The sequence below is a fragment of the Actinacidiphila glaucinigra genome, assembly GCF_035918135.1.
Lineage (GTDB): Bacteria > Actinomycetota > Actinomycetes > Streptomycetales > Streptomycetaceae > Actinacidiphila > Actinacidiphila glaucinigra.
In genome coordinates this window covers 4,367,501-5,273,539 of record NZ_CP109144.1, presented here as the reverse complement: position 1 = coordinate 5,273,539, position 906,039 = coordinate 4,367,501, and the positions used below count along the sequence as shown (strand labels likewise).

Here is a 906,039-nt window from a genome sequence, read left to right as displayed (position 1 = left end):
GGACCACCTCCCCCGGCATGGCCGAACCGCCCGCCAGGGGCGACGACGCCTGGTACCGCAGGCCCGCGCTGCTCGGCTGGGGAGCCGTCCTCCTGGCCGTGCTGTGCTACATCCCCTTCTCCCTGTGAGGTGACGTCGTGAGCGAGTACGGCAACGAGCCGGATTTCCAGCACCGCATCGAGGATCTGGAGCACGAGTCGGCCTCGGCGGCACGCCTCTTCGACGTGCGCCGCGTCATCGGCGGCCTCTTCGTGGTCTACGGGGTGATCGTGACCATCGCCGGGATCACCGCCTCCGACGCGGACATCGCCAAGGCCCAGGGCATCAACATCAACCTCTGGACGGGGATCGGCATGCTGGTGCTGGGACTGCTCTTCCTCCTGTGGATGAAGCTCAGTCCCCCTCCTCCCCCGCCCGCCCCGCAGGAGACGCCTGAGCAGGGATCGTCGCACCACCCGGAAGATGGTGACTGACCCGGTCCAGCAGACCCGTGCGGGCCGCCAGGGCGGCGGCCTCCAGCCGGGAGCCCACCCCCAGCTTCATCAGCACCCGCTGCACATGCGTACGGGCGGTACTCGGCGCGATCCGCATGCCGGCAGCGATCAGCCGGGTGTCCTCGCCCTCCGCGACCCGCAGCAGCACCTCGACCTCGCGCGGGGTGAGCATCTGCAGCAGCCTGGTGCCCTCGTCGTCCGGCTCCGCCACCGGGTTGAGCAACTCGGCGAACGCGCCCTGCAGCAGTGCGGGCGCCACCGCCACCTCGCCGGCGCGCGCCTTGGCCATCGCCCGCTCGACGCCCTCGATCCGCTCGTCGTGCCGTACGTATCCGGAGGCGCCGGCGGCGAACGCGGCGGCTATCCCCCGCGGGTTGGGCACCGGCCCGAGGACCAGCACCGCCACCCCGGGCCGCTCCCGCTTGATGCGGACGACCGCGTCGAAGGCGCCCGGCTCGGCCGGTGCCGCCGTGCCGATCAGGCACACCTCGGGCGACCGGCTCAGTACGAGATCCGCCGCGCCCGAAGCGGGCGCGGCCGCCGCGAGCACCCGGTGCCCGCGCAGCTTCAGCGCCGAGGCGAGCGCCTCGGCCAGCAGACGATGGTCGTCGACGACGACGAGCCGTACGCCCATGGGCGTCCCCCTCATCCCCCCATGGACCGGTGCGGACCTGCCCACCGAGTCCAAGCCGGTCCCCTTTCACATGCCGTGGCGAAGCCCGTCCGGCATACCGCCTGTGCCCCCGCGGCGGGCCCGGGCCATGCCCGGGAAGGTACACGCTTGTTCGACGCTTTGCGCCCCCTACTCGGCAGGAGCCTCCCTAAATCCGCATTATCTCCAAACATGGCCGACTTTGGACCGGGTGTGCTTTTTTGCGCGGCCCGCGCACCGCCTCCCGCCGGCACGGTCAGCCGAAGGCGGCGATGGAGCGGTCCGTCAGGTTGGCCGAGGCGGAGATGTGGTCGGAGGTCAGGAAGAAATGGTCCTTGTACAGCCACCAGCCCGAGTCGCTGTCGAGGAAGTCGTTCTCCAGGTCCTTGCCGCTCTCCGGCAGTTCCATGAACGGCGTGAACCTGTGGGTCGCGGGGTCGAGCCGCAGCAGGCGGCCCGGCTTGTCGTAGGTGTTCTTCTGGTAGGCCACGACCTTGCCGCCGCTGATCCCGACGACCTTGACCTCGCGGTCCTGGTCGGGCTTGGCGAGCCACTTCGGCTTGCCGGTGGCGAGGTCGAGCGCGGCGATCTCGTTGGTCTGCGAGTAGGAGGTGCCGCTGCCCGAATGGGTCTTGGTGGGCAGGTAGATGGTCGTGCCGTCGACGGCGACGTTGGTGCACCGGTTGTCCTCGCAGTGGATCCGGTACGTGGCGTCGGCCCCGCCCGCGCCCAGCGAGATGCGGCTCCTCATCCTGCCGCCGTCCAGGTACACGATGTCGGTCATCGACAGGCTGCCCGCCGACAGCCCCACGACCACCGGGTCCGTGGAGATGACGCTGTACACCTCACTGCCGTTCGGCACCTGCCAGGACCACTTCTTGGCGCCGCCCTCGCCCAGGCCCTGCACGTACTCGTCACCGCCGAAGCCGCCGCACTCGACGACCGCGACGAGCACGGCGCCGCCGTGGTAGCCCTTGTCGGTGCACTCCGAACCGGCCTTGGGCGTCCACAGCACCGCACCGGTGCTGATCCTGTACGCGACCGAACCGCCGATCCAGGAGACGGCCGCCGTGTCGCCCGTGAGCGCGATCTGCGAGTAGCTGTGCGAGGTCCGGCCGTTCGGGCTGGGCAGCTTCTTCGCCCACAGCTTCCTGCCCTGGGCGATGTCGACGGCGATCACGCTGTCGCAGTCCGTCCCGTACTGCAGCACCAGGCGGTCGTTCACCGCCGACTCCGGCCCCGGGCAGGAGTCGCCGGACAGGGGGATCGACCAGTTCTCCTTGCCGCTGTCGATGTCGAAGGAACGCAGCGCGTCCGGCATCGTCTTGACGACCGCGTCTCCGGTGAACCAGGCCTCCGCCACCGGGGCGGTGATCTCGGCCTTGGACGGACGCACCGCCCTCTTGTCCCACAGCGCGCGGGCCTTGAGCGGGCCGTCGCCGGCCGGCCGGGTGCTGCCGCCCTTCGACGGGGTGTCCGAGGGCTCGTCGTCGCCACCGTTCGCGACCAGGAAGACCCCCGCGCCGACCACCAGGACCGCCGCGATCGCCGCCGCCACGATCCCGGCCACCTTGCCGTTGCCGCGCTTCGGCGGCTGCGGGTACTGCGGGTACGGCTGGTAGCCGTACCCGGGAAGGGGCTGGGTCGGCGCCTGGGCGTACGGGTTGGGGCCGTACGGGCCCGGCGGCGGGGGCGGCGGCTGCCGGCCCTGCGGCTGCGTCGGCGGCTGGGCATAGGGGTTCGGCTGCTGGTGCGGCTGACCGTACTGGGGCGGCTGCGGCCCGAATCCGGGCTGGTCGCCGGGGGGAGGCGGCGGCTGCGACATCAGCGGGCACCTTTCGGGCACAAGTGTGCGGGGCGGACGGTGACACTCTTTGTATCACCGGTGACGCACCGTTCCGCCCCCGCGCCGAAGGACCGTTACGGCACTGCTACACCTCGTCCGCCAGCTCCAGCCAGCGCATCTCCAGTTCCTCGCGCTCGGCGGCCAGCGACCGCAGCTCCAGGTCGAGTTCGGCCACCTTCTCGAAGTCGGTGGCGTTGTCGGCGATGGCGGTGTGCAGCTTCGACTCCCTCTCACCGATCTTGTCCAGCTGCCGTTCGATGCGCTGCAGTTCCTTCTTGGCCGCGCGGCTGTCGCCGCCGCCCTTGGGCTTGGCCGGGGCGGGCGCGGGGGTGGCGGCCTCGACGGCCGCGCGGCGCCGCTCCAGGTACTCGTCGATGCCGCGAGGCAGCATGCGCAGCGTCGCGTCGCCGAGCAGGGCGAAGGTGCGGTCGGTGGTGCGCTCCAGGAAGTAGCGGTCGTGGGAGATGACCACCATCGAGCCCGGCCAGCCGTCGAGCAGGTCCTCCAGCTGGGTCAGGGTCTCGATGTCGAGGTCGTTGGTGGGCTCGTCGAGGAAGAGCACGTTGGGCTCGTCCATCAGCAGCCGCAGCAACTGCAGCCGGCGCCGCTCGCCACCGGACAGGTCGCCGACCGGGGTCCACTGCTTCTCCTTGGTGAACCCGAACTTCTCGCAGAGCTGACCCGCAGTCATCTCCCGGCCCTTGCCGAGGTCGACCCGGCCGCGCACCGACTCCACCGCCTGCAGCACCCGCAGCGCCGGGTCGAGTTCGGCGACCTCCTGCGACAGGTAGGCCAGCCGCACGGTCTTGCCGACCGCCACCTTGCCCGCCGCGGGCTGCTTCTCGCCCTCGCTGACGGCGGCGTCCGCGAGCGCCCGCAGCAGGGACGTCTTGCCCGCGCCGTTGACGCCGACCAGACCGACCCGGTCGCCGGGGCCCAGCTGCCAGGTCAGGTGCTTCAGGAGCACCTTGGGCCCGGCCTGGACGGTCACGTTCTCCAGGTCGAAGACGGTCCTGCCCAGCCGGGTCGTGGCGAACTTCATCAGCTCGGCGTTGTCGCGCGGCGGCGGCACGTCGGCGATCAGCTCGTTGGCCGCCTCGATGCGGAAGCGCGGCTTGCTGGTGCGGGCGGGGGCGCCGCGGCGCAGCCAGGCCAGCTCCTTGCGCATCAGGTTCTGCCGCTTGACCTCCTCGGTCGCGGCGATCCGCTCGCGCTCGGCGCGGGCGAAGACGTAGTCGCTGTAGCCGCCCTCGTACTCGTGGACGTCACCGCGCTGCACGTCCCACATGCGGGTGCAGACCTGGTCCAGGAACCAGCGGTCGTGGGTCACGCACACCAGGGCCGAGCGGCGCGTCTGCAGGTGGCGCGCCAGCCAGGCGATGCCCTCGACGTCCAGGTGGTTGGTGGGCTCGTCGAGCACGAGCAGCTCCTGCTCGGCGATGAGCAGCTTCGCCAGCGCGATCCGCCGGCGCTCGCCTCCGGACAGCGGTCCGATCACCGTGTCCAGCCCCTGCGGGAAGCCGGGCAGGTCCAGCCCGCCGAAGAGCCCGGTGAGCACGTCCCGGATCCTGGCGTCGCCGGCCCACTCGTGGTCCGGGCGGTCGCCGACCACCTCGTGCCGGACGGTGGCCTGCGGGTCCAGGCTGTCGTACTGCGTCAGCACGCCCAGCCGCAGGTCCGAGGTGTGCGTCACCCGCCCGGTGTCCGGCCCCTCCTGCTTCGCCAGCATGCGGATCAGGGTCGTCTTCCCGTCGCCGTTGCGGCCGACGACACCGATGCGGTCGCCCTCCGATACGCCGAGCGAGATCCCGTCCAGCAGGGTGCGCGTTCCGTACACCTTGCTGACGGACTCGACGTTGACCAGGTTGACGGCCATGGGACTCCTGTCGCTACGAAAGAACGACCTCCCAGGGTAGTGCGGCGCCCGCACGCCCCGAGCCCGGCCGCCCCCCGCGGGCACCCGTGCGGGTGGGCTCGCCCACCACAGGTGAATCGCCAACCGTACACAGCCGCAGGTCTGTACGGTTTTCCCATGGACATGTATCCGCTCGTGGAAGCGCGCAACCAGCTCGGGCAGCTCGTCGGCCGAGTCCGGCACGGGCATGAACACATCCTGATCAGCGAGTACGGCAAACCCGCCGCCGCGCTCATCCCGATAGGCGAACTCGAGGAACTGCAGCGTCTGCGCGATGCGGCGGACGCGGCCGAGGCGGCGGCCCGCGCATCGGCTCCCACCGGTCCTGCGATGACGCACGACGCGTTCATGGCCCGGTTGGAGGACGAAGATCGTCAGGCCGATGCCTCGTGACCCACACCGTCGTCCGGCAGCACCAGGCCATGGCCGAGTTCCGCCGCCTGCGCCTCCTCGATCCGGTGGGTGCGAAGGCGTGCGCGGCTGCCGTCCGGGACCTGGCCCGGGGACCGCGTACTTCGACGGCGCGCGCCCCGGGAGGTTCCGGGTACCGGCCCGACGCCGAGACCGTCACCGTGCTCGTCCTCAAGGTCGGCCGGGTGGGCTGACGGCCGGTGTCACGGCCTGACGCGGCCCGCCCTTTCGACCAGGGCCCAGCCGGCGGCGGCCATGAGGACGGCGGCCGGGGCCGTGACGCGGAAGGCGATCAGGGTGGCCGAGTGGCCGTCGAGGAGGCCGCCGAAGCCGACGGCGGACAGGCCGAGGACGCCCAGCAGCGCGAGGGCGACGCCGAACGCGGCACCGGGGCCGGAGAGCGGGCACGGCGCCTGGGAGGGGCGCGGGGCCGGGGGGCGTTCGGCGCGGCGGAAGACGGCGACCAGGGCGGCGGTGAGGATGGTCGCGGCCGCCACGCGCAGCGGCACCTGCGCCCACCAGGCGGCGCCGGCCGGGGCGGGCAGCGGGCCGCCCAGCGAGATCAGCGCGCCGTACACGGCGAGCATGGCCGTGAGGTGCCAGAGGAAGGCCGTCATCGCGATGCCGTTCGCGGCGACCACGCCGCGCCACACGCGCGGGCGCTCCAGCAGGCGCGCGGCGGGGCGCCGCAGCAGTTCGACCGCGCCGACCAGCCACACACCGTGGCAGAGCAGGGCGAGCGTGGGCGGCGCCATGTTCGAGATCCGCTCGCCGGGCATGCCCACCATGGACAGCGGGTACGGCCCGAGCGCCACCAGCGCGACCGCCCCGGCCAGCCCGCAGGCGGCCAGGGCCGCGGGGAGCCGGAGCCGGCCGTCGGCGCGCAGGAAGCCCAGCTGGTGCACCGCGAGCCAGACGAAGGCGAAGTTCAGGAACGGCACGTAGGGCACGCCGAGGGCGAAGCGCAGTACGTCCACCGCGACCGCGCCGGCCGACAGCGCGGCGAAGGCGCCCCAGCCGTACCGCTCGTGCAGCCGCAGCAGCGGCGGGGTGAAGGCCACCATGCCGAGGTAGATCCCGATGAACCACAGCGGCTGCGCCACCAGCCGCGCCGCCACGTCCGGCACCGGCAGCAGCAGCGCTCCCGCGCCCCACACCGCGACGAACAGCATCGTCGGCCGCAGCAGCCGGCGCAGCCGGGCCCGCAGGAAGTCCGCGTACCCGCCGCCGGAGCGCGCCACCGAGCGGTACGAGAGCGCGTGCGAGAAGCCGCCGACGAAGAAGAACACCGGCATGACCTGCAGCACCCAGGTCAGCGGTTGCAGCGCCGGGCGCACCGCCAGCAGGTTGCCGACCTCGACGCCCCCGCCGGGCCCGGTGGTCACCGCCGCCATCAGCCAGTGCCCCAGCACGACCGTGGCCAGCGACGCCACCCGCAGGAAGTCCACGTAACGGTCCCGGCCCGCGGGTGTGGCCGCGGCCGCCTCTCCGGCTGTCATCCCCATGGCGGCACGATCCCGCGCCGGGGCGCCGCTCCGTCAGGCCCGCCCTACTCAACTCGCCCCGGAATCGGGTGAGTACGGCTACTCAGACCAGTGTCGCGCCCTGCGCGGGGCCGGTGGTGACGCGGACCGTGCGGCAGGTGCCGGAGGCGGCGAGGGCGACGGCGACGGCGTGCGCGGACTCGGCGTCCTTGGCGAGGAAGGCGGTGGTGGGCCCGGAGCCGGAGACCAGGGCGGCCAGGGCGCCGGCCTCGGCGCCCGCGGCGAGGGTCGCGGCCAGCGAGGGCCGCAGGGACAGCGCGGCGGGCTGCAGGTCGTTCGCCAGGGAGGCGGCGAGGGCGACGGCGTCACCGGTGCGCAGCGCCTCGAGCAGGGCCGGGGACGCCTCCGGCTCCGGCACCGCCGCGTCGCCGCGCAGCCGGTCGCACTCGCGGTAGACCTCGGGGGTGGACAGGCCGCCGTCGGCGACGGCGAAGACCCAGTGGAAGGTGCCGCCGGTCTCCAGCGGCTCCAGCAGCTCGCCGCGGCCCCGGCCGAGGGCGGCGCCGCCCACCAGGCTGAAGGGGACGTCGCTGCCGAGCTCGGCGCAGATCGCGAGCAGTTCCTCGCGGCTCGCGCCGGTGCCCCACAGCGCGTCGCAGGCGACGAGGGCGCCCGCCGCGTCGGCGCTGCCGCCGGCCATGCCGCCCGCGACGGGGATGTCCTTGACGATGTGGATGTGGACGCGCGGCTCCAGGCCGTGCCGCGCGGCGAGCGCGACGGCGGCGCGGGCGGCGAGGTTGCTCGCGTCCGCCGGGACCTGGCCGGCGTCCGGTCCGGCGACCGTGATCCGCAGCTCCTCGGCAGGGGTGACGGTGACCTCGTCGTACAGGCCGACGGCGAGGAAGACGTTCGCCAGGTCGTGGAAGCCGTCGGTGCGGGGCCCGCCCACCGCGAGCTGGACGTTGACCTTGGCGGGGACCCGGACGGTCACGGACGCGGGGCGGCGGGTCACTGGCGCGGTTCTCCTCGGTGCGGGGGTCGTGCGGCGCGCGACACGTCCGGGGACGGGCGCGCCGGGCACGGCGGCGCCCCCATTGTGCCCTCTGCTACCGCAGGGAGGTGCCGCCCCCGCCGTGCTCGGCGATCGCCGCGAACTCCTCCACGGTCAGCGCCTCACCGCGCGCCTGCGGCGAGACGCCGGCGGCCACCAGCGCCTCCTCGGCCGCGGCGGCCGAGCCCGCCCAGCCGGCCAGCGCGGCCCGCAGCGTCTTGCGGCGCTGCGCGAAGGCGGCGTCCACGACCGCGAAGACCTGCTCGCGGGACGCGGTGGTGCGCAGCGGCTCCTTGCGGCGGACCAGCGAGACCAGCCCGGAGTCCACGTTCGGGGCGGGCCAGAAGACGTTGCGGCCGATGGCACCGGCCCGCTTCACCTCCGCGTACCAGGCGGCCTTCACCGAGGGCACCCCGTACACCTTGGAGCCGGGGCCGGCGGCCAGCCGGTCGGCGACCTCGGACTGCACCATGACCAGGGTGCGCTCGATGCTCGGGAAGGTCGCGAGCATGTGCAGCAGCACCGGGACGGCCACGTTGTACGGCAGGTTGGCCACCAGGGCCGTGGGCGGCGGGCCGGGCAGCTCCTCGACGCGCAGGGCGTCGCTGTGCACGAGCGCGAAGCCGCCGGCCCGGCCCGGCAGGCGGGCGGCGACGGTCGAGGGGAGGGCCGCGGCCAGCACGTCGTCGATCTCCACGGCGGTGACGCGCTCCGCCACCTCCAGCAGCGCCAGCGTGAGCGAGCCGAGCCCCGGGCCGACCTCGACGACCACGTCGTCCGGCCGGACGTCCGCGGTGCGCACGATGCGGCGCACCGTGTTCGCGTCGATGACGAAGTTCTGGCCGCGCTGCTTGGTGGGGCGGACGCCCAGCGCGGCGGCCAGCTCACGGATGTCGGCGGGGCCGAGCAGGGCGTCGTCGGCGGGACCGGAGTGGTCGGTGGTGCTCACCGCTCAAGGGTATCCGGGCCCGGCGGGGCCTCCGCCGGACGGACTACGAGTGGAGCTTGCGGCCGCACACCGGCCAGGGGCCGGCACCGCGCTGGATGTACAGGCGCTTGGCGCGGTAGGTCTGCTCCTTGGCCGAGGCGTCCTGGGGACGGCCGCGGCCGCCCAGGTTGCGCCAGGTGCGCTGGTCGAACTGGTAGAGGCCGCCGTAGGTGCCGGAGGCGTCGACCGCGTTGGGCCGGCCGCCCGCCTCGCACTGGCCGAGCGCCTTCCAGTTGAGGTGGTCGGCGCCCTCGACGCTGCGGGGGAGCGGTTTGGTGCCGACGCGCACGACCTGCCGCACGGGCTTGCGCAGCACCTCCTCGGCGATGCGGCGCGGCTTCTGCCGGACCCCGTCGACCGTGCGGTACGCGTACGTGACGCGGCGCAGCCCGTTCCTGCCCCGGCGGTCGACGGCGGTGGTGCCCTCGAACAGCGAGGGGTCCTTTGTCCGCTCGACGCGGAAGGGCACCGGCTCCTCGTGGACCTCGTCGTGACGGCGGATGCGCTTGACGGAGATCGTCTGGCCCTCGCGGGGGAAGCTGTCGGGGTCGACGGAGGTGGCGTCGAGGCCGCGCATCGCGATGCCGGCGTCGCGCAGCGCCTCTCCGACGGTTGCGGCATTGGTGCGGACCGGCCGTTCGCGGCCGTCGACGAGGAAGGTCACCTGCCGTTCGGTGCGGACGTCCAGCTCCAGCCCGTGCCGCCCGATGGCCTCGCCGCGGGAGGCGGACAGATATGCGCCGTCCGCGCGCACGCCCAGCTGGCGCAGGGCGCCGTCGACGGTGCCGGCCGTGGTCCAGATCCGCCGTGGCCTGCCGTCGAGGGTGAGCGCGACCGGGCGGCCGAAGCGGACGGCGACGGTGTCGCCGTCCTGCAGCGCCGCGCCGGGGTCGGGGGCGACGATGTCGTGGTCGCCGACCTCGACGCCCTGGCGCTGCAGCAGTTCCTCGACGCTCCCGGCGAAGGTGTGCAGAGCGCGCGGCCGGCCGTCCACGCTGAGCTGTACGGCCTTGCCGCCGGCCAGGTAGGCCGTGCTGCCGCCCGCCAGGAAGGCGACGACCAGGGCTTGGGGCAGCAGCCTGCTCAGCGCGGCGGGGCGCCGAGCGGCGCGCCTGCGCCGGGCGGCCGCGCGCCCCGGACGAGGCTCGGCGTCCTCGGCGGCGGGGGCGGTGCCCGGTGACCCGCGGTGGGGGCCGTCCGCGTGGGACCGCGTTCCGGCCCGCGTCGTGCCCGCGTTGCTGAACTTGCTCACGGCGTACCTCCGGCCCGGTCCGATTCAGACCGAACCGGGACCATAGCGGAGGATTCACCACTCTCCCAAGCCGTCCGGTCACGCCGTGTCGCCGAACGAGGACCCCGCGCCGCACCCCGCGCCGGGCCTCGCGCCCGTGGTCAGCGCACCCCGCCCCGCCCCCGGCGGCCGCCGCCGCGCCCCACCGGGGGTCCGGAATCGGACACCCGGCGTTACGCCGACCGCGCGACGCGCACGGTGCGCCCGCGACGCGTCGTCAGTAGCCGAAGGCGCGGGCGGTGTTGGCCCCGACGGCCGCGGCCAGCTCGTCCTCCGCGGCTCCCCGGACGGCGGCCATGGCCCGCACGGTGACCGGGATCAGGTACGGCGCGTTGGGGCGGCCGCGGTGCGGGACGGGGGTGAGGAAGGGCGCGTCCGTCTCGACCAGGAGCAGCTCGGCGGGGGCGACGGCGACCGCGTCGCGCAGGTCCTGCGCGGACTTGTAGGTGACGTTGCCGGCGAAGGACATGTAGTAGCCCTTGTCGGCGCAGAGCTTGGCCATCTCCGCGTCGCCGGAGTAGCAGTGGAAGACGACGGTGCCGGGCGCGCCCTCCTCGTCGAGGATGCGCAGCACGTCGGCGTGGGCCTCGCGGTCGTGGATGACCAGGGCCTTGCCGTGCCGTTTGGCGATGTCGATGTGGCGGCGGAAGGAGTACTGCTGGGCCTCGACGCCCTCGGGCCCGGTGCGGAAGTAGTCGAGTCCTGTCTCGCCCACGCCGCGCACCTGGGGCAGCGCGGCGAGGGCGTCGATCTCCGCGAGGGCGGCGTCCAGCGCGGGCAGGCCGCCCGCCTCCCGGACCCCCTGCCGGGACCAATTGTCCGGGTCGCCGTGGACGATCCTGGGGGCCTCGTTGGGGTGCAGGGCGACCGCCGCCCAGACCGCGTCGTACGCCCCGGCGGTGCGCGCCGCCCAGTGGGAGCCGTCGACGTCGCAGCCGACCTGGACCACGGTCGTCACGCCGACGGACGCCGCCTTCGCCAGCGCCTCCTCGACGCTGCCCTCCTGCATGTCGAGGTGGGTGTGCGAGTCCGCCACCGGGACCGCGAGCGGTTCGGGGAGGGGAGGGGCGGCGGACGCGTCCTTCTTCGGGCGCCGGCTCTGGCTCTGGTTCTGCTCGGGCATGCCCCAGATCCTAGGCGGGGGGCCGCGGCGGCTACCGGGCGTCCCTCCTGCGGTGCAGCAGGTTGCGGGGCGACCAGTGCCGTGCGCGGCGCTCGGCTCCCTCAACGGCGGGCGAGGCGGGCACCCGGCGCATGTCGGAGGCCGCGGGCAGGGGGCCGGCGGCCGCGGTGGCCGACCAGGACCCGGCGACATCGGAGACCTGTCCGGCCCGCATGATGCGGACCTTGTGGCTCTCGCACTCCACGCACGTCGGCCGGGTCAGCGGGGACGGGACACGCTTGCCGTCCGCCATGTACCAGACGGTCTCGTGGCCCTGTGCGTCGACGTGGTGCTCGATCTCGTACGCCTGCTCCCATCCGCGCCCGCAGCTGATGCAGACGAAGGCGTACGCCTCACGAACCGTGCCATCGGTTCCGATGGTCTCGCTCATGGCAGCTCCTGATGCCCTCCGGACGAGCGTCCGGAGCGGGACTTCCCTGTATCAGCGAACGCCCGGGCGGGCGCCGGCGATAGCGGGGGTGCCCTTTCTTGGGCCAGTTTTGGGCTGTGTGTGACACGGGGCCCGACAAGCGGTCCAGGTTTTTCCCTCTCCCACGATAGGACTTTGCAACCTGCCGCGTTTAGCCGGTTGTGGACCGGTTCGCGGCGTGCTTCGCGGACACCACGGCGTCGAAGACCTCCCGCTTGGGCAGCCCCGCCTCCGCCGCCACGGCCGCGATCGCCTCCTTGCGGGGCTCGCCCGCCTCCTCGCGGACCCGGACCCGGCGCACCAGTTCGGTGGCGTCCAGCTCCTCCGGCCCGGTCTCCGGGGCGCCCTCCACGACGACCGTGATCTCCCCGCGCACCCCCTCGGCGGCCCAGGCCGCCAGCTCCTGAAGGGTGCCGCGCCTGACCTCCTCGTAGGTCTTGGTCAGCTCGCGGCAGACGGCGGCCCGGCGCCCGGCGCCGAAGGCCTCGGCCATCGCCGCGAGGGTCTCGGCGAGGCGGTGCGGGGCCTCGAAGTAGACCAGGGTGCGACGCTCACCAGCGGCCTCGCCGAGCCGGGCCCGCCGCTCACCGGCCTTGCGGGGCGGGAAGCCCTCGAAGCAGAAGCGGTCCACGGGCAGACCGCTGAGGGCGAGCGCGGTGAGCACGGCGGACGGCCCGGGGACGGCCGTCACCCGGATGTCGCGCTCGACGGCCGCCGCGACCAGCCGGTAGCCGGGGTCGGAGACCGAGGGCATCCCGGCGTCGGTGACGAGCAGCACCCGGGCGCCCTCCTCCAGCGCCGTGACCAGCTCCGGGGTGCGGGCCGACTCGTTGCCCTCGAAGTACGACACGACCCGGGCGGTGGTGGTCACGCCCAGGGACTGGGTGAGCCGGCGCAGCCGCCGGGTGTCCTCGGCGGCGATCACGTCGGCGCCGGCCAGCTCCGCGGAGAGCCGGGGCGGGGCGTCGGCGACGTCGCCGATGGGGGTCCCTGCGAGTACGAGTACGCCTGCGGCCGGTCCTGCGGAGCTAGTCACCGCCCCAGTCTCCCACCCGCCGCACGCCCGGCCGGGCCTGCCGCGGCACGGCGGCGTACCCCCGGTTGGCCCGGTCCTCAGCACATACACATGCGGCTTCCCTACGATGGCCCGGTGACGAGTGACACCGCGACGCATGCGCACCGGGTCGAGGACGCACCCAAGGCCGCGGAGGAGCAGAGCCCCTGGCAGCAGCAGCTGCGCCGCTTCGGCTACGCGGACCGCCCGCGCCCCGATGTGCGCGAGCGCCTGGTCCAGCCGTTCCCCGAGCCGGGGACACGGGCGTGGGCCGCGCTCGGCGTGGGCCCGGCGGCGGCCTCCCGGCTGGCCCGCTGGACGGGATGGGGCGGCCCGCTGCTGGTGGCGCTCTTCGCGGGCCTGCTGCGGTTCTGGAACCTGGGCAGCCCGCACGCGGTGATATTCGACGAGACGTACTACGCGAAGGACGCCTGGTCGCTCCTGCGGTACGGCTACGAGGGCAGCTGGCCGGACAAGGCCAACGACCTGATCCTCGCCACCCCGCCCTCGGTCCCGCTCTCCGAGGCCCCCTCGTACGTGGTGCACCCGCCGGTCGGCAAGTGGGTGATCGCCTCCGGTGAGTGGATCTTCGGGCTGAACCCCTTCGGCTGGCGCTTCGCGATGGCGGTGCTCGGCACCCTGTCGGTGCTGATGCTCTGCCGGATCGGCCGCCGGCTGTTCCGCTCCACCGCGCTGGGCTGCCTCGCGGGCGGCCTGATGGCGGTCGACGGCCTGCACTTCGTGATGAGCCGCGTCGCCCTGCTGGACCTGGTCGCCATGTTCTTCGTGCTGGCCGCCTTCGGCTGCCTGCTGATCGACCGCGACCGCGCGCGGGCCCGGCTCGCCGCCGCGCTGCCCGAGGGCCGCCCGGACGACCACGTCGCCTCGTTCACCTGGCTGGGCCTGCGCCCGTGGCGGATCGCGGCCGGGATCTGCCTGGGTCTGGCCATCGGCACCAAGTGGAACGGCCTGTACGTGCTGGCGTTCTTCGGCGTCCTCGCCGTGCTGTGGGACGCCGGTGCCCGCCGGGTGGCGGGCGCCCGCCACCCCCGGCTCACGGCGTTCTGGCTGGACGGGCTGTGGGCGTCGATCTGCATGGTCGGCGTGGCCGTCGTGACGTACCTGCTGTCCTGGCTGGGCTGGTTCACCACCGACAAGGGCTACGACCGCGACTGGGCCAAGGGGGACGGCGGCTTCCTGTCCGACTCCTGGGCGGCGCTGCGCAGTCTGTGGCACTACGAGTCGCAGGTGTACGACTTCCACGTCACCCTTCACTCCCCGCACACCTACCAGTCCAACCCGTGGAGCTGGCTGGTCCTGGGCCGCCCGGTGTCGTACTTCTACGAGTCCCCCAAGCTCGGCGAGGACGGCTGCACCGCGGCCGGCGGCTGCGCCCGCGAGGTGCTCGCCATCGGCACCCCGGTGCTGTGGTGGGCCGGCTGCTTCGCCCTGCTGTACGTCCTGTACCGCTGGATCTTCCGCCGCGACTGGCGCGCCGGCGCGATCGCCTGCGGCATCGCGGCCGGGTACCTGCCGTGGTTCGCGTACCAGGAGCGGACGATCTTCCTCTTCTACGCGGTCGTCTTCGTGCCGTTCCTGTGCCTCGCGGTCGCGATGATGCTCGGCGCGATCCTGGGGCCGCCCGGGGCGAGTGAACGCCGCCGCATGTGGGGCGCGGTCGGCGCGGGCACGCTGGTGCTGCTGATCATCTGGAACTTCATCTACTTCTTCCCGCTCTACACCGGGCAGACGATCCCCATGGACGCCTGGCGCGCCCGCATGTGGCTCGACACCTGGATCTGACCCACACCGGTCGCGCGACGGGGCCGCACCGCGGGCGGCCCCGGCCGCGCACCCGCGGGAGGCCCCCACTAGGCTCCCCGGCCATGCCAGAGCTGCCGGTTCACCACCACGCGACCATCGACGCGATCGTCACCCACACCGGTCGCGCGACCCTGCCCTTCCAGCGGGCGCAGCGCGCGGAGCACCACGCGACGGCCTTCTGGTTCAACGAACTCCTGGAGACCACGGACGAGGGCGAGGTCGTCCGGCAGTTCCTGGTGACGGCCGACGATCCGGCGCGGCGGAGCGACATCGCCGAGCTGACCCTGCGGACGGACCTCGGCACGCCGGCACCGACCGCCGACAAGCTGCTCATGACCGGCTTCGCCGAGGGCTGGAGCACGCTCGACGGCCTGGGCGTCGCGGTGATGCCCACCGGCGGGCTGCACGCCTACACGGAGCGCAAGGGCTGGAGCTGGACCGTCGACGAGATCACCGACGGCATCGCGGCCCGCGCGGAGGACGTGGCCGCTCTCGGCGAGGAGCCGGTTCCCGCGTATCTGCTGGGCCACGACGTCGGGGCGCGGGGCGAACGGGAGCAGGCCGTGGTGGTGGGCGCGGTCGCCCGCGCGGAAGACGGCGTCCGGTGGACCGGGCAGCTGCCCGCGGGATGCGTCGGCGCCCCGGTGTTCACGGCTGTTCCCGTGGAGGGCGACAGCTTCAGGCTGGTCTGCGTGGGCCTGGCCCTGCCCGGCGCCCGCGGGCGGCATCCGGTCGCCACCTTCGACCGCATTCGCGCCGCCCTGCGGACCTGGGCCCCGGACGGCGACGCCCCGTTGCCGGAGCAGGGGAAGCGCCGCTGGTGGTCGCGGGGCCGCCGACCTGGTCGGTGACCGTTTGCAGGGGGCCGACCACGGACCTAGCGTGAACCCCGAGGGAATGTCACGTATGTCCGCCCCCGATCACACCGTGCCCGGTAAGGCGTCGGCGCTCGACAGCGCCGGCGCGGCTCTGGCGGTGGTCGACGCGGACGGGGTGCTCGTCCGCTGGACGGAGGTCGCCCGCAGGCTGCTGGGGTACGCGGCGGCGGACGTCCTGGGCAGGCCCTCCTCGATGCTGCTGGACGGGCCGGGGGGCGGGCCGGAGGGGTTCACCCGGGAGTGGGCCGGGCCGGTCGCGCTGCGGCACCGGAACGGCGGGCGGCTGGACGTGGACCTGCGGGTGACCGGGCTGCCGGGGGCGGCGGGCACGATGGACTGGCTGGTCTCGACGGCCGGGGTACCTCCGTCCGTACTGGAGTCGGCCGCGGAGCTGAGCCCCTTCCCGATGGCGATCTGGGACAGCGACCTGCGCACCGCCTGGCTGAACGACGCCCTCGCCGACCGCTTCGGCCTCTCCCGGGAGGAGCGCCTGGGCCGGCACCTGGACGAGTCGCCGCTCTACGCGAACACCGAGCAGGTCGAGTCCCTGCTGCGCGAGGTCCTGGCGAGCGGCGTCCCGGTGATCGACCGGGAGCTGGGCCAGCTGGACCACCTGCGGAACCGGGCCTACGCGCTCTCCGTCTTCCGGATCGAGGACGTCCGCCACGGCCTGCCCGGCGTCTGCTCGGTGAACGTGGACGTCACCGAGAGCCGGCGGGCCAGGGACCGCATGACCGTCCTGGGCCGCGCGGCGACCAGCATCGGGACCAACCTGGACGTGCTGCAGACCGCGCAGGACCTCGCCGACCTGCTGGTGCCGCTGCTCGCCGACTACGCGACGATCGACCTCGCGGAGTCGGTCCGGCTCGGCAACGCCCCGCTCACCCGGCTCGGGCCGATGGAGGGCGGCAACGTCCCCGTCTTCCACCGGGCGGGGATCGCCTCGGTCCACGACGACTTCCGGGAGTCGCTGTACGCGCGCGGCAGCCCCGTCTTCGTCCCCCCGCACTCGCCGTTCGTCGAGGTGCTGTCCTCCGGCCGGACGTACATGGAGGCGGAGCTGGACACCGAGCCCGGCACGTGGCTGGAGGAGGACCCACAGCGGCTGCAGCGGGTCCTCGAACTCGGAATGCACAGCCTGTTGATCCTGCCGGTCCACGCGCGGGACGAGATCCTCGGTGTCGCCGTGCTCGTCCGCAGCGAGAACCCCACCCCCTTCGACGAGAACGACCGGACGCTCGCGGAGGAACTGGTCAGCCGGGCCGCGCTCAGCCTGGACAACGCCCGCCGCTACACGCGCGAGCACACCATGGCGCTGACGCTGCAGCGCAGCCTGCTGCCCCGCAACCCGAGCGCCGGGTTCTCCCTGGAGACGATCTGGCGCTACCTCCCGGCGGACACGCAGGACGGCGTGGGCGGCGACTGGTTCGACGTGATCCGGCTGTCCGGCGCCCGGGTGGCCCTGGTCGTCGGGGACGTCGTGGGGCACGGCCTCAACGCCGCCGCGGCCATGGGACGGATCCGCACGGCGGTGAGCACCCTCGCCGGGCTGGACCTGCCCCCGGACCGGCTGCTGTCCGCGCTGGACGACCTCGTCGTCCGGCAGGGCTTCGAGGACTCCGACGACACCTCGCCCACCACCGGCATCCTCGGCGCCACCTGCGTGTACGCGGTCTACGACCCCATCGACGAGCGCCTGACCATCGCCAGGGCGGGGCATCCCCCACCGGCGATCATCACCCCGGACGGCACGGCCGTCTTCCCGGAGATCCCCTCCGGGGCGCCCCTCGGCGTGGGCCTGCGGTCCTTCCCCTCGGTCGAACTGGAGCTGTCCGCGGGAAGCGTGATCGCCATGTACACCGACGGGCTCGTCGAGACCCGGGACGGCGACATCGACGAGGGGCTGGAGCGTCTGCGGACCGCGCTCACCCGGCCGCCGGGCACGTCGCTGGAGGACCTGTGCAACGCGGTGGTCGACCTGCTGCCCACGCGCGGGCAGGACGACGACGTCGCGCTGCTGCTCGCCAGGACCTGCCGGCTCAGCGCCGACCGCGTGTTCAGCATGGAGGTGCCGGCCGAGGCGGCCGCGGTCGGACGCGCGCGGGCCGAGGCGGTCCGGCAGCTGTCCGCGTGGGGTCTGGACCGGGTGCGGGCGGGCGCCGAGCAGGTCGTCGGGGAATTGCTGGCCAACGCCGTCCGGCACGGGGCGGGACCGGTGCGGTTGCGGCTGGTCCGGCACATGAAGCTGGCCTGCGAGGTCTTCGACGCCGGTCCCGGCCCGCCGCTGCCGCGCTGTCCCGACGCCACCGACGAGGGCGGGCGGGGCCTGGTGATCGTCGCGGAGCTGTGCACACGGTGGGGTGTCCGCAGGACCGGAAAGGGCAAGATCGTCTGGGCGGAGCTGGCCCTCACGGACGAGGAGCGGCTCCCGCCCGGGCCGGAATGGTGACCCGCCCCAGGACGCTCCCGACCGGCGGACTTTCCCGGGCCATGGGAAGCGCGTGCTGAAGCTGTGACCCGGTGGACCGCCCCAGGTTCCCCTCCTTCCCGTAGAGTGCGCTTGCATCGCCTGTTTTTTGAACACGTTCAGGGGGACCACGGGGAGGGTCGGTGCCATGCGCCGAGGTGTGAAGCTGGGGATCGTCGCCACGCTGACAGCGGGACTGGTGGGGACCGCGGGGTACGGGGCGTACAACATCTACGACAGCCTGTCCGGCGGTGGCGGATTCTCCGCGGCGGCCGCCCCGGCCGAGACGGGGCCGCCGACCGCGGCGGAGGTGAAGAAGACGGCCGCGGACTTCCTGGCCGCCTGGGCCAAGGGGGACACCACCGCCGCGGGCGCGCTCACCAACGACGCGTCGACGGCCTCCGCGGACCTGACGGCATACCGGCGGCAGGCACACGTCGCCCGCGTACGGCTGACGCCGGGCCCGGCCGAGGGGGACGTGGTGCCGTTCAAGGTCGTGGCCTCGCTCTCCTACCAGGGCAAGTCCTCCACGTGGACGTACTCCTCGTCCCTGACCGTCTTCCGCGGCGAGACCACCCACCGCCCCCTGGTCGACTGGGAACCGGCGGTGCTGCACCCCAAACTGACGGAAGGCGAGTCGCTGGAGACCGGTGAGGCCACCTCGCCGCCGGTGGTCGTCGTCGACCGCAACGGCAAGGTCCTCGACGCCGGCGACTACCCCTCCCTGGCCTCGGTGCTGCCCCAGCTCCGCGAGCGCTACGGCGCCGAACTCTCCGGCGGCAAGCCGGGCATCGAGACCTGGGTGAACGCCGCCGACGGCCCCGGGCAGACGCTGCACGTGATCTCCAAGGGCACGGCCGCGAAGCTGCCCACCACGTTGGACGCGCGCGTCCAGAAGGCCGCCGAACAGGCCGTCAGGCGCAGCAGCCAGTCGTCGGTCGCGGCGGTCAAGGCGAGCACCGGCGAGATCCTCGCCTTCGCCAACAACCCGTCGAGCGACAACAACAACGCCTTCAACGCGCAGGTCGCCCCCGGTTCCACCTTCAAGGTCGTCACCGCCACCGCCCTGCTGGAGAAGGGCGTGACCCCGGGCACCCCGGCGCCGTGCCCGGCGACCGCGAACCACGACAACGGCAAGATGTTCCACAACGTGGAGAGTTCCTCCGACCCGTCGGCCACCTTCCAGCGGGACTTCGCGATCTCCTGCAACACCGGCTTCATCAAGCTCGCCGGCCGGCTCGACGAGTCCTCGGTCCCCTCGGTCGCCCAGCGCTACTACGGCTTCGGCCAGACCTGGAACGTCGGCGTCCCCGCCTGGGACGGCCGCGTCCCCGGCGGCCCGGGCGACGAGATGACGGAGGAGATGATCGGCCAGGGCCAGATACAGATGAGCCCGCTCAACATGGCCTCCATCGCCGCCACCGTGCAGAACGGCGTGTTCCGCCAGCCCCGGCTGGTGACCGCCGGAATGATCGAGGGGCCGCTCGCGAAGGCGCAGAGCGGCCTGCCGTCCGGCGTCCGGGGCAACCTCAAGTCGATGATGCGGCTGACCGCGTCGAGCGGCACCGCCGCCGGCGCGATGCGCGGCGTCTACGGCGACGTCGGCGCCAAGACCGGCTCCGCGGAGGTCGGCGGCCAGGAGCAGCCCAACGGGTGGTTCGTCGCCTACCGCGGTGACGTCGCGGCCGGCGGGATGGTCCTGGAGGGCGGGCACGGCGGCGACTCCGCCGGGCCGATCGTGGCCTCGGTGCTGAAGGCCTCCTCGTGACCCTCGTCCTGACCCTCTTCGTGACCCGCCCGCAAATGGCTTGGCACCCCGCCCCCGCCGGGGACTAGCGTGCGGCCATGACGACTTCAGCCGCAGCTCATCCCCGGTTCGCGGAGGCGCTCACCGCGCTGGGCCTCCAGGTGCCCGTGCGCGCCTTCCCCGACGCGACCCGTACCGCGGCGCAGGCCGCCACGGCGGTCGGCTGCGAGCTCGGTCAGATCGTCAAGTCCCTGATCTTCACGGCGGACGGGGTCCCGGTGCTGGTGCTGATGGACGGCGCGTCCCGGGTCGACGTGGAGCGGGTCCGCGCGCACCTCGGCGCCACGGAGGTACGGCGGGCCGACGCGGACCTGGTGCGCGAGACCACGGGGTACGCCATCGGCGGCGTACCCCCCTTCGGGCACCGGACGCGGACCACCGTCCTCGCCGACCGGGGGCTGCTGGCCCACACCACCGTGTGGGCGGCCGCCGGCACCCCGCACACCGTCTTCCCCATGGCGCCCACCGAACTGGTCGAGCACGCCGGGGCGACCCTGGCCGACGTCCGCGAAAGCACCGCGTGACACCCCTGATAGCGGCGGCCGTCCTCCTCGCGGCGGTCACCCACGCGGCGTGGAACGCCATCGCCCACGGCATCAAGGACCAGCTCGTCGCGTTCACCCTCGTCGGGGGCGGCGGAGCGATCTGCGGCGCGGCGATCGCCGGGTTCGCGCCGCTCCCCGCGGCGGACGCCTGGCCCTACCTGATCGCCTCGGTGGGGGTCCACATGGCCTACATGTACCTGCTGATGAAGTCCTTCACGCTGGGGGACTTCGGGCAGGTCTACCCCATCGCGCGCGGTGTCGCCCCGATGGTCGTCACGCTGCTCGCGGCGGTCTTCGTGGGCGAGGTGCCGGACGCCCTGCAGACCGCGGGCGTCCTCGTCGCCTCCGCGGGCCTCGGCGGGGCCGCCCTGTGGGGCATGCGCGGCCGCCGCAGGGACTGGCCGGCGGTCGGCGCGGCCGTGGGCACCGGGCTGACCATCGCGGTCTACACCGTGATCGACGGCGTCGGCGTCCGCGCGTCCGGCACCGCCCTGGGGTACGTCGCATGGCTCCTGCTCATCCAGGGCGTCCTGCTCGTGAGCTGCGCCCTCGCGGCGCGCCGCGCGGCGCTCCTCGGGCAACTGCGCCCGGTCGCCGGCCGCGGGCTCCTCGGCGGGGCACTGTCCGTGTCCGCGTACGGCCTCGTCCTGTGGGCCCAGACGCGGGGCGACCTCGCGCCGATCGCGGCGCTCCGCGAGACCTCCATCATCGCGGGGGCGGTCATCGGGGCGGTCTTCTTCAAGGAGCGGCTGGGGCGGGCACGGGTCGTCGCGGCGCTGGTGGTGGTGGCGGGGATCGGGCTCATGCTGCACGCGTAGCGGTGCGGCGGGGTTGTGGTTGCGGCCGGTTGTCGTGTGCGGGTCGTCTGCGCCGGGCGGCTGCGTCGGGCTGCCCGGTTGTTGTGTGCGGGTTGGTTGCGCCTGCGGCGGGCATCCCCCGCCCTCCCTCCCGATTGCCCCGGATGGTTGGTGCGGGCCTGCGCGCGTGCGTGGTGGGCCGGGGGCGGGGCCTCCGGGGCTGCACGTCCTGGACTGGGTTATTTACGTGCATGGCGGGCGGTCCACGTTGTGCCGTCTGTGCCGCACACAAATATCCCGCAGCGTCCAGAACATCCACCCCTACGACCCCGCCCCCTCCGTTTCGGAAGGCGACCAACGGCCGGTGGGGGGTGATGGGGGGGGCGCCCCTACCCGCACGGTTGGGAGCTGCCCTCAGCAGGGGTCCTCTGGCCGCAGGCCGAGCAGGGGTGCACGCACCCGTGGTCGGGGGCGGCACCTCCCACGGGACGGCTGACGCACCTCACCCGCCGGTGCTCGCAGGGCTTTGCCGATGTCACGGCGACGCCGAAGGCCGCCAGGCGGCAGATCACGACGATTGCCGATGTGGGGACGACCCCTGACCTCCGGCGGGCGGCCGACTCGCAACCAGGTTCAGCGTTGGAACCACACCGACCGCACCGCATCAGGCCGCCCCTGGCCGAAGCCTGAGGGAGGGCGGGAACGCGCACACGACAACAGGCCTTTCACCTCAGCGCCCGCGCGCCCTACCGCCGGCATCGGCCCGAGCGTGCCGGAGCCGGCGCGGGCCTCAGCCACCACCCCCATGGCCGTGGGCGTTCGGTAAGACGCGTGCGGCAACCCCGGACCGCGCTCTACCCCCCTCCGGCCGTCAGTCGCCCCACGATTCGGAGGGGGCGGGGTCGTAGGGGTGGATGTTCTGGACGCTGCGGGATATTTGTGTGCGGCATCCGGGGCACAACAAGTACCGCCCGCCATGCACGTAAATAACCCAGTCCAGGACGTGCAGCCCCGGAGGCCCCGCCCCCGGCCCACCACGCACCCTGCAAGGCGTTCACTGACCGCGCCGGATGGGGGTCCCCCCGGCCGAAGGCTGGGGGAGGGAGGGCGGGCGGGAGAACCGCCCGCCGCAGGCGCAAACAACCCGCACACAACAACCGGGCAGCAACCACAACCCCGGGCGTCAATCAAGCGCCGCTCGAAACGCCGACCCGTTGACGAGAATGCCTCCGTCGACGGGAAGCGTCAGGCCCGTGATCCAGGACGCGTCCCGGGACGCGAGGAACGCGACGGCCGCCGCGATGTCGTCGGGCTCGCCGACCCGCCCGAGGGGGTACGCCTCGGCGAGGCGGTCGAGCGCGCCTTGGCGGCGCTGTAGGCGTGGTTGCCGAAGTTCATGTGGCCGTTGACGGAGCCGATGCTGACGATCGCCCCGCGCCCGCCCGCCTCCGCGAGCAGCGGAAGCGCCGCGCGGGCGCAGCGCATGGCTCCGGTGAGGGTGACCTCCAGGTCCTCGTACCACTCCGCGTCGGGGATGTCCTCGAACCGCGGGGGGTCCGCATGGCAGGCGTAGGCGTTGTTGACGAGCACGTCGAGCCGCCCGAAGCGCTCGGCGGCGTACGCCATCGCGGCGTCCACCGCGGCCTGGTCGACGACGTCGCACCCCACCGCCGCGGCCCGGCCGCCGGTCTCCTCGGCGAGGGCCTGCGCGGTCGCGGCGGCGCGCTCCCCGTCCAGGTCGGCCAGCAGGACGTCCGCGCCCTCGGACATCAGGCGCCGGGCGGTCGCCGCGCCGATGCCCTGGGCGCCTCCGGTGACGACGGCGGCATGTCCCTCGAACCTGCGCATGGCGTCATCCCCCGCCGGCGAGTGATTTACGAGGCGCTGACCTCTCGCCTCCTTACTCGCGCGTAGCGTAACGTGCCTGCACACCAAAGGGGAGCGGAAAGGCACACCATGGCGCTGGACGCGGACGTCATCGTCGTCGGAGCTGGACTGGCCGGTCTGGTCGCGACAGCCGAGCTGGCCGACGCGGGCCGCAAGGTCCTCCTCCTCGACCAGGAGCCGGAGAGCAACCTCGGCGGCCAGGCGTTCTGGTCCTTCGGCGGGCTGTTCCTCGTCGACTCCCCGGAGCAGCGCCGGATGCGCATCAAGGACAGCCGCGAACTCGCCCTGCAGGACTGGACGGGCACCGCCGGCTTCGACCGCGCCGAGGACCGCTGGCCGCGCAAGTGGGCCGAGGCGTACGTGGACTTCGCGGGGGGCGAGAAGCGGTCCTGGCTGCACGCGCAGGGGATACGGTTCTTCCCGGTGGTCGGCTGGGCGGAGCGCGGCGGCTACCTCGCCACGGGGCACGGCAATTCGGTGCCCCGCTTCCACATCACGTGGGGCACGGGCCCGGGCGTGGTGGCGCCTTTCGAGCGCCGGGTGCGGGAGGCGGTCGCCAAGGGCCTGGTGGAGCTGCGCTTCCGGCACCGTGTGACGGCGCTGACGACGACGGGCGACGCGGTGGACGGCGTGGCGGGCGAGGTCCTGGTGGACAGCGACGCCGAGCGCGGCCAGGCGAGTTCGCGGGAGATCCGCGGGGAGTTCCAGCTCAAGGCGCAGGCGGTGATCGTCACTTCGGGCGGCATCGGCGGCAACCACGACCTGGTGCGCAAGGCCTGGCCGGAGCGGCTGGGCACGCCGCCGCGCAAGCTGCTGTCGGGCGTCCCGGCGCACGTGGACGGCCTGATGCTGGGGATCGCCGAGGCCGCCGGGGCGCATCTCATCAACGGCGACCGGATGTGGCACTACACCGAGGGCATCGAGAACTGGAACCCGATCTGGGCCAGGCACGGCATCCGTATCCTGCCGGGCCCGTCCTCGCTGTGGCTGGACGCGACCGGCAGGCGCCTGCCGGTGCCGCTCTTCCCGGGCTTCGACACGCTGGGGACGCTGGAGCACATCATGCGCACCGGGCACGAGCACACGTGGTTCGTCCTCACCCAGAAGATCATCGAGAAGGAGTTCGCGCTGTCGGGCTCCGAGCAGAACCCGGACCTGACCGGCAAGAGCGTGCGCGATGTGCTCAAGCGCGCGCTGCCGGGGGCGCCCGGCCCGGTCGAGGCCTTCAAGCGGCACGGCGTGGACTTCGTCGTGGAGGACGACCTCGCCGCGCTGGTGCGCGGCATGAACGCGATCACCAAGGACGACCTGATCGACGAGGCCGCGCTGCGCCGCGAGGTCGAGGCCCGGGACCGCGAGATCACCAACACCTTCACCAAGGATCTGCAGGTCACCGCGATCCGCGGGGCCCGCAACTACGTCGGCGACAAGTTGATCCGTACCGCCGCCCCGCACCGGCTGCTGGACCCGAAGGCGGGCCCGCTGATCGCCGTGCGGCTGAACATCCTGACCCGCAAGTCGCTCGGCGGGATGGAGACCGACCTGGACGCGCGGGTGCTGCGCGCCGACGGCGAGCCGCTGCCGGGGCTGTACTCGGCGGGCGAGGCGGCCGGCTTCGGCGGCGGCGGGATGCACGGCTACCGCTCGCTGGAGGGGACGTTCCTCGGCGGCTGCATCTTCTCCGGCCGTACGGCGGGCCGCGCGGCGGCGAAGGCGACCGCCTGACCTTCTGCCGCCCTGCGCCGCCGCCCCGTTCCGTCCCGACCCCGGTCCCGGCCGGTCCCGGGAGGGAGGCACCATGGGGGGAGCAACAACGGCGGCGCATGGTGGGAGTACGGGCTGTGGTGGACGTCCACGGGGCGGTGGCGGAAGGCTTCGAGCCGGTCCGAGAGGCCTTCGTCCGGAACTTCGAGGAGCGGGGCGAACGCGGCGCGGCCGTGGCCCTGTACCGGGACGGCCGCAAGGTCGTGGACCTGTGGGCGGGCGCCGCCGACGGGGACGAGGACGGTGGCGGCGGCGCGCCCTGGGCGCGGGACACCGCGCAGGTGGTGCGCTCGGCGACGAAGGGCGTGGCGGCGGCGTGCCTGCTCCTGCTGCACCAGCGGGGCCAGCTCGACCTCGACGCGCCCGTCGGCACGTACTGGCCCGAGTTCAAGACCGCCGGCAAGGAGCGCGTCACGTTCCGGGACGCCCTGGCGCACCGGGCCGGTGTGCCGGCGCTGGACACCCCGCTCACCCCCGCGGAGGCGCAGGACGGCATCAGCGGTCCGCGGGCGCTCGCGGCGCAGGCCCCATTCTGGGCGCCGGGGACGGACCACGGCTACCACGCGCAGACGTACAGCTGGCTGATCGGCGAGCTGGTGCAGCGCGCGAGCGGCGGCCGGCCCATCGGCCGCTACGTGGCGGAGGAGATCGCCCGCCCGCTCGGCCTCGACCTGTGGATCGGGCTGCCGACGGGCGAGGAGCGCCGCGTCGGGCGGATCGCCGCCGTGCGGACCCCGCCGCCGCCGGCCGCGGCCGGGCTGCGGGCGCGGCCCAAGCGGAACGTGACCGAGGCGTACGACGACCCGTCGTCGCTGACCCGGCGCGCCTTCGGCGCGATCGACCCGCTGCCCGACGAGAACGACCCCGGGTACCACGCGGCGCAGCTGGCGGCCTCCGGCGGCATCGCCACCGCCCGCTCGCTGGCCCGCTTCTACGCCGCGTTGATCGGGGAGGTCGAGGGCCCCGGCGCCCGGCTCTTCGCCCCGGCGACGCTCACCTCGGCGCGCACCCCGGAGTCGGAGGGCCCGGACCGCGTGCTGGTGGTGAACACCCGCTTCGGCCTGGGCTTCATGCTGCACGGCCCGGCCGCCCCGCTGCTGTCCCCCGGCTCCTTCGGGCACCCCGGCCGCGGCGGGTCGCTGGGATTCGCGGACCCCGGCGAGGGCGTGGCCTTCGGCTATGTCACCAACGGCATGCAGAAGAACGTCACCGCGGATCCGCGCGCGCAGGCGCTGGTCCGCGCGGTGCGGGAGTGCCTGCGCTGACGCGGGCCGGAAAAGTTGCCCGGGCTCCGGGAGCCGCGAACGATGGATGAGTGAGCGACGCCGCATATCTCCGGTTTCCGCATGTTCACGGCGAGCGGCTCTGTTTCGTCGCCGAGGACGACATCTGGGTCGCGCCCCTGGACGAGGGGCGCGCGTGGCGGGTGACGGCCGACCGGACCCGGGTCGGGCATCCGCGGTTCTCCCTCGACGGCTCGGTGATCGCCTTCAACAGCTGGCGCTCCCTCGACCCCGAGGTGTACGTCGCGCCGGTCGAGGGCGGCCCGGCCCGCCGGCTGACCTACTGGGGCAGCACCGACACGCGTGTGCGCGCCTGGACGCCGGACGGCCGGATCCTGGCGGTCTCCTCCCACGGCGAACCGTTCTCGCACTACACCTGGGCCTACGGCGTCCCGTCCGAGGGCGGTCCCGGCAGCCGGCTGCCCTGGGGCCCGGTGTCGGACATCGCCGTGGACGACAGCGAGGAGGGCGAGCACCGGACGCTGCTGCTGACGGCGACCGCGCCGCACGAGCCGGCCTCGTGGAAGCGGTACCGGGGCGGCGCGACCGGGCGGCTGTGGCTGCAGTGCCGGCGGCTGGTGCCGGAGATCGACGGCCACCTGGAGTCGCCGATGTTCGTCGGGGGGCGCATCGCCTTCCTCTCCGACCACGAGGGCATCGGCAACCTGTACTCCTGCCTGCCGGACGGCACGGATCTGCGGCGGCACACCGACCACGCCGACTTCTACGCCCGCAGCGCCGCCACCGACGGCACGCGCGTGGTCTACCAGTGCGCGGGCGAGGTGTGGCTGGTCGACGACCTCGGCCCGGATGCGGTGCCGCGTCGCGTCGCCGTCGACCTCGGCGGCCCGCGCGCGGGCCGGCGCCCGTACCAGGTCCCGGCCTCGGCGTACCTGGACGGGCTGGCCGTGGACCGCACCGGCCGCGCCAGCGCGGTGTGCGTGCGCGGCAGCCTGTACTGGCTGACCCACCGCGACGGGCCCGCGCGCACCATCTCCGACGTGCCCGGGTCGCGGGTCCGGCTGCCGGTCATGCTGGGCGACACCGGGCGGATCGCCTTCGTCACCGACGCCGAGGGCGAGGACGCCATCGAGATCGCCGCGCTGCCGGGGCGCCCCGCGGCACTGGCCGCCGCCGAGATCGCCGACGCCGACGACGCCGTCGCGCAGGCGCTGCGGGCCTCGGAGACGGGGGCGGAGGCCGGGGAAGAGGACGCGGACGGGGCAGCGCAGGACATCGCGGCCGCCGAGGGGCAGACCGTGCCGCGGCCCCCGTGCCGCAGCGGCGGCACGCGGCTGGCGTGCGGGCTGCTCGGCCGCGTCCACGAACTGGTGCCCTCCCCCGACGGCCAGATCCTCGCCGTCGCCTCCCACGACGGGCGGCTGCTGATGGTCGACGCGGAATCGGGCGTGGTGGCCGAGCTCGTCCGTTCCTCCAACGGTCCGGTCCGTGACCTGTCCTTCTCCCCGGACTCCGACTGGATCGCCTGGTCCCACCCGGTCATCGGCCGTTCCCTGCGCAAGATCCGGATCGCCCGGCTGAGCCCGGACCCGGAGACCGGCAAGCACACCCTCATCGACGTCACCAACGGCCGTTTCGAGGACGAGCAGCCGGTCTTCACCCGCGACGGCCGCTACCTGGCCTTCCTGTCCTGGCGCGGCTTCGACCCGGTGTACGACGTGCACACCGGCGACCTGTCCTTCCCGCTGGGCTGCCGCCCGCACCTCGTACCGCTGCACTCGGCGACGCCCTCGCCCTTCGCCCTGCCCGTGGAGGGCCGGCCGCCGGGGGGCGGGCTGGACCCGACCGGCTTCACCGAGGGGCCGCTCGCGGTGGAGGCGGCCGGTCTGCCGATGCGGGTGACGCCCTTCCCGGTGCCCGCCTCCAAGTACAGCTCGCTGGAGGCGGTACGGGGCGGGCTGACCTGGCTGCGCTGGCCGATCTCCGGCGCGCTCGGCGAGACCTTCGTCAATCCGACCGATCCCTCCGCCCGGCCCACGCTGGAGTACTTCGGCCTGGCCAAGTCCAAGCGGGTCGAGCTGGTACGGCACATGGACTGGTACCGGATCAGCGGCGACGGCACGCAGCTGGTGGTCTTCGACGAGGGCGACCTGACGGTGGTCCCGGCGTACGAGCCTGGCGACCTGGACTCCACCGTCTACATCGACATGCGCCGGATCCTGCACGAGGCGAACCCGCCCACCGAGTGGCGTCAGGCGTTCGAGGAGGCCGGGCGGATCATCCGCGACTACTTCTGGGCGCCGGACATGTGCGGCATCGACTGGCCGGCGATCCTCGACCAGTACCGTCCGCTGGTCGAACGGGTCGCCACCCCGGACGAGTTCGCCGACCTGCAGCGCGAGGTCCTCGGCGAACTGGGCACCTCGCACGCGTACGTGGCACCGGCCCGCCGCAGCGAGGGGCCGCCGCACTACCAGCGGCCGATCGGCCTGCTCGGCGTCAACTTCGTGCACACCAAGGACGGCCGGTGGGTGGTCACGCGCATCCTGCCCGGCGAGTCCTCGGACTCCAAGGCCCGTTCGCCGCTGGCCGGCACCGGCGTCCTGGAGGGCGCCGCGCTGACCCACGTCGACGGCCGTGCCGTCGATCCGGACGCCGGACCCGGCCCGCTGCTGTCGGCCGCCGGCGGGACCACGGTGGAGCTGACCTTCGTCCCGCCCGACGGCGGGCATCCGCGCCGGGTCGCGGTGGTGCCGCTGGTGGACGAGCGGCCGCTGCGCTACCAGGACTGGGTGGCCAAACGGCGCGCGGTCGTACGGGCGTTGAGCGAGGGCAGGTGCGGTTATCTGCACATCCCCGACCTGGGCGGTTCGGGCTGGGCGCAGTTCAACCGCGACCTGCGCATCGAGATCGTCCACCCGGCGCTCATCGTCGACGTGCGCGGCAACGCGGGCGGCAACATCAGCGACCTGGTGGTGGAGAGCCTGACCCGCAAGATCCTCGGCTGGGACCACACCCGCCACGCGCAGCCGGTGAGTTACGCCGGCAACGCCCCGCGGGGCCCGATCGTGGCGCTGGCGGACGAGGCGACGGCCTCCGACGGAGACATGATCACCGCCACGTTCCGGCTGCTGGGCATCGGCCCGGTGGTGGGCCACCGCACCTGGGGCGGCGTGGTCGGCATGACCGGCCGGCACCGGCTGGGCGACGGCACGGTGATCACGGTGCCGATGAACGCCGCCTGGTTCGAGGCCTACGGGTGGGCGGTGGAGAACTACGGCGTGGAGCCGGACATCCCGGTCATCCGCACCCCGCTGGACTGGGCGGAGGGCCGGCGCACCGACCTGGAGATCGCCGTGCAGACGGCACTGGACCTGCTGGAGAAGCACCCGGCCTCCACACCGCCCGATCTGTCCGACCGCCCGGACCGGCGGCGGCCTCCGCTCCCCCCGCGTCCCTGAGCCTCCCCGCCGGGGACGGCGGTGGGCCGGGCCGAGGACGGCGGAAGGGGCGCGCCCTGTACGGACGCGCCCCTCCTCGTTCACTCCTGGACCACGCGGGTCAGGACCGTTCCCGCCGCTCGTCGATCTCCTCCGGCGAACGCCGGCGTTCGCGGTCGCCCTTGGGCATCGACTCGGGCTTGGACGGCTGGCCGTGGCCGGGCTCGCGGTGCTGCGGCTTGCCCTGCTGGCGCATCGGGTCGTCGGCCATGCCCTGAGCGCGCTCACGGGTCTGGCCGATACGCTCCTGCCCCTGGGGCTGAGCCTGCGGGCGGTGCTGCTGCTGCCCGGCCTTGTTTCGCGTGGGGTCGTTCTTGCCCATGATCACTCCTTCGTGATGTGCGGATGGGCCTCGACCAGGCTGACACGGCCGGACACGGTACGCATTTCGGACGAATGCGTACCGTGAACGGCGCTGGTCAGACGGGTCTTTCCGAACGGGCACGCTCGTCGGCGGCCCCTCCGCGGCCGACGAGTCCCTGCCGGATGCCGCCCGCGGCGGTGATCCTCGGCTCCAGGCGGCGCATCTCGCGCCGTCCCAGAGCGCCGCCGATCAGGCCGGGCAAGTACCCGCGCACGGACTGCGTTCCGCGCAGCCACCACTGGGCGTAGACATGCGGCGAGCGGCGCGCGATCCCGTCCGCGATGCGCTCGACCGCGGGCTCCAGCGGGTAGGTGCGATTGGCCGGCCAGGGCAGCCGGGAGCGGGCCTCGCGCATCACGTCGTCCTCGTCGGCGCCACGCACCATGTCGGTGTCGGTCCAGCTCAGATACCCCACACCGACCTTGACGCCCTTGAAGCCGACCTCGGCGCGCAGGCAGTGCGCGAAGGCCTCCACCCCCGCCTTGCTGGCGCAGTACGCGGTCATCAGCGGGGCCGGGGTGATCGCGGCGAGCGAGGCGATCTGCAGCAGGTAGCCGCGCGAGGCGACGAGCGCCGGCAGGAACGCGCGGGCGGTCACCACGCTGCCCAGCAGGTTGACCTGGACGACCCGTTCGAAGTCGGCGGGGTCCACGTCCAGGAACGGACCGCCCGTCGCCACACCGGCGTTGGCGACGACGACGTCGACGCGGCCGTAGCGCTCCACGATCTCCGCGGCCACCCGGGCCATCGCCTCCCGGTCGGTGACGTCGGCCGTCCAGCACCCGGTGTCGGGGCCGATCTCCTCGGCGACGCGCTTCAGTTCGTCCGGCTCCAGCCCCACCAGCGCCAACCGGGCGCCTCGCGCGGCGAGTCTGCGGGCGAGCAGCGACCCCACCCCGCGGGCGGCGCCGGTCACCACCGCGACCTGCCCGTTCAGCGACCTGCTCATGCCGTCTCCTCCCTGACCTGGGCCCCGGGGCGCAGATGGTCCTCGACGAGGGTGCGTACGACGCCCGCGACCGCGGCCGGCGCCTCCAGCGGGGTCATGTGGCCGAGGCCCGGCAGCTCGGTGAGCCCGGCGCACCGGGAGAGCCGGGCGGCCATGCCGTGGGCGTGCACCGGAGGGGTGAGCTTGTCGTCGCCGCCCACCAGCACGGCGGTGGGCGCGCGCAGCGCGGAGACGCCCGCGTCGAGGTTGAGCCCGGCCAGCACCCGGCCCCACCCGGCTCGCTGCCGGCGCCCGCAGGCGTGCACGATGCGGGCGGTGGCGGCCACCAGCTCCCTGCTCGACGCCGCGCCCAGGATCCCGTACTTGAGCGCGGCCCGGGTCACCGCGGACTGCGGGCCCAGCGGCGCCGAACTGACCAGCAGGAAGCGGTGGAAGGCGTCGCGCAGCCGCTTGCTGCGCACCCGCGGCGGCAGAACCGCCGCCTCGGCGAGCAGCCGTCCGCTGCCGGTGCTGGCCAGCAGAACCGCGGCCGTGCGGGACTGCACGGCGGCACGGTCGCCCGCCGCCATCGCGGTCATCCCGCCCATGGAGTGGCCGACCAGCACCACCTTCTCGTCGCCCTCGACGGCGGACTCCAGGACCGCGGTGAGGTCGTCGGCGAGCGCGCCGGTGCCGTAGCCGCCGCGACGCGGGGTCCCGCTGCCGCCGTGGCCGCGCTGGTCGTAGGCCACGACCCGGTACTCCCCGGCGAGTTCGTGGATCAGCGGGGCCCAGAACAGGGTGCTGCAGGTCCAGCCGTGGATCAGCACCACGGTGGGCGCGGTGCCGGCCTCGGGGCCGTACTCCTCCACGTGGATGCGGGTGCCGTCCGCGGACCGCACGGAGTGCGTGCGCCGGGTGGCCGGCAGGTCGAAGACGGACGCGGTCACGAGGCCACCTCCACGCGCTCCGGGCGCTCCTCGGTGGCACCGGCGGGCACGATCTCGTACTCCTGGAGGTCCAGCCGCCGTGTGGCGCGCCGGAACTCGGCGGTCGTCCCGGGCCAGACCGTGGTGTTGCGGCCCTGCTCGTCCAGGTACCAGCTGACGCAGCCCCCGGTGTTCCACACCGTGCGGGCCATGCGGCGCTGCACTTCGTCGTTCCAGGACCGCACGGCCTCCGGTCGGGCGTCGAGCGCCGCGGCCCCGGTGGTGTCCAGGGCGCGCAGGTACGCCGCGACGTAGTTCAGTGAGGACTCGATCATCAGGATCATCGAGCTGTTCCCGAGGCCGGTGTTGGGCCCGATGACGAACAGCAGGTTGGGGAAGCCGTCGACGGCGCAGCCGCGCAGCGCGGCCATGCCGCCCTTCCAGTGCTCGGCCAGCGAGCGGCCGTCGGCGCCGAACACCCGCTCCCCGACGGGCATGTCGGTGACGTGGAAGCCGGTGCCGAACACGATCGCGTCGGCCTCGCGCTCGGTGCCGTCGGCCATGACCAGGGTCGAGCCGCGCACCTCCTTCAGCGCGGAGGCGACGACCTCGGTGTTGGGCCGGGCGAGCGCCGGGTAGTAGTCGTTGGACAGCAGGATGCGCTTGCAGCCGATCCGGTAGTCGGGGGTCAGCTTGGCGCGCAGCGCCGGGTCCTTGACGGTCTTGCGCATGTGCGAGGCGGCGACGGCCTGCGCGCCGCGCATCATCGCCGGGCGCTTGGTGAACGCGCCGACCTGGAACTCGCGGATCAGCCAGAGCAGTCCGCGCCGCGCCCTGGCGGTGGCCGGCACCTTGCCGTGCAGCCACTGCTCGGCACGGCTGATCCCGCGGTCCATGCGCGGCATCACCCACGGGGGCGTCCGCTGCACCACCGTCAGGCTCTCCACCTCGGGCTGGATCGCGGGCACGATCTGGATCGCGGAGGCCCCGGTGCCGACCATGGCGACCCTCTTGCCCTTGAGGTCGAAGTCGTGGTCCCACTTCGAGGAGTGGAAGACCCGCCCGGGGAAGGCGTCCAGGCCCGGGACGTCCGGCAGCTTGGGGTCGGACAGCGGTCCGGTGGCCGAGACCAGGACGTCTGCGGTGAGTTCGCCGCGCGAGGTGGTGATGCGCCAGTGCCGGGCGCCGGCGTCCCAGCGGGCCTCGGTCACCTCCGTGCCGAGGCGCAGGTGCGGGCGGAGGCCGAAGGTGTCCGCGACCCGTTCCAGGTAGGCCCGGATGTGCGGCTGGCCGGAGAAGGTGCGCGGCCACTCCGGGTTGGGCGCGAAGGAGAACGAGTACAGGTGCGAGGGCACGTCGCAGGCGCACCCCGGGTAGCTGTTGTCGCGCCATGTCCCGCCGACGGAGTCCCGGCGCTCCAGGACGACGAAGTCGGTGATCCCCTCGCGTCGCAGCCGCACGGCGGCGCCGAGTCCGCCGAACCCCGATCCGATCACCGCAACCCGCACGTGTTCGCCGTGTCCGGCCATACCGCCGCCTCTCGGTGTCGCCCCTGTACCGAATCGCGCCAGCGTTCACTGGCACGGTTCGGAGCGTAGACCAGAAGGCGTTACCAGCGGTAGAGGCCGGGCCACGCGATGTGCCGCGCCCACCGCATAGGCTGACCGGCGTGGCGACGCACGAGCGCGAGTACCGGATGGACGAGCTGGCGGAGGCGGCCGGTGTCCCGGTCCGTACCGTCCGCTTCTACCGGGAGCGCAAGCTGCTCCCCGCGCCACGCCGCGAGGGCCGGATCGCCTGGTACAACGACCACCACCTGGCCCGGCTGCGGACCATCACGGCGCTGCTGGAGCGCGGCCACACCCTCGGCGGCATCGCCGAGCTGATGGACGCCTGGGAGAGCGGCCGCCACGACGTCGGCGAACTCCTCGGCCTGGACCCGGCACTGCCCACCCGCTGGTCGGAGGAGGAGCCGCTGCGGCTTACCCCCGAGGGCCTCGCCGACCACTACGGCGACCAGGCCACCGCCGAGAACCTGGCCACCGCCCTGGACATCGGCTACATCGCCGTCGACGGCGACGACGTGGTGCACGTCAGCCGCCGGCTGCTGGAGGCCTCGGCCGCGCTGGTCCGGGAGGGCGTCCCGCTCGCCGAGGTGCTCGCCACGGGCCGCGACATGCGGGACCGCATGGACCCGCTCGCCGAGCGGTTCGTCGAACTGGCCCGCACCTACGTCCTGCCGGACGCGGAGGCCGACCTGCAGTCCGGCGACACCACCCGGCTCACCGAGGCCATCGCCCGGCTGCGCCCCCTGGTGCAGGCCGTCGTCGAGGCGGAACTCGCCCTGGCGGTCGACCGCAGGCTGCGCGAGGAACTGGGGCGGTGACCTCGCGCGCCGCCCGCGGACACCCCGTACACGCGGCCGGGCATCCGTACTGTGGTCCCATGACTCTCGATCTCGATGCCTATCTCGCCCGCATCGGCTGGACCGGGGAGCGCCGTCCCACGGCGGAGGTGCTGCGGTCCGTGCACCGCGCCCACCTGCTGGGCATCCCCTTCGAGAACCTCGACCCGGTCCTGGGCCGGGCGCCCTCGCTCGCGTTGCCCGACCTGGAGGCCAAGCTCGTCCGCGGCACACGCGGCGGCTACTGCTACGAGCACAACACCCTGTTCGCCGCGGCGCTCACCGCCCTCGGGTTCCGGGTCACGCTGCTCACCGCGCGCGTCCTGGTGGGGGCCGAGCCGGGGGACGTCCGCCCCCGTACGCACATGCTCATGCTCACCGAGGTGCCCGGCGAACAGGTGCCGTGGGTGACCGACGTCGGCTTCGGCAGCATCGGCTCGCTGCTGGAGCCGCTGCCGCTGCTCGCGGACGAGGAGCTGCACGACGCCCCGCGCCGCCACCGGCTCGTCCACGCGCCGCACGACGGCCCGCTGGAACTGTGGAAGCTCCAGGCGAACCTGCCCGGCGCCGCGGACGGCGGATGGGAGGACCAGTACGCCTTCACCGTCGAGCCCTTCCAGGCCCCGGACTACGAGGTCATCAACTGGCACGTCGCGACCAATCCGCGCTCCCCCTTCTCCCGCGACCTCTACGTCCAGCGCACCACCGGCGGCGCCCACCTCTCCCTCACCGGACGCCGCCTGACGGAGACGGCCGCCGACGGCACCCGCAAGGAGCGCGAACTGGCCGACGAGGACGAGGTGCTGCGGGTCCTGGCGGACGACTTCGGCGTAAGACTCCCCGAGGGGACGCGACTGCCGGGGTGACCCGGCGCTACGACGCGGCCGTCCCCTCGGCGAGGGTGTGCGCCACCAGCGCGTTGGCGTGGCCGTGCCCGAGGCCGTGCTCGGTCTTCAGCCAGCCGACGAGCTCCATGTGCCGGGTCAGCGGGGAGGAGCGGATGAGCTCCTTCCACTCCCCGACCGGCCGGCCGTACTTCTTCTCGATCGACGGGAAGTAACTCGCGGGGCCCTTCACGTTCTGCGTCATGCCTGGTGGACCGGCCGGGCGCCGCGAACCCATCGGCGCCCCGCTGTGACCTGCGCCACACCGGGAGGCCGTTCCCCGGGTCAGGTGAATTCCGCCGGTTCCCGGTGTGCCGCCGGGAAGCGTCTGCCTAGCGTGGCGCCCGGGACGACACCAGGAGAGCCGGACGGGGGTGGCCGCATGACGGTCGAGGACAAGCGCTCGGTGAGCATGAGGATCTTCGGGGACCTGCTCAAGACACTGCGCGAGGGCCGGGGAATCACCCTGGACGCGGTGGCGGCGCACACGGGCTACTCGAAGTCGCAGACCGTCAAGATCGAGTGCGGGGAGCGCATCGCCAGCACGGCGTTCATCGACCGGGCGGAGCAACTGCTCGGCTCACCCGGGGTGCTGAAGGCGGTGGCCCCCCATCTGTCGCGGGAGAAGCTGCCCGTGGGGTACGGGGAGTACGCGGACGAGGAGGCCCGGGCGCTGAGCCTGGGCGCCTACGACTCGCACGTCGTCAACGGCCTGCTGCAGACCGAGGCCTACATGCGTGCCGTGTTCGGCGCCCGCTGTCCGGCGCTGGAGGAGGACGAGGTCGAGCGCTGGACCGAGGACCGGCTGGCCCGCCAGGCACTGATCGTCCGCAGGCCCGTGTGCATGCTCTCCTTCGTCCTGGAGGAGTGGGTGCTGCGCCGCCCCACGGGCGGACGGTCCGTGATGAGCGCCCAGTTGTCGCACCTCGCCGAGGTGGGCCGGCGGCGCAACGTCCAGATCCAGGTGATGCCGGCCCGCTACGAGGCGCACGCCGGCCTCGACGGCCCCTTCACCCTGCTGGAGAACCCCGACCGCCAGTTGCTCGCCTACGCGGAGGGTCAGGCCGGGGGCCTGCTCACCGATGACCGGAAAAGGGTCAGTCTGCTCCACCAGCGCTATGGAATGATCCGGGCGCAGGCCCTCACGCCGGAGGACTCGGCGAAGGTGATCGAGCAGATTGCGAGTGAACTGTGAGCGCTCTCGTGTGGTTCACGTCCCGTCACAGCGGCAGCGACGGCGGTCAGTGCGTCGAGGTGGCGGTCGGCCCGGCCGCCGTCCACGTGCGGGACTCCAAGGACAGGTCCGGCCCCGCTCTGGCCTTCGAGCCGGACGCGTGGACCGCGTTCGTGGCCTTTGCCGGCCAATTGCGCGAACCCCAAGGATAGTTACCAACCAGTAATCCGTACGCCGGTTTCCGCTCACCCGCACCAGCGAACGTACGGTGCATGACAACCCTCAAAACCCTCACGTGGAGACGCGGCGCCGTCGTCGCGGCGATCATCGCCGCCGGGGTGTCCGGCCTCGCGCTCCCCGCCGACGCGCACGCCGCCGGGCGCACCGGCGGCACGGTGGCGGCGGCCACCACGGCCTCAGCCACCGCCTCCACCGCCGCCTCGGTCGACCACGAGACCTGGCTGCGGGACGTACGCCCCGTGATCGACCAGGCGCGCGCCTACGTCCAGGACCGCACGTCCGCCGCGCGCCCCGGCGAGAAGCTCGCGATCGTGCTGGACATCGACAACACCTCGCTGGAGACGTACTTCGACTGGTGGTTCCCGCCCGCTGTGGCGCCCACCCGCGACCTCGCCCGGTACGCGGACTCCCGCGGCGTGGACGTCTTCTTCGTCACCGCCCGGCCGGACTTCATCCACCCGGCCACGCTCTACAACCTCGACCGCGCGGGCTACCCGGTCGCCGGACTCTACGGCCGCTCGATCCCGGACCTCTTCGACGAGGTCAGCGCGTACAAGACGGCGCAGCGCGCCGCCATCGAGAAGCGCGGCTACGCGATCGTCGCGAACATCGGCAACAACACCACCGACCTGGTGGGCGGCCACGCCGAGCGCACCTTCAAGCTCCCGGACTACGACGGCCTGCTCGACTGACCCCGCCCGAGACCGCCCGGCGCCCGGGGAGCGATCGTTTCCCGGGCGTTCACCATGCCCTCATGCGCGGGCTTCGTACGGGCTCGACCTGCGGCTTAGCGTCACGAGGTCCCGTTCGCCCGATATAGACGAGGTGTAAATGTCCCTCCGGCACGCAATCGCAGCCCTGGCCGTCGTGCCCGCGCTCGTGGTCCCCACCGCCGCCCAGGCGGCCACCGCCCACCACGACCACGGCCACGGTCACTCCCACAAGGCCTCCTTCGACCTGCAGGCCCACCGCGGTGGCATCGGCATGACCACGGAGGAGTCCCTGGAGGGCTTCGGCAAGGCCCTGCGCCTCGGGGTGAGCACCCTGGAGCTGGACACCCACGTCACCAAGGACCAGAAGGTCGTCGTCAACCACGACCGCCAGATCAGCGCCCAGAAGTGCAAGGACACCGGTCCCGTCACGCCGGGCGACCCGATGTACCCCTACGTCGGCAAGTACATCAAGGACCTGACGCTGGCGCAGATCAAGACGATGGACTGCGGCTACCAGCAGCTGCCCGGCTTCCCCGAGCAGGAGCAGGTCAAGGGCCACCGCATGGTGGAGCTCAAGGACGTCCTCGGCCTGGTCAAGAGCTACAAGGCCAAGAAGGTCAAGCTCAACATCGAGACCAAGGTGGAGGCCGGCGCCCCCGAGCAGACCGCGCCGCGCGAGCTGTTCGTGCGCCGCGTCTTCGAGGAGATCCACCGCTCGGGCATCGAGAAGCAGGTCACCATCCAGTCCTTCGACTGGGGCGCCCTGAACGAGATGCACAAGCTCGCGCCGAAGTACCCGCTGGTGGCGCTCACCAACTACGACTTCCTCCAGGTCGGCAAGCCCGGCGCCTCCCCGTGGCTCGGCGGCATCGACGCCGACGACTACGACGGCGACTTCGTCAAGGCCGCCGCCGCCATACCGGGCGTCAAGGCGCTCTCCCCGGTCTACGGCATGCCGCAGAACGGCACCATCGCCGACCCGAGCTTCAAGTTCTACGTCACCGAGAAGATGGTGGACGACGCCCACGAGCGCGGCCTGAAGGTCATCCCGTGGACCTGTGACGACAACCCGACCATCGAGGCCCTGATGGACATGGGCATCGACGGCATCATCACCGACTACCCCAACCACGTCCGGCAGATCATGGCCGACCGCGGCATGCGCCTGCCCAAGGCGTACCCCGCCCCGCGCCACTGACGAGCGGCGCCCCGCACGCGCGGACGCCCCCGGGACCGGCTGCCGGTTCCGGGGGCGTCCGCGCGTGCGGTTCACATGGTCGAGGCGGCGGGTTCCCCGGCCGGGCTCGCCAGGTGCTCCTCGGGGTGGACGCACTTGTACAGGCACTGGGTGCGGGACATCGCGAAGACGCCGTAGCTGAGCACCGCGAAGCCCACCAGCGCGGGCAGCAGCCAGAAGCCGGTGCGCGGCTGCTCGCCGTAGAGCGTGACCCCGAGGCAGAAGCCGACGACGGCGTCGCCGAGCGTCAGGGCGGGCTGGGAGGCGATCAGCGGTCCCCCCTGCATGGCGGTCCCCAGCAGGAACAGCGAGAACCCGCCGGCCGCGGCGAACGCGTAGGTCTGCCAGGACAGCAGCCAGGCCGCGACGCCCTGGTGCTCCAGGATGTCCATGGACGACTTGATCAGCGCGGCCGTGAGGGCGTTGCCCACCGCGGCCGCCCCGCCCAGGCAGGCGGCGCGCATCAGGCCGTTGGGCCGCCGCAGCCCGGCGAGCACCAGCACCGCGCCGAGCCCGCCGACGATCAGCAGGGTCGGCACCCACCAGATGCCCGGAACCTGCTCGCGCCCCCCGCTGGGCGCCATCGAGAAGAGGAACAGCGCCAGGCCGCCGGCGATGCACGCCACACAGGCCCACGCCTTGTGGGACAGCTCGACGTGGAAGACCATGCCGCCGATCACCAGGGCCAGCGGCAGTTCCAGGATGAACACCGGCTGGACCGCCGCGAGCGACCCCGTGCCCAGCGCCAGCGCCTGGAAGATCGCGGCCAGGATGACGCCGAGTATTCCGGCGAGCCACACAGGCGTGCGCAGCAGGTCCTTCATCAGACCCAGGCGCAGGGACTTCGAGGCGGGGACGGTGAGCACCGCGCGCCGCTGCAGGACCGTACCGAAGGCGTTGCTGCAGGCCGCGAGGACGGCGAAGAGGATGGAGATCATGAGGACGGCACCACTCCCCACGTACTCGGCCGCGGTCGTCCTCGTCCGGCTCGGCGCCGGACGACGCTCGACCGTTCAAAGGTATTCGTCCGGTTTTCCACGTGAATGGAAAGTCTAACGTCGAACGTATGCGGAGGCCCGCCGCGGTCCCGCAGTCACCGTGCGGCCGTCACAGCGCGGCGCGGTCGCCGGTGTCCACCGGCTGCGTGGCGGTTGCCCCGCGCAGGGCGTCGGAGCGCACCTCGTCGGCGGTCAGCACGTAGCCCGTGGTGGAGTCGGCGGTGGAGCGGGCGAAGACCACCCCGTAGACGCGTCCGGAGGTGTCCAGCAGCGGGCCGCCGGAGTTGCCGGGGCGCACCACGGACCGGACCTGGTAGATGTCGCGGGTGACGGCGCCCTCGCCGTAGATGTCCTGTCCGGTGGCGCGGATGCGCCCGGCCACCGTCGCGGCGCGCAGGTCGAGGCCGCCGTCCTGCGGGTAGCCCGCCACGACCGCGCCGTCGCCGCGCACGGCGTCGTCGGTGAAGCTCAGTGCGGGCGCCTTCAGCCCCGGGACGTCCAGGACGGCGATGTCCTTGCCGGGGTCGAAGAGCACGACGGTGGCCCGGTAGGCCCGCCCGACGCCGCCGACCTGCACGGCGGGGTCGTCCACCCCGGCCACCACATGGGCGTTGGTCATGACGTGTTCGTCGGCGTAGACGAAGCCGGTGCCCTCCTGGCCCTGGCGGCGGCCGTCCACGAAGGCGACGCCCTCGATCTTGACGGTGCTGCGGGCGGCGGCGCCGGCCGTGGCCGCGGTGACGTTGTCCCCGGAGGGCGCGGGCACCCCGTTGACGGGCTCGGACTCGAAGGGGTTGAACACCTGCGGGAACCCGGCCTCGGCCAGTGCGCTGGTCGCCCTGCTGAACCAGGTCGGCGCCTGCCGGGGCATCGTGTCCTGGACCGCGCCGAGCACCTCGGACCCGCGGATCGACTGGGCCAGCACGCTGGAGGAGGAGCTCACCAGCACGCTTGCGGCCACCCAGGAGACCAGCAGCACGGCCACCGCGTTCGCCACCGCGCCGCCCGCCCCGTCGAGCCAGCGCAGCGGGCCCCAGTCCAGTCCGGTCCGCGCCTTCCAGGCGACCCCGGAGGCGAGGGCGTGCCCACCGGCCGCGGGCACCAGGACGGTGAGCAGCGCGACCAGCGTCGCCCGCGGTGTGCCCGGCTCGACGTACTGCAGCACGTACGGCAGCAGCCACACACCGACCACCGCACCGCCGAGGAAGCCCGCGAGCGAGATGCAGCCCGCGACGAGCCCGCGCCGGAAACCGGCGACGGCGTAGGCGACGGTCAGCACCAGGAGCAGGAGGTCGAGCAGGTTCAACCGAGGGGCCTTTCGACGAAACCCTGTGGACCAGTGAAAACGCACATTAACTGACCATAGGTTCCCTTTTGCGGCACACCGCACGCAGATTCCGTCACATCCGCCCCGGACGCCCCGGATCGCCGTGGAATCACATGGGAAAGGCCCGGCGCGGCTTCCGTGTGCATCACACGGACTCCGGCACCGGGCCCTCCGTCGCACCGCACCCCGTCCCCACGGGTCGGCGCGTGCGGGACCCTCCCACCGCTCAGGGGCGGCCCCGCAGCTCAGTCCCCCTGTATGACGACGACCGGGGCGCCGCCGGCATTCCCGTCCCGGGCGGTAATTCCGCTCCGGTACACCTGGACGTCACTTACCGGCGCGCCACCATGCGTCGCGCAACCCCCGGCCCCCGACCCCCGGCGCGACACGAAACCGTTTCGTACGCGTCGACACTAGAGGCAGCCCTATCGAAACGCAAGTGTTTCGATCGCCTGGGCGCAACGGGCTGCCTAGAGTGGGTGCCGACGACCGAGGAGGTGCGGGCCGTGACCGAGCAGCAGTCGGGAGATCGCCCCGAGAAGGCGATCCTGGAACGGATCAGCGCGATGGTCTCCGACGAGAGGACCCTGCGCGAGCTCCTCAGCGAGGGACGGATGGACGGCGAGACCGAGCGGGCGCGGCTCGACGCGCTGGAGCGCGAGCTCGACCAGTGCTGGGACCTCCTCCGCCAGCGCCGCGCCAAGACCGAGGCGGGCGGCGACCCGGGCGAGGCGCGGGTGCGCTCCACGGGCACGGTGGAGGGCTACCAGTCGTGAAGAGCGACGCGAAGGTGACGGACGCCACCGGGGCGCGGCGCTACGAGGCGCACGTCGAGGGCAGGCTGGCGGGCTTCGCCACGTACATCCGCACCCCGGAGATGGTCGCCTTCCTGCACACCGAGGTGGACCCGGAGTTCGAGGGCCGGGGCGTGGGCTCCTCGCTCGCCCGCCACGCGCTGGACGAGGCGCGGGAGCGCGGCCAGAGCGTGCTGGCGGCCTGCCCGTTCATCGCGGGCTGGATCGCGCACCACCCCGAGTACGAGGACCTGGAGTACCGGCCGCGCAGCGCGGTCAGCGACTAGCCCCGGCGACCGGCGCCGGGCGGCCGGGCGTGAGCCACCGGGCGGCCGGCGTCAGCGGGCCTGCCCGATGCCGAGCGCCGGCAGCACCACCGCGTCGATGTAGCGGTGCATGAAGGCCGCGTCGACCTCCACGTCCTCCAGCAGGCGGCGGGTGATCACGGCGCCGAGCATCATGTGCGGCATGAACTCGGCCGCGGGGACGGCGGCGTCGATCTCACCGCGGTCGGCCGCCCGCCCCAGCAGCTGCCGCACCCCGGAGAGCTCGGGCTCGATCAGGTGCTGGCGCATCGCCTCGGCGAGGTCGGGGCTGGTGGCGGAGGCGTGGGCCAGGCCACGGATCAGCGGGGTGTCCACGTCCGAGCCGTCGCCGATGCGGTCGGCGAGCTCGTGCAGGTCGCCGGGGAGCGAGCCGGTGTCGACGTTCTCCACGTGCACCGGCTTGGTGCACTTGAGCGCGGTCACGACCAGCTCGGGCTTGCTCTTCCACTGCCGGTACAGGGTGGCCTTGCTGGACCGGGTACGGGTGGCGACCGCGTCCATCGTCAGCGCGTCGTACCCGACCTCGCGCAGCAGATCGATCACCGCGCCGTACAGCTCCTGCTCCCGCTCGGGCGTCAGCCGGGTGCGGCGCGCCGGTGCGCTCGCGTCGGTCGTCATGTTCCGTGCTCCGTCTCTCGTCCCCTGCGAAACGGTTTCGTATCCCAACGACAATATGGCACCGCCCACCGAAACCGAAACGTTTCGATGGGCGGGGCACATGCTCCGGCTCCTGGCCGGTGCCGTGCGGCTCCGGTCCGGTGCCGTTCGGCGTCAGGCCAGCGAGGCCGTCAGCGTGATCTCCGTACCGGCCAGCGCCTTGCTCACCGGGCAGTTCGCCTTGGCGTCCTCGGCCGCCTTGACGAACTCCGCCTCGTCCATCCCCGGCACCTCGCCCTCGACGGTCAGGTGGATGCCGGTGATGCCGGTGCCCGGCTTGAAGGTGACGTCGGCCTGGGTGCGCAGCCGGGTCGGCGGGGTGCCCGCCTTGCCCAGGCCGGCCGACAGGGCCATCGAGAAGCAGCTGGAGTGGGCGGCGGCGATGAGCTCCTCGGGGCTGGTCTTCCCGCCCGGCTCCTGCGAGCGGGCGACCCAGGTCACCGGGTACTCCCCGATGCCGGAGGAGTCGAGGGTCACGACCCCGCTGCCCTCCGTCAGACTGCCGTCCCAGACGGTGTGCGCGACCCGCGTGGTGGAGTGCGGCGTGGTGGACATGGTGGATCCTCCCGAGTGCGGAGTGAGTACGGCTGCGGCGGGTCCAAGTCTTCACCACGGCGCACCGCTTCGCGAAGCGATCTCCCGCGCCGTGACGGTCGTGTTGCCCCCTGTCAAACGGGCCGTCACCCACAAGAGTGGCTGTACGCAGGGATTTCACCGACCCGCCCCCCGCCGCCGTGCCGCCGCCCTACGTTCGGGACCTGGGACGCGGACGTCAAGGAGTGAGCCTGGTGGTCGAATCCGTGCGGGTACCGATCCTCGCTTCGTGGGAGCGCTGTCAGACCGCCGGCCTCGACCCCGAGCGGTTCGAGGTCCCGTACACCGACGACCTCGACCCCACCGGGGCCCTGGTCCGGGCCGCGGGGCCCGTCCTCGACCGGCTCGCCGGCACGCTCTCCGGCACCCGTACCGCCGTCCTGCTCACCGACGACCGGGGGCTGGTGATCGACCGCCGGGCCGCCGAGCCCCCGTTGCTGCCGGCCCTGGACCGGGTCCGGCTCGCCCCCGGGTTCAGCTACCACGAACTCGACGCCGGGACCAACGGCATCGGCACCGCCCTGGCCGCCCGGCAGCCCGTCCGCGTCTCCGGCGAGGAACACTTCTCCGCCGCCCTGCGCGGCTTCACCTGCTTCGGCGTACCCGTCCGCCATCCCGTCAGCGGACGGGTGGAGGGCGTCCTCGACCTCACCAGCCTGTACGGCGACGCGCACCCCCTCATGGCCGAACTCGCCCGCGGCTGCGCCCTCGCCATCGAGCAGCGGCTCCTCGAGGAGTGCGGCGAACGCGAACGCGCCCTGCTGCACAGCTACCTGACCGCCGAGCACCGCGCCACCACGGCCGCCCCCCTGCGGCTGGACGACGCCGGGCGCTTCCATGGCGTCGGGCCCCCGGCAGGTCTCACCGACGGGGACGAGTCGGCGCTCACCGAGACCGCGGCCGGGCTGATCGCCGCCGGACGGCGGGAGGCGCTCCAACTCCCCCTCTCCCGCGGCCGCACGGCCCACCTGCTGTGCCGGCCCGTCGCGGGCGGCGCCGTCGTGGAGGTCAGCGTGCCCGGGGACGGCGGGTCGCCCGGCGGCGGCACCGGCGGGGCCGCGCGCCGCCCGTTGCTGGTCGGCGAAGCGGGGGTGGGCCGCCTCGCCGTCGCCGCGCGCCGCCGCCTGGAACTGCTGAGCGACGCCGCCCTGCGGATCGGCACCACGCTCGACGTCTCCCGTACCGCCCGCGAGATCGTCGAGGCCGCGGTGCCCCGCTTCGCCGACCACGCGACCGTCGACCTGTTCTGCCCCGTCCTGCACGGCACGGCCCCCGTCGGCCCCGGGGCGGAGCTGCGCCGGGTGGCGGCGAGCGGCGCGGCCCCCGGTGCCGCGTACGGGCCCCACGCCAGGGGTGAACCGATTCGCCTCGTCCCCGGCAGCCCCCAGGCCAGAGCCCTGTGCGGCGGCTCCGCGGTCCGCGACACCTCCCCGGGCCCGGACGGCGAACCGCGCGCCGTCATCGCCGTCCCCCTGCGCGCCCGGGACACCCTGCTGGGCGTCGCCACCTTCCAACGCGCCGCGCGGACCGAACCGTTCGCCGACGACGACCTCACCCTCGCCCGCGACCTCGCCGCCCGCGCCGCCGTCTGCATCGACAACGCGCGGCTCTTCACCCGCGAGCACCACCTCGCCCTGGAACTCCAGCGCAGCCTGCTGCCGCGCGGCGTACCGGAGCAGCACGCCGTGGACGTCGCGCACCGCTACCTCCCGGCGGCCCGCGGCCGGGTCGGCGGCGACTGGTTCGACGTGATCCCGCTCTCCGGGGCGCGCGTGGCGCTGGTCGTCGGCGACGTCGTCGGCCACGGCATCCACGCCGCCGCCGCCATGGGAAGGCTGCGCACGGCCGTGCACAACTTCTCCGCCCTCGACCTGCCCCCGGACGAGCTGCTGGGCCGCCTGGACGACCTCGTCGTCCGCCTCGACGACGAGAGCGGCACCGGTCCCGGCCTCGCGGGCGCTACCTGCCTCTACGCGGTCTACGACCCGGTCACCCGGCGCTGCCAGCTGGCCCGCGCCGGGCATCCGCCGCCGGCGCTGCTCGCCCCCGGCGGCGAGGTGAGCTTCCCCGACCTGCCCGCCGGGCCGCCCCTGGGCCTGGGCGGACTCCCCTTCGAGACCGCCGAGTTCGCGGTCCCGGAGGGCAGCGGCATCGTCCTCTACACCGACGGCCTCATCGAGGGCCGCCACCTCGACCCGGACACCGGGATGCGCCGCCTCGGCCGCGCCCTCACCGCCGTGCCGCGCGGCTGCCCGCCGGAGGAGGTCTGCGCGGCGCTCGAGGCCGCGCTGCGCCCCGCCCCCTCGGCCGACGACGTCGTCCTGCTCGTCGCCCGCACCCGGACCCTGGACGAGCGCCAGGTCGCCGGCTGGGACGTGCCCGACGACCCGGCGGCCGTCTCCGCCCTCCGCTCCGCGATCACCCGCCGTCTGCGGGCCTGGGGCCTCGACGAGCTGGCCTTCACCACGGAGCTGATCGCCAGCGAGCTGATCACCAACGCCATCCGCCACGGCGCCGGCCCCGTGCGGGCCACGCTGCTGCGCGACCGCGCCCTGGTCTTCGAGGTCGCCGACGCCAGCGGCACCTCCCCCCGCCTGCGCCGCGCCGCCACCACCGACGAGGGCGGCCGCGGCATCTTCCTCGTCGCCCAGCTCTGCCGCCGCTGGGGCACCCGCTACACCGACCGCGGCAAGGTCATCTGGACGGAGCAGCAACTCCCCGCGTGACGCGCCCACGACCGGTGGCCGCGGGCACCGGCGCGCTTCGGCGCCGCCTCCGGCCTCGCCCTGATGGCCTACCAGTCGCACGAGGTCCCGTCCCCGAAGCGCCACGTCCGCAGGCACGGCCGCGGGCGGGTGAAGCGGCGGGACACGGTGGTTCCGGCTGTGCGCGGACGCGGTGTTGCCTACGGTGGAACCATGACCACGGCGGCAGACAGCAGTACGAACGCGAGCACGGACACCTACGACGTCATCGTCATCGGCGCGGGCCCCACCGGGGAGAACCTCGCCGACCGCACCAGGCAGGCCGGACTGACCACGGTGGTGGTCGAGGCGGAGCTGGTCGGCGGCGAGTGCTCGTACTGGGCGTGCATCCCCAGCAAGGCGCTGCTGCGCCCGCAGGCGGCCCTGGACGCCGCGCGGGCGGTCGCGGGGGCACGGGAGGCGGCCGGCGGGCGGCTGGACGCCGCCGCGGTGCTGGCCCGGCGCGACTGGTGGACCGGCAACTGGAAGGACGACGGGGCGGTGACCTGGCTGGACTCGGCCGGCATCGATCTCGTCCGGGGACGCGGACGGCTCGACGGGCCGCGCCGCGTCGTCGTGGAGACCCCCGACGGCGGCGAACGCGTCCTGACCGCCCGGCACGCCGTGGCGGTGTGCACCGGCACCCGCGCGCAGCTGCCCGACCTGCCCGGCATCGCCGACGACCACGTGTGGACCAGCCGCGACGCCACCAGCTCCCCCGAGGTGCCGGGACGGCTCGTGGTGGTCGGCGGAGGTGTGGTGTGCGTGGAGATGGCGACCGCCTGGCGGTCGCTCGGCTCCGAGGTGACCGTGCTGGTCCGCGGCTCCGGGCTGCTGCCGCGCTGGGAGCCGTTCGTGGGCGAGCTCGTCGCGGACGGCATGCGCGCCGCCGGGATGGACATCCGCACGGGCGTGTCGGTCACGCAGCTGCGGCGCGCGTCGGAGTCCGGGCCGATCACCCTGGTGCTCTCCGACGGTTCGGAACTCGTCACCGACGAGGTCCTGTTCGCCACCGGCCGCGTCCCGCACACCGACGACCTGGGCCTGGAGACGGTCGGCCTGACCCCCGGCTCCTGGCTGAACGTCGACGACACCTGCCTGGTCAAGGACGTCGAGGGCGGCTGGCTGTACTGCGCGGGCGACACCAACCACCGCGCCCTCCTCACCCACCAGGGCAAGTACCAGGGCCGTATCGCCGGCGCCGCCATCGCCGCCCGCGCCAAGGGGGAGCCCCTGGACACCGCCCCCTGGGGCCGGCACGCGGCCACCGCCGACAACGTCGCCGTCCCCCAGGTCGTCTTCACCGAGCCCGAGGCCGCCGCCGTCGGCATCACCGCCGAGCAGGCCGCGCGGGAGGGCCGCCGCGTCAGGATCGTGGACTACGAGATCGGCAACGTCTCCGGCGCCGGGCTGTACGCCGACGACTACAAGGGCAAGGCCCGCGCCGTCGTCGACCTGGACCGGGGTCACCTCGTCGGCGTCACCTTCGTCGGCCCGTCGGTCGGCGAGATGCTGCACTCCGCCACCATCGCCGTCGCCGGTGAAGTGCCTCTGGAACGGCTGTGGCACGCCGTGCCGGCCTTCCCCACGATGAGCGAGGTGTGGCTGCGGCTGCTGGAGACCTACCGGGACGCGCCGGACGGCGAAGGCTGACGGAGACGGCGGCCCCGGGCGCCTGCCGATAGGATCGCGCCCTGCTCGTCGAGTCCAGGTCGAGGGGACAGCTGAGGTGGGGATTTTCCGGCGCGGGCCGAAGCGTGACCAGCGGGACACACCCCGCGACCCCGAGTACGCCTTCTTCTCGGTGGACGAGGGGGCGCGCTTCCGTGCGATCGTGCGCGAGTCGTTCGCCGAACTCGGGCTGGAGGTCACGGTCTTCGCCGACATGGTGACCGACGACTCCGGCCGTCGCTTCGGGCTCGGCAACCTCGCCGCGCTGTGCCACAACGACCGCCGCGGCCCGCGCGTGTGGCCGCAGCTGGCGCGGGAGCACATCGGGGCGGTGCTGCGCACCCTCGACGGGCCGTCGCCGCTGGAGACCATGCCCGCCGAGGAGATCCGCGAGCGGCTCTACCCGCGCCTGGTCACCCCCGACGCGGTCGACCCGGACACCTTCCGCTACGCCCGGATCGCCGCGCCCGGGTTGCTGGAGGTGCTCGCCCTGGACCTCCCGGAGAGCGTGATGACGCTCGCCGACCAGGCCCTGGTCCCGCTCGGCGACACCCGCGAGCTGCGCGGCCGCGCCCTGCTCAACCTGCGCGACCTGCCGGTGGAACGGCACGAGGTGGTCCGGCACGCCGACGTGCGCTTCGACGTCCTCGTCGGCGACTCCTTCTTCACCGCGGCCCGGGTGCTGGTCCTGGACGAACTCGTGGAACGGGTCACCGGGAAGCCCCTGACCGCCGACGGCGCGCTGGTCGCCATGCCGTTCCGGCACCAGCTGGCCTTCCACGCCATCCGTGACAGCGCCGTCATCCCGGCGCTCAACGGCATGGCGGGCTTCGCCGCGGCGGGCCACGAGGACGCGGTGGGCCCCATCAGCCCGTACGTCTACTGGTGGCGGGACGGCGTGCTGACCCAGCTCAGCCGGAAGGACGGCGACGGGCTGCTGATCACCGTCGGCGAGGAGTTCCAGGACGTCCTCGAACGCCTCGTGCCCGACCAGGCGGGCGAGGAGAGATGAGCGGCGGCGATCCGGGTGGCACGACCGTCAGACCGCTGATCGGCGTGGGCCCCGAGGGGCCGGCGCCCGACTACGCCGAACTGTTCCCCGAGGACCCGCCCGGCCCGGGCGCCCGCCCCGGCGGAACGCCGCAGCCACAGCCGCAGCCGCAGCCGGCGGACGCGCCTCGCGGGGCGCGCCGGGCGGCGGCCCGCTCCCGCCGGCGCCTGCGGACCGTCGTCACGGTGGCCGCGGCGGTGACCGGCGTCGGCGTACTGGCCCTGCTCGGGCACCTCGTCACCGGTCCGGGCGAGGCCGACCGCGCGCGGCCCGCCCCGAGCGCCTCGCAGCCGCGGCTGGCGCTGCCGAGCCTTCTCGACTCCGACGGCACGGCGGAGCCCTCGCGCAGCGCCGGGGCCCCGTCGGCCAGGTCGGGCGCGGGCGGCTCCTCCCCGTCCGCCTCCGGTTCCGCCTCCGGCGCAGGGGCACAGACCTCCGCCACCGGCTCCGCGAGCGCCGGCGCCCCGGGCGGGAACGCCGCGACCGCGACGGCCGGTTCCGGCGCGGTGCTCAAGCCCGGCTCGCGCGGCCCCGAGGTCGTGGCGCTGCAGCAGCGGCTCGCCCAGGTGCGGCTCTACGACGGCCCCGCCGACGGCAAGTACGACGGCGGGGTCAAGGACGCCGTCCAGCGCTACCAGCAGAGCCACGGCGTCACGGGCGACACCTCCGGGTTCTACGGCCCCGGCACGCGCCGTTCGCTGGAGTCGGTCACCGCCGCGCCCTGAGGCCGCAGCGGGTTCGGCAGCGGCAGGTATCGGGCGGCGGCGCCGTCCGCACCGGTCCAGCGCAGCAGCAGATTGGTCTTCCCCGGGATGTGCGCGGCGGCGAGCAGCTCCCGCAGCGGCGCCGGATCGCCGTTCCCGGCCGACCACTCCGCGAGGAACGCCCGGGCCCGCGCCCACAGCACCGGGGTGAGTTCCGGGTGGCGTTCGGCGACCGCGCCCGCGATCTCCAGCAGGTTGTTGGTGACCAGGCAGTAGACCAGGCGTTCCCAGCCGTGGGCGGCGTCCACACCCGGCCCGGGGGCGTCCGGCCGTGCGTGGCGGCGCAGCAGTTCGCGGTGCCGCTCCTCGACCAGCTTGACGCCCTCGTGGTCGCGGAAGAGCGCCTGGCCCGGCAGCCCGTCGGCGTCCACGGCGACGAGCACGTTCTGCAGGTGGCACTCCAGGACGGCCCCGTGCCGCAGGTACGCGTGCAGCACCGGCGGCACGACCTGCCGCAGATACGCCTCCCACCAGGCCAGCGCGCCGTCCGCGCTCAGGCCGGGCGCGGCGAGCGGACTGCCCTCGTACCCCTCGGCGACGGCTGCCGCCAGCAACGGGGTCAGCCCGGGCCGCAGGTGCGTGCCGAAGCCGTCGCGGACGAGCACGGCCAGTGCCTCGTACGCGTCCCGGCCGCCGAGGTCGGCGGTCCGGTGACCGCGGTCGGACAGCACGTCCGCCTCCGGCACGGCGCGCAGCACCTCGTCGACGGGCCCCAGCCAGCGCAGGTCGTGCCGCCACAGCCGGCGGATGTCGTTGGTGATCCGCACGTCGAGACTGAACTTCAGGAAGAGGTCGGCCTCCGGCAGGTACACCGTCCGCAGGGACGCCGTCGGCACGGCAGGTTCCGCGGTGTGCCCCAGGCGCAGCAGCCGCCCGTCGTGGAAGGCGGGGAGGTCGCCCAGCAGGGCCAGCTGCCAGGGGTGCGCGGGCAGGACCCGGTAGCCCTCGGGGACGTCCGGGTACAGCCGGTCGAGCACCGCGGTGTCGCCCTCCCCGGCCAGCAGGTCCGCCCGGACCGCGAGCAGCGTGAGCGGGAAGCGCGTGTGCGCCTCCGGTGCGTAGGGCAGCCAGCTCTCCGGCGGGCCGCCGCCGCGGGCCTTGGGCGCGGGATGGTGACGATGCCCGGCCACCAGGGCCTGCTCGGAGCGCAGATACGGATCGGCGGGCGGCGGCGCCTGCTCGCGGGCGTCCAGCAGGGCGGCGAGCACGTCGCGGCTGTCGCCGATCTCGGCGGGCAGCTCGGTGCCGGCGACGCCCGTGCGGGCGGTGAGCTCCGCGGCGACCACGTCGACCAGCGCCTCCAGCGGGAGCGGCCGCCAGCCGTCCGCGGTGCGCAGCTCGGGGCCGGCGGGATACCGTCCGGCCCGCACCCGCAGCAGCCGGCCGGTCGCGGGCAGCCGGTGGACGGGACGGCCCCCGTCCTCGCCCGCGGCCTCGGCGACCTCGCGCAGCAGGCAGTTCAGCAGGGCCGTGGCGGAGAGTGCCTCGGCACGGTCCCAGGCTTCACCCACGACGGCACGTTCCCGCTGGTCGCTGCGCTGGTCGATGCACGGTCGGCCGCCTCCTGCGTAGGGTAGGGACCCATCATGTACCCGCACTCGGCGGCTGCGACGCGGCGCCCCCTGGAGACGGCGTTCGCCACCGAGCTGGCGACGCTTCGTCCTGATCTGCACGACGCGTACACCGCCGCGCTTCCCGGTGCCCGCGCCGCCGTCCTCGGCCGCCTGTGGCGGGCCCTGCTCCTGGAACCCCTGCCGGGCATCGCCTCGCGCGGCCCTGACCGTGTGGTCTTCCGCGACGGCCGGGTGCTCGTCGGGCAGCGCCGGCTGCCGCACGATCTGGGGTCGCCGAAGGACGAACCCGCCCTGCTGCTGGACGGCAGGCCCCACGACCACCCGGCCGCCCTGGTGGAGGCACTCGGGCTGCCCGGGTCGGGCCTGCTGCGCGACGAACTCGACCACAGCGCGGCCTCCTTGGCCCTGTCCCGGGCGGGCGCCGCGGGGGCGGAGGGCCACGGCGGCCGGCCGCCGACGCTCGCCTCCTTCGAGCAGGGCGTCGTCGACGGCCACCCGTACCACCCGTGCTGCCGCAGCCGTCCCGGTTTCTCCGTGGCCGAGCAACTGGCCTACGGGCCCGAGCACCGGCCCGTCGTCGCCCTCGACCTCGTCGCCGTCCCCGCCGCCGACTGCCTGGTCGCGGGCGCCTGGCCGGACCGGTTCCGGGACGGCGACCGGTTGCTGCTGCCCGTCCACCCCTGGCAGACCCGGCACATCCTGCCCGCCCTGGGGCTGCGCCCGTACGCCGAGGCCGCGGTCCCCACCCGGCCGCTGATGGCGGTGCGCACCCTCGCCCCGCTCGACGGCGGGCCGCATCTGAAGACGGCGCTGAGCATGCGGATGACCTCGTCCGTCCGCGACATCTCGGCCCGTTCGGTGACGGACAGCGCCGCGCTGTCCGCGCTGCTGGACGAGCTGACCCGGCGGCTCGGCGGCGGCACGCTGCGCGTCACCCGCAACCTCGGGGCGGCCGCCGCCGTCGTCGGCGGTGAGCCCAGCCCCGACCTCGCGGCGCTGCTGCGGGAGTCCCCGTCCGGCTTCGCCGACCCGGCGGCCGGGGAGACCCTGCTGCCCGTCGCCGCCCTCACCGGCCGCCCCGCCGACGGCGGGCCGCCGCTGCTGCACTCCCTGCTCGCGGCCGCGGGCCCGGGCGCGCCTCAGGACGGCGCCGCCTGGTTCACCGCCTTCGCCCGGCTCGCGCTCCCGGCGATGCTGCGGCTGCTGTCCTGGGGAGTCGCCCTGGAGGCGCACGGGCAGAACCTCCTGGTCGTCCTTGACCGGTACGCCCGGCCGCGGCGGCTGGTCTACCGCGACCTCGCCGACGTCCGGATCAGCCCGGCCCGCCTCGCCCGGTACGGCGTCGCCGTGCCCCCGCTCGGCCGCGGCCTCAGCGACGACCCCGCGGTCCTGCACGCCAAGCTCTACGGCTCCCTGGTCGCCACCACGTTCGGCAGCCTCGTCTCCGCCCTCGGGGAGGCCCACCGCCCCACCGAGGCACGGCTGTGGGCCGCGGTGCGCACGGAGACCGAGCGCGTCTTCGACGCCCTCCCCGCGACGGCGGACACCCGCACCGACCGCGCGGCCCTGCTCTCCGCCGCCGAGCTCCCCGTCAAGGCCCTGACCCTGATGCGCCTGGAGACCTCCACGACCGGCGACCGGTGGACGGGCCTGCCCAACCCCCTTCTCTGACCGCCGGGTCGGGGAGCGGCGGCCCCCTCCGCGATCGGCGACCGGTGGACGGGCCTGCCCGGGTCGTGTCCGCCCGCGGTCGCTGTCGGTGCCTCCCCCTACGGTGGCGGGCATGTCCGAACCGGCCGACGCCCCGCAGTCCTTCACGACGTTGTGGACCAACGACCTGTGCCGCCACCTGGCGCGCAGCGGCTACCCCGGGCGCCGGCTGCGCGTCCTGTTCGGCGGCCCGCACCAGTCGCTGCCCGGCTTCCGGCTCGCGGGGGTCAAGCCCGGCGACCGCGTCTTCCCGGTCCGCGTCCACCGCACCCGGCTCCATGTGCTGGGCCGCCTGGAGGTCGCGCGGATCATCCCGTACGAGGGGGCCGCGGACGAGCTGGCGAAGCTGCCCGACTGGTCCCCGCTGGAGGGCGGTTGCGTGTCCGAGGTGCTGGTGGGTCCGCCCGGCACCCCGCTCGACTTCGGCACCACCGTCCCCGGCGAGCTGCTGGAACGGCTCACCTACCGCTCGCGCCGCGCCGAACGCCGGCTGCGGTTCGTCGAGGACGGCCGGCTGACGCGATCGGTCGGCCTCCAGGGCGTCTACCGGCTCGCGCCCGCATCGGCCGCCGAACTCGACCGGCTCGTCGACGCGGCAGCCGCGGCCGTGGCACCCGCCGCGCCGCCCGTCAGTCCCGGATGACGCCCGCCGCCCGCGCCGCCGACAGCCACTGCGGGAACTCCTCCATCAGCGCCGCGTACAGCTCGGCGTCCGGGGCCGCCGAGGGCTCCTCCCCGGCGGCGTGGAAGCCGGCGTTGTCCACCAGCCGCTTGGCGGGCACAGGGAGTTCGTCGAGCTTGCGCAGGAAGTCGAAGTCCTTGCCCTCCGGGTCCCCGAAGCCGACGAACTGCCAGAAGATCGGCAGCCCGGCGGCGGAGCAGAGCAGCCGCTCGGCGGCCGTGCGCGAGGAGGGGCCGCCGTCCGTCTGGAAGACGACGAACGCGGGCTGCGTCGCCCCGGAGGCCCGGTAGTGGTCGATCACCGCCTGCATCGCCAGGTGGTAGTTGGTGCGGCCCATGTGGCCGCAGCCCTCGTGGAGCGCGTTGATCCGCCCCTCGTAGCCGTCGAGGCCGATCTCGGCGACGCCGTCCACCTCGGTGGAGAAGAAGACCACCGGCACGACGCCGTCGTCGTCGAGGTTCGCCGCGAGCCCGAGGACCTGCTCGGCCAGGCGCTGCACGGTGCCGTCCCGGTAATACCGCCGCATGCTGCCGGACCGGTCCAGCACCAGGTACACCGCGGCCCGTTCCCCCGCGACCCCGGCCTTCTCCAGCGACACCCGGGCGCCCTTGTACAGGCTCACCAGCCCGGGCGCCGCCGCCCGCACCTTCTCCAGACCGATGGCCATTGCGCCCCGCCTCCTCGCGCTCACAGCTTCCGCCCCGATCGTGCCACCTCCACCCGCCCGGGGTCACCCGTCAGGTGACGCTCCACAGGCGCCGGTAGAAGGCGGTCCGCTCCGGATCCGGGGCGATGCCGTACGCGTCCAGGAGCGCGTCCTCCCAGCCGGGGCCGTAGTTCCACTCGGTGCTCCAGGTGGCGACGGCCAGATCGGCCCAGCGGTCGGCGACGCCGAGGGCGCCCATGTCGACGTGGCCCGACCATGTGCCGTCCTCGCCCAGCAGCGTGTTGGGCGCGCAGGGGTCTCCGTGGCACACCACGAGCCGTTCGACGGGCGGCGCCGGCGGCAGGTCCTCGGGCACCCGCCTGCCCGCCCGCCGGGCGCGTTCCAGGCGGGCGCCGACGGACCAGTCGTACGGGCAGCCGTCCACGGGCAGCCGTTCGTGGAGCGCGCGCAGCCCTGCGCCCAGCGCACGTACCGCCGTGCCGGGATCCGCCGTCCAGCGCGGGCTGACGGCGCTCTCCCCGGGCAGTCCGCGGGTCAGCAGCCAGGCTCCGTCGCCGTCCGACCCGTGCTCCAGGACCGGCGGCACGGGTGTGAAGCGGCCCGCCCACTCCAGGCGCTCGGCCTCGGCCCCCAGGTCCAGCCCCGAACCCGCCGGCGCCCACTTGGCGAACAGCCGGTCCTCCCCCGCCCCGAGCCGGAACGTCAACCCGCCCGCCTCGTTCCGCCACACGGGCAGCGGCGTCCGCTCCCCCGCCAGCGCCCCGATCCGCGCGGGCACCTCCACCTCGCCGTCCGGCGGCCCCGAGATCTCCACCACCGCATGCTCTCCCCGAACCCGCCTGGAGGCCAGCCCATTTCACCCGACGGGACACCTCGCCCGCGCGGCCCGGAAATGGCACGCTGGCGGCGGGCGGGCGTCTTGGGGAGGGGCGGTCATGCGACGGGGGACAACGGGCTTACTGGGCGCGCTGGTGGGGCTCGGGCTGCTGTGCGGCTGCAGCCCGGCGCGGTTGCCGCTCGTGGCGGTCTGGACGAGCCCGGACGGCACTGCGGTGGCGAGGGTGCAGCCGTGCCCCGGCGACCACGCCGCGCGGATGGACCTGCTCAGTTGGGACGAGCGGGAGTCCGATGACGCGTCGGCCGACGGCCCGTCGGGCGGAGCGGCCGACAGCGGCTGGAACATGTGGTCGCCGGCACGCATCGGCCGCACGACCTTCCCCCTCTTCGAACCGCCGGACTCCTGGCAGGTGGAGACCGCGGGCACGCAGGCACTGCTGCCGGGCCGCACGTACTCGCTGTCGTTCTTCGGCCCTCGCGGCAGCGACACCTACGACGGCCAGGTCCACTTCACCGCCGCCGACCTCGCCTCCCTGCGCCCCGGCCAGGTGTGGGCCGACGACCGCGCCATGAACCGGGCCGCCTTCGCCGAGCTGGTCGCCGACACGTGCTGATCCGCGCGAGGCGCACGACGAAGCCCCTGCCGGATCTCTCCGACAGGGGCTTCGTGCTGTTGTGTGGACCTGAGGGGATTCGAACCCCTGACCCCCTCGATGCGAACGAGGTGCGCTACCGGACTGCGCCACAGGCCCTTGCAACGAGGAAAACTCTAGCATCCCGGCGGGGGTGCTCCGCGCCCCGGCGCCGGGTGGTCACTCGTTGGCGGCGCGGGGGCGGTCGCGGTCGGCGTGCTGGTCGAACAGGGGGGTGCGGGAGCGGTCTCGGGAGCGGCGCGGGGTGACCGGGGCGGTGGAGAACGTGGGGCGCGGCGCCGGCACCTCCCACGTGTCCTCGACGGGGACGCGCTGCTGGTCGACCCACTCGGCGTGGTCGGTCTGCTCGACGAGGGCGCGCCGGTCGGCCGTCGCGGGCTCCTCGGCGGGCGGTGTGGGTTCGGCCACATCCGCGACGTCGGGGACGGGCTCGCGGGTCGTGCGGGCCTCGCGCAGGCGCTTGGCGGCGTCCGCGGCGCGGCGCTGGTCGAGCTTGACCTCGAAGCGACGGCGTTCCTGTGCGCGCAGATAGGCGATGTAGAACGTGAGGAGCATGGCGGGCGCGGCCGGGGCCCAGAGGAAGGCGACACCGCCGACGGCGGCGACGATCATGCCCGCGGTGAAGCCCAGGAAGAGCATCGTGATGGTGCGGCGGCGGGCCACGAGCACCTTGGCCCGCGGATTGGGCTTCTTCGCCTTCCCGGCGTTCGCCCGACCGCCCTGCTTCGCCGGCTTCCCCGCCTTCCCGTTCTGCCGGGCCTTCGGCTTCACCTCCGTCGCGGGCACGGCAAGGGCCCGGACGTCGACCGCGGGCTCCGCCTCGGCCTCCGATTCCGGGTCCGGGTCCGCCGTCGCGGCGTACCTGCGCTCCAGGGCCGCGCGTCCGGACAACAGCCGGATGGCGGTGCTGAAGCGTTCCGTCGGGCGCGCTTCGTTGAGCTCGTCCTGCCTACGGAGCCACATCGGCACCAAGTAGGCAGCCCAGGCCCCGACGATGACTGCGTAGATGAGGCCGCTGCTGCTCACGCATCACACGGTAGGGGGGTTCACGACAGGGGATACGCAATTTGGCGCGGTGTGTCGCACGATCTGGCTGATACTCCGAAATTTTTTTCTGATTGCGTTCAAGTCGGAGTCGGTTCGGCGGCCTTTTTCGAACAGATATTTTATTTGTGAGCCGTACCAGGTCGGGCCTGGTGCCAGCGGTGGAGCATTCCCTCCGGCACCTCCTCCGCCGTCAACGCGAAGACAAGGTGGTCACGCCAGGCTCCGTCGATATGCAGATAGCGGGGGCGCAGTCCTTCCTCGCGGAAGCCGAGTTTCTCCACCACCCGCCGGCTCGGCATGTTCTCCGGCCGGATGCAGACCTCGATGCGGTGCAGTCCCACCGCGCGGAAGCAGTGGTCGACGGCGAGCGCGACCGCGGTGGGCATGACCCCGCGGCCGGCGACGGCCTCGTCGACCCAGTAGCCGACGTGGGCGCTGCACATGGAGCCCCAGGTGACCCCGGCGACGGTGAGCTGCCCGGCGAGCCGCCCCCGGTACTCGATGACGAACGGCATCATGCGGCCCGCGGCGGCCTCGTGGCGCAGATGGCGGACCATCTGCCGGTAGGTGGGCCGCTGGGTGAGATGACCGGGCGGGGCCGGCGGCACGGTGGCCTCCCACGGCCGCAGCCATTCACGGTTGCGCCGGTTCACCTCACGCCAGGCCCGCTGGTCGCGCATCCTTATCGGGCGGAGGAGGACGTCCCCGTCCGCCAGCTCGGCCGGCCAGGACCCGTTCAGCTCGGTCTCCCGGACGTGGGGTGGTCGCCGCCGTGGATCTGCTCGACGGCGTGGACGAGGATCGGGGCCAGAACGGCCAGGCCGTCCTTGACCCCGCCGGTCGAACCGGGGAGGTTCACCACCAGGGTGCGCCCGGCGACACCGCAGACGCCACGGGACAGCGCGGCCGTCGGCACCTTCTCGCGGCCCGCGGCGCGCACCGCCTCGGCGACACCGGGGACCTCGTAGTCGAGGACGGCGCGGGTGACCTCCGGGGTGCGGTCGGTGGGCGAGATGCCGGTGCCACCCGTGGTGACCACGACGTCGTACCCCTCGGCCACGGCCTCCCGCAGCGCGCTGCCGACGGGCTCGCCGTCCGGGACGACGCGCGGGCCGTCGACGGTGAAGCCCATCTCCCGCAGCCCGGCGACGACCAGCGGGCCGCCCCGGTCCTCGTAGACCCCGGCGGCCGCGCGGTTGGACGCGGTGATCGCGAGTGCCCTCATCGGGTGCGGCTCCAGTCGCCGGACTTGCCGCCGGACTTCTCCTCGACCCGTACGTCCGTGATGACCGCGGCCTTGTCGACGGCCTTGACCATGTCGACGACCGTCAGCGCGGCGACGCTCACCGCCGTGAGGGCCTCCATCTCGACGCCCGTGCGGTCGGTGGTCTTCACGGTGGCGGTGATGTCCACGGAGGACTCGCCCACGGCGAGGTCGACCTTGACCCCGGAGACCGCCAGCGGGTGGCAGAGCGGGATGAGGTCGGGGGTGCGCTTGGCGCCCATGATCCCGGCGATGCGCGCGGTGGCGAGGGCGTCGCCCTTGGGCACGCCCTCGCCCCGCAGCAGCTCGATGACGCGCGGCGACACCAGGACCCGGCCGGTGGCACGGGCGGTGCGGGCGGTGACGTCCTTCTCCGAGACGTCGACCATACGGGCCGCCCCCGCGTCGTCGATGTGCGTCAGATGCTGCTGTTCTGTCATCGGTACGGCACTCCCACTGCTCGCCGCGTGCTCGCGTGGGCAGTAACGGTACCCGCTCAGTCGAGCAGCACGACGTCGACCTCCGAGCCCGCCGCGACCTCCGTCGTGTCCTCCGGCACCACGATCAGCGCGTTCGCGTGGGCGAGCGCCTTGACCAGGTGCGATCCGGCACCGCCCACAGGGGTGACCCGGCCGGAGGAGGGGTCGTGGCGGCCGCGCAGGAACTGCCGCCGGCCCTTGGGCGAAGAGGTCAGCTCGCCCTCGCACACGGCCCGCACGGTCGTCCGGAACACCGGCTCCACACCCATCAGGGTGCGGATCGCGGGCCGGACGAACACCTCGAACGAGACGTAGGCGCTGACCGGGTTGCCGGGCAGGGCGATCAGCGGGGTGCGCTCGGGCTCCGGCGGAGCGGCCCCCGCGTCCTCGCCGTCGCCCTCCGCCTCGGCGCGGGCACCGACGTCGATGAAGCCGAAGCCCTGCGGCTTGCCGGGCTGCATCGCCAGCTTGCGGAAGTCGATCTCCTCGCCGAGGGCCTCCTTCACCACGTCGTACGCGCCGACGCTGACACCGCCGCTGGTGACCACGAGGTCCGCCCGGATCAGCTGGTCCTCGACGGTGGCCCGGAAGGTCTCGGCGTCGTCCGCGACAGCGCCCACCCGGTAGGACTGGGCGCCCGCCTCGCGGGCGGCGGCGGTGAGCATGTAGCTGTTGGAGTCGTGGATACGGCCCGGGCCCAGCTCCTCGCCGGGCGGGACCAGCTCGCTGCCGGTGGAGACCACGACCACCCGCGGCCGGGGCCGCACCCGTACCGTGGCCCGGCCGACGGCCGCGAGCAGGGCGATCTGCGGCGGGCCCAGCACCGTGCCGGCGCTCAGCGCCAGCTCGCCCGCGGCGACGTCGCTGCCGCGGGCGCGGACGTGGTCGCCCCGCCCCACGGGCCGGTAGACCCGGACCTCGCCGCCCACGGCGTCGGGGCTCCGGCTCGCGGCCGGCATGCCCACCACCGGAGCGCCGCCGGTGCCGCCGTCGGTCCACTCGACGGGGACGACGGCCTCGGCGCCGGGCGGCAGCGGGGCGCCGGTCATGATCCGGGCGGTCTGCCCGGGTCCCACGGTGGGCAGTTCGCCACTGCCGGCCGCCACGTCACCGATGACGGTGAGCACGGCCGGATGGGATGCGTCGGCGCCCTGGGTGTCGGTGGTGCGGACCGCGTAGCCGTCCATCGAGCTGTTCTCGAAGGGCGGCAGCGCGACCGGCACCATGACGTCCTCGACAAGGACACACCCCTGGGCGTCGAGGAGTTGCAGCTCGATGGGTTCCAGCGGCTTCAGTTGCCGCAGGATGTTGTCGAGGTGCTCCGAGACGGACCAGACGCGGTCGGCCGTGCCGCTGCTCAATCTTGCATCTCCTCGCTGACATACGTGCGCAGCCAGGACCGGAAGTCCGGTCCCAGGTCATCACGTTCGCATGCCAGTCGGACAATCGCACGCAGGTAGTCGCCACGGTCTCCGGTGTCGTAGCGCCGGCCGGTGAAGATGACGCCGTGCACGGGCCCGTCCGGGCCGTCCTCCTGCGCCAGTTCGCGCAGCGCGTCGGTCAGCTGGATCTCGCCGCCGCGGCCGGGCTGGGTCTTGCTGAGCACCCCGAAGACCGAGGGGTCCAGCACATAGCGCCCGATGACCGCGAACGCGGAGGGGGCCTCGCCCGGCGCGGGCTTCTCGACGAGGTCCGTCACACGGACCACGTCGTCGTCAACGGTGGGGACTATGGCGGCGCAGCCGTACAGGTGGATCTGACTCGGGTCCACCTCCATCAGCGCGACGACGCTGCCGCCGTGCCGCTCCTGCACCTCGATCATGCGGCCGAGCAGCGGGTCCCGGGGGTCGATCAGGTCGTCGCCGAGCAGCACCGCGAAGGGCTGGTCGCCGACGTGCGGCTCGGCGCAGAGCACGGCGTGGCCGAGGCCGCGCGGGTCGCCCTGGCGGACGTAGTGCATGGTGGCGAGGTCGCTGGACTCCTGGACCCGTGCCAGGCGTGCCTCGTCGCCCTTGGCGGTGAGCGCCGACTCGAGCTCGTAGTTGCGGTCGAAGTGGTCCTCGAGCGGCCGCTTGTTCCGGCCTGTGATCATGAGGACATCGGAGAGGTTCGCGGCGACGGCCTCCTCGACGACGTACTGGATGGCGGGCTTGTCGACCACCGGCAGCATTTCCTTCGGAGTCGCCTTCGTGGCGGGCAGGAAACGGGTGCCAAGCCCGGCGGCAGGGATGACAGCCTTGCTGATCCGGGTACGCGCGTGAGTCATGGGGCAACGATAACCGCTGTATATGAGGTGAAGATGAAGTTCCGGTTGCTTGATGACGATAGGCGGCGGTTGCACGTCAAATGAGGGACGACAACGCTAGCAAGAGGGAGTTGCGGGAACACCTCCTCCAGGTGAGGCGCGGGTTGACGCCCGGTGACCGCGCGGAGGCCGAACGGGTGATCGCGCAACACGCCCTGGACCTGACCGAATTGTCGCAGGCCCGGACGGTGGCGGCCTACGTGTCGGTGGGCGGCGAGCCCGGCACCCGCGCGCTGCTCGACCTGCTGCGCGAACGCGGGGAGCGGGTGCTGCTGCCTGTCCTGCTCCCCGACAACGACCTGGACTGGGCCCCCTACGAGGGCCCCGGCGGTCTGGTGCGGGCCGCCCGCGGCCTGTACGAGCCGACCGGTCCCCGCCTCGGCCCGGACGCGGTCACCCGGGCGGACGCGGTCCTGCTCCCCGGGCTGGCCGTCGACGGCCGGGGTCTGCGGCTGGGCCGCGGCGGGGGCTCGTACGACCGGGTCCTGGCCCGGCTGGACGCGGCGGGGGCGACGCCGGCGCTGGTGGTGCTGCTGTACGCGCACGAGGTGCTGGACCGGGTGCCCGACGAGCCGCACGACCGGCCGGTCGACGCGGTGGTCACCCCGGAGGGCGTGCGGCGCTTCGAGAAGGGCTGAGGACGGCCGAGGGGCGGGCCCGAAGGCCCGCCCCTGTCGTCGCGCGCCGCCCGCGCGGGCTACGGCGTCAGCGCGAGGGTGTCCTCCGTGGCCCCGTCGACCGGCTGCTTGGTGAAGACCCACGGCAGCAGTTCGCCCTTGGCCCACTTGGTGGTCTGGTCGGTGTAGTGGGAGCTGTAGGCATGGCCGGAGGCTCCCGTCAGATTGATCCACCGGGACTTGTCGAAGTCGTCCAGCGAGACCACCATCCGCATCGACGGCACCCAGACCACCTCGTAGCCGCCGGCCGCGTTCCAGCCGGTCGCGTTGACCGCCGCCTCGCCGCCGCCGAGCTGCCACGGACCGCGGTTGAGCAGCCAGCGGACGACGGCCGGGCCACCGGTGCCCAGGGTCTGGTTGCGCAGCTCCAGCGTGTGGAGACGGCCCCAGCTCCAGGTGTCGATGTTCTTGCCGAGCTTCGCGGTCAGCTCGTAGCGGGCGTCCTTCATGGCCCGGGCCAGCAGCTCGTCGCGGGTGGTGCGGGTCCGGTCGCTGTCCTTGTCGTAGAAGGCCGAGGGGGAGTCCGTCCACCACTGGCTGTCCTGCTCGTCCAGGATGTTGCGCACGACCTCGAACCAGCGGTCGCCGCCGTCCGGCTGCGCCTCGTCGGCGGCGCGCCGGCCGCACTCGCGCACCAGCTGGGACTTGCCGTCGAGGTCGTCGACCGGGCCGGACCGGTCGGCGGCCGGGACGGTCAGGCACTGGCCCTCGGGGCGCAGCTCCTTGGGCAGCTTGTTGCCGAAGGCCAGCTTGAGGACGTTGCGCCAGACGGCGTTGAAGTAGGCCGCGGGCGCCGAGTCGGAGTCCTGGTTGTAGTCCCAGCCCTCCAGCAGCTTCTGGGCGTTGCGGACGTAGTCGTCCTTGTCGTCCTTTATGTCGACCTTCAGCAGGTACGGCACCAGGAGTTTGGCGATCTCGCTGCTGTTGTCGCCCTGCATCTTCTGCATGTCGTCCATGGAGATCAGGCCGCTGTCCTTGATCTTGGACTGGATCAGGTCGTTGATCCGCTGGCTGCGGGTGCCGTAGCCCCAGTCCTGGGTGAGCAGGTAGGGGTACTTGGCCTGGTCGACCACGGCCTGGTTGGCGGTGACGATGTAGCCGCGCTTCGGGTCGCGCTCGTACGGCATCGCGGAGAAGGGGATCCACTTCTTCCACTGGTACCGCGGGTCCCAGCCGGGGGCCGGGTAGGTGCCGTCGTAACCCGCGGCACGGACCGGGATCCGGCCGGGGGCCTGGTAGCCGATGTGCCCCTTGTCGCCCTTGTTGTCGGCGTAGATCAGGTTCTGGGACGGGACGGCGAAGTCGCGGGCGGCGGCCCGGAACTGCTCCCAGCCGGTCGCCGCGTCGAGCTCGAAGACCGCGTCCATGGTGTTGGACGGGTACAGCGCGGTCCAGCGCAGGGAGACCGCGTAGCCCTCGCCGCGGTCGGGCGCGGAGTTCGGGACCGGGGCGCGGTTGCCGACGGTGCGCAGCTCGGCGCTGCGGTCGGAGATCACCGGTCCGTTGCCGGTACTGCGCACCGTGATCGTGCGGTCGTCACCGCCGGCGACCTTGATGGTCTCCTTGCGGGTCTCGAAGGCCCGCTGCTTGCCGTCGTAGAGGTACGAGTCGGCGGTGACCTTCTCCAGGTAGAGGTCGGTCACGTCGGCACCGAGGTTGGTCATGCCCCAGGCGATCGACTGGTTGTGTCCGATGATCACACCCGGCATGCCGGAGAAGGTGTAGCCGGCCACGTCGAAGGGGCAGGCCTCGCCGACGCTGTTGCAGTGCAGGCCCATCTGGTACCAGAGCGAGGGCATCTGCGGGGCCAGGTGCGGGTCGTTCGCCAGCAGCGGCTTGCCGGTGGTGGTGTGCTTGCCGTCGACCACCCAGGAGTTGGATCCGATGCCGTTGCCGTTGGGGCCGAGCAGCGCGGGGATCTGGTCGAGGGTGTCGGAGAGCGAGGCGAGCTGGGACTGGACGTTCTGGGTCGCGTCGGAGGTCGAGGCGGCGTCGGTGCCTGTACCGGTGCCGGTACCTGTACCCGTGCCCGTACCGGTTCCGGTTTCCGTGCCGGTGCCCGTGCCGTCGCCGGTTTCCGTGCCCGCTTCCGTGGTCGTTCCGGCCGGTTCGTACTCGCCGGTGAGCTCGTTGACGTTTCCGCCCTCGACGATCGGCTTGTTCCGGTCGTACGGGTAGGCGGGGTAGAGCTGCTTGATCTGCGCGGGGGTCAGCCGGCTCGACAGCAGCGAGCGGTCGATCTCGTCCTGCATGTTGCCGCGCAGGTCCCAGGCCATCGCCTTGAGCCAGGCGACCGAGTCGACCGGGGTCCACTTCTCCGGCACGTAGTCGTTGCTGAACTTCAGCGCCGCGTACTCGACGGACAGGTCGGCGCCGGAGTGGCCGTCCAAGTAGGCGTTGACTCCGTCGGAGTAGGCCTGAAGGTACTTCTTCGTGGCGGCCGACAGCTTGGTGTCGTACTCCTGCTGCGCGACCCGGCGCCAGCCGAGGGTGCGCAGGAAGGCGTCGGTCTCGACCTGGCCGCTGCCGAACATCTCCGACAGCCGGCCGGCGGTCAGGTGCCGGCGCACGTCCATCTCGTAGAAACGGTCCTGCGCCTGGACGTAGCCCTGGGCGCGGAACAGGTCCTCGGCGGTGTCGGCGTAGATCTGCGGGATCCCGTTGCCGTCGCGCTTCACTTGGACGGCGCCGGTCAGGCCCTTGAGCTGCAGGGTTCCGGTGGTCTGCGGGAGGGAGGCGCGGACGGTGGCGACACTCCAGTACGACCCGTAGACGATGCCCGCCACGAGCACGAGCACGACCCCGATCACAATGAGGCGCGTGCGGCGGGACTTCTTCTTGGCGGGCATCGATGTCCTTCGAAAGGCAGGGTGGACCGATTGCTAGGGGCCACCTTAGGCGTACCGACCCGTAGCTCCCCACGCGGTGTCCTGACCTGTGGACGGAGATCGCCACAACCCCAAGCACAGGTAAAATGTTAGGTAAGGCAATGAACTTCGTTGAAAGGACCGGCTCCTGACTGTCGACCGCCTCAATGAACTCCTGCTGGTGTGCGCCCTCGTGCTGCTCATAGCGGTGGTCGCCGTGCGCCTCTCCTCGCGCAGCGGCCTCCCCAGCCTGCTCCTCTACCTGGGCATTGGGGTCGCGATAGGACAGGACGGGCTGGGAGTCGCCTTCGACAATGCCGAATTGACCCAGGTGTTGGGATATGCCGCACTTGTGGTGATTCTGGCCGAGGGTGGTCTCGGCACCCAGTGGCGGGAGATCAAACCGGCGGTCCCGGCGGCGGCGGTCCTCGCGACGCTCGGCATCGCGGTCAGCGTCGGCATCACGGCCTCGGCGGGGCACTACCTCGTCGGGTTGGACTGGCGGCAGGCGCTCCTGATCGGCGCGGTCGTCTCGTCCACCGACGCGGCGGCCGTCTTCTCGGTGCTGCGCAGGGTGCCGCTGCCGAGCCGGGTGACCGGTGTGCTCGAAGCGGAGTCCGGGTTCAACGACGCCCCGGTGGTCATCCTGGTCGTCGCCTTCTCCGAGCACTGGCCGGTGCACAACTGGGGCCTGCTGCTGGGCGAGATCGCCCTGGAGCTGACCATCGGCGCCGCGGTCGGCCTGGCCGTCGGCATGCTCGGCGCGTTCGCGATGCGCCATGTCGCACTGCCCGCCTCGGGCCTCTACCCGATCGCGGTCCTGGCGATCGCCGTCCTCGCCTACGCGGGCGGGGCGCTCGCGCACGGTTCGGGCTTCCTCGCCGTGTACGTCGCCTCCGTCGTGCTGGGCAACGCCAAGCTCCCGCACCGCCCGGCCACCCGGGGCTTCGCGGAAGGGCTGGCCTGGCTGGCGCAGATCGGCCTGTTCGTACTGCTGGGCCTGCTGGTGACCCCGCACGAACTCGGCGACGACATCGTGCCGGCGCTCGTGGTCGGCCTGGTCCTGACGGTGGTGGCGCGGCCCCTGTCGGTGACGGCGAGCCTGCTGCCGTTCCGGACGCCGTTCCGCGACCAGGTGCTGCTGTCCTGGGCCGGGCTGCGCGGGGCGGTGCCCATCGTCCTCGCCACGATCCCGATGGTGGCGGGCGTCCGGCAGAGCGAGCGCATCTTCAACATCGTCTTCGTCCTGGTGATCGTGTACACCCTCGTGCAGGGCCCGACGCTGCCCTGGGTCGCCCGCAGACTCCGCCTCGGCGACCCGGGGGCCGCGGAGGACCTGGGGATCGAGTCGGCGCCCCTGGAGCGGCTGCGGGGGCACCTGCTGTCGATGCGGATCCCGCCGCACTCGCGCATGCACGGCGTGGAGGTCGGCGAACTGCGGCTGCCACCGGGTGCGGCCGTCACCCTGGTCGTCCGCGAGGGCAAGAGCTTCGTCCCGCTGCCGACGACGGTGCTGCGGCACGGTGACGAACTTCTCGTCGTCGCCACCGACCCGGTGCGGGACAAGGCGGAGGCCCGCCTGCGGGCGGTGGGACGCGGCGGCAAGCTGGCCGGATGGCTGGAATCGGACGGTGGGGCCGGCCGTTAACATGGCTGTCGACAGTCACCACCAACTCTGTCTGATGCAGAGCTGGCGCGACCGCCCGGCGGCCGGACAGATCCGGTATCTACCTCGGTCATGCGCGAGAGGACAGCTCTCGGCGCACAGGAACGCGACCAGGCGTCCAGGGTGCGCTACCAGGCGGCGGAAAGGCCCGGCCGTGGGATCCACGGTCACTCGTACGTCCCGCTCGTCCCGAGCATCCCGCTCGTCCCGCCCTTCGGGCTCCTCCCGCCGTTCCCGCGGCGCGGGGCGCCCGGGATACGGGCACCTGCTGCGCACGCCCGGTGCGTGGGCCTTCCTGCTGCCCGGGTTCGCCGCGCGCCAGCCCTTCGCGATGCTGACCATCGGCATCGTGCTGCTGGTGCAGCACACCACCGGCTCCTACGGCACCGCCGGTGCCGTCTCGGCCGTCACCGGCGTCTCCATGGCGCTGTTCGCCCCGCAGAGCGGCAAGCTCTCCGACCGCTTCGGGCAGGGCGCCGTACTGCTGCCCGGGGTGATCGTCCACTCGGCGTCCGGGACGCTGCTCGCCGTACTCGCACTCGCGCACGCGCCCCTGTGGGCGCTGCTGGCGGTGGCGGTGCCCACCGGCGCCTCGGTCCCGCAGGTCGGGCCCATGGTGCGGGCGCGCTGGGCGGCCACGCTGCCGGCCGGGTCACCGCTGCTGCAGACGGCGGCGGCGTTCGAGTCGGTCACCGACGAGTTCACCTTCGTCATCGGGCCGGTGCTGGCCACGGCGCTGGCCACCGGGGTGCACCCGGCGGCCGGGCTGCTGTCCGAGGCCGTGCTGACGCTGGCCGGCGGCCTGCTCTTCGCCGCCCAGCGGCGGACCGCCCCCGTCCCGGCCCGGGCCGTCCCGGGAGGCCGGGAGCGCCGGGCCTCGGCGCTGACCGTGCCGGGCGTACGGGTGCTGGCCGTGGCCTTCCTCGGCATCGGCGCCGTCTTCGGCGGCATGCAGGTCTCCATGACGGCCTTCACGGAGGAGATCGGGCGGCCCGGCATCAACGGCCTGCTCTACGGGACCTTCGCTGCCGGCAACATGCTCGCGGGGCTCGCGTGCGGCGCCGTCGCCTGGAAGTCCGGGCCCAAGCGGCGCATGCTCGTCGGCTACACGGCGCTGACCCTGGCCACCTCGATGCTGTGGGCGGCGCACGCCGTGCCCCTGCTGTGCGGGCTCGGGCTGCTGGTCGGGCTCACCATCGCCCCGGCCCTGATCACCGGCTACACCCTGGTCGAGTCGCTGGTGCCCGCGGCGGTCCGCACGGAGGCGTTCACCTGGCTGACCGGCGCGGTGGCGCTGGGCCAGGCCGCGGCCGCCACCGCCGCCGGACGGCTGGCCGACGGGATCGGGGCGAGCGCCGGGTTCACCGTGCCGCTGGTGGGCACCGGGCTGGCCCTCGTCACGCTGGCGGCACTGCGCGAACGGCTCGCGCCGAGGCCGTCCGAAGTGGTCGCGGCACGCGGTGACGGAACCGGCCGCGGCAGTGGCATCGGTCACCGAGAGCCGGTCGCGGTGGACTGACGACGCGGAATACTGCACTATTGACCGTCGTTAGCACTCACTGAGTCAGAGTGCCAGGAGGAGCAAGTGCCGACGTACCAGTACCAGTGCACCGCCTGCGGCGAGGGCCTCGAGGCGGTGCAGAAGTTCACCGACGACCCGCTGACCGAGTGCCCGGCGTGCAACGGCCGGCTCCGCAAGGTCTTCTCCGCGGTCGGCGTCGTCTTCAAGGGATCCGGCTTCTACCGGACGGACAGCCGCGGCTCGTCGTCCAGCAGCACCCCGGCCGCCAAGAGCGGCAGCTCGGAGTCGAAGTCCTCTTCGGACTCCAAGAGCAGCAGCTCGGCCGGCTCCTCCAGCGGTTCCACCGGCAGTAGCGGCAGCGGCAGCGCGGCGAGCACCTCGGCCGCCTGAGCGGAGCCCACGGCACCATCGCCTGGTGAAGGCCCCCGTCGCGGGCGACGGGGGCCTTCGGCGTGCCCGCAGGACCGGTTTCGTGCTGCAGCGCCGAGGCCTCCGGTCGCAGACTGGAGACATGCTGAGTGGTTGGGTCGTCGACCGACCCGGGCCCATGATCACGGAGCCACTGGTACGGGTCGGGCGCCCCAAGCCGGTGCCCGGACCGCGTGAACTGCTGCTGTGCGTGGAGGCGTGCGGCGTCTGCCGTACCGACCTGCACCTGGCGGAGGGGGACTTGCCGCCGCACCGCCGCGAGACCGTCCCCGGGCACGAGGTGGTCGGACGGGTCATCGGCACCGGCGAGCTCGTCAGCCGCTTCGCCGAGGGCGACCGGGTGGGCGTCGCCTGGCTCCGCGGCACCTGCGGGAGCTGCGCCTACTGCCTGACCGGCCGCGAGAACCTGTGCCCGTACTCGCTCTACACCGGCTGGGACGCCGACGGCGGCTTCGCCGACTTCACCTCCGTGCCCGAGGACTACGCCTACGCCCTGCCCGAGGACACCGACGGCCGCGACGCCGTGCACCTGGCGCCCCTGCTGTGCGCGGGCATCATCGGCTACCGCGCGCTGCGCCGCAGCGACCTGCCGGCGGGCGGCCGGCTGGGCATCTACGGCTTCGGCGCCTCCGCGCACATCGCCGCCCAGGTAGCGCTGGCCGAGGGCGCCACCGTGCATGTGCTGACCCGGTCGGAGCGGGCGCGGGAACTCGCGCTGGAGCTCGGTGCCGCCTCCGCGGGGGCGGCGGCGGAGCGGCCACCGGAGCCGCTGGACGCGGCCATCCTCTTCGCGCCGGTCGGCGACCTGGTGCCGCCGGCACTGGAGGCCCTGGACCGGGGCGGGACGCTGGCGGTCGCGGGCATCCACCTGACCGACATCCCGGCACTGAACTACCAGCGTCATCTGTTCCAGGAGCGCAATCTGCGCAGCGTCACCTCCAACACACGACAGGACGGACAGGAGTTCCTGGCCCTGGCCGCCAGGATCGGGATCCGGGTGACCGCCACCCCCTATCCCTTGGACCACGCGGACCGGGCGCTGTCCGACCTGGCCGCCGACCGCGTCAACGGTGCGGCGGTGCTGGTGCCGGACTGAGTGCGGGACTGAGTGGTGGACGGGGGGGCGGGACCGGGTGGGGGTGTGACCGGGTGGGGGACGGAGTGGACGGAGCGACAGCGACAAGGAGGCACCGCCATGGACACCAGCCACGGACCGGTCGTGGTCGGCACGGACGGCTCGCCCCGCGCCACCGCCGCGGTGATGTGGGCCGCCGGCGAGGCCGTGCTGCGTGATCGCCCGCTGCACATCCTGCACGCGACCGGCCTCGAGACCCGTTCCGGCAGGAACCTGTCCCCCGAGACCGCACAGCTGGTCCTCGACAGCGCCCGCACGCTGCTGGACGAAGCGGCGGCATCGGCCACCGCCCGCTACCCGGACCTTGCGGTCACCACCTCACTCGGCAAAGGCAAACCCGCCGACACCCTGCTGGAACAGTCCGGCTCCGAGGGCCTGACCGTCGTCGGCTGCCGTGGACGCGGTGGCTTCCACGCGCTGCTACTGGGCTCGGTCGGGCTGCGGGTGGCGACCCATGCGCACGGGCCCGTGGTCGTCGTGCGGGGCAGCGAGCAGCCGTCCACCGGTGTCGTCCTGGTCGGGATCCGGGACGAGACCGATCTGGCCACCGTGCGCTTCGCCGCCGACGAGGCCCGGCTGCGGAAGGCCACCCTGCGCCTCCTCACCGCGTGGAGCCTGCTCGGGGCGGTGGGCGAGATGGTGCCCGGGCTGGACGACGCCACGTCGGTCGGCGACCGGGAGGCGGCGACGGAGCAGAACGTCGCCGACACGATCCGCGAGGAGTACCCGGACCTCACCGTGACCGTGGACCTGGTCAAGGCCTCCTCCGCGGGCGGTGCCCTGGTGGATGCCTCGGCCCATGCCGATCTGCTCGTCGCGGGTGCTTTCCGGCACCAGCACGGCGGCGTCCGGCTGGCCCATGTGACCCATGCCGTGCTCCACCACGCCCACTGCCCCGTGGCGGTCTTCCACCACGCCTGACCGGCCGCGCCCGACCGGCCCCTCGACGGGCCTCGGCGGCTTCGGCGGCTTCGGCGGCTTCGGCGGCTTCGGCGGCTTCGGCGGCTTCGGCGGCTTCGGCGGCTTCGGCGGCTTCGGCGGCTACACGATGCGTATGAGACTGCCGGTGACATGGGTGGGGACGATGCGTATCCACAGATCGTCCTCACCCCCGGACCACGGGCCAGGGTGGGTCTCCAGCGCGCAAGCGTCCTCGGGATCGACGACGTGTTCGACAACCCCGAGGACGAGCACACTCCATCCCGCGCTGAGACAGGCGTCGAGCTGGTCGACCTCGAAGGCGATCTCGCTGCCCTTGGCGAGGGACGGGGGCGCGTCCGGGGCCGTGCGGTAAACGATGGCCCCGTCGACGACCGCGTAGTTCACCGGGACGACCGCGGGGTGTCCGCCGCCGGTGGTGAGCGCGATCCTGCCGACGTCATGGCCGGAAAGCCTGGTCCAGCACTCCTGCGACGGCATCTCCTCCATCACCGGCGGACCGACGGTCTCCGTCTCCCCGGGCAGGTGCTCGGCGTCACCTCCCAGCAGATGGCTCGCGGTGGTCCGCAACGCACCCGCGAGCCGGAGCAGGGCGTTGGTCCCGATGGTGTGGTGACACTGTTCCTCCACGTACCGCACATAGCTCGGCGTCATGCCGGCCTTGGCGGCCACCTCCTCGCGGCTGAGCCCCAGTTGTTCCCGCCGCTGTGCGACGCGACGGCTGACGTCCCCCGGATGGGCTCGCGACCTTTCGGACGGGCCGTCGCGCAATGACTGCCTGGGCACGTCGACCACCTCCCGCTCTCGGGCTCGGACGCTTCGGTTCGTTACCAGCTAGCACACCACCGCGAGCGCCGAGCCGCCAGACCCGTCCGACTCATCCCCTCGAACGAGTGACCGAGTTATCCACAACCGGTCAGTACTCCACAGGGCGCCGAGGGGCCGCGACGCGATGCGTCATGGTGGTCCCGCCAGGCCGGATGCGCCGGTGGGCGAAGGCCCGATGACGGGGGTGGTCGAGATGGTGGACAGCGGTGGAGCCACGCTGTGGACGGACGGTGGCGGCGCTCCGGTCCCACCGGCGGGCGCGGGGACGGGAGCGCCCGCCCCGTGCGCGGTTCCGGTGTTCGCGCCGATCAGGGCGGGCGGCGGGCGGCACCGGTTGCGCCGGGCGCTGCGCCGGCGGCGGCGGATGATGGCCGCGGGCCTGGCGATGACGGCGGCCGCGCTGGCCGCCGCGGCCCCGCGGACGGATCCGCACTCCGGACGGTCGGGGCGGGAAGGCACCGCTCCCGCCGCCACTGTCGGCCGGGACATGGTGCGGGCGCCGGTGCGCATCGCGGACGCGGCGGCGGCCGGGCTGGTGCGGCCGGGCGACCGGGTGGACATCCTCGCCTCGGCGCGCGTGGTGGCCCGCGGGGCGCCCGTGGTGGCGGTGCCCTCCCCCGCCTCCGGGGGTCAGGGCGTCGCGCCGGCCGGCGTGGACGGGGGCGGGGTCGGAGACGGCGCGCTGATCGTGCTGTCGGTCCCGCCCGGGACGGCGGCCGCGCTGTCCGGCGCCGCGGCGTCCTCGCCCCTGGCGGTGACGCTGCGCTAGCCGTACGCCGTGAGAAAGGCAACCGGCGGGAGGGCCGCGGCGCGCACCCCTTACTCTCGGAGGCCGAACCGCTCAACCACCTCCGTCACCGCCGGCTTTCACGCCGGCAGCGCCCGGCGGACACCACCGGCCCCACGGGTCCCCCGGGCCGAACTGCACGGTCGTTCTTCGAAAGGAAATCGTCCCTTGAAGGGCTTCAAAGCCTTCCTACTGCGTGGCAACGTCGTCGAGCTCGCTGTGGCGGTCGTCGTCGGCGCCGCGTTCAGCAAGATCGTCGACGCGTTCGTGAAGGGCCTCATCAATCCGGTGATCGGTGCCATCGGCACCAAGAACCTCGACGGTTACATCCTCTGCATCGAGCCGCCCTGCTCCGTCGTCAACGGCGAGCTCAAGCAGGGTGTGGGCCTCCTGTGGGGCGCGGTCGCCGGCGCGGCGCTGACGTTCCTCATCACGGCCGCGGTCGTGTACTTCCTGCTGATCCTGCCGATGAACAAGCTCAACGACCGGCGCAAGGCGGGCAAGGAGGACGCGGTGGCCGGCCCGACGGAGCTGGAGCTGCTGACCGAGATACGCGACCTGCTCGCCCGCCAGCAGCAGGGCTACGGCGGCGCACCCGGCGTCCCCTCCCCCTCCCCCTATGGCCACGGCGGGACCAACCGGACACATCAATAGCGTCCGTCCGCCTCAGATGTGGTGCGGGGGCTTCTCGTCGAGGAAGCGCGCGAGATCTCCCGCACCGCCCTGGCCGGGACGCTCGCCCCACCCGGTGTCGGTGTCGTCGGACGACTGCCGGTCCAGCGGGTCGTCGAAGACCAGAGCCGCCGGATCGCGCGGCGCTCGTGGGGAGGAGGCCGCTGCGGGCCCGGTGGCGGGGTCGGGGGCCGGTTCGGGGGTGCTGCTCATGCCGTCCAGGGTACGGGGCGGTCCACCGCGCCCGGCCACGACGAGGGCCCGGCCGCACGCACGCGGGCGACGCACGACCGGGCCGGCCCGGGAAAGGGGTCGAGCCCCGGCACAGGGGGGTGGCACCGGGGCTCGAGTCTGTGGGGTGGTGGCGCGGGCGCCGGCAGCGGCGCCCGCTCGGGGTCAGGCGGCCTCGATGGACAGCCCGGTAGCGCGCGCCATGCGCTTGAGGTCCGCAAGCGCGTGCTTCTCGATCTGCCGGATCCGCTCACGCGTCAGCCCGTGCTGCTTGCCGACCTCGGTCAGCGTGCGCTCGCGGCCGTCCACGATCCCGTACCGCGCCCGGATGATGGACGCCGTCCGGTCGTCGAGCCGGTCGATCAGATCCTCCAGTTCCTCACGCCGCAGCATGACGAGTACGGAGTCCTCCGGCGAGGCCGCCGAGGTGTCCTCGACGAGATCGCCGAACTGGGTCTCGCCCTCGTCGTCCACCGACATGTTCAGGCTCACGGGGTCGCGTGCCCAGTCGAGCACGTCGGCGACCCGTTCCGGGGTGGAGTCGAGCTCGGCGGCGATCTCCGCGGGCTCCGGGTCGCGCCCGTGCTCGCGGTTGAACTCGCGCTGCACCCTGCGCACCCGCCCCAGCTCCTCCACCAGGTGGACGGGAAGCCGGATGGTGCGCGACTGGTCCGCGATGGACCGGGTGATCGCCTGACGGATCCACCACGTCGCGTACGTGGAGAACTTGAAGCCCTTGCTGTAGTCGAACTTCTCGACGGCGCGTACCAGGCCTGCGTTGCCCTCCTGGATCAGGTCGAGCAGCGGCAGGCCGCTGCGCGGATAGCGTCGCGCGACGGCGACGACCAGGCGCAGGTTGGAACGGATGAAGACGTCCTTGGCCCGCGCACCCGCGGCGGCGATCGCTTCCAGTTCCTCTCGGCCGGCGTCCGCTCCCTGACCCAGCTCCTCACCCGCGAGGAGCTGCTCGGCGTAGACGCCGGCCTCGATCGCCCTGGAAAGCTCGACTTCCTGCGCGGCGTCCAGCAGCGGCGTACGCGCGATCTCGTCGAGGTACATGCCGACCAGGTCGCGGTCGGCCATCTCGCCGTGGCCTGCGCGAGCGCTGCTCTTCCCGCCTGCGGTGCTGCGGGCGACGGCACGGGTTGCCATGCGTGCTCCCTTGCGAAGGTTCGGTCGGGTGTCGGATCGAATGAGCTGCCCTCCAGCAGCTTCACGCGTGCCTTTCGGCTGCCCACTCGAAAAGAGATAACGACTGGAATCCGGACACAATTCCCAAGCACAGCCCCGTTTTTTACGATCTTGCAGTACCCTGTCCGGCCACAGCCGGAGGTGGATCATTGTCCGAGTCCGTCGAAGTGCAGGTCAGACCGGGTGGGGAGGAGGACCTGAAGGCCCTCACCGACCTGTACAACCACTACGTCCGTGAGACGCCGGTCACGTTCGACCTGGAGCCGTTGTCACTGGAACAGCGCCGCCCTTGGCTGCTCTCCCACCCGGAAGACGGACCGCACCGCCTTTTGGTTGCCCACGGGACGAAACCCGACGGCACGCCGGGCCTGCTCGGATACGCCACGAGCAGCCCGTTCCGCCCGAAGGCCGCGTACTCCACCTCTGTGGAGACCTCCGTGTACTGCGCCCCGGAGGCCGGCGGCCGCGGCGTCGGCACCGCGCTCTACGCCGCGCTCTTCGAGGCCCTGCGGGGCGAGGACGTGCACCGCGCCTACGCCGGCATCGCGCAGCCCAACGAGGCGTCCGTCCGGCTGCACGCCCGCTTCGGCTTCCGCCCGCTGGGCGTCTACCGCGAGGTCGGCCGGAAGTTCGGCCGCTACTGGGACGTCGCCTGGTACGAGAAGGACCTGGCCTGACCCGGCACAGTCAGCGCAGCCAGGGAAGGTCCCCCACCACGCCGTTCTCCGGCTGGAGCCCCCCGGCGATGACCCGGCAGATCTCGCCGAGCTGGCGCACCTGCTCCTCCGACAGCCGGTCGAAGATCGCCCCGCGCACCGCCTCCACATGGCCGGGAGCGGCCTCGGCGAGCGCCGCGAAACCCTCGTCGGTGAGGACCGCGAGCTGCCCGCGCCGGTCGGAGGGGCAGTTCTCGCGGCGGACCCACCCGTTCTCCTCCAGGCGGGAGATGGCGTGGGAGAGCCTGCTGCGCGTAATCTTCGAGCGTTCCGCCAGCTCCGTCATGCGCATCCGGCGGTCGGGGGTCTCCGAGAGCCACACCAGCAGCGAGTAGTACGCGTGGGGCATTCGCGCGTCGCGCTGGAGCTGCCGGTCGAGTGCGTCCGAGACCAACTGGGTGGACGCCATGTAAGCGCGCCAGGCGCGCTGCTCGTCCTCGCTCAGCCAGCGGGGCTCGGGAGCTCTCGTGGTCATGGTTCCACCCTACGGATTCGACCTTGAACTTTCAAGCAATTGTCGGTATCTTCCCCCCTGCTAGCTTGAAACTTCAATAAACTCAGGCGAGGGATCCGTATGACGACCGCCCAGACCGCCCCGGACGCAGCCCCCTCCCCGCCGCGCGCGGCCATCCGCACCCGGGTACGGATCCCGCTGCGCTTCCCCGACGGCTGGGCCACCCCGGCCGACGTCTTCACCTTCACGGACCTCGCCGACGGCAAGGAGCACATCGCGCTCGGCCTCGGCGCACACAAGGGCGTGGCGTCGCCGCTGGTCCGCCCGCACTCCGAGTGCCTTACGGGCGACGTCTTCGGCTCCGCGCGCTGCGACTGCGGCCCCCAACTGCGCGAAGCCGTGCAACGCATCGCCGAGACCGGCGGCTATCTGCTCTACCTGCGCCAGGAGGGCCGGGGCATCGGCCTGTACGCCAAGCTCGACGCGTACGCCCTCCAGGACGAGGGCCTGGACACCTACGCCGCCAACCGCGCCCTCGGCCGCCTCGACGACGAACGCGACTACACCGCCGCCGCCCAGATGCTCGGCGCCCTCGGCGTCGACGCGATCCGCCTGCTCAGCAACAACCCCGACAAGGCGGAACAGCTGACCGCGCTCGGCGTCACGGTCGACGAGCGGGTGCCGACCGGGGTCCACCTGTCCGAGGACAACGTGCGCTACCTGCGCGCCAAGGCCGAGCACACCCACCACACCCTCGACCTCCCGGCCTGAGGAGGCCTCCATGCGCATGCCCGCCCTCTACCTCTCGCACGGCGCCCCGCCGCTCGCCGACGACCCGGTGTGGCCGGGCGAACTGGCCGCCTGGTCCGCCGGTCTCCCGCGCCCCACGGCGATCCTCATGATCTCCGCGCACTGGGAGGAGGCACCGCTCGCGCTCGGCGCCACCACCACGGTCCCGCTCGTGTACGACTTCTGGGGCTTCCCCCGCCACTACTACGAGGTGCAGTACGCGGCCCCGGGCGCGCCCGCCCTGGCCGACTCCGTTCGCAAGCTGGTGCGCGCCGCGGGAACCCCCGTCCAGGACATCCCGGAGCGGGGCCTGGACCACGGGGCGTACGTCCCACTCGTGGAGATGTACCCGGACGCCGACATCCCCGTACTGCAGGTCTCGATGCCCACGCTCGACCCGCAGAAGCTCATGGACGTCGGGCGCAGGCTCGCCCCGCTGCGCGACGAGGGCGTGCTGATCGTCGGCAGCGGCTTCTTCACGCACAACCTCGCCGCGCTGCGCCACGCCGGCGGGGTGCCGGGCTGGTCGGCGGAGTTCGACGACTGGGGGCACCGCGCGCTCGAGGCGCACGACGTGGACGCCCTGCTGGACTTCGAGCACAAGTCCCCCGCCGGGCGGCTCGCCCACCCGCGGACCGAGCACTTCGCCCCGCTCTTCGTCACCATGGGCGCGGCAGAGGACGACCTCGGCGACCAGCGCAGCGCCATCGACGGCTTCTGGATGGGCCTGGCCAAGCGGTCCGTGCAGTTCGGCCGGTAGTCTCCGCAACGCAACGGGAAGGGCCCCGCTTCCTCCCATGAAGCGGGGCCCTTCGCCGTGCTCGCCGTCCGGCGTGCCGTCGTCGTCGACGCGTCCGTCAGTGGGCGATCACCGGGACGGCGACGTCCTCCGCGCCCTCGGCGTCCTTGTTGCCGGACGCCGCGACCACGCCGCCGCCACCACCGGTGTTGACGAAGGTGAAGGCGATGATCGCGGAGAGGGCGAGGATGCCGACCGCCCACCAGATCGCGGCGGAGTAGCCGTGCACGGCAGCGGCGTTGACGAAGCCCTGCTTGCCGAGCGTGCGGGCCTCGGCGGCGTGCGCGGCGACCCACGTGGTGGTCGCGCTGGCCGCGATCGTGTTCAGCAGCGCCGTGCCGATGGCACCGCCGACCTGCTGCGAGGTGTTGACCATGGCGGAGGCGACACCCGCGTCACGCGGCTCGACACCGTGCGTGGCCAGGCTCATGGCCGGCATGAAGGCCGTACCCATGCCGAGGCCGAGCAGGATCTCCGCCGGCAGGATCAGGCCCGCGTACGAGCTGTCGACCGACAGCTGGGTCAGCAGCAGCATGCCCAGGCCCGCCACCAGGAAGCCCGGGGCCATCAGCAGGCGCGGACGGACGCGGGTCATCAGGCGCGCGCCGATCTGCGTCGAGCCGGTGATCATGCCCGCGATCATCGGGAGGAAGGCGAAGCCGGTCTTCAGCGCGGAGTAGCCCTGGACGACCTGCAGGTAGTAGGTGAGGAAGAGGAACAGGCCGAACATCGCGATGATGGCCAGACCCAGCGAGAGGTAGACGCCACCGCGGTTGCGGTCGGTCACCACGCGCAGCGGCAGCAGCGGGGCCTTCACGCGGGCCTCGACGACCACGAACGCGACGAGCAGCACGACCGAGGCCACGAACAGGCCGATCGTCATGTTCTCGCTCCAGCCGTGGGTCTCGGCGCGGGTGAAGCCGTAGACCAGGGAGACCAGACCCGCGGTGGCGAGCACGACACCGGGGATGTCCAGACCGCTGCTGTTGCGGCTGCCGGCGGGCTCGTGGACGAAGCGCAGGGCACCGAACACGGCGACGGCGGCGAAGGGGATGTTGACGAAGAACGTCCAGCGCCAGTCCAGGTACTCGGTGAGCACACCGCCGAGGATCAGGCCGACGGCACCGCCACCACCGGCGATGGCGCCGTAGATGCCGAACGCCTTGGCGCGCTCCTTGGCCTCGGTGAACATCACCGCGAGGAGCGACAGCGCGGCCGGCGCGAGCAGCGCACCGAAGGCACCCTGCAGCGCGCGGGCGCCGAAGAGCACCGCCTCGTTGGCCGCGGCGCCGCCGATCGCGGAGGCGGCGGCGAATCCGATCAGGCCGGTGACGAAGGTACGGCGGCGGCCCCACAGGTCGGCGATGCGTCCGCCGAAGAGCAGCAGGCCACCGAAGACGAGCGCGTAGGCCGTGATGACCCACTGCTTGTTGGCGTCCGAGATGCCCAGGTCGGTCTGAGCGGAGGGCAGGGCGATGTTCACGATGGTGCCGTCGAGGACGACCATCAGCTGGGCTATCGCGATGAAGGCCAGCGCCTTCCAGCGCTGGGCGTGTGCCAGATCAGGCATGGGTGGACTCACTAACGGTACGAAGAGATGACGACATTGAAGACGAAGAGGACTTACGGTACGTAAAGGAAATGTTGTGGGCGAGTGAATTACGCGGGGGCGCCCGTTCGGCAGGCGGAGCTCAACGACATTGCCGCAGGTCCTCGAAAGTGGCCGAGTCACCCGGGAGTTCGGAGCGCGCCGGCGCCTCCAGGCCGTCCACGAACAACTGGAGATGACGGCGGATGAAGCGCTCCATGCTGCCGCAGTGCTTGCCGGGCAGCGGCCGCGTCAGCTGACTGACGGCCACCATCACGTCGCCGACGTCGATGTCGGTACGGAGCCGTCCGGACCGCCTCCCGGCGGCCATCAGCTCCTCGATCGCGTGCTCCAAGCGTATGCGGCCCTCCTCGAGCCGCGGATCCCCCTTGCCGAATCCGGTGGAGAGCATCGGACACAGCGCGCCCACACGCTCGTCGGCCGCCTCGTGCACGAAGCGGCGCAGCGCGTCGAAGGCGTCCGGCTCCTGCGCCAGCGCTTCCTCGGCTCGCTGGGTGATCCGGTCCATCACCGACAGGGCCACCTGGAGCGAGAGCTCCTGGCGGTCGGCGAAGTGCCGGTAGACAGTGGCGTTGCCCACGCCGGCCCGTTTGGCGATCTCGTCGAGCGGGGCGTCGGTCCCGTGCTCCAGGAGTGCCTCGCGGGCGGCGACGATGATCCGCTCGCGGTTGCGCGTGGCGTCCGCGCGGAGCTTCACTGCGGCGGCTACTGCCATGGCGGGCACTCCTCTCTGTCCCTCGGTGGCGCTCGGTTCCGGGGAGCGAGTCCCCGTTTGTGCGACGTAGGTGTAAACGGGGAGCCGTTCCCCGGATATTTCGGCGCCGCTTGTGAGCTGAGTCACAAGCAACGGGGGTGGATACGGCCGCGCTTGGGAGCACCCGTCCCACCGGCCCCCACGCACGGGAAGGGCCCCGGACGCTGTCGCGCGCCCGGGGCCCTTCCGCACTTTCCGATACCTGCTCCGCTTACTCCACGACGAGCTCGACCGGGATGTTGCCCCGGGTCGCCTTGGAGTAGGGGCAGACCTGGTGGGCCTGCTCGATCAGGGCGCGGCCGGCCTCGTTCTCCAGCTCCGACGGCAGCTCGGCGCGGAGCACGACCGCCAGGCCGAAGCTCGTGTCGTCCTTGCCGATGGTCACCTCAGCGGTCACGGAGATCTCGCTGGTGTCCACCTTCGCCTGCCGCCCGACCAGGGCGAGGGCGCTGGCGAAGCACGCGGCATAGCCGGCCGCGAAGAGCTGCTCGGGGTTGGTGCCCTGACCGTTGCCGCCGAGCGCCGGCGGCATGGCGAGCGCCAGGTCGAGCTGTCCGTCGGAGCTGACGGCACGCCCGTCACGGCCGTTGGCGGTGGCGACGGCGGTGTACAGCGGGTCCATGAGACATCCTCTTTCGATCGGTTGCGATCCCGTTGACGACAAGTAGAGCACACAACCGAGTTGCACACAACTAAAACGTGGACGGCCGAGCTACCCTGTACCCATGACCGCCACCGCGCCCGCCCGTGCCGGGGACCACCTCCGGCTCGAGAACCAGATCTGCTTCTCCCTGCACGCCGCATCGCGCGCCTTCGGCGGCGTCTACCGCGTCGTGCTCAAGGACCTCGGCCTCACCTACCCCCAGTACCTGGTGATGCTCGTGCTCTGGGAGCACGGCGCCCTGCCGGTCAAGAAGATCGGCGAGCACCTGCGCCTCGACTCCGGCACCCTCTCCCCGCTCCTCAAGCGCCTCGAGGCCACCGGTCTCGTCCGCCGCGAGCGCTCCGCCGACGACGAGCGCTCCGTCACGGTCCACCTCACCGACGCCGCCACGGCGCTCCACGAGAAGGCCCTCCAGATCCCTCGCCGCATCTCCGCGGCCACTGGCCTCGGCCTGGACGAGATCAACGACCTGCGCACCCGCGTCGACCGCCTCACCGCCGCCCTCACCGCGGCCGACCTCGACGACGGCCCGCCCTGCGGCTGACGCCCCTCGCGCGGCGCCACACCCCCGCGGCCCGGAGCGATCGCCGGCACACCCCTGACCCTCATCCGCTAGGCTGTCCCACGCTTCCGCCTCAGTAGCTCAGGGGATAGAGCACCGCTCTCCTAAAGCGGGTGTCGCAGGTTCGAATCCTGCCTGGGGCACAAGGGAAAAGACCCCGGACCGATCAAGGTCCGGGGCCTTTGACATCCACTTTCGACATCAACGGCAGCGGTCGACGGCAGCTATCACGCTGGTCTTCCGCCTCTGGATGTGGTCTTTCCGCCTGCCGTGTCGTGCCCCAAAACCGCTTGCGACCGAGCTCTACCGACGTGACACGATGCCGGTCCGGCATGGTCGACAAGGGGGTGCGGACGTGACCAAGGACGAGGCCGTCAGGCAGCTGAAGATGCTCGCGCGGTCGCGTGCGTTCGGACGGCCCGTGGGCTCTGATCGGCTCATCGCAGCGGCTCTCGACGCCCTCCTGGCCGACGTGGACACGCCGTCCCTGCCACTCCTTGCCGGCCTCGGGCGGCGCGAGGAACCCGAAGCGCCCGAGCTGTTCGATCAGGTGATGGACGAGCTCGGCTTCGTCTTCGAACCACCGGCGGATCCGACTGCCGCTCGTTGGGAACTGGCCTACTGGCTTGCCGAGCAGATCGCCGATGGGTCGCTCGACCCCGCAACCGGCGCGGACATGATCTGGACCGAAGCAGCCAGTGAACTCCGGTATCCGCCTGAGTTGGAGCCCATCGTCTCGTGCGCCATCGCGCTCGACGACTGGAACGAGAACTGGTCAACCCCGTGGGAAGAGATCACCAGCGATGTCGTCCTCGCTGTTCACGAACTGCTGCGGAACCGAGCGTCGTCAGCCCCGAGGCACTGAGCCCGCGTCACAGGGTTGATCGCCTAGGTGGGCCCAGGTCAGCGGGCTCCCGCATCACTTCCAGAAGAACTGGCCGTTGCCGGGCGGAGATGAACGACCATGCGTGACGTGACACTGGCCGGAAGGCGCTTTGTGGTAACTCGATTCACCAACATCATCGATGACTGCTGGACCATGGAATATGCGGAGCTGGGTGGCGATCTGGAGATTGCTGTGTCGCGCTCATTCGAAGCACCTGATGACCAACTAGAGGTCTGGGCATCCGCAGAACTGTCCCCCGCCCTCACAGCAGCTGCACTTGAGGACGCACGATCCTGGCTCTCTGATACCGACTGACGGCCGCCAGATCTCGCGGGAAGCTCCGCGCGTAGCTCTCGCAGCACAGTTTCAGGTTGCACACGGCTCCCCGCAAACGGGTGGTGTACAGCAGCGAAGTACAGCAACCTCCGCGCCCACGGCCAACCATCACCAGCCCCAGGCGACTGGCCCGGCGTGCCGGGCAGACCTCAGCGACCGTCGTGCCCATAGTTCGCGTCGAGGGGATCGGCGTGCCACAGCCGTGCCAGGTTAGGCGGTGTCGAATGGGGACCCACCGGGAACAGCGTGACGGGGTCGCTTTGCCGCAGGTCAGCGTCCGCCCAGGTGAGGCGCGGTCCGCAGCCTCAGTCTTCCAAACTGGGTGTGCACCGCTACGAAGTCAGATGGATGAGGCAGACGACCCTGTTCGCACCCCGGGTCCCGTCCTTTACCGTGCGGGCGGCCTCACCTCGCGACAGCCTACGCGGGTACGTGGACTCCATCCCGAGCCGCCCCAGCACTAGCCCTCAACGCCCAGCTTCGTAAAATGCGAGGCACGATGATTCTCAACGTAACTTGCGGCGATCGCCAGTGGTTCGCTGAAACAGGCGACGAAATCTCCTCGGTGGTTGCAGAGGCTATGGGTTCCCTACAGGGCTGGAACCAGCAAGGCGAACATTGGTTCCCGGGCACCACCGCTTGGTTTGCGTGGTCGGACCGCCGGCACATGGATAGAGCGGATATGCCGAACAACTTCCTTGTGGTCTCCATTAATAAAGAGACCGGCTACGGTGGTCTGATTTGGTTCGTGAATGCGGGGTACCCTGGCCCAGAGACGGACGAGGTCCTGGACAACATCTGGGTCTCCGATAACCCCAATCCTCCCGATTTTGATCCGGGAGTAGTATCGAATCCAGACGAACCCTACTGGTTCGATCTGCGCAGCACGCTGCCAGCCGAACAAATCGAAGCTGCTGTCGAGGAGTTCTGCCGTGTACGCACAGGCATTCGTCCCGAGTGCGTACAATGGACGCTAGGTGAGGTAAGTGGGAGGCGTGCAGTCCGCGATTTATAGCCCCACGACGAACTCGTCCCTTTGAGGCCACGGCATGCGCCTGTCCTCGGCTGGCTGCATCTGCGGTGCTGGTCCCCTGGGGTAGGCACGGCGCGCCCGCCCGGATGCCTGTTGTACAGCAGCGAAGTACAGCAACTCCGGGGACCCCCCAGCGGTCGACACCGGTCTCGAGGGACCTCCCGGTGACCTCTATGGCCCCTGCTGACCGGTCTGGCTATAGCTACGGATCAAAAGTCTGACATCCACGGCTGACATCAACGGCGCCGGACGGGGGCGTACACCAGCGACCCTGTCTGATTGCGGAACCTGTTGACTGCACCGGCCGGAGCGGGTGTGGGTCGAACTCCTAAAGCGGGTGTCGCAGGTTCGAATCCTGCCTGGGGCACATGGCGAAGGGCCAGTTCAGGGGCTTGATGCCCTCGAACTGGCCCTTTCTCGTGACCACCGCTGTGCCACTTCCGTGCCACAAAGCCGACTACGAGTCGCCGTCACCCCGCGCCTTGCGGATCATCGACCCGAGCCGATCGGCGATCTCCCGATCACGACCGTTGACCATGTGCTGATAGATCAGCGCGGCACGCGGAGTGCTGTGGCCCATCCTGGTCATCAGCTCCCGCAGGCTCGCGCCGGAGGCGGCGAGGGTGTTCCCGGTGTGCCGAAGATCGTGGAAATGCACGTCTGCCGTGATGCCCGCCTTGGACCGCGCGCGGATCCAGTCGTCCCGGAAGTTGCTCCGCCGCAGTTGCCCACCCCGAGGGCCGAGGAAGACGTGACCGTCCCGGCCGGGCCCGGCGTAGCTGTCGAGGTGCCGTTGAACGTCCGGCAGCAGTTCGCTCGGGAAGGCCACCGGCCGGATACCGGCGTCGGATTTCGGCGCCTTGTCGAAGAGGGCTCCGGTCTGCATCTCTGCCTGCGAACGCCGGACCATGAGGACGGCGTTGGCCGTGTCCACGTCCCGCCGGCGGAGCGACGCCAGCTCCCCGAAGCGCAGCCCGGTGTAGGCAGCCAGGAGGACGAGCAGTCGGTAGCGCGAGCCCATCGCGTCAGCCACGGCGTACACCTCCGCCACGGTGAGGACCGGCCGCTCAGGCACGTCGTATCGGTCAGCGCCCTTGACCCGGCACGGGTTGCGCCGGATCACCTCGTCGTCCACGGCCGTGTTCAGGATCGCCCGCAAGACCTGGTAGGCCTTGACCACGGTCGGCTCACCAGTACGTGTCAGGCACGCCGTTCGCCAGGCCCGCACCTGAGCTGTCGTGATCGAGGCCAACGGCCGGTCGCCGAAGGTGGGGATCAGGTGCAACCGGACCACCGATTCGTGGCGCTCACGCGTACGGGCAGCCATCTTCGGTCGTTCAGCCACGCGACGGCGTAGTCACCGAAGCTGACCTTGCCCGCGTCCGGATCGGACCACTGGCCGCGGGTGATGTCCGCCTCGATGTGGGTCAGCGCGACTTCCGCATCCGTCTTGGTCGCGTACGTCTCCTCGGCACTGCGCAGCTGCGCCGTCTCTGGGTCGCGGTACCTCACCTGCCACCGAACCGACTTGAGCTGCCGAACCGAGCCGAAGCGGCGACGCCTGCCCTACAGAGACCCGACAGCGCGGCTGTGACTCACAAGGGCAGGTCCCCCGCGAGCGCGCGGTACAGCACCAGTGAGATACCGCAAACTCAAAATGATCAATGAACGACAGCGGACCCCCGTCGCGTTCTAACGTCGTTGACCGATCCGGCTAGGCCCTTGGCTAGACGTTGCCAGCACTCTGGAGGCCAACGCGTGACTCGCTCTACCGCTGCTGTCAAGCGGGCGACCTTCGTTGCGATACTCGTGTCCGAATTTCTGAACCTGTTGGGTGCAGGAATGGCGTCGATCGCCGTCACACTCACCGTCACGACGAGGACCGCCGAGGCCTCCACGCTCGCGGTCCTTCTGGCAGTACGCACGTTCACGAGCATCTTCTTCGCCCCGTTCGCGGGCGTCATTGTCGACCGTATCCATCAACGGCACGTTCTGCTCGGCGCCAACGGAGTGCTGACCCTAACGGTTACCGCACTGTTCTTCATCGTGCGCGCCAACCACGTCAACTTCGTCCTGATCGGCGTCGTTTTCGTCGTGCAGGCTCTCGCCGACAGCGTGGCCCAGTCACTCATCGTCAGTGTGGTGAGGCACCTGGCGAACGATGTCGACCTGGTCCGCTCCAACTCGCTCGTCTACCTGGTGCAAAGCGTGCCGCAGATCCTGGCACCGGCGATCGGCGCGTGGACCTACGCGGTCTCCGGGCCCGACATCGTGCTGGGAACCAGTCTTACCGGGCTGCTCCTGTCCTTCTCCCTCATGGTGGTCCTGGCCCGGGGGCTGCCTGTGGTCGAACGGGGGCCGTGGCAGTCTCCGTTCGCGCATGTCGCGGCCGGTTTCCGGTTCATCTGGTCGCATCGCGGCCTGCGCCGACTGCAGCTGTCCTACAGTGCCCTGAACTTTTTCAACGGCCTCTCGGCAGCCGGGCTGGTCGCCTACGTGACCCGACACGCCGGCAGTGTCGGCTGGGGGTCATACTCCGCGTTCGGCGGAGTGGGGCTCGTCTCCGGCGCCCTGTACATGACGCTGCGCAAGCGGCCACATCGCGCCGACGTCATCCTCCCCGTCGCACAGGCCACCGCCGCCGTCGCCGGCCGCATCCTGCTAGCCGTACCGGGTGCTCACTGGCTCTGGTACCTGGGGAGTTTCGGCCGCAACGCGGGGCTCCAGCTCACCGGTGGCCCGATGACCGCAATCTGGCAGCGGCAGTCACCCGGCGACGCGCTCGGCGTCGTCAGCGGCTGCCGTCGCCTGATATCCCAGGGTGCCTATCCGGTCGCAGTGATTATCGGTGGTGTTTCCTACGACTGGTGGACGACAGCGGTGAGTTCCGACGGCATGTTCTTCACAGTCCTGGGGGTCGCGGAACTCGCGGCGATCTCGCTCTGGCTATTCGGCCCCGTACGAGCGGTGTTCGTCGCAGGGGACACGCCCGTCGGCGAGCAGCGGACGGGTAAGACCGACGCCAAGGCCGCCTAGGGCGAGGTGTTCAGATGCAGCATCCCAAGGCGACTGCCTGTCCAAGGCGCACCACTCTCTGTCGCTCCATAGTTCGCCATCGAGAGGTCACCAGCGTGGACCGTGCCACTCTCGTGCCAGAACAGGCGGGGAGTCAGGGGAAATCACGGCACGCAAAGGGAAGCGCCGCCGACTCCATCCAAGGTGGGGAACCTACTGACGTTTTCTCAGCGAAATGATCTTCACGAAGCCGCGTGAACCACGCTGATCGTAAGCAGGTAGGACGAACTCGCCCCGGAGTCGGGCAGACGTGAAGCCCCTGGTAGGACGGTTCTCACCACAAGATCGTCCGCGTAACCAGAGGCCTCACGTTGATCACCTATGTTGCCATGCTCGATGTCCCGCGCCATGTCGTGGACCAGTTGTCCCGGCTGCTGGCCGCGCACCGGCGCCGGATCGGCACGCCGAGGGGCTCGCGGGCACTGGGGCCGTTCCGTCAGGCGGTGTTGGTGCTGCGCTGGTTCCGCGAGCGCGGCTGCGTGCACTGCCTGGCCCGGGACGCCGGCGTCTCCCAGGCCACCGGCTACCGCTACCTCCACGAAGGCATCGACGTCCTCGCCGGCCAGGCCCCCGACCTGCACGAGGTCCTGGACCGCTGCCGGCGCGAGGGCATGACCCACGTGGTCCTGGACGGCACCCTGATCAAGTCCGACCGTGTCGCCGGGGTCCGCGAGAACGGCAACGACCTGTGGTTCAGCCAGAAACACAAGGCGTTCGGCGGGAACGTGCAGTTCCTATCCGCCCCGGACGGCACCCCGCTGTGGGTCTCCGACGTCGAGCCCGGCTCCACTCCCGACATCACCGCCGCACGCATCCACGCACTTCCCGCGCTCTACAAGGCCGCGGCCGACGGCCTGCCCACCCTGGCCGACAAGGGCTACATCGGCGCCGGCATCGGCATCCACGTCCCCGTCCGACGCCCCAAGGGCCGCTCCGAACGGGCGCTGCACGCGGACACGCAAACCACGAATGCCCTGATCAGAGGCATTCGTGCGCTCGGCGAACGCGCCGCCGCCGAACTCAAGCAGCGCTGGCGGACCCTGCAGCACGTCACCCTCAGCCCCAGGAGGATCGGCGACATCGCCCGCGCCGCCCTCGTCCTCAACGAAAATTGGAAATGATCACCGTTGAGAAAACGTCACTGATCAGGCCGTGATCGCCCCACCTCGCTCCTGAAGCGGGTGTCGCAGGTTCGAATCGTGCCTGGGGCACAAGGGAAAAGGCCCCGGACCGATCAAGGTCCGGGGCCTTTGACATCCACTTTCGATATCAACTGCAGCGGTCGACGGCAGCTATCGCTCTGGTCTTCCGCCTCTGCCTGAGATCTTTCCGCATGCCGTGTCGCGCCCCATAACCGCTTGCGGCCGAGCGCTACTGACGTGACACGATGCCAGTCCGGCGTGGTCGGCAAGGGGGTACGGACGTGACCAAGGACGAGGCCGTCAAGCAGCTGAAGATGCTCGCGCGGTCGCGTGCGTTCGGACACCACGTGGGCTCCGATCGGCTCATTGCAGCGGCTCTCGACGCCCTCCTGGCCGACGTGGATACGCCGTCGCTGCCACTGCTGGCCGGCCTCGGGCGGCGTGAGGAACCCGAAGCGCCCGGGCTGTTCGATCAGGTGATGGAAGAGCTCGGCTTCGTCTTCGAACCACCGGCGGATCCGACTGAGACCAAGCGGGCCGTGGCCTATTGGCTGGCCGAGCAAATCGCCGATGGTTCGCTCGACCCCGCGACAGGCGCTGTCATGATCTGGACCGAGTCAGCCATGGAACTCGGCTATCCGGCCGAGCTGCGCCCCATCGTCACGTGCGCCATCCAGCTCGACGACTGGAATGAGGACTGGACGATCTCACAGGAGGAGATCACCAGCGATGTCGTCCGGGCTGTTCACGAACTGCTGCGAAACCGATCGTCGTCAGCCTCGAGACGCTGAGCCGGCGTTCAACGATGAGATCCCGAGCTGCCATAGCCGGTCTTTGTCGCATTCACGGCCTTGGGTGGCCGATCACCGGTCGCCGCGATCAGTTCTACAAGGAGGTTCCGCGCGTGGTGCCAAGCGGAGACGGACTGTGGAACGAGGTTCTCCACTGGTCGCGATGGTCGCCGCAGATACCGTCACGCGTACTCGGTTCCCGCCTCAGCGCTCGCGAGGCCGCTGCGTTGATGGCCGCGAGCGTTCCCGCGGGCAGCGGCCCGGCGATCGAGGGAGGCTGGCCGCACCCCGCTCCGGGTGGCCGGTGACGTCGACGGCTCTGTCCACGCTCCCTGCGCATCGGCCGACGGCACCACCGGACCGACGATCCGAAGTGAACGCTCAACGAACCCAGCTCTCACAACCGAGCAGGCGGGACTCCCCTCTCAAGACGTCGAGCGCCGCCCGGAGCCCGTCGGCGGCCGCCTGGAATGCCCGCGTCGTCTCCGGCCCCCGCGTCGAAGGGGGCACGGTGTCCGCACCGTCCGGATAGTGGTCGCCGACCATCGCGACGAACCGCGTCCAGGCGCTTGTGTAGAGACCCATGCACCGCGCCAACTCGTGGCCGCAGTCCGCCCACACCGTCGTTGCCAGCGTTCCCTTGGTGCGCGCCAGGAGGTGGTTCAGTTCCGCATAGGCGGCGATCAGCTCTCCGGTCAGAGACCGCCGATGGGCACCCGCGTGGCGGTGGGCCAGGACATCGATGAACACCTGATAGGGACTCGTGTACTCGCCCACGGCGCTTGGCCCTCCGTCGTCCGTGGCTCGGCCGGGCCGGCCTGTGCGGTGCGACCGTAACACTGTCAAAGGCCGCTTCACGGCGCGGGCGGGCCTGGCGGCACCGGGCACGACTAAGGCGCTGCGGCGCCGCTGTTGGCCAGGGCCGCTTGGACGATGCGGACGGCCTCGGGGGTGTCGATGCCCACGCTGGCGATGACCGCGGCGTACTCGGCGGCGGCGCGGCGTGCCCGTTCGCGCCCCTGTTCACCGGCCGCGGACACGAACGAGCCCGCCCGTCCGCGGGTCTCGATCAGTCCCGCCTCCTCCAGCGCCCGGTAGGCGCGGCCGACGGTGTTGACGGCCAGGCCGAGGTCCGCGGCCAGGCGGCGGATGGTCGGCAGCTGGGTGCCCACTGCCAGTGTGCGGTCCTGGATCTGGCGGGCGAGCTGGGCGCGGAGCTGCTCGAACGGCGGGACGGGCGAGGCGGAGTCGATGACGATCATCGGCTCACCGGGCGCCCGTGGCGTGCCGGGCCACCGTGCCGCTCCGCGGGGTCCGCGCGGTGATCAGTGCGAACGTGATGACGCTCAGGACGATGAAGACGAGCCAGGCGGCGTTCCACCAGCCGAGGGCGGTTTCGAAGACCGACACGACCGGCAGCGACCACACCACGGTCGGCGTGGCGACCTCTCGGGCGTCCTCGACCCGCATGATCACGTCGGCGGTCAGCGAGACCTCGTCATCGGCCACGGCCGGGTACGTCAGGACATGGCGCAGCTGGACGACCATGCCGACCGCGACCCCGCACAACCCGATGAGCAGGAGGAGGGCCGCGTAGCGCGCGGTGGAGTCCTGCGCGGTCAGGGCGCCGATCGCCATCAGCATCGCGCCCGCGAACGTGGCAGCGGCGTAGGCGGCACGCGGTCGGCCGAGCACGGTGCGCCAGCCGAGCCGCACCGGGTGGGCCGCCCGCCGGGGCAACGTCGCGCCGGCCCGTCGGTCGGCCTGCCGGACCCGCCGGTCCAGCAGCGACTGGGCCAGTACCAACGCCACCACGACCGCCGTCAGGGCCAACAGCGACCAGGGCCGGTACGACCCCGCCCCGCCGTCCCCCGCGTCGGCGGTGCGGGCGCCGGTGTAGACGAGGGCGACCGCGATGATGAACGCGGCCAGCAGGATTTGACCGGCCAGGCGGGTACGTCGCCGGACCGCCAGACGCGTGGCCAGCAACGGTGTCGGCCGGACGTCGGCCAGGCCGTGCCCGGCCAGCCACACGCCGGCCTGCTCGATGTCCACCGGACGCACCGACTGCTCAGGCATCCGGCAACCTTCCTTTCGGCATGCCGCCCCCCTATGCCTCAAGGCTTGTCGCAACATGATGCGACAAGCCTTGAGACAAGTCAACGGAACGCAAGCCGGCGGCCCTGCCGCCGTCACCCGGTCACAACTCGGCGTCCGCCGGCCGGCGCCGTGGCCGGCTGTGGACAGGATTCTGCGTTGCGGCGCCCCGGACCCCGACCTTCGACTACCCGACCAGCGTTCGCGCTCGCCCAGCCACGCGGTGGGCCGGCCGAAGGCGGGACTCGACGCAGTGCCGTTTCCCGGTAGCGCACGAGGACGCTTCGGCCGGTGCGTCCGGGTCCAGGTGGGCCACGGCAGCCTCCGGGTCGCCGGCACCGGAGAGCAGTTCCGCGAGGTGTCGCGCCGTGTACCGGCTGCCGCCGTCGGGGCGGGTCCCGTACGGCATGAGCGCCTCCAGGGCCTCGGCCCGCCGGCCCTGATCCGCGAGGAGCCGCGCCCATGCCCGGGCACTTATCCAGTCGCCGCCCCGGGCCTGGAGTTTCGCCTCGTCCTGGTGGCCGTGCCGGAGGAGCCAGTCGACCGGATCGGGAGGAACCCAGCCGTCGAAGGTACGGGCCCGGATGTCGAGTTCGTCGGCGTCCATCAGGGCGCACCCTGAGCCGCGGGTGTGACAACCCGGCGGGCCCGCCCTCGGTGCCGGCGGGATGCGCGCTGCGGCTACGCTCCCGGCATGACCAGCGAGAACGCGGCCGGCGCGATGCGGCGCCGGCCGTGGGACGTGGCCGCACAGACGGCTCAGGATATGGCCCTCTGCCTCCTTGGCATGGGCCTTCTGGCGTTGATCGCCTGGCCTCTCGGCTGGTTGCCGGACGGGTTCGGTCCGTTGTCCGTCGCCGCTGTCGCGGCGGGAGGCCGGCCTCTCGGCGACCTGTACCGGACCAGGCCTCCGGGCCGGCGCTCTGCCGTTGCCGCGGCCCTCCTCATCATGCCGGCGTCGGCGGTGGCAGGCAGTGCGGCGACGTCGTGGATCTCGCCCAGCGCCGAAGATCTCGGGTTCACCCTGGGTGCGCTGGTGGGTCTGCCCCTCGGCGCGGCAGCGTTCGTGGGGCGGATCAACCGCCGCGGCCGGGCGGTGAGCGGGCCGTCGGATCGAGGTGCGGCACCGCAAGCCGGGCAATCGCCGTGCCGTTGAGCCTGCCGGAGTCGGCGACGGCCCCTGGATCGGGCCGGCGCACCGCGCCGGATGCGACCCGTCGGGGGCGCACATACGCTGTGAGTGGACGCTCCTCTCTTTGTCGAGGTGAGAGATCGTGCCGCTCTACATCACGCTGCTGAGCTGGACCGACCAGGGGATCCGCGCGTACGCCGACACGGCCGGGCGGGCCGACGCGTTCGGTGCCGCGCTGCGGGACGTCGGGGGGAGGCTGGTCGACATCTACTGGACCGTCGGGCCCTACGACCTCGTCGCGGTCGTCGAGGCGCCGGACGACGAGACCGCCGCCGCGGCGCTGCTGCGGCTGGGCGCGGTCGGCAACATCCGCAGCACGACCATGCGGGCGTTCGGGCGGGACGAGGTCGAGGGGATCATCGCCAAGGCCTCCGCCTGAGGGGCCCGGTGGCACTTGCCCTCGGGGAACCGCCCGGCGGTCCCGATGCGTTCAGCTGCCTTCCGCGGCCCGGTCGAAGAAGGAGCCGCGCCTCAGCCGCTCGTACGACGGCTCGGCCCGTGCCATCCAGGCGTCCACGTCGGCGGCCATGGACGGGAACCGCTCCTTGAGGGGTGCGGCCAGTGCGGCGATCTCCTCCCAGGAGTCGGCCAGACAGGTCTCGTTCTCCAGGCCGATCGCCACGGCCGCGCGGAACGCGTCGTCGGACCGCAGCCACCGCTTCGCCACGTGGACGATGCGGGCCACGTCCTCGGCGTCGATGATCCACGACATGGACAGGAGTTGCTCGGAGACGTAGCCGGGCACGACGTTGGGGGCCCGGTGCTCGACGAGGAAGTCCATGACGAGCTCGACGTCCATGGCACCCCTCTCACCACCGGTTCCCGTGATCGGCGCGGCCACATGCTAGACGGGTGGGCGGGGCCGGAGGGGGAACTTTTCCGCGGGATCCCGAGTCCGTATCCCCGGGAGGGTGGCACGTGAACGGTGGGAATGCGCGGGGGCTGCGGCTCGGGGTGTCCCTGGGCGGCGTCGGACTCGCGGCGGTGGCGGCAAGCGTCCTGTACTGGCAGGCCGTTCCGGCGGCGCCGGAGGTCGATCCCGGGCTGGAGCGGGCGGTGCTGCCCGTGGTGGACCGGTATCTGACGACCGACCCGGCGGGCCCGCTCGGCGACACCGAACTGCGCGGGGAGGACGGGGCGGTGCCGCGGGGCTTCTGCACCGAGCGGGTGATCGAGATCCGCCGTGTCGACGGCGGCCTGCGCGTGGGTCTGGCGGCCTGGTGCGGGCACTACGTGCGGGAGGGCGACGGCGTGACCGCGCTGGACGGGGTCGCCACCCTGGGCGTGGTGACGGTGTCGCCGGCCTCGGCGCCCGCACGGGTGGGCGACACCGCGTGGGAGCCGGACGGGGATGCCACCGAATGGACCCGGGCGAACTTCTCCACCGGGGGTGCCGCCGAGGCCCAACGCCTCATGTCCGGCGACGGGTCGCAGTTGTCCGACCCCGAGGCCGAGGCTCGGGCGGCGTTCGGGCTGCCGGGCTGATCGGGCCGGTTGTCAGTGGCGTCTGCTCCACTGGTCCTGGTGGCGCAAGGACACGGCTGACACCAGGGGGGTGCGCAATGGGCGTGCGGTACGACTACTTCCACACCACCGACCCCGACACGGCGACGGGCCGGGCGGTCGGGCCGGACCGGCGCGGGCATCCCTGGTCGAGACTGGACGAGGCCGGGGACGACGGGCCGGAGGTGGTCCGGCCCGACGCGGCGCAGTGGCCCACGGAGCCGGGGCTGCCGCTCGATGAGATACCGCTGTTCTGGCGCGACCCGCTCGCGGCCGTCGGCGACGAGGCGCTGCCGAATCTCGCCGCGCGGGTGTTCGTCGACACGGCCCGGCGGGCATCGGGAGTCGGCTGCCTCTGAGGGGCCCGAAGGGACAGCGGAACCGGGGCAATTCGGCACGTAGCCATCCGCCGTGCGACCCGGTGGCCTCCTCGCGGGCTCCGGGTGTTGACCTGCGTTGCGGATCATCACAAGATGACCGCGTACGGCACTCTGCCGAGACCACCGGCGGGCCGTCCACGACCGCCTCGCCCGCCGGCACGGGCAGGCTGGTGTGCGGTCCGGCGCGTCCGGAATCCTGGAAGGTCACGCGTTCATGCAGAGCTACGCCTCGGCGCAATTGGCATCACCCGGCACCTACTTCCAGACGGCCGCGTTCTGCTGCCTGGTGGCGGTCGTGCTCATACGGGCGGGCCGCGTGTGGCGCCGCACGGCCCGGGGCCTGCTCGCCCCCGACGAGCCGGTGCGGGTGGAATCCGCGCCGGTGCCCGGTCCCCCGGCCTCGCGCGCGCAGGGCAACCGGACCGTGGGGCGGGTCTACCTGTGCTTCGGCTGGTTCCTCGTGCTGGGGACGGTCGTCAACCTGGTCAACGGCGTCCGCTCGGTCTGGGGCTGAGGGGACGTCGGGCCCGGGGCGTCAGCGGTTGCGGCCGCCCTCCGGGGTCTCCGGGCGAACCGGCGGCGCCGTGACCTCGGGGGCGCCGATGAGCCGGGCGCAGTAGGCGGGTACGGCGGCGGCACCGCCGGCGGCGCGTTCCAGGCGGGCCAGGGTCGCGGCGTTGACGCCCTTGTGGTGCTCGGCGGCCTTGACATACGTCTGGCACAGTCCCTTCGACCCGGCGTCCGTGGGCGCGGCGAGCGGGGGCACCGGGGCGTGCGGGCCGCCTGACGTGACGGGTGGGGCCGTGGGCGCGGCAGAGGTGCCCTGCGGGCCGCGCGGGGACGCGGTGCGCGTGCTGCCGCCCGGGTTCGCGGGGGCGGAGGACGGGGAGGGCGACACCGGCCGGGGACCGGCCGTGCCCGAGTGGAAGGGGCCGGGGAGCGAGCCGGACTGCGCCGCCACGGCCACGCCGCCGAGGGCGAAGACCGCGACGAGCCCGCCGACGGCCGCCCTGGTGCGCCGGGCGGACCGGACACCGCGGACCCGCCTCCGGCCGCGGCCCCCGCTCGTGGCGGCCCGGGCCTCCCGGAAGGCCGCCAGCGCGGCGCGCTCGCGTTCCGGGTCGCCCGGCAGAGGTGCCGCGGCGACCGCGAGAAGGCGTGCGAGGGCGTCCGCCCGGCCGACGCCGGCCGCGGAGGGGTACGCGTCGAGGAGACGCTCGGCCAGGGCCGCGTCCATCCGTTCGTCGTGTGCTCGGCTGTCCTTCATCCGTCAGTCCGTCACTTCTCCATGGCGCCGTCGAGGCGCTCCGCGAGGCGTTTCAGGCCCCGGTGGGCGGCTGTCCGCACCGCGCCCGGGCGCTTGCCGAGGACCTTGGCCGCGGCGGGGGCGTTGAGCCCGACCACGACCCGCAGCAGCACTGCCTCGGCCTGGTCCTGCGGCAGGGCCGCGATCAGGTCGAGCGCGCGCCGCGTGGACAGGTTCTCCAGGGCGGTGCCCCCGGCGTCCTCGAGCGTCATGGGCTCGGCGGTGCGCTCCTCCAGGGGCCCGGTGCGCGGCCGGGCCTTGATGCGGCGCAGGTGGTCAAGGGCGCGGTGCCGGGCGATGGTGGCGGCCCAGCCCCGGAAGGCCTGGCCGCCGCCGCGGAATCCGCGCAGGTCCCGTACGACGTCGTGCCAGGTCTCGGAGGCCACGTCCTCGGCGTCGTCGCCGACCAGACCGTGCAGGTAGCCCAGAAGCATCGGATGGACCTCCCGGTAGAGGACGCCGAACGCGGTCTCGTCGCCGGCGCGGGCCCGCTGGACCGCGTCGCCCAGTTGCTCCTCGCCCATCCGGTCGCGCCGGCGGACCTCCGCCTTGCCCACTGCGTCCTCTTCGTGCTCGTCGGCCCCGTGCCGCCGGTCGCCGCGCCGCGGCGCGGCGGGCGTCACACCTCGGCCCGGCCCACCACCGAGAGGCAGAAGAGGCGCAGGCTGTCCGCCGGCCCGTTCTCGTAGCGCTTGACCGCCTTGCCCAGCGGGTTCCACACCCTTCCGTCGGGCGTCCGGATACCGAACGGCTGGCCGAATGTATCGCGCTGCTCCTCGTCGAAGTCCAGCCAGGCCGCCCCGGCGGTGCGGACCAGCACCTCGCCCGCGTAGGCGCCGAAGCCCCGGAGCGTGGGGGTGACGGCCTCGATGGGCGGCTGCTCGCCGCGGATCGCCTCGATGACGCGGTCGACGAGGCCGAGGCTGGCCGGGGAGTAGTCGAGCCTGACGCGGGAACCCTCCCTGGCCATGGCCACGACATCCGCGGCGAGACGAGGACCCAGAACCGCCGCCGGTGGACTGCTAACGCCCTGCTTCATCGTGCCCCTTCGCTCGTCGTCCCCGTCCGCGTGTGACGCGTGTGGCTACTGAGTGGGGCGCAGCGCGCCGAGAAAGCGTTACACCGGGCGGCGCAGGCGGCGGAGCCGCACGCCGCGCACGCGCTTAGGCTGCGGGCATGGCTCATGCGACCGTACGCGAGTGGTACGAGGAAGAGGGCTGGGGCGTGCTGGACTGCCCGGAGACGCCCGGGGGGTGCTTCGCCCACTACAGCGACATCGAGATGAACGGCTTCCGCACGCTGTCCGCCGGCCAGCCGGTGGCACTGGAGTGGGAGGCGCCGGGCTTCGCGCAGGACGGGTACGAGTACCGCGCCCTGCGCGTCGTGCCGAAGGGCTGACCGGGCCCGCCGCTCAGCCCACGTCCCACAGGAAGCGGTGGGTGTGGATGCCGAAGTACGGGAAGGTGTCCACGCCCGCGACGCCCTCCGCGGTCCTGACGACGTCGTTGACGAAGTCCAGCAGGTCGGACGGGCCCGGGCAGACGACCTCGGCGAAGAGGGCGTAGGGCCCGGCGGTGAGCACCGCGTAGACCACCTCGTCGCGGGCGGCGAGCGCGTCCGCGACCGCGCGCGGGTCGCCGTCCACGCGGACTCCGAGCAGCGCCATCGCCTGACCGCCCATGGCCATCGGGTCGGTGACGCCCACCACCTGCACGACCTTGCCGTCGATCAGCCGCTGCAGGCGCTGGCGGGCGGCGGACGGGGAGAGCCCGACCTTGGGGCCGAGGTCCGCGTACGGGATGCGGCCGTCGGTCTGGAGCTCGCGGAGGATGGCGCGGTCGATGTCGTCCACGGGGCTCAGCCTGCCAGTTCGGCGAGGGCCGCGGCGAAGAGGGCGGTGTGGGTCTCGACGTCGGCCTCGGTGGTGGCCGGGCACATCAGGGCCATGTTGTGGAACGGCGTCATGAGGATGCCGCGGTTGGCCAGCCACAGGTGCAGGAAGTCCTCCAGCTCGGGGTCGGAGACGGCCGCCGACTCGGTGCCGTTGCGCGGCGCGGGCGCGGCGAAGCGGTACTCGGTGCGGGCGCCGAGGCGGCTGACGGACCAGGGCAGGCCGTGGGCGGCGACGGCGTCGGCGACGCCCCGCTCGAAGCGGGCGGCGAGGGCTGACATGGCGGTGAACGCGTCGTCGGTGAGGACGTGTTCGAGGGTGGCGCGCATGGCGGCGACGGACAGGGCGTTGCCCGCCAGGGTGCCGCCGACGCCGCCCATGTCGACCAGGTCCAGGTCGCCGCGGGACAGGAGGCGGTCGGCGAGGTCGGCGGAGAGGCCGTAGGCGCCGGCCGGCACACCGCCGGCGATGGCCTTGCCGATGGTGAGGACGTCGGGCTCCAGGGACCACGCGGCGGTGGCGCCGCCGGGCCCGGCGGAGAAGGTGTGGGTCTCGTCGTTGATCAGCAGCACGCCGTGCCGGCGGGTGATCTCGCGGACGCCCTCCAGGTAGCCGGGCTCGGGCAGCACGATCCCGATGTTGGTGAGGGCGGGTTCCATCAGCACGGCGGCCACATCCCCGTGGGCGAGCTCCCGCTCCAGGCCCTCCAGGTCGTTGAACTCCGCGACGCGGCTGGTCAGCGTGACGTCGCAGGGTGCGCCTACGTTGCCGGGGCGGCTCGCCCCGCCGCGGCCGCCGGGGCCGGTGACGATCAGGGACTCGTCGACACTGCCGTGGTAGCAGTAGCTGTGGAAGAGGATCTTCTGCCGTCCGGTGACGGCGCGGGCCAGGCGGATGGCCCACCGGTTGGCGTCGGTCGCGGTCAGCGCGTACGACCAGCGGGGCAGCCCGAAGCGGCGGGCCAGTTCGGCGCCGACCCACTCGGCGTCCTCGGTCGGGAGCATCGCGGTGGCGCCGCCCTGCTCGCGGTAGCGCCGCTCGATCGCCTCGGCGACGGGTTCCGGGGAGTGGCCGGCCATGGCGCCGGTGTCGCCGAGGCAGAAGTCCACGTACGTGTGGCCGTCGATGTCGGTCACACGGGCGCCGCGGGCACCGGCGAGATAGCGGGGGAAGGCGCCGGCGTTCTTGTTCATCCAGGTCATCGGCACCCGGCCGAAGAGGTGGTCGGCGGCCTCGTACGCGGCGCGTGACTTCGGGTTGCGGGCGGCGGCCTCGGCGGTCTCCCGCGCGAGCAGTTCCTTCAGACGGGTGCGGTCGACGGACATGGGGCCTCCTCGGCTACGGGCGGCTCCGACCATACGCGTGATTCCATTGCGCAGTCACCCTCTTACGCGCGATTCGATCGCGCGGGCGATCGAATCCTTATCCGATGGGCGGCCGGGAACCACCGGACCCACTGCGCTCCAGGGCGCCCGAGGACGTGTCGGGCACGCCGCGGCCGCAGCAGGTGCGCCCGCCGGGGACCGGTGCCAGGGTGGCATGTGTCGGGCCGGTGGACGGACGGCGGGGAAAGGCGGCGATGGCCATGGCGGCACACCCGCACGCCATGCTGGTCGAGAAGGCGTACGCGGCGTTCACCCGGGGCGACATGGACGCCCTCGCCGGCCTGCTGTCCGGGGACGCGGCCCACCACTCGCCCGGCGACCATCCGCTCGCCGGGCACTACAAGGGCCGGGACGAGATCATCGGCTACTACCGCAGGCTCACCGAGGAGACCGACGGCAGCATGCGGGTCCAGTTGCGGCAGGTGCTCGTCGACGGCCGCGGCCACGCGATGTCCCTCCACCACCTCACGGCCGAGCGTGGGGGCGAGTACCTCGACCAGCCGGGCGGCATCGTGTTCCGGATCGTCGGCGACCGGATCACGGACATCGACGAGTGCGTCTGCGACCTCGAGGCCACCAACCGGTTCTGGTCCTGAGCGGGGCGCCCGTACGGCGTTGACGACCGGGTCGACGGGTGGCGGCGCGCCCTGCCGCACCCTGCGGGCGGGTGGCGCTGCCCACCGGTGAGAGGGAGGGCCTGGGCACCGGCCGTACGCGGCACCGTCGCCACTCCCCGCGCTTCCCGCAGCGGGTCGCGACGCGCGACCGCCCGGACGGAAGGACACGACGCGCACGACCGTTCCGGAATCACGCGGGGCCGCGCCCTCCCCCGGCCGGACGCGACCCAGGGGCCAAGGCGGGGTGGGGCGGGCCGAGTTGTCATGGCCGGCATCCCGGCGCGCACCCGCGGGCGCGCGGACCCCCGCGCCACACCGCCCCCCGCTCTCCCACCCTCCCCTTCCACGATACCCCTAGGGGGTATAGTTTGGTGGTGGGTGGACGGCACGGAGCCTGACGCCGTACACCGGAACACGCACAGAACGCACGAGGAGAACCCATGTCTGTCAGCTACAGCGTCTCCGGGATGAGCTGCGGTCACTGCGAGTCCGCGGTCAGCAAGGAGGTCGCGGCCCTCCCCGGTGTGACCGGTATCACGGTGGACGCCAAGACCGGCCTGCTCACCATCGACTCCGACGCGCCCCTTGAGGAGGAGGCCGTCCGGGCGGCCGTCGACGAGGCGGGCTACGAACTGGTCGGCCCGGCATGACCCTCCCGGATCAGCAGCAGGTCACCCCGCGGATCGCAGCGCAGGCCGCCCCTGCGGGCGTCACCGAGCTCGAACTCGCGATCGGCGGGATGACCTGCGCCTCGTGCGCGGCCCGGATCGAGAAGAAGCTCAACCGGATGGACGGCGTCACGGCCACCGTCAACTACGCCACCGAGAAGGCCAAGGTGGCGTTCGGCGGCGGGATCGGCGTCGGCGACCTGATCGCCACCGTCGAGGCGACCGGTTACACCGCCGCGCTCCCCGCCCCGCCGGTCACCGACGTGCCCCAGGAGCAGCCGGAGTCCGAGCCGGGCGAGCTCACGGCGCTGCGGCAGCGGCTGCTGACCGCGGTCGTGCTCGCCGTGCCCGTCATCGCGATGGCGATGGTCCCGGCCCTGCAGTTCCGCAACTGGCAGTGGCTGTCGCTGACCCTGGCCGCGCCGGTCGTGGCGTACGCGGCGTGGCCCTTCCACCGCGCGGCGTGGACCAACCTGCGGCACGGCGCCACCACCATGGACACGCTGATCTCCATGGGCACGCTGGCCGCCTTCGGCTGGTCCGTGTGGGCGCTCTTCCTCGGCGACGCGGGCGTGCCCGGCCTGCGGCACCCCTTCGAGCTGACCGTCGCCCCCGGCCACGGCTCCGCCAACCTGTACCTGGAGGTCGCCTCCGGCGTGACCGCCTTCATCCTGGCCGGGCGCTGGTTCGAGGCCCGTTCCAAGCGCCGGGCGGGCGCCGCGCTGCGGGCCCTGATGGAGCTGGGCGCCAGGGACGTCGGCGTGCTGCGCGGCGCGCGCGAGGTGCGCGTCCCCACGTCCGAACTGACCGTCGGCGACCTGTTCGTGGTGCGGCCGGGCGAGAAGGTGGCCACCGACGGCGTCGTGCGGGAGGGCACCTCGGCGGTCGACGCCTCGATGCTCACCGGCGAGTCCGTACCCGTCGAGGTGGGGCCGGGCGAGGCCGTCACCGGAGCCACGGTGAACGCCGGCGGCCGGCTGGTCGTGGAGGCCACCCGGGTCGGCGCCGACACCCAGCTGGCCCGTATGGCCCGCCTGGTGGAGGACGCCCAGAACGGCAAGGCGGCGGCGCAGCGCCTCGCCGACCGGATCTCCGCGGTGTTCGTCCCCGTCGTGATCGGGCTCGCCCTGGCGACCCTCGGCTTCTGGCTCGGCAACGACTCGGGCCCGGCCGCCGCCTTCACGGCGGCCGTCGCCGTGCTGATCATCGCCTGCCCGTGCGCGCTCGGCCTGGCCACGCCCACGGCGCTGATGGTCGGCACCGGACGGGGCGCGCAACTGGGCATCCTCATCAAGGGGCCCGAGGTCCTGGAGACCACCCGGCGGATCGACACCATCGTGCTGGACAAGACCGGGACGGTCACCACCGGCGCCATGACGCTGACCGCCGTCCACCTGGCCGAGGGCGAGCGGGAGGACGAGGTGCTGCGCCTGGCCGGCGCCTTGGAGCACGCCTCCGAGCACCCCATCGCCCGCGCGATCGCCCGGACGGCGGAGGAACGCACCGGCGCCCTGCCCGCCGTCACGGGTTTCCGCGCGCTGCCCGGACTCGGCGTCCGGGGCACCGTCGACGGCCACGAGGTCGCCGTCGGGCGCCAGGAGCCGCCCGAGCCGCTGCCGGCGGGACTGACCCGCGCCAAGGCGGAGGCCGAGGCCCGGGGCAGCACGGTGGTCACGGCCGCCTGGGACGGCCGGGCCCGGGCCGTGCTCGTCGTCGCCGACGCCGTGAAGCCGACCAGCGCCGACGCCGTCCGCCTGCTGCGCGGGCTGGGCCTCACCCCGGTGCTGCTCACCGGGGACAACGAGGCGGTGGCCCGGGCCGTCGCCGCCGAGGTCGGCATCGACCCCGCCGATGTGATCGCGGACGTGATGCCGGAGGACAAGGTCGCCGTCGTGGCCCGGCTCCAGCGGGAGGGCAGGTCCGTCGCCATGGTGGGCGACGGGATCAACGACGCCGCCGCGCTGGCCCGCGCCGACCTCGGGATCGCCGTGGGCACGGGCACGGACGCCGCCATCGAGGCGAGCGACCTGACGCTGGTCCGGGGGGACCTGCGGGTCGCCGCCGACGCCATCCGGCTCTCCCGGCGCACCCTCGGCACGATCAAGGGCAACCTCTTCTGGGCCTTCGGCTACAACGTGGCGGCCCTGCCGCTCGCCGCGGCCGGGCTGCTCAACCCGATGATCGCGGGCGCCGCGATGGCCTTCTCCTCGGTCTTCGTGGTCGGCAACTCCCTCCGGCTGCGGGGTTTCCGTCCGCTCGCACGCTGACCCGACGGCCGCCCCCGGGCCGTGGGGGCGGTCACTCCTCGTCCAGGAGTGCGGCGACGACGGCGTCCATGTCCAGGTGGCGCAGTTCCTGCCCGGGCGGCACGGCTTCGTACACCCGGGCCAGGAAGCCCCGCAGACCGGAGGTGCGCACCTCGACGAGGGCGGTGCCCTCGTCGGTGCGGAACTCGATGGCGGTGTGCTCCGGCCCGCTCGGCCGGATGTGCACGTCGCCTTCCCCGGCGGGCTCGTACAGGCCGGTGGTGAGCAGCCCGCGGGCGAACACCCAGGTCACCTCGGCGCCGTCGAGGGAGACCTCCGCGGGGAAGGTGATCCGGGCGGCGAGCGGGTCGTCACGGCGGTAGCGCAGGGTCGCGGTGATCTCCCGGCCCCCGGGCCCCGAGCGCGGGCTGCGCAGACGAGCCCTGACGATGTGGTCGATGTCGGTCAGCATGGCCTTCCTCGGCAGGCGGGCGGTGCGCTCCGGATGCGTTCCGGTGTCCTGGGAGAGCGCGGACGGCCGCTGTCCTTACGCGACTTGCGGCTCCGATTGTGTGATGTACGTCACAGCGATTCCGAGGCGTTGTCGGTGGGGCGTGCCACGATGAGCCATGGACGCGCGACGAACGGTGGGGGCCGAGGAACGGCGCCGACGCATGGCGGTGCGGCACCGGCTCACGGCACAGCGGCGGGCGGCGGCCCCCGATGAGGTCGCCGAGTCGCTGGTGGCGCTGCACGGCACGGACCCGGCGACGGTCTACCTGTCGGCCGCGGCCAGGATGCGCGCGCCGGGCGCCGCGGCCCTGGACCGGGCGCTGTACGAGGAGGGCAGCCTGACGCGGCTGCTCGCGATGCGCCGGACGATGTTCGTGGTCGCCACCGCCTCGGCGCCGGTGGTGCTCTCCGCCGCGGCCCGGGCGATCGCCGCGCAGGAGCGGCGGAAACTGCTCGGGTACCTGGCCGACGGCGGCGGCTGGGACGAGGGATGGCTGGCGGAGTTGGAGGAGTCGGTGCTCGCCGCGCTGGCCGGTCGCGGCGAGGCGACGGCCGCCCAGCTCGCCTCCGACGTGCCCCGGCTGCGCGAGCGGGTGGTGGTGGCGCGCGGCAAGCCGTACGAGGCGACCCAGGCGGTGTCGACGCGCGTCCTGCGGGTGCTGGCGGCGGAGGGCCGCATCGTCCGCAGGCGGCCGCTGGGCGGCTGGACGAGCAGTCAGTACCACTGGGCCCCGGGCACGGTGACCCAGGCGCCCCCCGCCCCGGAGGCGCGCGTCGAGCTGGTGCGCCGATGGCTGGCCGCGTACGGGCCGGGCACGGAGGCCGACCTGAAGTGGTGGACGGGCTGGACGCTGACCGAGGTCCGCAGGGCCCTCGCGGCGATCGGCACCGAACAGGTGCTGCTCGACGGGGAGACCGGCCATGTGCTGCCGGACGACGGCGGGCCGGCCCCCGAGACACCGCCGTGGGCGGCGCTGCTGCCCGCGCTGGACCCGACGCCGATGGGCTGGCAGCGGCGCGACTGGTACCTGCCGCCGGACGGGCGGGAGCGGGCGGCGCTCTTCGACCGGTCGGGCAACATCGGCCCCACCGTGTGGTGGAACGGGCGGGTGGTCGGCGGCTGGGCGCAGCGCGCCGACGGCGAGGTCGTCCACCGCCTCTTCGCCGACCCCGGCCGCGAGGCCGTCGCCGCGATCGGGGCCGAGGCCGCCCGGCTGCGGGGGTGGCTGGACGGCGTCCGCGTCACGCCCCGCTTCCGGACGCCGCTGGAGCGGGAGCTGTCCCCGTCGCCGGCCCCGTCGGCCTGAAACGCCGTCACCACGGGTGTGCCGCCCCTGACGCCCGGTGACCGGCCGGGCGCGGACCGGGCGGAGGTGGACCGATGGAACGGGTGGCGGTGTCCTGCGGCAACTGCGACTGCGGCTGTCCCACGCTGTACGTGGACGAGGCCGCGCCGGCCGACCAGCGGGTCGTGCTGACCGACGACTTCGGGCAGCGGGTGCGGATGAGCGCCGAGCAGTTCCGCTCGCTGGTCGAGGAGGCGAAGGCGGGCCGGCTGGACCACGTGTAGCGGTCCGGCCGGCCCGTTCTCCAGGTCGCCCGCGCGCCGCGGGCGGGGCCGACCCGGGTCAGGCGACCCGGGTCAGCTTCGAGCCGAAGGAGGGTGCGACGAGGGCCGACTCCAGCAGGACCGGGACCCGGACCATGCTGTCGCCCTTGCCGACGACCAGTTCACCGACCTGGTCACCGGCGTTCGCCGTGTGCGGGAGGCCCGCCTTTCCGGCCTCCACCGAGATGTCGACCTTGAGGCCCGCCCAGCCGATCGCGGTGACGTCCTTCCCGGCCACCACCGGGGTGCGGCCGCCGAGGCCGTCGTCGACGTAGCCGACGACGTCGCCCTTCTTGATGATCGAGGCCGAGGTGAGCGCGTCCCGCGTGCCGTCGATCAGGGTGTGGCTGCGGCTGAGGACCGTGTCGATGATCGGCGCCTTCTGCTGGTCGAGCATCGCGCCGACGATCAGCTGCCTGGTGCCGCCGATCGTGCGGTAGGCGGCGAAGAGCAGGTTGCCGCCGGCCTTGGTGCTGGTGCCGGTCTTGATGCCGACGATGCCGTTGTAGCCGGACAGCCGGTTGTAGTTCTTCTGGATGTTGCCGTTGATGTCCGTGTACTCGATCTTGCCGGCGATCTCGGCGAAGACCGGGTCCTTCATCGCCGCGTGGCCCAGTTTGACCTGGTCGCTCGCGGTGCTGACGGTGGTCGCCTCCAGGCCGCTCGGGTCGGTGTACGTCGTGTCGTCCATCCCGAGTTCCCTGGCGGCGGCGTTCATCTTCTTCACGAACGCCGCCTCCGATCCCGCGTCCCAACGGGCCAGCAGGCGGGCGATGTTGTTGGCCGAGGGCAGCATGACGGCCTCCAGCGCCTCGTACTCGCTGAGCTTCTGCCCGGCGGTGACGGGGACGACGGACTCCGACTCCTGCATGCCGCTGTGGTACTGGTCCTCGGCCTTCTGGTCGACCTCGACGGTCTTGCCCTTGCCGCCCTTCTTGATCGGGTGGTCGCGCAGGATGACGTAGGTCGTCATCACCTTGGCGACGCTCGCGATCGGCGTCGGCTCCTGCTCGCCGAACTCGCCCATGCGGCCGAGGCCCTCGGCCTCGACGACGGCCTGGCCCTCGCTGGGCCACGGGAGCGCGAGCTCGTCGCCCTTGAAGGTGTACGAGGTCTCGGCGGTCGACTCCAGCTCCGGCTCGGGCAGCGGACGCAGTGCCTGCGCCACGCAGAAGGCCACGATCAGCAGCAGGACCAGCGGGGTCCAGATCTTGACCCGCCGCACGGTGGTCCGCAGCGGCGTCTGCGGCGGAGGCGGGGTGTTGGTCAGCTCCGCCAGCAGCCGCAGCGGCTCGTCGGGGTCGGGCGGCAGCGGCATCTGCTTCGTCCGCGAACCGACGCCGGGATCCGTGGTCTGCGGGGTCCGCGTGCTCTCCGCGGGCGCGGGTGCGGGCAGCGGGGCTCGCGGGGCCGCGGTCGGCCGGTCGTCGGTCCGCAGCGGGACAAACGTTCCGCCCGGCCGGGGAGGCGTCGCGACGGGCGCGGAGGCGGAGGGCGCGCGCAGGGTCAGGGTGCGGTCCCGGACCGGCGTGCCGGCGCCCTCCGTACGGGGCGCGCGCAGCGTGAGCGTGCCCTCCCCGACCCTGGGGCCGTCCTGTCCGCCCCCGGACGCCCCGCGCGCCCCGGGTCCGTCCTTGACGCCTCCGGGGCCCTTTGAGGGGCCTTCAGCGCCGCCGTCGCCGGGAGCGTCCGACGGGGCGTCGTCCCGGGACTCCTCGGGGGTGTCCTCCTGGGCGTCCTCCTGGGCGTCCTCCGGCGCCTGATCGACCGTGTCGGCGGCGGGGGCGCCGCCGGGCTCCGCTTCGGTGTCCGCCCCGGCGGACGGCTCCTCGCCGCGGTCGGCCTCCCCGGTGGCGGAACGCTCCTGCGGCTCGCCGGACTCCTCGGCTTCCGCCGCGTCCTGAGGCTCCGCCGCGTCCTCGGGCTCGGGCTCGGCCTCCACCGCCCCCTCGGGCTCGGGCTCCTCCGCCCGCGTCCCGTCGGCGGCCGGCTCGTCACCCGCGTCCTCGGCAGTGCCGGCTTCGGCCCCGTCCCGCTTCCCGCTCCCGTCCCCATCGCCGTCCGCGGCGGATTCCTCCGCGCCGGCCTCCTCGGCGACTGCGTCGCCGGTACGGGATTCCGCGCCGTCCCCCGCGTCGTCCGCCGGAGGGGCGTCCTCAGCGTCCGGCGTAGCGTCCTGCGCCCCGCCGTCCACGTCCGCTCCGTCGTCCGGCGTACCCGGAGCACTCGCGTCCGGCTCCGGTGCGCCCTCCGCTTCGGGCGGCCCCGGCGCGAACTCCGGTTCACCGGTGGCCGGTTCCGATGCGCCCCGGGGCGCTCCCACGACCCCGCGGAAGACCGTCAGCCGCGGATCCACCGCCCCGCCTCCGGTCCCCTCCCCCGACAACTCCTGCTGCTCCGCCCTGCCGGGGGACTCGCCCGCCACCGGACCTCCTCCACATCGCGCGATGCGCCGCCGCGGCGCCCCGCTCACCCTTACACCAGTTTCCAGGCCTCTGCCGTGAAGCCGCCGAGAGACCCGCCGTGGGACGCCCCGGCCCCCCGCGAGCCACCGCCGCCCTCGGTGCTAGACGAGAACGACATATGAGTCGGTTCCCGCACGAACGGGCAAGGCGCTCTCGACAGGCCGGTGTGAGAGGCGTCACCCTGTCATTCATCCACGCGGGGAGGCATGGATGGGCAGGAGCCGCAGAACACTTCCGGAGGAGCTACTGCTTCTCGCCCTGGACCCGGCCACGGGTACCACGGCGCAGCCGCAGTCGCTCGACCTTGGTCTTGCCGGGGCACAGCTAGTGGAGCTGGCCCTCGCAGGACGAATAGCCCCTGACGGGGATCGTATCGCCGTGGTGCACCCACGGCCGACAGGAGATCCGACCCTGGACTCCGCGCTCGAACTGCTGCGCCGTCGCGGCAGCCCCGTGCGCGCCGTCCACTGGATCGGCGGGCCCCGCCTGGGGCTGCGCCAGACGTATCTCACGCATCTGGAACGGTGCGGCATGGTGCACGCCGTGCCGGGGCAGATGTGCGGGGTGCTGCCGACCACGCGCTATCAGGCGACCGACAGCGAGGTCAGCCGGGAGATCAGGGCCCGGCTGGACAGCGCGATCCGCACCGGGGTGCCACCGGACCCGCGGACCGCCGCGCTCGCCGCGATCGCCCATGCCGTGGGGCTCGGCAAGCACCTGTACCCGGGCAACGAGGGCCGGTCGTCCCGATCGCGGCTCCGTGACCTGATCAGGTACGACCCCATGGGCGGCCTCGTCGCGCACGCCGTGATGGACGTGCAGAACGGTGCCGCCGCGCAGCCGAAACGCGCCCCCGCCCAGGGGCGTCCGGCGGCGGCCAGGGTGACGGGCCACGGCATGGTCCGCGCCGGCGTCCGCTGACCCGGGGTGTCCGGCGGCAGGGCCGGGACACCGTGACGACCGCGATCCCACCGCAACCGCAGCGCGCGGGGCGGCGACCGGCAACCGCCGGCCGCCGCCCCGCGCGCTTCCGTTTGTCCGCTCTTTTGAAGAGCGCAGCATATGACCAATTCCCAGCGGCGGGATGACCGATAGTGGCACTCTGCTGACCAGCAGTACATATCTGCAGAGAACACGGACCAGTCCGGAAACCGGAGGTGCACATCCCGTGGCCGCCAACGTCAATCCCACCGTCAGGCGACGCCGACTCGGCTCGGAACTGCGCAAGCTGCGCGAGCAGAAGGGAATGACCGCGGAGGAGGTCGCCGCCCGGCTGCTGGTCTCCCAGTCGAAGATCAGCAGGCTGGAGAACGGGCGCCGCAGCATCAGCCAGCGCGACGTGCGCGACCTGTGCAGCGTGTACGGGGTCGAGGACAGCCGCCTCGTCGACTCCCTGATGAACATGGCGCGCGAGTCCCGGCAGCAGGGCTGGTGGCACGCCTTCGGCGACGTCCCCTACAGCGTCTACATCGGTCTGGAGACCGAGGCCGAGTCCCTGCGCGTCTACGACTCCCTGGTGGTGCCGGGCCTGCTGCAGACCCGCAACTACGCCTCGGCCGTCATCGAGGGGACGCTCCCCGAGGCCACGCCCGAGCAGATCGAGAAGCGGATCGAGATCCGGCTGCGCCGCCAGGAGCGCGTCACCGACCCGGACTCGCCGCTGCGCTTCTGGGTGGTGATGGACGAGTCCGCGCTGCGCCGCGTCGTCGGCAGCAGGGACGTGATGCGCGAACAGCTGGAGTACCTGGCCCAGATGGGCACCCAGGCGCACGTCACGGTCCAGGTCCTGCCGTACGACGCAGGGGCGCACCCGGGCATGTCCGGCAACTTCGCGATCCTGGAGTTCGCCGACGCGACCGACTCCAGCGTCGTGTACATCGAGGGCGTCACGAGCGACCTGTACCTGGAGAAGCCGACGGACGTGCACGGCTACAGCGTCATGTACGAGCACCTGCGGGCACAGGCGCTCAGCGCTGAGCAGAGCCGGCAGTTCATCGCGGACGCCGCGAAAGAGTACGCACGCTGACTCTGCGGCAGGGAATGCCGCAGAGTACACCTGCGCCCCATGAGGCGGAAGACCTCCTGGAATATGCCACCCGTTGGGGGTAATAGCCGCTGTGGGCAGTGATGTTGGCGAGTAGCTTCGATCACGTCAGAGCTCTACGAAAGAGAAAGCTCGGAGCGATCATGGCTATTCAGCTCGGAAACACCAAGGCGTGGACCAAGTCCACTCGTTCCCAGGGAAATGGCGCCTGCGTCGAGGTGGCCTCCCGCACGACGTCGGCCGTCGACGTCCGCGACTCCAAGGACCCCTACGGCCCGGCGCTCGCCTTCCCCCCCGAGGCGTGGTCGGCGTTCGTCGCGGACGTGAGCCACGGTACGTACGACCTCGACTGAGCACCGTCGCAGTACCCGTACGGGCCCTCTCGACCGGCACGCCGTCCTGGCCGAGGGGGCTCACTGCCACCCTGACGCCCTATCCCCGCAGTTCGTCGACGTAGGTGTCGGTCCCCGGCACCGTGGGGACGAAGGGCGCGACGAGTTCGACCCGGCCGAGCCCCGTGCCGGCCACCTCGGTGTCCAGCCCCGTGAAGTGCTCCTCCCACACCTCGCGCGGGTCCCGCTGCAGGAACCACAGCAGCGTGAGCCGGGTGCCGACGCCCTCGACCTGCTTCACATAGGACATCCGCTCCAGCGGAAGCGGTGTGGGACGGAAGACGGTCACCATCGCCGAGGGCGAACCGGCCAGCCGCCGCGGCAGGTGGCGGTCGCGCAGCAGGTCGAGCAGCGCGTCGCACCGCTGCGGGGTGTCGGTGTCGATCACCTCGACGACCAGCCCCGTGTAGGGGTGGTCGAGCGCGTGGAAGTCCCGGGGGCCGTCCGGGCCGTCGCGGTAGACGGTGACGGCGTGGTCCTGGAAGGCGGTGAAGACGTGGGTGCGGTCGTGGTGGACGCGGGCGTCCCGGTTGAGGCGCCGGTTGATGGCGACGGTCCACTTCATGTGGTCCGCGTAGCGCCCGGCCGTGATCCAGTACACGGTGATGTAGCAGCCGTCGGTGACCGGCTGGGCGACCGCGGACTTCTCCGGGTAGCGCAGTGACTGCAGGTCGCGGGTGGCCACCCAGCGGCGTCCGGCGTACATCCAGGGCATGGCCATGGCGCCGGCGATGAAGTGGTCGTCCTCGTACCAGCGGTTGTAGGCGTACTCGTGGCCGGGGTGCGGCTCGACCATGGTGATCAGGGCGTGGCCGAGGCCCGGGCCGTAGGGGCCGACGGAGGCCAGTTCGGCGTAGAGCTCGCTGCGGGTGTCTTCTTCGGTCATGCCTCCGGTTTAGCTGACGGGGTGTCAGATAAGGAAGCCCGTGGCGGCACCCGACATATCTGGGTACGGTCCGCGAAATCGCCCGCGACCGTGAAGGAGCCCGCCATGCGCGCCGCCGTCCCCGGCCTCGCCACCCGTGCCACCACCGTCGGCGGCTCACCGGTACGGGAGATCCTCGCGCTGACCGCCCGTCCGGAGGTGATCTCCTTCGCCGGCGGACTGCCCGCCCCCGAACTCTTCGACGCAGCGGCGATACGCGCGGCGTACGACCGCGTGCTCGCCGAGGCGCCCGAGCGGGTGCTGCAGTACTCCACCACCGAGGGGGACCCCGCGCTGCGCGGGGCGGTCGCCGGCCGGCTCACCCGGGCCGGACTGCCCACCGGCCCGGACGACCTGGTCGTCACGGGCGGCTCCCAGCAGGCTCTCACCCTGATCTCCACCGCCCTGCTGGAGCCCGGGGACGTCGTCCTCGTGGAGGACCCGGGCTACCTGGCGGCGCTGCAGTGCTTCGCCTTCGCGGGCGCGCGCGTGGTGCCCGTCCCCTCCGACGCGGACGGCATCGACCCGATGTCGCTGGAGTCGGCCGTCGTCCGCGAGCAGGCCAAGCTGCTCTATCTTGGGCCGACCTTCCAGAACCCCACGGGCCGCACGACCACCGCCGAGCGCCGGCAGGCGATCGCCCGGGTCGCCGAGCGGCTCGGGCTGTGGATCGCGGAGGACGACCCGTACGGGGAACTGCGCTACGACGGCGAGGCGCAGCCGTGGATCGCCTCGCACGAGGCCGCCGCCGACCGGACGGTCCTGCTCGGCAGCCTGTCCAAGATCATGGCGCCCGGGATGCGGCTCGGCTGGCTGCGCGCCCCGGCCGCGCTGCGCCGCGCGTGCGTGGTCGCCAAGCAGTCCGCCGACCTGCACACCTCGACCGTGGACCAGGCCGCCGCCGCCCGCTACCTCGCCGATTCCGACCTCGACGCCCACCTGGACCGGGTCCGCACCGCCTACCGTGAGCGGCGGGACGCCCTGCTGGCCGGACTGCCCGGCGCGCTGCCCGAGGGCAGTTCGTGGCACCGGCCCGAGGGCGGCATGTTCGTCTGGGCCCAGTTGCCCGCCGGGTACGACGCGACGGAGCTTCTGCCCCGGGTGGTGGCGCATGACGTGGCCTATGTGCCGGGGGCGCCCTTCTACGCCGGCGAGCCCGACCGCGCCGCGCTGCGGCTGTCGTTCGTGACGCACACCCCGGACGAGATCGGGGAGGGGCTGCGCAGGCTCGCCAAGGCCCTGGCCATCGCGGGCGGCTGAGCCTATTCTGACGGTCCGTCAGTTCATCCGTACGGGTGGGGGTGGTGGGTCGTGCTGCTGCGCGACAAGACCGTCGTGGTGTCCGGGGTCGGGGCCGGTCTCGGACAGCGCGTCGCCCAGGCCGTCGTCCGCGACGGCGGGAACGCGGTGCTCGGGGCCCGCACCGAGGCACACCTCGCCAAGGCGGCCGCCGAGATCGACCCCGCGGGCACCCGTGTCGCCTGGCGCGCCACCGACATCAAGGACGCCGCACAGTGCGAGGCACTGGCCGCCCTCGCCGAGGAGCGTTTCGGCGCGATCGACGCGGTCGTCCACGTGGCCGCCATGGACGGCTACTTCGGCGGTCTGGCGGACGCCGACTTCGAGACCTGGAAGACCGTGCTGGACGTCAACCTGCTCGGCACGCTGCGGATGACCCGGGCCTGCCTGCCCGGCCTGCGCGGGCGCGGCGGCGGCTCGGTGGTCTTCATCGGCACCCAGTCCGCGGTGGCCGCGCCCTCCCAGGTGCGCCAGGCGGCGTACGCGTCCTCCAAGGGCGCGCTGACCTCGGCGATGTACTCGCTCGCCCGCGAGCTGGGCCCGGACCGGATCCGGGTCAACACGGTGCTCCCGGGCTGGATGTGGGGCCCGCCGGTCCAGGCCTTCGTCGGCTTCACCGCGCACACCGAGGGCGTGCCCGAGGACGAGGTGCTGCACCGGCTCGCCGACCGGATGGCGCTGCCCGAACTGGCCACGGACGGCGACGTGGCGGAGGCCGCGGTCTTCCTGGCCTCCGACCGGGCGCGCGCGATCACCGGGCAGTCGCTGCTGGTGAACGCGGGCGAACTGATGCGCTGACAGGGGGCGGACGGAGCCCGGACGGGCTCCGTCCGGCGTGCGGTCGTTCCGGCGAAGTACCCGCTCATCGTGGGGCGCCAGGCAGGTTCACAACAACGCGAAGTAAGGTCAAGAACAAGTAAAATCGTTCTACTCGCTGATCGGTGTTCATGTCCTTGAATGCCGATGGTCTTGACCAGCCCCCTTCCAGGCGGTTCAATCTGGGGCGCCGCCCCGCGACGGACGTACCGGCGAAGTGCGCTCCCGTTCACAAGGCGGACCCCTGGAAGGGGCAACAACGCATGAATGGTCTCGACTGGGCCGTACTCATCGGCTACTTCGGCGTGATGGTCGCCATCGGCCTGTGGTCCCACAAACGGGTCGACGACGTCAGCGACTTCTTCACCGCGGGCGGCCGCATGCCCTGGTGGCTGTCCGGCATCTCGCACCATATGTCCGGCTACAGCGCGGTGATGTTCACCGGTTACGCCGGCATCGCCTACACCTACGGCGTCACCTCGTACGTCACCTGGTCCTTCCCCATCGCCATCGGCATCGCCATCGGCGCCAACCTCTTCGCGCCCCGGCTCAACCGCCTGCGCTCCCGGCTGCACGTGGCCTCGCCGCTGGAGTACCTGAAGAACCGCTACAACGTCCCGACCCAGCAGGCCCTCGCCGTCTCCGGCGTGCTGCTCAAGATCGTGGACGTGGGCGCCAAGTGGGCGGCGATCGCCACCCTCCTGTCGGTCTTCACCGGGGTCTCCCTCAACCAGGGCATCCTCATCACCGGCGCCGTCACCGCCGTCTACTGCACGGTCGGCGGACTGTGGGCGGACGCCCTCACCGAGCTGGGCCAGTTCGTCATCCAGCTGCTGGCCGGCCTCGCCATGCTGGTCGCCGTGCTGGGCGAGATCGGCGGGGTCAGCGGGCTGTGGACGGTCTGGGACAAGCTGCCCGACAACCACACCGCGCCGACCGCCGGCCCGTACACCCTGACCTTCCTGCTGGCGTACCTGTTCATCAAGACGTTCGAGTACAACGGCGGCATGTGGAACCAGGCCCAGCGCTACATGGCCACGAGCAACGCCCGGGAGGCCACCCGCTCCGCCCGGCTGTCGGCCCTGCTGTGGTTCGTCTGGCCGCTGGTCCTCTTCTTCCCGATGTGGGTCGCCCCGCTGCTGGTGAAGGCGCAGAAGCCGGACGCCTCCGACTCGTACGCCCTGCTGACCGAGCAGCTGCTGCCGCACGGCCTGCTGGGCCTGGTGGTCGTCGGCTTCTTCTCGCACACCATGGCGATGTGCTCCTCCGACGCCAACGCCATCGCGGCCGTCTTCACCCGGGACATCGCGCCGGTGCTGTCCAAGGCGGCGCGCGGCTGGGACTCACGGGCCGGGCTGATCGCCGCCCGGATCACCACCGTGGCCTTCCTCGCCCTGTCGATGGCGGTCGCCACCCAGGTCAACTCGCCGGCCTTCAAGGACATCATCACGGTCGTCATCAAGTGGGTGGCCGGTCTGATGGGCCCGATCGCGATCCCGTTCATGCTCGGGCTGCTGCGTACGTTCCGGAAGTCCGGCCCGACGGCGGCGCTGGTCTCCTGGGCGGCGGGCCTGTTCGCCTTCTGGCTCACCAACTACGGTCTGGACGGGGTCCAGCTGCAGATCCAGATCGTGACGCCGCTCGCGGTCAGCCTCGTGCTGTACGTGCTCATCGGCTTCGTCAAGCCCGAGGACACCCCGGAGCGCGACGCGGTCCTGGCGCAGATCAACTCCGACGGGGACGGGGGCGACGCGGCCGCCGCCGCGACACTGCCCGAGGAGCCCGCGAAGGCCTGACGGCCGGGTCCCGGGGCGGTCCTTCACCCGCCCCGGGACCCGCGTGATGCCTGCGCGTCGGCGGCTCGGGCGGGGTCGCAGCGGCGCCCGCCCCCTCACAGGACGTCGGCGAGCTCCTGCAGCAGCCGCCGCTTCGGCCGCGCCCCCACCAGGGACTTCACCGGCTCGCCCGACCGGAAGACCATCAGCGTCGGCATCGACAGGACGCCGTAGGCCGACTGGGTCTGCGGGTTGCGGTCCACGTCGATCAGGACGACCTTCAGCCGGCTCTCCTCCTCGCGGGCGACCTCCGCCAGGACCGGGGCGATCTGGCGGCAGGGCCCGCACCAGTCGGCGGTGAACTCCACCAGGACCGGCCCCTCGGCCCGCAGCACCTCCTCGGCGAACGTCGCGTCGGTCACCTCGGTCAGGCCTGCGGTGTGCGTCGTCATCGCGTACTCCCCTCGCTTGCCTCGCAACTGAACTCACAGCGCGGTTCGGACGCGTCCCCGGCCGAGGCCAGCTCCGCATGGGCGAGCTGCGAGCCGAGCCGCTCGCGGACCTCCGTCAGGCGGGCGATGCACTCGTCGAGCTCGGCCAGCTTGCGCCGGTAGACCTCGATCGAGGCGTCGCACGAGTCCCCCTCCGGGTGGCCGGCCCGCAGGCAGTCCACGAACGGGCGGGTGTCCTCCAGTTCGAAGCCGAAGGCGCGCAGCGCCTGGATCTGCCGGAGCATCCGCAGGTCCTGCTCGTCGTAGGCCCGGTAGCCGTTGCCCGCACGCCGGGCACGCAGCAGGCCGAGCGCTTCGTAGTGGCGCAGGGCGCGGGTGGTGGTCCCGGCCCGTTCGGCGAGTTCTCCGATCCGCATGCCCCGACGGTAGACCTTGACGCGGACGTCAAGGCCAGCCCGGATATTCCCCGTCGGGGCCCCGCGGCCCGGTGATCCTCCCGACACAGCCGACTGACGTATGCCGCACCTATCCTCGGAGGATGACCCAGACTCCTCCCACCGCCAACAGCATGCGCCGTGCCCTGAGGCGTGCCCGTGACGGCGTCGCGCTCGACACCGCGGAAGCCGCGGTGCTGCTCCAGGCGCGGGGGGAGGACCTCGCCGCCCTGACGCAGAGCGCGGCCCGGGTGCGGGACGCCGGTCTGGAGGCGGCGGGACGGCCGGGGATCATCACCTACTCCAAGAGCGTCTTCATCCCGCTCACCCGTCTGTGCCGGGACAAGTGCCACTACTGCACCTTCGTGACCGTCCCCGGCAAGCTGCGGCGGGCCGGGCACGGGATGTTCATGTCCCCGGACGAGGTGCTGGAGATCGCCCGGCGCGGTGCCGAACTCGGCTGCAAGGAAGCCCTGATCACGCTCGGGGACAAGCCGGAGGAGCGCTGGCCGGAGGCCCGCGAGTGGCTGGACGCCCACGGCTACGACGACACCATCGCCTACGTCCGGGCGATGTCCGTCCGGATCCTGGAGGAGACGGGGCTGCTGCCGCACCTCAACCCCGGGGTGATGAGCTGGACGGACTTCCAGCGGCTGAAGCCGGTCGCGCCCTCGATGGGCATGATGCTGGAGACGACCGCGACCCGGCTGTGGAGCGAGCCCGGCGGTCCCCACTACGGCTCCCCCGACAAGGAACCGGCCGTACGGCTGCGGGTGCTGGAGGACGCCGGGCGCAGCTCCGTGCCGTTCACCAGCGGGCTGCTCATCGGCATCGGGGAGACGTACGAGGAGCGCGCCGAGTCGCTGTTCGCCCTGCGGAAGGTCGCCCGGTCGTACCACGGCATCCAGGAGCTGATCATCCAGAACTTCCGCGCCAAGCCGGACACCGCGATGCGCGGCATGCCGGACGCGGAACTGGACGACCTGGTGGCCACGGTGGCCGTCGCCCGGCACATCATGGGCCCGTCGGCCTGTCTGCAGGCGCCGCCGAACCTGGTGGACGCGGAGTACGCCAGGCTGATCGGGGCCGGCATCGACGACTGGGGCGGTGTGTCCCCGCTGACCCCGGACCACGTCAACCCCGAGCGCCCCTGGCCGCAGATCGAGGAGCTGGCGGAGCGCTCGGCGGAGGCGGGCTTCGCGCTGCGCGAGCGGCTCTGCGTCTACCCGGAGTTCGTCCGGCGCGGCGAGCCGTGGCTGGACCCGCGGCTGCTGCCGCACGTGACCGCGCTGGCCGACCCCGCCACCGGCCTGGCGCGCGAGGACGCCGAGGTCACCGGCCGTCCGTGGCAGGAGCCCGAGGAGGTCTTCACCGCCGCGGGCCGCACCGACCTGCACCGCACCATCGACACCGAGGGCCGCACCGGCGACCGCCGCCAGGACTTCGACGAGGTGTACGGGGACTGGGAGGCGCTGCGCGAACAGGCCGCGCCCGGTCTGGTCCCGGACCGCATCGAGGCGGACGTGCGCACGGCGCTGTCCGTGGCGGCCGACGACCCCACGAAGCTGACCGACGCCGAGGCGCTCGCCCTCCTGCACGCCGACGGTGCGGCGCTGGACGCGTTGTGCCGGATCGCCGACGACGTCCGGCGCGACGCGGTCGGCGACGAGGTCACCTACGTCGTCACCCGCAACATCAACTTCACCAACGTCTGCTACACCGGCTGCCGTTTCTGCGCCTTCGCCCAACGGCGCACCGACGCCGACGCCTACACCCTGTCCCTGTCCCAGGTCGCCGACCGCGCCGAACAGGCCTGGCAGGTCGGCGCCACCGAAGTCTGCATGCAAGGCGGCATCCACCCGGACCTGCCCGGCACCGCCTACTTCGACATCGCCCGCGCCGTCAGGGAACGCGTCCCCGGCATGCACGTGCACGCCTTCTCCCCCATGGAGGTCGTCAACGGCGCCACCCGCACCGGCCTGTCCATCCGCGAATGGCTCACCGCCGCCAAGGAAGCCGGGCTCGACTCCGTCCCCGGCACCGCCGCCGAAATCCTCGACGACGAAGTCCGCTGGATCCTCACCAAGGGCAAACTCCCCGCCGCCACCTGGGTCGAGGTCATCACCACCGCCCACGAACTGGGCCTGCCCTCCTCCTCCACCATGATGTACGGCCACGTCGACCAGCCCCACCACTGGCTCGCCCACCTGCGCCTGCTCGCCGAGATCCAGCAGCGGACCGGCGGCTTCACCGAATTCGTCACCCTCCCCTTCATCCACACCAACGCACCCGTCTACCTGGCCGGCATCGCCCGCCCCGGCCCCACCCTGCGCGACAACCGCGCCGTCACCGCCATGGCCCGCCTGCTGCTCCACCCCCACATCCGCAACATCCAGACCAGCTGGGTCAAGCTCGGCACCGACGGCGCGGCCGAAATGCTCCGCTCCGGCGCCAACGACCTCGGCGGCACCCTGATGGAGGAGACCATCTCCCGCATGGCCGGCTCCAGCTACGGTTCCCACCGCTCCATCCGCGACCTCGTCGCCATCGCCGACGCCGCCGGCCGACCCGCCCGCCAGCGCACCACCACCTACGGCGAGGTACCCGCCGAGCGCATCGCCGCAGGTCTGGCCTCCGACGGCCACCTCCCGGAGCTCCTGCCGGTGCTGGAGGACTGAGCCGGGGCGCGGCCCCCGGCCGCGCCCCTCGGCAACCTGTGCAAAAGAGTCCGAGCAACTCTCCAAAAGCGTCACACAGGCTGCGCAGCTCCTTCGGGAGGTGTCGTTAGCGTTGCTGGCCGTCCGCCCTGCACGGAGAACGTGCGCGCGGACCTGCCGCCGATGTCCCCCGGCGCCGCTGTCAGCACAGAAAGACTCGGAGATGGACTACTGCTCCTCCTGCCGTCGGCATCTCAACGGGGCTCTCGTGTGTCCGGGGTGCGGCGCCTACGCACCCGACATCGCCCCACCGATGTGGCAGGGCCCGGACTCGGCCGCCGAACGGGAGAGGCTCCGCGACGGGGACGACCCCGATGATCCCGACGGCAGCGAACAGGGCGACGCCGACCCTTCCCTGCAGGGCCGCGCGGCGCGGCGACGGCAGCTCGAACGCTGGAAGAAGAACCGGCGGCGCGCCGCGGCCGCCACGGCCGTGGCACTCGTCGGCGGCGGCCTCACCGTCGCGGCGCTGCCGCACGGCGGCTCGAGGGGTCAGGCCGACACGGCCGCGGCCGCCGAGCCACTGACGCCGGCCACCACTCGTACCCTGCCGCTCTCCTCGATCCCCGCACAGCCCGGTGACGCCACGCACCGCCCCGGTCAGCGCACGCACCCCACCACCGCGGCGCCCCGCGGTGACGCAACCCGCGCCGCACCGTCCGCCGCGAGCACCACCGCGCCGGCCCGCACCGCCCCGCAGGGCGACACCGGTTCCCGGGTACGCGCGGTCACGACCGCCCCCACTCCCGCGGACACCGCTCCGCACACCACCGCGCCCTCGTCCGCCCCCCAACCTCCCGCGGACGTCCCGGCCACTCCCCCCACGACGACGGCGACCCCCACGCCGTCGGCAACGAAGTCACCGATGCAGTTGTGCCTCCTGGTGCTCTGCGTCGGCTGACCGAAAGGAACGACACGTGTCAAGCAGCTACGCCGATCACGACCGCCGCCGCGTCAACGCCTGGCGGTTGTGGGGCGTCGGAGCCGTGGCCGCGGTGCTCGCCGGCCTGCTGGCCAAGTCCGGCATCCTGGTCGCGCAGAGATTCCTGCTGCTGCCGCTCTTCGCCCCCCAGGGCTACGGGGTGTGGCGGGACGCCGCCGCCACCGCCTACGTCCTCGGGGCGGGGCTCATCGCGCTCGCCGCGACGCTGCTGCTGCGCGTCCTGCTCGCCACGACGCCGCGCGCCATGCTGTTCTTCGGCTGGATCATGACCGCGCTGACCTTCTTCGCCGTGGTGGTCCCGCTGACCCTGCACCGCTCCAACGAGATGCTGGCCGCCTGCGTGGTCAACCTGTTCATCGGGCTGATCGTCACCTCCCTGCTCGCGGGTGCGGCCCGCTGGGCACTGACCCGCGGCGGCCGGGCTCCCCGGCCCGCCTGGCGGTGACGCGTCTGGCAGACGCCTGAGCCCCGAACCCCGAAGGCCTCCGCTGCCCCGGCAGCGGAGGCCTTGCCTTGCTCCGTGCGTGACCGGCCACATTCCGTTCGCGACCGGAAGCCGACCGATCTGGGTCGATTACAGTGCTTGGTCGGGTCGAGCAGAGAGGCGTTGGTCATGAGCGGGGCCGTATGGGGGCGTGCCGAGCAGCAGGACTTCCGCAGCCGGGTGCGCGGTTGTCTGCTCGGCGGCGCGATCGGCGACGCCCTCGGCGCCGGCGTCGAGTCCGACTCGCTGGCCGCCATACGGCAGGCGCACGGCGAGGACGGGGTCACCGACTACGTGCCGGCGTACGGGCGGCGGGGTGCCGTCACCGACGACACCCAGATGACGCTGTTCACCGCCGAGGGCCTGATACGCGCCCAGGTGCGCCGCGACGCCGGGGCCTGGCACCCGCCCACCGATGTGCACCGCTCCCACCTGCGCTGGGCGGCCACCCAGAACACCTGGGGGCCCGACGAACGCCGCAAGGACACCGGCTGGCTGGCCCGCGAGGAGTGGCTGTACGCGCGCCGCAACCCCGGCAGGGCCTGCCTGACCGGGCTCGGCGACGAGCACATGGGCACCCTCGGCAGCCCCAAGAACCCGCAGTCCAAGGACTGCGGCACGGTCATGCGGTCCGCGCCGTTCGGGCTGCTGGTCGGCTGGGAGCCGCACCTGGTGTTCCAGCTCGCCGCCGAGTGCGCCGCGCAGACGCACGGTCACCCCACCGGTGTCCTGGCCGCCGGGGCGTTCGCCGTCATCGTCCACGGGCTGGCCCGGGGCGAGGCGCTGGACGGCGCCGTGCAGCACGCGCTGGCCCTGATCGCGGCGCGCCCCGGGCACGAGGAGACCTCCGCGGCCCTGCAGGCCGCGCTCGGCGCCGTACGCCAGGGACTGCCCGGCGCGGAGCGGGTGGAATCCCTGGGCGCGGGCCGGACGGCGGAGGAGGCGCTCGCCGTCGGCGTCTACTGCGCCCTGGTCGCCGAGGACGTGCGGCACGGGCTGCTGCTCGCGGTCAACCACTCCGGGGACAGCGACTCCACCGGCTCGATCTGCGGCAACCTGCTCGGCGTGCAGCACGGCGAGACCGCCCTGCCCCCGGCGTGGGTCGCGGAGCTGGAGGGCCGGGGCACCATCCTCGAACTCGCCGACGACTTCGCCATGGAGACGACGCAGGGACCCGCGCTGCACGGGCCCGGCGGCGCCTCCGCGGCATGGCTGGAGCGCTACCCCGTCGACTGACCCGCCCGGCCGGCGGGTCAGAGGTACCGCGCGTAGTCGTCGAGGGTGCGCAGCACGTCCGCCGTTCCCGCGGACGGCAGTTGCAGCACGACCTCCTCCATGCCCTGGTCCCGGTAGTACGCCAGCTTGCCCGCATTGGGCCGCACCGCGTACGGCACGACCCGGAGCGACTCCGGGTCCCGGCCGGCGTCCTCCCACACACGGCGCAGACGCGGCACGCTCTCCGCCAGTCCGCCGCCGCCGATCGGCATCCAGCCGTCGGCGTACTCGGCGATGTGCGCGAACAGCACGGGCCCCCCGGCCCCGCCGCACAGGATCCGGGGCCGCCCGCCCGAAACGGGCTTGGGCCAGGCGTGGCTGGCCTCGACCCGGCAGGAAGCGCCCTTGTACGCGGTCGGTTCCGGCGCCCACAGGGCACGCATGAGGGCCATCCGCTCCCGCACCAGTTCCCGGCGGCGCGGCCAGTCGATCCCGTGGTCGGCGGCCTCCTCCACGTTCCAGCCGAAGCCGACGCCGAGGGTGAACCGTCCGCCGGACAGGAAGTCCAGGCTCGCGACCTGCTTGGCCAGCACGATCGGATCGTGCTGCGCGACCAGCGCGACACCGGTCCCGAGCCGCAGTCGGTGGGTGACGGCCGCGGCCGCGGACAGGCCCACGAAGGGGTCGAGCGTACGGCCGTACTCGGATGGCAGCGGGCCGCCCATGGGCGCGGGGGTGCTGCGGCTGACCGGGATGTGCGTGTGCTCCGGGAGGTAGAGGCCGTCGAAGCCGCGCTCCTCCAGTTCCCGGGCGAGCCGGACGGCGGGTACGGAACGGTCGGTCAGGAAGATCGTGGTGGCGATCCGCATGGTGTCGTCGCACCTCCCGTGATGTGGGCCAACCGTACGCCCGTGCCGCGGGGCGCGGACGCCCCCGGCACGGTGTCCCGCGGCGGGGGGCGGCCCGGGGTCAAAGACCCGTGGGAACCGTGCGGGTGTCCCGCCCGGAACGCAGGACCCGGCCGGGGACGGCCCCGGTGATCCCGTCGTCGCGGATCGTCTCCACGCCGTTGACCCGCACGCTGACCACGCCCTGGGCCCTGGAGTCCAGGCGCGGGCTGTCGCCCGGGAGGTCGTGCACGAGGGTGGCGGTGCCCGCGTCGATCCGCTCGGGGTCGAGGAGCACCAGGTCGGCCTGGTACCCCTCGGCGATCCGGCCGCGCCCGCGGAGCCCGAACAGCCGCGCCGGGTCGTCGGTGAGCATCCGCACCGCCTTCTCCAGCGGGAGCAGCCGGCGGCCGCGCAGGCAGTCGCCGAGGAACCGGGTGGTGTACGGCGCCCCGCACATGCGGTCCAGGTGCGCGCCTGCGTCCGAGCCGCCGAGCAGCACGTCCTCGTGCTCCCAGGTGGTGCGCCGCAGCTCCCAGCTGTCCGGGTCGTTGTCGGTGGGCATGGGCCACAGCACCGTCCGCAACTCGTCGGCCGCGCAGATCTCGACGAGGGTGCGGAAGGGGTCCTGCCCCCGTTCCGCGGCGATGTCCCGCACCACCCGGCCGCTGACCCCGGCGCGGCGGTTCTCCTCGGAGTACGTGTCCCCGATGACGTACCGCCCGAAGTCGGCCAGCCTGCGGAAGACGCCCGCCTCGGGGCTGACGGCGCGGCGGAGCATCCCGGCGCGGACCTCCGGGTCGCGCAGCCGGGCGATGCGCTCGGGGACGGGCAGGGAGAGGATCTCGCCCCAGCCGGGGATGAGGTTGAGGGCGCAGAAGGTGCCGAGCGACATGTTCATGGGGGTCAGGATCGGCATCGTCAGCGCGACGACGCGGCCCCCGGCCTTGCGGGCCCGCTCGGAGGCCTGCAACTGGCGGGGCACCCGCTCCGGGACGGCGGAGTCGACGGTGAGCACGTTCCAGTTGAGCGGGCGGCCCGCGGCGACGCTCATGTCGACGAAGAGGTCGATCTCGTCGTCGGAGAAGGTGTCCAGGCACCCGGCGACGATCGCCTCGATCTGCGTCCCCTCGTGCTCCCCGACGGCCCGGGAGAGCGCGAGCAGTTCCGCGGGCCGGGCGTGCCGCGAGGCCACCGGGCGGCCGTCGCCGTCGGAGTGGGTGGAGGACTGGGTCGTCGACAGGCCCCAGCCGCCGGCCTCCATGGACTCGTGGAAGAGCCGCAGCATGCGGTCGAGCTGCTCCGGTGAGGGCTGTCCGCCGACGGCGTCGGGCCCCATCACATGGCGGCGCAGCGCGCAGTGGCCCACCATGAAGCCGGCGTTGACGGCGATCCGGCCCTCCAGGGCGTCCAGGTACTCCCCGAATCCCCGCCAGCTCCAGTCGACGCCGGACTCCAGGGCCTTGAGCGACATGCCCTCGACCTTGGACATCATCCGGCGTGTGTAGTCGGCGTCCTCGGGCCTCAGCGGCGCCAGGGTGAAGCCGCAGTTGCCGCCGGCGACGGTGGTGACCCCGTGGTTCATGGAGGGGGTCGCGAACGGGTCCCAGAACAGCTGGGCGTCGTAGTGGGTGTGCGGGTCGACGAAGCCGGGGGTGAGGACCAGCCCGGTCGCGTCCTCGGTGGTCCGTGCGGGCTCCTCGGTCCGGCCGGGCGGCGTGACCGTGGCGACCCGTCCGTCCCGCAGGCCGACGTCGGCCGTGCGGGCCGCCGCACCGGTGCCGTCGACGAGCGACGCGCCGCGGATCAGGTGGTCGAGCATGCGTGGTCCCTCCTCCTGCTGGGGCCGCGGGCGGGTACCCCGCCGCGCGGTGTGGCCCCCGGCCGGCCGCGGGCGCGGCGGGCCGCCGCCGCGGTACCGGACCGGTCCGGGGGCCGGGCGGCGGTCCGGGACGGCGCCGCCCTGTCGGTGGCCCGCGGCGTCACGCCGCCCGGCGGAAGCGGGTGGTCCGGTGCACCGGGTCCGTGTCGATCTTGGGGATGACGTGCTCCCCCACCAGCTTGATCGTGCGCATCGTGTCCTCGAAGGGGACGCCCACCGGCAGCCCGAACGACAGCTGGTCGGCCCCCGCGGACTCCCAGCGCCTGCACTGCTTGAGCGCGTCGTCGGGATCGCCGCAGATCATCAGTTCCTCGTCGAGGAGCATCTCGACGAGCTCCTCGGTGTACGTCGGCAGCAGCTCGGGCCACTGCGGGATGTACTCCGGGCGCGGGAAGGTGTCGTGGTAGCGGAAGACCAGCGACTGCAGGTAGTTGAGGTTGCTGCTCGCGGCGACGCGGATGGCTTCCTTGCGGGTCTCGGCCACGATCGCGGTGGTCGTCACCATGACGTTGTCGTTGACGAAGTCGCCGATGGGCTCGGCGTCGCGCACCGCGGTCTTGTACTTCTCCAGCACCCACTCCATGTCGGAGACCTTCTGGACGCTGAAGCCCAGCACGCCGAGTCCCTTGCGGGCGGCCATGGCGTAGGAGGGCGGCGACCCGGCGGCGTACCACATCGCGGGGTGCGACTTCCCGTACGGCTTGGGGAACACCTTGCGGGGCGGCAGGGACCAGTGCTTGCCCTGGAAGCCCGGGTACTCCTCGTTGAGCCACATCTTCGGGAACTCGCCGACGGTCTCCTCCCAGATCTCCTTGGTGGCGTTCATGTCCGTGACGCCGGGGAGGAAGCCGAGGATCTCGTGGCTGCCGGCGCCGCGCCCGGTGCCGAACTCGAAGCGTCCGTCGGAGAGGTGGTCGAGCATGGCGACCTTCTCGGCGACCTTGACGGGGTGGTTCACCTGCGGGAGGGGGTTGAAGATGCCCGACCCGAGGTGGATCCGCTCGGTGGCGTGGGTGAGGTAGCCGATGTAGACGTCGTTGGCGGACAGGTGCGAGTACTCCTCGAGGAAGTGGTGCTCGCTGAACCACGCGTACTTGAAGCCCGACCGGTCCGCCTGGACGACGTACTCGGTCTCCTCCATCAGCGCGTGGTGCTCGGCCTGCGGGTCGACCTCCGAGCGGAACTTGGGCACATATCCCTGTACGAAGATCCCGAATTCCAAGGGGTTCACCGTCCCTAGCTTTTCTGACGGATCGTCAGATTCCCGCTCCGACTCTTCCACCGGCGACGGGGGAGGTCAATACCTGATCGCGCGTCAGAAGACCTGGACCCCGGCCAGCCAGCCGCCGTCGACGACGAACGGCTGCCCAGTGACGTACGAGGAGTCGTCACTGGTCAGGAAGAGCGCGAGCCGCGCGACCTCCTCCGGGCGCCCGATCCGGGCGAGCGGCACGAGCTTGCCGTACAGCCGGTCCAGGGCCTCCGCGGGGACGGACTCCCCGGGGTTGGACATGGGGGTGTCGATCGCGCCCGGGCACATCGCGTTGACCCGTATGCCCTTGGGCGCCAGCTCCATGGCGGCCACCCGCGTCATGCCGACGACGGCCGCCTTGGTCGCGGCGTACGAGATCACTCCGGCCATACCGGTCAGCGCCACATAGGAGGCGGTGTTCACGATCGTGCCGCCGCCGGCCGCCGCGAGCAGCGGGGCCGCGGTGCGCATCCCCAGGAAGGCGCCGACCTGGTTGACCTGGACGACCTCCTGGAACTCCGTGAGCGGGGTGTCGACCAGCGCGTTGAAGCGCAGGATGCCGGCGTTGTTGACCAGCCCGTCCAGCCGGCCGAAGGCGTCCGTGGCGGCGTCCAGGGCCGCGGCCCAGTCCGCCTCGCTCGTCACGTCCAGGTGGACGTAGCGCGCCCGGTCGGCGCCGATCCCCTCCGCCACGGCCGCGCCCCGCTCGTCCAGCACGTCCCCGAGGACGACCCGCGCCCCCTCCGCCGCGAAGAGCAGCGCCTCCTGCTCACCCTGTCCGCGCGCCGCGCCGCTGATCAGTACGACCCGGCCGTCCAGCTTGCCCATGTCCGTCACTCCCTACGCGTCGAGGTGCGGCGCCACGCCGTCGGCGAACGCCTCCATCTGGTCGAGCAGTTCCGCCGCCCCGCGACTGCGGAACCTCACCTGGATCTGGTCCACCCCCATCGCGCCGTACTCCCGCAGCGACTCGGCCAGCGCCTCCGGCTTCCCGGTCAGGGTGCGCCGCCCCACCGGCCACTCCGGCTCGCCGACGTACAGGGGCTCCGCGATCACCCCGATGGTGATCGGCACCCCGCCGCGCAGCCTGCGCAGCCGGGCGATCTGCCCGGGCATGGCCTCCCGGGAGTCCCCCTGCGGCAGCCAGCCGTCGCCCTTGAGCGCCGCGCGCCGCACCGCCGCGGGCGACGAGCCGCCCACCCACACCGGGACCGGCCGCTGCACCGGCTCCGGCTTCTGCTCCCCCGCCGCGAAGTGCGCCCGCACCGCGTCGATCGCCTGGTCCAGCAGCGCGCCGCGCCGCTCGAAGTCCACCCCGAGCGCCTCGAACTCCTCCCGCACGTGCCCGGCTCCGACCCCGAGGACGAGCCGGCCCCCGGAGAGGTGGTCCAGGGTCGCGTACTGCTTGGCGGTGAGCTGCGGGTGCCGCAGCCCGATCACCGCCACATGGCTCAGCAGCCGTACCCGCGTCGTCACGGCGGCCAGGAAGGCGAGCGTGGCGACGGGGTCGTACCAGGTGGCGCTCATCGCGGGGGCCAGCCGGGGCGGGATGGCCACGTGGTCGCAGCACCCGATGTAGGCGAAGCCGAGCCGGTCCGCCGCCCGTGCGACGTCCACCAGGTCGCCCGGCGGCGCCGCGGCCTCCCACGGCTCCGCGTAGAGGGTGCTCAGGGATTGCACCGGCAACTGCATGCCGTACGCGGTCTTGGTCATGCCGCCATGGTCGGACCTGACGGACCGTCAGACAAGGGTCGGCGCACCCCGAACTCCGGGGCGGCCAGGTCGACGGTGAAGGTGGCGTACCGCCCGTCGACCTCGGCCGGCACGAGGCTCGTCGATGCCGAACCCCGGCAACCGGGGCCCGTCGATGCGCACGCCGAACGCCGCGTCGTCCACCCGGTACAGGCCGTCCCGGGCCGGGACCCGGCCCGTCAGCCACAACTCGGCGATCATGGGGGAAACACATCAGGCGGCCGCGCACGGTACGCGACGCGGCCGCCGACGGCGGGCGAACCCTGTCAGCCCGCGCCCCCGCCCGGCCCGGGCCACAGACCCTCCGGGGTCAGCTCCAGCAGTTCGATCGCGTTGCCCCGCACGATCCGCTCGACGACGTCCGGGGCGAGGTGGCCCATCTGGGCCTCGCCGACCTCGCGGGACTTGGGCCAGGTCGAGTCGGAGTGCGGGTAGTCGGTCTCGTACAGGACGTTGCCGACGCCGATCGCGTCGATGTTGCGCAGGCCCACCGCGTCGTCGAAGAAGCACCCGTACACGTGCTCCCGGAACAGCTCCGAGGGCGGCCGCAGCACCTTGTCGGCCACTCCGCCCCAGCCGCGGTTCTCCTCCCAGACGACGTCGGCGCGCTCCAGGATGTACGGGATCCAGCCGATCTGGCCCTCCGCGTACATGATTCGCAAGGAGGGGAAGCGGTCGAAGATCCCGGACATCAGCCAGTCGACCATGGAGAAGCAGCAGTTGGCGAAGGTGATCGTGGAGCCGACCGCGGGCGGCGCGTCGGCCGAGGTGGACGGCATGCGCGAGGACGAGCCGATGTGCATCGCGATGACCGTGCCGGTCTCGTCGCAGGCGCGCAGGAAGGGGTCCCACGCCTCGGTGTGGACGGACGGCAGTCCCAGGTGCGGCGGGATCTCGGAGAAGCAGACGGCCCGCACCCCGCGCGCGGCGTTGCGCCGCACCTCCGCGGCGGCCAGCTCCGCGTCCCACAACGGGATGAGGGTGAGCGGGATCAGCCGGCCGCCGGCCTGCGGTCCGCACCACTCCTCGACCATCCAGTCGTTGTAGGCGCGCACGCACAGCAGCCCCAGCTCCCGATCCTCGGCCTCGGTGAAGGTCTGGCCGCAGAAGCGCGGGAAGGTGGGGAAGCAGAGGGCGGACTGCACATGGTTGACGTCCATGTCCGCCAGCCGCTCGGGGACGCTGTAGGAGCCGGGACGCATCTGCTCATAGGTGATCGCCTCCAGCCGCACCTCGTCCCTGCTGTAGCCGACGGCGGTGTCCAGGCGGGTCAGCGGGCGCCGCAGGTCCTCGTAGACCCACCAGTCGGCGACGGGCCCCTCGCCGCCGGGCTCGCCCATGCGCGGGGTGAACCTGCCGCCGACGAAGGTCATCGACTCCAGGGGCGCGCGCACGATGCGCGGTGCGCGGTCCCGGTACGCCGACGGGAGCCGGTCCCGCCAGACGTTGGGGGGCTCGACCGTGTGGTCGTCCACCGAAATGATCCTCGGGAAGGTCTCCATGGGGCCACGGTAGCGCGAATCTGACGGACCGTCAGTAGGGCTGTGGGCGGCCGGCTGCCGCGTGCGGGCGGCTGCGCCGGGCTGCCCGGTTGTCGTGTGCGGGTTGTTTGCGCCTGCGGGCGGGTGCCCCGGGCTGCCTAGTTGTCGTGTGCGGGTTGTTTGCGCCTGCGGGCGGGTGCCCCGGGCTGCCTAGTTGTCGTGTGCGGGTTGTTTGCGCCTGCGGGCGGGTGCCCCGGGCTGCCCGGTTGTCGTGTGCGGGTTGTCTGCGCCTGCGGGCCGGGTGCCCCGGGCTGCCCGGTTGTCGTGTGCGGGTTGTCTGCGCCTGCGGCGTGCTGTCCCCCGCCCTCCCTCCCGATTGCCCGGCGCGGTTGGTGCGGGCCTCGCGCGGTTCGTGGTGGGCCGGGTGCGGGGCCTCCGGGGCTGCACGTCCTGGACTGGGTTATTTACGTGCATGGCGGGCGGTCCAAGTAGGAACCCCGGATGCCGCACACAAATATCCCGCAGCGTCCAGAACATCCACCCCTACGACCCCGCCCCCTCCCTGTGACGGGGCGACTGACGGCCGGAGGGTGGTCAGAGAGCGGTCCGGGGTTGCCGCACACGTCCCACCGAACGCCCACAACCACAACCGTCAGGCGCTCCATGGAAACCCCCAGCTGATCACGGAGCGGATCGGACCGGCGGGGCTACCGGCGCGCGCGGGCGTTGGTCGCCCTGCTGAGCGGCCCGTCGCCGTGTGCGCGTTCCCGCTCTCCCTCAGCCTTCGGCCAGGGGCAGCCTCATCCGGCGCGGTCGGTGTGGTCCCAAGACTGAACCCGGTTGCGGTCGGCCACTCACCGCAGGGCAGAGTGCGCCCCCACCCCCACGCTCTGCCGTGCCGCGGGCCAGCGATGCGCGCACCCTTGAGCGGCCTGCGGCCAGAGGACCCCCTACTGGGGCCAGTTCCCAGCGGTGTGGGGAGGGGCGCCCCCCATCACCCCCCACCGGCCGTTGGTCGCCTTCCGAAACGGAGGGGGCGGGGTCGTAGGGGTGGATGTTCTGGACGCTGCGGGATATTTGTGTGCGGCACAGACGGCACCAATTGGACCGCCCGCCATGCACGTAAATAACCCAGTCCAGGACGTGCAGCCCCGGAGGCCCCGACCCCGGCCCACCCACGCACGCGCGCAGGCCCGCACCAACCGCGCCGGGCAATCGGGAGGGAGGGCGGGGGAGAAACTGCAACCGCAACCACAACGCACCCGCACACACCCACCGGCCGCAAGGAAACCGCGGCTCACGGCGCAAGCAAAAGCATGCGCCACACCGCGTCCTCCAGACCGTGCACGGAGGCGATCCACCCCAGGCTGTCCTCCGTGGTGCCCCGGCCCGCCGCGACCGCCAGCTCACCCACCGCGTCCGCGAGGTCCCCGTGCCGCAGCGCGGGCTCCATGCGGCCCCCGCCGAGCCCGTCGGCGACGTAGCGCTCGTATCCGGGCGCCGTACGCAGGACGCCGACCGGACGCCACTCCTGCGCCAGCCGGTCCACCGGGTCGCCGCCCACGCGGGATCCGTCGGCCTCGACGACCTGGGTGCGCGAGCGGTCCACCGCGAGCGCGGTCCACGCGTCGGCGCCCGTGAGCACCGCCGCGGGACGGCAGCGCTCGACGGCCTCCGCGACCGTCCCCGCGCCGTCCGGGCCGCCGCCGACCAGCGGCACCGCCGCCATACCGGCGTAGAGGCAGCCGTAGAACGCCCCGGCGAGGTCCGCGCCCGGCTGATAGGCGAGCAGCACCCGGCTGCCCGGCGGCAGCAGCCGCCCCAGCCGCGCCGCGACCGCGCGGGCGCGGCGGTCCAGCCCGGCGAAGTCGCAGTCGTACGGCTCGTACGGGCGCCCCTCGGGATGCCGAACGGCCCGGCGGCGCAACGCGGGACCGGGCAGCCGGTACACCGACGGCGCCGGCCCGCCACCGCTCCGGCTCGGTCCGCTCACGGCCTGCGGCACACAACGCGCACACATGGGCGGCCCTCCACCTCCTCCGGCGGAACACCCGTCAGACCGACGGCATATGACCGCACTTCACATGAAACTTGCCCGAACATTCCCCGCTGCTTCCTGGTACGCCCCTCCCGAAAGCCACCCATAGGTGACCGCGTACAGGTTGAGGCGGCAAACTGGCACAGGCAGCGGAACCGATCGGGTCGGTCCCGCCGTCCGTGAAAACTGTTCCGGCTCGTGATGAACGATCGATATACGCGCTCGTCGCGCAGGTTCGGCGGCACCAGGGGGCAGGCATGGCAAGCGGTAAGGACCAGGGCGGCGCGCTGCGCTTCGCGGTCCTCGGCCCGGTGCGGGCCTGGCGCGGCACGGAGCCGATCTCCGCGGGGTCGCCACAGCAGAAGGCGCTGCTGGGCGCCCTGCTGCTGCGCGGCGGCCGCACGGCCACCGCGCAGGAACTGCTGGACGCGGTCTGGGGCGAGGACCCGCCGCCCACCGCGCTCGCGGCGCTGCGCAGTTACGCCTTCCGCCTCCGCAAGGCCCTCGGCGCCGAAGCCCTGGCCACCGTCGACGGCGGCTACGTACTGCACGCCGGCGACGGCTTCGACCTCTTCCTCGCCGAACGGCACCAGGCCGCGGCCGAGAAGGCCCGCGCCGCGGGCGACCTGGCCGCGGCCCGCGAGGAGCTGCGCGGCGCCCTCGCCCTCTTCGACGGCGAGCCGCTGGCGGGGCTCCCCGGCCCGTACGCGGAGACCCAGCGCATCCGCCTGCTGGAATGGCGGCTGCAGCTCACCGAGACCTGCCTCGACCTGGACCTGCAGGCCGGCTGCCACGCCGAGGTGGTCTCCGAGCTCACCGTCCTGTCCGCGGAGCACCCGCTGCGCGAACGCCCACGCGCCCTGCTGATGCTCGCCCTGTACCGCAGCGGGCGGCAGGCCGAGGCGCTGGGCGTCTACGCCGACACCCGCCGTCTCCTCGACGACGAGCTGGGCGTCGACCCGGGCGCGGAGCTCGCCGAGCTGCACCAGCGCGTGCTGGAGGCCGACCCTTCGCTGCTGCCGCCGCCCGTCCCGCAGGCGGAGGCCGTTGCCGAGCCGGTGCGTCCGGCCCAGCTGCCCGCCACCGTCGCCGACTTCACCGGCCGCGCCGCCTTCGTCCGAGAGCTCGGCGAGCGCCTGGCGGGGGCCTCCGCGGAGGGCGGCGTCATGTCGGTCTCCGCGGTCGCCGGCATCGGCGGCGTCGGCAAGACGACGCTCGCCGTCCATGTCGCCCACGCCGTCGCGGGCACCTTCCCCGACGGCCAGCTCTACGTCGACCTCCAGGGCACCGCCGCCCGGCCCGCCGAACCCGAGACGGTGCTCGCCTCCTTCCTGCGCTCCCTCGGTGTCACCGACTCCGCGATACCCGAGTCCCTCGCCGACCGCGCCGCGCTCTACCGCTCCACCCTCGCGGGCCGCCGGATCCTGGCCCTGCTGGACAACGCCCACGACGCCGCCCAGGTCCGCCCCCTCCTGCCGGGCACTCCCGGCTGCGCCGCGCTGATCACCAGCCGGGCCCGCATGGTCGACCTGGCCGGTGCGCACCTGGTCGATCTCGACGTCATGAGCCCGGAAGAGGCCCTGCTGCTCTTCACCCGCATCGTCGGGGAGGAGCGCGTCGCCGCCGAACGCCAGGCCGCCCTCGACGTCGTCGCCGCCTGCGGGTTCCTGCCGCTCGCCATCCGCATCGCCGCCTCCCGCCTGGCCACCCGCCGCACCTGGACGGTCTCCTTCCTCGCCCGCAAACTCAGCGACGAACGCCGCCGCCTGGACGAGCTCAAGGCCGGCGACCTCGCCGTCAAGGCCACCTTCGAACTCGGCTACGGCCAGCTCACCGCGCAGCAGGCACGCGCCTTCCGCCTGCTGGCGCTCGCCGACGGCCCGGACATCTCCCTGGAGGCGGCCGCGGCCGTCCTCGAGCTGGACGTCTACGACGCCGAGGAACTGCTGGAGACGCTGGTCGACATCAGCCTCATCGAGTCCGCCGCACCCGCCCGCTACCGCTACCACGACCTGGTCCGCCTGTACGCCCGCGACTGCGCCGAGCGCCACGAGGGGGAAGACGCCCGCTGCGCCGCCGTGTCCCGGCTGCTGGACTTCTACCTCGCGTCGGCGATGTGCGCCTACGAGCTGGAGAACCCCGGCGACCGCCTGCTCGCGCACCTCGCCCCCGTGGGCCGCGCCGGAATGCCCTTCGGCTCCCGCGAGGAGGGCCTGGACTGGCTGTTCACCGAGGCGCCCAGTCTCCTGGCCGCCGTCCGGCAGGCCGCGGGCGGCGGTTGCGAGGGCCCGATGCGGCGGGCCGTCGACCTGCTCTTCACCACACAGGACCTGATGGAGTCCGGCATCTACGCGCGCCAGTACGAGCAGGCCACACGCGCCATCGTCGCCACCGCCGGCGCCTGCGGCGAGCCGCTCGTGGAGGGCCGGGCCCGCGTACTGCTGGGCCAGCTGAACAGCCTGGCCGGCCGGCTGGAGGAAGCGGACCGGGAGGCCGAACGCAGCCTCGTGCTCGGGCGTGCCGTCCGCGATCCCCTGACCAGTAGCTACGCCCCCAATCTGCGCGGCATGGTGGCCCTCGCCAGGCGCCTCTTCCAGGACTGCGCGGACCACCAGTCCCAGGCGCTGGAGGCCTTCGTGGCCGACGGCAACCGGCACGGCGGCGCCGCCGCGCTGAGCAACCTGTCCCGTGCCCAGATCGAGCTCGGGGACGTCTCCGCCGCCGTGGCCTCGGCGGAGCGTGCCCTGTCGATCTACCGTGAGCTGCGGGCCGGATTCCGCCTCGGCAACGGCTTGTACGCCCTCGCCATCGCGCTGACGGCGGCGGGTCGCCGCGAGGAGGCCCTGGCGTCGCTCTCCGAGGCGCTCCCCGTCTTCAGAGCGGCGCGGCAGCAGTTCTGGGAGGCCATGTGCCTCTTCCGCATGGCGGAGGTGCACCTGTCCTCCGGCGCCCACCGTCAATCGGCCTCGCTGGCCGAACAGTCGCTGAACGCGCTGCGCGATCTGGGGGGCGAGCTCTACCGCGCGAAGGTGCTCACGGTCCTCGGTCGCGCCCTCGCCGAGGTGGGCCAGGTGGACCGTGCCCGCGCCTGCTGGCGGGACGCCCTGGCGTCCTTCGTCGCGCTGGGTTCCCCCGACGCCGACGAGGTGCGGCGCCTGCTCCACGGTCCGGCCGCCCCGGCGATCGCCGTGTAGCGGTTCCGCACCACGCAACACCGCTGATACAGGACATCAACAGTTCCGTTTATCGGTTGATTATCGAGGCCTGCCACGATTCCATCACTGCAAGAGCTGCCCGCCTGGTAGCGCACGGGGGTCGTTACCAGGCGGGCTTCGTATCGGCCCAGTCACACCCACCAGGGGAGGCACCATGAGCGAGACGGCACCCGAGTCCGGCTCCACCGTCGAGGAAGAGCCGGAAGTCGTCACCACCGAGGAGACCGAGGAGCCCAAGGTCAAGGGCGACGACACCACGGTCAAGCCCGACAACTGGCACGCACCCTGACCGGCGCCTGACACGGGGGACGGCCGGCCCGAGGGGGGCACGGGGGGACAGCACGACGGGGGACAGCACCACCACGGGGGAAGCATCACGGGGGAGCGCGACCTGGGGGCGCGCCAAGGGGGGAGCGCCTCCAGGAGCGGGGGGACGGCACGAAGGATCCAGGGACCGACTGCGGCGCGGAGGGGGCGCCGCAGTCGGTCTTTGTCATGACCTGATCGCCTTCAGCGGCGCACGACCCTTGCGGCCCTTCGGGCACAACACAGTAGGTTCACAGCCGGAGTCGGCCACCCGCATCCCAGGCGGCCGACGCCGCCTCACCGGCACCACCTGTACGCATGCTGCCGCCGGGTGCCCGCACCCGGCCTCGACTCCGGAGGCGTCATGAAGTTCGTACGCAAGGCCGCCGTCGTCCTCGCCGCCGTGGCGGCCGGACTCCTGTCCGCCGCGCTCCCGGCCGCCGCCGCGGACAGCCCGGACGCCTGGCACCAGACGATCGTCTCGCCCGACAACTGGCACACCCCCTGACACCCCGGCGCGCAGGTCCGACTGGTCCCTCCCGCGCCCCGCGGGAGGGACCTGTCCCTCACCGCGCCCGCAGCGCCGTCTTGAGCACCTTCCCGCTCGCGTTGCGCGGCAGCTCCGCCAGGAACTCGACCTCGCGCGGCACCTTGTAGTTGGCCATCTCCCGCCGCGACCAGGCGATCAGGTCGTCCGCGGTGACCACGGCCCCGTCCCGGCGCACGACGTACGCCCGGCCGACCTCGCCGAGCCGCGGGTCGGGGACGCCCACCACCGCCGCCTCCACCACGTCCGGGTGGCGGGCGAGCGCCTGCTCGATCTCCGCCGGGTACGCGTTGAACCCGCCGACGATGAACATGTCCTTGATGCGGTCGGTGATGCGCAGGTTGCCGTCGGCGTCCATCACGCCCACGTCCCCCGTGTGCAGCCAGCCGTCCGCGTCGACGGCCTCGGCCGTGGCCGCGGGGTCCTCCCAGTAGCCGGACATGACGTGGTAGCCGCGCACCAGGACCTCGCCGGGACGCCCCGGGCCCTCCGAGAGCACCCGTACCTCCGTGTCGGGGATGGCCCGCCCGGCGGTCGCGGCCACCACCTCCGCGGGGTCGCCGCGCCGACACATCGTCACGGTGCCGCTCGCCTCCGTCAGCCCGTACGCGGTCAGCACCGTGGCGATCTTCAGTTCGCTGCGCAGCCGTTCCACCAGTTGCAGCGGGATCACGGACGCGCCCGTCACGACCAGCCGCAGTGAACTCAGGTCGTGCTGGGCGCGTTCGGGGTGGTCGAGGACCGACTGGTGGAGGGTGGGCGGTCCGGGTAGCACGGTGACGCGTTCGGCGGCGATGTTGGCCAGGACGGTGCCCACGTCGAACACCGGCTGCGGAATCATCGTCGCACCGCGCATCAGGCAGGCGATGATCCCGGCCTTGTAGCCGAAGGTGTGGAAGAACGGATTGACGATCAGGTAGCGGTCGCCCTCCTCCAGGCCCGCCAGGTCCGCCCACACGTCGTAGACGCGCAGCGTCTGGGCGTGCGTCACCACCGCGCCCTTGGGGTGGCCGGTCGTCCCGGAGGTGAAGGTGATGTCGGAGGGCGCGGAGCCGTCGATGGCGTCGGAACGGGCCCGTACCGCCGCGCCGGTGACGGGGTCGCCGGCGGCCAGGAAGTCCTTCCAGCGCCGGTAGCCGTGGCCCTCCGGCGCGGCGTCGGACAGGACGACAACCTGTTCCAGGTCCGGCAGCGGGTGCTCCCGCGTCGCGCGCCGCAGGGAGGCGACGTAGGAGGTGCCGAGGAAGGTGCCCGTGACGAAGAGCAGCCGGGCACGGGTGCGGCGCAGCACGTAGGCCGCCTCCGCGCCCTTGAAGCGGGTGTTGAGCGGGACGAGCACCCCGCCCGCGGTGACCGAGCCCAGGGCGGCGGTGATCCAGTCGAGCGTGTTGGGCGCCCAGACCGCCACCCGGTCCCCCGGGGCGATCCCGGACGCGATGGCCGCCGCGGCGGCGCGCTCGACGCGGGCGCCGAGTTCGGCGTACGTGACACGGGTGCGGCCGTCCACGACCGCCTCGCGCTCGCCCCAGCGCCGCGCCGCCTCCCGCACGAGCCGGGGGACGCTGCCCCACTCCAGGTCACCGCGCATGCGCCCAGCACCTCCCGATGAGCTGACTATCCGTCAGATTAGCGATAACCTGACGGGATGTCAGCATTGAAGGACGCCACCGCGATCGCCGGCATAGGCGCGACCCCCTTCGCCAAGCACCTCCCCGAGTCCGAGAGGGCACTCGCCTGCCGCGCCATCCTGGCGGCACTCGACGACGCCGGGATCGAGCCGCACGAGGTGGACGGCCTCGCGTCGTACACGATGGAGGAGACCGACGAGGTCGAACTGGCCAAGACCGCCGGTCTCGGCGACCTCACCTTCTTCTCCAAGGCGGGCTTCGGCGGCGGCGGTTCCTGCGCCACCGTCGCGCACCTCGCCGCCGCCGTCGCCACCGGGCAGGCCACCGTCGGCGTCGCCTGGCGGTCCCGCAAGCGCGGCAGCGGCCCGCGCCCCTGGACGAACACCACCCTCCAACTGCCCACCCCCGCCCAGTGGACCCGGCCCTTCGGCCTGCTGCGGCCCGCCGACGAGATCGCCATGCTGGCCCGCCGCTACATGCACGAGTACGGCGCCACCCGCGACCACCTCTTCAACGTCGCCCTGGCCTGCCGCAACCGTGCCAACCAGAACCCGGCCGCGATCATGTACGACCGCCCGCTGACCCGCGAGATGTACATGACCTCGCGCTGGATCAGCGAGCCGCTCTGCCTCTACGACAACTGCCTGGAGACCGACGGCGCCCTGGCCTGCGTCGTGGTCTCCGCCGACCGCGCCCGCGACTGCCGCCGGCGCCCCGTCTACGTCCACTCCGCGGCCCAGGGCCTGCCCGCCCAGCACCACGGCATGGTCAACTACTGGACCGACGACCCCCTGACGGGCCCCGCCTGGACCGCCGCGCGCCATCTGTGGAAGCACGCCGACCTCACCCCCGAGGACATCGACGTCGCCCAGATCTACGACGCCTTCACCGTCCTCGTCCCGCTCTCCCTGGAGGGCTACGGCTTCTGCGCCCGCGGCGAGGGCGGCGCCTTCACCGAGGGCGGCGCCCTGGAGACCGGCGGCCGGCTGCCGCTGAACACCTCCGGGGGCGGGCTCAGCGAGGCGTACGTCCACGGCTTCAACCTCATCACCGAGGGCGTGCGGCAACTGCGCGGCACCTCCACCGCCCAGGTGCCCGGCGCGCGGACCTGCCTGGTCACGGCCGGCGAGGGCGTCCCGACCTCCGCCCTGATCCTGAGGAGCTGACATGCTGAGCCCCGTCACCGACGACGACGGCGCCCCCTTCTGGGAGTACGCCCGCGCCCGCGAACTGCGCGTCCAGACCTGCGCCGACTGCGGACGGCTGCGCTTCCCGCCCCGCCCCTGCTGCCCGCACTGCCACTCCTTCGCCGCCGAGTGGCGGCCGGTGAGCGGCCGGGGCCGTGTCTGGTCGTACGTCGTCCCCCATCCCCCGCTGCTGCCCGGCTACGCCGAGCAGGCCCCCTACAACGTCGTCCTCGTCGAGCTCGCCGAGGACCCCCGGATCCGGCTGGTGGGCAACCTGGTCACGGCACCGGACGCCCGGCTGGACTCCTTCGACCCCGCCCGCATCCGCATCGGCGCCCCCGTGAAGGCGGTCTTCCATGACGGCATCCCCCGCTGGCTTGCGCTGTGAGACCAAGGACGGCGTCGCCGTCGTCACCCTCGACCGGCCCGGGCGGCACAACGCGATCGACCTCGCCACCGCCGCGGGACTGAGCGCGCTCTGGCGGGAGTTCCGCGCCGGCGACGAGGTCCGCGCCGTCGTCCTCACCGGAGCCGGCGACCGTGCCTTCTGCACCGGCCTGGACCGCGCGGCCGAGGTGCCGCAGCCTCCCTCCCCCTACGCCGTCGACGACCCGCTGCTGACCGTCGGGCCCAAGGCCAACGACCTGTGGAAGCCGGTCATCGCGGCCGTCAACGGCATGGCCTGCGGCGGGGCCTTCTACCTGCTCGGCGAGTGCGAGTTCGTGATCGCCGCCGAGCACGCCACCTTCTTCGACCCGCACACCAGTTACGGCATGGTCAGCGCGTACGAGGCCATCGCCATGGCGCAGCGCATGCCGTACGGCGAGGTGATGCGCATGGCCCTGATGGGCACCGCGGAGCGGATCGGCGCCCGGCGCGCCCACCAGACCGGGCTGGTCTCGGAGGTCGTGCCCGGACCCCTGCTGCTCGACGCGGCCCTGCGCGCGGCGGCGGTCCTCGCCGCCCACCCCACCGAGGCCGTGCAGGGCACCATCCGCGCCGTCTGGTCGGCCCACGAGGCGGCGCGGGCCCAGGCCTTCGCCCACGCACCGCACCTCATCGCCCTCGGCAACCTCCCGCCGCAGCGCCAGGCCCGGCTGTTCGCGGACCGCACCCGGGAGCACCGCGTGCGCTGAGGGGCGTTCCCCCGCGGGTGTCGCGGGGTCGTACGCGAACGGGGAAGTGCCGCCGCGGCGACCGGTGGTGACACCCTCGCCCCGCGGGCGACGGCCTCACGACGGCCGGCGCGGGGTCGCCCTGACGGCCCCTCGCGTGGCGCCCCGGCCGCCCACCGCATAAGTTGGCCGGCGGCGGCCGTCGTCTGCCCCTTCCGTGTGCGGCACGACGGCCGTCAGCCTTCGCCCCTCAGGTGCGCCGGGTGGCCGCCTCGGTGCCCTTCACCGCGTTGAGGGCGTATACGCAGCGGTCCTTGCTGCTCGCGTAGACCACACCGTCCGAGACCACCGGGGAACCGGTGATCTCCCCACCGGTCTCCAGCTTCCACCGCAACTGGCCGCCGCTGGCGTCGACCGTGTAGAGGCAGTGGTCCTTCGAGCCGAAGTGCACCCGCCCGTCGGCCACCACCGGGGAGCCGACGATCTCGCCCTGGGCGGCGAAGCGCCACTTCGGGGTGCCGGTGACCGCGTCGAGCGTGTACAGCGCGCCGCCCGCGCCCAGCATCACCGAACCGCCCGCGACGAGCACGGGCTCCACGCTCTGCCGCTGCTCCGTCGCGACCCGCCAGCGGTCGCGCCCGTCCGCCGGGTCCAGGGCGTACACGGTGCCCAGGTAGTCCGCGACGTAGACCCCGCCGCCGGTGACACCCGGTCCGGGCACGTAGGCGGGCGGCGCGAACATCACCGCGGGGGCGTCGAAGCGCCACCGCTCCGTGCCGCTGCGGGCGTCCAGGGCGAGCACGCGGTTCCCCACGGTCACGTACACCGCGCCGTCGGCGACGACCGGACGGGTCGGCATGGCGCCGCCCTCCCCGGTCGGGTACGACCAGTGCTCCGTGCCGCTCGTCGCGTCCAGGGCGTGCAGCCGGCCGCCGCCGTGGAAATACACGACGCCGTCCACCACGCTCGGGCCCGACTCGGGCGTCTCGAACTCCGTCTGCGCCCCGCCGCGTTCCCAGCGCAGCCGTCCGGCCGCGGCGTCCCAGACCTGCACGCCGCCGCCGCGGGTACCGGTGACCACGGTCCCGGCGTCCGCGCGGAGCGAGTAGATCCAGCCGTCCACACCGGTGCGCCAGTGCTCGGAGCCGTCCGCGGCGTCCAGCGCGTACAGGCTCGGCCCGTCGGAGCCGTGGATCCGGCCGCCCGAGACCGCCATCGTCCACGCCACGTCGCGGGTCTTGAACTGCCGCCGCCCGGTGGCCACGTCCAGCGCGTGCACCTCGAAGGAGGTCACGTAGAGCCGGCCCGAGGACACGACCGGGGTGCCCCACACGTCGTTCGACATGCGGAACCGCCACGGCCGCCACTCGCCCGGCGGGACCGCGGGCGCCTGCGGAGCGCCCTGGGGGGTGCCCTGGCCGGGTACCGCCGCCGGCGGACCCCCGGCCGCGCCACCGCGGCCCGCCCAGCCGAGGCCGCCCCCGGCAGCGGTGGCCGCGGCCTGGTTCTTGCGCTCGGCGAGCCGCATCCCGGGCCCTATCGGTGCCGAACCGGCGAGCTGCACCGGTCCGCCCGGGCCCTCGGCGGCGACCGGAGAGGGCCCGGCGGGCGCCACGGGAGGCGCCACGGGACGCGCGGGCGGCTGCGCCGGCATCGGGGGCACCGCGGCACCCGCGCCACCGGGCGCTCCGGCGCCCGCGCCACCGCCGGGGGCGCCCGGCCCCGCGCCGGGGCGACCGCCACTGCGCCGCTCCTCTATCAGGCCCACCGCCGCGGGCGGCAGCCACGCGGAGGCCGTACCGGTGTCGTCGCCCGCGGACGAGAACAGATGCGGCGCCAGCTGCGCCTGCAGGTCCGCCGGACTCGGCCGGCGGTCCGCCTCCATCCGCATGCACGCGTCGATGAGCGGGCGCAGCTCGTCGGGCAGACCCGACAGGTCCGGGCCCTCCCGGAGCAGCATGAAGACCGTCTCCACGGGGTTCGCCCCGTGGAAGGGCGCGTGCCCGGTCGCGGCGAAGACCAGCGTCGAGCCCAGCGAGAAGACGTCGCTGGAGCCCGTGACGCTGCGCGAGTCCTTGGCCTGCTCGGGCGACATGTACGCCGGCGTGCCGACGGCGACGTTCGTCATCGTCAGCCGCGTGTTGGACACCCCGCTCGCGATGCCGAAGTCGATCACCCGCGGGCCGTCCTCCACAACGAGCACGTTGGAGGGCTTCATGTCCCGGTGGACGAGCCCCGCCCCGTGGATCGACTGCAGCGCCTCCGCGACGCCGGCCGCCAGCCACCGCACGGCCTGCACCGGCAGCGGGCCGGACTCGTTGACGATCTCCTCCAGCGAGGGCGCCGGCACGAAGGCCGTCGCCAGCCAGGGCACGGCGGCCCTGGGATCGGCGTCGACGACCGCCGCCGTGTAGAAGCCACTGACCGCGCGGGCCGCCTCCACCTCACGGGCGAAGCGCACACGGAACAGCTGGTCCTCGGCGAGCTCCGCCCGTACGGTCTTGATCGCCACGCGCCGGCCGGACGCCGAGCGCGCGAGATAGACCAGGCCCATACCGCCGGCACCCAGCCTGCCCAGCACCTCGAAAGGGCCGATCCGTCTCGGATCGTGCTGCGTCAGCTGCTGCACCACTGCCCTGCCACCTCCCCGTGGGTTCCCCCCATCCCGGGGTACGCCCCTGATTCTTCCTGGGATGAGTATCAGTTGCGAACCCGGGGCGGTGTCGACACGCGATTACCTTTGATTCGGTTGCGGATCCGCCTGCGTTCAGGACGGCTTCTCACCCACCGCGGTTCCGGGGTCGATCAGGGCGAAATGGGCACCCTGGTCGTCGCTCGCCAGGAGAAAACGGCCGAAAGGCGAATCCATCGGACCCATGGTGACCCGGCCCCCGAGCCGCGCGACGGTCTCCGCGGCGCGGTCGGCGTCGGAGACGGCGAAGTAGACGATGAAGTGCGCGGGCAGCTCCTCGGGGAATCCCTCCCCCATCCGGAAGCGGCCGAGCACCGCGTTGTCGGGCGTGACCTCCTCCCCCTCGGGGACGAAGACGCGGAAGTCGATGGCCTCGTCCTCGATCCGCTTGCTGCCGAAGCCGAAGACCTCCTCGTAGAAGGGATCGGTCCGCTCGGTCTCGCGGGTGTAGATCTCGGTCCAGATGTAGGAGCCCGGGACACCGGTCGCCTCGAAGCCGCCGTGCGTGCCGGGCTGCCACACCCCGAACACCGCGCCGCCCGGGTCGGCCGCCATGAGCATCGTGCCGAAGGCGCCAACGGCCATGGGCTGCATGATGAGTTGACCGCCGGAGTCCCGGATCCTGTCCGCGGTGGCCCGAATGTCGGAGGAGGCGAGGTAGAGGTTCCAGACCGTCGGCATCCGGCCGTCCGGCTTGGGGGAGAGTGCCGCGACGTTCTTCCCGTCCGGGCCGTACGCCTGGGTGTACTGGCCGTACTGCTCCTCCCCCGCCCCGAAGGTCCAGCCGAGCAGTCCGCCGTAGAAGCGCTTCCCGGCCTCCAGGTCGTTGAGCATGGCGTCGGCCCAGCAGGGAGTGCCGTCGGGATATGCGGCCATCTCGTCCTCGATTCGTCCGATGATGCGACCGGCGATCCCGATTCACGTGGGGATTCGCATGGATCGACGGAGTGTCTGGCTTGACACGTTATCGGCGGATCCCCCGCTGCGCCCGAGGAGAAATCGAACACATGGCCTTCCCCATTTGCAGGCATCGAATCGCGCGCTGATCACCAGCCCGTAAACTGACGGCATGACAGGACAAGTTCGCACCGTCGACGGCCGTGTGGCAGGCCGCCGGGGACAGGCGACGCGGCAGAAGCTGCTCGACTGCCTCGGCGAAATGCTCAGCACGTCGCCGTACCGGGACGTCAAGGTGATCGACGTCGCCCGGATGGCGGGTACCTCCCCCGCAACGTTCTATCAGTACTTCCCCGACGTCGAGGGCGCCGTCCTCGAGCTCGCCGAGGAGATGGCCAAGGAGGGGGCCGCGCTGACGGACCTCGCCGCCGGCCGCTCCTGGGCCGGCAAGTCCGGCGCCACGGCGGCGGAGGAACTGGTCGAGGGCTTCCTCTCCTTCTGGCGCAAGCACGACGCCATCCTGCGCGTCGTCGACTTGGGCGCCGCCGAAGGGGACAAGCGGTTCTACAAGATCCGTATGAAGATCCTCAACCCCCTCACCAACTCCCTTTCCGACTCGATCAAGGAACTCCAGGGCAAGGGCCGGGTCGACAAGGATGTCAGCCCGGCAGCCGTGGCCGGCTCCCTCGTGGCCATGCTCGCCGCGGTCGCCGCGCACCAGAAGGGCTTCCAGAGCTGGGGCGTGAAGCAGGCCGAGCTGAAGCCGAACCTCTCGCTGCTGGTGCACCTCGGCGTGACGGGCAAGAAGCCGACGCGCTGACGCCCGCCTCCGGCGGCATTGTTGACCTACGTTCACGTCAAGTCCTGCCTGCAACGACGCGGGCGCCCACCGGTCCTCGGGGGAGGTTGCCGGCCCAGGCGCCCGCGTTGTCCTTTCCGGGAGCGTCGCGCTACGGCCCCGCGGGCGCATCGCCGCCCGTCTCCCTGGGGACGAGCCGGAAAAGCCGGATCCGCCGCTCCACGCGCCGCGCGTAGGTCGCGTACGGCGGCCAGAACTCCAGCAGCGCCGCCCACACCGCCTCGCGCTCCTCGCCCGTCAGCAACTCCGCGCGTACGGGCACGTCCCGGCCGCGCCAGCTGACCTCCGCGTCGGGGTGCTTCAGCAGGTTCCCCGTCCACGCCGGATGGTCCGTGCGGCCGAAGTTGCTGCCGACCAGCACGAACGTCCCGCCTTCCTCCGGCATGCAGGCCAGCGGGGTGCGCCGGGGCAGGCCGCTGCGGGCGCCGGTGGCGGTGAGCACCAGCCCGGGCAGCATCCGGGCGCTGAGCAGCACTCTGCCGCGGGTCGCCCGGTGCACGAACCGGTCCACCGCCGGGACGACATGCGGTCCGACCCTGGCGAACGCCCGGGTCGACGACACCTTCTGCACGACGGTCCGCAACGGGTTCATGCCGCCGTCCTTCCGCGGGTCATGGTCGTGGTCGTGGTCGTGGTCGTGGTGGTGGTCATGGTGGTGGCAGCGGCGGTGAAGAGGCCCGCGCGCTCGGCCGCGTGGGCCCGCAGCGCGTGCACGGGGCCGAAGAGCAGCTCGTCGGAGGCGGCCCGCTTCACGTACAGGTGCGCGTGGTGCTCCCATGTGAAGCCGATGCCGCCGTGCAACTGGACGGCCTGCCCCGACGCGGCGCGCAGCGCCTCGAGGCCCTGGGCGAGGGCGAGCGGTGCCGCGACCGCGGCCTCCGGCGCCTGCTCCGGGAGGCTCCCGACGGTCCAGGCGGCGTAGTAGGCGGCCGAGCGGGCGGCCTGGACCTGGACGTACAGGTCGGCGAGACGGTGCTTGACGGCCTGGAAGGACCCCACGGGCCGCCCGAACTGCTCCCTGACCCCGACGTACTCCAGGGTGCCCGCGAGCGCCCTGGAGGCCGCTCCGACGGCCTCCGCGGCCAGTGCGGCGGCGGCCAGGACACCCGTCCGGGCGAGCGCGGTGCGCGGATCGCCGGCCTCCTCCCCGCCCAGGGGCTCGGCGGGGACGTCGCGCAGTTCGACGCGGGCCTGCGGGCGGGTCTCGTCCAGGGCGGTCAGCCGCCTGCGGACCAGGCCCTTCGCGTCGCCGGGGACCAGGAAGAGCCGGATGCCGCTGCGGGCGTAGCCACCCGTGTGGGCGGCCACCAGCAGCAGCCCGGCGCCGGGGCCGCCGAGCACCTGGTCGGCCTGCCCGTACAACCGCCAGACGCCGTCCGTCCGGCGGGCCTGCACGCCGCCGGCGCGACCGCCGCCCGCCCAGTCGCCGGTGTTGGGGCCGGTGAGTCCGAGGGCCACCGGGGGTGCGGCAAGGGCGGCGGGCTCACCGGCGGCGAGGCGCGGCAGCAGGGTGCGGCGCTGGGCGTCGGTGCCCAGCGCCTCGACCAGAGGGGCGGTGAGCACGGCCGTGCCCAGCAGCGGCGAGGGCAGCAGCGCCTGCCCGGTCTCCTCGCAGGCCAGCACCAGTTCCGTCGGGCCGCAGCCGGCGCCCCCGTACGCGGTGGGAAGGGCAAGGCCGGGCAGGCCGAGCGACTGCGCCAGCAGCCGCCACAGGGCGGCGTCGTGGCCCTCGGGGGTGCGGGCGGCGGACTTCACCTCGTCCGGTCCGCAGCGTTTGCGGAGCAGCTCCCGCAGGGCGCGGCGGATCTCTTCCTGCTCCTCGGTGAAGGCGGCGTCCACGGCGGGCTCTCCTCCCACTTCGGGGTGTCCGGCATCCGTCGGTGACCGTCGGCGTCGGGCGTCCGGCATCCGTCGGCGCCCGGAAACCCCATATCTGATGTACCGTCAGATTTATGGCTCAGGGTCAGAGTACTCGCGCCGGCCGTGAAGTCGCCGTCCTCGGCATCGCGTTGTCCGACTGCGGCAGGATCGACGACGCCACCCCCTACGCGCTCCACGCCCAGGCGGCACGCCGCGCGCTCGACGACAGCGGGCTGCCCCGGTCGGCCGTCGACGGCTTCGCCTCGGCCGGGCTCGGCACGCTCGCGCCGGTCGAGGTCGCCGAGTACCTCGGACTGCGGCCGCGCTGGGTCGACTCGACCTCCGTCGGCGGGGCGACCTGGGAGGTCATGGCGGCGCACGCCGCCGACGCCATCGCCGCCGGGCACGCCGACGTCGTGCTCCTGGTCTACGGCTCCACCGCCCGCGCCGACCTCAAGGCGGGGCGGCGCACCGCCAATCTGTCCTTCGGGGCGCGCGGGCCGCTGCAGTTCGAGGCCCCGTACGGGCACACGCTGATCGCCAAGTACGCGATGGCCGCGCGCCGTCACATGCACCAGTACGGCACCACCGCCGAGCAACTGGCCACCGTCGCCGTCCGGGCCCGGGCGAACGCGGCCCGCAACCCCGACGCGATGTACCGCACGCCGATCACCGTCGACGACGTCCTGTCCGGGCCGATGATCGCCGACCCGTTCACCAGACTGCACTGCTGCATCCGCTCCGACGGCGGCTGCGCGGTGCTCCTGGCAGCCTCGGAGTACGTGCGGGACGCGGCGCGGCCCCCGGTGTGGGTGCTCGGCTCCGGCACCGCCGTCTCGCACGCCACGATGTCGGAGTGGGACGACTTCACGGTCTCCCCCGCCGCGGTCTCGGGGCGGCTGGCCTTCTCCCGCGCGGGCGTCACCCCGGACGAGATGGACCTCGCCGAGATCTACGACGCCTTCACCTACATGACCCTGGTGACGCTGGAGGACCTCGGCTTCTGCGCCAAGGGCGAGGGCGGACCCTTCGTCGCCGCCTCGCCGCTGCCGGTCAACACCGACGGCGGTGGGCTGTCGGCCTGCCATCCCGGCATGCGAGGGCTGTTCCTGCTCGTCGAGGCGGTGCGGCAACTGCGGGGGGAGGCGGGCGAGCGGCAGGTGCGCAAGGCCGGCGGGGCGCTGCCTGCGCTGGCCGTGGCCTCGGGAACGGGCGGCTGGTTCTGCTCCTCGGGGACGGTGGTGCTGGGGCGGGACTGACGGTTCGGGTCGCCTTGTCCCGCCCCTGCCCGCTCTCTCCGTCCCGCCCCCGCGCCCGCCCGCCCTCGGGCGTCAGCCGGTGACGGCGACCGGGGCGTCCCAGGCGCTGCGGTCCACGGTGATGCTGTAACCGCCGCGCGACTCCTTGCTGTTGACGATGTACTGGTGGCCGCGGCGGTGCCCGGTCCACAGCGACGTGGAGAAGGGCCAGTCCGTGGTCGTGGTCTTGTGCTCGTCCCACAGCGCGTACCAGAGGATGTCCGGCAGGTCGGTGCGGTTCGTCGCCGTGGCGACGGCCTTCGCGCTGGAGCTGCGGAAGCCGTAGAAGCCGGCCCAGTAGCCCTTGGCGTGCACGGCCTTGTCCCAGGCGCGGACGTAGGTGAGCACCGCGTTGTTGCACGAGGTGTTGGCGACGTCGTACGACTCCATGTCCAGGTAGACCGGGCTGCCCGCCTTCATCCCCAGTGCCGACGCCTTGGCCACGGCGTCCGCGCCGTCCGTCGCGCCGAGGGAGGCGGCCGTGGAGGCGGTCAGCTTCTCCGGGTTGTGACTGGTCTGGCACGGCGGCTGCGCGCCCACGTACAGCGGGATCAGCTTCCAGCCAGTGGCGCTGACCGACTTGACCCAGGACGCGGTCAGGTTCGGCTGCGCGCACCCGCGGTTCCTGCCGCCGACGTACACCGCCGCCGCGCCGTAGAACCCGGTGTGCCACGCCTTCATCGCCGACACGGACGGCGCCGCGCACGTGTCGAACGCCCGCCCCGTGTAGACCTTGGGCGCCGGGCGCGACACGGTGGTCGCGATCGAGGCCTCCGCGGCGACGCCACCGCCCACGAGCACCGCGGCCGCCGCCACCGCCCACGCGATGTAACGACGCTTCTTCGACATCCGGTGACCGGACATCCCCACCCCATTCACGACACGTGGCGCACCGCTGCAGGTGCGCCTTTCAGGACTGCTGAGGCCCCCGGCAGGCGCGCGCGTCCGGTACTTCGTGCGGCACGCGTGCGGCCGCTGTGCGGCGCGCGGACGCACCGGAGTACGGGTCCGCGGCGCGCGAGGGGCGGATCGCACCCTAGCCAACCCGCCCACCGCGATCGGGAAAGCATATGTCCCGATCGGCACAAGATTCCCCCAAGGCACGGCAAATCTCCGCGCCGAGCGGCTGCCGGGGGTGGGTCAGGGACGCGGGTCGGTCGCGAGACGGCTGTGCAGATGGACGTCCCGCAGGACGCCGGACAGGTCGACCACCGCCTCGCGCAGTACGCCTTCGAGGACGTAACCGCAGCGCCGCGCGACACCGCAGGAGGGCTCGTTGCCGACGGCGTGGCCCAGTTCCAGCCGGTGCAGCCCCAGATCGCGGAAGGCCCACCGGGTCACCGTCTCCAGCGCGCGGGTGGCGACGCCGCGTCCACGGGCCTCGGGGAGCATCCAGTAGCTGACGCGTGCGCCGCGCATGGCGTGGTCGATCATCCCTATCCCGGTCTGGCCGAGCACGACACCGGCCTCGGTGACGGCGAACGACGCGAGGTCGCCGACCGCCCAGCCGTCCCGCCTGCGGCGCAGGAAGCCGCGCGCCCCGTCCTCGTCGGGTTCGGGGGCGTGCGCGGTGTTCCAGCGGCGGAAGTCCGGGTCGCCGAGGCCGCGCAGTGCCGCGTCCAGGTCGCCGGGCGTCTCCTCCCACGGTCTGAGCAGCAGTCCGTACGCTTCCAACTCCACCGGCCTCAGCACCACCTCATTCAAGCAAAGGGGGCCGTCGGGGCCGGGCGGAAGACGGGGATCGCGATCTCGGCGCCCTCGGCCGCGGGACGGAAGCAGACGCGCAGGTCCATGCCGACGCGCAGCGCGTCGTGGGCGCAGCCGACGACCTCCGTCATCATGCGCGGCCCCTCGGAGAGGTCGACGACGGCGGCGACGTAGGGGACCCGTCCGGCGAAGGGCCGGAGGTCGTTGGCGTGCACCACGGACCAGGTGTAGAGGGCGGCGCGGCCGGCGGCCTGCTCCCAGACGACCTCCTCGCCCCAGCAGCGGGGGCAGAACTCCCGGGGGTAGTGGTGGGCGGCACCGCAGCCCGCGGCGAGACAGCGGCGGATCAGCAGCCGGCCCTCGGCGGCGGCCCGCCAGTAGGTGCGTGTGAAGGCGTCGGGCTCGGGCAGGCCGGTCACAGGAAGAGCCCCCAGAGGCTGTCCAGGGACCAGGTCTGCCAGCCCATGGCGAAGAGGAGGACGACGGACGCGAGGATCATCATCGCGTTCTGCCCCTGCTCGGCCCAGTCGTGGATCATGAGGACGAGGTAGAGCAGATTGAGGACGATGCCTCCGGCCAGGGCTATCGGGGTCAGCAGGCCTGCGACGAGACCGAGGCCGACGGCGAGTTCGGCGCAGACGACGACGTAGGCCATCACCTTGGGACGGGGCGCCACGACCGCGGAGAAGCCGCCCTGGACGAAGTTCCAGCGGTGCTTGGCGGCGACGGCGGCGGCCCAGGCGATGCCCGTACCCCGCTCGAACCAGCCCTTCTTGTCCTTGTGCCGCCAGCTCTCCAGCCACCACAGCCCGAGGCCGATGCGCAGCACGGCGAGCCATTCGGCGCCGGTCAGCCAGATCGTCTGCATCGCGTGCCTCCTGTGGGCAAAATATGTGACGGTACGTCAGTTGACCGGATGCGGTCGCACCTTCGCAAGGTGCCGGGGCGAAAGCGCGCTACCTTCCGGTAGTGACCCTCACCCCGCAGGCACGGGAGCAGCCATGACCGACACCTCGGCATCCGCCGGTACCTCCGCATCCGCCGCCACCCCCATACCGAGCACGGCCGCGCCGGACGCCATCGTCGTCGGTGCCGGCCCCGGCGGACTCGCCGTCGCGGCGTCGCTGCGGCACCGGGGTGTACGCACCCTGGTCGTCGAACGGTCGGACGCGGTGGGCGCCTCCTGGCGCGGCCACTACGACAGGCTGCGGCTGCACACGACCAGACGCCTGTCCGCGCTCCCGGGCCTCGGGATCCCCCGGGCGTACGGCCGCTGGGTGGGCCGCGACGACGTCGTGCGCTACCTGGAGCAGTACGCCGAGTTCCACGAGCTGGACGTCGCCACCGGCATAGAGGTGGGGCGGATCGAGCCCGCCGAGGACCCGGCCGCGGGGTGGGTGCTGCCGGCCACCGGCGGCCGCCGGCTGACCGCGCGGAGCGTCGTCGTCGCCACCGGCTACAACCACTCGCCGCACCTGCCGGACTGGCCCGGGCGCGACACCTTCGACGGCGAGCTGCTGCATGCCTCGCGCTACCGCAACGGCCGGCCCTATGAGGGCCGGGACGTCCTGGTCGTCGGCGTGGGCAACACCGGTGCCGAGATCGCCGTCGACCTCGCCGAGTCCGGCGCGGCCCGCGTCCGGCTGGCGGTGCGGACACCCCCGCACATCATGCGCCGCTCCACCGCCGGGTGGCCCGCACAGCGCACCGGGATCATGGTCCGCCGCCTCCCGACGAAGCTGGTCGACGGGATCGCCCCGTACGTGGAGCGCATCTCCGTGCCGGACCTGTCCGCGCACGGACTGCCCCGCCCGGCCAACGGGCTCTACTCGCGGGTGCGGGAGGGGTCCATCCCCGTCCAGGACGTCGGCATCATCGACGCCGTCCGGTCGGGGAAGGTCGAGCCCGTGGCCGCCGTCGAGGGCTTCGACGGGGCCGAGGTGCTGCTGGCCGACGGCACGCGGATCACCCCGGACGCGGTGGTCGCGGCCACCGGCTACCAGCGCGGCCTGGAACCGCTCGTAGGTCATCTCGGCGTCCTGGACGAGCGGGGACGGCCCGTGACGCACGGCCGCCGCAGCCCCAAGAACGCTCCGGGTCTCTACTTCACCGGCTTCACCAATCCGATCAGCGGCATGATCCGTGAAATGGCCATCGACGCGCGCCGGATCGCCAAAGCGGTGGCGCGGCGGTAGCCGACGCGGCGCGGTGGGTACCGAGGTGGTGCCGACGAGCGCCCGCGGCACCCCGCACAACGCCTCCGCACCACCTCCGCGCACCCCCGCAAGGCTCCCGCACCACCCCGCTCCGGCGGACCGGCCGGCCCTCCCCCCCTCAGCCGGCCGGGCCGCCTTCTCGCGGGGCGCACAGGTTTCTCGCATCCTCCCCGTTCCTGACGGATCGTCAGTTAAGTAATCTGACATTGCGTCAGCTCTCTGGTCCTTCGAGCAGGACGGGCGAGACACATGCTTGGTTCGACCTTCAGCACGCGCGGCACCGATCCCGCGGCGGACGCCGGCGGCCAGGGCCGCCGCACGGACGACGTGGACGTCAGCGGGCGTCCGCTGCACCCCTGCGTGCCCGACCTCGACCGCTTCTTCCGGCCCGACTCCCTGGCGGTCGTCGGCGCCTCCGACGCCGAGGGCCGCCCCAACACCGGCATCACCCGGCAACTGGTCACCTGGGCCGAGCGGGTCGGCGCCCGGCTCCACCCGGTCAATCCCGGCCGCGCGAGCGTGTTCGGCCTGCCCTGTCACGCCTCCGTCGCGGATCTCCCCGAGCCGGTGGACCTCGCCGTCCTGCTCGTCGCCGACCCCCTCCCCGTCCTCGAACAGCTCGGGGCCAAGGCGCGGTTCGCGGTCGTCTTCGCCTCCGGTTTCGCCGAGACAGGGGAGGCGGGCGCCGCCGCCCAGGAACGGCTCGGCCGCGCCGTCGCGGGCAGCGGGCTGCGACTGCTGGGGCCGAACACCAACCTGAACGCCTTCCAGGCGTTCCGCGAGGACCTGCCCGGACCGGCGATCGCCCTGATCACCCAGTCCGGCCACCAGGGCCGCCCGGTCTACGCCCTGCAGGAGCTCGGCATCCGGCTCAGCCACTGGGCGCCGACGGGCAACGAGGCCGATCTGGAGACCGCCGACTTCCTCTCCTACTTCGCCGGGCGAACCGAGGTGGGAGCCATCGCGATCTACGCCGAAGGCCTCAAGGACGGCCGCTCGTTCACCCTCGCCGCCGACCGCGCGGCCCGCAACAAGGTGCCGGTGGTCATGGTCAAGGTGGGCCGCACCGAAACCGGCACCCGCGCGGCCGCCACCCACACCGGCAAGCTCACCGGCTCCGACACGGTCGCCGACGCGGCCTTCCGCCAGTTCGGCGTGATCCGCGTCGACGGCCTGGACGAACTCCAGGACACCGCAGCCCTGCTGGCTCGTGCCCGGCCACCGCTCGCCGAGGGCGTGGCCGTCTACTCGATCTCCGGCGGCACCGGAGCGCACTTCGCCGATCTGGCCACCGCCGCCGGGCTGCCGCTGCCCACCCTCCCGGAGGCGAAGCAGGCCGAACTCCACCAGTGGATACCGGAGTACCTGAACGTCTCCAACCCCGTGGACAGCGGGGGCCATCCCGTCGGCGACTGGCGCGGCAGGAAGATCATCGACGCGATCCTCGCCGATCCCGCCGTCGGCGTCCTCGTGTGCCCGATCACCGGCCCCTTCCCGCCCATGAGCGACCGGCTCGCCCGGGACCTCGCCGAGGCCGCCGAGGCCACCGACAAGCTGGTGTGCGTGATCTGGGGCTCCCCCGTGGGCACCGAGGAGGCCTACCGGATCACCCTGCTGGGCTCCTCCCGGGTCGCCACCTTCCGTACCTTCGGCAACTGCGTGTCCGCCGTGCGGGCCTGGCTGGACCACCACCGCTTCACCGCCGGCTACCGCTCCCCCTTCGACGACGCGCCACGCACGCCCTCCTCCTCCGCCCGCAAGGCGCGCGCACTGCTGCACCCCGGCCGCCGGCTGAGCGAGCACGCCGCGAAGCAGCTGCTGCGGGCGTACGGCATCCGCGTCCCGCGCGAGCAACTGGTCACCAGCGCGGCGGGCGCCGTCCGGGCGGCCGCGCAGGTCGGCTACCCCGTGGTGATGAAGGCGTCCGCCGACCGGCTCGCGCACAAGACCGAACTCGGTCTGGTGAGGATCGGCCTCACCTCCGCCAGCCAGGTGCGCGACGCCTACCGCGAACTGGCCGACATCGCCCGCTACGAGAGCCTGGAGCTCGACGGCGTCCTCGTCTGCCAGATGGTGGAGCGCGGTGTGGAGATGGTCGTCGGCATCAGCCAGGACCCGCTCTTCGGGCCCACCGTCACCGCCGGCCTCGGCGGGGTCCTCGTGGAGGTCCTGCGGGACACGGCCGTCCGCGTACCGCCCTTCGACGCCGGGACCGCGCGGGACATGCTGCGGGAACTGCGCGGCTCCCGGCTGCTCGACGGGGTCCGCGGAGCGCCCCCCGCGGACACGGACGCGCTCGTCGACGTCATCCTGCGCGTGCAGCGCATGGCGCTGGAACTCGGCGACGGCCTCTCCGAACTCGACATCAATCCGCTGATGGTGCTGCCGCGCGGGCAGGGCGCCTGCGCCCTCGACGCACTCGCCGTCTGCCGTCAGGAGAACACGCATGACTGACTCCCCCCGTGGAGTGGTTACGGAGCGTGACGGCTCCGTGGAATCCGTTGTACTCCACGTCACCGACAACGGGGTCTCCCGGCTCACCCTCAACCGCCCTCACGCGATGAACGCCATCACCCCTGACCTGCGAGAACGCCTCATCGAGAAATTTCTGGAGGCTTCCGCGGACCCGGCCGTCCGGGCCGTCGTCCTGACCGGCTCCGGCCGCCGGGCCTTCTGCGCGGGGGCGGACCTGCGCGGCGGTCCGGCCGGTGCGGACCGGGTCGCGGGCGACGTCGCGCGGATGATCCGGTCCGGGGCCCAACGCCTCGTCTCCGCCGTCCTCGACTGCGAGAAGCCCGTGATCGCTGCCGTGAACGGCACCGCCGCCGGTCTCGGCGCCCATCTCGCCCTCGCCTGCGACCTCGTGCTGGCCGCCGACACGGCGAAGTTCATCGAGGTCTTCGTCCGCCGCGGCCTCGTCCCCGACGGCGCAGGCGCATATCTGCTGCCCCGCCTGGTCGGCCCGCACCGCGCGAAGGAACTCCTGCTGCTCGGCGACGACCTGCCCGCCGCCTCCGCCGAACGCCTCGGGCTGGTCAACCGCGTCGTCCCCGCCGACGACCTCGACACGGCGGCCCGCGCCCTCGCCGAACGCCTGGCCGCCGGCCCCACCCGCGCCCTGGCCCTGACCAAGCAACTCGTCAACGCGTCCCTGGACTCCGACCGCGCGACGGCCTTCGCCGCCGAGGCGGCCGCGCAGGAGCAGAACATGACCACCGCCGACGCCCAGGAGGGACTGCGCGCCTTCCTCGAACGCCGCCCGCCGGAGTTCCGCGGGCGGTGACGCCCCGGAGGCTCACTCCACGGACGCCCCGGGCGGCGGCCGGTACTCCTCCGGCAGGCCGGTGCCGTACGCCAGCAGGCCGCCCGCGAAGACGACTCCGATCAACGCGACCGCCACGACGGAGATCTGGAACGCGACCTGCCGCTGACGCGCTCACCCGGTCCTGCCCTCCGGGTCCCGGCGCCCCGCGTAGAACGAGGTCACCGGCACCGGCGCCGCGCCGGCACCCGCGACGCAGAGCCACACGGGCAGTCACGGGCCGCCGAGCCACACCACCGGCACCGCGAGAACGGCGGCCGTCGCGGCCTCCGCCGCCAGCAGGCAGAGCCGGCGGGGGCGCCCGCTACGCGCCGCGAGCCTCAGCCCGAGGACCGTCGCCGGCAGGGCGTGGAGAAGGGAGGCGGCAGGCCCAGAGGGGGATCAGACCGGCGGCAGCAGACAGAGGGCGAACGGCTCGTCGAACGCGCGGTCCGCCTTCAGGGACGGAATGACGACCATGTGGACCGTTGCCGCGACCACCGCCACCGCGCAGTACGTCGACGCCGCCGCCGCACGTCCGGCATCGCCCCACGGGTCGACCACGGGCCGCACCGGGGACCCCCACCCTGCACCCCGTCCCATGACCGCCACGGTACGCCCGGCACCCGTCCGTCCTCCGCACGACCCTTCACTTCTGACGGCCCGTCAGTTTCAATGAGAGGCGTGATGGGACAAGCAGGCATGGCGGTCGCCGTCGTCCGCTACCTCCGGTCCGTCGGGTCGGTGACGACGGCAGGGCGGGTGGACCCGCTGCCACGGCCGGAACTGCGGGCCGTGCGGCCGGACGAGCGCGCCCCGGTGGACCCGGCGGAGTTCCGCAAAGTGCTGGGGAACTTCGCGAGCGGCGTGACGGTGATCTCGGCGCCCGGGGACGACGCGGAGGGCGGGCCCGCCGGGTTCGCCTGCCAGTCGTTCGCGTCGCTGTCGCTCGATCCGCCGCTGGTCGTGTTCATGGTGGCCCGTACGTCCACCAGCTGGCCGCGCATCGCGCGGGCCGGGGTGTTCTGCGTGAACGTCCTCGGCGCGGGGCAGCAGGGGCTGTGCCGCTCCTTCGCCGTCAGCGGCGGGGACAAGTTCGCGGGCGTGGAGTGGGATCCGGCACCGGCGACGGGCTCGCCCCGGCTGCGCGGCGTGCCCGCCTGGATCGACTGCGTGATCCACGCCGTGCACACCGGCGGCGACCACCTCGTCGTCATCGGCCGGGTCCGCGAGCTCGGTTGCGCCGCGGAAGGCAGTGAGCCCCTGCTCTTCCACCGCGGCGGTTTCGGCCGGCTCACGCCCTGACCGCGGCCCCCGTACGCGCCTCAGCCCGCGAACCCCGGCGCCTGGTGCGGCGCCCACCAACTGGTCAGCGCCCAGATCCCGAGGGCGGCCACGGCCACCGCCACCAGGGCCGCGAGCCCGGGGCGGCGCGACCCGCGCAGCGTGAGCAGCCAGAAGGCGAGCGGCACCAAGGCGCCGCCCGCGGCCACGAGCGGAAGGTCGACGTAAAGGACGCTCAAGTCCCGGCGCTGTCCCTCGAAGCCGCCCTCGACGTTGACCCTGGCGAGCGGTGCCCAGGCCAGCAGCGCGGACGCGGCGCCCAGGCCCGCCACAAAGAGGCCGGTAAGGCCTTTGGTCGCTTCCCTCACACCCGGGACGGACGCCCCGCCGCCCCACCGCGGTTCCCGCGCCGCCGCCAGTGCGGGCGCGGGGCCCGGCGGCGCCGGGGCCGGCCGGCTATGCCGCGAGCGGGAGCGCCCCGGAGCCCGGGGTCGCCCGCCGCCGGATCGCCAGCGACATGAGCGCGGCCAGCGCGCACAGGGCCCCGGAGGAGTACCAGACCACGTTGTAGGAGCCGAAGGTGTCGCGCGCCACGCCGCCGAGGAACGCCACCAGGGCGGCGCCCACCTGGTGGGAGGCGAGCACCCAGCCGAAGACGATGGCGCTGTCGGCGCCGTAGTACTCGCGGCACAGGGCGATGGTGGGCGGCACGGTGGCGACCCAGTCCAGGCCGTAGAAGACGATGAACAGCACCATGGGCGGGTGGACGGAGTCGCCCAGGAGCACCGGCAGGAACATCAGCGACAGCCCGCGCAGCCCGTAGTAGGTGGCCAGCAGCCGCCGCGGGCTGAAGCGGTCGGTGAACCAGCCCGAGGCGACGGTGCCCGCGATGTCGAAGACGCCGATCACGGCGAGCAGCGAGGCGGCGGCCGTCACCGGCATCCCGTGGTCGTGTGCCGCGGGCACGAAGTGCGTCTTGACCAGGCCGTTCGTCGAGGCACCGCAGATCGCGAAGGTTCCCGCCAGGAGCCAGAACGGGCCGCCGCGGGCCGCGTTGGCCAACGCCTTGACAGCGCGCGTCGCCGCTCCCGTCACCGGCGGCGGCTTCGGCACGAACTCCTTGGCGCCGTACGGGGCCACGCCCACGTCGGCCGGGTGGTCCCGCAGCAGCAGGTAGACCAGGGGTGCGACGACGACCGCCGCGCCCGTGACGGTGAGCGTCGCGGCGCGCCAGCCCGCGTGCTCGATGATGACGGAGAGCAGGGGGAGGAAGATCAGCTGTCCCGCCGCTCCGGCCGCGGTCAGGATGCCCGTGACCAGGCCGCGCCGGTCCTCGAACCAGCGGTTGGTGACGGTGGTCGCGAAGGCCAGGGCCATGGAGCCGCTGCCCAGTCCGACGAGCACACCCCACAGGACCACGAGCTGCCAGCTCGCGGTCATGAAGACGGTCAGGCCGGCGCCGGTCGCGATGGTGAGGAGCGCGGCGGCCACGACCCGGCGGATGCCGAAGCGGTCCATCAGCGCGGCGGCGAACGGCGCCGTCACACCGTAGAGCGCGAGGTTGACCGAGACCGCCAGGCCGATCATGCCCCGCGACCAGCCGAACTCGCCGTTCAGCGGTTCGATGAGCAGTCCGGGCAGGGAGGCGAAGCCTGCGGCGCCGATGAGCGTGACGAAGGCGGCGGCCGCCACCGACCACGCGCGGTGGACACGGGTCGTGCGGAGCGGCCGGGAATCGTCGGGGACCCCGTCGGGCAGGGTCTGCGCGGGAAGCTCGGGAGTCTGCGTCACCAGATCAGCATCCGGCATCGTTTTTCACGGAACGAGTGGCCGGATGGCCAGGTTGTGCAAGGATCGGGCCATGCCCGCATCCATGGAGACGCCTTCGCGGAACGCCGATCCCGGCACACGGGTGCGCCACCGGGTCGCCGTCCTGGTGCAGCACGGGGTGATCCCTTTCGAAGTCGGCATCCCGCACCGCATCTTCGGCGGCGCGAGGGACTCCGACGGGGCCGATCTGTACGAGGTGGTGACGTGCTCCCCCCACGGTCCCGGGCCGGTGCGCGCCGAGGCCGACTTCCAGATCCACGTCGTGCACGGCCCCGAGGTGCTGGAGACCGCCGACACCGTCATCGTCCCGGCCGCCCACGAGCGTTCCGTCGCACACACGGAGGGCCGCCTGCCCGAGGAGATGGCGGCCGCCTTCGCCCGCATCCGCCCGGGGGCCCGGATCGTCTCCATCTGCACCGGCTCGTACTTCCTCGCCGCGGCCGGCTACCTGGACGGCCTGCGTGCCACCACGCACTGGTCGAGCACGGACCACTTCCAGAGGCTCTTCCCGCAGGTGCGGGTCGAGCCGGACGTCCTGTACATCGACAACGGCGCCATCCTCACCTCCGCGGGCGTCGGCTCGGGCGTCGACCTGTGCCTGCACCTCGTACGCCGTGACCACGGCATCGCCGTGGCCAACGCCAGCGCACGCCGTACGGTCGTACCGCCGCACCGAGAGGGCGGTCAGGCCCAGTACATCCAGCGGCCCGTCCCCCAGCCCCAGCAGGCCGCCACGGCCGCGGCGCGCTCCTGGGCGCTGGACCGGCTCGACCAGCCGCTGACACTGCGCGAGCTTGCCGAGTGCGAGGCGATGAGCGTGCGCACCTTCACCCGCCGTTTCCGGGAGGAAGTGGGCACCAGTCCCGGGCAGTGGCTGACGCAGCAGCGCGTCGAGCGTGCCCGGCACCTGCTGGAGTCCAGCGACCTGTCGGTCGACCAGGTCGCCCGGCAGGCCGGGTTCGGCACGGCGGCCTCCATGCGGCAGCACCTGCAGGCCGTCATCGGCGTCTCGCCCAGCGCCTACCGGCGCACCTTCCGGGCGACGGCGGTGTTCTGAGGCGCCTCAGAAGGTCAGCACACCCCTCGCCACACGGCCGCCCCGGGCGTCCTCCACCGCCTTGGCGAAGTCCTCCACCGGGTAGGTGCGGGTGACGAGTTCGTCCAGCAGGAGCCGTCCCTGCCGGTACAGGTCTGCGTAGAGCGCGATGTCGCGCTGCGGCCGTGACGAGCCGTAGCGGCAGCCCAGGATGGACTTGTCGAGGTACATGGAGGACACCAGGAAGGACGCCTCGGCATCGGCCGGCGGCACACCCAGCAGGACGGCCTGGCCATGGCGGTCCAGGAGGTCCACGGCCTGGCGGATGAGCCCGACGTGGCCGACGCATTCGAAGACGTGGTCGGCGCCGGCGGGCAGGAGCGCGCGCACCGCCTCCGCCGTGTCCACGAACTCGGTGGCGCCGAACAGCCGGGCGGGTTCCTCCTTCGCCGGGTTGGTGTCGACCGCGACGATCCGGGAGGCACCCGCGATGCGCGCGCCCTGCAACACGTTCAGGCCGATGCCCCCGGTGCCGATGACCACGACCGTGTCGCCGCGGTCGACGCGGGCACGGTTGAGGGCGGCGCCGACCCCGGTCAGCACGCCGCAGCCGATGAGCGCGGCGGAGGTGAGGGGAATGCCCTCCGGGAGAGGGACGGCCTGGACGGCCTTGACGACGGTCCGTTCGGCGAAGGCCGAGTTGGAGGCGAAGTTGAACAGCGGCTCGCCCTCGCGGCTGAAGGGCCGGCCGGGACGGCCGATCGCCTTGCGGCACATCGTCGGGCGGCCCCGGTCGCAGTCCGGGCAGGTGCCGCAGTTGGCGAGGGTGGACAGGGCCACGTGGTCGCCGGGCGCGACGTGCGAGACGCCCGCGCCGGTCGCCTCGACGACGCCCGCCCCCTCGTGACCGAGCACGACCGGGACGGGGAAGGGAATGACGCCGTCGATGACGGACAGGTCGCTGTGGCACAGCCCCGCCGCGTGGATGCGGACCAGCACCTCGCCGGGGCCCGGGTCACGGACCTCCAGGTCGTCCACGACCGAGGGCTGCTTCCCGTCGAAGATCACACCTCTCATCACCACACCACCGCCTGGAGTTCGCTGTAGGCGTGCAGTCCGAAGGAGCCGCCGTCGCGGCCGATCCCGCTGTGCTTGAACCCTCCGAAGGGCGTCTCGGGATGACGCTGCACGGTGTTGATGCCGACGTTGCCGCTGCGCAGCCGGGCGGCCAGGGCCCACGCACGCGCGGTGTCGCTGCCGAAGACGTAGTCGTACAGGCCGTACGGGGTGCCGTTGGCGATCTCGACGGCCTCGTCCTCGCTGTCGTACGGGAGAGCGGCCACGACCGGGCCGAAGATCTCCTCCTGGGCGACCGCCATGCCGGGAGTGACGTCCGCGAGGAGTGTGGGGGCCACGTAGTAGCCGGGCTTGAGGTCGGGGCGCGCACCGCCGGTGACGACGCGGGCGCCCTGCTCCCGGGCGCCCGCGACGTACGCCTCGACGCGGTCGCGCTGGGCGGCGGTGATCAGCGGGCCGACGACGGTGGAGTTATCCACAGGGTCCCCGACGGTCAGCGAACGGGCGTACTGTTCAAGGGCGGTGATCACCTGCTCGTACCGCCCGCGGGGGATGAGCACACGGGTCGGCGCCGTACAGATCTGACCTGAATGGAATGCCCATGTCGAACCGACAGCAGATATCGCCGATCTGAGGACGCCCGGGGCGGCGTCCTCCAGGATGATCGCCGCACCCTTGCCGCCCAGTTCCATCAGGGTCCGCTTCATCGACGCGCCCGCGGCGCGGGCGATCGCCTGCCCGACCGCCGTCGAGCCGGTGAAGCTGATCATGTCGACGCCGGGGTGCGCGACCAGTGCCTCGCCGGCCGCGGCGCCCGAGCCGGTGATGACGTTGAACACCCCGTCGGGCAGGCCCGCCTCCCGCATGATCCCGCCCAGCAGCAGGCAGGTCAGCGGGTCCTGGGGCGCGGGCTTGGCCACGACGGTGTTGCCCACGGCCAGGGCGGGTGCGACCTTGCCGGCCAGATTGACCAGGGGGAAGTTGTAGGAGGTGATACAGGCGACGACGCCCACCGGACGCCGTGCCGCCGCCGCGTTGACCAGCCCGCCCGGGGCGAGCGGCGAGGCCTTCACGGGCTGCGGTGCGAAGGGGATCGTGTCCGGTTCCAGCGCGCCCCGCGCATAGCGCCGGAAGCGGTCCACCGCCGTGGGAATCTGCATGCTCGACGCGACACGGATCGTCGCTCCCGTCTCCTGCTGGAGCAGCGGTACGAGATCCGCCGACCGCGAGGCGAGGACGTCCGCGATCCGCTCCAGGATCGCGGCGCGCTCCGCCGGGCTCGTACGGGACCAGCCCTCGTACGCCTCCCGGGCGGCGCGCACCGCGGCGTCCACGTCCGCCGGGCCCGCTTCGGGGGCGTGCCCGACGGTCTCCTCCGTGGCCGGATTGACAACTGGATAGTGGGCTCCGGCCGGTTGGTGCCACCGGCCGGCGATCCAATGGCCGTACGTCCCGTCGCTGTTCATCCGCGAGGCTCCTTCGGGAGGCCGAGCACCCGCTCGGCGATGATCGTGCGCTGGATCTCGTCCGAGCCGCCGTAGAGGGTGTCGGCACGGCTGAACAGGAACATGCGCTGGGCCTGGTCGAGTTCGTAGGGCCGCTCCGGCTCCCACGGTGTGGGGCCGGTGGCGGCGGGGGCGCCGCGGACGGCGACGGCCAGTTCGCCGAGCCGCTGGTGCCAGCCGCCCCACAGCAGCTTGGCGACACTCGGGGCGGCCGGGTCGGCGGTGCCCAGCGTGCGCAGGGCGTTCCAGCGCATGGTGCGCAACTCGGCCCACTGGCGCACCAGCCGGTCCCGCAGCACGGGGTCTGCCGCCGCCCCGGTGGTGACGGCGTGGTCGACGACCTGGCGCAGTTCGCGTTCGAAGCCGATCTGCTGGACGAGGGTGGAGACCCCGCGCTCGAAGCCCAGGAGGGACATGGCGACCTGCCAGCCGTCGCCCTCCCCGCCGACGACGTGAGCGGCGTCGGCGCGGGCCCCGTCGAAGAAGACCTCGTTGAACTCGGCCGTCCCGGTCAGCTGGCGGATGGGGCGCACCTCGACCCTGCCGGGCTGGTCCATGGAGACGAGCAGGAAGCTCAGTCCGTGGTGGCGGCGCGAGTCGGGGTCGGTACGGGCCAGGACGAAGCACCAGTCTGCGGTCCGCGCCAGGGAGGTCCAGATCTTCTGGCCCGTCACGCGGTAGCAGGGGCCCTCGGCGTCGTGGTCCCGGGCGGCCGCGGTGCGGACACCGGCGAGGTCGGAGCCCGCTCCGGGCTCGCTGTACCCCTGGCACCACAGCTCCTCACCGCGGGCGACCGGCGGCAGGAAGCGGTCGCGCTGGACGGGGGTGCCGTGCGCCTCCAGGGTGGGGGCCAGCAGGTTCTCGCCGATGTGCCCGGACCGGGCGGGTGCCTCGGCGCGGGCGTACTCCTCGCCCCAGGCGACCTGCTGGGCAAGGGTGGCACGCCGGTTGCCGTACTCTCCGCGCCAGCCGAGCCCGATCCATCCGGCGGCTCCGAGTTCCCGCTCCCACTCCCGGCCGGGTGTGCGGCCCGGGTGCGCGCTCAGCCACGCCCGCGCCTCCGCGCGGAAGGCCTCCGTCTCCGGGCCGAAGGTGAAGTCCATGGTCCGCCCTCTCCTCGGTGCGGGGCCGTCACTGCCCTCGGGAGGCGGCCGCGGCGGCGCGCATGGCCTCGAGCTGGGCGAGCATCGGCATCGGGTCGGTGCCGACCGAGCCGGGCAGCGCGGCGGCGATGCGCTGCGGTGTCCAGCCCCCGCCGTCCGCGAAGGCGGCGCGCAGTTCGCGGGGCTGGGCCCAGACCGCGATCTTGGGCCCGGCGACGGTGTAGACCTGCCCCGTGATGTCGCGGGCGTGGTCGCTGAGCAGGAAGACGACCATGGCGGCGACGTCCTCGGGTTCGCCGATCTCGGCGAGCTCCATGGGCACGTTGGCGGACATGCGGGTGCGCGCCACGGGGGCGACGCAGTTGGCGGTCACGCCGTAGCGGTGCAGTCCGAGCGCGGCGCTGCGCACCAGCGAGATGATCCCGCCCTTGGCCGCGGAGTAGTTGGCCTGGGAGACGCTGCCCTGGTGGTTGCCGCTGGTGAAACCGACGAGGGTGCCCGAGCCCTGCCGGCGCATCACGGCGGAGGCGGCGCGGAAGACGGTGAAGGTGCCCTTCAGGTGGGTGGCGAGGACCGGGTCCCACTCGTCCTCGCTCATGTTGAAGAGCATGCGTTCGCGCAGGATCCCGGCGACGCAGACGACTCCGTCGACGCGGCCGTAGGTCTCCACCGCGGTGGAGACGATCCGTTCGCCGCCCGCCATGGCGGAGACGTCGTCGGTCACCGCGGTGGCCTCGCCGCCGGCCGCCTCGATCTCCTTCACGACGGCGGCCGCCACCTCGCCGGTCGGCGCACGGCCGTCGACCGCGACGCCGTAGTCGTTGACGACGACCTTGGCGCCCTCGGCCGCGCACGCGAGCGCGACGGCCCGCCCGATGCCGCGCCCGGCCCCGGTGACCGCGACGACCTTTCCGCTCAGGAAGTTGCCCACGTCCGGTCCCGCCCCTTCTCAGAGTTTCTGACGGACCGTTAGATTTTAGGAGCACGGGCACACCCCAGCACAAGCCCTGAGACCGGGAGGCAGCGATGGCGTTCCCCGCCGAGTTCCACGACATCGCCAAGCGCGTCAACAACTGGGGCCGCTGGGGGGAGGCCGACGAGACCGGCACCCTCAACCTGATCACCGACGAGGTCGTCCGCGCGGCGGCCCGCACCGTGCACAGCGGACGCCGCGTGCCGCTCGCGCTACCCCTCCAGCAGGACGGGGTCCAGACGGGCATGATCCCGGGCCGGGTCAACCCGCTGCGCACCATGGTGATGCTCAACCACGAGATGTTCGGCCCCGGCACGGTCGCCACCAGCGACGACATCGTCACCATGGGGCTGCAGGCGGCGACCCACTGGGACGCCCTGACCCACGTCTCGCACTCGGGACGGATCTACAACGGCCGCCCGGCCGGCACCGTCACCGCCCATGGCGGCGCCGCCTTCAGCGGCATCGAGAAGATCGCGACACTGCTCTCCCGCGGCGTCCTGCTCGACGTGGCCCGCGCCCGCGGCACCGACCGGCTTCCCGGCGACCACGCCGTCACCCCCGACGACCTCGACGCGGCCGAGGAACTGGCCCGCACCACCGTCCGCGCCGGGGACATCGTGCTGGTCCGCACCGGCCAGATGCGGGTGTGCCTGGCGGGCGACAAGCACGCCTACGCCTTCCCGTCGCCGGGACTGTCGGTGCGCACCCCCGAGTGGTTCCACGCCCGCGACGTCGCGGCGGTCGCCAACGACACGCTGACCTTCGAGATCTTCCCGCCGGAGATCGAGGACCTGTGGCTGGCCGTGCACGCCCTGGACCTGGTGGAGATGGGCATGCCCCAGGGCCAGAACTGGAACCTCGAGGCGCTGTCGGAGGCCTGCGCCGAGGAGGGGCGGTACGAGTTCCTGCTGGACGCCACCCCGCAGCCCTTCGTGGGCGGGGTCGGCAGCCCGGTCGCGCCGGTGGCGGTGCTCTGAGGACGGCCCCCGCGGTCTGTACGGTCAGAAGGCGGGACGGCGGATCAGCCCGCCCACGGACTGCGCGGGGACGATCGCCGGGCGCTCACAGCGGTCGATCTCGCACCAGATCTGCTTGCCCGCACCCTCGCGCTGCCAGCCCCAGCGGTCCGCGAGGCCGTCCACGAGTTCCAGTCCCCGGCCGCCGGTCTCGTCGCTGTCCGCGTGGCGCGGACGCGGCGGGGCGTCACTGGTGTCGGCCACCTCGACGCGCACGGTCTCCTGCTCGCCGCTCTGCGCGGCTCCGGAGGAACGGAAGAGCATCCGCAGCACGGCGGGGCAGCCGGTGTGCACGACGGCGTTCGTGACCAGTTCGGAGATGAGCAGGATCAGCGTCTCGGCGACCGGCTCGTCGGCCCCTATCCCGGACCCCGCCAGACGCGAGCGGGCCCACCTGCGGGCCCGGCCCACTTCCGCGGGGTCGGGACCGACCTCAAGCTGAACCTGGAGCACCTGCACCGCTCACACCATCCGAACCGGCGGACACATCGCCTCGCGCCTCGGCAGGGTCACCGTACGTGACCTCTTCGCGACCCAGCATGATTGACCCACAGTCACCGCAACAAGCGCTTCGGGCATATTCCAGCGCAAGGGGGGACGAGTACTGCATACTGTGCGGGGCTCATTACGGGGCGAATTCGAACAGCCCGGCACAGGCAGCCCACCGGGCACCGAGGCCCCGCCACTGCCACATCCGTCGCGTTTCGCCACCACACGCACCCGATGGAGCGTACCCGAGCGGGGCTCCGACTCCACGGCGTGACGAGTCACACCTCGGACACAACCCGATATCGACACTCGGGGTCCCCTTATCCGTGACGAAGAAGTCATAACTCACCAAATGCCGCAAAGAGTCTCATCGATAAGGCTCTCCGCGAGCCTCTCCTCACACTCCGCCACGGAACGGCCCCGGCTCCGCAGGATCCACGACCGCTTGATGTGGAGATGCACCTCCGCCTCCCAGGTGAAACCCATCCCGCCGAACACCTGCAGGCAGTCACGGGCGTTGCGGACGGCCGCCTCGTCCGCCAGCAGCCGCGCGGCCGCCGTCTCGCCCGCGTCGCCGGAGACCGCCGCCGCGCGCACCGCCGTACGCGCCATCTCCGCACGGACCAGCATGTCCGCACACAGGTGCTTGACCGCCTGGAAGGAGCCGATGGGCCGGCCGAACTGCTCCCGGGTCGTGGCGTGGCGGACGGCGAGTTCCAGCGTGCGCGCCGCGCTGCCGGTCTGCTGGGCGCAGGTCAGCAGTTCGCCGGCCGTGACCCCGCCCGCCGTGACCCCGCCCGCCGTGAGCCCGTCGGCCGGTTCGCCGCCCACGACGCGGTGCAGCGGGGTGAGCGGGTCCACAGAGCGCACCGGCTCGGCCTTGTCGTAGGAGCCCAGCACACGGTCGGAGGCCTCCAGCCACTCGGTCAGCTCGCCGTCGACCGCGGTGACCACCGTGCTGCCCTCGGCCGCCCCCGGCACCCGCCCGGCCGCCAGGTGCGTCGTCACCAGCGGCCCCGGCAGCAGCGCCCGCCCCGCCTCCTCGAAGACCAGCACGGCCTCCGGGAGCCCGAGTCCGAGCCCGCCCCGCTCCTCGGGCAGCCGCAGCGCGAAGAACCCCGCCTCCCCCAGCGCCCGCCACATCGCGCGGTCGAGGGTCACCGGGGTCCCGGCGGCCGCCCCGGCCGCGTCCTCCCGCAGGCGCTCCGCCGGGTAGAGCCGCGCCATGAGCCCACGGGTCCCGTCGGCGAGCGCCCGCTGGTCCTCGGTGAGGCGGAAGTCCACGGCCCCTCACGCCCCCTTCGGCAGGCCGAGGATCCGCTCGGCGACGATGTTCCGCTGGATCTGCGACGTGCCCGCCGCGATGGTGTACGAGAGCGATGAGAGCCGGTCCGCCGTCCACGGGCGGTCGGCGTCCAGCGCCCCGGAGGGGCCGAGGACCTCGGCGGCGGTGTCGTAGAGCTCCTGGCGCGCGTGCGAGTAGCGCAGTTTGAGGACCGAACCCCCGACGCCCGGGGCGCCGGCGCCGACGTTCCACTGGACCAGCCGCCACAGCACGCCGAACTCCGCCGCCAGGCGGCCCATCCTCCGCCGCAGCACGGGGTCGTCCCAGGCCCCCGTCCCCCGGGCCGTCCGGGCCAGTTCGCGCAGCGTCCGCCGGCAGGCGACGACCTCCCCGGCGAAGGCGGTGCCGCGCTCGAAGGAGAGCGTCACCATCGTGACCCGCCAGCCGTCGTTCTCCGCGCCGACCCGGTTGGCGACCGGCACGCGCACCTCGTCCAGGAACACCTCGGCGAACTCCGTCGTCCCGGCGAGGGTCCGCAGCGGCCGCACCGTCACGCCGGGCAGGTCCATCGGCATCGCGAGCCAGCTGATCCCGCGGTGCCGCGGCGCGCCGGGGTCGGTGCGCACGAGCAGCTCGCACCAGTCGGCGACCTCGGCGTGCGAGGTCCAGATCTTCGACCCGGTGACCACATAGGAGTCGCCGTCGCGCACCGCCCGCGTCCGCAGGGACGCCAGGTCCGAACCCGCTCCCGGCTCGCTGAACCCCTGGCACCAGACCTCGTCACCGCGCAGCACCGGGGGAAGCCAGCGTTCACGCTGGCCGGCCGTCCCCTCGGCGGCGATGGTGGGACCGGCGTGGAGCAGGCCGACGAAGTTCGCGCCGACGTAGGGCGCCCCGGCCAGCTCGGTCTCCTCCAGGAAGATCAGCCGCCGGGTCGGGTCGGCGTTCCAGTGCACGTCGGCGTAGCCCGCCTCGTGCAGGCACCGCTGCCAGCCGGTGTCGTACGCTCGCCGGGCGGGCCAGTCGGCGGGGTCCGGCGCGGGCGGCAGCGCGGGCAGCGTCCGGGCGAGCCAGGCCCGCAGTTCCTCCCGGTACGCCAGTTCCGCCTCGGTGTACGTCAGGTCCACCGGTCCGGCTCCAGCCCCAGCATGCGGATGGCGTTGCCGCGCATGAGCTTGTACACGGTCTCGTCGTCGAGGCCCTTCACATGGTCGAGGGCGACCTCCTTGGTGTGCGGGAAGGTCGAGTCGACGTGCGGGTAGTCGGTCTCGAAGGTCGCGTTGTCGCGGCCGACGACGTCGATCGAGGCGACGCCGTGCTTGTCGCGGAAGAAGCAGCAGAAGATCTGCCGGTAGTAGTAGGTGGACGGCGGCTCGGGGACCACGTCGCGCACGCCGCCCCACGCCCGGTGCTCCTCCCAGACGTCGTCGGCCCGCTCCAGGGCGTAGGGGATCCAGCCCATCTGCCCTTCGCTGTAGGCGAGCTTGAGCCGGGGGTGGCGCACCAGCACCCCGCTGAAGAGGAAGTCCATCATCGAGGCCATCGCGTTGTTGAAGGAGAGCGAGGCCTGGACGGCGGGCGGCGCGTCCGGGGATGCGGCCGGCATCTGCGAGGACGAGCCGATGTGCATGTTGACCACCGTCCCGGTCTCCTCGCAGACGGCGAAGAAGGGGTCCCAGTACCCGGAGTGGATGCTGGGCAGTCCCAGGTGGGTCGGGATCTCGCTGAAGGTGACGGCGCGCACCCCGCGGTCCGCGTTGCGGTGGATCTCGGCGACGGCCAGGCCGACGTCCCACAGCGGGATCAGGCACAGCGGGATCAGCCGGCCGCCGCTGTCCCCGCACCACTCCTCGACCATCCAGTCGTTGTAGGCGCGGACGCAGGCGAGGGCGACCTCCTTGTCCTTGGCCTCGGCGAAGGTCTGCCCGCAGAAGCGCGGGAAGGTGGGGAAGCAGAGGGAGCCCTCGACGTGGTTGAGGTCCATGTCGGCGAGCCGGGCCTTGGGGTCCCAGCAGCCGCGCCGCATCTCCTCGCGGGTGATGCCCTCCAGGGTCATCTCGTCCCGGTCGAAGCCGACGGCGGCGATGTTCCGCTTGTACGGGAACTTCAGGTCCTCGTAGATCCACCAGTCGGTCGGCGGCCCGTCCGGGTCCATCGTGATCTGGTACTTGCCGCCGACGTAGGCGAGCTCCCCGATCCCGGCGGTCAGCGGCTGGGGACCGCGGTCCCGGTACTTCGCCGGCAGCCAGGTCTCGAAGAGATGTGCGGGTTCGATCACGTGGTCGTCGACGCTGATGATCCGGGGCAGTTCCATCGCTCTCCGCCCTTCCTTGAATCTGATGGGCCGTCAGATTTACAGTACGCCCGCCACCCCGGACCGTCCATCGAAGACGCGCGCACCCTGGACCGCGCCCGGCCGGGCGCCTACGCTCCGGGCGGGCGATCTGATGCTGCGTCAGTTCGTCGACCGGGAGGAGAAGAGATGCGAAGCCTGGGCGACTCGCCGACCCTCTGGGCACTCGTCGCGGGGCGGGCCGCCCTGACCCCCGACGCCCCGGCGCTGCTCGACACCGACGACCGCCGGCTGACCTTCGGGCAACTGCGCGACCGCGCCGAACGGGTCGCCGCCGGGCTGCACGCCCGCGGCGTCCGGCCCGGCACCGCGGTGGCCTGGCAGCTGCCGACCCGGATCGAGACGGTGGTCCTGTCGGCGGCCCTCGCCCGGCTGGGCGCCGTGCAGACCCCGATCATGCCCTTCTACCGCGACCACGAGGTCGGCCACATCCTGCGCCAGACCAGCCCCGCCCTCTTCGCCGTCCCCGGCACATGGCGCGGCTTCGACCACACCGCGATGGCACGCCGCCTCGGCGCCCCGGACGTCCTGGAGGCCTACGACTCCCTCCCGGAGGGCGAGCCGGACACCCTCCCCGCCCCGCCGTCCGACGGTACTCGGGTCCGCTGGATCTACTGGACCTCGGGCACCACCTCCGAGCCCAAGGGCGTGCTGCACAGCGACCGCAGTCTCATCGCCGGCGGATCCTGCCTCGCCCTCGCCCTGGAGCTGGGCCCGGACGACGTCGGCTCCGTCGCCTTCCCGTACGCGCACATCGGGGGCCCCGACTACCTGGTCATGCTGCTCCTGTGCGGATTCCCGGCCCTGCTCCTGGAGCACTTCTCACTCCCGGATTCCCTGGCGGCCTACCGCAGGCACGGGGTCACCATGGCGGGTGGCAGCACCGCCTTCTACTCCCTCTTCCTCACCGAGCAGCGCAAGCAGCCCACGGGCGGCAGGATCATCCCCACCCTGCGGCTGCTGTCCGGCGGCGGCGCCCCCAAGCCGCCCGAGCTCTACCACGAGGTGGTCCGCGACCTCGGCTGCGCCCTCGCGCACGGCTACGGCATGACCGAGGCCCCCATGATCACCATGGGCTCGCCGCGCGACCCCGTCGACCGGCTCGCCACCACCGAGGGCCGGCCGCCCGCCTCCATGGAGATACGCATCGCCGAGGACGGCGAGGTGCTGCTGCGCGGCGAGGCCGTGTGCCAGGGCTACACCGACCCGGAACTGACCGAGCGGGCCTTCGACGCGGAGGGCTTCCTGCGCACCGGGGACGTCGGCAGGCTGACCACGGACGGCTACCTGGTCCTCACCGGGCGCCTCAAGGACATCATCATCCGTAAGGGTGAGAACGTCTCGGCCAAGGAGATCGAGGAACTCCTCTACGCCCATCCCGGCATAGCCGACGCCGCCGTGATCGGCCTGCCCGACCCCGAACGCGGCGAACGCGTCTGCGCCGTCGTCGAGCAGCCGCAGGGCGCGGGGCCGCTCACCCTCGCCGAGGTCACGACCTTCCTCCGCGAGGCGGGCCTGGCCGTCCACAAACTGCCCGAACAGCTCGAGGTGGTGGACGCGCTCCCCCGGAACGAGACCCTGCGCAAGGTCCTCAAGTACCAGCTCAGGGAGCGCTTTACGAAAGCGTGAGGCACGTCCGGCGCAAAGCCGCGTAACCTCCTCCGCAAGAGTTCCAGAGGGGAAGGGTCACGGTGGGCACACAGGACGGCCAGGACCGGGCGCGGGACGGCCTGGAGGATGGTCCCGGCACAGGTCCGGAAAGCGGCCCGCAGGACGGCCCGCAGGATCCTCTCGATCTGCTCCGGCTGGGCGACGCGGCGCTGGACGCGGGCGAACTCAACCAGGCGCGCGTCCACTTCGAGACCGCCGAGCGGCTGCTGGCCGCCGACCCCTCGGCCCCCGACGCCCGGCGCGCCGCGGCGCTGCGCGGCCGGGCCGTATCCCACCTGCTGGCGGGCGAGGTGCGCTACGCCTCCCACCTGCTGGAGGAGGGCATCACCCGGCTCGAACGGCGGACCACGCCGGACGGCGCACCGCCCGACCCCGACGCCCTGCTGATGCTCTACATCGCCTCCATCGGGCCGTACACCGACCTGGGCGCCTACGCCCGGGCCGCGCACGCCGCGGAGCAGGCGCTCAACCTCGCACCCGGGGCGGGTGATCCGGCCCTCGTGGCCCAGATGCACCGCAGCATCGCCCGCACCCTGATCGTCGCGGGACGCACCGGAGAGGCCGAGGCCTCGCTGGCGAAGGCGCAGGAGCTCTTCCAGCGGCTGGAGTTGCACACGGACCTGGCCCACTGCCACTGGATGCGCGGCTACGTGCACTCCCAGGACGGCGACCTGGAGCAGGCCGAGCGCGAGCTGCGCACCGCCCGCGACATGCTGTCCGCCGGCCGGTCCGTGCTGTTCACGGTGCAGGTCGAGGTGGAACTGGCGGACGTGCTGCGGCGACGCGGCAAGCCCGCCGAGGCCGAGGAGCTGCTGACCCGGCTGCTGGACGAGCTGGGCCCGTGGCGCGGCGCCGTCCACGCCGGCGGCGCGCACCGGCTGCTCGGGCTGCTGGCGGAGGAGCGCGGCGACCCGGAGGCCGCGGAGGAGCACTACGTCTCCGCCCTGGCGCTGCTGGAACGCGCGGGAGCCGCCGGGGACCTGGCCGACATCTGCCGGCTGCTGGGCGACCTGCTGCGCCGTTCCGGCCGGGTGGAGGCCGCGCTGGACGCCTACCGGACCGGCCTGGGCCACCGTGCGGCGATCGGCACCACCACGCTGGGCCCGGCCCCGGCCGACTCCTGACGCGGGCCGGCCTCGCCGCCGTTCCGGCTCAGGGCTCGCGAACCGTGTTCACGTAGCCCGTGCCGTCCGCGGCGAGGCCGTCGACCGCCTTCTCCACCTCCGTCAGGGACTGGGCCTTCCTGGCGTTGTGGTAGAACCAGTCGACCTTCATGTCCCAGGTGCGCTTCCCCGCGAACGGCAGGTCCACGAACCACGCGTTGAAGTTCACGGACATGTTCTGGGTCGGGTAGTACTTGCCCCCGGTCCGGAACAGCTCGTGCCCGTCGAGGCTGTAGGTCACCACGCCGTGCGCAGCGGTGGTGACGAGTGTGTGCCACCCCTTGAGGCTGGACGTCGTGGCCCGGGTCACCCGGTCCCCCTCCCTGGCGCTGCGCCAGGTCGTCGTGTCGAGCCTCGGGCCGGGGGCACCCCAGCCCCCGTTCGGCTGGTACTCGTTGTCGAGTTCGCTGTACTCGGCGTGGTGGTGCGGCGAGATCATGTAGAAGGTCTCGTTGACGTGGTCGCCGTTGCGGCCGCTCGCCGGTTCGTCCGTGAAGTGGATCCGGGCGGCGAAGGTCCCGGTCAGGAACTTCGCGCCGGTGGTGTGCACCTCGGCCTGGGTGGTGCCGCGCCGCGTCCCGTCGGTGGCGGCGCGCAGCCGCAGGACCTGGCCGCCCAGGGCGTCCTCCTCCGCCGGGAAATCCACGCCTCCCGCCGACCAGGTGTCGTGGATACCGGGGCCGCCCGCGCTGGTGCGGACCAGCCAGCCGTGGGCCCGCAGCGCCGGGTCCCGGGGTCCGCTGTACCGGAAGTCGTCGAAGACGATCCCGGGGGGCGCGGCGGGCCGTGCCGCCCCAGCGGCGGAACCAGGAGGCGATGTGCCGGCGTCACCGCCGGGCTCCTCGCCCCAGACGTGCCTGCCGTCCAGATAGCCGGTCACCATCTTCGCCGCCCGGAAGGTGTCGTGGGCGGCGCTGAACGACCGGTCGTCGCGTTGGTCCACCTTCCCGCCGGGGCGGTACAGCTGGCCCCCGATGGCCCCGCTCTTCGCGCCGGGCGCCAGGGTGCCCGCGGCCCTGGTGAAGGTGACCTCGAGGTAGTGGTCGGCGGTCGGCGTCGGCCGGTCCATGGCGACGGTCCGCCCGTCCACGTCCGAGCAGCCGATCGAGGCCTGTACGCAGTTGAACGCGTACGGGGAGCCGCCGTCCTGCGTGAAGTAGTACCGGACCGCCACGTCGGCCAGGCGCACCCGGTGGTCGGAGGTGTTGACGACCTCCAGCCACGGCCGGGCCGTGGCGGCGGACGCCGGCGTGCCCGCCTTGTAGCGGACGGTGAGCTCCGGGGGCGGCCGGTGCGCCTCGCGCCACTCGGGGTACAGCGCCGTGGCGCCCGCGCCGACGGCGGCCGCCAGCAGCAGGTACCCGGCCGCCCTCCGGACGGGACGGCGCCGTGTGCCGCGCCCGGAGGGGACGGGGCGGCCGGGCCGGGCGGAAGGACGGACGGAGGGGCGGGCAGAACCCACGAAAGCTCCTAGCACGATGGAGGGGCGATGCCGAGGGCATGCGATGCGGTCTCCGGAACGCGGTCGGACCGCAGCGGAACGGTCGCGCCGCCTACGGGGCGGTGTCGGGCACGGGGCCGACGGCGCCGAGGGCCGGTGGGGTGGTTCCGGCGTGCGCGGACGCGTCCCACGGGTTCCACTGGTCCCGCTGCTCCCGCTGCTCCCGCTGCTCCCGCGGTTCCCCAGCCGTGGTCTCCCGGCGCTGGCGCGGGAGGTGGGGCTGCTGCGCGGGCTGGAAGGCGATGTCGTCGTGGGCGCCGCCGACCTCGATCCGGGCGCGGGTACCCCAGTTGGTGCGCCGCAGCGTCGCCAGGGACCACAGCCGCAGCGGCAGCAGCAGGCCGATGTTGAGCAGGGCGTACAGCGGGGCGGCGAGGAAGGTCAGCACCCGGTCGGCGATCCTCACCTGTGCGGCGCCGCGCAGGTAGTGGACGGAGCGCACCCAGGCCATGACGCACATGTAGGCGAGGTAGCCGGCCAGCAGCGTCCAGCCCCGCGGGTGCATCAGGACCGCGACGAGCGCCGCGAGCAGCCCCGCGGTGAAGGCGACCCAGGTGACCAGTTCGACGAGGTTCAGCCACCAGTACATGCGGTGCAGCCGGAACTTGGCGAGCAGCAGGAAGCCCTCGCGGATGAACGACTTGCCCCAGCGGACCTGCTGGCGCACGTAGTGGCCGAGGCGCTCGGGGACGTCGGTGTAGCCGACGGCAGACGGCTGGATCAGGGAGAGCCCCTCGGTGAGGCAGTAGTACGTCAGGCGCCGGTCGTCCCCGAAGGTCGCGGGACGGCCGAGGAACCGCTGGTCGAGGAAGTCGTCGAGGTGCTTGCGGACGACCCAGCCGCGGTACATGGCCAGCGACCCGCAGGCGCAGAGCACCGAGCCGAGGCGGGAGTAGGCGACCCGCTCGCCGAGGAAGGCGTTGACGTAGCGCATGTCGATCAGGCGCGTCAGGAGGTTGGTGCCGCGGTTGTGGGCGAGCACCAGCCCGGTGACGCACTGGACCCGGCGTTTGGCGAAGGGCCGGGCGAGCTCCGCGACGGCGTGCCGGTCGAGCAGCGTGTCGGAGTCGATGCACAGGTAGACGTCCGCGAGCGGCTCCTGCCCGAAGCCCGCGGCGAGGCCGTGGCGCTTGCCGCGGTTGTCGGGGAACCGGACGAAGTCGAGGCGGACCCCGGCCCGCCGGAACCGCGGGCGCATCTCCTCGACCAGGGCACGCGCCGAGTGGTCCTCGGAGCAGTCGTCGACCACGGTCAGGGAATGCGGCGGCAGGGTCTGCGCGAGGACCGACTCCAGGCAGCCGCGCAGCATCGCCGGGGCCTCGTTGTAGACCGTGATCACGCCGTGGATGCGGAGCCGGGTCACGGGCTTGTCGAACGCGAGCTCCGGACGGCGGCGCCGGCGGATGGAGAGCAGCAGCTTGACGGCGAGGAGGGAACCGACGGCCACTCCGTACCAGTGCACATGGCGAAGGGACCACGAGAAGTGGTCCCACGCACCCGCGAGATCGAGCATGGGCAGTGGAGACCTCCGAACGAACGCCCCCACCCGCCGGACAGAACCTTGAACACATGTTCTGCGCACGAAGGTAACCCGGGCAGAGGGACGGCGAAAGGTGCGCCATCCGAAGATTTCGCCGGGAAACCCGCAATCCGGCCTCCAGGGGCGCCTCCTGGGCGAAGCGGACACCGGATGTGAGAGTGCTCACACGCGGTCCCGCGGGCCCGCTCGCCCCGAGCGGCGCGGGAGGAACCGCTAGGCCGACATCGGCCGGGCCGCGTCGTCGGTGGCGGCCTCCAGATCGGGGAAGACCTCGAAGAGCCGGCGTACGCCGAGCGCGGCCAGCACCCGGTTGACGTGTGCGACACCGTCGGAGGGACTGTTCCGCGGGAGGATCAGCCGCAGTTGCCCGGCACAGGACCGCATCAGCCGCCGGGCGGCGATCAGCACGCCCACACCGCTGGAGTCGCAGAAGTGGACCCCGGCCAGGTCCAGCACCACGCTGTGCCGCCCGTCGGCCACCGCGTCGTGTACGTGCTGGCGCACCACCGGCGCGGTCACGAGATCCATTTCTCCCGAAACGGTCAGGACCACCCAACCGTCCCGCTCGTCCTGCACCACCTGCAATGCCACTGTCTGGCCCTTCTCCCGGCAGCGGTCGTACAGACCCTATGCCCCGCTCGGGCCGCTTCCCCGCAATCTTCCGGTCACACCCGGGTAACGCATTACCAGAATCGATCAGTTATGGCAGAAGCTTGCCTCAAGGCGCCGTACGTGGCAGCAATCGGCGGATACATTCGATCCGAGGCAGTGCGACCGTAGTAGGGCGACGGCGACAAAGGGGGAGACGCGATGGCGGCATCCGCACCACCCCGCTGGGACCGCAAGATGCAGCAGCGGCTCGCGCGCGGCGAGGAGGCCGCGCTCGGAGAGCTGTACGACCGCTACGCCTCCCTCGTGCACAGCCTCGCCCACCGCGTCATGGACGACGAGGAGGCCGCCGCCCAGATCACCCGTGAGGTCTTCGGCTACATCTGGGAGAACCCGGACGCCTACGACCCCAAGCAGGGTTCACTGCGCTCCTGGATCGCCGGCCTCACCCAGCGCCAGTCCGTCCACCGGCTGCGCCAGTCGGAGACCCGCGGCGCCGGCAGCCCCGAGCAGGTCGAGGCCCGGGTCCGCGAGGCCTCGACGGCCGCCCGCGCCGACTACATCGTGACCTCCATGCCCGAACCCCTGCGCCAGGCCCTCGACCTCGCCTACCGCCGCCGCATGGACTACCGCGAGGCCGCCGCCGACCTCGGGGTCACCGAGGACGAGGCGCGCCGCCGCCTCCGGCTCGGGCTCCAACTGCTGTCCACCGCCGTGCAGGACTCCTCGCCCCAGGGAAGGTCCCTGTGAACGGACCGGCCGAGAACGGCGAGACTCCCCCGCCCGGGACCAACCTGCCCCGGGTGCCGATGCCCCGCGGCGCCGCCGAGGACCGCCCGCTGCCGGAGGTCGGGCCCGTGTCCCCGTCCTCGCCGGACGCGCCCGCGCACGGCGCGGCGCGGGCGGCGGAGGCGGCGCGCGAGCCGGAGCGCGAACCCGCGAAGGAACCCGTGCAGCCCGAACCCCCGCGGTACGACCACCGCGTGCTGCGCTCGCTGCTGGGCGCGTGGGCGCTGTCGGCCTGCTCCCGTGACGAGGCCGGCGCCGTCGAGGTCCACCTCACCGACTGCGCGCCGTGCGCCGAGGAGGCGGTGCGGCTGCGCCGCGCGGTGGGCCTGCTGCACCAGGACGAGTCCCTCGACCTCGACCCGCTGCTGCGCGCCCGTGTCCTGGAGGGATGTCTGGGGCGCCGCCCGGCGCGCATCCCCGTCCCCGAGTGGGCCGCTCCGTACGACGCCGAGACCGCGCGCCTCGACGCGCTCCTCGCCGACCTCGGCGAGCCCGAGTGGGACATGCCCGTCAAGCTCGTCTGGGCCGGCGGGACGCGCGAGCTGACGCTCTGCGGCGTGCTCGCCCATCTCGGCTCGGTGGACGGAGTCGTGGCCACCGCCCTCGGCCTGGACGACCCGCTCGGCCCGGGCGCGCCCCGTACCCGCCTGGAGCGCACCGAACTCGCCGGGGAGCGCTGCCGCCGCCACACGCACGCCTTCGTCCGCAACAAGTGGCGCACCCAGAGCCGGGACATCGTGCGGACGCTGTCCTTCGCCGGATCCGCGACCGGCGGGCTGCCGGTGGACTTCGCCGACGCCGTCGTGCCGATGCGCGACGCCCTGATCGACCGCGCCTTCGAGTGCTGGATCCACGCCGAGGACATCGCACAGGCTCTGGACTACCCCGAGTACGGGCCGCCGGCGGCGCCGCACCTCAACCGCATGATCGACCTCGCCGCCCGGATGCTGCCCACCGCCCTGGCCGCGCTCCGCCGGGCGGGGCTGGCCGAGTCCACCGCGAAACTCGTACGGGCCGGGGCCCCCGGCCGCACCCTCGACCTCCACGTCGAGGGTTCGGGCGGCGGCCACTGGTACATCTCCCTGGACTCGCCCGGCGCGATCGGCACCCCCGAGGCGGTGGTCGCCGAGATCGCCGTCGACCGGCTCGACTTCTGCCAGCTGGCCGCGGGCCACATCTCCCCCGGCCGCATCGCCGCCGGGCGCGACGGGGACAGCGCGGCGATCCGGGACGTCCTGCACGCCACGGCATCGTTGTCACGCCTCTAGGCCGCCCCGAGCCGCGCGGAACGGGCGGCCTACCCCTTGCTCACCGCCGTCAGCACCTCCGGCAGACGGCCCAGCAGGCGGGGCGCCGCCGTGCGGACCCCCAGCACCGCGAACGCGGCCCCGTAGAGGCAGCCGAGCGGCAGGAGGAGCCACAGCGCGCCGTGCCGTCCCGAGACATGGAGCCAGATCAGCAGGCCGAGCACGGGAAGCGTGATCACCGCGCCCGTCAGCGCGCCCCCGACGAGACTGAGCCAGGCCAGGCTCGTCTGGCCCGGCGCGGCCGCGCTCCCGAAGCGGTTCTCCTGCGGCATGGAGTAGGGGAAGCGCACGCTCGCCCAGGCGCCGGTGGCGACCAGCGCCCCCAGCAGCGCGAAGGAGAGCCCGAGCGTCTCGGCCACCGCGTCCGCCCGCCCCAGCAGAAGGGCCGCGCCGATCGTGACGACGGCCACGTACGGGACGCCCACCACCGCGATCGCCAGGGCCCGCCCGCGCAGTTCCGCGTACGCGTCCGTGCGGGAGGAGATCGTGGCGGCGACCGTCCAGAAGGCGGAGCCGTCCATGCCGAACTGGTTGTACATCTGCAGCCCGAGCAGTCCCGCCGCCCAGCAGGCGGTGTAGACGCTGCCGTCCTGGACCGCCGAGACGAGCGGCAGCAGCAGCCCCACTGCCAGGGCGGTGGCCCAGGCGGCCTTGGTCCGCGGGTCCCGCCAGGCGTAGCGGAACTGGCGCTCCATGACGGTGCCGGTGCGCCCCTCGGGGAACAGCCGGAACCGGGTCTCCCGGACGCTCGACGGGCCCGCCTGCAGCGTGGAGGCGTCCGGGCGGGTCATGAGCCGGTCCAGACTGGTGTGCCACCACACGAGCACCAGTGCCAGCACGGCCCCGGTCCAGACGAGTTCGGCGACCGCGAGCCCGTACGAGCCCTCCCCCGCCGACCGCACCGCGTCCAGCGCCGAGGCCGGCGGCACCCAGCGCAGCGCGGTGGTGAAGGCGCTGATCCGCTCCAGACCGTGCCCGGAGGTGAGCGCGTTGGCGGCAAGACTGACCAACTGGGCGCCCACCGCGATCAGTACGCCGCTGAGGACCGCCAGGTCGCGCCCCTTGCGGCTGGTCAGCAGCCGGGTGTTGGCCGCGGCGACGGCCCGCGACAGGGCCACGCACAGCACCACGGCGAGCGGCACCGCGAGCACCGCGGCCACCGCCGACGCGGCGTCCGCCGCGACGGACACCGCCGCGCCGGCCACCACCAGGAACGTCAGCAGCGGCCCGACGCCGACCAGCGATGACACCAGGAGCGCCCGGACCAGCGGCCACGGCCGCAGCGGCAGCATGGCCAGCCGGGTCGGGTCGAGGGTGTCGTCGCCGCCGAAGACGAACAGCGGCATGACGGCCCAGCCGACCCCGAGCACCACACCGACGCCGACGGCCGCCGAGGGCGCGTACTCGTTCCCCCGCAGGACGACGAGCCCCACGCACATGCCCAGCGCGTACAGCAGGGACACCAGGGTGCCGACGATCCAGCCGACCCGGCGGCCGGTCGACTGGCGCAGCCCGTTGCGGAGGACCGACAGCTTGAGCCGTACGAAGGTCCCCGTCACGACCGGCTCGCCCCGGCCGGCCCGTCCCCGCCGTCCGCACCGTCCGTACCGCCCGCTCCGGCCGTGCCGGTACCGGCGCCCCGCGCCGCCGGCGCGTTCGCCCCGCCGAGCCAGTCCAGGTCCTGCCCCGGCCCGCGGTCGCGGGCGCCCACCAGGGTCAGGAAGGCGTCCTGCAGCGTCGGCGCCTGCCCGCGCACCTCGGCGAGCGGACCCTGGGCCACGATCGTGCCGGTGGCCATCACCGCCACCCAGTCGCACAGGCTCTCCACGAGCTCCATGACGTGCGAGGAGAAGACGACGGTCGCCCCGGACCCGGTGTAGCGCTCCAGCACCCCGCGGATCACCTGGGCGGAGACGGGGTCGACCCCCTCGAAGGGCTCGTCCAGGAAGAGCACTTCGGGATTGTGCAGCAGCGCCGCGGCGAGGCCGATCTTCTTGCGCATGCCCGTCGAGTAGTCCACGACGAGCTTGTTGGCGGCGCCGGCGAGGTCGAGGACGTCGAGCAACTGGGCGGCGCGGCGGTCGGTCTCCGCGCCCGGGATGCCGCGCAGCCGGCCGGTGTACGCCAGCAGCTCGCGGCCGGTGAGCCGTTCGAAGAGCCGCAGCCCCTCCGGCAGGACACCGATGCGGGACTTCACGGCGACCGGGTCGCGCCAGACGTCCGTGCCGCCGACCTCGATGAGGCCGTGGTCGGGCCGCAGCAGCCCGGTCACCATCGACAGCGTGGTGGTCTTGCCCGCCCCGTTGGGCCCCACGAGTCCCACGAAGTGTCCGGCGGGCAGCGTCAGATCGATCCCGGCGACGGCGACCTGCTGCCCGAAGCGTTTCCACAGCCCATGGACGCGCACGGCGGGCGCGACGGATGCGTTCGGCATCCGCCCAGCCTATGCCGAGGGGGGTGTGGCCCGGCTAGCGTCCGCAGGCATACGCGAGGGGGGAGATCAGCTCCTCGGTGTCCGGCAGCCACCGGTTGAGGGCGGTGGGCTTGCGCACCCACTGCACGACACCGCTCGTGCCGAGCCTGGTGGGCGGAGCCGGGACCCAGTCGCCGTCGCCGCGCACCACCAGGTCGAGCGAGGAGGGCGCCCAGCCGAGCCGGCGCAGCAGGTCCGGCACCTTGACGGCGGCCCCGGGCAGCACGAGGAAGATCATCCGGCGGGACGGGGTCCCGAGCACCGGGCCGAGCGGCAGTTCCATGCGCTCCATACGGGCCAGCGCGAGGCAGCCGGCGTCCTCCGGGACGTCGATCGCGTCGAAGGTGCGTCCGGTGGGGAGGAGGACCGACGCATGGGGCTGCCGCTGCCACATCCTGCGCACCGCGGGACCGCTCCCGCTGGCCTCGCCGACCCAGCCCGGTCCGGACGGGTGCGCCCCGGGAGCCGGGCAGGCGGTGTCACCGCAGGAACAGCGCGGACCACCGCGGCCGGAGATGCCGGAAGTCCCGAAGGGGGAGGCGTCCTCGACGAGCCAGGCACCGGGCAGCACGTCCCAGTGCCGCTCCTCCGCGTACCCGACGGCGGCGTCGAGGAGTTGGCCGGCGTTCCGCCGCGGGGCTGCGATGGTGTGTTCCACGGTGTCTTCCACGACCTTCACAACTGCACTGCCCTGCGCGGGTTACGGGCTGTGACGTCCCGGCCTCGCGGCTCATGCCGGGCGCACGGGAGCACAGGCGGGGGCGCGCGGTGGGGGAGGTCCGGCATCCGGGTAGTCACCCTTGGGTGTGTAAGCATGCATCCCTCCGTAAATTATGTCGTTTGCGGGGCATTTGAGTGGCGCGTACCGGGAAGGGATCTTCGGGAAGGGATCTTGAGGTCCCGAAAGCGGCAGCTGTGAGGGGGAGCCCATGGCCGCACGACCGCTCGTCGCCCGCCAGCCGAACGAACGGCTGCAGGCACTGATCCAGGAGGCAGGCTGCTCCAACGCCGGATTGGCCCGCCGGGTCAACATGTGCGGCGCGGAGCACGGCCTCGACCTGCGTTACGACAAGACCTCCGTGGCCCGCTGGCTACGCGGCCAGCAACCGAGGGGCCGGGCCCCGGCGATCATCGCCGAGGCCATCGGCCGCAAGCTCGGCCGCACGGTCACCATCGACGAGATCGGCATGGCCAACGGCAAGAACCTGGCCACCGGCGTCGGCCTGCACTTCTCGCCCACCGTGCTCGGCGCGATCGAGCAGGTCTGCGAGTTGTGGCGGAGCGACGTCGGCCGCCGGGACTTCCTCACCGGCTCCAGCGTGGCGGCCTCGGCCCTGGTCGAGCCCAGCCGGGACTGGCTGATCACCCGGGCCGACACGCAGGTCGCGCGCGCCGGCGGGCAGCGCGTCGGCATGTCCGACGTCGAGGCGGTACGGGCCACGACCCGGGCGCTGAACGAACTCGACCACCGCTTCGGCAGCGGTCATGTGCGCCCGGTGGTGGTGCACTACCTCAACAGCGTGGTCTCCGGGCTGCTCGCCGGCTCCTACCGGGAGGCGACGGGGCGTCAGCTCTTCTCCGCCGTCGCCCGGCTGACCGAACTCGCCGGCTACATGGCCGTCGACACCGGCCAGCCCGGCCTGGCGCAGCGCTACTACATCCAGGCGCTGCGGCTGGCCCAGGCGGCGGGCGACCGCGCCTACGGGGGCTACGTCCTGGCCGCGGGGATGAGCCACCTCGCCGCGCAGCTCGGCACCCCGCGCGAGATCGCCCAACTCGCCCGCGCCGCACAGGAGGGCGCCCGCGGACAGGTCACCGCCACCGCGCAGGCCATGTTCCACGCGGCGGAGGCCCGCGGCCACGCGCTGATGGGAGACGCGCGGGCCTGCGGCGCCGCCGCGGGACAGGCCGTGGAGGCGCTGGAGCGTTCCGAACCGGGCGACGACCCCGACTGGATCCGGCACTTCGGCCCGGCCTACCTCGCCGACGAGCTCGCCCACTGCCACCGCGACCTCAACCAGGCGCCGCAGGCGGTCCGCCGCGCCGAGGAGGCACTGGCCGGGCACGCCCCGGACAAGGCCCGCCGCCGCGCCATCGGCCTGCTGCTGCTCGCCCAGGCCCAGGTCCAGCAGCGGGAGGTCGAGCAGGCCTGCCACACCGGCGCCCAGGCCGTCGAACTGCTCGCCACGCTCCGCACGACCCGCGGCGCGGAGTACCTCGACGACCTCCGCCTGCGTCTGCAGCCGTACGCGGCGGAGAGCGCCGTCCGGGAGTTCGACGCCCGGCTGGAGGAGGAGGAACTGGCGGCGTGACGGCACGGGGGGACGGGGGCGTCGCGCGCCCCCGTCCGCCGAATCGTTATGGGAACGACATCAACCCAGCACCAGGGGCACCCTGTTCCGCGGCAGGGGGCGCCCCGGACCCCGCGGGACCGACCGCGGCGTGGTGACGTCCCGAGCAGACCCGGTAGCGTGAGCCGACGATTCCGTAGCGACGGAGAAGGCAGAGGTACCGGTGATGCACGGCGGACGCGGTGACGAGGCGTATCCGGAGGTGCACGAGGGCGTGGTGCTGCCCGCGGACGGGGGCATACCCGGCCCGGGAGCGACCGCGGCGTGGGGTACGGGCCCCGCGGCCGGGCAGCCGTGGGGCGAGCAGCCCCAGGCGTACAACCCCCCGCAGCAGTCCCTCCCGGACACCGACGCGACACAGCTGTTCCCGCCGTATCCGCAGGCCCGGCCGCCCATGCCGGCCCACGAGCCGCAGCAGCCCCCGGCGCCCCAGTTCCAGCCCGGCTCCGTGGCGGACGCCACACAGGTCTTTCCGCCGTACCCGACGCCCGAGGCCGCGTACGGCATGCACCCGGGCGCCGCGGACGCCACTCAGCACCTGCCGCGCTTCGAGGACGCGCAGGCCCCGCAGCAGGCCCCCGGCTACGGCTACCCGCACGAGCCGCAGGGCCACCAGGGCCACCAGGGCCACCAGGGCCACGACGGGATGCCCCCGGCGCAACAGCCCCACGACGACTTCGGGCACCTGTACCGCCAGGACGGCCCGCCCCCTCTGCAGCAGCCCGGCTACGCCGCTGCCCCGGACTACGCACAGCCCGCTTACGGGCAGCAGGGCCACGCGCCGCAGCCGTCCTACGGCTACGACGAGCCCGCACCGACCCGCCGCAAGCTCACCCCTGCCGCGCTGATCGGCATCGTCGTCGGCGGCTGCGCCGTCGCGGGCCTCCTGGCGGGTGCCCTGATGAGCGGCGGGGACGACGACCCGGCCGCGGCCCAGTCCCCGGCGCCCTCGTCGAGCGCCTCCGCTCCGGCCTCCTCCGGTGGAGGCGGCCAGGAAGCGGCGGAGAAGCAGGCCAAGGGACTGGAGGCGCTGCTCAAGACGAGCGGCAGCAACCGCACCTCGGTGATCAACGCGGTCGAGAGCATCAAGGGCTGCCGCAACCTGGACGGGGCGGCCGCCGACCTGCGGGCCGCCGCTCAGCAGCGCAACGACCTGATGACGCAGCTGAAGTCGCTGCCGGTGGACAAGCTCTCCGACCACCAGGCCCTCACCGACGCCCTCAACAAGGCGTGGACGGCCTCCGCGGCCGCCGACAACCACTACGCGGCCTGGGCCGACCAGCTCAAGGGCAGCAGGAAGCTCTGCCGTCACGGCCAGGCGCGCCACACCGACCAGTACGCGGCGGGCAACACCCAGAGCGGCACCGCCTCGCAGGCCAAGACGAGCGCGGCCGCGCTGTGGAACCCCATAGCCAAGAAGTACGGGCTGACGCAGCACCAGGGCGGTCAGCTCTGAGGCGAACTCCCCCGGAGGCACCGGAGCACCCCACGGCCGCGGCCGTCGGTGCCTCCGCCCGCCCGGCGGACTCCCGACGCCCGTGAAGGCCCGGGCGCCCGTCAGCCCGGGGCGTCCTCCAGGGTCTCCCTCACGTCCACGAAGCCCTTGTGCGCGGCGACGAGTCGGCCCTTCTCCACCCTCTGGAAGGTGACCCAGCCGTTGACCAGGCGCGGCTGTTCGATGACGGCGGCGGCGTCCTGCTCCCGCCAGCCGAGCGCGGGCGTGAGGCCGTCGGTGGAGACGTCGTGCGCCGCGTCCAGCGCCTGCCTCAGCGTCGGGGCCGTGATCGCCTGGTCCTTGCCCATCTTCTCGATGACCGCGGTGAGGGCGGTGTAGGCGATCCACGTGGTCTGCACGCCCGGGTCGTTCGGGTCGATGTCGTTGTCGCCGAAGGCGTACCTCTTGATGGTGTTCCGCATCAGCGCCCAGCGGGAGTCGGAGGCCGGCGGGTACCAGCCGGTGATGTAGGCGCCCTCCAGCGGGCTGTTGCCGCCGCCGGTGCTGTCGAGGGTGGACTGCTGGACGCTGCCGAGGACGGAGGCGATCTGCGCCTTGGGACCCTCCTCGACGCCGGTGACCGGATCGGTGGTGGTCGTGCGGCGGAAGGCGTCGAAGAAGGTGGCGGTCTTGTCGCCGAGCGCGGCGCTCACGCAGTCGCCGGGCTTGTTGGCGCCGATCGCCTGCCGGGAGACCATGTTGTAGTCGGTGGCGTCCTCGGCGGCGCGCAGGTCGGTGGCACTGGTGCGGCCCGCGTCGCGCAGGCCGGCGTCGAGGAAGCGCGCGAAGATGTCGCCCGCGGCGGTGTCGGGGCGTATGAGGCTCACCTTGTCGCACTTGCCGGCCAGTTGACGGCCGGCACCGGCCATCAGCGCGGGCAGCCCGCCGTTGACGGGGTAGGAGAGCGGGCTCTCGAACTCGTCCTGGGTGATGCCGTAGCCGCCGAGGTACGGGATGCCCTCGGCCTCCAGCGTGGAGGTGAAGGCGGCGCCGTACTGGCTGTAGGAGCCGACGACGGCGACCGCGCCCTCGTCGGCGGCCCGCTCGGCGCAGTCGCCGGCGCCGAGCGAGTTGTTGTGGTCGTTGCAGGTGATGACCTTGAGCTCCCGGCCGCCGATGCCGCCGCGGGCGTTGACGTACTTGGCGTAGGTCTTGGCCATGGCCGGCATGCCCGGCATGTTGGTCGCGTCGGTGTTCTGCGGCGCCCACGTCATGACCACGATCGGGCCCGAGGTGCCGTCGGTCCCCCCGGGGAGCGTGCCGCACCCTGCCAGCAGTGCGACTCCGGCCATCGCGGACACAAAGGGAACAGCTCTGCGTGTACGGCAATCACTCATGGAATGGGAAGATTCCGCGCTTCCCGTAACGCAGGGGTGAACACGGAGGAACGGAGGGTCACCATCGGGTGAACAGAATGTGTGGAGTCGGGAGCACGTACGATCGTGCACTGTGCAGAGTACGGAGAAGTCTTCCCGCCGCGGCACCCGCTCCTCCACGATGGGGGGCATGCCGCTCAACGACATGCCCTGGTGGCGCTGGCGCGCGAACGTGCGCTCCGCGCTGCACATGATCAGCGACCCGGTGTTCCAGCGTGAGGTCTGGCTCGCGGGGCAGCCGGGCTACGGCGACGTGACCGACGCCGTCTACCGCCTGGTGGAGGACACCTGGCTGGACAACTGGTCGGCGGAGAAGTACGTCGGCACCGTCTTCCGGGACTCCCAGGAGGCCGCCCTGGTCGACGTGGCCGTGCTGCGGGTGCTGAAGATACTGCACCAGGTGGGTGCGGACGCCCCCGTCTCGGGGTACCTGGAGCACCACGCGTGGCCCGAGGCCGTGCGGGCCGCCCGCGAGGCGCACGTGCGGTTGGCGTCCGGGGACGGCGAGGACCCGGACACGCCGCCGCGCTCACTGGAAATCCTCAAGATCTACACACGCACGGCCTGAGTCGTCCGCGCCGCCGTCCGCGCCGCCGCCCGCGCCGCGGCGCGGGCGGGGGTGCCACCCGCGACGACATCCGGGGCGCCCGGCTGGCGGACGGCTTGGAACGGCACGGCGACTTTGTGCGACGCTAGCCCCGTGAACGCCGCCGAGGAGTCGCAGCCGCAGCAGTACATCCTCACCCTGTCGTGCCCCGACAAGGCGGGCATCGTGCACGCCGTGTCGAGCTACCTCTTCATGACCGGGTGCAACATCGAGGACAGCCAGCAGTTCGGCGACCACGACACGGGGCTGTTCTTCATGCGGGTGCACTTCTCCGCGGGCCACCCGGTCACCGCCGACAAGCTGCGGGCCAGTTTCGCGGCCGTCGCCGACGCCTACCGCATGGACTGGCAGATCACGCCCTCCGCCGAGCGGATGCGCATCATCCTCATGGTCAGCAAGTTCGGGCACTGCCTGAACGACCTGCTCTTCCGCACCAGTATCGGCGCGCTGCCGGTGGAGATCGCCGCCGTGGTCTCCAACCACACCGACTTCGCGGAGCTGACGGGCTCCTACGACGTTCCCTTCCACCACATCCCGGTGACGAAGGAGAACAAGGCCGAGGCCGAGGCGGAACTGCTCTCCCTGGTGGAGAAGGAGAACGTCCAACTGGTCGTCCTCGCCCGCTACATGCAGGTCCTGTCGGACCACCTCTGCAAGGAGCTGGCCGGCCGGATCATCAACATCCACCACTCCTTCCTGCCCAGCTTCAAGGGCGCCCGGCCCTACCACCAGGCCCACGCCCGCGGGGTGAAGCTGATCGGCGCGACGGCGCACTACGTCACCGCCGACCTCGACGAGGGCCCGATCATCGAGCAGGAGGTCGAGCGGGTGGGCCACGAGGTCAACCCGGAGCAACTGGTCGCCATCGGCCGCGACGTGGAGTGCCAGGCCCTGGCGCGCGCCGTGAAGTGGCACAGCGAGCACCGCGTCCTGCTCAACGGCCGCCGCACGGTCGTCTTCGCCTGACGCCCCGCGGACGGGCCGACGCGGCGGGGTTCAGGCCTGGCACACCGGCAGACCGGCGACGTCCGCCAGGAAGGTCTCGACCGCCGCGTACCAGGCCTCGGGCTGGTCCCAGGGGACGAGGTGGCCGGCGTCGGGGATCTCCGCGTACGAGCCCCGGGGCAGCACCCGCACCATCTCCTGGGCCTCGGCGCGGCCCAGCTCCCCGTCCCAGCCGCGCACGACGAGCGCGGGGCAGGACACCTGGGCCAGCTCGTCCCAGTGGGCGTCGTGGATCCAGGACTCCCGGGAGCGCAGCATGTGCCGCCGCTGGAACACCGGGCGCCAGCCGTCGGCGTGCTCCTCCATCACCTCGGCGAAGAACTCCCCGCGGGCCGGACGGGAGCCCTCCAGCCACGGATCCTCCTCGCCGAACCACCGGCGCACCGCGTCGGGGCCGGAGAACGGCAGCGGCCAGGCCCCGAACCACTCCTCCCAGTGGCGCTGGCTCGCCTCCCCGAGGGCCACCGCCCGCATGTCGCACAGGACCACGCCGCGCACCAGCGACGGTCGGCGCGCGGCGAGCTGCCAGGCCGTGAGGGCGCCCATGGAGTGCCCCACGACGGTGACCGGGGCGAGCCCCAGCTGTTCGACGACGGCGGCGGCGTCGGCCACATAGGCGTCCCGCGTGTAGGGCCCCTCGGGCTTGGCGCTGCGTCCGTGGCCGCGCTGGTCCAGGGCCACCACACGGTGGCGGGCCGCGAGCCTGCGGGCGGTGCCGGCCCACTGGGAGGCCCGTCCCATCAGGCCGTGCAGCAGCAGGACGGCGGGCCGCGGCGCCTCCTCGGGCGCCGCCCCGGACCCGTCGGCGTACTCCCACGCCGTGAGCGGGAGGCCGCCCGCTCCGGTGACTTCGACGCGCCTGGCCATGTGCCGCACCCCCTGGTACGTGACGTTCAGACCCCCACGCTATCGAAATCCTGTTCGATTCGCGTCTTCACGCGCGCAACACCGCTCTTTCGAGTGACAACGCTCAAGGATTGCCGGAGCGCGCCGAGGGGAGGACTTCAGCGGGGCGCGGTCCGGCGGGGAAGACGGGCAGCGGGGAGCCACCCGGACAGCTCGGGGATCCGGGTGGGCTCCACGGGGACCCAGGGGAGGGGACGGGGGAATCGGGGGAGGAAGGGACTCCGGCGCAAGGGGAGGCGCCGGGGTCCCTCGGACAACGAGACCGGCACCGGCACCGCCCGCGAACACGCCGGAACCCGGCCGCGGCCCGGCCGACCCGCGACGCGACACAGCGCGACGCAACGCAACCAACGCCACGCAACCAACACCACGGGACGCGACGCCGCGAAGATCCTTGAGAGCGGCCGACCGGCCCTACCGCTTGGCGACGAACACGTGCGACGCCGTCTCCGTGCTCAGCTCCGCCGCCTCGCCGCCGCTGCCGACCAGCACACCGCCCGCCGACGGGGTCACCGACACCACCGCGCCCGGCTGCACACCGGCCCGCCGCAGCGTGTACATCAGCTGGGCGTCCGTCTGGATCGGCTCGCCGATACGCCGCACGACCACGCTCGCACCCGCCTGGCCCGTCTCCAGGTCGGTCAGGCTGACCATGCCCTCGTCCAGGAACGGGTCCGCGCCGTCCTTCTCGCCCAGCTCCTCCAGGCCCGGGATCGGGTTGCCGTACGGGGACTCCGTGGGGTGCCGCAGCAGTTCGAGGACGCGGCGCTCGACCGCCTCGCTCATCACGTGCTCCCACCGGCACGCCTCGGCGTGCACGTGCTCCCACTCCAGCCCGATGACGTCGACCAGGAGGCACTCGGCCAGCCGGTGCTTGCGCATCACGCGCGTCGCGATCCGCCGGCCCTCGGCGGTCAGCTCCAGATGCCGGTCGCCCGCGACGTGCACCAGCCCGTCCCGCTCCATGCGCGCGACGGTCTGACTGACCGTCGGTCCGCTTTGGTCGAGCCGTTCGGCGATTCGGGCGCGCATGGGGACCACACCCTCCTCCTCCAGCTCAAGGATGGTGCGGAGATACATCTCCGTCGTGTCGATCAGTCCGGACATGCGTGCCCCTCGGTGGCTCGTACGTGGCCCTGGACTCAATTCTGACGCATGCGACCGACAACCGGGGCCCTGTGGTTGACAGGCGGACGCCGCGGCAGCACGGTTCTCGGCATGACCGATCTGGCCGCCACATATTTCGATGCCGCCATCGCACTGCTCAGGCGCGTGAGGGACGAGGAGTCCGCGGGGATCGAGGCGGCCGCGGCCGCGCTCGCGGACACCGTGGCGGCCGGGGGTCGGGTGTTCGCCTACGGCGCCGGGCACTCCTCGCTCCCCGCCCAGGACGTCGTCTACCGCGCGGGCGGCCTCGCCCTGGTGAACCTGCTGGCCGTGCCCGGCGCGGTCGGCGTGGACGTCGTCCCCGCCACGCTCGGCAGCGCGCTCGAACAGGTCGGCGGCCTGGCCCGGGTCGTACTGCGCAGCTCCCCCGCGCGGGCGGGCGACCTCCTGGTGATCATCTCCCTCTCCGGCCGCAACCCCCTCCCCGTGGAAATGGCGCAGGAGGCCAAGGCACTCGGGATGACGGTGATCGGCGTCACATCTGTGGCGTACGCCAAGGAGACGCACTCCCGGCACGCGAGCGGCACCTTCCTGAAGGACCACTGCGACGTCGTCGTCGACAGCAAGATCGCGCCGGGCGACGCGGAGCTGTCCGTACCGGGTGTCCCGGCGCCGTTCGGCCCGGCCTCCACCGTGGTGACGAGCGCGCTGATGCAGGCCGTCGTGGCAACGGCCGCGGCGGACCTGGCGGAGCGCGGCGTCACGCCGCCCATGCTCCGCTCGGGCAACGTCGACGGCGGCCACGAGTGGAACGCGAAGGTCTTCGAGGAGTACGCGGACCGGATCTTCTACCGCCGCTGAGCCCGCGGTCAGGCCCGCGGCGCCAGGTCGAGGCAGGCCGCCACCCGCAGCGCGACGTCCTCGGCGAAAGCGGCGTCCGCCCGGTCGAAGGGACGGCGGCCCGTGCCGCGCAGGAAGGTGAGCACGCCGAGCGTGCGGCCGCGGCTGCGGAGCACGGCGCACAGTCCGTGGACGGTGCCGTCGGGCCAGCGCCGGGCGGCGGCCCAGCTGTCGACCTGGGCCCGTGAGGCGGGCTCGGCGGCCGCCGCCCCGAAACCGGCCCGGACGGAGCCGGTGCGGGCGACCGCCTGCAGGGCCGGATGCCCCTCCCCGTACCGCACCGGGATGCCGCCCGACACCGGCAGGCAGGGTCCCGCGCCGCCGGAGGGCGTGGCGGCGGCCCTGACGAGGCGCGCCCCGTCGGGCGCCAGCACGTCGAGCAGCGCGTGCTCGGCGAACCCGGCGAGCGAGAAGTCCACGTAGCAGGTGGCCGCCTCCAGGGGCTCCTCGCACTCGGCGACGGCCAGCGCGGCGCGGTGCAGCTGGTTGCTGCGGAAGCGCAGCCGGGCCGCCTCCTGCTCGGCGACCTTGGTGTCGGTGACGTCATGGAAGAGCCACCCGACACCGAGCGGCACCGGCTCCTCCCCCAGCGGCGAGCCGAGCCGCACGAAACCGCTGCGCCAGCAGCAGCGCGTGCCCTCGTCCGCCCGCAGGCCCACCCACAGCTCGCTGGGCGCGGGGGGCGCGCCCTCGGCGAGCACGTGCTGCAGGGCGCTCTCCAGCTCCTCGACGCCCTGGTCGAGGAAGTCGCCCAGCGGCCGCCCGAGCGGCGCGTCCCGGCTGGTGCGCAGCGCGCGGGCGGCGTACGCGTTGACGACGACGGGACGCAGGTCGGCGTCGACGAGGACGACCCCGCACGGCGCGTCGTCGAAGAGCGCCTCGCTGAGGGCTATCGAGCGCTCCAGGTCGATCTGGGCGTGCACCTCGGAGAACGCGCAGTAGACCCCCGCGGGGCGCCCGTCGGAGCCGTGCACGGCGGCGGCCTGGGTCCGCACCAGCACCCGGCGGCCGTCCTTGGTCAGCAGCGCGAACTCGTGGACCTGGCGGCCGTCCGCGGCCATGGCGCCCAGCAGCCGCTCGCGCACCTCCTCGGCGTCGGCGGTGCGCGCGGCCCAGCCGGCGAAACCGCGCCGGCCGACGGCCTCCTCGGCCGTCCAGCCCAGGATGCGGGCGGCCTCGGAGTTCCAGTGCGTGATCACTCCGTCGCGGTCCAGGGCACAGAGTCCGGCCTCCATGCCGTCGAGGAGCGCGGCGAGCAGCTGCGGCGTCGCATCAAATGACTGCACGTCTGGACATTCAACCCCTGTGTGACCGGCGCCACAGGAACTTCACGAAATTGGGTGGCCGCGGTGCCGTGGTCCACGGGGCGGGAAAAAAACCACTTGTCGTCCCGCGGACCGTTTCCTAGGGTTGCGAGCACACACGAAGGGAGGTGGTCCGGAGAATGAGTTCCCATCGGACGCGTGAGGTGACTGCGGGCTGACGCCTGCGCTCCTCGCCTGCGCGCGATGTGCGTAGCGGGCCAATTCCATCGCAGTCACCCGACCCGCGGGCTCGTCGGATTCGTCCGGCCGATGCCCGGACGGTTCTCCGTCCGGGGAGCAGCCCGCGGGTCGCCTGCGTTCTCACCCGCAGACGCCCCCACCCGCCTCACCCGCCCTCGCCGGCCGGCACCCGGCCCAGAACCCGGCCCGGCCCGCGCTCAGGGCGACAGGCGCCGCACCGTCCAGCCGCCCTCCGCGGCCGTGTACACCAGCCGGTCGTGCAGGCGGTTCTCCCGCCCCTGCCAGAACTCCACGCTGCGCGCGACCACCCGGAAGCCTCCCCAGTGGGGCGGCACGGGCACGTCCGTGCCCTCGGGGTAGCGGGCCGCCAGCTCCTCGTAGCGGTGCTCCAGCTCCTCGCGCGCACCCACCACCGAGGACTGCTCACTCGCCCAGGCGCCGATCCGCGAGCCGTGCGGCCGGGTGCGGAAGTACGCCTCGGTCTCCTCGCGGGAGACGCGCTCGGCGGCGCCCGCCACGATCACCTGCCGCGCGATCGGGTGCCAGGGGAAGAGCAGCGAGGCATGGGGCCGCTCGGTGAGCTCGCGGCCCTTCCTGGAGCCGTAGTTGGTGAAGAAGACGAAGCCGCGGTGGTCGTAGCTCTTCAGCAGGACCGTCCGCGAGCTCGGCAGCCCGTCGGCCCCCGCGGTGGAGACCACCATGGCGTTGGGCTCGTCGACGCGGGCGTTGACGGCATCGGCGAACCAGTGCGCGAACTGCGTGTACGGGTCGCCGGCCAGCTCGGCCTCGGTCAGTCCGTGGGCGCGGTACTGCTTGCGCATGGCGGCGGGGTCGTGGTGGCTGTGCTGCACCCGCACATCTTGCAGCACGGCGGCGGCACCGTGTGCCGAACGGTGCGCCGGACGCCGCACGGGAGGTCCGCCGCAACATGTGCCGGACCTCACGCTTCACGTCACCTGCGGGAGGGGACAGACTTACAGGCCGGGTATCTGTGCCCTCTCGACATCGGGGGATATCGTGCGGGGCACCCAGTGCCGACCCCATGCCCCACCCCGTGTGCCACAAGCACCGATCGATCGTCGACCGCATCAAGAGGAGCCGCCTGATGTCCGACTTCGTACCCGGACTCGAGGGAGTCGTCGCCTTCGAGACGGAGATCGCCGAACCCGACAAGGAAGGCGGCGCCCTGCGCTACCGCGGGGTGGACATCGAGGACCTGGTGGGCCACGTGTCCTTCGGGAACGTGTGGGGCCTGCTGGTCGACGGTGCCTTCAACCCCGGCCTCCCGCCCGCCGAGCCCTTCCCGATCCCCGTGCACTCCGGCGACATCCGCGTCGACGTCCAGTCGGCGCTGGCGATGCTCGCGCCGGTGTGGGGTCTGCAGCCGCTGCTGGACATCGACGCCGAGCAGGCCCGCGAGGACCTGGCGCGCGCGGCCGTGATGGCGCTGTCGTACGTGGCGCAGTCGGCGCGCGGCCAGGGGCTGCCGATGGTGCCGCAGCGGGAGATCGACAAGGCGCAGTCGGTCGTCGAGCGCTTCATGATCCGCTGGCGCGGCGAGCCCGACCCGAAGCACGTCGCGGCCGTCGACGCCTACTGGACCTCCGCCGCCGAGCACGGCATGAACGCGTCCACCTTCACCGCCCGGGTGATCGCCTCCACCGGTGCCGACGTGGCCGCCGCGCTGTCCGGCGCGGTCGGCGCCATGTCCGGCCCGCTGCACGGCGGCGCGCCCTCGCGCGTGCTGGGGATGATCGAGGAGATCGAGCGCACCGGCGACGCCGAGGCGTACGTGAAGCAGGCCCTGGACAAGGGCGAGCGCCTGATGGGCTTCGGCCACCGCGTCTACCGTGCCGAGGACCCGCGGGCGCGGGTGCTGCGCCGTACGGCCAGGGAGCTGGGCGCCCCCCGCTACGAGATCGCGGAGGCGCTGGAGAAGGCCGCCCTGGAGGAGCTGCACTCCCGCCGCCCGGACCGCGTCCTGGCGACCAACGTGGAGTTCTGGGCCGCGATCATCCTGGACTTCGCCGAGGTCCCGGCCCACATGTTCACCTCGATGTTCAGCTGCGCCCGCACCGCGGGCTGGTCGGCGCACATCCTGGAGCAGAAGCGCACCGGCCGCCTGGTGCGCCCCTCGGCCCGCTACGTCGGCCCGGGCTCCCGCGACCCGCGCGAGGTCGAGGGCTACGCGGACATCGCACGCTAGTCCGGTGCGGTGCACCCTGGGGGCATGAGGCTGTTCGTGGCCGTCATGCCCCCCAGGTCCGCCCTCGCCGAACTGGGGGGCGCCGTGGACGCGCTCCGCGACCTGCCGGGCGCGGACGGGCTGCGGTGGACGGAGCGTGCCGGGTGGCACGTGACGCTGGCGTTCCTGGGCGAGGTGGACGAGGGCGTGCTGCCCGCCCTGGCCGAACGACTGGAGCGGGCGGCGCGACGCCACCCGCCCTGCCGGATCTCGCTGACCGGCGGGGGCCGCTTCGGGGACCGCACCCTGTGGGCCGGTCTGGACGGCGACGACCTGGGCCGCGCGGCCGCGGCCGCGGAGGCCGCCGCCCGGCGGGCGGGCGTCCACCACGAGGACGGGCACGGCCGCTTCCACGCCCACCTCACGCTCGCCCGGCAGCGCGCCGGGCGCACCAGGGTGGGCCTGCGGCCCTTCACGGAAGCCCTCACGCGGTTCGCGGGGACACCGTGGACGGCGGCGGCGATCTCCCTGGTGCGGAGCCATCCGCCCGCACCCGGGGTGCCGGGGGCCCAGCCGCGCTACGAGACGGTGCGGACCTGCCCGCTGGGGCACTGAGGCCGCCCCGTTAACCTCGATGCGTGGACCCGAAGACCCGTACCCGAGTAATGACCGCCGCCCTCGCCCTGCTGGTGGTCGTGGTGATCGTCGGCACGTTCGTGCGCGGCTAGCGGGCCGGGCGACCGGACGGCCGGAGGGGGCCGGGCGCCTCAGGCGCCGGCGTACACCCTCTCGACGAACTCCGCGACCTGTTCGTCGGTGAGGTGGCGGGCCAGGTCGGCCTCGGTGATGATGCCGATCAGCTTCTTGTCCTCGACGACCGGGAGCCGCTTGATGCGGTGCGACTCCATCTCGGTCAGGACGTCGGAGACGTCGGCGTCGGCGTCGATCCAGCGGGGGGTCCCCTCGCACAGGTCGCCGCAGGTCACCTTGGAGGGGTCGCGTCCGGCGGCGATGCACTTGGTGACGATGTCCCGGTCGGTGATGATGCCGCACATCCGGTCGTTCACGTCGTGGACCGGCAGCGCGCCGACGTTGAGCTCGCGCATCAGCTGCGCGGCCCGGTCGAGAGTCTCGGTCGCCGGTATCGCACGGGCGCCGGGATGCATGATCTCTTTGGCTGTGGTCATACCCTCATCGTGCGCCCGACCGGGTGAATCTGCGACCGGGCGCACGACGGGGCGGGGACCGCGGACGCCTACCAGGCGAAGGCCTCCGGGGACGGGCCCGGACCGGGGAAGATCTCGTCCAGCTCGGCGAGCAGCTCCGCGGGCAGTTCCAGTTCCACCGCGCGCAGCGCGGAGTCCAGCTGCTCGCGGGTGCGCGGGCCGACGATCGGGCCGGTGATGCCGGGACGGCCCAGCAGCCAGGCCAGGGCGACGTCACCGGGCTGCAGGCCGGCCTTGTCGACCGCGTCCTCGTACCGCTGCACCTGCTCGCGCAGGGCGCTGTCCTTCAGCGAGTCGGCGCTGCGGCCGGAGGTGGAACGGGAGCCGCCGCCCTCGCGCTCCTTGCGCAGCGCGCCGCCCAGCAGGCCGCCGTGGAGCGGCGACCAGGGGATGACGCCGAGGCCGTACTCCTGCGCGGCCGGGATGACCTCCATCTCGGCGCGGCGCTCGACCAGGTTGTACAGGCACTGCTCGCTGACCAGACCCAGCGAGTGGCGCCTTGCGGCGGCCTCGTTGGCCTTGGCGATGCCCCAGCCGGAGAAGTTGGACGACCCGGCGTAGAGCACCTTGCCCTGCTGCACCAGGACGTCGATCGCCTGCCAGATCTCCTCCCACGGCGTCGCGCGGTCGATGTGGTGGAACTGGTAGACGTCGATGTGGTCGGTGCCCAGGCGCTTCAGGCTCGCCTCGGCGGCACGTCGGATGTTGAGCGCGGAGAGCTTGTCGTCGTTCGGCCAGGGGGTGCCGTCGGCGCCCATGTTGCCGTAGACCTTGGTCGCCAGGACGGTCTTGTCACGGCGGCCGCCGCCCTTGGCGAACCAGCTGCCGATGATCTCCTCGGTGCGGCCCTTGTTCTCGCCCCAGCCGTAGACGTTGGCCGTGTCGAAGAAGTTGACGCCCGCGTCGAGCGCGGCGTCCATGATGGCGTGGCTGTCGGCCTCGTCCGTCTGCGGGCCGAAGTTCATCGTTCCCAGTACGAGCCGGCTGACCTTGAGTCCGGTGCGTCCGAGCTGTGTGTACTCCATGGGACACAAGCCAAGCCGTTGGAGTGCGCTCGAATCAAGCGGAGTTGAGGGGGTGTCGGTAGGGCGCCCCCAGGCCCCACGCCTGGTGCGCGGCGTCGGCGAACGCGGCGGCCAGCCGGTGCTCCCCGGAGGCGTTGGGGTGGGTGCCGTCGTAGGTGTCCCGGGCGATGTCGTACCCGGCCGGGCGGGAGGCCAGCAGCAGCGGCGAGGCCGGGGTGCCCAGGTCCGCGACCGCCTTGGCCAGGCGGGTGTTGAACTCCTCGCACTGCGAACCGAATCCGGGGTCCTGGTCGCAGCGCGAGTTGGGTATGACGGGCAGCAGCACCGCGGCGACCCGGGGGTTGGCGGCCCGCGCCCGCGCGACGAACAGCCGCACGTTGGCCTCGGTCTGCCCGGGGTTGGTGTAGAAGCCGAGGTCGATCAGGCCGAGCGACACCAGCAGCACGTCGGGACGGTGCTCCCGCACGGCGCCCTCGATCAGCGGTGCCATGTGCAGCCATCCCTCGCCCCAGCCCGCGAGGTGGCGGCGCGCGGAGACGGGGAAGTCGGGGTCGGCGTAGTGCTGGGAGACGGCCGCGTCGGCCGCGGGGTCGTACAGCGCGGTCCGCGGGCCGACGATCGCGAAGTCCTCGCCCTCCGTGCCCAGCGACCGCAGGTGCCGCCACATGCGGTAGCGCCAGGTGTGCTCCCCCGCGCTGCCGATGGTCATCGAGTCGCCGACGAACATCCACGCCGTGCGGCGTCCGGGCGTGCGGCGGGGCCCGTCACCGGGGCCGTGGGGAGCACTGGACATGGAGGGGATCTTAGGGCCCGGGGGCCCGTCGGCAGGGCCCTGACCTCGGGACCGACGGTGTTAGGACCGTCACTGCCGAGGGGCCGGCGCGCACGGCCCGCCCGGGGGATTGGCCCAGTGCCGTCACTCTCGAATGGCCCTGCTGAGCGGGCCGTTCCGTTCCTAGGGTGACGGGCATGACGCACTCGGTGGACTTCTACTTCGACCCCATCTGCCCCTTCGCCTGGATCACCTCCCGCTGGATCCTGGAGGTCGAGCGGGAACGCGAACTGCGCCTGCGCTTCCGGGTGATGAGCCTGTCCGTGCTCAACGAGGGCCGCGAGGGCCTGCCCGAGCGCTACGAGCGGCTGCTGAGCACCGGCTGGGGCCCGGTGCGGGTCTGCGTCGCCGCCTCCCGGCATCACGGGGAGCATGTGCTGCGCGAGCTGTACACGGCGCTCGGCACCCGGCTGCATGTGCAGGACCGTCCGGCCACGGACGAGGTGCTGCGCGAGGCGCTGGCGGAGGCGGGCCTGCCGCCGGAGCTGGCGGAGGCCGCGGGCGGCACCGCCTACGACGAGGAGCTGCGCCGGAGCCACCACGAGGGCATGGACCCGGTCGGGGAGGAGGTCGGCACGCCCACCCTGCACATCGACGGGGCGGCCTTCTTCGGCCCCGTCCTCACCTCGATCCCGCGCGGCGAGGAGGCGGCGCGGCTCTTCGACGGGGTGCGGGCGCTGGCCGGCCACGCCGCCTTCTTCGAGCTGAAGCGCAGCCGCACCGGCGGCCTCGACTTCGCCTGAGCCGCCGACCTGGCAGGCTTGGCGCATGCGCCCACTGTTCGCCGCGGCCGCGGCCTCCGTCCTCGTCATGGGTCCCCTGGTCGGCACCGCGGCCGCCGACGACGGGGAGTCAGTGGCCTTCACGATGTCGGACCCGCGGATCACCGAGTCGAGCGGCCTGGTCGCCAGCCGTCTCCACAAGGGCGTCTACTGGACGCACAACGACAGCGACGACGGCCCGTACGTCTACGCCGTCGACTCCGCGACGGGAAAGACGGTCGCCACCGTCACCCTGCGCGGCGTGGGCAGCCCGCGCGACGTCGAGGCGATCTCGATGGGCCCGGACGGCGCCCTCTACGTCGGCGACATCGGCGACAACCTCGACGGCTCCTGGCCGCACGTGTGGATCTACCGCTTCCCGGAACCGAAGCGGCTGGCGGACCGGACGGTGACCGCGACGCAGTTCACCGTCACGTACGACAAGGGCCCGCGCAACGCCGAGGCGATGATGGTCGACCCGAAGTCCGGGCGGGTGTACATCGCGAGCAAGAACGAGGACGGCGGCAGCCTCTACGAGGGCCCGGCGAAGCTCTCCGCGAGCGGCACCAACGTCTTCCGGCGGATCGCGGACATCCCGTTGTGGATCACCGACGGCGCCTTCTCCCCGGACGGCAGCCGGCTGGTGCTGCGCGGCTACTTCGGCGCCCTGATGTACCGCTGGTCCGACGGCACGGCGCGCCGGATCGACCAGATGCACGTGCCGCTGCAGCGGCAGGGCGAGTCCGTCGCCTTCACCCCGGACGGCCGGACCCTGATGTACGGCAGCGAGGGCACGGACAGCGAGGTCTGGCGCTCGCCGCTGAGTGGGGAGGACCTGCCGGAAGCCGCCCGCCGTGAGGCCCCCTCCTCGCCCGGATCCTCGGGAAGCTCCTCGGCGGACGCCGCGGGTTCCGGCGCGGACGAGCCCGGTTCGACCCGGCAGTTCACGCTGGGCGCCGTCACCCTGGCCGCGATCGCCGCGCTGCTGATCGGGGTGCGCCGGCTGCTGCGCCGGGAGCGCTGAGGCGCCGCGGGAACGCCGACGGGCGGGGCGGGCGCCCCGCCCGTCGGCGGTGGTGTCCCGTGGGGCCGGGGGTCAGAGCCGCTCGATGACGAAGTCGACGCAGGCGGTCAGGGCCTCGACGTCCGCCGGCTCCACGGCCGGGAACATCGCGACGCGCAGCTGGTTGCGGCCCAGCTTGCGGTACGGCTCGGTGTCGACGACGCCGTTGGCGCGCAGCACCTTGGCGATGGCGGCGGCGTCGACGTCGTCGTTGAAGTCGATCGTGCCGACGACCTGCGAGCGCTTGGCCGGGTCGGTGACGAACGGGGTGGCGTGCTTGGAGTCCTCGGCCCAGCCGTACAGGTTGCGGGAGGAGGAGGCGGTGCGGCCCACCGCCCAGTCGAGGCCGCCCTGGCCGTTGATCCACTCCAGCTGGTCGTTCAGCAGGAACAGGGTGGCGAGCGCGGGGGTGTTGTACGTCTGGTTCTTCTTCGAGTTGTCGATCGCGGTCGGCAGGTCGAAGAAGGCCGGGATGTGCCGGCCAGTGGCGGCGATCCGCTCGGCGCGCTCCAGCGCGGCCGGGGAGAACGCGGCGATCCACAGCCCGCCGTCGGCGGCGAAGGACTTCTGCGGGGCGAAGTAGTAGACGTCGGTCTCGGCGATGTCGACCGGCAGGCCGCCCGCGCCGGACGTGGCGTCGACCAGGACGAGGGCGCCCTCGTCGGCGCCGGCGACGCGCCGCAGCGGCATCGCGACACCGGTGGAGGTCTCGTTGTGGGTGAAGGCGTAGACGTCCACGCCCGCCTCGGCGACGGCCTCGGGGTGCGATCCCGGGTCGGCGGAGATCACGGTCGGCTCGTCCAGCCACGGCGCCAGCTTGGCCGCCTTGGCGAACTTGGAGGAGAACTCGCCGAAGCTGAGGTGCTGCGACTTGCGCTCGATCAGTCCGTGGGTGGCGATGTCCCAGAAGGCGGTGGAGCCGCCGTTGCCGAGCACCACCTCGTAGCCCTCGGGGAGCGCGAACAGCTCGCGGATGCCGTCCCGGACCCGGCCGACCAGGTCCTTCACCGGCGCCTGCCGGTGAGAGGTGCCCATCAGCGAGGTGCCGGTCGCGGCCAGCGCGCTGAGCGCCTCGGGCCGCACCTTGGAGGGGCCCGAACCGAATCGTCCGTCGGCGGGCTTGATGTCAGCGGGAATCTGGATCTCGGCCACGTTCGCAGCGTAGTGCGTGACGACCCCGTCACGGGGCTCCGTTCCATCCGGTGAGACATGCGCCGCGGTGGGGCAGGCTGAGGGGCATGGCGGACGATCTGCGGCACGCACTGCGCCGCGACCTGGAGCGGGCCGTACGGGGCGAGGTCTCCTTCGACCCGCAGAGCAGGGCGCTGACCACGATGGACGCGTCCAACTACCGGCGCGTCCCGGTGGCCGTGGTCGCGCCGTACGACGCCGACGACGTGGCCGCGACGCTCGCCGTGTGCCGGTCGCACGGGGTGCCGGTGGTGCCGCGCGGCGGGGGGACGTCGATCGCCGGGCAGGCCACGGGCACCGGCGTCGTGCTCGACTTCACCCGCCACATGCACCGGATCGTGTCACTCAGCCCCGAGGCGTTGACGGCCCGTGTGCAGCCGGGGGTCGTCCTGGACGATCTGCGGCGCGCCGCCGCCGCGCACGGGCTGACCTTCGGCCCCGATCCGTCCACCCACAGCCGCTGCACCCTCGGCGGCATGATCGGCAACAACGCGTGCGGCGCGCACTCCGTCGCCTGGGGCACCACCGCCGACAACGTCCGGGCCCTGGAGTGCCTCACCTACGGCGGCGAGCCGCTGCGCACCGCCGAACCGCTCCGCGCCGACCTGCGGGAACTGGTGGACGGCCATCTCGCCCTGCTGCGCACCGGCTACCCGCAGCAGCTCCCCCGGCGCATCTCCGGCTACGCCCTGGACGCCCTGCTCCCCGAGCGCGGCCGGGACCTGGCCCGCGCCCTGACCGGCAGCGAGGGCACGCTCGCCGTGATCACGGAGGCCGAGGTCCGGCTGGTGCCCGCGCCCCCGGTGCGTGTGCTGGTCGTCCTCGGCTACCCGGACGAGGGCGCCGCCGCCGACGCCGCGAACGGCCTGCTGCCGTACGGCCCGCTGACGGTGGAGGGCATGGCCGCCGACCTGGTGGGCGGGGAGGCCGCCGACCTGCTGCCCCGGGGCGGCGCGTGGCTCTTCGTCGAGATGCCCGGCACCGGCGAGGCGGAGGCGCTGCGGCGGCTCGCGGACGCGGGCGACTCGGTCGTCGTGACCGACCCCGTCGCGCAGCGCGCGCTGTGGCGGATCCGCGAGGAGGCCGCCGGGACCGCCACCCGGACGCCCGGGGGCGCGGAGGCCTGGCCGGGCTGGGAGGACTGCGCGGTGCCCCCGGCGCGGCTCGGCGCCTACCTGCGCGACTTCCGTTCGCTGCTGCGCGAGCACGGCCTGCACGGCACCCCGTACGGGCACTTCGGCGACGGCTGCATCCACGTGCGCATCGACTTCGACCTGCTCGGCGCGGCCGGTGTGGCCCGCTTCCGGCGCTTCTCCGAGGACGTCGCGGACCTGGTCGTCGCCCACGGCGGCTCGCTGTCCGGGGAGCACGGCGACGGGCAGGCCCGCGCGGAGCTGCTGCCCCGGATGTACGGGGAGGAACTCGTCGCCCTCTTCGGCCGGTTCAAGGACGCGCTGGACCCGGCGGGCGGCCTCAACCCCGGCATGCTCGTACGGCCCGCCCCCCTCGACGGCAACCTGCGCTTCGCGGTCCTGCCGCGCCGGCCGGTCGACGTCGCCTTCGGCTACCCCCAGGACGGCGGCGACTTCTCGGCGGCGGTGCGCCGCTGCGTCGGCGTCGCCAAGTGCCGTGACACGGGCGGGGGTCCGGGGGAGGGCGTCATGTGCCCCTCGTACCGGGCGACGCGCGAGGAGCGGCACTCGACCCGCGGCCGGGCCCGGCTGCTGCACGAGATGCTCGCCGGCGAGGTCGTCACCGGCGGCTGGCGCTCGCCGGAGGTCGCGGACGCCCTCGACCTGTGCCTGTCCTGCAAGGGCTGCCGCACGGACTGCCCGGTCGGCGTCGACATGGCCACCTACAAGGCGGAGTTCCTGCACCACCACTACCGGCGGCGGCTGCGGCCCGCCTCCCACTACCTGATGGGCGGGCTGCCGACCTGGCTGCGCGCGGCGGCCCCGGTCGCCGGGACCGTGAACGCCCTCGCCCGGGTACGGCCCTTGGCGGCCCTGGCCAGGCGGGCCGCGGGGGTCGCACCCGAGCGGGAGCTGCCGCTGCTGGCCGAGGAGTCCTTCGTACGCTGGTGGCGGCGGCAGGAGGAGCCGCCCGCACCGGGGGCGGGGGCGACCGTGGTGCTGTGGCCGGACACCTTCACCGACCGCTTCTCCCCCGAGGTGGGCCGCGCCGCCGTGCGTGTCCTCCAGGCGGCCGGGTTGCGGGTCGTGCTGCCGCCGGGGCGTGTGTGCTGCGGCCTGACCTGGGTCTCGACCGGCCGACTCGACCGGGCCCGCCGGGTGATGCGCCGCACGGTACGGCGGATGGCGCCGGTGGTGGCCGCTGGGCATCCCGTCCTCGTCCTGGAACCGAGCTGCGCGGCGGCGCTCCGCACCGATCTGCCCGAACTCCTGGGCACCGGAGAGGCGGCGGCCCTGGCGGGCTCGGTGCGCACCTTCGCGCAGGTGCTGGAGGAGGCGGCGCCCGGCTGGACGCCGCCGCGCCTCGACCGGGCCGTCACCGGCCAGACCCACTGCCATCAGCACGCCGTCCTCGGTGACGCCGCCGAGCGCCGACTGCGCGCCCGCGCCGGGCTCAACGGCTCCCTGGCCTCGGGTTGCTGCGGTCTGGCCGGCAACTTCGGCTTCGAACGCGGCCACTACGAGGTCTCCGTCGCCTGCGCCGAGGACCGTCTCCTCCCCGCCGTCCGCACCGCCCGCCCCGGCGCGGCCGTCCTGGCGGACGGCTTCTCCTGCCGCACCCAGCTCGCCCAGCTCGCCGGGGTGCGGGCCCGGCACCTCGCGGAGCTGCTGGCGGACGGGCTGTGAGCGGCGGGCAGTGCAAGGGGCGGGACCTCAGAACTCCGCGGTGTCCAGCTCCAGTCCGAACGGCTCGGGCAGCCGCAGCGGAGTGCCGAAGGGGTGCGGGCCGTCCACCGACCGGTAGCCGAGCTCCCCCGGCTCCGCGTACAGGGTGCAGCTGCGTTCCTGCCGGTCGACGAGGAGGTACAGCGGGGCGCCGTACTCGGCGTAGCGGCGGCGTTTGACGATCCGGTCGGTGTCGCCGTTGGACTCGGAGGTCACCTCCACCACCAGCAGGGTCTGATGGGGGACGAGAGCGTCGGCATCCGCCAGGCCTTCCGGTACGACGGCCAGGTCCGGCACGTACCAGTTGCCACTGCCGGGGAGGTCCAGATTTCCCGAGCCTGAGAGGCAGCCCATCTTCTGCACAACGGGGTCGATCTGCCGACGGATCATGGCCGCGGCCTTCTCATGCCCCCACGTAGGCGGCACCACTTGCTGGATGACCCCCTCGACGATCTGCACCCGGTCCCCCCCGTGGTGCCGGATCGCGTACTTGAGCGCGGTTTCCGGGTCGTCCGGCGCGTACGAGCCCGCGGCCGCCCGAGGCGCCCAGCGGGGCTGTGAGCTCATCGGTCCTCCAGGGGCTCCGCGCATCCGACTGACGACACCTCCGATTCTCACGCAGCCGCCGCCCGCCCGGGTCACCCCGATCGCACATTCACTCGAAACGATGAAGCGCCTCCGGTCGCCGGCATCGGGGTCACGGCACCAGCACGAGCCTCCCGCGCAGTCCGCCCTCCGCGAGGCGGGCATGGGCCTTGGCGGCCTCCGCCAGGGGGTACGTGTCGGCCACGCGCGTGGTGAGCACGCCCCGGTCCAGGAGCGCCACGAGCTCCGCGAGGCGCTCCCCGTCCGGCTGGACCTGGACACCGGCGACGCGGACGCCGCGCTCGGCGGCGGGCACCGCGTCGGGCCGGGCGGTGACGTAGGCGCCGCCGTCCCGTACCGCGGCCAGTGCGGGGGCGCCGAGCGCCGCCGCGTCGAGGGCGGCGTCGGCCCGGACGCCGTCCAGCGAGGACACGGCCTCCCCGGCGCCCAGTTCCCGCAGCAGCGCCGCGTCGGCGGGGCGGGCCAGGGCCACGACGTGCAGCCCCGCGTGGCGGGCCAGCTGGACGGCGTAGCCCCCGACCGCGCCCGCCGCGCCGGTGACCAGCAGACGGTCGCCGGGCCGGGCGGCGAGCAGGCCGAGCGCCTGGTCGGCGGTGAGGGCGTTGGTGGGGAGGGTGGCGGCGTGGACCAGGTCGACGGACGAGGGAGCCGCGGCGACGGCGTCCGCCTCCAGCACGACGTGGTCGGCGTGCGCCTTGGTCCGCGGGCCGAGCCCGCCCACCATGCCCACGACGGCCGTGCCCGGCTCGGGGCGGGAGACCCCGGCGCCGACCGCGTCCACGGTGCCCGCGACGTCCCAGCCGAGCCCGAGGAACCCGCCGGCCCCGAGGGCCTCGGATCCGAGCAGGCCGGCCCGTACGGCGAGGTCGGCGGGGTTGACCCCGGCCGCGGCGACCCGCACCCGCACCTGGCCGGGCCCCGGCTCGGGCAGCGGCACCTCGGCGACCTCCAGCACCTCGGGCCCGCCGAATTCCCTGATCACGACAGCGCGCATGGCAATGACTCCCTGTTCCTGAGGACTGCGGCGGTTCGGTCCCGCCACACGCCAACCTAGAGAGAGCTACTCTCTTCCAGTAAGTACGTACCTGGAAGTGCGTACCGAACCCAGGAGTCCGGAGGGGAGTCCCCATGGCGACGACCACCGCGTCCGAGCGGCGCGAGGAGGCCCGCGCGGCCTACAACGCGTTCATGAAGGGCTGCCCGACGAACCAGTTGCTGATCCGGATCAGCGACAAGTGGGCCGGCCTGCTCATGGCCGCGCTCACGGACGGCCCGCAGCGCTACAGCGACCTGGGCCGCCGCATCGCGGGCGTCAGTCAGAAGATGCTCACGCAGACCCTGCGCACCCTGGAGCGGGACGGCCTGGTGACGCGGACCGTCACGCCGTCCGTCCCCGTGCGGGTGGACTACGCGCTGACGCCGCTGGGCGCGAGTCTGGCCGTGCTGTTCTCGGCCGTGAAGGAGTGGGCGGAGGAGCACATCGAGGAGGTCGTCGAGGCCCGCGAGCGCTACGACGCCGAAGCGGGCACGGCTTGAGGCGGCCCGGGGCCGCCCCGGTTTCGCCGATCCCCTGTGCCGTTCATCCGGTTTCCGGCATTCTGTAGAGCCATAATCGGCCATTTCGGCCGAGTTACGGCAATGGGGGGAACATCATGCCCGGTGGAGAGCGGGGCACGCTCGGTCGGCTCGTGAGAGCTCTCAGCCTGGTGACGCTGGTGACCGTCTATGTCTCCAGCCTGCTGATCACCTACCGCCAGCTGCACGCCAAACCCGTGCTGCAGGAGGTCATCGGGGCACCGGACTGGACCCGCGCGGTGCTGCTCATGGGCCTGGTCATCGGCGGCGGGCTGGGCACGGCCGCTGCGATCGTCGACGACCGCCGCGAGCTGCCCTCCTGGTTCCTGACCGCCGTGGGCGTGGCGGGCGCGCTGGCCTGGAGCCTGTGGGCCTCGTCGAGCCTGGGCGAGGACTACGTCCACATGCTCTTCGCGGCCACCGCCCCGGTCACCGGCATGCTGGTGTGGGCCGAGCTGATGCGGCAGTTCCGCAACCAGCGCCGCCTCGCCGTCGCCTGACCGCCCGGGCGGGCGCCCGGGCCGGGGCCGGGGCCGCGCTCAGGCGGCCACCGACTCCGACTCCCGCGGGACGAACTCGATCAGCTTGTGGTCCTTGCCGCGGTGCAGGTCGATCTTGAGCCGCAGCCCGCCCAGCCGCGCCAGGACGAGTCCGACGCAGGCCGCCGCCGCGGCGGCGACCAGGCCGCCGGCCAGGAAGCCGGTCCTGGCGCCGAAGACGTCGGTGATCCAGCCGACGAGCGGTCCGCCCAGCGGCGTGCCGCCCACGAAGACCATCATGAACAGGCTCATGACGCGGCCCCGCATGGCGGGGTCGGTGGCCAGCTGCACGCTGGCGTTGGCGGTGGTGTTGAAGGTCAGCCCGAAGATGCCGATCGGCAGCATGAGCACCAGGAAGATCCAGTACGTCGGCGCCAGCGCCGCCACGACCTCCAGCAGGCCGAACCCCAGCGCCGCGCCGACCAGCAGCCGCAGCCGGCTGCTTCCGCGCCGCGCGGCCAGCAGCGCGCCGACCACGGAGCCGACCGCGAGGAGCGAGTTGAACAGGCCGTACATGCCGGCGTCGCCGTGGAAGACGTCGTCGGCGAAGGCGGTGAGCCAGATCGGGAAGTTGTACGCGAAAGTCCCGATGAAGCCGACCAGGACGATGGGCCAGATCAGCTCGGGCCGCCCGGCGACGTAGCGCAGCCCCTCGCGCAGCTGGCCCTTGCCGCGTGGCGCGGTGGGCACCTCGTACAGCTGCGAACTTCGCATGAGCAGCAGCCCGGCGAGCGGCGCCAGGAAGGACAGGCCGTTGAAGAGGAACGCCCAGCCGCTGCCGACCGCGGTGATCAGGGCGCCCGCGACGGCGGGGCCGACGAGGCGGGCGCTCTGGAAGTTGGCGGAGTTCAGCGAGACCGCGTTGCGGACGTCGGCCGGGCCGACCATCTCGACGACGAAGGCCTGGCGGGCGGGGTTGTCCACGACGGTGACCATGCCGACGGCGAAGGCCATGGCGTACACGTGCCAGACCTGCACGGCGCCGCTGAGGGTCAGCGCGGCGAGGCCGAGGCCCAGCAGGCCCATGAGGGCCTGGGTGGCGACCAGGATGCGGCGCTTGGGGTAGCGGTCGGCGATGACGCCGCCGTAGAGCCCGAAGAGGAGCATGGGGAGGAACTGCAGCGCGGTCGTGATGCCGACGGCGAAGGAGGACCCGGTGAGGCTCAGCACCAGCCAGTCCTGCGCGATGCGGGACATCCAGGTGCCGGTGTTGGAGACGATCGCACCGCCGGCGAAGAGCCGGTAGTTGCGGTTGCGGAGCGAGCTGAACATGCCGCCGGGCGCTGCCGGCGCGGCGGGACGTCCGGCACCGGGTGCCCCGGGCGTTCCCGGGGCTCCGGCGGCCCCCGCGGCGGCGTCGGCGCCCGCCGCGGTGGGCAGGTCGGCCGGGTCGGCGGTGTCGGCCGGTCCGGTCCGCTCAGGGGTGTTCGGTTCGGGTGCGGCTTCTGATGCGGCTGCCGAACTCAATCCGGTCTCGCCTCCTCGTCATCGGTTCCTTGCGTCGGCGTGAGCGAGCTTGTCCAGGACGGGCGCCGCCTCCCTGAGCACGGCGCGTTCCTCTTCCGAGAGGGTGGCCATGAGTTCGGCCAGGAACGCGTTGCGGCGCGCCCGGCTCTCCTCGAGCATCGTCTCCGCCTGCTCGGTCTGCCGGACGACGACCTGGCGCCGGTCGTCCGGGTGCGGGTCCCGGTGCACCAGGCCCTTGGACTCGAGCATGGCGACGATCCGCGTCATGGACGGCGGCTGGACGTGCTCCTTGCGGGCCAGCTCCCCGGGGGTGGCGGACCCGCAGCGCGCGAGAGTGCCCAGCACGGACATCTCGGTCGGGCTCAGCGACTCGTCGACCCGCTGGTGGCGCAGTCTGCGGGAGAGCCGCATCACGGCACCGCGCAGCGTGTTCACCGCTGTGCGGTCGTCCTCGGACAGTTCGGTCACGTTCATTAGCCTAGCTCATTACTTACGCTAAATAAAAATTGCCGGAGCGATGCCGCGTCCAAACACATTCGTCAAGGAAGTCACCCATCCGGGTGAGTTCCGCCCCGAAAACGACGCATGCTCCGAGGGGCCCGCCGGACCCTTGGGCCATGGCTTCGAGAGTGCTCAGCATGCGCATAGACGGGGACCTGCTGGACCGTCTCCAGGCTCACGCCGCGAAACGCGGGATGAGCGTCCAGGACTACATCGTCCGGACGCTCATCCGCGATGACTTCGACGAGCGGCTCAAGGCCTCCGTCGACGAGACCGAGCAGTTCTACACGGCCGGTTACGTCAGCCCCAGCGCCGGCATCAGGTAGTAGAAGGCGAAGACCGCCGACACCGCGTAGAGCGCGGGCGGCACCTCACGGCCGCGCCCCGCCACCAGCCGCAGCACGCAGAAGGTGATGAACCCGATGCCGATGCCATTGGTGATCGAGTAGGTGAACGGCATGAGCAGCATCGTCAGGAACGCCGGGACGGCGATCGTCTGGTCGGTCCAGTCGATCTCCCGGACGCTGCCCGCCATGATCAGGAAGCCCACCGCGACCAGCGCGGGAGTGGCCGCCTGCGCCGGGACCATCGTGGCCAGCGGCGCGAAGAACAGGGCGACGACGAAGAGCAGCCCGGTGGCGATCGAGGCGAGGCCGGTGCGCGCCCCCTCGCCGGCGCCGGCGGTGGACTCCGCGTAGCAGGTGTTGGCCGAACAGGAGGCGAAACCGCCCGCCGCGGTCGCGACGCCGTCGACCATCAGGACCCGGCTCATCCCGGGCAGGTCGCCCTTGGAGTCCAGCAGGTGCGCCTCGTCACTGACGCCGAGGATGGTGCCCATCGCGTCGAAGAAGCAGCTCAGCAGCACCGTGAAGACGAAGAGGACGCCGGTGAGCACACCGACCTCCTGGAAGCCGCCGAACAGGCTCACCTTGCCGATCAGCGCGAAGTCGGGACTCGCTACCGGGTTGCCGGGCCACTGCGGGACGGTGAGGCCCCACGCGGCGCCCTTGACGTCCGCCACCGCGTCCACGACGAGCGCGAGGAGCGTCATCGCGACGATGCTGATCAGGATGGCGCCGGGCACCTTGCGGATCATCAGTCCGAGGGTCAGCAGCACACCGAGGATGAAGATCAGCACCGGCCAGCCGGTCAGATGGCCGCCCGCGCCGAGCTGCAGCGGGACGGTGGTGTGCGCGGCGTCCGGGATACGGGTCACGAAGCCGGAGTCGACCAGGCCGATCAGCACGATGAACAGGCCGATGCCGATGGCGATCGCCTTGCGCAGGCCGAGCGGCACCGCGCTCATCACCCGCTCCCGCAGGCCCGTGGCGACCAGCACCATGATCGCGAGACCGGCGAGGACGACCATGCCCATCGCGTCCGGCCAGCTCATCTTGGGCGCGAGCTGGAGCGCGACGATGCTGTTCACGCCGAGGCCCGCGGCGAGCGCGATCGGCACGTTGCCGATGACGCCCATGAGCAGGGTGGTGAAGGCGGCGGTCACGACGGTCGCGGTGACCAGCTGGCCGCCGTCGAGGTGGTGGCCGTACTTGTCCACGCCCGAGCTGAGGATGATCGGGTTCAGGACGATGATGTAGGCCATCGCGAAGAAGGTGGCCAGACCACCGCGGATCTCCCGCGGGATCGAGGACCCCCGCTCGGTGATCCGGAAGAACCGGTCGAGCGCGCCGTGGGCGGCCGCCGGGGGCGGGGTCGGGGAGCTGGGCACGACCTTGGCGGTGGTCGACGGGGACATGCGGGTCCTTGCGTGGGGGAGCTTTTGGAGGTTCCTACGACTGAAACCGGCCAATCTTGGACTGTTTCAGTATGAACATATGAGCGCCTCGAACGCTATCTCCGCGCGTAGACCCCTCTGGGGCACTGAGTACGCTGTGCGGTATGAGCAGCAACAGCCCCGACAAGGGGACGGCCGGGTTGCGTGAGGCACCGGCGCCACTGGAGGCGAACGACGTCGCGACCGTCACCGTCGGGACGGTCGTCTGGTTCGCGCTCTTCCTCGTCCAGCTCCCCTTCTACGGCTGGTACTCCGACCACGGCCACACCTGGTGGATCTGGACCTGCCTGGCCGGCGGCGGCCTCGGGCTCGTCGGCCTCTGGTACGTGCGCGCCCGCCGGGACGCCATAGCGCGGGCCCGCGCCGCGGAGGACGCCGGACAGGACTGAGCCGGAGCCCGCGCGTCCGGACTCCACGCCCGGGCCCGCGCGTACGGGCCCTTCCCCGGCGGCTACGCCCCCGGTCGTACGGCGCCCCGGAGATGTCCCCGAGAGCGGCCGCTCGCCGTGCCGTGGGCGCCGCCCCCCACGTACCGTCGAACCCATGACGGAACGCACGCAGCGGGAGGCGGCCGGGACACGGCCGGCGACGCCCGGCGGGCTGACCGCTGCCGAGGTGGCGGAGCGGGTCGCGCGGGGCGAGATCAACGACGTCCCGGTGCGCTCCTCCCGCTCGCTGGCCGAGATCGTGCGCTCGAACGTCTTCACCCGCTTCAACGCGATCATCGGGGTGCTCTTCCTGATCATCCTGGTGGTCGGCCCGATCCAGGACGGCCTGTTCGGCTTCGTCATCATCGCCAACACCGGCATCGGCATCTTCCAGGAGTGGCGCGCCAAGAAGACCCTGGACGGACTCGCCGTGATCGGGGAGGCGAAACCCACCGTCCGCCGGGACGGGGTCGCCACCCGGGTCTCCACCTCCGCGATCGTCCTCGGCGACCTCATCGAACTCGGGCCGGGCGACAAGGTGGTGGTCGACGGCGAGGTGACCGAGGCCGACAGCCTGGAGGTCGACGAGTCACTGCTCACCGGCGAGGCCGACCCGGTCGTCAAGCGCCCCGGCGACCCCGTGATGTCCGGCAGCTTCGTCGTCGCGGGCGGCGGGGCCTTCACCGCGACCAAGGTCGGGCGGGAGGCCTACGCCGCGCAACTCGCCGAGGAGGCGAGCCGCTTCACCCTCGTCCACTCGGAACTGCGCAGCGGTATCAGCCAGATCCTCAAGTACGTGACGTGGATGATGGTCCCCACCGCGATCGGGCTGATCGTCAGCCAGCTCGTCCTGGAGGACAACGACTGGCGCGAGGCGGTCCGCCGCATGGTCGGCGGGATCGTGCCGATGGTGCCCGAGGGACTGGTCCTGCTCACCTCGGTGGCCTTCGCGATCGGTGTGGTCCGGCTGGGCCGCAAGCAGTGCCTGGTCCAGGAACTGCCCGCGATCGAGGGGCTGGCCCGGGTGGACGTGGTGTGCCTGGACAAGACCGGCACCCTCACCGAGGGCGGGATGGACGTCGCCGAGCTGCGGATGCTGGACGGCGTCGCGGAGCCCTACGTACGGCAGGTGCTCGGCGCGGTCGGCTCCGCCGACCCTCGCCCGAACCCCACGCTGGCCGCCGTGGCCGCCGCCTTCCCCTCCCCGGACGACGGCTGGCACGTCACGGACGCGCTGCCCTTCTCCTCCGCCCGCAAGTACAGCGGCGCCGCCTTCACCGAACCGGGCGGGGAGCGCAGCACCTGGCTGCTCGGCGCCCCCGACGTACTCCTCCCCTCCGGCGACCGGGCGCTCGGCGAGGTCGACGGCCTCAACGCCCGGGGGCTGCGGGTGCTGCTGCTCGCCCGGGCGGGGAAGGACCTGGGCGACCCGGCGGTGGGCGCCTCGGCCGCCCCGGCCGCGCTGGTCGTCCTGGAGCAGCGGCTGCGCCCGGACGCCGCCGACACCCTGCGCTACTTCGCCGAGCAGGACGTGCACGCCAAGGTCATCTCCGGCGACAACGCGGTCTCCGTCGGCGCCGTCGCCGGCAAACTGGGGCTGCCGGGCGCCGAGCGGACGGTCGACGCCCGCAGGCTGCCGGCCGAGCGCGCGCAGATGGCGGCCGAACTCGACCGGGGCACGGTGTTCGGGCGGGTCACCCCGCAGCAGAAGCGGGAGATGGTGGGCGCGCTCCAGTCCGGCGGTCACAACGTGGCGATGACCGGGGACGGCGTCAACGACGTACTCGCCCTCAAGGACGCCGACATCGGCGTCGCCATGGGCTCCGGCTCCGAGGCGACCCGGGCGGTCGCGCAGATCGTGCTGCTCGACAACAGCTTCTCGGCGCTCCCGTCGGTCGTGGCCGAGGGCCGCCGCGTCATCGGCAACATCACGCGCGTCGCGACGCTCTTCCTCACCAAGACCGTCTACTCGGTGCTGCTCGCCCTGCTGGTGATCATCTGGCACGCGCCGTACCCATTCCTCCCCCGGCACCTGACGCTGCTGTCCACGCTGACCATCGGCGTCCCCGCCTTCTTCCTCGCCCTCGCCCCCAACAAGGAGCGCGCCCAGCCGCACTTCGTGCGCCGGGTCATGCGCTACTCCCTGCCCGCCGGGGTGATCGCGGGCGTCGCCACCTTCGTGACGTACATCCTCGCCCGCCACCACTACCGCGGCGCCGGCGCGCTGGAGGCGGAGACCAGCGCCGCGACGCTGACCCTCTTCCTCGTCGCGATGTGGGTGCTGGCGCTCGTCGCGCGCCCCTACACCTGGTGGCGGATCGGCCTGGTCCTCGCCATGGGCGCGGGCTTCCTGGTCGTCCTGGTCACCCCGTGGCTGCAGGAGTTCTTCGCCCTCCGTCTGGTCGGCACCCGGGGCCCCTGGACGGCCGTCGCCGTGGCGGCGGCCGCCTCGGTCCTGCTGGAGCTGGTCTGGCGCCGGGTCCGCCGCACGGACGACGGCACCACCGGGCCGGACAAGCACGAGGCGCCGGGCCCCCGCTGAGGGGACCCGGCGCCCGGTGGGTACCGCTGTGCGGGTTACTTCACGTCGACGAAGTCGGCCGTGCTGACGGCCTTGCCGGTCGTCGAGGTGCCGACGAAGTTGTAGCGCCAGTAACCGTCGGTGGACGCCTTGACGGTCGTCTTCAGGGCACCGGTGCTGCTGGACTTGACGGTCTTGACCGTCTTGTAGGTGCCGGTGCCCTTCTTGCGGAACTGCAACTGCACCGACTGGCTCGTGTAGCCGGCGTACTTGGAGGTCGCCCAGTTGGCCCGCGTGAGCTTGCCCGTGACGGTGATGGTCTTGCCCTTCTTCACCGGCTCCGGCGAGGCGTTGACCGTGACCCTGGCGTTGCGCTTGACCTTCGTGGTGGTGATGGCCTCCTCGACGACCCCGTATTCGTCCTTGGCCATGGCGCCGACGGCCACCTTCCAGGTGCCGGCCAGCTCGTTCTTCCAGAGGTCGACCACCGGGTCGAACGTGAAGGTCAGCTTGCAGGTCGAGACCGCGGGGGAAGCGGAGGAGGCGGTGCACTTGGCCCTGTCCTCGTTCTGCGCCACCCCGCCGTCCACACTCCCGGGGGTCTCCAGGTCGGTGCCGTGCCAGAGGACGGCGAACACGTCGTCGATGCCGGACGGGTCGGTGGCGGTCACCGCGACGGTGACGGTCTTCGTGGCGGTCGTCCCGAGGACGATCTCCTTGCCTCCGTTGACGACGACCTTGGTGATCCTGGTATCACCCTCGGCCTCGTCCGCCGCCGCCTTGGCGGCGGCGAAGGTCCGCAGGTCGGAGCCGCCCGGCTTGCCGGAGGCCTGCGCGGCCGGGACGGCCGTCGAGGCGAGGGCCAGGGCGCCGGAAACGGCCGCCACAGTGGCGCGAATACGCATGCGTGAGAACCCCCAGAAGAAGCGACGCCCGTCGTACTCCCCCCTGACGCGGCGTCTCAAATGGTGAGAGAGAACATACGCGCGAACCTCTGTTCCATGGACACCTTTTCTCCACACGTCCCGGTGTGACGACGGACACTCCGGTCCCCGCAGGCTCAGTCGAACCAGCGGTCGCGGGCCAGCTCCTCCGTGCGGGTCGGGTCCTCCAGGAGCGCGGCCACCTCGAAGCGGCGCTGCCAGGCGCCGGCCGCCCACGCCAGGCCGGCGGCGACGCCCTCCAGCGTGGCGGCGTGCAGGGTGCCGTCGGTCCACCGCCAGTCGAGCTCGACGGTGCTGCCGTCGGGCGCCCTGACCAGCAGTTCCTCGTGCTCGACATACGACACGGGGACGCCCGGCAGCAGCTCGCGGACCGCCTCCGCGACGTCGTGCGGCTCCCCCTCCGAGACGACCGGGGCGTCGAAGGCCTCGCTGAGCCGGCGCACCTGGAACAGCTCCGCCAGCGCCGCGGCGCGGACCGGCGGCACCGGGAGCAGCGGCAGGCCCGCGGTGAGCGGGAGCAGGTCGGGCGCGTCCGCGACGAAAGCGTCCCCGGCGTCGACCACGCGCGGCTCGCCTCCGTCGACGACGGCCCGCAGCTCCTCGGGGAGGGTGACCTGCTCGGGCTCGAGGGTGGCCAGCTCGGAGTAGAGCCGGTGCAGCTGGGCCGGGGTGACGGCGGAGTCCGGGTCGGCGAGGCGGGCGAGCAGTTCTGCGCCACCGCCCGGCTCGTCCAGCAGGGCCGCGGCGGACGTGCGCACGCCCAGGGCGCGCAGCACCTGGTCGTCCACGGCCCCGGCCTCGGCGTCCTCGTACAGCCCGGCGAGCAGCGGGTCGCCGCCGGCGGCGCGCAGGCCGACCGGGCGGCGGCCGTCGAGGACCGGGTGGTCGCGCAGCCACCATGCGGTGTAGGGCCGCACGGACTCCGTGCGGCCGTCCGGCAGCAGGACCCGCACCGGCTGGGTGACCGCGTCGCGCAGCGGCGGCACGGAGAGCATGGCCAGCGCCTGGGGCCACGCGTCGTCGTCGACGAGGTCGAGGTCGCGCACCGCGACGATCTCGGTGGCGACCGGCGGCACGTCGGTGTCCGGCAGCTGGTCGAGGACGTCCTCGCACCAGACGTCGACCGCGTCGAGCAGCCCGGCGTCGTCCGGCTCGGCCCAGTCGCCCTCGCGGGGCTCCAGCTCGTCCGGGTCGAGCACCACGTCAGTGGCCCTGACCAGGGCGAAGGTGGCGAGGACGCCCACCGCGGTCAGCGGCTGCTCGCCCCAGCGGGCGGCCAGGTCCTCGTCGACGGAGCCGAGTTCCCCCTCCCGGATGACCTGTTCGAAGGCGCTGCCCGGCAGTACCAGTTCACCGGCCGGGGCGAGCTCGCCCTCGTCGTCGGTGAGGGCCAGCGCGGCCAGCCACGGCTCGTCGCCGGGGGCGAGGTTCGCGGCGCGGACCAGGCCCAGGACGACCTCGGCCAGCTCCTCCGCGTCCAGCGCGGGCGCGTCCTCGTCCCAGGCCTCGTCGGCGTCCAGGGACGCGGCCACCGCCGCGCGCACCTGCGGGGTGGTGAGGACGGCGCGCGGGGTCGCCGGGGTGGCGCCGAGCTTCTCCAGCAGCGGGTGCGCGGCCTCCGGGTCGGCCACCTTCAGGCCCAGCCGGGCCAGCTCCGAGGCGGCGGGCAGCCCGGTGCTGACCGGGGCGGCACCCTCGGCGTAGACGCTGTCCATCTCGGGCAGCGGCAGCAGCACCTGGCGCGGTCCCACGACCGTGCGACGGTCGGCCAGCGGCACGGGGAGCCCGCTCAGCCGGTCCGGGTCGGTGCCGGCCAGCGAGTCGTACAGGCGGTGCCACCAGGCCGCGGGCCGCTCCACCCCGGCGAGCCGGTCGATCGCGTCGCCCAGCGGCAGCCGGGCCACCCCGAGGACCCGCAGCTCGGGGCGGCGTTCCAGCCCGGGGGGCAGCAGCGTCGGGAAGACCTCCGCCAGCACGCCGACGGTCTCCGCGCCGGTGCCCTCGACGACCTCGGCCTCCACCGGGCGCAGCGCGGGCGGGAGTTCGTCCTCCTCGCCGGTGCCCGTGAGGTCGGCGGCGCGCGGCAGGAAGGCGGTGCGCGGCAGCCGCTCCAGCACGTGGCGGCGCAGTTCCGCGTCCAGCTCGCCCTTGCCGAGCGGTCCGGGCACCAGGTCCACGATGCCCGCGGTGACCGGCCGCCAGTCCGCCAGCAGCCGCACGTACAGCTCGGCCGCCCGCGCGACCAGGAAGCCGGTGAGAGCGCCGGGCGCGGCGTGGCGCCGGCTCGGGTCCAGCGGCAGCGAGGCGATGAGCAGCGCGGGCAGCCCCAGCGGCTCGTCCGTCGGCGTCGGGGCGTGCACGAAGGGCGCCGTCCGCGGCCGCTCGGGCGCGCCGTCCTGGCCCACCGGGACGGCCCAGGTCACCGACCACACCGGACGCAGCCGCTCCTCGACCGGGCGGTCGGCCAGCAGCGCCGCCTCCAGGGGACCCGCCTCGCTCACGGTGCGCCAGCGGGTGGTGCCGTTGACGCTGTCCACGACGACGGCCAGCCCGTCCTCCTGACGGCGGGTCATCGTCCGGACGCCCTCCGGCGTCTCCACGACCACCTCGGCCAGGCCGGGCAGGGACAGCAGCAGCGCGTCGTCGATCGCGGCGAGCAGATGCGCCGCGAGGTCCGCGGCGGCGCCGTCGCGCAGCGGCAGCACGACGCACGTGTCGTAGCCGTCCGGGGCGGTGCCCTCCGCGGGCAGCGGCAGCCGCAGCAGCGGTACGTGGCCGTCCCGGCGGCGCAGTTCGTCGGTGAGCCCGGAGGAGCGCCCCCCGGTCTCCCGCGCGAGGTCGCGGGCCTCGGCCAGCGACCAGCGGACGCCGCCGCTGCGGCTGAGGATCGCGGGCTCGTCGCTGACCGCGAGCACGGCGGAGAAGCCGACGCCGAAGCGGCCGACGGCCAGGTCGCCGTCCTCGCGCTTGGCGCTGGCACGCAGCGTCGACAGGGACTCCACGCCCACGGCGTCCAGGTGCGCCCCGGTGTTCGCGGCCGCGAGCACCCCCTCGCGCAGGGTCAGCCGCAGCCGGCCGGTCACCCCCGCGCGGGTCGCCGCGTCGGCGGCGTTCTGGGCCAGTTCGACGACGAGGCGGTCGCGGTAGCCGCCGAGCGCGAGGTCCTCCTCCGCGTTGGCGTCCTCCCGGAACCGGGCGGGCGACGCGGCCCACGCATCCAGCACGGCCCGCCGCAGCCGTGCGGTCCCGAACGGATCTGCGCCCCGGTCCATCGCGGTCCCGCTCACGTCGTCTTCTCCCTCACGCGCTGTCGCATGCCCTGTGCGAGTGACGCTACCGCGTGCGCCCCCGGCCGGTCGTCCCGCGCAGGCGGCACCCGCGGCACGCACCCGGGGGGACAACGGGAACACCGGCCCCGAACCGGCGCCCAGCCCCCGGCCCGCACGGCAGCCGTCAGCAGCGGCCAAGTCCCCCGCCGGCCGATGGCCTCGACGGCGCCCAGCGGTCCCAACGCCTCCCGGCCCGGCCCCGGGCAGCGGTCCGGGCAGCCGTCAGCCGTCAGCCGCGGCCGAGCCCCGGCCACCTGATGTCCTCTGCGGAGCGGAAGGCGGTCCCAACGCCTCCCGGCCCGGGCATGGGCGCCGCCCGTAAGGGCCACGAGGCCCCCGGTCCGCGGGCTGCCAGGCACCAACCGACGCCCCAGGCCGCGGGCCGACCGCCACCGCAGGCGTCGGCCCGCACGGCAGCCGTCAGCAGCGGCCGTCAGCAGCGGCCCAGGCCTCGGCCGACTGACCCTCAGCGCAGCCTCAGCGGTCCGTACGAAGCGGTTAGGCGGCCCGACGGCGCCACGGGCCCGGGGCCGCGTACGGGCGCACGAGGCGCCCGGTCCGCGGGCTGTCAGGCACCAACCGACGCCCCAGGCCGACGGCCGCAGCCCGGACACACACGCCGACCGCCACCGCGGACCGAGCGCACGGCAGCCGTCAGCAGCGGCCAGGTGCCCCGCCGGCCGATGGCCGACGGCGCCACGGCGGTCCGGACGGAGCAGTAAGGCGGCCCGACCGCGCCCCCGGCCCGGGCATGGGCGCAGCCCGCACCGCGGCCGTCAGCCTCGGCCGAGCCCCGCGCAAATGCCACCCAGCCCACAGGCCGGAGCATGGGCCGGCAAGCCCCGCAGGAACCCGCGCGGCAGCCCGGCAACCGGAGAACCGGAGAACGCGGGCGCATCCGCGCGGCAACCGTCACCCACGGCCGGCTGATGCCCTCAGCGAAGCCTCAGCGGTCCTCGCGGAGCGTAAAGCGCCCCGACCGCGCCCCCGGCCGGGCCCGGGCGCAGCCCGCACGGCAGCCGAGCCGCCGGCCGGCTGATGCCCTCAGCCGAGGGGGGCGCCCCGACGCCGCACGGCAACCGGCACGGCGGGCGCAGCCCGCACGGCGGGCGTCAGCTGTGGCCGAGTTCCTCGGCCGGCGTGGTGTCCTCGACGGAGCCGTGGCGGTCGGGGTGGAGGGGGAGCGGCTCGACCGCGGTCTCGTCGAGGACGGGCGGGGCCGGGCGGGGGGTCTTCGGCATGACCGCGGCCTCGGAGTGCGCACCGCACCCGTAGGCGAGCGAGACGACGCGTCCGTCGGCCGGGGAGAACTCGTTCGCGCAGACGCCGAAGGCCTGCCGCAGGGAGCCCGCGATGGGGACGAGGAAGCCGCAGGAGACGCACTGGGCGGGGGCGGCCTGGGCCATGGGGGCCTTGGGGCCGTACTCGTCCTCCCAGCGGTCCGCGGCGACGTGCAGCCCGTAGCGGGACAGCACGCGCGGCCGGGCCATGCCGATCTCCTCCGCGACGGCGGCGATCGTGCCGACCGCGGGCGCCATCGGCAGGGTCGCCGGGGGGCCGCCGGAGACGTCGGCGTCCTCGGCCTCGACGAGCTCGGCCATCTCCTCGGAGACCGGCGAGTTCGGCGGCGGCACGTCCTCCCCGGAGAAGCCGGTCTCCAGGCGCAGGTCCTCCGCCTCGGTGGGCAGCAGGTCGCCGGGGCCGAGGTCGCCGGGGCGCAGGCGCTCGCTCCACGGCACCCATTCGGGCGCGAGGACGGCCTCGGGCCCGGGCACCAGGACCGTCTCGTCCAAGGTGATCGCCTTGGCGCGGGAGGCGCGCGTCAGCGTGACCGCCCAGCGCCAGCCCCGGTAGCCCGCCTCGCGGCAGTCGAACAGGTGCGTCACGACACGGTCGGCCTCGGCGACCGCGCCGAGGTGCTCGCCGACCGCTTTCTCGCCGAAGGCCTCGACGGCGGCTTCAAGGGCGAGGTCGACCGCCTCGGCGCACAGGCGGTCAGGGGTACGGCTTCGCATCGCAGCACTCACAAGAATCGATTCTCTCCTACGCCGTCTTACGCGTGCGCCGCCGAGGGTCGGGCGGGGCGGTGGCGGAGCGGACCGGAGGACCGCTTCAAACGCTGCCTGCCCGTACGTCCACGGGCGCACCTGATGACTCCATTCTGCGCGATCGCACGCTATCGGTGCGCGCCCCGTTCGGAAAGCCGCCCGGTAGGGCAGACTGGCGAGCGTGGCACGCACAGTGACGTCCGGCCCGGGACCGGTTCGCAGGGCGGGGAACGCCGTCGCGCGTGCCACGCAGCGTACGTCGTCCGCCGTGGTGCGCCGCGTCCGGCGTCACACGCATTCGGGCGGGGCGGGCGAGTCGGGCCTGGCGAAGCTGATCGAGCTGCACGCGGTGAACTCGGCGGGCGACATGCTGATCACCGTCGCGCTCGCCAGCACGATCTTCTTCTCCGTGCCGACCGGCGAGGCGCGCGGCCGGGTGGCGCTCTACCTGCTCGTCACGATGGCGCCGTTCGCGCTGCTGGCCCCGGTGGTCGGACCGCTGCTGGACCGCATCCCGCACGGGCGGCGCGCCGCGATGGCGATGTCGATGCTGGCCAGGGCGATCCTGGCCTGGACGATGGCCGGGGTGGTGTCGACCGCCGGACTGGAGCTGTATCCGGCCGCCTTGGGCGTGCTCGTGGCGTCGAAGGCGTACGGCGTGGTGCGCAGCGCGGTGGTGCCACGGCTGCTGCCGGCGCGTACGACGCTGGTGAAGGCGAACTCCCGGGTGAGCCTGACCGGTCTGCTGGCCACGGCCGTGGCGGCGCCGATCGGCGGGCTGCTCCATCTGATCGGGCCGGGCGTGCCGCTGTACGGGGCGTTCGTCGTCTTCGTCTGCGGGACGCTGCTCTCCTTCTCCCTCCCGCACAAGGTGGACTCCGCCAAGGGCGAGGCACGCGCCGAGCTGAGCGCGGGCGAGGACGTCGAGCCCCACCGCCTGGGCCGGCAGTGGCGGGAGAAGCGGCCGGGGCTGCGGAGCGTCGGCGGTCCGGTGCTGCACGCCCTGCAGGCCAACGCGTCGCTGCGGGCCCTGTCCGGGTTCCTGACGCTCTTCCTCGCGTTCCTGCTGCGCGAGCATCCGCTGGGCGGCCTGTCAGGGCCCGTGTCACTGGGCCTGGTCGCCGTCGCGGCGGGCACCGGCAACGCCTTCGGCACCGCGCTGGGCTCCTGGCTGCGCGACCGCGGGCCCGAGCGGATCATCATCAGCGCGCTGGCCGCCGCCCTGGCGGCGACGTGCCTGGCCGCGGCCTGGTACGGGGTGCTGACCATCGCCGTCGTCGCGGCCGCGGCGGGCATCGCGCAGGCGCTGGGCAAGCTCTCGCTGGACGCCCTGATCCAGCGCGACGTGCCGGAGGAGGTGCGCACCTCGGCGTTCGCCCGCTCGGAGACCGCCCTCCAGATGGCCTGGGTGATCGGCGGCGCCATCGGCATCGTCCTGCCGCTCAACGGCACGCTGGGGATGGCGGTGGCGGCGGTGCTGGTGGCGCTCGGCGTCGCCTTCTCGGTCCGCGGCCTGATGACGGGCGCCCGGGGACGGGCGGCACGTCCGCGCACGGTGTGAGCGGGGTGGGCCGGGGGACACGAGCGGGCCCCCCGCGTAGCGGGAGCGCGACCGCCCGGTAGCCTCACCTTCATGAGCAATCGCCGCCGTGCCGCCGCCCTCGGTGCCGTGTCCCTCGGGCTGATCGCCCTCTCCGCCTGCGAGAAGCCGACCCCCCTGGCGACCGTCACCGTCGGCGACAGGACCGTGACCACCGAGGCCACCAGCAAGTGCTACCTCGACGGGAAGAAGCTGACGGAGCAGGCCTTCCTGGCCTGCCTGCAGGGCAAGCCCGAGAAGACCATCACGGTCCGGCCCGGTGACAAGGTGCGGATCGGCGTCGACCCCGCGATCGCCGAGAAGGGCTGGGTCGTGGCTGCCGGCACCGCCGGCAAGTCGGGCCTGCTGAAGGACACCACCTACCGCTCCTTCGACGCCGAGACCCTGCTCGCCGACGCGCAGTCCGGTGCCGCGGCCAGCGAGGTCACCCTCAACATCATCGAGACCGGCAAGGCCCAGGACTACCTCGGCGTCTGGCAGTTCAAGTTGAAGACGGCGGACTGAACCGCCCGCTGACGACAGACATGACGCCCCGCCTGCTCGTCGTCACCGCCGTCCCGGCCGAGCGCGACGCGGTCGTCCGCGGCCTCGGCGGCACGGCCGCCGAGACACCCGTACCCGGTGGCCGCGTCCTGCTGCGCACCGCGCTCGCGGACGTGCTGGCCGCGGGGGTCGGACCGGCGGCGGCCGCGGCCGGCACGGCGGCCGCGCTCACCGCGGCCGAGTACCGGCTGGTCGTCTCGGCCGGGATCGCCGGCGGCTTCCAGCCCGGCGCGCCGGTCGGTTCGGCGGTCGTCGCCGACGCGGTCGTCGCGGCCGACCTGGGCGCGGAGGGCCCGGAGGGCTTCCTCCCGATCGCCGAGCTGGGCTTCGGCACCTCCGAGCACCGTCCGCCCGGACCTCTGTCCCGCCGTGTCGCCGACGCGCTCGGCGCGGCGTACGGGCCGGTCCTGACGGTGTCGACGGTGACCGGGACGGCGGCACGCGCCGCCGAGCTGACACGACGTCATCCAGGTGCGCTGGCCGAGGCCATGGAGGGCTTCGGCGTCGCGGAGGCGGCCGCGGCGCACGGGCTGCCCGTCCTGGAGGTCCGTACGGTGTCCAATCCCGTGGGCCCGCGTGACCGCGCGGCCTGGCGGATCGGGGAGGCGCTCGACGCGCTCGCCGACGCGTTCGCCCGGCTCGGGAAGCAACCCGCCGTACTCGACGTTGGAGATCGGACATGAGCCAAGAGCGCGCACTGCGGATCGCCTACTCCCCGTGCCCCAATGACACCTTCGTCTTCCACGCCTGGGCGCACGGCCTGGTCCCGGGCGCGCCGCCGATCGACGTGACGTTCGCGGACATCGACATCACCAACGGCATGGCCGAGCGCGGCGAGTTCGACGTGCTGAAGGTCTCGTACGCGGTGCTGCCCTACGTGCTCGACGAGTACGCGCTGCTGCCCGCCGGCGGCGCGCTGGGCCGCGGCTGCGGCCCGCTCGTGCTGACCAGGGACGAGGGCACGGGCAAGGGCGCCGACCTGAGCGGGCGCACGGTGGCGGTGCCGAGCGAGCGCTCGACGGCGTACCTGCTGTTCCGGCTGTGGGCGGCCGCCGAAGTGCCGGGCGGCGTCGGGGAGATCGTCGTCCTGCCGTTCCACGAGATCATGCCCGCGGTGCGGGACGGCCGGGTCGACGCGGGCCTGGTGATCCACGAGGCGCGCTTCACCTACCAGGACTACGGGCTGCACAAGCTCGCGGACATGGGCGAGCACTGGGAGCAGACGACCACCCTGCCCATCCCGCTCGGCGCGATCATCGCCAAGCGCTCGCTGGGCGAGGAGCGGCTGCGCACGCTGGCGGCGGCGGCCCGCACCTCCGTCCACATGGCCTGGGACGAGCCCGAGGTCTCACGCGGCTACGTCATGGAGCACGCACAGGAGATGGACCCGAAGGTGGCGGACCAGCACATCGGGCTGTACGTCAACGAGTTCACCTCGGCGCTCGGCGAGGAGGGCTACGCGGCGGTCCGCGGGCTGCTCACCCGGGCCGCGGCCGAGGGGCTGGTACCGCCCCTCGGACCGCACGCGCTCGAGTTGTGAGCGTGTGCCCGGGCGGAGGTCAGACGTCCAGCTGGTCGGCGACGACGCGCAGCACGGAGGCGATCTTGTGGCCGTGGGCCTTGTCCGGGTAACGGCCGCGCTGCAGCGAGCGGGCGACGTCCTCCAGCAGCGTGGTGAGGTCCTGCACGATGGGCAGCAGTTCGTCGGGCTTGCGCCGCTGCGCGGCCGCCACGGACGGCGCCGGGTCCAGCAGGGTCACCGACAGCGCCTGGTCACCGCGTTGCCCGGCGACCACCCCGAACTCGACTCGCTGCCCCGGCTTCAGCGTGGCCACGCCGTCCGGCAGGACGGAGGAGTGGACGAAGACGTCGCCGCCGTCGTCGCGGGAGAGGAAGCCGAAGCCCTTCTCGCTGTTGAACCACTTGACCTTGCCGGTAGGCACGTCCGACCTCGTCCTCGCTGTAGACAGAAAAAGCACTTGGATAGCAAGACAGCGGGTCCCTTGGCAGACCCGCCGCCCATAAGGCTAATGGCCCAGGGGCGTGTGACAAGACTTCGTGGTCCTACTGCTCCGGCCGGCATCCGGCCGGTGCGCAGCGACTTCCCCCGGCGATCTACCCTGGTCCGGTGACCAACGAAACCCGGAAACCCGGCGATCTCCTCGTGCGCGCCGGCGCCGCCGTCTTCGTCCTCGGCGCGCTCGGCACTCTGGCCACCGTGGCCCCGCTCTTCCTGGGATCCGACCCGCTGCCGACCGCCGCCTACCTGGTGTCGATGCTCATGGGCGTCGGCTTCGCGCTGGCCCTGGCCGGGCTGCTGCGCTCCGCGCGGGCGCAGAGCCGTCAGGCGACGGCGTCGGGGTCCGGGGCGTAGGAGGCGAACCAGGCGGGGAACTCCGTCAGATCGGCGAGCACGACGTCCGCACCGGCGGCGCGCAGTTCGTCCGCGGCGACCGGGCCCGTGGCCACCGCCACGGACAGCGCGCCGGCCGTACGGGCCCCGACGACGTCCCCCACGTGGTCCCCGACGTAGACCGCCGCCCCGTACTCGATCAGGGCCTCCGCCTTCGCCTCGGCCCACAGCCAGCCGCGCACCTCGTCGACCTCGATGCCCAGGTGCGTGAGGTGCAGCTTGGCGTTCGGCTCGTGCTTCGCGGTGACCACGACGGCCCGGCCGCCCGCGGCGTGCACGGCGGCGACGGCCTCGTGCGCGCCGGGCATGGCCGGGGTCGGGGCGACGGCGTACTCGGGGTACAGCGCCCGGTAGCGGTCGGCGACCGCGGGAACGTCCTCCGCGGGGAACCAGTGCGCCAGCTCCCAGTCGAGCGGCGGCCCGAGGCGGGTGACCGCGAGCGCGGCGTCGATGAAGACGCCGGTCTCCTCGGTGAGGCGCTCGTACGTGGCCCGGATGCCGGGTCGTGAGTCGATCAGGGTCATGTCGAGGTCGAAACCGACCGTTATCGGGGACGTCGGCAGGGAAGCGGGCATGGCAGCCACTCTAACGAGGCGGCCGGCCGGCCCGGCTCCCCCTCCAGAGCAGGAAGGCGGCGGAGGCGACCGCCGCGATCCGCACGACCGTGGGCAGCACGCCGGCTATCGCGGAGTCCAGGCCCCCTTCGGGGATCGGCTCGCCCCACCGGCCGGCGAAGCGGCCCCAGATCCAGACCAGCGCGGCCCCGGCGATCAGCCCCGGCAGACCGAGCGCCGCGAACCGGGACGCGCGGCGGGACAGGCGGCGTGAACCGTACGCCACGGCCCAGCCCGCGAGGAGGGCGATCCAGGAGCCGAGGACGGCGCCGGCGAGCAGCAGGAGCGCGGCGGCGGTCTCCAGGAGTCCGGCCCGCCACCGCCTGCGGCGCTTGACCGGAGCCGGGGCGGCTTCCGGCCGGGCCTCGGGCTCGGGCTCGGGTTTCTCCGGACCACCGTCCGGGGCGGCTTCCGGGTCCTCCTCGGGGGTGAGGGGGATGAGCAGGCCGCCGGTCATGCCGGGCAGCCCGTCCACTTCGTCCCCGGGCCGGGGCTTCCGCGACGGCGACGGGGACTGCGTGCGCTGCTCGGGCAGCCGCCACCACTCCGGCTCCGCCGGTGCGGGCGCCTCCGGGGCGCGGGGCGCGGGCACCGCGGCGGCCTCCTGCACCACCGCGTCGGGCGCGCCCAGCCGGCCCAGGATCCGCCGCACCGCGGCGGGGCTGTCGCTGCCGTGCCGCTGCCGGTCGATGTCCTGGCGCAGGCGCGCCACGAGGTCCCGCCGGCGGTCCGCCGGCAGGGCGGTCTGTGCCAGGTCCCCCACCTTGCTGAGGTAGTCCAGAACCAACCGGTCGCTCTCCTCCGCACCCATACGCCGACGCTACCGCCCTCCGGGCGTTCCCCGGTGCGGGGTTGCGGACAGCGGCCCCTCCCCGGGCGCACACACCCACACGTCAGCCGTCGGCACGGGGGCACGCCCCTCCCCCACGGGGGCACCGCCGAAATGCGCGGGGCTCCCATCGAGCCGGCAAGGATCCTTCCCGCGAACATCGATCGATTCCCACGGACCGGCTCACGCCACATGATCCGCGGCGGCCCACCCGCGTAAGCGCCCCCGGAGTCCGGGCGGCTGAGCGACCGGGCGGCGCACCGTGAGCAACGTCGCAGAGCGCCGCCGGGCCGAGATCGCCCGCACCGTCGAGCGATACCCGCGAGACGGAGCCGCCGGTCGCCGAGCGGGGCGCACGTCACGTCGGCTCGTGAGCCAGCGCCCGGCGGCTCGCGGCGGGCAGGGCGAGGACACGCGAAGTGGGCGGGCAGGGGAGCTCCGGTTAATCCCCTCCTCAACTGTCACAGCGATGAAATACGCTGCGCATGCAGCCGCGCCCTTAGCGTCGTCCGCACATGGACGACGTTCGGGTGTCGCGCGGCCCGACTCATCACCCGGTCCGTCCACCGGGCTTCTTCGTGGGGGTAGGAATCAACGTGCGCATGCGCACCGTGTCGACCGTGCTCGCGGTCGTCTTCAGCTCCACGGCCATAGCCGCCGGCACCATGGGTCCCGCCGCGGCGGACTCCAGCAGGGCCCTGTCGATCTCCTCGTACGGCGACATCGCCGTGGACGGGGTCCACCAGCGGGTCTACATCAGCGATCCGAACGGCAACAAGGTCGTCGTCACCGACTACGCGGGCAAGCTCGTGGCGACCGTTCCGAACCTTCCGGGAGTGCGGGACCTGGCGATCACGCCCGACTCCGGCACCGTCTACGCGGCCGTCCCGGGTGACGACACCGTCGTGGCCATCGAGACGTCCACCGCGACCGCGGCCGCGCACTACCCGATCGGCGAGAACACCGACCCGCAGACCCTGGCGGTCGCGGGCGGCCGGGTCTGGTTCATGTACGGACAGGAGACCGCGCACCACCTGGGCTCCTTCGACCCCTCGCTGGGCACCCCCGAGATCGCTCTCGACCAGCTCCCGGGCCTGTACTTCCGCGACGCCGCCGAACTGGAGGCGGCCGGGGACACCCTCGTGCTCGGCGTCCACGGCACGTGGTCGGGCCTCGCCGTGTACGACGTGTCCTCCGGAGCCCCCGTGCTGCGCGAGGAGGGCATGCCGCCCGAGGCCGCGAACTACATGGAGGACTTCGCGCTCAGCGCCGACGCCGACGCCGAGAAGATCGTCGCCGCCTCCGGCGAATCGCCCTACGCGGCGACCGCGATCAACACCGCGGACCTCACCCGCACCGGCGCTTACCCGGTCGTGGCGAACAACCCCAACGGTGCCGCGATCGCACCGGACGGCACGGTCGCCGTGTCCACGTACAGCCCTTACGACACGGACATCTCCGTCTTCAAGCCCGGCAAGACGACGCCCTACCGGACCTACACCTACGACCAGTACACCTCGGGCGGCGACACCATCGTCAGCCAGGGACTCGCCTGGGCCCCCGACGGCAGCAGGCTGTTCGCCATCGCGTCCGGCAACAGCGGCATCCACCTTCGCGTCCTCAACGACGCCGCCCGCTACCCGGTCAAGGTGAGCGTCTCGGCGCCGGCCAAGGCGACCCGCGCCAAGAAGCTCAGCGTCACCGGCAAGCTGACCTCCGGCGCGTCCTTCCCGTCCGGCTCCAAGGTCACCGTCACCCGCACCGACATCGACTCGCCCAAGGGCAAGTCGCTCGGCACGAAGGCGGTCGGCTCCTCCGGCGCGTTCTCCTTCACCGACACGCCGCCGGCCGGCGGCAACGTCACCTACACCGCGCAGTACGCCGGTGACGCCACGCACGCCCCCGCGTCGGGCAAGGACACCGTCGCCGTGGCGCGCAACGCCACCACTCTGACGCTCAACCACAACAAGAGCGTGTACAACTACGGCACCGACGTGTCCTTCACCGCGCACCTCGGTTCCACGTACAAGAACCGCACGGTCGAGATCTGGGCCGACCCCTACGGCTCGGACAAGCCGAAGAAGCTCCTCAAGACCGGCAAGGTCAATTCCAAGGGCAACCTGTCCGCCACGGTCGACATGACCCGCGACACCACCGTCACCGCGGTCTTCAACGGCGACGCCCGCTCGGCCGGCAAGACGGTGAAGGTCACCGCCTACGCCAGGGTCAAGGTCTCCACGACGGTCTCCAAGCAGTACAAGACGGCGAAGATCGGCTCCACCTCGTACGCGTACTTCCACAAGAAGACGGACCCGGTCTTCACCACGACCATGACGTACTACAAGAACCGCTCGCAGCGGCTGAACCTGGAGGTCTACTTCCAGGGCAAGTGGCTCGACGCGGGATCGCAGTACTTCGCGCTCGGCACCAACGGCAAGTCCACGGTGACCCTGCTCGGCCCGCACGAGACCGGCTACCGGATGCGGATGCGCGCCTCGTACGTCAACGGCTCCTCCGGCGACAGCGTCAACTCCACCACGTACGGGGCCTGGAAGTACTTCTACTTCACCAAGTAGCACGACCCGGCGGACACGGAAGGGGCCCGCGCCGCGGGGCCCTTCCCCTTTTCCGGCCCGGCCGGACCGGGCGTCCCGGGAAACCGCTCCGGGGAGACAACGGCGTCGGTCTTGCCGTCGTTGGCCAGATCACCGGTGAGGGGGAGCCGGTGTGGATCTGCCGGCCCGTGCCGACCTTGACCCGGGTTGCGTACGGGGCGGTGGCGGTGCCGGTGCCCTTGCACAGCCAGAGCACGCCGGAGACGTCGCGGGCGACCGGGTCGGGTCTGCGGCGCAGCCGGACACTCCGCCGGTCGCGCCCCTCGCCCGACCACCCGGGGTGCCACCGGCCTGGGGACCCGGCCGACACCCCCACCGTCCGCGGCGTACCATCCGCTGCCCGGCCGCGGCTTGGGGAAAAGCAGAACCACGCCCACGGTGGGTTGGGGGCGGGCAGGGCTAATGTGGGGGAGATGAGCACTGACGGCCCTGCGGCGGCGCCGCGCACGCTCGCGGAGGATCTGCGCGCCCGCGGCGACGACGCGCTGTCCGCACTGCTCCGGGCGCGCCCGGACCTGCTGAACCCGGTCCCGAACGACCTCTCGCAGCTCGCGACCCGCGCCGGCACCCGTGCCTCCGTCGTTCGCGCCCTGGAACGCCTGGACCGGTTCACGCTGCAGGCCGCCGAGGCCCTGGCCGTCGCCGCGGACGGCGCCCCGTACGACGCGCTCGCCGCGCTGATGGGCCCGGAGGCCGCAGAAGCGCTGCCCGGGGCCGTGGCGGTGCTGCGGGCGCAGGCACTGCTGTGGGGCGGGGACGACCGGCTGCGCCTGGTGCGCACGGCGCGCGACATCCTGGCCCCCGCCGCGGGGAGCCCGTCGCCGACCGGGCTCGGGCCGACCGTGGCGGAGGCGACGTCCGGCATGTCGCCGACGCGGTTGCAGCAGATCCTCGCCGTGCTCGGGCTGCCGCCGACGCACGACCCGGTGAGCGCGGTGGGCTCGGTGACGGCGCTGTTCGCCGACCGGCCGCGGATGGCGGCGCTGCTCGACGGGGCGCCCCCGGAGGCCGGGGCGGTCCTGCGCAGGCTGACGTGGGGCCCGCCGTACGGGGAGGTGGCGGACGTGTCGGTGCCGCCTCCCCCGGTGGCCTGGCTGCTGGAGCGGGGGCTGCTGCTGCCGGCCGGGGCGCGCAACGTCGTGCTCCCCCGCGAGGTGGCCCTGCATCTGCGCGACGGCCGCGCGCACCGGGCTCCCGAGCCGGTCGCGCCGGACGTGGCGCCGAAGGAACACGATCCACAGGTTGTGGACAGGACGGCCGCGGGTCAGGCCTTCACGGCGGTGCGCACGGTCGAGGAGCTGCTGAAGCAGTGGGAGACCGGCGGCCCCACGGTGCTGCGCGCGGGCGGGCTGAGCGTGCGGGACCTGAAGCGGGTGGCCACGGCGCTGGACGTGCCGGAGCCGCTGGCCGCGTTCTGGCTCGAGGTGGCGTACGCCGCGGGCCTGGTCGCCGCGGACGGGGAGGTGGACGAGGCCTACGCGCCGACTCCCGCGGCCGACGGGTGGCTGTCGCTGCCCGCCGAGGAGCGGTGGGCGGCCCTGGTCACTGCGTGGCTGGCCGCCACCCGTGTGCCGGGTGTCGTCGGCACGCGGGACGTGAAGGGCCGCGCGCTGGCCGCGCTCGGCCCCGACCTGGACCGTTCGCTCGCCCCCGAGGTGCGCCGGCGGACGCTGGAGCTGCTGGCCGCGCTCCCCGAGGGTGCCTCGGCGGACCGGGACGCGCTGCTGGCCCGGCTGCGCTGGGAGCGCCCGCTGCGGGGCGGCGCCGCGATGGACCCGCTCCGCGCCGACCTGGTGCGCTGGACGGTCACGGAGGCGGAGCTGCTGGGGATCACCGGCCGCGGCGCGCTGTCGGCGCACGGCCGCGCGCTGCTGCGGCGCTCCGGGGACGCGGCGGCCGTGCTGCTCGGGCCGCTGCTGCCGGAGCCGCTGGACCATGTGCTGCTCCAGGCCGACCTGACGGCGGTCGCGCCGGGCCCGCTGCAGCCGCACCTCGCCGAGACGCTGCACGTGCTGGCGGACGTGGAGTCCAAGGGCGGCGCGACCGTGTTCCGCTTCACCCCGGGGTCGGTGCGCCGGGCGCTGGACGCCGGGCGGACCGCCGCCGACCTGCACGCCTTCCTCGCGGCGCATTCCCGCACCCCTGTGCCGCAGCCGCTGAGCTACCTCGTGGACGACGTCGCCCGCCGGCACGGCCGGCTGCGCGTGGGCGCGGCCTCGGCGTACGTGCGCTGCGACGACGACGCGCTGCTGACCGAGATCCTGGCCGACCGCCGGGCGGCCGGCCTCGGGCTGCGCCGCCTCGCGCCGACGGTGCTGGCGGCGCAGAGCGACCCGGCGACGCTGCTGGAGCGGCTGCGCGCGCTGGGCCACGCGCCGGCGGCCGAGTCCGCCGAGGGCGACGTGCTGATCACCCGCGCGGACGCCCGGCGGACCCCGCCGCGCAGCGCGCCGGTGCCCGTGGTGGACGGGCCGCCGACCCCGGACGGGACCCTGCTCGGGGCGGCGGTGAAGGCGATCCGGGCCGGTGACCGGGCCTCGACCGCGGTCCGCCGGGAGCCCGCGGACCGCCCCGGCGGCAACGGCGACGGCCGGCTGCCGCGCACGGCGGCGGCCGAGACCCTGGCGACGATGCAGGCGGCGGTGCTGACCGGCGAGTCCGTGTGGATCGGCTACGTCAACGCGGAGGGCGCGGCGAGCCAGCGTGTGATCGGCCCGATGCGGGTGGAGGGCGGCTTCGTCACGGCGTACGACCACACCGCCGACGAGGTCCGCACCTTCGCGCTGCACCGGATAACCGGTGTCGCCGAGCTCGCCGACGACCTGGCCTGACCCGCCCGCGGGGCGGTCGCGGGGCGGTCCCCGGTATCGATCCCGGGGAGCGGGGCGTTTCCCTTCGGGGATGGGGGACCATGGATAGTTCAGCCCGGCCCCCTTCCCGGTCCCGGCCCGCCCATTCGCGGAGGTTTGTGTGTCCTGCCTGATCGTCCAGAGCGACAAGACCCTGCTCCTGGAGGTCGACCACGAGCTCGCCGACGAGTGCCGGCGGGCCATCGCCCCCTTCGCGGAACTGGAGCGGGCGCCCGAGCACATCCACACCTACCGGATCACCCCGCTGGGGCTGTGGAACGCCCGCGCCGCCGGGCACGACGCGGAGCAGGTCGTGGACTCGCTCGTGCAGTACTCCCGCTACCCGGTGCCGCACGCGCTGCTGGTGGACGTCGCCGAGACGATGGCCCGCTACGGCCGGCTGACGCTGAGCAAGCACCCGGCGCACGGCCTGGTGCTGACCACCACGGACCGTCCGGTGCTGGAGGAGATCCTCCGCTCGAAGAAGGTCGCGCCGCTGGTGGGGGCCCGGCTCGACCCCGACACGGTGGTCGTCCACCCCTCCGAGCGCGGCCAGATCAAGCAGGTACTGCTGAAGCTGGGCTGGCCGGCGGAGGACCTGGCCGGTTACGTGGACGGCGAGGCGCACCCGATCGAGCTGGCCCAGAACGGCTGGAAGCTCCGCCCCTACCAGGAGCAGGCGGTGGAGGGCTTCTGGCACGGCGGCTCGGGCGTGGTCGTGCTGCCCTGCGGCGCCGGCAAGACGCTGGTGGGCGCGGGCGCGATGGCGCAGGCGAAGGCGACGACGCTGATCCTGGTGACGAACACGGTCTCCGCCCGGCAGTGGAAGCACGAGCTGGTCAAGCGGACCTCGCTGACCGAGGACGAGATCGGCGAGTACAGCGGCACCCGCAAGGAGATCCGCCCGGTCACCATCGCCACGTACCAGGTGCTGACGACCAAGCGGAAGGGCGTCTACTCGCACCTGGAGCTCTTCGACTCCCGCGACTGGGGCCTGATCGTCTACGACGAGGTCCACCTGCTGCCGGCGCCGGTCTTCAAGTTCACCGCGGACCTGCAGGCCCGTCGCCGGCTCGGGCTGACGGCGACGCTGGTGCGCGAGGACGGCCGCGAGTCGGACGTCTTCTCGCTGATCGGGCCCAAGCGCTTCGACGCGCCGTGGAAGGAGATCGAGGCGCAGGGGTACATCGCGCCCGCCGACTGCGTGGAGGTGCGGGTCAACCTGACCGACTCCGAGCGGCTGGCGTACGCGACCGCCGAGCCGGAGGAGAAGTACCGGTACTGCGCCACGACCGCGACCAAGCGCAAGGTCACCGAGGCGCTGGTGGCCAAGCACAAGGGGCAGCAGACGCTGGTGATCGGCCAGTACATCGACCAGCTCGACGAGCTGGGCGAGCACCTCCGGGCGCCGGTGATCAAGGGCGAGACGACGAACGCGCAGCGCGAGAAGCTCTTCGAGGCCTTCCGGCAGGGCGAGATCTCGGTGCTCGTGGTCTCCAAGGTGGCCAACTTCTCGATCGACCTGCCCGAGGCGACGGTCGCCATCCAGGTCTCGGGCACCTTCGGTTCCCGTCAGGAGGAGGCGCAGCGCCTCGGCCGGGTGCTGCGGCCGAAGGCGGACGGCCACGAGGCCCGCTTCTACTCCGTGGTCGCCCGCGACACCATCGACCAGGACTTCGCCGCGCACCGGCAGCGCTTCCTGGCCGAGCAGGGCTACGCGTACCGCATCGTCGACGCGGACGAGTTCCTGTAACGGCCGCATCCGGGGGCCCGCCGCGTCAGTCGCGCGCGGCGGCGCCGTCCTGGCCCATCACCACGACGCGGAAGGTCGTGGCGACGAAGACCCGGACCGCGCGCAGGGCGTCCCCGACGGGGTGGACCGGATGCCGGTGCCCGGTGTCCTCGGCGATGGCGGTACTGCCGCGGACGCGGGAGTCCACTGGTCGTGCCATGACCCCAATGTACGCATGTGTGACGCTTTGGGCAGAGGTCGGGGCCTCGGGCGGGTGGAGAAGCGGTTAGCGCCGCCCGTCGCCGAGGCGTAGGATCCCTCGTCTTGCCGCCCGCCCCCCGAGGGGGCGGCGCCACCGACCGGACGGAAACCGGTCGGCCCGAGTCGTGATCCGTATCAGGACAGCGCCCCGACCCGCGCCGCCGTGCGCGCCGGTCCGGGGCCGGCTGAGCCATGCCCTACGTGCCGCCGGAGGCAACCCGTGCCAGGGGAACAGTCCCTCACCGCCGACAACCCGCTCGACCGCGAACGCTCCCACCTCGCCGCGTCCCGTTCCGCCCTGCGCGCGATGCGCGCCGACGTCGAGGCCCTCGACATCCGGGACGTGACCGCCAACTGGGTGAACGCCGAAGTGCTGCAGTCCGAGATCGACGCCCGCATCAAGGCGCTCGCCGATCTGGTGCACACCCCGCTCTTCTTCGGCCGCCTCGACTACGAGGAGGGGGAGGCCTTCGGCGGCGAGGACGTGGGCCACCGCTTCTACATCGGCCGCCGCCACGTCCACGACGCGGACGGCGACCCCATGGTCATCGACTGGCGCGCGCCGGTCTCCCAGCCCTTCTACCGGGCCTCCCGCACCGACCCGCAGGACGTCGCGCTGCGCCGCCGCTTCGGCTACACGGGCGGTGAGCTGACCGCGTACGAGGACGAGCACCTCACCGACCCGGCCGAGGCGCAGACCTCCAGCAAGCTGCTCCAGCAGGAGATCGAGCGCCCGCGCGTCGGCCCGATGCGGGACATCGTCGCCACCATCCAGCCCGAGCAGGACGAGATCGTCCGCGCGGGGGTCGGCGGCACCGTGTGCGTGCAGGGGGCCCCCGGCACCGGGAAGACCGCCGTCGGCCTGCACCGGGTGGCGTACCTGCTCTACGCGCACCGCGAGCGGCTGGCCCGCGCGGGCACCCTCGTCATCGGCCCCAACGCGTCCTTCCTGCACTACATCGAGCAGGTGCTGCCCGCCCTGGGCGAGCTGAGCGTCAAGCAGGCCACGGTCGACGACCTGGTCGCCCATGTCCCGGTCAAGGGCACCGACCCGGCGACCGCCGCGGGCGTCAAGGGCGACGCGCGCATGGCCGAGGTGCTGCGGCGCGCGGTCCGCTCCGGCATCCGGATGCCCACCGAACCGGTGGTCGTGGTGCGCGGCTCGCGCCGCTGGCGCATCCCGGCGTACGAACTGGAGGAGCTGGTCCGCGAGCTGATGGAGCGTGACATCCGCTACGGCGCCGCCCGCGAGGCGCTGCCGCAGCGGATCGCGCACGCCGTGCTGGTCCGGATGGAGGCGGCCGGGGAGGCCCCCGACGACCGGGTGCAGGACGCGGTCGCGCGCAACGCGGCGGTCAAGGCGGCCGTGAAGGAGCTGTGGCCGCCGGTGGACCCGGCGAAGACGGTGCTGCGGCTGCTGTCCGACGCGGAGTTCCTGGCCACCTGCGCGGAGGGCGTGCTGACCGAGGAGGAGCAGAAGGAGATCCTCTGGGAGAAGCCGGCCCGCTCGGTCGCCTCCGCGAAGTGGTCGGCCGCCGACGCCGTGCTGGTCGACGAGGCCAACGACCTGGTGCACCGCACGGCCTCGCTCGGCCACGTCGTGCTGGACGAGGCACAGGACCTCTCCCCCATGCAGTACCGGGCGGTGGGGCGCCGCTGCTCCACCGGCTCCGCGACGGTGCTGGGCGACCTCGCCCAGGGCACCACCCCGTGGGCGACCGGGACCTGGGAGGAGGCGCTCACGCACCTCGGCAAGCCGGGTTCGCGGATCGAGGAGCTGACCCAGGGCTTCCGCGTCCCACTGGAGGTCATCGCCTACGCCTCCCGGCTGCTGCCGGAGATCGCGCCCGGGCTGAAGGAGGCGACCTCCGTCCGGGAGAACCCGGGTGCCTTCTCCGTGACCGAGGTCCCGGTGGACGGGCTGACCCCGGCGGTGCTCGCCGCCTGCCGGCAGGCGCTGGACCGCGAGGGGTCGATCGGCCTGATCGCGGCCGACGCGCGCCTGCCCGCACTGACCGAGGCGCTGGCGGCGGCCGGGCTGCCGTACCTGTCCCCCGGCGAGGAGACCACCTCCGAGGTCCGCCTCACGCTGGTACCGGCCTCCCTGGCCAAGGGCCTGGAGTACGACTACGTCGTCCTGGACGAGCCCGCCGCGGTCGTCGACGGCGAGCCCGACGAGCGCACCGGCCTGCGCCGCCTGTACGTCTCGCTGACCCGCGCGGTCTCGGGCCTGGCCGTCCTCCATGCGGCGCCCCTGCCGGAGGCCCTTCGGCTACCCTGATATATGAATGCGGCCATACTTGATACATGGAGGTGGCGAACATGCGCACAGTGATCGACGTGGATGACGCACTGCTCCAAGAGGCCGCGGACATACTGGGCACCACGACGAAACGGGCGACGGTCAACGGAGCGCTGGCGGAATTCGTGGCCGCCGCCAAACGGCGGCGGTTCATCGAGATGCTCGACGAGGGTGCCTTCGACGACCTCACGGACGCCGAAGTGACGGCGGACGCGTGGCGGTGACCCGGTATCTGGTCGACAAGAGCGCCTGGGCGCGCGCGAAGCAGCCGGTGGTGAGAACGGCTCTGCTGCCCCTGCTCGAGCGCGGCCTGATCACCACGTGCGCCGTCGTCGACCTGGAGATCCTCTACAGCACGCGCAACGCGACCGATCACGCCCGCGCCCGTTCCGCCCGCAGCGGTTTCGAATGGCTGCCGCTCACCGACGAGATCGGCGCCCGCGCCATCGAGGTACAGGCGCTGCTCGCCGAGAAAGGGCATCACCGCGCCGCTTCGATCGCGGATCTGCTGATCGCCGCCACCGCCGAGCGGCACCGGGTCACCGTCCTGCACTACGACGCGGATTTCGACACCATCGCGGCCGTGACGAACCAGGCGGTCCAATGGGTCGTGCCGCCCGGCTCGGCCGACTGACCGACGGAGCGGGAGATCACGTGGGGCACCCGGGCACCCGGACAGCCCCCGCCCTCACCCGCGGCCGCCGGCGACGGCCGCGAGCAGCGCCGCGCGCAGATGGCCGTCCGCCTCCGCCAGGAGCCGGGCGGCCGCCGGGGCGTCCACGCCGCCCAGGATGACGAGGACGGCGTTCTTGACCTCGCCGCCGGCGGCGGTGAGCGCGGCCTCGATCTCGTCCTCGGGCGCTCCGGTGGCCAGGGCCACGATCCGCCGGGACCGGGCGCGCAGCTTGTCGTTGGAGGCGCGGACGTCGACCATCAGGTTCCCGTAGGTCTTGCCCAGCCTGACCATCGTGATCGTCGACAGCATGTTGAGGACGAGTTTCTGGGCCGTGCCCGCCTTCAGCCGGGTGGAGCCCGTCAGGAACTCCGGGCCGGTGACGACCTCGATGCCGTGGTCGGCCGCGGCGGCCAGCGCGGAGCCCGCGTTGCAGGACAGCCCGACGGTCAGCGCGCCCAGGGCGCGGGCGTGCTCCACGGCGCCGACGGCGTACGGGGTGCGGCCGGAGGCGGAGACCCCGACCACGGTGTCGTCCGGGCCGATCCCGAGGGCGTCGAGGTCGGCGGCGGCCAGTTCCCGGCTGTCCTCGGCGCCCTCGACGGCGTCCACGATCGCGGTGGGCCCGCCCGCGATGAGCCCGCTGACCTGGCCCGGCGCGGTGTTGAAGGTCGGCGGGCACTCGCTTGCGTCGAGCACGCCGAGCCGTCCGGCGGTGCCCGCGCCCGCGTAGACCAGGCGGCCGCCGCGGGCCATGCGCGCGGCGATGCCGTCGACGGCGGCGGCGACGGCGGGCAGTTGCTCCGCGACGGCGGCCGGGACGGTGGTGTCCTCCGCGTTCATCAGCCGGGCGATGTCGAGCGTCGGGAGCAGGTCGACCTCGGCGAGCTCGGCACGGAAGGCCTCGGTGGCGAGGTGGTCCAGCTCGCGGCGGAGCTCGGTGTGCGTCATTGCGGGTGGTTCCTTCGCGGGCTGTGGCGGTGGGCGAGGGCTTCGTACGAGGCGGACAGGGCCGGGGCGGCGGTGTCGTAGGTGCGCTGGGCGACCCCGACGAACAGGCAGTCCACCACCAGCAGCTGGCTGGTGCGGCTGGCCATGGCGGCCGGGCGCAGTTCGCTCTCCCGGCCGCTGGAGGTGAGCAGCACGTGGTCGGCGTAGTGGGTGACGGTGCCGTCCGCCCGGCCGGTCACGGCGATCGTGGTGGCGCCCCGGTCGAAGGCGGCGCGCAGCGGTTCGACCACGTCGTGGGTGTGGCCGGAGTGCGTGATCGCCACGGCGACGTCGCCCTGCCGCAGCTGGACCGCGTTGGTGAGGGTGAGGTGCGGGTCGCCCAGGGCGTGCGCGACCAGGCCGATCCGCAGCAGTTTCTGCACCAGGTCCTGGGCGACCAGGCTGGACGCCCCTATCCCGTAGACGTCGATGCGGCGGGCGGCGGCCAGCGCGCCCACGGCCGCCTCCAGCTGGGCCACGTCCAGCTGGGCGGCGGTGTCGGCCAGGCACCGCTGCTCGTCCAGCGCGAGCTTGGTGACCACGTCGGCCAGCGGGTCGTCCACCGCGATGTCCGGGGTGACGGCGGGCGGGGCCCCCGCCTCCTCGCGGGCGGCCAGCGCGGCCAGCGCGAGCCGCAGGTCCCGGTAGCCGGGGTAGCCCAGCACCCGCGCGGTGCGCACCACGGTGGCCTCGCTCGTCCCCGTACGGGCCGCGAGCGCCGTCACGGTCAGCCGGGAGCAGCCCGCCGGGTCCGCGGCCACGGCCTCCGCGACGCGCTGCATCGACCGGGTCATGGACGGGGCCATGGTCCTGACCTTGGCGGCCAGACCCCCGGCATTGAAGGTTTCCTTCATCTTCTCGGCCACGGACGAAAGCTATTTTCAGCTCCGGACGGCGTCAAGAACGCCTGCGGCGGCGGTTGGTCCACAATGGGGGCCATGGATCCTGACGCACCCGGCTCCTCCGCCGGCCTGGAGGCGGCCCTGCACGGTGCCCGCGCGCTCGTCCTCGCCGACCTGACCGCGACCGGCGTCGCCGACGCGGAGGTCGTCTCGCTCGTCGAGGAGGCCGTCTCCCAGCGCCGTTGGTGGGTGGAGCAGTGGCCCGACGGCGCCGCGTTCGTCGCGGGGCTGGTCGCCCAGGACGTCAAGGACGCACTGCTGGAACGGATGGGCCGCTGGCCGCTCTGCCCGCGCTGCACGGACCCCCACGCCCTCGACGTGGAACCCGAACTCGGCCCCGATCCACACTGGGTGTGCGAGTCGCTCGGCGAGGCCGTGGCCCCCGTCGGCGGCCTGTCCACCGCTCTCGGCGGGCCGCGCTGACGTGACCGTCTACATCGACCCGCCGACCTGGCCGGGCCACGGCCGCATGTGGTCGCACATGGTGAGCGACATCTCGTACGAGGAGCTCCACACCTTCGCCGACGCCATCGGCGCACCCCGCCGCGCCTTCGACGGCGACCACTACGACGTCCCCAGCGAGCGCTACGCCTCCGCCGTCGCCGCGGGCGCCGTCGAGGTCGGCAGCAAGGAACTGCTGCACCATCTCACCGAGGCGGGCCTGCGCCGCCCCAAGCGCAGGCCCCCGCAGGCCTAGTAGCGTGTCGTTGCTTAATCCTGGGTTATTTGGTTGGGATGGTGGTGTCCGGCAGATGTTCCTTCCCTTCTGCCGAGCGGGAGTTGGTGTGATGGGTTCGCAGAAGAAGAGGCCGGTGGTGCTGACCGCGGGCGATCGTGATGAGTTGGTTCGGGTGACCACGACGGGGGTCCATCCGGCCTCGGTGATCAGGCGGGCGCGGGTGCTGCTCGCGCTGGACACCTCTGCTGGTGAGATCGACTCCCAGGATGCGATCGCTGCCCGGGTCGGGGTCTCGGGCGAGACGCTGCGGCTGGTGGCCAAGCGGTTCGCCGAGAGCGGTGGTGACGTCGAGGCGACGATCCAGCGGAAACCGCGGGATCTCCCGCCGGTGCCCTCGCCGGTGACTGGTGAAGTCGAGGCCCGGCTGATCGCCCTGGCGTGCTCCCAGCCTCCTGCAGGCCGTGCCCGGTGGTCGCTGCGGCTGCTGGAGAAGCACGTCGCCCTGGTCGAGGGCATCCCCGATCTGGACCACTCAACCATCGGGCGGATCTTAAAAAACGAGGCTGCGTCCTCATCTGAGGAAGTGCTGGACCATCCCACCACGAGCAAACCCGCAGTTCGCGGCCCGGATGGAAGACGTGCTGGCCGTCTATGCCCGACCTTATGACTCGGCCCGCCCAGTGGTGTGCATGGACGAGAAGCCCTACCAACTCCTCGCCCATGCCCGCGACCCGCTCCCGGCCCGCCCCGGCCGCGACGCCCGCCAGGACAGCGAGTACATCCGCTGCGGCACGTGCTCGATCTTTGTGTGGGTTGAACCCCTGCGCGGGTGGCGCCGAGTAGACGCCCAGCCTCGTCGCACCCGGATCGACTGGGCCGGCCAGGTCAAGCGATTACTGACCGAGGACTACCCCGACGCCGAGACCGTGGTCCTGGTCATGGACAACCTCAACACCCACGGCATCGCCTCACTGTACGAAGCATTCGAACCAGCCGAGGCCTTCGCCCTGGCCCAGCGCCTCGAGATCCACCACACCCCCAAACACGGGTCATGGCTCAACATCGCAGAGATCGAACTCTCCGCACTGACCCGGCAATGCCTCGACCACCGCATCGCGGACCTCGACACCCTCAACACCGAACTCTCAGCCTGGCAGAACACCACCAACACCGACCAACGTCAGGTGAACTGGCAGTTCACCACCCACGACGCACGCACCAAACTCCGCCACCTATACCCCACACATTAGCTGCGACAGTCTACTAGGCCGCGCTCAGAGCGGCTCGCCCTCCAGCCGCCCGGCGGGGAGCCGGCGACCGCACATCGCCAGGGCCAGATCCTCACCGGTGCCCCGAAGTTCGGGGCCGGAACCGTACGACCAGTCCAGGTCGGTGGCCCGCAGCAGCCGGCCCTCGACGGCGACGCCGAAGCGCGCGTGCCCGCCGCCCGCGGTGAGGTCGTCGAGGAGGACGCCGAGGGTCTCCCCCGGGACGCGGCGCTCCGTGCCGAGCGGCACGGTGACGTCCAGCCCGTGGATCACCACGTGGTTGAGCGCGCCGTGGGCGCCGCCGCCCGGGGGCTGCCACCGCCCCATCACCTCGGAGCGCAGACAGCCGAGCAGTTCCCCGGTGGGCAGTGCGCCGTCCCGCTCGGCGACCGCGTCGGACAGGCGGGTGAAGTCGAAGCCGTGCTCGGCGAGGAGCGCCGTGAAGGCCTCCTGCGAATAGCGCGCCGCCATCGTCATGTGCGCCACGACCTCGCGCACCCGCCAGCCCTCGCAGAGCGAGGGGGTGTCCCACCACGCGGCGGGGGCCCCGTCGAGCAGGTCGGCCAGGGCCCGGAACTCGGCCGCGACGGCCGCCTGCACCTGCGTGTCGTCGGTCATCGCTGCCGTACCCCTTCGTCCGGTGCCGCGGGCGGCCGCCCGCACGGACAAGGACCGCCCGCGCGCGCCGGAGTCATCGGTCGGCGCCGTCCGCAGTCCCGTCCACGTCGCCGGGGGCGAGCAGTTCCAGCTCGGTGGTGAGGTTGCGGCGGGCGGTGGCCTCCCAGCGGTCGTACCCCTGCGGGGTGCGGAACAGCCGGGGCAGCCGCAGGAGCCGGCGCAGAACGTCGGCGCGGCCGGCGCGGAAGGCGTCGTCGGGGACGAAGCCGTACTCCTCGCGGACGGCGGCCGCGTACTCGGCGTATCCGGTGGGGTCGCCGGCGAGGACGGCCAGGTCGGCGTCGCAGAGGACCTCGCCGTCGCGGTCGCCGTCGGCGGGGTGGTGGGTGACGGTGAGCCGGACCAGGCGGGCGACCTCGGAGGTGATCGTGTCGGGAACCCCGGCCTCGGGCAGCGCGCGCTCGGCGAGCCGGGCGCTGCGCTCCTCGTTCTCCGAGCGGTCGGGCCGGTAGACGGCGTCGTGGAACCAGGCGGCGAGCAGCACGGCGTCCGGGTCCTCGGCATGCCCGGCGAGGACCTCGACCTGGTCGAGGACGGCGGTCAGGTGGGTGGTGGTGTGGTAGCGGCGGTGCGGTTCGGCCCAGCGGGCGATCAGGTCCTTGCCGTACGGCACCGGGTCGACGGACTCCGTCTGGCAGCGGCGCAGCAGGTCGCACCAGCGGGCGAGGAGGGCGGAGCCGGATTCGAGTGCGGTGTCAGCCATGAAGGTCATTGTGGGGTACGGGGGGTCGCGGGTACGCGTGCGCATGTGACACCCTGGAGATATGTCTAGACCAATTTTCGAAGTGATCGCGCTCGACGCCCACGACGCCCTCGCGGCCCGCAAGGGCGGCGCGGACCGCCTCGAACTGGTCACCGACATGGCGGCGGACGGCCTGACGCCGTCCCGGGAGACCTTCGCCGCCGTCCGGGCCGCGGTGGACATCCCGGTCCGGGTGATGCTGCGGGCCCGCGCCGACTTCGCCGTGGGCGGCGCCCGTGAGGCGGACGCGCTCTGCGCGGCCGTGGCGGCGCTGCGCGGCGAGGGCGCCGACGAGTTCGTGCTGGGTTTCCTCGACGGCTCGGGCGCGCCGGACCTGGCGGCCGTACGCCGGCTCGTCGACGCGATCGGCTCCGGTGCCCGCTGGACCTTCCACCGCGCCATCGACCACTCCGCCGACCGGGAGGCCGTGCGCTCGGCGGTGCGCGGGCTGCCCGGACTGGACACCTTCCTCACCGCGGGCTCCGCACGCGGTGTGGACGACGGCCTCGGCCGGCTGCTGGCGGAGGCGGGGCGTCCCGGCGAGCCGCAGCTCATGGTGGGCGGCGGGCTCCGCGCGGAGCACCTGCCGCGGCTCCTCGCCGCCGGCATCGACGCCTTCCACGTCGGGGGCGCGGTCCGCCCCGGCGGCTGGGCCGGGGCGGTCGACGCTCAGGCGGTGCGCACCTGGCGCGAACTGCTGGACGCGCCGGTCGCCGTCTCCTGACCGGGCGGCGCCGGGAAACGCCCGAGGGCGGTACCCCCTGCGGGGTACCGCCCTCGGTCTTCTGCCGTGGTGCGGAGTCCTGGTCCCGGAGGATCAGAAGTCCATGTCACCGCCGGGCATGCCGCCGCCGGCCGGGGCAGCGGCCTTCTCCGGCTTGTCGGCGATGACGGCCTCGGTGGTGAGGAAGAGCGCGGCGATGGAGGCCGCGTTCTGCAGCGCGGAGCGCGTCACCTTGGCCGGGTCGATGATGCCCTCACCGATCAGGTCGACGTACTCGCCCGTGGCGGCGTTGAGGCCGTGGCCCGGGGTCAGGTTGCGCACCTTCTCCACCACGACACCGCCCTCGAGGCCGGCGTTGACGGCGATCTGCTTCAGCGGGGCCTCGAGGGCCAGCTTCACGATCGACGCGCCGGTGGCCTCGTCGCCGTCGAGCTCGAGCTTCTCGAACACGTTGGACGCCTGGAGCAGGGCCACGCCACCACCGGCGACGATGCCCTCCTCGACGGCGGCCTTGGCGTTGCGCACCGCGTCCTCGATGCGGTGCTTGCGCTCCTTGAGCTCGACCTCGGTGGCGGCACCGGCCTTGATGACGGCCACGCCGCCGGCCAGCTTCGCCAGACGCTCCTGGAGCTTCTCGCGGTCGTAGTCCGAGTCGCTGTTCTCGATCTCGGCACGGATCTGGTTGACGCGGCCCTGGATCTGGTCCTGGTCGCCGGCGCCGTCCACGATCGTGGTCTCGTCCTTGGTGACGACGACCTTGCGGGCGTGGCCGAGCAGGTCCACGCCGGCGTTCTCCAGCTTGAGGCCGACCTCCTCGGAGATGACGGTGCCACCGGTGAGGATGGCGATGTCACCGAGCATGGCCTTGCGGCGGTCGCCGAAGCCCGGGGCCTTGACCGCGACGGACTTGAAGGTGCCGCGGATCTTGTTGACGACCAGGGTCGACAGGGCCTCCCCGTCGACGTCCTCGGCGATGATCAGCAGCGGCTTGCCGGACTGCATGACCTTCTCCAGCAGCGGGAGCAGGTCCTTGACCGCGGAGATCTTGGAGTTGACGATCAGGATGTACGGGTCGTCGAACGACGTCTCCATACGCTCCAGGTCGGTGGCGAAGTACGCCGAGATGTAGCCCTTGTCGAAGCGCATACCCTCGGTGAGCTCCAGCTCCAGACCGAAGGTCTGGGACTCCTCGACGGTGATGACGCCTTCCTTGCCGACCTTGTCCATCGCCTCGGCGATGAGCTCGCCGATCTGCGGGTCGGCGGCGGAGATGGAGGCGGTGGAGGCGATCTGCTCCTTGGTCTCCACGTCCTTCGCCTGCTCGAGCAGGGCGGCGGAGACGGCCTCGACGGCCTTCTCGATGCCACGCTTCAGCGCCATCGGGTTGGCACCGGCGGCGACGTTGCGCAGGCCCTCGCGGACCAGCGCCTGGGCGAGGACGGTCGCGGTCGTCGTGCCGTCACCGGCGACGTCGTCCGTCTTCTTCGCGACCTCCTTGACCAGCTCCGCGCCGATCTTCTCGTACGGGTCCTCGAGCTCGATCTCCTTGGCGATGGACACACCATCGTTGGTGATCGTGGGGGCGCCCCACTTCTTCTCGAGGACGACGTTGCGGCCCTTGGGGCCGAGGGTGACCTTGACGGCGTCGGCGAGCTGGTTCATCCCGCGCTCGAGACCGCGCCGTGCCTCCTCGTCGAACGCGATGATCTTGGCCATGTGAAGTGGTCCTCCCGGACTTGGGGTCCCCCCGCGGCACACGGCTGCGGGGAAGGATTACTCCAGGACCGTGCCGGCGCCCGCGACGGACGGCCTGCCCTTCCACCGGTTCCTTTCCGGCGGTCGAGCGGGCCTCACCCACTCGGTCCTTTGTCACTCTCAACGTCAGAGTGCTAACGCCAATGATTAGCACTCGCCCTAGGAGAGTGCAAGCCGCTTGGCCGGTGCCGTGGACAACCCGCAGGTCCCGGTCGGCGGGCCGCCGGACAGCACGAAGGCCCGCCCCTGTGCGGGGCGGGCCTCGACGCGTACGTTTGAGCGGCCGTACGCGAAAGTGCTCCGTGGCCGATGCGCGGCGCGTCAGCCGGCTGCGAGACGGACCATGTCCGCCTGCGGCCCCTTCTGGCCCTGCGAGATCTCGAACTCGACCCGCTGACCTTCCTCGAGGGTGCGGTAGCCGTCCATCTGGATCGCGCTGTAGTGCACGAAGACGTCCGCACCACCGTCGACCGCGATGAAGCCGTAGCCCTTCTCCGCGTTGAACCACTTGACGGTGCCCTGAGCCATTCCTAACTCCCCTATTGCTGGCCCTTCGCAGACCCGCACCTCGCGGACCCGGGTCAGACCTCACCCCCTACAGCCAAGGGGGCGTGCGCCGGAACGCGTCGACCGCGGCTGAATGTATCTGCCCGGACGCTGTCTGCAACAGGTCAATCGGACGAGAATTCCGGGCACGAAGAATCGGAAGAAGAGCCTGATCGGCGAATAATCCGGGGCAACTCGGACCGGACATAAGCGGCCAACACGACAATCGCTGCGTGAATTTGGCGATAAATCGCCGACAAGGCCGCCCCGGAGAAGGGGGTTGCGCAGAGCGTTGCAGGGAGTTGCGAGCCGCTCAGGGCAACTGTACAGGCCTTCAACTACCCCTCGAACACACAGGGGTGCCGGGAAGTCCCCGGCACCCCTGTCGCCTCCGCGGTCCGTGCGGCTCAGCAGCCGCCGGCCACCGCCGGGATGATCGAGACGGACGCGCCCTCGCCCACCGTGGTCTGCAGGCCCTCGGAGAAGCGGACGTCGTCGTCGTTCACGTAGACGTTCACGAAGCGGCGCAGCTTGCCCGTGTCGTCCAGGACCCGCGCGGAGATGCCCGGGTGGTTCTGCTCCAGCGAGTCGATGACGTCGGCCAGGGTGCCGCCCTCGGCCGGGACCTCGGCCCGGCCGCCGGTGTAGGTGCGGAGGATGGTCGGGATGCGGACGGTAGCGCTCATGATGCGGGGTTCACCTTCAGTCTGGGTCAGCCGGTGCGATGGGTCAGCCGGCCAGGCCGGCGGCGCGGAACGCGTCGAGGCTCGGGCGGATGGTGGCCGTGGGGCGTGAGGTCGGGGCGACGGCGTCCAGCGTCTTGAGCCCGTCGCCGGTGTTGAGCACGACGGTCTCGCCGGCCGGGTCGAGCTGCCCGGACTCGATGAGCTTGCGCAGCACGCCGACCGTCACACCGCCGGCCGTCTCGGCGAAGATGCCCTCGGTCCGGGCGAGCAGCTTGATCGCGTCCACCACCTGCTCGTCGGTGACGTCCTCTACGGCGCCGCCCGTGCGCCGGGCGATGTCCAGCACGTACGGGCCGTCGGCCGGGTTGCCGATGGCGAGCGACTTGGCGATCGTGTTCGGCTTCTGCGGGCGCACCACGTCGTGGCCGGCCTTGAAGGCGGTGGAGACCGGGGAGCAGCCCTCGGCCTGGGCGCCGTAGATCCGGTAGGGCTTCTCCTCCACCAGGCCGAGCTCGATCAGCTCCCGCAGACCCTTGTCGATCTTCGTCAGCTGCGAGCCCGAGGCGATCGGGATGACGATGTTGTCCGGCAGGCGCCAGCCCAGCTGCTCGCAGATCTCGTACGCGAGCGTCTTGGAGCCCTCGCCGTAGTAGGGGCGCAGGTTGACGTTGACGAAGCCCCAGCCCTCGCCGATCGGGTCGCCGATCAGCTCGCTGCAGAAGCGGTTGACGTCGTCGTAGGTGCCCTCGATGCCGACCAGCTCGCCGCCGTAGACCGCGGCCATGACGACCTTGCCCTCCTCCAGGTCGTGCGGGATGAACACGCAGGAGCGGAAGCCGGCCCGGGCGGCCGCGGCGCCCACGGCGCCGGCCAGGTTGCCGGTGGAGGAGCAGGACAGCGTGGTGAGGCCGAAGGTGCGGGCGGCCTCCAGGGCGATGGCGACGACCCGGTCCTTGAAGGAGTGGGTCGGGTTGCCGGAGTCGTCCTTGATGTGCAGGCCGCCGGTGACGCCCAGTTCGCGGGCGAGGTTGTCGGCCTTGACCAGCTTGGTGAAGCCCGGGTTGAGGTTGGGCTTGGAGGCCACGTCCGCGGGGACGGGCAGCAGCGGCGCGTAGCGCCAGATGTTGTTCGGCCCGGACTCGATCCGCTTGCGGAGGGTCTCGGGGTCGCCGCTCGGAAGGTCGTACGCCACTTCGAGCGGCCCGAAACAGGCCTCGCAGGCGAAAAGGGGCTCCAGCGGGAAGCGCTCGCCGCACTCGCGGCAGGAGAGCGCGGACGCGGGGCCGAAGGCGGAATCGGTGGACGCGGATGCAACGGTCTGCGCAGCCATGTCAGGCGAGGCCCTTTCTCCTCATCTTCCTCACGGCGCATCTCGCCGTGAGACGGAATTGGCACCTTCCCCACCTGGACCTCGCGGTCGGCGGGAGGGTTGCCGGGGCTTCAACGGGCCGTTCCCTCTGCCCCTCTGGATGAGCGGTATGGCGCCGGGCGTACTGCCCGGGCATTTGTCGGACGGGGCGCGATCACCGTGGACATACGATGGTCGTGCCTCGTGTTCAAGACTGTAACCGACGACCTCGAACCTGGTCATGGGCCGTCCGTCCTGCGAGACGGGCAGAAACGGAGCAACCCGGTGCTCGACGAGGTGGCCGGCTGGCTGCAACGGCGGTCCTGGACCGCCGACCGCAGGCCGCTGCCGCAACTGCTCGCCGCCAAGCGCGCCGCGGGCGCGCGCGGCACGGTCAGCGTCGTGCTGCCCGCCCTCGACGAGGAGGCCACGGTCGGGGAGATCGTCGGGACGATCCGCCGCGAGCTGATGAGCGAGGCGGTGCCGCTGGTCGACGAACTCGTCGTGCTGGACTCCGGGTCGACCGACCGGACCGCCGAGGTCGCGGCGGCCGCGGGCGCGGTCGTCGTCCACCGGGACGAGGTGCTCCCGCGGCTGCCCGCGCTGCCCGGCAAGGGCGAGGTGCTGTGGCGCTCGCTGCTCGTGACCCGCGGGGAGATCGTCTGCTTCGTCGACTCCGACCTGCGGGAGTTCGACGCGCGGTTCGTGTCGGGGATCGTCGGGCCGCTGCTCACGGACCCGGACCTGCGGCTGGTCAAGGCGATGTACGACCGGCCGCTGGAGACCGGCGGCACGGTCGTCCCGGCCGGCGGCGGCCGGGTGACGGAGCTGGTCGCGCGGCCGCTGCTCAACCTGCACTGGCCGCAGCTGGCGGGGTTCGTCCAGCCTCTCGGCGGGGAGTACGCGGCGCGGCGCTCGCTGCTGGAGCGGCTGCCGTTCCCCGTGGGGTACGGGGTGGAGCTCGGGCTGCTGGTGGACGCGCTCAACACGGTCGGGCTCGACGCCCTGGCCCAGGTCGACGTCGGCGTCCGGCACCACCGGCACCAGGACGGCCAGGCCCTGGGCCGCATGGCGGCGGCGATCTACCGGACGGCGCAGATCCGCCTGGCGCGGGGCCATCTCGTGCGGCCCTTCCTCACGCAGTTCGACCGCGCCCCGGGCGGCGGTTTCGAGCCGCACGTCCACGAGGTCGCGACGGAGGAGCGCCCCCCGATGCGCACGATCCCCGAGTACGCACGCCGCCGCGCGGTGGCGTGACCCCGGGGCGGTATCTGCGCCGGACCGCGACGGGGCGCGGCCGGAAACCCCCGGCTGGGCTAGCTCGTACGTTTGCGATCAGGGATGCGTGGCTAGGCTGGCCGCATGGTCGCATCGCATGCCGCGCGCGTTCTGGTCGCGTCCAACCGCGGCCCCGTGTCGTACAGCCTCCGCGAGGACGGCACGCTCGCCCCCCGCCGCGGCGGGGGCGGACTCGTGTCGGGCCTGAGCGCCATCGGGCCGGACGCGGACGCCGTCTGGGTCTGCGCGGCCCTGGGCGACGGGGACCGGGCCGCCGTACTGCGCGGTGCCGGGGGCGCGGGCCGGCTGCCCACCGCCGACACCGGCGGCCAGCACGTACGGATGCTGGACATCCCGGCGGACACCTTCGCGTCGGCCTACAACGGCATCGCCAACTCGGTCCTGTGGTTCGTCCACCACATGCTGTTCCAGACCCCGCTGGAGCCCGTCTTCGACGAGGACTTCCGCGAGCAGTGGGCGGCGTACGTGGCGTACAACGCCGCCTTCGCCGACGCGCTCGCCGACGAGGCGGCCCAGGGCGCGGCCGTGCTGGTGCAGGACTACCACCTGGTGCTGGTGCCGCAACTGCTCCGCTCGCGCCGCCCCGACCTGCGCATCGGCCACTTCTCGCACACCCCGTGGGCCCCGCCGGACTACTTCCGCCTGCTGCCGGACGACGTCGCCGCGGAGGTGCTGAGCGGCATCCTCGGCGCCGACCGGGCCTGTTTCCTGACCCGCCGCTGGGCGGACGCCTTCGCCGCGTGCTGCGCGGACGTGCTGGGCGCCTCCGTCATCCGCGACGCGGGCAGCCTGACGGTCACCCACCGGGGCCGCACCACGCGGATCGGGGTGCACGGCCTCGGCGCGGACGCCGACTTCCTGCGGGAGCGGGCGCACCGGCCGGACGTGGACGAGCGCCTGGCGGCGCTGCAGGAGGCCGTGGGCGGCCCGGACCGCAAGGTCATCGTGCGCGTGGACCGCACCGAGCTGTCGAAGAACATCGTGCGCGGCCTGCTCGCGTACGCGCAGCTGCTGCGCGACCACCCCGAATGGCAGGGGCGCGTGGTGCACATCGCCTTCGCCTACCCCTCCCGGCACGACCTGGCCGTCTACCGGGAGTACACGGACGAGGTCTCCGACCTCGCCGAGGAAATCAACGAGGAGTTCGCGACGCCTGGCTGGCAGCCGGTGGTCCTGCACGTCAAGGACGACTTCGCGCGCTCCCTGGCCGCCTACCGCCTGGCGGACGTCGCGCTGGTCAACCCGATCCGCGACGGCATGAACCTGGTGGCCAAGGAGATCCCGGTCGTCTCGGACGACGGCGTGGCGCTGGTGCTCTCCCGCGAGGCGGGGGCGTACGAGGAGCTGGGCGACGACGCGTTCGTGGTCAACCCGTACGACATCCGGGCCACGGCCAACGCCCTCCACCAGGCACTGTCCGTGTCGCACGGCGAGCGGGCCGAGGCCACCAAGCGACTCGTGGCGGCCTCGACGGCGCTCCCCCCGCAGCAGTGGTTCCTGGACCAGCTGCGGGCACTGGGCTAGACCCGGGCCGGCGCTACGCCCCGACCGGTGTCCTGTCCGGCGCGGGGCGGCCCTCGCGCAGGCCCAGCCGTTCGCTCGGCACCTTGTGGGTCTCACGGGCGGTGAGCGCGGCGAGCACCGGGGGCACGCAGAGGGCGGCGGTGAACAGGGCGACCGCGCCCCAGTCGTCGCCGTCGGGGCCGGCGATCTGCGCGGCGAAGGTGACCGCGAACCCGGCGATGGCGAAGCCGATCTGGGTGCCGAGCGCCATGCCCGAGAGGCGGACGCGGGTGGAGAACATCTCGCCGTAGAAGGACGGCCACACACCGTTGGCGGCGCTGTAGACGACACCGAAGGCGAGCACGCCGAAGAGCAGGACCAGCGGGTACGAGCCGGTGGAGATGGCCCACAGGTAGGCGGCCATCATCACGGCGCTGCCGGCCGCGCCCGCGAGGTAGACGGGGCGCCGGCCGACGCGGTCGGAGAGGTGGGCCCACAGCGGGATGGCGACGAGGGCGGCGAGGTTGGCCAGGGCGCCGACCCACAGCATGTCGGAGCGGTCCAGGCCCACCGCGTCACTGGTCGCGTAGGCCAGCGCCCAGACGGTGAAGATGGTGCTCACGGACGCGACGAGGGCACCGGCGATCACCCGCAGGACGTCCGCCCAGTGGTCGCGGAGCAGGACGAGCAGCGGCATCCTGGCGACGCCCTCGGCCGCGGCGGCCTGCTGCACGAAGGCCGGGGTCTCCTCGACGTTGCGGCGGATGAACCAGCCGACGACGGCGACCGCGACGCTCAGCCAGAACGGTATCCGCCAGCCCCAGGTGAGGAGTCGGTCCTCGGGGAGGGACGCGACGGGGATGAAGACGAGGGTGGCCAGCAGCTGCCCGGCCTGGGTGCCGTTGAGGGTGAAGCTGGTGAAGTAGCCGCGGCGGTGCGGCGGTGCGTGCTCCAGGGTCATCGAGTTGGCGCTGGCCTGCTCCCCGGCGGCGGAGATCCCCTGCAGGACGCGGAGCAGGACGAGGAGTACCGGGGCCGCGCCGCCGATCTGCGCGCGGGTGGGCAGGCAGCCGATGAGGAACGTCGACACGCCCATCAGCAGCAGCGTGAAGAGCATGATCCGCTTGCGTCCGAGGCGGTCCCCGAAGTGACCGAGGAAGAGCGCGCCGAAGGGGCGGGCGGCGTAGGCGACTCCGAAGGTGGCGAGCGACAGCAAGGTCGCCGTGGCCGGGTCCGACTCGTCGAAGAAGACCTTCGGGAAGATCAGCGCGGCGGCGCTGCCGTAGATGAAGAAGTCGTAGTACTCCAGCGCGCTGCCGATCCAGGCCGCGAGTGCGGCCTTGCGCGGCTGGCCCTGCTGGGCTGCGGGGACGGTCACGGCGGTGCTCCTTCGGGAGGGACCGGCCGGGGCGCGGACGGGGACCCCGGCTAATTAACCCACTGGATAGTTAATAGCGGGTGGCTACGGATGGTGGGGCAGCCTCTCCCGGGTGTCAAGGGGTCGCGTCGGAGGATCAGCGGACGACCTGCGGACGGGCGGCGGACGGGCGCGGGCGATCGGCCGCCGGGCCGTCAGCCGGCGGTGCGCTCCGCCGTCAGATAGGCGATCACCATGTCGCCGAGCATCGCCCGGTAGTGCTCGCGACGGTCCGCGGCGACCAGGTCGCGGCCGAACAGGGCGCCGAAGGTGTGCCGGTTGGCGACCCGGAAGAAGCAGAAGGAGCTGATCATCGCGTGCAGGTCGACGGCGTCGACGTCGGCCGTGAACAGACCCGACCTGCGGCCGGCCGCCAGGATGCGGCGCAGCACGTCGATGGCGGGCGAACTGAGCGCGCTGAGCTGCTCCGAGGCGGCCATGTGCTCGGCCTCGTGGATGTTCTCGATGCTCACCAGCCGGATGAAGTCCGGGTGGGCCTCGTGGTGGTCGAAGGTCAGCTCGGCGAGCCTGCGGATGGCGGCCACCGGGTCCAGGTGGTCCACGTCGAGGTCCTGCTCGGCCTGCCGGATCACGGAGTAGGCGCGCTCCAGCACGGCCGTGAACAGCTGTTCCTTGCCGCCGAAGTAGTAGTAGATCATCCGCTTGGTGGTGCGGGTGCGGGCGGCGATCTCGTCGACCCGGGCCCCGGCGTAGCCGGCGCGGGCGAACTCCTCCGTGGCCACGTCCAGGATCTCGTTGCGGGTGCGGGCCGCGTCGCGCGTCCGCCCGCCCGTCCGCGCCGGCTGTTCCGCAGTGGCCATCCGCTTCCTTCGCTCGGTCCCGTGCTCGCGATTGTAGGGGGGCCGCCTGACGGCCGGTCTTCCCACCGCCGCCCCGCCCTGGTATTACTAACGGACCAGTTCGTACATTAATCGAGGATCGAGGAGCCACGGTGCCCCAGGACTCGTATCTCGTCGGCCTGATCGGCTCCGGCATCGGACCCTCGCTCAGCCCCGCGCTCCACGAGCGCGAGGCGGCCCGCCAGGGCCTGCGCCTGGTCTACCGGCTGCTCGACCTCGACGTGCTCGGCGTCCCGCCCTCCGCGGTCGGCCGCCTCGTACGGGCCGCGCGGGACACCGGCTACGACGGGCTGAACATCACCCATCCCTGCAAGCAACTGGTGATCGAGCACCTCGACGCGCTCTCCCCGCAGGCCGAGGCGCTCGGTGCCGTGAACACCGTGGTCTTCCGGGACGGCCGTGCCACCGGCCACAACACCGATGTGACCGGCTTCGCGGCCTCCTTCGCCCGCGGCCTGCCCGACGTTCCCATGGAGAGCGTCGTACAGCTCGGCGCGGGCGGCGCGGGGACCGCCGTCGCCCACGCGCTGCTCACCCTCGGCACCGGGCGGCTCACCGTCGTGGACGCCCTCGCGGACCGCGCGGCGGACCTCGCGGCCGCCCTGGAGCGGCACTTCGGCCCCGGCCGGGCGGTCGCCGGCGCACCCGCCGGGCTGTCCGCGCTCCTGCCCGCCGCCGACGGCCTGGTGCACGCCACCCCCACCGGCATGGCCGCCCACCCCGGACTGCCGCTCCCGGCACGGCTGCTGCGTCCGCGGCTGTGGGTCGCGGAGGTGGTCTACCGGCCGCTGGAGACCGAACTGCTGCGCACCGCCCGCGCGTCGGGCTGCGCCACGCTCGACGGCGGCGGCATGGCCGCCTTCCAGGCCGCGGACGCCTTCCGGCTCTTCACCGGCCGTGAACCCGGCAGCGCCCGGATGCTCGCCGACATCGCGGAACTCGCCGCGGGCGCCCCCGGTGCCGCCGGCGCCTGGAACTGAGGCGTCCGAGACCCACCGCAGCAAGGAGGAACCCCCGTGCGCACGTCCATCGCCACCGTCTCGCTCAGCGGCCCCCTCACCGAGAAGCTCGGCGCGGCCGCCCGCGCCGGGTTCGACGGCGTGGAGGTCTTCGAGAACGACCTGCTGGCCGCGCCGATCGCCCCGGAGGAGATCCGGGCGCGTGCCGCCGACTTCGGGCTGGCCATCGACCTCTACCAGCCCCTGCGCGACGTCGAGGCCGTGCCCGAGGACGTCTTCGCCCGCAACCTGCGCCGGGCGGAGCACAAGTTCCGGCTGACGCGGCGGCTCGGCGCGGACACCGTGCTGGTCTGCTCCAGCGTCTCGCCGCTCGCCCCGGACGACGACGCGCTCGCCGCCGACCAGTTGCGCAGGCTGGCGGAGCTGGCCGCGGAGCACGGGGTCAAGGTCGCCTACGAGGCCCTGGCATGGGGCCGTCGGGTGAACACCTACGACCACGCCTGGCGCATCGTCGAGGCCGCGGACCACCCGGCGCTCGGGGTGTGCCTGGACAGCTTCCACATCCTCGCCAAAGGCTCCGACCCCAAGGGCATCGAGGACATCCCCGGCGGGAAGATCTTCTTCCTGCAGCTGGCCGACGCCCCGCCGATGGCGATGGATGTGCTCCAGTGGAGCCGCCACTACCGGTGCTTCCCCGGACAGGGCGGCCTCGACGTCGCCGGGCTGGTCGGGCACGTCCTGCGCGCCGGGTACGAGGGGCCGCTCTCGCTGGAGGTCTTCAACGACGTCTTCCGCCAGGCCGACGCGGGCCGCACCGCCGTGGACGCCCAGCGTTCGCTGCGGCTGCTGCAGGAGGCCGTCGGCACCGACGCGCCGCCCCCGCCCGTGGTGCCCGGCGGGATCGCCTTCGCCGAACTCGCGACGCCCGACACCGAGCCGCTCACCACGCTGCTGGGGGCGCTCGGCTTCACCCGCACCGCCCGGCACCGCGGCAAGCCGGTCGAGCTGTGGCAGCAGGGCGAGGCCCGCGTCCTGCTCAACACCGCACCCGCCGAGGGGCGGGAGGGCCGGGGACCGGAGCTCGCCGCGGTCGGCCTGGAGTCCCCCGACCCGGCCGGCGCCGCCCGGCGGGCGGAGGCGATGCTGGCGCCGGTCCTGCCCCGCCGCCGCGCCCCCGGGGACGCGCCGCTCGACGCGGTGGCCGCGCCCGACGGCACCGAGCTGTTCTTCGTGGCCACCGACACCACGGGCACCGAGGGCTGGCTCGCCGACTTCGCGCCGCTCGGCGCCCATACCGACACCGGCCCCGGCTCCGACACCGGCGGGATCGCGGACGGGGGCACCGGCATCCGGCGCGTCGACCATCTGGCGCTCACCCAGCCGTGGCACCGCTTCGACGAGGCCGCGCTCTTCCACCGCGGCGTCCTCGGGCTCCGCCCGCAGGAGAGCGTCGACGTCGCCGACCCCTACGGGCTGCTGCGCAGCCGTGCCGTCACGAGCCCCGACGGCGGCGTCCGCATCGTGCTGAGCGTCGGCCCCGCGCCCGCCGACGACCGGACGGCCCACGCCCAGCACATCGCCCTGGCCACGGACGACCTCGTCGCCACCGCGCGCCGCGTCCGGGCCGCGGGCGGCCGCCTGCTCGCCGTTCCGGCGAACTACCACGACGACCTCGCGGCGCGGTTCGACCTCACCCCCGACGAACTGGAGACCTACCGCGAACTGGGCATCCTCTACGACCGCGACGCCCACGGCGCCTTCCTGCACTGCTACACCGAGACGGTGGGCCGCGTCTTCTTCGAGGTCGTCCAGCGTGCCGCCTACCGCGGCTACGGGGCCTCCAACGCCCCCGTCCGCCTCGCCGCGCAGCACGCGGGCCGGCTGATCGGCTGAGCCGGGCCGGCGTCGCCGACGGCCCCGGTCAGCGGGAGCGTGAGGGCGCCCGCCGGCTGATCCCCAGCCGGATGCGCCCGCCGGTCGTGCCCAGGGCCAGGTACAACTCCACCTCCGGCAGCGGTGCGCGGCGGGCGAGCGGGTCGAGCCCCACGACCAGCGCGACCGGTCCGCCGCTCGCGACGAAGGCGGACCACCGCTCACCGGCCGCGACCTCCAGTAGCGCCCCGCCGTCCGCGCCGCGCACCACCGCCCGCCCGGCACTGCGGACGGCGATCCGCTCGCCGAGCTCCGGCAGCCGCCGCCCGGGCTCGGCGAGCCCGAGGAGGGCGGCGAGTTCCGCCGTGCCGCGCCCCTGCGGGTGGGCCAGCAGCAGGAACGCCACCGGGCCGAACGCCGTGTCGTCCAGCCAGGTCCACGAGGCGGGCCTCACCGCAGCACCACCCAGACCTGCTTGCCGTCGGGCGTCGGCCGCACGCCCCACCGGTGGGCCGCCGCCGCGATCAGGTGCAGGCCGCGCCCGCGTTCGGCCGCCCAGTCCGGCGGCCCGGGGGCCGGGACCGGCAGGACGGGCGAACGGTCGCTGACCGCGGCCCGCACCCCCTCCGCGGCCAGGTCGACCAGGGTCAGCTCGCACTCCGGGGAGCCCGCGTGCCGGTGCACGTTGGCGAGTATCTCCGTGACGCACAGCGCGGCGGCGGCCGCCAGGTCCTCGCGCCCCCAGGCGCGGAGCTGTTCGCGTACGGCCCGGCGGACCTCGGCGATACGGGCGGGCTCGGCGACGACGCGCATCGCCGCCGCGGGTGGAGATTCCTGCGTCATGGGTCCAACGGTTCCCTGCCGTGGCTAGCCTGACCAGGGCGGATCTGACCCCTGGTCAGTTGTGTCGGGGCCGGTCCGCGGCTGTGTACGGCGTGTGTACCGGGAGGTGGTGCCGTGTCCGCGAAGGGCGAGGGCTCGGCCAGCATGCGGATGTTCGGCTCCGTGGCGCGGTCCCTGCGGGAGGCCCGCGGGGTCTCGACCGACGAACTGGCCGCGCACGTGGGCTACTCGAAGTCGCTGGTCGTCAAGATCGAGCGCGGCGAGCGGATGCCGCCGCCGGCGTTCGTGGAGAAGGCGGGAATCCTGCTGGGCGACGGCGGCGGGGTGCTGCGGTCCGCGGCGTGCCATCTGGAACGCGCCGAGTTCCCCTCCTGGTTCGAGGAGTACGCGGAGCTGGAGCGCGTGGCGGTGAGCCTCTACAAGTACGACACGCACGTCATCAACGGCCTGCTGCAGACCGAGGACTACGCCCGCGTGGTGCTCGGCGCCTACTGCCCGACGCTGGAGACGGAGGAGGTCGAGCGCCGCGTACGCGCCCGGCTGGCCCGGCAGTCGCTCCTGACCCGCGCTCCCGCCCCGCAGCTCGCCTTCGTCATCGAGGAGTGGGTGCTGCGCCGCCCGGTCGGCGGACGGGCCGTCCACCGGAGCCAGTTGGAGCGGCTGCTGGAGGCCGCCGCGCTGCGCCATGTCACGGTCCAGGTCATGCCGCTCTCCCACGCGGCGCACGCCGGTTTCGACGGCCCCATGACCCTGCTGGAGACGCCGGATCTGCGGCTGCTCGCCTATCTCGAAGTCCAGGGCCGCAGCGTGCTGGCGGACGGCCGGAACGAGGTCAGCAAACTCCACCAGCGCTATGCGATGATCCGCTCACAGGCCCTCAGCGTGGGGGACTCCGCCAGTGTGATCGAGCAGATTGCGGGGGAGCTATGACATCCCGACTCGCCTGGTACAAGAGCAGTTTCAGCGGCAGCGAGGGCGGCGACTGCGTCGAGGTCGCCCGTGCCCCCGGCGCCGTGCACGTGCGGGACTCCAAGGACCCCGCCGGGCCCGCGCTGGCCTTCACCGGCGAGGCGTGGACGGCGTTCGTCGCCTTCGCCGCCGACAACACCGGGACACCGGTAGAGTAATCGGCCGATCACCCTTCGTGCCCAGCGCATGAAGCGGCCCCCAGTGGTGCGCCAACACCGGCCGGGGGCCTACACCTACGAGGCTTACACAGGAGCCCGCGGATGATTCGTCATGCTATCCCGCCGTCCCGTTTCTTCTCCCAGACGCCGAACGACCTCATCCGCCATCCGCGCCTGAACGGCACCGCCGTACGGCTGCTGCAATGGGCGCTCTCCCTGCCGGAGGGGTCCCGGGAGACCCTGCAGTCCATCGGCGAGAAGATGCCCGAAGGGCGCATCGCCCTGCGCCGGGCCCGGCAGCAGCTGGAGGCGGAGGGCTATGTGCACACCCGCCGCACCCAGAGCCCCGAGACCGGCCGCTGGACGACCCGGGTACTCGTCTCCAACGTGCCGTTGCGCGACCCCGCGGAGATCGAGGCGGCCTTCGCGGCTCCGGGTGGCAGCGTCCTGACCGCCGGTGCGCCGTCCGTACGGGCCGTCGGCGCATCCCCCAAGGGGGAGAACAAGGAGGAGAACACCTCCCACCCCGAGCCCCCCGCCGACGAGCCGCTGGTCGCCCGCGCGGCGGCCGCGCTGCAGCGCCTGGGACGGCGGGAGGCCAGGCTCGCCCTCGGCGTGGCCGAGGCCGTGCGGCTGGCCCCGCTCGCCGCCCGCTGGTTGGCCCACGGCGTAAGCGAGCTGGAACTGCGCACCGCCCTGTCCTCCGGGCTGCCGCACACCGTCCACTCACCCGCAGGCTTCGTCGCCCGGCGCCTGCGCGACAAGCTCCCCGCACCGCGCCCCGCCCGCGACCCCGCCGCCCCGGCGACCCCGCTCCCCGAGTGCCCCGGCTGCGGCGACCCGCTGCCGCCCGGCCGGACCGGCCCCTGTCCGCCCTGCTCCACCGCCGCCCCCGCACCCGACGCCGCGTCGGACACTCCGCGCGGCGCCGCACTGGTCCGCGCGGGCATCACGCGACAGCGGCCCCGTGTGAAGCCGTCAACGGTCGCCGATATCATCTACGGCTCATTTTGATATCGCTGAGCCGGACACCCGTGCCGGAGGAGGCTCGCATGACCCGCACCGTCATAGACGTCGACGACCAGATGCTGGCGGAGGCGGCTGAGATCTTCGGGACCACGACCAAGGTCGCCACGGTGAACGCCGCCCTGGAAGACGCGATCAAGCGCCGCAAGCGCGCCTCGTTCCTCAACTGGCTTGAGGATGGCGGCCTTCCGGACCTCACCGGCGAGGGCGCGTCGGCGGACGACCCGAACCGGGCCGCATGAGGGACCGCTTCCTCATCGACGAGTCCGCCCTTGCGCGCTACCCGAAGCCTTCGGTGAAGGCCGTGATCAAGCCCCTCCACAACGCGGGGCTGCTCGCCGTCTGCGGCGCCGTCGAACTGGAGGTACTGCACAGCGCGCGGTCCGAGACCGACGCGGACCGCATCCGCGACGGGATGCGGGGATTCGACCGGCTGCCGACGCCGGACGAGGCCTGGGACCGCGCACCGGACGTGCAGACGCGCCTCATCACCACAGGCAACTGGAAGGCCCTGTCGCTTGCGGACCTGATCATCGGGGCGACCGCGGAGCGGCACGGCGTGACCGTCCTGCACTACGACGGCGACTTCGACCTGATCGCCGGCGTCACCGGCCAACCCGTGCGATGGGTGGTCCCGCCCGGGACGGCCGACTGACGGACACCCTCCCCGTCCCAAGCGACGGGGATTCCCGGCCCACGTGGGCTGGGGACCGGCGGTCGGCCGGCGCTTGCACGATCGGCACCGGCCGGGTCGAGACCAGCCCGGACCGGCATCACGCGGGCGGAGTTCCCGCCCCTGCGGGACACGGCTTCGCACGCGGTGCGTTCCGCCGCTCCGTCAGATCTCGGCCCGGACACCGTTCATCCTCTTTGGTCACTCAAAGTGCGGAACGCCTCGCACAAGGTGACGATGAGCGCAATCGCTTCGACCCGGAGCGAGCTCCTTCCGTCATCTTCGAAGGCAGAGAGATGAACATACGAGCGAAGAAGACCCTGCCCGGTCGACCCCGTCGTAATGTGCTTTGGGGTGTCGCCGGAACCATGACGGTCGCTGCCGCGGTCGTCACGACCACCGCATTCGTCGCCCCCCTGAACGCCACCGCCGCCGCGCGCACCGCCGCGGTCGCCGAAGACGCCGCCGGAAACCCCGTCCAGGGCAATGGCAACCGTGACAACTTCGGGCGGCTGAGGACCGCCGAGTTCCTGGGTGTCTCCGCCGTCGTGCCCTCGGGCGCGACGCAGACCGTCTCGGCGCGCTGCCCCTCGCGCACCGAGGTCACCGGCGGCGGTTTCGTCCTCAGCGACCCCGTCCTGGTCGTGCTGACGAGCCAGCGGTCCGGCAACGGATGGACGGTCACGGTCCGGAACACCGACGGCGTGATGATCAGGCCCACCGCCCGCGCCGTCGTGGAGTGCGCCGCGATCGTCCGCGACAACAACAACAACTGGTGACCCCACCCCTTCCACGTGCCACCGCCCCGGCCCCCCGTCACACAGGAACGGGGGACCGGGGCGGGCCGTGCCCGGCCGGGCGTCAGGCGCGCTTGCCCGCCGACTCCGCCGCGAAGCAGACCGCGACGCCCAGCACGACCAGGAGGACGCACACGTAGATCTCGTAGCCGTCCAGGAAGCCGATCCGGTGCGTCAGCGCCCACAGCCGGAACCAGCCGCCGGTGAGCTGGTAGGCGATGCCGCCGATGCCCTGGGAGAGCAGTACGAAGCCGAGGAAGCCGAGGAATCCCTTCATGCCACGAGGCTAGGGAGCGGGCGCCCGCGTCGGCTGTCGGCGAAAGTCGCCGATCGCGCGGGGGCTGTCGTCCGAAAGTCTCGACTTGGGGCGCGGGGGTGGTGCCGGCGCCCCGGGACCGTACATTCGGAGGAATGCGACGCGTACGGAAGGGCCTCGTCGCCGACATCGCGGTCTTCCTCGGTGCGGCGGCCTTCTCCGTGCTGTCCGTGGACGGGGTGGGCGCCTCGATCGGCCCCGTCGAGCAGGCCGTCAGCGCGGCCGCGTGCGCGGCCCTGTTCCTGCGGCGGCGGTGGCCGGTGCAGTTGGCGGTGGTGCTGCTGGTGGCCGGGTGGTTCGCGCACCTGGTCGGCGGCCCGACCGCGGTGGCGGTCTTCACCGTGGCGGCGTACCGGCCGCTGCGCACGACGGCCTGGGTGGCGGCCCTGGCGTTCGCGCCGCTGCCGCTGTTCGTGGCGCGGGGCCCCGACCCGGACCTGCCGGAGACGGGCTCGGCGATGACCTTCTTCGTGATCATGGCGGGTTCGATCGGCTGGGGGCTCTACGTGCGCTCCCGGCGCCAGCTGCTGGCCTCGTACGCCGAACGCGGTCGGCGGCAGGCCCGCGAGGAGATCGCGCGGGAGATGCACGACGTGCTGGCGCACCGGCTGTCGCTGCTGAGCGTCCACGCGGGAGCGCTGGAGTTCCACCCGGGGGCGTCCCCCGCGGAGATCGAGCGGGCCGCCGGGGTGATCCGGGAGAGCGCGCACCAGGCGCTGGACGACCTGCGCGGCATCATCGGCGTCCTGCGCGAGCCGGCCGGGCCCGCCACGGCGGACGGCGCGGGCGGTCGGCCGCAGCCCACGCTGGCGGACGTGCCGCGGCTGGTGGAGGAGTCGCGGGACGCCGGGATGCGGATCGTGCTGGAGGCGGACGACGACGCCGTGTCGTCGGCGGCCCCCGCCGCCTCGGGGCGCACGGCCTACCGCATCGTGCAGGAGGGGCTGACCAACGCCCGCAAGCACGCCCCCGGCACGGAGGTGACCGTGCGTCTCGCCGGCGGTCCCGCGCGGGGTCTGACGGTCGAGGTCAGCAACCCGGTGCCGGCCGCGGCGGCCGTGGTGCCCGCCATCCCCGGCGCCGGGCAGGGGCTGATCGGGCTGACGGAGCGGGCCTCGCTCGCCGGGGGCGACCTGGAGCACGGCCGCTCCGGCGGTGACTTCCGGGTGCGCGCCTGGCTACCGTGGGCGGCGTGAGGATGGTGCGGCTGCTGCTGGTGGACGACGACCCGCTGGTGCGGGCAGGGCTGCGGATGATGCTCGGCGGGGCACCGGACGTCGAGGTCGTCGCCGAGGCGGCCGACGGCGGCGAGGTCGCGGCGCTGGTCCGGGAGCACTCCCCCGACGTGGTGCTGATGGACATCCGCATGCCCGTCGTGGACGGGCTCACGGCGACCGAGGCGCTGCGGGCGCGGCCCGGCGCGCCGGAGGTGATCGTGCTCACCACCTTCAACACCGACGAGCACGTGCTGCGGGCGCTGCGCGCCGGCGCCGCGGGGTTCGTCCTGAAGGACACCGCGCCCCGCGAGATCGTGGAGGCGGTACGGAAGGTGGCGGCCGGCGAACCGGTGCTGTCCCCCGCGGTGACACGGCAGTTGATCGCCCAGGTCGCCGGCTCCGACGCCGAGGGCGGACGCGGCGCGCGGTCCACCGCCCGGCGCAGGCTCGCCTCGCTGGGCGAGCGGGAGCACGAGGTCGCCCTCGCCATCGGGGAGGGCCGGTCCAACGCGGAGATCGCGGCCGGCCTCCACATGAGCGTGCCGACGGTGAAGACCCACGTCTCCCGCATCCTCGGCAAGCTCGGCCTGAACAACCGGGTCCAGATCGCCGTCCTCGTCCACGACGCGGGCTCCCCGGGCCGCGGCTGACGGGGTGGGGTGACGGGGCGGGGCCGTCGGCCTGCCATGGGTGCGGAGCCGGGCTGCTTAGGGTGCGGTCATCAGCACCCGCAGAGAGCGAGAGACCCCATGACCACCGGCACCCGCAGGACCGTCCTGATCACCGGCACCTCCTCCGGCATCGGCCTGGCCGCCGCCGTCGCCGCCGCCCGCGCCGGCTGGGACGTCGTCGCGACCATGCGCGACCCCGGGAAGGCGGACGCCCTCGGCAAGGCCGCGGCCGGGGCGGGGGTCGCCGACCACGTCCACGTCAGGCGGCTGGACGTGACCGACGCCCGGCTCGTCGCAGCCGTCGTGGAGGACGCCGTCGTGGAGTTCGGCCGCCTGGACGCGGTGGTCAACAACGCCGGCGCCGGGCACGTCGGCACGATCGAGCTGGAGACGGTCGCGGACGTCCGCGCCACGATGGAGGTCAACTTCTTCGGCGTCGTCGAGGTCACCAAGGCCGCGATGCCGCACCTGCGCGCCTCGGGCGGACGGCTGGTCACCGTCACGAGCGTGGGCGGCGTCGTCGGTCAGCCCTTCAACGAGGCGTACTGCGCCGCGAAGTTCGCGGTCGAGGGCTACATGGAGTCGCTCGCGCCCGTGGCGGCCGCGGTCGGGGTCACCGTGAGCGTCGTCGAACCGGGCGCGGTCGGCAGCGAGTTCGTCGCCAACCTCGGCATCGACATCCCCGCGTACGCGGCGGCCGCGGGGCCCTACCGGCCCGCGTTCACCCACTACCTCGACCGCACCACTCAGGCGTTCGCGGCCGCCCAGACCATCGACGAGGCCGCGGCGCCCATCGTCGCGGTCCTGGCCGCCGAGCGGCCGCCCTTCCGCGTCCAGACCTCGCCGCGGGCCAAGGAGTTCACGGGCGTGAAGCTCGCGGACCTCGACGGGTCCGCGGTTCAGTCGCTGACCGGCGGGTGGGTCTCGGCGCCGTCCTGAGCGTCCCGCTCCTCAAGGGCGTCCGCGAGGGCGTCGACCAGCGCGACGACGCCCTCCGGGCCGTCCACGACGAGGTCGGCCCGGGCGGCCAGTTCGGCCACCTCCGCGCTGCCGCTGCACACCAGCACACCGGGGAGGCCGTCGGCGCGCCGCTTCTCCACGGCGCCGAAGGCGGCCAGGTCGCCCAGGTCGTCACCGGCGTACAGCACGGGACCGGCGCCGACCTCGCGCAGGTAGTCGTTGAGGGCCACGCCCTTGTCCATCCCGGGCGGCCGCAGCTCCAGCACCATCCGGCCCGGCTCCACGATCAGCCCGTGGCGGTCGGCCAGTTCGCGCAGCGGCCCGCTCAGCGACTCGAACGCCGCCTGCGGATCCTGCGTGCGGCGCGTGTGGACGGCCACCGCGCGGCCCTTGTCCTCCACCCACGTGCCCCGCCAGGCCCCGATCGCGTCCAGCACGCCCGGCAGTTCGGCCCGCACCGCGTTGACCCCGGGGTGCGTGCCGGGCGCCTTGACCTCGCCGGAACGGGCGTCCCAGCGCTCGGCGCCGTAGTGGCCCAGCACGACCATGTGCTCCAGCGCGGGTACGCCGGCGAAGCCTCCGTACCGCACGGCCACGCCCGCGGGGCGGCCCGTCACGACCACGACGGACCCGATCCGCGGCGCCAACCGGGCCAGCGCGGCGGCGGCGCGGGGATGGGCCCGCGCGGCGTCCGGATCCGGCACGATCGGGGCCAGCGTCCCGTCGAAGTCCAGTGCCAGCACGGCCCTGCGGGGCTCCGCGAGCAGTGCGGCCAGGCCGTCCTTGCCCTCGGGCGTCGTCGGTACCGGCAGTTCGTCCCTGCGGCTGCGGCTCATGCCCACGACCATACCGACCCCTGCGGGGGGCGTGCCCGGCGTACGGAAGCATCCCGCCTCCGGCGGTGTTCCCGGGGCCGGTCGGCGGGCGTGAGGCTGTGGGTGGGGAGGCCGGGGCCCCACCCTCCCCAGCCGCAGCCCGCGTCCTTGCGCCCGTAGGGCGCGAGACGGCGGGACGGCCGAACATCCGTACCGGGGACAGCCGGTCACCGCCGGACGGCGTCAGCGGTGGGTGCGGTGGGTGTCGCGGGTGCGGCGGAGGCGGTTGACCGTGACGGGGTCGTGCGCGAGGGCGCGGGGGTCGTCGAGGAGGGCGTTGAGCAGCTGGTAGTAGCGCGTGGGGGAGATGCCGAGGCGTTCGCGGATCGCGCGCTCCTTCGCGCCGGGGCCCGCCCAGGCGCGGCGGGCGATGTCGAGGACTGCGCGGTCCTGTTCCGTCAGCCCGTCCCCCGGGGAGGCCGCGTCCGCCCCGCTCTCGTCCCGTTCCATCGGACAACCATATCCGCGGCGCCGGCGACCCCGCTGCGTGATGATCCGATCGCACGGAGTCCCCGTCCGGGCGGTCCATGAGGTCTACACCACTTGCCCCGCGCACGGCACGCGATCTCTTTCCACGAGTGGACTAGACCTTTTGTGGTGTACCGCGCGACACTGTCCCCCGTGAGACACGTCATCGCCCTCGATGTGGGCGGCACCGGCATGAAGGCCGCGCTGGTCGCGACGGACGGCACGCTGCTGCACGAGGCGCGCCGCCCGACCGGCCGGGAGCGCGGCCCGGACGCCGTGGTCGAGTCCCTGCTCGACTTCGCCGCGGATCTTCGGGCGTACGGAGAAAGCGCTTACGGCGAGCCCGCCGCCGCGGCCGGCGTCGCCGTGCCCGGGCTGGTCGACGAGCGGGCCGGCGTCGCGGTCTACTCCGCGAACCTCGGCTGGCGCGACGCGCCCCTGCGCGACCTGCTCACCCGCCGCCTCGACGGCACCCGCGTGGCCCTCGGCCACGACGTGCGCGCCGGCGGCCTCGCCGAGGGCCGGCTGGGCGCGGGGCGGGGCGCCGAGCGGTTCCTGTTCGTGGCCCTGGGCACCGGCATCGCCGGGGCGATCGGCATCGAGGGCCGGGTCGAGGCCACCGAACTCGGGCACATCGTGGTCCGCCCCGGCGGCCCGGCCTGCGGCTGCGGGCAGCGGGGCTGCCTGGAGACCGCGGCCTCCGCCACCGCCGTGGCCCGCGCCTGGGAGGCCGCGGGCGGCAGTCCCGACGCCGGTGCCGCCGGCTGCGCCGCCGCCGTCGAGGCCGGCGACCCCCGCGCGGCGGCCGTGTGGGACGAGGTCGTCGCCGCCCTCGCCGACGGCCTGGTCACCGGGATCACGCTGATGACCCCGGGCACGCTGATCGTGGGCGGCGGGCTCGCCGAGGCGGGCGACACCCTCTTCACGCCGCTGCGGGCCGCCGTCGAGCGGCGGCTGACCTTCCAGCAACTCCCCCTCATCGTGCCGGCGACCCTCGGGGACACCGCCGGATGCCTGGGCGCAGGGCTGCTCGCCTGGGACCTTCTCTCCGTGGAGGTGACCGCTTGACTGCGGCAACTAGCGTGCTGACCGGTGCCCGTGTGGTGCTGCCGGGCGGCGTGGTCGAGGACGGCCGGGTGACCGTCGAGGGCCGCTCGATCGTCGCGGACGACCCGCGCCAGGCGTCCACCCGCGACCTGACGGGGCACTGGATCGTCCCCGGCTTCGTGGACATCCACGTGCACGGCGGCGGCGGCGCGTCCTTCTCCTCCGGTGACGCCGAGGCCGTCCTCACCGGAATCGCGACCCACCGGAGGCACGGCACCACGACCCTGCTCGCCTCGACGGTGACCGGGGACCTGGACGACCTCTCCCGGCAGGCCGCACTGCTGTCCGAGCTGGTGGAGCAGGGCGACCTGGCCGGCATCCACTTCGAGGGGCCGTTCATCTCCCCGCACCGGCGCGGCGCGCACAAGCCCTCGCTGCTGCGCGACCCGCATCCCTCGGACGTCCGCAAGCTGCTCGACGCCGCCCGGGGCACCGCCCGCATGGTCACCCTCGCCCCCGAACTGCCCGGCGGGCTCGACTCGGTGCGGATGCTGGCGGAGCACGGCGTCATCGCCGCCGTCGGCCACACCGACGCCGCGTACGAGGCCACCCTGCAGGCCGTCGACGCGGGCGCCACCGTGGCGACGCACCTGTTCAACGCCATGCCCTCGCTGCTGCACCGTGAACCCGGCCCGATCGCCGCGCTGCTGGAGGACGAGCGGGTCACCGTCGAGCTCATCAACGACGGCGTCCACCTCCACCCGGCCGTCCTGGAGATGGCCTTCCGCAGCGCCGGCGCCGACCGGGTCGCCTTCATCACCGACGCCATGGACGCCGCCGGCTTCGGCGACGGCCGCTACCTGCTGGGCCCGATGGAGGTCGACGTCGTCGACGGCGTCGCCCGGCTCGTCGAGGGCGGCTCCATCGCGGGTTCCACGCTCACCCTGGACACGGCGTTCAAGCGGGCCGTGACCGTGGACGGGCTGCCCGTCGCCGACGCGGTGCGCGCGCTGAGCGCCAACCCTGCGCGGCTGCTGGGCGCGTACGACCGGATCGGCTCCCTGGAGCCGGGCAAGGACGCCGACCTGGTGGTCCTGGACGCGTCGTTCGACCTCGTGGGCGTGATGCGCAAGGGCAGCTGGGTCGTCGAGCCCTGACGGGACCCCGGGCGGCGGGGTCTGTGCCTGCGGGCGTTCCTTTGGCATGATCCCTTCCCGTCGCACACGCTGTTCGAAGGGATCACGCGGTGATCGTCACCGTCACGCTGAACGCCGCCATCGACGTGACCTACCGCGTCCCCCGGCTGCGGCCGCACACCACCCACCGGGTGTCGGAGGCCGCGGAACGTCCCGGCGGCAAGGGGCTGAACGTCGCCCGCGTGCTCGCCGCGCTCGGCCACGAGGCCGTCGCGACCGGCTTCGCGGGCGGCGCGTCCGGTGACCGGCTGCGCGCCCACCTGACGGGGATCGACGGCGTCACGGACGCCCTCGTGCCCACCTCCGGCAGCACCCGGCGGACGGTGGGCGTGGTGGACGAGTCGGGCGGCGACACCACGATGTTCAACGAGCCCGGGCCGACGATCACTTCGGAGGAGTGGGCTGCCTTCCTCGGCACCTACCGCACGTTCCTGGCCGGCGGCACGACGCGCGCCGTGGCGCTGTGCGGCAGCCTGCCACCCGGGCTGCCCGTCGGCTGCTACGCCGATCTCGTCCGGGACGCGCGCGCCGCGGGCGTTCCGGTGCTGCTGGACACCAGCGGCGAGCCCCTGCGACGCGGCCTGGCCGCCCGGCCCGATCTGGTCAAGCCCAACGCCGCCGAACTGACCGGGCTCACCGGCGCGACGGAGCCCATGCGCGCCGCCCGTGACGCCCGCCGCCGCGGCGCCCGCGCCGTCGCGGCCTCACTCGGTCCCGACGGGATGCTCGCCCTCGCCGAGGACGGCACCGTGTGGACCGCCCGGCCCCCGGCGCCCGTCCCCGGCAACCCCGCGGGAGCCGGCGACTCCGCCGTCGCCGCCCTGCTCTCCGGGATCGTCGAGAGCCTCGACTGGCCGCGGCGCCTCGCCCGCGCCGTCGCCCTCTCGGCGGCCACCGTGGCGGCGCCGGTCGCGGGCGAGTTCGACCGCGGGGTGTACGAGGAACTGCTGGGGCGGGTCGACGTGATCAGTGAGGGCGACTCACGGCAGTAGCCCGCCGTGGGCGACGGGCCGCAGCCGGATCAGCCTCACCAGCCCGCGGGCTTCTGGCCCTTGTCCAGCAGCGCCAGCTGGTCGAGGTTGAAGTGGCAGGCGTCGCCCTGACCGCAGGTCAGGGCGAGCGTGTTGCTCCCCTGCTTCAGGTCGAGGGTGGCGTAAGAGCGGTACCAATGGTTCCAGTCGCCCTCCTTGCCGAAGTTCCTCAGGTCCGGCTTGTAGCTCTGGGGCGCCCCGTTGACCACGATCGTGGCGCTGGCCGAGTCCTTCTCCGCGTTGGCGTAGCGGATCCAGAAGTCGTACGAGCCGTCCTTCGGCACGTCGACCTTCCAGGTCACCGAGGCGCCCACCGCGGTCATGTTCTCGACGTACTTGCCGCCCGCCGCCAGGGTGCCCTTGTACTGGGACCCGATCGTCGCGCCGCCCGCATTGACCAGCGTCGCCGCGTCGACGACACCGGGCTCGGTCGCGCTCGCCGAGGCCGTGGGCTCGCCGGAGTTGTCGCCCTTGCCTCCGTCGCTGCTCGCCGTCGGGGTCGGGGTGCTGCCCGCCTGCGGGTTGTCGTCGTCACCGCCCGCCATGGCGACGCCGATGCCGATCGCGACGGCGGCGACCACGGCGACGGCGCCGATCAGCAGGCCCTTGCTGTTGGGGCCGCCGGGGCGCGGGGTGGACGCGCGGCGGCTTCCGCCGCCGGCCGGTCCCGCCGGTCCGGAGGGTCCGCCGGGGCCCTGGGGGAACTGCTGGGTCGCCTGGGCATGCTGCGCCTGCTGGGGCTGCGGCTGACCGTAGGCGGGCGGCTGCTGACCGTACCCGGCCTGCTGCTGCGGGTAGCCGTAACCACCCTGCTGGGACTGCTGCGGCTGCTGCGGGCGCCGCTCACCGACCCGCTGCACCTGGTTGTACGAGGTGCGGGGCACACCGGGCTGGGCAGCAGCCGCCTGACCCGGCTCCTCGCCGTCCTGGCGGTACAGGTACGCGAAGGGGTCGTCACTCCCGGGCTCAGGAGCACCGTTGTCGCCGGCCGTCATCCGCTCTTCACCTTCCACTGCCTGTCGCTTGCACAGCACCTATCAGTACCGGGCCATCCGGCAAAAGGCGTGCGCTGTCCCGATGACCGAGGTTCATGATCGATTCATCCGCGGCCGTCACGGGCGGACACACCTCTGACCACGGCACCCTACCTGGAACCGGTGATGGGCCGCTCAACCGTCCGAAGCCCCGGGTTGTGCGCATACGGTGGAGGCGTGATCGACAGCACAGCCGCGTGGACGGGGTGGCGGGAGGCCACGGAACGGGCCCTGTACGGCCCGGAAGGATTCTTCCGGCAGGAGCGCCCGGCCGCCCATTTCCGCACGTCGGTCCACGTCTCGCCGCTCTTCGCGGGGGCCGTCGCCAGGCTCCTGGAACGCGTCGACGCGGACCTCGGGCACCCCGGCGAACTGGCACTGGTGGACGTCGGCGCGGGCGCGGGGGAACTGCTCACGGGAGTGCTCGATGTGGTTCCCGCCACGTTGCGCGCCCGCCTGCGTCCGCACGCCGTGGAGAAGGCCCCGCGACCGGACGGCCTGGACGCCCGGGTGACCTGGTCCGAGGAGCTCCCGCGGGGCCTGCGGGGCCTGCTGTTCGCCAACGAGTGGCTGGACAACGTGCCGGTCGGGGTGGTGGAGACCGACGCGCACGGGGTGCCCCGGCACGTCCTCGTCCGCGCCTCGGACGGCGCCGAACGCCTCGGCGAACCGGCGTCCGGGGAGGACGCCGACTGGCTGCGCCGCTGGTGGCCGGTCGAGGGCGCGGAGGCCGGGACCAGGGCGGAGATCGGCCGCTGGCGGGATTCCGCCTGGGCGTCCGCGGTGGCCGCCCTGGAGGCCGGGCTCGCGGTCGCGGTCGACTACGGGCACCTGGCCGGGGCCCGCCCGCCGTACGGGACGCTCACCGCGTTCCGGGCGGGCCGCGAGCTCTCGCCGCCGGTGCCCGACGGCTCCTGCGACATCACGGCGCACGTGGCGATGGACGCCTGCGCGGGCCCCGGGGCGGTCCTGCGCAGCCAGCGCGACGCCCTGGGCGGCCTGGGAGTCACCGGGGGCCGTCCGCCGCTCTCGCTGGCCTCCTCCGACCCCGCCGGCTACGTGCGCGCCCTGGCCCGCGCGGGCCAGGCGGCCGAACTCACCGACCCGTCCGGGCTCGGCGGCTTCCTCTGGCTGGAGCAGCCCGTGCCCGCGGCCGGGAAAGCCCCGGGGGGCACGCCCCCGGGCGCGTAAAGGGATGGGAAACTGGGGCCATGACGGAGACCACGATCGGCATCGGCGGCGCGGCCGAGGGCACCGACATGGTGCTGAACATCGGCCCTCAGCACCCCTCGACACACGGTGTGCTGCGCCTGCGCCTGAGCCTGGACGGCGAGCGGATCGGCTCGGTGGAGCCGATCATCGGGTACATGCACCGGGGCGCCGAGAAGCTCTTCGAGGCCCGGGACTACCGCCAGATCATCATGCTGGCCAACCGGCACGACTGGCTCTCCGCCTTCTCCAACGAACTCGGCGTCGTGCTCGCCGTGGAGCGCATGCTCGGCATGGAGGTGCCCGAGCGCGCGGTGTGGACCCGCACGCTGCTCGCCGAACTGAACCGGGTGCTCAACCACCTGATGTTCCTCGGCTCCTACCCCCTCGAACTGGGCGGGATCACCCCGATCTTCCACGCGTTCCGCGAGCGCGAGGACCTGCAGGCGGTCATGGAGGAGGTCTCCGGCGGCCGCATGCACTACATGTTCAACCGCGTCGGAGGCCTCAAGGAGGACCTTCCCAACGGCTGGCACGGCCGGGTCCGCAGCGCCGTCGCCGAGGTGCGCTCGCGCATGGGCACCTTCGACGACCTCGTCCTGGGCAACGAGATCTTCCGCGGCCGCACCCGCGGCGTCGGCGTCCTCTCCGCGCGGAACGTGCACGCCTACGGGGTGAGCGGGCCGATCGCCCGCGCCTCGGGCGTCGACTTCGACCTGCGCCGGGACGAGCCCTACCTGGCCTACGGGGAGCTTGCGGACACCCTGAAGGTCCCCACCCGCACCGCGGGCGACTGCCTGGCCCGCTTCGAGGTGCTGCTGGAGCAGACCCACAACGCCCTCGACCTCGCCGACGCGTGCCTGGACCGGCTGGCCGAGCTGCCCCCGGGCCCCATCAACCAGCGGCTGCCGAAGGTGCTCAAGGCCCCCGAGGGCCACACGTACGCCTGGACCGAGAACCCGCTCGGACTCAACGGCTACTACCTGGTGTCCAAGGGCGAGAAGACGCCGTACCGGCTGAAGCTGCGCTCGGCGTCCTACAACAACGTCCAGGCGCTGGCCGTGCTGCTGCCGGGCACGCTGGTCGCCGACATGGTGGCGATCCTGGGCTCGATGTTCTTCGTCGTCGGCGACATCGACAAGTGACCGGCGGGCCGCCCCCGGGCGGCCCGCGGCCGCCGGGTGTCAGGAGGAGCGGGCGCGCAGCTCGCTGAGGTCCAGCTGCTCGGTCTCGTCGTGCGCGGTCAGGTCGATGACCTCGGCCTGCTCGGCCACGGCCTCGTCCCCGACGACGTCGGCGAGGTCCGCGTCCGCGGGCGCCGTCTCGCCGGCCGCCTCCAGCTCCTGGGGGCGGGCCTTCTCGTTCTTCGTGCCGAAGAAGTCGAAGCCGCCCTGGGCGCGGCTGGCCTGCCGGTTGGGCCTGGCGTAGGGCAGCACGGCCGCGGCGACCGCGGGGACGAGCTTGGGCTGACGCACCGGCAGTGCCGGGGTGCTCCCGCTGCCGCCGGTGGTGGGGTCGTCGGGACGGTCGCGCACCGCCGGGTCCAGCGCGTGCCTGCCCTGCGGCTCGTCGGTGTCCGCGAGGTCGCGACGGCGCGCCTCCTCGACGGTGAGCGCGGCCTGCTGGCGGGCCCCGTTGCGCGACAGGTCCCGCAGCGCGGCGGACGCCCGCAGGTACGCGGCCGGGCTGACCGGCGCCGTGTAGGGCACGGGCAGCGCGGAGCCGACCGCCTTCTTCGCGACGCGGCCGTCCTCCAGGGCGCGGGCCCGCTCGGACTCGGCGGTGGCGTAGCGGCGCAGCAGGTCCGCGTGCTCCGAGCGGAGCCGGGCCAGTTCGGCGCGCTTGCCGCGCAGTTTGTTCTCCAGCTTGCCGCGCAGCTCGCGGGAGTCCTCGAGGTCCACCTCGAGCTCCGCGATCCGCTCGTCGGCACGCCACTCGTCGCGCACCCGCGCGGTCTTGAGGTCGGCGACCTGCTTGCCCGCGGCGCGGTCCCAACTGCGCAGCAGGAAGGCGCCGCCACCGGCGACACCTGCCGCCGCGACGACGAACACACGGAGCAGCACCGGATCACCGATCACCAGCGCGCCGACGGCGAGGGCCGCGGCCGAGCCGGCAACCGTCGCGGGCGGAAGCAGCCGGTGCAGCGGCTGGGAATGGCGGTGTCGTCCACGGGGCATGTTAGGGAACTTAGCGTGCCGGTGGGTCGTGTGGGGCCGCGGCATCCGATTTCTCACCGAACACACGACGACAAATACGGAGGGCGCTCACGCGTATGCGAATCGTCACGTGAGCACCCTCCCGCCACCATTTATTCGATCTTGTCCATCGGGCCGGTCCGGTCCGTGGGGCCTCAGCCCTTCAGCAGGCCCTTGGACTTCAGGTAGTCGGCGGCCACGTCCTCGGGCTTCTTGCGCTCCGAGTCCACCTGCTTGTTCAGCTCGGTGAGGTCGGCCGTGGTCAGCACCTGGGTGAGCTTGTCCAGGGCCGCGGCGACGTCCGCCCCGCCGGCCTCCTTCGCGTTGACGACGGGCAGCACGTTGTCGGCGTTCTGCAGGCCCTTGTCGTCCTCCAGGAGCACCAGGCCGAACTGGTCGAGGGTGGCGTCCGTCGTCGTGGTGAGCACCAGTTGGTCGGTGCCGTCCTTGACGGCCTGCTTGGCCTGGACGGTGCCGACGCCCTTGGCGTCGACCGAGGTCACGTCTATGCCGTAGGTCTTCTTCAGGCCGGGCGAGCAGAAGGGGCGGATGGAGCACTCCTCGCCCGCGGCGAGCTTGACCTTGATCTTCGACTTCCCGAGGTCGGAGAGGGTCTTGAGGTCGTTCTTCTCCGCGAAGTACTTGGTGACCGCGAACGCGTTCTGGTCGACGGCCTCCCCGGCCGGCAGCACCTTCAGCCCGCGCGGGGCGGCGAGTTCGGTGAGCGCCTGGACGGTGGCGTCGACGTCGGAGGAGGCGACGGGCGCGGCGTCCTTGCCGTTCGCCTTCGCGTTGAGGAACTCCGCGAGCGTGGCCGCGTACTCGGGGACGACGTCGATCTGGCCCTTCTCCAGGGCGGGTTCGTACAGCTCGCGGTTGTCGACGGTCTTGATCGTGGTCTTGTAGCCGGCGTCGGTCAGCAACTGCGAGTACAGCTGCGCGAGGACCGTGCTCTCGGTGAACCCGGCGGAGCCGACGGTCAGGGAGCCCTTGCCGCCGCCTGCCGGCGAGCTCCCCCCTCCCCCGCTCTTCTCCAGGCTGTCGCCGCCGCAGGCCGCCAGGCCCGCGGAGAGGACCGCCACAGCGGCCAGGGCGGTGGCGGTGCGCAGGGCCTTGCTCATGTGAACTCCATCTGATGGGTGGAACGGGCAGGTCTTCGGGCGGGTCGGGACTTCCGCGTGGGGGACACCAGGCGCTGCAGCAACAGGAAGACTCCCTCCACGAGCAGGGCGAGCCAGGTCACGAGGATCGCGCCGGCCACGACCTTGGCCGTGTCGTACTGGGCGTAGCCCGCGGTGATGATGCGGCCGAGGCCGCCCTCGCCGGGCAGCGCGGCGAGCGTGGCGGTGGCGACGACCTGGACGGCGGCCGAGCGCACCCCGCTCATGACGAAGGGCAGCGCCAGCGGCAGCTCGATCCGGCGGAGCATCTGGCCCCCGGTCATCCCCATGCCGCGGGCGGCCTCCACCGCGTCGCGGTCGATCTGGCGCATGCCGACGTAGGTGTTGGTGAGCAACGGCGGGACGGCGAAGAGGACCAGCGCGAGAATCGTCGGCCAGTGGCTCGCCGACCCCAGGGCGATGATCAGCAGCACGAGCACGGCGAACGTGGGCACCGCGCGCCCGACGTTGGACAGGTTGACGGCCAGCGCGCCGCCCTTGCCGAGGTGGCCGAGGACGACCGCGACGGGCAGCGCAACGGCACAGGCGATGGCCAGGGAGACGAAGGTCAGGGCGAGGTGCTCGCCCAGCCGCTGCAGCACGCCGTCGGCGCCGGTCCAGTTGGCGCCGTCGGTCAGCCACTCCCACGAGTCGGGGACCACCGCCATCACGCCACCGCCTTCGAGGCGCGGCTCCAGGGCGAGAGCAGCCGCTGGAGACCGAGCAGGAGCACGTCCGCGAGGATCGCGAGCAGCACGCAGATCGCCGAGGCGGTGAACACCTCCGCCTTGAAGAAGCTGCGCATCCCGTCGTAGATGAGGTTGCCCAGCCCCCCGTAGCCGAGGATCGCGCCGACCGTCGTGAGGGAGACCGTGGCGACCGTGGCGATGCGCACGCCCGCCATCACCGCGGGCAGCGCCAGCGGGAGCTCCACCTCGATCAGCAGCCGCAGGGGTCCGTACCCCATGCCGCGCGCGGCCTCCCGCGCGTCCTCGGGCACGGAGTCCAGTCCGGCGAGGAAGTTCCTGACGAGGATGGTCAGCGAGTAGAGCGTCAGCCCGGTGACGACCACGGCCGCGGAGATGCCGAAGACGGGCACGAGCAGGGAGAAGAGCGCGAGCGACGGGACCGTGTAGAGCACGGTCGTCAACCCCAGCACCGGCCCCTCGGCCGCCCGCCAGCGCCGGGCCACCAGGGCCAGCGGCAGCGCGAGCAGAACACCCGCGGCGACCGACGCCGCGGTGATCCACAGATGTTGCACACCCGCGTCCAGCAACTCCTGGCTGCGTGTGCGCACGAACTCGCCGCATATCCAGTCGTTCGCCGCGAGACAGTCCTGTCCGGCCATGCGATGCCACCTCCCCCGCCCGGTTCAGATCATGCAGGTGAGCGTAAACCCGGCCACGGACATTCCCGGTGTCCTGCCACATCCTCGCAACACCCCCTTCACATCCATCGCCGAGCGTGTACCAAGCTGGGGGGTGAGCCGCACCGCCCAGCGCCGACGAGAGGTCCCGATGATCCGCTTCGAGAACGTCACCAAGCGCTACCCCGACGGCACCACAGCCGTCGACGACCTGTCCTTCGAGGTGCGCGAGGGCGAACTCGTGACCCTCGTCGGGCCGTCCGGCTGCGGCAAGACCACCACGATGAAGATGGTCAACCGGCTCATCGAGCCCACCGCCGGCCGGATCCTGCTCGACGGCGAGGACATCGCCCGCACCGACCCGGTACGGCTGCGCCGCCGCATCGGCTACGTCATCCAGAACGTCGGCCTGTTCCCGCACAAGACCGTGCTGGAGAACACCGAGACCGTGCCGCACCTGCTCGGCTGGACCCGCGCCAAGCGCCGGGCACGCGCCGCCGAGCTGCTGGAACTGGTCGGCCTGGACCCGTCCGTGCACGGCTCCCGCTACCCCGAGCAGCTCTCGGGCGGCCAGCGGCAGCGGGTCGGCGTGGCCCGTGCTCTGGCGGCCGACCCGCCGCTGCTGCTGATGGACGAGCCCTTCGGCGCCGTCGACCCGGTGGTGCGGGAGCGGCTGCAGTCGGAGTTCCTGCGGCTGCAGGAACAGGTGCGCAAGACCGTGCTGTTCGTCACCCACGACATCGAGGAGGCGGTCCGGCTCGGCGACCGCATGGCGGTCTTCGGCCCCGGCCGGATCGAGCAGTACGACACCCCCGCGACGGTGCTCGGCTCCCCCGCCACCCCGTACGTGGCCGACTTCGTCGGCTCCGACCGCGGTCTGAAGCGGCTGTCCGTCACCCCGGTCGAGACCGCCGACCTGGAGCACCCGCCCGTCGTGCGCGCCGGCTCGCCGGCCGCGGAGGCCGCCGCCCTCCTGGCGAAGCAGGGCGACCCCTACGCGGTCGTGCTCGACGACGACGGCGGGCTGCGCGGCTACGTCGCCGCGGGCACCCTCACCTCGGGCACGGTCGCGGACCACACCCGCCGCCTGGAAGCCTGGGTCCCGGTGGGCTCCCCCCTCAAGCGGGCCTTCAGCGCGATGCTCCAGCACGACGCGGGCTGGATAGCCGTCGTGGACGGCGACCGCTTCGCCGGGGTGCTGACCCCGGCGACGCTGCACGCCGCGCTTCGCCGTTCGGTCAACGAAGACGGCGAGGACGGCGACGAGGCCGGAGCGGGGCGGCCGGTGGCGGCCGAGACCGGAGCGGGTGACAATCGCCGGGCGGAACCGGACGCCGAAGCCTCGTGATGCGGAGCGTTCCATGACCACCCCGCGGGACCTGATCATCACCGCCCTGGAACGGGCCGCCGAACCCGCCGTGGAACCGGGCGACCTCTCGCTCGCGCTCGCCGCGGCCGAGGCCGTCGACCTCCTGGCCGCCGGGGCCGTCGCCCTCGACGGCGACCGCCTGGTGCCGGGCGGGCACCCGGAGATCACCGATCCGCTGCTGGGCGAGGCCGCGGCCTCGCTGGTGCGCGGGGCGCCGTACGAGGCCCCCGGCGACTGGCTGTGGCGCCGCGGCCGCGGGCTGGCCGACGTCTACCTGAGCGCCCTGGCGGCCGAGGGCCAGGTCGTACGGGAACGGCACCGCAGCTGGCTGGTCCGCGACACCCGGACCGTGCTGACCGACTCCCGCGCCCGGCGCCGCGCGGCCGACCGCCTCGCGGCGGACGAGCCCGTCCTGGCCGCCCTGACCACATCGCTCGGTCTGCGCCGCGGCCCTGCCGCCGACGCGGCACCGGCCGTGAGCGACCCCGCCGCGGCCCGCGTCCTGGCCGCCCTCGACGACGCGCTGGCGGAGCTGGCCTCCGAACGCCGGCGCCGCGCCCGGCGGCAGGCCGACGCCGCGGCGGAGAACGTCCGGCGGGGCTACTGAGCCTGGCGCGTACCGGTTCGCTTCGGGCGCGAAGACGCGGGCCGGCGGGACAGAGCCCCTGCGCTACGCCCGGCCGCCCACCGTGCCGGTGCGGTTGTCGTCCTCGTCCTCGGGGAGGCGGCAGACCCGCTCCAGGAAGATCGCGGCGGCGCAGACCGCGATGCCGGCGATGACCGCGACACCCGCGTAGATCGCCTGGTCGCGGCGGGGGTCGCTGTCCATCTGGTACATCAGGAGGAAGGCGCACGCGCCGCCGTACATCCCCGCGACCAGAGCGGCGACCAGGGCGCTGGCCTGGCCGAAGACCACCGCGCGGGCGGCCAGCAGCGGGTCGACGCCCTTGGCCCCGGGACGCCGCTCGCGCTGCGCGCGCAGCCGCGAACGCAGCGACAGCGCCGTCGCCGCCAGGACGGCGGCGATCAGCGCCAGCACGATCGGCGCGGCCACGGGCACGCCCGGCAGGGTACCGAGCGAGTCCCAGAGCTTCGCGCCCGCCCACGAGAGCACTCCGGCGACCACGAACAGTCCGACCAGGGTCCTGATGCGCAGCGCCTTCACCGAGTGCTCGCTCCCCACATCACATCGACGAACGTACGGACGGGATCGTAACGATTACTCCGGCAGCCTGAGTTCCACGTCGCCCCGGGACCACACGCTCTCCCGGCCCACGCCCGCCAGCAGACCCGCCACCGGCCCCTGGCCCGGCAGCTCGGCGCCGGGGTCGACGTCGAGCCACGGCGCCAGCACGAAGGCACGCTGGTGCGCCCGCGGATGCGGCAGCGTCAGCTCCGGGTCGTCGGAGACGACGCCCTGGTAGGCAACGATGTCGACGTCGATGGTGCGCGCACCCCAGCGCTCGCCGCGGGTCCGGGCGAAGGCGTCCTCGATCGCCCGACCGCGCTCCAGCAGCGAGGACGGCGGGAGCGTCGTCCTGATCAGGACCACGGCGTTGAAGTAGTTGGGCTGCGAGCCCGGCTCGACGCCCCAGGGCTCCGTCTCGTACACCGGGGAGACCTTCTTCACCCGCAGGCCCGGGGTGTCCTCCAGGGCGTCGACGGCGCCCTGCAGCGTCTCCAGGCGGTTGCCGAGGTTGCTGCCCAGCGAGATGACGGCGAACTTCGGGTTCTGCAGCGTCGAGTCCGCGGCGTCGACCTGTGCGACGACGGAGGCCGGGACGGGCTGCACGGTGGGGTCGTAGCTCACGGGCGCCTCCGGGTGATGGTGACGGACACATCGGCGAACGGGACGGTGATCGGGGCCTGCGGCTTGTGCACGGTGACCTCCACCTCCTGGACCAGGTCGTGCTTGAGGACCTGGTCGGCGATCCGCTGGGCCAAGGTCTCGATCAGGTCCACGGGCTCGCCCTCGACGACGGCGGTGACCTCCTCGGCCACGATGCCGTAGTGCACGGTCCTGGTCAGGTCGTCCGTCGCGGCGGCGGGGGCGGTGTCCAGGCCGAGGACGAGGTCCACGAAGAAGTCCTGGCCCTCGCGGCGCTCGTGCTCGAACACGCCGTGGTGCCCGCGGGCCTTCAGGCCGCGCAGCGCGACACGATCCACGATTCACTCCCGCAGGTCGACGAACGGACGGACGGGCGCGGTCCGCCCGCCCAGCGGGAGGGGAGGGCCGCACTGCCCTGACTCGAATCTACCTTCGACCGCCGACAGTCCCCAGTACCGGACAGCGAGGCGGCCGACCGCCCCGCGCTTACCCCGGGACGCGACGCCCTACTCCGGTCTTCACCACTTCTTGCCGGTTCTTGGCACGAACGGGTGGTCAGAATGCCTCAGGCTGACCCCTCGCCGCCGTTGTCCACGTCCTCCGCGGCATCCTCGTCGATCCCGTCGGCCATCACCGGGGAGCCGTGGTGCACCCACAGCCGCCAGCCCTCCGATGTGCGCCGAAACACATTCGTGGCGACCACCAGGCCGCCCACGAGCGAGCCCATCTCGCCCTCCTCCTCGGCGGGGCCGCCGGTGAGGATGTTCTCGGTGCAGGTCACCAGGGCCGTGTCGCCGTCGACCGCCACCTCCACGTCCGTCAGGAAGAACTGGATGTACTCGGTGTTCGCCATGATCAGGGCGTACGAGCGCATCACCTCGCGGCGTCCCCGCAGCACCGGCCAGCCCGGGTGCACCACGGACACCGTCTCCGCCAGCGGGCCGGTCAGCACCAGCTCCTCCAGCGCGTCCAGGTCGGACCGCTCCACGGCGTCGTAGAACGCCTGGTTCGCCTGCTCGACCCGTGCGGCCTCGGCTGTGCGCGGCGTCATCGTGCCCCCTCCAGTGCCCGTGCGACCCGCACGGCATCGGCGCTGTCGTGCACCTCGTGCACCCGGACCGCCCAGGCGCCGCGGCCCGCCACGATGGCGGTGACGGCGGCCGTGGCGGCGTCGCGCTCCCTCGCCGGGGGCGGATCGCCGCCCTCGCCGGCCAGCACCCGGCCGAGGAACCGCTTGCGGGAGGCCGCGATCAGCAGGGGGCGGCCCAGGGCCCGCAGGTCCTCGAGGTGGGCGATCAGGGTCAGGTCGTGCTCGGCGTTCTTCGCGAAACCCAGCCCCGGGTCGAGGACGATCCGCTCCGGGTCGATGCCGCCCGCCACGGCGCGGTCGAGGCTGTGCCGCAGCTCCGCGGTGACCTCGCCCACGACGTCCCGGTAGACCGCCCGGTTGTTCATGTCGATGCTCTGGCCCCGCCAGTGCATCACGATGAACGGGCTGCCGGTCGCCGCGACAACCGGGATCATCGCCGGGTCCGCCTGTCCGCCGCTGACGTCGTTGACCAGGACCGCGCCCGCCTCGACCGCCTTCTCCGCGACCGCGGCCCGCATGGTGTCCACACTCACCACGGCCCCGGCCCGGGTCAGCTCGCGCACGACCGGGACCACCCTGCGCAGTTCCTCCGCCTCGTCCACGCGCGCCGCGCCCGGACGGGTCGACTCACCGCCGACGTCCACCAGGTCGGCACCGGCCGCGACGAGGTCCAGGCCGTGCTTCACCGCCAGCTCGGTGTCGAACCACTCGCCGCCGTCCGAGAACGAGTCCGGCGTGACGTTCACCACGCCCATGACCGCGCACCGGTCCCAGGACGGCAATCCGGCCACGTGGCCGCGCAACCTACCCATGGGCTCAGCCTAGGCCTTGTCGTCGAAGTGGCTCCGGCCGCCCGGAGGGCGCGCCCCGCGGTTCCCCCAGCTCGCGCCGGGAGGTGCCCCCGGTGCGGTGCGCCGGGAGGCGGAGGATCGTCCTCGTGGTGGGCTACCCGGACGGTTCGACGACGTCACCACAGGCGCCGTGAGGCCCAGGCGGGGAGGGCCAGGGTGACGAATCCCTCGGCCCGCATGGCGGCCAGGCCGATCCGGGGGAGGTCCCCGGTGGCCCGGAAGACCAGCCGCGGACGCCGGCATCGCCCATGGGAGCCGTCGCACCCTGTCCCGGGGAACCCGGACGGCGGGATCTTCCTCTGCCACGACAGACATCGCTCACCACGCCCCGGCGATGCGGATCACACCCGCACGCCCCACTCTCGTCGGAGATTTGCGCCCTGTAGGACGTGAAGTCCGCCACACGAATTCCGTCGCCGGGCGGGGAACGGGCACATCGGCCGGGACGACCGGGGGCCGCGGCCCCTCAGGTCACTTGGCCATGATCAGGCTCATCGCCTCGGCGCGGGTGGCGGAGTCGCGCAACTGCCCCCGCACCGCCGAGGTGATGGTCTTCGCGCCGGGCTTGCGGACCCCGCGCATCGTCATGCACATGTGCTCGCACTCGATGACCACGATCACGCCGCGCGGTTCGAGTATCCGCATGAGCGAGTCCGCGATCTGCGTGGTGAGCCGCTCCTGCACCTGCGGGCGGCGGGCGAAGACGTCGACCAGACGGGCCAGCTTCGACAGACCGGTGATCTTGCCGTCCGCCGAGGGGATGTAGCCGACGTGGGCGACGCCCACGAACGGCACCAGGTGGTGCTCGCAGCTCGACAGCACCTCGATGTCCTTGACCAGGACCATCTCGTCGTGGCCGAGGTCGAAGGTGGTCGTCAGGACGTCCTCGGGCTCCTGGTAGAGCCCGGCGAAGATCTCCCGGTACGCCCGCGCCACCCGCGCGGGGGTCTCCCGCAGACCCTCGCGGCCGGGGTCCTCCCCGACCGCGATCAGCAGCTCACGGACCGCGTTCTCGGCACGCTTCTCGTCGAACTCGCCGACGGGGCGCAGTTCGCCCTCAAGGGTCACCGGGTCGGTCATGTGTGCCTCGTTCCTCAGACGTACCGAATGCGTGGGCCGCGGGAACCGCGGAAACGCAGCGCCCCCCAGGATAGGAAACCTGGGGGGCGCGGTACGCATTCCGATGTCCGTGACCAAGGCCACGTCCGAGGTGTCAGGCCTCGGGGTTCGGCTCCTCCGGGAGCTCCACCGTCTCGGCGGGCTTGCTCAGCGACGCCGTGGCGCTGCCGTTGGCCGTCGGCTGGGTGCCGTTGGTCAGGGCGAGCTCACGGGGCGAGAGCACCGGCGGGCGGGTCGACGGCGTACGCCGCGAGGAACCCGTCCAGGCCGGACGCGGCGGGCGCTTGACGATCGGCTTGAAGATCTCGGCGAGGTCCTCCTTGTTCAGCGTCTCCTTGTCCAGGAGGGCCAGAACCAGGTTGTCGAGAACGTCGCGGTTCTCGACGAGGATCTCCCACGCCTCGTTGTGCGCGGTCTCGATGAGCTTCTTGACCTCTTCGTCGACCAGTCCGGCGACCTCTTCCGAGTAGTCGCGCTGGTGGGACATCTCACGGCCGAGGAAGGGCTCCCCGTCGCTCGTCCCGAACTTGATCGCGCCCAGTCGCTCGGTCATGCCGTACTGGGTCACCATCGCGCGGGCCGTGGTGGTGGCCTTCTCGATGTCGTCCGCGGCACCGGTGGTCGGGTCGTGGAAGACCAGCTCCTCCGCCGCGCGGCCGCCCATGGTCATGGCGAGCCGGTCGAGCATCTCGTTGCGGGTGGTGGAGTACTTGTCCTCGTCCGGCAGGACCATCGTGTAGCCGAGGGCCCGGCCGCGGGACAAGATCGTGATCTTGTGCACCGGGTCGCTGTTCGGAGAAGCCGCGGCGACCAGGGCGTGACCGCCCTCGTGGTACGCGGTGATCTTCTTCTCCTTGTCGGACATGATCCTGGTGCGCTTCTGCGGGCCGGCCACGACACGGTCGATGGCCTCGTCCAGCATCGCGTTGTCGACCAGCTTCTTGTCGCTGCGCGCGGTGAGCAGCGCCGCCTCGTTGAGGACGTTCGCCAGGTCCGCACCGGTGAAGCCGGGGGTGCGGCGGGCGACGGCCTTGAGGTCGACGTCCGGGGCGACCGGCTTGCCCTTCTGGTGGACCTGGAGGATCTCCAGGCGGCCCTGCAGGTCGGGGCGGTCGACCGCGATCTGCCGGTCGAACCGGCCCGGGCGCAGCAGCGCCGGGTCCAGGATGTCCGGGCGGTTGGTGGCGGCGATCAGGATGACCCCGCCCTTGACGTCGAAGCCGTCCATCTCGACCAGCAGCTGGTTGAGCGTCTGCTCACGCTCGTCGTGACCGCCGCCGAGACCCGCACCGCGGTGCCGGCCGACGGCGTCGATCTCGTCGACGAAGACGATGGCCGGGGCGTTCGCCTTGGCCTGCTCGAACAGGTCGCGGACACGCGAGGCGCCGACACCCACGAACATCTCGACGAAGTCGGATCCGGAGATCGAGTAGAACGGGACGCCCGCCTCGCCGGCGACGGCGCGCGCGAGCAGGGTCTTGCCCGTTCCGGGCGGGCCGTAGAGCAGCACACCCTTGGGGATCTTGGCGCCGACGGCCTGGAACTTCGCCGGCTCCTGCAGGAACTCCTTGATCTCCTGGAGCTCCTCGACGGCCTCGTCCGAGCCGGCGACGTCGGCGAAGGTCGTCTTCGGGGTGTCCTTGGTGATCAGCTTGGCCTTGGACTTCCCGAAGTTCATCACCCGGGAGCCGCCGCCCTGCATCTGATTCATCAGGAACAGGAAGACCACGACGATGAGGACGAAGGGCAGCAGCGACAGCAGGATGCCGACGAAGGCGTTCTGCTTCGAGGGCGCGACGGTGTAGCCGTCGGGCAGGGTGCTCTTGTTGGCGTCGTCAACCTTGGCCTGCAGGATCTTCGCCACGTCGACGCCCTGGTCGCCGATGTAGCTCGCCTTGATCTTGGAGCCCAGGTCCTTGCCGCCTACCTTGGCGCCGTCCTTGAGCTCGACCTTGATCGTGTTCTCGTCGCCGGTGGTCAGCTCGGCGGACTTGGCCTGGTTGCTGTTGATGGCCTCAATGGCCTGGCCGGTGTCCACCGTCTTGTAGCCACCGGACGAGCCGACGACCTGCATCAAAACGACCACAGCGAGGACAGCCAGCACGATCCACATGACTGGCCCACGGAAATAGCGCTTCACGTCCATCCATGCGGGGCGAACACGCCCCGTCCCTCCTGCCACAGTGAGGCACCGCGGCCTGGGGGCCGCCGGTGCATCCGGTGTATGAACCGACCTTCGGACGGTACCCCAGCATTGTCACCCGAAGTTGCCGGAGACCGTAAACAAACAGCGTTACCACCCTCCAACGCGGAGGAGGGCGTCGGGGTTCCCGGAGCCTCAGCCGCCGTACACGTGCGGCGCAAGGGTGCCGATGAACGGCAGGTTCCGGTACTTCTCCGCGAAGTCCAGGCCGTAGCCGACCACGAACTCGTTGGGGATGTCGAAACCGACGTACTTCACATCGATCTCGACCTTGGCGGCGTCCGGCTTGCGCAGCAGCGTGCAGACCTCGAGCGAGGCCGGGCGGCGCGAGCCCAGGTTGCTGATCAGCCAGGACAGGGTCAGACCGGAGTCGATGATGTCCTCGACGATCAGGACGTCCCGCCCGGCGATGTCGGTGTCGAGGTCCTTGAGGATCCGCACGACACCCGAGGACTTGGTCCCCGCCCCGTACGAGGACACCGCCATCCAGTCCATGGTGACCTGGGAGGACAGGGTTCGCGCGAGGTCCGCCATCACCATCACGGCGCCCTTGAGGACGCCGACGATCAGCAGGTCCTTGCCCTCGTAGTCCTTGTCGATCTGCGCAGCCAGCTCCGCCAGCTTGGCGTCGATCTCTTGCTTGGAGATGAGCACCTTCTCGAGGTCGGTGCCCATGTCGTTCTCGTTCACCCGCACAACTTCCGGCTCGGTCTACAGGGCCTGGAAGAACAGTCTGCCATTCCGCCGGCCGACGGCGACGCCGCCCGGTAGGTTGAGCGGCTTCTGCCCGCGCCACCCGGTGAGCAGGCGGTCGGTCTCCTCGATGTGCCGGGCGAAGAGCGAACCGGCGGGCGAGCCCGCCGCGACGGCCGCACGGCGCAGCACCCGGCGGCGTACCGCGGGGGGAAGGGTCAGCAGCCGGGCGACGTCCAGCCCGCCGTCGGCGTCGACGGCCGTCCGCTCGGCCTGGGCCGCCCACTGGTCGAGGGCGTCGGCGTCGTCCCGGGAGAGCTGGGCGGTGCGGGCCAGCGCCTCCACGACGCCCTTGCCCAGGGACTTCTCCAGCACCGGCAGCGCCTCGTGGCGGACCCGGGAGCGGGTGTAGGCGGGGTCGTGGTTGTGCGGGTCCTCCCACACGTCGATGCCCTGCACGAGGCAGGCCTTGCGGACCGTGTCGCGGTCCAGCAGCAGGAAGGGGCGGCGGTAGCGCCCGTTGACGGCGGGCATGCCGGACAGCGACCGGATGCCGGAACCGCGGGCCAGCCCCAGCAGCACCGTTTCCGCTTGGTCGTCCCGGGTGTGGCCGAGCAGCACGGCGGAGGCGCCGGCGCGTTCCGCGACGGCGTCCAGCGCGGCGTACCGCGCGTCGCGCGCGGCGGCCTCCGGGCCGCCCTGACGGCCGACGGTGACCTCGACGGCGTCCACCGGGGCGAGTCCGAGACCGCGCAGGCGGTCGGCCACGTCGACGGCGCGGGTCGCCGAGCCGTCCTGCAGGCCGTGGTCGACGGTGACACCGCCGGCCCGGACGCCGAGCTTGGGCGCTTCGAAGGCGAGGGCGGTGGCGAGGGCCATCGAATCGGCTCCGCCGCTGCAGGCGGCCAGCACGAGCGGGCTGCCGCCGGGGTGGTCGGTCAGGATGTCCTGGAGTACGCGGCGGACCGCCAGGCGTATCGCCGCGACCGCGGGGTGGGGACCCATGTCCGGTTTCCCTCCTGGAGAGGCTGGGGGAGGCGTCGGGACGGTGAAGATGACGCAGGGTAGCTAGATGGTGACAGACAGCGGGCGATACTCGAGCATCGCACGCTTACCCTGCGCCCACGGTCCCTCGGACGGGTGAACCGGGAGGCCCCGGGGCCCTTCTGTGCCCCGGGTCGACTCAGGTTTCGCTCCGCCCGTGCACCCGTGCCACCCAGTCCGCGGGTTTGGCGATCTCCTGCTTGGTGGGCAGGGTGTTGGGCGAGGTCCAGATCCGGTTGAAGCCGTCCATCCCGGACTCGTCCACCACGGCCCGCACGAAACGCTCGCCGTCACGGTACTGCCGCAGCTTGGCGTCCAGCCCCAGCAGTTTGCGCAGCGCCATGTCCATCCGCCCGGCGCCGCTCTGCCTGCGGCGCTGGAACTTCTCGCGGATCTCGGCCACGGAGGGCACGACGTCCGGACCCACGCCGTCCATCACGTAGTCGGCGTGCCCCTCCAGCAGCGACATGACCGCGGTCAGCCGGCTCAGGATCTCCCGCTGGTTCGGGGTCTGCACCAGGTCGATCAGACTGCGGCCCTCGTCGCCGTCCGCGTCGACCGAGGCCTCCTCCGCGTCGGGCCGGCTGCCGGAGGAGAACGCCTGGAACGCCTCACGGAGCCGCTCGATCAGCGTCGACGGGTCGATCTCCGTCTCGCCGAGGAAGGCCTGGATCTCCTGCTCGATGTGGTCCCGCAGCCACGGCACGGCCGTGAACTGCGTGCGGTGGGTCTCCTCGTGCAGGCACACCCACAGCCGGAAGTCGTGCGGGTCCACGTCGAGTTCGCGCTCCACGTGGACGATGTTGGGGGCCACCAGCAGGAGCCGCCCGGTGCGCGGCTCGCCCGGGCCGGGCGCGGCGGGGCCGGCCGGCATGTCACGGGTCGCGGGGGCGAAGGTCTCGTACTGGCCCAGCACGCGCGAGGCCAGGAAGCTCAGCAGCATCCCGACCTCGACCCCGGTCACCTTCCCGCCGACGGTGCCCAGCACGGCGCCGCCGGGGCCGCCCGGCTTGCGGGCCTGCATCTTGTCCAGCAGCGGCTTCAGCACTTCGCGGAAGCCGGCGACGTTCGCCTTGATCCACCCCGGGCGGTCCACGATCAGCACCGGGGTCCCGGTGTCGGCCGGGTCCTCCTGGTCGCCGAACATCCTGGTGAAGGCCCGGACGTGCGCCTCCGACTCCTTTGCGTGCCGCCGCAGTTCCGCCACGACCGCGCGCGCCTCGTCCCGGTTCACCTCCGGGCCGGGCCGCACGAAGCGGGTCGCGGTCGCGACCGCGAGGTTCCAGTCGACCATCTCCGCACCACCGATGCTCGTCATTCCTTCACGGTACGTGCTTGTCCCCCTCCCCGGGAGCGTTCCTCGCCGGGGCGCGGGCGGCGAACGCCGGTTGCGGCTACTTGCGGCAGCCGCACGTGGCCAGTCCCGCGGCGAGGCGGTCGAGGGCGGACTGCGCGGTCACGGGGTCGGTGGTGCCGTTGGTCAGGAAGGCGAACGTGAGCAGCCGGCCGTCCGCGTCCACCACCGTCCCGGCGAGCGCGTTGACCCCGGTGAGCGTCCCCGTCTTGGCGCGGACCAGCCCCGCGCCCCCGCGCGCCGAGGTGAAGCGTTCCCGCAGGGACCCGCTGAAGCCGGCGACCGGCAACCCGGTGAGGACGGGGCGCAGCTCCGGGTGGTCGGGGTCGGCAGCCAGCGCCAGCAGCCGCGCCAGTTGCTCCGCCGTGAGGTGGTCGGCGCGGTCGAGCCCGCTGCCGTCCGCGAAGCGGGCCCCCTTCAGCGGGACCCCGAGCTCGCGGAGTGCGGAGCCGATGGCCTTGGCGCCGCCGGAGAAGGACCCCGGGCGGTCCGCGGCGAGGGCGGTGTGCCGGGCGAGCGCCTCGGCGATGTCGTTGTCGCTGTTGGTGAGCATGCGCTCGACCAGGTCGGCCAGGGGCGCGGACCGCACCTCCGCCAGCCGGTCGGTCGCCGGCGCGCGCGAGGGCGCCTTGCCGGCCTTCACCGCGCCCTCGACCTTGACGCCGCGCTTGCGCAGCAGGTCCGCGAAGGCCTCCGCCGCCTTGGCCGCCGGATCCCCGTGGCGGGCCGCGGGACCCTTGACGCTCTTGCCGTCGCTGCGGCCTTCGTCGGCCATCAGGGCGGTGACGGGGGCGATGTTGTCGTTGTGCCCGATGGGATGGACGGCGGGGCCGGTGAAGAGCGAGGTGTCGTACGTGAGCCTCACCGAGCGGACGCCCTTGGCGCGCAGCGCGCGGGCGGTGTCCGAGGCGAGGGTGCGCAGGGAGGCCGCCGTCCAGCCGCCGCCGGGCTTCGCGCGGGCGGTCAGGGTGGGGTCACCGCCGCCGACCAGGACGACGCGGTCCTTGCCCGCGGCGACCACGGAGGTGGTGAGGCGGTGGTCGGCCCCGAGCAGCGACAGGGACGCGACGGCCGTGGCGACCTTCGTGGTGGAGGCGGGTACGGCGGGTGTGCCGGGGCGTTGCCCCCACACCGTCCGGCCCGAGACGGCGTCGACCACGGCGCCCGTCGTCAGCGCGCCGAGCGCCCCGTCGTACAGCAACGGGCCGAGCCGCCCGGCCAGTCCGGCCTGGGTCGGCACCGGCGCGTTGTGCGGACCGGACACGGCGGCGAGCACCTCGGGGGCGGCGGGCGGCACCGGGGCGAGCGCCCCCTTGTGACCGCCTGTCCCCCCCTTCTTGTGGGGACGCGCCTGCTTCCCCTGACCGTCCCGGGAGGCGGCGATCGCCCGTTCGGCCGTACGCTGGCCTGACTCCCACGGTCCCGCTGCGGCCACGGCCGTCAGCGCCACGGCAAATCCTGCGGCAGCCGAGCCTGCCACCACCTGCCAGTTCTTCGGAACGGGCACCCCGGACCAGCCCCTTTCGCGACCACACACAAGCGTGGGAGACACTTAATCACCAGAAGTATGTGCTGATCATGGAGGACAGGCTGTGCTCGAGTTCGACGTAACGATCGAGATCCCGAAGGGTTCCCGCAACAAGTACGAGGTGGACCACGAGACCGGTCGTATCCGCCTGGACCGGCACCTGTTCACCTCGACGGTCTACCCGGCCGACTACGGCTTCGTGGAGAACACCCTGGGCGAGGACGGCGACCCGCTGGACGCCCTGGTGCTGCTCGACGAGCCGACCTTCCCCGGCGTCATCGTGCGCTGCCGCGCGATCGGCATGTTCCGCATGACGGACGAGGCCGGCGGCGACGACAAGCTGCTGTGCGTGCCCGCCTCGGACCCCCGGGTCGAGCACCTGCGTGACATTCACCACGTCTCCGAGTTCGACCGCCTGGAGATCCAGCACTTCTTCGAGGTCTACAAGGACCTGGAGCCCGGCAAGTCCGTCGAGGGCGCCAACTGGGTGGGCCGCGGCGAGGCCGAGGCCGAGATCGAGGCGTCCTACAAGCGCCTGAAGGAGCACGGCGGTCACTGACCGGCCGGCTCCCACCGCCACGAGGGCGGCGCGCTCCCTGCCGGGGCGCGCCGCCCTCGCGCGTGTCCGGCGGCCTCACCCGCAGGCGTCGAGGAGTTCGGCCAGCGCGCCGTGCAGGGCGGCGGCGAGCGTGTCGGCGTCCGGCAGCGACTCCGCGTCGGCGAGCAGCCCGATGTGGACCCGGCGGCGGTACGTGGAACAGGCGACCGCCAGCGACTGGCCGCGGGCGAGCGGGGCGATCGGGTAGAGCTCCGTCATGCGGCAGCCGTCCAGGGTGAGCGGCACGTCCAGCATCGGCACGTTGGTCACCAGTACGTCGAACAGCAGCCGCGCCGAGGCGGCGAGCAGCGGGGCGGCGAAGCGGTGCGCGAGCGGCGGCACGCTGTCGGCCAGCAGCGCGACGGCACCCGGGCCGGTGTCGGGCCCGGCGTCCTTGTTACGGTCCATGCCCGCGCGCACGTCGCGCAGCCGGGCGAGCGGATCGGGCTCGCCGACCGGCAGCCGCAGCAGATAGCCGGAGATGCGGTTGCCCCGGCCGCCGCGCACGCCCCTGCGGCGGCGGCGCGCCACCGGGATCAGGGCGCGCGGCCCCGGGCCCGCCGGGTCGTCGCCGCGGGCCTCCATCCACCGCCGCAGCGCGCCGGCCACGACGGCCATGACGACGTCGTTGACGGTGCCGCCGCTGGTCTTGCGGACCCGGTGCAGGTCGTCGACGTCGAGGGAGGCGGTGGCGAAGCGTCGCTCGGCGCCGCCGGGCGTCCAGGACGCGCCCAGCGCGGCGGGCCCGCCGGGGTCGAGGGAGGCGCGCAGCACGGCCGAACCGATGCCCAGAGCGCGCCCGGCCTCGCGCACGCGGTCCGGCAGGGAGGCGACGACCTGCCGGGGATCGGGCAGCGGCAACGCGGGCAGGTGGAGGCCGGGGCCCCGGACCTGGGCCGGTACGGCCGCCTCGGCGCCGGTCCGCGGCACCGCGGCCGATGGGGCGGGGGCGGAATCCGGGGCGGGGGAAGGGGCCGGGGTACGGGCCCCCTGGTCGAGCAGCGCGGCGCCGAACTCCACGGCGCGCAGCCCGTCGGCGAGGGCGTGGTGCAGCTTGACCAGGACGCGGAAGGGCTCGTCGGGGGCGCCCTCGATGACGTAGGCCTCCCACGGCGGCCGGTCGCGGTCCATGGGGCGGGACATCAGTTCGGCGACGGCGGCCCAGGCGTCCGCCCGCCGTACGGCGTGGACGTGGTGCCGCGCGTCGAAGTGCTCGTCGGCCGCCCAGGCGGCGCCGCCGACGCCGTACCAGACGTCCTTCACGCGCTGCCGCATCCGCGGTACGGCCTCGGCACGGGCGGTGAGCAGCGCGGCGAGTCCCTCGGCGTCGACCGGGCGTTCCGGGTCGCGGTCGAAGACGGCCACGGCGCCCAGGTGCATGGGGTGGCCCGGGGAGTCCAGGTTCCAGAACGCGAGGTCCAGCGGGCTCAGGTGCTCGTCAGCCAAGGCTTCATGCCTCCGAAAGGTCGCGGTTTGCCCCGGAACGGACTCCAGATGGTGAAGTGAAGCCCCTAAAACCGATTACAGTCAACTACGACCACGATACGGACAGTTAACATCAGGTTGCCCGTGCGACAGCCGGGTGGCGGGGCGACGGGGTCCGGAAGGCTCAGAAACCGCGGGTGCGCTTGGCCGCCGCACGGCGTCGTGCCTGGCCGGCGCCACCGGGCAGCTTGATGAACAGCCGCGCGATCTCGCCTCCCAGGTTCACCCCGATGGCCACGGCGAGCGCCAGCGCCGCCGCCTTCGTCAGCGAGGCGAATCCCTGGTCCAGGTGACCGCGGGTCAGCCCGAGGAGCCCGAAGTACGTCGCGGAACCCGGCAGCAGCGGTCCGATGGCCGCCGTGACGTACGGCAGCGCGGAGGCGTGGCGGTAACGGGAGAGCACCTGGCCGAAGAGGCCCACCAGGCCGGCGGCGACTGCGGTGGCCGCGACCGGCGACATGCCGACGCCGATCCCCTCCTGGTGCAGCGCCGCGTAGACCGTCCAGGCGATGCCGCCGTTGAGGGCGGCGATCGCCAGCACCCCCCGCTCGCACTGCAGCAGCACGGCGAAGGCGAGGCTCAGCACCATCGCGGCGACCAGCTGCACCGGCGGGTTCTCGTAGGCCCTGAAGGCCTGGTCGGGGTCGAGTCCGGCGCCCAGGCTGACCCCCGCGTAGAGGATCAGCGTCACGCCGACGACGATGCCGGTGAAGAGGTACATCACCTCCAGCAGGCGCGCGGAGGCGGTGATGTAGAAGCCGGTCAGGCCGTCCTGGACGGCCGCGACCAGGGCCCTTCCCGGGATCAGCGCGAAGAGCCCACCGGTGATGACCGCGGAGGCCTGCAGGCTGCTCGTACCGGGCAGGTGCTGGCCGAACCGGGCGACCAGCACCCCCATCACGGCGGCGGGCATCGCCGCGGCGACGAACTGGTAGAACTCCGGCAGCCCGCGGCCCGCGCACAGCCAGGCCAGCCGGTCGCCCAGCATCGCGCCGAGCGCGGCGATCGCGAACACCAGCGGACCGCCGCCGCCGACCAGCATGCTCGCCGCGCCCGCGAGGAGCCCGGCCGCCGCGGTCAGCAGCCAGCCCGGGTAGGGGTGCCGGTTGCGGCGGATCCCGGCGAGCCGCCGGTAGGCGTCCTCCAGGCTGAGGTCGGCCGCGGTGACGTCGTTGATCAGCCGGAAGACGGCCGCGAGACGGGTGTAGTCGGTGGCCCGGCGGCGCACCGTGCGGTTGGCGGTGACCGGCGCGTCCACCAGCGAGGGCTGGTACGAGATGCCCAGCAGGGTGAACGTCACGGTCGGCTCGACCCGTCCGAGCCCGTAGGCGTGGGCGACGCCGAGCATCGCGGCCTCGACGTCCTCCGCGCCCTCGCCGCCGGCGAGCAGCAGCTCACCGATGCGCAGCGTCAGGTCGAGCACGCGCGGCACCGGTGGGCCGCCCTCCGCCTCGGGCGGCCGGGCGGGCTGCTCGGGGGCGGGGCGCTCGCCGACGGGCATGCGCAGCATCGTGCGCATCCGGTCGGGCCAGGGGGTCTCCTTGGAGAGGCTGACGACCGGGATGCCCTCGGGGGGCGTGAAGGCCGGGTGGGACAGCTGCGAGGAGGTCCGCGTCCCGGGGCGGGCGAAGGCGGAGCCCTGCGTTTCGGGCCTCGGCAGCTCCACACCCAGGGGCGGCGTGAACTCCGAGCCGCCCGCATGCTGTTCGGGCTCCTTGGGTTGCGCCACGAAATCCTCCTTTCGGCGCGTGATCGCCCGGCGGGTGCCGGGTGTGCCGAGGGGGGAGGGTGCGGGCACCCTCCCCCCTCGGCCACAGCGGAACGACTGCCCACTCCCTCCGTCGGCTAACGGCGGTTGGCGCGGTGCCGCCCGCCGTTGCCGCGCTGGAGCGGCGGCTGGCCGGCCTCGTCGTCGGCCTCGAACTCGGGCGCCCCGGGCAGCGGCGCGGCCTTCCGGGAGGCCGCGCGGGCGCGCAGGAACTCGATGGCGATCGGGACGACCGAGAGCAGCACGATGGCGATGAGGATCAGCTCGATGTGCTCGTGGACGAACGCGATCTGGCCCAGCCAGTAGCCGAGCAGGGTGACACCGGCGCCCCAGAGCACGCCGCCGACGATGTTGTACGTCACGAAGACGCGGTAGTTCATGCGGCTGACGCCGGCGATGATCGGGGTGAAGGTCCGCACGATCGGCACGAAGCGGGCGAGCACGATCGACTTGGCGCCGTGCCGCTCGAAGAACTCGTGGGCCTTCTCGACGTTCTCCTGCTTGAAGAGTTTGGAGTCCGGACGCCGGAAGAGCGAGGGGCCGACCTTGCGGCCGAAGAGGTAGCCCACCTGGTCGCCCGCGACAGCCGCCAGCACGACCAGCACGCAGACCAACCAGATCGGGTAGTCGAGCTTGCCGCCCGCGACCAGCAGGCCGCCGGTGAAGAGCAGGGAGTCACCCGGCAGGAAGAAGCCGATGAGCAGACCCGACTCGGCGAAGACGATCGCCAGCAGGCCGATCAGGCCCGCTGACGAGATGAGGTAATCGGGGTCGAGCCATTGCGGGCCCAGGGCGATAGTCGTCACGCGCCAAAAGTATCAACGTGGTCGCGACCGAACCGTTCCCAGCCCGGAAACGCTCGGCTACGGTCCTCCCAAGCGTTTTACCGTGCAACACCGCAAGTCGCCCGTCACTCCTGAATCATCATGATCCGGCGGAACCCACATGACTCGCGCCATCTCCCTGCACGACGTTTCGAAGACCTACGGCCGCGGCGTGCGCGCCGTGGAGCGTTTCTCACTGGACATCGCCCCCGGCGAGTTCCTGGTACTGCTCGGCCCGTCGGGCTGCGGCAAGTCCACGGTGCTGCGCATGATCGCGGGTCTGGAGGACATCACCTCCGGTGAGCTGCTCCTGGACGGCGAGCCCGCGAACGACCTGGCACCGGGCGACCGGAGGATGGCCATGGTCTTCCAGAACTTCGCCCTCTACCCGAGCATGACCAGCCGGGAGAACATCGGTTTCCCGCTGCGCTTCGAGATGCCCGGGCAGGACACCGGGCCCCGGGTCGCCGAGACCGCGCGCACGCTCGGCATCGAGGACATCCTCGACCGCTACCCGGCGCAGCTGTCCGGCGGCGAGCGGCAGCGGGTCGCGATGGGCCGGGCCATCTCGCGGCACCCGTCCGTCTTCCTGATGGACGAGCCGCTGTCCAACCTCGATGCCAAGCTCCGCTCGCACCTGCGCGCCGAGATCGCCCGGCTGACCCGCGGCATGGGCGTGACGACCGTGTACGTCACCCACGACCAGGCCGAGGCGATGTCGCTGGGCGACCGTGTGGCGATCATGCGCAACGGCGTGCTGCAGCAGGTGAGCCCCCCGCGGGAGGCGTACCACCTGCCGCAGAACGTCTTCGTCGCCGCCTTCATCGGCACCCCGCGGATCAACCTCATGGAGGCGACCGTGGTGGCCCCGCTGGACGGCGGGATGTGGATCGACCTCGGACGGCAGCGGCTCGTCCTCCCCCGGCCGCTGAGCCGGGACCACCAGATGCTCCGCATCCAGCAGGGCCGTCCGGTCATCGTCGGCCTGCGCTCGGAGGCCGTGCGCATCGACCGGCCGAGCGGCGCCCGGCCCGGCGAGGTGGTGCTCAGCGGTGTCGTCGAGCACGTGGAGTACCAGGGCCACGAGTCGCTGGTGCACCTGGACACCGGCGCCCGCCCGGCCGTCGTGCCCGAACTGGAGTCCGCCCGTCCGGGCAGCGCGCGGCAGCGCGCCCGGGCGGCCTCCCGGCAGGGCGGAACCGCCGGCCTGGGCCGGCTGGTGCAGAAGGCCGCCGCGCGGGTCTCCGGCCAGGGCCGGACGGCCGTACTGGACCGGCCGGCACCGCGGCCGGAGACCGAGCGGCCCGCCGGCGGGAGCGGTGACCTGGTCGTCCGCACCGGGCCTGACCTGCGGCTCCGGGCCGGACAGCACGTGCCGGTGCTGGTCGACCTCGCCCACCTGTACGTCTTCGACCACACGGGCCGCCGGATCTGCCCCGCCCCGGAGCAGGCACCGCACCTGGAGTACTGAGAGCGCGCGGGACGGCGGCGGGGGGACGACGATGCCCGTATGGGTATCGACGAGTACGGCGGCGGACAGTCGCCCCAGTCCGCCGTCCTGGTGGTCACCACGAACGACGTGCCGGGCTACCGGATCGAGCGGGTGATCGGCGAGGTCTTCGGCCTCACCGTGCGCTCCCGCCATCTGGGCAGCCAGATCGGCGCGGGCCTGAAGTCCCTGGTCGGCGGCGAGCTGAAGGGACTCACCAAGACCCTGGCCCAGACCCGCACCCAGGCGATGGAGCGGCTCGTGGAGCAGGCGCAGTCGCGCGGCGCCAACGCGGTGCTGATGATGCGCTTCGACGTCAGCGAGGCCGCCGACGCCGGCACCGAGGTGTGCGCCTACGGCACGGCCGCGGTGATCACGCCCCGGCACGCCTAGCGTTGGCGACGATCGCGTCGTGGACGTAGCGGGCGGTGCCCGGCGCGATCGACTCGTAGAAGGCGTTGAAGCGCGGGTCGGCCAGGTACATCTCGGCGAGCCCGGTGTGGATCTCGTACGTGCAGTCGTAGTAGTGGTCCACGATGAACCGCCGGTGCTCCTCGGCCAGGTCCATCGCGGCCTCGCCGTCCGCCGGGGCGCCGGACTCGCGGAGCGCCACCAGCCGGGCGCCCCAGTCCTCCTGCTCGGCCTTGATCCGCAGCCAGTCCTCCTTGGTGTAGGAGGCGGCCCGGCGCTGCGACTGCTCGTACGCGTCGGTGTTGCCCCAGCGTTCCCGGGTCTCCTCGGCGTGCCGGTCGGGGTCGTAGTCCCCGAAGACCTCGAACTTCTCCTCGGGCGTGAGGTTGATGCCCATCGTGCGTGCCTCCATGGCTCGTTGGACGGCGTCGGCCATCTCCGTCAGCTTCCCGATGCGCGCGGTCAGCAGCTCGTGCTGGCGCCGCAGGTGCTCCCGCGGATCCGCGTCCGGGTCGTCGAGGAGGGCCGCGACCTGTTCCAGGGGGAAGCCGAGCTCCCGGTAGAAGAGGATCTGCTGCAGCCGGTCGAGGTCGGAGTCGCTGTAGCGCCGGTGGCCCGCGTGGCTGCGGGCGCTGGGCGAGAGCAGTCCGATCTCGTCGTAGTGGTGCAGCGTGCGGACGGTCACGCCGGCGAAAGCCGCCACCTGCCCGACCGGGTAGCCCGCGCTCGTGTTCATGACCACACCCTCCGGCCTCACGCCACGTGAGGTGCAAGTGCCATATTGGTGCGCATGCTGGGAATCACCGACCTGCCGACGTACGTGCTGGGCACCGTCCTGATCGTGCTGCTGCCCGGGCCGAACTCGCTGTACACGCTCTCCGTCGCGGCGCGCCGCGGCGTCCGGACGGCGTACCGCGCGGCCCTGGGCGTCTTCCTCGGCGACACCGTCCTGATGACCGCGTCGGCGGCGGGCGTGGCCGGACTGCTCACGGCCAACGCCGTGCTCTTCGGCATCGTGAAGTACGCCGGTGCCGGCTATCTGGCGTGGATCGCCCTCGGCATGGCGCGGACCGCCCGGAGCATGTGGCGGTCCCGGGGCGCGGAGCCGGTGGCGATGGCGACAGCGGCCGACGAGGTGGCGGACGCCGAGCAGCCGTTCCGGCGGGCGCTGGTGATCAGCCTGCTCAACCCCAAGGCGATCCTCTTCTTCATCTCCTTCTTCGTTCAGTTCGTGGACCCCGGCTACGCCCATCCCGCGCTGTCCTTCCTGGCGCTGGGCGCGATCGCGCAGGTCTTCAGCTTCTGCTACCTGACGCTGCTGATCTTCGGCGGCACCTATCTGGCCGGCCAGTTCCGCCGCCGCAAGCGCCTCGCGGCGGGCCTGACCTCGGGCGCGGCAGCGCTCTTCCTGGGCTTCGCGGCCAAGCTGTCGATGTCCTCGGCGGGCTGACCGGCCCGGGCGGCCGGCCGCCGACCTGCCGGTGACAGGATTCACCCGTATCGTGACGGTATGTCGCTGCACAAAGGTGCCGAGGGCCTGCCGAAGCTCGCCGTGAACCCCTTCTACGCCGGGGCCGACCCGGTCGCCGGGATGCGCGCGGCGCCACCGAAGCACCGGCTGCCGGACGGCCCGATGGCGCCGGCCACGGCGTACCAGCTCGTCCACGACGAGCTGATGCTCGACGGCAACGCCCGGCTCAACCTGGCCACCTTCGTCACCACGTGGATGGAGCCCGAGGCCGGGGTGCTGATGGGCGAGTGCCTCGACAAGAACATGATCGACAAGGACGAGTACCCGCGCACCGCCGAACTGGAGCGGCGCTGCGTGTCGATGCTCGCCGACCTGTGGCACGCGCCCGATCCGGAGAGCGCCGTCGGCTGCTCCACCACCGGCTCCTCCGAGGCCTGCATGCTCGCCGGCATGGCGTTCAAGCGCCGCTGGATGAAGCGCGCCGGAGACGGTGGCGGCCGTACGTCCCTCGCCCGCCGGCTGACCAGGCGGGGCGGCGACAGCCACCCGGGCGGGGGCCGCCCCAACCTGGTCATGGGCGCCAACGTGCAGGTCTGCTGGGAGAAGTTCTGCAACTTCTGGGAGGTCGAGCCGCGCCTGATGCCGATGGAGGGCGACCGGCTGCACCTGGACGCGGACGCCGCCGTCGCGATGTGCGACGAGAACACCATCGGGGTGGTGGCCGTCCTCGGCTCGACCTTCGACGGCTCCTACGAGCCCGTGGCCGAGATCTGCGCCGCCCTCGACGCCCTGCAGGAGCGCACCGGGCTCGACATCCCCGTCCACGTCGACGGGGCCTCCGGGGGCATGATCGCCCCCTTCCTCGACGAGGACCTGGTCTGGGACTTCCGGCTGCCCCGGGTGGCCTCGATCAACACCTCCGGCCACAAGTACGGGCTGGTCTACCCCGGCGTCGGCTGGGCGCTGTGGCGGGACACCGACGCCCTCCCCGAGGAACTGGTCTTCCGGGTCAACTACCTCGGCGGCGACATGCCGACCTTTGCCCTCAACTTCTCCCGGCCGGGGGCCCAGGTCGTCGCCCAGTACTACACCTTCCTGCGGCTGGGCCGGGACGGCTTCCGCGTCGTCCAGCAGACCGCCCGGGACGTGGCCACCTACCTCTCCTCGCGAATCGAGGAGTGCGGGGACTTCCGGCTGATCACCCGCGGCGACCAGCTGCCGGTCTTCGCCTTCACCACCGCCGACCACGTCACCGCGTACGACGTCTTCGACGTCTCCCGGCGGATGCGCGAGCGAGGCTGGCTGGTGCCCGCCTACACCTATCCGGCCGACCGCGAGGACCTGGCGGTGCTGCGCATCGTCGTCCGCAACGGCTTCTCCGAGGACCTCGCCGACCTCTTCCTCGCCGACCTGGAGCGCTACCTCCCCCAGCTGCGCGCCCAGGATCACCCGCTCCACCCGCCCGGCGAGGCGCCCACCGCCTTCCACCACTGAGCGGCGCCCCGCGGGGCACACGCTCCCCATGGGGAAGGACAAGCAGACCAGGGGCACCGTCTTCGTCGCCCTCGCCGCGAACCTGGTGATCGCCGTGGCGAAGGCGGTCGGCGGGCTGCTCACCACCTCGCCGGCGCTGCTGTCGGAGGCGGCGCACTCGGTGGCCGACACGCTCAACGAGGTCTTCCTGCTCGCCGCGCTGCGCCGCAGCCGGCGCAGGCCCGACGCGCGGCACCCCTTCGGCTACGGCAAGGAGCGCTGGTTCTGGTCGCTGCTCGCCGCCGTGGGCATCTTCGTGATGGGCGGCTGCTTCTCCTTCTACCAGGGCGTGTCCGCGTTCCACGAGAGCGAGCCGCACACGACGCGAGCCTTCCTGATCGCCGTGGCCGTGCTGGTGATCTCCCTGCTCGCCGAGGCGACCTCGCTGGTCAGGGCGCTGCTGCAGGTGCGCGACGGGGCCCGCGAACACGGCCGCCCCTTCCGCACCGAACTGCGCGAGGGCGAGGACCCCACCCTGCGCACCGTGCTCGGCGAGGACAGCGCGGCGGTGTTCGGCGTGCTGCTGGCGCTCACCGGCGTGGTGCTGCACTGGACCACCGGCGACCGGACCTGGGAGGCGTACGCGTCCCTGGCGATCGCCGTCCTGCTGATGTACGTCGCCTACCGGCTCGGCAAGGACTGCCGGGACACCCTCATCGGCGAGGCCGCCGACCCCCGGCTGCGGCAGCGGGCGCACGAACTGCTGACGCGGCAGCCGGAGATCGACACGGTCACCGCGCTGCTGACGATGCGCCTCGGGGTCGACTCGGTGCTGCTGGCCGCCCGGGTGGACCTGACCGAGGGCATCGACAGCGAGACCGTGGAGGAGGCCGCGGTCCGCATCAAGGGCGAGCTGGCCGGGGAGTTCCCCGAACTGGACCAGATCTTCCTGGACGTCACCGACGCCTCCGAGGAGGACCGCCGCGCGGCCCACCGGCTGCGGCGGGCGCTGCGCGCCGAGGCGGGCAAGGGCGGGGGCGGGAGCGGGGGTTGACCCGGTCGCCCGGCCGGAGCCGGGGTGCGGGCCTCCCGTGGTGGTCAGCGGCCGACGCGCACGCCGTGCCGGGCCAGCCAGGGCAGCGGTGCCACCGAGGAGCCCATCTGGGGCGTGACGCGGACCTCGAAGTGCAGGTGCGGGCCGGTGGAGTTGCCGGAGTTGCCGGACCCGCCGATCCGCTCGCCCGCGCGGACCCGCTGCCCGGGGGCGACCTCCAGGACGGACAGATGGGCGTAGTGCGTGCAGTAGCCGTCGTCGTGCCGGACGACGATCTGGTTGCCGAAGCCGTCACCGCACGCGGCCACCACCACCGTGCCGTCGCCCACCGCGCGGACCGGGGTGCCCGGCGGCACCGCGAAGTCCTGGCCGGTGTGGCGGTGCGCCCAGTGCGCGCCGGAGGCGTCGTAGCGGGCGGTGAGCGTGTAGTGCGCCACCGGGCGCACCCAGTGCGGGGCGCCCGGGCGGTGGGCGGCGGCGGACGACCTGGGCCGGGCCGGGGACAGGTCGCGGGGGCAGTCCGCCGAGAGGCCCTCGTGGGCCATGAGCGCCAGGTCCCGGGCGGACAGCCGGGCCCGGGCGCGCAGCAGCCGCGCCTCGATGCCCCGTCGCAGCGCGTCCTTGCGGTGCGCCTCGCGGGCCAGCACCGCCAGCGTCCGGTCCACGGCCAGGGTGTCCGCCGCCAGCCGGCGCTCGGCCAGCATCCGCTCGGCCAGCAGCGCCGCCTGCGCGTGGTCGCCCTGCCGGGCCAGCGTCGCGCCCTCCAGCAGCCGGTCGGGCCGCCCGGTCAGCAGCAGCCGCGCCGACGGCCCCAGCCCCCCGTTGCGGTACTCGCTGCGCGCCATCGCCCCGATCCGGTCCCGCAGCACGTCCAGCCGGCGCCGCTCCACCGCCGCGGCCCGGTGCAGCAGCCGCAGGTCGGCGCGCTTGCGGCGGACCGCCCGCTCCGCGTCCTCGTACGCCTGCACCGCACGGGCCGCCTGCGCGTACAGCCGCTCCACCCGGGCCGGCGGGCCGGGGCGCGGCTCGGGGCGCTCGCCGGCCACCGCCGGCGAGGCGGTCAGCAGCAGGCAGAGGGCCACGGCCGCCGTCCTCCATCGCATCGCCCGATCCTTTCGGGCCCGGTCACCGCGGCGCCCGGACGACACGCCCCGCCGGCCCCCGGGCCACCCGGCGGGGTGACCGCATCCGGGCGTGCGCCCGGCCGGGGACCGCCCGATCATGGGAACGGGCGCACTCGGCGGACAGGAGGGTGACCGGGTGAGCGGTGACGGTGACCTCGGCAACTGGTCACCGCTGGACCACGCGGTCCTGCGGCAGGTGCTGGACGGCACCCCTGCGGGCGTCGGCATCTACGACCCGCAGCTGCGCTACGTCTACGTCAATCCCGCCCTCGCCCGGATGAACGGCCTGCCCGCCGACGCCCACGTGGGCCGCCGGATCACCGAAGTGCTGCCGGACCTGGACGACGCCGGCGAGGAGGCGCTGCGCCAGGTCCTGTCCGACGGCAAGTCGCGCGAGGTGCCCTCCAGCGGCCGCACGCGCGCCGAGTCCGAACCGGGCCGGCGCTACTGGCAGGGCGCGTACCACCGGCTGGACGCGGCGGACGGCACTGTGCTGGGCCTGGTCGGGATCATGCTGGAGGTCAGCGCCTCCCGCCAGCACCAGCAGGAGCTGGAGCGGGCCCGGGAACGGCTGGCGATCCTCGACCGCGCGGCCACCTTCATCGGCACCACGCTGGAGATGGACGAGACCTGCGCCGAACTCGCCGGGTTCCTCGTGCCGCTGCTCGCCGACATCGCCACCGTCGAGGTCTTCCCCACCGAGCGCTCCACCCCGTACAACCGCGGCGTGCTGCGGCTGCGCCGGGCCGCCATGGCCGCGCTGCCCAACCTGCGCGAGCAGGTCAAGGCCTTCGGCGAGCCCGGGGAGTACGTCGAGTACCCGTCGGGCACGACCATCCCGCGCTGCCTGCAGTCCGGCAGCCCCGTGGTGCAGAACCTCTTCGACGACGACGCCCTGGGCCACGGCGGGTCGGCCCGCGAACGGATGGCCGCCTTCCGCTCGGTGGGCATCCACTCGGCGCTCGTCGTGCCGCTCGCGGCGCGCGGCGAGCCCATCGGCACGGTGACCCTGGTCCGCTGCGGCGAGTCCCCGGGGTTCACCGAGCGGGACACCGAGACCGTCCAGGACGTCGTCCGGCGGGCCGCGATCTACCTCGACAACGCCCGCCGCTACACGCACGAGCACGGCATCGCCCTGGAGTTGCAGCGCGCCCTGATGTCCGAGCCGGGCTCCCCGCACCCCTCCGTGGAGGCCGCGTTCCGCTACCAGCCGGCCGGCAGCACCGCACTGGTGGGCGGCGACTGGTACGACACCGTGCGGCTGTCCTACGGGCGCACCCTCCTGGCCATGGGCGACGTCATGGGGCACGGGGTGGAGGCCTCGGTCGACATGAGCCAGTACCGCTCCATGCTGCGCTTCGTGGCCGCGGCCGACCTCCCGCCGCACCGCATCCTGCGCAGGCTGGACGCCCTCATCTCGGAGACGGAGTCGGGCCGTCCGGCGAGCTGCCTGCTGGCCCTCGTCGACCCGGCGCGCAACACGTGCACGTTCTCCAGCGCCGGTCACCTGCCGCCCGCGGTCATCCGGCCGGACGGCACGGTCCGCATCGTCGACGTACCGGTCGGCCCGCCGCTGGGCACGGGCCACGGGGGCTACGAGGCCGTGTCGGCCTCCTGCCGGCCCGGTGACGTCCTGCTGCTGTACACGGACGGTCTCGTGGAGCGGCGCGGGGAGGACATCGACGCCTCGCTCGACCGGCTCGCCGGGTTGCGTCTGCACTCCGACGGTGATCTGGGCGGACTGGTCGACCGGGTCCTGTCCCTGCTGGTCGTGGAGCCGGCGGACGACGACATCGCGGTCCTTGCCGCACGGATCGTCCGATGAACGGATCAACCGCTCGGAGTATCACAAGAGGCCGATCTCGACTTGCGCCCGCACGATGATCAGACGGGCCGCCGCAGGGGCGTTCCCGGGAACCGGCCCCTCGGGGAGGATCTGCCGTGACCGTCAGTCTGGCGCATCTGCGTCGTTGCTCCGTTGCCGTCGACCTGGGGGCGTCTCGCACCCGTGTCTACCTCAAGCACCAGGGACTCGTCGTGGACGAGCCCAGCGTGGCCGCCGTCAACGCGCACAGCGGTGCCCTCATCGCGGTCGGCTCGCTCGCCGAGAAGATGACCGGCCGCACGCCGGAGCACATCCGCGTGGTCCGCCCCATCCAGGCCGGGATGGTCGTCGACATCGAGATGGCCCAGCGCATGCTCCGTCACCTGCTGGGCGGTCAGCTCCGCAAGGCCTGGCGGCGCAAGCCGATGCTCCGGGCGGCCGTCTGCACCCCCAACGGCAGCGGGCCGCTGGCTCAGCGGGCCGCCATCGAGACGCTGTACGGCCTCGGTTCGCGCCGGGTCGAGCTCGTCGACTCCGTCATCGCGGCCGCCATCGGGTGCGGACTGCCGGTCGAACAGCCCGAAGCGACGATGATCATGCTCGCCGGGGCCGGCACCACGCAGATCGCGGTCATGTCGATGGGCGCGATCGTCGCCGCGGAGACCATCGGGGTGGGCGGCGAGGCGATCGACCACGCCGTCGTCCAGCACCTGCGCAACACCCACGAACTGCTGCTGCCCAGCCAGTCGGTGCGGTCGCTGCACGAGACCCTCTCCGCGCCCGGGCCCACCGCGCCCAGCGCCGAGGTCCAGGGGCGCGACGTCGCCAGCGGGATCGCCCGTACGGTCCGCGTCGACACCGAGGCGGTACGGCAGGCGATCCGGATGCCCATGGCGACGCTGGTCGACGGGATCGGCCAGGTGCTCCGCAGGTGCCCGCCGGACCTGGTGGCCGACCTCACCGACCGCGGCGTCATGCTGGCGGGCGGCAGCGCGCTGCTGCCGGGCCTGGACATGATGCTCCGTCAGGCCACCGGGATGCCGGTCACGGTCGCGGACCGGCCCGACGTCTGCGCGGTGCTCGGGCTGGGCGCCATGATGGAGGGCCACCCCGTCCCGACGCCGCTCGACCCGCTGTCCGTGTAGGCCCGCGGCCGGCCGGGACGGGGAGCACCTGCCCGTCCCGGCCGAGCCGTGTCCAGAACGCCGCGGTGTCCGGGCCGGGCCGGTGGAAGTGGTCCGCCGGCGGCCGGCTCTCGGACTCGGCGGTCATGGCGCGGCCCTCTCCCTCTCGGCGCGTTCGACGAGGCGGGCGGCGTGCCCGGCGACGAGGTCCGGGCGGTGGGAGGGCAGCCAGTGGCCGCCGTCCACGTGGTGGATCTCGGCGGCGGGGGCCCAGTCGGTGATCTCGGTCTGCCAGGGCGGCAGGACGAAAGCGTCCTTGGACGGGGCCAGCACCACCGCGGGGAGCGCGGCGTGCCGGACGCGGGGGCGGAGCATGCGGGGCAGCACGTTGGCGCGGTAGAGCCTGAGCCCGGCACGGTTGCGGGCGGCGAGCCCGGGGCCGTAACCGGCGGGGGCCTCGCCGGTCTCCAGGCGGCGCAGGGTCGCGATGACGCCGTCCAGGAGGCCGCCGCGGCAGGCGAGTTCGGCGATCCCCGTCAGATGGAAGAAGCCGACGTACTGCGAGGCCAGCGACTGCTTGGCGAGCTTGAGCAGACGGGCCGGAGACGGGCGGCGCAGCTGGGCGCGGTACCAGCGGCCGGTGTGGTCGAGGTCGGGTCCGGAGATCGAGGTGATCGAGGCGTAGCGGTGGGCGAGTTCCGGTGTGCTGACGGTGTGCCAGCTCTGTACCGACCCCCAGTCGTGGGTGAGCAGGTGGACCGGGGCTCCCGGGCTGACCGCGTCGGCGACGGCGGTGGTGTCGGCGGCGAGCTGCGGCAGCCGGTAGGCGCGGGTGCGGCGCGGCTTGTCCGAGGCGCCCGAGCCGCGCACGTCGTACGACACGACGTGGAGGCCGCGGGCGGCCAGGCGCCCTGCGACGCCGTCCCACACCCCGTGGTCGTCGGGGAAGCCGTGCACGCACAGCACCGTGGGCCCGGCCCGGTCCCCCTGCTCGTACACCGCCAGCCGCACCCCGTCGGAGGCCGTGACCCAGCGCTGCGCCATGTGAGCCGCCCTTCTTCGCCTCGCCGCGCCGCCACTCGGTCATCATGGCGTCACTTCGCCGTCGCGCCACCGTTCCGTCGCCGTTCCCCGCGGCCACGATGGCAGCTTGCTGACGCGGTGTCTAGCAGCGGGACGGTATACCTTTGCCGCCGTGACCGGTGGGAACGCGATACTGCAGCGACGGCTCGGCGTCTTCGACGCCACCGTCATCGGGCTCGGCTCGATGATCGGCGCCGGGGTCTTCGCCGCCTTCGCCCCGGCCGCCCGCGCCGCCGGGTCCGGGCTGCTCGCCGGGCTGGCGGCCGCCGCCGCCGTCGCCTACTGCAACGCCATGTCCTCGGCCCGGCTCGCCGCGCTGTACCCCGCCTCGGGCGGGACCTACGTCTACGGGCGCGAGCGGCTCGGGCCGTTCTGGGGCTACCTGGCGGGCTGGTCCTTCATCGTCGGCAAGACCGCCTCCTGCGGCGCGATGGCCCTGACGATCGGCGCGTACGTCTGGCCGGAGCAGCAGCGGGCGGTCGGCGTCGCCGCGGTCGTGGCGCTCACCGCCGTCAACTACGCCGGCGTGCAGAAGGCGGCCTGGCTCACCCGGGGCATCGTCGCGGTCGTCCTCGCGCTGCTCACGGCCTTCGTGGTCGCCGCGTTCACCGGCGGCGACGCCGACGCCGCCCGGCTGGACATCGGCGCCGACGCGACCGTGGGCGGGGCGCTGCAGGCGGCCGGCCTGCTGTTCTTCGCCTTCGCCGGGTACGCCAGGATCGCCACCCTCGGCGAGGAGGTCAGGGACCCGGCACGCACCATCCCCCGCGCGATCCCGCTCGCCCTCGGCATCACGCTGGTCGTCTACGCGGCCGTCGCGGTCGCCCTGCTCGCGGTGCTGGGCCCGCAGGGGCTCGCCGGCTCGGCCGCGCCCCTGGCCGACGCCGCGGGCGGCCTCGCGCCGCTGATGCGGGTGGGCGCGGCGGTCGCCGCCGTCGGCTCCCTGCTCGCGCTGATCCTCGGGGTCTCCCGCACCACCCTGGCCATGGCCCGCGACGGGCACCTGCCGCGGACCCTGGCCGCGGTGCACCCCCGTTCCGGGGTCCCGCACCACGCCGAACTCGCCGTCGGCGCGGTCGTCGCGGTCCTCGCCGCCACCGCCGACCTGCGCGGCGCGATCGGCTTCTCCTCCTTCGGCGTCCTCGCCTACTACGCCGTCGCCAACGCCTCCGCCTGGACCCTCGGCCCCGGCGCCCGGCGCGCCGTACCCGCGCTCGGCCTGCTCGGCTGCCTCGTCCTGGCCTTCGCCCTGCCCTGGACCTCCGTCGCCGCGGGCGCGGCCGTCCTGGCCGTCGGCGCGGCGCTGTACGCGGCACGCTCCCGGGGCTCCCGGGGCGCCTGACGCCCCGTCGCCCGGGCGCCCGGGCGACGGGGTGTTGCCCGACTGAGATCCATCCGCAACGGCCCCGATGCCACCCGCCCGCGGGCTCCTGCGTCACAGTCGCAGAAGGCGCAGAAGGCGCAGGGGGCGCCCACGGGGGAGGGCAGGTGACGGTGATGCGGCGGATCACGGCGGCGGTACTGGCGACGGTGGCGGCCGGAGCCGTGCTGACGGGTTGCGGCGCGAACGCGGACCGGGGAAGCGGCGGCGACCGCGCGCAGCGGCCCGGTCCCGTACGGGGCGCGGACGACGCCCCCCAGTGGAACGGGAGCGAGACCGGCGAGGACCGGGGCCCGGAGCGGGCACCCGACGCGTCGCGGCTGTCGACCTTCGCGCTGGACGTCGACACCGCCTCCTACGGCTATGCCAAGCGGCGGCTCGACCAGGGTTCCCTGCCCTCCCCGGAGGACGTGCGCCACGAGGAGTTCGTCAACAGCTTCCGCCAGGACTACCCCGCCCCCCGGGGCGACGGCTTCTCCGTCACCGTCGACGGCGCCCGCATCGGCGACGAGGAGGGCTGGTCCCTCCTGCGGGTCGGCCTCGCCACCCGCCCCGCGGACGAGGCGAACAGGCCGCCGGCCGTGCTCACCTTCGTCGTGGACGTCTCCGGCTCCATGGGCGACCCGGGCCGCCTCGACCTCGTCCAGAAGGCGCTGCGCGCCGCGGTCGGCGAACTGCGGGACGACGACTCCCTCGCCGTCGTGACCTTCAGCGACCGCGCGCGGGTCGCCCTGCCGGCCACCCGGCTCGGCGCCGGGGACGCCCGGGAGCACGCCCTGTCCGTCGTCGACCGCCTCGAACCGGAGGACTCCACCAACCTGGAGGCGGGTCTGCGCACCGGCTACGACGTCGCCCTGGAGAGCGCCCGGCGCGGGGCCACCAACCGGGTCGTACTGCTCTCCGACGCCCTCGCCAACACCGGGGAGACCGACCCCGACGCCCTCCTGGAGCGGATCGACCGGGCCCGCTCACGGCACGGCATCGCGCTCTTCGGGGTCGGCGTCGGCAGCGAGTACGGCGACGAACTGATGGAACGGCTGGTCGACAAGGGCGACGGCCACACCTCGTACGTCTCCACCCCGGCCGAGGCCCGCGCCCTGTTCGTGGACCGACTGCCCGTCAACATCGGCCTGCGCGCCCGCGACGCCAAGGCCCAGATCTCCTTCGACCCGCGCACCGTCGAGCGCTACCGCCTGATCGGCTTCGAGAACCGCGCCGTCGCCGACGAGGACTTCCGCGACGACCGCGTCGACGGCGGCGAGGTCGGCCCCGGCCACACCGTCACCGCGCTCTACGCCGTGCGGCTGAAGGCGGGCGCCCGGGGCCACGTCGCCACGGCCACCGTGCGCTGGCTCGACCCGCACGACCGCTCCCCGCACGAGGCCGCGGGCGCCGTCGAGGCGGACCGGCTCACCGGCCGGCTGTGGGACTCCGGCACGTCCCCGAGGCTCCGCGTGGACGCGGTCGCCGCTTACTTCGCCGACGCGCTGCGCACCTACGACACCGGTGACGGGCAACTGCCCGGCGCCCCCGGCCTCGCCGAGCTCGGCGACCGCGCGCACGCCCTGGCCGCGACCACCGAGGACCCGGCCGTACGCGACCTGGCGGAAGCCGTCGACAGCGCGTACGCGCTGCGCGCGGGCTGATGGAGTATCAGTGGAGACATGGCAGAAGAGAAGGAACCCGAGCCCGAGCTCGACGCCCGCTACAGCAGCGCCGGCGCGACCCCCACGACCTGGCACGACGCCCGCGGACACCTGGCCGGCGCCGAGATCTACTGGCTGACCACCGTCCGCCCGGACGGCCGCCCCCACGTCACCCCGCTGATCGGGGTCTGGCTCGACGACGCCCTGCACTTCTGCACCGGCGCCGACGAGCGCAAGGCCGGCAACCTCGACCGCAACCCCCGGGTCGTCCTCACCACCGGCACCAACGCGCTCGGCGAGGGCCTGGACATCGTGCTCGAGGGCAGGGCGGCGCGCGTGCGCAGCGACAAGCAGCTGCGCCGGATCGCGGAGGCGTACGAGAGCAAGTACGGCTCCGAATGGCACTTCGACGTACGCGACCAGGTCTTCGTCGGCGGCGGAAACGAGGCCCTGGTGTACGAGGTGGAACCCACCACGGCCTTCGCCTACGCCCGCGGCACCACCTACAGCCAGACCCGCTGGCTGTTCTAGGTGGACCCGGCCGGGACGCGGCCTGCGCATGACTGTCGCCGCCGGTGGGTGGGTGGGTGGGTGCGGGTCCGTCTCGCGCCCCGCGGGCGCAAAGCGGCGCGGCAGCCGAACCAACGGCACCAGCACCACCCCCACCCAACCCGCGCCGGGAGCGCGTCACTCACGCCTCGGGACGGCCGATCCGGTCGCGGCGGGCCGGGCCGTGGAAGGCGGCGCGGTCGGCCGCGGCGGTCCCGCGCGCCCAGCCCTCGTGGTCGCGGCCCCTGAGGCGCTGGGTGCGGGTGTCGGGGAACATCGCGTCGGCGGCGCGGCCGACGGCGACCTCGCGGGCGGCCAGCGCGGGGAGGACCTCCGTGGCACCGGTGGCCTGCGCGGCCTCCTCCGTCGCGTCGCGGGAGGCGGCGGCCAGGCGCTCACCGACGCGGCCCGCGTAGGCGATGAGGAAGGACTCGCGGAAGTCCCGCGACAGGTCGCCGCCCCTGCCGCCCTTGCGGCGCGGGCGACGCGCGGCCGGTCCCGGGGTGCCGCCGCCGCGCATGGCCGCCTCGGCCTGCACCAGCAGGGACGTGTACAGCACCTCCACGGCCTCCAGGTCGGCCTCCCAGCCCACGACGGTCGAGAAGCCGAACTCCGCCGACCAGACGGCACGGCAGCGGTTCGCCTCCGCGACCGCGTCCAGGAGCAGGGCCTTCGGCGCCTCGTAGGGGCGGTCCACGCCGATCCGCCGCGCGCCCGGGCCGCCGCCCGGCGCCGTGCCCGCGACCAGCGCCTCGTCCACGCTGTGCCGCGCCATCAGGTGCTGGGCCTTCGCGCTCAGCGCCTCCGCCTCCTCCGGGAAGGCCGTGGACTCCGCCTTCGCCAGCAGCGCCCTGATCCGCCGCAGCATCGGGTGGCCCGTGCCGCCGGACGCCGCGGCGGGCGCGGCCAGCGGGGTGATGCCGGGCAGCCGCCCCAGCAGGCGGACGAGTTCCAGCACGGCCGTCGCCACCGTGAAGCGGTCCAGCCGCTCCGCCGCCCCGTACGCCGTCAGGAGGCCCGTCGGGTCGCCGCCGCCGTCCGCGGTCAGCCGCCCGGCGAGCCGCACGTGCTCGGGGCGCAGTTCGCGGCGCACCATCCGCAGCACGTCCGCGTCCTGCCAGCCGCGCGCCCGGCAGCCCCGCAGCAGTCCGCCCACGGCGGTCACCACCGCCCGGCCGACCTCGTCCCAGCCGGCCTCCGCCGCCGCCATGGCCGACGCCCCGGCGTCCAGCGCCGTCTCGACGTCCCCCTCCGCCGCCCCCAGGGCGCCGGAGAACGCCGCCTCGACCACCGTCATCGCATCTCGCACGGGGTTCAGGATCGCACCGACACGCCGCGTACGGAGCACGGTGCCCACCCGCCCGCGCGCACCGACGCGCCGCGTACGGAGCGCGGTGCCCACCCGCCCGCGCGGACCGGGCCAGGGCGTGGAGCCGTGAAGCCGACAGCCGGCGCGCGGGCTGGGACATCCGCACGACCGGACCGCACGACGCCGCACCGGGCGCCCTGTGCACGGCCGAGTTCCACGCCGACGTCATGGCCGAGCCCGCCCCCGCGGACGCCGGACTCGGCCTGGTGGCCGTCACCCCGCCCGGCCACGGGCGCGGCCCCGCGCCCCGGGACCTGTCGATCGGGAACCACGCCCGCCTCTTGGGCCGGATCGCCGCCGGCACCGGCTGCGACGTCGTCGCCGGGCACGGCCTGCGCGCCGACATCGCCCTCGAGATGACGGCCCTCGGCGAGTTCTCCGGGCCCCTCGTCCTGCTCTCCCCCGTCTTACCCCTCGGGGACGAGGCGAGGGAACTCGCCCTGCTCGACCGGCTCGCCCACGTGCCGGTGCCGGGCACGGCGGCCTGGACACGGGCGCGTTCCCCGGGTGTGAACATGCCCTCACCGTGACGAACCGGGCGCCGCGCGTCCGGGCCGGTCATCCACCGGTCGCCCGCCGGTCGTCCGGCGGACATCCGGTGATGGGAGCGTGCGGAGGTGACTCGCACGATGGCTCTCGGACTGGCCGGTACCGCCGCGCTGGCGGTCGGCGGCAGCGCCGCGGGGGCGCTGCCGGTACGGGACGGGATCGCGCTGCCGCACGGGGAGGCGGCGGCCGGACTGCTGGTCGCGTATTTCGGCCTCGGCCTGCTCGTCGCGGCGTGGTGGCAGCTCGGCCGGCTGGTGCGCGGGCCCCGGCCGCCGTCGATCCGCGCCCTGCTCACGACCTTCGCCGTGTGGGCGGCACCCCTGCTGCTGGCGCCGCCGCTGTTCAGCAGGGACGTCTACAGCTACCTGGCGCAGGGCGCGATGGTGAACGCGGGCATCGACGTCTACACGCACGGGCCGAGCGTGCTCGGGGGCACCGCGGCCGCCGAGGTGCCGGCGATCTGGCGGAACAGCCCGGCGCCGTACGGCCCCGCGTTCCTGGCGCTGGCACGCTACGGAGCACACGCCGGGGTCATCGGGATGCGGGCGCTGGCACTGCTGGGCGTGGCCCTCCTCGCGACCCTGCTGCCGCGGCTCGCACGGCGCTGCGGCGCGGACCCGGCCGGGGCCGTGTGGCTCGGGGCGCTCAACCCCCTGGTGCTGCTGCACCTGGTGGCGGGGGCGCACAACGACGCCGTCATGCTCGGCCTGCTCGGTGCGGGCCTGGGCGCGGCGCTGGCCCGCCGTCCGATACCGGCCGCCGCGCTGGTGACCCTGGCCGCCCTGGTCAAGGCACCCGCCGCCCTCGGACTGCTGGTCGTGGCCAGCCTGTGGGCGGAGCAGCTGGAGGGCCGCTGGCGCCTGGCGCGCGCCGGGGCGGCCACGGCGGCGGTCGCCGGCGCGGCCACCGTGGCGGTCACCGCCGTCACGGGCGTCGGCTACGGCTGGATCGGCGCGCTGACCACGCCCGCCTCCGCCTCCAACTGGTCCCTGGTCAACGTCCTGGGCCGGTTCATCGGCACCCCGGACGTCTGGCGGCTGCTCGGCATGGCCGCCGCCGCGCTCGTCATCGCCGCCGTGTGGTTCTTCCGCGAGCGGCTCGGGCCGGTGTACGCCCTCGGCATCAGCCTGCTCGCGGTGGCGCTGCTGGGCCCGGCGATCCGCCCCTGGTACCTGCTGTGGGGGCTCGTGCCGCTCGCCGTGGCCGCCCCCGACGGCCGGGTGCGGCGGCTCGCCGCGCTCGCCAGCGCGGTGCTGGCCCTCGCGGTGCTGCCCAGCGGGTTCGCCGCGACACCCCGTCAGATCGCCCTGGCGGCCACGGGTGCGGCCCTCGCGCTGCTGCCCCTCGCCGCGATGCGGCTGGTCCGGCTCGTCCGTCCCGCGCTCGCCTCATGAGGCGGATCGTGACGGCGGCCGCCGCCGTGGCCGCGACCGCGCTGTTCCTGGCGACCGTGCCCCTGCACCGGCACTGGTTCGACCTCGGCGTCTACTGGGGCACCGTCAACGCCTGGGTGCACGACGGCGTCGGCGTCTACGACTACCTCAGCCCCGGCACCACGTACGGCTTCACCTACCCGCCGTTCGCCGCGCTGTGCATGCTGCCGCTGACCCTGCTGACCTGGCCCGCGGCCGTCGTCCTCGCGGCCACGGTCAACATCTGCGCGGCGGGGGCCGTCCTGTGGTGGACGGTGTGGCCGGTCGTGCGCCGCGAGGGCTGGACCCCCTGGTACGCGATGGTGCTGGCCGTGTGCCTGATGTCGCTCCTGGAACCGGTCCACGACACCTTCACCTTCGGGCAGGTCAACCTCGTCCTGCTCGCCCTGGTGCTCGCCGACACCGAACTGCTGCGCCGCGGCAGCCTCTGGGCCGGCTGCGCGATCGGCCTCGCCGCCGCCGTGAAGCTGACGCCCGCCCTGTTCATCGGGTGGCTGCTGCTCGCCGGGCACCGCCGCGCCGGGCTCGCCGCGACCGCCACCGCGGCCGCGGCGACGCTGCTGGCGGCGGCGGTCGCGCCCGGCGCGTCCAGGGACTTCTGGACCCGGGCGATGTGGGACACCGACCGCGTCGGCTCGCTGTCGTACGCCTCCAACCAGTCGCTGCGCGGCACCTTCGCCCGGCTCGACGCCCCCACATGGGTGTGGGCGGTGGCCGTCGTCGCGGTGCTGGCGGTGTGGGCGTACAGGGTCCGCCGGGCCGACGTGGTGACGGGCGCCGCCCTCACGGGTGTGACGGCCTGTCTGGTCAGCCCGGTGACCTGGGTGCACCACCTGGTGTGGATGATCCCCGCGCTGGCGGTGCTGGCCGGCGAGGCGCTGAGGTTGCGGACCCGCGGCCTGGTGGTCGCGTCCGTCGGCAGTTACGTCCTGCTCTGCAGCAGCCTCGTGTGGCTGTGGCGGGGCGACCCCGGCACCGGCGGCGTGGGCGCACTCGTGGGCGGCAGCGCCTACGTGTGGATCGGTCTGGGGCTGCTCGTCGCGCCCCGGCCCGGATGGCGTACCAAGGCGCGCCCGCGTCCGATCCTGGCTGACAGGGTGGGAGAGAGGGCCGGCTGACGGCCCGTCGGCCGTGCTGTCCGCCGAGCCCCGAGGAGATCGACGCATGCGTGTGTCCCTGCGCCGGACGTTCGCCGCAGTGCTGATGACCGCCGTCCCCGCTCTGGCCGCCCTCCCCACGTCGTCCCCCGCGCAGGCGCACTCCCCCGCCGCCCTGGCACCCCTGCTCGGCGTGGGAGCGCCGAACTCCATCCCCGGCCGCTACATCGTCACCCTGGCCCCGGGCAGCGACCCCTCCTCCGTCGCGAGCGCGGCCGGGATCACCCCGGCCCACGTCTACGACCGGGTGATGCGGGGCTTCGCCGCCCCGCTCACCGGACGGCAGTTGGCGCGGGTGAGGGCCCTGCCCTCGGTGCGCGGCGTCGAGCAGGACAGCACCGTCACCCTGCCCGCGGAGGACCGGGTCCCGGTGGCGACCGGCCGCCGGCTGCCGGTCGGCGCGCCCCCGGCCGGCACCGGGCGCTTCTGGGGCCTGGAGCGGGTGAACAACCGCGCCCCGGCCGCCCACGGCTTCACCGTACGGGCGACCGGCGCCAAGGTCACCGCGTACATCATCGACAGCGGAATCGACTTCACCCACCCCGAGTTCGGCGGCCGCGCCAAGCCCGGCATCGACGAGATGGAGGACGACCGGAACGCCGCGGACTGCGCCGGCCACGGCACGCACGTCGCCGGCACGGTGGGCGGCGCGCACACCGGCATCGCCCGCGCCGTCTCGCTGGTCTCCGTGCGGGTGCTGGACTGCGAGGCGCGCGGCCCGAACTCCGGGATCATCGCCGGGATCAACTGGGTGGCCCGGCACGCGGTGCGGCCCGCCGTGGCCAACATCTCGCTGGGCGGGCTGTACTCCCCGACGATGAACGAGAGCCTGGACGCGCTGGCCGGCTCCGGGGTCTTCCCGGTCGTCGCGGCCGGCAACGACGACGTCAGCTCCTGCGCCATCTCCCCGGCGAGCGCCACGGAGGCCTTCACCGTCGCCGCGACCGACCGGGCCGACCACCGGGCGCCGTTCAGCAACTTCGGCAGCTGCGTCAACCTGAACGCGCCCGGCGTCGACATCGCCTCCGCCTTCCCCAACGGGCTCTACGCGATCATGAGCGGCACCTCGATGGCGGCCCCCCACGTCACCGGTATCGCCGCGCTCTACAAGGACACCTACGGGGACGCCGGCTTCGAGGCGCTGAAGAAGTGGCTGCTCGACCACGCCACCCGTTCCACGGTCCCCGAACCATGGGGCACCCCGCAGCTGGTGGCCTTCACCGGCAACCTCTGAGGGGCGGCGCCGGGCCGCGCCGCCCTGCCGCGCCTGCCGCCCCCCTCACGTGAGTTCGCGCGCGAAGTGCAGCGCCGTGATCGCCATGCGGCGTGCGTGGTAGAAGCGGTGCGCCCCGTGGTTGGCGACGCCGGCGTCCAGTTCCAGCCGCTCGCAGCCCGCCGCCCGGGCCCTGGTCTCCACCTCCGCCAGCAACCGCGTGCCGACCCCCGCGCCCCGCGCGTCCAGCGCCGTGACCATGTCGTCGACGAGCAGCGTCCGCCCCCTGCTGGTGGTCAGCACCCGGTGCGTGGCCACCCCCAGGTAACGCTCCCGCGCGTCCAGAGCCGCCGTGAAGACCACGCCCTGATCGTGCGCCTCCGCGGCGAAGGCGGCGAATCCGTCGGCGGTCAGCGCCGGCCTCAACGCCCTGATCAGCGGCCCGACTTCAGCGGTCATGGCCGGTTCACCAGGCTTCACGTCCACGAACGTCAGTTCCATGGCGTGATCCTAGGAGGCGCCGGCGCCCGCCGCCCGCCGGTACGGATCGACTTCCCCCGCCGTTCAACACGTAGCCGGGGCCGGGGGGACGTGCGCCTCCGCGATCAGCGAGACGGCGCACTTCCCCCCGGCCCCGGCTACGGACCCTGGACCTCGGCCCGCTCCCTGGCCTCGACCGCTGTCGGCAACCGGTCGGGGTGCGGCACGGCCGTGGTGGACTCCTCTTCTTTCGCGGAAACCTACGCCGTGCGCTGGGCGATCGGGTGTATGAAGGAGTCGACGGTTGCCGCCTGGGTGAACTCGTGTGGCGAACGGGACGGGTCCCTGTCGGGAAGCAGGTCCCACCACCACGCGATCGCCGGGATGTCCAGCGGATCCAGACTGTCGTCGCTGGGTGTGTCGCAGAAGGTCGAGGGGAGGTTCGCCGGATCGTCGGGTGTGGTGTAGCGGACCGAGCTGACGCCCCAGTCCTGGGCCCCGCGTATGAAGTGGCCGAGGCTGTCGAGGAACTGGCGCAGCTGCGGGCTGCCGAAGATTCGCAGATGTTCCGTGACGCGGAGGAAGAGGTTCATCACGCGATCGCGCTGTGCGATGGCGAGGGTGAGCGCCTTGTCCTGCGAAAGCCCTCGCTCCTCGGCGAGCACCCGCACCGCGTTCAGGTAGAAGCCACCGGCCCGCTTCTCCTTGTGGTGCGAGAAGATGTCGTTGTCCCAGCAGATGATGAAGTACGCCATCTCGGCCGTGGCGCGTACGGCGGTGAGGTCCCTCTCCAGCGGCTGGAGTTCGTAGCCGTGCCCCATCTCCAGCAGCGGCATCATCACGGACGTGGCGCCGTCGTAGATTCGCATGAGTGTGTAGTCGTTGAGGTCCGGTACGGCGCCGCGACTCCTGAAGGACGACTCCCACACGACGGAGGAGAAGTACTCGCGCAGGGCGTCGACCCAGCGGGCGACCTGGCCGGGAGTGCCGTACACGTCCATCCGGTAGCGGAGGTCCCGCAGTCCCTGTGCCAGCGGGTCCTCCGCCAGCATGGTGACTTCGGGGTTCTGGGCGACGCGCAGCAGGCGGGAGAGCGCGCCCATGAGATCGCCCGGCCGGGTCCCGATGTCGCCTTCCTCGCAGTAGCCGTCGTCGACACCGAAGAGCCAGATGATGAAGTCCGCGGTGATCGAGATGACTTCCTCGCGGCCGTCCGGGAGGATCCGCGCCGCGAAGGTTCCGATGTCGTGCTGCACGAGGTGGCTGCGGAGCGCGTCGGAGCCTATGGAGTAGTGGTCGGCCCATTCGGCGGTCCGCGCGTCGATGGCGGCGTGGCTGGGATGGATGGCCGGACTGAGCGGAGAGTAGATCGGTGGAACTATCAGGTCGGGCCCCACTGACGGTCACCTCTCAGTTGTCAACCCTATGACCACCAGCAGTTGCGCCTGGCACATGCCCAAGCGGAACTCGAGTGGATCATTTACAGCGACCATTACTCCGGCATATGGCCATGCAGTCAAGTGGCCAAATCTCGCCATGTGAACGCGTGTTGGCCCACGCGGTGCTTGCGCCGGGTGTGCGCCGGGTGCGCCGTCGGCGCACGCGCGCGCCGTGGCCTGGCGCGAAGGGCTCTCCGGATACACAGAGGCGCACGGCGGGCGCACGGGCGCATCCGCCCGTGCGCCCGCCGTGCGCGGGTCACAGAATGAGACGCTGGGGCTACCGCCGCAGCCGGCTCGTCCTTGCACTCCACCAGGAGCGCCCGCACGGCCGTACCGGGGGCATCGGCGTTGCGGCCGGGTCGGCCTCGGCCTCGTAGAGGCGTCGTACGCCGGCGGCACCGGGGGCGTGGGCGGGGCACTCGAGGGGTGGGGTGGTCACGGTGCCTCCGCGGGGAGGGCGAGGGAGTGCAGGTATCGCATCAGGGTGAGCAGCACGTCGCGGCTGGATTCCCGCTTGCGGGCGTCGCAGTGCACGATCGGGACATGCTCGGGCAGGTCCAGGGCGGCCCGCAGCTCCTCGACGGGATGCGGAGGAGCCTCCGGGAAGGTGTTGATGGCCACCACGAAGGGCACCCCGCGCTCTTCCAGCCGCCCTATGACATCGAAACTGACCTCGAGGCGCCTGGTGTCGACGAGCACGACCGCGCCCAGCGCACCCTCGAAGAGCCCGTTCCAGAGGAACCAGAAACGCTGCTGGCCGGGGGTGCCGAAGAGGTACAGCACCAGTTCCCGGTTGATGCTGATCCGGCCGAAGTCCATGGCCACGGTGGTCGCGGTCTTGCGTTCCACACCGGCGGTGTCGTCTACGCCGACACCCGCCTGGGTCATGGTCTCCTCGGTCGTCAACGGCCGGATCTCACTCACCGATCGGACCAGGGTCGTCTTGCCGACCCCGAAACCCCCGACGATCACTATCTTGACCGCGGCGGTGGCGGTTTCGGGCAGTGCGTCCTCGCTCCGTGGCCCGGCGACGACGAGGGGGTCAGAGCTTCTCAAGTCCATGCATCACCGCCTCAATAAGAGCGACGTCGGGAAGGTTGGCGGGTGGGATCGGCGAACGCGCCTCCACCCTTTTCTCGGCCAGCAGGTCGGTGAGGAGCACCGTCACGACGCTGACCGGAAGATTGAGGTACGCGGAGATCTCGGCCACGGAGAGGGGCGAACTGCACAGTCGCACAATCGCCGCCTGCTCCGGTGGCATCCCCGGCGGCGGTCCGGTACGCGCCCGGACCAGCGTGACCAGGTCGAGGGTGGAAGTCTCGGATCCCCCGCTCCGGCCTCCCGTGATCACGTAGAGCCGCTCGGGGCTTCCTTCCTCCCATCCTTGACCCGATTCGCTCATCCGGCCTGCTCGTCACTGCGCGGCGGACTGCTCAGGTGCTCACCGATGCGCGCCACGAGATCACGCATCCGCTGCCCCATCAGTCCGGCATCGACTCCCTCGTCGGCGAGTACGGCGAGGTACGCCCCGGCACCGGCCGCCATCAGGTAGAAGAAACCGCCCGACATCTCGATCACGACCAGCCTCATGCGGCCGTCACCCTGCGGGAACTCCGTGGCGACGGCCGCCGCCAGGCTCTGCAGACCCGCACAGGCCGCGGCGATCCGGTCGGCCGCGTCCGTGTCGGCACCCCACTGGGCCATGCGCAAGCCGTCCGCGGAGAGCACCACCACCTGGCGGGTCTGCGGAACGCTGGTCGCCAGGTCCTTGAGCATCCAGTCCATGTTGGCCCGCTGCTGAATCACGGCTACTCACCCTTATCTAACGACTCGTCACTGTTGCTGACGGGAGCGGCAGCGGGCGTCTCTCCTGACACGCCGCTCTGGAAGGCGGCCAACCACATGCCGGGCTGCACCGGCTCCTGCGCCGGTGGTTCGGCACGGGAAGCGGTGACGGAACCGGCGGGGGACGCAGAGCCCGCGGGGGCGGGCGGCGGGGTGCGCCGACGCCGCTGGGGCAGCCCGTTCGAGGTGCGCTCGTGGACGACGGGGGTGTCGTCCGCCATGTCGGCCATCACGGGGGCCGAAGCCTGGGGCCCCGTGCTTCGTTTGGTGTCGGATCCGGAACCCGGGTCGGAACCGGCGCGGGGCGCCGGGACGGACCGCGGACCGGAGGCGGCACCGATGCCGTGCGCCAGCCCCGTCGCGTTGGTGGTGGTGGTGATCAGGTCCTGCGGGACGATCAGGACCGCGCGTACACCGCCGTAGGCGGAGGTCCGCAGCGAGACCTGGAATCCGTAGGCCTTCGACAGACGGCCCACGACGGCCAGGCCCAGCCGGGGCGTCTCGCCGAGGCCGTTGAGGTCCATGCCGGCCTGCGCCTGGGCGAGCATCTGCTCGGCCCGCTGCCGGGCCTCCTCGCTCAGGCTGACCCCGCCGTCCTCGATCTCGATCGCGATGCCCGACTGCACCTCGACCGCGGTCAGATGGACCCGGGTCTGCGGCGGTGAGTAACGGGTGGCGTTGTCGAGCAGCTCGGCGACAGCGTGGATCAGCGGTTCGACCGCGGTGCCGACGATCGCGACCTCGGAGACCGAGTGCAGCTCGACCCGCTGGTAGTCGGTGATCCGCGACATCGCGCCGCGCAGCACGCTGAAGAGGGGAACCGCCTTGCTCCACTGACGTCCGGGGCGGGCGCCTCCGAGGACGGCGATGCTGTCGGCGAGACGGCCGATCAGGGCGGTGCCGTGGTCGAGGCGGAGCAGGTCGCCGAAGACGTCGGGGCTCTGGCCGTGGCGGTCCTCCATCTCCCGCAGGGCACTGGCCTGCTGGTGGACGATGGCCTGCACACGGCGGGCGATGTTCACGAAGGCGCGCTGCGAGGACTCCCGGATGTCCTCCTCGGCGGAGACGGCCGTGAGGACGGAGTGGAGAACGGCCTGGTGCGCGCTGTGGAACTCGGCTGTGAGGCCCTCGGTGCGGGTCTCGACGCTCTTGAGCACGTCCTCGAGGAACTCACCGCGCTGGAGCCTCGCCATGGCGTCGGGCAGCTGTTCCTTGGCGAGACGTACGGTCTCGGCCTCCTGCTGAGCCAGCCGGTACCGCAACTCGACGTCGTGCCGGGCCACTTCGGCACGGAGCTCCGCGTTCAGGTGCCCTCGGCGCGCGACCTCGACGGCGAGGACGGCGATGGCCACCGTGGCGGTCACACCGCACCAGAGCACCGCCATCCTGGCGGACGAGGGGACGGTCCATACGGCAACGGTCGCGACCGCCGCGACTATGACGACCGGAAATAACCACGCGGACGTAGCGGTGGGCCGGTGGTCTCCGGGGGACGATCCAGCACGAACCATCAGCATCCTCAGGTGATCGCTAGTCATGGAACGAACACGGCACGAGCAGCGGATTGCGGCATCAACGGAGTGGGCAACCAGCAGGCCGTGCCTGACCTGGCGTAATTGCTACAACACGCTGAGCCGCAAGTAGCATAGCCGCTTCCATTCATGGCTGATGCCGCATCATGATGCCCTTGGCACATGCCGATTGACGTATGGTTATCGGTTCTTGCGCGTCGACGCAAACCCCTCCCGGACGCTCCCGCACCATCTGTGCGGCCACGATTCGATCATGAGCAATGACCGATATAAACTGTTTGACCAAGGATGGCTCGATCGACTCCGACGCCGGTCCCCGCGCCCCGGGAGGCCCCCATGAGCGAGCAGGAACACGCATGGCGGGCCGCCTCCGCGAGGGCCCCGGAGCGCCGCTTGCGCACGTCACGCGGCCCCCACGAGACGCGCCCCGGCCAGGCCCCGCAAGGGTGGCGGGCGGTTCGGGCGGCGTCCGCGGAGAATGCCGGGGCCCCCGCCGTGCGGCCGGCTCCCCAAGGTCTGCCCGGGCGGTACGGCGGGTCCCCCGGGGGCAGAGTGGTGCGACCCCGGCGGGCGCCGTCCCGTCGCGCGCGGTGCGGCCGGACCGCGGGACCCGGGAGGCGCGCAAAAATTCGCTTCACCCGGAAGAGTGACAGGTACTTGCGCGCGGCCCCCTCGGGGAGCAATGTCACGCGCGCGGGGACAGGGGACGTCCGATGACGGCCCGGGAACTGCAGGGGCTCGCCGCGATCGTCACCGGCGGCGCCACCGGGATCGGGCTCGCCACGGCGGAGACGCTGGCGGCGCGCGGCGCACGGGTCGCCGTGCTGGACCAGGCCCCCGGCCGGGCACCGGGGCACGTGCACGCGCTCGCCGCCGACATGGCCGACGACGCGTCCGTGCGCTGGGCGGTCGGCCGGGCCGTGGAGGACCTGGGCGGGCTGGACATCCTGGTCAACAACGCGGGGACCGGGGCCGTCGGCACCGTGGAGGAGAACCCGGACGGCGAGTGGCGCCGGGTCCTGGAGATCAACCTCCTCGGCGTGGTCCGGGCGAGCCGGGCCGCGCTGCCGTTCCTGCGCCGCTCCCCGTACGCGTCGATCGTCAACATCTCCTCGGTCACCGCCACCGCCGGGCTCCCGCGCCAGGCGCTGTACGCGGCGAGCGAGGGCGCCGTCCTCGCGCTCACCCTGGCGATGGCCGCCGACCACCTGGCGGAGGGCGTCCGGGTCAACTGCGTCACCCCCGGCACCGTCGACACGCCCTGGGTGGAGCGGCTGATCGCGTCCGCCCCCGACCCGGCGGCCGAGCGGGCCGCCCTCCAGGCCCGCCAGCCCAGCGGGCGCCTGGTCACCGCCCAGCAGGTCGCCGACGCCGTCGCCTACCTCGCCGGGCCCTCGGCCGCCGCGGTCACCGGCACCGCGCTCCCGGTCGACGGCGGACTGCACGCACTGCGCCCCGCGCCTCCCCTCCCCCCGGAGCCGCTGCCCTGAGCGGCGCGGGAGCCGGGGCGAGGGCAGGGCCCGCGGCCGCTCCGGCGCGGGGAGCCCCCGGGGGCGGGACGTCCTAGCATTGAAGACACGTATCCGCGGACATGGGACGCCCCAGATGGTCACGCCGGAGAGAGGCGCGGCGGCGCCGGCGAAGGCGCCGTTCGACCTCGCCTACGCCGCGTCCGCGCTGATCGACGGCATGGGCACGATCGTCGGCTGGACGACCGCCGCGGAGCACCTGCTGGGCTATCCCTCCGCGGAGGCGCTGCACCGCCCCGCCACGCTGCTGCTGGCCTCGCCCGGGCAGGCCGCCGAGGCCGTGGAGCTGGCCGCCCAGTGGCGCGACCACGACATCTGGGGCGGTCTGGTGGCCGCCCGGCACCGCGACGGACGGCGGATCGAGGTGGGCCTGCGGGTGTCCGCCCTGACGGCGCCCGACGGGCAGGAGCGCTGGCTGGTGTCGGCGATCGACCTGGCCAGGACACCGTCCTGGGCGGTGAGCAGCGCCATCCTGGAGGGCTTCCTCACCCGGTCCCCGATCGGCATGGCCGTGCTCAGCCCCGATCTGCGGTACGTGTGGCTCAACGACACCCTGGAACACTTCGGCGGCGTACCGCGCGAGCGCCGCATCGGGATGCGCCTGGCCGACGCCCTGCCCGGGATGGACACCGGGGCGCTGGAGGACATCATGCGCCAGGTGCTGCTGACCGGTGAGCCGGCGATCGACCACGAGTTCCAGGGCTGGACGCTCGCCTCCCCGTACCACGAACGGTCCTTCTCCACCTCCTTCTACCGCTTGGACGACGCCGAGGGCCGGGCGATGGGCGTCTGCTACATGGCCATGGACGTCACCGACCGGTGGCGCGCCCGGGGCAGGCTCGCGCTGCTCAACGAGGCCGGGGCGTGCATCGGCAGCACCCTGGACGTCACCCGCACCGCCCAGGAACTGGCCGACGTGTCCGTCCCGCGGCTCGCCGACTTCGTCACCGTCGACCTGCTGGAACCGGTGCTGCGCGGCGGCGAGCCGCCGTCCGGCGGCGGGCTGGGCGGGGTGCCGCTGTGCCGCGCCGGGATGCGCTCGGTGCACCCGGGCACCCCCGAGTCGATCGTCGCGCCCGGCGAGCGGATCAACGCCGGCGACACCTCCCCGCATGTGCGCTGCATGACCACCGGCCGGTCCGAGGTGGAGGGCGACATCGCCATCGACCGGGCGTCCTGGCTCACCGACGACCCGGCCCGGGCGGCCAAGATCCGCGAGTTCGGGATGCGGTCGGTGATGTGGGTGCCGTTGCGGGCCCGGGGCACCGTCCTCGGCGTGGTGACCTTCATCCGGCACCGGCGCCCCAACCCCTTCGAGCAGGACGACCTGCTGCTCGCGGAGGAACTCGTGGCCCGCGCAGCGGTGTGCGTGGACAACGCCCGGCGCTGGACCCGCGAGCACGAGGCGGCGCTCACCCTGCAGCGCAGCCTGCTGCCCCAGACGCTGCCCGGCGGCACGGCGCTGGAGGTCGCCTCCCGTTATCTGCCCACCGACATCCAGGACGGCGTGGGCGGCGACTGGTTCGACGTCATCCCGCTGTCCGGGGCGCGGATCGCGCTGGTGGTCGGGGACGTCGTCGGGCACGGCCTCACCGCGGCGGCGACGATGGGGCGCCTGCGGACGGCCGTCCACACCCTCGCCGACATGGACCTGCCGCCCGACGAACTGCTGGCGCACCTGGACGACCTCATCATGCGGCTCACCGAGGAGGAGAGCGCCGACCCGTCCGTGGCCGCCACCGTCACCGGCGCCACCTGCCTCTACGCGGTCTACGACCCGGTGACCCGCCGGCTGACCATGGCCCGCGCCGGGCATCCGCCACCGGCGGTCGCCGACCCCAGTGGCCGGGTCACCTTCGCCGAGCTGCCCGCGGGACCGCCGCTCGGCCTCGGCGCCATGCCCTTCGAGTCCGCCGAACTCGAACTGGCCGAGGGCAGCGTCATCGCCCTCTACACCGACGGCCTGATCGAGACCTTCGGCGAGGACGTGGACGTCGGCCTCGACCGGCTCGCGCGCGCCCTGGCCCATCCGGAACTGCCGCTGCAGGACCTGTGCTCGGGCGTGCTGGAGCGCCTGCTGCCCGGTCCGCCCACCGACGACGTGGCCCTGCTCGTCGCCCGTACGCACGCGCTCGCCCCGGACCGGTTCGCCGCCTGGGACCTGCCGGTCGACCCGGTGGTCGTCAGCGAGGCCCGCGCGCTGGCCGGCCGCCAACTCGCCGAGTGGGGCCTGGAGGAGCTGCGGACGACCACCGAACTGGTCGTCAGCGAGCTGGTCACCAACGCCATCCGGCATGCCTCGGGGCCGATCCGGCTGCGGATGATCCGGCAGTCGGTCCTCATCTGCGAGGTCTACGACGGCAGCAACACCGTGCCGCGGCTGCGGCACGCCCGGACCACCGACGAGGGCGGCCGCGGGCTCTTCCTCGTCGCCCAGCTCACCCGCCGGTGGGGCACCCGCTACACCGCCGACGGCAAGCTGATCTGGGCGGAGCAGGAGATTCCGGACATCCCGCGGTCCTGAACGTCCGGCCTGCTCCGGCCATGACGCCGCCCCGGACGGAGTCCGTCCGCCATGCCCGAACCCCCCCTCGGACGAAGCGCGTTCCTCGCCCACGTGCCTGCCGCGCCCACTCTCGCCGCCACCGTCACCGTCACCGCCGCGGGCGCCGGACCGGCCGCCGCGGCCGTACCGACCCCGCCCGCCCCGGGGGCGGCGGTCAGCCCTGGAACGCCGCCGCGTCCATGTACACGACCTCCCACAGGTGTCCGTCCGGGTCCTGGAAGCTGCGGCCGTACATCGGCCCCTGCTCCATGGGCTCGTTCGAGGGAAACCCACCCGTGGCCAGGGCCGTGTCGGCCAGCTCGTCCACCCGCTCCCTCGACTCGACGCCCAGGCAGACGATGGCCTCCGTGGTCTTGGTGGCGTCGGCTACCTCCTTCCTGGTGAACTGCCGGAAGAAGGGCTCGACGAGCAGCATCGCGAAGATGCCCTCGCCGATCACCAGGCACGCGGCGTTGTCGTCGGTGAACCGGTCGTCGAAGGAGAACCCGAGGCCGCCGAAGAACGCCTTCGCCCTGGGCAGATCCTGCACGGGAAGGTTGACGAAGATCTGGGTCGACATGGTGCGCCTCGTTCCGTTCCGGGGGTTCTGTCAGTGGTCTGTGCTGAAGTAGACCCGTGGGCGCTCCGGAACTCATCGGAAGGCGGAGGAGAATCATGAGCGATCTCGCTGCACCCCCGGACGTGGCGCAGGAGCTGGAGCGGTACCGCGCGGAGCTGACCGGCTACTGCTACCGGATGCTGGGCTCGGCCTTCGAGGCGGAGGACGCCGTCCAGGACACCATGGTGCGGGCCTGGCGCTCGTACGACCGCTTCGAGGGGCGCTCCAGCCTCCGCTCCTGGCTGTACCGCATCGCCACCAACGCCTGTCTGGACATCCTGGGCGGCACGGGGCGCCGCGCCCGTCCGATGGACCTGGCCTCGCCGGGCAGCGCCGAGGGCCCGCTGCCCGGCACCCTGCCCGAGAGCACCTGGATCTCGCCCGCCCCCGACGGCCGCGTCCTGCCCGCGACGAGCGACCCCGCCGACCTCGCCGACCAGCGCGAGAGCGTGCGCCTTGCGTTCGTCGCCGCGCTGCAGCACCTCGCGCCGCGCCAGCGGGCCGTGCTCATCCTGCGGGAGGTGCTGGCCTGGAAGGCCGCCGAGGTCGCCGAGCTGCTCGACACCACCGTCGCCTCGGTCAACAGCGCGCTGCAGCGGGCCCGCGCCACGCTCGCCGCCGCCGGCCCCGCCACGACCGACCCGGCCCGTCCACTCGACGAGGAGCAGCGCGCCCTGCTCGGCCGCTACGTCGCCGCCTTCGAGTCCTACGACCTCGACGCCCTCACCTCACTGCTCCACGAGGACGCCACGCTGTCCATGCCGCCCTTCGGCCTGTGGCTGCGCGGGCCCGCGGAGATCAGGGCCTGGATGCTCGGGATCGGCGCCGGATGCCGCGGTTCGCGGCTGGTCCCGGTCACGGCCAACGGCGCCCCGGGCTTCGGGCAGTACCGGCCCGGCCCCGACGGGGGGCACGAGCCGTGGGCGCTGCAGGTCATCGAGATATCAGAGGGCCGGATCACCGGGCTCAACTCCTTCCTCGACACCGAACGGCTCTTCCCGCTGTTCGGCCTCCCCGAGCGCATCGAGCCCGAGGCCCGCTAGCCCGCCCAGCCCGGTGAGCGCGAGCAGTTCCCGCAGCGCGCGCCCGGCGCCCCGCAGCCGGATCCGGCCGCCGTGGCGCCGGGCGGTGAGCTGCAGCCGGGCGAGGGCGTCGACCAGCACGAGGTCGGGGGCTCCCTCGAGCCCTCCCACGTCGCACGTCACCGTGCCGCCGCCGCGCTCGGCCAGCAGTACGCGCACCCGCTCGACCAGCGGCGGGATCCCGGCGCGGTCGAGCCTTCCGGTCAGGACGAGCACGGCGGGCCCACCGCCCGGGCGGGACGCGGGCGAGGGCGGGGGCGGCACTGGCCGGGCCATGGGCGACCTCCTGGAGCGGGATCCGGGCACGGGCGTACGGGTTCCCGTACACCCCCGTACATCCCTAGGACCGGCGGCGCGGCCGTAATCCATCGCCGCCGCGCGTCACCGTCCGAGCAGCGCCGTGATCTCCCGGGGGTCCCAGGCCCCGTCCGCGCACTCCGCGAGGTAGGCCGCGATGCCGGGCAGGTCCCATGCGCCCGCCTCCGCCAGGCCCTCGGCGATGTGCCGCAGGTAGATCCCGGACGGCCTGACGTGCTCGGCCCCGCCCGAGCCCCAGGGCGCGGTGAAGACGAGCACCGGGTGCCCGTCCACGTCCCCCGGGTACAGCAGCGTCTCGTACCGCCCGTCGCCGAGCCGGGCCCTGCCGTGCCGCAGCACCTCGGCGAGGTCGAGGTCGGCGCCCGGTGTGCGGTACATCTCCTGGGCGACGATGTCGGAGAACTGGCCTACCGTCAGCAGGTGGGCCCGGGCCCGCACTCCGCCGCCCGGCGCGTCGCCGTCGTAGAAGGCCCGGCCCCCCGACCAGACCGGCGAGTGCGTCGCGAAGTACATCCGCCCCGGCAGCTCCAGCGGTACCGACCGCAGCGGCGGCCGCGCGTCCCGGCAGCCCGGGTACTCCCGGCCGCCGCCGGGCGGCACCCCACCGGCGAGATAGCTGTCGAGGCGCACGAGGTGGGTGTTGGAGCCGTAGGCCGCGTACCAGACGAAGCCGGGCGGCCGGTCCCGCCGGCCGGCGCTCCGGGGCCCCACGCGCTGCGGTGTGGTCACCGTTCCATGATGCGGGTGCGGGCGTGCGCCGCGGGCTCAGGCGGCCGGCACCGTGCCGCGGATCTGCCGCAGGAACGCGGCGTTGTCCGGGGTCGCCCGCAGCCGCTCCAGCAGCGTCTCGAAGCTCCCCGCACCGCGCAGCGCCCGGCGCAGCCCGCGCGCGGCGCTCAGTTCGGCGGGGCTGAGCAGCAGCTCCTCGCGCCGGGTCCCCGACGGGGCCACGTCCACGGCCGGGAAGACCCTGCGGTCGGCGAGCCCGCGGTCCAGGCGCAGTTCCATGTTGCCGGTGCTCTTCAGCTCCTCGAAGAAGTAGTCGTCGGCCCGCGACCCGGTGTCGACCAGCGCGGTGGCCAGGATGGTCAGCGAACCGCCCTCCTCCGCGAGCCGCGCGGAGCCGAACAGCCGCTTCGGGCCGAGCAGCGCCGCCGCGTCCACGCCCCCGGACAGCGTCCGCCCGCCCGAGGACGCCGCGTTGTTGTGGGCCCGGCACAGCCGGGTGAGGGAGTCCAGCAGCACGACCACGTCCCGGCCGGTCTCGACCAGCCGTTTGGCCCGCTCGACGGCCAGTTCGGCGACGGCGATGTGCTGCCGGGGCGTGCGGTCGAAGGTCGAGGCGACGACCTCGCCCCGCACCGACCGCCGCATCTCCGTGACCTCCTCGGGGCGTTCGTCCAGGAGCACCACCATCAGGTGGCACTCCGGGTGGTTGTCCGCGACCGCGTCGGCCAGCCGGCGCAGCAGCATGGTCTTGCCGGCCTTCGGCGGCGCCACGATCAGCCCGCGCTGGCCCTTGCCGACGGGGGCCAGCAGGTCCACGACACGGGTCGTCAGACCGCCCTTGGAGCACTCCAGGCGCAGCCGCTCGGAGGGGTGGAGCGGGGTCAGGTCGGCGAAGTGCCGCCGCCCGCGGGCCAGGTCGGCGGGGCGGCCGCACACCTGCTCGGCCCGTACGAGGGCGCGCGAGCGGCCGGCCGTGGCCACGCCCTCGACGACGTCGCCCTTGCGCAGCCCGTACCGCCTGATCACCTCCGGAGGCACCGGGACGTCGTGCGGACCTTGCGCGTAACCGGCGGTGCGCAGGAAGCCGCGTCCGCCCTCGACGTCGAGGACTCCGGCCACGGCGACGAGTCGTTCCCGGGGAGCCGTGGTCGCGGTGGGTGTGTTGGTTGTGTCGGCTGTGTTGATTGCCATCGTTGCGTGGGGTTTTGTGGACATACGTGGTCCTCGGAAGAAGGGCGCGCACGGCGGCGGAATCGGCCGGCCGCCGGGACACGCGGCAGAAGAGGCGAAGCCTCGGAGAGATCGCCGGCGCGGGGCGCGGGCGAGGGGAAAACCGACCGCAGCGGACTGCGGGAGCGGACCGCGGGGGCGGTCACGCGGGGCACCGGCGCCGAAGAGCGGCGCGCAGGCGTGCACTTCGCACTGTAGCACCGCGTCCGCCCGCGAGCGCGCCGCGGATTCCGCAGGATTCATGCCCCGCCGCGGGCGTGTACAACCCTCACCCGTCGACGGGCCGCGCGGGGACGCGGCCGCACCCCGGATCGCCGGATCTTCGTCAGCGGCTGAGCGAGGCCGCGTCCCCCATCACGACGACCGGGTGGAGCGCCGGGTCCAGAGTCCGGAGCAACTGCCGCATGTGGGACGCGGACAGCGCGACGCACCCCTGCGTGGGCCCCTTGTGGTCGACATGGAACCAGATGCCGCCGCCCCTGCCCGCGCCCATCGGCCGGGTCCAGTCCCGCGGCGACGTGCCGGGCTTGCGGTTGTAGTCGATCGCCACGACGTAGTCGAACGAGCCCGTCAGCGGCTCCCCCTCCACGCCGGTGCCCCTGATGAAGAACCCGCCAGAGTGGTCGTACGGAAGCCGGGTGCCCGGGTCGGCCTTCAGGCCGCCGGCGTCGGTGAGGCCGAACACGCCGATCGGCGAGCGCCTGTCGCCGCTGCGGTGGTCGTCGGTCCAGCCGCGCTGCGCGTTGCGCGCGGGCCACTGTGGGCCGCCGCGCCAGCCGTCGGCGGTCCTCTCGTACACCACGACCCGTGACCGGGACGCGTTCCGGCCCGCGCCGGTGACCACGACGACCTGGCGCGCGTCGTCCGGGATCCCGTCGAGGGTCCGCGGCCCGAGCCCGGGCACCTGCTCCGGCAGCCTCGCGGCGGCGGGCTCGGGGGTGGCCGCCGGGGACGGCGTCGCGGCGGACGGCACGCAGACGGCGGCCAGGACCATGGCCGGTACGAAGGACAGGACGCCGGCTCTGCGGGTTGATTCGGGCACGACGGCACCTTTCGCCTCGTCCGTGAGGAAGTGCGGGGAAAAGAGTGAGGCGGTCAGCCCGATGTGCCGGGCATCGTCGACCCGCCGGGGAACGGCCGGGCGTAGATCCCGCCCTTCAGGCCCGCGATGACCCCTTCGACCGTGCCCTTCGCCGTCCGGTCGAAGCAGGCGCTGACCACGAGGCCGACGGCGGACGAGCGGTCCGGGTCCTGCCCCCAGGCCGTCAGTTCCCGCCGGCCGCCGATCGCGCGGCAGCCGTCACCCGCGTCCGCCACGCCCTTCACCACGAACCGCCCCGGCAGGGAGCCACCGCCGGCGAGCTTCTTTACCTGCCGGAAGGAGATCAGCGCACCGCCCACGGCCACCTTGCCCACGGGCGGGCAGACCGAGTAGGCGACCATCTCCTGCTTCGTGCACTCGTCCCGCTCGTGGAGGGGCTGCGCGCCGACGAACCCGACCACCCGGCCGTCCGGGGCCTTGGCCACCAGGGACGTCCAGCCGCTGCCGGGCAGCTTCAGCCGCAGCCCGGACAGGGCGTCCAGGCTGACGAGGCCGTACGCGGAGTCCGTGCTCCGCGTCGGCGACGGCAGGGGTGACCCCGGGGCCGGCATCGCGCGGTCGGGGGACGCGGCGGGGACGACGTGCTGCCCCCGGGGCCTCGCGGGGTCCGTGGGCTGCAGCAACGCGGCGGCCACCACCGCCGCCGCCGTGAGACCGCCGAGCGCGGCCGCCGCACCGGCGGCCATCCGGCGCCGCCTGCGTCGCCGCACGCGCCGCCCGATCTGCGCCATCCGGTCGTGGGGCGCGGGAGTCTGCGGCACGACGCGCTCCAGCAGCACTCCGAGCTCCCACTCCTCCTCCGGCTCGGGCTCAGCGTTCACACCGCTCACCACCCCTCGCCAGGCTCGGCACGGCCGCGAGCTGCCCCCGCAGCATGGTCAGCGCCTTGGACGCCTGGCTCTTCACCGTGCCGGGCCGGCAGCCGAGCACCTCGGCGGTCTCCTCGACGCTCAGGTCCTCGAAGTAGCGCAGCACGACCACGGCCCGCTGCCGCGCGGGCAGCCGGCGTATCAGCACCGCGAGCGACTGCTCCAGGTCGACGGAGGCGAACGGGTCCTCCATCGCCGTCACCACCGTGTCCGGAACCTCGCCGTGCGGCACCTCGCCGCGCCAGCGGCGCTGCCACCACGACGAGGCCGTGTTCACCAGCGCCCTGCGCACGTAGGCCTCCGGGTTCTCCCCGGCTATGCCCTGCCACTTCGGCCACACCTTGGCCAGGACCGTCTGCAGCAGGTCCTCCGCCAGGTGCGTGTCGCCGGTCAGCAGCCAGGCGACCCGCAGCAACCGCGGCCCGCGCGCGGCGACGAACTCCTCGAAGTCCGCCTGCGCATCCCTCACCGTGGTGTCCTTGCCATCGCGTTCCTGTCCGTGCTCCGAGCAGCCTCACATCCGTTCGAACCGTCCGGGACGCCGGATCGGTTGCCGGGAATCCGTGCTCGTCCTCGTTCGTTGCCGCCTCGGACAGTCGCGCGGCGCGCGGGAGTCCTCAACTGACCGCAGACGAAAGGGCGTTCTCCGTGGCAACCGCACCCGACCAGCCGGAAGCAAGGAGGGCCGGCCTGTGAGCAGCGTCACCAAGGGCCTCGCCAAGGTCGAGGTCCGGCTCAAGTGGGATCCCAGTCCGCTCGGCGCGCCCGTCAGCGACCTGGACATAGTCGCGGCGACCTACAGCGCCGCCGACCTCCACGGCACACCGGCCTACCTCGTCCACTTCGACAGCCGCTCCCCGGACGGCACCATCACGCTCAACCGCGACAGCAAGACCGGCAAGGGGCTGGGCTTCGACGAGGTCATGACCCTCGAACTCCACCGGCTCGGCCCCGCGTACCAGCGGGTCGTCGTCGGCGTGGTCGTGCAGCAGCACGACGGCCGGATGACCTTCGGCGACGTCGCGGGCACCGGTGTGCACGTGGTCGAGGGCCACACCGATCTCGCCGCCTCCGACCTCGGCGAGGTCGCCACCGCCACGGCCGCAACCGTCGGCGAGTTCCGCCGCGGCGACACCGGCGAGTGGCGCTTCCGGCCCGGCGTCCACGGCTACGACGCCGACCCGGCCTCCTTCGCCCGCGTGATGGGCGGCGGGCCCTCCTGATCGCCGCCCGGGAACGCCCGGGAACGCCCGTGCCCTCCCGCGACGTACGCGGGAGGGCACGGGCACTTCCGAGGGCGGGGCCAAGGGGCAGCCCCCGGGCCGGGCCTGCCGGGCCTAGACGACGCCCTGCGCCGTCATCGCCTCCGCCACGCGCAGGAAGCCCGTGACGTTGGCGCCGAGGACGTAGTCGTCCGGTGTGCCGCCGTACGCCGCGGCGGTGGCCCGGCAGTGGGTGTGGACGTCGCGCATCACCTGTGCGAGCCGGGCCTCGGTCCGCTCGAAGGTCCACAGCTCGCGGGACGCGTTCTGCTGCATCTCCAGCGCCGAGGTGGCCACCCCGCCCGCGTTGGCGGCCTTGCCCGGGCCGAAGAGCACGTCCGCCTCCCGGAAGACCTCGATCGCCTCCGGGGTGCACGGCATGTTCGCGCCCTCGGCGACCGCCAGCACGCCGTTCTTCACCAGCGTCCCGGCGTCCTGCCCGTCCAGTTCGTTCTGCGTGGCGCAGGGCAGCGCGACGTCGCACGGCACGTCGAAGACCGAGCCGCGCTCGGAGTACCGCGCCGAGGGCTTGGCCTCCGCGTACGCCGACAGCCGCGCCCTGCGCACCTCCTTGATCTCCTTCAGCAGCTCCGGGTCGATGCCGGCCTCGTCGACGACATGGCCGCCGGAGTCCGAGCAGGCGACCACGGAGCCGCCCAGCGCGCGCACCTTCTCGATCGCGTAGACGGCGACGTTGCCCGAGCCGGAGACCACGGCCCGGCGCCCCTCGAAGTCCTGCCCGCGCGTTGCCAGCATCTCGGCGGCGAAGTACACCGCCCCGTACCCCGTCGCCTCGGTCCGCGCGTACGAGCCGCCCCAGGCGACGCCCTTCCCGGTCAGGACCCCGGCCTCGAAGCGGTTGGTGATCCGCTTGTACTGCCCGAAGAGGTAGCCGATCTCCCGTCCGCCCACGCCGATGTCCCCGGCCGGCACATCGGTGTGCTCGCCCAGGTGCCGGTGGAGTTCGGTCATGAACGACTGGCAGAAGCGCATGACCTCCCCCTCGGAGCGGCCCTTGGGGTCGAAGTCGGAGCCGCCCTTGCCACCGCCGATGGCCAGCCCGGTCAGGGCGTTCTTGAAGATCTGCTCGAAGCCGAGGAACTTCACGATGCCGAGGTCGACGCTCGGGTGGAAGCGCAGGCCCCCCTTGTAGGGGCCGAGCGCGCTGCTGAACTCCACCCGGAAGCCCCGGTTGACCCGCACGCCTCCCTGGTCGTCCACCCACGGCACCCGGAAGATCACCTGCCGTTCCGGCTCGCACATCCGCTCCGCGATCCGGGTCCCGAGGTACTCCGGGTGCCGCTCCAGAGCCGGCGCCAGCGAGCGCAGCACCTCCCCCACCGCCTGGTGGAACTCCGTCTCGCCGGCATTGCGCCGGCAGACGTCCGCGTAGACGGCCTCGATGTGAGCACTGACGTTCATGCGCGCCTTCCCTCGTCCGATGTCCCGGACGCGCCCGCCGTGGCGCCGCGTCCGGCCGTTGCCCTGTCAACGAGTACGGACGGGAGGAGGCCATGTGTCAGCGGAGGGACGAATGTCCGCATCACCCGGAGCGCGAAGCACCTCACGACGCGACACGAAATGATGTCCGAAGGGTAAAAAGCGCAGCTCAGCTTGGGTTACCCAAGGTCATCACAGAAAAACCATCTCGTGAACTTTTAAACACAAGTTCACCGAACAATCCCCGTGCATCGCGCATGCATACGAGTATCGTGCTGCTGTTTTCGGCCAGTGGCTTGGGCGCCTGGGGGGGCTTCTGAGCGGCCACGGCCAAGGCGCCACAGAAGGCGTTGAGGGGAACGGAGCCCGGGAAAAGCACGTTCGTGGCACCCTGCCGTGCCACGACCGGGGTTCCTTGCTGCCTCAACGCGCCACCACATTCACGGGAGTTCCGCAGTCGTCATGGCTACGACACAGGTAGACGGGGGTGTGCCGCATTCCCGGCACAACGCCAAGCTGGCAAAACGTACCGCCGCGTGGCGGCCCGGCATCATGCCGTTCCTCCTCCCGCTGGTCGCTCTGCTCGCCTTCAGTCTCTGGTCGTACACGCCCAGCGACTCACCACTGGCGTGGCTGATAACCATCTGCTGGGCACTGCCCGTCCCGGGCGTCCTCGTCTCGATCCAGGGCTTCCTGCTCATCCGCCGCCGGGCCCGCAAGACCCATCTGATGGCCCCGCCGGCCCTCGTCGAGCAGGACTTCCTCATCGTGCTGGTCCCGACCATCGGGCGGCACGACACCTACCCGGCCCTGCAACGCTCCGTCCTGTCCTACGTGGAACACCTCCCGGAGTGGTTCCCGTACATGCGCGTCGACGTCCTCACCGAGGAGGGCTGCGAGGCCGCCGAGCGGATCGACCGGCTCGCGGCGTCCAGCCCGCTGATCCGCGTGGTCACGGTGCCGAAGGCCTACGAGACCGCGAACGGCACCCGCTTCAAGGCCCGCGCCAACAACTACGCCCACGAACTGCGCATCGCCGAGGGCGAGGCCCTCGACCACGTCTGGGTCCTGCACATGGACGACGACACGGGCGTCGGCCCCGACACCGCGGTCTCCCTCGCCCAGTTCGTCAACCGCCAGCGCCGAGCGACCCCGGAAGAGGTCAAGCACATGGCGCAGGGCATCCTGACCTACCCCCGCGAGAACGCGGTGAGCATGCTCACCTGGTTCGCCGACGCCATCCGCCCCGCCGACGACATCGCCCGGTTCCGCGCCTTCACCGGTCTCGGCACTCCGGCCGCCGGCGTGCACGGCGAACTCCTCGTCATCCGCGCGTCCGTCGAGGCCGAGATCGGCTGGGACTTCGGCCCCAAGGAGATCGTCGAGGACGCCCGGCTGGCCCTGACCTTCTGCCGCCTCTATCCCGGCCGCAGCGACTGGTTCAACGGACGCTGCTACGGCGCGTCGCCGGCCAACGTCAAGGACTTCATCAAGCAGCGCGAACGCTGGTCCTGGGGCCTGGTCGCCCTCTGCTTCAACCGCAAGGTGCCGCTGCGCTACCGCTGGTTCCTGACCATCTGCGTGGGCAGCTGGATCCTGGGCCCGCTGCAGCACGTCGGCACCATCGTGTTCGTGGCCTGGTTCATCGGCGACATGAACACCTCACCCGTGACCCAGTCGGTCGTCCTGCTCTGGTCGCTCAGCTTCGCCTACGTGATCTGGGCGTACTGGGAAGGGCTGCGACTCAACGCGATCGCCTCGGCGAACGGCAGGCGCAGGTGGTGGGAGCCCCTCGCGGTGATCCTCCTGCTGCCCCTGTTCTCCTTCATCGAAGGGCTCGGCGGCCTCAGGGGGCTCCTGAAGTTCATCCGCCGCGAGGAGAACAAGTTCGTCGTCATCGCCAAGCCCGCCTGACCCGGAAGAGACCGGCCCTTTCATGAAGCGCACCCGTCTGCCCCTGCTCGCCGTGCTGCCCGTCACCGTCATCGCCTTCGTGGTCGCCGTGCCCTTCGTCGCCGGCGACCAGCCGCTGCGCTGGGAATCGGGCTCGCTCCTGCCCAGCCTGGTGCTCGGGGACGAGGACACCGGGCCGTCGAAGGCCCCCTCCGGCGGGGACGGCGGCAGCACGCACGCCGCCTCCGCTCCGCCCGAGTCGACCGTCGCCAGGGTGGACGAGGAGTGGAAGAAGGGCATGCCCCAGTGGGGCATGCAGCTCTACTGGGAGGACAACCCCAAGCACCCCACGGAGTACGTCGACAAGCAGGCCAGGCTGCAGTCCGACTACCTGGTGGGGATGCACGCCAATTCCGTCAGCGTGAGCTTCCCCTTCTACACCGGCGGCCTCACCTCCACGAAGATCACCGCTGGTGGCAAGACACCCGCCCCCGAGCGGATCGCCCGCGTCCTGCGAATCTTCCACCAGGCCGGACTGCGCACGACCGTCCGGCCGATCATGGACGAGAAGTCCCTCCACGTGACGAACGGCGGATGGCGCGGCAACATCGACCCGGCCGGACGCGACGCCTGGTTCGCCTCCTACAAGAAGTTCCTCACGCCCTACCTGAAGGCGGCGGACGAGACGCACGCGGCGAGCTTCGTCATCGCCACCGAGCTGAACTCGATGGAGGGCGACCCCCACTGGAACGCGCTCGTGGACGACGCCGAGAAGCAGTTCTCCGGCGAGGTCGCCTACGACTCCAACTGGGACGCCTACGTCGGGGGCCCGGTCGACATGCCCGTCAGCCACCTGGGCATCGACGCCTACTTCCCCGTCAAGGTCCCGGACGACGCGTCGGTGGACACCCTCGTCGACGGATGGAACGACTGGCTGGACAAGAAGTCCACCGGCCCCCTGCCGAAGATCACCATCGCCGAGGCCGGCATCACCGCCATGAACGGCGGCTACCGGGCCCCCGGCGACTTCTACAGCAAGCGCGCGGTCAACCCCGAAGTGCAGGCCAACTGGTTCACCGCCGTCTGCGAGGTCGTCCGGGAACGGCACATGAAGGGCGTCTACTGGTGGTCTATCTACTTCGACGACGACCCCAACACCAAGCCCGACGACAAGGTCGCCTCCCGGCTCGACTTCGCCGGCCGCCCCCTCACCGAGAAGGCCATCAAGTCCTGCTTCACCTCCGGGTACGCGGGCCCCGGCACCGACCCGGCGAACTGAGCGAGCGAGGCGATCGTGCAAGAAGCCATCATCCTGGTGGGCGGCAAGGGAACCCGCTTGCGCCCACTGACGAATCACACCCCCAAACCGCTCCTGGAGGTCGCCGGCTCCTCCTTCATCCGGCACCAGGTGGCCAAGCTGATGGACGCGGGAGTGGAGCACGTGGTGTTCGCCACCTCGTATCTCGCGGCCCTTTTCGAGGAGGAGTTCCGGGACTTCACCCAGGACCTGGAGATCTCCTACGCCGTCGAGGAGGTGCCGCTCGGCACGGGCGGTGCGATCCGCAACGCAGGGCGGCTGCTGCGCGCCGGCGCGGACGCCCCGGTCCTCGTCCTCAACGGCGACATCCTCTCGGGCGTCGACCTGCGCGCCGTCCTCCGGCGGCACGAGGACCGGGAAGCGGACGTGACGCTGCACCTCACGCGCGTGCCGGACCCGCGCGCCTTCGGCCTCGTCCCCACCGACGAGGCCGGAAGGGTGCTGTCCTTCCTCGAGAAGCCCAAGACCCCGCAGGAGTGCGTCACCGACCAGATCAACGCCGGCTGCTACGTCTTCCGCCGGTCCGTCCTGGACGCCGTCCCGGGCGACCGCGAGGTCTCCGTGGAACAGGAAACCTTCCCGCGGCTCGTCGCCCGCGGCGGGCGCGTGTTCGGCCACACCACCGACGACTACTGGCGCGACCTCGGCACGCCGCTGGCCTTCGTCCACGGCTCCGCCGACCTCGTCACCGGCAGGGCGACCTCACCCCTGGTGGGACCGCCCGCCGAGGCGCTGATCCACCCCACGGCCGAGGTCCATCCGACGGCCCGCGTCACGGGGGGCTCCACGGTCGGCGCCCGCGCCGTCATCGGCCCCCGTGTGGTCGTCGACCGCTCCATCATCGGCGCGGGCGTGACCCTGGCCGAGGGCGCCCTGATCCACGAGTCCGTGGTGGACCACGACTCGGCGATCGGCAGCGGGAGCGTCCTGCGCGAGGCCGTGGTCGGCTGCCACGCCCGCGTCGGCGCGGAGAACGAGCTGCCCGCCCAACTGCGGCTGGCCTGCGGCATCGACATCCCCGCCCGCGGAGTGCGCCTCAGCGGCACGGCCGCCGCCTGCCCGACGATCCACTGAACCCGCGTCTACCGGCCGGCCCGACGCCCGGCCACGGGAGAACCATGACCCACCATCGCGCAACGGCCCCGAAGGCGGACCGCCTCCGGAAGTACCGGCCGGACCTTCAGGGCCTGCGTGCCGTCGCCATCATGATGGTGGTCAGCATGCACGTCGGCGTGCTCGACATCCACGGCGGCGTGGACGTCAGCTTCGTCCTGAGCGGTTTCCTGATCGGCAGCCAACTCCTCGCCGAGATCGACAAGACGGGCAAGGTGTCACTCGGCAGGTTCTGGGCGCGCCGCATGCGACGGCTCGCCCCCGGGGCGGCCGTCACCATCATCGTCACAGCCGTCTTCGCGTGGATCTACGCCAGCCCGTTCCGCTTCCGCGAGTACATGTCGGACGGTTTCAGCGCCTCCCTGAGCGTCATCAACTGGCGCCTCGCCGAGAACGGCACCGACTACTTCGCCAACGACGGCAGCCAGTCGCCGTACCAGCACTTCTGGTCGCTGGGCATCGAGGAGCAGTTCTACGTCGTCGCCCCGCTCGCCCTGGTCGTCGTGGCCTGGCTCAGCCGGATCGTCTTCCGCAACCGTGCCCTGGTGGCCGTGTTCCTCCTGGCCGTGGTGGGCGGATCCCTGTACCTGTCCGTCACACAGACCGCCACCAACCAGCCCCTCGCCTACTTCGGCACCCACACCCGGATCTGGGAGATCGCCTCCGGCGTGCTCCTGGCCCTCGGCGCACCGCTCCTGTCCCGCATGAACCTCGGGCTGGCCGCGTTCCTGTCCTGGGCGGGACTGGCGGTCGCCGTCGGCACTGCCCTGCTCATCACGGAGGAGACGCCGCTGCCGGGCTACGCGGTGGGCGGCCCCGTACTGGGCGCCTCGATGATCATCGCCGGAGGCTGTGCCGCTCCCAGGTTCGGCGCCGAGAAGCTCCTCGACAACCCGGTCTTCGACTTCGTCGGAAACGTCAGCTACGGCTGGTACCTCTGGCACTGGCCGGTCCTCATCCTCTGGCCCAGCATCCTCGAGCGGGAGTTCACCTACTCCGACCGCTTCCGGGTGGCGTCGTTCTCCTTCCTCCTCGCGGTCGCCATGCACTACATGATGGAGCGACGGCTCAGGGAGAACACCAAGCTCGTCTCCATCCCGTGGCGCGGCATCCTCACCGGTGTGTCACTGACGGCCTGTGCCGCCGTGGCCACCACGCTCGCCCTGCAGGCGCCCCTCAACCTGTCGTTCTCGACCTCCGCGGGTTCCGCCTCCGCCGCGGGATTCGGCGGAACCGACTCGGTCAAGCAGGCCGTCGCCTCGATGAACCGCCCCCAGATCAGCGAGACCTCGCTGCTCAAGGCCCCCCACGATCGGGGCGACCACGGCTGCATCGACCAGTTGCTCGTCACCGGCTACGTCCTGCGGGACGAGTGCGTCATCGGTGACACGCGGGCCACCAGGACGATGGTCCTCCTGGGCGACTCGCACGCCTACCAGTGGGGCAACGCGTTCGACGCACTCGGCCGTGAACTGCACGTCAAGGTCATCACGGTGATCAAGAGCGGCTGCACCCCCGAGGCGTACAAGATCACCCGCGAGGACCTCGGCCGCGAGTACACCGAGTGCATCGCGTGGCGGAAGTCCGCGCTGGACAAGATCGGCGAGATCGACCCGGACGTCATCGTCGTCGCGAACCGCGTCCAGGGCACCACCACCCGTGAAGGGGCCGAGAAGACCTTCGAGACCCTCAAGGCCACGGGTGCAGACCTGGTCTACCTCACGGACACGCCGTACCCGGGCTTCAGCGTCCCGGACTGCCTGGCCAAGCACTCGGACGAACTCTCGTACTGCAACCCGAAGGCCGAGAAGGTCGTCGACCACCCCGAGTTCCGTCTGATGGAGCGCGAGGTCGCCGAGGGCTACGGGGCCGAGGTCATCGATTCGATTCCCGCGTTCTGCGCCGGCGGATACTGCCCCGCCGTGATCGGCGGGAACGTGGTCTATTGGGACTACAGCCACATGACGGGCAGCTACTCGCGGTCCCTGGCGCCGTATCTGCGGCCGAAGTTCGAGAAGATCCTGGCGGGCTGAGGCCGCCCGCTCCCGAGCCAGGAGGGGGCTCCGCGGCGACCGCCGCCGAGCCCCCTCCGGTGCTACGGGCCCCGCCCCGCCGCCGCGGAACTACCCGGCGGGAATGGGCCGGGCCCCGATGCGGGCGCAGGCCCGGTCCTGGCCGAGGCCGTCCGCGGGCCAGACGACCTTGCCCGTGCCACCGGGGTGGTAGCAGGCCGCGAAGGACGTGGGGACGGGCTCGGACGGGCCCCACATCTCCTTCCAGCGCCGGGCGCAGACCTTGCCCGGGTCCTTCGGGTCGAACTCCTTGATCGCGTGGGACGGCAGACCGGAGAGGTCCGCGCCGCGCGACAGTGTCCGGGCGCACATCATCTGCGCCCCGGCGTCCTCGCCCCACGGCATCCCCCCGGCGACGGCCACGACTCCGCCCCCGGCCAGCGCGGCGACGGCCGCGCCGCCGGCCACGAGGACCCGCAGCGACCGCCGCCCCGCGCCCCGCGGTCCCCCCGCGCCCAGCACGGACTGCAGCGTCTCGCGCCCGTGGTCCGACCGCGCCCAGCCCTCGGCCCCCTGCGGGCGCAGCTCCCGGACGGCGTCCAGGACAGGGTCGTTCGTCATGCGTGTACCTCCGAATCGAGCGGGGTGAAGGATGCGGGACGCCGCTCCAGGGCGGCGCGGAACCTCTTGCGGGCCCGGTGGAGCCGCAGCGTGTAGGCCGCTCTGGTGCAGCCCAGGGCCTTGGCCGCCTGCTGCGCGCTCAGGTCGTACCAGCCGGTGAGCAACAGCACTTCGCGGTCGGCCTCGGACAGCGCCATCAGCACCCGGAACACGCGTTCACGGTCGCCTATGCGGTCCTCGAACACCCCCTGCGGCGCACGGTCCATCACCGCGGCCATCCGCTCCGCGAGCGCCTGCCGCCGCAGGTCCGAGCGCACCCGGTTGGCCAGCAGCCGGCGCGCCGCCGCCAGCAGCCAGGGCAACGCGTCGTCGGGTACGGACCGCTGCTTGCGCCAGGCCAGCAGGAAGGTCTCCGAGAGCACGTCCTGCGCCGTCTCCCGATCCGTGCGGTGCAGCAGATAGCCCATCACCCGGTCGGCATGGGCCTCGAACCACTCTTCCACCATCTCGTGCCCTCGCGGGCCCTCACGTGCCGTCATGCGCACCCTTCCCTCCCGGAACAGGCTGTCACTGGGGAATGTCCGGCCGGGCGCCGACGATTACAGGCCGGGTCCGGTCCGCGCATGGCGAAGTCCCCCGATCCCGTTCCGGGGCGGTCCGGGATTCAGGGTTCAGGGGCGCTCGGCGGTAACGAGCCAGAGCCGGGCGGTCAGCACGACGTCCCCATCCGCGGTCGTGAAGCCGCGGAAGGCCTCCAGCGCGGCGTCCCGGGCACGGGAGCGAGCCGTCTCGTCGGCCTCGTCCTCGCGCAGCCAGTGCTGCACGGGCCCCCAGCCCATCAGGAAGTCGGCCGCGTCCTCGGCGTCCCTCCCCCAGACCTGCGGGACGTCCACCGCGGTCGAGGTCACCTCGGCGAAGCCCGCCCCGGTCAGGATCCGCTCGGTGTACGCGGGATCGCCGAAGGAGGCCGGCCCGGTGTACCCGGTGAAGTCGGGCACGGACACCACGGTCCCGATCGCCCGGTAGATCTTCGTCTGGTCCATGCTCCGATGGCCGCGCGAGCACACGAACGCCAGCCGCCCGCCCGGACGCAGCGCGCGGCGGAGGTTGGCGAACGCGGCGACGGGATCGGCGAAGAACATCACCCCGAAGCGGCTCACCACCGCGTCGAAGCCCTCCCGGGGGTACGGGTGCACCTGGGCGTCACCTCGTGCGAAGGCGACGCCGCCGAGGCCCTCCCGCTCCGCGGCGGCGACCGCCTCCCGCAGCATCGGCTCCGACAGGTCCACGCCGAGCACCGTGGCGCCCCGCCCTCCGGCGAGGCGCGCCACGCGCCCGGTCCCGCAGCCCACGTCCAGCACCCGGCTGCCCGCCACGACCGGAAGGTCGTCGAGCAGGTGGTCGTTCACCGCGTCGTTGAGCGCGTCGTACCGCTCGGGATACGTGGCCCAGTGGCGCCCCTCGTACCCGTTCCACGCCTCGGACTGGTCCAGGTTCACGATCGGGTTGCCCATGGGACGAACCTACTGCGCGCGGTGGCAGCCCGGGACGCCCGTCGCCCGCCCTACCAGGGAGCCGGGCCGTCCTCGTTGAAGTAGCCGCCGCTGGGGCCGTCGTCGGGGAGCGTGGCCAGCCTCACGATGATCCGGGCCCCCTCCTCGACCGTACGGGCGCCCGCGTTGTGGGTGAGGTCGGTGGCGGTCAGTCCGGGTGAGGCCGAGTTGATCTTTATGTGCCCGTACCCGGGCTCCCGCCGGAACGCCTGGGCGTACTGGACGGTGAGCATGTTCAGCGCGGCCTTCGAGGACGCGTAGGGCAGGATGTAGTCGGCGTCGGCGTAAAGGGTGCCCGGCTCGCTGGTCACCGTCAGCGAAGCGGTGGTGCTGGAGACGTTGACGATGCGCGCGGCGGCCGAGGCCGCCAGCAGCGGCAGCATCGTGTGCGTGACCGTGACCACGCCGAAGACATTGGTCTCGTAGGTGGCCCGGACGTCCGCCGCCGTGGTGCTCAGCGCGGGGGATTCGACGATTCCGCCGGCGTTGTTGACGAGGATGTCGAGGCGCCCGAAGTCCCGGCGTATCCGTTCGGCGGCCTTCTCGACGCCGTCCACATCGGTGACGTCCAGTCGGACCGGGACGACATGGAGGCCCGCGGCCGCGAGTTCGGCGGCGGCGGCCTCGCCCCGCTGGAGGTCGCGGCTGCCGAGCAGGACGGTCGCTCCCGCGACCGCGAGCTGTCGGGCGGTCTCGCGACCCAGTCCCTTGTTGGCGCCGGTGACCAGGGCCGTCGGGTTGTCGATCATGGAGTTCTCCTGTGCGCGGCGATAAACGGAACTGAGGGTCCACTTGTCGCCACCGTAACCGGACCCACGAGTCCGGTCAAAGGGACGTGCGTCACGCCCGAACGCCCACGAACGGCGGCCGGCCCGTGCCCCCGCAGGCACGGGCGGAATCACCGGGGCGACGGCGGGGCAGGATGGGCGCCATGGTGGAGATCGGCTTCCTGACCGCATCGGACCGCGCCCGCTGGGAGGTACTGGCCCGCGGCAAGGACGCGTACTTCGCGGTCGAACGTGGCGACGACAGCTACGAACGGACCTGGCGACGCCTCCTCGACGACGAGCGGATACGCGGGATCGCCGCCCGGCTGGACGGCGAGATGATCGGCATCGCGCATTACCTGTTCCACGCCAGCGTCTGGTACGCCGGGAAGTGCTATCTGGCGGACCTGTTCGTGGACGCGGACGTCCGGCGGCGCGGCGTCGCGACGGCGATGATCGAGTGGGTGGCGCGGGACGCCGAGGAGCACGGCGCACCAGGCCTCTACTGGAACACCCTGGAAGACGCCCCGGCTCGCGGGCTGTACGACAGGGTGGGCAGTTACCACCGAGGGTTCGTCCTCTACACCTACCGGCGTGACGCCGGCCAGGTCCCCGACCGGTCCTGACGGCCGACCGGGACGGGGCCGCCGGCGGGCGGGCCGGGCCCCAGCCGGGCGGGCCTGCGGGTCAGCGCGGGCGGCGAAGTGGCTTCCAGCGCGGAGACCTTGCGAGGCGAAGAGGTCCTACCCCGCCTGGGGTAGGACCTCTTGGCCGTCCGCGCGGGCCCCTTCGGGCCGCTGCTTGCAGGCTATCGGCGCATGCTCCCTGATCGGGAGTGAGACCGAACGATGCACCGCCCCGCATACGGGATGCCGGGATCCGAGGCGGATCGGCCCCGCGTCCGATCGGGTCGTCTTTCCGCCCAGCCGATGCGCGCCTGATGTACCGGGCCTCCGATTCAGCCATGAATGAAGTGATAAGTGGGATTAATTGCCGCTTATCACTCCATCGAGCTCGAAGGAGACGCACGATGCGTCGTTTCAAGGCAATGGCGCCGGTCGCGGTCACCGCGCTCGCCGCGGTCCTCGCCTACGGACCGCTCGCGCAGGCCACCTCCCCGGACCGCGACCCCGGCCCGCATGGTGGCGGCGAGACGGTCATCAAATTGGACGACTCCGTGAGGGAATTCGCCGCCATCGACGTGGGCGGCCCGGGCATGAGCCTCGGCGACGAGGCCATCGGCTTTTCGGACTTCTTCCAGAACGGTCGCAAGGTGGGCACCGGCGGCTTCGTCTGCACCGTCGTCAGCCTCCAGAAGAGTCTGCGGCAGTGCGAATCCACCCTCCGGCTGACCAAGGGCGACATCACCCTGCAGGGCTTCGCGCCATTCATCGTCAGCTTCCCGACCAGGTTCACGCTCGCGATCACCGGCGGTACCGGCGCCTACCGCGACGCCCGCGGCTATATGGACGGCGTCAACATCGACACCACGCATGCCAGGCTGACCGTCCACCTCACCAGGTGACCTCCGGGCGCCGCTCGCCACGGCCCGGGGTGCGGCGGAACCGGAACGCAGGGGCCGCCCGACCCCGCCGCACCGCCGCATGACGCTCCGCGTCCGGCAACCGGGACCACAAGCGAGACCCGCCCGCGCGGGAGCGCGCGCCCGCCGCCGTCGCCGCATGCGACGAGCCGAAGGGCCTGGGTCACCGGGCAGTGCAGCCAGGCCGCGAGTCGATCAAGGAAATGAGAAAGGGCCAGGTCAGAGATACTGACCTGGCCCTCTTCGTTGAGCCGCCTAAGGGAATCGAACCCTTGACCTACGCATTACGAGTGCGTCGCTCTGGCCAACTGAGCTAAGGCGGCAGGCTGCCGAGACAGCTTGGCATCGGCAGCGGCCACAAGTCTACACAGTTCTTGAGGGGCCCCTGACCAGGGTGCAACGGTGGTCTGGTCGCCGTCTGCCGGGGTCTGGCCGGGGCCCCTCGGGGGTCAGCAGGTCTTCCCGTCCGCCGGGGGCGTGCCCTCGAGGAGGTAGCGGTTGACGGCGGAGTCGATGCAGTTGCTGCCGCGGGCGTACGCCGTGTGGCCGTCGCCGTCGTAGGTGAGGAGGACGCCCGAGTCGAGCTGGCCGGCGAGGGACTTGGCCCAGGCGTACGGCGTGGCGGGGTCGCGGATGGTGCCGACGACGAGGATGGGGTCGGCACCGGTGGCCTCGATGCGGTGGGGCTTGCCGGACGGCGGGACGGTCCAGTAGGTGCAGATCAGGCTGGACCACGCGAGGTTCTTGCCGAAGTGCGGGGACTCGGCGGTGAACGCGGCGACGGACTGCTCGGCGGCCTGCGGGCCGGACAGGGCCGGCGGCAGGTCGAGGCAGTTCACGGCGGCGTTGGCGAACATGAGGTTGTCGTAGTGGCCGCGGTCGTTTCGCTCGTAGTACGTGTCGGACAGCGTGAGCAGGCCGCTCCCGTCGCCCTTGTTCGCCTTGGTGAGCGCGGTGCTCAGGGTCGGCCACATCGACTCGTCGTACATCGCGGCGATCACACCGGTGGTGCCGAGCGCCTCGGTCAGCTTGCGGGAGCTGCCGGTGTTCATCGGCTTGCCGTCCAGCTGCTTGAGGAGGGCGTCGAGGCGGTGCCCTGCGTCGGCGGTGCTCTTGGTGCCGAGCGGGCAGTCGCGGTGGGTGATGCAGTCCGCGGCGAAGGCATTGAAAGCGGTCTCGAAGCCGGAGGCCTGGCCGCGGCTCGCGTCCAGGGCGGAGATCGACGGGTCGACGGCGCCGTCGAGGACGAGCCGGCCCGACTTGTCGGGGAAGAGCTCGGCGTAGGTGGCGCCCAGGAAGGTGCCGTAGGACTTGCCGACGTAGTTGAGCTTGCGGTCGCCGACCAGGGCGCGGAAGACGTCCATGTCACGGGCCGATTCCACCGTACTGACGTGCTTGAGCAGCTTGGCGGAGCGCTGCTCGCAGCCGTCGGCGAACTTCTTGTCGGCGGCGACGAGGGCGTTGACCTCCGCACCGTCGTCCGGGGTGACGTCGGTCGCCGCGAAGGCGTCCATCTGGCTGTCGCTGAGGCACTCGACGGGCTCGCTGCGGGCCACGCCGCGCGGGTCGATGGCGGCCATGTCGTAACGGGAGGTGACCGCCGTCGGGTAGCCGAAGGCCGCGTACTGCAGGTAGTCGATCGCGGAGCCGCCGGGACCGCCCGGGTTGACCAGCAGGGTGCCGAGCCGCTTGCCGCCGTCCTCGGCCCGCTTCCTGGTGACGGCGAGCTTGAGGTCGGTCGCGGCCGACGGGTGCGCGTAGTCGAGGGGGACCCGCATGGTGGCGCACTGCATGCCCGGCATGTCCTTGCACTCGCGCCAGGACAGGCGCTGCTCGTAGTACGACCGGAGGTTGCCGTAGGAGTCCGCGGGAGCGCCCGAGGGCGGCGGCCCGCCGAGCGAGCCCGCCGGGGACGACGCGGCGGCACTGTGGGTGCTGCCACCGGTCGTGCACGCGGACAGCATCAGCCCGGCGACGGCGAGGACGGTGCCGGAGGTACGGAGCAGGCGCGGGGTGTGCATCGAAGCCTCGGTTCCTCGTGGTGGTCATCTGGAGCGTATCCGCAGGGCCTGTGGCGAACCGTCGTCCACAGTCCTCGTACGGGTGATTCCGGCCCGCGCCGTCAGGGACGGTCCGGGCTGTCGAGCTTCTCCGTCGCGTACCCGGCGACGAGGGCGAAGAGCCGCCGCCGCGGGGCGATGCCGTCGAGCACCCGGACCTCGGCGGACACCCCGCGCACCCGCCCGCGCAGGGCGAGCGCCGAGCGCCGGGCGTTCTCCTCTCCGGAGGGTACGGCGAGCAGCAACGCGGGGCGCGGCATGTCCCGTCCGGCGTAGCGGCCGTCGGCGGAGAAGTACGGGGGCGGACCGGAGCGGTCGATCTCCTCGTAGCCGCCCGATACGCCGATCGCCGTCGCGAAGCCCCGGGGGTCGGTCAGCTGCTGCCGCACGACGCAGTCCGCGTCCCCGTCGGCACCCAGCAGCGCCCGCGCGGGGCGGCCGGGCAGGACGCGGTAGAGGCGGGCGACCGCGGCCGGGACGGACGCGGGGCGCGCGCCCGGGCCGTCGTCGCAGCGGGCGGGCAGCACGACCACGAAGGGGTCGGCGAGACCCCGCAGCGACTGGGCGGCGAAGCCGGCGAACAGATCCGGGTCGGCGGGGTCGATGTGGGCCACGACCAGGGGGAAGTAGAGCCCTGCGGAGTCCGGGTAGTCGTACTGCGGGGGCAGCCAGACCCGCGTGCCGTCGGACAATTCGTGGAGCGTACCCCCGGCCGGGTGACCGAGGGTGCGCGGCGGCACCAGCCCGGCGTCGGCAGGGTCGGACGGCACTGGCCGCGGCCGCGGCGGTGACGACGGCGGCCCGGCGGCCGTGACCGGGCGGTGCGGCGAGAGCGACGGCGCCCCGGGGCCCGAGGGCAAGCAGACCCCCAGCGTGATCGCCACCGCGGCGGCCAGCGCGGACCCGGCCCCGCGCAGCACCGTGCCGGTGCGCTCGACGGGCAGTTCGTACACGCGGCCCGCGCGCTGCTCCCACCAGTGCCGCAGTGCCGAGCGGGCGAGCGCCACCGCGACGGCCCCCGCCACGGTCAGCAGCGCGTACAGAACGACGACCTCGGCCACCTCGGGCACGTGCGGCACCACCTCGGGACGTCCCCGAGGGTGCTTCGGGCACGGGTGGGCACCCGCGCCGGAGGCAGGGGGGAGCGCATCCCGTGCGCTGGATCACCCCCGCGGGGACAGCGGCCGGGGGCACCGCACAGCAGCCTGCGGCAAGGCCGGGCGCACCGGGGACCGGCGACGCGCGGGCACCGCAAACGATCACCCGTCCGCCGGATGATCAAGGGCGCGGAGGCGGTCCGCACGGCCGGTCGCGCGCGCCGGCGGTCAGCCCGCGCGCAGGGCCAGCGTCATCGCCTCGACGGCCAGCAGCGGCGCGACGTTCCTGTCCAGGGCCCCACGGCAGGCGAGCACCGCCTCGATGCGGCGCAGGGTGTTCTCCGGCCGCGAGCCCGCCGCGATCCGCTCGACGGCGTCCCGTGCCTCGACGTTCGCGATCGCGACGGACGTGCCGACCTGCACGGCCAGCACGTCCCGGTAGAAGCCCGCCAGGTCGGTGAGGGCCAGATCGAGGGTGTCGCGCTGGGTACGGGTGGAGCGGCGCTTCTGCCGGTCCGCGAGATCCTTCATCACACCCGCCGTGCCGCGCGGCATGCGGCTGCCCGCCCCCGCGGCCGCACCCAGCGCAGTGCGCAGCTCCTCGGTCTCCTTGGCGTCCATCTCCTCCGAGACCTGCTTGGCGTCCTCCGTCGCCGCGTCCACCAGCTCCTGCGCGGCCTTGAGGCAGCCGCCGACGTCGTCCACGCGCAGCGGCAGCCTCAGCACGGCCGCCCGGCGGGAACGCGCCGCCTCGTCGGTCGCGAGCCGGCGGGCCCGGTCGATGTGGCCCTGCGTGGCGCGCGCGGCTGCCTCCGCGATCACGGGGTCGATGCCGTCGCGCCGGACGAGCACGTCGGCCACGGCCCCCACGGGCGGAGTGCGCAGCACCAGGTGCCGGCAGCGCGAGCGGATCGTCGGCAGCACATCCTCGATGGACGGCGCGCACAGCAGCCACACCGTGCGGGGCGCCGGCTCCTCCACGGCCTTCAGCAGCACGTTGCCGGCGCCTTCGGTGAGGCGGTCGGCGTCCTCCAGCACGATCACCTGCCAACGGCCGGAGGCCGGCGAGAGCGAGGAGCGGCGGACGAGGTCGCGGGTGTCCTTGACCCCGATGGAGAGCAGGTCGGTGCGGACCACCTCGACGTCGGCGTGCGTACCGACCAGGGTCGTGTGGCAGCCGTCGCAGAAGCCGCAGCCCGGCGCGCCGCCCAGGGCCCGGTCCGGGCTCACGCACTGCAGCCCGGCGGCGAAGGCGCGGGCGGCGGTGTCACGGCCCGCGCCGGGCGGGCCCGTGAACAGCCATGCGTGCGTCATCTTCGACGCCGTGGGCAGCGCGGTGCCGGCGGCTGCCGCCGTCACGAAGGCGTCGGCGTCCCGCGCGGCGGCGGCCAACTGCTCCGTCACCCGGTCCTGGCCGACCAGGTCGTCCCATACCGCCATCGCGCCCGCCCGTCCTGTGGTGCCTCTGCACTTGCCGTGTCCGGCTCCACCATTGTCGGGTACGGCACCGACAGGGATGCGCCGGCGGGGTTGTGGTCGCGGCCGGTTGTCGTGTGCGGGTGCGTTGTGGTTGCGGTTGCGGTTTCTCCCCCGCCCTCCCGCCCGAGGGCGGGAGGGCGGGGGATGCCCGCCGCAGGCGCAAACAACCCGCACACGACAACCGGGCCGCACAACCACACCCGGGCCGCGGCGTCAGCCGGAGACGCGGCGGTGGCGGCGGGACGCCACCGGCTTGCGGCGGAGCATGACGAAGGCCGCGGCCGAGGCGATGCCCAGCGCGGCCAGGGCGGAGGCCACGCCCGCGGTGACGTCGGAGGGGCCGGTGGAGGTCGAGACGGACGTGAGCCCCGCGGCGGGGAGGCCCCTGCCCGGGCCGGTGGACGCCGCGGCCGTCACCCCCGGCACGGCGCCCGCGGGGGCGGACGGGGCCGCGGCCGCGCTGCCCGGCGACGGCGTCGCCGTCCCGTTCGGGCAGGCCACGGTGAATCGCTGCGGCTTCGCGTCGGAGCCGGCCCACCGGAACCGGTAGGCACCGTCGGCGAGCACGACGCGGTCGCTGCTCCCCGTGCCCTGGTCGCCGGTGACCAGCGTGCCGACGACGGCGTCCTCGCCCCGGGCGTAGGAGACCGTCCAGTTGACCGGCTGGTCGGCGACGAAGCCCTCGGCCCTGAAGTAGAAGGTGCACACCGTGGCGCCGTCTTCGCGCGTCCGGCCCAGGGCCTCGTCGTAGAGGCGGACTCCGGGCCGGTCGGCGGGCGCGCCGGAAGCGTGCGCGGCCAGGCCCAGGAGGGCCGCGGCGGCAGCAGCGGCGGCGAGGGCCGCCGCCGTGGTACGGATGCGCATGTTCAGAGTGTCCCGGAGACCCGCGCGGAGAGCTGCGCCGGGGTCCATTTCCGGCCGACGACATTTGTGGAGGAACAGCGTCCATTTCCCGCCGGACAGCGCATACATGGGGCGCACGCCCACCCACATTGGCTTATGCACGGGGCAGTTGCGCCGGTGACCGCCGCCGGTTACAGCGACAGCCGCTGCACCCCGCCCGCGACCGCGCGCTGTTCCGGCACCTCCGTGCCCGTCCAGCAGGAGCCGCGCCGCGCCAGCAGGCGGCGCAGCCACACCTCCGTGGCGACCAGGTCGGCGAGCCCGTCGACGGGGACCGGTTCGCCGTCCGCCGCCGCGCGCAGGGCGGCCCGTACGACCCGGGCCTCGACGAGCCCGGCGTCCGCGAGCAGCGGGGCCTCGAAGAGGTCGAGCAGGTCGTCGACGGCCGACCGCAGGCCCGCGCGGACGGCGACGGCCGTGGAGACATGGGAGTTGGCACCCCAGCCGGGCGGCAGTTCGCGGATGCCCGCGCCCGCCAGGACGGAGCGCAGGATCGTGGCACGGGCGCCGGGCTGGACGCGCAGCGTCTCGGGCAGTGCCCGGCAGGCCCGCACCACCTGGTTGTCCAGGAAGGGCGCGTGGAGCCGCTGGCCGCGCACCTCGGCGGCCTGCTCGAAGACCCGGTGGTCCGCGGCGTGCCGGGCGAGCGCGGCACGCGCCCGGCGCTCACCCGGGCGCTCCACGGTCGTGCCCGGCCGGGCCGCCGCGTCCTGGAGGCGAACCGATACTTCGGCCAGCGCCTCGCCGGTCAGCCAGCGCGCCGCGGGACCCGGCCGGCACCACGCGAGGGCCGCCAGCGACGCGGCCAGCGCGCCGCCGTGCTCCTCGAAGCGCCGGTCCAGCAGCCGTGCCGCCGCGTCCTCCACGCCCTGCCGGTAGCTGGTGCGGGCCAGCCGCCGCGCCGCCCGGTACACGGTGAAGGGCACGAACACCGAGCGCCCCGAGGGCCCGTCCGCCCGCGCCAGGGCCGTGACGGGGCGCAGCAGGCCGCGCCGCCGCCGGTCCATCAACAGGTCGGCCAGCCGCGCCGGATGGGCGTCCAGCGCCTGCCGGGCGCCATGCCCCACGAAGTGGTCGGCGCCGCCCGCCGCCAGGCGCCGCCGGTGCCGTTCCGCCGTGATCAGCGAGGGGCCCGGCTCGTCGGTGAGCGGCCCGCTGTCGAGGTCGGCGTACGGCAGCGACTCCGGCCCGCCCGGCACGACGACGTGGTGCAGCCGGGGGTCGGCGGCCATGCTGCGGGCCCGCTCCAGTTCCGCCTCGCGCGCCTGGACGCTGCCCGTGGCGAGGTCGTTGAAGGTCACCGCCAGCAGACGCTGTCCCGCGGCGGAGCCGTGCCCGAGCGGTGTGCCCGGCATCCCGGGCAGGCCGGCGGCGAGCAGGGCGAGCGTGGAGGAGGCGCTGCCCCCGGACAGGTCGGCCCCGATGCCCGGCGCGGGGTCCTCGCCGGGGTCCGGTACGAAGCGGGGCTGCGCCAGCCGCGTCCGGACGGCGTCGACCAGCGCGTCCCGTATGCCGGCGATCGCGTGGTCCGGGTCGGCGTAGGCGGCCGGGGTGCCCGCGACGGCGAGCGAGGCGGTGGGCTCGTAGCCGCTGACCTCGGGCGCCCCGTCGCGCATGATGAGCGCGTGCCCGGGCGGCACCCGGCGCACCCCGGCGTACGGGGTGCCCTCGCCCAGCGCCTCGGGGGAGTCGGGGCAGGCCAGCAGCGCCGCCAGGTAGGTCACGTCCAGGGCGGCCTCGGTGAGGTCGGCCAGCGGCAGCGCCGCCGTGCCGTACGCCGTGCCCCGCGCCCACTGGGTGTGGAACACCGGCCGGGCGCCCGCGAGATCGCCCAGCACCGTGATGCGGCGGCCGATCTGCAGGACACAGGTGTAGCTCCCGGCCCAGGCCGTCAGATGGCGCAGCGCCCCGCCGCGCGCGGCGAACAACCCCACCCGCAGGTCGGCGTCGGAGGCGGCGCAGCGGCCCAGCACCGCCAGCCGCGCCACGGAGCCGTTCTCGGCGTGGACGATCCGCACCTCGTCGGCGCGCCAGTCGCCCACCATCCACAGCGGATCGGGGTCACCCCACAGGAGTTGGGCGCCGACGGGCTGCAGGGTGCGGCCGGGGCGCACGCCGGGAACCTGTCCCACGGCAGCGCTGCTCCACCCCACCAACCACCGCATCGCCGCCTCCACAGGTTGTGGACAACGTGGGCCACCGTGGCCGACCGGCCCCGCGGCAGGCCGAACTGCCGCCCCGTCCGAGGAACATGCTGCCACGGAGCGGCGCACAAAGAGGCGCATGAGGACATGGTTGAGGGCCGGACCCCGCTTCACGCGCGGTCCGGCGCGGGCCGGTTCGACCCAACTCCCCCCTGATCAATGTCACTTGGAACGGGCCACCGGATTTCAAACGTCATTTTCCAGTCAATGTCCCAGGAGGCCGCATTCGCCCGTTGTGCGACATGTGGGGGTCGCGGTCCGGGAGGCGTGGCGCACCTCCCGGACCGGTCCGCCACCCGCGGGGATTGTGGTGGCGGAGCCCCCTGACCCGCCACTACCCCCCATAGCCGCACATGAGAGTCGCGGGCCAACCCACGCCACCATGGAACCCCTACCGCACGAACCGGCACAGAGCGCGCGGATGGGCGCACAGCCGCATACGCCGGTAGCACGCGCCACAAGCAGGAGTCGCCAGGCCGCATTCAGGGCAGGAATCTCGCCATCCGGGACAACAGCTCTTAACGGGCGGGATACGGCGAACTACGCTGGGTTCACCCGAGAAGCGATGTCCCGGCAGCTCGGGGTCCGGCGCATGCCCGGTGGCGGGTGGCGGCGGCCCTGGCACGCCTCCACAAGAGGCGCCGGGCCAGCCGTTGTTGTGCGTCGAGAGGGTGTGACAGGCGTGGCAGGCGTACGCGGCCCTCGCGCTTACGGCGAGAGGTGGTAGTGGTCATGACCAAAGAACCCCGAGGGCCCAACGAGAAACTCGGCACCCTTCTCGCCCTGGCCGGCATCAGCAACGCGGGACTCGCCCGCAGGGTCAACGACCTCGGCGCCCAGCGCGGTCTGACCCTGCGGTACGACAAGACCTCCGTCGCCCGCTGGGTCACCAAGGGCATGGTGCCGCAGGGCGCCGCCCCGCACCTCATCGCGGCGGCCATCGGCAGCAAGCTCGGCCGTCCCGTGCCGCTGCACGAGATCGGCCTCGCCGACGCCGACCCGGCGCCCGAGGTGGGCCTCGCCTTCCCCCGCGACGTCGGGGAGGCCGTCAAGTCCGCCACCGACCTGTGGAAGCTCGACCCCGGCCGCCGCGGGCCGGGCGGCGGCGGCATCTGGCAGAGCCTCGCCGGCTCCTTCGCGGTCAGCGCGTACGTCACGCCCGCCTCCCGCTGGCTGATAACCCCGGCCGACGCCCGCGTCGCCCGCGAGGACCCCGCCCCGGGCACGCACCACGTCGGCCACTCCGACGTCGCCAAGCTCCGCGAAGCCGCGGAGGACGCACGGCGCTGGGACTCCAAGTACGGCGGCGGAGACTGGCGTTCGGGCATGGTCCCCGAGTGCCTGCGGGTCGAGGCGGCCCCGCTGCTGCTCGGCTCGTACAGCGACGAGGTCGGACGCTCCCTCTTCGGGGCCACCGCCGAACTCACCAGGCTCGCCGGGTGGATGGCCTTCGACACCGGCCAGCAGGAGGCCGCCCAGCGGTACTACATCCAGGCCCTGCGGCTCGCCCGCGCCGCGGCCGACGTCCCCCTCGGCGGGTACGTCCTGGCGTCGATGTCCCTCCAGGCCACGTACCGCGGCTTCGCCGACGAAGGCGTGGACCTGGCCCAGGCCGCCCTCGAACGCAACCGCGGCCTCGCCACGGCCCGCACGATGTCCTTCTTCCACCTCGTCGAGGCCCGCGCCCACGCCAAGGCCGGCGAGAGCGCCGCCTGCGCCACGGCCCTGGCCGCCGCCGAGTCCTGGCTCGACCGCGCCCGCGACGGCGACGCCGACCCGCCCTGGCTCGGCTTCTACTCCTACGACCGGCTCGCCGCGGACGCCGCCGAGTGCTACCGCGACCTGCGCGTGCCCGGACAGGTGCGCCGCTTCACGGAGACGGCGCTCGCCCGGCCCACGGAGGAGTTCGTGCGGTCGCACGGGCTGCGGCTCGTCGTCTCGGCGGTGGCGGAGCTCGAGTCCGGCAACCTGGACGCGGCCTGCGCGGCCGGGGTCAAGGCGGTCGAGGTGGCCGGGCGGATCTCGTCGGCCCGGACGACGGAGTACGTGCGGGACCTTCTGCACCGGCTGGAGCCGTACGGGAACGAGCCGCGCGTCGCGGAGCTGCGGGAGCGGGCGCGGCCCCTCCTGGCGGCCCCCGCGTAGCCCTCCGGGGTGCGGGGGCCCCTTGCGGCCGCTTGTTGTGTGCGGGTTGTTTGCGCCTGCGGCGGGCATCCCCCGCCCTCCCCCAGCCTTCGGCCGGGGGGACCCCCATCCCGGATGGTCGGTGCGGGCCTGCGCGCGTGCGTGGTGGGCCGGGGGCGGGGCCTCCGGGGCTGGGCATTCTGTACCGCATATTTATGTGCATGACGGGCGGTCCAGGCAGGTGCCGTCTGTGCCGCACAACAAATACACGTCAGCGTCCAGAACGCCCACCCCTCCGACCCCACCCCCTCCGTATCGCTGGGCGACCAACGGCCGGTGGCGGGTGAGAAGGCGGTCCGGGGTTGCCGCAGGTGCCTTACTGGCCCCCTCCGGCCGTCATGCGCCCACACGACCGGAGGGGTGTGGCGGGGTGCTCCCCCTGGCCGAAGGCTGGGGGAGCCGAGCGGCGGACCTGGGCGCCGAATGATGTCGGGGTAAACCGCGAGCGCTCTGGGGGTCCCCCCGGCCGAAGGCTGGGGGAGGGCGGGCGGGGGATGCCCGCCGCAGGCGCGATCGACCCGCACCCAACGACCCGGCGCTAACAACAGGCCCCGCCGACAGGTTTGCACGCGGCCCGGACGGGCCAAGCCTTACGCGGGAGGTGACCGCGCGCATGGACACCGCGGACATCGTCGTCATCGGCGCCGGCATCGTCGGCCTGGCGACCGCGTACGCGATCACCCGTACCTCCCCCGGCACGTCGGTGCTGGTCCTGGACAAGGAGGACGGCCCCGCGCGCCACCAGACCGGCCACAACAGCGGCGTGATCCACAGCGGCGTCTACTACCGCCCGGGATCCCTCAAGGCCCGGTACGCGACGCAGGGCGCCGCGGAGATGGTGAAGTTCTGCGCCGGCAACGACATCCCGCACGAGGTGACGGGCAAGCTCATCGTCGCCACGGAGCGGGAGGAGCTGCCCCGGCTGCACGCCCTCGCCCAGCGGGGACGGCAGAACGACATCCCGGTACAGGAACTGGGCCCGGCACAGATCGCCGAGCGGGAGCCGCACGTACGCGGCCTCGCGGCGATCCACGTCGGCACGACGGGGGTCTGCGACTTCACCGCGGTCGCCGCGGCCATGGCCCGCCTCGCCACCGAAGGCGGCCGCGGCGAAGTCCGCATCGCGTACGGCAGGGAGGTCCGCGCCCTCCACCGCGACGGGCGCGGCGTGATCGTCGAGCCCCACAGCGGCCCGCCGGTCCGGGCCGGGGCACTCGTGAACTGCGCGGGCCTGTACTGCGACCGCGTCGCCCGCATGGCCGGGACCGCGAACGAGGACGTCGCGGGCGTGCGCATCGTGCCGTTCCGGGGCGAGTACCACGAGCTGCGCCCCGACCGCGCCGGCCTCGTCCGCGGCCTGGTCTACCCCGTACCGGACCCCGCCTTCCCCTTCCTCGGCGTGCACCTGACCCGCGGCGTCGACGGCTCCGTGCACGTCGGCCCGAACGCCGTCCCGGCACTCGCCCGCGAGGGCTACCGACGGCGCACGGTGCACCCGCGCGACCTCGTCGAGACGGCCGCGTTCCCCGGCACCTGGCGGATCGCCCGGCGCCACTGGCGGTACGAGGCCGGCGAGATCCGCCGCTCGCTGTCGAAGCGGGCCTTCGTGGAGTCCGTGCAGCGCCTGCTGCCCGAGGTGACCGCCGACGACCTGGTGCCCGCGGAGGCCGGGGTGCGGGCGCAGGCCGTGCTGCGCGACGGGACGCTCGTCGACGACTTCCTCATCGCGGGCGACGGGCCCTTCGTCCACGTGCTGAACGCCCCCTCACCCGCCGCGACGGCCTCGCTGCCGATCGGCCAGGAGATCGCCCGCCGGGCACTGGCGGTGCTGGGGCGTACGTAAAATCGACGCATCATGTCGAAGCCCCGCACCCCCCACTTCCCGGGCGGCCCCGCCTCCCATCCGCATCCGGACGCGCACACCGAGCAGCGCATCCGCACCTTCCACCCGCGTCGCGGCCGGGTCACCCACGGCCAGCGCGCGGCGCTGGAGCGGCGCTGGGCGGACTGGGGCGTCGACCTCGACGGCACGCCGCTGCACCTGGACAAACTCTTCGCCGACGCGGGCCTCGCCCCGGACCGCCCGGTGGTCCTGGAGATCGGCTTCGGCATGGGCGACGCCACCGCCGCGATGGCCGCCGCCGACCCCGGCACCGGCATCCTCGCCGCGGACGTGCACACCCCCGGCCAGGGCAACCTCGTCCACCTCGCCGAGCGCGAGGGCCTGCGCAACGTCCGGGTCGCCAACGGCGACGCCGTCGTCCTGCTGCGCGACATGCTCGCCCCGGAATCCCTGGCCGGCCTGCGGGTCTACTTCCCCGACCCGTGGCCCAAGGCCCGGCACCACAAGCGCCGCATGATCCAGCCGGAGTTCCTGTCCCTCGCCGTGTCGCGGCTGCGGCCCGGCGCCACCGTGCACTGCGCGACAGACTGGGAGCCGTACGCCGAGCAGATGCTCGAGGTGCTGACGGCGGAGCCCGGCCTGGTGAACGCCTACGCCACCACCAGCGGCTACGCCGAGCCGCGCCCGGCCTTCCGCCCGATGACCAAGTTCGAGCGCCAGGGGATCGCGAAGGGCCACGTCGTCCACGACCTGGTCTTCGAGCGCCGCTGATCGCTCAGCGGTGCGGTAATCCGCAACACCATCGCGCCGCGCGGCCGACGCGCCGTAAGGTCATCGGGTGTCCTCGTACTCGCATTCGCCCGACTCGCCCCTCCCGAGCCCGGCGGCCCAACCCGCCGTACCCGAGTATCCGGAACACCAGCAGCAACCGCAGTTCGCGCTGCCCGCACCCGGGCAGTGGCACTACAAGCCGCGCCGGCACTTCTGGGAGAACCGGACGTTCCGGCTGGTGGCGCTCTTCTCCGTGCTGGCGCTGTGCGGGGTGCTCATCCTGGCGCTGGTGCGCCGCCAGACCGGCACAGAGGGCTTCCTCGTCGGTCTCCTCCTGGCGGTCCTGCCGGTCCCGATCCTCGGCGGCGCCTTCCTCTGGCTTGACCGGGTGGAGCCGACCCCGCTGCGCAACGCGGTCTTCGCCTTCGCCTGGGGCGCGTGCGCCGCCACCCTGGTCGCCATCCTCGCCAACGAGTACGCGACGGAACTGCTCGCGACGACCTTCACGGCCAGCGACTCGCAGAGCGACATCTGGGGCGCCACCTTCGTCGCCCCCGTCGTGGAGGAGAGCGCCAAGGGCGCCGCCGTCCTGCTGCTCTTCCTCTTCCGCCGCCGCGACTTCACCGGGATCGTCGACGGCGTCGTCATAGCCGGGCTCACCGCCACCGGCTTCGCGTTCACCGAGAACATCCTCTACCTGGGCTCCGGCTTCGCCGAGGACCAGGCGTACGGGACCGACGGCGGCCTGGGCACGACCGCGGCGATGTTCGTCGTCCGGATCGTGATGACGCCCTTCGCGCACCCGCTGTTCACCTCGCTCACCGGCATCGGCTTCGCCATCGCCGCCACCTCCCGCCCCGGCCGGGCCCGCCGCTGGCTGGCCCCGCTCGGCGGCTGGCTGCTGGCGATGGTCCTGCACGGCACCTGGAACGGCTCCGCCTCGTTCAGCCCGCTCGGCTTCCTCGCCGTCTACGCGACGGTGATGATCCCGCTGTTCGGCCTGCTGGTCTGGCTCGCGATCTGGTCCCGCTCGAACGAGCTGAAGACAATCCGCACCCAGCTGCCGCTGTACGCGATGGCCGGCTGGCTCAGCCTTCCCGAGCCCGCCGCCATCGGCTCCATGAAGGGCCGCGGCCTCGCCCGCTCCGCCGCCCGCGCCGCGCAGGGCAAGGAGGCCGCCCGCACGGTGCGCGAGTACGTGTCCTTCGCGACCTCGCTCGCCTTCCTGCGCGCCCGCGCGAACCGCGGGGCCGCCGGCGCCGACTTCCAGGCCCGGGAGCAGGAGCTGCTCCACCACCTGTGGGAGCGCAAGGCCGTCGCCCAGCCCGCGCTCACCCATGCGGCCCACGCCATCCGGCCCGCCTTCCCGCCCGTGTACCCGTGGGCGGCGCCCCCTCCGGGGCCCCCGTACGGGCCCTATCCGCAGGTCCAGCCGTACGGGCAGTCATGGCCGCAGCCCCAGGCCTGGCCGCAGCCCCAGGCCTGGCCGCAGCAGCCCCCGCAGGCGGGGGCGTACCCGCAGCGGTGGGGCCCGCGCCACCCCCAGGTGCCGCCGCAGCAGGGGTGGTACCCGCAGGCCGCCCCCTACCGGGACCCCCGGGGCGGCCGCCACCGCTGACTCCGGTTGCCCGGCCCCGCGGCCGGGGATGCAATGGCCGGGTGAGCCCGCTGATACGACGTACGAGCCGCTCCGGCCGCCGTCCGTCCGGCCGCACCAGCTGGACGCGCACGGCAGTCGTCCTCATACCGACCCTCGCCGTCTCCACCGCCGTGGCCGTCGGTGCGGGCGCCGGGGTGGTGCCCGTCTCCCTCGCGATCTCACCGACCACGACCGCCCTGTCCGGCCAGAACATCCAGATCGCCGCGGACAGCCTGACCGGCACCGGCTTCACCCAGTACGTGACCATCGACCACACCGCCGAGGGCGACTTCCCCCAGGCCGTCTCCGCCATCGCCTCCGCCGAGCTGCGCAATCTCTGCCAGTCCGTGGTCGGCTCCGTCCCCGGCTTCGGCCAGGTCACCCTGCGGATCAGCGCGGGCGCCGGTGACAAGCCCGTCCACGCCGACCAGCTGATCGTCGACAGCGACGACCTCGCGGGCGACGCCGAGTTCCACGACATCCGGATCGGTGTGGACGCCTCGAAGACGGACACCGAGGGCAGGGCCAACGGCCCGGCCGGCGCCGTGGGGCAGCAGGCCGAGAGCGTCACCATCGACCACCTGCGGCAGACCACCAAGTCCGTGAGCGCGGCCACCTTCCGCCTGAACGGCCTGCACATGACGGTCAAGAAGGGCGCCGACCCCTGCTTCTGACCCGAATGGGCGAGTGCGTACGACCATCGGGGTGATTGCGTACCGCCACCGAGCGACCGATCAGACTGTCCCCCGGTTGACGGGATGTGCTGACCACCGAGCCCACCGGGTCACGGCCCGCCATGTCCCAGGCCGCCGTCGCCGCCTCCGGCCGCACCAGCTGGAAGCGGCTCGCCCTCGTCATGGTGCCGACCGTCGCGGCCGCGGGCGCCGTCGTCGCGAGCCTGGCCACCGGCGCGCTCGCCGCCTCGTTCGGGGTGTCCGCCAACTCCTTCACCGTCGCCGGAGAGAGCTTCCAGATCTCCTCCTCCCTCCTGGAGGGCGACGGATTCGTCCAGTTCGGCGTCCTCGACCGGGGCCGTGACGCGGTCTACCCGGAGGCGCTGTCCGCCGTCCGCCGGGCCACCCTGCACGACCTGTGCCAGTCCGTCGTCCAGCCGGTACCGGTCATCGGCCCGGTCACGCTGCGGCTGACCGCGGACCCGGCGAGCGCCGACCGCCTCGTCGCGGACGCCCACGACATCAAGGGCGACGCCGTCTTCGAGAACATCCACATCGGCCAGGACGCCTCGACGGTGGACCAGGTCCCCGGCGTCCGGGGGCCGGCCGGGGCCTTCGCGCAGCAGGCCACGACCATCCGCATCCGCGACCTGCGGCAGGAGAACCGGTCGGTCAGCGCAGCCACGTTCCGGCTGCCGGACCTGCACGTGCAGGTGCTGCGCGGCGACCACTCCTGCTTCTAGGAGACGCCGCCGTGACCCGCATGCTGAGCCGCGCCGGAGCCCTCCGTTCCCGCTTCCGCGCCTGGCGCCGCAGCCGTCCCTTCTGGGCCGGCGTATGGACCCTCCTCGCCGGGGTGGAGATCCTCTCCATCCCGCTCGCCCCGCTCTCGCTCATGATCCACGAGGGCATCGCCGGTGTCTCCGGCCTGCTCATGGGTGTCTTCCTGGTCATCCTGGGCCTCACCCTGTGGCTGGCCCCGCGCTACCGCGCCTTCGCCGGCATCGCGACCCTCGTCTTCTCCGTCGCCTCGCTGGTGCTGTCCAACTTCGGCGGTTTCCTGATCGGCTTCCTGCTGGGCGTCATCGGCGGGGCCATGGCCGTCAGCTGGGTGCCGGACGGCGACGACGGCCGCGGCAGGCGGTCCCGGCCGGTGCCCGACTGGGGCGGCGGGGGCGGCGCCACGGGGCCCGCGGCGGGCATGCCGCAGGGCGGCACCCCGGCGCGCACGCCTGACGGCACCCCGGCCCCGGCGGTCCCGCCGGCGGCCCCCGCGGGCGGTACGGAGCCGGCGCCGCCCACGGCATCGGGCGCGGGCTCGGGCTCCGGCTCCGGCTCCGGCACGGTCTCCGGCTCGGGTGATGACGCCGCGGGCGCGGACACGGCGGCGCTCCGCTCGGCCGTACGCACCCGGGCCGTACGCAACCGGGCCGTGCGGCTGCGGGCCATCGGCGCGCTCCCGGTCGGCGGGGCACTGCTCGCCGGGGGACTGCAGCCGATGGCGCCGATGGCCATGGCCCACGACGCCGGTGCGCCCAGGGGCGACGGCACCGCCCGGTCCGCCAAGGGCTACCGCAGCGCGGGCGAGGCCGTGTGCGACGTGCTGGACGGCCTCTACCACGCCCGCAACCCCACCGCGCACGGCACCGGAAGCGTCACGGGCAAGTCCAGGAACCGGGCCCCGGGCGGGCTCCACGCCGACGTCGAGGCGCAGGCCCCGCTCCCGGTCCGCGGCTCGCTCGACGTCTCGCCCGGCGGCACCCCGAAGGGTGCCGGCCCGGGCCCCGTACCGTCCCAGCGCGCGGCGCCGCAGCAGCCTTCGGGCGGGCTGCTGGGAGCGGTGGGCGACCTGCTGGGGCTGCGGGGCAAGCAGCCGTCCGCGCAGGCACCGGCGCCGCGGCGGCCGGGCGCCACCCCCTACGCACCGCCCGCACCCCGCGCGGGCGGGTCCACCCGGCGTACGCGGCCCGAGGTCCCCGCACCGTCAGCGGGCACCCCGCCCACCGGCCTCCTGTCCGGCAACAGGATCAGCCCCCCCGACTCGCTGCTGGACCTGGTCGTCCCCCGCCGCCCCTCCGACGGCGGCATGGACGAACCGCTCTCCCTGCTCCCCGCCCGCATCCGCCTGGGCACCCCCGACTCCCCCTGGTGCCTGCCGAAGGTCTCCCTGGAACTGTCCATCGGCGCGGCGGGCTACCGCGACCGCGTGACCACCGCCGAGCAGCCGTTCCGCGTACTCACCCCGCTGCTGGTCCTGACCGGGCTGACGTACCACGGCATCACCGCCGTCCCCACCCGCGCCGGCGCCGAACGCGTCCTGGTCTTCACCGCCTGGCGCGCCGACATCGCGAGCCTGCGCCAGACCGCGGGCCTGCTCTCCCCCGCCTGCGCCCGCCACCACGCCCGCGACTGGACGCCGCCCTTCCACGGCCTGCCCGGGATCGGCCTGCCGCTGCTGGACATCGGGCTGCCCGGCATCGGCCGCGTCTCCCCCGAGCCGCCGCCGTGGGCCCCCTGCCAGGGCGAACTCGAGTCGGACGCCCGGCCCGGGAGCACCACGACCGCCACCGGGCGTCCGGTCGTCCTGCTCACCCGGGTCCTCAGCGGCAACCTCCTCGGGCTGCTCCCGGTCACCTTCACCCCGGACATGCCGCCCCCGCTGCCGCCCGGGCTGACGATCCCCATCCCGCTGTTCTTCACGCAGGCCGTGGCTTACAACCAACTGCTGACCGCGCACCGGATCACGATCCCGGGCCTGCACCAGCAGGCGTCGGCGTCACTCCGCTGACTGGCACACGACGGCACTGGCCAGGAGCACGGCGGTCAGAGCGGTGACGACGAGGGCCCTACGGACAACGGACATGGCACACCTCAGTACAGCGGCGGACTGGTTCGAGCAGGCCATAACCTACCGCCACCGAGCCACCACTCAACGTGACGCCGCCGCGGGGAACCACCGCCAGGGCTACGAAGTCCGCTGACCCCGGACCTGGATCCCGGCGAGCAGCTCGCGCGTGGCCGCCGTCACGGCGTCCACCGCCTCCTCGAAGGCCTCCCGGTTGTGCGCCGCCGGCGCCCGGAACCCGGAGATCTTCCGCACGTACTGCAGGGCCGCGGCCCGGATGTCCTCTTCGCCGACCTCGGGCGTCATCGGCGGGCGCAGGGTCTTGATGCTTCGGCACATGGCTCCAGTGTGCCCGCGCCCACTGTCAGGCCCACCCCGCGCGCGGCCGCCGGCCCCACCACCAGCCGCCCGCACCGCCCGGCGCGGCCGCGTCCTCCACCGTCAGCTCCATGTACCGGCCGTCCACCTCCCCCAGCGACTCCCCGAACAACTCCGCCACCGGCCCCGGCAGCCCCCGCACCAGCCCCGCCACCCCGTCCCGGCACACCAGCTCCCCCCGCGCCGTCCCCTGCCCCGCCTCCAGCCTCCGCACCACCCGCTCCCACGCCTCCAAATGCCCCCGCGCCTCCCGCAGCACGCTCCCTTCCACCTCCCACAACGCCTCGTCCACCTCCCCGTACGGCGCCCTCCGCAACGCCTCCATCGCCTGCTCGAACCCATCCGTGACCGGCGTCTCGCTCTGCCTCATGGCCCCATGCTCCGCCCGCGCGGCGTGCCCGTCGCGCACTGCGCGCCACACGTGTCAGTCACTCCTGTTAGAGCCGGATGCCATCGGCGGCCCTCGGCCCTGGATGCTCGGCGGCCCTGCCGTAAACGTCGAAGACAAGGGCCTGGCGCCTCCAGCACGAACCGCCCGCAGACGTCTGGACCTACTCCGCCATCGCCGCAGGCTGACGGCCTAACTCCTGTTGCAGAACTGATGCTTTAAGGTTCCTGCACCACTCCCCCGAGCGACCTTCTGTCACCGGCACGCAACACCACGTATCGCCCGAATCGGATCCGCCGTTCCTGGTGCGTCACGACATCAAGAGCATCGGAGGAATCCTCATGGGCCGAGTCAACGCGGTGACGCGCTACGTGTCGCAGGCCGCCCTGGCGACATCCACGGCAGTCGCCACGGTGATCAGCTTCTCGACGCCCGCGTCGGCAAGTGCCGTGGGGTACGCAAAGGTGGTCGGCTTCTGCATGGATGCCAAGGGACAGGAGCTTTGCCTCCCCACCACCACGCTCGGCCACTTCGTGCGTGGGTCGGGCAGGAACGTGAACCGCCAGGAGGCATCCGTGCAAGACAGCTTCGGGATGGACAGCGCCGGCGGTAACTGGTGCAACTGGCGTATCGACTGGCGCTACTCGGACACGAATGGCCGTGTTTACCTCATCAGCAGGGGCGAAACGCACCGCAAGTGCACGCTCCACAGTTCGATCGGCCGTGTCGACACGACGCACCGCACGTTGAAGCACTACGGCAAGGCGTGTGCGGACTTCTTCGTCGCTGGCACCAAGCGCGCGTCGCAATGCCACTTCATCACCGAGTGACAGCCGGAGCGACCATGGCCTCTCAAATGCACCCCTCGCTGACATCCCGCGCGCTGCGCGTCCTCTTGGGCGCGGGAGTGAGCTATGCACTCGCAACTGGATTGGTCTTGCTCATCTTCGCCCTGCTTCCCCAAGACGCTCTGCGGTCCCTTCAGGAGTCGGGATTCTTCTGGACCGTCCTCGCCACCTCGGTCGTCATCTTCGCGGCCGGAGCGCTGGCCCTCCGAGGCCGCCGCGAGCGGTAAAACCGCGCCCATCCCACCGGCTGTCGCTAGCCGATTCACACCAGCCCCGTGAGCAACACCCGTGAATTCGTGACTTCGTACGCCCGTGTCGGGGACCGTGGGCGGGCGTTGAAGCACTGCGGAGGGGCCGGAGCATGGGCCCCCGGGTGTCGCGGCATCGTCGAGGAACAGGGCGGGATCCCCATGGGCAACAAGTCGCCGAACGTGCGGTCGGGCCGAATGGTGCGGTGGGTGCTGACGGCGGGGTTCAGCTACCTGGGGGCGATGTTCGTCGTGCTCGGATGCCTGTCGCTGCTGCCGAAGCGGACGCAGACCTCGCTGTCGGAGACCGCCGTGGGGTGGGCCGTGCTCGGGGTGAGCGTCGTGCTGTTCACGCTGTTCGCGGGGCGGAGCCGCGGGCGGTCCTGACCTCCTGGCCGGGACCCCTCAGGCCCGCATCCACTCCCGGGTGCCGAAGGTGGCGCACGTGCGGGAGGCGACGGTGGCCGCGAAGGCGAGGGCGGCGTCGAAGGCCGGCGGGGTGAGGCGGGTCGTGATGTGGGTGGCGAGGTGGTGGGCGAGGGCGCCGTGGAGGACGTCGCCCGCGCCGAGGGTGTCGACGACCGGGGTGACCGCGGGGACGGGGATCTGCCCGTCGGGCCGGAGGATGGGGGACGCGCCCCGGGTCACGGCGGTCCAGCGGACGCCGGCGTCGTGGAGGAAGGCGAGGGCCTCGGCCGGGGTGGTGGTGCCCGGGGGGTGGAAGTCGGCGGAGCAGACGGCGACGTCGACGTAGGGGAGCAGGGCGGGCGTGGCGGGCCGCCAGCTGCCCGCGTCCAGGAGGGTGGGGACTCCGGCGGCGCGGGCGAGGCGGGCGGCGGGGACGGCGAGGGCGGGGTGGTGGGCGTCGACGAGGACGACATCGGCGTCGCCGACCAGGACGGAGAGGTCTCCGGGCGGGGAGACGGAGGCCCCTGAGGCCGCGTTGGTGGAGGCGACGGCGCGGTCGCCGGTGGCGGCGGTGACCAGGATCGTGGAGACCGCCGGGGGTTCGGGGGAGTCCGCGGTGAGGTTGATGACGTCGACGCCGAGTGCCGCGAGGTCGGCGTCGATCGCGCCGGCGAGAGGGTGGCCGCCGAAGGCGGTGAGCAGGACGGCCTCGCCGCCGAGGTGGGCGAAGGTGGCGGCGGCGCCCGTGGCGGGGCCGCCGGCGGCGACGGTCTGGGTGCGGGCGGTGAGTTTCTCGTTCGGGGCCGGGACGTGGTCGACGAGCGTGATGACATCGAGAGTGCAGAGGCCTACGAAGAGTGCGCGCATGGGCGCATAGTGGCAGCAGGGGGCGTGCGTTTCGTGTCTTACGCGCCTCCTACGGGTGGGGGTGCACCATTTTTCCGCGAGACCCGACGCGCAGAGCGTCGACACCACTACGCTGAGTGCTCGCAATGGTGCGCGGGGAATGCCGTGAGCAGGAGGACCGCATGGGGAACGCGCGACCAGGTGGGGCGGGTCCGGCGGACGTCGAGGTGGTGCTGGCCAGGGCGCAGAACGCCTTCGACGTCGACGACCGCGTGCTGGGACGGCTGGCGACCGCGCTGATGGGCTGCACGGAGCTGGCGTCCTTCCGTCAGCGCAAGGGGCCGCCGCGCCGGCTGAGCCGCAGGACGTTGCGGCACACGTTCCTGCTGGCCGACGGCAGTACGCAGATGCTGTGGGAGATCGAGCACAACACCGGCCCCGGCGGCGACGAACCGCTGTACGAGGTGTACTCCGACCCGGACGCGCTGGCCGCCGCGCAGCACATGATCGACGCCCGCTTCGGCGAGCCCTCCCCGGAGGAGCTGGAGGCGGAGGCGGCGGACTGGCTGGCGCGGCTGCCGCAGCTGGCGATGGACCTGACGCCCGGGCCCCGGCAGTACTCGGAGGACCACTCCGCCGAGCACGCGTGGCGGGTGCTGCGGCGCGCCGAGAACACGGACGTGCCGGGCGAGGAGCTGCGCAGCCGGCTGGGTTCGGCGGTCGGCCACGACATCGCGTACGTCACCGGGCGGCACACCCGGATCGGCACCGGCCGGGTCGCCGGCTGGACGCTGTACGAGCACGCCTTCCTGCTGGAGACCGGCGAGGAGATCAGCCTCTGGGAGGTCGAGCACACGATGACCCCCGACGGGCGGCCGGTCTGCGAGGTGTACGCCGACGAGACGTCGGCCTGCGACTCCGCGGACGTACGGCTGGAAGGGCTCTGAGCGCGTGACGGCCGCGTTCGGGCCCGGCTCCGGCCGGGTTCCGGATTGCGGCCGGGTTCCGGATTGCGGCCGGGTTCCGGATTGCGGCCGGGGTGCAGCCGGAGGAAATTGGGGCGTAGGCGTGTCGGTGGGAGGCGGGAGGTTCCCATGCCGGTCCTGGCGGAGGTCGAGTTCCCCGGTGTGACGGCCCTGCAGTACGAGGAGGCGAACCACCGCGCGGGGTTCGGGCCCGAGCATCCGCCCGCCGGCCTGCTCTCTCATGCCGCCGTGATCACCAACGAGGGGCTGCGCCTGGTGAACGTCTGGCAGTCCGCCCAGGCGCTCGAGGCCTTCATGGAGATCATGATGCCCGCCGCCAAGGAGTCCGGTTTCCCGGAGCCGAGCGGGCCGCCGAGAATCTCGGAGCTCTACAACTTCGTCGTCCCGTAGACACGGACCGGCGGCCCTGGATGACGGGGGGTGTCACCAGGACCGCCGGAGTTCGTGTGGTCGTACAGGCCGTTCACGGCCGCCGCGAAGAGCCGCGGCCGCTCCCGGCCGGCCGCGTCAGACGGAGAGGCCCTTGCTGCGCAGCCAGCCCATCGGGCCGATCGGGTCGCCGCCGCCGGGGCGCACCTCGAGGTGCAGGTGCGGACCGGTGACGTTGCCCGTGGCGCCGACCCGGCCGATGGTGTCACCGGTGCTGACCTTGCCGGAGGTGACGATCATCGAGGAGAGGTGGCAGTACCAGAGCTCGGTGCCGTCGTCGAGGGTCAGGATGATGCGGTAGCCGTACGAACCGGCCCAGCCCGCCTCGGTGATGGTGCCGCCGTGGATGGCCTTGACCGGGGTGCCGGTCGGGGCGGCGAAGTCCTGGCCGGTGTGGGTGTTGGCCCACAGCGAGCTGGACTCGCCGAAGCCGGCGGTCAGCGAGTACGAGGAGACCGGCTTGACGAAGCTCTTGGCGAGTTCGGCCAGGCGCTCGGCCTCGATCTTCTTCGCGGCCTCCGCCGCGGCCTTCTTCTTGGCGGCGGCCTCGGCGCGGACCCGCTCCTGCGCGGCGGACTTGGCGGCCTTGGCCGAGGCCTCCTGCTGCGCGGCGTTCCTGGCGGCCCGGTCGGCGGCGTTCCGCTGCTGCTGGGCCTGGTCGAGGATGCGGTTGCGCAGCGCCTCACCCGCGTCGGACCGCAGGGCCTCGGCGACGGGCTTGGCCTCGGGGGCGCTGTCGTCGTCGACGAGCGCGCCGATGCCGGGCAGCTGCGACGCGTCGGGCAGATGGGGGAGGGAGACGGGGAGCGGGTTCTTGCCCTCGGCGGTGGCGACCCCTCCGACGCCCAGCACGGCCACGGCCGCGACCCCGAAGACCGCCGAACCGCGGCCCAGGGAACGCTGCTTGGCGACGCGGTGCCGGCCGCGCACGGTGCCCGCGGACTCCTCGGTGGGGTTCCACGGCTCGGCCTGCGGGCCCTCGACGGGCGCGCCCTCGACGTCCCGGGGGCCCCCGAACGCCTCGAAGGCCTCGATGTCCTCCCGCCGCGGGTGCGCGGCAGCGGCCTCGTACGCCTCGGGACCGGCAGCCTCGGGCTCCGCGACGCCGGCGTTCTGGGAGGCCGTCTCCGCGGCGGCGGCCGCGTCGAGCCAGCCGGCGGCCATGTTCCACTGGCCGGTGTCCCAGCCGTCGATGGCGTTCTTCGTCGGCGGTGCCTGCTCGGCTGCCGGGGGATTCCAGCCGGCGGCGATGTTCCACTCGGCGGTGTCCCACTCGGAGTACGCGGTTGCGGACCCCTGTTGCTGTCCGGGTATCAGGGCAGGCTCGTTCGACGCCACGCGGGCGCGCTCCTTTCCTTCCTTCTCGCCTACCGGGTTAGCTGACGGGTTCGGAGCAGGAAGGTCTCCTACGAGGACCGCGGACGGCCCCCGATTCACCCCAGGAAGTGGTTCCCCGGTTCCCGCGGACGGGATTCGGCAAGCGCACGGCGCCGCCCTGTCGGCGGCGGAATAACCGCGCTGCGTTATCGAACGTTAATAGAGGCGCCCGCCAATTCCAAGCCACTCAAGCGAGTTCATGACGGGAATCTATGGGGATGGACAGGGCATAAGCGGACATTGGGTCGTGACTGCCGTGACCTACGGGAAATGTGAGTGTGCATCAGTCGTTATGCGGAAGGGAGTGCCGCGCTCACGAGGAGTGACGGTCACCCCGGACCCCGGCCGCCGAGCGCACGCCCCAGACGGCCGCCCAGGCGCTCGGCCGACGCGTCGGCCGAGCGGTGCGCCGCGAGCATTCCGTGCACTTCACGCTGCAGGACCCGGGTGAACGTGACGTAGTGCGCGGTCGCCGGACGGGCCCTGGCGGCCTGCAGCGCGCACCACAGCAGGGTCGTGTAACCGGGGGTCGCCGCGGACGGCGAGGGCGAGGGCTCCGAGCCGCGGCCCGCGGGGCGGTCGTAGAACCAGGCGCGGGGTTCGTGAGGATCGTCACAGTTGACATCCCCGGCCCCGTATGCAGAGCGTCGCGCGGGGGCGAAACCGGCGCTGAGCAGGGCATGTTGGGCGCCGCGTCCGGTCAGGAAGCGAATCAGGTCCGCGGCGTCGCCGGGGCGGTCGCTGGTGGCCGCCACGCCCAGGCTCTGCCCGCCCAGGGCGGCGACGCCGGGGAGCCGGGCCACGCCGAAGCGGACGCCGGGGGCGAGGGCGGCGTCGAGCCGGTTGTAGGCGTAGGGCCAGTTGCGCATCAGCACGCTCTGCCCCTCGGTGAACTGGGCGAGGGTCACCGACTCGTCGGCCTCCAGGGACTCCGGGTTGAGGTTGTTGGCGGCGCCCAGCCGTCCGAGCTCGTCCAGGCCCTCGCGCAGCCCGTCCTCGGTGCCGATGTAGCGGCCGTCGCCGTCGACGAGTTCGACGCCCGCGGTCCAGAAGGTCTCCAGGGTGTTGACGGTCAGGCCCTCGTACGCGCGCAGTTGGGTGGTGTAGGCGGCGTGGCCGAGCGGGCGGACGTCGGCGAGCAGGTCGCCGATCTTGGCGTAGCCGCGCAGGTCCGCAGGGCGGCGGCCGGCCTTGGCGAGGTCGTCGGTGCGGTAGTAGAGCAGGCCGACGTCGGTGTTGAAGGGCACCGCGTACGTGCGGCCCTTCCAGCGGCCGGCGTCCGCGGCCTGGCGCAGGAAGTCCCCGTCGACGAGGGCGGGGTCGAGCGGACGCAGCAGCCCGCTGTCGGCGAACTCGGCGATCCAGCTGATGTCGAGGTTGACCACGTCGTACGCGGCGGTGCCGGACTGGAAGGCGCCGATCAGCTCGCTGCGCTGCTCGTCGGAGGCGGAGGGGAGCTCGACGAGCCGGGCCGGCCGGTCCGGGTTGCGCCGGTTCCACTGGTCGATCAGGGCGCGGCGGACGCCGGGTTGCCCGCCGGCGGTGAGGTCGGCGTCGCTGGCGACGATCAGCGGCCGGGAGCGGTCGGGTTCCGGGGCCGGGGCCGTGGTGGGGCCCCCGCAGGCCGCGATGGCCGGCGCGAGCAGCACGAGCAGCACGCCGAGGGCGCGGCGCCGGCGGCGGCCGGGGCGCGGGGGCCGGAGGGCGCCGCCCGCGCCTGCGGGGCCCGTGGCTGTCATGACCCTCCCGAGGTGAGGCGGGTGATGGTCTCCGCGACCCGGTTCGGCAGGTCCTGCGTGGCCGCGAGGCAGGCGCCGCCGCCCTCCGTCACCGCCTTGTTGAAGCGCAGCGAGCAGCCGTAGCTCTCCAGGGAGACCACGAGCACGGGGACGTCCACGTCCGGCGGCTCCTCGCGGGCGCTGTCCTCGTCGTCGGTGATGAGGACGATCAGGGCGCCGGGGGAATCGGCGAGGGCGCGGGACCACCGGCGCAGGGCGGTGGCCACGGGGGCGTCCCGCTCGACCGGTGCCAGCGCGCGGATCGCCGCGTCCCGCGCGGCCGCGTCGTTCGGCCCGATCGGCAGGAGGGTGCGGCCGGGAACCGCGGCGATGCCGTACCGGTAGCCGGAGGCGCGGGCCAGGACGGAGCGCACGGCGGGGACGTTGGCGCCGGAGTAGGAGGAGCTGGAGACGTCGACGGCGAAGAGGACGTCGCGCCGGGCACCGCCGGCCCCGCCGTGGTCCCGCAGTGCGGCCTCGATGTCCCCGCGGGTGGCCGGTTCACCGCCCGCCGGGGGGTCGGCGACGAAGACGGCGCTGTCCAACGGGGTGTCGCCGGCCGCGTCCGTCCCGCTGACGTCCGTACGGAAGCCCTGCGCGGCCAGCGCCCGCTGCCCCGGCCCGGAACCGAGCCATCCGGCGAGCCGGCGCACCGCCTCGGCCCGGTCGGCGCGGTCCGCGCGGCCGGTCTCCCAGGCCACCGGTACGAGGGTGAGGTCGAGGGGCGGGACGTCGGCGGGGTAGTAGGCGGTGTACGGGTCGGACTGGTTGCCCAGGCAGGGGGGACGGGACTCCAGGGCGGGGGTGACGAGGCCGGCCAGGGTGGACTCGGCGGTGAGCAGGGCCTGCTGGGTGCCGCGCCGTTCGACCAGCCATGTGCGGGCGGAGCAGGCCAGGGCCCGGTCGTCCGCCGGGGGCACGGCGTCGGTGGTGACCCGGGTGCCGGGCCTCAGGTGCAGCAGCTGGTCCAGGGCGGCGTCCGAGGAGTGCGGTTCCGCGCTGCGGACGACCACGTCCTGCGCGTGGGCGGCGTCGACCAGTTGCTGCGCGGTGCTGCCGGTACGCCCGACGCCCTCCAGCGAGGTGGTCGCGGCGACGACGGCCGGGGAGTGCGCGAGGGTGACCGGCCGGCCGAGGCCGACGACGCTCTCCGGGCGCCGGGTCTCGGCCGCGACCTGGGTGAGGGCGGTGCCGGCCGCCGGTATCCACACGTCCGGGTGCGGCCCCACGTCCCGCAGCGGCAACGCGCAGTCCCCGCCGTCCTCGCAGGCGCGTTCCGGTTCGGCCCAGGCGGCGGAGGCGCGGAAGGCGGCGATGGTGCGGTCGGCCGGCGCCGCGTAGACGGTGGTGTTGATCTGGCCGCAGCCCTCGGGCCGGCCGCCGAGCGAGGCGGTCGTGCCGGTGGCTTCGCTGTCCTGGAAGGCGTCCAGTACGGAGGTCAGCGCGGCGCGCGTCTCCGGCGAGGTGAGCACCCGCAGTTCGAGCGGGGCGGGGCACAGCGGTGCGGGGCGGTGCGCCCATGTCCAGCCGGTGCCGCCGCCCGCGAGCAGCGCCAGGGCGGTGCCGACGCCGACGGCCCGGTGCCAGAGCGGCTGGTGGGGGCCCGCCGTCCAGGTCCAGGTGAAACCGGCGTACTGGGCGAGCCGGCGCAGCGGCGCCAGCCCGCGGGCCCCGCGGGCGGGGCGCGGGGTGAGCCGGGCCTGGGACAGGACGGTGTCGCCGGCGCTGTTGCTGGAGCGCTCGGTCGGGAACCAGGGGTCGTAGTCCACACGCTCGTCGAGCGTGGCGGCGTACTCGCCGGCCAGTTCGTGCAGCCGGACCCCGAGCCGCTGCACGGTGACCGGGTCGTACGGGTCGGTGCCCTCGCTCAGCACCCGGACCAGGGCCCCGGTGAAGGGAGTCGGGTCGATGCCGTCGCCCTTGTGGATGCGCGAGCCGACCGCCGAGGAGGTGATCAGGGAGAACGGCCGCTCGGGCAGCGGCACCAGGCCGGCGTTGCCGGAGTAGCAGCAGTCCAGGACGAGGACGACGCGCTCGGCGCGCGAGGAGGCGAGCAGTCTCAGCAGGTCGCGGTACGGGATGCCGTCGAGACGGGCGCCGTCCTTGGTGGACTCCCGGGTCATCAGGTAGAGCTCGGGTTCACCGGTGCCCAGGTCGACGTAGCCGTGCCCGGTGAAGTGGACCAGCAGCAGGTCCTGGGCCTGGGCGGCGGCGGTGCCGATCAGCCGCAGCGCGCGGTCGCGGGTGCGCGGCTCGGTGAGGGTCTCCACGGTGCGCGGGATGAACCGGCCGAGGTTGCCGGCGACGAGTGCGGCGCGCAGCCGCGCCACGTTGGCCCGGGCGGAGGGGATGTTGGAGAAGTCGCGGGCGTGTTCGTACTGGGACACCCCGATCAGGACCGCCCGCGACCGGGACGCGAACGGTTCGTACGGCATGCCCGCCGGACCTCCCCAGGGTGGTCTTCCTCCGGATCTAGTTCTCCAGCGTCTGGCGGATACGGGCCGCCATCGCCTCCAGCTCGCCTCGGGTCAGGGCGTCCCTGCCGGTGAGGACGCACTCCACGTCGCCGGCGCGGACGGTGACGCTGAGCGAGTCGCCGGGCTGGTTGCGCAGGTGGTTGCGCAGGGCGCGGAGCAGCGTGAGCGCGGTGGCCTGCAGGGTCTCCTGGAGGATCATCAGCAGCAGGTCGTAGGCGACGCCCATGCTCTCGTCGGCGGGCCGCTCCCTGCGGACGACCAGCGGCGCCAGCTCCTCGTCGGCCCGCAGCCAGACCTCCAGTCTGCGCAGGTCCTCCGCCGCGTCCTTGCCGCCCTCCAGCTCGATGGTCACGTAGGTGTCCATGACGCCTCCCCTCATTCCCAGCCTACGCTGACGTATCGTCATTCACACGCCTTGTGCGGGGAGTTGTGTGTACCGGGCAGGAAGTCGCGGCGAGGTACGGACCGCGGTGGATGCCCGAGTACCCCCGGTACGAGGGATTCGCCCGATCTTGGAGGCCGCGAGGAAGCCCGGCAGGGCACTGGCCGACGGCTGAGCGGAGAAGACGGACGAGTCCACGGGCCGGGAGGCGCCCGAGGAACGGCCGGCGGCACCCCCTACGGGGTCAAGCCGACCTACCCGACGCCGGCGCGCGACGGCGCCCGCGCGGGCCTCCGGGGTGTGTCGCCGGCCGGGCCGCCCGGGTCTTCGTACGCGACGGCACCGGACGGCCGGGCCGCCACGCGCCGACGGCCCCCGCGGGCGCTGCGCGGCGGGGGCTGCGGGTGCTGCCGCCGGCGGAGTTCGCACGGCCGGCCGGGCCCCGGGCGAACGTGACCGCGGAGCCGCCGGGACCGGGCGCCGCCGGGCCGCGTCACGCGGAACCGCCGCGCCTGGAACCGCCGCGCGGGCCGGTCGGCCCCGCGGGGCGCCCGGCCGCTTCCGGGGAGCGGACGGAACGACCGGACCGCCCGGCGGAGAGCCTTCCGTCCGGGTGGCCGCCGGCCCGTCCGGGCGTGCCGGGCCGCCTCATGATCGGCCGCCCATACTGGAACACATGGAGCACAACGCCGAGCTCAGGGACTTCCTGCGGGCCCGCAGGAACCGGCTGAGCCCGCAGGACGCCGGCATCACCGTCAGCGGTGCGCCGCGCCGTGTGCCGGGGTTGCGGCGGGAGGAACTGGCGCGGCTGGCCGGGGTGAGCACCGATTACTACACCCGTTTGGAGCAGGGCAGGCACCTGAATGTCTCGGAGGCGGTGCTGGACGCCGTCGCCCGGGCCCTGCGGCTGGACGCGGCCGAGCGCGCCTGCCTCTTCGAGCTGGCGCGGCACCGTACGCCGCCCCGCCGCAGGCCGGTGCGGCCGCAGCGGGTGCGCCCGGAGGTCCACCGCGTGCTGGACCTGCTGGCCGACCTCACCCCGGTCTTCGTCATCGGCCGCCGCACCGACGTACTGGCAGCGAACCGGCTGGCCCGCACGCTGCTCACCGACTTCGACACGCTGCCGCACCGCGACCGCAACCTCGCCCGCTTCATGTTCCTCGACGACGCGGCCCGCGACCTGCACCGGGAGTGGGACAAGCACGCCGCCGAGACGGTCGCCGCCCTGCGGCTGGACGCATCACGCCACCCCGACGACCCCGGTCTGACCGAGCTGGTCGGCGAACTGACCATCAAGAGCGCCGAGTTCCGCGCCTGGTGGGCCGACCACAACGTGCGGCAGCGGTCGCACGGGGTGAAGCTCTACCACCACCCCGTCGTCGGCGACCTGACGCTGTCGTACGAGCACGTGCTCTTCCCCGGCGACAGCGACCAGCTCGTGTGCATCCACACCGCCGAGCCCGGCTCCACCTCCGAGGCGGCCCTGCAGCTGCTGGCCGCGTGGACCGGCTCCGACACACCCGCCAGCGGGTTCCCCGACCCGGAGCCCGACCCCCGGTGACGCCGCGAGGGAGGCACCGGCGTCGCGCCGGTGCCGCCCTCGGCGGGGGTGCGTCAGCAGCCGTCCGGCTTGATGCGGACGATCTGCGGGTCGTGGTCGCTCGCCTGGTCGGCGAACTCCGCGTTGATGTGCACCACGTCGTAGTCGAAGCGGCGCAGCGCCGGGCTGAGCAGGATGTGGTCCAGCGACTGCGAGTTGCCCTCGTAGACGTAGGTGTAGCGCTCCGACTTCGGCAGCGTGGTCAGCAGGTCCTTCAGCACGCCGCCCGAGGTGAGGGTGGACACCGTGCCGGAGAACTCGTAGTCGTTGAGGTCGCCGAGGACCACGACGTTGGCGTCCCGGTCGGCCGCCAGCAGCGACTTCACGAAGGTGTTGACCTCGGTGGCCTGCAGCTTCCGCTGGGTCTCGGAGCTGCGCACCGGCTGCTGGTTGACGCTGTGCAGCGGCTGGTCGCCGCCCTTGGAGTTGAAGTGGTTGGCGATGACGAAGACCGGCTTGCCGTGGAAGCGGAACTCGCCGACCAGCGGCTTGCGGCTGGCCTTCCACGCCTCGCTGCCCGGGTTGATCCTGCCCGGGGAGACCGACAGCTCGGCGCCCTTGCGGGTCTTGACCGCCTTGACCGCGGTGGTGGCGTCGCCGCCGGCGCGGTCGGTGAACTGCACGCGGTGCGGGTTGAAGAGGAAGACCTGGCGGATGTTGCCGCCGGGCTCACCGCCGTCGGTGCCGTCCGTGGGGTCGACCGCACGCCAGCTGTAGCGGGGGCCGCCGGCCGCGACGATCGCGTCGGTGAACTTCCGCAGGGTCTGATCGGCGGCGACGGTGCCGTCGTCGGTGGCGCCGTTGTTGTCCTGGATCTCCTCCAGGGCCACGACGTCGGGCGAGGAGAGGTGGGTGACGACACCGTCGGCGAGCCGCGAGAACTTGTCGGCGGGGTCGGTGGGGTCGAGGTTCTCCACGTTGTACGTGGCGACCGCGAGCTCACCGCCCTTCTGCTTGCGGGTCACCTCGCGCTCCAGGCCCTTGTCGACCAACGTGCCCAGCTGCGTGGCCTGGAGGCTGTAGCCGCCGAAGCCGTCGTAGTCGATCGCGCCGGTGGTGGTGCCCGCCAGCCGGTCGCCGACGTCGGCGACCGGGACGTCCGCGCCCGCGCCGATCGACATGACCTTGATACGGCCGGTGTTGGGCCGGTCGTACGAGCCGTACACCGTGCCGCCGCGGCGGGTGGGGTTCTCGTCCGGCTTCACCGTCACCCAGACCTCGTGGTACTGGGTGGTGCCGCCGACGACGCGGGCGTCGGAGAACCGCGCCAGCTCGCCCTCGTGGGCCTCGTAGAAGTCCAGCGCGTAGCGGGCCGGGTCGAGCGGCAGGCCCTCGATGCTGCCGCCGGCGGCGTCCGGCGCGTACGCGGCCGGGACGGTGGCCGCGTCCAGCGTGACGGGGGCGGGCAGGGCGTTGCCCGCCGAGAGCACGGCGGTGGTCGGGCCGGTGACCTCGGTGACCGACTGGCTGCCGGTGCCCGGGTAGTACTCGGAGACCTTGCCGGTCACCAGCACCTTGTCGCCGACCGCGACGGTGGGCGTGACGGAGCCGGTGTAGACGAACACGCCCTCGCTGGTGCGGGCGTCGGCGTCGGCCTCCGGATCCTGGATCCAGTAGCCCTTGGAGCCCGTGGTGCGGACGCCGGTGACGATGCCGGGGACCCGGGTGACGGTCTGGCCCTTGAGCGGGGAGACCCGGGTGGTGCCCTGGATGTCGTGGATCCGGGTGGTGCCGGGCTCGGTCGGCTCGGGGTCGGGCGTCGGGTCCGTCGTGCCGCCGCCCGGGGTCTGCCCGGCGGCGTTGACCGGGGTCGGCGCGCCGGCGGTGAGATCGGCGGCGTTGTCGTCGGTGTCGGCCAGGGACGCGCCGCGGGCGACGGAGGCGGTGTTGCTCGCGCCGGTCGCGGGGCCGCTGCCCTCGCGCACGACCGCGGTGCCGAAGCCGACGAGGTCGACCACGCGCGGGTCGGCGGTGCAGTCGGCGGCGGTGATGCAGGTCAGCGGGGTGGTGCCGTTGACCAGGGCGATGGTGCCGCTGGTGCCGCTCATCGCGATCGAGCCGCCGGCGTCGGCGGCCGGCAGGGGCGTCGTGCCGCCGGTGCCGGCGGACTCCGACACGAGGTAGCGGCCGCCGGGGGCGATCGCCCCGGTCAGCGCGGTCGCCTGCCACTTGGAGGAGGCGGACGGCGAACCGGGCAGGTACTGCACGCTGTAGCCGGACAGGTCGTACGCGGCCGAGCCGGCGTTGGCGAGCTCCACGAAGTCGTTGGTCAGCGTCGCGCCGGAGTTGCCACCGCCGCCGTACACCTCGGCGACGACCGCCTCGCTGGAGGGGGTCGCGTGGGCGGCGGGCAGCCCGGTCAGAACGACGGACGCGGCGATTCCGGTCGATATGAGCGCGAGCGCCGCGGCGCGGTTGCGGTGTCGGCTCGGTCTGGCGATCGGCACGAGGGTTTCTCCTATCGGGGTCCAACAGCCCGTCGACGACGGGCAGCGCACGGCGGACCGGCTCAAGTTACGCGCGTAGAACCAGACATGACAAGGGCGCCGGGGTTAATTCTGCGAGTCCGTCCGGGCGCACACCGCGACACCGGGGCCACCGGTGAGCCCCCCGGTGCGCAGGCGCCACCGTTCGGGCGACCCCCCGATGGGTCACCCGGCGCGCCGGGACCGGCGGGGATTGCCACATTGATGACGTCCCGTCAGTACCGGTCGCCCACCTCACCCCCGCGGAGCCCGACGTGCGCCCACCCCCCGGACGGCCCGGCCGCCGTCACCGGCACGCCCTCGCCACCGCCCTGCTGGCGGCCGCCGGCGTCCTGCTCGGCCCGGCCCCGGGCATCGCCGCACCGGCGGCCCCCGTCGCCGGATGCGCCCCGGTCGCCTACGCCGGCACCGGCACGCCCGGACGCGGCGGCGACGGTGCCGCCGCCACCGCGGCCACGCTGCACGACCCGGCCGGGCTCGCCACCGACACCGCGGGCCGCCTCTACATCGCGGACTCCGCCAACCGCGCCGTCCGCCGCGTCACCCCGGGCGCGGCGGGCGCCGCGCCCGTCATCACGACCTTCGCCACCACCGACTTCGCCCCGTACGGCCTCGCGGTCGGCCCGGACGGCACGGTCTACGTCTCCGGCGAGGGCAAGGCCGTCTCCGTACGCCCCGACGGCCACAGCACCAAGACGCTGCTCACCGAGGCCGGACGCCACGACGCCGTCGCCGTCGCCGGGGACCGCTCCGTGTACGTCTCGGGCGGCACGGGCGGCGGCCTGCGGCGGATCCCACCCGGCGGCAAGGCCCCGGTCCGCCACTTCCCCGGCGCGACCGTGGGCGCCCTCGCCGCCGACGGGGCCGGCAACGTCTACGCCGTCGTCGACGGCCGCGTCCGGCGCATCGACCACGACGGCCGGGCCACCCCCGTGCCCGGCGCCGCCCGGCTCACCAGGGGCGACGTCCGCGGCCTCGCGGTCACGGAGGACGGTTCCCTCTTCTACCCGTCCCCGCGCGCCCGCACCTCCGGGACCGCCCCGCTGAACCGCCCCTGGGGCACCGCCCTGGCCCCCGGCGGACGGCTCTACGTCTCCGACCACGCCGCCCACCGCGTCTACGTCGTCGCCCGGCCCGTCCTCGTACCGGGGCGACTGCGCGTCACGTCCGGCCCGCACGGCCACGCCACCGGCGACGTCCTCAAGGGCGTCACCGGGAAGGGGACGACCGTCACCGCCCACAGCGAACCCGTGCGGGGCGTCCTCGTCCAGCAGGCCAACGGCCTCTTCTCCTACACCCCGCGCGAGAACTTCTCCGGCACCGACGCGTTCACCGCCACCATCACCGACGCCTGCCGGAACGCGACGACCCGCACCGTCCTGGTGCGGGTCGTCGCCAAACCCCTGCCGCGCGCCGGGTGACGCGCGGCCCCGTCAGCCGCGCGCCTCGGCCACGGCCGCGCCGAGGGCCTCCTTGATGCGCGGGCCGAGCCGGGCGAAGCCCAGCTCCTTCATCGCGGCACGCAGCAGCTCGTCGTCCGAACGCGTCTCGCCGTCCCCGTCGATCCACCGCACCAGCGCGGTCAGTTCCTTCGCCGAGTAAGCCGTCACGGCCTTCCCCGGCGTGACCGCCGGCTTCCGCGGCCGCCGGCCGGTCGGCTTCGCCTCGGCGACCGGCGCCTCGGGCTCGGGGTCCGCAACGGGGGCCTCCGCCACCGCAGTAACCTCGGCCACCGGCTCCGCCTCGACCTCAACGGGAGCAGCCTCCGCCTCGACGACGACCTCGGGCTCCGCCTGGGCGGACGCCTCCTCCGTCACCGGAGTCTCAGCCACCGGCTCCACAACGGCCTCGGGCTCGACAGGGGCTTCCTCGGCGACGGGCTCCGCCACCGCAACCGGCGCGGGCTCGGGCTCAACGACCGGCTCCTGCACGGGCTCCGCGACGGGCACCTCGGCTTCCGCGGCTGACTTCTCCGCCTCGACGACGACCTCGGGCTCCGCCTGGGCGGACGCCTCCTCCGTCACCGGGGCCTCGGCCACCGGCTCCACCTCGGCCGGCGCAGCCTCAGCCTCGACAACCGGCTCCGGCTCGGGCTCGGTAGCGGGAGCCCCCTCAGCTGCCCCAACCTCCGCCACCGCAACCGGCTCGGCCTCGACGACGGCCTCGGGCTCGGCAACGGGCTCCGCCTGGGCGGACGCCTCGTCCGTCACCGGGGCCTCGGCCACCGGCTCCACCTCGGCCGGCGCAGCCTCGGCCTCGACAACCGGCTCCGGCTCGGGTTCGGCAGCGGCAGCCTCCTCGACGACCGCAGCCTCCGCCACCGGCTCCGCCTCCGCAGGAGCCCCCTCCGGCGCTTCCGACGCGGTGCGCGGTTCGGGGACGACGGGGGTCTCCGTCTCGCCCAGCAGCGCGACGACCTCGGCGGTGTCCGCCCGGCGCTCCGTCAGTTCCTCGAGCACCGCGCCGAGGCCCTGATGCCGCAGGCGGTCACGGGTGGCCTTGAGGCTGGGCAGCCGGTACAGCGTGCCCTCGTCCGCGGCAAGGCGGTCGAGCAGCTCCGCGAGGTCCTCGAAGGGGAGGGTGTCCAGCGCGGCCTCGGGGCGCAGGAGGCGCCCCAGTTCGGTGAGCCCGGTGCCGGCGGCCTCGGCGGCGCGGGAGGCCTCGTCGAGGAAGTCCGCGTCCGCGGGGACGGCCGGGCGGCCGGCGCCGCCGAGGGCGGCCCAGTCGGTGCGTTCGGTGGCCGCGGAGGCGAGGGCGGTGTGCACGGCGTCGCGCCGCGGGCGTCCGGTGGCCAGCCCGCGGACGCGTCCCCGCAGGGACCGGCGGCGCAGCCAGGCGACCTTCACACCGCGGTCGCGGCGCCAGGCGCCGCTCGCGGTGGCGGCGACGAACTCGTCCAGTTCGGCCTCGGCCACGTCGTACACGTCGGCGTTCAGCGTCCGCAGGGTGAGCCGTACCCGCAGCAGCAGCGACACGGCCCGGCCGCTCTCGGCCACCGTGCGGGGGACGTCGATGCCCAGGGCCTCGGCCTCCTCCAGGCGCTGGGCGGCGGCGCGCAGGACGGGCAGGTCACGGCCGCGCAGCTCCGCGAGGACGGTGGAGGCGGCGCGGGCCTCCTCGGGGCCGGCGACGGTGTCCACGGCGGCGTACCAGGCGTGGGTGTCGGTCGTCAGCGTGAAGCCGCCGAGCTCCGCGTAGGCGCGCAGGTCGTCGCGCGCCTCCTCGGGGAGGGAGGCGATGTCGGCGGTGCTGTGCAAGGAGGGTGCGGTCATATGAGGTCCGGTTCCTGGCAAGTGCGGTGGGCGTCGGCGGCGTACGCGCGGCGGAGCGGCCCCGGGTCGGCGTGCTCGCGGTGGCCCCACGATACGGGCGCGGTACACCCCGGCGCACGCGCCCCGTCCGTAACGGCGGGCACAGCGGTATCGCTCATGCACGGAGAGAGAGGGGCCGGACGCCCCATGTGACCTCGGTGCCGTTCCGGGACTCCTGCGACCCCCGCGACCAAAGGGACAGATTGCATCAGGAGGCGACAGAAGGACTCCGTGGGATAATTGGAAGTGGGCACGAAAGGGATTTTCGTGATCGACAAGACCGTGTGGGGCGGTTACGAGAGCGGCCGGCCTGACCGGAGCGGCCAGGCCGAGGCGTTCGACGCCATCGGTGACCGCTACGACGAGGCCTTCCCGCACAAGGAGGGGCAGTTCTCCGCCGGCCTGTGGCTCGTGGACACCCTGCCGCCCGGATCCCGGGTGCTGGACCTCGGCTGCGGCACCGGACTCCCCACCGCCCGGCAGTTGAGCGACGCCGCGTTCGACGTCGTCGGAGTCGACCTGTCCGAGGGCATGCTCGAACTCGCCCGGACGTACGTCCCCGGCGCCGTCTTCCACCAGTTGGACGTCGCCGACCTGCGGCCCGGCGGCCCGGTCCGGCTCGGCCGCTTCGACGCCGTCGCGGCCTTCTTCTCCCTGCTGATGCTGCCGCGCGCCGAGATCCCGCACGCGCTCCGCACGATCCACCATCTGCTCGTCCCGGGCGGGCTGTTCGCCCTGTCGATGGTGGAGGCCGACGTGGACGACTTCTCCATCCCGTTCCTCGGCTTCACCATCCGCGTCTCCGGCTACCTCCGGGAGGAGTTGCTGCGCGTCATCGAGTCGGGCGGCTTCGAGATCGTCAAGGAGTTCTCGTACACCTACGCCCCGGCCTTCAGCGACGTACCGCCGGAGGAACAGGTCTTCCTCTGCTGCCGGCGAATCGGCTGAGGCGGGCGGGACCAGGACGTGGCGCGGCATCGCACCCCAGGCGAGGACCCCGGCCCGGCCGGGGGCGGAGCGGAACCGCCCGACCGACACACCCCCTGGCCCAGGGACGCCGACGCGCCCCGCACGCCCGGGCAGCCGCAGACGGACCGACTCCGCTACCTCGACGCGGCGACCCGGCGCATCGCCGCCGGCATGGACCTGGACGAGACCCTGCGCGAACTGGACGCGGCGGCCGTCCCCGCCTTCGCCGACGTGATCTTCGTCCATCTGCACGACCCGCTGCTGACCGGGGAGGCGGTGGAGGAGTCGGACGCCGCGGATGACGTCGTCCTGCACCTGCACCCCACCCGGCGGCGCACCCCGGAGCGGCCCTCGCCGGGGCTGCCGTCGCCGGACGCGGAGGCCGCCGCGCCCGAGCCGCCGCGGATCGCGCTGCGGTGCGTCAACCGCCCCGGGCCGCAGGGGGTGTCGGAGTGCGTACGGCTGAGCACCACCGGCCGGCTCACCCGGTTGCTGAGGGAGGGCCGCCCGTGCTTCGGCGACGCGCCCGGCATCGCCCCCGCCGCCAGGGAACTGCTCGGCCCCGTGGTCGGCCCGCCCGGCGCGCTGCCGCCCGGCCGCCGCCTGATCATCGCGCCACTGCACGGCCGCAACCGCCTCATGGGCACCCTCGCCCTGCTGCGCAGCCCCGAGCGGGCCCCGTTCACCTCCGACGACCTGCTGGTCGCCTCGCAACTGGCGACCCACACCGCGCTCGGCGCCCACAAGGCGCTGATGTACGGCCACGAGGCGTCCGTCGCCGACGCGCTGCAGCGCACCATGCTCCCGGCCTCCCTCCCCGAGCCCACCGGGGTCCGGCTGGCCAGCCGCTACCTCCCCGCCTCGGAGACCGCGCGGGTGGGCGGCGACTGGTACGACGCCATCCCGCTGCCCGGCAGCCGCGTCGCGCTCGTCGTCGGCGACGTGATGGGCCACTCGATGACCTCCGCCGCGATCATGGGTCAGCTGCGCACCAGCGTGCAGGCCCTCGCCGGGCTCGACCTGCCCCCGGACGAGGTCCTGCACCACCTCGACGACCAGGCCCAGCGGCTGGGCATCGAGCACATCGCCACCTGCCTGTACGCGGTCTACGACCCCATCTCGCACCGGTTGCTGATCGCCAACGCCGGCCATCCGCCACCGGTCCTCCTCCTCCCCGGCGGCAAGGGCGAGGTGCTGCCCGTGCCCGCGGGCGCCCCGATCGGCGTCGGGGGCGTCGACTTCGAGACCGTCGAGATGCCCGCGCCCACCGGGGCGACGCTGCTCCTCTACACCGACGGCCTGGTCGAGTCCCGCGGCCACGACATCTGGACCGGGGTGGAGAACCTGCTGGCCCGTGTCCAGACGCCCGGACGCGACCTCGCCCCGCCGCCGCTGGAGGCGCTGTGCGACCAGGCGCTCGGAGACCTCGGCCCCGGCGGCTCCCGCGACGACGACATCGCGCTGCTCGCCGCCCGCTTCGACGGCTTCCCCACGCACAGCGTCGCCTACTGGTACCTCGCCCCCCAGCCCGAGACCGCATGCCGCGCCCGCCGCCTCACCCGCCGCGCCCTGCACCGCTGGGGCCTCGACCCGATGCTGGAGACGACCGAACTCCTCGTCAGCGAGGTCGTCACCAACGCCGTCCGCTTCGCCTCCCGCCCCATCACGCTGCGCCTCCTGCGCACCGACGTGCTGCGCTGCGAGGTCGGCGACGACTCCCCCCTGGTCCCCCGGCTACGCCGGGCCGGACCGGAGGACGAGACCGGCCGCGGCCTGTACGTCGTGGACCGCCTCGCCGCCCACTGGGGCGCGCGGCGCCTGGGCACGGGCAAGGTCGTCTGGTTCGAACTCCCCATCCCCGACGAGGTCCGCCGCCGCGGCGCGACCCCGGCGTAGCCGTGTCGTCCCGGCGGCCGTCGGCGTGCCCGTACGTCGAGCACCTCACCGCGAAGGACGACTTGGCGCCGGCGGCCGCCCGCCGGGGCCCGGCACCCATCCGGTGGGGTCTCGGGCATGTCACACCCCTGCCGCGGGCCGCCTCCGCCACAAAAGGCAGGGCGAAACGCAATAATCCCGACATGCGCACACACATCGCCGCAACCGCACTGCTGCTCGCCGTCGCCGGCCCGGCCCTCGGCGGCTGCGGCTCCTCCTCCGACACCACCGCCACGGCCCCCGAGTCCGCCGTGGCCTCCCAGTCCCCGGTGGCCCGGACCGACCAGGACAAGACCCTGCCCGACGCCGGGATGCCGTCCGCGCTCACGGACGCCGAGCGGGTCACGCTCATCGCGGCCCTGCAGGCCATCAACCCTGACTTCGCCAAGGACCCCGACAAGGCCATCGACGCCGCGCGCGAGCAGTGCAGCGCCATCAACAACAACAGCGCCGAGGCGGACGCGGAAGCCGCCAAGCGCTTCACCTACCACGGCAACGAGCTCACCGAGGCCCAGGGCAAGGCCATCAACGACGCCCTCAAGCGCCTCAAGTTCTGCGCCGCCTGACGCCGCCGTCCGGGCCCCCGGAACGCCTCGGGCCCCCGTCCGGAAGTACTCCGGCCGGGGGCCCTGCGGCGATGCGACGCGGTTGCTACCGCACGTCGACGTAGTCGCCGGTGGCGGAGACCGCCGGGGTCGTCGAGGTGCCCTCGAAGCGGAGGCGCCAGTAGCCGTCGTACTTGGCGGTGGTGGTCGCCTTCACGTTGCCGGACGAGTCCGAGTACACCGTCTTGACGGTCTTGTACGTGCTGGTGCCCGCCTTGCGGAACTGCAGCTTGACCGCCTGCTTGGTGTAGCCCTTGTAGGTGTTGGTCTCCCAGTTGGCGCGGGTCAGCTTGCCGGTCGCCGTGAGGGTCTTGCCCTTGCGGACGGGCTCCGGAGCCGCGTTGACCGTCAGCCGGGAGTTGCGCTGCACCCGGGTCGAGGCGAGGCCGCCCTGGTCGGCGTAACCGACCTGGGTGATGTCGAAGTCGGGGCTGAGCGGGTCCTGCCCGTTGAAGGCGATGGCCAGGGCTCCGGCCTTCCAGGCACCGGCGTCGGAGTTCATCAGCGCGCCGTCGGCCGGGTAGATGTCGATGTTGCCCTTGCACGTGGCGGTGGTCGACGACTTCACGGTGCAGGTGGCCGGGTCGTCACCGAGCAGCTCGTTGACCGGAGCGTCGTACGAGCCCTTGTAGATGTACGGGCCGGTGAGGAAATCGGCGGCGGTGATGTCCACCTCGGCGCCGTGGGTCAGCGTGTAGCTGACCGGGACGGTGACGTGGTTGGTGGTGCCGACCTTGATCGCCGCGCCCACCTTGACGTTGGAGAAGGTGGCGTTCAGGGCGTAGGGCATGTCCTCCGCGGTGGCGGAGGCGCTGAACGCGGCCCTGTGGGAGGAAGCGCCGTGAGCGGCTTCCCGGATCTCGGCGACGCCCGCACGGTAGGAGGCGGCGTCATCGGCCTGCGCCGACGGAACGGCGAGAGAGGCCAGGGCCAGGGCGCCGGACACGGCTGCCACAGTGGCTCGTATGTTCATGCATTCCCCTGATGGAGAAAGCCCCCGTAGACGATGCCGTCTTCCGGCGGGGCTCGGAGTGATCGGAGTCAGGCGACTCGGGTGATCAGACGTGCGACCAGAGGGATTGGTTGTACGCGGAGTGAAGATTTCTGGTGAAAGGCATGAAGGCTGTCCGGCGGGCCGACCATCCCGCACGCCGGATCCTGGCCACGCCTGCACCGCATCACCTGCCCACCCCACGACGCAGCCCCCGCTGCCCGGCCCATCACGGTGCGGGCAGGGGGCGCTTTCGTGCGTTCAGGGTCAGGCCTTCTCGCACCGTGCCGGTATGGGGCGCAGCGCGATCCGGCAGAGCACCCAGGCTCCCTACAGCGCGAGGATCCCGATCGCCGTGGGAGTGAAGCCGACGCCATCGACGTCCCTGACCGCCGAGATGACGGCGCTGACGCCAACGCCGGTGAGCACCAGGGCGAGGACGACTCGCAGAAGGATCTTGCCCGCGTGCGCGTCGGCGTCCTCGACCCCGACCTCTTCGACTGGCGCGGCGGCCCCGACGTGTGGTGATCGTTTGCACTTCGGGCCGGCAGCCGACCTTTGAGGCCGTGAAACGGGCTGCGGCCCCACCGGTCTGAACCGGTGGGGCCGCATTCACGCAGGACAGCGGTGGCGAGACCAACCGCCTGCGGGTAGGCCGTGTGGGACTCGAACCCACAACCAATGGATTAAAAGTCCACTGCTCTGCCAATTGAGCTAACGGCCCGCACCCCGCAGCATAGCCGGACGGCGGCCGTGGCTCCGAGCGCATTCGGCCCGTGCGGCGCGGCCGCCGCCGGCGAGGGGCGGGAACGGTCAGCCGGGGGTGTCCGCCGGGGCGGGTGCCGGGACCTCGACGGAGGCGGGCCCCCGGTCGCGGAGGAACCAGTGGCGAGCCGAGACGAACCACCACGTCGCGGCGAAGCCGAGGACGACCAGGACCGCGATCGGCGCGTAGTTGAAGGTGTCGACCGTGACCGGGCTGACCTGGGGCAGCATGAAGAGCACGGTGATGAAGACGACCCAGGACACGGCGATGACGCCGATCGGGCGGGACCAGCGGCCGAGGTGCCAGGGGCCGCGCTCGAAGTCGTCGCCCTTGCCGAGGCGCAGGAAGGTCGGGATGACGTACGCGATGTAGAGGCCGATGACGGCGATCGAGGTCACGGCGGCGTACGCGGTCAGGTTGATCAGGTACGGCAGGCCGAGGACGAGCGCGCCGAGCACGGCCAGCCAGACGGCGTTGGTGGGGGTCTTCGTGCGCGGGTTGATGCGGTGCCAGACCGTGGAGAAGGGCAGCGCCCCGTCGCGCGAGAAGGCGTAGATCATGCGGCTGTTGGCGGTGACGGAGGCCATTCCGCAGAAGAGCTGGGCGCCGATGACGACCAGCAGCAGGAGCTTGCCGCCGACGTCGCCGAGGCCGTCGATGAGGATCTGCGCCGGGGGGACGCCGGTCGGCGTGTCGAGGACCTCGTCGTACGACCGGATCGCGTACGTGAAGCCGAGCAGCAGCACGAAACCGGCGATCCAGGAGATCCAGATGGAGCGGACGATGCCGCGCGGACCGGCGGTGGCGGCGTCGTGGGTCTCCTCCGTCATGTGGGCGGAGGCGTCGTAGCCGGTGAAGGTGTACTGCGCCATCAGCAGGCCGAGCAGGACCACATAGAAGCTGCTGCCCCAGCCGGTGTTGTTGACGAAGTGGGTGAAGACGAAGGACGTCGACTGGTGCCGGTCCGGAACGAAGGCGAGCGCGCCGACGATCAGGCCGACGCCGAGCACGTGCCACCAGACGCTGATGTCGTTGAGGAGCGCGACGATGCGGACGCCGAAGGTGTTGAGTAGTCCGTGCAGCACCAGGATCGCGGCGAACAGGAGGATCGTGTGGCCCGGGGTGCTGCTGAAGCCGAACTGCAGGTCCAGGTAGGCGTTGAGGAAGCTCGCGGCGCCGAAGTCGATGCCGGCGGTGACGGCGACCTGGCCGAGTACGTTGAACCAGCCCGCGAACCACGCCCAGGCGGCGGCGCTGCGCGGCGGGGCGAGCCGGTGGGCCCAGTAGTACAGACCGGCGGAGGTGGGGTACGAGGAGCAGATCTCGGCCATCGCCAGGCCGACGACCAGCGTCATCAGGCCCACGACCAGCCAGCCCCAGGTGATCACGGCGGGGCCGCCGGTGTTCATGCCGAACGCGTAGAGGGTCAGGCAGCCGGAGAGGACCGAGATGATGGTGAAGGAGACCGCGAAGTTGGAGAACGCGGACATCCGGCGGGCCAGCACCTGGGTGTAGCCGAGTTGGCGGAGGCGTTCCTCGTCGGTGACCGCGCCCGGGGGCCTGGCGGCCTCGTCCGGTCCTTTAGGAATTGTCATGCCCCCAGCGATTCCCCCGCCGGGGGCATGACATGCGTCACCACCTGTCCGGAAGTGGACGGAAACTCCCGTGACCGGGGTCACAGGGAACCCGGTGGCCCGACGGACACTCCGGTGGCCTGGAGACGGCACGGAACGAACGACTGCGTCCGGCGGGCCGAACGAACGCCGGGAGCCCGGCAGCGAAGTGCTGCCGGGCTCCCGGGTGTTCAGCTGTTCAGTTGTTCAGTTGAACCTGACGTCAGCCGTTGCGCTTCCAGCGCGGCTTGTCCGTACGGCGGTCGAAGCCGCCGCCGGGGCGGTGGTCGTCACGACGGCCGTACGGGCGGCGGTCGTTGGCGTCACGGTCGCGGTTGAACGCCGGGCGGTCGTCGCGGCGGTCCCGGTTGACGGGGCGGTCGCCACCGAAGTGCCGGTCCCGGGACTCGTGGGAGCGCGCCGGACGGTCGTCGCGGCGGTCGTACGAACGTGCCGGGCGGTCGTCACGACGGTCGAAACCGCGGTCACGGTCACGGTCGCGGTTGAACGACGGGCGGTCGTCGCGGCGCTCGCGGTTGAACGAGGGACGCTCGTCACGACGGTCGCGGTTGAACGACGGGCGGTCGTCGCGGCGCTCGCGGTTGAACGAGGGACGCTCGTCACGACGGTCGCGGTTGAACGACGGACGGTCGTCACGGCGCTCGTACCCGCGGTCACCGCGGTCACCGCGGTCCCGGTCACGGAACGACGGGCGGTCGTCGCGACGGTCGTCACGGCGGCGCTCGTAGTTGCCCCGGTCGTCGCGGCGCTGGAAGGTGCGCTGCTCCGACGCGGACGCCTCCGCGGCAGGGGCGGGAACGGTCGCCGCGGCGGCGACCGCCTCGGCGGCCTCGGCCTGGGCGGCGGCCACGGCGGCCTCCGGGTCCTCGCCGCGCTCGCGGGCGGCACGGGCGGTGAGGCGGTCGGCCTCGTCGCGCAGCTCGGCGGCCCGCCGCTGTGCGCGCTCCAGGGACTTGGTGAGGTCGGCGACCTCACGCTCGGCCTGCTGGGCGGCGTTGCCGGCCGCGTCCGCCTGCACCTCGGTCAGCGACCGGGCGCCGGTGATCTTGGCCACGTCCTCGTCGAACGCCCCGGCCCCGCCGACGACGTGGCGCGAGGCGTCGACGCCCGCGTCCTCCATCAGGCGGAAGATCTGCTTGCGCTGGTGCGGCAGGGCGAGCGAGACGACCGTGCCGGACTGGCCGGCGCGGGCGGTACGGCCCGAGCGGTGCAGGTAGTCCTTGTGGTCGCCGGCCGGGTCCACGTTGAGGACGAGGTCGATGCCGTCCACGTGGATGCCGCGGGCCGCGACGTCGGTGGCGACGAGGACGTTGACGTAACCGTCCTTGAAGTCCGCCAGCGTGCGGGTGCGGGCGCCCTGGGTCATGCCGCCGTGCAGGGCGTCGGCCTTGACGCCCGCGTCGCGCAGCTGCTCGGCGACGCGGTCGGCACCCATCTGGGTGCGGACGAAGATGATGGTGCGGCCCTTGCGCGCGGCGATGGCGGCGGTGACCGGGGCCTTGTCCTTGGGCTTCACGACCAGGACGTGGTGGGTCATCGTGGTGACCGCGCCCGCCGAGGGGTCGACCTCGTGCGTGATCGGGTCCTTGAGGTACCGCTTGACCAGGGTGTCGATCTCGTTCTCCAGCGTGGCGGAGAACAGCAGCCGCTGGCCGCCCTGCGGGACCAGGTCGAGGATCTCGGTGACCTCGGGCAGGAAGCCCATGTCGGCCATCTGGTCGGCCTCGTCGAGGACGGCGATCCGCACCTGGTCCAGCGCGCAGGCGCCGCGCTCGATCAGGTCGCGCAGCCGGCCCGGGGTGGCGACGAGGATGTCGACACCGCGCTCCAGGGCGTAGATCTGGTTCTGCATGGAGGTGCCGCCGCAGACGACCTTCATCTTCAGGCCGAGCACGTCACCGTACGGCTGCAGCGCGTCCGCGACCTGCATCGCCAGCTCGCGGGTCGGGGTGAGGATCACACCGCGCGGGTGCTTCCGCTCGGTGCGGCCTTCGGCCAGGGAGGTGAGCAGCGGCAGACCGAAGGAGAGGGTCTTGCCGGAGCCGGTGCGGCCGCGGCCGAGGATGTCGCTGCCGGCCAGGGCGTCGGGGATCGTCGCCGCCTGGATCGGGAAGGGGGTGGTGACCCCGTTCTGCGCCAGCTTGCGGACGATCGACTCGGGCAGCCCGAGGTCGCCGAAGGTCACGGTGGGGGTCTCGGGAGCGGTGGGCTCCTCGACGACGGCCTCGTCGGTGACGGCCTGGTCGGTGACGGCCTGGTCGGTGACGGCCTGGTCGGTGACGGCCTGGTCGGTGACGGCCTGGTCGGTGACGGCCTGGTCGGTGACGGCCTGGTCGGTGACGGCCTGGTCGGTGACGGCCTCGTCGGTGCCGTCGGTGTCGATGGGCATGGCGGAACGGTCGGCAGTGTCAATAGACATGCTGAAGCTAAAACCTCTCGGAGATTTCGGCACGCGCCAGCTCCGGAGGTTGCTTACAACCGCCTCAATGCGGTCAGCCACAGGAGAAAAGGAACGCGCCAACGCGGCGCGCTTCGGTTCGGCGCCGGGCAGTGGGATCAAACGATCTGCCAGCATACGCATACGAGACCGCTTTGGCCAATTCGGTCCCCTCGGTCCCCCATGCTCCTCACTCTCCCGCTCCTCACAGTCCTCACCTCCCGGCACCGTTCACCGAGGGCGCGCTGGACGGCGACGGCTCGGGCGAGCCGTCGCCGGACGGCGGCGGGGAGCTGTCGCCGGGCGAGGAGGTCGCCGACGGCCGGTCCGACGGGGGCGAGGACTGCGAGGGCCGCCCCGAGGACGAAGGACGCCCCGAGGGCTTCGCGCTGTGGGAGCGGCCCGGGCCCTGGGTCGGCCCCGGCACCGACTCCTGCGCCGACACCGAGGGCGAGCCGGGCCCGGGCACGAACGCCCCGGGCCGCCCCTCCACCCCGCCCGGGCCGCCGCCGGGCATCACCATTCCGCCGTCCTGCCAGGTCCCTCCGGCACCCCCGGCCTCCCCGGCGACACCGGAGGAGGCACCCTTCGGCCGGGCGTCGTCGTCCGCGCCGCCCACGCTCACGCAGCCGGTCACGGAGCCCAGGGCGAGCACGGGCAGGAGCAGCACGGCCGCCGTTCGCGCGCGGGCGGTGGCAGGGGTCACGGGGGCACCTCTGATGGATGTGGCGGGACGGGTGGGGCCGGTGGGTCCCACGGGTCCGGCGGACGGCCGTCGCGGGATCGGGTTCCGCGCTGCCCAACGGACACGCGGCCCTCGGGGACACGCCCGTACGGGCGGGAGCGCGGGCGGACGGCGGCCCGCCCGCCCCGGCGCGGGCACCCGAACGGTTCCCGCCAGGCGAACCCTTGGTGCGTGCCCGGCACCGGAATCCGCGTCGGACGCTGCCCGAACGGCCGTCCGTCCCGGACAATGGCGGTGTGCTGGAGATGTCACGCGAAGCGTTCGAGGAACTGGTCAGCGACGCGCTGGACCGGATCCCGCCCGAGCTGGCCCGCGTCATGGACAACGTGGCGGTCTTCGTCGAGGACGAACCCGACCCCGCCGATCCGGAGCTGCTGGGCCTGTACGAGGGGACGCCGCTGACCGAGCGCGGAGAGTGGTACGCGGGCGTCCTGCCGGACCGGATCACGATCTACCGCGGTCCGACCCTGCGCATGTGCGGCACCAAGGAGGAGATCGTGGAGGAGGTCGCCACGACCGTCGTCCACGAGGTGGCACACCACTTCGGCATCGAGGACGAGCGCCTGCACGAACTCGGCTGGGGGTGAGCCCCGGTCACCCCCGCGGGCCCGCGGGGGACCCCGTCCGGCGGCGCATGCCTCGCGACGGCCCGGGGCATACGTCGGCAATGGTCCGTGTTCGATCTCGTGTGCCCCGTATCCATGACCTGTGGCGGCGCCGCCGTACCGCCGCACCGCCCGCCCCGTCGCTCACCGCCTCCCCGGCCCGCCCGTACCTGGGCGCCCTCGGGCTGCTCGCGGTGACGCTGGTGGGCGGCTGGCTCGGACTGGTGGTGCTGGGCAGCATCGACGAACCCGTCGGCCCGATGAACACCCGGATGTCGCTGCACCCGTCCTGGACCGGGGACACCGAGGTCAACGTCTCCCCGCTGGGCGCCCTCCGGCTGGACAGCCACGACGGCCCGCTGCGTCTGGTCGTGGACGTCGACACCCTCGACCCCGACCGGGCCAGGACCCTCGTACGGCACCCGGAGCGGATCAGCGGACTGCAGAGCGAGGTCACCGCCGACGTGCAGCACAGCACGGCCGAACTCGCCCTGCGGTCCTCGCTCGCCGCGCTGACCGGCGCCACCGCCCTCGGCCTCGCCGTCTACCGCAGGCCCCGCCGCGCCCTGGCCGCGGGCGGGCTGTCCCTCGCGGTGCTGGTGGCCTGCGCGGGCACCGCGTACGGCACCTGGAACCCGCGCAGCGTCCTGGAGCCCAGGTTCTCCGGGCTGCTGAGCAGCGCCCCCTCGGTCGTCGGCAACGCGCGCAGCATCGTCAGCGACTTCGACATCTACCAGCAGGAACTCGCCCGCCTGGTGACGAACATGACCCGGCTGTACGACGCGACGTCCACGCTGCCCGCCTACAACCCCGACCCGACCACGCTGCGGGTGCTGCACGTCTCGGACATCCACCTCAACCCGGCGGCCTGGCAGATCATCGAGTCCGTCGTCACCGAGTACAAGATCGACGTGATCGTCGACACCGGCGACCTGATGGACCACGGCACCGCCGCCGAGAACGGCTTCACCTCCGCCATCCCCGACCTCGGCGCGCCCTACGTCTTCGTCCGCGGGAACCACGACTCCATGGACAGCCAGCGCGCGGTCGCGAGCCGGGCCAACGCGCACGTGGTCGACGACGGCCGGTCGGTGGTCGTCAAGGGGCTGCGCATCGCCGGCATCGGCGACCCGCAGTTCACCCCGGACCGCTCGGTCGAGGCGGCCGGCGACCCGTCGGAACGGGTGGCCGGGCAGAAGCTCGCCGAGGCCGTCCGGCGGCAGAACGCCACGGGCGCCAAGGTCGACATCGCCGTCGCCCACAACCCCATCGCCGCCGCCCAGACGGACGGCATCGTCCCCCTTATCCTCGCCGGGCACACCCACACGCGGAACGTCGGCGTCCTTGAGAACGGCAGCCGGCTGATGGTGCAGGGCACGACGGGCGGCGGGGGACTGCGCGCCGTCGAGGGCGACACCCCCCAGAAGGTGGAGGCCTCCGTGCTCTACCTGGACCAGGACACCCACGCCCTCCAGGCCTGGGACGAGATCACCCTCGGCGGGCTCGGGCTGTCCACGGCCGAGGTCTCCCGCCACCTCCCGGAGGATGTGGAACCGGGCCGCGCCCCGTCCCCCTCACCCCCCTTCTCCTCCCCTTCCGGGAGTCCCTCCGCCACGCCCTCCGCGACCGCGACGAGCAGCCCGTAAACCGTTTTGGCGATCCCCCCTGGCATCCCATATGCTGCTGACGCGTCCGATGGCCGAAGATCCGCCGGCGGACCGTTCAGCCCTCATCGTCTAGTGGCCCAGGACGCCGCCCTTTCAAGGCGGTAGCACGGGTTCGAATCCCGTTGGGGGCACATACGTCTGCGTCGTCCCGCAGGCCATGCGCGTTGGCAGTGCGGCCGGTTCACCGGCGGCGCTGCCTTCTGTGTTTTCCGGGCCCGGACCGGTGCCGCCCGCCACAGGCCCGCAGGTCACACGTGCGTCGCACCACCCGGGGTCTGATACGCTGGTCCAGCGAGATCGGCCCGCCAGTGCGTGTCCGACCGGTCACCGAGAATCACCGACCGGGAGCCAGGTATCCGGCGATCCGTCCCTCGCACAGCGCGGCGGAATCCCGTTGGGAGCACGCACGAACGTGTGGGAGACTGTCTCTCGCGCAGAGCGCAAAGCAAGGTCCTGTGGAGCAGTTTGGAGTGCTCGCCACCCTGTCAAGGTGGAGGCCGCGGGTTCAAATCCCGTCAGGACCGCGCTGGCTGGGTAGCTCAGTTGGTACGAGCGATCGCCTGAAAAGCGATAGGTCGCCGGTTCGACCCCGGCCCCAGCCACCAGCAACCCCCGTCGAGATTCTCGGCGGGGGTTTCGCGTTGCCCGGATCCGGATGGTGGCCGCCTTCGCCCTCGTGGTCGCGGCCGGCCGGGTGGACGCCCACCCGGCGGCAACTGACGTCAGGCGGCGCCGAGTCACGCCGCGGCACCGCGGCGTGACGGAACCCCACCGGCACCGCCGCGCACCGGCCGGCCCGGACTCCACGGGCGGGGATCGCCCGGGGGTAATGCGTTCGCCCGTGGGGCGCGGCGGATGCGATGCTGGAACGCGTATGTCTACGCAGCCCCCCTCCCCCGCATTCGGCGAGCTCGGCGCACGACTGGCCGAGGTCTCCCTGCGCGACGCGCAGCGCCTCGGCCGTCGCCTGGACGGCGCACGCCGCATCCGCAAGCCCGAGGCCCGCTCGGCCGTGCTGACCGAGATCGGGGCGGAGCTCGACAAGGCCGCGCTGAAGGTCGAGGCGCGGCGCACCGCCATACCCGCGATCAGCTACCCGGAGCAGCTGCCGGTCAGCCGGAAGAAGGACGAGATCCTCGCGGCGATCCGCGACCACCAGGTCGTGATCGTCGCCGGCGAGACCGGTTCCGGGAAGACCACGCAGATCCCCAAGATCTGCCTGGAGCTGGGCCGCGGCGTCCGCGGCCTGATCGGCCACACCCAGCCCCGCCGGATCGCAGCCCGCACGGTGGCCGAGCGGGTGGCGGAGGAGCTGCACACCCCGCTCGGCGAGGCGGTGGGCTGGAAGGTCCGCTTCACCGACCAGGTCGGCGACAACACGCTGGTCAAGCTGATGACCGACGGCATCATGCTGGCCGAGATCCAGACCGACCGCGAGCTGCAGCAGTACGACACGATCATCATCGACGAGGCGCACGAGCGCAGCCTCAACATCGACTTCATCCTGGGCTACCTCGCCCAGCTGCTGCCCCGCCGCCCCGACCTCAAGGTCGTGATCACCTCCGCCACCATCGACCCGGAGCGCTTCTCCCGGCACTTCGGCGACGCCCCGATCGTCGAGGTCAGCGGGCGTACGTATCCGGTCGAGGTGCGCTACCGCCCGCTGCTGGCGGAAGGAGACGGGGACGCCGACGAAGCCGACCGCGACCAGATCACCGCGATCTGCGACGCGGTGGACGAGCTCCAGGCCGAGGGCCCGGGCGACATCCTGGTCTTCCTCTCCGGCGAGCGGGAGATCCGCGACACCGCCGACGCCCTGAACAAGAGGCAGTTGCGCCTCACCGAGGTCCTGCCGCTGTACGCGCGGCTGTCCTCCGCCGAGCAGCACCGGGTCTTCCAGCGCGGCACGGGCCGCCGCATCGTGCTGGCCACCAATGTCGCGGAGACCTCGCTCACCGTCCCGGGCATCCGCTACGTGATCGACACGGGGATGGCCCGCATCTCCCGCTACAGCCACCGCACCAAGGTGCAGCGGCTGCCGATCGAGCCGATCAGCCAGGCGAGCGCCAACCAGCGCAAGGGCCGCTGCGGCCGGCTCGCGGACGGCATCTGCGTGCGGCTGTACTCCGAGGACGACTTCCTGTCCCGCCCGGAGTTCACCGACGCCGAGATCCTCCGGACCAACCTGGCCTCCGTCATCCTGCAGATGACCGCCGCCGGCCTCGGCGACATCGCCCGCTTCCCCTTCATCGACCCCCCGGACGCCCGGAACATCAAGGACGGCGTGCAGCTGCTCCAGGAGCTGGGTGCCCTCGACGGGCAGAAGCTCACCCAGACCGGCCGCAAGCTCTCCCAGCTGCCGGTGGACCCGCGGCTGGCCCGCATGGTGCTGGAGGCGGAGCGCAACGGCGTCGTGCGCGAGGTCATGGTGATCGCGTCCGCGCTGTCGATCCAGGACCCGCGCGAACGTCCCCAGGACAAGCAGCAGCAGGCCGACGAGAAGCACCGCCGCTTCGCCGACGAGACCAGCGACTTCATGGCGCTGCTCAATCTGTGGCGCTACGTCCGCGACCAGCAGAAGGCGCTGTCCTCCTCGGCCTTCCGCCGGATGTGCCGCACGGAGTATCTGAACTACCTGCGCATCCGCGAGTGGCAGGACATCTACAGCCAGCTGCGCACGGTCGCCAAGACGATGGGCATCCACCTCGCCGAGGGCGACCACGAGGTCGACGCCCAGCACGTCCACCAGTCCCTGCTGGCGGGCCTGCTGTCGCACGTCGGCCTGAAGGACACCGACAGCAAGAACGAGTATCTGGGCGCCCGCAGCGCCAAGTTCGCCGTCTTCCCCGGCTCGTCGCTGTTCAAGAAGCCGCCGCGGTGGATCATGTCCGCCGAGCTGGTGGAGACCTCACGGCTGTGGGCGCGGGTCAACTCCCGCATCGAGCCCGAGTGGATCGAGCCGCTCGCCCAGCACCTGGTGAAGCGCTCCTACAGCGAGCCGCACTGGGAGAAGGACCAGGCGGCGGTCGTGGCGCTGGAGAAGGTGACGCTGTACGGCGTGCCGATCGTCGCCGACCGCAAGGTCAACTACGGGAAGATCGACCCGGAGACCAGCCGCGAGCTGTTCATCCGCAACGCGCTCGTCGAGGGCGACTGGCGCACCCACCACCAGTTCTTCCACGACAACCGGAAGCTGCTGGCCGAGGTGGAGGAGCTGGAGCACCGGGCGCGGCGCCGCGACATCCTCGTCGACGACGAGACGCTCTTCGACTTCTACGACCGCCTGGTCCCCGAACACGTGGTGTCGGGCGCGCACTTCGACTCGTGGTGGAAGCACAAGCGCCGCGACGAGCCGGAGCTGCTCAACTTCGAGCAGTCCATGCTGATCAACGAGAACGCCGAGGCCGTCACCAAGGACGACTACCCCGACTCGTGGCGTCAGGGGAAGCTCAAGCTCCGCGTGACGTACCAGTTCGAGCCGGGCGCGGACGCGGACGGCGTGACCGTCCACATCCCGCTGCAGGTGCTCAACCAGGTGACCCCGGACGGCTTCGACTGGCAGATCCCGGGCCTGCGCGAGGACGTCGTCACCGAGCTGATCCGCTCGCTGCCCAAGGCGATCCGCCGCCACTACGTGCCGGCGCCGAACTACGCGAAGGCCTTCCTGGACCGGGTCGTGCCCGTGCAGGATCCCCTTCCCGAGACGCTCGCCCGCGAACTGCAGCGGATGGTGGGCGTGCCCGTCACCGCCGAGGACTTCGACCTCGCCAAGGTCCCGGACCATCTGAAGATCACCTTCCGGGTGACCGACGAGCGCCGGCGCAAGCTCGCCGAGGACAAGGACCTGGAGGCGCTGAAGCTGCAGCTGCGGCCGAAGACCAAGGCCGCGATCAGCAAGGCCTTCGACGCCGCGGGTTCCATCGGCATCGAGCGCCGCACGGGGCTGAGGCAGTGGACGGTGGGCACCCTGGCGCGCACCTTCGAGACGCGGCGGTCCGGGCAGCCCGTCAAGGCGTACCCGGCGCTGGTCGACGAGGGCGAGAGCGTGGGTGTGCAGCTCTTCGACACCGAGGCCGAGCAGGCCGCGGCGATGTGGCGCGGCACCCGCCGGCTGATCCTGCTGAACGTGCCCGCCAACCCGGCGAAGTTCGCCGCGGACCGGCTGTCCAACCAGGACAAGCTCGCGCTGTCGCGCAGCCCGCACGGCTCGGTGAACGCCCTGTTCGACGACTGCGTCACCGCGGCCGCCGACCGGCTCATGGCCGAGCACGGCGGCCCCGCCTGGGACGAGGAGTCCTTCCGCAAGCTGTACGACTCGGTGCGTGCCGACCTCGTCGAGCTGACGGTCAGGACGGTCGCCCAGGTGCGCCAGGTGCTGGCCGCCTGGCAGGCCTGTGAGCGCCGTCTGAAGGCCACCCAGAGCCTCGCCCTGGTGGCGAACCTGGCGGACGTCAAGGAGCAGCTGGGAGCCCTCGTGGGGCCCGGTTTCGTGGCCGCCACGGGGGTGCGCCGGCTGCCGGACCTGCTCCGGTACCTGGTGGCCGTCGACCGGCGGCTGCAGCAGATGCCCACGGGCGTCCAGCGGGACACCACGCGCATGGAGAAGGTCCGGGAGATCCAGACCGAGTACGCCGAGCTGCTGGCCGCCCAGCCGGCCGGGCGGCCCGTTCCCGAACGGGTGCGCGACATCCGCTGGATGATCGAGGAACTGCGGGTCAGCTACTTCGCGCACGCCCTCGGCACGGCGTTCCCGGTATCGGACAAACGCATCTTCAAGGCCCTCGACGAAGCCTGGGGCTGATCGGGTTCGCAATCACCCTCTGACCTGCTGTACAGTCTTCCTCGCGGCCAAGGAACAACGGCCGCGAAGCCTGGTCCTGTGGAGCAGTTTGGAGTGCTCGCCACCCTGTCAAGGTGGAGGCCGCGGGTTCAAATCCCGTCAGGACCGCAGCAAATGCAAGGCCCGCGTCCAGCGAAGGACGCGGGCCTTCTTGCTGTGCGCGTGGCGGCCGTCGTGGCCGGGATGCGGTTGCGGAGGGGGCCGGTCCCCTGGTTCCGCCCGTTCCCGCGTGGTACGCCTGGCACATGAGCGCGACGCCGAGGGAACCGGGCCCGATGCCCCGGGACGTGACGCGGGCACTGCTGCGCGCGCACCTGGCGGCCGCGGCGGGGGGCGGGCGCCGGCACCTCACCCGGCACTGCCCGGTGTGCCACCGGCTGATGCGGCTGGCGCTGCGGCGCGCGGCCGTCCCACTACCGCAGGAGAGCGGAGAGGAACAAGACTCCGGCATGTGACGGGAGTCACGTGAAAAGTTCTGACTCTGAGGGAACTTGGGGCCTCCTGTGGGACCGTCAATTTAATATGTGCAATTGCACTCATGACAGAGGGCCCAGCCCTCACAACACGGACACATCACACGCACAAAAAAGATCGCACCGGAGCCGGCGGACTCCGATGCGATCAACGTTCCTACGGGCTTCCCTGATGGGGGCAGGGACCCTTCGGAGCGGACGTCGTGGCGGGTTGGGGGCCCCGCGTGGACGTCCGTTTGTTCAGGTCAGGCCTCGCTGCGCTGCTGCGGAATGCCCGCGAGCAGTGCACGGACCTCCGCCTCGCGGTAGCGGCGGTGCCCGCCGAGCGTGCGGATGGACGTGAGCTTGCCAGCCTTGGCCCAGCGCGTGACCGTCTTCGGGTCCACGCGGAACATCGTGGCGACCTCAGCGGGGGTCAGCAGCGGCTCGGCATCAGGGGTGCGAGCGGTCATGAGCGGCCTCCTCGAGAGAACCGAACCAACACGGTTCTTTCCTCTAAATTCTGCACCTTGACCCGCGTTGCCCGAAATGGCGGACGCGGGCCGAGTCGGTAATAGGACGAACGGCTTGTCCTTGGCACTACAACTACACCATCTGTCCAGCCGTGTCGGCCAAACCGATGGATTTGCCCTCTGAGGTGTCTAAGCTCGACGGAAGCCGATGGACCGGGCCATAACGGACAGTCACACCTGAGTGACGATCAGTCACAGCCAACCCACGAGCCACAGCCCCACCTCAAGGGGATGCAATACCGGACATTCCACTCAGAGCGAGCGGAAAGAGGTCCTTCCGGACCCGATGTCCCATATTGTCATGGGGGGTGGGGATGAGGGCAAGACCCCTAAACGTGCTTTAGGTCACGCTTAGGCCAAAGGTACCGGTCGGCCGGACTCAGGACCAAAGTCCCTCCGCCCTCGGCCGGCTCCCGACGGACTCTCAACTCGCGTACTGGAGCTCCCGGACGGCCCGCCACCGGTCGGTGAGCCGCTCGTACGCCTCGCCGGCCCTGGTGCCGTCCTCGTCCCGCAGCGCCGCCAACGCGTCCGCCACGTCGGCGGCGGACCGGTCCCCCGCGAGGGAGTCCGGGGCGATGGCGTGGACGAGCCCCCCGTAGTCGAGTTCGACCAGGGACCGCGGGTGGAACTCCTCGAGCCAACGCCCTACATCTACCAGGCCGTCGATCAAAGGTCCCTCTTCGAGTGAATCCTTGAGCACCCGCAGCGCCCGGGCCGTCCGCCGGCGGGCCTGCACCATCGGCGTCCGGTAACGCATCACCGGCTGCTTGGACTCGCCCGCGCCGGCGGGTTCGTACTCCCGCTCGGAATCGTCGAACAGCGTGAACCAGCGCACCGGAACGTGCCATGTCGCCCCGCGGATCCAGGGCCGGGCGTCGGCGTTCTCGGGCTTCTCCGCCCGCCACGCCGCGAAGTCGGCCTCCGCCTGCTCGCGCGCGGCCCTGGGCAGCACCGCGTCCACCACGGGGACGGGGAACTCCTCGACCAGTTCGGACAGGGCCAGCCAGCCGCGCAAACGGGTGCGCCAGGGGCAGACGTGGGTCACGCCGTCCACGACGGCGACGAAGGCCTCGCCGCTCTCCCGGACCGGGACGGCGAGGGGCGGGACCGAGAGCAGGCCGGCCAGCGACTGGCGCAGTTCGTCCTGTGCGGTCCGCTGCGCGCCCTGGGCGGCGTACCGGTACCAGTAGCCGCGGTCGGGCTCCGGGAAGGCCGCCAGCGGCTCGTACACCCGCAGATACGCCGCGTACGGGACCAGCACCGATGACAAGCCCACACCCGCTCCCTCGTGACGGCTTCCGCGCCCTGGCATCGTCCCACGTCGCTTCCGGCACGGGGAGTGATCCACGACACTGGGAAGATGTTCAGGGCCGGGTGGTTCTAGTCTTCTGCCGACCGGCCCTCCCCCACCCACCCGGAGGGCGACCTCTGGACATTCGGGAGTCACCACAGTGACCGACGTACGTCAGACACCCGGCATCGTCTCCACGCTGTTCCGATCGGAGCAGGGCGGTCACGAGCAGGTCGTCTTGTGCCAGGACCGCGCCAGTGGCCTCAAGGCCGTCATCGCGATCCACTCCACCGCCCTGGGCCCGGCCCTCGGCGGCACCCGCTTCCACGCGTACTCCTCCGACGAGGCGGCGGTCGAGGACGCGCTCAACCTCGCCCGCGGCATGTCGTACAAGAACGCGCTGGCCGGCCTCGACCTCGGCGGCGGCAAGGCCGTCATCATCGGCGACCCGGACATGGACAAGTCCGAGGAGCTGCTGCTGGCCTACGGCCGCTTCGTCGCCTCGCTCGGCGGCCGCTACGTCACGGCCTGCGACGTCGGCACCTACGTGGCCGACATGGACGTGGTCTCCCGCACCGCCCCGCAGTGGACCACCGGCCGCTCGCCCGAGAACGGCGGCGCCGGCGACTCCTCCGTGCTGACCGCCTGGGGCGTCTTCCAGGGCATGCGCGCCTCCGCCCAGGCCAAGTGGGGCGACCCCACGCTGCGCGGCCGCAGGGTCGGCGTGGCCGGCGTCGGCAAGGTCGGCCACCACCTGGTGGAGCACCTGCTCAAGGACGGCGCCGAGGTGGTGATCACCGATGTTCGCGGCGAGGCCGTCGACCGGATCATCTCCCGTCACCCCGGGGTAACCGCCGTCTCCGACGCTGACGTCCTGGTCCGCACGCCACTGGACGTGTACGCGCCCTGCGCGCTCGGCGGCGCCCTGAACGACGACTCCGTGCCGGCCCTCACCGCCTCGATCGTCTGCGGCGCGGCCAACAACCAACTCGCCCACCCGGGCGTCGAGAAGGACCTGGCCGACCGCGGCATCCTGTACGCGCCCGACTACGTCGTGAACGCCGGCGGCGTGATCCAGGTCGCGGACGAGCTCAACGGCTTCGACTTCGACCGGGCCCGCGCCAAGGCGACGAAGATCTTCGACACCACGCTCGCCATCTTCGAGCGCGCCGCGGCCGACGGCATCCCGCCGGCCGCCGCCGCCGACCGCCTGGCCGAGCAGCGCATGGCCGAGCGCACCCCGGCGGACAGCTGGCTGCGCCCGTGACCCACGGGGCCGCGGCACGTCCGCGGCCCCTCCGGCACGCCCCCGTACGTGCGTGAAGGGGCGTGTCTTACATCACAAAGCGGACACCCGCGGGGCGCTCCCGACGTACGGTGTGCGCGCGTCCTCGCGTGTCGGGGCGGCTCCCGGCGGGCCTCCGCGACGAGGACGGCGGGCCGGACATCCGACCGTTACCACGCCCCGGCAGCCAGACCGTGGCGGAAGAAGGTAAAATCGCGACTGACCAGCCAGGACGGGGCCATCGACGGCCCCTGCTCCGACGCGCGTCGTGCGGGCGACGTACCGTGCGGCCTCGGAAGCAGGTACCGTTGAAGTCCTACGGACCGGGACTCTCATCCGAGGGCCCGTTCCACATCGTGAACGCGTGTCAAGACTCGGGGCCGTCGAGCCCCACCGTTGAGGGGGTCGAGCCAATGGGGCGCGGCCGGGCCAAGGCCAAGCAGACGAAGGTCGCCCGCCAGCTGAAGTACAACAGCGGCGGTACGGACCTTTCACGTCTGGCCGAAGAGCTGGGCGCATCGTCGACACTGCCGGTCAATCCGGAGGTACAGGAAGACGACGATGACGACGAGCTGGAAGACGACCCGTACGCACGGTACGCGGATCTCTACGGCGACGACGAGGACGACGACGAGGACGACGAGTCCCAGTCCTCATCACAACGCCGTCGCGCTTGACGCAGCACATTCCGTTCCAGCTTGACCACTGACCCGGTCCGGGCACCGTCCGGACCGGGCTTTGTGCTGCTCCGGGCCGGTCAGCCCGCGTAGTCCCCGGTCAGCTCGACGGCCTCGGCGTGCTCGCCGCGCTCCACGATCCCGCCGGCCACCCAGGCCTCGAGGCCCCGGTCGGCCAGCGTCGTCAGCGCCACGTCCACCGAGCCCTCGGGCACCACGGCGACCATGCCGACGCCCATGTTCAGGGTCTTCTCCAGCTCCAGCCGCTCCACGCCGCCGAGCTCGCCGACCGTGCCGAACACCGCGCCCGGCGTCCACGTCGAACGGTCCACCGTGGCGTGCAGGTGGTCCGGGACGACCCGGGCCAGGTTGTTGGCCAGACCGCCGCCGGTGACGTGCGAGAAGCCGTGCACCTCGGTCGTACGGGTCAGCGCCAGGCAGTCCAGCGAGTAGATGCGGGTCGGCTCCAGCAGCTCCTCGCCGAGGGTGCGTCCGAACTCGGGCACCTCCCGGTCCAGCGCCCAGCCGGCCCGGTCGAAGAGCACGTGCCGGACGAGCGAGTACCCGTTGGAGTGAAGACCGGAGGACGCCATGGCGATCACGACGTCACCCTTACGGATGCGATCCGCGCCCAGCAGCCGGTCGGCCTCGACCACGCCCGTACCGGCGCCGGCGACGTCGAACTCGTCCTCGCCCAGCAGGCCCGGGTGCTCGGCCGTCTCGCCGCCGACCAGGGCGCAGCCGGCGAGCACACAGCCCTCGGCGATGCCCTTGACGATGGCCGCGACCCGGTCCGGGAAGACCTTGCCGACGCAGATGTAGTCGGTCATGAAGAGCGGCTCGGCGCCGCACACGACCAGGTCGTCGACGACCATGCCGACGAGGTCGTGGCCGATGGTGTCGTAGACCCCCATGCGCCGGGCGACGTCTACCTTGGTGCCCACGCCGTCGGTGGCGGAGGCCAGCAGGGGCCGCTCGTACCGCTTGAGCGCGGAGGCGTCGAAGAGCCCGGCGAAACCGCCGAGACCGCCCACGACCTCTGGGCGGGTGGCCTTGCCCACCCATTCCTTCATCAGCTCGACCGCGCGGTCGCCCGCCTCGATGTCGACTCCCGCCGCGGCGTAGCTGGCACCGGTGTTCTCGGACATGGCTGTGTTGTGTCCTTGCGTCGAATGCTTACGGGCGACGGAGCGCGTCGGCCGCGTCGGGGCCGCCGGCCAGCTCGGTCTCCAGAAGGTGCTTGCCGAGCAGCTCGGGGTCCGGCAGCTCCATCGGGTACTCGCCGTCGAAGCAGGCCCGGCAGAGGTTGGGCTTGGCGATCGTGGTCGCCTCGACCATCGCGTCGAGCGAGATGTACGACAGCGAGTCCGCGTCCAGGGACTTGCAGATCTCGTCGACCGACAGGCCGTTGGCGATCAGCTCCGCGCGGGTGGCGAAGTCGATGCCGAAGAAGCAGGGCCACTTGATCGGCGGCGAGGAGATCCGGATGTGGACCTCCGCGGCACCGGCCTCGCGGAGCATCCGGACCAGCGCGCGCTGGGTGTTGCCGCGGACGATCGAGTCGTCCACGACCACCAGGCGCTTGCCCCGGATGACCTCCTTGAGCGGGTTCAGCTTCAGACGGATGCCCAGCTGCCGGATGGTCTGCGAGGGCTGGATGAAGGTCCGGCCCACGTACGAGTTCTTCACCAGGCCCGAGCCGTACGGGATACCGCTCTCCTCGGCGTACCCGACCGCGGCCGGCGTGCCGGACTCCGGGGTCGGTATCACCAGGTCGGCCTCGACCGGGGCCTCCTTGGCCAGCCGGCGGCCCATCTCGACCCGGGAGAGGTAGACGTTGCGGCCCGCGATGTCGGTGTCGGGGCGGGCGAGGTACACGTACTCGAAGACGCAGCCCTTGGGGCGGGCGTCGGCGAAGCGGGAGGCGCGCAGCCCGTTCTCGTCGACGGCGATCAGCTCGCCGGGCTCGATCTCGCGGATGAAGCTCGCACCCACGATGTCCAGCGCGGCGGTCTCCGACGCGACGACCCAGCCGCGCTCCAGGCGGCCCAGCACCAGCGGGCGGATGCCCTGCGGGTCACGGGCGGCGTAGAGCGTGTGCTCGTCCATGAAGACCAGGCTGAAGGCGCCCTGGACCTCGGGCAGCACCTTGCGGGCGGCGTCCTCGACGGACAGCGGCTTGCCGTCCTCGTCCACCTGCCCGGCGAGCAGCGCCGTGACCAGGTCGGTGTCGTTCGTCGCCGCGACCCTGGTCGCCCGGCCGTTGCCCTGCGGCAGCGCGGCGACCATCTCGGCCAGCTCGACGGTGTTGACCAGGTTCCCGTTGTGGCCGAGCGCGATGGAGCCGCTGGCCGTGGCGCGGAAGGTGGGCTGGGCGTTCTCCCAGACCGACGCGCCGGTGGTCGAGTAACGGGCATGCCCGACCGCGATGTGGCCCTGCAAGGAGCCGAGGGAGGTCTCGTCGAAGACCTGGGACACAAGGCCCATGTCCTTGAAGACCAGGATCTGGGAGCCGTTGCTCACTGCGATGCCCGCGGACTCCTGTCCGCGGTGCTGCAGGGCGTACAGCCCGAAGTAGGTGAGTTTGGCGACCTCTTCGCCGGGGGCCCAGACACCGAAGACGCCGCAAGCGTCCTGGGGGCCCTTCTCGCCGGGGAGCAGGTCGTGGTTGAGTCGTCCGTCACCACGTGGCACGGCACCGAGTCTAGGGCAGGTTCCGGCGTCGTCCGAACGGGGGAACCCGACAAAAGCGCGTTCTATGCGCGTAAACCCATGGGGCGCTTGGGCATGTGACCTTGGTCTAGGGACGCGGTCCGGGGTCGCGGGGCACGGCGATCGGCCCAGCAGGGCCCATGTCGCGGCGCGCGACCGGCCGGGCGCGCGGGGTGCGGGCGACCCCGCTCACAGCGGCCCGGGGGGGACGTGCCGGGTACGCGGGTGACGGCGGAACCGGCGGCGATACGACAGGCCGCCCAGCCGGCGTCCGCGGCCCAGGAGGCGGGATCGGTCATCCGGAGCAGCGGCAGGGGAATCGGCACCGGCGCAGCCTCGGACAGCACGGACAGCACGGACAGCCGGGCCACGGGGACGCGGAAGCCGAGCGCGCCGAGCGCGTGCAGCCGCATCGGCACGCAGGGCGGCGCCACCGCGCACACCGGGTCCCACCCGCCGGGGACGACCGCGTCGAGCACCGCCACCGGAGCCACCGGCGGCACCGACGCGTCATGCGGGCGCCGGGGCCGCCTCAGCCCCGCAAGGGGAGGTACGGGGCCAGGTCGGCGCGCTCGCCGCTCGCGGAGACCGCGGCGGAGGCGAGGGCGTCGGCCCAGGACGTACGGCCGGTGGCGAGGCGGATCCAGGTCAGCGGGTCCGTCTCGACGACGTTGGGCGGGGTGCCCCGGGTGTGGCGGGGCCCGGGCACGCACTGCACGGCCGCGTACGGCGGGACGCGGACCTCGACGGAGTTGCCGGGCACCGCGACGGCGAGGGTGTCCGCGAGGAGCCGTACGACGGCGGCGACGGCCTGCCGTTCCAGGGGGACGGGCATACCCGTCGCCCGGGCGAGGTCGTCGCTGTGGACGACCAGTTCGACGAGCCGGGTCACCAGGAAGTCCGAGGACCGCATCGCGCCGGGCGGGACGGCCACCAGGCGCTCGGGCGCCACCGCCTCGTCGAGCACCCCCGCGAGCCCCTGGGCGGCCTCCGCGAGCCGGGCGGCCGCGTCGGCGCCCTCCGCGGCGGCCTCGCCGGCGCCGGCGGCGGGCGGGCCGGCGACGCACGCAGCCGAGCGGGCCCACGTGGTGAGGTCGAGGTCCGCCCTCGCCGGGGCGGGCGCGGTCACCACTCGGGCGACGGTCTCCACCTGCCGGGCGACGTGCACGACCAGCGCGTGCACGTCCCACCCCGGCAGCCCGGAGGGCGCGGACAGCTGATCCTCCGTCAGTCCGCGGGCGGCCCCCAGGACGTGGCCGACCTGCGCGGTGAGCGCGGCGCGGGTCCTGGCGGGGTCGTAGGTGCGGGCCTTGCGGGCGGCGGGCGGCATGCCCGCAGCCTACGCGCCGGCCCGGCCCGCACCCCGACCCGGCGATCAGGCCTGGCGCGGGCGCTCGAAGGTGAGCAGCAGCCCCTGCACGGCGCCCGGGCCGATGCGGCCCTTGACGTCGGCCGAGGTGATCGCCTTCAGCTGCCAGCCGTCCTCGGCGTGCTTGTTCAGCGTCTTCTCCAGCTTGTCGTCGTCGATGGCGTCGCCTATCAGCGACTCGCGGAAGCTGACGACCTTGTACTCGTGCATCGTTGACACCTCTTGTCGTACCGGTGGTTGCGGAACGCACAGTAGTACCGCCGGTCGCGGGCTATGCGGGGCGGACCGGCCCCGCCGCCCGGTCGACGAGGGTGCCGTCCTCGGAGTCGGCGGACAGCAGCACCAGTTCGGCGCCCTCGCACGGCGTCCCGAACAGCAGGGAGGGCCGCAGCGCCTCGCCGCGGGACCCGGACGGCGGCTCGGGTTCGGGGTCCACCGGGCAGGAGAACAGCGCCCTGCGGCCCGCGTGGTCGTCGGCCGCGAACACCCACGTACGGCCGTCCTCGTCCTCCCGGGTCAGCACGCGCAGCACCGGCTGCGCGCCGCGCCGCAGGGCGCCCGCCCGCACCCGGGCCACCACGCCCACCGCGAGCAGCGCACCGCCGGCCAGTGCCGGCAGGCGGGTCGGCGTCGGAACGGCGGCCGCGCACAACAGCGATCCGAGGGCGATGGTGGCCAGACCTCGGCGCAGCCGCGGGAGGGGCTCGGGGAGCGGAAGCCGTACGCCCCGGGCGGCGTTCGCGGCGAGCAGCCGCTGCCGGCGGTGGACCCCCGTACGGTGCCGGGCCCCGCACCAGCACAGCAGCAGCGCGGCGACGGCGGGGACGGCGGCCTGCGGTTCCACCCGCCAGACCAGGAGTGCGGCAAGCACCGGGGCCGTCACGAGGGTGAGTCCGGGCAGTCTGCGGAGCCAGTACAACTGGACGGCGGCCAGCCCGTAGTGCGCCGCCCCGAAGGCCTCCGGGGCCGCCACGGCGGCGGAGGCGGCGGCCGCCACGAGTGCCAGGGCCCCCCAGCGCGGGCGGGCCCACGCGGCGGGGCGGCACGCCGCCCAGCGCGTGGCGTCACGGCTGCGCCACCGGGGCAGTTCGCCGGGGGTATCGCGCTCGCTCACGCCTGGAGTATGAGGCCAAGACCGCGGCGCGGTCAGGGCGCCGGCAACGCGGCCCCCGCGCCTGGCGGCACGGGGGCGCGTGCGGAGGGCGGACGGATCAGGCCAGCAGGGCCGGGATCGTGTCCTCGTGAGCCGTGCGGAGCTCGTCCAGGCCGATGCTGAACTCGCCCTGGAGCTCGACCGCGTCGCCGTCGACGACACCGATCCGCGTCGCGGGCAGACCGCGCGCACCGCACATGTCGGTGAAGCGGAGCTCCTCGCTGCGCGGCACCGAGACGACCGCCCGGCCCGCCGACTCCGAGAACAGGAACACGAACGGGTCGAGGCCGTCCGGCACGACCAGCCGCGCGCCGTTGCCGCCGCGCAGGCAGGACTCGACGACGACCTGGACGAGCCCGCCGTCCGACAGGTCGTGGGCCGCGTCGACCATGCCGTCCCGGGAGGCCGAGATGAGGATCTCGCCGAGCAGCTTCTCCCGCTCCAGGTCCACCGCCGGCGGCAGTCCGCCGAGGTGGTCGTGGACCGCCTGGGACCAGGCGGAGCCGCCCAGCTCCTCCTTGGTGTCGCCCAGCAGGTAGAGCAGCTGGCCCTGGTCCTTGAAGGCGACCGGGGTGCGGCGCGTGACGTCGTCGATCACGCCGAGCACCGCCACGACGGGCGTCGGGTGGATGGCGACGTCACCGGTCTGGTTGTAGAGCGAGACGTTGCCGCCGGTGACCGGCGTGCCCAGCTCCAGGCAGCCGTCGGCGAGGCCGCGGCAGGCCTCGGCGAACTGCCACATCGCGGCCGGGTCCTCGGGCGAGCCGAAGTTGAGGCAGTCCGAGACCGCCAGCGGCTTGGCGCCGGTGGTGGCGACGTTGCGGTACGCCTCCGCGAGCGCCAGCTGCGCGCCGGTGTACGGGTCGAGCTTGGCGTAGCGGCCGTTGCCGTCGGTGGCGACCGCGACGCCGAGGTTGGTGTCCTCGTCGATGCGGATCATGCCGGAGTCCTCCGGCTGCGCCAGCACGGTGTTGCCCTGCACGAAGCGGTCGTACTGGTCGGTGATCCACGACTTGGAGGCCTGGTTGGGGTGGGCGACCAGGGTCAGGACCTGGGCCCGCAGCTCCTCGGCGGACCCCGGGCGCGGCAGCTTGTTGGCGTCGTCGGCCTGGAGCGCGTCCTGCCACGCGGGGCGGGCGTAGGGGCGCTCGTACACCGGGCCCTCGTGGGCGACGGTGCGCGGCGGGACGTCGACGATCTGCTCGCCGTGCCAGAAGATCTCCAGCCGGTCGCCGTCGGTGACCTCACCGATGACGGTGGCGATCACATCCCACTTCTCGCAGATCTCCAGGAAGCGGTCGACGTACCGCGGCTCGACGATCGCGCACATGCGCTCCTGCGACTCGCTCATGAGGATCTCCTCCGGCGAGAGCGTCGCGTCGCGCAGCGGCACGGTGTCCAGCTCGACCCGCATGCCGCCGGAGCCGGCCGAGGCCAGCTCGGAGGTGGCGCAGGACAGGCCGGCGCCGCCGAGGTCCTGGATGCCGGCGACCAGCTTCTCCTTGAAGATCTCCAGGGTGCACTCGATGAGCAGCTTCTCCTGGAAGGGGTCGCCGACCTGGACGGCGGGGCGCTTGGTCGGGCCGGTGTCGGAGAAGGTCTCGGACGCGAGCACGGAGACGCCGCCGATGCCGTCGCCGCCGGTGCGGGCGCCGTAGAGGATGACCTTGTTGCCGGCCCCGGAGGCCTTGGCCAGGTGGATGTCCTCGTGCTTCATCACACCGACGCACAGGGCGTTGACCAGCGGGTTGCCCTGGTAGCAGGCGTCGAAGACGACCTCGCCGCCGATGTTGGGCAGGCCCAGGCAGTTGCCGTAGCCGCCGACGCCCGCGACGACGCCCGGCAGGACGCGCTTGGTGTCGGGGTGGTCCGGCGCGCCGAAGCGCAGCGGGTCCATGACGGCGACCGGGCGGGCGCCCATGGCGAGGATGTCGCGGACGATGCCGCCGACGCCGGTGGCCGCGCCCTGGTAGGGCTCGATGTACGAGGGGTGGTTGTGCGACTCGACCTTGAAGGTGACCGCGTAGCCCTGGCCGACGTCCACGACACCGGCGTTCTCACCGATGCCGACCAGCAGCGCGTCGTTGGCGGGGGCCTTCTCGCCGAACTGGCGCAGGTGGATCTTGCTGCTCTTGTACGAGCAGTGCTCGGACCACATGACGGAGTACATGGCGAGCTCGGCACCGGTGGGACGGCGGCCGAGGATCTCCCGGATGCGCTCGTACTCGTCCTGCTTCAGGCCGAGTTCGGCCCACGGCTGCTCGGTGTCCGGAGTCTCGGTGGCGTGCTTCACGGAATCGAGTGTCATGACGCGTGAACCAGCTTCTTGAGGATCGAGGTGAAGAATCCGAGGCCGTCGGTGCGGCCGGTCCCGATCAGCGACTCGACGGCGTGCTCGGGATGCGGCATGAGGCCCACGACATTGCCCGCGGCGTTGGTGATGCCGGCGATGTCCCGGAGCGAGCCATTGGGGTTCCAGTCCGCGTAGCGGAACACCACACGGCCCTCCGCCTCCAGCTCGTCGAGGACGCGCTCGTCGGCGACGTAGCGGCCGTCGATGTTCTTCAGCGGGATGCTGATCTCCTGGCCCTGCTCGTAATCGGCGGTCCAGGAGGTCGAGTTGTTCTCGACGCGCAGCTTCTGGTCCCTGCAGATGAAGTGCAGGTGATTGTTGCGCAGCATCGCGCCCGGCAGCAGATGCGTCTCGGTGAGCACCTGGAAGCCGTTGCAGATACCGAGGACCGGAAGGCCGTCCCTGGCACCGGCGATGATCGACTCCATCACGGGCGAGAAGCGGGAAATCGCCCCGGCCCGGAGATAGTCGCCGTAACTGAATCCACCGGGCAGGACGACGGCGTCCACCTGGTGGAGATCCTTGTCACGGTGCCACAGCGGCACCGGTTCGGCGCCGGCGACGCGGACCGCGCGCTGGGTGTCCCGGTCGTCGAGCGTCCCGGGGAAGGTGACGACACCGATACGTGCGGTCACGACTCCACCTTCACGGTGAAGTCCTCGATCACGGTGTTGGCGAGGAAGGTCTCGGCCATCTCGCGGATACGGGCGAGGGCGGCGTCGTCGACCGGCCCCTCCAGTTCGAGCTCAAAACGCTTGCCCTGGCGGACGTCGGCGATTCCCTCGAACCCAAGACGCGGCAGCGCGCGCTGCACCGCCTGGCCCTGGGGGTCGAGGATCTCCGGCTTGAGCATGACGTCGACTACGACGCGTGCCACGGTCACTCCCGGTGGTGTGCTGCGGTGAGATGTCACCACCGTACCCCGCCGAGAAATCTACGCGGGTAGATATTCCAGGATGGTCACGGTATATCCGTCGGCCGGATTGCCTCCGGGACGTCCGGAGGAATTGGCCGAGCGGTTGCGGCGAAAAAGACCGGACCGGTAAATGGAAAAGCATTGACCCCGGCCCTGAGGTTTCGATACAACAACGGGGCCAACGCAGGCCCCAGGCCTTCTCCATTGAAAGGACCGGCATCCATGGCGCAGCGCGTAGTGGTCACGCTCTCCGACGACCTCGACGGCGGTGAAGCGGCGGAAACGGTCTCTTTCGGCCTCGACGGCAAGTCGTACGAGATCGACCTGTCCGCCGGCAACGCCGAGAAGCTCCGCGAGGCCCTCGCGCCCTACGTCGAGGCGGGCCGCCGCCGCAGCCGGCTCGGCAAGGCCTTCAAGCACACCTCGCTCGCCCCCGACCCGGCCGCCGTGCGCGCCTGGGCGCTCTCCCGGGGCTTCGACGTGCCGCCGCGCGGCCGCATCCCCAAGAAGCTCTACGAGGCGTACGCCGAGGCCGGGTGATCCACCGGGCGGCGCCCCGGCGCGAAGGCGGGGGCGCCGCCCGGGAATCACCCGGAAGAAGCGATTGGACAGCGACCCCCGTTGATCCGCTAGAGTTTGGAGCACGCCGAGGGCAGGCCGAAAGGCCGGGCTCCCGGGCCACGCGGGTGTAGTTCAGTAGCAGAACATCCCTCTTCCAGGGGGAAGGCGCAGTGTGCGATCCCTGTCACCCGCTCTGATTGCTCGACCGATCCTGAGGATCGGGTACAGTAGTCGCCGTGCGGACGTGGCTCAGTTGGTAGAGCATCACCTTGCCAAGGTGAGGGTCGCGAGTTCGAATCTCGTCGTCCGCTCTTGAAAGAGGACCCCGGTCGAATCATCGACCGGGGTCCTCTTCGTTTTCCCGGCCGGCGCCGGCGGTGTGACGGTGCCCACAGGGCGGACATCCGAACTCCCCTCCGGCGGGCGGTGATCGCCGCGACGCGGCGCCCCTGCCGTGCTCCGGGGCCGGCCCCGCCCGGGCGTCCGAGCGTGCCGCAGGCGGCCCTGCGGCACTCCGTGGAACCGGAGTTGGCGTCCGCCGGCGAACGCGGCGACGGCCGCCCGTCGGCCCGCGAAGGGGCCCTGGCCCGCGCGGTGCGCCCGTCGCGGGCACCGCGGGACACGACGCGGGCAACCCGCCGTGCCGTGGTGTGTGCCCAAGGCCCCGCGCGTTGGCTATAGTGGATGACGCACCGCACGGGAACGCGCGGAGCAGGCGGACGTAGCTCAGTTGGTAGAGCGCAACCTTGCCAAGGTTGAGGTCGCGAGTTCGAGCCTCGTCGTCCGCTCAACGGGAAGGCCCCGGTCGTGACGACCGGGGCCTTCGGTGTTCCTGGGACGGCTGGGCCGTTCGGCGTCGGTGCGGCCCGCGCATGCCTGTCGCGTCCCCACGGCGTCCCCACCGCACGCCCACCGCACGCCCGCCGCACGGAGAGAAACGGCGGGCACGCGGGCCGCGGGTGGGCTACCAGCTGAGGCCGGTGAGCCGCTCGTACGCCTCGATGTACTTGGCGCGGGTCTGCTCCACCACCTGCTCCGGCAGGGGCGGCGGGGGCTGCTCGCTGCGGCGGTCCCAGCCGGACTCGGCGGAGGTCAGCCAGTCGCGGACGAACTGCTTGTCGTAGGAGGGCTGGGCGTGGCCCGGCTCCCACAGGTCGGCGGGCCAGAAGCGCGACGAGTCCGGGGTCAGCACCTCGTCGGCGATGGTGAGCACCTCACCGTCGAAGCCGAACTCGAACTTGGTGTCCGCCAGGAGGATGCCGCGCTCGCGGGCGATGTCCCGGGCCCGGCCGTAGACCGCGAGGGTGCTCTGGCGCAGCTGCGCCGCGGTGTCGGCGCCGACCCGGCGGGCGACCTCCTCGTAGCTGACGTTCTCGTCGTGCTCGCCCACCTCGGCCTTGGTGGCCGGGGTGAAGATCGGCGCGGGCAGCTCCGAGCCGTCCACCAGGCCCTCGGGGAGGGTCACCCCGCACACCGTGCGGTCGGTGTCGTACTCGAGCAGCCCGGAGCCGGCCAGGTAGCCGCGCGCGACGCACTCGACGGGGATCATGTCCAGCGGCTTGCAGATCGTCGTCCGCCCCTCCCATTCGGCGGGGGCGCCTTCGGGGAGCTCGGTGGACAGCACATGGTGCGGCACCAGGTCGGCGATCTGGTCGAACCACCACAACGACAACCGGGTCAGGACGCGGCCCTTGTCCGGGATCTCGGTGGGCAGCACCCAGTCGTACGCGGACATCCGGTCACTGGCGACCATCACCAGCTCCCCTGCCTCGTTCTGGTACAGCTCGCGCACCTTGCCGGTGTGCAGGTGCACCAGGCCCGGTACTTGCGCGGGCTCGGGCTTGTGGACGAATCCGGACATGGGTCCTCCCCGATCGGTGGTTCGGTTCCCGATTCTCCCGTACCGGTGCCCTGCGGGCGCGACGCGGGGTCAGCCGTGCTTGCAGATGTGGTCCAGGAGGTTGGCGGTGGCGCGCTGGACACGGGGGTCGACGTGGCCCGGGCGGTCCAGCGCCGGGGACCAGGCGAAGGTGCCGGAGGCGAAGACCAGGGCCCCGCCGGGCGCCCGGTACAGGGAGGTCTCCTGGTGCGCTCGGCGGCCCGCCGAGTCCTCGTACGGGGAGTGCGCGAGCAGGATCCGCTCCATGTAGTCCGGCAGCGGTGTGCGCGGGAAGTAACGGTCCGCCTCGCCCGCGACCAGGCCGGGGATCTCGTCGCCCTCCTCGGCGCCGGTGGCCTCCCACAGCCAGTGGCCGGCGTTCCGCACCACCAGCGGGGACGGTTCGGGCACCCGGCCGGCGTACTGCACGCCGATCAGCAGCTGTTCGGGCTCGCCCATGTCGCGCCACAGGGCGCTGCGGCCCGGCGGGTGGCCGCGGCGCTTGCGGCAGCTGAGCAACCGGTCGGGGTCGCCGGACGGGGAGGGGCCGAGCTCGGTCTGCCAGTACATGGTGTTGGCGGACAGGAAGACCAGGGAGGTGCCGCCGTCCCGGGCCGCCTCGACGGCGCGCCGCATGGGGACCGTCCAGTACTCGTCGTGACCGGGGAAGACCATGCCCCGGTAGCGCGAAGGATCGATCCGCCCCGCGTGCAGGTCGCGGGCGTCGGCGTAGGCCAGGTCGTAGCCGTAGCGCTCGGCCCAGCGGATGAAGTCGTAGGCGTGGCCGACGTGCAGCGGGAGCCCCGCGCCCGCGTACGGGCGGTCGAAGGAGACGGTGACCGCGGCCTCCTCCTCGCCCAGCAGGCGGCCCTTCTCGTCCCACGCGTGGTACAGGCTCGCGCCCGTTCGGCCGTCCTCGGGGTAGAGGTTGTACGCCTGCCAGGTGACGTCGGGCAGCAGCAGGAGCAGATCGGCCGGCCGGTCGTCGCGCACGGTGAACGGGATGTGGCTGCGGTAGCCGTCCTGGGTGGTGAGAACGGCGACATACGCGCCGGGCTTCCAGTACGAGGGCACCTGCAGCCGCCAGGACTGCCACCAGTGGTGGCAGGAGACCGTGCGCCCGGCCGCGAGCGGTGTGGGCTGGACGATCCCGGACAGCCGGGGGCTGGACGTGAACTGGGCGGCGCCGTCCCCGCCGTAGTGGCCGATCCGGTAGACGTCGATGCCGAAGCTCTGCGGCGGGTCGACGGTGATCCGGAAGTCGATGGCGTCGCCGGGGGCCACGGAGGCGCCCGGCGCGAAGCCCTTGACCTGGCACCGCACGTCGTCCGCCGCGCGCGGACCGGGTACGCGGGGCGTGCGCCCCACGGTGTCGCCCGGGGAACCCCCGGGTTCCCCACGGCTGGCCGCCAGGTCGACGTACCAGGGCACGACCTGGCCGGTGTCGTCCAGATACTGCTCCGCACCACGCAGCCACGGCACCGGGCCCTGCCCGAAGGGGTCGGTGACCCCGTGCGCCAGTGCCCCGGACTGCCAGCGGCGGACCTGCTCCTTCACCACGATGGTCCCCTCCTCGTCGTCCCCCGAGGTGGTGTGCATGTGCGCACATCCAGCACATCACAGAATGCGCTGACTTGGTTACTGTTCGTGGTGAATTATCGCCAGGATTTCACGCCGGGGCGGACAAACCCCGCCAATTTTCCGTCAGATGAGCCGTATCGGCTTCTCGGGGCGTACGCCCACGGCACTGAGCCAGGAGCGCAGCGGGGCGGCGTCGCCGTTCTCCACGAGCCGGAGCACGGGCCAGGCCAGGTCTCCCTTGCGCACCCCGCCGACCAGCAGGGCCGGTCCGTCCAGCCAGTCCAGGCCCGGGGCGGCGCCGGCGGTGTCCACCGCGGCGCAGCAGACCATCGCGGTCACGTGGTCGGTGAGCAGCTCGCGGCCGGTCCGCGGCGGGAGCAGATGGTAGACGGGCGTGAAAGCGCCCTCGGGCGGGACCTGGCCGGCGGACTCCTCCCGCACGGCCGCCTCGCGCACGGCTTCCTCGCGGGCCACGTGCCGGGTGATGCGGGCCGCCAGCTCCTCGCCGCCGCCCGTGGAGAGCCGCTCCAGCACCCGGGCCAGGGTCGCACGCCCCGGCTCGTCGCAGTCGTCCACCGCGCTCCTCGACCCGCCGGAGGCCACGGATATGCGCCGGCTCCCGGCGACCCCCGCCGGCTCGTGCACCTCGTCCAGGACGCTGACCAGGCGGGAGGCGTCGCTGCGCCAGATGCGGTCCACGACCTCCTGCGGATAGGTGTCCCAGCCGACGGGCGCCCACTCGGGCCCGGACCGTCGCGGGCCGCCGTGGAACAGCCGGGCGGCGAGCAGCGAGGCCGCCTCGTCCACCGTGCCGGGCTCCTCCAGCAGGTCGCACGCCGGGCGCTCGCCGAGGCGGGTCTCGAAGCCCTCGGCCAGCCGGTCCCGCCGGGACAGCTCGGTCAGGGCCGCGACCACGCCCGCGTCGAGGCGGGACGGCCAGCGCCCCATGCGCCAGGCGGGCAGCGCGACCCGGGTCAGCAGCCGGTCCCACCCCGCGTAGGCCAGCCCCACCTGCTCCTGGGCGACGATGCGGAGCCCGTAGTCGACGGCCTGGGCCCGCTCGGAGGCGGAGGCGGCCACCGCGCGCTCCATCTCCGCCGCGTGCGCCCGGCAGCCGCGCAGCAGCAGCTTGGCGACCCAGCCGAGGAACCCGTACGCGGGACGGCGCACGAGGCCGACCGCCGAGGGCTCCCGAGGGGCGGTGGCCACGCCGACGGCGGCGTCCAGGCCGCGCACGAAGCGGCGGGCGGCCGCGATGTCCGGATCGGCGGCCGGGCCCGTGCCCGCCACGACCGGGGCGAGCAGGGCGCGCAGCTCCGCGACCCGCATCCACCACATGAACGGCGAGCCGATCACCAGCGTGGGCGCCTCGGACGGCGCGCTGCGCCGCCGCCGGTGGGTGCGGTCCTCCAGCCAGCTGTCGCAGTCCGGGGTCAGCTCTATCGCGGAGGGGGCCGGCACCTGCAGGCGAACGGCCAGGTCACGCACCATGCGGTACAGATCGGGGGCGGATGCCTCGGAGACGGCCACGGTCGGGCTCACCGCCGGCCTGGCCCGTACGATCACCGCCGCGACACCGGCCGCGAGCAGCAGCACGAGCAGCGCGCCCGCGACCACCGCCAGGCGCAGCACCTCGGACGCGTCGCCGACGATGCGGCCCGTCGCGCCGCCGACCAGCAGTACGACCGCCACCGCCGCGGGCAGCAGCGCGACCGCCAGCGCGGTGCTGCGGATGCGCAGAACGGCGAGCGCGCGTGACCGCGCGTGACCCTCACCTGCTTCCCCGGCCAACGGTGTGCTCACCCCCAAGCTGCTGACGCGACTGCATGCCCCCACTGTCGCACCGCCCACCGACACCGCAATGCCGGTAGGGCCGATAGTGCGGTGACAGCGGCGTTCCACAGTGCGCTTGCCGGGCACAGTAGTTGGGCTCGGGGCTCACGTCAGCAGGATGGCGAAGGCATCACCCCTTGGAGTGGCCTTGCCCGCTGATTCAGGCCTGGGCGGCCTTCTCTGCGATATCCGAACGGTGGTGCGAGCCCTTCAGCCCGATACGTCCCACCGCCCGGTAGGCGCGCTCCCTGGCCTCGGCCAGATCGGCACCGGTGGCCGTGACGGACAGTACGCGGCCGCCGGCGCTCACCACGCGGCCCTCCGCGTCCGCCTTGGTGCCCGCGTGCAGCACGTAGGCGTGCTCGTCCCGCTCCGCGACCTCGTCCAGGCCCGTGATCGGGTCGCCGGTGCGGGGGGTGCCCGGGTAGTTCTCGGAGGCGACGACCACCGTCACGGCGGCGCCGTCGCTCCAGCGCAGCGGCGGGAAGTCAGCCAGCCGGCCGGCCGCCGCGGCGCGCAGCAGGCCCGCCAGCGGGGTCCTCAGCCGGGCGAGCACGACCTGGGTCTCCGGGTCGCCGAAGCGCGCGTTGAACTCGATCACCCGCACACCGCGCGAGGTGATCGCCAGCCCCGCGTACAGCAGTCCGGCGAACGGGGTGCCCCGGCGGCGCAGCTCGTCGACGGTCGGCTGGAGCACCGTGCGCTCCACCTCCTCGACCAGCCGCGGATCGGCCCACGGCAGCGGGCTGTACGCGCCCATGCCGCCGGTGTTGGGACCCTCGTCGGCGTCCTGGGCGCGCTTGAAGTCCTGCGCGGGCTGCAGCGGGACCACGGTCTCGCCGTCGGTGACGGCGAACAGCGAGACCTCGGGGCCGTCCAGGTACTCCTCGATGACGACGCGCTCGCAGGAGTTGGCGTGCGCCCGGGCGGCCTCCAGGTCGTCGGTCACCACGACGCCCTTGCCCGCGGCCAGGCCGTCGTCCTTCACGACGTACGGGGCGCCGAAGGCGTCCAGCGCGTCGTCCACCTCGGCGGGGGTGGTGCACACGTAGGAACGGGCGGTCGGCACGCCGGCCGCGGCCATCACGTCCTTGGCGAAAGCCTTCGAGCCCTCCAGGGCCGCGGCCTGCCCGGACGGACCGAAGCAGTCGATGCCGCGGGCGCGCACGGCGTCGGCCACACCCGCCACGAGGGGGGCCTCCGGGCCCACCACGACGAAGTCGGCGCCGAGCCGCTCGGCGAGATCCGCCACGGCCGCGCCGTCCAGGGCGTCGACCGCGTGCAGCTCCGCCACCTCGGCGATGCCGGCGTTCCCGGGCGCGCAGTGCAGCGACTCCACGTCGGGGTCGAGGGAAAGGGCACGGCACAGGGCGTGTTCGCGGGCTCCGCCGCCGATCACAAGCACGTTCACGGTGCCCAGGGTATCGGCTGCCGCCGTCCGCCCCGCGGGCCGGTCGCCACGGCTCCCGGGTCACTCTTTCGGGTGCTCGCAGCGCGGACCCATACCTGATCAAGCAACTCGTAAGGGCGGAAACTGCCGGATGACGCTCGCGGCGTCAGCCGTTCGGCGGTAAGAAGGTGCCTCGTCGTCGGAAGTCGCGAGGGAGCGTGCAGGTGAGCCAGCCGGACATGTATCCCGAGGAGGTCCCCCGGGAGAAGCCGAAGCGGCGCGCGCTGCACAGGCAGGAGGACCTGCGGGCGCTGCCCTTCCCGCTCGGCGACTGGGGGGAGCCGGCCGAGCGGCTGGAGGAGCTCTACCGCTGGGTGGAGGCGGACGCCCTGCGCACCGTCGAGTGGTACCTCGCCGACCGCCTGCGCAAGCGCCGCTGGGCCCGATCGCTCCGGGTCGGCGCGGCCCTCTTCGCCACGTCCGGCGCCGTCCTGGCCGTCATGGGCGCGGGCGGCCGCATCCGCTGGGCGTACGCCGCCCTGGTGCTGGCCGTCGTGTGCGTGGGCCTGGACCGCTACCTCGGGCTGACGGCCGGCTGGATGCGGGACATGGCGACCGCCCAGGCCGTACAGCGCCGGATGGAGGCGCTGCGTTTCGACTGGGCGTCCGAGTCGGTCCGCGAGGTCCTGGGCCCGACGGAGGGGACGGCGGCCGAGGCCGCCGAGCGCTGCCTGTCGGTGCTGCGCCGCTTCAGTGAGGACGTCTCGGAGCTCGTGCGCTGCGAGACCGCCGACTGGATGGTGGACTTCCGGGCCGGCGCCGCCCCGCTGCGGACCCAGTCCCTCACCTGGGCGGGGAGCACCCGGGGCACGGAGGGCGCCGCGTCCGGCAGCGGCGGCCGGTTCCCGCTGCTGCCCGGCGGACGGCCGAGCATGCCGCGCCAGCGCCCCCCGGAGGGCCCCCGAGCGAGCTGACCGCCGCCGGGAGCGCCCCGGGCCCGGGTCTAACTGAAGACGATCATCGAACCCTGACCCAGCGCACGCGTCGCCGCCGCGTGCAGCCCCAGCCACACGTGGCGCTCCCGCGCGAAGGGGCTGCCGTCGTGGTGCGCGGGCGGGGCCGCCGGCTCCTCCAGTTCGGTGGGTCCGGCGGGCGGCGCAGGGGCGGGCGGCGGGTTGCGCGGGTCGATGCCGATCACCGGGGCGACGAACTCGAGCTCGCGCAGCAGGCCGTGGGCGGAGCCCAGTGGGCCGCCGGCGTCGAGGAGTTCGTCGTTGACCAGCGGGTGGGCGAAGTCGAGGGGGACGTACGCGCCCGCGTGGTCGTAGTGCCAGACGAGGTGCGACTGCTGGGCGGTGGTCTCGAACATCTCCAGCAACTGCTCGTAGTCGCCGCCGAGTTCGTCGACCGGGGCGATCGCGAGGCCCTGGATGTGCAGCAGGTACGCGCGGCGCAGGAAGTGCAGCGCGTCGTAGTCGAAGCCCGCGACCGGAGCCACGTCGCCGGACAGGCCCGGCATGTAGCTGTAGACGGGCACCGGGGGGAGACCGGCGTCGTTCAACACCTTGTCATAGCGGGCGATCTCCTCGGCGAACGGGTTGTCGGGGCTGTGGCAGAGCACGTCCACCAGGGGAACCAGCCACAAGTCGCAGGCCACAGGCGCTCCAAGTCCTTCCGTGCGTGGTCGGACCAGCGTAGTGGGCGGCGGCCGTTCCTACCGGCCCGCGGCCAGTCGCCGCATGAGCGCGAGGGAATGGTCGTCGAACTCCTCGACGACTCGCTGGGCCGCCTCCGTGTCCCGCTTCTCGATCGCGGTGACCAGGGCCACGTGGTCCGACCAGCACAGACCCGCCACGTCCGGCCGGCCGCGCAGATAGGGCACCGCGTACACCCAGGTCTGGGTGCGGATCCGGTCGAGGAACTCGCCGACGTGGGCGTTCCCGGCCAGCGCGGTCAGCTCGCGCCAGAAGCGGATGTCGTAGCCGATGAGGACGTCCAGCTCGCCGGCCCGGGAGGCGCGCGACGCCGCCTCGGCCCGGCGCCGTACGGAGGCCAGCTCCTTGGGGTCCACCTCGCGCATGCCGCGCGCGGCGATGCGGCGGAAGATCCCCTCGACGACGAGGGTGCGCGCCTCGACCATGGAGCGGAACTCGGCGTCGGTGAAGCGCCGTACCTGGAAGCCGCGGTGGTGCTCGACGTCGAGCAGCCCCTGAGCCGCCAGGTCGACCAGGGCCTCGCGGACCGGGGTCGCGGACACGCCGTACAGCTCCGCGATCTCCTTGACCGTGAAGTGCCGCCCGGCCGTCATCCGCCCGGTGAGCACCTCGTCGCGGAGCGCGTCGGCTATCTGCTGCCGCAGACTGCTCCGTCGGACGGTTCCGCCCGCTGGGCCTTCCGGCATGCCGGTGCCTCCCTACAAGATGTGGCGGTGCGCTTACGGCTCCGCCACACCTTATGCGAGGCCGGGCCGCGAGTGGTCCACACCTGTGGTGCGGCTCACCCGCGGCCCCGGCACCCGCCGGGCGCGCTCAGCGTGTGTGCTCGTCGGCGACGGCCAGCGCCGCGTCGAGGAGCGCCAGACCCTCCTTGGCCTCGGCCTCGGTGATGTTGCAGGCGGGCACCACATGGGTGCGGTTCATGTTGACGAACGGCCACAGGCCGCTCTTCTTGCAGGCCGCCGCGAAGGCCGCCATGGGGGCGTTCGCCTCGCCCGCCGCGTTGTAGGGGACCAGCGGCTCGCGGGTCTCGCGGTCGCGCACCAGCTCCACCGCCCAGAAGGCGCCCAGGCCGCGCACCTCGCCGACCGAGGGGTGGCGTTCGGCGAGCTCCCGCAGGCCCGGGCCGATCACCTTCTCACCGAGCGCGGCGGCGTGCCCGACGACGCCCTCGTCCTCCATCACCCGGATCGTGGCGACGGCGGCGGCGCAGGCCAGCGGGTGGCCGGAGTAGGTCAGGCCGCCCGGGTAGGGGCGGGTGGCGAAGGTCGCGGCGATCTCCTCGCTGATCGCGACACCACCGAGCGGCACATAGCCGGAGTTGACGCCCTTGGCGAAGGTGAGCAGGTCGGGGGTGACGTCGAACTGCTCGGCGGCGAACCAGCTGCCGGTGCGGCCGAAACCGGCCATGACCTCGTCGAGGACGAAGACGATCCCGTACCGGTCGCAGATCTCGCGGACGCCGGCCAGGTAGCCCGGCGGCGGCACCATGATGCCCGCGGTGCCGGGCACCGTCTCCAGGACGATCGCGGCGACGGTCTGCGGGCCCTCGAAGACGATGGTGTCCTCGAGGTGCTGCAGCGCGCGGTCGCGCTCCTGCTCCTCGGTCTCCGAGTGGAACGGCGAACGGTAGAGGAACGGCGCCCAGAAGTGGACGACGCCGGCCGCGCCGCTGTCGGAGGGCCAGCGGCGCGGGTCGCCGGTGAGGTTGATCGCGGCCGAGGTGGCGCCGTGGTACGAGCGGTACGCGGAGAGCACCTTGGGACGGCCGGTGTGCAGCCGGGCGAGCCGTACCGCGTTCTCGACGGCCTCGGCGCCGCCGTTGGTGAAGAAGATCTTGTCCAGGTCGCCGGGCGTGCGCTCGGCGATCAGCCGGGCGGCCTCGGAGCGGGCCTCCAGGGCGAAGGCGGGCGCGAAGGTGACGAGCTTCGCGGCCTGCTCCTGGATGGCGGCGACGACCACGGGGTGCTGGTAACCGATGTTGGTGAACACCAGGCCGCTGGTGAAGTCCAGGTACCGGTTGCCGTCGTAGTCCCAGAAGTACGCGCCCTCGGCCCCGGCGACCGGCAGCGGGTCGATCAGTCCTTGCGCGGACCAGGAGTGGAAGACGTGGGCGCGGTCGGCGGCCTTGACGGCGGCACCGGTCTCGGGGTCGGCGAAAGGAGGGGTCATGCGCCCAGGCTAAGCAACGGCCCGGGCGCACGACATTGGCACCCTGTATGACGGTGGCCGCGCGCGCCGACAGGTTGTAGCGCGCGCCGCCGCCGTCGTCCGAAGCGTCGTCCGGAAGCGTCGCCTGGAGGCGTCGCCCGGAGGCGTCGCTCAGAGGAAGGAGTTGATCTCGATGGTCTCGGTGCGGCCGGGGCCGACGCCGATGGCCGAGATCGGGGCGCCGGACATCTCCTCCAGCGCCTTGACGTACGCCTGGGCGTTCTTCGGCAGGTCGGAGAAGGTCTTCGCCTTGCTGATGTCCTCGCTCCACCCGGGCAGGGTCTCGTAGACCGGCTTGGCGTGGTGGAAGTCCGTCTGGCTGAACGGCAGTTCCTCGACGCGCTTGCCGTCGATCTCGTAGGCGACGCAGACCGGGATCTGCTCCCAGCCGGTGAGCACGTCGAGCTTGGTGAGGAAGAAGTCGGTGAGGCCGTTGACCCGGGTCGCGTAGCGGGCGATCACCGCGTCGAACCAGCCGCAGCGGCGGTCGCGGCCGGTGGTGACGCCGCGCTCGCCGCCGATGCGGCGCAGCGCCTCGCCGTCCGCGTCGAACAGCTCGGTCGGGAACGGGCCGGCGCCGACGCGGGTGGTGTAGGCCTTGAGGATGCCGATCACCCGGTTGATCTTGGTGGGGCCGATGCCGGAGCCGGTGCAGGCGCCGCCGGCCGTCGGGTTGGACGAGGTCACGAAGGGGTACGTGCCGTGGTCGACGTCCAGCAGGGTGCCCTGGCCGCCCTCGAGGAGGACGACCTTGCCCTCGTCGAGCGCGGTGTTGAGGAGCAGCGTGGTGTCGGCGACGTAGTCCTTGATCTGCTCCGCGTAGGCCAGGTACTCCTCGACCACCTGGTCGATGCTGATGGCACGGCGGTTGAAGATCTTGATCAGGACCTGGTTCTTGTCGTGGAGGGCCGCCTCGACCTTCTGACGGAGGATCGACTCGTCGAAGAGGTCCTGGACCCGGATGCCCACGCGGTTGATCTTGTCGGCGTAGGCGGGGCCGATGCCGCGGCCGGTGGTGCCGATCTTGCGCTTGCCGAGGAAGCGTTCCGTCACCTTGTCGAGCGTCTGGTGGTACGGCGTGATCAGATGCGCGTTACCGCTGATGAGGAGCTTGGACGTGTCGACGCCGCGCTCGTTCAGCCCGCTCAGCTCGGAGAGCAGGACCGCCGGGTCGACAACGACCCCGTTGCCGATGACCGGGGTGCACCCCGGTGACAGGATCCCGGAAGGCAGGAGGTGGAGCGCATACTTCTGGTCGCCGACGACGACCGTGTGGCCGGCGTTGTTGCCGCCCTGGTAGCGCACCACGTAATCCACGGAGCCACCGAGCAGGTCGGTGGCCTTTCCCTTGCCCTCATCACCCCACTGAGCACCGAGCAGCACAAGTGCGGGCACAGGCGTACACCCCTTCCGGGCGGGGCATGTCCAACGTGGCTCCCCATGGCGGGGAGAGCCGTCGGACCGGTGCCCCGGAAATAGACGAAGCCCCTGGCGCAAGGCAGCGCAAGGGGCTCTTGCACCGAGATGTTACCTGAGGAAGGACCAAGGTGTCGGCTCAGCGACCGTCCGGGCAGCCTCTGCTCGTGGTCATCGACCCTGCCGCCCGTGTCATGGACGGCGAATCCGTACGCATCGCGAAGGACGTGCTGTGCGGGGGAGCCCCCTCCGTGAAGATCGCTCTTCCGGAGTCCGAGGAGGAGGCCGTCCGGGTGCTGGAGCACCGGGGCCGGCGGCGCCCGGTGGTCGTGGGCGACGACGCGGCGCTGCTGCGCACGGTACGGACGCTGCACTCGGCCCGGGGGCTGGGCGAGGCCGTCGTCGGCCTGGTGCCGGTCGGACGGCGGACCGGCCTGGCGCGGGCGCTGGGCGTGCCGGGCGGGGCGGTGAGCGCGGCGCGCGCGGTGCTGGACGGGGCGGAGCGCGAGCTGGACCTGCTGCTCGACGACAGCGGCGGCATCGTGCTGGGCGCGCTGCGCATCGGCTCGGCGACGCCCGCATGGTGGACACCGGTCGAGCGCCGGGCCCGCTCACTGGCCCGCACGCTGAGCCTGAACGGCCACTCCCCGCACCTGGGGCTGGGGATGCGCGGCGGCCACCGGCTGCGGATCGAGGCGGACGGCGTGGTGCTGGCCGACCTGGACGACTGCGTCGAGGAGGTGTCGGTCTCCACGGCGGTGCCCGGCGTCGCCGAGGTGCTGGTCCGCAGGGAGGGCGTGGCGCCCACGGGGCCGGTGCACGCCCGGAGCGTCACCGTCTCCGGACGGGACTTCCGCTACACGGCGGACACCGCACCGGCCGGCCCCGTCCGGCGCCGCACCTGGACGGTGGTGCCCTCGGCCTGGCGGCTGACCGTCCCGCGGTCGGCCTACTAGGCCGACCTGAGGGTCGTCACAGGACGCCCTGTTCGCGCAGCTCCGACTTGCGCTCGCGCCAGCGGGCCATCATGTCCACGAGTTCGTCCTGCAGGAAGTCGAAGAAGGCCGCCGTCTCCGCGAGCCGCCGGCCGGCCGCGGTGTCCGGGCCGAGCGTGTCGATGCCGGAGCGCAGGGTGTTCTCCCAGCGGGCGAGGACCTGGTCGCGGCGGGTGAAGGTCTCGTACCACTGGTCGCTGTGCACCCGGTAGCGCTCGCGCCGTGAGCCCGGCTCGCGTTCGCGGGTGAGCATGCCGACCTGCGCCAGGTAGCGGACCGCGCCGGAGACGGCGGCCGGGCTGGCCTGGAGCCGTTCGGACAGCTCGGCGGCGCTCAGCACGCCGGTGTCCGAGGCGAGGAGCGCCGCGAACACGCGCGCCGCCATGCGCTGCATGCCCGCCTCGACCAGCTCCGCCGCGAAGCGCTCGACGAACGTCATCGGCTCCAAGGAATCCTCCGCCACCGTCATCGCCTCCCGTCCCGAAGTTTATACACTTCCTTAACTTCACAAATTTGTGAATCTACTGTACGTTCGGAATCATGACGAAGGCAATCAGTGTGGCCGGACTGCACAAGTCCTTCGGCCGCACGCACGCGCTGGACGGCCTCGACCTGGCCGTCGAAGAGGGAGAGGTGCACGGCTTCCTGGGGCCCAACGGCGCCGGCAAGTCCACCACCATCCGGATCCTGCTCGGGCTGCTGCGCGCGGACCGGGGGGCGGCCCGGCTGCTCGGCGGCGACCCGTGGCGCGACGCCGTCACGCTGCACCGGCGCCTGGCCTACGTCCCCGGTGACGTCACCCTGTGGCGCAACCTCAGCGGGGGCGAGGCCATCGACCTCCTGGGGCGGCTGCGCGGCGGGCTGGACGAGGCGCGCAGGCGGCGGTTGCTGGAGCGCTTCGAGCTGGACCCGACGAAGAAGGGGCGGGCGTACTCCAAGGGCAACCGTCAGAAGGTGGCGCTCGTCGCCGCGTTCGCCTCCGACGTGGACCTGCTGATACTCGACGAGCCCACCTCCGGCCTCGACCCGCTGATGGAGGAGGTCTTCCGCGAGTGCGTCCGCGAGGAACGCGACCGCGGCCGGACGGTGCTGCTGTCCAGTCACATCCTCGGCGAGGTCGAGGCGCTGTGCGACCGGGTCAGCATCATCCGGGGCGGCCGCACGGTGGAGACGGGGAGCCTCGGCGAGCTGCGGCACCTCACCCGCACCTCGGTCACCGCGGAGCTGGCAGGCCGGGCGGATGGCCTCGGCGGGCTGCCGGGCGTGCACGGCCTCGAGGTGCGCGGCGACCACGTGCGGCTCCAGGTCGACACCGACAAGCTCGACGCCGTGCTGCGCCGGCTGGGCGAGACGGGGGTGCGCAGCCTCACCAGCACTCCGCCGACGCTGGAGGAGCTGTTCCTGCGGCACTACGAGAACGGCGGTGACGGCCCTGAAGGCCTTGAGGGCCCGGCCGTCGCCGCCGGCGCCCTCGCGGCGGACGCGAAGGCCCGGCGATGAACGCCCTCACCGGGACGGGCACGCTCACCCGGCTCGCACTGCGCAGGGACCGCGTCATGATCCCCGCGTGGGTCGTGCCGATAGCGCTGCTGGTCGCGTCCACCGCCTCGGCCTTCGGCGGCCTCTACGACACCCCGGCGGAACGCGCCGGGGTCGCGGCGAGCACCGCGGGCAACGGCTCGCTGCGCGCCCTGTACGGGCCGGTGTTCGACACGGGCATCGGCGGCCTGACGGCCTGGCGCATGATGGCCTTCGGCTCGGCGCTGGCGGGGCTGATGGCGATCCTGCTGGTCGTCCGGCACACCCGGGAGGAAGAGGAGGCCGGCCGGCTGGAGCTGGTCGGCGCGGGCGCCGTCGGACGCCGGGCGCCGCTGGCCGCCGCCCTGGTCACCGGCTTCGGCGCCGCACTGCTCCTGGGGCTGCTGGTCACCCTGGCCCTGCTCGGGCAGGGCACGGGGGGCGCGGTCGCCTTCGGGATCGCCTTCGCGGGCGCGGGCTGCACCTTCGCCGCGGTCGCGGCCGTCGCGGCGCAGCTGACGGAGAGCGCCCGTGCGGCCCGGGGCATCTCGGGCGCGGTCCTCGGCCTCGCCTTTCTGACCCGCGCCGTCGGTGACGCCGGGAGCGGCACCCTGACCTGGCTCTCGCCGCTGGGCTGGGCGGAGAACATCCGCCCCTTCGCGGACGAACGCTGGTGGGTGGCCGCCCTGTTCGCGGCCTGGGCCGCCGGTCTCGTCGCTGTCGCGTACGCCCTGGTGGCCCGGCGCGACATCGACGCCGCCCTGCTGCCGCCCCGTCCCGGTCCGGCCGCCGCCGGTCGCCGTCTGCGTTCCGCCCAGGGGCTGGCCTGGCGGCTGCAGCGCGGCTCGCTGTGGGGATGGACGGCGGGCTTCGCGGTGGGCGGCGCCGCGCTGGGCGGCCTCGCCGACGGAGCCGCCGACCTCGTCCGGGACAACGAGCGGCTCGCCGACGTCATGCGCGACATGGGCGGCGCCTCCGGGCTGGTCGACTCCTACCTCGCCTCCATGACCGGGGTGATGGGGATGATCGCCGCGATCTACGCCGTCCAGGCCGTGCTCCGGCTCCAGGGCGAGGAGAACTCCGGCCGCGCCGAGCCCGTCCTCGCCACGGGGGTGGGCCGGGTGCGCTGGGCCGCGGGCCATGCGCTGCTCGCCTTCGCCGGTTCCGTCCTCCTCATGGCCGTCTCCGGCTTCACCATGGGGCTCGGCTACGGGGCGACGACCGGCGACGTCGGCGGTCAGACAGGGCGGCTGACCGGGGCCGGCCTGGTGCAGCTGCCCGCGGTCTGGTTCGTGGCCGCGGTGGCACTGCTGCTGTACGGCGCGGCGCCGAAGGCCGCGCGGGCGAGCTGGGGGGTGGCGTCGCTGACGCTCGCCATCGGGCTCTACGGGCCCGCGCTCAGGCTCTCGCCCTGGGTGATGGACCTGTCCGTCTTCACGCACCTGCCGAAGGTGCCCTCGGCGGACGTCACCGTGGCCCCACTGGCGGTGCTCACCGTGCTGGCCCTCGCGCTCGCCGCCCTGGGCCTCGCGGCGCTGCGCCGCCGCGACATCACCGCCTGAGCCGCGGGACCCGGCCCGATGGCCGGGTCCCGCGGCCGTACCGGGCCAGGGCCCCGGCCGGGCCTAGCAGGTGACGCGCAGTTCGCGCAGACCCCGGATGACGTAGCCCTCGTGCCAGGCGGGCTCCGCCGCGAGCTGCAGTCGCGGGGCGCGGCGCAGCAGCGCGGTGAAGGACGCGGCGAGCTCGATGCGGGCGAGCGGGGCGCCGAGGCAGTAGTGGATGCCGGCGCCGAAGGTGATGTGCGGGTTGTCGGCGCGGGAGAGGTCCAGCCGGTCGGGGTCGGCGAAGCGCTCCGGGTCGCGGTTGGCGGAGCCGAAGAGCAGCGCCACCTCGCTGCCGCGCGGGATCACCGTGCCGCCCACCTCGATGTCGTCCAGCACCCAGCGCTCGAACATCTGCAGCGGGGTGTCGAAGCGCAGCAGCTCCTCGATCGCCGTGGGCAGCAGCTCCTCCGGTGCCGCACGCAGCTCCGCCAGCTGGGCGGGGTGCCGGAAGAGCGTCCACCAGCTGTTGCCGGTGGTGTTGACGGTCGCCTCGTGGCCCGCGTTCAGCAGCAGCACGCAGGTGGAGACCATCTCCTGCTCGCTGAGCCGGTCGCCCTCGTCGTGCGCGGCGATCAGCGCGCTGATCAGGTCCTCGCCGGGCGTCTTGCGCCGTTCGGCGATCAGCTCGCGCAGGTAGGCGGAGAACTCCTCGCTGGCGCGGACCGCCTTGCGCGCGGCCTCCTCGGAGGGGTTGAGCTCGAACATCCCCACGATGTCGGCCGACCAGGGCCGCAGCAGGTGCCGGTCCGCGGCCGGTATCCCCAGCATCTCGGCGATGACGGCCACCGGCAGCGGCTCCGCGACCATGGCGATGAGGTCGCCGCCGCCCTCCGCGACCAGCCGCTCCACCAGTTCCCCGGCGAGCCGCTGCACGGTCGGCGTGAGCCGCTCGACCGTGCGCGGGGTGAACGCCTTGGAGACCAGCCGCCGGATACGGGTGTGGTCGGGGGCCTCGAGGTCGAGCAGACCGTTGCCGTTGAGCGTGGTGAAGGGTTCGTGCTCCGGCGGCGGCGCGGTCCGGCCGAACTCCTCGTGGGTGAAGCGGTGCAGATACGTCCGCCCGAGCCGCCGGTCCCGCAGCAGCGCGCTGACGTCCGCGAAGTGCGGGATGAGCCACTGCCCGCTCGGCTCGAACCAGTGGGCGCGCCCCTGCGCGCGCAACCGGGCGTAGGCCGGGTAGGGGTCGGCGACGAACTGCGGCGACCAGGGATCGAAGGCGGTGGCGGTGCTGCTCATGTGCGGAGACTACCCTCCGCCCGCTCAGCCGCCCGGGGTGACCAGCCGCGCCTCGTAAGCGAAGACCGCCGCCTGGGTCCGGTCGCGCAGCCCCAGCTTCACCAGGACCCGGCTCACATGGGTCTTGACCGTCGACTCGGCGACCACCAGATGATCGGCGATCTCCGCGTTGGACAGCCCCTGGGCGACCAGCACCAGCACCTCCGTCTCGCGCTCGGTGAGCTCCCCGACCCGGTCCTGCGCGGGCGGCCGGGGCGTGCCCAGCCGGTTGAACTCGGTGATCAGCCGCTTGGTGATCGCCGGGGCGAGCAGCGCGTCGCCGGCCGCCACGATCCGCACGCCGTCCGCGAGCTGGCGGGCCGAGGCGTCCTTGAGCAGGAAGCCGGACGCGCCCGCGCGCAGCGCCTGGTAGACGTACTCGTCGAGGTCGAAGGTGGTCAGCACGAGCACCTTCGCGTCGGCGTCCGCGGCGACGATCTCCCGGGTGGCCTCCAGCCCGTTGAGCTCGGGCATGCGGATGTCCATCAGCACGACGTCCGGCCGCAGCGCCGCGACCTGCTCGACCGCCTGCCGCCCGTCGACGGCCTCGCCGACCACTTCGATGTCCGGTTGGGCGCCCAGCAGCACCGAGAAGCCCTCGCGGACCATCATCTGGTCGTCCGCGATCAGCACCCGGATGGTGTTCCCGCTCATGCGCGCTCCCCGGGGACCGGGATGAACACGGTGACCTCGTAGCCGCCGTCCTCGGTCGGCCCGTCGGTCATCTCGCCGCTCAGCATCGCCACCCGCTCCCGCATGCCGGCGATCCCGTGCCCGGCGCCCGGCGAGGGTTTGACCAGCCCGCGCGGCGGGCCGTTGACGACGCGCAGCCCGAGCCCGCCGAGGACGTAGCTGACCTCGACCCGGGCGGCGGCGCCCGGCGCGTGCCGCAGCGTGTTGCTCAGTGCCTCCTGGATGATCCGGTACGCCGACAGCTCCACGCCCTGCGGGAGCTCGCGCACCGCGCCCGTCACCGTCCGCTCCACGTCCAGCCCCGCCTCGCGCACATTGGCCACGAGCCGGTCGAGGTCGGCGAGGGTCGGCTGCGGCGCGTCGGGGGCCTGGTAGTCCTCGGCGCGTACGACCCCGAGGACGCGGCGCAGCTCGGTCAGGGCGACGACGGCGTTCTCGCGGATGATCGAGAAGCTCTTGGTCAGCTCCTCGGGCGGGTTCTCCACGCGGTACGGCGCGGCCTCCGCCTGGATCGCGATCACGGACATGTGGTGGGCGACGACGTCGTGCAGCTCGCGGGCGATGGTCGTGCGCTCCTCCAGCAGCGTGCGCCGGGTCCGCTCGACCTCGGTCACGGCGACCTGGGCGGCGACCTCCTGCCGGGACTGGCGCAGCCCGCGCACCGCCGACACGACCGACAGCACGACCGCGGAGAGGAAGATCATGATGAACGGGTCCGAGCCGTACGAGCCCGACAGCGGCTGGAAGACCAGTGCCAGGGCGGCGGTGAGCAGCCACATCTCGGCGGCCACCCGCGCCCGGGTGCGCGCCGCCACCACGGCCAGCACCGTCAGGTGCGCGACGAAGCCGGTGTCCGTCCACGGGTAGGTGGACGACCACGAGTCACCGCTGAACACGCCGGTGAGCACCGTGGCCCCGACGGACAGCCACCACGCCCCGATCGGCCGGAACATCGTGGTGAGCAGGGGCACGGCGATCAGCAGGGCCAGCACCGGGCCGCCCGGCCCGCCCTGGCTCTCCATGGAGACGAACATCAGGAAGAAGGTGAAGGCGGTCAGCGCCGCGTGCGGCAGCCAGCGCCCGTACCCCCGGAGCCTGCGCGGCACCACGGCGAGCAGCGCGTGCCCTTCCCGCAGCGGCGCCATCGGCCGGAAGGCGAAGGCATCGGTGATCAGATCGTGCCGCAGCCCGCTGAGGGCACCGCGGGCCATGCGGAGCTCGGTCCGCAGCGAGGTCTGGCTTGTCTCGGTCACGCTCTCACGGTAGGGACTCCGTACGTCGCCGTCGTCACCTGCGAAGACGATGTACCGGCGTCATCCTCAAGGAGGACCCCACACGGGAGGAGGCCTCACCAGGCGAGCTGGGCGATCTCCTCGGCGACCACGGCGGCCGCGTCCGCCGCCGGGTCGATCACCGGGAAGTGGCCCACGCCCTCCAGCAGGGTCAGCTGGACCTCCTCCCCCGCCTTCGCCGAGGCCGCCGCGAAGGCCTCCGCGACCTGGGGCGGGACGACCTCGTCGCAGTCGCCGTGCACGACGGTCACGGGGATGCCGGTGGGGAGCAGCGCGGCCGGGTCGGTCTCCGCCCGGCGCTCGGCGAGCAGTTCGGGCCCGCCGAGGAGTTGGGCGACCGCTCCGGAGCACACGTCGCGCGCGACGGCGGCCTCGAAGTCGGCGATGGGCGCGAGCGCCACCACCCCGCGCAGCGCGGGCGCGACGGGGCGGTGCCAGCGCGAGCCGGCCGGCAGCACGTGCCGGGCGGCCGCCCACAACGCGAGGTGCCCGCCCGCCGAGTGACCGGTCAGCACGATCCGCCGGACGTCCACGCTCTCGGCGCCGAGGGCGGTCACGGCCAGCCCCGGCACCGCGTCGGTGGCGGCCGCCACGTCGTCGAAGGTGTCCGGCCAGCGGCCCGCGGCCGTACCGCCGTTGCCCCGGCGGTACTCCACCGAGGCCACCGCGAAGCCGTGCCGGGCGAGCAGGGCGGCCAGCGGCGAGACGTGCGTCCTGTCGTACGCCGCCCGCCAGGCGCCGCCGTGCAGCAGCACGACCAGCGGCCCCGGCCGGGTGCCGCCGGCCGCGTGCCGCGGGCGGTAGAAGTCCACGACCTGGTCCGGGTGGTCACCGTAGGCGGCGGTGGCGTCCGGCGGGACGGGGGCGTGCGAGAACGCGGACGCCTCCTCGGCCGCGATCCGCTCCGCGGGGTCCCGCGGAGCGGACGTCGGCCCCACCGCGTCGGCGCGGCCGTCGGCGCGTGCCGGAATGGTGTCGCTCGACGAGGTGGGGTCGGACATGCGTTACCGCGTTCCTTCCAGGACCTGGGCCAGCACCCGCGCCGCCCGCTCCGCGTCGGCGAAGCGCGTGTACAGCGGGGTGAATCCGAAGCGGAGGATATCCGGCTCACGGAAGTCGCCGACGACGCCCCTGGCAATCAGCTCCCCCATCACCGCGCCCGCGTCGGAGCAGCGCAGCGCGACCTGGCTGCCCCGCTCCGCGTGCGCGGCCGGGGTGACCGACCGTACGACGCCCTCCGGTACGTATGCCGCGACGCACTCCAGGAAGAAGTCGGTGAGCGCGAGGCTCTTGGCCCGGACGGCGTCCAGGGACACGCCGTCCCAGACGTCGAGAGCCGTGTCCAGCGCCAGCAGCGACAGGATCTCCGGGGTGCCGACGCGGCCGCGGACGCTGCCGTCGGCGGGCCGGTAGGCGGCCTCCATCGCGAACGGGTCGCGGTGGGAGTTCCAGCCGGGCAGCGGGGAGTCGAAGCGCGGCTGCAGGTCACGGCGGACGTACAGGTACGCGGGCGCGCCGGGGCCGCCGTTGAGGTACTTGTACGTGCAGCCGACGGCCAGGTCCACGCCGTGCTCGTCCAGGCCGACCGGCAGGGCGCCGGCCGTGTGGCAGAGGTCCCAGACCACCAGGGCTCCGGCCGCGTGCACGGCGGCGGTGGTGCCCGGCAGGTCGTGCAGCCGGCCGGTGCGGTAGTCGACGTGGTTGACCAGCGCGACGGCGGTGCGCGGGCCCGCCGCGGCGGCGATGTCCGCGGCGTCGACCGCGCGGATCGTGCACCCGGTCATGCGGGCCGCGGACTCCGCGATGTACCCGTCCGTGGGAAAGGTGGTGGCGTCGACCAGCACCTCGTCGCGGGCCGGGTCGGTCTGCCGGGCCATCCGGACGGCGCCGACGACGGCCTTGAAGACGTTGACGCTGGTGGAGTCGCCGGCCACGATCTGGCCGGGGGCGGCGCCGGTCAGCGCGCCGATGCGGTCGCCGATCCGCTCCGGCGCCGTCCACCAGCCGCTCTCGGTCCAGGAGCGGATGCGCAACCGCCCCCACTCGCGCCCGACGACGTCGGCCATGCGGTCCTGCACGCCCGCGGGCAGCGCGCCCAGGGAGTTGCCGTCCAGGTAGACGGTGGCGTCGTCCAGGACGAAGCGGTCGCGGAGCTTGGCCAGCTCGTCGGCGGTGTCGAGACGGGCGGCCTTCGCCGCGGGGGACTCGGTGGGCTTCGTCGCGTCAGACATGGCTGCGGGCCGTCCAGAGCTCGGGGAACACGTTCTTGGTGGCGCGCTTCTCCAGCCAGGAGACCCCGGCGGAGCCTCCGGTGCCGGTCTTGGCGCCCATCGCGCGGCGGGTCGCCACCAGATGGTCGTTGCGCCAGCGCCACACCAGCTCGGCCACCTCGGTCAGCGCCTCGCCCAGCCGGACGAGTTCGCTCTCCTGGTCACCGGAGTAGACGGCCTGCCAGGCCCGCTCGACGGCCGGGTCGGCCTCGTAGCGCTGCGAGAGGTCGTCGCGCTGCGGGATGTCGTGGCCGCGGCGGGCCAGCAGCCGCAGCACCTCGTCGTAGAGGCTGGGCTCGTGCAGCGCCTTCTGCAGTTCGTCGTGCACCCGCGGCGCTCCGCGGTGCGGGACCAGCATCGACGCGGACTTCTCGCCGAGCAGGAACTCCATGCGCCGGTACATCGCCGACTGGAAGCCCGACCCCTCGCCCAGGGCGGCGCGGTAGGCGTTGAACTGCGCCGGGGTGAGGTGCGCGATCGGCTGCCAGGAGGCGTTCAGCGACTGCAGTTCGTAGGTGCTGCGCTTGAGCGCGGCCAGCGCCGTGGGCAGGTCGTCGGCCGCGAGCGCGCGGGAGGCGGTCTCCCATTCGTGCACGATGACGGTGAACCACAGCTCCATGACCTGGGTCGTCACCAGGAAGACCATCTCGCCGGGGTCGTCGGAGCGGGGGTGCTGCAGATGGGTGAGGACGTCGGCCTGGACGTAGTCCTCGTACGGGGTGGTCCCTTCGAAGTCCAGGTTCGGGGCCTCGGGGGCCGCCTGGGAAACGTCGGGGCGGTGGGACATCGGTGTCTCCGTGGATACGAGCTACCAGGTAGCGGTCTGTCCCGCACGCCGTCGCGGCGGGACCCCGGTCCCCTCGGGCCCGCGCTCTACCGGCGCCGGGCCCAACGGGCATCATGCGTGGTCAGAGCCGGGTACGGCAAGACCTGCCCGGCGGGCACGCCGGGCAGGTCGGGGGCGGATGCCGTGGTCGGCGGCGGGGCGGTGGCTCAGCCGAGGGTGTCGGCGGCGGTCTGCGAGGAGTCCCGCAGGAAGGTGCTGCAGCGCTCGTACTCCTCCTGCTCGCCGATTGCCTGGGCGGCCCGCGCCAGGGCGTGCAGGGCCCGCAGGAAGCCGCGGTTGGGCTCGTGCTCCCAGGGCACCGGACCGTGGCCCTTCCAGCCGTTGCGGCGCAGCGCGTCCAGACCGCGGTGGTAGCCGGTGCGGGCGTAGGCGTACGACTCGACGACCCGGCCGGCCTCGAACGCGTCGTCCGCGAGCTGGGCCCAGGCCAGGGAGGACACCGGGTACTTGGCGGCGACCTCTGAGGGGGCCGCGCCCGAGGCGAGCAGCTCGCGCGGCTCGGGGTCGTCGGGCAGGTTCGTCGGGGGCGGTCCCCCGAGCAGGTTCTCGTGAATGGCCATGGGTTCCAGTATGGCCGGGGCCCGGCCCCTCCACGTGGAAGGGCCGGGCCCGGTGCGTGCCGCCGTGCGGGGCGGTTACTTGAGCCTGGTGCCCGCGGAGCGCAGGTCCTGGCAGGCCTCGAGGACGCGGGCGGCCATGCCGCCCTCGGCCAGCTTCCCCCAGCTGCGCGGGTCGTAGGTCTTCTTGTCGCCGACCTCGCCGTCGATCTTCAGCACACCGTCGTAGTTGCGGAACATGTGGTCCGCGACGGGGCGGGTGAAGGCGTACTGCGTGTCGGTGTCGATGTTCATCTTGACCACGCCGTTCTCCAGCGCGGTGGCGATCTCCTCCTTGGTGGAGCCGGAGCCGCCGTGGAAGACGAAGTTGAACGGGTCCTGCTTGCCGAACTTGGCGGCGACGCCCTCCGCGAGCTCCTTCAGCAGCTCGGGGCGGAGCACGACGTTGCCCGGCTTGTAGACGCCGTGGACGTTGCCGAAGGAGGCGGCCAGCAGGTAGCGGCCCTTCTCGCCCAGACCGAGCGCCTCGGCGGTGCGGATGGCGTCCTCGACCGTGGTGTAGAGCTTGTCGTTGATCTCGTGGGTGACGCCGTCCTCCTCGCCGCCGGTGGGGGTGATCTCCACCTCGAGGATGATCTTCGCCTTGGCGGCCTCGGCCAGCAGCTCCTGCGCGATGGCCAGGTTGTGGTCGAGGGTCTCGGCGGAGCCGTCCCACATGTGCGACTGGAACAGCGGGTTGCGGCCGGCGGCCACACGCTCCTGGGAGATCGCCAGCAGCGGGCGCACGTAGCCGTCCAGCTTGTCCTTGGGGCAGTGGTCGGTGTGCAGCGCGATGTTGACGGGGTACTTCTCGGCGACGACGTGCGCGAACTCGGCCAGCGCCACCGAACCGGTGACCATGTCCTTCTTGTACTGGCCACCGAGGAACTCCGCGCCGCCCGTCGAGATCTGGACGATGCCGTCGCTCTCCGCCTCCGCGAAACCGCGCAGCGCGGCGTGCAGGGTCTGGGTCGAGGTCACGTTGATGGCCGGGTAGGCGAACTTGCCGGCCTTCGCCCGGTCGAGCATCTCGTTGTAGATCTCGGGGGTTGCGATGGGCATGTGTCCGCTCCTTGTGATGTGCGGGTTGTTCGGTGAGTGACCCTGACCTGGGATCGACGTCATCGTCGCCCCCATCTTGGCAGACTCGCGCGAGAGCTCCACACACTGCGCACCACGGACATACCTCAGGGGTGAAGGGTTTCACGTGAAACCCTTCACCCCTGAGGAAAAGCGCAGGTCAGACGACCAGTCAGCCCAGTTCGAGATCGTCCAGACCGAAGGCGCGGACGTACGGAAGGCCCGCCTCCGCGATGGCCGGAGCGGCACCCCGCTCGACGATCACGGCGACGGCCACGACCTCGGCCCCGGCCTCGCGCGCGGCCTCCACCGCGGTCAGCGGGGAACCGCCCGTGGTCGAGGTGTCCTCGACGACCAGCACCCGCCGGCCCTTGATGTCCGGTCCTTCGATGCGCCGCTGCATCCCGTGCGCCTTCTGCGCCTTGCGCACCACGAAGGCGTCCAGCCTGCGGCCGCGGGCCGCGGCGGCGTGCAGCATCGAGGTGGCGACCGGGTCGGCGCCCAGGGTGAGCCCGCCGACGGCGTCGAAGTCCAGGTCGGCGGTGACGTCGAGCATCACCTGGCCCACCAGCGGAGCGGCCTCGGCGTCCAGCGTGATCCGGCGCAGGTCGATGTAGTAGTCGGCCTCGAGACCCGAGGAGAGGGTCACCTTGCCGTGCACCACGGCCTTGTCCTTGATCTGCTGCAGCAGGGCATCACGCGCGTCGCTCATGGTCACGAGCCTAGCCCAGCGGCTCCCAGGCCCAGGTCGCGCGGATCTCCAGCGGATCGATCGGGGTGACCAGGCGCGGCGCGGTGTTCAGCCCGTTCGGGGGACCCGACTGCGGCTCCACGCAGATGGCCGGGGGCTGTTCGTCGTAGACGACCACCCACTCGGCGGGGCTGGTGATCCGCAGCCGCAGCTCGTCCGGCCAGGTCAGGGTGACGTCCACACCGTCCGGCATGCCGAAGCAGTCGTCCCAGGGGCGGGGCTTGGGGTCCACCCGGCGGCCGGTGGGCAGGTGGTCGTCGCCGCGCTCCTCCATCCAGCCGGGGGTGAAGTCGATCAGGGCGTCCTGCCCGCCCCGGCCGAGGTTGCGCAGGAACCAGGGGTGCCAGCCGGCCTGGGCCGGGAAGGAGTCGTCTGTGGTCTCCACGCTCATCGTGAGGTCGAGGCGGTCCTCGGACAGCTCGAAGCGCTGGCTGACCCGGCCCTTGTACGGCCAGGGCTCGGCCAGGTCGTAGTAGAAGCAGGCGCTGCCGCCGGTGGTGCCAGGGGCCGTCTGCCACGCGACGTGCCGGCCGGTGCCGTGGATGGCGTGCGGGCCCGCGTCGCGCGGCATCTGGTGCAGCACCCCGCCGTTGCGGAACTGCCCGTCCCTGGTGCGGCCGCACCAGGGGACCATGGGGAAGGATCCGAAGGTGGGGCCCTGCCGCAGCAGCTCGACGCCGCCGACCGTCAGCGAGCCGACACGGCAGCCGAGATCCGGAAGGATCGTCAGCCGCGCCGGTCCGGCTTCGAGTTGGACAGCGTGCTCGTCGTCTCGCCCGTCAGGGGTCTCATCCGTGGCCACGGATGAGACCCTACGGGAACGAACGCCTGCGCCGCCGCAGCACCCGCCCCGCGACCACGGCGGACAGCAGCAGAGCCGCCGCGGCCGGCGCGTAGCGGCGCAGCGAGGCGGTCGCGGCACCGCTCTGCGGTGCGGGCACCGGCGCATAGCGGCCGCGCGGCGGGGCGTGGTCGACCTCCTCGGCGCTGCGGCCGATCAGGGTGCGGCGGGCGTGCGCGGCCTCGGCGGGCAGGTCGATCCCGGCCGGGTCCTCGGGGACCTCGGCCGCCGTACCCCCCGCGGGCAGCACCTCCCCGGCGCCCTCACCGTCCGCGTCCTCCGGCTCGGGGAGTTCCTGCAGTTCCTGCAGCTCCTGGGCGTCGTGCCCGGCGAACTCGTCGAGCTGCGCGGGCAGGTCGTCGGTGAGGTCCTCGACGGTGCCCTCCGCGGAGGGCTCGGCGGGGGAGTCGGCGGAGGGCTCGGGCGGCCCGGCCGAGGCATGCTCCTCCAGGTCGGAGGTGAGCGCGGCGACGAAACGGTCCAGCAGCCGGTGGCCCGCGGCGGCGACCGTCGCCTCATCGTGGTCGGCGAGCCGCCCGTCGGCCTGCACGGAGCCGGTGACGGTGAGCAGCGCGCCGCCCGACACGCCGTCCACTCCCAGCTCCAGCGCCAGCTTGACCGTGCCCGCGCCGCGCGCCTCCACCGCCTCGCCCTCGACGGCGAGCCCGCCGCCGCGCGGCACCAGCCGCAGCGTGCCGCGGTAGGTGATGGTCGAGCCGCCGATCCGGAGCCTCAGCCGGCCGGCGAGCCCGTCCTCGGCGCCGGCGTCGCGCTGGAGGCCGGGCACGCAGCGGGCCACGCGCTCCAGATCGGCGAGGGACCGGCGAATGGTTTCGGCCGGAAACGGAACGAACACCTCATGCGGCTCCATGCCGCGAGCCTAATCCGCCGGGCGGCCCTTCGGTGCCCTTTCACCGCCGGTTCGCCCTCACCCGGAGCGCGGATGCATCAGCGTCGACGGGGGCAGGTCCCGCATCGGGGCGCGCGCGGCACGCCGGGCCGCCGAGGCGAGCGCCGCGGGGGACAGCGACCGCGGCCGCGGCGCGTCGGCGGCGAGCCGCAGCGCCGGGGCCCGGAGCGAGGCGGCGAGGACGAAGCCCCAGTCCTCGTCCCCGCGGCCGGTGCCGATCCAGTAGTCGGAGGTGCGCAGCCCGGCCGCGCGCACGCTCGCGTCGACCGTCCAGAAGCCGCGCCGGTCGGCACCCGGTGCGCCCGCGTGCACCGCGAGTCGGCCGCCCGGGGTGAGCGCGCGCCGGACCAGTCCGTAGAACTCCTGCGAGTACAGCTTCGCGCTGCGCGAGATACCCGGGTCGGGGAGGTCGGCGAGCACGACGTCGTACCCGCCGGGCGGCCGCGGCGGCCGTTCCCGCCGCAGCCAGTCGAAGACGTCGGCGGCGGCCACCCGGACCCTGCGGTCGCGGTAGGCGTGCCGGTTGAGCCGGGCCAGCGCGGGATCGTCCCGCGCCAGGGCCACCAGTCGGGCGTCGGGGTCCACGAGGGTCACCGAGCCGACCCCCCGGTGGCGCAGCACCTCGCGCAGCGCCAGCCCGTCACCGCCGCCGAGGATCAGCACCCGGCGGTGCCGGCCCGCCATCGCGGGGTGCACCAGTGCCTCGTGGTACCGGTACTCGTCCCGGCCGCGCACCCGCAGCCGGCCGTCGAGGAAGAGCTGCAGCGGCGCCGTGGTGAGCACGACCTCCTGGACGCCGGTCTGCTCGGCGAGCCGTACGTCACCGCCGTACACCGCCTGCCGGGCGGCCCGCTCGAAGGGCCCGGCCGCCCAGGCCGCACCCGCGAGCACCGCGAGGACGACGACGTCGGCGGCGAGCAGCCGGGCGCGGGCACGTGGCGTGATGTCACCGCGGAAGAGCCAGAGGACGATGGCGCCGCCCGCCACGGCGTTGACCGCGCCCGTCACCAGCGCCCCGGTCAGCTGGCCGTAGCAGGGGAGCAGGAGGAAGGGGAAGGCGAGGCCGCCGACCAGCGCGCCCACGTAGTCCGCGGCGAAGAGGTCGGCGACGGCACCGCCCGCGTCCTGCCGCCGGATCCGCTGGATCAGCGTCATCAGCAGCGGGATCTCGGCGCCGATGAGCACACCGATGACGAAGGCGAAGACCGCCGTCGCGGGCCGGGACTGGCCGAACCAGGCGAAGCTCGCGTACAGCGCCATCACCGAGAGCCCGCCGACCAGCGCCAGCGCGATCTCGACGGCGGCGAAGCCGATGGCCGGCGCGCAGCTGAGGCGCTTGGCCAGCAGCGAGCCGACGCCCATGGCGAAGACCATCACGGACAGCACGATCGACGCCTGGGTCACGGAGTCGCCGACCAGGTACGAGGCGAGGGCGACCAGTTCGAGTTCGTACACCAGGCCGCAGGCGGCACAGACGAAGACCGCGGCCAGGACCAGCGCCCTGGCCGCGGCCGGCGGGACGGGGAGCCGCGGCCGGCGGAAGCGCGGGGCGGCCCTGGCCGTACGGGAGGCGGACTGGTCGATCATGACTGCACGCTATGTCAGGTTTTTGGCGGTCCACGTCACCCACAGGGGTGCAATTCGAGTCACTCGGCGGCGCGTTGACGCCGCGTCGGGCGCTTCCGTACCACCGCGCTCACGGCTGCGCGCTGAGGGTCGAACGGGTCGCCACCAGCCGTCCTTCCTGGGGGTACGCGTGCCAGGTGCGCCACAGGACGCTGCCGCCGCGGTACTGCAGCAGCATCGCGGTGAAGGCCAGCGGATCACCCGGGAAGGTCCCCGCCAGGCCGTTGGGGTGATCCGCCACCAGGGCGAGCAGTTCCTGCGCCCGCCCGGCGAAGCACCCACGGGAGAGCGTCTCGATCCGCGCCGCGAACTCGTAGTCCCAGCCGGCGATCCGCCGCGCCACGCCGAACGGCAGCGGGGCGCTGCTGCCGGGCATGCAGGCGACGGTCTCCGAGCAGCGGCCGCGCGGCGAGTCCAGGATGACCTGGTGGGAGGCGCCGAGCAGCCGCAGCTGGACCTGCACACGGGGTGCGGCGGGCACGGTGGGCACGGCGGCGGTGCCGGGCAGCTCGCGGTCGAGCACGGCGAGCGCCGGCAGTTCGTCCTTCCCGAGACACCAGGCCAGGTCGCCGGCGCGGGTGTCGGTGTAGGCGGTCTGAAGCGTGGTGAGCATGAAGTCGGCTCCGCAGGCACATCGCGAGCAAGCGAGGGAAGGTCACGGGCATGGGGGGAGAGGACGCGCCGACCCGCGCCTGTGGGGGAGGACGTCCGTCGGCTCGTGCCCACGGGGGTCGGTGAATACGCAATCATGAATGGCGCGTCGCCTTCAGCGTTTTTACCCATCTCCACCCGCTTTACATCCCCAAGGGCATCCCCAAGGGCCCGGACGGGTTCAGGTGTTCACTACAAATGCGCCCGACGGGTGAACAACCCGCCGGGCGCATATGCGATTCGGCACGGGCAATACGCAATTTCGTATCGTCAGCTTCCGCCGCCGCAACCGCCGCCCCCACCGCACGAGCTGCCGCCTCCCCCGCACGAGCTCCCGCCGCCGCAGGAGTGGTGGCCTCCCCCGTCGTGGCCACCGCCTCCCCCGTCCCCGGAACCCGTGTCCCCCGCCCACCAGCTCATCCCGCCCCCACCCCCGGCCTCGGCCGCGGCGGAGCCGTGCGAACGCCGCCGCCGCGGCCGGGGGCCGCGGCTGGTGTTCCACACCACCAGGACGAGCAGCGCTATCGCGCCGAAGACCAGCAGAATGATGAAGGCCTCCATCGTTCCCACCCCCGTTTTCCTTGCTTTCCGTTGTGCGACGGTGATGCCCCCGCCGTCCGGGGCCGAAAGCAAAGTTGAGGAAGTCCAGAGGTTTCCGGGTACGCGAAGGCCCCTGGTCTGCGTCGGAAGCAGAACCAGGGGCCAACGGTTGACCACTGGGCCGTCTAGGGGCGTGATCTTCAACGTACGGCGGCCCGAGGACTCGATCAACGGCTCGCCGGGATCGCTCGCGGCTGTTGGGCATCAGGTGCGCGCGAAGGGTCATCGCCGGGTCAGCGTGTCCCATGTACTCGCTCACGGCCTTCACGCTCTCCCCGGAGTCCAGGAGAACAGAGGCGTAGAAGTGCCGGAGAGCGTGCATGCCGTGTTCACGGGCGGAGACGTAGCGCTTCCCTTCCTCCGCCTCCGGGATCAGGCCGATCGAGGCGAGAGCCGGCTGACAGCCGTGGGCGTTGAAGTTGCTCCGCCACACGATGCGTCCGCCGGGGTTGGTGACGCCTCGCCCAGGTGTCAACGACGTCAAGTGACCAAGCTGTCACGAGGTGCGGTCAGAACCAGTGCAGGCAGTGCGGGGGGCGCTCGGCGCGGAAGAGGGCGTCGGCGAGGGTGGCCGCGCCGGGGCGGTGGGCCCGGATGTGCCCGCCGCGCACGAGGGTGCTCGGGGTGGTACCACCGAGGTAGACCGAGCCCAGATCGCTTATGTCCAGGGACAGGTCAGGCTCCTGGTCCGTGGGGACGCAGTCGGCCTTGCCGTCCCGGACGGTCAGCAGGTACCGGCCATGCTCGCCGAGGAACGGGTCGTCGACGTCGAGGACGAGCTCGCCGTCCGTGAACCAGCCGCGCGAGGTCAGCGCACGCGGGACGTCCAGCAACCGCACCCAGAGCCAGTCGGTGTGGTTGCCTGCCTGGCCGGCACGGAAATCCGCGAACTGCCAGCGCAACGGGTGATCGGGCGTGACGTGCTTGAACACGACCTCAGTGACCAGGTCGTGGCCGAGCACGAACCGAGCCAGGGCCGTAAAGGCGGTGTCGGTAGTGGCAATGGTCTCGTCGACCGTCAAGGTTTCGGACTCGCCGAGGGAGTAGCTGGCGTACCCATCCGGGACGCCGTCGGCGTCGCGGTGGACGGCAACGTGGCGCGGTGCCGGGGCGACAGGGGGCTGCCCCGCGCCCAGAGCCCACCAGCGGTGCGGCCGGGACAGCGCACCGGGCTGTGCGCGGCGGTACCGGTCGTAGACCTCTTCCAGGATCTCTTGGCACTCGGCTCGCCGCAGCAGCTCGACTGAGCCGGTCGCCGTGGCGTCGGCCGTTCCGCGCGCACGCGGTACGGCGAGGGCGGCCTTGTGGCGCGGCACTGTCAGCCGCCCCGTGTAGGTCGCCGGTCCATAGCCGAACCTGCCGTAGATCGGGGCTTCGGAGGCCAGCAGTACGGAGAGGAACTCCCCTCGGTCCCGCAACTCTGTGAGTTGATGCCGCATCATGGCGCTGAGTACGCCTTGGCGTCGGTGTGAGGGCAGGACGCCGACGGCGCTCACCCCGGCGGCCGGGACGATGGCCTCACCGGGCAGGGTGAGCTCGAAGGAGTACGCGCCCGCGGTGCCGACGGGCCGCCCCTCCGCCGTCGTGGCCAGCAGGTTGCGGTCCATTTCGAGCGCCGACCACCAGACTCCGCCGCCGCCCTCGGTCGGGGTTTCCGGGAAGCGCCCGAACGCGGCATGGAGTGTGTCGACGAAAACGTCGAGGTCCTGGTCGGTCGTGGGACGGATCTTCATTGCTGCCGCTGCCTCCCCGGGATGCTGGCACCACGCTCACGGCGCCCGCCACAGTGCAGCGTCGAGCCGTGGCTGGGTCAAGCGAATTACGGCCGCCCACAGCCGATGACAGCAACCGTCCCCGTCCGGCTAGAGCTGCCTGTCGGAAGGCGCGGCGCGGCGGAGGGCGTGGATTCCCGGGCCGTCTCTGGGCCGTCCGACGGTAGCGAGCGACGACGGATGACGACCGTCGCCGACGCCCCTGCCCCTGCTCAGGGGCGGTGCTCCGAACACCGTCGCAGGTGCCATCCCCCGGACGGAAGTAGAGGAAGTCCAGAGGTTCGGCGGAGGATGGCGGTCATGACCTCCTCGCGACCTCCGCTCAACCGCGCACTCGCCGAGTTCGGGACCACGATCTTCGCCGAGATGTCCGCCCTCGCCGTCCGTACCGGTGCGATCAACCTGGGCCAGGGCTTCCCGGACACCGACGGTCCGGAGGAGGTACGCGAGGCCGCCGTACGCGCGCTGCGCGACGGCCGCGGCAACCAGTACCCGCCCGGGCCCGGCGTGCCCGAACTGCGGCAGGCCGTCGCCGAGCACCAGCTGCGCTTCCACGGGCTCGGCTTCGACCCCGACACCGAGGTGCTGGTCACCGCGGGCGCCACCGAGGCCATCGCCGCCGCCATGCTCGGGCTGCTGGAACCCGGCGACGAGGTGATCGCCTTCGAGCCGTTCTACGACTCGTACGCCGCCTGCATCGCCATGGCCGGCGCCCGGCGCGTCCCGCTCACCCTGCGCGCGCCGTCCTTCCGGCCCGACCTGGACGCCCTGCGCGCGGCGGTCACCCCGCGGACCCGGCTGCTGCTGCTGAACAGCCCGCACAACCCGACCGGCATGGTCCTCACCCGCGAGGAGCTGGCGGCCGTCGCGGAGCTGGCCGTCGAGCGCGACCTGATCGTGGTCACCGACGAGGTCTACGAGCACCTGACGTACGGGGTCGAGCACGTGCCGCTCGCGTCCTTCCCGGGGATGCGCGACCGCACGGTCACCATCTCGAGCGCGGGCAAGACGTTCTCGTTCACGGGCTGGAAGGTCGGCTGGGTGACGGCCGCCCCCGCCCTGGTCAACGCGGTGCGGGCGGCCAAGCAGTACCTGACGTACGTGAGCGCGGGACCGTTCCAGTACGCCGTGGCCGAGGCCCTCCGGCTGCCCGACGCCTACTACCGGGACTTCCGCGAGGACCTGCGGCGCAAGCGGGACCTGCTCTCCGACGGCCTGGAGCAGGCCGGGTTCCGGGTCTTCCGCCCGGAGGGCACGTACTTCGTGACCACCGACATCCGGCCGCTCGACGAGAAGGACGGCCTGGCGTTCTGCCGGGCACTGCCCGAACGCTGCGGGGTCGTCGCGGTGCCCAACGTGATCTTCTACGACGACGCGGAGGAGGGCCGCAGCCTGGTGCGCTTCGCCTTCTGCAAGCGCGAGGACGTGCTGCGGGAGAGCGTGGAGCGGCTGCGCCGGCTCTGAGGCGGCACGAGGAGCGGAACAGGGAGCGGAACAGGGCAGCCCGCCCGCGCACGCCCGCCGGGCGGCGGTCGCGTGGCGGAGGGGCTGCCCCGATGCGGTCGGTATGCGCGCCCGTGCGGGGCGGGCTCAGTCCTCGCCGTCGTCGTCCGTGGACTCCGCGTCCTTCTCCAGTCCGAGGGCCTCGAGGATCCACTTCTCGAACTCGATGGAGGCCCGGACCCAGCTGACGGTGCTGGAGACGAAGTGCTCCAGACCGACGCCGAGGCCGATCAGCATCTGGGCCTCGCCGATCAGACGGACCGTGCCGTCGTCGTGAGTGTGGGTGTAGACCTTCGGCCACAGGGTGCGGCGGTTCCAGTCGTCGAGCGCCTCGTGCAGCTGAGGCTTGTCCTCGATGCTGTACGGCCGGTCGTAGAAGGTGCGGACCGCGAAGATCTGCTGGTCCTCCTCACCCCGGAACATGAAGTAGGTGCGGAACTCCTCCCACGGCGCGGCGAGGTCACCCTCCTCGTCGACGACGTACTTGAGCTCCATCTGCTCCAGCAGTTGCTTGACCAGATCCTGGTCTGGAATGACCACGTTCCCGGCAGAGCCGGGCTGGGGGTCCGGCTGGCCCCCGAAATTCGGAATCGAGGACGGGTCGATGCTCACCTTGGAGTTCCCTTCGTACGGATACACCCATCCTCCCTCACGGCGGGCCGCTCCGTGCAAGCGCGGCCCGCCGTACCCCCTTCGCGTGGGATTCGCGCGGGAGGCCTCAGAGGGTCTTGCCGGTGGTGGCGCCCACCAGCAGCCGGTCGCCGGCCCGGTCGACCCGCACCGTGTCGCCGTCCCTGACCTCGCCGGCCAGGATCTCCCTGGCCAGCTGGTCGCCGATGGCGGTCTGCACCAGGCGGCGCAGCGGGCGGGCTCCGTAGGCGGGGTCGTTGCCCTCCTCGGCGAGCCAGTCCAGGGCCTCGTCGGTGACGTCGAGGGCGATCCGCCGGTCGCGCAGCCGGACCGCCAGGCGGTCGGTCTGCAGCCGGGCGATGCGGCGCAGCTCGTCCTTGTTCAGGGCGCTGAAGACCACGATGTCGTCGAGCCGGTTGAGGAACTCGGGCTTGAAGGACGCCCGCACCGTCTCCAGCACGCTCTCCTTCTTCTGCTCGTCGCCGAGCACCGGGTCGACCAGGTACTGACTGCCGAGGTTGGAGGTGAGGACGAGGATGGCGTTGCGGAAGTCGACCGTACGGCCCTGGCCGTCGGTGAGCCGGCCGTCGTCGAGCACCTGGAGCAGGACGTCGAAGACCTCGGGGTGGGCCTTCTCCACCTCGTCCAGCAGCACCACGGAGTACGGGCGGCGGCGCACCGCCTCGGTCAGCTGACCGCCCTCCTCGTAACCGACGTAGCCGGGCGGGGCGCCGACCAGGCGGGCGACGGAGTGCTTCTCCCCGTACTCGCTCATGTCGATGCGGACCATGGCCCGCTCGTCGTCGAAGAGGAAGTCCGCCAGCGCCTTGGCCAGTTCGGTCTTGCCGACGCCGGTCGGGCCGAGGAAGAGGAAGGAACCGGTCGGGCGGTCGGGGTCCGCGATGCCGGAGCGCGCGCGGCGCACCGCGTCGGACACCGAGCGCACGGCCTCGGACTGGCCGATCAGGCGCTTGCCGAGCTCGTCCTCCATGCGCAGCAGCTTCTGGGTCTCGCCCTCCATCAGGCGGCCGGCCGGGATGCCGGTCCAGGCGGCGACCACGTCGGCCACGTCGTCCGGGCCGACCTCCTCCTTGACCATGGTGCCGCGCTTGGCCACCTCCTCGGCCTCGGTGGCCTCGGCGAGCTCCTCCTCCAGCTTCGGCTTCTCGCCGTACAGCAGCTTGGACGCGGCCTCGAAGTCGCCGTCGCGCTGGGCGCGCTCGATCCGGGTGGTCAGGTCGTCCAGGCGCTCCTTGAGCTCACCGACCCGGTTCAGTCCCTCCTTCTCCTTCTGCCAGCGGGCGGTCAGACCGCGCAGCTCCTCGTCCTTGTCGGCGAGGTCCTTGCGCAGCTTCTCCAGGCGCTGCTTGGAGGCCTCGTCGGTCTCCTTGTCCAGCGCCATCTCCTCCATGCGCAGGCGGTCGACGGAGCGCTGCAGCTCGTCGATCTCGACCGGCGAGGAGTCGATCTCCATGCGCAGCCGCGAGGCGGCCTCGTCGACCAGGTCGATGGCCTTGTCGGGCAGGAAGCGGGCGGTGATGTAGCGGTCGGAGAGCGTCGCCGCCGCGACCAGGGCGGCGTCGGCGATCTGCACCTTGTGGTGCGCCTCGTACCGTCCCTTCAGGCCGCGCAGGATCGCGATGGTGTCCTCGACGCTGGGCTCGGCCACCAGCACCTGCTGGAAGCGGCGCTCCAGGGCCGGGTCCTTCTCGATCCGCTCGCGGTACTCGTCGAGGGTGGTCGCGCCGACCATGCGCAGCTCGCCGCGGGCCAGCATCGGCTTGAGCATGTTGCCCGCGTCCATGGCGGAGTCGCCGCCGGCGCCCGCGCCGACGACGGTGTGCAGTTCGTCGATGAAGGTGATGATCCGGCCGTCGCTCGCCTTGATCTCCGCCAGTACCGCCTTCAGCCGCTCCTCGAACTCGCCGCGGTACTTGGCGCCCGCGACCATCGCGCCCAGGTCGAGGGCGACCAGGCGCTTGTTGCGCAGGCTCTCGGGCACGTCGCCCTTGACGATGCGCTGCGCCAGGCCCTCGACGACGGCCGTCTTGCCCACGCCGGGCTCACCGATGAGCACCGGGTTGTTCTTGGTTCGCCGCGAGAGCACCTGCACCACGCGCCGGATCTCGTTGTCCCGGCCGATCACCGGGTCGAGCTTGCCCTCGCGGGCCGCCGCGGTGAAGTCCGTGCCGTACTTCTCCAGCGCCTTGTACGTGCCCTCGGGGTCGGGTGTCGTCACGCGCTGACCTCCCCTGATCTGCTCGAAGGCGTCCTGCAGCCTGCTGCCGGTCGCACCGTTGTGGTTCAGCAGCTCACCGGCCGCGCCGCCCTTGAGGGCGATGCCGATGAGCAGGTGCTCGGTGGACACGTACGCGTCCCCGAGTTCCTTCGCCCGCGCCGCCGCGTCGGCGATCACGGCGAGCAGTTCGCGGTTCGCCTGCGGCGGCGCCACCGTGCTGCCCTGCACGCTGGGCAGCCCGCCCAGCAGCCGCTCGGCGCCGGAGCGCACCGCCGCCGCGTCCGCGCCGCTCGCCGCGAGGACGTCCAGCACGCTGTCGTTCTCCGGCTGCTCCAGCAGCGCCAGCAGCAGGTGCGCGGGGGTCAGATCCGCATGCCCGGCCGAGACCGCCTTGGTGTTGGCGGCGTTCAGGGCCTCCCGGCTCTTGTTGGTCAGCTCGGTGTCCACGTCCGCGTACTCCTCCTTCTCGACCCATCGAAGCTGCCTTTTCCAGCGTAAGACAAGTTGAGTCTATTCCACTCAAGGTTGGTTTTCCAAGGCGACGCCGCGGCGTTACGCGCGTCGCCCTCGGGTACGGCCGCTCCAGACCCCCCGCTCACCCGGGTACGGTCGGTCCCATGGCCATCGACCCCCGCGATCCCGACCCCGGCTACCTCGCCTTCTGGCGGGAGTACCTCATGAGCACCCTCACCACGCACCGCCCCGACGGCACCCCGCACGTCGTGCCGGTCGGCGTGACGTACGACCCGGAGGCCGGGGTGGCCCGGGTGATCACCAACAAGGCGAGCCGCAAGGTGGCCAACGTGCTGGCGGCCGGGCCGGAGGGCGCCCGGGTCGCGCTGTGCCAGGTCGACAAGGGGCGGTGGGCGACGCTGGAGGGCGTGGCCCGGATCAACACCGACCCGGACGCCGTCGCCGACGCGGTGCGGCGCTACGCCGAGCGCTACGGCCGCACCCCCGCCCCCAACCCGGACCGGGTCGTCGTCGAGATCGCGCTGACCCGCGCCATGGGCCGCGCCTGAGCCTCATCCGCCCCGTCGATCCCGTCCCGCAAACACCCCTGCGTGCTGCATGATTGACGCTCCGGCAGATTCGGACGACGTACGGCTACGGGGAGGTGCCCGGCTGTGGCACGGGTTGTGGGAATCGATCTGGGCACGACGTACTCCGCGGTCGCGGTGGCGGACCGGACCGGCACCGCGTCCATCGTCCGCAACCGCGAGGGCGAGAACATCACCCCCTCCGTGGTGATGTTCCAGGGCGACGTCGTCGTCGTCGGCTCGCAGGCCAAACGCTCCGCGGCCACCGCCCCGGACCACGTGGTGCAGTTCGTCAAGCGCTACATGGGCGAGCCCACCCCCGTCTACACCTCGGAGTCCGGCACCCCCTTCCGCCCCGAGGAGATCTCCGCGCTGATCCTCAAGCGGCTCAAGGAGGACGCCGAGATGATGCTCGGCGAGCCCGTCGAGCGCGCCGTGATCACCGTCCCCGCCTACTTCGACGACGCGCGCCGCAAGGCCACCCAGGACGCCGGCCGGATCGCCGGCCTGGAGGTGCTGCGGATCGTCAACGAGCCGACCGCCGCCGCCCTCGCGTACGGGCTCGACCAGGACGAGGACGAGCGTGTCGGCACCGTCCTCGTCTATGACCTGGGCGGCGGCACCTTCGACGTCACCGTGATGAAGGTCGAGGACGGCGAGTACGACGTCGTCGCCACCGACGGCGACCGCAACCTCGGCGGCTTCGACTGGGACGGGGCGCTGATGGAGCACCTCAACGGCGCCTTCATGGCGGCCGGCGGCCCCGACCTCACCGACGACACCGCCACCCTGGCCGAACTGCGCGACAAGGCGGAGATCGCCAAGCGCACCCTGTCCAACGCCCCGCAGGCGGTCGTCATGCTCTCGGCCGGCGGCCGGCACGAGCAGATCCGCATCACCCGCGAGAAGTTCGACGAACTCACCGCGGAACTGCTGGACCGCACCCGCATCCTCACCGAGGGCGTGCTGGAGGAGTCCGGCCTCACCTGGGACGACATCGACAAGGTGCTGCTGGTCGGCGGCTCCACGCGGATGCCGCAGGTCCCGGCCCTGGTCGGGCGGCTGTCCGGGAAGAGCGCGGAACGCGGCGTCAACCAGGACGAGGTGGTGGCCCTGGGGGCCGCGCTGATCGCCCTGGACGCGGAGGTCCGCGCCGAACAGGCCGCCGAGCGCAAGAAGTACATCGGCAGCGGCGCACACGTGGAGTCCGCCCCCGGCGACGGCCTCGCCCGGCTCACCAAGGGCAGGGTGAAGTCCATCAAGGACGTCACCTCGCAGTCCCTCGGCATGGTCGCCGTCCACGACGACTCCCCGCGTTCGCCGGAGTACAACGCGGTGATCATCCCCCACAACACCACGGTCCCCGCGAAGGAGAGCGAGACCTTCCACACGATCCGCGAGCGCCAGACAGCGCTGCGGGTGCAGGTCACCGAGGGCGAGGGCGAGGACCTGGACTATGTGAAGGTCGTCGGCGAGAGCACCCTGAGGATCCCGCCGTACCCCAGGGGCGCGCCCTTCGAGGTGTACTACGCCTACGACGTGGACGGCATCATCCACGTCGAGGTGAAGGACCTCACCTCGGGTGAGTGGCTCGGCGAGTTCGAGGTCGAGCGCCCGGACAACCTGGGCGGCGAGGAGCTGGAGGAACTCAGCGACCGCGTGTCCCGCACCGCGGCCCTCTGACCGGAGCGGGAGCCGACACGCCATGACCACGACGGACGTGCCCGACTACTACGCCGAGTTCGGCATCGGAACCGGCGACAGCGCCGAGGAGATCGGCAGGAAACTCGACCGCGAGCACCGCAGCTGGGCGGGGAAGGCGAGCAAGGCCCCCACCTCCGACAAGCGCCGCGAGGCCGAGGACAAGGTGCGGCGCGTGCTGGAGGCCCGCAAGGCGCTCACCGACCCCTCCGCGCGCGCCCTGTACGACCAGCGGCTGGCCCGCTCCCGGAAGAAGGCGCCGCGGCCCCGGGGGCCGGAGGCCGTACAGCCGACCCTCGGCGGCACCGTGCGCGACTGGGTGGGCATCGCCGAGCGGAACATCGCGGACGGCGACCTCCAGGCCGCCGAGTACGAGCTGCGCCAGGCCGTGCACCACGACGACCGCAACGCCTACGCCTGGCGGCTGCTGGGCGCCGTCCACCAGGACCTCGGCGCGTACCAGGACGCCCTCCAGGAGCACCGCAGGGCGCTCCAGCTGGCCCCGGACGACGCCGCGAACCACGTCCTGATCGGCAACGTCCACACCGCGCTCGGCGACCACCACACGGCCCTGACCTGGTACATGAAGGCCGACGAACTGTCCCCGGGCGACCTCGCGACCGAGCTCGCCCTCGGTGACGGCCTGTACGCCTCCTCGCGCTTCGACGAGGCGCTGACCTGGTACGAGAAGGCCCTCGCGCACAGCCCCGGCCACACCGGGCTGCGCGACCAGATCAGCCGCATCTGGTCGCTGCGTGCCGAGGGCGCGATGATCACCCACCCGGTCAGCCGCCGGCTGGTCGTCGCCTCCGAGGAGGCCGCCCGGCGCATCCTGCACTGCGTCGACCAGGGCCTGGCCGTACGCCCGGCGGACCCGGACCTGGTGGGGCGGCTGGACTACTACCGGGGGCTGGCCGCCGAGTCCCTGGGCAAGACCTGGCGGTGGCACAAGAGCATGCTCTGGGTCGTCGTCCCGGCCGTCGTGGTGCCGCTCACGCCGGGCAGGCCCTACGCCGTGTTCGTGGCGCTCGCCGCCCTCGCACTCGTCGCGTGGATCGGCTTCCGACCACGCTGGTGGCACACCCGCGCCTCGCTCCCCCGGAACCTCCTCACCCCGCCGCAGCAGTCCTGGAGCCGCGCATGAGCATCCCGCCGCCGCAGCCGCCGCAGCCTCCGCCGGTCCCGCCCGTGCCTCCGCCCGGGGCACCACCCCTTCCGGAGGTGCCTCCGCAGCCCCCCGCGCCACCCGTGCCGCCGGCACCGCGGGAGGAGACCGCCGCGGACCCCGCCCCGCAGGCCGCGGAGGAGCCCGCGCCCGACCCGTTCGCGGTGGTGGCCGACGCCGTCGACGGACTGCGCGAGGAGATGGCCGCGCTCGGCGACCAGTTCCGCCGCCGGCTGCTCAACGACCGCGAGGGGCGGCGCGGTCTGGACGAACTGCGCGCCGAGCTCGACCACACCCGCAGGGCCGCCGAGGGCCGGCTGGCGCAGCCGCTCCTCTACGACCTCGTCCTGCTCCTGGACCGCATCGACCGCCACCTCGGCGTCGACGGCGGCTTCGCCGACTCTGTCGGCGCCGAGCTGCTGACCCTCCTGGAGAAGTACGGCATGACCCGGATCCCGGTCACCGCGGGGCGCTTCGACCCCGCCCTCCAGGAAGCCGTGGGCACCGTCCCCGCGCCCCGCCCGGAGCTCGCCGGGGACGTCGCCGAGGTCGTACGGCACGGCTACCGCATGGGGGACCGCGTCGTCCGCCCCCAGCAGGTCCGCGTGCACGCGCCCGCGTGACCGGGGGAACCGAGCACCGAGCCGAGCACCCAAGCACCCCGAAGAGCCCAGGGAGCCCCGCATTGCCCAGGACCACTCAGCTGCGGACGTACACGATCAAGCCCGGGATGCTCGACGCCTGGCTCGGCCTGTGGCACACGGAGATCGTGCCGCTGCGCCGCGCCCACGGCTTCGAGATCGGCCTGGCCTGGGTGGACCGCGAACACAGCCGGTTCGTCTGGCTGATCGCCTACGACGGCGAGGACGGCTTCGCAGCGGCCAACGCCCGCTACTGGAACAGCCCCGAACGCGAACGGATGCCGCTGCAGCCCGAGGACTACCTCGTCGGCAGTGAGGTCCGCGACGTCGAACCAGCCTGAGCCGCCGCCCACATCGCGGCCGCCACCCACACCGGCAGCCACGCGGTCGCCACCAGGGCCCCCGCCCCGGCCGCCGCACCCGCGACGCCGATCCCCCGGCGCCGGGCCCACACGGACCCGGCGCCGCCCACCACCAGCAGAGCCGCCACCACCGGGACCGGCACCAGCCCCGCGTACCGCGGCACATCTACATCGCCGTACGCCGCGACGCCCACGCTCACCAGGACCAGCGCCATCAGGCCGGCGATCCACCACGGCCCCTCGCGCCGCGCGGCCAGCCGCAGACCGGCCCACATCGCCACGGTCGCCAGCCCCACGTCCAGCCCCTCGGCGCCCCGGCTCGCGCCGAGCGGCATCGCACCGGCCACCATTCCCACGGCCAGCCCCACCACGATCCCTGCTCCGACGCCCTTGTGCGGCATACGGACCGTCTTCCCCACCACGCGCCCCACACGCCCGCCCAGCCACGGGAGGCCACCCCTTCGGCGGACGCGGGACCGGGACGGCACGGCCTGATCACGAGCAACCGAATCGACTTGGCACGGGTGTTCGGGGCCTGCCAGGATCTCACTCCTCAGGGAGGGATCTTTGACCAAATCCATACGCGCCCGCGCCACCGCGCTCGCGCTCGCCACGACCGCCGCGGGCCTCGCGCTGCCGGCCGGCGCCGCCCACGCGGCGACCACCTGCTCCACCGGGGTGTGGGTCGCGTCGTACTACGCGAACACCACCTTCAAGGGCACCCCGAAGAAGACCGCCTGCGACACCTCGATCAACGAGAACTACGGCACCGGCGACCCCGCGGGCGTCACCCTGCCCAAGGACAACTTCGGCGTCCGCTGGAACCTCAGCCGCGACTTCGGCTCCGGCGGCCCCTTCACGTTCACCGCCGCGGCCCGTGACGGCATCCGCGTCTACCTCGACGGCACCCGCAAGATCGACCTCTGGAAGGACGTCTCCACCACCCGCACCAAGACGCTCAACCTCACGATCCCCAAGGGCAAGCACACCCTCCGCGTCGACTTCGCCGCGTTCAAGGGCAGCGCCAACGTCAAGTTCACGTACGCGCCGCGCACAACGGCGTCCGTGGACAAGACCAAGCCGCTGGCACCCACCGGCCTCAAGGCCCCGCCCAGCGGCCACGCCTTCACGCTCGCGTGGACGCGGGGCGCGGAGATGGACCTCGCGGGGTACCGGGTGCACCGCCGTACGGGTACGGGCGCCTGGACGCGGATCAGCGGCAGCGCCCTGGTGACCACCACGGGCTACCGCGACCTGCCGGCGGCCACGGGGGCCAAGTACTCCTACGCGGTCTCCGCCGTCGACAAGGCCGGCAACGACTCGGGCATGTCGACCGCGGTCACCGTCACGTCGATCGACGGACAGGCCCCGGCCGCGCCGACCGGCCTCAAGGCCGCGGTGACCGCCGACGGCAGGGGCTACGCGCTCACCTGGAGCCCGAACGCGGACACGTCGGCGTACCAGGTGTACCGGGCCACGTCGGCTACCGGCCCGTGGACGCTCCTCGACACCGTTGCCGCCCCGTCGTACACGGACACCAAGGTCGCCACCAGGACGCAGTACTTCTACACGGTCATCGCGATGGACGCCGCCACGAACTTCTCCGGCAGGTCGGCGGCCGCGAGTGCGGCCCCGCTGGCGATCCGGCCGGACGCGCCCCGCAACGTGGCAGCGGTCTCCTCCGGGAGCGTCATCAGCATCAAGGTGACCTGGAACCTTCCCAGCGAGCAGGCCGTCGGGTCGTACACGGTGTACCGCTCGACCACCTCGCCGGTGGACCCGTCCACCGCGACCGCCCTGAACTGCGCCATCCGCGGGGAAGGCGAACTCGGCGGGGACACCGCCCGGTTCAGCTGCACCGACGGCGAATCCCTGCGGCGCGGCGTGACGTACCACTACGCCGTCACCCAGACCGCCGACGGGCTCGAGTCACCCCTCTCCGGCGAGGCCGCTGTCGCCCTCCCCGGCGACGAGGAGCCCCCGGCCAAGGTCGCCGGCCTGACCGTTGTGCCGGCCGAGTACGGGGTGCGCCTGCACTGGGACCCCAACACCGAGCCGGACCTTGCCCGTTACACGGTCTACCGCGGTGAGGTGTACGAGGACGAGGAGGAGCGGGTCTGCCTCGCCTCCGCGGTCGACTGGCTGAGCCCGGGCACCACGGAGTACGTCGCCGAGCGGCTGCCCGACGGCGAGGAGGGCTGCTACTTCGTCGATGCCACGGACATCTGGGGCAACTCCCTCTTCCTCTCGGAACGCGACACCACTGTGGTGGAGTTCACGGAGCTCGACCTCACCCCGTCCGTCGGGACCCCCGAGGGCTCCCCGGTCGACCTGACCGCCCACGACGTCAGTGACGGCGTGCGGCTGGGATGGAACGACGTGGCCGACGCCGTCGGTTACCGCGTCTACCGCTGGGACCGCGACACCGGCCGCTACGAGAGCCTCACCTCGGAGCCGGTCACCGCCACCGCCTGGACCGACACCACCGCCGCCCGCGGCACCACCCACTTCTACTGGGTGCGCGCCGTGTACGCGGACGGAACGGAGTCGCTGCCCGGCGGGGGCTACGCGATCCGGACGCCGTGACGTCCTAGGACAACCGGAGAAGGGCGGGCCTTGCGATTATCGCAAGGCCCGCCTTACTCTGTAGGCATGGACCCGTTTGTCATCGAACGCGTACGCACCGTGATGGACGCGGCGGCGATGACCAAGGCCGCGTTCGCCCGGTCGGTCGGGCTCACGCCCGACAAGTTGTCGAAGTCGCTGAGCGGCGTGCGCCGCTTCACCTCGCTCGACCTGGCGCTGATCGCGGAAGCGGGCGGCACGACCGTGGACTGGCTGCTGACCGGCACCGAGCCGCTGCGCCCCGCGCTCGCGGCCCGTACGCGCGGCGACACCGCCGCCGACCCCGTGGGGGCGCAGGAGGTCGCGGCGCGGTTCGCCGCCGCCTACGAGGTGCTGGAACTGCTGGGCCGCTCGGCGGAGTTGCCGCCCGTACCCGAGGTGGACGCGGCGGCGGACCGGTACGCGGCGCAGGGCGAGCGGCTGGCGGCCGGGGTGCTGGGGCTGCTGCCGGCGGCGGAGCTGGGCACGGACGAGCTGATCGCGGCGATGGAGGACCGCTTCGGCGTGGACGTCGCCATCACCGCGCTTCCCCAGGGTGTGGACGGCCTGGCGTGGCAGGCCGACGCGTTCCGCCTGGTCCTCCTCGCGCCCACCGACCTGTGGACACGGCAGCGCTTCACCCTGGCCCACGAGCTCTGCCACATCCTCGCCAAGGACGCCCGGAGCGTGGTCGTGGAGTCCCGGGTCGCCCCCGGCAGGCAGAAGGACCTGGCCGAGGTGAGGGCCAACGTCTTCGCCTCGCATCTGCTGATGCCCGCGGAGGAGTTGACGCGTGCCACGGCGGAGGAGGCGGCGGAGGGCGGGCTCTCCGACGCCGGCTTCGAGCGGCTGGTCGTGCGCTTCCGGGTGTCACCGAGTGCGCTGGCGGCCCGGCTGCACCAGCTGGGGCTCGTCGACGCCGCGCACCGCAAGCAGCTGCGCGCCCTCACCACGGAGGCCTGCCACCTGCTCGCGGGCGCCGGCGACGCCTACCAGAAGCAGGCCTCGCGGGCCTCGGCGGAGCGCTTCCCGCCCCGTGTCGCCTCGGAGTTGTACAAGGCCTACCTTGCGGGGGAGACGACCCTGCGCCCGCTGGCCGCACTGCTGGACACGGACGTGGAGCGGCTGCACGAGCTCCTCGCGCCCGAACCGCCCCCGGGCAACGGCGTCGAGCAGCAGGACGCGGAAGAAGGGGATCCGGTCTTCCAGCCATGACCACGTGGTGGTTCCCCGACAACACCGTGCTGTGCAACTTCGCGGCCGTCGACCGGCTGCTCCTGCTGGAGAAGGTGCTGGACGGCCGCGGCCGCTGGACCCAGGCCGTGGCCTGGGAGGCCGCCCGCTCCGCGCGCTTCCTGCCGCGGCTGGCCGGGCTGGGGGAGGCCGGATGGCTCGGCGAGCCCGTGGAGATCACCGACGGCACCGAGTTGCGGGAGGTCGACCGGTTGCGCCGGGCCGTCTTCGGCGGCTCGTCCCACCAGCCGACCAAGCACCTCGGCGAGGCCGAGACATGCGTGCTGATCACCCGGCGCCGCGAGTTCCGGGGCTCGGTCTGGATCACCGACGACCGCTCGGCCCGCGACTTCGCGCGCCGGCGCGGCATCACCACCAAGGAGACCTTCGACCTGGTGCGTCAGGCGTGCGCAGAGGGGTTCGTGCCCGCGGCGGAGGGCCACCGCCTGCTGGAGGCGATGGTCGCCTCGGGGCGCCATCTGCACCACGTCTCGCGCGGCCCCGCCGACCTGCTCCCCTAGTAGGCCGTGCCGCCACATGAGCGGCGGCCGTTCACTCCGGCCGCTTGGGCCGCCACACCACCAGCGCGGAGGTCTGCTGGACGTCCTGGTAGGGCACCAGGTCGCGCCGGTACGAGGCGTGGACGGCGGCCTCGCGCTGCTGCATGGCCACCGCCGCGCCCTCGAGGGCCGCGGAGAGCTCGGCGACCCGCGACTGCAGGGCCGCCACTTGGTTCTCCAGTTCGATGATGCGCTTGATGCCGGCCAGGTTGATGCCCTCGTCCTGGGAGAGGCGCTGGACCTCGCGCAGGAGTTCGATGTCACGAGCCGAGTAACGGCGGCCGCGCCCGGCCGTGCGGTCGGGCGAGACCAGGCCGAGGCGGTCGTACTGGCGCAGGGTCTGCGGGTGCAGCCCCGAGAGCTGGGCCGCCACCGAGATGACGTAGACGGGGGATTCGTCGGTCAGCTCGTACGGGTGGCGACCCCGACCGCCACGCATGCCGCCGCTCGTGTTCATCGGGTCAGACTCCCTTCGCGGCCTGGAACAGCTCTGCCCGCGGGTCGGTGTCCGCGGTCGCCTCCCGGTACGCCTCAAGGGCGTCCAGCGCCTTGCCCTCGGTGGCCGCCGGGACGGCGACCTCGATCGAGACCAGCAGGTCCCCGCGGCTGCCGTCCTTGCGGACCGCGCCCTTGCCGCGGGCCCGCAGGGTGCGCCCGTTGGGCGTGCCCGGGGGCAGCTTCAGGGTCACGGGGGGACCGCCGAGCGTCGGGACCTTGATCTCCCCGCCCAGCGCCGCCTCCACGAAGGTGACGGGCACGGTGACGGTGAGGTTGTCGGCCTTGCGGCCGAACACCGGGTGCGCGTCGACGTGCACGGTGACGTAGAGATCGCCGGCCGGGCCCCCGCGCTCACCCGGCGCGCCCTTGCCGCGCAGCCGGATGCGCTGCCCGTCGGTGACGCCGGCCGGGATGCGCACCTGCATGGTGCGCGCCGAACGGGCCCGGCCGCTGCCGTTGCAGACCTCACAGGGGTCCTGCGCGATCAGGCCGCGGCCCTTGCAGTCCGTGCACGGGTCGGTGAGCGAGAAACTGCCGCTGCCGCCGCGCGAGACCTGGCCGGTGCCGACGCAGGTCGGGCACACCCTGGGCGTGCCGTTCTTGTCGCCGGTGCCGGAGCAGGCCTTGCAGGGGGCCTGGCTGGTCATCTTCAACGGAACGGTGGCGCCGTCCACGGCCTCGGTGAACTTCAGCGTCACCTCGGTCTCGATGTCCTGGCCGCGCCGCGGCTGGGTACGGGTGGTGGCGCCGCCGCGGTTGAACAGACCGCCGAACACGTCCCCGAGGCCGCCGCCGAAGCCGCCGCCCTGAGGGGGTGCGCCGCCGGGGCCACCACCGAAGAGGTCACCGAGGTCGAAGCCGAACCCGCCCGCGCCGGCCGGGCCGGCGCGGAAGCCGCCGTTGCCGAAGAGGGCGCGGCCCTCGTCGTACTCCTTGCGGCGCTTGGGGTCCGACAGGACGTCGTTGGCCTCGGAGATCTCCTTGAAGCGCTCCTCGGCCTTGGCGTCGCCCTTGTTGGCGTCCGGGTGGAACTCGCGGGCGAGCTTCCGGTACGCCTTCTTGATCTCCGCCTCGGTGGCGTCCTTCGGGACGCCGAGGACCTTGTAGAGATCCTTCTCGAACAAATCCCTGCTGATACTCATCCCCGGCGTCCCTCCTTCCTCACATGACCCACGTCAGCCCTGTTCGGGGCCACCGTTCTCCTCGTCCGCCGTGTCATCGTCCTTCTGCGGGCCCTGCGTGCCGGGCTGGGGCTCGGCGACGGCCACCCGCGCGGGGCGGATGGTGCGTTCACCGATGCGATACCCGGGCTGCAGGATCTGCACGCAGGTGGTCTGCGTGACGTCCGGCGAATAACTGTGCATCAGGGCCTCGTGCACCAGCGGGTCGAAGGGCTCGCCCTCCTTGCCGAACTGCTGCAGGCCCAGCTTCGCGGCCACCGTCTCCAGCGACTCGCCGACCGACTTGAAACCGCCGACCAGCTCCTTGTGGTCCCGGGCGCGACCGATGTCGTCGAGCACCGGGAGCAACTCGGTGAGCAGGTTCGCGACCGCGATCTCGCGGACCGCGATGCGGTCCCGCTCCACCCGGCGGCGGTAGTTCTGGTACTCCGCCTGGAGCCGCTGGAGGTCCGCCGTGCGCTCACCGAGCGCCGTCCGTACCTGGTCCAGCTGCGCCTGCAGAGCGACGTTGGCATTCGCGTCCCCGGCCGGGCCCGCCGGGCCCGCCTGGTCGGCGGGTCCGGCGCCGGGCCCCGCCTCGCCGGGGGACTCCCCCGGCGAGGTGGAACCGGCCTCGGCAGAGGGGACGACAGGCTCCTCCTCGAAGCCCGGGGTCTCCTCCGTCACGCGGCACCGTCCTTCTTGTCCTCGTCGACGATCTCGGCGTCGACGACGTCGTCGTCGGCCTGGGCCCCGCCCTCGGCACCGGCGGCACCGGTCGCGCCGCCCTCGGCCTGGGCGTTGGCGTACAGCGCCTGGCCCAGCTTCTGCGAGGTGGCGGCGACCTTCTCGGTTGCCTCGCGGATGGCGGCGGAGTCCTCGCCCTTCAGCTTCTCCTTCAGGTCCGCGACGGCCGCCTCGACCTCGGTCTTGACGTCACCGGGGACCTTGTCCTCGTTGTCCTTGAGGAACTTCTCGGTCTGGTAGACGAGCTGCTCGGCCTGGTTGCGGGTCTCGGCGGACTCACGGCGCTTGTGGTCCTCCTCCGCGTACTGCTCGGCCTCGCGCATCATGCGGTCGATGTCGTCCTTCGGCAGCGCCGAGCCACCGGTGACCGTCATGCGCTGCTCCTTGCCGGTACCGAGGTCCTTGGCGGAGACGTGCATGATGCCGTTGGCGTCGATGTCGAAGGCGACCTCGATCTGCGGGATGCCGCGCGGGGCCGGCGGGAGGCCGGTCAGCTCGAACATGCCGAGCTTCTTGTTGTACGCCGCGATCTCGCGCTCGCCCTGGTAGACCTGGATCTGCACCGACGGCTGGTTGTCCTCGGCCGTGGTGAAGATCTCCGAGCGCTTGGTCGGGATCGTGGTGTTGCGCTCGATCAGCTTGGTCATGATGCCGCCCTTGGTCTCGATGCCGAGGGACAGCGGGGTCACGTCGAGGAGCAGGACGTCCTTGACCTCGCCCTTGAGGACACCGGCCTGGAGCGCGGCGCCGATGGCGACGACCTCGTCCGGGTTGACGCCCTTGTTGGCGTCCTGACCGCCGGTCAGCTCCTTGACGAGCTCGGCGACGGCGGGCATACGGGTCGAGCCGCCGACGAGGACGACGTGGTCGATCTCGGAGAGCTGGATGCCGGCGTCCTTGATCACGTTGTGGAACGGGATCTTGCAGCGCTCCAGCAGGTCCGTGGACAGCTGCTGGAACTGGGCGCGGGTGAGCTTCTCGTCCAGGTGCAGCGGGCCCTCGGCGGACGCCGTGATGTAGGGCAGGTTGATCGAGGTCTCGGTGGACGAGGACAGCTCGATCTTCGCCTTCTCGGCGGCCTCGCGCAGACGCTGCAGCGCCATCTTGTCCTTGGACAGGTCCACGCCGTGACCCGAGGCGAACTGCTTCACCAGGTAGTCGACGATGCGCTGGTCCCAGTCGTCACCACCGAGGTGGTTGTCGCCGTTGGTGGCCTTCACCTCGACGACGCCGTCGCCGATCTCCAGCAGCGAGACGTCGAAGGTGCCGCCACCGAGGTCGAAGACGAGGATGGTCTGGTCGTCCTTGTCCAGGCCGTACGCCAGGGCGGCGGCCGTGGGCTCGTTGACGATGCGCAGGACGTTCAGACCCGCGATCTCGCCGGCCTCCTTGGTGGCCTGGCGCTCGGAGTCGTTGAAGTACGCCGGGACGGTGATGACCGCGTCGGTCACCTTCTCGCCCAGGTACGCCTCGGCGTCCCGCTTCAGCTTCTGCAGGATGAAGGCGCTCATCTGCTGCGGGTTGAAGTCCTTGCCGTCCAGGTTGATCTTCCAGTCGGTGCCCATGTGGCGCTTGACCGACCGGACGGTCCTGTCGACGTTGGTGACGGCCTGGCGCTTGGCGACCTCGCCGACGAGCACCTCGCCGTTCTTGGCGAAGGCGACGACGGACGGCGTGGTCCTGGCACCCTCGGCGTTGGTGATGACGGTGGGCTCGCCGCCTTCGAGAACGCTGACGACGGAGTTAGTCGTGCCCAGGTCGATGCCGACCGCACGTGCCATGGTGGAATCCTCCAGCTGCCTACTTGAGTGGAACTGGCTCAAGGGTGCCGCACACCTCCGTTCCTGTCAACAGACCTGAGCCGTGGCGACTCAACTTATGGGCCACCCCTCCGCGCACAGACGGCCACGCCGAGCGACCGCGGGCCCCGCCGTACGCCTCCGCGGGCCCGGGAGACCCGCCGGTCCCCGGGGACCCGGGAGCCCGGGGAAGTCGGGGGAGTCAGGGGAAGGCACCCCTCAGCGACACAGATCACCGGCGGCGCGGCTACGCACGTGCGCCGATACTGGGTAGTCTCAGGAGAACCGAATAAGTTACTGCTTAGTATTCAGCCGGGCACAGCCCCGAGCCTCCCCTCTCGCAGGTCCGAGGAGCCCCGAAATGCAAATGGCCGCGATCATCGTGTCGCTGGTACTCGCCGTGATCGGCGTTGCGCTGTTCAGCCGCGCCATCGCCCAGATCTACCGGTTCGTACGACTCGGCCAGGACGTCCCCGCGGACACCCGCACGGACGACTGGCGGGCACGCACCGTCACGGTGGTCCGGGAGTTCCTCGGCCACACCCGTATGAACCGCTGGGGCGTGGTCGGCGTCGCGCACTGGTTCGTCGCCATCGGCTTCTTCTCGCTCGTGCTCACCCTGGTGAACGCCTTCGGCCAGCTCTTCCAGGCCGACTGGGTGCTGCCGGTCATCGGCCACTGGCTGCCGTACGAAGTGTTCGTCGAGTTCATCGGCCTGATGACCGCGCTCGGCATCCTCACGCTGATCACGATCCGCCAGCTGTCCCGGCCGGGCCGGGCCGGCCGCAAGTCCCGCTTCGCGGGCTCCAACACCGGCCAGGCCTACTTCGTCGAGTCCGTCATCCTCATCATCGGCCTCGCGATCATGACCCTGCGCGGCCTGGAGGGCGCCCTGGCGGAGGTGCACGGCTACGAGGCCGCCTACTTCGCGTCGTACCCGCTGGTCGCGGCCTTCAAGGGGCTGAGCGTCGGCACGCTGCAGAACCTGGTCTACCTGACCGCGATGATCAAGATCGGGACGTCGTTCGTCTGGATGATCGTGGTCTCGCTCAGGACCGACATGGGCGTCGCCTGGCACCGCTTCCTGGCCTTCCCCAACATCTGGTTCAAGCGGAACGCCGACGGCGCCGTGGCGCTCGGCGCCCTGCTGCCGATGGCATCCGGCGGCAAGCCCATCGACTTCGAGGACCCGGGCGAGGACGACGTCTTCGGCGTCAGCCAGGTGGAGCAGTTCTCCTGGAAGGGCATCCTCGACTTCTCCACCTGCACCGAGTGCGGCCGCTGCCAGTCGCAGTGCCCCGCCTGGAACACCGGCAAGCCGCTCTCCCCGAAGCTGCTGATCATGTCGCTGCGCGACCACGCGCACGCCAAGGCGCCCTACCTGCTCGCCGGCGGCGGCAAGACCGCGGAGGGCGAGGAGAAGGCGAGCGAGGAGCAGCTCGCCGGCGTCCCCGCCGCCGCCCTCGCCGAGGCCGAGCGCCCGCTGATCGGCACCGCCGAGGAGAACGGCGTCATCGACCCGGACGTCCTGTGGTCCTGCACCACCTGCGGCGCCTGCGTCGAGCAGTGCCCGGTGGACATCGAGCACATCGACCACATCGTCGACATGCGCCGCTACCAGGTCATGATCGAGTCCTCGTTCCCGTCCGAGGCGGGCACGATGCTCAAGAACCTGGAGAAGAAGGGCAACCCCTGGGGCCTGCCCAAGAAGCAGCGGCTCGCCTGGGTCAAGGAGGTCGAGTTCGAGGTCCCCGTCGTCGGCGAGGACATCGAGGACCTCACCGAGGTGGAGTACCTGTACTGGGTCGGCTGCGCCGGCTCCCTGGAGGACCGCGCCAAGAAGACCACCAAGGCCTTCGCCGAGCTGCTCCACATCGCGGGCGTCAAGTTCGCGATCATGGGCGGCGAGGAGAACTGCACCGGTGACTCCGCCCGCCGCCTGGGCAACGAGTTCCTCTTCCAGCAGCTCGGCGCCGAGAACGTCGCCATGCTGAACATGGCCTTCGGCGAGGACGACGAGGACGACAGCACCAGGAAGCCCAAGGCGCAGAAGAAGATCGTCGCCACCTGCCCGCACTGCTTCAACACCCTGGCGAACGAGTACCCGCAGCTCGGCGGCGAGTACGAGGTCGTCCACCACACCCAGCTGCTGCAGCACCTGGTCGACGAGGGCAAGCTCGTCCCCGTCACCCCGGTCGAGGGCATCATCACCTACCACGACCCCTGCTACCTGGGCCGCCACAACAAGGTCTACACGCCTCCGCGCGAGATCATCGCCAAGGTGCCGGGCCTGCGGAACGAGGAGATGCACCGCCACAAGGAGCGCGGCTTCTGCTGCGGAGCCGGCGGCGCCCGCATGTGGATGGAGGAGCGGATCGGCAAGCGCATCAACAACGAGCGCGTCGACGAGGCGCTGTCCCTCAACCCGGACATCGTCTCCACCGCCTGCCCGTTCTGCCTCGTGATGCTCTCCGACTCCGTCAACGGCAGGAAGAACGAGGGCAAGGCCAAGGAGTCGCTGCAGGTCGTCGACGTCTCCCAGCTCCTGCTGGACTCCGTCAGGACCCCGCTCGACCCCGACGGCGAGCCGGAGACGGCGGACGAGCCGCAGCCGGAGCCCGCGAAGTAGCGCCTCCCGCGGACGCACATGGGAACGCCGGTGGGCGCGTACGGATCCCGTACGCGCCCACCGGCGTTCGTGTGCTCCTCCCGCTCCCCCGGCGCCCTCAGTCGCCGATGCCGGACTGCCGCAGCAGCGCCGCGAAGGAGACCGGGTCGAACAGCTTCTGCAGGTCGGCCTGGGACACCGCCTTGCCGTCGATCTTCACGTAAGGGGTACCCGTGGCACCGCTCTTGACGAAGGCGTCCTCGGACGCGGTCACGAAGTCCGCGTGGGACTGCTTCCGCACCGCGGAGTCGAAGGCCGCCCCGCGCAACCCCTTCACCTTGCCGGCGAGTTCCAGCAGGTAGGCGTCGGTGAACCCGTCCACCTGCTCCTGCGGCTGGTTGGCGTAGAGCAGCTCGTGGTACGTCGCGAAGGCGCCGGTGCCCGCCTCCACGGACGCGCGCAGGGCGCCCGCGGCCTTCTTCGAACCGCTGCCCTTGAGGTTCTCGTCCAGGAACGAGGCCAGGGTGTACTGCAGCTTGACGTCACCGGCCTTCGCCAGCGCCGCCAACTGGGGCCCGGCGGACGCCTCGAACGCCTTGCAGATCGGGCAGCGCGGGTCCTCGTAGATGTGGACGGTCCTCGGCGCCGCCGGGTCGCCCACCGTGATCGTCGTCCCGTCCGACTCCAGACGCGCGGGCAGCGCGGCCAGCACCGCGGGGTCCGCCTTCACCGGCACGTCGCCCACGGCGGAGGACGCGGCGGGGGAGCTCGCGGCGGCCGGCGCGTCCGGGGAACCGGAGTCGGTGGTCAGCAGCCCGCAGCCCGTCACCGCCAGGGCCACCAGCCCCGCGACCGCCGCGCCCGCCGCGGCCCGCGCTGAGGTGCGCGCGGTCCCGCGCGCGGCATTCCGTACGGCCCTGACAACCATCGGCACTTCCCGTCCCTTCGGATCCGCTACGCCCCGAACGGTAGGGCTTCGCGGGCCCGCGTGCCCAACCGCGCACCGGCCGTCCGGCGCTCCCACGCGCAGCCGTTCACCGCTCATACACCTGTACACAACCTTCCGGCCGCCCGGAGTGTCACACAGTCACCAGTTCCTCACCCGATGGGAGCCGCCGTGCGTGTCCGCGTCCTCGCCCTTGCCCTCACCGCGACGGCGGCCTGCCTCGCCCTGCCCTCACAGGCCGCCGTGGCCGCGTCACCCGCCAAGCCGTACGACTTCAACGGCGACGGCCACCCCGACCTCGCGATCGGCGTACCGGACGGCACCGCGGCCGGCAAGAAGGCCGCCGGGTACGTCGCCGTGATCCCCGGCTCCGCGAGCGGCCCCCGCACCTCGGCCCGCACCACCGTCAGCCAGTCCACCGCGGGCATCCCCGGCTCCTCCGAGACCGGCGACCGCTTCGGGGCCCGGCTGACCAGCGGCGACCTCGACAGGAACGGCTACGCGGACCTGATCGTCGTCGCGTCCGGCGAGGACCGGTCCGCCCTGGAGGACACCGGCCGCATCACCGTCCTGTGGGGCAGCGCCTCCGGCTTCACCCGCGGCACGATCCTGCCCGGGTCGGGCGCCTACAAGGGCACGGGCTTCGCCGGCCTCGCCGCGGCCGACGTCAACGGCGACGGAAACCTCGACATCGTCACCGGCAACAGGGGCGACGAGAGCGGCGGCCTCTCCGCGGCCCTGGGCCCGTTCGCCCCCGGCCGGGCACCGGCCGCCCTCACCACCGTCACCGACGACGGCATCCCCCACTTCGTCGAGCGCATACGCCTCGCGGTCGGCGACATCGACGGCGACGGCCGCACGGACGTGGCCGTGGCGTACAACGGCCTCGAAGGCGGCGGCACCGCCTACCTGCGCGGCACCCCGGCCGGCCTCGTCCGGGCACCGTCCTGGTACGGCGAGACCACGGGCGAGTCCCTGGCGGTCGGCGACTTCGACGGGGACGGCCGCGCGGACCTCGCCGTCGGCCTCGCGGCCTTCGGCGCCCACGACACCGAGGAGCCGTGGGTGCCCGAGCACCCGCTGCCCACCCGTACCGGCGGCATCGTCCGCGTCCTGTACGGCAGTGCCCAGGGCCCCGCCGCCGCACGGCTCCCGGTGGACCTCGACCAGAACACGGCGGGCGTGCCCGGCAGCGACGAGGCCGGCGACCGCTTCGGCCTGACCCTGGCGGCGGCTGACCTCACCGGCGACGGCCGCGCGGACCTCGCGGTCGGCGTGCCCGGCGAGGACATCGGAACCGTGGTCGACGCGGGCAGCGTGACCGTGCTGCTCGGCTCCCCCTCCGGCCTGACCACCGCCGGTTCCCGGGCCGTCCACCAGGACACCGCGGGCGTGCCCGGGGGCGGCGAGCGCGGCGACGGCTTCGGCGGCGCCACCGGCTGCGGGCTCCTCCTGCGCGACCTGAACCGCGACGGGCGCGCCGACCTGGCCGTCGCCGCCACCGGCGAGGACGCGGGCAGCGGCCGCGTGTGGACCCTGCGCGGCACCACCACCGGGATCACCACCACGGGTTCGGCCGCCTTCTCCGCGGCGAGTCTCGGGCTGCCCGGTCCGACCGGCGGCCTGTCCTTCGGATCGACGCTCTGCCCCTGAGGCGCGGCCGCCCCACAGGTCACTCGAAAAAAGTTTCGTCCCGCACGCAACCCTCCGGGCCGGCCGGCGGTCTGAGTTGCGCCAACCGCGCCCGCCGTCCGGCCGAACATCCGGTGAACGGGCGCGGCGGCCCCTCTACAGACTGCGGATGCCCTCGGCATCCCCCGCATGCACAGGAGAACACCCGCATGCACAAGCGCACCCGGGTCGCCATCGCGGCCACGGCCGCCGCGGCGCTCACCAGCGGCCTCCTCGCCCTCACCGCGATCCCCGCCGCCGCCACCGGCAGCGGCGACAAGGCCGACTTCAACGGCGACGGCTACGCCGACGTCGCCTTCTCCGCCGGCAACGCCTACGTCAGCGGCCTCAAGGGCGCCGGCCAGGTCGTCGCCCTCTACGGTTCGTCGAACGGCCTCACCGCGGCCCGCCGCAGCGTCGTCAGCCAGAACACCTCCGGCGTCCCCGGCAGCGCCGAGAAGGGCGACGGCTTCGGCTGGATCACCGCCATCGGCGACTTCAACAGCGACGGCTTCAGCGACCTGGCCGTCTCCGCCGCCTCCGAGGACCTCGGCAGCGACGTCGACGGCGGCATGGTCACCATCCTGTGGGGCTCGACGAAGGGCCTCACCGGCGGCACCACCCTCGCCGACCCCGCGCCCAGCAGCCACGACCGCTGGGGCCGTTCCCTCGCCGCGGCCGACTTCGACGGCGACGGCAAGGACGACCTCGCCGTGGGCTCCTCGGCCAGCACCGTCTACGTCTACAAGGGCGGCATCACCAAGAGCGGCACCTCCGGCGGCCGCTACACGGTCAAGCCCCCGATCCAGTCCGGCGGCGCCACCGGACCGCTCAACCTCACCGCGGGCGAGGTCAACGGCGACGGCCGCACCGACCTGATCGTCGACGGCTACGAGACCACCGGCGACTACGGCTGGAACGCCAACTACTACATCCCGGGCTCCGCCTCCGGCCTCGTCGCCTCGCGCGCCGTCAAGCTCCAGGGCGGCGTCATCACCGGCATCGGCGACGTCAACGGCGACAGCTTCGGCGACATCGTCATCGGCGTCAGCTGGGACCCGGGCACGAGCGGCGAGCCCAGCGTCCCCGGCTCCGTCAAGGGCGGCAAGGTCAAGGTCGTCTACGGCACCCCCACCGGCCCCGGCACCTCCACGTCCATCACCCAGGAGAGCGGCAACATCCCGGGCGGCTCCGAGAAGGGCGACGCCTTCGGCAACGAGCTTCACCTCGGCGACATCAACGGCGACGGCTTCCAGGACCTCGCCATCGGCTCCGCGGGCGAGGACCTGAACGGCGTCGTCGACGCCGGCTCGGTCACCCTCCTCTACGGCTCGCCGGCCGGGCTCAACACCACGTCCGGCTACCAGTACTTCACCCAGAACACCGCGGGCGTCCCCGGCTCGGACGAGAAGAGCGACCAGTTCGGCGGTGAGCTCCACCTCGACGACGTCAACGGCGACGGCAAGGCCGACCTGACCGTCACCACCTACGGCGAGAACGGCGGCAACGGCGCGGTCACCGCCCTGCGCTCCGACGGCACCGCGATCAGCACCGGCGGAGCCCTGTCGATCGCCCCCAGCACCGTGGGCGTCTCCACCTCCGGCAACCCCCTGTTCGGCGCCAACTTCGGCAACTGAACCCCCTCGGCGGCCCGCCTCCCCACCAGGGCGGCGGGCCGCCCGACGGGCGTGGAATCTGTCACAGCTTGGCAGCAAAGCCCCTCCTGGGGCGGGGGGCACCGTCCTCCGCCCCCGGGACCGGGTACGTTCGAAGCGTGGCTGGATTCAGGAACGGACGCGGACGGGACGGGGACGTGCAGCACCCGCATCAGCAGTACGGCGGCAACCCGCAGCAGAACACCTCGCCGGGCGGGCAGCAGCCCCACCACGGCTTCGCGCCGGCCGCCGAGGGTGAGCCCGAGTACTTCGGCTCCGCGGCGTCGACGCCGACGTACGACAACAACCCCGGGCACACCCGCGCCTTCTCCATCGGCGACGCGCCCGACGAGGCCTACGACCCCTACGAACCGCAGTCCCCGCAACCGGACCAGGTGTCCACCTACCGCGCGGGCCACACCACGGCGCCCCCGGCCGGCCCCCGGCTCCGCTGGAAGCCGCTGCTGAGCGGGATCGTCATGCGCCCGTCCGCCACCTTCTGGCAGATGCGCGACTACCAGGTGTGGGGCCCCGCCCTCATCGTCACCTTCCTCTACGGGCTGCTCGCCGTCTTCGGCTTCGACAGCGCCCGGGAGGACGTGCTCGACGCCACGCTCTCCAACAGCGTCCCCTGGGTGGTGTGCACGGCCATCGCCGTCATCCTCTGCGGCCTGATGCTCGGCGCCGTCACCAACGCCCTCGCCCGCCAACTCGGCGGCGACGGCGCCTGGGCGCCCACCGTCGGCATGGCGATGCTCATCACCTCGCTGACGGACGCCCCGCGACTGGCCTTCGCCGTCTTCCTGGGCAGCGCCAACAGCTTCGTCCAGTTCCTCGGCTGGGCCACCTGGATCGGCTGCGCGGCCCTGCTGACCTCCATGGTCTCCAAGTCCCACGACCTGCCGTGGCCCAAGGCCCTGGGGGCGGCGTCGATCCAGCTGATCGCGCTGCTGGTGCTCTTCAAGCTGCCGGTGATCTGAGGCCGCCCGCCGCGCCCCTCCGGCGCGCGCGACACGGAACCACAGGTAAGGGGCGCCACTCCTGGAGTGGCGCCCCTTACCCATGCGGTGACGGCGGCCCTCGGGGCTGGGGCTCCCTCCGGGGCGAGCGCCCAGCGCGCGGGCTGCCCGGTCAGGCGTCGAAGACCTGACCCTCACGACGGACGACGGGACCGTCGACGCTCCAGGGGAAGTTGATCCACTCGTCGGTGCGCTTCCAGACGTAGTCGCACTTCACGAGCGACTGCGACTTCTCGTAGATCACCGCGCTGCGCACCTCGGCGACGTGTTCGGCGCAGAAGTCCCGGACGAGCTTGAGCGTCTTGCCCGTGTCGGCGACGTCGTCCGCGATCAGGACCTTCTTGTCCGAGAAGTCGATCACGTTCGGTACCGGGGCCAGCATCACCGGCATGTCCAGCGTCGTCCCGACCCCGGTGTAAAACTCCACGTTCACCAGGTGGATGTTCTTGCAGTCCAGCGCGTAGGCGAGACCGCCCGCCACGAACACCCCGCCGCGGGCGATCGAGAGCACGATGTCCGGCGCGAATCCGTCGTCGGCGATCGTCCGCGCCAGGTCCCGCACCGCCTGCCCGAAGGCCTCGTACGTCAGGTTCTCCCGCGCCGGCCCGCCCATGCGCTCAGACCTGCGTCCGGTGGAAGTTGAGGTAGGAACGCGACGGCGTCGGCCCCCGCTGCCCCTGGTAGCGCGAGCCGTACTTGTCCGAGCCGTACGGGAACTCCGCCGCCGAGGTCAGGCGGAACAGGCACAGCTGCCCGATCTTCATGCCCGGCCAGAGCTTGATCGGCAGCGTGGCGACGTTCGACAGCTCCAGCGTCACGTGGCCGGAGAAACCGGGGTCGATGAAACCCGCGGTCGAATGCGTCAGCAGCCCCAGCCGGCCGAGGCTCGACTTGCCCTCCAGACGCGAGGCGATGTCGTCCGGAAGGGAGATCACCTCGTACGTCGAGGCCAGCACGAACTCCCCGGGATGGAGGATGAACGCGTCGTTCTCCTCCGGCTCCACCAGCCGCGTCAGGTCCGGCTGCTCGACGGCCGGGTCGATGTGCGGGTACCGGTGGTTCTCGAACACCCGGAAGAAGCGGTCCAGCCGGACGTCGATGCTCGACGGCTGCACCATCGACGGCTCGTACGGGTCGATCCTGACCCGCCCGTTGTCGATCTCGGTCCGGATGTCCTTGTCAGAGAGAAGCACGCAAGCAGATTACGCGGGGACGGGGCTCCGGGCCGAATCGAGCCGACCCGGCCCGGGGCCCCCGCGTCACGTCCGACCTGCGCGTCCGGACCTCCGCGACTACTTCCCGGTGTCAGCCGCCACGGGGACGGCGCTGCGGAGCCGCGCACACCGCGGACACCTGATCAACCGCCCGGGGCCGAGCCTTCCGGCGCCCAGGTTCTGCATCGGGAACGTAGCGGTGCTGAAAACGTGCCCTTCGGCACAACGAACGACGGTGCGATCCATCGCTCCCCTTCTCCCCGGTACCTCAACGACGAAAGCCACATTAGGGGATGAACCCACCCCTGCCTCACGCGGCACTCCGCCCACTCGGGCACCTCGGGTCCCCCTCACCGTACGCCCCCCACACCTCCCGGCGCACACCTTTCCGAAGCAACACGAAGGCCCCGGGCGGCATGCGTCCGGGGCCTGGCATGGGGTACAGTGTGCGAGGTCAGATGCCTCAACGGGCGTCTTACGCGGGTGTAGTTTAATGGTAGAACATGAGCTTCCCAAGCTCAGAGCGCGAGTTCGATTCTCGTCACCCGCTCCAGCAGAAAGCCCCAGGCGAGCAGCCCGGGGCTTCTTTGTTGTCTGGACCTCTCTAGGCGTCGCGCACCAGATCCGCACCAGATGCCCTCGCGCGCTCCGCACGCACCCGCGCGTCGAGAGCCGCGGCGACCTCCCGCTGCCGCTCCAAGGTCGAGTGCTGATAGATCAGCGCAGCTCGCTCCGAGGACTGGCCCGCCCGGACCATCGTGTCCTTGAGCGTGGCGCCCGATTGAGTGGCGAGGGTGTGGCCAGTGTGCCGCAGATCGTAGAAGCGGAAGTTCTCCGGAAGCCCGACCTCGGCGCGGGCCCGCCGCCACTTGCGGCCGAAGGAGGAGCGACGGAAGGGCGCGCCCCGTTCGCCCACGAACAGCAGGCCGTTCGGCTCCTTCTCGGCGAACCACTTGAGATGCCGTTCAAGGTCCTTGCGCATGAACGGTGGCAGGACGATGAACCGCTTCCCCGCTTCGGACTTGGTGGGGCCCTCCGCACGCTTGCCCGTCGTCAGCTCCGGCGCAGCCCGTCGGACCCACACGCCCACGGCATCCAGTCGACGTCCAGGCGTCGAAGGCCGGCCTGTTCCTCCGGACGAGCCGGACCGTAAGCGGCGATGTAGACCATCAGCCGCCACCGCGGTCCCATTCCCAGCTGCACTGAGCACGCGGCATCGTCGGTGAACGCAGCTACGGATGTCCAGCAGCGAAGTACAGCAACCGCCACGCCCAGTGCCGACCTTCACCAGCCCTCAGCGGCCAACCAACGTGCCCGGCTGACCTCAGCGACCGTCGTGCCCATAGTTCGCATCGAGGGGGTCGTGCGGTCGGGCTGCGCATGGCACGGTGCGGCCATTGCGCTGTGTACGTCGGGGCATCCGCATTAGGAGGACACTGACCCTATGGCCCTACCCAAAACGCATCATTGCTCTTCCTGCTCGGACGGTGGCGCGCAGGAAGAGGTCATTCACGAAGACCTCGTCGTCGGAGCACCGCTGTCCATGGAGGATCTCACCGAGGCGCAGCGCCTCGACCGGTTCGCCCGCAAGTACGCCCACGATGGTTGCCAGGTCAGAGAAGTCCAACGAGTCCCGCACGACTGCTTGAGCGGCTACGCGTGGTCCGTCCGCTTCGTCGAGAATTCCTGACCAAGGCCTCACCGGGTACCGCCGGGAAGATGCCTGTCAGGAGGAGCCCGGCCCGATGGACGCCATGCCCGGTGATTCCCGAGCTCAGAGCGCGAGTTCGAATCCCGTCACCCGCTCCACATATGAAGGCCCAGGTCAGGGACGCAGTCCCCAACCTGGGCCGTTGTGTCACCTACGGCTGGCCGGCGGCTTCGATCGTCAACCACGCCGGCGGCGAGGCTCACCTTCCCGGCTGCACGCACATCGTTCCGGCCGACATACGGCCAGCCGTTTACGCTTGGGTGCCCACCCCGTCCCCCGGGGCATGGCGTCGTCTGGCGCCCTCCAGCCCGCTCCACGCCACCCGGGGCAACGTCGAGCGGGCGGCTGTGAGCCGCTGCCAGAGCTGCGACGCGGCCCAGTGGCCCGGCCGCGTCACAGAGCCGGACACGCGTGCTCCCGCCTGCGCGCGCCCGGCCTCCGCTGCCGCCCCGGTCAGTGGGTGAAGGGGCCGCTGAGCCTGGTGTACGACAGCTTGAGCGAGATCGCGGAGTACGCCTTCGAGCCGGTGCCGGTGGTCCCGGACGTCGAGCCCTTCAGCATGTGGACCATGCCCGACCGGGTGTTGTCCAGCCAGTCGTTCGTGTCCACCATGAGGTCGGCGCGACCGTCTCGCGTGTAGTCGGTGAGCTTCAGGTTCACTCCGAACGAGTCGTCGTTCTCCACGGCGCCCGCGATACCGGAAGTGCTCTGGCTGTACGCCTTGGCTCCGCTGCCGGACAGACCCCCTGCACGGCCGAGCAGCACCGTGACCATGCCGGTGCGGCGCTTGCCCGAGAGGGCCTCGCCGGGGGCTCCGATGGCGAGGTCCGCGTATCCGTCGCCGTTGACGTCGCCGGCGGAGACGGCGGCGCCGAAGAAGTCCTCGTTCTCGGAAGCGCCGGGTACGCCCGCCGTGTCCTGGCTGAACTTCACCGGCTTGCGCGCCGTGTTCGGCCCTGCGGGGCCGCCGTACTGGACCGTGACATAGCCCCGTTCCCGGTCCGGCTGCTCGTAACCGCGGCCGATGGCGAGGTCGCCGTAGCCGTCCTTGTCGAAGTCGCCGATGGTGGTTGCGGGGCCGCCGCCGATCTGGTGGCCGCCGTCGTCGGGCACGCGCATCTCGCCCGCGCGCCGGATGAAGTCGGCGCCTCCGCGGTGGAAGTAGGACCGCAGGTCCAGGTCGGCGTTGTCGCCTTGGAGCTCGCGGCCGAGGATGTACAGGTCGGTGGCGGCATCGGCGGTGACGCGGCCCGCCGCCAACTGGGAGGCGTCCAGATAGCCGTAGCCGTCGCCGAGGGACTCCCAGCCGCCGCGTCCGCCCGTGCGGGTGAAGGGGCCCTTGAGCAGGACCACACCGGCCCGGCTGCCACTGACAGCGGCAAGGTCCTGGTCACCGTCGCCGTCGAAGTCGCCGACCACGACGTCCCGCCCGAACGCGTCGCCCTGACCCGGGTACTCCGGCGCGACGGGCGAGTGGAAGACGGTGCCGGAACCGAGGCCCTTGGCACCGCCCCAGACGACGGTCAGCCCCCCGCGGCCCCTGATGTCGCCGACGTCCTCGCCCGGTGAGGCGACGACCAGGTCGGCGTAGCCGTCGCGGTCGAGGTCGGCGCTGGTGGCGGCGAATCCCCATTCGTCGTCCTTCTCCACCGCGCCGGGTATGCCGGGCGAGTCCTGGTGGATGGTCTGGACTCGCGTTCCCGGGCCGGTCGACGTGCCGTAGACGACGGTGACCCTGCCGTCCTTGCCGTACGTCCCACCGAGCATGACGAAGTCGCGGTGGCCGTCGCCATTGAAGTCGTCGGCCAGCTTGGCGGGAGCCGCGAGCGCCGAAGGGGCAGTGAGGAGCGGGCTGCAGACCGCCGCCGCGAGCGCGGCGGCAGTGGCGAGGGCGGTACGTGTGGCGCGCATGGCTCTCCGGTGTCCGATGGCGGGCGGTGGCGCTTGAACTGCGATCTTCGACCTTTACGGATACCGGATGGTTGTACGTCGGTGACGGGCGGGGTCGCCGTGCGGCGGCGTCAGCCGTGTGCAGGGCCGTGGCAGAGTCCCGGAGCTGCAGGAACGCAGCTCGCTCCGAGAACAGGCCGGCACGGGCCATGGCGACTTCGAGCGCGGCACCCGCCCGCGTGCCCGGACGCGGCCGGTGTGGCGGAGATCGCGGAAACGGAGGGGCTCGTTGGGTCGGGCTCCCGCTGCCTGACGTCTTGTCAGAATGGCGTCGCGACAATCCCGGGTTCGCGGCACCGCTCGTGCCCGCGGCGCACGGAAGACAAAGGAACGAAGTGGACCTCACGCAGTACAGGGACAACATGGCGCGTGCGGCCGAGGAAGCCCGCGACTGGTTCTTCGACCAGTACCTCCCCGCCTGGACCGCCGCGGCTGCGGACCCGTCCGCCGATCCCCGGTTCGTACTCAACTACTGGGTCCCTCCGCTCAGCGTCTCGGCGGACGACCCCGACCCGGCCCGGGCCGTGCACGGCTGGTGCACCGACCCGGACTCGGTGCTGGACTACCTCGCGGCGCAGCAGGAGCCGTTGAAGGCTGCGGGCTACACCCACACCGATGTCCCCGACAGCCGAGTGACCGCCTACAGCTCGCACTCCGCCGGGATCGAGGTGATCTGGTCGCGCCGCAGCGCCGACAACACCGAGATCGAGCGCCTCGGAGTCCACTTCGAGGTCCGTCGTGACGACTCCGGTACCTGGCGCATCATCGCCATCGCCGCCCACCCGACCGACGCCGACCGCGTCGCGGACGCCTTCGTGACCGTGACCCCCTGATCCGTGCTGCTCGTACTCAGCAGCACGGTGGCCCTCCGCGTCCACGACGGGCGTCGGGTTGCCCTCGGCCGGGTTGGTCAGGATCTGCAGAAGAGACGGCACGACCCCGGTGGCGCTCGGAGCGCCGCCCGGGGTCGTGCCGCCTCTTCGGCCCGATGCCGTCGCGTCAGACGACGCGCTTGCGGCCCCAGAGGAAGACGAAGGCCGTGACGGCGGCGGCCAGGGCGAACAGGATCGAGGCCCCGAGCCACTGCATGCCGCTCATCTGGGAGATGGGGAGGTAGTCCACCGCCCAGCCCACGATGCCCTTCTGCTGCTGGCAGGCGGCGACGGCCTTGTCCGATCCGGCGTGCACGCAGGTGCTCCAGCCGAGGGTCTCCCCGGACGACGTGACGTACGACTGGTCGATCTGGAAGGCGGCGGCGGGGAGGCTCGGGGCGCCGCCGTCGACCCCCGAGTCCGTGGTGACCCTGATGACGTTGCCCAGGTCGAGCCGGAAGTGGGCCCAGACCACCTGGACGGCGACCGCGAAGAAGAAGGTCACGACCATGGAGAGCAGGGTGCGGCGCAGGACCATGCCGATCGCGACGCCGCCCAGGACGGTGAAGAGCGCGAGCGCGACGGGCACGGGCCCGGTGTTGTCGAACGCGGCGCCGGAGCTCCAGTCCATGACGGTGTTCTGCCTGCTGACCGGCGCCCACCATCGGCCGAAGGTGAACGAGACGGCGACGGTGCAGACCACGACCACCAGGGCGCAGATGCCGATCTTGGCGGCGAGCCAGCGGGCGGGGGTCGCGGCCTGGGAGGTGACGAGCTTGGCCGTGCCGCTCTCCAGGTCACCGGCGAGCAACGGGGCGCCGAGGAAGACCCCGAGGAGGACGGGGACGAAACCGAGCCCGAGGGCGGCCTTCGCGAGCGCGGCACTGTGCGGGGTGATGTCCTCCATCCACTTGTCGGGTGAGGAGTGGGGCCAGCCCTTCGCGGTGAGGTGGTCGAGCAGGCCGGCGCGCTGGTAGAGCATCCACGCCACGGCGAGGGCCGTCAGGGCCAGCATCGTCCAGAAGGCGGCGCGGTGCTGGCGCCAGACGAGCCAGGTCATGCCGCTCAGACGGGGGCGGCGGGTGCCGCGCTCGGCGACCGGCGGCGCGGGCGCCGCGGACGGGGTCGTGGCCACGTTGCTCATGCCGCCGCCCCCCGCGGGCCGTACGAACGGCCCGGGATCTGCGCCACGGGACTGATCAGCGGTGGCGCCTCGGGCGAGCGCAGATAGGCGAGCAACAGTTCCTCCAACTGCGGGGTGTGGGACTGCCACTGGCCGCTCACCGGGCCGTCCGGCCGGATCAGGGCGGTGGCCTGGCGCCCGCTGGTGCGGTACTCCACGACGGTGTGCCGGGCCAGTTCCGCGGGCACCCCCGAACCCTCGCCGTCGGTGGCGCCCTGCAGCAGCACGTGGGCGCTGCGGATCTCGTCCACGTCCCCGGCGATGCGCAGGCCGCCGGTGGAGATGACCAGCAGGAAGTCGCAGACGCTCTCCAGCTCGCTGAGCATGTGCGAGGACATCAGCACCGTGGTGCCGTGCTCGGCGGCCTCGGCCATCAACGTGCTCATCATCTCGTGGCGCACCAGCGGATCCAGGTCGGACATCGGCTCGTCGAGCAGCAGCAGGTCGGGCCGCTTGCCGAAGGCCAGCGCGAAGGCGACCCGGGTGCGCTGACCGCCGGAAAGGGTGCCGATCCTCGCGTGCAGGGGCACGTTGCCCGCGCGGACGATCTGCTCGGCGGCCCGCTGGTCCCAGCCCGGGTTCAGCTCACGGCCCAGACGCAGCGTCTCGGCCACCGTGAAACGCCTGAACAACGGCTTCTCCTGGGCCAGGAACGCCGTACGGCGCCCCGCCTCCGCCGACTGCGGCACCGCCCCGAACACCGTCAAGGTGCCCTCCGTCGGCTCCAGCAGATTCGCCGCGATCGACATCAGTGTCGTCTTGCCCGCACCGTTGGGACCCACCAGCCCGCAGATCCGCCCGGCCGGCAACCGGAACGAACAGTCCCGCAGGGCCCAGCCCCGACGGTACTTCCGCCCGACCCCATGAGCCTCGATCGCCGACTCCTCCAAGGGGCCACCCATGTCCATGGCATCCGTGGTCTCACGCACTGGTCATCCTCTTTTCCCGACCTTCCGGTGTTCCGCCGGCCGCCGGGATGCCGGCGTACCGCTCCTCCAGGACCGCGGCGACCAGCGCGGCCACGTCCTCCCGTTCCAGGCCCGCCTCCTGGGCCCGGGTCATCCACGCCTCCAGCTCCACCCGCAGCGGGGAGTCGGCGCCCGCCTGGGGGCGGGCCAGTGAGCGGCGGATGAAGGTGCCGAGACCGGGCCTCGGCTCGACCAGCCCCTCGCGTTCCAGTTCGCGGTACGCCTTGAGCGTGGTGTTCGGATTGACGGCGCTGCTCTCGGCGACCTCCTTGGCGGTGGGCAGCCGGTCCCCCGGCATCAGGACGCCCAGCCGGAGGGCCTGCTTGGTCTGCTGCACGATCTGCTGGTACGCCGCGATCCCGCTGCGCCTGTCGATGCGAAACTCCACGAGGTTCAACACCCTTTAGCTACTCGATTAGTGGAATGATGATGAGAGGGCGATGCGAGCCGTGTCAAACAAAGCGGCCGCCCCGGCGCCCCTCGGGACACAACCGTGACATTCGTGATGCGGGGGAAGCGCGTGGTCCCGGGCAGCACGAAGGCCCCGGGCCGGCGGCCCGGGGCCTTCGTGCGGACGGGGGAAGGTCAGCGGTTCACGGGGTCGGCGCGGCCTTCCAGGCGCTGACGCCGAGCTTCCCCGTGGTGCCGAGGTCGAACTCCGGGGTAAGGGTCACCGGAGGGGAGCCGGGTGTCGCCCGTACCCTCGCGTAGGGCGCGTTGACAGGTGTGCCGTCGGTGACGGTGTTGCGCCACATCAGGCCGGCCGTCGCGCTCTCGCCCGGCGCCAGGGTGATCCGGCGGGGCGGGTCGTCGAAGCCGGTCACGAGCGCGACGCCGCCGCTGCCGCGGAAGACCTCGACGTCCGTGACGGGCTTCCGCTCCTCGTCGAGGAGCCGGACCAGCGGATGGCCCTCGACGCGCCGCACACCGGACGAGCAGTTCTCCAGGCGGAGTCCCACCACGCGCAGCCCCATGGCGGCGTCGCCGTCGTCGGCGGTGAGGCGCAGTCCGGAGGAGGGGCAGGGACCTCCCGGGGCCGGCGCCTCGTCCGCCGGGACGCTCCTGACCTTGACGACGCGCACCCGTTCGCCGCCGGACCGCGGCGCGAGCGGTGCGCCCAGGTCGGCCTCGCCCCGCACGGTCCGGCCGGGCGGGACCGCGGGCACGGTGTGCGGCACGTCGGCCAGGACCTCTCCGGCACCGGTCGTCAGCCCGAAGGTGACGGTGTACGTGAGGGGTTCGCCGGAGTGATTGGTGACGCGGAACGCGACGTGGAACGGGGCGGGGCCGGTGCAGTGGGCGGGCCGGGTGCCCACCGCGGTGATCTCGACGTCGCCGTCCCCCTCGGCGCCCGCGGGCGCCGGGGCGACCGGGACGGCCGAGGCGGCGCACGAGGGGCGGCCGTCCCCGTGCGGTACGCCGCAGGCCGTCGCCAGGAACAGGGGACCGGCGAGCACGGCCGGGAGGAGGAGGGCGGGGGAGCGCATCCGGCGACCCCATCAGGGCCCTCCCCTTCCCGGCCGTGGCGGAGGCCACAATTCCCGTCACACGACCGTCACAAAATGCGGCGCACGGGGCGGCGGTCAGCGGGAGGCGGCGCTGTCGATCCACGCGACGACGGCGCCGACCGTGGCGTCGTCGAGTTGCCGGGCGATGGTGTGCACGGCGTCGCTGTCCCCCGGGAGCGGGGGCACCCCCGCCGCGATGAGCGCGGCGTGGAGCTCGATCCAGCGCGCGTCGACGGCGTCCAGATGGGCCCCCAGCGGGACACCACCCGGTGACTGCTGCGGAGTATCGAGAAGGTTCATGGTGTTTCCTCTCGGATCTCGGACGGTGTCGACCGGACTCGCCGTGCAGGACTGCCGCGCTGCGCCCGCCGGTTGCGCCGCGCCCCCGACTTCACCCGTCCGGCCCTCACCGTGCCCGCCGGAGCCTGTGCCATGGGGATGACATTCGCCGGTCCGGCGACGCGGGCGGCGCCGCACGGGGCATGGCCTACCTCAGTGCCCGCGCCCGCATCCCACGGAAGGCCTCGGATGATCGACAGGCGGACCTTCGGCACGATCGTCGGCACGGGAGCGGTCGCGGCCACACTGGCCGGGGTCGCGACGGGGTGCGCGACGACCGGACCGGACGAGAACAAGCCGGCGCCGCCCATGGCCCCCGGCAAGGAACGGCCCGGCGACGCCGCGGCGTTCGGCCCGCTGAAGCAGGTGGAGGCCGGGGTCCTGGACGTCGGCTACGCGGAGGCCGGACCGGCCGACGGCCCCGCGGTGATCCTGCTCCACGGCTGGCCGTACGACATCCACAGCTATGTCGCCGTCGCACCGCTGCTGGCGGCGAAGGGCTACCGGGTGGTCGTCCCCTATCTGCGGGGCCACGGGACGACGCGCTTCCTGTCCCGCTCGACGCCGCGCGACCCCCAGCAGGCCGCGTTCGCGCTGGACATCCTCGCGCTCATGGACGCCCTGGGGATCAAGAAGGCGGTCCTCGCCGGCTTCGACTGGGGGTCGCGGACCGCGGACATCATCGCGGCGCTGTGGCCGGAGCGGGTCAAGGGGCTGGTCTCGGTGACCGGCTACCTGATCACCAACCGCGAGGCGAACAGGCAGCCGCTGCCGCCGAAGTCGGAATGGGCGTGGTGGTACCAGTACTACTTCGCCACGGAGCGGGGCCGTAAGGGGCTCGAGCGCTACCGGGGGGATCTGGCCCGGCTGGTGTGGAAGTTCAACTCCCCGACCTGGGGGTTCGACGACGCCACGTTCGAGCGCACCGCCACGGCCTTCGACAACCCGGACTACGTCCCCATCGTCATCGGCAACTACCGCTGGCGGCTGGGACTGACGGAGGGCGACCCGCGTCACGACGACATCGAGGCGCGGCTCGCCCGCGGGCCCGTCGTCACCGTGCCCACGATCACCCTCGACGGGGCGGTCGATCCGTTCACCCCGCCGGGCGACGGCTCGGCCTATCGGGCCAAGTTCACCGGGAAGTACGCGCACCGCACGCTGCAGGGCATCGGGCACAACGTGCCGCAGGAGGCGCCCGCGGCGTTCGCGCAGGCCGTGGTGGACGTCGGGCGGCTCTGACCGTTCCCCGACCGTCCGGGGCCGCCGCTGCGGATGCGGCCGCCCGGGAACGGCGCCGGTGGCCGGGCGCGGGGAGCCCGGCCGCATGAGGCGATGTCAGTGGTCGTCGCCACCGCGGCCGCGGCCCCGGCCGTGACCACCGCCGTGGTCGTCGCCGGTGCCGTCGTCCCCGCGCACGCGGTCGCCGCCGTGGTCGTCACCCGGGGGGTCGTCGCTGCCCGCGCGGTCGCCGCCGTGGTCGTCGCCGGAGCGGTGGTCGCTCCGCACGCGGTCCCCGCCGTGGTCGTCGTACCCGGGCCGCGTGGTCGAGGGCGCGGGCGAGGCGGCGGGGGAGGCGTCCCCGGTGCGTGTACGGCCGCGGGGGCGGTCGTCCTCCGTGACCCGGCCCGTCGCGGCGTCCACGTGCAGTTCGTGCACGACCCCGTCCGCGCCGGTGACGTACACCTCCCAGTAGCCGCGGCGCCGGTCGTCCGGCTCGATCTTCGTGACGGTGCCCGGCGTGTGGGCGACCGCGGCGGCGGCCGCCTGGCTCGCCGTGATCCCCCGGGAGCCGGCGTCGTGCCCCGGGGTCGCACCGGGCCCGGCGGTCGAGGAGGCCGCGGTGCGCGCGTCGTCGCGGCCGCCGTCGTGGCCGCCCGTGGCGAACGCCGTGTAGCCCCCGGCGACGAGGACCGCGGCCGCGATGGCCGCGACGGTCGTGTTGCGCTTCATGAGGAGCCCTTCCGACCGGGGCGTACCCGGTCTGTGTCAGGTCTGTTCCGGGACCTCAATGTCGGCGGTACAGCCTGAAGGCAGCCTGAAACCGGCTGAAGATCTCTTCAGGTTGATTTGGGAGGCTGGGTCCATGCGCGTGCTCATAGTGGAGGACGAGAGACGGCTCGCGGTCTCGCTGGCCAGGGGGCTGACGGCCGAGGGCTTCGCCGTGGACGTCGTCCACGACGGGCTCGAGGGGCTGCACCGGGCGGGGGAGGGCGTCCACGACCTCGTCGTGCTGGACATCATGCTGCCCGGCATGAACGGCTACCGCGTCTGCGCCGCGCTGCGCGAGGCGGGCAACGAGGTCCCCATCCTGATGCTCACGGCCAAGGACGGCGAGTACGACGAGGCGGAGGGGCTCGACACCGGTGCCGACGACTACCTGACCAAGCCGTTCTCGTACGTGGTGCTCGTCGCCCGCGTCAAGGCGCTGCTGCGGCGCCGGGGTTCGGCGGGGGCCTCGCCCGTGCTGCGGCTGGGCACCCTCGTCCTGGACACCGCCGCCCGCCGGGTCTTCCGCAACGACGCCGAAGTGACGCTGACGGCGAAGGAGTTCGCGGTGCTGGAGCAACTGGCGGTGCGGGCCGGGCAGGTGGTCGGCAAGTCCCGGATCCTGGAGCGCGTCTGGGACTTCGCGTACGACGGCGACCCCAACATCGTCGAGGTCTACATCAGCACGTTGCGCCGCAAGCTCGGCGCGGACCTCATCCAGACGGTGCGCGGCGCCGGGTACCGGCTGGCCTCGTCGTGAGACGCCCCCGCCCCGTCGGCACCGTCCGGGCCAAGATGTCGCTCGGCGCCACGGCCGTGGTCGCGGTCGCGCTGGTGGCCGCCGGGGTGGCCGTGCTGCTGTCGCTGCGCGCCAACCTCACGGGCCAGGCGCAGAGCCAGGCCGACGACACGGCCCGCAGCATCGCCCTGAAGGTCGCCAGCCGCGGGGCGGACGCGAACCGGTACGCGCGGCTCCGGCTGCCGCAGGACGCACCGGTGCAGGTGACCACCGAGGACGGGCGGCTGCTCGCGGTGAGCGGTGGCCTGGAGCGGATCAGCGGCACGGGGGTCACCGCCGTCAGGGCCGTCCCCGTGCCCGTCGCCACGCCGGCCCCCACACCCACGCCGACTCCCACCCCGTCCGCGGTGCCGGGCCGCACCGCGGAGAGCGGCGACGACCACGGCGGCGACGGGGACGACGGCGGCCACGGCCGCGGCAGGGGCAGGGGCGGCCGCGACGACGAGTCACGCGGCGGCGAGGACGGTGACCGGCACGGCGGCGGCACGGCCTCCCCCGCCGCCGGGGACGATCCGGTCGTCGGCGACATCGGCAGGACGGTCGCGCACGGCACGGGACGGGCCACGCTGGACGGCCGCACCGCCGACTACCGCTTCGCGACCGTCAAGGCCACCGACCTCGCCGGGCAGACCGTCCTCATCCACGCGGGCGCCTCGCTGGCGGCCCGTGAGAGCGCGGTGAAGACCGCGGCGGCGGCCATGCTGGCGGGACTGCCCGTGCTGCTGCTGGTGGTCGGCGGCGCGACCTGGCGGGTCACCCGGCGCGCGCTGGCCCCGGTGGAGGGCATCCGGCGCGAGATGGCCGCCATCACGGCCTCCGAGGACCTCTCCCGGCGCGTGCCCGAGCCGGCCGCCCGCGACGAGGTGGCCCTGCTGGCGCGCACCACCAACGAGACCCTGACCGCCCTGGAGGCCGCGGTCGAGCGGCAGCGCCGCTTCGTCGCCGACGCCTCGCACGAACTGCGCAGCCCGATCGCCTCGTTGCGCACGCAGTTGGAGGTCGGCTCGGCCCATCCGCACCTGCTCGACGTCCCCGGCGCCGTCAAGGACACCGAGCGGCTGCAGCACCTCGCGGGCGACCTGCTGCTGCTCGCCCGGCTCGACGCGGGGGAACGGCCCGCGCGGCGACGGGTGGACCTGGGCGAACTGGCCCGCGAGGAGGTCCGCAGACGGCCCGCCGACCAAGTCCCGGTGACCGTCGACGTCGAGCCGCTGCGGGAAGTGGCGGGTTCACGCGGCCAGTTGGCCCGGGTGGTCGGCAACCTGGTCGACAACGCCCAGCGTCACGCGCGCGCCGCGGTGACCGTGACCGTACGCCTGCGGGACGGCCTCGTCGTCCTCGCGGTCGGCGACGACGGCGCCGGCGTGCCGCCCGCCGAACGCGCGCGGATCTTCGAGCGCTTCGTCCGGCTCGACGACGCCCGCAGCCGTGACGAAGGCGGCGCGGGGCTCGGCCTGGCCATCGCCCGCGACGTCGCGCACCGCCACGACGGCACGCTCACCGTCGGCACGGCTCCGGCGGGCGGGGCGCTGTTCGAACTCCGCCTGCCGCCGGCGGCCGGGGACTGAGACGCGTCGGTCAGGTCTCGAAACCGAGCTGGCGCAGCATGCCGAGCTGGTCGCTGCTCCCCCAGCGCTCGACCATCTTCCCGTCCGCGAACCGGCTGATCTGCATGCCCCGGTAGCTGACGGTGCGCCCCGTCGGGGCGTGGCCCATCAGTTCGCCGAGGTGCGTGCCGGTGATGGTGTACGCGAAGGCGATCTCGTCGTCGGTGGCCATGACGTGCTCGACCTCGACGTGCAGATCGGGGAAGGCCCGCCGCATCTCGCCGAACATCTCCTCGTAGCCCTCCGGCCCGGGCCCCTGACCCGGGGCGGGGTCGTGGTCCACCGAGCCGGCCGCGACGAACGCGCCGAGTTCGTCGAGATGGCCGCTGTTCACCGCTGTTCCGAAGCCCTCCAGGACGGAGATGTTGTCGCTGCGGGACATGCCGCGCTCCTTGCGGTCGCGATCTCGGGCGCGCGGGGCGCCCCTTCCTCCCTTCCACCGTAGGCGCGGCGCGGCGAAGCGGCCTGCCGGGACCGCGGCGGCTCAGCCGACGCATTCCTCCTTGTCGGCGCGCGACTGCGGGATGTCGTCCGGGAGCCGGTCCGGGTCGGCGAGCGGGGTCCCCGGGCCCTGGTAGTCGCCGCCGAGGGTCAGGGTCATGTTCGCGCGGGGTTCGGCGTCCGCCGTGCCGGGGCGGAGGGCGGTGGCGGGAAGTCCCAGCATCGCGGCCAGGGCCCTGGCCTGGTCGGCCTGGTCGGGCGCGTACTCCAGGGTCGTGCGGTCCTGCTTCCCCCCGGGGGCGTTGCCGCCGTTGGTGGAGTGGGTGACGCCCTTGGTGTTCTGCAGCCACTCCAGCGTCGTCTGCGCCGCGCCCTGGGGACCGCCGCCGTTGTGGACGAGGACCCGGACCTGCGACGGATCCGCCTTGGCGCCGCGGAGCTTGGAGTCGGCGGTCGCCGGCTTCTTCTTCGCCTTGGTCAGCGAGACGTCGCCCTTGATCGCCTTGAAGAGCGCGGGCGCCTTCCCCTCGTCGACGACGACCGTGGCGTGCTTCGTCCCCTCGGCCGGGTTGTCCTTGACCGGGAGCGTCGTGAAGGTGATGTGCTCGGGGTCGACCCGGCTCAGGTCCTTGGCGAGGTCGGTGAGCTTGGCGACGCCACCTATACCGGTGTCCACGGTGAGCGACTTGGTGGCGGCGTTCGCCAGCTTGAAGAGCTTCGTGGGGTCGGTGAGGGTGTCACCGGACTTCATCTGGCGGATCATCGAGCCGAGGAACTGCTTCTGCAGGTCGATCCGGTCCAGGTCACTGCCGTTCTTCAGCGAGTGGCGGGTCCGGACGAAGGCCAGGGCCTGCTCGCCCTGGACCTTGTTCGGTCCGGCGGGGAGGTCCAGATGGGAGCCCTCACCCTCGGGGGTCGTGTCCTTGATGGGGTGGGTGAGGCAGATCGGCACCCCGCCGACCGCCGTGGACAGGGTCTTCACGGCCTCGAAGTTGACCAGGACGAAGTGGTCGACGGGGATGCCCGTGATCTTCGTGACGGTCCGCATGGTGCAGCCCGGGTCGCGGCCCTCCTGGCCGAGGCTCTCGTTGAAGCGCGGGCCGAACGAGCCCTGCGGCGTCGCGGGGATCGTCTTGGTGGAGCCGTCCTTCTGCTTGGTCGGGCAGGCCGGGATGCCGGTGACCATGTCGCGCGGGATGCTCATCGCGGTCGCGTTCGACCGGTCCTTCGCCACGTGGAACAGGATGGTCGTGTCGGCGTGGCCGACGCTGCCGGAGTCCCCGTACTTCGCACCCAGGCCTTTGCGGCTGTCGGTGCCGATGACCAGGATGTTCACCGCGTCCTTGCTGGTCACCTGCTTGCTGCCCGCCGTGCCGACGTCGACGGTGGCGATGTTGCCGTCGAGATGCCGGTACAGGAGCCAGGCACCGGTGCTGCCCGCGAGCAGCACGAACCCGAGCGTGCCCGCGGTCCACATCAGGACCTTCCGCTTCGTGGACCGCTTCGCCTTGCGGGACGCCGGGGCCCCGGCGCGGCGGCGGCCGCCCGGTGCCGGGTCGGGCCGCTGCTCCTCGCGGCGCGCACGCCGCCCGCCCTGCCGGGGCACCGTGGGGGCCGGAGGGGCGTCGGAGTCCAGCCGCAGCCGGTAGTTACCGGTCTCGGGGTCGAGGACCCACTGGTCCGCGGGGTCGATGTCACTGCCGTCGTGCCTGTCCACGGTCGTACGGGTCCTCCGTCCACGCCCGGGGCGCCGCCCCCCGCGGTGCGCCCGGTCGTCGCCTGTGTGGTCCTGGGTCCGCCCCGCGGCCGGCCCGGGGCAACCGTTCAGACATCCGAATACGGCAGATGGTTGTCCTGGCGCGGTCAACTCCCGCGCGGAAGCGGGGGAGCACACGGGATTTCCGTGGCGGATGGACCCCTCCCGCCGCCGGGCGGCACCGCGGACGGCGGCCCCGACACCCGCGCCCGGCCCGCCGTGCCGTCACGCAATCCACGGGGAAGGACCCTCGGGGTATCGCATTTCATGCGCCATGACCGGCCGGGCACGACCGACGGACCGGCGGTGGTCGTCCTGGCCGCGCTCGTCCCAGCGACGCGACGAGCGACGTGCCGGTCGCGATTGTCGCCCACGACCAGGCCGTGCCGGCCCGACGGGCTGCAGCCCGCCCACGACCCGCCCCGCCCGGACCTCCCCGGCGTCGTCCACAGCCTGTGGACGACGCCGGGGCGCGCTCAGCCCCGCCGGGCGGCCTGCCCGGCGAGCCAGTCCAGCGCGTCCACGGCGGAGCCGAGGACCGAGATGTGCCCCTCGCCGGGGCGCAGCCACAGCTCCGCGTCCGGGCATCGCCGGGACAGCCACGCACCGTGCGCGGCGGGCACGATGCGGTCCGCACCGCCGTGCAGGACCAGGACGGGCGCGGCGACACCGGAGGGGTCGAAGCCCCACGGCGCCACATAGGCGAGGTCGTCGTCGACCATGCCGCCCGGATCGCCCTCGAGCGCCTTGCCCGCCACGTCGCCCAGCCACGCCCACGCGCCCGCCAGCGCGGCGTGGTCCTCGGGGGTGAAGAGTTCGGGGTCGAAGTCGTCGGAGGCCAGCCGCGCTTCCAGCGCCGCCCGCCCCCGGACCGCCGCTCCGAGCTCCGCCGCGCCGGAGGGCCCCATCCCGGCGAACCAGTCGAGCCCCTCCGCGCCCGACGGCGCCAGGCCGGCCCCGCAGACCACCGCCAGGACACGGTCCGGCAGCAGGGCGGCGCAGGCCAGCGCGTGCGGGCCGCCGCCGGAGTGGCCCATGACCGCGAAGCGGCCGATACCCAGCGCGTCGGCCACGGCCGCCGCGTCGCCGGCCGCCGAGGCGACGTCCCGGCCCGGGCGGGGCGTCGAACCGCCGTACCCGGGGCGGTCGTAGCCCACCCAGCGGATGCCGTGCTCGGCGGCGGCCGCGAAGAGCGGCTCGGGGGGTGTGCCGATGTTGGGCGTGCCGTGGTGCCACAGGACGGCCAGTTCAGCACCGTCCTCCCGGCCGCCGGGCCCGGTGTCGTACACGTGCAGCGTCCGCCCGTCGGCGAGTGCGATATCCGTCTCCGTCACCATCCGGCCGAGTCTAGGCCGCGTCACCGACACCCCACCGGGACCGGGCGGGCGCCCGCCGCGGGCGCGGAAATCCGCTGCCCCGGCGCACCGCCCGCTGTTACCGTCCCCCGGTGTTCTCCCTCCTCGAACCCGCCCTGTTCACCCGGCTGCGCGACGCGCGGCGGATCCTCGTCGCCGGGGCCGGCGGCGGCTTCGACGTCTACGCCGGGCTGCCGATCGCCCTGGCGCTGCGCGATGCGGGCAAGGAAGTCCACCTCGCCAACCTCTCCTTCGCCGACCTGTACGGCCTGGACCTCGATGTGTGGCTGGACCACGACGTCGCCACCGTACGCCCCTCGACGGCCGCCCGCGGCGACTACTTCCCGGAGCGGACCCTCGCCCGCTGGCTGGAGTCGCAGGGGCTGCCCTCGACCGTGTACGCGCTGTGCCGTACGGGCGTCGCACCCCTGCGGGCCGCGTACCGGGCGCTGATCGGCCACCTGGGCGGGGTCGACGCGATCGTGCTGGTGGACGGCGGCACCGACATCCTCATGCGCGGCGACGAGAGCGGACTCGGCACGCCCGAGGAGGACATGGCGAGCCTCGGCGCGGTCGGCGGGCTCACCGGCGTCCCGCAGCGCCTGGTGGCCTGCCTCGGTTTCGGCGTGGACGCGTACCACGGGGTGAACCACTCCCTGGTGCTGGAGAACCTGGCCGCCCTGGAGCGGGACGGTGCCTACCTCGGCGCGTTCTCGCTGCCGCGCGACAGCCGCGAGGGCCGGCTCTACCTCGACGCGGTCGCGCACGCCCAGGAGGCGACCCCGGAGCACCCGAGCATCGTCCACGGCTCGGTCGCGGCCGCGGTGCGAGGCGACTTCGGCGACGTTCGGTTCACGGAGCGCACCAGGCACAGCGAACTGTTCGTCAACCCGCTGATGGCGATGTACTTCTGCGTGGACGCGGTGGGCCTGGCGGCCCGCAACCTCTACCTCGACCGGCTGGAGCGGACGCAGCTCACCCGGCAGATCAGCTCGATAGTCGAGGAGTTCCGAGACGAACTTCCGCGCCAACGGCCGCCGCGGACCTTCCCGCACTGACCGTCCGCCCCGCCGGTGGCGGTCAGCCGCGCACGTCCGCCGCGAGGGCGTCCAGCGACATCCGCCACAGCAGCGCGGCCGCGTCCGGGTCCAGCGCGTGGTCGGCCACGCCGCCGGAGGTCCCGGGGATGTGGCGGTGGGCCTCGGCGCAGTCCTCGAAGTAGCGCCCCGCCACGCGCTCCAGCCCGGGCGCGGTGGCGACGTACACGACGCCGGCGGCCCCCTGTTGCGGGGTCTTGAAGGTGTGGCCGCCGGACGCGGCGGCGGCGTCCAGGGCCTCGCGGGTGAGGTGACGGGACAGGTTGGTGCCCAGCACCGCCCCGGGGTGGACGGCGTTGACGGTCACGCCGTCGGCGGCCCAGCGCCGTCCGGCCTCCACCGCGAAGAGGACGTTGGCGGTCTTGGACTGGGCGTACGCGAGGCCGGCGTCGTAGGGGCGGTCACGGAAGTGGACGTCGTCGAAGTGCACCGGGCTGCGCAGGTGGGCGACCGAGCTGAGGGAGACCACGCGGGCGCGGCCCGCGGCGGCGAGGTGCGGGTGCAGGCGGGTGGCGAGCGCGAAGTGCCCGAGGTGGTTGGTCGCGAACTGCAGCTCCCAGCCCTCGGGCGTGCGCGTCTCGGGGGTCATCATCACCCCGGCGTTGTTGACGAGGACGTGCAGGGGGCCGTGCCAGGCGGCGGCGAAGGCCGCCACGGAGCGCTGGTCCGCGAGGTCGAGCGGGGCGACCAGCACCCGCCCGGCGCCGCCGGCCGCGATGCCGGCTGCCGCGCGTTCGCCGGCGGCGGTGTCCCGTACCGCGAGGGTGACCTCGGCGCCGGCGCCTGCCAGGGCGCGGGCGGTCTCCAGGCCGATGCCGGAGGCCGCGCCGGTGACGACGGCGCGGCGGCCGGTGAGGTCGATGCCGCCGACGACCTCGGCGGCGGTGGACTGTGCGGTGAAGCCGGAGCCGGTCATGGCGCTGCCTTCCTCTCGGCGGGACGGTGGTGCCGCCCCCTTCCAGGCAACCACCGCCGGCCGTCCGCGGCGCCCCCGGGCGGGGGTCAGTGCAGCGCGCTCTTCTCCCGCCACCGGTCCCAGCTCACGTTCCAGTCGCCGAAGCCGTTGTTCGGCGCGACCGTGCCCTTGGCCTCGGACCCCTTGATCTCGAAGGGGTCGCCGACCCGGACCTGGGAGTACAGCCAGTCCGCGTCGGCGTCGCTCATGCCGACGCAGCCGTGGCTGCGGTTGGCCCGGCCGAAGAACGCGGCGTTCCAGGGGGCGGCGTGCGCGTACATCCCGGACCAGGTGAGCCGGATCGAGTCGTGGACCGTCTCGTCGTAGGCGTCGCCGAGGCCGACGGTCTCGGAGTTCATCCGGACCGTGCCCTCCTTGGCCAGCACCACCGCTGTGCCGCGCCACGAACCGGTGTCCGGTCCGGGGGTGCCGCCCGAGACCGGGACCGTGCGCACCGTCCGGCCGTCGCGCTGCAGGGTGAGCCGCTTGCGGTCGAGGTCGACCTCGACCACCTGCCGGGCGCCGACGGTGAAGGAGGCCTCGTAGTCGCGGACGAACCAGCCGCCCCGCCCGGAGTCGGTGCCGTCCAGGCGGGCGTCCAGGGTGACCTCGGTGCCCGGCCGCCAGTACTCCCGGGGTCGCCAGTCGACCCGGTCCCGGCCCGAGTAGTCGGTCAGCCAGCCCCAGGAGCCCTCGGTGCCGTCGGAGGTCGTCACCTTCAGCTGCCGCTCCACGGCGGCCTTGTCGGTCACGGGGTTGTCGAAGACGAGGGATATCGGCTGGGCGACGCCGACCGTCGTGCTGTCGCCGGGCCGCCAGTCCACCTTGTTGACCTTGCGCGCGGCGGCCGTGGTGAAGCTCGACTCGCTCCTGCCGGTCGTACCGCCCGGGGTGCGTGTCCCGGCCTCGACGGTGTACGAGGCGCCGGGCACGACGTTGCGGTCCGAGGTCCAGGTGCGGCGGTCCGCGGACAGGGTGCCGGTCAGTGCCTTGTCGTGCGGCCCGGCGACGGTGACCGCCGTGAGGGTGCCGCCCTTCGCGGTGACGCGGACGGGCTCGCCGGCCCGTACCCGCCCGCCGTGGGGGGTGACGGTGACGGTCGCCGCCCGCTCCTTCCGCTGCTCCGTGTCGCCGTCGGCGTGCGTCGCCGCCGGGGCGCCGCCCGAGCAGGCGGTGAGCACGGCGGACAGCAGGGCGGCCGCGACGGCGGCGGTGCGCAGGCGGGGCCGGCTTATCGGGCCCACACGTTTCCGGGACAACGGAGACCTCCGGGAGGGACGGGGAGAGCACGGCCGGGAAACGGCCGGACCCCGGGGACTCTAGGCCGCGAAAAGCCCTGGTGGAGCGCCTGGGAGCCGTATGACGGCAGCTGGTGAGAAACGGTCATGGTCCGGTCACATTCGCCGCTCGGGGCGGTCACGAAGGGCTGTGAGCCTTCCTGTGTTCCCACCCGACCACACCTCAGGGAGGCGCAGTGTCGGCACTGCTCGTGACGGCGGGCTGCGGCCCCCGGCAGGCCTGGCTCGGACCGGTCAGCGCGGAGACGTACCGCGCGTTCCTGGCGTCCCGGACGGGTTCGGAGCTCGGGCCGAGCTTCCTCCAGTGCCCGTCGTGGGCGCTGGTGAAGCCGGGATGGCGGCCCCAATTGCTCGGCTGGGGCGCCGGGGACGGCTCCGGGCGCGGTGAACTGCGCGGCGTCGCGCTGGTGCTGCTGCGGCAGTTCCCCGGGACGCGGAAGTCCTTCGCCTACCTGCCCGAGGGGCCGGTCGCCGACTGGTCGGACCCCGACATCGACGCCTGGCTGGCGCCGCTCCTGCGCCATCTGCGCGGGCTCGGCGCCTTCGCCGTGCGCATCGGCCCCTCGCCCGCCCACCGCCGCTGGGACGCCGCCGCGCTGAAGTCCGCGACCGGTCTCGGCCGGCGCCTGTCCGACGTCCTGGCGTGCGAGGTCGACCCGCTCGGCACTGTCGTGGCCGAGCGGCTGCGGGCCCGCGGCTGGCGGCGCTGCGGCGGCGAAGGGCCGGACGGCGGCGGGGACGCCGACGCCCAGCCCCGCCACGTCTTCCGGGTCCCGCTGGCCGGCCGCAGCACCGAGGACCTGTGGTCGGGACTCAACCAGGAGTGGCGCCGCAACATACGGAAGGCGCGGAAGTCGGGCGTCGAGGTGACCGTGGGGGGCGCGGCCGACCTCCCCGAGTTCTTCCGTCTGCTGCGGATCACCGAGGAGCGCGACGGCTTCCGGCTGGGCCGCTCGCTGGAGTACTACCAGCGCCAGTACGCGGCCCTCAACGCCGAGCAGCCGGGCCGGATGGAGCTCTACCTCGCCCGCCACGACGGCGAGGTGCTCGCCGCCCACACCATGATCACCGTGGGCCGGAGGGCCTGGTACCAGACCGGCGCCTCGGCGGACCACCGCCGCGAGGTCCGCCCCTCCAACGCCCTGCAGTGGCGGATGCTCCAGGACGCCCACCAACAGGGCGCACTGGAGTACGACATGCGCGGGGTACCCTCCACACTCGACCCGGAGGACCGGGCGTTCGGTCTCACACGCTGGAAGCTCGGAACCGGCGGGCAGGTCGTCGAGACCCTGGGGGAATGGGAGACGGCCTTGGACGGCACCGCCAACCACACGCTCTACCGGGCGTTCCAGCTCTACCTGGCACGCCGGTGAGCGCCCCTGCGGCGGCCCGGCCGGCCGACGGGACGGCCGCCCCGGCCGGGGCCCCCGCCACCGGCTCGGTGCTGCGCAGCGGCGCCCTCATGGCGGCGGGTTCGGTGGTCTCCCGCGCGACCGGCTTCGTACGGTCCGCGACCGTGGCCGCGGCGCTCGGCGTCGGCCTGGCCGCCGACGGCTACTCGGTCGGCAACTCGGTGCCCACGATCGTCTACATGCTGCTGCTGGGCGGCGCGCTCAACGCGGTGTTCGTGCCCGAACTGGTGCGGGCCGCCAAGGAGCACGAGGACGGCGGCGCCGCCTACACCGACCGCCTGCTGACCGTGTGCACCGCCGCACTGCTGCTGATCACGGCGGCGGCCGTGCTCGCCGCGCCCGCGATCGTGGCCGCGTACACCGGCTACACCGGGGCGCAGGCGGCGACGACGGTGGCCTTCGCGCGCTCCTGCCTGCCGCAGATCCTCTTCCTCGGCCTGTTCACGCTGCTCGGCCAAGTCCTCAACGCCCGCGGCCGGTTCGGCGCGATGATGTGGACGCCCGTCCTCAACAACCTGGTCGTCATCGCCGTCTTCGGCCTCTACCTGGCCACGGCCGGCACCGGCGGCGGGCTGACCTCCGGCGAGACCGCGCTGCTGGGCTGGGGCACCACGGCCGGTATCGCGGTGCAGGCGCTGGCGCTGGTGCCGTCGCTGCGGGCGGCGCGCTTCCGCTGGCGGCCGCGGTTCGACTGGCGGGGCAGCGGGCTGTCCCGGCCGCTGCGCTCCGCCGGGTGGCTGGTGCTGCTGGTTCTCACCAACCAGGTCGCCTACTGGGTGGTGACCCGGCTCGCCACCTCCGCGGGACAGCGCGCCGCGGCCCTCGGCATCGACGGCGGCGCCGGCTTCACCGCGTACAACAACGCCTATCTGCTGTGGGCCGTACCGCACGGCATCGTGACGGTCTCGCTGGTCACCGCCCTGCTGCCGCGGATGAGCGCGGCGGCGGCCGACGGCGACCCCGCTCGGGTGCGCCGCGACGTCTCGTACGCGCTGCGCAGCAGCTCCGCGCTGGTGGTGCCCGCCGCGTGCGCGCTGCTGGCGCTCGCCGGGCCGGCGATGGCGCTGGTCTTCGAGCACGGCAGGACCGACGCCGCCGACGTCGCGGTCATGGCGAACGCGCTGGTGGCCTTCGCCCCCGGCCTCGTCGCCTTCTCCGGGCAGTACGTGCTGTCGCGCACCTTCTACGCGCTCGGCGACACCCGTACCCCGTTCCTGCTCAATCTGGTGATCTCCGGGCTCAACGCGGGCCTGTCCGTCACCGCCTACCTGCTGCTGCCCGCGCGCTGGGCGGTCACCGGCATGGCCGGGGCGTACTCGGTGGCGCTCTTCGCGGGATGGGCGGTCACCGCGCACGTGCTGGGCCGCAGGCTGGCGGCGCCGGACGGCGGTCGCGGGCCGTGGCGCTCGCCGACCGCGGGCGCGCTGGCCCGGCTGCTGCTCACCGCGGTGCCCGCCGCGGCCCTGGGCCGGACGACGGCGGACCTCGCCGCGGACCTCGGACCGCTCGCCGCCGCGGTGGCCGGGGCGGCCGTCGTCGTACTGGTCTTCGCGGCCGCGGCCCGCCCGTTGCGGCTGACCGAGGTCGAGGCCGCCCAGCGGGCGCTGCTCGGCAAACTGCGGCGCGGTGCGCGATGAGTTGCGATACTCCGCTCATGCCACGCGTTCTTCTGATCGAAGACGACCCTTCCGTGCGCGAGGGTGTCGAACTGGGCCTGCGCCGCCGCGGTCATGAGGTTCGGACGGCCGCGACGGGCGAGGCCGGGCTCACCGCCCTCGGCGAGTTCCAGCCCGATCTGCTGCTGCTGGACCTGATGCTGCCCGGCATGAACGGCGTCCAGGTCTGCCGCCAGGTGCGCGAGACGAGCCAGCTGCCGATCATCATGCTCACCGCCCGCGGCGACGACTTCGACGTCGTCGTCGGGCTGGAGGCGGGCGCCGACGACTACATCGTCAAACCCGCCCGCACCGAGGTGATCGAGGCCCGCATCCGGGCCGTGCTGCGACGCATCGAGGAGCCCGCAGGCCGCCCGGCCGTCGAGTTCCACGGCGACCTCGCCGTCGACCGCGCGGGGCTCGGCGTCGCCAAGTCCGGGCAGCGGCTGGCGCTGGCGCCCTCCGAGCTGAAGCTGCTGCTCTTCCTCTCCGCCGCGCCCGAACAGGTCTTCAGCCGCCAGCAGTTGCTGGAGCACGTGTGGGAGCACAGCTACCACGCGGACGCCCGGCTGGTCGACGCCTGCGTCCGGCGGCTGCGCAACAAGATCGAGGACGTTCCCGGCAGTCCCCGCTACATACAGACGCTGCGCGGCTTCGGCTACCGCTTCGGGCCGCTGTGAGCCGCCGGTGATCCGCTGGAGGGCACGGATCGGGCTGCGCAGCCGGCTGGTGCTGGCCTTTCTGCTCGTCGCCGCGGTCAGCGCGGGCACCACCGCCGCCCTCACGTACCGCGAGGCGCGCAACGCCATCCTCGAACAGGTCCAGAACACCGCCGTCTCCTCCTTCCGCGAGCAGGCGGCCACCGTCGGCACCACGCTCCCGATGGACCGCGCGGCCCTCCAGGAGGTGCTGCGCGACATCGCCCGCAAGGGCAAGCCGCGCACCTGGGTGGTGTTCGCCGAGTACGGATCGATGCGGGTCTCCTCCGGCACCAGCCCCGTCTCCACCGTCATCACGCCCGAACTGCGCCGCGCCGCGCTGGCCAGTCCCCGGGGCGTCTTCCAGCGCGTCGACAAGGACGGCACCCCCTGGCTGACGATGGCCGTGCCGACGGTCTTCAAGACCGGGCTGTCCGCCCGCCCCACCGGGCTCGTGCTCTACGCCGTGATGCCGCTGGCCACGGAGGAGGACGACATCCGGGCGATGCTCACCGCCGCCCGCGACGGAGCCCTGCCCGCGCTGCTCGTCGCCCTCGTCCCCGCCCTGCTCGCCGCCCGCAGCGTGCTCCGCCCGGTCCGCGACCTGCGCACGGCGGCACAGCGCATCGGCCGCGGCGAGCTCGACACCCGCATCCCCGCCAAAGGCAGCGACGAACTCGCCGACCTGGCACACACCTTCAACGACACCGCGCTGCAACTGGAGCGCTCCGTCACCGAGCTGCGCCGCGCCGAGGCGCGGGCCCGCCGCTTCGCCTCCGACGTCTCGCACGAACTGCGCACCCCACTGGCCGGGATGCTCGCCGTCACCGACGTGCTCGACGAGGACGCCGAGCGGCTCGCCCCGGACACCGCGGCCGCCGTCCGCCTCATCAGCGCCGAGACCGGCAAGCTCGCCGTCCTGGTCGAGGACCTGATCGAGATCTCCCGCTTCGACGCGAAGGCCGCCGAACTCAACGCCGACGAGGTCGACGTCGCCGAGACCATCCGCAGGACCCTGGCGACCCGGCGCTGGACGGACCCCGCGCAGGTGGCCACCGAACTTCCCCCGGGCATCCGCGCCCGGCTCGACCCGCGGCGCTTCGACGTCGTGGTGGCCAACCTCGTCGGGAACGCGCTGCGCCACGGCGGCGCCCCCGTCCGCATCCGGCTGCGCGACGAGCCGTCCGACGGCGGCCGGGCCCGGTTCGCCGTCGAGGTCGCCGACAGCGGCCCCGGCATCGCCCCGGACGTCCTGCCGCACATCTTCGACCGCTTCTACAAGGCCGACGCGGCCCGCACCCGCTCCGCGGGCAGCGGTCTGGGCCTGGCCATCGTCCGGGAGAACGTCCGCCTGCACGGAGGCACGGTCCGCGCCGCCAACGGCCCGCACGGCGGCGCCGTCCTCACCGTGCGGATGCCGCTGGCCACCCCCCGTCCGGACGGGGAGGCGGCGCCGTGAGACCGCGGTCCGTCCCGGCCGCCGCCGGCCGCCGGTACGTCCCGGCCCTCGTCTGCGCGGCCGCCGCACTGCTGACCGGCTGCGGGGTCCCGGGCTCCGGGGTCGTCGAGGCGGGCGGCCCGGCCACCGTCGACGCCTTCCCCGGGGCACCGAACCGGCTGACGCTCTTCTTCCTCTCCCCCGAGGGCAGGCTCACCCCGGTCCTGCGCGCGACCCGCGACGACGCGCAGGCCCCGCCGGTGCCGACCGCGCAGGTCGTCACGGTGCTGCTGGACGGGCCCGAGCCCCAAGAGGGCAAGGCGGGACTCGGCACCGGGCTGCCCTCCTCCGCCGGGCCGGTGGACGTCGTGTCGTCCCGGGGCACCGTACGGATCACGCTGCCGTTCCCCGTGCGGCGCCTGAAGGACAACGCCGTGCGCCAGGTCGTCTGCACCGCCGCCTACGCCGAGGGCCGCGAGGACGCCGCCGCGATCGTCCTGGCCGGCAGCGACGGCACCCTCCCGCCCGCCCGCTGCGGCGGCGCCCTGCCCGGCACGGCTCCCTCGCGCTGACCGCGACCGGCGCCGAACTGCGGGCGCGCGCCATGAGCGGTAGAAGTGGAGGTGGGCCCGGACGGCCGCGTCCTGGCGGGGCCGGAAGAGGACGGGCGAGAACGGCGACGGATGGCGATGCGAGATTCCAGCCTCGACGACGACTTCGACGGCGGCCTCCCTCCCCGGCCCGATCCGAGCGTTCCGGCCACGGCCGTCATCGACGCCCACGGGGTCGTCACGGGCTGGAGCAGCGAGGCCGAGCGGCTGCTGGGGTACGGGCACGACGAGGTCGTGGGGCAGCCCGCCAGCCGGCTGCTCGGCTCGGACGCCGCCCGGTCCACCGAGTGGTTCCTCGCGATGCCCTTCGGCTGGGGCGGCAGATCGGTGCTGCGCCGCCGGGACGGGCGCCACCTGGACGTGTCCGTGCGGGTCTACCCGTCGCTGGACGGCCACGGCCGGCCGCAGCGGCTCATCGTGGTCTCCCCGATGGACCGGCGGCACTGGGGGGCGGTGGACAGCGTGGTCGAGGAGGCCTTCGACCAGGCCACCCTGCCCATGGCGATCTTCGACAACGAGCTGCGGACCCTGCGCACCAGCAGGGGCATGCAGCGCGAGGCCGGACGCACCGAGGAGCAGATGCGGGGCAGACGCCCCTCGGAGTTCCTGGCCGGCAGCGCGGGGGAGGCCGTCGAGGAGGGCGTCCGGCACGTCCTGGCCAGCGGTGAGTCCCACGACCTGCACCTGCGCATCCGCTCCCGGGTGGCACCGGCGCCGCGCACCTGGACGATCACGCTGTCCCCGCTCGCCGATCCGCTGCGGCGCACCCCGCGCGTCCAGCTCACCGCGGTCGACACCACCGAGCAGTACGTGGCGCGCGAGCGGCTCGCCCTGCTCAACGAGGTCAGCACCCGGGTCGGCAGCACCCTGGACGTAGGCCGCACCGCCCAGGAGATGGCCGACGTGGTGGTGGGCAACCTCGCCGACTTCGCCACCGTCGACCTGCTCGACCCGCTGTTCCGCGGGGTGGAGCCGCAGCCCGGGGACCCCGGGGTCGCCCTGCGCCGCGCCGCCCAGCAGTCCGTCCTCCCCGGCATGCCCGAGTCGGTGACCGCGACCGGGGAACTGGACCACTACCCGCAGGACTCCCCGCCCACCCGCTCCCTCGTCACCGGCCGCGCCTCGCTGCACGGCACCGTGGACCGCGCCATCGACGTCTGGGCCGCGGGCGACCCCGGACGGGCCCGGATGCTGCGCCGGCACGGCATCCACTCCGTGATGGTCATCCCGCTGCGGGCCCGCGGCATCACCCTCGGTGTCGCCGTGCTCGCCCGGCACCGCAGACCCGACCCCTTCGACGAGGACGATCTGCAGGTCGCCGAGGAGATCGGCGCCCGGGCCGCGGTCGCCGTCGACAACGCCCGCCGCTACACCCGCGAACGCGCCACCGCCCTGGCACTCCAGCGCAGCCTGCTGCCCCAGCGGCTCGGCCGCCAGGAGGCGGTGGAGGTCGCCTCGCGCTACCTGCCCGCGGGCAGCGGCGCGGGCGTGGGCGGCGACTGGTTCGACGTGATCCCGCTGTCCGGGGCCCGGGTCGCGCTGGTCGCGGGCGACGTCGTCGGCCACGGACTGCGCGCCTCCGCCACCATGGGGCGGCTGCGGACGGCCGTGCGCACCCTCGCCGACGTCGACCTGCCACCCGACGAACTGCTCGTCCACCTCGACGACCTGGTCGTCCACCTCGCCGGGGAGGAGGTCGGCGGGAACGACGGCGAGAACGTCGTCACCGATCTCGTCGCCACCTGCCTGTACCTGGTCTACGACCCCGTCTCCCGGCTGTGCACCGCCGCCAGCGCGGGACACCCCCCGCCGGTGCTGACCACGCCGGACGGCGCCGCGCAGTTCCTCGACCTGCCGCCCGGACCGCCGCTCGGGCTGGGCGGACTGCCCTTCGAGACCGTCGAGTGGGCACTGGACCCGGACAGCCTCCTGGTGCTCTACACCAACGGCCTCATCGCCACCGAGGACCGGGACGTCGACACCGGCATGGCGGCCCTGCGCCGGGCGCTCACCCGCCCCGACCGCTCCCTGGAGTCCGTCTGCGAGAACCTGGTGGCGCTGGTTCCCGGCCCCCCGGACGACGACGTCGCCCTCGTCGTCGCCCGCACCAAGGTGCTGGACGCGTCCCAGGTCGTCACCTGGGACGTGCCCGCCGAGCCCGCCGCGGTGGCCGGGATCCGCGCCGAGGTCATCCGCCGGCTGGCGGAATGGAGGATGGAGGACATCACCTACACCGTGGAGCTGGTGGTCAGCGAACTCGTCACCAACGCCATCCGGTACGGAACCCCGCCCATCGGGCTGCGCGTCATCCACAACTCCACCCTCATCGTCGAGGTCTCCGACGGCAGCGGCACCGCACCCCATCTGCGCCGGGCCCGGGTCTTCGACGAGGGCGGCCGCGGACTGATGCTGGTGGCGCAGGTCACCGAGCGCTGGGGGACGCGTCACACCCAGGAGGGCAAGACGATCTGGGCGGAGGTCGCCCTGGCCGAGGCCTGAGAACGGACGGCGCGCGGGGACGGACGGCGCGCGGGGACAGACGGCGCCCCAGGACGGCGGACGAGGAAGGGAATGGTGCACATGTGCCGGTGGCTCGCCTACTCGGGCACACCCATGCTGCTCGACAACATCCTCTACAAACCGCGGCACTCCCTGATCGACCAGAGCCTGCACTCCCGCATGGGGGTCGAGACCACCAACGGGGACGGCTTCGGCATCGGCTGGTACGCCGCGGACCTGGACACCCCGGCGATCATCCGGGACATCGGGCCCGCCTGGAACAACCTCAACCTGCGGGAGATCTCGCGCCACGTCACCTCGCCGCTGTTCTTCGCCCACGTACGGGCGTCGACGGGCACCGCGATCCAGCAGACCAACTGCCATCCCTTCCGGCACGGCCGCTGGCTGTGGATGCACAACGGCGCGATCACCGACTTCCACCGGCTCCGCCGCGACCTCTCGCTCACCGTCGACCCTGCGCTGTTCTCCTGCATGGAGGGCTCGACGGACTCCGAGGTGATGTTCTTCCTCGCGCTCACCCTCGGCCTCGACCAGGACGTGCCCGGGGCCGTGGCGCGGATGGCCGGGCTGGTGGAGCGGACCGGCCACGAGCACGGGGTCGAGTTCCCGGTCCAGATGACGGTGGCGGTCACCGACGGGGAGAGCCTGTGGGCCTTCCGCTACTCCAGCGAGCACACGTCGCGGTCGCTGTTCTACAGCAGCAGGGTGGACTCGCTGCGCGAACTCCACCCCGACCTGTGGTTCCTGCAGGGCGTGTCGGAGGAGACCCGGCTCGTGGTGTCCGAGCCGCTGGGCGATCTGCCGGACGCCTGGCACGAGGTCCCCGAGAGCACCTTCGGGGTGGTACGGCCCGGCCAGGACGAGCTGATGCCCTTCGTGCCCGCGGCCCCCGACGGGCTCGCGGCGTGACGCGGGTCACGGGAACCCGCGGGGGACGGACGGACAGCCCACAGAGGTGACCACTGATGTACGAACCCGCGTACGGGACGGGGACCCCGCCGCCTTCGCCGAGCTGTTCGACGCGTACGCCCGCACCGTCTACAACCACGCCTTCCGACTGACCGCCGACTGGTCGGTCGCCGAGGACGTCATGTCGGCCACCTTCCTTGAGGCCTGGCGACTGCGGGACCGCGTCGACCCCGAAGGGGGCTCGCTGCGGCCGTGGCTGCTCGGTATCGCCACCAACATCGCGCGCAACCACTGCCGCGGCAACCGCCGCTACCGGGCGGCGGTCGCCGCCGGCGCCCAGGCCGGGACCGCCGCGCTCGAAGTGCCGGACCACGCCGACCTCGTGGCCGGCCGGGTCGACGACCGGCGCCGCCTCGCGGCCGTGCTCACCGCCCTCGCCCGGCTGCGCCGCCCCGAGCGCGAGGTGCTGACGCTGTGCCTGTGGGAGGGCCTGGAGTACACCGAGGCCGCCGAGGCCCTCGGCATCCCGGTCGGCACCGTGCGCTCCCGGCTGTCCCGGGCCCGTACGAGACTGCGCAAACTCGCCGACGCGGAGACGGAACCCGCCGACCGCCGCCGACAGACAGAAGGGGACCGCGCGAACGCGGTCCGGCCCGCACAGGAAGGAATCCGATGAACGCCCATCCCTCGGAATGGGAGGAGACCCCCCGTCTCCTGCCGCGCGTGGAGCGGGATCTGCCGGCGGACCGTCACCAGTTGCACAAGGAGCGTCTGATGACCCGGATCCACGAGGACCTCGCCGCGAGCCCCGACCCGCACGCCACCGTCGCCACCCGCCCGGCCGCGCGCCGCAACCCCTTCCTGCGCCGCATGGTCCTCGTCCCGCTGACCGCGGGCGTGCTGGCCGGGGCCCTGGCGACGGGCCTGTTCGTGTTCGGCGGCGCGGAGGACACCGGCACGGGCGGCGGCCCCGGCACCTCCGCCGCCGGCCCCGCCATGACCACCCGCCTCGGCACCGCGGACCCCGAGGGCGCCGCCCGCCTGCTGAACGCCGTCTCGCTGGCCGCCGCCGAGGCACCGGCCGCGCCGGTGCGCGACGGCCAGTACATCTACATCGAGTCGAAGTCGGCCGGCATCGTCGTCCGGCACGTGCACGGCACGACCAGCCTGGCCGGCACGCCGCTGCACCGGCGCCAGTCCTGGGAGTCCCGCGACGGCAGGGACGGATGGCTGATCGAGCCCGGCACCACCGGCCCGGAGGGCAGGACCCTCGCGGGCACCGACGAGCACGGCAACGAGCCCGAGCCGACCCTGAACGCGCCGAGCTACGACTACCTCACCACCCTGCCCACCGACCCCGACGTGCTCCTGGCCAAGATCTACAAGGAGACGAAGGGCATGGGCAACGACCCCGATCACCAGGCCTTCACCACCATCGGCGACCTGCTGATCGAGAGCTGCCCGCCGGCCGAGCTGACCACCGCCCTCTACAAGGCCGCCGCCGAGATCCCCGGCGTGGTCGCCGTGGACGACGCCGTGGACGCCACCGGGCGGCACGGGGTCGCGGTGGCACGGCTGGAGGAGGCCACCGGAGAGCGCACCGAGTGGATCTTCGACCGGAAGACCCACGTCTTCCTCGGCGAGCGCACCGTCCAGGCCGAGCGGGACCCCGACGGGGTCGTGCCGCCCGGCACGGTCGTCTTCACCAACGCGGTGCTGACCCGCGCCACCGTCGACGGCGTCAGGCAGCTGCCCGGTGACGCGGGCTGAGACCGGGTCAGCGGGGCGGGGGCGGCGGGAGCGTCGCCACGTCCGGCGCGGCCGCGGGCCACACCAGCAGGACCGGGCAGGGCGCGTGGTCCACGACGAAGCGCGCCGCCGGGCCCAGGCTCCGCGGCCCGAGCCGCGCGAGGTCGCCGTCGCGGGCCATCACCAGCAGATCGGTGCCGGCCGCGGCGGCGACCACCTCCCGCTCCACCCGCCCGGACCGCTCCTCCCGGCGGCACGGGCGGCCCAGCCTCCGGGCCGCGGCGTCCAGCAGCCGTCCCGCGGAGTCCGCGCCGAGATCCTCCAGGCGGGTGCCCGGATCGTGCTCGGGGTGCCCGCGGCCCAGCAGACCGGCGTAGGCGGCGTGCGCCAGACCGGGCACGTCGGGGCCGCTGACGTGCAGCAGGACGACGTCGGCGGCCTCGGGCGCGTGGACGCGGACGGCGTCGACGCAGGCGGGCCAGGTTCCTTCGGCGATCCAGGCGGTCACGATCACGGACATCACCCTCCGAGGACGTACAGCGAACCCCACAGTGCCACCACCGCCAGGCCCAGCGCCGCAGGCACGGTGAGCAGGCCGAGGACGGTGAACTCCTTCAGGTCCACGTCGTGTTCGTGCTGGTGCACGATACGCCGCCACAGCAGGGTGGCCAGAGAGCCCGCGTAGGTCAGGTTGGGGCCGATGTTCACCCCGAGCAGGACGGCGAGGACGGCGCCCGGCCCGGCAGGGGCGGTCAGCGGCAGCAGGACCAGCACGGCGGGCAGGTTGTTGATCAGGTTGGCCAGGACGGCGGCGAGCGCCGCGACGCCGAGCAGTGCGGGCAGCCCGGTGCCCCCGGGCACGATCCGGCCCAGCACGTCGGCGAGCCCGTTGTCGACCACCGCCCGGACCACCACGCCCAGCGCCAGCACGAACGCCAGGAACGGCACCCCGGCCGCCCCCGCCACGGCGCGCACCGTCATCCGCCGCCGCGCCACCGCCCGTACGGCCAGCACCAGCGCCCCGGCCGCCGCCGCCCACGCGGGATCGATCCCGAGCGCCGGGGTGACGACGAAGCCCGCCAGCGTGCAGACCACCGTGACCAGCGCGAACACCGGCAGCGGCGGCGTGCCGGCACCGTCCGGGACGGGGACGGCGGCCGCCAGGTCGCCGCGGAACCAGCGGCGGAAGACGACGTACTCCACGGCGATCGCGACCAGCCACGGCAGCACCATCAGCCCGGCGAAGCGGGTGAAGCTCAGCCCGCTGGCCGCGAACGCCAGCAGGTTCGTCAGGTTGGACACCGGCAGCAGCAGCGAGGCGGAGTTGGACAGGTGCGTGCAGGCGTACACGTGCGGTTTCGGCCGCACCCCCAGGCGGGCGGCGGTCGCGAACACCACCGGGGTGAGCAGCACCACCGTCGCGTCCAGGCTCAGCACCGCCGTCACCGCCGACGCCAGCACGAACACCGCACCGAGCAACCGCCGCGGCCGCCCCGCGGCCACCCGGGCCATCCACGCCCCGCCGGCCCGGAACAGCCCCTCCTCGTCGCAGAGCCGCGCCAGCACCAGCACCGCCGCCAGGAACCCGATCACCGGCCCCAGCCGCGCCGCCTCCTCCCGCGCGTGCTCCAGCGGGATCGCCCCGCTCCCCACGGCAACCGCCGCCGCCGGCACGGCGAGCACCGCCTCCGGAAGCCCGAACGGCCGGATCACCGCCCCGGCGAGCACGAGGAGCAGCAGCGCGACGGACAGCGCCTCCGCGATCGTGGTGTTCAGGGTTCCGTTCCTCCCGGGTGGGGCCGTGATGGCCCCTCATCGAACCACGCCCCACCCGGGACGGCGCTCACTCCTCCGCGTGCGTGCCGCCCGCGATCTCGGCGAGCGCCGCGGCGACGTGGCTCTCGGTGGTGGCCTTGCCGAGGCCGAGGGAGGTCAGCGGGCCGTCACCCGCCTCCAGTTCGAGGAGGGCGAGGAGGAGGTGCTCGGTGCCGATGTAGTTGTGGCCCAGGCGGAGGGCCTCGCGGAAGGTGAGTTCGAGGACCTTGCGGGAGGCGAGGTCGTACGGGATGAGTTCGGGAACCTCGGACACGGCCTCGGGGAGGGCCGCGGTGAGGGCGGTGCGGGCGGCGTCGGGGGTGACGCCCTGGGCCGTCATGGCGCGGGCGGCGAGGGCGTCGGGCTCGCTCAGCAGCCCGAGGGCGAGGTGCTCGGGGCGGACCTCGGGGTTGGCCGCGGCCTTGGCCTCGCTGTGGGCGACCATGACGACCTTGCGGGCCCGCGGGGTGAAGCGCGAGAAGCCCTGCGAGGGATCGAGGTCGGGGAAGCCGCCGGGGTCCTTGGGGACGAAGCGCTTCTGGGCGGCCTGCTTGGTCACGCCCATGCTCTTGCCGATGTCGGTCCAGGAGGCGCCGGACCGCCGGGCCTGGTCGACGAAGTGTCCGATGAGGTGGTCGGCGACCTCGTCCAGGTGCTCGGCGGCGATGACGGCGTCCGAGAGCTGGTCGAGGGCGTCGGGGTGGGCCTTCTTGATGGCTTCGATCAGGTCGTCGAGCCGGATCTGCTGCGTCATGCGTCAACGATAGGTTGACGATGGTCGACCGTCAACCGGGAGTTGACGATCGGGGCGATTAACCGGCGCGCCCCCGTTGTCGGGCCGTACGGGCACCGGGAAGCTCAGCGGTGGAGCTGTCGAGCCCTGCCCCGGCGCCCGTACGGCCCGCCCTCGTCGCGGCCCTCAGCGCACGGTGAGGACCAGCTTGCCCGTCGTCCGCCCGGTCTCCAGCGAGGTGTGCGCCTTGGCGGCCTCGGACAGCGGGAAGGTGCCGGCGACCGTGACGCGCAGGGCGCCCTCCTCGACCAGGCGGGCGACCGCGGTCATGCCGGCGTGGTCGGCCTCGACGATCATGCCGGTGGCGCGCACGCCCAGGCGGTCGGCCTCCGCGAGGAGTTCGGGCAGGCCGATCGGGAGGATGGTGACGAGCAACCCGCCCTCGCGCAGGGTGCGCAGGGAGCGGAGCGACTCGGCACCGCCGAGGGGGTCGAGGACGACGTCCACGTCGCGGACGGCCTCGGCGTAGTCGGTCGTGCGGTAGTCGACCAGTTCGTCGGCGCCGAGGCCGCGCAGGAAGTCGTGCTTGGCGGCGCTCGCGGTGCCGATGACATACGCGCCGCGGGACTTGGCGATCTGGACCGCGACGTGACCGACGCCTCCCGCGGCCGCGTGGACGAGCACGCGCTGCCCGGGGCGGACCGCGGCGACGTCGACGAGGGCCTGCCAGGCGGTGAGCGCGACCAGCGGGACCGCGGCGGCCTCCACGTGGCTCATGCCGGACGGCTTCCGGGCGAAGGCGCGGGCGGGACCGGTGACGTACTCGGCGTGGGAGCCCACGCCGTGCGGGTAGGGGAGCATGCCGAACACCTCGTCGCCGGGCCGGAAGAGGGCCACTCCCAGCCCGGCCTCCTCGACGACGCCGGAGACGTCCCAGCCGAGGACGGGCGGCGGGCCGCCGAGGAAGAGCCCGGTCTGCCGGTGCTTGGTGTCGGTCGGGTTGAGCCCGGCGGCGTGGACGCGGACGAGCAGCTGCCCGACGCCGGGGGTGGGGCGCTCCAGCTCCGCCTCCCGCAGGACCTCGGGGCCGCCGAGCACGTCCTGGGTGATCGCGCGCATGGTGCGAGGGGTCGTGTCGTTCATGCGCTCCAGCCTGCCGACCGGCGGTGCGAGGGAAAATGGCCTGATTGCCATCATCCGATAAGATCGTGCCATGCATCGTGTGGTCGTCCTCGCCCTCGACGGCGTCTATCCCTTCGAGCTGGGCATCCCCAACCGCGTCTTCGGCTCCGCCGGGGACCGCTACGAGGTGGTGACCTGCACCGCCGACGGGCGCCCCGTGCGCACGGACTCCGACTTCTCGGTCGCCGTCGAGAACGGCCCCGAGGTGCTGGCCACCGCCGACACCGTCGTGATCCCGCCGTACGACCAGGCGAGGATCACCGCCGAGCTCCCCGCACCGGTCGCCGCCGCGCTCGGCACGATCCGGCCGGGCACCCGGATCGTCTCCATCTGCACGGCGGCCTTCGCGCTCGCGGCCGCGGGGCTCCTGGACGGCCGCCCCGCCACCACCCACTGGGCGCTGGCGGACCGCTTCCGGCGGATGTTCCCGGGTGTGGCGCTCGACGCGGACGTGCTCTTCGTCGACGACGGCGACGTCCTCACCTCGGCCGGGGCCGCCTCCGGGGTGGACGTCTGCCTGCACCTGGTGCGCGCGGACCACGGCAGCGCGGTGGCCAACTTCGTGGCCCGCTGCTGCGTCGTACCGCCCTGGCGGGACGGCGGCCAGGCGCAGTACATCGAGCAGCCGGTGCCGCAGACCGCGGACGCCGGGACGGCGGCGACACGGCAGTGGGCACTGGAGCACCTCGACCTGCCGCTCACCCTGAACGACCTCGCGGACCACGCGCGGATGAGCCTGCGGACCTTCGCCCGGCGCTTCCGGGACGAGGTCGGCACGAGTCCGGGGAAGTGGCTCATACAGCAGCGGGTCAGCCGGGCCCGGCACCTGCTGGAGTCCAGCGACCTCCCGGTGGACCGCATCGCCGGCGAGGTGGGCTTCGCCACCGCGACCTCGCTGCGGCAGCACCTCCACGCCGCCATCGGCGTCTCCCCCCTGGCCTACCGGCGCACCTTCCGGGCCGCCGCCACCCGTTGACGCACCCGGCCCGGGGGAGGCCCCGATGGCAGTGGAGCTGATCTACGAGACGCACGCCACGACCACCGACAACGAGGCGGGCATCGCCACCGGACGGCTGCCCGGACGGCTGTCGGAGCGGGGCCGCCGGCAGGCCCGGGAGCTGGGCGAACGCCGCCGCGGCCAGGACATCGCGGCGGTGTACACCTCCGACCTGCACCGCGCCGTGGAGACCGCGGTCCTCGCCTTCCCGGACGGGCGGCCCCCGGTCCACCGGGACCCCCGGCTGCGCGAGTGCGACTACGGCGCGCTGAACGGCCGGCCGGCCGAGCTCGTCGCGGCCCAGCGCCTGCGGCGCGTCGACGAGCCGTTCCCCGGCGGCGGCCAGAGCTACCGGCAGGTGCTCGCCGCCACGGACGCGCTCCTGCACGACCTGGCCGGACGGTGGGACGGCCGGCGCGTCCTGCTGATCGCCCACTCGGCCAACCGCTGGGCCCTGGCCTGCCTGCTGGGCGGGGTACCACTGGCGGAGAGCCTCCGGGCCCCCTTCGTCTGGCAGCCGGGCTGGACGTACACCCTGCCCGGCGACCGGCCGGGCCCGGACGGGGAGTCGGCGGGGCCTTAGGGCGCGGTGAAGAGGGTGGGGAAGCGGGGGGCGAGCCAGGGGCGGCGGCCCCAGGCGGCGATCCTGCCGCGGGCCATGGCGGCGGTGGCGCCCCGGCGGCCGAGCGCGATCAGGAAGAAGGTGACCGGCTCGGTGGTGATGGTGCAGTCCGGGCGGCGGGGCGGCTCGTCCGTGACGTCGGCGGCGCCGTCGGTGAAGGTCACGGCGAAACGGGCGATCCCGGGGACGCGCAGCGCGTAGCAGGCGGAGAAGCCGGCCGCCGCCCGCGCGTCGACGACCCGGGGCATGGCCGTCCTGAGGAACGGCATGCAGCGGGCGACCCGCTCGCGGTCGACCATGTGGGGCCGGCGCAGGGCGACCGCGATGTCGTAGCCGTGGCCGAGCATGTGGGTGAGCAGGTACGAGCCGAGCGTGGCCAGATCCATGGGGCCGAGCGGGGTGACCACCGCCGTCCCGGGCGCGCGCGCCGCGGCCGCTTCGGTGAACGCGCGGGCGTGCCGCACGATGCCCTCGGCCAGGACCGGGCCGTCGCGCTCGGGGAAGGCGGCCAGGGAGGCGGCGTTCTCCGCGGCGAGGCTGCCGGGGGTGCCGTCGCCGTACGGCCGCTCGCGGCCCTCGGCCAGCACTGCCATGAGTTCGCCGGCGAGCACCAGGTGTGCCGCGGCCTCGCCGACCGTCCACTCGGCACCGGGGATCGGCACCGAGGTGTCCGGGCACGCGCGGAGCAGGGCGGCTATGTCCTCGGCGGCGGCGTGCAGGGACTCGGCCTCGGCCGGGCGGTCAGGGGCGACGGTCATGGTCGGACAGCGTGGACCAGCACCGTTCGCCTGTCCAGGCCCGGGGAGGGAAAGTCCTGCGCGAAAGCGCGGCCGGAAAAGCCGCGGAATGGCGGGAACGCGAAAAGGGGGAAGCCCCCGGGCAGCCGTGGCTGCCGGGGGCGTCCCCAGGGAATGCGCTGCGCGCGATCAGTACGCCGAGTTGACGTTGTCGATCGTGCCGTAGACGTGGGCCGCGTAGTTGCAGGCGGCGGTGATGTTCGCGACCGGGTCGTAGATGTTCCACGAGGTACCGGGGACGTGGTAGGCCTTGAACGTCGGGTCGATCACCTGCATCAGACCCTTGGAGGGAATTCCCTTGGCGGCGTTCGAGTCCCAGCCGTTGATGGCGTTCGGATTTCCGGAGGACTCGCGCATCAGGTTCTTGTAGATCCCGTTGTACGTGCCCGGGATGCCGTTGGCGCGCATCACCTGCAGGGACTCGTTGATCCACGTGTTGACGGAGCCCGACTGCGCCGTGGTGGCGGCGGAGGCGGTGGGGGCCATGGCCACGCCACCGGCGACGACGGCGACGCTCGCGGCAGCGCAGCCGAGGGAGATCTTCTTGGCCTTGGCGACGCGGTTGAGCTTCGACATAGCGGAGATCTGCATTCGAGTAATTCCTCTTCCGTGGGGTACGCCATGAATTGTTGGCCGACTTAAATCCCGAGGTCAATGCACCCCTGTTACTAACGGGATTAGTTGTGGGACCAGGGACGAAAGTCCCGCCGCTCAGGCGTGGGAAGGGGATTCCGGGGCGCGGTCTACTAAGAGACCGTGAAAGTGGCGCACGTCATATCGGCCACGTCACACGCAGACCCGGAGAAATCGCCTATTGAGTGACGCAGGCCATGTGGCCTGCGTCACTTTTCGGGGCGACTGTTCACTCGGGGAAACGGCGGATTCACGCACGGCGAGGATTTCCGGCCCGTCGCGTCGCCGGGCCGGCCCGGCGGGCGGATCGGGCGGGCGGACCGGCCGCGCAGGGCCCCGGCCGGCTACGCCGTGGGGGCCGAGGCGATCACGACGGTCGCGTACAGCTCCTCCGACACGGCCACCCGCGCCTCCAGCCCGGCCCGGGCGACCGCGGCGACGGCGGCCGGGGCCTGCTCCTCGCCGGTCTCGAAGAGGAGCCGCCCGCCCGGAGCGAGCCACGCCGGCGCGGCGGCGGCGACCCGGCGGAGGACGTCGAGGCCGTCGGCGCCGCCGTCGAGGGCGACGCGGGGCTCGTGGTCGCGGGCCTCGGGGGGGAGGAGGGCGACGGCGCCGCTGGGGACGTACGGCACGTTCGCGACCAGCACGTCGACACGGCCGCGCAGCCCCGCGGGAAGGGGGTCGTAGAGGTCGCCCTCGTGGACGTGGACGTCGCCCTCCGCCGCCGCGAGATTGCGGCGGGCGCAGGCGACCGCCGACGGGTCGATGTCGGCCGCGTGCAGCACGGGACGGTCGAGCGTGGCGGCCAGGACGGCGCCCACCGCGCCGGAGCCGCAGCACAGGTCGACGACGACGGCACCGGGCCGGCCCAGGGCGTGCCCGAGCGCCGCCGCCTCGCGGGCGAGGAACTCCGTACGGCGCCGCGGGACGAAGACCCCGGGGCCGACGGCGATCCGCAGGCCGCAGAACTCGGCCCAGCCCAGGACGTGTTCGAGCGGGAGGCCGGCCACCCGGCGCTCCACCATGGCGGCGAGCTCACCGGGGGTGCGGGCGGCGGAGACGAGCAGCCGGGCCTCGTCCTCGGCGAAGACGCAGCCGGCCGCCCGCAGCACGGAGACGACCGGCGCGACGGACACGGCGAGGGGCATGGCGGTGGAGCCGGAAGAAGGGGAGCCGAAGGAAGACGGGCCGGAAGCAGACGAGCCCGAGGGAAGAGAGCCGGAAGAAGGGGAGCCGGAGGAAGCGGGTCCGGAGGAAGCGGGTGAAGCGGAGGACATGGAGGCCTTTCGGGGCGCCGCGGGGCGCTCTCGACGGCCTAGGTCGTCCGGAGCGCGGGGCCGCCGGAGGAGAGCACCCAACCTGACATGGCGGTAATGGGTCTCACCTCCTCGGTACGTCCACTGCTGGGGACGGCAACGTTACCCGAGCCCCCGGTACCGCGCCCACCCCCAGGGCCGCGACGGCGGCGCGCGGGTCGTCGGCGTGGAACCGCAGGACGCGGGCCTCCACGGGCGCCCCGAGGGGGCGCAGGAAGGTGACGGGCTCGGTCAGTTCGACGGTGACCGTGGTCTGGCCGCCGACGACCAGGTCGACGGTGCCGTCCCCGGCGAGCGTGACGAGCCGTCCGTCGGGGAAGCGCCGGTCGACCCGGGCCGCGGCGATCCGCCCGGCGGGCACGCGGATGTCGACGAGGGCGCCGTACCGCAGCCGCAGCGAGCCGTCCGCCCCGACGACGTGCGGGCGCACCACGCAGGCGGCATGCATGGCCAGCACGAAGAAGCAGCCCCACACGTCGAGGACGAGCGTGACGGCGTGCACCACGGGCCAGGGGATGACCAGCGCCAGCACCACCGTCTCGACGACGGAGACGAAGAGGAAGCCGTACATCGTCGCCGTCTGCGCCCCGGTGTACGGGACGGCCACGGCGCCCTCCCCCACCCCGTGCGGCCGGCGGGCGATCCAGCGCACCAGGCTCACCGACAGGGCGAGTTCATGGCGGATCAGCCGCCGCGCGGGCGCCGGGACGCTGTCCCGCAGGGCCCACCACGCGGCGGCGCGGCGCGTCAGGCCCCGCCGCCGTGCGTCCCGGTGGGCCCGCACCGCACGCGGCAGCCGCCACAGCAGGACGGCGGTCATGCACAGTTCCGCGCCCCAGAGCACCGGCTCCGGCACCGGCACGCCCGCCACCAGGCACGCGGCGAGCACCGCCTCGGCCGCCACCAGGGCACCCAGCGCCCACGCCCCCCGGCGGCTCACCGGGCACGCTCCTGCATCAGCCGGATCGCCTGCCGTACGGCCTCGGCCTGGGCGGGGGCGTGGTCGTCGAAGAAGGCTGCCATGAAGCCGTCCTCCGCACCGCCGGCCGTCGTGAGGTCCTCACCGGAGACGTCGATCGCCGCGGCGACCTCGTCCGGGACGGAGTCGGCGATCGCCCGGGCCACCTCCGCGACCCTCGGGTCGTCCACGGCCGCCCCGGCCAGCTCGTCCATCCGCGCGTACACCTCGTAGGCGCGGCGCATCGCGCCGGGGTCGGAGCCCATGGAGCGTTGCAGGCCGGTGAGCCAGCTCCGGGCCTCGGGGGTGGCCGCCGTGTCCAGCAGCGCGAGCAGCTCGCGTTCCTTCACGGCCATCGTGGGCTCGGGCCCGGCCAGCTCCGCGGAGGTACGGGCCATCTCGGCGAAGAGCGCGGCCAGTTCCGGGGAGACCGGTGCCTCGGCGGGCAGTCCGCCGCCGGCTCCGGCCTGCTCGAGGAGTTCGGCGAGGCGGGCCCGGCGCGAGCGGATGGCCTCCTCCTGCCGGGCGAGGTCCGCGTCGAGTTCCGCCAGCACCTCGTGCAGTTCCCTGCCCGCGTCGTCGGCGAGCACGTCCCTGACCTCGTCCAGGCCGAGGCCGAGTTCCGTCAGGCGCCGGATGCGGGTGAGCTCGACGGCGTCGCGCAGGCCGTAGTCGCGGTAGCCGTTGACCCGGCGCGCGGGCTCGGGCAGCAGCCCGATGCGGTGGTAGTGCCGCACGGTGCGGGTGGTGACCCCGGCGAGGGCGGCGAGTTCTCCGATGCGCATGAGCCCAGTAGAGACCTTGACGTCGCGACAAGGTCAAGGAGCGGCGGGTGCGGGATGGTCCTACGCGCGCGATCCCGGCGAAACCGCCTCCTGACCGTGTTCGACGCCCCACCGGTCCCGCGCCCGCGCACCGTGGCCCGGCGGCACCGCGCCACCCGGCGGTGCGGCGGTGCGCGGCCCCGCGTTCCGGCCGGGCACGCGGTCGCATCGGCTCCCCCGGCCGAGGCCGGGGACGCGGTCGCATCGGCTCCCCCGGCCGAGGCCGGTGGAACGGACTGCGACGACAGACACCCGCCACCCCCGTGCCGGTCCGGGTCCGTCGCGGCGCACCGACAGCGTGGACACCGTCGCCAGGCCCGCTGGCCCCGCCGAGTGCAGGCCGCGGTCACCGTCGGACTCCGGCAGGTGCGGCCCGGCGTCCGCCGGGGCGTGATCGAGGGCCCGTACCGCGGGTAGGTGCGCCCTGACGGGTGCCGCCGCCTGCGCAACCACCGCCGCCGCAACCACCGCCGGCACCCCAGGGACCCATTTGCGTCTGTGACACGTCAAAGCGGAAAGGAGGCCATCCATGCGTCATACGACAGCCGCGGCCGTCGCGGCGACCGCAATCCTGCTGACCGGCTGCGGCACTCAGTCCGGCGGCCCCGCGGACGGCAGCCCCAGCAGTTCCCCGAGCGGCACCGGCAGCGCCGGTACGGGGACCGGCACCGGTACGGGAGGGGCCTGCGCGGCCGAGGCGGCGCTCACCGCCGAGGACACCGGCCGCACCGTCTGCCTCACCGCCGGCGGCACGGTCCGCGTCACCCTCGACGGCACGCCCGACCGCCCGTGGTCCCCCGTGACCAGCGAGGGCAGCGCCCTCACCCCCACCAACGCGGGCATCGGCGCCCCCCGCGGCGACACCATCGCCGCCTACCGCGCCACCGCCCCCGGCACGGCGCGGCTCACCTCCACCCAGCCGCTGTGCGCGTCACCCACCGCCCCGGACCAGGTGGCCTGCCTGGGACTGCGGGAATGGACGGTCACCGTGCGGGTCACGAGCGGCTGAACACCCCCACCCGGCAAGAAGGTTGTAGTGCGTCAGGCATCGAATCAGGCACGGTATCCCCACCACCGGGCGAAGCGCCGGTAACGGATCGGCAGCGGCCGCAATTGCGGTGGCCCGCTGTCAGAGGCATGACGTAGCGTTCCGCCTGATCGCCGACGAAGGCGCGCGGACCCACTGTCGGGGTCCGCGCCCCGCGGCGCACCCATGTCTCGCCGGAAGACGTCCGGCCACCCACGCCTGCCTGGGGGGAACCAGCTTGCGCACCCGCCACCTCGCGGGCGGGACGGCTCTGTCCGTCCTGCTCGCCACCGCATCCCTGCTCGGGGTCACGGCAACGCCGGCCGCGGCCGACAACGCCGCCCCGTCGGCCACCTCCTCCGAGGCGCAGCCCACGCTGCACGCCCTGGACGACCCGGCCCAGGCCGCGACCACGCTCACCGTGAGCGTCCCCGCGACGGCCGTGCCCGGCGCCGAGGTCACGGTCACCGGCACCCTCGGCTCGGCCGAGCCCTTCGCGGCCGGCACCGAGGTCACCATCACCCGCACGGACCCGGCCGACACGGCCGGCACCCCGCTGGGCACCGCGGCCGTCGCCGAGGACGGCACCTTCCAGCTCAAGGACACCCCGGCCGGCCAGGGCGTCAACACCTACTGGGTCAGCTACGCCGGCGACGCGACCCACGCCGCCACCGCCGCAACGGGCACCGTCACCGTCGCCCGGGCCTCGACCACCCTCAACGTGTCCGCCCCGGCGACGGCCCTGCCCGGCGCCGAGGTCACGATCAGCGGCTCCCTCGGCTCGACCGAGGACTACGCGCCGGGTACCACGGTCACCATCACCCGCACCGACAGCCACGGAGGGACCGGCACCCCGCTGGGTACCGCGACCATCGGCGAGTACAACATCTTCCAGCTCAAGGACACGCCCGCTGTCCAGGGCAACAACACCTACACGGTCAGCTACGCGGGCGACGCGACCCACGCCGCCGCCACCGCCAGGAGGACCGTCAACGTCACCCGGGCCGCCACCACGCTCACCGTGAACGCCCCCGCCACCGCCAAGCGGGCCACGAAGATCACGGTCACCGGCAAGCTCACGGCCGCGGCGTCCTTCCCGGCCGGGACCAAGGTCACGGTCACCCGGATCGACCTCACCACCCCCAAGGGCAAGTCGCTCGGCAGCAAGACGGTCGCCTCCAACGGGACGTTCAGCTTCACGGACACCCCGTACACGGGCGGCAGCGTCACCTACTCCGTGCACTACTCGGGCGACACCACGCACACCGCCGCCCTGGGCAAGGACACGGTCTCGGTCTCCCGCGCGGCCACTTCGGTCAGCATCAAGACCAACCACTCGACCTACTCATGGGGTTCGACGGCCACCGTCACCGGCCACCTCGGCAAGACCGGCAAGAGCCGCGTGGTGTCGATCTACGCCAAGGCCGCGGACGGCACGAAGAAGCTGGTGAAGACCGGCACGGTCAACCGTTCCGGCGACTTCAAGGTGACCTACAAGCTCTACCGGAACACCACCTTCTGGGCGTCGTTCGGCGGCGACTTCTACTCGGCACCGAAGTCCGTGTCCCGCTCGGTCGGCACCCAGATCAAGGTCTCCACGTCCGTCAACCGGCACTACAAGACGGGCAAGATCGGCTCGACCACGTACTACTGGTTCCACAGGAACACCGACCCGGTGTTCACCACGAGCATGAGCTACTACAAGAACCGCGCGCAGCGGTTCGAGCTGCAGGTCTACTACCAGGGCAAGTGGTACGACGGCGGCAGCGAGTACTTCAGGCTCGCCACCAACGGGAAGTCGGCCGTGCAGCTGGAGGCCCCCGGCGAGTCCGGCATCCGCGCCCGCATGCGGTCCTCGTACGTCAAGGGCTCCTCGGGCGACTCCGTGAACACCACGACCCACGGCTCCTGGAAGTACATGTACTTCACCAAGTAGGCCGAGGAAGCGGCCGGGGCCGCCCCGGGTACACCGGGGCGGCCCCGGCCGCGTTCGGAGGACGATTCGTCCCGATCGGGGGTCCGGGGTGGACGGATCGTCCACTCCGGGGGTAATGCTCAGGCCTCGCCGGCCTCGAGCAGGTTCGCGGCGGCGCCGACGATCCTCGGGTCGGGCACGCCCACGACCTCCTCGTCCTTGTCCCCGTAGTCGAAGCGGCCCAGCACGCTGCGCATCGCCTCCACGCGGGCCCGCTTCTTGTCGTTGCTCTTCACGACCGTCCAGGGCGCCTGCTCGGTGTCGGTCTCCCGGAACATCGTGACCTTGGCATCGGTGTAGTCGTCCCACCGGTCCAGGGACGCCAGGTCCATCGGGCTGAGCTTCCACTGCCGCACCGGGTCCACCTGGCGGATCGTGAAGCGGGTGCGCTGCTCGTCGCGCGACACGGAGAACCAGAACTTCACCAGGTCGACGCCGTCGTCCACGAGCATCCGCTCGAACGCGGGCGCCTGCCGCATGAACCGCTGGTACTCGTCCTCCGTGCAGAAGCCCATGACCCGCTCCACGCCGGCCCGGTTGTACCAGGACCGGTCGAAGAGCACGATCTCCCCCGCGGTCGGCAGATGCTCCACGTACCGCTGGAAGTACCACTGCCCGCGCTCGCGCTCGGTCGGCTTCTCCAGTGCCACCACCCGCGCCCCGCGCGGGTTCAGGTGCTCGGTGAAGCGCTTGATCGTCCCGCCCTTGCCGGCCGCGTCACGCCCCTCGAAGACGATCACCAGCCGCCGGCCGGTCTCCTTGATCCAGCTCTGCAGCTTCAGCAGCTCTATCTGCTGGAGCCGCTTGTGCCACTCGTACTCCTTGCGCTCCATGCGGAAGTCGTACGGATAGTTCTCGCGCCACGTCTCGACCGGGGAGCCGTCAGGACGGATCAGCACGGGGTCGTCCTGGTCGGTGTAGTCGACCTGCATCCCGGCGAGCAGATCCAGGTCCGCGGGGTGCGGGAGCGTCGTCATGTCGCCTCTCACCTCCGGGTCCGCGCGAACGCGCGTACGTCTGACCCCACGGTAACGCCGCCCCCCGCCACCCCGCCCCACGCCCCGGCGAACCCCGTGTGACCGGCCCCGGTACATCTCGCGTACGCCGTCAGGGGCGGCAGCGGTCGAGGCCCTCGGGGCTGTAGCAGGGGAGGTGGCCGTGGGACCTGACCACGTCCTGGCCGGCGCCGCGGATCATGTACGTGAGGAAGCTCGCGGCGAGGGAGCCCGTGGCGGGGCGGTCGTAGGTGTAGGCGTACTCGATCTCCGTGAAGGGGTAGCTGCGGTCGCCGATGGCGGCCGGGGTGGGCGTGCGGCCGTTGACGGCCAGGGTGTGCAGGCCCGGGGAGGCGGTGGCGGCGCGCAGCTCGCCGTAGCCGATGGCGCCGGGGAGGCGGGCGACGGTCTTGAGGACCTGGTCGGTGCTGTCCAGCTCGCAGCGGATGACCTTGTCGTCGGGGGAGTTGCGGTTGCGGCAGTCGCGTGAGGTGAACGCGGGCTCGCCGTGGCCGCCGAGGACGTGCCGGCGGAACAGGTCGCGGGTACCGGAGTCGGCGTTGCGGCTCACGAGGAGGACGGGCAGGTCGGGGCCGCCCAGTTGGCTCCAGTTGACGACGGAACCGCTGTACACGCGGCGTATCTGGTCGACGGTCAGGTCCCTGACGGGGACGTCGTCGTTGACGACCAGCGCGAAGGCGGAGACGGCGACGCGGTTCTCGTCCAGGCGGGGATTGCCGTCCGGTTTGGGGCCGTCGGAGAGGGCGACCACGCCGGGGGACCCGGCGTCGGCCAGCTCGCGGACGCCCTCGTTGCTGCCGTGCGCGTCGACCGTGATCCGCGTGTCGGGGCAGTCCGCGGCGTAGCGGCGGGCGAGCTCGTCCACGACCGGGGCGAAGGCCGTGGAGCCGGTGACGGTGAGCCGTCCGGTGGCGCAGCCGATGGGCGGCGGCGGGTCCTCGCGCACCACGATGATGCCGGCCAGGACGGTCACGCAGAGCGTGAGCATGATGGTGAGCCATCGGGCGGCCCGGCTGAACAGCGGCGGTTTGGAGTCGACCGGCATGGCCTTGTTGGGGACCACCACGCCGTCGCGGATGCCCCCGCTGATCCGGACCCCGCCGCCGATGTGGCCGCCGGTCAGGAGCACGAGCAGCTTGAAGTGCTGGCCCCGGTTGAGGGGGACGCGCGGCAGATGGATCACGTTGCCCTGGTGCCGCACGCCGCCGGTGTCCCCGGCCGGGGCGAAGTGGTCCATCAGCGGCCCGGCGTCGGCCTCGGTGACGGCCACGCCCCGCACCGTGCGGCCGGCGAAGACGACGGTGAGCGCGCGGTCGGGGTCGCGGTTGGTGTAGTCGGAGTCGGTGACGGCCTCGCCGCCGTCGTTCTCGACGCGGATCAGGACCAGCGTGGCGTCCGACATGTCGGGGAGGTCGTTGAAGAGCCCGATCCGCACGCTGCGGCCGCCGCCCCCGCCGTCGGGGTCGTCGCTGCCGATGGGCGTGTCCATCTGCACGCGGTAGCCGATGCGCCGGCGGCGCGGGACGCGGCGCTCGTACCAGACCACGCCGACGGAGACCACCAGACCGAGCAGCGCGGTCAGCACCGCCACCACGTTGTCGGCGCTCAGCCAGTCGCCCACCTCTCGCCCCGCTCCCCGCTGGTCCCTCCTGCAGTGCGGTCACCGTACGGCGCGAAACGCGCCCCGGCGGCGCCGTCCCTGTCCCGCCGTCAGATGTTCGCCGGGCGTTTCCCGGTCAGGCGCGGGAGACCCGGCGGACGCTCCAGGCGAAGCCGCCGCGGCACACCACGGCACCCGTGGCGTCCCTGATCTCCGCGACCGTCGCCAGCCGCGCGCGGTCGCCGGCCCCGGACAGCACCTCCCGCAGCGCGCGCCGCGCGGGCGCGCCCAGCGCGCAGGAGGCCACCAGCCGGCCACGCGCGGGGGCGAGGAACTCGACCGTCGCCGCGGCCCCGAGCGGCACCACGCCGTCGAACTCCCCCGGGACCTCGACCGCGGCGACCACCGCGGCCAGTCCCGCCGCGTCCAGCAGGGCGATCAGCCCGCTGGAGTGCAGGCTGCCGATCACGTTGGTCAGCCCGTACGGGGTGTCCAACGCCACCTCGGCGGCGCAGTCCACGGCCCGAAGCACCTGGATCCCGGCGGTCCGGTGGGCCGGAACGGGTTCCAGCAGGGAACGCGCCAGCCCGGTGGCATCCATCCACCCAGGCTCGCGCTCCCGGCCGACGTCCGCGTTACGGGGAACCGTCGCCCCGCCCAAGAGCCGGGGCGAGGGAGACATACCCCCAACATTTGCACAGGCGAAAGTTTGCACCGTACCAACAACACCTGTCGGCGCTCAGGAAAATCACACAGGAGTACCGTCCCGGCGCGGCGGGCTCTACCGTCCGGAAGCGCGTACGAATCCCGACCATGGAGGCGCGATGAAACCCAACCGGTTCACGGCGGGGACCGCCCTGGTCGCCGTAGCGCTGGTGTGCACGATCGCCGCGCTCGTGTACCCGGCGATGTCCGGGGCCAATGTCGCGGCGTCCTCCCCCGAGGCACAGGCGGTGACCACCCCGTACGGGCCGCTGACCCCCCTCGACCGGGAGTTCGTCGTCAAGGTGCGGCTCGCCGGGCTGTGGGAGTTCCCCGCCGGGCAGATGGCGGAGCAGAAGGGCACGACGCAGGCGGTCAAGACCGCCGGGCGGCACCTCATCGACGGGCACACCGCGCTGGACAGCGCCGACCGCACGGTGGCCACACAGCTCGGCATCGCGCTGCCCAACCAGCCCACGCCGCAGCAGATGGGCTTCCTCGGCACCCTGTCCTCCGCCTCCGGGGGCGACTTCGACAGCAAGCTCGCCAACATCCTGCGGCTGACCCACGGCCAGATCTTCAACACGATCGCCAAGGTCCGCTCCACGACCATGAACAGCCTCGTACGGCAGCTGGCCGACCAGGCCAACGACACCGTGCTGGACCACATCACGGTCATGGAGCAGACCGGGCTGGTGGACTTCCCGCAGATCGTCGCGCAGACCACCGCCGGCCCGACCACCGACCCCAAGGACCTGATCGCGCCGACGCCCGTCCCGGGCGAGCCGACGCTCGTCGTCAACCCCTCGGCCGGGCCGCCCTCCACGGCGCCGTCCTCGGCCGCGCCGACCATCGGCTGACGACCTACTCCCCGCCCTCCAGGTCGCCCTCCGTCTCCAGGAAGGCCTGGCGGAGCTGCTCGACGACCTCCGGGTCCGGCTCGGCCCACATGCCGCGCGACTCCGCCTCCAGCAGCCGCTCCGCCATGCCGTGCAGGGCCCAGGGGTTGGCCTCCTGGAGGAAGGCGCGGTTCTCCGGGTCCAGGACGTAGGTGCGGGCCAGCTTGTCGTACATCCAGTCGGCCACGACGCCGGTCGTGGCGTCGTAGCCGAAGAGGTAGTCGACGGTGGCGGCCAGTTCGAAGGCGCCCTTGTAGCCGTGCCGCCGCATCGCCTCGATCCAGCGGGGGTTGACGACCCGGGCGCGGAAGACCCGGGACGTCTCCTCCGCCAGGGAGCGGGTGCGCACCGTCTCCGGCCGGGTGGAGTCGCCGATGTACGCCTCGGGGGAACGGCCGGTCAGCGCGCGGACGGTGACGACCATGCCGCCGTGGTACTGGTAGTAGTCGTCGGAGTCGGCGATGTCGTGCTCGCGGGTGTCGGTGTTCTTCGCGGCCACCGCGATCCGCCGGTAGGCGGTCTCCATCTCCTCGCGGGCCGGGCGCCCGTCGAGGCCGCGCCCGTAGGCGTAGCCGCCCCAGACAGTGTAGACCTCGGCGAGGTCGGCGTCGCTGCGCCAGTCCCGGCTGTCGATCAGCTGCAGCAGGCCCGCCCCGTACGTCCCCGGCCGGGAGCCGAAGATGCGGGTGGTGGCGCGCCGTTCGTCGCCGTGCGCGGCGAGGTCGGCGCGGGTGTGGGCGCGCACGAAGTTGGCCTCGTCCGGCTCCTCGAGGCCCGCGACCAGCCGCACCGCGTCGTCCAGCAGGCCCACGACGTGCGGGAACGCGTCCCGGAAGAAGCCGCTGATGCGCAGGGTGACGTCGACTCGCGGACGGCCCAGCTCCTGCGCCGGGACGGCCTCCACGCCGGTGACGCGGCGGGACGCGTCGTCCCACACCGGCCGTACGCCCAGCAGCGCCAGCGCCTCGGCCACGTCGTCGCCCGCGGTGCGCATCGCGCTGGTGCCCCACAGCGACAGGCCCACCGACTGCGGCCAGGTGCCGTCGTTGTCCTCGCGGTAGCGGGCCAGCAGCGAGTCGGCGAGGGCCTGGCCGGTCTCCCAGGCGAGCCTGCTGGGCACGGCCTTGGGGTCGACGGAGTAGAAGTTGCGGCCGGTCGGCAGCACGTTGACCAGGCCGCGCAGCGGCGAGCCGGAGGGGCCCGCGGGCACGAAGCCGCCGTTCAGCGCGTGCACGACGGCCTCGGCCTCGTCCGTCGTACGGGCCAGCCGCGGCACGACCTGCCGGGCGGCGAAGTCCAGCACGCGGGCCACGTCCTCGGACAGGCCCTTGGCGACCTCGGCGACGGACTCCGGCGCCCAGCCGGCGTCCTCCATGGCCTGCACCAGCGCGCGGGCCTGCTCCTCGGCGGCGTCCGCGGACACACGGGTCGCCTTCGACTCGTCCAGCCCCAGGGCCTCGCGCAGGCCCGGCAGCGCGGCCGTACCGCCCCAGATCTGCCGGGCGCGCAGGATGGCCAGCACCAGGTTGACCCGCTCGGCACCGGCGGGGGCCCGGCCCAGCACGTGCAGACCGTCGCGGATCTGGGCGTCCTTGATCTCGCAGAGCCAGCCGTCGACGTGCAGCAGGAAGTCGTCGAACTCGGCGTCGTGCGGCCGGTCCTCCAGGCCCAGGTCGTGGTCGAGCTTCGCGGCCTGGATCAGCGTCCAGATCTGCGCGCGCACGGCGGGCAGCTTGGCCGGGTCCATGGAGGCGATCGCGGCGTGCTCGTCGAGCAGTTGCTCCAGGCGCGCGATGTCGCCGTAGGAGTCGGCGCGGGCCATCGGCGGCACGAGGTGGTCGACGAGGGTGGCGTGCGCGCGGCGCTTGGCCTGGGTGCCCTCGCCGGGGTCGTTGACGAGGAACGGGTAGATCAGCGGCAGGTCGCCGAGGGCGGCGTCGGGACCGCAGGCGGCGGACAGGGCCGCGTTCTTGCCGGGCAGCCACTCCAGGTTGCCGTGCTTGCCCAGGTGGATCATCGCGTCCGCGCCGAAGCCGCCGTCGGCCTGGGCGGCGGCGATCCAGCGGTAGGCGGCGAGGTAGTGGTGGGAGGGCGGCAGGTCCGGGTCGTGGTAGATCGCGATCGGGTTCTCGCCGAAGCCGCGCGGCGGCTGGATGAGGATCAGCAGGTTGCCGCGGCGCAGCGCCGCCAGCACGATGTCGCCCTCGGGGTTGGCGCTGGTGTCGACGAACATCGCGCCGGGCGGCGGGCCCCAGTGCTCCGTCACCGCGTCCCGCAGCTCCCGCGGCAGCGCGGCGAACCAGCGGCGGTAGTCGGCGGCCGGGATGCGGACCGGGTTGGCGGCCAGCTGCTCCTCGGTCAGCCACTCCCGGTCGTGGCCGCCCGCGTCGATCAGGGCCCGGATCAGCTCGTCGCCGTCACCGGAGACCAGGCCCGGGATCTCCTCCCCGGGCCCGAAGTCCCAGCCCTCGGCGCGCAGCCGGCGCAGCAGCGCGACCGCGCTGGCGGGGGTGTCGAGGCCCACCGCGTTGCCGATGCGGGAGTGCTTGGTCGGGTACGCGGACAGCACGAGCGCCAGACGGCGCTCCGCGACCGGGATGTGCCGCAGCCGCGCGTGGCGGACGGCGATGCCCGCGACACGGGCGGCGCGCTCGGCGTCGGGGGCGTAGACGGGCAGGCCGTCCTCGTCGATCTCCTTGAAGGAGAACGGGACGGTGATCAGCCGGCCGTCGAACTCGGGGACGGCGACCTGCGTCGCGGCGTCCATCGGGGACAGGCCCTCGTCGCTGCCCTCCCACACCTCGCGGGAGGAGGTCAGGCAGAGCGCCTGCAGCACCGGCACGTCCAGCGAGGCGAGCGCGCCCGCGTCCCAGGCCTCCTCGTCGCCGCCCGCCGAGGCGTCGGCCGGGCGGGTGCCGCCGGCCGCCAGCACGGTGGTGACGACGGCGTCCACGCCCCGCAGGGCGTCCAGCAGTTCGGGTTCGGGCGCGCGCAGCGAGGCCACGTACAGCGGGAGCGCCCGGGCGCCGGCCTGCTCGATCGCGGCGCAGAGGGCCTCCACGAAGGCGGTGTTGCCGCTCATGTGGTGGGCCCGGTAGTAGAGGACGGCGACCAGCGGGCCGTCGGTCACCGCGGCGGCTCGCTCCAGCCTGCCCCAGGAGGGCGCGGAGGCGGGGGGCTCGAAGCCGTGGCCGGTGAGCAGCACCGTGTCGGACAGGAAGCGGGCCAGCTGCGCCAGGTTGGCCGGACCGCCGTGCGCGAGGTACGCGTGGGCCTCGGCCGCGATCCCGACGGGGACGGTGGACAGCTCCATGAGCTGTGCGTCCGGGGCCTGTTCGCCGGTGAGCACGACCACCGGGCGGGGTCCCGCGAGGAGCGCGTCCAGTCCCTCCTCCCAGGCGCGGCGCCCGCCGAGGAGCCGTACGACGACCAGTTCGGCGCCGTCGAGGAGGCCGGGCAGGTCGTCCTGCGGCAGCCGGGCGGGGTTGGCGAAGCGGATCGGGACGGGGCCGCCGGCGGCGTTCGCGGCGCGGGCGCTGAGCAGGTCGGTGTCGGAGGTCGACAGCAGCAGGATCACGTCGGACGTGCCTTCCTCGGGGTCCGCGCCCCGGGCCGGTGGAGGACGGCGGGAGTTCCTGGCTCCCAGGGCCCGGCGCTCGCGCGCCGGCCCCGGTGACAGTGGCGGGACCGCACCGGAATCGCACCGGTTTCCTCCGCTGATGCCGTCGATGGCGTGGGCGCGGCTGGGTGGCCTGCCCGCGCAGCATAGTAAGCGCTGGGCCTGCCGTACGGACCCCTCGGGCCGCACGTCCCCGAAGTACCCGCAGGTATGCTCGCGGCCATGCCGTCGCCCTCCGATCCCCCCGTGAGCGGCGCCTTCGCCGCAGCGACGGCGGGGCGCGGACGCGACGACGCCTGCCCCGGAGCACTGCGGCTGCACGCCGCCGACGACGGCGCACTGGCCCGGATCCGCATCCCCGGCGGCCTGCTGACGATGCGTCAGGCCGAGGCGCCGGCGACCGCCTCGGACCGCCTCGGCGACGGCCGCATCGACCTCACCTCCCGCGGGAACCTGCAGGTGCGCGGGCTTCGCGACCCCGGCGCGGGGACGGAGCCGGCGGCGCTGCTCGGCGAGGCCGGACTGCTGCCCTCGTGGGCCCACGAGCGGGCCCGCAACCTCGTCGCCTCACCGCTCGCCGGGCTCGACGGCCGGGGCCACGGCGACCTGCGGGGCTGGATACGGGAATGGGACGCCCTGCTGTGCGAGAACCCGGCGGCCGCCGGGCTCTCGGGGCGCTTCCTCTTCGCCCTCGACGACGGCCGCGGCGACACCGCCGCGCTCGGCGCCGATGTGACATTGATCGCGCTGCCCGGCGCCGCCACCGCCGAACTCCGCCTCGCCGGACGGCCCGTCGCGCAGGTACCGGCCGCCGACGCGCCGCGCTGGGCGGTGCGCGCCGCGCAGACCTTCCTGACGCTCGCCGCCGAACGCGGCGCCCGTGCCTGGCGGATCGCCGACATCGACCCGGACGGCACGGCGATCGCCGCAAGGCTGCGTGCGGAAGGCGCCCCGCCCACTGAACCCTCGGACGCCGGATCCCCGGACGCCACCGCGGGCGGCCCGCCCCCGCTCGGCCTCGTCCCGCACCCCGACGGAACCACCTGCGCGCTGTCCGTGGGCGTACGCCTGGGCCGTCTCACCACCGGGGCGTGGCGGCTGCTCGCGCGGATCGCCGGGACCGGCGCCGGGGAGCTGCGGATCACCCCCTGGCGCGGTGTCGTCCTGCCGGGCCTGCCGCGCGCCGCCGCGCAGGAGGCGCTGGACCGCCTGGCCGCGGCCGGCTTCCTGACCGGCGAGGACTCCCCGTGGCGCGGCGTGACCGCCTGCGCGGGACGCCCGGGATGCGCCAAGTCGCTGGCGGACGTGCGCGCCGACGCCGGGGCGGCACTGCGCGACGCCGCCCCGGACCCGGGACACCGCCTGCTGCCCGCGCACTTCTCCGGCTGCGAACGCCGCTGCGGCCACCCGGACGGCTCGTGGGTCGACGTGGTCGCCGGCGCCGACGGCCGCTACCGCGTCGCCGTGGCGGGCACCACCGCGGCCACCACCGCCGCGGACCTGCCCACCGCCCTGGACACCGCCCGCCGCACCAGCACCCCACCACCCCCGAGGACGACGTGATCGAGTACGAGAAGGACGGACCGGAGATCTACCGTCAGTCCTTTGCCATCATCCGCGCCGAGGCGGAACTCGACGCTCTGCCGCCGGACGTGGCACAGGTCGCCGTCCGCATGATCCACGCCTGCGGCATGACCGACCTCGTACGGGACCTGGCCTACAGCCCGTCGGTGGTCGCGGACGCGCGCGCCGCGCTGCGCGCCGGGGCGCCGATCCTCTGCGACGTGCAGATGGTCGCCAGCGGCGTCACCCGCGAGCGGCTGCCCGCGGACAACGAGGTGGTCTGCACCCTCTCCGACCCCGCCGTCCCGGCCCTCGCCGCCGAACTCGGCACCACCCGCAGCGCCGCCGCCATGGAGCTGTGGCGGGACCGCCTGGAAGGCGCCGTCGTCGCCGTCGGCAACGCCCCGACCTCCCTGTTCCGGCTGCTGGAGATGATCGAGGCGGGCGCACCGCGCCCCGCCGCGGTCATCGGCGTGCCCGTCGGCTTCGTCGGCGCCGCCGAGTCCAAGGACGCCCTGGCCGCGCACCCCTCCCGTCTGGAACACCTGGTGGTGCGGGGCCGGCGCGGCGGCAGCGCCCTGGCGGCCGCCGCCCTCAACGCCCTTGCGACCGAAAGCGAAATCGTATGACCACCGGCCGTCTCTACGGAGTGGGCCTCGGCCCCGGCGACCCCTCCCTGATGACCGTGCGGGCCGTGGAGGTCATCCGCTCCGCCGACGTCGTCGCGTACCACTGCGCCCGGCACGGCCGCAGCATCGCCCGCTCCATCGCCGCGGCGCACATCCGCCCCGAGCAGATCGAGGAGCGGCTGATGTACCCCATCACGACGGAGACCACCGACCACCCCGGCGGCTACCGGGGCGCGCTGGACGACTTCTACGCCGCGTCCGCTGAACTGCTCGCCGCACACCTGGACGCCGGGCGCACCGTCGCCGTGCTCGCGGAGGGCGATCCGCTCTTCTACGGCTCGTACATGCACATGCACAAGCGGCTCGCCGACCGCTACCCCGCCGAGGTGATCCCCGGCGTCACCTCCGTCAGCGCCGCCGCCGCCCGCATCGGGCGGCCCCTGGTCGAGGGCGAGGAGGTGCTGACGATCCTGCCCGGCACCCTGCCGGAGGAGGAGCTCGCCGCGCGCCTCGCGACGGCGGACGCGGCGGCCGTGATGAAGCTCGGCCGCACCTTCCCCGCCGTGCGCCGGGCAATGGAGACGGCCGGACGGCTGGCGGACGCCCACTACGTCGAGCGGGCCACCATGGACGCCGAACGCCGGGAGATGCTGGCCGACGTCGACCCGGAGTCCGTGCCCTACTTCGCCGTCGCCGTGCTGCCCAGCCGTGTCGACGAGCGGCCCGCCGCGGACCCGTCCCCGGCGGACGGCGAGGTCGTGGTCGTCGGACTCGGCCCGGCCGGGCCCATGTGGCTGACGCCGGAGGCGAGGTCCGCGCTCGCCGGGGCCGACGAACTCGTCGGCTACACCACCTACATGGACCGCGTCCCGGTCCGCCCCGGGCAGCTGCGGCACGCCTCCGACAACCGCGTCGAGGCCGAACGCGCCGAGTTCGCCCTCGACCTCGCCCGGCGCGGGCGGAAGGTCGCCGTAGTGTCCTCGGGCGACCCGGGCGTCTTCGCCATGGCCACGGCCGTGCTGGAGGCCGCCTCCGCCGAGCCCTACCTCGGCGTCCGCGTACGGGTCGTGCCCGGCATCACCGCCGCCCAGTCGGCGGCGGCGCTCGCGGGCGCGCCCCTCGGCCACGACTACGCGGTCGTCTCGCTCTCCGACCGGCTCAAGCCGTGGACGGTCGTCGAGGAACGGCTGCGCGCCGCCACGGCCGCCGACCTGGTGCTCGCCCTCTACAACCCGGCCTCCCACAGCCGCAGGACGCAGCTGGAGAACGCGCTGAAGGTGCTGCGCGAGGGCCGTGTGCCGGGCACGCCCGTGGTCGTCGCGCGGGACGTCGGCGGACCCGAGCAGGCCGTACGGGTCACGACGCTGGAGGACCTGGACCCGGCGACCGTCGACATGCGGTGCGTGCTGCTCGTCGGATCGTCGCAGACGAGGGCGGTACGGCGCGGCGACGGCACCACGGTGGTGTGGACGCCCCGGCGGTACCCGGCCTGACGCGGGGCCCCGCTCAGGCGGTGCGCGCGCGGAGCCACTCCAGCGCGCCCGGCACGTCCGGGACGACGGGCACGCCCCCGGGGACGGGCGGGCGCTCCACGACCACCACGGACAGGCCCAGTTCGCGGGCGGCCGCGAGCTTGGGCGCGGTGGCGGTGCCCCCGCTGTCCTTGGTGACCAGCACGTCGACGCGGTGCCGGCGCATCAGCTCCAGCTCCCCGTCCAGGGTGAACGGGCCCCGGTCCAGCAGCACCTCCATCAGCGGCGGGTGCGGCGGCTCCGGGGCGTCCACCGAACGCACCAGGAACCACAGGTCGGTGACCCCGGCGAAGGCCCCCAGCCCCGTACGGCCCGTGGTGAGGAAGACGCGCCGCCCGAGCCCCGGCAGCACCCGGGCCGCCTCGGCCAGTGAGGCCACCGGGTGCCGGCGGTCCCCGGGGCCTGCGACCCAGCCGGGGCGGCGCAGGGCGAGCAGGGGAACATGGGTGGCCGAGGCCGCCTCGGCGGCGTTGAAGGACATCGTCCCGGCGAAAGGATGGGTGGCGTCGATGACCGCGTCGACCGCGTGCGCGCGCAGCCACGCCGCGAGCCCCGCGGGGCCGCCGAAGCCTCCGGTGCGCACCTCCCCGGGCGGCAGCCGCGGCCGTTCCACCCGCCCCGCGAGCGAGCTGGTCACCCGCCACGCCGCCGGGTCGGCGGCCAGCGCCTCCGCGAGGCGGCGCCCCTCGGTGGTGCCGCCCAGGACGAGGACGTGCCGCTGTCTGCCGGTCATCCCCGCACCCTACGGTGCGCGGTGAGCGGCGGCCGGAGCGCCCAGCTGGAACGGACCGGGCTGCGGCACGGCTGGACCACCGGCGCCTGCGCGACGGCGGCCGCCACCGCCGCGTACACCGCCCTGCTGGGCGGCGAGTTCCCCGACCCGGTGACGATCACCCTGCCCAAGGGGCAGCGGCCCGCCTTCGCCCTCGCGGTGGAGGAGCGCGGCCCCGGCTGGGCCATGGCCGGCGTCGTGAAGGACGCCGGCGACGACCCCGACGTCACCCACGGCGCCCTGGTCCGGGCCACGGTGCGCCACGGCGCCCCCGGCAGCGGGGTCGTCTTCCGCGCCGGTCCGGGCGTCGGCACGGTCACCCGCCCCGGCCTCCCGCTGGCCGTCGGCGAACCCGCCGTCAACCCCGTCCCGCGCACGATGATGCGCGAGCACCTCGCGGAGGTCGCCGCCCGCCGCGGCGCCGCCTGCGACGCGGAGATCACCGTCTCCATAGACGACGGCGAGGAGTTGGCGCGCCGCACCTGGAACCCGCGGCTCGGCATCCTCGGCGGGCTGTCGGTGCTCGGCACCACCGGCATCGTGGTGCCGTACTCCTGCTCGGCCTGGATCGACAGCATCCGGCGCGGGGTGGACGTGGCACGCGCGGCCGGCCGCACCCACGTCGCGGGCTGCACGGGGTCGACGTCCGAGAAGGTGGCCGCCGCCGTGCACGGCCTGCCCGAGGACGCGCTGCTGGACATGGGGGACTTCGCTGGCGCCGTGCTGAAGTACCTGCGCCGCCATCCGGTGCCGCGCCTCACGATCGCGGGCGGCTTCGCCAAGCTCTCCAAACTGGCCGCGGGCCACCTCGACCTGCACTCCTCCCGCTCCCAGGTCGACAAGGCCTTCCTCGCGGACCTGGCCCGCCGCGGCGGCGCGGACAAGACCCTGGCCGAGGCCGTCGCCACCGCCAACACCGGCCTCCAGGCCGTCCAGTCGTGCCTCGCCCACGGCGTCCCGCTCGGCGACCTCGTCGCCGAGGCCGCCCGCCGCACCGCAATGGGCGTCCTGCGCGAGGCGCCCGTCGCGGTCGACGTCATCTGCATCGACCGCGCCGGGACGATCGTCGGCCGCGCGGGCTGAGGCACGCCCGCGGGGCGGGGTGCGTCGCCAGGCTCGGAGCATGAGAGCCGCGGGTACGTTCAGCGTCAGGGCATTCGTGCCGACCGGACTCGTAACTCGTACCGGAGCCGGCCGTCACCACCGGGACGCCGGTCGGCGTCGCCACGATCGAGAAGACCTTCGAGGGGTCGCTCGACGGCCGCGAGGGCACGTTCGACTTCGCCCACTCGGCGACGACCTCCGGCAGCGACCGCGCCTCCGACTTCTTCGTCATCGTCCCCACCAGCGGCACCGGCGAACTGTCCGACAGCTGTCGCGCCGTCTCGCGCCCTTCGGGCGCAAAGATGCGGGCTGCGGAGGGGGAGGGTGGGGGGGCCAGCCGAACCACCACCCCCCCTCCGCCCCTAGCTGGGGGCGCCGCAGTCCGTCGCGTGCCGGTGGACGCGCTCGGCGGAGTACAGGTGGCTGTCGCGGAACTGCTCCGCGCCCAGCGTGCGGCCGACGATGATGACCGCCGTACGGACCACACCGGCCGCCTTCACCTGGTCCGCGATGTCCTCCAGCGTCCCGCGCAGCACCAGCTCGTCGGGGCGCGAGGCCATCGCGACGACGGCCGCCGGGCAGTCCGCCCCGTAGTGCGGGGTGAGTTCGGACACGACGCGGTCGACGTAGCGGGCCGCCAGGTGCAGCACGATCAGCGCGCCGCTGCGGCCCAGCGTCGCCAGGTCCTCCCCCTCCGGCATGGGCGTGGCCTGCTGCGCGACCCGGGTGAGGATGACGGTCTGGCCGACGGTCGGCACCGTCAGCTCCCGCTTCAGGGCCGCCGCGGCCGCCGCGAACGCGGGGACGCCGGGCACGACCTCGTACGGAACTCCGGCCGCGTCGAGGCGGCGCATCTGCTCGGCGACGGCGCTGAACACGGACGGGTCGCCCGAGTGCAGCCGGGCCACGTCGTGGCCCTCCTCGTGGGCGCGGACCAGCTCGTCGGTGATCCGGTCGAGCGTGAGCTGCGCCGTGTCCACCAGCCGCGCGTCCGGCGGGCACTCGGCGAGCAGTTCGCGGGGGACGAGGCTCCCGGCGTACAGGCACACCTTGCTGGCGGCCAGGATCCGCAGGCCGCGCAGTGTGATCAGGTCGGCTGCGCCGGGGCCGGCGCCGATGAAGTGGACGGTCATGGCTGCGCTCCCGCGGGTTTGACGGCGGACCACTGGGTGACGGGCATGGCCTGGCGCCAGCCCGTGAAGCCGCCGACCGGGGCGGCGTGCGCGACGGCGAGCCGGACGAGCTCACCCCCGTGCCGTGCGTACCACCGGGCGAGCAGGGCCTCGGACTCCAGCGTGACGGTGTTGGCGACCAGCCGCCCGCCCGGCCGCAGGGCCGCCCAGCAGGCCTCCAGGAGGCCGGGGGCGGTGAGCCCGCCGCCGACGAAGACGGCGTCGGGGACGGGCAGTCCGTCCAGTGCCGCCGGGGCGGCCCCGGTCACCACCCGCAGCGCCGGGACGCCGAGCGCGAGCGCGTTCCGGGTGATGCGCTCCGCGCGGACGGCGTCGCGCTCCACGGTGACCGCGCGGCAGGCGCGGTGCGCCCGCATCCATTCGACGGCGATCGAGCCCGAGCCGCCGCCCACGTCCCACAGCAGCTCACCGGGCGCGGGGGCGAGCGCGGCGAGGGTCGCGGCCCGTACGTGGCGCTTGGTGAGCTGCCCGTCGTGCTCGTACGCGGTGTCCGGCAGCCCGGGGACGAGGCCCAGCCGCGGTACGGCGGGGTCGGCGGGCTCCGCGGCGCACTCGACCGCGACGACGTTCAGCGGATCGCCGGGCGGGTGCGGCCAGTCGCCGGCGGTGCCGTCCACGATCCGTTCGCGGGCCGAGCCCAGCTGCTCCAGCACCCGCAACCGGCTGGCGCCGTAGCCCCGTTCGCGCAGCAGCCCGGCCACCGCCGCAGGGGTGTCCGCGTCCCGGCTCAGCACCAGCACCCGGCGCCCGTCGTGCAGCGCGCCCGCCAGCGCGGGCAGCGGCCGCCCGACCAGGCTCACCACATCGGCGTCCTCCACCGCCCAACCGAGGCGGGCGCAGGCGTACGACACCGACGAGGGGTGCGGGAGGACCCGCAGGCGGTCCGCGCCCAGCACCTCGGTGAGCGTCCGCCCGATGCCGTGGAACATGGGGTCACCGCTGGCCAGCACCGCGATCCGCCGCCCCGCGTGGGCGGCGATCAGCCCCGGCACGGCCGGCCGCAGCGGCGACGGCCAGGCGACCCGCTCGGCGGTGACCTCGGGGGGCAGCAGTTCGAGCTGGCGCGGGCCGCCGACGACGACCGCGGCACCGGTGAGCGCCTCCCGCGACGCCGCGGTCAGTCCGGCCCAGCCGTCGGCTCCGATACCGACGACGGCCACGGGGGCGGACGCGTCGTCGTCCATCACGGTCACCTCGGGAGTCGGCGGGAACGGTCGGGCACAGCAGCCGCACTTTACGTGACGTGCCAGGTGAGCCCCGGGCCCGGGGCCACTACCCTCGGATGCGTGGCAACGGACTCCCTGGCCGTCGGCCAGCGTTCGCTCGGTGACCCCGCCGTCGGCTACCCCCTGTGGCCGCCGCTGACGGAGGGCTGCCCGCGCACGAGCACGGACAGCGTCTCCTACCCCGTCGAGGTCGACTACGCCTACGACCGCGTCCCGGACGGCCTGTTCGGCTCCGCCGACGCCACCGCCGCCCGGCACGGCCTGGACCGCTGGGCACCGCTGCTGCCGCCGCTCGCGGCGCCGGGGCTGGGCGAGGGCGGCACACCGCTGGTCGACCTGGGCGGCGGGGTCCTGGTCAAGGACGAGTCGCGCAATCCGACGTGGAGCCACAAGGACCGTCTCAACCGCTGCACGGTCAGCGCGGCCCTCGCCTGCGGCGCGCCCGGCGTCGTCGTCGCCTCCTCCGGCAACCACGGCGCCTCGGCCGCCGCGTACGCCGCGCGGGCCGGGCTGCGCTGCGTCGTCCTCACCTCCCCGCAGCCGCCCCCGGCGGTCGTCTCCTTCCTGCACGCCTACGGCGCCGAGGTGCTGCCCGTGCCCGTGGAGGCGCGCCGGCCGCTGATGCGCCGCGTCCACGAGGAGTACGGCCTCCACCCGGTGAGCAGCCTCACCCCGACGCACACCGGGCACCCCTTCGGCGCGGAGGGCTACAAAACCGTCGCGTACGAGGTCTTCCGCGAAGTCGGCCTGCCCGCGGCGGTGTTCGTCCCCACCGGGTACGGGGAACTGCTCTTCGGCGTCGCCAAGGGCTTCGCCGAGATCCGCCGCCTGGGCCTGGCCTCCGCCGTCCCACGCCTGTTCAGCTGCGAGCCCGCCGCGGGCGGCCCGCTCGCCGCCGCCATCCGCCGGGGACTGCCCGCGGTCACCGTGCCGGTCGGCCCCACGGACGCCTACTCCATCGCCTGCCAGGTGGGGGGTTACCGCGGTGTCCGGGCGATGGGCGACAGCGGCGGGGAGGCCCTGCTCGTCGCCGACGCCGAACTGGCCGGGGCCCGCCGCGAACTGGCCCGCGCGGGCCTGTGGACGGAGCTGTCCGCCGCGGCCGGTCTGGCCGGCCTGCGCCAGTACGGCGCGGACCGCTTCGACGGGCCCGTGGTGTGCGTGTCCACGTCCAGCGGTTTCAAGGACATCGCGGTGGGAACCCTGCGCGTGCCCCCGCCGGCCCCGGACTGGGCCACCGTACGCCGCCGCCTGGACGAACCACGACTCTAGGATGGCCGCGTGCCCGACATCGTGGTCTTCAGCGGCAGTGCCCATCCTCGGCTGGCTGCGGAACTCTGCGCCCATCTGGGCGTGTCGCTCAGCCCGGCACGCGTCAGCCGTTTCGCCAACGACTGCCTGGAAGTGCAGTTGCAGGCCAACTGCCGCGAGCGGGACGTCTTCCTGATCCAGCCCCTGGTCGCCCCCGTTCAGGAGCACCTGGTGGAGCTGCTGATGATGTGCGATGCCGCGCGGGGCGCGTCCGCGGGCCGGATCACCGTGGTCATGCCGCACTACGCCTACGCGCGCTCCGACAAGAAGGACGCCCCCCGCATCTCGATCGGGGGGCGTCTCGTCGCCGACCTGCTGGTCACGGCGGGGGCGAGCCGGGTGCTCACCATGACCCTGCACTCCCCGCAGGTACACGGCTTCTTCAGCGTCCCCGTCGACCACCTGCACGCGCTGCGCGAGCTGGCGGCCCACTTCCGCGGCAACGACCTGTCGCGCACCACGGTGGTCTCTCCCGACCTGGGCAACGCCAAGGAGGCGGCCGCCTTCGCCCGGATGCTCGGGGTGCAGGTCGCGGCCGGGGCCAAGCAGCGGTTCGCCGACGACCGGGTCAGCATCGGGTCGGTGATCGGCGAGGTCGCCGGCCGGGACGTGATTGTCCTGGACGACGAGATCGCCAAGGGCAGCACGGTCCTGGAACTGCTGGCGCGGCTGCGGGAGCTCGGCGCCCGTTCGGTCCGCGTCGCCTGCACGCACGGCCTGTTCGCGGCGGGCGCCCTCAAGCGCCTGTCGGAGCAGCCGGACGTGCTGGAGATCGTGTGCACCAACACGGTGCCCGTACCGGAGGAGGAGCACACGGAGAAGCTGCGGGTGCTCTCCGTGGCGCCCGCGCTGGCCGAGGCCGTGCGGCGGATCCACGACGGCGAGTCGGTCAGCGCCCTGTTCGACCCGGCCTGATCAGCCGTCCCCGCGTGCCGCGTCGGCGTCCGCCGCGGCGGCCGCGCTCTCCGCGTCGTCGACGATGCGGGCGAGGTCCGACGGAACTGCCGGGGCGTCGCCCGCGGGCGCGGTGGCCGGGGCGGTGGGGGCCGAGGCGGAACCCCCGGACGGGCCGCAGGCGGTGAGCAGTCCCGCGCAGGCCGCCGCGGCCACGGCCAGTGCCGCGAGGCGGCGGGTCACGAGGCGGCCCCGTTGTCGTGGGCGGCGCACCAGCTGCGGACCCGCGCGAGGTCGGTGCGGCGCTTCTCCAGGGTCGCCACGAGGGACTTGCGGAAGGTCAGCCGGTCGTTGAGGTAGGTCGCGATCTCGTCGTGCCCGGCGGCCTTGGCATGGGCGACCCGCTTCTCCAGCCGCTCGACCGAACCGCGCCGGGTGACCGGCCCGTTCAGCCGCTTAAGCGCGCGGTCGATGCGCGCGTCGATCTTCCCGGCGCGCTTGCACAGGCCCTTGGCGCCGTCCCCGGTGGGCGCGGCGGCCGGGGACGGGCTGCCGCCGCTGTCGGCGGTGGCCGGGCCGGCGAGGCCCAGCAGGGTGACGACGGTGGCCAGGGCCACGACGGTGGTGCGGGCTCGCATGAGGTCCTCCCTCGGGTCGGAAGCGCGGAGCGCCTTCACCACGGAAGCTAGGGACCGTCTTTGTGGAAACCTTGTGGCTCCCCGGAGCGTTCCGACAGCCAGTCGCGGCGCGGCAGCGGCAGGGTCGGTTCCGGGTCGCGGACGCCGCTGAGCGGGAGCCGCACCTCGAAACGGGTGCCGGGCGTGCCGTCGGGCCGGTACAGCACGGCGATCGTCCCCCGGTGCAGCGCGATCTGCTGGGCGACCAGGGTCAGTCCGAGCCCGGAACCGGGGCTGTCGGGACGCCGGTGGAAGCGGGCGAAGACGGCGGCCCGCGCCTCGGGCGGGATGCCGGGGCCGTGGTCGTCGACGGTGAGGACGACGGCCGGGGCGCGCTCGTCGCGGCTGCGCCGCAGCAGCACCTCCACGTCGGGCCGCCCTCCCGGAGCGCGGCCGTGGACGGCGGCGTTGGCCAGCAGGTTGTCCGTCAACGAGCGCAGCCCCTGCTCCCAGCCGTGGACGAGGAGGCCCGGCGCGGCCGTCACCTCGACCCGCGCCTCGGGGTGGCGACGCCTCAGGCCGGCCGCGGAGGCGTCGACGAGTTCGGCCGCGTCGACCGGGCCGAAGGCGTCCTCCTCGACGAGGTCGCCCTGGGCCAGGGCGCGCAGCATGACCAGCAGGCCCAGCACGCGGGCGTGTTCGGCGCGCAGGTCGTCCACGACCTCCTGGCGTTCGTCGTCCGGCAGGCCGGGGTGGCCGGCGAGGATGTCGAGGTTGGTGCCCATGCTCATCAGCGGGTTCCGCAGCTCGTGGGAGGCGACCGCGGCGAACGAGCGGGCGGTGGCGAGCGCCTCGCCGGTCCTGGCGGCCTGCTCGTCGTAACGGGCGAGCACGGTCTGCAGCGTGTGCGCCAGGTCGTCGACCTCGGTGATCCGGGCCGGGGTGTGGTCCAGGCGTACGGCGCTGACGCGCGGGTCGAGGCCGCTCGCACGCTGCTGGAGCCGGCGCAGCGGGCGGACGGCGCGGCCCGCCGCGGTCCAGGCCAGCAGCCCGGACACGGGGGCGGCCAGCAACGCCACCGTCACCACCCGGCGGCGCACCTGCTGCAGCTGGGTCTTCGTGGCGGCGTCCGGCGAGAACAGCCACAAGGTGCCCCCGACCCCCTTGCGGCCGCCGTTCACCGGTACCGACAGCACGCGCCAGCGGACACCCCCGGCCCGGATCGTGACCGGTGCGGACGCGCGGGCGGGCAGCGGCGCCGACGCGTCCGGCTGGGGGCCGCCCGACACCGTGCCCTCGGGACCGGTCAGCCGGATCCCCACGTCGAGGGCGGAGCTGAACAGCCTGCGGGTGCGGGCCTGTTCGGCGGCCGGACGGTCCGCGGCGGTGGCCCGCAGCAGGGCCTTGGCGTCCGCCGCGACGGCCGTGGCGCGCTCCCGCAGATGGGCGTCCTGCTGGGCGTGCAGGTCGGCGGCGACCAGCCGGATCAGCAGGGCCCCGGAGGCGAGGACGAGCAGCGGGACGACCACGCCCACGGCGAGCGCCACCCGCGTGGACAGCCTCACGACCGGTCGTCCCGGTCGTCCCGGTCGTCCCGGTCGTCCCGCAGGACGAAGCCGACGCCGCGCACCGTGTGCAGGATCCGCGGCCGCCCGCCCGCCTCCATCTTGCGCCGCAGATAGCTGACGAAGGTGTCCACGGCGTCCGTGCGCACGTCGAAGTCGTAGCCCCAGACCCGGTCCAGCAACTGGTCGCGGGTGAGCACCAGCCCGGCGTTGCGCGCGAGGACCTCCAGCAGCTCGAACTCCCGCCGGGTCAGCGCCAGGGGCTCCCCGTCCAGCCGGGCCTCCCGCGTCGCGGGGTCGACCAGCAGGCCCCCGGCGCGCACCCGCCCGCCCGCGGCGGGGGGCCGGCGGCGCAGCAGCGCCTGCAACCGCAGCACCAGTTCCTGCAGCGCGAACGGCTTGACCAGGTAGTCGTCCCCGCCCGCCTGGAGCCCGGCGACCCGGTCGGCCGCCTCGTCCAGGGCGGAGAGCATCAGGACCGGGACGTCGTTGTCCTCCTCGCGCAGCGCGCGGCACACCTCGATCCCGCTGAGGTCGGGCATGGAGATGTCGAGGACCACCACGTCCGGCGCCCCCTCGCGTACGGCGGCGAGCGCCGCCCTGCCGCCGTCGGCCAGGCTCACCGAGAAGCCGTCCAGCCGCAGCCCCCGCTGCAGGGACCGGCGTATGGCCGCGTCGTCGTCGGCGACCAGAACCCGGCCACCCGTGTGCGCATTGGTTCTCACGGCCGCGATGGTAGGCGCAACCGCCCGGCCACGAGCAGGCCCCGGGAGCGGGCGGTCCCGGCACCACCCGGGCCCGGCCCCGTGGCGAGCGCCGGATCAGATGTCCAGCCGGTACGGCAGGAGGCAGACGACGGCGTCGGTGCGGTAGCGCAGGATCGTGGCGAGGAGGATGCCGCGCTGGTTCTGCAGGATGCGGTAGCGGGCGTGGCGCGGCTGGATCTCGGGGATGAGAACGGCGATCTGGCGGCCGTCCTGCGACATGCGGCGGACGTAGGAGAGGATCGGCAGTACCAGCGAACGGTGCGGGCTCTCGATGACGTCGAGGCGGACGCCGGGCTGCCAGCGGGCCCAGGTGTCGAGCAGTTCGCGCGCCTTGGCCTGGTCGGGTTCGACGGTGACCGCGACGACCTCGTCGCCGAGGGCGATGGCCGCGGTCAGCGCGTGCCGGGCGAGCCGGCTGACCCCGCCGAGGGGGACGATGACCAGGCTGTCGGTGCGCCGCGGCCGGTCGGGGACGGTACCGAGGGCGAGTTCCCTGCCGACCTCCGTGTAGTAGTGCTCGATGCGGGCGAAGAGCAGCATCAGCAGCGGCACCACGACGACGACCATCCAGGCGCCCTCGGTGAACTTGGTGGTCACCAGGATCACCCCGGCCAGCGCGGTCAGCAGGGCGCCCAGCCCGTTGAGCGCCGCGCGCGGCACCCAGCCGCGCGGGCGCGCCCCCGCCCAGTGCCGGACGAGCCCGGTCTGGCTGATGGTGAAGCCGGTGAACACACCGACGGCGTAGAGCGGGATGAGCCGTTGCGTCTGCGCGTCGACGGCGACGAGCAGCAGCGCGGCCACCACCGCGAGGGCGACGACGCCGTAGCGGTAGACGGGCCGCTCGGCGCGCAGCCCGAAGACGTGGGGCAGCCGGTTGTCGCGGGCGAGCAGGCTCATCAGGACCGGCAGGCCGCCGAAGCTGGTGTTCGCGGCCAGTCCGAGTACGAGGGTGACCAGCAGATTGCTGGCGTAGTACGGCCATCCCGTGCCGAAGGAGCCCGCGGTCAGCTGGGCCAGCAGGGTCACGCCGCCGCGCGGGGCGACCTCGTCCCGGCGGATGAGGAACGCCAGCCCGATCAGCATGAGTCCCAGCAGCACGCCGAGCATCAGTTCCGTGCGCTGGGCGCGGCGCACCTTGGGCGGCCGGAAGGCGGGCACGGAGTTGGCGATGGCCTCCACCCCGGTCAGTGCGGAGCAGCCGGAGGAGAAGGCCTTCAGGACCAGCAGCACGCTCAGCGCCTCCGTCGCGTGGACGGGCTGCGGGCTGCCGACGACCGCCGCGGGGTGGGCGCGCAGCAGCCCGGCGACGACGATCCCGCCGATGCACAGGACGAACAGCGCCGCGGGCAGCATCAGCACCCGAGCGCTGTCGGCGACGCCGCGCAGGTTCACCAGGGTGAGCAGGGCCAGCCCGCCGAGGCAGATCTCCAGCAGGTACGGGGTGAGCGAGGGGAACGCCGAGGCGAGGCTTGCGGCGCCGGCGGCCAGGCTGACGGCGACGGTGAGCACGTAGTCGACGACGAGACTGCCCGCCGCCAGCAGGCTCACCCGTGCCCCGAGGTCCTTCTTGGCCACGGCGTAGGAGCCGCCGCCGTCCGGGTGCACCGCGATGACCTGCCCGTACGAGATGACCAGGACGACCAGCAGCCCCGCGATGACCAGCATGACGGGCAGCGTCACGGTCAGCGCCGCGGTCCCGGCGGCGATCAGCACGAGGACGATGGCCTCGGGGCCGTACGCCACCGAGCTGAGGGCGTCCAGCGAGAGCGCGGCGACCCCCTGCGTGCTGGTGAGCAGGGAGCGGTCCCCCTCGCCGTGCCGCAGCGGCACCCGGGGCCGTACCTGGCGGCGTGCCAGCCCGAAGGTCATCGCCCGCCCGCCGGCTGCGTCTGGCTCATCGCTGGTCTCCTCCGCCGGCGGGCCCTCCCGTCAGCCTCCGGCGGCGGCCTCCCCGGCGCAGCGCGGGGCGGCCGATCGGGTGAGCGGTCAGTCGGGCCTGGCCAGGAACTCCACGACGGCGAGGACGAGGACGACGGCGAGGGCCAGCCCGAGGACGACCCAGCCGGTCGGGTAGGACCAGAAGGCGAGCGCGAGGGCCGCGGCCGCCACGACGATCCAGCCGACCAGCAGTTTGTGGCGCACCAGCCAGGGGCCGACGGGGCCGGTCCGCAGCCCCACCCGGTGCGCCGCGTCCCCCGCGCCGCCCACCACGGACTCCCACACCCCGCGGGTACGGCGGGCGTACCGCCCGGGCCCGCTCAGCCAGGCGCCCAGCGCGACGACGACGCCGAGCACGAACACGGCGCGGACGGTCTGGCGCAGGAAGCGGATCAGGGTGTCGTAGACCGTCCCGGCGGCCTGCTGGTCGACGCTCGCCGGCAGTGCGTCGAGGTAGATCGCCCGGAAGACGGTCAGCGCCGCGCCGAGTACGAGGGCGGCGGCGGCGAAGCCCAGCGCGGCGGCGACCAGGGCGCGGCGCCGGCGGAGGGCGAGCAGCACGCCCGCGGCCGCGAGGACGACGGTGACGATCGGCAGCCAGAAGCCGGCGAGCTGCAGGAGCCGGAAGGCGGTCCTGATCTTGCCGACCTTCTCGGAGCGGACGACGGTGAAGTCGGTGTGGACCTCGGGGATCTTCGCGGCGATGGTCAGGCCCCCGTCGACCAGCCGCTGCTTGACCTGGTCGATGACGGGGGCGAGGTCGACGGCCACGGTGTCGTTGGTGAGCTTGACCGCGCCGCCGCCCTGGCCGGTCAGCGCCTTGTCCAGCGAGGCGTGGATCCGTCGGTTGGCCTCGGTCCAGACCTTCTCGAAGGCGTCGCTGCGCACGACCTTCTCCGCCGTCGAGTGCACCAGGCTCTCGATGCCGCTGGTCAGCGGGCCGGAGACGCGGCCGAGGAGCTGGTCGAGGCGGGGGCGGTCCTGCGGGGCGACCTCGTCCAGGAGGCTCTTCACGTCGATGTGCTGCATCACCACGGACGTGATCCGGTTGGCGGCGGCGTCCTGCACGGCGGGGTCGCTCGCCAGGGGCGCGACGGTGGCGACGTACCGGCCGGTGTCGCCGACCTCGGAGTCCACCCAGACGGCCAGCGCGCTCAGCGGCACGAAGACGCAGGCCACGACGATGAACAGGGCCGAGAAGAAGGCCCTGACGGGTCGCCGGTGGGGCGGCGGGGCCTGCGGTCCGGCGCCTGCGGGAACGGTCTCCCGCGCCTCCAGTGCCGACAGCCGGGCACGCAGTTCGGCGAGATCGTCACGCCTCTGGGGCGCTGAATCCGCCATGCCACCGCCGCCTCTCCTTCACCACGCGACACGGCAATTTAATACGTATGGTGAGTTATGTGCCATTTGAGGCGCATGAGTCTGTGGAGGTAGGGAATGACGAGGCCGTACCGGGGCCGCGCGGTGTGCGCGGCGGTTGTACTGTCCGCCGTCGCGCTCACCGCGAGCGCCTGCTCGGACAACGACAGCACCCCCGCCGAGAAGGCGTCGAAGGCCGCGTCCGCCGCGTCCTCGCTGGTGTCCGAGGGCGCGGAGGCCGTCGCCTCGGCGACCGCCGCCGCACAGTCCCAGCTGGCGAAGATCAAGAACGGCGTCAACGCGGAGGACGACGTCAGGCTCGACCCCGTGACCGTCGAGGGCGGCAAGGCCACCACCACGGTCACGGCCACCAACAGCGGCGACAAACAGGCCACGTACACCGTCGAGGTGACCTTCCGCGACGCCAGCGGGAACCTCCTCGACGCCGCCGTGGTCAACGTCGCCGACGTGGCCCCGCAGAAGTCCGGCGAGGCCACGGTACGCAGCAACCGCGACCTGACGGGCACGGTCAAGGCCCAGGTGGAGCGGGCGCTGCGGCACTGACGCACCATCACCGCAAGGAGGAGGCCATGGCAGCCACCGGCACCACACCCAAGAGCGGCAACCACAGCGCGTGGGCGCACGGCGGCGTCACCTTCGCCGGCGTCCTGCTGCTCGTCGACGGCGTCCTGGCCATCTTCCAGGGCATCTCGGGGATCGCCGCGGACAACGTGTACGCGCGGATCGGCGACTACGTCTACAAGTTCAACCTGACCGCGTGGGGATGGATCCACCTGGTCCTCGGCGTGCTCCTGGTGGTCACGGGCACCGGACTCCTCAGCGGCGCCGCGCTCTGGTCACGGATCACGGGTGTCGTCCTGGCGGGCCTGGGCATCATCGTGAGCTTCCTGTACCTGCCCTACCTGCCGTTCTGGTCGATCATCCTCATCGCGCTCGACATCTTCATCATCTGGGCGCTCTCCCACTACAGGCCGGAGCGCTCACCGGCCGCCTGACCGCCGCCCGCCCGGCCCTCCCCCGGCGGGCCGGGCGCGGCGGGCACGGCCCCGGCCCCCGGCCCGTCCCCGTGGAACACCGCGCCCACGGTGAGGCAGACGGTCGCCACGACGCACAGCGCGATCAGCCCGGACAGCAGGGTGAACACCGACCCCAGCGAGCCGTACGTCTGCAGGCTGCGGTTGAGCGCCGTCGGCACGTACAGCGGCGCGGCGAAGACGGCCGTCTCCAGGACCACCGCCGTGAGCAGCGCACCCGGCAGCAGCGGCCACCATCCGATCCGGCCGCCCAGCAGCAGGTGCTGGGTCCACCACCAGATGCCCACCGCGCTCACCAGGGACAGCGGGACGCCGAGCCAGCGGCCGGCGCCGAAGCCCTCCCGCAGCGGCCCCTGGACCGCCAGGTAGAGCAGCGCCGCGCACACCCAGGCGAACCAGCGCCAGGCCGCGATCCGCGCCGCCGACTTCGGCAGGTGCCAGGCGCGTTCGCACACCCGCTGCATCGCCCGGCTGCAGGCCGTCGCCGACAGCAGGGCCATCAGGGTGCCCACCACGCCCACCGTCCCCCGCAGGTTCCCGGGATCGGACTCGTAGACCGAGCGCAGCTGGTCACGGGCGGGACCGGAGAGTCCCAGCACCCGCACCAGCGAGTCGAGGAGTTCCTTGCGCACGCCCTCCGGCGCCAGGGACGCGATGACGAACAGCAGCGGCACGGCGGTCAGAAAGGCCTGGGCGGCCAACCGAGTGGCCGCGTCGAGCACGTTGACGCTCAGCAGCCGGGCGGCGAGCCGGGTGACGATGGGGAACCGCCGCTCGGTGTCCGCCCGCAGGGCGCGCGCCCGCCCCGGCAGGTCCGCGAACCGCGCACGGAGCCCCTCCGGGATGCTGACCCGTGGCCGCCCTTTCACAGTCCGACTATTTTTCAGCCCACCGGGCCCCGCAACCGGGGCCTGCGGCGAGGCCCGGGAGGGCTGCCGGAGCCGGCCGCGCCGTCGGTGCCGAACCGGCCCGCAGCCGCCGGGAGTTGTCCGCGGCCGCCGGAATCACGGCCTCCGGGCCACCGCGGGGGCCTGTCGACGGTACGAAGGCCGCCCGGACGAAGCGCGCGACGCCCTTGGTGCCGCGGGCGTCCGGCTCGACGACACCGCCACGGCCACCCGTACCCTCGCCGTCCCGCGGGACTGCGCCCGGCCGGGAGACCGGCGCGTGGGGCGGGAACTCAGTCGCGCTCCGCGCGCCACCGCACGACGACGTCCTCCACGTCGTACGGGACGAGGTTGAGCGGCGGACCGTCCATCGGGGTGCGGACGCCCGCCCGGATCTTCTCGTTGGCCTCCTCGACGATGCGGCGCACCTCGCGTTCGGAGGGGGCACGGGAGGCGGCGTCCATCGCGTCCTCCACCTCCTTGCGCAGCCTGAGGCTCGCCGGGAGGTGGGACAGCCCCTCGCGGGCCATCTTCTCCCTGATCCACCACAGCTCGTCGTAGGGCCGGTCCATGGAGGCCAGCGGCTTCCCGGCCCCGGGCAGGTTGTCGAAGGCGCCGCGCTCCGTCGCCTCCCGGATCTGCTTGTCGACCCAGGACTCGAAGGGGACGCCCGGTGGCTTGCGCTCCGTCATACCGCCGATTGTCCCTCCCACCGCGCCGATGGGGGAGGGCCGGGGTGGCCGGACGCGCCCCGCGGTCGCGGGCGGCCGCCGACCCGCGCGCCCCGCGGGCCCTGCGCGAAGCAGCATGGCTCACGGTCGCACACGCCGCGCCGGCGCATCACTGCCCGGCGGGCGTCCAGCCTTGAGCGCGCAGCACCGCCGCGACGTCCGGGGCCCGGTAGTGCTCGCCCTTGAGGACCTTGCCGTCGGCCCGCAGGGTCGGGCGGCCGTCGGGGCCGAGCTTGCTCATGTTGGCGCGGTGGATCTCCGCGATGACCGCGTCCAGGTCGATGCCGTGCACCAGCGCGGTGCCGTACGCGACGTAGACCACGTCGGCCAGTTCGTGCGCGAGGTGGTCCAGGGGGCCGGTCTCTGAGGCCTCGGCGACCTCCGCCACCTCCTCGGCGAGCAGGTCCTGCCGGTGCGCCGCGTACTCGGGCGTGATCTCGGTCGGACGGGGGCGGACGTCGAGGCCGAAGGCGGTGTGGAACTCACGGACCAGGCCGGCGGGGGAGGGGCGCATTCCGCGATCGTAGTGCCCGCTCACACGCCCCCGTCGCCGCCCGCCGCCGGGCCCCCGCCGTACCCGCCGTCCACGCGGACGGCGGTGATGCCGCTGATGTGCCGGGCCCCGCAGCGGTCCTGGGGCAACACCAGTTGCGGGCCCCGCGCGTCCAGCGGGGCGCCGTCGATGCGGGTGGCGAGCAGGACGCGGGCCTGCCCGAAGTCCGGGTCGATCTCGGCCCAGGACAGCAGGGCGTGGTGACCGTCCGCCCCGGTGACGGCGATGAGGAAGCGCAGTCGGTCCTTGCGGCGTCCGGCGTCGAAGCCGGGACCGGCCGAGCACAGCACCTCGTGGAGCAACGGGCCCTCGAAACGGTGGTGCTGCACGCCGCTGGTCTGGCACTCGAAGCTCACCCGGGCCGTGTGCTGGGGCCAGGCGCGCAGGTCGGGCACGGTGAGCGGGGCAGGGCGGGCCAGGTCGCCGCTCAGGACGAACCCGGCGAGTTCCGGCGGCGGCGCGGGAACGGACACGGTCACGGGCTTCCACCTCCCCCGATGACCGTACCCGCCCTCGAAGGTCCTGGAAACGCACATGCGACCCTTGATGGCAGGAGATCCGGCTGATGCAGCCGAACCAGGGGCTTCCCACTCGCATCTGCGTCACTATGATCGAGTCATGCACACCTACCGGATCGGCGAGGCAGCCGCATTGATGGGCGTGAGCGCCGACACCCTCAGGCGCTGGGTCGACGGCGGGCGGCTGCGCGCGGAACGCGACGAGCAGGGACGGCGCATCATCGAGGGCCCCGATCTGGCCGCCTTCGCCCGGGAGTTCAACCGCACCGAACGCGAGCGCACCGGCTCCTCGGCCCGCAACCGCTTCTCGGGCATCGTCACCGAGGTGATCCTCGGCGACGTCTCCGCGCAGGTGGAGATCCAGGCCGGCCCGTTCCGCGTGGTGTCCATGATCAGCCGGGAGTCGGCCGAGGAGCTGAAGCTCGAGCCCGGCGTACCGGCGGTCGCCGTCATCAAGTCGACCAACGTGGTCGTCGAGACACCGTAGAGACACCCCAGAGGCACCGCAGAGATCGAGACTCGGAGGAGCAGTCCTGTGACGACCCGTCCCACGCACCGCCGGACCCTTCAGCTGGCCGTCGGAGGAACCGCGGTGCTGCTGACCCTCAGCGCCTGCTCGTCCTCGGACGACTCCGCCGGCGCCTCCGCGTCGTCCGCGCCCTCGGCGGGTGCGTCCTCCGCGGGTGACGTGAAGGGCACGGTCACCGTCTTCGCCGCCGCCTCCCTCAAGGAGAGCTTCACCGAACTGGGCGAGGAGTTCGAGGCGGCCCACCCCGGCACCGAGGTCACCTTCAACTTCGGCGGCAGCGACGCGCTCGCCGCCAGCATCACCTCCGGCGCCCCCGCCGACGTCTTCGCCGCCGCCTCCCCCAAGACCATGCAGATCGTCACCGACGCCAAGGGCGCGGCCGGCGAGCCCGCCACCTTCGTGCGCAACCAGCTGGAGATCGCGGTCGTCCCGGGCAACCCCAAGGACGTCGCGACGCTCAAGGACCTCACCAAGTCGGGGATGAAGGTCGCGCTGTGCGCCAAGGAGGTGCCCTGCGGCGCCGCGGCGCAGAAGGCGCTGGACGGCGCCGGCCTGAAGCTCACCCCGGTCTCCTACGAGCAGGACGTCAAGAGCGCCCTGACAAAGGTGCAGCTGAAGGAGGTCGACGCGTCCGTGGTCTACAAGACCGACGTGAAGGCCGCCGCCGGCAAGGTGGAGGGCGTGGAGTTCCCCGAGTCCGCCGGTGCCGTCAACGACTACCCGATCGTCCTGCTCAAGGACGCGCCCAACGCCGGGGCCGCCGAGGCCTTCATCACCCTCGTCCGGTCCGAACAGGGCAGGAAGGTGCTGAGCGAGGCGGGCTTCCTCAACCCGTGACCGACCACAGTGGCGGCGCGCCCGAACTCGTCGAGTCCGGGCCGCGCCGCGCGGGCAGCCGGCAGGGGCACCGCTCCCCGGTGCCCCTGCCGCTGCTGCTGCCCGCCCTGCTCGGGCTGGTCTTCCTGGTGCTGCCGCTCGCCGGGCTGCTGGTCCGCACCCCGTGGAGCGAACTGCCCGCGCAGCTCACCAGCCCCGGGGTGTGGCAGGCGCTGCGGCTCTCCCTGATCTGCGCCACCCTCGCCACCGCGGTGACCCTGGTGCTGGGCGTGCCCCTGGCGTGGCTGCTGGCCCGCACCGAGTTCCCCGGGCGTCGGCTGGTGCGCGCCCTGGTGACGCTGCCCCTGGTGCTGCCGCCCGTGGTCGGCGGTGTGGCGCTGCTGCTGGCGCTGGGCCGCAACGGCATCGCCGGGCGGTGGCTGGACCAGTGGTTCGGGGTGACGCTGCCCTTCACCACGGCGGGCGTCGTCGTCGCGGAGGCCTTCGTGGCGATGCCGTTCCTGGTCATCAGCGTCGAGGGCACCCTGCGGGCCGCCGACCCGCGCTACGAGGAGGCCGCCGCCACCCTCGGCGCCTCCCGCTTCACCGCCTTCCGCCGGGTGACGCTGCCGCTGATCGCCCCCGGCATCGCCGCCGGGGCCGTCCTGGCCTGGGCGCGGGCACTCGGCGAGTTCGGCGCCACCATCACCTTCGCGGGCAACTTCCCCGGCCGTACGCAGACGATGCCGCTCGCCGTGTACCTCGCCCTGCAGAGCGACCCGGCCGCCGCCATCGCGCTCAGCCTGGTGCTGCTCGCCGTCTCGATCGCCGTCCTGGCCGGACTGCGCGACCGCTGGATGACCACGCCATGACCTCTCCGGGCACAACCCCCGCGACCACCGTCGGCCCGGCCCCGCAGGGCCTGGACGCCCGGCTGGTCGTCGACCGCGGCGCCTTCCGCCTCGACGTGACGCTCACCGCCGCCCCCGGCGAGGTGCTCGCCCTCCTCGGCCCCAACGGCGCGGGCAAGACCACCGCGCTGCGGGCCCTGGCCGGGCTGACCCCGCTGACCGCCGGCCATCTGCGGCTGGACGGCGCCGCCCTGGACGGCACACCCCCCGAGACCCGGCCGGTGGGCGTGGTCTTCCAGGACTACCTGCTCTTCCCGCACCTGTCGGCGCTGGACAACGTCGCCTTCGGCCCGCGCTGCCACGGCGTGCCCAAGGCGCGGGCCCGCGCCGAGGCCGCCGAGTGGCTGGAGCGCATGGGCCTGGCCGAGCACGCCGCCGCCCGGCCCCGCCGGCTCTCCGGCGGCCAGGCGCAGCGCGTCGCCCTCGCCCGGGCGCTGGCCACCCGGCCCCGACTGCTGCTCCTGGACGAGCCGCTGGCCGCGCTCGACGCCCGCACCCGCCTGGAGGTCCGCTCCGGACTCCGCCGCCACCTGGCCGACTTCGAGGCGGTGGCCGTCCTGGTCACCCACGACCCGCTGGACGCCATGGTGCTGGCCGACCGGCTGGTGGTCATCGAGCACGGCGGCTCCGTGCAGGAGGGCACCCCCGCCGAGATCGCCCGCCGCCCGCGCACCGACTACATCGCGCACCTCGTCGGCCTCAACCTCTACCGGGGCCGCGCCGACGGCCACACCGTACGGATCGACGGCGGACCGGCCGTCACCACCACCGAGGAGCTGTCCGGCCCGGCCTTCGTCGCCTTCCCGCCCGGCGCCGTCACCCTCCACCGGGAGCGCCCCACCGGCTCCAGTGCCCGGAACATGTGGCAGGGCCGGGTCGCGGGCCTGGAGTCGCACGGCGACCAGATCCGCGTGGACGTCCGGGGCGAACTCCCGCTCGCCGCCGACCTCACCACGGTGGCCACCGCCGAACTCGGGCTGCACCCCGGCGCCGAGGTGTGGGCCACCGTCAAGGCGGCCCAGACGCACGCCTACCCGGACTGAACCCCGGCGGGTCAGGGCGGCGTCAGGAGTACGCCGAACGGCGACAAGGGGACGACAAGAAGCCCCCGCGGGCACCCCGCCCGGGTCTTCCATGGAGGACATGGATGACGCCGGACACCACCGCGTGGTCGTGGGGCTGAGCGGCTCCCTCGGCAGCCTCACGGCGCTGCACCGGGCCGCCGCCGAGGCACGCCGCACGGGCGCGGTGCTGGTCGCCGTGCTCGCCTGGGAACCACCGGGCGGGGAGTTCGCCTACCGGCGCTCCCCCTGCCCCCCGCTGCTGGACGCGGGGCAGGACCGGGCCCGGCAGCGGCTGCTCCACGCCGTCGAGTCCGCCTTCGGCGGCCTCCCGGAAGACCTCCCCATGCGCGCGCTGGTCGTCCGCGGGCCCGCGGGATGGGCGCTGACCCAGGTCGCGGACCGCCCGGACGACCTGCTGGTCGTGGGAGCCGGGCGACGCGGCCGGCTGCGCCGGCTGCTGAGCCCCTCGGTGGCCCGGCACTGCCTCGTCCACGCGCTCTGCCCGGTGCTCGCCGTACCCCGCTCCCCGCTCCACGAGGTCCTCGATGACGTGCACCGCCGCAACGCCTGGCGGCTGCCCCTGCACACCGCCGCGCCCCTGCGGTGAACCCCGGGGCGGGCGGGCCCCTCCCACGGAGGCGACGACCATGACGCGCTCTTCCTCCCGCTTCCCCCGACCGGCGCGCTGCGCCCCGGCGGCCGGGCTCCTCCTGCCGCCGCTGGTGTGCCTGGTGCTCGTGCCCCTTCGCACCCGGCTGTCGGACACGCACGTCGCCCTCGTGCTGGTGGTCGCGGTCGTGGCCGTCGCCGACGCCGACCACCTCGCCCGCATCCACGAGACGGCGCGGCTCGCCCGGTCCGCGGTGTCCCCGCACGTCGTGGTCGACCACGTCCGCGACCAGCTGGTCAGTCTGCTGCACCTGCGGGGCTGCCGGTTCGAGTACGGCACCCTCGTCGGGCACCCGCCTCGGCTGGAGCAGGACGGCACCGTCATGCTGGGCCGCCGCCCCTGGGACGCGGACACGCTGGGCCCGCCGGACCAGGAGGTCGAACTCCGCGTCTTCCACAACGGGCACTTCCACGGCCGCTTCATGATGCTGCCCACCCCCGGCGCCGTCCCCTCCCGCCAGGCCCGCCTGGTCGCGATCACCCTCGCCGAACAGGCCGGCAGCGCGATCGCCGGCACGCCCACCGTCCCGACCCCCTGACCGGTTCCCTTTGACCGGTTCCCTGGGGGGCGCCACCCGCTTCCGGCGGGAGGAGACGGGGCGGAGGGGGCGTATCGTCCTCTTGTAGGTGGTGTCGGCCCGATGGTGGAGCCACGCATGGTGGTGACTGCCCCCGCGCGGGAGCTGCTGGACCAGGTGCTCGCCGAAGTGGTGCGCGAGACGGGCGCCCATGTCGGCGCGGTCTTCCTGCTGATGCCCGAGGGCCGAGCGCTGGGGATGGAGGTCATCACCGGGGCGCCGCGCGAGCTGTCGATGCCCTGGTCGCGGCTGCCCATGGAGCGGTCGACCCCGGTGGCCGACGCCGTACGGGAGGGCCGGACGATCCGGGTCGGCTCCCGGGAAGAGTTGGCCGACCGCTATCCGCGCACGGCGCTGGTCATGCCCTACGACCTGTCCATGGTCGCCGCCCCGCTCACCGGCGCCGACGCCGACGCCGTGCTCGGCACGCTCGTGCTGATCTGGTCCCGTCCGCGCCCCGCCGAGGCTCCGCCCGCGGAGCGCGCGGTGCTGGAGCAGGCCCGTGAGCGGCTCTCCGACCACCTCGTACGGGCCGGCGCCGGCGGGGAGCCGATCCTGCCCGGGCCCGAGCCGCGGGTGCTGCGGACCGCACGGGCGGTCCCGGTGCACCCGGACGAGGCCCTCGCGGCGGCGGACTGGGCCCGGCGGCTGCCCGAGGGGGCCTGCGCGCTCGACTTCGACGGGCGGATCACCTACGTCAGTCCCCGCGCGGCGGAACTCGTCGGCGTGCCCGCCGAGCGGCTCATGGGCTCCCTCCCCTGGGAGAGCCTGCGCTGGCTGCGGGACCCCGCCCACGAAGACCGCTACCGCGCCGCCGTGCTCAGCGGGCAGCCGGTCTCGTTCACCGCCCTGCGGCCGCCCGACCACTGGCTGCTCGTGCAGCTCTACCCGGACGCGACCGGGGTCAGCGTGCGGATCTCCCCCACCGACGCGGGAGCGGGCCCTTCCCCGCAGGCGGCGCCGTACGACGAGGCCGCGGTGCCGATCCGGATCGGGGCGATCTACCACCTGATGCACCTCGCGACGGCCCTCACCGAGGCCGTCGGCGTGGACGACGTCGTGCGGCTGGTCGCGGACCTCTTCCCGGCCGCGATCGGCGCCGACGCCTTCGTCCTGTGCGTCGCGGAGGGCGGCCGGCTGCGCGTCATCGGCGACCGCGGCTACCGGCCCGAGGTCATGGCGGCCCTGGACGGCACCGCGCTGACCGCGCACCTCCCGGCGACCCGGGCCCTGAACACCGGCGTCCCCAGCTTCTACGGTTCCCCCGAGGACCTCGTCCGGGCCTACCAGGGCCTGGAACTGCTGTCGGACATGGCGGCCTGGGCCTTCCTGCCGCTGATCGCCTCCGGCCGCCCCGTGGGCGCCTGCGTCCTCGCGTTCGCCCGGGAGCGTTCCTTCCCCGCCGACGAAAGGGCCGCGCTGACCTCGCTCAGCGGGCTGATCGCCCAGGCCCTGGACCGGGCGCGGATCTACGACGCCAAGCACCACCTCGCGCACAGCCTGCAGTCGGGGCTGCTGCCCCACACCCTGCCCTCCCTGCCCGGACTGGAGGTCGCCGCCCGCTACCTGCCCGCGACCACCGGCATGGAGGTCGGCGGCGACTTCTACGACCTGATCCGGCTGGACGACACCTGCGTCGCCGCCGTCATCGGCGACGTCCAGGGCCACAACGTCAACGCCGCCGCCCTGATGGGCCAGGTGCGCACCGCGGTGCACGCGCACGCCACCGCCGGCGCCTCCCCCGACCAGGTGCTGTCCCGCACCAACCGGCTGCTGGACGAACTCGACACCGGGCTCTTCACCAGCTGCCTCTACGCCCATATCCAACTCACCGAGGGCGTCCTGCGGATGGCCTCCGCGGGCCACCCGCCGGCCCTGCTGCGCTTCCCCGACGGCCGCACCGACATCCTGAGCCGGCCTACCGGGCTGCTGCTCGGCATCGACCCGGACGCCGAGTACCCCACCAGCACGATGACGCTGCCCCGCGGCGCGGTCCTCGCGCTCTACACCGACGGGCTCATCGAGACCCCCGGCGGCGACCTGGACGAGGCCATCGCCGCCCTGGCCGTGACCCTGTCCTCCCGGGGCAGGCTCCCACTGGACGAACTCGCCGAGGTCCTCGTCCACCACGACGGCCGGGCCACCGACCGCACCGACGACACCGCGCTCCTGCTGCTGCGTCCCGTGCCCCCGTCATGAGGCCTTGTCACTTCCGGCTCCGGCCCCAACACTGGTGTCCATGCCGGTGGTTGCGCTGCTGGGAACGCTGGACACCAAGGGCACGGAGTACGGCTGGCTGCGGGACCGCCTCCTGCGCGGCGCCGTCGAGGTCGTGCTGATCGACGCGGGCGTGGCCGGCGAGCCCCTCGTGGCCCCCGACATCCCCCGCTCCGTCGTGGCCTCCGCCGCGGGTGCGGACGCCGAACGGCTGCGCAGAGCGGGCGACCGCGGCGCCGCGGTGACGGCCATGGCCGAGGGGGCGGCCCGGGTGGTGCGCCGGCTGCACGACGAGGGCAGGCTGCACGGCGTGCTGGCCATCGGGGGCAGCGGCGGCACCTCGATCGCCACCCGCGCGATGCGGGAGCTGCCGCTGGGCGTGCCGAAACTGATGGTCTCCTCGATGGCCGCGGGCGACGTCTCCGCGTACGTCGGCACGACCGACATCGCCATGATGTACAGCGTCGTCGACATCGCGGGCGTCAACCGGGTGTCGGCGCCGATCCTGGCGAACGCGGCCGACGCGATCGCCGGGATGGCCAGGGGCTTCGCCGGGGCGCCCGCCCCGTCCGCCGGCGACCGGCCGCTGGTGGCGGCGAGCATGGCGGGGGTGACGACCCCCGGGGTCGACGCCGCCCGGGCGCGGCTCACAGAACTCGGCTACGAGGTACTGGTCTTCCACTCCGTGGGCTCCGGCGGCCGCTCCCTGGAGTCGCTCGCCGGGGAGGGCATGTTCAGCGGGGTGCTCGACCTGACGCTCAGCGAGCTCGCCGACGAGCTGGTGGGCGGTGCCTTCGGCGCGGGGCCCGACCGGCTGCGCGCCGCGGGCCGCGCCGGGCTGCCGCAGGTGGTGAGCCCGGGGGCGCTCGACATGGTCAAGTTCGGCCCGCTCGCCTCGCTGCCGGACCGCTTCCGGGCCCGTCACGTCCACGTACACAACCCGTCGGTGACCGTGATCCGCACCTCCGCCGCCGAGTGCGCCGAACTCGGCCGTCAGGTCGCCGCGAAGCTGCGCGGGGCCACCGGTCCGGCCACGCTCCTGCTGCCGCTGCGCGGGCTGTCCACCCTCGGGGCGCCGGGCGGGCTCTACCACGACCGGGCGGTGGACGGGGTGCTGTTCCGCACCCTCCGCGAGGAGCTGCGCGGCAGCCGGGTGGAGATCGCCGAGCACGACACGCACATCAACGACCCCGCCTTCGGCCGCGCCGCGGCGGAGCGGCTGCACGCGCTCATCTCCTCCGCACACGCGACCGCCCGCACGACGCGCTGAGCGTCGTACGGGCGGTCGTGGACGGTACGGCGGGCCCGGCCCGCGACGCTAGACGGAGGCCGCCGTGCCCGCGCCCACGGAGCCGCGCCCCGCGGAGGAGGCGGCCGGGGCCGGTTCCAGCAGACGTCCGGCCAGGTGGCCGAAGACCAGCCCGAAGGAGGTCCACAGCGTCAGCTGGATCGCCAGCGCCGCCAGACGGAACTGCCACAGCAGCCCCGCCGGGAAGTGCTCCGGCACCTCGTTGATCCCGGGCAGGAGCGCGTACGCGAGCCCCACGGTCACGACGAGGAAGACGCCGGCGGCCACGGTCGCGTACCAGTTGCCCAGGCGCGGCGCGAGGCGCCTGCCGAGGATCACGGTGGCGATCGCGAGCAGCACGCTGAGCAGCATCATCAGGAAGTACAGCGTGGTGCGTTTGCCGATGGTGTCGGGGTCGCCGACGGCCGGCGGGTTGGCGGGGTACTTCAGGAAGGGCACGACGTAGACCGCGACGAGCGCCGCGGCCGACAGCAGCATCGCCGTGGGCCGGGCGCCGAAGCGGCCGATCCGCCCGAGGGCGAAGCAGTAGGCGAGGGCGGCGATGCCGCCCAGCGCCACGCCGTACACGAGGAGGCCGGTGGCCAGACCGGCGGTGGACTGCAGGGCACGGCTGACCGGTTCGGCGCCGCCGTGCTCGTGGGCGTGCGACTCCTCGAACGCGATGGCGGCGTCGACCCGGGACTCGCCCAGCAGGTAGGCGACGACCAGGGCGAGCGCGCCGGCGGCGAGGCCGGCCAGCATGCCCCGCACCAGCAGTTGTCTGACGGTGACGGAGTTGACGGGGTTCATCGGTGCGGCGCCCCTGTCAGTGGCAGGGGAAGCCGAGCAGGTGGCGCCCGTCGTGCAGCCACTCGTGGACGTTCTCACCGGACATGAGGGACGTGGCCCCCTGCTCGGCACCCACGAAGTAGAGCAGGACCAGCATCAGGACGCCGAAGAAGACCGCCCAGGGCAGGATCGCCCTGATCGGCAGCGTCACGGGGGTGGCGGAAGGGGCGATGGCCGGCGAGGCGGCGGACTGCGCCATGGCATGACCTCCTGGTGGGAACTCGCGTCCCGGTCGGTGGAGCTCTGTCGGACGACTGCGGGTCTGACTCGCCTGGCGCTGGGCTGGGCTTACAGTGGCGCGACCGTGCCGGAATTGCACCGGACTTCCGCCGTGTCGTCGTGAATGTCGTCGTGACGGTACCGCGATCCGGTGATCCGGCCAAGGGCGCGCGTTCATGCCCCGGCATGCGCGGGAGCCCCATCGGTGCGACCGACAGGCCGGATGTGAAGCGGCAGTTGGCGATTCCACGGGGTCGCCGGAGGGCGAGGAGGGTGCATGACGACCCGGGTGACGTTGATCTCACCGGTGGTGAACGCGGCGCTGCGCGAGGCGCGTTTCGACGACGACGTGCCGCCGAACGCGCACGCGCTCGGCACCGCCCGCGCGTTGGCCGGTTCGCTGCCCTCCGCGGTACCGGTGTCCGTCTCGCCCACGGTGCGCTGCCGCGCGACCGCGGAGGCGCTCGGCCTGGCCGCCGAGGAGACGGCGCCCGCGGGCTGGGCACTGGGCCGCTGGCGGGGACGCACCCTGGCCGAGGTGAGCGCCGAGGAGCCGGACGCGGTGGCCGCCTGGCTCTCCGACCCGGACGCCGCGCCGCACGACGCCGAGTCGCTGCGCGAGCTGTGCGCCCGCGTCGGCGGCTGGCTCGACGGGCTCGCCGCCACGCCGGGCCGGGTGCTCGCCGTCGTCGAACCGGAGATCGTCCGGGCCTGCGCGGTACGGGCCCTGGGTGCGCCCGAGGCGTCCTTCTGGCGGATCGACGTGCCCCCGCTGACGGCGACGGAATTCAGCGGGCGGTCCGGACGCTGGAATCTGCGGGCGGGGCGCCCGCTGGGCTGACCGGGGACCGCAAGCGCGGATGAAGCGGGGATGAAGCACGAACGGACATACGCGGGGTATGCGCTCCAGCACCTGACAGGCTCTTGCAAGTCTGTCGCAATAGGACTCTATGATTGAGCGTTCGACTTCCGATGCGACCCCGGAGCGGAGCTCTCCATGCATGTACCCGACGGATTCATCGACGCCCCGGTGTCGGTGGCGGCCGGTGCCGTCGCGGCCGCAGCCGTGGCCGTGAGCCTGCGCGGTGCGCGACGCGAACTGGACGAGCGCACCGCGCCGCTGGCCGGGCTCGTCTCGGCGTTCATCTTCGCCGTCCAGATGCTCAACTTCCCGGTGGCCGCCGGCACCAGCGGTCACCTCCTCGGCGGCGCGCTCGCGGCGATACTCGTCGGCCCCTATACAGGGGTGTTGTGCGTGTCCGTCGTCCTGCTCATCCAGGGCGTGCTCTTCGCCGACGGCGGCCTCACCGCCCTCGGCGTGAACATCACCGACATGGCGATCGTGACCGTGGTCGTCGCGTACGCCCTGTTCCGCGCACTGGTCAAGGTGCTGCCGAACGGGCGCGGCGGGGTGACGGGCGCGGCCTTCGTCGCGGCCCTGGTCTCCGTCCCGGCCGCGGCGGTCGCCTTCACCGGGATCTACGCGCTGGGCGGGACGACCGACGTCGCGCTCGGCAAGGTCTTCACCGCCATGGTCGGCGTGCACGTCCTGATCGGCATCGGTGAGGCGGTGATCACCGCCGCGACGGTGGGCGCCGTCATCGCCGTCCGCCCCGACCTCGTCCACGGCGCCCGTGACCTGCGCCGCCCGCTGGAGCTCAAGGAGGCGACCGTCTGATGGCGGCCGTGACCGACACCCCGAAGCGCGGCGGCGTACGGCCGCTGTGGATCGCCGGCCTGATCGCCGCCCTGGTGCTCGCCGGATTCGTCAGCTACTACGCCTCGGCCAGCCCGGACGGGCTGGAGAAGGTCGCCGCCGACCACGGCATCGACAAGAAGGTCGAGGACCACGCGGCCAAGGACTCCCCGCTGGCGGACTACCAGACCAAGGACGTCGGCGACGCCCGGCTCTCCAGCGGCCTCGCCGGTGTGATCGGCGTCGGCGCCACCCTCGTGCTCGGCACCGGCGTCTTCTGGGTCGTCCGCCGCCGGCCGCGCGCGGACGAGGGCTGACCGTGGGCGCGGGGCACGCACACCGGCTCTACCGGCACGGGCACTCGCCGGTTCACGCACTGCCCCCGCAGTGCAAGCTCGCCGCCGTCTTCTGCTTCGTCCTGGTCGTCGTGTCCACACCGCGCTCCGCGGTGTGGGCCTTCGGCCTGTACGCGGTGCTGCTGGCCACGGTCGCCGCTGTGGCGCGCGTCCCGGCCGGGTTCCTGCTGCGGCGGCTGCTGATCGAGGTGCCCTTCGTCGCCTTCGCCGTCCTCATGCCGTTCGTCGCCGAGGGCCCGCGCACCGAGGTGCTGGGCCTGTCCCTGAGCGTGCACGGCCTGTGGGGCGCCTGGAACATCCTCGCCAAGGGCACCCTCGGCGTCGCCGCGTCCGTGCTGCTGGCCTCCACCACCGAACTGCGCGAACTCATCCTCGGCCTCCAGCGGTTGCGGCTGCCGGCACTGCTGGTGCAGATCGCCTCGTTCATGATCCGGTACGGGGACGTCATCACCGACGAGATGCGCCGGATGCGCATCGCCCGCGTCTCGCGCGGTTTCGAGGCGCGCGGCCCGCGCCACTGGGGCGTGCTCGCCAAGTCCGCGGGCGCCCTGTTCATCCGCTCCTACGAGCGCGGCGAACGCGTCCACCTGGCGATGGTCAGCCGCGGCTACGCCGGCAGCATGCCGGTGATCGACGACGTGACGGCCTCGCGCGCCCAGTGGTCGTACGCCGCCGCCCTCCCTGCCGCCGCGCTGCTGGTCTGTCTGATGGGATGGTTCCTGTGACTGCTTCGCTCGAGGTCAAGGGCCTCGCCTACGCCTATCCCGACGGCCACCAGGCCCTGTTCGGCGTCGACCTGACCATCGCCCGGGGCGAGCGGGTCGCCCTCCTCGGCCCCAACGGCGCCGGCAAGACCACCCTCGTGCTGCACCTCAACGGCATCCTCGAGGCCGGGGCGGGCTCCGTGACCGTCGCCGGGCTCCCGGTCGGCGACCGCAAGCACGTGGCGGAGGTCAGGCGCCGGGTCGGCATCGTCTTCCAGGACCCGGACGACCAGCTCTTCATGCCCACCGTCCGCGAGGACGTCGCCTTCGGCCCGGCCGCCGCCGGTCTGCGCGGCGCCGAACTGGAGGCCTGCGTCCACAAGGCGCTGGAACGTGTCGGCATGGCGGAGTTCGCCGACCGGCCGCCGCACCATCTGTCGTTCGGCCAGCGGCGCCGCGTGGCGGTGGCGACCGTCCTCGCCATGGAGCCGGAGATCCTCGTCCTGGACGAGCCCTCCTCCAACCTGGACCCCGCCTCCCGTCGCGAACTCGCCGACATCCTGCGCTCCCTGGACGTCACGGTCCTGATGGTCACCCACGACCTGCCGTACGCCCTGGAGCTGTGCCCGCGCTCGGTCGTCCTCAGCGGCGGCACCGTCGTCGCCGACGGCCGCACCCAGGAACTCCTCTCCGACGACGCCCTGATGCGCGCCCACCGCCTCGAGCTCCCGTACGGCTTCGACCCCCGCTCGGTCACCGTCCGCGGCTGATTCCGGGGCGGCGAACCGCTCCGCGGCGTTCACGGCCGCGCAGAAGCGCACAGCCGTGTTCGCGCCCCAACTGCCCCTTCGGCAAACGAAGTCACGCCTTGCTACTTGTGTGGAAACCGTGAAAGGCTCCCGGCACCACAAGGCGCAGGCGCAACCGCCTCCCGACGCCGAAGGTTGGTTCACCGCCCGATGACTGCCGCAGCCCCGGTCCCCGAGGCCGTACCGCTGTCCGAGTACTGGGCGGAAGCGCTGTGCTTCGCCCAGCTGTGCACGCTCTCCCCCGAGGACGGCGGACGCCTGGCCGCCGACGCGTTCGAACGCGGCCTGGACCAGGTGCCCGACGTGATGGACCCCGCGGTCGTACCGGGACCGCTGCCGCTGCCCCTGCTGCCGCTGCTGCTGACCGCCGTACGGGACACCGCCGCGGACTGGCAGGCCCGGGGCGAGGGGGACAGCCTGCATCCGGAGTTCCGCATCTGGCTCAACGCGGAACGTGCCGCACGCCGGGGCAGGGCACCGCGCCCGGAGCCGCTGGCCCTGCGCGGGCTGCGGGACATGGCGGAGGCGGACGCGGCACTGCTGTGGTCCACCGAGGTCGAGTGCCGCCCCGTGGCCGTGACCGCCCGCGTGCTGGGCGTCGACGCCTCCGCCGCGGAACGGGAGATCGACCGGGCCCGCGAGGACTTCCGCGACCGCTGCCTGCGCGCCCACCAGGAGGAACCGCCCTCCGACGAGTGCCAGGGGTACGCCCGGCTGCTGGACGCGGCCACCCGGATGCCCGTCGCGGCGGCGCCCGAGGACCTGCGCCGGCACCTGCGCGGGTGCGCCGACTGCGCGCGGGCCGCCGTGTGCCTGACCCCGTTCGGCGGCGGCCCGGCAGCGGCGCTGGCCGAAGGGGTGCTGGGCTGGGCGGGTGCCGCCTACCTGGAGGCCCGGCGCCGGGCGGCCGGACGGGGAGCCGTTCCACCCCGGCCGTCGCGGCGTGCCGCCCGTGCCGCCCGCACGGCGTGGACGCCGACCCGGACACCCCGTGGCAGGGCCGCCGTGACCGCCGCCGTCGCGGTGCTGGCCGCCGTGGTCTGCGGGACGGTCCTGGTCACCGCCGACGACTCCGCCCCCCGGTCCGTCCAGGCCGCGCCGACGGCCCAGGGCGGCAACGACGGCGCCGCCCCGGACGGTCCCGGATTCCCCCCGCTGCGCTCACCGGGCGCGTCCGGCGCCTCCGGGGCTCCCGAGCCCTCCGGGAGCGCGCCGCTCCCCGAGGAGATCGTGCCCTCGGCCGCCGAGCACACCATCCCCGCCGCCCGCCACACGCCGTCCTCCGCCGCACCGCCTGTGCGGGACGCGCCGGTGAAGGCGCCGCCGTCCTGCACGATCGCCTACGAGGTGACCAACCGCTGGTACGACGGCTTCCAGGCCTCGGTCACCCTGACGTCCCGCAAGGACCTCCGCGACTGGACGGTCGGCTGGCGGTACCCCGACGGCCGGCGGGTGACGCAGATGTGGGACGCCGACTTCTTCCAGCGCGGCGGGACGGTCACCGCCCGGGCCAAGGACTACAACCGGTCGGTGCGGGCGGGCGAATCGGTCACCTTCGGCCTGGTCGGCACCCGGTACGGAGCCACCTCCCCGCCTTCGGGCTTCACCCTCGACGGCGCGCCCTGCGCCACCGGCTGACGCGCTCCGGACGCGACCGGGCCGGAGGAGCGGTCACGAACCCGCCCCTCCGGCCCGTAGTACGTCCGGGCTCCCGACTCGCTAGCTCAGACCGTTGTTGATCGCGGTGATCAGCTCACCGTTGCCGGTGTCGCCGCTGAACTCCCAGAAGAACGCGCCGCCGAGGCCCTGGTTCTTCACGTAGGCCATCTTGCCCGCGATGGTCGACGGGGTGTCGTAGCTCCACCAGTTGTTGCCGCAGTGCGCGTACGCGGTGCCCGCGACGGTGCCGGTGGCCGGGCAGGTGCTCTTGAGGACCTTGTAGTCCTCGTTGCCCGCCTCGTAGGTGCCCGGAGCGGCGCCGGTCGCGGAGCCGCCCGGAGCGGACTGGGTGACGCCGGTCCAGCCGCGGCCGTAGAAGCCGATTCCCAGGTTGAGCTTGTTCGACGCGATGCCCTTGCTCCTCAGCTTCTGGATCGCCGCGTCGGAGTAGAAGCCGGCGATCGGGATGCCGCTGTAGGAGGTGAGCGGGGAGTGCGGGGCGGTCGGGCCGTCCGCGTCGAAGGCGCCGAAGTAGTCGTACGTCATCACGTTGTAGTAGTTCACGTACTGGGCGGCGCCCGCGTAGTCGGCGGCGTCGATCTTGCCGCCGTTGGTGCCGTCGGCGGTGATGGCCGCGGTGACCAGGTTGTTGGAGCCGAACCTGGTCCGCAGCGCGGACATCAGCGTCTTGAAGGACGAGGCCCCGCTGGTGTCGCAGGACAGACCGCAGGCGTTGGGGTACTCCCAGTCGATGTCGATGCCGTCGAAGACGTCGGCCCAGCGCGGGTCCTCGACCAGGTTGTAGCAGGAGTTGGCGAAGGCCGTCGGGTTGGCGGCCGCCTGGCCGAAGCCGCCGGACCAGGTCCAGCCGCCGAACGACCAGAGGATCTTGATGTTCGGGTACTGCTTCTTCAGCTTGCGCAGCTGGTTGAAGCTCCCGCGCAGGGCGCCGGTGTCCCAGGTGTCGGCGACGCCGTCGACGCTCTGGTCGGCGGTGTAGGCCTTGTCGTAGTCGGCGTAGGAGTCGCCGATCGCGCACTGGCCGTTGGTGACGTTGCCGAAGGCGTAGTTGATGTGGGTCAGCTTGCTCGCCGAGCCGGAGGTGACCAGGTTCTTGACGTGGTAGTTGCGGCCGTAGACGCCCCACTCGGCGAAGTAGCCGAGGCGGATCTTGCTCCCCGCGGGGCCGGTGGGGGTCGGCGTCGGCGTCGGCGTGGGCGTCGGGGTCGGGGTGGGTGTGGGTGTGGGCGTCGGGTCACCGCCGCCACCGCCGGTGCAGGAGCCGCCGTTGAGCTTGCAGCCGCTCGGGCTGCCGCTGCCGGAGCCGTTGAAGCCGAAGCTGATGCTGGCGCCCGGGGCCAGCGTGCCGTTCCAGCTCTTGTTCTTGGCGGTCCAGTGGGTGCCGGAGCCGGTGACGTCCGCGTCCCACGCCGAGGTCACCGCCGTGCCGGAGGGGAAGTCCCACTCGACGGTCCAGCTGCTGATGGGCGACGAACCGCCGTTGGTGACCGTCCACTTGCCCTCGAACCCCGTGCCCCAGTCCTGGGTCTTGGTGTACGTGGCGGTGGTACCCGCGGCATGGGCCGGCGTGGCCAGGCCGACGAGCGCCGCGAACGGGAGCAGCAGCGCGGTGAGCCCCGCGGCGGCTGTGGTCCTGATGCGTCTGGTGCGTGGAGTGCGTGGGGTGTCTCCAGTGCTCAAGGGGTGCTCCTCGAGTGGGGGGCCGACGGGGATACCAGTGCCGCCTGGCGGGCGATTGACTCATGTCATGCCCACCACAGTTCCCTGGCAGGGTAGAAAGGTCTGGACCAGATGGTCAATAGGTCTGGACCTTTTGGACCTCCGACTCACAGCACGACGCCCCGGCGACGGTGCCGGGGCGTACAGGTGAACGAAGGAGAGCGAGCGGCGGAGTCCGGCGTCAGGCCGGTCCGCTCATGGTGACCGCGTCGAAGCCGATGCCGATGTCCACACCGACGTCGGGGCCGTGCCCGTCGAGGAACTGCTCGGCCCAGATGATCTTCCCGTCGTCGGTGTAGCGGGTGCCCCACCGCTGGGCGAACTGCGAGATCAGGAACAGCCCGCGACCGCCCTCGTCCGTCGTGCGGGGGTGCCGCAGATGCGGCGAGGTGCTGCTGGCGTCGGAGACCTCGCAGATCAGCGCACGCTCCAGGATCAACCGGAGGCGGATCGGACCGGAACCGTGCCGGATCGCGTTGGTGACCAGCTCGCTGACGACCAGTTCGGTGGTGAACGCGAGATCGCCCAGACCCCAGTCCTCCAGCTGCCGGGTCGACAGCTCGCGGGCCCGGCCCACGACCGCGGGGTCGGTGGCCAGGTCCCAGGAGGCGACCCGGCCGATGTCCAGGCACCGGGTCCTGGCCAGCAGCAGCGCCACATCGTCGTGCGGGCGGGCCGGGGCCAGCTCGTCGACGACGCCGCGGCACAGCGCGTCCAGCGACACTTCCTCGGCCTCCAGGGCCGCCCGCAGCCGGCTCCGCCCGCTGTCCTGCCCCTCGTCCACGCCCTCCACCGGGGCGACCAGGCCGTCCGTGTACAGCGCGAGGACGCTGCCCTCCTCCATCTGCAACTCGGTGGCCTCGAAGGGCAGCCCGCCCAGGCCCAGCGCGGGACCGATGGGCAGCTCGGGGAAGTGAACGGCCTCCCCGCCCTCGGCCCCGCACCGCTCGCCGGCGGGCCGGAGCACGGCGGGCGGCAGGTGCCCGGCGCTGGCCATGACGCAGTGCCTGCTGACCGGGTCGTACGTCACGTACAGGCAGCTCGATCCCAGGGCACTGCCGCCGACCCCGACGGTCGCGGACTCCCCGGCCTCCCGCGAGACCTGGACGACCAGGTCGTCCAGGTGCGCCAGCAGTTCCTCCGGCGGCAGGTCGAGGTCGGCCAGGGTCCGCACCGCCGTGCGCAACTGGCCCATCGTCGCGGCGGCCTCGATGCCGTGGCCCACCACCTCTCCCACCACCAGCGCGATGCGTGCCCCGGACAGCGGGATGACGTCGAACCAGTCGCCTCCCACGCCCGACAGCTCGTCCGCCGGCCGGTAGTAGGTGGCGACCTCCACCGCGTCCTGCGGGGGGAAGGTGTGCGGCAGCAGGCTGCGCTGCAGCACAAGGGCCGCGTCCCGCTCACGGGTGTAGCGGCGCGCGTTGTCCAGGCAGACCGCGGCCCTGGCCACGACCTCCTCCGCCAGGCGCAGGTCCTCCCCGTCGAAGGGGTCGGCGCGGCGCACCCGGAAGAAGAGGGTCACGCCGAGGGTGACCCCGCGGGCGCGGATCGGCACCACCATCGCCGTGTGCAGCCCGAGTTCGCCGAAGTGGAGCGCCCGGGCGCCGGCCGGGCCGGCGGCCCACTCCAGCCCCAGCGGATCCAGCCGGGAGCTGATCCAGGAGGTGCCGTCGGTCAGGGACCGGATCGGCGGGGTGTCCTCCAGGTAGGCGGAGACCGCCCCGATCCCGAACGCGGGCTCGGGCTCGCCCTGCCGCGCCGACCGCATCCCGGCACGGCGCAGCGGCACGGCGACCGCGTCGCCCAGCGGGCCGGCCTGCGGCTCCGCTCCCTTGATGACCGACTCCAGCAACTCGACGGCCACGTAGTCGGCGAGGTCGGGCACGACCACGTCCGCCAGGTCCTGCGCGGTGTGCATCACGTCCAGGGTGCGGCCGATGTGCTCACTGGCCCGGTCCAGCAGCGACAGCCGCTTCCGGGCCCGCCAGCGGTCGCTGATGTCGACCACGGAGTAGCAGACGCCCACCGGGACGCCGCGCTCGTCCTCCAGCCGTACGAAGGACATCGAATGGGCCTGCTCGCGGCGCGGGTCGGTGCGGAACCGCCCCACGTGCTCGTAGTCGATCACCGGCACGCCCGTCTCCAGGACCTGGCGCATCTGCGCCTCCAGGACCGTGGCGTTCAGGCCCGGCTGGATCTCCGCGAGCCGCCGCCCCAGCCGCTCCTGGGAGGGACCGCCGCCGAAGCGCTCCAGTGCCGCGTTCGACCAGACGCAGCGCAGTTCGGTGTCGACCACGGCCAGCCCGATCGGCGTCTGGCCGACGATCCGCTCCATCATCGCCGGGGTCATCCCCGACGCCGCCGAGCGGGCGGTGCTGCGGGACTCAGCCGCCAGGACCATCCAGCGGGCGGACGAGCCGCCGATGCCCTCCGGGAGCCCGGCCACCCGTACACCCAGCGTGACCCTCATGCCGTCGTCGCGGCGGAGCCGCAGCACCCCCGTCCAGCCGCCCTCGGTGCTGCAGCGCTCGGTGATCTCCGGCGGCCGCGCCGCGTCCTCCGGGGCGAGCAGCTGCACCGCGGGGGTGCCGATGACGTCCGCCGCCCGCCGGCCGAGCAGCCGCTCGGCGGCCGGGGGCCAGGTCAGCAGGCTCCCATGGGCGTCGAGGAGCAACGTGACGGCGTCCGCCACGCCCGCGTCCACGCGTTCCTCGGGAGTCCCCATGGCCAGCCACTCCGTATCCGCCCGCACGTTACGCTCCGCTCACCCTCTTCTTGTTCTTCCCACTCGGCGAACGCCGCTCACGGGGTCACGGGAAGCGGTGGAGCGGACCGGCTGCCTGCCGGGGCTCGGGGCCGGCACGGGAGGGGCGGGCGGGACGGCAGGGCGGCCTCGGGAGCATGCCCGGCGGGGACGGGTTCTCGGGGCGGGCGGCGGCCCCCTCGGGGGCGGGCGGTGCGAGGAGAAACCGGCCGAACGGCACCGGGACGTCCATCGAGACCTCCGGAGTACGGCCCCCGTGTCCCCCGCGAATCAGGTTACTCGTCGGCCCCGGTCAGCGCCCCCCACGTGCGTACCGCCGTATCGCCGACGGGACGAAGACCGCGAGCAGCACCAGCGACCAGCCCACCGAGGCCGCGACCGGATGGACCATGGGCCAGGCCGCGCCCGGGGAGTCGGCGAGCCGGGCGGCCGGTCCGCCGAAGAGCCCGCGGCACGCGGCGGCCACCGCGCTGAGCGGATTCCACTCGGCGACGGCGCGCAGCCAGCCGGTCATGCCGGAGGTGGGAACGTAGGCGCCGGAGACCAGTTGCAGGACGAAGGTCGCGCTCCCGAGTTGCGCCGCCGCCTCCTCGTCGCGCAGCAGCAGCCCGAGGTGGATCCCGGCCCAGCAGGTGGCGAAGCGGAAGAGCAGCAGCAGGCCGTACGCGCCCAGCAGCGGGCCCGCCCCCGCCTCCACGCGCCAGCCCACGGCCCATCCCACCAGGGCGAGCGGTATCAGCCCGGCGGCGGTGACCAGCACATCGGCGGCCGCCTGCCCGAGCGGCACCGCGGCCCTGCTGATCGGCAGGGTGCGGAAGCGGTCGGCCACCCCGCGCTGCGCGTCCTGCGCGGCCTGCATCATCCCGGTCATGAGCCCGCCGGCGGCGACCGCGGTGAACAGCCCCGGCAGCAGGTAGGAGCGGTACCCGCCGTCCCCGGGGAGGGTGAGCGCGCTGCCGAAGACGTAGCCGAAGAAGAGCAGCAGGATCAGCGGCATCGCCTGGGTGAGCACGAACAGCCCCGGGGCCCGGCGCACTCGCAGCAGATGGCGGCCGAGCAGCGCCAGCCCATCGGCCAGGGCACCTGCGTCCCCTCGTCGCGCGAGCGCGGTCATGCGGCCTCCTCCTTCACGGGGGCGGTGGACGGGGCGGGGGGAAGTGGCGCGCCGCCGCCGGTCAGCCGGTGGAACACCTCGTCGAGGGTGGGCGGGCGCAGGCTCGCGTCCACCAGCGGGACACCGGCGGCGTCCAGGGCGAGCACGATGCGCGGCAAGGTCAGCGCCGGGTCGTCGCTCACCACGCCGACCGTGCGCCGCCCGTGGTCCAGCACCGGCTCGGCGCCTGTCAGCGACCGCAGGACGACGGCCGCGCCGGCCACCGCCTCGGCCTCGCCCACCACGACCTCCGCGGAGGAGCCGATGCGGGCCTTGAGCTCGGCCGGGGTGCCGCGGGCGGTGACCCGGCCCCCGTCCACCAGGGCGATGTCGTCGGCCAGCCGGTCGGCCTCCTCCAGGTACTGCGTCGTCAGCAGCACCGTCGTGCCCTCGTCGGCGAGCGCGCGCACCGCCCGCCAGACGCCCTCCCGCGCGATCGGGTCGAGCCCGGTGGTGGGCTCGTCGAGGAAGAGCACCCGGGGCCGGGCGAGGAGGCTCACCGCGAGGTCGAGGCGCCGCCGCATGCCCCCCGAATAGCCGCGCACCGGCCGGTCGGCGGCCCCCTCCAGACCGGCCCCGGCGAGGAGTTCGTCCACCCGCGCCCGCCCGGGGGCGCCGCGCAGCCGTTGCAGCCGGGCGAACAGCCGCAGGTTCTCCCGGCCGGACAGCTCCTCGTCCACGGAGGCCTCCTGACCAGTGACGCCGATGGCACGGCGCACCGCGGCCGGCTCCCGCACCACGTCGTGCCCGACGACCCGCGCGGTGCCCGCGTCGGGGACGAGCAGCGTGGTCAGCAGGCGCACGGCCGTGGTCTTCCCCGCCCCGTTCGGCCCGAGGAGCCCGCAGACGCGCCCCGCCGGCACCGCCAGGTCCAGCCCCCGCAGGGCGCGCACCTCACCGAAGCCCTTCTCCAGGCCCTCACTCAGTACAGCGTACGTGGTTTCCATGCGTCGCACCATACCGCACTACGTACGCCGTACGTAACTACCATGGTGGACGAGGTGATGATCGATGCCAGCCAGCACCGGGCGACCCGCCGCCCCCGAGGTGATCTGGACCCGTCCGGAACGGGCGGCCAGGGGCCCGAGGCCCGCCCACAACCGCGCCGAGATCGCCGCGGCCGCGGTGCGGATCGCCGACGCCGAGGGCATCGACGCGGTGTCGATGCGGCGCGTGGCGGCCGAGGTCGGCGCGGGCACGATGTCGCTCTACAACTACGTCCCCCGCAAGGAGGACCTGCACGAGCTGATGGTCGACGCCGTCACCGGCGAGTACGAGCTCCCCGAGGAGCCCTCCGGCGACTGGCGCGCCGACCTGATGGCCCTGGCCAGGGCCAGTCGCGACCTGCTGCGCCGCCATCCGTGGGTGCCGCGCCTGTACACCTCCGTCCACGGCTTCAGCCCCAACGGCCTGCGCTACCTGGAGCACTGCCTCGCCGCCCTGGAGGGCCTGGACGAGGACGACGCCACCAAGATGGAACTGCTCGCGGTGGTCCACGGCGCCGTCATGACATACGTGGGCAACGAGGTGGCCACGCAGGAGCGCAGCCGCGCCCTGCCGTGGACGCCCCTGGAGGAACAGGCCGCGCGCATGGCCTACCTGACGGACCGGGTCGGCGGCGGCGCGTACCCGCGCCTGGCCGCGGCGCTGGCGAACGCGGGCCCTGCCGTCGACCTGGACGCCTACTTCGAGCGCACGATCGGCCGGATCCTGGACGCGTACGGGCGCGGCGCGCGCGAGGACCGCGACGGAAACGCCTGACCCCACGACCGGACCCGGACCGGGTACCGGTCCGGTCGCGGTGCGGCCGTTACCCGGCGGGCTCGGGCTACCCTGCTCGCAAGGCCCGAAGGGGGTGCTGCCTGTGTCCGGGCGTCGACTGCGAGCGCTGCGCGCACTGAGTAACTCGGCGAAGGAGAGGGCCAGGACGGCCCGTCCACCCCGCCCCTCGGCGCCGCCGGCCGGGGAGGGCGAAGCCTCCCCGGAGCCGAGGATCGCGGACACCGCGGTCGCCGGTGTGAGCAGCGTGATGGACGCGGCCCTCTACCGCGACGGCCGGCGTATCGCGACGCCCTCCTCGCTCGCCGAGGCGTACGCGCAGCTGCGCGCGGAGCCGGGCGCGATGGCGTGGATCGGGCTCTACCGGCCGAGCGAGGCCGAGCTGGTCTCGCTGGCGAAGGAGTTCGACCTCCACCCGCTGGCCCTGGAGGACGCGATCCAGGCCCACCAGCGCCCCAAGCTGGAGCGGTACGGCGAGACCCTCTTCGTCGTCCTGCGCGCCGCCCGCTACCTGGACGCCCCGGAGGAGGTCGACTTCGCGGAGCTGCACATCTTCGTCGGCCCCGGATTCGTCCTGACCGTCCGCCACGGGGCGGCCCCCGACCTGTCCGCCGTGCGGCGCCGCATGGAGAGCAACCCCGAGCTGCTGACGCTCGGGGCCGAGGCGGTGCTCTACGCGATACTCGACACGGTCGTCGACGGCTACGCACCGGTCGTCGCGGGGGTCGAGAAGGACATGGAGGAGAGCGAGATCCAGGTCTTCGGCGGCGACCCCCAGGTCTCCCGCCGGATCTACGAGCTCTCCCAGGAGGTGCTGGAGTTCCAGCGCGCCACCCGCCCGCTCGTCCCCATGCTGGACGGCCTGCAGGCGGGCTTCGTGAAGTACGGCACGGACGAGGAGCTGCAGCGCTACCTGCGTGACGTGGCCGACCACGTCACGCACACCATCGAGCGGGTGGACGGCTTCCGGCAGGCGCTCGGCGACCTGCTCACCCTCAACGCGACCCTCGTCGCGCAGCAGCAGAACGCCGAGATGCGGGCGCTGGCAGAGGCCGGCTTCGAGCAGAACGAGGAGATCAAGAAGATCTCCGCCTGGGCTGCCATCCTCTTCGCGCCCACTCTCGTCGGCACGATCTACGGCATGAACTTCGACCACATGCCCGAGCTGCACTGGCTGCTCGGCTACCCCTTCGCGATCATGCTGATGGGCGTGGTCTGCGTCAGCCTCTACCTGGTCTTCAAACGGCGCGGCTGGCTGTGAGGGCGCGCAGCCGGGCGCGCCTGGCTCAGATCCTGGGATGCGCGGGCACGCGGGTGACCTCCTCGATCTCGTGCGCCGCCTTGCCGAGGAGCTGACGGGCGAGGTCGTTGAGCGCCCTGGCCGCCGCCAGTTCCTCGCCGACCCGTTCCTGCTCGGGGTCGGAGGGGTGCCGGTTGGCGTGACCGTGCGACCTGACCTCAGTGCCGTCCGGAAGGCGGAGCAGCGCGGCGGCCTTCGTCCGCGCGCCGTCCTCCCGGAAGTCCATCTCGATGTGCCATCCGACGAGGGTCTGCATGACGGAACACCTCCAGCGGTCCCGGTGTCTCCCTCCAGCGTGCTCCCTATCGCGGAACTACTCCACCAGGGTGACGATGGAGCCAAAGGAAATCGGTCCACGCCCCAAGGAGGCGCCGTCATGACCACCGCACTGGACATCATGCACCCCGGCGCCATGTGCGTGGGGGAGCGGGAGAGCCTCACCGACGCGGCCCGGATCATGCGGGAGCAGGACATCGGCGCGCTGCCGATCTGCGGGGACGACGACGTGCTGGTCGGCATCCTCACCGACCGGGACATCGTGCTGAAGTGCGTCGCCGAGAAGCGCGACCCGTCCGAGGTCACCTGCGGGGAGCTGGCCATGGGACGGCCGCAGATCATCGAGGGCGACGAGCAGATCGAGCGGGTGCTGGAACTGATGGAGGAGTACCGGGTGCGCCGGCTTCCGGTGATCGACCATCCCGCGCACCGCCTCATCGGCATGATCACCGAGGCGGACGTGGCCCGCCACCTGCCCCAGGAACGGGTCGCCGAGTTCGTGTCGGCCGTCTGCTGCGACTAGGCCGCGACCCACGGCCGTGTGGACGGGGCGGTCACGGCCGCCCGATCCGGGCGAGCGCCTCGTCCACGCTCGGCACCGGCCGGAAGGCGTTCAGCAGCCCGGTGGCGCGCAGGACCTTGAGGGTCCGGGGCCGGGAGCAGACGAACTGCACCTGCCCGCCGTTGCCGCGGACCCGGCTGCGGACCCGGCAGAGCACGGAGAGTCCGGAGCAGTCGATGAAGTCGACGGGCCCCAGGTCGACGACGAGACCCGGGCCGGGCGCGCGGGTCAGCGCGTCGAGCGGCGGGGTGATCTCCATTGCCGCGACGATGTCGATCTCCCCGCTGAGTTCGGCCACGACGCACCCGTCGATCGTGCGGGTACGCAGGTACGGGCTCACCGCAGCATGAGATCACCGGGCCGATGAGCCGACCAATGCGTCAAGGTCCACTTCACTCGATCGAGTGAGATCTGTGAAAAGCTGCAAAACCCCTGTTCAGAGGGATGATGGGCGGCACCCGGCGTTGCCGCCGGGGTGCGCTCAGATGTCCCGGAGGACGGCGTTCAGCCGGTCCCGGGTGGCCTCGGGGGAGAGGCTGTCCGCGCGGAGCTTCGCCATGACGACGCGGTACTGGTCGACCTCCTCGCGCTTGTCGATGTACATCGCCCCGGTGAGCTGCTCGACGTACACGACGTCGGGGACGTCGGACTCCGGGAAGGTCAGCTGGGTGAAGGTACCGCTGGCGCCCGCGGAGTACCCGGTGAAGTCCAGCGGCAGCAGGTGCACCGTCACGTTCGGCTGCTCCGAGGCCTCGACCAGGTGCGCGAGCTGAGCCCGCATCACCTCCCGGCCGCCGAACCTGCGGAGCACCACGGCCTCGTCCATCACGGCCACGATCTCCGGGGCGAGTTCCGAGGTGAGCAGCTTCTGGCGCTTGTGCCGCAGGTCGAGCCGGCGTTCCACCTCGTCGGCGGGGGCGTCCGGGTGACCCAGCTCGATGACGGCGCGGGTGTACTCGTCGGCCTGCAGCAGTCCGTGCACGAACTGCGTCTCGAAGGAGCGGATGACCGAGGCGGACTCCTCCAGGCCCACGTACGTCTGGAACCACGCCGGCAGGACGTCGCCGAAGCCGTGCCACCAGCCGGCGACGTTCGCCTCGCGCACCAGCCCGAGCAGCCCGGTGCGCTCGGTGTCGTCCGTGATGCCGTAGAGGGTCAGCAGGTCGGCCACGTCGCGCTCCTTGAAGCTCACGCGCCCGAGCTCCATGCGGCTGATCTTCGACTCCGACGCGCGGATCGAATAGCCCGCGGCCTCACGGGTGATGCCCTGCGCCTCGCGGAGCCTGCGCAGCTGCGAGCCAAGGAGGATGCGGCGCACCATGGATCCGCTCCCCGACTGCATTGTGGTCATTTGCGCCTACCTTCTCCCCGTGGCATCCAGCAGTCTGCCATCTTCGCGCTGCGTTCAGTACGCGATCGGTCACTCTCGATCGTCACTTCCGCCCCACCTGCCTCGCGTCATGCAAATGCACGTGCATCCGCCCCTTGCATCGGCCACCGGCCGTACGGGACGATGACGTACGTGCCGATACCGGGTGGTGCGCATGTGGACTGAGAGCTCGGCCGGGATGCAGCCCTTATGGGACGGGCTGGTTCCGGAGCGCCTTTCGTCATCGAGCGCCACCTCCTGCCCGCTGCCGCCGCGTTTCGAAGCGGTCGGCGACGCACGAAGATTCGCGCGGACGACCCTCCACGCCTGGGACCTCGCGGAACTCCAGGACGGCATCGAACTGGTCGCCTCGGAACTGGTGACGAACGCCCTGCGCTACGCACTCCCCCAGGACGCGGCCCACGGGTGCGTCAGGCTCAGCCTGGTCAGATGGTCAACGCGCGTAGTCTGCGCGGTGCGTGACCCCAGCAGCCACGGGCCCGTCGCCAAGGCACCGGACTTCGTGGCCGAGTCCGGGCGCGGGCTGCATCTGGTGGAGTCCTTCAGCGAGACCTGGGGCTGGCATCCCCTGACCAACGCGGGGAAAGTCGTCTGGGCCCTGTTCCGGATGCCCGGACAGCACGACGGCCCGTCACATTGAGCCGTACCGGTGACGACCGCGGTCAGTTCGCCACGAAATGATCGAACTCCCCGTTCTTCATCCCCACGATGAGGGATTCGATCTCCGCCTTCGTATATATCAGCGCGGGTCCGTCCGGAAAACGTGAATTGCGCACGGCCACGTCCCCGTCCGGAAGCGCGGCCAGCTCCACACACTGGCCGTTCGCATTGCTGTGCCGGCTCTTCTGCCACACCACTCCGTGGAGATCGGACGCGGCCATGCCGTTGTACGTGTGGCGCATGCTGCTCTCCAGATAAGTGCCGTGCAGGACAGGGGAGATGATAGCCAGAGACGAAGTCACGTGCATCTGCACGTGCAAGTGCACGTGCAGTCACTCAGGGTGAATGCAGCGGCCAATGAAGAGCCAACGAACCGCCCGACGGAATTGCTCCCACCGTATGCGACGGCCCCGCCCGGGAATCGGATTCCCGGACGGGGCCGTTTAATGCCGGAGGCACCCGGAGCCGCCTACGTCACTCCTGACCGGCGGGAACGGTGCCGAGCCGGCCGGCCTTGAAGTCGTCGAAGGCCTGGGCGAGTTCCGCGTGGGTGTTCATCACGAACGGGCCGTACTGCATCATCGGCTCACGGATCGGCAGCCCGCCCAGAAGGACGACCTCGAAGTTGGGGCTGCGCGATTCCTGGGTCTCGTCGGCGCGGATCGTGAGGGAATCGCCGCGCCCGAAGACCACCGCCTCCCCCATGCGGAAGGCCCGGCCCTCCGGGCCCGCGGTGCCGCGGCCGGACAGGCCGTACGCCAGGGCGTTGAAGTCCGCGCGCCAGGGCAGCGTGAGCTGGGCGCCCGGGTTCACCGAGACGTGCAGCATGGTGATCGGGGTGTGCGTGGCGCCCGGGCCCTGGTGCCCGTCGATGTCACCGGCGATGATCCGGATGAGCGCGCCGCCGTCCTCCGACGCCAGCAGCCTGACGCTGCCGCCGCGGATGTCCTGGTACTTCGGCGCGATCATCTTGTCCTTGGCGGGCAGGTTGACCCACAGCTGCAGACCGTGGAAGAGGCCGCCGCTCATGACCAGCGCCTCGGGCGGGGTCTCGATGTGGAGCAGGCCGCTGCCGGCGGTCATCCACTGCGTGTCGCCGTCGGTGATGGTGCCGCCGCCGCCGTGGGAGTCCTGGTGGATGAAGGCGCCGTCCATGATGTAGGTGACGGTCTCGAAGCCGCGGTGCGGGTGCCAGGGCGTGCCCTTGGGCTCTCCGGGCGCGTACTCCACCTCACCCATCTGGTCCATCATGATGAACGGGTCGAGGTTCTTGTAGTCAATGCCCGCGAAGGCGCGACGGACGGGGAAGCCCTCCCCCTCGAAGCCGCTGGGGGCGGCGGTCACCTGCAGCGCACGCCGCTGCACCGCGTCGGCGGGGGCGTGAACGCGCGGCAGGGTCAACGGGTTCTCGACGGTCACTGCGGGCATGGCCAGGATCCTCCTCGGATTGTTCAACGTTCAACATAGTTGAACTCTGAACTGCCCGCAACCATTCCCTGACCTTTGTCCGGTTTCCGTGGGATGAGGGACGGATCAGCCGTACATCCGCCGCATGGTGAACTCCACCATCTGCTCGACCGCCTTCGCGTCGAACACCATCCGGTGCTCGCCCTCCATGTCCAGCACGAAGCCGTAGCCGGTCGGCAGCAGGTCCAGCACCTCGGCACCCGTGATCACGAAGTACTTGGACTCCTTGCCGGCGTAGCGGCGCAGCTGCTTCAGCGAGGAGAACATGGGGATCACCGGCTGCTGCGTGTCGTGCAGCGCCAGGAAACCGGGGTTGTCACCGCGCGGGCAGTACACCTTGGACGTGGCGAAGACGGCCTGGAAGTCCTCGGCCGACATCGAGCCCGTCGTGAAGGCGCGGACCGCGTCCGCCAGTGAGGGCGGTGACGGCTCGGGGTAGCTCGCACCCATCGCCGCGCCGCCCATCGGCGGCGCGGCCCCTGCCATCCCGTTCTGGTCGTAGCCGTACACGGCACACAGCGTATCGGGCCGCTAGCCCGCCATGGGCGCCTCGTGGAGTTCGAACCAGATCGCCTTGCCGTCACCCAGCGGATCCACGCCCCAGGCGTCCGCCATCTCCTGCAGGAGCAGCAGGCCGCGACCGGAGGCGGCCATCTCGCCCGGGGTGCGGCGGTGCGGCATCTCGTCGCTGCGGTCGGTCACGTCGACCCGCAGCCGCCGGACGCCGGGGACGCCGAGCAGCTGCGCGCCCAGCACCGCGTCGTCGTCGGTGTGCAGCAGCACGTTGGTGAGCAGCTCCGACACCAGCAGCACGGCCGCGTCCACCTGGTCGCCGGACGTCCAGTCGTGCAGCAGCTCGCGGACCTCCTCCCGGGCCGCCCGCAGCTGACGGGCGTCGGTCTGGGCGACGGTGAGCACGCTGCGCCGCACCGGGACGTCGCGGTGCGCCCCCACGGGGTCGCGTCGCACCAGCAGCAGCGCGACGTCGTCCTCACGGCGGTCGGCGAGCGGGCCCGTCAGATGGTGCGAGGCCGGGCCGTGCACCATCTCGACCAGGGTGTCGGCGAGCGCCTCCAGCCCGTCGTCGACCGCGTCCTCCAGCACCGGGCGGAGCCGCCGGAACCCGGAGTCGAGGTCGTGGCCACCGGTCTCGATCAGGCCGTCCGTGCAGATCAGCATCGTCTCGCCGGGCTCCAGGGTGAGCCGCGTGGTCGGGTAGTCGGAGTCGGGGGCGATCCCCAGGGGGAGGCCTCCGGCCGTGCGCCGGACGATCGTCGTGCCGTCCGCGAGCCGCACGACCGGGTCCAGGTGACCGGCCCGCACCACGTCCAGGGTGCCGTCCGCCGGATCGACCTCCATGTAGAGGCAGGTGGCGAAGCGGGCGTCCTCGCTCTCGGCGGAGCACTCGGTGAGCCCGGCCAGGAAGCGGGACGTCCGGGACATCACCGCGTCCGGGCGGTGCCCCTCGGCGGCGTACGCGCGCAGCGCGATGCGCAACTGCCCCATCACCCCCGCCGCGCGGACGTCGTGGCCCTGCACGTCACCGACGACCAGCGCGGTGCGCCCCGACGGCAGGTCGATCACGTCGTACCAGTCGCCGCCCACCTGCAGCCCGCCGCCGGTCGGCACATAACGGGCGGTCAGCGTCATGCCCTCGACCTCCGGCCGCCGTCCCGGCAGCATCGCGCGCTGCAGCCCGTCGGACAGCTCCCGCTCGGACTCGTGCAGATGCGCCCTGGACAGCGCCTGGGCGAGCATCCGGGCGACGGTGGTCAGCACCGACCGCTCGTCCGGGGTGAAGGTGACGCGTTCGCGGAAGGCGGCCATCCACGCGCCGATCGTGCGACCCGCGGCGACCAGCGGCAGATACGCCCAGGACGACCGCCCGAAGTCCCGCACCAGCGGCCATGTGGCCGGGAAGCGCTCCTCGTACGCCTGCGGGCTGGGCAGGTAGACCGCACGGCCGGTGCGCACCACGACCGCCGCCGGGTACTCCGTGCCGAGCGGCATGTCCAGGAAGGGCACCTCGTCGCCCGGCTGCTGCCCGTGGAACCCGATGGCGCGGAGCCGGTCGCCCTGGACGCCGAAGACGGCGAGGCGGTCGGGGGAGAACCCCGGCATGGACAGGTGGGCGGCCACGCGGAGCACCTCCTCGGTGCTGTCCGCCTCCGCCAGCGCCCGGCCCGCGTCGAGCAGGAAGGCCTCGCGGGACCGCCGCCGGTCCGCGGGGGCGGCGGGTGCCGCCCCGGTGGGCCGGGTGCCGGTGCCCGCCCCGGCGATCGCGTGCACCGCGGGCGCCTCCTGCAGCGTGCCCACGATCTCCTCCGGCCGGCCGGCGGCGGAGGGGAGCCCGAAGGTGCGCATCACCACCGTGCGGACGACCCGTCCGTCCTCCCGGACCACGCGCAGCAACGACTCCGAGGAGGTGCCCTCGGCTATCGCCAGGGCGACCGCCGCCGACATGTCCACGTAGTCGGAGGCGTGGTAGCAGGCCCTGGTCACCCCCGAGTGGACCTTCTGCGGCAGGGGCGGAAGCCCTATCAGCCCGGCGCTCACGGCGTCGAGCTCCACCGTGTCGGTGGCGCTGTCCCAGCGCCAGACGCCCGTGCCGAGCGAGGCCAGCACGTCCTCGATGCGCATTCGCATAGTTTATGGTTTTCCGCGGCTTTCATACGAATGGGGTCGGGCGCGCGTACCCCCGTAGACTGGGGAGGCCTCATCCCCGAAATCAGACGACTTGGATGAACGATGCATCGGTACCGGTCCCACACCTGCGGTGAGCTGCGCGCCACCGACGTAGACGCGGAAGTGCGCCTGAGTGGTTGGCTGCACAATCGCCGGGATCTGGGCGGCATCCTGTTCGTCGATCTCCGGGACCACTACGGGGTGGTCCAGCTCGTGGCCCGCCCGGGTTCGCCCGCGTACGAGGCACTGAGCCACCAGTCCAAGGAGTCGGTGCTCCGCGTCGACGGACGCGTCGTCGCCCGTTCGGGGGAGAACGTCAACCCCGACCTGCCCACCGGCGAGGTCGAGGTCGAGGTCTCCGAACTGGAGGTGCTCGGCGCCGCCGACCAGCTGCCGTTCCCGGTCTTCCCCGAGGACAACGCGAACGAGGAGATGCGGCTCACCAACCGCTTCCTCGACCTGCGCCGTGCCCGCATGCACCGCAACATCATGCTGCGCACCCAGGTCATCAGCTTCCTGCGCCGTGAGATGACGGCGCTCGGCTTCAACGAGCTGGCCACGCCGATCCTGTCCGCGACCTCCCCCGAGGGCGCACGTGACTTCCTGGTGCCCTCCCGCGTGCACCCGGGCACCTTCTACGCGCTCCCGCAGGCCCCGCAGCAGTTCAAGCAGCTGCTGATGATCGCGGGCTTCGACCGCTACTTCCAGATCGCGCCCTGCTTCCGCGACGAGGACAGCCGCGCCGACCGCTCGCCCGGCGAGTTCTACCAGCTCGACGTCGAGATGAGCTTCGTCGAGCAGGAGGACGTCTTCGGGGTCATCGAGAAGGTCATGACCGACCTCTTCGAGGAGTTCGGCGGCGGCCGCCACGTGACCTCGCCGTTCCCGCGGATCCCGTTCCGCGAGTCGATGGTCAAGTACGGCAACGACAAGCCCGACCTGCGCGCCCGCCTGGAACTGGTCGACGTCTCGCCGGTCTTCGCCGACTCCGGGTTCAAGGCCTTCGCCGGCAAGCACGTCCGCGCCCTGCCGGTGCCGGACACCGCCGAGCAGCCGCGCAAGTTCTTCGACAACCTCGGCGACTACGCCGTCGAGCAGGGCGCCAAGGGCCTGGCCTGGGTCCGGGTCGGCGACGACCTGACCCTCACCGGCCCGATCGCCAAGTTCCTCACCGAGGACGACGTCAAGGCGCTGCTCTCCGCCGTCGACGCCAAGCCCGGCCACGCGATCTTCTTCGGCGCCGGCGAGTTCGACGAGGTCTCCAAGATCATGGGCGCCGTCCGGGTCGAGGCCGCGAAGCGGGCCGGTCAGTTCGAGGAGAACGTCTTCCGCTTCTGCTGGATCGTCGACTTCCCGATGTTCGAGAAGAACGAGGACACCGGACAGGTCGAGTTCTCCCACAACCCGTTCTCCATGCCGCAGGGCGGCCTGGAGGCGCTGGAGACCAAGGACCCGCTGGACATCCTCGCCTGGCAGTACGACATCGTCTGCAACGGCGTCGAGCTGTCCTCCGGCGCCATCCGGAACCACGAGCCCGCGATCATGTACAAGGCCTTCGAGATCGCCGGCTACGACCGGGACACCGTCGAGCACGAGTTCGGCGGCATGCTCCGCGCCTTCCACTTCGGCGCCCCGCCGCACGGCGGCATCGCCCCGGGCGTCGACCGCATGGTCATGCTCCTCGCGGACGAGCCCAACATCCGCGAGACCATCGCCTTCCCGCTCAACCAGAACGCCCAGGACCTCCTGATGGGCGCCCCGAGCCAGGTCGACGAGGCCCGTCTGAAGGAGCTGCACCTCGCGCTGCGGCTGCCCCCGGAGAAGAAGGCCTGACGGCCCGCACCACGCCGTGACGCCGAAGGGCCCGGAACCGTACGGTTCCGGGCCCTTCGGCGTCTGCCCGGGTCGTGCGCCGTCGCGCCGTCAGCCGACGACCTCGACCGCGCAGCGGATCCCGGACGCCCGGGCCATCCGTCCGTCGGTGGTGAGGAGCGGGCAGCCGTACGCCTCCGCGGCGGCCACGTACGCCGCGTCGTAGGCGGTGAGACCCCGGAGTTCCCAGATACGGGGCAGCAGACGCGGGTCATCGGAACGATGGGGTCGAGCCAGCACAGTGCCTCCACCGCGTCCGCGGCACGGCCGGCAGTGCGGTCGTCCGCGGCCAGGGCGCTACGGCAACGCTCGCCGGTCGTGCCTTCGTCCAGGAGCGAGAAGGCGAAGACGGACGCATCGACGACGATCACTGATCGCCTCCCGGCACACCGAGTTCCGCGTCCCGCTCGGGCCGCGCCGCACGCAGCGCGTCCGCGACATCGCCTTCGGAAAGCCGGGGGCCGTACGTGGACCTCGAGAACTTCGAGGACGGCCAGGTTGTCCCTGCGCCGTACCTCGTCGCGTACGAGGTCGAACAGATACGCCTGAAGCGACTGACCGCGTTCCTCGGCCATGGCCGCGAGGCGGTCGCGCAGTTCCTCGGGCACGTCGCGGATCTGGAGAGCGACCATATGGACAGTGTTGCCCGCATGCATGCACATGTGCATGCATGGGCGGGAGGCGACGCGCGGCCCGGCGCTCAGCCGTCCAGGGCGACGAGCGCGACCACCGGGTGGGCGGGGTCGCTGTCGTCGACGGCGACCCCGCGGTTGTAGGCGCCGTGGCCCGCGGCGGCGGGCGCGTGGTCGCCGGCGTAGCGGGCGTGCGCGAGGCCGCCGGCGGCACGGCGGCAGGGGTCGGCGGGGGGCTCGCCCACGCGCAGTGCCTGGACGTCGGGGCCGAGCGGGCCGAAGCCTGATGCGGAGAGGAACTGCTTCAGGCCGGCTGCCGTGGTGCGGAAGCGCAGTTGGAGGTCGTGCTGACCGGACAGCCCGCCGCCCTGTGCGAGGTAGTGCACGTCCTGCGGGTCGTCCGGCAGCCGCAGGCCGAAGCGCTCCGCGGCCTGCTCGAGCGTGACGTTGCTGCCGCGGCACGCGCCGTCCGGTCCCGGGGCGGCGCCGGAGCGGCGGTCGCCCGAGCCGGTCAGGGAGACCGCGAGGATCACCCCGGCCACCACCAGCACCAGGGTCAGGCCCACCGCGAGGATCAGCACCAGCGGGGACCTGTCCCTGGCCGTGGCGGGCATCAGGCGGCCTCCGGCTCCCCGCCGAAACGCTCCCGGTAGGACTCCAGGTCCTCCTCGGTGATCTTCGCGAAGAGCACCGGCGGGACGGTGAAGGCCGTGCCCGCCGGGACGGCGGCCAGGGCGCGGGCCTCCTCGGGGGTGACCCACACGGCGGTGTCGTCCGTCAGGGCGAAGGCACCGCGCATGGCGGCGGCCGTGGCCGGGATGAAGGGCTCGGAGACGACCGCGTAGAGGTGGATCAGGTTCATGGCCGTGCGCAGGGTCAGGGCGGCGCCGTCGGCGTCCGTCTTGATCTCCAGCCAGGGGGCCTTCTCCTCCAGGTAGGAGTTGCCGGCGCTCCACAGTGCGCGCAGTGCCTGCGCCGCCTTGCGGAACTGCAGGTCCTCCATGTGCCGCTCGTACTCGGCGAGGAGCTCGGCGATCTGCTCGCCGAGGCGCCGCTCGGCCTCCCCGGCCTCCTTGCCGGCCGGCACCTCGTCACCGAAGCGCTTGCGGGAGAAGGACAGCACGCGGTTGACGAAGTTGCCGAGGGTGTCGGCGAGGTCCTTGTTGACCGAGGCCGCGAAGTGCTCCCAGGTGAAGGACGTGTCGTCGGACTCGGGCGCGTTCGCGATCAGGAAGTAGCGCCAGTAGTCGGCGGGCAGGATCTCCAGGGCGGCGTCGGTGAAGATGCCGCGCCGCTGCGAGGTGGAGAACTTGCCGCCGTAGTAGTTCAGCCAGTTGAAGGCCTTGACGAAGTCGACCTTCTTCCACTTGTCGCGGGTGCCCAGCAGGGTGGCCGGGAACATCACGGTGTGGAAGGGGACGTTGTCCTTGGCCATGAACTCGGTGTAGCGGACGTCGGTGTCGACGTCGTACCACCACGAGCGCCAGTCGCGCTCCTCGCCCTCGGGCGCGGCGTCGGACCACTCCTTGGTGGCGCCGATGTACTCGATCGGGGCGTCGAACCAGACGTAGAAGACCTTGCCCTCGGCCGCCAGCTCCGGCCAGGTGTCGGCCGGCACCGGCACGCCCCAGTCCAGGTCGCGGGTGATGGCACGGTCCTGCAGGCCCTCGGTCAGCCACTTGCGGGCGATGGAGGAGGCGAGCGTCGGCCAGTCCTTGCCGTGCTCGTCGACCCAGGCCTCGACCTCGTGGGAGAGCTTGGACTGGAGCAGGAAGAGGTGCTTGGTCTCGCGGACCTCGAGCCGGCTGCTGCCGCTGATCGCGGAGCGCGGGTCGATCAGGTCGGTCGGGTCCAGGACGCGGGTGCAGTTCTCGCACTGGTCGCCGCGGGCCTTGTCGTAGCCGCAGTGCGGGCAGGTGCCGACGATGTAGCGGTCGGGCAGGAAGCGCTCGTCGTCCAGGGAGTAAACCTGGCGGATGGCGCGCTCCTCGATGAAGCCGTTCTGCTTCAGCTCGCGCGCGATGGCCTGGGTGATCTCGACGTTCTGCTGCGAGGAACTGCGGCCGAAGTAGTCGAAGGAGAGCGCGAAGCCGTCGTAGACCGCCTTCTGCGCGTCGTGCTGCCGGGCGCAGAACTCGGCGACCGGCAGCCCGGCCTCCTGCGCGGCGAGCTCGGCCGGGGTGCCGTGCTCGTCGGTGGCGCAGATGTAGAGGACCTCCTGGCCGCGCTGGCGCAGGTACCGGGAGTAGACGTCGGCCGGGAGCATGGACCCCACCATGTTGCCCAGGTGCTTGATCCCGTTGATGTACGGAAGGGCGCTGGTGATGAGGTGTCGAGCCATTGCCGGCTGCTCCCAAGTCGCTACTGTGGGTGAGGAATTCCTCTACGGACCGTCAATATCGTATCCGACCGACACGGGCCACCCGTTCGCCTTTTCCGGCATGCGGACAAGGGGGCCCCGTGATCACCTGGGCAGGTGGACGCGCCCCTTCTGCCGGCCTCCGCGCGACGGACGGCCGCGTGGTGCGCCGTCGCGCTGCTGGTGGCCGGCGTGGGCGCGCTCGTGGTCTGGCTCGTCGTCACCTTCGCGGCGGTGGTCACGCCCGTCCTGCTGGCCCTGCTGGGCAGCGCCCTGCTGGGCCCCCTCTACCGGCGGATGCGGGCCGTCAAGGTGCAGCGGTCGGCGGCCGCGGCGCTGACCTGCGTGGCGCTGGTGGTCTTCGTGGCGGGCGTGGGGTTCGTGGTCGTCCACAGCCTGCTGGAGACCGGGGACGAGATCGTGGCCTCGCTCAAGGAGGCGGCCCGGAAACTGCTGCCACGCCTGGGCGCGTCGGGGGGCTCGCTGAACGACACCATCGACAGCCTCAAGTCCTTCGCCACCAAGTACGGTGCCCGCGCCGCCTCCGGGGTGGTGTCCGGGATCAGCATCGTGGGGCAGCTCATCGCCACCGCCGTGCTGGCCCTGCTGCTGACCTTCTTCTTCCTGCGCGACGGCGCCCGCTTTCCCGCACTGCTGCGCGAGGCCGCCCCGAACGGCACCGGTCCCCTGCTGGAGCGGATCGCCCACCGCGCCTTCGCCGCGGTCCAGGGCTTCATGCGGGGCACGACCGTGATCGCGCTGATCGACGCCGTGCTCATCGGCATCGGCCTGCTGATCCTGCGGGTGCCGGGAGCGGCGGGCCTGGCCGCACTGGTCTTCGTCGGCGCCTACATCCCCTACCTGGGGGCGTTCATCTCCGGCGCGGTGGCGGTGCTCGTCGCGCTCGCGGACCGGGGCTGGGTGATCGGCCTGTGGGCCCTGGGGGTGGTGCTGGCGGTGCAGGTGCTGGAGGGGCACGTGCTGCAGCCGATCGTGCAGAGCCGCACGGTGCACATGCACCCCGCGCTGGTACTGCTGGCGATCACCGCCGGGGCCAGCCTGGCGGGCATCCTCGGGATGCTGCTCGCGGTGCCGATCGCCGCCGCCGCCTTCGGGGCCCTGGACGAACTCCGGCACCGGGAGCCGGATGTTCCTCCAGAAGTCGAAGGTCCTCCGTCACATCCGGCCGGGTAGGGGTTGTTTTTATTACCGACGGGTAGCATCATTACCGATCGGTAAGTGATAAAGCTGCGAGGACTGGCACCCTTCCCGCCGTCCGACCGACCCCGACGGAGCCGTCGCCATGGGCCACTACAAGTCAAACCTTCGCGACATCGAGTTCAACCTCTTCGAGGTCCTCGGACGCGACACGCTGTACGGGACCGGCCCGTTCGCCGACATGGACGTCGAGACCGCCAAGGACATCCTGTCCGAGGTCGCGCGCCTGGCGGAGAACGAGCTCGCCGAGTCCTTCGCGGACGCCGACCGCAACCCTCCGGTCTTCGACCCGTCGACCAACACCGCCCCGGTGCCCGACTCCTTCAAGAAGAGCTACAAGGCCTTCATGGCCTCCGAGTACTGGCGCCTGGGCCTGCCCGAGGGCATCGGCGGCACCACCGCCCCGCCGTCCCTGATCTGGTCGTACGCGGAGCTGATCCTCGGCTCCAACCCGGCCCTGTGGATGTACTCCTCCGGCCCGGCCTTCGCCCGCATCCTCTTCGAGGAGGGCAACGAGGTCCAGAGGAAGATCGCCGGGATCGCGGTCGAGAAGACCTGGGGCTCCACCATGGTCCTCACCGAGCCGGACGCCGGCTCGGACGTGGGCGCCGGCCGAGCCAAGGCCGTCGAGCAGGAGGACGGCTCCTGGCACATCGAGGGCGTGAAGCGCTTCATCACCTCCGGCGAGCACGACATGGAGGAGAACATCCTCCACTACGTCCTCGCCCGCCCCGAGGGCGCCGGCCCCGGCACCAAGGGCCTGTCCCTCTTCCTCGTCCCCAAGTACCTCTTCGACTTCGAGACCGGCGAGCTGGGCGAGCGCAACGGCGTCTACGCCACCAACGTCGAGCACAAGATGGGCCTGAAGGCCTCCAACACCTGCGAGATGACCTTCGGCGACAAGCACCCCGCCAAGGGCTGGCTCATCGGCGACAAGCACGACGGCATCCGCCAGATGTTCCGCATCATCGAGTTCGCCCGCATGATGGTCGGTACGAAGGCGATCTCCACCCTCTCCACCGGCTACCTCAACGCTCTGGAGTACGCCAAGGAGCGCGTGCAGGGCCCGGACCTCGCGCAGTTCATGGACAAGTCCGCGCCCAAGGTCACCATCACCCACCACCCCGACGTGCGCCGCTCCCTGCTGACGCAGAAGGCCTACGCCGAGGGCATGCGCGCCCTGGTCCTCTACACCGCCTCCGTCCAGGACGCGATCGCCGCCGCCGAGGCGTCCGGCGAGGAGGAGAAGGGCCTCGAGGCGCTCAACGACCTGCTCCTGCCGATCGTCAAGGGCTACGGCTCCGAGAGGGGCTACGAGCAGCTCGCCCAGTCCCTGCAGATCTTCGGCGGCTCCGGCTTCCTGCAGGAGTACCCGATCGAGCAGTACATCCGCGACGCCAAGATCGACACCCTCTACGAGGGCACCACCGCGATCCAGGGCCAGGACTACTTCTTCCGGAAGATCGTCCGCAACCAGGGCACCGCGCTCACCGCCCTCTCCGAGGAGATCAAGAAGTTCCTCGCCGAGGCCACCGGTGGCGAGGAGCTCTCCGTGGCCCGCGAGCAGCTGGCCAAGGCCGCCGTGGACCTGGAGGCCATCGTCGGCAAGATGCTGAGCGACCTCGCCGCCACCGAGCAGGACGTCAAGAACATCTACAAGGTGGGCCTGAACACCACCCGCCTGCTGATGGCGTCCGGCGACGTGGTCGTCGGCTACCTGCTGCTCAAGGGCGCCGCCGTCGCCGCCGCGAAGCTGGCCGCCGGCGCCTCCGCCAAGGACACCGCCTTCTACACCGGCAAGATCGCCGCCGCGAGGCACTTCGCCGCCGAGGTCCTGCCCCAGGTGTCCGTCGCGCGGTCCGTCGCCGACGGCGTCACCCTCGACGTCATGGACCTGCCCGAAGAGGCGTTCTGACCCGGCCCTGACCGGTTCCGGCCGGGACCGGTACGGGCGACGACGGCCCGCTCCTCCCACGAGGAGCGGGCCGTCGCGCGTCCTTATGCTTGAAGCATGAACCCTCAGCCCCACTTCGGCCGCGGCCACACCGACGACCTCGCAGCTTTCCTCACCGCCAGCCCGTCGCAGTACCACGCGGTCGCGAGCGCCGCCGAGCGTCTGGAGAAGGCCGGATTCCAGCAGGTGGCGGAGACCGAGGCGTGGGGCGCCGAGGCGGGCGGCAGGTACGTGCTGCGGGGCGGCGCGATCATCGCCTGGTACGTGCCCGAGGGCGCAGGACCCGCCACCCCCTTCCGGGTGGTCGGCGCGCACACCGACTCCACCAACCTGCGCGTCAAGCCGCGTCCCGACTCCGGCTCCTTCGGATGGCGCCAGATCGCCGTCGAGATCTACGGCGGCGCCCTCCTCAACACCTGGCTCGACCGCGACCTGGGCCTGTCCGGCCGGCTGGTGCTGCGCGACGGGACGACGACGCTGGTCAACGTCGACCGGCCGCTGCTGCGGGTGCCGCAACTCGCCGTCCACCTCGACCGCGGTGTCAACGACAACGGCCTCAAGCTCGACAAGCAGCGCCACATGCAGCCCGTCTGGGGCCTCGGCGAGGTCAAGGAGGGCGACCTGATCGCGTTCCTCGCGGAGGAGGGCGGCGTGGCCGCCGCCGACGTCGTCGGCTGGGACCTGATGACCCACGACGTCCAGCCGCCCGCCTACCTCGGCCGCGACCGGGAGTTCCTGGCCGCCGGCCGGCTCGACAACCTGCTCTCGGTACACGCCGGCACCGCCGCCCTGGCCGCCGTCGCCGGGGCGGACCTGCCCTGCATCCCCGTGCTGGCCGCCTTCGACCACGAGGAGACCGGCAGCGAGTCCGACACCGGCGCCCTCGGCCCGCTCCTCGGCAACGTCCTGGAGCGCTCCGTCTTCGCCCGGGGCGGCAGCTACGAGGACCGCGCCCGCGCCTTCGCCGGCACCGTGTGCGCCTCCGCCGACACCGGTCACGCCGTCCACCCCAACTACGCCGAGAAGCACGACCCGACGCACCGCCCGATGCCCAACGGCGGCCCGATCCTCAAGGTCAACGTCAGCCAGCGCTACGCCACCGACGGCACCGGCCGCGGCATCTTCGCCGCCGCCTGCGAGCGGGCCGGCGTGCCCTGGCAGTCCTTCGTCTCCAACAACGCCATGCCCTGCGGCACCACGATCGGCCCCCTCACCGCCGCCCGGCACGGCATCACGACCGTGGACGTCGGCGTGCCGATCCTCTCGATGCACTCCGCGCGCGAACTGTGCGGCGCCGACGACCCGTTCCTGCTGGCCGGCGCCCTGAAGGCGTTCCTGGAGGGCTGAGCCACGCGCCACCCGGTGAAGTCCGCCCCCCGCGGGCGGACTTCACCGGCATCCGACGGTCATGAGATCCCCGCCCCCGGGTACACGGGTTCTACGAGTCCGTAGACCCAACCCAGTTCGGAGGCGGACATCATGGGCATCGGCGGTTGCATCGGCCTGATCGCGGTGGGGGCCATCCTCACCTTCGCGACCGACTGGCACATGGCCGGCGTCAATCTGGACCTGGTCGGCCTGATCATGATGGCGGTCGGCGTCATCGGCCTGGCCGCGTACATCAGCATCTTCAAGAAGCGCCGCGTCGTGGAGCCGATGCCGGTGATGGACGAACGGGCCCGCAACTACCCGCACGTGTGACGCACGTGCGGGCGCGTCAGGCGTCCATCCCGGCGAGCACCAGGGCGAGCCGGGTGTCCCCCTCGGCCGTCAGCCGGACGGGGACACCCCAGTCCTGCTGGTGCACATGGCAGGCCGGGAACTCGTTGTCCGGGTCGTCGTCGCACGACGCGGCCATCGCCGACACATGGAGCACCCCCTCGCCGACGTCCCCGTTCAGGACGACGTCGCGGAAGAGGTCCGTGCCCTTGCCGGCCCCCTCCAGCAGCAGCTCCGGCGGCGTCGCGCCGACCAGCAGCCGCGTCGACGGGCCGTAGCGCTCGTCGAGCTTCTGGCCGGCCGGGGCGGAGAACACCACGTCCAGCCGCAGCGGCCCCGGCGCCACATCGGTCGCGGGCCGCTGCGTGCGGTGCGCCGCGCCCTCGACCCGCACCGCCTCCTCCGGCAGGCGCAGCCGCGTCAGCCGGTGGCGGGCGGACTCCACCACCACGATCTCCCCGCCGTCCAGCACCGCGCCCGACGGCTCCCGCAGGTCCGTGGCGAGCGTGCCGACCTCACCGGTCGCCGGGTCGAAGCGGCGCAGCGCGTGGTTGTACGTGTCGCTGACCGCGACCGACCCGTCCGGCAGGGCCGTCACCCCCAGCGGATGCTGCAGCAGCGCCTGCTCCGCGGCCCCGTCACGGTGACCGAAGTCGAACAGCCCCGTGCCGACGGCGGTGCGCACCACGTACCCCGCACCGTCCCCGGCCCGCTCCACCCAGCGCAGCGCGCTGGTCTCGGAGTCCGCGACCCACAGCCGCTCCCCGGCGGCCGCCAGACCTGACGGCTGCGCGAACCACGCCTGCTCCGCCGGCCCGTCGACCAGCCCCTCGTTGGTGGTCCCGGCCGCCACGGCCACCGTCCCGTCCGCCGGGTCGTACGCCCACAGCTGGTGGACGCCCGCCATCGCGATCCACACCCTGCCGTCCCACCACGCCACGTCCCACGGCGACGACAGGTCGGTCCCGAGCGCCGGGCCCGAGGTCGCCGACCCCTGCCACCACTGCTTCCCGGTGCCGGCCACCGTCTCCAGGGCCCCGCTCGCCGGGTCGAACGTCCGCAGCCGGTGGTTGACGGTGTCCGCGACGACCACGGTGCCGTCCGGCAGCAGCGCCAGCCCCTGCGGCTCGCTCAAGTCCCCCGGGCCGCCGATCCGCCGTACGACGGTCTCCCCGTCCGGCTCCATCTCCACCAGCTGGTGCCGGGTCGAGTCCGACACCAGCAGGTTCCCCGACGGCAGCCGCAGCGCCTTCCCGGGGAACCGCAGGTCCGTCGCCACCGGCTCCGGCGCCACGTACGGCCCGTCCCCGCGGCGCAGCGTCCCCTTCGCCGCGTGCTCGGCCTCCAACTCGGTGACCAGCACCTCCAGCGCGTGCGCGTGCCCCTCCCCGGAGTGCTGGGCGACGACGTACCCCTCCGGGTCGATCACGGTCAGCGTGGGCCACGCCCGCACGGCGTACTGCTTCCACGTCGTGAGCTCCGGGTCGTCCAGCACCGGGTGGTGCACCCCGTGCCGCTCGACGGCGTCGACGACCGAATCGTGCTCCGCCTCGTGCACGAACTTCGGCGAGTGGACGCCGACGATCACCACGGTGTCGCGGTGCTTCTCCTCCAGCTCGCGCAGCTCGTCCAGGACGTGCAGGCAGTTGATGCAGCAGAACGTCCAGAAATCGAGAATGACGATCGATCCCCGCAGGTCGGCGAGGGTCAGCCGCCTGCCGCCGGTGTTGAGCCAGCCGCCCTTGCCGACCAGCTCGGGGGCGCGGACACGGGCACGGCGAGGGGCGGGGGCGGCGTCGTTCATGCTGCAAGAATGCCACCCCGCGCGCAAGGCGATCACAGCCGTGCGGCCCCTACAGCCCTTTCCCGTGGCGGACTGTCTCTCCTGCACCGACCGTCCCTCGTGCCACGGCACCAGGGGTCACAGCGATGCTTCACCGCGTCGCGCTCCTGTGTCCGGACGGCGATCCAGACCGGCGCGGGCCGCCCGAAGGCGCCCGCACGCAGCAGGAGCTCGCATGCCCACGCGCAAGAACCTCCGCCCGGTCGCCGCGACGGCCGCCGCCGTCGCACTGACCGGAGGGCTGCCCACCGTCACGGCTGGGACCGCGGCCGCCGCACCCGCCAAGTACGCCGACGACTTCAACGGCGACGGCTACCGCGACTTCGCCACCGGCGGCAGCGGCTCGGTCACCGTCACGTACCGGACCGCGAGCGGCCCCGGAACCAAGGTCAAGACCTTCACCCGGAACAGCGCCGGCATCCCCGGCACGGCGGGCGACAGCGGAGGCTACGCCGACATGTTCGGCGACTCCCTGGCGGCCGACTTCAACCGCGACGGGTACGCCGACCTCGCGGTCGGCGGCACGAAGGGCACCGCGGCCTCCGCCCGGATGATCCCGCTGCGTGCCGCGTTCCCGCAGTAGCCGGGTCGGGGTCCGACTCGACGGCGGAAGGGCCCGGGCAGCCGCTTGCCCGGGCCCTTTCCCAAGACCCCGCGCCGGACGGCGGAGGCCACCGGGGGTCCCGCGGCACGCGGGATCAGGGGCGCAGGTCGCTCACGGCGTCCGTGGTGGCGACCAGGCCGGAGTGGATGGTGGGGGCGAGGCTGGAACTGGCGAGGCAGAAGCCGAGGAGGACGCACAGGACGGCGTGGGAGACCTTCAGCGACTTCGCACGGAGCAGGATGAGCGTGATCACGATCAGGAGCAGGACCACGGAGATGGATACCGCCATGGCCGTATGACGTCACAGATCGCCGCCGGGGTGGGGGCGACACGCGCGGGAAGGGCCCGGACGCACAAATGTCCGGGCCCTTCCCGTTGTCGTGCCCGGGCGGCTCAGGCCCAGGTGATCAGACGCTTCGGGTACTCCAGGACCGCCGCGACGTCGGCGAGGAACCTGGAGCCGAGCTCGCCGTCGACCAGGCGGTGGTCGAAGGAGAGCGCGAGCGTGGTGACCTGGCGGGGCTTGACCTTGCCCTTGTGGACCCAGGGCATCTCCTTGACCGCGCCGAAGGCGAGGATCGCGGACTCCCCGGGGTTGAGGATGGGCGTGCCCGTGTCGACGCCGAAGACGCCGACGTTGGTGATGGTGACCGTGCCGCCCTGCATGTCGGCCGGCGAGGTCTTGCCCTCACGGGCCGTGGCGACCAGGTCACCGAGGGCGGACGCCAGTTCGGGCAGGGTCTTGGCCTGGGCGTCCTTGATGTTGGGGACGATCAGGCCCCTCGGGGTGGCGGCGGCGATGCCCAGGTTGACGTAGCCCTTGTGGACGATCTCCTGGTTGGCCTCGTCCCAGGCGGCGTTGATCTCCGGGTTGCGGCGGACCGCGACCAGCAGCGCCTTGGCGACCAGCAGCAGCGGGCTGACCTTGAGCCCGGCGAAGGCCGGGTCCGTCTTGAGCTCCTGGACGAGCCGCATGGTCCGGGTGATGTCGAAGGTGACGAACTCGGTCACGTGCGGCGCGGTGAAGGCGCTGGCGACCATGGCCGCGGCCGTGGCCTTGCGGACGCCCTTGATCGGGACGCGGGTCTCCAACGCTCCGGCGGGGGCCGGGGCGGTCGGAGCCGGTACCGCCTGCGCGGCGGCGGGCACCTGCGCGGGGGCGGCCGGCGCGGCGGCCGGGGCCACCGCCCTCTGGACGTCCTCGCGGGTGATCGTGCCCTGCGGCCCGGTCGGGGCGACCGTGGCCAGGTCCACGCCCAGGTCCTTGGCGAGCTTGCGCACCGGCGGCTTGGCCAGCGGGCGCACCTCGGCGGGGGCGAATGAGGCGGGGGCCGCCGCGACCGGGGCCACTGCGGCCGGGGCCGGGGCGTGGCCGTTCAGCTCGCCCTGGACGGCCTGCCGGGCACCGGTCTGCGCCGGCACGGCGGGCTGCTTGCGGGGCCGGCGCTTGGTCGACGAGGCGGCGACGCCGTAACCGACCAGCACGGGCTGCCGCTTCTGCGCCGGCTCCGCGGCGGGGGCCGGCGCGGCGGCCGGCTCCGGGGCGGCCTCGGCGGCCGCTTCGCCGGCGTCGCCCTCACCGGTGTCGACGGCGATGATCACGGTGCCGACGTCGACCGTCTCGCCCTCGGGGAAGCGCAGCTCGTGCACCACCCCGTCGAACGGGATCGGAAGCTCGACCGCGGCCTTGGCGGTCTCCACCTCGCAGACCACCTGGCCGTCGGTGACGGTGTCGCCGGGCTTGACGTACCACTTGAGGATCTCGGCCTCGGTGAGTCCCTCGCCGACGTCCGGCATCTTGAACTCACGGAAGCGCTGCGGTGCTGCCACTGTCGTCACAACCCTCTCCTCAGAACGCCAGCGAGCGGTCGACGGCGTCCAGCACCCGGTCCAGGCCGGGCAGGTACTCCTCCTCCACCCGGGCCGGCGGGTACGGGGCGTGGAAGCCGCCGACCCGCAGCACGGGGGCCTCGAGGTGGTAGAAGCACCGCTCGGTGATGCGGGCCGCGATCTCCGCGCCCATGCCGAGCTGCACCGGCGCCTCGTGCACGACGACCAGGCGGCGGGTCTTCTCCACCGACGTCTGGACGGCGTCGAAGTCCAGCGGGGACAGCGACCGCAGGTCCACGACCTCCAGGCTACGGCCCTCCTCGGCGGCCGCGGCGGCCGCTTCCAGGCAGACCTTCACCATGGGGCCGTACGCGGCCAGGGTGAGGTCGGTGCCCTCCAGGGCCGTGCGGGCCTTGTGGAGCGGGGCGGGGATGCCGTCGGTGTCGACCTCGCCCTTGTCCCAGTAGCGGCGCTTGGGCTCGAGGAAGATCACCGGGTCGTCGGAGTCGACCGCCTGCTGCAGCATCCAGTAGGCGTCCTGCGGGGTCGACGGGGAGACGACCTTGAGTCCGGCGGTGTGCGCGAAGTACGCCTCGGGCGACTCGCTGTGGTGCTCGACGGCGCCGATGCCGCCGCCGTAGGGGATGCGGATGACGACCGGAAGCTTGATCTTGCCCAGGGCGCGCGCGTGCATCTTGGCGAGCTGGGTGACGATCTGGTCGTACGCGGGGAAGACGAAGCCGTCGAACTGGATCTCCACGACGGGCCGGTAGCCGCGCAGGGCCAGGCCGATCGCGGTGCCGACGATGCCGGACTCCGCGAGCGGGGTGTCGATCACCCGCTGCTCGCCGAAGTCCTTGTGCAGGCCGTCGGTGATCCGGAAGACACCGCCGAGCTTGCCGATGTCCTCGCCCATGAGGACGACCTTGGGGTCGGTCTCCAGGGACTTGCGCAGTGCCTCGTTGAGGGCCTTGGCGATGGTCATCGTTGCCATGGTCAGTGACCCTCCGTGCTGTCCGCGAACGACGCCTGGTACTCGGCGAACTGGGCGCGCTCCTCGTCGACGAGCGCGTGCCCGTCGGCGTAGATGTTCTCGAAGATCGACATCGGGTCGGGGTCGGGCATGGCGCGCACGGCCTCGCGGACCCGCTTGCCGAGCGCCTCGCTCTCCGCCTCGACACCGGCGAAGAAGGCCTCGTCGGCGATGCCGTCCTTCTCCAGGTAGCTGCGCAGCCGCAGGATCGGGTCCTTGTGCTCCCACTGCTCGCGCTCCTCGTCGAGGCGGTAGCGGGTGGGGTCGTCGGACGTGGTGTGGGCACCCATGCGGTAGGTGAAGGCCTCGACGAGCATCGGGCCCTGGCCGGAGCGGGCGTGCTCCAGGGCGGCGCGGGTGACCGCGAGGACCGCGAGGACGTCGTTGCCGTCGACCCGCACGCCGGGGAAGCCGAAGCCGGCGGCGCGCTGGTAGATCGGGACGCGGCTCTGCTTCTCGGTGGGCTCGGAGATCGCCCACTGGTTGTTCTGGCAGAAGAAGACCACGGGGGCGTTGTAGACGGCGGCGAAGGTGAAGGCCTCCGCGACGTCGCCCTGGCTGGAGGCACCGTCGCCGAAGTAGGCGATGACGGCGGAGTCCGCGCCGTCCTTGCTGATGCCCATGGCGTAGCCGGTCGCGTGCAGCGTCTGGGAGCCGATCACGATCGTGTACAGGTGGAAGTTGTTCTCGTTCGGGTCCCAGCCGCCGTGGTTCACCCCGCGGAACATCCCGAGCAGGTTGACCGGGTCCACTCCGCGGCACCAGGCGACGCCGTGCTCACGGTAGGTGGGGAAGACGTAGTCGTCCGGCCTGGTGGCCCGCCCCGAGCCGATCTGTGCGGCCTCCTGGCCCAGCAGCGACGCCCACAGACCCAGCTCGCCCTGCCGCTGCAGGGAGGTCGCCTCCGCGTCGAAGCGGCGGGTCAGGACCATGTCCCGGTACAGACCGCGCAGCTCTTCGGGGCTCAGGTCGATGGAGTACTCACTGTGCTGGACGCGCTCGCCCTCGGGGGTCAGGAGCTGTACCAGCTCCGGCTCGCCCTCACGGCGCTTCGCTCCACCGCGCGTGCCCGTACGGGGCGTACGGGGCTTCGCGGCAGTGCTTTTCACGCTCACGCTTGCTCCTCCGTCTGTCCGGCCCCCGGGATCCGCCGGCGGCCAGTGCGGCTCCTGCCCGACTCGTCGCGGCGCACGGGGTGTGTGCGGCACGGCCGAGCCGGGAGTGTTGGTAGACCCGGCAGGAGGCCCTGCGAAGTGAACGTTACCCACACCTTCCGCTTTCGCGCGAAGGGTGTTCTACCTGCGGTTTTGTTTGGATTTCCTAGTAAATGGGCGTTCTCGCAGGCCACCGGGACAACGGCACGGTATCCCGAGGATCGATTCTTCGTAAGAGGTCGGCGCGGGTCGCGTGTGCAACGCTGAACTTGTGACCGAAAAGTCGGGTATCACGGTTTTCCTACTGGACGACCATGAAGTCGTCCGGCGCGGGGTGCACGAGCTCCTCGCCGCCGAGGACGGGATCGAGGTCGTCGGCGAGGCCGGCACGGCCGCCGAGGCACTGGCCCGGATCCCCGCCGTACGGCCCGACGTGGCGGTGCTGGACGTCCGGCTACCGGACGGCAGCGGGGTCGAGGTCTGCCGGGAGATCCGCTCCTCCCAGCCGGGGATCGCGTGCCTGATGCTCACCTCCTACGCGGACGACGAGGCCCTCTTCGACGCGATCATGGCGGGCGCGTCGGGCTACGTGCTCAAGGACATCCGCGCCACCGACCTGGTCGGCGCCGTACGGGACGTCGCCCGGGGCCGGTCGCTGCTGGACCCGGTCGCCACCGCCCGCGTCCTGGAGCGCCTGCGCGGCGGCGGGGAACGCAAGGAAGGCCGCCTCGCCGATCTGACCGACCAGGAGAAGCGGATCCTCGACCTCATCGGCGAGGGCCTCACCAACCGGCAGATCGGCGACCGGCTGCACCTCGCCGAGAAGACGGTCAAGAACTACGTCTCCTCCCTGCTCGCCAAGCTCGGGATGCAGCGGCGCACCCAGGCCGCCGCCTACGTCGCGCGGCTGCGCAGCGGCGGCTCCGCGGGAACGGACACGGGCGCGGGCCCCGGGCCGTCCGGATCCTGACCGCGCGCGACCCACCCCGGCGACCCACGTACCAGTCCGTATGCCGGACGCGGACTGCCGGCGCATACGGCTTGTATCTATGATGTGCGCATCATGACCCGAAGCCCCGTCGCGACCGCCGGCACCAGCGCCGAGCCGGCCGCCAAGCAGCCGCCCGCCGCCGAGCGGGTCTACACCCACGTCAAGCAGGCGGTGCTCGACCGCCGCTACGAGGGCGGCACCCTCCTGAGCGAGGGCGAGCTGGCCGAGGCGGTGGGCGTCTCGCGCACCCCCGTCCGCGAGGCCCTGCTGCGCCTGGAGGCCGAGGGCCTGCTGAAGCTCTACCCGAAGAAGGGCGCCCTGGTGCTGCCGGTCTCCGCGCAGGAGATCGCCGACGTCGTGGAGACCCGGCTGCTCGTGGAGCGCCACGCGGTGATGAAGGTGGTGCCCGCCCCGGAGCGGCTACTGACCCGACTGGAGGAGCTGCTGGACGAGCAGCGCGGCCACGCCGCCACCGGCGACCTGGCCGCCTTCGCCGCGGCCGACCGCTGCTTCCACGCCGAGATCGTGCGCGCCGCCGGCAATCGCATCCTCTCCCAGCTGTACGACCAGCTGAGGGACCGTCAACTGCGGATGGGCGTGGCCACGATGCACGCCGAGCCGGGCCGCATCGCCAAGAACGTCGCCGAACACACCGAGATCCTCGCGGCGTTGCGCGCGGGGGACAGCGCCTCGGCGGCCATGCTGGTCGAGCGGCACGTCAGCTGGGTGAGCCACCTGGCCCGGGGGGAGTAATGGCAACGAGCGGCACCACCACCGGTGAACCGCCCGGCGGCACCAGGGCGGTCGCCGTCTGGAGCATCGGCACCCTCGTCTACACGGTCGCGGTCGTGCACCGCACCAGCCTCGGCGTCGCCGGCATCGACGCCTCGGAGCGCTTCCACATCGGCGCCTCGGCGCTGTCCACCTTCTCGATCCTGCAGGTGCTGGTCTACGCGGGCATGCAGATACCCGTGGGCCTGATGGTGGACCGCCTCGGCACCAAGAAGGTGCTGAGCATCGGCATCGTCCTGTTCACCGCGGGCCAGCTCGGCTTCGCCCTCTCCCACGCGTACGGCCCGGCCCTGGCCGCCCGCGCGGTGCTGGGCTGCGGCGACGCCATGACCTTCGTGAGCGTGCTGCGGCTCGGCTCGCGCTGGTTCCCGGCCCGCCGCGGGCCGATGATCGCGCAGGGCGCCGCGCTGTTCGGCGTGGCGGGCAACCTGCTGAGCACCGTGCTGCTCGCGCGGCTGCTGCACTCCGCGGGCTGGACCCCGACCTTCGTGGGCACGGCGCTGGGCGGCGCGCTCGTCCTCGTCCTCGTGCTGGCCTTCATGAAGGACCACCCCGAGGGCTTCGAGCCGGCGCCCCCCGAGCACCCGGGGCGCGGTTACGTGAAGCGGCAGATCGCCGCCGCCTGGCGGGAGCCCGGCACCCGGCTGGGGATGTGGACGCACTTCACCACCCAGTTCTCCGGGATGGTCTTCCTGCTGCTGTGGGGCCTGCCGTACCTGGTGGAGGACCAGGGGCTGTCCCGCGAGACCGCGGGCACCCTGCTGACGGTGGTCGTGATCGCCAACATGGTCTTCGGGATGCTCTTCGGCCAGATCATCGGCCGCCACCACGGCGCCCGGATGCCGCTCACCCTGGGCGTCGTCGGGGCGACCGCGGTGATGTGGGCGGTGGTCCTGGCCTGGCCCGCGGACCACGCGCCGCTGTGGCTGCTCGTGCTGCTCTGCGTCGTGCTGGGCACCTGCGGACCGGCGTCGATGATCGGCTTCGACTTCGCCCGCCCGGCGAACCCTCCCGAGCGCTTCGGTACCGCCTCCGGCATCGTCAACATCGGCGGCTTCACCGCCTCGATGGCCGCGCTGCTGGCCATCGGCGTCCTGCTGGACGCCGGCGGCGACGACTACCGGGTGGCCTGGAGCAGCGTCTTCGTCCTCCAGGCCCTGGGCCTGAGCCAGATCCTGCGGCTGCGCGGCCGGGCCGCGCGGCTGGAGCGGCAGCGCATCGCCGTCAGCCGCGTCGAGAGCGTCCACGTCCCCGCCGGGACATGAACGCTCCCCCCGGCGTCACTGCGTGACGGCGATGTTCGCCAGGATCGCGTCGGCCAGCGACCGGTCGCCCTCGATCTTCAGCCGGTCCTCCACCGCGGCCGCACGCGTGCGGCCGCAGGTCAGCCGGACGAAGGTCTCCCAGTCCAGGGTCAGCGTGACCGCGGGACCGAGCGAGACGCTGCCGTCGATCGAGCCGTGGCCCTCGGTGTCGACCCGCACCGTCCGCATGAACTCCAGCTCACCGTGGACGTCGAACACCACGGCGGAGCCCGCCGGGGCGCCCGCGCGCTCGGCGACCACCTTCGGCAGCTCGGAGAGGATGTGGTCCCGGGCGACGACCGCGCCCGGCGAGTCGAGGTTGCCGGGCTCGCCCAGCGCCCGGCGCAGGTCCTGCTCGTGCACCCACACGTCGAAGACCCGCCACTTCAGCAGCTCCTCGAGGGTCATCTCCCTGCCCATGGGACCGCGGACGGTGTCCTGCGCGCCACGGGTCTCGTTCCGCAGCTGCCGGGAGCGGCGGATGATGGTGTAGTCGAGTTCGCCGACGACCTCCGGCGCGGTGTGGTGCCGCCGCTTGTCGACCGGCACCTCCACGTAGCGGGCGTGCTCCGTGGCCATGTGCCGCAGGTCGCTGGGGAGCGTGTGGATCGGCCGGGGATCGCCGAGCAGCTCGCACTCGAACCCGATCACGTGCGACACGACGTCACGCACGGACCAGTACGGGCACTCGGTCGGCCGGTTCCAGGCGCCCGCCGGAACGGGACGGACCAACTCGGCCATGGATTCTATGGAGTGGGTCCAGGCGTCGATGTACGGCTGGATCTGGCTGTGGACGGTGCCGGTCACGGGACCCCTCGACGGTCGGAGCGCGGTCGTGGTGTGCGCCTTAAATTACGCTGCGCAGTGACACCACGGGAGTGCTTTCGTGTGACGATCGTAGGCCCGCAAGAACGTGCCGAACTCATGGGCGGTGGTACTGTGCGCGTTTCCCTGCTCCAGATCGACGTCGACCCCGGCGAAGCGGTGGACGCCCGGCGCGAACGGGTCGCGTCGCTCGTCCGCGGACAGGCCGGGTCGGACCTGGTCGTCCTGCCCGAACTGTGGACCGTCGGCGCCTTCGCCGCCGATCTTTTCCAGCCAGAGGCCGAACCGCTGCGGGGTCCCACCGCCGAGGTCATGAGCGCCGCGGCGCTCGACGCGGGCGTCTGGCTGCACGCGGGGTCGATCGTCGAGCGCGCCCCCGACGGCGCGCTGTACAACACCTCGCTGCTCTTCTCCCCCGACGGCGAACTGCGCGCGACCTACCGCAAGATCCACCGCTTCGGCTTCGACCGGGGCGAGGCCGTGCTCATGAGCGCCGGCGACCGCATCGTCACCGGCGACGTCCAGGGCGTCCCCGTGGGCCTGGCCACCTGCTACGACCTGCGCTTCCCCGAGCAGTTCCGGCTGCTCGTCGACGCGGGCGCCACCGTCCTGGTCGTCCCGGCCGGCTGGCCCGCCCGGCGCCGCGAGCACTGGACACTGCTGGCCCGCGCCCGCGCGATCGAGTCGCAGGCCTATGTACTGGCCTGCGGCACTGCGGGCACCCACGCCGGGGTGGAGCTGGCCGGGCACAGCGTCGTCGTCGACCCCTGGGGCGCCGTCCTCGCCGAGGCCGGTCCGGGGGAGGAGGTCCTCACCGCCGACCTCGACCCGGGCCTGGTGGCGAAGACCCGGGCGGACTTCCCGGTGCTGCGCGACCGCGTGCTGGGCCTTCCGGTGCCGGATTCAACCGGTTGAGGCGGTATGGCCCCATCAGGGACCATCGGCCCCGGAGGTGGGGGCGGAGTGCTCTGCGCCTCCGGGGGGCGGGACCGGCAAGGTGGTTCCCATGGAATTCGAGGGGCGCGCTGCGCTGGCGCTGCTGGGAAGGGTTCGGTACGGGCGGCTGGCGCTGACGCGGGGGGCCCTGCCGTACATCGCCGTGGCCCGGCACGTCGTCGCCGACGACTCCGTGCTGATCCGCACCGACCGCTCATGGGGTGTGGACGGCACGGTCGTGGCCTACCAGGCGGACGACCTCGCAGCGGGCTGGGCGGTGCAGTTCCTCGGGACGGCGCGCGCCTTCCACCCGTCGACGGCACAACAGGCGCTCTTCGGCACAGATCATCAAAACGATACAAGCCGGGAGCCGGGCCATGTGTACGTACGGCTCGACCCGCGAGTCCACCACCGGAATGATCTAGCATCTGCCTGGTGATCGGGAGTTCGGCGACGGCGCCGCCCTCCGCCGGGACACTGGACACCCTGCTGCGCCGATACACGGACGCCGGCGCCCCGCTGTCCTGCGAACCCGTTGCCCAGGGCCTACTGAACCGGGGATTCCGGCTGGCCACCACCCGCGGCCGCTACTTCCTCAAGCTGTACGTCGACAGCGCCACCTCCGACTCCGCCGTCATCGCCCGCCAGCACCGGGCGACCCAGCGGCTCGACGAGGTGGGCCTGCCCGTCGCGCCGCCGGTGCCGGACGCCGACGGGCGCACCGTCGCCGTGGTCGGCGGCCGCCGCTTCGCGCTCTACCCGTGGGTGGAGGGACGGCACCGCGAGGGCGGCGAACTCACCACCGCCGACTCCCGCCGCCTCGGCGCGCTGCTCGGTCTCGTCCACACCACCCTGGCCCAGGTGCAACCTGTCCCCGAGCCGGGCCGGCACGCCAGCGCCGACCCCGAACTGACCTATGCGCTGATCGCGGCGCTGCTGCGCCGGGTGCGCGTCCGCGCTCCGCGCGAGACCTTCGACGAACTGGCCGAGCACCGGCTGCTGGAGCGCCGCGCCCTGCTGGAACGTCACGCCCACCGCCGCCCGCCCGACGCCGCCGGCCCGGTGTCCGGCTGGGTGCACGGCGACTTCCACCCGCTCAACCTGCTCTACCGCGAGGACGAACCCGTCGCCATCGTCGACTGGGACCGGCTCGGCGTGCAGCCGCGCGCCGAGGAGGCGGTACGGGCCGCCGTGATCTTCTTCGTGCAGCCCGGCGGCGCCCTGGACCTCGACAAGATCCGCGCGTACGCCGGGGCCTACCGCGGCGCCGCGGGCGTGGCGGAGGACGAACTGGCCGCGGCCGTGCACCGGGTGTGGTGGGAGCGGCTCAACGACTTCTGGATGCTGCGCTGGCGCTACGTCCTCGACGACCGCAGGACCGACCCCCTCTTCCCGGCCTCGTCCGCCCTGGTCGTCTGGTGGACCGCGGCGTACGAGGCCGTGCTGGAGGCCTTCACGGGCTGACCGAGAGGTCAGCGGGCCGGCCGCCGACCGGTCAGCCGCCCGTGACGCCGCCTTCCGCGGCGCCCTCGGTGCCGGCCGTGCCGCCGCTCGCGGACTCGGTCGGCGTCGGCTCGGTCGGCGTCGGCGTGGGCGGCGCGGAGCTGGCCGGGGCGCTCGGCTCCTTGGTCGGCGCCTCGGAGGTGGCGGGCGCCTCGGAGGTCGGCCGCGTGTAGGAGGGGGTCGAGTTGTACGACGGCTTCTCCGTGACGCCGCCGGTGCCTTCCTGCGTGTCCTGCGTGGAGTCGTCCCGGGTCGGCTGCGACGTCGGCTTCTCCGGCTGCGAATGCGTCGGCGTCACCTTCTCCGCCGGGGGCTTCTTGTCGCCGGTCTTGGAGACGGCGAAGTAGATGCCGAGCGCCACCGCGAGCACCGCCGCGATCACGAACAGCGCCGGCTTGACCCAGCGCCCGCCGCCGTGCGGGGGCCTCGCGCCGTTGTAGCCGTGGTCGCCGCCGTCACCGCCGGGCGGCCCGAGCAGCAGCGGCGGCTGCAACTCCGCGGTGTTGTGCGGGTTCTGCTGCCCGTACTGCGGGGGGACGCCCATCGGCGCGGTCGGGGCGGCGTTCGGCGCGGGCACGTAACCGGTGTTCCAGGTGCCGGTGTGGCCACCGCGCTCGCTCAGCATGCCCAGCGCGTACTGGACGACGCCGCGCATCTCCTCGGCGGTCTGGAAACGGTCGTCCGGGTGCTTGGCGAGCGCGTGCAGCACCAGCCCGTCCAGCTCCGGCGGCACCCGGTCGCTGAGCTGGGAGGGCGGGCGCGGCTCGTCCTGGACGTGCTGGTAGACCACCGACAGCGGGGTCTCACCGGTGAACGGCGGCCGCAGCGCGAGGAGTTCGTAGAGCAGGCAGCCCGTCGCGTACAGGTCGGAGCGGGCGTCCACCGTCTTGCCGAGCGCCTGCTCCGGCGAGAGGTACTGCGGGGTGCCCATGACCATGCCGGTCTGCGTCATCGTGGTCGAGGCGCCGTGCAGCGCCCGCGCGATGCCGAAGTCCATCACCTTCACCGCGCCGGTGTTGGTGATGATCACGTTCGCCGGCTTGATGTCCCGGTGGACGATGCCGTGCGCATGGCTGTAGGCCAGCGCCTCCAGCACGCCCGAGACGATGATGAGCGCCTGGTCGACCGGCGGCGGCTGGTCGGAACCCAGCAGCAGGTCGCGGATCGTGCGGCCCTCGACGAGCTCCATCACGATGTACGGCACGGTACCGCCCGGCGTGACGTCCTCGCCCGAGTCGTACACCGCCACCACCGCATGGTGGTTGAGCCCGGCGACCGACTGCGCCTCGCGTGTGAAGCGGGCCTTGGACACCGGGTCCTCGGCGAGGTCGGAACGGAGCAGCTTGACGGCCACCGTCCGCCCCAGGCGCACGTCCTCCGCCGCGAAGACCTCGGCCATGCCGCCGCGTCCGAGGCGCCCGGTCAGCCGGTAGCGGCCGTCGCCCACCAGGCCTGCGGCGCCCCACAGCTCGGGCGAGTCGGGCACGCCCCGGCCGTCGGCAGAGGGCTCGTCAGGGCCCCCGGCGGCTGTCGTCTGTGCCATCAGTCCTCGCCGTCGATCGTCGCCGTACAGGGTCCTCCAGCGCACCACGCTACCGCGTTCCGCGACGGACGCGCTCCCGTGCCACCCGTGCCCCCGATGAAGGGATTCATACGCATCCGGTGACGAACAGGTCAACGAACTTGACCTGTCCAGGCCGTCGGGCAGACTGGGCTGGCAGGATCGGGACAACTGTCTTGTGCGTACGCGCGGTGCGCCCAGGGGGAACGTCAAGGGGACGGGTACGGATGAGCGGGGACGGCACGCGGGGCACTCATTCGGGGCGCTCGGTCGGTAACGGTCGCTACGTACTCCGCGACCTGCTGGGACAGGGTGGCATGGCCGCCGTGCACCTGGCACACGACACAGTGCTGGACCGTCCGGTGGCCGTCAAGACGCTGCACACGGACCTCGGCCGGGAGCAGTCGTTCCGCGAGCGGTTCCGGCGCGAGGCGCAGGCCGTCGCCAAGCTCAACCACACCAACATCGTCTCGGTCTTCGACTCCGGCGAGGACACCGTCGACGGCGCGCTCGTGCCGTACATCGTCATGGAGTACGTCGAGGGCAAGCCTCTGCGCGACGTCCTCGACGAGGACGTCGCGCAGTTCGGCGCGATGCCCACCGAGAAGGCCCTGAAGATCACCGCGGACGTGCTCGCCGCGCTCTCCGAGAGCCACAGCATGGGCCTGGTCCACCGGGACATCAAGCCGGGCAACGTGATGCTCACCAAGCGCGGCGTGGTGAAGGTGATGGACTTCGGCATCGCCCGCGCCATGCAGTCCGGCGTCTCGTCGATGACGCAGACCGGCATGGTGGTCGGCACCCCGCAGTACCTCTCGCCGGAACAGGCACTGGGGCGGGGCGTGGACGAGCGCTCCGACCTGTACTCGGTGGGCTGCCTGCTCTTCGAGCTGCTCACCGGGCGGCTGCCCTTCGACGGCGACTCCCCGCTGTCCATCGCCTACCAGCACGTGCAGGAGGTCCCGCCGGCCCCGTCGGCGCTCAACCGGGCGGTGCAGCCGGGCGTCGACGCGCTCGTCGCACGGGCCCTGAGGAAGAACCCGGCCGAGCGCTTCCCCACGGCCGACGCCATGCGCGACGAGGCCGAGCGGGTCGCGGCGCCGGGCCGCGGCGGGGCGACCACACCGCTGATCATCGGTGGCGGGCCGCGCCCGCGCGGCCGCGGCGAGGAGGTCTCCTCCGCGGTCTTCCCGCCGGTGCAGGGGGACCTGCGGACCCCGCCGCCGCACGTGCAGACCCCGTACCAGGCCCCGGCCCCGTACCCGCAGCCCCGGCAGCAGTCCCCGCAGCGCTGGGGCACCGGTGGTCAGGGCGGCGGCGCCCACACCCCGCCGCCCGGCCCCGCCTACGGCTACCCGCAGAACGCGCACGCGCCCCACCAGGCGCACCCGCAGGCCTCGCAGCAGCACGCCACCCCGCCCTACACGATGCGCCCGGGCACCCCGGCGGGCGGCGGTCGCCGGGGAGGCGGCGCCTCCACGGCGGTCGTCGCCATCGGCGCCACGGTCGCCGTGATCGCGGTGGTCGCGGTCGTCATCATCGCGATGGCGATGGGCGAGCAGGGCGAGAAGGGTGACACCGGCGGCACCGGCGGCACTCCCACCTACGACTCCCGGCCCGGCGCCTCCGCCACCGCGACCGCCACCGACCGCCGGGAGACCCCCTCGCGCCCGGCGGACGACGAGCCCGCGCCGGGCGTCAGCCAGGCCGACCAGACCCGGACCATCGACGCCTCGCGCTGCACCGAGGCCACCAAGAGCTACCTGGGCGACGACCCGGACGCCGTGGTGATGCCGGACTTCTTCACCAAGTACGTCGACTCGGTCAAGTCCTGCATGGACGCGGCCGATTGGGACTACGAGATCAAGTACCGCAACGAGCAGATCTACGGGAAGGGCGCGGTCGTCGACCAGAAGCCCAAGACCTACGGCGCGTTCAAGCCGGAGAAGGACAAGATCACCATCTGGGTCTCCACCGGCCAGGGCGGCTGACCCCCGGCGTCCCGCGGACGCCTCACGGCAACGACGGACGGCGGGTGACCCCATGGGTCCCCGCCGTCTGTACCTACGCGTACGTACCGTCCTGGTGCCGCCGGCTCACAGATACGGGCCGGTGCGCGCCCCGCCCGGGGCGTTCCCCTCCTCGTCGCCCTCGTGGCCGACACCGGGCGGCAGCGCGCGGCGCATCTGCTCCAACTGGGCGCGGGCGGCCATCTGCTGGGCGAACAGGGCGGTCTGGATGCCGTGGAAGAGGCCCTCTAGCCATCCCACCAACTGCGCCTGGGCGATCCGCAGCTCGGCGTCGCTCGGCACGCCGTCCTCGGCGAAGGGCAGCGAGAGCCGCTCCAACTCCTCGACGAGCTCGGGGGCGAGCCCCGCCTCGAGCTCCTTCACGGAGCTGTGGTGGATCTCCTTCAGGCGCACCCGGCTCGCCTCGTCCAGGGGCGCCGCTTTGACCTCTTCCAGAAGCTGCTTGATCATGCTGCCGATCCGCATGACCTTCGCGGGCTGTTCGACCATCTCCGTCACGGGGACCTCGCGCTGCTCGTCGCCTTCTCCGGCGCGGTCGGCGTGTCCGCCGCCGCCGAGGGCCATCCCGTCCGGGCCGACGACCAGGACCTGCGGGCTCTCCTGCGACCGTTCGTTCATCGGCATCTCCATGCCGCCATTGTCGCGCACCGGCACCTCTCCGGAATGTGTGCCCCCCACCGCCCCGCGCTACCCCTCCCGGCCGCCCCCGTCCTCGGCCGGGCCGACCCGGTGCCCGGCGCGAGGGGCTCAGCGGCCACGGCGCAGCCGCAGACCGAGGAAGCCCAGGCCCAACCCGATCAGCACCAGCCCCGCACCGAGCGGCAGCACCTCCAGCACCCGCCCCACCGGCGCCCGGACGGCGGCCGGCCCCTGGTCCTGCGGCTCCTCGACGTGGACGGGGAGGGGCGCCGAGGGCCGGCCCTCGCCGGCGCCCGGGGTCTGCGGCGGCTCCGCCCGCCCGGGGTGCCTGCGCCCCTCACCGGACTCGTTGCCGGCCAGCCCGGAGGACGCCGCAGGGTGGGGCGGGGGCGGCGCGGCCGCGCCGGTGACCAGGAGGGCGACTCCGGTCACCGTCGCCGCCACGACCACCTTCCGCAACTCCATGCTCCCAGCGTCACACGGAGCGTCACGGGCGGCCAGTCGTGCCCGCGGGGGCCGTACCGGCCGTCCGGCGGCGGTTCAGAGGGTGAGCAGCACCTTGCCGACGTGGGTGCTGGCCTCGACCAGCCGGTGCGCCTCCGGCGCCTCGCGCACGGGGAGCGTACGGTCCACGACCGGGCGCACCACCCCGGACTCCAGCAGCGGCCAGACGTGCTCCCGCACCGCCGCCACGATGGCCGCCTTCTCCTCCAACGGCCGTCCGCGCAGCGAGGTCGCGGTGATCGCGGCCCGCTTGGCCAGCATCCTGCCGAGGTCGAGCTCGCCCTTGGCACCGCCCTGGAGCCCGATGACGGCCAGCCTGCCGTTGACCGCGAGGGCCTCGACGTTCCGTCCCAGGTACTTCGCGCCCATGATGTCGAGGATGACGTCGGCCCCGCCGAAGGCCTCGCGGACCTCGGCCGCGAAGTCCTGCTCGCGGTAGTTGATCCCGAGGTCCGCGCCCAGCTCGCGGCACTTCGCGAGCTTGTCCTCGCTGCCCGCGGTGACGGCAACCTTGGCGCCGACCGCCTTGGCCAGCTGGATCGCCATCGTGCCGATGCCGCTGGAGCCGCCGTGGACCAGCAGCGTCTCGCCGGGACGCAGGTGGGCGATCATGAAGACGTTGGACCAGACGGTGCAGACCACCTCGGGCAGGGCCGCCGCCTCGACGAGCCCCACCCCCTTGGGCACCGGCAGCAGCTGCCCGGCGGGGACGACGACCTTGCCGGCGTAGCCGCCGCCCGCGAGCAGCGCGCACACCTCGTCGCCCACGGACCAGCCGCTCACCCCCGGGCCGAGGGCGGCGACTCGGCCCGAGCACTCCAGGCCCGGGTAGGGGGACGCACCCGGCGGCGGGTCGTAGAAGCCCTGCCGCTGCAGCAGGTCGGCACGGTTGACGGCGGTCGCGGCGACCTCGACGAGCACCTCGCCCTCGGCGGGTACGGGATCGGGGACCTCGGCCCAGACGAGCGCGTCGGGACCGCCGGGTTCGGGGATGGTGATCGCATGCATGCTGCCGACGCTACCCCTGCGGGACGTGCGACGGGTCGTCCTGACTCGTCCTGTGGATGACGATGAGCCGATCGGTCAACTGCAGCGGGCTCGCCTCGGGGTTGTCGTGGTCGAGCAGCCGGTGGCCGCGCTTGACGACCACCACCAGATCACCGACCTCGCGCGGGTCGAGCCCGGCCTCCGCCTTGGTGACGGGGCGCTCGATCAGGTCCAGTCCGCTGCCGTAGGTGATCAGCTCCTCCATCACCTCGCCGGCGCTCGGGCTGAGCATGGACATCCCCAGCAGCCGGCCCGCCGCGCCGGAGCTGGTCACGACGGCGTTGGCGCCCGACTGGCGCAGCAGCGGGGCGTTCTCCTCCTCGCGCACGGAAGCGACGATGTTGATCCGCTTGCTGAGCTGGCGGGCCGTGAGCGCCACCAGGACGGCGGTGTCGTCCCGTTGCGCGGCGATGATCAGCTCCTTGGCCCGCTGGATCTCCGCCCGCAGGAGGACGTCGTTGCGGGTCGCGTCGCCGGCGACGCCCGCGAAGCCCGCGGCGACCGCGGCCTCCACCGCCTTGTGGTCCGGGTCGACCACCACGATCCGCTGGGCCGGCACACCGTGCCCGGTCAGCGTCCTGGCAGCCGAACGGCCCTTGGTGCCGTATCCGACGATGACGGTGTGGTCGCGCACGATGGACCTCCAGCGCTGCTGCCGGTACTGCTCGCGGGTGCGCTCGGTGAGCACTTCGAGAGTGGTGCCGACGAGGATGATCAGAAAGAGCACGCGCAAGGGCGTCACCAGGAGCACGTTGGTCAGCCGGGCGCTCGCGCTGTACGGGACGACGTCGCCGTAGCCGGTGGTGGAGAGGGTGACGGTGGCGTAGTAGACGCAGTCCAGCAGCGACATCGAATCGCCGGCGTTGTCGTGGTAGCCGGCGCGGTCGACGTACACGATCAGCACGGTCAGCACCATGACCAGCAGGGCCATCAGAAGCCGCCGGACCACTTGGCGCAGTGGCCCGACGGCGCTCTTGTGGGGCAGGTGGACGATGTCGGCGCCCGTCCGCGCGGTGCCTCGGCCGCGGCCGGTCTCTCTCACAGCCGCCCCCAGCCCGTCTCCAGGACGGCCGTACGGTCGCCCTTCACCGCCCCGCCGGGCGGGACGACGGCCATGCCGTCGGCCGCCGCGATGCCGCGGAGCATGGCCGGACCGCTGAAGTGCAGCGGGGCCGCCTGCGACTCCTCGTCGAGGACCACCGGCACCAGGCGGGTGTCGGTGGGGTGGCCGTGCACGTCTCCGGTGAGCCGGGCCTCGTACGCCACGGGGGCCGGACGGCCCGCGAGCGCGCGCAGCAGGGGAACGGCTAGGGTCAGCACCCCGGAGACCGCCGCCAGCGGATTCCCCGGCAGGCCCACCAGCCGTCCGCCGCCCGGCAGTTCGGCCAGCAGCATGGGGTGCCCGGGGCGGACCGCGACGCCGTCGACGAGCAACCGCGCGCCGATGCGCTCCAGTACGGGGTGGACGAAGTCCACCGGTCCGCCCGCCGTGCCGCCCGTGGTGACGACGAGGTCGGCGGTGGACGCGGTGACGGCGTCCTGCAGCAGACCGGCGTCGTCCTTCAGCCGCCGGGCGCCGACCGTGCCGGCCCCGAGCGCGGTGAGCCAGCCGGGCAGCAGCGGGCCGAGCGCGTCCCGCACCCGGCCGGCGCCGGGCGCGCCGGCGTCCAGCAACTCGTCGCCCAGGACGAGGACCTCCACCGACGGCCGCGCGGTGACGGTCAGTTCGTCGTAACCGGCCGCCGCCGCCAGGCCGAGCACCGCGGGCGTGACCAGTGCGCCGGCCGCCAGCAACTCGTCGCCGCCGCGGCACTCCTGGCCGCGGGGCCGCACGTCCTGCCCCGGCCCGGGGCCGCCCCGCGTGGCGTGCAGCAGCCCGTCCGCGGTGATCCGCCCGTGCTCCCGGCGCAGCACCGCGGTCGCGCCGGGGGGCAGCGCGGCGCCGGTGGCGATGACGGTGGCGTGGCCGTCGAGCAGCGCGGTCGTGGACCGCTGCCCGGCCAGGATGCTGCCTTCCGTGCGCCACGGGCCGGGGCCCGCGACGGCCCAGCCGTCCATCGCGGAGGTGTCGAAGGAGGGCAGGTCCGTGAGCGCGGTCAGCGGCACGGCCAGCGCGTGTCCCAGCGCCGCGTCGAGCGGCAGCGCCAGCCGTCCCAGCGGCCCGGCGGCGGACCCGGCGATGCGCCGGGCCCGCGGCCACGGCAGGTCGTGGCGACCGCTGTGGGAGGCACCGTGGGTCCCGCCCCCGGCCCCGCCGTGGGGATGGGGGAGGGACGACGGGGCGCCGTCGGGGCCGCCGCCGGAAGGTGGCTGCGCGGGGTCGTGCCGGCCGACGGCCCGCCCGTTGGCCAGGGCGAGCGCCGCGTCCAACTCGTCGTCGGCGGCGTCCCCGGCACCGGTGTCGCGGGCACCGCCCGCCGCACCCGGCAGGTTCATGCGCCCGGGTCCCCGCTCTCCGCTTCCTTCGCCCACCGCTCGGCCAGCGCGGCGGCGCGCCTGGCGGCCTCCGCGACGGCCTGCTCGCCGCCGCCCGCCGTGGCGGCGGCGTAGCCCACCAGGAAGGTGGTCAGCGGCGCGGCAGGGCGGTCGACACCGTGCGCGGCGTCCCGGGCGAGGTCGAGGAGCATACGGATGTCGACGTCGAGGTCGATGCCGAGTTCGGACTTGGCTGCGGTGATCCATTCATCCAACACGCCCCCATGCTCCCTGATACGGGCCCGGGCTGTGGAGAGGTCGTCCCAGGTGTCGCAGTCGAAGGAGGCCTGCCCTGTGGGGTCGGGCAGCCTCCGCAGGGCCAGTTCACCGGTGAGCAGACGCAACGGCAGCCCGGTGAGGGTCCCGTGCTCGGCGGCGATCAGCGCCAGGTGGTGGCGCAGTGCCTCGGTGCGGTAGGCGGCCGCCAGCGTCTGGTCGCGGCCGTCGGGATCGGTGAGCACGACCCCGTCGTCGCCCTCCGCGCCGCCGCGCAGGTCGGTGAGCAGGGCGTCCGCCGTGGCACGGGAGAGGAACGGCAGATCGGCGGCGAGCACCAGCACGACGTCCGCGGAGACCTGGCGCAGCCCGGCGGCGAGCGCGGGCAGCGGGCCCCCGCCCGGCGGTTCCTCGCGGGCCCAGGCCACCGGGCGGACGGTGGGACGGCGCGGGCCGACGACCACCGTGGTGGCCGCGCCCGCGCACGCGTCCAGGACACGGTCGATCAGCGCGCGACCGGCGACGGGCAGTCCCGGCTTGTCGGCCCCGCCGAGGCGCCTGGCGGCGCCGCCGGCGAGGACGACCGCGTCGTAGGGCTGCTCGTACGGCGAAGGCGGCGATGGGTGGTCACGCGGCTCACGCGGCTCCGGAGTCATGCCCGGAGTATCGCCCACCGTGACGTGTTCACACCGCCCGGAGCAGCACCGCCGGTTGTTCCACGCAGTCCGCGACGAAGCGGAGGAAGCCGCCCGCCGTGCCGCCGTCGCACACCCGGTGGTCGAAGGTGAACGACAACTGGACCACCTGCCGCACCGCCAGTTCGCCCTGGTGCACCCACGGCTTGGGGGTGATCCGGCCGACGCCGAGCATCGCGGCCTCGGGGTGGTTGATGATCGGCGTGGAGCCGTCGACACCGAACACGCCGTAGTTGTTCAGCGTGAAGGTGCCGCCGGTCAGCTGGGCCGGGGTCAGCGCACCGGAGCGGGCCGCCTCGGTGAGCCGGCCGATCTCCGCCGACAGCTCCTCCGTGCTGCGCCGGTGGGCGTCCCGCACGACCGGCACGACCAGACCGCGATCGGTCTGCGCCGCGAAGCCGATGTGCACCTCCGGCAGCACGACGATCTCGCCGCGACCGGTGTCCACCGTGGAATTGAGCTCCGGGTAGCGGGCGAGGGCCGCCGCGCAGATCCGCGCGAACAGCGCGAGGACGGAGACCTTGGGACCGCCCGCGGCGTTCATCGCCGCCCGTGCCGCGAGCAGTTCCGTCGCGTCGGCGTCCACCCAGCAGGTGGCGTCGGGGATCTCCCGCCGGCTGCGGCCGAGCTTCTCGGCCACGGCGCCGCGGATGCCGCGCAGCGGGATGCGGGTGCCCTCGGCCGGGGCCGCGGAGGCCACGGGGGCGGGCGCGGTGACCGGCGCCGTGGACACGGCCGTGATGGCCCGTTCCACGTCGGAGCGCAGGATCAGCCCGTCGGGGCCGGAACCCGTCAGCACGCGCAGGTCGAGACCGTGCTCACGGGCCCTGCGCCGCACCAGCGGGGAGATGACGGCCACGGGGCCCTCGTGCCGGACCGGCACTGCGGCCACCGGAGCCGGAGCGGCCGCGGGGGCGAGCGCCGGGGCACCCGGCGCCGGACGCACCCGGCGGCGCCGGGCCGCGGGGCCGCTGGTCCCGTAACCGACCAGCACGTTGCCGGACCCGGAGTCGCCGTCGGCCGGGGCGGCCGGGGCGGCGGGCGTCTGCCCGTCGGGGGAGCCGACCGCGACGGTCAGCAGCGGCCGCCCGACGTCGAGGGTCTGGCCCTCCTCGCCGAAGCGCGCGGTGACCACGCCGCCGTAGGGGCAGGGCACCTCGACCACGGCCTTGGCCGTCTCGACCTCGACGACCGGCTGGTCGATGGCGACGACGTCGCCGACCTGCACCATCCAGCGCACGATCTCGGCCTCGGTCAGCCCCTCACCCAGGTCGGGGAGGGCGAACTCGCGGACGACGGCCATCACGCCTCCTCCCACTGCAGGCGCCCGACCGCGTCGAGGATGCGATCGACACCGGGCAGGTGGTGCCGCTCCAGCATCGGCGGCGGGTAGGGGATGTCGAAGCCGGCGACCCGCAGGACCGGGGCCTCCAGGTGGTGGAAGCAGCGCTCGGTGACCCGGGCGGCGATCTCGGCGCCCACGCCCCCGAAGCCGGAGGCCTCGTGGACGACGACCGCGCGGCCGGTGCGGCGCACCGAGGCGCTGACCGTCTCGTCGTCGAAGGGCACCAGGCTGCGCAGGTCGACGACCTCCAGGTCCCAGCCCTCCTGCACGGCGGCCTCGGCGGCCTCCAGGCAGACGGGGAGCGACGGGCCGTAGGTGATGAGGGTGGCGGAGCGGCCGGCGCGGCGGACGACGGCCCGTCCGATGGGGGCCACCTCCTCCGGCGCGTCCGCCGACCAGTCGGCCTTGGACCAGTACAGCCGCTTCGGCTCGAGGAAGATCACCGGGTCGTCGGAGGCGATCGAGGCCCTCAGCAGCCCGTAGGCGTCCGCCACCGTGGCGGGGGTGACGACGTGCAGGCCGGGGGTGTGCGTGTAGTACGCCTCGGACGCGTCGCTGTGGTGCTCGACGCCGCCGATGCCGCCGCCGTAGGGCACGCGGATGGTCAGCGGCAGCGGCATGGTGCCGCGCGTGCGGTTGCGCATCTTGGCGACGTGGCTGACCAGCTGCTCGAAAGCCGGGTAGGCGAAGGCGTCGAACTGCATCTCGACCACGGGGCGCATCCCGTACATCGCCATGCCCACGGCCGTGCCGAGGATGCCGGCCTCGGCGAGCGGGGTGTCGGTGCAGCGGCTGTCGCCGAACTCCTTGGCGAGGCCGTCGGTGATCCGGAAGACACCGCCGAGGGTGCCGATGTCCTCGCCGAAGAGGTGGACGGACGGGTCCTCGGCGAGGGAGTCGCGCAGCGCGCGGTTGAGCGCCTGGGCCATGGTGGCCGGCTTGCGTCCGGCGGCCACGGGGGTCGCGGTGGTGGCGGTGCTCATGACTGTGCCTCGGCCTCCAGCTCGGCCCTCAGCATCGCGGCCTGCTCGCGCAGCTGCGGGGTGGGCTCGGCGTAGACGTGTGCGAACAGGTCCATCGGGTCGAGGACGGCGTCCTCGTTCATCCGCTCGCGCAGCGCGGCGGCCATCCGCTCCGCGTCCTGCTCGGTGTCGCGGACCATCGCCTCGTCGAGCAGGTCGCGCTCGCGCATCGCGCGCTCGAGCACGGCGATCGGGTCGTGCTCGCGCCAGGCCTCGACCTCGGCGTCCTCCCGGTAGCGGGTGGCGTCGTCGGCGTTGGTGTGGGCGTCCATGCGGTAGGTGATCGCCTCCACCAGGGTCGGCCCGCCGCCTTCGCGGGCGCGGGCCACGGCCTCGGTGAGCACGGCGTGGACGGCCGCGACGTCGTTGCCGTCGACGAGCCGGCCGGGCATCCCGTAGCCCACGGCCTTGTGGGCCAGCGACGGGGCGGCGGTCTGCTTGGCGAGCGGCACCGAGATGGCGAAGCCGTTGTTCTGCACGAGGAAGACGACGGGGGAGTGCCACACGGCGGCGAAGTTCAGCGCCTCGTGGAAGTCGCCCTCGCTGGTGCCTCCGTCGCCGACCATGGCCAGGGCGACGACGTCGTCGCCCTTGAGCCGGGCCGCGTGCGCGAGGCCCACGGCGTGCGGCAGCTGGGTGGCCAGCGGCGTGCTGAGCGGGGCGACCCGGTGCTCGCGCGGGTCGTAGCCGGTGTGCCAGTCACCGCGCAGCAGCGTCAGCGCCTCGACGGGGTCGACGCCGCGGGCGACGGCGGCCAGGGTGTCGCGATAGCTGGGGAACAGCCAGTCGCGGGGCTCGAGGGCGAGCGCCGCGGCGACCTCGCACGCCTCCTGACCGGTGCTGGAGGGGTAGACGGCGAGCCTGCCCTGCTTGGTGAGCGCGGTGGCCTGCCGGTTGTAGCGGCGGCCGCGCACCAGCTGTCCGTACATCGTGGTCAGCAGTCCGGCGTCGAGCGCGCCTGCCTCGGGGGTGCCGAGCAGTCGGTACGGCTCAGGGTCGGGCAGCAGCGGCGCCGGGTCGGTGCGGGGTTGCCAGACGTGCTGGTCCAGGACGGTCATCGCGAGCACCTCCTCGTGGGCGTGTTCGATCGGTGGAGCGGGTATCGCTCCCCTACCGATTGTTCGGTCGCCGGAGGCATTTTGGCTACAGGTGTGTCCCGCCTGTGGACAAACGGTTCTCCACACCCTGAGATGGAGCCAGTACGTCCATGCTAGGGAGGCTCGGGGGCGTGACGGATTCCCAAATTTCTCGGGGCGGCGCCCCGGGACCGCAGGCAGCGGCACCGGACACCGGTCCGGCGGCGGTGCGTCCGCTGGACGCCATCGACCGCGCGATCCTGCGCTACCTGCAGGAGGACGGCCGGGCGTCCATACGGTCGGTGGCGGAGCACGTCCATGTGTCCCGCGCCAACGCCTACGCCCGGATCAACCGCCTCATCGAGGACGGGGTCATCCGCGGCTTCACGGCCCGGGTCGACCACGAACGCGCAGGTCACGGCGCGTCCGCGTACATCACCCTGAAGATCGTGCAGAACTCCTGGCGCACCGTGCGGGAGAAGCTGCTGGAGCTGCCCGGGGTGGCGCACATCGCCCTGGTGAGCGGGGACTTCGACGTGCTGCTGCTCGTCCACACCCCCGACAACCGCAGCCTGCGGGAGCTGGTGCTGACCCGCATCCAGGCAGTGCCGGAGGTACTCAGCAGCCGCACGCTGCTGGTCTTCGAGGAGACCGACCGGGTGCTGACCGACTGACGCCGGCCCCGCCCGCGGGCCCCGCCCGCCCATCCCCCGCCCGGCTATCCGGCGTACTTCTTCAAGAAGGCCGTCACGGTGGCCCAATTGGGGTCGTAGCTGAGCATGCCCACGCCGTGCTGGGGTCCGCCGACGATGTCGAGCCGGTTCTCGGCCGCCTTCTTCGTGGCCTTGCTCAGCGCCTCGGTCGACTCCGCGAACGCGGTGTCGCCCGCCGCCGCCATGTAGAGCACGGGCATCGTCAGCCGGGGCACCGCGGAGCTCGCGTCCATCGTCCCGTAGGTCTCGGGCGCGGAGAGCGAGACCACGGCGTCGACCGGCGGGTCGACCGACGCGGCACCCTCCAGCACGGCCGTGCCGCCCTTGGAGGCGCCCATCAGCAGCACGTGCCGCACGCCCTTGTCGCGCAGGAACGCCACCCCGCCCACGACCTCGGGCACCTCGCTGCCGTTGGAGTCGACGACCAGGACGCGGTAGCCGTCCTTCACCAGGAGGTCGGCCTGCGGCATCCACTGGCACATGTCGCCGTCCGCCTGGTGCATCAGCAGGACGGCCGTGTCGCCCTTGCCGCCGAACCAGGCGTCCACGGGGTTGGCGCCGGCATCGTCGTAGCCGACGGATCCGGCCTTCGCCTGCGCGGCCGTCAGGCAGCCGAAGTCCTCAGGCGGTGTGGCGTCGGCGGCCTGTCCGCCGTCGTCACCGCCTCCGCACCCGGCGAGCAGCAGGACGGCCGCCGAGGCGGCACACAGACGGGCACGCAAGGTGAGTGGCATGACCCCGAGCGTGACGGTTGGTCTGGACCAGCGTCAAGAGACGCGCAACCCGTCGAAGGCCAGCCGCACGACGGCGTCCACGACCGCGGCGTCGTCGTGCTCCCGGGTACCGGCCGCGTGCGGCTGGTACCACTCGACTATGGAATTGATCATTCCGAAGAGCAGCCTGGTCGCGAGCCTGGGCTCCACGTCACCTCGCAGGTCCCCCTCCGCGACGGCCGACTTCAGCAGGTCGGCGACCCGGTGGTCGAACTCCCTGCGGCGCTCCATGGCCGCCCGCTCGGTCGTGGTGTTGCCGCGCACCCGCAGCAGCAGCGTGACGTAGGGCAGCTCCGCCATCAGCACCTCGGTGGTGCGGCGCGTGACGTACTCCAGCCGCTCCACGGCCCGCCCGCCACTCGCCCCGGGCTCCGCCAGGATGCCGAAGAGCCCGTCCAGGGCACGGCCGACGGCGCGCTCCAGGAGCTCCTCCTTGCCCCGCACATGGTGGTAGATCGAGGACTTGGAGATGCCGGCGGCGCGCGACAGGTGCTCCATGGACGTGCCGTCGTAACCGCGCTCGATGAAGACCGCCACGGCCACGGCCAGCAGCGAGTCCGGGGTGTACGTGTCCCTCTTGGGGGCGGAGCTGTCGCGCTGTGCCATGGTCATGATTAGAGCAGTCTCCCCTCGGCCGCCGCGCGGCGGTTCAGCGGACGGGACGGCGCGTAGCGCCCGCCGGGGTACGCCTGGTGCAGGTTGCGCAGCACCTCGCGAACCCACTCGAAGCCCAGTTCGTCACCCCAGGCCAGCGGACCGCGCGGGTAGTTCACGCCCAGCCGCATCGCGGAGTCGACGTCCTCCGGCGAGGCCACCCCGCGGGCGACGGCGTCGGTGGCGAAGTCCACCAGCATCGCCACGGTCCGGGCGACGATCATGCCCGGGACGTCCTCGATGACGCTGACCTTCTTGCCCAGCGCCTGGAACAGGCCGATCGCCGCCTGCACGGTCTCCGGGCGCGCGGAGTCGGACGGCGCGAGGGCGACCCGGGTGGCCACCCGATAGTCCAGCGCGAGGTCGAACTGCACGTAGTCGACGGCCGGGCCCGTGGTGGCCGGTCCGCCGTCCGCCAGGTAGAGCCGGCCGCCGCCGGGCAGTTCGATGAACCCGTCGTCCGGGTCGGCGACCTCGCCGTCCAGCACCTCGATGCCCGCCTCCGCGATCAGCCGGGGCAGCACCGCGGCCGGGCCGCGGCCGCCCATGCACACGGTGACCTCGGCGGGCGGCTTCTCCGGCCCGGCGGTGCGGGGGGCCGGAGCGGCCGCGCCCTCGGCGTGGTCGTACCAGCCGTGCCCGCTCTTGCGGCCGAGCCGCCCGGACTCCACCAGCCGCCGCTGGGCGAGCGAGGGGGTGAACCTGGGGTCCTGGAAGAAGGAGTCCCACACCGAGCGGGTGACGGCCTCGTTGACGTCCTGGCCGATGAGGTCGGTGAGCTCGAAGGGGCCCATCCGGAAGCCGCCGCTCTCCCGCAGCACCGCGTCGATGGTGGCGGGGTCGGCGACCCGTTCCTCGTGGAGCCGGAAGGCCTCGGCGTAGAAGGGGCGCGCGACCCGGTTGACGATGAAGCCGGGGGTGTCGGTGCAGCGCACCGGCGTCTTGCCCCAGGTGGCGGCGGTGTCGTACGCGGTCCTGGCGGCCGCCTCGTCGGTCGCCGCGCCGGAGACCACCTCGACCAGCGGCAGCAGCGGGGCGGGGTTGAAGAAGTGCAGGCCGACGAAGCGCCCCGGAAGGCGCAGCGCGCCGCCCACGGCGGTCACCGACAGGGAGGAGGTGTTGGTGGCGAGCAGGCAGTCCTCGGGGACCACCGACTCCAGCGCCGTGAAGAGCTGCTGCTTGGCGCCCAGGTCCTCCAGGATCGCCTCGACGACGAGCGACACGCCCGCCAGCTCCTCGATCTCCCGGACGGCCGAGAGCCGCCCGCGGGCCGCGTCGCGCTCGTCGGCGGACAGCCGGCCCTTCTCCACCAGCCGGTCCAGCCGTTCCCCTATGGCCCGCTCGGCCTGCTCGGCCCGGCCCGGCCCGGCGTCGTAGAGGCGCACGGGATGCCCCGCCACCAGTGCGACCTGGGCGATCCCCTGGCCCATCGTCCCCGTGCCCACCACCGCGACCGTGCTGGATCGGTCAAGAGCGCTCATCGCCGCCACTGCTCCTCGCCGGTTGTCCACAGCTTGGGTCGGCCCCCCTTGTCCCGACCGAACATTCGGTTAATCTAGCGGTGAAGCCAGCACCCTGCCCACCCCAATCCCAGCTCGACGAGGAGTTGGCCCCATGGCTGCCGATCTCACCGCTGTCCCGTCGGTCGAAGCGCACCGCGAGACGCTCGACAAGGCGCTCGAGGCGATCCGTACCCGCGAGTACTGGTCCCCGTACCCCGAGCACCCGAAGGCATACGCGGACGGCGGGACCGCCCAGGCCGCGTTCGACGCCCTGCGCGGCACCCGCTTCGACCTGGACCAGCCCGGTACCGACGGCTGGACCGGCGGCGAGGTGTCCCCCTACGGCATCGACCTGGGCGTGGAGTACCCGCACCCGGACGTCGACGTGCTCCTCCCCGCGATGAAGGCCGCGATGCCCGCCTGGCGCGAGGCCGGCCCCGAGAACCGGGCCCTGGTCTGCCTGGAGATCCTGGCCCGGATCAACGCGCGCACCACGGAGATGGCCCACGCGGTCATGCACACCTCCGGCCAGGCCTTCATGATGGCCTTCCAGGCCGGCGGCCCGCACGCGCAGGACCGCGGCCTCGAGGCCGTCGCGTACGCCTACGTGGAGCAGGTGCGCACCCCCGGCACGGCCGAGTGGGTCAAGCCGCAGGGCAAGCGCGACCCGCTGACCCTGCGCAAGGACTTCACCGCGGTGCCGCGCGGCGTCGCGCTCGTGATCGGCTGCAACACCTTCCCCACCTGGAACGGGTACCCGGGCCTCTTCGCCTCCCTGGCCACCGGCAACGCGGTGGTGGTCAAGCCGCACCCGCGCGCGGTGCTCCCGCTGGCGCTGACGGTCAGGATCGCCCGCGAGGTGCTCGCCGAGACCGGCTTCGACCCGAACCTGGTCTGCCTGGCCGCCGAGCGGCCGGGCGAGGGCCTGGCCAAGACGCTGGCGCTGCGCCCCGAGGTCCGCGTCATCGACTACACCGGCTCCACCGCCTTCGGCGACTGGCTGGAGGAGAACGCCCGCCAGGCCCAGGTCTTCACCGAGAAGGCCGGCGTCAACACCGTCGTCGTCGACTCCACGGACGACTACAAGGGCATGCTGTCCAACCTGGCCTTCTCCCTGTCCCTGTACAGCGGCCAGATGTGCACCACCCCGCAGAACCTGCTGATCCCGCGCGACGGCATCGCCACCGACGACGGCCACAAGGGCTTCGACGAGGTGGTCGGCGATCTGTCGGCCGCCGTCGGCGGGCTGCTCGGCGACGACGCCCGGGCCAACGCCCTGCTGGGCGCCCTGGTCAACCCCGATGTGAAGGCCCGCCTGGAGGCCGCCGCCTCCCTCGGCGAGGTCGCGCTCGCCTCCCGCGAGGTCACGCACCCGGACTTCCCGGACGCCGTGGTCCGCACCCCGGTGATCGTGAAGCTGGACGGCGCCAAGCCGGACGACGAGGCCGCCTTCATGTCGGAGTGCTTCGGCCCGGTCGCCTTCGCGGTCGCCATGGACTCCACCAAGGACTCGGTCGACCTGCTGCGCCGCACCGTGCGGGAGAAGGGCGCCATGACGGTCGGCGCCTACACCACCTCCGGCGAGGTGGAGCGGCAGATCGAGGAGGTCTGCCTGGAGGAGGCCGCCCAGCTCTCGCTGAACCTGACCGGCGGGGTGTACGTCAACCAGACGGCCGCCTTCTCCGACTTCCACGGCTCCGGCGGCAACCCCGCCGCCAACGCGGCCCTGTGCGACGGCGCCTTCGTCGCGAGCCGCTTCCGGGTCATCGAGGTCCGCCGCCAGGCCTGATCCGGCCCGCCCGCACCGACGACAGCCCCGTCCGGAGCAGCCCTGTCACTCCGGACGGGGCTGCTCCGTTCCCACCCGCGCGTAGCGCTGGATCCAGGCGTGCATCGCGATGGCCGCCGCCGCGCCCGCGTTGATCGACCGCGTGGAGCCGAACTGGGCGATCGAGCAGACCGCCGAGGCGTGCTTCCACGCCTCGTCGGTCAGACCGGGGCCCTCCTGGCCGAAGAGCAGCACGCAGCGCCGGGGCAGCTCGGTGGTCTCCAGCGGCACGGCGCCGGGGAGGTTGTCGATCCCGATGATCGGCAGGTCCTCCGCGGCCGCCCACGCGGCCAGCGCCGCGACGTCCAGGTGGTGGCGCACATGCTGGTAGCGGTCGGTCACCATGGCGCCGCGCCGGTTCCAGCGGCGGCGCCCCACGATGTGCACCTCCTCGGCCAGGAAGGCGTTGGCGGTGCGCACCACGGAACCGATGTTGAAGTCGTGCTGCCAGTTCTCGACGGCGACGTGGAAGTCGTGGCGCCGGGTGTCGAGGTCGGCGACGATCGCCTCCCGCGTCCAGTAGCGGTACTCGTCCACCACGTTGCGGCGGTCGCCGTGCGCGAGCAGCTCGGGGTCGTAGCGCGGGCCCTCCGGCCAGGGTCGCGGATGCGGCCCGACCCCGATCTCGGGGCCGAAGCCGTCGTCGTACTGCAGCGGCTCGGCCGCGTCGTCCTGGCTGGTGCTCACACCACGAGGTTAGAGGGGGCGGGCTCGCCGTCCGGTCCCGGCCCTCGCGGCCCCGCGACCGCCCGCACCGGCGCGTCCTTCGCCCTCTCCGCGTCGTCCGCGTCGTCCGCGTCCCGCGGGCGGGCGTCCTCCGGCTCCCCGGCACCGCCCGCCGCCGCGTCGCGTCCCCCGCCGCGCCGCACCAGGCGCGCCACGCGGTCGCCCGCCCAGCGCAGGAAACCGGTGGGCAGGAAGACCGCGTCGGCGGCGATCATCGCCAGCGAGAAGAAGGGCAGTCCGAGAACGACCGCGATCGAGGCGTGCTCCACCATCATCAGCGCGAGCAGCACGTTCTTCACCCGGCGGTTGAAGAGGGTGAAGGGGAAGGCGACCTGGACGATCACGGTGCCGTAGGTGATCACCATGACCATCAGACCGCTGGCGGCCATCGCGTGGGACAGCCCCGGCCAGGGGCTGAAGTCGTCCAGGTGCAACGGGTAGTACAGCGCCGTGCCGTCCTGCCAACGCGAACCCTGGACCTTGTACCAGCCCGCCGTGGAGTAGATCAGGCACACCTCGACGACGATCACCAGCAGACCGGCTGCGTGCAGGATGTTGGCGAGGATGTCGAGCACCGTGCGCGGTTCGCCCGGCGCGTACCGCCGCACCGCCCACCACACGGCCTGGAGCAGCAGGAACCCCCACAGGAACGGCGTCCAGCCGAGCCAGGGCAGCAGACCGTCGGTCCAGGTCAGGCCGGTGCTGCCGAGCAGCTGCGCCACGGCCAGCACGAGCCCGAGGACGATCCACAGCGCGACCCCCGCGCCGTCGCCGTCGCCGTCCCGTCCCCTGGCCCGGCGGCGGGAGTCCAGCGACCAGACCCGACCGCACCGGGTGACGACGAGGTAGATCGCCATCAGGTGGATCACGTTGTCGCCGCCGTCGCCGACGAAGACGCTGCGGTTCTGCAGGGAGAGCACGCCGATCATGAACAGCAGCGAGGCCGTGCGGGTGCGCCAGCCGAGCAGCAGCATCACGCTCGCCAGGATCGCGCCCGTGTAGACGACCTCGAACCAGGCGTCGGCCCTGCCCCACAGCAGCAGGGTGAAGGCGTGGTTGCCGGCGACGAGCCGGTCCGCCAGGTCCCAGCTCCAGGCGCCGTCCGGCCCGTAGAGCTCGTGACGGTGCGGCCACTCGCGCAGCAGGAACAGCAGCCAGGTCAGCGAGACGCCGATGCGGACGACGGCGGCTTGGTAGCGGCCGACGGTGGTGCCGGTGATCCGGGCCAGGCCGCGCGACAGACCGCCCGCGGCGGAGTCGAGCATTCCGGCGAAGGGGGACGGAACCGGCGCCGGGGCCGCCGGGCGGCCGGAGGCGGGGACCGGTTCGCGTACGGCTTCGCGCAGGGCCGGGTTCACGGGCTCCTCGACGGGACCGTGCGCGGCCCCGTGAGCGGCCCCGTGCGCGGGGGCTCCCTGCGCCGCTTCGCGCGCGGCCCCGTTCAGTGCCTCGCTCACGACGCGTCCTCCCCGCCCTCGTCCTCGTCCGCCTGGTCCGCCACATCCGAGCTCCACCAGGGCAGGACCTGGAAGGTGGTGCGCGTGTCGATCTTCTCGGGGCTCCAGGTGGGGGCCGCGACCGGTGTGGTGCCGCTCCGCACCTGCAGGCGGACGACGTCGCCGCCGTTGAGCCGGGGCCCGAAACGGTCCTCCACGATGCGCTGCAGGTACTGCCTGCTCAGCTCGCCGCGCAGGCCGATGGGCTTGTTCTTCTCACCGTGGGAGGCGGCGTAGAAGCTCCACGCCCGGCGCAGTTGGTTCTGCTCGGTGTGGCTGGGCGCGACGTTGTGCCTGATCGCGGCTACGTCCATGGCCGTGAGGTCGACCCAGCCGGTCACCTGGCCGGCGCCGTCGTCCTTGCGTACCTCGGCACGCGCCCAGACGTGGATGTTCTGCTGGAGCGGATTGGGCGCGAAGAGCTTCCAGTTCTGCTCGAACTCGGGGTAGATGTAGCTGCCGACCAGTTCACCGTGCTTCTTGCTGGCGGTGTTCGACGGCGCGACGTGCAGGAAGACCATGAGGAGGTGCACTGCGACGCCGACCGCCGCCGCGGCCAGCGCCAGCGCGATCACGGTCCGCGCGGGCCGTGACAGCGTGGCTATCGCGGCCGGTCCCCCTGACTCCTCGGGTGGCTCCATCGTGGTCTCCGCTCCTGTTCCCCGTGTTCCGCTCAGCACGGAACGGTACTCATGCCCCACGCGTGCGGTACAGCCGTACCGGTCAGCCCGGGCCACGGCCGGCCACGGGGAGGGCGGGCGAGGGCGCCGGGGATGTGGACTTCCCCGCCCGACCCCCTTAATCTGACACACCGTCAGAATCGATGCTTCCGGGAGGTCGGACCATGGACTTCAGCTTCAGCGAGGAGCAGCTGGCGGCCGTCGAGGCGGCACGGGCGGTGTTCTCCGGGGTGGCCCCCGACGCCGTGCCGAGCCCCGCGCTGACCGCCGGGGCGGTCGCGGAGGACTTCGACCGCCCGCTGTGGCGCCGCCTGGCCTCGGCCGACCTCCTCGGCCTGGTGCTCGACGAGGCGTACGGCGGGGCCGGCCTCGACCCGGTCGCGCTGTGCCTGGTGCTGCGCGAGGCCGGGGCCGTACTGGCCCGGGTGCCGCTGCTGGAGACCTGCGCCGCCGCGCTCGCCGTACAGGCCGACGGCCCCGAGGAGCTGCGCGCCCGGCTGCTGCCCGCGGTGGGCCGCGGCGACCTCGTGCTGACCGTCGCCTCGGCGGGCCGCACCGGCCACGACGGCGCGGAGCTCGCCGTCACCGCGCGGCCCGCGGACGGAGGCCTCCAGGGGAACGCGCACACCAACGGAGACGGCGCCCCCCGCGACTGGCTGCTCGACGGCGTCCAGACCGCCGTCCCCTGGGCCCCGTACGCCGACCACGTCCTGGTCCCGGCCTCCGCCGCCCGCGGCCGCACCGTCATCGCCGTCGTCCCCCGCGAGGCGGTCACCGCGGCCGAGCAGATCTCGACCAGCGGGGAGCGCCACGCCGAGCTCCGGCTGGACGCCGTCCGCGTCCCCGCAGGCGACGTGATCACCGCCGACGGTGCCTGGGACCGGCTGCGCCGGCTGCTGACCACCGGCACCTGCGCCCTGGCGCTCGGGCTCGGCGGCGCCGTCCTGCGCATGACCGGCACCTACACCTCCCGGCGCGAGCAGTTCGGGCACCCACTGGCCACCTTCCAGGCCGTGGCCGTGCAGTCCGCCGACCGCTACATCGACCTGCGGGCGATGGAGGTCACCTGCTGGCAGGCCGCCTGGCGGCTGGACCCCGCCGACGTCGCGGTCGCCAAGATCTGGGCCTCGGAGGGCGTACGGCGGGTGGTGCAGACCGCGCAGCACCTGCACGGCGGCTTCGGCGCCGACACCGACTACCCGCTGCACCGCTACCACGCCTGGGCCAAGCAGCTGGAGCTCTCCCTCGGCCCCGCCGCCGCCCACGAGGAGGAACTGGGCGACCTGCTCGCCGCCGAGGCCTGAGCGTCCGGCGGAACGGCCGCCAGGGCCCTCAGAGCACGTGCGCCGGCCCCGCGCCGTCCGTCACCAGCGGGCGGCCCGCGGCCTCCCAGCCGAGCATCCCGCCGTCGACGTTCACCACGTCGAGGCCCTGCGCGATCAGGTACTGGGCGACCTGCGCCGAGCGTCCGCCGACCCGGCACACGACATGCACCCGGCGGTCCGCCGGGACCTCCCCGATACGGGCGACGACCTCGCCCATCGGGATGTGCACCGCGCCCTCGGCGTGCCCGGCATCCCACTCGTCGTGCTCCCGTACGTCGAGCAGGTAGCCGTCGGCGGGGACCTGCGCGGCGTCCACCGCGGGCAGCTGGGCGTAGAACATGGAACGGACTCCTTCGGTCAGGGCGTGCAGGTCGAACGTACCCGACCGGCTACGCGGGCCCCTTCGAGGAGCGCACCAGCTCCGCCAGCCGGGCCTCGCGGTTGGCGACCTGGTTGAGGAGGTTCTCCGCGATCTCGTTGAGCAGCCCGTCCGGGTCGTCCGGCGACAGCTTCATCATCTGCGCGATCGCGCTGTTCTCCAGCTCGGCGGCGAGCACGGCCAGCTGCTCCTTGCGCTGCGCCAGCCACTCCAGGCGCGCGTACAGCACCTCGGCCTCGCTCGGCTGCGCCTCCTCGGGGACCGGTCCGGCCTCCCACTCCTCCGCCAGCTCGCGCAGCCGCTGCTCGTCGGCGTAGGTGTACGCCTCGTTGACCCGGGCGATGAACTCGCTGCGCCGCTCGACCTCGGCCTCGTCCTGCGCCAGGTCCGGGTGGGCCTTGCGGACCAGCTCGCGGTAGAGCCGCTGCGCCTCCTTGCCCGGCCGCACGCGGCGCGGCGGGTTCGGGTCCTCCTGGGGCCGGACCCCGTCCGAGCCGAGCAGCCCGTCGAAGAGCTCCTCCACCCCGGGCATCGGCATCACGAGGGCCCGTGCCTCCCAGGCGCGGGCGATGTCCTCGCGGGAGCCGCTCTTCGCCGCGACCGCCTCGGCGATCAGCGCGTCGAGCTCGTCGAGCCGGGCGTACATCGGGCCGAGCTTCTGGTGGTGCAGCCGGGAGAAGTTCTCGACCTCCACCCTGAAGGTCTCCACCGCGATCTCGAACTCGATCAGGGCGCGCTCGGCGGCGCGGACCGCCTGGGCCAGGCGGTCCTGGGGCTCGGAAGAGGATGCGGCGGCCGACTCGGTGCCGGGGGCCGACTCGGTGCCGGGGGAATTCGTCACCGGTCCAGCCTACGAGGAGAGGGGGGCACCGGTCACAGGCTACGGCCTGGTAGCTGCCGCCGGCACTCCGGCGGCAGCCGCCTCACACGCCCTCTTCCGCCGCGATCCGCCCGGCCCGCACCTCCGCCACCAGTTCCGCGTGGTCGGCCTCGGTCCGGTCGGCGTACGCGACCGCGAAGGCCGCGACCGCCTCGTCCAGTTGCTCGCCCTTGCCGCAGTAGCCCGCGATCAGCCGGGGGTCCGCGGAGTGCGCGTGCGCCCTGGCCAGCAGCGCGCCCGTCATCCGCGCGTAGTCGTCTATCAGCCCGGACTCCAGCTCCGCGGTGTCGACGCTGCCCTTGCGGTTGCGGAACTGCCGCACCTGGTACGGCCGTCCGTCCACGTCGGCCCAGCCCAGCAGGCTGTCGCTGACGACCTGCATGCGCTTCTGGCCGAGCACCACGCGCCGCCCCTCGTGCTCCACCGCGGGGGCGTCGAACCCGGCCTTCCCCAGGTACGGCAGCAGCGCGGAGGGCCGGGCCTCCTTCACCTGGAGCACCAGCGGCTGCCCGAGGTGGTCCAGCAGCAGCACCACGTAGGAGCGGGTGCCCACGCTGCCCGTACCGACCACCCGGAACGCCACGTCGTGCACCGCGTACCGGGCCAGCAGCGGCCGCCGGTCCTCGCCGATCGTCGCCAGGTAGCCAGCCTCCGACAGGGCCGCGGCGACCGCCGCCGCCTCCTCGTCCGGCACCCGGCGCAGCACCGGGGGCGCGTCGACGAAGCGGCGGCCGCCGCCCTCGACCTCCTCCGTCGCCCGCGCCGCGAACTTGGCGCTGGTGTTGCGGCGCGCCTTGCCGGCCACCAGGCGCAGCGTGCCCGCCAGGTCGCGGGCGTCGGCGTGCGTGACCAGTTCCTCGTCGGCGATGGCGTGCCAGGCGTCCAGCACCGGCATCTTCGCCAGCAGTCGCATGGTGCGCCGGTACGCGCCGACCGCGTCGAAGGCGGCGCCCCGGCAGGCGTCCTCGTCGGCTCCGGCCTCGCGCCCGGCCAGCACCAGGGAGGTGGCGAGCCGCTTGACGTCCCACTCCCAGGGGCCGTGGACGGTCTCGTCGAAGTCGTTGATGTCCATGACCAGCCGGCCCAGATGGTCGCCGTACAGGCCGAAGTTGGCGGCGTGCGCGTCACCGCAGATCTGGGCGCCGATGCCGGTGACCGGGGCGCCCGCGAGGTCGGCGGCCATCAGCCCGGCCGAGCCGCGCAGGAAGGCGAAGGGGCTCGACGTCATCCTCCCCACCCGCAGCGGGACGAGTCCCGGGATGCGCCCGAGGCCGGACTCCCGCACCGCCTCGACCGCGCCCGGCCGGTCGGGGCCCGGTGCGAACGCCGCGTGCGCCTCACGCGGTACGGCCTCCCGCAGTGCCTTGCCCTCCTGCTTGGACGCACCGTCGTGCGGCCATCTCTGGAACCCCGCGATGTGCGGGAGCCTGTGCGCCACGTGCTCTCCCTCCCCATGCGCCATGCCCGGTTGGTCACTCCTGGGGGCAATCTAGCCATTTACCTGACCGCGTCCGATGTTTCATGCTTGCCTGGACGGTGCAAACCCGACCCTGATGCTCTTTCAGCCTTCCGCGCCGAACCGCAGCCGAACCTCAGGTGCCCGACGTTGGACGAGATGACCAGGCTTCCCACGACCACGACCCCGCTCGCAGCCACCGGCGTCTCCGCGCTCGTGCGCCTCGCCGTGCTCTGCGTCGGTCCCGACGGCGACGTCTCGTACTGGAACCGCGGTGCCGAGGAGCTCTTCGGCCACCGCTGGGAGGGCGTGTTCGGCCGGCCGGCGGCCGGCCTGCTGCCGCACACCGCGGGCCGGCACCCGGGCGAGCAGGACGCCCTGGAGGTGCTGGACGACCTCACCCGGTCCGCCTGGGCCGGCGCGCTGCCCACCACCGACCGCGACGGCGGCGTCAAGGACGTGGTGTGGTGGTCCTACCGGATCATGGAGCCGGCCGGCCGGAGCCTGCTGGTGATCGCCGCCAACGCCCGTCCGCTGCGCGACACCGGGCCGCGCCTCGCGCTCGGCGACCACCTGCTGCCCTACACCGCCGACGGCACCGCCGCCCGCGGCGCCGTCCGCATCACCCCGCGCCTCGCCCCGGTCGCGGACCCCGCGCACGCCGAGCACCTGACCGGCCGGCTGGGCTCGGTGCTGCCCCGGGTCAGCGCGGGCCGGCTGGACCGGATCGTCCGCCAGATCGTGCCCCTGGGCTACCCGGCGGTGGAGGTCGACGGCACGGTGCTGCTCCCGGTGCTCCCCGAGGAGTACGGCACGACCGTGGCCCCGCACCCCGAGAACCCCGCCACCGGCCGCACCGCCCGCCCCACCCGGCCCGCCCCGCACCCGGAGCTGCTGCCGGGCCCGCGCGCCGACGTCCCGGCGCCGGCGCCGGTCCCCGTGGCCGCCCCCAGCCCCTCGCTCGCCCCGGGCCACGTACTGGACGAGCAGCTGGCCCTGCTGCGGGAGACCGGGGCGAAGGTGGGCACGACCCTCGACCTGGAGACGACCGCCCGCGAGCTGTGCGCCGTCACCGTGCCGCGCTTCGCCGACTTCGCCGCCGTCCTCGTCGTCGACCAGTTGTTCTCCGACACCGAGCCGCCGAAGGACGACCTGTCCGGGGACACGATCATCGCCCGCCGGGTCGCCGTGGCCCACACCGACACCACCCCCGGACCCTGGGCGGCCGCCCTGCCGGAGGGCGAGCTGATCCCGCTGCCGGCCGACTCCACCCCACGGCTGGGCGAGCCGCTGCTCGTACCGGTGATAGACCCCGCGCTCGCCCGGGACATCGCGCTCGACCTGGGTGTCCCCGGGCTCGGCCCGTTACTTCCCGAGCGGTCGATGGTCGTCGTACCGCTCACCGCGCGCGGCACCGTACTGGGGCGGATGTGCTTCCTGCGCCACCCCGGGCGCCGTCCCTTCGACGCCAAGGACGCCGCGACCGCCGCCGAGGTCGCCGCCCGGGGCGCCGTGCACCTGGACAACGCCCGGCTGCACCGGCTGGAGTCGCGCGCCGCCGCGACCTTGCAGCGCAGCATGATGCCGACCCGCCCGCCCCGTATCCCCGGGGTGCGGATCGCCCACCACTACATGCCCGGTGACCGCCAGGCCCAGGTCGGCGGCGACTGGTTCGACGCCATCCAGCTGCCCGGCGGGCGCGTGGCGCTGATCGTCGGCGACGTCATGGGCCACGGTCTGCTGTCGGCGGCCGTGATGGGCCAGTTCCGCACCTCCGTGATCACGATGGCCGCGCTCGACCTGCCGCCCGCGCAGCTGCTGCGGCACCTGGACAACCTCGCCCACCGCCTCGGCGCCGAGCACCTCGCGACGTGCGTGTACGCGGTCTACGACCCGATCCACCGCTCCCTGACACTGGCCAACGCGGGCCACATCCCTCCCGTACTGGCCCGGCACGACGGCCGCAGCGAACTGCTGCAGATCCCCAAGGGCGCCCCGATCGGCGTCGGCGGCGTGCCCTTCGAGACGGTCGAGATCCCGGTCCCGGACGGCAGTTGGCTGGTCCTGTGCACCGACGGCCTGGTCGAGGTACGCGGCCAGGGGATAGACGCCGGCCTGGCGGCGCTGTGCTCCAACGTCATCGAGCCGCAGCAGACCCCCGAGGACGTCTGCGAGCAGATCCTCAGCCGTGTCCACTCCGACGACCGCCGCGACGACGTGGCGCTGCTGGTCGCCAACTTCCAGGGCATCCCGCCCGAGGACGTCGCCGAGTGGCAGCTGGCGATGGACCTCTCCGACGTCCGGCGGGCCCGCGCGCTCACCCGCGAGCAGTTGGCTCGGTGGGGGCTGCAGGGGCTCAGCGACCTGACCGAGCTGCTGGTCAGCGAGCTGGTGACCAACGCGCTGCGGGTCGGCTCGCACGAGGTGTCGCTACGGCTGATGCGGGTCGGCAAGCTGCTGGTCGAGGTCAGCGACGACGATCACAACCTGCCGCAGCTGCGCCGCGCGGACGCCGACGACGAGGAGGGCCGGGGCCTGGCCCTGGTCAGCAACCTCTCCCGGCGCTGGGGCACCAGCCGCAAGGCGGTCGGCAAGGTCGTCTGGTTCGAGCTGGCGCTGCCCGGCTGACCAGAGGGGGTGAATCGGCGGAAACCGCCCCTGTCCACCCAGATGTAACCTACAAGTATGCAGGCCGGGAAAGACGCCTCCGTCGAGACGATCCATCGCGAGATGACCGCGTTCGCCCGCCGGGCACGCGCCGCGGCGGCCCGCATGCACCCGAAGCTGTCCCTGGTCGCGTACACACTGCTGGCCCACATGAGCGAGCGCCGGGACTGCCGGGCCACGGACCTGGCGCAGGCGTTCCTGCTCGACAAGTCGACGGTCAGCCGCCAGATCGCCACCCTGGAGCGGCTGGGCCTCGTCGAGCGGCGCCCCGACCCCGCCGACCACCGCGTCCAGGTGCTGCTGCCGACCACGGCGGGCGCGGCCGTGCTCGCGGAAGCGACCCGCGCGGCGCGGCGCACCGTGTGCGGGCGGCTGGCGGACTGGGACGACACGGACCTGGCGCGGTTCGCCGCCTACCTGACGCGCTACAACGACGCCGCCAGGCAGCAGGGCTGACCGGGAGTCAGCCGGACGCCACCGCCCTCAGCGGCAGGCTTCGGCGCCCTCGGTGCAGGCGGCGGCACCGTCGGGGAGGTACTTCTCGGCCCACGACCCCAGCTCCCCCAGGGCCGGTCCGAGCGCCTCGCCCGCCTCGGTGAGCCGGTAGCTCACCCGCAGCGGGGGCCCGGGATCCACCTCGCGGACGACGATGCCCGCCTCGGCCAGCTCCGTGAGCCGGTCGGAGAGCATCCGTTCGCTGATCTTGGGGATGGCCCGGCGCAGCTCGACGAAGTACGCCGGCCGCTGCGTGAGGACGGCCACGATCAGGCCGCTCCAGCGCTTGCCGAGGATCCCGAAGACGCGGGTGAGCCCGACGTCGACCTTGGCGCACGGCTCCGCGTCGTGCGCGGCCGGCTCAGTCCCCTGTCCCATGAGCACAAGGGTACCCGGCATGTCGTCACGTGCTGCAGAAAAGTAAGGTCCTGTGGTACCAATAGCTGCGTACGAATTTTTCACTCCGAACTTTACGGAAGTGGAGGCACCCCCATGCCCACGCTGCTGCACATCGACTCGTCCATCTGGCCCTCCGAGACCTCCGCGTCCCGGGACGTGGCGAACTCCTTCCGCAAGGAGTGGGAGGCCCAGCACCCGGGCGGCGTCGTGATCTACCGCGACCTGAACGCCGAGCCCGTGCCGCACCTGGACGCGACCCACTACGTGGCCGGAGCCGAGCACCCGCTGCGCGGCGAGCTGGCCGACGAACTCGAACGGGCCGACGCCCTGCTGATCAGCGCGCCGATGTACAACTTCTCGATCCCCAGCACCCTCAAGGCCTGGCTCGACCAGGTGATCATCCTGGGCCGGACCGCGGGCGAGCAGCCCACCGCCGCGGACACCCCGGTCGTCGTGGTGGCCAGCCGCGGCGGCGGCTACGGCCCCGGCACCCCTCGCGAGGACTACGAGTTCGTGACCAGCTACCTGGAGAAGGTCCTCCAGGGCTGCCTCGGCATCACGAACGTCGAGTTCATCGTCCCCGAGCTCACCCTGGCCCGCGCGGTCCCGGCGATGTCAGGCCTCATCGAGGCTTCCGACCTCTCGCGGACCAAGGCCCACGAGCAGGCCGCCGCCAAGGCCAAGGAGCTCGCGGCGCGCGTCGCCTGACCCCCGTCGCGACCGCCCGGAAACGCGCCGGGGCCGCGTGGCGTGCGCCACGCGGCCCCCGCGTCGTATCTGCCCGTGCGGCCGGGCGTACGGCTACCTCACAGGTTGACGCCGAAGTCCTGCGCGATACCGCGCAGGCCCGAGGCGTAACCCTGGCCGACGGCGCGGAACTTCCACTCGGCGCCGTTGCGGTACAGCTCGCCGAAGACCATCGCCGTCTCCGTCGAGGCGTCCTCGGACAGGTCGTAGCGGGCGAGCTCGTTGTTGTCGGCCTGGTTCACCACGCGGATGAAGGCGTTGCGCACCTGGCCGAACGACTGCTGGCGGGTCTCGGCGTCGTAGATCGACACCGGGAAGACGATCTTCTCGACCTCGGCCGGCACGGTGACCAGGTTCACCTTCACCTGCTCGTCGTCGCCCTCGCCCTCGCCGGTGAGGTTGTCGCCGGTGTGCTCCACCGAGCCCTCCGGGCTCTTCAGGTTGTTGAAGAACACGAAGTGCTTGTCGGAGACGACCTTGCTCTCGGCGTTGACCAGAAGCGCGCTCGCGTCGAGGTCGAAGTCGGTACCCGTGGTCGTACGGACGTCCCAGCCCAGACCGACGGTGACCGCGGTCAGTCCCGGGGCCTCCTTCGTCAGCGAGACATTGCCGCCCTTGGAAAGGCTGACACCCATGGGATCTCCCTGCTCATTCCGGCGCGGGCCGCGCCCCTTGACGATTCCTTTGCCCAATGGCTCAACGGATCTCCCGGGGCGCGGGTTCCCGGCGCCGCACCGGTTCACCTGAGTGTCGTACACACCCGTACGACGGCCGCGGGGGCGGTAGAAAGGACGCATGGCCACCGGCTCCCGCGCATCGTCCGACTCCCCCTCCGACGCCGACGACCCCGGGAGCACCGCCGAGGAGATGGTCAGTGCCCTGCTGACCGCGTCCCGGCTCCTCGTCGCGGTCTCCGCCCGCTCACTCGCCGCGGTGGAGGAGGCGCTGACCCTGCCCCAACTGCGCATGCTGGTCGTCCTCGAGAGCCACGGGGCGCTGAACCTCTCGCAGCTCGCCGCGGAACTGGGCGTCCAGCCCTCCACGGCGCTGCGCATGCTGGACCGCCTCGTGGCGGTCGACATGGTCGCGCGCGGCGCCTCCCCCACCGACCGGCGCACGACGGTCATCTCGCTGACGGCGACCGGGCGGCGCACCGTGAACGACGTCACGGAGCGCCGCCGGGCCGAGATCGCCCGCATCGTCGACGCCATGCCCCCGGGGCAGCGCCGCCACCTCGTCCAGGCCCTCCAGGCCTTCGCCGAGGCCGGGGGCGAGCCCCCCGTCGGCGAGCAGGACGCCCGTCACGTCGGCTGGTGAACCGCGCGCCGGCGTACGCGACACCGGCGGCGGCCTCGGCGGCCGGGCGGTCACCCCTGGTCGGTCGAGACTCCCAGCAGGGTCAGCACCTTCGACACTGTCACGAGCGTCAGCTGCGACGGTTTCTTCAGACAGACGTCGATCTTCATGTCCGGGCCCTGTGCGGAGCCGGGCGACCTGCCGTGCGCCCGGCCCGTCATCTGGCGGTCGCCGCCGACAGCACGGCAGTTCCCGTCGGCGGGGACGGGGACCCCCAGAGCCAACGACCCGGCGTCGCCGGTCCTGTTCGCGTCACCGCTCAGGAACGTGATCAGCACACCGTCCTCGTCCAGCCCGGCGAGAGGCGGGCACGCGGTCAGCACGGCATCGGTGATGCTGGGACACGTGCCGTCTCCCGGTGCGCGAAGCTTCTGGGACGACACGAAACCGGCCGCGGCCCCGTGGTCGTCCCTGACGGACAGACTGTGCCAGGTCGCCGGCAGGTACACGGTCACCCCCTCCAGGGGATCCTCCAGGCGCACCTTCGCGAATCCCTGATCCACCGTGGGGGCGGCGGCCGGTACGGCGCGGCGTTCCGGGCCGAAGGCCGCCGGCGAGAGGACGGTCGCGACGACGGCGCATCCCACGGCGAGCACCGAGGCGGTCGCGGCCAGCCGCCTGCGCCGCCTGCGCTGCCGAATCCGCCGCCTGACCTGCGCCATACGGTCGGAGGGCAGGGCCAGCTGGGGCAGGATGCGTTCCAGGAGGACCGGGAGATCCCGCTCCATCTCCCGAGGCTCCCTCTCAGGCTCGCTGCGCATGCCGCTCACCGCTTTCCACCGGGCCGGGAGCGGACGCCAGCCGAGCGCGCAGCATGGCCAGCGCCTTCAACGTGTGACTCCTGACCGTGCCGGGCCGGCAGCCCAGCACTCGTGCGGTCTCCTCCACACTCAGGTCCTCGAAATAGCGCAATACGACCACGGCCCGCTGCCGAGGCGGCAGCAGCCGCACGACGTCCGACAAGGACTGCTCCAGGTCCACGGAGGCGAAGTCGTCGACGGCCCCCGCACCAGGGCCCGCCAGCGTCGCCAGACGATCGTGTGCGTGGGGTACCTCGCCGCGCCAGCGCCGCTGCCACCACGACAGATGCGTGTTGACCAGGGCCTTGCGAACGTACGCCTCCGGATTCCCGTCGGCGATGGACTCCCATTTCGGCCAGACCTTCGCCAGTACCGTCTGCAGCAGGTCCTCCGCCAGGTGCGCGTCGCCCGTGAGCAGCCAGGCGACCTTGAGCAGCCGCTGGCCGCGCGCGGAAACGAACTCCTCGAAATCCGCCTCCGCGCCGTTCACTGTGTCGTCCCCGCCATCGTGTTCTCGTTCCGCTTGCCATCGCCACTTCCGTCTTCATCGACAAGGCGCTCCGCCCGACTTCCGCAGGCCTGTGGTCCTGCACGCCTCAAGGGGTCGGGCAACGTCGCATAACGTCATCGAGTGGGCCTTACGAGGGGGCACGGAGGGCGTCGACGGGTTCCATGCGGGCGGCGCGCAGTGAGGGGTAGAGGCCGGCCAGCAGCCCGACGAGGGCGCCGGCCACCGGGGCTCCGAGGGCCAGGCGGAGGTCGAGGACGGGTGTCCAGTGCTTCACGGCCGCCACGGAGACGACGACCACCACGCCGAGAGCCGCGCCGACGATGCCGCCGAGGAGCCCGATGGTGGTGGACTCCGCCAGGAACTGCCCGGCCACCTGATGTCTGGACGCGCCAAGAGCGCGCCGTAGCCCGATCTCGCCGATCCGTTCCATGACGGTGACGAGCGTGACGTTGGCGATGCCGATGGCCCCCACGACCAGCGAGACCAGCCCGAGCACCAGGAAGAGGCCGTTGACGTCACCCTCGACGCCCTTCCTCGCCTTGGAAAGGTCCGGCGGCGCGGTCACGGTGAGCGCCTCCTCGTGTCCGGGGGCGAGCGCGATCGGGGCCTGCCGGGCGACCTGCCGGGCCGCGCCGAGCGAGGTGTTGACCAGGACGCGGGTCACGTCCTTCAGCCCCATCCGGTCCGCCGCCGTGGTCGGCGGCAGGATCACCGAGGCGGACAGCCGCGTCTCGCGCCGGAATCCGCCGAGGACGCCGATCACCGTGTACGACTGGCCCTTGAAGAAGACGGCGGGGGCGTCCCGCACGTCGTCGATGCCGAGCAGCCGTGCGGCCTGGTCGCCGAGGACGGCGACCCGGTCGTGGCGTGCGACGTCACCGGTGTCGAAGAAGCGGCCGCTGGCCATCGTGCCCCGGACGGCCTCCGGCAGTCCGGCGGTGGCCGCGACGACCGCCAGGGTCTGCTCGGTCAGCGCGCCGGGGGCGACCACGTCGTTCGCCCGTACCTGGACGTTCGCGCTGCCCTCGGAGTCGCACAGCGCGGCGGCGGACTCCACTCCCGCGAGCCGCTCGACGGCGTCGACACCGGACCACTCGACCAGTGTGGAATCGGTGGATCCCGACGGCGGAGCGGGCACGGCGACGGTCACGGAGGTGGCGGTGAGGGCGTCGAAGCGGCCGACGATCTGGTTCGCCGCCGTGGACGCCACGCCGATCGTGATGACCAGGGTGCCGATGCCCAGCACCGTGCCCAAGGTGGTCAGTGCCGAGCGCACCGGGCGGGCGAGCACCCCGGCCAGCGACTCCGACCACAGGTCCCGCGGGTCCATCCACGGACGCTCGTGCCCGTCCCGGCGCCGGACCCGGTGGACGCGGTGGACGCCGGTGGTCATGCGCTCTCCTGACTGAGCCGGCCGTCGCGGATCCGCACCCGTCTGCTCGCGCGCCCGCTGACGGCGTCGTCGTGCGTGATCACGAGCAACGTCATGCCCTGGGCCTGCAGTTCGTCGAAGAGCGCCAGCACGGATTCGGTGTTCTCGCTGTCGAGGTTGCCGGTCGGCTCGTCGCACAGCAGCATGGCGGGCTCGCCCATCAGGGCGCGGGCGATGGCCACCCGCTGCCGTTCGCCGCCGGAGAGCCGTCCCGGCAGGAAGCCGAAGCGGTGCGCGAGGCCCACCCGGGTCAGCGCGGCCCGGGCCCGCTCGGCCCGGGTGCGGCGCCCGCGGCCCGGGCGAGGCGCCCGGTAGGTCTCGGCGAGCATGACGTTCTCGTCGACCGTCCGGTACGGCAGCAGGTGGAAGGACTGGAACACGAACCCGATGCGGCTGCCCCGCAGCGCGGTCCGCTCCCGGTCGCCCAGGGCGTTGGTCAGCACCCCGTCCAGCCAGTAGCTGCCCGAGGTGGGCCGGTCCAGCAGGCCCAGGGTGTTGAGCAGCGTGGACTTCCCCGACCCCGAAGGACCGACGATCGACAGATGCTCCCCCCTCCTGACCTCCAGGTGCACGTCGCGCAGCGCGTGCACCGGAGGGTCGGCGTCGAACACCCGGCCCAGGCCGCTGAGCCGGATCACGGTGCCCGCGTCCGGCGCCTGTTCAGGGGCCGGGCGGGGCGGTACGGGTCTGAGCCTCACCGTCCGACCACCACCTGGTCGCCCTCGTCCAGCGAACCGCCGTCCGCCCTCACCTCGACCTGCCCGGCGGCCGACAGCCCCACGGTGACGGGTACGTTCACGACACCGCCGTCGCGCTGCACCCGCACCCGCGCCCTGCCGTCCGCGCTGGTGTGCACCGCGGCCACCGGCACCACCAGGACGGCGCCCTTCGAGGTGCCCACCTCGATGGTCACCTTGGCGGTGCCGCCTGACTGGTTCTTCAAGGGGCCGGGGTCGGGAACCGAGATCACCAGTTGCACCGGAGCAGACGGGTCGGCGCCGGCATCGGGCTCGGACCCGGCCTCGTCCTCCTCCTTCGCTTCCTTCTCCTCTCCGCTGGTGCCGTCCGCGTCCTCTCCGGCATCCGCCTGCGGTCCGGTGCCGCCGACCTCCGCCACGACGCCGCGCACACGGGTGCCGTCCGCCGTCTCGATCCGGGCCTCCATTCCCTCGCGCAGCACGGCGCCGTCGGCCCCGGGCACGACGGCCCGCACCACCACGTCGGAGCTGGTCACGGTGGCGACCTCGCCGTCCGGGGTGTCACCGAGGCGCACCTTGACCTTGTCGACCCGGACCGGCAGTTCGGGCAGGAAGACGACCTCCCCCGCCGGGACCTCGGTGCCGTAGGTGGCGGTGAACGCGCTCAGCGCCGCGTTGGCCCGGTCCAGCTGCTGCCGCGCGGCGCGCTGTTCGAGGGCGGACGCCTCACCGGAGACCGGCGGGCCCGACGCTCCGGAACCGCCCTTGCCGCCCTCGCCCCCGCCGTCGCTCCCCGCGTCGGCTCCGCCGCCCCGCGCCGCGAGGACCGCGCGCTGCGCGTCGGTGACGGCGGCCTCCAGGTCGCCCAGCTGCTGCTGGTCGGCGACCCCGGGCTGCTGCGCCCGGAACCCCTTGCCCTGATACCAGCGGCCCACCGCCGACGCGGTGCCCTGCCGGTAGTTCCCGCTGACGGCCCCCGGATCGTGCCCGATCCGGCGCAGCGCACTCTGCAACTGCCGGACGTCGTCTCCCGAACTGCTCGGGCCGAGGGCCCGGTACATCGGGACCGAGCCGCGCAGCACGAACACCGGACGGCCGTTCACCTGCATCAGCACGCTGCCCTCGCGCAGCGTGGCACCGGCCTGCGGAAGCTTGGTGACCCGCTGGGCCGCCTCGGCGTCCCCGGAACCGCCCGCGGACCCGACGGACCCGGACAGCGACACCCCGTGCGGTGCCCCGAACTCCACACCGCCCTGCGCGATCACGGTCGCGGTCAGTTTCCGGTGCTCCACGGCGACGGTGACCGGACCCGCCTCAGGCGGCCGGCGCGAGGCGGCGGCGTCGGCCGGCGACTGCATCTGCGTACCGGCGAACCAGCCGCCCGCGCCGACGAGCGCGACCACGCCCACGATCGTCCCGACCTGCCTGCCGCGCCCCCTCGGGCCGCCCGGCGGACGCCGGCTCATCCGGTCATCCCGGAGAAGGGGTGCTTGGCCAGCTTGGGGAAGTACGCGGCGCGGAAGTTCTTGCCGCACTCCAGGTCCTTCAGCGCGATCCCGATCTCCTGAGTGAGCTTCGCCCGGCCTTCTTCCTCGTCCATGTTCTGGACACCGCTCGACGGCGTCAGCGAGACCGTCGCGAACTTCACCATGTCCCCGATGGCGGTCGGCTGGGTCGTCGTCACGGCGATGCCCTCGTCGCGCAGGCAGGAGGCGAACTGCTGCGCCAAGGAGATCAACTGGGGATCCCCGTTCAGCGCCTGCTTCGCGGCACGGTCCTGCTCCTCGTTCTCGGCACGCTCACGGTCGAGCTGGGCCTGGGACTTCTCCGGCCCGTAGCCCTTCTCGATCCCCTCCTTGACGCACCCCGGAAGCATCACCTTCTTCCCGCTGGCGAGTTGCTTCGCGGTGCCCATGGCCTTGTCGTAGGCCTTCCGCTGTGCCGGGGACAACGCGTCGAGGTAGGCCCTGTCCGGGTTGGTGTCCTGAGCCTCGTGGGCCTTGCTGCCGGCAACCGTCGGGTCGTCCGGGTAGACAGCCGGCGCGAAGAAGCCGAAGCCGAACTTCTCCCGGTACTTCTTCGCCAGCTCGTAGTCCTGCCCGTCGACCGGGATTTCGGCGGCTCCCACGCCCGACACATGCGGGGTGTAGGTGAAGCCCTTCTTCCGCATGCACGCGGCAGTGGCGTTCTCCGACACGTAGATCTGCCTGGTGCCCTCGTCGGCTCCCTCGGGAACGGCCAGTTCACCGTTGGCGGCGGCCTTCGAGGACGGCGCGCGATCACCCGGGCCGGCGGCCGCGGCGGGCGCGGCGGAGCCGCCGTCGCCCTGGGAACATCCGGCGAGCACCAGCACACCGGCTGCCGCCGCCACCGGCCAGAAAGCGCTCGCAATGCGTATGTGAGCCATGTCGTTCCATCACTTCGATCTCAGGGATCACACGCTGCTGTGCACTCCGTCGATGTCCTGAACCCGGTAACCACTCCCGACGGCATAGCCGCCGCCCATGATGTGACCCACATCACGAAGCGGGTCGTCCCGCGGCGCCGCGGAGTCCGGCGTCACAGGTCAAGCCGGCCGGCCTCGACGCACCGGGCGGCGTCCGCTTCACCGCCCGAGCAGGACAGGCGCAGTTGCGGCGCGCCGTCACGACGCCCGCCACGGGCGCTTTGCCCGATCGCGTCGCAAAAAAGAGCAAAGCTCAGGATACGTATCGACCTCGCCGCGCATTCCCACCAGGGACCGGGGCCCGTCGGGTTCGCGGCCGTCCACGGCTGTCGTCCGCCGGACAGTGGACCTGGATCCGCTCGGGCGGGGCCGCCGGCGCGGACCGGGCCCATCGACACCAGGACATCAATCGGACATCTCAAGCCGGCCGCCCGAGCACCCAAGATCACTCTTCGACAACTCTTCTGCACCGCCCGCACCGCCGGACCCGTGCGGCTAGGCAACGCCCGGCCGTCCCCGAGCTGAAGCCCCGGTTACGCACCCGCCGGCGACCGGCCGCCGCAACACGCAAAACGGGCCCCCGACTGCGACTTTCGTCACTGCCGGGAGCCCGTCTCGGTACTCCGCTGTGCGCGAGGGGGGAGTTGAACCCCCACGCCCTTTCGGGCACTGGAACCTGAATCCAGCGCGTCTGCCTATTCCGCCACCCGCGCATGGGTGTTGTCTTCTGGTGTCCTTCACACCTTGGGGTCTTCCCCGTCCGGTGCGTCGGCGCCTTCCGACATCGAGAACATTAGCACGCTGCTCAGGGTGGAATCACATCCGTTTCCGGGCACCCCCGAGCGAGGGGAACCGTCCTCTGTTGCGGGACACTGGCAGGGGCCGCCTCTACCATCCCTGTGGGGGAGCGGCCGCGGACCGTGGCACTGTTGACACCGGTCCCCCGGGACCATCCGGGGAACCAGCGGTTTTCCCAGTGCGTGGATACGATCAGTAAGCAGTACCGGAAGGATCGGACCGGAAGATCACGGCGGACCGCCGTGCGCGACCGCAGGACCTCGAGGAGGGAGGTGCACCGTGGGAGTACTCAAGAAGTTCGAGCAGCGTCTCGAGGGCTTCGTGAACGGCACCTTCGCCAAGGTGTTCAAGTCCGAGGTCCAGCCCGTGGAGATCGCGGGTGCCCTGCAGCGTGAGTGCGACAACAACGCGACGATCTGGAACCGGGACCGCACCGTCGTCCCCAACGACTTCATCGTCGAGCTCAGCACCTCCGACTACGAGCGCCTGAGCCCGTACGCCGCCCAGCTCGGCGAGGAGCTCGCCGGCATGGTGCGCGACTACGCCAAGCAGCAGCGCTACACCTTCATGGGCAACATCAAGGTGAACCTGGAGAAGGCCGACGACCTCGACACCGGCCTGTACCGGGTGCGCAGCCGCACCCTCGCCTCCAGCGAGTCCCAGCAGCAGCAGTACCAGCAGCAACAGCAGCCCCCTGCCGGCCGCGGTGGCTACGGCTACCCGCAGCGCCCCGCGGGGCCGCCGCCGATGCCGGCCGGTCCGCCCGCCGGCGCCGCGCCGGTCACCCGACTCCCCGGAGGAGGCCCCACGGCCCCCGGTGGCGCGGGCATGAACGTACGCCGCTGGGTCGAGATCAACGGCACACGCCACCAGATCTCGCGTCCGACCCTGGTCCTCGGCCGCAGCACCGAGGCCGACGTCCGGGTCGACGACCCCGGTGTGTCCCGCCGCCACTGCGAGATCAGGGCGGGATCGCCCTCCACGGTCGTGGACCTCGGGTCCACGAACGGCATCGTGGTGGACGGACAGCACACTCAGCGCGCTACGCTCCGCGACGGTTCACGGATCGTCGTGGGCAGTACCACCATCGTGTACCGGCAAGCCGAAGGGTGAAGCGGGGGCAATGTCAGAGCTGACCCTCACGGTCATGCGGTTGGGTTTCCTCGCCGTACTGTGGCTGTTCGTCATCGTGGCCGTGCAGGTCATCCGCAGCGACCTGTTCGGGACCCGGGTGACCCAGCGCGCGGCCGGGCGCCGCGAGGCCCAGACGCGTCCTCCGCAGCAGCGCCAGCAGGCGGCGCAGGCTGCGCAGGGCCGTCAGCAGCAGAACAACAACAACCGGGCCCGGCGCGGCGCCCCCACCAAGCTGGTGGTCTCCGAGGGCTCGCTCGCGGGCACCACGGTCGCGCTCCAGGGCCAGACGATCACCTTGGGCCGGGCGCACGATTCCACGATCGTGCTCGACGACGACTATGCGTCCAGCCGTCATGCCAGGATCTACCCGGACCGCGACGGCAACTGGATCGTCGAGGACCTGGGATCCACCAACGGCACGTTCATGGACCGGAACCGGCTCACCACGCCGACCCCGATCCCGCTCGGTGCGCCGATCCGCATCGGCAAGACCGTCATCGAGCTGCGGAAGTAGTCGCACAATGGGCGAGCACAGCCAGCGAGCGCGAGCGAGAGGGTGGGCAGCGTGCGGATGTACCCGGAGCCGACGGGCGAGGTGCGCATGACTCTGTCGCTGCGCTTCGCCGCCGGCTCGCACAAGGGAATGATCCGGGAGGGCAACGAGGACTCCGGCTACGCCGGCCCCCGGCTGCTCGCCATCGCCGACGGCATGGGCGGCCAGGCCGCCGGTGAGGTCGCCTCCTCCGAGGTGATCTCCACCCTCGTCCCCCTCGACGACGACATCCCCGGCTCGGACATCCTCACCTCGCTCGCCACCGCCGTGCAGCGTGCCAACGACCAGCTGCGCGTCATGGTCGAGGAGGACCCGCAGCTGGAGGGCATGGGCACCACGCTCACCGCCCTGCTCTGGACCGGCCAGCGGCTCGGTCTGGTGCACGTCGGCGACTCCCGCGCGTACCTGCTGCGCGACGGCGTGCTCACCCAGATCACCCAGGACCACACCTGGGTGCAGCGGCTCGTCGACGAGGGCCGGATCACCGAGGAGGAGGCCGGCACGCACCCGCAGCGCTCGCTGCTGATGCGCGCCCTGGACGGCCGCGGCCAGGTCGAGCCCGACCTGTCGATCCGCGAGGTCCGGGCCGGCGACCGCTACCTGATCTGCTCCGACGGCCTGTCCGGCGTCGTCAGCCACCAGACCCTCGAGGACACCCTCGCCGGGTACCAGGCGCCCGCCGAGACCGTGCAGGAGCTGATCCAGCTCGCTCTGCGCGGCGGCGGCCCCGACAACATCACGTGCATCGTCGCCGACGTCCTGGACATCGACGACGGCGACACCCTGGCCGCGCAGCTGCACGACACGCCCGTCGTCGTGGGCGCCGTCGCCGACAGCCGGCACCACCTGCCGGTGTCCGACCCGCGGCACCTGCAGACCCCGGCCGGCCGTGCCTCCGAGCTCGGCCGCCCCCCGGCCCCCGAGGGTTCCTTCGGCCCGCCCGGCAGCGGGAACCCGCAGGTCGGCGCCCAGGTGGACGGCTTCGGCGCGTTCGAGGACGAGGAGCTGGACAAGCCCCGCAAGCGCGGCCGGTGGCTCAAGCGCTCACTGGTCCTGCTGGTCGTACTCGGTGTCGTCGGCGGCGGCCTGTACGGCGCGTACCGCTGGACCCAGACGCAGTACTACGTGGGCGTCAAGGGCGACCACGCGGCGATCTACCAGGGCATCGAGCAGAAGCTGGCCTGGGTCAACCTGTCGAAGGTCCACGAGGACCGCCCCGGTATCGAACTCAAGTACCTGCCGCAGAACCAGCGCAAGTACGTCACGGCCACGATCGCCGCCAGCGACCTCGCCGACGCGCGCAGGACCGCGGACGAGCTCGAGCACCAGGCGAAGGTCTGCCAGACCAACGAAGCCATCGACAAGTCCAAGGCAGCGGCGGCGGAGAAGGCCAAGAAGGACGAGCAGAAGGGCGCCGACACCGCCACCGGCAAGACCACCGGCAGCCCGTCCTCGGACGCGTCCGGCTCCCCCAAGCCCAGCACGACCCCCTCCGGCAGCCCGTCGACCAGCCCCAGCCTCTCCGACGAGGACCAGTCGCTGGCCCAACAGTGCCCGACCGGCAACTAGCAGTGAGCAGGAGGGGCGTCAGTCCAGCATGAGCGTTGTCACCAACACCACGACCATCACGTCGGTCGGCGCACCGAGCCGCCGCAACACGGAGCTCGCGCTCCTGGTCTTCGCGGTCCTGATCCCGGTCTTCGCGTACGCGAACGTCGGGCTGGCGACGACTGACGAGCTGCCCTCGGGCATGCTCGGCTACGGTCTCGGGCTTGCCGCGCTGGCCGGAGTGGCGCACCTGACGGTGCGCAAGTTCGCGCCCTACGCAGACCCCCTGCTGCTTCCGCTGGTGACCCTGCTCAACGGCATGGGCCTCGTCTTCATCTGGCGGCTCGACCAGTCCCCCCGGCTCCACCAGCGTGCCGAGGCCCTGTTCGGGTCCTTCAGCCCGGACACCCCGAAGCAGCTGCTGTACTCGGCCGTGGGTGTCGCCCTGTTCGTCGCGGTGCTGGTCTTCCTCAAGGACCACCGGATCCTGCAGCGCTACACCTACATCTCGATGGTGGTGGCGCTGATACTGCTGATCCTGCCGATGTTCTTCCCGGCGGTGAACGGCGCAAAGATCTGGATCAGCATCCCCGGCGTCGGCACGATCCAGCCCGGTGAGTTCGCGAAGATCATCATCGCGATCTTCTTCTCCGGCTACCTGATGGTGAAGCGGGACGCGCTGGCCCTCGCCAGCCGCCGCTTCATGGGCCTGTACCTGCCACGCGGCCGCGACCTCGGCCCGATCCTGGTGATCTGGGGCCTGAGTATCCTGATCCTGGTCTTCGAGACCGACCTCGGTACCTCACTGCTCTTCTTCGGCCTCTTCGTCGTGATGCTGTACGTCGCCACCGAGCGCACCAGCTGGATCGTCTTCGGTCTGCTGATGTCCGGCGTCGGCGCCGTCGGCGTGGCCACCTTCGAGCCCCACGTCCAGGAGCGCGTCGACGCCTGGCTGGACCCGTTCGCGGCCTTCAAGGACGGCACGAGCGACCAGGTCGCCCAGGCCCTGATGTCCTTCGGCTCCGGCGGGATCCTCGGCACCGGCCTCGGCCAGGGCAACTCCGACCTGATCGGCTTCGCCGCCAACTCCGACTTCATCCTCGCCACCGTCGGCGAGGAGCTGGGGCTGGCGGGCCTGATGGCCTTCCTGCTGGTCTACGGGCTGATCGTGGAGCGGGGCGTCCGCACCGCGCTGGCCGCCCGTGACCCCTTCGGGAAGCTGCTGGCGATCGGCCTGTCCGGCGCCTTCGCGCTCCAGGTCTTCGTCGTCGCCGGCGGCGTCATGGGCCTCATCCCGCTGACCGGTATGACGATGCCGTTCGTCGCGGCCGGCGGCTCGTCGGTGATCGCCAACTGGGCCCTCGTGGGCATCCTACTGCGGATCAGCGACACCGCACGCAGGCCCGCCCCGGCCCCCACATCCCCCGATGCCGAACCGACCCAGGTGGTGCGCGTCCAGTGAACAAGCCCCTGCGACGGGTGGCCATCTTCTGCGGCCTGCTCGTCCTCGCCATGCTCGTCCGGGCGAACTACCTCCAGTTCGTGCAGGCCGACGAGCTCAAGACCAACACCCACAACCGCCGCGTCGCGATCAACCAGTACGCCACCCCGCGCGGCGACATACTCGTCGACGGCAAGGCGATCACCGGCCACACCGAGACCAACGGCAGCGACTTCAAGTACAAGGCCACCTTCAAGGACGGCCCGCTGTGGGCGCCGGTCACCGGCTACGCCTCCCAGGCCTTCGGCTCCACCCAACTCGAGTCGATCTACGACTCGATCCTCACCGGCGACGACGACCGGCTCTTCTTCAAGCGCACTGTCGACATTCTGTCCGGCAAGGAGAAGCAGGGCGGCGACGTCGTCACGACGCTGAACGGCGCGGCACAGCGGGCCGCCTTCAAGGGCCTGGGGAACAAGAAGGGCGCGGTCGCCGCGATCGACCCGCGGACCGGCGCCATCCTGGCTCTGGCCAGCACGCCCTCGTACGACCCCTCCTCCTTCGCCGGCAACTCGGAGAAGGACAGCAAGGCCTGGAACGCGCTGCAGAAGGAGAACGACCCCGACGAGCCCATGCTCAACCGGGCGCTGCGCCAGGCCTACCCGCCGGGCTCGACGTTCAAGGTCGTCACTGCGGCCGCGGCGTTGCAGGACGGGCTGTACGACAGCATCGACGAGCCGACCGACTCCGAGGTGCCGTACATCCTCCCGGACACCAACCAGGAACTGAAGAACGAGGGCGGCATCGCCTGCAAGAACGTCTCCCTGAGGGAGGCCCTGCGAGTCTCGTGCAACTCCGTCTTCGGCAAGCTCGGGGCGACGCTCGGCCGCGACAAGATGGTCGAGGAGGCCGAGAAGTTCGGCTTCAACAAGGAGCAGTTCATCCCGGTCCGCGTCGCGGCGAGCAACTTCTCCACCAAGATGGACAAGCCGCAGACGGCCCTGTCCTCCATCGGCCAGTTCGAGACCGCCGCCACCCCGCTGCAGATGGCGATGGTGGCTTCGGCGATCGCCAACGACGGCAAGCTGATGCAGCCGTACATGGTCGACAAGTTGCAAGCCCCCAACAACACCGTGGTCGAGCACACCAAGGCCGAGGAGCTCTCGCAGCCGCTCAGCGCTGACAACGCGCGAAAGCTGCAGGAGATGATGGAGACCGTCGTCACCGAGGGCACCGGCAAGAATGCCCAGATCCCCGGCGTCACCGTCGGTGGCAAGACCGGTACCGCCCAGCACGGCGTGGACAACAGTGAAAAGCCTTACGCGTGGTTCATCTCATACGCGAAGACCGACAATGGCTCCCCGGTCGCCGTCGCCGTCGTGGTCGAGGACGCCAGCGCGAACCGCGGCGACATCTCCGGTGGCGGCTTCGCCGCGCCGATCGCCAAGAGCGTCATGGAGGCCGTGCTGAACAAGTGAGGCCGGTCACACCGTATCCATGAATGTGCGCTAAGTCGCACGTCGCGATACCGGTCGTATATCGGCTACCGGCGAGGACCGGGATCGGCACGCGGCGGCGGGTACGGTATGCCCGAGCAGCCACACGGACGGTTTAGGAAGGGCAAGCGCTATGGAAGAGCCGCGTCGCCTCGGCGGCCGGTACGAGCTGGGCTCGGTGCTCGGCCGTGGTGGCATGGCCGAGGTGTACATCGCCCATGACACCCGGCTCGGCCGCACCGTCGCCGTGAAGACGCTCCGGGTGGACCTCGCCCGCGATCCGTCCTTCCAGGCCCGGTTCCGCCGTGAGGCCCAGTCGGCCGCCTCGCTGAACCACCCGTCGATCGTCGCCGTGTACGACACCGGTGAGGACTACGTCGACGGGGTCTCCATCCCGTACATCGTCATGGAGTACGTGGACGGGTCCACCCTGCGCGAGCTGCTCCACTCCGGCCGCAAGCTGCTGCCGGAGCGGTCCCTGGAGATGACCATCGGCATCCTCCAGGCCCTGGAGTACAGCCACCGGTCCGGCATCGTGCACCGCGACATCAAGCCCGCGAACGTGATGCTGACCCGGAACGGTCAGGTCAAGGTCATGGACTTCGGCATCGCCCGCGCGATGGGCGACTCCGGCATGACCATGACGCAGACCGCGGCCGTGATCGGCACCGCCCAGTACCTCTCCCCGGAGCAGGCCAAGGGCGAGAGCGTCGACGCGCGCTCCGACCTGTACTCCGCCGGCTGCCTGCTGTACGAGCTGCTCACCGTGCGACCGCCCTTCGTCGGCGACTCCCCGGTGGCGGTGGCGTACCAGCACGTGCGCGAGGAGCCGCAGCCGCCGAGCGTCTACGACCCCGAGGTCTCGCCCGCGATGGACGCCATCGTGCTCAAGGCGCTGACCAAGGACCCGGACTACCGCTACCAGTCCGCCGACGAGATGCGCGCCGACATCGAGGCCTGCCTCGACGGCCAGCCCGTGGCCGCCACGGTCGCCCTGGGCTCCGTCGGCTACAACGGCGGCGGTTACGGCGGCTACGGCAACGACGCCCCCACCACGGCCCTCCCGCCCCAGCAGGACGCCGGCACCTCGATGCTGCCGCCCATGCGCGACGACGACGGCGGCTTTGGCTACGACCAGCCCCAGGGGGGCAGCGGCCGGCGCAAGCCGAAGAAGAGCAACACCTCCACGATCCTGCTGGTCGTCGCGGCCGTCCTGGTCCTGATCGGCGCGATCTTCATGGGCAAGGCGATGTTCGGCGGCGGCAACGGCGGTGACGGCACGGTGTCCGTCCCGCAGTTCGTCGGCGAGACCAAGTCCGAGGCAGAGACGAAGGCGGCGAACGGTGAGGTCACCATCGCGTTCGGCGATCCGATCTTCTGTGCCGACCAGCCCAAGGACCGCGTCTGCAAGCAGTCGGCCGAGGCCAACAGCAAGATCCCCAAGGACCAGACCGTCACCCTGCAGCTCTCCAAGGGCACCGAGAAGGTGGACGTCCCGGACGTCACCGGTGACTCCTTCGACGACGCCGAGAGCGAGCTGAAGGACGCGGGCTTCGAGGTCGACAAGCAGTCCCAGACCTCCAGCGAGGACGAGGGCACGGTCCTCAAGCAGGACCCCAAGGGCGGCGCGAAGCGCGCCAAGGGCACGACGATCACGCTGACCGTGGCCGTGGCGCCCGAAGAGGTCACGATCAGGGACGTGAGCAACAAGAGCGAGGCGGAGGCCACGCAGATCCTCCGGGCGGACGGCCTGAAGGTGACCAGCACCGAAGAGGAGTCCGCCGACCACGCCCAGGGCACGGTCATCCGGACCGACCCGACGGCCGGGAGCACGATCAAGGCGGGCGAGACGGTCACCCTGATCATCGCGAAGCCGCCCTCCACCAACGCGATGCCCCCCGTGGAGGGCAAAACGGTCGCGGAGGTCAACGGCATCGCGCAGGAACTCGGCATGACGCTGCAGTTGGCCCCCGGCTCGTCGCAGGACCCGAACGCCATCGTCCGGCAGCAGAACCCGCGGCCGGGCACCCCGGTGAAGCCGGGTGACGTCCTGACGGTCTTCGCCCCGGACCAGAACGGCGGCAACAACGGCGGCGGCTTCATCAACGGAGGCGGCGGCTGACGCAGCCGCTCACCACGCTGACGAAGCGGGGAGGCGGTCACCACGGTGACCGCCTCCCCGCTTCATTGCCGCCGGAGAACCGGGCCCTCGAACACACTGGGGAACGGAAAAGGGGCCGCGGACATCGAGTCCGCGGCCCCTTCCGTTCGCTTCGACCCCCACCCGGGCGGGGGCCCTGTACCGCCTCAGCCCAGCTCCGCCGGAGGCGTCCGCTTGGCGTCCACCTTCTGGGTGCGGACGAGTTCGGCCCACACGATGTAGCGGTCGCGCGAGGTGTAGACCGGGGTGCAGGTGGTGAGCGTGAGGTAGCGGCCGGCCTTCTTCTTGCCGCTCTCCTTCGGGATCTGGTCGATGACCTCGACGTTGAACTTCGAGGTCTCGGGGAGCACCTTGTAGACCTTGTAGACGTACCAGGTGTCGCGGTCCTCGAAGACGACCGGGTCGCCGTCCTTGATCTTGTGGATGTTGTGGAACTTGGCGCCGTGGCCGTCGCGGTGCGCGGCGAGCGTGAAGTTGCCCTTCTTGTCCCAGGGCATGGCCGACTCGACGGGGTCGGTGTAGTAGCCGGCGACGCCCTCGTTGAGCACCTTCGTGGTGGTGCCCTTCGTCACCAGGACCTCGTAGTCCTTGCCCATGGCGGGGACGTGGAGGAAGCCGATGCCGCCCTTGGTGTCGAGCTTGCCCGGGGCGCTGTCGGCCCACTGGCGCCTCACGGCGTCGCTGTCGTGCTTGGCGGCACGGTCGGCCAGGACGTTCGTCCACCACAGTGAGTAGACGACGAAGAGCCCCAGGATCACGCCCGCGGTGATGAGGAGTTCACCGATCAGGCTGACGGTGGCGGCGAACCACGAGAGGCGGCGCCGGGTCGGCACGGCCTCCCGGGCGCGGTCATGCTGCGTGGTCGTCACCACTTGCCCCGATCTGTGTGCGTCCGTACCTGGCCTACTCGACCAGGGCGTCCGGCTTGCCCTTGCTGCGCGGCCGTTCCTCGACCATCTTGCCCCAGACGATCAACCGGAACTTACTGGTGAACTCCGGTGTGCACGTGGTCAGTGTGATGTAGCGGCCGGGCTTGGTGAAGCCCGATCCGACGGGGATCGGCTTGATCACCGAGATGTTGGAGGGCGGGGTGGAGGGCAGCATGCTCGTGACCTCGTACGTGTAGTACGTGCTCTCGGTCTCGACCACGACCTTGTCCCCCGCCACCAGCTTGTTGACGTAGCGGAACGGTTCGCCGTGGGTGTTGCGGTGCGCGGCGAGGGAGAAGTTGCCCTTCTTGTCCCAGGGCATGGCCGTCTCCAGCTCACCGGAGTAGTGGCCGATCATGCCCTTGTCGAGCACCTTGTGCTTGTCGATGCCCTCGGCGATCGGCGCCTTCACGTCCAGCTTGGGGATGTACATGATCGCGAAGCCCTGCCCGGGGGTGAAGGCGCCGGGGTCGCGGTTCGGCCCCTTCTCGCCCTCCCACTGCTTCTGCAGGTTGCTGGCGGCGCCGCCGGCCTGCTGGTGGGCGAGGACGTTGGTCCACCACAGCTGGTAGGTGACGAAGAGCAGCATCAGCACGCCCAGGGTGATGAACACCTCGCCGGCGACCCTGCTGGCGATCACCGCGGGACTCTCCTTGGCCGCGCGCGCGGCGCGCCGGGCCTCCAGCCGGGACCTCGGGGCGGCCGGGGTAGACGCCATGGGGGCCGTGGCGGCCTCTGTGGCGGCCTGGGAGGCCGCGGAGGGACCGGAACGCCTCCGTCCCCTGCCGCCGCGCCGTGCGGCCTCCTGGGCCGCTTTCCGGCGGGCGGCGCGGCCGCCGCCCTCGGGCGCCAGGGCATCGGGGGACGATTGCGGGGTCTCCTCCCGATCCAGGTCCCGATCCAGGTCCCGCTCGCGCTCCCGCTCGGCCTCCCGCCCGCGTTCGGCCTCCGGCCCGGTCACCGCGGGCATCGCCATGGTGTCGCCGGGCGCGCCCGCCACCCGTCGGCGCGCGGCGGCCCGCTCCTCGACGGTGAGGGGGCGCCGGACGGGCCTGGCCCCCTCGGCGTACGGCTGCTCGGCCGGCCCTCTGTGCCGGGGGCGCGGCTCGGGCGGCTCCTCGGGACCCGGCGCGGACACGGGCGACGGGGCGGGCCACGGGTCGGCCGGCGGCGCCTCGTAGGCGGGCCGCACGGGCCCCTGGAAGCCCTGCTCGTACGTCCGCCGACGCGGGACCGAGGCCTGGGGTGCGACCGGCTGCGCGGTCGCGGGCGGGGTCATGGTGGGCTCCGCGGCGGGCTCCGTGAGCGACGCCGCAGTGGGCTCCGCGGCGGGCTCCGCGGCGGGCTCCGTGGCGGCTTCCTGCGCGGGCGGAGCCGCGTGCCGAGCGGTGTTGGGCAGCGGGTCGCTGAGCGGATCGGCCAACTGCTCCACCGCGGCGGCGAATTCGGCGGTGTCACCGAAGTGCCGATGCGCGGTCACGCAGTCACGCCCTGGTTCCGACCACAGGCGCGAGGCCCGCGGAACGCTTGACGGCTCCCTTGTCGCCGCATTCCACCAGCCAGTTGGCGAGCATCCGGTGCCCCCATTCGGTGAGCACCGACTCGGGGTGGAACTGGACGCCCTCCACCCGGGCGCTGCGGTGCCGCAGTCCCATGATGATGCCGTTCTCCGTCCAGGAGGTGATCTCCAACTCCTCCGGCACCGTGTCCCGTTCGACCGCCAGCGAGTGGTAGCGGGTCGCGGTGAACGGCGTCGGCAGCCCGGCGAAGACCCCGCGGCCCTCGTGGGTCACCAGGGAGGTCTTGCCGTGCAGCAGTTCCGGCGCCCGGTCCACCACGCCGCCGTACGCGACCGCCATGGACTGCAGTCCGAGGCAGACGCCGAAGACCGGCACGTCGGTGGCGGCGCAGTGGCGCACCATGTCGACGCAGACGCCGGCCTCCTCGGGGGTGCCGGGGCCGGGCGAGAGCAGGACGCCGTCGAAGCCGTCCTGGGCGTGGGAGAGCTCCACCTGGTCGTTGCGGAGCACCTCGCACTCGGCGCCCAGCTGGTACAGGTACTGGACCAGGTTGAAGACGAAGCTGTCGTAGTTGTCCACGACGAGGATGCGCGCGCTCATCGGCCGGCCGGCATCCCCTCGTCGACGGTGACGTCCCCGAACGGCAGCAACGGCTCCGCCCACGGGAAGACGTACTGGAACAGCACGTAGACAGCGGCGACGACCAGCACCAGCGAAAGGAGTGCCCTCACCCACACGTTGCCCGGCAGATGCCGCCAGATCCAGCCGTACATGCGCCGCCTTCCTGCCTTCCGTGCCCGTGCCTCGCCCAAGATTAGCCCGACAAGCCCTCCGGCATACCGTCCTCCACGGCCTGGGTGGATTCCAGGTGCCCCCAGGTGATGAGCCGGTGGCTGTGGCCCCACTCGGGATCGCAGGTGGTCAGGGTCAGATAGCGGCCCGGAACGGTGTATCCGGACTTCTCCGGGACGGGATCGATCACAGCGACGTCGGTGGGGACCGTGCGGTAGGGTGCGCGGTCGATCTCGTAGGTGTACCAGGTGCGCCCGTCGGTCAGGACCACCTCGTCGCCCTTGCGCAGCCTGGGGAAGTCCTTGAACGGGTCGCCGTAGGTGCGGCGGTGGCCGGCGACGGCGAAGTTGCCCACGGCGCCGAGCCGGGCGGTGTTCGCATAGTGGCCGAGGCCCTTCTTCAGGGTGCCGGTGCCCGTCCCCTCCAGCACCGGCTTGTGCCAGGAGCGCCCCAGCCGCGGGACGTACATCACCGCGAAGGCCCTGCCGTCCCGGTAGGGCGCCGCGGACGGCGCCGACGGCGCGGGCCGGCGGGAAGCGGAGGCCGAGGGGGAGGGACCGTCCGTGCCCCCGGGGGGCGGGTCGGCCATGGAGACGGGCCCGGTCGCCCAGCGGTCCTCCAGCCGGTCGATCTCCCCGTCCATCGCGCGGTCCGCCCGCACGCCGGTCCAGAACAGCACGTAGCAGACGAAGAGCACGATCAACGCGCCCACGGTGATGCACAACTCGCTCAGTGTCCGCACCACCAGGCGCATGCTCACCCCACAGGCTTGGCGTACCGCAGATCCACTGTGCCGGAGTAGCCGGGAAGAGTCACCCGTCGGTCGTCCTCGACTTTCCAGCCGAGCCCGTAGGCCTGGACGTACTGCAGGTAGTTCTGGATCGCGGGGCTGGCGTCCAGCGCCCTGTGCAGCTTCTCCTGGTCTCCGACGGCCGTGATGGTGTACGGCGGGGAGTAGACGCGGCCCTGCAGGATGAGGGTGTTGCCGACGCAGCGCACCGCGCTGGTGGAGATCAGCCGCTGGTCCATCACCCTGATGCCGGAGGCGCCACCCGCCCACAGGGCGTTGACCACGGCCTGCAGGTCCTGCTGGTGGATGACGAGGTCGTTCGGCTGCGGGTCCGGCACGCCCGGGACGAGCGGGGTCGCGTCCGGCGGCGCGTCGTTCAGGGTGACGGAGACGGCGGGACCGGTGAGCTTGACGGTTCCGGCCTCGGCGCCGAGCCGCGCCAGCTGCTTCCGGGCGGCGTCGCTGACGCCGCTGTCCGTGTGGGCGAGTCCGTCGACGTCCTTGCGCACCCCGGCGAGCTCGTTGTCCAGTTGCTCGTTCTGGCGGCTCTTCTCCTGGACGCGGTCCGACAGGCGCAGCAGCGGGTCGTCGGTGCGGATGTCCAGGCCCTTGGCGGTGTCGAAACTCATCCAGAACAGCAGACCGGCCATGGCGAACACCCCGGCGCTGAGCACACGAAGCACCACAGACCGGGCGGATCGGCGGGCTGGGGAGAGGTCAACCGGATTGCTCACCGTAGCCTTATCTCCTTCCAACCCGAGGAAGCACTACGCTAACGGACGCCCGGAGACATGGTCCCTCCAGTCGTCCGGCCGCACACACAAGACGTCACACGCGCGGTTACGCAGCGCATCGACAGGAGAGTCCCTCGTGCCGAAGTCACGGATCCGCAAGAAGGCCGACTTCACTCCGCCCCCGGAGAAGACCACCCCCATAAAGCTGAAGTCCGGCCGCGGCTGGGTGGCTCCGCTCATGCTGGCGCTGTTCCTCGTCGGCCTGGCGTGGATCGTGGTCTTCTACGTGACGCAGGGCAGCTTCCCGATCGAGCAACTGGGCAACTGGAACATCGCGGTCGGCTTCGGCTTCATCGCGGGCGGGTTCGTCGTGTCCACGCAGTGGAAATAGCAGCTCGCACAGTTATCCACAGGCGTCATCCACAGTGTTGAAAAGGTCGCATGATCTGTGGATAACCACTGGCCGGTTGACACCGGTGTGACCGGTGGTCCGATGTACGGACCACCGGTCTTTCATTGATCTTGCAGGTCAGACACGGTGTGTACGGGCTCGCGCACGGCTTGCCCGCACGATGCACAGGAGGCCTCCGCCTCTCTGTGGATAACGTCTGATCAACGGTGCGCGTTACGGCCTACGCGGAGATATTCGCGACCCCGGCCCACACCGTGACCGCCACGGCGGCCAGCATCGCCACGCACGTCCCCCACTGGACCAGCGCCCGGCGCGAGCGCGGCGCGTACGCCATCGCGACGGCGATGACCGCCCCGGTGACGAGACCGCCGATGTGCGCCTCCCAGCTGATGTTCGCCCAGGTGAAGGTGAACAGCAGGTTCAGCCCGAGCAGGATCAGGACGGGCCGCATGTCCATCCGCAGCCGCTTCACGAAGACGGCCGTGGCGCCGAAGAGCCCGTAGATCGCACCCGAGGCGCCCAGGGTCAGGGTCTCCGGGGCCAGCAGCACCACCAGCGCGCTGCCCCCCAGCCCCGCGATCAGGTAGAGCGCGGTGTAGCGGGCCCGGCCGAGCAGCGTCTCCAGCGGACCGCCGATCCACCACAGCGAGAGCATGTTGAAGGCGATGTGCGCGAAGTCCTGGTGGAGGAACATCGAGCTCACCAGCCGGTACCACTCGCCGGGTCCGCCCGCCACGCCGCACTGCACGCTGTCGGGGACGTAGCACGGGGTGAAGAGCCCCAGCGCCTTGACGAAAGGCCCGCCCTCGACCCTGGCGAGCAGGAAGACCAGCAGGTTCAGCCCGATCAGGACCTTGGTGACCAGCCGGGGGTCCCCGGCCACCGAGCCGCCCGCCACCGTGCGGGGTTCGGCGGCCTGGGCCGCGCGACGGCCCTCCCGCACGCACTCCGGGCAGTGGAAGCCGACCGACGCGTTGATCATGCACTCCGGGCAGATCGGCCGCTCACAGCGCGAGCAGCGGATCCCGGTCTCCCGGTCCGGGTGCCGGTAGCAGCGGACGGCCTGGTCGGTCATGTCTCAGCCCTTCGCAGCGGAATCGCCCCGCCCGTCATACGCACGGGCGGGGCGTTCGGGTTCCCGGGACCTCAGCGACGCTCGATCAGGACGCTCTGGATCACGACGTCCTCCAGCGGACGCTCGGTGCGCGGGTTGGTGGGGGTGGTCGCGATGGAGTCCACGACCTTCTGGCTGGCGGGGTCGGTGACCTCGCCGAAGATGGTGTGCTTGCGGGTGAGCCACGCGGTCGGGGCGACCGTGATGAAGAACTGCGAGCCGTTGGTGCCCGGGCCGGCGTTGGCCATGGCCAGGAGGTAGGGCTTGGTGAAGCCGAGGTCCGGGTGGAACTCGTCGGGGAACTGGTAGCCGGGACCGCCGGTGCCGTTGCCCAGCGGGTCGCCGCCCTGGATCATGAAGCCGGAGATGACCCGGTGGAAGACCGTGCCGTCGTAGAGAGGGTCGCGGGAGGTCCGACCGGTGTGGGGGTCCGTCCACTCCCGGCCGCCCTCGGCGAGCTCCACGAAGTTCTTGACCGTCTTCGGCGCGTGGTTCGGCAGCAGCCGGACGGTGATGTCCCCGTGGTTGGTCTTCAGGGTGGCGTAGAGCTGCTCGGCCACGATCTTGCCTTCCATAGTCCTCACTGACAGGGGCAAATCCTCGCATGCCGCGGCATCCCGAACGCAACTGTCGCGCCGCAGGTCATCCGGTGGCATCGTCGGTGAAGGCTCCCCTTGACCCGGATGCCCGTACGCACATGCCGTACCCCGCGGCGGCGGGCATGATTTCAAACCGGGTGGAAAGGCGAAAACCGAACGCCACCGAGGAGGAGGTTCTCGTGACCCGCATCGACAGCGTGCGCGACGCAGCCGAGAGGACGAGGGTCAGCGTGCGGCACGCCGCGGACGTGGTGGCGCCGTACGCCGACACAGCGAAGCTCAACGCCGCGCACTACACGGACGAGGCCAGGCTCTACCTGGCACCGCGGGTGTCGGCGGCCGGGCGGCAGGCCCGCGCGGCGGCCCGGACTCAGTACGACGCGCACCTGGCGGCGCGTCTCGACCAGGCCCTGGCGGCGGTGCCGCCGGGCGTCCAGCAGAAGGTGGGGACCGCCGCCCGGCGCACCCGTGACACCGCCCGTCTGGCGGCGGAGTTCACGGCGCCGCGGATGGGCCAGGCGGTGACCACCGTGCGCAGCGTCGCGGCTCCGGCCGCGGAGGAGGCGGCCGCCCGCAGCGCCGCCGCCGTCGCCGTGCTGCGCAGCCACGTCACGGCGGACGACATCCGCAAGCTGGAGCGCCGCCGCGAGCGCCGGGCCCGCAACGGGCGGTTCGCCAAGGGCCTGCTGCTGGCGGGCCTCGTCGCCGGGGCGGGCTTCGCGGCGTGGAAGTGGTGGAGCAAGCAGACCAACCCCGACTGGCTGGTGGAGCCCGCGCCCGCCACCGAGGTCGCCGACCGCGCCTCCCTCAACGGCGGCGTCGGGGCCGACGCCTCGTTCGGCAAGGTCGACGGCTCGCCGGTGGAGGCCCTCGACCCGGAGGTACAGGCCAAGCAGGCGGAGTCGGACGCCGACGACCGTCGCGACCGCGGGGACACCTACCCGTGACGTGACGGCCCGGACACCGGCAGCGGTGTGACACGGCAGGCAGGAGGGCGGCGGACCCGTGACGGGTCCGCCGCCCTCCTGCCGTACGCACCCGTCACCGTCCGGACGGCGCGGCCGTCGGCAGGACCTCCTCCTCGGGGTCGGGGATCTCCGCCGGCACCCCGCGCAGGGTGTACAGCGCCGCTACGGCGCCCACGGCGAGCAGCACCGCCCCCACCACGGCGGTGACCTGCACGCTGTGGCAGAAGGCGTCCTTCGCGGCCGCCAGCAGCGCGATCCCGTCCGCCGCGGGCACCCGCGCAGCCGCCTCGAAGGCCCCGCCCACCGACTCCCGGGCGGCGTCCGCGGTGCCCGCGGGCAGCCCCGAGGGCAGGACGAGGGCGTCGCGGTAGATCGCGCCGAGCAGCGAGCCGAGGATCGCGATGCCCAGCGAGCCGCCCATCTCCATGGCGGTCTCCGAGACGGCGGCGGCCGCGCCGGTCCGCTCCTTGGGGGCACTCGCCAGAATCGTGTCGTTGGTGACGGAGACGATCAGGATGATGCCCGCGCCGTTGACGACCAGCGGTGCCAGCAGCCCCCAGTACGGCATCCCCGGCGAGGACAGCGAGCCGAGCCCCGCGGTGCTCGCGGACAGCAGCACCAGCCCGAGTGCCACCACCCGCGCCCGGCCCAGCCGCGGGATCAGCGCGGTGGCCAGCGGAGCGGCGAAGGCCGCGGCCAGCGGGCCGGGGAGCAGCGCCAGCCCCGCGGTGAAGGGCGACCAGCCGCGGACGACCTGGAAGTACAGGGAGAAGGCGAGCGACAGCGTGGACGAGGCGAAGATCATGACCAGGTTGGAGCCGACCGCGCCGCTGAAGGCCGGGTTTCGGAACAGCCGCAGGTCGATCAGGGGTTCCTCGACGCGCACCTGGCGGCGGGCGAACAGCGTCAGGGCCGCCGTCGCGACCGCCGCGGCGATCCACACGGGCGCGTGGTCCGCGCCGTCCCGGAAGCCCTCCTTGATCGCGTAGACGGCTCCCACGACACCGACGACCGACAGCGGCACGCCGATCCAGTCGAGCCGGCCCGGCCGCGGGTTGCGTGACTCCGGCAGCACCAGGACACCGGCCACCAGGACGACGGCCATGAGCGGGACGTTGATCAGGAAGACCGAGCCCCACCAGAAGTGGTCCAGCAGCAGGCCTCCGACGACCGGGCCGAGCGCGAAACTCGCGGCGCCGATGCCGCTGCTGATCCCGATCGCCGTGGTGCGCTCCCTGGGGTCGGTGAAGGCGTGCCGCACGACGGAGAGCGTGGAGGGGACCATCGCCGCCCCGGCGACGCCGAGCAGCGCGCGGCCCGCGATCAGTGCCCCGGGGGTGGGAGCGTAGGCGGTGAGAAGCGACGCCACGCCGAAGGCGGCGGCACCCAGCAGCATCATCCGCTTGCGGCCGAGCCGGTCGCCGAGGTTGCCCATGACGACCAGCAGGCCGCCCATGGCGAAGCCGTAGACGTCGGAGATCCACAGGATCTCGGTGCCGGAGGGGCCCATGTCCCTCAGCAGCGAGGGGATGGCGTAGTTGAGCACGCTGTTGTCGATGCCGAGGAGCATGGCGGCGAGGCAGCAGACGGCGAGGGCGGCCCACCGGTGGCGGGCGGGGGCCGCGGGGGCCGCGGCCGCGGCGTCGTGTGTCCTTGCGGGATTCGTCATGGCCGACACGGTGCGCGCGAGCGCTGACCGGCCGCGCACCGCGAGCTGACCGGCGGCTACGGGCGCCCGGTCAGCGCGGTCAGCGCCCGCAGCGCCCGGTCGGCGGGGAGCCGCGCACCGCGCGCAAGCGCCTCCTCGTGGGCCGGGTCGCCGAGGGCGGCCCGCACGGCGTCCTCGGTGCGGGCGGCGTCGGGACCGGCCGGCACCTGCGGACCGCGCAGCGCACGGCCCAGGCCCAGGAGTTCGGCGGCCCGCGCGGGGTCCCCCTCGGCGAGCGCGAGCCCGGCGAAGGCATCGGCGAGGTTCGCCGCGAGCGGCAGGTCGCGGGCCCCGTGCTCCACGTCGGCCGCCTCACGGAAGTACCCGCGGGCGGCGGCCGTGCCGCCCTCCTCGAGGGCGATCCTGCCGAGGGCGATGTGCGCCTCGGCGCGGGCGCTCTCGCCGGTGTACCAGCCGTCCAGCGACTCGGACAGGGCCAGCCCCGACAGCCGCCGCGCCTCGGCGAGGTCGCCGGTCAGCCGGGCGCACTCGCCGAGGCCCAGGTGGGCCCCGGCGAACATCTCCCGGGCGCCGCAGCGGCGGGCGAGCTCCAGGCCGCGCGTGAAGTCGGCCCGGGCCTCCTCGTACCGTCCGGCCCGCAGACCGCATCTGCCGCGCTCCCCGAGCAGTTCGGCGACGCTTTCGGTGGCGCCCAGCTCGGCGGCGTGGCCGAGGGCCTCGTCGATCAGCCCCACGGCCCGCGCCACGTCACCGCGGGCACCGGACAGCCAGGCGAGCTGGGTGAGGGCCATCGTGGCCCCCCAGCGGTCGCCCAGGGCGCGGAACCCGACGAGGGCCCGGCCGAACTCCCTGTCGGCGGCGGCGATGTCCCCGCCGACCATCCACGCGTGGAATCCCGAGCCGACGTGGACCAGTGCCTGCTGCCAGGGTTCGAGGAGGCTCGTCGCGCTCACCGCGTACCGGGCGTACGTCTCGTCGTCCGGCACCCCGGCGAAGGGCGCCCAGAGCAGGTTCAGCACGGGGTAGCGGCGGGCCATCCCGCCGAGCCCGGCGACGACGTCCGTGGCGGCCGCCAGGTGGACGGCGAGTTCGGCCTGGTCCGCGGTGACGGAGGCGGCGGTGATCACGCACAGCGCGTACTCCTCCGCCAGCCCCGGCAGCCCGCCGGGCCCGGTCGCCGCCAGCAGCTCGCGGGCGGGCTGGGCGCCCTCGTACCGTATGCCGCGCAGCATCCAGTACGTGCACAGGGCGGCGAGCAGCCGCAGCGCCAGGGCGGTGTCGCCCGCGGCCACCGAACCGCGCAGCGCGGCGTGCAGGTTGTCGTGGTCGGCGGTGAGGCGGCGCAGCCACTCCAGTTGCTCGGCGCGGCGCAGCCACGGGTCGGCGGTCAGCGCCAGGTCGAGGAAGTACGCGGCGTGCGCCCCGCGCAGCGTCTCCGACTCGCCCGTCTCCGCGAGGCGTTCGGCGGCGTACGCCCTGATGGTCTGGAGCAGCCGGTAGCGGACACCGCCCTCACCTTCTCCCTCCCCGTCCGGACGGTCCACCACCAGCAGCGACTTGTCGGCGAGGGAGGCGAGCAGGTCGAGCATGTCCTCGGCGTCGATGGCGTCACCGCCCGCCGGGCCGGCCACCGGTCCCGCGCAGATCGCCTCGGCGGCCGGCAGCGTCCAGCCCCCGGTGAAGACGGAGGCGCGGCTCAGCACGGTGCGCTCGTCCTCCGGCAGCAGCTCCCAGCTCCAGTCGACGACGCCGCGCAGGGTCCGCTGGCGCGGCTGGGCGGTGCGACTGCCCCGGGAGAGCAGCCGGAAGCGGTCACCCGGCCCGGCGAGCACGTCCCCGAGCCGGGCGGCGATGTCGGCGGCCGACAGCGACCGCAGGCGCGCGGCGGCCAGCTCGATGGCGAGCGGGACGCCGTCCAGCGCACGGCAGATCCGGGCGGCCGCCTCGGAGTCGGGCAACCGGCCGGACGGGCTCACGGCGGCGGCCCGCTCCAGGAACAGCCGGACGGCGGGGGAGCCGAGCACGTCCTTCTCCGGCGCGCCGGGCACCGGCAGGGGCAGCGGTTCCAGTGGGCAGAGCGTCTCGCCGTTCACGCCGAGCGCCTCCCGGGTGGTCGCCAGCACCCTTACCCGCGGGCAGGCGGCCAGCAGCTCCGCGGCGATCCGGGCGACGTCGGCGATCAGGTGCTCGCAGTTGTCCAGCACGAGCAGCAGGTCCCGGTCGGTCAGCGCGGCCGTCAGGCGGGCGAGCGGCGCGCCCCCCGGGCCCGCGGCCTCACGCCCCGCGGTCCCGGGGAGCGGGCCCGCCTCCCGCAGACCCAGGGCCCCAGCGATCGCCTGCGGCACCTCGGAGCCATGGGTCAGCCCGGAGAGGTCCACGAAGCGGACCTCGCCCGTGTGCCGTCCGGCCGCCTCCACGGCGACACGCGTCTTGCCCGCGCCGCCCGGGCCGATCAGGGTGACCAGCCTGGCGTCGGAGATCCGCGCGCCGATCCGTGCCAGCTCCTCCTCACGGCCGATGAAGCTGGTCAGCTGGGCGGGCAGGCCGTGCCGGAGGGGAGACGCGGCCGGGTCGCCCGCGGACGGTGTTTCACGTGAAACAACCGAAGCCCGGGCATCCGGCGCACCCCCGGCGCCCCCGGAGAAGGAGACCGGTACGGGACGAGCCGGGCCCGGCTCGCCGCGCAGCACCGCCAGATGCGCCTCCGCCAGCTCCGGGCCGGGGTCCGCGCCGAGGGACTCGGCGAGTTCACGCCGCGCGTCCTCGTACACCCGCAGCGCCTCGGACTGGCGGCCGCAGCCGTACAGCGCGCGCATCAACTGGGCCCGCAGCCGTTCCCGCAGCGGGTAGCGGGAGACCAGCTCCTGCAGCTCGGCGACGAGTTCCCGGTGGTGCCGGGCGTCCAACACCAACTCGGCCGCGATCCGGTCCTCCACCGCCGCGATCCGCAGTTCCTCCAGCCGCGTCACCTGCGCCCGCGCGAAGGGTGCTTCGCCCACGTCCGCCAGGGCGGAGCCCCGCCACAGGTCCAGCGCGCCGCGCAGCAGGCCCGCGGCCTTCCCGGGGTCACCGGCGGCCAGCGCCTCCCGGCCCTCGGCAGCGAGGCGTTCAAAGCGGTGCACGTCCACCTCGTCCCGGGCGACCAGCAGCCGGTAGCCCCCGGGAGGGCGCTCGATGGGCACGCCCACGGCCGCGCGCAGCCGCGAGACCTGGGACTGCAGCGCGTTGCCGACCCCGGTCGGCGGCTCGTCCCCGTACAGCCCGTCGATCAGCCGCTCGGTGCTGACGATCCGGCCCGCCTCCAGCAGCAGCATCGCCAGCAGCGCCCGCCGTCCCGGGCCTCCGACGGCGGCGGTGCCCCCGTCGTCCCGCAGCGCTCTCGTCTCCCCCAGAATGCCGAAACGCACGCCGCCGATTCTGCCGCACGAACGCGCCGGCGCTCCCGGAGGGATCCGGAGGGCGATCCCGCACCCGGCTCCGGACACACGACAGGCCGGGACCTCGATGAGGTTCCCGGCCCGGTCGGACGGTGTGGAGCCTAGGGGAGTCGAACCCCTGACATCCGCCATGCAAAGACGGCGCTCTACCAACTGAGCTAAGGCCCCGTGCCGCAGACCAGCGTACCGGCTGCGGAGAGGATCACCGACCGAGTATCGGGGGTCCGTAGGATGACGGGCAAGTTCGCGGCCGCAAAGGTCCCCCGTCAGGAGCCCGCAATGGACACCTCGCAGCCGGACGCCACCACCCGCGTCCAGGACATGCAGCGCACCTGGTACGGCGAGCCGCTCGGCGTGCTGTTCCGCCGGCTCATGGAGTCCCTGGGGCTGAACCAGGCACGGCTGGCGGGGGTGCTGGGGCTGTCGGCGCCGATGCTGTCCCAGCTGATGAGCGGACAGCGCGCGAAGATCGGCAACCCCGCGGTGGTGCAGCGGCTCCAGGCGCTGCAGGAGCTCGCCTCGGAGGTGTCCGGCGGAGCGGTGACCGCGGCGGACGCCGTGCCGCGGATGGAGGAGATCCGGGGATCCGCGGGCTCCCCGCTGCTCGGCACCACCCAGAGCACGACCGGGACGCCGCTGCCGCCCGCGCGCCGGGTCGTCCACGAGGTCCGCGCGCTGCTGCACGAGGTCGCCTCGCCGGCCGAGATCGCCGAGGCGGCCGACTCCCTCGCCCACCGCCACCCCCAACTGGCAGAGTTCCTCCGGGTGTACGGTGCCGGGCCGTCCGACGCGGCGGTCCGGGACTACGAGGCGCGGAAACAGGGGGCGGACGCACACCATGGGTGAGGTCTTCGCGGGCCGGTACGAACTGGTCGATCCGATCGGCCGCGGCGGGGTGGGCGAGGTGTGGCGCGCCTGGGACCGGCGGCGCGGGCGCTACGTGGCGGCCAAGGTGCTGCTGCAACGGGACGCCCACGCCCTGCTGCGCTTCGTCCGGGAGCAGGCGCTGCGCATCGACCACCCGTACGTCCTCGCCCCCACGAGCTGGGCGGCCGACGACGACAAGGTGCTGTTCACCATGGACCTGGTGCGCGGCGGCTCGCTGTCGCACCTCATCGGCGACTACGGCCCGCTCCCTGCGCGCTATGTCAGCGGCCTGCTCGACCAGTTGCTGTCCGGCCTGACGGCCGTGCACGCCGAGGGCGTGGTGCACCGGGACATCAAACCCGCGAACCTGCTGATGGAGGCGACCGGCACCGGGCGCCCGCACCTGCGCCTGTCGGACTTCGGCATCGCCATGCGCAAGGGGGAGCCCCGGCTCACCGCGGCCGACTACGTGGTGGGCACCCCGGGTTACTTCGCCCCGGAGCAGCTGCTCGGCGCCGAGCCGGACTTCCCCGCCGACCTGTACGCGACGGGGCTGGTCGCCCTCTATCTGCTCAGCGGCAGCAAGCCCGACGCGGAGGCGGTCGTCACCCAGTACGCCCACGGCATGCCCCGGGCCCCGCGGGGCGTCCCCGGGCCGCTGTGGGAGGTGATCGGCACCCTGTTGCAGCCGGACCCCGAGGCCCGCTTCCGCACCGCCTCGGGCGCCCGCAAGGCCCTGGCGGCCGCGGTCGAACTGCTGCCGGACCCGGAGCCGGACGAGGAGGCCGTCGAGGTCTTCGACCAGATCGGGCCGCTCCCCGCGGGCTTCTCCCCCGACGGCCCGATCGATCCGGCCCCGTCCGTGGAGGAGACCGGGAGCTTCCGCCTGCCGCCGCCCGCCCCCCGCCCGCTCGCGACGGCCCCGACGCCGCCCACACCGGCGACGCAGGCGCCGGTCACCCCGGCGCCCACCCGTCCGTACACGGCCACCGCGACGGGTGCCGGCGCCGCGGTGGCCGCTCCCGCCGCCGCCCTCGCACCGCCGGTGCCACCGCCCCCGGCCGTCGCCCCGGCCGTCGCCCCGGCCGTGACCGCCGCCCATGCCGCCACGCAGGCACCCGCGCGTCGCCCCGGCCCTCCCGCCAGGGTCGTCGTGCCGATGCTGCTGGTCGCGGCCCTCTGCCTCGCCTTCGGCTTCTGGGCGCTGTCAGCGTCCTCCTGAGACCGCGGCAGGACCGCGCCGCGCGGCCACCGTCCAGACCGCGAGCGACAGCAGCAGCACGGTGCCGGCGCCCAGCGCCGCGAAGCCGAGGGCGCGCAGCAGCGGGTTCCCCGAGCCGGGCTCCCCGGGCAGACCCAGGTCCTTGCCCGGGTCACCGTCGTAGGACGGTCCGGCCTGCGCGGTGCCCTCGACGTTGACCCGCAGGGTGACCGGGACGGCTCCGTCGACAAAGCCCGCGACCTCCGGGTGCACCGACACCGCCAGGTAGTAGGAGCCGTCGAAACGGGCCGCCGTCACGGCGTCACCGCTCTCGTAGCGGTTGGCGTAGGCGACCCTGCCGGTCGTGGCGGTGACGGAGGTCTGCTCGCCCGAGTAGGAGGCGGTGTCGGTGCCGATGAAGGCCCAGCGGGGGTTGTAGACCTCCACGCGCACACCGGAGCCGCTGTAGCCGCCCGGCTTCGTCACGTCCGCATTGGCGAAGTCCGCCGCGACCCAGGCCTGTTGTCCCCAGCCGACCGGCACCCGGTAGAAGCGCGTCTGACCGGGCAGCACCTCGTCCCGCCAGACCCCGGTGCCCAGAGCCCCGGCATGGGCGAGGTCCGCGCCGCCGGTGGTGCCGCGGGCGGTGCCGCTCTGGGGCACCGGCGTCCGCGTGCCGGGGCTGAGGGCGGGCCCGGGCGTGGCCCCGCCGGTGAGCCCCGGCTCCTCGGTGAGACGGATCTGCAGCGGCCAGGGCGCGGCGTCCGAGGTGCCCTGCGACGTGCGGGTCACCTCCAGGACGTACGCGTGCGCCTCCTGGCACGGCCCGCCCTTGGCGATGGTGCGCTTGACCCAGGTGCCGATCGGCCGCGCCGCCCCGTCGGCCGAGAACGTCCGGTGGCCGCTGTCGCAGCGGGTGCCGTCGGTGCTGGTCAGCGTCAGCTCGATGCCGTCCCCGTACGCGACCTCTGTGCCCGGACGGGGCAGCGCGAAGACGGCGAGGTAGGACGAGTGCACCGCGTCCAGGTCGAGGGCGTAGTTCCTGCCGCCCTCGTCCGCCGCCAGGCTGTCCCGGTACAGGACGCCCGGTTTGAGCTGCGGGGCGTCCGCGGTGCTCGCCCGGCCCTGTATCCGCTCGCCCTGCGGCTGCCAGGAGGGGACCGCCGGGTCGGCGGACGCCGCTCCCGCCGCTCCCGCCAGCAGCGCGAGCGCCGCAGCCGATGTGAGTGCCCTCCGGATCATGCCCCGTCCCTCCGTCTGCGGCCCAGCAGGACCACCGTCCCGACCCCGGCGAGCGCCACCGCGCCGCCCGCGGCAGCCGCGACCGCGTCGCTCGCCGTCATGAAGCCTCCTCCGTCCGCGGCGGCGCCGGCCACGGTGGTGTCCGTGCCCCCGGCGCCCGACCCGCCGCCGCGTGCGGGTGCCCCGTACTCCGGCCCGGCCAGCTCCGTACCCGCCACGTCCACGCGCAGGACGACCCGTACCGCCGCGTTCCGCGCCAGCCCCGCCGCGCCCGGCCCCAGCGACACGGCGACGTAGTGCTCGCCCGCCGTACGGGCGCCCCGGGCGCTGCCGCCCGCGACCCAGCGGTTGGTCCACGTCACCGGCACGGTCCCGAGCCCCACGGACAGCGGCCGCCCGTAGTAGCCGCGGCGCTGCGAGGCACCGGAGGCATCGCCCAGAGGCTGCCGTCCCGGCCCGTACGCGGCCGTCGCCACGAAGGAGGAGGCCGTGGAACCCCCCTGCAGGAGCGGTTCGTTGGCGAAGTCGGCGGAGTAGGTCAGACGCTGTCCCCAGCCCACCCGCACCTTGTAGAAGCGCGTCTGCCCGGGCAGCAGCGTGTCGCGCCAGATGCCCGTGCCGAGCCTGCGCGCGTCGTTGAACCCCGTACCGCCCTCGACGTCGTGCGGTGCGCCCGTCAGGACCGCCGGAGGGTCCCCGTAGCGGGTGGCGGCCGGTGCAGGGGTGGCGCCCGCCGCGAACGGCCGCTCGGTGCCGTACCGCAGCTCCAGGGGCCAGCGGGCCCGGTCGGAACCGGCGGCACTGGTGCGGTGCACGGAGAGCACATAGCGCCCGGCCTTGTCGCATGCGCCGTCCCGGTCGTCACTGGGGATCCGGCTGACGGCGCCGCCGACCACCATCGCGCCCTCGTCCTGCCCGAAGTGCGCCGAGTCCGAGCCGCAGGTGAGGGGATACCTGCCGGTGCCGGCCAGCCGCAGCTCGACACCGTCCCCGTACGCGGCCCCCACCCCCGGCCGCGGCACCGCGGTCACCGCCAGGTCGGCCGTGGAGGCCGCGTCCAGGGTCACCGCGTACCAGCGGGTCTCGCCGGGTCCGATGTCGTCGGTGTACTGGCCGGGGGACAGGGCCGGAGCACCGGGGGCAGCCGACCCGCCGGTCACCCGCCGCCCCTGGAGGCGGTACGCGTCCGCGCTCAACCGTGAGGCCCGCGTCAACTGCCGCACGAGCGAGGCGGAGTCGGGGGCGTCGTAATAGCTGCCGTGACCCGCCGCGGCGATGCACTCCAGCTGCTCACGGGCACCGCCCCGCACCTGGAAGCCGATGGTGTCGATCCGCAGGTCCGCGCCCTGCCCGGCAAGCCGTGCCGCCACCTCGCAGGGTTCGGGCGCCCCGCAGGTGTCCTCGCCGTCGGAGACCAGCACGATCGTCCGCCGCCCGCCCTCGGGCAGATCGGCGGCCGCCTTCTGCAGCGACAGACCGATGGGGGTGTCCCCCTTGGGCCGCACGCCCGCCACGGCCTGCTTCAGGGCGTCCCGGTCCAGGGGCCGTACGGGCTCCAGCAGCCGGGTGTCGTCGCAGCCGTGCTCCTTGCCCGCGCCGTAGACCCGCAGTCCCGTGGGGTAGCCGTCCGGCAGCGCGTCCACGACGGCTCCGACGGCCTGCCTGGCCGCCGTCATACGGGCGCCCGCCATGGAGCCGGAGGAGTCCAGCACCATGACCAGCCCGTCGCGGTCGCCGTCGTCGGCAGCGCCGGCCGCGGTGCCGGCGGCCTGTGCCGTCCCGGCCGGGCCCAGCAGGGCGCCCAGCACCGCGAGCCCGCACACGGCGGCCCCCAGCGGCCCCAGCCGCCCCAGCCGCCCCACGGGTCCGCATGGCAGCGCATTTCCTCGTCGCATGTGCTGTTCCCCCTCGCACATCTCCGGCCTCAGCGAAGCTATTGATTTGCGACAGCAAATACAAGCGGATCACGTCACGGTCGGGCAACAACGCCGCGGACATGACGAGGCCCCGACCACATCGTGATCGGGGCCTCGGGAATCCTTCGTCCGGGCTGTGCCGTCTCAGACGCTCGCGCCGGAACCCGCCGGAACGGAGTCCGTGGCCTCCGTCCACAGGTCCTGCTCGGCGCGGTCCGCCTGGATCTGGCGGTACACGAGGAGACCGCCGATGGCGGCCAGTGCGACCAGGAGAAACTTCTTCACCGCGCGACCTCGTCCTTCTTGCGTTGGGGGTCCTCCGACGGGCCCGACTATACACACCGGTCGATATCGAACGGTGACCTGCCACCGGATCCAACTCCGCCGACGCGGACAAAGAAACGGCCCGTACGGATGATCCGTACGGGCCGTTCACGCGGTGGGGCTAACAGGACTTGAACCTGTGGCCTCTTCCTTATCAGGGAAGCGCTCTAACCGTCTGAGCTATAGCCCCGCGCTGCGTTGCGTTGAAAGATTAGCGCACACGGGGCCGTGGCCCAAAATCGGTTACTCGTCCTCCGCCAGCGTCAGCTCGACGCCGCCCACCATGCCGGCCGACATGTTGTAGATGAAGGCGCCGAGCGTGGCCAGCGCCGTGGCCAGCACGACGTCGATGACCGCGATGACCGCCGTGAAGGTCAGCACGCGCGACATCGACAGGAACGACACCAGGTCGAAGCCGCCGTCCGAGCCGGACGAGGTGGCCTCGCTGAGCGTGCCGCCGACCGTCGTGAAGACGCCGATGGCGTCCATCACCATCCACAGCACCGCGACCGCGATGACCGTGCAGATGCCCAGCGCGATGGAGAGCAGGAAGCTGACCTTCATCACCGACCACGGGTCGGCCTTCGCCACCCGCAGCCGCGCCTTGCGCGTGCGCGGGACGGTACGGGCCGCCGGACGCGGCTGGCGGACGCCTGCGGTCGCGGGGCCCCCGGCCGGGGGCGCGTACGCCTGAGGCGGCTGGTGCGGGCCCTCCGGCTGGTGCTGGGGCTGCTGCGGCTGCTCGGTGACCGGGGCGCCGGGCGCGCCCCCGTAGGTCTGCTGGTGCACGGCGTGCTGGTGCTGCGATGGACGGGTGTCAGTCACGGTGATTCCCCCCTGGTGCGGGCCGTTGTCCGTACGTGGGCCAGGGGCACCGCCGATCGCGTCCGGAAGGGCGGCCGGCATCGGCTGCCCTCCGTCCGCGCCCGTCCCACCCGCGGCGCCCTCGGCTCCACTCACGGTCTTCTACTCCTCCGACTCGGCGGCCACGGGCTGCTCGCCCTCGGCCTCTTCGGCGGCGACGACCTCTTCGGCCTCCGCCCCCGCCTCGGCATTGCGGGCGACGCCCACAACTGCATCCTTTTTACCGAGGTTGATCAGTTGGACGCCCATGGTGTCACGCCCGGTTTCCCTGATCTCGTTGACACGGGTGCGAATCACACCGCCGCCGAGGGTGATGGCGAGGATCTCATCGGTCTCCTCCACCACCAGCGCCCCGACCAGGGAGCCCCGATCTTCGACGATCTTGGCCGCCTTGATGCCGAGTCCGCCGCGCCCCTGGACCCGGTACTCGTCCACACTGGTGCGCTTGGCGTACCCGCCGTCGGTGGCGGTGAAGACGAACGTACCCGGTCGCACGACATTCATCGAGAGCAGTTCGTCCCCTTCGCGGAAGCTCATGCCCTTCACACCCGATGTGGCACGGCCCATCGGGCGCAGCGACTCGTCCGTCGCGGTGAACCGGATGGACTGCGCCTTGCGGCTGACCAGCAGCAGGTCGTCGGCCGGGCCGACCAGCTCGGCGCCGATCAGCAGGTCCTCGCTGCCGTCCTCGGTCTCCCGCAGGTTGATCGCGATGACACCGCCGGAGCGGGGGGAGTCGTAGTCCTTCAGCGAGGTCTTCTTCACCAGGCCCGAGCGGGTGGCGAGCACCAGGTAGGGGGCCGCGTTGTAGTCGCGGATGGCCAGCACCTGGGCGATCTGCTCGTCCGGCTGGAAGGCCAGCAGGTTCGCCACGTGCTGCCCGCGGGCGTCACGGCCGACGTCCGGCAGTTCGTAGGCCTTGGCACGGTAGACCCGGCCCTTGTTGGTGAAGAACAGCAGCCAGTGGTGCGTGGTGGTGACGAAGAAGTGGTCGACGATGTCGTCTTCCCGCAGCTTCGTACCGCGCACGCCCTTGCCGCCGCGCTTCTGCGAGCGGTAGTCGTCCGTCTTGGTGCGCTTGACGTAGCCGCCACGGGTGATCGTGACGACGATGTCCTCCTCGGCGATCAGGTCCTCGATGGACATGTCACCGTCGAAGGGCACCAGCGCCGAGCGCCGGTCGTCGCCGAACTTGTCCACGATCGCCGACAGCTCGGTGCTGATGATGCCGCGCTGGAGTTCGGGCGAGGCCAGGATGCGGTTGTACTCGTTGATCTTCGCCTGGAGCTCGTCGTGCTCCTGGACGATCTTCTGCCGCTCCAGGGCCGCCAGGCGGCGGAGCTGCATCTCCAGGATCGCGTTGGCCTGGATCTCGTCGATCTCCAGCAGGCCCATCAGGCCCTCACGGGCCACGTCGACGGTCGCGCTGCGCCGGATGAGGGCGATGACCTCGTCGATCGCGTCCAGGGCCTTCAGCAGACCGCGCAGGATGTGCGCGCGCTCCTCGGCCTTGCGCAGCCGGAAGCGCGTCCGGCGGACGATGACCTCGATCTGGTGGGTCACCCACTGCTTGATGAACTGGTCCAGCGACAGCGTGCGCGGCACGCCGTCGACCAGCGCCAGCATGTTGGCGCCGAAGTTCGTCTGCAGGTCGGTGTGCTTGTAGAGGTTGTTCAGCACGACCTTGGCGACGGCATCGCGCTTGAGCACGATCACCAGGCGCTGCCCGGTCCGGGAGGAGGTCTCGTCCCGGACGTCGGCGATGCCGCCGACCCGGCCGTCCTTCACCAGGTCGGCGATCTTCTGCGCCAGGTTGTCGGGGTTGACCTGGTAGGGCAGCTCGGTGACGACCAGGCACTGCCGGCCCTGGATCTCCTCGACCTCGACCACCGCGCGCATCGTGATCGAGCCGCGCCCGGTGCGGTACGCCTCCTCGATGCCCTTGCGGCCCACCACCAGGGCGCCGGTCGGGAAGTCGGGACCCTTGATGCGCTCGATGAGCGCCTCCAGCAGGTCCTCGTTGGACGCCTCGGGGTTGGCCAGGTACCACTGGGCGCCCTCGGCGACCTCGCGCAGGTTGTGCGGCGGGATGTTGGTCGCCATGCCGACCGCGATGCCGGCGGAGCCGTTGATCAGCAGGTTGGGGAAGCGCGACGGCAGGACCGTCGGCTCCTGGTTGCGGCCGTCGTAGTTGTCCTGGAAGTCGACGGTGTCCTCGTCGATGTCCCGGACCATCTCCATGGAGAGCGGGGCCATCTTGCACTCGGTGTACCGCATGGCAGCCGCCGGGTCGTTGCCCGGGGAGCCGAAGTTGCCGTTGCTGTCCACCAGCGGCATGCGCATCGACCACGGCTGGGCCAGACGCACGAGCGCGTCGTAGATCGAGGAGTCGCCGTGCGGGTGGTACGTACCCATGACGTCACCGACGACACGGGCGCACTTGTAGAAGCCGCGCTCCGGGCGGTAGCCGCCGTCGTACATCGCGTACAGCACACGGCGGTGGACGGGCTTGAGGCCGTCCCGGACGTCGGGCAGCGCGCGCGACACGATGACGGACATCGCGTAGTCCAGGTAGCTGCGCTGCATCTCCGTCTCGAGGCCCACGGGCTCGATACGCATGGTGTCCGTCACCGCGGCGGCGCCCTCGGGGCCCTCGGGCGTGGCAGGGGTGGGGTTCTCCCCGCCGGAGACAGGGGAATTCTCGTCGGCCATTGCTGGTCAAAGTCCTTTCGGGCGGCGGCTGATGGGGGCCGACTCAGATGTCGAGGAAGCGGACATCCTTGGCGTTGCGCTGGATGAAGGAGCGCCGGGCCTCGACGTCCTCGCCCATCAGCACCGAGAACAGGTCGTCGGCGAGGGCCGCGTCGTCCAGGGTGACCTGGCCGAGCACGCGGTGGTCGACGTCCATCGTGGTGACCCGCAGTTCCTCGGCGTTCATCTCGCCGAGGCCCTTGAAGCGCTGGATCGAGTCCTCGCGCACGCGCTTGCCGTTCTGGCGGCCCAGCTCGATCAGGGCGTCGCGCTCGGAGTCCGAGTACGCGTACTCGAAGTCGTCCCGGCCCCACTTGATCTTGTAGAGCGGAGGACGGGAGAGGTACACGTGGCCCGCCTCGACCAGCGGCCGCATGAAGCGGAACAGGAAGGTCAGCAGCAGGGTGTTGATGTGCTGGCCGTCCACGTCGGCGTCGGCCATCAGGATGATCTTGTGATAGCGCAGCTTCGAGATGTCGAAGTCCTCGTGCACACCGGTGCCGAAGGCCGAGATCAGCGCCTGGATCTCCGTGTTCTGCAGGATCTTGTCGATCCGCGCCTTCTCCACGTTCAGGATCTTGCCGCGGATCGGGAGGATCGCCTGGTACTGCGGGTTGCGGCCGGACTTGGCCGAGCCGCCGGCGGAGTCACCCTCGACGATGAAGATCTCGCACTTGGCGGGGTCGTTGGACTGGCAGTCGCTCAGCTTGCCCGGCAGCGACGCCGTCTCCAGCAGGCCCTTGCGGCGCGTCAGATCGCGCGCCTTGCGGGCGGCGACACGGGCGGTGGCCGCCTGGATCGACTTGCGGATGATGTCCGCGGCCTCGTTGGGGTTGCGGTCCAGCCAGTCCGTCAGGTGCTCGTGCACGACCTTCTGGACGAAGGTCTTCGCCTCGGTGTTGCCGAGCTTGGTCTTGGTCTGGCCCTCGAACTGCGGCTCGCCCAGCTTGACCGAGATGATCGCGGTCAGGCCCTCGCGGATGTCCTCGCCGGTGAGGTTGTCGTCCTTCTCCCGGAGCAGCTTCTTCTCGCGCGCGTACTTGTTGACCAGCGTGGTCAGCGCGGCGCGGAAGCCCTCCTCGTGGGTGCCGCCCTCATGGGTGTGGATGGTGTTGGCGAAGCTGTAGACACCCTCGCTGTACTGGGTGTTCCACTGCATCGCGACCTCGACGGAGAGCATCCGCTCCTTGTCCTCCGCGTCGATGTCGATCACCGACGGGTGGACCGTCTCGCCCTTGCGCGAGTTCAGGTACTTCACGAAGTCGACGATGCCGCCCTCGTAGTGGTACGCGACCGAGCGCGGCTGGCCCTCGTTCTCCACGTCCGCGTGCTCGGGGCGCTCGTCGGTGAGCGAGATGGTCAGGCCCTTGTTCAGGAAGGCCATCTCCTGGAAGCGGCGCGAGAGCGTCTCGAAGGAGTACTCGAGGGTCTCGAAGATGTCCCCGTCGGCCCAGAAGGTCACCGAGGTGCCGTTCTCCGAAACCTCCTCGTTCTTCTGCAGCGGGGCGGTCGGGACGCCCATCTTGTAGTCCTGGGTCCAGCGGAAGCCCTCACGCTTGACCTCGACCGCGACCTTCGTCGACAGGGCGTTCACCACGGAGACGCCGACGCCGTGCAGACCGCCGGAGACGGCGTAACCGCCGCCGCCGAACTTGCCGCCGGCGTGGAGGACGGTCAGCACGACCTCGACGGCGGGCTTGCCCTCCGACGGCACGATGTCCACGGGGATGCCGCGGCCGTTGTCGATGACGCGCACGCCGCCGTCGGGGAGGATCGTGACGTTGATGGTGTCCGCATGACCGGCCAGCGCCTCGTCGACGGAGTTGTCGACGACCTCGTACACCAGGTGGTGCAGGCCGCGCTCGCCCGTCGAGCCGATGTACATGCCCGGGCGCTTGCGAACCGCGTCCAGGCCCTCCAGGACGGTGATCGCGCTGGCGTCGTACGCCGCGCCTGAGGCGGGCGCGGCGGAGCCGTCAGCTGCGGACGTATTGATCTCGTTGGGGTTGCCGGAATCGGCCACGAAGCGCCCTTTCTGGCACAGCACGAGCCGGGTCCCGCGGGGCGGAACCGGCTTCATCACTCGACATCTTCGACTGGTCCCGCTGGGGTCCCCCGGTGCCGGAGGCCAGGGGCGGGCGGTACAGCCACCAGTCTACCGGTAGCGCCGACATAGATGGGGCTTTGGCGGTACCTGAGTTCCCGTGTGCCCGACTGAAGTACCTCCTGCCGACTCCCCACACGCGGACCGGGTCTCAAAACGGCTCACGCGGGCGCACAGGGCTTCGACCCGATTACGCACAGCAGGTTTCCGGCCTATCCGTACGTATCGCCCGGCCCGCGGCTCCCGGGAGCACGCAGCCGCCCGTACGAACGCACCGGTCCCCCCGGTCCCAGGACCTTGATCAGTTTCACGGTGCCGTGCCCGAGATCGGCGTTCAGCCTGGCCACCAGCGTCGGGGCGAGCAGCCGCAGCTGCGTCGCCCAGGCCGTGGAGTCGCACTGCACGGTGAGGACGCACTCCTCCTCGTCGTACCGCTGGGGCTGGCAGTGGAGAGCCACGTCGTCACCCACGAGCTCCGGCCAGCGGCCCATCACGCCGCCCACCGCCGCCGGGGCCTCCCAGCCGCGCTCCGTGATCAGCCGGCTGATCGCGGCGCCCAGGGGCAGCGGATCCCGCCCGTCCGCCCGCGCGCCGCTGCGCAACCCTCCGCGCCGGGCCTGCTTCTTCTGCTGCGCGGCCGCGCCCCTGGCGCGGGCCTGCTCCTTGGCGGCGCGCAGCGCGACCCTGGCCAGGTCGACGCCGGTCACCGGCTTCTCCCCGGCGGCCGTCCCCTGCCCCGGCTGCTGCTGATCCGTCATGCCCGCTCCACGCCGCCGTCCTCCACCGCGTACCGGGCGCCGATCAGCACGTCCGGCACGTCGTCGTCCACCGCCGCCGTCACCAGGACCTGCTCACCGGGTGCCACCAGCTCCGCCAGCCGGGCGCGGCGCCGGGCGTCGAGCTCGGCGAAGACGTCGTCCAGCACCAGCACCGGCTCGCCGCCGTCGGCACGCAGCAGGTCGTACGAGGCGAGGCGCAGCGCCAGCGCGTACGACCAGGACTCTCCGTGGCTCGCGTACCCCTTGGCGGGGAGCTGGCCCAGCTTGAGGGAGAGGTCGTCCCGGTGCGGGCCGACCAGGGTCACGCCCCGCTCGATCTCCTGCTTGCGTGCTTCGCCCAGGGCCTCCAGCAGCAGTCCGTACAGCTCCTCGCGGCCCGACGCCCCGGCGATCCGTTCGCCGATCGAACTGCGGTACTCCAGGACGACCGGGCCGCCGCCCGGTGCCAGCTGCTCGTACGCCTTGTCCGCCAGCGGCTGCAGGGCGTGGGTGAGGTCCAGGCGCTGCGCCAGCAGCTCGGCACCGGCCCTGGCCAGGTGCTGGTCCCAGATGTCGAGCGTGGACAGGTCGCCCCCGCGGCCGCCGTGGCGGCGGGCCACGGCGGCGGATTTCAGCAGGGTGTTGCGCTGCTTGAGGACCCGCTCGTAGTCGCTGCGGACGCCCGCCAGCCGGGGTGCCCGGGCGGTGAGCAGTTCGTCGAGGAAGCGCCGGCGCTCCCCGGGGTCGCCCTTGACCAGGGCCAGGTCCTCGGGGGCGAAGAGCACCGTCCTGACTATCCCCAGCAGGTCGCGCGGGCGGACCTGGGAGGAGCGGTTGAGCCGGGCCCGGTTGGAGCGGCCCGGGTTGATCTCCAGCTCGATCAGCTGCTGCCGCTCGCCCTGCGTCACGGACGCCCGCACGATCGCCCGGTCCGCGCCCATCCGCACCAGCGGGGCGTCGTTCGCGACGCGGTGGCTGCCGAGGGTCGCCAGATAGCCGATGGCCTCGACCAGATTGGTCTTGCCCTGGCCGTTGGGGCCGACGAAGGCGGTGACGCCCGGGTCGAGCGGGACCTCGACCCGGGCGTAGGAACGGAAGTCGGCGAGCGACAGATGCGCGACGTGCATGGCTGCGCGCCGCCTCCTTCCCGTGGGTGTGACTAGTGCTTCTCGACGGCGTGGCCGCCGAACTGGTTGCGCAGCGCGGCGATCATCTTCATCTGCGGGGAGTCGTCCTGGCGGGACGCGAAGCGGGCGAAGAGCGACGCGGTGATCGCGGGGAGCGGCACGGCGTGGTCGATGGCGGCCTCGACGGTCCAGCGGCCCTCGCCCGAGTCCTCCGCATAGCCCTTGAGCTTGTCGAGGTGCTCGTCCTCGTCGAGGGCGTTGACGGCCAGGTCCAGCAGCCAGGAGCGGATGACGGTGCCCTCCTGCCAGGAGCGGAACACCTCGCGCACGTCGGTGACCGAGTGGACCTTCTCCAGCAGCTCCCAGCCCTCGGCGTAGGCCTGCATCATGGCGTACTCGATGCCGTTGTGGACCATCTTCGCGAAGTGGCCGGCGCCGACCTTGCCCGCGTGGACGGAACCGAAGCTGCCCACCGGCTTGAGGGCGTTGAAGACCGGCTGCACCTTCTCGACGTGCTCGGCCTCGCCGCCGTACATCAGCGCGTAGCCGTTCTCCAGGCCCCAGACGCCGCCGGAGACACCGCAGTCGACAAAGCCGATGCCCTTGGCGGCCAGTTCCCCGGCGTGCTTCTCGTCGTCCGTCCAGCGGGAGTTGCCGCCGTCGACGACGACGTCACCGGGGGAGAGCAGCTCACCGAGCTCATCGATCGTCGACTGGGTCGCGGCGCCGGCCGGCACCATCACCCACACCACACGCGGGGCCGCGAGCTTGTCCACAAGTTCCTGCAGGCTGTGGACATCGGCGAGATCCGGATTGCGGTCGTAGCCGATGACGGTGTGACCGGCTTGGCGGATGCGCGTGCGCATGTTCCCGCCCATCTTGCCGAGACCGATGAGACCGAGCTCCATCGTTGATCCTTCGTTCGAAGCCTGCCTGACCTACGTCGAGCCTACGTCGGCTCCCGCAGGGCGACGCGACCGGACAGGCCTCGCGTCAGCCGGACAGCCGGACCGGCATGATCAGGTACTTGTACGCGTCGTCGGCCTCGGCGTCGACGGCCGGACGGCCGCTGAGCAGCGCCGGCTTCGTCGAGGTGGTGAACGACAGCTGCGCCACCGGCGAGTCGATCGCGCTCAGGCCGTCCAGCAGGAACGTCGGGTTGAAGGCGATCGAGATGTCGTCGCCCTCCAGCTTCGCGTCCACCCGCTCCACAGCCTGTGCGTCGTCGCTGGAACCGGCCTCCAGGGTCAGCACGCCCTGCTCGAAGCTCAGCCGGACCGGCGTGTTGCGCTCGGCCACCAGGGCCACGCGCTTGACGGCCTCGACGAAGGGGGCGGTCTCGATCACCGCGACGGAGTTGAACTCGGTCGGGAAGAGCGTCCGGTACTTCGGCAGATCGCCCTCGAGCAGGCGGGTGGTGGTGCGGCGGCCCGCGCCCTCGAAGCCGATCAGGCCCTCGCCCGCGCCGGAGCCGGCCAGGGCGATGGCGACCGAGTCGCCGTTGGTGAGGGACTTGGCGGTGTCCAGCAGCGTCTTGGCGGGCACCAGGGCGACCGCGGAGATGTCCGGGGTCTCCGGCTTCCACAGGAACTCGCGGACCGCGAAGCGGTAGCGGTCGGTGGCGGCCAGGGTGACGGTGTCGCCCTCGATCTCGATCCGCACACCGGTCAGCACCGGCAGGGTGTCGTCACGGCCGGCGGCGATGGCGACCTGGGCGGCGGCCGCGGCGAAGACCTCGCCGGGGACGGTGCCGGAGGCGGTGGGCATCGCGGGCAGCGCCGGGTACTCCTCCACAGGCAGGGTGTGGAGTGTGAATCGCGAGCTGCCGCAGACGACGGTGACCCGCACGCCGTCGGTGGAGATCTCCACAGGCCTGTTGGGAAGTGCCCGCGAGATGTCGGCGAGCAGCCGGCCGGAGACGAGGACGGTGCCGTCCTCCTCCACGTCCGCCTCGACGGACACCCGGGCCGAGACCTCGTAGTCGAAGCCGGACAGGCTCAGCTGGCCCGCCTCGGCCTTCAGCAGCAGGCCCGCCAGGACCGGCACCGGGGGACGGGCCGGGAGACTGCGGGCCGCCCAGGCCACTGCCTCCGCGAGTACATCGCGCTCCACCCGGATCTTCACCGGAACCGCCTCCTGCTGTTGCTGGCTGTCTGTGGCCGACTCTCTTGGCCCTGCTGGCCCTCTTGCCGGGAACAGTCTGACAGCCGCCACGGACATGCGGTGCGGGTTGGGGTCAAGCCGGAGGGCGGGGAGGCCGACGGCCCGCGGCTCGGTTGTGCACAGGACCCACTTCGAAGCAGATTCCCCGGTAACTATCCCTGGTCGTAGTAATAGGGGGTGTGGATACCGTGGATAAGTGGTTCCGGTGCAGGTCAGGCCCTGTTTTTTGTCCACCGCGCCTGTGGGCGGAGCCCGTGGACAACCGGGCCGTTCTGTGGACGGCCGAAAGTTGTGCACACGCGATTCACAGGAGACCCCCGGTTCTCCCCAGCGCTGTCCCCAGGAATACCCGGGTTCTCCCCAGCCCAACCCACCACGTTGGTGTGATGCGGTTCACTCCGACCGGTGAGCGGGTGTGTTCCGTTGCCGAACAGTGGACAGCACTGTGGAGAAGCGGCCCCCGACTGGGGACAACGTGCCCCATCCTGTGGGCGAGCGGTGGACAACCGTGAGGGCGGTCCTGTGGGCGGCCGGAGCGTCCACAGTCTGTGGATCCCGGTTGCCCACAAATCCACATGGCTCCCAGCAGCCCGAATGAGTATCCCCCGGCCCGGCCTGTGGACACGTTCTGGACAACCCGGGCATCCCCAGGCTGTGGACGGGGGAAATCCGCCCCGACCTGTGGAGAGACGTTCCTGTCCCCAGGCCGCGGCCGGCGCAATCGAACAACGAGAAGCGCCCCGGGAGTTGGCCCGGGGCGCTGTGGACGGACGAGAGGGCGTGCGGGAAGGCCCGCGTCAGCTCTTGATGCGGTTGGTGAGCTCGGTGACCTGGTTGTAGATGGACCGCCGCTCGGCCATCAGGGAGCGGATCTTGCGGTCCGCGTGCATGACGGTCGTGTGGTCGCGGCCGCCGAACAGGGCGCCGATCTTGGGCAGCGACAGGTCCGTGAGCTCACGGCACAGGTACATGGCGATCTGCCGGGCCGTGACGAGCACCCGGCTGCGGGAGGAGCCGGAGAGGTCCTCCACGTCCAGCCCGAAGTACGAGGCCGTCTCCGCCATGATCGCCTGTCCGCTGATCTCGGGGACGGAGTCCTCCCCGCCCGGGATCAGGTCCTTCAGCACGATCTCGGTGAGCTGCAGGTCCACCGGCTGCCGGTTGAGGCTGGCGAAGGCCGTCACCCGGATCAGCGCGCCCTCCAGCTCGCGGATGTTCCGCGAGATCCGGGAGGCGATGAACTCCAGCACCTCCGGCGGGGCGTTGAGCTGCTCCTGCACCGCCTTCTTGCGCAGGATCGCGATCCGGGTCTCCAGCTCGGGCGGCTGGACGTCGGTGATCAGGCCCCACTCGAAGCGGTTGCGCAGCCGGTCCTCCAGCGTCACCAGCTGCTTGGGCGGCCGGTCCGAGGAGAGCACGATCTGCTTGTTGGCGTTGTGCAGGGTGTTGAAGGTGTGGAAGAACTCCTCCTGCGTCGACTCCTTGCTCGCCAGGAACTGGATGTCGTCGACGAGCAGGATGTCCATGTCGCGGTAGCGCTTGCGGAACGCGTCCGCCTTGCCGTCGCGGATGGAGTTGATGAACTCGTTGGTGAACTCCTCGGAACTCACGTAGCGCACCCGCGTGCCCGGGTAGAGGCTGCGCGCGTAGTGCCCGATCGCGTGCAGCAGGTGCGTCTTGCCGAGGCCGGACTCCCCGTAGATGAAGAGCGGGTTGTACGCCTTGGCCGGGGCCTCCGCGACGGCGACCGCCGCGGCGTGCGCGAAGCGGTTGGAGGCGCCGATGACGAAGGTGTCGAAGAGGTACTTGGGGTTCAGCCGCGCGGTGGGCTCGGCCGGCCCGCCGGAACCGCTCGTCCCCGCCCCGGCGCCCGAGGGCGAACCGGCACCGTTGCCGCCACCGGTGCGCGGCGTCGGCATGGTCGGCATCTGCGGCGGCACCGGCTCCGGGCGCGCCGGGGGCTGGTGAGCCGGGGGCATCTCGTAGCGCGAGGCGGGTGGCTGGTACCGCTCGCGCTCCTGGTAGTCACCGAACCGCTGCTGCTGCCAGCGGTCCTCGGGGTCGTGGGGCGGCCAGCCGCCCGCACCGCCGCCGGGCCCGACCGCGTGCTCGGGGTAGGCCGGGCGCATCCGCGGGACCTCGCCGTAGCCGTGCGGACGCTCGCCGTACCGGGGGGGCTCCGCGCCGTACCCGAGCGGCTGCGGCTGGGCCTGGGGTTGCGGTTCGGGGGCGACCGGGGCCGGCGGCGCGGGGGCCGCCTCCGGCTCGCCGCCCGAGGCGACGGCGATGGCGATGCCCACGGGGTGACCGAACTCACGGCTGAGGACGTCGGTGATCAGCGGGAGGAGCCGTCCCTCCAGCACGCTCTTGGCGAACTCGTTGGGGGCCGACAGCACCGCCGTGCCCGCGACGAGCGCCAGCGGCTGGGTCCGCTGCAGCCACTCCGCGTCCTTCGGCTTGATGTCATCGCTCTCGGCGAGCAGTTTCTGCAGGACCCTGGGCCACACTGAGGCAAGATCGGCAGTTACGTCAGCCACAGTGCACGCTCTCTCGGTCGCTGGTTGGTGCCGATGGGTCCCACGAAGGTGTGGTTCTTGGGACGGACGGGAATGTTTCGGAGTTGAGCCACGGTAGTCAGCGCGGCCTGCCTGGTTCAAGTCGTTGTCCACAGGGTGTGCAAAACCACGTCCGGATGGCGGCGTCCCCTGTCCGTCACCGAGGCTGGTTTGACCTGACGGCGCGGCCCCGCGTACCGTAACCAGGTCGAGTTGTCGATGGCTGCTGCCGCCTGCCTACCGATGGGCGAGGATCACTCCGGTGATCGTCAAGCGGTGCACACCTGAATGTTTCGCGAGTTCTCTCGTGGGCGCACGGTGACAGCCAGGCGACGCCCCGCCAACACACGATTCATCCTGGAGCCCCCGAGTGAGCAAGCGCACCTTCCAGCCGAACAACCGTCGTCGCGCCAAGACCCACGGCTTCCGGCTGCGTATGCGTACGCGTGCCGGCCGCGCCATTCTCGCGACCCGCCGCAGCAAGGGCCGCGCCCGCCTGTCCGCCTGATCGCACCGAAGCGCGAGGTGTAGTCGTGCTGCCCACCGAGAATCGGCTGAGGCGGCGGCAGGACTTCGCGATCGCGGTGCGTCGAGGACGCCGGGCCGGACGTCCACTCCTGGTCGTCCACCTGCGCACCGACAGTGACACAAGGGACCCGCACGCAGCGGGGGGGAGTGCCTCCCCGGCGCGTGCGGGTTTCGTCGTGAGCAAGGCCGTCGGTGGCGCGGTGACCCGGAACCTGGTCAAGCGTCGGCTTCGTCACCTGGTCCGCGAACGTCTGTCCGTGCTGCCCCCCGGTAGCCTGGTAGTCGTACGAGCGCTGCCCGGTGCGGGTGACGCAGACCATTCACAGCTGGCCCGAGACCTGGATGCCGCCCTCGGGAGGCTCCTGGGGGTGGCGCTATGAAGTACCCGTTGCTGGCCTTGATCAAGATTTACCAGTGGACCATCAGCCCGTTGCTCGGTCCGGTCTGCAAGTACTACCCCTCGTGTTCGCACTACGGGTATACGGCGATCGATCGGCACGGCGCGATCAAGGGCACTGCCCTGACCGCGTGGCGGATCCTGCGTTGCAACCCGTGGTCGCTGGGCGGTGTGGACCATGTCCCGCCGCGTAAGCGCCCGCCGTGGCACGCTCGCCTGCGCGAAGCCCTCCGGGGTGACGCACCGGGCGGGTCCGTTACTCCCGAGCCCGTCGAGACGCCTCATGCCCAAGGAGCCTGACCGTGGGGATCTTGAACCCCCTCTACGATGCCGTTTCGTGGATCATTGTCCAGTTCCACTCGCTGTACGGCCTCGTCTTTGACAAGGACGGCGGACTGGCCTGGGGCCTGTCGATCGTCTCCCTGGTGGTCCTGATCCGGATCTGCCTGATCCCGCTCTTCGTGAAGCAGATCAAGTCGACCCGGAACATGCAGGCGCTCCAGCCCAAGATGAAGGCGATCCAGGAGCGCTACAAGAACGACAAGCAGCGTCAGTCCGAAGAGATGATGAAGCTGTACAAGGAGACGGGCACCAACCCGCTCTCCTCGTGCCTTCCGATCCTGGCGCAGTCCCCCTTCTTCTTCTCGCTGTACCACGTGCTGAGCTACATCGCTCAGGGCAAGCAGGTCGGCGTGATGAGCCAGGACCTGGTCAACAGCGCCCAGAAGGCGCACATCTTCGGCGCCCCGCTCGCCGCGAAGTTCACCGACAGCGCCGACAAGCTCGCCTCGCTCGGCGCCTCGGTCACCGACGTCCGCGTGGTCACGGTCATCATGATCGTCCTGATGTCGGCCTCGCAGTTCTACACGCAGCGCCAGCTGATGACGAAGAACGTCGACATGACGGTGAAGACGCCGTTCATGCAGCAGCAGAAGATGCTGATGTACGTCTTCCCGATCATGTTCGCCGTCTTCGGCATCAACTTCCCCGTCGGTGTCCTCATCTACTGGCTGACCACCAACGTGTGGACCATGGGGCAGCAGATGTTCGTCATCCGCCGGAACCCGACCCCCGGCAGCCTCGCCTTCAAGCAGCGCGAAGAGCGCCTGAAGGCCAAGGGCAAGCTGAAGGTCGAGCCCGCCGCCGAGCAGGAGCCGCAGGACGTGGCGCCGGTGAAGCGCACCCAGCCCAAGCGCCAGAGCAAGTCCCAGCGCCAGACGGGCGGCCCCGCGCAGCCGGCCGGTGCCGGCGGCACCAAGCCCAAGCCGGGAGGCGGGGCGGCCGCGGGAACCAAGCCCAAGCCGAGCAGCGGCGCGGACAAGCCGAACCTGTCGAAGAAGAAGTAGCAGAGGAGTCCCGCCGTGACGGACGGCAACACCACCGACGCGCTCACCCGCCTCGAGCAGGAGGGCGAGATCGCGGCCGACTACCTCGAGGGGCTGCTGGACATCGCCGACCTCGACGGTGACATCGACATGGACGTCGAGGGGGATCGTGCTTCGGTCTCCATCGTCGGCGACTCGTCGAGCCGTGACCTCAGCAAGCTCGTCGGCCGGGACGGCGAGGTGCTGGAGGCGCTCCAGGAGCTGACCCGGCTCGCGGTCCACCGGGAGACCGGCGACCGCAGCCGGTTGATGCTGGACATCGCCGGCTTCCGGGCGCAGAAGCGGGCCGAGCTGACGGAGCTGGGCGAGAAGGCGGCCGAGGAGGTCAAGAACTCCGGCGAGCCGGTCAAGCTCAAGCCGATGACGCCCTTCGAGCGCAAGGTCGTCCACGACGCCGTGGCCGCCGCGGGGCTGCGCAGCGAGTCCGAGGGCGAGGAGCCCGAGCGCCGGGTGGTCGTTCTTCCGGCTTCCTGACCTCCCCGGTCTCAGCAGTACTCACTCGGCCCCGTCTGTTCGCAGGCGGGGCCGAACCTTGTCAGCCTGGTGAAGGCCCGAAACAACGGAAGGACGGTTCTCGTGACGGAGGCAGCGGCGGAGCTTCCCCCGGCGCCGGAGGCGGCACGTGAGGTGTTCGGGGAGCGCTTCGCGGACGCGGTGCGGTACGCGGAACTGCTGGCCGATGCGGGCGTGCGCCGCGGGCTGATCGGTCCGCGGGAGGTGCCCCGGCTGTGGGAGCGTCACCTGCTGAACTGCGCGGTGCTCGCCGAGGTGATTCCCCAGGGCGTTTCGGTCTGCGACGTGGGCTCGGGCGCGGGACTCCCGGGCATTCCGCTGGCACTGACCCGGCCGGACCTCAGTATCACCCTGCTGGAACCGCTGCTGCGCAGGACGACCTTCCTCGAGGAGGCCGTGCGGCTGCTGGGGCTGTCCAATGTCGTGGTGGTGCGTGGCCGGGCCGAGGAGATGGTCGGCAAGGTGCCGCCGGTGGACGTGGTGACCGCGCGCGCCGTGGCCCCACTGGACCGCCTCGCCGGCTGGGGGCTTCCGCTGCTCCGTCCGCATGGGGAGATGACGGTCCTCAAGGGAGACACGGCCGAGGAGGAGCTGAAGGCCGCGCGTGCCGCACTGAGCCGCCTCGGTGCGGTGGAGACCTCCGTGGTGCAGGTCGGCGAGGGGATCGTGGATCCGCTGTCGACCGTGGTGCGGGTGCTTGCGGGGGAGAGTCCCGGAGGTGTGCGTGGCGCGACTCGGCGGGCCAAGGCGGCCCGGGCGAGCCGCCGGCGTCAGCACTGACCGTGGCCCCCGCGTGTGCTCCATACAAACGGCCATACGTACATAATCCGGAGTGTCGTGTAGGAAACGGTCGCGGCGCTGCGCATCGTGTTTCACGTGAAACGGCGCTTTCTGCTTCCAGGAATCCTTGGCCGGGCTCGTGCCGCGGCCGAATCGCTCTCTCATCGGACCGCCGAGATGACCCATTCGGTGACTCAACCGGTGGATTCATCCACAGGAGAACGGTCCTCACTGGTTCGCGACCCCGAAAGCATGGCAGGCTCTGTTCATTGCGAGCTTGTAGTCGAGGAGAGTGAATCCTTGCGGTCCGACGCCAACATCGCGGGACCGATGACCGATCCGGTCCCCGGTCCCCGCACCGAGCCGTTCGGGGACGATGTTTCACGTGAAACACCGCCCCCGATGGACGACACCCCCATCGGCCGCGCCGCCCAACTGGCCGTGGAGGCACTGGGGCGGGCCGGTGAAGGACTCCCCCGTCCACCCCAGACCCGAGTGGTCGTGGTCGCCAACCAGAAGGGTGGGGTCGGCAAGACCACCACCACGGTCAACATGGCCGCCTCCCTGGCCCTGCACGGGGCCCGGGTGCTGGTTGTCGACCTCGACCCCCAGGGCAACGCCTCCACCGCCCTCGGGATCGATCACCACTCCGAAGTCCCCTCCATCTACGACGTGCTGGTGGAGAGCAAGCCGCTCTCCGATGTCGTCCAGCCGGTGCCGGACGTGGAGGGCCTCTTCTGTGCTCCCGCCACCATCGACCTCGCGGGCGCCGAGATCGAACTGGTCTCTCTGGTGGCCCGGGAGAGCCGGCTGCAGCGGGCCATCGAGGCCTATGAGCAGCCGCTGGACTACATCCTCATCGACTGCCCGCCCTCGCTCGGTCTGCTGACCGTCAACGCCATGGTGGCCGGCGCCGAGGTTCTCATCCCGATCCAGTGCGAGTACTACGCACTGGAGGGCCTGGGGCAGCTGCTCCGCAATGTGGAGCTGGTCCGGGGCCACCTCAACCCCAAGCTCCATGTCTCCACCATCCTGCTGACCATGTACGACGGCCGGACCCGGCTGGCCTCGCAGGTCGCCGAGGAAGTCCGTACCCACTTCGGCAAGGAGGTGCTGAGCACGAGCATCCCGCGCTCGGTTCGCATCTCGGAGGCCCCCAGCTACGGTCAGACGGTGCTGACCTACGATCCGGGTTCGAGTGGAGCGTTGTCGTACCTTGAGGCGGCACGCGAGATGGCCATGCGTGGCCTGGGACGCACCCAAGAGCTCAAAGAGCTGAACACGTCGGAGGGGAACCAGTGAGTGAGCGACGCAGAGGACTCGGCCGTGGTCTCGGCGCGCTGATTCCCGCCGCACCGAACGGTGCGGACGCGGCAGCTGCGACCGCGGTGGCGACGGCGGTGACCGCCGCGCCGGTCCTGGCGCCGGAACGAGGTGTCGCCGCCGCCAAGGTGGCGGCCCTGGTGGAACAGCAGGGACGTGAGGGGACCGCGGCGATCCCGGTTTCACGTGAAACGCCGGAAGCCATCGCACCCCAGGAGCCGCCCATGGTGGCCGGGGCGTACTTCGCGGAACTGCCGCTGGACGCGATCATCCCCAACCCGCGACAGCCGCGTGAGGTCTTCGACGAGGACGCGCTGGCCGAGCTGGTCACCTCCATCAAGGAGGTCGGCCTTCTGCAGCCGGTCGTCGTCCGTCAGGTCGGGTCGGAGCGCTACGAGCTCATCATGGGCGAGCGGCGCTGGCGAGCCAGCCGCGAGGCGGGCCTGGAGGCCATCCCCGCGATCGTACGGGCCACCGACGACGAGAAGCTTCTCCTGGACGCGCTCCTGGAGAACCTGCACCGTGCCCAGCTGAACCCGCTGGAGGAGGCGGCCGCCTACGACCAGCTCCTCAAGGACTTCGCCTGCACCCACGAGCAGCTCGCCGACCGCATCGGCCGCTCCCGCTCCCAGGTGTCCAACACCCTGCGCCTGCTGAAGCTCTCCGCGCCCGTACAGCGGCGTGTGGCGGCCGGTGTGCTCTCCGCTGGGCACGCCCGCTCCCTGCTCGCCCTGGAGGACGTGGAGGACCAGGACCGGCTCGCCAGCCGGATCGTGGCCGAGGGGCTCTCGGTGCGCGCGGTCGAGGAGATCGTGCATGTGATGAACTCCGAGTCCCAGCCTGCGCGGAAGGCGCCGGCGCCCCGGGCCGGCAAGCGGATGTCCCCCGCCCTGACCGATCTTGCGCTGCGGCTCTCGGACCGCTTCGAGACCCGGGTGAAGGTGGACCTGGGACAGAAGCGCGGGAAGATCGTCGTGGAGTTCGCCTCGATAGAAGATCTGGAGCGCATCCTCGGCTCGATGGCACCGGGCGAGGGCACGGTCCTCGAGCGGTCGCTCACCGAGGAACCCGACGAGGAGGAGTGACCGCCGAGCTCCTCACCGTCGTGTGACGGACCACGACTTCTGAGCGGGTCGCATCCCGAGAGGGATGTGACCCGCTTTTTGCTGGGCCGTTCGTGTTGCTCCGGTGTCGGACTTGTCCGCCCACGGATACGATGCGTACGGGATGGAGCACTACCTCCGGGGAGGGGCTCATGCGATCGGTGCGGCGCGTTGGAGTGGAGCACGATTGGCAGAAGGCCGCCCTCCTCGCAGCGGGGCTTGGGCTGGGCGCCGTGGGTGGCTTCGTCGGCAGTTGGGTCCACGACAGAAACGAGGGTCAGACCTCATGGGGCGTCGGCTCGTTCCGCTCACGCTGGACAACCTCCCGGATCTCCCCAACCGCTGCCGCGCGTGCGTCTTCTGGGAACTCGACCCGGTAAGCGGAGAAGCCGCCGTCCAGGCCGGCAAGCCGGAGCTGGAGAAGGAGGCCTGGATCTCCGCGGTGTTGCTGGAGTGGGGATCCTGCGGCCGCGTCGTCTATGTGGACGAGGTGCCCGCCGGCTTCGTGCTCTACGCCCCGCCGGCCTATGTGCCGCGCTCGACAGCCTTCCCCACGAGCCCCGTCTCCCCCGACGCGGTCCAGCTGATGACCGCCAGGATCCTCCCGGGCTTCCAGGGGCAGGGGCTGGGCCGGGTGCTGGTGCAGACGATGGCCAAGGACCTGGTGCGACGGGGCTTCCGGGCGATCGAGGCTTTCGGTGACGCGCGCTGGGAGGAGCCCGCGTGCGTCCTCCCCGCCGAACACCTGCTGGCCGTCGGCTTCAAGACCGTGCGGCCGCACCCGCGGTTCCCCCGGCTGCGGCTGGAACTGCGGACGACGATCTCCTGGAAGGAGGACGTCGAGATGGCGATTGACCGTCTGCTCGGCGCCGTGCAGAAGGAACCGGCGCTGCGGCCTCTGTGAACGACGAAGGGCCCGCCCCTCACGGGGGCGGGCCCTTTCGTGTCCGTACGCGGTGCTCAGCCGATGAAGTCGGCCAGGTCGCGCTCGATGGCGGCCTTCGGCTTGGCGCCGACGATGGTCTTCACGACCTCACCGCCCTTGTAGACGTTGAGGGTCGGGATCGACATGACGCCGTACTTGGCGGCGGTGACCGGGTTCTCGTCGATGTTCAGCTTGACGATGGTGATCTGGTCGCCGTGCTCCGCGGCGATCGCCTCGAGGGACGGGGCGATCTGGCGGCACGGACCGCACCACTCGGCCCAGAAGTCGACGAGCACGGGCTTGTCGCTCGACAGGACCTCCTCGTCGAAGGTCGCATCGGTCACGGTCTTGGTGTTGCCGGCCACGGCTGTCTCCTCGGTGTGTAGGACGGGTACTTGGTTGTTCGGTGCGGTCAGACGACCGCGGCGGCGGTCTGCTCCGGCTCGCGGGTGTGCGCGCCGCCCGCGTCGCTCAGAGCGGCGAGGTAGCGCTCGGCGTCCAGGGCGGCGGAGCAACCGGTGCCCGCGGCGGTGATCGCCTGGCGGTAGGTGTGGTCCACGACGTCACCCGCGGCGAAGACACCGGGGATCTTCGTACGGGTACTGGGCGACTCGACCTTGAGGTAGCCCTCCTCGTCCAGGTCGAGGACACCCTTGAACAGCTCGGTCCGGGGGTCGTGGCCGATCGCGATGAACAGTCCGGTGACCGGCAGTTCGGAGGTCTCGCCGGACTTGGTGTTCCGCAGGACCAGGCCGGAGAGCTTGCCGTCACCGTTGATCTCGGCGACCTCGTTGTCCCAGAGGAAGGAGATCTTCGGGTCGGCGAAAGCCCGCTCCTGCATGGCCTTGGACGCGCGGAGAGTGTCCCGGCGGTGGACCACCTTCACGCTCTTGGCGAAGCGCGAGAGGAAGGTCGCCTCCTCCAGGGCGGTGTCGCCACCGCCGATGACGGCGATCTCGTGGTCCTTGAAGAAGAAGCCGTCACAGGTGGCGCACCAGGACACACCGCGACCGGAGAGCTGGTCCTCGTTGGGGAGCCCGAGCTTGCGGTGCTGGGAACCGGTGGCGACGATGACGGCCCTCGCCCGGTGGACGGTGCCCGCGGAGTCGGTGACGGTCTTGATGTCACCCTCGAGGTCGACCTCGACGATGTCGTCCGGGATCAGCTCGGCACCGAAACGCTCGGCCTGGGCCCGCATGTTCTCCATGAGGTCGGGGCCCATGATGCCGTCGCGGAAGCCCGGGAAGTTCTCCACCTCGGTCGTGGTCATCAGGGCGCCGCCGGCCGTGACCGCACCTTCGAAGACCAGGGGCTTGAGGGAGGCGCGGGCGGTGTAGAGCGCGGCTGTGTATCCCGCCGGCCCGGAACCGATGATGATCACGTTTCGGACGTCGCTCACGGGTGCTTCCTCGTCTCTGCTGTGCCGACTCGCCGGGTGCCTCGGCGGCGGGACCATTGTCATCCCGCCTAACGGATCCTACGGTCCGGGCATTCCCATCGGCGTGGCGCTAGCGAGGGTATGTCTCCTCGCGGAGGAGGGTGCCCGTGGCAGGCGGCTGCGCGGTGGTGCACGAGGCGTCCACGACGTAGGCGTCGACCAGTGCGGGGTCGCCCTTGTGCGGCAGCACGACCAGATAGGAGTCCATGCGTTCGTACCTGCCCCGTTGGACGGCGATCGGGGTCTCCTGGCGGTCCAGGGCCTCCAGGACACAGGACGGCGTGACGCTGTCCATTCCGACCATCGGGGACTGTCTCGAGGGTTTGCTCTCCGCGTGATCGCTCGTGCCGCGTGTCAGCAGATCGTGTACCTGCACGCCGAGCGTGTCGGCGTCAGCCTTGGCGCCCACGCCGGAGGCCGCCGACGACTGACGGTCGGCGCTCCCCCCTGCGTCCCAGGTGGACTGGGCGAGGAAGGACCCGAGGCCGACCACGGCGGCCGCGGAGGCGGCGACGAGGATTCCCTTCCCCCAGCCTCGACGGGACCGGGCGCCCGGGCGGCCGGGCCCGCTGGGGCCGGCGCCGCGACCGGAGGGCCGTCCGGCGGCCGGCGCGGATGTTTCACGTGAAACACGAGGAGGCTCCGCGGCTTCTGTTTCACGTGAAACATCGGCACCGCCGGATGCGGTGAGCAGTGCCTCCGCGGCGAGCGCGGCATCGATCCGGCCGGCGATGTCGGCGGGCATCCGCGGCGGGCCGGGCAGCGTGCCCAGCAGCCCGCGGATCTCGTCCAGCGAGGCGCGTACGTCGGCGCAGAGCGCGCAGCCGTCGATGTGCCCGCGGACATCGGCCGAGCGCTCGGGCGGGAGGATGCCCTCGGTGAGTGCCGAGATCTCGGCGACCTCGGGGTGCTCGTCCGTACCCGTCGTCGACGTCATGGGTGTCCACCTCCGCCCTGTGTGAAGCCGTGGCCCGGCCGGGCCTCCGTCTCTGGGACGGATGCGTTCTCCGTCCGGTTCCTTCCCCCTGCCTGATCGCCCCTACTCCCCGGCGCGTCCCGCAGGTGGGACAGGAGCGGCAGCAGCCGCGCTCTGCCTCGGGCGCATCTGCTCTTGACCGTCCCCGCCGGCACGTCGAGGACGGCGGCGGCCTCGGCCACGGGGTAGCCCTGCATGTCGACCAGAACCAGGGCGGCCCGCTGTTCCACGGGGAGGGTGGCGAGCGCCCGCAGCAGTTCCCGGTGCAGCTCGCCCCGCTCGGCGGGGGCGGCGGCGGACTCGTGCGGTTCGAGCAGTTCCTCGAACTGCTTCTCGTCCGTGACCGCGGCGGTACGGCGGGAAGCGGCCTTGCGGGCGCGGTCCAGGCACGCGTTCACGGTGATGCGGTGCAGCCAGGTCGTGACGGCCGACTGCCCGCGGAAGGTGTGGGCGGAGCGGAAGGCCGAGACGAGCGCGTCCTGCACGGCGTCGGCGGCCTCCTCGCGGTCCCCCAGGGTCCGCAGCGCCACCGCCCAGAGCCGGTCGCGGTGCCGGCGGACGAGTTCTCCGAATGCGTTCGGGTCCCCCGCGACATGGCGGGCGAGGAGGTCGCTGTCGCCGACCTCCCCGCCTGTGCCCTGCGTGGCCACCATCCCCCTCCCCGCGGGGCTACTGCCCCTCGAACCTCACATTGGTGATGGCTTGCTTGTGGCCGGCGCCGGAGTACCCGTCGGTCTCCGAATAGGGGAGAGCGGTCAGCCAGACCACGACGTAACGCGTCTCCACGGGTGCCTTCAGCGTGAGCTTCGCCGCCTTGCCGTCGGTGGTGACGGTGGCCAGTTTCTTCAGCTGGCTCGGCTCGGCCGTGGAGGCCAGCGAGTCCGCCGCGTAGAGGGTGACCGTCGTGTGGTCGCCGCCGTAGTAGAACTCTATTGATGCCTGGCCGAGCTTCTTCGCCGCTCCGAGGTCGTAGGCGATGCCGACGCCCTTCTTGACGGAGGGGGCGAATTCGGGGCCGTCGGAGAAGCTGTTCGTGCGCCAGTACGTGGACGTCTTGCTGTCGTACGTGGCGCCGACGTCGTTCGGGTGCTGGGCCCCGCCGAAGGGTGCGTACTCGGCCGCCCCCTGGACGGGAAGCGGCTTCAGCGTCACCTGGTTCGCGCCGCCGTTGTCGCTGCCACCGTCGCCGCCCGTGTTGTGGGACGTGGAGGTGCCACCGGACTTCGCCTGGTTCTCGCGGTCCATGAGCGTCTCCGCGAGCTGCCAGCTGCCGAGGCCGAGGGCGACGATGAGGAGGGCCGAGACGGACCACTTGAGGGCCTTGCCGGTGCGGCCGGGCAGGGCCGGCGGCGGCGTGGCGGGGAGGACCGTCGTGACGCCGGGGGACGAGGGCCCCCCGGAGGTCTGGCGGTAGGAGCCCTGCTGGTACGTGGTGCGCGAGTAGGGCGTCATGGTCGGCTCGGGCGGCCGGATCTTGGGGATCGCGGCGACGGCCTTGGCCAGTTCCTCGGGGGTGGTGCAGGGCTCCGGCTCGCGGGAGGCCGTCGCGCCGTCGTTGACGAGGGCACGCATGGCGACCTCCGACAGCCCGCGGTGGACGCCCGCCCGTACCTGGTCGGGCGCGACGAGGCCGACGTCCTTGGGGAGGCCGGTGAGCCCGTGCTCGTCCTTCGGGTACGGCCAGCGCTGGGTGAGCGAGGCGTACAGGAGGGCTCCGATGGCCTCGGTGTCCTCGCGCTGCGGGCGCTCGGAAGAGATGCCGCGCAGCGCGGCGGCGACCGCCAGACCGCGGATGCGGTACTGGCCGGCCTCGGTGCGCAGGACGGCGTCGGGGCCGAGACGGAGATGAGCCAGGCCCTCGCGGTGGGCGGCGGCCATGGCCTGGGAGATCTGGTTGACCATCTGGTGGGCCTCGTGCGGCTCCAGCGGGTCGGCGGCGATCAGGGCGGTGAGTTCCCGTGCGTCGGGGAGCCACTCGTGGATCACGTAGACGAGGTCGTTCTCCTCGACCGCGTCGAGGACCTGCACGAAGCGCGGGTCGCCGAGGAGGGCCGCGGAGCGGGCCGCCGCCAGCACCGAGCGGGCCCGGCTGTGGTCGGCTGGAAGGGTGTGGATGCCCACGGCCCGGCGCAGCTTCTCGTCGACGGCCCTCCAGCTGCTGAAGCCGTCGGCACGGGTGAGGCACTCCTCAAGGCGGTAGCGCCCGGCGAGCTTGTGGCCGCTGTGGAGCTCGGGCGGCTCGGAATGGGTCGGTGCTGTCTCCTCAGGGGGGGTCTGCTGTGGCGCGTCCTGCTCTTCGCTTTGGTCCGTCGCCTCGTCGGCCGTGGCACTTTCCGCATGGGCGGCGAGCTGCTTGTCGCCACCCTCGTTGGCCACTCCGACGGCAGCCGTGCTCCGTTCCGCCACCGTCGTTCCTGCCTCCCCATCCGTTGCAAGATCTGACAACACAGCCGAGGACAATTGTGCCAACAGTCCACCGCTATGCACGACACACGACGGCCCCCGAAGGTTGCGCGGTACGCGCCGTCAGCGGCCCAGCCGGCCCCTGACCATGCCGACCATGGCCGTCATCTCCTCGACGCGCATGCGCTTGGCGGCGATGAAGAAGATTCCGCCCAGCACAGCGGCGCCGAGCACCAGTGACAGCAACGAAGCGGCAGCGCCGTGACCCAGCGAGTGCCAGACACCGTAGACGACGGCGCCGGCACCCGCTGCGGCGGGGATGCACGCGCCGAAGAGCCTGGCGTAGGTGCGGACCACGCGCTTGCCGTCGATGTCGCCACCGAGGCGCCTGCGCAGCCGCTTGACCGCCACTCCGACGCCGATCGCGTAGGCCAGTCCGTAGCCGGCGGCCATGCCGACCACGGCCCACCGGGCGGGCAGCAGGAAGTAGCAGGCGGCGGCCGCGGTGGCGTTGCAGATCGCGACGATGACCGTGTTGTAGAAGGGGGTGCGGGTGTCCTCGTACGCGTAGAAGCCGCGCAGGACGATGTACTGCACAGAGAAGGGGATCAGGCCCAGTCCGAAGGCCATCAGCACGAAGCCGATGTTCACCGCGCCCTCGCCGGAGCTGCTGTAGAGCAGGGTGGCGATGGGGAGGCCGAGCGCGAGGAAGGCGAAGGCGGCGGGCACGATGGCCACGCCCGAGGTCCGCAGGCCGTAGGAGAGGTCGTCGCGGACCGCGGCGGCGTCTCCGTCGGCGGCGGCGCGGGAGATCCGCGGGAGCACGGCCGTCATGACGGAGACGGTGATGATGGCCTGCGGCATCTGCCACAGGAGCAGCGCGTAGTTGAAGGCGGTGATGCCGGTGCCCTCGTGGCCGCCCTTCTCGGCCGCCGAACCGGCAGCCGTGGCGAACTGGGTGAGGACGATCAGGCCGATCTGGTTGGCGAGGACGAAGAAGAAGGTCCATTTGGCCAGCTTCGCCGCGTGGCCGAGGCCGTGGCCGCGCCAGTCGAACCGCGGCCTGATCCGGAATCCGGCCTCGCGCAGGTAGGGGACCATCGCCAGGGCCTGCACGGTCAGGCCCAGCAGGGTGCCGAGGCCGAGCAGGCGGACGCCCTCGGGGGTGATGGTCTGCGAGGAGACGCCGGTGCTGGTGAAGGAGCCGAAGGCCCAGATGAAGGCGCCGAAGGTGGCGATGATGACGACGTTGTTGAGGACCGGGGTCCACATCATCGCGCCGAAGCGGCCGCGGGCGTTGAGGATCTGCCCGAGCACGACGTGCACCCCCATGAAGAACATGGTGGGGATGCAGTAGCGGGCGAAGGTGACCGCGACCTCGAACCTGACCGGGTCGGAGGCGATGTCGTGGGACATCGCCCGGATGAAGAGCGGTGCGGCGATCACACAGACGGCGGTGACGGCCGCCAGACCGACGACGACCAGGGTGAGTAGACGGTTGGCGTACGCCTCGCCGCCGTCCTCGTCGTTCTTCATGGCGCGTACGAGCTGCGGGATGAAGACCGCGTTGATCGCGCCGCCGCCGACCAGGATGTAGATCATCGTGGGCAGGGTGTTGGCGACCTGGTAGCCGTCGTTCAGGGTGCCGACGCCGATCGCGGCGGCCATGACCAGGGTGCGCAGGAATCCGGTGACCCGGGAGACGAGGGTGCCGGCCGCCATGAGGGCGCTGGACTTGAGGATGCTGCCGGCCCGTCCGCCGGACTTCCCGGCCGCGGGCGCCGCCGCGGGCTCGGGCTCCGCGGGGGCGGTCTGCACCGGCTCGTCGCGGAAGAGGTGGGCGTACTCGTCCGGCCGGGCCGGCCTCCCGTCCTCGTCCGGCGCGTTGGAGACCAGCTCGTCGACGCCGACGTAGCGGGTGTTGGCGTCGTCGGCGTACGGCATGCGGTACGGCTCCTGGTGCGCGTACGGCGGCCCGTAGGCGTGCGGCTGGGCCGGCGGGTGCGCGGCGCGGTCGTAGAGCGCCTCGCCCACCGGGTCCTCCACGGTCGGATCCTGCCGCCGGTACGGATCGCGGGCGTAGGTGTCCTGCAGGTACGGGTCGGGCGCGGCAGGGTGCTGCCCGGGCTGCTCGGGGAACCGCTCCCCGGCTTCCCGTTCGCGCTCACCGTCGTACGGTGCGTTCATCTCTGCCCCACCTCATACATCGGCCATGGCTCGCTGGCTATCGGTCCACCTTCTCACCCGTCCCGGACGGGTCCGTACTTTCCGGGGAGGTGTCCGGCGCCAGGTCACCCGGCTGCTCGTCACGGACGCCGTCCCGGTCACCCATGGTGCCTTCGCCGGCGTCGTCCTCGTCCTCGCCCGTCTCCCCGTCGTCGGACGGGTCCGCGTCGTCCCCGGACGGGTCGGCGTCGCCGTCCCCGCCATCGGACGCCGCGCGGCGCTTGCGCTGGTGGTACATCCGGGCACCCGCCAGCACGAGCAGCAGGAGCCCGGCGGCGATCACCAGCATCACAGAGGATGTGATGGAGGTGACATCCACCTGGAAGGTGATGGGCGTGCTGAACTTGGCGCCGTCGGCCGTGTAGAGCTGGGCCGTGATCGTGTTCAGGCCGTTGCGGGCGGCGGTGCCCTCGAACTTCAGGGAGCGGGTGTGGCCGCCCTCGACGGTCACGGCCTGCGCCTCGCCCGGGTTGAGGCTGTTGCCCTGGCTGGAGGTGAGGCGAAGTTCCAGGCCCTGCACGGTCTGGCCGAGCTCGTTCTTCACGGTGACCGGGATGGTCCCGCTGCGGCCCGAGAGCGTGAGCGTTCCGGTCTTGGGGAGCAGGTAGACCAGGCTCATCAGGTCGGACAGGTAGTCGGAGATGGCCGTGCGGTAGGCGGCCGACCTGTGGGCGGAGCCGCGCCACTCGGTGGACATCGAGCGCAGCAGCGCGTTGCCGAAGGGGGTCCGCACCCGGTCGGGCTTGCTCAGGAGGGCCATGAAGTCGTCGAGCTCGCCCTGGGTCGCCTGGATCTGGCGGAAGGCCGCGGTGCTCATCTCCTGCTTGCGCAGGCGCTTGGGGTAGGCGCCGGTGCCGGGCACCTTGCGGTTGGCCCTCGGGTCGGGGGTGGCCTTCGCCGCCGTGGAGAAGTCCGTGGTCTCCGCCCAGCCGCTGCCGGCGACCTCGGTGATGGCCTGGGCCATGGCCTGGGCCTGTGAGGCCTTGGCCATGCGCTGCGGGGCGACGACGACGCTGCGCTGCCGGTCGGGCGCCTGCATCGTGATCATCAGGGTCTGTGCCAGGTACTTCTGGATCGCGAGGGTCGAGGAGCCGGCCCTCGTCATGTCGCCCTGGAAGGCCTTGGAGAGCCCGGCATCGGCGACGACCGCCGTGGTGCCCCCGCCGATGGGCCGTGCCGAGGTGGGGGTGTAGTTGAGGTCGCCGGGCTCGCCGAGGCTGTCGCTGCGGGCGATCACCTTGTCGGCGCCGGCCGAGGTGGCCACGTCGACGATGGAGGGGTCGACGGCGCCCTCGACGGGCCAGGAGATGTCCGTGTCGGGGGTGACCTGGCCGTTGAGGACGACCTCGACGGTGGTCGTCGCGAGTTCCGTGGCTGTTTTGAGGTGGTTCAGGGTGCCGGGGACGCTCTTGCCGCGGTGGGCGATGGAGGCGATGTCGGGGTCGGCGAAGGGCAACGCGACGACCTCCTTCCCGACCACGGCCTCCTTGAGGCTGTTCAGCCAGCGCTTCGCGTTCTCGGTGCCGGTGCCCGCCGTGGTGTGATCGAGATCACCGCCGGGACCGGCGACCTGGTACCGGCGCGTCATCGCGTCGACCGTGGAGAGCAGATCCGGGTCGATGACCCAGGTGACGGGCAGATCCCGGCCGAGGGCCACCATCTGCTGCAGACGGCCACCGGGCGCCAGGTCCCCGGCGAGGTCGTCGTCGAGGAAGATCGGGCTCTGCTGGTCGTCGCTCTCGCTGCGCACGGCGAGGTGCGGGCGGTCGATCAGCGGCCACAGGAAGGTGTAGCGGGTCGGCTTGGCATCCCCGTCGGGGTACCAGGGGAGGAAGGTCCGCTCGATGCCGAGGTACTCGTCGTAGCCGCGGTTGCGGGTCTGCCCGGTAAGGGAGACCCCGAGCTGGTAGACGCCGTCCGGGCCCAGGTCGAGATCCTTGACCGGCACCTTCAGGGTGAAACTGCGGCTGATGCCGGCGGGCAGGTCGTCGACCGGCACGGTGTGCCCGGCGATCTCCCCGCCGTCGGCCAGGGTGTGGGGCGCACTGGTGGACACGGCGTTGATGGCGCTGCGGCTGTCCAGCGGGCCCTGGGGGGCGATCTCCACGCCGACGTGGGCGCCGCTGACGGTGTGCTTGCTCTTGTTGGTGACGGTGCCCGTCACCGTGAGGGTGTCGCCCTTGGTCGGGGCGGTGGGGGACAGCGAGTTCACCGACACGTCCACGGTCCGGCCGTTGGGGGTCTCGGCGTACGCCGCGGGGGCCGTACGGGCCTGGACCAGGCCGGTGAACAGGGTGGCGCCCACGAGCAGCGCCGTGGCCCGGCGCAGCCTCGAACGGGCCGGAGTTCCTCCGGGGTGCTGTGCCGCCTCGCCCACGCGCTGGCCGTCCCTCGTCGTCATCGGATGTGCGTCCTGGAATGGTAACGATGCTCGATGACCCAAAGTGCTGTGAGTGGGCCACAAGATCGATACAGTCCGGGGGCGGGAAGGCGTCGCGCATGATCGCGGGAGCCGGTAAACCGGTCCGCCGCGGGGCGCATGGGCACGTACCCTTTTCTGTTGTGCCGAATGCCAACAACGCCCCCCAGACCCTGAAGCCCGCGCCCGTGATCGCGCCGGTGGCCGAGGACCTCGGTCGCCGCTTCAAGGACGCCGGATTCCGGCTTGCCCTCGTCGGCGGCTCGGTCCGCGACACCCTCCTCGGCAGGCTCGGCAACGACCTCGACTTCACCACCGACGCTCGGCCCGACCAGGTGCTGAAGATCATCCGCGGATGGGCAGAGGCCGTCTGGGAGGTGGGCATCGCCTTCGGCACGGTCGGGTGCCGCAAGGGCGGCTACCAGATCGAGGTGACCACGTACCGATCCGAGGCCTACGACCGGACCTCGCGCAAGCCGGAGGTCTCCTACGGGGAGACGATCGAGGAGGACCTGGTCCGCCGGGACTTCACCGTCAACGCGATGGCGGTCTCGCTGCCGGAGGCGGAGTTCGTCGACCCGTACAGCGGGCTCGGCGACCTCGCGCAGCGGCTCCTACGTACTCCGGGCACCCCGGAGGAGTCCTTCTCCGACGATCCGCTGCGGATGATGCGTGCCGCGCGCTTCGCCGCCCAGCTGGACTTCGAGGTGGCACCCGAGGTCGTCACGGCGATGACGGAGATGGCCGACCGCATCGAGATCGTCTCCGCCGAGCGCGTCCGGGACGAACTCAACAAGCTGATCCTCTCCGACCACCCCCGCAAGGGCCTGCAGCTGCTGGTGCAGACCGGCCTGGCCGCACGGGTCCTCCCGGAGCTGCCGGCGCTGCGCCTGGAGCGGGACGAGCACCATCGCCACAAGGACGTCTACGACCACACGCTGACCGTCCTGGACCAGGCGATGGCGCTGGAGACCGAGGGGCCGGACCTGGTCCTTCGCCTTGCCGCGCTGCTGCACGACATCGGCAAGCCGCGCACCCGGCGCTTCGAGTCCGACGGGCGGGTCTCCTTCCACCACCACGAGGTGGTCGGCGCCAAGATGACCAAGGGGCGGCTGACCAAGCTCAAGTACCCGAACGACATCATCAAGGACGTCGCCCGGCTGGTGGAGCTGCATTTGCGCTTCCACGGCTACGGGACCGGGGAGTGGACCGACTCCGCCGTCCGGCGCTACGTCAGGGACGCCGGACCGCTGCTCGACCAGCTGCACAAGCTGACCCGCTCCGACTGCACGACCCGCAACAAGCGCAAGGCCGCGGCCCTGGCGCGAACCTACGACGGGCTCGAGGAGCGGATCGCGCAGCTGAAGGAGCAGGAGGAGCTGGACGCGATCCGGCCGGACCTGGACGGCAACCGGATCATGGAGATCCTGGGCATTTCGCCGGGGCCCGAGGTCGGCAAGGCGTACAACCACCTGCTGGAGCTGCGCCTGGAGAACGGCCCGCTGGGCGAGGAGGCCGCCGTGGCCGCGCTGAAGGAGTGGTGGGCCGCGCAGGTCTGAGCGCACCCCGTCCGGGCGCCGGACGCACCGAGGGGGCCGTGTTTCACGTGAAACACGACCCCCTCGGCTTTGGCGGTGTACCCGCATCACCCGGCGATGAGCTGCAGGCGGTGCGCCTGCTTCCTGTGAAACGGGTGGACGCTCGGTGATCTTCGTGTTTCACGTGAAACGGCGCGAGGTTCTGGCGGTGCCGAACGCCACCGCGGCGTAGATCGCGGAGAGTCCGAGGAGGAGTCCCGCGGAGCGGCCGTCCGGCGGGAGGACCAGAGCGCAGATGGCCGCGGCGCCGACGAAGGCGACATTGAACAGCACGTCGTAGATGGAGAAGATCCGCCCCCGGTAGGCGTCGTCGATCGAGGACTGGACCACCGTGTCCGTGGCGATCTTCGCTCCCTGGGTGGCCAGCCCCAGCACGAAGGCCGCCGCCAGTACCGGGGCCGGCTCGAAGGGCAGGCCCAGTCCGGGGAGCAGGACGGCCGCCGCACCCGCGCAGACGGTGATCCATCCGAAGGTGCCGAAGCGGCCCGTGGCCCAGGGGGTGACGACGGCCGCCGTGAAGAAGCCGGCACCCGAGACGGCGACCGCCAGGCCGAGGAGCGCTAGTCCGTCCGCCGTGCCGTGATCCGTACCGTCGGACCCCGACCATGCGTAGCGGCACAGCATCAGCACCATCACCGTGAGCCCGCCGTAGCAGAAGCGCATCGCCGTCATCGCGGCCAGGGCACGTGCCGCGTGAGGTCGCCGGCGCAGGTGCCCCAGGCCGTGCACCAGGCCGCGGAAGGTGCTGAGCAGCGCCTCGCCCACCCGTGGCTGGACGCGGGACGGATCCGGTCCCAGCAGGTCCCGCCCCAGGGCGAGTGCGGTGAGACCGGCACAGAGATAGAGGACGGCGCCCAGCACCACGACCAGGACATCGGAGCGCATGCCCCCGGGCACCACCAGATGCATCAGGAAGGCCGCCCCGCCGCCCGCCGTGGCAGCGAGGGTGCCCGCGGTCGGGGAGAGCGCGTTCGCCATGACCAGACGCTCCCCGTCGACGACGCGGGGCAGGGCGGCCGACAGGCCGGCGAGCACGAAGCGGTTGATGCCGGTGACCGAGAGGGCGGACAGGTAGAAGAGCCAGTCCGGAACGCGCAGCAGCATCAGCACGGCCGTGCCGAGGGAGAGCGCCGCTCGCAGCAGGTTGCAGTGGAGGAGGACCTGCCGGCGCCGCCAGCGGTCCAGCAGGACGCCCGTGAACGGCCCCAGAAGCGAGTACGGCAGCAGCAGGACCGCCATCGCGGAGGCGATGGCGGCCGGCGAGGCCTGCTTCTCCGGGGAGAAGACCACATAGGCCGCCAGCGCCACCTGGAAGACCCCGTCGGAGAGCTGGGACAGCAACCGCACCGCCAGCAGCCGGCGGAAGTCCCGGAAGCGCAGCAGCACACGGAGATCACGGACAACGGGCATGCGCACAGCCTCACATGACGCGCAGGCCCCCGGGTGCCATACCCGGGGGCCTGCGCGGTCGCGTCGTACGACGAGTGGTGACGGGGGTTAAGCCGCTGTTCAGCGCTCGACCTCGCCGCGGATGAACTTCTCCACGTTCTCGCGGGCCTCGTCGTCGAAGTACTGCACCGGCGGGGACTTCATGAAGTAGGAGGACGCCGACAGGATCGGGCCGCCGATCCCGCGGTCCTTGGCGATCTTCGCCGCGCGCAGCGCGTCGATGATGACACCCGCGGAGTTCGGGGAGTCCCAGACCTCGAGCTTGTACTCCAGGTTCAGCGGGACGTCGCCGAAGGCACGGCCCTCGAGGCGGACGTACGCCCACTTGCGGTCGTCCAGCCAGGCCACGTAGTCCGAGGGGCCGATGTGGACGTTCTTCTCACCCAGGTCGCGGTCGGGGATCTGGGAGGTGACGGCCTGCGTCTTGGAGATCTTCTTGGACTCCAGGCGCTCGCGCTCGAGCATGTTCTTGAAGTCCATGTTGCCGCCGACGTTCAGCTGCATGGTGCGCTCGACGATGACTCCGCGGTCCTCGAAGAGCTTGGTGAGCACGCGGTGCGTGATGGTGGCGCCGACCTGCGACTTGATGTCGTCACCGACGATCGGCACACCGGCCTCGGTGAACTTGTCCGCCCACTCCTTGGTGCCGGCGATGAAGACCGGGAGGGCGTTGACGAAGGCGACCTTGGCGTCGATGGCGCACTGCGCGTAGAACTTCGCCGCGGCCTCGGAACCCACGGGCAGGTAGCAGACGAGCACGTCGACCTGGCGGTCCTTGAGGACCTGCACGACGTCGACCGGCTCCTCGGCGGACTCCTCGATGGTCTCGCGGTAGTACTTGCCGAGACCGTCCAGGGTGTGGCCGCGCTGGACGGTCACGCCCTTCTGCGGCACGTCGCAGATCTTGATGGTGTTGTTCTCACTGGCACCGATGGCGTCCGCGAGGTCGAGACCGACCTTCTTCGCGTCGACGTCGAAGGCAGCGACGAACTCGACATCACGCACGTGGTAGTCGCCGAACTGCACGTGCATGAGGCCAGGCGCGCGGCTGGCCGGGTCGGCGTCCTTGTAGTACTCGACACCCTGCACCAGCGAAGCGGCGCAGTTGCCCACGCCAACGATGGCTACGCGAACCGAACCCATTCCGGTTGCTCCCTGTTTGATCGTCACGCGGGTCCCCGGCGCGTGCCGGGTCCGCCGTTTTCCTGTTGGTTGTCCTGCTCGGCATCGGCGGACGGAGCGGCCGGGGGCTGCTTGCCGCGCCCCGCCCGCTCGGTCTCGATCAGCTCGTTCAGCCAGCGGACCTCTCGCTCCACCGACTCCATGCCGTGCCGCTGCAGCTCGAGCGTGTAGTCGTCGAGCCGCTCACGGGTACGCGCGAGGGACGCGCGCATCTTCTCCAGGCGCTCCTCGAGGCGGCTGCGCCGCCCCTCGAGGACACGCATCCGTACGTCCCTGGACGTCTGGCCGAAGAAGGCGAAACGAGCCGCGAAGTGCTCGTCCTCCCACGCGTCAGGCCCGGAGTGGGCGAGGAGCTCTTCGAAGTGCTCCTTGCCGGCCGCCGTCAACCGGTACACGATCTTGGCCCGTCGGCCGGCCAGCGGCGCGGCGAGCGGATCGGGTTCAGGGCCGGTCTCCTCGACCAGATAGCCCTGAGTGACCAGTGTCTTGAGGCAGGGGTAGAGGCTGCCGTAGCTGAACGCGCGGAACACACCGAGCGAGGTGTTGAGCCGCTTGCGCAGCTCGTAACCGTGCATCGGGGATTCGCGCAGCAGGCCCAGGACGGCGAACTCGAGGATGCCGGAGCGTTTGCTCATGCCCTCGTTTCCCTCCCGTCCGTGCCGTCGTCGCCTCTTATCTCGCCGTGATGTATCGGCTCGATACATCGAGACGATAGAACGAGTTCCGGGGTACGGCAAGACGGCTCACGGTGACCGGCGTCACATCACGAAATCTGTCCACCGTCAACCGCCCGGAATGTGATGAACATCTGGCTAGAACCTCTTTTGACCGTGCGTACTCTGTTCGCCATGCAGAGCACCGGGAACCGTGTGACCTCAGTGAGCGTCCTTGTCCCCGGTGCAGTGCGGGCATCGCACGCCGGGGGGACCGGAAATCAACTGCCGCTTTCAGGCGATTCCGCCTGTCCTAGGAGTAGCTGTTCATGAGCGAGCACCGTCGCAAGCCGCCGCAGTCGCCCGGCGACGGCCGGGCAGCCGCCCGGCGCGGCGCGCAGCAGCCCCCGCCGCCAGGCGGTCGGCGGGCCGCTGGGCCGCCGAGGCCGCAGCCGCATGGAGCCGGTTCGGGGCAGGGCCACGGCCCGCGCCAGGGAATGGGACAACCCCCCCGCCAGGGTGCGGGGGCGGGTACGGGGGGCCGCGCGAGCACCGGCGGCCGGGCCCGGGGGGCCGAGCCGCCCTACGAGGGGCGTGCCGCCGCACGCCGTGCCGCCCAGACTTCGCAGAGGGGCGGCCGCCGTCGGTCCGCCACGGACGCGCAGGGCGGGCGCGGCGGGGGTCAGCCCCCGAAGAAGCGCATCGTCGACTACCCCCGCTGGGGGAAGGACGGATGGCGTCGCTGGATGCCGTCCTGGAAGCTCGTCTCCGGACTGTGCCTGTTCTTCTTCGGGAGCCTGGTCGCCGTCGCCGGCGTCGGGTACGCGATGGTGGGCATCCCCAAGGAGAGCAACATCGCCAAGGCGCAGAACAACGTCTACTTCTGGGACAACGACCAGGAGATGGTGGCGACCGGCGGTGAGGTCAACCGGCAGAACCTCGGCTATTCGGAGATCCCCAAGGAGATGCGGTTCGCCGTCATGTCCGCGGAGAACAAGACCTTCGAGACCGACTCCGGCGTCGACCCCATGGGTATCGCTCGCGCCCTGGTCAACATGGCCAAGGGCGGCGAGACGCAGGGTGGTTCCACCATCACCCAGCAGTACGTGAAGAACGCCCGTCTTGGCGACCAGTCGCAGACGGTCACCCGTAAGTTCAAGGAGCTGTTCATCTCGGTGAAGGTGGGTGCCACGGTCGACAAGAAGGAGATCATGGCGGGCTACCTCAACTCCTCCTACTTCGGTCGCCGTTCCTACGGTCTGCAGGCCGCCGCCCGCTCCTACTACGGCATCGACGCCTTGGACCTCAACCCGAGCCAGTGTGTGTTCCTCGCCTCGCTGCTCAAGGGCGCCACCTACTACGACCCCTACGGCAACACCGACATCGACAGCTCCGCGACCGCCGAGGCCAACACCAAGCGCGCCACGGACCGCTGGGCCTGGATCCTCGACCAGGAGCTGCAGGACGGCCGGATGACCAAGGCGGAACACGACAAGTGGATCGCCGAGGGCTTCCCCAAGCCGCTGAAGCCGCAGAACGACGCGCAGCTCGGCGGTCAGATCGGCTACCTGGTCGGCCTCGCCAACAAGACCGTCATCAACAACAGCGACGGAAAGATCACGCAGGAGAAGCTCCAGCTGGGCGGCTACCGCATCTACACCACCTTCAACAAGAAGAAGGTGGAGCAGCTGGAGGAGGCGGTGAAGAAGGTCCGCAAGAAGAACGAGAACCTCAAGCGCGCGGGCGGCGTCGACAAGCACGTCCAGTTCGGCGGAGCCTCGGTGGACCCGAAGGACGGGAAGATCGTCGCGATCTACGGTGGTGTGAACGCGACGCAGCACTTCACGAACAACGCCGACGAGACCGGCGCGGGTGTCGGATCGACGTTCAAGCCGTTCGTCCTCGCCGCGGGCATGACCTACGGCAAGCGGGACGCCGACTGGACCGAGGGCGACGACCTGCAGGACCGGACGATCGTCTCGCCGAAGAGCATCTACAACGGCAAGAACAAGCTGAAGATCAAGTACTACGACGGCCGTGTCTGGGAGGGCAAGGAAGGCCAGTGGCTCCAGACGAACGACGACAACGAGTCGTACGGCAACGTCACACTGCGTGAGGCCATGCGCGTCTCGGCGAACTCGCCGTACGTGCAGCTGGGCATGGACGTCGGCACGGACAAGGTGAAGGAGGCGGCGCTCAAGGCAGGTCTCCTGGAGGGCAGCCTGGCGACCACCAACAGCCCGACCTTCTCCATCGGCACCTCGACGCCGAGTGCCATTCGCATGGCCGACGCCTATTCCACCTTCGCCAACCGCGGGAAGCAGAACGACCCGTACTCGGTCAGGAAGGCCGTGCACGAGGGCGTGAACGTCTACGAGCACAAGTCCGCGCCCAAGGAGGCCTTCCCCCGGGCCGTCGCGGACAACGTGACCGACGTGCTGCGGACCGTCGTCCAGAGCGGTACCGGCACCTCGGCCCAGCTTCCGGGCCGCGAGGTGGCCGGCAAGACGGGTACCACCGACGGCAACAAGTCGGCCTGGTTCGTCGGCTACACGCCCCAGCTCACCACGTCCGTCGTGATGTTCCGCTTCAACGACGACGCGAAGGCCAAGGACCGCAAGTTCCTGGAGATGTACGGGACGTACGGCAAGGACAAGATCCACGGTGCGTCGTTCCCGGCCGAGATCTGGCACGACTACATGGTGGACGCGATGAAGGGCAAGCCGGTCCAGTCGTTCCCGACGCCGGAACCGCTCGGCAAGGTCGTCTACGGTGGTGGCGCCGCCAGCCCGACCCCCTCGGTCTCGACCAGCCCGAGCGAGTCTCCGACCACGAAGCCGACCCCGACCATCTCGCAGCCGCAGGCCCCGCCGACCCCGACTGAGTCCGGGGAGTGCAAGCCCTGGTGGGAGTGCCAGGACGCCGGTGGCGGCGGCAACGACGGCGGAGCAACCGACGGGGGTACCGGCGGGACACCGTCGATGAGTCCGTCCTCCAGCACCACGGGCAGAGGCAGCGGAGGCAACGGCAACAACGGCGGGCTCCTGGGAGGCAGTGGCGGTTAACCGCCCCGTCTTGCGTCGAGCAGTCGATCCGCGGCCGCGGAGGGCACCGAGCCCTCCGCGGCCGCGGGCCTTCACGGGCGGCGGGGAGGCGCCGTGGGGGATCCGACGCTCCGCGCATGGAGATGTAGGGCAGGATGTGGCCCATGACGATCGTGCGCGAAGACCCCCACCACGAGGCCTCGGAGGCCGAGGCGGTCGTGCCCCCGACCCGCGAGGACCCGGTCGCGGTGGCCGGGAGCGAGGTCATCGGCGGCCCGCTCGGCCGCTTCGCGGCCGTGGGGCGGCGGGGCTGGTGGAACCCCCTGCGCGTCGTCGTGCTGGTCGCGATCGGGATGTTCGCGCTGGGCATGGTGCAGAAGGTGCCGTGCTACGACAGCGGCTGGTTCTTCGGGGCGAACACCCAGTACAGCCACGCCTGCTACTCCGACATCCCGCACCTGTACTACGGCCGGGGCTTCGCCGACGACCTGGTCCCGTACTTCGACCGCATCCCGGACACGGTCTCCGGCGGCATGGGCTACCTGGAGTACCCGGTCCTGACCGGCCTCTTCATGGAGGTCGCCTCCTGGCTGACCCCGCACGGCGGCACGATCCAGCACCGGGAGCAGGTCTACTGGCTGGTCAACGCCGGGATGCTGCTGGTCTGCACGGCCGTCGTCGCGGTCTGCACGGCCCGGACCAACCGGCGCCGCCCGTGGGACGCGCTGCTGGTCGCGCTGGCACCCGCGTTCGCGCTGACCGCGACCATCAACTGGGACCTGTTCGCGGTCGCCCTCGCGGCGGCCGGGATGATGCTCTGGTCGCGCAACCGGCCGCTGGCCGCGGGCATCCTGATCGGGCTGGCGACGGCTGCCAAGCTCTACCCGGTGCTGATGCTGGGGCCGCTGTTCCTGTTGTGCCTGAGGGCCGGGAAGCTGAAGGCCTGGGGCGCGGCCGTGGGCGGTGCCGCCGCGGCCTGGTTCGTGGTGAACCTTCCGGTGATGCTGCTCGCCTGGGAGGGCTGGGCGAAGTTCTACACCTTCAGCCATGAACGGGGCGTCGACTACGGCTCCATCTGGCTGATCATCTCCCAGCAGACCCACAAATCCATGGACGGCGCGAACTCCTTCGCCATCGCGCTCATGCTGCTGTTCTGCGCGGGCATGGCCGGACTGACCCTGTACGCCCCGCGGCGCCCGCGCTTCGCGCAGCTGGCCTTCCTCGTCGTGGCCGCCTTCATCCTGACCAACAAGGTCTACTCGCCGCAGTACGTGCTCTGGCTGGTGCCCCTCGCGGCGCTCGCCCGGCCGCGCTGGCGGGACTTCCTGATCTGGCAGGCAGCCGAGGTCATGTACTTCCTCGGGATCTGGTCGTACCTGGCGTACACGACGGGCGGCAACAGCAAGGGCCTGCCGCAGGACGGCTACCACCTGGCCATCGCGGCGCACCTGATCGGGACGCTGTACCTGTGCGCGGTCGTCGTCCGCGACATTCTCTTCCCCGAGCGCGACCCGGTCCGCCAGGACGGCTCGGACGACCCCTCCGGGGGCGTGCTGGACGGGGCTGAGGACGCGTTCGTGCTCGGGCGGCCCTCGCACCAGCCGCGGCACGCGGCGCCGCTGCAGGGCGGACCTGAGGACGACTACGGCTACGGCGAGGCGCGCCCGGTGCAGTGGGGCGTGGACCCGGCGCCGCCGGCCTCGCCCCACTGACCCGGGGAGGGGCTCAGCGGTCGACGACGCGGTCGTACTGCGTCGTCGTGTGCCGCAGGTGCGCCACCAGCTCGTCGCCGACCGCCGGGGGCGCCACGTCGCCCGGCAGGAAGAGGATCGACACCTGCATGTGCGGGGGCTCGGCGAACCAGCGCTGCTTGCCGGCCCACACGAAGGGCGACAGGTTGCGGTTGATGGTGGCCAGGCCGGCCCTCGCGACGCCCTTGGCGCGCGGCATGACGCCGTGCATGGCCTTGGGGGCCTCCAGGCCCACCCCGTGCGACGTGCCGCCCGCCACGACGACCAGGTGGCCGTCCTCGGAGGCCTTGTTCTGGCGGTAGCCGAAGCGCTCGCCCTTGGCGATGCGGGTGACGTCCAGGACGGCGCCCCGGTACTCGGTGGCCTCGTGGTCGCCGAGCCACAGCCGGGTGCCGATCCGGGCGCGGAAGCGGGTCTGCGGGAACTGGTTGCGCAGCTGGGTCAGCTCGCCCGCCTTCAGGTGGCTGACGAACATGGTGTGCAGCGGCAGCCGGGCCGCGCGCAGCCGCTCCATCCAGCGGTAGACCTCCTCCACCGCGTCGGAGCCGTCGGTCCGGTCCAGCGGCAGGTGGATGGCGAAGCCCTCCAGGCGGACGTCGTCTATGGCCGAGTGCAGCTTGACCAGGTCGTCCTCGCCGACGCCATGGCGCTTCATGCTGCTCATGACCTCGATGACGACCCGGGCGCCGACCAGGCCGCGCACGCCCTCCACGGAGGACACGGAACGGATGGCGCGGTCCGGCAGCGGCACCGGCTCCTCGCCCAGCCGGTACGGGGTCAGCACCAGCAGGTCCCCGCCGAACCAGTCCTTGATCCGGGCGGCCTCGTACGTGGTGCCCACGGCGAGGATGTCCGAGCCGAGCCGGATCGCCTCCTCGGCCAGGCGCTCGTGGCCGAAGCCGTACCCGTTGCCCTTGCATACGGGTACCAGCCCGGGGAACTGCTCCGCCACGGACTGCTGGTGCGCACGCCAGCGCGCGGTGTCGACGTACAGGGTGAGCGCCATGGCCGGAACGGGGACCTTTCTGCGGTGTCTGCGGTCAGTCGGGCACGTGCACGTGGGTCAGCGACGGGACATGTAGATGTCGAGGGCCTTGTGCAGCAGCTTGTTGAGGGGGAAGTCCCACTCGCCCAGGTATTCGGCAGCCTGCCCACCGGTGCCCACCTTGAACTGGATGAGACCGAAGAGGTGGTCGCTCTCGTCGAGCGAGTCGCTGATGCCTCGCAGGTCGTACACGCTCGCGCCGAGGGCGTAGGCGTCCCGCAGCATCCGCCACTGCATGGCGTTGCTCGGCCGGACCTCGCGCTTGTGGTTGGCCGAGGCCCCGTACGAGTACCAGACGTGCCGGCCGACGACGAGCATCGTCGCGGCGGCGACCGTCTCGCCCTCGTGCTGGGCGAAGTACAGCCGCATGCGGTTGGGGTCCTCGGTGTTGAGGACCTGCCACATGCGCTGGAAGTAGGAAAGCGGCCGCGGGCGGAAGCGGTCGCGCTCGGCGGTGACCTCGTAGAGCTGCTGCCACACGGGAAGGTCGTCGTAGCCGCCCTGGACGACCTCGACGCCGGCCTTCTCGGCCTTCTTGATGTTGCGCCGCCACAGCTGGTTGAAGCCCTTCTGGACGTCGTCCAGGCTGCGGTTCTCCAGCGGGACCTGGAAGACGTAGCGGGGCTGCACGTCGCCGAAGCCCGCGCCACCGTCCTCGCCCTGCTGCCAGCCCATGCGCCGCAGCCGGTCGGCCACCTCGAAGGCCCGGGGCTCGATGACCGTCGCCTCGACGTCGCGCAGGCGCTTGACGTCCGGGTCGGCGATGCCGGACTTGATGGCGGCCGCGTCCCAGCGGCGGATGACGACCGGAGGGCCCATCTTCACGGAGAAGGCGCCCTGCTGCTTCAGGTGCGCCAGCATCGGGCGCAGCCACTCCTCCAGGTTGGGGGCGTACCAGTTGATCACCGGGCCCTCGGGGAGGTAGGCGAGGTAGCGCTTCACCTTGGGCAGCTGCCGGTAGAGCACCAGGCCGGCGCCGACCAGCTCACCGGTCTTGTCGTCGAACCAGCCGAGGTTCTCCGAGCGCCACTCGGTCTTGACGTCCGCCCAGGCGGGAACCTGGCAGTGGCTTGCCGAGGGCAGGCTCTGGATGTACGCCAGGTGCTGTTCCCGACTGATGGTCCTCAGGGTCAAGCTCATGCGGGGCGCTCCCCATCGCTGCGGCTACGGCATTGCTGACTGCATTACTGCGCCGAAGCCTACTGCGAACGGTGAACGCCCCCACGAGGGCTGTGGACAACTCGGTCCGCGGCTTCGCCCGGCGGGTGCCGGGTGGACGGCTGGTGGACGGCGGCGCTAGGCCGACACGGCCTAGGACACCACGCCGCCGAACAGGCCGCCGTGGGCCATGCCGAGGTAGAAGCCGATCGCGGCCAGCCCCATGCCGATGATGAAGAAGAAGCGCTCCGCCGTGGTGGCGGAGCGGTACTGCCCGAAGGCGCCCACGAGGATGCCCGCCAGCCCCGCCCAGGAGCTGAGCAGGTGGAGGTGGTCCCAGATCGCCGCGATGGAGGCGACCAGGCCGAGCACGACGGTCACGACGGCCAGGGTGTTCTCGACCGGGTGGGGCCTGCCGTCGGAGTTGAGGGTGCTGAGGACTCGCTGGTAGAGACGGCTGCCGGTAGTGGCTCGCACTGCCTGTGCCATGAGGCACCTCCGTGATGGAGAGGTGGCGCATCGTAGCGCCGGACACACCCGATGTGTACAGATTGCGGGCTTCCGGGGGCGGATTTCAACCGGAAGCCACGAGGCGGGTAGTGTGTACCGTCTGCACCGGTGTCTGTGCAGGTCCACACGACGGTCCCGCAGGGCCTCCGGGGAGCGATCCCCGGAACGCTGCGGGCGTTGTCGGTGGGCCGCGATACCGTTGCGACGCGATGCAAACCCTCCTGCCACGGAAACGCCGTGGCCGTTGAGTCCAAAGGAGGTGGGTTCCACATGCGTCACTACGAGGTGATGGTCATCCTCGACCCCGATCTCGAGGAGCGTGCTGTCTCCCCGCTGATCGAGAACTTCCTCGGCGTCGTCCGCAACGCGGGCGGCAAGGTCGAGAAGGTCGACACCTGGGGCCGTCGTCGTCTTTCGTACGAGATCAAGAAGAAGCCCGAGGGCATCTACTCGGTCATCGACCTCAACGCCACTCCTGAGGTCGTCAAGGAGCTCGACCGTCAGATGAACCTGAACGAGTCGGTTCTCCGGACCAAGGTCCTCCGTCCCGAGACCCACTGAGCCCGCGCGCTCAGGCAGTCGGGAAACCGAGAAGCCAAGCAACGCCGAGAGGTCACTCACCATGGCAGGCGAGACCGTCATCACGGTCGTCGGCAATCTCGTCGACGACCCCGAGCTGCGCTTCACCCCGTCCGGTGCGGCGGTCGCGAAGTTCCGTGTCGCGTCCACTCCCCGCACCTTCGACCGGCAGACCAACGAGTGGAAGGACGGCGAGAGCCTCTTCCTCACGTGCTCGGTCTGGCGGCAGGCGGCGGAGAACGTGGCCGAGTCGCTCCAGAAGGGCATGCGCGTCATCGTGCAGGGCCGTCTGAAGCAGCGCTCGTACGACGACCGCGAGGGCGTCAAGCGGACGGTCTACGAGCTGGACGTCGACGAGGTCGGCGCCAGCCTGCGCAGCGCGACCGCCAAGGTCACCCGGGCCAGCGGTGGCGGCGGCGCCTCGCGCGGCGGCCAGGGCGGCTACGGCGGCGGTGGCGGCCAGGGCGGCAACTGGGGCGGTGGCTCCGGCGGCGGCCAGGGTGGCGCGCCCGACGGCGACCCGTGGGCGACCGGCGCTCCTGCCGGTGGCGGCCAGGGTGGCGGCGGCGGCAACTGGGGCGGTGGCTCCGGTGGCGGCGGCGGTTTCTCGGACGAGCCGCCCTTCTAAGGGCGGCAGCGCACCAAACTTCTTGATCACACTGGAGAGAGACAATGGCGAAGCCGCCTGCTCGCAAGCCTAAGAAGAAGGTTTGCGTGTTCTGCAAGGACAAGATCACGTACGTCGACTACAAGGACACGAACCTGCTGCGGAAGTTCATCTCCGACCGCGGCAAGATCCGTGCCCGCCGGGTCACCGGCAACTGCACCCAGCACCAGCGCGACGTCGCCACGGCCGTGAAGAACAGCCGTGAGATGGCGCTGCTGCCCTACACCTCGACCGCTCGCTAAGGAAGGGTGACCGAGCAATGGCGAAGATCATCCTCACCAACGAGGTCAGCGGCCTCGGTGCCGCCGGCGAAGTCGTCGAGGTCAAGAGCGGATACGCCCGCAACTACCTGATCCCGCGCGGTTTCGCGATCGCGTGGACCAAGGGTGGCGAGAAGGACGTCGAGCAGATCCGCCGCGCGCGCCGGATCCGTGAGATCGCGACCGTCGAGCAGGCCAACTCGTTCAAGGCGCAGCTCGAGGGCGTCAAGGTCAAGCTCTCGACCCGCGCGGGCGACGCCGGCCGGCTGTTCGGTTCGGTGACCCCGGCCGACATCGCCGCCGCCGTCAAGGCCGCGGGCGGTCCGGACGTGGACAAGCGCCGGATCGAGATCGGTTCCCCGATCAAGACGCTGGGCTCCCACAAGGTGTCGGTGCGCCTGCACCCCGAGGTCGAGGCCGCTCTCGACGTCGAGGTCGTCGCCGCCTGACCCGCACGCACCGCGTGAACGCCGGGCCCGGAACCGCGAGGTTCCGGGCCCGGCGTCTTTGCCGCTCGCGGGAGGGCCGGGGTCGGGCCGCGACTCAGGCGCGTACGGCGCCGGTGACGGCCCACTTCCCCGAACGGGCGCGCCAGTGGAGGCCGGCCAGCCGGGTGAGCATCATCAGCCCCATGGCCCACCACAGGGCGGTGAGTCCGCCGCCCAGCGCCGGTACGGCCAGGGCGACCGGCGCGAAGACGGCGAGGGTGACGACCATCGACCAGGCCAGATAGGTGCCGTCGCCCGCGCCGATGAGGATCCCGTCCAGGACGAAGACCACACCGCAGACCGGCTGGGAGAGCGCCGCCACCAGCAGGACGGTCATCAGCTCGGAGCGCACGGCCGGGTCCGAGGTGAACAGCGGGGCGATCAGCGGCCGGGAGACGGCCAGGACGATGCCGATGACCACGCCCGAGGCGATACCCCACTGCACCATGCGGCGGCAGGCGGCCCGGGCCCCGGCCGTGTCGTCGGCGCCGAGGTGGCGGCCGATGATGGCCTGGCCGGCGATGGCGATGGCGTCGAGGGCGAAGGCGGCCAGCGACCAGAGGGTGGTGGTGATCTGGTGGGCGGCGATCGAGGCGTCCCCGAGCCCGGCCGCGACCGCGGTGGCGAGCATCAGGACGGCCCGCAGGCTCAGCGTGCGGATCAGCAGGGGCGTCCCGGCCTGGGCGCAGGCGCGGATTCCGGCGAGGTCGGGCCGGAGGGAGGCGCCGTGCCGCCGCGCCCCGCGGACCACGACGGCGACGTAGACGGCCGCCATCGCGTTCTGGGCGATCACGGTGCCCCAGGCGGAGCCGGCGATGCCGAGGCCGGCGCCGTACACCAGCACCACGTTGAGCACGGCGTTCACGGCGAAGCCGCCGACGGCGACGTAGAGCGGGGTACGGGTGTCCTGCAGCCCGCGCAGCACACCGGTGGCCGCCAGGACGACGAGCATCGCGGGGATGCCGAGGGCGCTGATCCGCAGGTAGGTGACGGCGTACGGCGCGGCGGTGCCCGAGGCGCCGAACAGGTCGGTGAGGGCGGGTGCCGCGGGGAGCGCGATCGCGACCGCGGCGGCGCTGATGAGGAGGGCGAGCCAGATGCCGTCCATGCCCTGGCGGATCGCCGCGGGCAGATCGCCCGCGCCGACCCGGCGGGCGACGGCGGCCGTGGTGGCGTACGCGAGGAAGACGAAGACGCCGACGAGGGTGGTCAGCAGGGCCCCCGCGACGCCGAGGCCGGCGAGCTGCGACGTGCCGAGGTGGCCCACGATCGCGCTGTCGGCCAGGAGGAAGAGGGGTTCGGCGACGAGCGCGCCGAAAGCGGGCAGCGCGAGACCGATGATCTCGCGGTCGTGGCGGCGTACGGCCTGCTGGGGGGAGAGTTCGGCGACCTGGGGCACCCGGTCAGGGTAATCATCCACATGTAAGGGATGCAAGAAGATACTGCCTCTTACTTTCGGCTGCGCAGGGTGATCTCCTCCGTGCCGTTTGTCGTGATCTTGCGCCGAGCGGGCAAGTTTTTCTTGTCCACAGTGGGTGGATGAAGAATACGCAGGTCAGCGGCGTGATCATTGGGTGATTGTGTGCTTGTCCACCGCGCTGTCCCCCGCCCTGTACACAGCTGGAGCGGGCTTCTCCACAGGTAGGGGCGGTTCTTCAACAGGTCATCCCCAGCCCCTGTGGATAACCGTCTTGGCTGTGAGCCCCGCGGACCCCTACCGTGGGGCGTCGCCCGACGCGCCACAGGTGTGTCCGGGCGGCTGAATGTCAGAGCCGTGGCGTAGGAAAAGGGACACGACGCAGCGGTCCGCGCCGGAGGGGAGGAGGTGGCAGGGGGGTGAGCCAGCCCGAACCCGCGGACGACCACTGGGGGAGCGAACCGCCGTTCCCGCCGGACGGTCCCGGCGACCGTCTGCCCGTCTCCCGCTTCCGCCGGAAGGACGAGCGGGACCGCGACCGCGACCGTGACGACGACCGCGGGGCGGCCGGTTTCGAGCGCGTACCGCCGCAGGACCTGGACGCCGAGATGTCGGTGCTCGGCGGCATGCTGCTGTCGAAGGACGCCATCGCCGACGTCGTCGAGGTGCTCAAGGGCGCCGACTTCTACCGGCCCGCCCACGAGACCGTCTACGCCGCGATCCTCGACCTCTACGCCCGCGGTGAGCCCGCCGACCCCATCACCGTGGCGGCCGAGCTCACCAAGCGCGGCGAGCTCGCCCGGGTCGGCGGCGCCCCCTATCTGCACAGCCTCGTCAACGCGGTGCCCACCGCCGCCAACGCCGAGTACTACGCGGAGATCGTGCACGAGCGCGCGGTCCTGCGCCGGCTCGTCGAGGCGGGTACGCGCATCACGCAGATGGGGTACGCGGCCGACGGCGACGTCGACGAGATCGTCAACTCCGCACAGGCCGAGATCTACGCCGTCACCGAGCAGCGCACCAGCGAGGACTACCTCCCGCTCTCCGAGATCATGGAGGGTGCCCTCGACGAGATCGAGGCCATCGGCTCGCGCAGCGGCCAGATGTCCGGGGTGCCCACCGGCTTCGCCGACCTGGACTCCCTCACCAACGGCCTGCACCCGGGCCAGATGATCGTCATCGCCGCCCGTCCCGCGATGGGCAAGTCCACGCTCGCGCTGGACTTCGCCCGCGCCTGCTCGGTCACCAACGGCATGCCCAGCGTCTTCTTCTCCCTCGAAATGGGCCGCAACGAGATCGCGATGCGTCTGCTGTCCGCCGAGGCCCGGGTCGCCCTGCACCACATGCGCTCCGGAAACATGACCGACGACGACTGGACGCGGCTGGCCCGCCGCATGCCCGACGTCTCGGCGGCCCCCCTCTACATCGACGACTCGCCGAACCTGTCGATGATGGAGATCCGCGCCAAGTGCCGCCGGCTCAAGCAGCGCAACGACCTCCGCCTGGTCGTCATCGACTACCTCCAGCTGATGCAGGCGGGCGGTTCGCGCCGCCCCGAGAGCCGTCAGCAGGAGGTCTCCGACATGTCCCGTAACCTCAAGCTCCTGGCGAAGGAGCTCGAGGTGCCGGTCATCGCGCTCTCCCAGCTGAACCGTGGTCCCGAGCAGCGTACGGACAAGAAGCCGATGGTCAGCGACCTGCGTGAGTCGGGCTCCATCGAGCAGGACGCGGACATGGTGATCCTGCTGCACCGCGAGGACGCCTACGAGAAGGAGTCCCCGCGCGCGGGCGAGGCCGACCTGATCGTCGCCAAGCACCGAAACGGCCCGACGGCCACCATCACCGTCGCCTTCCAGGGCCACTACTCGCGCTTCGTGGACATGGCCCAGACCTGAGCCGGGACCCCTTCGGGGTCTCACAGTGTCGCCGCGCCCGGTCGTGTCGGGTTGCGTTCAGCCGGGCTGGAAGAACGCGGGCATCTTCTTGGCGGCGTCCGGCGACGTCAGCAGTTCGTGTAGGTCCGCGGACATCCGGGCGGCGGCGCCGGTGCGTTCGAACATCTCGCGTTCGTACTCCTCGACGGCGGCAGGGAAATCGTCCGGGTGCGCGGCCGGCGCGAGACCGAGCAGGGTGCCGTCGAGCGGTGCCATGTCGGCGCCCTCTCCCACGCCTTCGGCCGGGTGTTCTCGCGGCAGGCAGCCGGTGGGCCCCGCGCGGGGCTTGCCGGGCTCAGCCCAGGGCCACCATCAGCGGTGCGTGGCGGCGGTGTTCGTCGCCGGGCAGGTCGCGGTCCCCCAGCACCATCAGGGTGTTGGGGAAGACGGGGGCCACGCCGTGTTCCGCGGCCCAGCCGTCGAGGCCGTCGGGGATGCCGGTGCGCAGGTCGAGGCGGACCGGGGTACCGGCGTCCCCGGCGATCGCGGTGATCAGACGCCGGGCCCCGGCGGTGTCCGCGGCGACGACGGGGCCCACGACCAGGGTGTCGGCGTTCAGCCAGGCGGAGGCGTAGCCGGTCAGGACACCGTCCTCCTCGGCGACCACGACGCGCTCGGCGAACCGGGGCAGGTCGCGCAGGAGGGGCGAGCGGTCGGCGCCGAACACCTCGGCGTCCAGGGCGAGCAGGGCCGGCAGGTCGGCCTCGGTGAAGGGCCGCGGTTCCGCGGCGCCGGGACCGGCGTTCCCGGCGGGCACCGGCGGGGTGAAGCGGCCGCGGTGCGTGACGACGGTGCCCGTCGCCCGGAATCCGAGCTTCTCGTAGAGCGGGCGGCCGCGTTCGGTGGCGTGCAGGGTGACGGTGTCGTCGCCCGCCTCGGCCAGGACGTGGCTCATGATGCGCCGTCCGAGGCCCCGCCCCTCGTACCGGGCCGCCACGAGGACCATGCTGACGGCCGCCAGGCCGCCCGCGTAGCGGGTGAGGACCGTGGTGGCGGCCAGGCCGTCGCCGTCGGGGGCGTCGACGCCGTAACCGGTGCCGTGGGTGAGCAGGAAGCGCCACTTGTGCTCCTCGGCGCCCCAGTCGCGGCTGACGGCCAGCGCGCTGCAGGCGGGGAGGTCGGCGGGGGTGAGGCGGCGCACGGGGGCCGTCGGGGATGTCATACGGGCAGCGTGCCGTGGCGGCGGCGGACGGGGCCCATAGTTTTCCCCTATGGCCATCGGCCGGTGCCTGGTTATCCTCCCGGGGTGACGCTGACCTTGCCCGGCCTGCGGGCGTTCGTGGCGGTGGCGCGTACGGGCTCGTTCTCGGCGGCCGCGCGGCAGCTCGACGTACGGCAGCCGACGGTGAGCGAGTCGGTGCGCCGGCTGGAGGCAGCCGCGGGGCGGCCGTTGCTGGTGCGCAACCGCGAACGGGCCGAACTGACCGATCTGGGGCGGCGGATCCTGGCCCACGCGGTGGCCGCGGTGGACGCCGCGGACGAGCTCGAGGGGCTGCTGGACGGGGCGTCCCGGCCGTTCACCGTGGGCTTCCTGGGCGAGGCGGTGGCCGGCCGCACCCGGGAGCTGCTGGACCTGGTGCAGGCCCATGTCGCGGGCGACGTGCGGCTGCGCCGCTACGACTTCGACGACCCCTCCTGCGGGCTGCTGGACGGGCACTGCGACCTGGCCATCGTGTGGCCCCCGCTGGACGCCCCGGGGCTGGGGATGGTGACCGTCTCCAGCGACCGGCGCTGCGTGGCGCTGCCCGCGACGGACCCGCTGGCCCGCCGGACCGAGGTCGCGCCCGCCGAACTGGGCGGCAGGACCTGGGTGGTGCCGCGGACCGGGGACGTGGCCTACGCCGGCTTCCGCCACCCGTCGGCCGTGGGCGTCGCCCACGTGGCCGGGACGGTGCCGTCGGGGTCGCTGGAGGAGACGCTCGAACTTGTGGCGGCGGGCCGGGGGTGCGCGCTGGCGAGCACGTCGACCGACGAGCACTACGCGCGGTCGAACGTGGTGATCGTGCCGCTGGCCGGGGACGTGCGCTGCACGGTCGCGCTGGCCTGGCGGGCGGCGGACCGCAGACCGGCGGTCCGCGGGGTGGCGGAGGACGCCGCCCGGCTGTTCGGAGGGACGCCGCCGGGGACCGGCCGGGCGGCGGGGGACGAGGGAGGGACCGCATGGGACGGCTGCACATCTTCGACATGGACGGGACGCTGATGCACGGCTCCTCGGCGAGCATGGAACTCGCCCGGGAGCTGGGGCTGGTGGCGGAGTTCAGCGAGCTGGAGCACGCGCTCGGGAGCGGCCTGCTGGACCCGCCGGGCTATGCGGAGCGGGCGTACGAGCTGTGGAGGGCGCTCACCCCGGCGCAGGTGGCGACGGCGTTCGAGGGCGCCCCGTGGCTGGCCGGGATACGGGAGGTGTGGGCGGACATCGCGGCCCGCGGGGAGCACTGCGCGGTGGTGTCGCTCTCCCCGGACTTCTTCGTGCGCCGGCTGCTGGAGTGGGGGGCGCACGAGGTGCGGGCGTCGGTCTTCCCGGAGCTCCCGTTCGGCCCGGCGGCGGGACTGGACGTGGCGGGCATCCTGCTGCCGGAGACGAAGGTGACGGCCGCCGACGAGCTGTGCGCCCGCTACGGGGTCAGCCGCCGGGAGTGCGTGGCGTACGGGGACTCGCTGTCGGACACCGCGCTCTTCGCCGCGGTGCCGGTGTCGGTCGCGGTCAACGGGGACCACCACGTGAGCGGGCTGGCGAGCCATGCGTACACGGGGCGTGATTTGCGTGAAGCGTATGCGCTGGTCATGGGCTGAATACGTGACGATCGAACGGTGGTGATCGTCACGGAATTGAGTGACGGTTGTGAAAGCAGTGACTCGGGGTAGGGTCGACAGGGTTCCGCGACAGCGGGGCTTCACATTCGGCTGAGCTTAACGGGATCGGTATCGCCGTTTCCGGTACTTCCGGCTATTTGTCCGGGCGACGTGAAGCCCTGGCAGGCTTTCCGCGCAGGATGTGTGGCCGACGTACGGAAACCGACCGGGAGAAGCTCGAGGCGAAGCTGACCATGGACGCTCTGATCACGAACGCGGCCGAACCGGGCAAGGGAGCCGGGGCCGGCTCCTCCGGATGGTTCGAACCGCACACACCCCCTGACGGGCCGAGACCCCACCACGAGGGCGACGGCGCGGCCGCGCCGAGCCGCCCGGTACGGCCGATAAGGCCGGTGGGCACGGGAGCCGGGCGGAACGGCGACCCGGGGCCCGCGCTGCCGCGGCCCGGCCCCGCGCAGGACGCGGCGGGGGCGCGGCACCATCCGGAGCCGCCGGACCGGCGGCCCCCGCCGCGGGAGGAGGTCCGGCCGCGGTCCCGGCCGCCGAGCGCGGACGCGCAGCTCATCCGGCGGACGATGGAAGAGGTCGCGCCCGTCGCCGACAAGACGACGTCGTATTTCTATGCACTTTTGTTCATACGACATCCGGAGTTGCGCGAACTCTTTCCCGCCGCGATGGACGCGCAGCGCGATCGATTGCTGAAAGCGCTCCTCACCGCCGCGGAACACATAGACGACACCGCGATACTCACCGAATACCTGTCCCACCTGGGCCGCGGCCACCGCAAATACGGCACGCGCCCCGAGCACTATCCGGCCGTGGGTGAATGCCTGATCGGGGCCCTGACCCGGTACGCCTCGGCGGTGTGGAACGACGAGGTCGAGGGCGCCTGGGTGCGCGCCTACACGGTGATCTCGCAGATCATGATCGACGCGGCGGCGGCCGACGAGAAGCACGCGCCGCCCTGGTGGCAGGCCGAGGTCGTCAGCCATGAATCGCGCACCTCCGACATCGCGGTGGTCAGCGTCCGCCCCGACCAGCCCTACCCCTTCCTCGCGGGCCAGTACACGACCCTGGAGACGCCCTGGTGGCCCCGGGTCTGGCGGCACTACTCCTTCGCCAGCGCCCCCCGCTCGGACGGCCTGCTGGTCTTCCACGTGAAGGCCGTCCCGGCCGGCTGGGTCAGCGGGGCGCTGGTCCACCGCGCCCGGCCCGGCGACGTCCTGCGCCTCGGCCCCCCGGGCGGGTCCATGGTCGTGGACCACAGCGCCGACAACGGGCTGCTCTGCCTGGGCGGCGGCACCGGCATCGCCCCCATCAAGGCCCTGGTCGAGGACGTCGCCCAGCACGGCCGCCGCCGGGCCATGGACGTCTTCTACGGCGCCCGCAGCGACCACGACCTGTACGACCTGGACACCCTGCTGGGGCTCGCGCAGAGCCACCCCTGGCTCTCGGTGCGCCCCGTGGTCTCCCACGGCCGCGGCGAAGGAGGGCTGCACGGACCGCTCCCCGAGATCGTGCAGCAGTACGGCCCCTGGCCCGAGTACGACGCGTACCTGAGCGGGCCGCCCGGGATGATCCGCAGCGGCGTCGACACCCTCGTACGCGGCGGCATGCCCTCCCAGCGCATCCGGCACGACCTGATCGAGGAACTGGTCGCGGCAGGCCCCTGACCCCGGTCTCCCACGCCCCCACCCCCCCAACGAGGAGAAACGTTGCCGCAGGAACGTCCCGGCAGTGCGGGAGAGCACCGTGTCCAGGAGGAGATGGGCACGGCCGACCGCGCGGACCGCTTCTACGCCGAGCAGGTGCTGGACCACCTCAACCCGCGGATGCGCGAGTTCACCGAGCGGCAGGAGATGTTCTTCCTGTCCACGGCGGACGCCCGGGGGGAGTGCGACAGCACCTTCAGGGCGGGCCCGCCCGGCTTCCTGAAGGTCCTTGACGAGCGGACCCTGGTCTACCCCGAGTACCGGGGGAACGGTGTGACGGCCTCGCTCGGCAACATGCGCGAGAACCCGCACGTGGGCATCCTGATGATCGACTTCACCCGGGACCGGATCGGGCTGCACGTCAACGGCCGCGCGCGGACGGTCCCCGACGGCGCGATGCGCGCCCTGTACCCCTCGCTCCCGGTGGACGCGGTGCCCGGCCGCCGGCCGCAGTTGTGGGTGCGGGTGAGCGTCGAGGAGGCGTACGTCCACTGCTCGAAGCACATCCCGCGGATGGCGAGGGTGCCGCTGCAGGGCGGCCGGGCCTGGGGCACCGACGACGTGCGGCGCAAGGGCGGGGACTACTTCGGGGCGGCCGCCGACGCCGCGCACGCGCGCACGGGGCGGTCCGGCGGCGCCCGTCCGGGCTGGTTCGGCGCCTGAAGGCGCCCGGGCCGACCTGGGGCCGACCCGCCGCCGCGCCGCCGCCCCGGGTCAGCCGAGGTCGGCCGAGAGCAGTCCCAGCACCCCTTCGATGTTGCCGTCGAGGTAGTGCCGCAGGGTGAGCGGCACGATCTCCACGGAGGCGAGCCCGACCCGGCTGAACGGCACGCGGACCACGTCGTAGGTGCCCGAGGGCTCGTCCACCTCCGGGCCGTGCCGCCGCGAGGGGTCCATGGAGGCCAGCCGGCACACGAAGAAGTGCTGCACCTTCACCCCGTGCGAGCCGTCCTCGCCGATGTGCTCGACGGTGTCGACGAAGGCCGGGACGACATCGGTCACCTTGGCGCCGAGCTCCTCGTCCAGCTCTCTGTGGAGCGCCTCGACGATGGTGGCGTCCTCGGCCTCGACGCCGCCGCCGGGGGTGACCCAGTACGGGTTGAGCCCGGGCTTGGTGCGCTTGATGAGCACGAGGGAGTCGCCGTCGAGCAGGATGGCACGGGCGGTGCGCTTGACCACCGGCCGGGTGGCCGGGGCGGTCGGTGCACCGGGTGTGGCAGGTGCTTCGATGTCCGGGGGCATGCCTGAGATCTGCCGCGGCGCGGGAGGCGGCAAACGCCTCCGGGACGGCGAATCGGAAGGTCCCGTTCTCGCGGAGGCCACCCGCCGTACGCCGGGCGCGCGGTCACCAGGCGGCGGAGGAGCGCATCAGCTGCTCGTGCACCCGCGCGATGTGCGGCAGCGCGAGTGTTCCGGCGCGCACCGAGACGAAGTACGTGCGCAGGGGCGGCACCGGCGGCTCCAGCAGCGCTTCGGCGGCACCCGCCGTGATCGCCTCACAGCACAGATAGCGGGGCAGGACGGCCATGCCGACCCCGGCGACCACACACTCCAGGACGGCCCTCAGGTCGGGCACGACCACGGCGGGGACGATGGCGGGGGCGGCGTCGAAGACCGCCGACCAGTAGTGGTCGATCAGCGGCATGCCCTCGTCGTAGGAGATCACGGGGATGCCGTCGAGGACCCGTGCCCCGTGGGTGCGCACCGCGAGCGGGCCGCCGATCCGCTCCTGCCAGGCGGGGGCGGCCACGAGTATCTGCTCCTCGTCCCACAGGGCGGTGGCGGTCAGCAGCCGGTCGCGCGGCCGGACGGTGCCGATGGACAGGTCGTGGTGGCCCGCAGCGAGGCCGGCCAGGGCCTCGTCCTCCCCGGCCAGCGCGATCCGCAGCTGCAGGCCCTCGGCGACCAGCGGGGCGAGGGCGGGGAGGGCGCGCAGGGAGGTGAAGGTGGGCGGACCGGCGAGGTGCAGGGTGCGGTTGCCGGACTCCTCGTCGAGGTCCGTCTCGGTTATCTCCAGGAGGGCGTCGAGGTGCGGGGCCACCCGGTGGGCCAGGTCGTCGCCGACGGGGGTGGGGGCGACGCCGCGCGGCAGGCGGAGGAACAGGGGGCGGCCGACCTGCCGCTCCAGGCTGCGGATCTGGCTGGTGACGGCCGGCTGGGACAGTCCCAGCAGCTGGGCCGCCCTGGTGAAGGAACCGGCTCGGTGCACGGTGACGAACGTGCGCAGCAGCGCCAGATCCATGGAACCGCCCCCTCCCAGCCACTGGTACTACCGCAACATATAAATATATCGATAGGTCTGTATCGAAACTGTGATTGGACACTGACGCAGAGTCAACTAGCCTTGTTCGGGCGGATCTCCGCGCGTAAAGCCAGGGTGGTCCGAGCCACGAGGGGGGAGGCTCGGGCCACCCATTCTGCGTAGTGCCGTCTACGTAGATATATCTGTTCCAGATGAACGAGTGGGGTCAGCGCGCCGCGGCGTCCAGGGCCTGCGTCACGTCCCGCACGATGTCGGCCGCGTCCTCCACCCCGACCGAGAAGCGGATGAAGCCCTCGGGGACCGCGTCGCCGCCCCAGCGCGCCCTGCGCTCCGCGGTGCTGGTCACGCTGCCGAAGCTGGTCGCCTCGGTCGTCAGCAGCAGCTCGGACAGGAAGCGCTCGGCGTGCTCCTTGTCGGGGAGCGTGAAGGACACGACGCTGCCGAACCGGGTCATCTGCGCGGTCGCGACGGAGTGCGCCGGGTCGTCCGCCAGCCCGGGGTGACGCACGTCGGTCACCTCGGGACGCCGGAGCAGCGCGGCGGCCAGCTCCAGGGCGTTGGCGGCCTGCCGGTCCACCCGCAGCGCGAGGGTGGACAGCGAACGGTGCGCCAGCCAGGCCTCCATGGGGCCGGGGATCGCCCCGACGGTCTTGCGCCACATCCGCACCCCGGCGGCGAGTTCGGCCCGACGGGTGGTCACATAGCCCAGCAGCAGGTCGCCGTGGCCGGACAGCGCCTTGGTGCCGCTCGCCACCGAGAAGTCCGCGCCCAGGTCCAGCGGACGCTGGCCGAGAGGGGTGGCGAGGGTGTTGTCGACCGCAACGAGCGCGCCCGCGGCGTGCGCGGCGTCGGCGAGCCGGCGGATGTCGCAGACGTCCAGGCCGGGGTTGGACGGCGTCTCGATCCACAGCAGCCGGGCGCCCTCCAGCGCCTTGAGCTGGGCGTCGCCCGCGGTGGGCGCCAGGCGCACCGAGACCCCGTAGTCCTCCAGGCGGCCCTGGAGGGAGCGGGTGGCCTGGTAGCAGTCGGAGGGCAGCACCACGGTGTCGCCGGAACGCACCTGGGAGAACAGCACGGAGGAGATGGCGCCCATGCCGGAGGAGAAGGCCAGCGTCTCGGCGGGGGTGCCGGGCGACTCCAGCGCGGAGATCGCCTCCTCCAGCCGGGTCCAGGTGGGGTTCTCGTCGCGGCCGTAGGTGTACGGGCCGGTGACGTCGCCCGGCAGGTGGAAGTGCGCGGCGAACACCGGCCCGGGCAGCGCCGGCTCGTGGGCCCGGGCCGGCGGGCGGCCCGCGTGCACGCTGCGGGTGCTGTCCCCGGGCCTGCTCTCGTACTCCGTCATCGCCCTCTCCTCGCCTCTCCCCGTCTTCGCGAACGTACAGGCGGAAGATACCGGTGTACGGGCCAACGAACACGGCCGTCCGCTAGGCGGACGCCAGGGCCTCGCGGGCGGCGCGACCCGCGGCGGCCCCGTAACCCGCCCCGAACAGGACGGCGTGCACCAGCAGGGGGTGCAACTGGTGCAGGGGAACCCGTTCCTGGCGGCCGGGCAGCGGCCGGACCTCCTCGTACGCGGCGAGCACCCGCTCCAGGTGCGGACAGCCGAACAGCTCCAGCATCGCCAGGTCGGCCTCGGGATGCCCGCCCTGCGCCGCCGGGTCGACGACACGGGCGCGGCCGTCGGCGGCGAACAGGACGTTGCCGGACCACAGGTCGCCGTGGATCACCGCGGGCGGCTGGGCGGGGCCCGCCATCCGCGGCAGCACCTCGCAGACGCGCTCGACCGCGCGTACGTCCGCCGGTGCCATGGCACCGCTGTCGGCGGCCTGCCGCAGGAAGGGCAGCAGTCGCCGGCCGGCGTGGAAGGCGGGCCAGTCCCCGGGGGAGTCGCGGGCGTGCCCGGAGGGCGGCGGCAGGGGGAGCGAGCCGATGAAGGCCGGATGCGCCGTCCCGTACCCCGGGGCGGGGAGCCCGTGGAGCGCGGCGAGTTCGCGGCCGAGGCGTTCGGCCGCGGCGGGGGTGGCCGGACCGGGCTCGACCCACTCCAGGACGAGCGTGCGGTCGTCGGCGGCCAACACCTCCGGCACGGCGACCGTGCCGGTGCCGTCCAGCAGCCGCAGGCCCTCGACCTCGGCGGCGAAGAAGCCCGGCGGCGCGTCCGGGAGGGTCTTGGCGAAGACCGTGCCGCCCGAGCGGCGCAGCAGCCGGCCGGCCCGGCAGATGGAACCGCCGCCCACCGGGCCGAGCTCGGTCACCGGCTCGCCCAGCAGGGCGGCGACCCGGTCGGCGAGCCCGGCCGCAGCGGTCACGGCGCGGGCGCGGGCTCGCGGCCGAGGGCGTCGCGTACGGCGTCCAGCAGGCCGTCGGCGGCGGCCTCGCACATCTCCAGGCACGTCTCGAAGCCGCTCAGGTCCCCGTAGTAGGGATCGGGCACGTCCAGGCCGCGGCCGTCCGCTCCGGCGTCCGCGGCGGGGTCGTAGGAGCGCAGCAGCCGCACCTTGGCGGCGTCCCGGGGGGTGGGCGCCAGCCGGCGCAGGTCCCGCAGGTGGCCGGAGTCGAGGGCGATCACCAGGTCGAGCCCGGCGAACCACTCGGGCTGGAACTGGCGCGCGATGTGCTCGTACCCGTAACCGCCCGCGCGGAGCACGGCCACGGTGCGGTGGTCGGCGCCGTCGCCCTCGTGCCAGGAGCCCGTCCCCGCACTGTCGGCGACGACCAGGGCGCCGAGTCCGGCCTCCTCGACACGGGCGCGGAAGACGGACTCGGCCATCGGCGAACGGCAGATGTTGCCGGTGCAGACGAAGCACACCCGCAGCGGTGTGCGGGAGGTCGGAGCGCTCATGGGCTCCATGATGCAGCCCCGGGGGTCAGTCCTCGTCCGGGAGGACCATGTTCAGGGCCCAGGAGACGATGCTGATGATCAGCCCGCCGAGGAACGCCGCCCAGAAGCCCTCGACGTGGAAGTCGAGGTCGAGCTTGCCGGAGATCCAGGAGGTCAGCAGCAGCATCAGGGCGTTCACGATCAGCGTGAACAACCCGAGGGTGAGCACCAGCAGGGGCAGTGACAGCAGCTTCACCAGCGGCTTCACCAGCCAGTTCACCACGCCGAAGACCAGGGCGACGAGGATGAGGGTGAGGGCCCTGTGCCCGGTGTCGTCACCGGTGAGCGTGATGTTGCCCACGAGCCAGATGGCCACCAGCAGGGCCCCGGCGTTCGCGAGCGTCTTGACGACGAAGTTCATCATGGCTGAGATCGTCGCAGAAGTGATCGCACAGGCACAGAGGTGAGGGAGCGGCCAAGTGAAGGTGTTCCGGCTGGACGACCTGGAGGCCGAGCGGGCCGCCAACGAGGGCGCGTACCTCAGTTTCCTGCGTGAGCGGAACATGTCCGCCGGGCTCTACGCCCTGCGGGCCGGGGAACTCGACCCGCAGAAGCCGCACGCACAGGACGAGATCTACCTGGTCGTGAGCGGCCGGGCGCTGATCACCGTGGGGGAGGAGACGACGCACGTCGCGCGCGGCAGCGTGGTCTACGTCCCGACCGGGGCGCCGCACCGCTTCCACCACGTCACCGAGGACCTGAACGTCCTGGTGGTCTTCTCGCCCCCCGAGGCCTGAGGGCCTCCGCCCCCGGGTTCCCGTAGGGGGCGGGTCAGGGACGGATGGGGACCGCGAGGCCTCCGCAGGGGACCGCCGCGGCCCTAGCCTGGGAGCGGAAGGACGACAAGGAGGAGGAAACGGTGAAGCTCTTCGAGGGCCTGCCCTGGTGGGTCAAGTGGGTCGCGGTGCCGGTGATCGCGATCGTGGTCTTCGGCGGCATGATCGCCAGCGCGATCGGGTTCCTGTTCTGGCTGCTGTTCAAGGTGCTGGTCTTCGTGGCGCTGGTCGGCGGCCTGGTGTACGTGGTCAAGAAGTTCACCTCGTCCTCGTCCGACTCCCGTGACTCCCGCGACAAGTGGTGACCCCGTGGGGCCCGGTCACCGGGCCCCACGGGACGCGGGCCGCTCAGTCCTGGAGCCGGACGCGCTCGGGGCTCCCCGGCGCCGCACCGTTCGGTGAGGCGTCGCCGCCGGTGGCGCCGTTCATCTGGGCGAGCAGCTGACGGGCCAGGCCCAGACCGGTGCCGCCCATGGTGAGCGCCTTGGCGAACATCTCCGACATCCCGTCGGCGCCGTTCAGCAGCACCATGTGGTCCACGTTGCCGAAGGCCTCGGCGCCCGCCCGGACGATCTCCGGCCAGTTCTCGGCCAGCTGCTGGGCGACGACCGCCTCCTGGTTCTCCGCCAGGGCCGCGGCCCGCGCCTTGATCGACTCGGCCTCGGCCAGGCCCTTGGCCTTCGAGGCCTCGGCCTCCGCCAGACCCCGCGCCTGCGTCGCGGCGGCCTCGGCCTCACCCGTGGCCCGGGTGGCCGCGGCGCTCGCCTCACCGCTGACCCTGGTCTGCTCCGCCTGCGCCGCCGCGGCCGTCTTGACGCGGTTCGCCTCGGCGGCGGCGGCCAGTTCGGTCTCGCGGGCCTTCGCCTCGGCCGCCGAGATGCGCGCGTCGCGCTCGGCCTCGGCCAGGGTCCGCTTCTCGTACGCGGAGGCGTCCGCCGGCTTGCGGACGTCCGCCTGCAGCTGCTGCTCGCGCCGCTGCGCCTCCAGCTCGGCGACCCGGGTCTCCTGGACGACGACCTCCTGGCGGGCCGCCGCCTCCGCCAGCGGGCCCGCCTGCCGTGAGGACGCGGTGGCCTTGTCCCGCTCGGCCATGTAACCCGCCTGCAGGATCTGGCTGTCCCGGGTCGCCTCGGCCATGCGGGCCGCGGCCTGCTGCTCGGCCTCGGTGGCCAGCCGGTCCGCCTCCGCCTGCGCGATGCGGGCGTCCCGCTGGACGGCCGCGGCGTGCGGCGCGGCCAGGTTGTTGATGTAGCCGGTCGGGTCGACGATCTCGTGGATCTGCAGCGAGTCGATGATCAGGCCGAGCTTCTCCATCTCCGAGCCCGAGGCCGCACGGGTCTCGGCGGTCAGCCGCTCCCGGTCCCGGATCATCTGTTCCACCGTCAGCCCGCCCACGATGGAGCGCAGATGACCGGCGAAGACGTTGTGCACCCGCTCGGGCATGAACTTCTGCTGGTCCAGGAAACGCCGTGCGGCGTTGGCGATCGACACCATGTCGTCGCCGACCTTGAAGATGACCACGCCGTGCACCTTCAGCGGGATGCCCTGCTGGGTGACGCAGTCCACGTTCAGTTCGGCCTCGTTGAGGTCGAGCGAGAGCCTGCGCACCGCCTGGACGCCGGGCAGGACCAGGGTCCCCCGTCCCGTGACGATGCGGAATCCCATCCCCTCCCCCACACCGTCCGTCCGGTGCTTGGAGCCGGAGATGACCAGTGCCTCGTTGGGCTCGGCGACCCGCCACATGAGCCTGAACAGGCCGACCAGAATGATGACCGCGACAAGCGCCCCGCCTGCCGCAACGCCGATCAGCATCGGCATACGCCCCCTTACGATTGGCCCCGATCGGGGCCGCGTACGGGAGTGTGCGCCCGTGGGTGACGGTGCGGTAGGTCCTGACGGATCCTTGTCGGTTTCTTGACGTGGAGCGGACCGCTCCGCTCAGCCGTACGCGGGCGCCACGTACACGGTGCGCGGCGGCAGGTGCTCCACGACCACCACGACCGTGCCCTTCTCGATGCGCTCGCCGGTCGTCGCCGGATACGCCAGGAACGCCTCGGCACCGCCCCGGACGTGCACGATCACCTCACCGACCAGCCCCGGCCCGACCGTCCCGGTCACCCGGCCCTGCAGTCCGACCACGTCCCCTCCCGGCTCACTTGGCGCGGCGCCGGTGTCCGCGACCGGTGCCCGCGGGAACAGTGTCGCCGCTGCCGCGGTCCGCCGACACCACCAGGACGGCCAGCGCGGTCGTCAGTGGCACCGCCACCACCAGGCCGATGCTGCCCACCAGGGTCCGCACGATCTCCTCGGCGACCAGTTCGCTGCCCGCCACCGCCAGCACCCCGCGCTCCGCGATGGAGAAGAGCAGCAGCAGCGGCAGCGCCGCGCCCGCGTAGGCCAGCACCAGGGTGTTGACGACCGAGGCGATGTGGTCCCGCCCGATCCGCATGGCCGCCGAGTACAGCCGGCGCCGGCTCGCCCCCGGGTCCGCCTCGCGCAGCTCCCACACCGCCGAGGTCTGGGTGACCGTCACGTCGTCCAGGACGCCCAGCGAACCGATGATGATGCCCGCCAGCAGCAGGCCGCGGATCTCGATGTCCGGGTAGAGGGAGTGGATCAGCCCGGTCTCGTCCGAGGTGTTGCCGCTCAGCAGCGCCCAGTCGATGAAGACCGAGCCCAGGACGCCGATCAGCAGCAGCGAGCACAGGGTGCCCAGGACCGCCACCGAGGTACGGGCGTTGAGGCCGTGGCACATGTAGAGCGCGATCAGCATGATGGCGCTGCCCCCGATCACCGCCACCAGCAGCGGATTGCTGCCGTGCAGGATCGCCGGGAGGATGAACAGCGTCAGCACCGCGAAGCTGATGACCAGCGCGATCAGCGCCAGGACCCCGCGCAGCCGCCCGACCACGACCACCACCGCGGCGAAGATCCCGGCCAGCAGCCACAGGGGGAAGGCCCGGTCGACGTCGGTCACCGAGTACTGCAGTTCGCGCGGGGCCTGCGGCGCGTACGCCAGCAGCACCTTCTGGCCCTTCGTGTAGTGCCGGGTCTGGGTCGGCTGCACGATCTCGGTGAAGGTGCGGCCCGCGTCCTTGCCCGTGCCGACCTCGATGGTCGCGCGTTCGCAGATCGCCGGACCCGACGGCGCCGACGTCGGGCCGGGGGAGGGCGCGGCTCCGGCGCCCGGTTCGGCGTTGACGTCCGAGCACTTGACCTCTTCGACCTTCACCACCCGCCCGGACTGCGTCTGCTGGTCGAAGCCGACGCCGCTGCGCTCGTGCTTCGGCACGCCGCCCGGCCACAGCACCACCAGCCCGGCCACCACGGCAGCGACGAAGGGGATCAGGACGGCGGCGATGACCTTGCGCAGGTGCCGGGAGACCGGCGGCACCGGGCCGTGACCGTGTCCGTGACCATGGGCTTGCGTGTGCGGGTGAGTGGAGTCCACGGCCCGATCATCGCAACACCCCCTGGTGTCCGTCAGCGAGGACCCGCTAGCGTTGAGGCACCTTTGCAAACGCGGGAGCTCGGAGCACCGGGCTGAGAGGGCGCTGACCGGCCGAAGGGCCACCAGCTGCGCCGACCGCTGAACCTGTTACCGGGTAATGCCGGCGTAGGGAGTGGGTCTCATGACCATGCAGGATGCACACGCGCGCGAAATCGGCTGGCACAAGGGCTACATGACCGGGTCCCGCCCGGACATCGAGGTCCCCGTCCGCCGAGTGCACCTGACCAACGGCCGGGACGTGACGCTGTACGACACGTCCGGCCCGTACACCGACCCGAACGTCACCACCGACGTCCGCCGCGGCCTCCCGCCGCTGCGGGAGAACTGGATCGTCGCCCGCGGCGACACCGAGGAGTACCCCGGCCGCCCCGTCCGCCCCGAGGACGACGGCCTCAAACACACCTCGCCGCGCGGCGGCCTGCGCAACCTGGACGCCGTCTTCCCCGGACGCCCCCGCCTCCCCCGGCGCGGCCGGCCCGGACATCCGGTGACCCAACTGGCGTACGCGCGGCGGGGCGAGATCACCCCGGAGATGGAGTACGTCGCGATCCGCGAGAACGTCTCCCCCGAGGTCGTCCGCGAGGAGATCGCGGCGGGACGCGCCGTCCTGCCGGCGAACGTCAACCATCCGGAGATCGAGCCGATGATCATCGGCAAGCGGTTCCTGGTGAAGGTCAACGCCAACATCGGCAACTCGGCGGTCACCTCCTCCATCGAGGAGGAGGTCGACAAGATGACCTGGGCCACCCGCTGGGGCGCCGACACGGTCATGGACCTGTCCACCGGGCGCAACATCCACACCACGCGCGAGTGGGTGCTGCGCAACTCCCCCGTCCCCATCGGGACCGTCCCCCTCTACCAGGCCCTGGAGAAGGTCGACGGCAAGGCCGAGGAGCTGACCTGGGAGATCTACAAGGACACCGTCATCGAGCAGGCCGAGCAGGGCGTCGACTACATGACGGTGCACGCCGGCGTGCTGTTGCGGTACGTCCCGCTGACCGCGCGCCGCAAGACCGGCATCGTCTCGCGCGGCGGGTCGATCATGGCGGCCTGGTGCCTCGCGCACCACAGGGAGAGCTTCCTCTACGAGAACTTCGAGGAGCTCTGCGAGATCCTCGCCGCCTACGACGTCACGTACTCCCTGGGCGACGGCCTGCGTCCCGGCTCCATCGCGGACGCCAACGACGAGGCCCAGTTCGCGGAGCTGCGCACGCTCGGCGAACTCAACACCGTCGCCAAGCGGCACGGCGTGCAGACCATGATCGAGGGGCCGGGGCACGTCCCCATGCACAAGATCAAGGAGAACATCGACCTTCAGCAGGAGATCTGCGAGGAGGCGCCGTTCTACACCCTCGGCCCCCTCACCACCGACATCGCGCCCGCCTACGACCACATCACCTCCGGCATCGGCGCCGCCATGATCGCCTGGTGGGGCACGGCCATGCTCTGCTACGTCACCCCCAAGGAGCACCTGGGCCTGCCCGACCGCGACGACGTCAAGACCGGCGTCATCACCTACAAGATCGCCGCCCACGCCGCCGACCTGGCCAAGGGCCACCCCGGGGCCCAGGAATGGGACGACGCGCTCTCCGACGCCCGCTTCGAGTTCCGCTGGGAGGACCAGTTCAACCTGGCCCTCGACCCGGACACGGCACGGGCGTTCCACGACGAGACGCTTCCGGCGGAGCCGGCCAAGACCGCGCACTTCTGCTCCATGTGCGGGCCGAAATTCTGTTCGATGAAGATCTCCCAGGACATCCGCCGCCGGCACGGCGGCACACCCGAGGAGATCGAGGCCGGCATGGCGGAGAAGTCCCGCGAGTTCGCCGCCTCGGGCAACCGCGTCTACCTCCCGATCGCCGACTGACCCGGGATCCTGCGGCGGCCCGCACCGGCGGGCCGCCACAGGATCCGGTACGCCGGCCGTTCCTAGGCGCCGTCGGGGCCGAGGTGCAGAGCGGCCAGGCGGGGCAGGCGGCGGTGCATCTCCGCGTCGTCGTCGAAGTCGAAGTCCTCGCCCATGTCGGGTTCCGACGGCCTCCGGGCATCGGCGGGGTGGCGGTCGGACCAGGCGGTGTAGAAGGAGTCCCGGTCGCCGGTGAGGCGCTCGAAGGCCTCGGCGGCGGCGTAGTTGACCTCCTCGCGGAACAGGGCGTCGCTCCCGTCCCGCGCGGCCGCGACCGCGCCGGGGTGGCCTGCCAGGCTGTCCGGCCCGGCGGCCACGCGTTCGTAACAGTCGCGGCCCTGGGCGATCACCCCGGCGCGGAAGTCGGTGAAGGAGTCGTCGGAGCAACCGCCGCCTATGAGGTAGGCGGCGGCCCAGACGTCCCAGCGGTACAGGGCGTCGTGCAGCGCGTCGAAGCGTTCCGCGTACTCCAGGATCTCCTGGCGCGGCCGTTCGGTCAGCAGGCGCACCAGCGCCTCGTCGAAGGGCTCGCCGCCGTCCGCCGCCGTGGAGCGGGCGGCGTCGATCAGCTGCCAGAACCGGTCGGTGTCCATGCCCGCACTGTGGCACCGGGGTACGACAACGCCCCCGGGTCCGCCGTGTCAGTCCGGTCTGTGGTCGGGTCCGCCGAAGTCGGGGCTGGAGAAGTCCGGGCTGGAGAAGTCCGGGCTGGTGAAGCGGTCCCCGGGTTCGGGGGAGGACTCGTGACCGGGGCTGGAGAAGTCGGGGCGGGAGTAACCGAGCCGCGGCATGCGGGGGTTGCCGCCGGTGGTCGCGGAGGGGGCGGTCGGCGCGGTGGGGGCCGCGCCGGCGGCCTTGGCGAGGGCGTCGTCGAGGAAGGGCTGCAGTCCCCGTTCCACCAGGGCCCGGCGCCACAGCTCGCGGGCGAGGGCGACGTCGCGGGGCTCACCGCCGTGAGGGTCGTGGAGGGCGGTCGAGCCGTTGCGCAGCGCGGTGAGCAGCAGTCCGACCATGCCGATGACGATGCCGCAGACGGCGACGGCCGCGAAGAGCCAGCCGGCCTGCCGCAGCGGCTGGGCGATCGCCGGTTCGGGGTGCCCGAAGCGCAGGGCGTACCCGAGCACGAGGAAGATGACGGCGGCCGTGCCCGCCAGGATCGGCGTGAGCACGGCGACGACGGCGAACAGCCCGGCCCCCGAGCCGTCCGCGGCGACCGGGGCCGCCGCGGCCGCGTAGCCGAGGCCCGGCACGGTCGCGGTACGTGCCTCCCGGCGCTGTTCCGCGAAGGCCTCGCGGACCTTGACGAACTGCTCGTACTCGGGCGCGGCGCAGGCCGAGATGGGCTCGGCCGCGTTGAGCGCCATGGTGCGCAACTGCTCGGCGTTGAGGCGGTTCCGCGCCTCGGCGAGGGCGGCCCGCGTGCCCTCCGAGTGCAGAGCCGTGTCGAGGGCGCGCTCGAATTCCGGGCGGTCCTCGGTCAGCAGGTGTGGAGCGCTGTTCATGTGCATCCCCCGATGCTCCGTCTCCGGTTCCTCCCGGGGTTCACGAAGGACGAAGGTCCGGTCCGGCTGGGCGGAAGCGGAGGAGAAGCTGCCTACGGATATCCCGATGGTAGAGCGCGGAGGTGACGCGGTGACAGAGTGTTTCCGGAAAATGGGGGTTTCGGGGTCTACAACGGCAGCTGTGCGACCAGGAGTTTGCCGTCCATGGTCACCCCGCCGTCCATGGCCACGGCCAGGTCCTCCGCGTACACGTGCGGTCCCTCGACGACCGCGGAGCGGTCCGGCTGCTCGGTGCCGGGTTCCGCGCCGGGCTCGCCGAGCAGGTACGGGATGGGGCTGTGACCGTGCACGACACGGTGGCCGCCGTAGGTGTCCAGCAGTTCGCGGGCGGCCTGCGGCCCCGACTCGCCGCGGAAGGCGAAGCGCCGGGTGAACTTGCGGAACAGCTCCCAGCACTCGTCGGCGTCGCCGCGCTGCAGGATGCCGGTGACGGCGTCGTTCATCGCGTCGATGGTGGTGCCGTACTCCAGGTACGCGGTGGTGTCGGAGTGCAGCAGCAGATGGCCGTCGGTGAGGGCGGCCGCGTCCAGCCGGGACATCCAGGCGACGTGGTGGTCCTGCAGCCGCTCCATGTCGCTGGTCTGGCCGCCGTTGAGGCGCCAGGCGGCGAGGAAGGAGGCGGTGCCCGCGGCGGAGTTCACCGGGGTGTCGCCGAAGCGGTGGGCGCCGAGCAGCAGCAGTTCGTGGTTGCCCATGAGGGCCCTGGCGTAGCCGCCGGCCGCGGCGGCCTCCGCGGACAGCTGCATGACGAGCTCGATCACGCCGATGCCGTCGGGGCCGCGGTCGGTGAAGTCGCCGAGGAACCACAGGCGGGCGTTGCCGGCCGCCCAGTGGCCCTCGGAGTCGATCAGCCCCGTCGCGTACAGGGCCTCGCACAGCCGGTCCACGTAGCCGTGGATGTCGCCGACGACGTAGAGCGGGCCGAGCGCCTGGGTGTCGGCCGCGGTGACCACCGGGAGGTCGCGCTGTGTGGGCGTGTACTCCGGCGGCATCATCTGCTCGTCGATCATGGTCTGTTCGTGCTCGGCCGGATGCCCGGGCGGAGCCCCGACGGCGTCGGCGGGGTGCACCGACGGCATCATGGGCGCGCCGTGCGCCACCGCCCCCGCGGGGTCCTGAGACCAGCCGTACGAGGTACCGGGCATGGGTCCCTGACCTGCCCCCTGAGTCATCGACCCCTCCACCGTCGCGCCACCATCCGCCCATCATAGGAATGACGATGTCGTGGCGTGACACACCTGCTGATAGCGATTTCATCCGGCACGGACAAATCCACCCGGGGCGGGCTCTTCTCGCCCCGGAAGCGCCCGTTCCTATTCTCCCGCGGGTCCGCGGGGCGGGCTGACGGTGGTGCGCGGCGAGCGTCGCTGGGAGGACGTGCGCACGATCAGGTCGGTCGGCATGACCTGCTGCACCGGGCGGCCCGCGTCCACCCCCTCGATGGCGTCGATGAGCAGCTGGACGACCGCGGTGCCGATCCGGCCCGGTTTGAGGGAGAGTGTGGTGATCGGCGGCTCGGTCGTCGCGTAGACCATGCTCTCGCTGCAGCAGACCAGCAGGAGGTCCTCGGGTACGCGCAGCCCGTAGCGGCGGGCGGCGGCGAGCAGGTCGGTGCCGTTGGGGTCGAAGAGGCCGTAGACCGCGTCGGGGCGGTCGGGCCGGGCGAGCAGGCGGTCCGCGGCGACGGCGCCGGCGCACGGGTCGTGGGCGGGGTAGGCCTCGACGACCGGTTCCTGGCCGATCCGCTCGCACCAGTGCAGGTAGGCGGTGGTGGACAGCCGGGTGTAGGTGTCGGTGCTGGTGCCGGTGAGCAGGCCGATCCTGCGGGCCCCGGCCTCGGCGAGGTGCTCCAGGATGCCGAGCACGGCGGCCTCGTGGTCGTTGTCGACCCAGGCCTGGACGGGCAGGCTGCCGGTCGGGCGGCCGTCGCTGACCACGGGGATGCCCTGCCGCACCAGCTCGGTGACCATCGGGTCGTGGTCGGAGGGGTCGATCACGACCGTGCCGTCCAGCGCGACGTTGCTCCACACGTCGTGCCGGGAGGAGGCCGGCAGGATGACCAGGGCGTATCCGCGGGCGAGCGCGGCGGAGGTGGCGGCCCGGGCCATCTCGGCGAAGTAGGCGAACTCGGTGAAGGTGAAGGGCTCTTCCCCGTACGTCGTCACGGTCAGGCCGATCAGCCCCGACCTCCCGGTGCGCAGCGTGCGGGCGGCGGCGGAGGGGCGGTACCCCAGCCGGTCGGCGACCTCACGGACGTGACGGCGGGTGGCGTCGGGCAGTCGGCCCTTGCCGTTGAGCGCGTCGGAGACGGTGGTGATCGAGACTCCGGCAGCGGCGGCCACGTCCCTGATGCCGGCCCGCTCCAGCCGGCGTCCGACGGGCCGGCTCGCCTGGTGCTTCCCTGCTGCTGTCATGGCGTGGTGATAGTAGGGGTCGGGTGGTCCTTTCGCGGGGTGCCGGAGAAGCCGTTGACAGATACGTTTCCCCGCCGGCGGCGTCGGGCGTGGCCGGGAAAGCCCAGGTGGTGACGGGTGCCTACCCCAGGTCACCGGTCCGTTACGGGGTGCCGCCCGCCCCGCGCCGCGCGGAGTGCGCGGCCATCAACTCACCCCTACGAGGGATGCGCGCCACCGCGCGCGCCACCGGCGCGCAGTGCGTCGCACCACCTGCCCCGTTCCCCGTGAGCCCCTGCCGCGAGCCCGTGTGCCGCAGGGCCTCCCCCGGCCGGGCGGGCGCTCGTATGGTGTGGGGCATGAGCCCCAAACTGCGCCGCGAACTGGACGGCATCCCCACGTACAAGCCGGGCAGACCCCCGGCCGTGGAAGAGGGAGTGACCGCTTACAAGCTGTCCTCCAACGAGAACCCCTATGCGCCGCTGCCCGGTGTCCTGGAGGCGGCCACCGCCGCCGCGGAGAACTTCAACCGCTACCCGGACATGGCGTGCACGGCCCTCCACGCAGAGCTGGCGCACCGCTTCGGCGTGCCGGAGGAGCACATCGCGACGGGCACCGGCTCGGTGGGTGTCGCGCAGCAGTTGCTGCAGTCGACCGCGGGCCCGGGTGACGAGGTCGTCTACGCCTGGCGGTCTTTCGAGGCCTATCCGATCATCACGCAGATCACCGGCGCGGCCTCGGTACGCGTGCCGCTCGACGCGGGTGAGACGCACGACCTTGACGCGATGGCCGCGGCGATCACGGACCGGACGCGGCTGGTCTTCGTCTGCAACCCCAACAACCCCACCGGCACGGTGGTCCGCCGGGACGCGCTGGAGCGTTTCCTGGACCGCGTCCCGCCGGACGTGCTGGTCGTGCTGGACGAGGCGTACAAGGAGTTCATCCGCGACCCCGAGGTCCCGGACGGCGTCGAGGTCTACCGTGACCGTCCCAACGTGGCGGTGCTGCGCACCTTCTCCAAGGCGTACGGACTCGCCGGACTGCGCGTGGGGTTCGCGATCGCGCACGAGCCGGTCGCCGCGGCGCTGCGCAAGACGGCCGTCCCCTTCGGCGTGAGCCAGCTCGCCCAGGACGCGGCGGTGGCCTCGCTGCGCGCGGAGGCGGCGCTGCTGGAGCGGGTCGACGCGCTGGTCACCGAGCGCACCCGGGTGTTCGACCGGCTGACCGCGCAGGGCTGGACGGTGCCGGAGACGCACGCCAACTTCGTGTGGCTGCGGCTGGGGGAGCGCACGACCGACTTCGCCGCGGCCTGCGAGCGGGCCGGCGTCACCGTCCGTCCGTTCGCGGGGGAGGGCGTGCGGATCACGGTCGGCGAGGAGGCCGCCAACGACGTCCTGATCCGTACGGCGGAGGCCTTCCGGAAGGAGCTGTGACCGTCCGCACGCAGCGTCCCGGGTGCCACAGGGCGTCATAGCATGCCCCCTTTCGCCCCCTCCCACCCCCCGGTGTGAGGGGGCGAAAGCGTGTGCGGCATACTGAGCTTGTGAATGCGTTCACTTTCACAAGCTCGGCACGTTAGGAGGCGTGACGTGGACCTGGCACTGGACTCCGTCGCTGTCGCGCGATGGCAATTCGGCATCACGACCGTCTACCACTACCTCTTCGTCCCCCTCACGATCTCCCTCGCCGCCCTGACCGCCGGTCTGCAGACGGCCTGGGTGCGCACCGGCAAGGAGAAGTACCTCCGGGCGACCAAGTTCTGGGGCAAGCTCTTCCTGATCAACATCGCCATGGGCGTGGCCACCGGCCTGGTCCAGGAGTTCCAGTTCGGCATGAACTGGTCGGACTACTCGCGCTTCGTCGGCGACGTGTTCGGCGCCCCGCTCGCCTTCGAGTCGCTCATCGCCTTCTTCTTCGAGTCCACCTTCATCGGGCTGTGGATCTTCGGCTGGGACAAGCTCCCGCAGAAGCTCCACCTGGCCTGCATCTGGCTGGTCTCGCTGGGCACGATCCTCTCCGCGTACTTCATCCTCGCCGCCAACTCCTGGATGCAGCACCCGGTCGGCTACCGCTACAACAAGGTCACCGGCCGCGCGGAGCTCACCGACTTCTGGGCCGTGCTCAGCCAGAACACCACCCTCGTCGTGGTCTTCCACACGCTGGCGGCGGCCTTCCTGACCGGCGCCGCCTTCATGATCGGCATCTCGGCCTACCACCTGGCCCGGCGCAAGCACGTCGCCGTCATGCGGACCTCGCTGCGCCTCGCCCTGGTCACCGCCGTCGTCGCCGGCCTGCTCACCGCGATCAGCGGCGACCGGCTGGGCAAGGTCATGTACGAGCAGCAGCCGATGAAGATGGCCGCCGCCGAGGCCCTGTGGGACGGCGAGTCCCCGGCCCCCTTCTCGATCTTCGCCTACGGCGACGTCGAGAAGGGCCACAACTCCGTGGCCGTCGAGGTCCCCGGCCTGCTGTCCTTCCTCGCCCACGACGACTTCGACTCGTACGTCCCCGGCATCAACGACGTCAACAAGGCCGAGCAGGAGAAGTACGGACCCGGCGACTACCGGCCCAACATCCCCGTCGCCTACTGGGGCTTCCGCTGGATGATCGGCTTCGGCATGACCTCCTTCGCGGTCGGCCTGGCGGGACTCTGGCTCACCCGCCGCAGGTTCTGGCTCGCCGAGGACCGGCGCACCGCCGACGACGAGCCGCCGCACCTGATGCTCACCAGGAACACCGCCCTCTCCCCGGCGCTGTCCCGCTGGTACTGGCGGATCGGGCTGCTCACCATGGGCTTCCCGCTGATCGCCAACTCCTGGGGCTGGATCTTCACCGAGAACGGCCGTCAGCCGTGGGTCGTGTACGGGCTGCTGCGCACCGAGGACGCGGTCTCCCCCGGTGTCTCCACCGCCGAGATGCTGACCTCGCTGATCGTGCTCACCACGCTCTACGCCGTCCTCGCGGTCGTCGAGGTCAAGCTCCTGGTCAAGTACGCCAAGGCCGGGCCACCCGAGCTCACCGAGGCCGACCTCAATCCCCCCACGAAGATCGGCGGCGACGCCGACCGCCCGATGGCCTTCTCGTACTAGGGAGAGACGGCATGCACCTCCACGACGTCTGGTTCGTCCTCATCGCGGTCCTGTGGACCGGCTACTTCTTCCTCGAGGGCTTCGACTTCGGCATCGGCGTCCTCACCCGGCTGCTCGCCCGGGACCGCCCCGAGCGGCGGGTGCTGATCAACACCATCGGCCCGGTCTGGGACGGCAACGAGGTCTGGCTGATCACCGCGGGCGGCGCCACCTTCGCCGCCTTCCCCGAGTGGTACGCCACCCTCTTCTCCGGCTTCTACCTGCCGCTGCTGGTGATCCTGCTCTGCCTGATCATCCGGGTCGTCGCCTTCGAGTACCGCGCCAAGCGCGCCGGCGAACGCTGGCAGGCGGGCTGGGAGCAGGCCATCTTCTGGACCTCCCTGCTCCCCGCGTTCCTGTGGGGCGTGGTGTTCGCCAACATCGTGCACGGGGTCGAGATCGACGCCTCCGGCGAGTACACCGGCGGGCTCCGGGAACTGTTCGGCCCCTACGCCCTGCTCGGCGGGCTCGTCACGCTCAGCCTCTTCACCTTCCACGGCGCGGTCTTCGCGGCGCTGAAGACCCTCGGCGACATCCGCGCCCGCGCCCGCCGCTTCGCCACCCGCGCCGGAGCGGTCACCGCGGTGTTCGCAGTCGCCTTCCTGGCCTGGACGCAGGACGACGGCGGCGACGCCCGGAGCCTGGCGGCCGCGGTGGTCGCCGTGCTGGCGCTGCTCGCCGCGCTCGGTGCCAATCTGCGGGGCCGCGAGGGCTGGGCGTTCGCCTTCTCCGGGATCACCGTCGTCGCCGCGGTGGCGATGCTCTTCCTGGTGCTCTTCCCGGACGTCATGCCCTCCACGCTGGACCCGGCGTGGAGCCTGACGGTGGAGAACGCCTCCTCGACCCCGTACACGCTGAAGATCATGACCTGGTGCGCCGCGATCGCGGCCCCGCTGGTCGTGCTCTACCAGGCCTGGACGTACTGGGTGTTCCGCAGGCGGATCGGCACCCAGCACATCGCCGAAGCGCACTGAGGAGCTGTTTCACGTGAAACCCGTCGACCCCCGGCTCCTGAGGTACGCCCGCGCGACCCGTGTGTTCCTCGCCGTCTCCGTCCTGCTCGGTCTCGTCGGCGCGGGCCTGGTCATCGCGCAGGCGATGATCGTCGCGGAGATCGTCGTCGGGGGTTTCGAGGACGGTCTCGACGCCGGGGCGCTGCGCACCCCGCTGCTGCTGCTCGCCGGCGTCGGGGCCGGGCGGGCGGCCGTCTCCTGGCTCACCGAGCTGTGCGCCCACCGCGCCTCCGCCGCCGTCAAGTCCCGGCTGCGCACACAGCTGCTGGAGCGGGTCACCGCCCTGGGCCCGGCGGGGCTCACCGAGCGCCGGACCGGCGAGCTCACCGCGCTCGCCACCCGGGGCATCGACGCCCTGGACGGCTACTTCGCCCGCTACCTGCCCCAACTCGGCCTGGCCGTCGTGGTGCCCGCCGCCGTCCTCGCCCGCATCGTCACCGAGGACTGGATCTCGGCCCTCACCATCGCCCTGACCCTCCCCCTCATCCCGGTCTTCATGGTCCTGATCGGATGGGCCACCCAGACCCGCATGGACCGTCAGTGGCAGCTGCTCGCCCGGCTGTCCGGCCACTTCCTCGACGTCGTCGCGGGCCTGCCCACCCTCAAGGTCTTCGGCCGGGCCAAGGCTCAGGCCGAGTCCATCCGCGCCATCACCGCCGACCACCGGCGCGCCACGATGCGGACGCTGCGCATCACCTTCCTCTCCTCCTTCGCCCTGGAACTGCTCTCCACCATCTCCGTCGCCCTGGTCGCGGTCGGCGTCGGCATGAGGCTGGTCCACGGTGAACTCGACCTCTACACCGGGCTGGTCATCCTCGTCCTGGCGCCCGAGGCGTACCTGCCGCTGCGCCAGGTGGGAGCCCAGTACCACGCGGCGGCCGAGGGGCTCTCCGCCGCCGACGAGGTCTTCGCCGTCCTGGAGACCGCGCCGCCCCGGCGCGGCACGGCCCCGGCCCCCGACCTGCGGACCGTGGTCGTCGAACTGGACGAGGTGGCCGTCGAGGGCCGCCTCGGCCCGGTCTCCCTGCGCGTCTCCCCCGGCGAGACGATCGCCCTCACCGGCCCGAGCGGGATCGGCAAGAGCACGCTGCTCTCCGTACTGCTCGGCTTCACCGAGCCGACCTCGGGACGGGTCCTGGCCGACGGCGCCGACCTCGCCGCCCACGACCCGGCCGGCTGGCACCGGCAGATCGCCTGGGTGCCCCAGCGGCCGCACCTGTTCGCCGGGACCATCGCCGACAACGTACGGCTGACCCGGCCGGACGCGAGCCCGGCCGAGGTCCGCGCCGCGCTCCGGGACGCCGGCGCCCCGGACCTCGACCCCGCGACGGCCCTCGGGGAGGGCGGCGCCGGGCTCTCCGCCGGACAGCGCCAACGAATCGCGCTGGCCCGGGCGTTCCTCGCCGACCGGCCGCTGCTGCTGCTCGACGAGCCGACGGCGGCACTGGACGGCGAGACCGAGGCGGCCGTGGTCGACGCCGTCCGGCGGCTCGCGGCCGGCCGCACGGTGCTGCTCGTCGTGCACCGCCCCGCGCTGCTCGCCGTGGCCGACCGTACGGTGCGGCTCGACGGCCGCCCGGCGCGTGCCGTGCCGGCGGTGGTGCCCCCGGCCCTGGCCGCGGCCGGTACGTCCGCCCCCGAACCCCTCGGTGCGGTCCCCGCCGCGTCCTCACCGTCCTCCGCGTCGTCCTCGGGGTCCGCGCCGCTGACCCGGGTGCGCCGGATCGCCACGCCGCTGCGGCCGCGGTTCGCCCTCGCGCTGCTGCTCGGCGCCCTCGCGCTGCTGAGCGCCGTCGGCCTGATGGCGACCTCGGCCTGGCTGATATCCAGGGCCTCCGAGCAGCCGCCGGTCCTGTACCTGATGGTCGCGGTCACCGCGACCAGGGCCTTCGGCATCGGCCGGGCGGTCTTCCGCTACGCCGAGCGCCTGGTCGCGCACGACGCCGTCTTCCGGGCCCTCGCCGGCCTCAGGGTCACCGTGTACCGGCGGCTGGAGCGGCTCGCGCCCGCCGCGCTGCGGGACACCCGGCGGGGCGACCTGCTCTCCCGCCTCGTCGCCGACGTGGACGGTCTGCAGGACTACTTCCTGCGCTGGCTGCTCCCGGCCGGCGCCGCCGCGCTCTCCGGCGCCGCCGCGGCCGCGTTCACCGTGTGGCTGCTGCCCGGTGCCGGCGCCGCCCTGGCGGTGGGACTGCTCACCGCAGGCGTGGCCGTGCCCGCCGCCTCCGCGGCGCTCGCCCGGCGCGCCGAACGCGCTCTCGCCCCCGCCCGCGGCGAACTCGCGGCCCAGGTGGTCGAAGTGCTCACCGGCACCGCCGAACTGACCGTGGCCGGGGCCCTGCCCGGGCGCCGCGCCGAGGCTGCCGAGGCGGACCGGGTGCTCACCCGGATCGCGGCCCGTTCCGCGGCCGGTTCGGCGCTCGGGGCCGGGCTCGGCGCCCTGGTCAGCGGACTCACCGTCACCGTCTGCGCCTGGGCGGGCGTGCGAGCGGTGGCCGACGGCGGACTGTCCGGGATCGCGCTCGCGGTGGTCGTGCTCACCCCGCTCGCGGCCTTCGAGGCGGTGGCGGCCCTGCCGCTCGCGGCGCAGTACCGGCAGCGCAGCCGGCAGGCGGCGCGGCGCGTGTACGACGTGCTCGACACCCCCGAGCCCGTACGGGAGCCGGAACACCCCGCGGCCGCGCCCACCGGGCCGCACCCCCTGGTGCTGCGCGGGCTCACCGCCCGTCACCCGGGGCAGCCCCGGCCCGCGCTGGACGGCGTCGGCCTGGAACTGACCCCCGGCCGCCGGATCGCCGTCGTCGGCCCCTCCGGATCGGGCAAGACGACCCTCGCCCATGTGCTGCTGCGCTTCCTGGACGTCGAGCAGGGCACGTACACCCTCGCGGGCACCGATGCCACGGCTCTCGACGGCGACGCGGTGCGCCGCATGGTCGGCCTCTGCGCCCAGGACGCGCACGCCTTCGACAGCACGGTGCGGGAGAACCTGCGCCTGGCCCGCCCCGGCGCGGACGACGCGGAACTGCGGAAGGCGCTCGCCGCGGCCCGGCTGGACCTGGACCTCGACCTCCCGGTCGGCGAGCACGGCACCCGCCTGTCCGGCGGCCAGCGCCAGCGACTGGCGCTGGCCCGCGCGCTGCTCGCCGACTTCCCCGTCCTGGTGCTCGACGAGCCGGCCGAACACCTGGACCTGGCGACCGCCGACGCCCTGACCGCCGATCTGCTGGCCGCGACCACGGGCCGGACGACCGTGCTGATCACCCACCGCCTCACCGGTCTGGAGGAGGTCGACGAGATCCTCGTCCTCGACCGCGGCCGGGTCGTGCAGCGCGGTACGCACCGTGAGCTGGCCGCCGCCGACGGCCCGTTCCGCCGGAGCCTGGACCGCGAGCACGCGGCCGACGCACTGAACGCGCCGGAGCCGGAGTCGATCACGGCGTAGGACCCGGCACCGCCCTAGGCTCGCCGTATGGCAGAACCACTGGCCAGGCTGCTGGACGCCGTCGGCTCGGTCACCAGCGCGCTGCTGGCCGACGAACAACCGGGCGACGACGCGCTCGACGTCGTCGCCGAGCAGGCCCGCGCGCTCGTGGGGGCCGACGCGGGCCTGGTTCTGCTGCCGACCGTCGAGGGCGGTCTCGAAGTGGTCGCCGTCTCGGCCGAACAGCCCGCGGGCCTGGTCGGCACGGTGCTCGAGGCGGACAGCCCGCCCGTCGCGCCGCTGATGGCGGGCGAGCCGGTGTTCGTGGAGGACGCCGCGAGCGACGACCGGATGACCATGGCGATCGCCCCGCGCTTCGGGGCCTGCATGATCCTGCCGCTGCAGAGCAGCGGCCATGTGATGGGCGCGCTCGCGCTGCCGAGGGCCCATGGCGTGCCGGGCTTCACCGAGGACGAGCGCTTTGTCGCCACCCAGTTCGCGGCGCAGGCGGCGCTGGCCCTGCTGCTCGCCGGCGCCCAGCGCGACCGCAACCGGCTGGCCGTGTACGAGGAGCGCGACCGGATCGCCCGCGATCTGCACGACCTGGTCATCCAGCGGCTCTTCGCGACGGGCCTGATGCTCCAGGGGGCGCGGCGCAAGGCGCTGCCGCCCGACGCGGAGGAGGGCATCGCGCACGCGGTCGAGGAACTGGACGCCACCATCCAGGAGGTGCGGACGGCGATCTTCGCGCTGCAGCAGGAGCCGCGGGACGACGCACCCGCGGGACTGCGCGCCCAGGTGCTGCGCGAGACCGGCTCCGCCGCCCGCGGCCTCGGCTTCCCGCCCTCCGTCCGCTTCGTCGGGCCCGTCGACCACCGGGTCGGCGCGCTCAGCGCCCGCAACCTCGTCGCGGCGCTGCGCGAAGCGCTGTCCAACGTGCAGCGGCACGCCGGCGCCACCTGGGTCGAGGTGGTGCTCGACGCCACCGCCGTGCTCTCCGACGGCCGCGAGGGGGTGCGGCTCATCGTCTCCGACGACGGCGTCGGCATCCCCGAGACCGGACGGCGCAGCGGGCTGCGCAACCTCGCCCGCCGCGCGGAGTCGCTGGGCGGCGAGTCGATCTTCGGGCCGGGGCCGGACGGCAAGGGCACCACGCTCGCCTGGGAGGCGCCCCTCTGAGCCCGCCCGCCGAGGTCAGCGGGCGGCGAGGATCCGCTCGATGACGCGGGCCACGCCGTCCTCCTCGTTCGCCACGGTGCGGTGCGTCGTGGCGGCCAGCACGTCGGGGTGGGCGTTGGCGACGGCGTACGAGGTGCCCGCCCACGACAGCATGGCGAGGTCGTTGGGCATGTCCCCGAAGGCCACCACCTCCTCGGCGGAGATGCCGAGGTCCGCGCAGCAGCGCGCGAGCGTCGTCGCCTTGCTGACCCCGGCGCCGCTGATCTCCAGCAGCGCCGACGCGCTGGACCGGGTGATCTCGGCGTGCTCCCCGGCCACCGCGCGCGCGGTGCGCAGGAAGACGTCCGGGTCGATGGAGGAGTGCTTGGCCAGCAGCTTCAGCACGGGCTGGCCCTGCCGCCCGCCGTCGAGCACATCCTCCACCGGGGCGACGACCGCGTCGGGGGCGGGGGCGTACGGCGGGTAATCCGGCTCGTACGCGAAGCCGCCGGTCAGCTCGACGGCGAAGGCCGTGCCGGGGACGGCGGTGCGCAGCGCCGCGATGACCGCGAGCGCGTCCCGGGGGTCGAGGGGGTAGGCCGCCAGCAGCCGCCTGCCGCGGTGCAGGTCGTAGACGGCGGCGCCGTTGGCGCATATCGCCATGCCGTGGCCGGCGGTGTGCGCGGCGACGACGTCCATCCACCGTGCGGGCCGCCCCGTGACGAAGAAGACCTCGATGCCCGCGGCCTCCGCGTCCGCCAGCGCGGCGATCGTACGGGCCGAAACGGTCTTGTCGTCGCGCAGGAGCGTGCCGTCCAGGTCGGTGGCGATCAGCCGCGGCGCGGGGGCCGCGAGGGTGGCGTCCGGGGTCCGGGGATGCTGGGTGGCTGAGGTCACCGACCCATGGTCCCCCATGTGGATGCATATGACAGCAGGCGGGTGCGGAGTGCGAGGACCGCCACACTCTCCGTCGCCGTTGTCAGTGCCGGCTGCCACCATCACGCCATGGCCCTTGTGCGTTGTGAAGAGCAGCCCGACCGGGAACCGGTGCTCCTGGCCGACGCTTTGCCGACGGTCGTGGACGGCATCCGCCTGGCCGCGCGCGCCGGGACAGCCGTCGCCGATCCGGTGGGCGGCACCGCCACGACCTGCGGCCGGTGCGCCTGCGCCGCGTACCGACACCGCACCGCCGGCGGTCACTGGATCCTGGTCGAGCCCGGCGAGTGGCCCCTGGGGGCCGTCCCGGCCGGCCGCCGCTGGCGCGTCGCGGGCGACGGCACGGCGGTCAATCTGCGGGCCACCGTCCCCTCCGACACCTGCCGGATCAGCCATTTCGACGTCTGTCCCGCGAGCCCGCCGCCCGCGGCGTCGCCCGTGCTGCTCGGCCAGTGGCGGCGCAACGCCCGCCGCCGGCTCAACTGAGCTGGGCCGGCGCCTCGGTCGCGATGCGCTCGAAGACCTTCTCGTCCGCCGCGTAGACGGAGTCCGGCACCGGCCAGTGGAGCACGATCTCCGTGATGCCGACCTCCGCGTAGCGGCCCGCGAAGTCGACGAAGGCGTCCAGCGACTCCAGCGGGCGCTCGGCCGTCGACCCGGTCAGCAGGACGCGGTCGAGCTCGCCCGGGTCGCGCTCGATCTCGGCACAGGCGATCTCCAGCTGGTCGTACTGGTGCGAGACGACCTCGGGGCACTTGTCCACCGGCACGTCCGCCGGGCCCTTCGGGTCTCCGTAGGTCACCCACGCCTGGCCGTAGCGGGCCGCCAGCCGCAGCCCGCGCGGGCCCGTCGCCGCCACCGCGAAGGGCACCCGCGGACGCTGCGCGCAGCCGGGGATGTTCCGTACCTCGTGCGCCGAGTAGAACTCGCCCTCCTGACTCACCACCGGCTCCGTCAGCAGCCGGTCCAGCACGGTGACGAACTCGCCGAAGCGGTCGGCCCGTTCCCGTGGCGTCCACGCCACCTGGCCCAGCGCGGTCGCGTCGTAGCCCACCCCGCCGGCGCCGATGCCGAGTGTCAGCCTCCCGCCGCTGACGTCGTCGAGGGTGATCAGCTCCTTCGCCAGCGTCACCGGGTGCCGGAAGTTCGGGGAGGTGACGAGCGTGCCCAGCCGGATCCGCTCCGTCGCCGCGGCCGCCGCCGTCAGCGTCGGGACCGCCCCGAACCACGGGCCGTCCCGGAAGCTCCGCCACGACAGGTGGTCGTAGGTGTAAGCGGTGTGGAAACCGAGCTCCTCGGCCCGGCGCCAGACCTTCCGGCCCTGCTCGTGCCAGCGGTAGATCGGCAGAATCACAGTGCTCAGGCGCATGTTCCCCACCCTACGGGGTGGCTCCCGCCCGCCCGGGCCGAAGTGGTGGGGCGATCAGGGCGGCAGCCGCCGTCCGATGGAAACCCGTCGGCGGGCCGCGCCCGCTCGGCCGGTGCCTCCGCACGCCACGGGACCCCGGGACCGCCTGCGGGCGCCGCCGACCGCGTCTCCGTCGCTCCCGACGATGCCGATACCCCCGGTGGTGGGGAGCCGCAACTCGGGGCGCGCCTCGCCGAAAGGCCGTCGCCCAAGCGTCCGGCCGGGGCACAGCTCGGCCACCCGGGTGGTGTTGATCGGAATATCGGCATCCTCGGGGTGCGGCACCGAGGATTTCGTGCTCACTTCCGCATCATCGGATTAGTCGCTCCCGACTCACCGAAGGAAGTGAGAGGTCATGGCTGCCAACACCCATGTCAGGACGTTCTGGGACGTCTTCGTGACGCTCCTGCTCAAGATGGTCGCGTACTTCGGGTTCGCCGTCCCGGCGTCGCGTAGCACGGCTCCGGCCGCGCCGCGACCGGAGGCCGTCCCCGGCACCCGGTTCCTGCCCACCGCCGAGGCGGTGCGCCACTGGGCACCGGCTCCGCGAACGGAACCGGCACCACAACCGGTGGCCGTGGGCGCCGCCGCGTCCGGGCCGGGGCCCCGTGTCGAACCAGGACTCCGTGTCGAACCGGGGCTTCGTGCCGAGCCCGTCGGACGCACACCCGAGGTCCCGTCGTCCCGCAAGGCGTCCCGCAGCTCGTCGCATCGCTCGTCGCATCAGTCGTCGCGTCCGTCGTACCGCAACGAGCCCGTCGTGCCCGAGCCGTCCGTCCCCTTCGTCCCGGCGCCCTGCCTCACCGCAGCGGCCGACGCCCACTCCCTGCCGCCGACGATGAAGCAGCGCATCCGCGCCGAGGCCCACGGCGCCTCGCCCGTGGCCCGCGTGCGCACACGTCCGATCGGCGACGCCGGCCTCGACACCGCGCTGAGCGACGTGACCGAGGCCCCGGCCCGTACCCCCCGCCGCGAGTGGGCGCTCTGCGCATGACCGCCGCGGACGCGCGTGACCAGCCGGTACGGCGTGCCGCACGGCCCCCGTTGACGGAACGTCAAGGCGTCCCGAGCTCGGAGCCCACGCACCACCACGGCGCCCGCTCCAGCGGAACCGTCCGGACGCCCCGGACGACGGGCGCACACACGGGCCCGGGCCGGAGCACGGCAGTGAGCACCACCCCCAGCACCACCCCCAGCACGAGGACGAGGACGAGGACGAGGATGCCGGAGACGACCCGCACCCCTGAGGCTGTGACGGTCACCGCCGGCTCGACCCGGTCCCGCCCGTGGGCCACGGCCCGTCCGGTCGCCGGCCCGCCCGCGCACGACCGCGGCCGTCACCGCGGCATCCGCGCGTACGGCGAAGCAGGTACACCCACGGGTACACGCCCGCGCCACACACCGACGCACCGCACAACCGGGCACCGCACGCCCACGCACCCCCCGCGCGAGCGCGGCACACGCACACCCGTGCACCCGCGTCCGCACCCGCACATGCACCTCACGACCCGACGCAGCGCCACGCGGCACCACCGCGGGGTCCGGCCCGTCGGGGTCGACCGGTGGAGCCGACCGTGCTCCCGGACGACGCCCCGCCACGGCTGAACCGCGCGACCCGCAGGAGGAATCCCGGCAAGACGGACGCACCGCACCGCCTCCCCTACGGGGAAGTCAACCCGAAGGACTACGTACAACCGCCCCCCAGACTGACGACGGGGTGTGGCCCGCGCCACTAGGTTCGTGGCGTGACTGTGATCGCTACCGAAAGCCTGACGAAGCGGTACCCGAGGGTGACCGCTCTGGACCGGCTCACCGTCGACATCGCACCCGGCGTGACCGGGTTGGTCGGTGCCAACGGAGCCGGCAAGTCGACCCTGATCAAGATCCTCCTGGGGTTGGCGCCGGCCACGGAAGGCCGGGCTGCCGTCCTGGGCATGGATGTGGCGACAGAGGGCGCGGCGATCCGCGCCCATGTGGGCTACATGCCGGAGCACGACTGCCTGCCCCCTGACGTGTCGGCGACGGAATTCGTCGTCCACATGGCCCGTATCTCGGGGCTGCCGCCGGCCGCCGCGCGCGAGCGCACCGCGGACACGCTCCGCCACGTCGGCCTGTACGAGGAGCGGTACCGCCCCATGGGCGGCTACTCCACGGGCATGAAACAGCGGGTGAAGCTGGCCCAGGCGCTGGTCCACGATCCCCGGCTGGTGCTGCTCGACGAGCCGACGAACGGGCTTGACCCCGTCGGCCGCGACGACATGCTCGAGCTGATCCGCCGCGTGCACACCGAGTTCGGCATCTCCGTGCTGGTCACCTCCCACCTGCTCGGTGAACTGGAGCGCACCAGCGACCACATCGTCGTCATCGACGGCGGCTCCCTCCTGCGCTCCTCCTCGACCAGCGACTTCACCCAGGCGACCGCCTCGCTCACCGTCGAGGTCACCGAGCACGAGGACGAGCTGGTGGAGAAGCTGACCGCCGCCGGGCTCAACGCGCACGCGGACGGCCGGCTGATCATGGTCGACATCGACGGGGACGAGACGTACGACGCGGTCCGCGACGCGGTCGCGGAGCTCGGCACGGGCCTGGTGCGCATGGAGCAGCACCGGCACCGCATCGCCGAGATCTTCCGGGGAGGGGACGAGCATGACGCAGCTTGAGGGCAGGCCGCCCGCCGCCGACGTCATCCACGACATCGGCTACCGGCACTACGACGGCCCGCGCCTGGGCCGTGGCTACGCGCGCAAGTCGCTGTACGTCCAGAGCCTGCGCAGCGCGTACGGGCTCGGCCGTTCGGCGAAGTCCAAGGTGCTGCCGATGATCCTGCTGGCCGTGATGTGCGGCCCGGCCGCGATCATGGTCGCGGTCGCGATCGGCACCAAGGCGACCAAGCTGCCGATCGAGTACACCCAGTACGTGATCATCATGCAGGCGGTCATCGGCCTCTACCTGGCCGCACAGGCCCCGCAGTCCGTCTCGCTCGACCTGCGGTTCAAGACGACCCCGCTGTACTTCTCCCGTCCGATCGAGGCGGTCGACTACGTCGCGTCGAAGTTCGCGGCGCTGACCACGGCGCTGTTCATCCTCACCGGGACGCCGCTGCTGGTCATGTACATCGGGGCGCTGCTGGCCAAGTTCGACGTGAGCGACCAGAGCGCGGGCTTCGCCAAGGCGATGCTCGCCGCGCTGCTGCTGTCGATGCTGTTCTCGGGCATCGGCCTGGTCATCGCGGCGCTGACGCCGCGCCGGGGCTTCGGCGTCGCCGCGGTCATCGCGGTGTTCACGCTCTCGTACGGCGCGGTGACGAGCGTGCAGGGCGTCGCCTCGATCAACGGCAACGCCGACGTGATCGGCTGGCTGGGCCTGTTCTCGCCGATCACGCTGATCGACGGCGCGCAGACCTGGTGGCTGGGCGCGACCTCCAGCTTCCCCGAGGGCGCGGGTCCGAAGGACGCGGTCGTCGGCACGGTCTACCTCCTCGCCCTCCTCGCCGTGATCGCCGGCTCCTTCGGCCTGCTGATGCGCCGCTACCGAAAGGCCGTACTGTCGTGACCACCCTGTCCATCGACCATGTGTCCCGCTGGTTCGGCAACGTCGTCGCCGTCAACGACGTGACGATGACGATCGGTCCCGGCGTCACCGGCCTGCTCGGCCCCAACGGCGCGGGCAAGTCCACCCTGATCAACATGATGGGCGGCTTCCTGGCCCCCTCGGCCGGGACCGTCACCCTCGACGGCGCCACGGTCTGGCGCAACGAGCAGGTGTACCGGCACATCGGCATCGTCCCCGAGCGCGAGGCGATGTACGACTTCCTGACGGCACGCGAGTTCGTGGTCGCCAACGCCGAGCTGCACGGACTGGCGGACCCGGGGGCGGCGGCGCAGCGCGCCCTGGCCACGGTCGAGATGGAGTTCGCCCAGGACCGCCCGGTCGCCACGTACAGCAAGGGCATGCGGCAGCGCGCCAAGATGGCCTCCGCGCTGGTGCACGACCCGTCGGTGCTGCTGCTGGACGAGCCCTTCAACGGCATGGACCCCCGGCAGCGGCTGCACCTGATGGACCTGCTGCGGCGGATGGGAGCCGAGGGCCGCACGGTGCTGTTCTCCTCGCACATCCTGGAGGAGGTCGAGCAGCTGGCGAGCCACATCGAGGTGGTCGTCGCCGGCCGGCACGCCGCCTCGGGCGACTTCCGCAAGATCCGCCGGCTCATGACGGACCGGCCGCACCGCTACCTGGTGCGCTCCAGCGACGACCGGGCGCTCGCCGCCGCGCTGATCGCGGACGGGTCCACGGCCGCCATCGAGCTGGACTGGAAGGAGCGGGCGCTGCGCATCCAGGCGATCGACTTCGCCGGCTTCACCGAGCTGCTGCCGCGCGTCGCGCGGGAGCGGGGCATCCGGCTCTACACGGTCTCGCCGTCCGACGAGTCCCTGGAGAGCGTCTTCTCCTACCTGGTCACGGCGTAGGCACACGGCTGTAAGGAGCTCCGATGTTCAATCCCACCGTGGCCAGGCTGACCTACCGGGGGCTGCTGGGCCGCCGCCGGGCCCTGGTCCTGTTCGCCCTGCCCGCGCTGCTGATCCTGATCTCCGTGGCGGTGCGGGTGCTGGTCGGCGCCGACGACTCCATCGCGAGTTCGGTGCTGGGCGGTTTCGCGCTGGCGACGATGGTGCCGCTGGTCGGCGTGATCGCCGGCACCGGCGCCATCGGGCCGGAGATCGACGACGGCTCGATCATCTACCTGCTGGCCAAGCCGGTGCGGCGGCCGACGATCATCGTCACGAAGCTGCTGGTCGCGATCGCGGTGTCGGTGGTCTTCTCGGCCGTGCCGACCCTGATCGCCGGGTTCATCCTCAACGGCAACAGCCAGGGCATCGCGGTCGCGTTCACCGCCGCGGCGGCCGTCGCCTCGGTCACCTACGCGGCGATCTTCCTGCTGCTGGGCGTGGTGACCCGGCAGGCGGTGGTCTTCGGCCTGGTCTACGCGCTGATCTGGGAGTCGCTGATCGGCAGCCTGGTGCCGGGCGCGCGCACGCTGAGCGTGCAGCAGTGGGCGCTGGCGCTGGCCCAGAAGATCGCCGGTGAGGGCCTGGTCACCTCCGACGTGGGGCTGCCGCTCGCGGTGGTGCTGCTCGTCGGCGTCACCCTCGCCGCGACCGCTTTCGCGGGGCAGCGGATGCGGTCGCTGACGCTGGCCGGCGAGGAGTGATCGTTCCGGCCTGAGGCCTGTCGTCCCGTAAGCCGCCCGGGTGGTCTTCTTCCGCCCGGGCGGCCCTGCTCCCCTGACGTCCGCACATCAGATTGTCAGATGTGCGGCGTGATGTCCGAGACTCCGCTGCTCTTCGCCGTGGGCTTGTTCCTGGCCGCCCTCGGCCTGCTCATCGCGCTGTTCAGCCCGGAGCTGGCCCGCCGCATCGACGCGCTCGCCGCGCGCTCCACCGCCGGGCTCCGCCGCCGGTGGTCCCGCGACCGGGGCCGCCGCCGCTTCGTTTTCGTCCCCCGGAAGTGGGCTACGTCACAGGACTCCTTGAAGATTCAAGGGAATGCCGTTACGGTGAAGGAGGTTGAATCGTAAACCAACACGTCCCCAAGGAGTTCATCATGGGTCTCTTCAATCGCAAGAGCGATGCCACCGCAACCGCCGTCACCGCCGCGCCGTCCGCCGACCTGGCGCACCTGACCGGTGAGTACACGATCGACCCGACCCACAGCGAGGTCGGCTTCTCCGTGCGCCACGCGATGGTCACCACCGTGCGCGGCCAGTTCGCGGAGTACGAGGGCAAGCTGCAGCTGGACGGCGGCAAGCCGGCCAACTCCTCCGCCGAGGTGACGATCAAGGTCGTCAGCATCGACACCAACCAGACCCAGCGTGACGAGCACCTGCGCACCGGCGACTTCTTCGACGCCGCGACCTACCCGGAGATCAGCTTCCGGAGCTCCTCCGCCGAGCAGGTCGACGACGAGACCTACCGCATGCACGGTGACCTCACGATCAAGGACACCACCAAGCCGGTCTCCATCGACTTCACCTACAACGGCTCGGCCATCGACCCCTACGGCAACCTCCGGGTCGGCTTCGAGGGCTCCACGACCGTCAACCGCGGCGACTGGGGCCTGACCTACAACGCGGCGCTCGAGGGTGGCGGCGTCCTGATCAGCGAGAAGGTCAAGCTGACCTTCGACATCTCCGCGATCAAGGCGGCCTGAACCCGCTGAAGCAGCCGTCCCCCTGCCGCACGATGGAGGGGATGGCAGTGGACGAGACGGCCGGCACCGGGCGCCGCCGCTCCGCACTGCGCGGCGCGGCGGCCCGGGTCGTCGTCCCCGACGTGCGCGCCTGGGTGCGCTCCACTCCCGGGACGCACATCTGGCTGCTGGTCCTCGCCGCGACCAGCTGCGTCATGGCGGCCGCCCCGCCGGACCTGCGGTCCTTCCTGCTGCACCAGAACAGCACGAACCTGGCGGAGCTGGGCTCCCGGCCGGTCGGCGCGCTGCTCGGCAGCGCGCTGTGGACCGAGTCCCCGGGGGCCTTCGGGCTGTACGCGCTCTGCTTCGAGGCCGTCCACGCCCCCGCCGAGCGCTGGCTGGGCACCCGGCGCTGGCTCGGCGTCGCCGCGCTGGCCCATGTCGGGGCGAGCGTCCTCAGCCAGCAGGCCGTCCTGCTCGGCATCCACGCCGACCGGCTGCCGGCCTCGCTCGCCCGCACCGTCGACATCGGCGTCAGCTACGGGCTCGCCGGGGTCGTCGGCGTACTCGCCCACCGCGTGCGTCCGCCCTGGCGGCTGCCCTATCTGCTCGCCGCCGTGGGCTTCTTCGCCTATCCCCTGGTGACCCCGGCCCGCACCTACACCGACCTCGGGCACGTCATCGCCCTGCTGATCGGCCTCGCGTGCCGCGGGCTCACGCCCCGGGGAAGAGCCGCTCCAGGACCAGGGCGATCCCGTCCTCGCCGTTGGAGGCCGTGACCTCGTCGGCGGCCGCCTTGAGCAGTGCGTGGGCGTTGCCCATCGCGACGCCGTGACCCGCCCACTCGAACATGGGCAGGTCGTTGGGCATGTCGCCGAAGGCGATGGTCTCCGCGGCCGTCACGCCCAGCCGGCGGGCGGCCAGCGAGAGCCCTCGCGCCTTGGACAGGCCCAGCGGCAGCAGCTCCACGATGCCCGTACCGGACATCACGGCGCTGACCAGACCGCCGGCGGCCGCGGTCGCGGCCTGCGCGAGCTCGTCGTCACTCATCCCCGGGCGCTGGATGTAGAGCTTGCTGACGGGGGACGCCCACAGCCCCTCCACGTCCTCCACCGCGCCGCCCACCGGCAGCTCGGAGTCGAACAGCCGGTAGCCGGGGCCGAGGACGATGTCGCCGTCCACGCCGTCGAGCGCCGCCGCCACGGCCAGCCGGCCGGTCTCCGCCTCGATCTTGGCCAGCGCCGTCCGGGCGGTCTGCCGGTCCAGCGTGACCGAGGTCAGCAGCCGGCGCTCGCCGGCGTGGTAGACCTGCGCGCCCTGCATGCAGACGGCCAGGCCCTCGTAGCCGAGGTCCTCCAGGACGCGCACCGTACGGGCCACCGGGCGCCCGGTGACGACGATGTGCCCGGCGCCCGCCGCGGTGGCCGCGGCGAGCGCCTTGCGGGAACGTTCCGAGACGGTGTGGTCGGGGCCGAGCAGCGTGCCGTCGAGATCCGTCGCGATCAGGCGGTAGGGGAGCGGAGAGGTCACTTGGCGACCGGCTCCAGCACCTCACGGCCGCCCAGGTAGGGGCGCAGCACCTCGGGGACGCGGACCGAGCCGTCGGCCTGCTGGTGGTTCTCCAGGATGGCGACGATGGTGCGCGGGATGGCGCACAGCGTGCCGTTGAGCGTGGCCAGCGGGCGGGTGCCGTTCTCGTCCCGCAGCCGCACCGACAGCCGGCGGGCCTGGAACTCGGTGGTGTTCGAGGTCGACGTCAGCTCGCGGTACTTGCCCTGGGTGGGGATCCACGCCTCGCAGTCGAACTTGCGCGCCGCGGAGGAGCCCAGGTCGCCCGAGGCCAGCTCGATCACCCGGTAGGGCAGCTCGAGCGAGGTCAGCCACTGCTTCTCCCACTCGAGCAGCCGCGCGTGCTCGGCCTCGGCGTCCTCGGGGCGGGTGAAGACGAACATCTCCACCTTGTCGAACTGGTGCACGCGGATGATGCCGCGGGTGTCCTTGCCGTACGAACCCGCCTCGCGCCGGTAGCAGGGCGAGAAGCCCGCGTAGCGCAGCGGCAGCCTGGACGCCTCGATGATCTCGTCCATGTGGTACGCGGCGAGCGGGACCTCGGAGGTGCCGACCAGGTACAGGCCGTCCTTCTCCAGGTAGTACACGTCGTCCTCGACCTGGCCGAGGTAGCCGGTGCCGGCCATGGCCTCCGGCTTGACCAGCGTCGGGGTCAGCATCGGGGTGAAGCCGGCCGCGGTGGCCTGCGCGACGGCCGCGTTGACCAGGGCCAGCTCCAGCAGTGCGCCGACGCCGGTGAGGTAGTAGAAGCGCGAGCCGGAGACCTTGGCGCCGCGGTCGACGTCGATGGCGCCGAGCAGTTCGCCGAGGTCGATGTGGTCCCTGGGCTCGAAGCCCTCCCCGGCGAAGTCGCGCGGGCTGCCGACGAGCTCCTTGACGACGAAGTCCTCCTCGCCGCCGACGGGGACGTCCGGGTGGACGATGTTGCCGAGCTGCAGCAGCAGGCGCTGCGCCTCCTCGGCGGCCTCGTGCTGCTCGGCGTCGGCGGCCTTGACGGCGGCCTTGAGCTGCTCGGCCCGCTTCAGCAGCTCGGCCCGCTCCTCGCCCTGGGCCCTGCCGACCAGCTTGCCCAGCGACTTCTGCTCCGCGCGCAGCTCGTCGAAGCGGGTACTGGACGACCTGCGCCGCTCGTCGGCGGAGAGGAGGGCGTCGACGAGTGCGACGTCCTCTCCACGGGCGCGCTGGGAGGCGCGCACACGGTCGGGGTCCTCACGAAGCAGGCGAAGGTCAATCACGGGAACAGGCTACCGGTGCGCCGGGTGCGGACGCGACAAGTTAAGTGCTTTATGGGGCGTTATGTCCGCTTCGAAAGGAGGCCGCGGGGAATGCCGCACCGCCGATAATGGCGGGTCGGTTACCGTCAACCGAATTCTTCGCATCCCTCCGGGGAGGGCATGTGGCCTGTGGACAAAGGCAGTTGGGGCAGGTCCGGTGCGGAGGGTTATCCACAGGGGGAGGGGTTGCCCCTTCACTTGTCCACAGCGGGTGTGGATGGGCTGTGGAAGATGGACTTGATCATTCCGCGGGGTGGGTGCGGGGGCATGGATTCCCGGTCCAAACCCTCTTAACACTCACTTTCGAGTGAGAACTCTTCCCTCTATCGAGTTGTTCGAAGGTATTGGGATGACGAATGATGACCTGTGGGTCTGTGGACCCACTTGGCGCGAGTGTGCCGATTTGTCGATCTGGCGGTTCATTGGGCGACTTGTTCTGTCGACTTATCCCCAGCCCGCGGCAGGGGCCTGTGGATAACGCGGTGGACAACCGAAGGGGCCACCGGTTGTTCACCGGAGGCCCCGTGAAGCGGTGCGCGAACGCCTCAGACCCGCCCGTCCAGGGCGCGGCCCAGCCAGTCCGCCGCGGCCGTGAACTCCTCGTCCGTGGTCCCCTTGCGCTGCTGCGGAGGCACCTCGTCCGCGCGCGGGTACGAGCCGAGGAAACGCACCTGCGGGCAGATCCGCTTCAGGCCCATCAGTGCCTCGCCCACCCGGCGCTCGGTGATGTGCCCCTCGCAGTCCACCGAGAAGCAGTACCGGCCGATCCCCTCACCGGTGGGCCGCGACTCGATGCGGATCAGGTTCACCCCGCGCACCGCGTACTCCTGCAGCAGTTCCAGCAGCGCGCCCGGGTGGTCGTCGCCCAGCCAGAACACCGCCGAGGTCTTGTCGGCGCCGGTCGGCGCGACCGGCCGGGCCGGACGGCCCACCAGTACGAAGCGGGTCTCGGCGTTCGCCGCGTCGTGGATCTCCGTGGCCAGGGGCTCCAGCCCGTACGTCGGCGCCGCGAACTCACCGGCGAACGCCGCGTCGTACCGGCCCTCCGCCACCAGCCGGGCGCCGTCGGCGTTCGAGGCCGCCGACTCCCACGCGGCGTCCGGCAGGTGCGCCGACAGCCACCTGCGCACCTGCACCTGGGCCGCCGGGTGACCGGTCACCGTCTTGACGTCCCCGAGCCCCGTGCCCGGGCGGACCAGCAGCGCGAACGCGATGGGCAGCAGCACCTCGCGGTAGATCATCAGCGGGGAGCCCGCCGCCAGTTCGTCCAGCGTCGCGGTGATGCCGCCCTCCATCGAGTTCTCGATGGGCACCAGGGCGGCCGCGGCCTCCCCGCAGCGCACCGCGTCGAGCGCGGCCTGCACCGAGACCATGGGCACCAGCTCGCGGGTGGCCGCCTCCGGCAGCGTCCGGAGCGCGGCCTCGGTGAACGTGCCCTCAGGGCCGAGATAGGTGTAACGGCTCGCCGGCGACATGTCTGTCAGCCTAGGCCCTGGAACGGCGCCCTTCCTCAGGACTCCAGCAGCCGCTGGCCCACGTACTCGCCCGGCGCCGCGCCGCCCGGGACCGCGAAGAGCCCGCCGGCCTCGTGGCGCAGGAAGCGCGACAGGCCGTCTCCCCGGTCGAGCTTGCGCTGCACCGGCACGAATCCCTTCAGCGGGTCGGCCTGCCAGGCCACGAAGAGCAGCCCGGCGTCCGGCGCGCCGTCGTCGCGGTAGCCGTCGTGGTACGAGTAGCCCCGCCGCAGCATCGCCGCGCCGCCGTTGGAGGCCGGGGCGGCGACGCGGACGTGCGCGTCGGCGGCGATCGCGAAGGCACGGCCGTCCGGGCCGATCCTGTCGAGGTCGGGCTTGCTCGCCTCGGTGCCGCCGGACAGCGGCGCGCCGTCGGCCTTGCGGCGCCCGATCACCTTCTCCTGGCGCTCCAGGGGCAGGTTGTCCCAGGTGTCCAGCAGCATGCGGATGCGCCGGACGACCGCGTAGGAGCCGCCCGCCATCCACTGCGGGGAGCCGGCGGCGGGGACGAAGACCCGCGCGTCGAAGTCGGGGTCGGAGGGCCGGGGGTTGTTGGAGCCGTCGACCTGGCCCATCAGGTTGCGTGCGGTACGGGGCTCGGCGGTCGTGCCGGGGGTGCGGTTGAAGCCGTTCATCTGCCAGCGCAGGGAGGCCGTGCCCGCGGCCTCCTTCTGCAGTACGCGCAGCGCGTGGAAGGCGACCAGGGCGTCGTCCGCGCCGATCTGGATCCACAGGTCGCCGTCGCTGCGCCGTCGGTCGAGGGCGTCGGAGGCGAAGTCCGGCAGCGGGGCGAGGGCCTCCGGCAGCCGCCCGGTCAGCTCCGTCCTGGTGAAGAAGGTGCGGCCGAAGCCGAAGGTGACGGTGAGCGAGGACGGCCCGGCGTCCAGGGCGACCTGGTTGTCGCCCGCGGGCGCCCTGCCCTCCGTCATCGCCTCGGCCGCCGCGGACCAGCGGCGCAGCAGTGCCGCGGCGCCCTTGCGGCCGGCCCCCGCGGCCAGGTCGAAGGCCACGAGGTGGCCGCGGGCCTGCAGCGGGGTGGTGATGCCGGCCTGGTGGGTGCCGTGGAAGGGGACGGCCGTGGCGCCGACCGAGGTCAGCGCGGTGGCCTCGTCCCGCGTCGCGTGCGCGGTGACGGCGCCGGAGGCGCCGCCCACGAGCAGTCCCGCGGCGCCCGCCGCGCCCGCGGTGCCGAGCAGACGGCGCCGCGAGAGGTCCTGAGGGCGGTCGTTCATGAGCCGATCTTCACTACCTTGGTGCGGGTGACCTGGTCGATGTCCGAGGTCCGGACGGTGACGGCGATCGTCCACTCCCCGGGGACGGGGATCTGGACGTTCGCGGCACTCCAGTGCCCGGTGTCGACCTTCCCCAGCGTCACCGGGATGGGCCCGATCTTCTTGGACTTCAGGGTGAAGGAGATCTGCACCTCGGGGACGTCGAAGGCCCGGCCGTCGGGGGCGGTGACCAGCAGGTGGAGCTCGTTCTCGGCGATGCCGCCCGGATCCATGGTCACCTCCGCCTCGCCCTTGCCGTCGGTACCCCCGGTGTCGAACGGGATCCTCACGTCCAGCGGCTCGGGCACCTCGGCCACCGGCGCCGACGCCTGCTGCGCGGCGCCCTCCTCGGCGGCCCTGCCCGGCTGGGTGCCGGTCAGCAGCGTCGTGACGGCCAGCACCACGACCGCGACGGCCACCTCCGCCAGCACCGACTTGCGCAGGCCGGTGCGCTCGGCGTCGCCGTCGCGCTCCTTGCGGGCGCGTTCCTTGGCCAGCGCCGCCTCCTGCCGGGCCAGCTGCCCGGCGCGCTCGGATGCGTCGCCGCCTCCGCCGCCCGCGCCCTTCCGTCCCGCCGCGACGGGCTGGGCGACGGCTGCCGCCCTGCCGCGGACGGCCGTCTCGCCGAGCCGCGCGGTCCATCGGCGGGACAGCCAGGCCAGCTCCACCAGCAGGATGACCAGGCCGACCTTGACGAGCAGCAGTTGCCCGTAGCCGGTGGACACCAGCGCGTCCCAGGAGCCGAGCTGACGCCAGGACTGGTAGACGCCGGTGACGACCAGGGTCACCACCGCCCCGAAGGCGATCTTCGAGAAACGCCGCACCGCGGCCCGCTCCACCCGCTGCCCGCCCCACAGAGCGGCCAGCAGCGCGGTGAGGCCGCCGAGCCAGACGGCCATGGCCAGCAGGTGCACGATGTCGACGGGCATCGCCACCGACGCCTGGATGCCGACCGAGGCGTGCTCGGCCATGGCCCACGTCGCGGCCAGGCCGACCGACACGACCGTGCCCCCGATGGCCAGGCCCCAGGCGAGGTCCTGCCGTTCGACCGGGTCCTCCCGCTTGGCCCAGCTGCCGAAGAGCACCGCGATGAACACCGCGCCCGCGGCGAGCAGCAGCAGCCGGGACAGCAGCGCCGCGCCGGGCCGGGTGTCCAGGACGTCCCGTACGCCGCCGAGGTCGAAGGCGTCGCCGAGCGCGCCCCCGTTGGCGTAGGGGGCGCGCAGCATCAGCAGCAGTATCGTCGCGGCGACCATCGTGGCCCAGCCGGTGGCCACCAGCCGTCGCATCGGCCGCGTCCGCGCGCCGTCCGGCCAGCACACGCCGATGAAGAACGCGGCGCCGACCAGCAGCGCGAAGCCGAGGTAGGCGGCGTAGCGGGCGATGTCGTACAGGGTGCCGACGGCGCCCCCGCCAACCTCCTGGGTGGGCAGCGCGACCGAGGTCTTGGAGGGCGCGCCGATGGAGAAGGTGAAGGCACCCGCCACCGGGTGGCTGTCGGCCGAGACGGCCTTCCACGCGACGGTGTACGTGCCGTTGCCGAGCCCCGGGCGCAGGGCGACGGCCGCGGTGGTGTTCCCCCGGCCGGCGTCGTTCGCGTCGCCGGTCTCGGCGCGCTCGCCGTCCGGGCCGAGGACGCGGATGGCGTCCCTCGACAGCAGCACGCCTTCGGAGAAGGTCAGCCGCACCTGCGCCGGCGCGGTCTTGACGACCGATCCCTGGGCCGGGTCGGAGCCGACCAGCGCGGCGTGCGCGGACGCCGGCGCGGCGGTGCCGAGCAGCAGGCCGAGCACGGCGAGCGGCACGGCCAGCAGGCGCAGCGCGGACTTCGTCATCACCCTCATGGCGCTCTCCTCAGTCCCCCGGGCGGTAGCCCGCGGGCTTGACCGGTACCCGTACGTCGATGGTGTCCGCGTCGTCGAAATGCAGCCGCAGCGACACCCGCTCGCCGGCCACGGGCTTGTGCTCCAGGTCCGTCAGCATCAGGTGGTTGCCGCCCAGCGCGAGTGTGAGCCGCCCACCCGCGGGGACGGTGAAGGAGGTCACCCGGCGCATCCGGTTGTCCTCGGTGCTGTGCAGGGTGACGTCGCCGGACAGGTCGCTGGTGACGGAGGTCAGCCGGGCGTCGCGGCCGCCGGTGTTGGCGACGGTGAAGTAGCCGGCCGCCATGTCCGCCAGCGCGGGCTGCGGGATGTAGGCGCCGCTCACCTTCAGTTCGGGACCGTCGGGCGACCCCGAGCAGGCCGTGGCGCCGAGCAGCACCAGGGCCGCCGCCACGGGGATCCGCCGCAGGGAGCGGGTCACGGGGTCCGTCCCGCGATGATCTTCGGCAGGTCGGCGGCGAACTCCTCGGACGTCGTGCCCGACATGTACAGCGCGTGCGCCTTGTCGTCCTTCGGCGAGTACGCGACGACCTGGGCGCCGTGCGTCACGGTGATGCTGCCGTCCTTCTCCTTCACCGGCTTCTCCACGTCCACGCCGAGCGAGCGCGCGCCCGCCTGGATGGTGGCGAAGTCGCCGGTGAGGCCGACGAAGGACTTGTCCTGCGCGCCCAGCCACTCGCCGAGCCGCTTCGGGGTGTCGCGCTCGGGGTCGGTGGTGACGAAGACGACGACGAGCCGGTCCTGCTCGGTCGCGGGCAGCTTCGACTTGGCGATGGCGATGTCGCTCATCGTCGTCGGGCAGACGTCCGGGCAGTGGGTGTAGCCGAAGAAGAGCAAGGTCGGCCGGCCCTTGGTCCGCTCGGTGAAGTCGTACGTCCTGCCGTGGGTGTCCGTGAGGATCATGTCCGGCTTCTCGAACGGCGTGTCGAGGACCGTGGCGGCCTTCGGTGTCGCGTCGATGGAGACGACGGGCTCGGCGCCGGAGGCGTCCGTTCCGCCGTCCGAGCCGCCGCAGGCGGCGAGGGTCAGGGCGAGTGCGGCGACGGCGGCGGCCGAGGCTGCCGCCCTGAGGGTGGTACGCATCAGGGGTTCCCCAGGAATTCGGTGCGGCGCCGGGGCGGCCGCGGTGCGTGCGCGGCGGCCGCCCCGGCGATGGTGCGTCAGGCGGACGGGGTGCCGGTGCCGCGACGGCGGCCGGCCACCACGCCGAAGGCGACGCCGAGCACGCCCACGACGATGCCGACGATGCCGAGCACCCGGGCCGTGGTGTCACTGGCGTCGGCGGAGGCGGCCTTCTCGGTGGCGGCGTCGCCGGTGGCCGAGACGGGCTCGGCCTTGGCGTCGTCCTTCTTGTCGTCCGAGGTGGAGGCGTCGTGGCCGTGGCCGTCGTCCGCGGCGTCGGCCAGGGCCAGCACGGGCGCCGGGTGCTCCGGCTCCTCCTGACCCTTCTGCTGCTCCTCGATCCAGCGCACGACCTCCTTGTTGTCGTACGTCTGGAGCGCCTTGAAGACCAGCTGGTCGGTGTCCTCGGGCAGCGGGCCCAGGGAGACCGGGAACTGCTGGAACTCGCCGGGCTTGATCTTCCCGCCGCTCCAGGTGATCTTCGTGACGGCCTCGGTGAGGTCGCCGTGACCGGTCTTCAGCGGGGTCTTGAGCTTGGTCTTGGTGATCTGCGCCGTCCAGCCGGCCACCGGCTGGACGGAGACAGAGGCGATCGGGTGGTCGCCCGGCAGGTTGACCTCGACCTTGATCGTCGACGCCTTGTCGTCCTCGTTGGGGACCTTGAACGCGACCGTGCTGTAGCCGCCCTTGGCGGCGTTGCCGGGCTGGACGCTCACGTGCGCGAAGGCGGGGACGGCGGTGGCGAGCACGGCCGCCCCGGTGACGGCGGCGAGGGCGGTGGCGCGGCGCATGACGGTGTTCATGATGCGGAGACTCCACGGTGACGGAGGAAAGGTGGCGGATGGCACGCGTGCGGCGCGCGACTCCGCCCTCGTACGTCGGTGGAGCGGGTCGCGTTCAGGCCGCGAGGGCGTGCGCCGGCGGACCGCGCCGGGCCAGGCTGTGCCGCAGCAGCACCGTGTGCGGCACGGGGGCGGAGCCGTCGGTGCGGCCCGCGCCGGGGACGGCGCAGGGCACGGCCGGGCTGCCCGTCAGCAGCAGGCGTACGAGCGCGACGGCATGGCGCAGGGCGCCGCCCGACAACTCGGCCAGCCCCCGGACCGACAGCGCGACCAGCCGCCACAGCGCGGCCTCGCCGCGGCGCAGCAGCCAGCCGGCGGTCACCGCGGCGACCGCGTGCCCGAGCAGCATGGGGAGGCTGTAGGAGAGCATCGTGCTCTCGGCGGCCGCGGGGGACATGCCGGGCATCGCGGCCATCCCGGGCATGCCCGCCATGTGGCCGGCTCCGGCCACGGTGTGCACGTGGGAGGGCAGCTCGGTCGCCCGCTCGTCGCAGAGCAGCCGTCCGGCGATCTCGGCCACCCCGCCGCCACCGCAGATCCCGCCCAGGTTGAACAGCACGTGCAGCACGAGCTGTCCGCCGGCGAGACCGGTCGCGATGGCGGGTGTCGAGCGCTCCCGCCCGGCGAGCGGGGCGGCGAAGGCGAAGACGGCGAGCCAGCCCGCCGCCAGCGTCCAGCCGGGTACCCCGTGCCCCGACGCCAGCATGTGCGCGCCCGAGGACAACACGACGCAGACCGCGGTGAACACCGCGGCCCGCAGCAGTCGCAGATCGGCGCCGGCGCGCACGGGAGAAGACATGACGGGCGTCATCCTCTCACCGCGCACCCGTCTCGCGAACGGCGGGGCCCGGAACACGCCGGTCTGTGCTATGGCGTCCGGTGCCGTTCCTACACCCGCTCATGGAGCGAGGGCATCCGCCGTATGGCTGGCATCACGTCAACGCCACGCTTACCGACCGTGTTTCGGGGCAATACGTATCGGTATGTCGAGCCGCAGCCAGGAGGCTGAGCATGAGCATCTGGTGGTCCCTCCACTTGCGGCGCGAGGCTGCGAGCGTTCCGCTCGCCCGCCGGCTCCTGCTGGGGACGATGGAGACGGCCGGGGTGGACCCGGACATCTCCTACGACCTGTCCGTCGCCCTCACCGAGGCCTGTGCCAACGCCGTTGAGCACGCCGCCCACGGCGAGTACCGGGTGACGGCCCGCATCGAGGGCGACCGATGCCGCATCGAGGTGGCGGACTCCGGCCCGGGCTTCGCCCCGGACCTGCGCCGTACGCACCACTCCGTACGCCCGCTGGCGAAGAAGGACCAGCACGCCGAGCACGGGCGCGGACTCTTCCTGATCGAGGCCCTGGTGGACCACGTCCACTTCCACAACCGTCCCGGACACGGGGCGGTGGTCAGTTTCGACAAGATCCTCAAGTGGCGGGACGACTCGCTGCTCAAGGTCTCCTGACGCACGGAGGCCGGGGCAGCACGGAGGTCCGTGCGGCCCCGGCCGGCCGTCCGGGTGGCGGGGTCAGCCCTTGAGGGCCGCCATCCAGCGCTCGACGTCGTCGGAGCGGCGCGGCAGGCCGTCGCTGAGGTTCCGGTTGCCGTCCTCCGTGACGAGGATGTCGTCCTCGATGCGCACGCCGATGCCCCGGTACTCCTCCGGCACGGTCAGGTCGTCGGCCTGGAAGTACAGGCCCGGCTCGACGGTGAGGACCACGCCCGGCTCCAGCGTGCCGTTGACGTAGGTCTCCGTGCGGGCGGCGGCGCAGTCGTGGACGTCCAGGCCCAGCATGTGGCCGGTGCCGTGGAGGGTCCAGCGGCGCTGCAGGCCGAGCTCGAGGACGCGCTCGACCGGACCCTCCAGCAGGCCCCACTCGACGAGTCGCTCGGTGAGCACGCGCTGGGCGGCGTCGTGGAAGTCGCGGTAGGCCGCGCCGGGGCGGACGGCGGCGATGCCGGCCTCCTGGGCGTCGTACACGGCGTCGTAGATCTTCCGCTGGATGTCGGTGTACGTGCCGTTGACGGGCAGCGTGCGGGTGACGTCGGCGGTGTAGAGGGTGTGGGTCTCCACGCCGGCGTCGAGCAGCAGCAGGTCGCCGGAGCGGACCGGGCCGTCGTTGCGCACCCAGTGCAGGGTGCAGGCGTGCGGGCCGGCCGCGCAGATGGAGCCGTAGCCGACGTCGTTGCCCTCGACGCGGGCGCGCAGGAAGAACGTTCCCTCGATGTAGCGCTCGGAGGTCGCCTCGGCCTTGTCGAGGACCCGGACGACGTCCTCGAAGCCGCGGGCGGTGGAGTCGCAGGCCTTCTGCAGCTCGCCGATCTCCCACTCGTCCTTGACCAGCCGCAGCTCGGACAGGAACTCCTTCAGCTCGGCGTCGCGCTCGGCGGTGACCTTGTCGGTCAGCGCCGCCTCGATGCCGGCGTCGTAGCCGCGGACGACCCGGACCGGGCCGGTGGCCTCGCGCAGCACGTCGGCGACCTTGCGGACGTCGGCGCACGGCAGGCCCAGCAGGACCTCGCCCTCGGTCAGGCTGTGGCGGCGGCCGGTCCACAGCTCGCCCTGGCCGTCCAGCCAGAACTCGCCGTTCTCCCGCGAGGAGCGGGGGAGCAGGTAGGCGGTGGCGTCGTGAGATCCGTCACCGTTGGGCTCCAGGACCAGGACGGCGTCCTGGGTCTGGTCGCCGGTGAGGTGCACGTACTCGCTGGCGGCACGGAAGGGGTACTCCGTGTCGTTGGCGCGGGTGCGCAGGTTGCCGGCCGGGACCACCAGCCGCTCCCCGGGGAAGCGAGCGGACAGCGCCGCGCGCCGCTTGGCGGCGTACGGTGCCTGCTCGATCGGCTGCAGGTCGCGCAGCTCGGTGTCGGCCCAGCCGGACTTCATCACCTCGGTGAGCTCGTCGGAGACGGCCGGGTACAGGCCGTTCTTCCGCTGCTTGATGGGCTCGTCGCCTTCCGGGGTCTCCGGAGCGCGGTCCTCGACCACGTCGTGCCTCCTCGCTGTAGACCACCCCATCGTAAGTGGGCGTGGACGGCGGCCGACGGCGGTCCCCGTCGGGGCTCAGTCGAAGCGGGCGGCGAGCAGGACGACGTCCTCGGTCGGGTGGGGGTCCTCGTGGTCGTCGGGGAGCATGGTGTGCAGGACGTGCTCCACCAGCTGCGCCGGGTCGTCCCGGGCGGTCCGCGGGGCGGACGCCGCGGCCGCGTGCAGCCGGGCGAAGGCACGGTCGACGGGATCGCCGGTGCGGTGCAGCAGGCCGTCGGTGTAGAGCAGCAGGGTCTCGCCGGCCAGCGCCCGGAACTCGACGCTGGGCGCCTCCCAGCAGCTGAGCATGCCCAGCGGCGCGGACAGCGAGGTCTCCACGTACTCGACCCGGTGCGCGCCGACGACCAGCGGGGGGCAGTGCCCGGCGCCGGCGACCACGACCTTCCGGGAGGCCGGCTCGGCGTACGCGAACAGCGCCGTCGCCGACCGGGCGGGCTCGGTCAGCCGCAGCAGCAGCTCCAGGTCGGACAGGACCGCGACCGGGTCCTCGCCCTCCATCACCGCGTAAGCCCGCAGTGAGGCCCGCAGCCGTCCCATCGCGGCGACCGCGCTCATGCCGCCGCCGCTCACCCCGCCGACCGACAGCCCCAGCGCCCCCTCGGGCAGCGGGAGGGCGTCGTACCAGTCGCCGCCGCCCCCGGCGGCCGGGCGGTGCCGCACCGCCAGCCGGACCCCGGGGACCCGCGGCAGGCGGGTCGGCAGCAGCTCCTCGCGGAGCGTGGCGACGGTGGCGCGGCTTCGGTCGAGCTCGAGCAGCCGGGCGAGATGCTCGGCGGCGTAGCGGCAGTACAGGCCGATGAGGTGGCGCCGGCGCTCGGCGGGCTCGGCGGGTTCGTCGTAGAACCACAGGGCCGAGCCCAGCCGGCCGGTGGACTCGGCGGACAGGCGCAGGCCGTAGCTGGCGCCGAAGCCGAGGCGCAGGGCGACCTCGCGGTGGCGCCGGCCGATCCCGGGCTCGCGGCACAGGTCGGTGTGGATCTCCTCCGCGGGCACCGCCCCGGGTGCCGCGGGCAGCGGGACGGTCTCCAGCACGCCGAGTTCGGCCGGTCCGAGACCGAGGCCGACGACGGTGGCCGGACCCAGCCGGTCGACGGGGGAGACGGCGGCCAGACCGCGCCGGGCGCCGACCAAGGTGCCGCCGGCGCGCAGCAGTTCTCGCAGCGCGTCCTGCAGCGTCGCAGTGCCGGCCAGCCGCTCGGTGAGCTCGTGCAGGGTGGTGAGATCGGAGACCCAGGAGGCCAGCCTGTCCTGGGCGGCCGCGAGCCGCTCGGCCGGATCCGGCGTCCCGGAATGCGCGTTCGGGTCACCCGGAGGGCATTGCTGTTCGACCGTGGGGGAGGCAGTGTGCGCCGGTGCCGGAATGGGTGGGTCGATTCCGGCCACTTTCGGTAGGCGCGCCGCGCTCATGGCCGCCGGCTTTCACGCTCTTCGTCGTGGCGCGGCGACGCCTCCGCAGAGCAGCGCATTTCCGTCAATAGCATTGCAAACCCCCAAGCTCGTGCTGCGCCGCTGTCAAGGGATTCCCTTCTACCGCCTACTCGTGGGTGTGTCCAGGATTGCGCAGGTAGACGGGCTGGTGTCGGCGAGTCCGAGGAGATGCAGGACTATGGCCGAAAAAGGGCACCGCGTGCCACAATTAGTTGTCGACTGAAGGGGTTCGACAGCGCGTCATATCCGTCGCAGTGGGTACGTACGGGATGGGAGTTGGCGGCCTCAGGAACCCGGCGCCCTGCCAGGGCGTCGTAGATGGAGACGGTCGACCCTCCCTCCCCGTGGCGGGGTTGTTGCACGGCCGGCGGGACCGCACAGAGCAGCAAACGCAAGCACACGCAGCAGTTCCCAGCACTCCGCAGGACGAACAAGCGCCAGTGTGCGCCACCCCCCGCCAGGTTCCACGCTCGGCTCGAGACGTGATGCGCTGCCTCGTAAGCGGTGTGTTCCAGATTACGTTGTGTCATGGGCAGATCCCTGAGCGCTAACGGAAAGGAACGAGCGCACATGCGCGAGATCCTCGGAAAGCGACGCAAGAGCAGTCCCGAGCTGCTGCGTGCGGCGCTCACATGCGCCGAACGGTGGCACTGGCCCGTGGTACCCGGAGCCGGTACGGACGCGGGCGGCGGATGCGCCTGTCTGCGTCCCGACTGTCCGGTGCCGGGCGCGCATCCGCACGATCCGGGCCTCCTCGCGGCGACCCGCGATCCGCGGATGGTCCGCTGGTGGTGGACGCGGCGGCCGGACCAGCCGCTCGTGCTCGCCACGGGCGACCGGGTCTCGGCGGTGAGCCTGCCGGCCGTCGCGGGGGCACGGGCGCTGGGTGTCTTCGACAAGCTGGGGGTGCGCACCGGCCCGGTCGTGGCCACCCCCACGCGCCTCGCGGTACTGGTGGAGCCGTACTCCCTGGAGGAACTGGGCGAGTTGCTCGACCGCCACGAATGGGTCCCGACCTCGCTGCGGTACCACGGCGAGGGCGGCTACCTGCTCCTGCCGCCTTCCCCGGTCGGATCCGGCGGTACCGCGGGGGCGCGCTGGGTCCGGCAGCCGGTGGTGGACCCGGGCGACCGGGCACCGTGGCTGCCCAGTGTGCGGGTGGTCGTCGACACCCTGGTGCAGGCGGGGCGCACGGCGCCGGACGGCAGCCGGCTCTCGTACTGACCGGTGCCCCGTGCCGGGGCTCGGAGAAGGTGTGACGGCCGTAGCCGCGGTCGGCCGTCACTCGTTCGGGTAAGAGCGGGGGCCGTTGCCCGGGGAACGGGCAACGACCCCCGTTCCATGTCCGTTTCTCCCGCTATGTTCTGTGCATGATGCGTGCGCCGAACCTGCGGATGGCCGCCCTCGCCACGGTCGCGGCGGTCGCCGCGATGCTGCCCCTGACCGGCGCCACCGCCGGGCCCGTCCTCCCCGCCGTGCCCGTGGACGTGACGGCGGCCATCACCGACGGCAAGCCGCTGTCAAGCGACTCCGGTGTCTTCGACAGCCTGCCGAAGCTGGCCGGATCCGAACGCCAGACCGCATCCTGCGGTCCCCAACTCACCTCACCGCAGGGCCTGGAAGCGCAGACCTGCACCATCGGCGAGGACGGCGACACCTGGGCGCGCACGTACTACAGCAACACCACGGGCCGGCCCCTGGACGGCGTGCTGACCCTCATGGGGCCCGACGGCCGCACGGTGCAGGTGCGGTGCGCCATCACCGCGGACCGGGGAAGCGGGAGCTGCGAGACGCCTCACGAGCCGACGGTGGCGGGGGCGGCGGAGCCGTACACGGCCGTGGCGGAGATCGCCGAGCGGGATGGGGAACATCCGCTGCTGCGCAGCGGATCCGCGCACTGACCCGGACATGGAAACGTCCGGTCGCTGGCGACGGGGGATGCACCAGCGACCGGACTGTTCAAACGGTAACAAGACTTCGCCCGTACGCAAATCCGGGGTACGGGATCAGGCCCGGGTTCCGGGCCCGGCCGGCAGCGGCTGTGACCAGGATCACCCGGTGGGTCCATGGCCCGAACTGCGGCTGCCGGCGCGGGAGACCGGTCAGCTCAGGGTGATCTGCCGGTTGGTGAAACCGCTGCGCGCCCGCCGCTCCTCCGCCGTCAGCGGGGCCGTCCGCTCCAGCGCCTCGGCCAGCCGCTCGCCGAAGGCCGCCGCCGGCTTCTCGACCTCGTCCGCCGAGACGCCCGTCGGCAGGTCCCACACCGGGACGACCAGCCCGTGCGCCCGGAACGAGCCCACCAGCCGCGTGTCCTCGCCCAGCGACGAGGCACCCGCGGCGTGCAGCCGGGCCAGCGCGTCGAGCAACTGCTCCTCGGGGTGCGGCATGACCCAGCGCAGGTGGTTCTTCTCCGGGGTCTCGCACCAGTACGCCGCGTCGACCCCGGTCAGCCGCACGGTCGGGATCACGGCCGCGTTCGCCCGCTCCAGCGAGGCGGCGACCTCACCGGTGGCGGACTCCGCGTGCTCCAGCCAGAACTCGAAGCCCGTGTGCACCACGGGCTCGAACGCGGCGCCCAGGTCCAGCAGATCCTGCAGCCGCGGACCGTCGGGCGCCGGGCGCTCGCCGCCCACCGGGTTGCCCGGCTCGGCCTGCAGCGAGCGGAGCAGGGTGTCGGCCAGGTCCCGGCTGATGTCCCCGGAGGCGGTGTCGTTCTGCAGCCCCAGCAGCACCGCGCCGGTGTCGCGGCGCAGGCCCGGCCAGGCCATCGGCAGCACGGTCGCCAGCGTGACGGACGGCACGCCCTCGGGCAGCGGGTCCCTGAGCGTCAACTCGGCCGTGGCGGCGGGCACCAGCTCGCGCAGCGCCACCCAGTCGCACTCGCCCGGCAGGCCCTCGAACGGACGCCGCACCAGCTCCGTCACCGCGTGTGCCGCCTCACGGCCGTGGCACGCCTTGTAACGCCGCCCCGAGCCGCACGGGCAGGGCTCCCGGGCACCGACCGCGGGGATCTCCCCGTCGGTGATCTGCGGACGGGCGGGGGCCTTCGTCTTCGTCGGGCGCTTCTTCGCCATGGCTCGATCTCTCCCGGTAACGGCGGTGTTCCGGCCGTGAGCCTAGCGCCACGCCGTCCGCCCTCATCGGAGGTCGCGCCCGTGCGGGCCGGGCAACTGCCCGCCGGGGCCTACGGAAGGTCGTCGAAGGGGTCCGCGAAGTCGATCGGGATGTCGAGTTGGGGCACGAGGTCGTCGCGTCGCGCGTGCCGGCTGCGCACCGCGAGCATCGCCCACACCGTGACCTCGCCTGGGGCGTCGCGCACGCCCCAGCGCAGCGACAGGTTCCGTACGATGCCCAGCCCGCGGCCGCCGCGGGCGGTGAGCGAGGGACTGGCCGGGAGCGGGCGGGTCGGTCCGCCGCCGTCGGTGACCTCCACCGTCAGCAGGCCGTCCTCGTCGATCCGCCAGGTGGCCCTGATGCCGCTGCCGCCCGAGGACGGCGCGTCCTCGCCCAGCGGCCGGGCGTGCCGGCAGGAGTTGCTGAGCAGTTCCGACAGAATGAGCACCGCGTCGTCGACGGCCGGGTCCGCGACCCCGTGCGCGCACAATTCCTTGCGCAGCCTGCGCCGCGCCTCGGCCACGCCCGCCGGACCATGAGGCAAGGCCATGGTCGAGGACGTCGGCACCTCCTGGGCCACCACCAACGCCACCCCCGAGACCTCCTTCACCCCACGCCACGGGATGGATGCCCTCTGGTTCTGGGCCGGAAACCGGCCAACTGCGATCTCTTGGGGCACACACAACGATCGGACAGGTTCCGAACGCGCCGGTGCACACCGCCCGGGACGGGCGATCGCCCCTATTCCCTTCAGCAGCGCCCGAGTTGGGTCAGTACCTGCCGCGGACGGTTGGTGATGACGGCGTCGACGCCCAGCCGTACGCAGAGTTCGACGTCCTCGGGTTCGTTCACCGTCCACACGTGCACCCGGTGCCCGGCCTCGTGCAGTCGCTCCACGTAGCCCGGGTTGGCGCGCAGGATGCGGATGCCCGGACCGGCGATCCCCACCCCGGCCGGCAGCCGTCCGTCACGGTGCCGGGGCAGTACGTACTGCATCAGGAAGACGGTCGGCAGATCGCGCGAGGCCATCCGGATCCGGCGCAGGGAACGCGAGGAGAAGCTCATGACGCGGACCCGGGACGGCTCGCCCGGCTCGGGCCACAGCATCCCGAACCGGTCCAGCAGCTCCACCAGCCGCTCCTCCACCTGGCCCGCCCAGCGCGTGGGGTGCTTGGTCTCGATCGCCAGCTCCACCCGGCGGCCGGTGTCCGCGACCAGTTCCAGCAGCCGCTCCAGGGTCAGGACGCGGCTGAGCTCGTCCGGGTCGCCGTCGAAGCGGTCGGGGGCCTCGGCGTCCGCGTCGAGGAGGGAGCGCAGCTCCGCGGACGGCCGCCGCCGCGTCCCGGCGGCGCGTCCGGTGCCCGGCTCCGCCTTCCAGCTGCCGAAGTCCAGTGTCCTGAGGTCGGCCAGCTCCAGCGCGGAGACCGCGCCCCGGCCGTTGGAGGTGCGGTTCACCCGGCGGTCGTGCACGCAGACCAGCGTGCCGTCGGCGGTGAGGCGTACGTCGCACTCCAGGGCGTCCGCGCCGTCCTCGATGGCCTTCCGGTAGGCGGCGAGCGTGTGCTCCGGGGCGTCCTCGGACGCTCCCCGGTGAGCCACGACCTGGATCGCGCGGAGATCGGTCACCGGGCTATCGTGCCATCCGCCGGACCGGGAACGGCCGCTGCTTACGGCGGCCTGACACCCGGTGGGAAAAGCTGTGTCCATCACGACGGTCGTCGTACGTACCGTAGCCGTAACCGTACGCACGGCATACAACGCATATCCGAGGAGAACAGCCGTGAGCACCGAGAACGAGGTCGGCCCGGTCCCGGCGGCGCTGCCGACGCAGCCGCCCGCTGACGCTGTGTCCGCCGCTCCCGCTGCGCCTCCCGCGCCCCCCGCCGCTCCCCCGGCCCAGGCGCAGGCGTCGTCCCCGGGCCCGGCCGCCCCCGCGGCCGCGGAGGCTCCCCCGGCCCCCGCGGCGCCGCAGTCCACGGCGCCCCCGGTGTCCCAGGCGCCCGACGCCGCTCCCCCGGCCGCCCCCGCGGCACCGCCCGCCGAGGTGCACACCGCGCCCCTGCCGCCGGTCGCGCCGCCGCCCACCCAGCCGTACGGCGGCCCCGCCGGTCCCGCCGGTCCCGCCGGTCCCTTCGGCCCCACGGGCCCGTCCGGTCCCGCGGGTCCGGTCTGGGGTACGCCGGTGCCGGCCGCCCCGGCGCCCAAGAAGCGTGGCACCGGCGGCCTGGTCGCCGCCGTGCTGGTCGCCGCGCTCGTCGCGGGCGGCATCGGCGGCGGCGTCGGCTTCTGGGCCGCGGACCGCAACGACAACGCCTCGACCACCGTCTCCTCGGTCGGCAACCCCAAGGACCTCAGCCGCGCGGCCGACTCGGTCGCGGGCATCGCCAAGCAGGCCCTCCCCAGCGTCGTCACGATCGAGGCCACCGGCCGCCAGGAGAGCGGCACCGGCACCGGCTTCGTCTACGACAAGGAAGGCCACATCCTCACCAACAACCACGTCGTCGCCCCGGCCGCCGACGGCGGCAAGCTCACCGCCACGTTCTCCGACGGCAAGAAGTACGAGGCCGAGGTCGTCGGCCGCGCCCAGGGTTACGACGTCGCCGTCATCAAGCTCAAGGGGGTCACCCCCGACAAGCTCACCCCGCTCGCCCTCGGCGACTCCGACAAGGTGGCCGTCGGCGACTCCACCATCGCCATCGGCGCCCCCTTCGGGCTCTCCGGCACCGTCACCACCGGCATCGTCAGCGCGTTGCACCGTCCCATCGCCTCCAGCGACGGCGAGGGTTCCAACGCCTCCTACATGAGCGCCATACAGACCGACGCCTCGATCAACCCCGGCAACTCCGGCGGCCCCCTCCTCAACTCCCAGGGCGCGGTCATCGGCATCAACTCCGCCATCCAGTCCACCGGCGGGAACGACGGCGCCGTTCAGTCCGGCAGCGTGGGCCTGGGCTTCGCCATCCCCATCGACCAGGCCCGCCGCGTCGCCGAGACCCTGATCAAGACCGGCGAGCCCGTCTACGCCGTCATCGGCGTCCACGTGGACTCCGGCTACAACGGCGAGGGCGCCAAGATCGCCACCGGCGCCGACGCCGTCACCGCCGGTGGCCCCGCCGACCAGGCGGGCCTGCGTGCCGGAGACGTGATCACCAAGTTCGACGACACGGTCGTCGACTCCAGCCCCACCCTCATCGGCGAGATCTGGCAGCACCAGCCCGGCGAGAAGGTCGACCTCACGTACACCCGTGGCGGCCAGACCCGCACCGCGACCGTCACCCTCGGCGAACGCAAGGGCGACAGCACCAGCTGAGCCGACCCGTTAGGCTGTCCCCCGCGCCGCCCGGCCCACCACCCGGACTCCGCGGCGCGGGGAGAGTTGCCCGAGCGGCCTAAGGGAACGGTCTTGAAAACCGTCGTGGCAGCGATGTCACCGTGGGTTCAAATCCCACACTCTCCGCATTAGGCCGGCGAAGGCGCTGGACAGAAGGGGTGCCCCAAGACACGGGGGCGCCCCTTCTTCGTGGTTCCGCGTCTGATCGGGCACGCCGGGGGCACGGCGGCCTCGAGGCGTCAGCCGGCCTCAGTGATACGTGTCGAGCCCGGCGAGTGGCCACGAATCGAGGGCGCACTCGACGCGGTCAACCGCGACTTGGCCGCGGCCTTGCCCGACCGGCAAGCGCTGGCGTTGACGCTCTAGCCGTCCGGCGAAGCCGATCGGCCCGACCGGATCCACGTTGCGCTGTCGGACGGCCGCCGGCAGGGCAGCGCAGTGCATCCGCTTGCCGCCGTATCGCCTGGGAAGCAGCGGCGTGAACTCCGGCGCAGGGAGCGAGAACGCGACAGGCGCGGTGGGTGAAGGGGGCCTTATCGGTCGCCTACACGCCGGGTGGAAGGTATGGAGAACCGTTGGCAGCGATGTGGCCGTGGGGGTTCACATCCGAGGCGCTGAACGGAAGGGGTGCCCCAAGACACGGGGGCGCCCCTTCTTCGTGCGCGACGGCACCGACCGCGGTCAGAGCAGGGAACACGAGCCGCACTTGGTGATGTGCTGTGCCGATGCGGTGCGCCCCCGAGCTTCACACAGATCACTTGTCGAACATAGGCTCGCCCGGCTCGGTTCGTTCGTCGAGGAGACGGTGGCATGTTGGCTGGCACGCGCACGAGGCGGTGGTGGGTCGCCCACTGGTCCGGGTTGTCGCTCTCCCTGACCTGCATGGTCTCGGCCGTGTGGTGGTTGATCGCGATGGAGTACGAGTCTGAGGCTCGCGCATGGACCCGTGCGGGACGGATGGTGCAGAGCATGCGCCCGGAGGCCATCGCGCCCGGGCTCGTCGCCTTGAGCGCGCTTGCTCTGCTGTACTTCGGACATGGGCTCTACACCGCCCTGCGTGAGCGCCGTCCATCGCAGGTGCCGCACGTTGACGCCCGGTGACCGGCAGGTGTGAGACCTCCGACCGGGCGGGCGCACGTGGGGCGTGGGGCACCCACCGGATGTGGTGACCGCTTGCCGGAAGGCGGGGGCGGAACCCGGTGTCGGTGACCGGGCGGGAGGGTCGCGGCTGGAAGAATACGCTTAACGGTCAAACCGGGCATGGGATCTGCTCGCGCGCCGCGGGCGGTCACTGCGCCGGTGCCGGCCGCCGTCCCGAACGGCAAGGGCTGATCACCATGACGGGTGTCGCGCTCCTGGGTCTGCTGCTGGCCACGGCCGGTGGCCTGGCCTACGGCCGTCAACGGTTCCCGGTCGCGTTCTGGCTGCTGTTCGGGCTGCCGCTGGTCTGGGGGCGGTTCCTGTCGACCTACGGTTCCACGATGGTGGCCTGCGGGCTGGCCGTACCGCCGTCGCGGGCGCGGGCGCTGGCGGGGTGGGCGGTGGGGCGCCGGGAGGCGCGGCCGGTGCCGCCGAGGATCCGCCGGCTGGGCGGCTCGCTGACCGGCCTGCGGGTGCGGCTGCGGCTGCCGGGCGGGCTGGAGCCGGCCGACGTGACCGCCGCGTCCAGCCGCCTGCGCCACGCGTGGGGCGTGCACGCGGTGCACGTGGTCGAGCTCGGGCCCGGGGTGGTGGAGTTGCGGATGACCGGCTACGACGTGCTCCGCGACGTACGGATGCCGCGCCGCCTGCCGTCCGGTCCGATGGTGGTGCCGGTGGCGCTGCGGGACGACGGGACGGCGTTTGTGCGCAACTACCGGGAGATCCCGCACGCGCTCACCCTCGGGGCGAACCAGTCGGGCAAGTCGGTCTACCAGCGCAACCTGATCATGAATCTGGCCAGGCTGCCGGTGGCCCTGGTGGGGATCGACTGCAAGGGCGGGGTGGAGCAGATCCCGTACGCGGCACGGCTGTCGGCCCTGGCGACGGACCGGGAGCAGGCGGCGGAGCTGCTGGACGCGCTGGTGGGGGAGATGGAGCACCGCTTCGCGCTGATCAAGGAGTGCCAGCGCACGGCGCTGGACAGCCCGGACGAGGAGGTGGCCTCCGACATCTGGGGGCTGCCCGCGTACGTGCGGCCGGTGCCCGTCGTGGTGCTGGTCGACGAGATCGCCGAACTCTTCCTCAGTACGACGAAGAAGGACGAGGAACGCCGGGACCGGATGGTGGCGAACCTGATCCGGCTGGCCCAGCGGGCCCGCGCGGTCGGCATCTACCTGGAGATCTGCGGGCAGCGCTTCGGGGTCGAGCTCGGCAAGGGCGCCGCCACGCTCCGGTCCCAGCTCTCCGGGCGCGTCGTGCACCGCGTCAACAAGCAGACCGCCGAGGTGGGTCTGGGCGACATCTCGTCCGAGGCGACGACCGCCGCGACCGCCATCGCGCGGGACCGGGTGGGCGTCGCGGTGGCGGGCGACTCCTCCGGAGGCTGGTCCCACATCCGTACCCCGCTGGTGTCGATCGCCGAGACCGCGGCCGTCTGCCGGGCCCACGCCCACCTGGTGCCCGACCTGCCGGCCCTGGACCGCCACCGTCCCTCCGCCCGGGGCGAGGAGGACGGACCGGCGGAGCCCGGGCCCTTCCCCCGGCCCCGCTCGGGCCCCGAGTGACGCCGGGGTCCCGCGGCGTGGCGCGTGAACGGCTAGCCTCGCGGGGTCGTTCGCCGGAGCGGAGGAGGGGATCGTGATGGCAGCAGCGGGATTTCCGCTGATCGAGCCGTACGCGTCGGGGCTGCTCGACGTCGGGGACGGGCAGCGCGTCTTCTGGGAGACCAGTGGCAACCCGGAGGGCAAGCCGGTCCTGTGCGTGCACGGGGGCCCGGGCTCCGGGGGGAAGCGGGGCAGCAGGAAGACCTTCGATCCGCAGGTGTACCGGATCGTGCTCTTCGACCAGCGGGGGTCCGGGCAGAGCCTGCCGCACGCCTCGGACCCGGCGGTGTCGCTCGAGCACAACACCACCGAGCACCTGATCGCCGACATGGAGCGGTTGCGCGAACACCTGGGTGTCGAGCGGTGGATGCTGTACGGCGGCTCGTGGGGATCGACGCTGATCCTGGCGTACGCGCAGCGGTACCCGGAGCGGGTGTCGGAGATCGTGGTCGTCGGGGTCACCACGACCCGGCGGGAGGAGATCGACTGGCTCTACCGGGGCGTGGCCCGGCTGGTGCCGGGCCCGTGGGAGGCGTTCCGGGACGGGGTGCCGCCCGGGGAGCGGGACGGGAACCTCCCGGCCGCGTACGACCGGCTGCTCGGCAGCCCGGACCCCGCGGTGCGGGAGCGGGCCGTACGCGACTGGATCACCTGGGAGAACGCGGTCATCGCCCACGAGACCAACGGCAAGCCGGGGGCCTACGGCGACCGGCCGGACGACGACCTGGTCGCCTTCGTGCGGATCTGCGCGCACTACTTCGCCAACGGCGCCTGGCTGGAGGAGGGGCAGTTGCTGCGGGACGCGCACCGCCTCGCGGGCATCCCTGGGGTACTGATCCACGGGCGGCTGGACCTGGGCAGCCCGCTGACGACCGCGTGGGAGCTGGCGAAGGCGTGGCCCGGGGCGGAGCTCCAGGTGATCGACGATTCCGGTCACACGGGCAGCCCCGCCATGGGGGAGGCGGTCGTGGCGGCGGCGCGGCGCTTCGGCACGCGCTGACCGTGCGCGGGAGGGCGCGGTCGTACCGCCCCCTCCCGCACGGTCACTTGCCGCGGTCGCGGGGCGGGACGATGTCGAGGATCGCCATCATCCCCATGTCCTCGTGGTTGAGGATGTGGCAGTGCAGCACCGTGCGTCCGGTGAAGTCGGTGAAGGGGACGCGGATGACGACGTTGCCGCGGGTGGGCACGTTGACCGTGTCGAACCAGCGGTGGTCCGGGTCGCTCGCCTTCCCGTTCGTGCTCATCAGCTGGAACTGGTTGGTGTGGACGTGGAAGGAGTGCTCCTCGTCGGAGTCGTTGCGGACGGTCCACTCCTCGACGGTGCCGAGGACGGAGGTGAAGTCCACCCGGTTCGGCGCGTAGGTGCGGCCGTTGACGTAGAAGACGTCGCCCGCCGCGTTCTCGGTGAACACCACCGTCTTGCGGTCCGCGATCACGGCCTGCGCCAGGTCCTCGTTGGGCGCGAAGTCCGTCGGGATCCGCGCCGGGGCCATCGCGGTGCCGCCGGTCACGACGGTGGCCAGGTCGGTGCGGGGGAACCGGTTGCCGGCCTTGCCGGTGTCGTAGGCGAGGGTCTCCAGGGTGGTGGTGCCGGGCCGGCCGCCGGCCTGCACCAGGACGTCGAAGCGCGCGCCGGCGGCGATGACCAGCGTGTCCGCCGCGTAGACCCGCCGGACCGGGTAGCCGTCCTGGGCGATCACGTGGAAGCGGCCGCCCTTCAGGTGCAGCCGGTAGTAGATGTTGGCGCCGATGTTGGCCAGCCGCCACAGCTGGGTCTCGCCGGGCCGCAGGGAGATCACCGGGTTCTGCTGCCCGTTGACGGTGCGGTTGGTGCGCGCCCCGATCTTCAGCCCGTGGGTCTTGATCGCGTCCCCGTGGATCTGGAAGTCCTTGAGCGCGACGACGTGTTCGGTGATCCCGCGCAGGGCCGGGGGCAGGTACCGCCGCAGGCCGTCCACCACGATGACGCCCGACTCCCCGCCCGCGACCTGGGCGGCGGACATCATGTCGGCGTGCGAGTGGTACCAGTAGGTGCCGGGCGTGACGGTGCCCGGCAGCCGGTAGGTGTAGTGGTGGCTCCTGCCGTACCTGATGGCGACGAAGATGTCGTCGGCGGGGCTGCGCGGGGACACGTGGAGCCCGTGCACATGGACGTTGGTGTCCTCCCGCACCCGGTTGGTCATGGTGAGGTCGATGCGGTCGCCGGGCCGGACGCGCAGCGTCGGCGGCATGTACATACCGTTGTAGGTGAGGGCGTACAGCCGGTGGCCGCCGACCTGCACCTTGCGGCGTTCGACCACGATGGCGGCCTTGAGGACGCCGTCGCGGCTGACCAGTTCCGGGGGGTCCTGCAGCCGTGGGCCGGGACCCGCCGGGGGTGCCTGCCGGTCCTGTGGGGCGGACGGCGGCGTGGCGTGGGGGTGCCCGGACGGGGCGTGCCCCGCGCAGCCGGCGAGCCAGGCCGCGGCCAGGAGCAGCAGGGCGACCAGCCGGGCCAGCGGGGATCGGGTACGGGACCGGGTCACATCTCTCCCCAGGGAAGCGGTGCGGCCGGGCGGGGACGTCCGGGCGCGGGGCGCGACGGGCGGCGGGGTCCGTCAGCCGGAGCGTAGGAAGCGGACGGCCGCCTTCCGGTGCGCCACGCACCACTGAGGGGCGGCATCCGCTCGAACGGCAGCACGGTGGCACCTCGGGCGGCGGCCGGTCCGCGGAGGGCCGGGCGCCGAGATTGGCCGAAAGTCGTGCCGTAACGATTCCGCGCCCGTGGGGGCCGGGTTGCGGCACCCGGGACGCGGGCGGGCGGGCCCGACAGGGCGGTTGTGGAGGTTTGTCGACAGATCGTCACGCTTGCGAGCGAAAGGGATCAAGGTCCGGCTTGTCCGCCGTGGCGCTGGGCAACTCTGGTTGCGGCGACGTCGCAGAGCCGGCGGAGCGGTCGGCCAACCGCACCGCGCACCTCGTATCCACTCCTCGGAGGGAAACACATGGCAAGCATCCGTACCGCCCGAGTCATGGCCGCCCTGGCCGCACTGCCGTTGGCGGCGGCGCTGTTCGCCGGCACGGCGGTGGCCGACAACGGCGCCGTGGCGGGTGGCACCTCCAACGCGACCGTGGTGAGCAACAGCGGCGGCAACGTGGGCCGCGACAACTTCGGGACGGTGACGACCACGCAGCAGGCGGCGACCGGGGCGGGGGCCTCAAACCAGAACAGCACGGCCAGCGTGGTCGGTTCGGCCTTCACCACCATCAACCAGCCGACGCTGAACATCCACTTCGGGCCCATGTGGTGAGCGGGCCGGCCCGCCGCCGGGGTGGCGGGCCGGGGGGCTGAAAGGGTCGACTGCGCGACGGCATCCTCACTGCCGTCGCGCAGTCATGTCCGGCGTTGTCCACAGCCTGTGGACAACCTCTTCCGGTCCGGACGTCTTGACAGTGGTGCCACTCCCTCGTCAATCTGACGATCAGTCAGAAACTGGGGCGGTGACGGCGGCCATGACGACCGACGACGACCTTTACGAGCGGCTGGCGACGTATGAAGGGCGCCCCGCCGCCGTCGCGGGCGAGGGCGGGGACCCCGTCAACACGCCCATGATCAGGCACTGGTGCGAGGCGCTGGGCCACCCCGTCCCGGCGGACGGCACGGCACCCGCCCCCATGCTCCAGGTGTGGACCATGCGCGGGCTCTCCGGCCACCCGGACACCGCCGGGGGCGGCTCCCGCGCCGGCGCCTACGACGAACTCCTCGCGCTGCTCGACGGGGCGGGCTGCACCGCGGTCGTCGCCACCGACTGCGAGCAGGAGTACCTGCGGCCGCTGCGCCCCGGCGAGCGGATCACCTTCGACGCGGTGATCGAGTCCGTGTCGCCGCGCAAGACCACCCGGCTCGGCAGCGGCCACTTCGTCACCACGCGGATGGACGTCCGCGCGGACGGCGAACTCGCCGGCCGCCACCGCTTCCGCATCCTCAAGTACGCCCCCGCGCGGGCGCCGGGCGAGCGGCCGCGGCGGCCCCGCCCGGTCGTCAACCGCGACAACGCCGCGTACTGGGAGGGCGTCGAGCGGCACGAGTTGCTCATCCAACGCTGCTCCTCCTGCGGCACCCTGAGGCTGCCGTGGCTCCCGGGCTGCAACAGCTGCGGCTCCGACGCCTGGGACACGCTACCGGCCTGCGGGCGCGGCACCGTCTTCAGCCGTGTCGTCGTCCACCACCCGCCGTTCCCCGCCTTCGACCCCCCGTACGCGGTCGCCCTGGTCGAACTCGCCGAAGGCGTCCGCCTCCTGGGCGGCGTGGTCGGCGTGCCGTACGAGAAGGTGCGCATCGGCATGCCGGTGGCGCTCGAGTTCCGGCGCGCCGACGGGGAGCCGGCCGTGCCCGTCTTCCGCGCGGAGGTGTGAGATGACCGGACCGGGGGTGCGGACGGGCGAGGTCCTGCCGGAGTTGCGGATCCCCGTGACGCGGACGCTGGTCGTCGCCGGGGCGATCGCCACCCGCGACTTCCAGGACGTCCACCATGACCCCGACGCGGCACGGGCCAAGGGCTCGCCGGACGTCTTCCTGAACATCCTCACCACCGGCGGGCTCGTCGGCCGCTACCTCGCCGGGCACTTCGGCCCCTCCGCGGTGCTCCGCTCGCTGCGGGTGCGGCTGGGGGCGCCGGCGCATCCGGGCGACGAGCTGGTGTTCACCGGGAGCGTCACCGCCGTGCGCGGTACGGAGGCGACCGTGGAGGTCATCGGCGCGCTGCGGCAGGGGCGGCACGTCACGGGCACCGCGGTGGTGGAGGCGGGCGGCGGATGAGCGTACGACGGCGCGACGGCCTGGGCGGCCGGGCCGCGATCGCGGGGATCGGCGCCACGGAGTTCTCCAAGGACTCCGGGCGCAGCGAGCTGAAACTGGCCGTGGAGGCCGTGCGGGCGGCGATCGAGGACGCCGGGCTGACGCCGGCCGACGTCGACGGCATGGTCACCTTCACGATGGACACCAGCCCGGAGATCACCGTCGCCCAGGCGGCCGGCGTCGGCGAACTCGGCTTCTTCTCCCGCGTCCACTACGGAGGCGGGGCCGCCTGCGCCACCGTGCAGCAGGCCGCGATGGCCGTCGCGACCGGCGTCGCGGACGTGGTCGTCTGCTATCGGGCCTTCAACGAGCGCTCGGGCCGCCGCTTCGGCTCCGGCGTCCAGCAGCGCGAACCCTCTGCGGAGGGCGCGGCGCTCGGCGTCAACCTGCCGTCCGGACTGCTCACCCCCGCGTCCTGGGTCGCCATGTCGGCAGAGCGCTATCTCCACACATACAGGCTCGAACCAGAGGTTTTCGGCCATGTCGCCGTCGCCGGGCGCCGGCACGCCGCGACCAACCCGGCCGCGTACTTCCACGGCCGGCCCATCACCCTGGCCGACCACGCCGCCTCGCGGTGGATCGTCGAACCGCTGCGCCTGCTCGACTGCTGCCAGGAGACCGACGGCGGCCAGGCCCTGGTCGTCACCTCCGCCGAACGCGCCCGCGACCTGCGGCACCCGCCTGCGGTGGTCAGGGCGGCGGCGCAGGGCGCGGGGCGCGGCCAGGAGCAGATGACCGGCTACTACCGGCCGGACCGGGATCTGTGCGGGCTGCCCGAGTCGGGGGTCGTGGCCCGCCAGCTGTGGCGCACCTCCGGTCTCGGACCGAAGGACGTCGACACCGCCGTGCTCTACGACCACTTCACCCCTTTCGTCCTGATGCAGCTGGAGGAGTACGGGTTCTGCGGGCGGGGCGAGGCGGCCGCCTTCGCCGCCGACGGCGGACTGGAACTGGGCGGGAGGCTGCCCGTCAACACCCATGGCGGCCAGCTCGGCGAGGCGTACCTGCACGGCATGAACGGCATCGCGGAAGCGGTGCGGCAGTTGCGCGGCACCGGCGTCAACCAGGTCCCCGGCGCGGCCCACGTCCTCGTCACGGCCGGTACGGGGGTGCCGACCTCCGGACTGCTGCTCGGCGCGGCGGACTGAGCGGGTCCCGGCGCCCGGCGGCCCATCCGGGGCCGGGCGTTGCTGCGTACGGCTGACAGCGGGGCGTGGCTCCCCTGCCGGCGGGTAGCCGCCCGCGTTCACTCGACCCATGCGCGAACACAAGCCGATCATCCGACACGGGGCGATCGTGGCGATGGTGCTTGCCTGCCTCCTGGCCGGGCCCACCGCGGCCGAGGCCGTCGTACCGCGTCCCGCGGGGCCGGTCGCCAAGCCCGCCTCGGTGACGGCTTCCACACCCGCCTCGGCGCGGACGCACCGGGCGCCCGGCGACGGCGGTGACGACGGCCCGTACGGATTCGCCGACACAGGCCTCCTCGACGGCCTGGACCTCCCCTACGGCCTCGGCGGCGACGAGCGCGCCCCCTCCGGGGGCGGCCCGGCCCGGGTCTACCGCGGCCACGGCTTCGACACCTGCCGCACGCCTCCGCTGTCCACGATGCGCGCCTGGCTGCGCTCCAAGTACCGCGCCGTCGGCGTCTACTACGGCGGCCGCGCCCGCGCCTGCAGCACCCAGCGCCACCTCAACCGCAACTGGGTGCGCTCGGTGCACCGGATGGGCTGGCGCATCCTGCCGATCTACGTGGGCTCGCAGTCGCCCTGCGTGCGCGGCAGGCACCTGCGCAACCACCGGATGAGCACCGACGACCCCTGGGGCCAGGGCGCGAGCGAGGGCTGGGACGCCGTGCGCAGGGCCGCCGCCCTCGGCTTCGAGCCGGGCAGCGCGCTCTACCTCGACATGGAGGCGTACAACGCCAAGCGGTCCCGCTGCGCCGACCAGACCCTCGACTTCATCCGGGCCTGGGACCGCGAGGTCGACGACGCCGGCTACCTGCCGGGCCTCTACAGCAGTTCGGAGTCGGGCATCCGGCACATCGAGCGGGCCCGCCGGGAGGGCTACGGCGACCTGCCGCGCGCCGTCTGGTTCGCCCGCTGGCAGGGGAAACCGGCGGTACGCAGCGAACCGGTGCTCGACCGGGACGCCTGGCATCCGCACGGCCGCATCCACCAGTACTCGGGCAGCGTGCGCGAGAAGCACGGCGGCCGGCGGCTGGCGATCGACCGCAACCGGCTGGACGGGCCGGTGGCCGTCGTCGGATGACGCGGCGGGCGGCCGTGAGGGCGGCGTCCCTGCGGGGTGACCCGTAGGGGCGGCGGGTGCGGCCTCAGCCCTCCGGAGGTGGGGCGGGCCCCCGCCCTACGACTTCAGGGTGACCCCGCTTCGGCACCTGCGGCGGATCCCCCGCACGCGGACCGGCTCCTAGCGTGGAGCCATGACCACGCCCGTGTGCACAAGCGCCTCGCAGGCCCAGTTCACCCGATATGTCCGGGCCAAGGGCCCGGCGCTGCTGCGGACCGCGCGCTCGCTCACCGCCAATCCCTGCGACGCCGAGGACCTGTTGCAGACCGCCCTGACCAAGACCTACCTGGCATGGGACCGGATAGACGACCACCGGGCGCTGGACGGCTACGTGCGCCGCACGCTGGTCAACACCCGCACCTCGCAGTGGCGCAGGCGCCGGGTCGAGGAGTACGCCACCGACGAGGTCCCCGAGCCGTACGGCCACTCCGTCGCGGGCCCCGACGCGGCCGAGCAGCAGGCCCAGCGCGACGCGCTGCTGCGCGCGATCGCCCGGCTGCCCGTCCGCCAGCGGGCGATGGTCGTCCTCAGGTACTACGAGGACATGAGCGAGGTGCAGACCGCCGAGGCGCTCGGGGTCTCGGTGGGCACGGTCAAGAGCGCGGTGTCGCGGGCCCTGGGCAAACTCCGGGAGGACCCCGAATTGCGCCCGGGGTAGTGACATACCGCTTGGTATGCCAGCAGAATCTCAGCACCCACCCACCCACGCGTAGCCGCTTCAACGAGGAGGCGCCCGGTGCTGAGCACAATGCAGGACGTTCCCCTGCTGGTGTCCCGGATCCTGACCCACGGTTCGACGGTGCACGGCCGGTCGCAGGTCACGACCTGGACGGGCGAAGGCGAGCCGCAGCGCCGCTCGTTCGCCGAGATCGGTGCCCGCGCCGCCCGGCTGGCGCACGCGCTCCGAGACGAGCTCGGCGTAGGGCCGGACGACCGTGTCGCGACCCTGATGTGGAACAACGCCGAACACGTGGAGGCGTACTTCGCGATCCCCTCCATGGGCGCGATCCTCCACACGCTCAACCTCCGGCTCCCCGCCGAGCAACTGGTCTTCATCGCCAACCACGCCGCCGACCGCGTGATCCTGGTGAACGGCACTCTCATCCCGCTGCTTGCGCCGCTGCTGCCGGCGATGGAGTCCGTCGAGCACATCGTGGTCGTCGGCCCCGGCGACACCTCGCCGCTGGAGGGCTGCCCGCCCGCCCTGCACGCCTACGAGTCCCTCATCGAGGGCCGCCCGGACCGCTACGACTGGCCCGAGCTGGACGAGCGTTCCGCGGCCGCCATGTGCTACACCTCCGGCACCACCGGCGACCCCAAGGGCGTGCTGTTCTCGCACCGTTCGATCTACCTGCACTCCCTGCAGGTCAACATGGCCGAGTCGATGGGCCTGACCGACAGCGACACCACGCTGGTCGTCGTACCCCAGTTCCACGTCAACGCCTGGGGCCTGCCGCACGCCACCTTCATGACCGGCATCAACATGCTGATGCCGGACCGCTTCCTGCAGCCCGGCCCGCTCGCCGAGATGATCGAGGCCGAGCGTCCCACGCACGCCGCCGCCGTCCCCACCATCTGGCAGGGCCTGCTCGCCGAACTCGCCGCCAAGCCGCGCGACATCGGCAGCATGGGCCACGTCACCATCGGCGGCTCCGCCTGCCCGCCCTCCCTGATGGAGGCGTACGACAAGCTCGGCGTCCGGCTCCTCCACGCCTGGGGCATGACCGAGACCTCTCCTCTGGGCACCATGGCCCACCCGCCGGCCGGTCTCACCGAGGAGGAGCAGTGGCCGTACCGGATCACCCAGGGCCGCTTCCCCGCCTCCGTGGAGGCCCGGCTGGTCGGCCCGTCCGGCGAGGTACTGCCGTGGGACGGCGAGTCCGCGGGTGAACTGGAGGTCCGCGGGCCGTGGATCGCCGCGGCCTACTACGGCGGCGCCGACGCCGAGGCGCTGCGCCCCGAGGACAAGTTCAGCCCCGACGGCTGGCTGCGCACCGGGGACGTCGGCACCATCACCCACGACGGCTACCTGACGCTGACCGACCGCGCCAAGGACGTCATCAAGTCGGGCGGCGAGTGGATCTCCTCCGTCGAGCTGGAGAACGCCATCATGGCCCACCCGGCCGTCGCCGAGGCCGCGGTGGTGGCCGTACCCGACGAGCGCTGGGGCGAACGGCCGCTCGCCACGGTCGTCCTCAAGGACGGCAGCGCGGTCGGCTACGAGGAGCTGCGGACCTTCCTCGGCGAGAGCGTCGCCCGCTGGCAGCTGCCCGAGCGGTGGGCCGTCATCCCGGCGGTGCCGAAGACCTCGGTCGGCAAGTTCGACAAGAAGGTGATCCGCCGCCAGTACGCGGCGGGAGAGCTGGACGTCACCAAGCTCGTCTGACGACGCGGCACGCGGCACGTGGACGCCGGGCCCCGGGGGGCGCACCCCCGGGGCCCGGCGTGCGCCTACGAGCCGATCTTGCCGAGCATGTCGACGATGCGTCCCTGGACGTCCGTGCTGGTCGAGCGCTCCGCGAGGAAGAGCACCGTCTCGCCGGACGCCAGCCGCGGCAGTTCCGCCGGGTTGATGTCCCCCGCCGTGTAGACGACCATCGGCGTGCGTTCCAGCCGGCCGTTCGTGCGCAGCCAGTCGACGATCCCCTGCCGCCTGCGGCGGATGAGCATCAGATCCATCACCACGAGATTCGGGTGCACCTGCGCGGCGAGCGTCATCGCGTCCGCCTCGGACTGGGCGTGCGCGACGTGCATCCCGCGCCGCTCCAGCGTCGCGGTGAAGGCCTGCGCGATCGGCGTGTGGGCCTCGATCAGCAGCACCCGTGGCGGGTGCTGCTCGCTGTCCCGCGGCGCCAGCGCCTTGAGGAGCACGGCGGGGTCGGCCCCGTACGCGGCCTCGCGGGTCGCCTGGCCGAGGCCGGCCGTGACGAGCACCGGCACCTCGGCCTGCGCCGCCGCCTGACGCAGCGACTGCAGGGCGGTCCGGGTGATGGGCCCGGTGAGCGGGTCCACGAAGAGCGCGGCGGGCGGCTCGGCGACCTGCGCGTCGACCTCCTCGCGCGAGCGGACGACGACCGGACGGTAGCCGCGATCGGTCAGCGCCTGGCGGGTGGCGACGTCCGGCTCCGGCCAGACCAGCAGGCGGCGCGGCTCGTCCAGGACGGCCCCGGGCTCGTGGGAGTTCTCCTCCGTGACGTCGACGGCGCCGTTGGGACCGTCGAGCGGCTCGGGGCCCTCGGTGTCCTCCGTGGGAGCGCCTATGGCGTACGCCCGGCCGGGGGTCTCCGTGCCGTTGACGGCCGCGGGCGCGGCGGGCTGCGCGGGCTCGGGCTCCGCGGGGGTGGCCAGCTTGCGGCGCCGCCCGGAGCCGCTCGACGGCTGGGCGATCTGCTCGTTGATCTGCTGGGCGAAGGCGACGCCCTGTCCGAGGGTCCGCACGCTGATCGCCCGGCCCTGCGTACCGCCGTCGTTCTGCGAGGCCTGCGCCTCGGGCTGCGGCTGCGGTTGCGGCGGTGCGGGCGGCAGTGCCTGGGGCGGGACCATGGGCTGCGGCTGCGCGACCGGTTGGGGCTGCGCCACGGGCTGCGGTTCCGGGCTGCGCTGCGTCTGCTCGGGGATCATCGGCGGCTCGATGGCCAGGGGTTCCGGCTGCGGCGCCGGGGTGGGCGGGGGGAGCCGTCGCGGGTCGACGATCGCCGACGGGCGCGGGGTGCTCTCCACGACGCCGCGCGGACGGCGGGCCGAACCCTGGGCCTCCGGCCACTCGGTCGCCGGGGTGGCGGGGACGGAAGGGGCCGGGGCGGAGGGGGCGGCCGGCAGCGCGGGGAGTTCCGGCGCGGCCGGGGCCTCCGCGACGGTGGCCCGGCGCGCACGGCGTCCGTTGCCCGGGGCGCTCTGCTCGGGCGCCGGCGCCTCCGGCAGCGCGGGCACCAGCCCCGCCTGCGGCTCCTGCGGCCCGCCGCGGCGGGCCCTGCGGCCGGTGGGCTGCTCCTCCGCCTCGGTGGGGACCGGGGGGAGGGCGGGCTGCGCCTGGGGCTGCGGCTCCTCGGGTCGCCGCAGGGCACGGCGCCGTCCGGTGGGGGTCGGTGCGTCGGTGGTCGGCGCGGCGGGCAGCGCGAGCGCGGCACCGGGGACCGGCGCCGCGGCCGCCATCGGCACGGCCTGCTGCGGCGCCGGCGGGGCCGGGACGGCCAACGGCGCCGGCGCCGCCGCCGGGGACGGGGACGGGGACGGCGCCTGCGGCAGAGCGGCGCGGCCGGTACCGCGAACCGGCTCGGCCGGCACCGGCATGACGGTCGTCTCCGACTCGCGCCGGGGCTCCTTGACCGCCGTCTTCGCCCCGCCCTTGCCGACCGGCACCTCCATCACGTACGCGCTGCCCTGGCCGGGCACCTCGTGCGTCTGGAGCACGCCGCCGTGCTTCTCGACGATGCCGCGCGCGACCGGCACGTGCACCGGGTTGTCGCCCGCGTGCGGGCCGCGCACCTCGATGCGGACGGAGTCGCCGCGCTGCGCCGCCGCGACCACGATCGTGGAGTCGACGCCGCCGACCACGACCGGCATGTTGCCGGCCGCGTCGACACCCGCCACGTCCGCGATCAGGTGGGACAGCGCTTGGGACATCCGCTCGGCGTCCACCGTCGCCTCGATCGGCGGGGCGTGCACCGCGTACTGGGCCCGCCCGGGACCGATCAGCTCGACCGCGGCCTCGACGCCGGACGCCACGACCTTGTCCATCGAGGTCGTCTCGCGCTGCAGCTTCTCCTCGCCGCGGTCGAGCCGCTGGAAGGACAGGACGCTGTCGATGAGCGTGGTGATCCGCGCGTAGCCCGCGGTCAGATGGTGCAGGATCTGGTTGGCCTCCGGCCACAGCTGCCCGGCCGGGTCGTTGGCCAGCCCGGCGAGCTCGGCCCGCAGTTCGTCCAGCGGTCCGCGCAGGGCGTCGCCGAGCAGCGACTGCAGTTGCGCGTTGCGCGCGGCGAGCGCGTCGGAGCGCGTGCGGTCGGTGAAGGTCATCACCGCGCCGACCAGCTGCTCGCCCTCCCGTACCGGCGCCGTGATCAGGTCGACCGGCACCGAGCGCCCGTCCTTGCGCCACAGCACCTGGCCGCGGACCCGGTGCTTCAGCCCGGAGCGCAGCGTCTCGGAGAGCGGTGTCTCCTCGGCCGGGAGCGGGCTTCCGTCCGGACGGGAGTGGTGCACCAGCGGGTGCAGCTCCTGCCCGCCGAGGTCGGTGGCCCGGAAGCCCAGGATCTGCGCGGCCGAGGGGTTGACCAGGACGATCTTGCCGTCGGTGTCGACGCCGATCACGCCCTCGCTGGCGGCGCGCAGGATCATCTCGGTCTGGCGCTGCTGGCGGGCGAGTTCGGCCTCGGTGTCCAGCGTCCCGGTGAGGTCCCGGACGACCAGCATCAGAAGCTCGTCGCCGGTGTAGCTGTAGGTCTCGGCGAAGGGTGTGCGGGCGTCGTCGAGGTTCGCGCTCGTGACCTCCACCGGAATTTCACTGCCGTCGGTCCGCCGGGCGATCATCCGGGTCGGCTTGGTGCGGCCCACGTCGTCGTCGGGGCGGCGCATCGAACCGGGGATGCGACGCGCGTCGAACGCCGGCAGGAGGTCGAGCAGCCCGCGGCCCACGAGGGCGGTGCCCGGTGACTCGAAGGTCTCCAGGGCGATGGAATTGGCGTTGACGACGGTCCCGTTGGCGTTCACCAGCAGCAGGGCGTCGGGGAGCGCGTCGAGTATTGCCGCGAGGCGAGCAGCGCCTCGGGATGGCCTGCTGCTCACGAGACGCGTCCTCCCTGAAAACCGCACTTGCCGCCGCGCCACCACCCGCGAAGGGGCTTCCACCGGTGCTGGCCCATCTTGCCGCCGACCGGGGGGCATGTCACTAGAGCGAGTGTACGGGCAGAGGTTGGCGGCGAGGCTCCGGATACCCATGTCCCGTACGCGTGAGTAGTGTTCGCGTCCGAGGCGTGCGGATGTGGTGTCGGTCACCCCCGCAGGTCACACACCCGTCTCACACGCCCGGCTCACCCCCAGGTCACCCGCCCAGGTCACCCACCCAGGTCACCGGACCCGTCGCGGACCGCGGGCGCGGGCAGCACCGGGGCCATCCGCCGCCAGCGCGCCGTCTCGCAGCCGTTGCTGCGGTCGTAGCGGGCGTCCACGGGCCGGCCGCGCCAGCTGCCGCGCACCGTCGCCCGCTGTGGGCCGCTGTAGATCATCGTGCACATCGTGCCCTCGGGCGAGGGGCCCACGGGCCCGCCCAGCCGCTCCAGGTGGGCGCACGCCTCCGACGCCTCGGGGTGGGTCCCGCCGACGGGGTCGCAGCGCAGGTCGTACTCCGACAGGCGGCCGCCCCCGTCGTCCACGGTCACCCGCAGTACGTCGGGCGGCGCCCCCGGCCCCGGAGGGCAGGCCAGGGCCGGCGCGGCCACCGTCATAGGCAGGCCGAGCGTGAGCGCGGCGGTCATGGGCACACGAGCCAATCGCATGCTCCGTCCCTACCTCCCCGCGGCGGCCCGCGCCTGCCAATCCACCCGATCGTGGGCGCGCCGCCGCGGCGCCCGCCGCAACGCCTTTGCCCTGGCCGCACGAGGCCTAGTAATCTGGTCAGCGATTGGTCCCAGCCCGGTGGGCTGTGCCATCATCTGCACACACCCGCTCGCGCGGGCACGTCAGGAGGCGTCGCCTAGTCCGGTCTATGGCGCCGCACTGCTAATGCGGTTTGGGCTTTACCGTCCATCGAGGGTTCAAATCCCTCCGCCTCCGCCTCACAGAAGCCCCGGCCACCCGGCCGGGGCTTCTGCCGTTCCCGGCCCCCCTGCTGGACCGCCGTTGCGGCGTTTTCGCAGGTCAGGCCGTGTGTGACTAATGGATTTCACCTCACGGCGCGGGTCATGTAATGTTGTTCCCGCAACGCCGACCGGCAAGAAAACGCCGGGAAGCACAAGCACTCGTAGCTCAACGGATAGAGCATCTGACTACGGATCAGAAGGTTGCAGGTTCGAATCCTGCCGAGTGCACAGCAGGCCAGAGGCCCCCGGGATCACCGGGGGCCTTTCGCGTTGTCGCCCGCGGCCGCGCGGATCCTTCCGCGTCACCCGGAGTCAGCGGTCGCGGCCCGGGCGCGTCATGAGCCGGGGCGGTGGTGGCGAAGGTGTGTGGGCGGTCCTCCCCGAGGCGTCGGTGAAGGTACCCGGCGCGCTGCGGGCGGCCGGGCCGGTGGCCTCTGTGATCCACCTCCGCCCGGCCGCCGGCGGGGCCGTTGCGGCGGCTAGGGTGTGCGCAGTCAGGACCGAGTACACACAAGGAGGGGTGGTCACGATGGCGGACATCGAGGCGGCCAAGAAGGCGTTCACGCGATTCGATGTCGACGGGGACGGGCTCATCACGGCCGGCGAGTACAAGAGCGTGATGGCGCAGCTCGGGGACTTCAACGTGACCGAGACCGTGGCGCAGAGCGTCATAAGGGCCGTCGACGCCAACGGCGACGGCAAGATCTCGTGGGACGAGTTCTGGGCGGCCCAGCAGGCCTGACACCGGGCCGGGGGTTCAGGTCTCCTCGAGGAGGAACTGGGGGACCTCGGCCGCGCCGCAGAGCCGCAGGGTGCGCGCGTGCAGTCGCGGGCAGCGGATGGTGACGCGGTCGGCGGGGCCGAGGGACGCCACGTGGCGGATCAGGACGGATGCGCAGCGGGCGTCGATGAAGGACAGCCGGGTGAGGTCGACCCGGGACGGCGGGCCGGCGGCCCCCGCGAAGGCGTGACGGACGGCCAGTTCGAAGTCGTCGCGGGTGGCGAGGTCCGCGTCGCCGCGGAGGGCGAGGGTGCCGCCGGTGTGCTCCGCGCGCAGGGAGCCGTGGCGCGGGCATACGCAGACCGGGTGGGCGGCCCGGACCCGGTCGAGGAGCGAGGCGGCGCAGCGCCGCTGGTCGTACTCGCAGATGGCGGTGAGGCCGAGGCCCGCCAGCACCGGGGTCATGGCGGTCTCGTGGCCGAGCAGGCGGTCGCGGTCGAGGCCGGGACCCAGTGCCCAGGACATGTCGCCGGCGACGCGGAGGCCGGAGAAGCCCCGGCCGTGGGCGGCGTTCGTCAGCGCGGTCCAGGCGGCGGCCGTGTCGTAGCCGGGGACCGCGGGGGTGATGACGAGCGCGCTGTGACGTACCGCGTCGGCGGCGCGGATACCCCGCCCGGTGAGGCGGGTGACGGCCTCGGCCGGGGGTGTGCCGGGGCCGGTGAGGAGCAGCACCCGTTCGCCGCGGGCCAGGCCGATCGCGGTGAAGGCGGCGCGGATCTCCCAGCGGTCGTCCTCGTCCTGGAAGCCCAGGCAGGCGTGGTCGCCGGACGCCATGCGGTCGACCGGGACAGTGCGGGGCACGGTGCCGCTGTCCATGGGGCCGAACATACGCCCGGCCCCGTGAGGCGGCCGGGCGCTGAACGCCTTTGAGCGGAGCGTTCCGTTCCTGTTCGGTGGGATGTCGCCGGTTGGCTCCGGGCGGACCGTCAGTGACCGGCGGGCTTCAGTGCCGCCGCCAGCCGGCGCCACTGCTCGCGCGGCAGTCCGGACCGGTCCTCTCCGGAGGTCAGCACCTGGACGGCGACGTGGTCGGCGCCCGCGTCGAGGAAGGCGTCGATGCGCTGCCGGACCCGCTCCTCGTCGCCCCAGCCGAAGAGCGCGTCGACCAGGCGGTCGCTGCCCCCGTCGGTGAGGTCGTCCTCGCCGAAGCCCAGGCGCAGCCAGTTGTCGGTGTAGTTGGGGAGCGTCAGGTAGAACGCGAGCATCTCCCTGGCGGTCTCGCGGGCCCGCGTCGGGTCGGTCTCCAGGACGACCGTGAACTCCGGGGCCAGCAGCGGCCCTTCGCCCAGCGTGGCGCGTGCCTCGGCGGTGTGCTCGACGGTGACCAGGTACGGATGGGCGCCCGCCGAGCGGTCGCGGGAGAGTTCCAGCATCCGCGGGCCCAGCGCGGCGAGCACCCGCTTCCCGGCCGGCGCCCCGGAGGCGTCCAACTCGTCGAGATAGCCGGTCATCGCGGCGTACGGGCGCTTGTACTGCTCGACGAGGCGGGCGTGGCTCACGCCGATCCCCAGCAGGAAGCGCCCGGGGTGGGCGGCCTCGAGCGCGGCCTGGCGGGCGGCGGCGTCCTCGGCCCCGTACTGCCAGATGCTGAGGATGCCGGTCGCGACGGTGATCGAGGAGGTGGCCGCGATCAGGGGGGCCGCGTGCTCGACGCCGCTGCTGCCGCCGAGCCAGAGGGCGCCGTACCCCAGTTCCTCCAGTTCCGCCGCGGTCTCGGCGAGTTCGGCCGCGCGGGCCGGGTCGGGGTCGCGCAGCCCGCCGCTCCACAGGCCGTAGCGTCCGATCGCCGGCGTCTGGCTGTCGCTCATGGGTCTTCTCCCGCCACGAAGTCCGTGTGAAGTTCGACTGAAGTTCGACGTCCTTCGTAGCAAAACGCGGTCCGCGGCTCACGCATTCCCCGCCCGGCGGCGCGTCAGGGTGGTGTGCCCGCCCCGCGGCAGATCCTGCGACAGGCGATTCTCAGGGAAATCACAGACGGCGGAAAGGGCGCTCTCAGGGGTTGCGCACAGGATGCCGGCATGACCGCGTCTCCCTCCCCCGCCGCCGACCTCACGCGTCCCGACGGCTCGCCTGTCCGGGTGCTCGTCGTCGACGACGAGCACGACCTCGCCGACCTGCTCTCCATGGCCCTGCGCTACGAGGGCTGGGACGTCACCACCGAACACACCGGCTCCGACGCGCTGCGCACCGCGCGCGAGGTGCGACCGGACGCCGTGGTCCTCGACGTCATGCTGCCCGACATGGACGGGCCCGCGGTCCTGGCCCGGCTGCGCCGCGAACTGCCGGACGTGCCCGTGCTGTTCGTCACCGCCAAGGACGCCGTCGAGGACCGCATCGCGGGCCTCACCGCGGGCGGGGACGACTTCGTCACGAAGCCGTTCGGCCTGGAGGAGGTCGTGGCCCGGCTGCGCGGACTGCTGCGCCGGGCCGGGGCGGCCGCCGTCCGCCAGGACTCGCTGCTGGTCGTGGGCGACCTCGTGCTCGACGAGGACAGCCACGACGTCAGCCGCGGCGGCCAGGGCATCCACCTCACGGCGACCGAGTTCGAGCTGCTGCGGTACCTGATGCGCAATCCGCGCCGGGTGCTGAGCAAGGCGCAGATCCTCGACCGCGTCTGGTCCTACGACTTCGGGGGCCAGGCCAACGTCGTCGAGCTCTACATCTCCTATCTGCGCAAGAAGATCGACGTGGGCCGGCCCCCGATGATCCACACCCGGCGCGGCGCCGGCTATCTGATCAAACCGGGCGAAGCAGTATGAACCGCCCCGTCGGCGCCCCCCGGTCGCGGGACGCGGAAGGGGCGACCGGACGGGAGCGCCGGGGCCGGCTCTAGTCCTTCGGGGCCAGCCGTGCCGGGAAGCCGCCCGTGGCGATGGGGCCCCAGTGCTCGGGGGTCACGCGGACCAGGGACTTGCCCTGCCTGACCATGGCCGCGCGGTACTCGTCCCAGTTCGGGTGCTCGCCCGCGATGTTGCGGTAGTACTCCACCAGGGGCTCGACGGAGTCCGGGGAGTCGATGACCTCGGCGGTGCCGTCGACCTGCACCCAGGGGCCGTCCCACTCGTCCGACAGGACGATGACCGAGGCCCGCGGGTCACGGCGGGCGTTGCGGGCCTTGGCCCGTTCGGGGTAGGTCGAGACGACCAGGCGCCCAGCGTCGTCGACCCCGCAGGTGACGGGGGAGCCCTGGGGGCGGCCGTCGGCGCGGGTGGTCAGCAGCAGGGCGCGGTGGCGCGGTCGTACGAATTCCAGCAACTGATCGAGTTGGACGCTGGTGTTGGTCGCGATGTTGGCAGCCATGGACGGCAGCCTATGCGGCCCGCGGTCATACGGCGGGGAGGGCCGTCCCCTGGACCGCCTGGATGTCGAGGGTGACCCTGAGCGTCGTCCCCATGGTGGCGATGCCGGCCCGGACGACCTGGTTCCAGTTCATCGCGAAGTCCTCGCGGCGCAGTTCCGCCGTGGCGCGGAAGGCGGCGCGCACGCCGCCCCAGGGGTCCGGGCCGGTGCCCAGGCAGGCGAGGGCCAGGTCGACGGGGCGGGTGACCCCGCGCATCGTCAGCTCCCCGTGGACGGTCCACCGGTCGGCGCCGGCCGGCTCCAGCGAGGTGCTGCGGTAGGTGACGGTCGGGTGCTCGCGGACGTCGAGGAAGTCGGCGGAGCGCAGGTGCTCGTCGCGGGTGCCGTTCCCCGTGTCGATCGACGCGGCGTCGATGACGGCCTCGACGGACGAGGCGAGCGGCTGCTCTGCGACGTCGATCCGGCCCGCGAAGGTCCTGAAGCGGCCGTGCACGCTGGACAGGCCCAGGTGCTGGGCGACGGCGCCGACCTCGGAGTGCGCCGGGTCGATCGTCCACGGCCCGGGCGGCGGCAGTTCGAGGCCGCCCGCGCGGTCCAGCAGCAGGGTCCCGAGGTCCGCCGAGCCGGAGGCCGTCACCAGTGCCGTCGCGGCCGCCGGTCGGTAGCCCACGGCCGTCACGATCACGGTGTACGCCCCGGAGGCCAGCGCCGCGGTGCGCACGGCGCCCTCGGCGTCCGCGGGCTCTCGCGCGACCTGCCGCCCGGTCATGTCGGTGACGGTGACCACGGCGTGCGGCACCGCCCAACCGTCCTTCGTCCGGATCCGCCCGCGCAGCCCGGCTCCTGCCGTCGTGTTCATGTACCTCGCTCGCCTTCGGTGCGTTCCCCCGGCCGGGCCCGGTCCGGACGGTCCCGGCCGTCCCCTGCCCGGCCGTCCCGACCGGACCCGCTTGTCCCCCGTCCACCGGTCCGTGCGTCTCCGCGGCGCACGGACCGGCCGATGGTTCACCCCTCTGGGTGGTTCAGCTCGACGTCGAAGCCGCCCTCGGGACCGCCCTCGGGGCCGGCCTCGGGGCCGGCCTCGGGACCGGTCCCGGCTCCGTTGCCGACGGTGACCTGGGTGGCCACCGGCGGGTAGCCACTGGCGACCAGCGAGTACTCGCCGGCGTCCAGGTCGCCGAAGGCGTACGCGCCGTCGGCGCCGGTGGTGGCGGTCGCCACCACGTTCCCGGCCGCGTCGATCAGCGTGACGCGGGCCTCCGGGAGCGGCGTCCGCGCGGTGCCGCCGAGCACGGTGCCCCGCAGGCGGGCTCCGGCGCGGAGCGGGACCTCGACGTGGGTGGGGCCGTTGCCGGCGACCTCGACCGGCAGCGCGGCCGGCCGGTAGCCGGTGGCGTTGACGGCCAGGGTGAAGTCGCCCGCGGGCAGGTCCTCGAAGCCGAAGGCGCCGTCGGCGCCGGTGCCGCCGCTGGCCAGGACCTCGCCGCGGACGTCGGTCACGACGACCATGGCGCCCGCGACGGGTATGCCGGTCGCCTCGGCGACCACCGTGCCGGTGAGCCCGCTGGTGCCGGCCAGGACCACGTCGTACGGGACGGGCTCCTCGCCGACCACCACGGTGGAGGCCTGCGGCTGGTGGCCGTCGGCGGCGGCGATGAGGACGTACGAGCCGGCGCCGGGCGCGATCAGCTCGTAGCCGCCGTCCGCGTGGGTGGAGGCGCGGCCGAGCTGGCGGCCGGTGAGCGAGATCAGGGTGAGCGTGGCCCGTTCGACGCCCGCGCCCTCGGAGCCGCGCACCTGGCCGTGGATCGCGGTGCCCTCGGCCGGCAGCGGGATCACCGGCGCGGCCACGCTGACCGCCTCGGCGGTCTCGGCGAGGGTCTCGGCCGCGGAGGCCTGGGCCGGTACGGCCGGGGTCTGCTCGGCGTGGCCGGGGACACCGGCTGCCTGCTGCAGACCGCTCGCTGTCTTGAGCGGCACTTCCTTGATGAAGACCACCAGCAGCAGTGCGAGGAACGCCACCGGGGCGGCCACCAGGAAGACGTCGCCGGCGCCGTGGCCGTACGCGCTCTCCACGACGTGGCGGACCGGTGCGGGCAGCGTGGCCAGGTCCGGGATGGCGCCGGCGGACTCGCCGGTGGACTTCACGCCCAGGGCGGCCAGGCCGTCCGCGACGTAGTGCGTCACGCGGTTGCCGAGCACCGCGCCCAGCGCGGAGACGCCGATCGCGCCACCGAGCGTGCGGAAGAAGGTGACGACGGAACTGGCGGCGCCGAGGTCGGCGGCACCCACCTGGTTCTGCACGGCCAGCACCAGGTTCTGCAGCATCATGCCGACGCCGAGGCCCAGCAGCGCCATGTAGAGCGCCAGGTGCCAGTACGGGGTGTCGGACCGCATCGAGCCCAGCAGGGCGAGACCGCCGGTGAGCAGCACTCCGCCGGAGACCAGGAACGCCTTCCAGCGGCCGGTGCGGGTGATGATCAGGCCGGAGACGGTGGAGGAGAGGAACAGGCCGGTGATCAGCGGGATGGTCATGACGCCGGACATCGTGGGCGACTCGCCCCGCGCCAGCTGGAAGTACTGGCTGAGGAAGACCGTGCTGCCGAACATCCCGGTGCCGACGAACATCGAGGCGACCGAGGTCAGGCTGATGGTCTTGTTGCGGAACAGCCGCAGCGGCATGATCGGCTCGCTCGCGCGGGACTCGACCAGGATGAAGATCAGGACGAGCAGCAGCGCGCCCGCGGTCAGGGCGTAGGTCTGCCAGGAGATCCAGTCGTACTTGTCGCCGGCGAAGGTGACCCAGACCAGCAGCAGGCTGACGGCGGCGGTGACGAAGAAGGCACCCGCCCAGTCGACCTTGACCCGGCGCCTGGCGACCGGCAGGTGCAGGGTCTTCTGCAGCACGATCAGCGCGATGATCGCGAAGGGCACGCCGACGTAGAAGCACCAGCGCCAGCCGAGCCAGTCGGTGTCCACGATGACGCCGCCGAGCAGCGGGCCGCCGACGGTGCCGAGGGCGAAGGCCGCACCGAGGTAGCCGCTGTACCGGCCGCGCTCCCGCGGGGAGATCATCGCGGCCATGATGACCTGGGTCAGCGCGGTCAGACCGCCGGCGCCGATGCCCTGGACGACACGGCAGGCGATGAGCATGCCGGCGTTCTGCGACAGACCCGCGACCAGCGAGCCCACCACGTAGATCACCAGGGCCAGCTGGACCAGCAGCTTCTTGCTGAACAGGTCCGAGAGCTTGCCCCACAGCGGCGTGGTGGCGGTGGTGGAGAGCAGGGCCGCGGTGACGACCCAGGTGTAGGCGCTCTGCCCGCCGTGCAGATCGGAGATGATCTTCGGCAGGGCGTTGGAGACGATCGTGGACGACAGGATCGCCACGAACAAGCCGAGGATCAGCCCGGTCAGGGCTCGTACGATCTGCCGGTGCGACATGGGGGCCGCGTGTCCTGCGTGGGCATCGGTCCCCCGCACACCGGTCGGTGGTGCGGTTGTTGCCATCGTAATCCTCTTCACGTCGTGGAATGTGTACGGGGGCGGCAGTCGGCGGCGAAGTCCCTGCGCAGCCGGTCCAGCAGCCGGGAGAACTCGGTGACGTCCTCGTCCGGCCAGTCCCTCAGGTGGTGGGCCAGCGCCTCGGCGACCCCGTCCTGGGCGGCGCGCAGCATGTCCGCGCCGCCGGGGGTCAGGCGCAGCAACCGCGACCGCTTGTCGTGCGGGTCGGGCAGCCGGTCGATCCAGCCGCGCTCGGCGAGGTGGGCCACGTGTCTGCTGGTGACGGACATGTCGACCTCCAGCAGCTCGGCCAGCCGGCTCATCCGCAGCTCGCCGTGACGGCTGATCACCGAGAGCACGCCGAGCGATGCCGGCGGGCACTGCGGTGGACAGGCCCGGCTGAGCTCGCGGGCGACCACCGGGATCGCGCGCAGCTGGCTCGCGAGCTCCGCGAACTGCTCCTGCGTCGCCATGGCGCCTCGCTTCCCGACTCTTGTTGGTTGCCTCAAGCAACCTTAGGAACGTTGGTTGCTGCAGGCAAATTCTTTCGGGTAAAAACCTCCAAAAGGAACGACCCGCCTCCGGTCAAGGAGGCGGGTCGTCGGATAAAAGCCGCAGGTCAGACAGATGCCTTGGTGAGCTGCTCCAGCTCCGCGGCGGTCAGTTCCAGGGTCACCGAGGCCAGCAGCGCGGTCAGCTGCCCGGGCGTACGGGCGCTGGCGATCGGCGCCACGACGGTCGGCTGCGACCGCAGCCAGGCCAGCGCGACGCTCGCCGGCTCCACGCCGTGCGCCGCCGCGACCTCGTCCAGCGCGGCCAGCACCCGCGGCCCGCGCTCCGACCCCAGGTAGGCGCCCGCGCCCTCCGCCCGGGGGCTGTCCACCGTGACGCCGGGCCGGTACTTGCCGGTCAGGAAGCCCCGTGCCAGACCGAAGTACGGCACGGAGGCGAGACCGTGCGCCTGGACGACCTCGCGCAGCGGACCTTCGTAGTCCTCCCGCTCCACCAGGTTGTAGTGCTGCTGCAGCGCCACGTACTTGGTCAGGCCCTCGCGCTCGGCGAACTCCAGCGAGGCCGCCAGCCGCTCGGGGCTGATGTTGGAGGCCGCGACGTGGCGGACCTTGCCCTCGCGGACCAGCCCGTCCAGAGCGGTGACGATCTCCTCGACGGGGGTCTCGGGGTCGTCGTAGTGCGTGTAGTAGAGGTCGATCCGGTCGGTGCCCAGCCGGCGCAGCGACTCCTCCGCGGCGGCCTTGACCGTCGCGGCCTTCAGGCCCTTGAAGTCGGGGTGGGAGCCGACCTTGGTGGCGACGACGACGTCGTCGCGGCGGCCGCGCTTGGCGAGCCAGGAACCGATCACGGTCTCGGACTCCCCGCCGCTGTGGCCCGGGACCCACGCCGAGTACACGTCCGCGGTGTCGACGAAGTTGCCGCCCGCCTCCGCGTAGGAGTCCAGCACCTCGAAGGAGGTCGCCTCGTCCGCGGTCCAGCCGAAGACGTTGCCGCCTAGACAGAGGGGGGAGACGTCGAGATCAGAGTTGCCGATGAGTGCCATGTGCTCTTGGACGCGGCGGGGACGAGCGGTATTCCCCGGGTGTCCCCCCCCGTCAACGGCGGACCTGGGGTGACCTGCCCGACATGACTTCGCTAGGGTCCTGCCCCATGACTACCCCTGACAACAACTACGACCCGGCCGGCAACACGCAGATGTTCCGCGCCTTCGTCGACGAGGAGCCCGCCCAGGTCCAGGCCGCGGGCGGCAACAAGACCGGGCTGATCGTCGGCGTCATCGCGGCCGTCGTCGTGATCGCCGCCGTGGTCTGGTTCGCGGTCGCCTGACCGGCGCGCCACACCACGTCCACTGACACCGGACGCCGGCGCTCGCCGGCCGTCCGGCGGTCGTCGTGCGCCCGTGCCCGGCGGCCCCGCCCCGCTCAGCGGAACAGCGACGCCAGCTCGACGCGCGAGCGGACCCCGAGCCGGCTGAAGATGTTCCGCAGGTGGTACTCGACCGTCCGCGTGCTGAGCAGCAGCAGATCGGCGATCTCGCGGTTGGTTGCGCCCTGCGCCACCAGCTCGCAGATCCTCGTCTGCTGCGCCGTCAGCTCCCGGCGGCCGCCGGGCTCCCGGTCCACCGGGCCCACCCGGTCACCGGCGGCGCGCAGTTCGGCCGCGGCCCGTTCCGCCCAGGGGCGGGCGTCGAACTGCCGGAACACGGACACCGAGTCCCGCAGCAGGCCGCGGGCCTCGCCGGGTCGGCGGGCGCGTCGCAGCCGGGAGGCGTAGAACAGCTCCGTCTTGGCCAGTTCCAGGACGGTGTCGTCGCCTTGGTGGAGCCGCAGCGCCTCCCGGAAGTGGTCCACGGCGCTCGCGTCGTCCTCCGCCAGCAGCCCGTGGCAGCGGTGCGCCAGCGCCAGCCGGACGCTGCTGCGGCTCGCCGCCGCCCAGTGCTCGTACGCGCGCAGCGCCCCCGCGGCCTTCGCCCGCTGCCCGCAGCGCACCGCCGCCTCGACGAAGTGGGGCGCGGCCATCCCCCGGACCGCCAGATTCACCTGGCCCGCGCCGCCGCGCATACGGGCGAAGCGGGACAGCGCGTCGGCGGGCCGGTCCGCAGCGAGGTCCGCGCAGGCGGACACCCAGCAGTTGAAGGCCCCGGGACGGCCCAGCCCCCGTACGGCGACGGCGCGTTCGGCGGCCCCCATCCGCAGCCCGGCGGTGGCGCTGTCGCCCTGCAGCGCCGCGAGCAGCGCCAGCACCGAGAGGTGGTCGACGGCGAGGTTGCGCTGGCCGGTCGCCTCCGAGAGCCGCAGCCCCTCCTCGGCGGCGGCCCCGGCGGCGGCGTACCGGTCGAGCGCCAGCGCGCACAGGGCCTCGTAGACCAGGGCCGCCGGAACCAGCGCGCCCGCCCCCTGCCGCCGCGCCCGGTGCACGGCCGAGGTCGCCAGGGCGTGCGCCCTCGGTGCGTCCCCCAGGGTGTACGCGGCCTGGGCGGCCCAGATCGCCGATTCCGGGTCCGCCAGCGTCTCGGCGAGCCGGACCACCCGGCGCAGCGCCCACTGCGCGCGGTCGTGCCGGCCCCGGAAGGTCGCCGCGAGCCCCGTGAAGTGGTCGAAGACCAGCCGCTGTTCCGGTGGGTCGTCGCTGCGGCGCAGGGCGTCCGCACGGTCGGCGAGGCCGAAGAACGCGGCGAAGTCGCCCGCCAGGCACCCCGCCTCGCCGGCGAGCATCAGGGCCCGTACGGCCGGTGCGCGCCGGTCGGCGGGGAAGCCGCCGACTGCGGCGGTCAGGTCGCGGCAGGCCACGGCGGGCACCCCGTCGCGCAGTTCGATCTCGCCCCGGACCAGCGCGCCGGGTGCCCCGCCCGGTGCCGGTCCGCCCTGCGCTCCGGCCCGGCGCATCAGGCCGCGCGCCCGCCGGGTGTCCCCGGCGGCCTGGGCGTCGGCGGCGGCCGCGACCAGCCAGCGGACCCGGGTGTGCGGACGGGCGGCGGCCTCGGCGCCCCGCTCCCACGCGGCGGCGGCCGCGGCGTGACCGGCCGACCGGCGGGCGGACCCGGCCGCGGCCTCCAGCTCCTGTTCCGGCACCGGTGACGGGCCGGCGGAGCGGCCGAGCCGGTGGAGCGCCCGGAACAGCCCGGCGGCCGGGGGGTCGAGCACCGAGGCGAGCGTCCCGTACGCGGCCAGCCGGTCGGCGGGGGAGAGCAGTCCGGTCAGCGAGGCGCGCAGCAGCCGTCCCGGTACGGTCGCCGTCCCGTCGCGCAACTCGACCAGCCCGCGGGCACGGGCCTCCTCGACACCGCCGGTGCCCGGCCCGCGGCGGCGGGCTGCGCACTCCAGCACCGGTACGGCCAGCGGCCCGCCGCAGAGCAGCAGCGCCACCACGGCACGGGCGCCCGGCGTGAGCGCGTGGAAGCGCTCCCGGTGCCGCTCGAGCAGCCTGCTCCCCTCCGGCAGCGCGGGCGGTTCGGGCAGCCGCCCGTCCACGGCCGCGCCGGCCAGTTCCACCAGGGCCAGCGGGTTGCCGTCGGCCAGGCCGAGCACCGTGACCGCGTCCGAACCGTGCGGCGGCAACCCGGGGAAGCGGTCGGCGAGCGTGCGGCGCGCGGCGTCCGGTGGCAGCGGTCCCAGGCGCAGGACGTCCAGGCCCTCCAGCGCGGCGCAGACGGGGCAGCCCTCGTCGGCGGCGAACACCACGGCGGCGTCGAGGCCGGTGAGGCGGCGCGCCGCCATGCCGAGCGCGCGCAGTGTGGCGGGGTCCAGCCACTGCGCGTCGTCCACGCACCACAGGAGTGGCGCCGGGCGGGCGAGCTCGGCGACCAGGCCGTACAGCGCCGCGCCCAGCGCGAGTTCACCCCCGGCGGGCTCCCTCCCGGCGAGGACCCCGGCCAGCGCCGCGCCGTACGGTCCCGGCAGGGCCCGTACGCGCGGGGCGACCGGCAGCAGGGTGCGGTGCAGGCCGGCGAGCGGGACCCGTGCCTCTGCCCGCACCCCGTCGGTGCGCAGTACGGTCGCGCCGGCCGCCGCCGCGGTGCGCGCCGCGGCGGTGAGCAGCGAGGTACGTCCGGTGCCCGGTCCGCCGAGCATCAGCAGTGCCCGCCCCCCGCCCTGCCGGGCCGGGCCCGACAGGGCGTCCAGGAGGGTGCGTTCGCGGTCCCGGCCGTACAGCGCCGGCGGCCACGCGGCGGGTTCGCTCCGTCCGGCCTCCATGACGCCAGTGTCTGCTGGCGCCCATCAGGAGGGAAGGGCCGTGCGTCATGTTCCGTTCATGACAGGAACGACACTGGTGATTCCACCGGTCCGTCGCCCGCGGTTCGCTCCGAGACTCCTGTCGACCCCCACGACAAGGAGTTCAGATGCGACGAATATGGGCGATCCTGCTCACGGTGGCGGCTGCCGTCGGCCTCGGCACCTTCGTGGCGCCGGGCACCGCGAACGCCGCGACCCACACCCCGGTGGTCTTCGTGCACGGCTACACCGGCAGCGCGAGCAACTGGGACTACGCGGAGACGGTCTTCGTGGCCGGCGGCTACAGCCGCAGCGAGCTCTTCGTGTACGAATACAACTGGGCGCAGTCGAACAAGACCAGCGCCGCGGGACTGGCGAGCTATGTGCGCCAGGTGCTGGCCCGCACCGGCGCGACCAAGGTCGACATCGTCAACCACTCGATGGGCGGCCTGGTCACCCAGTGGTACCTCACACAGCTCGGCGGCACCTCGTCCGTCCGCCGGGTCGCCTCGGTCGCGGGCGCGAACCACGGCACCACCTTCGCCTCGGCCTGCGTGATCTACGCGTCCTGCGTCGAGATGCTCCCGGGCTCGTCCTTCGTCCGCACCATCAGCAGCGGTGACGAGACGCCGGGCAGCACGGTCTACGCGACCTGGTACTCGCCGTGCGACGGGGTCATCATCCCCTACACCAGCACCCCGCTGAGCGGCGCGAACAACCACCTGGTGGCGTGCACGACCCACATCGGGTTCCTCAGCGACACCGGCAGCCTCGGCCAGATCCGCTCCTACCTGGCCGGCTGAGCGCACCACCACGCCTTCCCGCGGAAGCGGGGGCCGGTCCCGGGACGGACCGGCCCCCGCCCGCGCGTGCCCGGGGCGGGCCGGCGCTCAGGAGTCCGCGACCGAGACGTCCCGGGTCTCGACGTGCATGCCCGGCGGCACCCGCCAGGCCTCGACGCAGACCTCCCAGGTCCCCTTCGCGCTGCCGCCGCCGGGTACCGGCACCGGTGCGGCGCGGCTGCTCCGCACCGTGGCCCAGTCGACGCCCAGCAGGCCGATGACGTGCGTGCCGAAGGTGATCGTGCCCGCCGTCGCGGCGCGGTCCCCGGTGTTGGCGAGGGTGACGGTGACCTTCTCGCACCAGCGCTCGGCAGCCGCCGAGCGTTCGACCGCGCCCACCACCAGGCGCGCAGGCGCGCCGGGTGCGGGCGGGGACGAGGAGGAGGCCGAACCGCCGGGAGCCGGAAGCCCCGTGGGGCCGCCGGAGGGCGTCGCGGTGCCGCCCTGCCCTGACGGGGTGCCCGTGGCGCCGGGCCGCTCCGGGGCGTCCGCCGGAGGTGGGGAGCCCGCGCCGCCGCGGCCATCCGGTGCGCGGGGTGCGTCCGGAGCGGCGGGCGAGGTGCGGCCGGGCGCGGACGGGGAAGCCGTACGGCCGTCCAGCGGCACGAGGTCCACGTCACCGGAGGGCGGGACGTTCACCCCGGGGCCGCCGGCCGGGCCCGGGGCGCCGACGGCCACGTAGCCCGCGCCGTTGCCCTCGCAGTCCGGGCCCAGCGCGGCGAAGGCACCCAGGCAGACGACGGCCGCCGAGGCAGCGGCCAGCGCGCCCCGGCGGCCCGGTGGTATGTGCACCATCCCGCCAGTGTACTGACGAACCGTCAGGAAGAAACCGGCCGGTCCTCCGCCGGCCGGTCCGCGCCCCTACTACTCGGCGGTCAGGCCCTCGCGCAGCTGCGCCAGGGTCCGGGTCAGCAGCCGGGAGACGTGCATCTGGGAGATGCCGACCTCCTCGCCGATCTGCGACTGCGTCATGTTGGCGAAGAAGCGGAGCATGATGATGCGCCGCTCCCGGGCGGGCAGCTGGGCGAGCAGCGGCTTGAGCGACTCGCGGTACTCCACGCCCTCCAGCGCGGTGTCCTCGTAGCCGAGCCGGTCGGCCAGCGAGCCCTCGCCGCCGTCGTCCTCCGGGGGCGGGGAGTCCAGCGAGCTCGCGGTGTACGCGTTCCCGACCGCGAGGCCGTCGACCACGTCCTCCTCGGAGACGCCCAGCGCCGCCGCGAGTTCGGAGACGGTGGGCGAGCGGTCCAGCCGCTGGGCCAGCTCGTCGCTGGTCTTGGTCAGTGCCAGCCGCAGTTCCTGCAGTCGGCGCGGCACTCGCACCGACCACGAGGTGTCGCGGAAGAAGCGCTTCACCTCGCCGACGATCGTGGGCATCGCGAAGGTGGGGAATTCCACGCCGCGGTTGCAGTCGAAGCGGTCGATCGCCTTGATCAGCCCGATCGTGCCGACCTGGACGATGTCCTCCATCGGCTCGTTGCGGCTGCGGAAGCGTGCCGCCGCGTAGCGCACGAGCGGCAGGTTCAGTTCGATGAGCGTGTCCCGTACGTACGCCCGCTCCGGGCTGTCGTCCGGCAGCTCGGCGAGCCGCAGGAACAGCGAGCGGGAGAGCGTGCGGGTGTCGACGCTCGTGTCGATGGCCTCGATCGTGCGGTCGACGGCGGTGGTGTCGGCGACGGCGGTGCCGGCGGTGTCGATGGCCTTGCCGTCAGGAGCATCGTGCGGCGCTTCGGTGTTCAGCACCTTCGGACTGCCCACTTCTACGGACATGCCACCCCCTTGAGGTCGCGGACGGGTGTCGCGGGCGACGGTTCGTTCCTCCACTGGAATACCGGAGGCCGGACCGCGACAAACGCAGTTCCCGCAGAATGTCACATGTCGGCAACGCGCTGTAGCGCCATGTCGACTTATTTCTCAGGGGGTGGGTAGTCCTCAAGGGTTACGATTCGAGCTGGTTTGCGGATCGGAGCCGGGCGAAGCTGCGCGAGAGCAGCCGGGACACATGCATCTGCGAAACCCCGAGCTCGGCACTGATCTGTGATTGCGTCAGATTCCCGAAGTAGCGCAGCAGCAGGATCCGCCGTTCCCGCTCGGGGAGCTGCACCAGCAGGTGCCGCACCAGGTCCCGGTGCTCCACGCCGGTCAGGGCCGGGTCCTCGTAGCCGAGCCGGTCCAGCAGCCCGGGCGCCCCGTCGCCGCCCTCCTGGGCCGCCTCCAGGGACGTGGCGTGGTACGCCCGCCCGGCCTCGAGACAGGCCAGCACCTCGTCCTCGGAGAGTTTCAGCCGCTCGGCGATCTCCGCGGTGGTGGGGGTGCGCCCGTGGGCCACCGTCAGGTCCTCGATGGCGCCGCTGACCTGGACCCACAGCTCGTGCAGCCGGCGCGGGACGTGGACGGTGCGGACGTTGTCCCTGAAGTAACGTTTGATCTCGCCGACGACGGTCGGCATCGCGAAGGTCGGGAACTGCACCCCGCGTTCCGGGTCGAAGCGGTCGATGGCGTTGATCAGCCCGATCGTGCCGACCTGGACGACGTCCTCCATCGGCTCGTTGCGGCTGCGGAAGCGTGCCGCCGCGTAGCGCACCAGCGGCAGGTTCACCTCGATGAGGGCGGCCCTGACCCGGGAGTGCTCCGGGGTGCCCGGCTCCAGCCCCGAAAGCTGCTCGAACAGCACCTGCGTCAGCGCCCGCGCCTCGATCGCGTTGCTGTTGGTGCTCCCCCTGCCGCTGCTGTGGCCGGTCGTCCTGCCGGTCGTCGTGCCGGTCCCGCCGCTGCCGGTCGTCGTGCCGGTCCCGCTGCCGTCTCCGGAGGTCGATGGTGACGCGGGTCGGGCCGACACGGACATGCCACTCCTCATCGGTCCACTCATCCGGCAAAAGCGGTCATAGCATCACAATTCATGTGGACTGTGTGCAAGTGAGGCGCGGCCCTCAATGAAAAAGCCCTCCGCCCGGCGGGCGGAGGGCTGTGCGTCAGGAGCGGGGCCCGAGGGGCCGCCGCGGGGGGTCACTCGAACACGTAGTCGGCGACCACCCAGGTGGAGAACTCGCGCCACAGCGCCACCCCGGCCTGGTGCGCGGGGTGCTCCAGATACGTCTTGAGTGCGGCGGCGTCCGCCACCGAGGAGTTGATCGCGAAGTCGTAGGCGATCGGGCGGTCCGAGATGTTCCAGCCCAGTTCCCAGGAGGCCAGCTCGGGGATCTGCCCGCCGAGCCGCTCGAAGGCGTCGACGCCGGCCACGACCCGGGGGTCGTCGCGTTCGACGCCCGCGTCGAGCTTGAAAAGGACCAGATGGCGTATCACGGTGCTGTGCTCCTCACCGGCTCCCGGCCGGTCAGTTGACCAGCGCGGTCATGAACTCCCCGACGCCCTTGGCGGCGTCCGATATGCCCTGGAAGCCTATCTGCACGAGATCGGCTGCGCGGGCCGGCGACGTCACGATCGTATAGAGCACGAAAGCCACGATGACGTACATGGTGATTTTCTTCGCCTGCGCCATGGCTGGAGTGTATCCACCGGATGGCCCAATCAGACCGGGTGACGGAAGGCCTCCTTACGGGTGATCCACGACCTCGTCCCGCTCTGCGTGTGACGCTCGCCACAGCCGGTCCGGAAGGCCGGAAAACGCCGAGAACGCCCGGTCCGGAGGGGTCCGGCGCCACGGGGGGCCGTCACTCGCGGCGGTGGCGGCGGGCTCCGAGCCGACGGAGGAATCGCCCCCTCACGCGCTTTCGAGCCCCGCCCCGGGAACCCCCGCGGCCAGGGCGGGTTCGCTCGCACGTTCATTCGGTACGGGCAGGGGGTGCGGCGGGCGACTGACGCACTCGGCGTCGGCCTCGGGGGCGGGGGCCCCTGGCCCGACGGTCCGGTCAAGGTCTCGCCGCCCGGCGCGGTCACCGTCAACAGGGGCTGCGTGGCCAACCTCGGCTCAGCGCGGTGGCGGTGGGGCGAGCCCACCAAGGAGTCGCCCCCTCACCCGCTTTCGGGGCCGGTGACGCGGCGTCCGGGGCGGTCACCGCGGTTGACGCCGGCTGGGGCCGGCACGACCGCTCCGAAGGCGATGAGCTGCACGTCAGCGTCGGGGCCGAGTTGCCCGATCGCTCCCTTGACGCTGCCGCCCGGGGAAGGGGGCATCGGACCGTCGCCCGGGCCGCAACGCGAGGCGGTCGGCGGTGAGCCCGGCGAGGGTGATCCGGCGATCGTCATCGCTGTCCTGCCGGCACAAGGGAAGCGGTGGGCGCCCACCTCGGGTCGGGAGCCGATGCCGGAGACGGCCGTCCAGCGCTTGGACGGAGGGAGGGGCGCGATGCGGCGGCGGTACCAGCACGCCACCCGGAGCATCGGGGCCGGACACGAGACACACGGACGAGGGGCGGCACCCGGAAGTTCCCGGGTGCCGCCCCTCACCAGCTCAGAGCGGTAGCGGTGGGATTTGAACCCACGGAGGAGTTGCCCCCTCACACGCTTTCGAGGCGTGCTCCTTAGGCCGCTCGGACACGCTACCGAGACAGAGCTTAGCGGACGTCCGGGTGTGCTCCGAAATCCTTTGTCCGGAAGAAGCGGGTGAGGAGCTCACCGCACTCCTCGGCGAGCACGCCGTGGATCACCTCCGGACGGTGGTTGAGCCGGCGGTCGCGGACGAGGTCCCACAGCGAGCCCGCCGCCCCGGCCTTCTCGTCCGTGGCGCCGTAGACGACGCGCTCGAGCCGGGAGGCGACGACGGCCCCCGCGCACATGGTGCAGGGCTCCAGGGTCACCACCAGCGTGCAGCCCGTCAGCCGCCACTCCCCGAGCGCCTTCGCGGCCTCGCGGACGGCGAGCACCTCCGCGTGGGCGGTCGGGTCGCCGACCGCCTCGCGCTCGTTGCGGCCACGGCCGATGACCGTGCCCTGCGGGGACAGCACGACCGCGCCCACCGGCACGTCGCCGGTGCGCGGGGCGAGACGGGCCTCCTCGAGGGCGAGCCGCATCGGGGAGACCCAGGGGTCGCGCAGCGGGTCGGTCCCGGTCAGCGGACCGCCTCCAGCACGTCGGCGCAGCCCAGCGAGTCGGCGATCTCCCCGAGCGCCTCCCCGGTCAGCGCGCCGTCGCCGCTGAGGGCCAGCAGCTCCTTGTCGCTCATGCCGAAGTCCGAGAGGAGCTCGGCGTCCCCGAGCGGGCCCACGGGGACGTGCACCTCCGTCGGGCCGGGCACCACGTCGTCGTCGAGGTCGTCGGCGTCACCTTCCTCGGTGCCGTCGAGGTCGACGATCTCGTCCAGGTCCTCGGGGTCGCGCCCCAGCAGTTCGTCGGTGAGCAGGATCTCCCCGTACGAGCTCCGCGCCGCCGTGGCGGCGTCGGACACGTAGATCCGCGGGTCCTCCTCACCGTCGACACGGACGACGCCGAACCAGGCGTCCTCCTGTTCGATGAAGACCAGGACCGTATCCTCCCCGGCTGAAGCCGCCCGGGCCAAGTCGGTCAGGTCGGCGAGGGTTTCCACATCGTCGAGATCGGTCTCGCGCGCTTCCCAACCGTCCTCGGTGCGCGCGAGCAGTGCGGCGAAGTACACCGTGACTCTCCCACAGGTCTCAGGCCGTCCGGACTTACGGGCGGGGGCCGAATGTTCCGGCGCAGGTCCCCGCCCACACTCGGCATCGTGGCAGAAACCTCGGCTTTGCGAAGGGTCTTCCGCGCGTGCCGCGTGCCAGGCCTTCCGGCTTTTTTCCGCGCGGCGGCCTGCGGGGACCCCGTCGGCGCCCGCCAGGTGGCGGCATTGTGCCGACCTGGGGACTACCAGCGGAACGTTCGCATCCGCATCTGCTGGCGCGCGCGTGCCGCGCGTGCCCGGCGCGGCTGGACGCGGTCACGGAGTTCCTTGGCCTCGTTCAGCTCGCGCAGGAACATGGCGCGCCGCCGTCGGCGTTCGGCGTCGCGCTCCTGCTGCGTACGGGCCTCGCCCGTGTCGTCCGCGCCGGCGCCGTCGCTGCCGCGCTCCGTCATGGGGCACCACCCCTAGGGATCCACGTGCCCGGCCGGGACAGTCCGGGCGTACGTGCACGCATTCCCCCTCTCGGGTGGTTCGAAGCCTGAACGGCGGCACGGACCGGGCAGGCCGGTGCACAGGCCGAACGTTAGAGTCGTGGACATGCGGATCCACGTCGTCGACCACCCCCTGGTGGCGCACAAACTCACCACCCTGCGCGACGAGCGCACCGACTCGCCGACCTTCCGTCGGCTGGCCGACGAGCTGGTCACCCTGCTCGCCTACGAGGCGACCCGTGACGTGCGCACCGAGCAGGTGGACATCAGCACGCCCGTCGCGGACACCACGGGCGTGCGCCTGTCACACCCGCGTCCGCTGGTCGTGCCGATCCTGCGGGCCGGCCTCGGGATGCTGGAGGGCCTGGTGCGCCTCCTGCCGACCGCGGAGGTCGGCTTCCTCGGCATGATCCGCGACGAGGAGACCCTGGAGGCGAAGACCTACGCCACCCGGATGCCGGAGGACCTGTCGGGGCGGCAGGTGTACGTCCTGGACCCGATGCTGGCCACCGGCGGCACGCTGATCGCCGCGATCGACCTGCTGATCGAGCGGGGCGCCGACGACGTGACGGCCGTGGTGCTGCTCGCCTCGCCGGAGGGCGTCGAGGCGATGGAACTCGCGCTGGCGGGCAAGCCGGTCACCGTCGTCACCGCGGCGGTCGACGACCACCTCAACGAGCAGGGCTACATCGTCCCGGGCCTGGGCGACGCGGGCGACCGCCTCTACGGCACGGCCGGCTGACGCCGCCGTCCCACGACGCACGGAACCGGCCGCCGGGGCCTGACGCCCCGGCGGCCGGTTCCGTCGTACGGTCGTGCCGCCGGGCTAGCAGGTTCCGGCGCTCGGCGCCGCGCTCGGGCGGGCCAGGGCGGCGAGGGCCTTCTCGACGGCCTTGTCGCCGGAGAGCTTGGTGAAGCCCTTGCCGAGCATGACGTCCACCGTGCCGGTGGGGCGCTTGGAGCCGGCGGCCGCGGGCTTCAGCGTGGTGGTGCCCTTGACCTGGGCGCCGACCAGCTTCATCGCGGCCTCGGCCTTGGGCCCGTGGCCGCCGATCAGCAGCGCGGCCACCTTCACCTTGCGGTCGTACTCGGGGTCGGCGTTGCCGAAGGTGCCCACCTTGAAGCCGCGCGCGGCGAACTCGTCGGCGGTGTCCTTGGCCAGGCCGCCCTTGGCGGTGGCGTTGTACACGTTGATCGTCACCTCCCCGGGTTCCGGGAAGGCGGTGGGTGCCGCCGAGGCGGAGCCCGGGGCGGCCGCGGCCTTGCAGGTGCGCTGCTTGGCGGCGTTCTCGGCCTGGGCGGCCGTGTTCTTCGCCGGCGTGGACTTGCCGCCGAAGACGTCGACCAGTTGGAGCGTGCCCCAGCCGGCGAGGCCGACCACGGCGACGGTCGTCACGACGACCGCGACGATGCGCACCTTGCTCCGGGGGCGGCGCATCCGCGGGTACTGGTTCCCGGTGACCCGGTACTTTCCGCCCATGCCCGGGGGCGTCAGCATGCTCATGTGCGCAGCGTAGTGCGATCGGGCGGCCGGGCCTACTAAACGATCAACCAATCGGGGCCAATGGGGGGGAGTTGAACCCGAAAGGGCGAAGGCGTCCCCCGCGGCGGCGGGCCCGGCTGAGCGGTCCGGAGGTCAGTCCATCTCCAGTACCCGGGCGTGCAGCACCTGGCGTTGCTGCAGCGCCGCGCGCACGGCCCGGTGCAGCCCGTCCTCCAGGTAGAGGTCGCCCCGCCATTTCACGACGTGCGCGAACAGGTCCCCGTAGAAGGTCGAGTCCTCGGCGAGGAGTGTCTCCAGGTCGAGTTGCCCCTTGGTGGTGACCAACTGGTCGAGGCGTACCGGACGTGGGGCGACGTCCGCCCATTCACGGGTGCTTTTCCGGCCGTGGTCGGGGTACGGCCGCCCGTTTCCGATGCGCTTGAAGATCACACGGAAAGCCTACCGGGCAAGGGCGTACGGGCGCAGCAACGGCGCAGGAGTGCGATGGTGGGCAAATACGGTGATAGCGGGAGCAGCGGAGCAGCCCATGACCACGCCGAGCCCACCCGGCGCCGCCCGGGCCATCGCCGAGGGGTACGCCTTCACCGGTCCGGCCCTCGAACTCGGCGCCCTGCTGTGGGAGGACCGGGCACTGCCCGAGGTGCCCGTGCGCGTCCCGCTGGCGGTGCTCAACCGGCACGGCCTCGTCGCGGGCGCCACCGGAACCGGCAAGACCAAGACGCTCCAACTCGTCGCGGAACAGCTCTCCGCGCAGGGCGTGCCGGTCTTCCTTGCCGACGTCAAGGGCGACGTCTCCGGCATCTGTGCCCCGGGCGTGCCCGGCGACCGCGTCGCCCGCCGGGCCGCCGAGGTGGGGCAGGACTGGAGCCCGGCCGGCTGCCCCGCCGAGTTCTACGCCCTCGGCGGCATGGGCCGGGGCATCCCGCTGCGGGCCACGGTGACGAGCTTCGGTCCCGTGCTGCTGTCCAAGGTGCTGGGGCTCAACACCACGCAGGAGCAGTCGCTCGGCCTGATCTTCCACTACGCCGACACCAAGGGCCTGGAGCTGCTGGACCTGAAGGACCTGCGGGCGGTGGCCACCTTCCTCACCTCCGACGAGGGCAAGCCGGAGCTGAAGGGGATCGGCGGGGTCTCGCCGGCGACGGCCGGGGTGATCCTGCGGTCGCTGACGGCCTTCGAGGCACAGGGGGCGGGGGCCTTCTTCGGCGAGCCGGAGTTCGACACCGCCGAACTGCTGCGGAGCGGCGGCGACGGGCGGGGCGTCGTCTCCGTGCTGGAGCTGCCCGCCGTGCAGGACCGGCCGCAGCTCTTCTCCACCTTCCTCATGTGGCTGCTGGCCGACCTCTTCGAGGAACTGCCCGAGGTCGGCGACCTGGACCGGCCCAAGCTGGTGTTCTTCTTCGACGAGGCGCACCTGCTCTTCACCGGGGCGAGCAAGGCCTTCCTGGAGGCCATCACGCAGACCGTGCGGCTGATCCGCTCCAAGGGCGTCGGCATCTTCTTCGTGACGCAGACCCCGAAGGACGTTCCCTCCGAGGTGCTCGGCCAGCTGGGCAACCGGGTGCAGCACGCGCTGCGCGCCTTCACCCCGGAGGACGCCAAGGCGCTCAAGGCGACGGTGCGCACCTTCCCCACCTCGCCGTACGACCTGGAGGAACTGCTCACCGGGCTCGGCACCGGCGAGGCCGTGGTCACCGTCCTCGACGAGGACGGCGCCCCCACCCCGGTCGCCGCGGTGCGGCTGCGGGCACCGCGGTCGCTGATGGGTCCCGCCGACCCGGCGGCGATGGACGCGGCGATCGGGGACTCGCCGCTCTACGGGCGCTACGCGCAGGCGGTGGACCGGGAGTCGGCGTACGAGCGGCTGGCCGGACGGCCGGCGCCGGCTCCCGCGCGGCCGTCCGCGCCGGGCCCTGCCGGCCGCGGGCGCAGGGAGCGGCCGCAGGAGGACACGGGGATGGTGGAGCAGGTGATGGGCAGCGGGGTCTTCCAGTCGCTGGCCCGCTCCATCGGCACCCAGATCGGGCGGGAGATCACCCGGTCCCTCTTCGGCACGTCCAAACGCCGCCGGCGGTAGGGTCAGGACCCCTTCGCGGCCTTCGCCTCCTTGGCGGCCCGCTTCTGCTCCTGCTTGAAGGCCCGCACCTTGTCCAGCGACTCCGGCCCGGTGATGTCGGCCACCGACCGGTGGGAGTCCCGCTCCCCGTAGGCGCCCGCCGCCTCGCGCCATCCCTCCGGCGTCACGCCGAGCTGCTTGCCCAGCAGCGCAAGGAAGATCTGCGCCTTCTGCTTCCCGAAGCCGGGCAGCTCGTTGAGCCTGGCCAGCAGCTCGCGGCCGTCGGAGACGTCGCGCCAGACCGCCCCGGCGTCGCCGTCGTAGTGCTCGACGAGGTACTGGCACAGCTGCTGGACCCGCTTGGCCATCGATCCCGGGTAGCGGTGGACGGCGGGCTTCTGCGAGAGCAGCTCGGAGAAGGCCTCGGGGTCGTAGGCCGCGATCTCCCCGCAGTCGAGGTCGTCGCGGCCCATGCGCTGCGCGATGGTCCAGGGGCCGGAGAAGGCCCATTCCATGGGGATCTGCTGGTCGAGCAGCATGCCGACCAGGGCCGCCAGCGGACTGCGGGAGAGCAGGGCGTCGGCCTCGGGCTGCTGGGCGAGGTGGAGTGTCGTTGCCATGCACCGATGATCTCGCCTGCCGGGGTTTGCCGCCCGCGGGTCACCCTGACGGCGCAGCGCGGATGGCCGTACCGACCGGCCGGGCGGACCGTGTGGAGTGTCCGGGCAGCGAGCCCGGGCAGCGAGGGACGGGAGCCATCTCATGAGCCAGCAGACACAGCCGGTCACCGAGCGCCCTCACTCGGGGCTGGCGTCGGGGGGTACCACCTTCGCCGGGGTGCTGCTCATCGTCTCCGGTGTCGTGATGATCTTCGAGGGCATCTCGGCGATCGCCCAGGACGACATCTGGGTCCGGCTCGGCGACTACGTCTTCAAGTTCAACCTGACGGCCTGGGGCTGGATCCACCTCGTGCTCGGCGTGCTGGTCATCGTGGTCGGCGCCGCTCTGCTCCAGAACGCCCCCGACTGGGCCCGGGTCGCCGGTGTCGCCCTGGCGGCGTTCAACATCATCGTGAACTTCGCGTGGATGCCGTACACGCCGGTGTGGGCGATCATCGTCATCGCCTTCGACGTCTTCGTCATCTGGGCGCTGTGCAGGAGCTGGGGGGAGCACCCCAGGCGGGCCTGACGTCCGCGGACGACAGGGGCCGGCCCGGCGTACGGGCCGGCCCTCGGGCGTTTCCCGGGTGTTTTCACCCGTTCGTATGGGTTGCCCGTCATGCCGGATAGCGCCCGTGGCCCCGGGTAGCGCTGAACGAGTGACGCAGCCATTTGAACTGCCCGACTTCTACCTGCCGCACCCCGCGCGACTCAACCCCCATGTGGAGCAGGCCCGGGAGCACTCCCGGAGGTGGGCGCGGGATATGGGGATGCTCGAGGGCTCGGGCATCTGGGACACCGGCGACCTCGACTCGCACGACTACGCGCTGCTGTGCGCGTACACGCACCCGGACTGCTCCGGGCCGGCCCTGTCCCTGGTGACGGACTGGTACGTGTGGGTCTTCTTCTTCGACGACCACTTCCTGGAGGCGTTCAAGCGCACGCAGGACCGCGAGGGCGGCAAGGCGTACCTGGACCGGCTGCCGGCCTTCATGCCGATGGACCTGGAGCAGGGCGTGCCCGAGCCCCGGAACCCGGTGGAGGCGGGCCTCGCCGACCTGTGGGCGCGCACGGTGCCGGCGATGTCCACGGACTGGCGCAGGCGTTTCGCCGAGAGCACCGAGCACCTGCTCAACGAGTCCCTGTGGGAGCTGTCCAACATCAACGCGGGCCGGGTGCCCAACCCGGTGGAGTACATCGAGATGCGCCGCAAGGTCGGCGGCGCGCCCTGGTCGGCGGGGCTGGTGGAGTACGCCGCCGGGGCGGAGGTACCGGCCGCCGTCGCCGGGGCGCGGCCGCTGCTCGTGCTGCGGGACGCCTTCTCCGACGCGGTGCACCTGCGCAACGACCTCTTCTCGTACCAGCGGGAGACCGAGGAGGAGGGCGAGCTCAGCAACGGCGTGCTGGTGCTGGAGACCTTCCTCGGCTGCACGACGCAGGAGGCCGCCGAGTCGGTCAACGACCTGCTGACCTCCCGGCTGCAGCAGTTCGAGAACACCGCGCTCACCGAGCTGCCGCCGCTCTTCGCCGAGCACGCGCTCGACCCGGTGCAGTGCGCGCGGGTACTGGCGTACGTCAAGGGTCTGCAGGACTGGCAGTCCGGCGGCCACGAGTGGCACATGCGCTCCAGCCGCTACATGAACGGCGGCGGAGCGGGGGCCGGGGCCGGGGCGGCGGAGGCCGGGTGGTCGCCGTTCGCGCTGCCCGGCGGGCTCGGGCTGTCGGCGGGCACCGTACGGACCACCGGCCGCGCCGAGGCGGCCCGCGTCCGCGGGTTCACCCACGCGCCGCGGAGCGCCGGGCCGATCCCGCTGCCCGACTTCCTCATGCCCTTCCCGGCCACGCTCAGCCCGCACCTGGACGCGTCCCGGCGCCATGTCGTCGACTGGGCGCACCGGATGGGCCTGCTGCTGCCGCAGCCCGGGGTCCCGCACTCCCACGTGTGGGACGAGCACAAGCTGGTCGCCTTCGACTTCCCGCTGTGCGCCGCCGGCATCCACCCCGACGCGACGCCCGAGGGGCTGGACCTCACCTCGGGCTGGCTCACCTGGGGCACCTACGCCGACGACTACTTCCCCGCCGTGTACGGCCGCACCCGCGATCTGGCCGGCGCCCGCGCGGCCAACGAGCGGCTGTCGGCCTTCATGCCGGTCGACGGCACCCCGGCTCCGGCCCCGGTCACCGCTTTGGAACGGAGTCTGGCCGACCTGTGGACGCGGACGGCCGGGACGATGGAACCGCAGACGCGGCGCCGCTTCCGCACCGCCGTCGAGAACATGACGGCGAGTTGGCAGTGGGAGCTGGCCAACGCGGCGCAGAACCGCATCCCCGACCCGGTCGACTACCTGGAGATGCGCCGCCACACCTTCGGTTCCGACCTGACGATGAGCCTGTGCCGGCTGGGGCACGGCAAGGGGGTGCCGGAGGAGGTCTACCGCAGCGGGCCGATGCGGTCGCTGGAGAACTCCGCGGCCGACTACGCCTGCCTGATGAACGACGTCTTCTCGTACCGGAAGGAGATCGAGTACGAGGGCGAGATCCACAACGCCCTGCTGGTCGTGCAGAACTTCTTCGACTGCGACGAACAGGCCTCGCTCGCTGTCGTCCACGACCTGATGACCGGGCGGATGCGGCAGTTCCAGCACGTCGCCGAGAACGAACTCCCCGTCCTGTACGAGGACTTCGCCCTCGGCGCGGACGCGCGGGCCGTGCTGGACGGCTATGTGCGCGAGCTGCAGAACTGGCTCGCGGGCATCCTTACCTGGCACCGCGGCTGTCGCCGCTACGACGAGGCGGAACTGCGCCGCCCGGTGGGGGGCGTCGGCGCCCGGCTGACCGCCGGGCCGACCGGGTTGGGCACGTCGGCGGCGCGCCTGGCGGTGCCGGCCGCGCGCTGACCCCGGGGGCGGGGCGGGGGGTGGGGGGCGCGCGCCCCCCTGCCCTCCGCCGTGCCGCCGCGCGGGGGTGGGTTCGGCCCGCGGTGGGCGGCTTGTGGACGAGGGGCGGCCAGCGCGGGCCGCCGTGCGTGGTTCCGTCCGGGTCGGGACCGCCCCGGCCCCGGGCGACGGCGCGACCCCGCCCGACACGGACGAGGCCTTCCGCTCCTTCGCCGCTCGGCCGGCGGGCCGCCGTCAGTCCATCCAGGCCTGGTACGACATGACGTCGCCGGCCTTCACCCGGTATTCGGGCCGGTCCTGCGTGTACGTCTCCTCGATGCCCAGGACGCGCCCGTCGGCCGGGTCGAGGACGAGCATGCGGCGCAGCCCGGCGGCGTCGTGGACGTAGGCCTGGCCGCGCCTGCCCAGCCGGTCGGTGACGGCACCGGCAGGCCGCAGGCCGGGGGCGGCGGCGAGGAGCTCGTCGACCGCGGCGGTGCCGGCGGGCCCCGGCGTCCAGTCCTGCAGCAGCGAGGCCAGCGCGTCCACCAGTTCCGGGGTGCCGGCGCAGGCGCAGCCGTACACCTGGGACAGGTACGCCCGCAGTTGCTTCGCGGAGTCCGGGGGCTCGGTCCCGGACCGGCCGTACGGGGGGAGGGTGCCCGGCGGGTACGCGGCGCGGTGCAGCACCTCGCCGTCGGCGACGGTGCGCGGGGCGCCGCCGGAGTCGCTGATCACCGGCTCCCCGGGGTGCCGCGGGTCGGTGGCGACGACCAGTTCGGTGCCGCTGCCGTCGGCGTTCCAGCGGGTGAGGTGCTCCTCGGGCAGGGTCACGGGCGGGCGGGCGCCCGGGCCCGACTCCATGCCCATGCTCCACATCATCACGTGGCTCCCGCGGCGGGTGCCCGTGCCGCCGCCCTGTGCCGCCGCCTCGCGCGCCGCCCCGGCCACGTCGGCCAGCGGGACCTCCGGCGAACCTGCCAGCGGACGCAGCGCGACGGGGGCGGCGACCGCCGGGGTGGTGCCGGCCCCGGACAGCACGAGGACCAGGACGGCCACCACGGCCGCCGCGACCGCGGCCAGGCCCGTGACGAGGCCGCCCAGCCGGCGCGCGGTCCGGCGGGGCGCGGACGCGGCAGCCGCTTCGGACGCCGCTTCGGACGCCGTTTCGGCGGCCAGCAGCCGCCGCAGCCCGAGTTCGGTCCGGGCGTCCAGCGGGCGGTCGCGCCAGCGCGGATCACCGGCCGGCACGGGATCGGACCGGCGCAGCAGCTCCAGCTCCGGCTCGTCGGTCATGGCCCCTCCTGGGTCACGGTCATCCCCATGCGGTCGATCTGCTCGCGGAGTCTGCGGCGCGCCCGGTGCAGGCGCATGGCGGCCGCGGAGCGCCCGCAGCCGAGGGCCACCGCCAGCTCCCCGACGTCCAGCTCCTCCCAGGCGGTCAGCCGCAGCACCTCCTGGTCGGCCGCCGCGAGCCGGCCGAGCGCCTCGTGCACCCAGGAGCCGGCAGCGTCGGTGCCCGGGCTCGGGACCAGGTGCGTGCCGTGGGCCGTCTCGTGGTTCCCGATCCGGTCCAGCAGCCTGCGCCGCCGCCCCTGCCCGCGCACGCTGTTCGCCAGGCAGTTGCGGGCGACGCCGTACAGCCAGGGCAGCGAGTACGAGGGGTGCTCGGCGCGGCGCCGCCAGGCGACGGCGAACACCTCCGCCACCACTTCCTCCACCTCGTCGTACGCCGTCCGCCCGGCCGTCCGCCGGGCGACGTAGCGGCTGACCGCCCAGTAGTGCTCGCGGTAGGCAGCGGCGAACGCCTGTGACTGCGTCTCGTCCGTGCTCATGACCGCTTGGTGTCCGCCATGGGACCGATCATCACACCCCGCCGATGTGATGTTCTCCGGGTGACGCCGCGGCCGGGCCCGGACACCTACCGGGCATGAGTCTCACGTTCCCGCGACGCACCGCGTCCGCCGTGGCCTGGCTGACCACGACCGACCACAAGGCCATCGGCACGCTCTACCTCGGTACGGCGTTCGCCTTCTTCTGCGGGGGCGGGGTGATGGCCCTGCTGATGCGCGCGGAACTCGCCCGTCCGGGGCTGCAGGTCATGTCGAACGAGCAGTTCAACCAGCTGTTCACGATGCACGGCACCATCATGCTGCTGATGTTCGCGACCCCGCTGTTCTCCGGTTTCGCGAACTGGATCATGCCGCTGCAGATCGGCGCACCGGACGTCGCGTTCCCCCGGCTCAACATGCTCGCGTACTGGCTCTACCTGTTCGGCTCGCTGATCGCGGTGGGCGGTTTCCTCACCCCGCAGGGCGCGGCGGACTTCGGCTGGTTCGCCTACGCACCGCTGTCGAGCGCGGTGCACTCACCGGGCGTGGGCGGCGACCTGTGGATCATGGGGCTGGCGCTGTCCGGCTTCGGGACCATCCTCGGCGCGGTCAACCTCATCACCACGATCATCTGCATGCGCGCCCCCGGCATGACGATGTTCCGGATGCCGATCTTCACCTGGAACGTCCTGCTCACCGGAGTACTGGTGGTGATGGCCTTCCCGGTGCTGGCGGCGGCGCTCCTCGCGCTGGAGCTGGACCGGAAGTTCGGGGCGCACATCTTCGACCCGGCGAACGGCGGGGCGCTGCTGTGGCAGCACCTGTTCTGGTTCTTCGGCCACCCCGAGGTCTACATCATCGCGCTGCCCTTCTTCGGGATCGTCAGCGAGGTCATACCGGTCTTCTCACGCAAGCCCATGTTCGGCTACACCGGCCTGATCGCGGCGACGATCTCCATCGCCGGGCTGTCGGCGACCGTCTGGGCGCACCACATGTACGTCACCGGCGGTGTGCTGCTGCCCTTCTTCTCCTTCATGACGCTGCTCATCGCGGTGCCGACCGGGGTGAAGGTCTTCAACTGGATCGGCACGATGTGGAAGGGCTCGCTGAGCTTCGAGACGCCGATGCTCTGGGCGACCGGCTTCCTCGTGACCTTCGTCTTCGGCGGGCTCACCGGGGTGATCCTGGCGTCCGCGCCGCTGGACTTCCAGGTCTCCGACTCCTACTTCGTCGTGGCGCACTTCCACTACGTCGTCTTCGGAACGGTCGTCTTCGCCATGTTCTCCGGGCTGCACTTCTGGTGGCCGAAGTTCACCGGCAAGATGCTCGACGAGCGCCTGGGCAAGATCACCTTCTGGACGCTGTTCGTCGGCTTCCACGGCACCTTCCTCGTCCAGCACTGGCTGGGCACGCAGGGCATGCTGCGGCGCGTCCCGGACTATCTGGCGGCGGACGGCTTCACCACGCTCAACACCGTCTCGACGGTCAGCTCCTTCCTGCTGGGGCTGTCGATCCTGCCGTTCCTCTACAACGTGTGGAGGACGGCCAAGTACGGGGAGCCGGTCGGCACCGACGACCCCTGGGGCTGGGGCCGTTCCCTGGAGTGGGCGACGAGCTGCCCGCCGCCGCGGCACAACTTCCTCTCCCTGCCGCGCATCCGGTCCGAGTCGCCGGCCTTCGACCTGCGCCACGCCGTGTCCGCCGTGCCCGGAGCGGCGTCGGGGCCGGTGTCCAAGCTGCCGGATGCGCCACTCCCGGCGACCCGGTCCGACGCCTAGCGTCGGTGCCATGACGACGTACGAGGCCGCCACCGCCACCCGCTCGCGCACCCACACCTGGGAGCCGCGCCCCGAACCCACCGCCGAGCTCCTGGAGATGACCGGGCGGGCGGTCTTCGAGGGCGACCCCGGGGACCACCTGCTCAACCCGATGGGCACGGTCCACGGCGGCTTCCTCGCCACTCTGCTGGACTCCGCTCTCGGCTCCGCCGTGATGGGCCGGCTCCCGGCCGGATCCGCGTACACCACCGTGCAGTTGGGGGTGCACCTGATCCGGCCGGTGCTCCCCGTCGCGGCCACGCTGCGCTGCGGGGGAGTGGCGCTCCACGTCGGACGGACGACGGCCACCGCCGAGGCGCGGGTGACCGGCACGGCCGACGGGAAGCCCTACGCCCACGGCACGACGACCTGCGCGGTCCTCCGGACCGGCTGACCCTCAGCCGGCCGCCCGCACCGCGCCCTCGCCGACCGCCAGGGCCAGCGCCATGATGCTGAGCTGCGGGTTCACCTCGGGGCAGCTGGGCAGCGCCGAGGCGTCGGCGATCAGCACCCCGTGGACACCGCGCAGTCGGCCCGCGGTGTCGGCGGGCGCCACCTGCGGGTCCGCGCCGAGCGCCACCGTCCCCGTGGGGTGGAAGGCCGACAGGTGCAGCTGCCGTGCCGTGACCCCCTCCAGGGCCGCCGCGAACTCCCGCCGGGTACGGGCCCGCGGGGCGGCGGGGACGCCGGTGAGGACCTCCTCGGCCCCGGCGGCGAAGAGCAGGTCGCCCATCGCGCGGACGGCGCGCAGCAGACGGCGGCCGTCGCGCGGGTCGAGGTCGTAGCGGAGCAGGGCGCCCTCGCGGCCGAGGACGCGTCCGCCGGGCCGGTCCGCGATCATCGCGCCGAGGGTGGCCAGCCGTCCGGAGTCCTCCAGTTCCGCGCGCAGCTCCCGGCCGACGCCCGGCAGCACGAACGAGCCCATGCCGGGCGGCGGCGCGGTCGCCTCGACGAGGATGCCGTCCTCGAGCAGCTCCTCCACGCCGACGCTCTGCAGCACCGCCGGGCCGCCGTCCGCGACCGGCTCGGCGAACCGTCCGGCGACGCTGGTGGCGGGGTGCACGGCCAGGTTGCGGCCGGTCCGCGGGTGCCCGCCGAGGCCGGAACGGCGCAGCAGCGGGGGAGTGCGCAGCGCGCCGGCAGCCACCACGACCAGCGGGCTGAGGATCTCCAGTTCGCTGCCGTCCGGGCGCCGTACCGCCACGCCGCAGGCGCGCGGGCCGCCGGGCCGGTCGGGCTCGGTCAGCACCCGCCGGACGTGCGCCCCGGTGACGATCCGGGCCCCGGCCGCGCACGCCTGCGGCAGCACCGACAGCTGGACGCTCTGCTTCGCCCCGGACGGGCAGCCCACCACGCACTGGCACGAGCCGCGGCACCCGGGGGCGTTGCGCCGCAGGGGCGCGGCCCGCCAGCCGAGTCCGTCCGCGCCGAGCAGGGCGAGAGTGCCGTTGCGGCCGAGCACGTCGCGCGGCTGACGGGCCACCCGCAGGGTGCGCTCCACCTCGTCCAGGTACGCGCCGAAGGCCGCCGGGTCCGCGACGTCCCCGAGCCCGTACTCCTCGCGCCACCGGGCCAGCACCCGGTCCGGAGTGCGGTAGCAGGTACCGGAGTTGACGACGGTCGTGCCGCCGACGGCGCGCCCGGTCGGCACGACCATCGGGGGGTTGCCGAGCGCGACGGTCGCGCCGCCGTCGCGGTACAGCTCGGCGAACCGGTCGAGCGGGGCCCGCCGTCCGAACTCCGCCGTGGTGTGCCGCCGCCCCTCCTCCAGCACGACCACCCGCAGGCCCGCGCGGGCCAGGGTGCGCGCCGCCATCGCCCCGCCGGCCCCCGAGCCGACGACGACGGCGTCCGCACGGGAGCGGTCCGGCCACTCGCCGGCGGGGACGCAGTCCAGCGGCGGGTCCTGCGGGGCCGGGGGCGCCGCGGCGCGGGGCGGCTCCGCCAGCAGCCGCTCGGTGCCCGCCGCCAGCAGCACCGGCACCTTCACCACGTCGAGCAGGGGCAGCAGCGCGGGCCGTGCGGCGAGCCCCGAAAGCACCCGTTCCCGCTCCCCCGGGGCCAGCCGGTCCAGCCGCCGCCCGGTGCGCGCCGCCGCGTAGGCGTCCACCGCGGCCGCCGCGGCGCGAAAGCCGTGCCGGGTCCGCGCGGGCATCGCCGCCAGCAGGCCTTCCAGCCGGCGCGGCACACCCGCGGGCCAGCCGCCGTCGCCCGCGTCGGCGAGCAGCGCGGCGACCAGGCCGCGGACGGCCGCGCTCACCGGTCGCCCACTTCGGCGTGGGCGGTGCCGGAGAGCGTCCACTCCGCCTCGGTGCGCCAGCCGCCGCGGCCCCGGCGCTCCAGCAGCACATGGGCGTCGGCGGTCTCGCTGTTGCGGCACACGGCGGGGGAGCCGTCGGGGTCGGCGTAGTCGAGGGCGAGGGTGCGCTCGGCCGGCTGGTCGACCCGTACGGCGATCCGCCGCCCGCCCGCGCGGCCCGTCACCGTCCAGCGCGGCAGGCCGATGTCGGCGGTGAAGCGGCCATGCCCGGCGCGCCCCAGGGCCGGACGCAGACCGCCGCGCGGCCAGTCGCGGCCGTCCTTGCGCAGCCGGAGGAAGACCAGCGGCGGCAGCCGGTCCAGGCCCGGGCGGGTGGAGACCGCGGCGACGACCTCCAGCACGTCCCCGCCGCCGAGGTCGGCGTGCAGCCACGCCCAGCGCCGGGCGTTGCCGTGGCCGTAGATGCGGGCCGAGGCGCCGGGCGCGGCGCGCAGCGCGAGTTCGGACGTGCCGTGGCGGACGGTGCCGGTGTACCGGGCGCGGGGCGACGGCACGATCTGCGCGGCGGGCAGCAGCGGGTGCCGCCACGACCAGCGCGGGAAGGTGTACAGCGGCCGCTCGCCGCCGGCGTCCTCGGCGAGGTCCCAGGAGAGCTCTCCGGCCGTGCCGCGCAGCCGGCCGGGCACGGCCTCGACCCCGTCCGCCGTGAAGCCCTCGGCGCCCGTCGCCGGACCCCAGGGCAGCGGGCCGAAGCGGGCGTGCTCGACGGGGCCGTCGCCCTTCGGGGGGAAGACGGCGGCCCAGCCGTGGGCGAAGGCGGGGGAGCCGTCGGCGGGGGCGACGAGTTCGTGGTGGAGCCACAGCCCGGTGCCCGTCGCCGGGTCGGTGGCCGTGGTGTACCAGACCTCGGTGCGGCCCGCCGTGCCGTCCCAGCGCGGTGCCCACTGCGCCCGGGGGTCGTCCCGGCGAGGGAAGCGGAAGCTCGCCAGGAACGGCAGGAGCGAGGCCGCCGTGCGGAAGCGCAGGATGCCCGTGCCGGCCGGCTCCGGGCCGTCCCCGGTGGTGAGGGTGAAGGGCAGCGTGGTCATCGAGGCCAGCGGCCGCCGCGGGGTGACGGACTTCCAGCCCTCCAGCAGGCAGCGTCCGCCGTCGAGTTCGCACTCCAGCCGGTAGTGGATGCGCCGCCGGGCCAGCGGCGACACCTCCAGCGTGCCGGTGACGGCGGTGTCGGCGCGGCCCGCGACGCGCAGCCGTCCGGTGACGAGGGCCGCGGTCGTACGGTGCGGCAGCAGCAGGTCCTCGCTGCGCGCCGTCAGCTCCAGCCGCACCGGCCGCTCCCGGTCCTCGCCGCGCAGCCGCACGGTGCCCGTCATGGTCTCGGCGAAGACCGTCCCCCGTGCCGCGCTCACCGGGACCTCAGCCCCTCGCGCATGATCTCCTCGGTCGCCGCCAGGTACGCCTCCGCCGCCGCGCGGGCGGCCGCGCCGTCGCCCTCCTCCACCGCGGCGACCACCGGTTCCAGGCGCGCGTACGCCTCCTCCGCGTCCTGGAAGGGGCCCGCGAGGTGCCGGCGCATCGGCAGGTAGGCGTTGAAGAGGGTGTTCGTGAGGAGCACGTAGACACGGTTGCCGGTGGCGCGGGCCAGGGCCCGGTGCACCTCGGCGTCCGCGAGCTGCACCGCGTCCGGGCCCCCGGCCGTGCGTACGGCCTCCACCAGCTCCCGCAGCCGGGGCCGTGCGGCGCCGCCCGCCCGGTTCGCCGCGGCGCCGGCGATCAGGGCGCCCACCCCGCGCCGCACCTCGAAGATCTCGGAGAGCCAGCGGGCGTCGTGCCGGACGAGCATGGGCAGCAGGTCGGCGCCGCCGAGGCGCTCGTAGTCCCGGACCCGGGTCCCGACGCCGTGCCGGGTCTCCAGCAGCCCGGCCTGCACCAGCCGCCCGAAGGCGTGCTTGAGGGTGGTGCGGGTGACGCCGTACCCCTCGGCCAGCGTGCGTTCGGGCGGCAGCAGGCTCCCCGCGGGGCGGCGGCCGGTGAGGATCTCCTCGCGGATGCGGTCCTCCAGGACGTCCACGATCGACGTGCGCGGCAGCGCTTCCATCACACCTCCATGGTTCAGTGGATGAGCCACTCAACCAATGAGCCGACGCACCGTCAAGACCCGCCCCCGCTGCGGCCGTCACCCACCCGGCCGCGCGGCACCCGCCGTCCGGTCGCCGCACCGCGGCGGTCGGCTTACGTTCGCGATGGCGTGCCCTCGCCCAGCCCGCCCCGCTCGACCCCGCCCCGTCCCCACGGCCGAAGGACACTGACATGACGCACCCGTGCGCCCGTCCGCCCAGGCTCCGCAGCACCGTGCGGAGGGCCGTCGCGACGGCCCTCGCCGCCGCCGCGCTCCCCACGGCGCTGGCGTGCGGCGGGCCCGCGGACACCACCCGCTCCCCCGAGGTCCCCCGGACGGCGACGTCCGCGCCGGCCTCGCCGGTGGCGCGGGCCGAGCAGCCGGGCCGGACGGCGGGCCCGTCCTCCGCCTCCCCCGCGTCCGCCTCCCCCGCACAGGCCTCGCCCAGCGGCTCGCCCGCCGGCGGGAACTTCCCGGCGCTCTCCGGCGAGGTCGTCAGGAAGCTCGACGGCGCACTCGAGGACACCCTGAAGAGGACCGGAGTGCCCGGCGTGAGCGTCGGGTTGTGGGCCACGGGCAAGGGCTCCTACGTACGCGCCCTCGGCGTGGCCGACAGGAAGTCGAAGGCGCGGATGTCGCCCGACCTCTACATGCGGATCGGCAGCGAGACCAAGACCTTCACCGTGACGGCGCTGCTGACCCTGGTCGACCAGAAGAAGGCCGGGCTCGACGACCCCGTCTCCAAGTACGTGGACGGCGTGCCCGGCGGCGACGGCATCACCCTGCGGCAGCTCGCCGAGATGCGCAGCGGGCTCTACAACTACACCGACGACCCGAACTTCCAGAAGGCCCTCAAGGACGACCCCGGCCGGGAGTTCGTCCCCGCCGAACTTCTCGCCTACGCCTTCCAGCACCCCTCACCGTCCGGTCCGGGCTCCCGCTTCCAGTACTCCAATACCAACACCGTCCTGCTGGGCCTGGTGATCGAGAAGGCGAGCGGCCTGCCGTTCGGCGACTACCTGCAGCGCAACGTGCTCGATCCGGCCAAGCTCAAGCACACCGTCCTGCCCGCGGGACGCGCCTTCCCGAACCCGCACGCCCGCGGCTACACCCGCCAGACCAAGGACGGGAAGGAGGCCGACGCCACCGACTGGAACCCCTCCTGGGCCTGGGCGGCCGGCGCCATGATCTCCGACCAGCAGGACCTGCGGGCCTGGGCCCGCATCGTGGCCGACGGCACCCTGCTCGGCAAGGAGACCCAGGCGCAGCGCACGACCTTCCTCCCCACCTCGTACCCGGGCATCGGCTACGGCCTCGGCCTCTTCGACAACCACGGCTGGATCGGGCACAACGGCTCACTGCCCGGCTACCAGAGCACCGCCGTGTACCTGCCCGGGGCCAAGGCGACCATGGTCGTCCTGCTCAACACCGACACCGCCGTGGGCGGCAGCGAGCCCAGCAGCCTCTTCGCCGAGGCGATCACCAAGATCGTCACCCCGGACCACGTCTACGCGTTCCCGCCCACCAACGGCACCGGCACCAGCCCGAGCAGCAGCTGAGCGCGCCTGCCGCCCCGGCGGCGTGGAAGGGCTCAGCCCACCGCGAACGGCGGCCTGCGCTCCCGCCACGGGACGGCCTGCTCCAGCTGCGCGGCCACGCCCAGCAGCAGGTCCTCCCGGCCCTGGGCGGCGACCAGTTGCACCCCGACCGGCAGTCCCTCGCGGCTCTGGCCGAGCGGCAGGCTGACCGCCGGATGCCCCGAGACGTTGAAGGCCGCCGTGAACGGCCCGTACGCGAACAGCTCGCGCAGCCACGAGCGCACCGTGTGCCGGGGGTCGTCGTGGTCGAGCGTGCCGTGCGGCGCCGGGAGCGCGCCCAGCGTCGGCGTGACGAGCAGGTCGTACCCGGCGAAGAAGCGCCCCGCCGCGCGGGTCACCCGGTGCTGCGCGTCCATCGCCGCCATCAGCCCGAGCGCCGTGCACGCCTCGGTCTCGGCGAGCACCGCCCGCGACACCGCCTCCAGCAGGGAGCGGTCCATGCGCGGCGCCGCCCGCAGCAGCGCGCCGCCACTGGCGAACGCGCCCAGCGCGGTGGCCTCCACGAGGTCCTCCGCGTCCAGGCGCGGCGCGTCCTCCGTGACGTGGTGCCCGATCCACTCCAGCACCTTGCCCGCGTCGACGGTGACCGCGGCGACCTGCGGGTCCACGGGTGTGCCCGTCCACGCGGCGGTGGTCACGGCGATCCGCAGCCGCCCCGGGTCCGTGCGCACCGCCCGCGCGTACGGCACCGCGGGCGCCGGGAGGGGGTACTTGTCGCCGTACGAGGGCCCGCTCACGGCGTCGAGCAGCGCCGCGGCGTCCCGTACCGTCCTGGTCACTGCGAACTCCACCTGGAGCCCGAACGCCGCCTCGCCCGCGAGCGGCCCGCACGGGGTGCGCCCCCGGCTCGGCTTGAGCCCGACCAGCCCGCAGCAGGAGGCCGGGATGCGGATCGAACCGCCCGCGTCGTTGGCGTGCGCCACCGGCACCGCCCCCGCGGCGACCAGCGCGGCCGAGCCACCGCTCGACCCGCCCACCCCGCGCTCCGGGTCCCAGGGGTTGCGCGTCGGCCCGTACCGGACCGGCTCCGTGGCGAAGCTCAGCCCGAACTCCGGCGCGGTGCTCTGGCCGAGCGCCACAAGGCCGGCCTCCCGGAACCGGGCCATCAGATCGTGGTCGGCGTCCGCCACGGCACCCCGCAGCGCGCGGCTGCCCAGGGTGAACGGCACCCCGCGTACGAACGGCCCGCCGTCCTTGACCACGAAGGGCACCCCGCCGAACGGCCCGTCCGCCCGGTACGCGGGAGCAGGGTCGAACAGCGGCAGCGTCAGCGCGTTGAGCTCGGCCCCCGCCGTCTCCAGCGCCCTGCGGGCGACGGCCTCCACCTCGCCCGCGCTCACCTCCCGGGAGCGGATCAGCTCCCGCAACCCGGTCGCGTCCCGCTCCGCGTACTCGTGCAGCTCCAGCGTTCCGCCCTCCCGTGCCCCGCTGACCCGATGCCCCGTTGACCCGCTGTGCCGGTCGCCGCGGCCAGCGTGGCACGCGCCGCGGGGCCGCCACCACGGGGTTTTCGCGGGTGGGGTGGGGCCGGGGTTCAGACGACCTTGCGGCGGACCAGTGCGCCCAGGACCAGCGCGCCGGGGACGAGGGGGAGCCAGACCGTCACGATGCGGTAGCCGAGCACGGCCGAGGTGGCCGCGGCGAGCGAGGCGCCCGTGGCGACGAGGGTCACCACGAGGGCCGCGTCGACGGAGCCGACGCCGCCGGGGGTGGGCAGTGCCGCCGCCGCGACGCTGGCCACCAGGTAGGCGAGGGCGACATGGGCGAACGGCACCGGGACGCCCAGGGACATCGTGACCGCGACGAGGCCGGCCGCCTGCAGGGCGGGGAAGGCGAGCGAGCCGCCCCACAGCGCGAGGGCCCGGGACGGCCTGGCGTGCAGCGTCCGCGCGTCGGTGAACGCCGTGGCCATGAAGGTACGCACCACCTGCCGCAGCCGCGGCACGGCGACCAGCACGACCGTCGCGACCGCGCAGACCCCGGCCGCCGCCCCCGCCGTCGGGCCGACCGGTACGGAGACGCCGTTCGGCAGCAGCCCGTCGAGCCGCAGCGCGTGCGGGAACACGGCGAGCAGCACCGCCAGCAGCGTCCCGCGGCCGACGCACTCGGCCAGGAAGTACAGCGCGATGGCCGCCGCCGACCGGGCGGGCGGCAGCCCGCACGCCCGCATGAAGCGCAGGTTGACCGCGCTCGCCCCGATGCCGGCGGGCAGCAGGTGGTTCGCGGCACCCGCGGCGAACTGCGTCGCCAGCAGCCGTCCCGCCGGCAGCCGTTCCAGGACCGTGCCCTGCCGCATGAACGACACCGCCACCCAGGCCAGCCCGGTCGCCGCGACGGCGGCCAGCAGCCAGCCCCGGTTGGCGTCCAGCAACCCGCGGCCCCCGTCGGCGATCAGCTGCCAGTGCCGGGCCACCCACCACCCGACCAGTGCGATCGGGGCCAGGCAGGCGATCCGGCGCAGGGTCGCGCCGCTCAGGAGGTGTGGAGTCGTCGTGGTGGTGATGCCCATGATCCGGTCGCCCCCGCGCGTCGTGCGCCTGTCCGCAGGTGTTGTCGCCTCTTCATGCCCTGTCCGCGCGACCTCCGGGTGTCCTGCGGCTGACGTCCGGCCCGTCCCCCGATGGCGGAACGGCGTCACCGGCCGCCGCCCTCGGGGCAGGGGGCCCGCCGCCGGATGCCGAGGGGCGTCAACACCGTGCCTCCGCAGGGGGGTTGCTCAGCGCCTTCCCGGGCGCGATCCCCGTGCTTCGGAACGGAGGCACGCACGCGCGGTGCGCCCCGGCAGGGCCCCCGGAGCGCGGAGCGTCTCCTTCGGTACGGCACACCCTGCCCGGCGCGGCGCCCGGACCCCACAGGAAGGCGCAGGACGACCACGGCCGCCCGAAGCCCCGCACCAGGCATCCGCCCGTACCCGCCGCCGCATCCGTCAGTTCGGAATCGGCCGCGCAGAGCGATCCGGGTGGATGGGCGCGACGGCGTCCGGCGCGACGACGGTGGGCACGTGGCGGATGTGCGCGTCGATCGCGGAGTAGAGCACGCACTGCTCGGTGACCTGCCCGCACGGCACCAGGCGTCCCACATCCGACTGCCCCGGCAGGCACTCCGGCGGGGTCTGGAAGAAGATCGAGCGCCGGGCCTTCACAGCGAACAGCGAGTCCGCGTCGGGGCGTACCGGCTCCACCATGTCGGCGTGCGGGCCGTCGAGGGCGATGTCGCGGACCTCGTCGTGGTGTTGATCACGGCGATGACCACGAGCGCGGTGGCGTCGCCGGTGTCGTGCATGCCCGGACGTCCTCGGGTGGGGGAGGGCTCCGGGCACCGTACGCCCGTGCCCGGCGCGCGACGCGGAGCCCGCGCCGGGCACGGTGCCCAGGTCAGGCGGGCGGCAGGCCCCGTCGGCGGGCGGCGCGAGGGGCCCGTTGGGCCGCACGGGCGGCGCGCCGCGGCACGCGCGGCGTCGCGGACCCGGAGGCCGGGGCCCGGCTGATAGCTTCGCCAGCCTCGCGGGTCCGACCAGTGCCGTGCCCCGCGCGCCATGCTTCTCGGGGACGGAGACCTGCGTGACGGAACCGGTGGAAGACCAGGACAACGGGCACGGAACCGCCGTGATCCCGCCGGCGGCCCTCGACCGCCGGGGCTTCGTCAAGTCGGCCGCGCTGGCCGCCGTCAGCCCCACCGTCCTCGGCACCGCCGCCCAGGCGGCCCCGCTCGCACCGTCGTTGCAGGCGGCGGCAGCCGCGGCCGCGACCGCCGCGGCACCCGGGGCGGCCCCCGGCGTCGCGGCGGCCGCCGTCCACGGCATGGTCGCCCGTCTGCTGGCCGTCCCCGCGCCGTCCCGCGGCACCGACTGGCTGCGGCAGGCCCTGCAGGTGGCGGTGGAGCTGGAACTCGCCACCATCCCGCCGTACCTGTGCGCCTGGTGGTCGGTGCGGGACCGGTCCGACACGGTCGCCACCCTGATCCGCGGCATCGTCACCGACGAGATGTTCCACATGGGCCTGGCCTGCAACATGCTCGTCGCCGTGGGCGGACGGCCGCGGATCGCCGCCGTCAGCCCCGACTATCCCTGCCGCCTGCCCGGTGGCGTGCGCAGCGAGCTGACGGTCCACCTCTCCGGGCTGACCCGCGCGTACGTGCGGGACGTCCTCATGGCCATCGAGACCCCGGAGTCCCCGCTCCCCGAGCCGTCCGCGGGACCGCCGACCATCGGCGACTTCTACAACGGGGTCGTCACCGCCTTCCTCGACCACCGCCCCGAACTCAGCGTGCGCGGCCAGATGGGCCAGCGCATCGGCCCCGACGAACTGCGGCCGATGCGCACCCTGGACGACGTCGTCGCCGCCGTGGAGATCATCAAGGAGCAGGGCGAGGGCACCTCGGACTCCCCCGAGGCGCCGACCGGCGAGGCCACCGGAGCCCACCGCGACGTGGCCCACTACTACGCCTTCGCCGAGATCTACCACGGCCGCACCCTGGAGGAGGCCGACGGCCTGTGGGAGTTCAGCGGCCCGCCCGTACCCTTCCCGGACGTCCACCCCATGGGTGTGGTCCCCAAGGGCGGCTGGCCCCACCCGCCCCGCGAGGCGGCGACCCTGCTGCGCCGCTTCGACACCGCCTACGGCGAGCTGCTGCGCGACCTGGAGGCCGCCTGGCAGTCCGGGGACCATGGTGCGCTCAACCGCGCGATCAGGACGATGGAACGGCTGGAGGAGCCCGCCCTCGCCCTCATGGAGATCCCGCTGGGCGACGGGCGCCACACCTACGGCCCCCAGTTCCGCCCCGTCTTCCCGGGAGCCGGGCAGCCGCCCGCCGCCGCGGGCGGCGGCACCCCTCCGGGACGCCGGCCGTAGCCGGCGCGGCCCCCACCGGTCAGGGGCCGCCCGGATGCGTCGGCGCCGGGCCGTCCACCGCACACCCGCCGGCACCGCGGGCGGTCCGGGCTGGTCCGGGCCGCAGGGGCGGCACCCTGACGCTCACGGCCCATCTGCTCGCCCTCGGCTGCGAACCCCTGCAGTTCACCGGGGTCGCGGCCGTCACCACGCTCCGCGGCTGACGCCGCCGACCGGGACCCGGGCCTCCGCAAGGGCCCGGGTCCCGGCCGCTACGCGTCCCGGAACTCGTGCACGACCTCGATCCGGCCCACGATGTGCCGGTTGAACTCGGGCAGTTCCTCCGCGGGCACCCACAACTCGAGGATCGTCCGGCCGCCCGCCCGGCGCACCGGGTAGCGGGCGGCGAACCCGGCTTCGACCTCGAAGCGCGTCACGTAACCGGCACCGGAGGCGGGGACGTTCCAGTCGCGGGCGATGCGGATCGCGTAGTCCTCGTCGAGCACCGGGTAGAAGATCGGCTGCTCGGGCAGCCGCGGCGGCCACTCCCGCCACCCCGAGGCCTCGACCAGGGCCAGCTCCTCCGGCCCGGTGGGGCGCCACAGCGTCATCGTGTCCGTCATCGTCCTGTCCTCCCGCCCGGTTCGCCCGGTCGGCCCGGTCGCCCGGTCCGGCCGTCCACCGTACGGGCCGCCGCCGTCCCGGCCCACCGGATTACGGCCCCGCATAGGATCGGAGGTACGGCGTCGCGTGCCGGTCACCGGCCGGGTGAGGCATGGAGGCGCCCGTGAGAATGCCTTACGGAGGCATCCCACTGTGTCAGTCGAGTTGAACCACACCATCGTCCACTCCCGGGACAACCGCGAATCCGCCGACTTCCTCGCGCACATCCTCGGCCTGCGGGCCGGCGAGGCGTGGGGCCCGTTCGTCCCCCTCCAGCTGAGCAACGGCGTCACGCTCGACTTCGCCACCGTCCCGGCGGAGGCGATCGTCATGCAGCACTACGCCTTCCTCGTTCCCGAGGCGGCGTTCGACGGCATCCTGGGCAGGATCCAGGAGGCCGGCCTCACCTACTGGGCCGATCCGCACGGCAAGCGGCCCGGGGAGATCAACCACAACGACGGCGGCCGCGGCGTCTACTTCATGGACCCGGCGGGCCACGGCATGGAGGTCATCACCCGTCCCTACGGGAGTGGCGGCGGCACCACCGGCGAGAGCTGAGAGGGAAGCGGGGGGGGATCGCAAGATCCCTCCCCGCACCCGATCTTGATGGAGCATCAGATGCGCCCTTACCCTTCCGACAGCGCGCCTCGCGCCCGTCGAGGGGAGTGGTCGTCATGGCCGAGAACCCGTCCGGTACACCGTCCGACGACGAGATGCTCCAGGCCCTGGCACGGCACCTGTGCGGGGACGGCGGCGCCGTCCGCCTCGACTCCTCCGCCGGTGCGGACCTCTCCTGGCACTCCGTGCTCGACTGTCGCATCCGCCGCACCACGGAGACCCGCAAGGAGAGCGCCAGGACCGAGAAGGGCCGCAGGGATCTCTCCGCACTTCCCACCTACTCCCACCTCGCCGACCACCGGCCCGGCCCGCCCGCGGAGCACGGCTCCCTGCGCCGGATCGAGCTCGTGCGCGAGGGATCCGTACGCCACAACACCTGCGAGTGCGGCAACGGCGAATGGGCCTGCAAGCGGTGCGAGGGCCGCGGCCGGCTCCCCTGCGACCCGACGACGGCCTGCCCCGACTGCCGTGGGCTGGAGTCCTGCGGCGAATGCGACGGCACCGGCAAACCGCGGCCGCGTGCCAAGGACCGCGACCGCGCCGCGGCGGCGACCGCGGCCCGAACCCTCCCCAAGCGCGTCCGCTGCGCCAAGTGCCGGCGCCCCGACGCCGCGTGCCCCACCTGTGCCGGGCGGGGCCGCACGCAGTGCTCGCAGTGCACGGGGACGGGACTCGTCGACTGCCCCAAGTGCACGGGCGGCGGCACCGTCGCGCACGACGCGTGCGGGGGGAGCGGGGTCGTCACCACCTGGGTCGGCGCCCTCATCGAGCAGCGCAGCCGCGAGGAGTTGGTGCGCCGCCCCCTGAAACGGCCGCCGTTCCCGGTCCGCCGGCGCGCCGCCCGCCTGGGCCGGTGGCGCAAGGCCGTACTGACCGGCGACGACGCCCTGCCCGGCGACCTCGACGCCACGCACGCCGAGGCGCTCGTCCCGTACCTCGCCCCCGCGGGCGAAGTCCACCGCAGGGTCGTGCTGCGTCACTTGCCCCTCGCCCGCATCACCGTCCCCACCGACCCCGACCGCGTCTTCTACGCCTTCCCCGGGAGCGACGGCATCGAGGTGCTCGGGCTGCCCTCCCGCCGCCGGGTCGCCCGCGGTCTCGCGATCGCGGCGGCCGCCCTGGTCGTGGTCGTGCTGCTGATGAGCCTCCTGGGGTAGCCGGCCGGGCACGACGAGGGCCCCGGCCTCGTCGGAGGCCGGGGCCCGCGTGCTGCCCGGGAGCGGCACGCGAAGCGCGGTGGATCAGGCCGTCACGGGCTCGCCGCCGATCTGGCAGGCCTGGCATGGAGGCCGGCCGCAGGTGCACTGGGTGATCGCCTCGAGTACACCGCGGTCGTGGTAGAGGCACTCGTCGCGGCAGGTGTGGCGGGGGATGAACCCGGCCTGGATCTCGCCGGGCCAGGGCTCGTGGCCCTCGCGGCAGCGGGCGAAGCGCTCCGGGTCGGTCGCGTGCAGTTCGTGCATCGCGGAGCGGGCCTCGTCCTCCAGCTTCCGTACCCGGGTCACCAGGGCCTTGAGCTCGGCGGCCAGGCCCTCGAAGCGCTCGGCGCCGGTCCGAACGTGGGCGGCCCGCAGGGCCATGGCTGCGTTGCCCAGGAACCTGCCGGCGTCCTGGAGGTCGGTGACGTGGTGCATCTGAAGGCCGTTCACGCCACGGACCCATACGGCGTCCATGCTCACTTCTCCACCTCTCCGGCGTTCGCCCTGTTCCGCGCGAAGCGTTGTGTGCCGTCCGATGAGCGCGGCGCCATTGCCACTGCATTACGGAAAAGGCCGATGTATATGAACGCTAAATCCGCGAGTGGTGCCAGTCCAGGAAAAGCGCAGTGAACCGCCTCACAGCGGGCATACCGCCCGCACCGGGCACTGCCGGTCCGGGATCTGTGGACCTGTGGACCTGTGTCCAGGACTTACGTCCCGGACCTACGTCCCTGCGTCGCCCGGGGTCGGCATGGGCCGGGCGGGCGGGCGGCGGAGGACTCCGGCCGTCCCCGGGAGGCCCGGAATGCGGTCGCGCCCGCGATGGGGTATATCCGGCGACCGGTCCGGGACGGCAACGTGAATTGAATGGAATCCTGTGTTTCCGGGAGCGCCGGAATGGGAACCCGGGAACTCCCTTCCGGCATGCTCCGGGTGCCTTCCGCCGACCTTGACAACTGTCTTGCGGTGGCGTCTCCTTGATATAGGGATTGTTCCCCCGGCGTGCGCTCAACGGGGTGTGTCGCAGACGTCGAGGTTGACCTGGGTGCGCCGATGACCGGAGGCAACTTCATGGCGACCTACGAATACCTTTGCAGCGACTGCGGGCCTTTCGACGTCAGGCTGGCGATGGGTTCCGCACCCGCTACCCACGACTGCCCCGCCTGCGCGGGCGAGGCCCGGCGGATGTTCTCCCCGCCCTCCCTCGCCGTCACGCCGCACGGGCTCTCCGTCTCCCGCGAGCGGGAGGAGAAGTCCCGTGAGATGCCGGACGTGGTGTCCGCCCCGCCGCCGCGCGAGCGGCCGGCGCCGCGGCCCCATCCGGCGCTGTCCCGGCTGCCCAGGCCCTAGCGCGAGGGCGGTGATCGGCTGGTCGGACCTGCTCAGGGGGGCCAGTGCCGGAGCGCGGACGCCGCTCCCGCCGAAGCGGGAACCGGTGGCGCGCCGGCGGCAATCCGTCCCCACGCGGACTTAGGAGGTGCGTCCCCGTGGCGAACGTGGGACTGCTCTTCGTCGGTGCGGTGCTGTTCATGAACGGCCTGCTGCTGCTGCAGAAGGTCGACCCCAAGTCGGCGGCGGTGTTCAACCTCTTCGTGGGTGCGCTGCAGGTGCTGACCCCGACGTACCTCATCTTCACGGCGGGCAACGACCAGGACAAGATCCTGGCGGCGTCCGGGCTTTACCTCTTCGGATTCACCTACCTCTACGTGGGTATCGTCCTCCTCGCGGACATCGACAATATCTGCGTCGGCTGGTACTCCCTGTTCGTGGCGATTGTCGCCCTCGGGTACTCGTTCGTGAATTTCCATCTGTTCAAGGACTACCCGTTCGGCGTCATCTGGCTGTACTGGGCGTTCCTGTGGGGTCTGTTCTTCCTCGTGCTGGGTCTCAGAAAAACGGAGCTCGGCACCTATGTCGGCTGGGTGACGGCGATCGAGGGCTGGGTCACCGGCGTGATCCCCGCGGCGCTGCTGCTGTCCGGCTACTGGAAGCACACCACGGAGATCGCCATAGCCCTGGGTGTCTTCGGCGTGGTCGTGTTCGCGGCGTTGTGGCCGCTCACCAGGAAATCGCGGGAACAGGCGCGGGCCGCCGCGTCGTCCGGGTCGCCGGGTTAGGCGCCGTGTGCCGGCCCGGCAGGGGCCGGCCCGTGTGCCGGAGGCGCGGGACCACCGTCCTGACCGGATCAGAAAAGAGAGGCTGTCATGCCCGAAGTAGTTTTCAGCGTGGACCAGACCAAGTCGATGCGCGATCAGGACACCCCAGGACACAACAGGTGGCACCCTGACATACCCGTCGCCGCCATGGTGAAGCCCGGAGCCGAGTTCCGGATGGAGTGCCGGGACTGGACCGACTGCCAGGTCGGCAACAACGACTCCGCCAACGACGTCCGCGACATCGACCTCACCATCCCCCACATGCTCAGCGGCCCGATCGGCGTGGAGGGCGCGGAGCCCGGCGACCTGCTGGTCGTCGACATCCTCGACCTCGGCCCCGTGCCCCAGCAGGCCGGGGACGCCGCAGGCCAGGGCTGGGGCTACACCGGCATCTTCGCCAAGGCCAACGGCGGAGGCTTCCTGACCGACTACTTCCCCGACGCCTACAAGGCGGTCTGGGACTTCCACGGCCAGCAGGCGGTCTCCCGGCACCTGCCCGGGATCCGCTTCACCGGCATCACCCACCCCGGGCTGTTCGGGACCGCCCCCTCCGCCGAACTGCTGGGCCGGTGGAACGCGCGCGAGAAGGCGCTCATCGACACGGACCCCGAACGCGTTCCGCCGCTGGCCGTCCCGCCGGACCCCTCCCACGCGCTCGCCGGCACGGCCACCGGGGACCTCGCCACGCGCATCTGCGCGGAGGGCGCCCGCACGGTGCCGGCCCGTGAGAACGGAGGCAACCACGACATCAAGAACTTCACGCGGGGTTCCCGGGTCTTCTACCCGGTGCTCGTGAAGGACGCCAAGCTCTCCGGCGGCGACCTGCACTTCAGCCAGGGCGACGGGGAGATCACCTTCTGCGGCGCCATCGAGATGGGCGGGTTCATCGACTTCCACGTCGACCTGATCAAGGGCGGCATGGAGAAGTACGGCATCTCGACCAACCCGGTGTTCATGCCCGGCAACGTCGAACCGCGGTACTCGGACTTCCTCACCTTCATCGGGATCTCCGTCGACCACGACACGGACACCAACTACTACCTCGACGCGACCCTCGCCTACCGCCGCGCGTGCCTCAACGCCGTCGAGTACTTCAAGAAGTTCGGCTACAGCGGCGAGCAGGCCTACCTGCTGCTCGGCTCCTCCCCCATAGAGGGACGCATCAGCGGCATCGTCGACATCCCCAACGCGTGCTGCTCCCTGTACGTACCGACCGCCATGTTCGACTTCGACGTGCGGCCTTCGGCCGCCGGACCGACGCGGGCGGACCGCGGCCGCGCCGCGCTGACCTCCTGACCCCCGACCGCCGCGCGCACCGTGTCCCGGCCCGTTCTCGGGCCGGGACCCGTGCGCGCCCTTACCGCCGTGGTTTCAGGCGCGGTAGAGCGACTGGAGCCTGACCACCTCGCCGTTCAGGTCGAAACTGACGTCGTAGCCCTGCCACTCGCGCTCCGGGGCGGGCAGGGCCCACCACCGGGTGATGAACTGCGCCTGGGAGTAGGTGTGGGGGACGGATTCGTCGCCCAGCGGTACCGACAGCAGGACCCGGCCCTCCGGGGCCATGCGCACCGTCGTGTACGGGCCCTTGCCGGGGATGATCTCCCACCCCTCGATCGGTCCCGTGAGGGCTTCCCTGCGGGCGGAGCGCACCGAGAGGTACGTGCGCCCGTCCTTGATCCACGCGTTGTCGACCTGCACGAACTGCTTGCCGCCTGCCCAGCGCGCAGGGGCCTTCGGCGACGGCGCGTCCGACGGGCCGTCCGATGCCGGGGGCTGGGCGGAGTACGAGGAGGAGGGCGTGCCGGAGCGCCGCGCCGGGGGCGGCGCCGAGGACGAGGCGGAGGCCGAAGCCGTGGCCGGTGCGGGGGAGGAGGCGGCAGCGTCGGCACGGCCGGTGCCGTCGTCCGCGCCCTCCCCGGAGCAGGCGCCGAGGGCGAGGACGGTGAGGGCGAGGGCGGCGAGCCGGGCGGCGGCGCGGTGGCGCGGGGAAGGCGAGGCGAACACGGTGGGTCCCATCGGGTCGGGTGCGGGCGGCGTGCACAGCCTCTACGCACCGGGCCGCCACGCGGGTTACACCGGGAATGTCATGGACCGGTAACAACTTCCCGCCGCGCTAACCGGCCTCCCGCAGGGACGCCACCCGCCCCTCGTCGTCGTAGTCGATCTCGAACGTCCACCGCGGTGCGCCGGCCAGCCGGCCGACCAGCCCGCCCAGTTCGCGGTCCGCGGGACGCCCGCCCGACAGCCGGAGCGTCTCGACCGGCGTCGTGCGAGGCAGGGTCAGCGTGTGCACCACGCCCGTGGGCACCGGCGGGCCGCCCGCGACCGCCCGGAGCTGCCGCACGGTGATCCGGACGCTGTCGCCCTGGGCCACCGCGTCGTGGACGTAGCCCAGTTCGCCGGCGTACTCCTCGCCCGGCGCGGGGGCCGGGGGGACGAAGCGGGAGGGCGGCGGCGACGGCGTGGCCGCCCCCGGCTCCGGCACCCGGGCGGACCCGGCGAGCGCGATGCCCCCTCCCAGCAGCGCACAGGCGAACACCGCCACGACGGACGCCCGTACCGCACGGGCGCGGCGGCGGCGCCGTTCGCCGCGGGCCCGCACCTGGTGCGCGGCCATCGGAACGGCCCGTCCCCGGCCCGACTCGGCGAGTTCGCCCAGGAGTCTGCCCAGCTCGGTCCCGTCAGCCATGCCTGCCCTCCGGAAGCCGGCCCGCGCCGGGGTCCAGTTCGGTGTGCGCCAGCAGCCGCGCGAGCGTCGCCCGTCCACGGCTGAGGTGCACCTTGACAGTGCCGACGGGGGAGCCGGTCTCGGCCGCCACCCGGTCCACCGGAAGATCGCACAGATGGTGCAGGACCACGGCCCGCCGCTGCGCCTCCGGGAGCTGCCGCAGGGCCTCGACCAGCACCACGTGGTGCGGTTCCGGCGGCGGCACGACCGGGGGCGGGCCCTGCCGGCGGGCCAGCGTCAGCGCGGTGCGCACGCGTCGCCACCGGCTCACGGCCAGGCGCCACGCCACGGTGCGCACCCAGGCCTCGGGCGCGCCGTGCGGGTCGAGTTCGGCCCGGTGCTCCCAGGCCCGGGCGAACGCCTCCTGCACCACGTCCTGCGACTCCGCGAGATCGCCCGTCATCGCGTACAGCTGGCCGACGAGGCGGCCGACACTCGCACCGTAGAACGCGTCGAACTCACGCTCCCCCATCACGTGCCCCGAAGGCTCCCCGGGCAGTCGCATACCTCATCCCCCGCCGGACGCCCTGCGTCCCGGCACACACGTGGTCAACCCCGCGGGACCATTCTGTTGTCCGGGGCGACCATGCTCAAGCGTCGGCCGGTCACGGTGCCTTCACGGCGGACCCGGTGCCCGCGGTGTGGCGGTCCACGTTGGCCGTCAGCCGGCGCAGCAGGTCCTGGGCGGCCGCGATCTCCTCCCGGGTCAGCCGGATGGCGTCCCCGATCGCCGGCGGGACGGTGCGGATCCGCTCCCGCAGCGCGGTCCCCTCCGGGGTGAGCGCCACCTCCACCACCCGCTCGTCGTCCGCCCGGCGCTGCCGCTCGAGCAGGCCGTGCGCCTCCAGGCGCTTGATCAGCGGCGTGAGCGTCCCGTAGTCCAGGTGCAGTGCGGCCACCAGTTCCTTGACGGTCACGGTGCGGTGCTCCCAGAGCACGACCATGACCAGGTACTGGGGGTAGGTCAGGCCCACCGCGTCCAGCAGGGGCCGGTAGACGCCGGTGACAGCGCGCGAGGCCGCGTACAGCGTGAAGCAGAAGTGGTCGTCCAGCAGCAGCGAGGGCTCCGCGGTGTCGCCGTTCCCAGGTGCACGGGTGTCGTCGTTCACGATTCCCTCCCCTTCCTTGGTTGTCGGCCGGTTCTCCGGCGGACATTCTCGCATCTCCCGCGCGAGCTATGGACTCGTACCCGATTGACTTGCGCACAACTTAAACGGACGCTAGATTTCTCGTCATCGGCCGGAGCGGACGCCCCGGGACCGACCCCCTGTCCGGCGCGCCCGCCGGGCGCCGCACGCCAAGGAGCCACCGTGAACCTCAAGACCGTCTTCCGCCCCACCCGCAAGAGCGTCGCCGTCCTGGGCGCCGCGGCCGGCGTCGCGGCCCTCACGCTGACGGCCACGGCCCCGGCCAACGCCGCCAAGGCCGCGCACCGCCCGCAGGAGAAGAAGCCCACGGTCGTCCTGGTGCACGGCGCCTTCGCGGACTCCTCCAGCTGGAACGGCGTGGTGACCCGCCTGAAGCACGCGGGCTACCCCGTCGTGGCCCCGGCCAACCCGCTGCGCGGCCTGGCGAGCGACTCGGCGTACGTCCACAGCTTCCTGAAGAGCGTGCGGGGCCCGGTCGTGCTCGTCGGCCACTCCTACGGCGGCTCGGTGATCAGCGAGGCCGCCGCCGACTCCCCCAACGTCAAGGCGCTCGTCTACATAGCCGCCTTCGCCCCGGACAAGGGCGAGACCGTCACGCAGATCTCCGACAAGTTCCCCGGCGGCACCCTCGGCGAGACCCTCAACCCCGTGCCCTTCCCGCTCCCCGGCGGCGGCACCGGCACCGACCTGTACATCAAGGCCGACAAGTTCCGCGCCCAGTTCGCGGCCGATGTGCCGAAGACCGTCGCCGAGCAGATGGCCGCCACCCAGCGCCCCGTGGCCGCCTCGGTCTTCGACGAGAAGGCCGCCGGCGCCGCCTGGCGGACCATCCCGTCCTGGGACCTGGTCACCACCCAGGACAAGAACATCACCCTCGCCGCCCAGCGCTTCATGGCCGAGCGGGCCCACGCCCACACCGTCGAGATCAAGGCCTCCCACGCCGTCTCGGTCTCCCGCCCCGGCGCGGTGACCCGCATCATCGAGCAGGCCGCCCGCTCCACCGTCCGCTGACCCCCGGGCGCACGACCCGAAGGGCCCCGGCCGGGGCCCTTCGGGTCGTCCCGCTGCGGCGTCGCTCAGCCGCCCAGGACGGAGATCTGCTTCTCCTCCATGGGATGCGCGTCGGCGTACCGCACCAGGTCGAGGAAGCGCCGGTCCCGCACCACCGACAGCATTTGCCCCGCGGAGACCGGGGCGGAGGCCTTCGCGTCCAGGTGGGGGTAGACGGCGAGTTCCGCGTCGCTGTGGCCGTAGACGAAGCGGACCCGGGTGTACGTCCTGTCCGGGGAGCCGTCGAACAGGCGGTACGCCGCCACCTTGGTACCGCCCGGCAGCGTGCCCTGCTCGCAGCTGCCGCCCTTGAGGTAGTCGGGGTCCTCGGGGCACGTGTCCATGTGCCGGGCCGACCCGGGGACACTGCCGGAGGGCCGTACCGACAGGACGACGCTGAACACCTCCCCGTCCGCGGTCTCGCCCTGGTAGCGCCACACCGCGAGGTCGACCGGCCGGATCAGGCCGACCGCGTCCGGAAGCAGCCCGTCGAGGAGCACCGCCGCCCGCTGCTGGAACTCCTCCTGGCGCTCGCGCTCGGCGGGCGGCAGATCGGCCATCGCGTCCTCGGTGTCACTGGTGGGTTCGACGTGGACCGGTGTCCGGTACGGCGCCGGCTCCTCGGACGTACGCGGCGAGGGTGTGGTGCTCGCGGCGGGACGGACCGTCCTGCCGCCGCCGTCCCCGCCCGGCAGTGCCACGGAGCCGAAGACCACGGCCCCGACCGCGCAGGCGACCGCGGCGGCCGCGGCGACCCGGACCCGTGCCCTGCGGCGCCGCCCCTGGACCACCGCGGCCGGCACCAGGTCGTGCACCGGCGCCAGTTCGGCCACCGCGTGCTCCATGGCCCCCCTCACCAGCAGGGCGCTTCCGTGTTCGTCCTCGGGCATGTTGTCTCCCATGGCGGTCCCTCAGCTTCCCGTGGCGTAGACGTGGGCCTCGCCCAACTGGGCGCGCAGCTTGGCCAGGGAGCGTGAGCACTGGCTCTTGACGGTGGACTCGCTGCACTTCAGCAGCGTGGCGACGGACTCGACGCTCTGGTCCTCCCAGTAGCGCAGCACGACCATGGCCCTGGCCCTGGGCGGCAGTCCGGCGAGCGCCGACAACAACGTCACCCGCAGGTCGGCGTGGTCGGGCGAGGGCCCGGGCCCGGGGCGCGAGTGCGCCAGCAGGTCCCGCAGCCGCCGCCTGCGCTCGGCCAGGTACGTACGGGTCAGCACGGTCCTGGCGTACGCCTCGATGTGGTCGGCGGCACTCGCCCGCCGCCAGTGCTGGAACAGCTTGGCGAGCGTGGTCTGCGTCAGGTCCCGGGCCGTGTCCGCGTCCCCGCACAGCAGGTACGCGGTCCGGTACAGCCGTTTCTGACTCGCCCGGGCGAAGGCCTCGAAGCTCTCCGGCGCCCGCGGGCCCGCCGCCGCTCCCGGGCCCCGGCCGTTCTCCGGCATCTGTTCTCCTCTCGGGGCCCGCACGGGCCCTGTCCTGTCACCCGTGTTCAGAGCGCCCTCGCCCGCCGGAGGTTGAAAGCCGATTCCACCGCGGTTGCGCGGAGCACCCCGTGCGCGGCGGCGGAACGCCCGACTGTCGGCGTCCGGCACCATGTGGGCGCGAGAGACCGTGGCCGGCGCACGGAGGGCGACACGTGGGGATCGGGCCGGAGCCGAAGCGACGCCGGGTGCCTCGACGAGGTGTGCCGGGTACGGGGAGCGCGGTCCCCGAAGGCGCGGTCGCCGGGGACGGACCTGTTCCATACGGGCTTCGTGGACGCCGGGGGCCGTCCGGGACGGAAACCGAGACGGAGAACATCCTCGTGAGGGTTGCAGGTGAGGCATGCCCCGCGCTCCCGGTCCGCTCGTCGTCCCATGAGAAACAAGAGCAACTCGTACAACCACTCCGGCTCTTCGCAGGTCAGACCGGGCGGCACGCACGGATGTGCGTACAGCCCGGCTCACCAGGAAGGACTTCCTTGGCCTCCATACGCACGACCCGACGCCGTCTCGGCGCCTGCGTCGCCACCGTTCTCGCCGTGACGCTCGGTGCCGGCGCCCTGGCCTCGCCCGGGGCCGTGGCCGCTCCCGCTGCCCTGACCGGGGCGACCGCCGCCTCTGCCACCACCGCGGAGGCGACTCTGCCCCTCGATGCCGAAATCGTCAGCACCGGCGACACCGGATACCTCACGTCCCGAACGGGCGACTCCGGCAGCAAGGTCCTGGAGTGGCACAAGTACGCCGACGGCTCGGTGCTGCCGATCGGCGACGGCACCACGGGCTACGACAGCAACTCCGACATCGTCGTGACCAGCGACGGCGGCAGCATGGTCTTCCTGCGGGACATGACCGAAGGCGCCGGCTGGTCCGCGTCCCACGACCTCGCGTCCGAGTTCAAGCCCGGCGCGAAGCTCGTCGGCGTGGTCGGCGACAACCTCTTCGTGAAGGTTCCGACAGGCAGCGGGGACTACCACGAGCTGTGGCAGCTCGCCCAGGTCGACGGCGTCGCCAAGAAGACGAAGCGCTCGTCCAACCCCTACAGCATCGACTTCAAGGTCGTCGCCGCCTCGAGCAACGTCATGATCGTCCTGAGCAGCAACCGGGTCTTCCCGAACTCGTCGACCTTCATGACCCAGTACTCGAGGACGCGCACGACCGTCAACAGCGACGCGCCGATCGAGGACGGCAGCGGGGGGAACACCGCCCCGTGGACCCAGGCCTCGACGGGCGCCTACACCGCCGACTACGAGGCGTCGGTCGAGTACCGGGGCGGCGTCACCGAACTCGTCGTGGACGGGACCCGCGTCCACCAGAGGTTCGCCATGGACAGCTCCATGAGTGGTGCCGTCATCGCCGGCATCACCAGGGACTCGCTGCTCTACGGGGTCCCGGGCAGGGCGGCCGACGAGAAGCCGAGCCCGTTGTACGCCCGGAGCGTCAAGGACTCCGCCGCCGCGCCGTACAAGCTCCTGGAGCACTTCTCCAGCGTGGCCCACGCGCCGGACGGCGGCCTGCTCGTGCGCGGCGCCACGGCCGAGGCCGACGGGCTCTTCCGGATCTGGGAGGGGGACGACCACCTGCCGAGCGCCACACTCGTGGCGAGCACGGGCCGGGTCCTGGGCGTCAAGGTGACCGGGTCGAAGGCCCCCACCGCGGTGAGCCTGGAGACGCCCGGCACCACGGTCCCGATGGAGTGGACCCTGTCCCGCGCGAACGCCACCGTCGACCTCACGCTCACGCACACGGCCACCGGCAGGAAGCTCACCAAGCGCCTGTCCCAGCCGGTCTCCGACACCCGCTTCGCCTTCGTCTGGGACGGCGTCCTGGAGGGCATCAGCGCCCCGAACGGTGCCTACACCTGGCAGATCACCGCCACCCCGGCCGACGGCGTCGGCGGCCCGGCGACCGCCCAGGGGAGCTTCCAGGTCTCGCGCCAGGCCAACCCGCACGACGTCAACGACAACGGCTCGACGGACGTCCTCGCGCGGGACGCCTCCGGTGCGCTGTGGCGGGACGACCTCCTCGACTGGCCGTCGGGCAGCCAGGTGGCCACGGCCAAGCGGACGAAGATCGGTAACGGTTGGCAGGTCTACAACCAGATCGAGGCCGCGGGGAACCTCGCCGGCACCTCGACGGGCGACCTTGTCGCCCGCGACGCCTCGGGTGTCCTGTGGATGTACCTGGGCAGGGGCGACGGCACCTTCGCGACCCGCGTCAAGGTCGGCAACGGCTGGCAGATCTACAAGAAGATCACCGGTGGCAGCGACCTCAACGGGGACGGCCGGTCCGACCTCCTCGCCGCCGACGCTTCCGGCGCCCTGTGGTTCTACAAGGGCACCGGCAGCTCGTCCGCCCCCTTCGCGACCCGCGTCAAGGTCGGCAACGGCTGGCAGATCTACAACGAGCTCGCCGCCGTCGGCAACATCGCGGGCACCACGTCCGGCGACCTCGTGGCCCGCGACACCTCGGGCGTCCTCTGGCTCTACCAGGGCAACGGCAAGGGCAACTTCGCCACCCGCGTCAGGATCGGTTCCGGCTGGAACGCCTTCTCCCACCTCGTCGGCGCCGGCGACGTCACCGCCGACGGCCGCCCCGACCTGATCGCCTACGGCCCGAACAGCACGTACGTCTACCGCTCGACCGGCTCGACGACGGCCCCGTTCAGCCGGCTGACGACCAACCTCTACGCGGGCGAAGGCTCCAAGTTCAACAACATCGCCTAGCCAGGTGCAGGCGGAAGGGGTGCCTCTCGCCAAGAGGCACCCCTTCCGCTTGTACAGACGCCGACTCGCAAGCGAAGACTTCGCTCCGGACCGGCCGCCCGCCGCCCGCCGGACGGCCGTGCTTGCCGTGATCGTTACCGCCTACGGCCCAGCAACTGCACCGCCTGCGACCGGTGGCCGTTCATGGTGGCGACCTCGATCCGGTTCTCGGCCGTCAAGTCGAAGTCGGAGAGCAGGTCACGCAGGTGTGCCACGTCGTGGTGCCGGCACACGGCACCGTCGTCCGTCGTGAAGACCCCGTGGGCGTGCCGAATTGCTGGACATGCACGCTGTAGCGGTGCTGGTTCCGGGTGTCGTCCTGTAGGAGCAGGTCGCTGACGTAGAGCAGCCCACCGGGCACCAGGACACGGCTCAGCTCGGCGACCAGTGCCCGCTGAGCGTCATCGTCGGGAACGCATGTGAGTACCGCGAACAGCACGACGACGTCGAAGCTCGCAGCGGCGCACGCGACGGTTGGCGGGGACTCCAGGACGGCAAAGCGGAGGTCGGGTGTCATCTGACGGCCCCGCTCGATCAACGCGGGAGACAGGTCCACGCCGGACACATCGGAGAAGCCGCGCTCGCTCAACTCGCCCATCACGCGGCCGTAACCACAGCCGTAGTCCAAGATCCGCGCAGTCGGCCCCACCCCCGACAGCCGGCTGGGATTCACCGGATGAGTGAACGACTTCGTCGCGCCGACGCTGTCCCAGTACGCGATCTGACCACCGAGATCCTTCATGCAGACGCACCATACGAGCCTCACTGGCTCCGTGCACGACAGCTCGACCCCCGGCCTGTGGCACGACACGATCTGGATCGTGGACTCCACCCCGGTGCAGTGCGCCCGCTCCCGGCCCACCGTCAGACGCTCCGACCCGACCGGCTGATCGCCGACTTCCCATGCCCCTCCCACCCGCGGTTCTTCCGGGTCCACATGGCGCTCCAGCCTCAGAGCGGCTTGCAGAGCGAGCGCTTGGGGCGGGCCATGGGCCGGAGGATTGCGGTATACCGCACGCTGGTACGCTCCCGTCGCGCATGACAAGGACAGGTCATCCGCGGCGGTTGGGAGGACACAGCCGTCGGGGCGAGGGACCGGGGGGTTCCGTGCAGGGTCACAGGGTCGTACGACGTCGTTTGCTCGGCCGGGAGGGTGCGGCCGTGGCCGTGGCTGTCGCCCTTGCTGCGGGCGCTCTGGTCGCCGTGCCCGCGGGGAAGGCGCTGGCCGCCGGCGGGGGCGAGATCGTTCTGCCTGCCGCGGACCGGTCCGCCCCGCGCAACCCGGTGTTCAGAGGCTTTGGCGATACCGGTGTGCTGTCGAGCCCGGAGGGCTCTGCCGGCCTGCGGTGGACCGACTATGCGTCGGGCCTGACCAGGGATGTGACTGAGTTCGCCGGCACCCAGCAACCCGACTACCTTGCGCAGTCGGACACCACGTACACGATGTCAACCGACGCCGAGGGGCGACGCCTCTTCCGGTTCCGGGCGATGGGCTCCGGTGCGGACAGGGGCACGGTGACGGTCCCCACCGGGCTGAGCCCCGCGAGTACGGCGGGTGAGGGGGTCGTCGTCGCCTACCTCGGCAACTCCGCCAACGTGCGGGAAGTGCACCTCCTGAAGGCGACCGCCGAGGGCGGCACCAGCGACACGGTGCTGAGCGGCTGGCCCGCCGACGCGAAGCTCCTCGCTGTGAGCGAGCGTGACGACCGCTCGCTGCTCATGCGCTACCGCGTGCCGACCGAGGACCCCAAGGTGTTCCTCGATCAACTCGTACTCGTCGACGTTCGCGAGGGAACCTGGGCGAAGGTATTCAGCCCCTACGACCATCGCTCGTCTCGGACACCCGTGCTCAGCGACGACTACGTCGGCTGGTGGTATCCGGGCAGCGGTGCCCGGCTGCTGCGCCGTGACGCCCTGGACGGGCCGGTGACCGAGGTTCCGGGGGAGGGCACCCAGGGGAAAACCGAGTTCACGGTCGTCGGTGACGACGTCGTGGTTGCCACGTACGGCGACGAGACCCGCGCCGTGCTCACCAGGCCGCTCACCGACGCCGGAGAGTGGCGCACGCTACTTCCGCTGATGGACGGTTGGATTGAGCGATCGGCGGACGGATCGGCCGTCGTGGTCGGCGGTCCGGACAAGGCGGACTGGGGCGTGCACCAGCTCTCCGAGGCGTCGGACGGCCAGATAGTGGACCGTGAGGTGATGGACCTGCCGCCGGTGCCCGCGCCCGTGGACGGGCTGTCGCTGGCCAACGGCACGTTGGCCTGGACCGATCAGACCTCCTCCCCGGCCTACGACGTCATGTTCAAGACGCGTACGGTGTCCGCCGGCACGGTCCCCGAGGTGGGGCCGGTCCGGGAGGCCGGCGGATGGGTGAAGCCATGTGTGTTCGTTTACGGCTGCATCCGGCTGGTCGGGGCCGGTGACGGGTCCGTCGTCTACTCCGATCTGGACGGCGCCCAGTGGGTGCACCGCCGTACGCCCACGGGTGAGGTCCAGACGCTGACGGTGCCGGGTTTCTACGGCACGGTGGTGGCTGCGGAGGGGCGGTACGCCCTTCTGTCCGGCGGTGCGAACCGGAAGCAGTTCCTCGTCGACTGGACGCAGAACAAGGTCGTCTCGACACGCACGGCGAACGCCGCGGCCCTATGGGACGGGCAGCTGTGGACCACGACGTCCACCGCGGGTCACGTGTCGATGAGCCGCCTCGGATCGACCGACCCGGCGGTCGATGTCAACGTCGGTTCGGCGTGCGTACCCAGCGAGCTGCAGGTCAACGGCCGTTTTGTGTACTGGGCCTGCTCCGCGCAGAAGAAGGCCGGAGTGTTCGACCGCTCCCGAGGGCGGTCGGTGGCCGTTCCGACGGGTGACGCACTGCTGGCCGACGGGTTCCTGGTTCGCCACGACAACGCCCGCGGCAAGCTGGTGCGCACCGACGTCGGCTCCGGGAAGGCGGTCACCGGCGACGTGGCCGATCTGCCCGCCCCGTCCAACCTCTGGCCGGAGGACGCGACCTCGGACCGCCGGATCCGCTGGACCCTCGACCCGTACGGGAGCCGGGTGGCGTTCGTGGACGCCGGCGAGCGCATCCACATCCTCACGGCAGGCTCCCTCGCGGCACCGGCGCTCCGGGACCACGCGGGCCGGGACGGCATCGGCGACCTGCTCACCCTCAACTCCTCCGGTGCGCTGACGTTCCAGCAGGGCACGGGCAAGGGCACGTTCTCCGGGAAGGCCAGCGGCAGCGGCTGGGCGACGAGCATTCGTCCGGTACCCATGGTGGACCTGAGCGGGGACCGCTGTAACGACGTCCTCGTCCGGCTGAGCAGCGGTACCGGCACCCTCCGGCTGTACAAGCCGGCCTGTGGGGCGGCGCTCAAGCCGACGACCCCGTACACGACGCTGGGCACCGGCTGGAACCAGTACGACGTCCTCACCTCCCCGGGTGACATCACCAAGGACGGCCGCCCCGATCTGATCGCCCGTAACGCCTCCACCGGAGCGGTGTACCTGTACAAGGGAGCGAGCGGTGGCAAACTCGCCGCGCGCGTGAAGCTGGTCGACAACTGGAAGACCTACAAGAAGGTGGTCGGGGCCGGGGACCTGAACGGTGACGGGATCGGCGATCTCGTCACGCAGGACAAGTCGAACAACCTGTACCGGTACTTCGGCAAGGGCAATGGCACCTTTGCCGCACGCGTGAAGATCGCCACCGGCTGGGGGGCCTCGTACAACGCGGTCGTCGGGGCGGGTGACGTCACCGGCGACGGAAAGGCCGACCTGGTCGCCCGGGACACCGCCGGGAATCTCTACCGGCAGACCGGCTACGGCAATGGCACCTTTGCCGCGCGCGTGAAGATCGCCACCGGTTGGCAGGGCTACAAGGGCATTTTCTGAAGCGCCAACGCGGACGCCGTGGACCAGGTCGGGGAGCGCATCCCTGACCTGGTCCCTCGTCTTCGGAGCGGGTGACGGGGAGTGAACCCGCGCTCCGGGCTCGGGAATCCGGATCCCGTGATTCCATGCTTCGCTCCGGCATGCAGTAACCCGTTCGCAGGACACTGCCATGGGTGGGGTGTCGACCCTTGCTGACCGTGGCTTACCCGACCTGCGTGGCAGGTGTACCCGATCACGTGGCCGGACCTGGGCGGCCCGTTGGGCAGGGACCGCTCAAGTGAAGGGCACGCCTGGCGCGCCATCTCAGTGGTCGTCCGTGGTCATCCGGGACGCCGACCAGGATTCTCGACCGCCTGCCGCCGCCGGCGGAGAGGATCGCGTAGATGGGGCCGGGGGACCCGGTCGGCTGAGATTCGCCTGAGCCGGGACCTGTGACCCCACCAGCGCCCCGGTGGTCGGAAGGCGGGCTACTGCACGAACCGGGTGCAGGTGCGGCGGCGGACGGCTGTCTTCGCGACGCTCGCCACACGGCCGGCACGGACCTCATGCGGCTGGGGGTCCCGGACCGGGTCATCGACCGGATCACGGGGTGGGAGTCGGTCGCCGCAGCCCGGATGCGGGCGCGGTACCTGCACGTGACCGACCCCATGCTCAAGGAAGCGGCCCGGAAGATCGCGGCAGCGATCTGGGGTCCGGATGCACCCACTGCGGACAAAGACCAGGACAACGAGGGCTGAAAGACGTCGAAGGGCCCCACCGCGAGCGGTGGGGCCCTTCGACATCGTGCCCGGTGAGGCACTGGCGGAGGATACGAGATTCGAACTCGTGAGGGGTTGCCCCCAACACGCTTTCCAAGCGTGCGCCCTAGGCCACTAGGCGAATCCTCCGCGGCAAACACTACTAGACCGGAGGGAGTGCTCGCGAACTCGTTCCCGGGTGATCCGATCATGTAGGCTGGGCGCAGCCCCTCACGTGGCGCTATCTCGCTGAAACCCCCCAGGGCCGGAAGGCAGCAAGGGTAGGTGGGCTCTGGCGGGTGCGTGGGGGGTCTTTTGCTGCCCGCGGGGCTGCGGGAACACGGGCCGGGGCGGCCGGGGGAGGCCGCCGTCACATGGGCGGGGCCCGGGTGTCGGCGGGTGCCGATATCGTCGTAGGCGTGTCCCTCGCTCTGTACCGCCGCTATCGCCCCGAGACCTTCGCCGAGGTCATCGGGCAGGAGCACGTCACAGACCCGCTGCAGCAGGCGCTGCGGAACAACCGGGTCAACCACGCGTACCTGTTCAGCGGGCCGCGCGGCTGTGGCAAGACGACCAGCGCCCGCATCCTGGCGCGCTGCCTGAACTGCGAGAAGGGCCCGACGCCGACGCCGTGCGGGGAGTGCCAGTCGTGCCGCGACCTGGCCCGCAACGGCCCGGGGTCGATCGACGTGATCGAGATCGACGCGGCGTCGCACGGCGGTGTGGACGACGCACGTGACCTGCGGGAGAAGGCCTTCTTCGGGCCGGCGAGCAGCCGTTACAAGATCTACATCATCGACGAGGCGCACATGGTCACCCCGGCGGGCTTCAACGCCCTGCTGAAGGTGGTCGAGGAGCCCCCGGAGCACCTGAAGTTCATCTTCGCGACCACGGAGCCCGAGAAGGTCATCGGCACCATCCGGTCGCGCACCCACCACTACCCGTTCCGGCTGGTGCCGCCCGGCACGCTGCGCGACTACCTGGCGGAGGTCTGCGAGCGGGAGGCGATCCCGGTCGAGGCCGGGGTGTACCCGCTGGTGGTCCGCTCCGGTGCGGGCTCGGTGCGTGACTCGATGTCGGTGATGGACCAGTTGCTCGCCGGTGCGGGCGAGGCCGGTGTGACGTACGCCATGGCGACCTCGTTGCTCGGCTACACCGACGGCGCGCTGCTGGACGACGTCGTGGACGCCTTCGCCGCCGGGGACGGCGCGGCGGCGTTCGAGGTCGTGGACCGCGTGATCGAGGGCGGGAACGACCCGCGGCGCTTCGTGGCCGACCTGCTGGAGCGGCTGCGGGACCTGGTGATCCTCGCGGCGGTGCCGGACGCGGTGGAGAAGAGCCTGATCGACGCCCCGGCCGACGTCGTGGAGCGGATGCGGGCGCAGGCCGGGGTGTTCGGGGCGGCGGAGCTCAGCCGCGCCGCGGACCTGGTCAACGCCGGGCTCACGGAGATGCGCGGGGCGACCTCGCCGCGTCTGCAACTGGAGTTGATCTGCGCCCGCGTGCTGCTGCCGGGGGCCTACGACGACGAACGGTCGCTGCAGGCCCGCCTGGACCGGTTGGAACGCCGCGCGTCCGCCGGTGGTTTCGCGGCGCCCGCGGGCGGCCCGGCGGCCCCGGTCGTGGAGTTCGGGGAGCCGCTCCCGCCCGGCGGCGGCCCCGCGGCGGCGCGCGCGGCGATGGGCGGACCGGCCCGGCCCGCCGAAGCCGCTCCCGCACCTGCCGCCGCTCCCGTACCCGCCCCGGCTCCCGCGGTCGCTCCCGAGCCCACGCCGCCGCCCGCCGCCCCGCCCGCGCAGCCCCCCGCCGCGCAGCGTCCCGGCGCCTGGCCGAGCGCCGCCGCCCCCGGTGGCGGCCAGCGTCCCGGCGCCTGGCCCACCGCGGCATCGGCGGCGGCTCCGGCCGCCGCGTCGCCCGCTCCCGAGCCCACGCCGCCGCCCGCCGCGCCGGCCGCACCGACCGCGCAGCCCATCGGTGACGCGTCGCGCGTCCACCAGATGTGGCCGACCGTCCTCGACGCGGTCAAGCGGCTGCGGAAGGTGACCTGGATACTGCTCGACCAGAACGCCCGGCTCGTCGGCTTCGACGGCTCGACGCTGCAGATCGGCTTCGACAACCCCGGCGCCCGCGACAGCTTCGCCAACCGCGGCCACGAGGAGGTGCTCAAGCAGGCGATCAGCGAGGCCCTGGGCGTCCAGTGGCGCATCGAGGCGATCGTCAGCCCGGGTGGCGGCCCCGGAGGCGGCGGCGCCGGTCCCATGGGGCCGGGCGGTGGCTCCGGCGGGCCCCGTCCCGCCCCTGCGTCCCCCGCACCGGCCGCACAGCAGCCGCACCAGCAACCGCAGCAACAACCGCGCCAGCAGTCCCAGAACCCGGGCTCGCCCCCGGCACCTCCGTCGCCGCCCGCCGCGGCGGCCGCGGCCCGTGCCGCGGTGAACGCGGCGCCGGCGGCGTCCGCGTACCCGCCCGTCGCCGACGAGCCCCCGCCCGTCGAGTACGACATGCCCGAGGACGACGACCCGGACCTGGACGAGACGGCGCTCAGCGGCCACGACCTCATCGTGCGCGAGCTGGGCGCCACCCTGATCGAGGAGATCGCCAACGAGTAGCCGCGGCGGCCCCGTTCCTCCTGTGGGGAACGGCACGGCCGGGGCGGAACGGGCGACGCGCGCCGCTCGTTCCCTCGTACGGGTAGCGCGAGCGGGCGCCCGAGCACGTAGGCTCGCCCTACCCGCACAACCGACGTCGTGAGGCAGGAGCGAGACCGTGATCCCCGGTGGTGGTCAGCCCAATATGCAGCAGCTGCTCAAGCAGGCACAGAAGATGCAGCAGGACCTCGCGGCGGCCCAGCAGGAGCTCGCCGAGACCGAGATCGAGGGTACGGCCGGCGGTGGCCTGGTGAAGGCGACCGTGACCGGAGCCGGCGAGCTGCGGGGTCTGGTCATCGACCCCAAGGCGGTCGATCCTGAGGACACGGAGACGCTGGCCGATCTGGTCGTCGCCGCCGTGCACAACGCGACCGCGAGCGCGCAGGAGCTGCAGCAGAACAAGCTCGGCCCGCTCGCCCAGGGGCTCGGGGGCATCCCCGGCCTTCCTTTCTAGTCCAGGCGACGAACGAAGAGGGCACAGCGTGTACGAGGGCGTGGTTCAGGACCTGATCGACGAGCTGGGCAGGCTGCCCGGCGTGGGTCCCAAGAGCGCGCAGCGGATCGCCTTCCACATCCTGCAGGCCGATCCCGCCGACGTCCGGCGGCTCGCGCACGCCCTGAGCGAGGTCAAGGCGAAGGTCCGGTTCTGCGCGGTCTGCGGCAACGTCGCGGAGGCCGACCAGTGCCGGGTCTGCCGTGATCCGCGCCGCGACCCGACCGTCATCTGCGTGGTCGAGGAACCCAAGGACGTGGTCGCGATCGAGCGGACCCGCGAGTTCCGCGGCCGCTACCACGTGCTCGGCGGCGCGATCAGCCCGATCGAGGGGGTCGGCCCGGACGACCTGCGCATACGGGAGCTGCTGGCGCGGCTCGCGGACGGCAGCGTCACCGAGCTGATCCTGGCCACCGACCCCAACCTCGAGGGGGAGGCGACGGCCACGTATCTCGCACGCATGGTCAAACCGATGGGACTGAAGGTCACCCGTCTCGCGAGCGGTCTGCCGGTCGGCGGCGACTTGGAGTACGCCGACGAGGTCACGCTCGGCCGGGCCTTTGAAGGAAGGCGGCTGCTTGATGTCTGACAACGCCCTGGACCCCGACGACTTCGCCTCCTCGATCTCGGACCAGATCGAGAGCTTCATCCTGTCGGTGCGGGAGGTCGCCAAGGGCGACGACCCCGACAGCGCGGTGCCCTACCTGCTGCTGGAGGTCTCCCAGCTGCTGCTGGCGGGCGGCCGCCTCGGGGCGCACGAGGACATCGTCCCGGAGGAGCGCTACGAGCCCGACATCGGCCCGGAGCCGGACGCCGACGAGCTGCGCCAGCGGCTCGCGGTGCTGCTGGAGCCGATCGACGTCTACTCCGAGGTCTTCGACCCGTACGTGCCGCGCAGCACGCCGGTGGCCTGCCGGATCTCCGACGATCTCGCTGACGTCGTGACGGACCTCGCGCACGGCCTGGCGCACTTCCGCGAGGGCCGGGTCAGCGAGGCCCTGTGGTGGTGGCAGTTCTCCTACCTGTCCAACTGGGGGCCGACCGCCTCGGCCTCGCTGCGGGCCCTGCAGTCCCTCGTCGCCCACGTGCGGCTCGACAGCCCGCTGGACGCGCTGGACGGCCTGGACACCGATCACGGCGCCGACGACGAGGAGAGACTCGCCGCCGAGGCCGGCCGGGTGATGGCCGCCGAGATCGCCAAGCCCCTGGGGCTGCGCCCCACCCGCTGAACCCGGACCCCGGTCCCAGGACACCACCGCGCCCGTCCCCTCCCGAGGGGCGGGCGCGCGTCCGTGCGGGGGCGGCCGGGGGCCGTAGTGATCCGGAGCACGCCGCCCGGTGTGCATACCTCGGCGTGTCGCTGGGCAGATGGCTCGCAGAGTGGGCCCGGCGTCTCAACATGTGGTATTGAGGGGTCCGTACCGGCCTGCTCGTTAGACTGAGCCGAACGCAGTACCGGATTTGAGGAGCGCACGTGGGCCTTGTCGTGCAGAAGTACGGCGGCTCCTCCGTTGCGGATGCCGAGGGCATCAAGCGCGTTGCCAAGCGGATCGTCGATGCCAAGAAGAGCGGCCATCAGGTGGTCGTCGTGGTCTCGGCGATGGGTGACACGACGGACGAGTTGATCGAGCTCGCCGAGCAGGTATCTCCGATGCCTACCGGCCGCGAGTTCGACATGCTGCTGACCGCCGGAGAACGGATCTCCATGGCCCTGCTGGCGATGGCGATCAAAAACCTCGGACACGAGGCGCAGTCCTTCACCGGCAGCCAGGCGGGTGTCATCACCGACTCCGTCCACAACAAAGCGCGCATCATCGACGTCACGCCGGGCCGCATCCGCACGGCGCTCGACCAGGGCAACATCGCGATCGTGGCCGGCTTCCAGGGCGTCTCCCAGGACAGCAAGGACATCACGACGCTGGGCCGGGGCGGCTCCGACACCACCGCGGTGGCGCTGGCGGCGGCCCTGGACGCCGAGGTGTGCGAGATCTACACCGACGTCGACGGCGTGTTCACCGCGGATCCCCGCGTGGTGAAGAAGGCGCAGAAGATCGACTGGATCTCGTCCGAGGACATGCTGGAGCTCGCCAGCTCCGGCTCCAAGGTGCTGCTGCACCGCTGTGTGGAGTACGCCCGCCGTTACAACATCCCGATCCACGTCCGGTCGTCGTTCTCCGGCCTCCAGGGCACTTGGGTCAGCAATGAGCCGCGAGAGGACCAGAAGGGCATGGAGCACGCGATCATCTCCGGTGTCGCGCACGACACATCCGAGGCCAAGGTGACGGTCGTCGGTGTGCCCGACAAGCCCGGCGAGGCCGCCGTGATCTTCCGGGCGATCGCCGACGCCGAGATCAACATCGACATGGTGGTGCAGAACGTGTCGGCCGCGGCCACCGGCCTGACCGACATCTCCTTCACCCTCCCCAAGGCCGACGGCCCGAAGGCGATCGAGGCCCTCCGGCGCGTCCAGGGCGGCATCGGTTTCGAGACGCTCCGCTACGACGACCAGATCGCCAAGATCTCGCTGGTCGGCGCCGGCATGAAGACCAACCCCGGTGTCACGGCGCAGTTCTTCGAGGCGCTGTCCAACGCGGGCGTCAACATCGAACTGATCTCGACCTCCGAGATCCGCATCTCGGTCGTCACCCGCGCCGAGGACGTCAACGAGGCCGTGCGCGCCGTGCACTCCGCGTTCGGCCTGGACAGCGAAACCGACGAAGCGGTCGTCTACGGAGGAACAGGCCGCTGATCACCCCGGTTCCGGTCGGGTGACCCAAATCCCAGGTCTATACCGCTTGATCGGAAGCCTGTAGGCGCCAGACAATTTCAGCTCCCTGTGTGTCGCAACCGCGCGACGCACAGGGAGCGTCCTTGTGTCAGCGCACTGCCCTACTGTGCTGCAGGCCGGGCGCGGCGCAACAGCGCCGGGAAAAAGGGGCATTGGGGAAGAGTTGGTACGCATGCGCATATGTGCTACACCGTCAAAAGCGGTGCCTCGGGCGTACAACCCTGACGGGGGGACGCGTGTCCAACAGTCGTGGCAGAGGCACTCGGCATCGAAGCACCCCTCGTGGGGCGGAGCAGCGCTCCGGCGCGCCCGCACGTCCGGCGGCCGTCGCGCACAGTCGGCGGCATCCCGGTGATCGCGCCCTGGCCTGTGGTGCAGGCGCCCTCGGACCGCGGCGACACTGACGGCACGATGTCAGTCGGGACGACCGTCGACCATCTCACCGAGACCTACCGGGCCCACTACCGCTCGCTGCTCGGCCTCGCCGCACTCCTGCTGGACGACACCGCCTCCTGCGAGGACGTCGTCCAGGAAGCGTTCATCCGCGTCCACTCGGCCCGCAAGCGGGTCCGCGAGCCCGAGAAGACCCTGGCCTACCTGCGGCAGACCGTCGTCAACCTCTCCCGCTCCGCGCTCCGCCGCCGCATCATGGGCATGCGGCTGCTGTCCAAGCCCATGCCCGACATGGCGAGCGCCGAGGAGGGCGCGTACGAGGCGCTGGAGCGCGACGAGCTGAAGGCCGCCCTGCGCAAACTGCAGCGCAGGCAGCGCGAGGTGCTCGTCCTGCGCTACTTCGGCGACATGACCGAAGCCCAAGTGGCCGAGACCCTCGGTATTTCCATAGGCTCGGTGAAGGCGTACGGCTCGCGCGGTCTCGCGGCGCTCCGCGTCGCGATGGAGGCCCCGGCATGACCAACTCGACCCCACCCGGCGGTATGGAACCCGAGAACGACATCAACGGCGGCAGCCCCGAGGAACAGCTGAGCCCCGACGAACTGGCGCTGCGCCGGCTCATGCGCGACGCGGTGAGCGACATCCAGCCCGGGCGCGAGGCGCTGGACCATCTGCGACGTGCGGTCCCCGCCCGGCGGACCCACCGCCGGCAGCTGCTGGCCGGCAGCGCGGCCGCGTGCCTGCTGGCGCTGGTCGCGGTCCCCGCGGCCCTGCACGCGGCGAACATCTCCGGCTCCGCCAAGACCGGCACCGCCAACGCGTCCAGCGCCCAGGACACCGGTGGCACCGAGCCGAACGGTCCCGCCGCCGGCGCCGGCACGCCCAGCCCGACCGGCGGCGACGGCAGTCCGGACGAGAACCCCACACAGACCAGCGGCTCGCACGCCCAGGTCCCGCCCGGGTCCTCGGACCCCGTGGACCCCTCCGACACGCTCGCGGCCAACGCCCCGCTGTGCTCCACCGACGACCTCGGCAACGCCTCCGGTTACGCGGGCGCCTCCGACGGCGCGGGCCGGGTCAGCGGCTGGTTCCAGGTGGCGAACACCTCCGATCGCTCGTGCACCGTCGACGGCGGCGGCACGGTGACCTTCGCCGCCCAGGGCGCGGCCGAATCCGCCCGTATCAAGGTCGTCGACCACACCGCGAACGACGGCACCACGCTGCCCGACTCCCTCGGCACGCTGATCCTCAAGGCCGGGCAGAGCTACCGCGTCGAGTTCACCTGGGTCCCGGCCGCGGGCGGCGCGGGCGGCTGCACGCCCCCGTCCACGCCGACGCCCACCGCGACCGCCACCGACAGCCCGACCGGCGAGGCGTCCGCGCCGCCGGCGGGCGAGAACGGTGCCGCCCAGGGCGCCCCGGCGGCCGTCGTGCTGAGCCACACCCCCGAGGCCGGAGCGCCCGTCGTCAACGCGACGATCGACGGCGCCTGCGCCGGGACGGTGTACAGGACCGGCGCCGTCGCCGCCCAGTAGCAGGGGGCGGTTCCAGGGGACGGCCGGGCGCCCCGTACCGTTGACGGCGTGTACCGGTTCCTGCTGTCCCCCCGCTGGCTGGGCGGGCACCTCTTCATGGTGTGCGCCGTGGTCTTCTGCACGTTCATGGGCAGCTGGCAGCTGAGCCGGTTCGAGGCCCGCGTCGACAGCCACCGCGCCGCCCAGGACATCCCCGCGACCGCCGCCCGCGACGCGGTCCCGCTGGAGCGCCTGCTGCCGCGGGCGACCTCCGCGGTCACCACCGAGACGGCCGGCCGCACCGTACGGGCCACCGGCCGCTACGACAGCGCGCACCAGTTCCTCGTACCCGGCCGTGAGCTCGACGGACGTACCGGCTACTACGTGCTCACCCCGCTGCGCACCGGCGACGGCGCGGCCGTCCTGCCCGTCGTCCGCGGCTGGCTGCCCGGCGACGCGGACGACGCGTCCGCCGCCGGCGTACCCGCGGCGCCCGCCGGCGAGGTCACCGTCACCGGGGCCCTGCAGGCCCCCGAGGGCGCCGACACCGACGGCGCGATCGGCAGCGGCGGGCTCCCCGAGGGGCAGCTGGGGATCATCAGCGCGGCCTCCCTGGTCAACCTCGTCCCGTACCAGGTGTACGGCGCCTGGATCACCCAGACCGAGGGCGTGCACGCGCCCCTGCGGGCCGTCCCGCCCGTCGCACCGAGCGGCACCGGCCTGGACCTCAAGGCCTTCCAGAACCTCGGCTACACCGGCGAGTGGTTCGTCTTCGCGGGCTTCGTGGTCTTCATGTGGTTCCGGCTCGTCCGCCGGGAGGCCGAGACCCGGCGCGACGCCGAGCTCGGCCTCACCGCGGAGGAGGGGCCGGCCGCGGCCTCAGCCGCCGAGGTGGCGGCGGACGAAGTCCAGCTCCAGTCGTAGCTGCTTGATCCGCTCGTCGACGACGAGCGAGCCGTGCCCGGCGTCGTAGCGGTAGACCTCGTGCGTCTTGCCCAGGCCCGCCAGCCGCTCGACGTAGTTGTCGATCTGCCGGATCGGGCAGCGCGGGTCGTTGAGGCCCGCCGAGATGTAGACCGGGGCCTTGACCCGCGCCACGTAAGTGATCGGCGAGGACGCCTCGTAGCGCTCCGGGACCTCCTCGGGGGAACCGCCGAACAGGGTGCGGTCCAGCGCCTTGAGCGCCTCCATCTCGTCGCTGTACGCCGTCACGTAGTCCGCGACCGGTACGGCCGCCAGGCCCACCGTCCACAGCTCGGGCCGGGTGCCCAGCCCCAGCAGCGTCAGGAAGCCGCCCCAGGAGCCGCCGGACAGCACCAGGCGCGCCGGGTCGGCGAAGCCCGACTCCACCGCCCACGCCCGGACCGCCTCGACGTCCTCCAGCTCGATCAGGCCCACGCGGTGCTTGAGCGCGTCCGTCCACTCCCGGCCGTAGCCCGTGGAACCGCGGTAGTTGATCCGCACCACCGCGTAGCCGTGGTCGAGCCAGGCCGCCGGACCGGCCGCGAAGGCGTCCGAGTCGTGCCAGGTGGGCCCGCCGTGGATCTCGAACACCGTCGGGTACGGGCCCTCGCCCTGCGCGGGCCGCTGGACCAGTGCGTGCACCCGGCCGCCCGGCCCGTCCACCCATACGTCCTCCACCGGCAGGGAGCCCGGGGCCCGCTCGCCGGGCGCCTCCAGCACCACCGCGCCGGTCGTCGACCGCACCTCCGAGGGCGCCGCCGCCGACGACCACAGGAACTCCACCGTCCCGTCGGGGCGGGCCGTGGCGCCGCTCACCGAGCCCGCCGGGGTGTCCAGCCGGGTCAGCTCCCCGTCCGCCAGCCCGTAGCGGTAGATCTCGCTGCGGGCCCGGTACGAGTGCACCACCAGCAGCGCGGTGCCGTCCGGGTACCACTCCGCCGCGACGTCACCGGGCAGGTCGATGGCGAGCGCGGTCTCCGTGCCCGCCGCGACGTCCCAGACCATCGGCTCCCAGCGGCCGCGCCGCTGGTGCGCCACCAGCAGCCGGGCGTCCCCCAGGACCGGGGCGAACCCCAGGCACTCCAGGCCCAGTTCCTTCGTGCCGCCCTCGCTGTCGTCCAGCTCCGCGACCTTCGTGCCGTCCGTCGTGACCACCCGCAGCGCCGAGTGCATCGCGTCACCGTGCTCGGTGTGCTCGACGACGACCAGCGTGCCGTCCTCCGAGAGCGCGCCGACCCCGCCGGACTCCTCGTGCCGGTAGATCTCCACCGGCTCCGCCCCGGGACGCACGACGTGGACCGTCGTGCCCTCCTCGTCGGTGGAGCGGCCGACCACCGCGAGCCCGCCCCGGCCCAGCGCCAGGCCCGCGGGATACGAGGACTCCAGACCGGGCGCGGCCGGCTCGTCCGGGCCGCCCTCGAAGGGCTGCCGCATCCAGACCCCGAACTCGTCCCCGTCGGTGTCCGCGAACCACCACACCCAGGCGCCGTCCGGTGTCAGCGTCCCGTCCGACGTGCCGTTCGGCCGGTCGGTGACCTGCCGCTGCGCCCCGGTCGTCCGGTCCCACGCGTAGAGCTCGTACGTACCCGTCGCATTCGACACGAACAGGCTGCGATGGGGGGCGTCCTCCGCCCACTCCGGCAGTCCGACGCGTGGCGCCCGGAAGCGCTTCTCCCAATCCGGCATCCCAGCCATGACGTCGCTCATGCCACCATCAAACCCGATCGCGCCCCGCGGCGGACCGTGGCCGTCGTCACCCGCTGCGATCACGGCCCGGAACGACGATCAGCACCGTCCCCCGCCCCAGGTCCACCCGCGACCGCGGGGGCGCCCCGTCGCCCTCCTCGTCGCGCAGCATCAGGGTCGCCCGGTGCTCGTCCAACTCGCTGCGCTCGCCCGGGGAGAAGCTCGCGTGCAGCTGCTCGAAACCGGTCGAGGAGACCTGCCCGCTCCGGCCGCCCCACCTGCCCAGGCGCAGCACCTGGTCGACGAAGGCCACCCCGATCAGCAGGATCACCAGGCCCGGCAGCGTCATGAAGACCACGAACTCCACACCCGTGGCCCTACCTTCGCACGGCGCCGCCGCGACGGCGACGGCCCCGCGGGCACCCGGCTACCCTCGCGCCATGACCGCCGCAGAACAGCCCCTCGTCCCGCCGGGCTTCACCGTCCCGGACCCGCCCGCCACCGACCGCTTCCGTCTGGAACCCCTGGGCCCGCGGCACAACGCCGCCGACCACGCCGCCTGGACGTCCAGCATCGACCACATCCGCGCCACCCCCGGCTTCGAGGGCCGCTCCTGGCCGCCGCCGGACGGGATGACCCTCGAGGCCAACCTCGAGGACCTGCGCAAGCACGCGGAGGACTTCGAGCGGCGCACCGGCTTCACCTACACCGTCCTGTCCGTGCCCGGCGGCGACGTCATCGGCTGCGTGTACGTCTACGCCTCCCGCGGCGAGCCCGGCACCATCGACGTCCGCTCCTGGGTCAGCGCGGGCAACGCCGCCCTGGACGCCGAACTCCACCGCGTCGTCGGCGACTGGCTCGCCCGCGCCTGGCCCTTCGCGCGCATCGCCTACGCGCCCCGCTGAAGCCCTCCCGGGGCGCCCCGGAGATTCACACGTTCGGCCCATCCGGGGCCGCCGCCACGTACGACGTGTGATGGGCTGGTGACGCAGCGGAGTCGCGGGGGGCGCGTCCGAGCGCTCCGCGACACGACCGGACCACGGCCCCCACCCCCGGATCCCCGGGGCCCGGGCGCCGCGTCCGGCGGTCCCTCCCCCGTCACACGGGCGCACGAGGAAGGCGTGGCGATGATCGCTGTCCTGGACACCGACGGGATACCCCGGCGCAGGCTGCGCGGCGCGCTCGCGGTGCTGAGCACCTGCGGGCTGCTGCTGACCGCGGCCTGCGCCACCGCCGTCCCGCCGCGGCCGTCGTCCGCCGCCGAACGGGTCGCGGACCCCACCGCGGGCGTGCCCCCGGAGCTGCGGCGCTACTACGAGCAGCGCCTCGACTGGAAGGCCTGCCAGGACGTGCCGGGCTTCCAGTGCGCCACCGTGACGGTGCCCCTGGACTACGCCCGCCCGGAGGCCGGCGACATCACCCTGACCGCCGCCCGCGTGCGGGCCACCGGCGACGCCGCCGCCCGCGTCGGCTCGCTCCAGGTCAACCCGGGCGGCCCCGGCGAGTCCGCCGTCGACTACCTGGTCGCCGCCGCCGGCACCTTCTCCCCGGCCATGCGCTCCGCGTACGACCTGGTCGCCGTCGACCAGCGCGGCGTGCGGTACAGCACCCCCGTCGACTGCGAGACCGACACCCCGGCCACCCCCATGGGCTTCGGCCTGCGGGTCTCCGACGGCGCGGCGGAGATCGCCGACTCCTACGAGGCGTTCGAGGAACTCGCCGACGCCTGCGAGAAGCAGGCCGGGGAGCTGCTGCCCCACCTCGGCACCCCCGACGCGGCGCGCGACATGGACGTCGTACGCGCCCTCCTCGGCGACGAGCGCCTGCACTACCTCGGCTACTCCTACGGCACCTACCTGGGCGCGACGTACGCCGAGCTCTTCCCCACGCGGGTCGGCCGCCTGGTCCTGGACGGAGCCATCGACCCCGCGCTCGACGGTTACCGCGAGAACCTGGACAGCACCGCCGGCTACCAGCTGGCCTGGGAGTCCTTCGCCGCCGACTGCGCCGCCCGCCCCGACTGCCCGGTCGGCCACTCCGTCGCGGAGGCCGGCCGCGTCCTCGACGGACTGGTGGACAAGCTGGACGCCGGCCCGCTGCGCCAGGGCAAGGACATCACCGTCACCGGAGAGGACCTCCTCACCGCGGTCATCACGGCTCTGCGCGAGGCCTCCTGGGAGGAACTGCGGACCATGCTGCGCCAGGCCCTGGCGGGCGACACCGCGGAGTTGCAGCAGTTCGCCGGCGCGGACGAGGACGACTCCGGCAACGCCGCGGACGCCCTCCTCGCCGTCGACTGCCTGAGCTCCACCCTCGGCGCCCGCTTCTCCGGCGCCGAGGCGGAGGCCGCCCTGCCCGCCTTCCTGCGTGCCTCACCCCAGTTCGGCGCCTCACTGGCCACGTTCCTGGTCCTCTGCACCCACTGGCCGGTCCCGGCGACCCAGGCCCCGCACCCGATCAACGCCCCCGGCGCCGCACCGATCCTCGTCGTCGGCACCACCCGGGACCCCGCCACCCCGTACCCCTGGGCCCAGTCCCTGGCCCGCCAGCTCGACTCCGGCCGGCTCCTCACCTACGACGGCGACGGTCACACCGCGTACCACCGCGGCAGCCCCTGCGTCGACGACGCCGTCGACCGCTACCTCACCCACGGCGAACTCCCCGCCCCGGGCACGGTCTGCGGCTGACACGCGGCGGCCCGGGCACGTCCTCCCGGGCCGCCGCGCGCCTCGGGCCAGGTCGGGCCGGATCACCCAGGGGTGCGCGGCCGCCGGTCTCGGTGTCCAGCTCCGTGGCGGTCGCCGCGGCGACGGACGGGTCGGCCGGGCCCGGGCCGTCGCCCCAGACGTCGGTCGCCCAGGTCCGCTACTCCACAACTCCGCCGCCGAAGCCGCCGGTGAGGTGGCGTCAGCCGGCTGCCCCGCTGTTCCCGCCCTCCGGGTCGCGCGGCCCGCCGTCGGTCTTCCAGAGCTGCACAGATCAAGTGCCGTACAGCCGCACCGTGACCCCACCATGCGCCGCTGGGAGCGGCACCACCGCAACACGTACTGCCCGCCCACGCAGCCTGGGGGGCGATCGCTGCGCTCGGCGAAGCCTGGGCGTCACGCCGGGACATGTACTTGACTCGTCAAGTAGTTGTCACTTTACTGTCCACTGCATCCGTCGCCCCGACAGGCGGCGGCCCAATCGAGGAGCAGCCTTGAGCATCGTCGCGCCGAGCCAGAATGATCCTGCGGGACAGGACGATTCCCGCTACATGAAGAGGAACGGCATCTTTGTGCCGCCAGGGCAGGGCGACACGAGGTGGATCGTCGGAGACACCTACACCCTGAAGGTCGGCGGCCCGGAAACGGGCGGACGGCTCACCTTCGTTGAGGCGACCGTCCCTGCCGGGGCCGGCGCCTACCCGCACGTGCACAGCAAGCACCAGGAGGCGTTCTACCTGATCTCCGGCGAACTGGAGTTCGTCAACGGTGACGACACCGTCACCGCAGGCCCCGGCTCCTTCTACTACGTGCCCAACGATACGAGGCACGGCTTCTTCAACAAGAGCCTTCACGCCGCCAAGATGATTTTCATGTTCCTCCCCGGAGGATACGAAGAGCTCCTCTTCGACGGAGCGCCCAAGGCCGAACACGGCAAGCCCGTCCCGCACATGATGGACAACCTGCCGAACATCAACCCGGAACTCATGGAGCGGTTCGGCTCATTCATCCTCCCGGGCGACCTTCCGTCTGAAGACTAGGGCGCGGCAACACGTAAGCCTGAGAAGTGTCTGCATTGCGCTTGGGATAGAACGGCCCCGGGACCCCTTCGGTGGGGTTCCGGGGCCGCCGCGGTGCGTCGTGGCGCCGGCCGGTCGGCGCGTATGGCTGCAGCCATGAAGGCGCATGAGATTCCTGTCGAAGTGCAGCGAATCATCGGGCTGGGACCGCCTGGCGGCCGGCGACGAGTGGGAGGAGCGCGGGCTCGTCTCCGCCCCTGTGGTGGGCAATGAACCGGACGCGTCCTACGTCCGGCGGGCCTTCCGCGCGGCCCTCAAGGGAGCTGAGGGCGTCGATCCCGCCGAGTGGACTCCCCGAGAGCTGCGGCACGGCTTCGTCTCGCTGCCGTCGGACAGCGGCGTGCCGCTCGAAAAGATCTCGCGCCTTGTCGAGCACTCTCGGTCACCGAGGAGGTCTACCGCAAGCAGATCCGCCCCGTGATCCAGACGGGGGCGGTCGTCATGGACGGCATCCCTGAACAGGGACCGGGAGCGTGAGTCACACAGATAGTCACGCAACACGAGTCAGGGCCACCTGGGAAATTCCCAGATGGCCCTGATCTGCATCTACGAAGTCGGGGTGGCGGGATTTGAACCCACGGCCTCTTCGTCCCGAAGCAACGTAGCCCACCCTGTGACCTGCGGCGATACGGCGAGTGACCTGGGAAAACTGTTCGTCGGCGTCCCTGGGTATCCGCCTGGGTACGGGCTCGTTGTAGCGCAGTTAGACACTCAGGCTGACTGCGCTGGTCTGTACCCGTCGTGGCAACATGCCAGCATGCCGAATTTCGCCAGCAGTAGCGATCTAGCGGAGGCGATCGAGGACGGTCAGTCGCCTTCGCTGGCCGTGCGGGCCGTTGTCGGCCCGCGACTCGCCGCGCACGCGGGAATTGCGTCCGCCGCGGCCGTTCTGGAACGCCTGCTGCTCGATCCAGAGGACACGTTCGTGACCAGGCAGACCGCAGAGGCACTCCTGAAGCAGCGGTCATTGAGCGCTGTGCGGCTTGTGGCCCGCGCTCTCGCTCACGCTGATGACACGTACGGCGATTGGTTGCTGACGGCCGTGTACGACGTGATCTCTCCGCCGGGAGAAGCGCTTCGTGAAATCTCGACCATGTGCGCCGCTCTTGCCGACGATCCGGATCGGGACGTCCGCCGCGGTGCAGCCGAACTCGCGGCGTGGATGAGCACGTAACGGGAAACGTCCCCACGTGGCAGAGCCCAGTTTGGAAGACTGAGGCTGCGGCCCCTGCCTCACCTGGGCGGTGCTGACCTGCGGCAAAGCGGACCCCGTCACCGCTGTTCCCCGTGGCTCCCCGTTCGGCACCGCCTCACCTGGCACGGCTGTGGCACGCGCCGCTCGACGTGGACTATGGGCGTTGCGGTGGCTGAGGTCTCATGGGACTGCCAGGCGTGCGCATCCCGGTCCGTAGAGCTTCGAGCTCCGTTCGAGGGAACGGGCGGCCCCATTGGGATGCGTAGCCCTCTTCGCCCAGCTCATGAGCGACCCGGTCGAAGGCGCGCACAGCCGCCCGTGCCAGCGTCGTAGCGTCGTGGCGTCCTGACCACAGAACGGTCCCTGAGTTGTCGGGCGCTCGAAGGTCTCTTGCCTCGACCAGTCGGATGTCAACGTCGGACCCGTCTCGGTGGAAGAACCACCGGTAGACCTGAGGTTCCCCCTCGAACTCAGCTCGTGTGTCGTCATCGCCACCCACAAGCCTGGCGATCGCGTACAAGAACTGCTCGGGCGCATCCGTGACGTACGAGGCGAACACCTCAGACTCGCCGTGATCGTCGGCGACCTTAACGAAGGCCCAGCCGTGATGGCGCAGTGTCCAAGTGATCGTGAGAGAAGCCATCCCACCCCCTATGAGGCCAGCACCCTACTGCGTAAAGCCGCGGAGCCGACCGCCCCAGCCACAGCAGGTTCTTCCTCTACTTCCGTCCGGGGGATGGCACCTGCGACGGTGTCCGGACCATCACCCTTGAGCAGGGGAAGGAGCGTCGGCGACTGTCGTCATCTGTCGTCGTTGGCTACCGTCGGACGGCCCAGAGACGGCCCGGGAATCCAGGCCCTTCGCCGCCGTTCTCGTGTACCGTCCACGTTCGCGATACAACCCTGCGGAGGGGGCGATTTGTAATGCTGGGCTTGCTCGGGGATCTGTTGGGCGGGCTGTGGGGAGGTCTGGCCGGGGATCGTGTCCTCAAGAAGCGGGGCGAGCGGCTAGCTAAGGATGGGAAGGTCGAGTGCGGCCTCCGCGTCCTGTCAGGAAGTCATCCCCGGGTGCCAGCCGGGATGTGGATGCACAGTACCGCTCAGCTGTCACCGGGGCTTATCACCATGGGCGGGATTGTCGTCCGGATCGCAGAACTCGACGCGACGAACCCAAGGCGGCCCACAGGCAAGGAAGTCTGGTCAGTGAGTCCCCAGACGGCCATCGTCCGTATGGTCGCTTCGACAGGGGCGGTCCTTGAGTGGGCTGTAGTGGCCGAGCGACTGCCGTGGGCTCTGGAGCAGGTGCACTTGGCGACCTGAATGCTCGAGAGGCGGTGCTACCGTCGGGATCATTCAAGCGCCTCTGTACTCAGATCTTGGAGCGCCAGTTTGGAAGACTGAGGCTGCGGACCCTGCCTCACCTGGGCGGATGCTGACCTGCGGCAAAGCCACCCCGTCACCGGTGTTCCCCGTGGCTCCCCGTTCGGCACCGCCTCACCTGGCACGGCTGTGGCACGCCCGATCCCCTCGATGCGAACTATGGGCGCGACGGTCGCGGAGGTCTGCCGGGCATGTCAGCCGGTCCTCTGGGGCCGCTGGTGGTCAGCCACGGGTTGAGTGGTTGCTGCACTTCGTTGCTGCACAGCACCCGTCCGTAACCTGAGATCACCATCTGTCTCACCGGCTGCGGTGCCAGTTGAGTATGGCTCCGAAAGAGAGCGCTGGAAGCATGCTGAGAGGGGCGGAAACCGAAGTCCAGATCAACAGCCATGCGGTAAATGCCAGCTGCAGCCAGAAGATCGTCCAGAGCCACCATGGCATCGGGCTCCGCACCTTGTTCTTACTTGCCACTGCCCCCACCTCCGAGATGGCCAGACCGTAGCGTACTTGTACGTCATTGCAGTGCCGGCTGGATGGGCACCCGGCCCGGGCGTTCTCACGCGGGTGGCATGGAGAGGCTTTGGGCGGGAGCCGTCATGGGGCGAGAGATCGGGGCCCGTACGCTGGCCGCGGTCCCGGCCGGCGGTCAGCACCTCCGCGTCAGCGGCCGTGCCGCGCCGCCCTCAAGAATGCGAACGGCGTGAACGCCGCTGAGTGGACGCCCCGGGAGCTGCGGCACAGCTTCGTCTCGCTGCTGTCGGACCGCGGGGTCCCGCTGGAGGAGATCTCGCGCCTGGTCGGTCACTCCGGTACCGCCGTCACCGAAGAGGTCTACCGGAGCAGATCCGGCCGGTGATCCAGACGGGGGCGGTCGTGATGGACGGCATCTTCAAGCGCGATCCGAAGCCGTAGACACTCACTTAGACACTCAACAACAAGCAGGGCCGGTCTCCCCACTGGGGAAACCGGCCCTGACCTGCATTTTCCGAAGTCGGGGTGGCGGGATTTGAACCCACGGCCTCTTCGTCCCGAACGAAGCGCGCTACCAAGCTGCGCCACACCCCGGTGTCGTACCGTGGCCTCCGGCCCGGCGCGACGAGGATTACTCTAGCGGACCTCCCGCTGGAGACGAAATCCGGTTTTCGCGGGCGGCTCAGGCGCCCGGCGTCAGGGTGAGCAGGGTGGCCTCGGGCGGGCAGGCGAAGCGGACCGGGGTGTAGCGGTTGGTCCCGCAGCCCGCGGAGACGTGCAGGTAGGAGCGGTGGCCGGCGGCCTCGTGGGTGGACAGGCCCTTGACCCGGTCGGTGTCGATGTCGCAGTTGGTGACCAGGGCGCCGTAGAAGGGGATGCAGAGCTGTCCGCCGTGGGTGTGACCGGCGAGGATCAGCGGGTAGCGGTCGGCGGCGAAGGCGTCGAGCACGCGCAGGTACGGGGCGTGGACGACGGCGAGGGAGAGGTCGGCGTCCGAGTCGGGGCCGCCGGCGACGGCGGCGTAGCGGTCGCGGCGGATGTGGGGGTCGTCGAGGCCCGTGAAGGCGATCTCGATGCCGTCGTCGAGCTTGAGGCGGCCGCGGGTGTTGTTGACCCCGACCCACCCGGCCACGTCGAAGGCGTCGCGGACCTCCTCCCAGGGATTGCGGGCGACGCCGATGGCGGGGTCGTTCTTGCCGTTGAGGCCGTGCTCGCCCCGGACGCGCTCGAGGAGGTAGCGGGCGGGGTTGCGCAGCTTGGGGGCGTAGTAGTCGTTGGAGCCGAAGACGTACGCCCCGGGGAGGTCGAACAGCGGGCCGAGGGCGTCCAGCAGCTCGGGGACGCCGTGGGGGTCGGAGAGGTTGTCGCCGGTGTTCACCACGAAGTCCGGACGCAGCCCGGCCAGCGACTGCAGCCAGCGGCGCTTCTTGTTCTGGCCGCTCACCATGTGGATGTCGGAGAGCTGCAGGACGCGGATCGGCCGCATTCCCGCCGGCAGCACGGGCACCCGCACCCTGCGCAGGCGGAAGGACCGTGCCTCGATTCCGGCGGCGTAGGCCACGCAGGCCGCACCGGCAGCTGTGATGCCCAGGGGTACTCCGTATCGCGCGCGCATGCCCTCCATGGTGGCAGACGGCTCGTCAGGGATAAATTTCCGGCCCTCCCGGCGGCGACCTGGCAGACTCGATGCCATGACCACCACGCTCAAGCAGCGTCTGCACGACGATCTCACGGCTGCCATCAAAGGACGGGACGAGCTGATCTCGTCCACCCTCCGTCTCACCCTCACCGCGATCACCAAGGAGGAGGTCGCGGGCAAGGAGGCGCGCGAGCTCTCCGACGACGAGGTGCTGACGGTGATCGCCCGCGAGGCGAAGAAGCGCCGGGAGGCCGCCGACGCCTTCGAGCAGGGCGGCCGCAAGGAGTCCGCGGAGCGTGAGCTGGCGGAGGGCGAGGTGCTGGGCGCCTACCTGCCGAAGCAGCTGGACGACGCCGAGCTGGCCGGGATCGTCGCCGCGGCGATCACGGAGTCGGGGGCCGAGGGGCCCAAGGCGATGGGCGCGGTCATGAAGATCGTGAACCCGAAGGTCGCGGGCCTGGCCGAGGGCGGCCGGGTCGCCGCCGAGGTGCGCAGGCAGCTCGCGGGCGGCTGACGGCCCGGCGCCGGACCGGCGCCCACGACAGCCCGCGGCGCCCGAGGGCAGCCGACAACGGAAGGGGCGCCGGGACCGATCGGTCCCGGCGCCCCTTCGGCGTCATGTCACGTACGGGGGGATCAGCCCGGCCCGGTGCCGCCCGTCTCGGGGGTGCCGGTCCCGGGGCCGGTGTTGGTCGCGCCGCCGCGGCCGTTGCCGCCGCCGGTGGTGAAGCCGTCGCCTCCGTCGCCGCCACCGAAGATGCCGCCGAAGAGGCCTTCGTCGCCCCCGTTGCCGCCGCCGTTGCCGTTGCCGCCGTTGCCGGGGCCGTCGTCACCGGGGCCGTGGTCGTCATCGTCGCGCGGCTTCTCGGGCTCGCGGATGGCCACCGTCGGGAGGTTCCCGGAACTCGTACCGGTCAGGGCGCCGGACATGGCGTCCCGCCAGATCGGGCCCGGGGTGTCGGCGCCGAAGACCTTGGCGTGGTAGACGCCACCGATGGTGATGTCGGTCATGTGACGCTTGTGGGCCGGGTCGCCGACCCAGACCGCGCCGGCCATGTCGGAGGTGTAACCCACGAACCAGGCGGCGTAGCGCTCGTCGGTCGTACCGGTCTTGCCCGCGCTGTCACGGTCGGACAGGCCCGCCTCCTGGCCGGTGCCGTCCTCGACCACGCCCTTGAGTAGCGTGTTCAGGGTGGCCGCGGTCTGCTCCGTCATGGCCCGCTTGCACTTGCTCTGCGGGACCTTCAGCTTCTTGCCGTTGGCGTCGGTGATCGACTCGATGGCGACGGGGCTGCAGTAGACGCCCTTGTTGGCGAAGGTCGCGTAGGCGTTCGCCATGGTCAGCGGGGACACTTCCTGGCTGCCCAGGGTCAGCGAGGGCACCTGGGTGAGGGCCTTGCCGTTCGCGCGGTCTATCCCCATGGACTTGGCCATCTTGACCACAGGGCAGACGCCGATGTCGCTGATCAGCTGGACGTAGAAGGTGTTGACCGACTTTGCGGTCGCCTCCCTCAGGGAGTACGGGCCCTTCTCGGACTCGTTCTCGTTCTCGACCGTGCTGCCCTCGGTGTTGACCCAGTTGCCGCCGCAGGTGGTGACGGGGCTCGGGTAGGTCATCTTGTACGGCGAGGGGTAGGAGGTCGCCGGGTCGGTGCCCTGCTCGATGGCCGCCGCCGCGGTGATCGGCTTGAAGGTCGAACCGGGCTGGTAGCCGACGCCGCCACCCATGGACTGGTTGACCGAGAGGTTGATCTGCGTCTGGTTCTTCTTGAAGCCGTACGGGCGGGACTGGCCCATCCCGACGATCTTGCCCGTGCCGGGCTGGACCAGGGTCACGGCGGTGGCGACGTCGTCGCTCTTGTACACGTGCCGGCTGATCGAGTCCTGGACGGCCCGCTGCGCCTTCGGGTCGAGGGTGGTGCGGATGGTGAGGCCGCCCTGGTCCCAGCGCTTGGAGCGCTCGCCCTTGGTCTTGCCGAAGGTCTTGTCGCTGAGGAAGACCTGGCGCACGTAGTCGCAGAAGAAGCCGGCGCCGTTCACGGCGGTGATGCAGCCGTTCTTGGGCTGGGTGATCTTGAGACCGAGCGGCTTCTTCTTGCCCTCGTCGGCCTCGGCCTGCGTGATGTCCTTCACGTCGGCCATGCGCTGCAGCACCACGTCGCGGCGCTTCTTGGCCTCTTCCGGGTCGTTCACGGGGTCGTAGCGACTCGGCGACTGGACGAGGCCGGCCAGCAGCGCGGCCTCGGTGAGCGACAGGTTCTTGGCGGACTTGCTGAAGTAGCGCCGGGAGGCGGACTCGACCCCGTAGGCCTGCTCTCCGAAGAACGTGATGTTGAGGTAGTTCTCGAGGATCTTCTGCTTCCCCAGCTCCTGCTCGAGCTGGATGGCGTACTTCATCTCCTTGATCTTGCGACCGAGGGTCTGCTGCGTGGCCTGCTGGACCTTGGTGGGGTCGTCGCCGGCCTCCTCGACGAAGACGTTCTTCACGTACTGCTGCGTCAGGGTGGACGCGCCCTCGGAGACACCGCCCTCCTGGGCGTTCTTGTTGAGCGCGCGCAGGATGCCCTTGACGTCGATGGCGCCGTGCTCGTAGAAGCGGGCGTCCTCGATGGCGACGATGGCCTGCTGCATCGGCTTGCTGATCTTGTCGAGCCCCACGACCCTGCGGTCGCGTGAGTAGACGGTCGCGATCAGGTCGCCCTTGGTGTCCAGGATCTGGGTGCTCTGGGACAGCGGCGGTCGCTTGAGCTCGCCCGGCAGGGAGTCGAAGCCGGCCGCGGTGCCCTTGGCACTCAGTCCGAGCGCCCCCGCCGCGGGGAGGGCGATACCGGCCAGCACGACGCCTGCCAGGACGCTGATGCCCAGGAACTTGGCTGCCTGCTGGGCTGAGCTGGTGCCGCCGCTGCTGGTGGGGCGCGATCGCTTGTGACCCATGGGGTGCAGCTTACGTTGCCATTCTTAAGACGTGGGCATGCTTGTTCGCCTACTCTGTAACAGACAGGCGCGAACACTGCGCACACGTCTGTCCTCCCTCGTCACTCTTGTGGGTGATGAGAACTGCCCGAATTCCTGTCATATGCCAGCCATATGACCTGGATCTCAGGCCCCAGAAGTGGCGAGCTGCCCGTTTTGCGGCAATTCACCCATTCTGCCGGCGGCTCACTCCGTCGGGTGATCTGCCGCGTACCCATAGTCCGTTCGGGCCATTCAAGATTGGGCCTGAAAGGGCTGTTGCGCCGTGCCCACCTTCCGTAACGTCCTCAACTGGCAACGGTGAATATGCCGCTTGCCGCCGTGGGGGAGCCTCGATTCGGGAGAGGACGGCGCCAGCATGAGCAGCTGGGTTACGGACTGGAGTACGCAGGCCGCGTGCCGCACGACGGATCCGGATGAACTTTTCGTCCAGGGAGCGGCCCAGAACAGGGCCAAGGCGGTGTGCACCGGCTGCCCGGTACGCACCGAGTGCCTGGCCGACGCCCTGGACAACCGGGTGGAGTTCGGCGTCTGGGGCGGGATGACCGAGCGGGAACGCAGGGCGCTGCTGCGCCGGCGTCCCACGGTCACCTCGTGGCGCAGGCTGCTGGAGACGGCGCGCACGGAGTACGAGCGCAGCACAGGCGTGCTCCCGCTCGACGACGAGGGCTACGACGAGGGCTACGACGACTACGCCGCCGTCGGCTGACCCTGCGCGAGACGTTCGCCGATCGCGCGCAGGCCCTCGAGGTCGTGCACGTCACCGGGCAGGGCCGCGACGTCCACCATGGGCACGTCCGGGTGCACGGAGACGAAGCGTTCACGGGTGCGCCGTTCGCGCGCGACCAGGTGCATCCGTTCGGCGTGCAGGCGCAGCATGCCGGCGGCGAGGCGGTCGGCGTCCAGCGGGTCCGGGTTCGTGGACCGGCCCGCGTCGGGGTCCTGCGCGGGCGCGGGAACGGCCGGGGAGCCGGTGGGCGATTCGGGAGAGCTCGTGTCCGCACTGTCCGTACTGGGGGTCCCTTCGCCGCCGTCGGCCGTACGGAGTCCAGCTTTCCCGCCGGGCTGATCCACAATGCCGACGCTTTGAAGATTTTCTGCAGATTCGTCAAACTCCCCGGTCAGCCGGGGAGTTGCCGGATTCCCGGCCACGGGGTCGGCGTCGGCGGTGTCAGCGGCGTCAGCGGTATCCGGGTCGTTCGGGTCCTCAGGGTCGCTCAGGTCGTCCAGGGCCTCCGCCGCCGCCAGCGCCCGTTCCGCCGTGAGCTGTGCCGCCCCGCTGCCGTGCACGCGGTTGAGCACCAGCCCGGCGAGCGGCATGTCCTCCGCCGCGAGCCGCTCCACGAAGTACGAGGCCTCCCGCAGCGCGTCCCGCTCCGGCGCGGCAACCACCAGGAACGCCGTGCCGTTCGCCTGGAGCAGCTTGTACGTGGCGTCCGCGCGGGAGCGGAAGCCGCCGAACATCGAATCCATCGCCGCCACGAAGGTCTGTACGTCGCGCAGCAGATGCGCGCCCATGACCTTGCTGAGCGTGCCGGTCATCATCGACATCCCGACGTTGAGGAACTTCACGCCGGCCCGCCCGCCGACCTTCGCGGGAGCCATCAGCAGCCGGATGAAGCGCCCGTCCAGGAAGGACCCCAGCCGCTTCGGGGCGTCCAGGAAGTCCAGCGCCGACCGGCTCGGCGGGGTGTCGACGATGATCAGGTCCCACTCGTCGAGCGCGCGCAGCTGGCCCAGCTTCTCCATGGCCATGTACTCCTGCGTGCCGGCGAAGCCGGCGGAGAGCGACTGGTAGAAGGGGTTGTCCAGGATCGCCCGGGCCCGCTCCTGGTCCGTGTGCTGCAGCACGACCTCGTCGAAGGTCCGCTTCATGTCGAGCATCATCGCGTGCAGCTCACCGCCCGCGGACTCGTCGATCCCGGCGACCTTGCGGGGGGTGTTGTCGAGTTCCGTCAGCCCCATGGACTGCGCCAGCCGGCGCGCCGGGTCGATGGTCAGCACGACGGCCTTGCGCCCGCGCTCGGCGGCGCGGACGCCCAGGGCCGCGGCCGTGGTGGTCTTGCCGACCCCTCCCGAGCCGCAGCAGACGACGATCCGGGTCCTCGGATCGTCGATCAGCGGGTCGATGTCCAATACCGGACTCTCCAGGCTCATGCGACCCCCAGCCCCTGCTTCCGCATATTTTCAGCCAATCTGTACAACCCGCCGAGATCGACCCCGTCGCCCATCAGTTCCAGCTCGTACGCCGGCAGCCCCAGTGAGGCCAGCTCCTCGCGCTGGGCGCGTTCCAGGGCCACGCGCTCCGCGTGCTCGTGCGCCTGGGCCAGCAGCGGGTCGACGAGCCGCTCCGCGAGGCCGCCGCGCCGCGCGCCGCCCAGCCCCGCCTGGGAGAGCGCCTTGGCGATCGCCGTGCGCTGCCCGTCGCGCGCCGAGGCCACGGCCGCGCCGTCCATCACCACCGGGCGCACCATGTTGATGATCACGGCCCCGGTCGGCAGCCCCGCCGCGCGCAGTTCCTCCACGCCGTCCATGGTCTCCTGGACCGGCATCTCCTCCAGGAGGGTGACCAGGTGCACCGCCGTCTCCGGGGACTTCATCACCCGCATCACGGCCTGCGCCTGATTGTGTATCGGGCCGAACCGGGCCAGCCCGGCGACCTCGTCGTTGACGTTGAGGAAGCGGGTGATCCGCCCGGTCGGCGGCGCGTCCAGCACCACCGCGTCGTACGACCGCCAGCCGGCCCGGTCCTTGCGGCGCACGGCCTCGCAGACCTTGCCGGTCAGCAGGACGTCGCGTAGTCCCGGTGCGACGGTGGTGGCGAAGTCGATCGCGCCCAGCTTCTTCAGGGCCCGGCCGGCCCGGCCGAGCTTGTAGAACATGTCGAGGTAGTCGAGCAGCGCCTGTTCGGCGTCGATGGCCAGCGCGTGGACCTCGCCCCCGCCCGGCGCCACCGCGATCTTGCGCTCCTCGTAGGGGAGGGCCTCGGTCTCGAAGAGCTGGGCGATGCCCTGGCGTCCCTCCACCTCCGCCAGCAGCGTCCGCCGTCCCTCGGCGGCGAGGGCGAGTGCCAGCGCCGCGGCGACGGTCGTCTTGCCCGTGCCGCCCTTGCCCGTCACGATGTGGAGCCTCACACCTGCGAGCCTAACCAGTCGAGGGCGGGGCTACGCAGGGGCGGGGCTGTGCCAGGCATTACAGTCCCCTCATGAAGAAGTGGGAATACGCGACCGTGCCGCTGCTGGTGCATGCGACGAAGCAGATCCTGGACACCTGGGGCGAGGACGGCTGGGAGCTCGTCCAGGTCGTGCCGGGCCCGAACAACCCCGAGCAGCTGGTGGCGTACTTCAAGCGGGAGAAGAACGCGTGAGCGGCGTCGAGCAGCGGCTCGCGGAACTGGGGCTGGAGCTCCCCGCCGTGGCCGCGCCGCTCGCCGCGTACGTCCCGGCCGTCCGGTCCGGCGCGTACGTCTACACGGCGGGTCAGCTGCCGCTCGTCGACGGCAAGCTGACCTGCACCGGCAAGGTCGGCGCGGAGGTCACCGCGGACGAGGCCAAGCAGCTCGCCCGCACCTGCGCGCTCAACGCCCTGGCCGCGGTCCGCTCCGTCGTGGGTGACCTCGACCGCGTCAAGCGCGTCGTGAAGGTCGTCGGCTTCGTCGCCTCCGCCCCCGACTTCACCGGGCAGCCGGCCGTCGTCAACGGCGCGAGCGAACTGCTCGGCGAGGTCCTCGGCGAGAAGGGCGTGCACGCCCGCAGCGCCGTCGGTGTGGCCGTCCTGCCGCTCGACGCGCCGGTCGAGGTCGAGATCCAGGTCGAGGTCGAGGACTGACGTCCCGTACCCCTCCGGTGGCCCTCCGGTGGCCCCTCCGGGCCATCGGAGGGGTGTCCGGGCCCGCCCGGCCCGGGCCCTATCGAACATCCCCGCGGAAGCGCATAGCATCCGCCCCATGACCACCACGAACGGCCAGTGGTTCCCGGCGAGCTGGCCCGAGCGCATCCGCGCCCTCACGGCGGGCACCCTGGAGCCCGTCGTACCGCGCCGTGCGGCGACCGTCCTGCTGCTGCGGGACGCCGACGGCGGCCCCGCGGTGCACATGCTGCGGCGCCGGGCCTCCATGGCCTTCGCCGCGGGCGCGTACGCCTATCCCGGCGGCGGGGTGGACCCGCGCGACGAGCGGCCGGTGGCCTGGGCGGGACCCGCACCGCGGAACTGGGCGGCCCGGCTGGGCGAGGGCCTGGACCCCGCCTCCGCGCAGGCGATCGTGTGCGCTGCCGTGCGCGAGACCTTCGAGGAGTCCGGCGTCCTGCTGGCCGGGCCCGACGAAGAGTCCGTCGTCGCGGACACCACCGGCGAGGACTGGGAGGCCGACCGGCGCGCCCTGGTCTCGCGGGAGCTGTCCTTCGCCGACTTCCTCGCCCGCCGCTCCCTGGTGCTCCGCTCCGACCTGCTCGGCCCGTGGGCCCGCTGGATCACCCCGGAGTTCGAGGAGCGCCGCTACGACACCTGGTTCTTCGTGACCGTGCTTCCGCCCGGCCAGCGGACCCGCGACGTGTCGGGCGAGGCGGACCGCACGGTGTGGCTGCGTCCCGCCGAGGCCGTGGCCGGCTACGACCGCGGCGAGATGACCATGCTGCCGCCGACGATCGCGACGCTGCGGGAGCTGCTGCCGTACGACTCGGCCGGCGCGGCCCTCGAGGGCGCCGCGGAGGGGCGCGACCTCACCCCGGTGCTGGCGAGGGCCGGCCTCGTGGGCGACGAGATCGTGCTGACCTGGCCGGGCCACGACGAGTTCACCAAGCGGATGGGAGCCGCCGAATGACCTCGGCCCCGCAGCCCGGCAATCCCCGCGCGGAGGTCGGCGGGCGGGCGACCGCCCGCGCGGTGTGCGTGCTCGCGCCGAACCCCTCGCCGATGACGCTGGACGGCACGAACACCTGGATCGTCTCCGAGCCGGACTCCGAGTTCGCCGTCGTCATCGACCCCGGGCCGCTCGATGAGGGCCACCTGAGCACCGTGGTCTCCACGGCGCACTCCCTCGGCAAGAGGATCGCCCTCACCCTGCTCACCCACGGCCACCCCGACCACGCCGAGGGCGCGGGCCGCTTCGCCGAGCTGACCGGTACGCCGGTGCGCGCACTGGACCCGGCGCTGCGGCTGGGCGACGAGGGCCTGGCCGTGGGTGACGTCGTCACCACGGGCGGCCTGGAGCTGCGCGTCGTGCCCACCCCAGGGCACACCGCGGACTCGCTGTCGTTCCACCTGCCCGCCGACCGGGCCGTGCTCACCGGCGACACCGTCCTCGGCCGCGGCACCACGGTCGTCGCCCACCCCGACGGGCGGCTGGGCGACTACCTGGACTCCCTGCGCCGGCTGCAGGCCCTCACGATGCACGACGGCGTGGCCACCGTCCTGCCGGGCCACGGCCCGGTCCTCGCCGACGCGCGGGGCGCGGTCGAGTTCTACCTCGCGCACCGCGCCCACCGCCTCGCCCAGGTCGAGACGGCCGTGGAGCGGGGCCTCGCGACGCCCTCCGAGGTCGTCGCCCATGTGTACGCGGACGTCGACCGCGCCCTGTGGCCTGCCGCCGAGCTGTCGGTGCGGGCCCAGCTGGACTACCTGTTGGAGCACGGGCTGATCTGACGGCGCGCGCACCGTGCACGGCGAAGGGGCGCCCACCTCGGGGTGGGCGCCCCTTCGTACGCGTACGGGCGTCAGCGCGAGCGCTTGGCCAGCCGCTCGACGTCCAGCAGGATGACCGCCCGCGCCTCCAGGCGCAGCCAGCCGCGGCCCGCGAAGTCGGCGAGGGCCTTGTTGACCGTCTCGCGGGAGGCGCCCACCAGCTGGGCGAGTTCCTCCTGCGTGAGGTCGTGGACGACGTGGATGCCCTCCTCGGACTGCACGCCGAAGCGGCGCGACAGGTCCAGCAGCGCCTTGGCGACACGGCCCGGGACGTCGGAGAAGACGAGGTCCGACATGACGTCGTTGGTGCGCCGCAGGCGCCGGGCGACGGCGCGCAGCAGGGCGGTGGAGACCTCGGGCCGGACGTTGAGCCACGGCTGCAGGTCGCCGTGGCCGAGGCCGAGCAGCTTCACCTCGGTCAGCGCGGTGGCGGTGGCGGTGCGCGGGCCGGGGTCGAAGAGCGACAGCTCACCGATCAGCTCGCCGGGGCCCACGACGGCGAGCATGTTCTCGCGCCCGTCGGGGGAGGTGCGGTGCAGCTTCACCTTGCCCTCGGTGACGACGTACAGCCGGTCCCCGGGTTCCCCCTCGTGGAACAGCGAGTCGCCACGCGCGAGCGTGGCCTCCGTCATGGAGGCGCGCAGTTCAGCGGCCTGCTCATCGTCGAGCCCCGCGAATAGCGGTGCGCGCCGCAGAACGTCGTCCACGAGCTCTCTCCTTGTCGACATCGCTGGGTCGGTCCCCATCATGCCCGACAGCAAAAACAGTGCGATCAATCACAAGTCTGTCTTATGTGCTCGTGTGATTGTGTTCCGGGGGTCCGTTTGGGGGCCGGATCGCGGCTCTCCAGGGCGATTGTCGGTGGCGAGGCTTAGGCTGGCCGGGTGTCCGATACGCCAAGTGCGCAGAAGAAACGGCAGGGTGGCGGGGCCAGGAGGGTGACCGCCGCCGCGGATTCCGCTGTGAGCGAACAGGGTCCCCGCAAGACCTCCACGGCCCGCGCGCGGGCGTCCCGCAAGCCCGAGTCGCGGCTCGCGATGGTGCGCAGGGCCCGCCGGATCAACCGCGAGCTCGCCGAGCTGTACCCGTACGCCCACCCCGAGCTGGACTTCGAGAACCCCTTCCAGCTGCTCGTCGCCACGGTCTTGTCGGCCCAGACGACCGACCTGAGGGTCAACCAGACCACCCCCGCGCTGTTCGCCGAGTACCCGACGCCCGAGGAGCTGGCGGCCGCCGACCCGGAGGAGCTGGAGCGGATCCTCCGCCCCACCGGCTTCTTCCGCGCCAAGGCGCGGGCGCTGCTCGGCCTGTCGGCGGCGCTCCGCGACACCTTCGGCGGCGAGGTGCCCGGTCGGCTGGAGGATCTGGTCACGCTGCCGGGCGTGGGCCGCAAGACGGCCAACGTGGTGCTCGGCAACGCCTTCGGCGTCCCCGGCCTCACCGTGGACACCCACTTCCAGCGGCTGGTCCACCGCTTCGGCTGGACCACGGCGAAGGAGCCGGAGAAGATCGAGCAGGACGTCATGGCGATCTTCCCGAAGAGCGAGTGGACGATGGTCTCGCACCGGCTGATCTTCCACGGCCGTCGGATGTGCCACGCCCGCCGCCCCGCCTGCGGCGTCTGCCCGATCGCACCGCTGTGCCCGTCGTACGGCGAGGGCGAGACGGACCCCGAGAAGGCGAAGAAGCTGCTCAAGTACGAGATGGCCGGCGGCCCCGGGCAGCGGCTCAAGCCGCCGCCGGGGTTCCCGGGCAAGGCGGCACCGCCGCTGGAGGTGGAGTGACGCAGGCACGACCCGATATCGAGGACGTCACGCTCGACCGCGAGGGGCTGCCGACCTGGCTCGGCCCGGTGGTCCGCGCGGTCGACGCCGTACGGCCCGAGCAGCTCAGCCGCTTCCTGCCGCCGCCGAGCGGCGGCCGGCCCTCCGCCGTCCTCATCCTCCTCGGCTCCGGCGCCGAGGGGCCCGAACTGCTCCTGATGGAACGGGCGGCCTCGCTGCGCTCGCACGCGGGGCAGCCCTCCTTCCCGGGCGGTGCCCTCGATCCCGAGGACGGCGACCCGGAGGGCGAGGGCCCGCTGCGGGCCGCGCTGAGAGAGGCCTGGGAGGAGACCGGCCTCGACCCCTCGGGGGTGCAGGTCTTCGGGGTGCTCCCGCGGCTCTACATCCCGGTGAGCGATTTCGTCGTGACGCCGGTCCTCGGCTGGTGGCGTACGCCGTCCCCGGTGGGAGCGGTCGATCCGGCCGAGACCGCACGGGTGTTCACCGTCCCCGTGGCGGATCTCACCGATCCCGCCAACCGCGCCATGGTGACCCATCCCAGCGGCTTCCAGGGGCCCGCGTTCCTGGTGCAGGGCGCCCTGGTGTGGGGCTTCACCGCGGGGCTCATCGACCGGATCCTGCACCACGCGGGCTGGGAACGACCCTGGGATCGTGCAAAGACGGTCCCGCTGGGTTGATCCTCCATGAGACGGTGTCCCGGTGAATGTGCTGGACATCGTGCTCCTGTTGGCCGCCGTGTGGTTCGCGATCGTGGGCTACCGTCAGGGATTCATCGTCGGCGTGATGTCGGTGGTCGGGTTCCTCGGCGGTGGTCTGGTCGCGGTCTACGTACTGCCCGCGATCTGGAACGCGGTCACCGACAACTCCCAGCCCGGCACGGTGGCGGTCGTCGCCGCGGTGGTCCTGATCATCGTGTGCGCGTCGGTGGGCCAGGCCTTCACCACGCACCTCGGCAACAAGGTCCGCACACACATCAGCTGGTCACCCGCGCGGGCGATCGACGCGGTGGGCGGCGCCCTGGTGAACGTCCTGGCGATGCTGCTGGTCGCCTGGCTCATCGGCTCCGCGCTCGCCACCACGACCACGCTGCCCAGCCTCGGCCGTGAGGTCCGCTCCTCCCGGGTGCTGCTGGGGGTGGCGCAGATCGTGCCGCGCGAGGCCGACAACTGGTTCGCCGACTTCAGTTCGGTGCTCGCGCAGAACGGACTGCCCCAGGTCTTCTCACCGTTCGGCAACGAGCCCATCACCGCCGTTCCCGCCCCCGACCCGGCGCTCGCCGACAGCGCGGTCGTCGGCCGCGCGCGGCGCAGCATCGTCAAGGTCGTCGGCACGGCACCGAGCTGCGGCAAGGTGCTGGAGGGCACCGGCTTCGTCTTCGCGCCGCACCGGGTGATGACCAACGCCCACGTCGTCGGCGGCGTCGACAACCCGACCGTGCAGATCGGCGGCGAAGGCCGGGTGTACGACGGCAAGGTCGTGCTCTACGACTGGCAGCGCGACATCGCGGTCATCGACGTACCGTCCCTGGAAGCGCCCGCGTTGTCCTTCAGCACCACGGACGCCCGGTCACGGGACGACGCCGTCGTCGCCGGTTTCCCGGAGAACGGCGGCTTCGACGTGCGTGCCGCCCGCGTGCGCGGCCGCATCCCCGCCTCGGGCCCGGACATCTACCACCGGGGCACGGTCGAGCGCGACGTCTACTCGCTGTACACGCTGGTCCGCCAGGGCAACTCCGGCGGACCGCTGCTCACCCCCGAGGGGAAGGTGTACGGCGTGGTGTTCGCCAAGTCCCTCGACGACGCGGACACCGGATACGCCCTGACGGCGGACGAGGTCCAGCAGGACGTCCGGGCCGGGCGTACGGCGAACCGGCAGGTCGACACCCAGAGCTGTGCCCTGTAGGCCGTCCGGGGAGCCGCCCGGCCGGTGAGGGGCCGCGCGCGGTCAGTCGCTGCGGGTATGCCTCAGCCGGGCGCCCACCCAGCGGGCGCGGCGCCTGAGGATGTGAGGAATGCCGAGTCGGGAGCCTCCGGACCGATGGTCCGGGGCCTGCGTCCCGGTGGTGATCCGCGCTCCGTTGGCGCGGCGGTCGCGTGACACGTCACGGTAGTCGTGCGTCCAGCCCATACCGAGCTGTCTGCCCGGGGTCCATGGTCGGTAACCGCCTGGCGGTCCATCAGTTGGCCTATGCGCCCGGCATTTGGCCGATCGTCATACGGGATTAACGATCCGGCTCCGGGTCCTTGAGCCAGTTGACCAGCTCGGTCGAGAACGCGGCCGGATCCTCCTCGTGGGGGAAGTGCCCCAGCCCGTCGAAGAGCCGCCAGCGGTACGGCGCCTCCACGTACTCCCCGCTGCCCGCGGCGTGCCGGGCCCGCATCGCCGGGTCGAGCGAACCGTGCAGGTGCAGGGTGGGCACCCGCACCGGACGCTTCATGCGCCGGTTGAACTGGAAGCCGTCCACCCGGGCCAGCGAGCGCACCATCCAGCGGTAGGGCTCGATCGAGCAGTGCGCCGTCGACGGGATGAGCATCGCCCTGCGGTAGGCGTCCACCGTCTCGTCCTCCGGCAGCCGGGGCCCCGACCAGTCCCGCAGCAGCCGTCCCACCAGCGCCGCGTCGTCCGCGACCAGCTGCCGCTCCGGGACGAACGGGCGCTGGAACCCCCACACCTGGCCGCCGGCCGCGCTGTGCCGCAGATCCGTCAGCATCGCCGCGCGCCAGCGCCGCGGGTGCGGCATCGAGCACACCGCGAGCCGCCGGACGAGCTTGGGCCGCATCGCCGCCGCCGTCCAGGCCAGGTAACCGCCGAGGTCGTGCCCGACCAGCGCGGCGTCCGGCTCGCCGAGCGAGCGGATCACGCCGGTGACGTCGAGCGCCAGATTGGCGGGGTCGTAGCCGCGGGGTGTGCGGTCGCTGCCGCCCACCCCGCGCAGGTCCATCGCGACGGCGCGGAAGCCCGCGTCGGCCAGCGCGGTCAGCTGGTGCCGCCAGGTCCACCAGAACTGCGGGAAGCCGTGCAGCAGCAGCACCAGGGGGCCGTCACCGAGCTCGGCGATGTGGAAGCGGGCGCCGTTCGCGGCGACGTCCCGGTGGGTCCAGGGCCCGTCGATGTGTACCACCGGGGAACTGCCAGCGAACGTCATGCCCTGAGCGTGTCACACCTTGACCGCCACCGTGGTCTCCGTCCCGCCGGAGGGGGCGCTCCGCGGGTGCGGCTTGACCCCCTGCAGCACTGCCGCGGTCTCCTTCGCCGAGGCGATGCTGCGCTCCGGCTTCTTGATCTTCTTGAACTTCGAGCGCGCCGTCAGGCCGAGCAGACCGGCCAGCACCAGGTAGGCCCCGCCGACGATGAGGAACGACCAGGCGAGGCCGAGCCCCAGGTTGTGGATGCCGTACGCCGCCGCGAAGCTCAGCACCGGCAGCGAGAAGAGCGCCAGGATGCCGGCCGCGCCCACCGCGCCACCGCCGATGCCGGCGCGCTTGACGTCCTGCCTCAGCTCCGCCTTGGCGAGGGCGATCTCCTCGTGGACCAGCTCGGACAGGTCCGCCGTCGCCGAGGCGAAGAGCTGACCGAGGCTGCGGCTTCCGTTGGGGCTCACGGTCACCCCCACGTTCACGGGCTCGTCCGCACGGCTCATCGGGTCCTCCGTCGTCGTCATGGTGCGTCAGTCGTCATCCGGGGCAAACGGGTTACCCCCCGATCATGCCCGACTCATCCTCGCCGGTGTCCCCGGAGCGCGCCACTTCCGCCAGCCTGCGGTGCTCGGCCGCCTTGGCCTCGTGGATCGCGGCCATGCGCAGGTGGAACTCGGGGTCCGCCCACTTGTAGACGTCCGGGACGCCGTCCCGGTCCTCGTCGCGCTCCTCGTCCTCGCACATGCGGCGGTACTTGTCGTTGCGGAGCTTGAGCAGCACCGCGGCGAGCACCGCGGAGGTCAACGAGCCGATCAGGACGGCCGCCTTGACCTCCTCGGTCAGCACCTGGTCGCCCTCGAAGGCCAGCTCGCCGATGAGCAGGGAGACCGTGAAGCCGATCCCCGCGAGCGTGGCGACGGCCAGGACGTCGGCCCAGGCCAGCTCGGGGTTGAGCTCCGCGCGGGTGAAACGCGCCGCCAGCCAGGTGCCGCCGAAGACCCCGACCGCCTTGCCGACCACCAGCCCCAGCACCACGCCCAGTGTCTCGGGACGGCCGAACACCTCGGCGAGCGCGCCGCCGGCGATCGGCACCCCCGCGGAGAACAGGGCGAAGAGCGGCACGGCCAGTCCGGCCGAGAGCGGCCGTACGAGGTGCTCGATCCGCTCTCCGGGGGACCGCTCCTCGCCCTCGCGGCGGTGGCAGCGCAGCATCAGGCCCATGGCGACGCCCGCGATCGTGGCGTGGACCCCGCTGGCGTGCATCAGCGCCCAGTTGACGAGCGCGAGCGGTACGTACACGTACCACCCGTGCACCTCCTTGCGGAGCAGCAGCCGGAACAGCACGAGCCCGGCGAGTGCCAGGGCCAGTGCCACGAGGTTGATGCCCGAGGTGAAGAAGACCGCGATGATCAGGATCGCGAAGAGGTCGTCCACGACCGCCAGGGTCAGCAGGAACGCGCGCAGCGCGGACGGCAGCGCGGTGCCGAGCACGGCCAGCACCGCCAGGGCGAACGCGATGTCGGTCGCCGTCGGCACCGCCCAGCCCTGCAGGGAACCGCCGCCGGCGGCGTTGACCACCGCGTACACGAGCGCGGGCGCCGCCATGCCGCACACGGCGGCGATGACGGGGAGCGCCGCCGCCGAGGGACGGCGCAGTTCGCCCGCGACGAGTTCCCGCTTGAGCTCGATGCCGGCGACGAAGAAGAAGACCGTCAGCAGCCCGTCGGCGGCCCAGTGGCCCACGGACAGGTCCAGATGGAGCGATCCGGGACCGAAGGTGAAGGCGACGGTGGACCGGTACGAGGCGCTGAGCGGGCTGTTCGCCCAGATCAGCGCGACGACGGCGGCCAGCAGCAGGATCACGCCGCCCACGGTCTCCGTCCGCAGCGCGTCGGCGACGAAGTTGCGCTCGGGGAGGGACATCCGGCCCAGGAAGACGGAACGGCGGCGGTTGGTCGCGGTCACGGGGAGTGGACCTCCGGTCGGGCTCGGCATGGCTCGTCACCTTGCCGACCAGACTTCCCGGCACGCCCCGAATCACTGTCGCGTTCCTTACGCGTTCAGCAGTTTACCGGGTCGGCGCCGGAGCCTCCGGCGTTCCTCACATTACGGACAATCGCCGGGCGTCGCAGGAGTGTCCCGCACCGCCGGGAAAGGCGAAGAGGCCCCCGGAGGGGCCTCTTCGGTGCGGTGACGGGGACCGGTCAGTCCTCGCCGCCGGCGCTCGGGAGCTTCGACTGGATGAGGTCCATGACCGAGGAGTCCGTCAGGGTGGTGACGTCCCCCAGCTCCCGGTTCTCGGCGACGTCGCGGAGCAGACGCCGCATGATCTTGCCGGAGCGGGTCTTCGGCAGCTCCGCCACCGTGAGGATCCGCTTCGGCTTGGCGATCGGGCCGAGCGTCTTGGCGACGTGGTCGCGCAGCGCGGCGATCAGCTCGTCGCCGTCCTCGGACGCGGCGGTGCCGCGCAGGATGACGAAGGCGACGATGGCCTGTCCGGTGGTGGCGTCGGCGGCGCCGACCACGGCCGCCTCGGCGACCTTCGGGTGCGAGACGAGGGCCGACTCGACCTCGGTGGTCGAGATGTTGTGGCCCGAGACGAGCATGACGTCGTCCACCCGGCCCAGCAGCCAGATGTCGCCGTCCTCGTCCCTCTTGGCGCCGTCGCCGGCGAAGTAGCGCCCCTCGAAGCGGGACCAGTAGGTGTCCAGGTAGCGCTGGTCGTCGCCCCAGATGGTGCGGAGCATCGACGGCCACGGCTCGGTGAGGACGAGGTAGCCGCCGGAGCCGTTGGGCACCTCGTTGGCGTCGTCGTCCACGACGGTGGCGCAGATGCCGGGCAGCGGACGCTGCGCGGAGCCGGGCTTGGTCTCCGTCACGCCGGGCAGCGGGGAGATCATCATGGCGCCGGTCTCGGTCTGCCACCAGGTGTCCACGATCGGGCAGCGGCCGCCGCCGATGTGCTCGCGGTACCAGATCCACGCCTCGGGGTTGATCGGCTCGCCGACGCTGCCCAGGACGCGCAGCGAGGAGAGGTCGAACTTGGCGGGGATGTCGTCGCCCCACTTCATGAAGGTGCGGATCGCCGTGGGGGCGGTGTAGAGGATCGTGACCCCGTACTTCTGGACGATCTCCCAGAAACGGCCCTGGTGCGGGGTGTCCGGGGTGCCCTCGTACAGCACCTGGGTGGCGCCGTTGGCCAGCGGGCCGTAGACGATGTACGAGTGGCCGGTGACCCAGCCGACGTCGGCGGTGCACCAGTAGACGTCGGTCTCCGGCTTCAGGTCGAAGACGGCGTTGTGGGTGTAGGCGGTCTGCGTCAGGTAGCCGCCGGAGGTGTGCAGGATGCCCTTGGGCTTACCGGTGGTGCCGGAGGTGTAGAGGATGAAGAGCGGGTGCTCGGCCTCGAAGGCCTCCGGGGTGTGCTCGGCGGACTGGCCGTCGACGAGTTCGTGCCACCACACGTCGCGGCCCTCGGTCCACGCGACCTCCTGGCCGGTACGCCGGACGACCAGCACCTTCTCCACGCCGGCGGAGCGGGCGACTGCGTCGTCCACGGCGGGCTTCAGGGCGGAGGGCTTGCCGCGGCGGTAGCCGCCGTCGGCGGTGATGACCAGCTTGGCGTCGGCGTCGTCGATGCGGGCGGCCAGCGCGTCGGCGGAGAAGCCGCCGAAGACCACCGAGTGCGCGGCGCCGACGCGGGCGCAGGCCAGCATCGCCACGACGGTCTCGGGGATCATGGGCATGTAGATCGCGACCCGGTCGCCGGCCGTCACACCCAGCGCGGTCAGGGCGTTCGCGGCACGGCTCACCTCATCCTTGAGCTCGGCGTAGGTGATGGCCCGGCCGTCACCGGGCTCGCCCTCGAAGTGGATCGCCACGCGGTCGCCGTTGCCGGCCTCGACGTGCCGGTCGACGCAGTTGTAGGCGACGTTCAGGGTGCCGTCGGCGAACCACTTCGCGAACGGCGGGTTGGACCAGTCCAGGGTCTCGGTCGGCTCCTTCGCCCAGGTCAGCCGGCGGGCCTGCGCCGCCCAGAAGCCCAGTCGGTCGTCACCGGCCTGCTGGTAGGCCTCCGCGGTCACATTGGCACCGGCCGCCAGCTCGGCGGGCGGAGCGAACCGGCGCTCCTCCTTCAAAAGGTTGGCCAGGCTCTCGTTGCTCACGCCGTGCTCCTTCGCAGGGTGTCCTCTTGTGTCCCATGGCATAGCTCACCAGCCGGAGGGGCGGAATGACAAGGGTTCGCGACGAAAATTGGTTTAGACCTGTCGCGGTGAAGCGTCCGCACACGGCTCCGGCCCGCCGGCGGGTGCGCGGCGGGCCGGGACGGGTGGGCCACCCGGTGCGGGCGGCCCGGGTCAGACCGTGTCGAGAACTTCCGGCCGTACCGCGGCGAACGTGCCGCTCGCGGCGTCGAGGACGTAGGCCTGGGCCTCGGCGACGTGGAAGTACATGCCGTGCAGTTGCAGCGACCCCTCCGCCACCCTGCGGGCGACGCAGGCGTGGGCCATCAGGTGGTCCAGCTGCTGCACCACGTTGACGAGGCAGAGCCGTTCGAGGTCGTCGGCCACCGGGCGGTCGGCGAGGGCGACCTCGCCGCGTCCGGGCCGGCCGATCCGCTCCAGCCGGGCGAGGCTCGGGCGGCCGTGGCGCAGCCAGCGGGCCAGCGGGGTCTGCGCCCCCGGCTCGTGGCCCGCCCCGCTCAGCAGCGCCTGCATGGCGCCGCACCCGGAGTGCCCGCACACCGTGATGCTGCCGACCTTCAGCACCTCCACCGCGTACTCGATGGCAGCGCCCACCGAGTCGCAGGAGGCCTCGGCGCCGGGCGGCGGCATCAGATTGCCCACGTTGCGCACGGTGAACAGGTCGCCCGGCCCGCTGGAGGTGATCATGCTGGTGACCAGGCGGGAGTCGGCGCAGGTGAGGAAGAGCTGGGTGGGCCGCTGCCCTTCGCGGGCGAGCCGCGCCAGCTCGTCCCTGACCAGGGGCGCCGTGTTGCGCTGGAAGGCGCTGAGCCCGCCCACCAGTTGCCCGGCTGCCCCCGCCGCGCTGCCCGGCTTGGTGCAGTGGTGGTTGCGCCACGGCGTCCAGGGGCGGCAGGCGTGCGTGCTGGACGGGACCGTGATCGGGGTGCCCGACCGGCCCGTGAGCGTCGCCCAGCCGCCGCGCGTCCGGTGGCCGTCGCACCAGTGCTGCAGCGACTCGTACGCCGCGTGGTCCATGAAGGAGCCGTCCAGGGTGATCACGGCGCTGGCCTCGTCCGGTACCTCCGCCAGCGCCCGGGTCAGCCGGGGCACCGCGAGGAAGGTCAGCTGCCCTCGTACGTGCACCTGGTGGACGCCGGCCTCCTCCGTCACCGTGATCCGGGTGTGCGTGAGCCTGCGCAGCGACAGGAAGACGGCCACCGCGATGCCGGTCATCACCCCCTCCAGCACGCCGAGCAGCAGCACCGCGCCGAGCGTCGCCGCGTAGACCGGGAACTCCCGGTGCCGCTGGACGTGCTTGATGTGCGCGAAGCTCACCATCTTCATCCCCACCACCATGACCAGGGCGGCGAGGGCGGCGAGCGGGATGTGCTCCAGCAGCCCCGCCAGCAGCCCGGCGCACAGCAGCACCCACACCCCGTGCAGCGTCGTGGCCCGGCGTGTCCGGGCGCCCGCGGCCACGTTCGCCGAGCCGCGGATCGCGCCGCCGGCCACCGGCAGCCCGCCGAGCAGGCCCGAGAGCACGTTGGACGTGCCCTGCCCGAGCAACTCCCGGTTCAGGCGGGCCGGGACGGCGTCCCCGGGCTTGCCGCGCCCGGAGCGCAGCTTGTCGATCGCCACCGCCGACAGCAGCGACTCCATGCTCGCGACCAGGGTGACGGTCAGGACGGCGGCGGCGATGCCGAGCACCGGCCCGTGCGGCAGCCCGGGAAGCGCCACCGCGTGCCAGGCGGGCAGGTCGACCCGCGGCACCACGATGGGAACGCCGACGGCGGTCGCCGCCGCGATGGCGGCGAGGGGCGCCGGGACCGCGCGCAGGGCCCTGCAGGCCCGCCCCGGAAGGCGTGGCCAGCCGACCAGCACGGCCACCGTCACCGCCGCGATCAGCAGAGCGCCCGGGTGCGGGGACGACAACTGCTGCGGCAGGGCGGCCAGATTGGTGAGCGCCGAGCTGTCCGGGTTCGCGCCGAGCACGACATGGAGCTGGGCGAGCGCGATGGCGGCGCCGATGCCCGCCAGCATGCCGTGCACGATCGCCGGGCTGACGGCGAGCGCCGCACGGGCCACCCTCAATGTGCCCAGGGCGAGTTGGGCGAGCCCGGCCAGCACGGTGATGGCGCACGTGGTGCGCCAGCCGTAGCGGTGGACGAGCTCGGCGGTGACCACCACCAGGCTGGTGGCGGCGCCGCTGACCTGGAGCGGCGCACCGCCCATCAGCCCCACGACGATGCCGCCGACGGCGGCGGCGATCAGCCCCGACTGCAGCGGGGCGCCGGTGGCCAGGGCGATGCCCAGCGAGAGTGGGACGGCGATCAGGAAGACGGTGATCGAGGCCGACAGGTCGTGCCGCCAGACGGCGGCGGACCCTTCGTCGGGGCGGGGCGGTGGTGGCAGATCCCGCGGTGGGGTCTGCGACTGCTGCGTCTGAGGTTCTGGCGTGGCGTGCATGTTCCCGTCTCCTCCGGGGCGGCGCGGCTGCGTTCGGCTGGTGCGCGTACGCGGTCGTGGTCACGGCTGTTGCGGCGGGTGCTCTCGGCCCTGAAAGTAACGGACTGTGATTGTTTGATTACTCTCAAGAGTCAGTAAATGGAGAGTAATGCAGATAAAGGGCCCATGGATGAGGATTCGCCCGAACGGGCGAACGATTACCCGGTGAGGGTGAACCGTTCGCCCAGGACGAAGCCGGGGTCGACCTGCGAGGCGAGGTCCGCGCCGGTCCGTGCGTTGCCCCAGCTCTCCGCGTTCTTGAGGTGGAAGTGGACCATCTGGCGGGTGTAGCGCCCCCAGTCCCGCCGCTCGTACGAGGCGTCCGCGGCGTCGCGCATCGCGCGCAGTGCGGCGCGGTTGGGCTCCTCCAATTCCCCGAAGCGCGGCGGGCGGCCCTTCTCCATGGCGCGGACCCAGTCCGAGTGCCCGACGGTGACCAGCAGGTCGTCGCCCACGTGCGAGCGCAGGAAGTCCACGTCGTCCGGGCCCTGCACCTTGTTGCCGACGACGTGCAGGGCGACCCCGAAGTCCCGGGCGTACTCCTTGTACTGGCGGTAGACCGCGACTCCCTTGCGGGTCGGCTCGGCGACCAGGAAGGTCATGTCGAAGCGGGTGAACATGCCGGAGGCGAAGGAGTCGCTGCCGGCCGTCATGTCGACGACGACGTACTCCTCGCGGCCGTCGACCAGATGGTTGAGGAACAGCTCCACCGCCCCGACCTTCGAGTGGTAGCAGGCCACCCCCAGGTCCGACTCGTTGAAGGGGCCGGTGACCATCAGCCGCGCCCCGCCGCCGTCGAGTGCGACGGGCCGGGCGCAGGCGGCGTAGACCGGGTTGTCCTCGGTGACCCGCAGCAGGCGGGAGCCCTCACCGGGCGGGGTGGTCTTGATCATCGTCTCCGCGGACGCGATCCGCGGGTTGGCGCCGCGCAGGTACTCCTTGATCTCCGGGAGGTGGGCGCCCATCGCCGGAAGGGCGGCGGCAGCCTCCTCGTCGAGGCCGAGCGCCGGGCCGAGATGCTGGTTGATGTCGGCGTCGACGGCGACGACGGGGACGTGGGCGGCTGCCAGGTGGCGGATGAACAGGGAGGACAGCGTGGTCTTGCCGCTGCCACCCTTTCCGACGAAAGCGATCTTCATGTTCGTTAAGCGTAGTGACGGGGTCTTCCTGCCGGGGCCTCCGCCGCGGGAGTTCACCCGTCGGTGGGCATCCGGCGTACTTACCGGTCGCTTCCGTGCTCCTTCCGTGCCTCTTCCGGGCCGCTCATGGGCCCCTTCCTGCCCTCCGCCCGGCGCGGCACGGGCGCCCGCGGTCCGCGTGACGATGCCCACTCGCCCACCGGGGCGGCGCCAGGGGTGCGTAGGGTCGTGCGTATGGGTACGACAGCTGATCCGCTCGCCGTCCTCGGTTCGCTCCCCGGTGTCGCCGAGTCGGTGGACTCCGTACGGAAGGCCGTGGACCAGGTCTACGGGCACCGGGTGATGCGCCGCCGCTCCGACGAGGTGTCCTCGGAGGCGGCGCTGCGCGGCGCCCGCGGTTCCGCGGCGCTTTCCGGCGCCGACTGGGCGCTGGAAGAGGTGCGCAGGCGCAGCGACTTCTCCTCCGACGACGAGTCGCGCGCGGTGGGCGCCGCGCTGCGGCTCACCGCCGAGGCCGGGCAGTTGCTCTCCGTCTGGCGGCAGTCGCCGCTGCAGGCGCTGGCCCGGCTGCACCTTGTCGCGGCCGGCGGCACCTCGCCGGACGAGACGGTCGGCCGCCCGCGGCAGACGGGCGAGAAGGTCGAGGAGCCGCTCCTGGACGTCGCCGAATTCCCGCTGCCCGAAGCCGCGGAGGTCGTCGCCCGCCTCGACGGGCTCGCCGACCTGCTGCTGTCGGGCAGCGAGGCGCCGGCGCTGGTCGTCGCCGCGGTCGTGCACGGCGAGCTGCTGTGCCTGCGGCCGTTCGGCTCGTACAACGGCCTCGTGGCGCGGGCCGCGCAGCGCGTCGTCCTCGTCGGGAGCGGTCTGGACCCCAAGTCCATCTGCCCGGCGGAGGTCGGCCACGCCGAACTCGGCCGCGCGGGCCATCTGAAGGCGCTCCGGGGCTACGCCTCCGGCACGCCCGACGGCATGGCGGCCTGGATCTCGCACTGCGGGCAGGCCGTGGGCCTGGGTGTACGGGAGAGCGTGGCGGTCTGCGAGGCCCTGCAGCGCGGCGCTGCGTAGGCGCCGTCCCGGACGTGGTCACGGGGGTCCCGGGCATCGGCCCTGCCGCCCTCGGGTATCCGCGGCACAAGGCTGCGGCGGCACCGCGCGGGTGCCGCCGCTGGCACGACCGTCGGGTTACCAGGCGTGCACGATATCTGCCCATCAGGTCGGGAGCTTTGCCCGTCACCTGGTGCGGCCGACCCGGTCAGCGGGTCTGCGTCGCGTGGGTGCCCAGCCGTCGTGCTCGGTCCGTGGGGCCTGATTCGACGGGGTTCCTCGCGGAAGTCCGTGGTCTCGCGGGCCGTACAACCTTTGTACCGCGCCTTCGGGGGAACCGGAACCCTTCGCCGCAGTTCTTTGCATACGAGGTCTGATCGGTGCGATCTGTGCGAAGCGGGCGTTCCGGTGCCCATCAGGACAGTGCGGGCCTGCGTCGCCGGGCCGCGTACCAGACGAGTCCCGCCGTGGCGGCGGCCGCGCCGACCGCGGCCAGCGCCAGCACCGGTCCCGAGGGCATCGTCAGCGCGGGCACCCGCTGGTGCAGCCGGACGGGGCGGCTGAAGGTGAGCATCGGCCATTCGCGTGACGCCGCCTCCCGGCGCAGCCCGCGGTCGGGGTTGACCGCGTACGGGTGGCCGACGGACCCGAGCATCGGGACGTCGGTCACCGAGTCGCTGTAGGCGAAGGAGCGCTTGAGGTCGTAGCCCTCGATCGCGGCGAGTTCGGTGATGGCGCGTGCCTTGGCCGGTCCGTAGACGTAGTGCTCGATCCGGCCGGTGTAGCAGCCGTCCTCGACCGCCATCCGGGTGGCGATGACGTGGTCCGCGCCGAGCATCTCGCCGATTGGCTCGACGACCTCGGCGCCCGAGGCGCTGACGATGACGACGTCGCGGCCGGCCAGGTGGTGCTCCTCGATGAGGGAGGCGGCCTCGTCGTAGATGATGGGGTCGATGAGGTCGTGGAGGGTCTCGGCCACGATCTCCCGCACCTGCTGCACGTTCCAGCCGCGGCACATGTCGGAGAGGTACTTTCGCATCCCCTCCATCTGGTCGTGGTCCGCGCCGCCGAGCAGATAGACGAACTGGGCGTACGCGGTTCGCAGCACGGCGCGGCGGTTGATGAGGCCGCCTTGGTAGAACGGCCTGCTGAACGCCAAGGTGCTCGACTTGGCGATCACCGTCTTGTCGAGATCGAAGAACGCGGCGGTGCGCGGCGACAGGTGGTTTTCCACGAGGACGAGCATAGGGACCCACCATTCGGCGTAAGCTCCTGCGCGTGGGTTTGCCTGAGAAGGCCTTCGGGTACACCATGGAAGTCACGGATCGTTCGCGACCGTGCTAACCCGGTCTGGCTCCTCCCCCCCCGAGTCGGACCGTGGGGACGACCCCCGCTCTCCCCCCCGGCGGGGGTCGTCGCATGTCCGGGGGCATATTCAGGCCATGTGTCAGAACGCGCCCGGCGTGTGATCGGCCCCCCGCGGTTTCCGCGGGGGGCCGATCCTTTTCCCTGCGTCGCTACGGTGAGTGACGGATCACATTCGTTGTGCTGCCCGGCGGAAGCCACTCGCGCGGGTGGCGGAGATATCCACAACGGCCGGGTTATCCACGGATTACCACCAAGATCATCAATTTTCGGCGACTCGCGAGACTCTGGCGGCAAATGCCGCGCCGGAGATGTGTCCGGTGCATGGGCCCGATACCGGCGGGACCCGCCGGAACGAGCGAGGGGGATGTCGTGGTGGCCGAATCATTCAACGGTGAAACAAAAGGAACGTGCGACGGGCGGGTGTCCGGGCGCGCATCGGCCCGGCCGCGCGGGAAGGACGACCCCGGCTGCGGCCCGCTCATCGTCACCGAGGACGGGGCCCTCCTGGACGACCTGCTGCGACTGTGCGCCGCGGCGGGCGCCGAACCGGAGGTCGCCTTCGGGGTCCCGCCGGCGCCGGGCAGCTGGGAGGGCGCCCCGCTGGTGCTGATCGGCGCCGCGGACACCCGCCGCGTGCCGGGTACGGCGCGGCGTCGCCGGGGCGTTCTCCTCGTCGGCCGGGACCTGGACGATCCGGACGTGTGGCGCCGTGCGGTGGACGTCGGAGCCGAGCACGTCGCCTTCCTGCCCGACGCCGAGACCTGGCTGGTCGACCGGATCGCCGATGTGGCGGAGGGCGCCGGCGACCCGGCCCTGACGATCGGGGTCGTAGGCGGCCGCGGTGGCGCGGGGGCCAGCACTCTGGCCTGCGCCATGGCCGTCACGGCCGCTCGCTCCGGGTGCCGCACGCTGCTCGTCGACGCCGACCCGCTCGGCGGCGGGCTGGACGTGCTGCTCGGGGCCGAACGGGTGGGCGGCCTGCGCTGGCCGGACCTCGCCGAGTCCCGGGGCCGGGTCAACAGCGGGGCGCTGGAGGAGTCGCTGCCCCGCACCCACGCCCTGAGCGTGCTCAGCTGGGACCGCGGGGACACCGTCGTCATCCCCCCGCAGGCCATGCGGTCGGTGATGGGCGCCGCCCGGCGGCGCGGCGGTGTGGTCGTCGTCGACCTGCCGCGTCGGATGGACGAGGCCGTGGCCGAGGCGCTCGCGCAGATCGACGTCGGCCTGCTGGTCGTCCCCGCGGAGCTGCGCGCGGTCGCGGCCGCCGGCCGGGTCGCCTCCCGGATGGCCATGGTGCTGCGGGACCTGCGGGTCGTCGCCCGCGGCCCCTTCGGCTCGGGGCTCACCGATGAGACGCTCGCCGACCTGGTCGGGCTCCCGCTCGCCGGCGAGCTGCCGCCGGAGCCCGGCCTGCCCGCCGCCCTGGACGGCGGGGAGCCACCGGGCGGCAGTGGCCGGGGCCCGCTGTCCGGGTTCTGCTCGGCCTTCCTCACGGCGGCACTGCCCGGCGGCGGGAGCGTGGCGGCATGAGCGCCGACGTGATGACGCCCGCCCTGCTCGACGCGGTACGGCTGCGACTGGCCGCCTCCGGTGACGAGCCCACCCCGGCCGGCGTGGCCGCGGCGCTGCGGGCACAGGGCCGGCTGCTGGGCGACACCGAGGTGCTCGACGTGGTGGCCGCCCTGCGCTCTGAGATGGTCGGTGCCGGCCCGCTGGAGGGGCTGCTCGCCGAACCGGACGTCACCGATGTGCTGGTGAACGGGCCGGACGAGGTGTGGGCCGACCGAGGTGCCGGGCTGGAGCGCACGCAGGTGCGGTTCGCGGACGCCGCGGCCGTGCGCCGGCTCGCCCAGCGGCTCGCCTCCGCCGCCGGGCGGCGGCTGGACGACGCCCGGCCCTGGGTGGACGCCCGGCTGCCGGACGGCACCCGGCTGCACGCGGTGCTGCCACCGGTGGTGGTCGGCGCCCCGTGCCTGTCCCTGCGGGTCGTCCGCACCCGGGCCTTCACCCTGGAGGAACTGGTGGCCGCGGGCAGCATGGACGGCGGTACGGCCGCCCTCCTGCGTGCGGTGCTGGACGCCCGCCTGTCGTACCTGGTCTCCGGCGGCACGGGCTCCGGCAAGACCACGCTGCTCAGTTGCCTGCTCGGCCTCGTCCCGCCGGGCGAGCGCATCGTCCTCGCCGAGGACTCCGCCGAGCTCCGGCCGCGCCATCCGCACGTCGTACGGCTGGAGACCCGGCCCGCCAACCAGGAAGGAGCCGGCCTGGTCACCCTGCGGGACCTCGTACGGCAGGCGCTGCGCATGCGGCCGGACCGGCTGGTGGTCGGCGAGGTGCGCGGCCCCGAGGTACTGGATCTGCTGGGCGCCCTCAACACCGGCCACGAAGGCGGCTGCGGGACGGTCCACGCCAACGCCGCGGGTGATGTGCCCGCCCGGCTGGAGGCACTGGGCGCCGTGGCGGGCCTCGACCGGGCGGCGTTGCACAGCCAGTTGGCGGCCGCCCTGTCGGTGGTGGTGCATCTGGTGCGGGACCGCGCGGGCAGGCGCCGGGTCGCCGAGATCCATGTCCTGGAGCGCGGGCCGGACGGGATCGTCGGCACCGTCCCGGCTCTGTGCGGGGGCGAACGCGGCCCGGGCTGGGGCCGGTTGACGGCGCTTTGCGAGAGGGGGCGGCCATGAGCGCCGTGGTGCTCCTCACCGCCGCGTGCGCGGGCGCTGCCGCGTGGGCGATGTGTGCGCGGGCCGAAGTCCTACGCAGGGCAAGGGCGTTGCTCGGCGGCACCTCTGAGGCCCGTGGGGCGTCCTGGGGGCTCCTGGGGCCCGGAGGCCTCGAAAACCGCCTCAACGGGCTCCTGGAGCCGTTCCGGGTGCGGTTCGGCTGGCACCTCGGCCGTGAAGTGCTGCTCCTGCCGGGTGGGTCGGTCGTGGGGCTGGTCGCCGGATCGGTGCTGCCGGTCCTGCTCGGGGCGGCCGCGGTGCCGCTCGCCGGGCGGTGGCTGCGGGGGCGGGAGCGGCGCGCCGAGGCGGAAGGGCGGGCTGTGGCGGTGGGCGCGCTGTGCGCGGCGGTCGCAGGAGATCTGCGGGCCGGACTGGCACCGGCCGCCGCGCTGGCCGGTGCGCTGGGCCGCGAGGGCTGGCCGGAGCACCCCGGCCTGTCGAATGCCGCTCTGCCGTTGCTGGCCGCCGCCCGTTTCGGCGGTGACGTACCCGCGGCACTGCGGGCGGCCGCCCTGCTGGAGGGCGCCCAGGGGCTCTCCGGCGTCGCCGCGTGCTGGCAGGTCGCTGTGGACGGCGGCGCGGGGCTCGCGGACGGCCTGGACCGGATCGCGGCCGCCCTGCGTGCCGAACGCGACCAGCGGGAGGATCTGAGGGCCCAGCTGGCGGCACCCCGCTCCACCGTGGCGCTGCTGGCCCTGCTGCCCGTCTTCGGGCTGGTCCTGGGCACCGGGCTGGGCGCCGATCCGCTGGGCACTCTGCTGCGCACTCCCGCCGGACTCGGCTGTCTGGCCGCCGGAGGGCTCCTGGAGTGGGCGGGGCTCGCCTGGACCGCACGCATCGTCCGGACCGCGGAGGGCGGGTCATGAGCGGCGACGTCGTCCACAGGCTGGGGATCGTCGTGGCGTCCGTGGCCGCCACCCTGTGTGTCGCGGGCGCCCTGACCGCCGCCAGGAGAGAGCGCGCCGCGCGGCGCAGGCTCCGGCTGCTCATGGGCACCGCTCCCCTGGCCCGGCAGTGCCGCAGGTGGCCCGGTGCGGTCTCTGTCCGGGAGTGGGCGCCGGTCGCCGGGGTTGCCCTGGGTGCGTTCGCCCTGGTCGGCGGGGTCCCCGGCGCGGCGGCCGGGCTGGGCGCCGCATGGGCGATACGCCGCCGGCAGCGGCGGCCACGGCCCGTGGGGCACGCCGACCGGGCCCGGGCCGCGCGCCAGCTGCCGCTCGCGGCCGACCTGATGGCCGCGTGCGTCGCGGCCGGGGCGGGGCCCCGCGAGGCCGCGGAGGCCGTCGGGCCGTCCCTCGGAGGGCCCCTCGGGGAGGCGCTCACCCGGGCCGCCGCCGAACTCCGTCTGGGCGGCGACCCCGCGCAGTGCTGGGGCCGGCTGGACCGGCTGGGCTGCCGCGAACTCGCCCGGTGCATGGAGCGCGCCACCACGACGGGAGTGCCGCCGGTCGAGGAGATCGCGCGTCTCGCCGCCGGGTGCCGCGCCGAGCACGCCCGTTTCGGGGCGGCGCGCGCACGCCGCGCCGGAGTGCTGATCACCGCCCCGCTGGGGCTGTGCTTCCTGCCGGCCTTCCTCCTCGTGGGGGTCGCGCCGGTGGTGATGGGGCTGGCGGGGGCGATCCTCGCCGGCACGACGATCTGAAGGGGGATCCCATGCGAGTCATGCGTTGTCTGAGGAAGCTGCGCCGCCGTTGCCGTACCGGCGAGCGCGGGATGACCACGGCCGAGTACGCCGTGGGCACTTTGGCGGCCTGCGGTTTCGCGGCGGTGCTCTACAAGGTGGTCACCTCGGGCGCGGTCAGCTCCGCGCTCAGCGGGCTCATCAAGCGGGCTCTCGATGTGGCGTTCTGAGCGCCGCCGCGATGCCGGCTACGTCACGGCCGAGGCCGCGGTGGTCGTCCCGTCGCTGGTGTTCCTCACGGCGCTGCTGCTGTGGGGGCTGGCCGCGGCGGCCGCGCAGATCCGCTGCGTCGACGCCGCGCGGGCCGGAGCCCGCGCGGCGGCCCGCGAGGAGCCCGACGGCGCGGTGCTGCGGGCGGCCCGCTCGGCGGCTCCCGCCGGGGCCGCCGTCTCGGTCCACCGGGGCGGCGACCTGGTGCGGGTCACGGTCGAGGCCCGGACCCTGTCCCTCACGCTCCACGGCGAGGCGGTCGCCGCCGTGGAGGCTACGGGGGAGGGGCCGTGAGCCGGCGGGGGCGCGACCGGGGTTCCGCGACCGTCTGGACGGCCCTCCTGGGGACGCTGCTGGCGCTGGCCGCCTGCGCCGTGCTGACGTTCGGCGCCGCCGTCGCGGCACGGCACCGTGCGGGGGCCGCAGCGGACCTCGCGGCGCTCGCCGCCGCCGACCACGCCCTGCGGGGCGGCGCCGAGGCCTGCGCGGTGGCCGGACGGGTGGCCGCCGCCCAGCACGCCCGGCTGGTGCGCTGCGTGGTCAGCGGTGAGATCGCCGACGTCACGGCCGCGGTCGGGCCCGCCCGGGTCCGCTCCCGGGCCGGGCCTCAGGACTCCGTGTCCGGGGCGGGCGCGGGTACCGCGGCGCCGGGCTCCGACGGGCCCTCCGTCGCGAGGAGCACGTCGAGCAGACGTACCGCGGCCTGCTTGTCCAGCGGGTCGTTGCCGTTGCCGCACTTGGGGGACTGCACGCAGGAGGGGCAGCCGAACTCGCACTCGCAGGAGGCGATCGCCTCGCGGGTGGCGGTGAGCCAGCTGCGGGCGGTGCGGAAGGCCCGCTCCGCGAAGCCCGCGCCACCGGGATGGCCGTCGTACACGAAGACGGTCGGCAGCCCGGTGTCCTGGTGGAGCGGCACGGAGACCCCGCCGATGTCCCAGCGGTCGCAGGTGGCGAAGAGCGGGAGGAGGCCGATGGAGGCGTGCTCGGCGGCGTGGAGGGCGCCGGGCAGCTCCTCGGGGTGGATGTGCGCCGCGTCGAGCTGATCGTCGGTGACCGTCCACCACACGGCGCGCGTACGCAGGGTGCGGGGCGGCAGGTCCAGCTTGGTCTCGCCCAGCACCTCGTTGGTGATCAGCCGGCGGCGGAGGAAGGAGACGACCTGATGGGTGACCTCGACGGAGCCGAAGTGGAGGCGGGCCTCGCCCCACTCCTCCACCAGGTCCTCGTCGAGCACCGAGATCGCCGTGGTGTCGCGGGCCATCGTCGAATACGGCGGATCGGCCTGCTCCACCAGCGCGACCGAGTCCTCCAGGTCCAGGTGCCGGACGAGATAGGTGCGGCCCTGGTGCAGGTGGACCGCGCCCTCGTGGACCGTGGTGTGCGCGGCGCCCGCGTCGACGGTGCCGAGCAGGCGCCCGGTACCGGCCTCGACCACCTGGACGGGCTTGCCGCCCTCGCCGCGGATGTCGGTGAGGTCGGCGGCCCGCTCCCGCCGCGTCCAGTACCAGCCGCCGGAGCGGCGCCGCAGCAGGCCGCGGCGCTCCAGCTGGGGCAGCAGCCCGGCGGTCTCCGGTCCGAAGAGCTCCATGTCCTCCTCGCCCAGCGGCAGCTCGGCCGCGGCGGCGCACAGATGCGGGGCGAGGACGTACGGGTTGTCGGGGTCCAGCACGGTCGACTCGACGGGACGGCGGAAGAGGGCGTCCGGGTGGTGCACGAGGTAGGTGTCCAGCGGGTCGTCCCTGGCGATCAGCACCGCCAGCGCCCCCTGACCCGAACGCCCCGCGCGGCCCGCCTGCTGCCACAGGGAGGCCCTCGTGCCCGGGTACCCGGCCAGGAGCACGGCGTCGAGCCCGGAGACGTCCACACCCAGCTCCAGGGCCGTGGTGGAGGCCAGTCCGAGGAGCCGCCCGGTGTGCAGGTCACGTTCGATGGCCCGCCGCTCCTGGGGCAGGTAGCCGCCCCGGTAGGCGGCGACCCGGTGGGTCAGCCGGCGGTCGATCTCGGCGAGGCGTTCCTGGGCGATGACGGAGATCAGCTCGGCCGCCCGCCGGGAGCGCACGAAGGCCACCGTGCGGGTGCCGTCGAGCACCAGGTCCGTCAGCAGGTCGGCGGCCTCGGCGGTCGCCGTGCGGCGCACCGGGGCGCCGTGCTCCCCGCTGAGCTCGGTGAGCGGGGGCTCCCACAGGGCGAAGGCGACCTCCCCGCGCGGTGAGGCGTCCTCGGTGACCTCGGCGACGGGCACGCCCGTCAGCCGGGTCGCGGTGGCGCCGGGGTCGGCGGCCGTCGCGGAGGCGAGGAGGAAGACGGGATCGGCGCCGTAGCGGGCGCAGACACGCCGCAGCCTGCGTATGACCTGGGCGACGTGCGAGCCGAAGACGCCCCGGTAGGTGTGGCACTCGTCGATCACGACGTAGCGGAGCTGCCGGAGGAAGGAGGACCACCGGGAATGGCCCGGCAGGACACCCAGATGGAGCATGTCGGGGTTGGTGAGCACGTAGGTCGCGTACTGGCGGACCCACTCGCGCTCCTCGAACGGCGTGTCGCCGTCGTAGACGGCCGCGCGCACCGCCTTGCCCAGCGGGGCGGCGATCTCTGCCACGGCCCGCCGCTGGTCGGCCGCCAGGGCCTTCGTGGGCGCGAGGTAGAGCGCGGTGGCGCCCCGGCCGTTCGGCGCCTCGGAGCCCTCCACAAGAGCGCTGAGGACCGGCACGAGGTACGCCAGGGACTTGCCGGAGGCCGTTCCCGTGGCGACGACCGCGGAGGTGCCGGCGAGGGCGTGGGCGGCCACCTGCGCCTGGTGCTCCCACGGCCGCTCGATGCCGCACGCGCGGACCGCGTCGATCACCTCCGGGCGGATCTGATCAGGCCAATCGGCATGGCGACCCGCCCGTGGGGGCAAGTGCTCCGTATGGGTGATGCGCGCGGCCCTGCCCGCCCCCGTGGCAAGCCGCTCCAGGAGGGCGACGGGGGAGGTGCGGCCGTGCGCCGACTGCGGAAGATGATCCTGAGCCATCGGCACTCAGTGTGTCACTGGCATGACGGACAATCGCCGTAAGGCGTCGTGCATGCCCGCTGGTAAGTGATTGAATGCCATCGCGGCTGCCGATCCATGGGGGGCGACCGCTCGATGCAAGGTGCTGGAGGATCCGTGGACCTGTCCCTGTCGACTCGAACCGTCGGCGACCGTACGGTCGTCGAGGTCGGCGGCGAGATTGATGTGTACACCGCTCCCAAGCTGCGCGAGCAGCTGGTGGAACTCGTGAACGACGGTAGCTACCACTTGGTCGTGGACATGGAAGGCGTGGACTTCCTGGACTCGACCGGGCTGGGCGTGCTGGTCGGCGGGCTCAAGCGGGTTCGCGCGCATGAAGGCTCGCTGCGCCTGGTGTGCAACCAGGAGCGCATTCTCAAGATTTTCCGTATCACCGGCCTGACCAAGGTGTTTCCCATCCACACCTCGGTCGACGAGGCCGTGGCGGCGACCGACTGACGTTCGGCGCCGGACCGTGGGGCTCCGGGCGACGCCGACGCCCGGGCCCCTGTGTTGCCCGCCCACAGGCACGAGGGGGAGGCCATGCCCACCGTAGAACTGCTCTTCAGCGCACTGCCGGAGCACGTCCGCACCGCACGACTGGTGGCGGCTGCGGTAGCCCGCAGGGCAGGGGTGGACGAGGCCGTCCTCGACGAGGTCCGGCTCGCTGTCGGTGAGGCGTGCAGCCGGGCCGTCGGCCTGTACCGCAGCAGTGGTGCGGACCGTCCGGTCCGGGTGGTGCTGACCGAGGAGGAGAAGAAGTTCTCCATCGAGGTCGGCGACAAGTCCCCCGAAGCGGAGGACCGCCCCGCCGACGCCGCCAGCGTGCCCTCGGCGCGTGGCGACAGCCCCGCCGAACACCCCGAGCCGCTTCCCGACGGCTCGCCCTCCTCGTCCGACTCCTCCGAGGCGGAGGACGAGGGCCAGATGGGTCTGGCGGTCATCAGTGGCCTCGTCGATGACGTCGAGGTCTTTTCGGGAGAGTACGGCGATGTCATCCGGATGAGCTGGCCGCTGAACCCGGCCGCGCTCTCCTAGCCGCTCCGCCCCCCCACGCGCTCCTGCCGAGCTGCCTGCGAGCTTCCGCCGCAGGTCAGCTAGGCGTGCGCGGATTCACCCGGTGGTTGATCCACTTACACGGTGACTGTTCACCTTTTCCGGTGATATCTGTGGGCGATCTCCTTTGCTATATCCCCGGCGTCGGCGAATTTCGTTTCCTGCGCCCTGTTTTGATCTAGTTCGGCTCCCTACAATCCGTCCATCTTTGCTCAGCGCACACGCCTGAGCGTCGCGGCTGCTCAGTCGCCGGAGCCGCGCGCCCACGTGCCAAACGTCAAGGAGGACGAATGGCGGGGCCACTCACCCCTCACCTGCAGGACATCGCTCAACCTCTGGCCGCAACACCCGTACTGACCGACGGCAACCGCAATCTCGTGCTCGTCATCGCGGTGGTGGCACTGGCCGCACTGGCGCTCGCCGTGGTGCTGGTACGTCAAGTGCTCAGTGCCGACGAGGGCACCGACAGGATGAAGGAGATCGCGGCTGCCGTGCAGGAAGGCGCAAACGCCTACCTCGCACGGCAGTTCCGCACTCTGGGGATTTTCGCGGTCGTCGCGTTCTTCCTGCTCATGCTGCTGCCCGCGGACACCACGTCGCAGCGCATCGGCCGAAGCGTGTTCTTCCTGGTGGGCGCCGGATTCTCGGCGGTCACCGGCTACATCGGCATGTGGCTGGCGGTGCGCAGCAACGTCCGCGTGGCCGCGGCCGCACGAGCCGCGACCCCGGCGCCGGGTGAGCCCTCGGCGGATCTGACGACGGTCTCGCACCGCGCGATGAAGATCGCCTTCCGCACCGGCGGCGTGGTCGGCATGTTCACCGTGGGTCTGGGCCTGCTGGGCGCCTCGGCCGTCGTGCTGATCTACAAGGCCGACGCGCCCAAGGTGCTGGAGGGCTTCGGCTTCGGCGCCGCGCTGCTCGCCATGTTCATGCGTGTCGGCGGCGGCATCTTCACCAAGGCCGCGGACGTCGGCGCCGACCTGGTCGGCAAGGTCGAGAAGGGCATCCCCGAGGACGACCCGCGCAATGCCGCCACCATCGCCGACAACGTGGGCGACAACGTCGGCGACTGCGCCGGCATGGCGGCCGACCTGTTCGAGTCGTACGCCGTCACCCTGGTGGCCGCGCTCATCCTCGGCAAGGTCGCCTTCGGCGACGCCGGCCTGGCCTTCCCGCTGCTGATCCCGGCGATCGGCGTGCTCACCGCCATGATCGGCATCTTCGCGGTGGCTCCCCGCCGCAAGGACCGCAGCGGCATGACCGCCATCAACCGCGGATTCTTCATCTCCGCGGCGATCTCGCTGGCGATGGTGGCCGTCGCGGCGTTCGCGTACCTGCCCTCGACGTACGCGGGGCTGGCCAACGTGCCCGGCGACATCGCCTCGCACGGCGGTGACCCGCGCATCCTCGCGCTGGTCGCCGTCGCCATCGGCATCGTGCTGGCGGCGCTCATCCAGCAGCTGACCGGCTACTTCACCGAGACCAACCGGCGCCCGGTGCGGGACATCGGCAAGACGTCGCTGACCGGGCCCGCCACCGTCGTCCTGTCCGGCATCTCCGTCGGCCTGGAGTCCGCGGTGTACTCGGCCGTCCTCATCGGCCTCTCGGTGTACGGCGCCTTCCTGCTGGGCGGCGCCTCGATCTGGCTCGCCCTGTTCGCGGTGGCGCTGGCCGGCACCGGTCTGCTCACCACCGTCGGCGTGATCGTGGCCATGGACACCTTCGGCCCGGTGTCCGACAACGCCCAGGGCATCGCCGAGATGTCCGGCGACGTCCACGGCGAGGGCGCCAAGGTGCTCACCGACCTCGACGCGGTCGGCAACACCACCAAGGCGATCACCAAGGGCATCGCCATCGCGACCGCCGTCCTCGCGGCGACCGCGCTGTTCGGTTCCTTCAAGGAGGCCGTCGACACCGCGGTGCGGGAGGCGAACATCTCCGCCGCCGACCTCAGGTGGCTGGACCTGGACATCTCCCAGCCCAACAACCTGGTCGGTCTGCTGTTCGGTGCGGCCGTCGTCTTCCTCTTCTCCGGACTGGCCATCAACGCGGTCTCCCGGTCCGCCGGTTCGGTGGTCTTCGAGGTGCGGCGGCAGTTCCGTGAGCGGCCCGGGATCATGGACTACACCGAGAAGCCCGAGTACGGGCGCGTCGTCGACATCTGCACCAAGGACGCGCTGCGCGAGCTGGCCACACCCGGTCTGCTCGCCGTGCTCGCCCCGATCGCGGTGGGCTTCGCGCTCGGCATCGGCGCGCTGGGCTCGTACCTCGCCGGGGCCATCGGCGCGGGCACGCTCATGGCGGTCTTCCTGGCGAACTCCGGTGGTGCCTGGGACAACGCGAAGAAGCTCGTCGAGGACGGCCACCACGGGGGCAAGGGCAGTGAGGCCCACGCCGCCACCGTCATCGGCGACACCGTCGGCGACCCCTTCAAGGACACCGCGGGTCCGGCCATCAACCCGCTGCTCAAGGTCATGAACCTGGTGGCGCTGCTGGTCGCCCCCGCGGTGGTCCAGTTCTCCTACGGTGACGACGCCAACCTGGCCGTGCGGATCGGCGCCGCGGCCGTGGCGCTCCTGGTCATCGTCGTCGCCGTCTACATCTCCAAGCGCCGCGGCATCGCGGTCGGAGACGACGAGGGTGTCGACACCGGCCACGACGACAGCCAGAACACGAAGCGGTCAGCCGACCCGAATGCGACGGCCACGGTCTGACGTAGCGTGAGCTCATCGTGATACGGCGGCGGGCGTCATCCTTCGGGATGGCGCCCGCCGCCTGCGCGCACGTCAGATGCATCACCCTGTTCTTGGTTCATAAGGGGCAATAGTGGTCACATCGAGTGGAAGCGATGTGGCCTGCGGACAGGAGCCGTGTAGGTTCCGGGGCCGTGAAGAACAAACTCGCGGCTGCGCTGTCCGTCACGGCTGTGATCCTCGCGACGGGGTCGCTGTCGGGATGCGGCGACGGCGGCAACAAGGAGCTCGACGCCTGGGCGAAGACGGTCTGCGACCAGGCCGCCGCCCAGGTCAAGAAGATCAACGACGCGAACACCCACATCAGCAACACCCCGAGCAACGCCAAGCCGAAGGACGTCCGCAGCGCGGACTCCACGGCGTTCGGGCAGATCTCGGACGCCTACAAGGCGCTCGCCGGGATCGTCGGCAAGGCCGGTGACCCGCCGGTCGACAACGGCGCCAAGCTCAAGCAGGACGCGGTCGGCGACCTCAACTCGCTCTCCACGGCCTACGCGAACCTGCGCAAGCAGGTCGACGCGCTGCCCGTCTCCGACCAGGCGAAGTTCGCCGACGGACTGAAGAGCGTCTCCGACAACCTGGCCAAGGTGAGCAAGAGCGGCGAGCAGGCGCTCGACACGCTGCGCCAGGGCGAGGTCGGCCAGGCCATGGCGAAGCAGCCCGGCTGCCAGGACTCCGGCGCCAAGCCCTCGAAGTCCTGACCGTCCGAGGGCGGGTGGGGCCCGCCGGGCGCCCCTTCGGGGGTGACAATGGCAGCGTGAGTACGCAGCCGCCCCCGCAGCCCCTGCCCGCCCCCGACCGCACCGCCGCCCTCCGCGACGCGCTGCGCGCCGCGGCCTTCACGGCCGACGGCTGCCTCGACCTGCTCGGGGCGACCGCCTACGCCGCGCTCTCGCGGGCGGAGACCGTGCCCGCCCTGCGCGCCACCCGCGGCGGCAGCCCGCTGGAGAGCCTGGTGCGGCTCTTCCTGCTGCAGCAGCCGGTCCCGTACGCCCGGCTGCGCGAGGTGCTGCCCCTCGACGCGGCCGTCGAGGACGGCTGGCTCGTCCGGGACGGGGACGAGGTGCGCGCCACGGTGGACGTCCGCCCCTACGGCGGCGACGGCGGCGAGGACTGGTACATCGTCTCCGACCTCGGCTGCGCCGTGGGCGGCGCCAACGGCATCCGTACGACGCCCGGCGTGGACCGCGCGGACCTGGTGCTCGGCGTGGGCGGCGCGTCGACCACCCTCGCGGGGATCACCGTCCGCACGCCCGTGGCCCGGGCGCTGGACCTCGGCACCGGCTCCGGCATCCAGGCGCTGCACGCCTCCCGGCACGCCACCCGGGTCACCGCCACCGACCTCAACCCCCGCGCCCTGCACTTCACGCGGCTGACCCTCGCCCTGTCGGGTGCCCCCGAGCCGGACGTCCGGCAGGGCAGCCTCTTCGAGCCCGTCGGCGGCGAGCGCTACGACCTGATCGTGTCCAACCCGCCCTTCGTCATCTCCCCGGGCAGCCGCTTCACCTACCGCGACGGCGGCATGGCCGGCGACGACCTGTGCCGCACCGTCGTCCGGCAGGCCGCCGACCACCTCACCGAGGGCGGGTACCTCCAACTGCTGGCCAACTGGGAGCACACCGAGGGCGAGGACTGGCGGGACCGCGTCGCCGCCTGGGTGCCCGACGGCTGCGACGCCTGGATCGTGCAGCGCGAGGTGCAGGACGTCACGCAGTACGCGGAGCTGTGGCTGCGCGACGGCGGCGACCACCTGGCCGGGCCCGAGGCGTACGCCGCCCGCTACGGCGCGTGGCTGGACGCCTTCGAGCAGCGCAAGACCAAGGCCGTCGGCTTCGGCTGGATCACCGTGCGCAGGACCGGCTCCGACCGTCCCGTCGTCACCGCCGAGGAGTGGCCGCACCCGGTCGAGCAGCCGCTCGGCCCGCACATCGCGGCCTGGTTCGGCCGCCAGGACTTCCTGCGCACCCACGACGACGCGGGGCTGCTCGACGAGCGCTTCCGGCTGGCGGACGAGGTGGTGCAGGAGCAGGTGGGCCTGCCCGGCGCCGAGGACCCGGAGCACGTCGTCCTGCGGGCCAACCGCGGCATGCGGCGCGCGACGAGGGTGGACACGGTCGGCGCGGGCTTCGCGGGCGTGTGCGACGGGACGCTGACGGCGGGTCGGATCCTCGACGCCATCGCCCAGTTGCTGGGCGAGGACCCGGTGGCGCTGCGGGACCGCACGCCGGAGGCGATCCGGCTGCTGGTGGAGCAGGGCTTCATCGAGCCGGTGTGAGCGGAAACGCGACGGCCCGCCTCCGCAGCGGAGCGGAGGCGGGCCGGGGCGCGGATGGTCAGCGCAGGACGCGGCCCTGCGCGTCGGTGGGCGCGCTGCCGGCGAGGCGGACGATGCCGTCGATGAAGCCCCACAGGCCGCCGAGGCCCAGGGTGACGACCGAGACGACGAGCTGCAGGACGCCGATCTTGGTGTGGCCGGTGTAGAAGCGGCCGATGCCCAGACCACCGAGGAAGATGCCGAGCAGGCCGGCGGCGACCTTGGACTTGTCGGACAGCGGGCGGCCCGACGGGTCGAGGCCGAACGGAGCGTCAGTGGTGGGGGTAGGCGTGGCCATGGAACGTGCTCCTCGTGCAATGGGGACGAATCAGCGGGAGCACGCGCATCGGTCGATCCGGCCCCCCGCCTCGGATTGGCTGAATCTTGGCATTAGAAATGGACATCTGTCGCTCTGATTAACAGACGTCACGGAACCGTGATCGCCGCGTTGTCAAACCGCGTTGCGTACGACGGCCCACAGCACGGCAGCTCCGAGGACCGCCACTTGCGCGCGTTTGCCGATCGTCGTCCGGTACGTCCGGCCGCGCAGCCCCTCCGTCACCCACCGCGCGTACAGATAGAGGGGAAAGGGGCTCGCCAGGAGCAGCAGCGCGTTGTCGTGGAAGGCGGCCGGGAGGTCGCCGTGCATCAGGTCGTAGACCATGCGGGTCGCACCGCAGGCCGGACAGAGCAGCCCCGTCAGGAAGTTGAAGGGGCATCGGGGCAGCCAGTGCCCGTCCTGGTGCGGGTCGGTGCCCCACAGGTAGGCGGCGCCCGCCGCGCCCGCGACGAGCGACGCCACGGGGGCCGTGGCCGGTCGTGCGGCCACGGCCCTGAGGCGGTTCCGGGTCGGGGAGGTCATCGTTCTCAGCTGCGGAGGATGCGGCCCTGGGAGTCGGTGCGGTCGTTGCTCGTCAGGAAGAGGATGCCGTCGATCAGCGCCCAGATGCCGAGGCCGCCGCAGGTGAGGAGCTGCGCGACGCCGATGCCGATGTCGCCCACGTAGAAGCGGCCGATGCCCAGGCCGCCCGCCAGCAGCTGCAGCACTCCCGCAACGACCTTGGACTTGTCCGACAGCGGGCGGCCGTACATGTCGTAGCCGTACGGGGCGTTGGGGTCGCCGGTGTACATGCCCTGGGGGTAGCCCTGCGGGTAACCCTGCTGCGGGTAGCCGTAGCCGGGCTGCTGCCCGTAGCCGCCGGGGCCGGCCGGGGGCTGCTGCGGGTAGCCGTAACCGTCCTGCTTGGGCTGGCCGTACGGGTTGTTCGGGTCGGACATGGTGGGACTCCCCCTGAGTGAACGTTCGGTGTGTCCGGACATCTTGTCAGGCGAGTCAAGGCGGGCAGGGCGGGGAAGCGAGCTCGGGAGGAGCGGCGGGAACACGCGGACGGACCGCGGGAGGTGACTGCGGGGGCGCTCCGCGGCAGGGCGAGGGACCGGTGGGAGTGGGACGGGAGTGAGAGGAGAGCGAAAGGAATCGGCCAGGCCTTTTCGGGCGGCGTTCACCGTGGGTTCTTCCCACTGTCGCCCCGGCGTGCCACTCTCCGTGGCTGCGGGTCGGTCGTGGAGCACAAGAGGGATCCGGGGGCATGTACATGGAAACCGCGCCAGGGATCTTCGCCGGGACGGTGTTCGCGGTTTTCGGGGCGGCCCTTCTGGCCTGGACCGTCACCCGGTCGCTGAGGCACCTGCCGGTGGTCCAGGGAGGGGGCCCGGCGTCTGCCGCCGTGGCGGGTTTCTTCGGAGTGGCTTCGCTTCTTGTCGGGGTCTGGCTGTTCCTGATCCTCTGAGCTGGGCAAATCGGACATGGGCGGCAGTCCGTGCGGCAGACAGGACGCTTGTCGGGTTACCGTTCGAGTGGCGTTGCGGACTTTTCCCGTTTGACACGGGACCGGGATGTACGGTCACACTCCGCAGCGAGACCACCTTCGACCCGGAGAGAAGAGCGAAGTTGTCCCCGACCCGCGAGACCGCACAGGGCAGCGGCCGCCGACTCGTGATCGTCGAGTCGCCTGCCAAGGCGAAGACGATCAAGGGCTACCTCGGCCCCGGCTATGTCGTCGAGGCCAGCGTCGGGCACATCCGCGACCTCCCGAACGGGGCCGCCGAAGTGCCGGCGGAGTACAAGGGCCAGCCGTGGGCGCGGCTCGGCGTCAACGTCGACAGCGAGTTCCAGCCGATCTACGTCGTCAACGCGGACAAGAAGGCCCAGGTCAAGAAGCTGAAGGACCTGCTCAAGGAGTCCGACGAGCTCCTGCTCGCCACCGATGAGGACCGCGAGGGCGAGGCCATCGCCTGGCACCTGCAGGAAGTCCTCAAGCCCAAGGTCCCGGTCCGCCGGATGGTCTTCCACGAGATCACCAAGGACGCCATCCAGGAAGCCGTCCGCAACCCGCGCGAGCTGAACCAGACCCTCGTCGACGCCCAGGAGACCCGCCGGATCCTCGACCGCCTCTACGGCTACGAGGTCTCGCCGGTCCTGTGGAAGAAGGTCATGCCGCGCCTGTCGGCCGGCCGTGTGCAGTCCGTCGCCACCCGGCTCGTCGTCCAGCGCGAGCGTGAGCGCATCGCCTTCCGCTCCGCCGAGTACTGGGACCTGTCCGCGACCTTCGCCACCGGCCGCTCCGGTGATGCCACCGACCCCGGCACCTTCGGTGCCAAGCTCAACGCCGTCGACGGAAAGCGCGTCGCCCAGGGCCGCGATTTCGGGTCGACCGGGCAGCTCAGGGAGGGCGCGGGCGTCCTCCACCTGGACGAGGCCGCCGCCCGCGCGCTCGCCGCCGCCCTGGACGGCGCCGCCTTCTCCGTCCGCTCGGTCGAGTCCAAGCCGTACCGCCGCTCGCCGTACGCGCCCTTCCGCACCACGACCCTGCAGCAGGAGGCCAGCCGCAAGCTCGGCTTCGGCGCCAAGGCCACCATGCAGGTCGCCCAGAAGCTGTACGAGAACGGCTTCATCACCTACATGCGTACGGACTCCACGACCCTGTCGGAGACCGCGATCAGCGCCGCCCGGGCCCAGGTCACGCAGCTCTACGGCGCGGACTACCTGCCGGACAAGCCCCGCGTCTACGCGGGCAAGGTCAAGAACGCCCAGGAGGCGCACGAGGCGATCCGCCCCTCGGGTGATCGTTTCCGCACCCCGGCCGAGACGGGCCTCACCGGCGACCAGTTCCGCCTGTACGAGCTGATCTGGATGCGCACCGTCGCCTCCCAGATGAAGGACGCGGTCGGGCAGTCCGTCACCGTCAAGGTCGGCGGCCGCGCCACCGACGGCCGGGACGTCGAGTTCTCCGCCTCCGGCAAGATCATCACCTTCCACGGCTTCATGAAGGCCTACGTCGAGGGTGCCGACGACCCCAACGCAGAGCTCGACAGCAGCGAGCGCCGGCTGCCCGCCGTCACCGAGGGTGACGCGCTCTCCGCGCGCGACATCACCGCCGACGGCCACGCCACCAAGCCGCCCGCCCGCTACACCGAGGCCTCGCTGGTCAAGGAGCTGGAAGAGCGCGAGATCGGACGTCCGTCGACGTACGCGTCGATCATCGGCACCATCCTCGACCGCGGCTACGTCTTCAAGAAGGGCACGGCCCTGGTGCCGTCCTTCCTCTCCTTCGCCGTCGTCGGCCTGCTGGAGAAGCACTTCGGCCGGCTCGTCGACTACGACTTCACCGCCAGGATGGAGGACGACCTCGACCGCATCGCCCGCGGCGAGGCCCAGGCCGTGCCGTGGCTGCGCCGCTTCTACTTCGGCGAGGGCGAGACCCCGGTCGGCGGCGCCGCCGACGCCGGCAACGGCGACGGCGACCACCTCGGCGGTCTGAAGGAGCTGGTCGAGGACCTCGGCGCCATCGACGCCCGCGAGGTCTCCTCCTTCCCGGTCGGCAACGGCATCGTGCTGCGCGTCGGCCGTTACGGCCCGTACGTGGAGAAGGCCGGCGAGGCCGAGGGCGAGACCGGGCAGCGCGCCGACGTCCCCGACGACATGCCGCCGGACGAGCTGACCGTCGAGCTCGCCGAGGAACTGCTCAACAAGCCGAGCGGCGACTTCGAGCTGGGTGCCGACCCGGAGACCGGTCGCCAGATCGTGGCCAAGGACGGCCGCTACGGCCCGTACGTCACCGAGATCCTTCCCGAGGGCACCCCGAAGACCGGCAAGAACGCGGTCAAGCCGCGTACCGCCTCCCTCTTCAAGTCGATGACCCTCGACACGGTGACCCTGCAGGACGCGCTCAAGCTGATGTCGCTGCCGCGTGTCGTCGGCGCCGACGCCGAGGGCGTCGAGATCACCGCGCAGAACGGCCGCTACGGCCCGTACCTGAAGAAGGGCACCGACTCGCGCTCCCTGGAGACCGAGGACCAGCTCTTCACGATCACCCTCGACCAGGCGCTGGCGATCTACGCCCAGCCGAAGGTGCGCGGTCGCGCCGCGGCCAAGCCCCCGCTGAAGGAGCTGGGCACCGACCCGGTCAGCGAGCGCCCCGTCGTCGTCAAGGACGGCCGCTTCGGCCCGTACGTCACCGATGGCGAGACCAACGCCACACTGCGCCGCGACGACGACGTCGAGACGATCACGCCCGAGCGCGGCTACGAACTGCTCGCCGAGAAGCGCGCCAAGGCCCCAGCCAAGAAGACGGCGAAGAAGGCCCCGGCGAAGAAGGCGACCGCGACCAAGACCGCGGCGAAGAAGACGGCCGCCAAGACCACCGCGGCGAAGACCACCGCGGCGAAGAAGACCGCGGCGGCCAAGACAACGGCCAGGAAGACCGCCGCCAAGGCCACGACCACGGCGAAGAAGGCCACGTCCTCGGCCGCGAAGCCCGCCGAGTAGTCCCTGCGGGGACCGCACGGCCGGTGCGGTCCCGGCAGGCGCCCTCCGGGACGGCACCGGGTCCCGATAGGCTGGCGGAATGACGCGATCCGAGCAGCCAACGGACACGTTCGCCGACGAACTCGAGGCCGACTCACGGCAGCGAGCCGTGGGAGCGCTCCTGAAGATCCCGCCCCTGCGCAAGCTGTGGGGCGCTCAGCTGACCGGCACGGTCGGCGACCGGCTCGCCCTGCTGGTCCTGGTCGTCCTGACGGCACAGGCCGCCGCCGGCGCACAGTCCTTCGGCGGGGGGTACCGCGGTGCGGCCTTCGCCGTCGCGGCCGTCTTCGGGGCGCGCCTGCTCGCCGCCCTGCTCTTCGGCGCCGTACTGCTCGGCCCGCTGGGCTCCCTCACCGGGCCCGGCGGTGTGCTCGACCGCCGGTGGACGATGATCGGCTCCGACGTCGTGCGCCTCGCGCTGCTGATCGTCGCCCCGCTGTGGATCGACTGGGTGCCGGCCGATGCCGTCGTCTGGCTGCTGGTCACCGTCTTCGTCACCGGAGTGGCCGAGCGGCTGTGGACCGTCGCCAAGGACGGCGCCGCCCCCGGTCTGCTGCCCGCGCCCGCGCCGGGCGCAGGAACGGTACGTCCGCTGCCCGACCGCCTCGACGCGCTGCGCCGCCTCGACCAGCGCACCGGGTTCGTCGCCTTCCCGATCGCCGCCGCGAGCCTCGTCGTCGTCACGCTCGTCGGCAACCTGATCGGCCTCGGCGTCGACTGGTTCGGCCTGCACCAGGCCGCGCTCGCCTCCTACGTCGCCGCCGGGCTGTTCGCCGCCTCAGGCGCCGTCCTCTACCTGCTGCAGCTGCCGGGCGACCAGGCCACCCCGCCGCACTCCCCGCTGCAGGGCCTGCGCAGCAACGACCGCGGGCGCACCGGCGCCGTACCGGTGCTCGTGCTCGGCACCGCCACCGTCGCCGGCGCCATCGCCGCCGCCGTGGCGCTCGCCGTGCTGCACGCCGCCGACCTCGGCGGGGGCCCGGTCGGCTACGGCCTGCTCGTGCTGGCGCTCACCGCCGGCCCCGTGCTCGGCATCCGGATCGCCCCGCGGACCCTCCCGGGCCTGTCCCGGCGGCGCCTGCTCGCCATCGCCATCGCCGTCACCGGTCTGGCCCTGCTGCTGGCCGGCATCGTGCCCGACCCGACGACCGTGCTGCTGCTGGCGCTGCTCGCCGGCGTCGCGGCCGGGATCACGGCCAACGCCGGGCACGTCCTCGTGGACCAGGAGACCGAGGAGTCCCGCCGGGGCCGCGCCACCGACCACCTGCACGCGGTCGCGCACCTGCTCATGGCGGTCGGCGCCGTGGGCACCCCCCTGCTGGCCGGCGGCATCGGCCCGCACCGCGTCGTCAACGGTCACTTCACCTTCGACCACGGTGGCGCCGCGTACGCCCTCATGCTCATCGGTGCCCTGCTGCTGCCCGTCGCCGCGCTCGTCCTCGGCAAGACCGACGACCGCCAGGGTGTCCCCCTGCGCCGCGACCTGCGCGAGTCGCTGCGCGGTGGCGACCCCGAGCAGGCGCCCGCCCCCACCGGCTTCTTCATCGCCGTCGAGGGCGGCGACGGAGCCGGCAAGTCGACCCAGGTCGAGGCCGTCGCCGAATGGATCCGCGGCAAGGGCCACGAGGTCGTCGTCACCCGCGAGCCCGGCGCCACGGCGGTCGGCAAGCGGCTCCGCTCGATCCTGCTCGACGTCTCCAGCGGCGGGCTGTCCCACCGCGCGGAGGCCCTGCTGTACGCCGCCGACCGCGCCGAGCACGTCGACACCGTCGTACGCCCCGCGCTGGAGCGCGGCGCGGTCGTCGTCTCCGACCGCTACATCGACTCCTCCGTCGCCTACCAGGGCGCCGGGCGCGACCTCGCGCCGACCGAGATCGCCCGCATCTCCCGCTGGGCGACGGACGGACTCGTCCCGCACCTGACCGTCCTGCTCGACGTCACCCCCGAGGCGGCGCGCGAGCGCTTCACCGAGGCGCCCGACCGTCTCGAGTCCGAGCCCGCGGAGTTCCACGACCGCGTGCGCACCGGATTCCTCACGCTCGCCGCGGCCGACCCCGCCCGCTACCTGGTCGTCGACGCGGCTCAGGAGCCGGAGGCCGTCACGACGGTGATACGGCACCGTCTCGACGAGATCCTCCCCCTGTCGGAGAAGGAGATCGAGGCCCGCGAGGAGGCCCGCCGCCAGGCAGAGGAGGAGGCCCGCCTCCGCGCCGAGGAGGAGGCCGCCCGCCGGGCCGAGGAGGAGCGGCTCGAACGCGAGCGCCAGGCGCAGCTGGAGAAGCTCCGCGCGGAGGAGGAGGAACGCCGCCGCCTCGCCGAGGAGGAGGCCCGTCGTCAGGCCGAGGAAGCCGCGGCGGAGGAGGCCCGCCGTCAGGCCGAGGAGGCCCGCAGGCAGGCGGAGGAGGAGCGCGCCCGCCGCGAGGCCGAGGAGCGCGTCCGACGCGAGGAGCAGGAACGGCTGCGCCGCCAGGCCGAGGAGGAGGCCCGCCTCCGCGCCGAGGCCGAGGAACGCCGCCTGGAGCGCCAGCGCAAGGCCGAGGAGGCCCTGATGCGGGCCGAGCAGGCCCGCATCGAGGCGGAGGACGCGACGAAGACCGTCGAGACGCTCCGCCCGCAGGCGCCGTCGGCCGCGTCGACAGGGGACGCGGAGACCGCGGTGCTGCGCGCGGTGCCCGTCGACGACGAGACGGCGGTCCTGCCGTCGGTCAAGCCGGCCTTCCCGGACTTCACGAAGCCGGTCGAGACGCCGCGGCCCGCCGCGCCCGCCGACGCGGAGGAGACGGCGGTCCTGCCCCCGGTCACCCCCGGCGCGGCGGACGAGACGGCCGTTCTGCCGGCCGTCCCCTCCACCGACCGTGTGCCACCCGGCATCTTCCGGCCGGAGGCGCCGGAGGCTCCCAAGGCGGCGCCGCGGGATCCGGAGAACGAGCGCACGCGGGAGATGCCTTCCGTGTCCGAGGAGGGGCGCCGCCCCCGCCCGCGGCCCTCGTGGGCCGAGGAGACCCCTCTCGACGACCTTCCCTCCCTCGCGGACGAGTTGCTCGGCCCGCGCGACGAGGACGAGGACCGCGAGGGCGGTGCCGGCCGCTAGGCGGTGCCCTGTGCGGCTGGTTGCCGTGTGTGGGTGGGTGCGGTCGGCGTCCGCCCGGCCGCCCGCCCTCGCCCAGCCTTCGGCCGATGGCGCCCCGAGAGCGGTCCGGGGTGCCCCAAGTGCGTTGCCGAACCTCGAGCGATCCCACGGCAACGTCAGCGGAGTACCGGCGAAGCGGGCTCCCGGCAATGAATTCGCTCTAATGTTCGGCCGAGGTTCGTACAACCAATCGACGCTCTTGCCGGTCCTGTTCAGCGACGTCTGATCGGCGTCCGTCGTTGAACAGGCCTGAAGGACTCGATGAAGCCCAGACGTGTCACCGCCACCGCCCTGGTTCTGGCCGCGGCAGGCGGACTGCTCACCGCCACCGCCGCGCCTGCCTCCGCGGCGGTGAGCTGCGCCTCCCCCGTCTTCAAACGGCAGTTCTTCGCGAACACGACGTTCTCGGGGACGCCGAGGAAGACGGACTGCGACTCCGCGATCGACCAGAACTGGGGCACGGGCGCGCCCGTTTCCGGCGTACCGTCCAACAACTTCGGCGTGCGCTGGTCGGTGACGCGCGATTTCGGCTCCGGTGGCCCCTTCGCGTTCACGGTGTCCGCCCGGGACGGCATACGGGTCTACCTCGACGGAGTCCGCAAGGTCGACTTGTGGAAGAACGTCTCCACCACCGTCAAGAAGACGGTCGATGTGACGATCCCCAGCGGCAAGCACACGCTTCGCGTCGACTTCGTCAACTGGACGGGCGCCGCGAACGTCAAGTACGCCTACACGCCGCGTACCTCCGTCGGTGTCGACAAGGTCAAGCCGCTCTCCCCGACAGGCGCCGCCGTCTCCTACGACACGGCCACCGGCGCGGCCAAGCTCACCTGGTCCCGGAACAGGGAGATGGACCTCGCGAACTACCGGGTCTACCGGCGGCTGAAGGGCGCGTCGTACGGCGCCAAGCCACTCGCGACGACCACCGCGACGTCGTACACCGACAGGACCCTGCTGAAGACCGGCGCGGCTTACTACTACGAGGTGCGGGCCGTCGACAAGACGGGCAACGTCTCCGGCGGCAGTGCCGACCGGCTCGTCACCACCGTCGACAAGACGCCGCCCGCCGCGCCGTTCGTCGAGTTGGACTCGTGCCCGGCCGACCAGCCCTACGCGGGCCCGGAGCTGGTCACCACCGCGGCGAACGCCGCCGACATCGCCTGGTACGAGATGCAGCGGCTCGACGCCGCCACGAACAGCTGGAGCACCATCTACGGCGGCGCCAAGGGTGCGATCTGCGACACCGGGTACCGGGCCGACGGCAGCAAGGTCACCTACCGGGGCCGGGCCCGGGACGCCGCCGGGAACTGGTCGGCCTACTCGGCCGCCGCGACGTTCACCACCCCCGACCGGACCCCGCCGCCCGCCGTCGAGAAGGTGCGCGTGGAGTACCGGTCGGGTGTTCCGCATCTGGTGTGGTCGCCCGTGGCCGGAGCCGCTTCGTACCAGGTCGTCCAGTACGACCCGGCGAGCGGCGGCTATGTCGACGCCCTGGCCACGAGCACCACCACGCAGACCGACGTGCTGCCCCGCCAGTCGGTCGCCGTCGCCGACAGCTACCGGTACGCGGTGCGCGCGCTGGACGCCGTGGGCAACGCCGCCGCGCCGGCGGAGATCACGCTGAAGATGGCCGACCGGCCGGAGGCGATCGCCGCGTTCCAGACCACCGCCCGCGGGTTCGACGAGGGCGTGATCGTCTCGTGGAGCAGCGTCGACCCGTGGACCGTCGACGAAGCGCCCCTTCCCTCGTACAAGATCGTGCGGACCGACACCGCGACCGGTGAGACCCGCATCGTGGACAAGTGCAAGCCGACCAGCTCGCGGGACGAGCCGTTGCAGGACCCGACGACGTACTGGACCTGGACGGGCGGCGACGCCCCCCTGTCCGCCCGAAAGCAGGTCAACGGCAGTTGCTGGGACGTCCAGGGCACGTCGGAGACGACGTACGAGTACCGGGTCGTGACGACCGACCGGTACGGGCATGTCTCGCAGCCGGGCCCGGCCGCCACGGAGACCACCCCTGACACCGAGCGTCCCGCCCCGGTACAGAACCTGAGCGCGGAACGCGTCCCGCTCGGTGTCCGGCTGACCTGGACGCCGCCCGCCGATGCCGACATCCGCGGCTACCACGTGTGGCAGGGCGTCACGGACCCGGACAGCGGCGCGACGGTCTGGAAGGAGAACTGCTGGAGGGGCGACTCCCTGGGCGAGACCGAGATCCTCTGCCCGACAGTCCCCGACGGGGCCACCCACGTCTACAAGGTGGCCGCCACGGACGACCGGCTTCTGCACGACGACGTGCCCCTCGACGTCCTCCACCTGGCCGAGGTCTCGGTCACCCTGCCCGACACCCGCCCGCCCGGCTGGACCCGGACCGAGGTCGACGAGGGGCAGTACCCGGACCTGTACGTCGGCTGCTCCGAGAGCTCCGGCCTCGGGGACTGCTCCCGGTTCGCGAGCTACCGCGTGGAGCGCTGGGACCCGGCCGCGTCCGCCTACGTCACCCTGGCTCAGGGCACGATGGGGGACAGAACGTTCTTCATGGACACCACGGTGCACGAGGACCTGCTCGGCCTGTACTACTACCGCGTCGTACGCCTGGACGCATCGGGTGCCGAGGCCGTGACCTGGTCGACAGCGCGCGGTATCTGGAACGACTGGCTCTGACCGGACGCGTGACAGCGAGAGGGGCCGGGAGGATTCTCCCGGCCCCTCGCACCTGCACGGTGAGCGTCGGCGACTGCTGCTTCCGCGCCGCACACGAGGAAACGGCTTCGCCCCGCGAGGCCCGCACCGCAAGAATGGCCCTGTGCGGTACCTGATCCTCGGCGCCACGGAGGCGCGCAGCCCCCGCGGCGCACCCGTGCCCCTGGGCAGCGGCAAGCGACTGCGGGCCCTGCTGGCCGCCCTCGCGCTGCACGCCCCGCACGCGGTGTCCCCTGACACCCTGATCGCCGAGGTGTGGGGCGGCGAGGGCGACGAGCCGCCCCAGGACGCCCCCGGCGCGCTGCAGGCGCTCGTGTCGAGGCTGCGCCGCGCCCTCGGGCCCCGGGACACGGACAGCGGCAGGGACACCATCGCCTCGAGCCCCGCCGGCTACCGCCTGCTCACGGACACCCCGGACGACGTCGACCTCCACCTCTTCGAGCGCCTCGTGCGCGAAGGCGGCGCCGCCCTCGACTCCGGCGACCCCGCCGGCGCCGTGGAGAGCCTGGAGTCCGCGCTCGCGCTGTGGCGCGGCCCCGCGCTGGCGGACCTGCCGGACCGGGGTTCGGCCGCCGCCCGGGCGGAGGACCTGCGGCTGTCCGCGACGTACCGCCGCATCGAGGCGTGCCTCGCACTCGGCCGCGCCGCCGAACTGCTGCCGCAACTGCGCGGGCTGGTCGCCGAGCACCCGCTGCACGAGCCGTTCCGGGCGCAGTTGATACGCGCGCTGCGCGCGACGGGCCGCCCCGCCGACGCCCTGGCCGCGTACGAGGACACCCGCCTGGACCTCGCCGACCGCCTCGGCACCGACCCGGGGCCGGAACTGCGGACCCTGCACGCCCAACTGCTCTCAGCGGAACCGCGAACGGCGCCCCCCACCTCCGCCACCCCGCCCCGCACCGGGAACCTGCGCGCCCGCCTGACCAGTTTCGTCGGCCGCGAGAGCGAACTCGGCGCGCTGCGCGCGAGCCTGACCGACGGCACGCACCGCCTGGTGACGCTGACCGGGCCCGGCGGCTCGGGCAAGACCCGGTTGTCGCAGGAGGCCGCGGCCGCCGTGACCGGCGCCTCCGCCTACCCGGACGGGGTGTGGCTGGCGGAGTTCGCCCCGTTGGACCGCCCCGCCGCCGTACCGGACGCCGTGCTGAGCGCGATCGGGCGCCGTGACACGGCCGTGCTGGCCGCCGCCCGCGAGGTGCGCAGCGCGGGCCAGGAGGCCGACCCGGCGGCGCGGCTGCTGGAGCACTGCGCGCCGCGCCGCATGCTGCTGGTGCTCGACAACTGCGAGCACGTCATCGACGCCGCGGCCGCGCTCACCGACCAACTGCTCGCCGCCTGCCCCGGGGTGACCGTGCTCGCCACGAGCCGGGAGCCGCTGGGCCTGCCCGGCGAGGCGGTGCGCCCGGTGGAGCCGCTGCCGCTGCCGACCGCGCACCGGCTGTTCGTGGAGCGGGCGGCGGCCGTGCGCCCAGGCTTCGACGCGGACCGCGACCACACGGAGGCGGTGGACGAGATCTGCCGCCGCCTCGACGGGCTGCCGCTGGCCATCGAACTGGCCGCCGCCCGACTGCGGGTGCTCACCCCGCGGCAGATCGCGGACCGCCTCGACGACCGCTTCCGGCTGCTGACCGGCGGCAGCCGCACCGCGCTGCCCCGTCAGCAGACGCTGCGCGCGGTCGTCGACTGGAGCTGGGACCTGCTCGGCGGGGCGGAGCGCACGGCGCTGCGCCGGCTCAGCGTCTTCGCCGGCGGCTGCACGCTGCAGGCGGCGGAGGCCGTGTGCGGGGAGGAGGCGCTGGAGCTGGTCGGCCAGCTCGTCGACAAGTCCCTGGTCGTCGTGGACCACGGTGCGGACGAGGTGCGCTACCGGCTGCTGGAGACCATCCACGAGTACGCCGCCGAGCGCGCCGCGGACGACCCCGCCGACCTCGCGGAGGCGGGTCGCCGGCACACCGCGTACTTCACGGAGTTCGCCCGCACCGCCGACTCCGGCATGCGCGGCCCCGACCAGCTGCTCTGGGCGGCGCGCGTGGAGGCCGACCTGGACAACGTCCGGGGCGTGCTGCGCCGGACGATCGACGCGGGGGAGGAGGACGAGGCGATCGCCCTGGCCCTGGCCATGGGCTGGTTCTGGTGGCTGCGCAACTTCCGTGACGAGGCGCGGGAGTGGCTCGTCCGGCTCATCGCGATGTCCGGCCTGCCGGAGGATCCGGGCGCCCCCGGTTTCTGGCCGCGGATGAACCTGCGGCTGCTCCATCTGTTCGTGGTCAGCGACACCATGCCCCGCGAGGAGATGCAGAGCCCGGAGATGCTGGCGCTGGCGTCGAGGATCATCGAGGTCTACAGCGTGCCGAGCCCGCACTCGACCCGCTTCCCGGGCATCCTGTGGCCGTTCTCCGACTACGTCGTGGGCCGCAACGAGGCGATCCGGGGCCACGCGGACGCCATGGTGGCCGCGTGCCGCACGTACGGCGGCGAGTGGGAGCTCGCGGCCGCGCTGATGTTCCGTACGCACATCACGATCGACCTCCCCGGCGGGCTCCCGCGGGCCGCCGCCGACTGGCCGGAGCTGCTGGAGCTCAGCGAGCGGCTCGGCGACCGCTGGATGCGCGCCCAGGTATGCGAGGCCGGCGCCGAGATGGCGCTGGCGTACGGCGACTACGCGGCGGCCCGCGCGGATCTGGAGGAGGCGCTGCGGCTCGGCGGGGAGCTGGGCGCGCACGTGGAGGGCATCTTCGTCCGTTCCCGCCTCGGCGAACTGGCCCACCGGGAGGGCGATGACGACGCCGCCGAGAAGCTGCTGCGCCAGGCGGCCGAGGAGGCCGAGCAGTACGGGGTGTGGGACGCCCGCGCCTACATCCGCGCGCTGCTGGCGACGATCCTGCTGCGCCGCGGCGAGCTCCGGGAGGCCCGGCAGCTGGTCGAACTCGCGCACGGCGAGGGCCGTATGGGCACGCCACCGCCGGACTTCGAGCTGCTCGTGGCGAGCCTCTCGGCCAGGGTCGCCGCCGCCGAGGGCGACACGGCGGGCGCCCTGGCCGGGTTCGCGGTGGCGCTGCGCGCGGGGCTCGACGGATTCTGCGCCGAACCGCGTCTGGCGGCGGCGGTCGAGTACGCCGCCGAGGTGCTGCTCGCCGTCGGCGATCCCGTACGGGCCGCCCGGCTGCACGGTGCGGCCGACGGGCTGCGGGCGGGTCTGCCGCGCCCGGTCCCCGAGGAGGAGGGGGTGCGCGCGGCGGAGGCGCGGGCCCGCGCGGCGCTCGGGGACGGCCCGTACGAGCGGGCCCGCGCCGGCGGCCGCGAACTGGGCGGCGAGGGCGCCCACGCGCTGCTGGCCGAGGCGACCGCCTGACCGCGCGGGAGAACGACGCCGGGAGAACGACGCCGCGAGACGACGCCGAGATCCGATGCTGGGAGATCGGCGCCGAGGGAATGGCCGGGGACGGCCTCCTCGTTGCATTCTTGAGGATTCAACCGCTGATTTCGGTGACGGAGAGAGCATGAAGGTCGAGATCTACAGCGACATCGCCTGCCCCTGGTGCTACGTCGGCAAGCGCCGCTTCGAGCGGGCACTTGCCGCCTTCCCGCAGGCCGACCAGGTCGAGGTGGTCTACCGCCCCTTCCAGCTCGCCCCCGACAAGTCGGAGACCCCCGAGTCCCACCGGACCTACCTCGACGAGCGCTACGGCCCGCAGTCCGCGGCGATGGACGCCCGCCTGGAGGAGCTCGGTCGCGCAGAGGGTCTGGCCTTCGACTTCGACCGCGCCATCGAGAACAACACCCTGCTCGCCCACCGCCTGCTCTGGCACGCCCTGAACGCGTACGGCGCCAAGGAGCAGGTCGCGCTCAAGGACCGGCTGCTCGTCGCGCACTTCGCCGAGGGCGCCGACGTCGGCGACCGCGACACCCTGGCCGCGCTCGCCGCCGAGGCCGGACTGGACCGCGACCGCGCGGCCGTCTTCCTCGCCTCCGACGAGGGCCGCGCGGAGGTGCTCGCCGAGATGGACGACGCTCGCGGCATCGGCGTGAACGCCGTCCCGACCTTCGTCTTCGAGGGCAAGTGGGCCGTCCAGGGCGGCCAGGAGTCCTCGACCTTCCTGCGCGTGCTGGAGCAGGTCGCCCAGGAGACCGGCGCCGTACCGGCCGCCCCCGCCGCCGACGCCTGCAGCGACGGCGCGTGCGAGGTCCCCGCCGGCTGAAGCGGCGGGGAGCGGCGGCACGGCTCAGTCGCAGCTGATCCGCGACACCGCCCAGTCCGCGACGTTCACCACGTGGAACCTGCGCGTCGGTTCGACCTTGAGCCGGATGGTGCTGTTGCCGGCGATCGGCACGTGCACCGGCACTCCGGGGTCACCGCCGCGCAGCACCTCGGAGCGCCACAGCTGCCCGTGGTCGCCGTGGACCGAGAAGCGTGCCGCGCCGAAGCCCAGCGCGACGTCGTCGATGCCGACGACGGCGTCGAAGGCGGTGCAGGAGCGGTTGAGGTCGATGGTGACGGTGGACGGCGCGCCGACGGTGATGCCGTCGGGGTAGCGCGTGCCGCCGATGCGAAGGCCCCAGCGCTGCCAGACCCAGTCGCCGAGCCGGATCGTGGGCCGGTCCGAGCGGCCGGCGACGCCGTAGCCGAGGCCGCTCAGCCGGTGGACCACCGGATCGGGCACCGGGGTCGGCGTCGGGGTGGGCGTGGGCGTGGGCTCCGGGGTACGGCTGGGGAACGCGGCGGGCGGCTCACTGGGCGTGGGCGCCGGCTCCTCGACGGGACGCGCCGGAGGCGTCGGGGTCGGGGTGGCGGCCACGGGGGCCCGGACGGACGACGTCGGGCTCGGCGCGGGGGAGGGCCGCGACGGCGTGGGGGTGGGTGTGGGCGACGGCGCCGGTACGACCGGCGCGGCCGAGGGCTTGCTCTGCGCCTGCGGCCGGGGCGTGCTGTCGTCCCCGGTCAGGGCGATCGCCACCACGGCACCGGCCGCCGCGAGCGCCAGCCCAGCGGCGACGGCGATCTTCACCGGTGCGGCGGCCCCTTCGGCGGCCGCGGCACCACCGGCGCCCGCAGCCGCGCCACCGCCCGAGCCGCCCGAAGCGGCGGCGGCCGCGGCGCCCGCGCCGGCGCCGGCCGCCGCACCGCCCGCGGCGATGCCCGCCGCCTTCGCCGCGTACGCGGCGCCGAACCAGCCGACGACCGCGACCGGCAGCAGCCCCTTGAGCGCCGCGTTCACGTCCGCCAGCTCCGCCGCCGCCAGGCGGCAGTTGGCGCACTCCTCCAGGTGCTTGCGCAACTCCCGGTCGGCCCGCATCCGCAGACCGCCGCGGGCGTGCGCGCCGAGCCGGTCCGCGTAGCGGGCGCAGGACCCCTCGGCGGTCAGCGTGGACGACACATGCGCCTGCAGATAGGCCTGGCGCAGTCCCTCGCGGGCCCGGTGCGCCAGAACGGCCGTGGCGTTGGCCGTCAGCCCGAGCAACGGCGCGACCTTGCTGGGCGACTCCTCCTCGACCGCGGTGTGCCACAGCACCGCCTGCCAGCGCTCGGGGAGGGTACGGAAGGCCTGGATGGCCAGGGAGCGTTCGGCCTCGTGCATGGCGCGCACGTCCGCGCCCAGTTCCTGGGTGCCTTCGGGCGCCGCGGCGCCGGCCGAGGTGACCGCGAACACCGCGAAGTCGTCGACCAGTTGCTCCCGCTTGGCCGTGCTGCCCCAGGACGCGGCCACCCGCCGCACCGTGGTGAGCAGGTAGGCGCGCACCGCGGCGTCCGGACCGCTGCCGCCGCGGATCGCCTGCAGCGTGCGGGCGAAGACCTCGCCGGTCAGGTCCTCGGCGGTGTGCCGGTCACGGCAGCAGCCGCGTGCGTACCGCCGCACGGCCGCCACGTGCCGCCGGTACAGCTCCTCGTACGCGCTGTCGTCGCCACCGCGCACCCGGGAGACCAGGTCGGCGTCGGACAGCTGTGCCCCGGGGGCGTCCGCGGCCTCGGGGAGACGCTCCGCGAGCGGCTCCCGCTGCTCGGGTACGCGGCCGGACGGCGGACCCCCACCGGAGTCCGCCCCCGCCTCCGCGGGCGGACCGGACTCCCCGTTTCCTTCATCCACGGGCGTAAGAGTGGCACACCCTTACCGTCCGACGACCTGTCAAGCATCAGAACCACCCGTCCGGGGAGTTTCACCCCCCGGAAGCGGGTCATCACCTGAACGGGTCAGCCTCACACCCCCGGACGGGACCGCAGTCCCTCCAGCAGGATGTCCAGCAACCGGGCCGAGGCGGCGGCCTGCTGGGCCGGGTCCGGCAGCGACGGCGCCGCGGTGGCGATCACCAGCAGGACGTCGGCCACCGACACGTCCGCGCGCAGCTCACCGGCCGCCCGCGCCCGCTCCACCAGCTGCCCGACGACGTCCAGGAGGGCGGCAATCCCGGCGCCCGACGTGATGTCGTCGGCCCCGCCGCGCTGCTGCGGCACCCGTGTCCCGTCGGCCGCACCGGCCGGCTGCACCTGCAGCACCTGCGGCGGCAGCAGCCGCCCGGCGCCGGAGGCCACCGACGTCCGCAGGAAGCGGGACAGCGCCGACCAGGCCTCCTCCTCCTGGCCCAGAGCCGAGCGCGCCTGCTCCGTCAGCCGTGCCGTCTCCTCCTCGGCTATGCGCCGTACCAGCACGTCCTTGCTGGGGAAGCGCCGGTAGACGGTGCCGACGCCCACCCGGGCCCGCCGGGCCACGTCCTCCATCGGCGCGCCGTACCCCAGTTCGCCGAAGACCTCGCGCGCGGCCCGCAGGACGTGCTCGAGGTTGCGCTGCGCGTCCACGCGCAGCGGGGACGTACGGCCCCCGCCGCCACCGCGCACGTCCGGATCGGGATGGCCGCTGACGGTCGCGGCCATCGCCCATTGAGGGTCCTGAATATGCATATGTGTATCCCCCGGTTAATCGCGTCTCCCCCCGGAGACTCCCCACCCCATGACCGCCGGAAGGCGGCGGACTACGCCGCGCGGGCACCCCGGCGGGTTACGAACATAGTTGAGCCCCGGTCAAGAATGAAGGGGGAACCCACCCACGATCGGAGTACCCCGGCCGCCGAATCTCCTTCCCGGCACTTCACACCGGTCAGCAACCCGCCCGTGACCTGCCGGAGAACAGGATTCGGCCATTCATTGCCGTCCGCCCTGTGGACAAACCCCGATGGCCCATTGCCTCATGGAACGATGGCAGCACTCAAGGGGCCGTCCGGCGCGGCAGAAGAATCCGGTATCCCGCGCATCCTCGTCGTCGGCGGCGGTTATGTGGGCATGTACACCGCTTTGCGGCTGCAGCGCAGGCTGAAACACGACGAAGCGGAAATCGTCGTGGTCGAACCGCAGCCCTACATGACCTACCAGCCTTTCCTGCCCGAGGCGGCCGCCGGCTCCATCTCGCCCCGCCACGTCGTGGTGCCCCTGCGCCGCGTCCTGGACCGCTGCACGCTGGTCATCGGCGAGGCCCGGCGCATCGACCACGGCAAGCGGGTCGCCACGCTCACCACCCTCGCCACCGAGGAGGAGGGCTCCGTCGCGCTGGAGCTGCCGTACGACCATCTGGTGCTGGCACCCGGCTCGGTCTCCCGCACCCTGCCCATCCCCGGCCTCGCCGAGCACGGCATCGGCTTCAAGACCGTCGAGGAGGCCATCGGGCTGCGCAACCACGTCCTGGAGCAGCTCGACATCGCCTCCTCCACCCGGGACGTCGAGGTCCGCGACGCGGCCCTGACCTTCGTCTTCGTCGGCGGGGGCTACGCGGGCGTGGAGGCACTCGGCGAGCTGGAGGACATGGCGCGCTACGCCGTGCGCTACTACCACAACGTCGAGGCCGACGACCTGAGGTGGATCCTGGTCGAGGCCACCGACCGCATCCTCCCCGAGGTCGGCGAGGAGATGGGCCGGTACGCCATCCGCGAGCTGCGCGGCCGCAACGTCGACATCCGCCTGAACACCCGGCTGGAGTCCTGCGAGAACCGCGTCGCCGCCCTCGACGACGGCTCCCGCGTGCCCACCCGCACCCTGGTGTGGACGGCCGGCGTCAAACCGCACCCCGTGCTGTCCCGCACCGACCTGCCGCTCAACGGCCGTGGCCGGATCGAGTGCACCGCGGCCCTGCGTATCGCCGGCACCGAGTGCGCCTGGGCCGCGGGCGACGCCGCCGCCGTCCCGGACCTCACCTCCGACGACCCCGGGGCGCTCTGCGCGCCCAACGCCCAGCACGCCCTGCGCCAGGCGCGCGTCCTGGCCGACAACATCGTCGCGAGCCTGCGCGGCGAGCCCCTGACCGACTACCGTCACGCGTACGCGGGCTCGGTCGCCTCGCTCGGGCTCCACAAGGGCGTGGCGCAGGTCTACGGACGCAAACTCAAGGGCTACCCCGCCTGGTTCATGCACCGCGCGTACCACCTCAGCCGGATGCCCACCTTCAACCGCAAGGCGCGCATCCTGGCCGAATGGGTCCTGTCCGGGCTCTTCAAACGGGAGATCGTCTCGCTCGGCTCGCTGGAGAACCCCCGCGCCGAGTTCGAGCTCGCCGCGGAGACCGGACGCAAGCCCGACGCGCCCTGACCGCCAGTGCGGATGCGGTGGCCGATTCCCCCGGAGCGGTGGGTCGGCCACACTGGACCCGTGACCAAGCGTGCGCCAGCACCTGCAAAGAGTGACAAATACGAGGAATCGGACGTTTGAACCTCACGCGTTGGAGCGCCCGGCTCCCCGGAACACAGCGACGCAATGCCCAGGCGGCGGCCGGTGCCGAACCCCCGTCCGGCGGAGCGGTACCCGCAGCGCGCGGCGAGGCCGCCGAGCGCCCCGACGCGCCGGCGCACACCCTCGACGCCCTCCCCGTACGCGAGGTGCTGGGCCGGCTGCCCGCCCTCATCGCGGTCACCCACGGACCCACCCACCACCTCGGGTACGTCAACGAGGCGTGGACCGAGGTCTTCGGCACCCGCACCCCGGGAGAGCCCGCCCGCGAGTCCCTCCCCGAGCTGGCCGAACTCGGCCTGCTCCCCCTGATGGACCAGGTCTTCCGCAGCGGCAAGCCCCGCACCGTCAAGGCCCGCAAGGTCGCCACCGCCACCCGGCAGGGCTACTTCACCCTCACCTGCAGCCCCGTCCCGGTGAAGGACGCCGGCGACACCGGTGGCGTCCTGGTCTTCGCCACCGACGTCACCGACCAGGTCCAGTCCGCCGAACGCCTCCGAGAGAGCGAGCGCCGCCTCCACGCTACCGCCGTCACCCTCCAGCGCAGCCTGCTCCCCCAGGAGCTCGAACAACCCGACGACCTGCGCGTGGCCGCCACCTACCAGCCCGGCGGCACCGACGCCGCCGTCGGCGGCGACTGGTACGACGTCATCACCCTCGGCGCCGGCCGTACCGCCCTCGTCATCGGCGACGTCATGGGCCGTGGCGTGCGCGCCGCCGCCGTCATGGGCCAGCTCCGCACCGCGGTCCGCGCCTACGCCCGCCTCGACCTGCCCCCGCACGAGGTCATCCAGCTCCTCGACGGCCTCGCCGCCGAGATCGACGCCACCCAGATCGCCACCTGCGTCTACGCCGTCCACGACCCCAGCGAGGGACGGCTGTCCTACGCCTCCGCCGGCCACCTGCCGATCGTCGTCCGCGACGCCGACGGCACCGTCCGCCGTGCCGACGAGCCCACCGGACCGCCGCTGGGCACCGGCGGCTGGGTCCACACCTCCGGCTCCGTCCCCCTCGGGCCGGGCGCCACCGCCGTGCTCTACACCGACGGCCTCATCGAGCGCCGCGGCGAGGACATCGACGAGGGCGTGTCCGCCCTGATGAACGCCGTCGCCGGCGCCACCGGCAGCCCCCAGGTCATCTGCGACCGCCTGCTGCGCGCCCTCGGCGTCACCTCCGAGCACGCCGACGACGTCGCCGTGCTCGTCATGCAGTACCCGCAGCGCGAGGGCAACGACTCCGAGCTGTTCCGCAACGCCTCCCTGGAACTGCTCGGCGGCATCGAGGCGGCCCCTCGCGCCCGCGCCTTCGCCCAGGGTGTGCTGACCTCCTGGCGCTTCCCCGTCGAACTCGTCGACCTCGGCGTCCTCGCCGCCAGCGAACTGGTCGCCAACTCGCTCCAGCACGGCGTCCCGCCCATGCGGCTGCGGCTGCGGCGCACCGACCGGCGCCTGATCATCGAGGTCACCGACGGCGACGACCACCTGCCGCGCCGCCGACGCGCCGAACCGGCCGACGAGGCCGGCCGGGGCATCTCCATCATCGCCACCATCGCCTCCGCCTGGGGATCCCGGCGGACCCCCGGCGGCGGCAAGGCGGTGTGGTGCGAGTTCGCGCTCCCCAACTGACCGAGGATCACGCAGCCAGCACGGGCTCCCGCATCGGCGCGTCCTGCCCGACCGTGAGACGCCGGCCCAGCCGTACCGAGAGCACGCTGACAGCCAGCGAGCACGCGACCAGCATCACGATGTACTCGGCGTACATCCCGCTGCCCGCCATCAGCCCGCCGACCGCCGGCCCCACGGCCAGCGCCAGCTGCTTCACCAGCGCGAACGCCGAGTTGTACTGCCCGACCATCCGCTCCGGCGCCATGTCCGCCACCAGCGGCGCGACCGTCGGCGACAGCATCGCCTCGCCGAGCCCGAACAGCGCGTACGTGGCGATCAGCATCGCCGTCGCGATCCCGTGCGCGGAGCCCGTCAGCCCGGCCAGCCCGGCGACCACCCACGCCACGGCCCACAGCAGACCGACAGCCGCGATCACCCGGCTGCGCCGCCGCCGCTCCACCGACCGCAGGACGGCGAACTGCGCCACCACGATCGCCGCGGTGTTCGCCGCGAGGGCGAGGCCCAGAGTCGCCGGCGACACCTTGGTCACCTCGACCGCGTACGCGGAGAGCCCCGACTCGAACTGCCCGTAGCAGGCGAAGAACAGCACCCCGCCCAGCACGCACAGCTGCACCATCGCCCGGTCGGCGAACAGCGCCCGCCAGCCGCCGGCCGCCTTCGCCGTCGGCGCCGTCTCCATGCGCGCAGCCTTCGGCAGCCGTACGGAGGCCGCGACGACACCGAGGACGACGAACATCGCGGACTCGATGGAGAACAGCAGCGTGAAGGAGTCCGGACGCGAGGTGTCGACCAGCAGACCGCCCAGCAGACCGCCGACCCCCAGCCCGAGGTTGCTCAGGAAGAACTGTGTGGCGAAGGCCCGCGACCGCGTCCTCGGCGTGGAGCACCACACGATGAGCGTGGCCAGCGCCGGCTGCATCACGGCGATGCCGGCGCCCATCACGGCGGACGCGGCAATCACCAGGGGCGCGCTCGACGCGAGCCCGAAGCCCATGGAGCCCACCGCCGCC

General features: G+C 72.8%; 827 protein-coding genes, 21 tRNA genes, 1 other RNA gene, 12 pseudogenes and 3 riboswitches (2 of these 864 only partly in view). Of the genes and pseudogenes, 409 read left to right on the top strand and 452 right to left on the bottom strand.

The window, feature by feature from the left end; all coding sequences use genetic code 11:
• On the top strand, positions 1–128 hold the end of the coding sequence (locus OIE69_RS23765; protein ID WP_326575402.1) for a sodium:solute symporter family protein. Its footprint begins 1,543 nt before the window's first position; only the last 128 of its 1,671 coding nucleotides appear in the window; its start codon lies off the left edge, out of view; it ends in the stop codon at positions 126–128.
• Positions 129–137: 9 nt separating this feature from the next.
• Positions 138–473: a hypothetical protein gene (locus OIE69_RS23760; RefSeq protein WP_326575400.1), complete on the top strand. Its 336-nt coding sequence runs from the start codon at positions 138–140 to the stop codon at positions 471–473.
• Here OIE69_RS23760 and OIE69_RS23755 read toward each other — a convergent pair.
• The 3 genes from OIE69_RS23755 to OIE69_RS23745 all read right to left on the bottom strand — a co-directional run bounded on the left by OIE69_RS23755 (position 394) and on the right by OIE69_RS23745 (position 4,868).
• Complete coding sequence (locus OIE69_RS23755; RefSeq protein WP_326581380.1) at positions 394–1,128, bottom strand: response regulator transcription factor; 735 nt, start codon at positions 1,126–1,128, stop codon at positions 394–396. The two genes, OIE69_RS23760 and OIE69_RS23755, sit on opposite strands and share 80 nt — an antisense overlap.
• Positions 1,129–1,402: 274 nt before the next feature.
• A complete protein-coding gene (locus tag OIE69_RS23750; protein ID WP_326575398.1) occupies positions 1,403–2,971 on the bottom strand; it encodes an outer membrane protein assembly factor BamB family protein in 1,569 nt (522 codons plus the stop codon).
• Between the two features lie 106 nt (positions 2,972–3,077).
• The gene (locus OIE69_RS23745) at positions 3,078–4,868 is read right to left on the bottom strand and encodes an ABC-F family ATP-binding cassette domain-containing protein (RefSeq protein WP_326575396.1); all 1,791 of its coding nucleotides are present in this window, start codon (positions 4,866–4,868) and stop codon (positions 3,078–3,080) included.
• A 156-nt stretch (positions 4,869–5,024) separates the two neighbouring features.
• Between OIE69_RS23745 and OIE69_RS23740 the strand changes: the two genes are divergently transcribed.
• Positions 5,025–5,300 (top strand): type II toxin-antitoxin system prevent-host-death family antitoxin, encoded by a 276-nt coding sequence (locus tag OIE69_RS23740; protein WP_326575394.1) that lies wholly within the window; start codon positions 5,025–5,027, stop codon positions 5,298–5,300.
• Complete coding sequence (locus OIE69_RS23735) at positions 5,297–5,512, top strand: hypothetical protein (protein ID WP_326575392.1); 216 nt, start codon at positions 5,297–5,299, stop codon at positions 5,510–5,512. The genes OIE69_RS23740 and OIE69_RS23735 overlap by 4 nt, the downstream gene beginning before the upstream one ends.
• Positions 5,513–5,521: 9 nt before the next feature.
• On the opposite strand, the gene OIE69_RS23730 is transcribed toward OIE69_RS23735, so the two are convergent.
• The 7 genes from OIE69_RS23730 to rsmI all read right to left on the bottom strand — a co-directional run bounded on the left by OIE69_RS23730 (position 5,522) and on the right by rsmI (position 12,760).
• Positions 5,522–6,823: an acyltransferase family protein gene (locus OIE69_RS23730; RefSeq protein ID WP_326575390.1), complete on the bottom strand. Its 1,302-nt coding sequence runs from the start codon at positions 6,821–6,823 to the stop codon at positions 5,522–5,524.
• An 82-nt stretch (positions 6,824–6,905) separates the two neighbouring features.
• Positions 6,906–7,814, bottom strand: coding sequence for a 4-(cytidine 5'-diphospho)-2-C-methyl-D-erythritol kinase (locus tag OIE69_RS23725; protein WP_326575388.1), 909 nt, complete (start codon positions 7,812–7,814; stop codon positions 6,906–6,908).
• A 94-nt stretch (positions 7,815–7,908) separates the two neighbouring features.
• Positions 7,909–8,802 (bottom strand): 16S rRNA (adenine(1518)-N(6)/adenine(1519)-N(6))-dimethyltransferase RsmA, encoded by an 894-nt coding sequence (gene rsmA / locus OIE69_RS23720; RefSeq protein WP_326575386.1) that lies wholly within the window; start codon positions 8,800–8,802, stop codon positions 7,909–7,911.
• A 43-nt stretch (positions 8,803–8,845) separates the two neighbouring features.
• The gene (locus OIE69_RS23715; RefSeq protein ID WP_326575384.1) at positions 8,846–10,093 is read right to left on the bottom strand and encodes a ubiquitin-like domain-containing protein; all 1,248 of its coding nucleotides are present in this window, start codon (positions 10,091–10,093) and stop codon (positions 8,846–8,848) included.
• Between the two features lie 256 nt (positions 10,094–10,349).
• The gene (locus tag OIE69_RS23710) at positions 10,350–11,255 is read right to left on the bottom strand and encodes a TatD family hydrolase (RefSeq protein WP_326575382.1); all 906 of its coding nucleotides are present in this window, start codon (positions 11,253–11,255) and stop codon (positions 10,350–10,352) included.
• A gap of 31 nt (positions 11,256–11,286) precedes the next feature.
• Positions 11,287–11,685, bottom strand: a complete 399-nt coding sequence (locus tag OIE69_RS23705) for a hypothetical protein (protein WP_326575381.1) — start codon at positions 11,683–11,685, stop codon at positions 11,287–11,289.
• Positions 11,686–11,875: 190 nt separating this feature from the next.
• Positions 11,876–12,760 carry a 16S rRNA (cytidine(1402)-2'-O)-methyltransferase gene (rsmI, locus tag OIE69_RS23700; protein ID WP_326575380.1) on the bottom strand — a complete coding sequence of 295 codons (885 nt, stop codon included), beginning with the start codon at positions 12,758–12,760 and terminating at the stop codon, positions 11,876–11,878.
• Positions 12,761–12,850: 90 nt separating this feature from the next.
• Between rsmI and OIE69_RS23695 the strand changes: the two genes are divergently transcribed.
• The 6 genes from OIE69_RS23695 (at position 12,851) to OIE69_RS23670 (ending at position 21,117) form a co-directional block, all read left to right on the top strand.
• Positions 12,851–14,581, top strand: a complete 1,731-nt coding sequence (locus tag OIE69_RS23695) for a dolichyl-phosphate-mannose--protein mannosyltransferase (RefSeq protein ID WP_392567559.1) — start codon at positions 12,851–12,853, stop codon at positions 14,579–14,581.
• Between the two features lie 83 nt (positions 14,582–14,664).
• Positions 14,665–15,453 carry a hypothetical protein gene (locus OIE69_RS23690; RefSeq protein ID WP_326575376.1) on the top strand — a complete coding sequence of 263 codons (789 nt, stop codon included), beginning with the start codon at positions 14,665–14,667 and terminating at the stop codon, positions 15,451–15,453.
• A gap of 55 nt (positions 15,454–15,508) precedes the next feature.
• Positions 15,509–17,929 (top strand): SpoIIE family protein phosphatase, encoded by a 2,421-nt coding sequence (locus tag OIE69_RS23685; RefSeq protein ID WP_326575374.1) that lies wholly within the window; start codon positions 15,509–15,511, stop codon positions 17,927–17,929.
• 166 nt (positions 17,930–18,095) lie between these two features.
• Positions 18,096–19,715 (top strand): penicillin-binding transpeptidase domain-containing protein, encoded by a 1,620-nt coding sequence (locus OIE69_RS23680; protein WP_326575372.1) that lies wholly within the window; start codon positions 18,096–18,098, stop codon positions 19,713–19,715.
• Between the two features lie 77 nt (positions 19,716–19,792).
• A complete protein-coding gene (locus OIE69_RS23675) occupies positions 19,793–20,278 on the top strand; it encodes a YbaK/EbsC family protein (protein WP_326575370.1) in 486 nt (161 codons plus the stop codon).
• The gene (locus OIE69_RS23670) at positions 20,275–21,117 is read left to right on the top strand and encodes a DMT family transporter (protein ID WP_326575368.1); all 843 of its coding nucleotides are present in this window, start codon (positions 20,275–20,277) and stop codon (positions 21,115–21,117) included. The genes OIE69_RS23675 and OIE69_RS23670 overlap by 4 nt, the downstream gene beginning before the upstream one ends.
• A gap of 1,162 nt (positions 21,118–22,279) precedes the next feature.
• Here OIE69_RS23670 and OIE69_RS23665 read toward each other — a convergent pair.
• Positions 22,280–22,944 (bottom strand): annotated as a pseudogene (locus OIE69_RS23665) (SDR family NAD(P)-dependent oxidoreductase).
• Positions 22,945–23,052: 108 nt separating this feature from the next.
• Here OIE69_RS23665 and OIE69_RS23660 point away from each other — a divergent pair.
• From OIE69_RS23660 to OIE69_RS23650, 3 genes are all read left to right on the top strand, one after another.
• Positions 23,053–24,708: an FAD-binding dehydrogenase gene (locus tag OIE69_RS23660; protein WP_326575366.1), complete on the top strand. Its 1,656-nt coding sequence runs from the start codon at positions 23,053–23,055 to the stop codon at positions 24,706–24,708.
• Between the two features lie 98 nt (positions 24,709–24,806).
• A complete protein-coding gene (locus OIE69_RS23655; RefSeq protein ID WP_326575364.1) occupies positions 24,807–26,012 on the top strand; it encodes a serine hydrolase domain-containing protein in 1,206 nt (401 codons plus the stop codon).
• A 50-nt stretch (positions 26,013–26,062) separates the two neighbouring features.
• On the top strand, positions 26,063–29,452 hold the full coding sequence (locus tag OIE69_RS23650) for a S41 family peptidase (protein WP_326575362.1): 3,390 nt from the start codon (positions 26,063–26,065) through the stop codon (positions 29,450–29,452).
• Between the two features lie 100 nt (positions 29,453–29,552).
• On the opposite strand, the gene OIE69_RS23645 is transcribed toward OIE69_RS23650, so the two are convergent.
• From OIE69_RS23645 to OIE69_RS23630, 4 genes are all read right to left on the bottom strand, one after another.
• The gene (locus OIE69_RS23645; protein WP_326575360.1) at positions 29,553–29,813 is read right to left on the bottom strand and encodes a hypothetical protein; all 261 of its coding nucleotides are present in this window, start codon (positions 29,811–29,813) and stop codon (positions 29,553–29,555) included.
• A 97-nt stretch (positions 29,814–29,910) separates the two neighbouring features.
• On the bottom strand, positions 29,911–30,804 hold the full coding sequence (locus tag OIE69_RS23640) for an SDR family oxidoreductase (RefSeq protein ID WP_326575358.1): 894 nt from the start codon (positions 30,802–30,804) through the stop codon (positions 29,911–29,913).
• Positions 30,801–31,733: an alpha/beta fold hydrolase gene (locus tag OIE69_RS23635; protein WP_326575356.1), complete on the bottom strand. Its 933-nt coding sequence runs from the start codon at positions 31,731–31,733 to the stop codon at positions 30,801–30,803. Before OIE69_RS23635 ends, OIE69_RS23640 begins: the two co-directional genes overlap by 4 nt.
• On the bottom strand, positions 31,730–33,241 hold the full coding sequence (locus OIE69_RS23630; RefSeq protein WP_326575354.1) for a flavin-containing monooxygenase: 1,512 nt from the start codon (positions 33,239–33,241) through the stop codon (positions 31,730–31,732). The genes OIE69_RS23635 and OIE69_RS23630 overlap by 4 nt, the downstream gene beginning before the upstream one ends.
• Positions 33,242–33,408: 167 nt before the next feature.
• Here OIE69_RS23630 and OIE69_RS23625 point away from each other — a divergent pair, with 167 nt between their 5' ends.
• Positions 33,409–34,098: a MerR family transcriptional regulator gene (locus tag OIE69_RS23625; protein WP_326581378.1), complete on the top strand. Its 690-nt coding sequence runs from the start codon at positions 33,409–33,411 to the stop codon at positions 34,096–34,098.
• Between the two features lie 59 nt (positions 34,099–34,157).
• Complete coding sequence (locus tag OIE69_RS23620) at positions 34,158–34,982, top strand: arylamine N-acetyltransferase family protein (protein WP_326575352.1); 825 nt, start codon at positions 34,158–34,160, stop codon at positions 34,980–34,982.
• A gap of 7 nt (positions 34,983–34,989) precedes the next feature.
• Here the strand turns inward: OIE69_RS23620 and OIE69_RS23615 are convergent, their stop codons facing one another.
• On the bottom strand, positions 34,990–35,205 hold the full coding sequence (locus OIE69_RS23615) for a DUF4287 domain-containing protein (RefSeq protein ID WP_326575348.1): 216 nt from the start codon (positions 35,203–35,205) through the stop codon (positions 34,990–34,992).
• Positions 35,206–35,382: 177 nt separating this feature from the next.
• On the opposite strand from OIE69_RS23615, the gene OIE69_RS23610 reads away from it, so the two are divergent.
• The 4 genes from OIE69_RS23610 to OIE69_RS23595 all read left to right on the top strand — a co-directional run bounded on the left by OIE69_RS23610 (position 35,383) and on the right by OIE69_RS23595 (position 38,325).
• Positions 35,383–36,195: a helix-turn-helix domain-containing protein gene (locus tag OIE69_RS23610; protein ID WP_326575345.1), complete on the top strand. Its 813-nt coding sequence runs from the start codon at positions 35,383–35,385 to the stop codon at positions 36,193–36,195.
• A complete protein-coding gene (locus tag OIE69_RS23605; protein ID WP_326575343.1) occupies positions 36,192–36,386 on the top strand; it encodes a DUF397 domain-containing protein in 195 nt (64 codons plus the stop codon). Before OIE69_RS23610 ends, OIE69_RS23605 begins: the two co-directional genes overlap by 4 nt.
• A 60-nt stretch (positions 36,387–36,446) precedes the next feature.
• Entirely contained in the window at positions 36,447–37,106 is a 660-nt protein-coding gene (locus OIE69_RS23600; RefSeq protein WP_326575341.1) for an HAD family acid phosphatase, read from the top strand.
• A gap of 139 nt (positions 37,107–37,245) precedes the next feature.
• Complete coding sequence (locus tag OIE69_RS23595; protein ID WP_326575339.1) at positions 37,246–38,325, top strand: glycerophosphodiester phosphodiesterase family protein; 1,080 nt, start codon at positions 37,246–37,248, stop codon at positions 38,323–38,325.
• Positions 38,326–38,396: 71 nt separating this feature from the next.
• On the opposite strand, the gene OIE69_RS23590 is transcribed toward OIE69_RS23595, so the two are convergent.
• A complete protein-coding gene (locus tag OIE69_RS23590; protein ID WP_326575337.1) occupies positions 38,397–39,302 on the bottom strand; it encodes a DMT family transporter in 906 nt (301 codons plus the stop codon).
• A 169-nt stretch (positions 39,303–39,471) separates the two neighbouring features.
• Entirely contained in the window at positions 39,472–40,668 is a 1,197-nt protein-coding gene (locus OIE69_RS23585) for a MarP family serine protease (protein ID WP_326575335.1), read from the bottom strand.
• 527 nt (positions 40,669–41,195) lie between these two features.
• On the opposite strand from OIE69_RS23585, the gene OIE69_RS23580 reads away from it, so the two are divergent.
• Positions 41,196–41,465 carry a DUF2630 family protein gene (locus OIE69_RS23580; RefSeq protein WP_089222690.1) on the top strand — a complete coding sequence of 90 codons (270 nt, stop codon included), beginning with the start codon at positions 41,196–41,198 and terminating at the stop codon, positions 41,463–41,465.
• Entirely contained in the window at positions 41,462–41,770 is a 309-nt protein-coding gene (locus tag OIE69_RS23575; RefSeq protein ID WP_326575332.1) for a GNAT family N-acetyltransferase, read from the top strand. Before OIE69_RS23580 ends, OIE69_RS23575 begins: the two co-directional genes overlap by 4 nt.
• A gap of 51 nt (positions 41,771–41,821) precedes the next feature.
• Here OIE69_RS23575 and OIE69_RS23570 read toward each other — a convergent pair whose 3' ends face one another.
• Complete coding sequence (locus OIE69_RS23570) at positions 41,822–42,427, bottom strand: TetR/AcrR family transcriptional regulator (protein WP_326575330.1); 606 nt, start codon at positions 42,425–42,427, stop codon at positions 41,822–41,824.
• Between the two features lie 153 nt (positions 42,428–42,580).
• Entirely contained in the window at positions 42,581–43,021 is a 441-nt protein-coding gene (locus OIE69_RS23565) for an OsmC family protein (RefSeq protein ID WP_018559864.1), read from the bottom strand.
• A gap of 233 nt (positions 43,022–43,254) precedes the next feature.
• Here OIE69_RS23565 and OIE69_RS23560 point away from each other — a divergent pair, with 233 nt between their 5' ends.
• The 4 genes from OIE69_RS23560 to OIE69_RS23545 all read left to right on the top strand — a co-directional run bounded on the left by OIE69_RS23560 (position 43,255) and on the right by OIE69_RS23545 (position 49,251).
• Positions 43,255–45,786, top strand: coding sequence for a SpoIIE family protein phosphatase (locus tag OIE69_RS23560; RefSeq protein WP_326575328.1), 2,532 nt, complete (start codon positions 43,255–43,257; stop codon positions 45,784–45,786).
• A gap of 192 nt (positions 45,787–45,978) precedes the next feature.
• Positions 45,979–47,457 carry a dihydrolipoyl dehydrogenase family protein gene (locus OIE69_RS23555; RefSeq protein WP_326575326.1) on the top strand — a complete coding sequence of 493 codons (1,479 nt, stop codon included), beginning with the start codon at positions 45,979–45,981 and terminating at the stop codon, positions 47,455–47,457.
• Positions 47,458–47,533: 76 nt separating this feature from the next.
• On the top strand, positions 47,534–48,487 hold the full coding sequence (locus OIE69_RS23550; protein ID WP_326575324.1) for a hypothetical protein: 954 nt from the start codon (positions 47,534–47,536) through the stop codon (positions 48,485–48,487).
• Positions 48,484–49,251 carry a peptidoglycan-binding domain-containing protein gene (locus OIE69_RS23545; RefSeq protein ID WP_326575322.1) on the top strand — a complete coding sequence of 256 codons (768 nt, stop codon included), beginning with the start codon at positions 48,484–48,486 and terminating at the stop codon, positions 49,249–49,251. Before OIE69_RS23550 ends, OIE69_RS23545 begins: the two co-directional genes overlap by 4 nt.
• Here OIE69_RS23545 and OIE69_RS23540 read toward each other — a convergent pair.
• Positions 49,200–50,801, bottom strand: a complete 1,602-nt coding sequence (locus OIE69_RS23540; protein ID WP_326575320.1) for an IucA/IucC family protein — start codon at positions 50,799–50,801, stop codon at positions 49,200–49,202. The genes OIE69_RS23545 and OIE69_RS23540 overlap by 52 nt on opposite strands.
• Before the next feature lie 75 nt (positions 50,802–50,876).
• Here OIE69_RS23540 and OIE69_RS23535 point away from each other — a divergent pair, with 75 nt between their 5' ends.
• Together OIE69_RS23535 and OIE69_RS23530 are read left to right on the top strand one after the other, a co-directional pair.
• Entirely contained in the window at positions 50,877–52,535 is a 1,659-nt protein-coding gene (locus OIE69_RS23535; protein ID WP_326575318.1) for an IucA/IucC family protein, read from the top strand.
• Positions 52,536–52,647: 112 nt separating this feature from the next.
• Positions 52,648–53,217 carry a hypothetical protein gene (locus OIE69_RS23530; RefSeq protein WP_326575316.1) on the top strand — a complete coding sequence of 190 codons (570 nt, stop codon included), beginning with the start codon at positions 52,648–52,650 and terminating at the stop codon, positions 53,215–53,217.
• On the opposite strand, the gene OIE69_RS23525 is transcribed toward OIE69_RS23530, so the two are convergent.
• Positions 53,204–53,923, bottom strand: a complete 720-nt coding sequence (locus OIE69_RS23525) for a vWA domain-containing protein (protein WP_326575314.1) — start codon at positions 53,921–53,923, stop codon at positions 53,204–53,206. The two genes, OIE69_RS23530 and OIE69_RS23525, sit on opposite strands and share 14 nt — an antisense overlap.
• 70 nt (positions 53,924–53,993) lie before the next feature.
• Positions 53,994–54,740, bottom strand: a complete 747-nt coding sequence (locus OIE69_RS23520; RefSeq protein WP_326575312.1) for an aminoglycoside 3'-phosphotransferase — start codon at positions 54,738–54,740, stop codon at positions 53,994–53,996.
• Between the two features lie 118 nt (positions 54,741–54,858).
• Here OIE69_RS23520 and OIE69_RS23515 point away from each other — a divergent pair, with 118 nt between their 5' ends.
• Complete coding sequence (locus OIE69_RS23515) at positions 54,859–55,374, top strand: hypothetical protein (RefSeq protein WP_326575310.1); 516 nt, start codon at positions 54,859–54,861, stop codon at positions 55,372–55,374.
• 64 nt (positions 55,375–55,438) lie between these two features.
• On the opposite strand, the gene OIE69_RS23510 is transcribed toward OIE69_RS23515, so the two are convergent.
• From OIE69_RS23510 to galU, 7 genes are all read right to left on the bottom strand, one after another.
• Positions 55,439–55,512, bottom strand: a tRNA-Ala gene (locus tag OIE69_RS23510).
• A 60-nt stretch (positions 55,513–55,572) separates the two neighbouring features.
• Positions 55,573–56,439: a divisome protein SepX/GlpR gene (gene sepX, locus OIE69_RS23505; RefSeq protein WP_326575308.1), complete on the bottom strand. Its 867-nt coding sequence runs from the start codon at positions 56,437–56,439 to the stop codon at positions 55,573–55,575.
• A 140-nt stretch (positions 56,440–56,579) separates the two neighbouring features.
• Entirely contained in the window at positions 56,580–57,200 is a 621-nt protein-coding gene (locus tag OIE69_RS23500) for a GNAT family N-acetyltransferase (protein ID WP_326581376.1), read from the bottom strand.
• Positions 57,197–57,685 (bottom strand): MogA/MoaB family molybdenum cofactor biosynthesis protein, encoded by a 489-nt coding sequence (locus tag OIE69_RS23495; RefSeq protein WP_326575306.1) that lies wholly within the window; start codon positions 57,683–57,685, stop codon positions 57,197–57,199. The genes OIE69_RS23500 and OIE69_RS23495 overlap by 4 nt, the downstream gene beginning before the upstream one ends.
• On the bottom strand, positions 57,682–58,164 hold the full coding sequence (gene moaC, locus OIE69_RS23490) for a cyclic pyranopterin monophosphate synthase MoaC (RefSeq protein ID WP_326575304.1): 483 nt from the start codon (positions 58,162–58,164) through the stop codon (positions 57,682–57,684). Before moaC ends, OIE69_RS23495 begins: the two co-directional genes overlap by 4 nt.
• A gap of 56 nt (positions 58,165–58,220) precedes the next feature.
• On the bottom strand, positions 58,221–59,564 hold the full coding sequence (locus OIE69_RS23485; protein ID WP_326575302.1) for a molybdopterin molybdotransferase MoeA: 1,344 nt from the start codon (positions 59,562–59,564) through the stop codon (positions 58,221–58,223).
• Positions 59,561–60,469 (bottom strand): UTP--glucose-1-phosphate uridylyltransferase GalU, encoded by a 909-nt coding sequence (galU, locus tag OIE69_RS23480; RefSeq protein ID WP_326575300.1) that lies wholly within the window; start codon positions 60,467–60,469, stop codon positions 59,561–59,563. Before galU ends, OIE69_RS23485 begins: the two co-directional genes overlap by 4 nt.
• Before the next feature lie 80 nt (positions 60,470–60,549).
• Here galU and OIE69_RS23475 point away from each other — a divergent pair, with 80 nt between their 5' ends.
• Complete coding sequence (locus OIE69_RS23475; RefSeq protein ID WP_326575298.1) at positions 60,550–61,146, top strand: 5-formyltetrahydrofolate cyclo-ligase; 597 nt, start codon at positions 60,550–60,552, stop codon at positions 61,144–61,146.
• 59 nt (positions 61,147–61,205) lie between these two features.
• Here OIE69_RS23475 and OIE69_RS23470 read toward each other — a convergent pair whose 3' ends face one another.
• Complete coding sequence (locus OIE69_RS23470; protein ID WP_326575296.1) at positions 61,206–64,034, bottom strand: penicillin acylase family protein; 2,829 nt, start codon at positions 64,032–64,034, stop codon at positions 61,206–61,208.
• 166 nt (positions 64,035–64,200) lie between these two features.
• Between OIE69_RS23470 and OIE69_RS23465 the strand changes: the two genes are divergently transcribed.
• From OIE69_RS23465 to OIE69_RS23445, 5 genes are all read left to right on the top strand, one after another.
• Positions 64,201–65,700: a potassium/proton antiporter gene (locus OIE69_RS23465; RefSeq protein ID WP_326581374.1), complete on the top strand. Its 1,500-nt coding sequence runs from the start codon at positions 64,201–64,203 to the stop codon at positions 65,698–65,700.
• A 283-nt stretch (positions 65,701–65,983) separates the two neighbouring features.
• Positions 65,984–67,237, top strand: coding sequence for an MFS transporter (locus OIE69_RS23460; RefSeq protein WP_326581372.1), 1,254 nt, complete (start codon positions 65,984–65,986; stop codon positions 67,235–67,237).
• 66 nt (positions 67,238–67,303) lie between these two features.
• On the top strand, positions 67,304–67,630 hold the full coding sequence (locus OIE69_RS23455) for an FmdB family zinc ribbon protein (protein ID WP_326575294.1): 327 nt from the start codon (positions 67,304–67,306) through the stop codon (positions 67,628–67,630).
• 121 nt (positions 67,631–67,751) lie between these two features.
• Positions 67,752–68,765, top strand: coding sequence for a zinc-dependent alcohol dehydrogenase family protein (locus tag OIE69_RS23450; RefSeq protein ID WP_326575292.1), 1,014 nt, complete (start codon positions 67,752–67,754; stop codon positions 68,763–68,765).
• Between the two features lie 99 nt (positions 68,766–68,864).
• Complete coding sequence (locus OIE69_RS23445; protein WP_326575290.1) at positions 68,865–69,725, top strand: universal stress protein; 861 nt, start codon at positions 68,865–68,867, stop codon at positions 69,723–69,725.
• A 120-nt stretch (positions 69,726–69,845) separates the two neighbouring features.
• On the opposite strand, the gene OIE69_RS23440 is transcribed toward OIE69_RS23445, so the two are convergent.
• Complete coding sequence (locus OIE69_RS23440) at positions 69,846–70,529, bottom strand: helix-turn-helix domain-containing protein (protein ID WP_326575288.1); 684 nt, start codon at positions 70,527–70,529, stop codon at positions 69,846–69,848.
• A 217-nt stretch (positions 70,530–70,746) separates the two neighbouring features.
• On the opposite strand from OIE69_RS23440, the gene OIE69_RS23435 reads away from it, so the two are divergent.
• Both OIE69_RS23435 and mscL read left to right on the top strand, forming a co-directional pair.
• A complete protein-coding gene (locus OIE69_RS23435) occupies positions 70,747–71,340 on the top strand; it encodes a hypothetical protein (protein ID WP_326575286.1) in 594 nt (197 codons plus the stop codon).
• A gap of 186 nt (positions 71,341–71,526) precedes the next feature.
• On the top strand, positions 71,527–72,012 hold the full coding sequence (gene mscL / locus OIE69_RS23430) for a large conductance mechanosensitive channel protein MscL (RefSeq protein ID WP_326575284.1): 486 nt from the start codon (positions 71,527–71,529) through the stop codon (positions 72,010–72,012).
• A gap of 12 nt (positions 72,013–72,024) precedes the next feature.
• Here the strand turns inward: mscL and OIE69_RS23425 are convergent, their stop codons facing one another.
• Positions 72,025–72,243 carry a hypothetical protein gene (locus OIE69_RS23425; protein ID WP_326575282.1) on the bottom strand — a complete coding sequence of 73 codons (219 nt, stop codon included), beginning with the start codon at positions 72,241–72,243 and terminating at the stop codon, positions 72,025–72,027.
• A 183-nt stretch (positions 72,244–72,426) separates the two neighbouring features.
• Positions 72,427–73,413 carry a sigma-70 family RNA polymerase sigma factor gene (locus OIE69_RS23420; protein WP_326575280.1) on the bottom strand — a complete coding sequence of 329 codons (987 nt, stop codon included), beginning with the start codon at positions 73,411–73,413 and terminating at the stop codon, positions 72,427–72,429.
• A gap of 188 nt (positions 73,414–73,601) precedes the next feature.
• Between OIE69_RS23420 and OIE69_RS23415 the strand changes: the two genes are divergently transcribed.
• Positions 73,602–74,129, top strand: a complete 528-nt coding sequence (locus tag OIE69_RS23415) for a GNAT family N-acetyltransferase (RefSeq protein ID WP_326575278.1) — start codon at positions 73,602–73,604, stop codon at positions 74,127–74,129.
• A 10-nt stretch (positions 74,130–74,139) separates the two neighbouring features.
• Here OIE69_RS23415 and OIE69_RS23410 read toward each other — a convergent pair whose 3' ends face one another.
• Positions 74,140–74,643, bottom strand: coding sequence for a MarR family winged helix-turn-helix transcriptional regulator (locus tag OIE69_RS23410; protein ID WP_326575276.1), 504 nt, complete (start codon positions 74,641–74,643; stop codon positions 74,140–74,142).
• 99 nt (positions 74,644–74,742) lie between these two features.
• Here OIE69_RS23410 and OIE69_RS23405 point away from each other — a divergent pair, with 99 nt between their 5' ends.
• Both OIE69_RS23405 and OIE69_RS23400 read left to right on the top strand, forming a co-directional pair.
• Entirely contained in the window at positions 74,743–75,393 is a 651-nt protein-coding gene (locus tag OIE69_RS23405; RefSeq protein WP_326575274.1) for a GTP cyclohydrolase II, read from the top strand.
• 16 nt (positions 75,394–75,409) lie between these two features.
• Entirely contained in the window at positions 75,410–76,171 is a 762-nt protein-coding gene (locus OIE69_RS23400) for a dioxygenase family protein (RefSeq protein WP_392567671.1), read from the top strand.
• A gap of 97 nt (positions 76,172–76,268) precedes the next feature.
• On the opposite strand, the gene OIE69_RS23395 is transcribed toward OIE69_RS23400, so the two are convergent.
• From OIE69_RS23395 to OIE69_RS23385, 3 genes are all read right to left on the bottom strand, one after another.
• Positions 76,269–77,780: an MFS transporter gene (locus OIE69_RS23395; RefSeq protein WP_326575270.1), complete on the bottom strand. Its 1,512-nt coding sequence runs from the start codon at positions 77,778–77,780 to the stop codon at positions 76,269–76,271.
• A gap of 121 nt (positions 77,781–77,901) precedes the next feature.
• A complete protein-coding gene (locus OIE69_RS23390; protein WP_089222383.1) occupies positions 77,902–78,534 on the bottom strand; it encodes a TetR/AcrR family transcriptional regulator in 633 nt (210 codons plus the stop codon).
• A gap of 250 nt (positions 78,535–78,784) precedes the next feature.
• On the bottom strand, positions 78,785–79,195 hold the full coding sequence (locus tag OIE69_RS23385; protein WP_018559912.1) for an organic hydroperoxide resistance protein: 411 nt from the start codon (positions 79,193–79,195) through the stop codon (positions 78,785–78,787).
• Positions 79,196–79,298: 103 nt separating this feature from the next.
• Between OIE69_RS23385 and OIE69_RS23380 the strand changes: the two genes are divergently transcribed.
• From OIE69_RS23380 to OIE69_RS23360, 5 genes are all read left to right on the top strand, one after another.
• Positions 79,299–79,781 carry a MarR family winged helix-turn-helix transcriptional regulator gene (locus OIE69_RS23380; RefSeq protein ID WP_326575267.1) on the top strand — a complete coding sequence of 161 codons (483 nt, stop codon included), beginning with the start codon at positions 79,299–79,301 and terminating at the stop codon, positions 79,779–79,781.
• 88 nt (positions 79,782–79,869) lie between these two features.
• Positions 79,870–79,942 (top strand) — tRNA-Arg (locus OIE69_RS23375).
• A 212-nt stretch (positions 79,943–80,154) separates the two neighbouring features.
• Positions 80,155–80,664, top strand: a complete 510-nt coding sequence (locus tag OIE69_RS23370) for a hypothetical protein (protein WP_326575265.1) — start codon at positions 80,155–80,157, stop codon at positions 80,662–80,664.
• A gap of 99 nt (positions 80,665–80,763) precedes the next feature.
• The gene (locus OIE69_RS23365; protein ID WP_326575263.1) at positions 80,764–81,000 is read left to right on the top strand and encodes a hypothetical protein; all 237 of its coding nucleotides are present in this window, start codon (positions 80,764–80,766) and stop codon (positions 80,998–81,000) included.
• A gap of 520 nt (positions 81,001–81,520) precedes the next feature.
• A complete protein-coding gene (locus OIE69_RS23360; protein WP_326575261.1) occupies positions 81,521–82,036 on the top strand; it encodes an Imm1 family immunity protein in 516 nt (171 codons plus the stop codon).
• Positions 82,037–82,511: 475 nt separating this feature from the next.
• Here the strand turns inward: OIE69_RS23360 and OIE69_RS23355 are convergent.
• Positions 82,512–83,620: pseudogene (locus tag OIE69_RS23355) on the bottom strand (tyrosine-type recombinase/integrase); the annotation flags it as partial.
• 192 nt (positions 83,621–83,812) lie between these two features.
• Between OIE69_RS23355 and OIE69_RS23345 the strand changes: the two are divergent.
• From OIE69_RS23345 to OIE69_RS23335, 3 genes are all read left to right on the top strand, one after another.
• Positions 83,813–85,090, top strand: coding sequence for an MFS transporter (locus OIE69_RS23345; RefSeq protein WP_326575255.1), 1,278 nt, complete (start codon positions 83,813–83,815; stop codon positions 85,088–85,090).
• Between the two features lie 350 nt (positions 85,091–85,440).
• Positions 85,441–86,250, top strand: coding sequence for a transposase family protein (locus OIE69_RS23340; RefSeq protein ID WP_326569999.1), 810 nt, complete (start codon positions 85,441–85,443; stop codon positions 86,248–86,250).
• Between the two features lie 302 nt (positions 86,251–86,552).
• Complete coding sequence (locus tag OIE69_RS23335) at positions 86,553–87,062, top strand: hypothetical protein (RefSeq protein ID WP_326575253.1); 510 nt, start codon at positions 86,553–86,555, stop codon at positions 87,060–87,062.
• Positions 87,063–87,443: 381 nt separating this feature from the next.
• On the opposite strand, the gene OIE69_RS23330 is transcribed toward OIE69_RS23335, so the two are convergent.
• The 4 genes from OIE69_RS23330 to OIE69_RS23315 all read right to left on the bottom strand — a co-directional run bounded on the left by OIE69_RS23330 (position 87,444) and on the right by OIE69_RS23315 (position 89,766).
• Positions 87,444–87,839 (bottom strand): hypothetical protein, encoded by a 396-nt coding sequence (locus OIE69_RS23330; protein WP_326575251.1) that lies wholly within the window; start codon positions 87,837–87,839, stop codon positions 87,444–87,446.
• A 113-nt stretch (positions 87,840–87,952) separates the two neighbouring features.
• Positions 87,953–88,324, bottom strand: a complete 372-nt coding sequence (locus OIE69_RS23325; protein ID WP_326575249.1) for a GntR family transcriptional regulator — start codon at positions 88,322–88,324, stop codon at positions 87,953–87,955.
• A gap of 4 nt (positions 88,325–88,328) precedes the next feature.
• Complete coding sequence (locus tag OIE69_RS23320; RefSeq protein ID WP_326575247.1) at positions 88,329–89,141, bottom strand: hypothetical protein; 813 nt, start codon at positions 89,139–89,141, stop codon at positions 88,329–88,331.
• Positions 89,142–89,346: 205 nt separating this feature from the next.
• Positions 89,347–89,766 carry a hypothetical protein gene (locus OIE69_RS23315; protein WP_326575245.1) on the bottom strand — a complete coding sequence of 140 codons (420 nt, stop codon included), beginning with the start codon at positions 89,764–89,766 and terminating at the stop codon, positions 89,347–89,349.
• An 87-nt stretch (positions 89,767–89,853) separates the two neighbouring features.
• On the opposite strand from OIE69_RS23315, the gene OIE69_RS23310 reads away from it, so the two are divergent.
• Entirely contained in the window at positions 89,854–90,315 is a 462-nt protein-coding gene (locus OIE69_RS23310) for a hypothetical protein (RefSeq protein WP_326575243.1), read from the top strand.
• A gap of 118 nt (positions 90,316–90,433) precedes the next feature.
• Positions 90,434–90,730: a GYD domain-containing protein gene (locus OIE69_RS23305; protein ID WP_326575241.1), complete on the top strand. Its 297-nt coding sequence runs from the start codon at positions 90,434–90,436 to the stop codon at positions 90,728–90,730.
• Between the two features lie 51 nt (positions 90,731–90,781).
• Here the strand turns inward: OIE69_RS23305 and OIE69_RS23300 are convergent, their stop codons facing one another.
• Entirely contained in the window at positions 90,782–91,150 is a 369-nt protein-coding gene (locus OIE69_RS23300) for a hypothetical protein (RefSeq protein WP_326575238.1), read from the bottom strand.
• Positions 91,151–91,269: 119 nt separating this feature from the next.
• Between OIE69_RS23300 and OIE69_RS23295 the strand changes: the two genes are divergently transcribed.
• From OIE69_RS23295 to OIE69_RS23285, 3 genes are all read left to right on the top strand, one after another.
• Positions 91,270–91,836 carry a hypothetical protein gene (locus OIE69_RS23295; protein WP_326575237.1) on the top strand — a complete coding sequence of 189 codons (567 nt, stop codon included), beginning with the start codon at positions 91,270–91,272 and terminating at the stop codon, positions 91,834–91,836.
• Positions 91,837–91,913: 77 nt separating this feature from the next.
• Entirely contained in the window at positions 91,914–92,213 is a 300-nt protein-coding gene (locus OIE69_RS23290; RefSeq protein ID WP_326575235.1) for a hypothetical protein, read from the top strand.
• A 235-nt stretch (positions 92,214–92,448) separates the two neighbouring features.
• On the top strand, positions 92,449–92,748 hold the full coding sequence (locus tag OIE69_RS23285) for a hypothetical protein (RefSeq protein ID WP_326575233.1): 300 nt from the start codon (positions 92,449–92,451) through the stop codon (positions 92,746–92,748).
• Between the two features lie 21 nt (positions 92,749–92,769).
• On the opposite strand, the gene OIE69_RS23280 is transcribed toward OIE69_RS23285, so the two are convergent.
• From OIE69_RS23280 to OIE69_RS23270, 3 genes are read right to left on the bottom strand one after another with little or no spacing between them, the layout of a single operon-like run.
• Entirely contained in the window at positions 92,770–93,501 is a 732-nt protein-coding gene (locus OIE69_RS23280; RefSeq protein ID WP_326575231.1) for a hypothetical protein, read from the bottom strand.
• A gap of 11 nt (positions 93,502–93,512) precedes the next feature.
• Positions 93,513–94,163 (bottom strand): RNA polymerase sigma factor, encoded by a 651-nt coding sequence (locus OIE69_RS23275; protein ID WP_392567558.1) that lies wholly within the window; start codon positions 94,161–94,163, stop codon positions 93,513–93,515.
• On the bottom strand, positions 94,160–94,510 hold the full coding sequence (locus OIE69_RS23270) for a hypothetical protein (RefSeq protein ID WP_326575229.1): 351 nt from the start codon (positions 94,508–94,510) through the stop codon (positions 94,160–94,162). Before OIE69_RS23270 ends, OIE69_RS23275 begins: the two co-directional genes overlap by 4 nt.
• A gap of 206 nt (positions 94,511–94,716) precedes the next feature.
• Here OIE69_RS23270 and OIE69_RS23265 point away from each other — a divergent pair, with 206 nt between their 5' ends.
• A complete protein-coding gene (locus tag OIE69_RS23265; RefSeq protein ID WP_018559937.1) occupies positions 94,717–94,938 on the top strand; it encodes a cold shock domain-containing protein in 222 nt (73 codons plus the stop codon).
• Between the two features lie 13 nt (positions 94,939–94,951).
• Here the strand turns inward: OIE69_RS23265 and OIE69_RS23260 are convergent, their stop codons facing one another.
• The gene (locus OIE69_RS23260; RefSeq protein ID WP_089222398.1) at positions 94,952–95,392 is read right to left on the bottom strand and encodes an Lrp/AsnC family transcriptional regulator; all 441 of its coding nucleotides are present in this window, start codon (positions 95,390–95,392) and stop codon (positions 94,952–94,954) included.
• Between the two features lie 5 nt (positions 95,393–95,397).
• Positions 95,398–96,756: a transaminase gene (locus OIE69_RS23255; RefSeq protein ID WP_326575225.1), complete on the bottom strand. Its 1,359-nt coding sequence runs from the start codon at positions 96,754–96,756 to the stop codon at positions 95,398–95,400.
• Between the two features lie 260 nt (positions 96,757–97,016).
• On the opposite strand from OIE69_RS23255, the gene OIE69_RS23250 reads away from it, so the two are divergent.
• From OIE69_RS23250 to OIE69_RS23240, 3 genes are all read left to right on the top strand, one after another.
• Positions 97,017–97,412 (top strand): nuclear transport factor 2 family protein, encoded by a 396-nt coding sequence (locus tag OIE69_RS23250; RefSeq protein ID WP_326581368.1) that lies wholly within the window; start codon positions 97,017–97,019, stop codon positions 97,410–97,412.
• Positions 97,413–97,873: 461 nt separating this feature from the next.
• Complete coding sequence (locus OIE69_RS23245; protein ID WP_326575223.1) at positions 97,874–98,083, top strand: heavy-metal-associated domain-containing protein; 210 nt, start codon at positions 97,874–97,876, stop codon at positions 98,081–98,083.
• Positions 98,080–100,368: a heavy metal translocating P-type ATPase gene (locus tag OIE69_RS23240; RefSeq protein WP_326575222.1), complete on the top strand. Its 2,289-nt coding sequence runs from the start codon at positions 98,080–98,082 to the stop codon at positions 100,366–100,368. Before OIE69_RS23245 ends, OIE69_RS23240 begins: the two co-directional genes overlap by 4 nt.
• A 31-nt stretch (positions 100,369–100,399) precedes the next feature.
• On the opposite strand, the gene OIE69_RS23235 is transcribed toward OIE69_RS23240, so the two are convergent.
• The gene (locus OIE69_RS23235) at positions 100,400–100,819 is read right to left on the bottom strand and encodes an SsgA family sporulation/cell division regulator (protein ID WP_089222402.1); all 420 of its coding nucleotides are present in this window, start codon (positions 100,817–100,819) and stop codon (positions 100,400–100,402) included.
• A 157-nt stretch (positions 100,820–100,976) separates the two neighbouring features.
• Between OIE69_RS23235 and OIE69_RS23230 the strand changes: the two genes are divergently transcribed.
• A complete protein-coding gene (locus tag OIE69_RS23230) occupies positions 100,977–102,167 on the top strand; it encodes a winged helix DNA-binding domain-containing protein (protein WP_326575220.1) in 1,191 nt (396 codons plus the stop codon).
• Positions 102,168–102,241: 74 nt separating this feature from the next.
• Complete coding sequence (locus OIE69_RS23225) at positions 102,242–102,430, top strand: hypothetical protein (protein WP_326575218.1); 189 nt, start codon at positions 102,242–102,244, stop codon at positions 102,428–102,430.
• 58 nt (positions 102,431–102,488) lie between these two features.
• Here OIE69_RS23225 and OIE69_RS23220 read toward each other — a convergent pair whose 3' ends face one another.
• On the bottom strand, positions 102,489–104,894 hold the full coding sequence (locus OIE69_RS23220) for a D-alanyl-D-alanine carboxypeptidase (RefSeq protein ID WP_326575216.1): 2,406 nt from the start codon (positions 104,892–104,894) through the stop codon (positions 102,489–102,491).
• A 250-nt stretch (positions 104,895–105,144) separates the two neighbouring features.
• On the opposite strand from OIE69_RS23220, the gene OIE69_RS23215 reads away from it, so the two are divergent.
• From OIE69_RS23215 to OIE69_RS23205, 3 genes are all read left to right on the top strand, one after another.
• Positions 105,145–105,855 carry a GOLPH3/VPS74 family protein gene (locus OIE69_RS23215; RefSeq protein ID WP_326575214.1) on the top strand — a complete coding sequence of 237 codons (711 nt, stop codon included), beginning with the start codon at positions 105,145–105,147 and terminating at the stop codon, positions 105,853–105,855.
• A 247-nt stretch (positions 105,856–106,102) separates the two neighbouring features.
• Entirely contained in the window at positions 106,103–106,960 is an 858-nt protein-coding gene (locus tag OIE69_RS23210; RefSeq protein ID WP_326575212.1) for a helix-turn-helix domain-containing protein, read from the top strand.
• Positions 106,961–107,121: 161 nt separating this feature from the next.
• Complete coding sequence (locus OIE69_RS23205; protein ID WP_326575210.1) at positions 107,122–107,331, top strand: DUF397 domain-containing protein; 210 nt, start codon at positions 107,122–107,124, stop codon at positions 107,329–107,331.
• A 79-nt stretch (positions 107,332–107,410) separates the two neighbouring features.
• On the opposite strand, the gene OIE69_RS23200 is transcribed toward OIE69_RS23205, so the two are convergent.
• Entirely contained in the window at positions 107,411–108,256 is an 846-nt protein-coding gene (locus tag OIE69_RS23200) for a hypothetical protein (RefSeq protein WP_326575208.1), read from the bottom strand.
• 105 nt (positions 108,257–108,361) lie between these two features.
• On the opposite strand from OIE69_RS23200, the gene OIE69_RS23195 reads away from it, so the two are divergent.
• The 3 genes from OIE69_RS23195 to OIE69_RS23185 all read left to right on the top strand — a co-directional run bounded on the left by OIE69_RS23195 (position 108,362) and on the right by OIE69_RS23185 (position 112,206).
• Entirely contained in the window at positions 108,362–109,555 is a 1,194-nt protein-coding gene (locus OIE69_RS23195) for an aminotransferase-like domain-containing protein (protein WP_326575206.1), read from the top strand.
• A gap of 51 nt (positions 109,556–109,606) precedes the next feature.
• A complete protein-coding gene (locus tag OIE69_RS23190) occupies positions 109,607–110,392 on the top strand; it encodes an SDR family oxidoreductase (protein WP_326575204.1) in 786 nt (261 codons plus the stop codon).
• 281 nt (positions 110,393–110,673) lie between these two features.
• The gene (locus OIE69_RS23185) at positions 110,674–112,206 is read left to right on the top strand and encodes a sodium:solute symporter family protein (protein ID WP_326575202.1); all 1,533 of its coding nucleotides are present in this window, start codon (positions 110,674–110,676) and stop codon (positions 112,204–112,206) included.
• A gap of 95 nt (positions 112,207–112,301) precedes the next feature.
• Here OIE69_RS23185 and trxA (OIE69_RS23180) read toward each other — a convergent pair whose 3' ends face one another.
• Together trxA (OIE69_RS23180) and OIE69_RS23175 are read right to left on the bottom strand one after the other, a co-directional pair.
• Positions 112,302–112,637 carry a thioredoxin gene (trxA, locus tag OIE69_RS23180; protein WP_326575200.1) on the bottom strand — a complete coding sequence of 112 codons (336 nt, stop codon included), beginning with the start codon at positions 112,635–112,637 and terminating at the stop codon, positions 112,302–112,304.
• On the bottom strand, positions 112,634–113,053 hold the full coding sequence (locus tag OIE69_RS23175) for a MerR family transcriptional regulator (RefSeq protein WP_326575198.1): 420 nt from the start codon (positions 113,051–113,053) through the stop codon (positions 112,634–112,636). The genes trxA (OIE69_RS23180) and OIE69_RS23175 overlap by 4 nt, the downstream gene beginning before the upstream one ends.
• 122 nt (positions 113,054–113,175) lie before the next feature.
• Between OIE69_RS23175 and OIE69_RS23170 the strand changes: the two genes are divergently transcribed.
• From OIE69_RS23170 to OIE69_RS23155, 4 genes are all read left to right on the top strand, one after another.
• Positions 113,176–115,749: a bifunctional FO biosynthesis protein CofGH gene (locus OIE69_RS23170; RefSeq protein WP_326575196.1), complete on the top strand. Its 2,574-nt coding sequence runs from the start codon at positions 113,176–113,178 to the stop codon at positions 115,747–115,749.
• 202 nt (positions 115,750–115,951) lie between these two features.
• Positions 115,952–116,689, top strand: a complete 738-nt coding sequence (locus OIE69_RS23165) for an SCO2400 family protein (RefSeq protein ID WP_455550599.1) — start codon at positions 115,952–115,954, stop codon at positions 116,687–116,689.
• Positions 116,690–116,705: 16 nt separating this feature from the next.
• A complete protein-coding gene (locus OIE69_RS23160) occupies positions 116,706–117,176 on the top strand; it encodes a hypothetical protein (RefSeq protein ID WP_326575193.1) in 471 nt (156 codons plus the stop codon).
• Positions 117,177–117,344: 168 nt separating this feature from the next.
• Positions 117,345–118,451, top strand: a complete 1,107-nt coding sequence (locus OIE69_RS23155; protein ID WP_326575191.1) for an ADP-ribosylglycohydrolase family protein — start codon at positions 117,345–117,347, stop codon at positions 118,449–118,451.
• A gap of 17 nt (positions 118,452–118,468) precedes the next feature.
• On the opposite strand, the gene OIE69_RS23150 is transcribed toward OIE69_RS23155, so the two are convergent.
• The 7 genes from OIE69_RS23150 to OIE69_RS23120 all read right to left on the bottom strand — a co-directional run bounded on the left by OIE69_RS23150 (position 118,469) and on the right by OIE69_RS23120 (position 127,677).
• Positions 118,469–119,299 (bottom strand): LLM class F420-dependent oxidoreductase, encoded by an 831-nt coding sequence (locus OIE69_RS23150; protein ID WP_326575189.1) that lies wholly within the window; start codon positions 119,297–119,299, stop codon positions 118,469–118,471.
• A 100-nt stretch (positions 119,300–119,399) separates the two neighbouring features.
• On the bottom strand, positions 119,400–121,139 hold the full coding sequence (locus OIE69_RS23145; RefSeq protein WP_326575187.1) for an N-acyl-D-amino-acid deacylase family protein: 1,740 nt from the start codon (positions 121,137–121,139) through the stop codon (positions 119,400–119,402).
• 160 nt (positions 121,140–121,299) lie between these two features.
• Complete coding sequence (locus OIE69_RS23140) at positions 121,300–122,421, bottom strand: LLM class flavin-dependent oxidoreductase (protein ID WP_326575185.1); 1,122 nt, start codon at positions 122,419–122,421, stop codon at positions 121,300–121,302.
• Between the two features lie 93 nt (positions 122,422–122,514).
• A complete protein-coding gene (locus OIE69_RS23135; RefSeq protein ID WP_326575183.1) occupies positions 122,515–123,279 on the bottom strand; it encodes an SDR family NAD(P)-dependent oxidoreductase in 765 nt (254 codons plus the stop codon).
• A gap of 12 nt (positions 123,280–123,291) precedes the next feature.
• Positions 123,292–124,164, bottom strand: a complete 873-nt coding sequence (locus tag OIE69_RS23130) for a TIGR03619 family F420-dependent LLM class oxidoreductase (protein WP_326575181.1) — start codon at positions 124,162–124,164, stop codon at positions 123,292–123,294.
• 305 nt (positions 124,165–124,469) lie between these two features.
• Entirely contained in the window at positions 124,470–125,705 is a 1,236-nt protein-coding gene (locus OIE69_RS23125) for an amidohydrolase family protein (RefSeq protein WP_326575179.1), read from the bottom strand.
• 1,276 nt (positions 125,706–126,981) lie between these two features.
• Positions 126,982–127,677: an AMP-binding protein gene (locus OIE69_RS23120; protein ID WP_326575178.1), complete on the bottom strand. Its 696-nt coding sequence runs from the start codon at positions 127,675–127,677 to the stop codon at positions 126,982–126,984.
• A 302-nt stretch (positions 127,678–127,979) separates the two neighbouring features.
• Between OIE69_RS23120 and OIE69_RS23115 the strand changes: the two genes are divergently transcribed.
• From OIE69_RS23115 to OIE69_RS23105, 3 genes are all read left to right on the top strand, one after another.
• Entirely contained in the window at positions 127,980–130,916 is a 2,937-nt protein-coding gene (locus OIE69_RS23115) for an AfsR/SARP family transcriptional regulator (protein WP_326575176.1), read from the top strand.
• Between the two features lie 175 nt (positions 130,917–131,091).
• Entirely contained in the window at positions 131,092–131,226 is a 135-nt protein-coding gene (locus tag OIE69_RS23110) for a hypothetical protein (RefSeq protein WP_326575174.1), read from the top strand.
• A gap of 348 nt (positions 131,227–131,574) precedes the next feature.
• Positions 131,575–131,751 carry a hypothetical protein gene (locus OIE69_RS23105; protein ID WP_326575172.1) on the top strand — a complete coding sequence of 59 codons (177 nt, stop codon included), beginning with the start codon at positions 131,575–131,577 and terminating at the stop codon, positions 131,749–131,751.
• A gap of 58 nt (positions 131,752–131,809) precedes the next feature.
• Here the strand turns inward: OIE69_RS23105 and OIE69_RS23100 are convergent, their stop codons facing one another.
• Complete coding sequence (locus tag OIE69_RS23100) at positions 131,810–133,378, bottom strand: FadD3 family acyl-CoA ligase (RefSeq protein ID WP_326575170.1); 1,569 nt, start codon at positions 133,376–133,378, stop codon at positions 131,810–131,812.
• A 57-nt stretch (positions 133,379–133,435) separates the two neighbouring features.
• Between OIE69_RS23100 and OIE69_RS23095 the strand changes: the two genes are divergently transcribed.
• From OIE69_RS23095 to OIE69_RS23085, 3 genes are read left to right on the top strand one after another with little or no spacing between them, the layout of a single operon-like run.
• Complete coding sequence (locus OIE69_RS23095; protein WP_326575168.1) at positions 133,436–134,584, top strand: lipid-transfer protein; 1,149 nt, start codon at positions 133,436–133,438, stop codon at positions 134,582–134,584.
• A gap of 1 nt (position 134,585) precedes the next feature.
• On the top strand, positions 134,586–134,993 hold the full coding sequence (locus OIE69_RS23090; RefSeq protein WP_326575166.1) for a Zn-ribbon domain-containing OB-fold protein: 408 nt from the start codon (positions 134,586–134,588) through the stop codon (positions 134,991–134,993).
• Positions 134,962–135,741, top strand: coding sequence for an enoyl-CoA hydratase/isomerase family protein (locus OIE69_RS23085; RefSeq protein WP_326575164.1), 780 nt, complete (start codon positions 134,962–134,964; stop codon positions 135,739–135,741). The genes OIE69_RS23090 and OIE69_RS23085 overlap by 32 nt, the downstream gene beginning before the upstream one ends.
• Positions 135,742–135,970: 229 nt before the next feature.
• Here the strand turns inward: OIE69_RS23085 and OIE69_RS23080 are convergent, their stop codons facing one another.
• Together OIE69_RS23080 and OIE69_RS23075 are read right to left on the bottom strand one after the other, a co-directional pair.
• Positions 135,971–138,352, bottom strand: a complete 2,382-nt coding sequence (locus tag OIE69_RS23080; RefSeq protein WP_326575162.1) for an outer membrane protein assembly factor BamB family protein — start codon at positions 138,350–138,352, stop codon at positions 135,971–135,973.
• Positions 138,353–138,487: 135 nt separating this feature from the next.
• Entirely contained in the window at positions 138,488–139,288 is an 801-nt protein-coding gene (locus tag OIE69_RS23075; RefSeq protein ID WP_326575160.1) for a VOC family protein, read from the bottom strand.
• Between the two features lie 193 nt (positions 139,289–139,481).
• Here OIE69_RS23075 and OIE69_RS23070 point away from each other — a divergent pair, with 193 nt between their 5' ends.
• Positions 139,482–140,129: a TetR/AcrR family transcriptional regulator gene (locus OIE69_RS23070; RefSeq protein ID WP_326575158.1), complete on the top strand. Its 648-nt coding sequence runs from the start codon at positions 139,482–139,484 to the stop codon at positions 140,127–140,129.
• A 130-nt stretch (positions 140,130–140,259) separates the two neighbouring features.
• On the opposite strand, the gene OIE69_RS23065 is transcribed toward OIE69_RS23070, so the two are convergent.
• Entirely contained in the window at positions 140,260–140,760 is a 501-nt protein-coding gene (locus OIE69_RS23065) for a nitroreductase/quinone reductase family protein (RefSeq protein WP_326575156.1), read from the bottom strand.
• Positions 140,757–142,007 carry an acyl-CoA dehydrogenase family protein gene (locus OIE69_RS23060; RefSeq protein WP_326575154.1) on the bottom strand — a complete coding sequence of 417 codons (1,251 nt, stop codon included), beginning with the start codon at positions 142,005–142,007 and terminating at the stop codon, positions 140,757–140,759. The genes OIE69_RS23065 and OIE69_RS23060 overlap by 4 nt, the downstream gene beginning before the upstream one ends.
• A gap of 113 nt (positions 142,008–142,120) precedes the next feature.
• Here OIE69_RS23060 and OIE69_RS23055 point away from each other — a divergent pair, with 113 nt between their 5' ends.
• Positions 142,121–143,287: a thiolase C-terminal domain-containing protein gene (locus OIE69_RS23055; protein ID WP_326575153.1), complete on the top strand. Its 1,167-nt coding sequence runs from the start codon at positions 142,121–142,123 to the stop codon at positions 143,285–143,287.
• A 72-nt stretch (positions 143,288–143,359) separates the two neighbouring features.
• Here OIE69_RS23055 and OIE69_RS23050 read toward each other — a convergent pair whose 3' ends face one another.
• The 4 genes from OIE69_RS23050 to OIE69_RS23035 form a co-directional block, all read right to left on the bottom strand.
• Positions 143,360–144,190, bottom strand: coding sequence for a glycoside hydrolase domain-containing protein (locus OIE69_RS23050; protein WP_326575151.1), 831 nt, complete (start codon positions 144,188–144,190; stop codon positions 143,360–143,362).
• 276 nt (positions 144,191–144,466) lie between these two features.
• A complete protein-coding gene (locus tag OIE69_RS23045) occupies positions 144,467–145,006 on the bottom strand; it encodes a GNAT family N-acetyltransferase (protein ID WP_326575149.1) in 540 nt (179 codons plus the stop codon).
• A gap of 20 nt (positions 145,007–145,026) precedes the next feature.
• Positions 145,027–145,452: a Zn-ribbon domain-containing OB-fold protein gene (locus OIE69_RS23040; RefSeq protein ID WP_326575147.1), complete on the bottom strand. Its 426-nt coding sequence runs from the start codon at positions 145,450–145,452 to the stop codon at positions 145,027–145,029.
• Positions 145,449–145,901 (bottom strand): DoxX family protein, encoded by a 453-nt coding sequence (locus tag OIE69_RS23035; RefSeq protein ID WP_326575145.1) that lies wholly within the window; start codon positions 145,899–145,901, stop codon positions 145,449–145,451. The genes OIE69_RS23040 and OIE69_RS23035 overlap by 4 nt, the downstream gene beginning before the upstream one ends.
• Before the next feature lie 133 nt (positions 145,902–146,034).
• Between OIE69_RS23035 and OIE69_RS23030 the strand changes: the two genes are divergently transcribed.
• The 3 genes from OIE69_RS23030 to OIE69_RS23020 all read left to right on the top strand — a co-directional run bounded on the left by OIE69_RS23030 (position 146,035) and on the right by OIE69_RS23020 (position 150,532).
• On the top strand, positions 146,035–147,228 hold the full coding sequence (locus OIE69_RS23030) for a flavin-containing monooxygenase (RefSeq protein WP_326575143.1): 1,194 nt from the start codon (positions 146,035–146,037) through the stop codon (positions 147,226–147,228).
• Between the two features lie 270 nt (positions 147,229–147,498).
• Positions 147,499–149,703: an acetate--CoA ligase family protein gene (locus OIE69_RS23025; protein ID WP_326575141.1), complete on the top strand. Its 2,205-nt coding sequence runs from the start codon at positions 147,499–147,501 to the stop codon at positions 149,701–149,703.
• The gene (locus tag OIE69_RS23020) at positions 149,696–150,532 is read left to right on the top strand and encodes an enoyl-CoA hydratase/isomerase family protein (protein WP_326575139.1); all 837 of its coding nucleotides are present in this window, start codon (positions 149,696–149,698) and stop codon (positions 150,530–150,532) included. The genes OIE69_RS23025 and OIE69_RS23020 overlap by 8 nt, the downstream gene beginning before the upstream one ends.
• Before the next feature lie 420 nt (positions 150,533–150,952).
• Here the strand turns inward: OIE69_RS23020 and OIE69_RS23015 are convergent, their stop codons facing one another.
• Positions 150,953–151,153 carry a hypothetical protein gene (locus tag OIE69_RS23015; RefSeq protein WP_326575137.1) on the bottom strand — a complete coding sequence of 67 codons (201 nt, stop codon included), beginning with the start codon at positions 151,151–151,153 and terminating at the stop codon, positions 150,953–150,955.
• An 84-nt stretch (positions 151,154–151,237) separates the two neighbouring features.
• Here OIE69_RS23015 and OIE69_RS23010 point away from each other — a divergent pair, with 84 nt between their 5' ends.
• Positions 151,238–151,855, top strand: a complete 618-nt coding sequence (locus OIE69_RS23010) for a flavin reductase family protein (RefSeq protein ID WP_326575135.1) — start codon at positions 151,238–151,240, stop codon at positions 151,853–151,855.
• Positions 151,856–151,875: 20 nt separating this feature from the next.
• Here OIE69_RS23010 and OIE69_RS23005 read toward each other — a convergent pair whose 3' ends face one another.
• Together OIE69_RS23005 and OIE69_RS23000 are read right to left on the bottom strand one after the other, a co-directional pair.
• Positions 151,876–152,202, bottom strand: a complete 327-nt coding sequence (locus OIE69_RS23005) for a hypothetical protein (protein ID WP_326575133.1) — start codon at positions 152,200–152,202, stop codon at positions 151,876–151,878.
• An 88-nt stretch (positions 152,203–152,290) separates the two neighbouring features.
• Positions 152,291–153,625, bottom strand: a complete 1,335-nt coding sequence (locus OIE69_RS23000; protein WP_326575131.1) for an MFS transporter — start codon at positions 153,623–153,625, stop codon at positions 152,291–152,293.
• A gap of 70 nt (positions 153,626–153,695) precedes the next feature.
• Between OIE69_RS23000 and OIE69_RS22995 the strand changes: the two genes are divergently transcribed.
• Positions 153,696–154,721, top strand: a complete 1,026-nt coding sequence (locus OIE69_RS22995; RefSeq protein ID WP_326575129.1) for a GlxA family transcriptional regulator — start codon at positions 153,696–153,698, stop codon at positions 154,719–154,721.
• A gap of 6 nt (positions 154,722–154,727) precedes the next feature.
• Here the strand turns inward: OIE69_RS22995 and OIE69_RS22990 are convergent, their stop codons facing one another.
• The 4 genes from OIE69_RS22990 to OIE69_RS22975 are packed head-to-tail and all read right to left on the bottom strand — an operon-like array spanning position 154,728 to position 159,316.
• On the bottom strand, positions 154,728–155,777 hold the full coding sequence (locus tag OIE69_RS22990) for a Zn-dependent alcohol dehydrogenase (protein ID WP_326575127.1): 1,050 nt from the start codon (positions 155,775–155,777) through the stop codon (positions 154,728–154,730).
• Positions 155,777–157,243 (bottom strand): aldehyde dehydrogenase family protein, encoded by a 1,467-nt coding sequence (locus tag OIE69_RS22985; protein ID WP_326575125.1) that lies wholly within the window; start codon positions 157,241–157,243, stop codon positions 155,777–155,779. The genes OIE69_RS22990 and OIE69_RS22985 overlap by 1 nt, the downstream gene beginning before the upstream one ends.
• Positions 157,240–158,385, bottom strand: coding sequence for an acyl-CoA dehydrogenase family protein (locus tag OIE69_RS22980; protein ID WP_326575123.1), 1,146 nt, complete (start codon positions 158,383–158,385; stop codon positions 157,240–157,242). Before OIE69_RS22980 ends, OIE69_RS22985 begins: the two co-directional genes overlap by 4 nt.
• 28 nt (positions 158,386–158,413) lie before the next feature.
• Positions 158,414–159,316 carry an SDR family oxidoreductase gene (locus tag OIE69_RS22975; RefSeq protein ID WP_326575121.1) on the bottom strand — a complete coding sequence of 301 codons (903 nt, stop codon included), beginning with the start codon at positions 159,314–159,316 and terminating at the stop codon, positions 158,414–158,416.
• A gap of 95 nt (positions 159,317–159,411) precedes the next feature.
• Here OIE69_RS22975 and OIE69_RS22970 point away from each other — a divergent pair, with 95 nt between their 5' ends.
• Positions 159,412–160,338 (top strand): cyclase family protein, encoded by a 927-nt coding sequence (locus tag OIE69_RS22970; protein ID WP_326575119.1) that lies wholly within the window; start codon positions 159,412–159,414, stop codon positions 160,336–160,338.
• A 24-nt stretch (positions 160,339–160,362) separates the two neighbouring features.
• On the opposite strand, the gene OIE69_RS22965 is transcribed toward OIE69_RS22970, so the two are convergent.
• From OIE69_RS22965 to OIE69_RS22950, 4 genes are all read right to left on the bottom strand, one after another.
• Positions 160,363–160,836 (bottom strand): ATP-binding protein, encoded by a 474-nt coding sequence (locus tag OIE69_RS22965; RefSeq protein ID WP_089222450.1) that lies wholly within the window; start codon positions 160,834–160,836, stop codon positions 160,363–160,365.
• A 375-nt stretch (positions 160,837–161,211) separates the two neighbouring features.
• Positions 161,212–162,150 (bottom strand): acyl-CoA dehydrogenase family protein, encoded by a 939-nt coding sequence (locus OIE69_RS22960; RefSeq protein WP_326575116.1) that lies wholly within the window; start codon positions 162,148–162,150, stop codon positions 161,212–161,214.
• Positions 162,151–162,156: 6 nt separating this feature from the next.
• The gene (locus tag OIE69_RS22955) at positions 162,157–163,278 is read right to left on the bottom strand and encodes an acyl-CoA dehydrogenase family protein (RefSeq protein WP_326575114.1); all 1,122 of its coding nucleotides are present in this window, start codon (positions 163,276–163,278) and stop codon (positions 162,157–162,159) included.
• Positions 163,269–164,465: an amidohydrolase family protein gene (locus OIE69_RS22950; RefSeq protein WP_326575112.1), complete on the bottom strand. Its 1,197-nt coding sequence runs from the start codon at positions 164,463–164,465 to the stop codon at positions 163,269–163,271. The genes OIE69_RS22955 and OIE69_RS22950 overlap by 10 nt, the downstream gene beginning before the upstream one ends.
• Positions 164,466–164,633: 168 nt before the next feature.
• Here OIE69_RS22950 and OIE69_RS22945 point away from each other — a divergent pair, with 168 nt between their 5' ends.
• Both OIE69_RS22945 and OIE69_RS22940 read left to right on the top strand, forming a co-directional pair.
• Positions 164,634–166,133 carry a class I adenylate-forming enzyme family protein gene (locus OIE69_RS22945; RefSeq protein ID WP_326575110.1) on the top strand — a complete coding sequence of 500 codons (1,500 nt, stop codon included), beginning with the start codon at positions 164,634–164,636 and terminating at the stop codon, positions 166,131–166,133.
• Positions 166,134–166,195: 62 nt separating this feature from the next.
• Entirely contained in the window at positions 166,196–167,299 is a 1,104-nt protein-coding gene (locus OIE69_RS22940) for a tetratricopeptide repeat protein (protein WP_326575108.1), read from the top strand.
• 28 nt (positions 167,300–167,327) lie between these two features.
• Here the strand turns inward: OIE69_RS22940 and OIE69_RS22935 are convergent, their stop codons facing one another.
• The 3 genes from OIE69_RS22935 to OIE69_RS22925 all read right to left on the bottom strand — a co-directional run bounded on the left by OIE69_RS22935 (position 167,328) and on the right by OIE69_RS22925 (position 170,970).
• Complete coding sequence (locus tag OIE69_RS22935) at positions 167,328–168,800, bottom strand: cellulose binding domain-containing protein (protein WP_326575106.1); 1,473 nt, start codon at positions 168,798–168,800, stop codon at positions 167,328–167,330.
• A gap of 91 nt (positions 168,801–168,891) precedes the next feature.
• Complete coding sequence (locus OIE69_RS22930; protein ID WP_326575104.1) at positions 168,892–170,352, bottom strand: glycosyltransferase family 2 protein; 1,461 nt, start codon at positions 170,350–170,352, stop codon at positions 168,892–168,894.
• Positions 170,353–170,592: 240 nt separating this feature from the next.
• The gene (locus tag OIE69_RS22925; RefSeq protein WP_089222457.1) at positions 170,593–170,970 is read right to left on the bottom strand and encodes an STAS domain-containing protein; all 378 of its coding nucleotides are present in this window, start codon (positions 170,968–170,970) and stop codon (positions 170,593–170,595) included.
• A 219-nt stretch (positions 170,971–171,189) separates the two neighbouring features.
• Here OIE69_RS22925 and OIE69_RS22920 point away from each other — a divergent pair, with 219 nt between their 5' ends.
• Positions 171,190–171,738: a sigma-70 family RNA polymerase sigma factor gene (locus tag OIE69_RS22920; protein WP_326575101.1), complete on the top strand. Its 549-nt coding sequence runs from the start codon at positions 171,190–171,192 to the stop codon at positions 171,736–171,738.
• Positions 171,735–173,045, top strand: a complete 1,311-nt coding sequence (locus OIE69_RS22915) for a maleylpyruvate isomerase N-terminal domain-containing protein (protein WP_326575099.1) — start codon at positions 171,735–171,737, stop codon at positions 173,043–173,045. The genes OIE69_RS22920 and OIE69_RS22915 overlap by 4 nt, the downstream gene beginning before the upstream one ends.
• Positions 173,046–173,074: 29 nt before the next feature.
• Here OIE69_RS22915 and OIE69_RS22910 read toward each other — a convergent pair whose 3' ends face one another.
• From OIE69_RS22910 to OIE69_RS22900, 3 genes are read right to left on the bottom strand one after another with little or no spacing between them, the layout of a single operon-like run.
• A complete protein-coding gene (locus OIE69_RS22910; protein WP_326575097.1) occupies positions 173,075–174,643 on the bottom strand; it encodes a transporter in 1,569 nt (522 codons plus the stop codon).
• The gene (locus OIE69_RS22905; protein ID WP_326575095.1) at positions 174,640–175,518 is read right to left on the bottom strand and encodes an ABC transporter ATP-binding protein; all 879 of its coding nucleotides are present in this window, start codon (positions 175,516–175,518) and stop codon (positions 174,640–174,642) included. Before OIE69_RS22905 ends, OIE69_RS22910 begins: the two co-directional genes overlap by 4 nt.
• A gap of 34 nt (positions 175,519–175,552) precedes the next feature.
• Positions 175,553–176,227, bottom strand: coding sequence for a bifunctional DNA primase/polymerase (locus OIE69_RS22900; RefSeq protein ID WP_392567557.1), 675 nt, complete (start codon positions 176,225–176,227; stop codon positions 175,553–175,555).
• 259 nt (positions 176,228–176,486) lie between these two features.
• Between OIE69_RS22900 and OIE69_RS22895 the strand changes: the two genes are divergently transcribed.
• Together OIE69_RS22895 and OIE69_RS22890 are read left to right on the top strand one after the other, a co-directional pair.
• On the top strand, positions 176,487–177,869 hold the full coding sequence (locus OIE69_RS22895; RefSeq protein ID WP_326575092.1) for a transcriptional regulator: 1,383 nt from the start codon (positions 176,487–176,489) through the stop codon (positions 177,867–177,869).
• Positions 177,870–178,074: 205 nt separating this feature from the next.
• Complete coding sequence (locus OIE69_RS22890) at positions 178,075–179,364, top strand: hypothetical protein (protein WP_326575090.1); 1,290 nt, start codon at positions 178,075–178,077, stop codon at positions 179,362–179,364.
• Between the two features lie 101 nt (positions 179,365–179,465).
• Here the strand turns inward: OIE69_RS22890 and OIE69_RS22885 are convergent, their stop codons facing one another.
• The gene (locus OIE69_RS22885) at positions 179,466–180,695 is read right to left on the bottom strand and encodes an ABC transporter substrate-binding protein (protein ID WP_326575088.1); all 1,230 of its coding nucleotides are present in this window, start codon (positions 180,693–180,695) and stop codon (positions 179,466–179,468) included.
• A 205-nt stretch (positions 180,696–180,900) separates the two neighbouring features.
• Here OIE69_RS22885 and OIE69_RS22880 point away from each other — a divergent pair, with 205 nt between their 5' ends.
• Positions 180,901–181,347, top strand: a complete 447-nt coding sequence (locus OIE69_RS22880) for an SCO4402 family protein (protein WP_326581366.1) — start codon at positions 180,901–180,903, stop codon at positions 181,345–181,347.
• 132 nt (positions 181,348–181,479) lie between these two features.
• Positions 181,480–182,352: a formyltetrahydrofolate deformylase gene (gene purU / locus OIE69_RS22875; RefSeq protein ID WP_326575086.1), complete on the top strand. Its 873-nt coding sequence runs from the start codon at positions 181,480–181,482 to the stop codon at positions 182,350–182,352.
• A gap of 30 nt (positions 182,353–182,382) precedes the next feature.
• Here the strand turns inward: purU and OIE69_RS22870 are convergent, their stop codons facing one another.
• Positions 182,383–183,258, bottom strand: coding sequence for an alpha/beta fold hydrolase (locus OIE69_RS22870; RefSeq protein ID WP_326575084.1), 876 nt, complete (start codon positions 183,256–183,258; stop codon positions 182,383–182,385).
• 453 nt (positions 183,259–183,711) lie between these two features.
• Entirely contained in the window at positions 183,712–184,404 is a 693-nt protein-coding gene (locus tag OIE69_RS22865; RefSeq protein WP_326575082.1) for a metal-dependent transcriptional regulator, read from the bottom strand.
• 111 nt (positions 184,405–184,515) lie between these two features.
• Here OIE69_RS22865 and OIE69_RS22860 point away from each other — a divergent pair, with 111 nt between their 5' ends.
• On the top strand, positions 184,516–185,265 hold the full coding sequence (locus tag OIE69_RS22860; RefSeq protein WP_326575080.1) for an SIS domain-containing protein: 750 nt from the start codon (positions 184,516–184,518) through the stop codon (positions 185,263–185,265).
• A gap of 8 nt (positions 185,266–185,273) precedes the next feature.
• Here the strand turns inward: OIE69_RS22860 and OIE69_RS22855 are convergent, their stop codons facing one another.
• Together OIE69_RS22855 and pdxH are read right to left on the bottom strand one after the other, a co-directional pair.
• Positions 185,274–186,590, bottom strand: a complete 1,317-nt coding sequence (locus tag OIE69_RS22855) for a PAS domain-containing protein (protein ID WP_326575078.1) — start codon at positions 186,588–186,590, stop codon at positions 185,274–185,276.
• A gap of 416 nt (positions 186,591–187,006) precedes the next feature.
• Positions 187,007–187,630 (bottom strand): pyridoxamine 5'-phosphate oxidase, encoded by a 624-nt coding sequence (gene pdxH, locus OIE69_RS22850; protein ID WP_326581364.1) that lies wholly within the window; start codon positions 187,628–187,630, stop codon positions 187,007–187,009.
• A gap of 284 nt (positions 187,631–187,914) precedes the next feature.
• On the opposite strand from pdxH, the gene OIE69_RS22845 reads away from it, so the two are divergent.
• Positions 187,915–189,015 (top strand): citrate synthase 2, encoded by a 1,101-nt coding sequence (locus OIE69_RS22845; RefSeq protein WP_089222704.1) that lies wholly within the window; start codon positions 187,915–187,917, stop codon positions 189,013–189,015.
• 24 nt (positions 189,016–189,039) lie between these two features.
• Positions 189,040–189,609 (top strand): RNA 2',3'-cyclic phosphodiesterase, encoded by a 570-nt coding sequence (thpR, locus tag OIE69_RS22840; protein ID WP_326575074.1) that lies wholly within the window; start codon positions 189,040–189,042, stop codon positions 189,607–189,609.
• Between the two features lie 152 nt (positions 189,610–189,761).
• Here the strand turns inward: thpR and OIE69_RS22835 are convergent, their stop codons facing one another.
• The 3 genes from OIE69_RS22835 to OIE69_RS22825 all read right to left on the bottom strand — a co-directional run bounded on the left by OIE69_RS22835 (position 189,762) and on the right by OIE69_RS22825 (position 191,972).
• Positions 189,762–190,181: a CBS domain-containing protein gene (locus OIE69_RS22835; protein WP_326575072.1), complete on the bottom strand. Its 420-nt coding sequence runs from the start codon at positions 190,179–190,181 to the stop codon at positions 189,762–189,764.
• A gap of 68 nt (positions 190,182–190,249) precedes the next feature.
• Positions 190,250–191,245, bottom strand: coding sequence for an aldo/keto reductase (locus OIE69_RS22830; RefSeq protein ID WP_326575070.1), 996 nt, complete (start codon positions 191,243–191,245; stop codon positions 190,250–190,252).
• Between the two features lie 34 nt (positions 191,246–191,279).
• A complete protein-coding gene (locus tag OIE69_RS22825; protein ID WP_326581362.1) occupies positions 191,280–191,972 on the bottom strand; it encodes a GDSL-type esterase/lipase family protein in 693 nt (230 codons plus the stop codon).
• A gap of 242 nt (positions 191,973–192,214) precedes the next feature.
• Between OIE69_RS22825 and OIE69_RS22820 the strand changes: the two genes are divergently transcribed.
• Both OIE69_RS22820 and OIE69_RS22815 read left to right on the top strand, forming a co-directional pair.
• On the top strand, positions 192,215–192,820 hold the full coding sequence (locus OIE69_RS22820; protein ID WP_326575068.1) for a mycothiol-dependent nitroreductase Rv2466c family protein: 606 nt from the start codon (positions 192,215–192,217) through the stop codon (positions 192,818–192,820).
• A gap of 25 nt (positions 192,821–192,845) precedes the next feature.
• Positions 192,846–193,862: a hypothetical protein gene (locus OIE69_RS22815; protein WP_326575066.1), complete on the top strand. Its 1,017-nt coding sequence runs from the start codon at positions 192,846–192,848 to the stop codon at positions 193,860–193,862.
• Positions 193,863–193,934: 72 nt separating this feature from the next.
• On the opposite strand, the gene serC is transcribed toward OIE69_RS22815, so the two are convergent.
• Entirely contained in the window at positions 193,935–195,053 is a 1,119-nt protein-coding gene (gene serC, locus OIE69_RS22810; RefSeq protein ID WP_326575064.1) for a phosphoserine transaminase, read from the bottom strand.
• 86 nt (positions 195,054–195,139) lie between these two features.
• On the opposite strand from serC, the gene OIE69_RS22805 reads away from it, so the two are divergent.
• Positions 195,140–197,911, top strand: a complete 2,772-nt coding sequence (locus OIE69_RS22805; protein WP_326575062.1) for an FAD-binding and (Fe-S)-binding domain-containing protein — start codon at positions 195,140–195,142, stop codon at positions 197,909–197,911.
• Positions 197,912–197,938: 27 nt separating this feature from the next.
• Here the strand turns inward: OIE69_RS22805 and OIE69_RS22800 are convergent, their stop codons facing one another.
• Both OIE69_RS22800 and OIE69_RS22795 read right to left on the bottom strand, forming a co-directional pair.
• Positions 197,939–198,517, bottom strand: a complete 579-nt coding sequence (locus tag OIE69_RS22800) for a Uma2 family endonuclease (protein ID WP_326575060.1) — start codon at positions 198,515–198,517, stop codon at positions 197,939–197,941.
• 130 nt (positions 198,518–198,647) lie between these two features.
• Positions 198,648–199,550 carry an NADP-dependent oxidoreductase gene (locus OIE69_RS22795; protein WP_326575058.1) on the bottom strand — a complete coding sequence of 301 codons (903 nt, stop codon included), beginning with the start codon at positions 199,548–199,550 and terminating at the stop codon, positions 198,648–198,650.
• 134 nt (positions 199,551–199,684) lie between these two features.
• Between OIE69_RS22795 and OIE69_RS22790 the strand changes: the two genes are divergently transcribed.
• Together OIE69_RS22790 and OIE69_RS22785 are read left to right on the top strand one after the other, a co-directional pair.
• Positions 199,685–200,092: a winged helix-turn-helix transcriptional regulator gene (locus OIE69_RS22790; RefSeq protein ID WP_326575056.1), complete on the top strand. Its 408-nt coding sequence runs from the start codon at positions 199,685–199,687 to the stop codon at positions 200,090–200,092.
• A gap of 152 nt (positions 200,093–200,244) precedes the next feature.
• A complete protein-coding gene (locus OIE69_RS22785) occupies positions 200,245–200,631 on the top strand; it encodes a hypothetical protein (RefSeq protein ID WP_326575054.1) in 387 nt (128 codons plus the stop codon).
• A gap of 39 nt (positions 200,632–200,670) precedes the next feature.
• On the opposite strand, the gene OIE69_RS22780 is transcribed toward OIE69_RS22785, so the two are convergent.
• Together OIE69_RS22780 and OIE69_RS22775 are read right to left on the bottom strand one after the other, a co-directional pair.
• Positions 200,671–202,137, bottom strand: coding sequence for an MFS transporter (locus OIE69_RS22780; RefSeq protein ID WP_392567556.1), 1,467 nt, complete (start codon positions 202,135–202,137; stop codon positions 200,671–200,673).
• A gap of 18 nt (positions 202,138–202,155) precedes the next feature.
• Positions 202,156–202,611 (bottom strand): MarR family winged helix-turn-helix transcriptional regulator, encoded by a 456-nt coding sequence (locus OIE69_RS22775; RefSeq protein ID WP_326575052.1) that lies wholly within the window; start codon positions 202,609–202,611, stop codon positions 202,156–202,158.
• Positions 202,612–202,754: 143 nt separating this feature from the next.
• Between OIE69_RS22775 and OIE69_RS22770 the strand changes: the two genes are divergently transcribed.
• Positions 202,755–202,964 carry a hypothetical protein gene (locus OIE69_RS22770; protein WP_018560012.1) on the top strand — a complete coding sequence of 70 codons (210 nt, stop codon included), beginning with the start codon at positions 202,755–202,757 and terminating at the stop codon, positions 202,962–202,964.
• On the opposite strand, the gene OIE69_RS22765 is transcribed toward OIE69_RS22770, so the two are convergent.
• A complete protein-coding gene (locus tag OIE69_RS22765; RefSeq protein WP_326575050.1) occupies positions 202,934–204,394 on the bottom strand; it encodes an NCS2 family permease in 1,461 nt (486 codons plus the stop codon). The two genes, OIE69_RS22770 and OIE69_RS22765, sit on opposite strands and share 31 nt — an antisense overlap.
• 143 nt (positions 204,395–204,537) lie before the next feature.
• On the opposite strand from OIE69_RS22765, the gene OIE69_RS22760 reads away from it, so the two are divergent.
• Positions 204,538–204,822, top strand: a complete 285-nt coding sequence (locus OIE69_RS22760; protein WP_326575048.1) for a DUF2530 domain-containing protein — start codon at positions 204,538–204,540, stop codon at positions 204,820–204,822.
• Between the two features lie 154 nt (positions 204,823–204,976).
• Entirely contained in the window at positions 204,977–207,403 is a 2,427-nt protein-coding gene (locus OIE69_RS22755; protein WP_326575046.1) for an HAD-IC family P-type ATPase, read from the top strand.
• A gap of 35 nt (positions 207,404–207,438) precedes the next feature.
• Here OIE69_RS22755 and OIE69_RS22750 read toward each other — a convergent pair whose 3' ends face one another.
• The 3 genes from OIE69_RS22750 to OIE69_RS22740 form a co-directional block, all read right to left on the bottom strand.
• Positions 207,439–208,287: a calcium-binding protein gene (locus OIE69_RS22750; RefSeq protein WP_326575044.1), complete on the bottom strand. Its 849-nt coding sequence runs from the start codon at positions 208,285–208,287 to the stop codon at positions 207,439–207,441.
• Positions 208,288–208,442: 155 nt separating this feature from the next.
• Positions 208,443–211,598, bottom strand: a complete 3,156-nt coding sequence (locus OIE69_RS22745; protein ID WP_326581359.1) for a sacsin N-terminal ATP-binding-like domain-containing protein — start codon at positions 211,596–211,598, stop codon at positions 208,443–208,445.
• A 1,169-nt stretch (positions 211,599–212,767) separates the two neighbouring features.
• The gene (locus tag OIE69_RS22740) at positions 212,768–213,670 is read right to left on the bottom strand and encodes a DUF3027 domain-containing protein (protein WP_326575042.1); all 903 of its coding nucleotides are present in this window, start codon (positions 213,668–213,670) and stop codon (positions 212,768–212,770) included.
• 214 nt (positions 213,671–213,884) lie between these two features.
• Here OIE69_RS22740 and OIE69_RS22735 point away from each other — a divergent pair, with 214 nt between their 5' ends.
• The 4 genes from OIE69_RS22735 to OIE69_RS22720 all read left to right on the top strand — a co-directional run bounded on the left by OIE69_RS22735 (position 213,885) and on the right by OIE69_RS22720 (position 217,386).
• The gene (locus OIE69_RS22735; protein ID WP_392567555.1) at positions 213,885–215,264 is read left to right on the top strand and encodes an MFS transporter; all 1,380 of its coding nucleotides are present in this window, start codon (positions 213,885–213,887) and stop codon (positions 215,262–215,264) included.
• Between the two features lie 72 nt (positions 215,265–215,336).
• Complete coding sequence (locus tag OIE69_RS22730; protein ID WP_326575040.1) at positions 215,337–215,807, top strand: hypothetical protein; 471 nt, start codon at positions 215,337–215,339, stop codon at positions 215,805–215,807.
• 20 nt (positions 215,808–215,827) lie between these two features.
• Positions 215,828–216,529, top strand: a complete 702-nt coding sequence (locus OIE69_RS22725; protein WP_326575038.1) for a futalosine hydrolase — start codon at positions 215,828–215,830, stop codon at positions 216,527–216,529.
• Positions 216,526–217,386, top strand: a complete 861-nt coding sequence (locus tag OIE69_RS22720) for a 1,4-dihydroxy-6-naphthoate synthase (RefSeq protein ID WP_326575036.1) — start codon at positions 216,526–216,528, stop codon at positions 217,384–217,386. Before OIE69_RS22725 ends, OIE69_RS22720 begins: the two co-directional genes overlap by 4 nt.
• A gap of 19 nt (positions 217,387–217,405) precedes the next feature.
• Here OIE69_RS22720 and OIE69_RS22715 read toward each other — a convergent pair whose 3' ends face one another.
• Positions 217,406–217,789: a cold-shock protein gene (locus OIE69_RS22715; RefSeq protein ID WP_018560023.1), complete on the bottom strand. Its 384-nt coding sequence runs from the start codon at positions 217,787–217,789 to the stop codon at positions 217,406–217,408.
• A gap of 185 nt (positions 217,790–217,974) precedes the next feature.
• Between OIE69_RS22715 and OIE69_RS22710 the strand changes: the two genes are divergently transcribed.
• Positions 217,975–218,220, top strand: coding sequence for a hypothetical protein (locus OIE69_RS22710; RefSeq protein WP_026251172.1), 246 nt, complete (start codon positions 217,975–217,977; stop codon positions 218,218–218,220).
• Here OIE69_RS22710 and OIE69_RS22705 read toward each other — a convergent pair.
• Together OIE69_RS22705 and OIE69_RS22700 are read right to left on the bottom strand one after the other, a co-directional pair.
• Positions 218,190–218,834: an HAD family hydrolase gene (locus OIE69_RS22705; protein WP_326575032.1), complete on the bottom strand. Its 645-nt coding sequence runs from the start codon at positions 218,832–218,834 to the stop codon at positions 218,190–218,192. The two genes, OIE69_RS22710 and OIE69_RS22705, sit on opposite strands and share 31 nt — an antisense overlap.
• 10 nt (positions 218,835–218,844) lie before the next feature.
• Positions 218,845–219,684: an HAAS signaling domain-containing protein gene (locus tag OIE69_RS22700; RefSeq protein WP_326575030.1), complete on the bottom strand. Its 840-nt coding sequence runs from the start codon at positions 219,682–219,684 to the stop codon at positions 218,845–218,847.
• A 620-nt stretch (positions 219,685–220,304) separates the two neighbouring features.
• Between OIE69_RS22700 and OIE69_RS22695 the strand changes: the two genes are divergently transcribed.
• The 3 genes from OIE69_RS22695 (at position 220,305) to OIE69_RS22685 (ending at position 226,919) form a co-directional block, all read left to right on the top strand.
• Entirely contained in the window at positions 220,305–222,278 is a 1,974-nt protein-coding gene (locus tag OIE69_RS22695) for an Ig-like domain repeat protein (protein ID WP_326575028.1), read from the top strand.
• Positions 222,279–222,730: 452 nt separating this feature from the next.
• Positions 222,731–225,148: a helicase C-terminal domain-containing protein gene (locus tag OIE69_RS22690; protein ID WP_326575026.1), complete on the top strand. Its 2,418-nt coding sequence runs from the start codon at positions 222,731–222,733 to the stop codon at positions 225,146–225,148.
• Between the two features lie 139 nt (positions 225,149–225,287).
• Positions 225,288–226,919, top strand: coding sequence for a DNA repair helicase XPB (locus OIE69_RS22685; RefSeq protein ID WP_326575024.1), 1,632 nt, complete (start codon positions 225,288–225,290; stop codon positions 226,917–226,919).
• Between the two features lie 25 nt (positions 226,920–226,944).
• Here the strand turns inward: OIE69_RS22685 and OIE69_RS22680 are convergent, their stop codons facing one another.
• A complete protein-coding gene (locus tag OIE69_RS22680) occupies positions 226,945–227,118 on the bottom strand; it encodes a hypothetical protein (protein ID WP_326575022.1) in 174 nt (57 codons plus the stop codon).
• A gap of 261 nt (positions 227,119–227,379) precedes the next feature.
• On the opposite strand from OIE69_RS22680, the gene OIE69_RS22675 reads away from it, so the two are divergent.
• From OIE69_RS22675 to OIE69_RS22665, 3 genes are read left to right on the top strand one after another with little or no spacing between them, the layout of a single operon-like run.
• Positions 227,380–229,440, top strand: a complete 2,061-nt coding sequence (locus OIE69_RS22675; protein WP_326575020.1) for a HelD family protein — start codon at positions 227,380–227,382, stop codon at positions 229,438–229,440.
• A 26-nt stretch (positions 229,441–229,466) separates the two neighbouring features.
• Complete coding sequence (locus tag OIE69_RS22670) at positions 229,467–229,685, top strand: type II toxin-antitoxin system VapB family antitoxin (protein WP_326575018.1); 219 nt, start codon at positions 229,467–229,469, stop codon at positions 229,683–229,685.
• The gene (locus OIE69_RS22665) at positions 229,676–230,095 is read left to right on the top strand and encodes a PIN domain nuclease (RefSeq protein ID WP_326575016.1); all 420 of its coding nucleotides are present in this window, start codon (positions 229,676–229,678) and stop codon (positions 230,093–230,095) included. Before OIE69_RS22670 ends, OIE69_RS22665 begins: the two co-directional genes overlap by 10 nt.
• Before the next feature lie 54 nt (positions 230,096–230,149).
• Here OIE69_RS22665 and murQ read toward each other — a convergent pair whose 3' ends face one another.
• Together murQ and OIE69_RS22655 are read right to left on the bottom strand one after the other, a co-directional pair.
• Positions 230,150–231,085, bottom strand: coding sequence for an N-acetylmuramic acid 6-phosphate etherase (murQ, locus tag OIE69_RS22660; RefSeq protein ID WP_326575014.1), 936 nt, complete (start codon positions 231,083–231,085; stop codon positions 230,150–230,152).
• Positions 231,082–231,978 carry a MurR/RpiR family transcriptional regulator gene (locus tag OIE69_RS22655; protein ID WP_326581356.1) on the bottom strand — a complete coding sequence of 299 codons (897 nt, stop codon included), beginning with the start codon at positions 231,976–231,978 and terminating at the stop codon, positions 231,082–231,084. The genes murQ and OIE69_RS22655 overlap by 4 nt, the downstream gene beginning before the upstream one ends.
• Positions 231,979–232,062: 84 nt before the next feature.
• Between OIE69_RS22655 and OIE69_RS22650 the strand changes: the two genes are divergently transcribed.
• The 4 genes from OIE69_RS22650 to OIE69_RS22635 all read left to right on the top strand — a co-directional run bounded on the left by OIE69_RS22650 (position 232,063) and on the right by OIE69_RS22635 (position 233,955).
• Complete coding sequence (locus OIE69_RS22650; protein ID WP_326575012.1) at positions 232,063–232,449, top strand: hypothetical protein; 387 nt, start codon at positions 232,063–232,065, stop codon at positions 232,447–232,449.
• A 1-nt stretch (position 232,450) separates the two neighbouring features.
• Entirely contained in the window at positions 232,451–232,723 is a 273-nt protein-coding gene (locus OIE69_RS22645) for a DUF4031 domain-containing protein (RefSeq protein WP_326575010.1), read from the top strand.
• Between the two features lie 91 nt (positions 232,724–232,814).
• The gene (locus OIE69_RS22640) at positions 232,815–233,372 is read left to right on the top strand and encodes a helix-turn-helix domain-containing protein (RefSeq protein WP_326575008.1); all 558 of its coding nucleotides are present in this window, start codon (positions 232,815–232,817) and stop codon (positions 233,370–233,372) included.
• A complete protein-coding gene (locus tag OIE69_RS22635) occupies positions 233,269–233,955 on the top strand; it encodes an IS630 family transposase (protein ID WP_326580898.1) in 687 nt (228 codons plus the stop codon). Before OIE69_RS22640 ends, OIE69_RS22635 begins: the two co-directional genes overlap by 104 nt.
• Positions 233,956–233,979: 24 nt before the next feature.
• Here OIE69_RS22635 and OIE69_RS22630 read toward each other — a convergent pair whose 3' ends face one another.
• A complete protein-coding gene (locus OIE69_RS22630; protein ID WP_326575006.1) occupies positions 233,980–234,591 on the bottom strand; it encodes a maleylpyruvate isomerase family mycothiol-dependent enzyme in 612 nt (203 codons plus the stop codon).
• 73 nt (positions 234,592–234,664) lie between these two features.
• The gene (locus OIE69_RS22625; protein ID WP_326581353.1) at positions 234,665–235,363 is read right to left on the bottom strand and encodes an HD domain-containing protein; all 699 of its coding nucleotides are present in this window, start codon (positions 235,361–235,363) and stop codon (positions 234,665–234,667) included.
• Positions 235,364–235,415: 52 nt separating this feature from the next.
• On the opposite strand from OIE69_RS22625, the gene OIE69_RS22620 reads away from it, so the two are divergent.
• Positions 235,416–236,117 carry a copper homeostasis protein CutC gene (locus OIE69_RS22620; RefSeq protein ID WP_326575004.1) on the top strand — a complete coding sequence of 234 codons (702 nt, stop codon included), beginning with the start codon at positions 235,416–235,418 and terminating at the stop codon, positions 236,115–236,117.
• A gap of 93 nt (positions 236,118–236,210) precedes the next feature.
• Here the strand turns inward: OIE69_RS22620 and groL are convergent, their stop codons facing one another.
• The 4 genes from groL to thrC form a co-directional block, all read right to left on the bottom strand.
• Positions 236,211–237,833, bottom strand: coding sequence for a chaperonin GroEL (gene groL / locus OIE69_RS22615; RefSeq protein WP_089222503.1), 1,623 nt, complete (start codon positions 237,831–237,833; stop codon positions 236,211–236,213).
• Positions 237,834–238,193: 360 nt separating this feature from the next.
• Complete coding sequence (locus OIE69_RS22610; protein ID WP_005486335.1) at positions 238,194–238,400, bottom strand: cold-shock protein; 207 nt, start codon at positions 238,398–238,400, stop codon at positions 238,194–238,196.
• Between the two features lie 425 nt (positions 238,401–238,825).
• Entirely contained in the window at positions 238,826–239,104 is a 279-nt protein-coding gene (locus OIE69_RS22605; protein ID WP_089222504.1) for a ubiquitin-like small modifier protein 1, read from the bottom strand.
• Positions 239,105–239,147: 43 nt separating this feature from the next.
• Positions 239,148–240,434, bottom strand: a complete 1,287-nt coding sequence (thrC, locus tag OIE69_RS22600; protein WP_326574983.1) for a threonine synthase — start codon at positions 240,432–240,434, stop codon at positions 239,148–239,150.
• 18 nt (positions 240,435–240,452) lie between these two features.
• A riboswitch (SAM riboswitch) is annotated at positions 240,453–240,580 on the bottom strand.
• Positions 240,581–240,737: 157 nt separating this feature from the next.
• Here thrC and OIE69_RS22595 point away from each other — a divergent pair.
• A complete protein-coding gene (locus OIE69_RS22595) occupies positions 240,738–241,709 on the top strand; it encodes a glucosyl-3-phosphoglycerate synthase (RefSeq protein WP_326581351.1) in 972 nt (323 codons plus the stop codon).
• Between the two features lie 105 nt (positions 241,710–241,814).
• A complete protein-coding gene (locus tag OIE69_RS22590) occupies positions 241,815–243,275 on the top strand; it encodes an alpha,alpha-trehalose-phosphate synthase (UDP-forming) (protein WP_326574981.1) in 1,461 nt (486 codons plus the stop codon).
• Positions 243,276–243,288: 13 nt separating this feature from the next.
• Here OIE69_RS22590 and OIE69_RS22585 read toward each other — a convergent pair whose 3' ends face one another.
• Together OIE69_RS22585 and OIE69_RS22580 are read right to left on the bottom strand one after the other, a co-directional pair.
• Positions 243,289–244,632: an MFS transporter gene (locus OIE69_RS22585; protein WP_326574979.1), complete on the bottom strand. Its 1,344-nt coding sequence runs from the start codon at positions 244,630–244,632 to the stop codon at positions 243,289–243,291.
• A gap of 194 nt (positions 244,633–244,826) precedes the next feature.
• A complete protein-coding gene (locus tag OIE69_RS22580; protein WP_326574977.1) occupies positions 244,827–245,492 on the bottom strand; it encodes a TetR/AcrR family transcriptional regulator in 666 nt (221 codons plus the stop codon).
• 131 nt (positions 245,493–245,623) lie between these two features.
• Between OIE69_RS22580 and OIE69_RS22575 the strand changes: the two genes are divergently transcribed.
• Both OIE69_RS22575 and OIE69_RS22570 read left to right on the top strand, forming a co-directional pair.
• Positions 245,624–246,511: a shikimate dehydrogenase gene (locus tag OIE69_RS22575; protein ID WP_326574975.1), complete on the top strand. Its 888-nt coding sequence runs from the start codon at positions 245,624–245,626 to the stop codon at positions 246,509–246,511.
• 36 nt (positions 246,512–246,547) lie between these two features.
• Positions 246,548–248,383 (top strand): bifunctional sugar phosphate isomerase/epimerase/4-hydroxyphenylpyruvate dioxygenase family protein, encoded by a 1,836-nt coding sequence (locus tag OIE69_RS22570; protein WP_326574973.1) that lies wholly within the window; start codon positions 246,548–246,550, stop codon positions 248,381–248,383.
• A gap of 28 nt (positions 248,384–248,411) precedes the next feature.
• Here the strand turns inward: OIE69_RS22570 and OIE69_RS22565 are convergent, their stop codons facing one another.
• Both OIE69_RS22565 and OIE69_RS22560 read right to left on the bottom strand, forming a co-directional pair.
• On the bottom strand, positions 248,412–248,816 hold the full coding sequence (locus tag OIE69_RS22565) for a hypothetical protein (protein WP_326574972.1): 405 nt from the start codon (positions 248,814–248,816) through the stop codon (positions 248,412–248,414).
• Positions 248,813–249,205, bottom strand: coding sequence for an ATP-binding protein (locus OIE69_RS22560; RefSeq protein ID WP_326574971.1), 393 nt, complete (start codon positions 249,203–249,205; stop codon positions 248,813–248,815). Before OIE69_RS22560 ends, OIE69_RS22565 begins: the two co-directional genes overlap by 4 nt.
• Positions 249,206–249,319: 114 nt before the next feature.
• Between OIE69_RS22560 and OIE69_RS22555 the strand changes: the two genes are divergently transcribed.
• The 5 genes from OIE69_RS22555 to OIE69_RS22535 all read left to right on the top strand — a co-directional run bounded on the left by OIE69_RS22555 (position 249,320) and on the right by OIE69_RS22535 (position 252,013).
• Positions 249,320–250,135, top strand: a complete 816-nt coding sequence (locus OIE69_RS22555) for a helix-turn-helix domain-containing protein (protein WP_326574970.1) — start codon at positions 249,320–249,322, stop codon at positions 250,133–250,135.
• On the top strand, positions 250,132–250,332 hold the full coding sequence (locus OIE69_RS22550) for a DUF397 domain-containing protein (protein ID WP_326574969.1): 201 nt from the start codon (positions 250,132–250,134) through the stop codon (positions 250,330–250,332). Before OIE69_RS22555 ends, OIE69_RS22550 begins: the two co-directional genes overlap by 4 nt.
• Positions 250,333–250,434: 102 nt before the next feature.
• The gene (locus tag OIE69_RS22545) at positions 250,435–251,346 is read left to right on the top strand and encodes a hypothetical protein (protein WP_326574968.1); all 912 of its coding nucleotides are present in this window, start codon (positions 250,435–250,437) and stop codon (positions 251,344–251,346) included.
• 38 nt (positions 251,347–251,384) lie between these two features.
• Positions 251,385–251,600: a type II toxin-antitoxin system VapB family antitoxin gene (locus tag OIE69_RS22540; protein ID WP_326574967.1), complete on the top strand. Its 216-nt coding sequence runs from the start codon at positions 251,385–251,387 to the stop codon at positions 251,598–251,600.
• Positions 251,597–252,013: a PIN domain nuclease gene (locus OIE69_RS22535; RefSeq protein WP_326574966.1), complete on the top strand. Its 417-nt coding sequence runs from the start codon at positions 251,597–251,599 to the stop codon at positions 252,011–252,013. The genes OIE69_RS22540 and OIE69_RS22535 overlap by 4 nt, the downstream gene beginning before the upstream one ends.
• 26 nt (positions 252,014–252,039) lie before the next feature.
• On the opposite strand, the pseudogene OIE69_RS44770 reads toward OIE69_RS22535, so the two are convergent.
• A pseudogene (locus tag OIE69_RS44770) lies at positions 252,040–252,183 on the bottom strand (RNA-guided endonuclease TnpB family protein); the annotation flags it as partial.
• Positions 252,184–252,399: 216 nt separating this feature from the next.
• On the opposite strand from OIE69_RS44770, the gene OIE69_RS22525 reads away from it, so the two are divergent.
• Positions 252,400–252,810 (top strand): hypothetical protein, encoded by a 411-nt coding sequence (locus OIE69_RS22525; protein ID WP_326574964.1) that lies wholly within the window; start codon positions 252,400–252,402, stop codon positions 252,808–252,810.
• 82 nt (positions 252,811–252,892) lie between these two features.
• Here OIE69_RS22525 and OIE69_RS22520 read toward each other — a convergent pair whose 3' ends face one another.
• Complete coding sequence (locus tag OIE69_RS22520; protein ID WP_326574962.1) at positions 252,893–253,105, bottom strand: hypothetical protein; 213 nt, start codon at positions 253,103–253,105, stop codon at positions 252,893–252,895.
• Between the two features lie 134 nt (positions 253,106–253,239).
• On the opposite strand from OIE69_RS22520, the gene OIE69_RS22515 reads away from it, so the two are divergent.
• The 3 genes from OIE69_RS22515 (at position 253,240) to OIE69_RS22505 (ending at position 255,971) form a co-directional block, all read left to right on the top strand.
• The gene (locus OIE69_RS22515) at positions 253,240–254,340 is read left to right on the top strand and encodes a sensor histidine kinase (RefSeq protein ID WP_326574960.1); all 1,101 of its coding nucleotides are present in this window, start codon (positions 253,240–253,242) and stop codon (positions 254,338–254,340) included.
• A 2-nt stretch (positions 254,341–254,342) separates the two neighbouring features.
• Positions 254,343–255,011 (top strand): response regulator transcription factor, encoded by a 669-nt coding sequence (locus OIE69_RS22510; protein ID WP_326581349.1) that lies wholly within the window; start codon positions 254,343–254,345, stop codon positions 255,009–255,011.
• Positions 255,012–255,110: 99 nt separating this feature from the next.
• The gene (locus OIE69_RS22505) at positions 255,111–255,971 is read left to right on the top strand and encodes an SDR family NAD(P)-dependent oxidoreductase (protein WP_326574958.1); all 861 of its coding nucleotides are present in this window, start codon (positions 255,111–255,113) and stop codon (positions 255,969–255,971) included.
• Here OIE69_RS22505 and otsB read toward each other — a convergent pair.
• Together otsB and OIE69_RS22495 are read right to left on the bottom strand one after the other, a co-directional pair.
• Positions 255,932–256,828, bottom strand: a complete 897-nt coding sequence (gene otsB, locus OIE69_RS22500; RefSeq protein WP_326574956.1) for a trehalose-phosphatase — start codon at positions 256,826–256,828, stop codon at positions 255,932–255,934. The genes OIE69_RS22505 and otsB overlap by 40 nt on opposite strands.
• 222 nt (positions 256,829–257,050) lie before the next feature.
• A complete protein-coding gene (locus tag OIE69_RS22495) occupies positions 257,051–257,317 on the bottom strand; it encodes a DUF3263 domain-containing protein (RefSeq protein WP_326574954.1) in 267 nt (88 codons plus the stop codon).
• 171 nt (positions 257,318–257,488) lie between these two features.
• Between OIE69_RS22495 and OIE69_RS22490 the strand changes: the two genes are divergently transcribed.
• The 3 genes from OIE69_RS22490 to OIE69_RS22480 all read left to right on the top strand — a co-directional run bounded on the left by OIE69_RS22490 (position 257,489) and on the right by OIE69_RS22480 (position 260,570).
• A complete protein-coding gene (locus tag OIE69_RS22490) occupies positions 257,489–258,403 on the top strand; it encodes an ROK family protein (RefSeq protein ID WP_326574952.1) in 915 nt (304 codons plus the stop codon).
• Positions 258,346–259,539: an N-acetylglucosamine-6-phosphate deacetylase gene (gene nagA / locus OIE69_RS22485; protein ID WP_392567554.1), complete on the top strand. Its 1,194-nt coding sequence runs from the start codon at positions 258,346–258,348 to the stop codon at positions 259,537–259,539. Before OIE69_RS22490 ends, nagA begins: the two co-directional genes overlap by 58 nt.
• Positions 259,540–259,628: 89 nt before the next feature.
• Entirely contained in the window at positions 259,629–260,570 is a 942-nt protein-coding gene (locus tag OIE69_RS22480) for a 1-phosphofructokinase family hexose kinase (RefSeq protein WP_326574948.1), read from the top strand.
• A gap of 35 nt (positions 260,571–260,605) precedes the next feature.
• On the opposite strand, the gene OIE69_RS22475 is transcribed toward OIE69_RS22480, so the two are convergent.
• Positions 260,606–261,604, bottom strand: a complete 999-nt coding sequence (locus OIE69_RS22475) for a carbohydrate-binding protein (protein ID WP_326574946.1) — start codon at positions 261,602–261,604, stop codon at positions 260,606–260,608.
• A 216-nt stretch (positions 261,605–261,820) separates the two neighbouring features.
• Between OIE69_RS22475 and OIE69_RS22470 the strand changes: the two genes are divergently transcribed.
• Together OIE69_RS22470 and OIE69_RS22465 are read left to right on the top strand one after the other, a co-directional pair.
• Positions 261,821–262,834: an SAM-dependent methyltransferase gene (locus OIE69_RS22470; RefSeq protein ID WP_326574944.1), complete on the top strand. Its 1,014-nt coding sequence runs from the start codon at positions 261,821–261,823 to the stop codon at positions 262,832–262,834.
• Between the two features lie 20 nt (positions 262,835–262,854).
• A complete protein-coding gene (locus tag OIE69_RS22465) occupies positions 262,855–263,997 on the top strand; it encodes an NADH-quinone oxidoreductase subunit D (RefSeq protein WP_326574942.1) in 1,143 nt (380 codons plus the stop codon).
• A gap of 39 nt (positions 263,998–264,036) precedes the next feature.
• Here OIE69_RS22465 and OIE69_RS22460 read toward each other — a convergent pair whose 3' ends face one another.
• From OIE69_RS22460 to OIE69_RS22445, 4 genes are all read right to left on the bottom strand, one after another.
• Positions 264,037–265,029, bottom strand: a complete 993-nt coding sequence (locus OIE69_RS22460) for a hypothetical protein (protein WP_326574940.1) — start codon at positions 265,027–265,029, stop codon at positions 264,037–264,039.
• A gap of 173 nt (positions 265,030–265,202) precedes the next feature.
• Positions 265,203–266,168, bottom strand: coding sequence for an ABC transporter substrate-binding protein (locus OIE69_RS22455; protein WP_326574938.1), 966 nt, complete (start codon positions 266,166–266,168; stop codon positions 265,203–265,205).
• Positions 266,165–266,875, bottom strand: coding sequence for an ABC transporter permease (locus tag OIE69_RS22450; RefSeq protein ID WP_326574936.1), 711 nt, complete (start codon positions 266,873–266,875; stop codon positions 266,165–266,167). The genes OIE69_RS22455 and OIE69_RS22450 overlap by 4 nt, the downstream gene beginning before the upstream one ends.
• The gene (locus OIE69_RS22445) at positions 266,875–267,555 is read right to left on the bottom strand and encodes an ABC transporter permease (protein ID WP_326574934.1); all 681 of its coding nucleotides are present in this window, start codon (positions 267,553–267,555) and stop codon (positions 266,875–266,877) included. The genes OIE69_RS22450 and OIE69_RS22445 overlap by 1 nt, the downstream gene beginning before the upstream one ends.
• A 169-nt stretch (positions 267,556–267,724) precedes the next feature.
• Between OIE69_RS22445 and OIE69_RS22440 the strand changes: the two genes are divergently transcribed.
• Both OIE69_RS22440 and OIE69_RS22435 read left to right on the top strand, forming a co-directional pair.
• Complete coding sequence (locus OIE69_RS22440; RefSeq protein WP_326581347.1) at positions 267,725–268,921, top strand: ABC transporter ATP-binding protein; 1,197 nt, start codon at positions 267,725–267,727, stop codon at positions 268,919–268,921.
• Positions 268,922–268,934: 13 nt separating this feature from the next.
• A complete protein-coding gene (locus OIE69_RS22435) occupies positions 268,935–269,549 on the top strand; it encodes a GPP34 family phosphoprotein (protein WP_326574932.1) in 615 nt (204 codons plus the stop codon).
• A gap of 63 nt (positions 269,550–269,612) precedes the next feature.
• On the opposite strand, the gene OIE69_RS22430 is transcribed toward OIE69_RS22435, so the two are convergent.
• The 11 genes from OIE69_RS22430 to dacB all read right to left on the bottom strand — a co-directional run bounded on the left by OIE69_RS22430 (position 269,613) and on the right by dacB (position 280,574).
• Positions 269,613–270,107, bottom strand: coding sequence for a DUF3180 domain-containing protein (locus OIE69_RS22430; protein WP_326581345.1), 495 nt, complete (start codon positions 270,105–270,107; stop codon positions 269,613–269,615).
• Positions 270,108–270,161: 54 nt separating this feature from the next.
• Positions 270,162–270,752, bottom strand: a complete 591-nt coding sequence (folK, locus tag OIE69_RS22425; RefSeq protein WP_326574930.1) for a 2-amino-4-hydroxy-6-hydroxymethyldihydropteridine diphosphokinase — start codon at positions 270,750–270,752, stop codon at positions 270,162–270,164.
• The gene (gene folB, locus OIE69_RS22420) at positions 270,749–271,108 is read right to left on the bottom strand and encodes a dihydroneopterin aldolase (protein ID WP_018558516.1); all 360 of its coding nucleotides are present in this window, start codon (positions 271,106–271,108) and stop codon (positions 270,749–270,751) included. The genes folK and folB overlap by 4 nt, the downstream gene beginning before the upstream one ends.
• A gap of 227 nt (positions 271,109–271,335) precedes the next feature.
• Positions 271,336–271,821, bottom strand: a complete 486-nt coding sequence (locus OIE69_RS22415) for a nuclear transport factor 2 family protein (RefSeq protein WP_326574927.1) — start codon at positions 271,819–271,821, stop codon at positions 271,336–271,338.
• A complete protein-coding gene (gene folP, locus OIE69_RS22410) occupies positions 271,818–272,672 on the bottom strand; it encodes a dihydropteroate synthase (protein WP_326574925.1) in 855 nt (284 codons plus the stop codon). Before folP ends, OIE69_RS22415 begins: the two co-directional genes overlap by 4 nt.
• Before the next feature lie 510 nt (positions 272,673–273,182).
• Positions 273,183–273,791 carry a GTP cyclohydrolase I FolE gene (folE, locus tag OIE69_RS22405; protein ID WP_326574923.1) on the bottom strand — a complete coding sequence of 203 codons (609 nt, stop codon included), beginning with the start codon at positions 273,789–273,791 and terminating at the stop codon, positions 273,183–273,185.
• 133 nt (positions 273,792–273,924) lie between these two features.
• Positions 273,925–275,976 carry an ATP-dependent zinc metalloprotease FtsH gene (gene ftsH, locus OIE69_RS22400; protein ID WP_326574921.1) on the bottom strand — a complete coding sequence of 684 codons (2,052 nt, stop codon included), beginning with the start codon at positions 275,974–275,976 and terminating at the stop codon, positions 273,925–273,927.
• A 192-nt stretch (positions 275,977–276,168) separates the two neighbouring features.
• Positions 276,169–276,708, bottom strand: coding sequence for a hypoxanthine phosphoribosyltransferase (gene hpt, locus OIE69_RS22395; RefSeq protein ID WP_037731546.1), 540 nt, complete (start codon positions 276,706–276,708; stop codon positions 276,169–276,171).
• A 36-nt stretch (positions 276,709–276,744) separates the two neighbouring features.
• Positions 276,745–277,731 carry a tRNA lysidine(34) synthetase TilS gene (gene tilS, locus OIE69_RS22390; RefSeq protein WP_326574919.1) on the bottom strand — a complete coding sequence of 329 codons (987 nt, stop codon included), beginning with the start codon at positions 277,729–277,731 and terminating at the stop codon, positions 276,745–276,747.
• A gap of 178 nt (positions 277,732–277,909) precedes the next feature.
• Positions 277,910–279,088, bottom strand: coding sequence for a zinc-dependent metalloprotease (locus OIE69_RS22385; RefSeq protein ID WP_326574917.1), 1,179 nt, complete (start codon positions 279,086–279,088; stop codon positions 277,910–277,912).
• A gap of 76 nt (positions 279,089–279,164) precedes the next feature.
• Positions 279,165–280,574 (bottom strand): D-alanyl-D-alanine carboxypeptidase/D-alanyl-D-alanine endopeptidase, encoded by a 1,410-nt coding sequence (gene dacB, locus OIE69_RS22380; RefSeq protein ID WP_326574915.1) that lies wholly within the window; start codon positions 280,572–280,574, stop codon positions 279,165–279,167.
• A gap of 142 nt (positions 280,575–280,716) precedes the next feature.
• Between dacB and OIE69_RS22375 the strand changes: the two genes are divergently transcribed.
• Positions 280,717–281,211 (top strand): inorganic diphosphatase, encoded by a 495-nt coding sequence (locus tag OIE69_RS22375; RefSeq protein WP_018558507.1) that lies wholly within the window; start codon positions 280,717–280,719, stop codon positions 281,209–281,211.
• Positions 281,212–281,286: 75 nt separating this feature from the next.
• Here OIE69_RS22375 and OIE69_RS22370 read toward each other — a convergent pair whose 3' ends face one another.
• From OIE69_RS22370 to OIE69_RS22360, 3 genes are all read right to left on the bottom strand, one after another.
• On the bottom strand, positions 281,287–282,696 hold the full coding sequence (locus OIE69_RS22370; protein WP_326574912.1) for a wax ester/triacylglycerol synthase family O-acyltransferase: 1,410 nt from the start codon (positions 282,694–282,696) through the stop codon (positions 281,287–281,289).
• Positions 282,697–282,859: 163 nt separating this feature from the next.
• On the bottom strand, positions 282,860–284,464 hold the full coding sequence (locus tag OIE69_RS22365) for a threonine/serine exporter family protein (protein WP_326574910.1): 1,605 nt from the start codon (positions 284,462–284,464) through the stop codon (positions 282,860–282,862).
• Positions 284,465–284,580: 116 nt separating this feature from the next.
• Positions 284,581–285,309: a DedA family protein gene (locus OIE69_RS22360; RefSeq protein ID WP_326574908.1), complete on the bottom strand. Its 729-nt coding sequence runs from the start codon at positions 285,307–285,309 to the stop codon at positions 284,581–284,583.
• Between the two features lie 139 nt (positions 285,310–285,448).
• On the opposite strand from OIE69_RS22360, the gene OIE69_RS22355 reads away from it, so the two are divergent.
• Both OIE69_RS22355 and OIE69_RS22350 read left to right on the top strand, forming a co-directional pair.
• Positions 285,449–286,798, top strand: a complete 1,350-nt coding sequence (locus OIE69_RS22355; RefSeq protein ID WP_326574905.1) for an ABC transporter ATP-binding protein — start codon at positions 285,449–285,451, stop codon at positions 286,796–286,798.
• Between the two features lie 39 nt (positions 286,799–286,837).
• A complete protein-coding gene (locus tag OIE69_RS22350; RefSeq protein ID WP_326574903.1) occupies positions 286,838–287,209 on the top strand; it encodes a YbjQ family protein in 372 nt (123 codons plus the stop codon).
• On the opposite strand, the gene OIE69_RS22345 is transcribed toward OIE69_RS22350, so the two are convergent.
• Complete coding sequence (locus OIE69_RS22345) at positions 287,190–287,963, bottom strand: MerR family transcriptional regulator (protein ID WP_326574901.1); 774 nt, start codon at positions 287,961–287,963, stop codon at positions 287,190–287,192. The genes OIE69_RS22350 and OIE69_RS22345 overlap by 20 nt on opposite strands.
• A 54-nt stretch (positions 287,964–288,017) precedes the next feature.
• On the opposite strand from OIE69_RS22345, the gene leuE reads away from it, so the two are divergent.
• From leuE to OIE69_RS22330, 3 genes are read left to right on the top strand one after another with little or no spacing between them, the layout of a single operon-like run.
• The gene (gene leuE / locus OIE69_RS22340) at positions 288,018–288,677 is read left to right on the top strand and encodes a leucine efflux protein LeuE (RefSeq protein ID WP_326574899.1); all 660 of its coding nucleotides are present in this window, start codon (positions 288,018–288,020) and stop codon (positions 288,675–288,677) included.
• Between the two features lie 60 nt (positions 288,678–288,737).
• Entirely contained in the window at positions 288,738–290,192 is a 1,455-nt protein-coding gene (locus OIE69_RS22335; protein ID WP_326574897.1) for a glutamate decarboxylase, read from the top strand.
• 28 nt (positions 290,193–290,220) lie between these two features.
• Complete coding sequence (locus OIE69_RS22330) at positions 290,221–291,225, top strand: cation diffusion facilitator family transporter (RefSeq protein WP_326574895.1); 1,005 nt, start codon at positions 290,221–290,223, stop codon at positions 291,223–291,225.
• 44 nt (positions 291,226–291,269) lie between these two features.
• On the opposite strand, the gene OIE69_RS22325 is transcribed toward OIE69_RS22330, so the two are convergent.
• A complete protein-coding gene (locus OIE69_RS22325; protein WP_326574893.1) occupies positions 291,270–292,328 on the bottom strand; it encodes a M23 family metallopeptidase in 1,059 nt (352 codons plus the stop codon).
• A gap of 157 nt (positions 292,329–292,485) precedes the next feature.
• Here OIE69_RS22325 and OIE69_RS22320 point away from each other — a divergent pair, with 157 nt between their 5' ends.
• Together OIE69_RS22320 and OIE69_RS22315 are read left to right on the top strand one after the other, a co-directional pair.
• Complete coding sequence (locus OIE69_RS22320) at positions 292,486–294,174, top strand: SpoIIE family protein phosphatase (RefSeq protein WP_326574891.1); 1,689 nt, start codon at positions 292,486–292,488, stop codon at positions 294,172–294,174.
• Positions 294,175–294,290: 116 nt separating this feature from the next.
• Positions 294,291–295,319 (top strand): rod shape-determining protein, encoded by a 1,029-nt coding sequence (locus OIE69_RS22315; RefSeq protein ID WP_089222555.1) that lies wholly within the window; start codon positions 294,291–294,293, stop codon positions 295,317–295,319.
• 123 nt (positions 295,320–295,442) lie between these two features.
• Here OIE69_RS22315 and OIE69_RS22310 read toward each other — a convergent pair whose 3' ends face one another.
• Positions 295,443–296,342, bottom strand: a complete 900-nt coding sequence (locus OIE69_RS22310) for an alpha/beta fold hydrolase (RefSeq protein ID WP_326574887.1) — start codon at positions 296,340–296,342, stop codon at positions 295,443–295,445.
• Positions 296,343–296,493: 151 nt separating this feature from the next.
• Between OIE69_RS22310 and OIE69_RS22305 the strand changes: the two genes are divergently transcribed.
• From OIE69_RS22305 to OIE69_RS22295, 3 genes are all read left to right on the top strand, one after another.
• Positions 296,494–297,723: an APC family permease gene (locus OIE69_RS22305; RefSeq protein WP_326574885.1), complete on the top strand. Its 1,230-nt coding sequence runs from the start codon at positions 296,494–296,496 to the stop codon at positions 297,721–297,723.
• A gap of 155 nt (positions 297,724–297,878) precedes the next feature.
• The gene (locus tag OIE69_RS22300; protein ID WP_326581342.1) at positions 297,879–299,408 is read left to right on the top strand and encodes a vWA domain-containing protein; all 1,530 of its coding nucleotides are present in this window, start codon (positions 297,879–297,881) and stop codon (positions 299,406–299,408) included.
• 18 nt (positions 299,409–299,426) lie between these two features.
• Positions 299,427–299,939, top strand: coding sequence for a pyridoxamine 5'-phosphate oxidase family protein (locus tag OIE69_RS22295; protein WP_326574883.1), 513 nt, complete (start codon positions 299,427–299,429; stop codon positions 299,937–299,939).
• A 160-nt stretch (positions 299,940–300,099) separates the two neighbouring features.
• Here the strand turns inward: OIE69_RS22295 and OIE69_RS22290 are convergent, their stop codons facing one another.
• The gene (locus OIE69_RS22290) at positions 300,100–301,266 is read right to left on the bottom strand and encodes a DUF2786 domain-containing protein (RefSeq protein WP_326574881.1); all 1,167 of its coding nucleotides are present in this window, start codon (positions 301,264–301,266) and stop codon (positions 300,100–300,102) included.
• A 227-nt stretch (positions 301,267–301,493) separates the two neighbouring features.
• On the opposite strand from OIE69_RS22290, the gene OIE69_RS22285 reads away from it, so the two are divergent.
• From OIE69_RS22285 to OIE69_RS22270, 4 genes are all read left to right on the top strand, one after another.
• Positions 301,494–301,856: a hypothetical protein gene (locus OIE69_RS22285; protein WP_326574879.1), complete on the top strand. Its 363-nt coding sequence runs from the start codon at positions 301,494–301,496 to the stop codon at positions 301,854–301,856.
• A gap of 99 nt (positions 301,857–301,955) precedes the next feature.
• The gene (gene mptB / locus OIE69_RS22280) at positions 301,956–303,269 is read left to right on the top strand and encodes a polyprenol phosphomannose-dependent alpha 1,6 mannosyltransferase MptB (protein WP_326574877.1); all 1,314 of its coding nucleotides are present in this window, start codon (positions 301,956–301,958) and stop codon (positions 303,267–303,269) included.
• Positions 303,266–304,426 (top strand): glycosyltransferase 87 family protein, encoded by a 1,161-nt coding sequence (locus OIE69_RS22275; protein WP_326574876.1) that lies wholly within the window; start codon positions 303,266–303,268, stop codon positions 304,424–304,426. Before mptB ends, OIE69_RS22275 begins: the two co-directional genes overlap by 4 nt.
• A gap of 46 nt (positions 304,427–304,472) precedes the next feature.
• The gene (locus tag OIE69_RS22270) at positions 304,473–305,699 is read left to right on the top strand and encodes a S8 family peptidase (RefSeq protein WP_326574874.1); all 1,227 of its coding nucleotides are present in this window, start codon (positions 304,473–304,475) and stop codon (positions 305,697–305,699) included.
• A 45-nt stretch (positions 305,700–305,744) separates the two neighbouring features.
• Here OIE69_RS22270 and OIE69_RS22265 read toward each other — a convergent pair whose 3' ends face one another.
• From OIE69_RS22265 to OIE69_RS22240, 6 genes are all read right to left on the bottom strand, one after another.
• Complete coding sequence (locus OIE69_RS22265) at positions 305,745–306,179, bottom strand: GNAT family N-acetyltransferase (protein ID WP_326574872.1); 435 nt, start codon at positions 306,177–306,179, stop codon at positions 305,745–305,747.
• A 239-nt stretch (positions 306,180–306,418) separates the two neighbouring features.
• The gene (locus OIE69_RS22260; protein ID WP_326574870.1) at positions 306,419–307,555 is read right to left on the bottom strand and encodes a selina-4(15),7(11)-diene synthase; all 1,137 of its coding nucleotides are present in this window, start codon (positions 307,553–307,555) and stop codon (positions 306,419–306,421) included.
• 480 nt (positions 307,556–308,035) lie between these two features.
• Positions 308,036–308,662, bottom strand: a complete 627-nt coding sequence (locus OIE69_RS22255) for a GTP-binding protein (protein WP_326574868.1) — start codon at positions 308,660–308,662, stop codon at positions 308,036–308,038.
• Entirely contained in the window at positions 308,643–309,002 is a 360-nt protein-coding gene (locus OIE69_RS22250) for a DUF742 domain-containing protein (RefSeq protein ID WP_089222571.1), read from the bottom strand. The genes OIE69_RS22255 and OIE69_RS22250 overlap by 20 nt, the downstream gene beginning before the upstream one ends.
• On the bottom strand, positions 308,999–309,385 hold the full coding sequence (locus OIE69_RS22245; protein WP_018558481.1) for a roadblock/LC7 domain-containing protein: 387 nt from the start codon (positions 309,383–309,385) through the stop codon (positions 308,999–309,001). The genes OIE69_RS22250 and OIE69_RS22245 overlap by 4 nt, the downstream gene beginning before the upstream one ends.
• Positions 309,386–309,408: 23 nt before the next feature.
• Positions 309,409–310,956 (bottom strand): sensor histidine kinase, encoded by a 1,548-nt coding sequence (locus OIE69_RS22240; RefSeq protein ID WP_392567670.1) that lies wholly within the window; start codon positions 310,954–310,956, stop codon positions 309,409–309,411.
• A gap of 734 nt (positions 310,957–311,690) precedes the next feature.
• Here OIE69_RS22240 and OIE69_RS22235 point away from each other — a divergent pair.
• Positions 311,691–312,467: an SDR family NAD(P)-dependent oxidoreductase gene (locus OIE69_RS22235; RefSeq protein ID WP_089222574.1), complete on the top strand. Its 777-nt coding sequence runs from the start codon at positions 311,691–311,693 to the stop codon at positions 312,465–312,467.
• A 115-nt stretch (positions 312,468–312,582) separates the two neighbouring features.
• Positions 312,583–315,030 carry a SpoIIE family protein phosphatase gene (locus OIE69_RS22230; protein ID WP_326574861.1) on the top strand — a complete coding sequence of 816 codons (2,448 nt, stop codon included), beginning with the start codon at positions 312,583–312,585 and terminating at the stop codon, positions 315,028–315,030.
• 196 nt (positions 315,031–315,226) lie between these two features.
• On the opposite strand, the gene OIE69_RS22225 is transcribed toward OIE69_RS22230, so the two are convergent.
• On the bottom strand, positions 315,227–315,631 hold the full coding sequence (locus OIE69_RS22225) for a VOC family protein (RefSeq protein WP_326574859.1): 405 nt from the start codon (positions 315,629–315,631) through the stop codon (positions 315,227–315,229).
• 95 nt (positions 315,632–315,726) lie between these two features.
• Between OIE69_RS22225 and OIE69_RS22220 the strand changes: the two genes are divergently transcribed.
• Positions 315,727–316,713, top strand: coding sequence for a sigma-70 family RNA polymerase sigma factor (locus OIE69_RS22220; protein WP_326574857.1), 987 nt, complete (start codon positions 315,727–315,729; stop codon positions 316,711–316,713).
• On the opposite strand, the gene OIE69_RS22215 is transcribed toward OIE69_RS22220, so the two are convergent.
• The 6 genes from OIE69_RS22215 to OIE69_RS22190 all read right to left on the bottom strand — a co-directional run bounded on the left by OIE69_RS22215 (position 316,615) and on the right by OIE69_RS22190 (position 321,469).
• Entirely contained in the window at positions 316,615–317,028 is a 414-nt protein-coding gene (locus OIE69_RS22215) for an STAS domain-containing protein (RefSeq protein ID WP_326574855.1), read from the bottom strand. The genes OIE69_RS22220 and OIE69_RS22215 overlap by 99 nt on opposite strands.
• Positions 317,029–317,133: 105 nt before the next feature.
• Positions 317,134–317,799: a histone deacetylase gene (locus tag OIE69_RS22210; protein ID WP_392567553.1), complete on the bottom strand. Its 666-nt coding sequence runs from the start codon at positions 317,797–317,799 to the stop codon at positions 317,134–317,136.
• Between the two features lie 36 nt (positions 317,800–317,835).
• Positions 317,836–319,014, bottom strand: a complete 1,179-nt coding sequence (gene rho / locus OIE69_RS22205) for a transcription termination factor Rho (RefSeq protein ID WP_392567552.1) — start codon at positions 319,012–319,014, stop codon at positions 317,836–317,838.
• A 340-nt stretch (positions 319,015–319,354) separates the two neighbouring features.
• A complete protein-coding gene (locus OIE69_RS22200) occupies positions 319,355–320,023 on the bottom strand; it encodes a L,D-transpeptidase family protein (RefSeq protein WP_326581338.1) in 669 nt (222 codons plus the stop codon).
• A gap of 101 nt (positions 320,024–320,124) precedes the next feature.
• Positions 320,125–320,952: a hypothetical protein gene (locus tag OIE69_RS22195; protein WP_326574851.1), complete on the bottom strand. Its 828-nt coding sequence runs from the start codon at positions 320,950–320,952 to the stop codon at positions 320,125–320,127.
• On the bottom strand, positions 320,942–321,469 hold the full coding sequence (locus OIE69_RS22190) for a SigE family RNA polymerase sigma factor (protein WP_326574849.1): 528 nt from the start codon (positions 321,467–321,469) through the stop codon (positions 320,942–320,944). Before OIE69_RS22190 ends, OIE69_RS22195 begins: the two co-directional genes overlap by 11 nt.
• Before the next feature lie 223 nt (positions 321,470–321,692).
• On the opposite strand from OIE69_RS22190, the gene OIE69_RS22185 reads away from it, so the two are divergent.
• Complete coding sequence (locus OIE69_RS22185; protein WP_326574847.1) at positions 321,693–322,223, top strand: TerD family protein; 531 nt, start codon at positions 321,693–321,695, stop codon at positions 322,221–322,223.
• A 114-nt stretch (positions 322,224–322,337) separates the two neighbouring features.
• Here OIE69_RS22185 and gdhA read toward each other — a convergent pair whose 3' ends face one another.
• The gene (gene gdhA / locus OIE69_RS22180; protein ID WP_326574845.1) at positions 322,338–323,684 is read right to left on the bottom strand and encodes an NADP-specific glutamate dehydrogenase; all 1,347 of its coding nucleotides are present in this window, start codon (positions 323,682–323,684) and stop codon (positions 322,338–322,340) included.
• Positions 323,685–324,164: 480 nt separating this feature from the next.
• On the opposite strand from gdhA, the gene OIE69_RS22175 reads away from it, so the two are divergent.
• From OIE69_RS22175 to OIE69_RS22160, 4 genes are read left to right on the top strand one after another with little or no spacing between them, the layout of a single operon-like run.
• Complete coding sequence (locus OIE69_RS22175) at positions 324,165–325,616, top strand: glycosyltransferase family 2 protein (protein WP_326574843.1); 1,452 nt, start codon at positions 324,165–324,167, stop codon at positions 325,614–325,616.
• Between the two features lie 22 nt (positions 325,617–325,638).
• Entirely contained in the window at positions 325,639–326,874 is a 1,236-nt protein-coding gene (locus OIE69_RS22170; RefSeq protein ID WP_326574841.1) for a glycoside hydrolase family 113, read from the top strand.
• 15 nt (positions 326,875–326,889) lie between these two features.
• Positions 326,890–327,987 carry a mannose-1-phosphate guanylyltransferase gene (manB, locus tag OIE69_RS22165; protein WP_326574839.1) on the top strand — a complete coding sequence of 366 codons (1,098 nt, stop codon included), beginning with the start codon at positions 326,890–326,892 and terminating at the stop codon, positions 327,985–327,987.
• Between the two features lie 44 nt (positions 327,988–328,031).
• Positions 328,032–330,059 carry an acyltransferase family protein gene (locus tag OIE69_RS22160; RefSeq protein WP_326574837.1) on the top strand — a complete coding sequence of 676 codons (2,028 nt, stop codon included), beginning with the start codon at positions 328,032–328,034 and terminating at the stop codon, positions 330,057–330,059.
• 90 nt (positions 330,060–330,149) lie between these two features.
• Here OIE69_RS22160 and OIE69_RS22155 read toward each other — a convergent pair whose 3' ends face one another.
• The 4 genes from OIE69_RS22155 to OIE69_RS22140 form a co-directional block, all read right to left on the bottom strand.
• The gene (locus tag OIE69_RS22155; protein WP_326574835.1) at positions 330,150–330,659 is read right to left on the bottom strand and encodes a hypothetical protein; all 510 of its coding nucleotides are present in this window, start codon (positions 330,657–330,659) and stop codon (positions 330,150–330,152) included.
• Entirely contained in the window at positions 330,656–331,198 is a 543-nt protein-coding gene (locus OIE69_RS22150; RefSeq protein WP_326574833.1) for an RNA polymerase sigma factor, read from the bottom strand. The genes OIE69_RS22155 and OIE69_RS22150 overlap by 4 nt, the downstream gene beginning before the upstream one ends.
• A gap of 132 nt (positions 331,199–331,330) precedes the next feature.
• On the bottom strand, positions 331,331–332,173 hold the full coding sequence (locus OIE69_RS22145; protein WP_326574832.1) for a class I SAM-dependent methyltransferase: 843 nt from the start codon (positions 332,171–332,173) through the stop codon (positions 331,331–331,333).
• Between the two features lie 50 nt (positions 332,174–332,223).
• Positions 332,224–332,961 carry an SDR family NAD(P)-dependent oxidoreductase gene (locus OIE69_RS22140; RefSeq protein WP_326574831.1) on the bottom strand — a complete coding sequence of 246 codons (738 nt, stop codon included), beginning with the start codon at positions 332,959–332,961 and terminating at the stop codon, positions 332,224–332,226.
• A gap of 182 nt (positions 332,962–333,143) precedes the next feature.
• On the opposite strand from OIE69_RS22140, the gene OIE69_RS22135 reads away from it, so the two are divergent.
• Together OIE69_RS22135 and OIE69_RS22130 are read left to right on the top strand one after the other, a co-directional pair.
• Positions 333,144–333,605, top strand: coding sequence for a GNAT family N-acetyltransferase (locus tag OIE69_RS22135; protein ID WP_326574830.1), 462 nt, complete (start codon positions 333,144–333,146; stop codon positions 333,603–333,605).
• A gap of 404 nt (positions 333,606–334,009) precedes the next feature.
• Entirely contained in the window at positions 334,010–334,504 is a 495-nt protein-coding gene (locus tag OIE69_RS22130; protein ID WP_326574829.1) for an allene oxide cyclase barrel-like domain-containing protein, read from the top strand.
• A gap of 267 nt (positions 334,505–334,771) precedes the next feature.
• Here the strand turns inward: OIE69_RS22130 and OIE69_RS22125 are convergent.
• The 6 genes from OIE69_RS22125 to OIE69_RS22100 all read right to left on the bottom strand — a co-directional run bounded on the left by OIE69_RS22125 (position 334,772) and on the right by OIE69_RS22100 (position 342,226).
• Positions 334,772–334,845 (bottom strand) — tRNA-Thr (locus OIE69_RS22125).
• 126 nt (positions 334,846–334,971) lie between these two features.
• Positions 334,972–336,543: an alpha/beta hydrolase gene (locus OIE69_RS22120; RefSeq protein ID WP_326574828.1), complete on the bottom strand. Its 1,572-nt coding sequence runs from the start codon at positions 336,541–336,543 to the stop codon at positions 334,972–334,974.
• Positions 336,544–336,644: 101 nt separating this feature from the next.
• Positions 336,645–337,652: a hypothetical protein gene (locus tag OIE69_RS22115; RefSeq protein ID WP_326574827.1), complete on the bottom strand. Its 1,008-nt coding sequence runs from the start codon at positions 337,650–337,652 to the stop codon at positions 336,645–336,647.
• Positions 337,653–337,907: 255 nt separating this feature from the next.
• Positions 337,908–339,119 (bottom strand): DNA polymerase III subunit delta', encoded by a 1,212-nt coding sequence (locus tag OIE69_RS22110; protein ID WP_326574825.1) that lies wholly within the window; start codon positions 339,117–339,119, stop codon positions 337,908–337,910.
• 252 nt (positions 339,120–339,371) lie between these two features.
• Positions 339,372–340,022 carry a hypothetical protein gene (locus OIE69_RS22105; RefSeq protein WP_326574823.1) on the bottom strand — a complete coding sequence of 217 codons (651 nt, stop codon included), beginning with the start codon at positions 340,020–340,022 and terminating at the stop codon, positions 339,372–339,374.
• A 170-nt stretch (positions 340,023–340,192) separates the two neighbouring features.
• Complete coding sequence (locus OIE69_RS22100; protein WP_326574821.1) at positions 340,193–342,226, bottom strand: asparagine synthase-related protein; 2,034 nt, start codon at positions 342,224–342,226, stop codon at positions 340,193–340,195.
• Positions 342,227–342,997: 771 nt separating this feature from the next.
• Between OIE69_RS22100 and OIE69_RS22095 the strand changes: the two genes are divergently transcribed.
• The 7 genes from OIE69_RS22095 (at position 342,998) to OIE69_RS22065 (ending at position 352,164) form a co-directional block, all read left to right on the top strand.
• Complete coding sequence (locus tag OIE69_RS22095; protein WP_018558441.1) at positions 342,998–344,410, top strand: hypothetical protein; 1,413 nt, start codon at positions 342,998–343,000, stop codon at positions 344,408–344,410.
• Positions 344,411–345,062: 652 nt separating this feature from the next.
• A complete protein-coding gene (gene lhgO, locus OIE69_RS22090) occupies positions 345,063–346,292 on the top strand; it encodes an L-2-hydroxyglutarate oxidase (RefSeq protein WP_326574818.1) in 1,230 nt (409 codons plus the stop codon).
• Positions 346,293–346,304: 12 nt separating this feature from the next.
• Positions 346,305–347,063 carry a tRNA (guanosine(46)-N7)-methyltransferase TrmB gene (gene trmB, locus OIE69_RS22085; protein ID WP_326574816.1) on the top strand — a complete coding sequence of 253 codons (759 nt, stop codon included), beginning with the start codon at positions 346,305–346,307 and terminating at the stop codon, positions 347,061–347,063.
• A 67-nt stretch (positions 347,064–347,130) separates the two neighbouring features.
• Positions 347,131–348,681 carry a PrsW family intramembrane metalloprotease gene (locus OIE69_RS22080; RefSeq protein ID WP_326574814.1) on the top strand — a complete coding sequence of 517 codons (1,551 nt, stop codon included), beginning with the start codon at positions 347,131–347,133 and terminating at the stop codon, positions 348,679–348,681.
• Positions 348,682–348,722: 41 nt separating this feature from the next.
• Positions 348,723–349,376, top strand: coding sequence for a DUF6230 family protein (locus OIE69_RS22075; protein WP_326574812.1), 654 nt, complete (start codon positions 348,723–348,725; stop codon positions 349,374–349,376).
• A gap of 86 nt (positions 349,377–349,462) precedes the next feature.
• A complete protein-coding gene (locus OIE69_RS22070; RefSeq protein WP_326574810.1) occupies positions 349,463–350,119 on the top strand; it encodes a DUF6230 family protein in 657 nt (218 codons plus the stop codon).
• Positions 350,120–350,139: 20 nt separating this feature from the next.
• The gene (locus OIE69_RS22065) at positions 350,140–352,164 is read left to right on the top strand and encodes a DUF6114 domain-containing protein (RefSeq protein ID WP_326581336.1); all 2,025 of its coding nucleotides are present in this window, start codon (positions 350,140–350,142) and stop codon (positions 352,162–352,164) included.
• A gap of 177 nt (positions 352,165–352,341) precedes the next feature.
• On the opposite strand, the gene OIE69_RS22060 is transcribed toward OIE69_RS22065, so the two are convergent.
• The gene (locus OIE69_RS22060) at positions 352,342–352,560 is read right to left on the bottom strand and encodes a DUF2277 domain-containing protein (RefSeq protein WP_089222599.1); all 219 of its coding nucleotides are present in this window, start codon (positions 352,558–352,560) and stop codon (positions 352,342–352,344) included.
• Between the two features lie 25 nt (positions 352,561–352,585).
• Positions 352,586–352,969, bottom strand: coding sequence for a hypothetical protein (locus OIE69_RS22055; protein ID WP_326574807.1), 384 nt, complete (start codon positions 352,967–352,969; stop codon positions 352,586–352,588).
• Positions 352,970–353,328: 359 nt separating this feature from the next.
• Here OIE69_RS22055 and OIE69_RS22050 point away from each other — a divergent pair, with 359 nt between their 5' ends.
• The 3 genes from OIE69_RS22050 to OIE69_RS22040 all read left to right on the top strand — a co-directional run bounded on the left by OIE69_RS22050 (position 353,329) and on the right by OIE69_RS22040 (position 354,470).
• Positions 353,329–353,817 carry a hypothetical protein gene (locus OIE69_RS22050; protein WP_326574805.1) on the top strand — a complete coding sequence of 163 codons (489 nt, stop codon included), beginning with the start codon at positions 353,329–353,331 and terminating at the stop codon, positions 353,815–353,817.
• A 107-nt stretch (positions 353,818–353,924) separates the two neighbouring features.
• Positions 353,925–354,062: a hypothetical protein gene (locus OIE69_RS22045; RefSeq protein WP_326574803.1), complete on the top strand. Its 138-nt coding sequence runs from the start codon at positions 353,925–353,927 to the stop codon at positions 354,060–354,062.
• A 183-nt stretch (positions 354,063–354,245) separates the two neighbouring features.
• The gene (locus OIE69_RS22040) at positions 354,246–354,470 is read left to right on the top strand and encodes a hypothetical protein (RefSeq protein WP_326574801.1); all 225 of its coding nucleotides are present in this window, start codon (positions 354,246–354,248) and stop codon (positions 354,468–354,470) included.
• A gap of 18 nt (positions 354,471–354,488) precedes the next feature.
• Here the strand turns inward: OIE69_RS22040 and OIE69_RS22035 are convergent, their stop codons facing one another.
• Complete coding sequence (locus tag OIE69_RS22035; RefSeq protein ID WP_326574799.1) at positions 354,489–355,358, bottom strand: PfkB family carbohydrate kinase; 870 nt, start codon at positions 355,356–355,358, stop codon at positions 354,489–354,491.
• A gap of 161 nt (positions 355,359–355,519) precedes the next feature.
• On the opposite strand from OIE69_RS22035, the gene OIE69_RS22030 reads away from it, so the two are divergent.
• Together OIE69_RS22030 and OIE69_RS22025 are read left to right on the top strand one after the other, a co-directional pair.
• On the top strand, positions 355,520–356,284 hold the full coding sequence (locus OIE69_RS22030; protein ID WP_326574797.1) for a DUF6227 family protein: 765 nt from the start codon (positions 355,520–355,522) through the stop codon (positions 356,282–356,284).
• A gap of 147 nt (positions 356,285–356,431) precedes the next feature.
• On the top strand, positions 356,432–356,713 hold the full coding sequence (locus OIE69_RS22025) for a hypothetical protein (protein ID WP_089222611.1): 282 nt from the start codon (positions 356,432–356,434) through the stop codon (positions 356,711–356,713).
• A 117-nt stretch (positions 356,714–356,830) separates the two neighbouring features.
• Here OIE69_RS22025 and OIE69_RS22020 read toward each other — a convergent pair whose 3' ends face one another.
• From OIE69_RS22020 to OIE69_RS22005, 4 genes are all read right to left on the bottom strand, one after another.
• The gene (locus tag OIE69_RS22020; RefSeq protein ID WP_326574794.1) at positions 356,831–358,090 is read right to left on the bottom strand and encodes a M23 family metallopeptidase; all 1,260 of its coding nucleotides are present in this window, start codon (positions 358,088–358,090) and stop codon (positions 356,831–356,833) included.
• Positions 358,091–358,101: 11 nt separating this feature from the next.
• Positions 358,102–358,241: riboswitch (cyclic di-AMP (ydaO/yuaA leader) on the bottom strand.
• Positions 358,242–358,458: 217 nt separating this feature from the next.
• Positions 358,459–359,868 carry an extracellular solute-binding protein gene (locus tag OIE69_RS22015; RefSeq protein WP_326574792.1) on the bottom strand — a complete coding sequence of 470 codons (1,410 nt, stop codon included), beginning with the start codon at positions 359,866–359,868 and terminating at the stop codon, positions 358,459–358,461.
• Positions 359,865–362,342, bottom strand: a complete 2,478-nt coding sequence (locus tag OIE69_RS22010; RefSeq protein ID WP_326574790.1) for a caspase, EACC1-associated type — start codon at positions 362,340–362,342, stop codon at positions 359,865–359,867. Before OIE69_RS22010 ends, OIE69_RS22015 begins: the two co-directional genes overlap by 4 nt.
• A gap of 37 nt (positions 362,343–362,379) precedes the next feature.
• Positions 362,380–362,748: an effector-associated constant component EACC1 gene (locus OIE69_RS22005; protein ID WP_018558425.1), complete on the bottom strand. Its 369-nt coding sequence runs from the start codon at positions 362,746–362,748 to the stop codon at positions 362,380–362,382.
• Positions 362,749–363,442: 694 nt separating this feature from the next.
• Between OIE69_RS22005 and OIE69_RS22000 the strand changes: the two genes are divergently transcribed.
• Positions 363,443–364,327 carry a helix-turn-helix transcriptional regulator gene (locus OIE69_RS22000; RefSeq protein ID WP_326574788.1) on the top strand — a complete coding sequence of 295 codons (885 nt, stop codon included), beginning with the start codon at positions 363,443–363,445 and terminating at the stop codon, positions 364,325–364,327.
• Positions 364,328–364,380: 53 nt separating this feature from the next.
• Here OIE69_RS22000 and OIE69_RS21995 read toward each other — a convergent pair whose 3' ends face one another.
• Positions 364,381–366,759, bottom strand: coding sequence for an endonuclease/exonuclease/phosphatase family protein (locus OIE69_RS21995; RefSeq protein WP_392567669.1), 2,379 nt, complete (start codon positions 366,757–366,759; stop codon positions 364,381–364,383).
• Between the two features lie 347 nt (positions 366,760–367,106).
• Here OIE69_RS21995 and OIE69_RS21990 point away from each other — a divergent pair, with 347 nt between their 5' ends.
• Positions 367,107–368,273 carry an Ig-like domain-containing protein gene (locus OIE69_RS21990; protein WP_326574784.1) on the top strand — a complete coding sequence of 389 codons (1,167 nt, stop codon included), beginning with the start codon at positions 367,107–367,109 and terminating at the stop codon, positions 368,271–368,273.
• A gap of 12 nt (positions 368,274–368,285) precedes the next feature.
• Here the strand turns inward: OIE69_RS21990 and OIE69_RS21985 are convergent, their stop codons facing one another.
• On the bottom strand, positions 368,286–370,124 hold the full coding sequence (locus OIE69_RS21985) for a hypothetical protein (RefSeq protein WP_326574782.1): 1,839 nt from the start codon (positions 370,122–370,124) through the stop codon (positions 368,286–368,288).
• A gap of 306 nt (positions 370,125–370,430) precedes the next feature.
• Here OIE69_RS21985 and OIE69_RS21980 point away from each other — a divergent pair, with 306 nt between their 5' ends.
• The 3 genes from OIE69_RS21980 (at position 370,431) to OIE69_RS21970 (ending at position 373,633) form a co-directional block, all read left to right on the top strand.
• Complete coding sequence (locus tag OIE69_RS21980) at positions 370,431–371,111, top strand: class I SAM-dependent DNA methyltransferase (RefSeq protein ID WP_326574780.1); 681 nt, start codon at positions 370,431–370,433, stop codon at positions 371,109–371,111.
• A gap of 18 nt (positions 371,112–371,129) precedes the next feature.
• The gene (locus OIE69_RS21975) at positions 371,130–373,028 is read left to right on the top strand and encodes a SpoIIE family protein phosphatase (RefSeq protein ID WP_326574778.1); all 1,899 of its coding nucleotides are present in this window, start codon (positions 371,130–371,132) and stop codon (positions 373,026–373,028) included.
• A 182-nt stretch (positions 373,029–373,210) separates the two neighbouring features.
• Positions 373,211–373,633, top strand: a complete 423-nt coding sequence (locus OIE69_RS21970) for a hypothetical protein (RefSeq protein WP_326574776.1) — start codon at positions 373,211–373,213, stop codon at positions 373,631–373,633.
• Positions 373,634–373,718: 85 nt separating this feature from the next.
• On the opposite strand, the gene OIE69_RS21965 is transcribed toward OIE69_RS21970, so the two are convergent.
• The 5 genes from OIE69_RS21965 to OIE69_RS21945 form a co-directional block, all read right to left on the bottom strand.
• Positions 373,719–374,645 (bottom strand): hypothetical protein, encoded by a 927-nt coding sequence (locus OIE69_RS21965; protein WP_326574774.1) that lies wholly within the window; start codon positions 374,643–374,645, stop codon positions 373,719–373,721.
• A 669-nt stretch (positions 374,646–375,314) separates the two neighbouring features.
• Positions 375,315–375,387 (bottom strand) — tRNA-Lys (locus OIE69_RS21960).
• Positions 375,388–375,476: 89 nt separating this feature from the next.
• Entirely contained in the window at positions 375,477–377,024 is a 1,548-nt protein-coding gene (locus OIE69_RS21955) for an amino acid permease (protein WP_326574772.1), read from the bottom strand.
• Between the two features lie 241 nt (positions 377,025–377,265).
• Positions 377,266–379,482, bottom strand: coding sequence for a DEAD/DEAH box helicase (locus tag OIE69_RS21950; RefSeq protein WP_326574770.1), 2,217 nt, complete (start codon positions 379,480–379,482; stop codon positions 377,266–377,268).
• 232 nt (positions 379,483–379,714) lie between these two features.
• Positions 379,715–380,206, bottom strand: coding sequence for a hypothetical protein (locus tag OIE69_RS21945; RefSeq protein ID WP_326574768.1), 492 nt, complete (start codon positions 380,204–380,206; stop codon positions 379,715–379,717).
• A 275-nt stretch (positions 380,207–380,481) separates the two neighbouring features.
• On the opposite strand from OIE69_RS21945, the gene OIE69_RS21940 reads away from it, so the two are divergent.
• The 8 genes from OIE69_RS21940 (at position 380,482) to OIE69_RS21905 (ending at position 387,812) form a co-directional block, all read left to right on the top strand.
• Positions 380,482–380,832 carry a metallopeptidase family protein gene (locus OIE69_RS21940; RefSeq protein ID WP_018558408.1) on the top strand — a complete coding sequence of 117 codons (351 nt, stop codon included), beginning with the start codon at positions 380,482–380,484 and terminating at the stop codon, positions 380,830–380,832.
• Positions 380,833–380,912: 80 nt separating this feature from the next.
• The gene (locus OIE69_RS21935; protein ID WP_392567551.1) at positions 380,913–382,496 is read left to right on the top strand and encodes a metallophosphoesterase family protein; all 1,584 of its coding nucleotides are present in this window, start codon (positions 380,913–380,915) and stop codon (positions 382,494–382,496) included.
• A 79-nt stretch (positions 382,497–382,575) separates the two neighbouring features.
• Positions 382,576–382,648, top strand: a tRNA-Glu gene (locus OIE69_RS21930).
• Positions 382,649–382,966: 318 nt separating this feature from the next.
• Positions 382,967–383,041, top strand: a tRNA-Asp gene (locus tag OIE69_RS21925).
• A gap of 4 nt (positions 383,042–383,045) precedes the next feature.
• Positions 383,046–383,122 (top strand) — tRNA-Phe (locus OIE69_RS21920).
• A 269-nt stretch (positions 383,123–383,391) separates the two neighbouring features.
• Positions 383,392–387,318, top strand: a complete 3,927-nt coding sequence (gene hrpA, locus OIE69_RS21915) for an ATP-dependent RNA helicase HrpA (protein WP_326574764.1) — start codon at positions 383,392–383,394, stop codon at positions 387,316–387,318.
• Positions 387,319–387,390: 72 nt separating this feature from the next.
• A tRNA-Asp gene (locus OIE69_RS21910) sits at positions 387,391–387,465 on the top strand.
• A gap of 137 nt (positions 387,466–387,602) precedes the next feature.
• Positions 387,603–387,812 carry a DUF6274 family protein gene (locus tag OIE69_RS21905; protein ID WP_326574762.1) on the top strand — a complete coding sequence of 70 codons (210 nt, stop codon included), beginning with the start codon at positions 387,603–387,605 and terminating at the stop codon, positions 387,810–387,812.
• Positions 387,813–388,075: 263 nt separating this feature from the next.
• Here OIE69_RS21905 and bldC read toward each other — a convergent pair whose 3' ends face one another.
• Positions 388,076–388,282 (bottom strand): developmental transcriptional regulator BldC, encoded by a 207-nt coding sequence (gene bldC / locus OIE69_RS21900; RefSeq protein ID WP_003949541.1) that lies wholly within the window; start codon positions 388,280–388,282, stop codon positions 388,076–388,078.
• A 484-nt stretch (positions 388,283–388,766) separates the two neighbouring features.
• Positions 388,767–389,657, bottom strand: coding sequence for a hypothetical protein (locus tag OIE69_RS21895; protein ID WP_326574090.1), 891 nt, complete (start codon positions 389,655–389,657; stop codon positions 388,767–388,769).
• Positions 389,658–389,796: 139 nt separating this feature from the next.
• Here OIE69_RS21895 and OIE69_RS21890 point away from each other — a divergent pair, with 139 nt between their 5' ends.
• Both OIE69_RS21890 and OIE69_RS21885 read left to right on the top strand, forming a co-directional pair.
• Complete coding sequence (locus tag OIE69_RS21890) at positions 389,797–390,903, top strand: Leu/Phe/Val dehydrogenase (protein ID WP_326574088.1); 1,107 nt, start codon at positions 389,797–389,799, stop codon at positions 390,901–390,903.
• Positions 390,904–391,229: 326 nt separating this feature from the next.
• Complete coding sequence (locus OIE69_RS21885; protein WP_245938689.1) at positions 391,230–391,598, top strand: DUF3073 domain-containing protein; 369 nt, start codon at positions 391,230–391,232, stop codon at positions 391,596–391,598.
• Between the two features lie 80 nt (positions 391,599–391,678).
• On the opposite strand, the gene purM is transcribed toward OIE69_RS21885, so the two are convergent.
• The 8 genes from purM to purS form a co-directional block, all read right to left on the bottom strand.
• Positions 391,679–392,746, bottom strand: coding sequence for a phosphoribosylformylglycinamidine cyclo-ligase (purM, locus tag OIE69_RS21880; protein ID WP_326574084.1), 1,068 nt, complete (start codon positions 392,744–392,746; stop codon positions 391,679–391,681).
• Between the two features lie 28 nt (positions 392,747–392,774).
• Positions 392,775–394,292, bottom strand: coding sequence for an amidophosphoribosyltransferase (purF, locus tag OIE69_RS21875; RefSeq protein WP_326574082.1), 1,518 nt, complete (start codon positions 394,290–394,292; stop codon positions 392,775–392,777).
• Between the two features lie 550 nt (positions 394,293–394,842).
• Complete coding sequence (locus OIE69_RS21870) at positions 394,843–395,640, bottom strand: maleylpyruvate isomerase family mycothiol-dependent enzyme (protein WP_326574080.1); 798 nt, start codon at positions 395,638–395,640, stop codon at positions 394,843–394,845.
• Positions 395,641–395,685: 45 nt separating this feature from the next.
• On the bottom strand, positions 395,686–395,889 hold the full coding sequence (locus tag OIE69_RS21865; RefSeq protein ID WP_018558397.1) for a DUF4177 domain-containing protein: 204 nt from the start codon (positions 395,887–395,889) through the stop codon (positions 395,686–395,688).
• Between the two features lie 61 nt (positions 395,890–395,950).
• The gene (locus OIE69_RS21860) at positions 395,951–396,793 is read right to left on the bottom strand and encodes a hypothetical protein (RefSeq protein ID WP_326574077.1); all 843 of its coding nucleotides are present in this window, start codon (positions 396,791–396,793) and stop codon (positions 395,951–395,953) included.
• Positions 396,794–396,890: 97 nt separating this feature from the next.
• Positions 396,891–399,140 (bottom strand): phosphoribosylformylglycinamidine synthase subunit PurL, encoded by a 2,250-nt coding sequence (purL, locus tag OIE69_RS21855; RefSeq protein ID WP_326574075.1) that lies wholly within the window; start codon positions 399,138–399,140, stop codon positions 396,891–396,893.
• Positions 399,137–399,820, bottom strand: coding sequence for a phosphoribosylformylglycinamidine synthase subunit PurQ (gene purQ / locus OIE69_RS21850; protein WP_326574073.1), 684 nt, complete (start codon positions 399,818–399,820; stop codon positions 399,137–399,139). The genes purL and purQ overlap by 4 nt, the downstream gene beginning before the upstream one ends.
• Positions 399,817–400,062 carry a phosphoribosylformylglycinamidine synthase subunit PurS gene (purS, locus tag OIE69_RS21845; protein WP_089222639.1) on the bottom strand — a complete coding sequence of 82 codons (246 nt, stop codon included), beginning with the start codon at positions 400,060–400,062 and terminating at the stop codon, positions 399,817–399,819. Before purS ends, purQ begins: the two co-directional genes overlap by 4 nt.
• 261 nt (positions 400,063–400,323) lie before the next feature.
• Here purS and OIE69_RS21840 point away from each other — a divergent pair, with 261 nt between their 5' ends.
• The 4 genes from OIE69_RS21840 (at position 400,324) to OIE69_RS21825 (ending at position 401,450) form a co-directional block, all read left to right on the top strand.
• On the top strand, positions 400,324–400,641 hold the full coding sequence (locus OIE69_RS21840) for a histone-like nucleoid-structuring protein Lsr2 (RefSeq protein ID WP_089222640.1): 318 nt from the start codon (positions 400,324–400,326) through the stop codon (positions 400,639–400,641).
• A gap of 142 nt (positions 400,642–400,783) precedes the next feature.
• Positions 400,784–400,855 (top strand) — tRNA-Gly (locus OIE69_RS21835).
• Between the two features lie 45 nt (positions 400,856–400,900).
• A tRNA-Gly gene (locus OIE69_RS21830) sits at positions 400,901–400,973 on the top strand.
• A 404-nt stretch (positions 400,974–401,377) separates the two neighbouring features.
• A tRNA-Gly gene (locus OIE69_RS21825) sits at positions 401,378–401,450 on the top strand.
• A gap of 176 nt (positions 401,451–401,626) precedes the next feature.
• Here OIE69_RS21825 and OIE69_RS21820 read toward each other — a convergent pair.
• The 4 genes from OIE69_RS21820 to purD form a co-directional block, all read right to left on the bottom strand.
• Positions 401,627–402,523: a phosphoribosylaminoimidazolesuccinocarboxamide synthase gene (locus OIE69_RS21820; protein ID WP_326574068.1), complete on the bottom strand. Its 897-nt coding sequence runs from the start codon at positions 402,521–402,523 to the stop codon at positions 401,627–401,629.
• A 69-nt stretch (positions 402,524–402,592) separates the two neighbouring features.
• Entirely contained in the window at positions 402,593–404,140 is a 1,548-nt protein-coding gene (locus OIE69_RS21815) for a N,N-dimethylformamidase beta subunit family domain-containing protein (protein WP_392567550.1), read from the bottom strand.
• 105 nt (positions 404,141–404,245) lie between these two features.
• Complete coding sequence (locus OIE69_RS21810; RefSeq protein ID WP_326574066.1) at positions 404,246–405,925, bottom strand: hypothetical protein; 1,680 nt, start codon at positions 405,923–405,925, stop codon at positions 404,246–404,248.
• A 190-nt stretch (positions 405,926–406,115) separates the two neighbouring features.
• Positions 406,116–407,366 (bottom strand): phosphoribosylamine--glycine ligase, encoded by a 1,251-nt coding sequence (gene purD, locus OIE69_RS21805; protein WP_326574064.1) that lies wholly within the window; start codon positions 407,364–407,366, stop codon positions 406,116–406,118.
• A 203-nt stretch (positions 407,367–407,569) separates the two neighbouring features.
• Here purD and OIE69_RS21800 point away from each other — a divergent pair, with 203 nt between their 5' ends.
• Positions 407,570–408,319 carry an SLATT domain-containing protein gene (locus OIE69_RS21800; protein ID WP_326574062.1) on the top strand — a complete coding sequence of 250 codons (750 nt, stop codon included), beginning with the start codon at positions 407,570–407,572 and terminating at the stop codon, positions 408,317–408,319.
• Between the two features lie 29 nt (positions 408,320–408,348).
• On the opposite strand, the gene OIE69_RS21795 is transcribed toward OIE69_RS21800, so the two are convergent.
• From OIE69_RS21795 to OIE69_RS21780, 4 genes are all read right to left on the bottom strand, one after another.
• Positions 408,349–409,002 carry a hypothetical protein gene (locus OIE69_RS21795; protein WP_326574060.1) on the bottom strand — a complete coding sequence of 218 codons (654 nt, stop codon included), beginning with the start codon at positions 409,000–409,002 and terminating at the stop codon, positions 408,349–408,351.
• Between the two features lie 57 nt (positions 409,003–409,059).
• Complete coding sequence (locus OIE69_RS21790; RefSeq protein WP_089222646.1) at positions 409,060–409,746, bottom strand: GntR family transcriptional regulator; 687 nt, start codon at positions 409,744–409,746, stop codon at positions 409,060–409,062.
• A gap of 127 nt (positions 409,747–409,873) precedes the next feature.
• Complete coding sequence (locus OIE69_RS21785; protein WP_326574055.1) at positions 409,874–411,232, bottom strand: aspartate aminotransferase family protein; 1,359 nt, start codon at positions 411,230–411,232, stop codon at positions 409,874–409,876.
• Between the two features lie 150 nt (positions 411,233–411,382).
• Complete coding sequence (locus OIE69_RS21780; protein ID WP_326574053.1) at positions 411,383–412,666, bottom strand: adenylosuccinate synthase; 1,284 nt, start codon at positions 412,664–412,666, stop codon at positions 411,383–411,385.
• Positions 412,667–412,854: 188 nt separating this feature from the next.
• On the opposite strand from OIE69_RS21780, the gene OIE69_RS21775 reads away from it, so the two are divergent.
• Positions 412,855–413,643 (top strand): diacylglycerol kinase catalytic domain-containing protein, encoded by a 789-nt coding sequence (locus OIE69_RS21775; protein ID WP_326581332.1) that lies wholly within the window; start codon positions 412,855–412,857, stop codon positions 413,641–413,643.
• 16 nt (positions 413,644–413,659) lie between these two features.
• On the opposite strand, the gene OIE69_RS21770 is transcribed toward OIE69_RS21775, so the two are convergent.
• A complete protein-coding gene (locus OIE69_RS21770; protein WP_326574051.1) occupies positions 413,660–414,121 on the bottom strand; it encodes a GbsR/MarR family transcriptional regulator in 462 nt (153 codons plus the stop codon).
• A 101-nt stretch (positions 414,122–414,222) separates the two neighbouring features.
• Between OIE69_RS21770 and OIE69_RS21765 the strand changes: the two genes are divergently transcribed.
• Positions 414,223–415,182, top strand: coding sequence for an ABC transporter ATP-binding protein (locus OIE69_RS21765; protein WP_326574049.1), 960 nt, complete (start codon positions 414,223–414,225; stop codon positions 415,180–415,182).
• The gene (locus tag OIE69_RS21760; protein WP_326574047.1) at positions 415,179–416,762 is read left to right on the top strand and encodes an ABC transporter permease; all 1,584 of its coding nucleotides are present in this window, start codon (positions 415,179–415,181) and stop codon (positions 416,760–416,762) included. The genes OIE69_RS21765 and OIE69_RS21760 overlap by 4 nt, the downstream gene beginning before the upstream one ends.
• A gap of 63 nt (positions 416,763–416,825) precedes the next feature.
• Here OIE69_RS21760 and OIE69_RS21755 read toward each other — a convergent pair whose 3' ends face one another.
• From OIE69_RS21755 to OIE69_RS21680, 16 genes and pseudogenes are all read right to left on the bottom strand, one after another.
• Positions 416,826–418,043, bottom strand: a complete 1,218-nt coding sequence (locus OIE69_RS21755) for a cytochrome P450 (RefSeq protein ID WP_326574045.1) — start codon at positions 418,041–418,043, stop codon at positions 416,826–416,828.
• A gap of 24 nt (positions 418,044–418,067) precedes the next feature.
• Entirely contained in the window at positions 418,068–418,736 is a 669-nt protein-coding gene (locus OIE69_RS21750) for a response regulator transcription factor (protein WP_326574043.1), read from the bottom strand.
• A complete protein-coding gene (locus OIE69_RS21745) occupies positions 418,733–420,028 on the bottom strand; it encodes a sensor histidine kinase (RefSeq protein ID WP_326574041.1) in 1,296 nt (431 codons plus the stop codon). The genes OIE69_RS21750 and OIE69_RS21745 overlap by 4 nt, the downstream gene beginning before the upstream one ends.
• A gap of 95 nt (positions 420,029–420,123) precedes the next feature.
• On the bottom strand, positions 420,124–421,068 hold the full coding sequence (locus tag OIE69_RS21740) for an alpha/beta hydrolase family protein (RefSeq protein WP_326574039.1): 945 nt from the start codon (positions 421,066–421,068) through the stop codon (positions 420,124–420,126).
• 3 nt (positions 421,069–421,071) lie between these two features.
• Entirely contained in the window at positions 421,072–422,298 is a 1,227-nt protein-coding gene (kynU, locus tag OIE69_RS21735; RefSeq protein WP_326574037.1) for a kynureninase, read from the bottom strand.
• Positions 422,291–423,124: a tryptophan 2,3-dioxygenase family protein gene (locus OIE69_RS21730; protein ID WP_326574035.1), complete on the bottom strand. Its 834-nt coding sequence runs from the start codon at positions 423,122–423,124 to the stop codon at positions 422,291–422,293. Before OIE69_RS21730 ends, kynU begins: the two co-directional genes overlap by 8 nt.
• A 206-nt stretch (positions 423,125–423,330) precedes the next feature.
• Positions 423,331–423,744 carry a DUF3151 domain-containing protein gene (locus tag OIE69_RS21725; protein ID WP_018558372.1) on the bottom strand — a complete coding sequence of 138 codons (414 nt, stop codon included), beginning with the start codon at positions 423,742–423,744 and terminating at the stop codon, positions 423,331–423,333.
• A 75-nt stretch (positions 423,745–423,819) separates the two neighbouring features.
• Entirely contained in the window at positions 423,820–424,842 is a 1,023-nt protein-coding gene (fbaA, locus tag OIE69_RS21720) for a class II fructose-bisphosphate aldolase (protein ID WP_018558371.1), read from the bottom strand.
• Positions 424,843–425,032: 190 nt separating this feature from the next.
• Entirely contained in the window at positions 425,033–425,572 is a 540-nt protein-coding gene (gene pyrE / locus OIE69_RS21715; RefSeq protein WP_326574029.1) for an orotate phosphoribosyltransferase, read from the bottom strand.
• 10 nt (positions 425,573–425,582) lie between these two features.
• Positions 425,583–426,413, bottom strand: a complete 831-nt coding sequence (locus tag OIE69_RS21710) for an aldose epimerase family protein (RefSeq protein WP_326574027.1) — start codon at positions 426,411–426,413, stop codon at positions 425,583–425,585.
• A gap of 10 nt (positions 426,414–426,423) precedes the next feature.
• A complete protein-coding gene (locus tag OIE69_RS21705) occupies positions 426,424–427,323 on the bottom strand; it encodes an SRPBCC domain-containing protein (RefSeq protein WP_326574026.1) in 900 nt (299 codons plus the stop codon).
• A gap of 57 nt (positions 427,324–427,380) precedes the next feature.
• Positions 427,381–428,949: a polyamine aminopropyltransferase gene (locus OIE69_RS21700; protein ID WP_326574024.1), complete on the bottom strand. Its 1,569-nt coding sequence runs from the start codon at positions 428,947–428,949 to the stop codon at positions 427,381–427,383.
• 109 nt (positions 428,950–429,058) lie between these two features.
• Entirely contained in the window at positions 429,059–429,601 is a 543-nt protein-coding gene (locus OIE69_RS21695; protein ID WP_326574022.1) for a DUF2617 family protein, read from the bottom strand.
• Between the two features lie 308 nt (positions 429,602–429,909).
• Positions 429,910–430,200, bottom strand: coding sequence for a hypothetical protein (locus OIE69_RS21690; RefSeq protein WP_326581330.1), 291 nt, complete (start codon positions 430,198–430,200; stop codon positions 429,910–429,912).
• Positions 430,201–430,390: 190 nt separating this feature from the next.
• Positions 430,391–430,693: pseudogene (locus OIE69_RS44945) on the bottom strand (site-specific integrase); the annotation flags it as partial.
• A gap of 55 nt (positions 430,694–430,748) precedes the next feature.
• Complete coding sequence (locus OIE69_RS21680; RefSeq protein ID WP_326574020.1) at positions 430,749–431,972, bottom strand: GNAT family N-acetyltransferase; 1,224 nt, start codon at positions 431,970–431,972, stop codon at positions 430,749–430,751.
• A 339-nt stretch (positions 431,973–432,311) separates the two neighbouring features.
• Here OIE69_RS21680 and OIE69_RS21675 point away from each other — a divergent pair, with 339 nt between their 5' ends.
• Positions 432,312–433,475, top strand: a complete 1,164-nt coding sequence (locus tag OIE69_RS21675) for a pyridoxal phosphate-dependent aminotransferase (RefSeq protein ID WP_326574018.1) — start codon at positions 432,312–432,314, stop codon at positions 433,473–433,475.
• A 126-nt stretch (positions 433,476–433,601) separates the two neighbouring features.
• Here OIE69_RS21675 and OIE69_RS21670 read toward each other — a convergent pair whose 3' ends face one another.
• Positions 433,602–434,126 carry a type III secretion system chaperone family protein gene (locus OIE69_RS21670; protein WP_026250857.1) on the bottom strand — a complete coding sequence of 175 codons (525 nt, stop codon included), beginning with the start codon at positions 434,124–434,126 and terminating at the stop codon, positions 433,602–433,604.
• Between the two features lie 106 nt (positions 434,127–434,232).
• Positions 434,233–436,830 carry an ATP-dependent chaperone ClpB gene (gene clpB / locus OIE69_RS21665; protein ID WP_326574016.1) on the bottom strand — a complete coding sequence of 866 codons (2,598 nt, stop codon included), beginning with the start codon at positions 436,828–436,830 and terminating at the stop codon, positions 434,233–434,235.
• A gap of 170 nt (positions 436,831–437,000) precedes the next feature.
• Between clpB and OIE69_RS21660 the strand changes: the two genes are divergently transcribed.
• From OIE69_RS21660 to OIE69_RS21640, 5 genes are all read left to right on the top strand, one after another.
• Entirely contained in the window at positions 437,001–437,405 is a 405-nt protein-coding gene (locus OIE69_RS21660; protein WP_326574014.1) for a pyridoxamine 5'-phosphate oxidase family protein, read from the top strand.
• 105 nt (positions 437,406–437,510) lie between these two features.
• A complete protein-coding gene (locus tag OIE69_RS21655; RefSeq protein WP_326574012.1) occupies positions 437,511–439,106 on the top strand; it encodes an Hsp70 family protein in 1,596 nt (531 codons plus the stop codon).
• A 22-nt stretch (positions 439,107–439,128) separates the two neighbouring features.
• Positions 439,129–440,268 carry a tetratricopeptide repeat protein gene (locus tag OIE69_RS21650; protein WP_326574010.1) on the top strand — a complete coding sequence of 380 codons (1,140 nt, stop codon included), beginning with the start codon at positions 439,129–439,131 and terminating at the stop codon, positions 440,266–440,268.
• A gap of 77 nt (positions 440,269–440,345) precedes the next feature.
• The gene (gene grpE / locus OIE69_RS21645) at positions 440,346–440,912 is read left to right on the top strand and encodes a nucleotide exchange factor GrpE (RefSeq protein ID WP_326574007.1); all 567 of its coding nucleotides are present in this window, start codon (positions 440,346–440,348) and stop codon (positions 440,910–440,912) included.
• 62 nt (positions 440,913–440,974) lie between these two features.
• Complete coding sequence (locus tag OIE69_RS21640; RefSeq protein WP_326574005.1) at positions 440,975–441,271, top strand: NIPSNAP family protein; 297 nt, start codon at positions 440,975–440,977, stop codon at positions 441,269–441,271.
• Here OIE69_RS21640 and OIE69_RS21635 read toward each other — a convergent pair.
• Positions 441,229–441,711 (bottom strand): hypothetical protein, encoded by a 483-nt coding sequence (locus tag OIE69_RS21635; protein ID WP_326574003.1) that lies wholly within the window; start codon positions 441,709–441,711, stop codon positions 441,229–441,231. The genes OIE69_RS21640 and OIE69_RS21635 overlap by 43 nt on opposite strands.
• Before the next feature lie 148 nt (positions 441,712–441,859).
• Between OIE69_RS21635 and OIE69_RS21630 the strand changes: the two genes are divergently transcribed.
• The 3 genes from OIE69_RS21630 (at position 441,860) to OIE69_RS21620 (ending at position 445,650) form a co-directional block, all read left to right on the top strand.
• Positions 441,860–443,878, top strand: a complete 2,019-nt coding sequence (locus OIE69_RS21630) for a PA14 domain-containing protein (RefSeq protein ID WP_326574001.1) — start codon at positions 441,860–441,862, stop codon at positions 443,876–443,878.
• Positions 443,879–443,944: 66 nt separating this feature from the next.
• Positions 443,945–445,111 (top strand): ImmA/IrrE family metallo-endopeptidase, encoded by a 1,167-nt coding sequence (locus OIE69_RS21625; protein WP_326573999.1) that lies wholly within the window; start codon positions 443,945–443,947, stop codon positions 445,109–445,111.
• Positions 445,108–445,650 (top strand): hypothetical protein, encoded by a 543-nt coding sequence (locus OIE69_RS21620; RefSeq protein ID WP_326573997.1) that lies wholly within the window; start codon positions 445,108–445,110, stop codon positions 445,648–445,650. Before OIE69_RS21625 ends, OIE69_RS21620 begins: the two co-directional genes overlap by 4 nt.
• 31 nt (positions 445,651–445,681) lie before the next feature.
• Here the strand turns inward: OIE69_RS21620 and OIE69_RS21615 are convergent, their stop codons facing one another.
• Genes OIE69_RS21615 through dnaK form a run of 4 tightly spaced genes read right to left on the bottom strand, consistent with a single transcriptional unit; the run spans position 445,682 to position 449,875 of the window.
• A complete protein-coding gene (locus OIE69_RS21615; RefSeq protein WP_326573995.1) occupies positions 445,682–446,146 on the bottom strand; it encodes a heat shock protein transcriptional repressor HspR in 465 nt (154 codons plus the stop codon).
• A gap of 4 nt (positions 446,147–446,150) precedes the next feature.
• Complete coding sequence (gene dnaJ / locus OIE69_RS21610; protein ID WP_326573993.1) at positions 446,151–447,329, bottom strand: molecular chaperone DnaJ; 1,179 nt, start codon at positions 447,327–447,329, stop codon at positions 446,151–446,153.
• Positions 447,330–447,362: 33 nt separating this feature from the next.
• Positions 447,363–448,034, bottom strand: a complete 672-nt coding sequence (grpE, locus tag OIE69_RS21605; RefSeq protein WP_326573991.1) for a nucleotide exchange factor GrpE — start codon at positions 448,032–448,034, stop codon at positions 447,363–447,365.
• Entirely contained in the window at positions 448,031–449,875 is a 1,845-nt protein-coding gene (dnaK, locus tag OIE69_RS21600) for a molecular chaperone DnaK (protein ID WP_326573989.1), read from the bottom strand. Before dnaK ends, grpE (OIE69_RS21605) begins: the two co-directional genes overlap by 4 nt.
• Positions 449,876–450,254: 379 nt before the next feature.
• Between dnaK and OIE69_RS21595 the strand changes: the two genes are divergently transcribed.
• Positions 450,255–452,522, top strand: a complete 2,268-nt coding sequence (locus OIE69_RS21595) for a (Fe-S)-binding protein (protein WP_326573987.1) — start codon at positions 450,255–450,257, stop codon at positions 452,520–452,522.
• Positions 452,523–452,619: 97 nt separating this feature from the next.
• Here the strand turns inward: OIE69_RS21595 and OIE69_RS21590 are convergent, their stop codons facing one another.
• The gene (locus OIE69_RS21590) at positions 452,620–453,429 is read right to left on the bottom strand and encodes a thioredoxin domain-containing protein (protein WP_326581326.1); all 810 of its coding nucleotides are present in this window, start codon (positions 453,427–453,429) and stop codon (positions 452,620–452,622) included.
• Positions 453,430–453,618: 189 nt separating this feature from the next.
• On the opposite strand from OIE69_RS21590, the gene OIE69_RS21585 reads away from it, so the two are divergent.
• From OIE69_RS21585 to OIE69_RS21575, 3 genes are all read left to right on the top strand, one after another.
• On the top strand, positions 453,619–455,100 hold the full coding sequence (locus OIE69_RS21585) for an FG-GAP and VCBS repeat-containing protein (RefSeq protein ID WP_326573985.1): 1,482 nt from the start codon (positions 453,619–453,621) through the stop codon (positions 455,098–455,100).
• Positions 455,101–455,288: 188 nt separating this feature from the next.
• Positions 455,289–456,755 carry an FG-GAP and VCBS repeat-containing protein gene (locus OIE69_RS21580; RefSeq protein ID WP_326573983.1) on the top strand — a complete coding sequence of 489 codons (1,467 nt, stop codon included), beginning with the start codon at positions 455,289–455,291 and terminating at the stop codon, positions 456,753–456,755.
• 137 nt (positions 456,756–456,892) lie between these two features.
• Entirely contained in the window at positions 456,893–457,753 is an 861-nt protein-coding gene (locus tag OIE69_RS21575; RefSeq protein WP_392567549.1) for a YIP1 family protein, read from the top strand.
• A 151-nt stretch (positions 457,754–457,904) separates the two neighbouring features.
• Here the strand turns inward: OIE69_RS21575 and OIE69_RS21570 are convergent, their stop codons facing one another.
• Both OIE69_RS21570 and dcd read right to left on the bottom strand, forming a co-directional pair.
• The gene (locus tag OIE69_RS21570) at positions 457,905–458,405 is read right to left on the bottom strand and encodes a phosphoribosyltransferase (protein ID WP_326573981.1); all 501 of its coding nucleotides are present in this window, start codon (positions 458,403–458,405) and stop codon (positions 457,905–457,907) included.
• 4 nt (positions 458,406–458,409) lie between these two features.
• Positions 458,410–458,985 (bottom strand): dCTP deaminase, encoded by a 576-nt coding sequence (gene dcd / locus OIE69_RS21565; protein ID WP_089229317.1) that lies wholly within the window; start codon positions 458,983–458,985, stop codon positions 458,410–458,412.
• Between the two features lie 500 nt (positions 458,986–459,485).
• Here dcd and OIE69_RS21560 point away from each other — a divergent pair.
• Positions 459,486–459,559 (top strand) — tRNA-Gly (locus OIE69_RS21560).
• Between the two features lie 51 nt (positions 459,560–459,610).
• On the opposite strand, the pseudogene OIE69_RS21555 reads toward OIE69_RS21560, so the two are convergent.
• Positions 459,611–460,197: pseudogene (locus OIE69_RS21555) on the bottom strand (tyrosine-type recombinase/integrase); the annotation flags it as partial.
• 253 nt (positions 460,198–460,450) lie between these two features.
• Here OIE69_RS21555 and OIE69_RS21550 point away from each other — a divergent pair.
• A complete protein-coding gene (locus OIE69_RS21550) occupies positions 460,451–460,696 on the top strand; it encodes a hypothetical protein (RefSeq protein ID WP_326573978.1) in 246 nt (81 codons plus the stop codon).
• Positions 460,697–461,170: 474 nt separating this feature from the next.
• Here the strand turns inward: OIE69_RS21550 and OIE69_RS21545 are convergent, their stop codons facing one another.
• The gene (locus OIE69_RS21545) at positions 461,171–462,628 is read right to left on the bottom strand and encodes an FG-GAP and VCBS repeat-containing protein (RefSeq protein ID WP_326573976.1); all 1,458 of its coding nucleotides are present in this window, start codon (positions 462,626–462,628) and stop codon (positions 461,171–461,173) included.
• A 374-nt stretch (positions 462,629–463,002) separates the two neighbouring features.
• Between OIE69_RS21545 and OIE69_RS21540 the strand changes: the two genes are divergently transcribed.
• On the top strand, positions 463,003–463,500 hold the full coding sequence (locus OIE69_RS21540) for a DUF6841 family protein (RefSeq protein ID WP_326573974.1): 498 nt from the start codon (positions 463,003–463,005) through the stop codon (positions 463,498–463,500).
• Positions 463,501–463,666: 166 nt separating this feature from the next.
• On the opposite strand, the gene OIE69_RS21535 is transcribed toward OIE69_RS21540, so the two are convergent.
• The 5 genes from OIE69_RS21535 to OIE69_RS21515 form a co-directional block, all read right to left on the bottom strand.
• Positions 463,667–464,683 carry an ABC transporter gene (locus OIE69_RS21535; protein ID WP_326573972.1) on the bottom strand — a complete coding sequence of 339 codons (1,017 nt, stop codon included), beginning with the start codon at positions 464,681–464,683 and terminating at the stop codon, positions 463,667–463,669.
• The gene (locus OIE69_RS21530; RefSeq protein ID WP_326581322.1) at positions 464,680–465,630 is read right to left on the bottom strand and encodes an ABC transporter ATP-binding protein; all 951 of its coding nucleotides are present in this window, start codon (positions 465,628–465,630) and stop codon (positions 464,680–464,682) included. The genes OIE69_RS21535 and OIE69_RS21530 overlap by 4 nt, the downstream gene beginning before the upstream one ends.
• 13 nt (positions 465,631–465,643) lie before the next feature.
• Entirely contained in the window at positions 465,644–466,087 is a 444-nt protein-coding gene (locus OIE69_RS21525) for a GntR family transcriptional regulator (protein ID WP_179280066.1), read from the bottom strand.
• A gap of 196 nt (positions 466,088–466,283) precedes the next feature.
• Positions 466,284–467,177, bottom strand: coding sequence for a DUF4232 domain-containing protein (locus tag OIE69_RS21520; RefSeq protein WP_326573971.1), 894 nt, complete (start codon positions 467,175–467,177; stop codon positions 466,284–466,286).
• Positions 467,178–467,273: 96 nt separating this feature from the next.
• The gene (locus OIE69_RS21515) at positions 467,274–467,498 is read right to left on the bottom strand and encodes a hypothetical protein (RefSeq protein ID WP_089227444.1); all 225 of its coding nucleotides are present in this window, start codon (positions 467,496–467,498) and stop codon (positions 467,274–467,276) included.
• Between the two features lie 228 nt (positions 467,499–467,726).
• Here OIE69_RS21515 and OIE69_RS21510 point away from each other — a divergent pair, with 228 nt between their 5' ends.
• Positions 467,727–468,779, top strand: a complete 1,053-nt coding sequence (locus OIE69_RS21510) for an alpha/beta fold hydrolase (protein WP_326573970.1) — start codon at positions 467,727–467,729, stop codon at positions 468,777–468,779.
• A 96-nt stretch (positions 468,780–468,875) separates the two neighbouring features.
• Here OIE69_RS21510 and OIE69_RS21505 read toward each other — a convergent pair whose 3' ends face one another.
• Positions 468,876–469,490, bottom strand: coding sequence for a PepSY domain-containing protein (locus OIE69_RS21505; RefSeq protein ID WP_326573969.1), 615 nt, complete (start codon positions 469,488–469,490; stop codon positions 468,876–468,878).
• Between the two features lie 133 nt (positions 469,491–469,623).
• Between OIE69_RS21505 and OIE69_RS21500 the strand changes: the two genes are divergently transcribed.
• On the top strand, positions 469,624–470,286 hold the full coding sequence (locus OIE69_RS21500; RefSeq protein ID WP_326573968.1) for a response regulator transcription factor: 663 nt from the start codon (positions 469,624–469,626) through the stop codon (positions 470,284–470,286).
• Positions 470,287–470,321: 35 nt separating this feature from the next.
• The gene (locus OIE69_RS21495; RefSeq protein ID WP_326581320.1) at positions 470,322–471,893 is read left to right on the top strand and encodes a sensor histidine kinase; all 1,572 of its coding nucleotides are present in this window, start codon (positions 470,322–470,324) and stop codon (positions 471,891–471,893) included.
• 10 nt (positions 471,894–471,903) lie between these two features.
• Here the strand turns inward: OIE69_RS21495 and OIE69_RS21490 are convergent, their stop codons facing one another.
• The 3 genes from OIE69_RS21490 to OIE69_RS21480 form a co-directional block, all read right to left on the bottom strand.
• Positions 471,904–472,314, bottom strand: a complete 411-nt coding sequence (locus OIE69_RS21490) for an ester cyclase (protein ID WP_326573966.1) — start codon at positions 472,312–472,314, stop codon at positions 471,904–471,906.
• A 102-nt stretch (positions 472,315–472,416) separates the two neighbouring features.
• The gene (locus tag OIE69_RS21485) at positions 472,417–474,090 is read right to left on the bottom strand and encodes an LCP family protein (protein WP_326573964.1); all 1,674 of its coding nucleotides are present in this window, start codon (positions 474,088–474,090) and stop codon (positions 472,417–472,419) included.
• A 515-nt stretch (positions 474,091–474,605) separates the two neighbouring features.
• On the bottom strand, positions 474,606–475,466 hold the full coding sequence (locus tag OIE69_RS21480) for an alpha/beta fold hydrolase (protein WP_326573962.1): 861 nt from the start codon (positions 475,464–475,466) through the stop codon (positions 474,606–474,608).
• A 110-nt stretch (positions 475,467–475,576) separates the two neighbouring features.
• Here OIE69_RS21480 and OIE69_RS21475 point away from each other — a divergent pair, with 110 nt between their 5' ends.
• Positions 475,577–476,542, top strand: coding sequence for a DUF1152 domain-containing protein (locus OIE69_RS21475; protein ID WP_326573960.1), 966 nt, complete (start codon positions 475,577–475,579; stop codon positions 476,540–476,542).
• A gap of 22 nt (positions 476,543–476,564) precedes the next feature.
• Here OIE69_RS21475 and OIE69_RS21470 read toward each other — a convergent pair whose 3' ends face one another.
• Together OIE69_RS21470 and OIE69_RS21465 are read right to left on the bottom strand one after the other, a co-directional pair.
• On the bottom strand, positions 476,565–477,497 hold the full coding sequence (locus OIE69_RS21470) for an SDR family NAD(P)-dependent oxidoreductase (RefSeq protein ID WP_326573958.1): 933 nt from the start codon (positions 477,495–477,497) through the stop codon (positions 476,565–476,567).
• A gap of 86 nt (positions 477,498–477,583) precedes the next feature.
• Positions 477,584–478,780 (bottom strand): L,D-transpeptidase, encoded by a 1,197-nt coding sequence (locus OIE69_RS21465; protein WP_326573956.1) that lies wholly within the window; start codon positions 478,778–478,780, stop codon positions 477,584–477,586.
• A gap of 230 nt (positions 478,781–479,010) precedes the next feature.
• Between OIE69_RS21465 and OIE69_RS21460 the strand changes: the two genes are divergently transcribed.
• From OIE69_RS21460 to OIE69_RS21420, 9 genes are all read left to right on the top strand, one after another.
• Entirely contained in the window at positions 479,011–480,207 is a 1,197-nt protein-coding gene (locus OIE69_RS21460; protein WP_326573953.1) for a lipid II:glycine glycyltransferase FemX, read from the top strand.
• A complete protein-coding gene (gene murJ, locus OIE69_RS21455; RefSeq protein ID WP_326573951.1) occupies positions 480,204–481,883 on the top strand; it encodes a murein biosynthesis integral membrane protein MurJ in 1,680 nt (559 codons plus the stop codon). Before OIE69_RS21460 ends, murJ (OIE69_RS21455) begins: the two co-directional genes overlap by 4 nt.
• A gap of 17 nt (positions 481,884–481,900) precedes the next feature.
• Positions 481,901–482,581 (top strand): response regulator transcription factor, encoded by a 681-nt coding sequence (locus OIE69_RS21450; protein ID WP_326573949.1) that lies wholly within the window; start codon positions 481,901–481,903, stop codon positions 482,579–482,581.
• Positions 482,582–482,588: 7 nt separating this feature from the next.
• A complete protein-coding gene (locus OIE69_RS21445) occupies positions 482,589–484,058 on the top strand; it encodes a sensor histidine kinase (protein ID WP_326573947.1) in 1,470 nt (489 codons plus the stop codon).
• Entirely contained in the window at positions 484,055–484,609 is a 555-nt protein-coding gene (locus OIE69_RS21440; protein WP_326573945.1) for a hypothetical protein, read from the top strand. The genes OIE69_RS21445 and OIE69_RS21440 overlap by 4 nt, the downstream gene beginning before the upstream one ends.
• 111 nt (positions 484,610–484,720) lie before the next feature.
• Complete coding sequence (locus OIE69_RS21435; protein ID WP_392567548.1) at positions 484,721–487,147, top strand: SpoIIE family protein phosphatase; 2,427 nt, start codon at positions 484,721–484,723, stop codon at positions 487,145–487,147.
• An 81-nt stretch (positions 487,148–487,228) separates the two neighbouring features.
• Positions 487,229–488,077, top strand: a complete 849-nt coding sequence (locus OIE69_RS21430) for a class II glutamine amidotransferase (protein WP_326573941.1) — start codon at positions 487,229–487,231, stop codon at positions 488,075–488,077.
• A gap of 46 nt (positions 488,078–488,123) precedes the next feature.
• A complete protein-coding gene (locus OIE69_RS21425) occupies positions 488,124–488,753 on the top strand; it encodes an RNA polymerase sigma factor (RefSeq protein ID WP_326573939.1) in 630 nt (209 codons plus the stop codon).
• Positions 488,750–489,847 carry a CU044_5270 family protein gene (locus OIE69_RS21420; RefSeq protein ID WP_326573937.1) on the top strand — a complete coding sequence of 366 codons (1,098 nt, stop codon included), beginning with the start codon at positions 488,750–488,752 and terminating at the stop codon, positions 489,845–489,847. Before OIE69_RS21425 ends, OIE69_RS21420 begins: the two co-directional genes overlap by 4 nt.
• A 7-nt stretch (positions 489,848–489,854) precedes the next feature.
• Here the strand turns inward: OIE69_RS21420 and OIE69_RS21415 are convergent, their stop codons facing one another.
• The 4 genes from OIE69_RS21415 to OIE69_RS21400 all read right to left on the bottom strand — a co-directional run bounded on the left by OIE69_RS21415 (position 489,855) and on the right by OIE69_RS21400 (position 493,517).
• A complete protein-coding gene (locus OIE69_RS21415; RefSeq protein ID WP_392567547.1) occupies positions 489,855–490,340 on the bottom strand; it encodes a universal stress protein in 486 nt (161 codons plus the stop codon).
• A 5-nt stretch (positions 490,341–490,345) separates the two neighbouring features.
• Entirely contained in the window at positions 490,346–491,602 is a 1,257-nt protein-coding gene (locus tag OIE69_RS21410) for an SLC13 family permease (RefSeq protein WP_326581318.1), read from the bottom strand.
• 67 nt (positions 491,603–491,669) lie between these two features.
• The gene (locus OIE69_RS21405; protein WP_326573933.1) at positions 491,670–492,395 is read right to left on the bottom strand and encodes a Clp protease N-terminal domain-containing protein; all 726 of its coding nucleotides are present in this window, start codon (positions 492,393–492,395) and stop codon (positions 491,670–491,672) included.
• A gap of 165 nt (positions 492,396–492,560) precedes the next feature.
• Positions 492,561–493,517, bottom strand: coding sequence for an NADP-dependent oxidoreductase (locus OIE69_RS21400; RefSeq protein WP_326573931.1), 957 nt, complete (start codon positions 493,515–493,517; stop codon positions 492,561–492,563).
• 70 nt (positions 493,518–493,587) lie between these two features.
• Here OIE69_RS21400 and OIE69_RS21395 point away from each other — a divergent pair, with 70 nt between their 5' ends.
• Both OIE69_RS21395 and OIE69_RS21390 read left to right on the top strand, forming a co-directional pair.
• Positions 493,588–494,532: a GlxA family transcriptional regulator gene (locus tag OIE69_RS21395; RefSeq protein ID WP_326573930.1), complete on the top strand. Its 945-nt coding sequence runs from the start codon at positions 493,588–493,590 to the stop codon at positions 494,530–494,532.
• A 25-nt stretch (positions 494,533–494,557) separates the two neighbouring features.
• The gene (locus OIE69_RS21390; protein WP_326573928.1) at positions 494,558–495,136 is read left to right on the top strand and encodes a histidine phosphatase family protein; all 579 of its coding nucleotides are present in this window, start codon (positions 494,558–494,560) and stop codon (positions 495,134–495,136) included.
• Here OIE69_RS21390 and OIE69_RS21385 read toward each other — a convergent pair.
• From OIE69_RS21385 to OIE69_RS21365, 5 genes are all read right to left on the bottom strand, one after another.
• Positions 495,133–495,933 carry a maleylpyruvate isomerase family mycothiol-dependent enzyme gene (locus OIE69_RS21385; RefSeq protein WP_326573926.1) on the bottom strand — a complete coding sequence of 267 codons (801 nt, stop codon included), beginning with the start codon at positions 495,931–495,933 and terminating at the stop codon, positions 495,133–495,135. The genes OIE69_RS21390 and OIE69_RS21385 overlap by 4 nt on opposite strands.
• A 168-nt stretch (positions 495,934–496,101) precedes the next feature.
• Complete coding sequence (locus tag OIE69_RS21380) at positions 496,102–496,563, bottom strand: transglycosylase SLT domain-containing protein (RefSeq protein WP_326573924.1); 462 nt, start codon at positions 496,561–496,563, stop codon at positions 496,102–496,104.
• Between the two features lie 386 nt (positions 496,564–496,949).
• A complete protein-coding gene (locus tag OIE69_RS21375) occupies positions 496,950–497,753 on the bottom strand; it encodes a putative protein N(5)-glutamine methyltransferase (protein ID WP_326573922.1) in 804 nt (267 codons plus the stop codon).
• A gap of 232 nt (positions 497,754–497,985) precedes the next feature.
• Positions 497,986–498,861 carry a hypothetical protein gene (locus tag OIE69_RS21370; RefSeq protein WP_326573920.1) on the bottom strand — a complete coding sequence of 292 codons (876 nt, stop codon included), beginning with the start codon at positions 498,859–498,861 and terminating at the stop codon, positions 497,986–497,988.
• Positions 498,858–499,664, bottom strand: a complete 807-nt coding sequence (locus tag OIE69_RS21365; protein ID WP_326573918.1) for a MerR family transcriptional regulator — start codon at positions 499,662–499,664, stop codon at positions 498,858–498,860. Before OIE69_RS21365 ends, OIE69_RS21370 begins: the two co-directional genes overlap by 4 nt.
• Before the next feature lie 568 nt (positions 499,665–500,232).
• Between OIE69_RS21365 and OIE69_RS21360 the strand changes: the two genes are divergently transcribed.
• Together OIE69_RS21360 and OIE69_RS21355 are read left to right on the top strand one after the other, a co-directional pair.
• A complete protein-coding gene (locus OIE69_RS21360) occupies positions 500,233–500,712 on the top strand; it encodes a hypothetical protein (RefSeq protein WP_326573916.1) in 480 nt (159 codons plus the stop codon).
• A 256-nt stretch (positions 500,713–500,968) separates the two neighbouring features.
• Entirely contained in the window at positions 500,969–502,666 is a 1,698-nt protein-coding gene (locus OIE69_RS21355; RefSeq protein ID WP_326573914.1) for an Ig-like domain repeat protein, read from the top strand.
• Positions 502,667–502,785: 119 nt separating this feature from the next.
• Here the strand turns inward: OIE69_RS21355 and ppk2 are convergent, their stop codons facing one another.
• The 3 genes from ppk2 to OIE69_RS21340 all read right to left on the bottom strand — a co-directional run bounded on the left by ppk2 (position 502,786) and on the right by OIE69_RS21340 (position 505,922).
• On the bottom strand, positions 502,786–503,682 hold the full coding sequence (gene ppk2, locus OIE69_RS21350) for a polyphosphate kinase 2 (protein ID WP_326573913.1): 897 nt from the start codon (positions 503,680–503,682) through the stop codon (positions 502,786–502,788).
• 130 nt (positions 503,683–503,812) lie between these two features.
• Positions 503,813–505,342 (bottom strand): PstS family phosphate ABC transporter substrate-binding protein, encoded by a 1,530-nt coding sequence (locus OIE69_RS21345; RefSeq protein ID WP_326573910.1) that lies wholly within the window; start codon positions 505,340–505,342, stop codon positions 503,813–503,815.
• A 115-nt stretch (positions 505,343–505,457) separates the two neighbouring features.
• A complete protein-coding gene (locus OIE69_RS21340; protein ID WP_326573908.1) occupies positions 505,458–505,922 on the bottom strand; it encodes a DUF4442 domain-containing protein in 465 nt (154 codons plus the stop codon).
• Positions 505,923–506,145: 223 nt separating this feature from the next.
• Between OIE69_RS21340 and OIE69_RS21335 the strand changes: the two genes are divergently transcribed.
• A complete protein-coding gene (locus OIE69_RS21335) occupies positions 506,146–506,883 on the top strand; it encodes a DUF4142 domain-containing protein (protein ID WP_326573906.1) in 738 nt (245 codons plus the stop codon).
• A 4-nt stretch (positions 506,884–506,887) separates the two neighbouring features.
• Here the strand turns inward: OIE69_RS21335 and cobN are convergent, their stop codons facing one another.
• A complete protein-coding gene (gene cobN / locus OIE69_RS21330) occupies positions 506,888–510,499 on the bottom strand; it encodes a cobaltochelatase subunit CobN (protein WP_326573904.1) in 3,612 nt (1,203 codons plus the stop codon).
• A gap of 52 nt (positions 510,500–510,551) precedes the next feature.
• Positions 510,552–510,636: riboswitch (cobalamin riboswitch) on the bottom strand.
• A 127-nt stretch (positions 510,637–510,763) separates the two neighbouring features.
• On the opposite strand from cobN, the gene cobG reads away from it, so the two are divergent.
• From cobG to OIE69_RS21315, 3 genes are read left to right on the top strand one after another with little or no spacing between them, the layout of a single operon-like run.
• Complete coding sequence (gene cobG, locus OIE69_RS21325; RefSeq protein WP_326573902.1) at positions 510,764–512,104, top strand: precorrin-3B synthase; 1,341 nt, start codon at positions 510,764–510,766, stop codon at positions 512,102–512,104.
• Positions 512,101–512,733 (top strand): precorrin-8X methylmutase, encoded by a 633-nt coding sequence (locus OIE69_RS21320; protein WP_326573900.1) that lies wholly within the window; start codon positions 512,101–512,103, stop codon positions 512,731–512,733. Before cobG ends, OIE69_RS21320 begins: the two co-directional genes overlap by 4 nt.
• Positions 512,730–514,226 (top strand): precorrin-2 C(20)-methyltransferase, encoded by a 1,497-nt coding sequence (locus OIE69_RS21315; protein ID WP_326573898.1) that lies wholly within the window; start codon positions 512,730–512,732, stop codon positions 514,224–514,226. Before OIE69_RS21320 ends, OIE69_RS21315 begins: the two co-directional genes overlap by 4 nt.
• A 13-nt stretch (positions 514,227–514,239) precedes the next feature.
• On the opposite strand, the gene OIE69_RS21310 is transcribed toward OIE69_RS21315, so the two are convergent.
• Positions 514,240–514,998 carry a cobalt-precorrin-6A reductase gene (locus tag OIE69_RS21310; protein WP_326573896.1) on the bottom strand — a complete coding sequence of 253 codons (759 nt, stop codon included), beginning with the start codon at positions 514,996–514,998 and terminating at the stop codon, positions 514,240–514,242.
• Here OIE69_RS21310 and OIE69_RS21305 point away from each other — a divergent pair.
• Both OIE69_RS21305 and OIE69_RS21300 read left to right on the top strand, forming a co-directional pair.
• Positions 514,984–516,120 (top strand): cobalt-precorrin-5B (C(1))-methyltransferase, encoded by a 1,137-nt coding sequence (locus OIE69_RS21305; protein WP_392567668.1) that lies wholly within the window; start codon positions 514,984–514,986, stop codon positions 516,118–516,120. The two genes, OIE69_RS21310 and OIE69_RS21305, sit on opposite strands and share 15 nt — an antisense overlap.
• 146 nt (positions 516,121–516,266) lie before the next feature.
• Positions 516,267–516,344 (top strand): annotated as a pseudogene (locus OIE69_RS21300) (DUF3224 domain-containing protein); the annotation flags it as partial.
• A 159-nt stretch (positions 516,345–516,503) separates the two neighbouring features.
• On the opposite strand, the gene cobM reads toward OIE69_RS21300, so the two are convergent.
• Positions 516,504–517,274 carry a precorrin-4 C(11)-methyltransferase gene (cobM, locus tag OIE69_RS21295; protein ID WP_326573892.1) on the bottom strand — a complete coding sequence of 257 codons (771 nt, stop codon included), beginning with the start codon at positions 517,272–517,274 and terminating at the stop codon, positions 516,504–516,506.
• Positions 517,271–518,518: a precorrin-6y C5,15-methyltransferase (decarboxylating) subunit CbiE gene (cbiE, locus tag OIE69_RS21290; RefSeq protein WP_326573890.1), complete on the bottom strand. Its 1,248-nt coding sequence runs from the start codon at positions 518,516–518,518 to the stop codon at positions 517,271–517,273. The genes cobM and cbiE overlap by 4 nt, the downstream gene beginning before the upstream one ends.
• A gap of 102 nt (positions 518,519–518,620) precedes the next feature.
• Between cbiE and OIE69_RS21285 the strand changes: the two genes are divergently transcribed.
• Together OIE69_RS21285 and OIE69_RS21280 are read left to right on the top strand one after the other, a co-directional pair.
• The gene (locus OIE69_RS21285; protein ID WP_326573888.1) at positions 518,621–519,832 is read left to right on the top strand and encodes a threonine synthase; all 1,212 of its coding nucleotides are present in this window, start codon (positions 518,621–518,623) and stop codon (positions 519,830–519,832) included.
• 9 nt (positions 519,833–519,841) lie between these two features.
• Entirely contained in the window at positions 519,842–520,786 is a 945-nt protein-coding gene (locus OIE69_RS21280; protein WP_326573886.1) for a ribose-phosphate diphosphokinase, read from the top strand.
• On the opposite strand, the gene OIE69_RS21275 is transcribed toward OIE69_RS21280, so the two are convergent.
• The 6 genes from OIE69_RS21275 to OIE69_RS21250 all read right to left on the bottom strand — a co-directional run bounded on the left by OIE69_RS21275 (position 520,787) and on the right by OIE69_RS21250 (position 526,993).
• Positions 520,787–521,008: a hypothetical protein gene (locus OIE69_RS21275; RefSeq protein WP_326573884.1), complete on the bottom strand. Its 222-nt coding sequence runs from the start codon at positions 521,006–521,008 to the stop codon at positions 520,787–520,789. It lies immediately after the preceding gene.
• Entirely contained in the window at positions 521,005–521,403 is a 399-nt protein-coding gene (locus tag OIE69_RS21270; protein WP_326573882.1) for a hypothetical protein, read from the bottom strand. The genes OIE69_RS21275 and OIE69_RS21270 overlap by 4 nt, the downstream gene beginning before the upstream one ends.
• A 47-nt stretch (positions 521,404–521,450) precedes the next feature.
• Complete coding sequence (locus OIE69_RS21265; RefSeq protein WP_326573879.1) at positions 521,451–522,947, bottom strand: sensor histidine kinase; 1,497 nt, start codon at positions 522,945–522,947, stop codon at positions 521,451–521,453.
• Complete coding sequence (locus tag OIE69_RS21260) at positions 522,944–523,672, bottom strand: response regulator transcription factor (RefSeq protein WP_326573877.1); 729 nt, start codon at positions 523,670–523,672, stop codon at positions 522,944–522,946. Before OIE69_RS21260 ends, OIE69_RS21265 begins: the two co-directional genes overlap by 4 nt.
• A gap of 96 nt (positions 523,673–523,768) precedes the next feature.
• Positions 523,769–525,583, bottom strand: coding sequence for an APC family permease (locus tag OIE69_RS21255; protein WP_326573875.1), 1,815 nt, complete (start codon positions 525,581–525,583; stop codon positions 523,769–523,771).
• Positions 525,584–525,700: 117 nt separating this feature from the next.
• Entirely contained in the window at positions 525,701–526,993 is a 1,293-nt protein-coding gene (locus OIE69_RS21250; protein WP_326573873.1) for a hypothetical protein, read from the bottom strand.
• A gap of 96 nt (positions 526,994–527,089) precedes the next feature.
• Here OIE69_RS21250 and OIE69_RS21245 point away from each other — a divergent pair, with 96 nt between their 5' ends.
• Entirely contained in the window at positions 527,090–527,575 is a 486-nt protein-coding gene (locus OIE69_RS21245) for an FxLYD domain-containing protein (RefSeq protein WP_326573871.1), read from the top strand.
• Positions 527,576–527,601: 26 nt separating this feature from the next.
• Positions 527,602–528,027 carry a DUF7144 family membrane protein gene (locus OIE69_RS21240; RefSeq protein WP_326573869.1) on the top strand — a complete coding sequence of 142 codons (426 nt, stop codon included), beginning with the start codon at positions 527,602–527,604 and terminating at the stop codon, positions 528,025–528,027.
• Here OIE69_RS21240 and OIE69_RS21235 read toward each other — a convergent pair.
• From OIE69_RS21235 to OIE69_RS21220, 4 genes are all read right to left on the bottom strand, one after another.
• Positions 527,997–528,935, bottom strand: a complete 939-nt coding sequence (locus OIE69_RS21235; RefSeq protein WP_326573867.1) for a YhjD/YihY/BrkB family envelope integrity protein — start codon at positions 528,933–528,935, stop codon at positions 527,997–527,999. The genes OIE69_RS21240 and OIE69_RS21235 overlap by 31 nt on opposite strands.
• A 311-nt stretch (positions 528,936–529,246) precedes the next feature.
• Positions 529,247–529,645, bottom strand: coding sequence for a DnaJ family domain-containing protein (locus OIE69_RS21230; protein ID WP_326573865.1), 399 nt, complete (start codon positions 529,643–529,645; stop codon positions 529,247–529,249).
• A 148-nt stretch (positions 529,646–529,793) separates the two neighbouring features.
• Positions 529,794–530,198 (bottom strand): pyrophosphohydrolase domain-containing protein, encoded by a 405-nt coding sequence (locus OIE69_RS21225; RefSeq protein ID WP_326573863.1) that lies wholly within the window; start codon positions 530,196–530,198, stop codon positions 529,794–529,796.
• Between the two features lie 20 nt (positions 530,199–530,218).
• On the bottom strand, positions 530,219–530,716 hold the full coding sequence (locus OIE69_RS21220; protein ID WP_326573861.1) for a molybdopterin-dependent oxidoreductase: 498 nt from the start codon (positions 530,714–530,716) through the stop codon (positions 530,219–530,221).
• A 139-nt stretch (positions 530,717–530,855) separates the two neighbouring features.
• Here OIE69_RS21220 and OIE69_RS21215 point away from each other — a divergent pair, with 139 nt between their 5' ends.
• The 8 genes from OIE69_RS21215 (at position 530,856) to OIE69_RS21180 (ending at position 538,809) form a co-directional block, all read left to right on the top strand.
• The gene (locus tag OIE69_RS21215; RefSeq protein ID WP_326573859.1) at positions 530,856–531,242 is read left to right on the top strand and encodes a TOBE domain-containing protein; all 387 of its coding nucleotides are present in this window, start codon (positions 530,856–530,858) and stop codon (positions 531,240–531,242) included.
• Between the two features lie 48 nt (positions 531,243–531,290).
• Positions 531,291–532,121, top strand: a complete 831-nt coding sequence (gene modA, locus OIE69_RS21210) for a molybdate ABC transporter substrate-binding protein (RefSeq protein ID WP_326573857.1) — start codon at positions 531,291–531,293, stop codon at positions 532,119–532,121.
• On the top strand, positions 532,118–532,972 hold the full coding sequence (gene modB, locus OIE69_RS21205) for a molybdate ABC transporter permease subunit (protein WP_326573854.1): 855 nt from the start codon (positions 532,118–532,120) through the stop codon (positions 532,970–532,972). Before modA ends, modB begins: the two co-directional genes overlap by 4 nt.
• Positions 532,969–534,054, top strand: coding sequence for an ABC transporter ATP-binding protein (locus OIE69_RS21200; RefSeq protein WP_326573852.1), 1,086 nt, complete (start codon positions 532,969–532,971; stop codon positions 534,052–534,054). Before modB ends, OIE69_RS21200 begins: the two co-directional genes overlap by 4 nt.
• A 91-nt stretch (positions 534,055–534,145) precedes the next feature.
• Positions 534,146–534,682, top strand: coding sequence for a universal stress protein (locus OIE69_RS21195; RefSeq protein ID WP_326573850.1), 537 nt, complete (start codon positions 534,146–534,148; stop codon positions 534,680–534,682).
• A 40-nt stretch (positions 534,683–534,722) separates the two neighbouring features.
• A complete protein-coding gene (locus OIE69_RS21190; RefSeq protein WP_326573848.1) occupies positions 534,723–535,283 on the top strand; it encodes a hypothetical protein in 561 nt (186 codons plus the stop codon).
• Positions 535,284–535,400: 117 nt separating this feature from the next.
• Complete coding sequence (locus OIE69_RS21185) at positions 535,401–537,521, top strand: SpoIIE family protein phosphatase (protein WP_326573846.1); 2,121 nt, start codon at positions 535,401–535,403, stop codon at positions 537,519–537,521.
• 40 nt (positions 537,522–537,561) lie between these two features.
• Positions 537,562–538,809 carry a Tm-1-like ATP-binding domain-containing protein gene (locus OIE69_RS21180; RefSeq protein WP_326573844.1) on the top strand — a complete coding sequence of 416 codons (1,248 nt, stop codon included), beginning with the start codon at positions 537,562–537,564 and terminating at the stop codon, positions 538,807–538,809.
• Between the two features lie 48 nt (positions 538,810–538,857).
• On the opposite strand, the gene OIE69_RS21175 is transcribed toward OIE69_RS21180, so the two are convergent.
• Together OIE69_RS21175 and OIE69_RS21170 are read right to left on the bottom strand one after the other, a co-directional pair.
• Positions 538,858–539,637: a CbtA family protein gene (locus tag OIE69_RS21175; RefSeq protein ID WP_326573842.1), complete on the bottom strand. Its 780-nt coding sequence runs from the start codon at positions 539,635–539,637 to the stop codon at positions 538,858–538,860.
• Between the two features lie 16 nt (positions 539,638–539,653).
• On the bottom strand, positions 539,654–539,875 hold the full coding sequence (locus OIE69_RS21170; protein WP_326573840.1) for a CbtB domain-containing protein: 222 nt from the start codon (positions 539,873–539,875) through the stop codon (positions 539,654–539,656).
• A 297-nt stretch (positions 539,876–540,172) separates the two neighbouring features.
• Here OIE69_RS21170 and OIE69_RS21165 point away from each other — a divergent pair, with 297 nt between their 5' ends.
• The 5 genes and pseudogenes from OIE69_RS21165 (at position 540,173) to OIE69_RS21145 (ending at position 545,098) form a co-directional block, all read left to right on the top strand.
• Positions 540,173–540,736, top strand: coding sequence for a histidine phosphatase family protein (locus OIE69_RS21165; protein WP_326573838.1), 564 nt, complete (start codon positions 540,173–540,175; stop codon positions 540,734–540,736).
• 156 nt (positions 540,737–540,892) lie between these two features.
• Positions 540,893–541,908, top strand: a pseudogene (locus tag OIE69_RS21160) (energy-coupling factor ABC transporter permease).
• A gap of 2 nt (positions 541,909–541,910) precedes the next feature.
• Positions 541,911–542,672, top strand: coding sequence for a cobalt ECF transporter T component CbiQ (gene cbiQ / locus OIE69_RS21155; protein WP_326573836.1), 762 nt, complete (start codon positions 541,911–541,913; stop codon positions 542,670–542,672).
• Entirely contained in the window at positions 542,669–543,421 is a 753-nt protein-coding gene (locus OIE69_RS21150) for an energy-coupling factor ABC transporter ATP-binding protein (protein ID WP_326573834.1), read from the top strand. Before cbiQ ends, OIE69_RS21150 begins: the two co-directional genes overlap by 4 nt.
• Positions 543,422–543,610: 189 nt before the next feature.
• Complete coding sequence (locus tag OIE69_RS21145) at positions 543,611–545,098, top strand: cellulose-binding domain-containing protein (RefSeq protein WP_326573832.1); 1,488 nt, start codon at positions 543,611–543,613, stop codon at positions 545,096–545,098.
• Between the two features lie 81 nt (positions 545,099–545,179).
• Here OIE69_RS21145 and OIE69_RS21140 read toward each other — a convergent pair whose 3' ends face one another.
• The 4 genes from OIE69_RS21140 to OIE69_RS21125 form a co-directional block, all read right to left on the bottom strand.
• Entirely contained in the window at positions 545,180–546,820 is a 1,641-nt protein-coding gene (locus tag OIE69_RS21140) for a glycosyl hydrolase family 18 protein (RefSeq protein WP_326573830.1), read from the bottom strand.
• Positions 546,821–547,040: 220 nt separating this feature from the next.
• Complete coding sequence (locus OIE69_RS21135) at positions 547,041–549,587, bottom strand: SpoIIE family protein phosphatase (RefSeq protein ID WP_326573828.1); 2,547 nt, start codon at positions 549,585–549,587, stop codon at positions 547,041–547,043.
• Between the two features lie 331 nt (positions 549,588–549,918).
• On the bottom strand, positions 549,919–550,740 hold the full coding sequence (locus tag OIE69_RS21130; protein WP_326573826.1) for an ABC transporter permease: 822 nt from the start codon (positions 550,738–550,740) through the stop codon (positions 549,919–549,921).
• Complete coding sequence (locus OIE69_RS21125; RefSeq protein WP_326573824.1) at positions 550,737–551,726, bottom strand: ATP-binding cassette domain-containing protein; 990 nt, start codon at positions 551,724–551,726, stop codon at positions 550,737–550,739. Before OIE69_RS21125 ends, OIE69_RS21130 begins: the two co-directional genes overlap by 4 nt.
• Positions 551,727–551,790: 64 nt before the next feature.
• On the opposite strand from OIE69_RS21125, the gene OIE69_RS21120 reads away from it, so the two are divergent.
• A complete protein-coding gene (locus OIE69_RS21120; protein WP_326573822.1) occupies positions 551,791–552,540 on the top strand; it encodes a TetR/AcrR family transcriptional regulator in 750 nt (249 codons plus the stop codon).
• A 127-nt stretch (positions 552,541–552,667) separates the two neighbouring features.
• The gene (locus tag OIE69_RS21115; RefSeq protein ID WP_392567667.1) at positions 552,668–553,819 is read left to right on the top strand and encodes a magnesium and cobalt transport protein CorA; all 1,152 of its coding nucleotides are present in this window, start codon (positions 552,668–552,670) and stop codon (positions 553,817–553,819) included.
• Positions 553,820–553,844: 25 nt separating this feature from the next.
• Here OIE69_RS21115 and OIE69_RS21110 read toward each other — a convergent pair whose 3' ends face one another.
• Complete coding sequence (locus tag OIE69_RS21110) at positions 553,845–554,114, bottom strand: DUF1876 domain-containing protein (protein ID WP_018559126.1); 270 nt, start codon at positions 554,112–554,114, stop codon at positions 553,845–553,847.
• A 120-nt stretch (positions 554,115–554,234) separates the two neighbouring features.
• On the opposite strand from OIE69_RS21110, the gene OIE69_RS21105 reads away from it, so the two are divergent.
• Positions 554,235–554,657: a CBS domain-containing protein gene (locus OIE69_RS21105; RefSeq protein WP_089227503.1), complete on the top strand. Its 423-nt coding sequence runs from the start codon at positions 554,235–554,237 to the stop codon at positions 554,655–554,657.
• Between the two features lie 31 nt (positions 554,658–554,688).
• On the opposite strand, the gene OIE69_RS21100 is transcribed toward OIE69_RS21105, so the two are convergent.
• Both OIE69_RS21100 and OIE69_RS21095 read right to left on the bottom strand, forming a co-directional pair.
• Complete coding sequence (locus tag OIE69_RS21100) at positions 554,689–555,036, bottom strand: anti-sigma factor antagonist (protein ID WP_326573819.1); 348 nt, start codon at positions 555,034–555,036, stop codon at positions 554,689–554,691.
• Between the two features lie 141 nt (positions 555,037–555,177).
• On the bottom strand, positions 555,178–556,047 hold the full coding sequence (locus OIE69_RS21095) for a helix-turn-helix domain-containing protein (RefSeq protein WP_392567546.1): 870 nt from the start codon (positions 556,045–556,047) through the stop codon (positions 555,178–555,180).
• Positions 556,048–556,240: 193 nt separating this feature from the next.
• Between OIE69_RS21095 and OIE69_RS21090 the strand changes: the two genes are divergently transcribed.
• Complete coding sequence (locus OIE69_RS21090) at positions 556,241–556,726, top strand: ATP-binding protein (protein ID WP_326573817.1); 486 nt, start codon at positions 556,241–556,243, stop codon at positions 556,724–556,726.
• Between the two features lie 22 nt (positions 556,727–556,748).
• On the opposite strand, the gene OIE69_RS21085 is transcribed toward OIE69_RS21090, so the two are convergent.
• From OIE69_RS21085 to OIE69_RS21070, 4 genes are all read right to left on the bottom strand, one after another.
• On the bottom strand, positions 556,749–556,988 hold the full coding sequence (locus OIE69_RS21085; RefSeq protein ID WP_326573815.1) for a DUF397 domain-containing protein: 240 nt from the start codon (positions 556,986–556,988) through the stop codon (positions 556,749–556,751).
• A 232-nt stretch (positions 556,989–557,220) separates the two neighbouring features.
• Positions 557,221–558,174, bottom strand: coding sequence for a pirin family protein (locus tag OIE69_RS21080; protein ID WP_326573813.1), 954 nt, complete (start codon positions 558,172–558,174; stop codon positions 557,221–557,223).
• 105 nt (positions 558,175–558,279) lie between these two features.
• Positions 558,280–558,723, bottom strand: coding sequence for an SseB family protein (locus OIE69_RS21075; RefSeq protein ID WP_089227507.1), 444 nt, complete (start codon positions 558,721–558,723; stop codon positions 558,280–558,282).
• 21 nt (positions 558,724–558,744) lie between these two features.
• A complete protein-coding gene (locus OIE69_RS21070; RefSeq protein ID WP_326573810.1) occupies positions 558,745–560,853 on the bottom strand; it encodes an ATP-binding SpoIIE family protein phosphatase in 2,109 nt (702 codons plus the stop codon).
• 108 nt (positions 560,854–560,961) lie between these two features.
• Here OIE69_RS21070 and aspS point away from each other — a divergent pair, with 108 nt between their 5' ends.
• Complete coding sequence (aspS, locus tag OIE69_RS21065; protein ID WP_089227509.1) at positions 560,962–562,731, top strand: aspartate--tRNA ligase; 1,770 nt, start codon at positions 560,962–560,964, stop codon at positions 562,729–562,731.
• Positions 562,732–562,821: 90 nt separating this feature from the next.
• Here aspS and OIE69_RS21060 read toward each other — a convergent pair whose 3' ends face one another.
• The 3 genes from OIE69_RS21060 to metG form a co-directional block, all read right to left on the bottom strand.
• Positions 562,822–563,010, bottom strand: coding sequence for a PIN domain-containing protein (locus OIE69_RS21060; protein ID WP_326573806.1), 189 nt, complete (start codon positions 563,008–563,010; stop codon positions 562,822–562,824).
• A gap of 460 nt (positions 563,011–563,470) precedes the next feature.
• Positions 563,471–564,016, bottom strand: coding sequence for a hypothetical protein (locus OIE69_RS21055; protein WP_326573804.1), 546 nt, complete (start codon positions 564,014–564,016; stop codon positions 563,471–563,473).
• Positions 564,016–565,743, bottom strand: a complete 1,728-nt coding sequence (gene metG, locus OIE69_RS21050; protein ID WP_326573802.1) for a methionine--tRNA ligase — start codon at positions 565,741–565,743, stop codon at positions 564,016–564,018. Before metG ends, OIE69_RS21055 begins: the two co-directional genes overlap by 1 nt.
• A gap of 135 nt (positions 565,744–565,878) precedes the next feature.
• Between metG and OIE69_RS21045 the strand changes: the two genes are divergently transcribed.
• From OIE69_RS21045 to OIE69_RS21030, 4 genes are all read left to right on the top strand, one after another.
• Positions 565,879–566,955 carry an AI-2E family transporter gene (locus OIE69_RS21045; protein ID WP_326573800.1) on the top strand — a complete coding sequence of 359 codons (1,077 nt, stop codon included), beginning with the start codon at positions 565,879–565,881 and terminating at the stop codon, positions 566,953–566,955.
• Between the two features lie 109 nt (positions 566,956–567,064).
• Positions 567,065–568,894, top strand: coding sequence for an acyl-CoA dehydrogenase (locus OIE69_RS21040; protein ID WP_326573798.1), 1,830 nt, complete (start codon positions 567,065–567,067; stop codon positions 568,892–568,894).
• A gap of 96 nt (positions 568,895–568,990) precedes the next feature.
• Positions 568,991–570,280, top strand: coding sequence for a M18 family aminopeptidase (locus OIE69_RS21035; RefSeq protein ID WP_326573796.1), 1,290 nt, complete (start codon positions 568,991–568,993; stop codon positions 570,278–570,280).
• 132 nt (positions 570,281–570,412) lie between these two features.
• Positions 570,413–570,634, top strand: coding sequence for a hypothetical protein (locus tag OIE69_RS21030; RefSeq protein WP_018559143.1), 222 nt, complete (start codon positions 570,413–570,415; stop codon positions 570,632–570,634).
• A gap of 16 nt (positions 570,635–570,650) precedes the next feature.
• Here the strand turns inward: OIE69_RS21030 and OIE69_RS21025 are convergent, their stop codons facing one another.
• Entirely contained in the window at positions 570,651–572,456 is a 1,806-nt protein-coding gene (locus tag OIE69_RS21025; RefSeq protein WP_326573793.1) for an NHL domain-containing thioredoxin family protein, read from the bottom strand.
• Between the two features lie 214 nt (positions 572,457–572,670).
• Between OIE69_RS21025 and OIE69_RS21020 the strand changes: the two genes are divergently transcribed.
• Positions 572,671–573,078 carry an FG-GAP repeat domain-containing protein gene (locus tag OIE69_RS21020; protein ID WP_326573791.1) on the top strand — a complete coding sequence of 136 codons (408 nt, stop codon included), beginning with the start codon at positions 572,671–572,673 and terminating at the stop codon, positions 573,076–573,078.
• A 115-nt stretch (positions 573,079–573,193) separates the two neighbouring features.
• Here the strand turns inward: OIE69_RS21020 and OIE69_RS21015 are convergent, their stop codons facing one another.
• The 4 genes from OIE69_RS21015 to pdhA (OIE69_RS21000) all read right to left on the bottom strand — a co-directional run bounded on the left by OIE69_RS21015 (position 573,194) and on the right by pdhA (OIE69_RS21000) (position 577,077).
• Complete coding sequence (locus tag OIE69_RS21015; RefSeq protein ID WP_089227522.1) at positions 573,194–573,388, bottom strand: hypothetical protein; 195 nt, start codon at positions 573,386–573,388, stop codon at positions 573,194–573,196.
• Positions 573,389–573,492: 104 nt separating this feature from the next.
• Positions 573,493–574,896, bottom strand: coding sequence for a dihydrolipoamide acetyltransferase family protein (locus tag OIE69_RS21010; RefSeq protein ID WP_326581311.1), 1,404 nt, complete (start codon positions 574,894–574,896; stop codon positions 573,493–573,495).
• A 52-nt stretch (positions 574,897–574,948) separates the two neighbouring features.
• Positions 574,949–575,923, bottom strand: coding sequence for an alpha-ketoacid dehydrogenase subunit beta (locus OIE69_RS21005; protein ID WP_326573787.1), 975 nt, complete (start codon positions 575,921–575,923; stop codon positions 574,949–574,951).
• Between the two features lie 2 nt (positions 575,924–575,925).
• The gene (gene pdhA / locus OIE69_RS21000; RefSeq protein WP_326573784.1) at positions 575,926–577,077 is read right to left on the bottom strand and encodes a pyruvate dehydrogenase (acetyl-transferring) E1 component subunit alpha; all 1,152 of its coding nucleotides are present in this window, start codon (positions 577,075–577,077) and stop codon (positions 575,926–575,928) included.
• A gap of 310 nt (positions 577,078–577,387) precedes the next feature.
• On the opposite strand from pdhA (OIE69_RS21000), the gene OIE69_RS20995 reads away from it, so the two are divergent.
• From OIE69_RS20995 to OIE69_RS20985, 3 genes are all read left to right on the top strand, one after another.
• Positions 577,388–578,086, top strand: coding sequence for a response regulator transcription factor (locus OIE69_RS20995; RefSeq protein WP_326573782.1), 699 nt, complete (start codon positions 577,388–577,390; stop codon positions 578,084–578,086).
• Positions 578,087–578,179: 93 nt separating this feature from the next.
• Positions 578,180–578,860: a GntR family transcriptional regulator gene (locus tag OIE69_RS20990; protein WP_326573780.1), complete on the top strand. Its 681-nt coding sequence runs from the start codon at positions 578,180–578,182 to the stop codon at positions 578,858–578,860.
• On the top strand, positions 578,860–580,164 hold the full coding sequence (locus tag OIE69_RS20985) for an MFS transporter (protein WP_326573778.1): 1,305 nt from the start codon (positions 578,860–578,862) through the stop codon (positions 580,162–580,164). The genes OIE69_RS20990 and OIE69_RS20985 overlap by 1 nt, the downstream gene beginning before the upstream one ends.
• A 15-nt stretch (positions 580,165–580,179) precedes the next feature.
• On the opposite strand, the gene OIE69_RS20980 is transcribed toward OIE69_RS20985, so the two are convergent.
• Positions 580,180–581,010 (bottom strand): maleylpyruvate isomerase family mycothiol-dependent enzyme, encoded by an 831-nt coding sequence (locus OIE69_RS20980; protein WP_326573776.1) that lies wholly within the window; start codon positions 581,008–581,010, stop codon positions 580,180–580,182.
• A 132-nt stretch (positions 581,011–581,142) separates the two neighbouring features.
• Here OIE69_RS20980 and OIE69_RS20975 point away from each other — a divergent pair, with 132 nt between their 5' ends.
• From OIE69_RS20975 to OIE69_RS20965, 3 genes are all read left to right on the top strand, one after another.
• On the top strand, positions 581,143–581,943 hold the full coding sequence (locus OIE69_RS20975) for a carbon-nitrogen family hydrolase (protein ID WP_326573774.1): 801 nt from the start codon (positions 581,143–581,145) through the stop codon (positions 581,941–581,943).
• 91 nt (positions 581,944–582,034) lie between these two features.
• A complete protein-coding gene (locus tag OIE69_RS20970) occupies positions 582,035–582,403 on the top strand; it encodes a pyridoxamine 5'-phosphate oxidase family protein (RefSeq protein WP_326573772.1) in 369 nt (122 codons plus the stop codon).
• Entirely contained in the window at positions 582,400–583,428 is a 1,029-nt protein-coding gene (locus OIE69_RS20965; protein WP_392567545.1) for a phosphotransferase, read from the top strand. The genes OIE69_RS20970 and OIE69_RS20965 overlap by 4 nt, the downstream gene beginning before the upstream one ends.
• 31 nt (positions 583,429–583,459) lie before the next feature.
• On the opposite strand, the gene OIE69_RS20960 is transcribed toward OIE69_RS20965, so the two are convergent.
• Entirely contained in the window at positions 583,460–585,010 is a 1,551-nt protein-coding gene (locus tag OIE69_RS20960) for a protein kinase domain-containing protein (protein WP_326573770.1), read from the bottom strand.
• 245 nt (positions 585,011–585,255) lie between these two features.
• Between OIE69_RS20960 and OIE69_RS20955 the strand changes: the two genes are divergently transcribed.
• Positions 585,256–587,019, top strand: coding sequence for a protein kinase domain-containing protein (locus OIE69_RS20955; RefSeq protein WP_326573768.1), 1,764 nt, complete (start codon positions 585,256–585,258; stop codon positions 587,017–587,019).
• Positions 587,020–587,124: 105 nt separating this feature from the next.
• Here OIE69_RS20955 and OIE69_RS20950 read toward each other — a convergent pair whose 3' ends face one another.
• From OIE69_RS20950 to pdhA (OIE69_RS20910), 9 genes are all read right to left on the bottom strand, one after another.
• Positions 587,125–587,688 (bottom strand): bacterial proteasome activator family protein, encoded by a 564-nt coding sequence (locus OIE69_RS20950; RefSeq protein WP_089227533.1) that lies wholly within the window; start codon positions 587,686–587,688, stop codon positions 587,125–587,127.
• 117 nt (positions 587,689–587,805) lie between these two features.
• Positions 587,806–588,162 (bottom strand): hypothetical protein, encoded by a 357-nt coding sequence (locus OIE69_RS20945; RefSeq protein WP_326573764.1) that lies wholly within the window; start codon positions 588,160–588,162, stop codon positions 587,806–587,808.
• Between the two features lie 75 nt (positions 588,163–588,237).
• Entirely contained in the window at positions 588,238–589,209 is a 972-nt protein-coding gene (locus OIE69_RS20940; protein ID WP_326573762.1) for an NAD(P)H-quinone oxidoreductase, read from the bottom strand.
• A gap of 10 nt (positions 589,210–589,219) precedes the next feature.
• Entirely contained in the window at positions 589,220–590,290 is a 1,071-nt protein-coding gene (locus OIE69_RS20935; RefSeq protein ID WP_392567544.1) for a potassium channel family protein, read from the bottom strand.
• Positions 590,287–591,684, bottom strand: coding sequence for a molybdopterin molybdotransferase MoeA (locus OIE69_RS20930; protein ID WP_326573760.1), 1,398 nt, complete (start codon positions 591,682–591,684; stop codon positions 590,287–590,289). Before OIE69_RS20930 ends, OIE69_RS20935 begins: the two co-directional genes overlap by 4 nt.
• On the bottom strand, positions 591,681–592,595 hold the full coding sequence (locus OIE69_RS20925; RefSeq protein WP_326573758.1) for an NTP transferase domain-containing protein: 915 nt from the start codon (positions 592,593–592,595) through the stop codon (positions 591,681–591,683). The genes OIE69_RS20930 and OIE69_RS20925 overlap by 4 nt, the downstream gene beginning before the upstream one ends.
• A gap of 28 nt (positions 592,596–592,623) precedes the next feature.
• Positions 592,624–593,937, bottom strand: a complete 1,314-nt coding sequence (locus OIE69_RS20920) for a dihydrolipoamide acetyltransferase family protein (RefSeq protein ID WP_326573756.1) — start codon at positions 593,935–593,937, stop codon at positions 592,624–592,626.
• Complete coding sequence (locus tag OIE69_RS20915) at positions 593,937–594,962, bottom strand: alpha-ketoacid dehydrogenase subunit beta (RefSeq protein ID WP_326573754.1); 1,026 nt, start codon at positions 594,960–594,962, stop codon at positions 593,937–593,939. The genes OIE69_RS20920 and OIE69_RS20915 overlap by 1 nt, the downstream gene beginning before the upstream one ends.
• Positions 594,959–596,059, bottom strand: a complete 1,101-nt coding sequence (pdhA, locus tag OIE69_RS20910; protein ID WP_326573752.1) for a pyruvate dehydrogenase (acetyl-transferring) E1 component subunit alpha — start codon at positions 596,057–596,059, stop codon at positions 594,959–594,961. The genes OIE69_RS20915 and pdhA (OIE69_RS20910) overlap by 4 nt, the downstream gene beginning before the upstream one ends.
• Positions 596,060–596,208: 149 nt before the next feature.
• On the opposite strand from pdhA (OIE69_RS20910), the gene OIE69_RS20905 reads away from it, so the two are divergent.
• Positions 596,209–596,751: an Lrp/AsnC family transcriptional regulator gene (locus OIE69_RS20905; RefSeq protein WP_078619887.1), complete on the top strand. Its 543-nt coding sequence runs from the start codon at positions 596,209–596,211 to the stop codon at positions 596,749–596,751.
• A gap of 44 nt (positions 596,752–596,795) precedes the next feature.
• On the opposite strand, the gene OIE69_RS20900 is transcribed toward OIE69_RS20905, so the two are convergent.
• From OIE69_RS20900 to OIE69_RS20890, 3 genes are read right to left on the bottom strand one after another with little or no spacing between them, the layout of a single operon-like run.
• Complete coding sequence (locus OIE69_RS20900; RefSeq protein ID WP_326573749.1) at positions 596,796–597,524, bottom strand: alpha/beta hydrolase family protein; 729 nt, start codon at positions 597,522–597,524, stop codon at positions 596,796–596,798.
• Positions 597,525–597,557: 33 nt separating this feature from the next.
• Positions 597,558–598,175: a TetR/AcrR family transcriptional regulator gene (locus OIE69_RS20895; protein WP_326573747.1), complete on the bottom strand. Its 618-nt coding sequence runs from the start codon at positions 598,173–598,175 to the stop codon at positions 597,558–597,560.
• A 2-nt stretch (positions 598,176–598,177) separates the two neighbouring features.
• A complete protein-coding gene (locus OIE69_RS20890; RefSeq protein WP_326573745.1) occupies positions 598,178–599,698 on the bottom strand; it encodes a 3-hydroxyacyl-CoA dehydrogenase in 1,521 nt (506 codons plus the stop codon).
• Between the two features lie 133 nt (positions 599,699–599,831).
• Here OIE69_RS20890 and paaN point away from each other — a divergent pair, with 133 nt between their 5' ends.
• The gene (paaN, locus tag OIE69_RS20885) at positions 599,832–601,508 is read left to right on the top strand and encodes a phenylacetic acid degradation protein PaaN (RefSeq protein ID WP_326573743.1); all 1,677 of its coding nucleotides are present in this window, start codon (positions 599,832–599,834) and stop codon (positions 601,506–601,508) included.
• A gap of 45 nt (positions 601,509–601,553) precedes the next feature.
• Here paaN and OIE69_RS20880 read toward each other — a convergent pair whose 3' ends face one another.
• Genes OIE69_RS20880 through OIE69_RS20870 form a run of 3 tightly spaced genes read right to left on the bottom strand, consistent with a single transcriptional unit; the run spans position 601,554 to position 604,410 of the window.
• Positions 601,554–602,234, bottom strand: coding sequence for a TrmH family RNA methyltransferase (locus OIE69_RS20880; protein WP_326573741.1), 681 nt, complete (start codon positions 602,232–602,234; stop codon positions 601,554–601,556).
• Positions 602,231–603,730 carry an HTTM domain-containing protein gene (locus OIE69_RS20875; RefSeq protein WP_392567543.1) on the bottom strand — a complete coding sequence of 500 codons (1,500 nt, stop codon included), beginning with the start codon at positions 603,728–603,730 and terminating at the stop codon, positions 602,231–602,233. The genes OIE69_RS20880 and OIE69_RS20875 overlap by 4 nt, the downstream gene beginning before the upstream one ends.
• The gene (locus OIE69_RS20870; protein WP_326573739.1) at positions 603,727–604,410 is read right to left on the bottom strand and encodes a DUF5819 family protein; all 684 of its coding nucleotides are present in this window, start codon (positions 604,408–604,410) and stop codon (positions 603,727–603,729) included. Before OIE69_RS20870 ends, OIE69_RS20875 begins: the two co-directional genes overlap by 4 nt.
• A 203-nt stretch (positions 604,411–604,613) precedes the next feature.
• Here OIE69_RS20870 and OIE69_RS20865 point away from each other — a divergent pair, with 203 nt between their 5' ends.
• Positions 604,614–605,753, top strand: coding sequence for an acyl-CoA dehydrogenase family protein (locus OIE69_RS20865; RefSeq protein WP_326573737.1), 1,140 nt, complete (start codon positions 604,614–604,616; stop codon positions 605,751–605,753).
• A 28-nt stretch (positions 605,754–605,781) separates the two neighbouring features.
• On the opposite strand, the gene OIE69_RS20860 is transcribed toward OIE69_RS20865, so the two are convergent.
• The 3 genes from OIE69_RS20860 to OIE69_RS20850 all read right to left on the bottom strand — a co-directional run bounded on the left by OIE69_RS20860 (position 605,782) and on the right by OIE69_RS20850 (position 608,495).
• Positions 605,782–606,114, bottom strand: coding sequence for a rhodanese-like domain-containing protein (locus OIE69_RS20860; protein WP_018559175.1), 333 nt, complete (start codon positions 606,112–606,114; stop codon positions 605,782–605,784).
• Between the two features lie 49 nt (positions 606,115–606,163).
• Positions 606,164–606,994 (bottom strand): hypothetical protein, encoded by an 831-nt coding sequence (locus tag OIE69_RS20855; protein WP_326573734.1) that lies wholly within the window; start codon positions 606,992–606,994, stop codon positions 606,164–606,166.
• An 82-nt stretch (positions 606,995–607,076) separates the two neighbouring features.
• Positions 607,077–608,495 carry a DUF2252 domain-containing protein gene (locus OIE69_RS20850; protein ID WP_326573732.1) on the bottom strand — a complete coding sequence of 473 codons (1,419 nt, stop codon included), beginning with the start codon at positions 608,493–608,495 and terminating at the stop codon, positions 607,077–607,079.
• Positions 608,496–608,648: 153 nt separating this feature from the next.
• Here OIE69_RS20850 and OIE69_RS20845 point away from each other — a divergent pair, with 153 nt between their 5' ends.
• Together OIE69_RS20845 and OIE69_RS20840 are read left to right on the top strand one after the other, a co-directional pair.
• Entirely contained in the window at positions 608,649–611,117 is a 2,469-nt protein-coding gene (locus tag OIE69_RS20845) for a SpoIIE family protein phosphatase (protein ID WP_326573730.1), read from the top strand.
• A gap of 57 nt (positions 611,118–611,174) precedes the next feature.
• Positions 611,175–611,612, top strand: a complete 438-nt coding sequence (locus tag OIE69_RS20840; RefSeq protein WP_326573728.1) for a MarR family winged helix-turn-helix transcriptional regulator — start codon at positions 611,175–611,177, stop codon at positions 611,610–611,612.
• A 27-nt stretch (positions 611,613–611,639) separates the two neighbouring features.
• On the opposite strand, the gene OIE69_RS20835 is transcribed toward OIE69_RS20840, so the two are convergent.
• Positions 611,640–612,029, bottom strand: a complete 390-nt coding sequence (locus OIE69_RS20835) for a winged helix-turn-helix transcriptional regulator (RefSeq protein ID WP_326573726.1) — start codon at positions 612,027–612,029, stop codon at positions 611,640–611,642.
• A gap of 114 nt (positions 612,030–612,143) precedes the next feature.
• Here OIE69_RS20835 and OIE69_RS20830 point away from each other — a divergent pair, with 114 nt between their 5' ends.
• Positions 612,144–612,758: an FMN-dependent NADH-azoreductase gene (locus OIE69_RS20830; protein WP_326573724.1), complete on the top strand. Its 615-nt coding sequence runs from the start codon at positions 612,144–612,146 to the stop codon at positions 612,756–612,758.
• A 98-nt stretch (positions 612,759–612,856) separates the two neighbouring features.
• Here the strand turns inward: OIE69_RS20830 and OIE69_RS20825 are convergent, their stop codons facing one another.
• Positions 612,857–613,432 (bottom strand): TerD family protein, encoded by a 576-nt coding sequence (locus tag OIE69_RS20825; protein ID WP_089227558.1) that lies wholly within the window; start codon positions 613,430–613,432, stop codon positions 612,857–612,859.
• Between the two features lie 160 nt (positions 613,433–613,592).
• Here OIE69_RS20825 and OIE69_RS20820 point away from each other — a divergent pair, with 160 nt between their 5' ends.
• On the top strand, positions 613,593–614,114 hold the full coding sequence (locus OIE69_RS20820) for a MarR family winged helix-turn-helix transcriptional regulator (protein WP_326573721.1): 522 nt from the start codon (positions 613,593–613,595) through the stop codon (positions 614,112–614,114).
• A 50-nt stretch (positions 614,115–614,164) separates the two neighbouring features.
• On the opposite strand, the gene OIE69_RS20815 is transcribed toward OIE69_RS20820, so the two are convergent.
• From OIE69_RS20815 to OIE69_RS20785, 7 genes are all read right to left on the bottom strand, one after another.
• Positions 614,165–614,881 carry a hypothetical protein gene (locus OIE69_RS20815; RefSeq protein WP_326573719.1) on the bottom strand — a complete coding sequence of 239 codons (717 nt, stop codon included), beginning with the start codon at positions 614,879–614,881 and terminating at the stop codon, positions 614,165–614,167.
• A gap of 16 nt (positions 614,882–614,897) precedes the next feature.
• Positions 614,898–615,443: a SigE family RNA polymerase sigma factor gene (locus tag OIE69_RS20810; protein ID WP_326573717.1), complete on the bottom strand. Its 546-nt coding sequence runs from the start codon at positions 615,441–615,443 to the stop codon at positions 614,898–614,900.
• A 148-nt stretch (positions 615,444–615,591) separates the two neighbouring features.
• Positions 615,592–616,857, bottom strand: coding sequence for an ABC transporter permease (locus OIE69_RS20805; RefSeq protein WP_326573715.1), 1,266 nt, complete (start codon positions 616,855–616,857; stop codon positions 615,592–615,594).
• Positions 616,854–617,594 (bottom strand): ABC transporter ATP-binding protein, encoded by a 741-nt coding sequence (locus OIE69_RS20800; RefSeq protein WP_326573713.1) that lies wholly within the window; start codon positions 617,592–617,594, stop codon positions 616,854–616,856. The genes OIE69_RS20805 and OIE69_RS20800 overlap by 4 nt, the downstream gene beginning before the upstream one ends.
• Complete coding sequence (locus OIE69_RS20795) at positions 617,591–619,060, bottom strand: peptidoglycan-binding domain-containing protein (protein WP_326573711.1); 1,470 nt, start codon at positions 619,058–619,060, stop codon at positions 617,591–617,593. Before OIE69_RS20795 ends, OIE69_RS20800 begins: the two co-directional genes overlap by 4 nt.
• On the bottom strand, positions 619,057–620,001 hold the full coding sequence (locus tag OIE69_RS20790) for a hypothetical protein (protein ID WP_326573710.1): 945 nt from the start codon (positions 619,999–620,001) through the stop codon (positions 619,057–619,059). Before OIE69_RS20790 ends, OIE69_RS20795 begins: the two co-directional genes overlap by 4 nt.
• Positions 620,002–620,669: 668 nt before the next feature.
• A tRNA-Leu gene (locus tag OIE69_RS20785) sits at positions 620,670–620,753 on the bottom strand.
• A gap of 364 nt (positions 620,754–621,117) precedes the next feature.
• Here OIE69_RS20785 and OIE69_RS20780 point away from each other — a divergent pair.
• The 6 genes from OIE69_RS20780 to pknB all read left to right on the top strand — a co-directional run bounded on the left by OIE69_RS20780 (position 621,118) and on the right by pknB (position 629,132).
• The gene (locus OIE69_RS20780) at positions 621,118–621,951 is read left to right on the top strand and encodes a DUF3662 and FHA domain-containing protein (RefSeq protein WP_326573708.1); all 834 of its coding nucleotides are present in this window, start codon (positions 621,118–621,120) and stop codon (positions 621,949–621,951) included.
• Between the two features lie 10 nt (positions 621,952–621,961).
• On the top strand, positions 621,962–622,486 hold the full coding sequence (locus tag OIE69_RS20775) for an FHA domain-containing protein FhaB/FipA (protein ID WP_089229103.1): 525 nt from the start codon (positions 621,962–621,964) through the stop codon (positions 622,484–622,486).
• Positions 622,487–622,543: 57 nt separating this feature from the next.
• Positions 622,544–624,094 carry a PP2C family protein-serine/threonine phosphatase gene (locus tag OIE69_RS20770; protein WP_326581304.1) on the top strand — a complete coding sequence of 517 codons (1,551 nt, stop codon included), beginning with the start codon at positions 622,544–622,546 and terminating at the stop codon, positions 624,092–624,094.
• A gap of 28 nt (positions 624,095–624,122) precedes the next feature.
• Positions 624,123–625,535: an FtsW/RodA/SpoVE family cell cycle protein gene (locus OIE69_RS20765; RefSeq protein WP_326573705.1), complete on the top strand. Its 1,413-nt coding sequence runs from the start codon at positions 624,123–624,125 to the stop codon at positions 625,533–625,535.
• On the top strand, positions 625,532–626,992 hold the full coding sequence (locus tag OIE69_RS20760; protein WP_326573703.1) for a peptidoglycan D,D-transpeptidase FtsI family protein: 1,461 nt from the start codon (positions 625,532–625,534) through the stop codon (positions 626,990–626,992). The genes OIE69_RS20765 and OIE69_RS20760 overlap by 4 nt, the downstream gene beginning before the upstream one ends.
• Before the next feature lie 151 nt (positions 626,993–627,143).
• On the top strand, positions 627,144–629,132 hold the full coding sequence (pknB, locus tag OIE69_RS20755) for a Stk1 family PASTA domain-containing Ser/Thr kinase (RefSeq protein WP_326573701.1): 1,989 nt from the start codon (positions 627,144–627,146) through the stop codon (positions 629,130–629,132).
• A gap of 185 nt (positions 629,133–629,317) precedes the next feature.
• Here pknB and OIE69_RS20750 read toward each other — a convergent pair whose 3' ends face one another.
• The 6 genes from OIE69_RS20750 to OIE69_RS20725 are packed head-to-tail and all read right to left on the bottom strand — an operon-like array spanning position 629,318 to position 633,936.
• Complete coding sequence (locus OIE69_RS20750) at positions 629,318–630,040, bottom strand: class E sortase (protein WP_392567542.1); 723 nt, start codon at positions 630,038–630,040, stop codon at positions 629,318–629,320.
• Positions 630,041–630,074: 34 nt separating this feature from the next.
• A complete protein-coding gene (locus OIE69_RS20745) occupies positions 630,075–631,580 on the bottom strand; it encodes a class E sortase (protein ID WP_326573699.1) in 1,506 nt (501 codons plus the stop codon).
• 4 nt (positions 631,581–631,584) lie between these two features.
• Positions 631,585–632,220 (bottom strand): aminodeoxychorismate/anthranilate synthase component II, encoded by a 636-nt coding sequence (locus OIE69_RS20740; RefSeq protein WP_326573697.1) that lies wholly within the window; start codon positions 632,218–632,220, stop codon positions 631,585–631,587.
• A complete protein-coding gene (locus tag OIE69_RS20735; RefSeq protein ID WP_326573695.1) occupies positions 632,217–632,393 on the bottom strand; it encodes a hypothetical protein in 177 nt (58 codons plus the stop codon). The genes OIE69_RS20740 and OIE69_RS20735 overlap by 4 nt, the downstream gene beginning before the upstream one ends.
• 41 nt (positions 632,394–632,434) lie before the next feature.
• Positions 632,435–633,166: a class E sortase gene (locus OIE69_RS20730; RefSeq protein WP_326581300.1), complete on the bottom strand. Its 732-nt coding sequence runs from the start codon at positions 633,164–633,166 to the stop codon at positions 632,435–632,437.
• A gap of 2 nt (positions 633,167–633,168) precedes the next feature.
• The gene (locus OIE69_RS20725; RefSeq protein ID WP_392567541.1) at positions 633,169–633,936 is read right to left on the bottom strand and encodes a DUF881 domain-containing protein; all 768 of its coding nucleotides are present in this window, start codon (positions 633,934–633,936) and stop codon (positions 633,169–633,171) included.
• Positions 633,937–634,072: 136 nt separating this feature from the next.
• Here OIE69_RS20725 and crgA point away from each other — a divergent pair, with 136 nt between their 5' ends.
• Positions 634,073–634,327 carry a cell division protein CrgA gene (gene crgA, locus OIE69_RS20720; protein WP_089229113.1) on the top strand — a complete coding sequence of 85 codons (255 nt, stop codon included), beginning with the start codon at positions 634,073–634,075 and terminating at the stop codon, positions 634,325–634,327.
• A 241-nt stretch (positions 634,328–634,568) separates the two neighbouring features.
• Here crgA and OIE69_RS20715 read toward each other — a convergent pair whose 3' ends face one another.
• Complete coding sequence (locus OIE69_RS20715; protein ID WP_326573692.1) at positions 634,569–635,423, bottom strand: rhomboid family intramembrane serine protease; 855 nt, start codon at positions 635,421–635,423, stop codon at positions 634,569–634,571.
• A gap of 71 nt (positions 635,424–635,494) precedes the next feature.
• A complete protein-coding gene (locus OIE69_RS20710; protein ID WP_326581296.1) occupies positions 635,495–636,022 on the bottom strand; it encodes a peptidylprolyl isomerase in 528 nt (175 codons plus the stop codon).
• A gap of 218 nt (positions 636,023–636,240) precedes the next feature.
• On the opposite strand from OIE69_RS20710, the gene OIE69_RS20705 reads away from it, so the two are divergent.
• On the top strand, positions 636,241–637,008 hold the full coding sequence (locus tag OIE69_RS20705; protein ID WP_326573690.1) for a DUF5324 family protein: 768 nt from the start codon (positions 636,241–636,243) through the stop codon (positions 637,006–637,008).
• A 94-nt stretch (positions 637,009–637,102) separates the two neighbouring features.
• Here OIE69_RS20705 and OIE69_RS20700 read toward each other — a convergent pair whose 3' ends face one another.
• From OIE69_RS20700 to OIE69_RS20690, 3 genes are all read right to left on the bottom strand, one after another.
• Positions 637,103–638,698: an MFS transporter gene (locus OIE69_RS20700; RefSeq protein WP_326573687.1), complete on the bottom strand. Its 1,596-nt coding sequence runs from the start codon at positions 638,696–638,698 to the stop codon at positions 637,103–637,105.
• 56 nt (positions 638,699–638,754) lie between these two features.
• Complete coding sequence (locus OIE69_RS20695) at positions 638,755–642,105, bottom strand: AfsR/SARP family transcriptional regulator (RefSeq protein ID WP_326573685.1); 3,351 nt, start codon at positions 642,103–642,105, stop codon at positions 638,755–638,757.
• A gap of 125 nt (positions 642,106–642,230) precedes the next feature.
• A tRNA-Ala gene (locus OIE69_RS20690) sits at positions 642,231–642,303 on the bottom strand.
• Positions 642,304–642,414: 111 nt separating this feature from the next.
• On the opposite strand from OIE69_RS20690, the gene OIE69_RS20685 reads away from it, so the two are divergent.
• Positions 642,415–642,981, top strand: coding sequence for a helix-turn-helix domain-containing protein (locus OIE69_RS20685; protein WP_326573683.1), 567 nt, complete (start codon positions 642,415–642,417; stop codon positions 642,979–642,981).
• Positions 642,974–644,224 (top strand): serine/threonine-protein kinase, encoded by a 1,251-nt coding sequence (locus tag OIE69_RS20680; RefSeq protein ID WP_326573681.1) that lies wholly within the window; start codon positions 642,974–642,976, stop codon positions 644,222–644,224. Before OIE69_RS20685 ends, OIE69_RS20680 begins: the two co-directional genes overlap by 8 nt.
• On the opposite strand, the gene OIE69_RS20675 is transcribed toward OIE69_RS20680, so the two are convergent.
• From OIE69_RS20675 to dnaA, 12 genes and pseudogenes are all read right to left on the bottom strand, one after another.
• A complete protein-coding gene (locus OIE69_RS20675) occupies positions 644,210–645,445 on the bottom strand; it encodes a hypothetical protein (RefSeq protein ID WP_326573679.1) in 1,236 nt (411 codons plus the stop codon). The two genes, OIE69_RS20680 and OIE69_RS20675, sit on opposite strands and share 15 nt — an antisense overlap.
• Positions 645,442–647,340, bottom strand: coding sequence for a vWA domain-containing protein (locus tag OIE69_RS20670; RefSeq protein ID WP_326573677.1), 1,899 nt, complete (start codon positions 647,338–647,340; stop codon positions 645,442–645,444). The genes OIE69_RS20675 and OIE69_RS20670 overlap by 4 nt, the downstream gene beginning before the upstream one ends.
• Positions 647,341–647,505: 165 nt before the next feature.
• Entirely contained in the window at positions 647,506–647,646 is a 141-nt protein-coding gene (locus OIE69_RS20665; RefSeq protein WP_018559211.1) for a DLW-39 family protein, read from the bottom strand.
• Positions 647,647–647,801: 155 nt separating this feature from the next.
• A tRNA-Ile gene (locus OIE69_RS20660) sits at positions 647,802–647,875 on the bottom strand.
• A gap of 53 nt (positions 647,876–647,928) precedes the next feature.
• Positions 647,929–648,591 (bottom strand): DUF3566 domain-containing protein, encoded by a 663-nt coding sequence (locus OIE69_RS20655; RefSeq protein ID WP_392567666.1) that lies wholly within the window; start codon positions 648,589–648,591, stop codon positions 647,929–647,931.
• A 60-nt stretch (positions 648,592–648,651) separates the two neighbouring features.
• On the bottom strand, positions 648,652–651,261 hold the full coding sequence (gene gyrA / locus OIE69_RS20650; RefSeq protein ID WP_326573672.1) for a DNA gyrase subunit A: 2,610 nt from the start codon (positions 651,259–651,261) through the stop codon (positions 648,652–648,654).
• A 43-nt stretch (positions 651,262–651,304) separates the two neighbouring features.
• The gene (gene gyrB / locus OIE69_RS20645) at positions 651,305–653,347 is read right to left on the bottom strand and encodes a DNA topoisomerase (ATP-hydrolyzing) subunit B (RefSeq protein WP_326581293.1); all 2,043 of its coding nucleotides are present in this window, start codon (positions 653,345–653,347) and stop codon (positions 651,305–651,307) included.
• A gap of 269 nt (positions 653,348–653,616) precedes the next feature.
• A complete protein-coding gene (locus OIE69_RS20640; RefSeq protein ID WP_326573670.1) occupies positions 653,617–654,162 on the bottom strand; it encodes a DUF721 domain-containing protein in 546 nt (181 codons plus the stop codon).
• A complete protein-coding gene (gene recF / locus OIE69_RS20635) occupies positions 654,159–655,289 on the bottom strand; it encodes a DNA replication/repair protein RecF (protein ID WP_326573668.1) in 1,131 nt (376 codons plus the stop codon). The genes OIE69_RS20640 and recF overlap by 4 nt, the downstream gene beginning before the upstream one ends.
• Positions 655,290–655,321: 32 nt before the next feature.
• Positions 655,322–656,203: pseudogene (gene gnd / locus OIE69_RS20630) on the bottom strand (phosphogluconate dehydrogenase (NAD(+)-dependent, decarboxylating)); the annotation flags it as partial.
• Between the two features lie 79 nt (positions 656,204–656,282).
• On the bottom strand, positions 656,283–657,413 hold the full coding sequence (dnaN, locus tag OIE69_RS20625; RefSeq protein WP_089225443.1) for a DNA polymerase III subunit beta: 1,131 nt from the start codon (positions 657,411–657,413) through the stop codon (positions 656,283–656,285).
• 836 nt (positions 657,414–658,249) lie between these two features.
• Complete coding sequence (gene dnaA, locus OIE69_RS20620) at positions 658,250–659,989, bottom strand: chromosomal replication initiator protein DnaA (RefSeq protein WP_326573664.1); 1,740 nt, start codon at positions 659,987–659,989, stop codon at positions 658,250–658,252.
• 388 nt (positions 659,990–660,377) lie between these two features.
• On the opposite strand from dnaA, the gene rpmH reads away from it, so the two are divergent.
• From rpmH to OIE69_RS20575, 9 genes are all read left to right on the top strand, one after another.
• Positions 660,378–660,515, top strand: coding sequence for a 50S ribosomal protein L34 (rpmH, locus tag OIE69_RS20615; RefSeq protein ID WP_003975051.1), 138 nt, complete (start codon positions 660,378–660,380; stop codon positions 660,513–660,515).
• 25 nt (positions 660,516–660,540) lie between these two features.
• The gene (gene rnpA, locus OIE69_RS20610; protein ID WP_326573602.1) at positions 660,541–660,915 is read left to right on the top strand and encodes a ribonuclease P protein component; all 375 of its coding nucleotides are present in this window, start codon (positions 660,541–660,543) and stop codon (positions 660,913–660,915) included.
• The gene (yidD, locus tag OIE69_RS20605) at positions 660,912–661,232 is read left to right on the top strand and encodes a membrane protein insertion efficiency factor YidD (RefSeq protein ID WP_037731476.1); all 321 of its coding nucleotides are present in this window, start codon (positions 660,912–660,914) and stop codon (positions 661,230–661,232) included. Before rnpA ends, yidD begins: the two co-directional genes overlap by 4 nt.
• Positions 661,233–661,234: 2 nt before the next feature.
• A complete protein-coding gene (gene yidC, locus OIE69_RS20600) occupies positions 661,235–662,278 on the top strand; it encodes a membrane protein insertase YidC (protein WP_326573596.1) in 1,044 nt (347 codons plus the stop codon).
• A 15-nt stretch (positions 662,279–662,293) separates the two neighbouring features.
• A complete protein-coding gene (locus OIE69_RS20595) occupies positions 662,294–662,791 on the top strand; it encodes a Jag family protein (RefSeq protein WP_326573594.1) in 498 nt (165 codons plus the stop codon).
• Positions 662,792–662,893: 102 nt separating this feature from the next.
• Positions 662,894–663,610, top strand: coding sequence for a 16S rRNA (guanine(527)-N(7))-methyltransferase RsmG (gene rsmG, locus OIE69_RS20590; RefSeq protein ID WP_326573592.1), 717 nt, complete (start codon positions 662,894–662,896; stop codon positions 663,608–663,610).
• Between the two features lie 252 nt (positions 663,611–663,862).
• Positions 663,863–664,912, top strand: a complete 1,050-nt coding sequence (locus OIE69_RS20585; RefSeq protein WP_078619815.1) for a ParA family protein — start codon at positions 663,863–663,865, stop codon at positions 664,910–664,912.
• A complete protein-coding gene (locus OIE69_RS20580; protein ID WP_326573590.1) occupies positions 664,909–666,018 on the top strand; it encodes a ParB/RepB/Spo0J family partition protein in 1,110 nt (369 codons plus the stop codon). Before OIE69_RS20585 ends, OIE69_RS20580 begins: the two co-directional genes overlap by 4 nt.
• Positions 666,019–666,322: 304 nt before the next feature.
• Complete coding sequence (locus tag OIE69_RS20575; protein ID WP_089225437.1) at positions 666,323–666,940, top strand: GNAT family N-acetyltransferase; 618 nt, start codon at positions 666,323–666,325, stop codon at positions 666,938–666,940.
• 56 nt (positions 666,941–666,996) lie between these two features.
• Here the strand turns inward: OIE69_RS20575 and trxA (OIE69_RS20570) are convergent, their stop codons facing one another.
• From trxA (OIE69_RS20570) to OIE69_RS20540, 7 genes are all read right to left on the bottom strand, one after another.
• A complete protein-coding gene (gene trxA / locus OIE69_RS20570; protein WP_089225436.1) occupies positions 666,997–667,326 on the bottom strand; it encodes a thioredoxin in 330 nt (109 codons plus the stop codon).
• 47 nt (positions 667,327–667,373) lie between these two features.
• A complete protein-coding gene (gene trxB / locus OIE69_RS20565; protein WP_326573586.1) occupies positions 667,374–668,360 on the bottom strand; it encodes a thioredoxin-disulfide reductase in 987 nt (328 codons plus the stop codon).
• Between the two features lie 109 nt (positions 668,361–668,469).
• Entirely contained in the window at positions 668,470–669,336 is an 867-nt protein-coding gene (locus OIE69_RS20560; protein ID WP_326573584.1) for an anti-sigma factor, read from the bottom strand.
• Positions 669,333–670,028 (bottom strand): RNA polymerase sigma factor SigM, encoded by a 696-nt coding sequence (gene sigM / locus OIE69_RS20555; RefSeq protein WP_326573582.1) that lies wholly within the window; start codon positions 670,026–670,028, stop codon positions 669,333–669,335. Before sigM ends, OIE69_RS20560 begins: the two co-directional genes overlap by 4 nt.
• A 16-nt stretch (positions 670,029–670,044) precedes the next feature.
• Positions 670,045–671,781 carry a protein kinase family protein gene (locus OIE69_RS20550; protein ID WP_326573580.1) on the bottom strand — a complete coding sequence of 579 codons (1,737 nt, stop codon included), beginning with the start codon at positions 671,779–671,781 and terminating at the stop codon, positions 670,045–670,047.
• Between the two features lie 120 nt (positions 671,782–671,901).
• Entirely contained in the window at positions 671,902–673,965 is a 2,064-nt protein-coding gene (gene murJ, locus OIE69_RS20545) for a murein biosynthesis integral membrane protein MurJ (protein WP_326573578.1), read from the bottom strand.
• Between the two features lie 37 nt (positions 673,966–674,002).
• A complete protein-coding gene (locus tag OIE69_RS20540; protein ID WP_326573576.1) occupies positions 674,003–676,405 on the bottom strand; it encodes a DUF6049 family protein in 2,403 nt (800 codons plus the stop codon).
• Between the two features lie 161 nt (positions 676,406–676,566).
• On the opposite strand from OIE69_RS20540, the gene OIE69_RS20535 reads away from it, so the two are divergent.
• Complete coding sequence (locus OIE69_RS20535) at positions 676,567–677,982, top strand: CCA tRNA nucleotidyltransferase (protein WP_326573574.1); 1,416 nt, start codon at positions 676,567–676,569, stop codon at positions 677,980–677,982.
• Between the two features lie 159 nt (positions 677,983–678,141).
• On the opposite strand, the gene OIE69_RS20530 is transcribed toward OIE69_RS20535, so the two are convergent.
• The 3 genes from OIE69_RS20530 to OIE69_RS20520 all read right to left on the bottom strand — a co-directional run bounded on the left by OIE69_RS20530 (position 678,142) and on the right by OIE69_RS20520 (position 681,287).
• A complete protein-coding gene (locus OIE69_RS20530) occupies positions 678,142–679,431 on the bottom strand; it encodes an MFS transporter (RefSeq protein ID WP_326573572.1) in 1,290 nt (429 codons plus the stop codon).
• Between the two features lie 99 nt (positions 679,432–679,530).
• Positions 679,531–680,613, bottom strand: a complete 1,083-nt coding sequence (locus OIE69_RS20525) for an inositol-3-phosphate synthase (protein WP_326573570.1) — start codon at positions 680,611–680,613, stop codon at positions 679,531–679,533.
• Positions 680,614–680,636: 23 nt separating this feature from the next.
• Entirely contained in the window at positions 680,637–681,287 is a 651-nt protein-coding gene (locus OIE69_RS20520) for a PadR family transcriptional regulator (protein ID WP_018558161.1), read from the bottom strand.
• 347 nt (positions 681,288–681,634) lie between these two features.
• Between OIE69_RS20520 and OIE69_RS20515 the strand changes: the two genes are divergently transcribed.
• Positions 681,635–684,370, top strand: coding sequence for a transglycosylase domain-containing protein (locus OIE69_RS20515; RefSeq protein WP_326573566.1), 2,736 nt, complete (start codon positions 681,635–681,637; stop codon positions 684,368–684,370).
• 143 nt (positions 684,371–684,513) lie between these two features.
• The gene (locus tag OIE69_RS20510) at positions 684,514–686,061 is read left to right on the top strand and encodes a glycosyltransferase family 87 protein (protein ID WP_326573564.1); all 1,548 of its coding nucleotides are present in this window, start codon (positions 684,514–684,516) and stop codon (positions 686,059–686,061) included.
• 13 nt (positions 686,062–686,074) lie between these two features.
• Here the strand turns inward: OIE69_RS20510 and OIE69_RS20505 are convergent, their stop codons facing one another.
• The 3 genes from OIE69_RS20505 to OIE69_RS20495 form a co-directional block, all read right to left on the bottom strand.
• Complete coding sequence (locus OIE69_RS20505) at positions 686,075–687,106, bottom strand: alanine racemase (RefSeq protein ID WP_326573562.1); 1,032 nt, start codon at positions 687,104–687,106, stop codon at positions 686,075–686,077.
• 57 nt (positions 687,107–687,163) lie between these two features.
• Positions 687,164–688,285 (bottom strand): lipid II:glycine glycyltransferase FemX, encoded by a 1,122-nt coding sequence (locus OIE69_RS20500; RefSeq protein WP_326573560.1) that lies wholly within the window; start codon positions 688,283–688,285, stop codon positions 687,164–687,166.
• Positions 688,286–688,456: 171 nt separating this feature from the next.
• Entirely contained in the window at positions 688,457–688,792 is a 336-nt protein-coding gene (locus OIE69_RS20495; protein ID WP_326573558.1) for a hypothetical protein, read from the bottom strand.
• A 291-nt stretch (positions 688,793–689,083) separates the two neighbouring features.
• On the opposite strand from OIE69_RS20495, the gene rpsF reads away from it, so the two are divergent.
• From rpsF to rplI, 4 genes are all read left to right on the top strand, one after another.
• Positions 689,084–689,374, top strand: coding sequence for a 30S ribosomal protein S6 (gene rpsF / locus OIE69_RS20490; protein ID WP_018558167.1), 291 nt, complete (start codon positions 689,084–689,086; stop codon positions 689,372–689,374).
• A gap of 61 nt (positions 689,375–689,435) precedes the next feature.
• The gene (locus OIE69_RS20485) at positions 689,436–690,020 is read left to right on the top strand and encodes a single-stranded DNA-binding protein (RefSeq protein ID WP_326573554.1); all 585 of its coding nucleotides are present in this window, start codon (positions 689,436–689,438) and stop codon (positions 690,018–690,020) included.
• Positions 690,021–690,064: 44 nt separating this feature from the next.
• Positions 690,065–690,301: a 30S ribosomal protein S18 gene (rpsR, locus tag OIE69_RS20480; RefSeq protein WP_026250812.1), complete on the top strand. Its 237-nt coding sequence runs from the start codon at positions 690,065–690,067 to the stop codon at positions 690,299–690,301.
• 17 nt (positions 690,302–690,318) lie between these two features.
• Positions 690,319–690,768, top strand: coding sequence for a 50S ribosomal protein L9 (gene rplI, locus OIE69_RS20475; protein WP_326573550.1), 450 nt, complete (start codon positions 690,319–690,321; stop codon positions 690,766–690,768).
• Between the two features lie 94 nt (positions 690,769–690,862).
• Here the strand turns inward: rplI and OIE69_RS20470 are convergent, their stop codons facing one another.
• Positions 690,863–692,206, bottom strand: coding sequence for an MATE family efflux transporter (locus OIE69_RS20470; RefSeq protein ID WP_326573549.1), 1,344 nt, complete (start codon positions 692,204–692,206; stop codon positions 690,863–690,865).
• Positions 692,207–692,643: 437 nt separating this feature from the next.
• Between OIE69_RS20470 and dnaB the strand changes: the two genes are divergently transcribed.
• Positions 692,644–694,119, top strand: coding sequence for a replicative DNA helicase (gene dnaB / locus OIE69_RS20465; protein ID WP_089225416.1), 1,476 nt, complete (start codon positions 692,644–692,646; stop codon positions 694,117–694,119).
• Between the two features lie 57 nt (positions 694,120–694,176).
• Here dnaB and OIE69_RS20460 read toward each other — a convergent pair whose 3' ends face one another.
• Positions 694,177–694,374: a hypothetical protein gene (locus OIE69_RS20460; protein ID WP_392567540.1), complete on the bottom strand. Its 198-nt coding sequence runs from the start codon at positions 694,372–694,374 to the stop codon at positions 694,177–694,179.
• Between the two features lie 79 nt (positions 694,375–694,453).
• Positions 694,454–695,320: a GNAT family N-acetyltransferase gene (locus tag OIE69_RS20455; RefSeq protein ID WP_326573546.1), complete on the bottom strand. Its 867-nt coding sequence runs from the start codon at positions 695,318–695,320 to the stop codon at positions 694,454–694,456.
• An 84-nt stretch (positions 695,321–695,404) separates the two neighbouring features.
• On the opposite strand from OIE69_RS20455, the gene OIE69_RS20450 reads away from it, so the two are divergent.
• The 4 genes from OIE69_RS20450 (at position 695,405) to OIE69_RS20435 (ending at position 699,347) form a co-directional block, all read left to right on the top strand.
• Entirely contained in the window at positions 695,405–696,358 is a 954-nt protein-coding gene (locus OIE69_RS20450) for a LysR family transcriptional regulator (RefSeq protein ID WP_326573544.1), read from the top strand.
• The gene (locus OIE69_RS20445; RefSeq protein ID WP_326573542.1) at positions 696,319–696,951 is read left to right on the top strand and encodes an HAD family hydrolase; all 633 of its coding nucleotides are present in this window, start codon (positions 696,319–696,321) and stop codon (positions 696,949–696,951) included. Before OIE69_RS20450 ends, OIE69_RS20445 begins: the two co-directional genes overlap by 40 nt.
• A gap of 254 nt (positions 696,952–697,205) precedes the next feature.
• Positions 697,206–698,645: a globin domain-containing protein gene (locus OIE69_RS20440; RefSeq protein ID WP_326573540.1), complete on the top strand. Its 1,440-nt coding sequence runs from the start codon at positions 697,206–697,208 to the stop codon at positions 698,643–698,645.
• A gap of 42 nt (positions 698,646–698,687) precedes the next feature.
• Positions 698,688–699,347 carry a pyridoxamine 5'-phosphate oxidase family protein gene (locus tag OIE69_RS20435; RefSeq protein ID WP_326573538.1) on the top strand — a complete coding sequence of 220 codons (660 nt, stop codon included), beginning with the start codon at positions 698,688–698,690 and terminating at the stop codon, positions 699,345–699,347.
• 51 nt (positions 699,348–699,398) lie between these two features.
• Here OIE69_RS20435 and OIE69_RS20430 read toward each other — a convergent pair whose 3' ends face one another.
• The 6 genes from OIE69_RS20430 to OIE69_RS20405 all read right to left on the bottom strand — a co-directional run bounded on the left by OIE69_RS20430 (position 699,399) and on the right by OIE69_RS20405 (position 704,192).
• Positions 699,399–699,926, bottom strand: a complete 528-nt coding sequence (locus OIE69_RS20430) for an NUDIX domain-containing protein (RefSeq protein WP_089225408.1) — start codon at positions 699,924–699,926, stop codon at positions 699,399–699,401.
• A gap of 103 nt (positions 699,927–700,029) precedes the next feature.
• Positions 700,030–700,926 carry a LysR family transcriptional regulator gene (locus OIE69_RS20425; RefSeq protein WP_326573535.1) on the bottom strand — a complete coding sequence of 299 codons (897 nt, stop codon included), beginning with the start codon at positions 700,924–700,926 and terminating at the stop codon, positions 700,030–700,032.
• A gap of 226 nt (positions 700,927–701,152) precedes the next feature.
• Positions 701,153–702,289 carry a cystathionine gamma-lyase gene (locus tag OIE69_RS20420; RefSeq protein ID WP_326573533.1) on the bottom strand — a complete coding sequence of 379 codons (1,137 nt, stop codon included), beginning with the start codon at positions 702,287–702,289 and terminating at the stop codon, positions 701,153–701,155.
• Positions 702,290–702,371: 82 nt separating this feature from the next.
• A complete protein-coding gene (locus OIE69_RS20415; RefSeq protein ID WP_326573531.1) occupies positions 702,372–703,256 on the bottom strand; it encodes a fructosamine kinase family protein in 885 nt (294 codons plus the stop codon).
• The gene (locus tag OIE69_RS20410; protein ID WP_326573528.1) at positions 703,253–703,789 is read right to left on the bottom strand and encodes a low molecular weight protein-tyrosine-phosphatase; all 537 of its coding nucleotides are present in this window, start codon (positions 703,787–703,789) and stop codon (positions 703,253–703,255) included. Before OIE69_RS20410 ends, OIE69_RS20415 begins: the two co-directional genes overlap by 4 nt.
• A 25-nt stretch (positions 703,790–703,814) precedes the next feature.
• Positions 703,815–704,192: a phage holin family protein gene (locus OIE69_RS20405; protein WP_089225404.1), complete on the bottom strand. Its 378-nt coding sequence runs from the start codon at positions 704,190–704,192 to the stop codon at positions 703,815–703,817.
• A gap of 55 nt (positions 704,193–704,247) precedes the next feature.
• Here OIE69_RS20405 and OIE69_RS20400 point away from each other — a divergent pair, with 55 nt between their 5' ends.
• Positions 704,248–704,565: a cupin domain-containing protein gene (locus OIE69_RS20400; protein ID WP_326573525.1), complete on the top strand. Its 318-nt coding sequence runs from the start codon at positions 704,248–704,250 to the stop codon at positions 704,563–704,565.
• A 122-nt stretch (positions 704,566–704,687) separates the two neighbouring features.
• Positions 704,688–704,909 (top strand): DUF5326 family protein, encoded by a 222-nt coding sequence (locus tag OIE69_RS20395; protein WP_089225403.1) that lies wholly within the window; start codon positions 704,688–704,690, stop codon positions 704,907–704,909.
• Positions 704,910–704,952: 43 nt separating this feature from the next.
• On the opposite strand, the gene OIE69_RS20390 is transcribed toward OIE69_RS20395, so the two are convergent.
• The 3 genes from OIE69_RS20390 to OIE69_RS20380 all read right to left on the bottom strand — a co-directional run bounded on the left by OIE69_RS20390 (position 704,953) and on the right by OIE69_RS20380 (position 708,055).
• A complete protein-coding gene (locus tag OIE69_RS20390) occupies positions 704,953–706,422 on the bottom strand; it encodes a flotillin family protein (protein WP_326573523.1) in 1,470 nt (489 codons plus the stop codon).
• 120 nt (positions 706,423–706,542) lie between these two features.
• Positions 706,543–706,743: a hypothetical protein gene (locus OIE69_RS20385; RefSeq protein WP_326573521.1), complete on the bottom strand. Its 201-nt coding sequence runs from the start codon at positions 706,741–706,743 to the stop codon at positions 706,543–706,545.
• 13 nt (positions 706,744–706,756) lie between these two features.
• Positions 706,757–708,055 (bottom strand): YibE/F family protein, encoded by a 1,299-nt coding sequence (locus tag OIE69_RS20380; protein WP_326573519.1) that lies wholly within the window; start codon positions 708,053–708,055, stop codon positions 706,757–706,759.
• A gap of 181 nt (positions 708,056–708,236) precedes the next feature.
• Here OIE69_RS20380 and thiC point away from each other — a divergent pair, with 181 nt between their 5' ends.
• On the top strand, positions 708,237–709,982 hold the full coding sequence (gene thiC, locus OIE69_RS20375) for a phosphomethylpyrimidine synthase ThiC (protein WP_326573517.1): 1,746 nt from the start codon (positions 708,237–708,239) through the stop codon (positions 709,980–709,982).
• Between the two features lie 62 nt (positions 709,983–710,044).
• Here the strand turns inward: thiC and OIE69_RS20370 are convergent, their stop codons facing one another.
• From OIE69_RS20370 to OIE69_RS20355, 4 genes are all read right to left on the bottom strand, one after another.
• Positions 710,045–710,614, bottom strand: a complete 570-nt coding sequence (locus OIE69_RS20370) for a DUF4240 domain-containing protein (protein WP_326573515.1) — start codon at positions 710,612–710,614, stop codon at positions 710,045–710,047.
• A 48-nt stretch (positions 710,615–710,662) separates the two neighbouring features.
• On the bottom strand, positions 710,663–711,523 hold the full coding sequence (locus tag OIE69_RS20365; protein WP_326573513.1) for a hypothetical protein: 861 nt from the start codon (positions 711,521–711,523) through the stop codon (positions 710,663–710,665).
• Between the two features lie 167 nt (positions 711,524–711,690).
• A complete protein-coding gene (locus OIE69_RS20360; protein ID WP_326573511.1) occupies positions 711,691–712,728 on the bottom strand; it encodes a metallophosphoesterase in 1,038 nt (345 codons plus the stop codon).
• Between the two features lie 168 nt (positions 712,729–712,896).
• A complete protein-coding gene (locus tag OIE69_RS20355) occupies positions 712,897–713,997 on the bottom strand; it encodes a LacI family DNA-binding transcriptional regulator (RefSeq protein WP_326573509.1) in 1,101 nt (366 codons plus the stop codon).
• A gap of 338 nt (positions 713,998–714,335) precedes the next feature.
• Here OIE69_RS20355 and hisC point away from each other — a divergent pair, with 338 nt between their 5' ends.
• From hisC to OIE69_RS20330, 5 genes are all read left to right on the top strand, one after another.
• A complete protein-coding gene (gene hisC / locus OIE69_RS20350) occupies positions 714,336–715,409 on the top strand; it encodes a histidinol-phosphate transaminase (protein WP_392567539.1) in 1,074 nt (357 codons plus the stop codon).
• Positions 715,410–715,565: 156 nt separating this feature from the next.
• Positions 715,566–717,065 carry a cytochrome ubiquinol oxidase subunit I gene (locus tag OIE69_RS20345; protein WP_326573507.1) on the top strand — a complete coding sequence of 500 codons (1,500 nt, stop codon included), beginning with the start codon at positions 715,566–715,568 and terminating at the stop codon, positions 717,063–717,065.
• Between the two features lie 11 nt (positions 717,066–717,076).
• Positions 717,077–718,078, top strand: a complete 1,002-nt coding sequence (cydB, locus tag OIE69_RS20340; RefSeq protein WP_326573505.1) for a cytochrome d ubiquinol oxidase subunit II — start codon at positions 717,077–717,079, stop codon at positions 718,076–718,078.
• Between the two features lie 13 nt (positions 718,079–718,091).
• Complete coding sequence (cydD, locus tag OIE69_RS20335; protein WP_326573503.1) at positions 718,092–721,559, top strand: thiol reductant ABC exporter subunit CydD; 3,468 nt, start codon at positions 718,092–718,094, stop codon at positions 721,557–721,559.
• A 27-nt stretch (positions 721,560–721,586) separates the two neighbouring features.
• A complete protein-coding gene (locus tag OIE69_RS20330; protein ID WP_326573501.1) occupies positions 721,587–722,717 on the top strand; it encodes a GAF domain-containing sensor histidine kinase in 1,131 nt (376 codons plus the stop codon).
• 15 nt (positions 722,718–722,732) lie between these two features.
• Here the strand turns inward: OIE69_RS20330 and OIE69_RS20325 are convergent, their stop codons facing one another.
• Complete coding sequence (locus tag OIE69_RS20325) at positions 722,733–723,593, bottom strand: Cof-type HAD-IIB family hydrolase (protein WP_326573499.1); 861 nt, start codon at positions 723,591–723,593, stop codon at positions 722,733–722,735.
• Positions 723,594–723,701: 108 nt separating this feature from the next.
• Here OIE69_RS20325 and OIE69_RS20320 point away from each other — a divergent pair, with 108 nt between their 5' ends.
• On the top strand, positions 723,702–724,118 hold the full coding sequence (locus tag OIE69_RS20320) for a DUF6083 domain-containing protein (RefSeq protein ID WP_326573497.1): 417 nt from the start codon (positions 723,702–723,704) through the stop codon (positions 724,116–724,118).
• On the opposite strand, the gene OIE69_RS20315 is transcribed toward OIE69_RS20320, so the two are convergent.
• Positions 724,111–725,001, bottom strand: a complete 891-nt coding sequence (locus tag OIE69_RS20315) for an LLM class flavin-dependent oxidoreductase (protein ID WP_326573494.1) — start codon at positions 724,999–725,001, stop codon at positions 724,111–724,113. The two genes, OIE69_RS20320 and OIE69_RS20315, sit on opposite strands and share 8 nt — an antisense overlap.
• Positions 725,002–725,395: 394 nt before the next feature.
• Between OIE69_RS20315 and OIE69_RS20310 the strand changes: the two genes are divergently transcribed.
• Positions 725,396–726,034, top strand: coding sequence for a DUF6344 domain-containing protein (locus OIE69_RS20310; RefSeq protein WP_326573492.1), 639 nt, complete (start codon positions 725,396–725,398; stop codon positions 726,032–726,034).
• A 61-nt stretch (positions 726,035–726,095) separates the two neighbouring features.
• Here the strand turns inward: OIE69_RS20310 and OIE69_RS20305 are convergent, their stop codons facing one another.
• On the bottom strand, positions 726,096–726,302 hold the full coding sequence (locus tag OIE69_RS20305) for a hypothetical protein (protein WP_326573490.1): 207 nt from the start codon (positions 726,300–726,302) through the stop codon (positions 726,096–726,098).
• A gap of 483 nt (positions 726,303–726,785) precedes the next feature.
• Between OIE69_RS20305 and OIE69_RS20300 the strand changes: the two genes are divergently transcribed.
• The 7 genes from OIE69_RS20300 to OIE69_RS20270 all read left to right on the top strand — a co-directional run bounded on the left by OIE69_RS20300 (position 726,786) and on the right by OIE69_RS20270 (position 732,005).
• The gene (locus OIE69_RS20300) at positions 726,786–727,700 is read left to right on the top strand and encodes an ABC transporter ATP-binding protein (protein WP_326573488.1); all 915 of its coding nucleotides are present in this window, start codon (positions 726,786–726,788) and stop codon (positions 727,698–727,700) included.
• Positions 727,687–728,592: an ABC transporter permease gene (locus OIE69_RS20295; RefSeq protein ID WP_326573486.1), complete on the top strand. Its 906-nt coding sequence runs from the start codon at positions 727,687–727,689 to the stop codon at positions 728,590–728,592. The genes OIE69_RS20300 and OIE69_RS20295 overlap by 14 nt, the downstream gene beginning before the upstream one ends.
• Positions 728,589–729,506, top strand: a complete 918-nt coding sequence (locus tag OIE69_RS20290; protein WP_326573484.1) for an ABC transporter ATP-binding protein — start codon at positions 728,589–728,591, stop codon at positions 729,504–729,506. Before OIE69_RS20295 ends, OIE69_RS20290 begins: the two co-directional genes overlap by 4 nt.
• 23 nt (positions 729,507–729,529) lie before the next feature.
• Positions 729,530–730,249: an ABC transporter permease subunit gene (locus tag OIE69_RS20285; protein ID WP_089225382.1), complete on the top strand. Its 720-nt coding sequence runs from the start codon at positions 729,530–729,532 to the stop codon at positions 730,247–730,249.
• A 111-nt stretch (positions 730,250–730,360) separates the two neighbouring features.
• On the top strand, positions 730,361–730,615 hold the full coding sequence (locus tag OIE69_RS20280; RefSeq protein WP_326573480.1) for a hypothetical protein: 255 nt from the start codon (positions 730,361–730,363) through the stop codon (positions 730,613–730,615).
• Between the two features lie 26 nt (positions 730,616–730,641).
• A complete protein-coding gene (locus OIE69_RS20275; protein ID WP_326573478.1) occupies positions 730,642–731,247 on the top strand; it encodes a YceI family protein in 606 nt (201 codons plus the stop codon).
• 41 nt (positions 731,248–731,288) lie between these two features.
• Positions 731,289–732,005, top strand: coding sequence for a rhomboid-like protein (locus OIE69_RS20270; protein WP_326573476.1), 717 nt, complete (start codon positions 731,289–731,291; stop codon positions 732,003–732,005).
• Here the strand turns inward: OIE69_RS20270 and OIE69_RS20265 are convergent.
• The 9 genes from OIE69_RS20265 to OIE69_RS20225 form a co-directional block, all read right to left on the bottom strand.
• A complete protein-coding gene (locus OIE69_RS20265) occupies positions 731,941–732,756 on the bottom strand; it encodes an HAD family hydrolase (RefSeq protein WP_326573474.1) in 816 nt (271 codons plus the stop codon). The two genes, OIE69_RS20270 and OIE69_RS20265, sit on opposite strands and share 65 nt — an antisense overlap.
• The gene (serS, locus tag OIE69_RS20260; protein ID WP_326573472.1) at positions 732,753–734,030 is read right to left on the bottom strand and encodes a serine--tRNA ligase; all 1,278 of its coding nucleotides are present in this window, start codon (positions 734,028–734,030) and stop codon (positions 732,753–732,755) included. The genes OIE69_RS20265 and serS overlap by 4 nt, the downstream gene beginning before the upstream one ends.
• 584 nt (positions 734,031–734,614) lie before the next feature.
• A complete protein-coding gene (pheA, locus tag OIE69_RS20255; RefSeq protein WP_326573470.1) occupies positions 734,615–735,544 on the bottom strand; it encodes a prephenate dehydratase in 930 nt (309 codons plus the stop codon).
• 35 nt (positions 735,545–735,579) lie between these two features.
• Positions 735,580–736,815, bottom strand: coding sequence for an iron uptake transporter deferrochelatase/peroxidase subunit (gene efeB / locus OIE69_RS20250; RefSeq protein ID WP_326573468.1), 1,236 nt, complete (start codon positions 736,813–736,815; stop codon positions 735,580–735,582).
• Positions 736,812–738,698 carry a copper resistance CopC/CopD family protein gene (locus tag OIE69_RS20245; RefSeq protein ID WP_326573466.1) on the bottom strand — a complete coding sequence of 629 codons (1,887 nt, stop codon included), beginning with the start codon at positions 738,696–738,698 and terminating at the stop codon, positions 736,812–736,814. The genes efeB and OIE69_RS20245 overlap by 4 nt, the downstream gene beginning before the upstream one ends.
• Positions 738,699–738,708: 10 nt before the next feature.
• Positions 738,709–739,158, bottom strand: coding sequence for a copper chaperone PCu(A)C (locus OIE69_RS20240; RefSeq protein WP_326573465.1), 450 nt, complete (start codon positions 739,156–739,158; stop codon positions 738,709–738,711).
• Positions 739,155–739,820: an SCO family protein gene (locus OIE69_RS20235; protein WP_326573462.1), complete on the bottom strand. Its 666-nt coding sequence runs from the start codon at positions 739,818–739,820 to the stop codon at positions 739,155–739,157. Before OIE69_RS20235 ends, OIE69_RS20240 begins: the two co-directional genes overlap by 4 nt.
• Positions 739,821–739,897: 77 nt before the next feature.
• Positions 739,898–740,662 carry a YcnI family copper-binding membrane protein gene (locus tag OIE69_RS20230; protein WP_326573460.1) on the bottom strand — a complete coding sequence of 255 codons (765 nt, stop codon included), beginning with the start codon at positions 740,660–740,662 and terminating at the stop codon, positions 739,898–739,900.
• Between the two features lie 94 nt (positions 740,663–740,756).
• Positions 740,757–741,500, bottom strand: a complete 744-nt coding sequence (locus OIE69_RS20225; protein ID WP_326573458.1) for a hypothetical protein — start codon at positions 741,498–741,500, stop codon at positions 740,757–740,759.
• Positions 741,501–741,712: 212 nt separating this feature from the next.
• Between OIE69_RS20225 and OIE69_RS20220 the strand changes: the two genes are divergently transcribed.
• A complete protein-coding gene (locus OIE69_RS20220; RefSeq protein WP_018558220.1) occupies positions 741,713–742,159 on the top strand; it encodes an ATP-binding protein in 447 nt (148 codons plus the stop codon).
• A 63-nt stretch (positions 742,160–742,222) separates the two neighbouring features.
• On the opposite strand, the gene OIE69_RS20215 is transcribed toward OIE69_RS20220, so the two are convergent.
• Both OIE69_RS20215 and OIE69_RS20210 read right to left on the bottom strand, forming a co-directional pair.
• Positions 742,223–743,710, bottom strand: a complete 1,488-nt coding sequence (locus tag OIE69_RS20215) for an aminopeptidase P family protein (protein ID WP_326573455.1) — start codon at positions 743,708–743,710, stop codon at positions 742,223–742,225.
• A gap of 45 nt (positions 743,711–743,755) precedes the next feature.
• A complete protein-coding gene (locus OIE69_RS20210) occupies positions 743,756–745,147 on the bottom strand; it encodes a PP2C family protein-serine/threonine phosphatase (RefSeq protein ID WP_326573453.1) in 1,392 nt (463 codons plus the stop codon).
• A 591-nt stretch (positions 745,148–745,738) separates the two neighbouring features.
• Between OIE69_RS20210 and OIE69_RS20205 the strand changes: the two genes are divergently transcribed.
• Both OIE69_RS20205 and OIE69_RS20200 read left to right on the top strand, forming a co-directional pair.
• Complete coding sequence (locus tag OIE69_RS20205; protein WP_326573451.1) at positions 745,739–746,392, top strand: bifunctional DNA primase/polymerase; 654 nt, start codon at positions 745,739–745,741, stop codon at positions 746,390–746,392.
• Between the two features lie 146 nt (positions 746,393–746,538).
• On the top strand, positions 746,539–747,069 hold the full coding sequence (locus tag OIE69_RS20200) for a hypothetical protein (RefSeq protein WP_326573449.1): 531 nt from the start codon (positions 746,539–746,541) through the stop codon (positions 747,067–747,069).
• A 201-nt stretch (positions 747,070–747,270) separates the two neighbouring features.
• On the opposite strand, the gene OIE69_RS20195 is transcribed toward OIE69_RS20200, so the two are convergent.
• The 3 genes from OIE69_RS20195 to OIE69_RS20185 all read right to left on the bottom strand — a co-directional run bounded on the left by OIE69_RS20195 (position 747,271) and on the right by OIE69_RS20185 (position 749,908).
• Entirely contained in the window at positions 747,271–748,242 is a 972-nt protein-coding gene (locus OIE69_RS20195; RefSeq protein WP_089225367.1) for a DUF5926 family protein, read from the bottom strand.
• A 110-nt stretch (positions 748,243–748,352) separates the two neighbouring features.
• A complete protein-coding gene (locus OIE69_RS20190; RefSeq protein WP_326573446.1) occupies positions 748,353–748,874 on the bottom strand; it encodes an ATP-binding protein in 522 nt (173 codons plus the stop codon).
• Between the two features lie 158 nt (positions 748,875–749,032).
• On the bottom strand, positions 749,033–749,908 hold the full coding sequence (locus OIE69_RS20185) for a glycerophosphodiester phosphodiesterase (RefSeq protein ID WP_326573444.1): 876 nt from the start codon (positions 749,906–749,908) through the stop codon (positions 749,033–749,035).
• 154 nt (positions 749,909–750,062) lie between these two features.
• Here OIE69_RS20185 and OIE69_RS20180 point away from each other — a divergent pair, with 154 nt between their 5' ends.
• The 5 genes from OIE69_RS20180 (at position 750,063) to pip (ending at position 755,357) form a co-directional block, all read left to right on the top strand.
• Positions 750,063–751,592 (top strand): S1C family serine protease, encoded by a 1,530-nt coding sequence (locus OIE69_RS20180; RefSeq protein ID WP_326573442.1) that lies wholly within the window; start codon positions 750,063–750,065, stop codon positions 751,590–751,592.
• A 60-nt stretch (positions 751,593–751,652) separates the two neighbouring features.
• Positions 751,653–751,739 (top strand) — tRNA-Ser (locus OIE69_RS20175).
• A gap of 684 nt (positions 751,740–752,423) precedes the next feature.
• The gene (locus OIE69_RS20170; protein ID WP_326573440.1) at positions 752,424–752,714 is read left to right on the top strand and encodes a hypothetical protein; all 291 of its coding nucleotides are present in this window, start codon (positions 752,424–752,426) and stop codon (positions 752,712–752,714) included.
• A 236-nt stretch (positions 752,715–752,950) separates the two neighbouring features.
• Entirely contained in the window at positions 752,951–754,318 is a 1,368-nt protein-coding gene (locus OIE69_RS20165; protein WP_326573438.1) for an FtsK/SpoIIIE domain-containing protein, read from the top strand.
• Positions 754,319–754,394: 76 nt separating this feature from the next.
• A complete protein-coding gene (pip, locus tag OIE69_RS20160) occupies positions 754,395–755,357 on the top strand; it encodes a prolyl aminopeptidase (RefSeq protein ID WP_326573435.1) in 963 nt (320 codons plus the stop codon).
• Positions 755,358–755,400: 43 nt separating this feature from the next.
• On the opposite strand, the gene OIE69_RS20155 is transcribed toward pip, so the two are convergent.
• Positions 755,401–756,885 carry a multicopper oxidase family protein gene (locus OIE69_RS20155; protein ID WP_326573433.1) on the bottom strand — a complete coding sequence of 495 codons (1,485 nt, stop codon included), beginning with the start codon at positions 756,883–756,885 and terminating at the stop codon, positions 755,401–755,403.
• Between the two features lie 459 nt (positions 756,886–757,344).
• Between OIE69_RS20155 and OIE69_RS20150 the strand changes: the two genes are divergently transcribed.
• The 7 genes from OIE69_RS20150 (at position 757,345) to OIE69_RS20120 (ending at position 763,890) form a co-directional block, all read left to right on the top strand.
• Positions 757,345–757,650 carry a hypothetical protein gene (locus OIE69_RS20150; protein WP_089225358.1) on the top strand — a complete coding sequence of 102 codons (306 nt, stop codon included), beginning with the start codon at positions 757,345–757,347 and terminating at the stop codon, positions 757,648–757,650.
• Positions 757,651–757,852: 202 nt separating this feature from the next.
• Positions 757,853–758,755 carry a Zn-ribbon domain-containing OB-fold protein gene (locus OIE69_RS20145; RefSeq protein WP_326573430.1) on the top strand — a complete coding sequence of 301 codons (903 nt, stop codon included), beginning with the start codon at positions 757,853–757,855 and terminating at the stop codon, positions 758,753–758,755.
• 1 nt (position 758,756) lies between these two features.
• Positions 758,757–759,158, top strand: a complete 402-nt coding sequence (locus tag OIE69_RS20140; RefSeq protein WP_326573428.1) for a MaoC/PaaZ C-terminal domain-containing protein — start codon at positions 758,757–758,759, stop codon at positions 759,156–759,158.
• On the top strand, positions 759,155–760,345 hold the full coding sequence (locus tag OIE69_RS20135) for a lipid-transfer protein (RefSeq protein WP_326573426.1): 1,191 nt from the start codon (positions 759,155–759,157) through the stop codon (positions 760,343–760,345). The genes OIE69_RS20140 and OIE69_RS20135 overlap by 4 nt, the downstream gene beginning before the upstream one ends.
• Positions 760,346–760,454: 109 nt before the next feature.
• Positions 760,455–761,465, top strand: coding sequence for a DUF1906 domain-containing protein (locus OIE69_RS20130; RefSeq protein WP_326573424.1), 1,011 nt, complete (start codon positions 760,455–760,457; stop codon positions 761,463–761,465).
• A 172-nt stretch (positions 761,466–761,637) separates the two neighbouring features.
• Complete coding sequence (locus OIE69_RS20125) at positions 761,638–762,162, top strand: SigE family RNA polymerase sigma factor (RefSeq protein WP_326573422.1); 525 nt, start codon at positions 761,638–761,640, stop codon at positions 762,160–762,162.
• A gap of 78 nt (positions 762,163–762,240) precedes the next feature.
• Positions 762,241–763,890 carry a long-chain fatty acid--CoA ligase gene (locus tag OIE69_RS20120; protein WP_326573420.1) on the top strand — a complete coding sequence of 550 codons (1,650 nt, stop codon included), beginning with the start codon at positions 762,241–762,243 and terminating at the stop codon, positions 763,888–763,890.
• Positions 763,891–763,955: 65 nt separating this feature from the next.
• Here the strand turns inward: OIE69_RS20120 and OIE69_RS20115 are convergent, their stop codons facing one another.
• Positions 763,956–767,288, bottom strand: a complete 3,333-nt coding sequence (locus OIE69_RS20115; protein WP_326573418.1) for a hybrid sensor histidine kinase/response regulator — start codon at positions 767,286–767,288, stop codon at positions 763,956–763,958.
• 269 nt (positions 767,289–767,557) lie between these two features.
• Positions 767,558–767,998 (bottom strand): SSI family serine proteinase inhibitor, encoded by a 441-nt coding sequence (locus tag OIE69_RS20110; protein WP_326573416.1) that lies wholly within the window; start codon positions 767,996–767,998, stop codon positions 767,558–767,560.
• A gap of 186 nt (positions 767,999–768,184) precedes the next feature.
• Between OIE69_RS20110 and OIE69_RS20105 the strand changes: the two genes are divergently transcribed.
• The 3 genes from OIE69_RS20105 to OIE69_RS20095 all read left to right on the top strand — a co-directional run bounded on the left by OIE69_RS20105 (position 768,185) and on the right by OIE69_RS20095 (position 769,043).
• A tRNA-Ser gene (locus tag OIE69_RS20105) sits at positions 768,185–768,275 on the top strand.
• A 181-nt stretch (positions 768,276–768,456) separates the two neighbouring features.
• Positions 768,457–768,529: transfer RNA gene (locus OIE69_RS20100), tRNA-Arg, on the top strand.
• 301 nt (positions 768,530–768,830) lie between these two features.
• Positions 768,831–769,043: an EF-hand domain-containing protein gene (locus tag OIE69_RS20095; protein ID WP_089225352.1), complete on the top strand. Its 213-nt coding sequence runs from the start codon at positions 768,831–768,833 to the stop codon at positions 769,041–769,043.
• A gap of 15 nt (positions 769,044–769,058) precedes the next feature.
• Here OIE69_RS20095 and OIE69_RS20090 read toward each other — a convergent pair whose 3' ends face one another.
• On the bottom strand, positions 769,059–769,898 hold the full coding sequence (locus tag OIE69_RS20090) for an MEDS domain-containing protein (protein ID WP_326573413.1): 840 nt from the start codon (positions 769,896–769,898) through the stop codon (positions 769,059–769,061).
• Between the two features lie 110 nt (positions 769,899–770,008).
• Positions 770,009–770,890 (bottom strand): LLM class F420-dependent oxidoreductase, encoded by an 882-nt coding sequence (locus tag OIE69_RS20085; RefSeq protein ID WP_326573411.1) that lies wholly within the window; start codon positions 770,888–770,890, stop codon positions 770,009–770,011.
• A gap of 210 nt (positions 770,891–771,100) precedes the next feature.
• Between OIE69_RS20085 and OIE69_RS20080 the strand changes: the two genes are divergently transcribed.
• Positions 771,101–771,841, top strand: a complete 741-nt coding sequence (locus OIE69_RS20080; RefSeq protein ID WP_326573409.1) for a response regulator transcription factor — start codon at positions 771,101–771,103, stop codon at positions 771,839–771,841.
• Between the two features lie 70 nt (positions 771,842–771,911).
• Here the strand turns inward: OIE69_RS20080 and OIE69_RS20075 are convergent, their stop codons facing one another.
• The 5 genes from OIE69_RS20075 to OIE69_RS20055 all read right to left on the bottom strand — a co-directional run bounded on the left by OIE69_RS20075 (position 771,912) and on the right by OIE69_RS20055 (position 777,441).
• A complete protein-coding gene (locus OIE69_RS20075) occupies positions 771,912–772,382 on the bottom strand; it encodes a PPOX class F420-dependent oxidoreductase (RefSeq protein WP_089225348.1) in 471 nt (156 codons plus the stop codon).
• A 25-nt stretch (positions 772,383–772,407) separates the two neighbouring features.
• On the bottom strand, positions 772,408–773,241 hold the full coding sequence (locus tag OIE69_RS20070) for a YceI family protein (protein WP_326573405.1): 834 nt from the start codon (positions 773,239–773,241) through the stop codon (positions 772,408–772,410).
• A 146-nt stretch (positions 773,242–773,387) separates the two neighbouring features.
• Positions 773,388–775,892: an MFS transporter gene (locus OIE69_RS20065; protein ID WP_326573403.1), complete on the bottom strand. Its 2,505-nt coding sequence runs from the start codon at positions 775,890–775,892 to the stop codon at positions 773,388–773,390.
• 11 nt (positions 775,893–775,903) lie between these two features.
• Positions 775,904–776,359, bottom strand: a complete 456-nt coding sequence (locus OIE69_RS20060; RefSeq protein ID WP_089225345.1) for a MarR family winged helix-turn-helix transcriptional regulator — start codon at positions 776,357–776,359, stop codon at positions 775,904–775,906.
• 146 nt (positions 776,360–776,505) lie between these two features.
• Entirely contained in the window at positions 776,506–777,441 is a 936-nt protein-coding gene (locus tag OIE69_RS20055) for an aldo/keto reductase (protein ID WP_326573400.1), read from the bottom strand.
• 107 nt (positions 777,442–777,548) lie between these two features.
• Here OIE69_RS20055 and OIE69_RS20050 point away from each other — a divergent pair, with 107 nt between their 5' ends.
• On the top strand, positions 777,549–777,725 hold the full coding sequence (locus OIE69_RS20050) for a hypothetical protein (RefSeq protein ID WP_018558259.1): 177 nt from the start codon (positions 777,549–777,551) through the stop codon (positions 777,723–777,725).
• Positions 777,726–777,820: 95 nt separating this feature from the next.
• Here the strand turns inward: OIE69_RS20050 and OIE69_RS20045 are convergent, their stop codons facing one another.
• Positions 777,821–780,592: a LuxR family transcriptional regulator gene (locus tag OIE69_RS20045; protein WP_326573397.1), complete on the bottom strand. Its 2,772-nt coding sequence runs from the start codon at positions 780,590–780,592 to the stop codon at positions 777,821–777,823.
• A 146-nt stretch (positions 780,593–780,738) separates the two neighbouring features.
• On the opposite strand from OIE69_RS20045, the gene OIE69_RS20040 reads away from it, so the two are divergent.
• Positions 780,739–781,413, top strand: a complete 675-nt coding sequence (locus OIE69_RS20040) for an esterase/lipase family protein (protein WP_326573395.1) — start codon at positions 780,739–780,741, stop codon at positions 781,411–781,413.
• A gap of 87 nt (positions 781,414–781,500) precedes the next feature.
• On the opposite strand, the gene OIE69_RS20035 is transcribed toward OIE69_RS20040, so the two are convergent.
• From OIE69_RS20035 to OIE69_RS19995, 9 genes are all read right to left on the bottom strand, one after another.
• Positions 781,501–782,247, bottom strand: a complete 747-nt coding sequence (locus tag OIE69_RS20035; protein WP_326573393.1) for a hypothetical protein — start codon at positions 782,245–782,247, stop codon at positions 781,501–781,503.
• 69 nt (positions 782,248–782,316) lie between these two features.
• The gene (locus tag OIE69_RS20030) at positions 782,317–783,219 is read right to left on the bottom strand and encodes an RNA polymerase sigma factor SigF (RefSeq protein WP_326573391.1); all 903 of its coding nucleotides are present in this window, start codon (positions 783,217–783,219) and stop codon (positions 782,317–782,319) included.
• 169 nt (positions 783,220–783,388) lie between these two features.
• The gene (locus OIE69_RS20025) at positions 783,389–784,294 is read right to left on the bottom strand and encodes an RNA polymerase sigma factor SigF (RefSeq protein ID WP_326573389.1); all 906 of its coding nucleotides are present in this window, start codon (positions 784,292–784,294) and stop codon (positions 783,389–783,391) included.
• A 161-nt stretch (positions 784,295–784,455) separates the two neighbouring features.
• Positions 784,456–784,752 carry a Dabb family protein gene (locus OIE69_RS20020; RefSeq protein WP_089225338.1) on the bottom strand — a complete coding sequence of 99 codons (297 nt, stop codon included), beginning with the start codon at positions 784,750–784,752 and terminating at the stop codon, positions 784,456–784,458.
• 31 nt (positions 784,753–784,783) lie between these two features.
• Positions 784,784–784,948, bottom strand: coding sequence for a hypothetical protein (locus OIE69_RS20015; RefSeq protein ID WP_018558266.1), 165 nt, complete (start codon positions 784,946–784,948; stop codon positions 784,784–784,786).
• A 918-nt stretch (positions 784,949–785,866) separates the two neighbouring features.
• Positions 785,867–785,953 (bottom strand) — tRNA-Ser (locus OIE69_RS20010).
• Positions 785,954–785,963: 10 nt separating this feature from the next.
• Positions 785,964–786,419: a tRNA adenosine(34) deaminase TadA gene (gene tadA, locus OIE69_RS20005; protein ID WP_326573386.1), complete on the bottom strand. Its 456-nt coding sequence runs from the start codon at positions 786,417–786,419 to the stop codon at positions 785,964–785,966.
• 38 nt (positions 786,420–786,457) lie between these two features.
• Positions 786,458–787,000, bottom strand: coding sequence for a tRNA adenosine deaminase-associated protein (locus OIE69_RS20000; RefSeq protein ID WP_326573383.1), 543 nt, complete (start codon positions 786,998–787,000; stop codon positions 786,458–786,460).
• Between the two features lie 221 nt (positions 787,001–787,221).
• On the bottom strand, positions 787,222–787,431 hold the full coding sequence (locus tag OIE69_RS19995; RefSeq protein ID WP_089225334.1) for a hypothetical protein: 210 nt from the start codon (positions 787,429–787,431) through the stop codon (positions 787,222–787,224).
• Positions 787,432–787,576: 145 nt separating this feature from the next.
• Between OIE69_RS19995 and upp the strand changes: the two genes are divergently transcribed.
• Positions 787,577–788,212, top strand: coding sequence for a uracil phosphoribosyltransferase (upp, locus tag OIE69_RS19990; protein ID WP_026250827.1), 636 nt, complete (start codon positions 787,577–787,579; stop codon positions 788,210–788,212).
• Between the two features lie 84 nt (positions 788,213–788,296).
• On the opposite strand, the gene OIE69_RS19985 is transcribed toward upp, so the two are convergent.
• Positions 788,297–788,974: a LytR C-terminal domain-containing protein gene (locus OIE69_RS19985; protein ID WP_326573378.1), complete on the bottom strand. Its 678-nt coding sequence runs from the start codon at positions 788,972–788,974 to the stop codon at positions 788,297–788,299.
• 132 nt (positions 788,975–789,106) lie between these two features.
• Positions 789,107–789,403, bottom strand: coding sequence for a type II toxin-antitoxin system VapB family antitoxin (locus OIE69_RS19980; protein WP_018558273.1), 297 nt, complete (start codon positions 789,401–789,403; stop codon positions 789,107–789,109).
• A gap of 97 nt (positions 789,404–789,500) precedes the next feature.
• Here OIE69_RS19980 and OIE69_RS19975 point away from each other — a divergent pair, with 97 nt between their 5' ends.
• A complete protein-coding gene (locus OIE69_RS19975) occupies positions 789,501–791,051 on the top strand; it encodes a helicase HerA-like domain-containing protein (protein WP_326573374.1) in 1,551 nt (516 codons plus the stop codon).
• A gap of 2 nt (positions 791,052–791,053) precedes the next feature.
• Here the strand turns inward: OIE69_RS19975 and OIE69_RS19970 are convergent, their stop codons facing one another.
• The gene (locus OIE69_RS19970) at positions 791,054–791,650 is read right to left on the bottom strand and encodes an HhH-GPD-type base excision DNA repair protein (RefSeq protein WP_326573372.1); all 597 of its coding nucleotides are present in this window, start codon (positions 791,648–791,650) and stop codon (positions 791,054–791,056) included.
• A 142-nt stretch (positions 791,651–791,792) separates the two neighbouring features.
• Between OIE69_RS19970 and OIE69_RS19965 the strand changes: the two genes are divergently transcribed.
• Positions 791,793–792,218: a DUF7144 family membrane protein gene (locus OIE69_RS19965; RefSeq protein ID WP_326573370.1), complete on the top strand. Its 426-nt coding sequence runs from the start codon at positions 791,793–791,795 to the stop codon at positions 792,216–792,218.
• Positions 792,219–792,348: 130 nt separating this feature from the next.
• Positions 792,349–794,586, top strand: a complete 2,238-nt coding sequence (locus OIE69_RS19960) for a family 2 encapsulin nanocompartment cargo protein terpene cyclase (RefSeq protein WP_326573368.1) — start codon at positions 792,349–792,351, stop codon at positions 794,584–794,586.
• Positions 794,587–794,820: 234 nt separating this feature from the next.
• Here the strand turns inward: OIE69_RS19960 and OIE69_RS19955 are convergent, their stop codons facing one another.
• On the bottom strand, positions 794,821–795,861 hold the full coding sequence (locus OIE69_RS19955; RefSeq protein WP_326573366.1) for a CU044_5270 family protein: 1,041 nt from the start codon (positions 795,859–795,861) through the stop codon (positions 794,821–794,823).
• A complete protein-coding gene (locus tag OIE69_RS19950) occupies positions 795,858–796,400 on the bottom strand; it encodes a sigma-70 family RNA polymerase sigma factor (RefSeq protein WP_326573364.1) in 543 nt (180 codons plus the stop codon). Before OIE69_RS19950 ends, OIE69_RS19955 begins: the two co-directional genes overlap by 4 nt.
• Positions 796,401–796,495: 95 nt before the next feature.
• Here OIE69_RS19950 and ctaD point away from each other — a divergent pair, with 95 nt between their 5' ends.
• On the top strand, positions 796,496–798,175 hold the full coding sequence (gene ctaD, locus OIE69_RS19945) for an aa3-type cytochrome oxidase subunit I (RefSeq protein WP_326573362.1): 1,680 nt from the start codon (positions 796,496–796,498) through the stop codon (positions 798,173–798,175).
• Positions 798,176–798,185: 10 nt separating this feature from the next.
• Positions 798,186–798,608, top strand: a complete 423-nt coding sequence (locus OIE69_RS19940) for a PaaI family thioesterase (RefSeq protein WP_326573360.1) — start codon at positions 798,186–798,188, stop codon at positions 798,606–798,608.
• 3 nt (positions 798,609–798,611) lie between these two features.
• Here the strand turns inward: OIE69_RS19940 and OIE69_RS19935 are convergent, their stop codons facing one another.
• From OIE69_RS19935 to OIE69_RS19925, 3 genes are read right to left on the bottom strand one after another with little or no spacing between them, the layout of a single operon-like run.
• Positions 798,612–800,474 carry a GMC family oxidoreductase gene (locus OIE69_RS19935; protein WP_326573358.1) on the bottom strand — a complete coding sequence of 621 codons (1,863 nt, stop codon included), beginning with the start codon at positions 800,472–800,474 and terminating at the stop codon, positions 798,612–798,614.
• Positions 800,471–801,883, bottom strand: a complete 1,413-nt coding sequence (locus OIE69_RS19930) for a hypothetical protein (protein ID WP_326573356.1) — start codon at positions 801,881–801,883, stop codon at positions 800,471–800,473. Before OIE69_RS19930 ends, OIE69_RS19935 begins: the two co-directional genes overlap by 4 nt.
• A complete protein-coding gene (locus tag OIE69_RS19925; RefSeq protein WP_326573354.1) occupies positions 801,880–802,572 on the bottom strand; it encodes a FadR/GntR family transcriptional regulator in 693 nt (230 codons plus the stop codon). The genes OIE69_RS19930 and OIE69_RS19925 overlap by 4 nt, the downstream gene beginning before the upstream one ends.
• Positions 802,573–802,784: 212 nt before the next feature.
• Between OIE69_RS19925 and OIE69_RS19920 the strand changes: the two genes are divergently transcribed.
• Complete coding sequence (locus OIE69_RS19920) at positions 802,785–804,152, top strand: serine hydrolase domain-containing protein (protein ID WP_326573352.1); 1,368 nt, start codon at positions 802,785–802,787, stop codon at positions 804,150–804,152.
• Between the two features lie 32 nt (positions 804,153–804,184).
• Here the strand turns inward: OIE69_RS19920 and OIE69_RS19915 are convergent, their stop codons facing one another.
• The 3 genes and pseudogenes from OIE69_RS19915 to OIE69_RS19905 all read right to left on the bottom strand — a co-directional run.
• Positions 804,185–805,558, bottom strand: coding sequence for an amidase (locus OIE69_RS19915; protein ID WP_326573350.1), 1,374 nt, complete (start codon positions 805,556–805,558; stop codon positions 804,185–804,187).
• 167 nt (positions 805,559–805,725) lie between these two features.
• Positions 805,726–806,700: a lysylphosphatidylglycerol synthase transmembrane domain-containing protein gene (locus tag OIE69_RS19910; RefSeq protein ID WP_326573348.1), complete on the bottom strand. Its 975-nt coding sequence runs from the start codon at positions 806,698–806,700 to the stop codon at positions 805,726–805,728.
• Between the two features lie 444 nt (positions 806,701–807,144).
• Positions 807,145–807,510 (bottom strand): annotated as a pseudogene (locus tag OIE69_RS19905) (isochorismatase family protein); the annotation flags it as partial.
• A gap of 241 nt (positions 807,511–807,751) precedes the next feature.
• Between OIE69_RS19905 and OIE69_RS19900 the strand changes: the two are divergent.
• Entirely contained in the window at positions 807,752–809,041 is a 1,290-nt protein-coding gene (locus OIE69_RS19900; RefSeq protein ID WP_326573346.1) for a ferritin-like domain-containing protein, read from the top strand.
• A 251-nt stretch (positions 809,042–809,292) separates the two neighbouring features.
• On the opposite strand, the gene OIE69_RS19895 is transcribed toward OIE69_RS19900, so the two are convergent.
• Positions 809,293–809,643: a hypothetical protein gene (locus OIE69_RS19895; protein WP_326573344.1), complete on the bottom strand. Its 351-nt coding sequence runs from the start codon at positions 809,641–809,643 to the stop codon at positions 809,293–809,295.
• Between the two features lie 193 nt (positions 809,644–809,836).
• Between OIE69_RS19895 and OIE69_RS19890 the strand changes: the two genes are divergently transcribed.
• Positions 809,837–810,241 (top strand): VOC family protein, encoded by a 405-nt coding sequence (locus tag OIE69_RS19890; RefSeq protein WP_326573342.1) that lies wholly within the window; start codon positions 809,837–809,839, stop codon positions 810,239–810,241.
• Positions 810,242–810,357: 116 nt separating this feature from the next.
• On the top strand, positions 810,358–811,458 hold the full coding sequence (locus tag OIE69_RS19885; protein WP_326573340.1) for a hypothetical protein: 1,101 nt from the start codon (positions 810,358–810,360) through the stop codon (positions 811,456–811,458).
• An 84-nt stretch (positions 811,459–811,542) separates the two neighbouring features.
• Here the strand turns inward: OIE69_RS19885 and OIE69_RS19880 are convergent, their stop codons facing one another.
• On the bottom strand, positions 811,543–811,974 hold the full coding sequence (locus OIE69_RS19880) for a hypothetical protein (RefSeq protein ID WP_326573338.1): 432 nt from the start codon (positions 811,972–811,974) through the stop codon (positions 811,543–811,545).
• A 597-nt stretch (positions 811,975–812,571) separates the two neighbouring features.
• Here OIE69_RS19880 and OIE69_RS19875 point away from each other — a divergent pair.
• The 3 genes from OIE69_RS19875 (at position 812,572) to fmdA (ending at position 814,952) form a co-directional block, all read left to right on the top strand.
• A complete protein-coding gene (locus tag OIE69_RS19875) occupies positions 812,572–812,850 on the top strand; it encodes an FmdB family zinc ribbon protein (RefSeq protein ID WP_326573336.1) in 279 nt (92 codons plus the stop codon).
• A 137-nt stretch (positions 812,851–812,987) separates the two neighbouring features.
• Positions 812,988–813,617, top strand: coding sequence for an AmiS/UreI family transporter (locus OIE69_RS19870; RefSeq protein ID WP_326573333.1), 630 nt, complete (start codon positions 812,988–812,990; stop codon positions 813,615–813,617).
• An 87-nt stretch (positions 813,618–813,704) separates the two neighbouring features.
• A complete protein-coding gene (gene fmdA / locus OIE69_RS19865) occupies positions 813,705–814,952 on the top strand; it encodes a formamidase (RefSeq protein ID WP_326573332.1) in 1,248 nt (415 codons plus the stop codon).
• 75 nt (positions 814,953–815,027) lie between these two features.
• Here fmdA and OIE69_RS19860 read toward each other — a convergent pair whose 3' ends face one another.
• The 4 genes from OIE69_RS19860 to OIE69_RS19845 form a co-directional block, all read right to left on the bottom strand.
• Positions 815,028–815,672, bottom strand: a complete 645-nt coding sequence (locus OIE69_RS19860) for a hypothetical protein (protein ID WP_326573330.1) — start codon at positions 815,670–815,672, stop codon at positions 815,028–815,030.
• 97 nt (positions 815,673–815,769) lie between these two features.
• Complete coding sequence (locus OIE69_RS19855; protein ID WP_326573328.1) at positions 815,770–816,345, bottom strand: hypothetical protein; 576 nt, start codon at positions 816,343–816,345, stop codon at positions 815,770–815,772.
• Positions 816,338–816,889, bottom strand: a complete 552-nt coding sequence (locus OIE69_RS19850) for a SigE family RNA polymerase sigma factor (protein ID WP_392567538.1) — start codon at positions 816,887–816,889, stop codon at positions 816,338–816,340. Before OIE69_RS19850 ends, OIE69_RS19855 begins: the two co-directional genes overlap by 8 nt.
• 100 nt (positions 816,890–816,989) lie before the next feature.
• Entirely contained in the window at positions 816,990–817,493 is a 504-nt protein-coding gene (locus OIE69_RS19845) for a MarR family winged helix-turn-helix transcriptional regulator (protein WP_326573326.1), read from the bottom strand.
• Between the two features lie 201 nt (positions 817,494–817,694).
• Here OIE69_RS19845 and OIE69_RS19840 point away from each other — a divergent pair, with 201 nt between their 5' ends.
• On the top strand, positions 817,695–818,543 hold the full coding sequence (locus OIE69_RS19840) for an alpha/beta fold hydrolase (protein ID WP_392567537.1): 849 nt from the start codon (positions 817,695–817,697) through the stop codon (positions 818,541–818,543).
• Positions 818,544–818,608: 65 nt separating this feature from the next.
• Here the strand turns inward: OIE69_RS19840 and OIE69_RS19835 are convergent, their stop codons facing one another.
• Positions 818,609–819,472, bottom strand: a complete 864-nt coding sequence (locus tag OIE69_RS19835; protein ID WP_326573324.1) for a hypothetical protein — start codon at positions 819,470–819,472, stop codon at positions 818,609–818,611.
• A 21-nt stretch (positions 819,473–819,493) separates the two neighbouring features.
• On the bottom strand, positions 819,494–820,027 hold the full coding sequence (locus OIE69_RS19830) for a SigE family RNA polymerase sigma factor (RefSeq protein WP_326573322.1): 534 nt from the start codon (positions 820,025–820,027) through the stop codon (positions 819,494–819,496).
• A 518-nt stretch (positions 820,028–820,545) separates the two neighbouring features.
• Between OIE69_RS19830 and OIE69_RS19825 the strand changes: the two genes are divergently transcribed.
• On the top strand, positions 820,546–822,789 hold the full coding sequence (locus OIE69_RS19825) for an FG-GAP repeat domain-containing protein (protein WP_326573319.1): 2,244 nt from the start codon (positions 820,546–820,548) through the stop codon (positions 822,787–822,789).
• Between the two features lie 214 nt (positions 822,790–823,003).
• On the opposite strand, the gene OIE69_RS19820 is transcribed toward OIE69_RS19825, so the two are convergent.
• A complete protein-coding gene (locus OIE69_RS19820) occupies positions 823,004–823,570 on the bottom strand; it encodes a class I SAM-dependent methyltransferase (RefSeq protein WP_326573317.1) in 567 nt (188 codons plus the stop codon).
• A 55-nt stretch (positions 823,571–823,625) separates the two neighbouring features.
• On the opposite strand from OIE69_RS19820, the pseudogene OIE69_RS44940 reads away from it, so the two are divergent.
• From OIE69_RS44940 to OIE69_RS19810, 3 genes and pseudogenes are all read left to right on the top strand, one after another.
• Positions 823,626–823,768: pseudogene (locus OIE69_RS44940) on the top strand (IS982 family transposase); the annotation flags it as partial.
• Between the two features lie 221 nt (positions 823,769–823,989).
• The gene (locus OIE69_RS19815; protein ID WP_326573315.1) at positions 823,990–826,728 is read left to right on the top strand and encodes an FG-GAP repeat domain-containing protein; all 2,739 of its coding nucleotides are present in this window, start codon (positions 823,990–823,992) and stop codon (positions 826,726–826,728) included.
• 545 nt (positions 826,729–827,273) lie between these two features.
• Complete coding sequence (locus OIE69_RS19810; RefSeq protein WP_392567536.1) at positions 827,274–827,465, top strand: hypothetical protein; 192 nt, start codon at positions 827,274–827,276, stop codon at positions 827,463–827,465.
• 62 nt (positions 827,466–827,527) lie between these two features.
• Here OIE69_RS19810 and OIE69_RS19805 read toward each other — a convergent pair.
• Positions 827,528–827,615: transfer RNA gene (locus OIE69_RS19805), tRNA-Ser, on the bottom strand.
• Positions 827,616–827,687: 72 nt separating this feature from the next.
• Between OIE69_RS19805 and ffs the strand changes: the two genes are divergently transcribed.
• From ffs to OIE69_RS19760, 9 genes are all read left to right on the top strand, one after another.
• Positions 827,688–827,784: signal recognition particle sRNA small type (gene ffs / locus OIE69_RS19800), an RNA gene on the top strand.
• A 100-nt stretch (positions 827,785–827,884) separates the two neighbouring features.
• A complete protein-coding gene (locus tag OIE69_RS19795; protein ID WP_326573313.1) occupies positions 827,885–830,074 on the top strand; it encodes a DNA polymerase III subunit gamma and tau in 2,190 nt (729 codons plus the stop codon).
• A gap of 157 nt (positions 830,075–830,231) precedes the next feature.
• Positions 830,232–830,567: a YbaB/EbfC family nucleoid-associated protein gene (locus tag OIE69_RS19790; RefSeq protein WP_078619825.1), complete on the top strand. Its 336-nt coding sequence runs from the start codon at positions 830,232–830,234 to the stop codon at positions 830,565–830,567.
• A gap of 28 nt (positions 830,568–830,595) precedes the next feature.
• Positions 830,596–831,195 carry a recombination mediator RecR gene (gene recR, locus OIE69_RS19785; protein ID WP_089225298.1) on the top strand — a complete coding sequence of 200 codons (600 nt, stop codon included), beginning with the start codon at positions 830,596–830,598 and terminating at the stop codon, positions 831,193–831,195.
• Positions 831,188–831,835 carry a DUF5063 domain-containing protein gene (locus tag OIE69_RS19780; protein WP_089225297.1) on the top strand — a complete coding sequence of 216 codons (648 nt, stop codon included), beginning with the start codon at positions 831,188–831,190 and terminating at the stop codon, positions 831,833–831,835. The genes recR and OIE69_RS19780 overlap by 8 nt, the downstream gene beginning before the upstream one ends.
• Positions 831,836–832,080: 245 nt before the next feature.
• The gene (locus OIE69_RS19775; protein WP_326573308.1) at positions 832,081–833,355 is read left to right on the top strand and encodes an aspartate kinase; all 1,275 of its coding nucleotides are present in this window, start codon (positions 832,081–832,083) and stop codon (positions 833,353–833,355) included.
• 288 nt (positions 833,356–833,643) lie between these two features.
• Positions 833,644–834,306, top strand: coding sequence for a SigE family RNA polymerase sigma factor (locus OIE69_RS19770; RefSeq protein ID WP_392567535.1), 663 nt, complete (start codon positions 833,644–833,646; stop codon positions 834,304–834,306).
• Positions 834,303–835,322, top strand: coding sequence for a hypothetical protein (locus OIE69_RS19765; protein WP_326573307.1), 1,020 nt, complete (start codon positions 834,303–834,305; stop codon positions 835,320–835,322). The genes OIE69_RS19770 and OIE69_RS19765 overlap by 4 nt, the downstream gene beginning before the upstream one ends.
• 48 nt (positions 835,323–835,370) lie before the next feature.
• Positions 835,371–836,225 (top strand): SURF1 family protein, encoded by an 855-nt coding sequence (locus OIE69_RS19760; RefSeq protein WP_326573305.1) that lies wholly within the window; start codon positions 835,371–835,373, stop codon positions 836,223–836,225.
• On the opposite strand, the gene OIE69_RS19755 is transcribed toward OIE69_RS19760, so the two are convergent.
• A complete protein-coding gene (locus tag OIE69_RS19755; protein ID WP_326573303.1) occupies positions 836,181–837,971 on the bottom strand; it encodes a S9 family peptidase in 1,791 nt (596 codons plus the stop codon). The genes OIE69_RS19760 and OIE69_RS19755 overlap by 45 nt on opposite strands.
• A gap of 46 nt (positions 837,972–838,017) precedes the next feature.
• Positions 838,018–838,317 (bottom strand): DUF6191 domain-containing protein, encoded by a 300-nt coding sequence (locus OIE69_RS19750; RefSeq protein WP_326573301.1) that lies wholly within the window; start codon positions 838,315–838,317, stop codon positions 838,018–838,020.
• A gap of 73 nt (positions 838,318–838,390) precedes the next feature.
• On the opposite strand from OIE69_RS19750, the gene OIE69_RS19745 reads away from it, so the two are divergent.
• The 6 genes and pseudogenes from OIE69_RS19745 to OIE69_RS19720 form a co-directional block, all read left to right on the top strand.
• Entirely contained in the window at positions 838,391–838,855 is a 465-nt protein-coding gene (locus OIE69_RS19745; RefSeq protein ID WP_326573299.1) for a GNAT family N-acetyltransferase, read from the top strand.
• Positions 838,856–839,077: 222 nt separating this feature from the next.
• Complete coding sequence (locus tag OIE69_RS19740) at positions 839,078–840,637, top strand: alpha/beta hydrolase (RefSeq protein ID WP_326573297.1); 1,560 nt, start codon at positions 839,078–839,080, stop codon at positions 840,635–840,637.
• A 512-nt stretch (positions 840,638–841,149) separates the two neighbouring features.
• A complete protein-coding gene (locus OIE69_RS19735) occupies positions 841,150–841,695 on the top strand; it encodes a cupin domain-containing protein (RefSeq protein ID WP_326573295.1) in 546 nt (181 codons plus the stop codon).
• Positions 841,696–841,840: 145 nt separating this feature from the next.
• On the top strand, positions 841,841–842,155 hold the full coding sequence (locus tag OIE69_RS19730) for a site-specific integrase (RefSeq protein WP_326573293.1): 315 nt from the start codon (positions 841,841–841,843) through the stop codon (positions 842,153–842,155).
• Between the two features lie 336 nt (positions 842,156–842,491).
• The gene (locus tag OIE69_RS19725; protein ID WP_326573291.1) at positions 842,492–842,908 is read left to right on the top strand and encodes a hypothetical protein; all 417 of its coding nucleotides are present in this window, start codon (positions 842,492–842,494) and stop codon (positions 842,906–842,908) included.
• Between the two features lie 2,062 nt (positions 842,909–844,970).
• Positions 844,971–845,221: pseudogene (locus OIE69_RS19720) on the top strand (tyrosine-type recombinase/integrase); the annotation flags it as partial.
• A 79-nt stretch (positions 845,222–845,300) separates the two neighbouring features.
• On the opposite strand, the gene OIE69_RS19715 reads toward OIE69_RS19720, so the two are convergent.
• Positions 845,301–845,374: transfer RNA gene (locus tag OIE69_RS19715), tRNA-Pro, on the bottom strand.
• Positions 845,375–845,462: 88 nt separating this feature from the next.
• Positions 845,463–846,395 (bottom strand): metallophosphoesterase, encoded by a 933-nt coding sequence (locus OIE69_RS19710; protein WP_326573289.1) that lies wholly within the window; start codon positions 846,393–846,395, stop codon positions 845,463–845,465.
• A 76-nt stretch (positions 846,396–846,471) separates the two neighbouring features.
• Here OIE69_RS19710 and OIE69_RS19705 point away from each other — a divergent pair, with 76 nt between their 5' ends.
• Positions 846,472–846,933, top strand: a complete 462-nt coding sequence (locus OIE69_RS19705; protein ID WP_326573287.1) for a GatB/YqeY domain-containing protein — start codon at positions 846,472–846,474, stop codon at positions 846,931–846,933.
• Positions 846,934–847,055: 122 nt separating this feature from the next.
• Here OIE69_RS19705 and OIE69_RS19700 read toward each other — a convergent pair whose 3' ends face one another.
• The gene (locus OIE69_RS19700; RefSeq protein ID WP_326573285.1) at positions 847,056–849,353 is read right to left on the bottom strand and encodes a transglycosylase domain-containing protein; all 2,298 of its coding nucleotides are present in this window, start codon (positions 849,351–849,353) and stop codon (positions 847,056–847,058) included.
• Between the two features lie 397 nt (positions 849,354–849,750).
• On the opposite strand from OIE69_RS19700, the gene OIE69_RS19695 reads away from it, so the two are divergent.
• Entirely contained in the window at positions 849,751–850,101 is a 351-nt protein-coding gene (locus tag OIE69_RS19695) for a WhiB family transcriptional regulator (protein WP_326573283.1), read from the top strand.
• Here OIE69_RS19695 and OIE69_RS19690 read toward each other — a convergent pair.
• Both OIE69_RS19690 and OIE69_RS19685 read right to left on the bottom strand, forming a co-directional pair.
• Positions 850,083–851,549: an ArsA family ATPase gene (locus tag OIE69_RS19690; RefSeq protein ID WP_326573280.1), complete on the bottom strand. Its 1,467-nt coding sequence runs from the start codon at positions 851,547–851,549 to the stop codon at positions 850,083–850,085. The two genes, OIE69_RS19695 and OIE69_RS19690, sit on opposite strands and share 19 nt — an antisense overlap.
• Complete coding sequence (locus OIE69_RS19685) at positions 851,546–852,526, bottom strand: ArsA-related P-loop ATPase (RefSeq protein ID WP_326573278.1); 981 nt, start codon at positions 852,524–852,526, stop codon at positions 851,546–851,548. The genes OIE69_RS19690 and OIE69_RS19685 overlap by 4 nt, the downstream gene beginning before the upstream one ends.
• Before the next feature lie 71 nt (positions 852,527–852,597).
• Here OIE69_RS19685 and OIE69_RS19680 point away from each other — a divergent pair, with 71 nt between their 5' ends.
• From OIE69_RS19680 to OIE69_RS19665, 4 genes are all read left to right on the top strand, one after another.
• A complete protein-coding gene (locus OIE69_RS19680) occupies positions 852,598–852,759 on the top strand; it encodes a DUF4177 domain-containing protein (RefSeq protein WP_089225284.1) in 162 nt (53 codons plus the stop codon).
• Positions 852,756–853,220, top strand: a complete 465-nt coding sequence (locus OIE69_RS19675) for a RidA family protein (RefSeq protein WP_326573273.1) — start codon at positions 852,756–852,758, stop codon at positions 853,218–853,220. Before OIE69_RS19680 ends, OIE69_RS19675 begins: the two co-directional genes overlap by 4 nt.
• A gap of 118 nt (positions 853,221–853,338) precedes the next feature.
• Positions 853,339–854,211, top strand: coding sequence for an NUDIX hydrolase (locus OIE69_RS19670; protein ID WP_326573271.1), 873 nt, complete (start codon positions 853,339–853,341; stop codon positions 854,209–854,211).
• Positions 854,208–855,032: an MBL fold metallo-hydrolase gene (locus OIE69_RS19665; RefSeq protein ID WP_326573269.1), complete on the top strand. Its 825-nt coding sequence runs from the start codon at positions 854,208–854,210 to the stop codon at positions 855,030–855,032. Before OIE69_RS19670 ends, OIE69_RS19665 begins: the two co-directional genes overlap by 4 nt.
• 71 nt (positions 855,033–855,103) lie before the next feature.
• Here OIE69_RS19665 and OIE69_RS19660 read toward each other — a convergent pair whose 3' ends face one another.
• Positions 855,104–855,778: a Crp/Fnr family transcriptional regulator gene (locus OIE69_RS19660; RefSeq protein ID WP_018562167.1), complete on the bottom strand. Its 675-nt coding sequence runs from the start codon at positions 855,776–855,778 to the stop codon at positions 855,104–855,106.
• A 255-nt stretch (positions 855,779–856,033) separates the two neighbouring features.
• On the opposite strand from OIE69_RS19660, the gene nth reads away from it, so the two are divergent.
• Genes nth through OIE69_RS19640 form a run of 3 tightly spaced genes read left to right on the top strand, consistent with a single transcriptional unit; the run spans position 856,034 to position 858,757 of the window.
• On the top strand, positions 856,034–856,855 hold the full coding sequence (gene nth / locus OIE69_RS44765) for an endonuclease III (RefSeq protein WP_392567534.1): 822 nt from the start codon (positions 856,034–856,036) through the stop codon (positions 856,853–856,855).
• Entirely contained in the window at positions 856,852–857,532 is a 681-nt protein-coding gene (locus OIE69_RS19645) for an NUDIX hydrolase (protein ID WP_326581281.1), read from the top strand. The genes nth and OIE69_RS19645 overlap by 4 nt, the downstream gene beginning before the upstream one ends.
• Before the next feature lie 22 nt (positions 857,533–857,554).
• Positions 857,555–858,757, top strand: coding sequence for a MarP family serine protease (locus tag OIE69_RS19640; protein ID WP_326573266.1), 1,203 nt, complete (start codon positions 857,555–857,557; stop codon positions 858,755–858,757).
• Positions 858,758–858,799: 42 nt separating this feature from the next.
• On the opposite strand, the gene OIE69_RS19635 is transcribed toward OIE69_RS19640, so the two are convergent.
• The 7 genes from OIE69_RS19635 to OIE69_RS19605 all read right to left on the bottom strand — a co-directional run bounded on the left by OIE69_RS19635 (position 858,800) and on the right by OIE69_RS19605 (position 867,823).
• Positions 858,800–858,982, bottom strand: coding sequence for a hypothetical protein (locus OIE69_RS19635; protein WP_326573264.1), 183 nt, complete (start codon positions 858,980–858,982; stop codon positions 858,800–858,802).
• A 94-nt stretch (positions 858,983–859,076) separates the two neighbouring features.
• A complete protein-coding gene (locus OIE69_RS19630) occupies positions 859,077–860,000 on the bottom strand; it encodes an alpha/beta fold hydrolase (protein ID WP_326573262.1) in 924 nt (307 codons plus the stop codon).
• 12 nt (positions 860,001–860,012) lie between these two features.
• Positions 860,013–860,495: a phage holin family protein gene (locus tag OIE69_RS19625; protein ID WP_326581279.1), complete on the bottom strand. Its 483-nt coding sequence runs from the start codon at positions 860,493–860,495 to the stop codon at positions 860,013–860,015.
• A gap of 52 nt (positions 860,496–860,547) precedes the next feature.
• Complete coding sequence (gene nhaA / locus OIE69_RS19620) at positions 860,548–861,987, bottom strand: Na+/H+ antiporter NhaA (protein ID WP_326573260.1); 1,440 nt, start codon at positions 861,985–861,987, stop codon at positions 860,548–860,550.
• A gap of 209 nt (positions 861,988–862,196) precedes the next feature.
• Entirely contained in the window at positions 862,197–864,158 is a 1,962-nt protein-coding gene (gene acs, locus OIE69_RS19615) for an acetate--CoA ligase (protein ID WP_326573258.1), read from the bottom strand.
• 192 nt (positions 864,159–864,350) lie between these two features.
• Positions 864,351–866,645, bottom strand: a complete 2,295-nt coding sequence (locus OIE69_RS19610; protein ID WP_326573256.1) for a SulP family inorganic anion transporter — start codon at positions 866,643–866,645, stop codon at positions 864,351–864,353.
• Positions 866,646–866,842: 197 nt separating this feature from the next.
• The gene (locus OIE69_RS19605; protein WP_326573254.1) at positions 866,843–867,823 is read right to left on the bottom strand and encodes an ATP-binding protein; all 981 of its coding nucleotides are present in this window, start codon (positions 867,821–867,823) and stop codon (positions 866,843–866,845) included.
• Positions 867,824–868,057: 234 nt separating this feature from the next.
• Here OIE69_RS19605 and OIE69_RS19600 point away from each other — a divergent pair, with 234 nt between their 5' ends.
• Positions 868,058–868,888 (top strand): Fic family protein, encoded by an 831-nt coding sequence (locus OIE69_RS19600; protein ID WP_326573252.1) that lies wholly within the window; start codon positions 868,058–868,060, stop codon positions 868,886–868,888.
• A gap of 394 nt (positions 868,889–869,282) precedes the next feature.
• On the opposite strand, the gene OIE69_RS19595 is transcribed toward OIE69_RS19600, so the two are convergent.
• Positions 869,283–870,113, bottom strand: a complete 831-nt coding sequence (locus tag OIE69_RS19595) for an HAD-IB family hydrolase (RefSeq protein ID WP_326573250.1) — start codon at positions 870,111–870,113, stop codon at positions 869,283–869,285.
• A gap of 542 nt (positions 870,114–870,655) precedes the next feature.
• Here OIE69_RS19595 and ssd point away from each other — a divergent pair.
• The 7 genes and pseudogenes from ssd to OIE69_RS19560 form a co-directional block, all read left to right on the top strand.
• Positions 870,656–871,765: a septum site-determining protein Ssd gene (ssd, locus tag OIE69_RS19590; protein WP_392567533.1), complete on the top strand. Its 1,110-nt coding sequence runs from the start codon at positions 870,656–870,658 to the stop codon at positions 871,763–871,765.
• Positions 871,762–872,916: a TadA family conjugal transfer-associated ATPase gene (locus tag OIE69_RS19585; RefSeq protein ID WP_392567532.1), complete on the top strand. Its 1,155-nt coding sequence runs from the start codon at positions 871,762–871,764 to the stop codon at positions 872,914–872,916. The genes ssd and OIE69_RS19585 overlap by 4 nt, the downstream gene beginning before the upstream one ends.
• Positions 872,913–873,821 (top strand): type II secretion system F family protein, encoded by a 909-nt coding sequence (locus tag OIE69_RS19580; RefSeq protein WP_326573245.1) that lies wholly within the window; start codon positions 872,913–872,915, stop codon positions 873,819–873,821. The genes OIE69_RS19585 and OIE69_RS19580 overlap by 4 nt, the downstream gene beginning before the upstream one ends.
• Positions 873,818–874,594 (top strand): type II secretion system F family protein, encoded by a 777-nt coding sequence (locus tag OIE69_RS19575; protein WP_326573243.1) that lies wholly within the window; start codon positions 873,818–873,820, stop codon positions 874,592–874,594. Before OIE69_RS19580 ends, OIE69_RS19575 begins: the two co-directional genes overlap by 4 nt.
• 20 nt (positions 874,595–874,614) lie before the next feature.
• Positions 874,615–874,803 carry a DUF4244 domain-containing protein gene (locus OIE69_RS19570; RefSeq protein ID WP_234018684.1) on the top strand — a complete coding sequence of 63 codons (189 nt, stop codon included), beginning with the start codon at positions 874,615–874,617 and terminating at the stop codon, positions 874,801–874,803.
• On the top strand, positions 874,790–875,137 hold the full coding sequence (locus OIE69_RS19565) for a TadE family type IV pilus minor pilin (RefSeq protein WP_326573238.1): 348 nt from the start codon (positions 874,790–874,792) through the stop codon (positions 875,135–875,137). Before OIE69_RS19570 ends, OIE69_RS19565 begins: the two co-directional genes overlap by 14 nt.
• Positions 875,134–875,415 (top strand): annotated as a pseudogene (locus OIE69_RS19560) (Rv3654c family TadE-like protein); the annotation flags it as partial. The gene OIE69_RS19565 and the pseudogene OIE69_RS19560, both read left to right, overlap by 4 nt.
• A gap of 35 nt (positions 875,416–875,450) precedes the next feature.
• On the opposite strand, the gene OIE69_RS19555 reads toward OIE69_RS19560, so the two are convergent.
• Positions 875,451–877,856, bottom strand: a complete 2,406-nt coding sequence (locus OIE69_RS19555; protein ID WP_326573236.1) for a DEAD/DEAH box helicase — start codon at positions 877,854–877,856, stop codon at positions 875,451–875,453.
• A gap of 135 nt (positions 877,857–877,991) precedes the next feature.
• On the opposite strand from OIE69_RS19555, the gene bldG reads away from it, so the two are divergent.
• From bldG to OIE69_RS19530, 5 genes are all read left to right on the top strand, one after another.
• Positions 877,992–878,333, top strand: a complete 342-nt coding sequence (gene bldG, locus OIE69_RS19550; RefSeq protein WP_018562186.1) for an anti-sigma factor antagonist BldG — start codon at positions 877,992–877,994, stop codon at positions 878,331–878,333.
• A gap of 84 nt (positions 878,334–878,417) precedes the next feature.
• Positions 878,418–878,912 (top strand): ATP-binding protein, encoded by a 495-nt coding sequence (locus tag OIE69_RS19545; RefSeq protein WP_326573233.1) that lies wholly within the window; start codon positions 878,418–878,420, stop codon positions 878,910–878,912.
• Positions 878,913–879,220: 308 nt separating this feature from the next.
• Entirely contained in the window at positions 879,221–881,644 is a 2,424-nt protein-coding gene (locus OIE69_RS19540; RefSeq protein ID WP_326573231.1) for a sodium-translocating pyrophosphatase, read from the top strand.
• A gap of 173 nt (positions 881,645–881,817) precedes the next feature.
• Positions 881,818–882,384: a small secreted protein gene (locus OIE69_RS19535; protein ID WP_326573229.1), complete on the top strand. Its 567-nt coding sequence runs from the start codon at positions 881,818–881,820 to the stop codon at positions 882,382–882,384.
• A 56-nt stretch (positions 882,385–882,440) separates the two neighbouring features.
• A complete protein-coding gene (locus OIE69_RS19530) occupies positions 882,441–883,958 on the top strand; it encodes a class I SAM-dependent methyltransferase (protein ID WP_326573227.1) in 1,518 nt (505 codons plus the stop codon).
• Positions 883,959–884,016: 58 nt separating this feature from the next.
• Here the strand turns inward: OIE69_RS19530 and OIE69_RS19525 are convergent, their stop codons facing one another.
• The 3 genes from OIE69_RS19525 to OIE69_RS19515 all read right to left on the bottom strand — a co-directional run bounded on the left by OIE69_RS19525 (position 884,017) and on the right by OIE69_RS19515 (position 885,275).
• The gene (locus OIE69_RS19525; RefSeq protein ID WP_018562191.1) at positions 884,017–884,295 is read right to left on the bottom strand and encodes an NINE protein; all 279 of its coding nucleotides are present in this window, start codon (positions 884,293–884,295) and stop codon (positions 884,017–884,019) included.
• 153 nt (positions 884,296–884,448) lie between these two features.
• Positions 884,449–884,859: a DUF2752 domain-containing protein gene (locus tag OIE69_RS19520; protein ID WP_326573224.1), complete on the bottom strand. Its 411-nt coding sequence runs from the start codon at positions 884,857–884,859 to the stop codon at positions 884,449–884,451.
• A gap of 5 nt (positions 884,860–884,864) precedes the next feature.
• A complete protein-coding gene (locus OIE69_RS19515) occupies positions 884,865–885,275 on the bottom strand; it encodes a TM2 domain-containing protein (protein WP_326573222.1) in 411 nt (136 codons plus the stop codon).
• A 311-nt stretch (positions 885,276–885,586) separates the two neighbouring features.
• Here OIE69_RS19515 and OIE69_RS19510 point away from each other — a divergent pair, with 311 nt between their 5' ends.
• The 6 genes from OIE69_RS19510 to OIE69_RS19485 all read left to right on the top strand — a co-directional run bounded on the left by OIE69_RS19510 (position 885,587) and on the right by OIE69_RS19485 (position 898,899).
• Positions 885,587–885,787: a hypothetical protein gene (locus OIE69_RS19510; RefSeq protein ID WP_392567531.1), complete on the top strand. Its 201-nt coding sequence runs from the start codon at positions 885,587–885,589 to the stop codon at positions 885,785–885,787.
• Positions 885,788–885,948: 161 nt separating this feature from the next.
• Positions 885,949–888,825: a type I DNA topoisomerase gene (gene topA, locus OIE69_RS19505; RefSeq protein WP_326573220.1), complete on the top strand. Its 2,877-nt coding sequence runs from the start codon at positions 885,949–885,951 to the stop codon at positions 888,823–888,825.
• Between the two features lie 79 nt (positions 888,826–888,904).
• The gene (gene tmk / locus OIE69_RS19500) at positions 888,905–891,955 is read left to right on the top strand and encodes a dTMP kinase (RefSeq protein ID WP_326573218.1); all 3,051 of its coding nucleotides are present in this window, start codon (positions 888,905–888,907) and stop codon (positions 891,953–891,955) included.
• Positions 891,956–892,255: 300 nt separating this feature from the next.
• Positions 892,256–894,661, top strand: coding sequence for a PA14 domain-containing protein (locus OIE69_RS19495; RefSeq protein WP_326573216.1), 2,406 nt, complete (start codon positions 892,256–892,258; stop codon positions 894,659–894,661).
• A 142-nt stretch (positions 894,662–894,803) separates the two neighbouring features.
• The gene (locus OIE69_RS19490; protein ID WP_326573214.1) at positions 894,804–898,052 is read left to right on the top strand and encodes a BTAD domain-containing putative transcriptional regulator; all 3,249 of its coding nucleotides are present in this window, start codon (positions 894,804–894,806) and stop codon (positions 898,050–898,052) included.
• Positions 898,053–898,200: 148 nt separating this feature from the next.
• Positions 898,201–898,899: a DsbA family oxidoreductase gene (locus OIE69_RS19485; protein WP_326573211.1), complete on the top strand. Its 699-nt coding sequence runs from the start codon at positions 898,201–898,203 to the stop codon at positions 898,897–898,899.
• 24 nt (positions 898,900–898,923) lie between these two features.
• Here the strand turns inward: OIE69_RS19485 and OIE69_RS19480 are convergent, their stop codons facing one another.
• Together OIE69_RS19480 and OIE69_RS19475 are read right to left on the bottom strand one after the other, a co-directional pair.
• Positions 898,924–900,783 (bottom strand): sigma-70 family RNA polymerase sigma factor, encoded by a 1,860-nt coding sequence (locus OIE69_RS19480; RefSeq protein WP_326573209.1) that lies wholly within the window; start codon positions 900,781–900,783, stop codon positions 898,924–898,926.
• A gap of 110 nt (positions 900,784–900,893) precedes the next feature.
• On the bottom strand, positions 900,894–901,592 hold the full coding sequence (locus OIE69_RS19475; protein WP_326573207.1) for a TetR/AcrR family transcriptional regulator: 699 nt from the start codon (positions 901,590–901,592) through the stop codon (positions 900,894–900,896).
• Between the two features lie 294 nt (positions 901,593–901,886).
• Between OIE69_RS19475 and OIE69_RS19470 the strand changes: the two genes are divergently transcribed.
• Entirely contained in the window at positions 901,887–903,266 is a 1,380-nt protein-coding gene (locus OIE69_RS19470; RefSeq protein WP_326573205.1) for an NAD(P)/FAD-dependent oxidoreductase, read from the top strand.
• A gap of 116 nt (positions 903,267–903,382) precedes the next feature.
• Entirely contained in the window at positions 903,383–905,029 is a 1,647-nt protein-coding gene (locus tag OIE69_RS19465; RefSeq protein ID WP_326573203.1) for an ATP-binding SpoIIE family protein phosphatase, read from the top strand.
• Positions 905,030–905,036: 7 nt separating this feature from the next.
• On the opposite strand, the gene OIE69_RS19460 is transcribed toward OIE69_RS19465, so the two are convergent.
• Positions 905,037–906,039 carry the 3' portion of an MFS transporter gene (locus OIE69_RS19460; RefSeq protein WP_326573200.1) on the bottom strand. It continues 245 nt past the right edge of the window, so 1,003 of the gene's 1,248 nt are visible here — the last part of the coding sequence; its start codon lies beyond the right edge, outside the window; its stop codon occupies positions 905,037–905,039.

Coding starts and splice junctions, on each gene's coding strand:
- OIE69_RS23755 (WP_326581380.1), bottom strand. CDS start 1,128: ATGGGCGTACGGCTCGTCGTCGTCGACGACCATCGTCTGCTGGCCGAG.
- OIE69_RS23750 (WP_326575398.1), bottom strand. CDS start 2,971: ATGTCGCAGCCGCCGCCTCCCCCCGGCGACCAGCCCGGATTCGGGCCG.
- OIE69_RS23745 (WP_326575396.1), bottom strand. CDS start 4,868: ATGGCCGTCAACCTGGTCAACGTCGAGTCCGTCAGCAAGGTGTACGGA.
- OIE69_RS23740 (WP_326575394.1), top strand. CDS start 5,025: ATGGACATGTATCCGCTCGTGGAAGCGCGCAACCAGCTCGGGCAGCTC.
- OIE69_RS23730 (WP_326575390.1), bottom strand. CDS start 6,823: ATGGGGATGACAGCCGGAGAGGCGGCCGCGGCCACACCCGCGGGCCGG.
- OIE69_RS23710 (WP_326575382.1), bottom strand. CDS start 11,255: ATGCCCGAGCAGAACCAGAGCCAGAGCCGGCGCCCGAAGAAGGACGCG.
- OIE69_RS23705 (WP_326575381.1), bottom strand. CDS start 11,685: ATGAGCGAGACCATCGGAACCGATGGCACGGTTCGTGAGGCGTACGCC.
- OIE69_RS23695 (WP_392567559.1), top strand. CDS start 12,851: ATGCGGCTTCCCTACGATGGCCCGGTGACGAGTGACACCGCGACGCAT.
- OIE69_RS23690 (WP_326575376.1), top strand. CDS start 14,665: ATGCCAGAGCTGCCGGTTCACCACCACGCGACCATCGACGCGATCGTC.
- OIE69_RS23685 (WP_326575374.1), top strand. CDS start 15,509: ATGTCCGCCCCCGATCACACCGTGCCCGGTAAGGCGTCGGCGCTCGAC.
- OIE69_RS23680 (WP_326575372.1), top strand. CDS start 18,096: ATGCGCCGAGGTGTGAAGCTGGGGATCGTCGCCACGCTGACAGCGGGA.
- OIE69_RS23675 (WP_326575370.1), top strand. CDS start 19,793: ATGACGACTTCAGCCGCAGCTCATCCCCGGTTCGCGGAGGCGCTCACC.
- OIE69_RS23660 (WP_326575366.1), top strand. CDS start 23,053: ATGGCGCTGGACGCGGACGTCATCGTCGTCGGAGCTGGACTGGCCGGT.
- OIE69_RS23655 (WP_326575364.1), top strand. CDS start 24,807: ATGGTGGGAGTACGGGCTGTGGTGGACGTCCACGGGGCGGTGGCGGAA.
- OIE69_RS23645 (WP_326575360.1), bottom strand. CDS start 29,813: ATGGGCAAGAACGACCCCACGCGAAACAAGGCCGGGCAGCAGCAGCAC.
- OIE69_RS23640 (WP_326575358.1), bottom strand. CDS start 30,804: ATGAGCAGGTCGCTGAACGGGCAGGTCGCGGTGGTGACCGGCGCCGCC.
- OIE69_RS23630 (WP_326575354.1), bottom strand. CDS start 33,241: ATGGCCGGACACGGCGAACACGTGCGGGTTGCGGTGATCGGATCGGGG.
- OIE69_RS23625 (WP_326581378.1), top strand. CDS start 33,409: ATGGACGAGCTGGCGGAGGCGGCCGGTGTCCCGGTCCGTACCGTCCGC.
- OIE69_RS23620 (WP_326575352.1), top strand. CDS start 34,158: ATGACTCTCGATCTCGATGCCTATCTCGCCCGCATCGGCTGGACCGGG.
- OIE69_RS23615 (WP_326575348.1), bottom strand. CDS start 35,205: ATGACGCAGAACGTGAAGGGCCCCGCGAGTTACTTCCCGTCGATCGAG.
- OIE69_RS23610 (WP_326575345.1), top strand. CDS start 35,383: ATGACGGTCGAGGACAAGCGCTCGGTGAGCATGAGGATCTTCGGGGAC.
- OIE69_RS23600 (WP_326575341.1), top strand. CDS start 36,447: ATGACAACCCTCAAAACCCTCACGTGGAGACGCGGCGCCGTCGTCGCG.
- OIE69_RS23595 (WP_326575339.1), top strand. CDS start 37,246: ATGTCCCTCCGGCACGCAATCGCAGCCCTGGCCGTCGTGCCCGCGCTC.
- OIE69_RS23590 (WP_326575337.1), bottom strand. CDS start 39,302: ATGATCTCCATCCTCTTCGCCGTCCTCGCGGCCTGCAGCAACGCCTTC.
- OIE69_RS23570 (WP_326575330.1), bottom strand. CDS start 42,427: ATGACGACCGACGCGAGCGCACCGGCGCGCCGCACCCGGCTGACGCCC.
- OIE69_RS23565 (WP_018559864.1), bottom strand. CDS start 43,021: ATGTCCACCACGCCGCACTCCACCACGCGGGTCGCGCACACCGTCTGG.
- OIE69_RS23555 (WP_326575326.1), top strand. CDS start 45,979: ATGACCACGGCGGCAGACAGCAGTACGAACGCGAGCACGGACACCTAC.
- OIE69_RS23545 (WP_326575322.1), top strand. CDS start 48,484: ATGAGCGGCGGCGATCCGGGTGGCACGACCGTCAGACCGCTGATCGGC.
- OIE69_RS23535 (WP_326575318.1), top strand. CDS start 50,877: ATGTACCCGCACTCGGCGGCTGCGACGCGGCGCCCCCTGGAGACGGCG.
- OIE69_RS23530 (WP_326575316.1), top strand. CDS start 52,648: ATGTCCGAACCGGCCGACGCCCCGCAGTCCTTCACGACGTTGTGGACC.
- OIE69_RS23525 (WP_326575314.1), bottom strand. CDS start 53,923: ATGGCCATCGGTCTGGAGAAGGTGCGGGCGGCGGCGCCCGGGCTGGTG.
- OIE69_RS23515 (WP_326575310.1), top strand. CDS start 54,859: ATGCGACGGGGGACAACGGGCTTACTGGGCGCGCTGGTGGGGCTCGGG.
- OIE69_RS23495 (WP_326575306.1), bottom strand. CDS start 57,685: ATGAGGGCACTCGCGATCACCGCGTCCAACCGCGCGGCCGCCGGGGTC.
- moaC (WP_326575304.1), bottom strand. CDS start 58,164: ATGACAGAACAGCAGCATCTGACGCACATCGACGACGCGGGGGCGGCC.
- galU (WP_326575300.1), bottom strand. CDS start 60,469: ATGACTCACGCGCGTACCCGGATCAGCAAGGCTGTCATCCCTGCCGCC.
- OIE69_RS23475 (WP_326575298.1), top strand. CDS start 60,550: ATGAGGGACGACAACGCTAGCAAGAGGGAGTTGCGGGAACACCTCCTC.
- OIE69_RS23470 (WP_326575296.1), bottom strand. CDS start 64,034: ATGCCCGCCAAGAAGAAGTCCCGCCGCACGCGCCTCATTGTGATCGGG.
- OIE69_RS23450 (WP_326575292.1), top strand. CDS start 67,752: ATGCTGAGTGGTTGGGTCGTCGACCGACCCGGGCCCATGATCACGGAG.
- OIE69_RS23445 (WP_326575290.1), top strand. CDS start 68,865: ATGGACACCAGCCACGGACCGGTCGTGGTCGGCACGGACGGCTCGCCC.
- OIE69_RS23435 (WP_326575286.1), top strand. CDS start 70,747: ATGACGGGGGTGGTCGAGATGGTGGACAGCGGTGGAGCCACGCTGTGG.
- OIE69_RS23425 (WP_326575282.1), bottom strand. CDS start 72,243: ATGAGCAGCACCCCCGAACCGGCCCCCGACCCCGCCACCGGGCCCGCA.
- OIE69_RS23420 (WP_326575280.1), bottom strand. CDS start 73,413: ATGGCAACCCGTGCCGTCGCCCGCAGCACCGCAGGCGGGAAGAGCAGC.
- OIE69_RS23410 (WP_326575276.1), bottom strand. CDS start 74,643: ATGACCACGAGAGCTCCCGAGCCCCGCTGGCTGAGCGAGGACGAGCAG.
- OIE69_RS23405 (WP_326575274.1), top strand. CDS start 74,743: ATGACGACCGCCCAGACCGCCCCGGACGCAGCCCCCTCCCCGCCGCGC.
- OIE69_RS23400 (WP_392567671.1), top strand. CDS start 75,410: ATGCCCGCCCTCTACCTCTCGCACGGCGCCCCGCCGCTCGCCGACGAC.
- OIE69_RS23395 (WP_326575270.1), bottom strand. CDS start 77,780: ATGCCTGATCTGGCACACGCCCAGCGCTGGAAGGCGCTGGCCTTCATC.
- OIE69_RS23390 (WP_089222383.1), bottom strand. CDS start 78,534: ATGGCAGTAGCCGCCGCAGTGAAGCTCCGCGCGGACGCCACGCGCAAC.
- OIE69_RS23385 (WP_018559912.1), bottom strand. CDS start 79,195: ATGGACCCGCTGTACACCGCCGTCGCCACCGCCAACGGCCGTGACGGG.
- OIE69_RS23380 (WP_326575267.1), top strand. CDS start 79,299: ATGACCGCCACCGCGCCCGCCCGTGCCGGGGACCACCTCCGGCTCGAG.
- OIE69_RS23365 (WP_326575263.1), top strand. CDS start 80,764: ATGCGTGACGTGACACTGGCCGGAAGGCGCTTTGTGGTAACTCGATTC.
- OIE69_RS23360 (WP_326575261.1), top strand. CDS start 81,521: ATGATTCTCAACGTAACTTGCGGCGATCGCCAGTGGTTCGCTGAAACA.
- OIE69_RS23325 (WP_326575249.1), bottom strand. CDS start 88,324: ATGATCGTCATCGACTCCGCCTCGCCCGTCCCGCCGTTCGAGCAGCTC.
- OIE69_RS23320 (WP_326575247.1), bottom strand. CDS start 89,141: ATGCCTGAGCAGTCGGTGCGTCCGGTGGACATCGAGCAGGCCGGCGTG.
- OIE69_RS23315 (WP_326575245.1), bottom strand. CDS start 89,766: ATGGACGCCGACGAACTCGACATCCGGGCCCGTACCTTCGACGGCTGG.
- OIE69_RS23310 (WP_326575243.1), top strand. CDS start 89,854: ATGACCAGCGAGAACGCGGCCGGCGCGATGCGGCGCCGGCCGTGGGAC.
- OIE69_RS23300 (WP_326575238.1), bottom strand. CDS start 91,150: ATGGACGTCGAGCTCGTCATGGACTTCCTCGTCGAGCACCGGGCCCCC.
- OIE69_RS23290 (WP_326575235.1), top strand. CDS start 91,914: ATGGGCGTGCGGTACGACTACTTCCACACCACCGACCCCGACACGGCG.
- OIE69_RS23285 (WP_326575233.1), top strand. CDS start 92,449: ATGCAGAGCTACGCCTCGGCGCAATTGGCATCACCCGGCACCTACTTC.
- OIE69_RS23280 (WP_326575231.1), bottom strand. CDS start 93,501: ATGAAGGACAGCCGAGCACACGACGAACGGATGGACGCGGCCCTGGCC.
- OIE69_RS23270 (WP_326575229.1), bottom strand. CDS start 94,510: ATGGCCAGGGAGGGTTCCCGCGTCAGGCTCGACTACTCCCCGGCCAGC.
- OIE69_RS23265 (WP_018559937.1), top strand. CDS start 94,717: ATGGCTCATGCGACCGTACGCGAGTGGTACGAGGAAGAGGGCTGGGGC.
- OIE69_RS23255 (WP_326575225.1), bottom strand. CDS start 96,756: ATGTCCGTCGACCGCACCCGTCTGAAGGAACTGCTCGCGCGGGAGACC.
- OIE69_RS23250 (WP_326581368.1), top strand. CDS start 97,017: ATGGCGGCACACCCGCACGCCATGCTGGTCGAGAAGGCGTACGCGGCG.
- OIE69_RS23245 (WP_326575223.1), top strand. CDS start 97,874: ATGTCTGTCAGCTACAGCGTCTCCGGGATGAGCTGCGGTCACTGCGAG.
- OIE69_RS23240 (WP_326575222.1), top strand. CDS start 98,080: ATGACCCTCCCGGATCAGCAGCAGGTCACCCCGCGGATCGCAGCGCAG.
- OIE69_RS23235 (WP_089222402.1), bottom strand. CDS start 100,819: ATGCTGACCGACATCGACCACATCGTCAGGGCTCGTCTGCGCAGCCCG.
- OIE69_RS23230 (WP_326575220.1), top strand. CDS start 100,977: ATGGACGCGCGACGAACGGTGGGGGCCGAGGAACGGCGCCGACGCATG.
- OIE69_RS23225 (WP_326575218.1), top strand. CDS start 102,242: ATGGAACGGGTGGCGGTGTCCTGCGGCAACTGCGACTGCGGCTGTCCC.
- OIE69_RS23215 (WP_326575214.1), top strand. CDS start 105,145: ATGGGCAGGAGCCGCAGAACACTTCCGGAGGAGCTACTGCTTCTCGCC.
- OIE69_RS23205 (WP_326575210.1), top strand. CDS start 107,122: ATGGCTATTCAGCTCGGAAACACCAAGGCGTGGACCAAGTCCACTCGT.
- OIE69_RS23200 (WP_326575208.1), bottom strand. CDS start 108,256: ATGACCGAAGAAGACACCCGCAGCGAGCTCTACGCCGAACTGGCCTCC.
- OIE69_RS23195 (WP_326575206.1), top strand. CDS start 108,362: ATGCGCGCCGCCGTCCCCGGCCTCGCCACCCGTGCCACCACCGTCGGC.
- OIE69_RS23185 (WP_326575202.1), top strand. CDS start 110,674: ATGAATGGTCTCGACTGGGCCGTACTCATCGGCTACTTCGGCGTGATG.
- trxA (WP_326575200.1), bottom strand. CDS start 112,637: ATGACGACGCACACCGCAGGCCTGACCGAGGTGACCGACGCGACGTTC.
- OIE69_RS23175 (WP_326575198.1), bottom strand. CDS start 113,053: ATGCGGATCGGAGAACTCGCCGAACGGGCCGGGACCACCACCCGCGCC.
- OIE69_RS23170 (WP_326575196.1), top strand. CDS start 113,176: ATGACCCAGACTCCTCCCACCGCCAACAGCATGCGCCGTGCCCTGAGG.
- OIE69_RS23165 (WP_455550599.1), top strand. CDS start 115,952: ATGGACTACTGCTCCTCCTGCCGTCGGCATCTCAACGGGGCTCTCGTG.
- OIE69_RS23155 (WP_326575191.1), top strand. CDS start 117,345: ATGAGCGGGGCCGTATGGGGGCGTGCCGAGCAGCAGGACTTCCGCAGC.
- OIE69_RS23150 (WP_326575189.1), bottom strand. CDS start 119,299: ATGCGGATCGCCACCACGATCTTCCTGACCGACCGTTCCGTACCCGCC.
- OIE69_RS23145 (WP_326575187.1), bottom strand. CDS start 121,139: ATGCTCGACCACCTGATCCGCGGCGCGTCGCTCGTCGACGGCACCGGT.
- OIE69_RS23135 (WP_326575183.1), bottom strand. CDS start 123,279: ATGGGCAAGCTGGACGGCCGGGTCGTACTGATCAGCGGCGCGGCGCGC.
- OIE69_RS23130 (WP_326575181.1), bottom strand. CDS start 124,164: ATGACCAAGACCGCGTACGGCATGCAGTTGCCGGTGCAATCCCTGAGC.
- OIE69_RS23125 (WP_326575179.1), bottom strand. CDS start 125,705: ATGGAGACCTTCCCGAGGATCATTTCGGTGGACGACCACACGGTCGAG.
- OIE69_RS23115 (WP_326575176.1), top strand. CDS start 127,980: ATGGCAAGCGGTAAGGACCAGGGCGGCGCGCTGCGCTTCGCGGTCCTC.
- OIE69_RS23110 (WP_326575174.1), top strand. CDS start 131,092: ATGAGCGAGACGGCACCCGAGTCCGGCTCCACCGTCGAGGAAGAGCCG.
- OIE69_RS23100 (WP_326575170.1), bottom strand. CDS start 133,378: ATGCGCGGTGACCTGGAGTGGGGCAGCGTCCCCCGGCTCGTGCGGGAG.
- OIE69_RS23095 (WP_326575168.1), top strand. CDS start 133,436: ATGTCAGCATTGAAGGACGCCACCGCGATCGCCGGCATAGGCGCGACC.
- OIE69_RS23090 (WP_326575166.1), top strand. CDS start 134,586: ATGCTGAGCCCCGTCACCGACGACGACGGCGCCCCCTTCTGGGAGTAC.
- OIE69_RS23085 (WP_326575164.1), top strand. CDS start 134,962: ATGACGGCATCCCCCGCTGGCTTGCGCTGTGAGACCAAGGACGGCGTC.
- OIE69_RS23075 (WP_326575160.1), bottom strand. CDS start 139,288: ATGGCCGCATATCCCGACGGCACTCCCTGCTGGGCCGACGCCATGCTC.
- OIE69_RS23070 (WP_326575158.1), top strand. CDS start 139,482: ATGACAGGACAAGTTCGCACCGTCGACGGCCGTGTGGCAGGCCGCCGG.
- OIE69_RS23065 (WP_326575156.1), bottom strand. CDS start 140,760: ATGAACCCGTTGCGGACCGTCGTGCAGAAGGTGTCGTCGACCCGGGCG.
- OIE69_RS23055 (WP_326575153.1), top strand. CDS start 142,121: ATGGCTCAGGGTCAGAGTACTCGCGCCGGCCGTGAAGTCGCCGTCCTC.
- OIE69_RS23050 (WP_326575151.1), bottom strand. CDS start 144,190: ATGTCCGGTCACCGGATGTCGAAGAAGCGTCGTTACATCGCGTGGGCG.
- OIE69_RS23035 (WP_326575145.1), bottom strand. CDS start 145,901: ATGCAGACGATCTGGCTGACCGGCGCCGAATGGCTCGCCGTGCTGCGC.
- OIE69_RS23030 (WP_326575143.1), top strand. CDS start 146,035: ATGACCGACACCTCGGCATCCGCCGGTACCTCCGCATCCGCCGCCACC.
- OIE69_RS23025 (WP_326575141.1), top strand. CDS start 147,499: ATGCTTGGTTCGACCTTCAGCACGCGCGGCACCGATCCCGCGGCGGAC.
- OIE69_RS23020 (WP_326575139.1), top strand. CDS start 149,696: ATGACTGACTCCCCCCGTGGAGTGGTTACGGAGCGTGACGGCTCCGTG.
- OIE69_RS23015 (WP_326575137.1), bottom strand. CDS start 151,153: ATGGGACGGGGTGCAGGGTGGGGGTCCCCGGTGCGGCCCGTGGTCGAC.
- OIE69_RS23010 (WP_326575135.1), top strand. CDS start 151,238: ATGGGACAAGCAGGCATGGCGGTCGCCGTCGTCCGCTACCTCCGGTCC.
- OIE69_RS22995 (WP_326575129.1), top strand. CDS start 153,696: ATGCCCGCATCCATGGAGACGCCTTCGCGGAACGCCGATCCCGGCACA.
- OIE69_RS22990 (WP_326575127.1), bottom strand. CDS start 155,777: ATGAGAGGTGTGATCTTCGACGGGAAGCAGCCCTCGGTCGTGGACGAC.
- OIE69_RS22985 (WP_326575125.1), bottom strand. CDS start 157,243: ATGAACAGCGACGGGACGTACGGCCATTGGATCGCCGGCCGGTGGCAC.
- OIE69_RS22980 (WP_326575123.1), bottom strand. CDS start 158,385: ATGGACTTCACCTTCGGCCCGGAGACGGAGGCCTTCCGCGCGGAGGCG.
- OIE69_RS22970 (WP_326575119.1), top strand. CDS start 159,412: ATGGCGTTCCCCGCCGAGTTCCACGACATCGCCAAGCGCGTCAACAAC.
- OIE69_RS22950 (WP_326575112.1), bottom strand. CDS start 164,465: ATGGAACTGCCCCGGATCATCAGCGTCGACGACCACGTGATCGAACCC.
- OIE69_RS22945 (WP_326575110.1), top strand. CDS start 164,634: ATGCGAAGCCTGGGCGACTCGCCGACCCTCTGGGCACTCGTCGCGGGG.
- OIE69_RS22930 (WP_326575104.1), bottom strand. CDS start 170,352: ATGCTCGATCTCGCGGGTGCGTGGGACCACTTCTCGTGGTCCCTTCGC.
- OIE69_RS22920 (WP_326575101.1), top strand. CDS start 171,190: ATGGCGGCATCCGCACCACCCCGCTGGGACCGCAAGATGCAGCAGCGG.
- OIE69_RS22905 (WP_326575095.1), bottom strand. CDS start 175,518: ATGCCGAACGCATCCGTCGCGCCCGCCGTGCGCGTCCATGGGCTGTGG.
- OIE69_RS22895 (WP_326575092.1), top strand. CDS start 176,487: ATGGCCGCACGACCGCTCGTCGCCCGCCAGCCGAACGAACGGCTGCAG.
- OIE69_RS22890 (WP_326575090.1), top strand. CDS start 178,075: ATGCACGGCGGACGCGGTGACGAGGCGTATCCGGAGGTGCACGAGGGC.
- OIE69_RS22885 (WP_326575088.1), bottom strand. CDS start 180,695: ATGGCCGGAGTCGCACTGCTGGCAGGGTGCGGCACGCTCCCCGGGGGG.
- OIE69_RS22880 (WP_326581366.1), top strand. CDS start 180,901: ATGGGGGGCATGCCGCTCAACGACATGCCCTGGTGGCGCTGGCGCGCG.
- OIE69_RS22870 (WP_326575084.1), bottom strand. CDS start 183,258: ATGGCCAGGCGCGTCGAAGTCACCGGAGCGGGCGGCCTCCCGCTCACG.
- OIE69_RS22865 (WP_326575082.1), bottom strand. CDS start 184,404: ATGTCCGGACTGATCGACACGACGGAGATGTATCTCCGCACCATCCTT.
- OIE69_RS22860 (WP_326575080.1), top strand. CDS start 184,516: ATGACCGATCTGGCCGCCACATATTTCGATGCCGCCATCGCACTGCTC.
- pdxH (WP_326581364.1), bottom strand. CDS start 187,630: ATGCGCAAGCAGTACCGCGCCCACGGACTGACCGAGGCCGAGCTGGCC.
- OIE69_RS22845 (WP_089222704.1), top strand. CDS start 187,915: ATGTCCGACTTCGTACCCGGACTCGAGGGAGTCGTCGCCTTCGAGACG.
- thpR (WP_326575074.1), top strand. CDS start 189,040: ATGAGGCTGTTCGTGGCCGTCATGCCCCCCAGGTCCGCCCTCGCCGAA.
- OIE69_RS22835 (WP_326575072.1), bottom strand. CDS start 190,181: ATGACCACAGCCAAAGAGATCATGCATCCCGGCGCCCGTGCGATACCG.
- OIE69_RS22830 (WP_326575070.1), bottom strand. CDS start 191,245: ATGGAGTACACACAGCTCGGACGCACCGGACTCAAGGTCAGCCGGCTC.
- OIE69_RS22825 (WP_326581362.1), bottom strand. CDS start 191,972: ATGTTCGTCGGCGACTCGATGACCATCGGCAGCGCGGGGGAGCACACC.
- OIE69_RS22820 (WP_326575068.1), top strand. CDS start 192,215: ATGACGCACTCGGTGGACTTCTACTTCGACCCCATCTGCCCCTTCGCC.
- OIE69_RS22815 (WP_326575066.1), top strand. CDS start 192,846: ATGCGCCCACTGTTCGCCGCGGCCGCGGCCTCCGTCCTCGTCATGGGT.
- OIE69_RS22805 (WP_326575062.1), top strand. CDS start 195,140: ATGGCGGACGATCTGCGGCACGCACTGCGCCGCGACCTGGAGCGGGCC.
- OIE69_RS22800 (WP_326575060.1), bottom strand. CDS start 198,517: ATGAGCTCACAGCCCCGCTGGGCGCCTCGGGCGGCCGCGGGCTCGTAC.
- OIE69_RS22795 (WP_326575058.1), bottom strand. CDS start 199,550: ATGCGCGCTGTCGTGATCAGGGAATTCGGCGGGCCCGAGGTGCTGGAG.
- OIE69_RS22790 (WP_326575056.1), top strand. CDS start 199,685: ATGGCGACGACCACCGCGTCCGAGCGGCGCGAGGAGGCCCGCGCGGCC.
- OIE69_RS22775 (WP_326575052.1), bottom strand. CDS start 202,611: ATGAACGTGACCGAACTGTCCGAGGACGACCGCACAGCGGTGAACACG.
- OIE69_RS22770 (WP_018560012.1), top strand. CDS start 202,755: ATGGCTTCGAGAGTGCTCAGCATGCGCATAGACGGGGACCTGCTGGAC.
- OIE69_RS22765 (WP_326575050.1), bottom strand. CDS start 204,394: ATGTCCCCGTCGACCACCGCCAAGGTCGTGCCCAGCTCCCCGACCCCG.
- OIE69_RS22760 (WP_326575048.1), top strand. CDS start 204,538: ATGAGCAGCAACAGCCCCGACAAGGGGACGGCCGGGTTGCGTGAGGCA.
- OIE69_RS22755 (WP_326575046.1), top strand. CDS start 204,977: ATGACGGAACGCACGCAGCGGGAGGCGGCCGGGACACGGCCGGCGACG.
- OIE69_RS22750 (WP_326575044.1), bottom strand. CDS start 208,287: ATGCGTATTCGCGCCACTGTGGCGGCCGTTTCCGGCGCCCTGGCCCTC.
- OIE69_RS22745 (WP_326581359.1), bottom strand. CDS start 211,598: ATGGACCGGGGCGCAGATCCGTTCGGGACCGCACGGCTGCGGCGGGCC.
- OIE69_RS22740 (WP_326575042.1), bottom strand. CDS start 213,670: ATGCGAAGCCGTACCCCTGACCGCCTGTGCGCCGAGGCGGTCGACCTC.
- OIE69_RS22730 (WP_326575040.1), top strand. CDS start 215,337: ATGAGCAATCGCCGCCGTGCCGCCGCCCTCGGTGCCGTGTCCCTCGGG.
- OIE69_RS22725 (WP_326575038.1), top strand. CDS start 215,828: ATGACGCCCCGCCTGCTCGTCGTCACCGCCGTCCCGGCCGAGCGCGAC.
- OIE69_RS22720 (WP_326575036.1), top strand. CDS start 216,526: ATGAGCCAAGAGCGCGCACTGCGGATCGCCTACTCCCCGTGCCCCAAT.
- OIE69_RS22705 (WP_326575032.1), bottom strand. CDS start 218,834: ATGCCCGCTTCCCTGCCGACGTCCCCGATAACGGTCGGTTTCGACCTC.
- OIE69_RS22700 (WP_326575030.1), bottom strand. CDS start 219,684: ATGGGTGCGGAGGAGAGCGACCGGTTGGTTCTGGACTACCTCAGCAAG.
- OIE69_RS22695 (WP_326575028.1), top strand. CDS start 220,305: ATGCGCACCGTGTCGACCGTGCTCGCGGTCGTCTTCAGCTCCACGGCC.
- OIE69_RS22690 (WP_326575026.1), top strand. CDS start 222,731: ATGAGCACTGACGGCCCTGCGGCGGCGCCGCGCACGCTCGCGGAGGAT.
- OIE69_RS22680 (WP_326575022.1), bottom strand. CDS start 227,118: ATGGCACGACCAGTGGACTCCCGCGTCCGCGGCAGTACCGCCATCGCC.
- OIE69_RS22670 (WP_326575018.1), top strand. CDS start 229,467: ATGGAGGTGGCGAACATGCGCACAGTGATCGACGTGGATGACGCACTG.
- murQ (WP_326575014.1), bottom strand. CDS start 231,085: ATGACGCACACCGAGCTCCGCCGCGAGCTGGACCACCTCGCCACCGAG.
- OIE69_RS22655 (WP_326581356.1), bottom strand. CDS start 231,978: ATGAAGGAAACCTTCAATGCCGGGGGTCTGGCCGCCAAGGTCAGGACC.
- OIE69_RS22650 (WP_326575012.1), top strand. CDS start 232,063: ATGGATCCTGACGCACCCGGCTCCTCCGCCGGCCTGGAGGCGGCCCTG.
- OIE69_RS22640 (WP_326575008.1), top strand. CDS start 232,815: ATGGGTTCGCAGAAGAAGAGGCCGGTGGTGCTGACCGCGGGCGATCGT.
- OIE69_RS22630 (WP_326575006.1), bottom strand. CDS start 234,591: ATGACCGACGACACGCAGGTGCAGGCGGCCGTCGCGGCCGAGTTCCGG.
- OIE69_RS22625 (WP_326581353.1), bottom strand. CDS start 235,363: ATGACCTTCATGGCTGACACCGCACTCGAATCCGGCTCCGCCCTCCTC.
- OIE69_RS22620 (WP_326575004.1), top strand. CDS start 235,416: ATGTCTAGACCAATTTTCGAAGTGATCGCGCTCGACGCCCACGACGCC.
- groL (WP_089222503.1), bottom strand. CDS start 237,833: ATGGCCAAGATCATCGCGTTCGACGAGGAGGCACGGCGCGGTCTCGAG.
- OIE69_RS22610 (WP_005486335.1), bottom strand. CDS start 238,400: ATGGCTCAGGGCACCGTCAAGTGGTTCAACGCGGAGAAGGGCTACGGC.
- OIE69_RS22605 (WP_089222504.1), bottom strand. CDS start 239,104: ATGAGCGCTACCGTCCGCATCCCGACCATCCTCCGCACCTACACCGGC.
- thrC (WP_326574983.1), bottom strand. CDS start 240,434: ATGGCTGCGCAGACCGTTGCATCCGCGTCCACCGATTCCGCCTTCGGC.
- OIE69_RS22590 (WP_326574981.1), top strand. CDS start 241,815: ATGGTCGCATCGCATGCCGCGCGCGTTCTGGTCGCGTCCAACCGCGGC.
- OIE69_RS22580 (WP_326574977.1), bottom strand. CDS start 245,492: ATGGCCACTGCGGAACAGCCGGCGCGGACGGGCGGGCGGACGCGCGAC.
- OIE69_RS22560 (WP_326574971.1), bottom strand. CDS start 249,205: ATGACGCAGGAATCTCCACCCGCGGCGGCGATGCGCGTCGTCGCCGAG.
- OIE69_RS22550 (WP_326574969.1), top strand. CDS start 250,132: ATGACATCCCGACTCGCCTGGTACAAGAGCAGTTTCAGCGGCAGCGAG.
- OIE69_RS22545 (WP_326574968.1), top strand. CDS start 250,435: ATGATTCGTCATGCTATCCCGCCGTCCCGTTTCTTCTCCCAGACGCCG.
- OIE69_RS22540 (WP_326574967.1), top strand. CDS start 251,385: ATGACCCGCACCGTCATAGACGTCGACGACCAGATGCTGGCGGAGGCG.
- OIE69_RS22535 (WP_326574966.1), top strand. CDS start 251,597: ATGAGGGACCGCTTCCTCATCGACGAGTCCGCCCTTGCGCGCTACCCG.
- OIE69_RS22525 (WP_326574964.1), top strand. CDS start 252,400: ATGACGGTCGCTGCCGCGGTCGTCACGACCACCGCATTCGTCGCCCCC.
- OIE69_RS22520 (WP_326574962.1), bottom strand. CDS start 253,105: ATGAAGGGATTCCTCGGCTTCCTCGGCTTCGTACTGCTCTCCCAGGGC.
- OIE69_RS22515 (WP_326574960.1), top strand. CDS start 253,240: ATGCGACGCGTACGGAAGGGCCTCGTCGCCGACATCGCGGTCTTCCTC.
- OIE69_RS22510 (WP_326581349.1), top strand. CDS start 254,343: ATGGTGCGGCTGCTGCTGGTGGACGACGACCCGCTGGTGCGGGCAGGG.
- OIE69_RS22505 (WP_326574958.1), top strand. CDS start 255,111: ATGACCACCGGCACCCGCAGGACCGTCCTGATCACCGGCACCTCCTCC.
- otsB (WP_326574956.1), bottom strand. CDS start 256,828: ATGAGCCGCAGCCGCAGGGACGAACTGCCGGTACCGACGACGCCCGAG.
- OIE69_RS22495 (WP_326574954.1), bottom strand. CDS start 257,317: ATGGAACGGGACGAGAGCGGGGCGGACGCGGCCTCCCCGGGGGACGGG.
- nagA (WP_392567554.1), top strand. CDS start 258,346: ATGCCTGGGCGCAGGGCTGCTCGCCTGGGACCTTCTCTCCGTGGAGGT.
- OIE69_RS22475 (WP_326574946.1), bottom strand. CDS start 261,604: ATGACGGCCGGCGACAACGGTGCTCCTGAGCCCGGGAGTGACGACCCC.
- OIE69_RS22465 (WP_326574942.1), top strand. CDS start 262,855: ATGACGGAGACCACGATCGGCATCGGCGGCGCGGCCGAGGGCACCGAC.
- OIE69_RS22460 (WP_326574940.1), bottom strand. CDS start 265,029: ATGCCCCGTGGACGACACCGCCATTCCCAGCCGCTGCACCGGCTGCTT.
- OIE69_RS22455 (WP_326574938.1), bottom strand. CDS start 266,168: ATGAGCAAGGCCCTGCGCACCGCCACCGCCCTGGCCGCTGTGGCGGTC.
- OIE69_RS22450 (WP_326574936.1), bottom strand. CDS start 266,875: ATGGCGGTGGTCCCCGACTCGTGGGAGTGGCTGACCGACGGCGCCAAC.
- OIE69_RS22445 (WP_326574934.1), bottom strand. CDS start 267,555: ATGGCCGGACAGGACTGTCTCGCGGCGAACGACTGGATATGCGGCGAG.
- OIE69_RS22440 (WP_326581347.1), top strand. CDS start 267,725: ATGATCCGCTTCGAGAACGTCACCAAGCGCTACCCCGACGGCACCACA.
- OIE69_RS22435 (WP_326574932.1), top strand. CDS start 268,935: ATGACCACCCCGCGGGACCTGATCATCACCGCCCTGGAACGGGCCGCC.
- OIE69_RS22415 (WP_326574927.1), bottom strand. CDS start 271,821: ATGACGCCGCGCACAGCCGAGGCCGCACGGGTCGAGCAGGCGAACCAG.
- folP (WP_326574925.1), bottom strand. CDS start 272,672: ATGGGTAGGTTGCGCGGCCACGTGGCCGGATTGCCGTCCTGGGACCGG.
- folE (WP_326574923.1), bottom strand. CDS start 273,791: ATGACCGACCCGGTGACCCTTGAGGGCGAACTGCGCCCCGTCGGCGAG.
- ftsH (WP_326574921.1), bottom strand. CDS start 275,976: ATGGACGTGAAGCGCTATTTCCGTGGGCCAGTCATGTGGATCGTGCTG.
- hpt (WP_037731546.1), bottom strand. CDS start 276,708: ATGGGCACCGACCTCGAGAAGGTGCTCATCTCCAAGCAAGAGATCGAC.
- tilS (WP_326574919.1), bottom strand. CDS start 277,731: ATGGGTCCCCACCCCGCGGTCGCGGCGATACGCCTGGCGGTCCGCCGC.
- OIE69_RS22385 (WP_326574917.1), bottom strand. CDS start 279,088: ATGACGAGCATCGGTGGTGCGGAGATGGTCGACTGGAACCTCGCGGTC.
- OIE69_RS22355 (WP_326574905.1), top strand. CDS start 285,449: ATGACTCGCGCCATCTCCCTGCACGACGTTTCGAAGACCTACGGCCGC.
- OIE69_RS22350 (WP_326574903.1), top strand. CDS start 286,838: ATGGGTATCGACGAGTACGGCGGCGGACAGTCGCCCCAGTCCGCCGTC.
- OIE69_RS22345 (WP_326574901.1), bottom strand. CDS start 287,963: ATGAACACGAGCGCGGGCTACCCGGTCGGGCAGGTGGCGGCTTTCGCC.
- leuE (WP_326574899.1), top strand. CDS start 288,018: ATGCTGGGAATCACCGACCTGCCGACGTACGTGCTGGGCACCGTCCTG.
- OIE69_RS22335 (WP_326574897.1), top strand. CDS start 288,738: ATGTCGCTGCACAAAGGTGCCGAGGGCCTGCCGAAGCTCGCCGTGAAC.
- OIE69_RS22330 (WP_326574895.1), top strand. CDS start 290,221: ATGGGGAAGGACAAGCAGACCAGGGGCACCGTCTTCGTCGCCCTCGCC.
- OIE69_RS22325 (WP_326574893.1), bottom strand. CDS start 292,328: ATGCGATGGAGGACGGCGGCCGTGGCCCTCTGCCTGCTGCTGACCGCC.
- OIE69_RS22310 (WP_326574887.1), bottom strand. CDS start 296,342: ATGGCGCAGCGCTGGGTCACGGCCTCCGACGGGGTGCGGCTGGCGGTG.
- OIE69_RS22300 (WP_326581342.1), top strand. CDS start 297,879: ATGCGGCGGATCACGGCGGCGGTACTGGCGACGGTGGCGGCCGGAGCC.
- OIE69_RS22295 (WP_326574883.1), top strand. CDS start 299,427: ATGGCAGAAGAGAAGGAACCCGAGCCCGAGCTCGACGCCCGCTACAGC.
- OIE69_RS22285 (WP_326574879.1), top strand. CDS start 301,494: ATGGCCGAGCCCGCCCCCGCGGACGCCGGACTCGGCCTGGTGGCCGTC.
- mptB (WP_326574877.1), top strand. CDS start 301,956: ATGGCTCTCGGACTGGCCGGTACCGCCGCGCTGGCGGTCGGCGGCAGC.
- OIE69_RS22275 (WP_326574876.1), top strand. CDS start 303,266: ATGAGGCGGATCGTGACGGCGGCCGCCGCCGTGGCCGCGACCGCGCTG.
- OIE69_RS22270 (WP_326574874.1), top strand. CDS start 304,473: ATGCGTGTGTCCCTGCGCCGGACGTTCGCCGCAGTGCTGATGACCGCC.
- OIE69_RS22265 (WP_326574872.1), bottom strand. CDS start 306,179: ATGGAACTGACGTTCGTGGACGTGAAGCCTGGTGAACCGGCCATGACC.
- OIE69_RS22255 (WP_326574868.1), bottom strand. CDS start 308,662: ATGGACTTGAGAAGCTCTGACCCCCTCGTCGTCGCCGGGCCACGGAGC.
- OIE69_RS22250 (WP_089222571.1), bottom strand. CDS start 309,002: ATGAGCGAATCGGGTCAAGGATGGGAGGAAGGAAGCCCCGAGCGGCTC.
- OIE69_RS22245 (WP_018558481.1), bottom strand. CDS start 309,385: ATGGACTGGATGCTCAAGGACCTGGCGACCAGCGTTCCGCAGACCCGC.
- OIE69_RS22240 (WP_392567670.1), bottom strand. CDS start 310,956: ATGGTTCGTGCTGGATCGTCCCCCGGAGACCACCGGCCCACCGCTACG.
- OIE69_RS22235 (WP_089222574.1), top strand. CDS start 311,691: ATGACGGCCCGGGAACTGCAGGGGCTCGCCGCGATCGTCACCGGCGGC.
- OIE69_RS22230 (WP_326574861.1), top strand. CDS start 312,583: ATGGTCACGCCGGAGAGAGGCGCGGCGGCGCCGGCGAAGGCGCCGTTC.
- OIE69_RS22225 (WP_326574859.1), bottom strand. CDS start 315,631: ATGTCGACCCAGATCTTCGTCAACCTTCCCGTGCAGGATCTGCCCAGG.
- OIE69_RS22220 (WP_326574857.1), top strand. CDS start 315,727: ATGAGCGATCTCGCTGCACCCCCGGACGTGGCGCAGGAGCTGGAGCGG.
- OIE69_RS22215 (WP_326574855.1), bottom strand. CDS start 317,028: ATGGCCCGGCCAGTGCCGCCCCCGCCCTCGCCCGCGTCCCGCCCGGGC.
- rho (WP_392567552.1), bottom strand. CDS start 319,014: ATGTCCACAAAACCCCACGCAACGATGGCAATCAACACAGCCGACACA.
- OIE69_RS22200 (WP_326581338.1), bottom strand. CDS start 320,023: ATGGTCCTGGCCGCCGTCTGCGTGCCGTCCGCCGCGACGCCGTCCCCG.
- gdhA (WP_326574845.1), bottom strand. CDS start 323,684: ATGAACGTCAGTGCTCACATCGAGGCCGTCTACGCGGACGTCTGCCGG.
- OIE69_RS22175 (WP_326574843.1), top strand. CDS start 324,165: ATGGCTACGACACAGGTAGACGGGGGTGTGCCGCATTCCCGGCACAAC.
- OIE69_RS22170 (WP_326574841.1), top strand. CDS start 325,639: ATGAAGCGCACCCGTCTGCCCCTGCTCGCCGTGCTGCCCGTCACCGTC.
- OIE69_RS22160 (WP_326574837.1), top strand. CDS start 328,032: ATGACCCACCATCGCGCAACGGCCCCGAAGGCGGACCGCCTCCGGAAG.
- OIE69_RS22155 (WP_326574835.1), bottom strand. CDS start 330,659: ATGACGAACGACCCTGTCCTGGACGCCGTCCGGGAGCTGCGCCCGCAG.
- OIE69_RS22150 (WP_326574833.1), bottom strand. CDS start 331,198: ATGACGGCACGTGAGGGCCCGCGAGGGCACGAGATGGTGGAAGAGTGG.
- OIE69_RS22145 (WP_326574832.1), bottom strand. CDS start 332,173: ATGGGCAACCCGATCGTGAACCTGGACCAGTCCGAGGCGTGGAACGGG.
- OIE69_RS22140 (WP_326574831.1), bottom strand. CDS start 332,961: ATGATCGACAACCCGACGGCCCTGGTCACCGGCGCCAACAAGGGACTG.
- OIE69_RS22135 (WP_326574830.1), top strand. CDS start 333,144: ATGGTGGAGATCGGCTTCCTGACCGCATCGGACCGCGCCCGCTGGGAG.
- OIE69_RS22130 (WP_326574829.1), top strand. CDS start 334,010: ATGCGTCGTTTCAAGGCAATGGCGCCGGTCGCGGTCACCGCGCTCGCC.
- OIE69_RS22120 (WP_326574828.1), bottom strand. CDS start 336,543: ATGCACACCCCGCGCCTGCTCCGTACCTCCGGCACCGTCCTCGCCGTC.
- OIE69_RS22110 (WP_326574825.1), bottom strand. CDS start 339,119: ATGGCGGTATGGGACGACCTGGTCGGCCAGGACCGGGTGACGGAGCAG.
- OIE69_RS22105 (WP_326574823.1), bottom strand. CDS start 340,022: ATGCGCATCCGTACCACGGCGGCGGCCCTCGCCGCCGCTGCTGCCGCC.
- OIE69_RS22100 (WP_326574821.1), bottom strand. CDS start 342,226: ATGCGGTGGTTGGTGGGGTGGAGCAGCGCTGCCGTGGGACAGGTTCCC.
- OIE69_RS22095 (WP_018558441.1), top strand. CDS start 342,998: ATGACCAAAGAACCCCGAGGGCCCAACGAGAAACTCGGCACCCTTCTC.
- lhgO (WP_326574818.1), top strand. CDS start 345,063: ATGGACACCGCGGACATCGTCGTCATCGGCGCCGGCATCGTCGGCCTG.
- trmB (WP_326574816.1), top strand. CDS start 346,305: ATGTCGAAGCCCCGCACCCCCCACTTCCCGGGCGGCCCCGCCTCCCAT.
- OIE69_RS22065 (WP_326581336.1), top strand. CDS start 350,140: ATGCTGAGCCGCGCCGGAGCCCTCCGTTCCCGCTTCCGCGCCTGGCGC.
- OIE69_RS22060 (WP_089222599.1), bottom strand. CDS start 352,560: ATGTGCCGAAGCATCAAGACCCTGCGCCCGCCGATGACGCCCGAGGTC.
- OIE69_RS22055 (WP_326574807.1), bottom strand. CDS start 352,969: ATGAGGCAGAGCGAGACGCCGGTCACGGATGGGTTCGAGCAGGCGATG.
- OIE69_RS22050 (WP_326574805.1), top strand. CDS start 353,329: ATGGGCCGAGTCAACGCGGTGACGCGCTACGTGTCGCAGGCCGCCCTG.
- OIE69_RS22040 (WP_326574801.1), top strand. CDS start 354,246: ATGGGCAACAAGTCGCCGAACGTGCGGTCGGGCCGAATGGTGCGGTGG.
- OIE69_RS22035 (WP_326574799.1), bottom strand. CDS start 355,358: ATGCGCGCACTCTTCGTAGGCCTCTGCACTCTCGATGTCATCACGCTC.
- OIE69_RS22030 (WP_326574797.1), top strand. CDS start 355,520: ATGGGGAACGCGCGACCAGGTGGGGCGGGTCCGGCGGACGTCGAGGTG.
- OIE69_RS22025 (WP_089222611.1), top strand. CDS start 356,432: ATGCCGGTCCTGGCGGAGGTCGAGTTCCCCGGTGTGACGGCCCTGCAG.
- OIE69_RS22015 (WP_326574792.1), bottom strand. CDS start 359,868: ATGACAGCCACGGGCCCCGCAGGCGCGGGCGGCGCCCTCCGGCCCCCG.
- OIE69_RS22010 (WP_326574790.1), bottom strand. CDS start 362,342: ATGCCGTACGAACCGTTCGCGTCCCGGTCGCGGGCGGTCCTGATCGGG.
- OIE69_RS22005 (WP_018558425.1), bottom strand. CDS start 362,748: ATGGACACCTACGTGACCATCGAGCTGGAGGGCGGCAAGGACGCGGCG.
- OIE69_RS22000 (WP_326574788.1), top strand. CDS start 363,443: ATGGAGCACAACGCCGAGCTCAGGGACTTCCTGCGGGCCCGCAGGAAC.
- OIE69_RS21985 (WP_326574782.1), bottom strand. CDS start 370,124: ATGACCGCACCCTCCTTGCACAGCACCGCCGACATCGCCTCCCTCCCC.
- OIE69_RS21970 (WP_326574776.1), top strand. CDS start 373,211: ATGCGCACACACATCGCCGCAACCGCACTGCTGCTCGCCGTCGCCGGC.
- OIE69_RS21965 (WP_326574774.1), bottom strand. CDS start 374,645: ATGAACATACGAGCCACTGTGGCAGCCGTGTCCGGCGCCCTGGCCCTG.
- OIE69_RS21955 (WP_326574772.1), bottom strand. CDS start 377,024: ATGACAATTCCTAAAGGACCGGACGAGGCCGCCAGGCCCCCGGGCGCG.
- OIE69_RS21950 (WP_326574770.1), bottom strand. CDS start 379,482: ATGTCTATTGACACTGCCGACCGTTCCGCCATGCCCATCGACACCGAC.
- OIE69_RS21935 (WP_392567551.1), top strand. CDS start 380,913: ATGGTCCGTGTTCGATCTCGTGTGCCCCGTATCCATGACCTGTGGCGG.
- hrpA (WP_326574764.1), top strand. CDS start 383,392: ATGTCTACGCAGCCCCCCTCCCCCGCATTCGGCGAGCTCGGCGCACGA.
- OIE69_RS21905 (WP_326574762.1), top strand. CDS start 387,603: ATGAGCGCGACGCCGAGGGAACCGGGCCCGATGCCCCGGGACGTGACG.
- bldC (WP_003949541.1), bottom strand. CDS start 388,282: ATGACCGCTCGCACCCCTGATGCCGAGCCGCTGCTGACCCCCGCTGAG.
- OIE69_RS21895 (WP_326574090.1), bottom strand. CDS start 389,657: ATGCCAGGGCGCGGAAGCCGTCACGAGGGAGCGGGTGTGGGCTTGTCA.
- purM (WP_326574084.1), bottom strand. CDS start 392,746: ATGTCCGAGAACACCGGTGCCAGCTACGCCGCGGCGGGAGTCGACATC.
- OIE69_RS21870 (WP_326574080.1), bottom strand. CDS start 395,640: ATGCCGCCCGCCGCCCGCAAGGCCCGCACCTACGACCCCGCCAGGACC.
- OIE69_RS21865 (WP_018558397.1), bottom strand. CDS start 395,889: ATGCACGAGTACAAGGTCGTCAGCTTCCGCGAGTCGCTGATAGGCGAC.
- purL (WP_326574075.1), bottom strand. CDS start 399,140: ATGACACTCGATTCCGTGAAGCACGCCACCGAGACTCCGGACACCGAG.
- OIE69_RS21840 (WP_089222640.1), top strand. CDS start 400,324: ATGGCGCAGCGCGTAGTGGTCACGCTCTCCGACGACCTCGACGGCGGT.
- OIE69_RS21820 (WP_326574068.1), bottom strand. CDS start 402,523: ATGTCCGGATTCGTCCACAAGCCCGAGCCCGCGCAAGTACCGGGCCTG.
- OIE69_RS21815 (WP_392567550.1), bottom strand. CDS start 404,140: ATGCACACCACCTCGGGGGACGACGAGGAGGGGACCATCGTGGTGAAG.
- OIE69_RS21790 (WP_089222646.1), bottom strand. CDS start 409,746: ATGCCGGAAGGCCCAGCGGGCGGAACCGTCCGACGGAGCAGTCTGCGG.
- OIE69_RS21785 (WP_326574055.1), bottom strand. CDS start 411,232: ATGACCCCTCCTTTCGCCGACCCCGAGACCGGTGCCGCCGTCAAGGCC.
- OIE69_RS21770 (WP_326574051.1), bottom strand. CDS start 414,121: ATGACGTTCGTCGAGCGCTTCGCGGCGGAGCTGGTCGAGGCGGGCATG.
- OIE69_RS21765 (WP_326574049.1), top strand. CDS start 414,223: ATGACGAAGGCAATCAGTGTGGCCGGACTGCACAAGTCCTTCGGCCGC.
- OIE69_RS21760 (WP_326574047.1), top strand. CDS start 415,179: ATGAACGCCCTCACCGGGACGGGCACGCTCACCCGGCTCGCACTGCGC.
- OIE69_RS21755 (WP_326574045.1), bottom strand. CDS start 418,043: ATGAGCAGCACCGCCACCGCCTTCGATCCCTGGTCGCCGCAGTTCGTC.
- OIE69_RS21750 (WP_326574043.1), bottom strand. CDS start 418,736: ATGAGCGGGAACACCATCCGGGTGCTGATCGCGGACGACCAGATGATG.
- OIE69_RS21740 (WP_326574039.1), bottom strand. CDS start 421,068: ATGTCCGACCCCACCTCGTCGAGCGACACCATTCCGGCACGCGCCGAC.
- kynU (WP_326574037.1), bottom strand. CDS start 422,298: ATGTCTGACGCGACGAAGCCCACCGAGTCCCCCGCGGCGAAGGCCGCC.
- OIE69_RS21730 (WP_326574035.1), bottom strand. CDS start 423,124: ATGTCCCACCGCCCCGACGTTTCCCAGGCGGCCCCCGAGGCCCCGAAC.
- OIE69_RS21725 (WP_018558372.1), bottom strand. CDS start 423,744: ATGGCCATTCACGAGAACCTGCTCGGGGGACCGCCCCCGACGAACCTG.
- fbaA (WP_018558371.1), bottom strand. CDS start 424,842: ATGCCCATCGCAACCCCCGAGATCTACAACGAGATGCTCGACCGGGCG.
- pyrE (WP_326574029.1), bottom strand. CDS start 425,572: ATGAGCGACGCGCGTGATGCCCTGCTGCAGCAGATCAAGGACAAGGCC.
- OIE69_RS21705 (WP_326574026.1), bottom strand. CDS start 427,323: ATGGAGCCGCATGAGGTGTTCGTTCCGTTTCCGGCCGAAACCATTCGC.
- OIE69_RS21700 (WP_326574024.1), bottom strand. CDS start 428,949: ATGATCGACCAGTCCGCCTCCCGTACGGCCAGGGCCGCCCCGCGCTTC.
- OIE69_RS21695 (WP_326574022.1), bottom strand. CDS start 429,601: ATGCTCACCACGCTTCAGACCGCCTACACCGACACCCGCGCCGGCGAC.
- OIE69_RS21690 (WP_326581330.1), bottom strand. CDS start 430,200: ATGGAGGCCTTCATCATTCTGCTGGTCTTCGGCGCGATAGCGCTGCTC.
- OIE69_RS21680 (WP_326574020.1), bottom strand. CDS start 431,972: ATGAAGATCCGTCCCACGACCGACCAGGACCTCGACGTTTTCGTCGAC.
- OIE69_RS21675 (WP_326574018.1), top strand. CDS start 432,312: ATGACCTCCTCGCGACCTCCGCTCAACCGCGCACTCGCCGAGTTCGGG.
- OIE69_RS21660 (WP_326574014.1), top strand. CDS start 437,001: ATGGCCATCGACCCCCGCGATCCCGACCCCGGCTACCTCGCCTTCTGG.
- OIE69_RS21650 (WP_326574010.1), top strand. CDS start 439,129: ATGACCACGACGGACGTGCCCGACTACTACGCCGAGTTCGGCATCGGA.
- OIE69_RS21625 (WP_326573999.1), top strand. CDS start 443,945: ATGGACCCGTTTGTCATCGAACGCGTACGCACCGTGATGGACGCGGCG.
- OIE69_RS21620 (WP_326573997.1), top strand. CDS start 445,108: ATGACCACGTGGTGGTTCCCCGACAACACCGTGCTGTGCAACTTCGCG.
- OIE69_RS21615 (WP_326573995.1), bottom strand. CDS start 446,146: ATGAACACGAGCGGCGGCATGCGTGGCGGTCGGGGTCGCCACCCGTAC.
- dnaJ (WP_326573993.1), bottom strand. CDS start 447,329: ATGAGTATCAGCAGGGATTTGTTCGAGAAGGATCTCTACAAGGTCCTC.
- dnaK (WP_326573989.1), bottom strand. CDS start 449,875: ATGGCACGTGCGGTCGGCATCGACCTGGGCACGACTAACTCCGTCGTC.
- OIE69_RS21595 (WP_326573987.1), top strand. CDS start 450,255: ATGCAAATGGCCGCGATCATCGTGTCGCTGGTACTCGCCGTGATCGGC.
- OIE69_RS21590 (WP_326581326.1), bottom strand. CDS start 453,429: ATGGTTGTCAGGGCCGTACGGAATGCCGCGCGCGGGACCGCGCGCACC.
- OIE69_RS21580 (WP_326573983.1), top strand. CDS start 455,289: ATGCACAAGCGCACCCGGGTCGCCATCGCGGCCACGGCCGCCGCGGCG.
- OIE69_RS21570 (WP_326573981.1), bottom strand. CDS start 458,405: ATGGGCGGGCCGGCGCGGGAGAACCTGACGTACGAGGCCTTCGGGCAG.
- OIE69_RS21550 (WP_326573978.1), top strand. CDS start 460,451: ATGGCCCTACCCAAAACGCATCATTGCTCTTCCTGCTCGGACGGTGGC.
- OIE69_RS21545 (WP_326573976.1), bottom strand. CDS start 462,628: ATGCGCGCCACACGTACCGCCCTCGCCACTGCCGCCGCGCTCGCGGCG.
- OIE69_RS21535 (WP_326573972.1), bottom strand. CDS start 464,683: ATGAGCAACGTGGCCACGACCCCGTCCGCGGCGCCCGCGCCGCCGGTC.
- OIE69_RS21530 (WP_326581322.1), bottom strand. CDS start 465,630: ATGGACATGGGTGGCCCCTTGGAGGAGTCGGCGATCGAGGCTCATGGG.
- OIE69_RS21520 (WP_326573971.1), bottom strand. CDS start 467,177: ATGCGCTCCCCCGCCCTCCTCCTCCCGGCCGTGCTCGCCGGTCCCCTG.
- OIE69_RS21515 (WP_089227444.1), bottom strand. CDS start 467,498: ATGAACCTTCTCGATACTCCGCAGCAGTCACCGGGTGGTGTCCCGCTG.
- OIE69_RS21510 (WP_326573970.1), top strand. CDS start 467,727: ATGATCGACAGGCGGACCTTCGGCACGATCGTCGGCACGGGAGCGGTC.
- OIE69_RS21505 (WP_326573969.1), bottom strand. CDS start 469,490: ATGAAGCGCAACACGACCGTCGCGGCCATCGCGGCCGCGGTCCTCGTC.
- OIE69_RS21500 (WP_326573968.1), top strand. CDS start 469,624: ATGCGCGTGCTCATAGTGGAGGACGAGAGACGGCTCGCGGTCTCGCTG.
- OIE69_RS21495 (WP_326581320.1), top strand. CDS start 470,322: ATGTCGCTCGGCGCCACGGCCGTGGTCGCGGTCGCGCTGGTGGCCGCC.
- OIE69_RS21490 (WP_326573966.1), bottom strand. CDS start 472,314: ATGTCCCGCAGCGACAACATCTCCGTCCTGGAGGGCTTCGGAACAGCG.
- OIE69_RS21480 (WP_326573962.1), bottom strand. CDS start 475,466: ATGGTGACGGAGACGGATATCGCACTCGCCGACGGGCGGACGCTGCAC.
- OIE69_RS21470 (WP_326573958.1), bottom strand. CDS start 477,497: ATGACCGGCTCCGGCTTCACCGCACAGTCCACCGCCGCCGAGGTCGTC.
- OIE69_RS21450 (WP_326573949.1), top strand. CDS start 481,901: ATGCCACGCGTTCTTCTGATCGAAGACGACCCTTCCGTGCGCGAGGGT.
- OIE69_RS21435 (WP_392567548.1), top strand. CDS start 484,721: ATGGCGATGCGAGATTCCAGCCTCGACGACGACTTCGACGGCGGCCTC.
- OIE69_RS21430 (WP_326573941.1), top strand. CDS start 487,229: ATGTGCCGGTGGCTCGCCTACTCGGGCACACCCATGCTGCTCGACAAC.
- OIE69_RS21420 (WP_326573937.1), top strand. CDS start 488,750: ATGAACGCCCATCCCTCGGAATGGGAGGAGACCCCCCGTCTCCTGCCG.
- OIE69_RS21405 (WP_326573933.1), bottom strand. CDS start 492,395: ATGACGCAGCAGATCCGGCTCGACGACCTGATCGAAGCCATCAAGAAG.
- OIE69_RS21400 (WP_326573931.1), bottom strand. CDS start 493,517: ATGAACGACACGACCCCTCGCACCATGCGCGCGATCACCCAGGACGTG.
- OIE69_RS21395 (WP_326573930.1), top strand. CDS start 493,588: ATGCATCGTGTGGTCGTCCTCGCCCTCGACGGCGTCTATCCCTTCGAG.
- OIE69_RS21390 (WP_326573928.1), top strand. CDS start 494,558: ATGGCAGTGGAGCTGATCTACGAGACGCACGCCACGACCACCGACAAC.
- OIE69_RS21385 (WP_326573926.1), bottom strand. CDS start 495,933: ATGACCGTCGCCCCTGACCGCCCGGCCGAGGCCGAGTCCCTGCACGCC.
- OIE69_RS21380 (WP_326573924.1), bottom strand. CDS start 496,563: ATGCAGATCTCCGCTATGTCGAAGCTCAACCGCGTCGCCAAGGCCAAG.
- OIE69_RS21375 (WP_326573922.1), bottom strand. CDS start 497,753: ATGCCCCTCGCCGTGTCCGTCGCGCCGGTCGTCTCCGTGCTGCGGGCG.
- OIE69_RS21365 (WP_326573918.1), bottom strand. CDS start 499,664: ATGCGCATCGGAGAACTCGCCGCCCTCGCCGGGGTCACCACCCGCACC.
- OIE69_RS21360 (WP_326573916.1), top strand. CDS start 500,233: ATGCGTCATACGACAGCCGCGGCCGTCGCGGCGACCGCAATCCTGCTG.
- ppk2 (WP_326573913.1), bottom strand. CDS start 503,682: ATGACGACGCTCCCGCACCCCGCGGACCTGGATCTGCTCGCCGGGATG.
- OIE69_RS21340 (WP_326573908.1), bottom strand. CDS start 505,922: ATGGATGCCACCGGGCTGGCGCGTTCCCTGCTGGAACCCGTTCCGGCC.
- OIE69_RS21335 (WP_326573906.1), top strand. CDS start 506,146: ATGAAACCCAACCGGTTCACGGCGGGGACCGCCCTGGTCGCCGTAGCG.
- cobG (WP_326573902.1), top strand. CDS start 510,764: ATGCCGTCGCCCTCCGATCCCCCCGTGAGCGGCGCCTTCGCCGCAGCG.
- OIE69_RS21315 (WP_326573898.1), top strand. CDS start 512,730: ATGACCACCGGCCGTCTCTACGGAGTGGGCCTCGGCCCCGGCGACCCC.
- OIE69_RS21310 (WP_326573896.1), bottom strand. CDS start 514,998: ATGACCGGCAGACAGCGGCACGTCCTCGTCCTGGGCGGCACCACCGAG.
- cobM (WP_326573892.1), bottom strand. CDS start 517,274: ATGACCGTCCACTTCATCGGCGCCGGCCCCGGCGCAGCCGACCTGATC.
- cbiE (WP_326573890.1), bottom strand. CDS start 518,518: ATGGACGACGACGCGTCCGCCCCCGTGGCCGTCGTCGGTATCGGAGCC.
- OIE69_RS21270 (WP_326573882.1), bottom strand. CDS start 521,403: ATGCGAGCCCGCACCACCGTCGTGGCCCTGGCCACCGTCGTCACCCTG.
- OIE69_RS21255 (WP_326573875.1), bottom strand. CDS start 525,583: ATGACCTTCGGGCTGGCACGCCGCCAGGTACGGCCCCGGGTGCCGCTG.
- OIE69_RS21250 (WP_326573873.1), bottom strand. CDS start 526,993: ATGGCGGATTCAGCGCCCCAGAGGCGTGACGATCTCGCCGAACTGCGT.
- OIE69_RS21245 (WP_326573871.1), top strand. CDS start 527,090: ATGACGAGGCCGTACCGGGGCCGCGCGGTGTGCGCGGCGGTTGTACTG.
- OIE69_RS21240 (WP_326573869.1), top strand. CDS start 527,602: ATGGCAGCCACCGGCACCACACCCAAGAGCGGCAACCACAGCGCGTGG.
- OIE69_RS21230 (WP_326573865.1), bottom strand. CDS start 529,645: ATGACGGAGCGCAAGCCACCGGGCGTCCCCTTCGAGTCCTGGGTCGAC.
- OIE69_RS21225 (WP_326573863.1), bottom strand. CDS start 530,198: ATGCGCCCCTCCCCCGCCGGCCTGGTCCGTGAGTTCCACACCGCCTTC.
- OIE69_RS21215 (WP_326573859.1), top strand. CDS start 530,856: ATGCACACCTACCGGATCGGCGAGGCAGCCGCATTGATGGGCGTGAGC.
- OIE69_RS21200 (WP_326573852.1), top strand. CDS start 532,969: ATGACCTCTCCGGGCACAACCCCCGCGACCACCGTCGGCCCGGCCCCG.
- OIE69_RS21195 (WP_326573850.1), top strand. CDS start 534,146: ATGGAGGACATGGATGACGCCGGACACCACCGCGTGGTCGTGGGGCTG.
- OIE69_RS21190 (WP_326573848.1), top strand. CDS start 534,723: ATGACGCGCTCTTCCTCCCGCTTCCCCCGACCGGCGCGCTGCGCCCCG.
- OIE69_RS21185 (WP_326573846.1), top strand. CDS start 535,401: ATGGTGGTGACTGCCCCCGCGCGGGAGCTGCTGGACCAGGTGCTCGCC.
- OIE69_RS21180 (WP_326573844.1), top strand. CDS start 537,562: ATGCCGGTGGTTGCGCTGCTGGGAACGCTGGACACCAAGGGCACGGAG.
- OIE69_RS21175 (WP_326573842.1), bottom strand. CDS start 539,637: ATGAACCCCGTCAACTCCGTCACCGTCAGACAACTGCTGGTGCGGGGC.
- OIE69_RS21170 (WP_326573840.1), bottom strand. CDS start 539,875: ATGGCGCAGTCCGCCGCCTCGCCGGCCATCGCCCCTTCCGCCACCCCC.
- OIE69_RS21165 (WP_326573838.1), top strand. CDS start 540,173: ATGACGACCCGGGTGACGTTGATCTCACCGGTGGTGAACGCGGCGCTG.
- OIE69_RS21145 (WP_326573832.1), top strand. CDS start 543,611: ATGACTGCCGCAGCCCCGGTCCCCGAGGCCGTACCGCTGTCCGAGTAC.
- OIE69_RS21135 (WP_326573828.1), bottom strand. CDS start 549,587: ATGGGGACTCCCGAGGAACGCGTGGACGCGGGCGTGGCGGACGCCGTC.
- OIE69_RS21130 (WP_326573826.1), bottom strand. CDS start 550,740: ATGACCGCGCTCGCGCGACGAGGGGACGCAGGTGCCCTGGCCGATGGG.
- OIE69_RS21125 (WP_326573824.1), bottom strand. CDS start 551,726: ATGGAAACCACGTACGCTGTACTGAGTGAGGGCCTGGAGAAGGGCTTC.
- OIE69_RS21120 (WP_326573822.1), top strand. CDS start 551,791: ATGCCAGCCAGCACCGGGCGACCCGCCGCCCCCGAGGTGATCTGGACC.
- OIE69_RS21110 (WP_018559126.1), bottom strand. CDS start 554,114: ATGCAGACCCTCGTCGGATGGCACATCGAGATGGACTTCCGGGAGGAC.
- OIE69_RS21105 (WP_089227503.1), top strand. CDS start 554,235: ATGACCACCGCACTGGACATCATGCACCCCGGCGCCATGTGCGTGGGG.
- OIE69_RS21095 (WP_392567546.1), bottom strand. CDS start 556,047: ATGACCACAATGCAGTCGGGGAGCGGATCCATGGTGCGCCGCATCCTC.
- OIE69_RS21090 (WP_326573817.1), top strand. CDS start 556,241: ATGTGGACTGAGAGCTCGGCCGGGATGCAGCCCTTATGGGACGGGCTG.
- OIE69_RS21085 (WP_326573815.1), bottom strand. CDS start 556,988: ATGCGCCACACGTACAACGGCATGGCCGCGTCCGATCTCCACGGAGTG.
- OIE69_RS21080 (WP_326573813.1), bottom strand. CDS start 558,174: ATGCCCGCAGTGACCGTCGAGAACCCGTTGACCCTGCCGCGCGTTCAC.
- OIE69_RS21070 (WP_326573810.1), bottom strand. CDS start 560,853: ATGCGCATCGAGGACGTGCTGGCCTCGCTCGGCACGGGCGTCTGGCGC.
- aspS (WP_089227509.1), top strand. CDS start 560,962: ATGCATCGGTACCGGTCCCACACCTGCGGTGAGCTGCGCGCCACCGAC.
- OIE69_RS21055 (WP_326573804.1), bottom strand. CDS start 564,016: ATGCCCGCCACGGCCAGGGACAGGTCCCCGCTGGTGCTGATCCTCGCG.
- metG (WP_326573802.1), bottom strand. CDS start 565,743: ATGGCTCGACACCTCATCACCAGCGCCCTTCCGTACATCAACGGGATC.
- OIE69_RS21040 (WP_326573798.1), top strand. CDS start 567,065: ATGGGCCACTACAAGTCAAACCTTCGCGACATCGAGTTCAACCTCTTC.
- OIE69_RS21035 (WP_326573796.1), top strand. CDS start 568,991: ATGAACCCTCAGCCCCACTTCGGCCGCGGCCACACCGACGACCTCGCA.
- OIE69_RS21030 (WP_018559143.1), top strand. CDS start 570,413: ATGGGCATCGGCGGTTGCATCGGCCTGATCGCGGTGGGGGCCATCCTC.
- OIE69_RS21025 (WP_326573793.1), bottom strand. CDS start 572,456: ATGAACGACGCCGCCCCCGCCCCTCGCCGTGCCCGTGTCCGCGCCCCC.
- OIE69_RS21020 (WP_326573791.1), top strand. CDS start 572,671: ATGCCCACGCGCAAGAACCTCCGCCCGGTCGCCGCGACGGCCGCCGCC.
- OIE69_RS21015 (WP_089227522.1), bottom strand. CDS start 573,388: ATGGCGGTATCCATCTCCGTGGTCCTGCTCCTGATCGTGATCACGCTC.
- OIE69_RS21010 (WP_326581311.1), bottom strand. CDS start 574,896: ATGCCGGACGTCGGCGAGGGACTCACCGAGGCCGAGATCCTCAAGTGG.
- OIE69_RS21005 (WP_326573787.1), bottom strand. CDS start 575,923: ATGGCAACGATGACCATCGCCAAGGCCCTCAACGAGGCACTGCGCAAG.
- OIE69_RS20990 (WP_326573780.1), top strand. CDS start 578,180: ATGACCCGAAGCCCCGTCGCGACCGCCGGCACCAGCGCCGAGCCGGCC.
- OIE69_RS20985 (WP_326573778.1), top strand. CDS start 578,860: ATGGCAACGAGCGGCACCACCACCGGTGAACCGCCCGGCGGCACCAGG.
- OIE69_RS20970 (WP_326573772.1), top strand. CDS start 582,035: ATGGAATTCGAGGGGCGCGCTGCGCTGGCGCTGCTGGGAAGGGTTCGG.
- OIE69_RS20960 (WP_326573770.1), bottom strand. CDS start 585,010: ATGGCACAGACGACAGCCGCCGGGGGCCCTGACGAGCCCTCTGCCGAC.
- OIE69_RS20955 (WP_326573768.1), top strand. CDS start 585,256: ATGAGCGGGGACGGCACGCGGGGCACTCATTCGGGGCGCTCGGTCGGT.
- OIE69_RS20950 (WP_089227533.1), bottom strand. CDS start 587,688: ATGGAGATGCCGATGAACGAACGGTCGCAGGAGAGCCCGCAGGTCCTG.
- OIE69_RS20945 (WP_326573764.1), bottom strand. CDS start 588,162: ATGGAGTTGCGGAAGGTGGTCGTGGCGGCGACGGTGACCGGAGTCGCC.
- OIE69_RS20940 (WP_326573762.1), bottom strand. CDS start 589,209: ATGCATGCGATCACCATCCCCGAACCCGGCGGTCCCGACGCGCTCGTC.
- OIE69_RS20930 (WP_326573760.1), bottom strand. CDS start 591,684: ATGAACCTGCCGGGTGCGGCGGGCGGTGCCCGCGACACCGGTGCCGGG.
- OIE69_RS20925 (WP_326573758.1), bottom strand. CDS start 592,595: ATGACTCCGGAGCCGCGTGAGCCGCGTGACCACCCATCGCCGCCTTCG.
- OIE69_RS20920 (WP_326573756.1), bottom strand. CDS start 593,937: ATGGCCGTCGTCCGCGAGTTCGCCCTCCCCGACCTGGGTGAGGGGCTG.
- OIE69_RS20915 (WP_326573754.1), bottom strand. CDS start 594,962: ATGAGCACCGCCACCACCGCGACCCCCGTGGCCGCCGGACGCAAGCCG.
- pdhA (WP_326573752.1), bottom strand. CDS start 596,059: ATGACCGTCCTGGACCAGCACGTCTGGCAACCCCGCACCGACCCGGCG.
- OIE69_RS20905 (WP_078619887.1), top strand. CDS start 596,209: ATGCTAGGGAGGCTCGGGGGCGTGACGGATTCCCAAATTTCTCGGGGC.
- OIE69_RS20900 (WP_326573749.1), bottom strand. CDS start 597,524: ATGCCACTCACCTTGCGTGCCCGTCTGTGTGCCGCCTCGGCGGCCGTC.
- OIE69_RS20895 (WP_326573747.1), bottom strand. CDS start 598,175: ATGACCATGGCACAGCGCGACAGCTCCGCCCCCAAGAGGGACACGTAC.
- OIE69_RS20890 (WP_326573745.1), bottom strand. CDS start 599,698: ATGAGCGCTCTTGACCGATCCAGCACGGTCGCGGTGGTGGGCACGGGG.
- paaN (WP_326573743.1), top strand. CDS start 599,832: ATGGCTGCCGATCTCACCGCTGTCCCGTCGGTCGAAGCGCACCGCGAG.
- OIE69_RS20870 (WP_326573739.1), bottom strand. CDS start 604,410: ATGGAGCCACCCGAGGAGTCAGGGGGACCGGCCGCGATAGCCACGCTG.
- OIE69_RS20865 (WP_326573737.1), top strand. CDS start 604,614: ATGGACTTCAGCTTCAGCGAGGAGCAGCTGGCGGCCGTCGAGGCGGCA.
- OIE69_RS20860 (WP_018559175.1), bottom strand. CDS start 606,114: ATGTTCTACGCCCAGCTGCCCGCGGTGGACGCCGCGCAGGTCCCCGCC.
- OIE69_RS20850 (WP_326573732.1), bottom strand. CDS start 608,495: ATGGCGCATGGGGAGGGAGAGCACGTGGCGCACAGGCTCCCGCACATC.
- OIE69_RS20845 (WP_326573730.1), top strand. CDS start 608,649: ATGACCAGGCTTCCCACGACCACGACCCCGCTCGCAGCCACCGGCGTC.
- OIE69_RS20840 (WP_326573728.1), top strand. CDS start 611,175: ATGCAGGCCGGGAAAGACGCCTCCGTCGAGACGATCCATCGCGAGATG.
- OIE69_RS20835 (WP_326573726.1), bottom strand. CDS start 612,029: ATGGGACAGGGGACTGAGCCGGCCGCGCACGACGCGGAGCCGTGCGCC.
- OIE69_RS20830 (WP_326573724.1), top strand. CDS start 612,144: ATGCCCACGCTGCTGCACATCGACTCGTCCATCTGGCCCTCCGAGACC.
- OIE69_RS20825 (WP_089227558.1), bottom strand. CDS start 613,432: ATGGGTGTCAGCCTTTCCAAGGGCGGCAATGTCTCGCTGACGAAGGAG.
- OIE69_RS20820 (WP_326573721.1), top strand. CDS start 613,593: ATGGCCACCGGCTCCCGCGCATCGTCCGACTCCCCCTCCGACGCCGAC.
- OIE69_RS20815 (WP_326573719.1), bottom strand. CDS start 614,881: ATGGAGCGGGATCTCCCGGTCCTCCTGGAACGCATCCTGCCCCAGCTG.
- OIE69_RS20805 (WP_326573715.1), bottom strand. CDS start 616,857: ATGACCACCGGCGTCCACCGCGTCCACCGGGTCCGGCGCCGGGACGGG.
- OIE69_RS20795 (WP_326573711.1), bottom strand. CDS start 619,060: ATGAGCCGGCGTCCGCCGGGCGGCCCGAGGGGGCGCGGCAGGCAGGTC.
- OIE69_RS20790 (WP_326573710.1), bottom strand. CDS start 620,001: ATGGCTCACATACGCATTGCGAGCGCTTTCTGGCCGGTGGCGGCGGCA.
- OIE69_RS20775 (WP_089229103.1), top strand. CDS start 621,962: ATGTCAGAGCTGACCCTCACGGTCATGCGGTTGGGTTTCCTCGCCGTA.
- OIE69_RS20770 (WP_326581304.1), top strand. CDS start 622,544: ATGTACCCGGAGCCGACGGGCGAGGTGCGCATGACTCTGTCGCTGCGC.
- OIE69_RS20765 (WP_326573705.1), top strand. CDS start 624,123: ATGAGCGTTGTCACCAACACCACGACCATCACGTCGGTCGGCGCACCG.
- pknB (WP_326573701.1), top strand. CDS start 627,144: ATGGAAGAGCCGCGTCGCCTCGGCGGCCGGTACGAGCTGGGCTCGGTG.
- OIE69_RS20740 (WP_326573697.1), bottom strand. CDS start 632,220: ATGAGCGCGCGCATCCTCGTCGTGGACAACTACGACAGCTTCGTCTTC.
- OIE69_RS20735 (WP_326573695.1), bottom strand. CDS start 632,393: ATGTACGGCTGGATCTGGCGGCATCTGCCGGGCAACGTGTGGGTGAGG.
- OIE69_RS20730 (WP_326581300.1), bottom strand. CDS start 633,166: ATGCGCCTGGTGGTGCGGACACTGAGCGAGTTGTGCATCACCGTGGGC.
- OIE69_RS20715 (WP_326573692.1), bottom strand. CDS start 635,423: ATGACCGACCAGGCCGTCCGCTGCTACCGGCACCCGGACCGGGAGACC.
- OIE69_RS20700 (WP_326573687.1), bottom strand. CDS start 638,698: ATGACGAATCCCGCAAGGACACACGACGCCGCGGCCGCGGCCCCCGCG.
- OIE69_RS20685 (WP_326573683.1), top strand. CDS start 642,415: ATGGACACCTCGCAGCCGGACGCCACCACCCGCGTCCAGGACATGCAG.
- OIE69_RS20680 (WP_326573681.1), top strand. CDS start 642,974: ATGGGTGAGGTCTTCGCGGGCCGGTACGAACTGGTCGATCCGATCGGC.
- OIE69_RS20675 (WP_326573679.1), bottom strand. CDS start 645,445: ATGATCCGGAGGGCACTCACATCGGCTGCGGCGCTCGCGCTGCTGGCG.
- OIE69_RS20670 (WP_326573677.1), bottom strand. CDS start 647,340: ATGCGACGAGGAAATGCGCTGCCATGCGGACCCGTGGGGCGGCTGGGG.
- OIE69_RS20655 (WP_392567666.1), bottom strand. CDS start 648,591: ATGCCGGCCGCCCTTCCGGACGCGATCGGCGGTGCCCCTGGCCCACGT.
- gyrA (WP_326573672.1), bottom strand. CDS start 651,261: ATGGCCGACGAGAATTCCCCTGTCTCCGGCGGGGAGAACCCCACCCCT.
- OIE69_RS20640 (WP_326573670.1), bottom strand. CDS start 654,162: ATGACGGATCAGCAGCAGCCGGGGCAGGGGACGGCCGCCGGGGAGAAG.
- recF (WP_326573668.1), bottom strand. CDS start 655,289: ATGCACGTCGCGCATCTGTCGCTCGCCGACTTCCGTTCCTACGCCCGG.
- yidD (WP_037731476.1), top strand. CDS start 660,912: ATGAAGTACCCGTTGCTGGCCTTGATCAAGATTTACCAGTGGACCATC.
- OIE69_RS20585 (WP_078619815.1), top strand. CDS start 663,863: ATGGCAGGCTCTGTTCATTGCGAGCTTGTAGTCGAGGAGAGTGAATCC.
- OIE69_RS20575 (WP_089225437.1), top strand. CDS start 666,323: ATGGGGCGTCGGCTCGTTCCGCTCACGCTGGACAACCTCCCGGATCTC.
- OIE69_RS20560 (WP_326573584.1), bottom strand. CDS start 669,336: ATGACGTCGACGACGGGTACGGACGAGCACCCCGAGGTCGCCGAGATC.
- sigM (WP_326573582.1), bottom strand. CDS start 670,028: ATGGTGGCCACGCAGGGCACAGGCGGGGAGGTCGGCGACAGCGACCTC.
- murJ (WP_326573578.1), bottom strand. CDS start 673,965: ATGAACGCACCGTACGACGGTGAGCGCGAACGGGAAGCCGGGGAGCGG.
- OIE69_RS20540 (WP_326573576.1), bottom strand. CDS start 676,405: ATGACGACGAGGGACGGCCAGCGCGTGGGCGAGGCGGCACAGCACCCC.
- OIE69_RS20530 (WP_326573572.1), bottom strand. CDS start 679,431: ATGCCCGTTGTCCGTGATCTCCGTGTGCTGCTGCGCTTCCGGGACTTC.
- OIE69_RS20525 (WP_326573570.1), bottom strand. CDS start 680,613: ATGGGTTCGGTTCGCGTAGCCATCGTTGGCGTGGGCAACTGCGCCGCT.
- OIE69_RS20520 (WP_018558161.1), bottom strand. CDS start 681,287: ATGAGCAAACGCTCCGGCATCCTCGAGTTCGCCGTCCTGGGCCTGCTG.
- OIE69_RS20515 (WP_326573566.1), top strand. CDS start 681,635: ATGAGCGAGCACCGTCGCAAGCCGCCGCAGTCGCCCGGCGACGGCCGG.
- OIE69_RS20510 (WP_326573564.1), top strand. CDS start 684,514: ATGACGATCGTGCGCGAAGACCCCCACCACGAGGCCTCGGAGGCCGAG.
- OIE69_RS20505 (WP_326573562.1), bottom strand. CDS start 687,106: ATGGCGCTCACCCTGTACGTCGACACCGCGCGCTGGCGTGCGCACCAG.
- OIE69_RS20500 (WP_326573560.1), bottom strand. CDS start 688,285: ATGAGCTTGACCCTGAGGACCATCAGTCGGGAACAGCACCTGGCGTAC.
- OIE69_RS20495 (WP_326573558.1), bottom strand. CDS start 688,792: ATGGCACAGGCAGTGCGAGCCACTACCGGCAGCCGTCTCTACCAGCGA.
- rpsF (WP_018558167.1), top strand. CDS start 689,084: ATGCGTCACTACGAGGTGATGGTCATCCTCGACCCCGATCTCGAGGAG.
- OIE69_RS20485 (WP_326573554.1), top strand. CDS start 689,436: ATGGCAGGCGAGACCGTCATCACGGTCGTCGGCAATCTCGTCGACGAC.
- rpsR (WP_026250812.1), top strand. CDS start 690,065: ATGGCGAAGCCGCCTGCTCGCAAGCCTAAGAAGAAGGTTTGCGTGTTC.
- rplI (WP_326573550.1), top strand. CDS start 690,319: ATGGCGAAGATCATCCTCACCAACGAGGTCAGCGGCCTCGGTGCCGCC.
- OIE69_RS20460 (WP_392567540.1), bottom strand. CDS start 694,374: ATGGCACCGCTCGACGGCACCCTGCTCGGTCTCGCGCCGGCCGCGCAC.
- OIE69_RS20455 (WP_326573546.1), bottom strand. CDS start 695,320: ATGACATCCCCGACGGCCCCCGTGCGCCGCCTCACCCCCGCCGACCTC.
- OIE69_RS20445 (WP_326573542.1), top strand. CDS start 696,319: ATGGGACGGCTGCACATCTTCGACATGGACGGGACGCTGATGCACGGC.
- OIE69_RS20440 (WP_326573540.1), top strand. CDS start 697,206: ATGGACGCTCTGATCACGAACGCGGCCGAACCGGGCAAGGGAGCCGGG.
- OIE69_RS20430 (WP_089225408.1), bottom strand. CDS start 699,926: ATGCCCCCGGACATCGAAGCACCTGCCACACCCGGTGCACCGACCGCC.
- OIE69_RS20425 (WP_326573535.1), bottom strand. CDS start 700,926: ATGGATCTGGCGCTGCTGCGCACGTTCGTCACCGTGCACCGAGCCGGT.
- OIE69_RS20420 (WP_326573533.1), bottom strand. CDS start 702,289: ATGACGGAGTACGAGAGCAGGCCCGGGGACAGCACCCGCAGCGTGCAC.
- OIE69_RS20410 (WP_326573528.1), bottom strand. CDS start 703,789: ATGAGCGCTCCGACCTCCCGCACACCGCTGCGGGTGTGCTTCGTCTGC.
- OIE69_RS20405 (WP_089225404.1), bottom strand. CDS start 704,192: ATGATGAACTTCGTCGTCAAGACGCTCGCGAACGCCGGGGCCCTGCTG.
- OIE69_RS20390 (WP_326573523.1), bottom strand. CDS start 706,422: ATGCCGATGCTGATCGGCGTTGCGGCAGGCGGGGCGCTTGTCGCGGTC.
- thiC (WP_326573517.1), top strand. CDS start 708,237: ATGACCATGCAGGATGCACACGCGCGCGAAATCGGCTGGCACAAGGGC.
- OIE69_RS20370 (WP_326573515.1), bottom strand. CDS start 710,614: ATGGACACCGACCGGTTCTGGCAGCTGATCGACGCCGCCCGCTCCACG.
- OIE69_RS20365 (WP_326573513.1), bottom strand. CDS start 711,523: ATGAACAGCGCTCCACACCTGCTGACCGAGGACCGCCCGGAATTCGAG.
- OIE69_RS20360 (WP_326573511.1), bottom strand. CDS start 712,728: ATGCCCGGTACCTCGTACGGCTGGTCTCAGGACCCCGCGGGGGCGGTG.
- OIE69_RS20355 (WP_326573509.1), bottom strand. CDS start 713,997: ATGACAGCAGCAGGGAAGCACCAGGCGAGCCGGCCCGTCGGACGCCGG.
- hisC (WP_392567539.1), top strand. CDS start 714,336: ATGAGCCCCAAACTGCGCCGCGAACTGGACGGCATCCCCACGTACAAG.
- cydB (WP_326573505.1), top strand. CDS start 717,077: ATGCACCTCCACGACGTCTGGTTCGTCCTCATCGCGGTCCTGTGGACC.
- OIE69_RS20330 (WP_326573501.1), top strand. CDS start 721,587: ATGGCAGAACCACTGGCCAGGCTGCTGGACGCCGTCGGCTCGGTCACC.
- OIE69_RS20320 (WP_326573497.1), top strand. CDS start 723,702: ATGGCCCTTGTGCGTTGTGAAGAGCAGCCCGACCGGGAACCGGTGCTC.
- OIE69_RS20315 (WP_326573494.1), bottom strand. CDS start 725,001: ATGCGCCTGAGCACTGTGATTCTGCCGATCTACCGCTGGCACGAGCAG.
- OIE69_RS20310 (WP_326573492.1), top strand. CDS start 725,396: ATGGCTGCCAACACCCATGTCAGGACGTTCTGGGACGTCTTCGTGACG.
- OIE69_RS20295 (WP_326573486.1), top strand. CDS start 727,687: ATGACGCAGCTTGAGGGCAGGCCGCCCGCCGCCGACGTCATCCACGAC.
- OIE69_RS20285 (WP_089225382.1), top strand. CDS start 729,530: ATGTTCAATCCCACCGTGGCCAGGCTGACCTACCGGGGGCTGCTGGGC.
- OIE69_RS20280 (WP_326573480.1), top strand. CDS start 730,361: ATGTCCGAGACTCCGCTGCTCTTCGCCGTGGGCTTGTTCCTGGCCGCC.
- OIE69_RS20275 (WP_326573478.1), top strand. CDS start 730,642: ATGGGTCTCTTCAATCGCAAGAGCGATGCCACCGCAACCGCCGTCACC.
- OIE69_RS20270 (WP_326573476.1), top strand. CDS start 731,289: ATGGCAGTGGACGAGACGGCCGGCACCGGGCGCCGCCGCTCCGCACTG.
- pheA (WP_326573470.1), bottom strand. CDS start 735,544: ATGTCGCCGGCGAGCCGTTACACCTATCTCGGCCCTGAGGGCACGTTC.
- efeB (WP_326573468.1), bottom strand. CDS start 736,815: ATGAACGACCGCCCTCAGGACCTCTCGCGGCGCCGTCTGCTCGGCACC.
- OIE69_RS20245 (WP_326573466.1), bottom strand. CDS start 738,698: ATGAGGGTGATGACGAAGTCCGCGCTGCGCCTGCTGGCCGTGCCGCTC.
- OIE69_RS20235 (WP_326573462.1), bottom strand. CDS start 739,820: ATGCGTACCACCCTCAGGGCGGCAGCCTCGGCCGCCGCCGTCGCCGCA.
- OIE69_RS20230 (WP_326573460.1), bottom strand. CDS start 740,662: ATGAACACCGTCATGCGCCGCGCCACCGCCCTCGCCGCCGTCACCGGG.
- OIE69_RS20225 (WP_326573458.1), bottom strand. CDS start 741,500: ATGTCTTCTCCCGTGCGCGCCGGCGCCGATCTGCGACTGCTGCGGGCC.
- OIE69_RS20220 (WP_018558220.1), top strand. CDS start 741,713: ATGAGCATCTGGTGGTCCCTCCACTTGCGGCGCGAGGCTGCGAGCGTT.
- OIE69_RS20215 (WP_326573455.1), bottom strand. CDS start 743,710: ATGGGGTGGTCTACAGCGAGGAGGCACGACGTGGTCGAGGACCGCGCT.
- OIE69_RS20210 (WP_326573453.1), bottom strand. CDS start 745,147: ATGAGCGCGGCGCGCCTACCGAAAGTGGCCGGAATCGACCCACCCATT.
- OIE69_RS20205 (WP_326573451.1), top strand. CDS start 745,739: ATGCGCGAGATCCTCGGAAAGCGACGCAAGAGCAGTCCCGAGCTGCTG.
- OIE69_RS20200 (WP_326573449.1), top strand. CDS start 746,539: ATGATGCGTGCGCCGAACCTGCGGATGGCCGCCCTCGCCACGGTCGCG.
- OIE69_RS20195 (WP_089225367.1), bottom strand. CDS start 748,242: ATGGCGAAGAAGCGCCCGACGAAGACGAAGGCCCCCGCCCGTCCGCAG.
- OIE69_RS20170 (WP_326573440.1), top strand. CDS start 752,424: ATGTTGGCTGGCACGCGCACGAGGCGGTGGTGGGTCGCCCACTGGTCC.
- OIE69_RS20165 (WP_326573438.1), top strand. CDS start 752,951: ATGACGGGTGTCGCGCTCCTGGGTCTGCTGCTGGCCACGGCCGGTGGC.
- pip (WP_326573435.1), top strand. CDS start 754,395: ATGGCAGCAGCGGGATTTCCGCTGATCGAGCCGTACGCGTCGGGGCTG.
- OIE69_RS20150 (WP_089225358.1), top strand. CDS start 757,345: ATGGCAAGCATCCGTACCGCCCGAGTCATGGCCGCCCTGGCCGCACTG.
- OIE69_RS20145 (WP_326573430.1), top strand. CDS start 757,853: ATGACGACCGACGACGACCTTTACGAGCGGCTGGCGACGTATGAAGGG.
- OIE69_RS20140 (WP_326573428.1), top strand. CDS start 758,757: ATGACCGGACCGGGGGTGCGGACGGGCGAGGTCCTGCCGGAGTTGCGG.
- OIE69_RS20135 (WP_326573426.1), top strand. CDS start 759,155: ATGAGCGTACGACGGCGCGACGGCCTGGGCGGCCGGGCCGCGATCGCG.
- OIE69_RS20130 (WP_326573424.1), top strand. CDS start 760,455: ATGCGCGAACACAAGCCGATCATCCGACACGGGGCGATCGTGGCGATG.
- OIE69_RS20125 (WP_326573422.1), top strand. CDS start 761,638: ATGACCACGCCCGTGTGCACAAGCGCCTCGCAGGCCCAGTTCACCCGA.
- OIE69_RS20110 (WP_326573416.1), bottom strand. CDS start 767,998: ATGCGATTGGCTCGTGTGCCCATGACCGCCGCGCTCACGCTCGGCCTG.
- OIE69_RS20095 (WP_089225352.1), top strand. CDS start 768,831: ATGGCGGACATCGAGGCGGCCAAGAAGGCGTTCACGCGATTCGATGTC.
- OIE69_RS20090 (WP_326573413.1), bottom strand. CDS start 769,898: ATGGACAGCGGCACCGTGCCCCGCACTGTCCCGGTCGACCGCATGGCG.
- OIE69_RS20085 (WP_326573411.1), bottom strand. CDS start 770,890: ATGAGCGACAGCCAGACGCCGGCGATCGGACGCTACGGCCTGTGGAGC.
- OIE69_RS20080 (WP_326573409.1), top strand. CDS start 771,101: ATGACCGCGTCTCCCTCCCCCGCCGCCGACCTCACGCGTCCCGACGGC.
- OIE69_RS20075 (WP_089225348.1), bottom strand. CDS start 772,382: ATGGCTGCCAACATCGCGACCAACACCAGCGTCCAACTCGATCAGTTG.
- OIE69_RS20070 (WP_326573405.1), bottom strand. CDS start 773,241: ATGAACACGACGGCAGGAGCCGGGCTGCGCGGGCGGATCCGGACGAAG.
- OIE69_RS20065 (WP_326573403.1), bottom strand. CDS start 775,892: ATGGCAACAACCGCACCACCGACCGGTGTGCGGGGGACCGATGCCCAC.
- OIE69_RS20060 (WP_089225345.1), bottom strand. CDS start 776,359: ATGGCGACGCAGGAGCAGTTCGCGGAGCTCGCGAGCCAGCTGCGCGCG.
- OIE69_RS20055 (WP_326573400.1), bottom strand. CDS start 777,441: ATGGCACTCATCGGCAACTCTGATCTCGACGTCTCCCCCCTCTGTCTA.
- OIE69_RS20050 (WP_018558259.1), top strand. CDS start 777,549: ATGACTACCCCTGACAACAACTACGACCCGGCCGGCAACACGCAGATG.
- OIE69_RS20045 (WP_326573397.1), bottom strand. CDS start 780,592: ATGGAGGCCGGACGGAGCGAACCCGCCGCGTGGCCGCCGGCGCTGTAC.
- OIE69_RS20040 (WP_326573395.1), top strand. CDS start 780,739: ATGCGACGAATATGGGCGATCCTGCTCACGGTGGCGGCTGCCGTCGGC.
- OIE69_RS20035 (WP_326573393.1), bottom strand. CDS start 782,247: ATGGTGCACATACCACCGGGCCGCCGGGGCGCGCTGGCCGCTGCCTCG.
- OIE69_RS20030 (WP_326573391.1), bottom strand. CDS start 783,219: ATGTCCGTAGAAGTGGGCAGTCCGAAGGTGCTGAACACCGAAGCGCCG.
- OIE69_RS20025 (WP_326573389.1), bottom strand. CDS start 784,294: ATGTCCGTGTCGGCCCGACCCGCGTCACCATCGACCTCCGGAGACGGC.
- OIE69_RS20015 (WP_018558266.1), bottom strand. CDS start 784,948: ATGGCGCAGGCGAAGAAAATCACCATGTACGTCATCGTGGCTTTCGTG.
- tadA (WP_326573386.1), bottom strand. CDS start 786,419: ATGCGGCTCGCCCTCGAGGAGGCCCGTCTCGCCCCGCGCACCGGCGAC.
- OIE69_RS19995 (WP_089225334.1), bottom strand. CDS start 787,431: ATGACGGAGCGCGGCAGCGACGGCGCCGGCGCGGACGACACGGGCGAG.
- upp (WP_026250827.1), top strand. CDS start 787,577: ATGCGGATCCACGTCGTCGACCACCCCCTGGTGGCGCACAAACTCACC.
- OIE69_RS19985 (WP_326573378.1), bottom strand. CDS start 788,974: ATGAGCATGCTGACGCCCCCGGGCATGGGCGGAAAGTACCGGGTCACC.
- OIE69_RS19975 (WP_326573374.1), top strand. CDS start 789,501: ATGACCACGCCGAGCCCACCCGGCGCCGCCCGGGCCATCGCCGAGGGG.
- OIE69_RS19970 (WP_326573372.1), bottom strand. CDS start 791,650: ATGGCAACGACACTCCACCTCGCCCAGCAGCCCGAGGCCGACGCCCTG.
- OIE69_RS19965 (WP_326573370.1), top strand. CDS start 791,793: ATGAGCCAGCAGACACAGCCGGTCACCGAGCGCCCTCACTCGGGGCTG.
- OIE69_RS19955 (WP_326573366.1), bottom strand. CDS start 795,861: ATGACCGACGAGCCGGAGCTGGAGCTGCTGCGCCGGTCCGATCCCGTG.
- OIE69_RS19950 (WP_326573364.1), bottom strand. CDS start 796,400: ATGAGCACGGACGAGACGCAGTCACAGGCGTTCGCCGCTGCCTACCGC.
- ctaD (WP_326573362.1), top strand. CDS start 796,496: ATGAGTCTCACGTTCCCGCGACGCACCGCGTCCGCCGTGGCCTGGCTG.
- OIE69_RS19940 (WP_326573360.1), top strand. CDS start 798,186: ATGACGACGTACGAGGCCGCCACCGCCACCCGCTCGCGCACCCACACC.
- OIE69_RS19925 (WP_326573354.1), bottom strand. CDS start 802,572: ATGGAAGCGCTGCCGCGCACGTCGATCGTGGACGTCCTGGAGGACCGC.
- OIE69_RS19920 (WP_326573352.1), top strand. CDS start 802,785: ATGACGCACCCGTGCGCCCGTCCGCCCAGGCTCCGCAGCACCGTGCGG.
- OIE69_RS19910 (WP_326573348.1), bottom strand. CDS start 806,700: ATGGGCATCACCACCACGACGACTCCACACCTCCTGAGCGGCGCGACC.
- OIE69_RS19895 (WP_326573344.1), bottom strand. CDS start 809,643: ATGACGGACACGATGACGCTGTGGCGCCCCACCGGGCCGGAGGAGCTG.
- OIE69_RS19885 (WP_326573340.1), top strand. CDS start 810,358: ATGGCCGAGAACCCGTCCGGTACACCGTCCGACGACGAGATGCTCCAG.
- OIE69_RS19880 (WP_326573338.1), bottom strand. CDS start 811,974: ATGGACGCCGTATGGGTCCGTGGCGTGAACGGCCTTCAGATGCACCAC.
- OIE69_RS19875 (WP_326573336.1), top strand. CDS start 812,572: ATGGCGACCTACGAATACCTTTGCAGCGACTGCGGGCCTTTCGACGTC.
- fmdA (WP_326573332.1), top strand. CDS start 813,705: ATGCCCGAAGTAGTTTTCAGCGTGGACCAGACCAAGTCGATGCGCGAT.
- OIE69_RS19860 (WP_326573330.1), bottom strand. CDS start 815,672: ATGGGACCCACCGTGTTCGCCTCGCCTTCCCCGCGCCACCGCGCCGCC.
- OIE69_RS19855 (WP_326573328.1), bottom strand. CDS start 816,345: ATGGCTGACGGGACCGAGCTGGGCAGACTCCTGGGCGAACTCGCCGAG.
- OIE69_RS19850 (WP_392567538.1), bottom strand. CDS start 816,889: ATGCGACTGCCCGGGGAGCCTTCGGGGCACGTGATGGGGGAGCGTGAG.
- OIE69_RS19835 (WP_326573324.1), bottom strand. CDS start 819,472: ATGCCCGAGGACGAACACGGAAGCGCCCTGCTGGTGAGGGGGGCCATG.
- OIE69_RS19830 (WP_326573322.1), bottom strand. CDS start 820,027: ATGCCGGAGAACGGCCGGGGCCCGGGAGCGGCGGCGGGCCCGCGGGCG.
- OIE69_RS19820 (WP_326573317.1), bottom strand. CDS start 823,570: ATGAAGGATCTCGGTGGTCAGATCGCGTACTGGGACAGCGTCGGCGCG.
- OIE69_RS19810 (WP_392567536.1), top strand. CDS start 827,274: ATGCGGCTGGGGGTCCCGGACCGGGTCATCGACCGGATCACGGGGTGG.
- OIE69_RS19780 (WP_089225297.1), top strand. CDS start 831,188: ATGTCTGACAACGCCCTGGACCCCGACGACTTCGCCTCCTCGATCTCG.
- OIE69_RS19765 (WP_326573307.1), top strand. CDS start 834,303: ATGACCAACTCGACCCCACCCGGCGGTATGGAACCCGAGAACGACATC.
- OIE69_RS19755 (WP_326573303.1), bottom strand. CDS start 837,971: ATGAGCGACGTCATGGCTGGGATGCCGGATTGGGAGAAGCGCTTCCGG.
- OIE69_RS19745 (WP_326573299.1), top strand. CDS start 838,391: ATGACCGCCGCAGAACAGCCCCTCGTCCCGCCGGGCTTCACCGTCCCG.
- OIE69_RS19740 (WP_326573297.1), top strand. CDS start 839,078: ATGATCGCTGTCCTGGACACCGACGGGATACCCCGGCGCAGGCTGCGC.
- OIE69_RS19730 (WP_326573293.1), top strand. CDS start 841,841: ATGAGATTCCTGTCGAAGTGCAGCGAATCATCGGGCTGGGACCGCCTG.
- OIE69_RS19725 (WP_326573291.1), top strand. CDS start 842,492: ATGCCGAATTTCGCCAGCAGTAGCGATCTAGCGGAGGCGATCGAGGAC.
- OIE69_RS19710 (WP_326573289.1), bottom strand. CDS start 846,395: ATGCGCGCGCGATACGGAGTACCCCTGGGCATCACAGCTGCCGGTGCG.
- OIE69_RS19705 (WP_326573287.1), top strand. CDS start 846,472: ATGACCACCACGCTCAAGCAGCGTCTGCACGACGATCTCACGGCTGCC.
- OIE69_RS19700 (WP_326573285.1), bottom strand. CDS start 849,353: ATGGGTCACAAGCGATCGCGCCCCACCAGCAGCGGCGGCACCAGCTCA.
- OIE69_RS19695 (WP_326573283.1), top strand. CDS start 849,751: ATGAGCAGCTGGGTTACGGACTGGAGTACGCAGGCCGCGTGCCGCACG.
- OIE69_RS19690 (WP_326573280.1), bottom strand. CDS start 851,549: ATGAGCCTGGAGAGTCCGGTATTGGACATCGACCCGCTGATCGACGAT.
- OIE69_RS19680 (WP_089225284.1), top strand. CDS start 852,598: ATGAAGAAGTGGGAATACGCGACCGTGCCGCTGCTGGTGCATGCGACG.
- OIE69_RS19670 (WP_326573271.1), top strand. CDS start 853,339: ATGACCACCACGAACGGCCAGTGGTTCCCGGCGAGCTGGCCCGAGCGC.
- OIE69_RS19665 (WP_326573269.1), top strand. CDS start 854,208: ATGACCTCGGCCCCGCAGCCCGGCAATCCCCGCGCGGAGGTCGGCGGG.
- OIE69_RS19635 (WP_326573264.1), bottom strand. CDS start 858,982: ATGGGCTGGACGCACGACTACCGTGACGTGTCACGCGACCGCCGCGCC.
- OIE69_RS19630 (WP_326573262.1), bottom strand. CDS start 860,000: ATGACGTTCGCTGGCAGTTCCCCGGTGGTACACATCGACGGGCCCTGG.
- OIE69_RS19625 (WP_326581279.1), bottom strand. CDS start 860,495: ATGAGCCGTGCGGACGAGCCCGTGAACGTGGGGGTGACCGTGAGCCCC.
- nhaA (WP_326573260.1), bottom strand. CDS start 861,987: ATGCCGAGCCCGACCGGAGGTCCACTCCCCGTGACCGCGACCAACCGC.
- OIE69_RS19610 (WP_326573256.1), bottom strand. CDS start 866,645: ATGCACGCCACGCCAGAACCTCAGACGCAGCAGTCGCAGACCCCACCG.
- OIE69_RS19605 (WP_326573254.1), bottom strand. CDS start 867,823: ATGAAGATCGCTTTCGTCGGAAAGGGTGGCAGCGGCAAGACCACGCTG.
- OIE69_RS19600 (WP_326573252.1), top strand. CDS start 868,058: ATGGGTACGACAGCTGATCCGCTCGCCGTCCTCGGTTCGCTCCCCGGT.
- OIE69_RS19595 (WP_326573250.1), bottom strand. CDS start 870,113: ATGCTCGTCCTCGTGGAAAACCACCTGTCGCCGCGCACCGCCGCGTTC.
- OIE69_RS19585 (WP_392567532.1), top strand. CDS start 871,762: ATGAGCGCCGACGTGATGACGCCCGCCCTGCTCGACGCGGTACGGCTG.
- OIE69_RS19580 (WP_326573245.1), top strand. CDS start 872,913: ATGAGCGCCGTGGTGCTCCTCACCGCCGCGTGCGCGGGCGCTGCCGCG.
- OIE69_RS19575 (WP_326573243.1), top strand. CDS start 873,818: ATGAGCGGCGACGTCGTCCACAGGCTGGGGATCGTCGTGGCGTCCGTG.
- OIE69_RS19570 (WP_234018684.1), top strand. CDS start 874,615: ATGCGTTGTCTGAGGAAGCTGCGCCGCCGTTGCCGTACCGGCGAGCGC.
- OIE69_RS19565 (WP_326573238.1), top strand. CDS start 874,790: ATGTGGCGTTCTGAGCGCCGCCGCGATGCCGGCTACGTCACGGCCGAG.
- OIE69_RS19555 (WP_326573236.1), bottom strand. CDS start 877,856: ATGGCTCAGGATCATCTTCCGCAGTCGGCGCACGGCCGCACCTCCCCC.
- OIE69_RS19545 (WP_326573233.1), top strand. CDS start 878,418: ATGCCCACCGTAGAACTGCTCTTCAGCGCACTGCCGGAGCACGTCCGC.
- OIE69_RS19540 (WP_326573231.1), top strand. CDS start 879,221: ATGGCGGGGCCACTCACCCCTCACCTGCAGGACATCGCTCAACCTCTG.
- OIE69_RS19525 (WP_018562191.1), bottom strand. CDS start 884,295: ATGGCCACGCCTACCCCCACCACTGACGCTCCGTTCGGCCTCGACCCG.
- OIE69_RS19520 (WP_326573224.1), bottom strand. CDS start 884,859: ATGACCTCCCCGACCCGGAACCGCCTCAGGGCCGTGGCCGCACGACCG.
- OIE69_RS19515 (WP_326573222.1), bottom strand. CDS start 885,275: ATGTCCGACCCGAACAACCCGTACGGCCAGCCCAAGCAGGACGGTTAC.
- OIE69_RS19510 (WP_392567531.1), top strand. CDS start 885,587: ATGTACATGGAAACCGCGCCAGGGATCTTCGCCGGGACGGTGTTCGCG.
- tmk (WP_326573218.1), top strand. CDS start 888,905: ATGACGCGATCCGAGCAGCCAACGGACACGTTCGCCGACGAACTCGAG.
- OIE69_RS19495 (WP_326573216.1), top strand. CDS start 892,256: ATGAAGCCCAGACGTGTCACCGCCACCGCCCTGGTTCTGGCCGCGGCA.
- OIE69_RS19485 (WP_326573211.1), top strand. CDS start 898,201: ATGAAGGTCGAGATCTACAGCGACATCGCCTGCCCCTGGTGCTACGTC.
- OIE69_RS19475 (WP_326573207.1), bottom strand. CDS start 901,592: ATGCATATTCAGGACCCTCAATGGGCGATGGCCGCGACCGTCAGCGGC.
- OIE69_RS19470 (WP_326573205.1), top strand. CDS start 901,887: ATGGCAGCACTCAAGGGGCCGTCCGGCGCGGCAGAAGAATCCGGTATC.